Origin of the sequence: Janthinobacterium sp. 35 (assembly GCF_002754575.1) — a bacterium.
Lineage (GTDB): Bacteria > Pseudomonadota > Gammaproteobacteria > Burkholderiales > Burkholderiaceae_D > Janthinobacterium > Janthinobacterium tructae.
Map to the genome: position 1 here is coordinate 4,811,262 of NZ_PEFN01000001.1, position 912,045 is coordinate 5,723,306.

Here is a 912,045-nt window from a genome sequence, read left to right on the forward strand (position 1 = left end):
TTCCGGCATGGTCGAGGCCTATCACCACCAGAACCTGTGGGATAACCGCCAGACCCAGCGCGTCTACGACGCCTTCGTCGACATCTGGGACCGTCAGGATTTGTGGGTGACCATCGACCGCGCCAACCTGAACACGCCGAACCATGGCAAGCGCAAGTTTGGCGGCTTCATCCACTGGGATGCGGATACCACGCTCGACCCGCTGCCCGTCAACGTGCAGGGCGTGCTGGCCCTGTCCGACACCTCGCTCGAGAGCGGCGGTTTCCAGTGCTATCCGGAGCTGTTCAACAACTTGCTGGCGTGGCGCAAGAGCGTGCCGCTTGACCGCAACCCGTGGCAGCCGGACCTGGCGACGGTGCCGTATCCGATGCAATTCATCGCCATGAAGAAGGGGGAGCTGCTGATCTTCAACAGCCTGCTGGCGCACGGCATCCGCCCGAACACGTCCACGGACCAGGTGCGCCTGGCGCAATATATTTCCTTCACGCCAGCCCAGCAAGACAACCAGGCCTTGCGCGACTGGCGCGTGCAAAGCTGGCGCGAGCGCAGCGCGCCGCAGGGCTACGCGTTTCCCGGCGACCCCGAGGAAAAGGAAAAGCTGCGCTATCCGCAGGCGCGTTTGACTGCGCTGGGCGAGCAGATCCTCGGCGCGCGCGACTGGTAAGCCACGTTCTGTCCACCAGTCTTGCCTGCCGGATAGACAATTGCGGGTAAATGCACGATCATGGGTCGACTTGCCATCGACCGAGGAAACGCATGAGTATCATTACCTGCATCGAAGACTTGCGCGTGCTGGCCCAGAAACGGGTGCCGCGCATGTTTTACGACTACGCCGATTCCGGTTCCTGGACGGAATCGACGTACCGCGCCAACAACAGCGATTTCGCCAAGATCAAGTTCCGCCAGCGCGTGGCCGTCAACCTGGAAAACCGCAGCCTGGCCTCGACCATGGTCGGACAGCACGTATCGATGCCGGTGGCCCTGTCGCCCACGGGCTTGACGGGCATGCAGCATGCGGATGGCGAAATTCTCGCCGCCCAGGCCGCTGAAAAATTCGGCGTGCCGTTCACCCTGTCGACCATGAGCATTTGCTCGATCGAAGACGTGGCGGCGAACACGACAAAACCGTTCTGGTTCCAGCTGTATGTGATGAAAGACCGCGAATTCATCAACCGCCTGATCGACCGCGCCAAGGCGGCCAAGTGCGGCGCGCTGGTATTGACGCTCGACTTGCAAGTGCTGGGCCAGCGCCACAAGGATTTGCGCAACGGCCTGTCGGCGCCACCGAAACTGACGATTCCCAACATCCTCAACATGGCCACCAAGCCGCGCTGGGTGGCGGGCATGCTGGGCACGAAGCGGCGCGGCTTCGGCAACATCGTCGGCCACGCCACGTCCGTGTCGGACATGTCGTCGCTGTCGGCCTGGACGCAGCAGCAATTCGACCTGAGCCTGTCGTGGGCGGACGTGGAATGGATCAAGCAGCGCTGGGGCGGCAAACTCATCATCAAAGGCATCATGGACCCGGAAGACGCGCGCCTGGCCGTCAACAGTGGCGCCGACGCGCTGATCGTCTCGAACCACGGCGGGCGCCAGCTCGACGGCGCGCAATCGTCGATCGAAGCCTTGCCCGCCATCGTCGACGCCGTCGGCAGCCAGATCGAAGTGCACATGGATGGCGGCATCCGCTCGGGCCAGGACGTGATCAAGGCCGTGGCGCTGGGCGCCAAGGGCGTGTACATCGGCCGCCCGTTTTTATACGGCCTTGGCGCCATGGGCGGACCGGGCGTGACCAAGTGCCTGGACATCATCCGCAATGAACTCGACTTGACGATGGCCTTTTGCGGCTTGCGCGACTTGCAGCAGGTGGACAAGAAGATTTTGTTGCCGGGGACGTTTTAAGTTTTCAAGTTGAAGCGACCATCTTCCCGGGCGCGGCGCCAGTCGCGTTGCCTGGGCGTACGCGCGCCGGCATGGAAAAATCTTGATTTTCCGTGCTAAAAAAAATAATATTTCCAGGATCTGCTTGTTATAATTCCATCCATGGGGAAATTTTTAAGAAGAAAACGGCTGCAGATCTGGATCGCTTGTCTGGCGATCCTGCTCAATGCGCTCGCACCTTCGATTTCCCACGCCTTGTCCGCCGGGCCATCGAACATGATGGAAATCTGCTCGGCCACGGGAACGACATGGGTTGCCGTCGATCAGGCAGCACCGGACGCGACGGAAAAATCGCCGCTGCACCATCTGGAGCACTGTCCGTTTTGCATGACGCATGCAGATACCTTCGCCTTGCCCTTGCCACTGATGCCATCGTTTGCGCTGGACGGCGGGCATGAGCAGTTTCCGGCACTGTTTTACCATTCTCCCTCCCCCTTGTTCTCCTGGTCCGCGGCCCATCCGCGCGACCCTCCCGCAACCTGCTGATGACCTTTGATGGCCAGCGTTCCCGTATGGTTCGGGCGCGCCGGCATGCCTAGTCGCATCTGCAGCCATCGGCCATGCCGATCGGGTTAACAATCACGATCATTGTCAATTTCCTTGCGCTTGCCATGCTGGCATCGGTGTTTTTTGACGTCATGTCGAAAAACGGCATGTGAAACAGGTTCAGGATTTTCAGATCCGATCTGCGGCCTCAATCCGCCTTTTTAATTGTCTATTTAATATCTATAAATGAAAACATCATTCCAAACCAGCATCACCGCCGGCAGCCTGGTCGCCGCCGCAGTTCTGACCGCTTGTGGGGGCGGCAGCGATGCCACCACGCCGGTTGCCCCGGTGGCTACCACATCCTTGTCGGGCGTGGTTGCCGATGGCTATTTGAGCGGCGTCAAGGTCTATCTGGACCTGAACAACAACGGAATAGGGGATGTGGGCGAGCCTTCGGCCACGACCGATGCCAACGGCGCCTATACGCTGACCGGTATTACGGCCGGTGACGAGAGCAAATATCCGATCGTGGCGGAAGTACCCGCAACGTCCGTCGACCAGGATACCAGTGTCGCTGTAGGCAAACCATTTACGCTCAGTGCACCTGCTGGTGCGTCGTTCGTGAGCCCCATGACAACGCTGGTGCAAGAAAAGGTACGTGCCGGTAATTCGCTTGCACAGGCCGATGCGTCAGTCGTGGCGTCGCTGGGCATCACCACCGTGGGGGTGAGTGCGCTGGAAAACTATGTGCTGAAAAAGGGCACCGCCGCTGACCAGAAGAACGACTATGTCCGCACGCACGAAGCGGCCAGGACCTTGGCCACGGTGTTGAAAGATGGCAAGCAATTAGTCGGTTCGACCACCGCGTCCACCGACAAGGCGACACAAGCTGTCCTGGTACAACAGGCCGAGTCGGTCTTGCTGACGCAAGCCGTCGCCAATGCAGCCACACCGGGAGCCTTGTTTGACCATGGCGCGGTCAGCGCTGCGAGTGTGGCCGGCGTCAGCACCTTGAAGGCGGCAATTGCAGGCAACAAATTGATCGCGGCCAACGCCACCCAGGCAGTCAAGATCAACTTTGATGTGGTCAATGGCGCCACCGCAGTCGGTACCAGCGCTTGCACCACCGACCTGTCATTGGGCTCGGCCAATGCTGGCGCGGGCACGGTGGGAAAAATCAAGGATTTGCGTTTCTATGTTTCCGGCGTCGCGCTGATTGATGCCGCCGGTAACTATGCCCCGCTGGTGCTGACTGAAAACAGCAATCAAGGCCGCAATGTCGCCCTGCTTGACTTTGAAGATGCTAGCGGGGGGTGCAGTGCCGGCTCGACGGCCACCTACACCGCACTGACCGGCAATGTGGCTCCTGGCACTTATGTCGGTATCGCATTCACGCTCGGCGTGCCGGTACTGTCGGCCGATGGCAGCAGCACCGTGGCGCCGCTGAACCATAGCTACGCGGCGCAAGCTTTTGACAATGGCAGCATCAAGGCGACGCCACTTCCGCTGCAAAATGCGGCGATGGGCTGGTCATGGCAAAGTGGCCGTAAATTCACCAAAATTGAATTTACGGCCAATGCGGGATCGGTTAACACCCTTGTCCATCTGGGGTCTACCGGCTGTGTCGGTGATCCGATTCAAGGTCGCATCACCAACTGCTCCAGCCCGAATCGTCCGCATTTCAAATTTGCCAGCTTCAATCCGGCAAACCAAAAAATCGCGCTGGATTTGAGCGCCTTGTTCGCCGGACTCGACCTGAGTACGTCAAAAACCTGGATGTCCGGCAAGCAGGCTGCCACGCCGGCGCTGCCCGCCACGCTCACTCCCGGCCAATTGAGCGGCAACAAGGTCGTTGCCGGTTTCTTCAACAAGTTCCAGCTTGCGGAAACGACCGGCTTGCCCATCAATGACGGTGCTTCTCAGACACTATTTATCGTGAAGTAAACAGTGACTTGGCCCTCATCCTTGTGACGGGTGAGGCTTGTCACCGCCGTACCCGACCACTGTACGTCTGTCGGGTATGGCGGTGATGACTTGACATCGCCATGCATGGCTACTTGAAATGACATCCACACTCAAAAAATACGTGTTGTTTGCCGTGGCGGCAATCGTGCTGCCGGGCCTGGTTTTTTACTGGGCGCAATCGCGCGCGCCGCACCTTGCAACTTGGCAATGGAACTTGCCGGCACATTTTCCCGTCCCACGCGTGCCTGCGGACAATCTGATGTCGGAAGAAAAATTCCAGCTCGGTCGTCATCTGTTTTATGACAAAAAACTGTCGGGCAAGGGCACGATGGCGTGTGCCTCATGCCATTTCCAGCGCCTGGCCTTTACGGATGGCAAAGCCGTCTCGATAGGCGCAAGCGGGATGCCGACGCTGCGCAGCGCACAGACCCTGGCCAACTCGGCCTACCACCCATTCTTTACCTGGGCCAATTATTCATTGGTCAGCATGGAACACCAGATGATGGTCCCTTTGCTGGGAGAAGATCCCTTGGAAATGGGGGTGAACGATGCCACGCTGGTGCGCATTTTGCAGCGCTTCAACGACGATGACAACGACGTCCAGCGCTTCCAGGCGGCTTTTCCAGGCGAGCCGATTCGACTCGAGCATATCGTCAAGGCGATCGCTGTTTTTCAGCGGGCAATGATTTCTGCAAACAGTAAATATGATCAATATCTGCTGAAAAAAGCAGCGCTCTCGGAACAGGAAGAACGCGGCCGTGTGCTGTTTTTTTCCAACCAGGCGCAATGCTCGCAATGTCATGGCAGTTTCAACTTCAATGACCAGGTCATTTCAGCGGACACCACACACGTGAAGAGGCAGTTTCACAATACGGGACTGTACAACGTGGGTGGCAATGGTGCTTATCCTGCGGGCAATGGCGGCATTGCCGAACTATCCGGCAAACCCGAAGACATGGGCATGTTTCGGGCGGCCAGCCTGAGAAACATCGAAGTCACGGCGCCCTATATGCACGATGGTTCGATCGCTACCCTGGAGCAAGTCCTGGCTGTTTATGCCGCAGGCGGACGCGATATTGCAGACGGTCCGCACCAGGGGGACGGCAGAAAGCACCCGAACAAGGACGTTCGTCTGAACAAGATCACGCTCAGTCGCGCCGAACAGGACGACATCATCGCCTTCCTCAAGACCCTGACCGATACCGAGTTTCTGAGCAATCCCCGGTTCTCGGACCCTTCCAACATGGACATTTAAGCGAAGCGACCATGATCAAATCTTCATTGAACACCATCGCGGCGCTGCTTGCAGCACTGCCGCTGGCGGCCATCGCCCAGGAGGAAAAAATCCTGAATGTGATCGTCCTCACCGCGCCGAGAATCGACCCTCTGGGCGCGACAAAGCCGAGTGCCGCGAACCAGGATTTGCAACAACTGCGTGCCGCCACCAGCGACAGTGCGCGCCTGTTGCAAAACATTCCCGGCGTAAGCCTTTACGGCGCGGGTGCCATCTCGAGTCTGCCGGCCATTCACGGGCTGGCGGACGACCGGATACGCGTGCAAGTCGATGGCATGGACCTCATGGCGGCTTGCCCGAATCACATGAATTCGGCGCTTTCCTACATCGATCCGAGCAAGGTTGGCAGCATCACCGTGTATGCCGGCATCACGCCGGTCAGCGTCGGCGGCGACAGCATCGGCGGCACGATCCAGGTCAAGTCCGCGCCGCCCGAGTTTGCCGAGGCCGGACAGCCCGCCTTTGCCAAGGGGCAGGCAGGTACTTTTTTTCGCAGCAATGCCAATGCCAAGGGATACAACATCGGCGCCACCTGGGTGGGACATGATGTCAATCTGTCGTATAGCGGCTCCCGTTCGCAAGCAGATAATTACACGGCAGCAAGGGACTTCAAGGCCGTCACCCGAGGTCGTGAAAACGGTCCCTTAATTCCAGGCAATGTTGTCGGCTCCAGTGCGTATTCCGGATCAAAGAATCAGGAGCTGGCACTGGCACTGCGTCACGAAGAGCATCTGCTTCAGCTGAGCGTGAGCCGGCAGACGGTCGGCTTCGAGGGGTTTCCGAACCAGCGCATGGACATGACAGGCAACCAGAACACGCTGCTGAACCTGCGCTACACGGGGCGCTATCAGTGGGGGGAACTGGAGGCGCGTCTCTACGATCAAGACACCCGGCACAATATGGACATGGGGCCGGACCGCTACTCCTATGGTTATGGGATGCCGATGGACTCCAAGGGGAAAACCCGAGGGGCCACGATCCAGGGCAGCATCCTGTCGTCCGGGCGCGATATTGTTCGACTCGGTGCCGAGTATCAGCAGTACACGCTGTACGACTGGTGGCCGGCGGTCGGCGGCACGATGGGACCCAATGCCTACTGGAACGTCGACTACGGTCAGCGCAATAAAATAGATGTCTACAGCGAATGGGAAGCGTCCTGGAATACACAATGGCTCACCCAAATCGGCGTGCGCAGCACCACTGTCATGACGAATGCGGCCCCGGCGCAGGGCTACGACAACGGTTTGGCCGGTCTGTGGGGCAACGAAGCGGCCGCGTTTAATGCGCTTGATCGCAAGCGTACCGAGCACAACTGGGACCTGAGCGCCATCGCCCGTTACACGCCGGACGCGACGCAACACTACGAGGCGGGCTATGCGCGCAAATCCCGTTCGCCCAGTCTTTACCAGCGCTACCCCTGGTCCACGCAGCCGATGGCGGCATTGATGAATAATTTCGTCGGCGATGGCAATGGCTATGTCGGCAATGTCGACCTGCGACCGGAAGTGGCCCACAGCGTCAGCGTCACCGGCAACTGGCAGGGGGCCGACGCGCAGCAATGGGGCTTGACGGCGACCGGCTACGCCACCTACGTACAAGACTACATCGATGCGCGACGCTGCGACTTCAATCAGTGCAGTGCCGCCAACGTGGCCGCCACGACGGGCTTTGTACTGCTCCAGTATGCCAATCAATCTGCCCGGCTGTACGGCATCGATTTGTCTGCCCATCTGCGACTGGGAAAGACTGCCGCTTTCGGTAGCGTCACAGGGACGGGCTTGCTCAATTACGTGCGGGGCGAGAACCGGACCACGGGCGACGATCTGTACAACATCATGCCGCTCAACGTGAAGTTGGCACTAGTGCAAAGTCTGGGGGCGTGGAGCAATACCGCCGAGTTTCAATGGGTTGCCGCCAAAAAGAACGTGTCGCAAGTGCGCAACGAAATGCGCACGGGCGCGTATGGCTTGCTCAATCTGCGTAGCAGCTACGAATGGCAGCATGCGCGACTCGATATCGGCATCGAAAACGCGCTCGACCGTTTCTACGCGATGCCGCTGGGCGGCGCGTATGTCGGCCAGGGCGCGTCGATGACAAGCAATGGCATCCCATGGGGAGTACCCATTCCCGGCATAGGCCGCTCGATGAATATCGCACTGAACCTGCACTTTTAAAATAGGACATAAAAAATCATGAAAATCACTTGGATCCATTGGCAAAAAATACATCGTGTCATCGTCCTGAGCGCCTTCAGCGGATCGCTGTTGGCCGGCTGTGGCGGCGGTGGTGATGGCCCGGCCATCGAAGCGCGGCCACAGACGCTTCAATTTGTTGGCGCGGCCATCACGCTGCAATTGCCGGGCAGCGCAACCGTCGTGGCAAAGGCCAGTTCCGATCTGCCGATACGCTACAGCAGCACCACGCCCACCGTCTGTTCCGTGGATGGCAGCACCGGTGTCGTGAGCGCGCTCGCCACCGGCGTCTGCAGCATTGCCGCCAATCAATCTGGCAACACCACCTTTGCCCAGGCGCCGCAAGCGATTCAAACCATCCCCGTCGTCGTCAATCCCAGTCAGACCATCCGCTTTGCGGCCGCGCCGGAACTGAGCTGGCTCGGTACCGCCACGGTCTCCGCCGTGGCCAACTCGGGCTTGGCGGTCAGTTTCAACAGCGCCACGCCTTCCGTGTGTGCAGTCAACGAGAAGTCGGGCCTGGTGACCAGCCTGGCGGCAGGCACTTGCACCATCACGGCCGATCAGGCCGGCGATGCCAACTATCACGCCGCGCCGCAGGCGATGCAGAGTCTGCCTGTTTCAGTGCCGTCCGGTATCACTGTGCCGGGTGCGCCTGCCGGAGTGACGGCGACCGTGGCCAACGCCATCAATGAAATCACTGTCAGCATTGGCGCAACGGACAGTGGCGGCAGCCCGATCACCGGCTATACCGTGACCTCCATTCCGGCAGGCATCACCGCGACAGCAAGCACATCGCCGGTGAGCGTCACTTGTCCGAGCACCTGCAGCGGTTACGCCTTCCAGGTGATGGCGAGCAACCGTATCGGTCAGGGCGCGCCGTCTGCCGCGAGCGATGTGCTGACCAACTACAACGTTGTTGAAACGTTCTACGAGCCCGATACGCAGCCGCGTGATTCGATCTTCATCGGCTCATTCACTTTCAATTCGACCACCCGAACGGTGCTCAATCTGCATGGCATCCTGAGCGAATCGATGACCGGCAGCCAACTGGCCTACCCGGCGGACAACATGGTCTGGTTGCCGCTGAACAATCAGCTGTCTGCGGTATCGGACGCTGTGCTGGGCGGCGTCCTGGTCACCACCTTTTTGAACAGCAATACCAGCACGTTCTCGACCATGTCCGGTGGCGATGGGTGGTCGCCCCAGGCTGGCGTGGACATCGGTGGTGTGTATGCTGGCTTCCCCAAAGCGGCGCAGAACCCGGGCAATGCCTATGCCATGATCTTCGTCAACACAGACGATCCCTTGGCGCCCCTGACGCCCGCTCAGCTCAACAAGCTGGCGTATGCCGACTGCGCCCCGGGCGGCATGATGGGTGCCGTGTGCATGACCGGAACCACGGTGGCCGGTTATGGCGCTGTTGGCACGATGAGTGGCTATCCGGTATCCCAAAAAATCACCAAAAAACCTTAAGCTGCTGGCGCCAGCACGCTACCTTGCTGTCAATGCGGGGCGATGCGGCTCCACGTTTCGCGGAACGTGGCCGCATCGAGCGGCCGCGCATGCGGGTCGTCGGGCTGGAACAGGCCGCCGATCAGCATATCCTGAATGGCGCCCGTGAAGCCGCCGTACGCGGCGCGGCCCCACTGGCGCCGCGTGTGGGCGAAGACGACGGCATCTTGCTGCGCGGCCAGTTGCGCCAGGGCTTGCCGCAAGGTGGCGGCCGCCTCCGTCCCCATATCCGTGGCGATGGCGCACACCAGGCGCTGGCCGAATTGCAGGGGCTTGCCGGCCCGCCCCAGCAGCGATTCATTGGCCAGCGCGAGGAACACATCGGGCGCCTGGTCGTCTTTTTCGCAGACGGACCAGGTGGGCGCCCACGCTTCCAGGCTCATGAAGCGGGCCTCGGTCGTCTGCGGTGTGTGCGTCCACTTGGCGTGCGATTTGGCGTCCCAGCCCAGGCGGCCAAAGGGAATCGGCTTGCCCTTGGGATTGTATTGATGGCTGCGCACGCCGGCCTTGCCCCGCGCCTGCGCCATGAGACCATCGAGGCTGGCGGCAAACGGCGCCCATTGCGCCGCATTCCACAGCGGCGGCGCATCGGGCGCGGCCAGCAGCAGGAATACTTCGTAGTCACGTGAAAAAAACGCCATGCGGATTCCTTATGACTGCAGTTGAGATATGGCCGCCCTCTGGCTGGGGCGCAGCAGGTAGACGCCATACAGGCACAGGGGCAGCACGGCCAGCAGGGCGATAGTCGGCAGGATGGACGCGCCATCTTCGGCCGGGTTTGGCAAGGTGGCCGTCACCAGCGCGTAGTCCCACAGTCCATGCACGAGGACCATGGGCCATACCGAGCGGGTGCGTAGGCGGATGGCCGCATAGCCGACGCCCTGCAGGGTGGCGGCGACGGCTTGCCACAGGGCGCCGCCGACGTCGCCCGTGGCCAGGCCGTTGGCCAAGTGGGCCAGGCCGAACAGCGCCGATGACATCAGGACGGCGGGCCAGACGGCGTAGCGGTCCAGCATGCCTTGCAGCAAGATGGCGCGGAACATCAGCTCTTCCGAGATGGCCACCAGCGCCGCATTGCACGCCACGATCAGCAGCACGCGCGGCTGCGGCCAGCCGCCGGCCCAGGCCAGCAGCAGCATCAGCAAGGCATACAGCAGCGGCGGCCAGACCAGCCACAGCGTTTTCCATGGCTGCGGCGCGCACAGGCCTGCTTCGCGGCGCCCGCTTGATGCCAGCAGCAGCGCCAGTGCGAACATGGCGGCCAGCGCCCACGACAGGCCGATACGCCCGGTGACGGCTGTGCCCGGCAAGGCGTAGCCGGCCGCTTCCAGCCAGCGGCCTGCCATGCTCAAGCCCAGCCAGATGGCCAGGGCGCCGATGGCGAGCGGCATGGTGAGGTGGATTCTTTTCCTGAACATGGGCGGCCTCATGCTGCTGGCACGCCGCCGCTGACGCGGTTGCGGCCCGTGTTTTTCGACTGGTACAGCAAGGCATCGGCCTGGCGTATCAGCTTGCTGCTATCCGTGCCATGCTCCTGGCCGGACTGGACTGTGGCCGCGCCCAGGCTGACGGTCACGACGCCGTTCGCGCTGGCCGCGTGGGGAATCTGCAGCGCTTCCACGGCGGCCCGGATGGCTTGCGCGACTTTCAGCGCCCCCGCGGCGCCCGTGCCGGGCATGATCACGGCGAATTCTTCGCCGCCGTAGCGCGCCGCCAGGTCTTCGGTCCGGCCGACGCTGCGCGCCACGGCGCCGGAAACTGCCTGCAGGCATTCATCGCCCGCCACGTGGCCATACTGGTCGTTGAATTTCTTGAAGAAATCCACGTCGAGCATGATCAGCGATACTTCGTGCCCGCTGCGCTGGGCGCGCTTCAATTCATGCGCCAGGGTTTCGTCGAAACAGCGGCGGTTGGCCAGTCCCGTCAAGCCGTCTTGCGAGGCCCGCGCCGCCAGATCCGCGTTGGCGCGCTGCAATTGCGTACTGGCCGAGCGCAGGTTCGCCTCGATACGGTCGCGTATGGCAATCTGGCGCATCAGCTTGCGGAACAGGTAGATCAGTGCCGCGCCCGCAACCAGTGACGCCAGCACGATTTGCATGCTCACGCGTTGCCACTCGGCAAAAATATCTTCCTCCGATAGCCCCGCCGCCACGATGACGGGAAAGCGCTGCAGGTGGCGATAGCTGTACAGCCGTTCGATTTCGTCCACCTTCGCCGTCATCATGGCCGTGCCGACCGGTCCTTTTTCGCGGTAGGTGCGCAAGAGTGCGCCCGAAGAAATATCCATGCCGATGACGCCAGGCTGGAATGGCCGGCGGTAGATCAAGGTGCCGTCGTCCAGGGCAAAGAAGGCCGTGCCCGTCTTGCCGAGGTTGAGGCTATCGTAGATGCGTTCGAAGGAGGCAAGTCCCAGGGTGACCAGCACCACGCCGGCAAACGAGCCGTCCGCCAATTCCACCCGGCGCGATACGGGCAAGACCCATTGCCCGCTCGATTTGCTGCGCACGGGCGCGCTGATGCGGCTGCCCAGCTGCGCATGCGTCTTGTGATAAGTAAAGTAGTCACGGTCCGCATTGTTGCCGTCCTGTCCGGCGCCGGACGAGCTGGCCAGCCAGGCTCCGTGGCTGTCGAAAATGAAGACGCCGGCAATTTCCACGATATTTTTCGATAACTGCTGCAGATGCGATTGCAGCCGCTCTCCGGTAGCATCATTATTTCCTTCATTACGGACGTGTTCGGCAATATCTTCCAGCATCGCATCGGCGACTTCCAGTTCCATGTACGCTTGCGTCGCCAGGGCGCGCGCCATGTTTTCTGTCGCCGTGCTGGCCTCGCGCAGGCGCACCGTATGCGAAGACCAGACGATCCAGACAGTCATGCCAAGCAGCATGGCGCACATGCAAAAGAAGGCGATGCTGGCCCAGACGATCACGGGTCGCTTGTGTTTGCTCAAGACCTCGAACTGCGCCGGGACGGCGTCGGTATGTGCTGCTTCTTTTACTGCATGCATAAGCGGATCATGAAGTTGCATCAATGATATGGTCGAAAATATTGCCATACTACATTAAAAAGCAAAGCCACAAAGTTGCCACATCGTTATAGTTGCATGGAATAATAGGCATTGCCCGTTTGAACCTTCGATTGGAGTCGCATGGCCTACACGAAAACCATCACCACCGAGCGCCTGATCCTGCGCAAACCGCAACCATCGGATGAAGCGCGCTTCTACGCCATGCATGCCGATCCCGAAGTGATGCGCTATTTCAGCGAACCGCCATGGCAGGATGCCAGCATCGCCACGCGCAAGCTTGCCGAGGACATCGCCGCTTTCGACAACGAGGAATTCTTCCGCTTCGCCGTGACGCTGAAGGCGACGGGCGAATACATGGGCAGCTGCAGCCTGTTTTCCGAGCACCGCCAGAACCGGCGTGCCGAAATCGGCTATGCACTGGCGCGCCCGCACTGGGGCAAGGGCTATATGCAGGAAGCCTTGTCGGCACTGCTGGAATACGCCTTCATCGAGCGCGACCTGAACCGTCTGGAAGCCGATATCGATCCGCTCAATACGGCTTCGGCCAGCGCTCTGGAACGCCAGGGTTTCAAGCAGGAAGGTTTCTTGCCCGAACGCTGGATCGTCGGCGGCCACGTCAGCGATACGGCCCTGTACGGCTTGCTGCGGCGCACGTGGGAAGCGCGCCGCAAGGGCGCCGCGTGAGCCACTGCGGGACGCCGCGATTGCCGCTCACCGATCATCCCCTGGTGACCTTGCGCCACCTGGAGCGTAGCGACGCGCCCGCCTGGTATGCCTACCTGGCCGACCCTGTTGTCGTCGAGCACACGAGCTGGAACTTGCGCAGCATCGACGACTTGCTGCCCCATTTCGATGACTATGCATCGGCCCAGCCGTCCTCGCCCATCCGCCTGGCCGTGGTGCTGCGCGACGGCGGCCAGCTGGTGGGTACCATCGGCTTGAATGCCATTTCCCCGCAGCACCGCACGGCGGAAATCGCCTACGACCTGGCGCCCGCCGTCTGGGGACAGGGCGTGGCCACGGCCATCGTGAACGCTGTCGTGGACTGGGGCTTCCAGCGTCTGGGCTTGCTGCGCATCCAGGCGACCGTACTGGAGAGCAATGCACGTTCGATCCGCGTGCTCGAACGCTGCGCTTTCGAGCGGGAAGGTTATTTGCGCTGTTACCGGCAAATTCGTGGAAGACCCGGCAACTTCTGGCTGTATGCGCGTCTTGCCGGCGTTCCATGAGCAAGCTTCCGCTGAGTATTTTGCTGGTGGAAGACCACCTGGCGATCGCGCGTCAGGTGCTCGACTTCCTCGACGGCTTGGGCTGGCAGACGGACCATGCGGGCACGGGCGCGCTGGCGGTGCAATTGGCCACGCGCAACAATTATGACGTGGTGCTGCTGGACCTGAACCTGCCCGACATCGACGGCTTGCAGGTGTGCCGCGCCATCAAGGCGGGCGCGCCCAGCAATGTGCCGATTTTGATGCTGACGGCGCGCGACGCCTATGAAGACAAGGCGCGCGGCTTTCGCGATGGTGCCGACGATTATTTGACCAAGCCCTTCGACTTGCGCGAACTGGCCTTGCGCTGCGAAGCGCTGGCGCGCCGCCACCAGTTGCACGTGCACCAGGAAATGCGCGTGGGGCCCTTCACCTTGCAGACGCGCGCAGGACGCGCCCTGGTTGGCGATGCGGCGCTGCCGCTGACGCAGACGGGCTTTAAAATCTTGCTGCTGCTGTGCCGTGAACATCCGCACGCCGTGTCGCGCTCGGCCCTGCTGCAGCAGCTGTGGGGCAGCCAGCCGCCCGATAGCGACGCGCTCAAATCGCACATCTACGCGCTGCGCAAGCAGCTGGAGTTGGCAGGCGTGGCGGGCGTGCTGGTGACCATCCCGCAGCTGGGCTACCGCCTTGCCTTCGATGCGGCGCCCTGCGATGGCTAAGTCGATCCGCCGCCAGCTGTTCGCCGCCCTGGCCGGCTTCACTGTCCTGCTGTGCCTGTGCTACACGGGCCTGGCGCTGGTGATCGCGTACGTGACGGAAGACATGCTGGTGCAGCGCCTGCTCGAACGTGAAGCGGCGGCCGTCAGCATGCGCTGGCAGCAGCACGGCAAGCTGACGCCGTCCGGCAGCGACCTCATCACGGTTTATGGCAGCTACCTTGACTTGCCTCAGGCGGTACGTGCGCAAGTGCCGCCGTCCGCCCCACGCGGGGAGGTGTTCACGACGACAGGCCAGCATTATCACGTGCTGGCGCTGGACCACGTTGCCGCTGGCCCGCCGCAGCGCGTGTATCTGCTGGCTGACGTGGCACCCGTGCTGGTGGTGTCGCGCCTGGCGCAGGAAGTGGGCGGTGTCGTCGCTGGCGTGGCGCTGGCGCTGATCGCCCTGGCCCTGCTGCTGGCCTACTGGCTGGCGCGGCGTCTCGTGCGGCCCTTGCAGAGACTGGCCCAGGAAGCGCGCCAGCTGGCGCCCGGCAGCGCCGTGCATTTCAGCGCGCGCGATCGCCCCGACGAGATCGGTTTCCTGGCGCGCCGCCTGGAAACCACCTTTGCCGAACTGCAGGCGGTCTTGCAGCGCGAACAGGCATTTACCCGCGACGTCAGCCACGAACTGCGCACGCCGCTGACCCTGATGCACAACACGCTGGCGCTGGCGACTGCGCAGCCCCTGGGCGGGCAGGCGCAGGTGCAGCTGCAGCAAGCCACGGACGACATGCGCGCCACCATCGACGTGTTGTTCGCGCTGGCACGGGCCGAGCAGTTGCCGGGCGAGGTGGTGGAGTTGCGCGGCTGCATAGAGCAATGCCTGCTGCGCTTGCTGGAAGATTCCACCTGGGATGCCAGCCTGCTGGCGCTGGACTTGCCCGAGCGGCTGGAGGTGCTTGGCAACGGGCAGCTGACGATGTTGCTCATCAATAATTGCCTGGCCAATGCCCTGTTCCATGGCGGCCCGGCCTGCCGCATCAGTATTACGTTTGCGCAAGGCTGCCTGAGCATAGTCAATACCGTGCCGGCGGGCCAGCCACGGCGCGTCCACGGTTTTGCGCATGGCCAGAACCTGTTGCTGCGCCTGGCCCAAGCCATGCGCTGGGACATTGCTTTCCATCCCGGCGAGAGGCAGTACCGTGTCGCCATCGTTCCGGCCCGGGCGCAATAAAGTCACCGGATTTCACCGCGATTTCACCGGCGCTTGCCTAAGCTGCAAGCTCTTGATCAACGGAGAAAGCCGCATGAAATTGTTTATCAGCCTGCTGGTGCTGGCGTGCACCTGCATTCCTGTGCTGGCGCAAGTGACCAGCCTCGTTCACAAAGACGAAAAACGCCGCTACATCGTCTATACGCCTGCCGCTTATCAAAGTCAGCCGCAGCAAGCGTTTCCCGTCGTCTTCAATTTCCATGGCGGCGGCATGAGCATGGCCGAGCAGATGCTGTACACGCAGATGAACACGGCGGCCGAGCGGCACCGGTTCATCGTTGTGTATCCGCAAGGCATCAAGCAGGACTGGAACGTGGGCTTTGGCATGGATTACCTGGCGGGCACCGATGATGTCGGTTTTACGCAAGCGATGTTGCGTAAACTCAAGCAGGATTACCGCATCGATGACAAGCGCGTGTATGCGACGGGCCTGTCGCGCGGCGGCTTCTTTGCCTTGCGCCTGGCAGCCGAGCTGCCGCAGCAGTTCGCGGCCGTCGCTTCCGTGGGCGCGCCGATGCCCGTGCCCGTCATCACCCACCATACCGTGCCTTCGCCGGTGGGCATGCTGTTGATACAGGGCACGGCCGACCAGGTGGTCTTGTATGGGGGCAAGGATGGCGGCTATCTCTCCGCCGAGGACACGTTTGCCTACTGGCGCAAGCAAAACCGCCTCGAAGGCGCCGCGCCACCGGCGCGCCTGCTGCCCAGCGTGCCAGGTGACGATACGCAAGTGACGCATGTGCAGCAGGGCAATGGCGCGCAGCATGTGGCCTTGATCACCGTCAGGGACGGCGGCCACACGTGGCCCGGCGCCGATGCGTTTAATATTGGCCTGCCCATCGGCAAGACCACGCGCGCCATCGACGCGAATGAGGTGATGTGGGAATTTTTCAGCCGCCATCGCCGTTGACGCCATGCTAGCATGGCGGCCATCGCTGCAGTGCTATGCGGCAAATCAGGGGAGGGGGAGCACGGTGGCAATGTCAGAAGCAGGTATCGCGGCCATGGCCGAGGCAATCTTCGCCAAGCCCGGCGCAGCCGTGGCAGAAGCGTATTCGGCGCCGGAACGGGAAACGCTGCATTTTCATTCGGCCACGGAACTGTGCGCGTATGCGGCCAAACTGGAGGCCGAAGGCGACAGCTGCGTGCTGCTGGCCGTGTATTACCCGGATATGGGCGGACACTTTGCCCCGACCCGTATCGCGCTTGACCCCGCCAAGTGCGATGGTCTCAGCAACCGCTACGTGTGCGAAGGCTGGGGCGTCATCCGCGTGTACCTGCGCTTGTCCGGCGGCAAGGGTCTGGACTCGAACGTGGGCGCCAATTCGCAGAAGCGCGCGGAAAAATGGCAGCGCCACTACCCGGCATTCGGCCCGACCGACGCCTGGGACTGGGACGCCGTGGGCCGCCATGAACGCCGGCTGATCCGCGTGCTGAAGAAGGTTGCGCTCCAGGATGCTACTGCACAGGAGGGCCAGTCATGACGGAGCCGATGCGTATCAACCCCGCCGCCATTTTTTGCCGCTCGCTGCCGCAGCTGTCCGCCATGCTCGACAAGACCGGCACGGCGCCGCAACTGCTGGTGGCGCGTCTGCACCCGGACATGCTGCCGTTCGCCCAGCAGGTGCGCGCGGCCGTGAGCTTTTCGCTGCGCGGCTGCTGCCCGCTGGCGGGTCTGGACGTGGCCGATTTCAGCGCCGCCGCCAGCTTGCAGGAACAGATCGCGCAGACCATGCGCTACCTCAAGGATATTCCCGCCGAACGTTTTGACGGGCCGCCTGAGCGCCTCTGCCGCGACCGCGCCGGCTTTGCCGACATTGCGCTGCCGGCCGATGAATATTTGAATTTATACATCCTGCCGAATTTCTATTTTCACTTCAGCATGGCGTATGCGATCGCCCGCAGCCAAGGTGCCGCCATCGGCAAGGGCGATTTCGACGGTTATCATGCGTATGCGCCGGGTTTCAGCTTTGAACATCCCGCCGCGCCGTAGTTGCTACAAGCCAGCGTCTTTCCATGAGGACAAACCCAGCCGCTTCAGCAGCCGGCCCGACAGCCCGCAACTCCAGCAACTGATCTGGATTTGCCGCTGCCGCTCCTGGTTTGCATGCCAGGCTTGCTCGGCATAATCGAGCAGGGCGTCGCTGAGGGGAGAGTTGTCGGCCACGGGCGGCAGGCGCGACATCAGTTCGAACACGCCGTGGGTCGCTTCCTTGATCTGCAGCAAACCCGCCAGCAAAGCGCGCAGCACGGCGCCGTCGATGTTGCTGCTCGCTTGCGTGTAGCGTTGCTGCCAGCACAGGCCGCGAACGCGCCACAGGGCGAGCAGCGCGGGCACGTCGGCGGACTGCAGTTGCCCGACCAGCTCGTCCGCATCGAGAAACAGGTCGAGGCGCTCGTATTCCTCGTCGTCCCCGCACAGCAGCTCATCGAGTTCCTGCAAGTCGCTCATGCCACCACGTTCACGGGCGCCCCCCGTTCAAACGCTTCCACGTTGCCGATCAATATGTCGGCCAGCTTCTGCATGGCTTCACCGCTGGCCCAGGCCGTGTGGGGCGTGAGGATGAAGTTGGGCAGGCGCAAACTTAAAAGCGGGTTGTCCGGCAGCGGCGGCTCCTTCGATAACACATCGAAACCGGCGCCAGCGATCACGCCACGGGTCAATGCGTCGGCCAGGGCCGCTTCATCGACCAGGCCGCCTCGCGCCGTATTGATCAGCAGCGATGTGGGCTGCATGCGCGCCAGCTCTTGCGCACCGAGGATATTGCGCGTGGTGTCCGTCAGCGGCAAATGCAGGCTCAGCACGTCGGAAGTGGCCAGCAATTCGTCGAAACTCACCTGCGTCACGCCGTCGTCGTCGATGGGCGAGCGATTGTGCACCTGCACTTGCATGCCGAAGGCGCGCCCCAGCTGGGCCACGGACTTGCCCAGTGCGCCATAACCGAGCAAACCCAGGCGGCTGCCGGCCAGGTCGCGGATCGGGTGGCCGAACAGGCAGAAGCGCTCCGACGCCTGCCACAGGCCCGCTTCCACGTCCGCGCGGTAGGCGACCAGCTGGCGGCGCAGGGCCAGCATCAGGGCCAGCGTATGCTCGGGCACGGTGGCGCGCGCATAGTCGCGGATATTCGCCACCACGATGCCCCGTTCGCGGCAGGCGGCCAGGTCGAGGATATCCGTGCCGGTGGCGGCCACGGCGATCATTTTTAAATCCGGCAACTGGGCCAGCTCGGCCGCGCGCAGCGGCACCTTGTTCGTGATGGCGATGCTGGCGCCTTGCAGGCGGGACACCGTCTGTTCGCTGCCCTTGGTGTGCGCATACTCTTCCCAGCTGTGCGCGAAGGCGGGTGGGCGCACAGTGGCGATCAGGCTGTCGCGGTCGAGGAAGACGATGCGGTGCGGGTGCAGGTGCGGCGGTGTGCTTGCTGTAGTCATGGCTGGGCCTCGGTCTGGGCGGCACGCGCGGGAAGATTGCTCTTGCCCTTCAGTTGCGTGGCCGGGTGGTTGGTAAACATGTCGGCGACCCACTCGACAAACACGCGCACCTTGGCGGACAGATGGCGGTTGGGCGGATAGATCACGTGGATGGGCAGCGGGTCGGATTCCCATTCATCGAGCAATTCCACCATTTTGCCCTGTTCTATCAGCGGCGCAAGCATGAAATGCGTCATTTGAACGATGCCCAGGCCGGCCAGGCCGGCCGCCGCGTAGGCGTTCGAGTCGTTCAGGGCGATATGGCTGGGCATGGACATCTGGATGCGTTCGCCGGCGCGGGTGAAATCCCAGTCAAACGTTTTGCCTGTCTTGGCGGAGAAAAAATTCACGCCCCGGTGCTGCGCCAGGTCGTTCGGGTGCCGCGGCGTGCCGTACCGGGCCAGGTAGCCGGGCGCGGCGCAGGTGATGAAATGCAGCACGCCGACGCGGCGCGCGATCAGGTTCAGGTCGCCCAATTCGCCGCCGCGCACGGCGCAGTCGACGCCTTCCTCGATCAGGTCGACGGGCCGGTCGCTGCAACCGAGTTCCAGCGAGATGTCGGGGTAGCGGGCAAAAAAGTCGGGCAGGGCGGGGATGATCAGTTCGCTGGCCAGGGCCGTGGGCGCATCCACGCGCAGCCGCCCGCTTGGGCTCAAGCGCGTGCGCGACAGCGATTCCTCGGCCTCGCGCACGTCCGACAGGATGCGCACGCAGCGTTCGTAGTACGCGGCGCCGTCCGAAGTAATGCTGACGTGGCGCGTAGTACGGTTGAGCAACTTGACCGACAGGCTCGCTTCCAGCGACTGGATCAGGGTCGACACGGTGGCTTTTGGCAACTGCATGTTTTCTGCCGCGCGCGTAAAGCCGCCCGCATCGACGACTTGGATGAAAACTTCCATGGCTTGCAGCTTGTTCACTTGAATTCCTATCATTTTAGACGCGATTATTCAGAATCCTGAACAATCAATTCGTCATTGCACTCTTTATCAGATTGTAGATCAAGTCTATAGTTGTTGTACTGCAGCATAAATGTAGATGCCGCAGGAAGTTCACTGGAGAAAAATCATGGGTCATCGGAATGCTATCTTTGCAGTGCTTGCTCTCGCCATGAGCTCGCTCGCTCTGGCCGCGATGGTATCGACGGATGCGTATTCACTGGCGGCGCAAAGCGAAGCCAGTGCTTACAGCGCCGTGACCCATGAAGTGGGCGGCATCGCCCTGTTGTGTCTGAACGACACGGTGCTCGATGTTGCGGTGCAGCCGGTGGTGGCGCAATGAGCGTTGCCGGCACCGTGGCTGAACTGGCACCTGGCCAGGCGCTGAAGATACGCGACATCGAGGTGCAGGGCGCGCAGGATGCGCTCGCCGCGCGCGTCTACACGGCCGGCGTGCCGGGCGCCAGGCAATCGAGCCTGATCGTCTTCTTCCATGGTGGCGGCTTCGTCGCCGGCGACCTGGAGGACGCGGACGACTTCCTGCGCTGCCTCGTGCTGAGCAACCCCGACCACGTGGTGCTGGCCGCGAACTATACGCTGGCGAAGGTGCGGCCATTTCCCGCCGCCGTGGAAGACGCGCATGCCGTGCTGTTGTGGGCCAAAAAGAACAAGTCCAAGCTGGGCTGGACGGGTAAGCAGATGGTGGTGTCTGGCATCGAAGCGGGCGCCAACCTGGCCGCCGTATGCGCCATGATGTCGCGCGACCGGGGCGGACCGCCCCTCGCGGGCCAGGTGCTGATCATGCCCATGCTCGACCCCGGCCTGTCGACTTGCTCGATGCGCAGTTTGCCCAGTTGTCCTGACCTGGCGGAAGTGGCCGATCAATGCGCCGCCGCCTACCGTGGCTACCTGCCGAATGCCGCTGACCGTACCCATCCGTACGCGTCGCCATTGCAGTCGAGCCGCCTGAAGAACCTGCCGCCAGCCTTGATCTTGTCCAGCGAAGATGATCCATTACGCGACGAAGCTGAACAATACGGCAGCAAACTGATCGCCTGCGGCATCAAGACCACGGTGCGCCGCATGGCCGCCGCGCCGCTGCAGGATGCCGGCGCCCGCAATGAGTGCGCCTGCAAGGTGCAGGTATTGAGTGAAATCGCCAGCTTTGTCGCTGGACTGGGGCAGGAGCCCGAGTCTTAAAGCCGCCATCTGCGGCACTGCAAAAAACTTACACTAATTAGTTTACTTTTTGAGTTTCGGTTGCTACACTATGCAGTGTAGTTCCCATCTTGTCTGCGTTGTGCGCTCGCACAGCCAGCTTCGTCGTCCCCGTCCGCTTTTACGCAGCTGGCGGCCTGTTTACCTTTGATCGAGCGCCGTCGGGCGCCATGGCACCACCATTCACTTTTTCAGTTGGGTTGCTTCCTGCCGCCCATACCATTAGAAATTTTCATAAAACAGGGAAATAAAATGAAAAACGTTCAACAATTTTCCACTCTGCTGAAGCCCCTGGCGGCCTCGCTCGCGCTGGCAGGACTGGTGGCCGTGAGCCTGGCCGGCTGCGATTCGGCCAACAGCAAGGTGCCCGACGCGCCAGCGGCCGGCGGCCCTCCCATCTCGGCCGCCGCCGTCATTGAAAAACAGATCACGGAAACGCAGGAATTTTCGGGCCGCCTGGAAGCGATCGAGCGCGTGGAAATCCGCTCGCGCGTCGGCGGCTTCATTACCGCCGTCAATTTCAAGCCGGGCAGCGAAGTGAAAAAGGGCGAGGTGCTGTTCGTCATCGATCCGCGTCCTTTCCAGGCTGAAGTGTCGCGCGCCGAAGGCACGGCAGCTTCCGCCCGCGCCAAGGCCGAACTGGCCAAGCTGGAACTGTCGCGCGCTGAAAAGCTGCTGGCCGAAAAAGCCATCGCCCAGCGCGAATTCGATGAAAAAGCCTCGGGCTTGAAAGAGCTGGATGCGAACGCCCGCTCGGCGCAAGCCGCGTATGAAGCGGCCAAATTGAACCTGTCGTACACGCAGGTGCAGGCGCCGATCAGCGGCCGTGTCAGCAAGGCCGAAATCACCGTCGGCAACCTGATCGACGCTTCCGCCATCCTCACTTCCGTGGTGTCGACGGACCGCATCTACGCCAGCTTCGACGGCGATGAAGATACCTATCTGCGCGTGGCTGGCACGGCGCAAAAGGGCACGCCCGTCACCGTCAAGGTGGGCCTGGCCAACGAAACGGGCTTCCCGCATGAAGGCAAGCTGGAATTCGTCGACAACCAGCTCGACCCGGCCACGGGCAGCGTGCGCATGCGCGCCACCTTCGCCAACGCCGAGCGCCAGCTGGTGCCGGGCCTGTTCGCGCGCATTCAGCTCGACGGCGGCAACGGCCCGCACGCACAAAGCACGGCGCTGTTGATCAGCGACCGCGCCGTCGGCACCGATCAAAGCCGCAAGTATGTCTACGTGGTGGGTGCTGACAACAAGGCCGAGTACCGCGCCGTCAAGCTGGGCCCGACCTCGGACGGCTTGCGCGTGGTGCGCGAAGGCTTGAAAGCGGGCGAAAAGATCGTCGTCAACGGCTTGCAGCGCGTGCGCCCTGGCGCCCCGGTGACGCCGCAGATGGTGGCCATGGATTTCGATCCGACCGCGCCGGTCGCTCCCGCAAAACCTGAAGTAAAAGACGCCAAGATCGCCGCGAAAGCCGCATCGACTTCCAAGGAATAAACATGAATTTTTCCCGCTTTTTCATCGACAAGCCGATTTTCGCGGCGGTGCTGTCGATCGTCATATTCGTGGCCGGGCTGCTGTCGATTTTCGGCCTGCCCATCTCCGAATATCCCGACGTCGTGCCGCCATCGGTGGTGGTGCGCGCGCAATACCCGGGCGCCAACCCGAAAGTGATCGCTGAAACCGTGGCCGCGCCGCTCGAAGAGCAGATCAACGGCGTCGAGAACATGCTCTACATGTCCTCGCAAAACACCTCCGATGGTTCGATGATGCTGACCGTGACTTTCAAGATCGGTACCAACGTCGAGCAGGCCGAGACGCAGGTGCAGAACCGCGTGCAGCGCGCCTTGCCGCGCCTGCCCGAGGAAGTGCGCCAGATCGGCGTGACGACGGTGAAATCGTCGCCGAATCTGACCATGGTGGTGCACCTGGTCTCGCCCAACAAGCGCTATGACGATATGTACCTGCGTAACTACGCGGTGCTGAACGTCAAGGATCAATTGGCCCGTCTGCCCGGCATGGGCGACATCCAGATCTTCGGTGCCGGCGACTATGCCATGCGCATCTGGCTCGATCCGCAAAAGGTAGCGGCGCGCGGCATGACGGCCAATGACGTCGTCGACGCGATTCGCGAGCAGAACGTGCAGGTGGCTGCCGGCGTGATCGGCGCCTCGCCAGCGAAGAACTCGGACTTCCAGCTGACCGTCAATACCCAGGGCCGCCTGCAGACGCCCGAGGAATTCGGCGCCATCATCGTGCGCACGAATGCCGACGGCGCCATCACGCACCTGAAAGACGTGGCGCGCGTGGAAATGGGCGCCAACAGCTACTCGCTGCGTTCGCTGCTGAACAATAATCCGGCCGTCGGCATGGGTATTTTCGAAGCGCCGAATGCCAACGCGCTGCAATTGTCTTCCGACGTGCGCGCCAAGATGGAGGAACTGAAAAAAGACTTCCCGCAAGGCGTGGAATACCGTATCGAGTACGACCCGACGCAGTTCGTGCGCTCGTCCATCGAAGCGGTGATCCATACGCTGCTCGAAGCGATCGCTCTGGTGGTGCTGGTGGTGATCATCTTCCTGCAAACCTGGCGCGCCTCGATCATTCCGCTCTTGGCCGTTCCCGTGTCGATCGTCGGTACCTTTGCCGTGATGCTGGGCTTTGGCTTTTCGATCAACACCTTGTCGCTGTTCGGCCTCGTGCTGGCCATCGGTATCGTCGTCGATGATGCCATCGTGGTGGTGGAGAACGTCGAGCGCAACATCGAGGAAGGCCTCTCGCCGCGCGACGCCACCATCCAGGCCATGAAAGAGGTCAGCGGTCCTATCGTCGCCATCGCCCTGGTGCTGTGCGCCGTGTTCGTGCCGATCGCCTTCGTGCCAGGATTGTCGGGCGAGTTCTACCGCCAGTTCGCGCTGACCATCGCCATTTCGACCGTGATCTCCGCTTTCAGCTCGCTGACCCTGGCGCCGGCCCTGTCGGCCGCCCTGCTGAAACCGCACGATGCGCCGAAAGACGCGCTGACGCGCGGCATGGACATGGTCTTCGGCCGCTTCTTCGCCTGGTTCAACCGCTTCTTCGGCCGCGCTTCGCACCGCTATGAAGCGGGCGTCAAAGGCGTATTGGGCCGCAAGAGCGCCTCGCTGGGCGTGTATGCGCTGCTGGTCGTTGCCGCCATCTTCACCTTCAAGTCCGTGCCGGCCGGCTTCGTGCCAGCGCAGGACAAGCAGTACCTGGTGGGCTTTGCGCAATTGCCTGACGCCGCTTCGCTGGACCGCACGGAAGATGTCGTGCGCCGCATGTCCGACGTCATCAAATCGGTGCCCGGCGTCGAATCGACCATCGCCTTCCCCGGCCTGTCGATCAACGACTTTACCAATGCGCCGAACGCCGGCATCGTCTTCGCCACCCTGAAGCCGTTCGACGAACGCACCACCAAGGAATTGTCGGGCGGCGCCATCGCGGCCGAGATCAACAAGCGCCTGGGCGGCATCCAGGACGCCTTCATCATGGTCTTCCCGCCACCGCCGGTCAACGGCCTCGGCACCATCGGCGGCTTCAAGATGATGATCGAAGACCGCGGCAACCTCGGTTACGACGCGCTGTACAACGCCACTCAGGCGCTGGCCGCGAAAGCGTACCAGACGCCGGAACTGGCGGGCGTGTTCTCGGGCTACCAGATCAACGTGCCGCAGCTGTTTGCCGACGTCGACCGCGTGAAGGCCAAGCAGATGGGCGTGCCGCTGGCGACCATCTACCAGACCTTGCAGATCAACCTCGGTTCGCTGTACGTGAATGACTTCAACCAGTTTGGCCGCACCTACCAGGTGCGCGTGCAGGCCGATGCGGCATTCCGTTCGCATGCGCAGGATATCGCGCAGCTGAAGGTGCGTAGTAACAAAGGCGAAATGATCCCGCTGTCCTCCCTGATGCGCGTCAAGGATAGCTATGGTCCGGACCGCGTGCAGCGCTACAACGCCTACGCCGCAGCCGATTTCAATGGCGGCGCCGCGCCGGGCGTATCGAGCGGCCAGGCGCAAGCCGCGCTGGAACGCATCGCCAAGGAAGTGCTGCCGCAGGGGATTTCGTATGAATGGACGGAGCTGACCTACCAGGACATCTTGTCTGGCAATACGATGATCTATGTCTTCCCGCTGTGCGTGCTGCTGGTGTTTCTGGTGCTCGCTGCCCAGTACGAAAGCTGGACCCTGCCGCTGGCCGTGATCCTGATCGTGCCGATGTCGATCCTCTGCGCGCTCCTTGGCGTCAAACTGACGGGCGGCGACAACAACGTGTTCACCCAGATCGCGCTGTTCGTGCTGGTGGGGCTGGCGTCGAAGAATGCGATCCTGATCGTGGAATTTGCCCGCGAACTGGAAGAGCATGGCCGCAGCGTCGTGCAAGCGGCGCTGGAAGCGTGCCGTCTGCGTCTGCGTCCGATCCTGATGACGTCGATCGCCTTCATCATGGGCGTGGTGCCTCTGGTGTTCTCGCACGGCGCAGGTTCGGAAATGCGCCATGCGATGGGCGTGGCAGTGTTTGCCGGCATGCTGGGCGTGACCTTCTTCGGCCTGTTCCTGACGCCCGTGTTCTACGTACTGCTGCGCACCCTGGCGCAGCGTTTTGAGAAAAAACCAGCCAGCGCTGCCGCCAAGCCTGTCGCCGCGCCAGCGCTGGACCTGGAAGGAGATATATATTGAAAACCTATGCAAACATCGGCCGCGCTGCGCCCGTCCTGCGCACGGCCTTGACTGCCATGGCCGCCGCAGTTCTGCTGGCCGCCTGCGCGGCGCCCGAGTTCAAGCAGCCGCAGATCGAGACGCCGGCCGCGTTCAAGGAAGCGCCAGCGCCTGCCGTGCAGACGGCGGCCGACGGCACGCGCTGGAAGCAGGGCGTGCCAGCCGAGCGCCAGGCGCGCGGCGAATGGTGGCTGGCGTTTAACGATCCGGCTTTGACTGGCCTGATCAACGAAGCCACGCAAGCCAATGCCAATCTGGCTGTCGCCGCCGCCCGCGTCAAGCAGGCGAGGGCGATTGCCGGCATCGCCGAAGCGGACCGCATCCCGCAAGTGGGCGTCAACGTGGGCGGCCAGCGCAACCGCGCCTCCGCCGTGTCGCTCGGCTTGCCGAACGGCGCGCCGGTGGCGGCGACCAATGTCTACCAGGCCAACCTGACGGCCAGCTACGAAGTCGATCTGTTCGGCAGGGTGGCTGCCAACGTCAGCGCCTCGCGCAGCGATGCGCTGGCCGTGGAAGCGACCTACCGCTCGGTGCTGCTGTCCTTGCAGGCTGACGTGGCGCAGACGTATTTCCAGTTGCGCGCCACGGACGCCGAACTGGCGACACTGGAACAGACGGTGCGCCTGCGCGAGGAAAGCGTGCATGTGAACCAGCGCCGTTATGACCTGGGTGACATCGGCGAATTCGATTTGTCACGTGCCCGCACGGAGCTGTCGACGGTGCGCGCCGAAGCCATCGGCCTGCAGCGCCAGCGCGCCACCGGCGAGCATGCGCTGGCCGTCCTGCTGGGCAAACCGGCCGCCAGCTTCACGGCGAGCGTCAACCCGCTGCAGGACAGCGGCTTCCTGCCCGTGATCCCGGCCGGCATGCCGTCGTCCCTGCTGGAACGCCGTCCCGACATCGCGTCGGCGCAGCGCACCATGGAAGCGTCGAATGCGCGCATCGGCGTGGCGAAATCGGCCATGTTCCCCGCCTTGACCCTGAACGCCTCCGGTGGCGGCGCGTCCGATACCTTCTCGGACATCTTCAAGTGGAGCAGCCGCTCCTGGCTGCTGGGCGCCCTGATGTCGATGCCGATCATCGACGGTGGCCGCAACAAGGCGGCCGTGAGCCGCAGCGAAGCGCAGCTGGAAGAGTCGGTGGCGACGTATCGCCAGAGCGTGCTGGTGGCCTTCGCCGAGGTGGAAGACAACCTGGCCGGCCTGCGCATCCTGTCGGGCCAGACGCAGCAGATCGACGAAGCCGTCGTGTCGGCGCGCCGTTCGGCCGACCTGGCGCAAAAGCTGTACGACGCGGGCCGTTCCAGCTACCTCGATCTGCTCGACGCGCAGCGCAACCTGGCGGCCATCGAGCGCAATGCCGTGCAACTGCGCGGCAACCGCGCCGTCACCACGGTGGCGCTGATCCGCGCCCTGGGCGGCGGCTGGGGCGAGACGGAGCCGCAGGTCGCGGCCAACTAGTTTCCCGGCACCGCGGGCTGGATCAATCCGGCCCGCGGCAAGGGATGCATATCGGGAACGGCGTCGTGCGCTTGCACGGCGCCGTTTTTTTATAGCTTGCGTAGGTCGGCTTAGCGCGCAGCGCGTAAGCCGACAATCAGTTGAATCCGTTTGCCGACAGACCGCGTAAGTACTCCTGCAATCACGCAAACGCAGTCATCCAGGAGATATCATCATGCGCACCTTCGTTCCCGCAGCATTGTTCCTCACTTCCATGCTGGCCGCCAGCACCTCTTTTTCCGCCGACATGACGACCATGGTCGGTGGCCAGAGCATGTATCCGTCCAGGGACATCGTCGATAACGCCGTCAATTCGGCCGACCACACGACCCTGGTCGCCGCCGTCAAGGCTGCCGGTCTGGTCGATACCCTGAAAGGCAAGGGGCCGTTTACCGTGTTCGCACCGACGAATGCGGCGTTTGGCAAACTGCCGGCCGGCACCGTCGAGACCCTGGTCAAACCGGAAAACAAGGCGACCCTGACGAAAATCCTCACCTACCACGTGGTGCCCGGCAAATACGACTTCAAGGCGCTGGCCAGGGAAATCAAGATGCACGACGGGAAAGCCAGCTTGCCCACGGCCAGCGGGGGCAAGCTGATGTTCGCCATGAACGGCATGCACAATATCGTGGTGATGGACGAGGGCGGCAACAGCGCCAACATCAGCACCTATGACGTGTACCAGTCGAATGGCGTGATCAATGTCATCGACACGGTGCTGATGCCGAAATAAGCGAACACGGACGAAAAAAAGACAGGGAAAACCCTGTCTTTTTCATTTATACCGCCGTGATTACTTGGCTGGCGCTGCTGCCGCTGCGGAAGCTGCTGGTGCGGCCGGAGCTGCTGGCGTTGCCGCTGCGGCTTTTTTCGCCTTGTGATGCTTGGCTTTCTTGTGCGTTGCCGGCTTGACGGCTGCTGCCGGTGCTTCGGCCTTGGCGACAGGGGCGACGACAGGAATCGGTGCTACTGGCGCGACTGGCGCGACGGCTGGCGTCTGGGCGAAAGCGGCGGTGGCGAACAGGCTGGCGATCAGGGTGGCGATAACTTTTTTCATTTTAAGATCCTTGGTATATGTGGTCAGTCAGGTGTGTCGGATTTACTTGGCTGGAGCTGGAGCTGGAACTGGTGCAGCGGCGGTGGCCGATGCCAGCTTTTCGTCAGCCTTGGCTTTGGTTTTTTTGGCAGTGTGATGCGCCTTGGCTTTCGTGGTGGCCGCTTCCGCTTTGGCGCTGGCGACGTCCGTTTTGGCGGCGACGACTGCTTTCGCTTCTTTCGCATCCGCTTTGACGACCGTTTGCGCTTCCTTGGCGTCCGCTTTCACGACGGCCTTGGTATGGGCCGCTTCCACTTTGGCGGGAACCGAGGCTGCTGCGGTAGCATGCGCTGCCGGAGCTGCGGGCGTTTGAGCGAAGGCAGCGGTTGCGAACAGGCCGGCGATCAGGGTAGCAATTACTTTTTTCATGGTGCAGTCCTCGGTGGTGGTTTGTCTGGTATGTCTGTTGGTGGCGGGATGATTCCCGTGTCACTGAGCATAAAACGCGCCCCCGGACGCTTGCGTTGACGGTCATTACAAACGCTTACATCTGCGTTGCATCCGCCTTCAGGATGGCTTTCAGGATGTCTTCCGAACGGCGCTGTCCATAACCCTTGCCATATGCGCTCGATGCGATGCTGACTACCATGCGGCGCGCCGGGATCACATAGATCTTGTTGCCGCCATTGCCCGAGGCGAAATGCACGGCGATCTTTTGTCCGGCGATATCCTGCGTCTTCGCGTACCAGAAATAGCCATAGCTGTCGGCGTAGCGGTCGACGGCGCCGATGGCTACGCGCGGCGCCAGCGCGGCCTTGATCCATGCCGCATCGATCACCTGCCTGCCATCGACCACGCCGTTGTCGAGCACCATCTGTCCGATCTTTGCCGTGTCGCGCGCGCGCAGCGACAGATTGCCCTGGCCTTTCGGGTGCTTGGCCACGTCGCGGCCCCAGCTCCAGCGCGTGATGCCCAGCGGTGCGAACAGCACCTTGGCGGCGTAGTCTTCCAGGTCGGCACCGCTGGCGTTTTCCACCACTCTCCCGGCGATGTAGGAACCCAGCGAGTTGTAGCGATAGGTGCTGCCCGGCTTTGTTGCGGCCGGCACGCCGCGCACGAAGGCGGCGGGATCGGGCGCCGCATCGAGCTTGTCTTCATTGCCCGGCGACTGTTCGTCTTCATCAAAGGCGGCCAGGCCCGAACGCATGCTCAGCAAGTCGTCGAGGGCGACCTTGCCCGCAGGGCTGCCAGCCACTTCGGGCCAGTACTCGCCCACCGTTTTTGTTGTCGACAGCTGGCCCCGCGCCACTGCCGCGCCCAGCAGCAGCGCGGTGATGCTCTTGCCTGCCGAACGGATGTCGTGCAGGGTGTCGGCCGTCTCGCCGTTGTAATAGCGTTCGGCGACGATGGCGCCATCGCGCAGCACAACGACGGCGCGCAAGTCGCCATGGCTGTCGTGGTCCTGGGCTTGCAGGACTTGTTCCAGCGTTGTGGGGGTGTCTTGCGCATTGGCGGCGCAGGGCAGGCACAGGGCGGCAATCAATAGCAAGGGCAGGTGGCGCATGGGCTGGGTTTCGTGGCAATAGTCGGAGTGCCAGTGTCCCTCATCTGCGTCGCTTTGTCGCGCGCAAGCTGGCCTGTTCGATGAGGTTTGCATGAAGGCGCAGTGCAAGAGGCCACATGCAAAAAGGACAGCCGAAGCTGTCCCTGGTAGTGCAGGCGAAGAGGCCACGTTAGCGCAGACCCGGCGGACGCGCTCCCGTGGCTGTGTTCGCGATTACTTCGCTGGTGCTGGCGTTGCCGGAACGGTTTCTGCCGCTTTCGCTGCATCCGCTTTCACTTTGGCTTTGCTGGTCTTGTGATGGGCCTTGGCCTTGGTGGCTTTGGCGTCGGCCTTGGCGCTGGCGACATCGGCTTTCGCATCGGCGGCGACGACCGCTTCTTTCGCGTCGGCTTTCACGACTGCCTTGGTTTCCTTGGCTTCAGCCTTGGCCACTGCTTTCGTATGGGCCGCTTCCGCCTTGGCCGGAGCCGAGGCTGCCGGAGCGGCAGGGGTTTGGGCGAAGGCTGCAGTTGCGAACAGGCTGGCGACGAGGGTGGCGATAACTTTTTTCATTGTAGTTTCCTGGCAAGTGGTAAGGGATGGTATCGAGGATTACTTGGCTGCTGCTGGTGCGGCTACCGGTGCTGGAGCAGGTGTAGATGCTGCAGCGGTGGCCGAAGCCAGCTTTGCATCGGCCTTGGCCTTGGTGTGCTTGGCTTTGTGATGCGCCTTGGCTTTGGTGGCCGTTGCTTCCGTTTTGGCGCTCGCCACTTCCGTCTTGGCGGCGACGACGGCTTTCGCTTCTTTGGCATCGGCTTTCACGACGGCTTGCGCTTCCTTGGCGTCGGCTTTCACGACAGCCTTGGTGTGGGCCGCTGCCACTTTCGCAGGAACCGAGGCTGCCGGGGTGGCAGGAGCTGCTGGCGTTTGAGCAAAGGCAGCGGTAGCGAACAGGCCGGCGATCAGGGTAGCGATTACGTTTTTCATGGTGCAGTCCTCAGTGGTGGTTTGTCTGGTATGTCTGTTGGTGCCGGGATGATTCCCGTGTCACTGAGCATAAAACGCGCCCCGGAAGCTTGCCGTTGACCTTGTTTACACTTTCTTACAATCAGGTGTTTTAAAAGACGTTGCTGCATGATGTGGTGGTGAAAATGAAAAAAGACAGCCGAAGCTGTCTTTTCATGTGGCGCAAAAAACGCGCGGAACTGATTATTTGGCTGCTGCTGCGGTCGCTTCAGTTTTGGCTTCGTCAGCCTTGGCCTTGGCTTTTTTCGCTTTGTGATGGGCTTTGGCCTTGGTGGCGCTGGCATCGGCCTTGGCGCTGGCGACATCGGCTTTCGCATCGGCTGCGACGGCGGCTTCTTTCGCATCGGCTTTCACGACAGCCTTGGTTTCTTTCGCTTCTGCTTTGGCCACTTCCTTGGTGTGCTTGGCTTCGGCCTTGGCAGGCGCGGCTGGCGTTTGAGCAAAGGCTGCGGTAGCGAACAAGCCGGCGATCAGAGTAGCAGTCAGGTTGACAATGCGTTTTTTCATGATGCAGTTCCTCGAGAAGTGGGGGGTAGTTCAGGAGATGCATTTCCCCTGTCACTGAGCCAAAAACGCGCCGTACGGCAATCGCGTTGACAGCGATTCGAGCTAATTACAAACACTTACATTTGCCGGGGCAGGCACTCTGTTAGCTGGCGTACCGCGCTCCGATTGGCAGCGGCCTAGACTCAAGGCCATCCTCACCGCATGGGTCCGCCATGAAAGCCGCCTTGAAAACCTATCAAGCCAAGCGCAATTTCGCCGTCACGCCCGAGCCGGCAGGCGGCGGCGAGGACGCGGGCGAGGTGCTCACCTTCGTCATCCAGAAGCACTGGGCCAGCCGTTTGCACTATGATTTTCGGCTGGAGCTCGACGGCACGCTGAAAAGCTGGGCCGTGCCGAAGGGGCCCAGCTACGACCCGCGCGACAAGCGCATGGCGGTGCAGGTGGAAGACCATCCCCTGGCCTACGCCAGCTTTGAAGGCACGATCCCGGAAAAACAGTATGGCGCGGGCAAGGTCATCATCTGGGACAAGGGCACATGGCAAGCGCAAGCGGGCACGCCGGACGCACGCGCCGCGCTGGCGGCCGGCGAACTGAAATTCACTCTGCATGGCCACAAGATGCAGGGCAATTGGGTGCTGGTGCGCATGAAGGGCAAAGGAGACAAGCGCGGCGAAAAGCAGCCAGCTTGGCTGCTGATCAAGGAAACGGACGCGTTTGCCCGGCCGGCACTGGAATTTTCTGTCGTCGACGAATGCCCCGACAGCGTCAGGCACAAGGCCATGCCCAGGCGCAAGGTGGCTGCCGCGCAGCCGGATGCCGATTTACCCGCCACCCTGTCGCCCCAACTGGCTACCCTCGCCGATGCGCCGCCGCCAGATGCGCAAGACTGGATCTTCGAGGCGAAATTCGACGGCTACCGCATCCTTGCACGTTGCGATGGCGAACAGCTCAGCCTGATGACGCGCAATGGCAATGACTGGACGGCGAAACTGCCGAAGCTGCGGCAGGCGCTGGAACAGTTGGGCTTGCCGCCGGGCTGGTATGACGGAGAAATCGTCGTCAACGACGCCAGCGGTCACCCTTACTTCGGCGCCTTGCAGCGCGCGTTCGATGCGCAAACGACCAGCGCCATCGTGTATTACCTGTTCGACGTGGCATATTTCGATGGCCACGATTTGCGGGGCCAGCCTGTCGAGGCGCGCAGGGCTCTGCTGCAGGGACTGCTGGAGCAATTGCCCGCCTCGCCGCTGGTGCGTTTCAGCGCCGCGCTCGATGCTGCGCCGCAGCAGTTGCTGGCCCATGCTTGCCGCCTGGGGCTGGAAGGGGTGATCGGCAAGCGGCGCGGCTCGCCCTACGTCACGCGCCGCTCCGGTGACTGGATCAAGCTCAAATGCGGGCTGCGCCAGGAATTCGTCATCGGCGGCTATACGGCGCCGCAGGGCGCGCGCGAAGGCATCGGGTCGCTGCTGCTGGGCGTGCACGATGCGCAGGGCAAGCTGCGCTACGCGGGCAATGTGGGCAGCGGCTTTGACGATGCGGTCCTGCGCGACTTGCGGCGCCGCCTCGATGCCTTGGTCACTGACGCGAGTGCGTTCGCGGGCAAGGCGGGCGGCGTGCGCCGGCCCATCTGGGTCAAGCCGCAACTGGTGGCAGAAGTGAGTTTTGCGCAATGGACCAGTGGCGGCGCCGTGCGCCATGCCGTGTTTCACGGCTTGCGCGAAGATAAAAAACCGGCCGCCATCGTGCGCGAGCGGGCACAGCGGATCGACAGGGAGACGACGATGCAGAACCAATCTACGCCGGACAGCGTCTTGCCGGCCAGTTTCAAGGTCAGCCATGCGGACCGGGTGATCGACCAGGACAGCGGCGCGCGCAAGATCGATCTGGTGCGCTATTACGCGCTGGTGGGCAAGCTGATGCTTGTGCATTTGCGGGGCCGGCCCGTGTCGCTGGTGCGCGCGCCGGCCGGCGTGGGTGGCGAGCTGTTTTTCCAGAAGCATGCCGACACCGCGACCATGCCCGGTGTCAAACAACTCGATCCCGGCCTCGATCCCGAGCATGCCGCCATGCTGGAAGTGGCCAGCGTACAGGGCTTGTTGTCGGCGGCGCAGTGGAATGTGGTGGAGTTTCACACGCAAAACGCGCTGGCCAGCGCCTACGACTCGCCGAACCGCCTGGTGTTCGACCTGGACCCGGGCAAGGGCGTGGCCTGGCCCGCGATGCGCGAAGCGGCCGTGCTGCTGCGCGCCTTCCTGACGGAACTGGGGCTGCCCGCCTGGCTGAAAACCAGCGGCGGCAAGGGCTTGCACGTGGTCGTGCCGATCCGCCCGAAATACGACTGGGACACGGTCAAGGCGTTTTCGCAAGCCATCGTGGCGCACATGGCGCAGCATATACCGGCGCGTTTTGTCGTCAAGAGCGGTCCCGCCAACCGCGTCGGCAAGATCTTCATCGATTATTTGCGTAATGGACGAGGCGCCACCACCGTGTGCGCGTGGTCGGCCCGCACGCGCTCCGGGCTGGGCGTTTCCGTGCCGCTGGCCTGGGAAGAGCTCGACCAGCTGAAGGCGGGCGATCAATGGACGGTGAGCAACGTCCACAGCCGCCTCGACGTGGGCAATGCGCCCTGGGCTGGCTATGCGCGCAGTGCCAGGGGCATCGATGGGGCCATGCAGAAACTGGGTTTTACTGCGCCGGCCTGAGCGGCAGGCTGGCGCGCGCCAGTTGCAGGGCTTCGTCGATGGCAGCGTTGAGCTGGGGAATCTCGACGGGTTTGGTCAGGTAGCGGAAAAAGCCCGCAGCCAGGCCGTGGTGGATGTCGCCCTTCATGGCATTGGCCGTCAGCGCGATGACGGGGATGTGCGCCGTGCGCGGATCGTTGCGCAGGATGCGTTGCGCCTGGTTGCCATTCATGCCGGGCAGGTTGATATCCATCAAGATCACATCGGGGCGGCGCTCCAGCGCCAGCGCAATGCCATGGCGCGCGTCGGTGGCCGAGATCATGCGCAGATGGGGCAGGAAGCTGATGATGTCTTCCACCAGCCGCAGGCTGGCCGGATTGTCTTCCACGTACAGCAGCAGGGCCTGGCCGCCGGCATCGTCGGCAGCGTCGCCAGCAGGTTCGGCCAGCCCCGCCGTGTCCAGCGGCATCCTGGCGGGCGGCGCGGCCATGGTGTCGAGTTCGATCCAGAAAACGCTGCCCACGCCGACGCAGCTGTGCACGCCCATGGCGCCGCCCATCAGCTCGATCAGGCGCTTGGTGACGACCAGGCCGATGCCCGTGCCTTCCTCACTGCCCGCCTCCTGGCCCAGCCGGTTAAACGGCTGGAACAGTTCGGCCATCTGCGCGTCGTCCAGGCCCTTGCCCGTGTCGCGGATGGCGATGCGCACGCGCTGCAGCCCGGGCTGCGAGATTTCCAGCTCCACCTTGCCGGCCGGGCGGTTGTACTTGATGGCGTTCGACAGCAGGTTCAGCAGCACTTGCTTGAGGCGCGTATGGTCGGCCTTGACGGTCAGCGGCTCGCAGACCGAAAAGACCATTTCGAGCTGGCGCTGCTGCGCCTGTTCTTGCACCATCACGCGCACTTCCTCGATCAGCGCGGGCAGCGCCACCGCCTCGATCGACAGGCTCAGACTGCCTGACTCGATCTTCGCCAGGTCGAGGATTTCATTGATCAAGGTGAGCAGGTGGCGGCCCGAGGTGACGATGTTTTGCACGAAGGCGCGTTTTTGCTGCACCGTCGCGGGCAGCGATTCGTTGGCCAGCAGCTGGGCAAAGCCGAGGATGGCATTCAGTGGCGTGCGCAATTCGTGCGACATGCTGGTGAGAAAGCGGTCCTTTGCCTGGCTGGCCCGCTGCAGTTCGATTTTCTGTTCATTGAGCGTGTGTTCGATGCGCTTGCGCTCGGTGATGTCGCGGATGGCGGACGACACCAGCACGCCTTCGTCCGTTTCCAGCGGCGACAGGCTGATTTCGACGGGAAACTCTGTGCCGTCGCGGCGCAAGCCATACAGTTCCAGGCCCGCGCCCATGGAGCGGGCGCGCGGCGCCGTGGAAAAGGCTTGCCGGTGTTGCGGATGATCATGCGCGTAGCGGGCCGGGATCAGCACTTCCACATTGCGTCCCAGCAGTTCCGCGCGCGAATAGCCGAACAGGCGTTCCGTTTGCGAGTTGACGAGCACGATCTCGCCATCGCCATTGACGATGACGATGGCGTCCGGCGCCGATTCGAGCAAGCCGCGAAACTTCTGCTCGGCCCGGCGCCGGTCGCTGACGTCGCGGATGGCGCTGATGACGAAGGTACCGATCTCCGTCTGGATGGGTGAGAGACTGATTTCGACGGGGAACTCGACGTTGTCCTTGCGTAAGCCCAGCAATTCCAGGTCGGCGCCCATGGTGCGCGTACGGGGCTGGTCGAAATAGCGCGCGCGGTGTCCCACGTGCGCGTGGCGCAGGCGTTGCGGCAACAGGGTATCGATTTGCCTGCCACTCAATTCGCCTTCCGCATAGCCGAACAGGCGCTGCGCCTGCTGGTTGGCCAGCACGATGGCGCCGGTGGCATTGACCATGATGACGCTGTCCGGCGTCGATTCGAACAGCACCCGGTAGCGCACGTCGACAAACTGGGCGTCGCGCGCCGCCTTCAGCACGGTCGTGTCCTTCATGGTGGAAATCAGGTAGCAGGGGGCATCCGGCGTGGCGCGTGCGGCCTGGCAGGCCACATCGACGTAGATGAGTTCGCCATCCTTGCGCCGCCGCAGCGATTCGCGGTCATAGCTGCCCTGCAGCGCCAGCTTCTCGTCGATCAGCGGGGCAGCTTCGGCCTGTCCCGGCAGCGAGATCAGTTCCCACAGCGTGCGGCCCAGCGCCTCATCGCTGGCATAGCCGAAGATGCGCTGCGCGCCGATCGTCCAGCGCACGACGACATGCTCTTCATTCGTGATGACAACGCCACCAGGGGCGCCACTGAGGATAAGCTGATCTAACTCGGCATCCATTGTTTTCCCGCACGCATGACAGGGCTTGCCGGACGGCAGGCTGTGTACATACGCTAGCGAGAAGCCTGATCAAAGTCAATGCATTTATATGGTTGACTATTTTCGCTGGCCGGGATGGGCATCAGGCCGTCTTGCGCCTGGCTGGCGGCGGTTTCCGGGAGGTGGACGAGGCCGCGCGCTTGCGGGCGGGCACGGCGGGCGCCTTCTTGCCCAGACTTTGCTGCAGCAGGGCGACCAGGTCAATCACATTGCTGCCGTGCTCTGCTTCCGGCTCGGGCGCGGGCGCGGTGATGGTCTTGGTTTGTTTCGCCTTGATTTTCTTCTTGACCAGCGCCAGCACGTCTTCGCGATAGCTGTCGTGGTATTGCCCGGGTTGCCACGTTTCGCTCATGCCCTCTACCAGCGACAGGGCCATCTTGAGTTCCTTGTCGGTAATGCCCGCCGCCTTCATGGTACTGCCGGGCAAGTCCAGGTCATCCGTGGGACGCAGCTCATCGGCGTAGCGCAGGGTGTTGAGCACGATGGCGTCACCGACGCAGACGAGCGCGCACAAATGCTGCTTGGTGCGCATGACTACGCTGGCGATAGCCACTTTATCGGCCTTGCGCAAGGTTTCGCGCAGCAGCGCATAGACTTTCTCGCCGCCCTTGGCCGGCAGCAAATAATACGGGTGCGCGTAAAAGGTCAGCGGCACTTCGACCGCATCGACAAATGTGTCGATGGCGATGGTTTGCGTGGCCTTCACATTCGCCTGTTTCAAGTCTTCTTCGGACAGCACCACGTACTCATCGGTCTTGTATTCATAGCCTTTGATGATGTCGTCCCACTCGACTTCCTTGCCCGTGCGCTTGTTGTAGCGCTTGTAGCCGATGGGCGCGAAGTCGCGCCGGTCCAGCATGGATAAATCCAGTTCATGGTCGAGGCTGGCCGAAATCAGCTCGACGGGGATGTGCACGAGGCCAAAGCTGATGGCGCCTTTCCACAATGCGCGCGCCATGGTTTAGTCCCCTACGCTGCCGGTGACGGGCAGGACGATGCCCGTGATGTAGCTGGAACAGGCGGGCGAGGCCAGGAAGACGTAGGCGGGCGACAGTTCCTCGGGCTGGGCCGGGCGGCGCATGTCCGTGTCGGCACCGAATTTCGCGATGTCTTCGGGCGTCTTGTCGGCCGGGTTGAGCGGCGTCCAGACGGGCCCCGGTGCGATGGCGTTGACGCGGATGCCCTTGTCGAGCAGGTTGCCGGCCAGCGCCATGGTGAACGCATGGATGGCGCCCTTGGTGGTGGAATAATCGAGCAAGTGCCTGGAACCATGCAAACCCGTCACGGACCCCGTGTTGATGATGGAGGCGCCGCGCTGCAGATGGGGCAACACGGCCTTGGCCATGTGAAAGTAACCGTAGACACTGGTTTTCATGCTGAGGTCGAAGCGCTCCTCGCTCAGGTCCAGCAAGGACTCCGCGTGTTCCTGGAAGGCGGCGTTGTTGACCAGTATGTCGATGTGCGTGAACCGTTCCAGTACCTGGTTGACGGCTTGCTGGCAAAAGCCCTGCTCGCGCACGTCGCCGGGTATCAACAGGCAGCTCTGGCCTTCCGCTTCCACATAGCGCTTCGTTTCATTGGCGTCCGCATGTTCGTTCAGGTAAATGATGACGACATCGGCCCCTTCGCGCGCATACAGTATGGCCACGGCGCGGCCGATGCCCGAATCGCCGCCCGTGATGATGGCCACCATGCCGGCCAGCTTGCCGCTGCCGCAGTAGTCGGGCGCCAGGAAGCGGGGCTTCAATGGCATCTGCGCTTCGCTGCCGGGCTTGGCCAGGTGCTGGGCGGGCAGGGGCGGAACCGGCTGGTTGCGGCTGCCCGTTTGCACGGGAGGCTTGCTGTCCCGTTTGCTTTCTGCTGCGGCGTCGCGGCCATCCTGCTCCTGCTGGATGGCGCGCTGCAAGCTACCGGCGGACTGGTCCTTGTTCTCGTTCATGCTGGCCTCCGTGTAAACGAAACTTCAGTATCGGCGCGGCACCGGCATCAAACGGTGCGCTTGCTAACAGAGTGGCGCAAACGGGTGTAAAATTAGATGATGATTAACATCATAGTGGAGGCGGCATGAAAGTGAGCAGGGAACAGGCAGCGCTGAACCGCGAGCGCATCGTGGACGTGGCGGCCAGATTGTTCCGCGAAAAAGGGTACGACGGCATCGGCGTGGCCGACCTGATGAAGAATGCGGGCCTCACGCATGGCGGCTTCTATGGCCATTTCGCGTCCAAGGAAGACTTGATGATCGAGGCGTGCCAGCATGCCTTGAACAAGTCGCTGGAAGGCTGGCGGGCGAAGGTCGCCAGCGACCCGCAGCGGGCGCTGCCGGCCATTATCGAGAACTATCTGACCACCAGGCACCGCGACCAGCCCGGCGGCGGCTGTCCGGCGGCGGCCATGGGCGTCGATGCGGCGCGCATGTCGCCTGGCGCGCGTCCCGCGTTTACGCAAGCCACGCAGCAGCAGTTCGCCTTGCTGCAGGGGTTGCTGCCCGACGGCGCACCGGAAGAGCAGCGCCAGCAGGCGATCGCCACGTTTGCCGCCATGGTGGGCGCCATGGTGCTGGCCCGTTCCGTCGATGACGAGGCCCTGTCGGCGGAAATCCTCGACGCCGTGAAGGCGCAATTGCTGCCGGACTGATCACAGTTTTGCAAGTGCGCCTGTCAGCCGGCCGCGTCGCATGATAGGCTTCGGTTTTCAGATTTCGGGATCATACATGCTGCTCTGGCTCAGGCAATACCGGCGTCCTCTGTTGGCCGGAGACATCACCGCCGGTATCGTCGTCGCCATGATGATGGTGCCGCAGGGCATGGCCTACGCGCTGGTGGCCGGCTTGCCGCCCGTGGTGGGCATTTATGCCAGCATCTTGCCGCCCGTGCTGTACGCCTTGTTCGGCAGCAGCATGACGCAATCGGTGGGCCCCATGGCCATCGTCTCGCTGATGACGGCCGCCGCCCTGGCGCCGCTGGCCGACCCCGGCTCCTCCCTGTATATCGTGCTGGCCGCCCAGCTGGCCTTCATCAGCGGCCTCGTCCTGCTGCTGTGCGGCGTGCTGCGCCTGGGCTTCATGGCCAGCTTTTTGTCGCGCCCCGTGATCAGCGGCTTCAGCAATGGCGCGGCGATCCTGATCATCTGGGGCCAGATCACACCCTTGCTGGGCGCCAGCCTTCCCCACTGGCACACGCCCAGCCTCGTGCTGGGGCTGTGCGGCCTGCTGTTCCTGTGGCTGGCCAAGCGTTACGCGTCGCGCCTGCTGCAGCGCTGCGGCTTGAACAAGGTGGCGGCCGACGTGGGCGCGCGCCTGGCGCCGATGGCGCTGGTGCTGGCCGGCATCGCGCTCGTCGCCTACGGCGGCCTGGAAGCGATGGGCGTGCAGACGACGGGCCACGTGCCCAGCGGCTTGCCGGGCCTGAACCTGGCCACCTCCGGCGCCCATTGGCGCACCTTGCTGTCGCCGGCGCTCTTGATCGCCTTCATCATCTTTTTGATGAGCATGTCCGCTGCCCAGACCCTGGCGCAAAAGCGCGGCGAAAAGCTGCACACGAACCGCGAACTGCTGGGCCTGGGCGCCGCCAACGTGGCCAGCGCGCTGTCGGGCGGCTTTCCCGTCACCGGTTCCATCTCGCGCTCGGCCGTCAATTTCCAGGCAGGCGCCAACACGCCGCTGGCCAGCATCATCACGGCGGGCTTGCTGGCGCTGGCGCTGGTGGCGCCCACGGGCTGGCTGGCCCTGCTGCCGCTGCCGGTCCTGGCCGCCACCATCATCTTTGCCGTCAGCAGCCTGCTGGACTGGGATACCTTGAAACTGTCGTGGCGCTACGACCGCAGCGATGCGCTGGCCCTGCTGGCGACCACGGCCGGCGTGCTGGTGCTGGGCGTGGAAGCGGGTGTGGTGATCGGCGTGCTGCTGTCGATGGGCACCCTGATCTGGCGCGCCAGCCGCCCGCACATCGCCGTGTTGGGGCGCATCCCGAATAGCGAACACTTCCGTAACGTGGAGCGTTACGAGGCGCAAACCCTGCCCGACGTCTTGCTGTTGCGCATCGATGCGGGCCTGTTCTTCGGCAATGTGGAGGCCGTCACCGAGCGCGTGGAAGACGAATTGCGCGGACACCCGACGGCGCGCCACCTGGTGCTGGTGCTGTCGGCCGTTAACCAGATCGACAGCACGGCCTTGCTGGGCTTGATCGAACTCAACAGCGCGTTGATCAAGCGCGGCATCAGCCTGAACCTGGCCGAAGTGAAGGGCCCCGTGATGGACCGCTTGCGCCAGAGCAGTTTATTGAAAGACCTGAGCGGCAAGCTGTACCTGAGCACGGCGCTGGCGACGGCCGACTTAAGTGGAGAAAATGCGTGAACATGGAACTGAATCTGCATGGCGAGGCGAGCGCTGTTGACAGCATCGCTGCGCTGGAACAGGCGCTGACCGACGCGCGTGCGCTGGCGCAGTGCGAGCTGTGGCTGACCCTGGCGACGGATGCGGAGCAGGGGCCGGCCCTGTGCATGCTGCGCAATGGCGGCAATGCCTGGCTGATGTATCTGTCAGGGCAGGACGACCTGAGTTTTCACTCGCTGGGCGACGAGGAGGCAGACGGCGTTTGCAGCTACCTGTTGTCGAATGGCCAGGTAGATGAGTATCCGGAGGCCTGGTGCGTGGAGGTGGAACATTGCCAGCGTGCCTTTGTTGCGTTTTTCAAAACAGGCGGCGCGCAGCCGGCCGGCATCGCGTGGGAAGCGGATTGAGATGCTGCAAACCACGCAAACCACGCAAACCATCCTCGCCGACATCGACAGGGACTTGCTGGCCGCGCTGGACGCCCTCGATATGGTGACGGGCTGGTGCACGCCGCAGCTGCGGGTTTGGGACGAACAAGTCATATGAATCATCAAGACGAACGCCTGGACGCCTGGTACGACGGCTCGGCCATCTGCCTGATCGCCGTCGGCGCCCACGGCGACCCGCTGGACCTGGCCGACGACGAAGTGCGCGCGCTGATCGCGAAACTGCAGCAATGCCTGGCCGAGTCCGAAGCTGCGGCGACAGACGATTGACGGCTCAGGCGGCCGCCAGCACCTTTTCCATCGCCACGCTGGCCAGGCTGATGCCGCTGGGATGCGCATACACTTCCTCGCGCAAGGCAACAAAACCGGCGGCGCGGTAAAACGGCACGGCGTTGAGGGACGCGGACAAATGCAGGCGGACTATGCCGCGCCCGCGTGCCAACAGCTCCAGCGCCGCCAGCAGGCGCTTGCCGATGCCCAGGCCAACACGGGCCGGATCGACGAATACGGCATCGACTTCCTGCTTGTCCGCATCGAGCATGGCGTAGCCGGCAATGGACTCGCCCTGCAGCGCCACGATGCCGCCACCGGCAGCCAGCATGGCGGCATAAGAGTCCGGCACGGGCGAGGCCGTCCACACGGCGATCTGTTCCGGCGCATAGTGCGTGGCGCAACTGACGCGCACGGCCACCGTGCGCAGAGCCCACAGGGCATCGATGTCAAGGGGCAGGGCGGGGCGCAGGGTGATGGGCATGGCGGCTTTCGGGGCAAAAGCTCATGCTAGCGCAATGGCTGGCATGGCGCCAGCAGGAGCTTGTCCAGCCGTCACTGCGCCGGCTTGTCCGGATCGATGTAGTACGACCCCGGCGGCGCACCCGGCACCTTCACCCGGAACTTCAAGCCGGAGAGCAGCTTGTCCCACAAGGCAATGGCCTCTTCGTCCGTCAGCGACGCGGTTTCGGCGGCGCCGACCATGTTGTGGGCGACTTTGGTGTACATGGATGCTTCCAATACCGCTGGATAGGCGATATCGCGCGGCGTACCCACCAGCGTCCATTCAAAATCATGCACGCCATCGGTACGCCGTATCAACGATTCCTCGCCGTGCCAGTGTTGCACGTCACGCTTGCCTTCGCGTAGCAGTGTACGAGGAGGGTAGTTCTTGCCTTGCTGGTCTTTTGCTTCCTGGATACGAGCAAGTAATGATAATTTCCCACGTACTTTTGCATCATATTCGGCAGGAGGATAATCGCCGTAGGCGTCTTTATTCGCAGTGATAGAAAATGTCACGTCTGGCAGGCTGGGAAAATACAGACCTGCGTCCGCCATTTCTTGATTGTCATACTTGTTGTCGCTCATGAAGCCACTTTCTAAGCAATGGCCGGGTTCGGTAGGAATTTCATCTTGGTGACGCAGGCGCAGACTATTCGCGCGCATTAACTGTGTGGTAGCCGCACTTTTAACTGTTCCACCTTTGGGGATGGAGCCGGTAAGAACGAATGTGATATCTCCTTTGTTGACATACGTACTGAATAAAACATTGCCATCTTCTTTGGAAAATTTATTGTCAAAATAGCGAAATTGCCAGCTATTTTCTATGGGGTCATTTTCGTTGGATATGATTTCAGAAGACTGGCTATTCATCTTTATTTTTCTTATATCTTCTGCTATTTTTTCATCTTTTGCAAAAATTCCGCCTTTTATAACTTCAACTCTTGATGGGAATGATATGTTTCCGTATATCAATTCAGCCTCCTTTGGGATTTCTATAGCGTAACGTCCGAAACAGACAATTTTTGTTTTTAGAAAAAGTACTTCAAGACGTTTGCTAATTTTTAAATTGTCAGGCATCTGGAGTTCCTTATCTAAATTTTTTTGTGTGCATCCGGAAATAAATGTGATCATCACAAATGTGATGATTGAAATTTCCTTCATTTTTGTTTTATTCCTCATGATTTAATCCCACTTTGCTTTTTTGGAAATTTGCACGATAGAATAAAGCATAGATGCGAGTACATTTAAATCGGCGTAACTATTCTGGTGTTCATAACCAGTCGCTGCCGCCATGCCGTGTACGAACGATGTACCCGTGATGTGTTGAGCAGAACGATCTGATGGTACGGTTCCGTCACCGCGTGCACTAGCTGGCTGTAGCTGCAATTTTAAGCGTTTCCCTCCGGCTTGGACGAGGAGTTGCCCCTTGCTATCATCTTCAAGTAATTTCCATTTTTCAGGTAGCGGCTCAAATTTATTCCATGGATCGTTAGAGCCGCTGTGAAGACCGTCAATTAATTTAAATACGACATCACCATAACTTAAGAAATTTCTCGATGCGCAATAGCTTGCATAAGTGTTAGGGTGAAACGTTTTTTCTATGGATGATAGAAATTCTGCGGCTAATTTTAATCGGTTCATTACCATTTCTAAGCCGCCTCCATTATCAGGTGGTATGCGTGCCGGATTTACCCAGTTTGGATTGATTAGTCGCCACCACGCAGTGGGTTGCTGAAGGTAAATGCTTTCCAGTGCAGTAGCCTTATCGCGAGGCCAGCTCCATAAAACTTTATCCTGTGCATCTACAATTTTCAGCCAATTCTGGCCATATGCCGCACCTGGCAACATTTCCAGTGGCGCCGGTGCGTTAGCCAGAATGGCGGTAGCATGCATGCCGTCGATGCCCAGAATTCTGGCCTCTATTTCGGCAATGGAACCTTCTCTTTCCTGAAAGCCAAAACGCATGCGTTTATAAGCTCCTGCGGCGCCAATGGTTGGCATCACGTTGTGATAAATGCCGAGGATTTTTACATCCTTATCGCCAAGCATATTTCCATAGCAGGGGTGTATCAACGCCCTGGCCAGCAAACCACCCATGCTGTGCGTGACGAGAATGACTTCACTACATTTGAATCCGCGTTTTTTGTAGCCTTTGACTAGACCGCGTAGTCTCTCTGCAATGGTGATGGCAGATTCACCATTGCTCTTTATAAAGTTGTAGCCCATCGCGTGCACTGGATACCAACAGGGCGAAATTTTCTTCAAGTCGTTGACATTAATGGCCTTGCCAGATGATGCACCAAAAGTTGTTGGGTCTTGCATTAGCATGGCACCAAGGCCACTTGTCCTGTGCCAGAACGGATGTACTTCTCCGTTGGAAATCATATTGTTTAGATGCTGCTCTGTGGTGCGCAACATGGTTCCGTATGCGCCGTCGAAAAGCACCTCGCTCCACCCGCGCCAGCGTGCTATTTGGGCGGGACTTTGACGGGCGCGTGCTTGAGCTTGCAATGGTCCCGTTCCTGGAGATATCCCAAAGGATCCAATCAAGGGTGGGATGGGGAAAAGACTATCTGGCACATTTTGATGCCGTGCATCTGCGGCCTTGGTTTCCGCACCATCCGGATCGAAGCGGCTGTTGCTCTCCGTATAGTGGTAGTACTCCACTTCGTTTTCAGTGGGATCAAACACCAATTGACGCTGCCGTGGCGACGCATTTTTGAACCAGCCACCCAAGCCATTGTTTGTGAGGACAGCCGCCTTGCCTCCCGCACCCATCATATCGTCTGGCCGCCAAGCCCGATTGTCCGGACGACGCAATTCTTCCTGGCGCACCTTGCTCATCCTTAGATTGCTGCCCATCACGCCTGGCAGGAAAATCACAGGAATGACTTTGCCTGGCGGCACAGTGACGTCGTGTCGGGCAGTATCTTTTGTTTCCGTCATCGAAACGGCGAGTTCCGCCCAGCCTCCCACGCCTTGGCTAAACTTTGCAGGATGATTGCCGCGGTTATTCAAGTCATCACATTTGCTCATGGCAGTTCTCCCTTATAACGAATGATGTAGCTGTCCATGCCGGTGGATTTTTGTAGTTGCGTGGAACCGTCTTCCGCGCTTTTGCCGGCCATGTTGCCGTCATCGCGCAGGAGTTCAAAAGCAACGCCAACGGCTGGAGTATCGTCAGCATTCACCAGCAAGACTTCCTGATCAAAACTGCTGTGTGGCCTCTCATTAAATTCCTGCGACACGCTCTTCGGCGCCAGGGTTTCCAGGTTGCCGTTGAAGAGCACCGGGGATGAGGTGAAGAACTGCACCTTGTCGCTGATTTCCAGCATGTGGTTGGCGCCGTGCAGCCGTATGCCTTTCTTGCCCTTAATGTTTACCCAGTCCGCTTCGCTGATCAGCGACAGCACTTTCCGCGCGATGATTTCCACCTCGTCGCTGTGGGCCTCGATGGAGACCTTGCCGCTGGCGGCGATCAGTTTCATGCCGGCCTTGTGCACGAACAGGCTGAAGCTCCTGGCGATGCTGGCAAACATGCTGTCGCCGCTGGCGAGTGAAATATGCTTGCTGCTGGTGAGCGCCACATGCTCGCTGGCGGCCAGGTGGATGGACTGGGCCGTGCTCAGTTCGATGCCGGCCGGGCTGGCCAGCAGCAGATGCGCTTCGGACAGTTCCGGGAAATCGCCGCCGGCGCCTTTGATGGCGGCGTTTTGCCGCTGGATGGAATCGGCCACGGCGCCCTGTTGTGCGGCGCTGTCTTGCGCACCCGCGTCGACGGCCATGCCGGCCAAGCCTTGCTGCAGTTGGCGTGCCTGCGCCAGGCGGGCTTGTGTTTCGTCGAGCTGTTTGACTGATCCCGTTCCTGTTGATGTTTCGGTGGTGATCAGCATGCCTTTGGCTGCGCGCAGGGCGCCCCAGGCGTTGCTGGCCAATTCAAAGCCCACGCCGCGCGCTTCCTTGCGGCCGGCGTTATCGTCGATGCGCGTGATGTTGCCCAATGAAAGCCGGCTATCCTGGTGCTCGCTGCGCAGCTGTGCCTGGATTGCGCCCTTGGTGTCGTCGAGCACGAGATGGTTGGCGCTGCGGGCGCCCAGTTCGCGGCTGCGCAAGCCGGACAGGGCGCGTTGCTGTGGCAATTGCCATGGCGGCGGATTGGCGCTGTTGTAGACCACGCCGATGACGATGGGGTGGTCGATATTGCCGTCCTGGAATTGCACGACGACTTCCTGGCCTACACGGGGCAAGGCGATCTGTCCCATTTGCGGGCCCGCCATCGGCATCATGACTCTTATCCATGGCGAGCTGCGCTCATCGAATGTGCCCAGGCGGTCCCAGTGAAATTGCAGGCGGATGCGTCCCAGGGCATCGGTATGGATTTCCTCCCCGGCCGGCCCGACCACCAGCGCCGTCTGCACGCCGGCAACGATGCATGGCGTGCTGTTGTAGCTACGGCCCGGCCGCCAGCGGATGTCACGGCGCACGCACAGCAACTTGTTGACATAGTGGGAGGGGGCGTTCGGGCCGACCTGATAATTATTGCTGGCGCTATGCAGCACTGACAGGATCAGGTAGTCGCGTTCGGCAATACTGTCAGGGCGCTCCTGGCCAGGCTGGTAGCGTTTTTCCTCGGCGCTGAAATGTCCATCGAGCCGGAAACAGAGGCCAGGCTGTGCGCCACGGTGATTGCCGGCCGCCTCGAAAGACTGGCGCAGATGGTCGCTTTCTTCCATGCGGCGTTGTGCCAGAGCTTCTCCATCATCGACATTCTTGTAGCCATAAGCGCCCGTGTTTTCGTACAGTTCGTGGGCAAATACGTCACCCTGGCGGTTCAGGGAGTAGCCGCTGGCAAGGCGGGGCTGCGGATTTTTATAGTCGAAACTGGCCAAGGTCATCTGTCCGGAGCCGATCCGGCGCACGGCTTGCCACTGTTGCAGGCCATCGTCTTCCATGGAGCCCGATTCGGAGTGGAAACGCATGGCGCCGTCGCCGGCTACCGTGGCGATCATGTCCGCCAGGGTGCTGTTGTCTGCGAGCCACAGCGTATGCCCATCGGCGCGGTGTTCGTACCAGTAATGCCAGCCTAATGCTTCCCAGCGCCGATGCAGGTGGTTGTAGTCGGTTTCATTGTGCTGATTGGCGCAGGTGAGCTGTGGATCATCGCCATGGATGCTGGTTTTCCAGTCGCGCTGCCCGTAGTGCGCAAACGTTGTTTCGGTCAGCTGCGTCACGCTTTGGCCATGAAAGGAGACGTTGTCCTGGCGCAGCCGGGCGAAGGCCAGCCAGGGTTGTAGCACCATCCGGTACCACGCAAAGCCGCCATCGGCGCGCAGCAGGCAAAACTCGCCCACATAGCCGTTAAAGTAGCGCAGCGTGCCATCGTCGCGCAGCATGGAAATGGTCACCATGCGGCCCATCATGGCCTTGAGCGCGATGTGCGCGTCATCGGACAGCAATTCGGCTTCGAAACGGAAGTCGCGCGATACCTCTTCCCTTGCAGTCAGAGAATTGACCAGCAGGATGGCGCCGGCTGGCCCATCTTCATGGGGGAACTCGATCTTCAGCAGGCGCCGCTCTTGCGCGGCGAGGTCGAAGGCCGATAGCGCCGCCTGGATGCTTGCATGCATGGCCTGCCTCCGTTATAGCGATGTGATCAGGTGGGCGCCGCAGGCGGTGACATCGCCGTCATAGGCGTACGCTTTGCCCATGTGTTTTGCGCCGGCGCCGTCCGGCGTGATGGGAAAGCTGCCCTTGCACTTGGGGCAGAAGGTGGTGTCATCGGCCAGCGCCGCCGTCTTCCCCATCACGGTGGTGCCGGATGATGCGCTGGTGACCTTGCCGCCGTGATCGGTTGCGTCTCCGAGTCGGATGACGCCGCGTCCCGCATGTTGCATGCTTGCCTCGCTTTCCAGGGAAGAATTGCTCAAGCCAGTTGCAGTAGATAAGGCACTTCGGCGCCGCCTGCCTTGCCTTGTGCCGTTTGCAAGAACGTCGTCCAGCCAAGGCGCCGTCTTTCTGACGGGTTGGCGCTCAGGAGCAGGGGGGTAATGCATGGCGGACTCAATATCAGCCGCACTTCATATTGCAAGTCCGGCACGCCAAACAGCGCCAGCATCTTTGCCAGTGCCGCCGCACCTGCGCTGCGCGGCAGGAAGCGTTGCAGGCCAGCGGCATCGAGCGGGCCGATATGCAGGCAGACGCGCATGTCGTGGCGCCACAGCCGCAGGCCCAGCGTTGCGCCGCGCGCCAGGGTAAAGTTGACGCTGCCTAGCAGGCTGCGCCGGTTTTTTTCCAGATAGTCCCAACCGCCGACAAATTGTTGCAAGGTGACGGCTACGCCGCAGTATTCGGCCAGCACGCGGCCAACCGCTTGTGCGGAGACGGGGCGGCAGCGCAGCAGACCCGCGTACCAGGCCGCGACGTCCTGCGTCACGGCATCCGGTTCGGCCCTCGACGGCAGCGCAGTGCGCCGCACGCCGCCCAGTGCCAGCAGCAAAGGCAATTGTGCATCGCTTGCCTGGGTCTGCAGCGTCGATTCCAGCCGATACTTTTCCCACGCCTGGTAATACAGCGCGACCATGCGGTGCGAAAAAATATCGAGAAAGGCCGAGACGCCGGCATCCTTGCTCGACAAGCGGTAGGCGGCGATGCGCTCCGAGTGATGCAAGGGCAAGGTGCCGCCGACGCCCAGAAAACGCATGAACGTCGGTATCAGGGCCAGTTGTTCATGCTCGTCGAGCGAGAGCTGTTCGATTTCACTGGCGGGAAAACTTAACGACAAGCTGTTTTTGAAGCGCAATACCTGGCTGAAGGCTTGCACATGGGACACGTTCTGGCTGCGTAGCCAGCACAGCAGAATACGCACCGCCTGGATGAACTGGTAGCGGTATGGCTCGGCCAGCAAGTGGTGCATCACACCAGATTCTGCAGTCCGCTTCTTGGTTTGCATCGGATCAGCTCCTCTCCGCTTTGCAGTGACAGCACCACCAGTTCGATGAAACTGTTGATTTGCACATACAGCCCAAGGAAGTGATCGATCACTTGCACAAACAAGTGCATGCCGCTGCCGACGAACGCTTCCTCGTCCAGCGTGATGCGCACCTCCACGCCATGCGCCAGCGAGGTGCCGCGCTTGTGCCGCAGCCATGTCGTGGTCGGCGAGTGCGCCAGCGCGGCGATGCCGCCGATCTGGCGTTGCGAGCTTGCCGATTGGGACTGGTCGTACAGCGTCAGCATTTCGCGCAGCGCCGGCAGGCCCTCCTGGACCAGCGCGTGATGATTCAGCGCCAGGTGCGAAATGAGGCGCCAGTGCAGGCCCGCGCCCGGCGAAAAGCGGCGCGTCTGGCTGGGGCGTCGCAGCATGTGCAGCGCCGGTCCGCCGCCGCACGGTTGCAAGTCTCCTTGCGGCTGGCCGTATTTGAGCGCAAGGGGAAGATCGCGGTTGCTGCACGTCAGCGACAGCGACAAGCTGGCCTTTTCATGGATCAAGGGATGGAAGTCGCTATCGACCAGCGTGATTTTCTTTTCGTGACCAGGGCTTTTGATGGCCAAAGCCGTATCGTGGCGCATGACCCAGTAGTGGCCCTGTTGCGCCGCCCCTTCGCCGTGGCGCAGGCTGTACAGGGGGCGAAATTCGGTCAGCGTGCTTTCGCCTCCCCGTTGACGCAACAAACGCACCGCATCGACGGAGACGACTTCATAGCCATGCGCATGGGTAGCATGGGCCAGCACGGAATAGTCGGTTTTCTGCCGGGTGACGGAAATCGGCACGCCTTCCAGGCGGAAGAGATTGACCGCCGGACTGCAGCCCAGCCTCAAGTTGTCGCTGGAAATGCTGGACAACATGCGCGCCGCAGCCGAATCGGGCCGCAAATCGGCCATGCACAGATGCAGGGTAAAGCGCCGGCAATCAGGCGGCAGGGCCGCACTCAGCGCCGCGATATCGATGTCAAAGAAATTGAATTTTTCCGGATATGCAAAATACTCGCTCAGCACGCGGTAGGCGGGCTGCGAGCGCGCACCGAAAGGTATCAAGCCATCCGTGTCGGCGAAGCCGACGGGCGTCACAGGCACGGCGGGCAAGGCCATCCATTGCAGCGCGTCGATCGATACAAAAGCGCAGACGGTATGCATGAACAAGGCATCGCGCAATGCGGCGGAAAAAGACGCTTCGCCATCGATGAAAACGCGCAGCGACGCGGGCGCCGCGTCGAGTTGCCGGATGCCGATGTTCAGCGAGGAAGTTGTCGATGCAGGCAGGCGTACGCCTGGCGGCGCCTTGATCATGGCATCGAAAGCTGCACTTTCCAGTGCCGTTGTTCCTGTCGTCATGTCGTAGACGGTCTTGAAACGGCAGCGCACGCCGCGCACGGGCGTTGCGTCCATTTCGCTGCCGGCCGGCAGGTGCAATATGCCCGCGCCGGCCGCCGGGGCGGGCTGGTACACGATGCTGCACGATGGAAAAGGACGCAGATAATGCGGGAACAGGGCTTCGAACAAGGCTTCGGTAAATTGCGGATAGTCGTCATCGAGCCGTTTTGAGAGGCGTGCCGCCAGCATGGCCACCGATTCGATCAAGTGTTCGACGTGCGGATCTTCGCAAGCTTCGCCGGACATGTGCAATTTGCCGGCGATTCTCGGATAGCGCTCGGCAAACTCACGGCTATGTCGCCGCAGCATCACCAGCTCGCGTTCGAAATACGGCAGCAAGTCCTCCATCTCTTTTCCTGTGTCTGCGCGGCGGAGTGGCCAGTATCCGAGCGTTTGCTCCAAGGTAAATTGCGTTTGCGCAAATAATTGAACAGGGTGCTGCGCAACATCAAGGACTTCCATGCTGGCAACATCAGACTGGCTAGGCAGCAAGATTCCAACGGTCACCATGGAGAACGCCATGACACTGCCATCCAAATTACTGTGGTCCGAAGGCCTGGCCATCGGACCCCAGCACTTCCAGCAGCTGGACCGCTACCACGAAGCGCGCCTGCAACGTCTGGCCTCGTTGATTAATCCCCATTTATGGGGTGTGCATGGCGTCAGCTGGAATGCGGACGCACTGGCCAACAATAGCCTGCGGGCGGAGGCCATGTCGCTCGTCTTTCAGGATGGAGAGCTGTTTGAGGCGCCGCTCGGCGATGTATTGCCCAGTGCCGTTGACCTGTCCAAGCTGCCTTCCAGCGAACATAGCTTTACTTTTTATGCCGCGCTACCCGCGCTGCAGGCACATGGCGGCAATGTGAGCTCTGCAGGCGCGCGCTATGTCCAGGCCGATATCGAAACCCCGGATCTGTACAGCGAAGCAGTCAGCATCGAGGTGGCTTACCTGAAAAAACGCGTGTACTTGCTGTCGCAACTGGAGCCCCTGAATGATTACCTTGCCATCCCGGTGATTCGTCTGCACCGTGCCGGCAACGGCGGCTTCGAAGTCGATACTTCCTTCATTCCACCTGGCCTGACCGTCAGCGCCGAGCCTTCGCTGCAGAAAATGCTCGAGTCGCTGATCGATCGCATGGGCGCGAAAATTGAAGCGCTGTACAGCCGCCACCGCCAGCCCGGTAACCATACGGTGGAATTTCATGGCGGCGATGTTTCCTCGTTCTGGATGCTCAATACATTGAGCACGGCCAGCGCCACGCTCAGTCATTGCGCCAGTTACCGGCGCCACCATCCCGTGTATTTGTTTGAGAAATTGATGGCATTGGCCGGTGGCTTGATGACGTTTTCGAAAAAATACACGCTGAGCGATTTGCCGGCTTATTCTCACGATGACGCGGCGCCCGGTTTCGGCAAACTCGATGGCATCATTCGCGACCTGATCGATACGGTACTCCTGTCGCGCTACTTCCCGATTGCGCTGTCCAACGACGCGCAACAAAACACCCACTATCACGGCTTGCTCGATGCCAAGCGGATTGACCGCCAGACCGAACTCTGTCTTGCGGTAAACGCCGATATGCCGGCGCTGGAACTGGTCGCCACGGTGCCGTTGCAGTTCAAGATTTCATCTCCGGACAATATCGACCTGTTACTGGGCCGGGCACTTCCTGGTGCCGAGTTGCGTCATATGGCCCAGGTTCCTGCCGAAGTGCCGGTGCGGCCCAACACGTACTATTTTTCGATCGATAACAAGGGCAGTATTTATGACAGCATGATCAAGGCCCAGGCGATTGCGATTTATGTGCCGTCCGGCATAAAAGGGCTGAAGCTGGAATTGTTCGGTATCAGCGGCACCGCGGCGTAACGCTGTTTGGTGTGGCGAGCGGGTGGATTGTCAAAAGATTGCCCTAAGGAATAGACTTGCCCCTGCAGTTGACGTTATCATGTTTTTGTAAGTGTCGGTGGCTGATCAGCCAGCGCATGGGTGAAACAGGGTGACAGGCGGGAGTGAGCATGGGCATGGCGAATGATGCGTGATCTGCCGGGCGGCTTGCGGCCGGGTGGTGGGCAGGGCAGGGCAGCGGTGCGCCGCTGCTGCCGCGCATTGCTGGTGGCGTTGTGTGTCGCCGCGCCCTGCGCCGCCTTGCCGGCAGCGGCGCCCAGCGTCGCGCCGCCGCACCAGGGCCAGCGCGTGCTGTTCCTTAACGCTTACGACTATGGCCGCGCTGGCGTGGAATCGTACACGCGCACCTATGTGACCGCGATGGTCGCCGCGGGCCTGGCCAGCGAAGACATCATGGTCGAGCACCTGAACCTGAATACCCAGGGCGACCCGGCGCTGCGCAACGAGATGCGTGATTTGTTGCTTTTGAGATACACCAAGATGATGGGGCGCAAGGCCGACCTGATCATCGCCATGCAGCAGCCCGCGCTCGATTTTTTGCTGTCGGACCTGGCGCCGCTGGCGCGTGGCGTGCCCGTGCTGGCGATTAACACCTCGGGCAAGGCCTTGCCGGCCGGCAGTCCGGCTGCCATCTGGCAGCAAAAGGCGAATGTCGATTTTCCCGGCACGCTGGCGCAAGCCATGGCGCTGTTCCCGGAAACCAAGACCATCGTCATGGCCGTCGGCACCAGCGAGGCCGATCAGGCCTTGAAGCGCAGCATGCAGCAGGCGGCGCTGGCGTGGCAGGGCAAGGTGGCCATGCGCTACCTCGATGACCTGACCCTGGAGCAGATGCGCGCGGCGGTGGCGCACTTGCCCGCCGATGCCGTGCTGGTGGCCGGCAATGTCAACCGCGACGTGGCCGGCATCATCGCCACGCCCGTGCCGTTTTCCGTGCAACTGGCGCGGCTGGCGAATGTGCCCACCTTTGGCATGTACAACGCGACGGTCGGCAAGGGCATCCTGGGTGGCTCCATCTTGCACATCGAACAGGCTGCGCAGCAGGTGGCGCAGATGTCGCTGGCTGTGCTGGCGGGCAAGGCGCCCGCAGCGCCGGGCGCCTTGCTGCCGCCCGCCCGCCCAATACCCATGTATGACTGGGAGCAGCTGCAGCGCTGGGATGCGGACATCAGCCGCCTGCCGCCACACACACTGTTCTTCAACCGGCCGCCGGAACTGTGGGACGAGCACCGCGTTGCCGTGCTGCTGGTGGGCGGCGTTTTTATCGTGATGGCCGGCTTGCTGAGCGCCTTGCTGCTGCAGCGGCGGCGCTTGCGGCGCGCCGAGAGCGAGGCGCGCGAGAGCGAGCAGCGCTTCCGCATCCTGGTCGAGCATGCGCCGGAAGCCATCCTGGTGTACGACCTGGACCTTGACCGCTTCGTCGACGCCAACAGCAGCGCGCAGCGCATGCTGGGCCTGTCGCGCGAAGCGCTGCTGGCACGCGGGCCGTTCGACCTGTATACCGGCAAGCAGCCCGATGGCTTGCCGCTGGGGCTGATGATGGAAGAGCATCTGCGCCGCGCCATGCTGGGCGAGCCTGTCCTGGTGGAGCGCAATGTGCGGCGTGCCGACGGTAGCGTTTTTCCCTGCGAGGTGCGGCTGGTCAAATTGCCCATGGAAGGGCGGCGCCTGGTGCGCAGCGGCATCGTCGACATTTCCGAGCGCAAGCACAGCGAGCAGGAATTGCTTGGCTACCGCGACCACCTGGAAGAACTGGTGCAGCAGCGCACGGCGGCGCTGTCGGTGGCCGTCACCGAGGCCGAATCGGCGAATCGCGCGAAAAGCGTCTTCCTGGCCAACATGAGCCACGAATTGCGCACACCGTTGAATTCCGTGATCGGTTTTTCGCAGATGATGGCCGATTCGAGCAGCATGTTCGAGGAAGAAAAGCATAACCTGGCCATCATCAATCGCGCCGGCCATCATTTGCTGACCTTGATCAACGACATCCTCGAATTGTCGAAAATCGAAGCGGGCCGCATGCAGCTGCAGACGGGACCCGTGGACTTGAATGGCTTGCTCGACGAGGTGCTCGAGATGGTGCGCATGCGTTCGAGCGACCAGGGCATCGCGCTGCAGCTCGAACGTGCCGGCGTGCCGCTGCTGGTGCGCCTCGATGGCGCCAAGCTGCGCCAGGTGCTGCTCAATTTGCTGTCGAACGCGCTCAAGTTCATCGAGCAGGGCAGCGTGACCCTGTCGCTGGCGTGCCAGGCGGCAGAAGGTGGGCAGATGGCGCTGGCCTTTGCCGTGCGCGATACGGGCAGCGGCATCGCGCAAGCGGATCTGGAGCGCATCTTTGAACCGTTCGTGCAGGCCGACAGCGCCGTGGCGCAGGCCGGCACGGGGCTGGGGCTGACCATTTCGCGCGAATTCGTGCGCCTGATGGGCGGCGAGCTGCGCGTCGACTCCACCTTGGGCGCCGGCTCCGTATTCCGTTTCGACCTGCGCGCGCCGGTGCTGCAGCAGCCGGCCATCGCGGCGCTGGCACCGGGCCGCGTGGCGCGCCTGCCGCCGGCCCAGCGCGGGCGCATGGTGCTGCTGGTCGATGATGACGACAACTGCCGCAAGCTGCTGGCCGGCTTGCTGGCGCCGCTGGGTTTCCAGCTGCAGGAAGCGGCGGGCGGCGCGCAGGCGCAAGCCATGCTGGCGGCGCAGCGCTATGACATGGTGCTCAGTGACTGGCGCATGCCGGACATGGATGGTCTGGCGCTGACGCGCTGGCTGCGCGCGCAGCCGGCGCTGGTGCAGCCGCGCCTGGTGATCATGACCGCCTCCGCCTTCGAAGAAGAAAAGCAGGAGGCGCTGGCGGCCGGCGCCGACGGCTTCCTGCGCAAGCCGATCGAGCAGGAACACCTGTTCGCCATGCTGGAGCAGCAACTGGGCGTGCGCTTCCAGCGCACCGCCGCCGCGCCGCCGCGCGTGCCGGCGCCCGCCTTTGACTTGCAGCAGGCGCTGGGCCAGCTGGGCGCGGCCGAACGGCAGGCGCTGCTCGAATCCGTGCAAGCCCTCGATTTGCGGCGCAGCGCCATCGTGCTGGCCGGTGTGGCGACCGGCCTGCCGCAGCTGTCCGCGCACATCGCCGCCATGCTGGAACAGCACCAGTACCAGCCGCTGTGCGCCTTGCTGGCGCAGCTGGCCAGCGAACCGCAGGGCGAAGACGCATGACTTTTCACTTACCCAAGGGCTGGCACCTGGGCAGCGTATCCATCGTGCTGGCCGTCAGCGTGGCGCTGACCTGTGTCGTCACCGCGCTGCTGCTGGTGTTTGCCGTGCTGTTTTACCAGTCCGAACGCGAGCAGCACTGGCAGCAGCTGCATCGCAGCCTGGCCGTCAGCGCGGACCAGCTGGCCGTTGCCATCGAACTGCCCTTGTGGAACCTGGATGAAAAGCAGATGCAGGCCATCATGCGCAGCATGCTGGGCAAGCGCGAACTGGTGGCCAGCTCCCTCACGCCGGGCATCGGCAAGGAGGCCCTGGTCTTGCGCCGCACTGCGGACGGCGCCATCGACAGCCTTGCCGCGCTATCGGTCGAAGCGGACTGGCTGGTGCAGCGGCGCTCCGTGACGGCAGGCGGACAAGTCATCGGCAGCGTTGCCGTGTATGCCACGCCGGCCCTGCTGCACGCGCAGCTGCGCCAGCGCGCGCTGGGCATCGGCGCCATGATCGTGGCGCTCGACGTGATCCTCGTGGCCTGCATCTGGCTGCTCCTGTGGTGCCTGATGCTCAAGCCGTTGAAGGCCATCGGCCAGTACGCGGCAGGCGTCAAGGCGGGGCAGGGCGAAGCGTTTGGCACGCCGCCGAAAGCGTGGTTTCTGGGTGAGCTGCGCACCCTGTACCGCTCCATCCGCGACATGGTGGCGCTGCTCGACAGCCGTTACCGCGCCCTGCAGCGCAGCGAGGAGCGCGTGCAGATGGCGACGGGCGCGGCCAGCATCGGCATCTGGGACTGGAACGTCAGCAGCGATGCATTGCAGTGGGATGAACAGATGTACGCGCAGTTCAAGGCCGATGCGGCCAGCACCGTGTCGCCGGCGGCGATCTGGCGCGCGGCGCTGGTGCCGGACGACGTACCTGCGGCCAAGGAGGCCCTGCGCGCCGCGCTGGGCGCCGGCCAGGCGTTCACGCACGAGTACCGCATCCTGTGGCCCGATGGCGCCATCCGCTACATCAAGGCCGATGCCGTGATCTTCCGCGACGGGCGCGGCTTGCCCATGCGCCTGGTGGGCTCCAACTACGATATCACGGCGCACCGCGAGGCCGAACTGGAACTGCTGCGCCACCGCCATCACCTGGAAGAACTGGTGGCCGAGCGCACGAGCGCCCTGTCGGTGGCCGTCAGCCAGGCGCAGGCGGCGAACCGCGCCAAGAGCACCTTCCTGGCAAACATGAGCCATGAGCTGCGCACGCCCTTGAATTCGGTGATCGGCTTTTCGCGCCTGATGGCCGCCTCGCCCAACATGCAGGACGATGAAAAGCGCAACCTGGCCATCATCCACCGCTCCGGCAATCATTTGCTCACCCTGATCAATGAAATCCTCGAACTGTCGAAGGGCGAGGCGGGGCGCTTGCAGGCGCAGGCGACCGTGGTGGCGCTGGCGCCCCTGTTGCAGGAAGTGATGGACATGCTGGGCATGCGCGCCGAGCAGCAGGGGCTGGCCCTGCGCCTCGATTGCGCGGACCTGCCGGCGGCGGTGCTGCTCGATGCGACGCGCTTGCGCCAGGTGCTGCTGAACCTGATGTCGAATGCCGTCAAGTTCGCCGGCGGCGGCGAGATCACCTTGCGCGTGCGCGGCGAGCTGCTTGATGACGCCACGTGGCGCCTGTCGTTCGCCGTCAGCGACACGGGTATCGGCATCGCGCTGGAAGACCAGCAGCGCATCTTTGAGCCCTTCGTGCAGGCCGACAGCGCGGGACCGAAGGATGGCACGGGCCTGGGCCTGGCCATCTCGCGCGAATTGGTGCAGTTGATGAAAGGCGAACTGACGCTGGAGTCCACGCCGGGGCAGGGCGCTACCTTCCGTTTCAGCATCCCCGCGCAGGCGGCGCAGGCGCCAGCGCAGGCATCCGCGCCGCCGGCCATGCCGGCGCAGGCGGCAGTGCCGCCGGCACTGCAGGCGCAAGACTTGCTGCTGCTGGCCGGAGAAGAGCGCGCCGCCTTGCTGGTGGCGCTGCGCGAATTGAACCTGGCCAGGGTGGCGCAGCTGCTGGCGGCCCTGCCGGCGTCGGCGGCGCCGTTGCTGGTGCCGCTGCAGGCCATGCTCGAGCAGCACCAGTACCGTCAGCTGTGCGTCTTGCTGGAGAGCGAGGGCGCGCTGGCACATACCTGAAAGTGTGGGCTGACAACATCGGATTCGATGAAAAGACGGACTAAGTATCGTGGATGGATGGTGCCAAATTGCAATAAAGATTATGATGATAGTACGTAGTTCATCGCAAAGAAATGTCTTGTCCAGCGTGGCAATCGAGCGCCGCGCCTCATCCAAAGCTGAGAGAACTGCTACATGCACCGCGATTTTTCGGAAGTGAATTCGAAGGGCGAAGTACTGATCGTTGAAGATACGCCGGCTTCGCTGAAGTTGTTGAGCGATTTGCTGGGCGGCGCCGGCTATGCGGTGCGCCAGGCGCCGAACGGTGAACTGGCCCTGTGGACCGCCCAGGCGCGCCCGCCGGAGCTGATCCTGCTCGACGTGCGCATGCCGGGCCTCGACGGCTTTGAAGTCTGCCGCCGCCTGAAGGAGATACCGTCCCTGCGCCAGGTGCCGGTGATCTTCCTGTCGGCCCAGTACGATACGGACGACAAGGTGCGCGGCTTTGCGCTGGGCGCCGTCGATTTCATCGCCAAGCCCTTCCAGGCCGAGGAAATCCTCGCCCGTACCGACGCGCACGTGCGCCTGGCGCGGGCGCAGCTGCAGCTGGCGCAGGAGCGCGCCAACCTGGAGCGGCGCGTGGCCGAACGCACGGCGGAACTGGAACAGGTGGCCAGCACCCTGGCGCGCGAAGTGCAGATCCGCCGCGCCAACGAGGAATTGCTGCGCCTGTCCGGCCAGGTCTTCGAAGCCACCCAGGACGCCATTTTGATCACCGATCCGGCCGGCACCATCGTCACCGCCAATCCCGCCTTTACACGCATCACCGGCTACGCGGCGCAAGACGTGGTGGGCACCGACATCATGCGCCTGCATGCCGAATACACGGGCGAAGCGGTGCTGCTGGCCTTGCGCCAGGGCTTGCGCAGCAGCGGCTGCTGGTCGGGCGAAGTGCAAACGCGGCGCAAGAGCGGCGACACCTATCCCTGTCTGCTCAGCGTGTCCACCGTGCACGGGCCCGATGGCGCCGTCGTCAATTACATCGGCGTCTTCCTCGACATCAGCGAGCGCAAGGCCGAGCAGCATCTGATCGATTTCCTCTCCTATCACGACGCGCTGACCGGTTTGCCGAACCGCGTGCTGCTGCGCGAGCGCTTCGAACAGACGCGCGCCAACGCCGTGCGCGACGGCCAGCAGGTGGTGCTGATGTGCCTGGACCTGGACCGCTTCAAGAACATCAACGATTCGCACGGCCAGGCCGTGGGCGACAAGGCGCTGCAAGTGGTGGCGCGTTTTCTGTCCGGCTGCGTGCGCGAGGGCGACACCGTGGTGCGCCAGGGCGGCGACGAATTCCAGATCCTGCTGCAGGACGATGCCCTGCTGGGGCGTACCCTGGGGCTGGCGCAAACCATCCTGGCCGGCTTGCGCGAAGAGCTCAATGTCGGTGGCGAACGCCTGGCGCTGACGACCAGCATCGGCATCGCCATGTGTCCGGCCGATGGCGACAGCCTCGATGACGTGCTGCGCCACGCCGACACGGCCCTGGTGCGGGCCAAGGAAATGGGGCGCGACCATTACGCCTTCTTCACGGAGCGCATGGGCAGCGATATCCGCGCCCGCCTGGCCATGCAGCAGCAGCTGCGCGGCGCCATCTGCCGCGATGAATTCGAAGTGCACTACCAGCCGCAGATGTGCTTGCGCACGGGCGCCTTGCTGGGCGCGGAAGCCCTGCTGCGCTGGGAGAACCCGGTGCTGGGCAAGGTGTCGCCGGGCCTGTTCATCGCGCTGGCCGAAGAATACGGCTTGATCACGGCCATCGGCGAATGGGTGCTCGAAAGCGTCTGCGCCCAGATCCGTGCCTGGCACGACGCAGGCCTGGGCAGCATCAAGGTGGCCGTCAACCTGTCCGGTAAACAGTTCGCGCAGGACCGCACGGTGCCGTTTGTCGAGGCCGTATTGCGCAAATACGCCATCGCGCCCGCCTGCCTGGGTATCGAGATCACGGAAAGCACGGTGATGGGCGACCCGGACAAGGCGGTGGCGGCGCTGACGCGCCTGAAGGATATCGGCGTGGGTATTTCGCTCGACGACTTCGGCACCGGCTATTCCAGCCTGGGCTACCTGAAGCGTTTTCCCATCGACGTGCTGAAGATCGACAAATCCTTCGTCGACGACGTCACCACCAGCAGCAGCGACGCGGCCATCGCCCGTTCCGTCATCTCGCTGGCACACAACCTGGACATGCGCGTCATCGCCGAAGGCGTGGAAACGCGCGAACAGGTGGACTTCCTGACGGAACACGGCTGCGACGAAATGCAGGGTTATTATTTCAGCCGGCCCCTGGCGGCCGCACCATTCACGGCCTTGCTGCGTGAACGGCGCACCCTGGCCGTGGCCAAAACATAAACGCTGCGGTGCGGCCGATGCACCATTCCGGTGCGTCCGCAGCAGCGCGGTGCAGGATACTCACTTTTCCTTCCTCTGACGCTGGCACATATCCTGCTTAGGTAATCGCTTATTTACGCGATTGCCCCGCATGCCAGACAGGTCCCATCCAGCCATGCCTTTACAGCCCAGCGCACACGGCGCCTGGCAGGCGCATTTGCGCCTCGGTTTTGCGCTGCACGATGGCGTCAGCCGCCTGGTCGAGCGCACGCACCGCGGCCCCTTGCGCGTGCAAAAGCCCCTGTATCCGGAAGGCGATGCCGTCTGCCACGCCATCATCATCCATCCGCCAGGTGGCGTGGTGGGCGGCGACCAGCTGGCCGTCGACGCCACGGTGGGCGAGGGCGCGCACGCCTTGCTCACGTCGCCGGGCGCCGCCAAGTGGTACCGCGCGAATGGCCACGTCTCGGGTCAGCACATCGTGCTGCGCGCCGGCAGCGGCGCCGCCATCGAGTGGCTGCCGCAGGAAAGCATTTTCTTCGACCAGGCGTGCGTGCGCCTGCGCCATGAGGTGGAACTGGCGCCGGACGCCAGCTACATCGGCTGCGACATCGTCTGCCTGGGCCGCAGCGCCTCGGGCGAAATTTTTAACACAGGCAGCATCAGCCAGCAGGTGCAGATCCGCCGTGGCGGCAAGCTGCTGTGGTGGGAGCAGGGTGTGCTGGCGGGAGGCGGCGCGCTGATGGCCAGTCCCCTGGGGCTGGCCGGCCACACGGTATGCGCCACCCTGATCGCCGTCGGCACACCCGTTTCTTCATCCGTACTGGCGGCCGTGCGCGAGATCGCCGTGCCGGCCGGCGCCGTGTTTGGCGCCACGCACATGAAAGCGCTGGTGGTGGTGCGCCTGCTGTGCGGCGACAGCGAGGGGGCGCGCCGGATCATGCTGGCCGCCTGGCTTCTGCTGCGCCCCGCCATGCTGGGGCGCGACGCCGTCGTGCCCCGCATCTGGAACACTTGAACAGGAAAGACAAGGAAAACCATGGACCTGACTCCGCGCGAAAAAGACAAGCTGCTCATTTTTACGGCCGCGCTGCTGGCCGAACGGCGCCTGGCGCGCGGCTTGAAATTGAATTATCCGGAAGCGGTGGCCCTGATCAGCGCCGCCATCATGGAAGGCGCGCGCGATGGCAAGTCGGTGGCGCAGCTGATGTCGGACGGTACCAAAATACTCTCGCGCGCCGACGTCATGGACGGCATCGCCGAGATGATCCCCGATATCCAGGTGGAAGCGACCTTCCCCGATGGCAGCAAGCTGGTGACCGTGCACCATCCGATACCGTAGTTTTTTGAGAAGGAGCCCCTCATGACCCCAGGCGAATACAAATTGGAAGAAGGCGAAATCAGCTTGAATGCCGGCCGCGCCACGGCCACCGTGGTGGTGGCCAACCGGGGCGACCGGCCGATCCAGGTGGGCTCGCACTTTCACTTTTTTGAAGTCAATCCGGCGCTGGCCTTCGAGCGCTGGCGCGCCTACGGCATGCGCCTCAATATCACGGCCGGCACGGCCGTGCGCTTCGAACCTGGCCAGCAGCGCACGGTGGAACTGGTGGCGCTGGCGGGCGAACGCAAGGTCTACGGCTTCAATGGCGCAGTGATGGGCGACCTGCAAGACACTCCACCGGGAAAGGATTGAGATGGCCAGCATTCCCCGCAGCGCGTATGCCGAAATGTTCGGCCCCACCAAGGGCGACCGCATCCGCCTGGCCGACACGGAACTGTTCATCGAGATCGAGCATGACTACGCGATCTACGGCGAAGAGGTGAAATTCGGCGGCGGCAAGGTGATCCGCGACGGCATGGGCCAGTCGCAGCGCTGCGCGGCCGAGGTGATGGATACCGTCATCACGAATGCCGTCATCCTCGACCACTGGGGCATCGTGAAAGCCGATATCGGCCTGAAAAATGGCCTGATCTTCGGCATTGGCAAGGCGGGCAACCCGGACATCCAGCCTGGCGTGACCTTGCCCATCGGCGGCGCGACGGAAATCATCGCCGGCGAAGGCTTGATCGTCACGGCCGGCGGCGTCGACACGCACATCCACTTCATTTGTCCGCAGCAGATCGAGGAAGCGTTGATGAGCGGCGTGACCACCATGCTGGGCGGCGGCACGGGACCGGCCGTGGGCACGGCCGCCACCACCTGTACGCCGGGGCCGTGGCATTTGCACGCCATGCTGGCGGCCGCCGACGCTTTCCCGATGAACCTGGGCTTCATGGGGAAAGGTAACGTCAGCCTGCCGCTGCCGCTGGAAGAGCAGGTGCGCGCGGGCGCCATCGGCCTGAAACTGCACGAGGACTGGGGCAGCACGCCGGCCGCCATCGACAACTGCCTGTCCGTCGCCGACCGCATGGATATCCAGGTGGCGCTGCACAGCGATACCCTCAACGAGGGCGGCTTTCTGGAGCACACGCTGGCCGCCTTCAAGGACCGCACCATCCACACCTTTCACACGGAAGGGGCGGGCGGCGGCCATGCGCCCGACATCATCGCCGCCGTGGGACAGGCCAACGTGCTGCCCTCGTCGACCAATCCCACGCGCCCGTTTACCGTCAACACGCTCGACGAGCACCTGGACATGCTGATGGTGTGCCACCACCTGGACCCGGCGATTGCCGAAGATGTGGCGTTTGCCGAGTCGCGCATCCGCCGCGAAACCATCGCCGCCGAAGATATTTTGCACGACATCGGCGCCATCTCGATGATGTCGTCCGACTCGCAAGCCATGGGGCGTGTCGGCGAAGTGATCATGCGCACCTGGCAGACGGCGCACAAGATGAAGGTGCAGCGGGGGCCGCTGGCGCCCGACACGGCGCGCAGCGACAATTTCCGCGCCAAGCGCTATATCGCCAAGTACACGATCAACCCGGCCATCACGCATGGCATTGCGCACGTGGTCGGCTCCATCGAGGCGGGCAAGATCGCCGACCTCGTGCTGTGGAAGCCAGCGTTTTTCGGCGTCAAGCCGTCGATGATTTTAAAGGGCGGAATGATCGCCGCCGCACAGATGGGTGATCCGAACGCCTCGATTCCCACGCCGCAGCCCGTGCACTACCGCATGATGTTCGGCGCCTTCGGCGGCGGCCTGAAAAAGTCGTTCACGTTTGTCTCGCAGGCGGCCTATGACCTCGATATCGGGCATCAGCTGAAACTCAACAAATCCGTCATCGCCGTGAAAAACATGCGCGGCTTGCGCAAGCACGACATGATCCATAACAGCGCCACGCCGCACATGGAAGTGGACCCGGAAACCTATGCCGTGCGCGCCGACGGCCAGCTGCTGGTGTGCGAGGCGGCCGCCGTGCTGCCCATGGCGCAGCGCTATTTTCTATTTTAAGCAGGAGACAAGCATGCTCACATTGCATACCAAGCTGGGAGCGGACGACGACCGCATCCCGTTCGCCCAACTGGTGCTCCCCTACGACCAGCGCGAAAAATGCCGGCTGCGCGCCGTGCTGTCGAATGGCGACGAGGTGGCCGTGTTCACCGTGCGCGGCACGGTGCTGCGCGACGGCGAGCGCATGACGGGACCGGAAGGGCCGGTGGTGCAGATCGTCGCCGCACGCGAGCCGACCTACCTGGTGCGCTGCGCGGATGCGCACACCCTGCTGCGCTGTGCTTTCCACCTGGGGAATCGCCACACGCAGGCGCAGGTGGGCGACGGCTTTCTGCGCATCCGCAAAGACCCCGTTTTAAAAGAGATGCTGCAAGGCTTGCAGGCGAGCGTGACGGAGGAAAGCGCGCCGTTCGAACCGGAGGCGGGCGCGTATGGCGGCGGCCATGGCCACCACGACGGCCACGGCCAGCACTTGCTGGCGCCCGTGCCGCTGCGGCAGAAAATACACCGTCCCGGCGATGTGCCAGGCGCTGCATGATGCAGGCCTCGGCCCTGCTGCATCTGCTGCAGTTCGCCAGCCCGGCCTTGCCGATCGGCGCCTACAGCTATTCGCAGGGGCTGGAAGCGGCGCTCGAATCTGGCCTGGTGCATGACGCGGCCACGGCGCGCGCGTGGATCGCCGAGCATCTGGCGCACGTGGTGGCGCGCTGGGAGGCGCCGCTGTGCTGGCGCTTGATGCAGGCCTTTGAAGAACAGGATTTGTGCGCCGTGCAGCGCTGGAGCGAGCGTTTCATCGCCTCGCGCGACACGGCGGAATTTCGCGCCGAAACCATCCAGATGGGGTATTCCTTGACCAAATTGCTGGCCGAACTGGGCGTGGCCGACGGCGTGCTGATCGACATGCTGCAGGGGCAGCCGGAAGTGGCGCTGCCCACCGCGTATGCCTGCGCCGTGGCGGCGCTGGCGATTCCCCGCGAAGAGGCGCTGCTGGCCATGCTGTTCGCCTGGGCGGAAAACCAGGTGCTCGTCTGCGTGAAATCCGTGCCGCTGGGGCAGGTGGCGGGCCAGCGCTTGTTGTTGTCGTTGCGGCCGGAGCTGGAAGCGGCGGCGCTGACGGCGCAAACCTTGCAAGACGACGAGATGGGCAACTGGACACCCGGCCTGTCGCTGCTGTCGATGCGGCACGAAGTGCAGTACAGCCGCCTGTACCGTTCCTGAACTATTCAATGAGAGAGCAAACATGACATCGATTACCTCCAATCCCCTGCGCGTAGGCATCGGCGGCCCGGTCGGCTCGGGCAAGACGGCCCTGTGCGAAATGCTGTGCAAGGGCATGCGCGAGCGCTACGACATGGCCGTCATCACGAACGACATCTACACCAAGGAAGACATGGAAATCCTGCTGCGCGCCGACGCCTTGCCGGCCGAGCGTTTGATGGGCGTGGAGACGGGCGGCTGCCCGCACACGGCCATCCGCGAAGATGCGTCGATCAACCTGGAAGCGATCGCGCGCATGCAGGCAGATTTTCCGCAACTCGACTTGATCCTGGTCGAATCGGGCGGCGATAACCTGGCCGCCACCTTCAGTCCGGAACTGTCGGACCTGACGATTTACGTGATCGACGTGGCAGGCGGCGAAAAAATCCCGCGCAAGGGCGGGCCCGGCATCACGCGCTCCGATTTGCTCATTATCAACAAGACGGACCTGGCGCCGTACGTGGGCGCCAACCTCGACGTGATGGCGCAGGACGCCAAGCGCATGCGCGGCGAGCGCCCCTTCGTGTTTACCAACTTGCGCAGCGGCGACGGCGTGCAGGTCGTCATCGATTTTATTCGCGAGCAAGGTTTGCTCGATCAACCAGGCAAGGAGCTGCAATGAGCGCAAGACTGATGACAAAAACGGCCGCCGTGGCGGCGCTGTGCCTGCTGGCCTTGCCGGCGATGGCCCACCCCGGCCATGGCGACAGCGTCGGCTTCCTGGCAGGCTTCGCCCATCCGTTCACGGGTATCGACCACTTGCTGGCCATGCTGGGCGTGGGCCTCTGGGGCGGCCAGCAGCGCCGCAGCCTGGGCCAGAGCGCCATTTTCCTCGGCATGATGCTGCTCGGCGCGCTGGCCGGCATGGTGGGCTTGACGGTGCCCGGTCTGGAAACGGGCATCGCCGCCACGGTGGCGCTGGTGGGGCTGGCAATCGCGCTGGCGCTGGCGCTGCCGAACTGGCTCGGCATGCTGCTCGTGGGGGTGTTTGCGCTGGCACATGGCAATGCGCATGGCCAGGAATTGCCGGCTGCCTCGGCCGCGTGCGGCTTCCTGCTGGCCTCGGCCATGCTGCTGTGTGCGGGACGTTTCGCCGGCCAAGTGCTGGCCGGGCGCGTGCTGCGCGTGGCCGGCGTGGCCTTGACGGCCGCCGGCGTGGTGCTGATGGGAATAAATTAAGCGCCGGGGCGCTTGTCGGATAGGACGATGGGCGCCGCCTTTTCCGGGTGCAAGCCCTGATGGCCCGCATACACGGCGGCAATCGCGGCCATGTCGGCCTCCTTGTCGCCCGTCAAGTAGATATGGTCGACGACGCCCAGCACCTTGTTCGGGTAGTCGATATACACCAGCAACAGCGGCACCTTGGCAGCCAGGGCCAGGTGATAAAAGCCGCTTTTCCAGTTCGGGCGGTAGCTGCGCGTCGCTTCCGGCGTGATGGCCAGCCAGTACCAGTCGGCGGCCAGCATGCGCTCTGCCTGACGTTGAATCGTGCCGCTGGTGGTGCTGCGGTCGACGGGTTCGCCGCCCAGGTAGCGCAGCACCTTGCCCATCGGGCCGCGGAACAGGGAATCCTTGGCCAGCCAGCGGAACGGCAGCGACAGCGCCCATTTGCCGAACAGGCCCACCATGAAATCCCAGTTCGACGTGTGCGGGTAGACGACGACGATGCCGCGCGGCCCCGGCAGGGGACGGAAGCGCATGCGCCAGCCAAACAGCCGCAGCACGCGCAACGCGCCGCGCTGGTGCCAGGTCGGCAAGTCGCCCGCTTGTACAAATAAATCGTCCATTGATACCCTTCAGTGACACTGTTTTTAATCGGATGGCGCTGCTGGCCATTTTCCTTGAAGCAAAAATTCTGCGCAGGCATTCTATACGGGGCTGGCGGTGGCGACAAGCAGCCGAGGCCGCTATTCATGCGGTGTCGGGCCGGCCGTTGCTGCTATTTTAACGATGCTTTGCCACTGTGGCGGGCACTAAATGCACACAATGTGGTCAAAACTTGATGCAGCATTGATCCACCCGACAGGGAGCCATGGCATGAAAAACAGTATCGAGGATGTACGTGGGGAGCATGTCCGAACGGACAAGGTGATGGCCGAGCTCGTCGAGCGGGGCGTGGCGTTTCATCACGCCCTGGGGCGGACGGTGGCGACAGCCTACTTGCGTGAGCACGCTGTGCCGGCCGAGGTGATACGTCGCGTTTTCAGCAGCGTGCAGGCGCGCCGTCCGGCGCGGCCGGCACGGCGCCGATGGCGCTGAAGGGCAGGCAACAGCGACGACGTGCCGCAGCTGTTGTCCGGAGTGTTGTTTAAGCCAGTGCTGCCAGTGCCGGGTAGTCCGTGTAGCCGGCCGCATCGGGTGCGTACAGCGTAGCCGGGTTCAGGGGATTCAAGGGCGCATCGCTGTGCAGGCGGATGGGCAGGTCGGGGTTGGCGATGAACCACAGGCCAAAGGCCACGGCATCGGCTTCGCCCTTGGCCAGCAAGGCTTCGGCAGCCGCCTTGTCCATTTTCTCGTTGGCAATGTACACGCCGCCGAACTCCTGCTTCAGGTACGGGCCCAGGCGGTCTTCACCGAGCGCTTCGCGCGCGCAGATGAAGGCGATACCGCGCTTGCCCAGTTCGCGTGCCACATAGCCGAAGGTGGCGCGCGGGTCGGAGTCGCCCATGTCGTGCGCATCGCGGCGTGGCGCCAAATGCATGCCCACCTTGTCGGCGCCCCATACCTCGATGCACGCATCCGTCACTTCCAGCATCAGGCGGGCACGGTTTTCAATCGAACCGCCGTAGTTGTCGGTGCGCAAGTTGGTGCTGTCTTGCAGGAACTGGTCGAGCAAATAGCCATTCGCGCCGTGGATTTCCACGCCGTCGAAGCCGGCTTTTTTCGCATTCTCGGCGCCCAGGCGGTAAGCCGCCACGATGCCGGGAATTTCTTGCGTATCAAGCGCGCGCGGCGTGACGAATTCCTGTTGCGGGCGCAGCAGGCTGACATGGCCGGCCGGCTTGACGGCGCTGGGCGCCACGGGCAGGTCGCCGTCGAGGAAGACGGGCGCGGAAATGCGGCCCACATGCCATAGTTGCAGCACGATCAGGCCGCCCGCGTCATGCACGGCCTTGGTAATGTGTTTCCAGCCTTCCACCTGTTCTGCGGACCAGATGCCCGGCGTGTCCGCATAGCCCACGCCTTGCGGCGTGACGGCCGTCGCTTCCGAGATGATCATGCCGGCCGAAGCGCGCTGCGTGTAGTACTCGGCCATCAGGGCGTTGGGCACGCGGCCCGGATTGCCGGCGCGCGAACGCGTCAGCGGCGCCATGATGATGCGGTTTTTCAGTTGCAGGCTGCCAATGGTGATGGGGTCGAATAAAGTTGCCATGATTGCTATCTTTCCTGTCGAGAGTGCCGCGGACGGCGATATGGGTGGGGCTACGGTTACAAACCTTGCTGCATGTGTTCCAGAAAAGCCTGGAGGGTGGCTTCGTTGCGTTTAAAAAAGCTCCATTGGCCAACTTTCCTGGCTGAAATCAAATCGGCCTTTTGCAAGGTGGCCAGGTGGGCCGAGACCGTCGATTGCGACAGGCCCAGCTTGCGGCCTATCAGTCCGGCACAGACGCCGAAGTCGAGCGGATGCTCTTGCTCGGCGAAATGCTGCTGCGGCTCCTTCAGCCATTGCAGGATCTGTCGCCGCACGGGATTGGCCAGCGCCTTGTGGATGGCGTCGATGTCCATGGTGTTTCTCCTGATCGATGTTCGTCTGTGGACGATATATGGTTCGTCTTTTGTGAATTTCAATATCGTTATTTTACGATATAAGGAAAAAACCTGCTGGCGGCGTGGATTTTCAAGCAGGGCCGCCCGGCAGGGATCAGGCGAAGTGGAACAGCAGCAGGGCGATGACGGCGGGCACCGTTTGCAGGTAGAGGATGCGCGTCATGACAGTCACCGCGCCCCACACGCCGGCCACGGCGATGCAGGCCAGGCCGAAGACGGTGAACGCATGGGCGATGGCCGCGTCCGGGTGAAAAAAGCCCAGCGCCAGCGCGGCGACGAGAAAACCGTTGTAGCAACCCTGGTTCGACATGGCGGCACGCACGATCTCCGCCTTTTCCTTCGACAGGCCAAACACCTTGCGTCCGCGCGCATCGAACAGCACGGTTTCCAGCAGCACGATGTAGACGTGCAGCAGCAGGATGAGGGCGGTAAGGATTTGGGCCAGAAGCAGCATCATTGTTCCCGAGAGTGAGTGGATGCAGCGATTATGCTGCCATCAGCATCTTTTTTGGCAGCAGCACTGGAAAAAATGTGTTGGCGGCAAGAGCTTGCACCCAATGGTATACTTTTCCTTTTGCTCCTGTGGGGACGACCCCGCTCGATGTGGGGGCTGTATGGCGGGGACGACCCTGCCGCCTCAGGAGAGTGTGTATGGCGTGGATCATTCTGGTATTGGCCGGTTTGCTGGAAATCGGCTGGGCCATCGGCCTCAAATACAGCGCGGGGTTTACCCGCCTGGTGCCGTCCGTACTGACGGCTGTTTCCATGCTGGGCAGCGTGGTGATGCTGGGCCTGGCCTTGCGCACCTTGCCGCTGGGCACGGCGTATGCCATCTGGACGGGTATCGGCACCGTCGGCACGGCCATCTTCGGCATCATGGTGCTGGGTGAACCGGCCAGCGCTGCGCGCATCGCCTGCATCGCATTGATCGTGTCCGGTATCCTGGGCTTGAAACTGCTCAGCCCTCAATAAAGGATACAAGAATGAGTCTCGCCATGACGTATTTCTACCTGGGCATCGCCATCATCGCCGAAGTCATCGCCACCAGCGCCTTGAAGGCGTCCGATGGCTTCAGCCGCTTGTGGCCCAGTGTCATCACCGTGATTGGCTACAGCATCGCCTTCTGGTGCTTGTCCCTGACCTTGAAGGTCATTCCTACCGGCATCGTGTATGCGATCTGGTCCGGCGTGGGCATCGTGCTCATTTCCGCCGTCGGCTGGTTCTGGTTCAAGCAAAGCCTCGATACGCCGGCCTTGATCGGCCTGGGGCTGATCATTGTCGGCGTGCTGGTGATTAACCTGTTTTCGAAGTCCGTAGGGCACTAGGAGCCTATCCCAGTAGATGAATACATCCCCTGCTGGCGCCCCTCAGAAGCGGGGACTGCGTTGATCGTCGTCGCGTGGCTCGCCACGCGTCCTCCTCACGCCTTGTCCGCGCTCCTGATGAACTACCAGCAGATGACGCTCCCTACTGGAATAGGCTCTAATCAAAAACTGCTGGCCACCCGCGCCAGGTAATACCACTCGGCATTGGGTTGCGCGTTGACGTCCGGGAAGAGGATGTAGGCGTCGAATTCGGCCGTCACGGGCGTGCCGTCTGCGCGCACGCCAATTTGATCACCGTGTTTGACCTTGTCAAAGCTGGACCAGGTCTTGATGAAGCGGTCATCCGCGTGCAGCTTGTCGTGCACGACGACCATGTTCAGCGCTTCCATGTCGGCGTCGGCGATCGGTTCAGGCTGTGGCGCATCGATAAAGCCGAGGAAGGCCAGCGTGTTCATGATGGCGCGGTAGGCGACATCTGGCGCGGCCGGGTCTGCGTGCTGGCCGCATTCCAGGGTCAGGGCATAGCCACCCGTCGAGCGCATGTATTCGGTGGTGCCCACGCCATAGCGCAAGACCAGGCCCACCTGGTCGCTATTGCCCAGACGGCGCTGCACGCCCTGGCCATATGCATGCAGCCAGCCATCGACGAAGCGGCGCACGCCCAGGCGGCGCGCCAGCGCGCGTTCCTTGTCTTCATGTTGAAACGGTTGCAGCGGGCCATCGTTGTTGCGCGGTCCCACCATGACGAAGGGCTGGCTGTCGGCGTTAAACGAGTGCAAGTCGAGCAGCACGTCGTGTTGGCCCAGCAAGGGGCACAGCCAGTTGGCGATGCGGTCTTCGAAATCTTGCGGATTGTCATTCGGAAACAGATTGCGGTTCAGGTTGCGGTCGCCGCTGCGCACGCCCTTGGCGTAGGCCAGCGGGTTGGTGATGGGCACGAAGGTGACGCTGCCGGCCACGATGGAGAGGGCGCCGCTGTCGAGTTCAGCCATCACGCGGTGGATGCCCTTGGTGCCGCAGGTTTCATTGCCGTGCACGGCGCCCGTGACGATCAGGCGCGGGCCGCTGCCCTGGCCCGTGTAGTTGATGGATTTGAAGTGGAGTGCGCTGCTCATGCTGGACATATCCTATGCTGTTGCGGGAAGGGAAAGCGGGGTCGGCATATTTTAGCGGGATTCGCCGTGCACGCTTGCAAAAAGTTGGCCATGGCAAGGTGCGGCGTGGCATGATCGGCGCCACCGTTGTTTTCCCTTGCCGATTTCATGTCCAGTACGCTCCATCCTTCCCGCCTGTATGGCCTCGATACCTTGCGCGCGCTGGCCATCGTGCTCGTCTTCATGAACCATTATCTGCTGTTCGTCAGCGAGGGAGGGGCGTTTGGTTTCTGGGGAGAAATCGGCTGGGTCGGCGTGGACCTGTTCTTTGCCCTCAGTGGCTATCTGATCGGCAACCAGATTTTTGCGGCCTTGCGCAGCGAGCACGGCTTTTCCTTGCCGCGTTTCTATGCGCGGCGCTTCCTGCGCACCTTGCCCAGTTTCTATGCCGTGCTGGCGCTGTACTATCTGTGGCCCGCATTTCGCGGCGAGAGTACGCTATTGCCGCTGTGGAAATTCCTGACCTTTACGCAAAACATCAACCTGACGCCGGGCACGGCGTTTTCGCATGCGTGGTCCTTGTGCGTGGAAGAGCAGTTCTATGTGCTGCTGCCGGCCGTGGCGTTGCTGATCGCCGCCTGCCGCAAGTCCTTGTTGTGGGCCTGGCTGGCCGTGGCCGCCAGCTTGATCGTCGGCATGCTGCTGCGCGCGACTTTGTGGGATGAATATGTACAAGTGCCGCGCGGCGGGCTCGGCTATTACAAGTACATTTACTATGCGTCGTGGTGCCGCTTCGACGAACTGGTGGCGGGCGTGGCGCTGGCGCTGCTGAAAAACTACCATCCTGCCGCCTGGACGCGCCTCACGTCCTACGGTAACCGGATCTTGTTGGCGGGAATCGCTGGCACGGCGCTGATGTTTTACGTGTTTCTCACCGATCACTACGGCTATTGGGTGACCGTGCTCGGCTACCCGGCCCTGGCTACCAGTTTCACTTTGCTGTTGATCGCGGCACTGAGTCCCGCCAGTGCACTCTATCAACTGCGCGTGCCGGGCGCGGCCAGCCTGGCCCTGTGGTCGTATGCGATTTATTTGCTGCATAAACAGCTGTGCATCCTGCTGCGCCCGCTCTTGCAGGATATCGGTTACGAGCCGGACAGCCTGCCGGCGATCCTCGTGATGATTATTCTCAGCATTGCCACGGGCTGGCTTTTATATGCATTGGTGGAAACGCCGTTCATGCGCTTGCGGGCGCGCTATGTTCCCGCCAATCATGCGTGACGGCTACATCTCGATCATTACATATCGATCACGTCCAGTCCCCGTGGCGTGCCCACCAGCAATTCCAGGATCGCATGCACGCGCAGATTCGTGTCTTCATGTTCCGTGTTATAGATCAGGGCGCGCAGGCCGGGCACGGCTTCCGCGATATGATCGCTGGCGTAGGCGTTGATCAATAACAAGACCAGGTCGGTGGCGCCCGCGCCGGGCTGGCGCCGCAACCGGTCGTGGATCACGTTCAGCAGCGCGCGCTGCATGCGCGGCGTGGGATTGCTGATGTAGGCGAAGACGCTCGGCGTGTTGGCGATGGCCGCGCAGATGCGCCGCTCGATCTCGTCGGGCTTCACGTCGGAGGCGATATCGAAGTACGCGGCGTCCCAGCGCGTGCGCGCATACGGGTGATTGGGCGGGAAGGAGTCGGCCGTTTCAAAACCGCAGATGCGGCTCAGGGTTTTCAGCCAGGCTAATATAGTGGAGTTCATGCCGCGATTCTAGCGGCATTCCGCGTGTGCCGGGCCGACTCTGTATAAAGAGGGCTGACGCCCGGGAAGCGGATCAAAAACAGATTAAAGTTTCCTGTAAAACAGCCCTTGTCATTCTGGGAAAGCCTCTCTATAATGCTGGTCTTCGGGGCGGTTAGTTCAGCTGGTTAGAATACTTGGTCGACATCCAAGGGGTCGGGGATTCGAATTCCTCACCGCCCACCAGAATTTGGCAGTAAATGGTTTGCAAGAGTTTTTAAGCTGGCGCAAGCCGCAAGCGGTCATTTGAAATACAATGATCACAAAAGTTTTACGGGCGGTTAGTTCAGCTGGTTAGAATACTTGGTCGACATCCAAGGGGTCGGGGATTCGAATTCCTCACCGCCCACCAGAATGCAGTTAGAGAGAAAGGGTAAACCGGTTATGACACCGCGAACTACTACCAAGCTTTGGGAGTGACGCTAGTCGAACGGGTTTCCTTTGTCTCAAGAAAGTGAAAAACGCGGCTAGTCCGCGTTTTTTTGCGTCTGCGTTTTCCTTTCAGTATTTTACCCATCACATCGCAGTTTTACCTGGCGCCAGCGCCGATATGGAGATCAATATGCTTACAATCCGACTTCCCGATGGTTCCGCCCGTCAATTTGACGGCCCGGTCACCGTGGCCCAGGTTGCGGCCAATATTGGTACCGGCCTGGCCAAGGCTGCCCTGGCCGGCAAGGTCGACGGCAAGCTGGTCGATACTTCCTACCTGATTGAGCAAGACGCGGAGCTGGCGATCGTCACGGACAAGGATGCCGACGGCCTGGAAGTGATCCGCCACTCGACGGCCCACTTGCTGGCCCATGCTGTCAAGGAACTGTTCCCGGACGCACAAGTGACCATCGGTCCTGTGATCGACAACGGTTTTTACTACGACTTCGCCTACAAGCGGCCGTTTACGCCGGAAGATCTGGTGGCGATCGAAAAGAAAATGACGGAACTGGCCAAGAAGGATGAGCAAGTCACGCGCAAAGTGGTTGCCCGCGATGAAGCCATCGAGTACTTCAAGGGTATCGGCGAAGCCTACAAGGCAGAGCTGATCGGTTCGATTCCGGCTGACCAGGAAGTGTCGCTGTATTCCGAAGGCAAGTTCACGGACTTGTGCCGCGGCCCCCACGTGCCATCGACGGGCAAGCTGAAAGTCTTCAAGCTGATGAAGCTGGCCGGCGCCTACTGGCGCGGCGACTCGAAAAACGAGATGCTGCAGCGTATCTATGGCACGGCCTGGGCCAAGAAGGAAGATCAGGAGCTGTATCTGCACAACCTGGAAGAGGCGGAAAAGCGCGATCACCGCAAGCTGGGCAAGCAGCTCGACTTCTTCCATTTCCAGGAAGAAGCGCCGGGCCTGATCTTCTGGCATCCGAAAGGCTGGTCGATCTGGCAGCAAGTCGAGCAATACATGCGCAATGTGTACCAGGTCAACGGTTACCAGGAAGTCAAGGCGCCGCAAATTCTCGACCGTGGCCTGTGGGAAAAAACCGGTCACTGGGATAATTACCGTGAAAACATGTTCATCACGGAATCGGAAAATCGCGCGTATGCACTGAAGCCGATGAATTGCCCTGGCCACATCCAGATTTTCAACAATGGCATGCGCAGCTACCGCGACCTGCCATTGCGCTACGGCGAATTCGGCCAATGCCACCGCAACGAGCCGTCGGGCGCCTTGCACGGCATGATGCGCGTGCGCGGCTTTACGCAGGATGACGGCCACATCTTCTGCCTGGAAGAGCAGATCGCCGGCGAAGTGACGGCTTTCCACCAGCAGGCGATGGATGTCTACACGGCGTTTGGTTTCACGAATATCGACGTGAAGCTGGCCTTGCGTCCCGATAATCGCATCGGTACCGAAGAGTCGTGGGATTTCGCCGAGGAATCCTTGCGTTCGGCTCTGCGCGCCTGTGGCGTGGAATGGACGGAATTGCCGGGCGAGGGCGCTTTTTATGGTCCGAAGATCGAATACCATCTGAAAGACAGCCTGGGCCGCGCATGGCAAGTGGGCACCGTGCAGATCGATCCGTCGATGCCGGGCCGCCTGGGTGCCGAATATGTGGCCGTGGACAACACGCGTCAGGTGCCGATCATGCTGCACCGCGCGATCGTCGGTTCGCTGGAACGTTTTATCGGTATCCTGATCGAACACTATGCGGGCGCCATGCCGTTGTGGTTGTCGCCAGTGCAAGTGTCGGTGTTGAATATTTCCGACGCTCAAGCCGACTATGTACAGGAAGTTACAACAAAACTGCGCAAAGCGGGGCTGCGCGTGCAGGCTGATTTGCGTAACGAGAAGATTACCTATAAAATACGTGAACATTCCGTACAAAAATTGCCTTACATCTTAGTAATTGGCGACAAAGAGCGGGATGCAAATACAGTGGCCGTGCGGGCGCGGGGCAATATCGATCTGGGTGTCATGTCCGTCGATGCCCTGATTGAGCGACTCAAACATGAAGTCGACACCAAGGCCTGACGAGGAAACTCGCTGCACGACCGTCTTACAAGATTTTTAAAGGAAATTACAATAGCTACTGACAAGTCACATCGCATCAATGGCGAAATCACTGCCCCTGAAATGCGTTTAAGCGGGGTCGATAACGAGCCACTCGGTATCGTAAGTTTGGCTGAAGCCTTCCGCCTGGCGGAAGAGGCAAACGTCGACCTGGTGGAAATTGCGCCTACCGCGCAGCCACCGGTTTGCCGTTTGATGGACTACGGCAAATTTAAGTATTCGGAGCAAAAGAAAGCTCACGAAGCCAAATTGAAGCAAAAGATCATCCTCGTGAAGGAAGTCAAATTCCGTCCGGGGACTGATGATGGTGACTACAATATCAAGTTGCGTAATCTCATCAAGTTCCTTGATGAAGGTGATAAAACCAAAATCACGCTGCGTTTCCGCGGTCGTGAGATGGCGCATCAGGATATTGGCTTCCGCATGCTGGAACGTCTGAAAGCCGATTTGGAGCCGTATGGCCAGGTCGAGCAGTTCCCGAAGATGGAAGGCCGCCAAATGATCATGGTTCTTTCGCCGAAGAAGAAGAAGTAAGCTACAATAGCGTTTTACTGTGAGTCGACGTGATTTGCGCCAGTCTTGGTGCGGCACCAGATTCCAGGCAGAATTTGCGCGGCCCTGACAGCAATGTCCGGGCCGCGCGAACTGTAGCGGACTCGCATCCGCTGCACAGCATGTGAAAGCAGGCATCTAAGCGCAGCGTCGTGTTGCCACCTGCAATCCTGTTATAAATGGAGCTGTCCGTAAGAGGACAGATTGCTATGCCTAAAATGAAGACCAAAAGCTCTGCGAAAAAACGTTTTCGCGTGCGCCCGGGTGGTACTGTTAAATGTGGTCATGCGTTCAAACGCCACATCTTGACCAAGAAAACCACCAAGCTGAAACGCGCTCTGCGCGGTACCACCAATGTCGCTGCGTCTGACGTGAAATCCGTCTACCGCATGATGCCGACTGCTTAATCTCACACTCAATATAAGGAGTTACTATGCCTAGAGTAAAACGTGGGGTTACAGCTCGTGCCCGTCATAAAAAGATTCTTGTACAAGCTAAAGGCTACCGTGGTCGCCGCAGCCGTGTATACCGTGTTGCCAAGCAAGCAGTTATGCGCGCTGGCCAATACGCTTACCGCGATCGCCGCAACAAGAAACGCGTTTTCCGCCGCCTGTGGATCGCCCGTATCAACGCCGCTTCCCGTGAGCATGGCGTAACGTACAGCGTATTCATGAACGGCTTGAAAAAAGCAAATATCGAACTGGACCGTAAAGTCCTGGCCGATATGGCTGTGATGGACAAGCCAGCATTCGCTGCGATTGTCAACGCAGTTAAAGCAAAAATCGCTGCGTAAGCATCGGTGATTGCAGAACGTCATCCGTAGGGTGACGTCATAAAGAGCGGGGCAGGGGTTTTAACACCTTATGCCCCGTTTCCGTTTTTGATTGTTGGACTTTTGATAACCGAGTCCAGAATTGATGTCCAAAACAGGAAATGCCGCATGAACTCCCTAGAAGAACTCGTCGTCTCGGCCCAGGCTGACTTTATCGCCGCCGCAGACGCTGCCGCACTTGAAAACGCCAAAGCCCGCTACCTGGGCAAGACTGGCCAGATTACCGAAATGATGAAGGGCCTGGGCAAACTGGACCCAGACGCGCGCAAGGCGCAGGGCGCCCTGATCAATGCCGTCAAAGTGCAGATCGAAGACGCGCTGACGGCGCGCCGTGATGCACTGGCCGATGCCCAGATGCAAGGCCGTCTGAACGCCGAAGCGATCGACGTGACCTTGCCAGGCCGTGGCCGCATGCCCGGCGGCATCCATCCGGTGATGCGCACGTGGGAGCGGGTCGAGGAAATCTTCCGCTCGATCGGCTTCGACGTGGCCGACGGCCCCGAAATCGAGAACGACTGGACCAACTTCACGGCGCTCAACAGCCCGGAAAACCATCCAGCCCGTTCCATGCAAGACACGTTCTACATCGATGGCAACGACACCGATGGCAAGCCCTTGCTGCTGCGCACGCACACCAGCCCGATGCAGGTGCGCTATGCGCGCACGCATACGCCGCCGATCAAGGTCATCGCGCCGGGCCGCACCTACCGCGTCGACAGCGATGCCACCCATTCGCCGATGTTCCACCAGGTCGAAGGCCTGTGGATTGCCGAAGACATCAGCTTTGCCGACCTGAAGGGCGTGTACCTGAACTTCGTCAAGGCTTTCTTTGAAACGGACGATTTGCAAGTGCGCTTCCGTCCATCGTACTTCCCGTTTACGGAACCGTCGGCCGAGATCGACATCGCCTTCGGCTCGGGTCCTCTGAAGGGCCGCTGGCTGGAAGTGTCGGGCGCCGGCCAGGTGCATCCGAGCGTGGTAAAGAACTTCGGCCTCGATCCCGAGAAATTCATCGGTTTTGCTTTCGGCTCCGGCCTGGAACGCTTGACGATGCTGCGCTATGGCATCAACGACCTGCGTCTGTTTTATGAGGGAGATTTGCGCTTCCTCAAGCAGTTTAACTAAGGCGTTTCATTATTCCATGTCACTCGATGCGCTGGAGCGTGCCCTTGCATGCTCGCGCATTGAACATTTGAAAGCTTGATTATGCAATTTTCCGAAAACTGGCTCCGTACCATGGTCGATCCGAAGATGACTTCGGACGAACTGGCCCATCTGCTGACCATGTCCGGTCTCGAAGTCGAGGATGTCGATCCTGTCGCCCCGCCGTTCTCGAACGTGGTGGTGGGCCTGGTCCTGGAGATGGAAAAACATCCGAACGCGGACCGCCTGAATGTGTGTCAGGTCGATGTCGGCACGGGCACCATGCTCAATATCGTCTGCGGCGCGCCCAACGTGCGCCCGGGCTTGAAAGTCGTCTGCGCCATGGCGGGCGCCGTGCTGCCGCCTGGCGCCGATGGCAAGCCGTTTGAAATCAAGGTGGGCCAGCTGCGCGGCGTCGAGTCGCAAGGCATGCTGTGCTCCGCGCGCGAATTGAAATTGTCGGAAGAAAACGCCGGCTTGATGGAATTGCCGGACGACGCGCCGATCGGCCAGAATTTCCGCGATTACTTTGCCTTGAACGACTTGAAATTCACCATCAAGTTGACGCCGAACAAGGCGGACTGCCTGTCCGTGCTGGGTGTGGCGCGCGAAGTGTCGGCCCTCACGGGTGTGACCCTGAATGTGCCGCAGTTCCGCACCGTGCCGGTGTCGAGCGACGAAATCCTGCCCGTCAAAGTCAGCGCGCCAGACCTGTGCGGCCGTTTCACGGGCCGCGTCATCCGCGGCTTGAACGCCCGTGCCGCCACGCCGGACTGGATGAAGCAGCGCCTCGAGCGCAGCGGCCAGCGTCCGCTGTCGGCCCTGGTCGACATTTCCAACTATGTCATGCTGGAACTGGGCCGTCCTAGCCACGTGTTTGACCTGGCGAAGATCCACGGCAGCCTCGACGTGCGTTGGGGCAAGGCGGGCGAATCCGTCAAGCTGTTGAATGGCAACACCATCGCCGTCGACGAATGGCTCGGCGTCATTGCCGATGAGCAGGAAATCGAATCGCTGGCCGGCATCATGGGCGGCGACGCCAGCTCGGTCTCGGACGATACGGACAGCATCTACCTGGAAGCGGCATTCTGGTGGCCGAACGCCATTCAAGGTCGCGCGCGCCGTTTGAATTTCTCGACCGATGCGGCGCACCGCTTTGAGCGCGGCGTCGATTTTGCCACCACCGTCGAGCACATCGAGCGCATCACGGCCCTGATCGTGGAAATCTGCGGTACGCCGGCAACGACCGTCGGCCCCGTCGACGACCACGTGGTGAACTTGCCGCAGCGCCAGCCTGTATCGATGCGCACGGCGCGCGCGCAAAAAGTCATCGGCGTGCCGCTCAACGATGCGCTGATCGCCGATATCTTTACGCGTCTGGCCCTGCCATTCACCCTGGCGGACGGCGTGTTTTCCGTGACGTCGCCCAGCTACCGTTTCGACATCGAGATCGAGGAAGACCTGATCGAGGAAGTGGCGCGCGTGTACGGCTTTGAAAACATCCCGACCCTGCCGCCCGTGGCCGCGAACGTGATGCAGATTGCACCAGAAAATACCCGCTCCCTGTTTGCGGTACGTCATGAACTGGCTGACCTGGGCTTCCAGGAAGTGGTTAACATGAGCTTTGTCGATACGGCATGGGAGCGCGATTTCTCGGGCAATACCAATCCGATCAAATTGCAGAACCCGATCGCCAGCCAGATGAGCGTGATGCGTTCCTCGCTGATCGGCAGCCTGATCGCCAATGTGCGCTATAACCTGAACCGCAAGACGAACCGCGTGCGCATCTTCGAAGTGGGCGCCATCTACCAGCGCGACGACAGCGTGGAAAACGGCCCCTTGTCGGTGGCTGGCTACGCCCAGCCGAAGCGTGTGGCTGCCATGGCCTACGGCGCGGTAGCCGACGAGCAGTGGGGCCAGCCAGCCCGCACGGTCGACTTCTTCGACGTGAAGGCGGACCTGGAAGCGCTGTTCGCGCCGCTGGTCTTGCGTTTCACCAAGGCGGAGCACCCGGCCCTGCATCCGGGCCGTTCGGCCAACGTGGAACTCGATGGCAAGGTCATCGGTTTCATCGGCGAATTGCACCCGCGCTGGATGCAAAAGTACGACTTGCCGCTGGCGCCCGTGCTGTTCGAAGTGGACGCCGCTGCCCTGACGCAAAGAGTCGTGCCCGTGTACCAGGAAATCTCGAAATTCCCTGGCGCCAGCCGCGACCTGGCCGTGGTCGTCAAGCAATCGGTAGCGGTGCAGGATCTGCTCGACAGCTTCCACGCCGCCGCCAAGGCAAGCGCTGCAGCGCGTATCGTGCAAGCCATTGTTTTATTTGATGAATATCGTGGAAAAGGGCTGGAAACGGATGAAAAAAGCCTTGCTTTCCGGATTAGCTTGCAAGATACTCAAAACACCCTGCAAGACGATGTCGTCGATGGCTTGATGGCTGTCCTGATCGATGCTGCCAAGCAGGGCCACGACGCGAAACTGCGTTCGTAATACCGGACTGGCCGTCGCCTTGCGTGACGGCCTTTCCGTCGTCAACCGTAGACGAGCTTGCCATGTGGCGGGCTCGGGCGCACAGAAAAGGCAGGGCAGGAAAATTAATAACAGCGACGTTGATTCCGCCGTACTGCAATCCGCACTGGCTGCCGATTTGCATCGGGCCATGCTGGTTGCCAAGGTGCGCCAGGAAGCGGAAAAAGATTTACCCACCTTGACCAAGGCGGAACTGGCCGAACTGTTGTTCGAGCAAGTGGGCCTGAACAAGCGCGAAGCGAAGGATATGGTCGAGACCTTTTTCGACGAGATCCGCAATGCGCTCGAGCGTGGCGAGGCTGTCAAGCTGTCCGGTTTCGGCAATTTCCAGTTGCGCGACAAGCCGCAGCGGCCGGGCCGCAATCCGAAGACGGGCGAAGAGATTCCCATCACGGCACGCCGTGTCGTGACTTTTCATGCGAGCCAGAAGCTGAAAAGCATGGTCGAAGAGACCAGTCCGCTGGCACGTGCTGCCTGAGTGAGTGGCGATGAACGAGCGCATCAGTAAAACCGAGTTGATCGCCTTGCCGCCCATTCCGGCGAAACGCTATTTCACGATCGGCGAGGTGAGTGAGTTGTGCGGCGTCAAACCGCACGTACTGCGCTACTGGGAGCAGGAGTTTTCCCAGCTCAAGCCGGTCAAACGACGTGGCAACCGCCGTTATTATCAGCACCATGAGGTGCTGCTGATACGCCGTATCCGCGAATTGCTGTATGAACAGGGCTTTACCATCAGCGGCGCGCGCAACAAGCTCGATAGCCGTGGCGCATCGCATGCCGTCCCCGACGAGTTGCCTGTGCTGCCGGCCATGCCTGTCGTGCCGCAGGAAGCACCGCTGGACCGCGTGTGGATACGCAATGAATTAATTGCGATTTTAAACTTGCTAAAATAAGATTTGTACCAATATAGGTCGGGTTGTCCGATACCGGCCAACTAGCTTACTTGGATTGCATGGGCTTGCCGCCCGGGCGCTGCCGCTAGCCTGCGGCGCGCCATATTTTGAATATAATGTTAATGTTGCGTTTTTGTTAGTGACGCTAAGCCGGAGCAGCGTGCAGGTTCCGGTAGTCTTTCCCAGGCCAGGAAAATTTAAGGGGAAACAATGATACGCGTTGCCATTTGTGATGATCACCAAATAGTACGAGCTGGATTCAAGCAGATTTTTTCGTCGTCAAGCGATTTCAGTGTGGTGGCGGAAGCCGGTACGGGGCGCGAAGCGCTCGATATCGCCCGCCGCGAAATATGCGATGTATTGCTGCTCGATATAGCCATGCCCGATCAGAGCGGCATCGATACCTTGCGCACGATCCGCCAGGGCCAGCCGGAATTGCCCGTGCTGATACTCAGCGGCTATCCCGCGCAGCAATACGCGCTGAACCTGTTCAAGATGGGCGCGAATGGCTATCTGAACAAGGAATGCGAAGCCGATGAGCTGATGACGGCCGTGCGCACCGTGTTCCAGGGGCGCCGCTACGTCAGTTCCACGGTGGGCGAGTTGCTGGCGCAGTCGTTCGACCGCGACACGAATGCGGCCCTGCATACGGAATTGTCGGACCGCGAGTTCCAGGTCTTCCTGCGCCTGGCGCGCGGCGCGACCGTGTCCGATATCGGCGTGGCCTTGTCGTTGAGCATCAAGACAGTGAGTACTTACCGTACGCGCATCATGGAAAAAATGGGCTTGCAATCGAACAGCGACTTGACCTATTACGCAATGAAAAACAATTTGCTTGACTAGCGCTGCGGTGCGATCATGGAAACATGATCGCTCAGCCAGCTAGCCAGCACGACTTGTGCAGTGCAGCAGTCTGTGGCGAGGACTATAATTGGCCGGCGCCGGCGCTATTTCTTGCGCCGAACCTTGCTAAGGATGCACATCAGGATGTATTTCACCGTTGAACCGGCCCCGAATCACCGCCTGCCCCTGTACAAGACGATCCTGTGCGTCACTTGCGCCTTGCTGCTTGTGCTCAATGGTTTCAGCCTCTATCATAACTTGCAGTCGCTGAAGGGCACGAATGCCTTGCTCAGCCAGAGCGCCCGCGTGGCGGACCGCCTGCAGTACTTGAACGTGCTCGTGCTCGATGCGGAAAGCAGCTTGCGCGGCTATTTCATTTCCGGCTCCGAAACGTATCTGGGCCCGTCGAAGACGGCTGCCACCGAAATCGACAACGAATTGAACGAGCTGCAAGCCTTGCTCGCGGGCAGTCCCACCCAGCTGAAAAACCTGGCGCAATTAAAAAGCTTGATCCGCCGCAAGATGTCGATGCTGCAAGAGTCGATCGAGGTCTACAAGCAGGGCGGGCTGGCTGAAATCGTCAATATCTCGCGCGTGACCGATGACCGCGCCACCATGGACGAAATCCGCCTGCAGGTGGTGATCATGACGCGCGAACAGAATGAAGCGCTGTCGTCCGGCAGCGCCGCCTTTTATCATGAGTACCAGAAAGCCGTGCTGCTTGGCATCGGCATCAATGCCCTGGCCATCCTCGTGCTGATCATGTTTTACCAGCTGGTGCGGCGCAGCTTCCAGAACCGCGCGGCCGTCGAGTATGCCCTGCAAAATGCCAACGACACGCTGGAATCGACGGTCAGTAAGCGCACGGAGCAATTATCCGTGCTGTCGCGCCATTTGATCAGCGTCAATGAAGTGGAGAAGGCGCGCCTGGCGCGTGAGCTGCACGATGAGCTGGGTGCCCATTTGACGTCGATCAGCATGGACCTGGGCGCCGTCACGCAGCAACTGGCGCACACCCAGCCGGAACTGGCCGCGCAATTGCGCCGCGCCAAGGCGACCCTGCTGGAAACGGTGGAACTGAAGCGCCGCATCGTCGAGGATTTGCGCCCCAGCCTGCTCGATAACCTGGGCCTGTGCGCCGCCATCGAAAGCTATTGCGAGGATTTTGCGCGCATGAGCTCGGTTCGCTGCGAAACGGACGTGGCCATCAATATCGATAACCGCGAAGCCACCCTGACGATTGCCCTGTTCCGTATCGTGCAGGAATCGCTGACGAACATCCTCAAATATGCGCGCGCCGGCATGGTCAGCGTGACCTTGAAGCGCAATGAACACGGCCTGGTGCTGCGCGTGATCGACGACGGCATCGGCATCACCGAGGATGCGCTGCAAAAACCCATGTCGCACGGCTTGCTGGGCATGCGCGAGCGGGCCTTGCTGCTGGGCGGCACCCTCACCGTGCGCCAGGGGCCGGAAGGCAAGGGCACTTGTGTGGAAGCCGTGATTCCGCTGCCGCTGACGCCGGAACCGGAAGAGCTCGACGAAGACGCCAGCGTGTGAGTGTTTTTGGATGCAAAAAAATGGCCGGGCATGCAGCCCGGCCATTTTTTTATCTATGCAGATCAGCAGCGGTTCAGCAGCGCGACACGTCGCGCAGCAAGCGGTCGTATTCCGTCTTGGCGACCTTGTAGCACTCGCCCGCATAGCACTCCAGGCCGGCGCGGTCCAGCACCGTGATATTGCCACGGCGATAGTGGATCAAGCCTTCATCTTGCAGTTTGCCGGCGGCGGCCGTGATGCTTTCGCGGCGCACGCCCAGCATGATGGAGATGAGCTCTTGCGTCACTTTCAATTCGTTCGATGGCGAACGGTCCAGGCGGTCCAGCAGCCAGCGGCACAGCTTTTGCTCGATCGAGCTGTGGCGGCCACCGACGGCGTTCTGCGCCATTTGCGCAAACAGGGCGTTGGTGTAGCGCATCAGCAACTGGGGCAGGGCGCCGCCTTGATTGAAGGCATCGCGCAAGCTTTGCGTTTTCAGGCGGTAACCGTAGCCGGCGCTTTGCACGACGGCCGTGCACATGGCGCGCTCGCCTGCCAGCAGCGAGGCACCCGCCACGCCTTCATGGCCGACGACGGCGATTTCCGTCGTGGCGCCATCTTCCATGACATACAGCAGCGAAATGATGGCGGTGGTGGGGAAATAGCTGTATTCCAGGTTGTTACCGTAGGCATACAGTTCCTTGCCGAAAGGCAGTTCTACCAGTTCCAGGTCTTCGAACAGCGATTCGAGCGCGGCGCGTGGCAGGGCGGCCAGCAATTCATTTTGTTGGGCACTGCTGAGGCTAACCCGCGACGCAAGCTTGATTTCCCGTCCAGCCGCCGGCATGGCGCGCGGCAGCAACTGGTTCTTCTGGACCGGGGTGATAAGTTGAGTATGGCTCATAGTATTCCTCACAGGCTTTTTACATCGGAGTGCGACTGCCGCGTTGCTGGTTAAAAAAAGCTGCCGTACTCATGTTGTAACGGCGTTTTTTTTCGACCGCGCGGTGCAGATCGCGATGTAGCTACTTTAAGAGCTTATGTAAGTGGCGAACATAAGATTAGCAGTCGCCACCTTGTAGTCTCTTTTGAGGCGAAATTGTAGTCCTTGTCCTACATGCACACTTTAGCCTAGCTAGCCTTGCGCCGTTCTGCGCGATTTTGTGATATGACGCGTGGCTTATTGGCGCTCCACAGGCCGGCCGGCCGCACGCTGGGCAAGCCGTCGCGCATGCTTGCTGCGGGCGCCGGGCGCGTACCTGGCACCTCGTGCTGCCCCAGGCGGAAGCGGCTGACGGCCTGCGTCAGCGCCTCGCCCTCTTGGTGCAGGCGCTGCGAACCGGCGCGCGCCTCGTCGACCAGGCCCGCGTTCTGGCGCGTCATGTCGTCGATTTGCGCCAGCGCGCCGTTGATGCGGGCGATCTCGCCATTCTGCTCGGCGCCGGCGCTGCTGATGCGCCCGATCACCACGGCCACCTGCTGCACCGCATCGACGACTTGCCGCATAGTGTTGCCGGCGGCATTGACGAGCTCGCCGCCCGCATCGACGGTGGCCACGGAATCGCCGATCAGGCGCTTGATTTCCAGCGCCGCCTCGTTCGAGCGCTGCGCCAGGCTGCGCACTTCGGCGGCGACGACGGCAAAGCCGCGTCCTTGTTCGCCGGCTCTCGCCGCTTCCACGGCTGCGTTCAGGGCCAGGATATTCGTCTGGAAGGCGATGCCGTTGATGACGCCGATGATGTCGACGATCTTGTGCGAGCTGGCCTTGATCGAGGCCATGGTCTCGACCACGGCGCCCACCGTTTGCCCGCCGCGCAGGGCCACGTCGGCCGCCGTCGCCACCAGCGTGCGTCCCTGTCCTACATGGGCTTCATTGCGGCCCACGGTGGCCGTCAGCTCGCGCATCGAGTCCACGGTGGCGCCCAGCGCGTCCGCTTGCGTGGCCGTGTGGCCGGACAGAGCCGCATTGCCCTGGGCGATATCGGCGCCGGCCGCCGCGATGACGGCCGCGCCGCCGCGGATTTCCTGCACCAGGGTGGCCAGGCCGTGCGTCATGGCGCCGAAGTCGCGCACCAGGTCGCCAATTTCATCATGCGCCTGCGAGGTGATGCGCTGCGACAGGTCGCCGGCCGCCGCCGCGCCGACGGCCAGGCGCAATTGCGTCACATCGCGCGCGAACGCGGCATAGAAGCCCGCGCACAGGTAGGCGGCGGCCAGCAGCACCAGCAACATGGCCGCCAGGATCAGGCCGCGGCGTGCCTCGTCGCGGGCGATGCGCTGCGCCAGCAAGTCGTCCAGCGCGCTGGCCGAGGCGCCGGACAGCGCGTGCAGGGCGTCGATGGCCTGCATGCCGGCCGCGTGGAATTGCGCGCCCGAGGTCTGGTCGTAGGAATTGGTCACTTCATTTTTCGTGCGTTCGAGGAAGGCCAGTGCCGTCGGTACGGCTTTCAGGGCCGGCTGCAGGCTGGCGCGCAAGGCCGGCTTGGCGACGAGGATTTCGTCGAAGCGGGCCGGCAGGCGTTCCAGTTCGTGGCGCGCGATCAGGGCGTTGGCGTTGACGAGTTGATCTTCGTTCGCTTCGAACAGGCCCGTGTCGATGTAGGCCGCGCCGCGCCCGGCGATGTCGGACAGGCTCTCGGCCAGGTCGGGCAGGGTGGCCGTGAAGACGGCGCTCAGGTGGTTGGCGCCTGCGTCCGGGTCGAGGCTCAGGTGCGAACGGTCAGCCACCAGCTGGCCCAGTTTGGCCGCCTGGCGCAGCAGCGCCGTGTGCGCCGCATAGCTGTCGCGCGCCGCGAGGCCCGCCTGGCGGCCCAACAGGGCTTGCCACTGCTTGGTCAGCTCGGCCGCCTGGGGCAGGCCGGCGCCGGCCGGCAAGCGCGCCAGGGACGTCAGCGCGGCCGTGATGCGCGCATTGACGGCCGAGTTGTCCATGCCCGCCTTGCCGCTCAGGCGCAAGTGTTCCAGGCCGCGCCGTTGCTGCAGCAGCCGCGTGCCTTCCTGCAACTGGCGCACATAGGCCACGCCCCGCTGCGCATCCTGCGCCTGGGCCAGCGACTTGCCCAGCTCCGAGATCAGCAGGGTGGTCGCCAGCGCCAGCGGCAGCAGGAAGACCAGGCAGACCAGCATGAATTTGGGCAGCAGGCGCAAGCGCTGCATGAGGCGGATGGCGGGGGTAAGGAGGATTTTCATCGGTTTTCCAGGGTAGGGTGACAACATTTCTGCAATGCAATGTTGCCTGCGGATTGTGACCTCTTGATGAAGTGGGCAATTTTGCTTTCCGCCCGAGTGAAGCAGTTCACACGGAAGTGCGATCCTTCTGTAAAATCGAGGGTTTTTTGCGAGGGCCATATTATGGTCACCAATATGGCCAACGAGAACGACATCACTACCCCCGATTCCAGCGACAATGCGGACAACGCCGCAGCGTCAGCCAGCAGCAAGGCGCCTGCCGTGATCGCGCGCGAAGTGGCGCGCCGCCGCACCTTCGGCATCATTTCCCACCCGGATGCGGGTAAGACCACGCTGACGGAAAAACTGCTGCTGTTCTCGGGCGCGATCCAGATGGCCGGTACCGTCAAGGCGCGTAAATCGGGCCGCCACGCGACGTCGGACTGGATGGAAATCGAGAAGCAGCGCGGCATTTCCGTCGCCTCCTCGGTGATGCAGTTTGAATTTCGCGGCCACGTCGTCAACCTGCTCGACACCCCGGGCCACCAGGACTTCTCGGAAGATACCTACCGCGTGCTGACGGCGGTCGACTCGGCGCTGATGGTCATCGATGCGGCCAAGGGCGTGGAAGCGCAGACGATCAAGCTGCTGGCCGTCTGCCGCATGCGCAATACGCCCATCGTCACCTTCATGAACAAGATGGACCGCGAGACGCGCGATCCGCTGGATCTGCTCGACGAACTTGAATCGGTGCTGAAGATCCAGTGCGCGCCCGTCACCTGGCCGATCGGCATGGGCAAGAACTTCCGCGGCGTGTATCACCTGCTGAACGACGAGATCATGCTGTTCAAGGCCGGCGAAGAAAAAGCCGACGGCGCCTTCGAAATCATCAAGGGCATCGACAATCCGCGCCTGCAGGAGATGTTCCCGCTCGAGATGGACCAGTTGCGCATGGAAGTGGAGCTGGTGCACGGCGCATCGAATCCGTTTAACCTGGAGGAATTCCTCTCCGGCGTGCAGACGCCCGTGTTCTTCGGTTCTGCCATCAACAACTTTGGCGTGCGCGAGATTCTCTCGGCGCTGGTCGACTGGGCGCCGGCGCCGCGCGAGCGCGACGCGACCGTGCGCTCGGTGGCGCCGTCCGAGCAGCCGTTTACGGGTTTCGTCTTCAAGATCCAGGCGAACATGGATCCGGCGCACCGCGACCGCATCGCCTTTTTGCGCGTGTGCTCGGGACGTTTCGAGCGCGGCATGAAGGTCAAGCATTTGCGCCTGGGGCGCGAGATCAAGGTGTCGAACGTGGTGACCTTCATGGCTTCCTCGCGCGAACAGGTGGAAGAAGCGTACGCGGGCGACATCATCGGCTTGCCGAACCATGGCAACATGCAGATCGGCGACAGTTTTTCCGAAGGCGAGATGCTGACCTTTACCGGTATTCCCTACTTCGCGCCAGACTTCTTCCGCTCAGTGCGCATCCGTAATCCCTTGAAGATCAAGCAGCTGCACAAGGGCTTGCAGCAGCTGGGCGAAGAGGGCGCGGTACAGGTCTTCAAGCCGGTGCAGGGCGGCGAACTGGTACTGGGCGCCGTCGGCGTGCTGCAGTTCGAGGTGGTGGCGAGCCGCTTGCTCAACGAGTATGGCGTCGACGCCGTGTTCGAAGGCACCAGCATCAGCAGCGCGCGCTGGGTCAGTTGCGACGACAAGCGCATCCTGCAGGATTTCGAGAACGCGCTGGGCCACAACGTGGCCTACGATGCGGCCGGCAACATGGCTTACCTGGCCACGTCGGGCGTGAACCTGCGCCTGACGGAAGAGCGCTGGCCTAAGCTGACGTTCCACGCGACGCGCGAGCATTCGGCCAAGCTGGCTTGATGTAGCGGGTGATGTCGGATTACGCGCTGCGCGCTAATTCGACCTACGCCGACCTACGCCGACCTGCCTGTTCATGGTGTGCTGCTGTAGGTCGGATTAGCGGCGGCACGCCGCGTAATCCGACACCATCGTTGGCGCAATTCAAGCCGGCATGACGGTGCGCGTACTCCAGTCGCGCCGCTCCAGCAGCAATGCCGTCAACTGCGCCGCCGTCATCGGGCGCGCGAAGAAAAAGCCCTGCACGTTGTCGCAGCCGGCTTTTCTCAAAAACTCCACCTGCTGCAGCGTTTCCACGCCTTCGGCCACCACTTTCAGATGCAGGCTGTGCGCCATGGCGATGATGGCAGTGACGATGGCTTCGCCTTCGCCGGGCAGGTCGTGCACGAAGCTGCGGTCGATTTTCAATTGATCGATCGGCAGGCGCTTTAGGTACGACATCGAGGAATAGCCGGTGCCGAAATCGTCGATCGACAGGTGGATGCCCGTGTCCTGCAGGCGCCGCATCAGTTCCACGTTGGCGTGGATATTGTCCATCAATACCCCTTCCGTGATTTCCAGCTCCAGCAAGCCATGCGGCAGCTGCGTCTCGTGCAGGATGGCGCGGATATCGTCCATCAGGCCCGGGTCGCGCGCCTGGCAGGCCGACAGGTTGACGGCCACGTGTTCGAGCGAATCGAGCAGGCCGGCCTTGCACCAGCTGGCCGCCTGGCGGCAGGCGCTTTGCAGCACCCAGCGTCCCAGCTCGACGATGATGCCGCTTTCCTCGGCCACGGGGATGAATTCGCTGGGGCTCAGCTGGCCCATCTCGCGGCAGTTCCAGCGTACCAGCGCTTCCACGCCGACGATGCGCCCGCTGCGCAAGTCGATCTGCGGCTGGTAGTGCAGATACAGTTCCTCGTTTTGCAGGGCGCGGCGCAGGTTCGCCTCCATGCGCAGGCGGCGCTGGGCGCGCAATTCCATTTCGGCCTTGAACACGGCATAGCGGTTCTTGCCCTGGTGCTTGGCGTGGTACATGGCCGTGTCGGCATTGCGCGTGAGGGTGGCCACGTCCTGCGCATCGAACGGATACAGGCTTACGCCGATGCTGGCGCTGACATATAGCTGGTGGCCTTCCAGCGCGAACGGCGCGGCCAGCACGGCGAGGATCTTGCGCGCCACGCTGGCCATTTCCGAAGCGTCGTCGGCCGGTTCGACGATGACGACGAATTCGTCGCCGCCGATGCGGCAGATGATGTCGGTGCCGCGCAGGATCGCCACCAGGCGCTCGGCGACGAGTTTGAGCAGCTGGTCGCCGCAGTGGTGGCCCAGCGTATCGTTGACCACCTTGAAGTTGTCCAGGTCCAGCAGCAGCAGTCCCACGCTGCTGTCCTGGCGGTCGGCGCGCGCCAGCGCGTAGGCCAGGGCGCCGTTGAATTCATGGCGGTTCGGCAGTTGCGTGACAGGGTCGACGTGGGCCAGGTAGTGCAAATGGCTTTCCGCATGCTGGGCGGCGGTGCGCGTGCGGCGCACCATCAGGACCGTCAGGCCGAACGCACACAGGCAGACCAGCAGGGTGAAGGCGGCAAATTGCGCCAGGCTGCCGAACAGCGGCGCCAGGCTGGCGCGCAGATACAGTGCGCCGCCACCGGGCAGGTTTTGCAGGAGGGCGGCGCTGCCGTCCAGGTAATCGATCTGCAGGCCGCTGCGCGGCGCTGCGGGCACGGCATCGCTGGCGCTGCGCGCGTAGCGGGCGAATGGCGTGCCATACGGACTGAAGAGCAGTGCTTGCCGGACATGCGGGGCGGCGGCGAGGGGCGCGAGCACCTGTTGCGCCGCCAGGCGATCATCGTGGCGCATGGCCTGGGCAGCGGCTGGCGCCAGCATGTCGGCCTGGATGCGCAGGTCGCGCTGGAGCGATGCCTGGAGGGAAAACAACTGGAAGAGGACCAGCAGCAGGCTGGCCGTGGCCAGCATGGCCGCTGCGGCCAGCAAGTTCAGCCTGGCTATCCGGTCACCGCGCAACTGCACCGAGGGCAGCATCAATGGCAGCATCATGACGCCTTCTCCTGCCGGCCCCGCTTGCTGCCGCCCCGTGTGATCCCGCCTCGCCCTGCCATACTTTGCGTTCCAGTCTGATGAAAACCGAAGTGAGCCGGAACTCTCAACGTGTTGCTAAGTGTTGCTAAGGCCGACATCTTGTCATTTTGCGGCGTGAAAGTACAGCGTACGCGGCAATTTAGTGGGCATGCCGCAAGCCGGTAGCCGCATGCAAGGCGACAAGTCAGGCGGAAAAGGCGGGACGTGTCTTTCGAATAATAATGTAATCTGAATTTTAATCCTTTTTTTAGCGGCGGGTTTTTGCCCCTAAAAACATGCTGCAGGTAAACAAAATGTCATGCAGAGTAACTTGCATGCCTGCAGCCGTCACGGCAGGGATTAACTTTTTGTCCGTATCGGCCAGTGCAAGTCATTGATTTTAATAAATTTTAATGAAGAATGCGAGAACGCTATGGCCTTGCTCCGCGAGTTCGTCCATAATCCGCTGATGATGGACGTTCTGATGCTGTTTATTTTGTCTGCTGCGGCCAAGTAAACTGCCGCCAGCAAAACCGGACGTCGCCCTAATGATCAATAGTGAGGATATCTTGGAAAAAAAACCAAAAATTATTTTGTCGTCACAAGACCTGGAACGACTGGAAGCGTTGTTGTATGCCTTGGGAAATAACTTGTCGCCGGACAAGGCCGCCTTGCTCGATGAGCTGGGCCGTGCCGAGGTGCTTGAGCCGCAAGAAATACCGCCCACCGTCGTGACGATGAATTCCACCGTGCGCTTCACGGTGGAAAACAAGGAAGAATTCTGCCTGACGCTCGTGTATCCGAAGGATGTGGAAGGCCAGGCCGACCGCATTTCCGTGCTGGCGCCCGTCGGCAGCGCGCTGCTGGGCTTGTCCGTCGGCGACAGCATCGCCTGGCCCATGCCCGGTGGCGTGGTGAAGGTGAAAATCGAGGAAATCGTTTACCAGCCTGAACGGGCCGGCGAATACCACCGCTAAGCGCGGCAAGCAGTGATGGCGGACGGCGCCTGCCGTTCGCCTGCCAGGCCGTGTTCCCAATAGTCAACTATTGCGTTGCACGCGCACCACCAGCCATCCCGCCACCACCGTGAACGTGACGATGATGGCGACGATGATCCAGAAGCCCTGCGGATGCTGGGCCAGCGGAATTCCCCCCACGTTCATGCCCAGCATGCCGGCGATGATATTGATCGGCAAGGCCAGCACGGTGACGATGGTCAGCACGAACAGGCTGCGGCTGTTTTCCTCGTTGACCCTGGCGGCAATCTCTTCCTGCAGCAGCTTGATGCGTTCCTGCAAGGACGACATATCGCTGAGCACCACGGAAAATTCTTCCGTCGACTGGCGCAGTTCCAGGCTGTCCAGCTCCGACACCCACGAAGGCGGGCGTTGCAGCAGGCGGAACAGGGCTGCCGGTTCCGGCGCCAGCAGGCGCTGCAGCCGTACCAGCACGCGCCGCATGGCGCCCAGGTCTTCGCGCTTGGGCACCAGGCGCCCGGCCAGCAAGTGGTCTTCGATATCGTCGACCCGCGCCACGGCATCGCGCACGATGTTGACCAGCACGTCAGCCTGATCGCGCAGCAGATGGATCAGCAGTTCCACCGACGAGCGGATCGGCTCGTGGTTCTTGATGACGGCCTGGCGCAAGCGCTCGATCGACTGCAGCGGCGCGCGGCGCGCCGTGATGACGAGGTCTTGCGCCACACTGGCCCACATGGTGGAAATGTCGGACGCTTCGAACGAGAAATTGTGCACCACATCGTTGACCACGGCGATCAGGGTGTTTTCTGCCTGTTCGATACGCGTCGAGCGGGAACCCTGGTGCAGCGTCTCATAGAATTCGTCGGCCAGCTGCGTATGCGTCATCAGCCATTTTTCGCTGGCCGCGTGCGATAAATTGAAATGCAGCCAGACGAATTGCTGCGCCGGCCTGGCCGCGCCATCGGCCAGCCAGGCCAGTGCGGCCGCCGAGTCGAGCGCCAGCGGCTGCGCTTCGCGGCCAAACAGGAAGCCCCAGACCAGGCCCGAGGTGTCCGAGCCGTAGGTAAAACCGGCAGTTTCCATCGCCATCGTGAATCTTTCTCGCGCAGTGTAATTGATCGTCGCGCGATTTTAATACACGGATGTGTCGGGAAAATGACAAGGCCACCGCGATGGGTGGCCTTGGTGGGGACTACAACCGCATTTTAGTCGCGGCGCGGATTATCGGGCCTGCGGTCATCGCGGTTCGGTACGCCATCGCCGTCGCGGTCGTGGCGGTTGCCATTGTCGCGGTCATGGCGGTTGGGGATGCCGTCGCGGTCGCGGTCGCCGTTCGGTCCGCGTGGCGACCAGCGGCCTTGCTCCATCTGCCAGCGGCCATCGCGCTGGTTCCAGGCGGGTGGCGCATACGCATAGCCGGGGCGTTCGGCGATCCACACGCCCGGTGTCCAGGCGTAGCGCTGGCTGCGCCATTCCCAGTGGCCTGGCGCCCAGGTGTAGCCGTGGCGCGCGCGCGGGATGGCTTCGCGGCGTGGTGGCGGCGGGGCGATGCGGATGTCGTCATAGCGCACGGGCTGCATTTGCGCGGCGACCCAGCCGCCACGATCCAGGCGCCAGCGGTTGTTCTCTTGTATCCAGGCGGCGCGGCGGTACTGGTTGCCGCCGCGTTCGCGCAGCCATTCGCCGCCGCTCCAGACATGGCGCTGGCCGTCCCAGTTCCAGTAACCCGGTGCCCAGACATAGCCGGCGCGCGGCACGGGGGCGCGTTCAAAGCGTGGTGGAGGCGGGGCGTTGCCGACGACAATGCTCACGCCGAGCTGATTCTGTGCCATCGCCTGCGCCGGCAAAAAGGCCGCGGTGCTGATGGCAAGCATGGCTGCTGCGTAGAGTGCGATGGGTTTCATGGTGTGCTCCATTTCGGTGATTGCGTGAAATGGACTATAGGCGCTTGCTGGCGGTTTTTCGCCTTTGATTCAACTTATTACAATTGACACAATGCTGTGTGTCCGTGTATCCGTGGCCGATACAAATGGCGGCCTGGCGCGTGGCTATGTACGCTGCGCCAGGCGGCATACGCTCAGCATCGATGGCTCACAGGGTGCTGGCGGTGGCGTTGCCCAGCAAGGCTTGGCGTTCCTCGATCAGCGAGATTTTCTTTTCCTGTTCCGTCAGGCGCTTGGCGCTGACCACCACGACGGGGATGGCGCTCGCTTGCGCCGCAGCGGCGGTCCTGGCTGCCGATGGCTGCATGAAGCTGACATAGCTGGCGCCGCAAGCGATGGCGACGGCGACGGTGAAGATGGCTTCCATGTTTTTCAACGTTTTCATGATGCTTCCTTTCGGGTGGCGGGTGGGTATGCATGCACTGTAGCCAAGGGCGCGCCAGCGCGCCATGCGGATGCGACCAACCGTGGTTTTGGCGGGATGGCCTGCAAAAAAACGGCGCTGAAATGCCAGCGCCCGGGGCTGGCGGGCGACCGCTTGAATTGAGGCCTAATTAGCCCTGTATCCGTGCATATGAATGCACTTGCCGCATGGCATTATTTAACGCTGCACACTGCCGCGCGCGGCAAGTGCAAGGCCAGCTGTCCTGCTAGAATCGGCATGGCGGCCCCGTCGCGTGGATAAAAATATCATCAGGAGTCACATATGTTCCAATTGTTTGGTTTTGGCGGCGCCCGCTGCCCGCGTTGCGAGCACAAGAACGGCGCTGCCGCCGGCTATTGCGCGCAATGCGGCTTGTCGCTGGGCGCCCCCGACAGCGACGCGGTGCTGCATGCCAACCAATGGCATCTTGCTGATGGGCAACTGGCCCTGTTCTTCGGCGTGCGCGAGCTGTCCTCGCTGTTCGGCGGCGCGGCGCGGCGCCTGCAGGTGCCGGCCGAGTCGCGCGCCTGGATCGTGCAATCGGACGCTTTCACCTTGATACCGGCCGGCGACTACGACAGCGCCGCCTTCTTCGCGCGCCTGCCCGCGCTGCTGCCGGCGCGTCCGGCCGAAGTGCTGATCGCGCGCGCCGACGCCGTGCATCTCGAATTCGACCTGCCCGGCCTGGCCAGCACGGAACTGCTCAACGTCGCCGCGTCCTTGCGTATCGATATCGCGCTGGGCCAGCCCGATGCGTTCGCGCGCCAGTTCATGCGCGCGCCGGGTGCCGTCACGCGCGCCCACCTGCACGCCTTGCTGCTGCCGTCCGTGCGCCAGATTGCGCTGGAATTCATCGGCAGCCGCGCGCTGCGCGAGATGGATGCGAATGCGGATCTGCGGCCCGAATTGAACGAACGCCTGCAATCGGCGCTGACGCAACGGCTGGCGCCATCCGGCCTGGCCGTGGCGCGCGTGGAGACGCTGGCGCTACGCCATGACAAGCGCGACGGCAACGCCGACGCCGCCATCGGCACCCTGTGGCTGGGCGGCTTGCCGGCGCAGGAACTGGAGCAGCACAGCCTGGAGCGCATGAAACAGCTCGACCAGTTGTATGACGAGGAAGAGTGGCAGCGCATCCGCCGCGAAGAACTGGCGGCGCGCCATGCGCATCGCCGCGCCGAGCTGCAGCAGGATGCGACGCTGGAAAAAGCGGAGCTGGGCCACCAGGAAGCGGAGCGCCTGCAGGCGCTGCGCGGACGCCAGATCGACCTGTATGGCCGCATCCTGGAAGCGAAATCGCGGCGCCAGGCGCTCGACCACGGCGCCGCGCTGGCGCTGGGCGAGCTGGAACAGGAACTGGCGCAGAAGGGCGCACAGCGCGCCGATGAAACGGCCAACTGGGAACACGTGCGCGCGCTGGCCGCCATCAAGATGCGCAGCGAGCTGGAACTGTCGCAACTGCATGGGCGCGAACAGATCCAGCTGGCGCAGCAGCGCTTTACGCATCAGGTGCACTTGCAGTCGATCGCGCAGCAGATCGAAAGCGCGCTGCTGATCGACGACGAGACGGGCCGCCGCACCCAGCTGGCGCGCCTGCGCCAGGCGGAGGCGGATGCGGCCCAGCGCGAGGCGCAGCTGGAGGCGGAGCAGCACCAGGCCGCCTGGCAGGGCCTGATGCTGGCGAATGCGGCGCGCAAGCGCGAAGCGGAGCGGGTGCAGGAGTGGGAAGACCAGATGCAGCTGGCGCGCCAGCGCGAATTGCTGCGCGCCGAGGCGCACAAGGATGCAGCGGCGCAGGTGCAGGCGGCGGACATCGCGGAGAAAGTGGCGGCGCTGCGGCGCGGCGGCGCGCGCGAAGACGCCATCGCGCAGCAGGAAAAGCTGTTGCGCACCATCGAGGCCGATGGCGTGCACGCGCGCCAGCTGCAGCAGCAGTCGCAGCTGGCGCAGCTCGACGCGCTGGCCATCGAGGAACAGCGCCAGCAGCTGCGCCAGCTGGAACAGGAAGCGCAATGGCAGCGCGACTTGCTGGCCATGGCGCAGCAGCGCGAAAGCGATTACGCGCGCTGGAAGGGTGAATACGAAGCCCTGCTGGCGCAGCAGGCGCATGCGGCAGAACTGGCGCGCATCGATATCGACCGCATCGAGAAAATCGGCAGCTTGAGCGACACGGGCAAGCTGGCCATGGCCGCCGGGCAGAATGTAAGCGCGCTGGCGCAAGTGCTGAAAGTGCAGCTGCAGGCGGGCATGAGCGCCGAGCAGATTCACGCGCTGGCGGCGCTGGCGGCGGCCGAAAACAGTATCGCGCCGCTGGACGCCATGCGCATGGCGCAGGATAGCGTGGCGCAGGAGCGCAGCTACCTGGAAGGCCAGGCGGAACGCGAACGGCGCCAGCAGCTCGACCTGATCAATTTGCAGAACGCGGCGCACGCGCATGGCCTGTCGGCGCAGGCGCAGCTGGGTGTGGCCGTGGCGCAGGCGCTGCAGCCAGGCGCGGCCTCTGCCGCGCCGGCCCGCTGCAAGAACGGCCATGCGCAGCGCGCGGGCCATCCGGAAGATAAATTCTGCGCCGCCTGCGGCGTCGCCCTGCAGCCTTGATGGAAGCGTTTCACCCCAGATGATGCAAAAAGCACGAGACAAACTGCGGGAACTGCGCGCCCTCCATGACGACGGGCTGCTCAGCGAGCAGGAATTTGAGCGCCGCAAGAATGCCATCCTCGACGCCGAGTACGCGCCGCCCGGCGCCGCACCTGTGGCCGCGCCGCTGCCGGTGCGCCAGGGCACGGAGCTGGGCTTCATGACGGGCCAGGAAATCGGCCCGCAAAACCGCCGCTACCGGCTCGAACGGCTGATCGGCACGGGCGGCATGGGGCAGGTGTGGCAAGCCACCGACCTGGCCACGCACGCGGAGCTGGGCAGCAGCGAAATGGTGGCGCTGAAGATCTTGCCGCCGCAGTTGACGCAAAGCGCCACGCACGCCAAGCTGCTGATCGAGGAAGCGACCCAGGCGCGCAAACTCGCGCATGAAAACATCGTGCGCGTCTACGAGTGGGCGCAAGATCCTGCCACGGCCAGCTATTTCATCATCATGGAATGCCTCGATGGCGAAGACCTCGAACACTACCTGGGCCGCCAGGGCGCGCTGCCGCTCTCCAGGGTGCAGGAATTGCTGCAGCCGGTGGCCGAGGCCCTGTCGTATGCGTGGGAAAAGCACAAGCTGGTGCACCGCGACATCAAGCCGGGCAATGTCTTCCTGACGGCGAAGGGCGATATCAAATTGCTCGATTACGGCATCGCCACGCGCGTGCGCAATGCGGACAGCAGCCTGGCGCTGGACATGCCGAACGCGGGCACGCACGGCTACCGGGCGCCCGAGGCCGGCGCCAACCAGCGCCAGCCTAGCCCGCGCCTGGACGTGTATGCGGTGGCCGTGATGATTTACCAGATGCTCGAAGGGCGCATGCCTTTCGACGATGCGCGCAGCGCCAGCCATTTGCCATCAACCCCGCAAGCGCTCAATGCGGCGCAGTGGCAAGTGCTGCAGAACGGTTTTTCGCTGACGGCGGAATTGCGGCCGCTATCGGTGCAAGCCTTGCTGGAAAATCTGGAGCGTGCTGCCGGGCCGTCGCCCGAAGAACTGGCGGAACAGGCGCGCCAGCAGCAGGCGCGCACGGCGCAGCAACAACGGCAGGCGGCGCTGGCCGCCGAACAGGCGCGCGAGGAAGAGATCAAGCGGGCCCGGATACGCCAGGAAGAACTGGACCAGCGGCGCAAGGCGGAAATCCATGCCGCCGCACTGGAAAAGCAGCGGCAGGACAAACTGCGCCGCGAACAGGAGGCGCAGCGCCATTTCGAAGCGGAAGAGGCGCGCAAGCTGCGCAAGGAAGCGCTGCGCGGCCAGTTGCGCGCGCGCCGCGAAGCCGACGCCGCCACGGCCTTGCAGGAGCATCAGGAATTGCAGCGCAAGGCCATCGTCGCCAAGGCGGAGGCGGCCTATCGCGCCGAGCAGGAACGCGCGCGTCGCGCAGAGGCCAGCCGCGCCGCCGCGTCGGTCCCTGCGCCGGCATCCGCGCCGGCGCCAGCAGCGGAATCGGAACATGTGCAAGCGGTGGCCAATGCCGAAGGCATCTTGCGCGACGATTTCCTCGATGGCGCGGGGCAGGGCCCGGAACTGGTGCTCATTCCCAGCGGCCGCTTCCAGATGGGCGCGCACGAGGCGGAGCACAAGGCCGCCATCCAGGCCGGCTCGCTGCAGGCCTGGCTGGAACGCGAGACGCCGCAGCACTGGGTCGGCATCGAGCGCCCGTTCGCGCTGGCGCGCCACCCCGTCAGCGTGGGCGAATGGCGCGCCTTCGTCAAGGCGACCGGCTGGGGGGGAGGTTCCGAGACGGACTGGGACAATCCCGGTTTCGTGCAAACCGACCTGCACCCGGTGGTCGGCGTGAGCTGGAATGATGCGCAGCTGTACCTGGCCTGGCTCAGCGAGCGCACCGGGCGGCAGTACCGCCTGCCCAGCGAAGCGGAATGGGAATACGCCTGCCGCGCCGGCACGCGCACGGCCTTCAACGTGGGCGACACGATCAGCACCGAGCAAGCCAATTACGACGGCCTGTATGTCTACAACGGCGGCCCGCGCGGCGTGTACCGGGGCGGCACCACGCCGCTGGGCAGCTTCGCGCCGAATTCCTGGGGCTTGTTCGACATGCATGGCAATGTGTGGGAATGGGTGCAGGACGTGGTGCACGACAATTACGACGGCGCGCCAGTCGACGGCAGCGCGTGGGAAGAGGGCAGCGACAGCAGCCGGCGCATCCTGCGCGGCGGCTCCTGGCTGTATCACCCGCGCTATCTGCGCTCGGCCCTGCGCAACGCTTTTTCCACCGTGCTGTCGAACGACATCGTCGGTTTCAGGGTGGCGCGCACGCTCGATTAATTTATTGTTAAATATGTCATCTTGGCCGATACTTCATGCACCTTAACCGTGCCGGAGTGTCCGTGTTCAAACGCCGCCTGCTGTCCATCGTGTTCGCCTGCCTGCCCGTCTCTGTCCTGGCCAGCGACTTGCCCTCTTATCCCTTCATCCATGCGACGGGGACGGCGTTCAGCTTTGTCTTGCCCGACCTGGGCGAGATCGATTTCGACGTCAGCGTCTTCGACCCCTCGCCCGAAGCGGCCACGCTCCTCGTGCAGACGCGCATTACGGAAGTCAAGGCGCTGCTGGTGGAGCAGGGTTTGCCCGAGGCGGCGGCCGGCATCGAGGTGCGCGACGTGCGCAAGGAAATCCGCAAGGGCGCGGAACAGGACCCGGCCAATCCGCAGTACCTGATCAAGGCCAGCGTGCATATCAATGTGGCGGACCTGTCGAAATGGCCCGCCGTCATGCGTCCGCTGCTGGCCATGCCCAACCTCGATGCGTTTGCCGTCACCTTCGGCGCCACCGAACGCATCCGCCTGGAAGAGGAATTGATGGGCGAAGCCGTCAAGGATGCACAGCGCAAGGCCGATGCCATGGCGCGCGGCTTCGGCAAGCGCGTGGGCGCCGTGGCCGGCATCTCCTCGGACCAGCTGAAAAACCTGGGCAATGCGGTGGGCCTGGTGCCGTCCGACCGTTACCAGCGCGCGAACAGCCGCCAGCGGCAAAATCCCGACGACATGCTGATGGTCACCGTCATGAAGATGGGGCAGACGGTGGACGCCCTGTTCCGTATCAAATAGCCTGGCGCCCGGGGAGCTGGCTGCGCAAAGCGGGCAAACGGTGTAAATTGTGGCTTTCCAAACGCTCCAAGGAACGCCATGACCATCAAAGCCATCCGCGACCAGTCGCAACCCATGCGCCACATCGTGCACGTGCGCGATCACATCATTTCCGCCGACGCCTCGGTGGCTGAAGGCGGCGGCGATGCCGGTCCTTCGCCGCACGACCTGTATGACGCGGCCCTGTCGGCCTGCAAGGCGCTCACGGTCGTCTGGTACGCCAAACACAAGGGCATCCCCCTGGAACATGTGGAAGTGTCGACCGAGCGCGATGCCAGCGAAGAGCGCAAGGGCGTGTACCGCCTGGCCGCCACCCTGCACCTGACCGGTGACTTGAGCGACGCGCAGCGCCAGGAATTGCTGGCCGCAGCCGGCAAATGCCCGCTGCATAAATTGATGACGGCTGTGACCACCGAAGTGACGACGGTGCTGGCATGAGCGCGGCCATCCTGAAAAGCCACGAAAAGGACCTCGGTGGCGGCTTTGTCGTGCGGCGTTTGCTGCCGTCCGCCGTCAAGCAGGCCGTCGGCCCCTTCATTTTCTTTGACCATTTCGGCCCCATCGACGTGGCGCCAGATGCCAACCACGACGTGCGCCCCCATCCGCACATCGGCCTGGCCACCGTCACCTATCTGTTCGAAGGCGCGATCGACCACCGCGACAGCATCGGCTCGTACCAGCGCATCGAGCCGGGCGCCATCAACTGGATGACGGCCGGGCGCGGCATTGTGCATTCCGAGCGCACGCCGCTCGACCTGGCCGGCCAGCCGCACCGCACGCACGGCTTGCAGCTGTGGGCCGCGCTGCCCAAGGCGCATGAAGAAGACGAACCGAGTTTCACGCACACGCCGCAGGCCGAGATTCCCGTCGTGGCGCTCGATGGCGCCGTCGTGAAAGTGTTGATCGGTTCGGCGTTTGGCCAGACCTCGCCCGTGCGCACCTACATGCAGACGCTGTACCTGGACGTGGCGCTGCAGGCGGGGCGCGAGCTGCGCCTGGAAGGCTTGCCGCCGGAAGCGGCGATTTACCCGATCAGCGGCGAGGTGCTGCTCGATGGCGTGGCGCTGGTGCCGCATACCATGGCGCTGCTGGAGGCCGGCGCCGTGCCCGTGGTGTCGGCAGGCAGCGGCCCGGTGCAGTTCGTGGTGATCGGCGGCGAGCCGCTGGACGGCCACCGCTTCCTGTTCTGGAATTTCGTCTCGTCGAGCAAGGAGCGTTTGTCGCAGGCGGCCGACGACTGGAGCGCCCAGCGCATGGGGCAAGTGCCGGGCGAGACGGAATTCATCCCGTTGCCGAAGGCGCCCCTGCGCCCGGCGACCTGAGTCCCTCTTAGAAACGCGCGCGCAGGGTCAATGCGGCCTTGCGCGGCTCGCCGTAGAAATTGCCCCACGCTGGCGCGCCCACCGTCTGGTAGTAGCGCTTGTCGAGCAAGTTCGTCACGGACAGTGCCGCCGTCCAGTTGCGGTCGATCTGGTAAGCGGCGCGCGCGCTCCACAAGGCATACGCGCCTTGCGCCACGGTCACGTCGCGCGTGACGCGCGAGCTTTCCGTCTGGAAGTTCACGCCGCCGCCCACGCTCCACTTTTGCAAGGCGCCGGGCAGGCGGTAGTCGCTCCACGCGCGCAGCATGTGGCGTGGCGAGTAGGTGCTGGCAAACATCACGCCCGCATTCGAGGTCTGCTCCAGGTACTTGAAATTGTTCAGGGTGTAGCCGGCGAACAGCTGCCAGCCCTGCGCCACTTCGCCGCTGATTTCCGCGTCGAGGCCTTCGCTGCGTACCTTGCCCGCCGAGAAATAGCACTCCGTGCCGCTGGTGCAGATATTGACCAGATCGGCCTCGGCGCGGTTGCGCTGCTCGATGCGGAACAGCGCCAGCGAGGTGTTCACCTTGCCGTCGAACAGTTCACCCTTGACGCCCACCTCCAGGTTGCGCCCCTTGAGCGGATCAAGCAGGGCGCCAGCGGCCGTGCGCTGGTTTTGTGGCTGGAAGATGTCGGAAACGCTGGCGTAGCCGGACCAGCGCTTGTCGAACGCGTAAATGACGCCGCCATACGGCGTGACGACGCCGTTTTCGCGGTACGGATCGATATACACCTCGCCCGTGTCGCGGTACACGCTGCTCGATTTGAAATTCGATACGCGCGCGCCCGCCACCACGGTGAGCGGGTCGCTGACGCTGAAGCGGGCCACGCCGTAGGCACCCGTCTGCGTCATGCTCGTCAGACTGTGGCCGCCGCCATATTGTTCTTTGCGTATCCAGGCATCGCTCGGTTCCGCCACGCCGTGATTCGGTTGCAGCGCGCTATTGGGCAGCTTCATCATGGCCAGGCTGTAATCGCTGTCGCTTTCCAGCCGGTTCGTGCTGACACCGGCGCTGAAGCCGTGGCGGCGGCCGAAGGCGTTGAATTTGCCATCGAGCGACAGATCGAGCCCCTTGTTGGTGGTGCCGTAGTCGAACACGCCCGCGTACATCATCATGCCGGCCATGGTAGCCGGGTTAAGCGCGCCCAGGTTGAACATGTATTTCACGTCGTGCTGTTCGCGCGTGTAATTGGCGCTGGCCTTGAGCGACCAGTCGGCATCGAAGCGGTGTTCGAATTCGGCGAAGGCGGCCGTCTGGCGGCTGTCCCAGCGGTTCCAGTCCGCGCCGAGGTAGGCCGAGCGGGGCAGTTTCGGGTCGCTGCCATCGCGGTAGCGGGGCATACCGGAGAAAAACGGCGTCGACTTCAGTTTTTCGTAGCTGGCGCCTGTCGTCAGCTTGCTGCCGGGCGCCAGGTCGAATTCCAGCACGCCATACAGCACGTCGGTACGGCTGTCGGCCACGTCATAAAAATAATCGCGCTGGTCATGCGCGGCCACGACGCGGCCGCGGATGCTGCCTGCCTCGTTCAGGGGGCCGGTGACGTCGACTTCGCCGCGCACGTCGTTCCAGCGGCCGGCGCTGAGCGCCAGCTGCACCTGTTTTTCCGCCAGCGGGCGCTTGCGCACCATGTTGATGGCGGCGCCCGGCGAACCCGTGCCCTGCAGCAGGCCTGTGGCGCCGCGCACGATTTCCACGCGATCGAGCATGGCCGTATTGCTGGTAAAGCTGTTCGCCTGCGGATAAAACATGGCCCGGTTGACGCCGTCGAACTGGTACGTGTCGACCATGAAGCCGCGCGAATACACATAGCGCCCGCCCATGGGGCTGTCGTACATGGTGATGCCGGTGGTGTTGGCCAGCACGGCGTCGATGGTATTGAGGTTCTGGTCGTCCATCTTCTGGCGCGTGACGACGCTGACGGACTGGGGAATTTCGCGCAGGGTTTGCACGCCCTTGCCGACGGTGACGGCGCGCGCCGCGTACGAGTTGCTGTGTTCACTGACGGGGTCGCGCTCCATGCTGGCGCTGACCGTCACAGGCGCCATGGTCTTTTCCACGCCGGCCGCCGAGGCGGACGTTGGCGCCGCCTGGCGCAGCACATACGCGCCGTTCGGCAGTTGCACGGCTTCCAGGCCGCTGCCGGCCAGTACCTGGGCAAAGCCCTGGCTGACGTTGACGCTGCCACGCACGCCGGGCGAGCGCAGGCCGCGCGTCTGCGCGGGATCGGTCGACAGGCTGACGCCGGCGGCGACGGCAAAGTCGTTCAGGGCCGTGGCCAGCGGGCCGGCCGCAATGGCGTAGGCTTGCGGTGCCGCCGCGGCAGCCTGGCCTTGCGCCAGCGCGGGCGCGGCGACAAAGGCGGCGGGGGCGGCGCACGCCATGGCGAGGACGGCCAGGCGGATGGCGCGCGCGGCGGGATGGAGGACGGGGGTGGTCAGCTGCATGCTCGGTCTTTCTGTTCAGGGTATGGTCAATGGAGGATGAATCGGCTACTTATCTATCAAGCCGAAGCAGCGCAGCGAAACACCAACCCCTGGCGCAAAAAAACTGAAAATAATTATGTGGCGCGGGCCGCCACCGTGGCCCAGTAGCGCGTGAAGTACGTCACTTGCAGCCCGTGCGAGGCGCACAGGCTTTCCAGCACGGCGTCGATATCGTCGAGGCGGTAGGTGCCCGTGACGGGGCGCCGCGCCACTGCGGCATCGCAGGCGAGACGCCCGCGCCGGTAGCGCGCCAGTTCCCGCACCAGCTGTTGCAGGGGCCAGTCGGCGGCTACCAGCATGCCGCGCAGCCAGCTGTCCTGGTGCGCGGGCATGGCCAGCACAGCTGCCAGGCCCGTGTCGGAGAAACGCAGCTGCTGGCCCGCTTCCAGGCGCCGCACGGCGTCCGGGCGCGCCGCGCAGCGCACTTCCACCGCGTGTTCGAAGACGCTGACGGTGCTGCCATCGCCGTCGCAGCGCACGCCGAAGCGCGTGCCCAGCGCGCGGATCACGCCGTGCGGCGTATCGACCAGGAAGGGGCGGGCATCGGATGCCGTCGTGATCATGATTTCGCCATGGTGCAGGCGGATGCGGCGGCGCGCGGCGCTGTAGTCGATATCCACGGCGCTATCCGTATTGACCTCCATGCGCCCGCCATCGGCCAGGGTCACGTGGCGGCGCTGGCCCGGTACCGTGCGCAAGGATGCCGTCAGGGCTTGCCATGGACCCGATTGCAAGCCCGCCTGGCCCAGCACGATGCCGCCACCGGCCGCCACCAGCAAGGCGAGTATTTTGGCGGCGGCGCGCCGGCGCTGCTGTGCCGCCTGCAGGGCGGGAATCGCCAGCGCTGCCGGTATCGCGCCCAGTTGGCCGTCCATGCGCTGCAGCAGCTGCCAGGCCCGTTCATGCTCGGCGCTGGCGTCGCGCCATGCCTGCACGGCGGCCGGGTCGGCGCTGCCGCACTGGAGTTCCACATGCCAGTGGGCGGCGGCGGCCAGCACCTTGCGGCGGATGGGCGACGAAGCGGAGGCCGATGCGGTGAACATCAGGCGGCCGCCAGCAGCAGGCATTCCGTGTAGGCGCGCACCAGGTGTTTTTTCACGGTCGGCAGGGAGACGCCGAGGCGCCGGCTGATGTCCATGTAACTCAGTTCTTCGATTTGCGCCAGCAGGAAGATGGTCCGCGTGCGTGCCCCCAGGCGGTCGAGCAGGCGGTCGACGGCGAGCAGGGTTTCGATGATGATGGCATGCGTTTCGGCGCTGATCGATGCCGGCTCTGCCTGCTGCGCCAGCGCTTCCAGGTAGGCATATTCCAGCGCCTGGCGCCGGTAGCGGTCGATCAGCAGACCGCGCGCGATGGTCGCCAGGTAGCCGCGCGGTTCGCGCAGCGGTGCAGCGTCGCGCTTGCCCAGCAGGCGTAAAAACGTGTCCTGCGCCAGGTCGGCCGCCTCGGCGCGGTTGCCCAGCTTGCCGCGCAGCCAGCCATACAGCCAGCCGTGGTGTTCGCTGTACAGGGTGCTCAGGGGGATGGCATGGACGGGACTGACGGTACTCACTGCGTTCTCCAGGCAAGGGATGAGCTGGGCTGACGGAACGCGGGGTGCCGGCTGGCTGGGCTGTTTGAGAATGATACGCATTATCACATTGCCATGCTGCCGGCGTCAATTGGCGTCAGCCACCGAGGCGCCAGCGCTCTTGCCACTGTTGCAGATCCGCCCAGGCCGTCTGGAGTGCGCCAGCGGACCAGTGCAGCAGGCTGTCCAGCGCCAGCGTGGTGCGGCGCAGGTGGATGCCATCGAAAAACACGTGGTCGGCCACGACGGTGGCGGCCAGCCAGGCGGCGAGGATGACGATGATGTCGTGGCGGCCACTTTTCCACCAGCGCAGCGAGTGGCGGCGGAAAATCCACGGCACGCCCAGCGGATTGGGCCAGTCGGCCAGCAGATGCATGATGCCGCCGGCGGCAAAGCCGAACAGGGGCGGCGCCCACAGGTGGTGCGGCAATTGCAGATACGTGTAGACAAGCAGGGCGATCCAGGCCAGGCCCCAGTGCGTCCAGGTGCGGTGCGTGATCCACAGCCGGTGCGTGCGCGCCCACCAGGCCACTTCCAGCCAGTCCGGCGCCGTGCCGCCCAGTGCGCCCATCACAAAGGCGAGCATGCTCAGCACTTGGTAGGGGCCACCGGCGCCAGCGTGCGCGACCAGGGCCGCGGCGATCACGCCGGCAGCCCAACCGGTCGCATGATGCGCTTTGTTGGAAGCCATAGAAAATGTAAAACGCCATGCGGGCGTTGTGTGAAATACAGGGGGATATTAACTGGATGAATATACAGTATGCAAGGGCGTGGAGGGGTGCTATTTGCAGAATATCTGGTGAGAATTTGTTAAATTGTGTGTCGGCAGGGCCTGGACAGCGAACTCGACAAGTCATGCCGGGCGCTCAAGTGTGTTGTGCGACTGCCAATGCAATTGGCGCAGGGCGCGCTATGCTGAAAGCAGTCCTGTGTTTTGAAGAGGTGTCGCCATGAAAATCCCGCGCGAATTGCAGATACCCGCCATCGTGTTTACGCTGGAAGCGGTGTTTATTCTGGGCTTGTCGATGATTTTCCTGGTGCTCGTTCCCCGCTAGCGGGTAGCGAGGTGCCAGGAAACGTTGTCAGGCGGTCAGCGCGCTGCTATCGCACAGCGCCGCGCCTTCGGTGCGGATGATCCAGCATTCCGGATACGGTTCGCTGGCGAAGCGGTTGTGCCGCGCGAAGCCGCTGAGTTTATCCAGCGCAATGGCGGGGGCCAGCGCGGTTTCCTTGCCGCTGGCGTTGTCGAGGTGCCAGAAACCGCCGTTGCGGTGGAATAGCACGGGCAGGCAGCTGGCCTGCGGCGTGGCAAGGTGGCTGGCAGGCGTGGGCTGGGTGTCCGGCAGCAGCAGGTAAAAACATTCGGCGCGGGCGCCGTGGTCGATGCGGTGCAGGATCACGCCGTGCGCCAGGATGGCCGTGACGCTGAGCACGACGATGCCTTTGATGCTGGCAGACAATTCGATGCGCATGCCCAGCCGCAGGGCGACGGGCTTGTGCTTGCCGGGCCACGCGCCGTCGAGCAGCATGCCATAGCGCGATACATCCTCGATTTCAAAGCCTTGCTGGCCGCGCCGGATGATGGCATGGCGGCCCGACAGGCGGCGCGTCAAGCCATTGTTATCCTGGCCGTCGGGACTGAAATGGCTGAGCAGCACATCGGCTTCCGGGTCCACCAGTTCGAAGCGGCCCAGCATGCATTCTTCCAGCGCGAACAGGCGGATCTGGCGTTGCTCGCCCGCTTCCGGCGCCGCGTTGACGAGGCAGGCAGCCTGGCTCGGGTGCGGATGGCAGTGGCTGGCGGCGGGCAGGTCGACTTCGATCAACTCCTCGTCCCAGGCGATGGTGGTAAAACCCATGTCGATCTTGCCTTGCGGCGCAGATAAATCCACGTGGGCGATGCCGGCATTGCGCGCCGTCACGTCGAGGTTGCAGCCGTCGCCGCCCGTCACGCGGGCGATCGAGGCGTCGTCCGCCATCACGCGCACATTCTTGTGCGTGCTGAGGAAGATCTGGTGGATTTCCGTCAGCGTGGCGTCGCGGCGCGGCACCAGGATGACGAAGGTACACACCCATTTTTGCGCCACGGCGCCATCGACATGGCTGTGCACTTCCACTTCGATCTGGTATTGCCCGTGTTCCTTGTTGCGCGAGGAAAACTCGACAAACACGGGACGCCAGTCGCCGCGCGTGGTGCGCACGAAATCATGCTGCACTTGGCCACGCGGGATCAGATCCGAGCGCAGGCGCAAGGTCAGCTGCGGCGCGCAGGCGGCGCTCATGCCGCGCAATTCCATTTTTAATGTTTGCCGTCCGCCCGCCGCACGGGGATCGAAGCCGCTGATGTGCAGGTGGGCTTGCACCGGCTGGTAGGCGGGCGGCACCGTTGCCGGCGCAACGGGCGCTGGCGTGCATGCCGGGGCGGCCGACGGTGAGGAGCGGCTTACCGTTTGAGTGGCCGCATCGCGAATCACAGCATCGCGAATATCGGAATCATGCGCAGGGGCGTGCGAAAGCGCCGTTGCCGATGGTTCGGAACGGGCGCTGCGCAGTGCGGTCAACAGGTCGTAGCTGCTGGGAGCAGTCGTCGCTTGCGGGTGGTTGCCCGCACAGACTGTATCCCCAGGCAAGACCCAGAACGTACAGTGCGGGTGCTCCGGGTTGCTGCATTTTTTCATGACATTCTGACTCGAATCGAGCGGGGACATTTGGCCCTCTGGTCTAGATGAGAGCTTACGCGCTTTTGCGCCTGCTTGGCAACTTTCGCGGCCTCGGAATGCGCACTTTTTGCCCAAATTCATGTCCCTGGTCACACCCCTTCATATGTGTCATGGAAACTATTGCTCAAAAACACACATTATGTCTTTCTGGATATGTTATTTTGATATTGCATGGGGTCGCTTCCGATCAATGCGCGTGCGCGCCGGCCGGGCATTTTTACGCCCGCGATGCGAGCCAGGGGTATTTTGCCTTATGCTGGCCGTTCGCCCAATGCTTGAATCGAGAGACGATCATGCCCGCCCAACGCCCGCTCCAGCTTGTTGTTGCCTATGCCGCCACCTTGTGCGTCTTCCTGGCCATCGACGCCCTGTGGCTGGCGGTGCTGATGAAGCCCGTGTACGCGGCGGCGCTGGGGCCGCTGCTGGCGGAGTCCCCGCGCTGGGCGCCGGCCGTGTTGTTTTATCTGCTGTACGTGGCGGGGCTGCTGGTGTTTGCCATCTTGCCCGGACTGCGCGCGCGCCGCGGGCGCACGGCGGCGGCGCTGGGCGCGCTGCTTGGACTGCTTGCCTATGGCACCTATGATTTGAGCAACTATGCCACCTTGCGCGACTGGCCGCTGGGCCTGACGGCGATCGACATGGCCTGGGGCGCCGTGCTGTCGGCCGTGTCGGCGACGGCCGGTTATCTGGCGGCTAGCCGACTGGGGCGCTGAACGCCGCCTCGAAGCGCAGCGCCAGCAAGGTAATGTTGTCGCTATGTAAACCTGTTGGCGGATCGGAGAGGAAGTCGTCGAACAGGGCGCTGACGGCCTGGGCAGCACTCTTGCCGGCACACAAGGCGGGCCAGCGTGCCGTGAGCGCCAGCGGATCGTCACAGGCCCAGAAGCCGTCGCTGGCCAGCAGATAGTGGGCGCCGGGGCGCACGCGCAGCACGCGGCGGTCGCCCAGATGCGCCAGGAAGGGCGGCAAGGTGGATGCATCGAGGCCGCGCAGGGGCTTGTCGAGCTGCAAGCTGTCACTCAGGGCGTTGCCTAAAATAAATGCCTGCGAGATTTGCGGATGGTGCTCGCCGTGCACGGTGGCGCGCCAGCGCGTCTCATCGAGCGCGCCGCGCATGGCGTACACGGTGGCCGGCACGTGGTCGACGGTGAGGATGCTGGCCACGCCATCGGCAAGTTCATACAGGCGCGAATCGCCCACGTGATACAGCAGCGGCGCTTCGCCGGGCGGCACTTCCAGCAAGGTCAGCGTGGTGCCCGGCGGTCGCGCCTGGGCCGGCGTGCTCCTGGCAAAACCGTCCTGCAAGCGCGTATGCAGAGCGTCGAGCCTGGTTGCCAGGCTGGCCGGGTCGAGGCAGGCGGGCATGGCCAGCAAGCCTTGCACGGCCGCTTCCGCCGCCTCGCGCCCCTGGCCGTGGCCGCCCATGCCGTCGAGCACGGCTGCGCGCACATGGCCGCGCGGCCAGCCTGGCACCTGGCAATGGAATGGCGCCTGCCGCGACAGGCAGACGGCGTGGCCGCTGGCATCGATCAGCAGGAAGTTGTCCTGGTTTTCGCGCCGCGGCAGGGGGCCGGCGCCCACGCTGCTGCCGGCGGCGGCATCGAGCCAGGGGCCGAAGTCAAGCGCGTCTTTGATTAAATGCATCGGTTGAACGGTCCACGCGGCCAGCAATGTTGATCATAGGATACAGCTTAGCCGAAATTGTGCAGGGGCGATACCTTGCTTATCTAACAAAAAAACCTGCGACAGCAGGCTGGCGCAGGTTTTTTATGGTGCAGGGCGGCGCTTAACGGCGATGGCCCCAGCCGTGACCGTGACCGCGGTCATGGTAGTCGCGGCGGCCATGGTCGCGGTAGTAGCCGCGGCCCGGTTGCACGTAGACGACAGCCGGTGGGCCGTAGTAGCGTGGTGGCGGCGCGTAATACACGGGCTGTGGTGCCGGCGCGTAGTACACCGGTTGCGGCGCAGGCGCGTAATAGGTTTCGCGGTAGCCGCCGCGATAGCCGCCACGGTCATAATGGCGGTCATTCGTGCTGATGCTGTTACCGACGGCGGCGCCAAGCACGCCACCGACGATCGCGCCATTGCGCCCGCCGGTGCTGTTGCCAATGGCCGCTCCGACAACGGCGCCTGCAACGGTATTGAAGTCGCGGTCACCGGCGACTGCGGCCGAAGACACAGCCACTGCCGCTACCATTACCGCACCCAGGAGTTTCTTGTTCAACATGGCATTTCCTTCCATTCCGGCGAGATCACAATGATCTGCATGGACTGGACTATAGCTGCTGTCACCAGCTTGTTCCACGTCTAATACAACTTCTTACATTCCTGCCCCGACGGTAACAAGTCAGCGCAGGCACGCCTGCCATTCGGGCCGCAGCAGGCTGTACATTTTGACATCGCGCATCACGCCATTGATAAAAAACGCCTGGCGCATCAAGCCTTCCTCGGTAAAGCCGTTCTTTTGCGCGATGCGCTCGGAGCCGATGTTCAGCGGGTCCATCAGCAGCTCCAGCCGGTGATACGCATAAGCGTTGAACAGGTAATCGACCACCAGGCGCGTCGCTTCGCTGATGTAGCCGCGCCCGTCCCGCTGCCGGTCGAACAGGCGGTAGCCGATCTCGCGCGAGGCTGGCGTGCGGCTCTTGAAGTGCGTGATCGTGCCGATGATGTGCTGGGCCTTGTCTTCGATGAGGAACAATTCGCTGTCCTCGGTGACAAAGCCCGATTGCAGGAAGTCGCGCCGCATGGCCTCGGGCGACTTGAATTGCATCGAGAAAAACTCGCCGCGCGAGGGCAGGTCGTTGACGAGGGAAATATAGGCATTCAGGTCGGCGGCCTGCAAATGCCGGACGTTACAGAGTGTTCCCTTGAGCATGGCGGTATCCGGTAGCGATCACGGTCTTGATGGTAATCGACTCCGGGGGGAGAGGCAATCGATGCCGTAAAAGTTGCTGCAATGACAGAACAAATACGCTATCGTAGAAAGCCGCGCCTTGCCCCTGGCCACGGCGTACCCGCTTCGACCTCGTTGACTGGAATTGACATTACATGCCTACCATCCTGACTGGCGCGCCACTGCGCCGTTCCGCTTTATTCATCGCCCTTGGCTGCATCGTCAGCGCCGGCGCCTTTGCCTCCGCGCCAGGCAATGCGCCGCAAGCGCTGGCGCAGGTACGCGACACGGCGCTGCACAGCGACTGGGCGTATGCGCGCCTGGCCGACATGACGGATCTGATCGGCCCGCGCCTGTCCGGTTCCGCCGGCGCGGCCGCCGCCGTGCAGCAGGTGGCCGAGACCATGCGCCAGCTGGGCGCCACCGTCACCTTGCAGCCCGTGAAAGTGCCGCACTGGGTGCGCGGCGTGGAAACGGCGGACATCGTCGACTATGCGGGCCGTCCGCAGGGCGTATCGCAGCGCGTGGTACTCACCGCCCTGGGCGGTTCGGGCGCCACGCCGGCCGCCGGCCTGACGGCGCCCCTCATCATCGTCAAAAGCTTCGAGGAACTCAAGGCGCGCGCGGCGCAAGTGAAGGGCGCCATCGTGCTGATCGACACGCCGTTCGACCAGGAGATGGCCGAGCGGGGTCTGGCCGGCGTCACCTACGGCCAGGGTTCGCGCTTCCGTTTCAATGGACCGAAGGCGGCGGCCGACCTGGGTGCGGCCGCCGCGCTGGTACGTTCGGTGGGCGGCGCGAACTTCCGCATCCCGCATGCGGGCGCCACGGGCCTCGATGACAACAAACGCATTCCCGCCGCCGCCGTCACGGTGGAAGACGCCTTGCTGATCGGCCGCCTGGCCGCACGCGGCCCGATGACAATGCACCTGACCCTGACGCCACAAAACCTGCCCGAGGCGGACAGCTACAACGTCATCGCCGACTGGCCGGGCACGGACAAGGCCGACGAAGTGGTGGTGGTCTCGGGCCACCTCGATTCCTGGGACCTGGCGACGGGCGCGCACGACGACGGCGCCGGCGTGGTGGCGGCCATGGGCGTGGTGGAAACCCTGAAAAAGCTCGACTACCGTCCGCGCCGCACCATCCGCGTGATCGCCTGGATGAACGAGGAAAATGGCGGGCGTGGCGGCCAGGCCTATTTCGAGGCCCACAAGCAGGCGCTCGGCAAACAATATGCTGCCATCGAGATGGACAGCGGCGCCGGCCGTCCGTTCGGCATCAAGGCCAGCGTGGGGCCGAAGGCGGAAAAACTGTTTGCACCGTTGCTGGCCGCCCTGCAACCGATGGGCGCGCACGCGTTCACGCGCCGCGACGCGCTCGGTACGGGCGACTTGCACCGCCTGGAAACGGGCGGCGTGCCCAGCTTCGAGCCGCTGGTCGACAGCCACAGCTACTTCCACTACCACCACACACCGGCCGACACCCTGGACAAGGTCGACCCGGATAACCTGAAGCGCAACGTGGCGCTGATGGCGTCGCTGGCCTGGTTCCTGGCCAATCTCGACGGCGAGATCGGCCGCGCGCCGGAGCAGGGCGAGTAAGCGCCTATGTCGCTACCCGACCTGAACCTGTTGATCACCCTCGATGCGCTGCTGGCCGAAGGCAGCGTCACGCGCGCGGCGCGGCGCTTGCGCCTGAGTCCATCGGCCATGAGCCGCGCCCTGGCGCGCCTGCGCGAGACGACCGGCGATCCGCTGCTGGTGCGTGCCGGCCGTGAACTGGTGCCCACGCCGCGCGCGCTGGAATTGCGCGAACGGGTGGGGCAGCTGGTGGGCGAGGTGCTGGCCGTACTGGGTCCGGCGCAGCAGCTCGATCCGCGCCAGTTGGCGCAGACATTCACGCTGCGTGCGAGCGACGGTTTCGTGGAAAATTTCGGCCCGGCGCTGCTCGCGCATATCGGCGCGCAAGCGCCTGGCGTGCGTCTGCGCTTTGTGCAAAAGCCGGACCGCGAAAGCGTGCAGCTGCGCGAAGGCAGCATCGACCTGGAAACGGGCGTGATCGGCAGTCTCACCAGCCCGGAAGTGCGCACGCGCAGGCTGTTTGGCGACCGTTTTGTGGGCGTGGTGCGCAACGGCCATGCGCTGGCGCAAGGCGACATCAGCGCCGAGCGTTATGCGGCCGGCCAGCACGTGCTGGTGGCGCGGCGCGACCAGGATACGGGACCGATGGACGACGCCCTGGCCGCCCTGGGATTGCAGCGCACGATCGCCAGCATCGTCGGCGGCTTTACGGCGGCGCTGGCGCTGGCCGCCGGCTCCGACCTGATCGCCACCGTGCCGGAACGGCATACGGGCAATCTGCGCGCCGGCATGTTCAGTTTTGCGCTGCCGCTAGGCATGCCCGACCTGACCGTGTCGCTGATGTGGCATCCGCGCATGGATGCCGACCCTGCCCACCGCTGGCTGCGCGGCTGCGTGGTCGACGCCTGCGCGGCCCGGATCAACGCCGGCTGATGCCACCGGCAGCGGCCTGCTGCGCGGGCCCGTCGAAGCCGCCTGCCATGGCCGTGTAGCCACGGGCCGTGGCGATGGCCACGTCGCGGTGGGCCGTCACCAGCTGCTCTTGCGTGGCCAGCGCGATGCGTTCCGCTTCCAGCACGCCGAGCAGGCTTTCCGCGCCTTCCTGGTAGCGCACCCTGGCCAGGCGCGCGCTGTCCTGCGCCAGCTGGTGCGCTTCGCGCAGTTCCGCATGGCGGCTGCGCAGCTGCACCCATTGCGCGATGGCGCTGTCGGTTTCTTCCAGTGCCAGCGCCAGCGCCTTGTCGAAGCCGGCCTGCGCGGCCAGCACGTCGGCGCCTGCCGCGCGGGCGCGGGCGCGGCGCGTGCCGCCATCGAACAGCGGCAGGGTAAAGGCGGCGCCCGCATGCCAGCGCGCCGCGTCGCCGCCATGCCAGTCGCCCGCCACGCCCGAGGCGCCGAACAGCGCGGCCAGGCTGATGCGCGGGAAGCGCTCGGCGATGGCCGCGCCTTCGCGCGCGCTGGCCGCCGCCAGTGCGCGTTCGGCCGCGCGTACGTCGGGCCGGCGCAGCAGCAGGTGGGCCGGTTCATCCGTCAGCAGGGTCTGCGGCAGCGCCAGCGGCATCGGCTGGTCGAGCGCCGCCAGTTCCGGCGCATCGAGGCGCTGCCCCGTGAGGGTCGCCAGGCGGTTGCGCGCCGCGCGCTCATCAAAGTTCAGGCTGGGCAGGCGGGCGCTGGCCAGGCGCATCTGCGCCTCGGCGCGCATGCGTTCGGCCGGCGCCGCACGGCCCGCGTTCTCGCGCTCGCGCACCAGCCGCAAGGTGCCGGACTGGTTCGACAGCTGCTCCTGCAGGCTGGCGCGCATCTGCTGCGCGCCGCGCAGCACCAGATAGGCATCGACCACCTGCGCCAGGATCAGGCGCCGCACGTCGTCGCGCACGGCGGCGCGTTCGTCCGCCGTGGCCTCGGCAGCGGCGATGCTGTGGTGCACCCGACCGAACAGGTCGAGTTCCCAGCTGAAGACGGCGTTCCACTGTACCGGCGAGGCGATGTGCGGCTGGCCGTCGCGGCTCCCGATCGCCGCCAGACGCGCGCGCCCGGCCTGGGCGTCGAGGTCCGCCGCTGGCAGGCGCGCGCCGCGCGCCGCTTGCGCGTATTCGCTGGCGCTGGCCAGGCGCGCGGCGGCGATGCGCACGTCGTCATTGTCTTGCCAGGCGCGTTGCACTAATTGATCGAGCCTGGCGTCGCCCAGTGCTTGCCACCACAGCGCCGGCGGGGCGCCGGCCTGCAGCTCCGGTGCGCCGGCGGCCGAGGGCAGGAGCGGCAGCTGCGCAGTATCGAGCGCCCGCGTCGCCGTGGGCGTGCCGACGCTGCAGCCGGCCAGGGCCAGCAGCGCCGCCGCCAGCAAAGGCGCCGCGCGGCGCCGGCTCAGCAAGGTGAAAAACAACGGTGTAAACAACAGGCCGGACACGGTCACGCCCAACATGCCGGCGAAGACGGCCGTGCCCATCGACTGGCGCATTTCCGCGCCAGGGCCGGAAGACAGCATCAGCGGTATCGCGCCCAGCAAAAAGGCCAGTGAGGTCATCAGGATGGGCCGCAGGCGCGTGCGGGCGGCGGCGATGGCCGCCTCGCGCGCATCGGCGCCGGCCGCCATCGCCTGGCGCGCGAATTCAACGATCAGGATGGCATTCTTGGCCGCCAGGCCGATCAGCACCACGATGCTGATCTGCGTCAGCACGTTGTTGTCCAGGCCGCGCCACGACACGCCGATCAGCGTGGCCAGCACGCAGCTGGGCACGATCAGCACGACGGACAGGGGCAGCAGCCAGCTTTCAAACAGGGCTGCCAGCAGCAGATACACGAGCAGCACGGCCAGGCCCAGCACCATGCCGGTGCTGCCGCCCGCGTGTTTTTCCTGCAGCGCCAGTTCCGTCCACTCGTAGTCGAAGCCGGCCGGCAGGCGCGCCTTCAGCAGTTCTTCCAGCGCGGCGATGGTTTGCCCCGTCGAGTAGCCAGGCTTGGTGCTGCCCTGGATTTCGGCCGCGGGATACAGGTTGTAGCGCGGCACGCGGAACGGCGCCGTGCCTTCGCTGAAGGTGGCCACGCTGCCCAGCGGGACCATGTCGCCGTTGACGGCGCGCGTCTTCAGGGCTGCCAGATCCGCCACGCTGCGCCGGTAGGGCGCGTCCGCCTGGGCGGTGACGCGCCAGACCCGGCCCATCAGGTTCATGTCGTTGACGAACACGGGCGCCATGTAGCTTTGCAGGGTCTCGTTCAGGCGCAGCAGCGGCACGCCCAGGTATTCGGCCTTGGTGCGGTCCAGCTCGACCTTGATCTGCGGACTCATGGCGTTGAACGGCGTGAAAGCGCCCGTTACCGAGGGCAGCCTGGATGCTTCCTCGGCGATGCCGCGCGCGGCCGCCTGCAAGGCTTGCGGTCCCAGGCCGCCCGTGTCGCGCAGCATCAGCTTGAAGCCGCCGCCCGTGCCGATGCCGCGCACGGAAGGCGGCGGGATCACCATCACGCGCGCCGCGCTGATGGGCGCCAGCTTGCCGCGCAGGGCGCCCAGCATGGCCGGCCCGTCCAGGCCATCGCTGGCGCGCGCGCCGAAGTCCTTGAACATGGTGAAGATGACAGCCGTGTTGGGGGCCGACGTGAACGTGGCGCCGTCGGTGCCGACGAAGGCGGCCGTGTGAGCCACGCCGGGATGGCTCATCAGGCGTGCCGTGGCATCCTGCACCACTTCGCTGGTGCGCGCCAGGGTCGAGCCGGCCGGCAGCTGGATCGAGACGATGGCGTAGCCGCGGTCCAGTTGCGGCACGAAACCGCGCGGCGTCGCGTCCAGGCGCCACAGGGTCAGGCCCGCCAGCACGAGGTACACGGGCAGCATCAGCCAGCGCCGCGAGAGGATGCGTCCCGTCAGCCGCACGTAGCCGGCCGTCAGGCGGGAAAAGCCGCGGTTGAAAATGCGCATCCAGCGCGCCCCCAGGCTGTTGGCATCGTGCTGCGGCTTGAGCAGCAGCGCGGCCAGGGCCGGCGACAGCGTCAGCGAGACCAGTGCCGAGATCACGGTAGAGGCGGCGATGGTGACGGCGAACTGGCGGTAGAACATGCCGGAGATGCCGTCGATGAAGGCCGTCGGCACGAAGACCGCCACCAGCACCAGCGCGATGGCGACCAGGGCGAAGCCCACTTCATCCATGCTGCGCTGCGCCGCAGCGACGGGACTCATGCCGTCCTCCATGTGCCGCTCGACGTTTTCCACCACCACGATGGCGTCATCAACGACGATGCCGATCGCCAGCACCAGGCCGAACAGCGACAGCGTATTGAGGGTATAGCCCATCGCGGCCAGCACGCTGAAGGTGCCGACGAGGGACACGGGAATGGCCAGGATGGGAATGATGGCGGCGCGCCACGAGCCGAGGAACAGCAGCATGGCCAGGCACACCAGCAAGGCCGCCTCGAAGATGGTGTCGCGCACCTTGTCGATCGAGGAGCGGATGAATTCGGTCGGATTGTAATAGCTGTGGTAGGCGACGTCCTGCGGGAAGTCGGCTTGCATTTTGGCCAGCAGGTCCAGCACGCGGTCGCCCGTGGCCAGCGCGTTCGAGCCGGGCAGCAGGCTGATGCTCAGCGCGATGGCCGTGCGGTTGTCGACAAAGCCGCTTTCCGTGTAATCCTGCGCGCCCATCTCGACGCGCGCCACGTCGCGCAGGCGCACCACGCCGCCGCCGGCATGGGCGGCCACGACGATGGCTTCGAATTCGCCCACGTCGCGCAGGCGGCTTTGCGCCTGCACCTGCACCTGGAAGGCGCCGTCGCTGCCGCCGGGCGGCTGGTTCAATACGCCGGCGGCGACCTGAGAATTGGCTTGCCGCACCGCCGCGATCACTTCCTGCGCCGTCAATCCCAGCGAGGCCACGCGCGCCGGGTCGAGCCAGATGCGCATCGAGAAGTCGCGCGCGCCGCGCGTGTAGATGTCGCCCACGCCTTCGACGCGGGCCAGCTTGTCCTTGATGGCCGTGCCGATGAAGTTGGAAATGTACTGCTGGTCGCGCGTGCCTTTGGGCGAATCGAACAGCACCACCATCAGCTGGTCGGGCGATGCCTTCTTGACGGCCAGCCCCAGCCGGCGCACGGCTTCGGGCAGGCGCGCCTCGGCCACCGCCACGCGGTTCTGCACCAGCGACTGCGCCTGTTCGACGTTGGTGCCCGCCTTGAACACCACGCTGACGGTCAGCTTGCCGTCGCCCACCGACTGCGAGGACAGGTAGAGCATGCCGTCGACGCCGTTGATTTCCTGTTCGATCGGCGCGGCGACGGTATCGGCGATTTCCTGCGCCGAGGCGCCAGGATAGTTGGCCTTCACGGTCACCGTGGGCGGCACGATCTCGGGAAACTCCGAGATCGGCAGGCGCATGGCCGACACCGCGCCCACCAGGGTGATGAGGATGGACAGCACGATGGCAAACACGGGACGGCGGATGAAAAATTGGGAGAAACGCATGCTCTCTCCTTATGCGCCGTTGGCGCGCGGAGCGGCCACCAGCACCTGGTCGCCCGGTCGCACCTTGGCCGCGCCGGAGACGATGACCCTGTCCTGCGGCGTGAGGCCGGACAGCACGATCTGCTTGTCGCCCTGCAGGCCGCCCAGTTCCAGTTTGCGCGGCGCTACCTTGCCCGCCGCGTCCACGACGAATACCATTTTTTTGTTCTGGTCGCTGAGGATGGCGGCGTCGGGCACCAGCAGGCGCTGCTGCGCCGCGCCGACGGGAATGCGCACGCGCGCAAAGCTGCCCGGCATGATGGCGCGGTCGGCGTTGGCCAGGCTGGCGCGCAGGCGCACGGTGCCCGAACGGGCGCTGATTTCGTTGTCGACAAAGTCCACGCTGGCGTCCTGCGCGGGGCCGCCGCCGTCGAGCGCCAGTTGCACCTTGGACGGCAGCCTGCTGTGCTGGCGCAGGCGCTGGAAATCCGCTTCCGACAGGTCGACCATGGCGCGCACGGGACTGTGCGCGACGATGGTGGTCAGCACGCCGCCCTGCGCCGCGCCGCCGGCCACATAGTTGCCGACATCGACGCGGCGGTCCGACACGGTGCCGGCGATGGGAGCGCGCATGGTGGTGAAGGACAGTTCCAGCTCGGCGCTGCGCAATTCCGCCTGGCTCAGCATGACGGCCGCCTGCGCGCCTTCCAGTTCGCCGCGCGCCCGTTCCAGCTCCTCGGTGCTGGCCGCGCCCGTTTGCTGCAGCCGGCTGCTGCGCTCGAACTGGGCCGTGGCCAGCTTGCTGCGCGCATGGGCCTGGGCCAGGCTGGCCCGGGCGCGGTCGCACGCCGCCGCGAAGGGGCGCGGGTCGATGACGAACAGCGCATCGCCGGCCTTGACCTGCTGGCCATCGCGAAAGGCGATCTGCTGCAAATAGCCCGACACGCGTGAGCGCACTTCCACGCGCTGCGACGGTTCGATGCGGCCCGTGTAGTCGAGGCTCGCTTGCACCATCGACGATTCGGGCAGCGCCACGGACACGGTGGGCTTGGGCGGCGGGCCGCCAGGCGCGGCCTGGGAACGGCCGCAGCCAGATAAAGGGGCGCTGCAGGCCAGGGCCAGCAGCAGTAACAGCGGGACGGGCAGGGACGGGATCGGACGGTGGCGCATCATGCGGGGTCTCCGGAAGGCGTAGGGGGCTTGGCCAGGGCGCGGCCGAGCGCGAAAATGGCCAGCGCGGCGAGTATCAGCGCGCTGGCGACGGCAAAGGTGGCGTGCATGCCGCCGATCATGGCGGCTGGCTGGGCGCCGGTGATATCGCCGGCGCTGACAACGAAGACGGCACCCATCACGGAGGCGCCCGTGACGAGGCCCAGATTGCGCGACAGATTGAGCATGCCCGAGATGACGCCGCGCTGGTCGGCAACGATATCGCCCATCACGGCCGTATTGTTGGCCGCCTGGAACAGCGCGTAGCTGGCCGTCAGCAGCGTGATCGGTGCGACGTAGCCGGGGATGCCCAGGCTGGCGGGCAGCAGGGCCAGCGCCAGGCAGGCGCCGGCCGCACCGCACAGGCCCGCGCCGCCCATGCGCTGCGCGCCGTAGCGGTCCACCAGCCAGCCGGACGGCACGCCGCAGAACGCGGCCACCAGCGGCCCGGCCGCCAGCACCATGCCGGTGACGGCCGTGCCCAGGCCCAGGCCGCGCGCCAGGTAGAAGGGGCCGACCACCAGGGTGGACATCATCACCGTCGAGACCAGCATGCTGGTCGCCAGGCCGGCGCTGAGCACGGGCGCGCGCAGCATGGCCAGGCGTATCAGCGGCGCCGGCGCCTTCAGTTCGACCCGGACGAACACGATGGAGCACACGCAGGCGGCCAGCAGCAGCGCCACGTTGCGCGTGCCGAAATGGCCGCGGCCCAGGGTCATGGCCAGCGCATAGGCGCCCAGGGTCAGGGCCAGCAGCACGGTGCCGCAGTGGTCGAACACGGGACGCTTGGCGTGCGCGCCGCGCTGGTCGGCCGGCAGATAGCGCCAGGCCAGCAGCAGCGCCACGCCGGCCAGCGGCACGTTGACGAGGAAAATGGCTTGCCAGCCGAAGTGCGCGATCAGCAGGCCGCCCAGCGCGGGGCCGAGCGTGGTGCCGACCGCCGACATGGTGCCGAGCAGGCCCATGGCGCTGCCCGTCCTGGCCTTGGGCACGGTGCTGCCGACAAAGGCCATGGTCAGCGCCATCATGACGGAAGCGCCCAGGCCCTGCACGGCGCGGGCGGCAACCAGCAGCCACAAGGTGGGCGCCAGCGCGCACAGGATGGAGGCAAGGGCAAACAGCGCGATACCGGCCAGCAGCAGGCGGCGCCGGCCGAGCAGGTCGCCGAGCCGCCCCACGCTGACGATCAGCGCGGTGATGGCCAGCAGATACGCCAGCACGATCCATTGCACATCCTGGAACGGTGCGTGCAGGGCCCTGGCCATGTCGGGCAAGCCCACGTTGGCGATGCTGGTACCCAGCGCGGGCAGCAGCATCGCCAGGGACAGGCTGGCAAGCGCGCCGCGCACGGGTGTGGTGACGCTACCGGCTTCGGTGGCTTGCTGCTCGGGTGGAGCGGGTTTTGACGGTGCTTGCATGGCGTGGTGGATCCTCGAATAGGGTCACCACATGGTACTGAGGGATCTGGCATGGCGGAAGACGCATCATCTGCATTGTGTTATTGCGTTTGACGCCATGTGAGGAGCGGTGCCTTCGGACTTCAATCTGAATAACCCTGCATAGCATCCGCCGCATCGTGACGGATGCCCCACCACGGCAAATACGCATGGTTTTCGCCGCGGGCGCGGAACCACGGTTTGTCGTGATTGATGGGCCGCACTGTGGCCGGCGGCGACACCAGCACCCCCGTGACGCTGGCAGGATCGCTGGTGCCGGCCACCAGTACGGGTTTGCCGGCGTGGTTCGCATGGGCGATGCCCAGGGCCACGTTGGTCAGCGCCGTGCCGGCACCCATTTCGCCCAGCAGGGCCGGTGTATTGAAGGTCTGCGGCAGGAAGTCGAAGCCCGGCACTTCCATGGTCAGCGCCTGCGCCAGCTGTCCCAGCCGGTCGGAGGAGGTGGGCAAGGTCCTGTTGGCGTCGTGGATGACGTAGCCGATGTCTTCTTCCGTCTTGCCGCCATGGCGCGCCGCTTCGGCAAATACGGCCTGCCACGCCTGCACGGCGCGCGGCGGCTGGTCCTTGGCCAGTTCAAAGTCCGCCACATTTTTCGTGGCCGGGTAGCCTATCCACGCCAGCGCCGCGCGCTCCGTCTTGTAATCAGGGCCGGCCAGCACCAGCAGCACCAGGTTTTCATTGATCTGCATGCTTTTCGGCCGGCTCGGCGCATCCCAGTTCATGACCCACACGGTTTCCTTCGGATGCGCTTCCAGATAGGCCAGCGCCGCTTGCAGGGAGACGAAGCCCGCATTGTTGCCGCCCAGGGTGATGCGCACGTCGGGTGGCGTGGCGCGGGTCCAGAGGGTGGGGAAATGGGGGTTGCCGATGCTGAAGGTGTCGGTGATGCGTTCGCGCGTAGTGTTTCTTGCCTCTTCTGGGTCCAACTTGCCAGCAGGCAGGGCATATTCGACGCGGATGCCTGCCAGTTCGCGCCAGTTCTGTTTTTGATCCTTGGGATATACCCGATAAAAGTAGGTGGGGCTGGAGTAGTAAATGTCATGAAATAGGCTGGTTAATTTTCGCACATATTTATAGTGATAGCCCTTGAACGTTTCCGTGCCATCGAGATCGTGGGCAATGGGGGCGACGGCCTGCAGGGTGCTGAAACCCCTGGGATCCGTCCTGACCATATCGTCATTTTCGTTGGGCTTGGCCAATCCCAACGTCCATAGCAGCTGCCACTCGGTCGGATAGTCGAGCCGTTGCAGCGGATTGAGCCACTGCAGGCCCACCACTTGTGCCCGGAAGGGAGCATGGGCAGTGTTTCTTGGGAGATCGTCTTCTTTCTGCGCAGGTTGCACGGCGCAGGCCGTCAATAGCGCAAATAGGGAGAACGCGGCGAGCATGGGCAGCGCATGGCTGAACAAGGTCGTGCCTTCGGCTTCGGCGAGCAGGATGCAATTATTGTCGAGCGTAGGGTCGGGCGACATGCGGGCGCTCCGTCAGCGTCAAGCAGGAAAAGGCGGCGCCAAAGTGAACTCAGGCAATCTGCACTGTATGCGGATTGCCTGAGGTGGAACTTGCGTGGTGTCAATAAAGGAGGTGCGAGGGGCGGGGAGTGCCCGAGGCAATCAGATCGCGTTCAGCGGTATTTTGAGGTAGCGCACGCCGTTGTCTTCCGGCTCGGGCAGCTTGCCCGCGTTGATGTTGACCTGGATGGCGGGCAGGATCAAGGTCGGCATGTCCAGGGTGGCGTCCCGGCCCGTGCGCATGGCCACGAACTGTTCTTCCGTGATGCCGTCGCGCAAGTGGATGTTGCTGGCGCGCTGTTCCGCCACCGTCACTTCCCAGCGCGGCGCGCGGCCGTTCGGTGGATAGTCGTGGCACATGAACAGCCGCGTTTGCGGCGGCAGCGCCAGCAGGCGCTGCACGGAGCGGTACAGCAGGGACGCGGAGCCGCCGGGGAAATCGCAGCGGGCCGAACCCACGTCCGGCATGAACAGGGTGTCGCCGACGAAGACGGCGTCGCCGATCTGGTAAGCCAGGTCGGCCGGCGTATGGCCGGGCACGTGCAGCGCGCGCACTTCCAATTTGCCAATATGAAACACCTGGTCGGGCGCGAACAGCTGGTCGAACTGCGAGCCGTCGGCCCTGGCGCCGTCCTGGTGGTAGACGGCGGCGAACGCCTGCTGCACTGTCTGGATGGCGGCGCCGATGGCCACGTCGCCGCCCAGCTGCTGCTGCAGGTAGGGCGCGGCGGACAGGTGATCGGCATGCGCGTGGGTTTCCAGCAGCCAGCGGCACTGCAAGCCGTGTTCGCGCACGAAGGCGATCACCTTGTCGGCCGAGGTGGTCGAGGTGCGGCCCGCCTTCGGGTCGTAGTCGAGCACGGAATCGATGATGGCGCAGTCCTGGCCATCGGCCTCGTACACAACATACGTGACGGTGGCGGTGGCGGGATCGAAGAAAGCTTGGATTTGTGGGGTCATCGCGGCGGCAAAGTACGGACAGGGAAGGGCATTATATCGCCAGAGTGCGCTAAAAAAATGCTGAGAATTGACCTTTGGCATGCGAAAAACAGATAAGGAGTGCGCGGCAGTCGTGCGCACCCTGGCGCTTGCAGCGTGGTAACCTCATCCTACAAGGAGAAATTCATGAACGATATTACTGCACGCAGCGAACAGTACCGCGGTTTTACGATTTCGGTGACCCCGCAAAAGGACAACGACGATTTATGGGATTTTACCTACCGCCTGCAGCGCGAGGGCGAGAGCGCGGCGCAAGCGATTACGCGCAGCCGCACCCTGGGCGGCTATGCGGCGCCTGAGACGGCTTGCACGGCCGGGATAGAAGTGGCCAGGACGGAAGTGGATAATCTGCTGCGTCCTTGAGCCAGCGTAAATCGTTTAGCCGGAAAGTCAGCCTGACCGTGCGCCGGCGCCTGAAACACGTCGCTAGCGGTCCCGCTTCATGCTACGATTTCCACTATTGAGTCAGTCACAAGGAGGCACCCCATGGAAAACAGTTCTAAAATTCACTATAAAGGCTGGGAAATCGTTCCCCTGGCCGTGCCCACCACCGATGGCAAATGGTCTGCCAGTTGCGACATCGAACGCGCCACTGCGGAAGGCCTGGAAGTATTCGAAGGCTCGACCATGCAGTTCGTGCGCGACGACGAGGATGGCGCCATTGCCGCCGCCTGCGAAGAAGCCGTGCGCCAGATCGACAACATCATCGCCAACCCGCTGGTGCGGCTGGCTTAGCTCCTGAATTTCCAGCAAACCTGCAGCCGGCGCCCGCCGGCTGTTTTTTTATGTGCGCGCCCGCCGTCCCGTCCGGAGTTCCGCCCGGTGGCAGTCCAGCTTGTTTCATGTTTCAATGTTTCAAATGGAATGATTGAAACACATTTGAAACATCGTTGACATGCATCGTGACATGCTTGCTCCCTTGCGTGACACTGCACGCCACGCCGATACATGGCCGTTTCCCCCGTATGGCACTGCGTACTGGCGTCCTTTCCGGGTGGATGCGCGGCCCTGGCACGGCATTTGCAATACTGATGCTCATAGCCACTCCGTGAAACATTCGGGACCATCCGAAACCCATAAGGTGAACACATGACTCAATACTCCGCAGGTGCCGCATTCCGCAAGGCCGTCCAGGAAGAATCCCCGTTGCAAGTCGTCGGCGCCATCAATGCCAACCACGCCTTGCTGGCCAAGCGCGCCGGTTATAAAGCCATTTATTTGTCCGGCGGCGGTGTCGCGGCCGGCTCGCTGGGCTTGCCCGACCTGGGCATTTCCAGCCTGGACGACGTGCTGACCGATATCCGCCGCATCACCGACGTGTGCGACCTGCCGCTGCTGGTCGATGCCGACACGGGCTTCGGTTCGTCGGCCTTCAACGTGGCGCGCACCGTGAAATCGATGATCAAGTTCGGCGCGGCCGGCCTGCATATCGAAGACCAGGTGGGCGCCAAACGCTGCGGCCACCGTCCGGGCAAGGAAATCGTCAGCAAGGAAGAAATGGTCGACCGCATCAAGGCGGCCGTCGATGCGCGCACGGACCCGAACTTCGTCATCATGGCGCGCACCGATGCGCTGGCCGTCGATGGCCTGGAAGCGGCACTGGAACGCGCCGTCGCCTGCGTCGAAGCGGGTGCCGACATGATCTTCCCGGAAGCCATCACGGACCTGGAGATGTATGCCACGTTCGCCAAGGCCGTCAATGTGCCTATCCTGGCCAACATCACGGAATTCGGTTCCACGCCGCTGTTCACGCTGGACGAATTGCGCAGCGCCCACGTGGGCCTGGCCCTGTACCCGCTGTCGGCCTTCCGCGCCATGAACAAGGCGGCCGACAACGTCTACCGCGCCCTGCGCCGCGACGGCACGCAAAAGAATGTCGTCGACACCATGCAGACGCGCATGGAGCTGTATGAATCGATCAACTACCACGACTTCGAGCAAAAGCTCGATGCGCTGTTCGCCGCGCAAAAGAAGTAAGCACCTATACAAGAGCGGGCCTTGGGAGGCCCAGGCCCGCCGCACTGGACTGACAATCATCTTCTGGAGAACACTATGACCGCACCGCAAGTCGCTACTTTCAAGCCTAAAAAATCCGTCGCCCTGTCCGGCGTTACTGCCGGCAACACGGCGCTGTGCTCGGTCGGCAAGACCGGCAACGATTTGCACTACCGCGGCTATGACATCCTGGACGTGGCCGACAGCTGCGAGTTCGAGGAAATCGCCTACCTGCTGGTGCACGGCAAGTTGCCGACCGCCGCCGAATTGAAAGGCTACAAAGCCAAGCTGAAATCGCTGCGCGGCTTGCCGTCGGCGGTCAAGTCGGCCCTGGAAGCGCTGCCCGCCGCCGCCCACCCGATGGACGTGATGCGCACGGGCGTGTCCGTGCTGGGCTGCACCCTGCCGGAAAAAGACGACCATAACGCGCCTGGCGCGCGCGACATCGCCGACCGCCTGATGGCGTCGTTCGGCTCCATGCTGCTGTACTGGTACCACTACAGCCATAACGGCAAGCGCATCGAAGTGGAAACGGACGACGACTCGATCGGCGGCCACTTCCTGCACCTGCTGCACGGCGAAAAACCGTCGGCGTCGTGGGAAAAAGCCATGCACACGTCATTGATCCTGTACGCGGAACACGAATTCAATGCCTCGACCTTCACCAGCCGCGTCATCGCCGGTACGGGGTCCGACATCCATTCGGCCATCACGGGCGCCATCGGCGCGCTGCGCGGCCCGAAACACGGCGGCGCGAACGAAGTGGCGCTGGACATTCAAAAACGCTACGACAACCCCGACGAAGCGGAAGCGGACATCCGCGAGCGCGTCGCCAACAAGGAAGTGGTGATCGGCTTCGGCCACCCCGTCTACACGATTTCCGACCCGCGCAATGTGGTCATCAAGGAAGTGGCCCGTTCGCTGTCGCAGGAAGCCGGTTCCACGAAAATGTTCGATATCGCCGAGCGCCTGGAATCGGTCATGTGGGAAATCAAGAACATGTTCCCGAACCTGGACTGGTTCTCGGCCGTGTCGTACCACATGATGGGCGTGCCGACGGCGATGTTTACGCCGCTGTTCGTCATTTCGCGCACCTCGGGCTGGGCCGCCCACATCATCGAACAGCGCATCGACAACAAGATCATCCGCCCGAGCGCCAACTACGTGGGCCCGGAAGACCTGGAATTCGTGCCGATCAAGGACCGCAAATAATGAGTGCCAATATGAATACCCTGCACCGCAAGCCCTTGCCGGGCACCCAGCTAGACTACTTCGACACGCGCGCCGCCGTCGATGCGATCCAGCCAGGCGCCTACGCCACCTTGCCGTATACCTCGCGCGTACTGGCCGAAAACCTCGTGCGCCGCTGCGACCCTGCCACCCTGAACGCCTCGCTGAGCCAGTTCATCGAACGCCGCCGCGACCTCGATTTCCCGTGGTTTCCGGCGCGCGTCGTCTGCCATGACATCCTGGGCCAGACAGCCCTGGTCGACCTGGCAGGCCTGCGCGACGCCATCGCGGCCCAGGGCGGCGACCCGGCCCTGGTCAACCCCGTCGTGCCGACGCAGCTGGTGGTCGACCACTCGCTGGCCGTCGAATGCGGCGGCTTCGACCCCGATGCCTTCGCCAAGAACCGCGCCATCGAAGACCGCCGCAATGAAGACCGTTTCGACTTCATCGACTGGACCAAGAAGGCATTTAAAAATGTCGACGTGATCCCGCCAGGCAACGGCATCCTGCACCAGATCAATCTGGAGCGCATGTCGCCCGTGATCCAGGTGCAAAATGGCGTGGCCTATCCCGATACCCTGGTCGGCACGGATTCGCACACGCCCATGGTCGACGCGCTGGGCGTGATCGCCATCGGCGTCGGCGGCCTGGAAGCGGAAAGCGTGATGCTGGGCCGCGCTTCGTGGATGCGTTTGCCCGACATCATCGGCGTCAAGCTGACGGGCAAACCGCAGCCGGGCATCACGGCCACCGATACCGTGCTGGCGCTGACGGAATTTTTGCGCAAGCAGAAGGTCGTCTCGTCCTACCTGGAATTCTTTGGCGAAGGCGCTTCGCACCTGACCCTGGGCGACCGCGCCACGATTTCCAACATGGCGCCGGAATTCGGCGCCACGGCCGCCATGTTCTACATCGATGCGCAAACCATCAAGTATCTGAAACTGACGGGCCGCGACGACGAACTGGTGAAGCTGGTGGAGTTGTACGCCAAAGAGACGGGCCTGTGGGCCGACAGCCTGGTCGACGCCGAGTACGAGCGCGTATTGACGTTTGACCTGTCGTCCGTGGTGCGCAATATCGCCGGGCCGTCGAATCCGCACAACCGCGTGCCGACCTCGGAACTGGCCGCACGCGGCATTTCCGGCGTGGTGGAAAACGAGCCGGGCAAGATGCCGGACGGCGCCGTCATCATCGCGGCGATCACCAGCTGCACCAACACGAACAACCCGCGCAACATGATCGCCGCCGGCCTGATCGCGCGCAATGCGAACCGCCTCGGCCTGACCCGCAAACCTTGGGTCAAATCGTCGCTGGCGCCCGGTTCGAAGACGGTGGAGCTGTACCTGCAGGAAGCGGGCCTGATGACCGAGCTCGAAACATTGGGCTTCGGCGTCGTGGCGTTCGCCTGCACCTCGTGCAACGGCATGTCGGGCGCGCTCGATCCCGTCATCCAGGATGAAGTGGTGTCGCGCGACCTGTACGCCACGGCCGTTTTGTCGGGCAACCGCAACTTCGACGGCCGCATCCACCCGTACGCGAAACAGGCTTTCCTCGCCTCGCCGCCGCTGGTGGTGGCGTATGCGATCGCCGGCACTATCCGCTTCGATATCGAAAAGGACGTGCTGGGCATCGCCCCGGACGGCAAGGCTATCCTGCTGAAGGATATCTGGCCGTCGGACGAGGAAATCGATGCCATCGTCGCTTCCAGCGTCAAGCCGGAGCAGTTCCGCAAGGTGTACATCCCGATGTTTGCCGCGCAGGCGGACGACGGCATCAAGGTCAGCCCCCTGTACGACTGGCGTCCGCAGACGACGTACATCCGCCGTCCGCCATACTGGGAAGGCGCGCTGGCTGGCGCACGTCCATTGAAAGGCATGCGTCCGCTGGCCGTCCTGGGCGACAACATCACGACCGATCACTTGTCGCCATCGAACGCCATCATGCTCGATAGCGCGGCTGGCGAATATCTGGCGAAGATGGGTTTGCCCGAGGAAGACTTCAATTCCTACGCCACGCACCGGGGCGACCATCTGACGGCGCAGCGCGCCACGTTTGCCAACCCGACCCTGAAGAACGAGATGGTCATCGAGGATGGCAAGGTCAAAGCCGGTTCGCTCACGCGCATCGAGCCGGAAGGCACGATTTCGCGCATGTGGGAAGCCATCGAGGTGTACATGGAGCGCAAGCAGCCATTGATCATCATCGCCGGCGCCGACTACGGCCAGGGTTCCTCGCGCGACTGGGCCGCCAAGGGCGTGCGCCTGGCTGGCGTGGAAGCCATCGTGGCCGAAGGTTTTGAACGCATCCACCGCACCAACCTGGTGGGCATGGGCGTCTTGCCGCTGGAGTTCCTGCCTGGCGTGAACCGCAAGACCCTGGGCCTCGATGGCAGCGAAACCTACGACGTCGTGGGCGAGCGCACGCCGCGCTCCACGTTGACCCTGCTCGTTCACCGCAAGAACGGCGAAACGCTCGAAGTGCCCGTCACCTGCCGCCTCGACACGGCGGAAGAGGTGTCGATCTATGAGGCAGGCGGCGTTCTGCAACGCTTTGCGCAGGATTTCCTCGAGTCGTCGAAGGCAGCGTAATGGCGATGTGATCGCGCAATTCACCCCAAAGGCAAGGTCTGGGGTCGGACCCTCAGGGTCCGACCCCGGCATTTCGCCGTTGGGTTTAATCAGCCAATCAATGCAGGAATTTCAATGACCCACACCCCCCAAATCAAAATCCCCGCCACCTACATGCGTGGCGGCACCAGCAAGGGCGTGTTCTTCCGCCTGCAGGATTTGCCCGCCAGCGCGCAAGTGCCCGGTGCGGCGCGCGATGCGCTGCTGCTGCGCGTGATCGGCAGTCCCGACCCGTACGGCAAGCAGATCGACGGCATGGGCGGCGCCACCTCGAGCACCAGCAAGACGGTGATCCTGGCGAAAAGTAGCAAGCCTGAGCACGACGTCGATTATCTGTTCGGCCAGGTCTCCATCGACAGGCCGTTCGTCGACTGGAGCGGCAATTGCGGCAACCTGTCGGCGGCAGTCGGCTCGTTCGCCATTGCCAGCGGCCTGGTGGACGCCGCGCGCGTGCCCGCAAATGGTGTCGCCACGGTGCGCATCTGGCAAGCCAATATCGGCAAGACCATCATCGCCCACGTCCCCGTGACGCATGGCGAAGTGCAGGAAACGGGCGACTTCGAGCTCGATGGCGTGACCTTCCCGGCCGCCGAAGTGAAGCTGGAATTCCTCGATCCGGCCGCCGACGAAGAGGGCGGCGGTGGCGCTATGTTCCCGACCGGCAACCTCGTCGATGACCTCGACGTGCCCGGCATCGGCACCTTGAAAGTCACGATGATCAACGCCGGCATCCCGACGATTTTTGTCGATGCGCAGGCCATCGGCTACACGGGCACGGAACTGCAGGACGCCATCAATGGCGATCCGGCCGCACTGGCCCGTTTCGAGACCATCCGCGCGCATGGCGCCCTGCGCATGGGTTTGATTTCCCACCTGGATGAGTCGGCGAAGCGCCAGCACACGCCGAAAGTGGCTTTTGTCGCCAAGCCGGCCAGCTATGTCTCGTCCAGCGGAAAACAGGTGGCAGCGGGCGATATCGACCTGCTGGTGCGCGCCATGTCGATGGGCAAGCTGCACCACGCCATGATGGGTACGGCCGCAGTCGCCATCGGCACGGCGGCAGCCATTCCCGGCACCCTGGTGAACCTGGCGGCGGGCGGCGGCGAAAAAACCAGCGTGCGTTTCGGCCACCCGTCCGGCACCCTGATGGTGGGCGCGGAAGCGGCGCTGGTCGATGGCGCATGGAGCGTCACCAAAGCCATCATGAGCCGCAGCGCACGCGTGCTGATGGAAGGTGTCGTGCGCATTCCAGGCGACGCGTTTTAGGCAGAAATACGCAGGCAGATGCTACACAGATCGTACACATAATGCGGCGGCCAGGCCAGTTGGCCCAGGTCCGACACAGATTGCACGCCTACCGGAGGAGACATGAATTTCGCAGCATTTTATCAACGCTCGATCGACACGCCTGACGCTTTTTGGCGCGAGGAAGCGGAAAAGATCGATTGGCATACCCCGTTTTCGCAAGTGCTTGATTATTCCCGCCCGCCGTTCGCCAAATGGTTCGTCGGCGGCACCACCAATTTGTGCCACAACGCCGTCGACCGCTGGGTGGACAGCCAGGGCGATGCCGCCGCGCTGATCGCCATCTCCACCGAAACGAATACCGAGCGCACTTACAGCTTTCGCGAGCTGCAGCGCGAAGTGGAACGCTGCGCCGCTATTTTGCTGTCGCTGGGCGTGGTCAAGGGCGACCGCGTCCTGATCTACATGCCGATGATCGCCGAGGCGGCCTTCGCCATGCTGGCGTGCGCGCGCATCGGCGCCGTGCATTCCGTGGTGTTCGGCGGTTTTGCCGCCAACAGCCTGGCCAGCCGCATCGACGATGCGCAGCCAAAACTGGTGTTCTCCGCCGATGCCGGTTCGCGTAATGGCAAGGCGATCGCCTACAAGCCGCTGCTCGACGAAGCCATCCGCATCGCTGCGCACAAGCCGCAGCAGGTGCTGCTGGTCGACCGCCACCTGGTGCCGATGCAACTGACGCCGGGCCGCGACGTCGATTACGCGACCCTGCGCGAGCAGCACCTGGACGCGCAGGTGCCCGTCACCTGGCTCGAATCGAACGAGCCGTCGTACGTGCTGTACACCTCGGGTACGACGGGTAAACCGAAGGGCGTGCAGCGCGACGTGGGCGGCTATGCGGTGGCGCTGGCGTCGTCGATGCAGTACAACTTCTGCGGCAAGCCCGGCGAAACCTTCTTTGCCACCTCGGATATCGGCTGGGTAGTGGGCCATTCCTACATCGTGTATGGCCCGCTGATCGCCGGCATGGCCACCATCCTGTACGAGGGTTTGCCGATCTGTCCCGATGCGGGTATCTGGTGGAGCATCGTCGAAAAATACAAGGTCACGCGCATGTTTTCGGCGCCGACGGCCATCCGCGTGCTGCGCAAGCATCCGGTGGAACTGATGCGCAAGTACGACCTGTCTTCCCTGAAGGCGCTGTACCTGGCGGGCGAGCCGCTCGATGAAACCACCTCGCAATGGATCGCCGATGAACTCAAAGTAGACATCATCGACAACTACTGGCAGACGGAGACGGGCTGGCCGATCCTCTCGGTGGCAAAAGGCGTGGCCGATACGCCGACGCGCCTGGGCAGCCCGGGCATGGCCATGTACGGCTACCAGGTCAAGCTGCTCAACGAAGCGACGGGCGAGGAGTGCGGCGCCAACGAGAAGGGCGTGCTGGTGCTGGAAGGCCCGCTGCCGCCCGGCTGCATGCAGACGGTGTACGGCGACGACGAGCGTTTCGTCGAGACCTACTGGTCCACCTTCAGCGGCCGGCAAGTGTATTCCACCTTCGACTGGGGCGTGCGCGATGCGGACGGCTATTACTTCATCCTGGGACGCACCGATGACGTGATCAACGTGGCCGGCCACCGCTTGGGCACGCGCGAAATCGAGGAAAGCATCACCAGCCATCCGAACGTGTCGGAAGTGGCCGTGGTGGGCGTGGAAGACAAGCTCAAAGGCCAGGTGGCGATGGCTTTTGTGATCCTGAAAAACCCGCAGGGTTTCGACAGCGTTGAAGCGAAAGCGGCACTGGAACGCGAAGTGATGGCTGTGGTGGACCGCCAACTGGGCGCCGTGGCGCGGCCCGCGCGCGTGCTGTTCGTGGCACAGCTGCCGAAGACGCGTTCGGGCAAGCTGCTGCGCCGCTCGATCCAGGCCATCTGCGAAGGGCGCAGCCCGGGCGACCTGACGTCGATGGACGATCCGGCATCGCTGCAGCAGATCCAGGCAGCGTTGGTGTAAACGCCATGACGAGAATGCAGTTTATCGATTGATAAACCGCATTCTCAAATCCGGTCGCTTTCCTTGCGCACGACCCTGCCCACGATCAGGCATTCATTACCGCGGCATAGCTTGCGGTGGTATTTGCGCTGGTCCGGGTTGTCCGAGGTCAGCCACCATTCTCCGATATCGCGCGCCATGCGCTTGACCACCGGTTCGCCTTCGTAATTGATGGCAAACACGATGCCATCGGCCGGCCGCTTGTCGGCCGTATTGATGATCACCACGTCGTCCTCGTACAGGGCCGGCTCCATGCTCTCGCCCTTGACCTTGATGGCCACCAGTTTTTCAGGGTGGTAGCCATTGCGATCGACCCAGCTGCGCGGCACGCTGATGCTGCTGCCGTCGTGCGTTTCCGGTTCGATGGCAAAGCCCGTGATGCCGGCCGACAGGCGCAGTTTCACCTTGCGGATCGGGTAGAAGCGCGCATCTTCGCCATCGACCACCACCACCGGCTGTACCTCTCCCAGCGCGCGTGCCGCCAGCTCTGCTTGATCGGGTGCCGCACCCTGGTCGAAGTACATGCTGTCCAACTGCAGGTCCGCTTCCAGCTTGCGCGCGATTTTTTCGCTGAAGGCGCGTCCCTCGCGGTAGCTGGGCGAGAGGATTTGCGAGATGCGCGCCTCGCTCCAGCCGCTGACGTCGGAAATTTTCTTGCGCGTGTTGTCGTAGTGCTCGCGGATCAGGGCCAGCAGGCGGTCGCGTCTGTATTGATACATATTCATCTCCACATTAAACCCGAAATTTACCGTTTGATAAATTACCAAATGCTTGACTTTAACATTAGCGATTGATAAAGTCCACTCGTTGCCTGTCGCAAACGCACTACAGCGTTTGCCGATGGGCGACACCACGGGAGGTCAGGCAGATGTTGAACAGCAGTCAGTTGGTGGAAAGCAGGACGGTGCCACGGCAGGGGCGCCAGTTACAGGGACGCAGCAAGAAGTCGCAGCTGCATATCGCCCGCATCGCGCAATACATACGCGAGCAGGGCCAGGCCAGCGCGGCACAATTGTCCGCCTTGCTGGGACTCGATGCGGGCACCATGAGCCGCTATTTGCGCCACATGTGCGGCATGGGACAGATTCACCTGGCGCAGCGCCATTGCACGGAACCGGGGCGCCAGCGGCCCGCCCTGTACGCGCTGGGCGAGCCGGACGAGGAGGTCGACGGCTGGGCCGAACTGCCGCCGCAGGTGCGTCGCACGCCGTGCTGGCCACGCGGTGCGGCGCGCCGCGATCCGCTGGTGGCGGCCTTGTTCGGACCGGCGCAAGGGTAGGGCAGCAAGCCGCCTTCTCAAATGAATGACAGCAAGCAAGCTGCCAAGCGCAGCTTTTTTTGCCGCAACGGAAAGCACATCATGCATATCGATATCACCGCCGCAGGGGCTGCCTGGATCAAGCTGCTGGGCGTCCCCTTGCTGGCCGCCTTCTTTGCCACCTTGCTCAGCTTCATGGTCATGTGGCCACGCAACTGCAAGGAGGCGCTCATCCGTATTTGCTCCAGCATCATCATTGCCACGTTTGCCGGCCCCGTCCTGGTGTCGGCGGTGCTGGCGTGGTGGCCCGGCTTGTTTGACAGCGCGCAAACGGTGGCGGCGCTGTATGGCTGTGATCCGGCCACGGGCTTCCTGTTCATTGCCGCACCGCTGATGGCGCTCGTCGGTTTGCCGGCGTGGTGGCTGGTGAGTGCCAGCGTGCGCTGGTTCGACCGGCGCCGCGACAAGGATATCGGTGAACTGGCGGCCGATGCGGCCGCTGCCGTCAAGGAGGTGCGAACGCGGCGCTGACGGCGCTGGCGTCCCCTTTTAGTGCATGCTCATGGCGGCGCGCCTGAAATCGGTGCGAAGGGCGAGGGCAGCATGCGCCTCATGCTGGTTTGTCGCCACAAACTGTATACAATTTCACCTGGCACGAAGCGTGCATGGCATACCTTGGTCATCCCATCCAAGGAGCTTCGCATGCATCGTCGGTCACCGTCGTGTTCCAGTCGTCCCGTTTCTCTCTTGCTTTTCCCTTTCACCTGCGCCCATCCGGGCCGCGGCAACCCAGGAAATGGAGCGTAAATGGCCTCTCACCGCTTGAAATCCATCCACCGCATCGCTCCGGGCAGCACGCCTGCCGCGCCATCGCCCGTCGATGAAATCCTGCCAGTCGGCAAGCTGTTCACCCTGGGCTTGCAGCATGTGCTCGTCATGTATGCGGGTGCCATCGCTGTGCCGCTGATCGTCGGGCGCGCCCTCAAGCTGCCGCCCGAGCAGGTGGCGGCACTGATCAGTGCCGACCTGTTCTGCTGCGGCCTGGTGACCCTGATCCAGTCCCTGGGCATCGGCAAGTACTTCGGCATTCGCCTGCCCGTGATGATGGGCGTGACCTTTGCCGCCGTCAGTCCCATGCTGGCCATGGCGAACAACCCGGCCCTGGGCATTACCGGCATCTTTGGCGCCGTGATCGGCGCCGGCGTGGTTTCCATGCTGATCGCGCCCTTCATCAGCCGCCTGCTGGCCCTGTTTCCACCCGTGGTCACCGGCAGCATCATCGCCGTGATCGGTGTGTCGCTGATGCGCGTGGGCGTGAACTGGGCCATGGGCGGGCCGCCCGCCATGGCGCAAATTGCCGATCCTGCCTTCCTCAAGATGGCCGCTGCCGCTACGGCGGCCGGCTTGCCAGCGCCGCTTGGCCCCGTGCCGCTGATTGCCAACCCCGGCTACGGCGCGCTGGATAACATGGGCATCGCCTTTTTCGTGCTGGCCGTCATCTTGCTGGTGGCTAAGTATGGCCGCGGCTTTCTGTCGAATATCGCGGTATTGATCGGCATCATTGCCGGCACGGCCCTGTCGTTTGCCTTGGGCAAGGCCGATTTTGCCAAGGTGGCCAGCGCCAAGGCTTTTGCCATCGTCACGCCGTTCCAGTTCGGCATGCCGACCTTCGACGTGGTCGCCATCGTGACCATGAGCCTGGTGATGATCGTCGTCATGATCGAGTCGCTGGGCATGTTTCTGGCGCTGGGCGAAATGACGGACAAGCGCATCACGCAGGCCGACATCAGCCGCGGCTTGCGCGTCGATGGCCTGGGCACCTTGATCGGTGGCATCTTCAATACCTTCCCGTACACCTCGTTCTCGCAAAACGTGGGCCTGGTCGGGGTGACGGGCGTGCGCAGCCGCTGGGTCTGCGTAGCGGCCGGCATCATCCTGCTGGTCATGGGCGTGATTCCGAAGATCGCGCAAACGGCCGAGTCCGTGCCGGCGTTCGTGCTGGGCGGGGCGGGGCTGGTGATGTTCGGCATGGTGGCCGCCACCGGCATCCGCATCCTGGCCGGCGTCGACTACAAGAGCAACCGCAACAACCTGTTCATCGTGGCCTTGTCGATCGGCTTTGGCATGCTGCCGCTGGTGGCGGAACAGTACGCGCAGCACATGCCGAAGGCCCTGTCGCCGTTGCTGCATAGCGGCATCCTGCTGGCCGCCATCGTTGCCGTGCTGCTCAATCTGTTCTTCAACGGCCTGGCCTCAAGCGAAAAAGCGAGGCAGCAGGCGCGCGAAAATAGTCACGGCAGCGATTGAGGCGCCGCCCTGTAGCGTGAATGCGGATCAGCCGGACGGCAGCATCCTCAGCACCACGCAATTGCGCCCCGCATCCTTGGCGTGGTACAGCGCGGCGTCGGCCAGGCGCAGCAGGGCGTCGGGATCGGCGGCGCCCGGTGGCGACTGGACCGCGATGCCGACGCTGATCGTCACCTGCGCTGCATCGGCACTCGCATGGGGGATGGCCAGCTCTTCGATGGCGCGCCGCAGTGCTTCGCCGATCTGGCGCGCCTCGTCTGCGCCCGTGTTCGGCAGCACGATCGAAAACTCTTCGCCGCCGTAGCGCGCCGTCAGGTCGCCTGCGCGCCGCATGCCGGCCGCCAGCGCCTGCGCGACCCGGGTTAGGCAGGCGTCACCGGCCTGGTGGCCGTGACGGTCGTTGAAGCGCTTGAAGTAGTCGACATCGAGCATGACGACGGCCAGCGGCTGGCTGACGCGCGCGGCGCGCGCACATTCGGCGCGCAGCACGTCGTCGAAATGGCGTCGGTTCGCAAGGCCCGTCAGGCCGTCGGTGATGGACAGGGTTGCCAGCTTGCGGTTGGCGTCTTCCAGCTGTTCCGTGCGTTCGGCAACGCGCCGCTCCAGGCTGTCATGCAGCCTGGCGCTGGAAATCGAAATCATCGCCTGTACACCGAGCATGCGCAGGAAGGCGACGCGCTCCTGCGTGAACGAGGCTTCCGCAAGCCGGTTCTCGAAGTACAGGATGCCGTCGATCTGGCCGCCGTGCCGGATCGGCAGGCACATTACGGCACGCGGCCGCCGCACCTGCACGTACGGGTCGGCGGCAAAGCGCGACACGCCGTTGATGCTGTCTTCGATGACCTCCGTGCCAGTGCGGATCACGTAGCGCAGCAGCGACAGCGGGAACTGCGGGTCGCTGGCGGCGTTCAGATCGAGTCGCCGCGCTTGCAGGACGGTGATGCCGTCGCCATCGAGATTGGCCTCCAGCTGGTAGCTGCCTTCGGACAGCAGCAGCAGGCGCGCCACTTGCCCGCCAGCGTTTTCGCAGACGATGGAAATGAGGCGCGTCAGCACATTGCGCAGGCCGACTTCGTTCGACAGGATCTGTGCCGCCTTCAGCAGCGACACCAGGTCGAGCGCGGAACTGCCGTGCGTGTGGGGCCCCACCTGCGACAGCGTGGCGCGGCCATCCATCCGTGACAGCAGCGCAGCGTGGCGCGCCCGCAGTTGCGTCACCTTGCCCTCTGCGCCCCATTGGCCGTAGTGCGCGATGGCGTCCTGGATGAAGACGCCGGCCACGCGCGCGTGGCCCTGCTCGGACCAGCATTCGCCGCACAGCTCATTGCCCAGCGCTTGCACGTTGACGTAGCCTGCCAGGCCGGCGGCGTCGATCGCCTGCCGGTAGTGGCGCGTGGCCAGCTGCAGGTCGTCCCGGTAGCGTGCCATCTCGGCCATCACCAGCAGATGTTTGGCAGCGCTATTGTCCGAGCCTTGCCTGGCCCACTCGGTGAGGCTCGCCTGCAGTGCATCGATCACGCTCAGCAAAGCGCCCGCGTCGGGTCGCGCCGGGTCGCGCCGCAAGGCGCGCAGCCATATCAGCGCGGCGTAGAAGCTCGACTCGGCAACCTTGGCCTGGCCGCGCATGATCTGGGTGACGATGCCGAGCTGGCCGGCCAGCAGCTCGGCGTCGGCGCCGTCGAACAGGTAGGCGTTGCGGATCTTGCCTTGCAAATAGTAGGCGCGGTACAGCTGCGAATCGCCATACTGTGCGAGGAAGCGCGCCTCGCTGAACGTCGCATCATCGTAGCTGTCGTGACGGGGCAGGCAGCCCATCAGGCATTTGATCGGCTGGATCGCGGCGGCGACGCAGCAATCGGCCATCGCCTGCTGGCCGTTGGCGCGCATCAGCGCCAGGTCGTGCTCGATGTCGTGCATCAGGTGCGGCAGATAGTCGCCGAGGATCATCCGTTCGGTGGCGCGCACGGCCGCCACCACGCCGACCTGCACGAAATCGGCGATTTCCAGCGCCCAGCCAAAGGCTTCTTCGTACAGGGCGTCGGAGCTGCGCAGGGGCTGCGTCCAGTGGCTGATCAGCGCACCGAACATCAGGCCCGTGAGTGTGCGCGTCTGCAGATTGGCACGCCGCCTGGCCAGCGCCATCGCCATCGCGCCGAAGTCGTAGCCGCGCGCCACGTCGCCGTCGTACAGCGCCAGCATCAGCGCGTAGCCGACATAGGCGACGGCGCTGAAATCGCTGTTCCCCCGCTGCATGGACAGCTGCGTCATCGACACCACCATCAGCGCGCTGAGATCCTGCTGGCCGGCGTAATAGCTGGCCATCCACAGGCCCTGCATCATCTGCATCGCGGCCACCGCGTCCGGCGCGCACATCTCGCCGGCCGCCAGCAAGGTGGCGGGCGCCTGCGTGCCAGGCAGCCGCCCGATATCGGCGAGGATGTCGTCGAAACGCGCCTTCATGTGCGCGACATCGTGCGCAATGGCGATGTTCAACTGCGCCAGGCCTTCGCGCAGCACGGCGATGGCGTCGAGCAGGCGGCCCTGCAATTGATACTGGTGCGCCTGGATGGCAATGCAGCGTACCTGCAGCAGCGGGTGCAGGCTGCGGGCGCGCACCAGCGGATAGATCGCCTCGGCGGCATCGAACTGCCCGCACAGGTACGCCGCTTCGGCCGCGCCCAGCTGCAGGTCGAGCCAGAGGTCGGCGTGGACGCTCCACGCCTCTGCCGGCAGCAGGCCCAGACCAATGCGCATGTGCTCCAGCGTGGCCTGGAACGCGGCCGAGCGTCGTGCCTTGACGCCGGCCTGCAGATTGAGCGCGGCCAGCTGCACGCGCTCGTTCGCATCGTCGAGCAGCGCACGGCCGGCGTTGAGCTGTTCGACGATCTCGAACAGTGTCTCGTCCTGCTGCCCCGGCGTGGCATGCAGCAGCAGGCGGCCGATGCGAAGATGGTTGGCAGCGCGGGTAGCGGCATCGGCGACCAGGTAGGCTGCCTGCTGCACCCGGTCGTGCAGGAAGCGGTAATGGACGCCGCTGTGGCCGGCGCGGGTGTCGCCATTGACGTATTTATAGCGTTCGTCGAGCGGCTGGACCAGTCCTGCATGCAGCGCCGGCCACAAGGCTTGCTGCGTGTGCCGGGGCGAGCGGTCCACTGCCAGCGCAAGCGTGTCGAGCGTGAAGCGGTTGCCGCTGGAGGCGGCCAGTTGCAGCAGGTGCTGCGTTGCCGTGGGCAGGCGGTGGATTTTCTCCAGCAGCACCTCGACCACGTTGTCGGTATATTTGACCTGTTGTATCGCGCGCAGGTCCCAGTCCCAGCAATCGCCTTCGGCCCGGTAGCGCAGGTGGCCCGTTTCATTGAGCGTAGCGAGGAACTGGTTGAGGAAAAATGGATTGCCGGCCGTCTTGGTGTAGCAAATGCGGGTCAGTGGCGCGCAGTCAGGTGCCGCTACGCGCACGGTAGCGGCGACCATTTGCGCAACTTGCGCTTCGCTCAGGGGGCGCAAAAACAGCGTGGACAGGCGCACCTCGCGTGCGAGCAGCTTGTCGCGCAGCGCGATGAGGGGGTGCGCGGCGCTCACTTCGTTGTCGCGGTACGCGCCGATGAACAGCAGGCAGCACTGGTCGCAGGAGAGCATGAGCAGCTCGATCATCCGCAAGGTGGCCGCATCGGCCCATTGCAGGTCGTCCAGGAACAGCACCAGCGGATGCCCGGTGCAGGCGAAGACTTCGACGAAGCGGGGGAACAGGCGGTCCAGGCGCAGCTGGGCCTGAGCCGGCGCCGACGCGGGCACCGCGTCGGTGGGGCCGACGATCAACGCCAGTTGGGGAATCAGTTCGACCAGCACGCCGATGCCATCGCCCAGGGCGCCGTGCAGTTTTGCGGACCACTGCCGCAGCGTTGCTTCGGGCTGGCCCAGCAACTGGCGCACCAGCCCCTGGAAGGCCTGGATCAGCGAGGCATACGGGACGTCGCGCTGGAGCTGGTCAAACTTGCCGGACAGGAAACAGCCGCGCCGGGCGACGATCGGTTTCTGCACTTCGTTGACGACTGCCGATTTGCCGATGCCTGAATGGCCGGCCAGCAGCAGCATCTCGCAGCGCCCCGCGGCACTGCGTTCAAACGCCGCCAGCAGCACGGCGATGGCATCCTCGCGCCCATGCAGCGTCTGCGGCACCAGGAAGCGGTCATTGTGGTCGGACAGCTTGAGCGCCTGCGCCGGCTTGTCCGCGCGGCATGCTTCGAGGTCGCTGCGCAGGCCTTGCAAGCTCTGATAGCGCTGATCGGCATTTTTTTCCAGCAGGCGCTGGATGATCGGCAGCAGCTGGCCCGGCAAGTTTGCGAGTGCCGGATGCGACCAGTCGGGACTGCGGGCAATGTGGCAATGCACGAGTTCCATCGCGTCGCCCGCCTCGAACGGCGCCTGGCCGGCCAGCAGTTCGTAGAAGGTGGCGCCGAGCGCATAGAAATCGGCGCGCCAGTCGACCCGCCGATTCATGCGCCCCGTCTGTTCCGGCGCCATGTAACGCAACGTGCCTTCCAGGGCCTGGAGATTGACGATGCCATGGCTTTCGTAGGGCAGTTCACAGGCGATGCCGAAATCGGTCAGCTGCAGCAGACGCCGGTCGGCGTTCCACACCAGATTGGAGGGATTGATGTCCTTGTGGATCACGCCATGACGATGGACCGCTTCCAGCGCCGCGCACAGTTGCAGCGCGATGTCGAAAAAATCCTCCAGCGCCAACGCAGGCTGCGCCGGCGTCCTGCGCGCCGCCAGCTGCGTGCGCAACACCTGGTCGAGCGCCTCGCCACCGCTATCTTCCTGCAGCATCGTCCAGCACCCGTCGTGCAACTGCAGCGCCAGCGGATGCACGACGCCAGGATGGCGGCAGCGGCGCGCGATCGCATACTCGCGCTTGAATTGCGCCAGTTGCTGAAAGGAAGGGAACTGCTGATTGGGCTTCTTGACGATCAGCGCAGTGCCATCGACAGCCCTGGCGCGATACACCCGCGAGCGGCCACCGCTGTGCAACTGTTTGATGATCTCGTGGTCGAAAAGGGAGCGCATGGGCTGTTGCGGTACACGGACGGTTGCGGGAGCCTTGAGGCGCACATTTCGTGGTATTACTTGATTGTAAGTATTATATCAGTAGGAAGTCGGCGATGAGTGAGCGCTGCGATGGACTGTGGTGCAAACAACACCGGCAGGATGATGCCGAGCGTCAGGTCTCCGCCGGGGAAAACACGCTCACTTGTCCGCCCACGGTGGGCGCCGATCCGGTGCGCGCGCGGGCAAGGAGCAGGCATTTACTCTTGGGATAGGTCTGCATGGACGGCGAGATCGTCTTGGCGCTAAGTAACCCCCAATAAATTATTGTGATTTCTGACTTCCATAACCGGCGCTCTGCGTCGCAGCGGGCGCCTTGCCTAGCATCCGGCTATGTTCGTCATAATTGCACAATAATTTCCTGACGATTACTTAGCGCGGGACTGGCCGCGTAGGTGAAATTGTAGGGGAGAGCTGGTCGACGCATTGGTGGGCTGGTTGGATTCGCCATATTCATGTACGCAAAGAATTGGGCCGCAGCGAAGCCTGACAGCGAGGGAGCACATCTTGAAAAGTATGGCCGAAAACTGCTGCGATCTTTTGAGGCTGAGGCCATTCTATTGCGTGACCGATTGAATCCGCAGCCGAATCAGGCCAATGAATTCAATACTTTCTACTATTGGTGGACAGAAGTAGCTCACGCCCCCAGGCATTCGCGTCATCCAAAGAGTTGAAAACTTCAAATGGTCTGGCCGCCTCAGAAAATTTCTTTTTAAACAAAGGAAGCATAATAATGGATTCTGTAATTTCTTCACCAATTACCCAAGCGGTAGCAAGAGGGGAGATGTTACATTCACTTCGCTTTAGGAGAATAGAGCCAAATTCCACTAGTGCATCCTGCGGCATTAACATGCTCTCTCGAAACAATGCTATTTCCACAAAAGGCCCGTTATCCTTCAGTTCCGAATAAAGCGTGTCATTGAGGGCCAGGAGTGAAGAAAAGAATTCGCGATTGAACGGCCCGGTCAACTCAAGAAAAACGACATTCCCCTCTGGCCAGACTTTCACTTGACCATGTGGCTTGAAGAAAGAGGGTAGGAAATTTTCATGACTACGTGTATTTTTCATTGTCGGTGCTCGCTATAAAAGTTATTTCTACTTAATTTAACAGCGTTTTTATCGAGCGCTGACAGGTTGTGACCACGGCCGTCCCGGCCGGCAGCGGTTCGTGAGCATAACGAATTGCCAAGCGAGAAAAGTCACACATTGTCACCTCAACGTAAACGTTTGCTTCTGGCTGCTTGCCGTCGATAAGCAATTAAATCCACGGCCGACAGGCGCCCCCATGCCGAAATGCAACTTGGCAAGCTGCTGCCGAGGCGGCCAGCACCGGCATGGCGATTTTCTGATGCGCCCGCGTGAGCGCTTCCGGGCCGCGCCATGCGGTAGGGTCAGCCTGGGCTGGTCTCTTGCGGGTGCGCCATGCGCTCCAGGCGAAGCGCTGCGGCGGTTGCCAGTGCTCCGCTCGATTCCTGCAGCAGCGCATAGCGTGCCGCTTGCCCCTTAGCCATGCCCGGCGCGTGGCAGATCAATCCCGCCAGCGCACCATGCGAGCGAGGGGCAGGTCTGACAATCGGACAAAAGCTTGACAGTTCGTGCTTCCAAGTAGGGCAAATTGCACGACACGATTTCTATAAAAACCAAGGTCGTCTCCAAATGTCAGACCTTGCCCCGGCTTTCGGCTTTCAGGACCCCGGCTTTCCAACCGCCAACCCGTTTCCTGAATGAAGCCATGCATCCCTCTCGTTGAGGCGTAATCATGGCGTAAATTTGGCGTAATCGCTACTGGTTTTTGTCGGGTTTAATCTGGATTAAGGGAAATGCTGGGACGTAAAAAAAGCCACTAACCCGTTGATTATATGGGGTTTAATGGCTTTTTTGATGTTTCTGAATTCTGTGCGCTGGTGCCCGGAGCCGGAATTCAAATCCCAGCAATAATGCGGGCTGCAGAGTCTTGTGGGGATTTTTTGGGTAGGTATGATTGCGATTCCCAAAATGGGAATGCAAAATTGGCGTCACGAAAAGCTCCACTATACATGCTTACTGACCGACATTGGCTCGTACAAACGCCTGGCATGCGCGCCCAGTCGCGGCCACCTCCTCGGTCTGCAGGATCAAGGCTTGAATATTTCGCGCCACTGCGTCAGGAAGTAGCCGGCTGGTGGGATCGGCTGCAGCGCTTCCTGCGGCGCCACCGGTACCGGCCGGGGCGGCAGGTCCAGCACTTGCACAGAAGGCGGGCCTGCGCATGCGCTCAGTAGCAGCAAGGCGGGCGCGAACATCGTTGATTTCTTCATTGTAGACTTTCTTCACGGCCGCCGCCTGGGCGGCCTGTTGCCGGGTTTGCGCCAGGTTCTCGGCGGCGCGCTGGATTATGGCGGCATTTTGGGCCTGGGCCATGGCGGCTTTGCTGGCATTCCACTTACCTTCTATGCGGCTGGCGCCCAGCCACCAGCCGGAAGCGAAGCCCAGCACAAGCAGCACGAGCGCTGCGGCGGCCTTCGCATAGGCTGTCATGACGCCTGGTCCTTGGTGACGGTCGTCGACGTCATACCGGTGATGCTCGTCCCGACTGGCATTTCCCGCTTGTCGAAGATCACACGGGCAACCAGCGGCAGAACCCACATGCCGCCATACAGGCCGAACATTTCCGACGACAGCGCGCCTTTGATCTGCTGGTCAATGATTACCCAGGTAGTCACGCAAAGCACCATCATGAAGGCCACAGCCGTCTTGCTGACCTTCCCGCCTTCCATGATCAAGTCGAACAGGTCGAAGGCGAAATCGGGTCGCTTCTGCGCGCGCCAGAACGACAGGCCAATGACGATGAAGACCACGCAAAGCGCTGTCAGCATAGGATCGATCTTGGCGAAGTTCATGGGGCACCAACACGGTTTGCCATCCAGCCGAAAAAGAAATCCTCGTTCACCTGGCGCGCCTCGGTGATTTCCAGGTAGCGCACCGCCTGCAGGGCGTTCAGACCGCGCAGCAGCACAGTGGCGCCCAGCTCGCCGCGCTTCTTGAGCAGGGCCGCCAGCGCAGCCAGCGTGGCCGGGCCGACCTTGCCGTCGACAGTCAGGTCGGGCCACGCGGTGCCGCGCTGGTTCAGGGCATTGAGCAGGCGCTGCAGCCAGGGCCCGGGCACGGCGGAGCCCATGTTCACAGCCGTATCGATCAGCTCTTCGACCACACCGGCGTGCATAGCGATGATCGGCGCGAAGCCCGGCTCGTTGATGTAGCGGCGCGTGTAGACGGCAACGGCGAATTCACGCGGCAGGTTGCGCATGTCGCCAGCATAGCCAGACGCACGCGCTACGGCTTCGGTGATGCCGTACATGGTCTTGCCGCCCTTGTCGGCTGGGTTGTCGCTGTAGCCGCCCTCGCGCACAATCAGGTCATCGATGATTTTCATGCTACATCCCTTTCGTTTTCAATGTCGGCCAGCTGCCGCGTCAGAATTTTGTTGGTGATGACAGAGTTTTTGTAGTTGACCAGGTGAATGCGAATCAGCAGGATGGTGGCCACGACGCCGACGAAGATGCCCGCGTTGGTAGCCCAGCCAGTAAGCACCTGGGCCATTTCCGCAATGCTCAATCCTGCCGTGGTAGTGGCCGATGCTGCCAGAAGCCGAGGACTATTTATCGCCTCGTTGACGGCGTTCATTAATACGTTTTGCCAGTTCATCGTTTTTCACTTTCATGATGTAGACCCGGCCGCCCAAGATGAGACTGACGAAGAAAAGACCGCCAAGAATGTACGTAGCCATTAATGGTGCCTGTAAAGAGTAACCGGAAATATTGTGCATACATCACCCCCTGCATAAGCACGTCGTAAAGTGCTGGCGGGGAGTGGGTCAGGTAGACTATCCAGCCTTGGAAATTAACGACTATGCTTGCCCAGCAAAGGACTTGCATGTCGAAGGAAAGGCGGCCTGTCAGTATCTTGGCTGAACAGATCATTAAAGCGAAATCACACAGCGCGGCGCTCCCGTGATAAGCCAGCATCCATTCGTGCGTGTTGGGCCATGGATAAGCTATCTCATCGTGCGCCCAGCCTACCGAGTAAAACAGCAGGCCAAGCAGCAGGCGGAAGCGCCAGGTGTTCATTTCGACTTGGGTTTCTTCGGTGGCGTCGACTTTGGCTGTTCTGTTGGTTTCCCTTTACCCTTGCCGCCAATTTCGTAAATCGTATTCATGATGATACCTTTCAGTAGTTAAAGTGCGCTTGTCAAATATGTACCGCTAAAAATGACTGTAACAGTTGTTCCGGGGAGATCTGTTGCAGGAACGGTTGTTACAGCTAATCCGCTTCCAGATTTTCTTAGGTCAATTAAATTACTGCCAGGAGAAATAATACCTGAAAGCATGGTGTATGCTCCGCCTCCAAAGGTGAAACCAGAGAATAGAGAAATATTTACCAAAAAAGTTGAGTTTGGCGCTGGAGCTGCTGGATAAGGTAAATTTCTTATTTGCAAAGCGCCAGATATTGCAGCATCCTTGGCTGTTATGGAAATTGTTCCGCTAATTGTTACCTCATTCCCGCGCCTTGAAAAGGTTCCATCAAATGTACCAGTATGTGTTCCATTGGTAACTGAGGCTCCTAATGCTGGGGCGACTGGCCATAATCCTTGCTCTTGGTCGAATGGGGTTGCTCCGTAAATCTGGAAATCAACGGCCTTCGAAGTTGCCAGCGTGATAGTAAATGTCGTTGATGTTACGGAGGATACGACTGCATATTCGCTGTTCGTCCCATCTGTATTGACCATTCGCATGCGCGTCCCGATGCCGATAGACTCCATGGTTTTCGGAGTGATCGTTGCAACTCCAGCAGATGCACCAGAAGGAGAATAAGTAGCAGCAACTTGGCGAATGGAATTTTGTCGAATCGAGGTAGACGACCCTGCTACAAATGGGCCGGTAGTTGAGCGACCAACGCCTGATACTAATTTAGTATTTCCCTCGATTACGTTACCTGTAGACTGGTTATTAGAGCCACCAGTAAAATTAATACATGCAGGCGACTGACCAAAGCAATTCCCTGCGATTACACCATTGCTTGCATGGTCCATCAATATATTTGCAATTGCAGGAGAAATAGCAAGGTTAGTAGCAATTTCATAGCCAACACATGGACCGACATATGCTCCAGAAACCGTTGTGTCCGTCAGGCGGAAATCAGTGACGGTATGAACTTCTGATTCATTGCTGCGTATTTCCAGTCCATACACGCCAGATGCACGGATGGCTTCAAATCCAGCATTGAAATTATTATCTCTGATTGCGTGCGAACCGCCGCCATCGTCTAGGATATTGTAAAGCGCTGCGGGGTCTGCGTTAAACTGATTCCGAGTGATAGCAATTTTATTGGTAAATCCCAGCAAGACTCCAGGTGTAAAGTCTGGACCATTCACAATCCAAATTCCAATGCCTCCTGCTGGAGTAATATATTCACAACGGTCTACATTCAAATGCTCTGTCTGGTCAAAAATAGATCCGTACTTAAAACCAGTAATTTTTACCATATCAAGATCTACATATGATCCCCCCACATCAACAAAAGCAGATCCTGTAGATGCAAGGTTTGATGTTGTGATAGTGCAGTTGCTAATACCAATATTGGCGGCAGTACTAGAATTAATTGGATTGGTAGAAACGAAACCATGTCCAGCGTGGGTAAATTCAAATACGGTAGCCATCTTGGTTTTGCCAACGAGGGTAACGTTATTCTTCCAAGGAATGGATTTTGAGCAGACAAACTTTCCTCTCGGCGCAACAAGGCGCGTACCTGATGGCAGAAGACTGACGAAGATAATCGCATTAATGATGTTATCTGAGGCATCATAGGTACTGGTCTTCGCCAAAATTCCTGCCTGCTGTGCCTTGGGAATGAAATCGAACAGGCTAATTTCTTCTTGCAACTTGTCTGCTACAGTGCGCGGAGCCAGGCCGGCAGCCTGAAGATAGCCAACAACAGAGGCTCCTGAGATTGATGCAAGAGAAGTTGTAATAGCAGCAGCCGCATCGGCGGTTGGCTCCGCACGTCTCGTCCATACAGTCGATCCATCAGCTCTCTTCAAGCTGATGTCGTACGCGCCGGCGGCCAAGTAGAGTGGTGTCGGCAACTCGCCGCGGGCGTTCAAGCCAATGTATTGCCCACCCATACCATCAGCAGTATAGGTCTGAGGAATCGTACCTTCGGGGTCAGTATAGGCAACCTTCTGCGTCGTGGTGCCGTAGTCATAGGTGTACAGGCGGCCACCGACCAGGGTGATTCCGGCATCTGTAAATTCCTGTACATTGAAAAGTGCTGGCTGGCTTGCTGACATGGTTGGCCCTGGAAACAAAAAGCCCCGCATAGGCGAGGCTGGAAAAGAAAAAAGCCGCCTGGAAGGGCGGCTTGCTGGGTGCGTGGGGTGCGGGTTACTGCTGCTGGATGCGTACTGGGGTCGAGAGGTTGCCGGACAGGCTGCCGCCGGCCTGGCCAGCCAGGGCGCCGACGCCGCCATTCAGCATCAAATTTCGGTCGTTGAGTTGCTGCACGATCTTGACGATGGCATTCATGTTTTGCTGGCCCTCGGCGCCGCGCGACAGGAGCATGGCACCCATCTGGTTGCGGACGGATTCGGGTACAGCCACGCGGTTCCAGACATTCTTGGCGGCGCCAATGGCGGCCAGCGGGTTGCCAGCCTTAGCCGATGCCAAGCTGGAACCTGCCTCGGATAGCACGCGTGTATCCATATCCCCCATGCCAGCCAGGCGGGCCGCCGTCTGCGATCCCACTCCCACGCTCTGGATGCGCTTCAATTGCGCTTCCTTGGCCACATCAGCGGCGAATTCGCGGTAGGCGCGCTGGCTGCCGAAGATTGCGCGCAACTTCTCTTGCGTCGCCGGCTCCTTCCACATGTTCATGATGTTGGTTTGACCGCCTTGGGTGCCAAGCTTCTCGCGTAGGCCCTCAAAGGCACCGATGCGGAAGGCCTGAAGCTCGTTGTCGCTCATGTTGCGCACGACTGTGTTGATACCAGCCTCGCCTTGATTGATGGCCTTCTTTCCCGCGTTTGCTGCATCGATCAGGGAGCTGGGCTGCGAAAAGGCATTACGCGCGTCGCGATACAGCGACGCGCCTGTCTGGGGATTGGTGGTGGCAGCGTCCAGCTCGTTAATCAGCTTGGTCCGCAGATCTGTATAGGATCGCCCAAGTGCAGTAACGGTGCCGTCTGGACGGGTCGCTGCGGAAGATTTCAGTAAATCGTCAAGACCCTGCTTGACGTGGTCCAGATCATTCATGCGCCATGCGCCAATTTTATTGGTGACGCTGTTTCCAGCTGGCGGCGCAACGTCCATCAAAAAAGGCTGTTGATACCCAGTTGCAATCTTTCGACCCAGCGCCAATGCCCCAAGACGATCTGCGTCGCCAATGATGCTTACCAGTTGGGGCGATGGTGCAATATCAGTGTTGCGCAGCTGTGCGTAAAGTGGTGCCGAGTCTTGTGTGCGCCGTGCAATCAAGGCATCTACAGTAGTCGGCAAGCGCTGGCCCTGCGTATCGAGTGCTTTCTCGGCCGAACTGCGCATACGCTCACCCACGCCGGCCGTGCGCTGCCGCTGCAGGTTGTACACGGATTCCTTGGTTCGGCCGGGCAGGGTGGCCAGCGTGTCGAGCAGCTGATTCGTGTTGCGGCCGGCGGCGTCTGTCAGCACAGCTTCGTCACCCAGCTTGCCAAAGCGGGCGGCCACCTGGGCGAGTGGATTGACATAGCCGCCGGTCGCCAGGGTGCCGCGTGCGTCTCGCGCAATGGCCTCGGCTACCTTTTGTTTTGCATATTCCAGAGCGGATGACTGGGAAAAACGCTGTTTCACGTTGCCCGCCACGGCGCCCAGCGCACCAGTGATGGGCGAGGCCACGCCGCCCAGGGCCGCGCTGGTGGCCGCACCGGTTGCCGCGTCGCCCAGCGTACCCGCAAAAGTATCGGCCTTGGACTGCGCCGCGCCCATTACGCCGCCATACGCCGCACCGATGCCGGCCGCCTGCGCCGCCTTGACGCCAGTGCCCATGATACCGGGCGCCGCGCGCGTCATCCCCGCCATCTGCATCAGCTTGGCGCCACCCTTGACTGCTGCACCGCCGACTGGCAGCGTGGCAAGGATATCCCCGCCCACTTCACCGGTACCCGTGGCAATCGGATAGGCTTCCTTGTAAGGTGCCAGTTCGGCCGTCAGGCGGGCGCGGCCAGCATCAGCATCGTCGACCAGCCATTTCCCGGCGCGCGCCAGCATGTTCGGCTGCGGCTTGTTGCCAGTGACCAGATCGGCCATGGATGGCGTGGAGGAGCTGGTCGCATCACCGAGAACGCCATACCATTTGCCCAGCAGGCGCTGGGCGCCAAGCGCCAGGCGGCCTACGCTGGTACCGGCGCCGGCCGTCATGGCTTTTGCGCCACCCATCAAGGTGCCTTCCGCTGGGAGGGGCTTGGCTTGGGGGGGCGCAGCAGCCGGCTTGCTGGGCGCGGATACGGGCGCGCTGTCGGCGGTGCCCAGCTGAGTTTGCAGCATCTGGAAGGCTTGCTGTTCAGTCGCCCCCTCTGGCCCGGCCACCGAGTACTTCTTCCCGTCCGGGCCGGTGAATGTGAAGGTGGGCATTATTTGACCTCCACAGACCAGCCTTGCGGCAGAGTTGGTTTAACCGGCGCGGCGGTACCAGTCGAATCGATGTAGCGTTGATTAATATTGCGAATGGTCCGCATGGCGGCGCGTTTGGTCTGCGCGGGCAGCGTGGGATCGCCAATCTGGCCGGCCATTTGTCGATACAGCAAGACGTCCTTGTCCGATTGCGGGCCCGACATTTTCGGCATCTTGGAGATCAGCGCACCTTCCAGCGCGCGCAGTTCCGATGCGGCCTCGGCGCCCGACGTGCTCTTGCCCATGGCGCGGGCAGCCATATCGACACCCATGCCGACATAGCCTTGCGTCGACTGGTCGAGCAGCGGCTCTGCCAAGTCCAGCAAGCCCAGCACGGTTTGCGCATCGGCCAGTTTGGTTTGCTGGTCGGTCGTCTTTGATGCCACAGGGCCGCCTGGGATTGCTTCGAGCGAACCGTCCGGCTTCCAGCGGTAGCCCGGAGGTGGCTTGCCACCTGGCCCATTCGCCTCGCGCATGCGCGAATCGACCTTGTTTTGCCCGGAGACCGTCACAGCACGGTTTGCATCGCCCTCGGACTTGATGCGCTGGTCAGTGATGCCGAACTGGCGCACCTGCTCCTGCTGCTTCATCTGCTCAAATTGCTGTTTCAATTGGTCCGTCACCGACTGGCCACCCTGCATAGCCGCCGCCTTCCACTGGGCGAAGGCTTGTGGGTTGCTTGCAGCCTGCTGGATGCGGGCAACACCTTGCTCATACTGGCCCGGCTGCGAAAACAGACCCAGGGCCCGGCTTTCATCTGCCCACGCCAGCGCATCTTCCGGGCTTTGCACGGTAGCGAGCTTCTGCGACTGGAAATTGTGCAGGGCAACAGATTGAGCGAGCTTCGTTTTGGCGGTTTCCGCGTCGTCCTTGTCGGCGGCAGCAGTACCTTTGCGCCGCTCGATCAGCGACTTGTCGAGAGCATCGGCCGCCGCGAAGCCTTCCGGCGAAGCGGTACCGCGCATCGCCTGGATGCGCTGGTCGTCGGTGGCGCCTTGTGGCAGACCCATCAAAGCCTGGCGCAGCTGGTCCGCGCGCTGGCGCGATTGCACGCCGTCGGTATATTTTTGCTTGCCGGCTGCCAGCTCCAGGGCGTTCTGCCCCAGGGCCTGCTTGCGTGCATCGGCCGCATCGTACTCAGCCGTGTATTCCATGACCGATTTCGGTGGCCGCAGGTACTGCTGGAAAATATTGTCGTCTGCCATTTTTCAATTCCCGATCAAGGCGAGTAGCCGAAGCCGTAGTCGTTAAAGTTGGCGGTCTGGTTCGTCGCGCCTTCGGTGATGCCTTGCGAGCTGTTGCCGCCCGAATTGCGGCCATACAGTGCCGCCAGCTGGTTGCCTGCATTCCCCCAGATATTGCCCTGCGCAAGCGTCGCTGCGCCGGCATTATTGGCAGCGGCCTGCGTCAAGGCATTGTTGGATGCCGTAGTCTGGGCACCAAGGGCGCTGACGTTCTGCGTGCTGGTCTGGCCGATCTGCGCCAGAGCGGCCAAGCGGTTCAGCCGGTCGCTACGCGCCTGGTTGGCGCGGTTGTAGGCTGCGCTGTAGCCGCTGGTGGCGTAGTCGGTGCCATATTGGGCTGCTGCCTTCAACGCGGCGCCGGAAATACGGCCGCCAGCGGCGGACGTTTGACGGTTGATGGCTTGCTGACCCTGGTCTAGGCCAAACTGATAGCCGGGTTCGAGTTGCACCTGACTCCGGTCGAGTGGGGTGTCGTTCTCGCTGGCGAAGGTGCCGAGCGCCTTGGCGCCGGCCTCGCGGTATGGCGCATAGTCGGCGCGGGTCTGGTCGTACTGGCGTGCGTTCTCAGCCAGTGACTTATCAGTACCCTCCGCCTGTTTGTTCGAGGCGCTTTTTGTGGCGCTGGCACCGATCAGCGCACCACCTACAATTGCTGCTGCTCCCCAAGGCATGCTATTTCTCCTTCCTGATGCAAACGATCATCGTCACGCGCTCGTACGGCGTGGGATTGGTGACCCAGTGCAGGTATTGATTGTCGAACCAGTATACGTCTCCCGGGCGCGATTCCAGGCGCTCATCCTCGAAACAGAATTCCTGACCTGGTGCGCTGGTCAGCTGCACGGCAAATTTGTCATAGCGACGCGCATGCCAGCCCGGATCCGTGTGCGGCTTGCATTGGGCGCCAGGCGGAATGCGGGTGATCAGCACGCCGCCCAGCTCGACACCCTGGACCATGTGCATCAGGTCGTGGCACATGCCGATGATGCCCAGCGCCTCAGCTGCTGGGTACCAGTACGATTCGTGTACACCACCATCGTCGGCGCGGGCCGGGGCGCCGAAGCGGGCCCAGATATCGTCCAGACCGTGATGTGGGCTATCCGGGCTGATCGTGCGCGCATCGTGCTGGTTCCACAGTTCGGGGTGGCTGCGCAGCGCCCACAGGATGGGAGCAACGGGAAAGTCCTTGGCAACAAGCAGAATTTTCTTACCCATGCCCAGGCACCAACTTGAGCGATTCTTGCGCCAGTTCCTTCGGCGCCAGATGATCTGCCCACAGGCACAACCACACCACGTCAGTGACGGCGCGCACGCTGTGCTGAGTATTGGCCGGCACGGTCAACAGGCGGTAGCCAGTGAGACGCTCGGTCTTGCCATTGATAGTGACATCTGCTGTGCCGGACACCAGCACCGACATATGCGAATGGGCATGGACGTGGGATTCGAGCAGGTATCCCGCCTCGGCGCGCGTCTGCACCGCAAAGACATTTCCCGACTCGGCGTCGCCGCCGTGAAATTCGATATCCATTAGCCTGCCACCCCGATCTCGCCTTCGCCCGAAATCGTCAACGCGCTGGCGGTACTCGCGCCGCCCACCAGGAAGTCCACCGCGTCCATGCGCAGCAGGCCATACCAGTCATACGAGGAATTGGCCGCCACTACCTGTCCTGCGCCCACCACTTCGCTACCAGCCGCGTTTGCGCCGGTCGCGCCGAGCCACAGCGAGAAGCTCACGGCGGCCGCAGTGCGGTTCGTGATGCGCAGGTGCTTGAGGATGATGAACTGCGGCGAGGCGCCTGCATTCACGCCGCCGCTCGCTGCTGGTGGATTGAGCAGGTTGGTGGTCAGGGTCGCGCTCAGTGCCAGGGGGCCAAAGCGAAATGTCTTGTTCGATGCCATGATTGCCTCTTAGGTATTTTTAACTGGCCAGAGAACGTCATTGCTCTCGGCGTCTTGCAACAAAAATATGGCCGGGCCAGCCGGGCCAGTCTCGCCGCGTGGACCAGGCGGCCCTGGTGTGAGCTCTGGCGCTTCCGGATCGGCAGCGGTGAAGAAGAGTGCCGGGCCGGGTGCGCCAGTTGCGCCATCGCTACCTGGCGGGCCTGGGATGACATCCGCCGCTTCGCCGGCGTCACTCATGAAGGCCAGCGCCGCGCCCGCCGCACCAAATGCGCCAGCGGCGCCGGATGCGCCGTCCTTGCCCGGCAGGCCTATCTGCCCGACCGCCGCGCTGGTGTCGGTAACCTGGGTATTGAGGGAAAGGAAATAGCGCGCCCATTCCGGCGTGAGGTAGATCTCGACCTGCTTGCCGGCCACCATTGCGGTACCGATGGCGATACGGGTTGGGGCTGGGACGCTAATCATCAATGGCCGCCGCATGGATATTGAATGGGACGGGGTCGGAGCAGCGGATCCGGAAAACCCGGTCGTGCGCCGTGCCCAGCATCATCCAGCGCACTTTCTGCATCCAGCGCCCGATGGCGCCGAGCGGGCGCAGCAGCTTGGGGCCGAAGGTATAGCCGCCATCGTTCGACAGTTCGAGCGTGACGTTGCCGCCGTGGCCGGTGGTGCATGCCAGTTCCAGTCCAGCAAAGGTGATCGGTTCCATGCTGCCCTTGACCATATGGGGCCATGTGCGCTCGCGCACCAGCGGATCGCCGCCCAGGGTGTAGGTGGTGGGGTCAATCTTGTACAGCTTGCCGGCGGCATCGCCAGCATATTGCGCACCATTAGCGAAACACACGTTGGTAGCACGCAGCGGCGCCCAGCCATCGCCCCACTCGGCACGTTCATGCCATTGCTGCATGGCGGCGTCGTAGACCAGTGTGGTGCTCATGCCTGGCGCGTTGATGCCGATGAATTCATGCCCGTCAACCTGGTATGTCCACATGCTGGCCGCTGCCAGGTCGGTAGACTTGGCCAGCAGCTGCTCGATGGCGCGCGTGGAGACGCGGGCAGGGGCATGGCCCAGCATGCGATACACAATGCCGCTGCCGGTGCGCGTCTGGCCGATCCAGAAGATCGAATCGGCAGCGACGATGGCGGCATCCTTTCCGACGCAACCGACGTCGATCTGCGCCGAGTTGTAGCGCGCGAAAGGGAACAAGGCGCCGCCGCTGTTGATCCAGATTTCGGTGGTGTAGGTGCCCAGCAGGATCAATTCACGGTGCAGCACCTTGCTGGTGACGATGTTGTCCGGCTGCGCGTCGGCCGAGGTGAAGTCCAGGGCATCGATCTTGCTGGCGTCGTCGAGGGCGGTGATGTAAAACTGGTCGATACCGGGCGCCACAAAGATCATATAGCCATCGATGAAGTCGACCGTGTTCGAACCGCGCCAGGCCGGCGAAGTGATAATGCCCAGCACATTGCTGGCCAAGGTGTAGACCTGGCCCATCGCTCCGGACACGATCACCAGCTGGGTGTTGTTGTGCGCCATGCCGACGGTGCCACTGGACGATGCCAGCGTGCCGCGGCTGACGGCGGCGCCGTCCACGATCTCGAATAAGGTACTGCCAGCCACGACGAACCAGCGGCCTTCAACGTTGCGCTGGCCACGAATCTCGGCGCCCAAGGTGAGGAACAGGGCCAAACCAGGGGCCGACACCTGCGTCAGCACGCGCGTTTCACCCAGACCTTCGATCTGCTCCAGATAGCAGTTGATCGCCGTCTGCACAGCTGCCTTGCGATCATCCAGGTGGTAGCTGGGGCCGATGCAGGCGACGTAGTTGCGGCCGGCCATCAGTTCCATCCCTGCAGGATGTTGCCGACGCATGTCGGCGCCAGCGGGTTGGCGCTCAGCATGGCGGGGCGGACATTTCCGCTTTTTATGCGGAATAGAGCGCGTTGCTCGGCCAGCATCAGGTCAGCGGTGACCTTGCCCAGCAGTGCCGGTGCCATGGCCACGGCCAGAGAGGCTGCAAAGGCACCCTGATAGCCAGCAGGCAGCAAGTAGCCGGTATCGAGGTCTGCAAACTGCGAAAAGGCCTTGCGCGACAGCGCGTTGATGGTGTTTCCGGTGGCGGCTGGATACAGAAAGATGGTGGACAGGCCATCTTGCGCCCAGACTTCCGGACGGCCACCTGTCGTTTTCAGCTGAATATCGTTGTATTGCGCCATGGTGATGGGTGCCATGGGATAGTCGTCGGCTTGCAGCTGCTCGACCTGGTCACCCGGTGCGATTGCTGCAAAATCACCAGCGCCCAGCGTTAGCGTCGGACCCGTGACCACGCCGGAGATGATCTGGTCTTGCGGCGGCATGGTGCTGCCGACCGACCAGTCATCGGCGATGGCATTGAGCCGGCGCAGGCAGACGGCGGCGAGGTCGGCGTCGACCGCCTCGCCGGGCGCCAGCCGGTTCATGGACTCGAGGGCCAGGCTGATGATGGTGCGGGCGGTGACCATGGCTTACTTGGCCGCTTTTTTCTCGGGTGCCGCTACGGCGATGAATGCCGGCTCGTAGCCCGCCTCGGTCAGGGCCTGGTGCTCGTCTTCATCGTTCGCCACGGCGAAGCCGATGCCTTGCTGCAGTTTCATATTCAGTGGGTACATGGTTTTCCTTGGTGATGGGAAAGAAAAAGGCCAGCGGGAAGGCTGGCCCTGGGCGCTTTAGTTGGTGCGGCGCACTGCGAAGTTCGGCAACGTCACCGCCGCACCCCACAGAATGTCGAAGCGGCTGACGAACTTGTTGTTGGTGATGTCGTAGCCGCGCACAAAACGCAGCGACAGGCCGCCCTCGTCGGCCATGGACGCCTGATAGGCCATGTCCATACCGCCTGGCAGTTCCTGCTTGGGCGAGACGAAGGTGATGGCGTCACGGTGCCAGACCATGTTTTGCGTATAGGTCTGGTTGGCGGCGCCGGAAGTGATCGTCAGGGCAGCGTTATCCGCGGGGCGCGCGGTCACATTCTGGTAGGCGCCACCAGCGATGATGGCCGGGCTGCAGATGATGGTCGCGTTGCCGGCGCCATCGGACGATACCGCTGCGGTCACCAGGAAAGATTGCAGCACCCCGGTGGATGCCTTAGTTTCAGGGTTGACGGAAAACACGCCGGCGATGTTGAAAGTATCGCCAGCGTTCAAGCGCAAGGCTGCCGCAGCGGTCCAGGCATCGGTAACGAGCGACGTCGTTGCCGCGTACGGGTTGTCCGTCGCACCCACGTTGATGACGCCCTGGTTGGCACCATTCACCAGCGGCACACCGCCCAGCGGGCCAACGGTGTGCGACGGCACGTTCTGCGACATGGCAATGTCCAGGCCGGCGCCGGTTTTGATGATACCCGTCTTGTATTGCTCACCCAGCACTTCCTTGTTGTTGAACAGGCCTGACAAACCCGCCACGATGGCGGCATTGGCGCCAGGCTCGATTGCCGCCATGCGCATGCCATCGCGCGGCACGCTCATACGGTCCAGAGGCACACCAGCCTGCAGCAGGTCTGCAAACGTCGCTGGTGGCGTGCCAGGCGTGCCAACGATCTGGTGTGTGCCGTTTTTCAGGATGTTGCCGACGCTGTAATCCAGGATGGCGGCCAGTTTCAGGCCAGCAGGCTTGAGATAGCGGTCCTTGAATGCCTTGCTGACTTTGCCGTCGCTGCCGATGGAGGTGGCCAGTTCGGTCGAGCCGACGCCGAAGTCCAGGCCCAGCAAGGGCTGCAGGGTTACCGGGACGCTGCGCTCGGTGATGTCCTGCACGTTGGCGGTCTCGCCGGTGCGATGGGTGAACTGGACTGGCGCACGCGCATTGACGGTGTTGCCCGGCTTGAGTTCTTTTTCCCAGGACTCCTTGAAGTCCGAGTTCATATTGCCCAGAAAAGCCGAGCTGTTATGTGCGATGCGCAGGACTTCGTTCGTGATGACCTGCGAGGTGATGAGTGCGTTAGCCATGTATGGCTCCTATTTAGCGTTGTGCCCGTTCCTGGGCGTTTGCCCAGGCGATGTAGGCCTTGGTGTTGGATGGGTCGGGCATGGGGCTGGTCTTGCCGGCGCCGTTGCGCGGCGCTTCCAGCGGCTGCGCCGCGTTGCTGGGCTTCGGCTTGGTGTTTCCCTTGGCCGCTTTCAGCTTGTCTTCCAGGCGCGTGATGGCGCGGCCGGCTTGAATTGGCGACATGGTCGAAATACGCTCAGCCTCCTCGGCGTTATCTGGGTCGGTGAGGTACTCGATGACGCCTTTCGGATCGTCGGATTCGAAAATCGCGTCGGTGGCAGGCTTAGGCGTGCCGCTGCGATCTGCTAAACCGCCGAACACATCGTCCAGGTCGGACGCCAGGGTGTCGAACTTCTCGGCACCCCACTCCTTGGCCAGTGAGGTGACAATCCCCTGACGGCGATCAACCACGGCCTGCTGCTGCGTCAGCGCTGGTGCAAGCTGCTTGGCTTGCTCTGCGATGTGGCGCTGCATTTCTGCACGAGTCATCGATACGGGTTCGTCATCGTCGGCTTCGGTGTTCTGTTGCTGTTGCTGTTGCGCAGCAGGGATTGCGGCGCGCGCTTCGTACTTCTGGCGGGTCAGGCTGTCGACCCTGCGGCGCAGGCGCGCCAATTCGCGCTGTTCCGGCGTTTTTTCTTTCGGCTGCTGCTCCGCTGACGTGGCATTGCCATCGCCTTCATCGGAGTTGGTGGAAGTATCGGCGTGGCCAGCATCGGCATGCTGTTGATCATGCTCAGCGCCGACCTGACTATCGTTGCTGGCGCCCGCCGCGGCGTTGTCGCCCTGTGGCAATGCGGTTTCAGTGTTCAATTTCGACTCCCATAAAAGAAAAAAGCCGCGATCAGCGGCTGGTTGTGGCAAGTAATATGTTTTTAGTCGGCACTGACAATGAAGAAGTCGACCGAAACCTGACCTGTTGCGGCAGCATTCAAGTTGATGGTGAAACTGCCTGCTGCGGGCACCACGTTCTTGACAATGGCAGTGGCATCGTTGCTCGATACCATCGCCATCACGTGCGCATTCAAGGTGCACAGGCTGTTCGTAACGACAATCGCCGTTCCAGCCGCCGAGATGTTGACGCGCCCTGCGGCCTTATTGATGGTCACCGCGCCGACCGTGCCGGTATTGGTGTAGTCCATGTAGAAGCGCGCCCAGCCCAGGGTACTTGCGCCCAGTTGGCAGCCGCCATTGGTATATGGCCGAAATGTGACGCCGGAAAAACCGGCGCGGCGATTGTTCAAAGAGCCAAAGCCACCAGTTCCGAACCAGATCGCATTGCTCGATCCCGTGCTATCGGTTGCAATGACCATGTCGCCAGTCTTGCCAGCACCGCTGGGGGCCGAGCCGAACAGGTAGCTCTCGTTCTGGCCTGTAATCGCATATGCCGCCTGCGCGTATGCACTCGATGTGATGCCCATATCCATGAAGCCGGTCAAGTCACTCGACGTGACGTTGTCGGGGTAGGCGACCAGATCAGCGCTTGAATTTGCGGTTGCAGACTTGTTCTGGATACTGATTTGGGTAAAGTTATCGACCGAATTTGTGGCCTGCAACGTTGGATTGGTCAGCTTTGCTGGTGTGCCACCGCCTATAATGGAAAGCCCTGGCACGCTGATTGCTGCAGTAGGGTCATAGAAGCTGCGGAACTCATAATCGAGTGTATTGCAGCTGGTATTGAGGAGCAAAACAAGCGCACCCTCAGGAAATGGCCCGAGAATTTGTCTGGTCGCATCAGGCCCGAAATTCGTCGTCACTGCTGCGTCGGCGCCAGCGGTCAAGGTGATACTGCCAAGACCGCCGTTAGATGCGATGGCCAAAGTACCGCCATCCTTCACGGTCGCGGAGACCGTAGAGCCGATTGCCAGCGCTGTCATTGTGGAATTTCCTGTTCAGATAAAGAAAAACCCGCACTGGGCGGGTTCGGTTGGGTCTGCATCGCGGCAGGGTCTTGCGGATCGAGTGGGCCGGGTGGCGCTTGCGCATCCATCTGCTCGGGATCATTCGGGGCGGGCGCTTGTGCCTGCTGCGCCTGCTGTTCGGCCAGCATGGCAGGCTCATCTACGCTCTCGGGCATTTCAGACGGCAGCGGGGTCGGGTTGCTAAGCATGCTTTCAATGGTTTGCGCCACCATCATCTGGATTTGTTCCGGCGTCATGGCCGCGCTGGTCAATTGCAGGCGCTTGGTCTCGGCGTCATAGGCCTTGATGTTCAGTTCGCGCTCCTTGGCCTCATTTTCTTCGCGCTTGTTGTGCACCTGCTCCATGGCTTCATCTGCCTCGGTCTGCGCATCGTGCGCATGCTGCAGCGCCTCTTTGAGTGACTCTTGCATCTGCTTCATTTGCTGCATCAGCTGTTCGGGTTTCGGTGCCTTGTTGGTCTCCGGGTCCAGGATGGATTGCACTGCCGAGGGTGCCATGGCGGTCAACACCTGGGCCAACTTATCGGCATGCGGGATATCCAGGTTACGCGCCCACAGCGGTGCGATGGCAGGCGTAAGGTCCGGGTTCGTGCGCATCACCTCGCCAAGGGCTGTCTGTGCCTGGCTGCGCTGGGTGGAGAACGACGAGCCCACCACCACGCGCACGTCATAGTCGCCGACGTTCGGGTTGATGACGATACCCCCGTCAGTGTCCCGCATCGCCTCCTTCTGCTCTGGGTCGATGGTGACCGTGCCGGGCTTTGCGTCGATACCCATGATGCGCTGCTGCCGCTTGGTATCGATCAGCTTCGTCGACATCTGCACGGCGATGCGGCCTACCTGGCCCAGAGAGAAGGCCAGCTGTTGCGGGAAGTGGCTGGTACTGGCTTCGCCTTGCTGCTTGCGTGCATCGATGGCCACGCCAGACGACTCGTTACTCGGCGCGCCCAGGTTGGCCTGATACATGCCAATGCTCGCTTCCAGGTCATGCAGCGCATCGGCGGCGCCAACTGCATGGTTTTGCAGGTTGACGGACACATTCGGGCGCGAGGGCGCCGCAATAGGCTGGCCGCGCTCATCTACATCGTGATATGGCAAGTAGGCGCGTGAATCGAGCGAAGCGCGGTCCCACAGCTTTTCCAGGCCGGCGATAGCGCGCGCTGGCGTGACCCATGGTGCCTTTGGCGCGCTGCCCATATAGGCCAGCAACTCCGACTTGTGATAGTTGTAGGCGCGCTGTGGGTTCATCGCGCGGCGCGGGATACCGCAATAACGCATGACACCGTTCTCGATACCCCAGTAACCATACACCGGCACAATTCCGATGGAATCGGCCGGGTACAGGCCTTCGCTGTCATCCTTGTTCTTCGGGGTCTCCAGAATACCGGCGCCAGACATGGTGCGCCACTTCACGCACTCATATTTATCCTTGTACGTCCGCTGCAGCGGCAGTTGCGCTCCGGCCGCCTTGCACGCCGCCCAGTATTCATCCTCGCTGCCCGCCTGGTCTTCGCCATCGAGACCGGTCCAGATACTGACGTGGCGCGTTTTCTCTTCCTTGTACCACTGCTCGGCCACGATGATGGATTGTCGCTCACCTTCGCCGCATGACTGGCGCTCCGAGCCGAAGCTCTTTTTCTCGGCCTTGACGCCGTACTTTCGCTCGAACTCGCGCTGGCTGACGGCGGTCAGAAGATAGCCGAACGTGGCATCGCTGCCGTCGAGCTGCACACTCCATGGGTCGAACACCACGCGCAGCGGATCGGCTACAGCGCTGATACGCGGCTCCTGATAACCAAGCGCGCGGTCGACGTATTCAGGGCGCACTACCAGATAGCCCACTCCGGTGCGGGCCGACGAAGTCAGGGCGATACCGTAAGCAGCCTGCGCACGGCTGGCGTATTCGATATGGCGCAGCATGCCGTCGAGCTGCTCGCTCACCTTCACATCGGCGCCCGAGCCGACTGGCACCGTGTGAATGGCTGGCGGCGACTTGGTGACTTGGCCGGCTACGTTGGCGACGTACTGGCCCACATGATCCATCACCAGGCACGGCCGCGCGCCACCCGGGTCAAGCTCGCGGGAGCGTTTGACGGCTTCATCCCATTGCTGCGGATTCGATGGGTCGGAAAAGCGCAGGTCTTCCTCTATCTGCTGCCGCTGTTCGCGAGTCGCGTTCATCGCGTCCTCGTACAGCTCCTGCGCTTCCTGGAAGTCGTCCATTAAATTGCCCTTGCTCCTGATGCTGCTGAATTGGTGTAGTCGTAGACGGGCCGCGACGTGTCGTTGGTCATGCTTTCCGCATTGATGGCGATGTAGCGTAGGTTGTCAGCGCCGTGCGACCACTCATCGTGCAGTGGCGCGCCAGCCTCGCGGGTTTGCTGGTTGATCTGGCGCCGGTACCGCTTGGCACACTGGAACAGCCGCGCAGCGTTGCCCTTGTCAAAGTACATGCGGCGAAAGGTCATGCGGGTCAGGCGAATACCGTCTTCAATGCTCATGTTCGGGGTGATTCGCACATCCCATCCGAAGCCGCGCATGATTTCCTCGGCACTCTTGCCGGACTTGTAATCCTTGTGGCGGCCATCATGTGGCAGAAAGACCAGGCCCCAGTTGTAATTCTTCTTCTTCAGATCGTCCGAGTAATGGTCAAGCGTCTTGTGGCTGTCTTCGATGTTCTCGATGATGCGCAACTCGCCGGCGTGGCGCTGCACGAGGCTGATCGACATGGCATCGTTCCAGCCCAGGTCAAAGATCACGTGCACCTTCAGCATCGGGTCGTAAGCCACGTTGCATAGGCGCCTCTCTTCCTCGGCCTGGGCAACTTCCGCGTAATAGATCGCGCCGACCACGGCGGGCATGCACTTGCCCTCCCAGATGTTGCTGTACTCGGCTGGCGGCAGCGTCAGCTTGGCGTGCTGACGCTCTTTCTCCAGCGTCTCGGGGAACCATGGGTTGTCCATGTAGTTCATGTCGACGATGATCGCGTCTTCAGGCTGGTTCGTGATGAAGCGGTCGTAGGTCTCGTCCGAATCGAGTTCCGGATTGAACGACAGCCATATCTCCGAGCCGTCCTTCCGAATGGTGGGGATCAGCACGGCCCAGCTGCGTTTGCTGACCGTCTGCGCTTCTTCCACCCAGACGATATCGCAGCCCTCGAACGACTTGACCGACTCGACCGTGTGCTCGGCCAGGCCCGAGAAAGCAAACTCGGTGCCATTCTTGCCTCGTATCTCGGTATCAAACACCTGGTAGAAAGAGCCAAGGCCAAGCGCCTCAATCTGATCCTTCAGCAGTTTGTGCACGGACTGCTTGATCGACTTCTGCACCTCGCGTGCGCACAGTATGCGCAGCTTTTGCGCGCTTCCCTTGATCAACAGTGCACGGGCAAAGCTCCAAGACTTTGCACTGCCACGGCCGCCTTTTGCGCCCTTGTAGCGGGCCTTCTTCGTCAGCAGGAAGGCCAGCTTTTGCGGGAATTTAATTGCCATCAGGACTCACGAACTCGATTTGCCAGTTCATCGTTTCCGGAACGTTGCCCTTGTTCATGTCGTCGATAGCTTCCTTGTTCGCCCTCAACAAGTTCATCGGGATACTGCTGGCGGCGTTGGCATGGCCCTGCAGCAGCGCCGCCACTTGCAGGCGCTTAATACTTTTCAATGGATCCACGTCGTCCACCAGTTCGAGCTGCTGGTTTGCCAGCATCGACAAGCGGTGCATCGAGGCAGCGCTAAACTCGGCTGCCGACGCGGCATGCTCACTCACATTCGACAGCTTGCGCGCCAACTCAGAGACGATCCGCTGCTGGCCTTGCGGCAATGCGCCGAACAGTTCGGCAATATGCTTATTCGTCGCATCAGCCTGAACCATCTTTTCCGCTATGACGCGCAGGTCTTTTTTCGCATTTGGCGCTTCGGCTTTATTCGGCTTTAATTTGCGCCGGATGGAGGATTCATTGACGCCGAATTCTTGCGCCAGCGCATTAATCGAAACACCGTCGACCAGGTGGCGCCGCTCAACCTCTACCCACTGGTCATTGGTCAGCGACGATTTGCGACCCATGACCAGTTCTCCTATGAAAAAACACGCGCAGAATGCAAAAAGCCCGCGACCATTTCTGGTAGCAGGCTTATTTCCGGGCGCACGAAGCCCCGACAGGTCGAAATATACGCGGCTTTTTTCTTGGTTGCAACCCCTCTCAGCAGGCGATGCGGCTTTTCAGCAGCGAAAAAAGTGATTCGATGGCGAGATCGAACACCACTTCAAAGTCCGCGCGCCATGCGTTGAACGTGTTCAGCCCATAGTGAGAAAGCACGGCTGTGCGCTGCAAAACCGGCAGTTCCCACACCGCAGAATCGACCGCGCGCACTATGAGCTTGTCCACTTCGACCTCAATATCCTCAATGGAATGGATGCGGGCGTCGGGCGCGCCCAGGCACTCACGCCGCGCGCCTTCGCCGACGGCGCCGCCGATGCTCATGCATTCCGCCCAGCGGTCGAGCATGCCTTTGATGCTGTCGTAGTGTTCTTGTCGCATCGAATTTCCTATTTTCAGTCTGTTTTTAATTGCACTTTTTGCCATTTTCCGAGGCGGTGCGCTGGATTTGTACCGATGACTACCGATAATCGTGCTATTCAGGATTCATGCGGGTTTGCGGGTTGGTCTTCGCCACTTCTTCGCCGTGCAGTGAATCCCATTTTTTCGGCCATGCGGCCCTGGGCTTGCACAGCGATGTCGAGGTTCTTCTCAAGGTAGGCCATGGTGGTGCTGGGGTTCTTGTGACGCATGACCTTCTGGATGGTCTGGATCGGCACGCCTGATTCGGACAGCAGGGTGGCAAAGCTGCCGCGCAGACGGTGTGGGGTGATGCCCTTGGTCTTGCAGTGGGCGTTGGCAGTGGCCATAGGGCGGCGGGCGAAGCCGGGCGGCTGCTGGCTGCCGTCCTTGCGCGCGGTAATCAGGCCTTCGGGCTGGCGCCGGGGTTGCAGGTAGTCGACCAGCCACGCGGGCATAGGCACCGGCTCGGCCTCTTTGCCCTTGGTGATGCCTGGCGTGTAGGTGCGCCGCTCCCAGTCGATCCATTCCCAGCGCGCGCTGGTGGCCTCGCTTTCGCGCAGGCCCAGGCCAAACATGAAGCGGATGGCGGTGGAGACGGCGGGGGAGCGGCGGCCCGCGCCGTCGATAGCCTCGAACCACTGCATGGCCACATCAAGCGGCAGGATTTTACGCGGGCGCTTCTGCGTGCTGAGCATGGCCACATTCCATGGCCGGCGTGCCAGCATGCCCTGCGAAACGGCCCAATTCGTCACCAGCCGCATCACGCGCAGCCAGTGGTTGGCCGTGGCCGGCTCGCGCGTGGCCAGATGCTCGTTGCGGGCCAGCTCGATGTGGCGCGCGGTGATCTCGCTGACGAGCAATTCGCCCAGGTCGTACAGATGCAGGCGATAGCAGGTGCTGACGCTGCGCACATGGGCGGCGCTCGACACCGGGCCGCGCACCAGCAGCCACTCGGCGAAGAGCGCGCGCAGCGTCGGTACCGGCTTGCCGCCGTTCGTGCGCACCACCTCTTCATCGTAGGCGCGGCTGGCCACCGCTTCGGCGCGGGCCTTGGCGCGCTCGCGCGTGCTGCGCTGCACGCGGCTGCCGGCCACCTGGAAGCGGTAGTGCCAGATTTTCTTGACCTTGAACAGGGCGAATGTCATGCGGATGGTCCTTTTTGCTAGAGGTGTTCGGCCAGGCCGCGCTTGTAGCTCTGGGTGGGGGCCGCCGGGCGTGGCCGTTTGTTGTCGGTAAATCGGGTGTACATGCCTTCGTAGGCGAGCAGCACGTCATCAATGCGTCCCTGCCGGTTCTTAGCCACGAAAATGTCGGCGCAGCCACGCAGGTGGCTTTGCGGGTTGTCCACCTCGTCGCGGTGCACGAAGATGACGATATCGGCGTCTTGCTCGATGGCGCCGGAGTCGCGCAGGTCGGACAGTTGCGGGCGCGCCTTGTTGGCTGCGTTGCGAGACAGCTGGGACAGGGCCAGCACGACGATATTCAATTCCTTAGCCAGCGCCTTCAGGCCGCGCGAGATTTCCTCGATCTGGCTATTGCGGTTGTCGCCGGCGCCGCTCATCAGTTGCAGATAGTCGACCACTAGCAGGTCAAGGCCATGCTTGCGTTTCACCAGGCGCGCCTTGCTGCGTACGTCCAGCAGCGTCAGCGCCGGCTGATCGTCCAGGTGTAGGGCCATGGCGTTCAGTTTCACGTTGGCCACCGTGAAATTGTTCCAGTCGCCATCGCTGAAATCACCGCGGATCACTGTACTGAGTGGGATGCTGCCAAGCGCGGCTACAGCGCGGTCGAGCAGTTCGCCGTTCTGCATCTCCTGCGACAGGAACAGCACCGAGTGTGTCTCGGCTGCATTGGTGGCGATGTTCAGTGCCAGCGCGGTTTTACCCATCGATGGCCGCGCGCCCAGGATCACCAGCGCGCCACGATTCGGGCCACCGTTCAGCAGGCGGTCAATATCGGCAAAACCGGTGGCGATGCCGGTGTATTTGCGCTCTGCACGGTCGCCCAGCACATCGATGTGCGCCATCATGGCAGCGCTGGCCTGGATCGGCTCGCGCAAGGTACGCGTTTCGGCCAGCGCCGCCAGGGCCGATTGCGCAGCGTCGAGCACCTCACCGGCGCTGCGGCCGTCCGGTTTGAAAGCCATTTCGGACATGTCGGCCGTGGCGGCCAGTAGGCCCCGGCGCAACGCGCGGTCGCGCACCAGGTCGGCATAGCGGCTGATGTTGGCGGCGCTGGGCATGCTCTGGGCCACTGAGTTCAGGTAGGCCACGCAGTCAGGCAGCGACTGGGCCAGCGCGGTGGACACCGTGATCACGTCGCATTCGCCACCCTGGGCGATCTGGCGCAGCACTTCCACGAAGATCGTGCGGTGGTCGTGCCGGTAAAAGTGCGCCGGGCGCAGATCGCCCATGCGGTCGACGCCACCGTTATCGCGCAACAGCGCACCGATGACGGATTGCTCGGCCTCGATGGCGGCCGGCAGGGTTTGTTCTTCGGTCATGCCGCTTCCTTGGTTTCTTGAAATTTCTCTGCCTGCTTGCCGTTCGAGGTCAGGAAGTACTGGCCGTCACGGTCGATAGCCCACAGCTTGAAATAATTGTTTTCGACGTACTTGCGGAAGGTGGCGCGCCAGTCCTTTTGGACCTTCGCCGGTTGCGTACCACCCGGCTGAAAGCGCCTGCAGAATTCGGCCCAGGCCAGCGCTACCATGTCAACGGGAAGTCCCGCGCCCTGGGCATAGGCCCACAGCGGGGCGTAGTCGCGTAGCGGACGCTCCCCCTTGGCCTGACAGTCGGCGAGGAAGGTTTTCAGGGCTGTCGCTGGGGTAGCGTCTTTTTTGCGAGGCTTGGCAGCAGGCCCCGCGTCAGCGGGGTTTGGGGTACTTGTTTTTAATGTAGATGAAGATGAAGATGTAGGGCCGTCTCCTAAGTCATCACCAATGGGGGGCTTTGGTGTAGTCTTTGGTGTGTTGTTTGGTGGTGCGTTTTCGTCGCCAAAACGGGTACCTTGTCCGCGCCGTTGGCGGATATATTCGTCGCGCACAAAGCGGCTGCAGTACCACAATGGACCTGCGTTTGACGTGACCAAAGTCACCGGCTGGCCGTCACGGCCCGCATGACGCGGCGTGAAAATGTAGTCGAGTGCGTTTTTGTCCGCACCCTTGAGCACATCCTTGGCCGCCAGTTCGCGCGCCAGCTTCAATGGCACGCCGGCCACCTGGGCCAGCTCGTTGAGGGGCCAGCGGCAGATGCCATATTCATCGCCATCATGCAGCACGCACATGATATCGACCCAAGCTCCACGCGCCGCCTCGGAACAGCGGCGTAGCTTGGAATTGATGCGCCAGTCAGCTGGGTAAAACTGGAATGATGGGCGCTTCATACGTGCTTCTCTGGATGCGATTCTGTGGCGTCGAGATCGCCGCGAACGGGGCGACGGACGACGGTGACAGGTTGCATCTTGCATGGGCCGCGATGATGCGCCGTGGCCACACTACAGGCGCTGGCAGCAGGCTTGCCCTGCAATGCCTGGCGCGTCGATGCCTTGATGGTGTAGGTGATGTTGTTGAGCTCGATATGTGCGAGCAGCAGGCTGGCGAAGTGCTTACGCATGTTACATTCCACGCCAGACTCTTCCAGGTCGAAGCCTGCGCGCTCACAGATCTGGTAGAAGGTGCCAGGCCCGGCCAGCAGCGTTTGCAGCACCAGGTAAGGACGGGAGCCGACATACGGCATCAAGCGCGCCGTCATAGCCGCACCTGTGTGGCCTGGGGCTTCATCGAAAACGCGGAGTATGTTATTCTTGGCATGTTCGTTTTAAGTAAGAGTTTCAGGAAGCCCGCCTTGTCCGCGGGCTTTTTTTCGTTTTCAGCGTTTGCTTGCGCTACATCTGGTGTACTTTTGAGGCAGCGCAGATCGGATACTTGCCTGCGCTGCCATCCTGTAGCTGTCGGGGGCTGCGCCCAGCTACGTCGGCGGATCGGACGTGTTCATGTACTTGTCCGCCGCCTCGCGCAGCTTGTTGGTGTCGCGATACAACTGCGAACTCGCTTTAGCCCGCGCTTGCCCCTCTGGCTGGGCCTTCGCTGCCAGGTTGGCTCTGTCGCTCAGGCGCCATACGCACACTGCCTGCAGTGCGTAATCCGCTGCCGTCGCGCGCTGCTCTTTTTTCATCCTGTCCCTCGTCTTTCTGCGCCGGCGCTATCGGCCGGCCTATCGGTCTGATTTCGTACATCGGTTCCGCCTCTATTCCGTTAAACCCGCATGTGCATTTTGGGGATGACGCCGAAGCTCGGGCGGCATGGCAGCAACTGGGACCGGCGGCGCGGGCCACCGTTGGGCCCTTCGCGGCGGCTGCCTGGTTGGCTACCATGACGTTGTTGGCGCGCCCAATGCAACAAGCTCTGGCGGGCTTGGTCGCTGCGCGTGACGCCAGCTGCGGCACATGCCTGCAAGATAGTTTTCTCTTCCTCGGGGTCGAGGTAGGTTTTCAACAGCTTCGTGCGGGTGGTGGTACTCATGGGTTTCCTTTTAAAAGTGGATCTGGACTACGGGTGGTGCGGTACTGCAAAAAAAGGCGAGGAATTCCTTCGTGCTACATTGCTATCTCCATAACAACAATTTGAAGGAACTCCCCATGACTTTTCCGATTGCTACAAATTTTGTTTCTATTGAGCTAAGCCCTCAGCAAACAGGGATCGGCCTAACTGTTTTTAAGGCCTCGGTGACACTGGAGAGCAACAGGGGGCCTATTCCTGAGCAGGTAACGTTCACGGTCGCTGTGAAGGCTGGGAATCGCAGCATTGTCGAAATTCACAAAGAGGCGATCAGTCGGGCGGCCTTAATACTGGCAAGCGTCAGTGGGCTTGGCCATCCACACCCAGAGGACGCTGTGGCGGCTTGGGGGCAATTGGCTGCAGATTTACCTCGAACGCAGATAAGCCAGCCTTAAAAGCAAGAGCGGCTGCCTCGGCTACATCTGATGGCCCCACTGCGAAGTGCGCACTGGAGTTCGCAATAACCTGCGTCAGCAGCATCACCAGCGCATCCCGGTCACGATCTGGAAACTGGCTGCCGCTGGCGCACACGGCGAGCTGGCCGCCAACTTGGCCACCAGCAACGTCTTCGCGATGCGGCGGACTCGCCAGGTGCGTACGGTTCGAGCCAAAGGGCATGCCTTCCACCTTGATCAGCACGCCGAACAGCTTGGCGACCAGGTGGACGGGGAGGACGCGCCAGCGCGCGTGGGTGGTGGTGTGATTCAAGGGGTGCTCTTTTCGATAAGGGTGGATGGTGAATTAATCGATGCCTTCTCAGGAAAACGGGATGGGTAAATTAGTTGAAGTTCATTGATCTCACCCGCAAACACGGAACAGATTTTTTCCGCCAGCGTTTTCGATGGCGTCTGGACCCCTCGCTCAATCCGACTCAGGTTCCCAACGTCGCTTTGCACTAAAGTCGCGAGGTGCTGAAGGGTGATGCCGCGATGGTCACGCGCTCGTCGCAATGGTGAGGTCATGTTGTTCTTTGTAAATTAGAAAATGCGTATTACGCACTTTACAGACAAAAATACTAATGCGCAAGACGCTTTGCGTGTTACGCAGTACGAACGGACAATTCCATCTATGGGTATCGGTAAAAAAATTAAGCAATTTCGAGAGGCTCGCCGGCTAACGCTGGCGGAAGTTGAAGCTCGCGCTGGCCTTTCTGATGGAAACCTATCGCGTATAGAGCGTGGCAAACAATGGATTACGGAGGAGAAGCTTGCCGCACTGGCCGATGTGCTTGGCGTTCGCACATACGAATTCTTTCTAGATGACAACTTGACATCAAATATCGAGCGGGCCGCGCTGCCACCCAGCAATGCTCATCTCGATACGGAGGCAAAAGAATGGCTTGAACTGAGGAAGTACCTTGGAAGCGATGATATAGCCGAATTTAAAGCGTTGATAACGGCCAGGCAAGAACGCAATATTAGACTGCTAGCCGAACTCAAAGGAACGACTTACAAGCCGCCGACAATCATACCTGCTGAAACTTGGATCGAATCTGGATCAAATGCAAAAAAACAAAGCTCTCAATCTTCCTGATTGGGGTGTTTTCATAGCTGCGCGAGATGATAAATATGAACTTTTTAGCAAAGTGGGTGATGGGTCTGCTATTGGTCGCAAGCCTTCCGGCAGTCGCTTCGGATTGGACGGTCATTGAGGCGAATGAGTTGGGGGTAACAGAGGTAGACAGGCAGAGTATCGCGGTCGTAGCGCCAGGAATACGAAGTGTATGGGTAAAGTACAATTTCCCAGAGCCCCAAATCTTAAACGAAGGATTTCCCGCTACTTATTCGATTGCATTAACCTTGCAATATATGGACTGCGAACGTAAATCCATGTCGGTCCAGCAAACCGCTTACTACTCCGACATGCAGCAGCAAAAGCAAGTTTCCTCGCAAAAATTTAAAACCCTTGATTACTCGGCAGTTGTCCCCGATACGATAGGGGAAGCCACGCACCGCGTAGCGTGCCAAACACCCCTCCCAAAGCCAAGAAAAAAGTAATTACACAGACGAGCTAACCCGCCACCGAGCGGGTTTTTTTTCGCCTGCCGGTTCCTATTCCAATAGTGTCTGCGACTAAATCTAGATAAATGCGCTTGACGCATTTATTGATAGTGCGTAATATGCATTTACGCAATGCGTATTGCGCATTTTTAAGAGGCAGCCATGACCAACACCCTCGCAACATCCTACATCACCACCAGCACCACTGCGGCCGACTTCGGCAACCAGTCCTTCATCCCACCAGCATTCCAGCCTGGCTTCATTCCTGCCGCCATCGGCGCCGCTTTTGCCAGTGGCATCTATGCCGGCATCATCCGCGGCGTGGATGGTGGTCCTGATCAGCACCTGGTGCTGGTTGAAGGGGAGGGCGTTGATTTGTCCTGGTCTGCCGCCGGTGCTTGGGCAGAGTCCGTGGGCGGTTCGTTGCCGACGCGCGCCGAGCAGGCGCTGCTGTTCGCCAACCTGAAAGACCAGTTCAAGTCGGATTGGTACTGGTCTGGTGAGCAGTACGGCCCCTCTGGCGCGTGGCATCAGTATTTCTACGATGGCCTCCAGCTCAACAACTTCCGCTCGTCCGAGGGCCGCGCCCGCGCCGTCCGCAGATTACCAATTTAATCCTTTATCCATTTCAGCATGAGATCCGCCATGACTCTCGAAAACATTGCCTCAGCGTTGCCTGGAAATGCGCAAAGCTCTCCGCCGGACCGCGTTCGGCGCGTTTCTCTCGCCATGCCAAGTAAGGCGCTCTGCCTCGTTGGTGCCACCTACAGCCTGGCCAATGGCCGTGGCGAACGGATTGCAATGGTTTCGGTTGTGCCTCAGGGGCTTGGCGCCACGCGTACTGCCGCCGCTCGCATGGCGTATTCGTCAGAAATGGTTGGCGCCATGCGTACTGCCAGCCTGGACTACGAGCTGCATGGTGCTGTATCGCCCGAAACCATCAGCCTGATGCGCCGATTGCTTGACGATATTGGTGCCGCATGAGCGCCAACGATTTCTTCTCGATGATCCGCCGCTGCGCTGGCGAAGCCCACGAGCATGCGCCAGGCTGCGCCGATGCGCGCGCGCACGCCTTTATCACTGAGCTGGCGGGATCGCTGCAGCACCACGACATCGTCGGCGCGACGCTGGTTTCAGGCCTGCTTGCAAGTGCACCAGTCGGTGGCCCGGAATGATGGCCTTCACCGTCACCGTGCGCAGCGGAGGGCGCTTGCTGACCTATCCAGCCATTGGCAGCGACAGCTGCGCCGTCCACATGGCCGCCCTGGATCGTTTCGGCGCCTGTTCCATCACCGTCAAACCAGCATAAGGAATTGCCATGCGCAAGATGATCACCCTGTTGCACATGTATCGCCATTTCCGTCGCCATGGCGCCGGCCAGTTTGGCGCTGCAATCAAGGCTGTACGCGTCTACCAGACTGGATTCTGATATGCCGCGCGCTGATCCGGACCGCGCCGCGCTGGAAATCGCACACCACGCGCTGCAGACCACCATGTCGCTCGACGACATGCTGAAGCAACGCCACTTTGAACTGATTTTGAAATGCCTCGCCCGCCGGCACATGCAGCGCCGCGCGCGCATGGATGTGAAAAAGCTACAAGCCAACGATCACGACTGATTTTAACCACGAGGAAAACCATGGAAATCAATACCCTAGCAGCACTTGCAAATAGCCCGGGCGCCATTGGCGCCGCATTTGGCGGCGGATTCTTCGCTGGCCTGATTAAAGTCGACGGCAAAGCATTCGCCCTGGTCGTGTCGCCAAAGTTGTTCGGTGAGTTCAAGGGCTGTTGGAGTGCATCGGATGAAAGCGTGCCAGGTACCGAAAGCTATGCCGATGGCTGGGCCAACACGAACGCCATGGCCGCTGCTGGCAGCGAACTGGCCAAGACGGTGCGCGGTAGTGTCATCGAAGGCTTTGATGACTGGTACATTCCGGCGCGCGACGAGTTGGAGCTGATCTATCGCAACTTCAAGCCGATGGCTCGGAAAAACTCCGCCTCGTTCCGTGATGGTGAAAACCCGAGCAGCATGCCCATGGGGCGGCACTACACGGAAGAGCGGCCGGCGCAGACCGGCGTGGCCGACTTCCGCGAAGGCGGTACGCAGGCGCTGGACGCGGTCTGGCACTGGTCCAGCACGCAGGCCGGCCCCTCTTACGCGTGGGATCAGGATTTCCTCTATGGCTACCAGTTCTACGGCTACCGCTCGTACGAGGGCCGCGCCCGCGCCGTCCGCAGATTGCCAATTTAACGATTTACCAATTTTCTTTCACTTCGAAAGCCCAGCATGAGCAAACAACAATTCATGGCCGAGAACCTGCAGAAAGGCGAGATCTACGCCGGCATGGTCCTCGGCAAGGACGGCGCCGCCGACTACCACCTGTTCCTGCAGCCTGGCGTGGCCACCGGCGTGACGTGGCAAGCGGCCATGGACTGGGCCAAGAAACTCGGCCACAGCCTGCCCACGCGCGCCGAGCAGGCGCTGTTGTTCGCTAACCTGAAGCACGAGTTCGAGCCGCGCTACTACTGGTCTGGCGAGCAGGCCGGCCCCTCTTACGCGTGGTTTCAGTATTTCCTCTATGGCGGCCAGTTCGGCAGCCTCCGCTCGTACGAGGGCCGCGCCCGCGCCGTCCGCAGATTAGAAATTTAATCCTTTAATCATTTCAACATGGCCAACCATACCGACCTGCCGATTTCCAAAGTTGCCTACGACCTGCTGGTCGTGGCGACAGAGCTGACCAAGAACATGCCGCGTGACTTCAAGGCATCGATTGGCAAGGAAATCCGCGACGAGTGCGTGCGCTTGACGGTGCTGATCTTCCGCGCGAACGTCGCGGGTGACAAAACACCGTACCTTGACAAGCTGCTCGAGCGCGCGCAGGTGATCGAGCTGCTGTTCCGGCTTTCCAAGGATCTGCGCTTTATCTCCGTCGCGCAGTATGCGCGGGCCATCGCACTGACCAGCATGATCGGCAAGCAGGCCGGCGGCTGGAAGAAATACACCGCATCGTCGCCTGCATCTTCCCGGTCAAGGCCGAGTTGACTGTGCGAATTTTTTAATCTGGTCGTGCCGCTGGCTCACAAGGCCACCGCTATGCGCACCACAGTAACCACCTGGCGGCGTCCAGGCAGGCCTGGCGCAGTTTCCCCACTGATCGGCATGGCCTTCGGTGGGGCGACGTAGATAGCACGAATTGACGCAGGCCGGCCCCTCTAACGCGTGGAATCAGAATTTCAACAATGGCAACCAGAACAACAACAACCGCTCGTACGAGGGCCGCGCCCGCGCCGTCCGCAGATCATCCCGATGCGGACTTCACGCTCGAGCAGCTGGCCGTCGCATATTTCGACTGCCGCCGCAGCAAACGCAATACCCCCAGCGCCCTGGTGTTTGAGCAGCACCTGGAACGCAACCTGATCGAACTGCACGACGAGCTGCAGGACGGCTCGTATAAGCCCGGTCGCTCGATTTGCTTCGTCGTCACGCGCCCGAAAGCACGCGAGGTGTGGGCGGCCGATTTCCGTGATCGCGTCGTGCACCACCTGCTGTACAACAAAATCTCGCCTCGCTTTTACGCTTCGTTCATCAAAGACACCTGCGCCTGCATCCCCGGGCGCGGCACGATGTACGCGGCCAAACGCCTCGAGGCGAAGATCCGCGGCGTCACGCAGAACTGGGCCCGGCCAGCGTTCTACCTCAAGTGCGACCTGGCCAACTTCTTCGTCGCCATCGACAAGGACGTGCTGCGTGGGCAGATCGCCGCGCGCGTCAGCGAGCCCTGGTGGCTGCGCCTGGCTGAAACGATCCTATTCCATGACCCACGCGAGAACTACCAGCTGCGCGGCGCACCCGAGCTGCTGGCGCGGGTACCGGCGCACAAGCGCTTGGTCAATCAGCCGGCGCACCTGGGGCTGCCGATTGGCAACTTGTCGTCGCAGTTCTTCGCCAACATCTACCTCGATGCGCTGGACCAGCATGCCAAGCACAAGATCGGCGCCCGGCACTATATCCGCTACGTCGATGACTTCCTGCTGCTGCACGAATCGCCGCAGTGGCTGGGTGCGGCGCTGGCCAACATCAACGAATTCCTGCCGCGCGTGCTCCACGCCAACCTCAATCCCAGCAAGACGATCCTGCAGCCCATCGCACGCGGCGTCGACTTCGTCGGCCAGGTTATCAAACCATGGCACAGCCGCACCCGGCGCCGCACCGTGCGCGAGGCGACAAGTCGTGTCGCAGGTATTGCTGCCGACGAGGTGTTTGCCACGGCAAACAGCTACTTTGGTCTGCTGCGCCAGGCGGGTAGCAGCCATGCAGACCGGGCAGCGCTGGCGCGCACGGTGCTGCGGCGCGGGCATTGCGTCAATCAGGCACTTACTAAAACTTATCGGAAATCCGCATGAAACGAGACAACTTCACCATGTCGCTCGACCTGGGCAGTGAGCTGCTCATCGACAACTTTGCCGGTGGTGGCGGGGCATCTGAGGGTATTGAGCAAGCATTCGGTCGCCCCGTCGATGTGGCCATCAACCACAATGGCGAGGCACTTGCCCTGCACGCTGCCAATCACCCGCACACCGCTCACTATCAAGAAGATGTGTTTGCGGTGCATCCTGGCTTCATTACCGGAAATCGGCCCATTGGCCTGGCGTGGTTCAGTCCTGATTGCAAGCACCATAGCAAGGCCAAAGGTGGCAAGCCGCGTGAAAAGAAGATCCGGGGTCTGGCCTGGGTGACGCTCAAGTGGGGCGCATTCCAGATGCCGCGTTGCATTGCCCTAGAAAACGTCGAGGAATTCCGCGACTGGGGGCCACTGGATGAGCAGGGCAATCCGATCGCCAGCGCCAAGGGGCGCACCTTCGACGCCTTCATTGACGCCCTGTCTACGGGCCTGGCGGCCGATCATCCAGACGTGCCTGAAATCTATGAAGCGTTGGGCGCCGACTTCCCGATGGAGCGCTTGTATCGTGGGCTAGGCTACAAGGTCGAATACAAGATCTTGCGCGCCTGCGATTTTGGCACCCCGACTATCCGGAAGCGACTGTTTGTCTTCGCCCGTCGTGACGGCTTGGCGATCCACTGGCCCACGCCCACGCACGGCAACCCGAAGCTGAAAGGCTTTGCCCAATCAGGCCTGAAACCATGGCTGACCGCCGCCGACTGTATCGACTGGTCGATTCCTTGCCCGAGCATTTTCACGCGCAAGAAGCCGCTGGTCGACAAGACGCTGGAGCGCGTCGCCAAGGGGGTCATGAAGTATATCGTCAATGCCGACACCCCCTTTATCGTGCCCGGTACCGGCGCGCCATTCCTGACGGAGCATGCGAACGGTTCGACCCAGCGCAATTTCAGCGTGGACGAGCCACTGCGTACCCAGTGCGCCGAAATCAAGGGCGGCCACTTCGCCTTGGTCAGTGCCATGCTGGCCAAGCACTATACCGGCGTGGTCGGGACGGCCGTTACCGTTCCCTTCGGTACCGTCACGACGTCCGACCACCATTCGGTGGTGGCCAGCACGATCATCAAGCTGCGCAACAACCAGTTCGGCCAGGATGTGCTCGAGCCAATCCCGACGCTGACCGCCGGCGGCGGCCATGTGGCGGAAGTGCGGGCCTTCCTGATCAAGTATTACAGCGAAGGTGGGCAGGATCAGTCGCTGACCGATCCGATGCACACGATCCCCACCAAGGACCGCATCGGACTGGTGACCATACGTGGCGAGGACTATGCCATCGTGGACATCGGCATGCGCATGCTGACGCCGCGCGAGCTGGCGCGCGCACAAGGCTTTCCAGAGACTTACATTCTTGACCTGATGCATAACGGCAAGCAGCTGTCGAAGGAAGCCCAGGTGCGCATGATTGGCAATAGCGTCTGCCCGCCATTGGCGCGCGCGCTGATCGCCGCCAACTTCAAACATGAACAACATTTTGCGAGGGCGGCATGAAAATCTATATTGCGGGCCCGATGACCGGTCGGCCGCAGTTCAACTACCCGGCATTTCACCAAGCGGCGGCGCTGCTGCGCGCGGCCGGCCATATCGTGATCAAACCGGCAGAAAATCCGTCGCCGACGTGCGGCAGCTGGCTGGGCTACATGCGAATGAGTGTAGCCCAGGTGGCCAGCGTCAACTGCCTGGTGATGCTGCCAGGCTGGCCGCTCAGCAAGGGCGCGCGCATCGAATATTTACTCGCCAAGCTGCTTGGGCTTGGTGTTACTTCACTGAAGAAAATGGGAGCATAAACATGACAGCCACAGAAACCGACATCCTGGCCAAGCTGGCAGAGGCAATCGAAAAAATACAACGCCCGGCGCTGCCGCTATCCGTTGACCTGTGGGACATGGAAATGCTGGGGCAATACTTCAAGCGAAATCCGCAGGTTGTACGCCAGAATATCGCGTGTCTCCCGAGCTTTCCAAAGGCGATCAGGCTGCCAACGAAAGCAAAATCGCATCCGCTGTACAGCGCCAAGGAAGTGGTCGAGTGGGCACAACGCCACCGAGACAAAAACTGAAGGTATGTGGCTGGCGAAGGATTACAGCTTCTTCGCCAGTTCTGCAGCCGTCTCATTGTAGTAGATTTGCAACATCGTCAAGTCTTTATGTCCGACCATGCGCGCCAATTCCAGCACATTGAGTTTCTTGGCCAGCCGCGTGATTGCTTCATGGCGAGTGTCGTGAAAGGTCATATCTCCTACACCTGCTGCACCTCGGGCCTTCCGGAATAGGGCATCGAGGCTTGCTGTTGAAACCCCGAAGCATGTGTCATTCCCAGTCGGAAGCAGCTCCAGCAATTCAATGGCGCGGCCCGACAGCGGAACGGACCGCTTGGTGCCGTTCTTCGTGCGCGGCAAATGCGCCACATTGTCCTCAATATCCCCCCAGGTGAGTCCGCATATTTCGCCGGCACGCATGGCTGTCTCGATAGCGAACAGGAAGGCGACCGCGATTGCTGACGACTTGGTCGTGACTTCTCCATCAAAACCCAGTGCCAGGCACAATCGTTCGATCTCGTCGTCGCTTATGCGCCTGTCGCGGGGCGGGGGATTTTTAGGACGGCGCACGTCGACGGTAGGGCTGGCGGAAATCCATTTCCATTCCCGGCGTGCAGTCGTGAAAACGTGCGACAGTAAATTCATGTCGCGATTTACGGTAGACCCAGCAACAGATAAGAGCCGATCATCGCGCCACTTGCCGAGAACGTCGGCCGTGACGTCGCACAGCTTCATCTCACCAAGGGGCACCTGATTGACAATGTGGCGGGCTATCGCGGCCAGTCGGATACCTTCCCAGCGTGCACCACGCTTGTGTGGCGAAACCTCGACACCGTATCTATCGAAGGCATCCTGGCACGTTTTATCGGTGTTTACACCCGTCTCAACCATGCGCCGCATCTGCGATTCGCGCTCAATAGCCCATGCCTGCGCCTCAGCTTTTGTGGGAAGGACTGCGGAATCGCGCACTCCTTTGACGGAAATCTGGACGCGCCAGCCGGTTTTCTGTTTTGTAATCGATGCCACTACCTAATCCCCCGAGGAAAACATGGGGACATTATGGGGATTTTTTGGGGAGTTGGTGCAGTTTATTAATCGCTTCGTATCGCAATTGCTAGCGCTTGACGAAAAGAAAAAAGGCGATAAATCCTTGATTCTATTGGATTTATCGCCTTTTATCGTGTACTGCAAAAATGTCTCTGAGTGCCCGGAGCCGGAATCGAACCGGCACGCCCTTACAGGCGGGAGATTTTAAGTCTCCAGTGTCTACCAGTTTCACCATCCGGGCAGCGCGGCGAGATTCTAGCACAGGTGATGCGCATCACGCCATCTTGTGCCTGAGCCAGGCTGTCCGGTTTGCAGCGGACAGCCTGATTTTATCTACCCGCCGTCAAAACGTCGCCTTGAACTGCACCCCATACGTGCGCGGCTCGTTGACGATGCCGGTCAGGTTGTTGAATTCGATGGCGCCCAGTGCCTGGACCTGGTTGGTGATGTTGCGGCCGTACGCCGAGAGTTCGTAGCGGTCCCATTTGTAGCCGACGCGCAAGCCGCCTTCGAGCAATTCCTTGGCCTTGTATTCCTTCGCTTCGTACAGGAAGAAGTTGTAGCTGGTGCGGTAGGCCCAGTCCGTGTAGGCGTAGAACTCGCCATTGGCGAGGGGGATGCTGTATTTCAAGGTGAAGTTGGTTTGCCATTCGGGCGCGCGCGGCAGCGGGTTGCCGTCGATGTAGGCCGTGCCCACGAAGGGGCCGACGGGGTCGGTGACGGTGCAGCCGCTGGCCGGGGTGTTCTGGGCGTTGCCGCAGCTTTGCACGTACAGTTTCTTGTCCTGGATTTCCGTGTGGTTATAGCTGCCGCCCAGGGTCATGCTGAGCGAGTCGCTGAGATTCGCCTGGAAGTCCAGTTCCACGCCCTGGCCGGTGGCCTTTTCGGCATTGAGCAGGCGGTTCATGTTGACCACGCCGCTGCCGGCCGTCAATTGCTTGTCTTTCACGCGGTACTGGAACACGGCCAGGCTCAGGCGGGCGCGCTTGTCGAACAGGTCTTGCTTGATACCCGCTTCCACCGACAGCACTTTTTCGGCGCCGGCCTGGGAGGGGCGGTCGGCCAGGCCGTTCAGGCGGCCCTGCATCGATGGCGCGCGGTAGCCGGTGGCGATGCGCGCGTAGGCGTTCGTTTCCGGCGTCAGCACATAGGTGCCGCTCAGGTCCCAGCTGACGTTGTGCGAGGTGTCATGCAGGTTGAACGGGCCGGCCGTGGTCGCTTCCACGCGCTTGGCCGAGAAATCCTTCTTGTCGCTCGTGTAGCGCAGGCCGGCGCGCAGTTTCAGGGCGTCCGAGACCGTGTAGTTGAGCGAGCCGAAGGCCGCGTACGACTTCGAGCTCTGGTTTTGCGTGGCGTAGGCGCTGTTTTGCGGATTGCCGGGCGCCAGGCTGTCAAAGCTGATGCTGTCGATCTGGATATCTTCCTTGAAGTAAAACAGGCCGCCTATCCATTGCAGCGGGCCCTTTGCGCTCGATTCGGCGCGGAATTCCTGTGAAATCTGCTTGTGGTTCGGGATCACGTCGGCCGTTTCCACGACGAAAGGAATGAAGCCGGGGCCCATCGGCGGCGCGTACACGGCGCCGTAGCCACCGTCGACGTCGGCGCGGCTGAAGAAATCGAGTTTTTCGTAGCCGGTGATCGAATGCAGGGTGACGCCAGGCAAGTCCCATTTCAGGCGCATGCTGCCGCCCTTGGTTTTCAGGTGCTGGCGGTTGATGCCATCGGTAGGGTAGGAGCCATAATCGAAATTGTCGACCAGGTCGTTGGTGCCCTGTTTCAGGATGTTGGCGCGAAACAGCGTCGCCGTGCCATCGAGGTTGCGCGCGTGCACGTTGAAGAGGGCCGTGAAGTCGCGCGTGGGCTTGACCAGCACTTGCAGGCGGGCGGCGCTGTCTTCATAGCCTTCGAAGTCGCGCGTGCCGGTCGGGCGCGGGTTATGCACGCGGTCGCCGCGGCGCTGCGTCTGGCCGGAAAAGCGCAGGGCCACCGTGTCGCTGACGGGCACGTTGAAGGCGCCTTCCAGGTTCTTCATGCCATCCTTGCCGAAGCCGCCGCTCAGGTAGCCTTCCGTGTTGAAGACGGGCTTGGCGGAATCGAACTTGATCACGCCGGCCGGCGAGTTGCGCCCGAATAAGGTGCCTTGCGGGCCGCGCAGCACCTCGACCTGATCGACGTCAAACACGGGAAAGCCTTTCAGCATGGCGTTTTCCTGCACCACGTCGTCCATCACCAGGCCCACGGGCTGCGAGGCGTTCAAGTCGAAGTCGGTGTTGCCCAGGCCGCGAATGTAGAAGCGGGGAAAGGTGCGGCCGTAATCCGATTCGACCGAGACGCTGGGGGAGCGGCTGTTGAGGAAGCGGATGTCGGCGCCGCCGGCCGTCAGGGTGTCGAGCTTGTCGCCTTTCAGGGTGGCGATGGACATGGGTACGTCCTTGATGTTTTCCGCGCGCCGTTGGGCCGTCACGATCACCGTTTCCAGCTGCCCAGGGCCGGCCTGTACCGCTGGTGCGGCCGGCGCCGGGACGCTGTCCTGCGCCATCGCCTGCAGGGGAAAGGCGGCAGTGATTGCCAGGGCAATCAGGCTGTGGCGGATGGTGCTGGCGTGTGTGCTGGCATGCGGTGTCATCATGAAACGGCTCCTGTCGGTCAAGGTTGTTCGTAAGGTCCAGGCAGGCGCAAGTCCGCTAGACGAAAAATCATGCTAGCACGGAAAGTTTTGGTATTCGTGCCATTTTCCAGGCAAGACTATTTATATGTATTTCGACTCAATACGTGAATAAAATCGTATTTGTCGTCAATATCTGGCGGGTGCATAGTGGGGTGCCGACAGGCTTGTGCCAGCGCAAAGGACGACTTGGCCATCGAAATCTTTCCCTGTGCCAGCGCAAACATGCCGCTGCCATGGCGTGCCAGCGCTCAGTGTGCAGTGCGGAAAATGCGACACTTCCCCTTTTTTCTTCTGCCATGCGATGTTGTTGTGTTGCGACATCATGGGATGGCATCTTGCCTGCCAGCTGCTGGGCGCGGCGCATGCACGAACAATGATGTTGCCACAAGGTAGTTACAGGCAAGATCTGGCGTAGAATGTAGTTTATTGCAAATTAGAAACTTATATTTCTACCATGTTAATCTTATCCGCAAGTGCGCCGCCCGTTGACGGCATCCGGCTTTCCGAACTGATCGCCGCCCTGAGCCAGGCCCTGGACATCACGGAGGGACAGCCAGAAGGCCATTGCATCCGCTGTTGCTGGATCGGCATGCACGTGGGACGCGAACTGGGCATGGCGGATGAAGACCTGTGGAATCTGTATTACACCCTGCTGCTGAAGGACCTGGGCTGCAGCAGCAATGCCGCGCGCATCTGCGAGCTCTACCTGACGGATGATCTGTCTTTCAAACAAGGCTTCAAGACGGTGGGCGACAGCCTGCCGCAAGTGCTCAAATTCGTCCTCAAGCACACGGGCCTGAAGGCGGGCCTGGCCGAGCGCTTCCGCGCCGTGATGACGATCTTGCGCGACGGCGCACACATCGCGCAGGAGCTGATCGCCACGCGCTGCCAGCGCGGCGCCGACATCGCGCGCCTGCTGCGCTTTCCGGAATCCGTGGCACAGGGCATCTACAGCCTCGACGAACACTACAATGGCCAGGGCAAGCCGGACAAACTGGCAGGCCAGGCGATTCCCTTGTTTTCGCGCATTGCCCTGCTGGCACAGGTGATCGACGTGTTTCATACGGCCGATGGCGCGCGCGCCGCCCAGGCCGAGGTGCGCCAGCGCGCGGGCAGCTGGTTCGACCCGCAACTGGTGCAGGCGTTCGAGCGGGTGGCGCAGTCGGCCGCCTTCTGGTCCATGTTGCGCTCGCAGGACCTGACGGCTGCCGTGGCGGCGCTGGAGCCGGCCAACCGTTCCGTACCGGTGGACGAGGACTATCTCGACGACATCGCTGCCGCGTTCGGTCAGGTGGTCGATTCGAAAAGCCCGTACACGAGCGGGCACAGCGCCCGGGTAGCCTTGTATGCGGACATGATCGCCGAAACCTTGGGCGTGACGCCGGAGCGGCGTCGCTGGCTCAAGCGGGGGGCCTTGCTGCATGACGTCGGGAAACTTGGCGTCAGCAATAGCGTGCTGGACAAGGCCGGCAAACTCGACGCGGAGGAGTGGCTGGCCGTGCAGCAGCACGCACACTATACGCAAACGATTTTGTCACGCATTGATGCGTTTGCCGAACTGGCTGTCGTGGCAGCTGCGCACCATGAGCGGCTCGATGGCAAGGGCTATCCGCGTGGCTTGACAGCCGACGACATCAGCCTGGAAACGCGCATCATCACCACGGCCGATATTTTCGACGCCATCACGGCCGACCGGCCATATCGGGGGCCGATTCCCATTCCGAAAGCGCTCGAGATCATGGCCGAGACCGTGGGCACAGCCATCGACGCGCAGTGTTTTGCCGCCTTGAAAGTGGCGCTGGAGCGCTTGCCCGACCTCGCGTAGCCGGACAGCGAGTGCCTGGTGGCGTCAGCGCGGGCTGGCGTGTTGTTGCAACGTGACAGGGGAGGTGCCAGTTGCGGCCTTCCCCTGTATCTGTGAGCTGCTTAAAACTCTTCCCAATCGCCGGCCGTCACGGCTTCCGTTTGCACCGCACGGGGTTTTGCCGGCGCGGCCTGGCGCTTGACGGTGCTGCTGGCCGCAGCCGGTACCAGGCGCTGCGGTTTTGCGCTGGCGCGTGCTGCTGCCGTCGTGCGCGCCGGTGCCGCCACCTGGCCGTCGTGCGTCTTGAAGATGCTCACGGTTTGCACCAGGTGGCTGGCCTGGTTGCGCAGCGATTCGGCCGCCGCCGCCGCTTCCTCCACCAGCGCCGCATTTTGTTGCGTGACGCCATCCATCTGCGCCACCGCCTGATTGATCTGCTCGATGCCGGCGGACTGTTCCTGGCTGGCCATCGTGATCTCGGCGATGATATTGCTGACGCGGGCGACACTGGCGACTACCTCGGACATCGTCGTGCCCGCCTGCGCCGCCAGCCTGGCGCCCGCATCGACACGGCTGACGGAATCGTCGATCAGCGTCTTGATTTCCTTGGCCGCGCTGGCGCTGCGCTGGGCCAGGCCGCGCACTTCGGTCGCCACGACGGCGAAGCCGCGGCCCTGTTCGCCGGCCCGCGCCGCTTCCACGGCGGCATTCAGGGCGAGGATATTGGTCTGGAAGGCGATGCCGTCGATGACGCTGATGATGTCGACAATCTTGCGCGACGATTCGCTGATCAGGTCCATGGTGCCCATCACTTGCCCCACCACGGCGCCGCCCTTGCTGGCGACATCCGATGCAGTTGTTGCCAGCACATTGGCTTCGCGGGCATTGTCCGCATTCTTGCGCACCGTGCTGGTCAGTTCTTCCATCGAGGAAGCGGTTTCTTCCAGTGAACTGGCTTGCTGTTCCGTGCGTGTGGAAAGATCGTTATTGCCGGTGGAAATTTCCGCAGCGGCCAGGGACACCGTGTCGGAATCCTGGCGCACGGAGGAGACTACCGAGGTCAGCGACACTTGCATGCGCTGCAGCGCCGACAGTACGCTGACGCTATCGTTCGCCGCGACGCTGAGTTTTCCGGTCAGGTCGCCGCCGGCAAGCAGGCTGACGGCGTCGCACAGCTGGCGCGGTTCGGCACCGAGTGCCTTGAGCAAGTGGCGCGTGATGAGCCAGCCTGCCAGGGCCGCCAGCACGATGGACAGCAAGCTGGCGCCGATGAGGATGTTCCGGTTGAGCAGGTAATGCGCGTCGTCTTTCTGCAAGAGGAGGGCGGAGTGCTGGTCCGTCAGCGTGAAATATTCATCGGTGGCGGCGACGAGGGCGGCCAGCAGCGGACGGCATTCCTCGTTCATCTTGACGATGGCTTGTTCGGTTTTCTTTTGCAGCGCCAGGTCCACGATGGCCAGCGCCACGGGAGCATAGCGTTTTTCGATGCTGTCGATCTTGTTGATGATGGCGCGCACCTCGTCCGATACATCCGGCTGCTGTGCCAGCTGCAGCAGGTGCTGCATGTTCTTGGCGACATTCGCATGCGCCTGCATGATGTGTTGGCGTTCGACGTCCACGTCTTCCGGCTTGGTAAGCAGTACCAGGTTCCTGGCCGCCACGGCGCGCATGTCGATCGCGTCACGCACGCGGTGCGCCGTATTGGCACGCGCCATAATGCCGTTGACATACTGCTCAAAGTCGGCGTTGGAGTTGGACAGACTCCGCACGGACAGGATCGAGATGCCGACAAGGAAAAAGACCAGCAGGCCGAAGGCCAGGGTCAGTTGCTTGCGAACAGTTAATTGATTCATGATGCCTCTCCCAGAATACGTTATGAAATTAGAAACGGTGCTCGCGTGGTGCCGGTAGCCATATAGTGTTGGCCAGTGGGCGCGCCTTGTGCAGTGCTTTTCTATCCAGAACACGGATTCGTGGTGTGAGGATTGCGTTACTTAAAAACTGATTTCAATAATTTATTTGTTTTATTTATTAAATTCATTGTTGCATAAAAAAATCAGTAAATCAATGAGATTTTCGTTCCTAAAAACAACTAGTTAGCATGGACGGCCAATGCCGGGGGGGCACTGGCCGGCGAGACGGTCAAGTGGCAAAGGGCTTGCAGGTCGCAGGCCCTGGCGGTCCGTGCTCAGATGGGAAATGCGCCCGCGCCCGATACATTCAGGCAGGCGACTTTGTCGCTGGAAAAGTACTTGATTTGTCCCAGGCCGATGGCGTAGCAGCCGTCGCTGAGCGGGGAAATGGGGCCGGTGAGTTTTTCGCCGCTGACCAGGGTCACCACCCAGGGCGTGGTGGCCGGTTTGCCCGCGTGGGCCAGTGCGTGTTGTACCAGGTCTGACATGCTGCCTCCGATGGAAATCAAAACCTGATGATAGCAGTGTAAGGTTTCGGATAGCCGCTGTTTGCCGATACGCCGGGCCCGCGCCTTACGCGTCGGCCAGCAGATTCCTGGGCAGCGCCACCGACACCAGTTTCCAGCGCCACAGGCCGTCGCGCGTCAGAGTCAGCTCGCCGATATGGCTCTTGCTATGGGCGCGCTGCACCACGACCTTGTCCCAGGCGGTGTAGCGCAGCTTGTAGTCGGGCTTGGCATTGCGCTTGCGGCCGCTGATGTCGCTGACCTTGGCGATCGGCTTTTCGTAGCGGTCATTGAGCTTCATCAAGGCGACGATGCCTTCAGGCATCAGCATGGTATCGAGCAAGGGGTCGATGACGTCGGGGTTGATGTCGTCGGCCACTTCCGGCGCCGAGAACAGGGCATGCAGTTGCTGCCCCAGGCTGCCGCGCAGTTGCGCCAGGTCGATTTGCGCCGCCAGGGCCTGGGTATCCTCATCCATGGTTGCCGCGCGGATCTTGTTCATGGTGAAATACGGGCTGCCATAGAAGGCGCCGGCCAGCGCGACCAGTGCCACTAGAGCGAGAAGCAACATTCTTTTCATCGTGCAATCTCTCGGATGCCTGGCGACCCGGTGCGCCTGAAGTGCGAAGTAAGTCGCAATAAATTATTGTGATTTCTGACTTCCATAACCGGCGCTCTGCGGTGTTGCCCGCTGCTAGCAGTGCTCGCACTGCGTCGCAGCAGGCGCCTTGCAGAGCATCCGGTTCTGTTCGTCATAACTTCACAATAACTTCCCACGACCTACTTAGCATTCTACATAATATTTCCCAAAATCAATATGGCGGTTTAGGTAAGTATTGTTTTAGATCAAGTTTCTTCAGAGTAATTCCGGCGGCAAGGTAATATCCGTCAATTTCCAATCCCAGATGCCATGCCGGCGCAGCAAAAACTGGCTGGCGGCGGGGCCGGCGCCGCTGCGCCGCAGCACCACTTCATTCCACGAGCGGTACGCCATGCCGAAGTCGTGGCGCTTGCCATCCGCCCCTTGCTTGCCGTGCAAGATCAATACGGTGATGCCGGGCGGCGAGACGATGGTGTCGAGCATTTCCTTGAAATCCTCGTCATTGGCCGTTTCGCCGGCCACCCGCAACTGGCGCGCCACGCTGGCGCGCACGGCGGGCAGGTCGGCCTGCTGCGCCAGGTTTTCCAGGCGCACGGATTTCGCCGCGATGCTGATGCGGTACATGGCGATATAGGGGCTGACCCAGGTGAAGCCGATGGCGGCGACGCTAAAAATGATCGCGGTGGCGTACTTTCTTTTCATGGTCCGTGTTTTTGTATGAGCTGTGCCGCCGTGATTTTACCCGGCCAGGGGCGGTGGATGGTGTAGCATTCGTGCCGGCGCGGACCATCGCGCCGCATTATTGAGGACAACCATGAATATCACTATCAATCAGGTGCTGCAGTCGTATATCGACCCGCTCACCGCCAGCGAATACGCGGCGCTCGAACGCAGCCTGCTGGCCGAAGGCTGCCGCGACGCGCTGGTGCTGTGGAACGACGTGCTGATCGACGGGCATAACCGCTACGCCATCTGCCGCCAGCACGGCATCGAATTCAAGACCATCCAGAACACCAGCTTTACCTCGCTCGACGACGTCATGCTGTGGATGATCGACAATCACCTGGCGCGCCGCAGCGTGTCGGACTTCCAGCGCGGCGTGCTGGCCTTGCGCAAGAAGGAAATCGTCGCCGCGCGCAGCCCGGCGCCCGTCAGCGCGGCTGACGCGCCGGACGGCGAAAACGCGCCGAAACCCCCCATGAGCACGCGCGAAGAGGTGGCCAAGGCAGCGCGCTTGAGCAGCAACCAGATCAGCCAGATCGAAAAAATCCAGAAGGCGGCCGCGCCGGAACTGGTGGAAGCGGTCCGTTCGGGCACGATCTCCATCAATGCGGCCGCCACCGTGGCGTCGCTGCCGCCGGAAGAGCAGGTGGCGGCCGTCGCCGGTGGCAAGAAATTATTACGCCAGGCGGCCAAGGAAATCCGCGAACAGCGCGCCGCCACGCGCACGCCGCGCGAGCCGAAGGCGCCTCACGTGTCGCAGGACACGCCGGAAACGGGCAATGAGCCGTGGGCCGAGAATGCAGCCCAGGCGCCTTCGGAAGCGGAGCGCCTGCGCGGCGAGATCGCCAGTTTGAAGCAGAAAGTGGCGCAATTGCAGGCGGAAAATGTGGAACTCAACCAGCGCATAGCCACGCTGATCGACGCATCCTGATTACTGGAGTAGTTCATGCTGGCTCGCCGCACCCTGTTCGCCGCCATCGCCTGCGGAATCGTTGCCAGTGCTCCCGCGCTGGCAGCACCCGCCGCTTCTGTTGCTGACATGGCCCGCTGGCAGGCGCAGGCCGCCAACGTCAGCATCGCGCGCGATACCTGGGGCATTCCCCACGTCACGGGCAAGAGCGATGCGGACGCCGTCTTTGGCTTGATGTATGCGCAAGCCGAGGATGATTTCCCCCGCGTGGAATTGAACTACATCAATGCCATGGGGCGGCTGGCGGAGGTGGAGGGCGAACGGGAACTGTACCGCGACCTGCGCATGAAGCTCTTCATCGCCCCGCTTGAGCTGCAGGCGCAGTACCGCGCCAGTCCGGCGTGGCTGCGTAAATTGATGGATGCGTTTGCCGATGGCTTGAATTTTTACCTGGCCAAGCATCCGCACGTCAAACCCAAGTTGATCACGCATTTCGAGCCGTGGATGGCCTTGAGTTTCAGCGAGGGCAGCATCGGCGGTGATATCGAATCGATCAACCTGGCGCAGCTCGAAGCGTTTTACGGCCAGCAAGCCAGGCCCGCCGCCGTGGCGCTGGCCGGCATCGAGACGGGCTTGGAACCCGAGCCGAGCGGTTCGAACGGTTTCGCCATCGCGCCCGCGATCACGAAAAATGGCCATGCGCTGTTGATGATCAACCCGCACACTTCGTTTTACTTCCGCCCCGAAGTGCAAGTCACCAGCGGCGAAGGCTTGAACGCATACGGCGCCGTCACCTGGGGCCAGTTCTTCGTCTACCAGGGTTTCAACGAGCGCCTCGGCTGGATGCATACCTCGGGCGGCGGCGACGTCATCGACGAATACCTGGAAAGCATCGTCGAGCGGGATGGCGCATGGTTCTACCGCTATGACGGTGGCCTGCTTCCCTTGAAAGCCGTGCCGATTACCTTGCCATATAAACTGGCGAGTGGCGCCATGGGCTCGAAAACCATCACCGTCTACTACAGCCACCACGGTCCCATCGTGCGCGCGCAGGACGGGCGCTGGGTGGCCGTGCGCCTGATGCACTCGCCCATGAAGGCGCTCATGCAATCGTACACGCGCACCAAGGCGCGCGATTACGCTGCGTTTTACAAGACCATGGAACTGCGCACGAATTCGTCGAACAATACGGTATATGCGGATGCGGACGGCAATATCGCCTATTTTCACGGCAATTTCATTCCCGTGCGCGACCCGCGCTTCAACTGGAAGCAGCCCGTCGACGGCAGCGACCCGGCCACGGAATGGAAAGGGCTGCACACGGTGGCGCAAACCATCACCCTGTTCAATCCGAAGAATGGCTGGATACAGAATACGAACAACTGGCCGTATTCGGCGGCCGGCGCCAACAGCCCACGCCAGCACGACTATCCCGCCTACATGTCCGTGTATGGCGAAAACGCGCGCGGCCTGCATGCCGTCAAGGTCTTCCAGAACAAGAAGGATTTCACGCTCGACAGCCTGATCGCCGCCTCCTACGACAGCGAACTGACGGCCTTCGAAGCGCTGCTGCCACCGTTGTTCGCCGCATACGATGCGCTGCCGGCCGGCGACGCGCAACAGCTGGCGCTGGCCGATAAAATCGCCTTGCTGCGGGCCTGGGACTGGCGCTATGCGCTGACGTCCACGGCGACATCGCTGGCCGTGTTCTGGGGCCAGGAATTGGCGGAACTGACGGGCAAGCAGGCGCGCGAGAACGGCGTGCCCGTGGTCGACTTCATGGCGACGGAGAAGGTCACTGCAGCGCAGCGGCTGGCGGCCTTGGCCAGCGCCGCCGATAAACTGCAGCGCGATTTCGGCCACTGGCAAACGCCATGGGGCGAAATCAACCGCTACCAGCGCCTGACGGGCGACATGGTGCAGCCATTCGACGATGCGCAGCCCAGCTTGCCCGTGCCTTACGCGTCGGGCAACTGGGGCGCGCTGGCCGCGTATGGCCAGAGCAGCAAGAGCACTACGCGACGCATCTATGGCGAGCGCGGCAACAGCTTCGTGGCGGCCGTGGAATTTGGCCCCCGCATCAAGGCGAAAAGCATCCTCGCCGGCGGTCAGAGCGGCGACCCGCACTCGCCGCACTTCCAGGACCAGGCGGCCATGTACGCGCGCGGTCAATTCAAGGAGGTGCTGTTTTATCCCGAGGACGTGGCCAGGCACCTGGAGCGCAGGTACCGGCCGGGGGAGTGAGGCAGCCCCACGGCAAGAGCAGGGGTCGTACCCTCAGGGTACGACCCCGGTAGTTCTGCTCTTGGGTTGATTTGAAAGATCAGATCGCATCGAGCGCCGTGCGCAAGTCATGCCGCAGGTCTTCGATGTCTTCGATGCCCACCGACAGGCGGATCAAGCCGTCGCCGATGCCCAGCTTGGCCCGCTGTTCGGGCGGGATGCTGGCATGCGTCATCAGGGCCGGGTGCTCGATCAGGCTTTCCACGCCGCCCAGGCTTTCGGCCAGGGCAAACACCTCGCAGCGTTCCAGGAAGCGGCGCGCGCCGGCCAGGTCCGTATCGAGGTCGATCGAGATGATGCCGCCGAAACCGTCCATCTGGCGCTGCGCCAGCGCGTGCTGCGGGTGCGAGGCCAGGCCCGGATAAAACACGGATTTCACTTCCTTTTGCTGCTCCAGCCACTGCGCCAGCACCAGCGCGCTTGCGCAATGGCGTTGCATGCGGATGGCCAGGGTCTTGATGCCGCGCAAGGCCAAAAAGCTGTCGAACGGGCCGGCAATCGCGCCCACCGAGTTTTGCAGGAAGCCCAGCTGCTCGCGCCATTCGGCCTGGCGTTCTTCCGCGCCGACGATGGCGATGCCGCCGATGATGTCCGAGTGGCCGTTCAGATACTTGGTGGTCGAGTGCACGACGATATCAAAACCGTGTTCCAGTGGGCGCTGCACCAGCGGGCTGGCGAAGGTGTTGTCGGCCACGGCGATGATGCCCCGTGCGCGGCAGATGTCGGCAATGGCCCGCAGGTCGGCCAGTTTCAGCATCGGGTTGGTGGGCGTTTCCACCCACACCATCTTCGTTTCCGGGCGCAGCGCGGCCAGCAGGTTTGCCGGATTGGTCAAATCCACATACGTAAATTCGTGGCCGGCCGAACGCCGGCGCACGCGCTCAAATAAACGGTAGGTGCCGCCGTACATGTCGTCGCCAGCGACGATATGGCTGCCCGCATCGAGCAGTTCCAGCACGGACGAGATGGCGGCCAGGCCCGAGGCGAACGCGAACGCCGCGCTGCCGCCTTCCAGGTCGGCCACGCAGCGTTCGAGCGCCCAGCGCGTGGGATTGTGCGAGCGGCCGTAGTCCAACCCCTTGTGCACGCCGGGGCTTTCCTGCACAAAGGTGGAGGTGGCGTAAATGGGCGGCATGATGGCGCCCGTCGACGGGTCGGGCGACTGGCCGGCGTGGATGACACGCGTGGCGAGGTGGCTCTTGCGGGTGGTTTCCTGGCTCAAGATAGTGTCCTGCGTAAGTGGTTGAGAAGGTCGAAGCGGGTGATCAGGCCATAAAAGGCGATATCGTCGGCGACGACGGCCGTCAAGCCCCGGTCCAGCGTGGCGCGCAGGGCAGGCAAGCCGCTTGAGGGCGCCAGCGTTTCGATCTGCGTCGTCATGGTGGCGCCCACCAGACCGGCGAAATGCGCGGCGTCGCTTGATACGTGCAGCAGCAAGTCCGATTCATCGAGGATGCCCACCAGCTGGCCGTTATCGATGACGGGCAGTTGCGCCAGGTCGGCCGAGCGCATGCGGTTGAAGGCGGTGAGCAAGGTGTCGCCAGGTGCCACGCTGACGACGTCGCCCTCGTCGTAGCGGCGTCCGATCAGGTCGCGCAAGTCGCCGGAAAGGGACCGCTGCAACAGGCCCTGGTCGCGCATCCAGCCGTCGTTGTAGACCTTCGACAGGTAACGCGTGCCCGTGTCGCACACGAACGTGACGACGCGTTTTGGCGTCGTCTGTTCGCGGCAGTATTTGAGGGCGGCGGCCAGCAAGGTACCGGTCGACGAACCCCCTAAAATGCCTTCGGCAAGCAGCAGCGCGCGCGCGGAATCAAAACTTTCCTGGTCCGTGATGGTGTAGGCCTGCGTGACGCTGCCCATGTCGGCGATAGCCGGAATAAAATCTTCGCCGATGCCTTCCACGGCCCACGAGCCGCTCGTGTCGCTGACTTTGCCGGACTCGATGTATTCGGTGAGGATGGAGCCTTGCGGGTCGGCCAGCACGAATGCGAGTTTCGGCTGCGCCTTGCGGAAGTAGCGCGTCAGGCCCGTCAGGGTGCCGGAGGAACCGACGCCGACGACGATGGCGTCCACGTCATGCCCGCTTTGCTCCCAGATTTCGGGCGCCGTCGTCGTTTCGTGGGCCAGCGGATTGGCGGGATTGTTGAACTGGTCGGCAAAGAAGGCGCCCGGCAGGTCGCGCGCCAGGCGCGCCGCGTAATCCTGGTAGTACTCGGGATGGCCCTTGCCCACATCCGAGCGCGTGGTGTGTACTTCCGCGCCCAGGGCCTTCAGGTGCAGCACTTTTTCCGTCGACATCTTGTCGGGTACGACGAGAATCACGCGGTAGCCCTTGATGCGGCCCACCAGGGCCAGGCCGATGCCGGTATTGCCGGCCGTGGCCTCGACGATGGTGCCGCCCGGCTGCAAGCGGCCGTCGGCTTCGGCCGCTTCGATGATGGACAGGCCGATGCGGTCCTTGATGGAACCGCCGGGATTTTGCGATTCCAGTTTCAGGAACAGCTGGCACAGGCCCGTGTCGAGCCTGGTGACTTCGACCAGTGGGGTATTGCCGATCAGCTTGTATAGCGCTGGCGGCTGGGATGGGGATGGCATTCGATCATTCATGGTGGCTCCTGTCAGAGAAACAGCCGCTCGGGATTGTGTCCCGAGCAGCCTTCCGTGCCGCGCAGTGTAGGCGGGTGGACGAGTGCGGCGAACGAATGTTTATATGCTTGCATATGCGCCCTGCGCATATCGGCGGCAAGGTGCGCGATGCGAGTATGCGCCGTTTTTTGCCCGCTTGCCGCGCCAATGGCGCGCGTATTAAGCTGCCGCAAGCCCGCCATTGCGATTTATAATCACGCCTCGAAAAGGTGCTAAACAGTATCCAGAATAATCAGACAGACAGGGCAGGCGGCAGTGGCAAAACTTTATTTCCGGTATTCCGCGATGAACGCGGGCAAGTCGACAGCCTTGTTGCAAGTCGCGCACAACTATGAAGAGCAGGGCCAGCAGGTGCGCCTGTACACGGCCGCCATCGACAGCCGCTACGGTGTGGGCAGAGTCACCTCGCGCCTGGGTCCGCAGCGCCAGGTCGATATCTTCCATGCCGACACGAATTTCCTCGACGATATTCCCCAGGTCGCCTGTTTGCTGGTCGATGAGGCGCAATTTCTCAGCACGGCCCAGGTGCAGCAACTGCACCAGTTGGCGCAAGTGAAGGGCGTGCCCGTCATCTGCTACGGCTTGCGCACGGATTTCAAGGGCGAACCGTTCCCCGGCTCGGCCTATCTGCTGGCGCTGGCCGACGATATCGAGGAATTGAAGAATATTTGTACCTGCGGCAAGAAGGCCACGATGAACATCCGCGTGGACGAGCAGGGCCACCGCATCAAGGAAGGCGAGCAGATCAGTATTGGCGGCAACGAGAGTTACCGCCAGGCATGCGGGCGCTGTTTCTACTCCTAAACTTTACTCGGCGACGGGCATTCCCACATCGGCATCGTCCGCCAGCGCCAGATCGCCCCGCTCGAAGGCGGCCAGGATTTCATTCGCGCGCGCCACATCGTGTTCACGCACCATGACGCGGGCGCCGCCGATGGCGGCTGCCAGCAGCATGTCGGCCTGCATGTGCTGGTCGTCCGTCAGCAGCACGTCGATGCCGGCCGCTGCCAGGCAGCCGCGGATGACGTGGGCATCCGTGGGGATCATCAGCCGGGCTATTAAAACGTAGTCGTCGTGCATCGTGTCTCCTGGCAAGGTGGTTTTTCCCCATCTTAGCACCTGGATTGCTCTTACAGCTTGAACACGCCCACCACCTGGTTCAGCTCATGCGCCTGCTCTTGCAGGGCGTCGGCGGCCGCGGCCGCTTCTTCCACCAGGGCCGCGTTCTGCTGGGTCACCTGGTCCATCTGGGCGATGGCCTGGTTGACTTGCTCGATGCCGCTGCGCTGCTCGTCGCTCGCCTGCGCGATCTCGGCCATGATGGTGCTCACTTGCTGCACGCTGGCCACCACGGTATCCATGGTGGCGCTGGCCTGGCTCACTTGCGCGTGGCCCAGGTCCACCGTGCCGGCGGACGCCTGGATCAGATCCTTGATGTCTTTCGCGGCGGCCGTCGAGCGCTGCGCCAGGGTGCGCACCTCGGTGGCGACGACGGCGAAGCCGCGTCCCTGCTCGCCGGCCCTGGCTGCTTCCACGGCCGCGTTCAAGGCCAGGATATTCGTCTGGAAGGCGATGCCGTCGATGACGCCGATGATGTCGGCGATCTTGCTTGACGAGCTGCGGATGGCGTCCATGGTGCTGGCCACCTGCGCCACGGCCGCGCCGCCTTCGGCTGCCAGGGTCGACGAGTCGCGCGCCAGCCGGCTTGCCTGCTGCGCGTGATCGACGTTCTGGCGCACGGTGGAACTGAGTTCTTCCATCGAGGCGGCCGTCTCCTCCAGCGAACTGGCTTGTTGTTCCGTGCGGCTCGACAAATCCAGGTTGCCGCTGGCGATTTCACCGGACGCCGTGGCGATTTGCCCGGCGCTGCCGCGCACATTGCCGACCACTTGCGACAGGTTGTCGCTGATGCGGTTCATGGCGCGCAGCAGGCGGCCGATTTCGTCCAGGCTGGTTGTGTCGAGGTGCACCGTCAGGTCGCCGGCAGCGATTTGCGCGGCGGCCGTTTCGGCGGCAGCCAGCGGGCGCGAGACGAGGGTGCGCACCAGCCAGTACAGCAGCAGGGCGAAGACGAGCAGGGCGATGAAGCCGGAAATGGCCAGCTGCTTGCGCAGCTGGCGCGCCTCAAGCGTGATTTCGTCCGTGAACGTGCCACCCGCGATGATCCATTGCCACTCCTTGAATTGACGGTAATACAGCTGCTTTTCGCGCGCGCTGGCACGCGTTTCGCCCGGCGCCGTCCACGTATAGCGCATGGCGCCGTCTTTTTGCGCCAGCATGTCCTGGATGAACAGGCGGCCATCGCTGGCCTTGAAGTCGAGCGCGCTCTTGCCTTCGCTGTTCGGGTGCAGCACCAGGTGGCCGTAATTGGCGCCGGGCGCTGTGTCGACGATATAGATGTAGCCCGTCTGGCCGATCTTGACCTGGCGAATCTTCTCTTTCAGCATGGCCAGATTCTTGCTGATATCGAGACCGATGAACAGCACGCCCACCACCTTGCCGCCCGCATCGCGCACGGGATCGTACTGGGTGATGTATTGCTTGCCAAACAAGGTGGCCATGCCAACGAAGCGCTGGCCTGCGTGCAGCGGCGCATAGCTGGGGTGATTGTGGTCGAGCTGGGTACCGATGGCGCGTTCGCCATCCTGCTTTTTCAGCGAGGTGCTGATGCGCACGAATTCATCGCCGTTGGCGGCAAAGATGGTGGCGATCACGCCCGTCTGCGCCGTGTAGCGGTCGACCACGGCCGTGTCGAGGTTGAGCACCTTGCCGCCGTTGGCCAGCGCGGGCGTGGCCTTGCCGGCCACGGCCACCATGGCGCCCGCGTCGACCGTGAACGGGCCGGGAAATTCGGCCGCGAACAGGCGCGCGAAGCTGGCTGCCTCGTTGACCATGGCCGTGTGGAACACTTGCGTGGTCGTCATGACGCTATTGAGCTCGCTGGTGACGGCCGCTTCGGCGCGCTGTTCCAGTACGGTCGAGGTGCGGATGCTGATCAAGGTCGTCAGGCTGGCGAGGATCAGGCTGACGAGGGCAAACGTGAAGACGGTAATCTTGCCGCCGACACTCCAGTGGCGGGGGGAGAACGAAATTGTAGGCATAGTGTGAGTCTGGCAAAGGGTAATCAGCTCGGCCATTCCTGGTCATGACATGACACATGGGGAGGGGATCTGGTGGGGGATGCGCTTGAAGCGCAGGCGTGCCCGCTTGGGAGCTGCGCGCGTGCAAGCAAAATTTCAGGGCGCGATGATAGCATGTTGCTTGCCTTTTGTTACTAAGTGTTTCCCGCAGGAATCATTTTTTCGCATAAAAACATCATCTGCATCAAGGATTGTAAAGGTTGGCTATTGACTATTTTGATTTCAATGGAGCGTGTTGATCTTCATCGCTGGCGGGGGATGTGATTTTTGTCACGAATGTTTCACTTTGTAATGAATGAGACGCGGCCTTTAATCCGCGTTTAAGCTTCCAGGAAGAAACTGATCTTCCATGGGAGACTGCCTGGCCGTATCCTGTAGAATAATATGCAGACCAGTCGTGTATTCCCCTTACTGTCTTGCTGGCTGGCGCATGCATAGCTGCGCTGCCTGGAATTGATTCAACTAATTTTCGGAGAAGCCGATGAAGAAGCAAATGATGCTGGTCACCCTGGTGCTTGCCCTGTCAGCCCACGCTGGCGCAGCCCAGACGGACAAGAGCGCCGCTCCTCCGCTCACCATGAAGCCGCTGGCCCAGCAAACGCAGGCCGCCCTGTGGGCATCGCGCGTCTTGACGCGCGTCCATTACAAGGCCATGCCGCTCGATGACGCCATGTCGGAGAAAATCTTCGACCGCTATTTCAAGTCCCTGGACGCGGAAAAACTGTTTTTCGTGCAGGCCGACATCGACCGTTTCGCCCCGCTGCGCACCAGGCTGGACGACGCCATCATCAATGAAGACCTGACGGCGCCGTTTGCCATCTACAACCTGTACCAGCAGCGTTTCGACGAGCGCATGGCATATGCGCGTGAATTACTCAAAACCAAGTTCGACTTTGCCGCCGACGAGAGCTACCAGATCGACCGCGAAAAGGCCGCCTGGCCGAAGAACGACGAGGAAGTGCGCGACCTGTGGCGCAAGCGTGTCAAGAACGACTGGCTGCGCCTGAAACTGGCGGGCAAGGAAGACAAGGCGATCCGCGAAACGCTGGACAAGCGCTATGAAAGCTACACCACCCGTGCGCGCAAGCTCAACAGCGAAGATGTGTTCCAGATCTTCATGAACGCTTATGCCATGTCGATCGAACCGCATACCAATTACCTGGGCCCGCGCGCCTCGGACAACTTCGACATCGCCATGCGCTTGTCGCTCGAAGGCATCGGCGCCGTGCTGCAGACGCGCGATGAATACACGGTGGTGCGCGAAGTCGTGCCGGGCAGCCCGGCCGGCTTGTCGGGCAAGCTGAAAGTGGGCGACCGCATCGTCGGCGTGGGGCAGGGCGAAAGCGGTCCCATCACCGAAGTACTGGGCATGCGCATCGACGACGTGGTGCAGCTGATCCGCGGCGCCAAGGATTCCGTGGTGCGCCTCGACATTCTGCCGGCCGACGCCGGCCCGGACGCCAAGCACGTGGTCTTGCCGCTGGTGCGCAAGAAAATCAGTATGGAAGAGCAGGCGGCGAAGAAATCGGTCATCGAAGTGCGTGACAACGGCGTCAAGCGCCGCATCGGCGTCATTTCCCTGCCGACCTTCTACCAGGATTTCGAAGCGCGCCGCCGTGGCGACAAGGATTTCAAGAGCGCCACGCGCGACGTCAGCCGTTTGCTGGCCGAGCTGAAGAAGGATAAGGTCGACAACGTCCTGATCGACTTGCGCAACAACGGCGGCGGTTCGCTGAACGAAGCCGTCGAACTGACGGGCCTGTTCATCGACAAGGGCCCGGTCGTGATGCAGCGCAATGCCGAAGGCAAGGTCGACGTGGAAAGCGATACGAATGCGGGTCTGGCCTGGGACGGTCCGATGGGCGTGCTGATCAACCGCGGCTCGGCATCGGCTTCTGAAATTTTCGCCGCCGCCGTGCAGGACTACGGCCGTGGCGTGATCATCGGCGAAGGCAGCTTCGGCAAGGGTACCGTACAAACCTTGTTCAACCTCGACCGTTTCGGCGGCAGCGAGAAAGCCCGTTTCGGCGAGCTGAAAATGACCATCGCGCAATTCTTCCGCATCAATGGCGGCACCACGCAGTTGCGCGGCGTCACCCCCGACATCAAGCTGCCAGCCATGTCGGACGCGGAAAACTTCGGCGAATCGAGCTATGACAATGCCTTGCCATGGGTGGCCATCAAGCCGGCGCCCTACATGCCGACGGGCGACCTGAAAGATATCGTGCCGCTGCTGGACAAGAAACATGAAGCGCGCGTGGCCAAGGACAAGGATTTCCAGTACTTGCTCGATGACATAGCCCTGGTCGTCAAGCAGCGCAAGGAAAACCAGATTTCGCTCAATGAAACCGTGCGCCGCAAGGAGCGCGATGCCCAGGAAGCGCGCGCCAAGGCGCGTGAAAAACGCCTGATCGCGCAAATTTCGAATCCTGCCGAAGATCTGGTGGTGATTCCTGATCCGAAAGACGTGCTGAAGGGCGCGAAAGCGGCCAGCAAGACGGCCAAGCAGATCGCCGCCGTGAAGGGCGCCTTGCGCACCGACGACGGCTTGCAGGGCGACGAGCGGGCCCTCAGCGCCGAACTGGACGCCGAAACGGCCGCCAAGAGCGCCAAAGACGTGCTGCTGAACGAAGCGGCGCGCATCCTGGCCGATGAAGTGGCGCTGATCAAGGCCGATACCCGCCTGGCATCGAAGGTCTTGCCGTATGCTGCCGATGTCAAGGCGACACCGGTGGCGGCGACATCGAAGTAATGAACGTGGAATAAGGGGAGGGGAGAGTTATCTGTTTCGCGTATTTCTATCATTCCAACAATCAATTGGATTGATATGCCGCGATGCAGCATAATTCATCTGTCTCCTCTATTCTCCTCCAAGAAAATAGATTCAGCCCGCTCTTGTAGCGGGCTTTTTTTTGTCTCAGATTTTGTGCGTTGGAAGTTGCACGTCGGGCTGGGCGGCCAGCAAGGCCGTGAGCCAGCCGGCAAACGCTTGCAGCTTGGGCGTGGCCAGCCGCCCTTGTGGCGTCAGCAGCGACATGGGCATGGGCGTCGGCGGGCGGGCGGCCAGCACGGCGACCAGCGCGCCGCTGTCGAGGTGCTCGCGCACCTGGTACACGGCCGCCTGCGCCAGTCCCAGCCCCTGCAAGGCGCAGGCGACGCTGGCGTCGGCATCGTTGACGGCGATGGGGCCTGCCATCTGCACGCGCACGACCTCCTTGCCTTGTTGAAAATCCCAGTCGAAGGCGCGTCCCGTGCGGCCCGAGTAATGCATGATGCCGCTGTGCGTGGCCAGCTCCGCCAGGGTGTGCGGCGTGCCTTGGCGCGCCAGGTAAGCAGGGGACGCGCACGTGACAAAGCGCATCAGGCCGACCTGTTTGCCGATGAAGGCGGAATCTTGCAAAGTGCCCACGCGCAAGGCGCAATCGATGCCTTCCTGCGTCAGGTCGACCAGGCGGTCAGTCAGGCTCAGCTGCAATTGCACGTCCGGCCAGGCGGCGTGGAAGTGCGCGATATGCGGCACGACCAGCCTGCGGCCCACCGTATTGGGCAAGTTGATGCGCAACAAGCCGCGCGGTTTTGTCGCGTCGGGGCCACGGAACGCCAGTTCCGCCGTGTCGACGGCCTTCAGGATATCGATGCAGTGGCGAAAGTACTCGGCCCCTTCCGGCGTCAGGGACAGGCGGCGCGTGGTTCGCTGCAGCAATTGCGTGCCCAGGTAGGCTTCCAGCTTTTGCAGGGTGGCCGTCAGCGCGGCGCGCGGCAAATTCAAGGTCTCGGCCGCCTTGGAAAAGCTGTTGGCTTCGACGATGCGCACGAAGGTCTGCATGGCCTTGATCTTGTCCATAGGATAGCTTCCATTGTTCATTTTATGTGAAAAGTGTAAGTAGATTATGCGCTAATTATCTTTGCCCCGGTTTTGCCTAGAATGGCAACATCCCTATCGAACCGAGGAAACAACATGAACAAGGCCTCATCTATTGCTCCCCACGACATTGCGCCCGGCATGGTGCTGCTGCTGGCCGTCGCTTCCGGCCTGATCGTGGCCAATCTGTATTACGCGCAAACCCTCGTCGGGCCCATCAGCGCCTCGACGGGCCTGTCGGCCAAGGCTGCCGGGCTGATCGTCACGCTGACGCAAGTCGGCTATACCCTGGGCCTGCTGTTTGTCGTGCCGCTCGGTGATTTGCTGGAAAACCGCCGCCTGATCGTCACGGCCCTGCTGGTGACGGCCACGGCCCTTGTGGTTGCGGCGATGAGCACGGGCGCCATCGTGTTCCTGGCCGCTGCGCTGGCCATCGGCTTGGGTTCCGTGGCGGCGCAAGTGATCGTGCCGTTTGCCGCCCACCTGTCGCAGGAGGCGACGCGGGGCCAGACGGTGGGCAAGGTCGTCAGCGGCTTGTTGCTGGGTATCATGCTGGCCCGTCCCGTGGCGTCATTGGTGGCCGCGCACGCCAGCTGGCACGTGGTGTTTGGCGGCGCCGCCGTGCTAATGCTGCTGCTGGCGCTGGTGTTGCGCCGCGCCTTGCCCGTACGCCAGCCCGTGTCGAACATGAAATATCCGGCCCTGATGGCCTCGCTGTGGCATCTGCTGCTGGGCACGCCCGTGCTGCGCCGCCGCGCCGCCTACCATGCGGGCCTGTTTGGCGCCTTCAGCCTGTTCTGGACCGTCACGCCGCTGGTGTTGTCCAGCCCCGCGTTTGGCCTGTCGCAAACGGGCATCGCCATTTTTGCCCTGGTGGGCATGGCCGGCGCCGTTGCCTCGCCCATCGCCGGCCGCCTGGCCGATGCGGGCCATACCTTGCCGGCCACGGCCGCCGCGCTGGCGCTGGGCATCGTCGCGTTTGCCTTGCCGATGTTTGCGCCAACATCGAAGCACCTGGCGCTGGGCTTGCTGGTGGCGGCTTCCATCGTGCTCGACATGGGCGTGGCGGCGAATCTGGTGCTGGGCCAGCGCGCCATCTTCAGCCTGGGCGCGGAAGTGCGGGGCCGCTTGAATGGCCTGTATTTCGCGCTGTTCTTTGCCGGCGGCGCGGCCGGTTCGGCCATCGGTGCCTGGGTGTACGCCAGCTACGGCTGGCCAGCGACCTTGCTGACCGGCATGGCGTTTCCGGGCCTGGCCCTGCTGGTGTGGCTGGCAGAATTTTTACCGCTGGCCACGCGCCGCCCGGCTTGAAACCCTGATGCCCGCTCATTATCACTGGCAGTAATTTCTATCATCATGAATATAAAGTGGCGTGATATGCCGCGATGCCGCAAGATGCACTTGTCTCCTCTATCTCCTCCAAGGAAATAGATTCAGCCCGCTCCCGCAGCGGGCTTTTTTTTGTCTTTTCAGATTAAATCACCACCAGATCGAGCGCGCGCATGAAGTTCGCTGCCTGCGCATGCGTGATGACGGCGCCTTTCAGCAAGGCCGCTTCGCTCAGTTTGAAACCGTCGATATCGGCGCCGCGCAAGTCCGCGCCCTGGAACTTCGCCAGTTTGATGGTGGCGTTGCGCAAGCTGCCCCCTTCGAAGACGGCGTCGCGGAAGTCGCAGCCGGCCAGGTAGGCATCGGAAAAATCCAGCTGTTTCAAGATGGCCTTGCGGAACGAGAAGCCGCGCAAATCGGCGCCCACCAGCAGGCTGTCTTCGAAGGTGAGGCCCAGGTGGGCCACTTCCTCGAAAGACGCCCCCGTCAGCTTGCAGCCGCGGTAGGTGACCGAGGCCAGCTTGGAACGGCGCCATTTGGTGTTGTTCAGGTCGCAGCCTTCGAATGTGGCGTCGACGGCGTCCACGGATTCGAAATCGGCGCTGCCTGCGCGGCAGCGGCGCCAGGTGCTGCGCGCCAGCTTGCTGGCAAACAAGTTCGTTTCGGCAAAGGTGCAGCGTTCAAACGTGCAGCCCTGCAGGTCGAGGCGCGACAGGTCTTCGCCATCGAAGGCGCAATCGATGAAGTGGTGCACTGGCAGGGCCAGTTGCTGCTCGATGCCGGCGCGGTCTAGGGTCATGCTGCTTGCTGCGGTGTCGTGTGTTGCCATCCGTCTCATTCCTAAAGTGAAGCAGGGGAGGGATGGCGCGGCGGGAAAATGCACGAACCAGAACACCTCCCCGGCTGGTGGTACAGCCAAGGGTCAGCGCCGTGGGTCCGCGTGGGCGGGAGCATGCCGGACGGTGCCGGGCACTTACCGGGTTACCAACCGGTGCGCTCATTTTCGATCAGCCTGCATTGTAACGGCTTGACTGCGCCCTTGCCAGTGCTGGATAAACCGGGTTAATATCGTTGCAGGTACACCCATTGTACCAACGTCGCTCGGACGGATCCGGGCGCTTACGTATAGAGATATCATGACCGATAGCCAAGCTCCGCGCAGCTTTTCGCGCATCAATCGTCTTCCCCCCTACGTTTTCAATATCACCGCCGAGCTCAAGATGGCCGCGCGCCGCCGTGGCGAGGACATCATCGACATGTCGATGGGCAATCCCGATGGCGCCACGCCGGCCCACATCGTCGACAAGCTGGTCGAAACGGTGAAACGCCCCGACACGCACGGCTATTCCGCGTCAAAAGGTATTCCGCGGCTGCGCCGCGCGATTGCGCACTGGTACAAGAAGCGCTACGCGGTCGACATCGACCCGGACAGCGAAGCCATCGTCACCATCGGCTCGAAAGAGGGCCTGGCGCATTTGATGCTGGCGACACTCGACCGTGGCGATACGGTGCTGGTGCCCAATCCCAGCTACCCGATCCACATCTGGGGCGCCGTGATCGCCGGCGCCGACATCCGTTCCGTGCGCATGGGGCCGGGCGTGGATTTCTTTGCCGAACTGGAACGGGCCATCCGCGAAAGCTACCCGAAACCGAAGATGATGGTGCTGGGTTTTCCGTCCAACCCCACGGCGCAGTGCGTGGAGCTGGAGTTTTTCGAGCGTGTCGTGGCGCTGGCGAAGCAGCACAATATTTTGGTGGTGCATGATCTGGCCTACGCCGACATCACCTTCGATGGCTGGAAGGCGCCGTCCATCATGCAGGTGCCCGGCGCGCGCGACGTGGCCGTGGAGTTCTTCACCATGTCGAAAAGCTACAACATGGCAGGCTGGCGCATCGGTTTCATGGTCGGCAACGCGGAACTGGTGTCGGCCCTGGCGCGCATCAAGAGCTATCACGACTACGGCAGTTTTACGCCCGTGCAAGTGGCGGCCATTGCCGCGCTGGAAGGCGACCAAAGCTGCGTGACGGACATCTGCGCCCAATACCAGCGCCGCCGCGACGTGCTGGTGAAAGGCTTGCATGAAGCGGGCTGGATGGTGGAAAAGCCGAAGGCGTCGATGTACATCTGGGCGCATATCCCCGAGGCTTACCGCCACCTGGGTTCGCTGGAGTTTGCCAAATTGCTGCTGCAAAAAGCCAAGGTCAGCGTCTCGCCCGGCATCGGTTTCGGCGAGTACGGCGACGAATACGTGCGCTTCGCCCTGATCGAAAACGAGGCCCGCGTACGGCAGGCGTTGCGGGGCATTAAGAATATGTTGCGTTCCAGCGACGGGAAAACGGAAGCGACAGCATAAAAATTGCCTTATGGAATGATTTGTTGCCCTTGATATCACTACAGCGTATTTCTGACATCACGAATATAAAGTGGTTTTATATGCTGCAACGCGGCATCATGCATCTGTCTCCTCTATCTTCCTCCAAGAAAATAGATTCAGCCCGCTCCCGCAGCGGGCTTTTTTTTGCCCGTCGCCATCACACAGTGCAGGTAGGCGATGCCGTCGTCCGTTTCAGCGGGGCGGGCGTGACCGGCGCAAGACGGCCAGACGCGTTCGAGCATGATTTCACATGAGTAGCATTCATGGATATATAAAATATTATCATTATTTTTAATGGATGGAACCTTCTATGATGTGTACATACTTCATAAGGAGCACCGTCATGACCGTCACGACACACAATCTGGGCTACCCGCGCATCGGCGCCAAACGCGAACTGAAATTCGCCCTGGAAGATTACTGGAAGGGCCAAAGCAGCCTGGACGCGCTGGAAGGCCAGGGCGCGGAGTTGCGCCAGCGCCACTGGAAGGAGCAGAACGCGCTGGACTTCGCGCCCGTGGGCGACTTTTCCTTCTACGACCAGGTGCTGGACCTGAGCTTTACTCTAGGTAACTTGCCGCAGCGCGTGCGCGGCCTGGAAGGCGTGGTGCTCGACAACTATTTTCGTGTGGCGCGTGGCCGTTCGGCCAGCGACAGCGATTGCAGCTGCGTCCACGCCGGTGAAATGACGAAATGGTTCGACACCAATTATCACTACATCGTGCCGGAATTTGCAGCCGACACGCAATTCAAGCTCGACAGCAGCCGCCTGTTGCAGCAACTGGCGCAAGCGCGCCAGCTCGGTGTAAAAGCCAAGCCCGTACTGATCGGCCCCGTCACCTACTTGTGGCTGGGCAAGGCCAAGGATGATTCCGACAAGCTGGCGCTGCTGCAAGGCTTGCTGCCCGTCTACGTGCAATTGCTGCAGGAACTGGCCGCGCAAGGCGTGGAATGGGTGCAGATCGACGAACCGATCCTCGTCACGGAACTGGGCAGTGAGTGGCGGCAAGCGCTGCTCACGGCCTACGAGGCCTTGAGCAAGGACAATCACGTCAAACTGCTGCTGGCCACGTATTTCGGCAAGCTGCAAGATAACCTGGAACTGGCGTGCAAGCTGCCCGTGCAAGGCTTGCACCTCGACGCCATCAATGCCCGCGATGAAGTGGGGCCAGTCATCGCGCAGTTGCCTGCCACCAGCGTCTTGTCGCTGGGTGTGGTGAATGGCCGCAATATCTGGAAGACGGACTTGAATGAGGTGCTGGCATGGCTGGAACCCGTGCATGCCCGCCTGCAAGGCCGTTTGTGGATCGCCCCGTCGTGCTCGCTGCTGCACGTGCCCGCCGATCTGGATAGCGAACAAAAGCTCGATGCCGATATCCTGTCCTGGCTGGCCTTTGCCCGTCAAAAACTCGATGAAGTGCACACCATTGCCGGCGCCCTGAACCAGGGCCGCGCTTCCGTGCAGGCGGCGCTCGATGCCAATCATGCGGCCGTGCAAGCGCGCCACCAGTCGCCACGCGTGCACAATCCGCAAGTGAAAGCGGCCGTGGCGCGCATCGATGCGACGTTGGGCCAGCGCGCCAGCGGCTATGCCGAGCGTGCCGCCAAGCAAGCTGCGCTGCTGCAACTGCCGCTGTATCCGACGACAACCATCGGCTCCTTCCCGCAGACGACGGAAATTCGCCAGGCGCGCAGCCAGTTGCGCAGCGGCCAGCTCGATGCAGCCAGCTACAAAAAGCTGATGCAGGCGGAAATCGCCCATTGCGTCAGGGAACAGGAAACCCTGGGCCTGGACGTCTTCGTGCACGGCGAAGCGGAACGCAATGACATGGTGGAATATTTCGGCGAACAGCTCGATGGCTACGCCTTCAGCCAGTTCGGCTGGGTGCAATCGTATGGTTCGCGTTGCGTGAAGCCGCCCATCCTGTTCGGCGACATCAGCCGCCCCCGTGCCATGACGGTCGAGTGGAGCACCTACGCCCAGTCGCTGACGGACAAGCCGATGAAAGGCATGCTGACGGGGCCCGTCACCATCCTGAACTGGTCCTTCGTGCGCGACGATCAGCCCCGCTCCGTATCGTGCTACCAGCTGGCGCTGGCCATGCGCGCCGAAGTGCTGGACCTGGAACAGGCCGGCATCCGCGTGATCCAGATCGACGAGGCGGCACTGCGCGAAGGCTTGCCACTACGCAAGTCGCAATGGGCCGAATACCTGCGCTGGGCCGTGGAATCGTTCCGCATCACGGCCAATGGCGTGGCTGACGCAACGCAAATCCACACGCACATGTGCTATTCGGAATTCAACGACATCATCGCGCAGATCGCCGACATGGATGCGGACGTCATCACGATCGAAACCTCGCGTTCCGACATGGAATTGCTGGACGCCTTCGATGACTTCAACTATCCGAACGACATCGGCCCCGGCGTCTACGACATTCACTCGCCCAACATTCCGAGTCAGGAACAGATGGTGAAACTGATGCGCAAGGCGGCCGAGCGTATTCCCGCGCAGCGCCTGTGGGTCAACCCCGATTGCGGCCTCAAAACGCGCGGCTGGAAAGAAGTCATTCCCGCGCTGGCGAACATGGTGGTGGCGGCAAAGACCTTGCGCGGCGATAACGCGGCCTGAGGCTGGCCGGGGGGAGAGGGCAGATATAGGGAATAGCTATTTCTATCATCACAACATGCAATTGGATAATGATGCTGCGATGCGGCATCATTGCACCTGTCTCCTCTACTTCCTCCAAGGAAATAGATTCAGCCCGCTCCCGCAGCGGGCTTTTTTTTGCTTCATCGCTTAAGATACCCTTGTTTTACCATACACATAAAAGAAGGGAAGTTGATGATTTCTTTGTTGCGCGCCGTGGGCATGCTCGCGCTGATGGCGCTCGGTGCCTGTTCGGCGGAAAAACACCCGTTCGACCGCCATCTGGCCCAGTTGCGTCCGGACACGGTCGCAGCGCTGCCGGATATGGGGTGGCCAGCCGGCACGCTGCTGTGTCCGATGGGCCTTTATCAGAGCGAGCTGAGCGACTCGGCGCCGCATGCAGATCGCGTTAACGCGTTCCTGAAGCAAAAGAAATTTCTCGGTGAGGAAGGCCGTTGGTCGCTCATCGTCGTCACACCGATGTCCGAAGGCGACGCCGGTATCGTGCAGTTGCTTTTCAAGCGTGCCGACTATGACGTGATCACTGAGCCGCAACGCATCGCGCAAGTTGCTGGAACAGTGCCGCCGGGGTTTGTGCCGCAGGCTTGCGTAAGCATGGAGCAAGCCCGCGTGCTGGTGACGCGTGAACCAGGATCGCAGCGAAAACTCGTCATTTTCGGAACGGCGTGACGAGATATTGATAAAACATATTTCTATCATCACAACATGCAATTGGATTGTTATGCTGCAACGCGGCATCATTGCACCTGTCTCCTCTACTTCCTCACAGGAATTAGATTCAGCCCGCTCCCGTAGCGGGCTTTTTTTTGCCCATTTTTGACCGTATCAACGTGCGCACGCTTGCTTGTCATCATGGCCATCGTGTTGCTTTTGTGCATGCTAAACTGGGCTTTCTCCAGATCAAGGTTGTTTGATGCTTCAATTATTTCGCCACACGCTGGAGTCCACGCCGATCCTCGCCCTGTTTCTCGTCATCGGCGCCGGTTATGCGCTGGGGCGCATCAGCGTGTTCGGTTTTTCGCTGGGCGTGGGCGGCGTGCTGTTCGCCGGGCTGGCGCTGGGCGCCTTTGCTCCCGGGGCCGTACCGCCGCCGATGGTCGGTTCCATCGGCTTGCTGCTGTTTCTGTATGGCATAGGCGTGCAGTATGGCGTGCAATTTTTCGCCGGCTTGCGCGGCGCGGGCCAGAAACACAATCTGATCGCCTTTGCCGCCGTCATGGGCGGCCTGGCCGTGTCCGTCTGGGGCGGGCAGTGGATCGATATCTCGCTGCGCATGGCCAGCGGCGTGTTTGCCGGCGCCATGACCAGCACGGCGGCCTTGCAGGCGGCGCTGGAAGCGTCGCACGGCAATGGCGACGCGGCCGTCGGCTATGCCGTCGCGTATCCGTTCGGCGTCGTCGGCCCCATGCTGGGCCTGTACCTGGCCGGGCGCATACTAAAACCCGTGCTGACGCCGCCGCCAGCGCCCATCGTCGTGTCCGAAATTACCATCGATGAAGCGAAATTGGCGGGTGCGGCCCTGTCCGAACTGGCCGATGGCCCGCTGGCGGGCGTGCAAGTGATCGGCGTGCGCCAGGGCCACCAGAACCGCTTGCCTGATCCGGGCCTGGTGCTCGGCGTGGGCGACGCGCTGATGGTGTCGGGCACGGTGGCAGGCGTGGAAGCGGCACGCACGGCGCTGGGCCACCTGGATCCGGGCCGCTTGATGAAGGACCGCAGCGCGTTCGACGGCACGGAAGTGTTCGTGTCGGACGCGGAAATCGTCGGCGTGCCGCTGGGCGAGCTGAACCTGGCAAAAGACTTCCCGCTGCAGATCGCGTTCATCCGCCGTGGCGACGCCATGATCCTGCCGCACCCGTTCCTGACGCTGGAATTCGGCGACAGGGTGATGGCCATTGCGCCAGCGAAACATGCGGCCGACGTGCGCAAGCTGTTCGGCAATTCCATCACGGCCACGGCCGAATTCAGCTATGTCTCGCTGGGCATGGGCATGGTGTTGGGTGTGCTGCTGGGCCTGGTGCCGATCCCGTTGCCGTGGATAGGCTCGTTCAGCCTGGGCCTGGCTGGCGGGCCGCTGGTGATGGCGCTGATACTGGGGCGCCTGGGCAGAGTCGGCAAGATCAGCTGGCGCTTGCCCCTGTCGGCCAACCTGGTCATGCGCAACTATGGCTTGACGATTTTCCTCGCCTCCGTCGGCATGGCCTCCGGTTTGCCGTTCGTGCAGCAGGTGGGCGCCGATGGCTTGCCCATGCTGGTGCTCGGCGCCGTGACGGTGCTGGTGGTGGTGGCCCTCGTGGTGATTTTGGGCAAGATCTTCCTGCGCCTGCCGTTTCCTGAATTGCTGGGCATTGCGGCCGGCGCCACGGGCAACCCGGCCGTGCTGGTGTTCGCCAACCGCCTGGCCAAGTCGGACCGCCCGAACCTTGGCTACGCCATGATTTTCCCCAGCATGACCATCGTCAAGATCGTCGCCGTGCAGGTGTTGCTGCATTTGTATGGGTGATTGCGGTCAATGCCAGACATCGAAACAATGCATGAACCTGACTTCCTGAATGATGGCGATAGTTCTTCTGGACGTAGTCGATACAGCCAGGAGCGCCGTAGATACCTTCCATGACCGCTCGAATGGTGGTCCCGATTTTTCTGAGGCCAGCCTTTCCATCCATTCAAGGCCAGCTTTGGGCGCAAGCCGCCAACGGCGGCATTCAGCCAGTTCCACCCGCTCCCCCTTGCCGCGCCAGCCATTGTAAAACCCCTGGCGTGTCTCCCATTCTGTTGTACAATCCTTGAGAACGGTCGTGCTTTTTTGTGCGCTGAGCTTCCTTGCGTGCAGTCATCACGGCAACTCATAAGAACAAGGAGACAGACATGGACTTGCATTACACGGCCGAGGAGACGGCTTTCCGCGATACGCTGCGCGCCTTCCTCGACACCCATCTGCCGGCGGACTTGCAGCGCAAGGTGCGCCAGCATCTGCGCCTGAGCCGTGATGATTACGTGCGCTGGCACAAGATTGTCGCGCAGCAAGGTTGGGCCGCGCCGGCCTGGCCCGTCGAACATGGCGGCACGGGCTGGACGGCCGTGCAGCGCCACATATGGGAAGACGAGTGCGCGCGCGCCGCTACGCCGCCCATCCTGCCGTTTGGCGTCAACATGGTGGCGCCCGTCATCATGGCCTTCGCCAACGCCGAACAAAAAGCATACTATCTGCCGCGCATTTTGAACTGCGACGACTGGTGGTGCCAGGGTTACTCCGAGCCGGGCGCCGGGTCCGACCTGGCTTCCCTGAAAACCACGGCCCAGCGCGACGGCGACCATTACATCGTGAATGGCCAGAAAACCTGGACCACCCTGGGCCAGCATGCGGACATGATTTTTTGCCTGGTGCGCACGGATAGCACGGTGCGCAAGCAGGAGGGCATCAGTTTCTTGCTGATCGACATGAAAACGCCGGGTATCACCGTACGCCCGATCATCATGCTCGATGAAGAACATGAAGTGAATGAAGTCTTCTTCGACAACGTGCGCGTGTCCGTCAGCAACCTGGTCGGCCAGGAAAACAAGGGCTGGACTTACGCCAAATACCTGCTGGGCCACGAGCGCACGGGCATCGCCGCCGTGGGACGCTCGAAGCGCGAGCTGACGTTCCTCAAGCAGCTGGCCATGCAGCAAACCAAGCGCGGCGCGCCGCTGCTGCACGATCCCGCTTTTGCCGCCAAGGTCGCCACCCTGGAAATCGAATTGATGGCGCTGGAAATGACGGTCTTGCGCGTCATCAGCGACGAAGGCAAGGGGCCGGGGCCGCAGGCCTCGATGCTGAAGGTGCGCGGTTCCGAGCTGCAGCAGCAGCTGACGGAACTGATGGTGGAAGCCATCGGCCCGCAAGCCTTGCCCTTCGACCCGGCATTTCTCGACGGCAGCGCACCGCACAGCGGAGGTGGCGACGACCTGGCCGCGCCGCTGGCCGCGTATTACTTCAATTACCGCAAGACATCGATCTATGGCGGCTCGAATGAAATCCAGAAAAACATCATCACGCAGATGATCCTGGGCCTGTAAGCCAGAAGGAGACGACATGGACTTCCATTTTAATCAGGAACAGCAGCAATTTGCCGACGCGCTCCGGCGCTGGGTCGACAAGGATTACCCATTTGAAACGCGCAAGCAGATCGTCCATTCGGCCGCGGGCACGTCCGATGCCGCCTGGGCCACCCTGGCCGAGCTGGGCATGACGGCCTTGCCGCTGCCGGCCGGCGCGGGCGGCTTCGACGGCACGGCCGTCGACATGCTGCTGGTGATGCAGGAACTGGGCCGTGGCCTGGTGGTCGAGCCGTATTTCGCCACTGTGCTGGGCGCGCGTTTCCTCACGTTGGCGGGCGGCCACGATGGCGTGCTGGAACAGGTCGCCAGCGGCAGCCTGAAGCTCGCGTGTGCGCTCGGTGAGCGCCAGTCGCGCCACGATATGCACGCTATCGCCACCACGGCCATCGCCAGCGGCGACGGCTTCGTGCTCGATGGCGAGAAAACCGTCGTCATCCATGGTGCGCAGGCGGGTGCGCTGATCGTCTCGGCGCGCAGCGGCGGCGGCCAGGCTGACACGGATGGCATTTCGCTCTTCCTCGTGCCCGTTGACGCGCCCGGCGTTTCCGTGCGCGATTACCGCACCATCGACGGCCAGAGGGCCGCCACGGTGACCCTGGTGCAAGTGGTGCTGGGGCAGGACGCCCTGATCGGACAAAAGGGGCAGGGCTGGACCGTGCTCGATGCTGCGCTCGACTATGGCGCCGCCCTGTTGTGCGCGGAAGCCGTGGGCGCCATGGACGCCATCTTTGCCGCCACTCTGGAATACCTGAAGACGCGGCAGCAGTTCGGCGCGCCGATCGGCAAGTTCCAGGCCTTGCAGCACCGCATGGCCGACATGTTCATCCACCTGGAGCAAGCCCGTTCGATGGCCATGCTGGCCGCCGCCAAGGTCGATAGCGAGGATGCGTCTGAGCGCCGCCGCACGGTGTCCGCCTCCAAGGCGAGAGTCGGGCTGGCCGCCACCTTTGTCGGCCAGCAAGCCGTGCAATTGCATGGCGGCATGGGCGTGACGGACGAATTGCCCGCCGCCCACCATTTCAAGCGCCTCTCCATGATCGCCCTGACCCTGGGCGACGTGGAGCACCATATCGAGCGTTTTATCGCCCAGCCGGGCTTTTTGCCGACGGAGACCGCATGACCGCATTGACGGAAATCAAACCCAAGCATTGGTATTTCGAAGACTTTACGCAGGGCCTGGAAATCGACCTGGGCCAGCGCCACGTAACGGAAAAGGAAATCATCGCTTTTGCGACGGATTTCGATCCGCAACCGTTCCACGTCGACCATGCGGCCGCCGAAAAAACCATCTTCAAAGGCGTCATCGCCAGCGGCTGGCATACCTGCGGCATGATGATGCGCCTGGTGGTGGACAACTTGCTCAAGCACTCGTCCAGCATGGGCTCGCCCGGCCTGGACAGCATCCGCTGGCTCAAACCCGTGCGCGCGGGCGACACCTTGCAGCTGACCTACCAGGTCAAGGAAGTGCGCCCATCGACGTCGAAGCCGGACCGCGGTATCGTCATTTCCGTGTGGAGCGTGCGCAACCAGCACGGCGAGGTGGTGACCACCGTCGAAGGCATGGGCATGTTCGGCCGCCGTCCTGCCGGAGAACACCATGCGTGATATCGCCGGCATTGCCGGTTTTCAGGCATTGGCGGGGCAGCACGTGGCCGTCTCCGACTGGCTCACCATCACCCAGCAGCGCATCGACACCTTCGCCGACGCCACGGACGACCATCAGTGGATTCATGTGGACGCCGAGCGCTGTGCGCGCGAGTCGCCCTACGGCTGCACCGTGGCGCACGGCTTTCTCACACTGTCCTTGCTGCCCGCCATGCTGCAGGGCGCTTTGCATATGGCCGGCATCCGCATGGCCATCAACTATGGTTTAAATAAGGTGCGCTTCCCCGCGCCCGTGCCCGTCGGCAGCCGATTGCGTGCGCGGCTCGACATCCTCTGCGTCGAGGACTTGCCGGAAGGGGCGCAAGTGAACTGGGCCGTCACCATGGAGCGGGAAGGCGACGCGAAACCCGTGTGCGTGGCGGAGTTCCTGATGCGCTGCTATCCCTGAGGGATAAGCCTGGCTCGCCGCGTAGGTCGGCTTAGCCCGCAGGGCGTTAGCCGACGCAGGCGCGCCTCCTATTCACTCCCCCTCCGACGCGCAATACCTGTCCCGCCCCGTATGCTTGGCGCGGTACAGCAGGGCGTCGGCGGCGCGGATCAGGGCGCTGGGGTCCATGCCTTCGGTGGGCATGACGCTGGCCATGCCCAGGCTGACGGTGACGTGGGGGCCGGCGCTGGACCTGGCGTGGGCAATTTCCAGCGCGCGCACTTCGTCGAGGATGCGCTGGGCCACCACTTCGGCGCCGTCGCGCGTTTCCTGCGGCAGCAGGATGATGAATTCCTCGCCGCCGTAGCGCGCCAGCAGGTCGGGCGGGCGCACGGCGCAGCGGCGCAGGGCGGCGCTGACCTGCTGCAGGCACAGGTCGCCGGCCTGGTGGCCATACGTATCGTTGTAATCCTTGAAGTGGTCGATATCGGCCATGATGAGGGCCATCGGCACGCCATCGCGCGCGCAGCGCCGCCATTCGCTGTCCATGGTCTCGTTGAAGCTGCGCCGGTTGGCCACGCCCGTCAGCGAGTCCGTCAGCGACAGTTCGCGCATGGCGTCGGCTTGCCGCTTGATGGTCAGCTGGCTGCGCACGCGGGCGCGCACGACGGCCGCGTTGAACGGCTTCGTGATGAAGTCGACGGCGCCCGCTTCCAGCGCCCGTGTCTCGTCTTCGGGCTGGTTCAGGGCCGTGACGAAAATGACGGGAATGGCGCAGAGGAGGGCCGATTCGCGTAAGGCGCTGCACACGGCATAGCCATCCATGCCGGGCATGACGGCGTCGAGCAGGATCAGGTCCGGCAGTTGATTCTGCGCAATTTCCAGCGCCTTCTCGCCGCTCAGGGCGAACAGCACCTCGTGCTCCTCGCGCAGCAACTGGTGCAGGATCTGGATGTTTTCCATGGCGTCATCGACGATGAGGATGCGCCCGTTCATGGCAAGGTTGGTCCAGCTCACTTGTTTTCCTCTCGTTTCAGCTGATCGAGCACGAGTTTTTCCGCTTCGGAAAAATTCAGGGTCTCGATCGCGTTTGCCATCGCCAGGGCCGCTTCGCGGTCTGACTGTTGCAGGGCGGGGTGCAGGGCGTGGAAGTGCGCCAGCGCCTTCAGGTTATTGTTGCGGATCAATACAAGCAGTTCGGCCAGGCCGGCGTGCAGGTCGAGCGGCGCGCTGCCGGGCGCGGCACCTGGCGGCTGGCCGCGCCGCAGGGGCGAGGGCAGGGCACGCGTCGCTTTGATGACTTCGGCCATCGCCCGTTCCAGCTGTCCCAGCAAGGCGGCCGTGGCGTGCGATGGCCCCGTTTTCAGCGCCTTTTCCGCCTCGGCGGCGAGGCGGGCGACGTGCGTGGCGCCCAGGTTGGCCGCCACGCCGCAGACGCGGTGCAGCAACTGCGCCGCCTGCTGCGTCTGGCCAGCAGCCAGCAGGCGCCGTGTTTCCTCGACGGCGTCGCCTTGCGAATTCTCAAAGCGCTTGAGCAGGGCCAGGAAGGCGCCGTAGTCGCCGCCGAAGCGCTGCAGGGCCGCCGCCAGGTCGATGCCTGGCACCGTGATCGGCAGGTCCGGCGTTTCCGCGACGGCGTTGCCTGCCTGCACGGCGTTGTCGCCGCCGCCCAGGGGTGCCGGCACCAGCCGCGTCAGGGTCTCGATCATGTCGTCGACATCGATGGGCTTGGCCACGTGCGCATTCATGCCGCTGGCGATGGCGCGCAGGCGGTCCTCGTGCATGGCATTGGCCGTCATGGCGATGATGGGCAAGTCCGGCAAGCCCAGCGCACGGATGGCCAGCGTGGCGTCATAGCCATTCATGACGGGCATCTGCAAATCCATCAGCACCACGTCCCAGGCGTGCGGCGTGTTGGTGAGCATGTCGACGGCCAGCTGGCCGTTGGCGGCCATGGCCACGCGCGCACCCGAGTGCAGCAAGATGTACTGCGCCACTTCCTGGTTGATTTCATTGTCTTCCACGAGCAGCACGCGCATGCCTTCCAGCAAGCCCGACAGGGGAGTGGATACGGGCAGCGCGGACGGGGCGCTACGGCCATTGCGTCCATCCCGCACGGCCGTCACGGCCGCCAGCAGGCGCGCCGGGGTAGCCGGTTTCGACACGATGCCGGCCAGCATCAGGCTGTCGGCCAGGCGTTCGAGGTTTTCGCTGTCCTGGTCGGCCACCAGCATGATCACGGGTGGCAGCGCCAGGTGTTCGTCGGCGCGCGCCTCGGTGAGCATGGAAATACCATCCATGCCGGGCATGGCCGCGTCGAGCAGCACAAGATCTGCAGGCGGCAAGCCGTCCAGGCCGCTGGCGCTGGCGCGCAGCAGCGCCAGGCCGGCCGCGCCACTGTCGGCGCTGCGGCTGTGCCAGCCCTGCGCCGTGCACCAGTCTGCCAGCATGGCGCGCACGCTGGCGTTGTCGTCGATGATCAGCAGCGACAGGGCCTTGGGCGTACGCTTGCCGGGCGGCTCGGGCGGTGGCGGCACCTTCTCGAAGCGGCAGCTGAAGCGGAAGTCGGAACCCTGGCCCAGCGCGCTTGTCACGCTGAGTTTTCCCCCCATCAATTCCACCATGCGCCGGCAGATGGCCAGCCCCAGGCCCGTGCCGCCGTATTTGCGGCTGGTGCCGCTGTCGCCCTGGGAAAACGCGTCGAAGATGCGTTCCTGTTCGGCTGCGGCTATGCCGATGCCCGTGTCGCGCACGGAAAACGCCAGCGTGGCGCTGGCCGCATCCTCGGCCACCATGCCGATGGACAATACCACTTCGCCATGCGCGGTGAATTTGACGGCGTTGCCCACCAGGTTGAGGAGGATCTGCTCCACGCGCAGGGCGTCGCCGATCAGTTCGTCCGGCACGCCGGGGTCGAGCACGAAGACGGGCTCCACGCCGCGCGCCCAGGCGCTGTTGGCCAGCAGCACGCTGACGCTGTCCAGCATGCGTTCGAGCTGGAAACGGCGCTGTTCCAGCAGCATCTGTCCCGCCTCGATCTTGGAGAAATCGAGCACGTCGTTGACGATATTGAGCAGCGACTGCGTGGCCATCTGGATCTTGCCGACATAGCTGCGCTCGCGCCGTTCCAGCGGCGACTCTTCCAGCAGGCGCGCCAGGCCGATGATGGCGTTCATCGGCGTGCGGATTTCATGGCTCATGTTGGCGACGAATTCGCTCTTCGCGATACTGGCCGCCTCGGCCTTGTCGCGCGCGCGCACCATTTGCTCGTTGAGTTCATGCAGGCGCAATTCCGTGCGCTTGAGTTCAGAGACGTCCGAGGCCAGCACGAAGAAGCCGCGCACGCCGCCGCCGTCGTCGACATCGGGGATGTAATTGGTCCACGTGTGGCACACCTGGCCCGCGGGATCGAGCAGGTCGCGCTCGAAGCTTTGTGGTCGGCCCGCCAGCACGCCGTCGACATGGTGTGCATACACGTCGAACAGTTCCTGCCCCAGCAATTCGCGCATGTGGATGCCGGCCAGTTCGGCGCTGCTGCGGCCAAACCATTCGTTATAGAATTTATTTGCGAAGCGGCAACGCAGATCGGCGCCCCAGTACGACACCATGCCGGGCAGGTTGTCGGTGACGGTGCGGATGAAGCGCTCGTTCTGTTCCAGGCGCCAGGTGGTGGCGTGCAGCACTTCGGTGGCGCGCCTGCGTTCCGTGATATCGATCGATACCCCCAGCACGTGGCTGGCGCGCCCCGCATCGTCGCGCAAGACCACCTTGCGCGTGGTGAAGTGGCGCGTCGTGCCGTCGGCCGTATTGATCGCTTCCTGTTCGATTTCCACCATCTGCCCCGTGGCCAGCAGCTTGCGGTCGGCGCTGACGAAGGCGGCCGCCTGCTGCGGCGGGAAGAAGTCGTGGTCGGTCTTGCCCAGCAATTGCTCGCGCGAGCGTCCCAGGGTCAGTTCCGCGTGGCGGTTGACCATTTCAAAGCTCAGCTTGTCGGCGCGCTTGACGAAGACCATGGCCGGGATGTTTTCGATGATGGTGCCGAACAGATGTTTCGAGTGGCGAAATTCAGCTTCGCTGCGCTTGCGCTCGCTGACGTCCAGCCACAGGCCCGACACGCCCAGCAACTGCTGTTCCGGACCGAAAATCGGGTGATACGAGATGATCCAATGACTCAGCTGTTCGCGCTGCCGGCCGCTGTGGCCGTTCAATTCCATGTCGACGATGGGCATGCCCGTCGCCAGCACCTGGCGCACGCAGCGCTCCACGTCCGCGCGCACGGCGTCATCGCACAGCATGGCGCCCACGGGACGGCCCAGATGCTGCGTCACGCTGGCGCCGTGGATGGCGGCCAGGTAGTGGTTGATCATGACGATGCGCAAGTCCAGGCCCACGAACAGCATGCCGATCGGTGCCGTCGCGTACACGGTTTCCAGCAGGCGCGTGGATTTTTCCAGAGCCAGCGTGCGTTCGGCCACCAGGCTTTCGAGCTGCGTGCGGTGGCGCCGCAGGTCGCGTTCCAGCGCGCCCAGGGCGCTGGCCATGTCGGCCGATTCGCGGTCCGCGTGCTTGTTCGAGAGCAAGGGTTTGCCCTGCGCCAGCGCCTGGATCTGCAAAGTCAGTTCCTGCAGGGTGCGGGCCAGGCGGCTGCCCACGCGCCAGGCCAGGGCAAAGCCGGCACCGAGCAGCAGGGCCAGGATGACGGAACCCGTGACTACCGAGCCCAGCAGCGCTTCGGCCACCGTGCTGGTGCGCATGGTGACAGCCACCGTCCAGCTGTCGTCGGGAGCGCGGCGAAAGCCCGTGTAGACGTCCAGGTCTTCCAGGGTGGCATGGCGCAGCACGCCCTCGGGCGCCTGGCGTATCTGTTCCAGCAGGGGCGCCACGCTGCGCTGGCCCACGTAGCGCTGTGGCGCCAGGGTGCGCGCCACGTTGATGCCGTCGGCATTGATGATGGCCGCACCCAGGTAGGCAGGCAGGTGCAGTTCGCGCAGCAGCACGGGCAGGTAGTCGGGCGGGTACAGCGCCGTCAGCACATGGGCAGCCCCCTGGGCGCGCGGCAAGGGCAGGTTCAGCGCCAGCCGCGGCACCTCGTCCGGCGCCATGAGCAGGCTGGTCAGCCGCGGCTTGCCGTACTCGCGCGTGCGTTCCATGCTGGCGGCCCATTTTTGCGGCAAGGGGGGCGGTGCCTGGCTGGCGGGCAGGGTCGTATTGATCAGCTGGCGTCCCCTGGCGTCGGAGACGATGAAGGCCAGGCCTGGCTGCAACAGGCTGTCGGCCAGAGTGCGCAGGGCGCCGATGTCGTCCGTCTGCAGGGCGGGCGAGGCGGAGAGGAGGCGCGCGGCCATCTGGGCGCCGTGCAGGTCGCGTTCGACGGCGGCGGCGACTGCCCGCGCCGCCTGCGCCGTTTCGCTGACGACATGCTCGCGTTCGCGCGTGTAGCTTTGCGCCACGAGCAGCAGAAACACGAGCGCCGTCGGCATGACCCAGGCGAGCACCAGCCATGAAATTCTTGAGCGTATCGAAGGCAAATCTTGCACCCGGAAAGCTCCCAGAATGGATGAGTCGACAGGCAGGCTCACGCTGGCGCTGGCTGACCTTGAATGAAAAGATGCTAGACGAAATTGATTGAGCTGACAAGCCTGGCTTCTTGAATGGAAAAAAGCTTGTGCAAGGTATACAGAAGAGGGGTGACACCGATCCCGCCGTGGCGGCGGGATGGCAATGCAGCTTACGGGACGACGGTAAGCACGTCGACATCGATTTCCGGGCTTTCCATGAAGTCTTTTTCCACTTCGCCACGGATTTCCACCTGGGTTTTGGCGTCGATCTTGCGGTTCATGAAGACCTTGTCGTCGATGTCCACGCGGATTTCCGCCGTGCCATCGGAGAAAGTGTATTTTTCCTTGCTCACTTTGCGCAGCAAATGGCCGCGCAGCACGACAGCCTGGTCGTCGACGGGGTTTTTCAGGATGGCGGCCACATTGCCTGGCGCGGTAGGGCCGGCCGTCGGCCCCACGTATTGGGCTTGCGCGCTGCCGGCCAGCAAGGCGCTGGCGGCGGCCAGGGCGACGATGAATTTACGGTGCAATGACATGGTATTCCTTTGAAAGTGACTGCCTTGTCAGAAAAACACGGCGGTGCGGGCAATGATAGCACCGGCATTGCCATCGGGTGCGTTCGCCCGCGCGCTGCCCGTGCTCGCCGAAAGGCAGTGCCATGCGCGCGCGCGGGCGGCAAGTGTTTCCTTTCGGAGTGTTGAAATGCGCGAAAATCAAGCCACGGAATGTATTTTCTTTAAGAAACAACAGGTTCTGGAATAAAATACCCCCGCACGCCGCTGGCGTGCATCGTCTGAAGCATCTGTCGAGGAGCAAGCATGGCAAGGCCAGAGAAAGTCCGGCTCGGTGAAATTTTGGTGCAGCAGAAATTGCTGACAGAAGAACAGTTGGGCCAGGCCTTGACGGAACAGAAGCGCTCGGGGCGCAAGCTGGGCCGCGTTTTTGTCGAGCACGGCTTTGTCACGGAAGAGCAGATTTCGGGCGCCCTGGCGCGCCAGCTCGACATTCCCTACATCAACCTGAAGTTTTTCAACATCAATCCCGAACTGGTGCGGCTGTTGCCGGAAACCCAGGCGCGGCGCTTTCGCGCACTGGTGCTGGAAGACCGGCGCGAGGGCTTGCTGGTCGGCATGTCCGATCCCACCGACCTGTTCGCGTACGATGAAATCTCGCGCCTGGTCAAGCGCCATATCGAGCTCGCTGTCGTCAATGAAACGGAAGTGCTGGCCGCCATCGACCGCATCTACCGCCGCACGGAGGATATTTCCACCCTGACGCGCGAGCTGGAGCAAGACCTGGGCGATGTGTCCGTCGACTTTGGCGCGCTGGCCGCCAATCCGGGCCTGGAAGAGGCGCCCATCGTCAAGCTGCTGCAATCGGTGTTCGAGGATGCCACGCAGGTGCGCGCCTCGGACATCCACATCGAACCGCAGGAAGGCCGGCTGCAGATCCGTTTCCGCATCGACGGCGTGCTGCACCTGCAGACGGAAGCGGACAGCAAGATCGCCAGTTCGCTGGCGCTGCGGCTAAAACTGATGTCGGACCTCGATATTTCCGAAAAACGCTTGCCGCAGGATGGCCGCTTCGCCATCCGCGTGAAAAACCAGCGCATCGACGTGCGTATCTCCACCATGCCGACGCAATACGGCGAATCGGTGGTGATGCGGCTGTTGAACCAGGGCGGCACGACCTTGCGCCTGGACGCCATCGGCATGCCGCCCCAGCTGGTGGAACGTTTCCGCGCCATCGTCAACCGCCCGAACGGCCTGGTGCTGGTAACGGGGCCGACCGGTAGCGGCAAGACGACGACCTTGTACTGCGCCCTGGCCGAACTCAATTCCGTGGAAAAAAAGCTCATCACGGTGGAAGACCCGGTCGAGTACCGCTTGTCCGGCATCAACCAGGTGCAAGTGAACGAGAAGATCGAGCTGAGCTTTGCCCGCGTGCTGCGCTCGGCTCTGCGGCAAGATCCCGATATCGTGCTCGTCGGCGAGATGCGCGACCAGGAAACGGCGCAAATCGGCCTGCGCGCCGCCATGACGGGTCACCTGGTGCTGTCGACGCTGCACACCAACGACGCCATCAGCACGCCGCTGCGCCTGATGGACATGGGCGTGCCGCGCTACATGGTGGGCAGCTCGCTGCAAGCCGTGCTGGCGCAGCGCCTGGTGCGTGTGATCTGCGAAAGCTGCAGCACCCCCTACGTGCCCACGCCGAACGAGTACGAATGGCTGCGCCTGGAACTGGGCGAGCTGGTCGAGCGCAACCAGTACTTCCATGGCAAGGGCTGTTCGCATTGCAATGGCATGGGTTACCGGGGCCGCACGGGCGTGTACGAATTGCTGGAAATCACGCGCGCCGTGGCCGATGCCGCCAACCATGCCGATCCGTCCCACTTCATGAAGGTGGCGACGGCGCAGATGGCAGGCGACACCCTGCGCCGCCACGCCGTGCAGCTGGTGGTACAGGGACGCACGACGGTGATGGAAGCGATGCGCATCAGCAACCAGAGCGAGGATTGAGGTGCCATTTTTCTCCTACAAGGCACGCAATGCCAGCGGCGAGCTGCTGACCGGCGTGATGGAAGGCGCCGACAGCGGCGCCGTGGCCGACCAGTTGTTTTCCACCGGCGCGACGCCGGTGGAAATCCTGGTGACCAAAAAAGCCGCCACCACCGGCGCCGATATCGGCTGGTGGCAAAAACTGACGGAGAAAAAAGTCAGTTCGATGGACGTGCAGCTGTTCAGCCGCCAGTTGTACACCCTGCTCAAGGCGGGCGTGCCCATCATGCGCGGCCTGGCCGGCTTGCAGGAGTCCGCCATCAGCCCCGCGTTCGGGCGCATCATCAAGGATGTGCGCGAATCGCTCGACGCGGGCCGCGAACTGTCGGCCGCCATGGCGCGCCACCCCACCGTGTTTACGCCGTTTTACCTGTCGATGGTGCGCGTGGGCGAAATGACGGGGCGCCTCGATGAAGTCTTCCTGCGATTGTTCGACCACCTGGAGTTCGACCGCGACATGCGCGCGCGCGTGAAGTCGGCCACGCGCTACCCCACCTTCGTGATCGCGGCGATGATCATCGCCATGGTCATCGTCAATATGTTCGTGATTCCCCAGTTCGTGAAAGTGTTTGCCAGCTTCAATGCCGAACTGCCCTTGATGACGCGCATCCTGATCGGCACGTCGGCGTTCATGGTGGCGTATTGGCCTTTGCTGCTGGTACTGACGATTGCCGCGATCGCCGGATTCAAGGCCTGGCTGCGTACCGTGCCTGGCCGCTATACGTGGGATCGCTACAAGTTGAAATTTCCTATCGCCGGCAAGATCATCCTGAAAGGCACCATGGCGCGCTTTGCGCGCAGCTTCGCCCTGTCCAGCACCAGCGGCGTGCCCATCGTGCAGGCGCTGACGGTGGTGTCGCAGACGGTGGATAACGCCTATCTGTGCGCCCGCGTCGAGCAGATGCGCGACGGCGTCGAGCGCGGCGACAGCATCTTGCGCACTTCGGTGGCGGCAGGCGTCTTCACGCCGGTGGTGCTGCAAATGATCGCCGTCGGTGAAGAGTCCGGTTCGCTCGATGAGTTGATGGATGAAATCGCCCAGATGTACGAGCGCGAAGTCGATTACGAATTGAAGACCTTGTCCGCGCAGATCGAACCCATCCTGATCGCTTTTCTTGGCGCCATGGTGCTGGTGCTGGCGCTGGGCATCTTCCTGCCCGTGTGGGACCTGGGCAAGGTGGCCCTGCACAAATGAGGCCGCGCATTGCGTCAAAAAACAACATCTTGGCTGGCAAGGCAGGGCAGCGCGGCTTTACCTTGTTTGAGCTGGCCGTCGTGGCGTCCGTCATCGCCGTGCTGGCGGTCGTGCTGCTGGGCCGGCTGGAGGTAGTCCAGCAGGAAGCGGAGCGGGTTGCCGTGCAGCAAACGCTGCTGGCGCTGCGCACGGGGCTGCGCATGCAGGTGCTGGAACTGTATGCGTCCGACCGGCAAAACCAGTTGCCGGCGCTGGCGGGGCAAAACCCCATCGATTGGCTGGCTGAAAAACCGGCCAATTATTTGGGCGCCTATATGTCGCCGGAGATGGAAAAACTTCCCCAAAGTCATTGGTTTTTTGATAGAAGTAATGCAGAATTGATATATATATTAAATCGAAGCAACAGTTTCGGTGCCAGCTATTCCGAGTTGCTTCGATTCAAGGTAAGCTTGCGGCAAGCGTCCGCCCCCCAGACCCAGCCCTCAACGCCGGTTGATGCGCCGCAGGTGGCGCTGATACAGTTGGGCGAGGCGGGCGGGCTGAAATAGCTTTTCTATTCTGCCGGCAAATTTTGCCAGCATTGTTTTTTTGATTTTTTGGAGATCAGCATGAAACTGCAGTCAATTCGTCGTTTTCAACAAGGTAGCCAAGCGGGCTTTACGCTGATCGAGTTAGTCGTCGTCATCGTCATCCTGGGCATCCTCGCGGCCACCGCGATTCCCCGTTTTAGCAGTTTGTCGTCCGACGCCCGCCTGGCGAAAGTCAACGGCGCGCGCGCCTCAGTACAGGCCGCTTCTTCCCTGGCACATGCGCAATGGCTGGTCGATGGCTCACCCACCACCGCGCCCGTCAAAGTGAAGATGGAAGGCCAGGACATCACCATGACGAACGGCTATCCGGACGCTGCCGGCATCGTAGTGGCGGCTGGTGGTTTGGCTGACTACAATGTCTCGGGAGCGGGCCCCGTCTCGATCGCCGCCGATGCCGACCATCTCAAATGCGCGTTTACCTATACGCTCGCCTCGGCCACTGCGGCCGCAGTGGTGGACGCCGCGCCGACCGCTGCCGCTGCCAAGACAGATTGCTGATGACGTAAGCTCCGCCTGCTGCGGCCATGCGCGCCGCAGGCGATCCGCCTGGCTTGCCAGGCGTTTTTCATTCTTCAGGGCATGTTTCTTCCGGCATGCCGCTCATTGCCACAGGTGTCCACGATGCTGTCTGCAGCAGGTTTGATGTTTGCCGGGCCTGCCAGCCGTGGGCGCCGGCAGCGCGGCTTTACCCTGGTCGAGCTGATTGCCGTGCTGGTGGTGGGGGGGCTGCTGGCAGCGGTCGCCATGCCGCGCTTCTTCCGGCAAGACAGTTTTGACGCGCGCAGCTTTGCCGATCAAAACGTGAGCATGCTGCGCTATGCGCAAAAACTGGCGATCGCGCAAAACCGTCCCGTCTTCGTGCAACTCGACGGCACCCGCATGGCCCTGTGTTTCAATACTGCCTGCGACGCGGCCAACCGCGTCTTGCCACCTGCGGGCGGCAACAGCGGCCGCAAAGCCACCTTGACCGCTTGCGCCAATACCACGGCATGGCTGTGCGAAGCGGCACCCGGCAAGATCAGCTACAGCGTGCCCTTGGACACCGCCGCTTTTTATTTCAATGCCCTGGGCCGCCCGTTCAAGGCAGCCGACGTCGAACCTGTTTCGACCTTTCCCGCGCGCATCAGCATCGGCATCAATGACGGCGGCATGACGCGCAACATCATCGTCGAAGGGGAGACGGGCTATGTCCATTACTAGGATAGCCGTTTTGCCGGTGCGCAGGACGGTGCAGCGCGGCGTGACCCTGATCGAGCTGGTCATCTTTATCGTGGTGGTCAGCATCGCCGTGGTGGGCCTGCTGCAAATTTTTACGCACACCACGGCCAGCAGCGCCGATCCGCAATTGCGCAAGCAGGCGCTGGCCATCGCCGAAGCCATGCTCGATGAGATCGAAGGGGCACGCTTTACGTTTTGCGATCCGATTAAAGATCCGGCAGCGGATACTGCGCAGAATGCCGCGCTGTTCCACATCGCCACTAACCCCGACGGCTGCACCACGCCGCAAAATGTCAGCGTGACGGTGCCCGCCACTGGACGGCCGTATTACAATGTCAGCGACTATGTGCGCGCCCTCAACACTGGCGAGAGCTACAAGGATGACGTGGCCAAAAAGTCGTTTCCTGACGGCTATAAGGTGAGCGTGACCATCAGCCCCGACGCGGGACTGGGGCCGTCCGATGCCATGCTGCCTTCGGACGCCACGCCCGTCAACATGAATGTCTTGCGCATCACGGTCACGGTGACTTACGGCGCGAATCAACACATCGTACTGGCCGGCTACCGCACGCGCTACGCAGGCAATGCCGTGCCATGATGACTTTTTTACACCCCCGGCAGCGCGGTTTCACCTTGATCGAACTGATCGTGGTGATCGTCATCACGGCCATCGTCGCCGGCATGGTGACGGTGTTCATCCGTGCCCCCATACAAAGTTACCTCGATGTCAGCGCCCGCGCCGAACTGGCCGACGCGGCCGATTTGGCATCGCGGCGCATCACGCGCGACGTGCGCCTGGCCTTGCCCAACAGCGTGCGCGTGACGCCCGATGGGAAGTATCTGGAGTTGCTGCTGACCAAGACGGGCGGGCGCTATCTGTCGGAAGACGACCCGAACACGATACCGGGCAATGTGCTGGCCTTCGATCCCCTCACGCCGGGCAACCTGGATGTATTTACCATCGTCGGCGCTGCGCCGTCCGGCGTGCAGACCATCGTTCCCGGCGACTTTATCGTCGTCAACAATCTGGGCGATCAGCCTCCCGTGGACGCCTATGATTGCAGCGGGCAGTGCAACCGCGCCCAGGTCGCTTCCATCAGCGGCAACGATGTTACGCTGGTCAAGAACCCCTTTGTCGCGCAAACACCCTCCATGCCTTCCCTCAGCTATCGTTTCCAGGTGGTCAGTACGGTCGTGACCTATCATTGCGCGCCGAATGCGAATGGCACGGGCACGCTGACGCGCTATGCCGGCTATGCGATCCAGGTGGCCCAGCCGGAGAGCACAGCGGCGCTGACCGGCGCGCCGTCCGCGGCGCTGATGGCCAATCAGGTGGCCGCTTGCGCCTTTTCCTTCGATACCCTGCCCAACCTGCAGCGTGGCCTGGTCAGTGTCAGCCTGACCCTGGGCGCGCCCGGCGGCAATGCTGGCCAGATCACGCTGGTGCAACAGGCACAGGTCAATAATTCGCCATGAGACTATTGCTATCCTCCATGCCGAAGCGGTGCCGGCCATGCCGTCCGGCGCGCGGCTTCAGCATCGTCACCGCCATTTTCCTGCTGGTGGTGCTGTCCGCGCTGGGCGTGGCGCTGCTCTCCATCTCCACCATGCAGCATGCCGAGTCGGCGCTGGACGTGCAGGGCGCGCGCGCCTACCAGGCAGCCCGCGCCGGCATGGAGTGGGGCGTGTACCGGCAGCGCGTCAACAACAGTTGCGAAACCAGCCGCAATTTTGCCTTGCCCGCGAATAGCGCACTGAGCGGCTTTAGCGTGACCGTGCGCTGCACGCAGGCGGCGGGCGCATTACCCCGTTTCCAGGTGATCGCCACTGCCTGCAACCAGCCAGTGGGTGGCGTGTGCGCCACTGCCAATGCCACCAACCATCCCGATTATGTGCAGCGCGTCGTGCAGGCCGAGTTTTAAATACGCTACTCTCAAGGAATAATATGCAGGCACTCATCGCCGTATGGATAGCCGTTGTGGCCCTGCTTGCTTGCGCACCGGTCCAGGCGGCAACCTACGCCAACACCAGTTTTGCCTACAGCTGGATCGACGCCAGCAATCATGCCAAGCTTGGCTATAACACCACGCCCTACCGATTCAACGGTTCCGCCGGCTGCGGTACCTCGCCGCCCGTCCTCGACGACACGCTCAGCGATGCCTTGCCCATCGGTTTCAGTTTCATGTATTCGGGCGTGGCCTTCAGCACCCTGCGCGTGATGACGAACGGCCGGGTGCAGTTCAATAACAATGTCACTTGCGGCTATGGCAGCCCGGTGCAGACGCTGCCGTATCCGAACAGCAGCTTGAATTACACCATGCGCATCTATGGCAACGATCTCGATCCCACCTCGAAATTGGAAGTACCGACCTACAATACCGCCTGCGCCAGCCGCCTGACTTGTTACGTCAGCTACGCCACCATCGGCACGGCGCCGTACCGCAGCTTCGTGGTGACCTGGAATAATGTGCCGGAATGGACCACGGGCACCAGTACCACTGGCTCTTACAGCCTGCAATTGATCTTGCAGGAAAACGGCGAATTCATCTACCAGTACGGCACGGCAGTGGCGGGACCTTCCGCCAAGCTGGGACAGATCGGCTGGCAGGCGGACAGCAACGATTACGACACGCCGCAAACCGGTTTTCCGGTCACCAATTCAGCGATCAAGTTCTATATTCCCCGCCCCGTGCTCGAGTACCGCATGGAGCAGCCCAGCTGGAGCAATACGCCCGAGCAAGTAACCGATACCAGCGGTAACGGGCGCGACGGCACGGTGCTGGGCGGCGCGCAGACGATCGCTGCCGGCCGCGTCTGCCGCGCCGCCAGCTTCCCCCTCAATACCAGCGCCGCCGCCATCGCCGCAGTCGACAGCGGGCTGTCGGTGCCCTCCACCATGGGCGGCGCCGGCACCATCACATTCTGGTACAAGGCCAATACGGCCTGGTCCGGCAGCGGCACGCGCGATGCGCAACTGCTCGACGCCACGCAGATCAACAACGAGTGGTTTTTTCTCGTGCGGCGCAGCACGGGCGCCCTGCGCTTCGTCGTCACGGACAGCCTGGGCAACGTGCGCGTGGTGGAAACGGCTGCCAATAGCGTGCCCGCCGGCACCTGGAAGCATATTGCCGTGAGCTGGAGCTTCAATGCGCTGGCGGCGTCCAATAGCGACCGCCTGCGCATCTACGTCGATGGCGTGCTGCAAAAGGAGTCGGCGTTTACCACCGCGGCGGTGGTCTCGCCGCGCATCGGCAGCCTGTTCATTGGCGACAACCGCAGCGCGGTGACGGGACAGAGCGGCAGCGGCAATTCCACCGATGGCGCCATCGACGAATTGCGTGCCTATAATTACGAGGGCGGCCTGGCGCTGGTGCAGCGCGACCAGAATCTCAGCCAGGCCGGCTGCCTGAGCCATTACGCGGTGACGAATACGGGGTCGGGCCTGACGTGCCAGCAAAGCACGCTCACGGTCACGGCGCATGACGTCAATCACAATAATATCGTGATGCCGAACAACACCACGCAAATCCTGCTGACGACCTCGAACGGCATCGGCGACTGGGCCCTGATCGCGGGCTATGGCGTGCTGTCGAATGGCACGCTGAACGACGGCGTGGCGACCTATCTGTTCAACGGCGAGTACCAGGCCGTGTTTGGTCTGAGCAGCGGCACGGCAGCCACCGTCAGCGTGAATGTGACGGATGGGCAGTTCACGGAGCAGGAAGACCAGTCGCTGGTGATCAAGGCGTGCGCCGTGGCGCGCTTCAACGCTTGCGAGGCGACGTCGTCGCGTTGCGTGCCCAGCACCAGCAGCCTGACCTATGCGCGCCTCAATACCAAGCTGGCCGACACGGCCTTCAAGCTGGACCTGGTGAAGCTGAAAACGGACGCCAGCCTGGAAACGAGCTTCAACGGCAAGGCCACGGTGGATTTGCTGGTCAATACCGCCACCGGCGTGGCGCTGGGGGTGAATAATTGCCCGCTCACCCAGACGGCGGTCATTCCGCTGGGTCTGGTGGGGTTCACGGGCGGCTATTCGAGCGCCAATGTGAGCATCCCGGCCACCGCCCTCAGCGCCGTGGCGCCCAGGTACAGCGCCTACCGTGATGTGCGCGTACGCGTCACTTGCACCACAGCCGAGTGCAGCAGCGCCAACGTGGGCTGCTCGACCGACAGCTTTGCCGTGCGGCCGCAGCAGTTCACGCTCAGTTCCAACATGAGCAACAGCGCCCTGAGCGGCACGCCCAGCCTGGCGGCGGGCGCCCAGTTCACCTTGGGCGCGACGGCCGTTGCCGGTTATAACGGCACGCCGCTGGTCGACAATTCCGCGGTCGGCCAGAAAATCACCGGCTTTCTCAGTGTCACCGACTACACCGATCGCCTCGCATCGACCTCGAATGCCAGCCCGTTTCCGCTGGGGCAGGCGGTGCTGGCCAGTGGTCTGGCCAGTAACAGCGGCGTGACGTACGGCGATGTCGGCACCTTCCGCATGCTGCCCGAGGCGGTGCTCGACAATGCCTACACCAGCGTCGACCAGCCTGGCGACTGCGTGATCGGCAGCAGCAACAATACAGCCGTGAATGGCAAGTTCGGCTGCAATATCGCCAACCAGGCGCAAAGCCCGGAACCCGTCTTCGGCCGCTTTTTCCCTGACCACTACGCGCTCACGGGTGCGCTGACGGCGGCCTGCGGCGACTTCACCTACCTGGGCCAGCGCGAACTGGGCGTCGTGCTGGGCGCGACGGCATTGAGCAAGGGCAAGCAGATTCTGGCGCGCTATGGCAGCGCCTATCCCGGACGCGCCAGCGTCAGCGTGGGCGCGGGCAATGCCGGCGCGGCACTGTCCATCGGCCGCCTGACGCCAGCCTTGCCCGCCTTTGCCTGGAACCAGGGGCGCAGCGGGCGTTCCTACACGACCGATGGTGGCGCATATGCCGCCGGCAGCACGCAAGTCGTGGTGGCCGGCAGCGGCGGCCTGTCGGCGGGCGAACTGATCAAGTTTGCTGGCGACGCCACCATCTACACGGTGCAGGCAGGCACTGCCGGCGCGGGTAGCCTCACGCTCGCTGCGCCTGGTCTGCAGCAGGCGATTCCCAGCGGCGCGACCGGCATCACGGTACTGCACAGCTTTGACCGGCTGGCCAGCGGCCAGGATGGCCCATACGACGATTTTTCGCTGGTGGTGGGCATCAGCGATAGCGACGGCGCGCTCATTTCCAGCGTGAATGGCCTGGCGGTCGCACCCGCCGCTAGCGTCGCCATCGGCGATACCCGGCTGCGTCATGGCCGCCTGCGCATCAACAATATGTATGGCTCGGAACAGCGTGCGCTGCTGGTGCCCCTGGTCGCGCAATACTGGAACGGCAGCGCGTATGCCGCCAATACGCTGGACAATTGCACGGCCCTGTTGCGCAAGAATTTCGGCTTGAAGGATTATCTCAACCTGACGGATGTGCAGTTGCCAGCTGCGAGCAGCCTGCCGCTCGACAGTGGCTTGCTGCAGCAGGGCGGCGGCAGTGTGCTGATGGCCAAACCCGCCGCACCCGTGAAGAAAAAAGGTACGCTCACGCTGCAGTCGCTGATGCCGTACCTGCCGGGACAGGCGCGCGAAACCATCGGCGCACTCAAGAGCGAGCCCGTGTTCTTCATGCGCGAACTATATTGAAGGAGGTGTGATTTTTCGGCGCGTCGTGACAATCGTGGTGTTTTCCTGAAAAAATATTGTCAATTATTTCTTTTTTAGCCTGTTCCTACCTGCTATGAATTAAAATTGATTCAATGCATCATTCGGACGGCGCCGCTGTCGTAGCATTTCATTATCTGGATCGGTGGCATGGGTTTATTCGCAAAAGCAAAAAAACACGAGGGTTGGCTGGCGACATCATTTTCAGCGGAAGGTGTGTGCGCTGCCGTGGTCAAGCGGCGCGCGGACGACAAGCCGCTGGTGCAGGCGGCGGTCATGTATCCCGGACGCAAGCCGCTGGCGGCGGCGACCCTGGAAAAAATGCATCGCGATCTGCATGCCCAGTCGTATCGCAACACCACGTTGCTGGGCGCGGGCGAGTATCAGATACTCACGCTCGACGCGCCGAACGTGCCGCCGGAAGAGCTCAAGACTGCCGTGCGCTGGCGCCTGAAGGACATGCTCGACTTTCCAGCGGCGGATGCCACCGTCGACGTCATCGATATTCCCGCCGACAAGAACGGGCCGGGACGCGCGCAATCGCTGTTCGCCGTTGCGGCGCGCAACAATGCCGTGGCCCAGCGCCAGGCGCTGTATGGCGAATGCAAGATCACCCTGTCGGTCATCGATATCCCGGAAATGGCCCAGCGCAATATCGCGGGCTTGATGGAAACGCAGGGCCGCGGCCTGGCCATGCTGTCTTTCGATGGCGAAGGGGGGCTGTTGACCGTGACGTTCGATGGCGAACTGTACCTGGCGCGCCGCATCGACGTCACCGTGGTGCAGCTGGCCGATACTAGCGACGCCCAGCGGCAGCAGTATTACGACAAGATCACGCTGGAACTGCAGCGTTCCTTTGACCACTTCGACCGTCAATTCCATTTTATTTCCGTTGCCAGGCTGGTCCTGGCGCCGACCGGCAGCGACGGCCTGCATGCTTACCTGGCGGACAATTTGTACATGCCGGTCGAGGCACTGGATCTGACGGCCCTGTTGGATTTTTCCAGGGTGCCGGACCTGTTGAGCGCTGCCGGCCAGGCGCGCTTTTTCCTGGCCCTGGGTGCTGCCCTGCGGCAGGAAGAGAGCCCAGCGTGAGCCAGCAAATCAATCTGTTCAACCCTGCGTTTGAAAAACGCAAGCAGGCGCTGTCGGCGCTGGGCTTGCTGCAGGGACTGGGGCTGGTGCTTGCCGCCAGTGCCGCAGTGGTCTGGTTTGGCGCGCGCCAGGTGGCCGCGCTGGAGCGGACGGCGGCCGACGCCAAGGTCGTGCTCGATGCACGCGAGGCGAAGCGGGCGGATGTGTTCGCGCGCTTTCCCGTGCCCGGCAAGGACCCGCTGATCGCGGGCGCGCTGGGCCAGGCAGAGGCTGACCGCAGCGCCTTGCTGGAAGCGGAGCAAATTCTGCAGGGCGGCGCACTCGGTAATACACACGGTTATGCCGATTATTTCCGCGCCTTCGCGCGCGCCAGGGTGAATGGCTTGTGGCTGACGGGCGCGAGCATCGCCGGCGCCGGCAAGGAAATCGAGATCGGCTTGCAGGGGCGCGTCGTGCAAGCGGACTTGCTGCCCCAGTACATCAGCGCCTTGTCCAGGGAATCGGCGTTGCAGGGCAAATCGTTCGCGCGCCTGGACATGGCCACCGCGCAGCTTCCGGCCCAGGCCGCCGTGTCAGCACCGGCGCCGCGCTTCATCGAATTCAGTTTGCAATCGTCGGCGGCACCCGCCAGCGGCGCAGGGGCGGTCAAGCAATGAAACAGCAATGGCAACAATTTGCGCTGAAATTTGATGCGCTCAGCGTACGTGAACGGATCATGGTCTTTGGCGCCAGTGCCGCGCTGCTGATATTCATGGTTGTGTATCTGTTCGTCAATCCGCAGTTGGCCAAGCGCAAGGCGCTGGCCGACACGATTGCCCAGCGGCAGCAGGCCGTCGCGGCCATCGATACCGAGATGGCGCAACGGATGGCTGCGCATGCGGGCGACCCCAACCAACAGGACCGCATCCGGCTCGAACGGATCAGGCAGGAAGTCCAGCAGATGCGCCACGCCCTGCAATCGACGCAAAATGGCCTGGTGGCGCCCGAGCGCATCGTGCCGATGCTGCAGCAATTGCTGAAACAGCAGGCCAACTTGCGCCTGGTGTCGCTGGCCACCTTGCCATCCGGCGCCATGGGGAAGGGCGGCCATGTCGCCAGCAAGGCGGCGCCGTCCGCATCTGCCGCCGCGCCTGCCGGGCAGTCGCCAGCGGACGCCGAGTCGGCGCAGGCGCCGGCCGTGCTATACCGTCATGGTGTGGAAATCGTATTGCGTGGGAATTATCTGGATATGGTGAATTATATGGATGCCGTGGAGGCCATGCCGTCCCATGTGTTCTGGGGCAAGCTCAATATGCAGGTCGAGCAGTACCCGAATGCCACGCTGAGCCTGACCTTGTACACGCTCAGCCTGGACGAGAAATGGATCGCGCTGTGATGCGCGCTCCTCGTTGCGTGCTCCTTGCGGGCGCGCTGCTGGCCCTGGCGCCGGGGGTGTTTGCCCAGGCGCTGGTCGATCCCACGCGGCCGCCCGATGCGGCGCCTGTCCTCGGTAGTGCGGTCTCTGCCGGTGCGGCGCGGCCGCAGCTGCAATCGGTGCTCATTTCCAATCGGCCTGGCGGGCGGCGCCTGGCCGTCATCGATGGCCGCAGCGTGCGCGCGGGTGACAAGGTGGGCGGCGCAGTCGTCGTCAGCATAGGTGAAGCGAGCGTGGTGCTGCGGCGCGGCAAGACCCTGGAAACGCTGCGGCTGTATCCGCAGACGGTCGGCGCAAATGATGCAATGCATGTACGAAGGAAACAGGTTCATGTCACCCAATAAACACAAGGCGGGAATGCGGAAGATATTTGAAATAAGCAAGCGGGCAAGCGTCCTGGGACTTGCTGCGGGTTTGTGCGCCTGCAACGTCGCGCCTGTGAAGCGCGACACCTACAATGCGATCAAGGAGCAGGTGGCAGGCGCAGTGGCCACCACCAACCCGGCGGCGCAGTCGGCAGCGGTGGAAAACGCACTGCTGCCGCCGGCGTCCGCGCTGGCCGCGCAGTTGCCCAAGGCGCGCGGCGTGCTGGACGAGCGTTTCAATGTCGCGTTCAACAACGTCCCTGCACGCCAGTTCTTTCATTCGCTGGTCAACGGTACGCGCTACAACATGCTCGTGCATCCAGAGGTGCAGGGCAATATTTCCGCCAACCTGAAAGATGTGACGCTGTTCGAGGCGCTCGACGCCGTGCGCGAGATGTATGGCTATGATTACAAGGTCGATGGCACGCGCATCGCAATTCGGCCCCTGACCATGCAAACGCGCATGTTCCAGGTCAACTACCTGACGGGCAACCGCAAGGGGACGTCGAATTTGCGCGTCTCTTCGACATCGGTGGGCAATGCCGGCACCAGCAATAATCAGTCGGGGCAGTCCAGCCAGCAAAGCCCGCAGAACCAGACGCAACAGCCCGGCAGCCAGGTGGTGATCGATAGTTCCAACCTGAGCACCACGTCGGACAGCAATTTCTGGGCGGAATTGAAAGAATCGCTGGGCGCCATCATCGGCGGCACGGCCGACGGCCGCAAGGTGGTGATCAGCCCGCAGTCCGGCGTCGTCGTGGTGCGCGGCATGCCCGATGAATTGCGCGCCGTCGACCTGTACCTGAAGGCGACGCAGCTGTCGGTGGATCGCCAGGTGATCCTGGAAGCGAAGATCCTCGAAGTGGAACTGAACGACAATTTCCAGACCGGCATCAACTGGGCCTCGTTTGCCTCCATCAAGAGCGGCCACACGAACCGCATCTCGACCGGCTTCATCCAGCCGGGCGGCACCCTGGCGCCGCTGCCGTTCAACGGCGGCCAGCCGCCGAACATGACGAATGGCAGCGGGCTGACGGCCAGCAGCGGTTTTGGCTTGAGCTCGGCGGCCACGGCGGCCGGCTCGATGTTCGGCCTGGCCTTCCAGACCGCCAACTTTGCCGCCATGATTACCTTCCTGGAATCGCAAGGCGCCGTGCACGTGCTGTCGAGCCCGCGCATCGCCACCATGAACAATCAGAAGGCCGTGCTGAAGATCGGCACGGACGAATTCTTCGTCACCGGCGTGAGCACCACCGTGACGTCGACCGGCACCACGGGCGGCACCACCTCCAGCCCGAACGTCACCTTGCAGCCCTTCTTTTCCGGTGTGGTGCTGGACGTGACGCCGCAGATCGATGACCAGGGCAATATCATCCTGCACGTGCATCCGTCCGTCAGCCAGGTCACCACCGTCAGCAAGGAAATCGACCTGGGCAGTGCCGGTTCGCTGAAATTGCCGCTGGCCGCCTCCAGCACGTCCGAGATGGACAGCATGGTGCGCAGCCAGGATGGACGCATCGTCGCCATCGGCGGCCTGATGCGCCAGGCCACCACCTCGGATCGCTCGCAAGTGCCGGGCGCGGGCGACATTCCCGTGCTCGGTGCGCTGTTCCGCAACACGGGACAGGTGATACAGAAGCGCGAACTGGTGGTGCTGATCAAGCCGACCATCGTCGAGGGCGCCAACAGCTGGAACGAGGACTTGCTCGATTCGGGCAAGCGCATCGAGGCGCTCGACCCACGGCGCCCATCGGAGCGGCGCTAAATGTACCAGACCCATTTCGGCTTGCGCGAGGCGCCGTTCGGCCTCACGCCCGATACCAGTTTCTTCTTCAACGGCCCGCAGTCGCAAAAGGCGCTCAACACCTTGCTGGTGGCGGCGCGCAATGGCGAGGGCTTCATCAAGATCACTGGCGAAGTGGGGACGGGTAAAACTTTTTTGTGCCGCAAGTTCATGCAATCGCTGGGCCCGGATTTCGTCACGGCCTACATCCCGAATCCGAACTTGCCGCCCCGTTCGCTGATCCTGGCGCTGGCGGACGACCTCGATGTGCTGCTGGAGAAAGATGCTGATCAGCATCAGCTGCTCAAGTCGCTCAACTTGCGTCTGCTTAACCTGGCGGCGCAGGGCAGGCGCGTGCTGCTGTGTCTGGATGAAGCGCAGGCGATTCCCGTCGACAGCCTGGAAGCCTTGCGCCTGCTGACGAACCTGGAAACGGAAAAGCGCAAGCTGTTGCAAATTGTGCTGTTCGGCCAGCCTGAGCTGGACGTCAAGCTGGCCCTGCCGGAAATCCGCCAGCTGACGCAGCGCATCACCTTTCACTATCACCTGGGCCCTTTGTCGCGCGACGACGTGGATTTTTATGTGGCGCACCGCCTGCGCGTGGCCGGTTTCGATGGCGCGCGCCTGTTCAGCCGTGGCGGCGTGAGCAAGCTGTACAAGGCTTCCGGCGGCATCCCGCGCCTGATCAATATCATGGCGCACAAGGCGCTGATGGTGGCGTACGGCGAAGGCCGGCAGCAGGTCAGCGGACGCCACGTGGCGCTGGCCGCCAGCGATACCCTGGCCAGCAAGCCGCGCCGCTTCTGGCAACGGCCATGGCCGTGGCTGGCTGGCACCGGCGTGCTGGCCGCCGCCTGCGGCGTGAGCTGGACCTTATTGAACCGATGACGAAGATGAGCCTGTAGATGAGCCTGATTAACAAGATGTTGCAAGACCTCGATGCGCGCGGCACCCCCGATGGGCGCGGCGACGCGGCCGGCATCCGCTCCGTGCCCGAACGCGAGCGGGGCGTCTCGCGCGCGCTGGTCTTCGGCGGCGCGGCCGGCCTGACGGCGGCCGCCATCGCCCTGGGCTGGGTGTACTGGAAGCGCCCGGCCGTGCCGCCCGTGCTGGTCAGCGTGGCCAACACGCCGCTGCCGGTGGCGGCACCGCTACCCGTGCCGGTCTCTGTACCGGCTCCTGCGGCTGTACCTGTGGCTGCGCCAGTCCCTGCGCCGGCGCCGGTCGCCACGGCGCCGCTGGCACCCGAGCCGGTGTTGCAGGCTGCGGAGACGGTCGCGCCAGCCAAGGTACATGCTGCTGAAATGCGCCGCATCACGCAACAACCCGCCAGGCCTGCCGTGGCGCCCGTGGTGAAGACGCCAGTTCCCGCCGCCAGCGAACGTATCCTTGGCGGCAAACAAGTCACGCCGCAGCAGCGCGTGGAGAATGACTACCGGCGCGCGCTGGGCCAGTTGCAGGATGGCCGCGTCTCGGAAGCGCTGGCCGGCTTGCAGCAGACCCTGCAGCTGGATCCGCGCCACCAGGGCGCGCGTGAAACCCTGGTGCGCCTGCTGCTCGAAGCGCAGCGTCCCGACGAGGCGGCGCGCCAATTGCAGCTGAGTCTGGCATTGGACCCGAAACAGCCGGCGCAGGCGATGATGCTGGCCCGCTTGCAGCTGGACAAAGCCAACGGCGGTGCAGCGGCCCTCGATACCCTCATGCGCAGCCTGCCGTACGCCGCCGACAACGGCGACTACCGCGCCTTCCTGGCCGGCGTGCTGCAGCGCGAGCAGCGCTACCGCGAAGCGGCCGAGCACTATCAGCTGGCCCTGCAGACGGCGCCTGACAACAGCGTCTGGTGGATGGGCCTGGGGATAGCATTGCAAGCCGACAACCACCCGGCCCAGGCGCGCCAGGCGTTCGAGCGGGCCAAGGGCTTGCAAACCCTGTCGCCCCAGCTGCAGGCGTTTGTCGAGCGCAAGCTGGTGCAGTTGACGACGGCTGCGGCAAAATAGCAATGACCTCCATGAAAGAAGCCAGCTTGAAGCCACATAGTTTCCTCCTAGCCCTTTGCTTTCTTGTTAATGGCGTCCATGCCGCGCCCGCCAGCACCCCTGCCAGCTACGTACTGGAAAATACGCAGGTGCGCGACATCCGGGCGCAAGCCCTGAAGCGCGACTATCAGGTGTATGTCGCCTTGCCCGATTCCTATCAGCAGGGAAATAAACGCTATCCGGTGCTGTTCGTCGTCGACGCCAATTACGCGTTCGCCATCGTGCGCAATATCGCGCAGCGCCTGAACAAGCATGCCGGGATGGAAGAGGTGGTCGTGGTTGGCCTGTCGTACGCCAACGGCGATGGCGGGGTGTACAGCCGCCGCCGCGACTACACGCCCACCACGCCGCGCAAGCACGACTACCGCTCGGACATGCCGGGGCGGCAACCGGCGTTCGGTGAAGCGAAGGCGTATGGCCAGTTCGTCTCGGGCGAGGTGTTTCCCTTCATCGCGCAGCATTACCGCGTGAACATGCAGCGCAAGGTATTTATCGGCCACTCATACGGCAGCCTGCTGGGCCTGCAATTTCTGCTCACCGAACCGCGCACCTTCGAGCATTACATCCTCGGCAGTCCGTCGCTGTGGTACGACGCCGGCATCATGTTCGAGCGCGAGCAGGCGTATGCCGCCAGCCACAAGGACTTGCCCGCGTCCGTGTTCTTCGGCATCGGCGGCCTGGAAAAGTTGGCGGCGGGCAAGAAGCGTTCGCGCGCGGAGGAAGAGGCCGACATGCTGGCCGATTTGCGCGAGTTCGACGGAAAGCTGACATCGCGCAAGTTCCCGAATTTGAAAACGCGCCTGCGCGTCTTCGAGGACGAAGACCACGCGAGCGTGTTTCCGTTTGTGCTGACACATGGCTTGCGGGCGTATTTGACGTCCGCAAAATGAAAGGTGCTCAGGGGCGCATCAATGCCGGCATGATCAGCTTGGTCAGCAATTTTTCGCTGAGCGCGTGGGCGTCGCGTACCTGGAAGTTGGTCGTGGTGATGACGACCACCGCATCGAGTTCCGGCAGGACGAGCACTTTATTGCCGCCAGAACCTGCCATCCCATAGCTTTGCACCGTGCGGCCATTGGCCGTGAACGGTTGCAGCCACCACAGATAACCGTAGTCCATGCCTTCACGCGCGTTGGCATGGGGCGCGATCGAGCGCTTGACCCATTCAGCCGGTATCACCTGCTTGCCATTCCAGCGTCCGCCGTCGAGGTAGAGCTGGCCAAGCTTCATCAGGTCCACGCTGCGCAGTTGCAATCCGCCGCCCGTCATGGCGCTGCCCTTGGGCTGGAGTTGCCATTTCACCTTGTCGATGCCAAGCGGCTTGAACAGGTTGGCGGCAGCGAAGTCCGGCACGCTCTGGCTGCTCACTTTTTCAAGCAGCGGTCCCAGCAGGGTTACGCCTGCCGTGCAGTAGCTCCAGGCGCGGCCGTGCGGCGATTGCTCGGGGCGGGGCTGCCATTCGGGAAAGCCGCGGATCGGCAGGTCGGCCACGAAACGGCTCCAGTCTTCCACCAGATACATGCGCTCTTCGTTGCCGCGCGAATGCTGGTTGTCGTCGTCGCATTCGAGCAGCGAGCTCATGGTCAATAAGTCCTCGACCGTGATCTTGTCCTTGCGCGGGTCGGCATGGGCCAGCGGCCGCAGTTCCGGAAAGTGTGGCAGCACGGGAGTGTCGGCGCGCAATAGCTTGCGCTCGATGGCCAGGCCGACCAGCATGCCCGCTACCGTCTTGCCAACCGAGCGCGTGTTGCGCAGGCTGTCGGCGCCATCCTTGTCGAAGTAGTGTTCGTAGAGCAGTTTGCCATGCTGTGCCACGACGACGCTGGTGACCTGCTTGAAGTCGCCCGCGTCGATGGCGGTGGTAACGCCGTCCAGTTCGCCCGCGAGGACGTTGCTGCCGCAGGCCAGAAGAAGGGGGAGGTATCGCAACATGGTGTACTCCTGAGTTGGAAAAGGCCAGTCTAGTCTTGCAAACCAAGCATTGTCTTGGACGTTTGAAACATTTGGCGGCGATAGTTGCTGGGTGTCATGCCGTAGCGGGCCTGGAAGGCGCGGCTCATGTGGCTCTGGTCGGCGAAGCCCACGCTCAGCGCCACGTCGGCCATGCTCAGTTCCGGACGGCGCAGCAGGCCGCAGGCTTGATCGACGCGGCGCCAGCGCAGCAGGTCGCCCGGCGAACAGCCCCAGGCCTGGCGGAAGACGCGGGCCAAGTGCACGGGATGCACGCCCAGCGCAACGGCCACGTCTGCAATACGCAGATGCGTGTCGTTGGACAGGTCCATCACCGCTTCATAGGCTTGGTGGGCCCAGGCGGGCGGCGATGGGCGTGCCTTCTGGGGCGTCCTGTGCAGGCTGCCCAGCATCTCCCACGCGCCCGCTTCCAGCAGCGCGGCATCGCCGCCGCGACCGATTTCGCGCGCGAGCCGGAAGGCGGCAGCCGCGCTGGCGGTATCGCGCAACACGGTGGCGCATTCCTGGGCCGCATGCAATTCTTCGGCGCCCGACAGCTGGGCAGGGTCGAGCGATACCGTCATGAAACTGCCTTTGCCATCGACGAAGCGGTCGCGGTGCGTCGTGCCGGCAGGATTGAAGACGAGGGTGGGTGACGGCGCGCGCGCCGGGGCGTGGAGGGCGCTGGAAATATACGTGCCGGACAGGACGAAGACGAAGTGGGCATCGTCATGCCGGTGCGTTTCGACTTCGTCCTCGCCACGCGTGGCCTTCAGGCGGCGGATATCGAAGATGCTGCCGCGCGCGCCGTGATGCACATCGCCATAGAATTGGCCGGACTTGAACTGGAGTGGAGTGGTCATATCGGCATGGTATGTGCGCCCGCCCGGATGGGCGAGCGCGGGCCGACGAATAGCGCCAGACGCAGGATGAACGGTCGATTCAGGGGAATGCGCGGGATGTGGGGCGGCGCCATCAAGCCGGTCGCCAGGCGTCCTCGAAATGGCGTTTCAAACCCCCAATTGAGCAGTTTGTCGCAATGGCATGCGCTGGAAAGGGCAATGGGATAGCATGCAGTGGGCTCCCTCACGATGAGTTTGCCCGCAAGCGAGTGTTCGATGCTGGCGCTGCCGCAGTCATCAACGAATGCTTCTTCATGACCTCGACCCGGATGAAATACGCATGAAATTGACCCTTTCACCTATTCTTTCTACCTGCCTGCTTGGCACCTTGGGCGCGATCGGTGGTGCGCAGGCGGCTCCCGCCGATGCCGAACTGCTGGCTTTGGTGCAGCGCCATGCACAGGCGCAGAATAATTTTGATCAAGTTGCCTTGAAAGCCACCACGGCCGAGAATTATGTGGAAGTATCGCCGGTCGGCGAGGTGGACGGGCGTGAAAAAATGCTCTCCTTCTATGCGCCAGAGCAGAAACGGCCGAGTCCTCAACTCCAGGTCGATGAGCCGGTGGTGCGTCTTTTTGGCGATACGGCGCTCATCTCGGCACGGCTGTCCTACCGCGTCAATCAGGACGCGGCTGCCCGTACCTTCGCCCTGCGCGCCGGGTATGTGGCTCGGCTTGTCGACAAGCAATGGCTACTGGTCAGCGCACAGTACACCGGCATCCGTCCACCGAAACCGTGAGCTGACATTTTTCCGGGGGCCGGGTCTGGCGCCCGGCGTTATCCAGGCAGCTACAGGCGCGCTTCATCGCCCCACACATTACGCATGCTGAAATGCACGCCCGCATCGTCTTCATGCAGCGACGAGACGATGGCGAACTGACTGTCGCCCGTGTCGCGCGGCGTCATCTGCGATAGCTGGGCGGCGGCCAGCGGCGCGCCCAGCGGGTCGCTGAGCGGATGCACGTGGGCGGCGCCCCGCTGCGTCACCACGCCCAGTTCGCCGCTGCGCAGGCGCACCAGGGTGCCGGGTGGATATTTGCCCAGCAGCTTGATGAACTGTTCTCCCAGCAGCGGGTCGATGGCCACGCCCTGCTCGAGGAAGATGTGCTGCAGCGCCTGGTCGGGCACGATGGAACGGCGGTAGTTGCGCGCCGAGACGCGCGCGCAGTAGCGGTCGGCCAGGCCGATCAGCTTGGCATTTTGCAGGATTTCATCGGCCGTGCGCCCCTGCGGGTAGCCGCTACCGTCGTCGTTTTCATGGTGCAAGAGCACGCAACTGAGCCATTCCTCGTCGTCGACGCCGGCGCAGCGCAGCAATTCCGTGCTTTCCTGCGGGTGCAGACGCACGATGCGCATTTCTTCGTCATTCAGGGGGCCGCGCCGGTCCTGGAAGCTGTCGTGGTGGCGCAGCATGCCCACGTTCATCGTCAGCGCGGCGGCGCCGATCAGTATTAGTTCATCGTGGGACTTGTGCATGCTGCGCCCCACCAGCATGGCCAGCAGCGCCGTTTCGATGCAGTGGCGCACGGCGTAGCTACCGGCGATCTGGTTGAGCAGGATGCTGGCCAGGGCGATATCGGCATCATGTTCGAGCGCGCGCAGCAGGTCGCGCGCGATGTCGCGCACGTCGCGCTCGGCATTGCTTTCGCTGCGCAAGTCGAGCAGCAGGCGTTCCAGGCGCTGCGCCGCTTCATTGAGCAAGCGCAAGACGGACGGCTGCTCCGGCGTGCCCGCGTACAGACCCAGCTGCAGCAAGCGCCCCAGCTGCGCGCCGTCCGTGATGATCTGCCCCTTGCGCAGTTGCGGGCCGGCACTGTGGTCAGCCAAAAACAGATCCCAGGGCAGGGGTTCGCCGGGAACCAGGTCGGCCGGGCCGATGCGACGCTGTACCATGCTGTCATCCTTTGCTCCGCCGAAGCGGAGCCATGCTCGGTTATATGCTGCGCAGGCGCTCCAGCGCCAGGCGCAAGGTGTCATCCTGTTTGGCAAAGCAGAAACGCACGATGCCCGACTCCTTGCCCTGCGCATAAAACGCGGAGACGGGGATGGCAGCGACCTTGATCTCGGCCGTCAGCCATTCGGCGAACTGCGCTTCGGTCTCTTGCGAAATGGCATCGTAGCGCACGCACTGGAAATACGTGCCGTCGGCCGGCAGCAGGGTAAAGCGGCTGCCCGCCAGGCCGTCGCGGAACAGGTCGCGCTTGCGCTGGTAAAACGCGGGCAAGTCCAGGTAGGGCTGCGGCTTGGCCATGTAGCTGGCGATGCCGTGCTGCATCGGCGTGTTGACGGTAAATACGTTGTACTGGTGTACCTTGCGAAATTCCGCCGTCAGGGCAGCCGGGGCGGCCACATAGCCGACCTTCCAGCCCGTCACATGATACGTCTTGCCGAAGCTGGAAACGATGAAGCTGCGCGCCGCCAGTTCCGCGTTGCGGCTCAGGGAGGCGTGCGGCACGCCGTCGTAGACCATGTGTTCGTAGACTTCGTCGGACAAAATCAGAATTTGCGTGCCGCGCACGATGTCGGCCAGTGCGGCCACGTCGGCAGGGCGCAAAATGGTGCCCGTCGGATTGTGCGGCGTATTGATGATGATCAGGCGCGTTTTTGCGCTGACGGCGGCGGCCAGCGTGTCCCACGGCACGCTGTAGCCCTCTTCACCCACCTGCATGGAGACCAGCACGGGCACGCCGCCGGCCAGCGCGATGGCCGGCAGATAGCTGTCGTAGGCCGGTTCGATGACGATGACTTCGTCGCCCGGATGCACGCAGCACAAAATGGCCGTAATGAGGGCCTGCGTGGCACCGGCCGTGACGGTGATTTCCGTGCCGGCATCATAGCCGTGGCCGTACAGGCTGGCGATCTTCGCGGCGATGGCCTCGCGCAAGGGGGCGGCGCCCGTCATCTGCGGGTACTGGTTGTGGCCGGCGCGCATGGCGTCGCTGACGAGATCGACCAGGGCCGGGTCGCAATCGAAGTCGGGAAAGCCCTGGCCCAGGTTGACGGCGCCGTGCTGGGCCGCCAGGCTGGACATGCGGGTAAACACGGTGGTACCCACGAGAGGCAAACGCGAGGTCAGGGTGGGAGTCGTGTAGGGCAGGGACGGGCTGTTCATGAACGGTAGGGTCGCGGTGCGTAAAGTGGAATCGTGTCCCATTCTAGCGCAGCGCGCCCCGTCGCGTGTGGGGCTTTGGCGGCTCAGCCTGGCAAGGCCCAGCCTTCCGGCAGCATGATCTTGAACATGCCGGCCTTGGCCGTCTTGCGGGCCAGTTTCAGCAGCGCCTTGTCCTTGGTGATGAGGATGTCGGCGTTGGCGTCGCGCGCCAGTTCGAGGAATTTCTGGTCATCCCTGTCCGTGCAGACGGGCAGGCGCACACCGGACACGGCCGGCGCCACGACGCTGATGTGGGCGTCGAAACGGGCGGCGGCGACGGCGCGGCTGGCTTCATCGAGCGGCAGATGTTTGTAATGCAAGACGACCAGATATTCCGCGCGGCAATCTTCGCGCGTGATGGCGTGCACGGCGCCGCTTTCCATGGCCGCCAGCAGGCCCGCCCAGCGCGGGTCGTTGAAGACGAACAGGTCGAGGCAAACGTTGGTGTCGAGGACGAGTTTTTGTGGAGCAGGTATCATGTCGGCAATTCTATTCTGTAGTGATAATTTATGTTGATCGTGCTTTCGCCCGCCAAGAGTCTCGACCTGGAGACGCCGCCAACGACCACGTTGCACAGCACCCCCGATTTTCTCGACCATTCCGCGCAGCTGATCGAGCGCATGCGCCAGTTTTCCCCTAGCGAAGTGGGCAGCCTGATGGGTATCTCCGACGCCTTGTCGGCCCTCAACGTGGCCCGCTATGCGTCCTGGACCCCGCAGTTGACCGATGCGCACCAGGCCATCATGGCCTTCAATGGCGACGTGTACACGGGCTTCGGCGCGCGCAGCCTGCAGCCCGAGCAGCTCGACTACGCCCAGTCGCGCGTGCGCATTTTATCCGGGCTGTACGGCTTGCTGCGCCCGCTGGACCTGATCCACCCGCACCGCCTGGAAATGGGCACGCGTTTGTCGACCACGCGCGGCAAGGATTTGTATGCGTTCTGGGGCGATACCATCACCAATCGCCTGAACCGCACGGCCCAAGAGCAGGGCGCGAAAGTGCTGGTTAATCTTGCGTCCGAAGAATATTTTAAATCCGTCAAGCCGCGCCAGCTGGACGTGCCCGTCATCGCGCCCGTGTTCGAGGACTGGAAGAACGGCAAGTATAAAATCATCTCGTTCTACGCCAAGCGCGCGCGCGGCATGCTGGCCCGCTACGCGGCCGTCAACGCGATCCGCGATCCCGAGCAGCTCAAGCAGTTTGACGTCGATGGCTACGGTTTCGTGCCGGAAGCGTCGAATGACAAGAGCTGGGTGTTTCGGCGTAAAGTGGGCGAATAGGCGCGAATGAATCAGTAACGCCCCCCAGCTGCAAAAGCTGGGGTCGTACCCGACGGGGGAATGCGTCCCAATGGGACGCATTCCGATCGCGCAGCGAACGACCCCGGTTCTTGCTTTTGGGGTTGAAGCAAGAAAAAAACCGGGCTAGCCCGGTTTTTTCTTATCTTACTGCCAGAATTTCCACCACTTGCGTTCCTTGTTCACCCCTTCCGGGCTGAGGAATGCCGTGTTCGGGTAGTTCTTGGTCAGCACGCGCAAGGTGTCGTCGCGCAGGTCGGTCAAGCCCAGCTTGTCATACGAGCGGTACATGATGAACAGCGCTTCTTCGATGGCGGGCGAAGCGGCAAAGTCGCTGACCGTCGTTTGTGCGCGGTTGGCGGCGGCCAGGTAGGCGCCGCGGCGATAGTAATACCGCGCCACGTGTACTTCGTATTTCGCCATGGCATCGATCAAATAGTTCATGCGGGCCAGCGAATCGGGCGCATATTTACTATTTGGAAACTTGTCGACCAGTTGCTTGAAGGCCGCAAACGCTTCGCGCGTGGCTTTCGGGTCGCGCTCGGTCGGGTCTTGCTCGTACAGGAAGTTCAGGAAGCTGATCTGGTCGTTGAAGCTGATCAGGCCGCGCAAGTAGTACATATAGTCTACATTGGCGTGGTTCGGATGCAACTTGATGAAGCGTTCGACGGCAGCCAGTGCCTGCGCCTGGTCTCCCGCCTTATAATACGCGTAAGCGATCTCCATCTGCGCTTGCAGGGCATAGTTGCCGAAAGGATAGTTAGCCTCCAGCTTCTGGAACAGGCCGATTGCAGCTTCATAGTGCTGCCCGGCCATTTCTTCACGCGCCTCCGAGTATAATTTCGTAACGGACCAGTTTTTGGTCTCATCCACTTTTTCAGGCAACAAGCTGCAAGCGGACATGCCGAGCAGAACGACTGAAGCGACTACCAACGATAATTTTTTTTGCATGACGTTTTGCAAGAAGGTTTTAACCAAGATTTTACAATAGGCTGATTATAGCCGATGGGAATGCTGTGATATTAACTCCGAAGCCTAATTTGGCTGACTCCGCGTTTGACTCCCTTTCTGACCATGGCGCCGAAGATGCGTTTGACGGCGATTTTGCCGCCGACGACGCCTTCGAGATCATGGCCCCGATTACATTGGAACTGACGCCGGACGCCTGCGGCCACCGCCTCGATAAAGTCATCGCCCAGCTGGTGCCGCAATACTCGCGCAGCCGCTTGCAACTGTGGCTGGAAGCCGGTTTCGTGACCGTCGATGGAAAAGTTGCCAAACGCAACATGACCGCCTATGGCGACGAGAAGATCGTCATTCTGCCGCAAAGCGCGCCGGAAGACGAGGCTTTTAAGCCGGAAGCGATGGAATTGAACATCGTGCACGAAGATGAGCATATCATCGTGATCAACAAACCGGCCGGACTGGTCGTGCATCCGGGTCCCGGCAACTGGTCGGGTACCTTGCTCAACGGCTTGCTGCATCACTGCCCGCAACTGGCGGGCGTGCCGCGCGCCGGCATCGTGCACCGCCTGGACAAGGATACCAGCGGCTTGATGGTCGTCGGCAAGACCCTCGCCTCGCAAACGGACCTGGTGCGTCAGTTGCAGGCGCGTACCGTCAAGCGTGAATACTTTGCGCTCGTATGGGGCACGCCGAAACAGGCGGGCACCATCGATGCGTCCATCGCGCGCCACCCGCGCGACCGCGTCAAGATGGCTGTCTCGGAAAACTTTACCGCCAAGCCGGCCATCACGCACTATGAATTGATCGGCAGCGGCGAACTCGACCGCCGTCCCGTGAGCCTGATGCAATGCCGTCTGGAAACAGGCCGCACGCACCAGATCCGCGTCCACATGCAGCACCTGGGCTTTGCCCTGGTCGGCGACTCCGTGTACGGCAAGCAGCATCTGGTGTCGGTCTTCTCGCGCCAGGCATTGCAGGCGCGCCGCCTGGGTCTCGTGCATCCGGGTACCCTGGAAGCGTGTGAATGGATCGTGCCGCTGGCCGATGATTTCGCGCAACTGATCGCCACCGCCGGCATTCCCGAGCCGGAACAGGTCTGATGACGTCGCCGTTGCCTTGCCTTGTGCCCGATTGGCCCGGCTTGCCCGCGAACGTGGGCGCGCTGTCGAGCGTGCGCGCGGGCGGCGTCAGCCAGGGGCCGTATGGTGACGGGCAGGGCGGCGGTGGCTTGAACCTGGGCACGCACGTGGGCGACGATCCTGCGCACGTGCTGGCCAACCGCGCGCGGCTGGCGGCCATCTTGCCTGCCGAACCGGCCTGGTTGTCGCAGGTGCATGGCGTGGCCGTGGTGGACGCGGCCAGCCTGCACGGTGGCGTGCCCGATGCCGACGCCAGCATCGCCACGCAGTCTGGCGCCGTGTGCGTGGTGATGACGGCCGATTGCCTGCCCGTGCTGTTCTGCTCGACGGACGGCCTGGTCGTCGGTGCGGCCCATGCGGGCTGGCGCGGCCTGGCCAATGGCGTCTTGCAGCGCACGGTGGCAGCCATGCGGGCGCAGGGCGCGACGGAGATCCTCGCCTGGCTGGGGCCAGCCATTGGTCCACAGCAATTCGAAGTGGGGCAGGACGTGCTGCAAGCGTTCCGCGACGGTGCGCGCGACGCTGCCGAGCGGCTAGTGTTGTCGAATGCATTCGCCGCCATCGCTGGCAAGCCGGGCAAGTACCTGGCCGATATCTATGCGCTGGCGCGCACCATGCTGCTGCGTGATGGCGTGGCGCAAGTGGCAGGCGGCGAGTACTGCACCGTCAGCGAGGCGGCGCAGTTTTACTCGTACCGGCGCGATGGCGTCACGGGAAGACAGGCCAGCTTGATCTGGCGCAAATAATCTGCACGGCAGACACTTATGTGTCTGCCGTTTTTGTTTTATCGTCTGTTGAGGCGAGTGCGCGCGCCTTCAGTTCAGCGACGCGCTCAGCCTTGCGTTTGCGTCGCCGCGAGCCCGTCAGATAGAATAGGATGGACAGCGGGATGACGCAGTACAGCACGAAGGTCATCACCCCGGCGACGATGGACGGTTCCGTCAGCGCCATGAGGCCGACGACATAGATCCAGGCAACAGCGGTCATGAGCATCATTGGTATTGCCAGTCAGTAAAAGTTTGCATGCAGTTGATTCAGAAATATTTATTTTGACTACGTTTGCGACGCCTAACAAAACCGTAGCGAGCGGAAGGGAGAGGTGGCTAAGAAGCGCAACCGTACGAAGGTACGGTGAGCATCGCAGGCCGCCTATACCGACGCGCAGTAGGTTTTGTTCGGCGTCCCCCAATTCTTGAATGGACTTATATATCTATGAATATGCCCGATCCTCAAATGATGACCAAGGAATGGATGGCGCAGATCAGCAATCCTGAGCAGTGGAAGACGTGGTTCAACATGGTACCGCAGCCCCAGGGTAATCCGATTGCCGGCATTTTGCAGGATGCGGGCGCCAGCATCAAGCCGGAAGCGATCGAGCAACTGAAAAATGCCTATGTGGCCAAGCTGACGGGCTTGTGGGCTGACTTTATGGCCGGCAAGGCGCCGGAGCTGAAAGACCGCCGCTTCGCCGCGCCCGCCTGGCACGCCAGCCCCCTGTCGGCCTTCAATGCGGCCGCCTATTTGCTGAACGCGGAGTTTCTCAGCGCCATGGCCGATGCTGTGGAAGCGACGCCGCACCAGAAGCAAAAGATTGCGTTTGCGGTGCAGCAAATCGTCGATGCCATGTCGCCCGCCAACTTTCTGGCCACCAACCCTGACGCCCAGCAAACCCTGATCGAGACCAAGGGCGAGAGCCTGGCCAAGGGCTTGAGCAATATGCTGACCGACATGCAGAAGGGCCGCATCTCGCAGTCCGACGAATCGGCCTTCGAAGTGGGCCGCAACGTGGCCACCACGCCGGGCACGGTGGTGTTTGAAAATGCCCTGTTCCAGCTGATCCAGTACACGCCGATGACGGCCACGGTACACCAGCGTCCCCTGCTGATGGTACCGCCATGCATCAATAAATTCTATATCCTTGACTTGCAGCCGGAAAACTCGCTCGTGCGCTATGCGGTAGAGCAGGGCAATACCGTGTTTTTGATGTCCTGGCGCAATCCGGACCTGAGCATGCAGCACCTGACATGGGACGATTACGTCGAGCAAGGCGTGATCGAAGCCATCCGTGTCACGCAGGACATTTCCGGCCAGGACAAGCTCAATATGTTCGGCTTTTGCGTGGGCGGCACCATCGTCTCGACGGCGCTGGCCGTACTCAAGGCGCGGGGCGAGAATCCGGCCGCCAGCCTGACATTGCTGACCACCTTCCTCGATTTCTGCGACACGGGCGCGCTCGACGTCTTTATTGACGAGCCGCAAGTGGCGCTGCGCGAGCAGAGCCTGGCCAAGGGCGGCCTGATGTCGGGCCGCGACCTGGGCAGCACGTTTTCGAGCCTGCGGCCGAACGATCTCGTGTGGAACTACGTGCAGTCGAATTACCTGAAGGGCAAGGAACCGCCCGCGTTCGACTTGCTGTACTGGAATGGCGACGGCACGGGCTTGCCGGGCCCCATGTTCTGCTGGTATCTGCGCAACACTTACCTGGAAAACAGCCTGAAAGTGCCGGGCAAGCTGACGGTGGCCGGAGAACAGGTCGACCTGAGCAGCATCGACGCGCCCGCTTTCATCTACGGCTCGCGCGAAGACCATATCGTGCCCTGGGGCGCGGCCTACGCCAGCACGGCCTTGCTGAATCCGAAAAAACCGAAAGCCAACCGCTTTATCCTCGGTGCCTCGGGCCATATCGCCGGCGTGATCAATCCTGCCTCGAAGAAAAAGCGCAGTTACTGGAGTAATGACCAGCCCCGCACGGCGAAGGCCAAGGCCTTGACTGCCGAGCAATGGATGGTAGGCGCGACCGAGCACGCGGGCAGCTGGTGGCCCGAATGGGCCGCCTTCCTGGCCGAACACGGCGGCACGCAGGTGAAGGCGCCCGGCAAGCCGGGCAACAAGCGGCACGCGGCAATCGAGCCGGCGCCGGGGCGGTATGTTAAAGTCAGGGCAGATTAAGTCACAAAGCGTTTTTGCCTGACAAGGCCGGCGTAATCATCGGTCTTGTCAGGAATCTACTTTTAGTTGCGTTGCAATAAATGCGGGAATCTACTACCCTGATGTGTAATGGAGCCGTTTTCCACTCTATAATGGAAAAAGTAGGCAGGTGCGAAAGCGGACCCACGTTCGCTTTTTTTTCGGATTAACTCAGTATGCGCTGCGGCGCAATAAGTGGAACTTGTGATGAGTAGTGCAAAAAAAAGTATAGACCGCCTGATTAAAAAATATCCCAACCGCCGTCTGTACGACACGCAAACCAGTTCCTACATCACCTTGACGGACGTCAAGCAGTTGGTGTTGGATAATGAGGTGTTTACGGTCGTCGATGCCAAATCCAGCGAAGATTTGACGCGCAGCATCTTGCTGCAAATCATTTTGGAAGAGGAAGCGAACGGCGCGCCCATGTTTTCGAGCAGCGTGTTGTCGCAGATCATCCGCTACTATGGCCACGCCATGCAGGGCATGATGGGATCCTACCTGGAAAAGAACGTGCAAGCGTTCACCGATATCCAGCACAAATTCACGGGCACGTCGGCGGGAAGTTTCGAAGGCAAGCCATTCAGCCCGGAAATGTGGACCCAGTTCATGAATGTCCAGGGCCCGATGATGCAAGGCATGATGAACAACTACATCGACCAGAGCAAGAGCCTGTTCGTGCAGATGCAGGAACAGATGCAGAGCCAGAGCAAGAATCTGTTCGGCACGTTCCCGTTTGTTCCGCCGGTTCCTCCGACCGACAAAAAGTAAGCTATGCGACACACTCACCGGGCGATTCGATCGCCCGGGAGTTGTATCGGCGTCATCAAATCAGCATAGTTCTGTCAGCAAGGGGCGGCTCGGGGTACAATAGCCGATTCGCCTCACCATTTTACTAGCTGCCAACTATGTCTGAAATTCACCGTATTCCCGTTCCTTCCGCCAAGCCAGAGGCCATGCTGGCCATGCCAGGTGCGGCGCCGAAAGTGGGCTTTGTCTCGCTCGGCTGCCCGAAAGCGCTGGTCGACTCCGAACAAATCCTGACCCAACTGCGCGCCGAAGGCTACGAAACGGCGAAATCCTACGCTGGCGCCGATCTGGTGATCGTCAATACCTGCGGTTTTATCGATGCTGCCGTGCAAGAGTCGCTGGACGCCATCGGCGAAGCGCTGGCTGAAAACGGTAAAGTCATCGTGACCGGCTGCCTGGGCGCCAAGAAAGATGCTGCCGGCGACGACATCATCATGAAGGTGCACCCGAAAGTGCTGGCCGTTACCGGTCCGCACGCGCTGTCCGAAGTGATGGATTCCGTCCATTTTCACTTGCCGAAGCCGCACGCGCCCTTCCTCGACCTGGTGCCGCCGCAAGGCATCAAGCTGACGCCGAAGCATTATGCCTACCTGAAAATTTCCGAAGGCTGCAACCACCGTTGCAGTTTCTGCATCATCCCATCGATGCGCGGCGACCTGGTCTCGCGTCCGATCGGCGAACTGATGATCGAAGCGGAAAACCTGTTCAAGGCCGGCGTCAAGGAATTGCTGGTCATTTCGCAAGATACCTCGGCGTATGGCGTGGACGTGAAATTCCGTTCCGGCTTCTGGAATGGCCGTCCCGTCAAGACGCACATGACGCAGCTGACGGAAGCGCTGGGCGAACTGGCCAAGACCTACGGCGCCTGGGTGCGCTTGCACTATGTGTACCCGTACCCGCACGTGGACCAGATCATCCCGATGATGAGCGGTGGCCACATCCTGCCATACCTCGACATTCCGATGCAGCACGCGCACCCGGACGTACTGAAACGCATGAAGCGCCCGGCCAGCGGCGAGAAAAACCTCGACCGCATCCAGGCCTGGCGCGCCATCAACCCGGACCTGACGATACGCTCGACCTTCATCGCCGGTTTCCCTGGCGAAACGGAAGAAGAATTCGAGTACTTGCTGGACTTCCTCAAGGAAGCGCAGATCGACCGTCTGGGCTGCTTCGCTTATTCGCCCGTCGAAGGCGCGACGGCCAATGCGATTGAAAATCCCGTGCCGGAAGAGCTGCGCGAAGAGCGCCGTGGCCGCGTGATGCTGCTGCAGGAAGAAATTTCCAAGAAACGCCTGCAAGCCAAGGTCGGCAAGACCGTGCGCGTGCTGATCGATGAAGTCACCCGCTCCGGCGGCGTGGGCCGCTCGTCCGCCGACGCGCCGGAAATCGATGGCGTCGTGTACGTCAAGCCGCCGTTCGAGCCGCACCGCAAGCTGGCCGTCGGCCAGTTCGTTGATGTCACCATCACCTCGGCCGATGCGCATGACTTGTGGGGCGCCGCCGAGTAAGCAGGTGTAACACTCTGTCATACGTACGGCAGGCAAGGGCATAAGCCCTTACAATCAAGGCGGACCAGCAATTGCTGGACCGCCTTTTTTTATTTGCCGACGCCATGACCACTATCAAATCCCCCCAGACGGCGCTGATCCACAGCGATTACCAGGCGCCGCAAGGCTTTGCCGCGTTTCCCAATGCCATCCATCACGCATCGACCGTGCTGTTCAAGGACGTGGCGGCCATGCGTTCGGGCGACTGGAAAGAGAAGAACGCCTACACCTACGGCTTGCACGGCACGCCCACCACGTTCACGCTGGAAGCGCGGCTGGCCGAGATCGAAGGGGGCAAGTACTGCCTGCTGGCGCCATCGGGCCTGGCGGCCATCGCCATGGCGGACTTTGCGCTGCTCAAAACAGGCGATGACGTTTTATTGCCGGAAAATATCTACAACCCGAACCGCGAACTGGGACGCTGGCTGGCGCAGGATTTCGGCATCACGGCCCGCTATTACGACCCGCTGATCGGCGCCGGCATCGCCGCCCTGATCCAGGAAAATACCAAGCTGATCTGGACGGAAGCGCCTGGTTCCGTGACCATGGAAGTGCCGGACTTGCCCGCCATCTGCGCGGCCGCGCGCGCGCGCGGCGTGCTGGTGGCTCTGGACAACACCTGGTCGGCCGGCCTGGCCCTGCGCGGCTTCGAGCTGGGCGTGGACATCATCATGCAGGCGCTGACGAAATACCAGTCGGGCGGCTCCGACGTGCTGATGGGCGCCCTGATCACGCGGGACAGGGCGCTGCACGAGCGCCTGGCGCTGGCGCATATGCGCCTTGGCATGGGCGTGGGCGCCGATGACGCCTACCTGGTGCTGCGCGGCTTGCCCACCATGAAGCTGCGCTTCGACGCCCACGATGCGGGCGCGCGCACGGTGGCCGCCTGGCTCAAGGGCAGGAGCGAGATCGCCACGGTGCTGCATCCGGCTTTCGCCGATTGCCCGGGACACGCCATCTGGCAGCGCGATTTCACGGGCGCGGGCGGCCTGTTTTCCGTGCTGTTCGATGCCCGCTACACGGAGCAGCAGACGGACCGTTTCGTCGACGCCTTGCAGTTGTTCAAGATAGGCTACAGCTGGGGCGGCGCGAACAGCCTGGTGATGCCGTACCGCATCGCCGCCATGCGCAAGGGCTGGCCATTGCCGGGCCAGCTGGTGCGCCTGAATGTGGGGTTGGAAGATCCTCAGGATTTGATCGCCGATATCGAACGGGCGTTCGCGGCGATGTAGGCAGCGGCAAGCCGTTGGCTTGCCGCGAAGCACCTTTTACATGGGGACGGGGGTGTTGTTGTTCAGGTCGAGGAAGCCGCGCAGCAAGCGGTACGCTTTCCACAGCCAGGCCACGCCCCACACGACGAACGCCAGCGGAATGCCGATGATGGTAATCCATAGCACGGCGCCGACGACGATCCAGGCCACGTACCACCAGAAGGAACGGATCATCCAGCTGTGATGGCTGTACACGAAGGTCCCTGCCGCCTCGTCGCGCTTCACATAATTGATGATGAGCGGAATGAAGGAAAACGCACCCAGCGAAAACACAAAGCTGGCGCCATGTATCAGGTACAACCACCAGGCCAGGTTCTTGGTCTGCCGGAGTGGGGTATCTAAAATAATATCTTGTGACATGCAGGCTCCTGCTTGATTGTTTGTTCAGGTTTTTATTGTAACAAGCTCTGTTGAACGGGAGCGCAATCCATGGAAAAAGGCGGAATACATTGTTGAAAGCAGATCCACATCCCACCTTGGCCGCGCGCGCCAGGTCATGGCTGCGGCGCGCCGTGCCGGCCTTGCTGCTGTGCGCCACGGCGGCCCATGCGGCCTCGCCCGCGCTGGAGGCGGAGTTTGCCGCTGGCTTGAAGGAAGAGGGCCTGGCGGGCGCCGTCTGGAGCGAAGTCTTGCCCGATGGAACAGTCAAAGTCGGCGCATCGGGCCAGCGCGATGGCGCCAAGCACCTGCCCATGCAGGCGGACACGCGCGTGCAAGTGGGCTCCGTGGGCAAGGTGGCGCTGGCGCTGGGCGTCTTGCGCCTGATCAGCGAAGACCGGCTCACGCTCGACACGCCCTTGCAGCAGGTGCTGCCGGCACTGGCGCTGAACAACCCGTGGCAAACCAGCGACCCCGTGCGCATCCGCCACCTGCTGGCGCACACGTCCGGCCTCGACAACGTGCGCTTCTGGCAGGCGTTCAGCCTGAATCCGGCGCCGCAGACGCCGCTGGCCGCCGCTTTTGACGGCGGGCGCAGCCTGCTGCGCGTGCGCGCCCGGCCCGGCAGCCGCTATGCGTATTCGAACATGGGCTATGGCTTGCTGGGCATGGTGATCGAGAAGGTCACGGGCCAGCCGTATGAGCGCTACCTCGATGCGCAGCTGCTGCAGCCGCTGGGCATGGCGGACAGCACGTTTACTTTCGTCACGCAGACGGGCGCGCAGGCTGATCCGCGCCTGGCCATGGGCCACTTCGAGCATGGCGTGGCGCAAGCGGCCGTGCCGCAGTATTTGCGTCCGGCCGCGCAATTTACCACCACGGCGGCCGACATGGGCAAGCTGGCGCAATTTCTGATGGGCGACGGCAAGCTGCAGGGCAAACGCTTCATCGACCCGGCGCTGATGGGCGCCTTGTCCGAACCGGCCGGCACGGATGCGGCGCAGGCGGGCCTGGCAACGGGCCACGGCCTGGCCCTGGCCGTGCGCGACCGCCACAATGTGGTGGGCGCTTGCCACCCCGGCACGGCCGTGGGTTTCCGTGCCATGCTGTGCCTTTATCCTGAACAGAAAAGCGCCTTCTTCGTGGCCTTCAACACGGATGCGGAAGCAGCCGACTATGAACGCTTCAACCGCCTGCTGCTGCGCGACCTGGAGCTGCCGCTGCGCGCGCCAGCGCCGCAGGGCATGCCCGCGCCCACGGTGGAAAACTGGCAGGGCGTGTACGTGCCGTCACCCAGCCCCATGGCCAGCATGGCCTGGGTCGATGCCGTCTTCGGCTTTACGCGCCTGAAATGGGATGGCGAGTCGCTGTTCCTGATCCCGTTCCAGGGCGAGCCGAAGGAACTGGAACCGGTGGGCGGCTTGCTGTTCCGCGCCAGCGACCGCAGCACGCCATCGCACGTGCTGCTGCAAGACGATGGCAAGCATATCCTCAGCGACGGCTTGCGCAGCTATGAGCGGGTGTCGATGCTGCGCATGCTGGTCTTGTGGGGCAGCCTGGCGCTGGGCATGGCGGGCTTGCTGTATGTGCTGGTGGTGGGCGTCTGGCGCGCCGCGCTGCGCCGCCTGGGGCGGGGCGACCATCTGTTCGCGCCCCTGCTGTCGCAGCTGGCGCTGCTCTTGCCGCTGCCGTTTTTCTATTTTCAGTCTTACCTGCGCCTGGGCGATGTCAGCGTGGCCAGCGTGTTGCTGGCGCTGGTCACGGGCGCGTTGCCGCTGGCCATGGCGTTCGGCCTGGCGCGCTGCTGGCGCAGCCGCGGCACGGCGGCCGAATCGGGCTCGTGGGCGAAATGGGATTGGGTGGCCTTGCTGGCGGCGCTGCAACTGCTGCTGGTGCTGGCCTGGTGGGGCTTGCTGCCGTTGCGACTGTGGCAGTTGTAGGGTGTGAAAGGGGCGTGGCCGGGTGGTCATGCCTTTCCAGGGTATTTTGAATGCCCTACACTTGTAAGGCTCCTATACTTTTCCTACTGTGTTACATAATTTTTAGTAGTTTTACAATTCCGGAAATAAAAGCTTTTGCAGTATGCCGCAAAATAACTGACTTGCCGACGATTTTTGCGAGCTTTGGCCCGTTTCTCCAATACCAAACAATGAAAGCTCGCCCAGCCTTTGAGTTGTTCAAAATATTGTCACGAAAAAAACGCAAGAACATTACATCTGGGTGATTTTGATCTCCATAGGCTACAGATGCGACAAAACAGGTAGCTCCGGACTTACTTTCTATTCGCATATTTCCTGCGCCAGTTTTTATATCGGAGGTCACTGATTGACGCGTCGTTCTCCCGTTCCTTTCGAGCATATTAAACGTATCAATATGATCTTCAGACGCTTTTTTCCCGATGACATAGTCCATATTTTGCTCGCGATTCTTTACTTCAAGCCGCAAAGCCTCTTCGCCAGCCTTTGACATCAAGTTCTGCATCTGTTGTTCATTAAGTCTTGACAAGGATTGCTCGATTAATGATCCAGCACGCAAGCCACTATCGTGTAATTGAACGGGACTATTTTTGTCCTCCTGTACAGGAAAATTCTTTCTATCACTCATTCGATACTCCGATTAAATTTAGGTGCCACTATTTTTGAAAATATACCAATACAGACCCTTGCCAAGCCTTTTAATAACGTTGATCTGGAAACAATAGTTGCGATTTTCTCGCCGTTTTTGTAGTACCAAACAATAAATTTTCTGCCCCAATTTGTTTCCACCAAATAATGGTCGCGCCAAAATCTCAAAGCTACGGTTTCTGGCGCAGCTTCGCCGAAGCAAACTGTTGCAACAAAGCATTTTGATGGCGTAAATGCTATAACATTTAAACTCCCGGCTGGCATCTCAACAGAGTAATTTGCCGCTTGAACTTGGCCTGATGAAATTGTTCTTCTAAGTAGTGCGATTTCACGCGATGCCGTCGTGCGGATCATATCATTTTCCAAACGTTCTGCCTCTGCCAGCATTGCTCTTGCTGCTGTAATGTCATCATCGTATAGCCAAGAGCCAGCCTTCATGACATTTTCTGGTAAATGAGCCAAAAAATCATTGTGTGACATTGACGCCAGAGCGTTCTGTAGTTCTGAAAAACCTTCCTCTGGTTGCTTTACATTTATTCTTATCGTTCGAGATGGTGCCGATCTTTTATGACGTTTTAAAACCAATTGCAATATCGAAAAGCGCTGTTCAGAGGAAAGATAAGGTGGAACAAGCTCCACAAGCCTTTCCATTGTTTGACCTGAAAGATTTGTTTTCCCATTTTTCCAGTTAGGGAAAGTCTTGCGGGCATATCTTTCAGCCGAATCACCGTGAATTGCGCCATAGTCAGAAAAAAGTTCATCGAGAGCATCCTCATCAAGATTCATGAATGCGTAGCGTATTCTTTCAATGGCGCTGCCAAATAGGGCACTTAGCACCGTAAATTTTGACGGAGCAGAAGAACGACCCGAACCTCTTGATCGCCAGCTTTTGTAGCGCCGTCTGTTGTAATATCCCATTTAATTTATGGCGCCTAGAATTTCAATGATTAATTATAGAAGGAGGATTAGAGTAAAAATTATTTTTAAAATGACAATTACACTTAATCTTTCTTGTTTAAATATTTCAGTCCCGCATCGTAAATATTTTCCAGATGTTTCTTGGTGAAATTGTTGATATAGTAATAAATATTTTCTGATCTTTATTCGCAGGGATATCCTTGTTTATGTTGCTCACATACTATTACAGCACCTTCTAAACATATGGGGGCGATGTCTGGCATTCAGAAATGATTCAACTATTGCACAATCTATGATTTCGTACAGCAGGTTTGATTTATGTACTACGCATGAGAGAGGTTGGATGGAAAACTTGACTGTTATAGTGTCATTTGTGTAATTTTTTCTCAACCCTGTGGTCTCAATGGCTGCTTGGTCGATCGGCAACATCCTGCGATCCCAAGGACTAACGGCATCAATCAGTTGGGTCAGCGATGGGTTTCTTTGGTCATGGGTTTGATGGATGTTACTACTCAATTTAGTTGAGAATGTTCAGAATGCCATCGAGACCCACGAAGTTCAGCGCCACATCGGCTTGCGAGCGCACCACGGGCTTGGCGCGGAAGGCCACGGACAGGCCGGCGATGCCCATCATTTTCAAGTCGTTGGCGCCGTCGCCCATGACGATGGCTTGCGACGGCGTAATGCCCAGCTCCGCGCATACTCTTTCCACCGTGCGCTGCTTTTCCTCGGCGTCGACGATGCCGCCCAAAACCCGGCCCGTCAGCTTGCCGTCGACGATTTCCAGTTCATTTGCGTGCGTGTAGTCGAGGCCCAGGCGTTGCTTCAGGCGCTCGGTGAAGAAGGTAAAGCCACCGGACACCAGCAGGGTTTTCAAGCCGGCCTTTTGCACGGACGCCAGCATGGTTTCGGCACCTGGCGATAGTTTTAAACGCTCGTCGTAGACGCGCTGCAGGGCCGATGCATCGAGGCCTTCGAGCAGGGCCACGCGCTGCTTCAGGCTGGCCGCGAAATCGAGCTCGCCGCGCATGGCCGCTTCCGTGATGGCCGCCACTTGCGGCTTGAGACCCTGCATGTCGGCGATTTCATCGATGCACTCGATGGTGATCAGGGTCGAATCCATGTCCATCGCCACGAGTTTGAATTCACGCAGTTCGCGCTGGCCCATCATGTAGGTGGCGTCCAGCTGGGCCGCCTGGGCCGCTACTTCGATAGTGGGCCGCAGCGCGGGCGAATAGGCGATCTGCTCGCAGCGCACGGCGTTCGGCCCCAGGCGCGTGATGGAGGTGGGCGCGGCCAGGGCGGCGATGCGTTCGAGGCGGGCGCTATCGCCGTCCAGGCCCTGCAGGATCAGGTTCATGGTGATGGAAGTCGTGTTGGTCATGGGGCTATCCTGCATAAATGGTCGAAATGGTCTACACCGTCAATTGCTTGATGGTGGTCTTGATCTGCGTCACGCGCGCGGCCAGGTCGGGCATGGCGGCCGTGATTTTCAGCTTGTCCTGGCCATGCAGCTTGATATGGCGATTCTTCTGAATCAAGTCGATGATGCGCATCGGGTCGATGGGGGGCTTGGCCATGAATTGCAAGGTGGCCGCCTCGCCATGCACGTCGATCTTGACGATGCCCACGGTTTTCGCCGCGATGCGCAGGCGGTGCGTCTCGATCAGCGCTTTCACGGGGTCGGGCAGCTTGCCGAAGCGGTCGATCAGTTCTTCCTGGATATCGTCGATCTTCTCTGGCGTGGCGCAATTGGCCAGGCGCTTGTAGATCGACAGGCGTTCGTGCACGTCGCCGCAAAAATCGGCTGGCAGCAGGGCCGGCACGTGCAGGTTGATTTCCGTCGTCGAGGCCAGCGGCGCGGCCAGGTCCGGCTCCTTGCCGGCCTTCAGCGAGCGCACCGCTTCGTGCAGCATGTCCGAATACAGCTGGAAGCCGATTTCCGTCATCTCGCCCGACTGGCTCTCGCCCAGCACCTCGCCGGCGCCGCGGATTTCCAGGTCGTGCATGGCCAGGTAAAAGCCGCTGCCCAGTTCTTCCATCTGCTGGATGGCGTCCAGGCGGCGCTGCGCCAGTTTTGTCAGGCCTTGCACATCGTGCACCAGCAGGTAGGCGTAGGCCTGGTGATGCGAGCGTCCGACGCGGCCGCGCAACTGGTGCAGCTGCGCCAGGCCGAACTTGTCGGCGCGGTGCATGATGATGGTGTTCGCCGTCGGCACGTCGATACCCGTTTCGATGATGGTCGTGCACAGCAAAATATTGAAACGCTGGGCGACGAAGTCGCGCATGACCTTTTCCAGGTCGCGCTCATGCATCTGGCCGTGCGCCACGGCGATGCGCGCCTCGGGCAGCAGTTCCGTCAGCATGGCCAGGCGGTTCTGGATGGTTTCCACCTCGTTGTGCAGGAAGTAGATCTGGCCACCGCGTTTGAGTTCGCGCAGACAGGCTTCGCGGATGATCGCCTCGCCTTCGCTGCGCACGAACGTCTTGATGGCCAGGCGCTTTTGCGGCGCCGTGGCGATGATGGAAAAGTCGCGCAAGCCTTCCAGCGCCATGCCCAGGGTGCGCGGGATCGGCGTGGCCGTCAGGGTCAGCACGTCCACTTCCGCGCGCAAGGCTTTCAGCGCTTCCTTCTGGCGCACGCCGAACCTGTGTTCCTCGTCGATGATGACCAGGCCCAGACGCGTGAATTTCACGTCGTCCGACAGCAGCTTGTGCGTGCCGATGACGATGTCGATGGTGCCGTCGGCCATGCCCTTGAACGCCTGCGTGATCTCCTTGCCGCTGCGGAAGCGCGACAATTCCGCGATGCGCACGGGCCAGTCGGCGAAGCGGTCGGCGAAGGTTTGCGCATGCTGCTCGGCCAGCAGGGTGGTGGGCGCCAGTATCGCTACCTGCTTGCCGCCCATCACGGCAATAAACGCCGCGCGCAGCGCCACTTCCGTCTTGCCGAAGCCGACGTCGCCGCACACGAGGCGGTCCATCGGTTTGCCCGAGGTCATGTCCTTGATGACGTTGCGGATGGCCTCGGCCTGGTCCGGCGTCTCGTCGAAGCCGAAGCTGTCGGCGAAGCGCTGGTAGTCGTGCGACGAGAATTCGAACGAGTGGCCCTGGCGCAGCGCGCGGCGCGCATACAGGTTGAGCAGCTCGGCGGCCGTGTCGCGCACCTGTTCGGCCGCGCGTTTTTTCGCCTTTTCCCACTGGCCCGAGCCGAGCGAGTGCAGCGGCGCGTCTTCCGGCGAAGCGCCCGAATAACGCGAAATGACGTGCAGCTGCGACACCGGCACGTACAGCTTGGTGTCCTTGGCGTATTCGAGGTGCAAAAATTCCGTCTCGCCTTCGCCCAGATCCATGCTGGTCAGGCCCATGTAGCGCCCGATGCCGTGGTTGATGTGCACCACGGGGTCGCCGATTTTGAGCTCGGACAGGTCGCGCACCATCGATTCGACCTGCGTCACGCCTTCCTGCTTCTTGCTGCCGACCCTGCGGCCGGAACCGGCATACAGTTCGGTTTCCGTGATGAAGGCCAGATTGCCGTCCGGCGTGAACAGCTCGAAGCCCGCATGCAGCGGCGCCACGCCCAGCATCAGCTTGGCGTCGGACTGCAGAAAACCGTCGCTGCCTTCCACCGGCGTCAGGTGCAGATCGTATTCGGTGAAGTACTGCTGCAAGGTTTCGCGGCGGCCGTTCGATTCGGCGCAGATCATCACGCGGCGGCCTGATTGCAGCAGATAGCTGCGCAGGTTGGCCAGCGGATCGTCGGCACGGCGGTTGACGGCGATGTTCGGCACGGGCGCCGACAGTTCGGAGGCCAGCGCGTCGTTCGATTTCGCAATCGCCAGGCGCGCATACGGCTTGGCCAGGCCGAAGAACTGCTCGTCGGACAGGAACAGCGATTCGGGCGGCAGAATCGGCCGCTCGCGGTCGGCCTTCAAAAAGCGGTAGCGCGACTGGGTATCGGTCCAGAAGCGCCCGATGGCAGCGTCGATCTCGCCCACCAGGGCCAGCGAGGCGTCGGGCGGCAGGTAGTCGAACAGGGTGGCCGTCTGCTCGAAGAACAGGGGCAGATAGTATTCGATGCCGGCCGAGGCGATGCCGCTGCTGATGTCCTTGTAGACCACCGAGCGCGAAGGGTCGCCCTCGAACTGTTCGCGCCAGCGGTTGCGGAAGGTGGTGCGCGCCGCTTCGTCCATGGGAAATTCGCGGCCCGGCAGCAGCCGCACTTCGTGCACCGGATACAGCGAGCGCTGGGTATCGGCGTCAAACGTGCGGATGGTTTCGATGGTGTCGCCGAACAGGTCCAGGCGGTAGGGCAGGGCCGAACCCATGGGGAACAGGTCGAGCAGGCCGCCGCGCACCGAGTATTCGCCGGGCGACATCACTTGCGACACATGGCTGTAGCCGGCCAGGGTCAGCTGCGACTTCAGGCGCGCTTCGTCGAGCTTTTCTCCCTTCTTGAAGAAGAAGGTGTAAGCCGCCAAAAAGGACGGCGGCGCCAGGCGTACCAGCGCCGTGGTGGCCGGCACGATCAGCACGTCGCACTGGCGCGTCTGGATTTCGTGCAAGGTGGCCAGGCGCTCGGAGACCAGGTCCTGGTGCGGCGAAAAGGCGTCGTAGGGCAGGGTTTCCCAGTCCGGCAGCAGATGGCAGCGCAGTTCCTTGCCGCCAAACCACGGGATTTCATCGAGCAGGCGCTGGCCGTCGCTGGCCTGCGCCACCACCACGGCCAGCATCTGGCCCCGCGCTTTCAAGGCCAAAGCGGCCAGCGCCAGGGCATAGGCGTCGGATGAACCATACAGGGCGGGCAGCGCGTAGCGGTTGCCGGGCTTGGGAAGGGCTTTTGTTAAGTCTAAGGACATGCAGGCGATGACACTGGTGACAGAGGCAGTTGACAGGAAAGGCTGTATTGCGTGCGGCGCCCTTCATGAAGGCGCCAGCAGGCACGATTATAGACCATCGCCCTCATCGCCGCGCTTGAGAAAACCGTCGCGAGCGGCAGTGATTTGTGGTCAAGAAGCGCAGCCGTACGCTAGTACGGTGAGCATCGCAGGCCGCAAAGCGCGACGCGCAGCAGGTTTTATCCTGCGCGGACATTCGCGATACCGAAAGGAACATGCACCATCGGTATCGTGCCGCCGGCTGACTTCAAATGGCTCAGCTGGTCGTCGAAGAAGATATGCGGCTTGAACACGGCCAGCACGCGCGACTTGTCCATGCCACCGAGGAAAAACGTCTCGTCGGCCGCCACGCCCCAGCTTTTCAGGGTCGTCACGACCCGTTCGTGCGAGGGCGCGTTGCGCGCCGTGATGATGGCGATGCGCAAGATCTTCTTGTAGCCGGGGTCGCGCCGCTGCGCCTTTTCTTCCAGGCGCTGCATGGTGGCCAGCTTCTGGAACAGGTCGGCCAGCGGGCCGGGACGGTGCGGTGTGCCCACGTTCAGGGTTTCATGGGCGTGGAATTCATCGACGTCGTTGTTGCGCTTGAACACGGTTTCCGCTTCGTCGTCGGCAATCACGCCGTCGAAATCGAAGGCCACGCGCAGTTCTTCGTCGTTCTCGTCGTCCTCCGTGCGCGACGGCAGCACCAGGCCGGCCGGATAGTTGCAGGCCAGCGCGCTGCGCACGTCGCCTTCATTCGCGCTGAGGAACAGCGAGGCGTTGAAGGCCGGCAGGTAGGGGTAGGGCGACTTGCCCGTCATGAAGGCGGCGCGCGAAATATCCAGGCCGTAGTGGGCGATCGAGTGCATCACGCGCAAACCCGTTTCCGGCGAATTGCGCGAAAACAGCACCACTTCCACGGGCGACTGGCGCGGATAGTGTTTGTTGATGTTCAGGAAGCGGCGGATGAAGGGAAAGGCCACGCCGCGCGGCAAGACCGTGTCGATATGCGTTTCCTGGTACTTGCGGTATTCCTCGGGGCCGTTGTCGAGGTAGACCTGGTGCGATTCGGCCAGGTCGAACAGGGCGCTGGAAGCGACCCCGATCACCAGTTTGTGTTCGATAGGATATGCCATGGTCTGCCCGTTGTTTGCTTGTTGCTCATCTTATACGACTATCAACTGCGCAGCCAATAGTGGCGCGCGGCGATTTTTTGCACCAAAGCAGGGCGCCAGGCCATTTTTTTGTCCGCTGTGCAACACGCGCCACAGTAAAGAAATAAATCTTGTTCTGTATCAAGTATGTAGCAGCCAGAAAGATATTTTTCCTCTATGCTTGCAATTATGAATTCTCGCCAATTGTAACGAAGCGTACGCCCCACCCCCGCCACCTTTATACAAATGTCAGCCGTTCTACCTGAACATGCCAGCCTCAGCCTTGCCAGCAGCAGTTTTGACTAATAAAGGACCTAGCCATGTTTAAGAATTTACTGATCAAATGGAAGTTGGCGACCCTTGTCGCCGTGATGATGGCGGCACTGCTGGTGGTGGGCGTCTGCGGTTACACGGGCATCGCCACCGTGGGCCGCGCCGTCGATGAGGTCGGCGTGGTGCGCCTGCCGTCGATCCAGGGGCTGATGATGATGAGCGAGGGCCAGACGGCCGTCGCCGCCGCCACCCTGACGGCCGCCATCTATGAAAACAATTACCAGGCACAAGACAAGTTCGCGGAAGCGCTGCAGCTGCGCACCAAGGCCTGGAGCAATATCGAGGCGGGCCGCAAGCTGTACGAGCCGCTGCCGCAAACGCCCGAGGAAGCCGTGCTGTGGCAGCGCTTCCAGGGCGAGTGGACTGCCTGGAAGGCGGACGACGACAAGGTGCGCGCCATCCTGCGCCAGCTGGCCGACAACCGCGACGAGCCGCGGCAGAAAGAGCTGTTCGTGGCGTTCTACCAGCAATACCAGGCTTCGCGCAGCCTGTTCGGCAAGGCCGAGGCCACGCTCAACGAGATCATCAAGCTCAATAACGGCGTGGCCGACGCCAGCGTCAAGGATGGCAGAGCGGCCGTGATTCGCTCGGAAAGCCTGATGCTGATCCTGGGCTTGCTGGCCTCCGCGCTGGGCATGGGCTGCGCCGCCTACATCACGCGCGCCATCATGCAGCCGATCAATGCGGCCGTGAAAGTGGCGCAAACGGTGGCTTCGGGTGACTTGACCAGCCACATCGAGGTGCACACGACGGAAGAGACGGGCCAGCTGCTGCAAGCGTTGAAAGACATGAATTCCAGCCTGGTCAACATCGTCGGTCAGGTGCGCAGCGGCACGGAAACGATCGCCACGGCGTCGTCGGAAATTGCCAGCGGCAACCTGGACCTGTCCTCGCGCACGGAAGAGCAGGCCAGTTCGCTGGAAGAGACGGCATCGTCGATGGAGGAGCTGACGGCCACCGTGCGGCAGAACGCCGACAACGCCCAGCAGGCCAACCAGCTGGCGCTGAGCGCTTCCGGCGTTGCCGTCAAGGGCGGTGCCGTGGTGGGCAAGGTGGTCGAGACCATGGACGCCATCAACGATTCGTCGCGCAAGATCGTCGACATCATTTCCGTCATCGACGGCATCGCCTTCCAGACGAATATCCTGGCCCTGAATGCGGCCGTGGAAGCGGCGCGCGCGGGCGAGCAAGGGCGCGGTTTCGCCGTGGTGGCCAGCGAGGTACGCAACCTGGCGCAACGCTCGGCGGCGGCGGCCAAGGAAATCAAGACCCTGATCGGCGACTCCGTGGTGGCGGTCGACGCGGGCAGCAAGCTGGTGGCCGAGGCGGGCAACACGATGGCCGAAATCGTCGCCAGCGTGCAGCGCGTGACGGACATCATGGCGGAAATCAGCCTGGCGACGCAGGAGCAAAGCTCGGGTATCGACCAGATCAACCAGGCCATCGGCCAGATGGACCAGGTGACGCAGCAAAACGCGGCCCTGGTGGAAGAGGCGGCCGCCGCGGCCGAATCGCTGCAGGAGCAATCGGGCCAGTTGGCCGGGGTGGTCAGCGTCTTCAAGCTCGATGGCGCACTGGCGCCGGCCGCGCATGCCAAAGCGGCCGCGCCGCGCCGCGTGATGGCCAGCGCCGTGCCGAAGCGTCCGGCGCCGCCGCGTCCCACCGCAGGCCGCCCGGCCCTGCACGCCGTACCATCGTCGCGCCAGAGCGCGCCGCGCGACGACGAGTGGGAAGTGTTCTGATGGCGTGACGGCGTCAGCCTGCGCTACCGGACGGCCGCCTTGCGCGGCCGTTTTTACCTGCGCGCACGGCGGCTGTAGCTTGCTAAAAAAATATCGTTATGAGAATAGCTGTTTTGCCATCTAAGCAAATCTTTTCAAAACTTAACGCGACATTGCTTGTGAGATAACTCACACTGCCAGCCGTACCACCCCTTGTTCCTGCCTCGGCCACATCCCGGCTGACCCCTTCGCCTGTTGCGTCCGGCCATACGTGGCAGGCGGCAGCCATTGCCGTCAGCCTTGCATGCGAGTCCGGCGCGATGACCGATGCACCACACTGAAGGATGCGAATAGATGGCAAATATGAAAATCGGCACGCGTCTGCGCTGCGCCTTTGCGTTGTTGACCTTGCTGCTGCTGGCGACTGCCGCGCTGGGCATGCTGCGTCTGTCGAACCTGGAACTGCGCATGCGCGACGTGATCGATGACAAATATCCGAAAACCGTGCTGGCCAACGACATCATCAAGAATGTCAACATCATCGCGCGCTCCTCGCGCAACCTGCTCTTGATGAACGAGCCGCAGCAGCTGGCGCAGGAACGCGCCAGCATCGCCCGCGCGGGCGCCGAGACGGAAAAGGACCTGGCGCAGCTGGACAAGGTGGTGCTGTCGCCGCAGGGCCGCCAGCTGATGGCGGCCGTGATACAGGCGCGCGCTGCCTTCAACGGCGGGCGCGACAAGGTGCTGGCCCTGCTGCAAGAAGGGGAGCGCGACGCAGCGACGAATTTGCTGCTCGGCACGGTGCGCGGCGAGCAGCTGCGCTACATGGCGGCGCTGGAAAACCTCATCACGCACCAGCATGAGCTGATGGAACAGGCCGGTGCCCAGGTGGACGCGGAATACGCCACGGCGCGCGATATGCTGCTGGCGCTGAGCGCGCTGGCCGTGCTCTTCTCGCTCGTCACGGCCTGGCTGGTCACGCGCAGCATCGTCACGCCCCTGCACTATGCCTTGAGCGTGGCGCAGACCGTGGCCGCCGGCGACCTGACATCGACCTTCGGCCGCCATGGCGGCGATGAAACGGGCAAGCTGCTCGATGCGCTGTGCATCATGAACGGCAACCTGCTCGACATCGTGCAGCAGGTGCGCAGCGGCACGGACACCATCGCCACGGCGTCGTCGCAGATCGCGGCCGGCAATATCGACCTGTCGTCGCGCACCGAGGAGCAGGCCAGCTCGCTCGAACAGACCGCGTCGGCGATGGAGGAACTGAGCTCCACCGTGCAGCAGAACGCGGACAATGCGCGCCATGCCAGCGTGCTGGCCATCGAGGCGGCGAACATCGCCGCCGCCGGCGGGCAAGCCGTGGGGCAGGTCATTCACACCATGGACGCCATCAGCGCTTCCTCGGCGCAGATTGCCGACATCATCGGCGTGATCGACATGCTGGCCTTCCAGACGAATATCCTGGCCCTGAACGCGGCCGTGGAAGCGGCGCGCGCGGGCGAGCAGGGGCGCGGCTTTGCCGTCGTGGCGACGGAAGTGCGCAACCTGGCGCAGCGCAGCGCGGCGGCGGCGCGCGATATTCGCGCCCTGATTGCCAATTCCACCCTGCAGGTCGATGCGGGCGCAACCCTCGTCGCGCAGGCCGGCGCCACCATGCAGGACGTGGTGGCGGCCGTGGGGCGCGTGAGCCAGATGGTGGCCGACATCACGGCCGCCAGCGCCGAGCAAAGCACGGGCATCGGCCAGGTCAGCCAGGCGGTGCTGCAGATGGATGAAGTGACGCAGCAGAACGCCGCCCTGGTGGAGGAAGCGGCGGCCGCGTCGCAATCGCTGGAAGGCGAGGCGGCGAAGCTGCTGCAGGTGGTCAGCGTCTTTCACCTGCAGCAGGGGCCGGCGCGCACCTTGCCGCGCGGCCGCGCGCCGGCCGTGCCGCGCCTGCTGGCCTAGTGGCGCGCCTGGCAAGGTTCTGGCTCGGCTGCGTCGCGCTGTGGCGGGCGCGGCGCCAGGCGCGCGAGCTGCAGGCGCGCCTGGACAGCGCCATCGTCGACGGCGAATTCTGCTTCCACTACCAGGGCAAGTTCGATACGGCGCAACTGCGCCTGGTTGGCCTGGAAGCGCTGCTGCGCTGGGACCATCCGCGCCATGGCCTGATCTACCCGAACGCCTTCATCGGCCTGGCCGAGCAGACTGACGCCATCGTCGCGCTGGGCAACTGGGGCATCGACGCCGCCTGCCGCCAGCTGGCGCAGTGGCGCGCGGCGGGCTTGCCCCTGGTGCCTGTCGCCGTGAATGTCTCGGCGCGCCAGCTGTGCCAGGCGCACTTGCCTGACTTCGTGCAGCGCTGCCTGCAGCGCCACGCCATTCCTGCCGGCCTGCTGGAGCTGGAAGTGACGGAAAGCTGCTGCATCGACGACATGGCGCAGGCGACGCAGGGCTTGCGCCGCCTGCGCGCGCTGGGCCTGGCCATTTCGCTCGACGATTATGGCACCGGTCATGCGGGATTGAGTCATGTCAGGATGCTGCCGATTCACACCATCAAGATCGACCGCTCCTTCATCGCCGACCTGGGCAGCAGTTGCAGCGACGCGGTCATCGTCGCCTCGACGCTTGCCATGGCGCGCGGCCTGGGCTTGCAGGTGCTGGCCGAGGGCGTGGAAAACGGCGAACAGCTGGCGCAGCTGCGGCGCCTGGGCTGCCCCCAGGTCCAGGGCTTCTACCTGCACCGGCCGGCGCCTGCGGCCGAGGTAGCCGCGCTGCTGTCCGCTGGCGCGCCGGCCGGCCGTGTAACAACGCCGCAACAAGGCGCCATGCGGCATGGCGCGGATGCTCAGTAAAATAGGTCCTCTGCAAGCCGCGTGCTTTAACACCTACTCCCCCACGCAAGAATGATAAACAGTCCCGTCCCGGCCTATGTCTTCGGCCCGTTTCGCCTTTTGCCGCTGGAGCGCGTGCTGTTCGAGGGCGACCGCGCGCTGCGTCTGGGCAGCAGGGCGATGGACTTGCTGCTGGCCCTGCTGGAGCGTGCCGGCGACATCGTCGACAAGCATGAACTGGTGACCATCGTCTGGCCCCACGCCGTGGTCGATGACGCAACCTTGCGCGTGCACCTGGCGGCGCTGCGCAAGGCGCTCGGCGATGGCCGCGATGGCCAGCGCTACATCACCACCATTCCCGGGCGCGGCTACGGCTTCCTGGCGCCGCTGGCACACACGGGCCGGCCGGCGCCCGGGATGGCGGGCGTGGAGCCGCGGCATAACCTGCCCGTCCTGCTGACGCGCATGCTGGGCCGCGCCGAGGTGCTGCAAACGATGGCCAACCAGCTGCTGCAATTGCGCCTGCTGTGCATTGCCGGTCCGGGCGGCATCGGCAAGACCACCCTTGCCGTCGTCCTGGCCACGCGCGTGCTGCGCCGTTATGCCGACGGCGTGTGTTTCGTCGACCTGGCGCCGCTGGACGAGGGCAGCCTGGTGCCGCTGGCGCTGGCCACGGCGCTGGGCGTGGCGGTGCCGGCCGGCGATGCCATGCCGGTCCTGCTGGCCTACCTGCGCCCGCGCCACATGCTGATCGTGCTCGATAACTGCGAGCACGTGATCGGCGCTGCCGCCACGCTGGCCGATGCCTTGCTCAAGGGCGCACCACTGCTGCATGTGCTGGCCACCAGCCGCGAGCCGCTGCGCATCACCAGCGAGCAGCTGCTGCGCCTGCCCGCGCTGGAATTGCCGCCGGAAGATGCCGTGCCCGATGCGGCGGCGGCGCGGCACTTCGCCGCGGTGCAGCTGTTTTGCGAACGCTGCGCGGCCGTCGACGAGGCTTTCGTGCTGGCCGACGCCGACGTGCCCGTGGTGGTGGATATCTGCCGGCGCCTCGATGGCATCCCGCTGGCGCTGGAGCTGGCGGCCGGGCGCATCGGCCATTTCGGCTTGCACGAGTTGCGCCGCCAGCTCGATGACCGCTTTCGCCTGCTCACGCGCGGCGCACGCAACATGCCCTTGCGCCACCAGACCCTGCGCGCCACCCTCGACTGGAGCTACGGCTTGCTCGATGCGCAAGAACGCCAGGTGCTGCAGGCGCTGAGCGTGTTCAAGAGCCGTTTCCGCCTGGCGTCGGCCGGCGCCGTGGCGGGCTGCGACGTGTTCGATACGCTGGCCGACCTGGCGGCCAAGTCCTTGGTCAGCATCGAGTTTTGCCGCCAGCACGTGTATTACCGGCTGCTCGACACCACGCGCGCCTACGCCAGCGCGCAGCTGTTGGCGAGCGGGGGCGCCGGCGCCGTGCTGCTGCGCCATGCGCGCCACTGCCTGGGCCTGGCGGGACACATCGCCGCCGACTGGGAACGCATGGCGCCGGCGCACTGGAGCGCGCGCTACGGCCGCCATGTCGATGACCTGCGCGCCGCCATCGACTGGGCTTTCGGCGAGGACGGCGACGTGGCGCTGGGCGTGGCCCTGACCCTGGGCGCGCAAACCCTGTTCTATCAGCTGTCGTTGATGGATGAGTACCGCGTGCGCGTCGAGCGGGCGCTCGCATGCATGGACAGGCATGCGCTGGAGGACCCCGACAGCGAGATGCAGCTGCACGCCTCGCTGGCGCACCTGCTGCTGCATACGCAGGGCGTCACGGGTACCATGCTGCGTTCGTTCCAGCGCGGCTATGTGCTGGCCATGCGCACGGACGACGCCAGCCGCCGCGCTGAAGCGATTTGCGGCATGTGGGTCTGCAGCCTGAAGATGGCCGATTTCCAGGGCGCCGACAATTACGTGGAGCAGCTGGCCGTCCTGTGCGCAGCGCGTGATGACACGGCGATGCGGCTGGTACTGGCGCGCATGCGCTCGGCGGGCGCGTATCTGCGCGGGCGGTATGCGCAGTCGGCGGCACTGGCGCGCATGGTGCTGGCACACCCCGAGGGCGCCGGACAACTTGGTTTCAACAATGCCTTGCTGGCCGACCACCAGGTTTGCCTGCGCGGCACGCTGGCGCGCTGCCTGTGGATGCAGGGCCGTCCCGACGACGCGCTGGCGCTGGCGCGAGAGGCGGTGACGGTGGGCCTCGAACACAATGGCGTCACGCTGTGCGTGGCGCTGGCCATCAATGCCATTCCCGTCGCCCTGTGGTGCGGGCAGCGGGGGCTGGCGCATGCCTGGACTTGCCTGCTGTGCGAGCATGCGGCCCGTTATGGCCTGCTGTACTGGAGCGCCTGGGGCGCCGCCTACCAGCGCCTGCTCGATGCGGGCGAGGCGCTGACGCAGTTCCCCTGGCCTTCGGTGCGCAGCTGGCCGATACAGATCGATTTGATGGCCACCTTGCACGACGCCGCCGCTGATAGCCATGCGCTGCGGCGCGCACGCACGGGCCAGGCGCCGTGGAGCGCGCCGGAAGTGCTGCGCCGCGACGCGCATCACCGCTGGCGGGCGCTGGCACCAGGCGATGCGGCCGGCCTGGAAGCGGTGCGCGCGCAGCTGGAAGAGGCGCTGCTTCTGGCCAGGGGCCAGCAGGCGCCGGGCTGGGAGCTGCGCTGCGCCACCAGCCTGGCGGCCGTGCTGCAGGCGCAAGGCCACGGCGCCGCCGCGCATGCCTTGCTGGCCCCTGTGCATGCCGGCTACGCGCAGGGGCACGACACGACGGACGTGATGGCGGCAGCAGCTTTGCTGGCGCAGCTGGCTTGAACGCTATTCGTAGGCGCCCAGCCGGCGCTGTTCCTCCGGCGTGAAACTGGCGTCGCGCAGCTGTTGCAGCGCTGCCGCATCCTGTGCGCCGCCGGGCAGGCCCGCCTGCTGCGCCTTCTGCGCTTGATACGCGATGATGCGCTGCTGCCACTGCGATTCCTCGCGGTCCAGTTCCGCCAGGCGCGCCGCCGCCGCTGGCGTGAAGGTGCTGGCGCGCAGGCGGTAGACTTCATTTTCGCCGCCGCCCTGGGCCCGCAAGGCTTGGACGGAGGCGTCCAGCTGCGCCACCCTGGCCGGTGCATCGCGCGCATCGCGCTGGGCCGGCGACAGCTTCTGGTCCAGTGCGGCCAGTTGCGCCTGGCGCTGCGCTTCGTCCAGCGTGGCGTCGGCGAGTATCGCCATGCGCGCCACTGCATCGTCGTCATACGCGTCGCTGGCGCCGAACAGGCCCACGCTTTCCTCGGGCGTAAAATAATTGCCGCGCAAGGCGCGCATGGCTTGCAGGCGCGTGCGCGCCGCCAGGGCCGCATCGGCTTGCGCCGGCAAGGCTTGTTCCGCGCCGGCCAGCGCCTGCTTGTAGGCCAGGTACGCGCCCAGCAGGCGCTTCGCTTCGCGGGCGGGGACGGGCGCCAGGCGCTTGTCGAGTTCCGCCTCGATCTGGCTGCGGATGGCGGCCAGCGGCTTTTCGCCCAGGCCCGCCAGGTAGTAATCGAACAGGTGGCCCAGTTCCGCGTCGACCACCAGCTTGTCGCCGGCGGCCACCGTCACGTTGCCGTCGGGCCGCGTGCCTTGCATCGAGCGCACGAACGCGAACAGGTCCGGCTCCGGTTTTTCCGGCGGCGGGGCGGGCGGTTCGCCTGGCCGCAGCACCAGGTACAGGGCCAGGGCCGCCAGGCTGGCGCCGATGATCCATTTCGCGTTCGTGCGCATCGTCGCCTCCTTACAGTCCCAGGCCTTGCAGGCGGTTGGCCTGCTGGCGGAAGACGGTGACGGGGCTCGTCTCGAACAGATTGACGATGCCGACGAACTGGTTGACTTCATCGAGGTGGTTCATGGCGTAGTCGTCGCGGATCACCTTGCCCAGGTGGCTGGAGCAGCTGCTGACCAGGCCATCGTTCTTGACGCCGCCGAAGGCCAGGCTGATGGCGGCCAGCAGCGGGTCGCCCACGTCGAGCACATTCGTGTACGGTTGCGCGCCGCTCCACGAAAAGTAATGCACGCCTTGCACCTGATAGGCGCCTTCGCCGCAGGCCGAGGTGGGCACGCCTTGCGGATGGCGGCTATTGAAGGCCAGCGAGCCGGCCGTGGACAGGGAGGTGAGCGAGGCACCGGCGTTTTGCGGCAGTCCCTTGTTGCCCGACAAAATGCCGATCAGGGAGGCGAGCGCATTGCCCAGCGCACCGCTGGTATTGGGAATGGCGCCGCTGAGGATGTCGGCTACTTTCGAACCCTTGTTGACGCCGGCCACGCTGGTGACGGACGCCACCAGGTCGGGCCGCACGGAAGCGACATAGCGGGCCGTGGGGCCGCCGTGGCTGTGACCGATCAAATTGACCTTGGCCGCGCCCGTGGCGGCGAGGATTTGCCGCACCTGTGACAGCAGCTGCTCGCCGCGCACTTCGGTGCTGTTGGCGGCCGACACGGTGGTCACGTACACTTGCGCGCCGCCGCTGCGCAGGGCGGCGGGTACGCCATAGAAATACTCGACGGGGCCGAGCTTGTCGAAGCCGAACAGGCCGTGCACCAGCACGATCGGGTACTTGGTTTGCGTGTAGCCGGCGGCGCTGGCGCTGCCGGGCAGGATGGCGAGGGACAGCAGCAGGGTGGATAGCAGTTGCCAAAAGCGTGTCTTCATTTTGTCTCCGTTATTTGAAATAGTATGGAAATGTCGATGCTGTAGCGATGTGCCGTGCGCCGCTGCACATTCTAACGATGCATTAAATATAGCGAGCGCTCGGTTTTTTAAATGTAGCACCGCTGGATTTAAATTGCTGTGAATTGCATGATGCAGCGCAATAACTGTGGGAATTTGGCGTTGCGTCTGCGCCCATTGCATAGTTGAAAGGTCAAATAGTTGTTTTCCTGAGCTATAATCGGCCCGGCATCAGCCGTCCCGCCGTCTTGCAGCGCCGCTCAGGCGCTGTCTTACATTGCTCATACACCGTTACTTGGGAATGCACTTGTCGACCCATTTCAATTTTGAACAGTTTCAGCAGATGACGCCTTTAAATGGCGAAAACATCTGGGAATATATTCTTGACCGCCACGCGGAGCGCATCGGCGTCAAACGCCGCAAGCCGGCGCTGGAAAATCTGGAACGCATCTTCGTCGCCACCTTCCGCCTGGCCAATGACGTGGGCTTCCGCGCCATGAGCTTGCGCGACCTGTGCCGCGAAACGGGGCTGTCGATGGGTGGCCTGTATGGCTACATCACCAGCAAGGACCAACTGGCCGAAATGATCGAGGACGTGGTGCGCCACGCCACGCAAGCCTTGCCGCTGCTGTTTGCCGACGTGAAGTCGCCGCTGGACCGGCTGGAGGCGATGATACGCTCGTCGATCTACCTGTCCGAGGTGCTGCAGCCGTGGTTTTATTTCGTCTTCATGGATTCACGCGTGCTGCAGGTGGAGCAGCGCAGCATGGCGAAGAATTCGGAACTGTATGTGCAGACCCTGATCGCCGCCACCATCGCCGAAATCGAGCCGAAGCCGCAGGGCGATCCCACCTTGCTGGCCGCGCACTGCCTGGCCCTGTTCCAGGACTGGTACGTGAAGCGCTGGAAGTACCGCGCGGCGAAGGTCAATGTTGACGATTTCGCCGATAGCGTCGTCGCTACGGTGCGCGGGTATTTGAGCATGACCGCTGTGTAAACCTCGGCGGTACTTGTCGGGTTACGCCGTCCCGGCTAACCCGACCTACGATTGGTGATTGATGCAGTAGTAGGTAGGTCGGATTAGCGAAGCGTAATCCGACAAGATACCTGCGTCAGTTCGTGGTTTCGATGGGCAGCGTCTCCGGCACGACCGCCGGATCCGTCGGCGTCTCCACGTCCATGTCCAGGGTCTTGATCCCGTTCATGTCGATGAACTCGTCGTACAGCCACTCGCCATCGACCTGGCTCAGGCCTGCCGGCACGGCGCGCGTGATTTGCGGGCGCGTTGACAGGGCCGTGCGCATGTAGTCGATCCAGATCGGCATGGCCAGGGTGGAGCCGAATTCGCGTCCGCCCAGGGACTTGGGCTCGTCATAGCCCATCCACGCCACCGCCACGATGCCGCCGCCGTAGCCGGCGAACCAGCCGTCGACGGCGTCGCTGGTGGTACCCGTCTTGCCGGCGATGTCGCTGCGCCCCAGTTTTTTCGTCGCCGCCGCGCCCGTGCCGGTGCGGGCCACTTCGCGCAGCATGCTGTCCATCACGAAGGCGTTGCGCGGATCCAGCGCCAGGGTCTTGTCGTCGTTCGGCGCGGGCGGCTTGGTCTGCATCAGCACCATGCCCCTGGCGTCGACGATGCGGTCGATCAGGTAGGGCTCCACCTGGTGGCCGCCATTGGCGAACAGGGCGTAGGCGCCCGCCATCTGCACGGGCGTGACGGAACCCGTGCCCAGCGCCATGGTGAGATTGCTGGGCTGGCGGGCCGGGTCGAAACCGAATTTTTCCAGGAAGTCGTGCGTATAGGACACGCCCAGCGCACGCAAGATGCGCACCGAGGCCACGTTCTTCGACTGCGCCAGCGCGTAGCGCATGGTGATGGGGCCGTCGAACTTGAAGTCGTCATTCTGCGGCGCCCACACCTTGCCGCCCGCCTGCATTTCCAGGGGTACGTCGTTGATCAGGGTGGCTGGCGAAAAGCCTTTTTCCAGCGCCGCCGAATACACGAAGGGCTTCATGGCCGAACCGGGCTGGCGCCAGGCTTGCGTGACGTGGTTGAATTTTTGCAGGTTGTAGTCGAAGCCGCCCACCATGGCGTGGTAGGCGCCCGTTTCCGCATCGAGCGAGACGAAGGCGGCGGCCACCAGCGGCACTTGCGTGATGGCCCAGTTGCCCTTGGCATCTTTGGCGATGCGAATCACGGCGCCCGGGCGCAGTTTGATGCCGGCGCTCGCCTTGGCGGACAGGGCAGGGGCGGCAAAGCGCAAGCCGTCACCCGTGATGGCCTTGGCGTCGCCATCGCCGATGTCGGCCAGCACCTTGCCGCTGGCGACTTGCGTGACGACGGCGGCGATCAGGCCGTCGCTGTCCGGGCGTTTTTGCAGTGCAGCGTCGATGGCGTCGTCGCGCTGCTCCGGGTCTTGCGGCATGTCGATGAAGGTTTCCGGGCCGCGGTAGCCGTGACGCTGGTCGTAGGCGATGACGTTGCTGCGCGTCGAGGCGTAGGCCGCGTCCTGGTCGGCTTTCAGGATCGTCGTGTAGACGCTGATGCCCTTGGTATAGCTGTCTTCCTTGAACTGCGCAAACACGGCCTGGCGCGCCAGTTCGGCCACGTATTCGGCGTGCGTATCGAAACCCTGCTTGCCGCGGGTGTTGAAATGCAACGGCTGCGCCAGCGCCTGCCGGTACTGGCCTTCGCTGATGTAATCGAGTTCGCGCATGCGTTTCAAGACCAGCTGCTGGCGCGCGTGCGCCTTTTTCGGATTGCTGATCGGGTTGTGGCGCGAGGGGTTTTGCGGCAAGCCGGCCAGCATGGCCATTTCCGCGATCGACAGTTCCGACAATGGTTTGCCGAAGTAGGTCTGCGCCGCGCTGCCGAAGCCGAACGAGCGCTGGCCCAGGTACATCTGGTTCATGTACAGCTCGAGAATCTGCTCTTTCGACAGGGCCGCCTCGATTTTCAGGGCCAGCATGATTTCATTGAGCTTGCGCGAAGCGACTTTTTCGCGCGTCAGGAAGAAGTTGCGCGCCACCTGCATGGTGATGGTGGAGCCGCCGCCGTGGCCGAAGCCGTGGCGCAGGTTTGACAGCACGGCGCCGCCGGCGCGCACGAAGTCGATGCCGTGGTGTTCGTAGAAGCGGCCATCCTCGATGGCCAGCAGGGCCTTTTTCATCATTTCCGGCACTTGCGCAATCGGCACGAAGTCGCGGTGTTCTTCGCCGAATTCGCCGATCAGCACATTGTCGGCCGTGTACACGCGCAGCGGGATCTTCGGCTGGTAGTCGGTGATGACGTCCAGTTCGGGCAGGCGCGGGCGCACATACAGGAACAGGTAAGCGGCCAGCAGCACGGCGGCGGCCAGCGCGGCGCAGCCGGCGATGATGATGGCGCGCGCGGTGGCGCGGCGGGAAGGCCAGGGGAATCCGGTTCGTTTGGCAGTCAAGGCAGTCTCACGGTAGCGTGCAGGGCACGGTGGCAGCGATTATAGACCAATGCGCCAGCGCTTCCCGTGCGGGCGGGGCGGCGGGGCCTGCCTCAAAAAACCTTTTCATCGAAACGCGGCTGTGCGATAGTCTCGGCTTCAAGCAAATAGCCCGGATCTCGATCCGGGCTGTTTATTTTATACAATTAAGGATTTATTTATGGCAAAAGATGCAATGCCGAGCGCCGTGAAGCCGTATATTCCGGCCGATGCGAAGCTGCCCGAGATGACCTTCCGCGCGCTGTTCATGGGCGTCATCCTGGGGATGGTCTTTGGCGCCTCCTCGCTGTACCTGGTGCTGAAAGTGGGGCTGACCGTCAGTGCCTCGATTCCCGTCGCCGTGATCGCCATCACCCTGTTCGGCCTGGCCAAGAAGGTGGGCGGCAAGGATTCGTCGATCCTGGAAAACAGCATCACGCAAACGGCGGGTTCGGCCGGCGAGTCGCTGGCCTTCGGCCTGGGTGTGACCATGCCCGCCATTTTGATCCTCGGCTTCGACCTGGAAATCTCCAGGGTCATGCTGGTTGGTATCCTCGGTGGCCTGCTGGGCATCCTGATGATGATCCCCATGCGCCGCACCATGATCGTCGACCAGCACAAGGAACTCAAATTCCCCGAAGGCACGGCTTGCGCCGAAGTGCTGAAGGCGGCCGCCACGGAAGAATCGCGCATCGCCGCCGGCGAAAGCATCGAGAAAGACTCGGCCGCCGCGCTGGACGCCAAGCGCCGCGCGAAGATCATCTTCGGCGGTTTCGCCGTCGGCTTGCTGTATAAAGTGTTCAATATCTCGTTCAAGGGCTGGAGAGACACGCCGGGCGTGGAATTTGCCGCGCCGCTGAAGGGTGGCTCCATCGGCGCCGAGATTTCGCCTGAATTGCTGGGCGTGGGCTACATCATCGGCCCGCGCATCGCCGCCACCATGGCGGCCGGCGGCGTGCTGTCGTATTTGCTGCTGATCCCGATGATCAAGTTCTTCGGCGACAGCCTGACCACCGTGCTCTCGCCGGGCACCAAGTTGATCAGCGAAATGGGCGCCGACGACGTGCGCAGCGCCTACGTGCTGTACATCGGCGCGGGCGCCGTGGCCGCCGGTGGCCTGATTTCGCTGGTGCGCGCCATGCCCATGATCTGGCGCAGCCTGTCGGCCGGCCTGAAAGGCATCGGCAAGGGCGTCAAGAACACGTCCACCCTGCGCACGGATCAGGATATCCCCCTGAAATGGGTCATCATCGGCTGCCTGTCCATCATCGCCGTGATTACGTTTGCCACGCCGCTGCACATGAATTTCCTCGGCGCGCTGCTGATCCTCGTCTTCGGCTTCCTGTTCGCCACCGTGTCGTCGCGCCTGACGGGCGAAATCGGCTCCTCGTCGAACCCGATCTCCGGCATGGCCGTGGCCACCTTGCTGTTTACCTGCCTGATCTTCCTGATCATGGGCTGGACGGGCGGGCGTTACTATGTGACCGCCTTGTCGGTGGGCGCCATCGTCTGCATCGCCGCCAGCAATGCCGGCACCACGTCGCAAGACTTGAAAACCGGCTATCTGGTAGGCGCCACGCCGCGCCTGCAGCAGTACGCGATTCTGGCGGGCGCGCTGTCGTCGGCGCTGATCCTGGGACCGATTCTGCTGAAACTGAACGAGGCGAGCACCGTCTACGTGCCGGCCGCGCAAGTGGCGCCGGGCCTGACGGTCGACGCGTCGAAGCTGACGGTGACGGGCGAGCTGCATGGCCCGCAAGCCGATACGGACCACAACACGTATAAAGTCTGGCAAAAGACCGATACCGTGGGCGGCCCGGCCGGCAAGTACTTCGTCAAGGACGATGGCCAGCTGGCTTACCTGGTCGATCCGGGCATCAATGGCCATTACAGCAAGCGTCCGGACGGCTCGGAAGTGAAGAAATACGATGCGCCGAAGGCCGTGCTGATGTCCTACATCATCAAGGGCATCCTCGACCAGCAGCTGCCGTGGACCCTGGTGCTGTTCGGCGTGATGATTGCCGTGGTGCTGGAAATGGCCGGCATCCCGTCGCTGGCGTTTTCGGTCGGCGTGTACCTGCCGCTGTCGTCGACCTTGCCGATCTTCGTCGGCGGCCTGGTGCGCTGGCTGGCGGATCGCCGCAACAACAAGCTGGAACACAACGCCACATTGAACGACGAAGAGCGCCAGCTGGCGGGCGACCGCAGTTCGGGCGTGCTGCTGGCGTCCGGTTACATCGCCGGCGGCGCGCTGGCCGGCATCATCATCGCCATTACGGCCGGCGTGCTGACGCACTTCGACCAGATGATGGCCGACTGGGCCGAGCATGGCAATCCGTTCTACGCGGGCTTGCATTCGGATGCGCTGTCGCTGCTGCCATATGCGGCCATCATCGTGCTGCTGTACATCGTCGCAAGAGAGAAAAAGGCGGACCGCCCGCAGGCTTGATGCTTGAGGCAATCCAAGGAAAACCGCCCGTGTCATGACGATCCGGGCGGTTTTTTTATGCGCGCCCGATGGGCCGCGCCGCCAGCTGCGCCGCGCTGGCGTAGATCGTCACGTGCTCGGACGCCAGCTGGCGCAGGTGCTCGAAGAAGGTCTGCGCCGGAATGGCCCACGATGCTGCATCGCCGACCTGGCCGTTCACGCGCAGGCCGGCGGCATCGAATTCGCGCGCAAAATACTCGCGCAGATCGCCGCGGCCCGGATGGTCGATGCGGCGCTGTGCGACAGCTTGGTCGAAAGGGCGCACGGGCACCTCCCAGCGCCGGCCGGCGTGGTCCAGGCAGGCCAGCAGCTTTATAGCGTCTTCCCACACGGGCACGGGAAAGGCGTCGCCCATGGCGTCTTCCAGCGCGTGATAGAACGTCACCGGCCCCATGGAAATGCCCAGACCCAGCACCTTGGCGTGGTCGCAGCCGATGAAACGCTGCCACGGTGAGCCCATGCCGAAGATCGACGGCGCGCGGTGGTGTGCCTCGGTGAGACCGGCGGCATGGCGGCCCCACGCGGAGACGGAGTGCGTCGGGTGGATGCTGCGGTGGATATTGCCGCTTGCCAGAAACGCTTCGGGCAGGCGCCCCATGTGCGTGCCGTGGCGGCGCGGGTCGAACACATAGTCTTTCATTTCACAGGTGGCGCGCACGGTGCCGCCGGGCAGATAGTAGGTGGGCAGCAGCAGGGTGCCTTGCGGGCCGACGGCGTCCTGCAGGGCTCTGATCACCGCTTGCGCGCCGCCTTCCACGTAGCCCAGGTTTTTCAGCGAAGAATGGATGAACAGCGTGTCTCCCTGCGCGATGCCCAGCCGCGCCAGGCCGGCGGCCAATCCGGCGCGTGTCACGTGGCGGGCGCTGTGGTGCATGTGCCTGGCGCTGCCGGTGCGGCGCCACGTTTCCAGCGCGGCCCTGGCGGCGTCCTTGGCCCGCTCAAGCATCGCCGGCCTCCCGTGCCAGTTCCAGTTCCAGCAGGTTCGCATCGATGCAGAACTTGGCGGCCCAGTTCAGGTAAGCCCAGGTGCCGTAGTCGCCATCGACGGGAAACGAGCCCTTGACGCCGCCGCGTGCGTGCGCGGGACCGTCGATGCTGATCGAGCGCCGCACGTAACGGTTCAGGCGGCGCCCCGCGTCGAGGTAGCGCCGCTCGCCGGTGAGCCGGTACAACAGGAACAAACAATGCGCATTTTGTACGGAACCCGTGAGGCAGGCGTAATCGGCGCCAGGCTGGAAGTCCGGGCCGAGGCGGCCCGCCAGGTAGCCATCGGCCGCCACGGCGTTGGCGATGCCCGTGGCGGTACGCACGGCGGCGTCCAGCAAGTCGGCGCGCCCGGCAAAGCGGTGCGCTTCAAGCAGGCCGCGCAAGGCGTAGCCGATGGTGTGGGTCAAAGGCAGCAGCGGGTTGTCGAGGCAGTTGGCGGCGAACCAGCCGTTGGAGCGCTGTTTGCTCAATGCCCACTCGACCTGGCGCAAGCCGGCCGCGCCATAGCCGTGGCCCGGCGCGATGCGGTCCGCTTCGAACAGGCCCCATGCCACGTGCGTCTCATAAGCCTTGTCGCCGGGGCCGGCGAACGGCGTCGGATGCCGGCGCCAGCAGCCGTCGGCATCCTGGCTGTCGCGCAGCCACCTTGCCGCGCGCTGCATGGCATCCTGGTAGGCCGCGCCGTACGCCTCCACGCCGGCGGCCAGGCCAAGCAGGATCTGGCCCGTGTTGAAGGTAACGGGCACGCGTGGCAGCGAATCGATCTTCCCGCCCTGGAAACCGCCTTGCGGGAACTGGATGGCCACGCACCAATCGAGCATGCGCCGCGCCCGTTCGTGCAGGGCAGCAGCTTCACCATGATCGCCCGTGCGCCGCGCCACGGCGATCATGGTGGGGATGATGTAGCCGGTGGTCTCCGGGTAGGAGCTCGACCAGCCTGTCAGCAAATTGTAGTCGCGCGCGACGCCGCCGTCGTGTGAGCTGGAATGGTCTTGCGCCGCGCACAGCCAGGCGGTGCAGGCCTTGACGACGGCGTGTGGGCCAGGGTCGACGGCGGGCAGGCCGCGCCGGTCCGACAGCCGCTCCATGCGCGCCGCCGCCGGCAGGCTCGCTGGCGGCGCCAGAGTGTTCCTGATCTTTGCGAGCAAGGCGCGCATGGCATTCCATTTGGTGGTTGGCTCAGGCTACTGTAGCGCCGGCAGCGGGCCGGGCTATTGACTTGCCGCAAGGATTAGCCGTCGCATCGCTGCCGCCGGAATTGACGCATAATGGATACTCTACTAACGTCGACGAGGCCCGCCATGAACAGCGTCACGCTTGAATACACAGTCGTCACCAATCCCGACTCCTTTGTCGGCTTCAAGTATTACGTCAAGGCGGGGCAGGCATTCGATGCCGACGATTTTGCCTATTCCTACAAGCTGAACCGGTCCGACCTGGACCCGGACAGCGTGCTGGCCACCCGCGAGGCGGCGGCGAAGCTGCAGCCGGGCGAGTGGCTGACGGTGTCGCATTCGATTGCGGCGTAGCGGCTCCACTATTTGTTTCTTGTTTAACTTTACCGGCCCGCCAGGGACATATGCATCTGACTCTTTCAGCATTTCCTGATATCTCTATTGTTCCAACCTTGGTTGAACACGCCGAAGCGCTCGCTACCCTGGTGGGGGAAAACCGTGAACACCTGCACGCTTTTCTTCCCGCCGTGATGCAACTGGCGTGCATCGACGATGCCAGGGTTTATCTGGAAGTCGCTGCCGCGCGCGCCGCCAGCGGTGAAGTGCTGGAATGGCATGTTTTTTCTGGCACAGCTTTATGCGGCAGCATCCGCCTGAAAGACATCGACGCAGCGGACCGCAATGCCAGAATCGGCTATTACCTGGCCCGTCAGTTCCAGGGCAGGGGCATCGCCAGCGCTGCGGTACGCGCCGTCCTGGCGCATGCGTTTGGCGCGCTGCAGTTGCACCGCATCGAATTGCAGTGCGCGGCAAGCAATCATGCCAGCATGGCGCTGGCCGGGCGGCTGGGGTTTATGCACGAAGGCGTGTTGCGTGAGGCGGAGTTATTGAATGGTGCGTTTGTCGATCTGCATGTGTATGGCTTGCTGCAGCCCGATTTTGTGCCGGAGGGTGCTGCCCTTAGCCTGGCATGAACCAGGCCCGCAGTTCATCCTCGGCCCTCTGCGCCGCCGCCTGCGTCAAGCTCAGCACGATGACTTTTTCCCGCGCCGCTCGGCACCCATCGCCGTCGGCCAGCTCGATGGCTTGTTCGAAACTCGTGTAGTCGTGGCTGAATTCACGCGGGCATTGCTGCACGATGCGCGCCGCCTTGCCGGCGTTGCGGTCGGCCAGGTTGACGATGGGATTGCCGTCATAAAACGGCTGGCCATTCGCAAACGCGGTGCGCAGATACGGCGCGCATTGGCCATCGAGGAAGGACAGGCGTGCCTGCCACCAGGCCTCTGCCGCCGCATACGTGGCCGGGTCCTCGAGAAAATCGGCAAACAGGAAGTCGTTCATCATGGTTTCTCCGGCTAGATGCCGAACACTTTCAATATGGCGTCGCTAAACCCCTCGAACCAGCTGCCCACCTTGCCCGGCTGCTTGCCGTGGCGCGGGGTTTCTTCGTACAGGTAGACGCCGTGGTCGCCGTCGAAGCGGTCGTTGAGCAGCGCCTGCTGGCCGCGCAGGTAGGGCAGGAAGGTTTCGCTGCGCATCGTCGAGTACAGCACGTCGGTGCTAAAACCCAGGGTGGCGGACTGGCTGATGGCGCGGCCCTGGCCGGCCCGCTCCAGGCGCACGCCGCGGCAGCCGCGCACGATCAGCGTGACGGGGCCGCGAAAGACGATGAAGCGCAGCTGCAGGGTGAGCCAGGCATGCAGGCTGCCCAGGCGCCAGTGGCTCGATATCGCCAGCGGCTGGTTCGCGTCGCAGACCAGGCCGACCAGGCCGCGTGGCTGGAATACCAATGCGCTGCCGGCCGGCAGGTGGACGACGGCGATTTCCAGCAGCGGATCGTCGCTGGCGGAAATCGTCACGGATGCAGTCACGTCGCTGTGCAGCCGCGTCAGCGCCACCATGCCTGCGGCCAGGCTCGTGAAGGGGAAGCGCCAGTCCAGCAGCCACTGCGTGCGCTTGGTGCTGCTGACGGGCGATGACTGCAGGTATGCGGGGTGGATCAGCATCTGCTGGCCCGGCTGCAGCAGCAATGCCTGCGAGACGGCGGAAATGCGCGATGCGCGCTGCGGCGGCAGGGGCAGGCTGGCATCGCCGGCTTGCAGTTCGCGCGCGATCGACAGCGGCGGCAAGCGCGCGGCCAGGGGCGCCAGCACGAAGTAAAAGAAGGCCTTGATGGCGACGGGTAGCAGGATGGCCGACAGCACCAGCAGGGCAGCCGTGGGCACCACGTCCAGCACGGGCGCGCGCCAGCGGGCGATCCAGTTGCGCGCCAGCTGCGCCTCACTTGTGGCGATGGCCGCCTGCACGGGCGCCAGCGCGCCGGCCAGTGCCGCGCCATCGATGGCGAATGGGGCGGGGCGGGCCGCATTGTTGGTGCGCGCGCGCTGCGCTGCCCAGGCGCGATACGCTTGCAGGTTGATCGCGCGCAGGCGCTGACCCTCGGCTTCGAGCTGCGACAGCTGCGCGTAAGCGTCGCTGCCAGGCAGGTGCGCCGCGACCTGGTGCTGCGCTTCCAGTTGCCGGCGCTGGGCCAGGTTGTGCTGCAGCGCGGCATACGCGCTGACGTGTTCCGCATGCAGGCGCGCCAGCGTGTGCCGCGCATCTTCGCCTTTGACCGCCGCTTGCAGGGCGGTCAGATAACGGGCTTCCTGCGCCAGCACTTCGATTTCCACGCGGCGCGCCGCTTCCTGCTGCGCATGCAAGGCCAGCGTGTGCGTGTCGGGCAGGGGAAGGGTGAACAGCGATGGTTGCTGCCGCGCGCGCAAGGCGGTCAATTGCACCTGCACTTGCGCCAGGCGCGCGGCGATGGCCGTTTGCGAGGTTTTTTGCAGGGCGTTGACACGCGCCGTGGCGGCAGCGGCCAGACCGGCGCCATGCTGATCGGCGCCGTCGGCGGCCAGCCTGAGCGCGGCGACGGCCTCGCTGCTGGCGCTGTAGGCGCGCCATTCGGCCAGCAGCAGGCGTCCGGCCAGCAGGATGACGATGAACAGCGCGAACTGCAGTGCGTGGTGCAGCAGGAAGCGCAGCAGGGCCGTCAGCAACTGGCGCAAGGAGGTGCTGCCTTAGTTCGCCGCGCTATCGGCGTCGGCACAGCATTTCTTGTACTTCTTGCCGCTGCCGCAGTGGCACGGGTCGTTGCGGCCCGTTTTGGGTAGTTCGCGCAAGACGGTGGCGCCGGACTGGCTTTGCGCCTGGCTTTTCAGGTGGCGCTGGCGTGCCCAGGCGGCGTTGATGGCGATGACGGCGGGAATCACGCCATCCATGGCCGTTTCGGCCGCATCGTCATCGAGCTCGCTGGCAGCGGCCAGGTGCTGGAACGGCGCCAGGTATTGCGGGTGGCTGACGGCCAGTGCCGCCCATTGGGGCTTGTCCAGACTCGTGCCAAGGACAAAACCGGCGCACCAGGCGGTCACGCTCCATTCGGGGCCGCAGACGTAGATGGGCTCGAAGCTGTCCGGATCCTTCGCCAGCCATTCGACCATGTAGGCGTGATGGCGCTGCGCCAGGCTGGCCGCCCGTTCGCTGGCTTCGTCGTGTGCCGGCGTGGCGCTGCCGGCCGCCTTGTCCCAGACCCACGGCAGCCATTGTTCCGGCGTGATCTGTTTCGGGCTCAGGGCGACGGCCGTGAGGAAGCCTTCCAGCATCGACACGTCCATGGCGGCGCCGGCCAGGGCGGGCGCCGCCAGCAGGGTGTCGAGTTCGGCGTATTCGTCGTCGGAGAGGGGCGAGGTGGTGGAGATGCTGGACATGGGATTCTTTGTGTAAGTTGGTCGATGGCCGCTGGCCCTGGCCGTATTGTACCGCCCGGCAAGGGGAAAGCCGGCGCCGGAATGAAAAACGGCGGCCCGCAGGCCGCCGTCTTTATCCAGGGCAGAACGCTTACTTCACGCCGTGCATCAGTTTGTTGATCAGCGGTGCGATCAGGAACAGGATCACGCCGGCGCCCAGCAGGGACCAGAAGCCGAAGGTGTAGCCGGACAGGGCCGACTGCACCGACATGCCGCTCGTGCCGCTGACGTGGCTGGCGAAGATGCCCGACAGGTTGTTGCCGATACCGGTCGACAGGAACCAGCCGCCCATGCCCAGGCCAACCAGACGCACTGGCGCCAGCTTGGTCACCATCGACAGGCCGATAGGCGACAGGCACAGCTCGCCGATCGATTGCAGCACGTAGACGGTGGTCAGGGTCCAGAACGGGATCTTGTTATCTGCACCAACCAGGCTCGACAGAGCGAAGATCAGCAAACCGAAGGCCAGCGCATTACCCAGCAAGCCCAGGCCGAATTTGCGCGGGATCGATGGATTGACGTTGTGGCGTGCCAGGTAGACCCAGACGGCGGCGATCAGAGGCGCGAAGACGATGATGGCAACCGAGTTGACGGTCTGGAAGTAGGCGGTCGGGAAGATCCAGAAGCCCAGGTCGCGGTTGACGATCTTGTCAGCCAGGAAGGTAAACGAGCTGCCAGCCTGTTCGAAGAACATCCAGAACAGGATGTTGAAGACGAAGATCAGCAGCATGGCGATGACGCGGTCGCGCGCCACTTTGCCGTTGCGGATGCCTTCGATCATCAGCATGAAGGCCAGGCCGATGAACAGCACGGTCAGGACGATTTGCAGCTTTTCAGCGCCGACCGTCAGCAGGAAGTACATCAGCGGGATCACGCACAGGCAGCCCAGGGCGACCCAGACGACGCGCATCGGGTTGCCGGCGCCGGCTTCCGGTGCGCCGATGCCCTTCAGGGCGCGGCGGCCGATGAAGAACCATACCAGGCTGATCAGCATGCCGAAACCGGACGCCATGAAGACCATCTTGTACGAAGGCATGGCGCTGGTGCCGAAGATCGACTCGGCCAGCCACTGGGTGAAGACGGGCGCGACCATGGCGCCCATGTTGATACCCATGTAGAAGATCGTGAAACCGCTGTCGCGGCGCGGATCGGCTGTCGTGTACAGCTTGCCGACCATGGTCGAAATGTTCGGTTTGAACATGCCGTTACCGACGATCATCGTGGCCAGGCCCAGGTTGAAGATGTCCTGGTTCGGCACCGAGATGCAGAACAGGCCGGCTGCCATGAAGACGGCACCCAGCAGGATCGAGCGCTGGTAACCGATGACCCGGTCGGCGATGTAGCCGCCGAACAGGGCGCCGGCGTACACCAGCGCGAGGAAGGAACCGTAAGTCAGGTTGGCCGCTGCCTGTCCCGAACCGTCGCCAGCATGGAACTGGGCCACGATGTACAGTACCAGCGCCCAGCGAACTCCGTAGAACGCGAAGCGTTCCCAGAATTCAGTCATGAACAACATCCACAATGGGCTTGGATGGCCCATAATCTGCTTGAACTCGGGAATAACGGCTTCCTTGTTGGGCGTAGTCGCACCGCTCATGCGGTTCCTCCTGAAAAATTATTATAGTCAATCGATACAACGAACTTATGGAAGCCTGCGGGCGGCGGGGACTCTCATGAAGAACCTCACGCACGGGAATTCCAATAGGCAGGCATTCTAATCTACAAATTGCGCTGAGCGAAGGTTTCCATTCGCATTAGCAAGAATGACTGTTTCATATTAATCAAACCGGTTTGCAGGCAAGGGTTGCCCCGGCGATTTTGCGGCGGCACAGCACAACTTGCCCGACTTGTCGTATATTAAGGTTGCAAGACCTTCGAGCATCGATTTTTAAAGGAATTTTTCGCATTATGGAACACGACGTTATCGATACTCTGGTTTCACCGGAAGGCCGCCTGGACGTGCTCTCCAAGACTGAAGTCAACAAACTGCTCGACACCAGCCAGGGCGGCCTGTACAACACTTTCCGCCGCTGCGCGCTGGCGGTCTTGAATTGCGGCAGTACCATCGACGATGGCCGCGCCCTGCTGGAGCGCTACCAGTCGTTTGAAATCTCCATCATCCAGCGCGAGCGCGGCATCAAGCTCGACATCAAGGGCGCGCCGGCCATCGCCTTTGTCGATGGCAAGATGATCAAGGGCATCCACGAGCACCTGTTTGCCGTGCTGCGCGACATCATCTTCGTCAGCGATGAAGTCACGGGCAACCCGAAATTCGACTTGCAGAGCACGGAAGGCGTGACGGACGCCGTCTTCCACATCCTGCGCAACGCGAATGTGCTGCAAACCCAGCTCAACCCGAACCTGGTCGTCTGCTGGGGCGGGCATTCGATCAACCGCGCCGAATACAATTATTCGAAGGAAGTGGGCTACCAGCTGGGCTTGCGCGGCCTCGACATCTGCACCGGCTGCGGCCCCGGCGCCATGAAAGGCCCCATGAAGGGCGCCACCATCGGCCACGCCAAGCAGCGTTTGCACAATGGCCGCTACCTGGGCATCACGGAGCCGGGCATCATCGCCGCCGAATCGCCGAACCCCATCGTCAATGACCTGGTCATCATGCCGGACATCGAAAAGCGCCTGGAAGCGTTCGTGCGCGCGGGCCACGGCATCGTGGTGTTCCCCGGCGGTGCCGGCACGGCCGAAGAGATTTTATATATTCTCGGCATCCTGCTGCACCCGGACAATGCAGACATCCCGTTCCCGTTGATTTTCACGGGGCCGGAAACCTCGCGCGAGTATTTCGTGCAGATCAACCAGTTCATCAGCGACACGCTGGGGCCGGAAGCGCAGCAGCGCTATAAGATCATCATCGATGACCCGGAACTGGTGGCGCGCGAAATGCTCGAAGGCATACGCCAGGTGCGCGAATTCCGCAAGGCGCACAGCGATGCGTATTACTTCAATTGGCTGCTGAAGATCGACCACGAGTTCCAGAAGCCGTTCCAGCCCACGCATGAAAACATGCGCAACCTGAGCCTGCACAAGAACCAGCCTACACACTTGCTGGCGGCCCAGCTGCGCCGCGCGTTTTCCGGCGTGGTAGCGGGCAACGTCAAGGACGACGGCATCCGCTCGATCGAGGAACACGGCAACTTCGAGATCCACGGCGACAAGTCCATCGCCGGCCCCATGGATGCGCTGCTGGCCTCCTTCGTGGCGCAGCACCGCATGAAACTGGCGGGCACGGCGTATGTGCCTTGCTATACCGTGGTCCAGTAAATAGTCTTGACACCATCGCACCGTCCGCTCCCTGCGTTTGCCGGGGGAGGGCGGCGCTTTTCTATTGATGCCCCCATCGTGTTCCTTCGCCGCCACAGGCAATCAAATCGCTTGCGTCATCGATGTGTGGGTGCTATCTTTGGAACCGGTTCCAAAATAAAAATATGCAAGTCAACAGGTAGTGGAGATAGACCTTGGATTCAGTACGCGGCAATAAAAAAACCCTCTCCGGCGAACCGGCACGGCCCGTGACCATCGCCCAGGTGGCGCGCGAGGCGGGCGTGTCGAAGACCAGCGTGTCGCGCTTTCTCGGCGGTGAACTGGACGCTTTGTCCGAGCACATCCGCCAGCAGATCACCAGCACCATCGCGCGCCTCGGCTACCAGCCGAACCAGATGGCGCGCGGCCTGAAGCGCGGACGCACGCGCCTGATCGGCATGGTGGTGGCCGACATGCTCAATCCCTACACGGTGGCGGTGCTGCAAGGCGTGGAAGCGGCCTGCCAGCAGCATGGCTATACCCTGATTTTATGTAACACCGGCAATGACGAACAGCGCGAACGCCAGTCGCTGGCCGCGCTGCGCTCGTACAGCGTGGAAGGGCTGATCGTCAACACGCAGGGACGCAACATCGAATCGTCCGACTTGCAGCAGGCGGGCATGCCCATCGTGCTGGTCGACCGCCGCATCGAGGGCGCCGATTTCGACCTGGTGGGCCTGGACAATGTGCAGGCGGGCCGCCTGGCAACCCAACACTTGATCGAGCAGGGTTTCGACGCCATCGCCTTCGTCGCGCCGCCCTTGACGGGCGTCAGCTCGCGCCTGATGCGCGCCGAGGGTTTTAAATCAGTGATGGCCGAGCATCCGGGCTGCGTGGGTGAAGTGCTGGCGGTGGACCTGGACGACCGGCCTTCCATCGACGCGCAAGTGCGTCACTGCCTGGCGCAGTGGCGCGGCCGCCGCGTGGCGCTGCTGGCCTCGAATGGCATGGTGGCGCTGGAACTGGCGCTGATGCTGCAGCGCCTGGCATTGCGCATGCCGCAAGACGTGGGCTTGCTGGGCTTTGACGAATTGCCGTGGTCGCCGTTGGCGGGCCTGAGCACGATCGAGCAGCAGACCTATGAAATCGGCTTTTCGGCGATGACGTGCATGCTGTCGCGCCTGCAGGGCGAGCAGTGCCCGCCGCGCGAAGTGCTGTTGCCGGGCAAGCTGATCGTGCGCAATTCCACCCAGGGCGGAGACTGACCGGAAGAGGGCCCTGCCCTTTTTTTTGGAAAAGTTATGGAACCGGTTTCATAGATTGTATTCACACTGGAAAGGGGCGTGGATAGTCAAGCGTAGTAAAGGTGGAAAACGGCAAGAGACGAAATAAATCGTCCATTTGACAATATTCCCGGAAGCGCCTCGACGAGGCCGGTACCGGGATCACAGGAGACTGAAGCATGAAGATGACGACACTGTTTTACGCAAAAATCGTGGCCTGCGCACTGGCAGCAACATGCGCCCTGGGCGCGGCCGCCGACGCCGGCGCCCAGACGCTTGGCGACTTGATCAAGAAGGGCAAGCTGACCATCGGCGTGGTTAGCGGCACGCCGCCGTTTGGCAGCATCGACGCCAAGGGCGCGCCCGTCGGTTATGACGTCGACGTCGCCAACCTGATCGGAAAATACCTGAACCTGCCCGTGGAAGTCGTGCCCCTGACGGCGCCGTCGCGCGTGCCGTCGCTGGAATCGGGCAAGGTCGACTTCCTCGTGGCGACCCTGGCGCCCACGCCGGAACGGGCCAAGACCCTGATGTTCACCATGCCTTACAGCGCGTTCGAACTGGCCATCGTCGCGCCGGTCGGCGGCAAATTCAAGGCGCTGGCCGATTTGAAAGGCAAGAAGGTGGGCGTGACGCGCGGTACCACGAATGATACGGCGCTGAGCCGCATGGCGCCGGCTGGCACCAGCATTGTGCGTTTCGAGGATGACGCCACCGTCACCCAGGCCTTGCTCAGCAAGCAGGTCGATGCCGTCTCGATCCCCAGCACGATGGCGCTCGACATCATCAAGACGCGCGGCGCCGGCAAGATCGAAGTCCGCTTCTCCTACTCGCTGCAACCGAACTCGATGGCGGTGCGCCGCGGCGACTTCGAGCTGCACCAGTGGCTCAACAATTTCATCTACTACGTCAAGCTGAACGGCGAACTCGACGCCATCGCGCGCAAGTGGAGCGGTGCGCCGCTGCCAGCGCTGCCGACTTTCTGATACCGCCAGCCGCACAGGAAAAGTGTTGCTCCGTACGGCGCGCCACCGTGGTGGCGTCGCCGGGGATGCGCACGCAGACAAGGAGTTGAGTATGCCGTATGAATTTCATTTCGAACTCGTCATGCAATCGCTGGACCGCCTGCTGTGGGGCGCGGCACTGACGATACGCCTGAGCGCCCTGGCGATGGTGCTGGGACTGGCGGTGGGCGTGTGCGCCGCCGTCATCCTGAAGAATGGTCCCGCCTATGCCCGCGTGGCGGTGCGCGCGTACGTCGAGGTGATCCGCAGCACGCCGTTCCTGGTGCAGCTGTTCATCATCTACTTTGGCTTGCCGTCGCTGGGCCTGCAGCTCGACGCGAACGGCGCCGCGCTCGTCGCCATGACGGTCAACCTCGGTGCATATGCTGCCGAGATCGTGCGGGCCGGCATCGGCGCCGTGCATCCCTCGCAGCTGGAGGCGGCCCAAGCCCTGGGCATGACGCGCTGGCAAGTGATGCGCCACGTGGTGTTGCTGCCGGCGCTGGAAAAAGTGTATCCGGCGCTGGCCAGCCAGTTCACCTTGATGATGCTCGCCTCGAGCGTGGTGTCGGCCATTTCCGCCGAAGAGCTGACCGCCGCCGCTCACCTGCTCGACTCGGAAACCTTCCGCAGCTTCGAGATCTACATCGTCGTGATGGTGCTGTACATCCTGCTGGCCCTGCTGTTCCGCTTCAGCTTCTGGGTGCTGGGCCAGATCGTCTTCAAACGCCGCCGCCGTCTGGGCGCGGTGCGCATGGGAGCATGACATGATCAGTGACTTTTCCTGGGATAACCTGCAATTTCTGCTCGAGGCCACACGCTGGACCATCGGCCTGTCGCTGATCGTCTTCATCACGGGCGGCATCGCCGGCTTCGCGGTGGCGCTGCTGCGCACGGCGCGCAGCCCGTTCCTGCGTTGCATCAGCGCCCTGTACATCCAGCTGGTCCAGGGCACGCCCGTGCTGATCGTGCTGTTCCTGACCTATTACGGCCTGGCCCTGTTCGGCTACAAGCTGTCGCCAATCATCGCGGCCGGCGCGGCGATGACGATTTTCTCCAGCGCCTACCTGGGCGAGATCTGGCGCGGCTGCATCGAAGGCGTGCAGCGGCAGCAGTGGGAAGCGTCGGCCGCGCTGGCGCTGAACCGCTACCAGCAGCTGCGCTACGTCATCCTGCCGCAGGCGCTGCGCCATTCGCTGCCGCCGACGGTGGGCTTCATGGTGCAGATCATCAAGAACACCTCGATCACCTCGATTATCGGCGTGGTGGAACTGACGCGCGCAGGGCAACTGGTCAGCAATGCGACCTTCCTGCCGTTCATCGTCTTCCCCATCGTCGCCCTGATCTACTTCGCGCTGTGCTACCCGCTGTCGCGCTACAGCCATTCACTGGAAAGGAAATTCCATGCCCATCGTTGAAATTGACAATATCAGCAAGAGCTTCGGCACCAATCACGTGCTCAAGGGCGTCTCGTTCGCCGTCGAGCGGGGCCAGGTCATCGCCGTGATCGGCCGCAGCGGTTCCGGCAAGAGCACCATGCTGCGCTGTATCAACGGCCTGGAAACCATCGACAGCGGCAGCATCGTCGTGGCCGGCCATACGCTGACGGCGCGCCAGGAGCATCTGCTCGACTTGCGCAAGGATGTCGGCATGGTCTTCCAGAGCTACAACCTGTTTCCCCACCTGACGGTGGAAGAAAACGTCATGCTGGCGCCGCGCATCGTCAAGAAGGTGCCTGACGCGCAGGGCCGCGCCACGGCGCTGCGCGTGCTCAAGCAGGTGGGCCTCGATCACAAGCGCGACGCCTATCCCGAGCAGCTGTCGGGCGGCCAGCAGCAGCGTGTGGCGATCGCCCGTTCGCTGGCGATGGAGCCGCAGGTGATGCTGTTCGACGAAGTCACGTCGGCGCTCGACCCGGAACTGACGCAGGAAGTGCTGAAGGTAATGGAAGAGCTGGCGCAGGCGGGCATGACGATGCTGCTGGTGACGCACGAGATGGAGTTCGCGCGGCGCATGGCCGACGTCACCGTCTTCATGCACCAGGGATTGGTGTGGGAAAGCGGACCGTCGGAAGCCTTTTTCAGCAACCCGCAAACGCCGGAAGCGCGCCAGTTCGTCGGCGCGGGAGCGATCAAATGAGCCCCGTCCTGGTGGCGGCGTCGGCCTACGGCGCAAGCAGGGTCAGGCAACTGGGGCAAAGCCATTTCATCGACGTGGTGGCCGATGCGGGCGGCGCCGGCATCGAGATCCGCCGCGAGCTGTTTACGTCCGACTTGCCCGATCTGGAGCGCATGGGCGCGGCGGTGGCCGCGCGCGGCCTGTACTCCGTGTATTCCACGCCCATCGAATTGTGGGACGCGGACGGCTTGCTGCAGCACGCGCTGCTGCAGCAGATGCTGGACGAGGCGGCGAGGCTCGGCGCGCGCTACCTGAAGGTGTCGCTGGGCCACTACCCGGCCGCACCGGACTTGCCGGCCTTGAAGGCCCGGCTGGCGGCGGCGCCCGTGGCGCTGCTGGTGGAAAACGACCAGACGGCCCATGGCGGCGCGCTGGCGGCCATGGCACGCTTCCTGGCGGCGGCGCGCGACATCGGGCTGCCCGTGGGGCTGACCTTCGACATCGGCAACTGGCGCTGGGTGGGCGAGGATGCGCAGCAGGCGGCGCGCCTGCTGGCGCCGTATGTGCGCTATGTGCACTGCAAGGCCGTCCTGGAGGACGCGGGGCGGCTCTCCGCCTGCGCCGTCTCCGATGCCGATCCCGCCTGGCGCGCCGTCTTCGCGCACTTCGCGCCGGGCGTGCAGCGGGCCATCGAATTTCCGCTCGAAGGCGCTGACCTGGTGGCCGAAACGGGCCGCTACATTCAGATGCTGGAGGCCGCATGAGGGAACAAGAACTGCGCCAAAAGGAAATTCAAGGGGCGCATGCGCTCGACGTCGTCACCTACGGCGAAGCGATGGCGATGTTCGTTGCCGAGGAAACGGGGGACCTGGCGGCCGTGGCGCACTTTACGCGCCGCCTGGCCGGCGCCGAGACGAATGTCGCCATCGGCCTGGCGCGCCTGGGTTTGAAAGTCGGCTGGCTGAGCCGGGTGGGCGACGACTCGTTCGGCCGCTTCATCCGCGCCAGCGTGCAGGCCGAGGGTGTCGATTGCAGCCGGGTCGTCACCGTCGCCGGCCAGACCAGCGCCTTTCAGCTCAAGGCCCGGGCTGAACATGGCGCCGACCCGCTGGTCGAATACTTCCGCAAGGGTTCCGCCGCCAGCCGCCTGGCGCCCGAGCACTTCGACCCTGCCTATTTCCTGTCCGCGCGCCATCTGCACGCCACGGGCGTGGCGGCGGCGCTGTCCGAGACCAGCCTGGCGTTCGCCGGCCAGGCGCTCGACTTCATGCGCGAGCATGGCCGCACGGTGTCGTTCGACCCGAACCTGCGGCCCACGCTGTGGCCCTCGCAAGCCGTCATGGTCGAGCAGATCAACCGGCTCGCCGCCAAGGCGGACTGGGTGCTGCCCGGCCTGGGCGAAGGAAAAATCCTCACCGGCCACGAGCTGCCGCACGACATCGCCGGCCATTATTTGCAACAGGGCGCGCGCCTGGTGGTCATCAAGCTGGGCGCCGACGGCGCGTATTACCGCACGGCCGAGGGCGACAGCGGCGTGGTGCCGGGCGAGCGCGTGGCCAATGTGGTCGACACGGTGGGTGCCGGCGACGGCTTTGCGGCCGGCCTGGTCAGCGCCTTGCTGGAAGGCTTGCCGCTGGCGCAGGCGGTAGGGCGCGCCAACCGGGTCGGCGCCTTCGCCATCCAGGTGGCCGGCGACATGGAAGGCTTGCCGACCCGCGCCCAGCTCGACGCGCTGGTCCAATCTTGAATCGAACAGAGGAAAAACTCGTGAAAAAACATGTGGTTGTCTATAAAAAACTGGCCGAGCCGCTGCTGGCGCGCCTGCGCGCCGAATGCGAGGTGACGTACTTCGAGTCTATCGATGCGGGCAACCGCGCCGCGTTCGCCGACGCCATCCGCGGCGCGCACGGCTTGCTGGGCGCCAGCGTGCGCCTGGACCGCGAATTGCTGGACCCGGCCGTTGACCTGCGCATCATTTCCACCATATCGGTGGGCGTCGACCAGTTCGACGTCGATTACCTGCGCGAACGGGGCATCCTGCTGGCCAATACACCCGACGTGCTGACGGAAACGACGGCCGACACGATCTTCGCGCTGATCCTGGCCAGCGCGCGGAGGGTCGTCGAACTGGCCGAATTCGTCAAGGCGGGGCGCTGGACGCGCAGCGTGGGCGAAAGCCAGTACGGCGTCAACGTGCACGGCAAAACCATCGGCATGCTGGGCATGGGCCGCATCGGCCGCGCCGTCGCCCGCCGCGCCGCGCTGGGCTTCGGCATGCAGGTGCTGTACGTGAATGGCGAAGCGGTGCCCGAGGTGGAAGCGGCGCTGGGCGCGCGCCAGGTGGCGCTCGATCACTTGCTGGCCAAGTCGGATTTCGTCTGCGTGGTGCTGCCGCTGACGGCGCAGACGGAACGCATGATAGGGCGGCGAGAGTTCGCGCTGATGCGCCCCGGCGCCATCTTCATCAACGGTTCGCGCGGGCGCATCGTCGACGAGGCGGCGCTGATCGAGGCCCTGCAGCAGGGCACCATCCACGGCGCCGGTCTCGACGTGTTCGAGCGCGAACCGCTGGCGCCGGACAATCCGCTGCCGCGCATGGCCAATGTAGTGGCGTTGCCGCACATCGGCTCGGCCACGCACGAAACGCGCTACGCCATGGCGCAGCAAGCGGTGGACAACCTGCTGGCCAGCCTGCGCGGCGAGCGTCCGCGCCACCTGGTCAGCTAAGAACAGTATCAACAGACAGGAACAGAGATGAAGAACAAGGTAGCAAGAGCAATCATCATCGGCGCCGGCGCCTGCAGCGGCCTGTGCTCGGCGCAGTCGAACGTGGCCATGTACGGCATCATGGACATGGGCGTGGTGTCCGAGAACGGTGGCCTTGGGGGCAGGGTGCTCAAGGTGACGAGCGGCATCGCCAACGGCTCGCGGCTCGGTTTCAAGGGTAGCGAAGACTTGGGCGGCGGCATGACGGCGATCTTTACGATGGATGCGGGCATCCTGGCCGACACGGGCGCTTCGGCCCAGGGCGGCCTGCTGTTCGGGCGCCAGGCTTTCGTCGGCCTCGCCGGCGCGGCGGGCACCTTGCGCCTGGGCCGCCAGTACACGTTTATCGACAGCAGCCTGGGTGCGCTGGACCCGTTTTACCTGGGTTTTGCGGGCAGGATGAGCAATGTCTTCACGGCCGGCTACATCAGCCGGGTCGACAATAGCATCACCTACAGCTCGCCCGTGCGCGGCGGCCTTTCCGGCGAACTGGCATACGGCTTCGGCGAAGTGCCCGGCGACGCGGCGGCCAAGCGCTACATGGGCGCGGCGGCCACCTATGCCAGCGGGCCGCTGTATGTGCGCATGGCGCACCAGGACGCCAACACCCTGTCAAGCGCGCTGGTGGCGGGGACGGCGCGCAACACGGTGCTGGGCGCCACCTGGGACTTCGGCGTGGTCAAGGCGCATGGCGCCGTCGCCGTCAGCAAGAGCACGGCGGGCGCCGCCACCACGGTCGACAGCGCGGACCTGATGCTGGGCGCCACCGTGCCGGTGGGCCCGCACCGCGTCTTGTTCTCGTACGTGCGGCGCGACGACCGGCGCGCCGCCAACGGCGACGCTGCGCAGATCGGCATCGGCTACACCTATGCGCTGTCAAAACGCAGCACCTTGTATGCGGCCTACGTGCATATCGACAACCGCAACGGCGCCGCCTACCTGGTGGGCAACGCCACCGACAACGGCAGCGGCAACCAGGCCTGGAACGTGGGCCTGCGCCACACTTTTTAAGGGGAGAATCGAATGAAGAAGATCGGATGGATTTTGGTCGGCGCCAGCACCGTGGCGCGCGAATGGATGGTCGACGCGATCGGCCAGCAGGGCGACGCGGAAGTGCTGGCCGTGGTCAGCCGGGACGCCGCGCGCGGTGCCGCCTTTGCCGAGCAGTTCGGCATAGCCGCCAGCTATACCGACCTCGATGCGGCGCTGGCCCATCCGGGCGCGGATGCCGTGTACATCAGCACCACCAACGAGTTGCACATGGCGCAGACCTTGCAGGCGGCGCGCGCGGGCAAGCACGTGCTGTGCGAGAAGCCGCTGGCGCTGAACCTGGAGGACGCCCGCAGCATGGTCGACGGCTGCGCCGAAGCGGGCGTGGTGCTGGGGATTAACCACCACCTGCGCAACGCCGCCACGCACGGCAAGGTGCGCGAGCTGATACGCGCGGGCGAGATCGGCCAGCCCCTGTATTGCCGCGTGCTGCACGCGAACAACCTGCCGCAGCACCTGCGCGGCTGGCGCCTGGATGCGCCGGAGTCGGGCGGCGTCACGCTCGACATGTTCGTGCACGATGTCGACACCCTGCGCTTCCTGCTCGATGCGGAACCGCGCCACGTCACCGCCTGCGCCACCAGCGGCGGCATGACGGTGGCCGGGCTGGAAGAGGGTTTGATGGCCGTCATCGAGTTCGACAACGGCACCCTGGTGCAGGTGCACGACGCATACAACGCGCCGCATTCGCTGTCCGGCGTGGAAATCATCGGCAGCAAGGGCACCATCTTCGCCACCGGCGTCATGACGCAGCGCCCCGTTGGCAGCATCTGCCTGACGCGCGACGGCGGCAGCGTCGACATCCCCGTCGAGCATGAAAACCTGTACGTGCGTTCGGTGCGCGCCTTCCAGCGCGCCATGCGCGGCGAAGGGCAGCCGGCCGCCACGGGCGACGACGGCATGCGCGCGCTGGCCACGGCATTGGCGGCGCAGCAGGCCAGCCGCAGCCACCAGCGCGTGACCCTGGCCGGCTGATAGCTGGCCGCACAAGTGAAAAAGCCGCCTGATCGCAAAATCAGGCGGCTTTTTTTGCCTTGAAGCATCGAACGCCTGAAAAATCGTAGCGAGCGGATGGGAGTTGCGGCTAAGAAGCGCAACTGTGCTGGGCACGGGGCCGCCGAGGCAGTGAGCATCGCAGGCCGCAAATCGCGACGCGCAGTAGATTTTTCAGGTGTTCATCACTCTTCGCGGCGGAGGTGCGGGAACAGCAGGACGTCGCGGATGTTCGGCGAATCCGTGATGATCATCATCAGGCGGTCGATGCCGATGCCACAGCCGCCGGCTGGCGGCATGCCGTATTCCAGCGCGCGGATGTAGTCGGCGTCGTAGAACATCGCCTCTTCATCGCCTGCGTCCTTGGCGGCGACTTGCGCCAGGAAGCGGGCCGACTGGTCTTCTGCGTCGTTCAACTCGGAGAAGCCGTTGGCGATTTCGCGGCCCACCATGAACAGCTCGAAGCGTTCGGTGATGCCGGCTACCGTGTCGGAAGCGCGCGCCAGTGGCGACACTTCAACAGGGTAGTCGATGATGTAGGTCGGTTCCCACAGCTGCGCTTCAGCCGTCTCTTCGAACAGCGCCAGTTGCAGCGCGCCCAGGCCGGCCGTGGCGAACGGCTTGACGCCGAATTTCTTCAGCTCTTCCTTGATGAATTCGGCATCGTTCAACTGCTCCGGCGTGTAGCCTGGCGCGTACTTGTTGATCGCTTCGACGATGGTCAGGCGGTGGAACGGCTTGGCCAAGTCCAGCTCGCGGCCGCCGTAGGTCAGGGTGGCGGTGCCGTGCGCGTCGATGGCGGCCTGGCGGATGACGGCTTCCGTGAAATCCATCAGCCATTTATAGTCGGTGTAGGCCGCGTAGAATTCCATCATCGTGAATTCTGGATTGTGACGGATCGACACGCCTTCGTTGCGGAAGTTGCGGTTGATCTCGAACACGCGGTCAAAGCCGCCCACGACCAGGCGCTTCAGGTACAGCTCGGGCGCGATGCGCAGGAACATTTGCATGTCCAGCGCATTGTGGTGCGTGATGAACGGTTTTGCCGCGGCGCCGCCCGGGATGGTGTGCAGCATCGGCGTTTCCACTTCCATGAACTCGTTCTTTTCCATGAAGCGGCGGATCGACGAGATGGCGGCGGTACGCGCCTTGAAGGTGCGGCGCGTCTCTTCGTTCATGATCAGGTCGACGTAGCGCTGGCGGTACTTGGTTTCCTGATCGGCCAGGCCGTGGAATTTGTCCGGCAGCGGGCGCAGCGACTTGGTGATCAAACGCAGTTGCGTGACCTTGATGGTCAGTTCGTCCGTCTTGGTCTTGAACAGCGTGCCCGTCACGCCCAGGATATCGCCCAGGTCATAGTGGTGCAGGGCAGCCATGGCCGCTTCGCCGGTGAGGTCCAGGGTGGCGTAGATCTGGATGCGGCCGTCGGCTTTCGGGCCGGAAGCGTCTTGCAGGGTGGCGAAAGCGGCTTTCTTGCCCGCTTCGCGCTTGAGCATCATGCGGCCGGCCAGCACCACGGTGACAGGTTCGGCTTCCAGCTCTTCGCGCGTCTTGCTGCCGTATTGCGCGTGCAGATCGGCCGCCTTGTGCTCGGGGCGGAAATCGTTCGGGAAGGCGATGCCTTGTTCGCGCAGTGCGGCCAGCTTGACGCGGCGCTCGGCGATGATCTTGTTTTCATCGGGGGCGGCGGCTTGTTCTTGGATATCCGTAGTCATGGTGTTCTTCGTTGGTGATTATTGATGATGTGGTGCCAGCGCTGGCGCCACGCTGGCAAACAGTGCGTCGACGTCGAGTGCGGAGAAATCCGGCACGATGGCAATCACGTTGTCGAAGGCGGCAAACGCTTCGGCCGGCAGGGTGGTGGTGAGTACCACGACGCGCATGCCGGCACGGCGCGCCGCTTCCACGCCCAGGGGCGCGTCTTCAAAGACGATGCAATTGTGCGGCAGCGCGCCGGCCAGCAGCGCGCCTTTTAGGAAAACGTCCGGGTGCGGCTTGCCCCGTTCCACGTCGGCGGCGCCGACGATGGCGTCGAAGCGGTGCCGCAGGTCCAGGCCGTCGAGCGTGAACGCGATGTTCTCGTCCGGCGCGGCCGTGCCCACCACCAGCCCGACGCCAGCCTGGCGCGCGCTGGTGATCAGCTGATCGAACCCGGCGACTGTAGCCAGGTGTGGTCCATACAGTTCGCGGTAGACGACTTCCTTTTCAGCCAGCAGGGTGACGTGGTCGGCATCGGCGCCCAGGTATTGGGCGATGATTTCGTGTCCCTGCCGTCCTGCCGTGTCGCGGAAAAAGGCGTCCGCGTCCAGCGCATGGCCGTGGCGCTCAAAGAACGCCAGCCACGATGTCGTGTGGAAGGCCATGTTGTCGACGATCGTGCCATCCATGTCGAACAGGAAGGCGCGCTGCGCCAGCGCCGGAGCGGATGCGTTCATCCTTATACGCCTTGTTTCAGCGAGGCGGAAATGAACTCGTCGATGTCGCCATCGAGCACGCCCTTGGTATTGCCTGTCTCGAAACCGGTGCGCAAGTCCTTGATGCGGGACTGGTCCAGCACGTAGGAGCGGATCTGGTGACCCCAGCCCACGTCCGTTTTCGAGTCTTCCAGCTTTTGCTGCTCGCTCATGCGCTTGCGCAGTTCATGCTCGTACAGTTTGGCTTTCAGCATTTCCATCGCTTCGGCGCGGTTGCGGTGCTGCGAACGGTCGTTCTGGCACTGCACCACGATGCCGGTCGGCGCATGGGTCATGCGGACGGCGGAGTCGGTCTTGTTGATGTGCTGACCACCGGCGCCCGACGCGCGGTAGGTATCGACGCGGATATCGGCCGGGTTGACGTCGATCTCGATCGAATCGTCGACTTCGGGATACACGAACAGCGACGTAAACGAGGTGTGGCGGCCGTTGGCCGAGTCGAATGGCGACTTGCGCACCAGGCGGTGCACGCCCGTTTCCGTGCGCAGGAAGCCGTAGGCGTGATCGCCCTCGACCTTCAGGGTGGCCGTCTTGATGCCGGCGACCTCGCCGTCGGACTGCTCGAGGATTTCGACTTTAAAACCCTTGCGTTCGCAATAGCGCAGGTACTGGCGCAGCAGCATCGAAGCCCAGTCCTGGGCTTCCGTACCGCCGGCACCGGCCTGGATGTCGATGAAGCAGTTGTTCGGGTCCATCGGATTGTTGAACATCCGGCGGAATTCCATGCTTTCGATGACCTTGCGGATTTCCTGCACGTCCTGCTCGATCGCTTCGAGCGTCTCGTCGTCGCCTTCTTCGCGCGCCATGTCGAACAGGTCGCGGGTGTCGCGCAGGTCGGCATCGGCACGGGTTAGCGTGAAGACGATCGCTTCCAGCGCCTTCTTCTCTTTACCGAGGTCCTGGGCGCGCTTCGGATCGTTCCAGACGGTCGGATCTTCCAGCTCTTCGTTGACTTGCTCTAGTTTCTCCGACTTGACAGCGAAGTCAAAGATACCTCCGAAGTTCGGCTTCACGGACCGTCAGGTCGTTCAGCAGGGCGGAGATGATATTGATGCGTTCGGCTTCCATAATGTTCTGGTCTTCTATGGTGAAATCAAACCTTGAATTATACGCGAGCGCGGCCGGTTTCCGCTGCCGCTGCGGCGCAATTGCGGTTGCACAAGGCAATAAAAACGTCATTTTGCTGTATTTGCGACAATATTTTTGCCTTGAAGATGGCTGGCGTGCTGCGTATGATGCTGGCGATATTGTCTTTCCACAGGAACATCTCATGTGCCACCCCCTGCGCCAACTTCCCCGTCTTGCCCTGTTACCGCTGCTGCTGGCCGGCTGCGGCGCCTTGCCGCCCGCCGCCCACGAACCGGTTCGGGCGATGGCCGCCATGCCAGCGGGCAGCAGCGCCACGCTGGCCCTGCTGGAGACGACGGACTTGCACGCAAATGTGCTTAGTTATGATTACTACAAGCTGCAGGCGGAACCGTCGATCGGCCTGGAACGCACGGCGGCGCTGATCGCCCAGGCGCGCGCGCAATTTCCGAACAACCTGTTGCTCGACAATGGCGACACCATCCAGGGCACGGCCCTGGCCGACTACCAGGCATTGGTAAAACCGCTGGCCTGCGACCAGACCCTGGCCATCTACAAGGCCATGAATCTGCTGAAAGTGGACGGCGGCGGCATCGGCAACCACGAATTCAACTACGGCCTGGCCTTTTTGAGCCAGGTGACGGGCAACCAGTTTGATGTCGACAGCGTCGACGCCGGCAAACCGCGCTGCGCCGGCCCCGCGTTCCCGCAAGTGCTGGCCAACGTCTACAGCGTCAGGACGGGCCAGCCCCTGTTTGCGCCATATCACATCATCGACAAGCAGATCACGGCGGCCGGCCCCGATGGCAAACCGGTGACCAGCAGCGTGAAGGTGGGCATTATCAGCTTTGCGCCGCCCACCATCATGGCCTGGGACAAGCGCTGGCTGGAAGGGCGCGTCTACACGCAGGGCGTGCGCGAGACGGCGGAAAAATTCATCCCCGAGATGCGCGCCCGGGGCGCCGAGCTGGTGGTGGCCATTTCGCACGGCGGCCTCGATGACAGCCCATATTCGCCCAGCATGGAAAACGGCAATTACTACCTGTCGCAAGTGCCGGGCGTGGACGCCATGCTGATCGGCCACTCGCACCAGCTGTTCCCGAACGCGGCCAGCACGGTGCCGCAGTTTAATCTGCCCGGCGTCGACAAGGCCCGTGGCCTGGTCAACGGCGTGCCTACCGTGATGGCCAGTTTGTGGGGCAAGCACCTGGGCGTGATCGGTTTGCGCCTGCGCCACGACGGCAAGCAGTGGGTCGTCGACAAGAGCGCCACCACGGTGGAAGTGCGCGGCATCCAGAACGCGGACAAGAGTTACGTGCAGCCCGATCCTGCCATCGCCAGGCTGGTGGCGGAAGAACACGCGGCCACCATCGCTTATGTGCAGACACCGGTCGGCGCCACCGACTTCCGCATGTCGACGTATTTCGCCGATGTGGGCGATGTCAGCGCCATCGAGGTGGTGAACCAGGCGCAAGCGGGCTACCTGGCCGCGTATGTCAAGGCGAATTTGCCGCAGTACGCGCACTTGCCCGTGCTGTCGATGTCGTCGCCGTTCAAGAGCGGCTCGGCAGGCGTGTCCGACTATACGGATGTCAAAGCGGGCAATGTGGCGCTGAACAACGCGGCCGATCTGTATTTGTATCCGAACGCGCTGTATGGCGTGAAGATGAATGGCGCGGACCTGAAGGCCTGGCTGGAACAGTCGGCGCGGCGTTTCAATACCATCGACCCGAACAAACTGGAAGCGCAGGAACTGGTCAACACGGCCCACCCGAGCTACAACTTCGATACGCTCACCAGCGCCGACGTGCGCTACCAGATCGACGTCACGCAGCCGCCGGGTCAGCGCATCAAGGGTTTGACGTACAAGGGCAAGCCGATGGACGCCAGCCAGGAATTTTTGATCGCGACGAATAACTACCGCGCCAGCGGCGGCGGCAATTTCCCCGGCCTCGATGGCAGCAAGACGGTGGTGGCCTCGCCCGACAATAACCGCGAACTCCTGATCGCTTACGTGACCAAGGAAAAAAACCTGACGCGCGCGAAAAACGGTTCGGCGCGCAGTTGGCGCTTCGCCAGGGTGGCCACAAAAGGCCCGGTGGTGTTCCACTCGGCGCCGCACATGATCGCGCTGGCGCAAGCGGCCGGTATCGGCAATGTGACGCAGCTGAAGCTTGACGATGGCGCGGGCAAGGGCTTTGCGCTGTACCAGCTCGACCTGTCGAAATGATGCTGGCAAACTTGCTGCTGGCCGCCGCGCTGGCGTCGCCCGTGGTGGCCGCGCCCGATGTCACCGCCCGGGCCAAGGTGCTGATGCGCGCGGGAGAAGCATCCCAGCCCCAGGCGCGCGCCCTGTTCGAACAGGCGGCGGGGCAGGGCAGCGGTCCCGCAGCGTACTACCTGGGCCTGATGCTGAAAAACGGCATGGGCGGGCCAAAGGACAGCGTCGCCGCGCTGCGGCAGCTGGAGCTGGCCGCGCAGCGGGGCGTGGCGCCGGCCATGTTCATCGTGGCGAACCTGCTGCTGGCCGGGGACGAGGCCAAGGCGCGCTACTGGCTCGACGCGGCCTGCGACCTCGGCTACCCGGAAGCGCTGCAGCAGAAATCCGTGGCCCTGGCCGAAGGGCAGATGGGCTACGCGCACAACGAGGCGCAGGGCCACCTGTACCTGATGATGGCCACGCATGCGATGGGGCACCGCCCGCCGGAACCCTGAGCTACGCCGGCTCTTCTTTTTTCAGCTTGGTCCGCAGGCTGGCCGCCGCTTCGCCGATGGCGAACGGGTCGCGCGACAGGATGGCCGCGCCCAGGTCGACCAGCCTGGCCGCCGCGGCGATGGCGGCCTTGACGTCGGCGATGCGCTTGAGTTGCAGTTTTCCCTTCGCGATGGCGCCCTCGATATCGCCGCGCGCCTGCTCGGCGCCTTCGGCCGTCAGGTAAATGCCATACGCGCGGAACAGGGCCACCATCTGGTCCAGGTGGTTTTCATATTGCTCCAGCAGCGCGCGGTCGTCCGGCGCCAGCGCCTCGCGTTCGCGGATGCGCAATTCCAGCACCAGGCTTGACGCCTGCGCCAGGCTGTCGGCGATGGCGTAGCTTTGGTCTTTTGTCAGTTCGGTCAGTGGGGCCATGGGAGTCTCCGGTGTGCCTGCCATTTACCAGCGGGTCGGGGCATAGAACGCCGCTTGCCGCTGCAGCGTGGCGACGTCGCGTGAAAACTGCGCCAGTTGCCGCTCCAGTTCGGGCGCCTGCAGGCGATCGAGATTGGCCCGCAGCACGGCCACGCTGGCTTGCAGCGCGTCGACGGCGGCGACATACGCGGCGACGATCTTTTCCCTTTCCTGCAATTGCCGCCCTTCCAGGTGCAATCGCGTGCGGATGTAGTTGGCGGCCAGCGGTTCGCGCGGCGCGGCCTTGTCGACGGCGCCGCGCAGCAGGTCGAGTTCGCGCAATTCATCCTGCAAGCCGGCGCGGTAGCTGCGCTGGGCATACTCCTTGAGCGCATTGCTGACGATATCGACGGCTTCCTGCTCGTCGAGCAATTCGCGCAAGGCTGATTTCTGTGCGCGCTGGGTGACCAGGCGGCTCAGGTGTTCGCTCAATTTGACGACCTTGGACAGCTTGCCCGCATCGAGCATGGGCGCGCCGGCGCCCGGCTGTGCCAGGCCGCCCAGCGCAGCGCCGAGTCCGCCAAACTCTTCCTGGTAGACGGGCAGCTTGTCATCGGCCAGCGCCGCCAGGGTCTGCGCATAGCGCAGCAGGAGGTCGTTCAGGCTGGCGATCGACACGCTGGCCTGCGCGATCGCGGCGCAATCGGCGCGCGCCGCCTGTTCACTCGCTTGCGCATCGAAACGCTCGGCCAGAATCAAACGCTTGCGCATGGCCTTGTCCATGCAGCTGTGGACGCCGCCCGCCAGCATGGGTTCGAAGTGCTGCGACATCTTTTGCGTCTGCTCGGCAAAGGTGCGCACGGGCGCCAGCTTGCTGGCGCAGCCGGCCAGCAGCAGGCTGGCGGTGGCGCAAAGAAGCAGGGTGGAAATGGACGAGTTCTGCGGGCGCTGCATAGGGCCTCCATGCGGTAGCAGTGGCTGATTGGACCGGCGCGCATGCGCTGGCATGGCCGACCTTAGCATGCTGAGGAGTAGCAGTATTGCGCCAGATCAACAGGCCGTCGACGTCGTCCGTCAGCCCCGCACCGGTGCCAGGGCTGTTGCCAAATGTTGCGCGGCGCTCCAATTTACCTCATATTTTCCTTACAAAAGACTGACATCGGGCTAGCAATTCGGCTTTTTCTGCATGTTGCGATGCGTCATATGTAGTTGTTGCTGGTGCATGTTTACTCACCTACAATGATTTATCGATGGGGCGGTTATCCAGCGTACGACAATAAAAATAAGTGGCATTAAAAACGTTGTAACAGAGGAGATGACAATGAATTTGAAACAGAAATTGCTCGTGGCAAGTTTGGTTTTGGGTTTCTCGCAGGCGGCAGTCGCAGCCGACCCCATCAAGATCGGCGTATCGGGTCCGTTCACGGGCGGCTCCGCGCCGATGGGCGTGTCGATGCGCGACGGCGTCAAGCTGGCCGTCGCTGAAATCAATGCCAAAGGCGGCGTACTGGGCCGTTCCCTGCTGCTGATCGAGCGCGATGACGAAGCGAAGAACGAGCGCGGCGTGCAAATCGCCCAGGAATTGATCAACAAGGAAAAAGTTGCCGCCACCGTCGGCTATATCAACACGGGCGTGGCCCTGGCCTCGCAGCGCTTCTATCAGGAAGCCAAGATTCCCGTCATGAACAATGTGGCGACGGGCTCCATCGTCACCAAGCAGTTCGCCGACCAGCCGGAAAACTATATCTTCCGCAACGCGGCCAATGACACCATCCAGTCCGGCATGATCGTGCACGAGGCCATCGACAACCGCAAGTTCAAGAAAGTGGCGATTCTGGCCGACTCGACCAACTATGGCCAGCTGGGCCGCGAAGACCTGGAAAAAGCGCTGGAAAAGAAGGGCATCAAACCCGTTGTCGTTGAAAAATACAACATCAAGGACGTCGACATGACGGCCCAGCTGCTGAAAGCCAAGCAGGCCGGGGCGGAAGTGGTGCTGACCTACGGCATCGGCCCGGAACTGGCTCAGATCGCCAACGGCATGGAAAAACTGGGCTGGAAAGTACCGCTGATCGGCAGCTGGACCCTGGCCATGGGTAACTTCATCGACAACGCGGGCAAGAACGGCAATGGCACGCGTATGCCGCAAACCTTCATCCAGGATGCCAGCACGCCGAAGCGCAAGGCCTTCATCGACGCCTATGTGGCTGCCTACAAGCCGTCGGGTGGACGCATGCCGTCGGCCGTCTCGGCTGCGCAAGGCTACGATTCGATCTACCTGCTGGCTGCGGCCTTCAAGCAGGCGGGCGGCACCGATGGCCCGAAAGTGCGCGCCGCGCTGGAAAACCTGACGGACAAGGTGGAAGGCGCCGTGACGACCTACAACAAACCGTTCAGCAAGACCAACCATGAAGCGATCACGGCCGAGCTGACCGTGTTTGGCGAAGTCAAGGACGGCAAGGTCGTCCTCGCCAAGTAAGTCCGGCTAATTCCCAGTATCTAGCCGCGCAATGGCCAGCCTTGAGGAATCAGGACTGGCCATTTTTTCATCTTTCGTCTTCCGGGGAACACCATGGAAATCTTCCTGCAGCTTGTCTTCAGCGGTATCGCGCTGGGCATGATCTATGCCGTCATCGCCTTCGGCTATCAGCTGACCTTTGCCACTTCCGGCACCCTCAATTTCGGCCAGGGCGAGTCCCTGATGCTGGGCGCGCTGGTGGGCCTCTCGCTGGTGGGCACCATCCACGGCGGCCCTTACATGAGCTATTTGCTGATGGTCCCCATCGTCATCGCCTTCGGCGCCTTGCAGGGCGTGTTCGTCGAATGGATAGGCGTGCGGCCCGCCATCAAGATCAAGTCCGAATTCGGCTGGATCATGTCGACCATCGCGCTGGCCATCATCTTTAAAAACGTGGCGGAAAACATCTGGGGCAAGGACGACCTGACCTTCCCGTCGCCGCTCTCGGCCGCGCCATTCAAGGTGCTGGGCGCGAACGTGCAGCCGATGCAGGTGGCCGTCATCGTCGGTGCGCTGGCCATCATGCTGGCCGTCGAGCTGTTCAACCGCAAGTCGATCTACGGCAAGGCCGTGGTGGCGACGGCAAATGACCGCGATGCGGCCGGCCTGATGGGCATCAACACGGGCATGGTCATCACCTTTTCGTATGCGCTGTCGTCGGCCACGGCCGCCTTCGCGGGCGTGCTGGTGGCACCGTTGACCCTGACCGGCGCCACCATGGGCGCCTCGCTGGGCTTGAAGGCATTCGCCGTGGCCATCATCGGCGGGCTGACCTCGGGCGTGGGTGCCATCGTCGGTGGCCTGATCCTGGGCATCGCCGAGACCACCACCGGCTATTACATTTCCACCGGTTACAAGGAAGTGCCAGGCCTGCTGCTCTTGCTGCTGGTGCTGGCCGTCAAGCCGTCCGGCCTGTTCGGCAAAGCCGCGATCAAGAAAGTCTGAGGATCACATGAACAAGAAATTCACCATGCTGGCGCTCTGCGCGGCGGGCCTGGCCGCGCTCGTGCTGTTCCCGATTGTCATCCCCAATCCGTATTACATCCACCTGGCCGAGACCATCCTGATCTACGCCATCCTGCTGTTCGGCCTCGACATCGTCGTCGGCTACACGGGGCAGGTGTCGCTGGGCCACGCTGGCCTGTTCGGCATCGGCTCGTATGCCACGGGCGTGCTGGTGTTCAAGCTGGGCCTGTCGTTCTGGCTGGCCATCCCCGCCAGCATCGTGGGCGCGGCCGTCTTCGGCGCCATCCTGGCCTTGCCGGCGCTGCGCGTGACGGGGCCGTACCTGGCCATGGTGACGCTCGCTTTCGGCACCATCATACAAATCCTGATCAATGAAATGAGCTTCCTGACGGAAGGGCCGATGGGCATCAAGATCCACAAGCCCGTCCTGTTCGGGCACAAGCTCTCCGAGGTGGAGTACTACTACATGGTCGCCGCGCTGATGGTGATCTCGCTGGTGGTCGTGCATCGCATCCTGAAGTCGAACCTGGGGCGGGCGTTTGAAGCATTGCGCGACAGCCCCATCGCCTCGGACTGCATGGGCGTGTCCGTGTATCGCTATAAAGTGTATGCGTTCGTCATCAGCGCCGGCTTCGCGGGCCTGGCCGGCAGCCTGTATGCGTATTCGGAAGAATATATCTCGCCCAATACCTACAACTTCGAGCTGACCATTCTGTTCCTGCTGGCCGTCATCATGGGCGGGCGCAAGACGCGCTCGGGCGCCTTGATCGGCGCGCTGATCGTCGTCATGCTGCCCAGCCTGCTGGCGGACATCGAGTTGTTCCGCAAGATCGCCGTGGCCGCCGCCGTGCTGGGCGTGATCGGTTCCGCCTTCATGCTGGCCAAGAAGCGTTCCACCGTGCGCGGCGTGCTCGTGCCGCTGGTCGCCACCATCGGCCTGGCCGCGTATTCCTATAAGCTGGACAATATGATCGACTGGCGCCTGACCATCTTCGGCCTGATGACCCTGTTTGTCGTGTACTACCTGCAAGATGGCATCGTCGGCTTCCTGATGAGTTTTGTAGGCAAGGGCCGGCGCCATGTGCAGGCGGTGGCCTCGCACGGCGTGGCGCCTTTTGACCACGCCCAGGGTGGACAGCGCGGCGAAACGCTGCTGCGCGTGGACCAGGCCCTGATGCAGTTCGGTGGCCTGAAAGCGCTGAACCAGGTGGACTTGAACGTCACACAGGGCTCCGTGCACGGCTTGATCGGGCCGAACGGCTCGGGCAAGAGCACGATGATGAATGTGCTGACGGGCATCTACAAGCCGACGGCGGGCAAGGTCGAATTTGCCGGTGCCGTCATTTCCGGCCGCACGCCGTCCGAAATCGCCCTGGGCGGCGTGGCGCGCACCTTCCAGAACGTGCAGCTGTTCGGCGAGATGACGGCCACCGAAAACGTGCTGGTGGGCTTGCACAATACCTTCAAATCGAACGTGCTGGACGTGATGCTGCACACACCGCGCTACAAGCGCGAAGAGCGCCTGGCGCGCGAGCGGGCCGCCAGCATCCTCGAATTCGTCGGCCTGGCGGACCTGGCCAACGAAGAGGCGCGCAATCTGCCGTATGGCAAACAGCGGCTGCTGGAAATCGGCCGCGCCCTGGGCCTCAATCCGCGCCTGCTGCTGCTCGACGAACCGGCGGCGGGCCTGACGGCGCCCGACATCAAGGAGCTGATGGCCATCATCCGCAAGATCCGCGACCACGGCATCACCATCATCCTGATCGAGCACCACATGGACGTGGTGATGGCCCTGTCGGACGTGGTGACGGTGCTGGACTTCGGCCAGAAGATCGCCGAAGGCGCACCCGCGCTTGTCCAGAGCGATCCGAAAGTGATCGAAGCCTACCTGGGCGGCAGCGCCGACACCCTGAGCCCCGCGGCGCACTGAGAGGAAGACCATGCTGACCATTCAAAATCTGCACGCCGCCTACGGCAAAGTCGAAGTCTTGCACGGCATTTCGCTTGAAGTCCCGAAGGGCAAGCTGGTGACCCTGATCGGCTCGAACGGCGCCGGCAAGACCACCACCATGCGCGCCATTTCCGGCATGCTGAAACCCAAATCCGGTACCGTCACCCTGGGCGGCAAGGATGTCACGGGGCTCGACTCGCACCGTATCGCGCGCGCCGGCCTGGCCCATTCGCCGGAAGGCCGGCGCGTGTTCGCCTCGATGTCGGTGACGGACAACCTGCTGCTGGGCGCCTTTCCCCGCTTTACGCGTTCGCGCCCGAAAGGCGACATCAAGGGCGACCTGGACAAGGCCCTGGAACTGTTCCCCCGTCTGAAAGAGCGGCGCGACCAGCTGGCCGGCACCTTGTCGGGCGGCGAGCAGCAGATGCTGGCCATGGCGCGCGCCGTCATGCTGAACCCGGAAGTGATTCTGCTCGACGAACCGTCGATGGGCCTGGCGCCCATCCTGGTCGAGGAAGTGTTCCGCATCATCACGCGCCTGAAAGGCGAGGGCGTGACCATGCTGCTGGTGGAGCAATTCGCCGCCGCCGCCCTGAACGTGGCCGATTACGGCTACGTGCTGGAAAACGGCAGCATCTCCGTGCACGGCCCGGCCGAAAGTCTGAAGACCGATCCGAAGGTGATCGCCGCGTATCTTGGGGGCGGGCATTGAGAGGACATTCGACGCGCATTTCCAGCTCACTGCACTGACCGCAGCGGCACGCTCGCGCCGGGCCGCTGCCGCAGTTTCCGCCAACGCAGGCGACCATACAAGACCGCTTGCCGTCAAATTGACCGGAAACTGCTTGATCGACGCGCCGTTGGAACATTTGGCGCGCCAAACTCGCCAGGAAAGCGAATCGATGAGCACTTCCTTATAGAACGGGAGTGTTGCAATGTAGGAACTATTAAGTTAATATCTGGCAACTATACTGCCCACTGCTGATTCTGTGATCGAGAGGATTCTTTTGCGCGCCAAACTCCTGCCCCTGACCTTGTTGCTGGCGATCCAGTCCGCCTGGGCCGTCGACCCGCCGAACGCAGGCAGCCAGCTGCAGCAGATTCCCGTCGCGCCTCAGTTGCCGAAGGCGCCGCCGGCTATCCGCGTGCAACAGGGCAATGTTCCGGCCACCACGGTGGGCGATACCACGCGCATCACGGTACAGCGCCTGCAGGTGACGGCGCCGCCCGTGTTTACCGAGAGCGAACTGATCGCCAGCACGGGTTTCGTGCCGGGCAGCGAGCTGACCCTGGGCGAGCTGCGCGCCATGGCCGGTAAGATTGCCAGCTATTACCAGCAGCGTGGCTATTTCCTCGCGCAAGCGTATCTGCCTGCGCAGGATATCGAGGATGGCGTGGTGCACATCAGCGTGCTGCCGGGCCAGTATGGGCAAGTGCAGCTGCGCAACCAGAGCAAGTTGTCCGACGGCCTGGCCGGCACGATATTGGCCGGTCTCGACGGGCAAGTGATTTCCACGCCGCCGCTGGAGCGGCGCTTGCTGCTGCTGTCGGACTTGCCGGGCGTGCAGGTGAGCTCGACCCTGGCGCCGGGGGCCTCGCTGGGCGCGTCCGACCTGATCGTCGAGGTGCAGCCGGGATCGCGTTTCAACGGCAGCATCGACGTCGATAACCAGGGCAACCGCTACACGGGCCGCAACCGCATCGGCGCCACCTTGAACATCAATGAACTGGCCGGCATCGGCGACGTGGCCAGCGTACGCGCGTTTACCTCGGCCGACGGCTTGAACTACGGCCGCCTGGCGTATCAGGGCCAGGCCGGTTTGCTGCGCCTGGGTGGCGCCTACACGTATATGGATTACAAGCTGGGCAAGGAATTTGCCGTGCTCGAGGCCAAGGGCACGGCGAAGATCGCCAGCGCGTATGGCAGTTATCCGCTGATCCGCTCGCGCAGCAGCAACTTGTATGCGCAAGTCAGCTACGACGACAAGACCTTCCAGGACCGCACGGAATCGACGGGCAGCGTCAACGACAAGAAAGCCAAGGTCTGGCTGTTCAATCTCAACGGTGATAGCAAAGATAGCGTGGGTGGCGGTGGCATCAGCAATTATTCGCTGACCTACACCACCGGCAAGATCGACATCGAAACGCCGCAGGCGCGCCTGATCGACATGCTGACGGTGGATACCCACGGCAGCTTCCACAAGCTGGGCCTGACGGCCTCGCGCCTGCAAAGCCTGGGCGCCGAGACCAGCTTCTTCGGCATCGTCAACGCGCAGACGTCGTCGAAAAACCTCGATGTGTCGGAAAAAATGGGCCTGGGCGGCGTCGGCGGCGTGCGCGCCTATCCGGGCGGCGAGGCGTATGGCGACCAGGGCTATGTGCTGAATCTGGAACTGCGGCAGAGCCTGCCGGCCTTCACGACCGTGGCCGGCCAGCTGCAGCTGGTCGGCTTTGCCGATACGGGCACGGTCAAGCTCAACCGCAATGCCTGGAGCGCCGGCGAGAACCGCCGCACCCTGAGCGGCGCCGGCGTGGGCGTGACGTGGACGGGCGCCAATGCGCTCGTCCTGAAAGCGTATTACGCACACAAGCTGGGCAATGCCAAGGCGACGTCCGCACCGGACTCCGCCGGCCGCTTCTGGCTGCAAGCCGTCAAGTACTTCTAATTAATACAAGCTAAAAAATCAGGACACCGCCATGAACCGCATCTACCGCTCCATCTGGAACCAGGCCACGGGCGCTTACGCCGCCGTGTCCGAAAACGTCAAATCCGCCGGCAAGCGCTCGATGCCAGGATGCAGCGGCGGCGGGGCGCATTTCGCCTTGACCAGCATGGCGGCGGCGCTGATGCTGGGCTACGGCAGTCTGGCGCTGGCGGGGCCGGCGGGCGGCACCGTGGTGGCGGGCCAGGCAACGATCAATGGCGCGCCGGGCGCCACGGTGATCAACCAGGGCAGCCAGAACGCCGTCATCAACTGGGCAAACTTCAATATCAACAAGGGCGAGTCAGTGCAATTCGTGCAGCCGAACAGCAATGCGGTGGCGTTGAACCGCGTACTGGGCAGCGATGGCACGACCATCCTCGGCAACTTGTCGGCCAACGGCAAGGTGTTTATCGTCAACCCGAACGGCGTGCTGTTCGGCCAAGGAGCCTCGGTCAACACGGCGGGCCTGGTGGCCTCCACCTTGGATATTTCCAACGCCGACTTCATGGCCGGCAAATACCAATTTAGCGGCAATGGCACGGGTAAAGTCCTGAACCAGGGTTCGATCAGCGCGCCGGGCGGCTATGTGGCCTTGCTGGGCGCCAATGTGTCGAACGAGGGCACGATCCAGGCACGCCTGGGCTCGGTGGCCCTGGCGGCGGGCCGCGCCATCACGCTGGACGTGGCGGGCGACGGCTTGCTCAATGTCGCCGTCAACGCGGGCGCCGTGGGCGCTTTGGTCAGCAATGGCGGCATGATCAAGGCTGACGGCGGCAGCGTGGTATTGACGGCGCAGGCGGCCGGCGACTTGCTGAAAACCGTCGTCAACAACACGGGCGTGATCGAGGCGCAGACGATCGATACGCGCAGCGGCACGATCAAGTTGCTGGGCGACATGCAGAGCGGCACGGTGAACGCGGCCGGTACGCTGGACGCCAGCGCGCCGGCGGGTGGAAAGGGCGGCTTCATCGATACCTCGGCCGCGCATGTAAATATTGCCAAGGGCATCAATGTGACGACCAAGGCGGCCAATGGCCTGTCCGGCACCTGGCTGATCGACCCGGTCGATTTCACGATCGCCGCGTCCGGCGGCAATATGACCGGCACCGACCTGATGATCGGCCTGAGCAACGGCTCGGTGCAGATCCAGAGCACGGACGGCACTGGCGGCACGGCCGGCGACGTCAATGTCAACGAAGCGATTGCCTGGTCGGCCAACAAGCTGACCCTGACGGCGCAAAACAATATCAACATCAACAAGCCGATGACGGGCACCGGCACGGCCAGCCTGGCACTCGAATATGGCCAGAGTACCGTCGCGTCGAGCAATGCCGCGCATATCACGATCAAGGCCGAGGTCAATCTCCCCTCGGGCAATAGTTTCAGCACCAAGCAGGGCAGTGACGGCACCACCAAGATCTATACGATGATCACCAGCCTGGGCGCGGCCGGCAGCGTCACTGGCACCGATTTGCAAGGCATGAGGAATCTCATGTCGGGCAACTATGCGCTGGGTGCGAATATCGACGCCAGCGCCACGTCCACATGGGGCGCCAACGGCTTCATCGCGATCGGCACCAATACTACGCCATTTACGGGGCAGTTCGAGGGTCTGGGCCACGTGATTACCGGCTTGACCAGTAACACCAGCACGAGCAACGTCTCGGCCGCTCTGTTCGGTACGATCACTACGGCTGCGCAGATCCGCAATGTCGGCCTGCTTAACGTCAACCTGAGTTCCAGCGTGCCGGGCAGTGGTTCCTATGGTAATGTGGCAGGAGTGGTGGGTTCCAATAGCGGCTTGATCAACAATGCCTATGTGAGCGGCAGCCTGAGCACCCCGGGCTATGCGTATATCGGCGGCCTGGTTGGCAAAAACAGCGGCACCATCCTCAACAGCGGCAGCAGCGCCACGATCAGCGTCACCAACGCGACGCTCGATACCGTGATTGGCGGCCTGGTGGGCCTTGGCACCAAGGCCAGCAAGATCACTGGCAGTTACAATACGGGCGCCGTCACCGCTACCGCCAAGCATACCGGTGGCGGCCTGGTCGGCATTAATTACGGCGCCATTACCAACAGTTTCAATACTGGCGCGGTAGCGGTCGGTATCGACGCCGGCGGCCTGGTGGCCAGCAACCGTGGTTCGACTGCCGTGATCAACAACAGCTTCAGTACCGGCGCCGTGTCGGCCAACGGCCATGTTGGCGGGCTGGTGGGCTGGACCACCTCCTCGGCGCAGATCAACAACAGCTATGCCACCGGCACGGTGACGGGCCTGGGCCTGGGCGGTCTTGCCAGCGCCAGCGTATCCACGGGTGGACTGGTCGGCAATAACCGCTCGTCGATCAGCAACAGTTACGCCACCGGCGACGTCACGGGCGCCACCAGCTCGGTGGGTGGCGTGGTCGGCGCCAACGGCACCAGCACTGCGGGCGCCTCGGTCACCAATGTCTATTCTTCCGGCAAGGTCACGCTGACCGGCACCGTCGCCGGCACCACTGTGGCAGGCGGCGTCATCGGCTTCAACAACGCAACCGCGACGATCACCGGCGGTTACTTCAATTCCACCGTCAACCTGGGTTCCGCCATCGGCGACGGCACTGGATCGAAAACCAAGGTGAAGGGCCTGAGCGCGACAGAGATGCGCACGGGCGCCAGCTTCGACAACTTCAGTTTCACCACCACCACCAGCCAGTCGGGCAACAACTGGGTCATGGTCAATACCGACGGCACGCTGAACAATGCGGGCGGCGCGCTGGGCGCCACCGGACCGATGTTGTCGTCCGAGTACAGCACCACCATCAAATCACCGCATCAATTGCAATTGATGGCGATGAATCTGGCCGGCAATTACACGCTGGCCCGCGACCTCAATCTGGCGGCCACTGGCACCACGGGCGACGTCTGGAATGGCGCCACGTTCGTGCCGGTCGGCACCAGCACGGCGGCGCCATTCACCGGCACCTTCGACGGCGCCGCCCATGTCATTTCCGGTCTGGTGCTGAACCGTCCGGGCATCGACAGTACCGGTCTGTTCGGCGCCACCTCCAGCACGGCGGTGATTCGCGACGTGGGCCTGGACGGCGGCAGCGTCAACGGCGCCACGGATACCGCTACGCTGGTCGGCAACAATGCCGGCACCATCAGCGGCAGCTACAGCACCATGAGCGTGACCGGTACCGCCAACACGGGCGGCCTGGTCGGCAACAACAGCGGCACTGTCAGCAACAGCTACGCCACGGGCGCCGTGAACGGCACCAACACGGTGGGCGGCCTGGTTGGCGTCAATTCCGGCGCCTTGACCAATAACTACGCCAACGGCGCGGTCACGGGCAGCAGCAATACGGGCGGCCTGGCGGGCGCCAGTACTGGCAGCGCTACCGGCAACTTCTGGGACACCGCCACCAGTGGGCAGGCCACCAGCGCCGCTGGTACGGGGTTGACCACCACGCAAATGAAATCGCCGGCCAGCTACACGGCGGCGACCTGGGACCTGGCTGGCACCTGGATCATCTACGACACCTATACCTACCCCTTGCTGCGCGCCTTCATGACGCCGTTGCAGGTCAATTTTGCCGCGAACAACAGCAAGACCTATGACGGCACCAGCACCTTTACGGCCACCGGTGTCACCGCCAACCGGTCTGGCGCCTATGCATCGCTGCTGGGCACTTTGAGCGCCAGCGCGGCAGGCAACGCCGTCAACGTCGGCACTTACGCCATTACCGCCGGCGGCCTGTATTCCGGCCAGCGCGGCTATATCATCAGTTACGGCGCAGGCACGGTGACCATCGACAAGAGGGCGGTGACCGTGAGCGGCATGACGGCCAGCGCCAAGGTCTATGACGGCAATGCCACGGCCAGCCTGACGGGCGGTACCTTGAGTGGCCTGGTGGCCGGCGAAACCGTCAGCTTCTCCGGCCAGGCCGGCGCGTTTGTCGACAAGAACGCCGGTACCGGCAAGAGCGTGACCGTGAGCGGCATCACGCTGGCCGACGGTGCTAACCTGGCCAGCAATTATTCGGTGACCAATCCGACCGACGTGACGGGCGACATCACGCCCAAGGCGCTGACCGTGACGGGCGCGACGGCTGGCAACAAAGTCTATGACGGCAACACCAAGGCCACGGTCAGCGGCGGCGCATTGAGCGGTCTGGTCGGTTCGGAAACGCTGGGCCTGTCCGGCCTGTCGGGCGTGTTCGCCGACAAGAACGCCGCTACCGGCAAGGTGCTGACCATCAGCGCCACGCTGGCCGACGGCACCGGCCTGGCCAGCAACTACACGGTCAACAACCCGACCGGCGTCACGGCCGATATCACCCAGGCCACCATCAACACGGTGAGCAATATCGTGGCCGCCAGCAAGGAGTATGACGGTGCTACCTCCGCCACGGTCAGCAATGCCGGCGCCACCTTTGCCGGCATGGTCAATGGCGACGTCTTGAACGTCAGCGCCACCTCGGCCAACTTCATCGACAAGAACGCCGGCAGCGGCAAGGTTGTCAATGCCAGTGGCCTGACCCTTGGCGGCACGGACGCGGCCAACTACAACCTGACCGCTGGCAGCGGCAGCGGCAGCGGCGCCATCACGCCCAAGGCATTGACCGTGTCCGGCGCCGTGGCTGGCAACAAGACCTATGACGGCAGCACGGCGGCGGCGGTCACCGGCGGCACTTTGAGCGGCATGATCAACGGCGAATCGCTCAACCTGGGCGCGCTGTCGGGCGCTTTCGCCGACCAGAACGCCGGCACCAGCAAGGCCGTGACGGTCAGCGGCGGCACCTTGTCCGACGGCGCTAACGGCGGCCTGGCCAGCAACTACACGCTCGCCAGCGTGACGGGCCTGACGGCTGATATCGCGCAAAAAGCCTTGACGGTGAGCGGCGTGAGCGTGGCCAGCAAGAGCTATGACGGCAACACCAAGGCGACCATTTCGGGCGGTACCCTGAATGGCCTGGTGATTGGCGAAACCCTGACCCTGTCTGGCCAGAGCGGCGCATTCAATGACCAGAACGCGGGCAACGGCAAGGCGGTGACCGTGACCGGCGCCACCCTGGGCAATGGCTCTGGCCTGGCCAGCAACTACACGGTCAGCAATGCCACCGGCGCCACCGGCAATATCACACAAAAGGCGCTGACGGTGACCGGCGCAACGGCGGCCGACAAGGTCTACGATGGCGGCACGGCGGCCACCGTGAACGGCGGTACCCTGGACGGCCTGGTCAGCGGGGAAACGCTGGGCCTGTCCAGCCTGATCGGCGTCTTTGGCGACAAGAATGCGGGCGCAAGCAAGACCGTGACGGTGACCGGCGGCGCGCTGTCCGACGGCACGAACGGCGGCCTGGCCAGCAATTACACGGTCGGCGCGGTGACCGGCGTCACCGCCAGCATCACGCAAAAAGCGCTGACGGTCAGCGGCCTGGCCGCCAGCGCCAAGGCGTATGACGGTAATACCAAGGCCAGTCTGACGGGCGGCACCCTGAACGGCCTGGTGGTGGGCGAAACCGTGAGCTTCTCGGGCCAGAGTGGCGTGTTTGCCGACAAGAACGCGGGCACCGGCAAGGTCGTGACCGTTACCGGCACGACGCTGGTCGACGGCAGCGGCCTGGCCAGCAATTATTCGCTGGCCAATCCGACTGGCGTGACCGGCGATATCACCAAAAAAGCGCTGACGATCACCGGTATCACGGCCACCAACCGGGCCTACACCGGCGGTACCGCGGTCAGCCTGGGCGGTACCGTGATTCTCGACGGCCTGGTCGGTGCGGAAGGCGTGGGCGTGGGCGGCATGGTCGGTGTGTTTCTTGATAAGAACGTCGGCACCGGCAAGGCCGTCACCATCACCGGTGCGGTCATGACCGTGGGCAGCAACGGCGGCCTGGCCAGCAACTACACGATCAGCAACCCGACCGGCGTGACGGCCAATATTACCAAGGCCACCATTTCCGCGGTCACCAATATCGTGATCGACAGCAAAGTCTACGACGCTGGCCTGAACGCCATCGTCAATGCGGCCGGCGCCACGTTCGGTGGCATCAAAAGCGGCGACAGCCTGACGGTCAACGCCACCACCGCCACCTTCGCCGACAAGAACGTCGGCACCGGCAAGACGGTTAATATCAGCGGCATCGGGTTGGGCGGTACGGACGCGGGCAACTACAACCTGACCACCACCACCGGCAGCAGCACCGGCGCCATCACGCCGAAGGCGCTGACCATTATCGGCATGTCGGCCGTCAGCAAGGCCTACGACGGCAACACCAAGGCCAGCGTCACAGGCGGCTCAATCAGCGGCCTGGTCGGCGATGAAACCCTGGGCGTGACGGGTTTGACGGTTACTTTTGATGACAAGAACGCCGGCACCGGCAAGGCGGTGACGGCGACCGGCACGACCCTGGTCAACGGCGGCAACGGCGGCCTGGCCAGCAACTACACGATGGCCAACCCAACCGGTTTCACGGCCAATATCACGCCGAAAGCGCTGACGGTATCGGGCATGACGGCGGGCACGCGCGCCTATGATGGCACCAGGGCCGCGACCCTGGCCGGCGGCAGCCTGAGCGGCGTAATCAGCGGCGAAACGCTGGTCTTGTCGGGCGGCACCGGTGTGTTCGTTGACAAGAATGCCGGCAACGGCAAGGCCGTGACGGTGTCTGGCGTCAGCCTGCTTGACGGCACGGGCCTGGCCAGCAATTACAGCGTGACCAACCCGACCAATGTGACCGGCTCCATCACACAAAAAGTGTTGAGCGTCACCGGCGCGCTGGCGGCTGACAAAACCTATGATGGCGCGCTCGATGCGAGCATCACGGGCGGCAGCCTGAGCGGCTTTGTCGGTTCGGAAACGGTCGGCCTGGCAAGCCTGGCCGGTGCGTTTGCGGACAAGAACGCCGGCAGCGGCAAGGCCGTCAGCATCACCGGCGGCACTTTGTCCAACGGCAGCAATGGCGGCCTGGCCAGCAATTACTCGGTCGGCCCGGCCAGCGGCCTGATCGCCAGCATCACCCAAAAAGCCTTGAGCGTCACCGGCGTGGCGGCCGCCAACAAGGTCTATGACAGCACCACCAAGGCAAGCGTGACCGGCGGCAGCCTGAGCGGCCTGGTCGGCTCGGAAACCCTGGGCCTGTCCGGCCTGTCGGGTGTCTTTGTCGACAAGAACGCCGGCACCGGCAAGACCGTGACGGTCAGCGGCGCGACGCTGGCCGACGGCACCGGGCTGGCCAGCAACTACACGGTCGGCAACCCGACTGACGTGACGGCCAATATCAGCAAATCCAATATCGGCGGGGTCAGTAACATCGTCGCTGGCAGCAAGGTATATGACGCCACGGATACGGCCACCGTCAGCAATGCCGGCGCCACGTTTGCCGGCATGTTCAATGGCGACAGCTTGCGCGTCAGCGCTACCTCGGCCAACTTCATCGACAAGAACGCCGGCAGCGGCAAGGTTGTCAATGCCAGCGGCCTGACCCTGGGCGGGACCGATGCGGGCAACTACAATCTGACGGCCACCACCGGCACGGGCACGGGTACCATCACGCAGGCGCAAATTGCCAGCGTGAGCGGCATCACGGCCGCCGGCAAGACGTATGACGCCACGGATGCGGCCACCGTCAGCAATGCCGGCGCCACGTTTGCCGGCATGGTCAATGGCGACAGCTTGAACGTCAGCGCGACCTCGGCCAACTTCATCGACAAGAACGCCGGCAGCGGCAAGGTTGTCAATGCCAGCGGCCTGACCCTGGGCGGGACCGATGCGGGCAACTACAATCTGACGGCCACCACCGGCACGGGCACGGGTACCATCACGCAGGCGCAAATTGCCAGCGTGAGCGGCATCACGGCCGCCGGCAAGACGTATGACGCCACGGACACTGCCATCTTGAACGCCGGCGCCACCTACAACGGCATGTTCGGCGGCGACAGCCTGACGTTTACCGCCACCAAGGCCGCGTTCAGCGACAAGAACGCCGGCACCGGTAAAACGGTCAACGTCAGCGGCATCGCACTCGGTGGCGCGGATGCGGGCAACTACACCCTGGCCAGTGACACGGCCACCGGCACGGGCGATATCGCCAAGGCGACCATCACGGGCGTGAGCAGCTTTGCGGCCGCCAGCAAGACGTATGACGGCACGGATACGGCCACCGTCAGCAACGCCGGCGCCACGTTTGCCGGCATGGTCAATGGCGACAGCTTGAACGTCAGCGCGACCTCGGCCAACTTCATCGACAAGAACGCCGGCAGCGGCAAGGTTGTCAATGCCAGCGGCCTGACCCTGGGCGGGACCGATGCGGGCAACTACAATCTGACAGCCACCACCGGCACGGGCACGGGCAGCATCAGCCAGGCGCAAATTGCCAGCGTGAGCGGCATCACGGCCGCCGGCAAGACGTATGACGGCACGGATACGGCCACCGTCAGCAACGCCGGCGCCACGTTTGCCGGCATGTTCAATGGCGACAGCTTGAACGTCAGCGCGACCTCGGCCAACTTCATCGACAAGAACGCCGGCAGCGGCAAGGTTGTCAATGCCAGCGGGCTGACCCTGGGCGGGACCGATGCGGGCAACTACAATCTGACGGCCACCACCGGCACGGGCACCGGCGCCATCACGCCGAAGGCGCTGACGATTACCGGCATGTCGGCCGTCAGCAAGGCCTACGACGGCAACACCAAGGCCAGCGTGACGGGCGGCTCGATCAGCGGCCTGGTTGGCACGGAAACCCTGGGCGTGACGGGTTTGACGGTTACTTTTGATGACAAGAACGCCGGCACCGGCAAGGCGGTGACGGCCACTGGCACCACCCTGGTCAACGGCGGCAACGGCGGCCTGGCCAGCAACTACATGATGGCCAACCCAACCGGTTTCACGGCCAATATCACGCCGAAAGCGCTGACGGTGTCGGGCATGACGGCCGGTACGCGCGTGTATGACGGCACCACGGCCGCGACCCTGCTTGGGGGCAGCCTGAGTGGCGTAATCAGCGGCGAAACGCTGGTCTTGTCGGGTGGCACGGGTGTGTTCGTTGACAAGAACGCCGGCAACGGCAAGACAGTGACGGTATCTGGCATCAGCCTGCTTGACGGCACGGGCCTGGCCAGCAATTACAGCGTGACCAACCCGACCAATGTGACCGGTTCCATCACACAAAAAGTGTTGGGCGTCACCGGCGCGCTGGCGGCTGACAAAACTTATGATGGCGCGCTCGATGCGAGCATCACGGGCGGCAGCCTGAGCGGCTTTGTCGGTTCGGAAACGGTCGGCCTGGCAAGCCTGGCCGGTGCGTTTGCGGACAAGAACGCCGGCAGCGGCAAGGCCGTCAGCATCACCGGCGGCACTTTGTCCAACGGCAGCAATGGCGGCCTGGCCAGCAATTACTCGGTCGGCCCGGCCAGCGGCCTGATCGCCAGCATCACCCAAAAAGCCTTGAGCGTCACCGGCGTGGCGGCCGCCAACAAGGTCTATGACAGCACCACCAAGGCAAGCGTGACCGGCGGCAGCCTGAACGGCCTGGTCGGCTCGGAAACCCTGGGCCTGTCCGGCCTGTCGGGTGTCTTTGTCGACAAGAACGCCGGCACCGGCAAGACCGTGACGGTCAGCGGCGCGACGCTGGCCGATGGCACCGGGCTGGCCAGCAACTATACGCTCAGCAATCCGACCGGCGTGACGGCCAATATCAGCCAGGCCACCATCAGCTCGGTGACCAATGTGGTGGCCGACAGCAAGGTCTATGACGGCGGTACCTCGGTCACGTTCGGTTCGGCCACGGCCACCTTCAACGGCATGTTCAGCGGCGACAGCCTGGGCATCGGCGCCACCAAGGCCGCGTTCAGCGACAAGAACGCCGGCGCCGGCAAGGGCGTGACGATCTCTTCCCTGACCCTGGGTGGCCTTGACGCGGCCAACTACACGCTGGCGAGCACCACCGCGACCGGCACCGGCAGCATCACGCCGAAGGCGCTGACGATTACCGGCATGTCGGCCGTCAACAAGGTGTATGACGGCAGCACCAAGGCGACCTTGTCGGGCGGGTCGATCAGCGGCCTGGTCGGCACGGAAACCGTGGGTGTGACGGGCTTGAGCGCCACCTTCGATACCAGGGACGCCGGCACAGGCAAGACGGTGACGGCGACCGGTTCGACCCTGGTCAACGGTGGCAATGGCGGCCTGGCGGCCAACTACACGATCAGCAACCCGACCGGCCTGATCGCCAGTATCACGCCGAAAGCGCTGACGGTATCGGGCATGACGGCCGGCACGCGCGCCTATGACGGCACCACGGCCGCGACCCTGGCCGGCGGCAGTTTGACGGGCCTGATAACGGGCGAGACGCTGCTGGTCTCGGGCGGCACGGGTGTGTTCGTCGACAAGAACGCCGGCAACGGCAAGGCCGTGACGGTATCGGGCATCAGTCTGCTTGACGGCACGGGCCGGGCCAGCAATTACACGGTCAGCAATCCGACCGGCTTGACGGCCAGCATCACGGCCAAGGCCTTGACGGTAGACGGTCAACTGGCTGGCAACAAGGTCTACGACGGCAATGCAGAAGCCAGCCTGTCCGGTGGCGCCTTGAGCGGCCTGGTGGCCGGCGAAAGCCTGGGCTTTGGTGGCCAGAGCGCCGTGTTCAGCGACAAGAACGCGGCCAATGGCAAAGCCGTGACGGTGACGGGTACAACCCTGGTCGATACCGCCAGCGGCCTGGCCAGCAACTATACGGTCAGCAACCCGAGCGGCTTGACGGCCAGCATCACGGCCAAGGCCTTGACGGTGGCGGGCCAACTGGCCGGCAATAAAGTCTACGACGGCAATACAGTCGCCAGCCTGTCCGGTGGCGCCTTGAGCGGCCTGGTGGCCGGCGAAAGCCTGGGCATTGCGGGTCAGACTGCCGTGTTCAGCGACAAGAATGCGGCCAATGGCAAAGCCGTGACGGTGACGGGCACAACCCTGGTTGACACGGCCAGCGGCCTGGCCAGCAACTACACGGTCAGCAACCCGAGCGGTTTGACGGCCAGCATCACACCGAAAGCCTTGACGGTGGCGGGCCAGTTGGCTGGCAACAAGGTCTACGACGGCAATACGGCGGCGCAATTGTCCGGCGGCGTGCTGGCAGGCCTGGTGGCGGGTGAAAGCCTGGGCATTGCGGGTCAGACAGCCTTGTTCAGCGACAAGAACGCGGCCAATGGCAAAGCCGTGACGGTCAGCGGCACGACCCTGGTCGATACCGCCAGCGGCCTGGCCAGCAACTACACGGTCAGCAACCCGACCGGCTTGACGGCCAGCATCACGGCCAAGGCCTTGACGGTAAGCGGTCAACTGGCTGGCAACAAGGTCTACGACGGCAATGCAGAAGCCAGCCTGTCCGGTGGCGCCTTGAGCGGTCTGGTGGCGGGTGAGGCATTGGACATTGCGGGTCAAACTGCCGTGTTCAGCGACAAGAACGCGGCCAATGGCAAAGCCGTGACGGTCAGCGGCACGACCCTGGTCGATACCGCCAGCGGCCTGGCCAGCAACTACACGGTCAGCAACCCAACCGGCTTGACGGCCAGCATCACAGCGAAAGCCTTGACGGTGGCGGGCCAGTTGGCCGGCAATAAAGTCTACGATGGCAATGCAGAGGCGAGCCTGTCCGGTGGCGCCTTGAGCGGCCTGGTGGCGGGTGAAAGCCTGGGCATTGCGGGTCAGACTGCCGTGTTCAGCGACAAGAATGCGGCCAATGGCAAAGCCGTGACGGTGACGGGCACAACCCTGGTTGACACGGCCAGCGGCCTGGCCAGCAACTACACGGTCAGCAACCCGACCGGCTTGACGGCCAGTATCACACCGAAAGCATTGACGGTGGCGGGTCAACTGGCTGGCAACAAGGTCTACGACGGCAATACGGCGGCGCAATTGTCCGGCGGCGTGCTGGCAGGCCTGGTAGCGGGCGAAAGCCTGGGCATTGCGGGTCAGACTGCCGTGTTCAGCGACAAGAACGCGGCCAATGGCAAAGCCGTGACGGTGACGGGCACGAGCCTGGTCGACACCATTACCGGTCTGGCCAGCAACTACACGGTCAGCGACCCGACCGGCTTGACGGCCAGCATCACGCCGGCCAGCCTGCTGGTGCGCGCCACGGGCGCCGCACCGCGCGTGTATGACACCACCACCAACGCCAGCGTGACTTTGGATGACAACCGTATCGCCGGCGACGTGCTGACCATCAGTAATAGCGGCGCCAGCTTTGCCGACAAGAACGCCGGCGCCAACAAAACGGTGACGGTGAACGGCATTGCCCTCGGCGGTACGGATGCCGGCAATTACACGGTCAACGCCACGGCGACGACCACGGCCAGCATCACGCAGGCGGAACTGGGGGTGAAGGTGGGCAATGCCGAGAAAGACCAGGGCAATGTCAATCCGGCCTTTACGGCCAGCTACACGGGCTTGCTGGGCAACGACACGCTGGCGAACGAGGTCAGCGGCAATCTGGCGTTCAGCACGCCGGCCACCATCGCTACGCCATCGGGCAGCTATCTGGTGTCGGCGGCCGGCCAGACGTCGACCAACTATGCGTTGACGTACACGCCGGGCGTGCTGACCGTCAAGCCGACCGAAGCGCGGCAAAGCGCGGTGGCCAGCGTGATCGCGGCGGTCAATGTGGCGCCATCGCAGGGCAATATGGTACAGGCCGATGTCGTGGCGAAAGGCGAAACAGTGACCAGCAAGGAAGACGTGGTGCAGGTGGTGGCGGAGCGCGGCCAGCCGCAGCAGGGCAGCACGCCGGTGGTGCTGACGACGGCATCGGTGAACAGCAATGTCTTGCCGGGCTTGCGCCTGAGTGTGGTCGATACGGGCCTGCGACTGCCTGTGACGGCTGGCAACACCAGCATCGACAGCCAGTAAGCATGCGCTAACCGGGCTTGCCAGTGGAAGTGCCGCTTCGTGATGTCGGCGAAGCGGCATTTTTTTTGCTATGTCACCGTGAAATCGACCAGAAACTGCTTGATCGACGCTCCGTTGGAACATTTGGCGCCCCAAACTCGCCAGGAAAGAGAATCGATGAGCACTTTTCTAATATAAAAAATAAAGATGGTCGAGTTTTAGAACGGAACTGTTACAGTATAGGAACTATTAAGTAAGATCTGGCAACTCTACCGTCCACTGCCCACCGCTGATTCTGTGATCGAGAGGATTCTTTTGCGCGCCAAATTACTGCCCCTGACCTTGCTGCTGTTGATCCAGAACGCGTACGCTGTCGATCCCCCCAGCGCAGGCAGCCAGTTGCAGCAGATTCCCGTCGCGCCTCAGTTGCCGAAGGCGCCGCCGGCTATCCGCGTGCAACAGGGCAATGTGCCGGCCACCACGGTGGGCGATACCACGCGCATCACGGTACAGCGCCTGCAGGTGACGGCGCCGCCCGTGTTTACCGAGAGCGAACTGATCGCCAGCACGGGTTTCGTGCCGGGCAGCGAGCTGACCCTGGGCGAGCTGCGCGCCATGGCCGGTAAGATTGCCAGCTATTACCAGCAGCGTGGCTATTTCCTCGCGCAAGCGTATCTGCCTGCGCAGGATATCGAGGATGGCGTGGTGCACATCAGCGTGCTGCCGGGCCAGTATGGGCAAGTGCAGCTGCGCAACCAGAGCAAGTTGTCCGACGGCCTGGCCGGCACGATATTGGCCGGTCTCGACGGGCAAGTGATTTCCACGCCGCCGCTGGAGCGGCGCTTGCTGCTGCTGTCGGACTTGCCGGGCGTGCAGGTGAGCTCGACCCTGGCGCCGGGGGCCTCGCTGGGCGCGTCCGACCTGATCGTCGAGGTGCAGCCGGGATCGCGTTTCAACGGCAGCATCGACGTCGATAACCAGGGCAACCGCTACACGGGCCGCAACCGCATCGGCGCCACCTTGAACATTAATGAACTGGCCGGCATCGGCGACGTGGCCAGCGTACGCGCGTTTACCTCGGCCGACGGCTTGAACTACGGCCGCCTGGCGTATCAGGGGCAGGCCGGTTTGCTGCGCCTGGGCGGCGCCTACACGTATATGGATTACAAGCTGGGCAAGGAATTTGCCGTGCTCGAGGCCAAGGGCACGGCGAAGATCGCCAGCGCGTATGGCAGTTATCCGCTGATCCGCTCGCGCAGCAGCAACCTGTATGCGCAAGTCAGCTACGACGACAAGACCTTCCAGGACCGCACGGAATCGACGGGCAGCGTCAACGACAAGAAAGCCAGGGTCTGGCTGTTCAATCTCAACGGTGATAGCAAAGATAGCGTGGGTGGCGGTGGCATCAGCAATTATTCGCTGACCTACACCACCGGCAAGATCGACATCGAAACGCCGGTGGCGCGCCTGATCGACCAGCTGACGGTGAAGAGCAACGGCCACTTCAACAAGCTCGCCTTCAACGCGGCGCGCCTGCAAAGCCTGGGCGGCGAGACGAGTTTGTTCGGCAGCCTCAGCGGCCAGGCGGCGTCGAAAAATCTCGATGTGTCGGAAAAGATGGGCATCGGCGGCATGGGCGGCGTGCGCGCCTATCCGGGCGGCGAGGCGTATGGCGACCAGGGTTACGTGCTGAATCTGGAACTGCGCCAGAACCTGATGGCCTTCCCTGCGTTGACCTCCTTGCCCGGTCAGCTGCAGGTGCTGGCCTTTGCCGACACGGGCAGCGTCAAGCTGAACCGCGACGCCTGGAGCGCCGGCGAGAACCGCCGCACCCTGAGCGGCGCCGGCGTGGGTGTGACGTGGACGGGCGCCAATGCGCTCGTCCTGAAAGCGTATTACGCACACAAGCTGGGCAATGCCAAGGCGACCTCGGCACCGGACTCCGCCGGCCGCTTCTGGCTGCAAGCCGTCAAGTATTTCTAAATTAATGCAAGTTAATTCATAAGTTAAAAAAATCAGGACACCGCCATGAACCGCATCTACCGCTCCATCTGGAACCAGGCCACGGGCGCTTACGCCGCCGTGTCCGAAAACGTCAAATCGGCCGGCAAGCGCTCGATGCCAGGATGCAGCGGCGGCGGGGCGCATTTCGCCTTGACCAGCATGGCGGCGGCGCTGATGCTGGGCTACGGCAGTCTGGCGCTGGCGGGGCCGGCGGGCGGCACGGTGGTGGCGGGCCAGGCCAGCATCACCGGTGCGCCAGGTTCGACGGTGATCAAGCAGGGCAGCCAGAACGCGGTGATCAACTGGGCCAACTTCAATATCAACAAGGGCGAGTCGGTGCAATTCGTGCAGCCGAACAGCAATGCGGTGGCGTTGAACCGCGTACTGGGCAGCGATGGCACGACCATCCTCGGCAACTTGTCAGCCAACGGCACGGTGTTCATTGTCAACCCGAATGGCGTGCTGTTCGGCCAAGGAGCCTCGGTCAACACGGCGGGCCTGGTGGCCTCCACCTTGGATATTTCCAACGCCGACTTCATGGCCGGCAAATACCAATTTAGCGGCAATGGCACGGGTAAAGTCCTGAACCAGGGTTCGATCAGCGCGCCGGGCGGCTATGTGGCCTTGCTGGGCGCCAACGTGTCGAACGAGGGCACGATCCAGGCACGCCTGGGGTCGGTGGCCCTGGCGGCGGGCCGCGCCATCACGCTCGATGTGGCGGGCGACGGCTTGCTCAATGTCGCCGTCAACGCGGGCGCCGTGGGCGCTTTGGTCAGCAATGGCGGCATGATCAAGGCGGACGGCGGCAGTGTGGTATTGACGGCGCAGGCGGCCGGCGACTTGCTGAAAACCGTCGTCAACAACACGGGCGTGATCGAGGCGCAGACCATCGATACGCGCAGCGGCACGATCAAGTTGCTGGGCGACATGCAGACCGGCACGGTGAACGCGGCCGGTACGCTGGACGCCAGCGCGCCAACAGGTGGCAAGGGCGGCTTTATCGACACTTCTGCCGCGCATGTGAAACTCGATGACGCCTTGAAGGTCACGACGGCCTCCAGCCACGGCCTGACAGGCACCTGGCTGATCGACCCGACCGACTACACCATCGCGCCAACCGGCGGCGACCAGACCGGCGCGTTTTATACCAATGCGCTCAAGAGCACCAGTGTCCAGATTCAGAGCAGCTCGGGCGGCACCGGCACGCTGGGCAACATCAACGTCAACGACACGATTTCATGGTCGGCCAACCAGCTGAAGCTGACGGCGCAAAACAATATCAATATCAACCAGCCGCTGCGCGGCTCCGGCACGGCCAGCCTGGCGCTGGAATACGGGCAACAGGCGATCGCGGCAAGCAACCTGTCCACTTACAATGTCAAGGCCGAGATCGACCTGCCATCGGGGCTGAACTTCAGCACCAAGCTGGGCAGCGACGGCACGGCGACGGCCTACACGGTCATCACCAGCCTGGGCGCGGCCACCAGCGTCAGCGGCACCGATTTGCAAGGCTTGAAAAATGCGCTGAGCGGCAACTTCGTGCTGGGCGCCAATATCGATGCGAGCGGCACGGCGAACACTGCGGTGTGGGGCGCCAACGGTTTCACGCCGATCGGCACCACCGGCACGGCATTCTCCGGCCAGTTCGACGGCCTGGGCCACGTCATTACCGGCTTGAACAGTTCGACCACCTCTGCCGCCGGCGTCGCAGGCCTGTTCGGCTCCAGCAGTGGCAGCATACGCAATATCGGCCTGGTCGCGCCTGTCATCTCCGCCAATATCGCCAGTACACAAGGCAATATCGCCGCGCTGGCCGCCATCAACAGTGGCACCATCAGCAATGCGTATGCCAGCGGCGGTTCGGTGACCGTCACGACCGGCGCCATCGGCGCCGGCCTTGTCGGGCTCAACAGTGGCACCATCAGTGACAGCTACAACACCAGCAAGGTCAGCGTCGTGGGGAACTATGACTTCTGGATGGGGGGGCTGGTGGGCAATACCACCAAAACCAGCACCGTCATCAACAGCTACAACGCTGGCGAAGTGATCGGCGCGTACACCGCAGGGGGCCTGGTTGGCAACAATCTGGGCGCGATCACCAACAGTTTCAATAGCGGCAATGTGACAGGAACCACCAATACAGGGGGGCTGACATCCCATAATCGTGCTACCGGAGTCATCACCAACAGCTACAATACCGGTGCCGTGACGAGCAATAGCCTGACTGGCGGCCTGGTTGGCAGCAATGTGGCGTCCAGCCAGATCCTCAATAGCTACTCGACCGGCGCGGTGAGCAGCCGTAGCGGCACCGGCACCGGATTTGGTGGCCTGGTTGGCGGAAACTCAGGCATTATCAGAAACAGTTACGCGACCGGCTCGGTGACGGGCGTTACTGCGGTGGGCGGCCTGATTGGCACCAATACCAGCGCTGGCTTGACCCAGAATGCCTATTCGTCCGGCGCGGTAGGCCTGTTTTCCGGCGGCTCCGGAAGCCTGGGCGGCCTGATCGGCACCATCGCTGCCGGCACGAGTCCCTCGATCACCGGCGGGTATTACAACTTGACCGTGAACCCTGCGGCGCTAGGTGTCGGTACAAATGGCGGCACCACTACCCCTTCGATCACTGGCCTGACATCGTCTGAAATGCAAGTTGCCAAAAATTTCTCGGCCTTTGTTTTCACGACCACAACCGGCTCGACCGGCAATAACTGGGTCATGGTCAATACCGACGGCACGCTCAACGGCGCAGGCAACGCGACAGGCGGCACCGGGCCGATGCTGTCGGCCGAGTACAGCACCAATATCTACTCGTCGCACCAGTTGCAGCTGATGGCCATGAACCTGGCCGGCAACTACACGCTGAAGCAGGATATCAACGCCGCCAGCACCGGCACCGGCGGCGATGTCTGGAATGGCGCCACCTTCGTGCCGGTCGGTACCAGCACCGGCGCCAGGTTCACCGGTACCTTCGACGGCGCCGGCCATGTCATTTCCGGCCTGGTCGTCAATCGTCCCGGCACGGATTACGCTGGTCTGTTCGGCGCGACGTCTAGCTCCGCGATCGTGCGCAATGTCGGCCTGGAAGGCGGCAGCATCACCGGCCATGATGATACGGGGGCGCTGGTCGGCAACAATGCCGGCACCATCAGCGGCAGCTACAGCACCATGAGCTTGACCGGTACCGCCAATACCGGCGGCCTGGTCGGCAGCAATAGCGGCACGGTCAGCAACAGCTATGCCTCCGGCACGGTGAGCGGCGTGACCAATGTAGGCGGCCTGGTCGGCCTGAACTCCGGCACCTTGACCAATAACTACGCCACCGGCGCCGTCTCGGGCACCCTCGACGTGGGCGGCCTGGTGGGCGCCAATAGTGGCAGCGGCAGCGGCAACTTCTGGGATGCCACCACCACGGGCCAGGCCACCAGCGCCACCGGCACCGGTTTGACCACCACGCAAATGAAAGCGCTGTCCACCTACAGCGGCGCAGCGTGGGACCTGGCCAGCACGTGGATCGTCTACGACAGCAATACCTACCCCTTGCTGCGCGCCTTCATGACGCCGCTGCAGGTGACGTTTGCCTCGAACGCCAGCAAGACCTATGACGGCACCAGCAGCTGGACGGCGCCGGGCGCCACCTTCTCGAACCCGAATGCCGTGCTGTCAGGCACCTTGAACTATGGCGCGGCGGGCAATGCCGTCAACGCCGGCACCTACGCCATCACGGCCGGCGGCCTGTACTCCGGCCAGCGCGGGTATGCCATCACTTCCAACACGGCGACCCTGACCATCGACAGGAAGGCCGCGACCCTGAGCGGTGCCACGGTAAACGCCCGTGACTATGACGGCACCACGGCGGCCACGCTGTCCGGCGGTGCGCTGAGCGGCGTGCTGTCGCAGGACATCTTCAATATCAACGTCAATACGGGCACCTTCGATACCAAGGACGCGGGCACCGGCAAGGCCGTGACCGCGCTCACCACCGGCAGCGCCGGTGGCAACTATATCGTCACTGCCACCGGTATGACCGGCACCATCACGCCGAAAGCGCTGACCTTGTCCGGCCTGGCCGCGACCACCAAGCAATACGACAAGCTGGCGTCGGCAACCGTGACCGGCGGCACCTTGAATGGCCTGGTGACTGGTGAAACCCTGAGCCTCGGCGCCTCGAGTGGCACTTATCAGAACGCCAACGCAGGCACCGACAAGACGCTGACGGTGACGCTGGGCACGCTATCCGATGGCACCGGCCTGGCCAGCAACTACACGCTCGATGCGCCGACCAGCGTTACCGGCACCATCACGGCCAAGACGCTGACCTGGACCAACCTGGCGGTGGAGAACAAAGAGTACGACGGCAATGAGACGGCCGCCATCAACAAGGGCAGCATCACCGGCTATGTGAGCGGCGAAGGACTGGTATCAGGCTCTACTGCCGCGTTTGCTGACCAGAACGCCGGCAATAACAAGGTAGTCACCGTCCACACCACCCTGGGCAATGGCAGCGGCGGCGGCCTGGCGTCCAACTACACGCTGGCCGATACCACCGTGCTGGCCAGCATCACGCCCAAAACCCTGACGTTGACCGGCGTGACGGCAGGCAACAAGACTTACGACGGCACCAAGGCGGCCGCGATTACGGGCGGCACCCTGGGCGGCATGATCAACGGCGAAACGGTCGGCCTGGGCACGCTGTCGGGCAGCTTTGCCGACCAGAACGCCGGCAATGGCAAGGCGGTGACGGTCACCGGTGGCAGCTTGAGCGACGGCAGCAACGGTGGCCTGGCCAGCAACTACACGCTCGCCAGCGTGACGGGCCTGAAGGCTGATATCGCGCAACAAGGATTGACGGTCAGCGGCGTGACCGTTGCCAGCAAGGATTACGACGGCACGAAAGCGGCGACAGTCACCGGCGGGACCCTGAATGGCCTGGTTAACGGCGAAACCCTGAGCCTGTCTGGCCAGAGCGGTGAATTCAACGACCAGAACGCGGGCAACGGCAAGGCCGTGACGGTGACCGGCGCCACCCTGGGCAATGGCTCTGGCCTTGCCAGCAACTATACGGTGACCAATGCCACTGACGCGACCGGTAATATCACGCCGAAGGCGCTGACGGTCACCGGTGCCAGCGCCGTAACCCGCGTCTATGATGGCACCAAGGCCGCGACCCTGGCGGGCGGTGTGCTCGATGGTCTGGTCAGCGGCGAAACATTGACGCTGTCCGGCTTGAGCGGCGCCTATGCCACCAAGAATGCCGGCAGCGGCAAGGCTGTCACCGTCACCGGCGCCACGCTGGCCGACAATACCGGCGGCCTGGCCAGCAATTACACGGTCAGCAATCCGACCAGTGTGACCGGCAACGTCACCAAGGCAAGCATTTCCAGCGTCAGCGGCTTGAGCGCCAGCGACAAGACCTACGATGGCAGCACTGCCGCCGTGATTGGCGGCAAGGCCGTCATCACCGGTATGGTGGTTGGCGACGATCTGGCCTTTTCCAGCGCCAGCGGTGCCTTCAGCGACCAGAATGCGGGCACCGGCAAGACTGTCAATATCTCCGACGTCACGCTGACGGGCAACGACCTGGCCAACTATAACTTCACCAATACCAGCGCCATGGCCACCGCCAGCATCGCCCGGAAGGCATTGACGGTGATCGGTGCAACAGCCGTTAACCGGGTCTACGATGGCAGCACGGCGGCAACCATCAGCGGCGGCAGCCTGGACGGTCTGGTCGGCAAGGAAACCCTGACGCTGACCAGCATGACGGGCCTGTTTGCCGACAAGAATGTCGGCACCGCGAAAGCGGTGACCGTCAGCGGCGCGGTATTGACGGGCGGCGCCAATGGTGGCCTGGCGTCCAACTACACGGTCACCGATTCGACCGGTTTGACGGCCAATATCACCAAGGCCACCATCAGCACCGTCAGCAATATCGTCGCCGACAGCAAGGTCTACGACGCCAATACCAAGGCCACCGTCAGCGCCACCGGCGCCACCTTCAACGGCATGGTGGGCGGTGACAGCCTGTCGATCAGCGCCACCAGCGCCACGTTCGCCGACAAGAACGCCGGCAACGGCAAGACGGTGGCCGTCAGCGGCATCGCCCTGGGCGGCCTTGACGCGGGCAACTACAACCTGACCAGCACCATCGGCAGCGGCACCGGCGCCATCACGCCGAAGGCGCTGACGATTACCGGCATGTCGGCCGTCAGCAAGGCCTACGACGGCAACACCAAGGCCAGCGTCACGGGCGGCTCAATCGATGGCCTGGTCGGCTTTGAGACCCTGGGCGTGACGGGCCTGACGGTTACTTTTGATGACAAGAACGCCGGCACCGGCAAGGCGGTGACGGCCACTGGCACCACCCTGGTCAACGGCGGCAACGGCGGCCTGGCCAGCAACTACACGATGGCTAACCCGACCGGTTTCACGGCCAACATCACGCCGAAAGTGCTGACGGTATCGGGCATGACGGCTGGTACGCGCGTGTATGACGGCACCACGGCCGCGACCCTGGCCGGCGGCAGCCTGAGTGGCGTAATCAGCGGCGAAACGCTGGTCTTGTCGGGCGGCACGGGTGTGTTCGGCGACAAGAACGCCGGCAACGGCAAGACCGTGACGGTATCGGGCATCAGCTTGCTTGACGGCACGGGCCTGGCCAGCAATTACAGCGTGACCAACCCGACCAATGTGACCGGTTCCATCACACAAAAAGTGTTGAGCGTCACCGGTGCGCTGGCGGCCGACAAAACTTATGACGGCGCGCTCGATGCGAGCATCACGGGCGGCAGCCTGAGCGGCTTTGTCGGTTCGGAAACGGTCGGCCTGGCAAGCCTGGCCGGTGCGTTTGCGGACAAGAACGCCGGCAGCGGCAAGGCCGTCAGCATCACCGGCGGCACTTTGTCCAACGGCAGCAATGGCGGCCTGGCCAGCAATTACTCGGTCGGCCCGGCCAGCGGCCTGATCGCCAGCATCACCCAAAAAGCCTTGAGCGTCACCGGCGTGGCGGCCGCCAACAAGGTCTATGACAGCACCACCAAGGCAAGCGTGACCGGCGGCAGCCTGAACGGCCTGGTCGGCGGTGAAACTCTGGGCCTGTCCGGCCTGTCGGGTGTCTTTGTCGACAAGAACGCCGGCACCGGCAAGACCGTGACAGTCAGCGGCGCGACGCTGGCCGATGGCACTGGGCTGGCCAGCAACTATACGCTCAGCAACCCGACTGACGTGACGGCCAATATCAACCAGGCCACCATCAGCTCGGTGACCAATGTGGTGGCCGACAGCAAGGTCTATGACGGTGGTACTTCCGCCACGTTCGCTGCTGCCACGGCCACTTTCAATGGCATGGTGAGCGGCGACAGCCTGGCCATCGGCGCCACCAAGGCCGCGTTCAGCGACAAGAACGCCGGCACCGGCAAGGCCGTGACGATCTCCTCCCTGACCCTGGGTGGCACGGACGCGGCCAACTACACGCTGGCCAGCACCACCGCGACCGGCACCGGCAGCATCACGCCGAAGGCGCTGACGATTACCGGCATGTCGGCCGTCAACAAGATCTATGACGGCAGCACCAAGGCGACCTTGTCGGGCGGGTCGATCAGCGGCCTGGTCGGCACGGAAACCGTGGGTGTGACGGGCTTGAGCGCCACCTTCGATACCAAGGACGCCGGCACCGGCAAGACGGTGACGGCGACCGGTTCGACCCTGGTCAACGGTGGCAATGGCGGCCTGGCGGCCAACTACACGATCAGCAACCCGACCGGCCTGATCGCCAGTATCACGCCGAAAGCGCTGACGGTATCGGGCATGACGGCCGGCACGCGCGCCTATGACGGCACCACGGCCGCGACCCTGGCCGGCGGCAGTTTGACGGGCCTGGTAACGGGCGAGACGCTGGTGGTCTCGGGCGGCACGGGTGTGTTCGTCGACAAGAACGCCGGCAACGGCAAGGCCGTGACGGTATCGGGCATCAGTCTGCTTGACGGCACGGGCCTGGCCAGCAACTACACGGTCAGCAACCCGAGCAATGTGACGGGTTCGATCACGCAAAAAGTGCTGAGCGTCACCGGCGCACTGGCGGCTGACAAAACCTATGACGGCGCGCTCGATGCGACCATCACGGGCGGCACCCTGAGCGGCCTGGTGGGCTCGGAAACGGTCGGCATGGCGGCCATGGTCGGTGCGTTTGCGGACAAGAATGCCGGCAGCGGCAAGGCTGTCAGCGTCACCGGCGGCGCCTTGTCCAACGGCAGCAATGGCGGCCTGGCCAGCAACTATACGGTCAGCAACCCGACCGGCTTGACGGCCAGCATCACGGCCAAGGCCTTGACGGTAAGCGGTCAACTGGCTGGCAACAAGGTCTACGATGGCAATGCACAAGCGAGCCTGTCCGGTGGCGCCTTGAGCGGCCTGGTGGCGGGTGAGGCATTGGACATTGCGGGGCAAACTGCCGTGTTCAGCGACAAGAATGCGGCCAATGGCAAAGCCGTGACGGTGACGGGCACAACCCTGGTTGACACGGCCAGCGGCCTGGCCAGCAACTACACGGTCAGCAACCCGAGCGGCTTGACGGCCAGCATCACGGCCAAGGCCTTGACGGTAAACGGTCAACTGGCTGGCAACAAGGTCTACGATGGCAATGCAGAGGCCAGCCTGTCCGGCGGCGCCTTGAGCGGTCTGGTGGCGGGCGAAAGCCTGGGCATTGCGGGTCAGACTGCCTTGTTCAGCGACAAGAACGCGGCCAATGGCAAAGCCGTGACGGTGACGGGCACGAGCCTGGTTGATACCGCCAGCGGCCTGGCCAGCAACTACACGGTCAGCAACCCAACCGGCTTGACGGCCAGCATCACGGCCAAGGCCTTGACGGTGACAGGTCAACTGGCTGGCAACAAGGTCTACGATGGCAATGCAGACGCGAGCCTGTCCGGTGGCGCCTTGAGCGGCCTGGTGGCGGGTGAGGCATTGGACATTGCGGGGCAAACTGCCGTGTTCAGCGACAAGAATGCGGCCAATGGCAAAGCCGTGACGGTGACGGGCACAACCCTGGTTGACACGGCCAGCGGCCTGGCCAGCAACTACACGGTCAGCAACCCGACCGGCTTGACGGCCAGTATCACACCGAAAGCATTGACGGTGGCGGGCCAATTGGCTGGCAACAAGGTCTACGACGGCAATACGGCGGCGCAATTGTCCGGCGGCGTGCTGGCAGGCCTGGTAGCGGGCGAAAGCCTGGGCATTGCGGGTCAGACTGCCGTGTTCAGCGACAAGAACGCGGCCAATGGCAAAGCCGTGACGGTGACGGGCACGAGCCTGGTTGATACCGCCAGCGGCCTGGCCAGCAACTACACGGTCAGCAACCCGAGCGGCTTGACGGCCAGCATCACGGCCAAGGCCTTGACGGTAAACGGTCAACTGGCTGGCAACAAGGTCTACGATGGCAATGCAGAGGCCAGCCTGTCCGGCGGCGCCTTGAGCGGTCTGGTGGCGGGCGAAAGCCTGGGCATTGCGGGTCAGACTGCCTTGTTCAGCGACAAGAACGCGGCCAATGGCAAAGCCGTGACGGTGACGGGCACGAGCCTGGTTGATACCGCCAGCGGCCTGGCCAGCAACTACACGGTCAGCAACCCAACCGGCTTGACGGCCAGCATCACGGCCAAGGCCTTGACGGTGACAGGTCAACTGGCTGGCAACAAGGTCTACGATGGCAATGCAGACGCGAGCCTGTCCGGTGGCGCCTTGAGCGGCCTGGTGGCGGGTGAAAGCCTGGGCATTGCGGGTCAGACTGCCGTGTTCAGCGACAAGAATGCGGCCAATGGCAAAGCCGTGACGGTGACGGGCACAACCCTGGTTGACACGGCCAGCGGCCTGGCCAGCAACTACACGGTCAGCAACCCGACCGGCTTGACGGCCAGTATCACACCGAAAGCATTGACGGTGGCGGGTCAACTGGCTGGCAACAAGGTCTACGACGGCAATACGGCGGCGCAATTGTCCGGCGGCGTGCTGGCAGGCCTGGTAGCGGGCGAAAGCCTGGGCATTGCGGGTCAGACTGCCGTGTTCAGCGACAAGAACGCGGCCAATGGCAAAGCCGTGACGGTGACGGGCACGAGCCTGGTCGACACCATCACCGGTCTGGCCAGCAACTACACGGTCAGCGACCCGACCGGCTTGACGGCCAGCATCACGCCGGCCAGCCTGCTGGTGCGCGCCACGGGCGCCGCACCGCGCGTGTATGACACCACCACCAACGCCAGCGTGACTTTGGATGACAACCGTATCGCCGGCGACGTGCTGAGCATCAGTAGCAGCGGCGCCAGCTTTGCCGACAAGAACGCCGGCGCCAACAAAACGGTGACGGTGAACGGCATTGTCCTCGGCGGTACGGATGCCGGCAATTACACGGTCAACGCCACGGCGACGACCACGGCCAGCATCACGCAGGCGGAACTGGGGGTGAAGGTGGGCAATGCCGAGAAAGACCAGGGCAATGTCAATCCGGCCTTCACGGCCAGCTACACGGGCTTGCTGGGCAACGACACGCTGGCGAACGAGGTCAGCGGCAATCTGGCATTCAGCACGCCGGCCACCATCGCTACGCCATCGGGCAGCTATCTGGTGTCGGCGGCCGGCCAGACGTCAACCAACTATGCGTTGACGTACACGCCGGGCGTGCTGACCGTCAAGCCGACCGAAGCGCGGCAAAGCGCGGTGGCCAGCGTGATCGCGGCGGTCAATGTGGCGCCATCGCAGGGCAATATGGTGCAGGCCGAAGTGGTGGCGAAAGGCGAAACCGTGACCAGCAAGGAAGACGTGGTGCAGGTGGTGGCGGAGCGCGGCCAGCCGCAGCAGGGCGGCACGCCGGTGGTGCTGACGACGGCATCGGTGAACAGCAATGTCTTGCCGGGCTTGCGCCTGAGTGTGGTCGACACGGGCCTGCGACTGCCGTCGGCGGCTGGCAACACCAGCATCGACAGCCAGTAAGCATGCGCTAACCGGGCTTGCCAGTGGAAGTGCCGCTTCGTGATGTAGGCGAAGCGGCATTTTTTTGGTTCATCGCATTTTGCCGGGGAGGGCACTGAAAGCCGCTTGCTGCGCATTATCAAATCCTCTACACTGCGCGCTTCCCTAGCCGCAGTGTAGAAAAGGCATCATGCGCAGCGCCAGCCAGTATTTCCCGTTTTTATCTCCGCTTTTTTTCCTGCTTTTGCCCGCTTCCGCCTGCGCCGCGGATGCGCCGCTGAAGCAAGTTGCCATTTCGGCCGCCAGCGGCGTGCAGCAGCGGCGCGACGACACGGCCGCGAAGATCATCGTCAGCCGCGGCGAGCTGGCCCAATATGGCGACAGCAGCCTGGCGGCGGTCCTGAAACGCCAACCCGGCGTCTCCGTCGTCGGCGGCGAGGTGGGCATGCGCGGCCTGGGCGCCGGCTACACGCAAATGCTGATCAACGGCGACCCCGCGCCACCGGGATTTTCCATCGAATCGATCGCGCCCGAGATGATCGAGCGTATCGAGATTTTACGCGGTGCGACGGCCGAATACAGCATGCAAGCCGTCGCCGGCAGCATCAACGTCGTCTTGCGCAAGGGCGCCAGCGGCGCCGAGCGCGAATGGAAACTGGGCGCGGGCCGGGGCGATGGCCGCTGGCAGCCTGTCGCGTCCTTGCGCGTGGCGGACAAGCTGCCCGGTTTCGCCTATGCGCTGACGGGCGCGCTGGAGCGCACGGCCGATGACGTGGCGGGAAGGACGACTGAGACAATCTCCGATCCGGCCGGCACGCTGCTGGCGCGGCGCGAAACACGCACGCGCAACGCCTCGTCCGTCAACAAGGCCAGCCTGACGCCGCGCCTGCAATGGACCCTGGACAATGGCGATACCATCATCTGGCAAAGCCTGCTGGACTGGTATCGCACGGGTTTTGACGGCGTGGCCAGCGAGATGGCCTTTCTGGGCATGCCCACGGCGTATCCGCGCAATGGCGCCACGTCGCAGGCCAGCGTGTTTTCGGCGCGCAACGACGTGAATTGGGCGCACGCGCTGGGGGCGGCGGGCAAGCTGACGGCCAAACTGGGCGTCAACCACAACCGGCGCGATACGGACTATGCGTTTCAGGGCGCGGCGGCCAGTGGCGCGCTTTTGCTGCGGCGCGGCGTGGTGTCCGACGCCATCGACGACAGTGTCAGCAGCAGCGGCAAATACCTGGGCCGGCTGGGTGGCGGGCATGCGCTGAGCGTGGGCTGGGATGGCAGCCTGATACGCCGCAGCGAATCGCGCCGCCAGCGCGACACGTATCTTGCCGGTGGCGCGCCGTATGCGCTCGATGAAGACTACACGGCCGACGTGCGGCGCCTGGCCCTGTATGCGCAGGATGAATGGGACGTGACGCCGCGCCTGCAAATGTATGCGGGCGTGCGCTGGGAAGGCTTGCAGACGGCCACCGAGGGCCGCACCTTGAGCGAAGTGCGCACGCGGGCCAGCGTCTGGAGTCCCGTGGCGCAGCTGCTGTGGAAACCGCCGCAGCAGGAACGCGACCAGCTGCGGCTGGCGCTGGCGCGCACCTACAAGGCGCCCAGCACGCGCAACCTGGTGCCGCGCCGCTACACCATCAACAATGGCAACAGCGCCAACAATCCCGATTTTCAGGGCAATCCCGAGCTGCTCCCGGAACTGGCCTGGGGGCTCGATGCGGCCTGGGAGAGCTATTTTGGCAAGAGCGGCGTGGCCAGCGTGTCGGCATACACGCGGCGCATCAGCGACGTCACCGTGCAGCGCCTGTTTCAGCGCGATGGCATCTGGACGGCCAGCCCGTTCAATAACGGTACGGCCACGCTGCGCGGCGTCGAACTGGATGTGAAATTGTCCGTGCGGACCTGGTGGGTGCAGGCGCCCGATATCGACGTGCGTGCCAATGCGGGGCGCAACTGGTCCAGCGTCGCCGCCGTGCCGGGTCCCGGCAACCGCCTGGCCAGCCAGGTGCCGGCCACGTTCAACCTGGGACTCGATTACCGGCTCTCGCCGAGGATGAGCATGGGCGGCAATCTGCACGTGCAGACGGGCGGCCTGGCGCGGCTCGATGCGCACGCCAGCAGCCAGGCGGGCGTGCGGCGCACCCTGGACGCGTATGCGCTGTGGCAGCCGGACGTCAAAACGCGGGTGCGCCTGTCGGCGGCCAATTTGCTGCGCCAGCGACAGCTGCAAGGGCAATCGTATGTCGAGGATGCGGGCCGCAGCGACAGCGTGACGCGCCTGGACGGCAGCGCTGCGCTGCGCCTGCTGTTCGAGCGCAGTCTTTAGTGTTGCGTCGGCTTTTCCTGCTGCACTAAGATGAACGGGCTGACGACGACGGCCCACAGGGCCGCATCGGCCGCTTGCCAGTCCAGCGCCTGCTGGTCCGACACCTTGGCCACTTTGCCATCGACCATCCATTGCGTGATGGTGGACTTGTCGTCGTGCGAGATGCGCACGGCCACTTCGACCAGGTCCAGCTCATTGGCGACCCAGACGACGTTGCCCTGGGCGAAGTGCTTTTCCAGTTCGCTCCAGGCCAGGCGGGCCGTTTCGCTGTTCACTTTGAGGCGCAGTTCGGTGTCTTTTTCAGGATTGGTTTGCATGCGAAATATCAATGTTCGGTGAGTCGGGTGCCGTTGCGCGCGCTTGGCTGGCCTTGCAGGGCTTCCACGCGCGGCGTCGGCGTACCCTGCCATGTTAACCGATAGGCGCCACCTTTGCGAACATTGCCTACCAGGGCAGGGCGGAAGCAGGCCAGGTTGGTGCCGCTGGCGTGCCGCACGCTGGGGAAGATCACGCCCATGGAACCGGCTTCGAGCAGGATGGCGGCCAGGTCTTGCGAGGCGATGTAGCTGGCCGGATCGAGGCAAGCCTGGTAGCGCTGCTGGCTGCGCAAGTCGTGGAAGCTGGCGGAAAAGTCGGCCAGCAGCGACTGGTAGCTGACGCTGTCGTCGAAATAGTCGATTTCCTGGTATTCCACGGTTTTATGGAAAATGATCTCGGCCAGCGCCGTTTCCATGTCGAAGGCGCAATACCAGGCGCCCCGCTCGCCATCGTTGAAACGCGCCCCTTCCGGGCGGGCGTAGGTGTAGGCGGCGTTGATGATGCGAAAGTTTGGTACGCCAAAAACCAGCTCGTCCACGCCAATTCCTGGCGCGCCGCCATACTCGGCCACCAGGCGCGCGTTGGTCGCGTTATCGAGTTCGAACAATTCGCGCAGGTGATCGTCGTCCTCGGCCAGGGGCGCCAGCACCGAGTCTTCCATGTCGGCGAAGCGCGACGGAATCAGGCGGCAAGTGTCGATCTGGCGCAAGGCGGCCAGCGGCGGCAGGTGGTCATGGGCGGTGGCGGGCAAGATTACAGTCCTCCGCGGCGCGCGTCGAGCAGCTTGCGCACCGTCTGCATGGCCAGCAAGCCGCCGGCCAGCATCTGTGACAGCGGTGTGCGGCCACCGAAGATGGGATTCTTGTTGGGCAAACTCACCCATTCGTCGGCCAGCTTGTCGCCGTACAGGATGTGCAAGGCCTTGTAGATGCCCAGCAAATAGGAAATGCGCGTGATGCGGTCCACTTCCAGCACGCGGTCCGGGTGCTTTTTCCACTCGTACCAGGCGCTGCTGGACAGACCGCCCAGCAGTTCGCGCGCATCGTCGTCGCGCAGTTTCCAGGCGGCGGCCAGCTTGAAAAACCCTTTCAATGCCGCCTGCGACAATCGCTCGCGCTCGGCTTTGGCATTCAGGTCGACGAGCACGGCCGGCTCGAAGCGGCTCTTGGGGTAGGCGTAGGCGAGATTCATGGCACTCCTTCAACAAAGCTCTGTTTATGGACTATTTATACTCCTTTTCAGGATTCGTTGCAAGGCCCACGCACATGAAAAAGGGCGCAGCATGACAGGTGTCCCGCTGCGCCCCGTCGGCAAGCCGTGCTGGCTTATTTTGCCGTGACGTTGACCGGCACGTTCAGTTGCGCCGTCAAGCCGTTATTGTCCAGCGCCACCACCTTCAGCGTATAGCTGCCGGCCACCGGTTGCGGCCAGGTGGCCGTGATGGTCAGGCCGCTCATGGAAAACTGCATGCCCAGCGGCGCGCCGTCGATCGAGATCCGCAGCGAGGTCGCCCCTGGCGCCGTCAGCACGATGCTGCCGCTCATGGCCTTGCCGGCCACGCCCTTCATGGCGGCGGCCGTGATGGTGGGGCCGGCGGCGGCGATTTTCACCGTCGTCACGGCCTGGCCCGACAGGCCGGTCTTGCTGTCTTTGGCGATGATGGTCACGCTATACGTGCCCAGCACGGGTTTGGCCCAGCTGACGACGCCGGCCGCACTGATGGCCATGCCGGCTGGCGCGCCCGACAGCGTGTACGTGACGGGGTTGGGCGCCACCACCGTGCTGGCGAACGACAGCGCCACGCCGGGCTTGCCAGTCACGCTGGCCGCCGTGACCACGGGCGGCAGCGGGGCGGCGATGGCCACCGTGTAGATGCCTTTGCCGCTCAAGCCGGTCTTGCTGTCCTTGGCCGTGACGGTGACGGCATACTTGCCCGCCAGCGGCGCCGCCCAGCTCACCAGGCCCGCGCTGCTGATGCTCATGCCGGCTGGCGCGCCGGCGAGCGTATAGCTGACGGGGTTCGGCGCGGTGACGCTGACAGTGAAGGCCAGTGCCGTGCCGACCTTGCCCGTGACGGCGCCGGCGGCGACGACAGGCGCCGGTTGCGGCGCGATGACGATCTTGTACACGGCTTGGCCGGTCAGGCCGCTGACGGTATTGCGCGCCACCATGGTCACGGCATAGCTGCCGGCCACGGGCGCGGTCCAGTTGACCACGCCCGTGGCGGCGATGCTCATGCCGGCCGGCGCGCCCAGCATGGAAAAGCTGAGGGGATTGGCGGCGCTGGCCGATACCGTAAACGAGAGCGGCTTGCCGACCATGCCGCTGATGCTGGCCCCCGTCACCACGGGCGCGACCGGGGCGGCGGGCATGCCCGACAGGCTGGCCAGCAGGCTTTTCACGTTGGGCGTGCCCAGGCCGGCCAGCGGGTCATAGCCGACCCTGGCGGTGCAGACGCTGCAGGTGCCGTTGCTGCCGCGCGTGATGTCGGCAAAGCTGCTGGCAAAGGTGCCGGGCACGGTGGCGATCTGGCCGTACAGCGTAGTATGCGCCAAGCCCAGCGCCGTCTTCGCTTGCAGCGCGCGGCTGGCGTTGGCGATGGCGATCAGGCCGGCCCACTGTGGCGTGGACAGGCTGGTGCCGCCGATGCTGAGCCAGCTGGCGGTGCTGCTGCCCTGTGCCATCACGGCCGTGTACTGGCCAGTGGCGGGATCGGCATTGAAGGCCACGTCGGCTACATTGCGGCGCAGCAAGCCCGTCATGCCCGGTACGTTGCTGGCGCTCTGGTAGGAGGGCAGTGCCGTATAGGCGCTGATGCCGCCGCCAGTGCCCGACCAGGCCGCTTCGCTGCGCGTGCCCGTGCCACTGTAGCTGAGCGTGGTGCCGCCTACGGCCAGCACGTTCGGTGACACGGACGGCCAGGACACGCTGCTGCCCGAGTCGCCTGTGGCGGCCAGATACGTCATGTTCTTACCCGTGAAGGCGCTGTCGACGGACGCCGTCCAGTTGCCTTCGACGGCGCCAAAGCTCATCGATACGACGCCAGGCCCCATCAGGTTGGCCAGGCGCACGGCGCCCAGCAGGCTGTTGACCGAGGCGTCGGGCGCCTCGATCAGCACGATGCGCGCCAGCGGCGCCGTGGCATGCGCCCACTGCACGTCGAGCGCGATTTCCATGGCCCAGCCCGAGTTATAGGCGGGCGCGGTGGCCGTCATGGTGCTCGATGGCGTGTTGTAGACAACAGAAAATTCACAGCCGCTGGTCGAGGCGGGCGGCAAGGGCAGGGTGGCATTCGTGGCGATGGCCTTGGTGGTGCAGGCGGGCAAGCCGAATTTCTGGTTGAAGATGGCCAGTTCGGCGGCCGCGTTCGGGTTGTGCATGGCGTCGACGATATAGATCGTTTGCCCCGCGCCCAGCTGGGCCGCCTGGGCCGGCGTCAGCGCCGTGCCCGCTGCCGGCAGCGCGGGCAGGTCGTAGGCGGCGCGGATTTGCGCGGGCGAGTAGGTCGCCATCACGCTGCTGCCGGCCATCGGCGCGGCGATGTCCGCCGCGCCGCCGTCCAGCAGCGGTGCGATGTTTTGCGCCGTTTGTTCCGCGGCGGCGATCTTTTGTGCCGTCAGGCGGCGCGTGGACATCTCCGCCATGGTGCCGGGTACCCGCTGCATGTGCGGGCGCCAGTGGGCCGAGCCGCTGCTGTTGCCGCTGTCGCGCCCGTCAGGTGCATCGAGCAGCATCGGGGCCGCATGGAACATCGGTTGCGCCACCAGCGCACCGACGGCGGCGGGGATGACGGGCACTTCGACAGTGAATTGGGTTGCCGCTGTGGCAATGGCGGCGGGCGGCGCCGAGGTCTCCTGTCCCGGGCCGCAAGCGCCCAGCAGGAGGGCGGCAGTGGCGCCCAGCAGCAAACGCCCTTGACGGGGATGCAGGGGGTTGAATTTTTTCATGGCGAAACTCTCCGAGTTGGCGAGGGCCACATCTCGACAATGCATCCTGGCATGGTGCCGCGCGCTGGCGGTCCCGGCCCTGCATTGGCAGCCCCGCTGCCGTGGCGCTTGCGCGCGGTAGGCCGGTGGCTTTGCGTCCCCGCCTTTCGACGGGTTTGCCCTCAGAATTGATCATGCATCGCGACAAACCTCCTGATGCGTTATCAATTCTAGCGAATTTGCCAAATAAGTGTTAACTATTTTCAATGAATATTTGTATTATTGAAATGAAGTGTGGCGAATTTACCTATTGCTGGAGACAATCTTGCCAGCCTGATTAAGCCTTATAGGCAAGGTTATCAGAGGGGTATCGATGCGTGACAGTGTTTTTTCACAGCAACGGCGCTTGTCTTTCTGCTGGTTTAATGAATTCCATGAATTTATCGAATATGCTGTTTCAAACATCCGTCTCGAACACCATGCCTGGATACGGCGCTGCGCGGCAGGCCGCGCACGGACAGCGTAAGGTGGTTCAGGCCGGTCAGCATGGTGCTGCTCTCAGGTGGGGTGGAGGCCGGTTCCAGCTTCCGCAGTGGTTTGATGCGACATTGTTCCAGGAAAGCATGAGACACAGCAATAAGACCACAAACGTCGCAACACCTGACAGTACCGTAGCGAGCGGAAGGGAGAGGCGGTCGAGAAGCGCAACCGTACTTCTAGTACGGTGAGCATCGCAGGCGGCCTATACCGACGCGCAGTAGGTACTGTCAGGTGTCACTACACAGGTTCGGCGTGCTCCACCATGAGTTGAACTTTGGTCGTGCCATTGTATTCATTCGCATCAAGCCGGAACGCCACCCGCGTGCGTTCGCCCAGCGCATCCGTATGGCCGAACCAGATGGCGTCGAAGCGCACGCCGTTCTTTTCCAGCAGCAGTTTCAAGTGGCGCTCTTTCAATATGCGCTGGCTGACGACGCGAAATTCATCGCAGAAGACGGGCGGGGCGAAGCCCTGGCCCCACACTTGCCCATCCATCAGCTCGATGAAGGCCGTCGTGTAGTAGGCGTCTTCCAGCGGGCCGTCCGTTTCCACGACTCTTTCCAGCTGTTGCTGGCTGAGCCAGGCCTGGCCCACGGCTTCGAAGGCCTGGGAAAACGCCTCGAAGGCGTCGGCGCGGATGGTCAGGCCCGCCGCCATGGCGTGGCCGCCGAACTTGTCGATCAGGCTGGGTGCCCGTTTCGACACCAGGTCGAGCGCGTCGCGCAAGTGGAAGCCGGGAATCGAGCGGCCCGAGCCCTTGATCCAGCCGTCGGCACCGGGTGCGAACGTGATGGTCGGCCGATAAAACTTTTCCTTCAGGCGCGAGGCGACGATGCCGATCACGCCTTGGTGCCAGGATGCATCGAAGACGCTGATGGTGCTGCTGTTGGCCGGCTCGAAAGCGTCGAGGTGCAGCAGGGCCGTATCTTGCATGTCCGCCTCGATTTCGCGGCGCTTCAGATTGATGTCGTTGAGTTGCTGCGCCAGCGCCCAGGCGCGGCCTTCGTCGTCCGTGATCAGGCATTCGATGCCCAGCGACATGTCTTGCAGGCGCCCGGCCGCATTCAGGCGCGGGCCCAGGGCAAAGCCCAGGTCGAATGGCGTGGCGCTGCGCGCTTCGCGTCCCGCGACGCGGAACAGGGCCGCCACGCCCGCGTGCATATTGCCCTTGCGCATGCGTTTGAGGCCTTGCGCGACGAGGATGCGGTTGTTGCTATCGAGGCGCACCACGTCGGCGACCGTGCCCAGCGCCACCAGGTCGAGCAGGTTGTCGAGCTTGGGCTGCGTTTGCGCATCGAATACACCGCGCCGGCGCAGTTCGGCCCGCAGGGCCAGTAGCACGTAGAACACCACGCCCACGCCGGCCAGGTTCTTGCTGGGAAAACCGCAGGCGGGCTGGTTCGGATTGACGATCACGGCCGCGTCGGGCAGGGTGTCGGCCGGCAAATGGTGGTCGGTGACGACCACCTGGATGCCGCGCCGGTTCGCTTCGGCCACGCCATCGATGCTGGCGATGCCGTTGTCGACGGTGATGATGATGTCGGGCGACTTTTCGCGGGCCGTCAGTTCGACGATTTCCGGCGTCAGGCCGTAGCCGTATTCAAAACGGTTGGGCACGATGAAATCGACGTCGGCGCCCATGGCGCGCAAGCCGCGGATGGCCACGGCGCAGGCGGTGGCGCCGTCGCAATCGTAGTCGGCCACGATGACCATGCGTTTCTTTGCGGCAATCGCGTCGGCCAGGAAGACGCCGGCCGCGCCGATGTGCAGCAAGCCGGACGGCGGCATCAGGGCTGCCAGTTCGCTCGACAGTTCTGCCGCGTCCGTCAAGCCGCGCGAAGCGTATAAACGGGCCAGCACGGGGTGGATGCCGCCCTGGCGCAGCAATTCGGATTCGCGGTAAGGGCAGGGACGGGTGGCGATGCGGGTGCGGGTCATGATGCTTTCAACTTGTTCAGGGTAATCGCGCGCCAGAATTTGCGCTGCGCATGCTTGCTGGTGGTGCAGCTTAGCCAGGCGTCGCGGTGACTCAGCACCAGGCGCAGCTGGCCCAGCCGGCCATCTTTGAGGGCCGCCAGCACGGGGGCGAACCAGTCCGTTTCCAGCGCTTGCAACTGTTGCAGCCACATGCCCCATTCCTGGGCCTGCGCCGCTTCGATCAGGCCGCCCAGCACGATGATCGCATCCTGTTGGCTTGCCAGCACACTGCTTGGACTGGCATCGCGCTGCGCCGGTTCCGCCAGTGCGGCCAGCCAGCCCGGTGCGTCGCTGGTATGCAGGCTGGCGGCGCAGCGCGCAGCTTCAGCGTTGGCTAGGCTGGCGCCCCAGATCCAGAAAGAATTGATGGCTTTCAAGCCCCGTTCCTCGCGCGCCGCGTTGACAGGGTGTTCATGCCACAGCATCTGCACTTCGTTTTGCAGGCGGCGCGCGGCGCGCGCGTGCTCGCCTTCCGGCATCCAGACGGACAGGTCTTGCGTGGTGGCGGCGTCCGGCGAGGCGCACTGCAAGTCGCTCCAGCCATCGGCGCGCATGAACCAGGTGCCCGCATCGCCATACGCCAGCGGTTGGCCGATCTCGTCGAAATACGGGGCTGCAATGTCGAACAGGGCGCGCCCGTCATCCTCGCTCAGCTTGAGCTGGCGCAAGTCTTCCAGGCTGATATGGCTGCGGGCAATGGCCAGGTGGGCCGGGTGCAGCAGGAAGTAGCGCGCGCCCGGTTCCGGCACGAGGCCGTAGCCGCGCATGGCCAGTGCGGCAAAGGCCGCCTGCGCCGCCTCGCCGTTGGGCGCGGGCGCCAGGCACAGCGCATGCGCCAGCCATGCTTCATGCGGCAGCAGGCGCTTGGCATTGTCAAAAGTTTCCAAATCGCAAGCGGAGGTGCGCGACAGCAGGGCCGCCAGCGCGGGCGCTTGCAAGACCTTGAGCAGGTCGGCAGCCAGTTCGGCATTGGGCAAGGCGAAGGGCAGGACGAGGGTAAGTTGATTCATCCCGAGATTGTAGGCGATTGTAGCCATGCCAGAGTAGGGGCAGATAATTTTCTCTGGGTAGTTTAAGTATCAAAAAAACATCAAGATTATATAAATTTAATTCTTTTTGATGGAAAACAATTTGCTTTTGAAAATATGGACGATATAATTGCGTCAACTTAAATATCAGAAAGATAATCACACCCCAGCTGTGTGGTTGCGTCGTCTGGCTCCTGTATCCCTCGAAACCGTATACAAGATGCTGCCGGCTTCATTTTTTAAACAAGTTTCTTTCTTGGAAGCCCACCCATGTATACATTCGCCGCTTTGCGCAGCCAGGCTGATCGCGCCCTGGCCTCTCACGTTGCCACTCCTGCCGCCACCGCTGCGCGTCGCCAGGAGGCCGCATGACGACCTACAATCTGTCGACCACGGTTCACGTGTGCGAAGACATCAACAAGAACTTTGATATCCGCGACTTGCTGATACAGGCCGGCTATACGGTGCAAGGCGAGCTGAACATCAAGAATTTCACCGTCCTGTTGCCGGATGATACGGAATCGACCAGCAACACGCCCCTGTTCGGCATGCTCGACGCGGACACCGTGTATGTGCGTCCCGGCGACTGGGCAGCCAACTACCACGGCAATTTCTCCACCATCCAGGTGACGATCGACAAGGGCAATGGCGATATCGTCCAGCTGGAACTGCAAGTGATCATCGATCCCGTCAACGACGCGCCTGATGCGGCCGACAAGACCTTCAACCTGGTCGATGGCGCCAGCGTCGTGCTCAGCGAAAGCGATTTCGGCTTCCACGACGACGTCGAGCACGACGGCTTCAAGTCCATCGTCATCACCAATACCACCACGGCAGGGCAAGTCTTGCTCAACGGCGTGGCCGTCGCGGTGGGCACGGAAGTCTCCATCGACGATATCCGCGCGGGCCACCTGGTCTTTGTGCCGAGCCAGACCGTGGCTGGCAATTTCGATCTGGGTTTCAAGGTGCGCGATGACGGCGGCACTGCCGGTTGCAACGCGCAAGACCTGAGCCTGGTGCCGCATTACCTGACCTTCAACGTACCGATGGCCCACCTGGGCGACTTCGTCTGGGAAGACAAGAACGCCAACGGCGTGCAGGATGCGGGCGAGGCGGGCATCGCCAATGTCGTGGTGCAATTGAAAGACGGCGCCGGCACGGTGGTGGCATCGGCCACCACCGATGCGAATGGCGGTTACCACTTCGATGTCAATCCCGGCACGTATTCCGTCACGGTTGTGACGCCGAATGGCTACACGGCGACAGCGGCCAACCAGGGTGGCGACGCGGCCAAGGATAGCAATATCGATGCGGCCGGTAACATGGCGCCCGTCACTCTGGCGCCGGGCGAGACCAATTCGAGCCTGGACGCGGGCCTGTACCGCGCCGCCGAGCTGGGCGACCGCGTCTGGTTCGATGCCAACAAGAACGGCGTGCAAGATGCGGGCGAAGCGGGCGTAGCCGGCGTGAAAGTGACCTTGCTCGATGCGTCGGGCAACGCCGTCGGCAGCCCGCTCGCCACGGATGCGAATGGCAATTATCTGTTCACGAATCTGAAGCCGGGCGCCTACAGCGTCCAGTTCGACAAGACCAGCTTGCCTGCCGGTTATGCCTTGACGGGCCAGGACCAGGGCGGCGATGAGCAGCGCGATTCCGACGCCAGCGCCATCGACGGCAAGACGGCGCAAGTGCTGCTCGCTTCCGGCGACAGCAACCATAGCCTGGATGCGGGCATCGTGGCCCTGCCGGCCTCGCTGGGCGACCGCGTCTGGCATGACGCCAACTTGAACGGCGTGCAGGATGCGGGCGAAGCGGGCATCAGCGGCGTCACGGTGCAGCTGAAAAATGCAGCCGGCAGCGTGATCGGCTCGACCGTCACGGATGCCACCGGCTATTACAATTTCAGCGTCGATGCCGGTACCTATTCCGTCGCCGTCGTCGCGCCGCCAGGCTATTTGAGCACGGTCAAGGATGCGGGCGGCAACGATACGCTCGACAGCGACATCAACGCGGCGGGCCAGAGCGCCCTGGTGACCGTTGCTGCCGGCCAGAACTACAAGGACCTCGATGCGGGCCTGTATAAAACCGCCAGCATTGGCGACCGCGTGTGGCTTGACGCCAACGGCAACGGTACGCAAGATGCAGGCGAAGCGGGTATGGGTGGCGTGAAAGTCAATCTGTACAACGCCGCGGGCGCCGTGGTGGCCAGCGCCACCACGGATGCCAGCGGTAATTATCTGTTCAGCAACCTGGTACCTGGTAACTACTTCCTGGGTTTCGTGCCACCCGCCGGCTACAATTTCACCAAGGCCGACGTGGGCGGCTACGCCACCGATTCGGATGTCAATCCGGCTACCGGCCTCACCACCACCTGGATCGCGCTGAAATCAGGTGATGTCCAGCTCGATTGGGATGCGGGCCTGGTCAAATGCGCGCCTGTTACCGGCAGCATCGGCAATCGCGTGTGGGAAGACAATAATTACAACGGCGTGCAGGAGGCGGGCGAACTGGGCGTGGCGGGGGTGAAAGTCAACCTGCTCAATGCCAGCAACCAGATCATTGCCACGACAACGACGAATGGCAGCGGCAATTATCTGTTCGACAATCTCGTCGCCGGCAGCTACAAGGTGGCAGTCGTGCGTCCGTCGGGTTTCTATTACACCAAGGCCAACCTGGGCAGCGATACGGCCGATTCCGACGTCGATACGAGCACGGGCCGTTCCGGCCTGATCAACCTGGCTGCCGGCCAGAACGACATGAGCTGGGATGCGGGCATCTACCGCAAGGCCAGCCTGGGCGACAAGGTGTGGCGCGACGCCGACCATGACGGCGTGCAGGATAGCAATGAGGCGGGCATCGCCAACATCAAGGTGCAACTGTTTTCGGGCAGTGGCGCATTGCTCGCTACCACCTACACCAACTCGAATGGCAACTACAAGTTTGCCGACCTCGATCCGGGCAGCTACTCGCTCAAGTTCGATAAGTCGGGCGTGTATCACGCCGGCTACGCCATGAACAGCTGGAAGTGGGGCGCGAAGAACGTGGGCACGAACGACAACATCGATTCCGACGTCAACAGCAATGGCTCGTATGCCAATGTGATCTACACGGATATCCTGAAACTGGCCTCGGGCCAGAACGACATGAGCTGGGATGCCGCCATCACGCCGATCGTGATCGACCTGAACGGCGACGGCGTGCATACCATCGCCCGCGCCGATTTCCACGGCAGCTTCGACTTGCTGGGCACGGGCAGCGCCATCCAGTCGGGCTGGGTCTCGGCCCATGACGGCTTGCTGGCCATCGACAGCAATGGCAATGGCAAGATCGACAACATCTCCGAACTGTTTGGCGGCAACGAGAAGGGCACGGGCTTTGCCAAGCTGTCCAGCTATGACTCGAACGGCGACGGCGTGGTCGACGCGAAAGATGACAAGTTTGCTGAACTGCGCATCTGGCGCGACGCCAACAGCAATGGCGCGACGGACGATGGCGAACTGATGTCGCTGCACGACGCCGGCGTCGCCAGCCTGACGGTGTCCTACACGGCACTGCCTTTCCTCGACGCCAACGACAACCTGCACCTCGAGCGCAGCAGCGCCACCCTGGCCAATGGCAAGACGGTCGACATGACGGACGTGTATTTCAATGTCGATGCCAAGGATGCGGCCAAGGCCGGCGTATCGCTGCCAAGCATGGCCGACCTGCTGCGCGACGACCATGCGCTCGACACGGCGCTGGGCCAGGATGCGAGCGTCGCCACGGTGGCTGCGGCCCCGGCTGCTCCCGCTGTCGACGCCCAGGCGCATTGCGAGATGGCGGAAGTGTTGCGCCGCGCCATGGCACACACCACTGCACAGCCCCAGGAAATGGCTGCCTGATGTCTCTTGCCGGGCCGTCATCCTGCCCGGCGCTCTCCACATTTGATAAATAATAGGGAATACACCATGAAACAATCCATGCACCTGATCGTCCGCGCCGCCATCACAGCCGCTGTTTTCACCGTCGCCAGCGGCAGCGCCCTGGCCGCGTCCAATCTGCAAGTGATCGACTCGCATAGCGTCAGCGTGTTTACGGCCAGCGGCGGCGCTTTCGGCGCCGGCAGCAGCATTTCCCCGACCTTGTGGCAAGTCAAGTACGACAGCAATACCTTCCTGGCGTTTTGCCTCGATCCCCATGTCGGGCTGAGCAACGTCTCGAACAACTACAGCAGTGGCGTATTTGCCGCCAGCGACGCCGTCAAGCGCCTGTACGAGGGCTATTACGCCTCGTCCATCGCGAATGTGTCGACCAGCGCCAACAGTGCCGCCGCCTTCCAGCTGGCCCTGTGGGAATTGAATAATGACAACAGCAATCTGTCGACGGGCGAGCTGCGCTTCAGGAGCTTGAGCAATGTCGTCGTCAGCGAAGCGAACGCCATGCTGGTCACGGCGACGGGCACTGGCAGCGTCAAGAACCTGTACAGCTACACCAGCCTGAGCAGCGTCAACCCCGCTTCGCAAACCCTGCTGAGCGTGTCGCCCGTGCCGGAAGCGCAAACCTGGGCCATGCTGGTAGCGGGCCTGGGCTTGCTGGGCTTCATGGCGCGCCGCCGCAAAGCCGGTCAATTCTGAAGCAGTAGTCGTTAGCCAGATGTAACTGCTGCGGCGCGTCTGTCACGACGCGCCGCAGTTTTTTATTTTTACAACACCTATCTGAATAGCCGATATTACTATGGCACAATGTTTTTGCAGGCCATCGCCGCGCGACCTTGATAATAGTTTCTCACTGTTCATTGCAACTGCCTGAGATCGGACTTGAGTTCATCATGACGCCACCTTCTGCCGCGCACGCCGCCGACGCTACTCCCTCCATCGCCTCCGCCGACAGCATTGCCGAGGCGGTGGTGTTCCTGGCGCGCTTTTTCGGCACGGCCGTGCAGGCCGAACGCCTGCGCGCCAGCGTGCTCGCGCATGGCGACCCGGCCGCCGCCGACTTCCTCGACCAGGCGCTGGCGCATGGCAGCCTGGCCGGCACGCCGCTACCGGTGGATAAATCGCGCCGCCCCACGGAAATGCCGGCCCTGCTGTTGAATGGCGCGGGACAGGCGCTGGTGGTGCTGACGATCGCCGACGGCAAGTATGAATGCCATGTGCCCGGCATCGAAGGCAGTTCCTGGCTGGATGCGGCCATGCTGGCGCAGGAAGTGCCCGCCGGGCGCTGGGTGGCCGTGCGTCCGGTGATGTTCTTCGATCAGCGCAGCCTGCTCTACAGCATGCCGGCGGCGGGGCGCTGGTTCTGGGATGTATTCAACCGCAACCGCTGGGTCTTTCGCTGGGCCTTGCTGGGCACTTTGGTGCTCAATATCATCAGCGCGCTGGTGCCGTTCTACGCGATGGCCGTGTATGACCGCGTGATCCCGAACAACGCCACCTCCAGCCTGTGGGTGCTGACGATCGCCGTGGTGGCGCTGACCGGTTTTGAACTGGCCATGCGCTTGCTGCGCGGCGAACTGGTGGAAACGGCGTCGCGGCGCATGGATGTGGCCCTCTCGTCGAGCATCTTCGCCCAGTGCCTGCGCCTGCGCGCGGCCAGCCGCCCCGCCTCGGGCGGCACGCTGGCCAATACCGTGCGCGATTTCGAATCGGTGCGCGAATTCTTCGCCTCGACCACCCTGACTACCCTGGGCGACTTGCCCTTCCTGCTGCTGTTCCTGCTGGTCATTGCCTTGGTCGGCGGTTGGCTGGTGCTGGTGCCGCTGGCGGCCATTCCCATCCTGCTGCTGGTCGCCTTCGCCTCGCGCGCGGCGCTGGCGCGCCATGTGGCCGCCTCGATGCAGGAAAGTGGCCAGCGCACGGCGCACCTGTTTGAAACCATGAATGGCCTCGACACCATCAAGGCGCTGGGCGCCGAGGCGTGGAGCCGCCGCAAATGGGAAAGCCTGACCGTGGCGATCGCCGCCAACAGCGTCGAGACGCGCGAAATCGTCAGCCGCGTCAATTACATCAACACGGCCGTGCTGGCCCTGTCCGGCACGGCCGTGGTGGCCGTCGGCGCCTTGCTGATGGGCGAGCGCCTGCTGACCCTGGGCCAGATCATCGCCGTGAGCATGCTGACGGGCCGCGCACTGGCGCCCGTGAGCCAGATCGCCGGCCTGATCATGCGCTGGGAGCAGACCAAGCTGTCGTATCACGCACTCAATAAAATCATGGAAGCGCCCACCGACGACGATGCGGCCAGCCTGCAGGCGCCGCCCCTGAGCGGACGGATCGAATTTCGCGACGTGGGGTTTGCGTATCCGCACTCGCCGCCGCTGCTCGATAAACTCAACCTGCAAATCCGCGCCGGCGAAAGAGTGGGCGTGATCGGCAAGCTCGGTTCCGGCAAGAGCACCTTGCTGCGCCTGCTGCTCAACCAGTACGGTCCGCAAAGCGGCAGCGTGCTGTTCGACGACCTGGCCAGCACCCAGCTTGAACCCTTGAGCCTGCGCCGCCAGATCGGCTATGTGCCGCAGGACGTGACCCTGTTCCATGGCACGCTGCGCGAAAACATCGAATTGGGCCGCAGCCAGCCCGATGACGCCAGGCTGCTCGACGCCATCCGCCTGGCCTGCCTGGACGACATCATCACCCAGTTGCCCAACGGCGTGGCGACGGAAGTGGGCGAGCGGGGCGAGCGCCTGTCCGGCGGCCAGCGGCAAGCCGTGGCCATGGCGCGCGCGCTGCTGGCCAAGCCGCCCATCCTGCTGCTCGATGAACCGAGCAGCATGTTTGATCCGGCCACGGAACAGCGTCTGATCGCGCGCCTGCGCACCTTGCAAGACACCACCATCGTGCTCGTCACGCACCGCATGGCCATGCTGGCGCTGGTGGACCGGCTGATCGTCTTCGACCGTGGCCGCATCGTGGCCGACGGCCCGCGCGACGAGGTGCTGCGCGTCTTGAACGGACAGGGCGCCAAGCCCGCCGCCGCCGTTGAAAATACGACGGGAGCGCCGGCATGAGCGCCCTGCATGCCCGTCCCTTGCCGCAGGCGCACCCGGACCCGGAACGCGAGCCGCGGCGCCTCGTCATCCGCATGCTGGCGCTGATCGCCGTGTTGGTGGTGCTGACGCTGGCCTGGGCCACGTTCGCCCAGCTCGACGTGTCCGTGAATGGCCGCGGCGCCATCACGCCGCCATCGCATCTGCAGGAAGTGCAAAGCCTGGAAGGCGGCATCGTGCGCGAGATGCTGGTGCAGCCTGGCCAGCAGGTGCATCGCGGCGATTTGCTGCTGCGCCTGGATACAGCCCAGTATGAAGCCAACCTGGGCGCCAGCGTGCAGAACCGCCTGGCCGCGCTGGCGGGCAGGGCGCGTCTGGACGCGCTGCTGACGGGCGGCACGCCGCGCTTCGAGCCGGCATGGCAGCAAGAAGCGCCCGAACTGATCGCCAAGGAAACCCAGTTGTGGCGCGACGGTCAGCGCGAATTTGCCTCCGCCACGGCGGCCGCCCGTGAAGGCGTGACGCGCCGGCGCGGCGAGCTGGCCGAGGCGCACGGCCGCATCGCCCAGCTCGAGACGGGTCTCAAGATCGGCATGGAAAGCCTGGCGATCGAGGAGCGCCTGTTCAAAGAGGGCGCCGGTTCGCGCGGCGACTACCTGAATGCGCAGCAGCGCGTGCAGCAGCAGCGCACGGAACTCGACGGCATGCGCAGCTCCGTGCCGCGTTTGCTGGCCACCCTGGCCGAAGCGCAGGCGCAGGCCGGCGAAGTCGAAGCGCGCATGCGCGGCCAGTGGGGTGCGCAGCGCAGCGAATACGAAACCAAGGCGGCCGCGCTGGCCAGCACGGTCAAGGGCCAGCAGGATCAAGTGAGCCGGCGCGACATCACGGCGCCCGTCGACGGTGTCGTCAACCGCGTGCTGGTGGCCACCGTCGGCGGCGTGGCGCAGCCCGGCAAGCCTATTTTGGAAATCGTGCCGGCCGACTCCGAGGTGCTCATCTCCGTACGTGTGAAACCGTCCGATATCGGCTTTATCCATGTGGGGCAGAGCGCCTCGGCCAATGTGCTGGCGTATGACGCCACCACCTATGGCCGCATGAAGGCGCAGGTGGTGCGCGTGGGCGCCGACGCCATCCCCGACGAGCGCAACGAGCCGTATTTCGAGGTGCAGCTCAGCACCGACCGCCGCCAGTTGACGGCGCATGGCAAGGTGCTGCCGGTCACGCCCGGCATGCCGGTCGACGTGGGCATCCTGACGGGACGCCGCTCGGTGATGCAATATGTGTTCAAGCCCGTGTTGCGTGGCTTGCAGTCTTCCCTGCAGGAGCGTTGATGCGTGCCTTTTTATTCTGCATGGCATTCGCCTGCGCGAACGCGGCGGCGCAATCCGCGCCGCCGGCCACTTTCCAGGCGCAGTCCATGCGCGGCTTGCCGGCCTTGCTGGCGCGCGCCGTGCCGCGCGATCCGCAAGTAGTCGCCGCGCAGGCGGCGCTGGCCACCACCGAGGCGCGCTACAAACAGGCCCGTTCGCGCCTGTTTCCGAATGCGGCGCTGCAGGCCACGCGCGGGCGCAGCAACGACCTCGATGGCACGCTGGACGTGCAGCGGCGCACGCACCAGGTGGAGGCCAGCCTGCGCTGGAATGTGTACAACGGCGGCGCCGACGGCGCCGAAATGGATGCCGCCGGGCGCGAGGTGGCGGGCGCCGCCTTCGACGTGCAGCGGGCCAGGGCGGACAGCGCGGAAAAGCTGGCCGAAGCCTATTTCGACATGCAGCGCCTGGAACGCAGCCTGCTGCAATCGCAGGAGCGGTTGCGCGACGTGACGCAGTTGGTGCAGCAGGTGATGCGCCAGGCGGAGCTGGGCAAGGCATCGGAAGTGGACCGCGAGCTGGCGCAAAGCTCGCAGCTCGATGCGGAACTGGTGCACGACGGCTTGCTGACGGACCGTCTGGCCGCGCAGATCAAGCTTGAAGCGCTGGCTTTCGAGCCGGTAGCGCAGTTTGCCGACTTCACGTTTGCGCCGCTGCCGGCGCAGGCATTGGAAAACGCCGACACGCAGCAGGCGCAATTGCGCGCCGCGCGCGAACGCGCCGCCGCCGCCCGGCTGCGCGTGCGCAGCGTGGCGGCCACCCTGGCGCCGAAAGTGGACCTCGATGTCACCCATCTGTTGAATAACAAGACCACGCCGCCGCCATCGACCATTCAGCAGCGCGGCTGGTCGGTGGGTGTGAGCTGGGAGTTTCCGCTGGGCGGCGGCAGCCTGGCGCAGCGCGACGAGAGCATCAGCCGCGCCCAGGCGGCCGACGCGGACGTGGTTCGCGCCGAGCAGGGCACGCGCGCCGACCTGGCCAGCATGCTGCCGCGTATCGCCAATGCGCAGCGCACCCTGGCCTTGCTGGAAGAGCAGGAAAAGAAGATGGCCTTTGTCGTGCGGGGCGGGACCATCCAGTACGAGGCGGGTCGGCGCAACCTGCAGCAGATCATCCAGACGCGCGACAGCTACTTCACGATACAGCAGCGGCGCATCGACCAGATGCACCGTTTGACCCTGGCGCAGATGCGTCAGTACGCCCTGTCCGGGCAGCTGTTGCAGGTATTCGGCCTGGCACAATAGGAAAATTGCTGCGGGGGTGCGGCGCTGCACACATAGTTTCATGCATAAAAAGCCCATTGTGTGGCACACTGCGCGCTCGCATATTATCGTTGTCGCGGGAGCGCATGAGCATCATCAAACAATTTCCTTTTGAGTGGCAGGTCGGCGTGCGCTATACGCGTGCCGGGAAGCGCAGTGGCCGCAACAGCTTCATTTCCTTCATTTCCCTCATTTCCGTGGCCGGCATCGGCCTGGGCGTGGCCGCCCTGATCGTCGTCCTCTCCGTCATGAACGGCTTCCAGAAGGAAGTCACCGACCGTTTGATGTCGGTGCTGGCTCACGTCGAGGTGTTCGACACCAGCGGTTCCATGCCGAACTGGCAGGCGCAGGAGCGCGCCGCCTACGCCAACCCGCAAGTGAAAGCCGTGTCGCCGTTCGTGGAAACGCAGGGCATGCTGCTGAACGACGAAACCATGCGCCCGTCCATCGTGCGCGGCGTGCTGCCGCAGCAGGAAGCCACCGTCTCCAGCGTGGCCTCCCAGATGAAGCAGGGCAGTTTCAAGGATCTCACGCCAGGCTCGTACAACATCGTGCTGGGCATCGACCTGGCCAAGGCGCTCGATGTGAAAGTGGGGCAGAACGTGACCCTGATGCTGGAGCGCGAGCCGAGGGCGGGCGACCCGGCCACTGGCATCGTCATGCCGCGCATGCGCGCGCTCAAGGTCGCGGGCATCTTCGAGGCAGGCCACAATGAACTTGACGGCAGCCTGGCCTTCGTCAACATGGCTGATGCGCAGCAGCTGCTGCAGCTCGACGGCCCGTCCGGCCTGCGTTTGCGTCTGCATGACATGAACCAGGCGCCGCAGGTGGCGCGCGAACTCAAAGCGTCGATGCCGGGCCAGCTGTGGATGCGCGACTGGTCGCGCGCCAGTGCCAGCTGGTATGCGCTGGTGCAAAGCCAGAAGAACATGATGTTCATCATCCTCAGCATGATCATCGCCGTGGCCGCGTTCAACCTCGTCTCGACCCTGGTGATGTCGGTCACCGACAAGCAGGCCGACATCGCCATTTTGCGCACGCTGGGCGCCTCGCCGTTCTCCATCATGAAGATTTTCATGATTCAGGGCGCGCTGGTCGGCTTGCTGGGCAGTGCGCTGGGCGTGATCGGCGGCGTCGTGCTGGCGCTGAACGTGGGCGTCATCGTGCCCTTCATCGAAGGCATTTTCGGCCTGCACTTCATCTCCAAGGAAATCTACCAGATCAGCGCCGTGCCGTCGGACGTGCACTGGCTGGACGTGGCGCAGATCGGCCTGATCGCTTTTGGCCTGGCGCTGGTGGCGACGATTTACCCCAGCTGGCGCGCCGCCAGAGTCAAGCCGGCCGAGGCGCTGCGGTATGAATAACAAAGTTAACCCTGAAGCAAAACCTGGGGTCGGACCCTCAGGGTCCGACCCCGGCACTTCGCCGTTGGGTCAGCACGGTGGCATGTCGCTTACACAAGAATCAATCACATCACAAGCATGTTAAAAAATCTTCCCTTCGAATGGCTGGTCGGCTTGCGCTACACGCGGGCCGGCAAGCGCAGTGGCCGCAACAGTTTTATCTCCTTTATTTCCCTCATTTCCATGGCCGGCATCGGCCTGGGCGTGGCGGCGCTGATCGTCGTGCTGTCCGTGATGAACGGCTTCCAGAAGGAAGTGACGGACCGCATGCTGTCCGTGCTGGCCCACGTGGAAGTGTTCGACAACAGTGGCAGCATGCCGGACTGGCGCGCCGAAGCGGCGCAGGCCTTTAAAAATCCGGCCGTGAAGGGCGCCGCGCCGTTTGTGGAAACGCAGGGCATGCTGCTGCGCGACGATGCGCTGCGCCCCGCCATCGTGCGCGGCGTGCTGCCCGAGGAAGAGCCGAACGTGTCCGACGTGGCCGGCCAGACGCGCATGGGCAGCTTCAAGGCCCTGCAGCCGGGCACCTTCAATATCGTGCTGGGCATCGAGCTGGCGCGCGCCTTGCGCGTCAACCTCGGTGAAAAAGTGACGTTGATGCTGGCGCAGGGCCAGGTCACGCCGGCCGGCGTGCTGCCGCGCATGCGCAGCTTTACTGTCAGCGGCATCTTCCAGGCGGGCCACAATGAATTCGACGCCGGCCTGGCCTTCATCAATATCGAAGACGGCCAGCGCTTGCTGCGCCTCGACGGCCCGTCCGGCCTGCGTTTGCGCCTGGCCGACATGAACCAGGCGCCGCAAGTGGCAGCCGAGTTGAAAAAATCCATGCCCGGCGACCTGTGGCTGCGCGACTGGTCCAAGCTGAACGCCAACTGGTTCGCCGCCGTGCAGACGGAAAAGCGCATGATGTTCATCATTCTGACCCTGATCATCGCCGTGGCCGCGTTCAACCTGGTGTCGACCCTGGTGATGACGGTGACGGACAAGCAGGCCGATATCGCCATTTTGCGCACGCTGGGCGCCTCGCCCCGCTCCATCATGAAGATCTTCATGATCCAGGGCGCGCTGGTGGGCATCCTGGGCACGCTTCTGGGCGTGGGCGGCGGCGTGCTGGTGGCCATGAACATCGACGTCATCGTGCCCTTCATCGAGCACCTGCTGGGCGTGCAGTTCCTCTCCAAGGATATTTACTTCATCAGCACCGTGCCGTCCGACCTGCGCTGGCCCGACGTCAGCAAGATCGGCGTGCTGGCCGTGATCCTCGCCTTTTTGGCGACCCTGTACCCAAGCTGGTGGGCTGCCCGCGTCAAACCTGCGGAAGCCCTGCGCTATGAATAAACCACTGACGACTACCATGACCGATCTGAACAAACCTGCCTCCAACGGCGCTTCCGCCGATTCCGCCGTCCTGTCCTGCCGCGGTCTGGGCAAGACTTTTACGCAGGGCAGCTACAAGGTGCAGGTGCTGGCCGGCATCGACATCGACGTCCACCGCGGCGAGCGGGTCGCCATCGTCGGCGCCTCCGGCTCCGGCAAGTCGACCCTGCTGCACCTGCTGGGCGGCCTCGATACGCCCACCAGCGGCAAGGTGACCCTGCTGGGCAAGGATTTCGCCACGCTCAGTGAAAAGGCGCGCGGCGACTTGCGCAACGCCTCGCTGGGCTTCGTCTACCAGTTCCACCACTTGCTGCCCGAGTTTTCCGCGCTCGACAACGTCGCCATGCCGCTGATGATACGGCGCATGAAGCGCGCACCGGCCACCGAGCTGGCGCAGCAGATCCTCACGCGCGTGAACCTGGCCAAGCGCGTCACGCACACGCCGGGCGAATTGTCGGGCGGTGAGCGCCAGCGCGTGGCCCTGGCGCGTGCCCTCGTCACGCAGCCGGCCTGCGTGCTGGCCGATGAACCGACGGGCAACCTCGATCACGCCACGGCAGAACAGATTTTCGACCTGATGCTGGAATTGTCGCGCACCCTGGGCACGGCCTTCGTCATCGTCACGCACGATATCGAACTGGCCAAGCGCTGCGACCGCGTGCTGCGCCTGACGGACGAAGGGCTGCAGCCTTATTGATACTGAGCAATACCAGGAGTCCGCCATGTGGATCGACACGCACTGCCACCTCGACGCCCACGAATTCGGCAACGAATCGCTGCAGGTGGCGGCGCGCGCGCAGCAGCAGGGTGTGGGCATGATCGTCATTCCCGCCATCGAACGGGCCAATTTCAGCATCGTGCGCGACATGGCGGCAGCGGCGCCCAACGCCTGCTATGCGCTGGGCATCCACCCGATCTACGTGCCGCACGCCACCGAGGACGATCTGATTGCCCTGCGCGTGGCCGTACAAGCTGCCATGGCCGACCCGCGCTTCGTCGCCATCGGCGAGATCGGCCTCGATTTCTTTATCCCCATGCTGTGCGAACCGGCCATGCGCGCCAGGCAGGAGCATTTTTTGCGCGAGCAGTTGAAGATCGCCCGCGACTTCGATTTGCCCGTGCTGACCCACGTGCGCCGCTCGCAGGACATCGTCCTCAAGCACGCGCGCCAGATTCGCCCGAACGGCGGCATCGCGCATGCGTTCAACGGCAGCTTCCAGCAGGCGCAGGGTTATATCGACCTGGGTTTCAAGCTCGGTTTCGGCGGCGCCATGACGTTTACCCGCGCGTTGCAGATACGCCGCATGGCCACGGACTTGCCGCTCGATGCCATCGTGCTGGAGACGGATGCGCCCGATATTTCCCCCAGCTGGGTCCACCCGGGCCGCAACAGTCCCGAAGAATTGCCACGCATCGGCGCCGTGCTGGCCGAATTGCGCGGCCTGGCATTGGCCGACGTGGCCGTTGCCACCAGCGCCAACGCGCGCGCCGTGCTGCCCCGATTACCCTTGATGGAAATACCCTCATGAACAAGAAGATCATCCTGGCCGCCTGCCTGTCCGGTGCCTTCGGTCCCGCCCTGGCGGCGCCCGGCGCCCAGTGCGACGGCATGCCGCGTCTCGACGTCACTACGCCGGCCGGCTTTTGCGTGGCCGTGCTGGCCGACGGTTTGAAATTCCCGCGTGGCGTGCTGCCGCTGACGAATGGCGACATCCTCGTCACGGACATGGCGGGATGGGCGCCGAAGCAGGGTAAATTGTGGTTGTTGCAGCGCAAGGGGGCTGGTGCCGGTTACGAGCGCAAGCTGCTGCTCGACAAGCTGGATCGCCCGAACGGCATCGTGCAGGGACCGGACGGCATGGTCTACGTGGGCGAAGTGGGGCGCATTTTCCGCTTCGATCTGCGCGATCCCGCCCGCGCCCTCACCGATATCATCGGCGGCACGGCAAAGACGCCGCGCCTGCCGGGCCTCGGTTTGCACCTGCTGACGACCATGCGTTTCAGCCCCAAGGGCGACCTGTATGTGAACGTGGGCTCGAGCACCGACCACTGCGAGAACGATGGCAAGGCGCCCGATGCGAGCAAACCATGCGCCTCGGCGGAGGGACCGGAAGCGCTGGGCGCCATCCGCGAATACAAGATGGCCTGGCCAGCCGGCACGGTGACGGGCTGGCGCACGCATGCGCGCGGCTTGCGTAACTCGATGGCGCTGGCTTTTCACCCGGCCACGGGCGAGCTGTGGCAGGCGGAAAATGCGCGCGACGCCATCCAGGCCGCCATGCCGAAGTTGAAAAGCGACGAAAACCTGCCGCACGAAGAGCTGAACCTGATCAAGGCCGACCGGCATTACGGCTGGCCGTACTGCTACGACGACAACGTCGCCAGTCCGGAATATCCGAAGACGGCTTGCGCCGCGCAATACGCGGCGCCGCAGCGCCTGCTGCCCGGCCATGCCGCGCCGCTGGGCATGACGTTCTACACGGCCAGCCGTTTCCCCGAGCTGTACAAGAATAGCCTGATCATCGGCTACCATGGCTACCGCAGCAACGGCCACCGCCTGGTGGCGCTGCTGCCCGACAAGGTTGGTGCGCCGCTGGGCAAGTCCGTCGAGCTGATCGGCAACTGGGAACGCAAGGGCAAGCAGGGCAGGGGCGCGCCCGTCGATGTGAAGCAGGGTCAGGATGGCGATATCTATATGGCCGACGACCATAATGGGCTGGTGCTGAAGCTGTATTATGCGGCGCCGGGCAAACCGTAACTTTCACGGGTTTTGTACGTGTAGGTCGGATTTGCGGGGCAACGCCGCGCGTAATCCGACATCATTGTTGGCTTTATTGGTGTTGTCGGGTTACGGCCTTTGGCCTAACCCGACCTACCCGACCTACGCTTGACCTCGCTCAGTGCGGGGCTGGCGCATTGTTCTACAATCAGCCAGACCTCCCTCACTGACCATGGCTGGCCATGCATGTCCCCTTCCTTTTCATTGTATTGAGTTTGTGCCTGCCCAGCGTACAAGGGCAGGGCGCCGCCTATGCTCCGGCGCCGCGCCTGAGCGCCGACCGGCTGATCGCGTATTACCAGCAAGGGCCGGCCAAGGGAGCGATGGCCGATGCTGTCTTCCTGCTCGATCAGCGCTACGCCAAAGGCTACCTGGCCGGTGTGGCCGATGCTGCGCAGGGCCGTTTGTGGTGCGATACGGGTCGGCTGAAAACGGTGGAAATCGACGCGCACATCGTCGCCGAACTGAAAAAGCTGCCCGCGCGCGCCCGTCTGGGCGATGCATCCCTCCTGATCATCGCCATCCTGGCGCGGCGTTTTCCCTGTTCCACCCCACCACCAGGAGGCTGACGTGAAACCTGCATTCATCAAGCTGCGTGAAAATTACTCGAGCGTGGCGGCCGTCGACCAGGCGGCCCTGTTTGGCGAAATCGGCTGGGAAGACTTGATCGGCAAGGACAGCTTTGCCAATACCTGCGCCATCCGCGTCAGCCTGGCGCTGATCAAGGCCGGCGTCAAGGTCAAGGGCCGCATGGCGATTCGCAAGGGGCCGTTCAAGGGCGCGCTGATCGAACCGGGACAGGCCAAGCTGGCGCATATGCTGGCCAGCCCCTCGATGTTTGGCCAGCCCGAAAAATTCAGGCGCGATGCGGCGATTGCCGGCATCGGCCAGCGCAAGGGCCTGGTCGCCTTCTTCCGCATTCCCGGTTACCTGGGTGGCGCGGGCGGGCATATCGACATCCTGTTGCCATCCATCGGCGTGAAGGTGTGCGGTTCCGAGTGCTACTGGGATTGCGCGGAAGTGTGGTTCTGGGAAATCCGTTGACGCCTATTTGAACTTTTTGCTGGCACGTCCGCGCGAAGCCGCATTGTGCGCGCGCAGGATGGAGTCGACCCGCTCCGACGCATCGCGCGACAGGTTTTGCGCCACGGTGATATCGGGGAAGAATTCTGGCAGGCGGTAGCTGAGCCAGGCATACGCCGAGTAGTAGCGGCAAGTGTCTTCCACCTGCTGCAGATTTTGCGTGCCACCGCCATACGCATGCTGGCGCAAGGTGCTGGTTTTTCCCTGCGACAGATTCTTCGACCAGTGTTCCCACGCCGTCTGCAAGGACGGCACCTTGCTCGATATCGGCACCAGCGACAGGGTGAACTTGTCGGCCACGGACAGGGGTAATGTGTCGAGCCAGATGGCACGATCTTGCTGGTCTTGCGTGATGCGCGGGAAGAAGAAGCCGTCCGGTACGTCGATGTTGTGGATGAAGCGGCGCAGCAGCTTTGACAGCGACAGCTCGCCCGTCACCGACGAAATGCGGTGCAAATGCTCAAGCGAGGGCGCCACGGCAAAGCCGCTGGTGTTCAGCGGGTGCAGTTTTTCCTTGAGCAGGGCGCGCATCACTTCATGCGTCTCGTTGTCGTAGCCGGCCACGAGTCCCTCTTCATGCACGCCATAGCGGCCAGCGCGCCCGGCGATCTGGCGCGCCAGCGCGGCCGAAATCTCTTCCTCTTCGCGGCCATTGTATTTGACGCAGGTGGTCATGACGATGCGCGCGATCGGCATGTTCAGGCCCATCGCCAGCGCGTCCGTGCCGACGACGATATCGGCCGTGCCGTCGCGGAAGCGCTGCGCCTGCGCGCGCCGCACTTCGGGCGACAGGTTGCCGTACACAGTCGCCACCGACAATCCCGTTTCCGTGATCATGTCGCGCCACATCAGCACTTCGCGGCGCGAAAAGGCGATGACGGCGTCGCCGCGGCGCAGGTTGCGCACCTTGCGCACGGCGCTCGGCTCCATCGACAGGGGCGCCATGCGTTTCAGGACGTGCACTTCCAGTGGGCAGTCCAGGCGCTCGGCCAGCGCTTCGATGGCGCGCCGCGCTTCCGGCGCGCCCACCAGGTACACGGTGTGGGCCGGTGCGCCGCAGACGGCCGCCGTCCATGCGGCGCCCCGGTCCGGGTCGGCCAGCATCTGAATTTCATCGATGACAGCCACTTCGACGACCGTTTTTGTGTCCAGCATTTCCACCGTGCTGGCCACGTGCGTGGCGCCGTCGACGACGCGGCGCTCCTCGCCCGTGATCAGGCTCACGGCCAAGGGTTTGCCGTGCGGCGCGGCTTCCAGCAGGCGCTCGTAATTTTCCAGGGCCAGCAAGCGCAATGGCGCCAGGTAGATGCCGCTCTTTGCTTTCACCAGCGCTTCCATGGCGCGGTGCGTCTTGCCGGAATTGGTGGGCCCGAGCAGGGCGATGAAGCGGCGCGGCAGGCGGCGCGCCATCTCGAACGTGGCGGGATACTCGGCCAGGTTGATGCTCTGGCGCGTGCGCGCCGCGTGCTGTTCTTCCTGCTGGCGCTCGATGGCGTGATTAAAACGCTGGCGGATGCGGTCGAACACCATGCCGGCCGGCTCCGACGTCTGCATGTCGGCCAAGGTGTGCAGGAAGACCATCGGGTCCGTATCCACATCCTCGCTCAAGCCCGCAATATCGGCGACGAAATCCATCACATGCTGGCGCAGCTCTTCGAAGACGGCCGCGCTGGCCCGTTCGCGCACCAGGGCCAGCTTGGCCTCGCGGTCCATCTTGCGCCACTTGGCGGGCCGCGCCAGCACGCCCTGCGCTGGCACCAGCGCATACGGCACCAGCAGATGCCCGGCCTTGACCGTGCCGGAAAAGCGCACGAAGACGCGGCCTTCCATCTTGACCAGGCGGATATGCTCGGCCAGTTCCCCCAGTTCCGCGACCAGGGTGGCGTCGTTATTGTCTTCGGTGCTGTCGGAAATGTCGCTGGAAGTGTCGGGAGGAAGTGCGGAGGAAGTCATGTCGTGCCTGGGTATTGAAGTAAGCGAGGCCGATTATACCGCGTGGCAATTGCGCTGACTGTGGCGCCTTGCGGCCAAGCCGTGGCGTCGCACGGTCGGGTCGCAAGGAAGACATGGAGGACGATGAAAAAGTGGCGATCAAGGCGTGCCGCGTGGTTGGGCGGGAGGCGCGGCGCGCGGCGGAATGTTCGCGCCCAGGGTGTTGAATGCCGAGTGCAGCCTGGCGATGAGCTGTGGCACGGTGCCCCGGAAGTAAATGAAGGCGCCATTGCCGGGGTGTGTCACGCCCAGCAGTATGGCGCCGTCGTCGTCCACGACCTGCTCCAGGTGCTGGTACATGCAGGCGATATACTCTTCGAACTTTTTCCGCGGCAGGCCGATGCCGTCGCCGTAGTAGTCAGGGTGCATCTGGCTGGGGGTATTGTCTTGCGCATTCAGTAAATCGTAGAAAGCATCGAAGGAGATGGGACTGCGGGAATAATCCAGCGCATGCCAGGGCCTGTCCTGGAGCATGATGCCGTCGACGATGTCCTTGCGTGACTGCCGGGGCGCGACGGCATGCGCGTAAGGTTCAAATGCCAGCACGGCATCTTCAGGATAGGCGGCGAAATGGCCCACGTTGGCCATTTGCTGACAGCTGCTGTCATTGCGCAGATGCTGATACAGCGCGTGCCGGTGCGGTTTGCCGGTCACGCTTGCTTCCTGCGCGATGCCGGCGCGCTCGAGCTTGAATTCCACCAGAAAGTAGCGAAGCCCGACTTTTCCCGCTAGATCACCGAGTTTGGCATCGAAGTCATTCTGGCTATTGCCCAGCAACACAGTGTCCGGACGGAGACCATCGGCGCCTTCCCTGGCACCCCACAGACGGAAAAAGTGATGCGTATAGTGGCTTTCGTACATGGTGATTTTCCTTGTAAATGGTAAGGGGCGGCACCGATCATCGTACGCGGAAGACTCCTGCATGCAATAAAATTGAGGCTGATTGTCAGAGTAAATCGCTTGAGATTGATGGATATCAAACAAGTGAGTTTCTGTTCCTGGGCAATGGGTGGACAGTCTATTCTTCCACAGGCAGCGCCCACTTCTTCCTGTCAGTATTTGAACGCAAGGCCGCATCATGCGTATGGGCATCCTTGGTTTTGCAAGCGGTGCGGCCCTGCTGCAAATGCAGGCGGAACTACCCGCCGCTGCAGGTAGGGTACTGTTGTGCATGTTGGTTGTCGCGCTGGCATATGCGTTGTTGATGTACCTGCGGCGGTGGGCCTTGGGTGGCGTCGCCAGCTTATGCTATGGCGCCGCCCTGGGCTTTTTCTGGGCCGCCTGGCTGGCCCAGGCCGCCATGGCACCGCGGCTGGTGCTGGCCGATGAAGGGCAGGACATCATCGTTACGGGGACCATCGCCAGCCTGCCGTACCGTTTCGAGCAGGGCGTGCGCTTCAATTTTGCCGTGGAAAAGGCGGTTGGCGCGCAGGTGCCGCCGCTGATCGCCCTGTCCTGGTACGCGGGTTTTCGCGATGCCGTGACGAACGAGGTGGGCGACGTGCAGCCGGGCGAGCGCTGGCGTTTGACGGTGCGGCTGCAGCGTCCACATGGCAACGCGAATCCCATGGGTTTCGATTACGAGGCGTGGCTGCTGGAGCAGGGCGTGCGCGCCACGGGCTACGTGCGGCCGCAGCCGCGCGCCGATACGCCGAACGTGCGCCTGGCAGCCTTTGTGCCCGGCTTCGGCAACGTGGTGGAGGCCAGCCGCGCGGCGTTGCGCGCGCGCATCTTGCGCAGCCTGGACGGAAAACAGTATGCGGGCGTGATCGTGGCGCTGGTGGTGGGCGACCAGCGCGCCATCCCCCAGTCGGACTGGCAAGTGTTCAACCGCACGGGCGTGAGCCATTTGATCTCCATCTCGGGTTTACACATTACGATGATCGCGGGCCTGTTCGCCCTGGGCGCGGGTGCGCTGTGGCGGCGCTCGTTTTTTACGGAGCGGCAACTGCCTTTGCTGCTGCCGGCGCAAAAAGTGGCGGCCCTGGCCGGCGCGCTGGCGGCATTTGCGTATGTGCTGCTGGCCGGTTTTGGCGTTCCCGCGCAGCGCACCTTGTATATGTTGCTGGTAGTGGCGCTGGCCCTGTGGCTGGGACGCATCACCAGCGTAGTCCACGTGCTGTGCCTGGCGCTGGGCGTGGTGGTGCTGCTCGACCCGTGGGCCGTGCTGTGGCCCGGCTTCTGGCTGTCGTTCGGCGCCGTCGCCAGCATGCTGTACGCGACGGCGGGCCGTACCACGGCGCCCTTGCCGCAGAGCGCCGGCCGCTGGCGCCGCTTGCGCGCGGCCGTGGCGCTGGGCGCCCACACGCAGTATGTGGTGACGGTGGGACTGGTACCCTTGACGATGCTGCTGTTCTCGCAAGTCTCGCTGGTCAGCCCCGTGGCCAATGCGCTGGCCATCCCCATCATCAGCCTGCTCGTCACGCCCTTGTCGCTGGCGGGCAGCCTGCTGCCGGCGCCCCTGTGTGACTGGCTATTGCTGCTGGCACACGCCATCGTGCAGATGCTGGCGCAGGTGCTGGAATGGCTGGGGGCGCGCCGCTTTGCCGTGTGGACGGCGCCCGCGCCGCCAATCTGGAGTTTTTGCTGGGCATTGTTTGGCACGGCATGGCTGCTGGCGCCACGCGGCTGGCCGCATCGCTGGGCGGGCATGCTGGGCTGGCTGCCGCTGCTGACGGCCTTGCCGTCCAGCCCGCCACCTGGCCAGATGTGGGTCACGGCCTTTGACGTGGGCCAAGGCATGGCCGTGCTGGTGGAAACGCACGCTCACCGCCTGCTGTACGACACGGGACCCGCCTACAGCCTCGACTCCGATGGCGCCAGCCGGGTCATCGTGCCGTATTTGCGTGCGCGCGGCATCAGCAAGCTCGACGGCGTGATCATTTCCCACAGCGACCTCGATCACGCGGGCGGCGCCGTATCCTTGCTGGAAAACATAGACGTAGGCTGGCTGGCCTCGTCGCTGTTCGACGGCCACCCGGCCATCGATGCCCGGCGGCAAGCCCGGCGTCCTTATCTGCACTGCATGGCTGGCCAGCGCTGGAGCTGGGAAGGCGTGCACTTCGCCATGCTGCACCCGTTGCCCGCCAGCCACACGGATATTTCCCTGAAACCGAACGCCCGCAGCTGCACCGTGAAAATCACGGCAGGCAAGCATGCGATCTTGCTGGCCGGCGATATTGAAGCGGCGCAGGAAGCGCAATTGCTGGCGCGCTCGGCGGACGGCGATCTGGCCGCCGACGTGCTGCTGGCACCGCACCACGGCAGCGGCACCTCGTCGACACAGGCATTCTTGAACGCCGTCCAACCCGGTCTGGCGATCTTCCAGGTCGGGCACCGCAATCGCTATAAACATCCGAAGGCGCAGGTGTATGCGCGCTATGGTGACATGGGGATTACGCGGCTGCGCACGGATGTGGAAGGGGCGGTGGTGCTGGAGTTTGGGGGCAATATTGATGTAACGCATTATCGCGCCAGCCGGCCGCGTTACTGGCACGGTATGTGAGGTGGGGCAGGATTGAAGTTATAGCTTGCAAGACCTTCAATCGTTTATAAGTCAGCCCTGTGCCCGATCTGGTGTACACAGGGTTGTTGTACTTATCCTTGTCAAAAGGTGGGGTTTTTTCCTAAAAGTAAATTGTCTATTTGTCGCATGCTCAATTTTTTCTGATGGTTTTTCATCAGTGAATTTTTTAATAAAAGACATCTGATAAAAAACTTGGCATAACTTTCGTCGCAATTCTCATATTTAAGTTTATTGCCTATGCCTGAGGTGAATTTGCTTATATTTTTTCGTGAATATTTATCGTATATAGGGTAAAGGTCGGGTAGGTGGAAGTGCAGGTATTTTGATGAAAGCGAGACTTTTCCTATCTCTGCGGCTTGGCTGAGTACGCGAGAAAGATAGGCGTGTGGAGCCAATATTTTCGAAATGGCCTCCAGATCGGCGTTGGAGAATTCCAGCGAGGTTGGTAGTTTTACCATCCTGGCCTTATTTATGAGAGCGTCAAGTTCGCCATCTTTAATTATTTTCGAAATGGCCATCGAGAATATTGCATTGCTTTTCTTTTCTTTTTTTGACGTTCTTTCCAGTGCCGCGGCATAGGTACGTCCAATAATGGATAGTTTTGCATAGATAACGCCGATATCAGTATGCTCTGGTGATTTCTTGCACATTCCATATAAAATACTGTTCAGGTAGTCATCTTTTTGAGGTGATGTGGCCTGAGATATCATTGCGTCGATAACGTCCGGTATTTGTGTTTTCATTGATGATGTAATATCCAATATTTTTTTGACGTTTTATCCTAACAAATTACAGAATTTCATACAAGCGTTTTTCGGCGCCTTGGCCGCTGCGTATGTCGTGCATGCATTTCATGACGCATCAAGGATTGCCCTAAGGTGAAAGTGGCGCAAGGAGACTATTTCTATCCGCAGGCGAACATGGGGAAATAAAATATGGGACAGGAAAGGTATTTCACACACATGTTTTAAAACTGAATATCAATTCATCCGTTCATCCGGTATCTCCAGCCCCATTTTCTTTACATATTCCAGAAACAGCCTTGCCCCCTTGGCCATCCTCGACGTCCCATACACGGCATGGATGCTGGGATCGAGCTCCTTCGATGAGGTGAGCCGGTACGCCGTGCAGACGCGGCGTAGCGTTCCTGCAGCCACGGCCGGTTCGGCCAGCCAGCTGGCCAGGCGCACGATGCCGGCGCCTTCCAGGGCCGCCTGGAAGGTGGCGATGCCGGAAGTGAAGCGGAAGCGCGGTTGCACTTGGTAGCGCACGTTGCGCTCGGTGGAAACGAAATGCCAGTCGCGCAGGATGCGCGGAGCCGAGTGCATGATGATGTCGTGGCCGGCCAGCTCTTCCGGTTCGTCCGGCGCGCCCATGCGGGCTATATAGTCGGGCGAGGCGTACATGTAGCGGCGGTAATTCCACAGGGGATAGCCGATCAGCTCGCTGGACTGGGGGAAGGCGCCGCGGATGGCGAAGTCGAGCTTTTCCTGGATGGGGTCGATCGATTTGTCCGAGAAATGGATGTCCACGGACACATTCGGGTAGTCGCGCGAAAATTGCGCCACCACCTTCGGCAAGAAACCCAGCGACAGGATTTCCGGCGCCGAGAGGCGCACCCAGCCTTGCGGCGAGTTGCTCAATTCCGCCAATTGGTCTTCCGCCTCGGCCTGCGTTTCCAGCAAGTGCTTGGCCGACGCGTAATACGTCTCGCCGGCCGTCGTCAGGGTGAACTGCTTTTGCGTGCGCAGGATCAGCTCGGCGCCGATGGCGTCTTCGAGGAACTGGATGGCCCGCGTGACGGCCGACGGCGAGCGTCCCAGCATGCGCGCCGCGTGGATGAAGCTGCGTTTTTCGACCACGGTGCAGAAGGCGCGGATCTCCCACATCAGTTTCATCGACATCGGTGACTCCCGGCAAAAGAGGCCAGTAGACCGTATGGGGCGCATTCCGTCAAGCGTTACGCCTGATTGCGTTTTCCGCAATTTGAAGTTGCATCCGGAAAAATCCACGGCGCCTATACTGCCGCTGTCGCCCATTCCTCATTGCCTATCATGCTGACCATCTCACTGCTGTGTTTATTTGCCTTCTTTGCTGGCCTGATCGATGCCGCCGTGGGCGGGGGCGGGCTGATACAGCTGCCGGCCCTGTTCAACCTGATGCCGAACATGGCCTCGACCTCCTTGCTGGGCACGAATAAACTGGCGTCGGCCTGCGGCACCACGTTTGCCGCCCGCTCGTTCGTCGGCAAGGTGCACATTCCCTGGCTGCTGGTGCTGCCCGCCGTGGCCAGCGCCTTTGTCATGTCCTTCATCGGCGCGGCCGCCGTATCGTATGTACCGCAGCAGGTGGTGCGCCCGATGGTGCTGGTGTTGATCATCATCATGGCCATCTACACCTTCATCAAGAAGGATTTCGGCACGACGCGCGAAGCGCGCCCCATCGGCCCGCGTGAACGCATCCTGGCCATCGTCATCGGCGGCGCCATCGGCTTTTATGACGGCCTGTTCGGTCCAGGCACGGGCAGCTTTTTGATTTTCCTGTTCATCCGCGTCTTCGGCTTCGATTTCATCCTCGCATCGGCCTGCTCGAAACTGGTGAATATCGCCACCAACGTGGCCGCGCTGGCCTTTTTCATTCCTGCCGGCCACGTGGTGTACGCGGTGGCCGCACCGATGGCCGTGTGCAATATCCTGGGCGCCCTGACGGGTACCTGGATCGCCGTGCGCCGCGGCGCCGCCTTCGTGCGCATCCTCTTCCTCGTGCTGCTGGTGCTGCTGATCGTCAAGTTGTCCTACGACATTTTCTTCAAGTAAGTTCTTAAACGACGACAAGCCATGAAAACCATCCAGGGCGTGCTGTGGGACAACGATGGCGTGCTGGTCAACACCGAGCAGCTGTTTTACGAAAGCAACCGCGACTTGCTCTTGCCCTACGGCATAGATTTGACGCCCAAGCAATTCTTTGACTGGTTCCTGGACAATAACTACGGCGCCTGGCATGTGCTGCTGGGACAGGGCCACGCCATCGAGCTGGTCGAGCGCCTGCGGGCCGAGCGCACCGTGCTGTTTGCGCAACGCTTGCGCCAGGCGCGCCAGCTGGCCATGCCCGGCATCGGGCAAGTGCTGGCGGCGCTGCGCCCGCATGTGGCCATGGGCGTGGTCACCAGCTCCTACGCACAGCATTTCCAGATCAGCCATGCGGCCACGGGCATGTTGCCACACTTCGACTTCGTGCTGACGCGTGAAATGTATGGCGAAAGCAAGCCTGCCCCCGACGGCTATCAGCTGGGCTTGCAGCGCCTGGGCCTGGCCGCCGCCCAGTGCGTGGCGGTGGAAGATTCGCCGCGCGGCTTGCGCGCCGCCAGGGCCGCCGGGCTGGAATGCATCATCGTGCGCAACCACATGAACCGTCACCACGCATTTGACGACGCCTTTTGCGTGGTGGAATCAAGCGCCGAGCTGGGCGCGGTGCTGGCCTCGTTCGTGCCGGGCATGGCCCAGGCGCGGGGGCAATTAGAGGTCTTCCTCTGATACGGCTTGCCGGCATGCCATTACAATTGCCTATCGCATTCACCGGCACCATCCCACGATGACACTCCCGCAACTGCACTTTGCCCATGCCAACAGCTATCCAGCAGGCACCTACCGCAAGCTGTTCGGCCTGCTGGGCCAGCACTACAGCGTGCAGGCGCTCGACATGCATGCGCACGACCCGGATTATCCCGTCAGCACGGGCTGGCCCGAGCTGGTGCGCGAGTATATCGATGACCTGGAACGCCGCTACAGCGCGCCCGTGATCCTCGTCGGCCATTCGCTGGGCGGCATGCTCAGCGTGATGGTGGCCAAGCAGCGGCCCGACCTGGTGCGCTGCGTGGTCTTGCTCGATTCGCCCGTGGTGGCGGGCTGGCGCGCCTTGCTGGTGCGCCTGGCGCGCAATACGGCGCTGGGCGAGCGGTTTTCGCCGTCGCGCTTTTCCGCCAAGCGGCGCAAGCAGTGGCCCGATGCGCAAGCCGCGTATGCCCACTTTGCCGCCAAGGACATGTTCGCCATCTGGGCGCCGCAGGTGTTGCGCGACTACATCGACAGCGGCCTGGTTCCCCATCCGGACGGGGTGCAGCTGCGCTTTACGCGCGAAGTGGAAACAGATGTCTACCGCAGCTTGCCGCATCACATCGGCGGCCTCGTCAAGGATGGTTTGCAGGTGCCCATCGGCTTTATCGGCGGCACGGAATCGGTGGAATGCCGCCAGGCGGGCTTGAAGGCCACGCGCAAGCTGGTCGGCAAGTTTTTCCGCCAGGTGCCGGGCGGCCATCTGTTTCCCATGGAAAACCCGGAACTGACGGCGCAAGTCGTGCGCGAGATGATCACTTCCTTGCTGGCGAAACAGTAGCCTGAGACCAACGATTTTCATCTTGCAAGGGCCAACAGTGGCGGATTTTCGCGTAAAATCCTGCCATTCGGGCCGTGCCTGCAGCAGGCGTGCGGCCCCCGCCATTCCGATATTCTAGAAAGATACCCCTGCGATGACGATTAAAAGCGATAAATGGATACGCCGCATGGCCGAATCAACGGGCATGATCGAGCCGTTCGAACCGGGCCAGGTCAAGGAACGCGACGGCAACCGCATCGTTTCCTATGGTACCTCCAGCTATGGCTATGACATCCGCTGCGCCGACGAGTTCAAGCTGTTTACCAACATCAACACCACCATCGTCGACCCGAAGGATTTTGACGCAAACAACTTCGTCGATGTGTCGGGCAAGGGCTATTGCATCATCCCGCCGAACTCGTTCGCGCTGGCCCGTACGGTCGAGTATTTCCGCATTCCCCGCAACGTATTGACGATTTGCCTGGGCAAGAGCACCTATGCGCGCTGCGGCATCATCGTCAACGTCACCCCGTTCGAACCGGAATGGGAAGGTTTCGTGACGCTGGAATTTTCGAATACGACGCCGTTGCCGGCGAAAATCTACGCCAACGAAGGCGTGGCGCAAGTGCTGTTCTTCGAATCCGATGAAGTGTGCGAAACGTCGTACAAGGACCGCGGCGGCAAATACCAGGGCCAGGTTGGCGTGACCTTGCCGAAGACCTGATTATTCTGAAGGGTGGGGCGCCAGCCGTCTTTACCTGCCTTTACACCTGCCGCCCTACATCCGCGCCCCATGCTTGCCGTTAACCTTGGTATTGAAACACTGAGGAGGCAGTATGGTAGCGGCAATCGGTTCAGGCGGCGCAGTCAGCGCGGCCAGTAGCGCCAGTTCGGGCAGCAGTTCGCAGATCGCGGCGCTGCAAAAGCAGATCACGGCGGCGCAAAAAGAATTGACGGAATCGCAAAAGGGCGAGCAGACGGAGGCATCGCAAAAGCTGCAACAGCAGTTGGCACAGCAAATCCAGGCCTTGCAGGCGCAAATTGCCCAGTTACAGGCGGCCGCCGCGCAGGCGCAGCAAGCTTCTCAGACGGCCAGCAGCGCAGATACGGCGACGAGTCCGGCCAAGTCAAGCTCGTCGACCCTGGGCAGCATCATCGATACGCAGGCGTAGCAGCACATCCGCGCGTCAACACGCCAGGCTCGCCGGAAGGTCAGCCTGGCGTTTTGACGGGCAACAGCATTTCCACGCACAGCCCGCCACCACTGCGCAAGCTGGCCGCTATGCGGCCGCCATGGGCATTGATGACGTGCTGGGCGATGGCCAGGCCCAGGCCATGGCCGTCCGTGCTGTGCTGGGTATGGCTGGCGCGGAAGAACGGTTCAAAAATGCGGGTCAGGTCGGCGCTGGCCACGCCGGGGCCGCGGTCCAGCACGGCAATGCGCAGCAGATCCTGCTTGCCGTCATGCAGGCGCGACAAATTCACTTCCACCGTGCCGCCGTCGGGGCTGTGTTTGATGGCATTGCGCACCACGTTTTCCACGGCGCGCGCCAGCAGTTCCGGCCGGCCCGTGACAGCGGCGTCGGCAATGGCCGCGTCGCCCGCCAGGGCGATGCCCACCTGGCGCGCCTTCGCTTCGTAGCGGGCATCTTCCATCATGTCGTGCAACAGGTCGGCGATGCCGACGTCTTCGCTGAGGGGAGAGCCGGCGCCCGCTTCCAGCCGCGACAGGGTCAGCAGCTCGCCGATCAACTTATCCATGCGTTCGCTTTCGCGTTCGATGCGCTGCAGCGAGGCGTCCATCTTGTCCGGCTGCTGGTGCGCCAGGCCGATGGCCGCTTGCAAGCGCGCCAGCGGCGAGCGCAGTTCGTGCGACACATCGTGCAGCAAACGCGTCTGGCTATCCATGAGGCTGCGCAAGCGGCCCGTCATGCGGTCGAAATCACGGCCCAGGTCCGTCAATTCATCGCCGCGCTTGCCGCTGGCCTGAAAACGCGGCGCCAGGTCGCCTTGCGAGGCAGCCTCGAATGCTTGCCGCAGGTCGCGGATGGGACGCGCAAAATACCAGGCCAGCAAGAACGAGAACAGCAGGCTGGCGGCGATGGCGGCGGCCAGCGGAATGAAGGTGCGGTAGGGGCTGTCCATGCGCGGTCCGGGTGGCATGCCGCGGCCGAAGTCGCCGCGTGGCGGCGGGGCGCCCGCTGCGTTGGGCCGTGGACCGTCTCCCATGCCGCGCGGGCCGCTCAGAGTGACGGCGTTGAGCGTGTCGCGCGCGGCGCCCGCTTCGGCATTGCGGAAACGTTCGGACGAAGGCAGGAACAGCAGGTAGCGCACGCCGTCGCTGCCGATGACCTCGCGCACGACGGGATGCTGCTGGCTTTGTCCCAGCATGGCGCGGGCCTTGTTCAGCATGGCGGGATGCACTGTGCGGCCCATCAGTTCTTGCCCCTTGGCATCGACGGCGAACACGCGCATGCGTTCGAGCTTGCCCAGGAATTGCTGCAAGGCCTGGCTGCCGCCCGCTTCCACGGTGGCGCTGGCGGCCTCGATGATCATTTGCGCCGGCGGACTGGTATCGATGTCGAGGGCCCGCTCCTGCTGTGCCGCCCGGTTTTTCAGCCAGAAGGTACCGCCGATGCCGATGGTGGCCGTCACTTGCGCTAGCATGATGCACAGAAAAAATTTCCAGAACAGACGGCCCACGCTTACTCCTTGATCAACTGGTAACCGAGACGGTAGACGGTCTGCAGGCAGGAACGGCCGTCGGCCAGGCTGCCCAGCTTGCGGCGCAGGCTGCTCAAGTGCACATCGATATTGCGGTCGAAGCGCGCCATGGGCCGGCCCAGGCCCAGTTCCGACAATTGATTCTTGCTCACGGGCTTACCCGCATGGCGCACCAGCACTTCCAGCAGATTGAATTCCGTGCTCGTCAGCTCCAGGTGCGCGCCGGCCCAGGCAACGCGGCGCTGTTCCGGCCACATCGTCAGTTGCCCAACGGCCAGCGGCGCCAGGCCCGAGCTGTCGTGCGGCGCCGCTTGCGAACGGCGCAGGATGGCGCGGATGCGCGCCGTCAGCTCGCGCGGCGTGCACGGCTTGGTCACGTAATCGTCGGCACCCAGCTCCAGGCCGACGATGCGGTCCGTGTCATCGCCGCGTGCCGTCAGCATCAGGATGGGCAGGTTGCTGCCGGCGCGGATGCGGCGCAGGGTTTCCAGGCCATTCATGCGCGGCATCATGACGTCGAGGACGGCGATGGCGTACAGGCCCGTCAGCGCTTCGGCCGCGCCGCTTTCGCCGTCATGCACGGCGCGGGCGTCAAAACCTTCCTGCGTCAGGTATTCCTGGAACATGCCGACCAGTTCCACGTCGTCATCGATTAACAAAACCTTGCTCATGCCTGTGCTTTTTTCGGGTGAATATCGCCTGATGATAGCAGTCAGCAGGGGCGGATCAGGTCGCTTTTACCCGCTTTTACATACGCCTGCTGACATTTGCGCAGCTGCCTTTACACGCTTTTACGCGGCCCTAACGTTGCTTTACATGCCAGACGCCGACAATCAGGGCTGATCGCCACGAAAGGAAAGCCCGATGAAACACCTGAGTATTGCCGTATCCCTGGTGCTGCTGTCCGCTTGCAGCATGCCGCTGCTGGCGCTGGCCCAGCAAGAATCTGCGCCGGACGGCCCGCTAGCGCGCGCCATGCCGGGGCCGCCGCCCGGCTTGCCGCCGTTTCTGCATGGCGTCGAGTTGAGCGAGGCGCAGCAGGACAAGGTTTTCGCCGCCACCTACGCCCAGGCGCCCTTGCTGCGGGAACAGGAAAAGATCGTTTTCAAGGCCCATGCGCAGCTGCGCGAGCTGGCCGGGTCCAGCGCCTACGACGATGCGAAGGCTGGCGCGCTGGCGAACACGGCGGCGCAAGCCATGGCAAAGATCAGCTTGCTGCATGCGCGGCTGGAGCAGCAATTGCTGGCCGTGCTGACGCCGGAACAGCGCAAGCAAGTGCAGCAGCGGCGCGACAGCCGCCCCGGCCCGCGCCGTCCTCAATCAGCCACAGGAGAGTAACCGTGAGCATCAGTGCCTTGAGTTCCAGCAGCGCCGCTGCCCAGCTGAGCGCGCTCAGCCGCCTGAACGGCAGTAGCAGCAGCGGCAGTATTAGTAGTGCCGGCAGCGTTGGCGGCACGCGGCCGCAAAAGCCCGACGATGGCGCGTTTCTCGACGCCGTTACCAGTGCCCTGTCATCGATCGGCGTGTCAGTGGACGCCAGCGATGGCGACAGCGCTACGGACAGCGCCGGCAGCAGCGCCACCAGCAGCGAAGTGGGCCAGGCGCTGGGCGCCTTCCTGCACCAGCTGATGGGCAGCCTGCATGCGCAGAGCGGTGGGAGTGCTGGCGGCCCCGGCAATATCGAGTCGGACTTGCAAAGCCTGCTGCAAAAACTGTCCGCGTCCGGCAGCGACAGTGACGCCAGCACGGACAGCAGCGTGACGGACTTGCAGTCCAGCTTTGCCAGCCTGCTCAGTGCGCTGGGCGGCGATGAGGGCAGCACCAGCAGTAGTAGCAAACTGGGCAGTTTCTTGCAGGCGCTGTCGGGCAGCCTGGGCGAGGCGAATGCGGGCGCCAGCCTGTCCGCCAGCGGCAACCTGGTCAATACAACGGCCTGAAGCGTGGAACGCAAGCTCGCTCCGGCTGCCAGGAAGGCGCTTTCGCCACGGGCCACGCACGTCCTGTTTCTGTGCGCCAGCCTGAACCCCGCCTTGGCGGGCTTGCCCCATTTGTTGGAGTATGTATGGAATTACATGATCACGGTCTGGCATCCGACCTCGAAATGATGCGGCAGGCGACTGAGCGGCGGCAAGTCCTGCGCTGGCTGCTGGCCGGGGCCGCCACCTTGCCTTTGATGAGCTGCGGCGGCGGTTCGGACGCCGGCAGTGCCGCCGCGAGTAGCGGCACTGGCACTGGCACGGTGATGACGCCCACCACGGGCGCCTGCACGGTGATGCCCGACGAAACGGGCGGGCCGTATCCGGCCGACGGCACGAACACGCATGGCGGCAGCATCATCAACGTGCTGAAGCAGTCGGGCGTGGTGCGCAGCGATATCCGTGCCAGTTTTAATGGCGCCACGGGCGTGGCGGCGGGCGTGCCGCTCACTATCAAGTTGCAGTTGCTCAACGCCAGCGGCAGCTGCGCCAGCCTGGCCGGCTACGCCGTGTATTTATGGCACTGCGACCGCGAAGGCTTGTATTCGCTGTATTCGAGCGGCGTGACGGCGCAAAATTACCTGCGCGGGGTGCAGGAAACGGACAGCGCCGGCAACCTGGTCTTCACGACCATCTTTCCCGGCTGCTACGCGGGGCGCATGCCGCACGTGCATATCGAGGTCTATCCCAGCCTGGCCAAGGCGGCCTCTGCCTCGAACCGCCTCAAGACGTCGCAGTTCACCTTCCCGATGGCAACCTTGAACGACGCCTACGCGGCCAGCGGTTACACGGCCAGCGTGCGCAACCTGGCGCAGATCAGCTATGCCAGCGACAACGTTTTCAGCGATGGCACCAGCTTGCAGATGGCCACGGTGACGGGCAACGCCACGCAGGGCTATGTCGTCACCCTGAGCATCGCCGTGAACGCTTAAGTGACTGTCATGAAACCCAGGTCGCGCCGGCTGAAGTTGCCGATATTCGGGAACACCTCGGCCAGTTGGTTGTCGGCCACGCCGAACCACCTGGCCAGGGTGGCGCCGTACTGGTCGACGGAGATGGTCGGCAGCAGGGCGCCGGAACCCACGTCCAGCGCATGGCCCAAGCCCGTGGCGGGGACGGTGCCGTAGATGTCGCCCCCTTTCACGGCGCCGCCCACGATAAAGTGGTGCGCGCCCCAGCCGTGATCCGTGCCGTCGCCGTTGCTGCTGAAGGTGCGGCCGAAGTCCGAGGCCGTGAAGGTCGTCACCTGGCGCCGCACATCCGCGCCCTGCAGGGCCGCCAGGGTGGCGTCGAAATACGCCAGCGCGTGTGCCAGGCGCGCCATCAGGTCGCCATGCAGCTCCTTCTGGCGGTCATGCGTGTCGAAACTGCCCAAGGTCACATAAAACACTTGCCGTTTCGCCCCCAGGGCGCCGCGCCCGCCGATGATGCGCGCCACGGTTTGCAATTGCACGGCCAGCTGGTTGACGCCGGACACGCCCGTGTTCGGGTTGACATAGGGCGGCGGATTGGGCACGCCGCCCGCGCCGGCCGCCAGCATGGCGCCGCTCAGCACGCCCTGGCTGGAAATGGCGCGCTGCACCGTCGCCACGTGTTCCTGCTCCATCAGGTCGTCGCCCGCCGTGCTGATGATGTCGCGCAAGGCGGTCTCGCCCTGGGTGGTGCCGAACAGATAGCCGCTGCCGATATTGCGGATCGGTACGGCGCCCGCCTTGCCCACCTGAAACTGGCGCACCTGGCGCCCGCTGAGGAACAGCGCGTTCGACGCGGCCGAGATGGCCGTAAACGTGGCATAGCCGTTGCCCGTGCCGAGCAGGTCGCCCAGGCGTCCGCCCCAGCCCACGATGGCGCCTTCCGGCAAGCCCGATTGCCAGGTCGATTGCTGGTCGTTATGCGAAAACAGTTTCGGCGGCAGCGCCACATTGCCCGCCTTGTATTGCGCCAGGGTTACAGGCTGGATCAGGGTGCCGACATTGGCAACGATAGCGGCGCGGCCGCCTTCGAACAGGTCTTTCACGGGGGCGAGGGCGGGATGCAGGGCAAAGCTGCGGCCTGCCTGCGCCGTGGCGGGCACGATCGGCAGCACGCCGCCCGTTTCGCCCACGCCGGGCAGGTGGATCGAATCGTTGCCGCCCGTGTTGCGTAACCGCAAGTATTCACTCCAGGATGGCGTGTCGGTGGCCAGCACCGTGTTGAAGGTATCGTTGCCGCCGGCCATGAACAGGCACACGAGAGCCTTGTAGTCGTCGGCCGACTGGGCCGCTGCCTGGCCCATGGCGGCCAGGTTGAGGGCGAATGGCGCAGCCGTGCTGCCGGCCAGGCCCAGCATGGAACCGAGGAAGCGCCGGCGCGAGAAGTGGGAGGTGATAGTCATGCAGCTTCCTTATTTTTGAACCAGGTATTCAGGCGAGGCCATGGCCAGGAAAATGGCCAGGTGCACGCGGTTGGTTTTCGCCGTCGTCACTTGCGCGGCATTGCTGCCGCTGGCGGCGGGAATCGCGATGCTGGTGATGGCCGAGAGGATCTTGGTGCGCAGCCGGGACGACATATGGCCCGACATCAGCAGCAAGTTGACCCGCTCCAGCAAGGCGGCAGGCTGCTCGGCCAGGGCCAGTTCGGCCGAGTAGTCGGCCCGCACGGCACGGCTTTCCGCCACGCCGCCGCTGATGGCATCCTGCATGAAGTTCAGGTAACCGGTGACGGACGGCTCGGACGTGATCTGCATTTCCGGCGCCATCAGGCCCGCCGTCGCCAGCGCGGAATTGGGTGGCACGTAGGAGGGACGGAAGTAGTTGAAGACGGACGGCGCGTTCATGGGGTTCTGGCCCAGTCCCGACAGCGGATCGCTGAGGTAATAGATGCGGTATTGCAAAGCAGCATCCTTGGCGTTAAACGCGCGCATCCAGTTGCCCAAACGCACCAGCGGTTCGCGCAGTTTTCCCGTGCGCAGGGTGCTGCCGGCTGGCGCCAGCGCTTCGGGGTCCAGCAGCACGGCGCGGATCACAGCCTGCATGTCGCCGCGCACGCCCGCACCATTGTTGGCAAAGGCGGCCGCGACCCGGCCCACATAGGCCGGGCTGGGATTGCTGGTGACCAGGCGCTGGATCAGCTGGCGGCCAAAGAACGGGCCAACGTTCGGATGATTGAACAGGGTGTCGAGAGCCAGTGCCATGTCCGCTTCGCCGCCGCCGGCGCCGGCCGCGCTCACGCCGAGAAAGCGTTTTTCGCTGGTGGAGTGAAACGCCGCATAGTTCTGCATCGGTTTCCAGTCGCGGTCCGGATCGGCCAGGCTGCCAAAAAAACGCTTCGAGCCCTGGTCCGGGCCGGCCCAGCTCCAGCCCGTAAACACTTTCGCCAGGCCGCTCACATCGTCGCGCGTGTAGGTGTCGATGGGTTTGCCGCCGGACAGTTTCAATGAACCATCCGCGTTCAGCTGGTACAGGCCGATGGTAAATAACTGCATGACTTCGCGCGCGAAATTTTCGTCGGGTGTGCGCGTGGCCGATTCCTTCTGGTTGCGTAGGTGCGACAGGTACAGTCCCATCATCGGGTGGGTGGCCACACCCTGCAGCAGGGTGCGGAAGTTGCCGAACGCCTGTTGTCCCAGCATATCGTAGTAACTGGCGAGGCCCCGGGTTTGCGGCCCTACGGCCGCGTTTTGCGTGGAGACGACGAAGATTTCAGACAGGGCAAAGGCCACGCGCTGGCGCAACTGGTCGTCGCCGCGCACGGCTTGCTGCCAGAACGACTCATAAAAGTCGTTTGACCTGGCCTGGGTGATCGCCGCGCCTGCAGCCGGGTACTTGGCGTCGATATATTTGCGGTGCAAGGTTTGCGGCTTGGAAAACTGCGCGCGGAACCAGGCATCGCTATCGCTGGCAGCCAGGGCCTCGATGGCCGCCATGTCGGGGCCGAACGTGGCGCGGCCCAGGAAGCGCGACGCTTCCTGGCGCGTGAAGGTGGCCGTCTGTTTGGCCGGCGGCGTGGTCAGGGGCGGCGGTGGAATGGTGTCGCCCGGCGTGGTGCCGGGGCCGGTGGTCGCCGGCGGCACGACCGAAACGTCCGGGGTCTGGGGCGTGCCGGTCTTGCTGTCGCCGCCACCGCCACCGCCGCAGGCGGATAGCAGACTGAGCAATGTGATGAGCAGCAAGCGGCGCAAAGTAGGGTCAGTCATTTAGTTTCTTTCAGGCAATAAAAATATGGCCCGTTAATTGTAGGGCTTGCTTACCAAAATCCTCTTTCCAATTAACTATTTGCGTGTTGACTACGTTTATTTTTGATGGGCGTTGGGCGTCATTGAGGATTTTTTCGTCGAAATAGCGCGAAGTTTCTTTTTTGAAAATGAAAAATATTTTTTGCTGATGACGCGCACTGTGGCGCATAGGCGACGTAATCATTCCTGCCAATTAAGCTTGTTTGAAAGCTTATCTTGACAACGAAACTCGCTTCGCCGGAAACGATGGTTTTTACGCTATTGGCGAAACACCGTTCGCCGTGGCGTCCCGTTCTTCCCTCGCATATGGCTGGCATGGCCCTTGCGTCAGGGAGGCATGGGCCACCCGCCCGTCTATCACCGGAGCCTGTCATGACCAGCCGCCTGCTCGCCTATCGTCCCGAAATGGAATTGCCTGATGCGCCGGCCATGCCGCCCCTGCAGCAGGAGGATGAGCTGGCCCTGGCGGCGCGCTTGCTGGAATTGCAGGGGCCGGCCCAGTTCGACGCTTTCCTGACGCGCCAGCTGGGCGCCACCGTGGCGGGCCGGCAAGTGCGCGGCACGCCGCTGGAAGCGCCGCTGCGCCAGCTGCTGGGCAAGGTGGTGGCGCCCCTGCTGCCCCTGCATGGCGGTTCGCCGCAGGCGCTCAAGCGGCGCGCCGCCGGCATCTTCGGCATGGAACTGGAAGGATTGAGTCCGGAAGACAAGGAATTCGAACTGGCGCGCCAGGTCGTGCATCTGATCGATGCCGTCAATGCGGAACTGGCGCAGGACGGCGGCATGGACGCGCGCGCGCCCGGCGCGCGGGTGGAAACGGCCCTGCTGCAGGTGGCGCGCAGCGTGGCGCCAGGCTTGCTCAGGCAGGCGGCGCAAACGCCGGCACGGGACGCTGGCCGCTGGCGCCGCGAGGGCGGGCACATCGTCGTGCTCGATTGTTAGCCGGATGGCCAGGCTGTCCGGCAAGGTAATCCGAACTGAGGTGTCAACCGAGGTGTTAACTTTGAGGAGCTCATCATGCATGACATGGATCGTACGACCCTGGAATACGGGCAGGAGATGTCCGGTTTTGAAGCGGAACAGTTCGAGTTTGGCCAGGGCGAGTGGAGCGGCGAGGGCGGCGCGAACGCCATGTTTTCCGAGGCCGAGGAAATGGAGCTGGCGAATGAATTGCTGTCGGTGAGCAATGAGGCCGAGCTGGAACAGTTTCTCGGCAATTTCCTGCGCAAGGCCGCGTCGGTGGCGGGCGGCATCATCAAGTCGCCCGTGGGACAAGCGATCGGCGGCGTGCTCAAGGGCGTAGCGAAGAAAGCGATTCCCCTGGCCGGCGGCGCCATCGGCGGCTATTTCGGCGGCCCGCTGGGGGCCAAGATCGGCAGCGGCCTGGCTTCGGCCGCCGGCGGTGCGCTGGGGCTGGAAGCGGAAGCGTCGTCGAACGAGGACCGCGAATTCGAGGGTGCCAAGCAGTTCGTGCGCCTGGCAGCCGACACCGTCAACCGCGCCGCGCAAACGCGCGGCAATGGCGACCCGCGCGCCATCGCTCAGGCGGCGGCCAGTGCGGCGGCGCGCCAGTTCGCACCCGGTTTGCTGGGACGTCCCGGCGGCCAGGTCGCCACGCAGAATGGCAGTGGCGCCGGCGCCATGGCGCAGGGCAGCGCGCGCGGCCAGGGCGGCATGCGCCCGGCCAGCGGGCGCTGGGCGCGCCAGGGCCATAAAATCGTCCTGTACGGCGTCTGACATCATGGCCATCGGCGCTTACGCTGCCTGGATGCTGGCGCAGGAGGCGCGCTCGCTGCTGACGCGGCTGGCGCGGCTGGAACCATTCGCGCTGATCGAGCCGACGGTGCTGGCGGCCGCCCTGATGCCTAGCGCCCAGTCGGCCATCGAAAGCCAGCTGGTGCAGGGCCGGCGCGCATTACGGCGCATGGTGGCCCAGTTCCAGTGGTGGCTGCGGCGCGAAGCCGCCGATGGCGCCAGCACGGCTACGGCCGCCGAGGCGCAGCGCCGCTTCACCTTCCTGCGCCTGAAATTCAATGCCGCGCTGACCCAGTTCGACCTGTTCAACGAAGTCATCACGCAGCGCAGCGAGCACAAGACGGGCGTGTGGCTGGCCGGCCTGGACATCGTTGCCGCCGACGCGCTGGCGCTACCCGGCAATGTGTACCAGGCGCCACCTGTGATCTGCTACCTGGACCGGGGCCCGGGCGCCGCCATCCGCCGTGCGCGCACGCGCCTGCCGGGCGGCGGCGACAACCCCGTCGCCATCATCCGTTTGCCGCGCGAACGCATGATCGGCAGCAGCATCGCCTCGTCGCTGGTGCACGAGGTGGGGCATCAGGGCGCGGCGCTGCTGGACCTGGTGGCATCCCTGCGGCCCATGCTGCAAGCGATGCAGCACGGCGGCAGCGGCCTGGTGCACGTGTGGCAGCTGTGGGAGCGGTGGATTTCCGAGATCGTGGCCGATTTCTGGTCGCTGGCGCGCGTCGGCGTGGCCGCCACCCTGGGCCTGATCGGCGTGGTCAGCCTGCCGCGCGTGTTTGTCTTCCGTCTCAATGTCGACGATCCCCACCCGGTGCCATGGCTGCGGGTGCGCCTGAGCTGCGCCATGGGACGGGCCTTGTATCCGCATCCGCAATGGAGCCGGCTGGAGCAGCTGTGGCTGTCGTACTACCCGCTGGCGGGCCTGCCCCTGGGGCAGCAGCGGCTGCTGGAACAGTTGCAGGGCAGCATGGCGGCCCTGGTGGGCTTGCTGGTGCAGCACCGGCCACCGGCCTTGCGCGGCGGCTCGCTGACCGAGGCCATGGCTGTGCACACACGCCAGCCGGCCATGCTGGCGCAGCTGTTTCGCAGCTGGACCCTGGCACCGGCGCAGATGTACCAGGCAACGCCGACCCTGGTGTTCGCCGTGCTGGGCCAGGCGCGCGCCAGCGGTACTTTGAGCCCGGAAGACGAAAGCGAGCTGCTGGGGCGCTTGCTGACCCACTGGGCCCTGCGCAGCACCCTGGACACGTCGGAACTGTGCGCCGATGTCGTGCGGCACGGCCGCCAGTCCGGCAGGCCGCTGCCGCCCCTGGCATCGCGTTTGATTATCCATTGAGGAGAATGACATGAGCAGCAAGATGAGCAACAACAGGAGCAGCAACAGGAGTAGCAAAAGCGGGGCGGCGGGCCAGGCGGGCCCGCAACACCAAGGCGGCAGCATCGCGGTCACCGTGCACGAGCACGATAGCGGGATCATGGTCGTCAATGCCGCCATCAGCCTGTACCGGGGAGCCGAGGCCGATTGCCATCTGTTCAATCCCGCCACCTGGGTGGCCGATCCCGCCATGCTGGTGGGCGTGCGCTGGACCGATGGCCGCGGCTGCACCGTGTTTGCCGACCTGGCAACGGGCAGCTACGTGGGCGTGTATGGCAATTTCCCCGCCACGGCGCCCCAGTGCGTGACGGTGCAGGCCGGTTGCAGCGCCGTATTGTGCTTCAAGCCGCAGCTCAACCCGCAGGTGGCGCTGGTGTTTGAAACGCCCGACTGCCATCCCAGCGACTGCAATGTCGGCAGGGTGGGCGACCGCGCCGTCGCCAGCGTCGCGTTTGACGGCGATCAAAGTGCTGACGGGCGCGACCAGGTGCAGGTGCTGGCCGCCTCGCCATGGGTGCCCATGCGCGGTGCCGTAAATACCTTTTCCACGCCCGTGCGGCGCGCCGGCATGCACCGTTTCATGGGCCAGATGATGCTGTCGCAGCGGCCCGAACTGCGCAACGCCTTGCCCGTGCCGGAAGGGCTGAGTCCGAACGCCATGCTGGCCGTGGATGCGGAATACGAGACGGAAGAGCGCCAGCCGCAGCCCATCTCCGGCAATGTGGGCGTGTCGCTGACGCGCACGGAGACGGAGCCGACGGAAGACTTGCCGCTGTGGACCTTGATACGCAACAGCACCGAAGCGATGTCGTTTACGAATTACCTGCATTTCATGGACAGCCTGTTTTGCGGCGACCTGGCCAATGTACGCGGCTTCGAGCAGGAACGCTTCGTCAAGAAGGCCGACATGTTCCAGCAGCTCAAGCAGCGCCGCGCGCTGCCGTTTTCCGATGCCGATTCCTACCGCGTGCTGAAAGTGGCGACGGAAGCGTTCGTGATGGTCAATTGCGGCGTGCTGAACCAGCCGCTGGCCTTCAATCCGGCCGAAGACAACGCCTACCTGGACCGGCGCGACATTCCCCAGGGACGCGACCTGGAAACCGTGCTGCGCAATGATTACCTGGAAAACATCGATGGCTTCCAGACCTTGCCGTATCTGGCCGTGATCCGCCGCAAGCTGCCCGACATCCCCATCAGTATCCCGCGTGGCCAGGAAGGCGAAGTCGACCTGTGCTTTGGCATCATCCAGGAAAAGCTGGCCAATCCTTGCCTGCTGGAACTGATCTGGTCGTACTGGCACGAAGAGGGCATGCTGGTGCAAACCATGAATGCCATCACGCAGCGTTTCCAGAACTTGCGCGCGCCGGGCAGCGGCCTCGATCCCCTGTCGAACACGGAAATCGACATGCTGCGTCCGCTGAACAACTTGCTGTGGGGATACACGCAAGATGAGCAGCACCGGCTGACCGTGGTGCGCCGCAATTACGAGTACGACCACCATTACGGCGTGCGTCTCGATGGCAAGGCGGTACAGCACTTCCGGCCAGCCGACAGCCGCTCGAAGTTCCTCGAAGCGTTTCACCATTTGCTGCGCCTACTGACCTCGTTCTACAAGCAGGACGACGACACGACCGTCAAGGCGGACGCCTTCCCCGTGCTGAACGCCTTGAAGGAAATCCATCTGATCCTCTCGCAGGGCGCGCACAACCAGTTCGGCGACTTGCCGTCGACGGCGCGCATCGAGATGCTGATGCAGCAGTGGATGCTGGCGCGGCCCGAATTCCGCGAATTCTTGCCCACGCGCGTGATGGTGGCGTATCCGGAACCGTGGATGGACCGGGTCGATGCCATGAAGAAACTGCAGGGCTGGACGGATACGAGCGTGATGCATTTCCGTAACCTGGCCATCTTTGGCGAGCAATTGCTGCTGTCTGTGCGCTACGGCAACTGGAGCGATATCTATGAGCCCACCCAGGCCTTCAACTGGGCACGTTTCTGGCGCCCGCAAGTGCAGGGTTACATCCACGGCTACCGCGCCGCCACGGGGGTGGATTTGTCCGTCGACAGCAGCGACCCCGCGATCGAAGCGACCATGCCCTCGGTGTTGCTGCGCCAGCGTCTGAGCCAGCAGTTGCGCAGCGTCTAGGGCGGGAGCGGGGCGCGTGCATGCTCGACTTTACCAGTGCCCTGTATCTGGGCATGCGCCATCCGGCGGCCCAGCTGGCGCCATGGAGCAGCCTGACCCTGGGGCAGCCGGCGGCGCTGCGCGAGCCGCCGGGCGCGCCAGCGCTGGCAGCGGACCTGGCCGCGCTGCAAGGCTGCGAAGCGGCTTGCGTGCTGCCGTCGACCCTGCATTTGTTCTGGGATCTGTTCGGCATGCTCGCTGCCGAGCGGCTGGTGATCCTCATCGATGGCGGCAGCTACGCCATCGCGCGCTGGGGCGCCGAGCGGGCGCAGGCGCTGGGCTTGCCGCGGCAAGTGTTTCCCAGCGGCGAGATGGCGGCGCTGCGGCGCCTGGTGGCGGCCTGGGGCAGGCAAGGACGGCGCCCGTTGATCCTGGCCGATGGCTATGTGCCGGGCAGCGAGCAAGTCTTGCCGCTGGCTGGCTATGCGGCCCTGGCGCGCCAGGGCGGCGGTTATCTGCTGCTGGACGACACGCAGGTGCTGGGCGTGATGGGTACACAGGGCGGCGGCTCGGGGCGGCGGCATGCCTTGCATGGGGAATCGCTGATCATCGGCGCCTCGCTGGCCAAGGGATTCGGTGTGCCGCTGGCCGTGCTGGCCGGCAGCGACGGCCTGTTGCGGCGCTTCGCGGCGCACAGCCAGACGCGCGTGCATGCCAGTCCGCCTTCGGCCGCCGTGCTGGCGGCGGCGCGGCGCGCGCTGACGCTCAATGCGCAGCATGGCGACGCCCTGCGCGCCAGGCTGGCGGACCGGGTGGCGCAATGGAGGGCGGGGATGGCGGCGGCCGGCATCGCTTGCCGGGGCGGCAGCTTCCCCGTGCAGCGCCTGCCAGGGTGCGCCCATTTGCAGCCAGCCTTGCACGCAGCGGGCGTGCTGGCGCTGGCACAAGCGGGGGATGGCCCCGGCGCGCTGACTTTTCTGCTGCGGGCCGACCAGACGCCCGGGCAACTGCAGCAGGCGATGGACTTGCTTGAATATCATACGAGGAGGCGATATGCACGAAGCATTTGAAATGCTGCCCTTTACGGGGCGGGTGGGAGCGGCCGGCGAGCAGGAATGGCTGGGGGAATGGTCGCAAGAGTGGACGCAAGAGGGGGAGGAAGAGGGCGAATGGGAAGGTGAATGGCAGAGCGAATGGGAAGGCGAGCGTACGCGCCCGGGCGGCGGACGCGGCGCCATGCGCGGTGGCGGCCTGCGTGCGAGGCCGCCGCTGCGGGGCCCGCGCCGTCCCGCGCCGCCACGCTATCAGGGCCAGGGGCGCCGGCCGTCCCGGTATCCGCCACCGCCCTTGCCGTATCCGCCGCGCTACCGGGGCTGGGGTGGCTATGGCGCCATCTACCCCACTATTTATCCGGCGCCGTATCCCGTGTTCGGCGGCCAGCAGGCGCCGGCACCATATCAGGACCAGGGGCAGGATCAAGGACAGGATCAAGGACTGGATCAAGACCGGGATCAAAACCCGGACCAGGATGACGGCCAGATGCAGGGCGAGGTGCCGCCCATCCTGGCGTCTACCCTGGGCCGCGTGCCGGGCGCGGCCGCCTTGCGCTACCAGGCGGTGGGAGCGATTCCGCAGGCTGTCAACGATGCGAACGCCACGGGGCCGGGCCTGTATGTGATCGAGTTCAACACCAGCGATGGCCGGCGCGCCTACAGCGGCCAGACCGATGATTTGCGGCGGCGCCTGAAACAGCACCACCTGTGCGGCAAGATGATGGGCATGGACATGAGCGGGCATGACGTCTATGTGGCGCCGCTCTCCTCGGCCGCACAGCGGCGCAGCCTGGAAAAGGGTATCCACAGCGACATGTTTACCCACCGGCGCGGGGTGCTGACGAACCAGCGGCGCGAACTGGAAATGGCCGTGCTGGGCGAAATGTGGGCTTGACGACAGCACCTTGATGACAGCGAAGGAGAACATCATGCACCAACTCGAATGCGCATGCGCGCAATGCCGGCAGCGGTCCGGCGCCGCGTTTGAAGTGCTGGAATTCGGCCAGGACTGGCCTGGCAAGGGCAGTGCGCCGGCCGTTTTCAGTGAAGAGGAAGAACTGCAGCTGGCCATGGAATTGCTGGAGGTGGCCAGCGAGGAGGAACTCGACCAGTTTCTCGGCAATGTTTTCAAGAGCGTGTGGAAGGGCGTCAAGAAAGTGGGTGCTACCATCGCCAAGGTCGCCAAGCCCCTCGGCGGCGCCTTGAAGGCCGTGGCCAAGACGGCCTTGCCCTTTGTCGGCGGCGCCCTCGGTTCGATGATCCCCATACCGGGCGTGGGCACGGCGCTCGGTTCGGCCCTGGGGCGCGCGGCCAGCAATGCGCTGGAGCTGGAGCTGGCAGGCGAAGTGGAGGGCGAGGCGCCGGCCGACCGCGAACTAGAACTGGCGCGCCGCTTCGTGCGCATCGCGGGGCAGGCGGCGCGCCTGGCGGCCGACGGCGATGGCAGCGCGCGCGCCGTGGAAAGCGCGCTGACGCGGGCCCTGCACCAGCAATTGCCGCACTTCCGCTCGCCCGCGCCGCAGCAGGAAGAGGAAAGCGGGCGCTGGCGCCGGCGTGGCAACCGCATCGTCGTCATGGGCGACTGGAACTGAGCGCAGGGAGGCGGCCATGGCGCTGGTCATCGATTGTCATTGCCATGCTGGTCCCGGCGACGGCTTGAGCGGGCCGTGGGACAGCGCTGCGCCGCTGCATGCTTATTTGCGCCGCGCGCAGGTGGCCGGCATCGCCCGCAGCGTGCTGTTTGCCACCTTTCACTCCGATTACGCAATTGCCAACCATGGCGTGGCGCGCCTGGTCGCTGCCGATCCGCAGCGCTTTTACGGCTTTGCCTTCGTGCATGCGCGGCGTGACCGGGGCCGTATCATGGATCTGGTGCGCACGGCCGTCGAGCGTTACGGCTTCGTCGGCATCAAGGCGCACCGGCTCGACGCGCGCATCAGCGGCGAGCTGTGCGACGCGGCCCGCTTCTTCGGCTTGCCCGTGCTGTACGACCCGGCCGGCGAGGTGGCCGTGGCCGAGCTGCTGGCGCAGCAGTATCCCGATGTCAATTTCATCCTGCCCCATCTGGGCAGCTTCGGTGACGACTGGGCCGCGCAGCTGGCGTTGATCGACCACCTTGTTCGTCACTCGAACATTTACACGGACAGTTCCGGCGTGCGCCGTTTCGACTTGCTGCAGCAGGCCGTGCGCCGCGCGGGGCCGCACAAGGTCTTGTTCGGCTCGGATGGTCCCTGGCTGCATCCGGGGCTGGAATTGCACAAGATTGAGCTGCTGTGTTTGCCGCCGCTGGACGCTGCACTGATCACGGGAGGTAATTTTTTGCGGCTGGCGGGGCGGGCGTGAGGCAGATCAAAGGGCGGCCGGCGGTGTCGCGGCAGTGGCAATACTCGCGGCAGTAGCGGCTTGTTCCGCGCAGGCGGCCGCCTTGCGGCGTATCTGCAGGGCGCGGTCCGTCACGCCCAGGCGGGCGGCGGCGCGCTGGTTGTTTCCGTGTTCCTCGGCCAGCACCAGGCGGATGGCCATGTCGGTGGCGCAGCGCGTGATGTGCGCCAGCTTGCAGCCCTGTGCCAGGGCGCGCCGCACGGCCGCCTCGAAATGCGGGTCGGGCCAGGGCGGCGCCAGCAGCCGTTCTTCCGGGGGCAGGGCGCCGATGGTGATGGGGCCGGGGCCGCAATGGCGGTGCCAGATGCGCGTGACGGTCTGGCGCAGTTCGCGCACATTGCCCGGATAGTCGCGCAGCAGCAGGTATTCGCGCACGGCGGCGTCCAGCGGGGGCGCAGGGCGCTGCCCCAGTTCGGCGAGGAAATGCCGGGCCAGTGGCAGGATATCGTCCTGGCGTTCGCGCAGGGGCGGCGTCTGGCAACGCCAGCCGGCGATACGGTAATACAGGTCGGCGCGAAAGGCGCCGCGCGCCACTTCGTGCTCCAGTTCGCGGTTGGTGGCGCACACGAGTCTGAATTGTGTGGGCTGCCAGGTATTGCCGCCCACGCGCTTGTATTTGCGTTCCTGGATCGCGCGCAGCAGCTGCGCCTGCAGTGTGAGCGGCAGTTCGCCTACTTCGTCGAGAAACAGCACGCCGCCGTCGGCCAGGGCGAAAGCGCCGTCGCGTGCACCGGACGCCCCCGTAAAGGCGCCCCGTTCATGGCCGAACAGTTCGCTGCCAGCCAGTTCCGGCGACAGGGTGGTGCAGTCGAGAATGGTGAAGTCGCCGCGGCAGTTGCCGAGGCGGTGGACCAGTTGCGCCAATAAATCCTTGCCCGTGCCCGTCTCGCCCGTGATCAGCATCGACGCCTGGCTGAAGGCGGCCATTTCCACCACCTGGTGCAGCAAGGCGGTCCAGGCCGCGCTGTCGCCCACCAGTTGCTGGCGCACGGCGCTTGACGCCAGCAGCTGCGCCACGGCTTGCCAGCGCTGCAGGCGCGCCAGTACCGGGGCCGCATCGACGCTGCCGGCCGGCCACAGCAGCACATCGAGCGCGCCAGCCGCCATCAGGGCGCGCTGTTGCGCGCAGCTGGGGATGCGGCCGCAGGCGGCAATGGCCAGCACGGAGGCGTGCCGGCACAGGACCGGCAGCGCTTGCAGCAGCGCGGCATCGGCCTCGGCAAACAGCACGATGCCCGCGCCGTCCTCCTCGCCATCGTGCCGCCGGGCCACAGTTACCTGAGCCTGCTTCAAGGCTGCCGACAGCGAAGCGCCACTGCCAGCCGCCGCCTGCTGCATAATCTCCAGCCACACCTTGAGCGTCATATGCCAGCCCTCCCGAGGGCACGAGTCGCCCATCTTAGAAGCCCGATACCCCAGCCGTTTGATCTGGCGCAAGCGTGCGCGGTAGTCGTCAAATGAAAAACGCCACCTGAAAGGTGGCGCTAATGAATGACATTCAACAAACGTCAGAATTAACCGTTTTTAACGAACGTCACGACGGTTCATCCAATCGTAGCGAGCGGCAGTGATTTGTGGCCGAGAAGCGCAACCGTACTCTAGTACGGTGAGCATCGCCGGCCGCAAAGCGCGCCGCGCAGTAGATTGGATGAGCCGTCACTAATCATCCAATTTGACACAGTCAACAAAGTAGCCACGCTTGCCATCGACTTCGCGTTTCACGAGACCATGCACATCCGTCTCGAAGCCGGGGAAGCGCTCGTTGAAGTCGCGCGCGAAGCGCAGGTAGTCGACGATGGTCTTGTTGAAGCGCTCGCCCGGGATCAAGAGCGGAATGCCCGGTGGATACGGCGTCAGCAGGATGGACGTGATGCGGCCTTCCAGTTCGTCGATGGCCACGCGCTCGATTTCGCGGTGCGCCATCTTGGCGAACGCGTCCGACGGCTTCATGGCGGGGATCATGTCCGACAGATACATTTCCGTCGTCAGACGCGCCACGTCGTAGGCCTTGTAGAAATCGTGGATTTGCTGGCACAGGTCGCGCAAGCCCATTTTTTCATAGCGCGGGTTGGCCGCCGCAAATTCCGGCAGGATGCGCCACATCGGCTGGTTCTTGTCGTAGTCGTCCTTGAATTGCTGCAAGGCCGTCAACAGGGTATTCCAGCGGCCCTTGGTGATGCCGATGGTAAACATGATGAAGAACGAGTACAGGCCGCATTTTTCAATGATGACGCCGTGCTCGGCCAGGTATTTGGTGACGATGGACGCGGGGATGCCCGTCTCGCCGAACTGGCCGTCCAGCGACAGGCCCGGGTTGACGATGGTCGCCTTGATCGGGTCGAGCATGTTGAAGCCGGGAGCGAGGTCGCCGAAGCCGTGCCAGTCATCCTCGGCGCGTATCATCCAGTCTTCCTGCTGGCCCATGCCTTCGTCGTTGAAGCTGTCCGGTCCCCACACCTGGAACCACCAGTCCTGGCCCCATTCCTGGTCGATCTTTTTCATGGCGCGGCGGAAATCGAGCGCTTCCATGATCGATTCTTCCACCAGGGCCGTGCCGCCCGGCGCTTCCATCATGGCCGCGGCCACGTCGCACGAGGCGATGATGGAATACTGCGGCGAGGTCGAGGTGTGCATCAGGTAAGCCTCGTTGAAGGCGTCCTGGTCCAGCTTGACCGTATCCGATTCGCGCACGAGGATTTGCGAGGCCTGCGACAGGCCGGCGAGCAATTTGTGCGTGGACTGGGTCGAGAAGATCATCGATTCCTTGGCGCGTGGACGGTCCTTGCCGATGGCGTGCATATTTTTGTAGAAATCGTGGAAGGTGGCGTGCGGCAGCCATGCTTCATCGAAGTGCAGGGTATCGATCTTGCCATCGAGCATTTCGCGCAGGGTTTCCACGTTGTAGATCACGCCATCGTAGGTCGATTGCGTGATGGTCAGGATGCGCGGCTTCTTGTTCTTCGCTTCGCGCGCGAACGGGTTCGCCTCGATCTTGCGGGCGATGCTTTCCGGCGTGAATTCATGCAGCGGGATGGGGCCGATGATGCCCAGGTGATTGCGCGTCGGCATCAGGAACACGGGAATCGCGCCGCACATGATGATCGAATGCAAGATCGACTTGTGGCAGTTGCGGTCGACGACGACGATGTCGCCCGGCGCCACGGTCGAGTGCCACACCATCTTGTTCGAGGTCGAGGTGCCATTCGTAACGAAATAGCAATGATCGGCATTGAAGATGCGCGCCGCATTGCGCTCCGAGGCGGCGACAGGGCCCGTATGGTCGAGCAGCTGGCCCAGTTCTTCGACGGCGTTGCAGACGTCGGCGCGCAGCATGTTTTCACCGAAGAACTGGTGGAACATCTGGCCGATCGGCGACTTCAGGAAGGCTACGCCGCCCGAGTGGCCGGGGCAATGCCAGGAATAGGAGCCGTCGTTGGCGTAGTGCACCAGCGCGCGGAAGAACGGCGGCGACAGGCCGTCCAGGTACGATTTGGCTTCGCGGATGATGTGGCGCGCGACGAATTCCGGCGTATCTTCGAACATGTGGATGAAGCCATGCAGTTCGCGCAGGATATCGTTCGGAATGTGGCGCGAGGTGCGCGTTTCACCGTACAGATAAATCGGGATATCGGCGTTCTTGTAGCGGATTTCTTCGACGAAGGCGCGCAACGATTTCAAGGCGTGGTCGGTTTCCTCGACGGAGCCGGCGCCGAACTCTTCATCGTCGATCGACAGCACGAAGGCCGATGCGCGCGATTGTTGCTGGGCAAATTGCGACAAATCGCCGTAGCTGGTCACGCCCAGCACTTCCATGCCTTCTTTTTCCATTGCGGCGGCAAGGGCGCGAATACCCAGGCCGGACGTATTTTCAGAACGGAAATCCTCGTCAATGATGACGATGGGGAAACGAAATTTCATGCATGTCTCCAAAAAAGCAAGCCGCCCCTGACCTAATGGAGGGGCGGACTAGGGCGCGACGGTCAGGCGGTCGTACAACCCGGCAGCCGCAGAAAAAAAATAAGAACGGGATTCTCGCAGAAATGCGGCGTCTGCGGGAAAAAAATATCGTAGCCAAGCGTCACCAGCATGCGCTAGCGTGACGCAACGGTGTGACAGGGGTATTACAGCACCATTCTGTCCGTATCCATATCAACTTTATCAGGCTTTGCGTTGCAAGGTGACAAAGGCGTAAGGCAGGCCGGATTTCTCCGAGACATGCGCTTCGCGCGCGGTTTCTTGCCACACGGCATGGTCCACGGCGGGGAAAAAAGCGTCGCAGTCAAACGTCCGGCCGATTTCCGTGATGATCAAACGCTGCGCCAAGGCCAGTGACTGCTGGTAGATTTCGGCGCCGCCGATGACATAGCCTTCGGCGCCATCGAGCAGGGCGATGGCCGCTTGCACCGACGACACCGCTTCCGCGCCCTCATGGCGCCAGTCCGCATTGCGCGTGATGACGATGTTGCGGCGGTTCGGCAGCGGACGGCCGATGGAATCGAAGGTCTTGCGGCCCATGAGGATGGGGTGGCCCGTCGTCAAACGCTTGAAATGCGCGAGGTCTTCCGGCAGTTTCCACGGCAGGGTGTTGTCGATGCCGATGCCGCCTTGCTGGTCGGTGGCGACGATGATGGTCAAATGGCTCATGGGTTCTGTGAAAAGGGTGGGGGCATGGCCCGATGCCCGTCATTATCGTTGAAATTGCCGGCCGCCTCCAGATGCGCACGCATGGCATCCGCTAGCGCGCCCGGCGCTTCCAGCGGAATCATGTGGCCGGTGTTGTCTTTGAGTAGGTGCAAGGTAGACTGCGGCAGGCGGGCGGCCATGGCGCGCAGGTCGTCGGGATGGACGAGTTTGTCGTCTTCGGCACCGACGATCAGCACGGGAAAATCGAGTTCCGGCAAGCGCGCCATCAGGTCGGGGCGGTTGATGGTGGTGAGAAATTGCGCCAGCAGCACGTCCTTGCCCAGGTCCAGTCCCATTTGCTGGATCAGGCCCGTGATGGCTGCATCGTCCAGGTGCGACGGGTGCAGCAGTTCGCGCAGGCGCTGGCGCGTGATGCCCGCATAGGCATTGCGCTCAAGCATGGCGACGATACGTTGGCGCGCGCTAATTTCAGCCGGCAGCAAACCTTGGGCGGAATTGGCGATCAAAGTCAAAGACTGTACGCGCTGCGGGTGCGCCAGCGCGTGTTCGAGCGCCAGGTAGGCGCCCAGCGAAAAGCCCACCAGGTGGGCTTGCGGAGCGCTGTGGCTGGCAATCATCGATTGCATCTGCGTACGTGTGCGCGCCTGATGCAAGGGCACGTGCTGTAGCTGAAAGGCGTCGCCCAGGGCAGGGGCCAGGCGCGACCACAGGCGCTCGTCGCACAAGGTGCCGGGGATGCAAACGAGTCGTATCGTTGTATTGTTCAAGGACAAGCCTGGTACAGGATGGTGAAAATTTTTGTCGAGCGGCATTATCCGTCATTTTGCGCATTGGGGCAGCGGCGTGGTATTTTCCGTATGGCATTATTTTCAATAGTGCGCGGCTGGCAAGCAGGAACTTTATGGTAGGCTCATGACTCATCAAGCCGGGGTACCGGCGACGTGACCTGAAACACCGAATGCAACCCCCCACATTAAAGAGGAATTACCATGGCGATCAGTTTGCAAAAAGGCGGCAATGTCAACCTGAGCAAGGAAGCTCCCGGCTTGACGAAAATCGTGATTGGCCTGGGCTGGGACCCGCGCGCCACTGATGGCGCCGCTTTCGACCTGGACGGCAGCGCCTTCCTGCTGAAAACGGATGGCAAGGCCCGTTCCGATGCCGATTTCATTTTTTATAACAACCTGAAGTCGGTTGATGGCTCCATCGTCCACGCGGGCGACAACACCACCGGTGGCGGCGATGGCGACGACGAGAAAATCGCCGTCGACCTGGCCAACGTGCCGGCCGACATCGACAAGATCGCCGTGGCCGTCACCATCCACGACGCGGAAAATCGCAAGCAGAACTTCGGCATGGTCGGCAAGGCCTATATCCGCTGCCTGAACGGCGACAATGGCGCGGAAATCGCCCGCTATGACCTGTCGGAAGACGGCTCGACGGAAGCGGCCATGATCTTCGGCGAAATCTACCGCGCCGGCAGCGAATGGAAATTCAAGGCGATTGGTCAAGGCTTTAAAGGCGGCCTGGGCCCACTGGCTCGCTCCTTCGGCATCAACGCATAAAAAGCAGTTGTTTGCGTAAATGTACCGGGTAGCACCGCTGCCCGGTTCTGTCTTTCTTCTCTCTCTCCCTGACTCCATGGAAAACCTGATCAAGGGGCAGCGTCTTGCGCTGTCCGGCCTCGTCACGGGCAACGTCGTGCAACTGGGTCTCGCCAGCGCCGGTGTGGCGCTCGACTTTGCCTGTTTCGGCCTCGATGCCGCCGGTAAATTGTCCGACGACCGCTACATGACTTTCTTCAATCAGCCGCGCACGCCGTGCGGCGGCGTGGAAACCTCGGCGCCGTGCGGCGATGCGGCCGGCTTCAGTTACCAGTTGGAGCGCTTGCCTGCCTCCATCGAACGCCTGGTCGTCACGGCCGCCATCGATGGCGCGGCCAGCATGGCGCAACTGGCCAGCGGCTACTTGCGCCTGCTCGACGGCGGGCGCGAACTGGCCCGCTACGCGTATGCGGGTGCTGATTTTGCGCAAGAAAAAGCCGTCATGCTGGGCGAGTTTTACCGCAAGGACGGCGGCTGGCGCTTCATGGCCGTGGGCCAGGGTTTCAATGGTGGTCTGGACGCGCTGGTCGCCCATTTCGGTGGCGAAGTGGCGCAGGCGGCTCCCGAACCTGCGGCGCCGAAGATTTCCCTGTCGAAAATCTCGCTGACCAAGGCGGGCCAGACGCACAAGGTGTCGCTGGAAAAGGGCGCAGGCGCGCCAACAAAACTCACCGTCAAAGCGACCTGGGTCGATAACGGCGATGGCGACGACGACAACGACGACCTCGACTTAAGAGTCGGCATCCTCTTGCCGAATGGCCAGATGCGCTTCATCCAGGCACCCGACACGGCGGGCAGCTTCGACGTCATGCCGTATGTGCGCCACCTGGGCGATGTGGCCGGTGCGGCGGGCAAGGAGCCGGCTACGGAAACGGTGGAAGTCAATCCTGCGCTGGCGCAACATTACGGCGGCACGGTGGGCCTCGTCTTCAGCGTGTATTCGGCGCTGGCCAATGGCGCCGTCCCGGTGGCGTCCATGCGCCCGAAAATGGTCATGCAGTACGGCCAGCAGATCGTCGAGTGCGACTTCGACTTCCGCCTGTCGAAGGCGGCCGCGGACGACACGGTCTACACCTATGTGATCGGCATGGCGCGCATCACGCCCGACAGCATCATCCTGGAGCCGTCCGGCAAGACGTCGGAACCGGGCAGCGAAGCGACGCCATGGCTGAGCTGGCAGGGCGAGAACCTGCAGCTGGTCTTCAACGGTCCCGTCGTCTTCAAGGGCGAAGACAAGGAAGACGAGGATGATTTCAATGCGGACAATCCGCGCCGCTATATCGCCTAGGAGGCACTGATGGAAACCTTGAGCAAGGGTCAGCGCTTGCCGCTGGCCAATCTCGTTCCCGACGGCGTACTGCAGATTGGCGTCGCCGCGCAGGGGCTGGCACTCGACGTGGCCTGTTTTGGCCTCGATGCGGCAGGCAAGCTGTCCGACGAGCGCTACATGACCTTTTTCAACCAGCCGCGCACGCCGTGCGGCGGTGTGGAAGCGCGTGCCGGCAGTGGCGGCGACATGGCCGAGTTTGCCTTGCAGCTGGCGCGCTTGCCGGCCGGCATGGACCGCCTCGTCGTGACGGCCTCCATCGATGGCGGCGGTGTGATGTCGCAGCTGCAAGCTGGCCATGTGCGCCTGCAGGCGGGTGGGCGCGAGCTGGCCCGCTTTACGTTTGCCGGTTCTGATTTCGCGCAAGAAAAAGCCGTCATGCTGGCTGAAATTTACCGCAAGGATGGCGGCTGGCGCTGCATGGCCGTGGGCCAGGGTTTTAATGGGGGCCTCGATGCGCTGGTGCAGCACTTCGGCGGTGAGGTCGACCAGGCCTCTCCTGCCACCTCTGCCGCCTCTGCCGCGCCTGCCGCGGTTTCGGCAATTCAGCAGGCGAAGATCAACCTGGAAAAGCGCGTCGAACGCGAGGCGCCGCAACTGGTCAGCCTGGTCAAGCAGGCCGGCGTGTCGCTGCAAAAAGTGGGCCTTTCCGAGCACCGGGCCAAGGTGTGTTTATGCCTGGATATTTCCGGTTCCATGGGACGGCTATATAAAGAGGGGCTGGTGCAGCGCTTTGCCGAGCGCATCCTGGCCTTGGGCTGCAAGTTCGACGACGATGGCGAGATCGATGTATTTCTGTTCGGTAAGAACGTCCACCATCCGGCGCCGATGGCCTTGAGCAACTGCAATAGCTACGTGGGGCAGGCGATACAGCGTCATCCGCTGGAAGGCGACACGCGCTATGGCGCCGCCATGCAGGCCATCCGCGCGTTTTATTTCCCAGACAAGGCCGGCGGCGAGCGCACGCGGCCCGTCGCGGCCGAGCTGCCCGTGTACGTGATGTTCGTCACCGATGGCGGCACCAGCGACCAGGCGACAACGGAGAAGCAATTGCGCTGGGCCAGCAATGAACCGATCTTCTGGCAATTCATGGGCATCGGCAAGGGGCGCAAGTCGAAAAGCAAGTTTCTCGCCGCCTTTGCCGATTCCGACTTTCCCTTCCTGGAAAAACTCGACGAATTGCAGGGACGCCTGGTCGACAATGCCAATTACTTTTCCGTCAGCTCGCCCGACGAGCACAGCGATGCGGAGCTGTACGATTTGCTGATGACGGAATATCCGGGCTGGCTGAAACTGGCGCGGGGGCAGGGCTTGCTGAACTGATCGTCCTGCGCTGTTAGTTGTTGAGCTTGATGGCAATCGTGGTGCCCGCTTCTGGCAGCAAGAAGCGCGCCTTGTCGTAGCTGGGCGGACCCATCACTGAACGCGCGTCGTTGCTGCTGCCCGTGGGTTCGCTGGGAATCTTGAAAAAGTTGCTGTCCATCTTGCCATTCGCATTCACGTCCTGGAAGACGGCGACAGCGTATTCGCCCGCAGGCAATTTATCCAGGTGCAACTGGACGGTGCTGCCGTTGGCTGGCACGGTAGCCTGCTGCAGGGGTTTCGAGAGGAAATGCGCGGCCGATTGGTAAATGGCCGCTTTGACTGTGCCTGCACCGGGCTGGACATTGTTGACGGTCACGAGCAGGTCGGCGGCGCAGGCCAGTCCTGCCGCTGGCAGCAGCAGTGCGATGCACCAAGGTATGATTCTTTTCATTTTATGTTCTTCGGTTGATGTTAGATGGATAGCAAGCGGCGCAATTGAGCGACGTGCGCCTGGTAGGCGGCGCGTCCTTGCGCCGTGGCATGGATGCGGGTTTGCGGTTTCTTGCCGACGAACTGCTTTTCGAGCATCACATAGCCTGCGCGTGCCAGCGTGTCCAGGTGCGCCCCCAGATTGCCGTCGCTTGCCTCGGTCAGCGCTTTCAGGCGCACGAACTCGATGCTGTCATTTGCTTGCAATACATTCAGGGCAGTCATGATGCGCAAGCGCGTGCTCTGATGGATGATGTCGTCCAGACCAGCCATGATGTTCTCCTCAGGCAGCGCGGCGCAGCCAGGTGCCGCCAAGCAGCAATCCGCCCCCCGCCAGCAGCGCCATGGCCAGATCGAACCAGGGGGCGAGAAAATGGTAGGCGATGAAAGTCAGCACGCAAATGCTGGCGCCCAATATCGTCCACCGCAGGCCATGCCAGAGGCCGGCCAGCATATACACGAGCATGAACAAGCTGGTCCAGAACACGGAGATGGCGCCGGGCCGGTGCACGATGAAAGTCGAGACCATGATGCCGAAGGCGACGAGGATGGCCATGGCCAGCCAGATGCGCCGGTCGCCCGGCTGGCTGGTGGTTTTTTGCCGGCTCAGCAGATATGCCGTACCGAGCATGCCCACCGCGTCGGCAATCAGCCAGCAATATCCGCTGTGTGCCGGTGCCAGATAACTGCCCAGATAGGCGCAGAACCAGACCACGCCCCACAACTGGACGATGACTCCCGAGCGCCAATAGCGCAAATACTGTTCACTGCGCGTCTGGGTTTGCTCCACTTCCTGCAGGTATTGTTGGACTTGTTGCGGGTTCAGCATCGTGTTCTCCTGGTTAACTCTGTAATGCAGAGTACTCTATATGTGAGATATTTTTTCGTCAAGCCTTTTGTCTTGTCTCCAGCGTATGAGGCTATACGACCACAAGTGGAAGAGATTTGTAAATTGAAGTAAATAACAATGGTTCGCCTTTGCTTTGCTGAATAGAGTCGTGGCATGCTTTCACTGTGCCCCCACATGTGCCCTCACGCCGCGGCGTAGCGCCTCATCCGTAGCGTCTCGATTATTTTTTAGCTAAATGCATAAGATCCTTTTCCACTGTCTGGCGGGCGGTAGCCTGCTGGTCTCCGGCGCCGCCGTTCAGGCGCAAACTGTCACCGGCGACGCCGTCGTCAAGCCCGCAGCAGCACCAGTATCGGCCAAGGCGCCCACCATTGACGCTCCCCCTTCCGTCAGCGTGACGGCCGAGCGTCCCACGGGCCGCATCGACCGGCAAGTCTACGACGTCAAGTCCGATGTGGGCAGCAGCAACGGCACGGCGGCCGACGCGCTCAACAATGTGCCATCCGTGGCCGTTGATCCCGACGGTTCCGTGTCCTTGCGCGGCAGCAGCAATGTGCAGATATTGATCGATGGCAAGCCGTCGGCCATGCTGCAGGGCGATGCGCGCGGCGCCACCCTGAACGCCATGGCGGCCGACGATATCGAATCGGTGGAAGTGATCAACAATCCCGGTGCCCAGTTCGGCAACGAAGCCGGTGGCGGCCCGATTTTGAACCTGGTGATGCGGCGCAACCGCAAGCCGGGCGGCTTTGCCACCGTCAACGCGAATGCGGGCATCGCCGGGCGCTACAACAGCGCCGTTTCCGGTAGCTACAATGAAGGGCCGTGGGGCTACCAGGGCGGCATCAATGTGCGCCACGACGGCCGCAATTCCGTGGGCGAGGTCAGCCGCGAGCGCCTGGAGCGTGGCACGGGCGCCTTCGCCCCCAGCAGCCAAAGCTCCGCCAGCAATGGTTTGAACGACTCGCTGGGCTTGCACGGCACCGTGAATTACAACCTGAACACGAACGACACCCTGGCCGCCAGCGTGTCGTATAACGGGCGCAGCAACGACCAGCGCTCGCTCGACCGCTACATCAACGGCGACAGCACGGGCAGCACCATCGGCGACTATGTGCGCAGCACCGTGCGCAACGGCGACAGCCGCAACGCCAGCTGGGGCGCGCGCTATGACCACAAGGGCGAGTTGCCGGGCGAATCGTTGAAGATCGACCTGCGCGTGTCATCCTCGACCAATGAGAGCGACAGCGATTACGCGAATACTTATGCAGTTGCGCCCGTGCATGCCTTCGACAGCCGCGCGCGCCAGCACAGCGAGACGGGCAACCGCATCGTCGACTTCAGCGGCGACTACGAGCGTCCGCTGGCGGGCGGCACGGCCAAGCTGGGCTACAAGGTGGCCGACAACCACAGCAGTTTCGACACTTTATATACGGATATCAACCCGGCCAGCCTGGCGGAAATCGTCAACCCCATGCGCAGCAACCGTTTCGAGCTCGACGAGCGCACCATCGCGCTGTACGGCTCCTACCAGATGCGCCTGAGCGAGCGCTGGGGCGCGCTGGCCGGCCTGCGTGCCGAGTACACGGACTTGAACGTGCGCCAGATCACGGGCGGCGTCGAGGCCGGCAACAACTACGTCAACTACATCCCCAGCCTGTTCGCCACGTATAAGGTCAGCGACGAGAGCAATGTGCGCTTCAGCTATGCGCACCGCCTGCGCCGCCCCAGCGCGGGTGACCTGAACCCGTACGTGGTGTACCGCGACGAGTTCAATGTCTCGGCCGGCAACCCGAAGCTGAAACCCACGCAGACGGATTCGTTCGAGATCGGCTATGAAACGAAGATCGCCGGCCTGGAAAGCAGCTTGCGCGCCTACCACCGGCGCGATACGGACGCCATCGTCGATTACCGTTACTTTATCAGCGACAATGTGCTCTTGACCACGCGCGAAAACGGCGCAGGCAGCCATTCGAGCGGCCTGGAGTTCAGCGTCAGCGGCAAGCTGACCCCATCCTTGACCCTGAATACGAGCGGCAACCTGGCGCGCAGCCAGCAGACCAGTTCCGACGACCTGGGCAACCGCAGCACGCGCACGGCGAATGCCCTGAGCGGCCGCGCGCGCCTCAATTACCAGTTCGATGCGGCCAATCAGCTGCAGCTGGCCCTGCAAATGCAAGGCAAGATGCTGTCGGGGCAGGGTTACCGCTCGCCGAACAATACTTTGAATGTGAGCTGGCGCCACACGGTGACGCCGCAACTGAGCCTGGTCATGAATGTGACCGATGTGTTCAGCAGCAACAAGATGGAAACCGTCATCAACAGCGCTTCCCTGCGCGAGACGAGCACGCGGCGCTTCGATGGACGCATGATTTACGTGGGGCTGTCGTACCGCCTCGGCGGCGCCACCTCGGCGGCGAAAGAGGGCGAACGGGAACCGCGCTTCGGTCCGCCGGGCGGACGGGGGCCAGGCGGCCCCGGCCCGGGCGGGCCGGGAGGCGAACCAGGCTAGGCCGCTGACGCGATCTCGTTCAGGAAGTCGATGAAACTGTCCGCATGGCGCTCGAAGCACCATGCGCCCATGCCATGCTCTGCGTGATACACGGGTGCATCGCCATCGGCGACGGCGCCCAGGTCCAGGCAATACGGATCGGCGCCCGCATCGGCGATCACCAGATACTGTTCCGGCCAGCCGGCGATGGTTTCACCGCTGACGGGATTCCAGGCGTAACCGTGCTGGGCCTTGATCAGCCCGGCAGCGCCGTACAGGCTCAAACCCTGGAAATACTGCTGGCTGTCGATAAACACCCGCAGCGGCGAATGGCAAGCCAGGAAGCGCCGGTAGTGCTCCGGCAAGGCCCAGCGCTGCGCGATGCCGGCCATGTCGGCGGCGCTGGCGATGGTCAGCCAGTTCGATGGCTGTGCCAGGTCCTGCTCCTTCTTGCGACTGGCTGCCAGCTTTTTCTCCAGCATGGCCGCCGCTTTTTCCAGCGGCGTGCGCGGATCCCCGAGCGACGCGTGGGTGGCGGGCACGGCATGGCCTGCGCCATCCGGATAAGCGTCGCGCTGCCAGGCCTGCACGTCGGCCAGCCGCAACTGCTCTGCCTTCCAGTGGCCGGGATCGTAAGGCAAACCGGCATCGAAAGGCTGGCGGCTGAACACGGCCAGGCTTTTGACGGCCTTGGCGCGCACGCTCAACTTGGCATTTTCCGCAGTGGCCAGGGCCACGAGCGGAGCATACGCCGCCTTGCCCATGCTTTTGAGCATGCCATCCACGCCCCAGTAGGCGAGGCCGTCCATATCAAGGCTCCAGCTGAAAAAATCGCCGTATTCTCCCGGTTCGGCCAGGGCGACGATATCCGTCATCAGGAAGGCGCGCCAGTGCAGCAGCTGGCCCTCCCTGGCGTAAGCGATCAGGATGGCGAGCACGGCTTGCCGCTCGCCGGCAGCATGCTTTTTCAGCAGCCGCTCTTTCAGCCTGGCAAACTTGCTGCCATCCGTTTCGTCAAACAGCTTGCGGTGCAGGGCGGCCAGCGGTGCGACCGCCATCAGACGGCCATCGCCGCCTTGATGGGCGCATGGTGTTCATAGCCTTCCAGCGAGAAATCCGACGGTTCGATCTTTTCCAGCCACTCCGGCTCGTACTTGCCCGTCTTGGCGTAGTCGGGCACGCGCTCGGAAATGACGAAACGCGGCGCCGGGAACGGTGTGCGCTTCAATTGTTCTTCTACCATGTCGAGGTGGTTTTCATAGATGTGCGCGTCGCCGATGAAGTAGGTGAACCAGCGCGGCGTGTAGCCCGTCAGGCGCGCCACCAGGTGTAGCAGGGCCGCGCCTTCGGCGATGTTGAACGGCGTGCCCAGGCCGATATCGTTGCTGCGCACATATAAACACAGCGAGATTTCGCGCGTGCTGGCGTTCGGGATGAACTGGTACAGCAAATGACAGGCGGGCAGGGCGACGGCGTCCAGCACGGCCGGGTTCCAGCCGTGGAACAGGATGCGCCGGCTGCCCGGGTTCGTCATGATGGTATCGAGGCACTCGCGCAACTGGTCGACGGCCTTGTACAGCAGCACTTTTTGCACGCCATCCTCGACGAGGGGGGCGATCAAGGTAAAACCGTTCGCTTGCGCGTCGGCGATTTGCGCGGGCTGGCCGGCATCGAGCAGTTTGTAGGCGGGCCATTGCCGCCATTGCACGCCATACACGGGGCCCAGGTCATCCTCGCCTTCGCGGTAGGGGTTGGCCAGCCATTGCGCATTTTCGTTGGCGTTCTGGTCCCATACCTTGCAGCCCAGCGCGCGGAACTCGGCCGCGTTGCGCGAGGCGCGCAAAAACGCGCACAATTCGCCGATCACGGATTTGAAAGCCAGTTTCTTGGTCGTTACGGCAGGGAAATTGCCGTTGGCCAAGTCGAAACGCATCATGGCGCCCGGCACGCTCAGAGTGCGGATGCCCGTGCGGTTGTCTTGCCAGCTGCCTGTTTCGAGCACGGTCTTGATCAAATCTTGATATTGCTGCATGTATTTCTCCAACGGTAAGGATGGTGATTGTAACGCAGGCGCGACAGGCGGGCTGCCGTCCGCACACATAAATGCGCTGCCGTTTCACCTGCAAACATGACTCTGTGGTAATTTGTGTGTCCTTCAAGAAATACACAGAAACGGCAGATGCTGCACCATGTTCTTGCGACAATTTGTAAATAATAATAACGCCGCCGTGGTGGAGATGAGCAGGGCCGATTTTCTCAAGGCTAACCTGCGCCTGATCCTGGCCTGGCCCCTGCTGGGGCTGGTCCTGTGCGCGGTACTATGGACGGCCACCTTGCTGCAGCTGGAGGCGGAAAGGAAGGTGGCGCAGCAGCAGGCGCTCGACAGCGTGTCTTCCTTGTCGAAAGCGTATGGCCAGTATCTGCTGCGCACGCTGGAACAGATGGACCAGCTGACCTTGCAGCTCAAGTATGAGTGGGAAAATTCGCGCGGCCAGCTGCGCCTCGATCAATTGAAGACGCAGGGCATGTATGCCTTGCCGCAATTTGCCATCGTCGCCATCCTCGACCGCAAGGGCCACCCCGTGACGGCCACGGCGCCGCTGCAGCGCCTGCGCGTCAATGAGCGCAGCGATTTCCTGCTGCGCCACTGGCGCAGCAATTCCAGCGTGCTGCGCATCGCGCTGGGGAAGGCCAATGCAGCCAGCGAGGCTACAGTGCCCGGCGCCGACGAGAGCCTCGTGCATTTCACGCGCCGCCTGGAAGACGAGGATGGCAATTTTGACGGCGTGCTGCTGATCTCCATCCATTCCAGCTATTTTTGCGAATTTTACAACAGCGTCAGTTTCGGCAAGTTCGGCATATCCGCCATGGTGGGCGAAGAGGGTGAGCTGTTCAGCACGCGCCTCGGCGCGCGCGTGCTGCCGACCCCGAGCGGCGAGGGCACGCCGTTTCTCGACACCAGCTTCCTGGAAACGGACAGCGGTGCCATGCATTCGGGCGGCAGGATCGCTTTTTCCGACAAGCAAAGTCGCTATGTCGGCTGGCAGGCGCTGAAAGCCTATCCGTTTACGGCCGTGGTCGGCCTGTCGGACGGCGAAATGCTGCACCCGTACGAAGAAACGCGCACCATTTACATCGGCATCGCGCTGGCCGTCACCGTGCTGCTGCTGGCCTTTGCCGCCGTCGCCACCGTGCTGTCGCTGCGCCTGGCGTGGCGCCACCACCAGTCCGAAGGCGTGCGCAACGCTTACCGCATGGCCACCGAAGGCACCAGCGACGGCTTTTACATCATTGCCGCCCTGCGCGGCACGGATGGCAGCATCCTCGACTTCGAGATCGTCGACTGCAACGAGCCGGGCGCCGGCTACTTCGGCGTGCGCCGCGAACAATTGCTGGGCATGCGCCTGCAGTCGCGTGCCCATGAGCCGTATTTCCGCGACCTGATCCATAACTACCGGGCCGCCATGCAGTCCGGCTTTTCCGAGGAAGAGATCGAGTTGCCGGATGGTAACCCCTTCAAGCTGCGCTGGATACGCCGGCGCCTGGTGCGCAGCGGCGACCGCCTGGCCGTCACCCTGCAAGACATCAGCACGGCCAAGGAGCATGAACGCGATTTGCGCCGCCTGGCCAACGAGGACGGCTTGACGGGCTTGCCCAACCGCTACTGGCTGCAGCAATTCCTGCCCGGTGCCCTGGGGCGCGCCGCCATCGCGCGGCAGATGCTGGCGCTGCTGTTCATCGACCTCGATGGTTTCAAGGATATCAACGACACGCAGGGCCACGCCGAGGGCGACAAAGTGCTGCGCGCCGCCTCCTTGCGCCTGAAGGCCGTGCTGCGGCCGGGCGATCACGTGGTGCGACTGGGCGGCGATGAATTCGTCGTCGTGCTCGACCCGGTGGAAGACGATAGCCGTGCGGAACAGGTGGCGCAGCGTATCGCCATCGCCTTCGATGAACCGTTTTACCTGGGCAGCGAACGCCACAAGATGGGCGCTTCGATCGGCATCAGCCTGTATCCACGCGACGGCGCCGAAACAGAAGTGCTGCTGAAGAATGCCGATATCGCCATGTACGCCGTGAAAGTGGCGGGCAAGGGCCATCACCGCTTCTTCCAGCCCGAATTGTTCGAAACCATCCGCAACCGCCGCGAACTGGAGCAAAGCCTGGTGACGGCGCTGGAGCAGGACCAGTTCCTCGTCGTCTACCAGCCGCGGGTCGACGCCATGAGCGGCCAGCTGTGCAGCATGGAGGCGCTGGTGCGCTGGCAGCATCCGCAGCATGGCATGGTACCGCCGCTGGAATTCATCCCCGTGGCCGAGAGCAGCGGCCTGATTTCGCAGCTGGGCGAAGTCGTCATCGAAAAGGTCTGCCTGCAAATGGCGCGCTGGCAAGCCAGCGGGCTGGAGCTGGTGCCCGTCTCGATCAACGTCTCGGCGCGTCAGTTCGGCCGTGGCGACGTGCATCAGGTGCTGGCGTCCGCGCTGGCGCGCCATTGCATCGATGCGCGGCTGATCGAGGTGGAAATCACCGAATCGGCCATGATGGATGAGCAGAACCGTGCCGTGGAGCAGCTGTCGGCCATCCGCGCGCTGGGGGTGCGCCTGCTGGTCGACGATTTCGGCACCGGCTATTCGTCGCTGTCGCAGCTGCAGAAGTTCGCCATGGATGGCTTGAAGATCGACCGCGCCTTTACCATGGAGCTGGGCCGCTCGGAGCAGGGCGAGGTCTTCGTGCGCGCCATCCTGTCGATGGCGCATGCGCTGGGCATGAGCGTGGTGGCCGAAGGGGTGGAGACGCGCGAGCAGCTCGACATTCTGCGCGCGCTGCAATGCAACGAAGTGCAAGGCTATTTCATTTCGCGCCCCGTGCCGGCCGAACAGATGCTGGCGCTGATGCAGCAGCGCTTTCTGATACCGCTTCCAGCGCCCGTGCTGCCCCCGTATAGCCCGGTGATTGGTGAGGAAAACAACGCTGTTTCATAAAAAGAGCGAACGTTCGCTTTTTTTTAAAAAATATTATATGCTTCGCTCATGCCGTCAGTGAATTGGAGTTCACGGCGGCAAGAACAGTGCAAGACGGGTGAGGTTGAGCTACCCGAGACAATGTGACGAAGACACTTCATATAATAAAGAGAGACTAACTTGAAACATAAATATCTGCCCCTCCTCATCGTTGCCGCGTTCGCCGGCATCTCCTCCACCGCACAAGCATCGGGCTACCGTTTTGGCTCGCAAAGCGTTTCTGCGCAGGGCACGGCCGATGCCAGCGGCGCCGAAGCGGCCGACGCATCGACCATTTTCTACAACCCGGCCGGCCTGTCGCGCCTGGAAGGCACGCAGTTCGTTGGCGGCGGCACCCTCGTCGTGCCGCATTCGACCTACCAGGATACGGGTTCGAAGACCTTCACCGGCCGCAATCCAGGCGGCACCACCAAGGATTACGCGCCGGATGCGGTAGTCGCGCCAGCCCTGTACGCGAGCAAGAAGGTCAATGATCAATGGACCGTCGGCATGGGCCTGTTCGTGCCATACGGCGCCAAGCTCGATTACGGCAACGACTGGAGCGGCCGTTATGCGATCACCAACATCAAGCTGGAAGCCATCGCCCTGAATCCTTCCGTTTCCTTCAAGGTCAACGAACACCACTCCTTCGGTTTCGGCGTCACCGCCGAGCACATGAAGGCGGAACTGGGCCAGGCAGTCGACGTGCCGGGTTCCGTGGCCTTCCTGGCTCAGCACGCGCCAGCCGCGTCGCAAGCCTTCCTGGCCAATATCGCCAAGACGCAGGGCCTGGCCGCCGCGCAGGCAGCTGGCGCAGCACTCAAAGGCGCCAAGGATGGTCATGCCTCGATGGATGGCGACGACTGGGGTTTCGGTTTCAACCTGGGCTATCTGTACCAGATGAATGAAGGCACGCGTTTCGGTATTTCCTACCGTTCGTCGATTTCGCACAAGCTGAAAGGCGACACGATCTGGGACTTCTCGCAAGTGTCGGACAACGCTGCCGTAAATGCCTTCATCTCCAAGGCATCGAACAAGGTCAATTCCAAGGCGCTGGTGGAAGTGCGCACGCCGGAAACCCTGTCGGTCAACGCCTTCCACCAGATGGATGATCGTTGGGCCTTGATGGGCGACGTCACCTGGACCCGCACTTCGCGCCTGGAGAACCTGGATATCCAGTTCCCGCCAACGGCCGAAGGCGCCGAGCGCATTCGCCAGAACTGGAAAGACACTTACCGCGTCTCGCTGGGCACCAATTACAAGTACAGCGAAAACCTGCTGCTGCGCGCCGGTATCGCGCATGATCAGGCGCCCGTACGCAGCGCGGAACTGCGCCACCCGGCCTTGCCGGACAGCGATCGCATGCAGTACTCGATCGGCGCGAACTGGAAACTGAACGCCAACTCCTCGCTGGACCTGGCTTACAGCTTCATCGACTTCAAGGATGCTGACGTCAACTACACAAACGACTGCTCGCCTGTCAAGACTGGCTGCACCGGTAACGGTGAAACCACCAAGGGCCTGTTCAAGACCCGCATGCAGTTGATCGGTCTCGCTTATAACTACAAGTTCTAAGCAGGTAGTGGCGGCCAACCCGGCCGCCATGAAAGGAAAAAAGCGCCTTCGGGCGCTTTTTTTTTTGGGTGCATGGGTTTTCGGAAGTTGTCGGGTTACGCGCTGCGCGCTAACCCGACCTACCCGACCTGCGCTGCTCAGGCTTTAATACGCATCGCTCGATCCAGCAAGGTCAAGGCCAGCCGTACGCAGTCGTCCGACAAGTCCAGCAAGTTATCTCCCACATACCATTCCACCACGCTGTGCCCTGGCAGGGCGGCGTGGCTGGCGCGGCCGAACAGCCAGATGCCGTGCTCCTCGGCCACCTGGTTGCGGATGGCGATGGCCCGCTCGCGCGAGACGGGCAAGTGCAGGTGCAGCATGTTGGCCTGCGGCTGCGCAGGGTTGACGGCAATTGCCGGATAGTCGCGCAGCAGCGCGTACAGCCACTGCGTGCGTGCGAAATAGCGGGGCATGGCGGCGAGGCGCGCGTCGAATTGCATGGCGGCTGCCACCACGTAGGGCGTGCGGTGGACGATGTTGCCGCCCTGGCGGTGAAACCACGCGCGCGCCCGTTCGACAAACGGGCGGCTGCCGGCCAGCATGGCGCCACCGAGGCCGCCGATGCCCTTGTACAGCGACACGTAGACGGAGTCAAAACCATCGCAGATGGCGGGCAGGGGTTGCTTGAAACCAGCTTGCGCTTCCCACAGGCGCGCGCCATCCATGTGCAGGTGAATATTGTTGTCGCGGCAGTGCCGCTTGATCTCGTTCAAGTCATCCCAGGACGGGCACTGGCCGCCGATTTCGCGCATCGGCAGTTCGACCTGGGCGGCGCCCAGCGCATCGGGCACGGCGCGCAAATCGTCCACCGTCCACGGACGGTGCGGGTCACCGATCATCAAACCCGTGAAGTGCTCCAGCAATGCATGGTTGCCCCGCTCGTGGCGCAGGATGTGCGACGTCGGATGCAGCGCCACCAGTGAGGAACCGTGATCCTGGCAGGCCAGGCGCAGGGCCGTCACCTGTGTCATGGTGCCCGTGATGCAGAACACGGCCGCTTCGAAGCCGAGCAGGCTGGCGACCTTGTTTTCGAACTGTTCGATCAGTGCACCTTCGCCATAGGTATCGTGCGCGATGTCGTTGGCCTCGCACCAGGCGGCCATGGCGGCGAAAGTAGCCGCTGGCGTGGGCTGGCGGTGGCCCGGCAGGACGGTGTGGCAGTGCTGGCGCAGTTCGGCTTCAGTCAAGGCGCTTCTTCCTCAGAGTGTGGCGGTGGCCAGTTTCGCGCCGAAGCCGATGAACATGGCGCCCACGCCGCCGCCCATGCCGGCCGACAGGCGGCGACGGCGGCGGAAGGTCTCGGCCAGGCGCGCACCGACAAAGATGATGGCCGTCAGGTAGGTAAAACTGATCACCTGGCAGATCAGGCCCAGGCCGATGAAGGACAGCACGGGCTTTGAAAAGGCCGGGTCGACGAACTGGATGAAAAACGAGATGAAGAACAGGATCGCCTTCGGATTCATCAGGCTGATGATCAGCGCCTTGCGGAACGGGTCGCTTTCCTTGACGGGCGCTGGCGCAGCTGCCGCTTCGCCTTCAGCGGGCGCGGGCGCGCGCAGCTTGCGCCAGCATTTGACCAGCATCTGCAGGCCGATCCAGCCCAGGTAGGCCGCACCGATGTATTTCACGACATAAAACAGGGCCGGGCTGGCTTTCAGCAGCGAGGCGACGCCGCAGGCCGACAGCACCATCAAAATCAGGTCGCCGGCGAAGATGCCGAAGGCGCCCTGGTAGGCGGGCCGCACGCCGCGCTGGGCGGCCACCGACAGCACGTACATGGAGTTGGGGCCGGGCAGGATGACGATGAAGATGGTCCCCAGTAAAAAGGTCCAGAAATCGGTGATGCCCAGGTTGGCGTGAAAAAGTGCGTTCATGATTATTCTGCTGGATTGAGCTGTACGTGATGGAATTGCAGGGCCGCCAAATTGGCGTAAATGCCTTTCATTGCGACCAGCGAGGCGTGCGTGCCCGTTTCGACGATCTTGCCGTCTTCCATGACGATGATGCGGTCGGCCCGCTGCACGGTGGCCAGGCGGTGCGCGATGATGACGGTGGTGCGGCCTACCATGGCCGCTTCCAGCGCCTTTTGCACCAGGCGTTCCGATTCCGCGTCCAGCGCGCTGGTCGCTTCGTCGAGCAGCAGCAGGGGCGGGTTTTTCAGCAGGGCGCGGGCAATGGCGATGCGCTGGCGCTGGCCGCCGGACAGGCGCACGCCGCGTTCGCCGAGGAAGGATTTGTAGCCGTTCGGCAGGCGCTCGATGAATTCGTGGGCGGCCGCCATTTTCGCGGCAGCAATGACTTCCTCGTCGCTGGCGCCGGCGCGGCCGTAGCGGATGTTTTCCATGGCGTCGGCCGAGAAGATCACGGTATCTTGCGGCACGATGCCGATGGCGTCGCGCAGGGTGTGCAGGTCGAGCTGTTTGATATCCACGCCATCGAGGCGGATGCTGCCGCTTTGCGGGTCATAAAAACGTAAAAATAGCTGGAACAGCGTGGTCTTGCCGGCGCCCGATGAACCGACGACGGCTACCGTTTCGCCGGCGCGGATATCGAGGCTGACGTGATCCAGCGCGTGGGTGTCCGGACGCGATGGATACGAGAACATGACATCGTCCAGCGACAGCGAAGCGCCGTTCGCCGCGCGCGCAGGCAGCGGCAGGGGTGTGACAGGCGACTCGATTGCCGATTTGACGGCCATCAGTTCCAGCAGGCGTTCGGTGGCGCCGGCGGCGCGCTGCGCTTCGCCCATCACTTCAGACAAAGCGCCGATGGCGCCGGCCACGATGGACGCGTACAGGATGAACTGGCCCAGATCACCGCCCGTCATCGAGCCTTCCAGCACTGCGCGCGCGCCCAGCCACAGCACGAAGACGATGGTGCCGAAGACCAGCAAAATCGCGATCATGGTCAGCAGGGCACGCGCGCGGATGCGGCGCATGGCCGTCATGAAGGCGCCTTCGACGGAGTCGCCAAAGCGTTTCGATTCGATTTTCTCGTGCGTGAACGCCTGCACGGTGGGCATGGCATTGAGGATTTCGCCGGCCATGGCCGAGGCGTCGGCGATGCGGTCCTGCGAATCGCGCGACAGCTTGCGCACGCGGCGGCCAAACACGATGATGGGCACGACGACGAGGATCAGCAAGCCGATGATGATGCCGGCCAGCTTGGCGCTGGTGACGAACAGCATCACCAGGCCGCCCAGGAACAGCAGCACGTTGCGCAGCGCCATCGAGATACTGGTGCCGACCACGGCCTGTATCAGGGTCGTGTCGGTGGTGATGCGCGACAGGACTTCGCCCGTCTGCGTGGTTTCAAAGAATGCCGGGCTTTGCGTGACGACGTGGCGGTACACGGCGCTGCGGATGTCGGCCGTGACGCGCTCGCCCAGCCACGACACCGTATAAAAGCGCGCCGCCGTGGCCAGCGCCAGGATGGACGCCACGCCGAACAGGGCGAGGAAGACCAGGTCGACATGCTGGATGCTGCTCGAGCCAGCCGCGCCGCCGAAACCGAGGTCGATCATCTGCTTGAACGCGGCGGGGATGGCCAGGGTGGAGGCGGCGGCCACCACCAGCGCGATACCGGCCAGGAAGAACTGCTTGCGGTACGGCGTCAAAAAGGGCATCAAGCCCTTGAAGGCGGCCAGGCTGCCTTTCTTCAGTTCGCGGCTGGTGCCGGTGTCGGGGGAGGGCGCTGCGCTTGCTGCGGTGCTGCTGGTATTGCCTGTATCTGTGCTGGTTGTCATTGTTTTTCGCTTAGTAGGTACTGTATCCGGTCTTGCTTGCTTATCATTGCTTACAACTTCATCGGCTGCACATAGCCCGTCATTTCCAGGTAGGCGCGACCCACCGGCTGGCCATCGCGCTCCACCGTTACGGCGCCTTCCCAGTATACGGCGCCCGTCGAGCGGCGTGAATCGAGTTCCTGGTCGGCCTGCAAAGGCTTGATGTGCCAGCGCGTGGGGCCAGTGCGGATCTCGGTGGCGACCGGGTATTGGGCCTGCGTGCGGGGCGAGCGCCACAGCTGCGTGGGCGTGAAATCGACCTCGCCGGGAGCGAACTGCGTCATCTTGCCGGACGCATCGCGCCATGTCGCGTGCGCCCATAGTTTAGCACCTGTCTTGCTGCGGATCTGGAAGGCCATCAGGGCGCCGCCGTCAGCGAGGTTGGCGCCTATCCAGTTCCAGCCGCTGGCGTCCGCATCAAGCACCTGGCTCGACCACTCGTGATCGAGCCAGGTGGTGCCCGTCACGGCTTCCGGCTTGCCGCCCGCACGCGCGATCGTGCCACGGGTCGCAAGCTGCGGCTCGCTGTAATAGTAGCTGCTTTGCGCGGGCCGCGCGCCCTTGCGCGAGTAGCCGCCGTCACCCTGCAGCAGCACGGGCTGCGTGGGGGCCAGGGTCAGCTGCAGTGTAAAGTCGCGCGCGGCCAGGCTGACCTGGTAGCTGCCATCGGCTTGCCGCTGCATGCGCCAGTCGTCGAGTTTCACATCCGTGTCGCCCACCTTGGCGTAGGCCAGGCCGAAGCCCTCGCGCGCGCTTTTCTCATCGTGCAGAAGCTTGCCCACCTTCGGGTCGGACAGGGCCGCATGGCCGATGATCAGCTGCTTCGGCGCGAAGGCGCTGGGGTTGTCCGCATCGGTGGCCGTGGCGCTGCGAAAGAAGGTCACCTGGTAGCCCAGTTGCTCGCCGCCGGCGGTTTTGACCCAGCCCGTGGCGTACCACCATTCTGTCTTGTACGCGGGATGGGCGCCGAAGTCGTGCGGCAGGCGCAGGCTCTGACCGGCCGGCAGCGGCGTGACGGGGGCGAAGGCGGGCGGCGCGGCGATGGCGGCGGCGCTGCAGAACAACAGCAAAAGAGTCAAACGGCGCATTACCAGTCCTCCCTGACGGCGCGGATGGGGCCAGCGGACAGGGCTTGCCGGCCCGCGATGAGGGCAGTCAGGGCGGCAGCCGTCAGCAGGGCGGCGGCCACGCTGGCGATCAAGGACCACGGCAAGTGCAGCTGCATGGTCCAGTGGAACGATTGCGGATTGACGATGAAGACCAGCACAAAGCTGATCAACAGGCCCAGAACAAAACCGGTGGCGATGCCCAGCGCCGTCAGCGCGCCGCCTTCCAGCGCCAGGATGGCTAAAATCTGCCCGCGCGTCACACCCACGTGGCGCAGCATGCCAAATTCCCGCGCGCGCGCCAGGGTTTGCGCGGAAAACGTGGCGGCTACGCCGAACAGGCCGATGACGATGGCGATCGCTTCCAATAAATAGGTGACGGCAAAGCTGCGGTCGAAGATCTGCAGGCTCAGGGCGCGGATGGCCGACGGATTCGACACTTCCAGGCTGGCGCCGAAGGGCAGCGCTTTCAGGCGCTGCTGCAGCTGCTCGCCCGTGGCGTCCTTGGCCAGCCACAGGGCCGCATCGCTGACATCCATGTCGCCGGTCAGCGCGCGGTAGTCGGCCAGCGGCATCTGGATGGCGCCGGACGAGCGCGCATAGTCGCGCCAGATGCCGGCGATGAAGAACTGGTGCAAGCCGCCCGCCAGCGGCAAGGCTATCTGCTGGCCCGGTTTGACGTTGTACAGGTCGGCCGCCGCCTCGGACAGCCAGACGGGCCGGCTGCCCGCAGGCACGGGCAGGGTGTCGCCTACCAGCACCATGCTTTTGCCCGGATCGGCCAGGTTGACGGGGCGCGCCAGCAGCATCACGTTCGGGCGGTCCGGCGCCAGCGAAAGCGAGCGCAGACGCTGAAAATCCACCCTGGCCACGCCGGGCAGGGCGCTGATGGCGGCTTGTTCGCGCGGGTTCAGGCCCGCCGTGCCGCCGCTGGCGATCGTGCGCGTATACACGTCGGCCGGCAAGATCTGCAGCAGCCAGTCATCGACGGAGACGCGGAAACTCGACACCATGATGGCCATCGCCACCATCAGGCTAAAACTCGACAGCACGCCACCGAGCGCGATGCCGGCCTGGCCCGAAGCATTCGCCAGGCGGGACAGGGTCAGGCTGCGCACGGGGGCGTGGCTGCTCGCGTCCGTGCGCAGCCAGGCGCGCTGCAGGACGCGGAAGACGACGGCCGCCAGTTGCGGCATCAGGGCGATGGCGCCGATCAGCAGCAGCGCGATGGACAGATAGCCGAACAGCGGCAGCTCGAACACGGGTGGCAAGAACGTCAGGGCGCCGGCCAGCAGCAAACAAGCGAGCGCGGGCCAGGTTTTCGCCAGGCGCGTCGTCACGACTTCTTCGCTGCCCGATTTGAGGGCGATGGCGGGGGCGGCGCGCGCCGCTTCCAGCGCGGGCGCCGCGCAGCCCAGCAGGGCGACGCCGAGGCCGAGGGAAAAATACACGAAGGCGGCGACGGGCGTGAATTGCACCTGCGGCTGCACGCCCGCGAAATAGCCGGCGCCCAGGTCGCCGCCGAAGAATCGCAGGGCGACAGCGGCCATGGCATAACCGCCGGCGATGCCCAGCGCGGCGCCGACCACGCCCAGGCTGGCGCCTTCCAGCAGCACTTGGCGCAGCAATTGTCCCCGCTCCATGCCCAGCACGCGCAGCAGCGCGAACTGGCCGCGGCGGCGGATGACGGACAGCGCCTGCGTGGAAAACACCAGAAAGGCGCCCGTAAACAGGGCGACGAGGGCCAGCACCGTCAGGTTGACCCGGTAGGCGCGGCTGAGGTTATTGTTGCGGCTATTCTGGTTTTCGTCATTCGGCTGGCCCACCTGGAAACGCCCCGGGTATCGGGCTTCCAGTGTGCGCGCGAGATCGGCCTGGAAGGCGTCGCGGTTGACGCCCTGGCGCAGTTTCAGATCGATGCGCGACAGCTTGCCCAGCTTGTTGAAGCGCCACTGCGCCGCGCCGATATCCATCACGGCGATGCGCTGGCCGGCGCGCGCGCGCTGCAGCGAACCGGCCACGCGCAGCGGCACCTGGCCCGTACCCGATTGCAGTGCAATCGTGTCGCCCTGCGCCACACCGAGCCAGCGCAAGGCGGCCGGCGATAAAAAGATGGCGTCGTCGGCCAGGGTGTCGAAAGGCTGGCCCTCGGCCGGCGCGCCGATCAGGTCGGGCGAGATGAAGCCGGCTCGGAAGACGTCGAGCGCCAGGATGTGCAGCGGGCCGCCGTCTTTCTTGCCTGCTACGCCGGCTTGCAGTTCCAGCACGGGCGAGGCCACGGCTACGCCGTCGCGCTGCGCCAGCCATGGGTAGATGCTTTCGTCGAACAGCGCTTCGCGCCCCGCTACCTGCACGTCGGCCTGGCCGGACAGGCTTTTGACGGCCGTGGAAAATTCGTTGAAGGCGGCCGCGTTGATCAAATGGATGGCAAAGCCCAGCGACACGCCGATGGCGATGGCGAGGATGGCGACGAGGGCGCGCACGGGATGCGCGCGCCATTCGCCCAGCAGCAGCCAGCGCGACAGCAGGCGCGTCGTTGCCGGGCTGGCCAGCGGCGCACTCAATTCAGACATTCGACGGCCAGGCGTTCGCCGGCGCGCCGCGCTTTCAGTTGCGCCGCGTCGCGGTTCTTGTCGCCGGCGCCGACGGCGTCCTGCGCCGCCCATTTCTGCTCCAGGCGCAGCTTGGCGCAATGCTTGTCATGCGTTTCCTTCTGTTTGGCGGCCCGTTCGCGCGCCTGGTCTGCCAGATTTTCCTGCTTCTTGCGTGCCGCTTCCAGCTGGCTGGCCACCCGTTGCTGGCGCGTCGCCGCGCCCTTGTCGACGGCAGGCGGGGGCGAGGGGATTTCCAGGATCTGCAGCTGGCCGCCCGTGCAGGGCGCGGCGCTGTAGCTGGTCTGGCCATCCTGCACGCATTTGTAGACGTCCTGCGCGCCAGCATGGCCGGCCAGGCCCGTGCAGATGGCAAACAGGAAGAACGGTGTTCTCACAGGATCTTCCCCGGATTCATGATGTTCTGCGGGTCCAGCGCCTGCTTCACTGCGCGCATCAGCTGCAGTTCCAGCGGCGACTTGTAGTACGCCAGGTCGTCCTTTTTGAGTGCGCCGATGCCGTGTTCGGCCGAGATGGAACCACCGAAAGCGTGCACCTGGTCGTGCACGATGCGGTTGATGGCATCCTGGTTGGCCAGGAAGTCGCGATCCGTCATGCCGGCTGGCGGCGCCACGTTGTAATGCAGGTTGCCGTCGCCCAGGTGGCCGAAGCACACCAGCTGGCAGCCGGGGAAGGCCGTTGCCAATGCCACGTCCGTGACGGCGATGAAATCGGCGATGCGGGAAATCGGCAGCGAGATATCGTGCTTGATGTTCTTGCCCGCCTGCGCCTGCGCCAGCGGGATGTGCTCGCGCAGCTGCCATAGTCCCTCGGACTGCGCCACGGAACTGGCGACGACGGCGTCCTCGATCAACTCATCTTCCAGGGCCGCGCCGATGCTCGCTTCGAGCAGTTCCACGGCATGCGCTTCGGACTGGCTGCTGGATAATTCGAGCAGCACGTACTGGCCATGCGGCTCGGCGAAAGGACGCGGAAGCTGGGGGAACTGCTCCGCCACCAGTTGCAAGCAATACTGCGACATCAGTTCAAAACCCGTCAGGCTGGCGCCGCAATGGTCTTGCATCAGGCTTAATAAACGCAGGGCGTGGGCTGGCGAGGGCATGGCGGCCAGCGCCGTGATGCAGGCTTTCGGCTGCGGATACAGTTTCATCACCGCGCCGGTAATGACTCCCAGGGTGCCCTCGGCGCCGATGTAGAGGTCGCGCAAATCGTAGCCGGTATTGTCCTTGCGCAGGCCGCGCAAGCCGCTCCAGATCTCGCCCTGCGGCGTGACCACTTCCAGGCCCAGACAGAGCTCGCGCGTATTGCCGTAGCGCAGCACGGCAGTGCCGCCCGCATTCGTCGCCAGGTTGCCGCCGATGGTGCAACTGCCCTCGGCCGCCAGCGACAGGGGGAACAGGCAGCCGGCGGCGACTGCCGCTTCCTGGATGGTTTGCAAAATGCAGCCCGCGTCCACCGTGATGGTGCGGTTGACGGGGTCGAGCGCGCGGATGCTGTTCAGGCGCGCCAGCGACAGCACGATGGCCGTGCCGGCAGCGTCCGGGATGCTGCCCAGGACCAGGCCCGTATTGCCGCCTTGCGGCACGACGGGGACTTGCCATTGCGCGCAGGCGCGCAGCACGCCTGCCACTTGTTCCACGGTGCCGGGCCGCAGCACGGCCAGTGCCTTGCCGGTAAACCGGTCGCGCCAGTCGGTGAGGAAGGGCGCCATGTCGGCGTCCAGGGTGAGGACATAGGTGTCGCCCAGCAGGTCGCGGCAGGCGGCGAGGAAGTCGGCTTGGTCAGTCATAGTCTGTTCGATCATTTCTTGATGCTCACTTTATTCACTTTTTCCAGCAGCTCTTTGGCCATGCGCTTGGCGGCCTTTTTGTAAGGACGCAGATACAGCACGGCGCAGAAGAAGTAGATGCAGACGATGGCCGCCTCGCCCCAGGCCATCATGGCGGAGACGGGATTCGTGTCGCTGTAGCCGCGCACCACGCCCTCTGTAAAATACAGCAGGATCACCATTGACGACCATTGCAGGGTGTAGACGTCGCGCTTGATGACGCCGTACAGGGGAATGAACAGGGGCGCTGCCTTCAGCACGACCCAGGAGCCGCCCGGCTGCAGCGGCGCGACGACGGTTTCCCACAGCAGGCACCAGATGATCAGGGTGACGAGGCTGGCGATGGCGCCCCAGTGAAAATACTTGTGCAGTGTGCCGTGCATCATGCGCCCGCCAGTTTTGCGGCGTTTTCCGCCAGGCGCCGGCCCAGGGCGATGGCCAGGCGTTTTTCATCGTCGCTGAGCGCCTTGTCGCCAGCGATGCCCGACCAGTGCGTGGCGCCATACGGCGAGCCGCCCGTGGAAGTCGTCATCAGTTCGGGATGCGTGTAGGGCAGGCCCATGACCAGCATGCCGTGGTGGAAAAGGGGGATCATCATCGACAGCAGGGTCGATTCCTGGCCGCCGTGCAGGCTGCCCGTGGACGTGAACACGCAGGCGGGCTTGCCGGACAGGCTGCCGGCCAGCCAGTCGCTGGCCGTGCCATCCCAGAAGTACTTCATGGCCGCGGCCATGTTGCCGAAGCGCGTAGGCGACCCCAGGGCCAGGCCCGCGCATTCCTGCAAGTCTTCCAGTTCCACATAAGGAGCGCCATCAGGCGGGACTTCCGGCGCCGTCGCTTCCGTCACCGTCGAGACGGCGGGCACGGTGCGCAGGCGCGCGTCGCAGCCAGGCACGCTTTCCACTCCCTGGGCTATCAGCTCGGCCAGCTGGCGCGTGGCGCCATGGCGTGAATAAAACAATACGAGAATAATCAGATTGGTTGGCTTCATCATTGGTATTATAGGGCGCTTTACAGCCTGATACGACTGCTGTCATGGCGCCGTTCTGATTTTGCACATGTTTTCAAAATATATACTCCCCATCTTTCAATACCTGTGGCGCACCTTGCACATCGGTGCCGACATTGTGCGCGGCCTGACGTGGTCCGAAACGCGCGACCTGCTGCAGTTCGCGCGCCGCCGCGTGCGCGAGGAAAGCCTGCCGCAAGTGGCCGGCAGCCTGACCTTCGCCACCGTGTTTGCGCTGGTGCCGCTGCTCACCCTGGCCCTGGCCATCTTCACCACTTTCCCCCTGTTTAATACCTTCCGCCACGCGCTGGAAGACTATTTCGTGCAAAGCGTGATGCCCAAGGGGATATCGAACACCATCCTCGATTATCTGACCACGTTTGCCTCGAAAGCCACGCGTTTGTCGGCCATCGGCGCCGGTGCCCTGATCGTCACTTCGGTAGGCATGATGGGCTTGATCGAACGCGTCTTCAACCGCATCTGGCGCGTGCGCCAGGAGCGCCGCTGGACCAAGCGCCTGCTCGTCTACTGGGCCATCGTCACCCTGGGGCCGCTGCTGGTGGGCGTCTCGCTGACGGTGACCTCGCGCCTCTTCATGGCCACCAGCGGCGTGGTGGGCGCCGTGCCTTTCATCGGCGCCGTGTTTTACACGCTGGTGTCGATCGGCCTGACCATGCTGGCGTTTACCTTGCTCTACATCGCCGTGCCGAACCGCGACGTGGATTGGCGCGACGCGGCCTGGGGCGGCTTGCTGGCGGCGCTGGCGTTCGAGGTGGCCAAGCGCGGCTTCGGTGAATTCATTCAGGAATTCCCCACGTATTCGCGCATCTACGGCGCGCTGGCCGCCTTGCCCCTGTTCCTCGTGTGGATTTACCTGAGCTGGATGATCACCCTGGTGGGCGCCTTGCTGGTGGCCGCCTTGCCCGTCGTGAAATACGAGCGCTGGTGGTACGAGGCGGCGCCCGGCAGCGAATTCGTCGACGCCGTCGCCATCCTGAAGGTGTTGCACCAGGCCTGTCACTGCGCCGATTCGGCCCTGGTGGGCGCGGCAGAAATTCGCCGCAGCACGCGCCTGGGCTTCGAAGAGATGGAAACCCTGCTCGACAAGATGGTGCAGCAGGGCTGGGTGGGAAGAGTCAACGTGGAGGGCGCCGTGCGCGTACAGTGGGGCAAGCGCGTGGCCGACAGTTCCGACCATTGGGTCTTGCTGGGCAATGTCAACCGCATCAGCCTGGCCGACGTCTACCGGCTGTTCGTCTTCGGTGGCATGCGCGTGAACTCCGGCTATCCGGCCGGTTCCACCAATGAGCGCGATATCCAGGCGGCCATCGATGCAGCCGCGCTGGCGGCGCAGGTGGAAAACGCCGTGGAGCAGGGACTGGGCCTGACCCTGGCGCAGCATTTCGGCGAAGTGCGCTGCGCCTGACGCTCGATCAGGTGTTCAGCCTGTCGTACAGCAGGGCATCGAGCGCGCCCGTCAGCGTATTGCCCTCTTCGTCGAGCAGCGTGTAATCCTGCTGACTGTCGCCCAGCGAAGCGCTGCCCTCGATGCCGCACACCAGCTGGTAGGTGGCGTCATCGATCGCCAGCTTGATCAAGGCCAGGATTTGCTCGCGCTGACCCTGGGCCAGTGCCAGCCCGTCGAGCAGGGCGCCAAGCCGGGTCTCTCCCTGGCTCCCCTGCGCATACAAGGCCAGCAGCGACGCATTGGATGCGACGACATCATCGATGAATTTTTTCGCGTGCATGGATGCCTTGTATTGGAAAAATCACAGCAGCACGGGCCGCAAGGCCGCCTGCAGCGCCAGCTTGCTGAACGCGGCCGCATCGGACGCGCGCACCACGCACAGGTAATAGGTGTCTTCGCCACCGTGCAGGTTGACCAGGCGCAGCTGATGCGGCGCCAGGTGGGCGGCGATGGCGGCCAGGCCTTCGGCCATGGCGTCGCCATCTTCGCGCTGCGCCCAGCGGAAGTCCTGCAGCGCGGGCACGCCGATATGCTGGGCGATGCGCGGCACTTCATCGACGGCTTTCCAGTCCAAGGTGGTGCCGTGGCCCAGCGCATCGGCGGCCGTGGACCACAGCAGGAAGAAGCACGCCGCCTCGGGCGAATCGCCTTCGTATTCCTCTTCCGGGTCGTCCTCTGCCAGTTCTTCGAGCGTGATGTCCACGCAGCGCGCGGCCAGGTCCGCATCGCCTTGCAAGAGCAGGGCGGCCATGGCGCGCAACTGCTCGCGGTCGGCCTTGGCCAGGATTTGCGCTGGCGTAAAGCTGCGGCGCCTGACGGGCTTCTTTTTACCCCGTCCCATGGCTTCGCTCAATTGCGCCGTGATGGCCGCCTTGAAGTTGTCCACGGTGTCGAACTGTTCCAGCAACTGGCCCGTGAAATCCATGCTCCAGGCCATGCCCTCCTTGACCACATATAAAAAGTCGCTTTGCACGGCCACGCCGCGCAAGTGGTGGGCGGGCGGATACAGCGGCGTGAAGGCCTGCTTGCCATCCAGGGTCAGCATGCAGGCCAGTCCCTGCGCATCGATGGCAAAGATCAGGTTCTTGCGCAGCTTGGGCGGCGACGAGGTGGTGGCGCAGTCGATGGCTTCGTACTGGCATGGCGCCAGCAGCTCGCCCTGGCTGTTCGCCAGGCCAAACAGGAAGCGGCCGTCGATGCGCTGGCTGACGATGGCGATTTTCTTCTTCGTGCCGAAATCCTGCACGGAGCTGTAGGCCGGCGGCAGCACTACCTTGCCCATGGCGTCGAGCACGCCGCAGACATTGCGCTCGTCATCGTGCGCCTGGCGCTCGATGTCGATATAGCCATCGTCGCGCTGGCCGATGTGGTCCACGCCGTCCATCAGCAGCGCACCATCGGGCAGGCGCAGCAAGCGGCTGGCGCCGTCCGGATCGATCTGCTGCAGCAAGTGGGGGCTGATCACGTACAGGGCGCCGGGTGCGGGCGGCAGCACCACTGTGCCGTTCAGGTCCAGCACGCCGTGCGCATCGGGTGCGTCCGCCGTGGCAAAGGTGATCCAGCCCTCTTCCACATCATGTGCACACAGGTCGACATAGCGCCGTGACAGCGGCACGATCCAGCGGCCATAAGGCGTGACCAGGCCGGTGACCTCCGGTTCGCCAGCGGCGCTCACTTCATAGCACAGCGCATCTGCCTCCCATCCCACCACTTCCAGGCCTTGCAGGAAAGGCAGTTCGTCCGCATCGAGTTCCTCGACATCGGCCAGCTGCGCGCTGGCGGACGCAGACCAGTAGCCGGTCGCAGGCGCTGCAGAACCTGCGGCCAGCAGCGGCGCCAGCGCTTCCCGGTCGCCGCGCTGCAGGGCAAGGTGCAAGGCTTGCGCCTCGGCGCGCAGGGCGTCGAGCGCGGCGGCGTAGTCGGGCGTGTCGATATCGTGGGGGACCAGCTGTACGCAATCGAGGATCAGCCACGCCTGGCCGCCGGCCAGCAAGGTGCTGATGGCGCTGCGCGCGACGATGGCGGCTGCGTCGCGCGGCTTGTCCATCAGCGCGGACAAGGCTTGCCAGCTGGTCTGCGCCTGCGCCATCGGCGCGGCCAGCACGCAGGGGCAGTCTTCGCCATCGCCGTAGATGGGCCAGGCGACGGCTTGCGTGCCGGCGCCGATGAGCAGCTTGAACAGCGCAGGTACGTCCAGCCGCCATTCGGCCAGGCCGGTAATCGTCTCGGTGTCGAATCCGGCCTGGCCGGGTAAAAAGGCGGTGTTGAACAGGGCTGCGGTATTGATCATGGATATTTATGTAAAGGTGAACGGGGGATTTACGGCGCTGGCGGCATGACCCAGTGGGCCAGCGCGCTGCGATCGAGTCCCAACTGCTTGGCCACGGCGGCCGCCTCGAAAGCCCACAGGCCGTAGTAGCCGCCCAGGCCGTGCGCGCGCAAATGGCCGTTGAACCAGTCTTCGCGCACCAGCGCGCCATGCCAGGTGGCCAGGTAGTGCCGCAGGTGCTCCAGCTGTTGCGCGCGATCATCCGTATCCAGGCACTCGAACAGGGCCGAGTAGGGCTCGGCGAAATACCATTCGTCGACGGCGGGACGCTGGGGATCGATGGCCGCCAGCAGCGCTTCATATACGCCATCTTCGCCATCGAAGGCCGTTTGCAGGGCGGCCAGGCGGGCAGCCAGGTCGTGGCGGCCGAACAGCAGGGCGGCGCCCAGCAGTTGCAGGGTGCGCGCATAGTCCGTCAATTGTTCGAAATCAAAGGCGGGCAAGGCATCGTCATCGTAGGCCGCGGCCAGGGCCGCGCGCGCCGTTTCGCAGGCGGCAATCGCCGCTTCCAGCGCCGTTTCCACGTCAGGCAAGGGCAAGCCAGCCGTGTAGCGCAGCGAGAAGACCTGGTAAGCCGTGCTGGCGGCCGCACACGCCCAGTAGGCGTCATCGCCGCCATCGATTTCCGCCTGCGCCTGCGCGCGCCGGTAGGCAGCCAGCAGGGTGTCAAGATAAGTCAGGTTGCGGCCAAAGTCGAATGCAGTGCCGAACGTCTCGGGCGGCGTCTGGCGCGGCGCGTGGGGCCAGGGCGTGGACGAAACCGGGCAAGTGGCGGCGCAATCGCGCTGGATGGCCCAGTCGGCGAAGACTTGCTGCATATATTGCGCCGTCTCGTCGTCGTGGACGATGGCGCCGACGCCCACCATGGTCGTGCCCAGCAGGGTGTAGCCAGGGAAGCGGCTGCTTTCGTAGGCGATGGTGGTCACGCTCTGGATGGTCCTGCCGTCGCTCAGGTCGCGCACGCGGAAGTACACGTCGTCCCAGCCGGCCAGCGGTGGCGCTGGCACTTCATTTGGCACGGTGGTCCAGCTGCCGTCCGCCTGCTCTTCATAGGCGTCGAGCAGCTCGTCGAGGCCACCGGGTCGGTCGATGCGGTTGTTGGCGTCGTATTGCAGGCCCAGTTCGGCCGCGAAGGCTGCTGCGTGGCGGCCCTCGAAGACCAGGTACAGGGCGCTGGTGGTGCCGACCAGCAGATCCGTGTGCTGGCCCGCCACGACCAGCGCCTGCGGCAGCCGGCACCATTGGTAGTACGGAATGCCGGCCATGGGGCCACCTTCGTCCGCCAGCGGGTTAGTGAAGCGCAGCTGTTCCAGCCATGTATAGCGTTCGTGCCGCTGCGCTTCCGTGCCGCTGCCGCGGCCAGTCAATTCTTCAAACAGGGTATTCAACAACATCATCCATCGATCCTAAAAAAGTGTGCGTGGCGTGGCGTCATGCCGGGGTGCTTTGCGCAAACGCAAACAGCGCGTCGAGCACGGCGTCCGGTTGCTCGGCCATCAATTCATGTCCGCTGTCGACCTGCACCACGGTGCCATGCGCGATGGCCGCTGTCAGCAGCCTGGTCGACTTGGGCGGCGTCATTATGTCGCGCGCGCCGAAAATGAATACAGTGGGGCAGTGTACCGAAGCGGCGGCAATTTCGCCGTTCGCGTAGGCGTTGCAGGCGGAAAAATCCGTGTGAAACACGTGAGCGGGATTGAGGGCGGCGATGCGTTGTTTCAAGCGCCGCGCGCCGCCCATGGCGTAGAAGCCGGGGCCGGGAAACGACGGCTTTTGCGCGATCGACGAGTGCGACCAGATATTGACCATGTCGATGGCCGCCTGTTCGTCCTGGAGCGCCGTTTCCAGCAGCGCCGGCGAGACTTTCATCGGGTAGGTGGAACCGAGCATGGCCAGGTGGCTGACGCGATCCGGCGCCAGGTACGCCGCTTCCAGCGCGATCAATGAGCCCATGCTGTGGCCGATCAGCATGGCCTTGTGCGCGCCGGCTGCGTCCAGCACGGCCAGGATCCAGCGCGCCAGTTCCGCGACATTATCCTTGGCCGCACCCAGGCTGCGCCCGTGGCCCGGCAAGTCGACGGCCAGCACGTTCCAGCCGTGGTGGGCGAAATAGCGCGTTTGCAGGGCCCACACGCAATGGTCGTTCTGCGCGCCGTGGATGAAGACGGCCGTGGGCTGGCTCGGGTTGTATGGTTTGCCACCCGTGTAGCAGTAGGCCGTGGTGTTTTCGATGGTGAATAACATGTCAGGCGCCTTTCTGCGACAGTTTCAGGCTGCGGGTCAGGTCTTCGATCAAGTCGTCCGCGTCTTCCAGGCCCACCGACAAACGCATGGTGCCTTGCGTGATGCCGGCCTGCGCCAGTTGATCGTCCGGCACGCGGAAGTGCGTGGTGGAGGCGGGGTGGATGACGAGCGACTTGGCGTCGCCCACGTTGGCCAGGTGCGAGAAGATCTTGAGGCTGTCGACAAAGCGCTGTCCTGCCGCGCGGTCGCCACGCAGGCGGAAGGTGAAGACGCCGCCCGCGCCTTTCGGCAGCAGGGTCTTGGCCAGTGCGTAATCGGGATGCGATGGCAGTTCGGGGTAGGACACCGATTCCACGGCCGGATTGGCCAGCAGGAAGTCGATCACCTTGCGCGTGTTGGCCACGTGGCGGTCCATGCGCAAGCCCAGGGTTTCGATGCCCTGCAGGATGGCGAAGGCATTGTGCGGGCTCATGACGGCGCCGAAATCGCGCAAGCCTTCGCGCCGCGCGCGCAGGGCGAACGGCGCCACCGTCGATTCCTCGGCGAAGACCATGCCGTGAAAGCCGTCATACGGTTCGCACAGTTCGGCGAAACGGCCCGTCTTGTCGTAGGCCGTCTGCCAGTCGAAGGTGCCGCCATCGACCAGCAAACCGCCGATGGCCGTGCCGTGGCCGCATAAAAACTTGGTGGCCGAGTGGAATACCAGGTCGGCGCCATGCTCGAAGGGGCGCAGCAAATACGGCGTGGTAAAGGTCGAATCGAGCATCAGCGGCAGCTGGTGTTCGTGCGCCAGGGCGGCAATCTGGGGGATGTTCAGCACGTCGAGGCCGGGATTGCCCAGAGTTTCGCCGAACAGCACTTTCGTATTCGGGCGAATGGCGGCGCGCCAGGCATCCACGTCGCGCGGGTCGACAAACGTCGTCTCGATACCAAAGCGTTTTAATGTATACGCCAGCAGGTTGTGCGAGCCGCCGTACAGGGCGCGCGAAGCGACGATGTGCGAGCCGGCGCCGGCGATGGTACATAAACCAAGGTGCATGGCGGCCTGGCCGCTGGCCGTGGCGATGCCGGCCACGCCCCCTTCGAGCGCGGCGATGCGCTCTTCCAGCACGGCGTTGGTGGGATTCGAAATGCGCGAGTACACGTGGCCGGCCCGCTCCATGTTGAACAGCGAGGCCGCATGCTCCGAACTCTTGAAGGCAAACGAAGACGTGAAATGGATGGGCGTGGCACGCGCGCCCGTGGCCGGGTCGGGCGCCGCGCCCGCATGCAGGGATAAAGTATCGAAACCGGGGTATTTCGGGCCGCTCATGGTGTCTCCGCCAAGTTTTATAGTGGCAAGATCGTAACCTGATTTAGCGCTGAGTAAAAGGCCTCGCGTGCAGGGCGCATGGCGCCGTGCTGGCGGGCCGCGCGTGTAACTTGAAGTCGAAAAAAGTAACCGGCGGCGCGTGGCGGTGGTAGGATGCCGTGTCAGTGATATTCGGGCTGTTCGACCTTCGCGCGTGCGCCGCACCGCGGGGAAGCAGCTGCACACGAACGAAATCCTGGGCTTCAGGCGCACTCACATGCATGTCCACCAGGAAAAATTCTATGCCCGCAATATCGTTCGACGGCGCCCTTGCCGTGCCCGGACCATCTATCGTTGACGGCCTGTGCCGCGCAGGCTGGCTCCTGCAAGAGCAATTCATTTCCCCTGAACTCAGCCGCCAGTTGGCCGCCGAATGCGTGCAATTCATGCTCAGCGGCAAGATGAAGGGCGCCGGCGTGGGCAGCGGCCATGCACCGCTGCTGCAGCCGGATATCCGCGGAGACCATATCGCATGGCTGGAAGCGGGCCGCTCAAGCGCCTGCGATAGCTATCTGAAGCATATGGAAACGTTGCGCCAGACCCTCAATCGCGAGCTGTTCCTGGGGCTGGAAGAGTACGAAAGCCATTTTGCCCTGTATGCGCCGGGCGCCTTTTACCGGGCCCATCTGGACCGTTTCCGCGACGATGACAAACGCACCGTGTCCGTCGTGCTGTACCTGAACGACGACTGGCTGCCCGAACACGGCGGCGCGCTGCGTTTGCGCCCCGATGGCGGCCCCAGCGTGGATATCGCGCCCGAAGCAGGGCGCATGGCCATGTTTTTGTCGGGCGAGATGCTGCACGAGGTGCTGCCGACGGCGCGCCAGCGCTTGTCGATAGCAGGTTGGTTCCGCCGCCGCGCGTGATAGAAGGTGGCGCGCAATCCCCCTCGATTTGATTGCGCGCAAGGCTGGATTTTTCCGCAGGCATAGGCTACAGTCGCAGTAAGGGCTAGAATAACTAAAATACCAATCACGCGGACAGGACGGCCAATATGAAAGTATCTGAAATTCTCCAAGTCAAGGGCAACATCCTCTACACGGTCACGCCTGACCAGCCCCTGCTTGACGCGGCCAATACCATGGCTGAAAAAGACATCGGTTCGCTGGTGGTCATGGAATTTGGCGACCTGGTCGGCATGCTGACCTTCCGCGAAGTGCTCAACGCGCTGCACGAGAACGCGGGCCAGATCGGCGGCGGCACCGTGCGCAAGCACATGGATGACCATCCGATCACCGTCACCCCGGATACGGAAGTGAACGAAGTGCGCCGCATCATGCTGGAAAAGCACGCGCGCTACCTGCCCGTCATGAACGCCAAGACTTTGCTGGGCGTCATCTCCTTCTACGACGTGGCACGCGCCGTGCTCGAAGCGCAAAGCTTTGAAAACCAGATGCTGAAAGCGTATATCCGCGACTGGCCGGCTGAAACCACCGATTAAGCTTCGCTCATATAGTAAAAACAACGCCGGCACTGCCGGCGTTTTGCATTGACGATCCAGGTTCAGGCCTACGCCGCGCCCTGCAGCGCCTCGTTGTTCAGCCAGGTGCTCAGCGCCGTGGCCGTCATGGGGCGGGCGAACAGGAAGCCCTGCGCCATGGGACAGCCCAGCGCCTGCAAGATTTGCGCTTGGCGCTCGTCTTCCACGCCTTCGGCGATCACGGCCAGGCCCAGGTTACGGCCCAGCTGGATGACCATTTCGGCGATGCTGCTGCCGCGCGCGGAACCCGTGATTTCCGTCACAAACGCGCGGTCGATTTTCAGGCGGTCGACTTGCAGCCGCTGCAGGTACGACAGCGACGAAAACCCCGTGCCGAAGTCGTCGATGGCGATGCTCACGCCCGTCTGCTTGATCTGCCACAACATCTTGATCAGCAGGTCCGGCTCTTCCATGGCCATCGATTCCGTGATTTCCAGTTCGATGAACTCGGGCGGCGCCTGCGTCTCTTCCAGCGCCGCGCGCAGCATTTCCAGGAACAGCGGGTGGCGGAACTGCACTTGCGACACGTTGACGGACATGACGAAGTTGCGGTGGCCCTGTTCGCGCAGCAGCACCAGTTCGCGGCAAGCCGTGCGCAGCACCCATTCACCGAGGTCGATGATGATGCCCGAATACTCGGCGATCGGGATGAAACGGTCGGGCGAAATGAACTTGCCGTCCGGCGTCTGCCAGCGCAGCAGCGCTTCGGCGCCCACGGGGCGGCGCGTGGTCAGGTCGATCTGCGGTTGATACACGACAAACAGCTGGTCCTGGCTGAAGGCCGTGCGCAGCGCATGCATCATGCGCACTCTTTCGCGGATTTCGATGCCCATGCTGCGCGAAAAATAGAAGTGCCCGGCACGCTGCTGGCTTTTTGCCCGTTTCAGGGCGATATCGGCATCCTTCAGGGCATCGGCGCCCGTGCCCGCATGTTCGCCCAGTCGCACCAGACCCAGGGTGGCCGACAGCTGCACATCCTGGCCATCGATGCAGAACGGCGCCTGGAACAGGGCCAGGATCTTGGCCGGATTGACTTGCGACGAGTCGCCCAGCACGCAAAAGATGTCGCCGCCCAGGCGCGCCACCGTCAGCTGGGAACCGAGCTGGGTTTGCAATCGGCCTGCCACGGCAATCAGCAGGGTGTCGCCGAACTGGTGCCCCAGCGCATCGTTGGTCTCGGCAAAATGGTCGAGGTCGACCAGCGCCAGGGTGGCGTCGTCGCGCGCAGGCCCGGCCAGGGTGGCGTCGAGGATTTCCACCAGGCGCGTGCGGTTCGGCAGCTTCGACAACTGGTCGTAGAAGGCGGCGTTGTGCAGGTGCGATACCAGTTCGACATTGTCCAGGCCGACGGCGACGTTGCTGCAAAACACTTCCAGCAGGCTTTCATCGATGGCCGAGAGGGGGCGCGGCAGGACCAGATAGGCGGCCGCATCGCGGCCGGCCTTGCCCGAGAAATACAGGGTGGCGTAGTCGTGCGCGTAGACATTGCGCCGCTGCGCCAGTGTGTGCTCGATGGCCGCCATTACGCGCGGGTTTTGCAGGCCGCACAGGGCACTGTGCGGCAGGCTGGAAAAGCTGCCCGTGCAGGCCGACACGAGCAGCTCCTTGCCGCCATTGTCCAGCATCTCTTGCACGCACAGCAGACCATCGGCGCGGATGCCCAGCAGGTCGGCGATCTGCGCCAGCACGCCAGCCGAGAAGTTTTGCACGCCGTGCAGCGCCATCAGCTGCGTGCTGGCGTGGACGATCTGGTCCAGGCCGCGCCGGCTGTTGCTGATCGAGCGTATCTGTTCGTACGAGCGGATGGCCGCCGTCACCGTGGTAAACAGCTTGATGCGCGTCAGCTCGGACTTGGTCTTGTAGTCGTTGATGTCGTAGTCGCGGATGGCGTCGATTTCCGGCGCATAGCCGGGCTGCCCTGTGCGCAAGATGATGCGCACGTCCGTCATTTTGAGGGTTTCGCGGATGTAGCGCACCAGGTGCAGGCCCGCGTCATCCTGTTCCATCACCACGTCGAGCAGGATGACGGCGATGTCGTCTTCATGCTTGAGCAGTTCGCGCGCCTGGCCGGCCGAATACGCATGCACGAATTCCAGCGGGCGGTGTTGCATTTCCAGGTTGCCCAGGGCGAAAGTGGTGGTGGAGTGGACGTCTTCATCGTCGTCGATGATCATCACCCGCCAGACGCTGCGCGGTGCGACGGCCAGCGGCGGCGCTGGTTGCTCATCGAGGAATACCAGGTCGTCGTGATCGTCCTTGTTGGCGTCAAGGGGGATGATCGGTGCGGGCATGTATAGCTTCTCCAGGATGACTCGATATTTTTACGAGCGCGTCAAAAAAGCCCATGGCGTTGTTGCGTTGCCTCGCCGTACTGGCGTACTGTCTTCGGCAACGACGCCTAGCCCTGGGCATTTTGTGACGTGCTCTCGGCGCAGGCCAAATGTGGATTGGTAACCTGTATTGTGTAGCGCGCTTTGATCCAAGTATATAGCTATTTAATAAGCAAAATGTTTTTTTAAGCCTATTCCGTAGAGCAATATTTCTTGTATTGCATGATTGCAACTCATATTTGGTGTTTTTTGTATGAAAAAAAACACGGGATTTAAAAATGGTGATGACGAGCGCGAATATCGGGCCTTGCTGCGGCATTCGCGGCATGGCATGCCCCGCAGGCTGGTAGAATTGAGTTTTTCAGTCCTCACACTTCCTACTATGTCCGGCAATTCTTTTGGCAAGCTGTTTACTGTTACCACTTTCGGCGAATCGCATGGCCCGGCCATCGGCTGCGTGATCGATGGCTGTCCGCCAGGATTGATCCTGTCGGAAGCCGATATCCAGCCCGAACTGGACCGCCGCAAGCCGGGCACTTCGCGCCACGTGACGCAGCGCCAGGAGTCCGATACGGTGGAAATTCTCTCCGGCGTGTACCAGGGCGTGACGACGGGTACGCCCATCGCGCTGCTGATCCGCAATGAAGACCAGCGCAGCAAGGACTACGGCAATATCGCGGAAAGCTTTCGTCCCGGCCATGCCGACTACACCTACTGGCATAAATACGGCGTGCGCGATCCGCGCGGCGGCGGGCGTTCCTCTGCGCGCCTGACGGCGCCCGTGGTGGGTGCGGCGGCGATTGCCAAGAAATGGCTGCTGCAGCAGTACGGCACCACGTTCAAGGGCTGCATGAGCCAGCTGGGCGACATTCCCGTGCCGTTCCAGTCCTGGGAACACGTGCATGCGAACCCCTTCTTTGCCGCCAGCGGCGACGCTGATCTGATCGCGCGCATGGAAGAGGCCATGGATCAATTGCGCCGCGATGGCGATTCCATCGGCGCGCGCATCGACGTGATCGCGCAAAACGTGCCGGTCGGCCTGGGCCAGCCCATCTACGACAAGCTCGACGCCGACATCGCCTACGCCATGATGGGCATCAATGCCGTCAAGGGCGTGGAAATCGGCGCCGGTTTCGATTCGGTGGCGCAAAAGGGTTCCGAGCACGGCGACGAACTGACGCCGGAAGGGTTTATCGGCAACAACGCCGGCGGCGTACTCGGTGGTATCTCGACGGGACAGGATATCAGCGTCTCGATCGCCATCAAGCCGACGTCGTCGATCCGCACGCCACGCCGCTCGATCGATAAAGAGGGCAATCCCGTGATGGTGGAAACCTTCGGCCGCCACGATCCGTGCGTGGGCATCCGCGCCACGCCGATCGCCGAAGCCATGCTGGCGCTGGTCTTGATCGACCACGCCCTGATGCATCGCGCGCAATGCGGCGATGTCAGCGTGAATACGCCGAAGTTGAAGTAAGTTGAATGTTGTCGGATTACGGGCCTGCGGCCCTAATCCGACCTACGATCCATGATGGTCGTTTTCTCGTTTAACAACGACGCTTGCGACACCTGACAAAACCGTAGCGAGCGGAAGGGAGAGGTGGCTAAGAAGCGCAACCGTACTCTAGTACGGTGAGCATCGCAGGCCGCCTATACCGACGCGCAGTAGGTTTGGTCAGGTGTTCTCATGCAACCTTGTTCGCCACCAGCTCGAGTTGATGGCGCATCTCCACCGACTGCACCAGCAAGGCCCGGATATCGTTGATCAGGTTGAATTCCGTCTGGTTCAATTGAATCGGCGGGAAGCTGTCGTCCCAGTCGCCGTATAAAAAGCCCGTGGGGTGGCCGTTTGCCGACAGAGGCAGCACGACGAAGCTGCGCGCCTCCGATAACGTCGCTTTCCACCATTGCGGCAGCTTGGCGGCAAATTTCGGGTCGCGCGCATTGTCGATGAAGATCACGCGGTCGCTATTGAGGGCCGCGTGGAAGACGTTCGGCTCATACGCGTCGCCAAACACCATCAGGTCCTGCAGGTCGGCCATGCCTTCGCCCATGCTGATGCGCGCCGAATACAAATGATCCCGGTGGTTGCGCACGAATGCCACCGAGCGCGAAAAATCAAAGCCCTGGTGCAGTGTTTCGAGCGCCATCGAGACCATCTGTCCGGGGCTGGCGCTGCCGATGGCGCTGCGCAGGTCGGCCAGGCCGCCGATCAGCACGCGGTTGCCCTCGGCGCGCATGCGCGTCGAGGCCAGCTGGCGTGCGCGCCGTTCGGCCGGTTTCGACAGCGGGGCGATCGACAGGTCGGCCGCCGCCATCATCTTCGCCTTGTCCACCGCCACTACCAGGTCCGTGGCAGCGATGCCCAGGGTGCCTGCATAGTCGTCGATCAGCGCGTGCACCTGCGCTGCGCCGGCCGCATCGTCATGCCACAGCGAGTCGGCGCAGCGCGCCGCCATGGTCGACAGGCCCGCCATCCAGTCGGCGCCGCTGACGGGCGCGTTGTCGGGCGACGGCTCCATCGGATGCATGCCGTTGATCAGGTGCTGCGGCAAACCCCAGTGGGCGGCCGTGGCATAGCCCACTTCCTGTAGCGACAGGCCGAGGATTTCGCGCGCAGCGGCCGCCTCGTTGCCGGGACCCGCATGCGCCTGCATGCGCGCCCAGAAGTCCGTCATGTAGAACGTCACCATCATGCGGCCCAGGGTGTGCAGCATGGAGCAGACGACGGCTTGCTCCGCCTGCAGGCTGCCGGCGCTGGTGGCCACTTGCTGCGCCACCATCCCGGCCAGCACGGCCTTCTCCATTTCCACGTGCGCACTGACGGAGTCGGGCGAGGCCTGCGACAGCTCCTCGATCAGTTTCAGTCCCAGCGCCAGGTGGCCGATGGCGTCGATGCCCAGCACCAGCACGGCCTTCGAGACCGTGTTGACCCGCTGGCCGAAGGCCGAATACATGCCGCTGTTGGCCAGGCGCAGCACCTTGTGCGTGAGGACAGGGTCGGACAGCACCGTTTGCGTGATGTCGAATTCGTGGTCATCCTCGCCGCGCATGGCGCCCAGGATGGCGCTGATGGCTTTCGCGAAGCCGGGCATGTCGCCCTGCTGGCGCGTGCGCGCCCACAGCAGGTCCAGGGTGTTTTTGCCGAGCTGTGTCGGCACCGTGAAATGATCTGGATTCATTGCACCCCTCCGCGCTGTTCATTGGCAGACGGCGTGGGCACCAGCGCCGCATAGGTTTTGTCACTCAAGGCCGATAGCGCGGCATGGGCCGGCATCGGTTTGCCCGTCAAATAGCCTTGCACATACTGGCAGCCGCGCGACTCCATGAAGTGCATCTGCGCCTCCGTTTCCACGCCTTCGGCCACCACGGACAAATTCAAATGCTTGGCCAGGTCGAGAATGGTATTGCAGATGGCCGCGTCCTTGCTCGATTCGGGCAAATCCTTGATGAAGGTACGGTCGATCTTCAGTACGGAAATGGGGAAGCGCTTCAGATATGCGAGCGAAGAGTAGCCGGTGCCGAAATCGTCGATGGCGATGCGCGCGCGGCGCTCCGTCATCTTGACGAGGATGGTTTCCGCATGCACGGGGTCGATCATCAGGGTGCCTTCGGTAATTTCCAGCACCAGGTGTTCGCCCGAGAGTCCCGAAAAGGCGATGGCGTCATCGAGCACGTCGAGGAACTTGTCGTTGCGGAACTGGCGCGGGCTGATGTTGACGGAGATGTACAGCGGCCGCTTGGCCACTTCCTGGAACTGCTTGAGCTGCACGCAGGCCGCTTTCAGCGCCCAGGCGCCCAGCAGATTGATCAGGCCATTGGCTTCGGCAATCGGGATGAAACGCACGGGCGGCACCAGGCCCAGGGTCGGGTGCTTCCAGCGCATCAGGGTTTCGAAGCCCTGGATCTGCCGCGTGTGCGCATCGACGATGGGCTGGTAAAACAGCAGAAACTCGCCTTCGCGCACGGCGTGGAACATGGCCGCTTCCAGTGAAATATCGTGTTCCGACGGGCCATTCAGACGCGGGCTGTAGACCAGGCAGCGGGCCTTGCCCGTTTCCTTGGCGCGCGACATGGCTGCATCGGCCAGCGCCACCAGGCGCACTTCATCTTCTGCGTGCAGCGGATAGATCGATACGCCCACGGACGCTCCCACGTAGATCGTGTGGCCATCGACTTCGAACGGCGCCTGCAGGGTGGCCAGCAGGCGGCCCGTCACCAGCTTGATTTGCGCATCGGTGGCGCTGCCGGGCAACACGGCGACGAATTCATCGCCGCCCACGCGCGCCAGGGTGTCGCTGTCGCGCAGGGTCTTGCGCAGGCGCGCGGCGGCCAGGCGCAGCACGGCGTCGCCGACCGGGTGGCCCAGGCCATCGTTGACCTTTTTAAAACCATCGAGGCCGATGGTGGCCACGGAAAACCCCTGGCCCGAACGCGCCGCCTGGGAAATGACCATGCGGATGCGGTCCGACAGCAGCAGGCGGTTCGGCAGCCCGGTCAGCGCGTCGTGCGTGGCCATGTGGCGCAAGCGTTCTTCCGTGTTGTGCTGGGCCGAGGTGTCGCGCCCGACGACCAGCAATTCGGCCACGCCCGCGGCATTCATATAAGAAGACAGGCGCAGCTCGAACCAGAGTTCCTGGTCCGGCGTTTGCAGACGCACTTCCAGGCGGCCCGGTTCTTCCAGGGAATCTTCCAGCGCTGCCTGCAGCGCCGCGCGCGATGCTTCGGCGGCCAGCGGCAGCAGCAAGTGGCCGGACAGGCCTGAGGGTGCACCGAACAGGGTGGCTGCGCGCTTGCTGGCGAACAGGATCAGGCCGTCCGTATCGAGCCGGAACACGACGTCGCCTGCCTCTTCCATGAGGTTGTCCAACTCGTGGCGTGCCTCGCGGTGGGCGGCGGATGGGGTACTGGAAAACATCGTGCGGGCTTTTACCTTTTTGTGATCAGTGCCGGCGCACGCTGCAGGGCAGGGCGCCAACGGAAAGAGTGCATCGTGCGTGACGCGCGCCATAGCGGGCCGGAGGGCAACTATCGGAATGCGATCCACACGAAATGTATCATTGAAAAGCATTCGATTACATGAAATAGAGCAACATTGCTTCAGGTTTTGTAAATATTCCTGCCTTCCATGAAAAAAATCACGCTGCGCGACACACGCAGGCATTTTCGTTCCCCATGGAAACATTTATCGGCACTTGCTTCCACTGGCGCGCTTGCCCCGCCATGCGCTTTGCGCTAGTCTGGCTGACAGACGGTGTTGACGGTGCGCCAGCGACAGCCAGGGCGCCATGATAACAAATCGCGGGAGACTCCCATGAATGCTTTTGACACGCATGAAGTTTTCAACCAGGCCACGCCGTTTGAAAACGTCAATCTGTTCGCCTGCGACCCGGCGCTGATCGAAGCGCTGCTGCGCGAGGGCGGCGGCGCGGCGCGGCAGGAGCTCGACGCGCTGGGCGAGAAACTGGGCCGCGCCGAGACGTATGCGCTGGCGCGCCTGGCCAATATCCATACGCCCGAGCTGCAGCAGTTTGACCGGGCCGGGCGCCGCATCGACGAAGTGCTGTTCCATCCGGCCTGGCATGAACTGATGGCCATCCTCGTGGGCGCCGGCGCGCACGCCGCGCCCTGGGCGTCGCCGGGCCCCGGTGCCCAGGTGGCGCGTGCGGCCGCCTATCTATTAGTGGGGCAGGTGGAAAACGGCACGCAGTGTCCCGTGACGATGACGTATGCCTCGGTGCCGGCCTTGCGCCAGGCGCTTGATCTGCCGCACATCGCTGCGCGCTGGCTGCCGAAAATCCTCTCGCGCGACTACGATCCCCGCTCCCTGCCCGTGGAACAGAAACGCGGCGCCCTGGTCGGCATGGGCATGACGGAAAAGCAGGGCGGCTCGGACGTGCGCAGCAACACTACGCGCGCCGTGCGCGTGCCGCCGGACGAGGCGCGGGCCCTGTTCGGCGACGAGGCTGGCGGCGCTTGGCGCATCGTCGGCCACAAATGGTTTTTTTCGGCGCCGCAATGCGATGCCCATCTGATCCTGGCGCAGGCGGAAGAGGGGGGATTGTCCTGTTTCTTTTTGCCGCGCTACCTGCCCGACGGCAGCCGCAATGCCATCCGCGTGCAGCGCTTGAAGGATAAGCTGGGCAACCGCTCGAATGCCTCGTCGGAAGTGGAATTTACCAATGCCTATGGCTGGCTCGTGGGGCAGCCGGGGCGGGGCATTCCCACCATCCTGGAAATGGCCAGCCATACGCGCCTCGATTGCGTGCTGGGCAGCACCGGCATCATGCGCGCCGCCCTGACGCAGGCGCTGCACCATGCGCGCCAGCGGGCCGTGTTCGGCAAGCCGCTGGCCGGGCAGCCATTGATGCAAAACGTGCTGGCCGACCTGGCGCTCGAATCGGAAGCCGCCACGGCCTTTGCCCTGCGCCTGGCCCGCTGTTTCGATGAAAAGGACGATGCAGGGCAAGCGATGCTGGCGCGCGTGCTCACGCCGGCCGGCAAGTACTGGATTTGCAAGCGCGGTCCCGGCTTCGGCTCGGAGGCCATGGAGGTGCTGGGCGGCACCGGCTATGTGGAAGACGCGCCGCTGGCGCGCCTGTACCGCGAGCTGCCCGTCAACTCGATCTGGGAAGGTTCGGGCAACGTCATGTGCCTCGACGTCTTGCGCGCCTTCGGCAAGTCGCCGGCCGCGCGCGACGCCCTGGCGGCCGAGCTGGCGCTGGCCGGCGATGCCGACGCTGCCTTTGCCGAGTACCGGACGCGGCTGCTGGCCGACCTGGACGGACCGCAAACGGATGAATTTGGCGCCAGGCAATTATCTGAGCGCATCGTGCTTGCCGTGCAGGCCGCCTTGCTGCTGCGCCATGCGCCGCCCTTTGTCGCGCAGGCCTTCCTGCAGTCGCGGCTGGTGCAAGCGCCGGGCGGCGCGTATGGCCGCTTGCCGGCGGGCACCGATTGCGCGGCCATCCTGGCGCGCGCACTGCGCGAGTATTGACCCCGATAAATCCGATTATTTCGAAAATTCCAGCCACAGGCGGGCTGTGGGCTGGGATAATGCGGCAATCCTTCATTTTATCGACACACAGCGCGCCTGCGGCCATGCTTGCCGCCGCGCCAGAGAGCAAAGAAAGAACAACAATATGAAACAAGATCCACGCTTCCCGAATTTGTTCATTACCGATCACCCTTTGATCCAGCACAAACTGAGCCACATGCGCGAGCACGACACGTCGACGCGCACCTTCCGTGAATTGCTCAAGGAAATCACTTTGCTGATGGGCTATGAAATCACGCGCGACCTGCCGCTGACCACGCGCGAAATCAAGACCCCACTGGTGACCATCGATGCGCCCGTCATTGCTGGCAAGAAACTGGCTATCGTGCCCATCCTGCGCGCCGGCATCGGCATGAGCGATGGCTTGCTGAACCTGGTGCCATCGGCCCGCGTGGGCCACATCGGCGTGTACCGCGATCCCACCACCCACATGCCCGTGGAATACCTGGTGCGCCTGCCGGATCTGAGTGAGCGCACCTTCATCCTGTGCGACCCGATGGTAGCGACCGGCAATTCGGCCGTGTACGCCGTCGACGTGCTGAAGAAGCGGGGCGTGACGGACGAGCAGATCATCTTCCTGGCGCTGGTAGCCGCGCCGGAAGGCGTGACCGTGTTCCAGAACGCGCATCCGAAGGTCAAGATGTACTGTGCTTCGCTCGATTCGCACCTGGATGACCACGCTTACATCGTACCGGGCCTGGGCGATGCCGGCGACCGCATCTTCGGCACCAAGTAAGCCAATCCGCGAGTATTACGATGGCAACCTTGATCGACCCGGATTTTCGCGCGCGTTTGCGCGCCCTGAACGAAAAATATGCGGCTGGCGTGCCGGCCCTGATGCAAGCGATCACGCAGGCCAGCGGCCGCTGCGACAGCGAAGGCCCCCGCCTGGAGCCGTTGACGGAGTTGCACCGTGCGCTGCACGCGGTCGCCGGCTCGGCGGCCACCTTTGGCTTTGCCGCGCTGGGCCAGGAATGCCGGCGCATTGAACAGCAGGTGCGCGCCATGCTCAACACGCCTGCCCAGGCGGTGGCGGAATGGCCCGCCGTGCGGGGGCAGGTGGCGGCGTTGCTGCACTGGGCCGCGCGCGATGCGGGCGCCACCCATTTCAGCGTGTAAGTGACAACACCATAGAGATGTGGTTGCAATGATTCATTTGATGCAACGCAAAGCATTGGCGTCGCAGATTAGGATATAGTGTCTCCATGCCGCTGGTACGGGGCGCCGCAAGACGGGGATTTGGCTATTAAAGTAGTGTTCGCAAGTTTATTTTGCGAAAGAATGGTTTTTCTCAGTTTTGTTGGTATAATTGGGCATCGTTGGATTCGAGGTAGTAGTGCAGTTTGTCTGTCATTTCTTTCTTGCTTCAAACGATATAACGGGCGCAAGCCCAACTTAACTGAAATAGGAAATTGTAATGGCAACTGGCATCGTAAAATGGTTCAATGATTCGAAGGGCTTCGGCTTTATTACCCCTGACGAAGGCGGCGAAGATCTGTTCGCTCACTTCTCGGCTATCCAGTCGAACGGCTTCAAGTCCCTGCAAGAGAACCAACGCGTTTCTTTTGAAGTGACCGCTGGCCCTAAAGGCAAGCAAGCTTCGAACATTCAGCCAATCTAATACGCTGGATCAAACGAAATAAAGAAATCCTCGGTCTCCGAGGATTTTTTTTCGCCTGAATTTTCGTGGGGCATCGATTTTGCGTCGGCTGTGCGTTCTTTTGGCGTGCTTGCGTCGCCGCGTAGGTCGGCTTAGCGCTTGCGCGTAAGCCGACAATGGTGGTGTTGGGAAGGTGTATGGGCTGGTGTCGGATTACGCTACGCTAATCCGACCTACGCCGATCTGCGACCCACGTCTAGGCTTGGGCGCTATTTAGATTGCTCTTTCATGCCAGTAGTCGGGCTGGGCATATGAGTGCCGTAAAAAATCCACAAACGCCCGTATGCGCAGTGGCAAGTGGCGGCGCTGGGCGAACACGGCATAAATATCGTTGCCCGGGGCCGCGAACTGGTCCAGCACCGTCACCAGCTGGCCCGAGGCGATCTCGGCGCCCACTTCCCACATCGAGCGCCACGCCAGACCCTTGCCGGCCAAGGCCCAGTCGTGCAGCACTTCGCCATCGTTGCACACCATATTGCCGGCCACCTTCAAAATGACATTCTTGCCGTTTTCGCGGAAGGTCCAGCCGCGCTGGCTGCCTTCGCTGCTGATCGCCAGACAATTATGTTTCGCCAGGTCGGCCGGGATGCGCGGCGTGCCCGCCCGTTTCAGATAGGCGGGCGAGCCGACCAGCACGCGCTGGTTGTCGGACAGTTTCGTGCTCACCAGCGAGGAATCGGACAGGCTGGCGATGCGGATGGCCACGTCGATGCCTTCGCCGATCAGGTCGACCAGGCGGTCGTTCAGGTTCAGCGACACCGTCACGTCGCGGTGCTCGGCGACAAACGAGGGGATCAATGGCGCCACGTGCTGGCGCCCGAAGCCGGCCGGCGCGGAAATGAGCAAATGGCCGCTGGCCTTCACGCTGCGCTCGGCCACGGCCGCTTCCGCCTCTTCCAATTCTCCCAGGATGCGCTGGCAATCTTCCAGGAAGGCGGCGCCTTCATTCGTCAAGGCCAGCTTGCGCGTCGTGCGCTGCAGTAATTTGACGCCCAGGCGCTGCTCCAGCGCATCGAGGCGCCGGCCTATCATGGCCGGGGCGATACCTTCCGCGCGCGCGGCCGCCGACAGGCTGCCCTTGGCCACCACTTCCACGAAGGTCGATATTTGTCTGAACTGGCCCATATGCTGTGCTCGCTATCTCGTCACTTGTGATAAAAACGCATAGATGAAGTGATTTTTAATCTCGTTTCCATGCCTTATAGTGCAATACTATAGAACAAACGCGCCGCCCGGCAGAGTGTTTTTACGCCTTTGTCCCGCTTGTCCGCGCAGTCATTCAGCTTATACTTGGATCACCAGATTACCTTTGCTTATATTTATTAAAAACCGGAGAACTTCATGACGCAGAACACGATCGCACTTCCCGAAGGCATGCAAATCACGGGTGACATCGCCCCCGGCTATGAACAGATTTTGACGCCGGCAGCGCTGGCGCTGGTGGCCAAGCTGACACGCGCATTCGAGCCGCGCCGCCAGGAGTTGCTGGCCGTGCGCGTGGAACGCGCCAAGCGCCTCGACGCGGGCGAGCGTCCTGATTTCCTGCCAGAAACCGCGCATATCCGCGATGGCGACTGGAAGATCGCGCCGATTCCGAAGGCGCTGGAATGCCGCCGCGTGGAAATCACCGGTCCCGTCGAGCGCAAGATGGTCATCAACGCCTTCAATTCCGGCGCGGACAGCTACATGACGGACTTCGAAGATTCGAACACGCCGAACTGGGATAACCAGCTGACGGGCCAGATCAATATGTTCGACGCCGTGCGCAAGACGATTTCGCTGGAGCAAAATGGCAAGTCGTACAAGCTGAACGACAAAATCGCCACCCTCGTCGTGCGTCCGCGCGGCTGGCACCTCGATGAAAAGCACGTGCTGGTCGACGGCAAGCGCATTTCCGGCGGCATTTTTGATTTCGCCCTGTTCATGTTCCATAACGCCAAGGAACAGCTGGCGCGCGGCGCCGGCCCGTATTTCTACCTGCCGAAGATGGAATCGCACCTGGAAGCGCGCCTGTGGAACGACATCTTCGTCATGACGCAAAACGAGCTGGGCTTGCCACAAGGCACGATCAAGGCGACTGTCCTGATCGAAACCATCCTGGCAGCGTTTGAAATGGATGAAATCCTGTACGAACTGAAAGAGCACAGCTCGGGCCTGAACGCGGGCCGCTGGGATTACATCTTCTCGTGCATCAAGAAATTCAAGCTGGACAAGGATTTCTGCCTGGCCGACCGCGCGAAAGTCACCATGACGGCGCCGTTCATGCGTGCCTACGCCTTGCTGCTGCTGAAAACCTGCCACAAGCGCGGTGCGCCAGCGATTGGTGGCATGGCAGCCTTGATCCCGATCAAGAACGATCCTGAAAAGAACGACATCGCCATGGGTGGCGTGCGCAACGACAAGGCGCGCGACGCCACCGATGGCTACGACGGCGGCTGGGTTGCCCATCCGGGCCTGGTCGAGCTGGCCATGGGCGAGTTCACCAAAGTGCTCGGTGACAAGCCGAACCAGATCGAGAAACAGCGTCCCGACATCGATGTGAAAGCGTCGGATCTGCTGAACTTCCAGCCGGAAGCACCGATCACGGAAGCGGGCTTGCGCTACAACATCAACGTGGGCATCCATTACCTGGGCAGCTGGCTGGCCGGCAACGGTTGTGTGCCTATCCATAACCTGATGGAAGATGCGGCCACGGCCGAGATCAGCCGCTCGCAAGTGTGGCAATGGATTCGTTCCAGCAAGGGCGTGCTGGAAGACGGCCGCAAGGTCACGGCCGACATGGTGCGCGCCATGATTCCGGAAGAACTGGCGAAGGTGCAGCGCGATGCGCCAGGCGGCAACGGTCCGACCTATGTGCGCGCGGGCCAGATTTTCGAGGAAATGTCGACGTCGGAATCGTTTGCCGAGTTCCTGACCTTGCCGCTGTACGAAGAAATCTGATCCTGATCAAATAGATTGATAAAAAATCCCGGCGATACCTGATGGTATCGCCGGGATTTTTCTTTTTAGAAGCAGAAGCTTAAAAGCTGTTTTTCCACATACGCAGCGCCGCAAACGCTTCCACGGGCGAAGCGTCGCTGGCCAGTTTGCCTTCCACCTTCAGGCTGGTCAAGATGGCCGGTTCGCGGTAGCGCAGGAAGGGATTCGTGGCCTTTTCCATGGCTATGGTCGACGGCACGGTGGATAAGCCTTGCTGGCGCTTTTCCGTGTCGATGGCGATGCGTTCCTGCAGGGCAAGGTTGCCCGGTTCGACGGCGTTGGCGAAGCGCAGATTGGACAAGGTGTACTCATGCGCGCAAAATACCTCGGTATCGTCGGGCAGGGCGGCCAGTTTGCCCAGCGAGTCGGCCATCTGGCCCGGCGTGCCTTCGAACAGGCGGCCGCAGCCGCCAGCAAACAGGGTGTCGCCGGAAAACAGCCATGGCGCATCGCCTTGCTCCGAGCGCTGGCGTACATAGGCGATATGCCCCTTGGTATGGCCGGGCACGTCGATGACGGTCATCTGCAAACCCAGCTCTGGCACATAGGCGACATCGCCTTCGCCAAGCGCTTGCGTGATGGTTGTGATAGCCTCATTGCGCGGGCCGAAGACGGGCACGGCGAAATGCTGCAACAATTCAGGTACGCCACCTGTGTGGTCGGCGTGGTGGTGCGTGAGTAAAATGGCGGACAAGGTCAACTGATGTGCTTGCAGCGCATCGAGGATGGCCATGGCATCGCCAGGGTCGACCACGGCGGCGTGGCGGCCGTCATGGATCAGCCACAGATAATTGTCGGCAAAGGCGGGCACGGCAAGTACCGATAAAGCGTGTTCAGGGGAGTGTGTCATGAGCAAAAGAGAAAACTGAATGGACAGTGTAGCATCCGAAAAATCCATTATAGCGCTTGACGGCTGGCTGCAGACCCCAGCCGGTCTGTATGTGCGCGCCTGGGAGCAGCAATGCCTCGACAGTCTGACCGTCGACATCTTCGGATTTAACGCCGTGCAGATCGGCTTGCCCCAGCTCGACGCGCTGGCGGCCAGCCGCATGCCGAACAAATGGCTGCTCGATGCACGCCTGCCGTCGCGCCCGCCGCAAGAGAGCCGTTTGACCCTGGTGTCGGCCTTCGACGAGTTGCCGTTCGATTCGCAAAGCCTGGATCTGGTGGTCTTGCCGCACGTACTCGAATTTGCCGCCGAGCCGCACCAGGTCTTGCGCGAAGTCGAGCGCGTGCTGATTCCCGAGGGGCGCGTGATCGTCTGCGGCTTCAATCCGGCCAGCCTGTGGGGCATGCGCCAGGGCCTCGGAAGAGTCACGGGGCGCCATTACCTGCCGCGGGCAGGCGAGCTGATCTCTATGCCGCGCATGAAAGACTGGTTAAAATTGCTGAACATGGGCGTCAGCGAAAGCCACTTCGGCTGCTACGCACCTGCCTGCAGGACAGAAAAATGGCTGCGCCGCAACGCCTTCATGGACAAGGCCGGTGCGCGCTGGTGGCCATATCTGGGCGCAGTGTATATAGTGCAGGCGATCAAGCGTGTCAAAGGGATGCGTTTGATCGGTCCGGCGTGGACCAAGAAACCGGCGACGGCGCCCGCAGGCGCACCGGTCACGAATAAAAGGCGGGAACAGCAAGATGGATAAGGTTGAGATTTACGCCGATGGCGCATGCAAGGGCAATCCCGGCACGGGCGGCTGGGGCGCACTGATGGTGGCCGATGGTGCCAAGAAAGAAATTTACGGCGGGGAACTCAATACGACGAATAACCGCATGGAATTGAAGGCCGTGATCGAAGCCTTGACGGCGCTCAAACGGCCTTGCCAGGTGGTGTTGTATACCGATAGCCAGTACGTGCAAAAGGGCATCAGCGAATGGATCCACGGCTGGAAGGCACGCGGCTGGAAAACGGCGGCCAAGGCGCCCGTAAAAAATGTCGACCTGTGGCAGGCCCTCGACACAGCCCAGGCCGTCCATGAAGTGGAATGGCGCTGGGTGCGCGGCCACAATGGCCATCCGGGTAACGAGCGGGCCGATGAGCTAGCCAACCTGGGCGTGGAAACCGTGCGCGCGTAAGAATACCCAAGGTAGCCAGTAGTCATCGCAGGGTACAGGTTTGCTATACTGTGCCCTTCGCTTTTTGCTTTTACGAATGAATCCGCCATGCGTCAAATTGTTCTCGATACTGAAACCACCGGCCTGAACCCGCGCACGGGCGACCGCATCCTGGAGATCGGGGCGGTCGAATTGAACAACCGCATGTTGACGGGGAATAATTTTCACCATTACATCAATCCCGAGCGCGATTCGGAAGAGGGCGCGCTGGCCGTCCACGGTTTGACGACGGAATTCCTCAGCGACAAGCCGAAATTCGCGGAAATCGCGGAAGAATTCCGCACGTTTATCGCCGGCGCCGAATTGATCATCCACAACGCCCCGTTCGATATCGGCTTCCTCAACGCTGAATTCAAGCGCCTGAACCTGCCGCCCGTGCATGAGCAAGTGCATGGCGTGATCGACACCCTGGTGCAGGCGAAGGAAATGCATCCGGGCAAGCGCAATTCGCTCGACGCCCTGTGCGACCGCTACGGCGTCTCGAACGCCCACCGCAAGCTGCACGGCGCGCTGCTCGACTCGGAATTGCTGGCCGACGTCTACCTGGCCATGACGCGCGGTCAAAACAGCCTGAGCATGGAAGAAGAAGTGGAAGTGGCCGCCGACGGCGCCGCCCTGGAAATCGTGCCGCTCGCCGACGTCATCTTCCAGACTGCCACGGCCGACGAGCTCGCCGCCCACGAAGCCACCATCGCCGGCCTCGACAAGGCTGCCAAAGGCCAGTGCATCTGGAGTGTCGTCACCGCGCCACCAGCGGCCGCCTGAGAAAAAAAAGCGGGGCATGCTAAATTTCCTGTCGCCAGCCCTTGCAGATGCCGCAACACCTATGCGATAATTCGCCTCGCTTCGGGAGGTTAGCTCAGGGGTAGAGCACTGCATTCACACTGCAGGGGTCGCAAGTTCGAAACTTGCACTTCCCACCAAAATTTTAGTTTATATTCAATGACTTAGATTTTTATATCTTGTCTGGATAGAAACTTGGGGCAAATCTGGGGCAATGGGTTTTTCGTTCATTGTCCAGCCCCAAACGATACGGCCGCTTCCTGCGGCCGTTTTCACATCAAAGTGGCTTAGATGGCCTGACAAACTTCTCACTTTCCCTAAAAGTAAAAACTTCGTACACTGAGCCACGCCGACTGTCTTCTGTCGGCGGCTAAACCAATCGATGGCCGCAACCCTTTACCCTAAACGCCTAAGTTACAGGAGTGTTGAAGATCACATCCTATCGTTTGCGGATGCGGCCGAATTGCCTGGGATCTCGCCGCCCTTTGCAGATATAGCTGGCTGCTTTATGAGTGGTGACGACACGGTATCGGGACGAGGCCCCGCTGCAGGCGGTGGATGAATTGATTCCAGATCTTTAAGTTCCTAGCAACTGGCGATACTGGGTTGGTGTCATGCCCAGAGCAGCGCGCATAGCGCTGCCCATATGTGACTGATGTGCAAAGCCGCTGGCGTAGGCGATGTCTGCCAGCGGCCTATCCACCTCCAGTAGCATGCTCCGCGCCGCCTGCACGCGCGTTTCCACAATGTATGCATGCGGCGTCATGCCTGTCGCCTGACTAAAGTCGCGCAGAAAGCGCAGGACCGGCAAGCCTTCGTCTGCGGCCAACTGTTCCAGGGTCAGTCCCTGCCCGAACTGGCAAGCGATCCGCTCCAACACTCGCGCCATGTCTACCCGCGCCGTGCGTGTCGGTGCCTCTTGACAACCCTGCCTTAGCGACAGCAATGCCAACGCCGAGTGTTCCAGCGCCAGTGGATCGGCCTGTGTATCCAGCATTAGCCGTCGCAGGCGTAGCGCCAGAGCGAGAGCCTGCCGGTGTCCGGCCGTTTCCACGCGCCTCTCAAGAGGATTCGCCTCCGGCGCGTCGGTCAACGCGGCGCCACGCCAGCGCAGGACGAGGTACTCGCCACCTTGCGCAGATTCGGAAAAAACATCAATCCCGGCTGGCGTGCAAGCGAGCACGCCAGGCCATGTATCGAAATCGACGCGCCGGTCGGAACCTATCGCATGCACGCCCCGCTGACGCTGCAGCGACACGCCCATGCTTTGTGATTGCACCGGATCGCGCGCGCTGTAAGGTGCGCCCGGCAAAAGCTGTAGGCACAGTCCGCCTGCTGCGTGTGTGACGACAGGCATTGCGCCGCCTGTACTCTCCTTGATAAGTGGCCCTGCCATGTGAAATTTCCTGATAGATAAAAATGTTGGTAATGGAGATACTAGCCGGGCTCACAGCAGTACATCTACCACACACGACAGGAAAGCATATGCGAACAATCGGATTGATCGGCGGCATGAGCTGGGAATCCAGTGCAGAATATTACCGCATCATTAACCAGGGCGTGCGCGCCCGCCTGGGGCCGCTTCGCTCTGCGCCCGTGTTGCTATACAGCGTTGATTTCGGCCCCGTCGCGCAAGCGCAGCATGCAGGTCGCTGGCAAGATGCCGGGACCATCCTGCGCGATGCGACGGTACGTCTGCATGCTGGGGGCGCCGATGGCATCGTGCTATGCACCAACACCATGCATGTGCTCGCAGACGAAATCGCTTCGGCATCGCCATTGCCATTCCTGCACATCGCCGATCCCGTTGGCAGCGCAGCACAGGCGCTAGGATTGTGTACGGTCGGCCTGCTCGGCACCTCGTTCACCATGCAGCAACGCTTTCTGCGCGATCGGTTGGAACGGCACGGCCTGGAAGTCCTCGTACCACCCGATGCACAGCAAACTGCCTTGCACGACATCATTTATAGCGAACTGTGCGCCGGCATTGTGCGAACTTGCTCACGTACCGTCTTCCTGCGCGCTATCGATGCGCTGGCCGCGCGCGGAGCACAAGCCGTCGTCCTCGGCTGCACGGAAATCAGCTTGCTGCTACAGCAGGAACACAGCGACCTGCCCCTGCTCGACAGCACCCAACTACATGCACTCGCTGCAGTCGATTTCATCCTGGAAGGCGAGGCATGATGCCGCCTCGCCGCACCGCATGGGTCATGCTCCCAACGTCGCTCGTCGCCCTGTTGTCCGCCTGCGGCGGCAGCGTCGATGCAACCACGCCCCCATCCACCATTCCTTACCTGGTGTACACACATGACGCGTCCAAGCTGCTACCTGGCACGGGCAGTATTGGCATTGCACCAACAGGTACACCAGCAACGATTTCGCCGCGTGGCAGCCTGACGATAGCGGCCGATGGCCGGGCAAGTTGGGGGGCTGGCCTAAACGGGGGAGTTACTGCGTACCACCATCCGCAGGCGAAGCATTTGCCTTATGCAGCCATGTTGTGCATGTCCGGCTTAGGCGGAAAGGATAACCGCAAAGCCACTCATATACTGGTGGCCGCCGTCGCCGAAGTAGTGAGTACAGCAGCCGCGTTGGCGGAGCTACGATTCGACAGCAGTTTCGACGACTGTGCAGACGACACGGCCAGCGAAAGTCTGCGCTTCGACAGCGCGGGCAATTTGCTGAGGCGCACCACGCATCAGCCTGGCGGCTCGGGCGTGACAACTGCCTACACTGCCACCGAAGTGGACCGCATGCTAGGGCAGGACGGATTGACGGAAATAGGCATCACTACCCGGCTTCAGGCATTCCGCTTGTCCGTTGACGGCGCGCCACGCTACGTACTCGTTGAGCAACGCAGCAGCGCCGCGCAAGCAGCGGCAAGCTATCTGATTTTGTGGAAACAATAGCAATATATGGTGTCGCAAACTCTAGGCCAGCCGCAACGAAACGCCAACGTAGAGCGCAATAACGACACTGTGCGCCACGACTGGCTCAGAGCTCTAAAAGTAAGTAATTTCAATGGCATTTTTTGATAAAGGAGCCCTATTATCAAATCTTCAAACTTAGGCAATAATAGAGTCATCTTTGAGCCAATTGGACAAGACTTTGTGGCGAAAGTTCAAGATCCCGTCACTCGGGTGATTATCGTGGGAGCAGGGTTTTCGGGTATTGCTGCTGCTAATTCACTGCAAACTTGCGGTGTGGAAGTGGTGGTGTTGGAAGGGCGCTCGCAGATCGGCGGGCGTACGCGCACGCTGCCCGCCCTGGGTGCAAGTGTAGAGGCGGGGGGCGCCTGGATTCATGCACCGATCGGTAATCCTTTGACCGACCTGGCCAACTTTCTTTCCATCGAACAACGCCGGTTTGCGCTGAGCGACATTTTTTCGGAGATGCGGCTGGCAGGCTTGCACGGAGAAGTGTTAGATACGCTGGAGCGTGATCGTGTTATGCAGCTTGCCGATGAGATTGAGACGGAACTGACGCAGTTGGCGTTTAAATATGCGCCCACACAGAACGTCGCCGACCTGCTCGAATTGCGACTACGCTCAATCACCGATCCATCTCTACGGGCGTGGGTGCGCTTTGTTGTATACACGGGGTTTCAGGCTGATTTAGCTTGTCATGCAGAAGATATTTCCATTGCCAATTACGCCTGGGATGCAGGGTTCAGCGGGGGAGATAACTGCATCGTGGGCGGTTACGGAAAAATGCTTTCCCGTCTTGCCGATGGTTTGGAAATATACTGCGACGCGCTCGTAGGTGAGGTGCGGCAAACTACTGAAGGCGTTACAGTACGCTGTACCGACGGGCGCGTAGAGCGGGGGTCGCATGCGGTGATCAGCGTGCCGCTGGGCGTCCTGAAGGCTGGTGGCATCCGTTTTTCGCCGGACTTGCCAGTGGCAAAAAAGAGAGCCATCGAGCATCTGGGTTTTGGGGCATTCGAAAAACTTATTCTCCAATTCGAGCAGGCATTTTGGAAAATTGGGAACGCTAGTCCCTGTGGTGTATTCATTCGGGATCACCCAGTTTTCCCGTACTGGATTGATGTAACCTCAACCGCCGGTCGACCGACCTTGGTCGCGCACATCGCAGGCCCGCCAGCCCTTGCATTAGCTGACTTCAGCCCCGATGCAGCGCTCGCGATGGCTTTAGCGGCACTCGCTACCGCCTTTGCTTGTGAAATACCGAGACCTACGGCCGTCCATCAGACCAATTGGTCTGGCGATCCCTGTAGTCGCGGCGCGTATACACATTTGTCTCCCGTTTCTACAATTGAGGATTTGCAGTCGCTAGGCGAACCCGTAGGTCGTATTCTCTTCGCCGGCGAGGCGACTTCCATGCAACGTTTCGGCTATGTTGACGGGGCCTACATCTCGGGTCTTCGCGAGGCACAGAGGTTGGTCAGCGCTCCTGGGGTGCAATTATCAGCAATTAACTACGATCACCAGGGATAGTGAAATGCAAAAAAACGGACTATCGGTGACAAGCGTCGGGAATCCGGTGCCTACTACCACCTTGTTCTCGGTGATCAGTACCCTTGCTAGACGTCGTCACGCTCCAATTGACAGCGCCTGTTTTCGTAGACTTTTCTCAGACTAAAAACACCCAATGAATCAACGTGTACCCGCCGCATTTTCGTGTGTTCAGGACGGCTTTGATAAAAGTCAGTTGCAAGCCAGCGGCGCCTTTGTGGAAGAATTTGAACTTAAGCCCTATGCGCCTGGCACTTTGGATGGCTTGCGATTCGCTGTCAAAGATAACATCGACATCTGTGACCGCCTGACCTCGTATGGCAGTAAACCCTGGCGTGATGTGCATCCGCTTTCAGCATTTCACGCGGTTTGTGTTGAACAGTTGTTGGCGGTTGGCGCTCACTGCGTCGGAAAAACCGTGGCCGATGAATTCACCTACAGCCTGGATGGGGAGAGCCACTTCTTTGGCACCCCATTGAATCCGCGTGCACCTGATCGAATTCCTGGGGGCTCATCTAGTGGTTCGGCATCAGCGGTCGCCTGCGAGCTGGTGGATTTTGCACTTGGTACTGACTGCGGTGGATCTATTCGAGTTCCAGCCAGCCTTTGCGGAGTTTTTGGGATGCGTCCAAGTTTGCACCGCATTTCCGAAGCCGGCGTGCTTCCTTTTGCACCGAGTGTAAGTACCGTCGGTGTATTGGCTCGAAGTCTACCCATTCTGCGCAAAGCAATGCGCGTGCTTCTTCGCAGCCAAAATGTGATATCCCCAACGGTTAAAAATGTGTATCTATTGGAAGATGCCTTTAAGCTGGCAGATCCTGCTATCCAAGATGCGCTATCTGAACATCTTGCTTACCTGCGCAACCGCACTGATATCACCGTTTCTTCGATTACGCTGCGCGACATAACAGGGCTGAATCTGGACTTGATGTCATGCAACAAGAAAGCGCTACGCGTTCTGCAGACGGTAGAGGTGGGCAATGCGATAGGTGGCTGGATTCGTGCAAATCAACCCGAGCTAGGACCAAATTTCCAGGCTGGATATCGAAATGTCGAAGACTATGATCGCAGTACCCTGAGTGATGGCTTGAACCTGTGCGAGAACCTCTTTACCCGAATCGCTGCATTCACTAAGCCGGGCGATGTTTTCTGTTACCCCACTGCACCAGTATTGGCACCGAAGAAGGGCACATTAACTGGCGACAACCTTCCCGTCGTTCTCGACTATTACGACCGGACCATGGCCGTTACGTCCTTCGCGGGTGTTGCCAGATTGCCAGAAATAACCCTCCCGCTGGCCCAGGTCGATGGAGTTCCAATCGGTCTGTCTTTAACTGCAGGCCACTATCAAGATAAATTTCTTCTTGATGCTAGTCAGCACTTATGGGGCGCGCGCTTGGCGTCCTAACGGTTAGGCGTCAGTCGCGTATTAATTTTTAGAAAAGAGAATATGAAATCAATTTTCCTCAACGGTACCGTTGGTGTTGGGAAATCAACCACCGCCGAACACTTGGGGGCATGCCTTGCCGCGCGCAGTACGCCCCATGCAGTCATTGATCTGGACAGTATTCGGCAGTATTGGCCCGCGTCGGCACGCGATCCGTTCAACCTGGAAATTGAGCTATTGAACCTGGCAGCACTTGCCGCCAACTTTGAACGTGCTGGGGCGCAATATTTGGTGATATCCGGGGTCATTGAGAACGTAAATAGCGCGGCGCGTTACCGTGCAGCCCTGCGAGGCCAGCCGCTCTTCATCTTTCGGCTCATGGCCCCATCCGAAGTGATAGGGCAGCGCTTGCAGGCACGGCATCAGAACGACTCGAAAGCGCTTCATTGGCATCTGCAACGAAGCCTTGAGCTCGATTTAATTCTTCGCGATGCAAATGTGGATGACACGGTGATTGAATGCGCCGGGAGCTCGCCACATGAAATAGCAGAGAAGGTTCTTTCCGTTGTTGGCTGTGCAACAGGCCCAGCCCTACTAGCCGACAATCAGATACGCTTCAGTTAGAAGAAATACCTTATGAAATCACATACCACCGATCGGCTCATGCTACGTCCATGGACGCTGGATGATGTAGAGTTCGTTTTCGACATGTATTCTCGATGGAAGGTCCAACGCTTCATCGGATTTTCCCCTCGAGTACTGGCATGCCGAGCAGAGGCTGAGGAAAAAATCCTTCAGTGGCAAAGTCTGCGGCATGAGATCAACGGTTTCTGGGCCATCACATCCAAAGAATCAGGAGCCTTGCTTGGTACCGTATTTTTAAAGCCGATTCCATTTTCATTCGAAAACAATGCATCATGCTCACCCGACGACACAGAAATTGGATGGCATCTTCACCCAAAAGCATGGGGCAAGGGATTTGCATCCGAAAGTGCGGCAGCACTACTACAGCATGCATTCGGTGAAGGTCTTGAACGAGTGGTAGCCGTCACCTATCCTGAAAATATTGCGTCTGTCGGCGTATGTGAACGAATCGGCATGCGCTACGAGGGATTGAGTTCAGCGTATTACAACGCGACGGTCAAGTTGTTTACGGCAATGAAACCCGCGCTGTGATTTTGCCAGGATGTATTTCAGAATAACTGAAGAGCCGTAAACATTACTTTGTCAGGCCATCATCCCGCAGATCCGCAGGCGATCACCGCTATGCCTGGCCGTGGTGTGAACTCGGCTCTGACAGCGTCATGACGTGCTAGCGTCGACTGCACGGAATGGTGCAAGCAGGCGTTTGACGGAGCATCCATGAAGCGATCTTGAGTCTGCTTCGTGAGCAACATCATAACGGATCGAGCCAGCATTGGCGCTGCGAGCACAGTGACCGAAACTCGACTGATTGCGGCAAGTTCGGCTGAGAGCGCCATTTGTTGGTCGACCGGGGGGGGCTGCCACGAATCGCTAGAATCACAGATGTACAAGTGCTTGATTCACGACTGCTCATCGCGCTCGTAGAGTCGATCCCAGCCGTTAAATGAATGCCATGCCGGGCACTTAACCGCTGTGCGCAACTCTGCCTCAGCTAACTTGGCATCACTCGTAGTTGCGCCTTCCGGCAGCTTTCTGTGAATTCTTTTGCCATCGACCATGATGCCGACGTGCTTCCTGCCTTTTTTGTCGTCCCAGATGGACATTGGTTGTTCTCCTTTAACCAGTTCTTGCATTCTTCAAGGTCGTAGCGCTTGGAGCGCACGCCGACCGGTGTATATGGCAATCCTGCCTGCTCGAGGCGGCGGATCGTAGATTCGCTGACGCCGAGCGCGGCGCAGATCTGTTGCCTGTTCAGTTCGCCGGCCGTGGTGGCGGTGCGCTTACCGCCAGCCTTGCCCATCGCTGCCACCATTTCGGCGATATGGCGCATTTCTACGTCGCTCATGTTCATGGCGCGCTCCCGGCTAGGAGATTAATCATTCTGCATGCTCCAAAAAGGTTATTTCGCCGGGCTGGCGCGGTGTCGCGTCACCCATCAGGTAAATCACGGACGACACGCCACCGCCCAGCACTTGGGTGAGTTTGACGGGTGAAGCTGGCTTGTCGGGTGGTGACATCGAGCTGGACAACGGCGATGGTGCACTCGATGGCTGGTTGCTCGATGTGTGGCGCAACCGTGCCATCAAAGCATGGGCTGGCGACCCCAGCTGGCCGCGTGCCGATTTCCGCCTGGTGTTCGACGGCATCATCGATGACGTTGGCAGTTCCAGCCGCGAGACAATCAACCTGGTGCTGCGCGACAAGCTGCAACGCCTGAATACGCCCATCACCGAGGTCAAGCTGGGCGGTACGACGCCGAACAAGGATGCAATCTTGCCGATACCGTTCGGGGAATGCCACAACGTCACGCCGCTGCTGACCGATCCGGTCACCCTGGAGTATGGTTTTCTCGGTGCCGTCGGGTCGATTTTCGAGGCGCGAACCAACGGCAAGCCGATTGCCGTGGCCTCGAATGACCAGGCCGGGCGCTTCAACCTGACCACGCCGCCATACTCGGCTGCGATCACGGTGAGCGTGCAGGGCGACAAGGGCGGCGGCTACCAGTCAGTCAGCCACGACAGCGTTTTCCGCATCGAGCTTAGCGCGATAGCGATACCACGGTCGCGGCTGCCTCGGGTACCGTTGGCACGATAATCAACACCACCGCTTGAGCTTTGACAAGCTGATTGAAACGCTTGGGTAAGCATCCTCATTTGCGGGGAAGTGGTGCCACCCCTGGCAGGCGTGCGCCAATAGAACGACAGACAATACTGCTACGTTGCTGGCAAACAGGAGGCGCCATGTCCGACATCCTCGAATTATTGCAATGGCCCGCCATGGCCGCTTCGCTGCTGGCGGCCTGGCTGGTGGGTTCGCGCACCGCCGCGCGGCGCCTCGCCGGGTTCTGGGTCTTTTTGATCAGCAATGCGCTGTGGGTCTGCTGGGGCTGGCAAGACGCAGCCTGGGCCTTGATTGTGCTGAACGTTTGCCTGGCGCTGATGAATGTGCGTGGCATCGTCAAGAACGAGCGGGCGTGACGTCGCTCCCACTTGGATATTGTCAATATTGAATGATTCTCCGTGGCCGCATACATGCCGTGCTATTCTCCTGCGCCCATTTCAAGGCCGAAAATGGCCGTTCTGGCCCGGCGCCATCAGATATTTGCTGTCTTATATAAGATTCGTCGCCATCGGATACACAAACAGCGGCAGGACAGTCTAAAATACGTGGTGGGCAAGCACGGCGTCACCGCCGGCACACTAGCCGTCCAAAGCAAGGCTAACCGTCCTGTGTTTGGAATGAAGAAAGTTAACCACCAGGCATCACCGCATACAAGGGAATGAACATGGCAACACAAAAATCCAAAATCATCTACACGCTGACTGACGAGGCGCCGCTGCTCGCGACGTATTCCCTGCTGCCAATTATCAAAAAATTCACCGCGCCGGCTGGCGTGGATATCGTCGCCACGGATATTTCGGTGGCGTCGCGTGTACTGGCCGAATTTCCCGAATTCCTGACGGACGCGCAAAAAGTCCCGAATACCCTGGCTGAACTGGGCAAACTGACCCAGAATCCAGACACCAACATCATCAAATTGCCGAACGTCAGCGCTTCCCAAGGTCAATTGATCGCTTGCGTGCGCGAATTGCAAAGCCGTGGCTACAAGCTGCCGGACTATCCGGAAGATGCGAAGACGGAAGAAGAAAAAGCCTTGAAGGCCCGTTTCGGCAAGTGCATCGGCAGCTCCGTCAATCCGGTCCTGCGTGAAGGCAATTCCGACCGCCGCGCACCGAAGGCTGTCAAAGAGTATGCACGCAAGCACCCGCATTCGATGGGCGAGTGGAGCCAGGCGTCGCAAACCCACGTCTCGCACATGCATCATGGCGACTTCTACCATGGCGAAAAATCGCTGACCCTGGAAAAGGCCCGCGATGTCAAGATGGAACTGGTCACCGCCTCGGGCAAGACCATCGTGCTGAAACCGAAGGTTGCGCTGAAAGCGGGCGAAATCATCGACAGCATGTTCATGAGCAAGAAAGCGCTGCTGGAGTTCTACGAGAAGGAAATCGACGACGCCTTCAAGACGGGCGTGATGTTCTCGCTGCACGTCAAGGCGACCATGATGAAGGTCTCGCACCCGATCGTCTTCGGCCACTGCGTGCGCATTTTCTACAAGGACGCGTTCGCCAAGCACGCCGAACTGTTCGACAAGCTGGGCGTGAATGTCAACAATGGCATGAGCAACCTGTACGACAAGATCGAAACCCTGCCGGCGTCGCAAAAAGATGAAGTACTGAAAGATTTGCACGCCTGCCACGCGAATCGTCCGGAACTGGCCATGGTCGATTCGGCCAAGGGCATCACCAACTTCCATTCGCCGAACGACATCATTGTCGACGCGTCGATGCCCGCCATGATCCGCATCGGCGGCAAGATGTGGGGCGCCGACGGCCGTCCGAAAGACGTCAAGGCAGTCATGCCGGAATCGACTTTCGCACGGATCTACCAGGAAATGATTGGTTTTTGTAAATGGCATGGCAACTTCGATCCGAAGACCATGGGCACCGTGCCGAACGTGGGCCTGATGGCGCAGCAAGCGGAAGAATACGGTTCGCACGACAAGACCTTTGAAGTGCCGGAAGGTGGCACCGCCAACATCACCGACCTGGAAACGGGCGAAGTGCTGCTGACGCAAACGGTCGAACAGGGCGATATCTGGCGCATGTGCCAGGTCAAGGACGCACCGATCCGCGACTGGGTCAAGCTGGCCGTGACGCGCGCGCGCAACTCGGGCATGCCGGCCGTGTTCTGGCTCGATTCCTACCGTCCGCACGAGAACGAAGTGATCAAGAAGGTACAGGTTTACCTGAAGGAGCACGACACGAGCGGCCTGGAAATCCAGATCATGTCGCAGACGCGCGCCATGCGCTACACGCTGGAACGCGCCTTCCGCGGCCTGGACACCATCTCGGTGACCGGCAACATCCTGCGCGATTACCTGACCGATTTGTTCCCGATCCTGGAACTGGGCACGTCCGCCAAGATGCTGTCGATCGTGCCGCTGATGGCCGGTGGCGGCATGTACGAAACGGGCGCCGGCGGTTCGGCACCGAAACACGTCAAGCAACTGGTGGAAGAAAACCATTTGCGCTGGGATTCGCTGGGTGAATTCCTGGCCCTGGCCGTGTCGCTGGAAGACATGGGCATCAAGACGGGCAATGCGAAGGCCAAAACCCTCGCAAAAACCCTCGACGAAGCCACCGGCAAGCTGCTGGACAACAACAAGTCTCCATCGCCACGTACCGGCGAACTCGACAACCGCGGCAGCCATTTCTACCTGGCCATGTACTGGGCGCAAGCTCTGGCAGCGCAGAAGGACGATGCGGAACTGGCGGCGCACTTCGCGCCAGTGGCCAAAGCCCTGGCCGACAACGAAGAAAAAATCGTTGCCGAGCTGAAAGCAGTACAAGGCAAGGAAACGGATATCGGCGGCTACTACCTGCCTGATCCGGCGAAGACGGAAGCGGTGATGCGTCCGAGCGCCAGCCTGAATGCGGTGCTGGACAGCATCTGATGCAGTCCTGACAGGCAGTAAGTTCTTTACTGCCTGACAAAAAAATGCCGCCGGGAGCAATCCCGGCGGCGTTTTTCATTTCCCCTCAGTCTTATTTGTAGTGCTGGTAGACCGTAGCGCCATTGGCTTTCACCAGGAACACGTCGTAGGGATCGTTGCGTGGTCCTTCCATGCCTGGCGAGCCCATCGGCATGGCCGGCACGGCCAGGCCTTTCGCCTGGGGTTTCTCGCGCAGCAGGCGCTTGATGTCGCTGGCGGGCACGTGGCCTTCGATGGCGTAGCCGTTGACAATGCCCGTGTGGCAGGAGCCGAACTGGTCGGGTATGCCGGCGCGCTGGCGATATTGCGCCGGCATCTCGACGTTCTTGGCGCGCACGGTAAAGCCGTTCGCTTCCAGGTGCTTGATCCATGCGGTGCAGCAGCCGCACGAAGCGCTTTTGTAGACGTCGATGACGGGGGCGGCGGCCGTGGCGAGCAGGGGCAAGCCCAGCATGGCGGCGCAGGCGCCGCGCACTAATAAATGTTTGATCATGTGCTGCTTTCAGACGGAGTAGGTCTATCGTGGCCACACGGGTGGCCTGCTTGGGACGAGCTTGGACTTTAAGCGGAAAGCGGTCTTGGCGGCCGGCGCGGGCCGTCAGGAATGAATCCTGTCAGCAAGGTGGCCGTTGCGATGGTGACTTGTTGCGCGCCGGTGCAGGCTGCGGCAGGCAGGGAAAGGCAGGGCGGCATCAGCGCGCCCAGGCAAAAGTTCGCGCAGACGCCGCAAGCGGGGTGCTTGGCAGGGGCCGTGTTTTCTTCTTGCGTGTCGGCGTTGTGGGGGACGGCGGATGACTGCGCAGCGTGATGCTGGCAGTCCGCTGCCAGCATGGCGGCAGGCAAGGCAGCGAGTGGCGCGCACATCCGCGTGGCGCCGCTTGCTGCCGCTTGCAGCGGCATCGCCGTGATCAACAGCAGGATCAGCCATGTTTTGAAGAGTTTTAGCATCGCCAGAAAGTATAGCATAGGGGCATTGTCGCCAGAAGCAGGGACCTGTTAGCGCTCGGTGGCGCCCGCCTTCGATTCGTACATGGCCCGGTCCGCATGGCGCAGCAGCAACTGCATGCTATCGCCGTCGTCCGGGTAGTGCGCGACGCCGATGCTGACGCTGATGCGCAGGTGGCGGCCATCGGCGAGCCGCAGCGGGGTGGCCAGCGCCGCGTGGATTTTCCGTTCGATCAGCAGCACATCGAGCGACAGCGGATTGTTTTCCAGTAGCACGACGAATTCGTCGCCGCCCAGGCGGGCCAGGGTGTCCGTCTCGCGCAGGCAAGCCCTGATCCGGCTTGCCACGGCCTGCAGCAGCAAGTCGCCGCAGGCATGGCCGTATTGGTCATTGATTAATTTGAAACGGTTCAGGTCAAGAAACAGCAGCGACAGCCGGCCATCAAGGCGTTGGGCACGCGCAAACGCCGTCTGCAGGCGGTCATGGAACAGGCGCCGATTCGGCAGGCGGGTCAGTTCATCGTGCATGGCCATGAAGTGCATGCGGCTCTGCAGCTGCTTGCGCTCGATGGCGATGGCAAGTTGCTTGGCGACGAATTGCAGCAAATCGAGCTCGTGTTCGTTGCCTGTGGCAGCTCCCTGGCCGCTTTGCAATACCAGCACGCCGATGATGCCGCGCGACGACTGCAGCGGGACGGCGAGCCAGTACTCCTGCAGGTCGCCAGCGGCAGCCTGCAAGGCGGGCGGCAAGCCGGCCAGCTGGCCCGGTTCGATCAGCAAGGCGCGGCCGCTGCGCTGCACTTCTTCGCACAGCAGGCCCGCCAGCGCGGCGTGCATTGCCGGCGCGCCGTCCAGCCCCTGCTGCGCATGGTGCAAGTGCTGGCCGTGTTCGTCGCGCAGGGAGACGGTCAGGCTGCAGGCGGGCAGCAGTTCACAGACGATCTGGTGGATGCGCTGGAGCAGGGCCGGCAGTTCCTCGGTCGCATGCGCCGCCTCGGAGATGGCGTACAGCGCCGCCTGCTTCGCCTGCGTCTGTTTCAGCGTCGTGATGTCGCGCGCCACCGCCACGCGCAGCTGGTCGGTGGCGGACCAGCGGGCCGACCACATGATGTGCGCGACCCGCCCGTCTTTCCTGGTGTAGCGGTTTTCAAAGTGGACCTGGGCATGGCCGTTCATGATGGCCTGCGCCGCCGCGATGGTGCGCTGACGGTCGGCTGGCGCGACCAGGTCGAGCATGACCATGCCGATCATTTCTTCCTGGGTGTAGCCGAAGATACGTTCGCAGGCGGCGCTGACAAAGACAAAGCGTCCATTCACATCGACCATGCACACGGCGTCGAGCAGCAAATCGGTGAAGCTGGCGACCGGCGCGCTAATCAAATGTTTCATATGTTCACTATTCTAGTGGACATTGCCGATCGATATTGAAATTGTTGTTTTTAGAAAACAAAGAGTGTTGATCGCGGCTTGCCGATGCGTGTCACTGCGGAGCAGGTAGTCGGCGCCAGCCTGTCAATCATCGACGACAAACGCGTCCGGATCGAGTGGATCCAGCGTGACGATGGTGCCGCTGCCCGGCGCGCCGCCGCTCTGGCTGAGGCGTGCATGCAGCTGGGCCAGATAGTCGGCGCGGCAGCGGCGCAGCGCGTAGTCGCGGAAGTTGTCCTGTTCCAGGGTGCGCCAGGCGCGTTCGCGTCCTTGCGCCGAGCGCACGCCGGCCAGTTCGATGAGCGAGGGCGTGATGGCGGCGTCGCCGCGAGCGAGGCGCGTGTAGCCGTAGCGGTCCATATACGGGCCGGCGAGCGTTTCGATGAGGTTGATCTCGTCGTCTGACAGTTGCTGCCTGAATTTGTCGATGTTGGCCGTGATCGGTGCATGGCAGTTGGCCGACCACAGCGACGACAACTGTGCGATCTGCCGCGCTTCGGCCGACGCCGCCACGTCCAGCATCTGCAGCAGGAAGGCGATGCCGAGAAAGTCACATACCGTTTCGAGCGTCTCGTGTTGCCGCGCCAGGAAATCCTCATAGCGTATCGTCAGCACGCGCTGAGGATAGCGCTGCACGACGTGGTCGGCGGCCGTGTGGGCGGCCAGCCAGGTCCGGGCATTGAGCAGCGTGTCGAAATCGTGGATGATGGCGCGGTTCATCGACGCCACTTGCGCGCGCGGATCGCGCACCACGTTCAGGAACAGCATGTCCGGATACAGCCGCACGATGTCGTCGGCGTAGTGCACGCTGTCGAGCGACTTGTCCATCACCACCTGCGCCTGGCGGCGTTCGCCCGCGCGCAGCAGCAGCTCCCATGCCACGCGGTGGATGCTGCGCGGCTGGCCGCGCAGCGTTTCAAACAACTCCACCGGATCGAAGACGACTCCGGGCCACTTGACCATGCTGACCGCCGCCAGGCCCACCACATCGACCACCAGGCGAAAGTAGGCGCGGTCGTCGCGCAAGTCGCCGTACAGGGGCAGCAGCGGCATCATGTCGACCAGGTGCAGCGGATACGGTGAATAGAACTGGGGCGACAGGTTCAGGCGCAGGCGCAGGGCATGGCTGCCGCAGCGGCGCAGGGGGATCATCATGACAGGGCGCGGGCGTGCGCCGTCGGCGGGGTGGTGGCTGCTCATCGCATCATTCCTCAAACAGGTGGGTGCGCGGCATCAGATGAAGCGCGGGTACAGCTGCTGGAACAGCCGTTCGCACGCCTGTTCCAGCGACAGCGTGCTGGTATCGAGCGTCAGCGCCGGCGCCAGCGGCGCTTCATAGGGCGCCGAGACACCCGTAAATGCCGGGATCAGTCCGGCCCGCGCTTTTGTGTACAGTCCCTTGGGATCGCGTTCTTCGCACAGCGCGCATGGTGTGCTGATGTAGGCTTCGATAAAATCGTCGCCGCCGATGATCTGGCGCGCCATGTCGCGGTCGCTGCGCAGCGGCGAGATGAAGGCGCAGATGACCATCATGCCGGCGTCGTTCATCAGCCTGGCCACGACGGCGGCGCGGCGGATGTTTTCCTGGCGGTCGCGCGGAGAAAAGCCCAGGTCGCCATTCAGGTGCTGCCGCATATTGTCGCCGTCGAGCACGCAGCTCAGGCGGCCCTGCGCCAGCAGCTGCCTTTCCAGCGCGTACGCCAGCGTCGACTTGCCTGCGCCGCTCAGGCCGGTCAGCCATAATGTCGCAGCCCGCTGGCCGGCCAGCGGGCTGCGCTGTTCCTTGCCGATATGGCCAGCATGCGGGAAGATGTGTTGCGCCACGTGGCCCGCCGCGGCGATCTGTTCCAGTTTACCCATGTGCCACTCCCCCCGTTACCGGCTCAAAACTGTTCCCACTCGATTTCGCTGGGCTTGGCGACGGCCGGACGGGACGGTTTTGCCGTGGCGGGCGGGCGTCGTGCCGCCAGCGGCGGCGGTGGCGGACGGCTGACCACGCGCAGTCCCGCCTCGCGGCCGCCAGCGATGTTGCCCACGCGGAAGACGCTGACCACCTCGTTCAGGCTGTTGACCTGTTCCTGCATCGCTTGCGCGGCGGCGGCGGCTTCTTCGACCAGCGCCGCATTTTGCTGCGTCACATTGTCCATTTGCGTCACGGCCATATTGATCTGCTCGATGCCGGCCGATTGTTCCTGGCTGGCGGACATCATTTCGGACATGATGCCGGTGACGCGCCGCACGCTGGCGACGACCTCGTGCATGGTCGATCCTGCCTGCTCCACCAGCCGGTTGCCGGCCTGGACCTTGTCGACCGAGTCGCCGATCAAGTCCTTGATTTCCTTGGCCGCAGCGGCCGAGCGCTGCGCCAGATTGCGCACCTCGGTGGCCACCACGGCAAAGCCGCGCCCCTGTTCCCCGGCGCGGGCCGCTTCGACGGCCGCGTTCAGCGCCAGGATATTCGTCTGGAAGGCGATGCCGTCGATGACGGCGATGATGTCGACGATCTTGCGCGCCGAGACATCGATGGCCGCCATGGTGTCGACCACCTGCGCCACCACGGCGCCGCCCTTGGTGGCGACATCGGAAGCCGATTCGGCCAGCCCGTTGGCCTGGCGCGCATGGTCCGTGTTGATGCGCACGGTGCTGGTCAGTTCTTCCATGGACGACGCGGTTTGTTCCAGCGTGCTGGCCTGCTGCTCCGTGCGCGAAGACAAGTCCAGGTTGCCCATGGCGATTTGTCCCGCCGCCGTGGCGATGGTCTCGGTGCTGGCGTGAACTTGCTGGACGATTTGCGCCAGGCTGTCGCGCATCGATTGCATGGCGTGCAACAGGCTGTGCGTGTCGCCGGCGCGGGTATGGATGGGCACGGCCAGGTTGCCGCTGGCGATCTGTCCGGCGATCGCCGCCGCTTCGTCGGGTTCGCAACCGAGCTGGCGCGTCACGCTGCGCGTGATCAGCACGGCGGCCAGCAGGCTGGTGAGCAGCGCCAGCGAGCCGATGCTCAGCATCACTAGGCGCGCCTGGCTGTAGGCCGCCTCGGCCATGCTGGAGGCTTCGCTATTCTGCTTTTCCTCGACGGCGATCAAGGTGCGCAGCAATTCCCACCAGCGCTTTTGCACGGGGCGGAATTCATAGCGCAGCAGCTTGTAGGCATCGTCCTGCTTCTGCTCTAGTGCCAGCGCGGCGGCGCGCTGAATGAAGGGGGCCGCCAGCCCGCTTTGTGTGCGGATCTGTTCGAGCAGGCTTTTTTCTTCGCTCGAAGTGCCTTCCAGCTTGGTGAACATTTCCCCCAGCTTTTGCTGGGCGGCGGCGTATTTTTTTTCCTGCTCCGCGATGCGCGCGACCTCGATCTGGATCTCCTTCTCCTCCTTCAGCAAGATCAGATTGCGCAGCGCCAGCGCCCGCTCGGTCACTGTCAAGTCCATAGTCTGGGCCAGCCTGGTTTCGACGTTGTTGACCTTGGTCGCTTCATCCATGCGGTCCTGGATTTGCCGCATGCTGGTCAGTCCCAGCGCGATGACCAGCAACAGAAACAGGGATACCAGGCCAAAGCCCAGGCCAAGCCGCTTGGCGATGGTTAAGTTCAAAAATTTCATGCTGCCTCCTTAGGGCTGTGCTTGCCGTTTCGCATAAGCTCATGCGGATTTATCGTGAAGCACTCAACGATCATAGTGATTGAGGGCAGGTGGAATGTCACACAAAGTCACTTTCAGCATTTGAGCAACAGTAGAAATTTACTTGCGGCAACAGTTCAGATTGAGTTAGATGGCGAACGCGCGCGGGCGCGGGCGCGGGTGCGGCGGCGCAGCGTGAGTTGTATCAAGAATGAAAAATTTTCATGCTGTTTTGCGCTCATGATTTCACCTTTCACGTCGTTATAGCTGTGTCTGCTTAGCGTTTCAGATGTTGCGCGTCCCTTTCTCCATGCAAGTCTGGGAGTGTTTGAAGGTAAATAGTTATCAAAAAATGAAAGTTATGCATCTTTTATCCAATCACCGATCTTCGTTTAGCAAGGTATAAGGCCCATGACCTCCGTCTCCTCGATCCCGAGCTGGAATCCAAGTCCGTCCCGCGCCCTCAGTGCCGCAGCCAACAAGGCCGATGCCGCGCCGTCTACGGTGCCGAGCCCGTCTTCCATCGTTGCCATCGGAAGCAGGCAAGCCATCGCCGACCTGGCGCCGTCGCCAAAGATATGGGAAAGCCCGTCGCGCGATGACGTCAGCGAGCAAATGACGAAAAACTTTTTTTCGCGCACGGTTGGCGGCCGTTTCGCCGGCCTGGGCGCGAGCTTGCTGGAGCAGATCAAGGTGGGCGTGCGCAATGTGTCGCAGGCGGTGCAGCAATCGCCGCCGCGCATGGAACCGAATACCTATAGCGACATCGGGGCCATGCAAGCGGCCAGCTTGCACGGCAATGGCGAAGACAAGGTCACTCTCGGCATCACCACCAGGAGCGGCGTGGAGGTCAAGCTGTCGCTCGATAGCGAGGACGATGGCCTGGCCGTGCGCATGAGCACGAGCGGTGAACTCAGCGAGGCCGAGGCCGGCGCGTTGGGCGGCCTGGCGCAGGCCTTCCAGGAAGCCATCGATGGCATGGCGCAGGGCCAGCCGAAGATCAGCTTGAGCGGTCTGATGCAATTTGACCAGAAGGTACTGGCGTCGGTGAACTTGCACGCGGAAGTGAAAGTGCGCACCGAGCCGCAAAGCACGCAGACGCTGGACTTCCAGGCTGACAGCGCGCAGCGCAAGGTCAGCTTCAAGGGCGTGGCCGGATCGCTGGACGTGAAGGTGGACGCCAGCCAGCTCAATGCCCTGGGTAGCCAGGAGCAGCAGGCCAAGGCCATGAGCAGTTATATGAAGCAGATCGGCCAGGCCGCGTCGCGCGGGCATGGCGATCCGGCGCTGGTGGCGATGTTCAAGGATGCGTTTGGCGCCTTGCACAGCAACGCCGCCGCGCCGCAGGATGCGCGCGGCGTACCGGCAGCAGGCAAGTGGCGCCTGGCCGCCGAGGACAAGGCGATCTTGACCGGCATGGCGGACTTCAGCGCTTCGGTGTCGCAAACGCCGAAATCGATCAATTCCATGCGCTTGTCGGAAACGGATGGCTTCAACTATGAGCTGTCGCAACAGACGACCCTGGCCGGCGCCAGCGAGGACGAGCGCTCGATCCGGCAGCAGCAGCAATCAAAGCTGAGCGCCAGCTTCCACATGCCCTTGATCCCCGGCGTGCCGTTGCGCTTGACGGAAGCGGTGGAATCACAGAATTACACCTACCACCAGATCGAAGACACGGCCAGCAGCGATGCGCAACTGGCCTACAAGGAAGGCAAGCTGGTCAAAGCCAGCCTGCAACAAACAGCCACCCAGTCCACGCATGTCATGACATATGTGATGGGCAAGCTGGAGTCGGACACGACCACGCCGACCCAGCATTCCGTGCAGCGCGACTTGCTCACGCTGCTGTGGCCTTACAAGACGGGTACCACGGACCAGACTGTCGAGGGTAGGGATGAGCGGCACAAACAGGATTTGCTGACACTGAACGAGGAGATCATGCTGCAATCCTATCCCGGTCAGTGGATCAGCCCGTGGCAGGGTGACGCCATGTCCGCAGCACAGGAAGCCAGGAATGGGGCGGCCGGCGCATCAGCCGGCGCCTAGCGTGCAGAAAAAAAGCCCGTCTTCGCAAGAAGGCGGGCTTTTTCTTTGGCGCGAAGGTGTTGCGTCAGGCCTTGGCCTTGCGTTGCCTGACCCAGTAACCGACGCCCAGGGCGCCTAGCCAGACGGGGATCAGGTAGACGGAGATGCGCAGGCCCGGCGTCAGGTACATGATCACCAGAATACCTGCCAGGAAGACCAGGCACAGGTAGTTGGTGAACGGGTAGCCCAGGCTCTGGAACAAGGTCGTCTTGCCTTCGATTTTTTTCTGCGCGCGGAAGCGCAAATGGATCCAGCTGATCATGGCCCAGTTGATGATCAGCGCCGAGACCACGAGTCCCATCAGCACTTCGAACGCTTCGCCCGGCATGAAGTAATTGACCACCACGCAGGCGCCCGTCGCCAGAGCCGACACACCCAGCGCCGCCAGCGGCACGCCGCGACGGTTCAGGCGCAGCAGCGCGCGCGGCGCATTGCCTTGCTTGGCCAGGCCGAACAGCATGCGCGTGTTGCAGTACACGCCGCTGTTGTAGACGGAGAGGGCGGCCGTCAGCACCACCACGTTCAGGGCCGTGGCCACCAGGTTGCTGTCGAGCGCATGGAAGATCAGCACGAACGGGCTGCCGCCGGTGACGACGTTTTGCCACGGGTACAGCGACAGCAAAATGCCCAGTGCGCCAATGTAAAAGATCAGGATGCGGTAGATGGCCTGGTTGGTGGCGCGTGGAATCGTCGTGCTCGGGTCATCCGCTTCGGCCGCCGTGATGCCCACCAGTTCCAGGCCGCCGAACGAGAACATGATGACGGCCATGGCCATCACCAGGCCCTGCCAGCCATTCGGGAAGAAGCCGCCGTGCTGCCACAGGTTGGCCACCGACGCTTGCGGGCCCGCGTCGCCGGAGGCGAGCAGGTAAGCGCCGAAGACGATCATGCCGATGATGGCGACCACCTTGATGAGGGCGAACCAGAATTCCATTTCGCCAAAGGCTTTCACGTTCAGCAGGCTGATGGCGTTGATGGCGCAAAAGAAGATCAGCGCCGAGACCCAGGTGGGCACGCCCGGCCACCAGTACTGCACATAGATGCCGACGGCCGTCAGTTCGGCCATGCTGACGAGCACATACAGCACCCAGTAATTCCAGCCCGACAGGAAACCGGGCAGGTGGCCGCAGTATTTGTCGGCAAAATAGCTGAAGGAGCCGGCGACCGGTTCGTCGACCACCATCTCGCCCAGCTGGCGCATGATCAGGAAGGCGATGACGCCGGCGATGCCATAGCCCAGCAGGACTGAAGGGCCTGCCATCTTGATGGTTTGCGCGATGCCCAGAAACAGGCCGGTGCCGATGGCGCCGCCCAGGGCGATGAGCTGGATGTGGCGGCTTTTCAGGCCGCGCTTGAGCTCTTGTGGTTCGGTATTCCCGACTGCCGTCATATGTTTTATCCTGTTTTTACGGGGCTGAGGTCGCTGATTCTAAAGCATGGGCGCGCAAAGCAGGAGCGAAATGCATGTTGCACTGCGGAGGCGCAAGAAAAGCCCCGCATCTTCGCTGAACGGCGCGCAAAAGCGCTGCAGGCTGCGCCGGCGGCACGGTATCATGATGATAAATTTCAAGGAGCATGCATGCATTTTGCGCAGCGTAGCCGTTTGCAAGCCATCAGCCTGGGTTTTTTGGCCGGCTATGTCGATACCCTGGGCTTTGTCGCCCTGTTCGGCCTGTTCACGGCCCATGTGACGGGCAATTTCGTGCTGATCGGCGCGGCGCTGGCCAATGCCACGCATGCCTCGATCGCCCTCAAACTGCTGGCCTTCCCTGCGTTTATCGTGGGCGTGGCGGCGACGCGGCTCTTGAGCGTGGCGGTCGAACGCCGCGGCGGACCGGCGCTGCGCCTGGCGCTGCTGCTGGAGCTGGCGCTGCTGCTCGGCTTCATGGTGTCTGGCGTGCTGGCCGAACCGCTGGCGGCGGAGCCGGGCGCGCTGGCGATGGCGGCGGGCCTGTTCGGCGCGGCGGCCATGGGGGCGCACAGCGCCATCAGCCGCTTGCTGCTGGCGCACCTGGCGCCCACGTCCATGATGACGGGCAACGTCACGCAATTGGTGATCGATACGCTCGACGTGCTGCGCGGCGCGGCCGACGGCGCCACGCGCGAGCGCTGCGTCAAAAGCTTCTGGCCCTTGCTGGGCTTCGCCGTGGGCGCCATCCTGGCCGCCTTTGCCTACCTGGCCGCGGGTTTTGCCGCGCTGGCCGTGCCGCTGGCCATTTTGCTGGTGCTGATTGCGCTGGAGCCGGCGCGCCTTCCGGCCTGATTCTTAATCGTGCTGCGCCGCCACGATGGCCGGTTCGTACGCGGCCAGAAACTCGGGCGGCAGGCGGCGCGCGCGGCCGCTGCTCAATTCGATGCAGACCAGGTTCCAGCGTGCGCGCACGACGCTGGCGCCGTCGCTGTCGCGGATCAGCTGGAAGCGCCGTTCCATGCTGGAGCGGCCGTCGCTGGCGCACAGCCAGGTGGCCAGCGTCAGCGCTTCGCCGGCCCGCGTCGGCAGCAGGTAGTCGTATTCGCCGCGGCGTATCGCCATGGCCCGGTCCAGGCGCCGGTAATCGTCCAGGTCCAGCCCCAGGATAGCCGAGTGGTGCCAGGCGATATGCTCGCACCAGCGCACATACACGGCGTTGTTCGTATGCTGCAAGCCATCGATGTCGCCCGCTTCGGGCGTGACGGGCAGGGTGTGGGCGTGCGGATAATCCCAGTTCAAGTGCGATCCTTTCAATGCGGTGGCGGCTGATTGTACGTGCTGGCGGTGTTTCCTGCCTGCGGCGCACGTCTGGAAAAACACTGTTTTATGCGTTGATGTATGATGCATCATAATCTGAAAATCTGAACATGCCTATGAACCATTCCCTGGATAGCCTGGTGCACGTCAACCTGGGCAAATCCGTGTATGTGATGCTGCGCGACGCGCTGGCGGCGGGACGCTTCCAGCCGAACGACCGGCTGCGCATCCGCGAACTGGCGCTGCAGCTCGGTACCAGCGTCACGCCCGTGCGCGACGCCATGCTGCAGCTGGTGCAGGAAGAGGCGCTGGTGCTGCGCTCGCCGCGCGACTTCCGCGTGCCCGTGCTCAGCGTGGCGCGCTACCTGGAAATCCGCGCGCTGCGCCTGGAACTGGAAGGGCTGGGCGCGGCAGAGGCGGCGCAGCGCATCGACGCCGCCACGCTGGCCGACCTGGAGCGCCTGCTGCAGGCGAATGAAGAGGCGATTGCGCGGCACGACCTGGCGGCGGCCCTGCAATGCAACCAGGCGTTTCACCTTGCGCTGGCGCAGGCGGCCGGCATGCCGACGTTAAAACGTTTCGTCGACCATCTGTGGATGCAGACGGCGCCCCTGATCGCCGCCGGCTACGCCAGCTTTTCGCCCGACATGCGGGTCGGCCACCACCACGCCATCATCAGCGCGCTGCGCCAGCGCGACAGCGCGGCCGCGCGGCGCGCCATCGAACAGGACATCCTCGACGGCGGGACGCAGATGCTGGCCTATGTCATGCGCCAGGAGCGCATCCACGCCGGCACAACCGAACGAGAACAGAACAAGGAAGAACATGAGTGAACAAAAAACCGCCATCGTCACGGGGGCCAGCCGCGGCATCGGCCACGCCGTGGCCGAACGCTTCCGCAGCCTGGGCTGGAGGGTCATCACCGTCTCGCGCAGCCCGATACCGGGCGGCTGCCCGCGCAGCCAGGAACACAACACGCATGTGTGCATGGATTTGTCGGATTTAAGCCAGATCGGGCAGATGGTCGATACCCTGCGCCCCATGCTGGGCGACTCGAAGCTGCACGCGCTGGTCAACAATGCGGGCGTGTCGCCAAAGGGGCCGGGCGGCGCGCGCGTCAATTCGCTGACCACCGACATGCAGACCTGGCAAGAAATGTACAACACGAATTTCTTTGCGCCGCTGGCGCTGACGCGCGGCTTCGCGCAGGAATTGTCGAATGCGCACGGTGCCGTCGTGAACCTGTGCTCGATCGCCGGCTACCGCGTGCATCCGTTTGCCGGTTCCGCCTACGCCAGCTCGAAGGCAGCGCTGGCGTCGCTGACGCGCGAAATGGCCAACGACATGGCGCCGCTGAACGTGCGCGTCAACGCCATCGCACCGGGCGAGATCGACACGGCGATTCTGTCGCCCGGCACTTCGCACATCGTCGACACGCAAATCCCCCTGCGCCGCCTGGGTACGACGGCCGAAGTGGCCGATTTGGTGGAATTCCTGTGCAGCGAGCGCGCCTCGTACATCACGGGCGCGGAAATCCCCATCGACGGCGGCCAGCGCATTTAGAGCCTGTCCCGGTAGCCGGCGCGGATGGCGCCTGCGAGGCGTCAGTGCGCGTCCAGCTGCGCCTGCAGCGCCGCTACCACCAGCGCGTGATCGTCGGCCTGCGCCAGGCCGGAAACGCTCACCGTGCCGACCAGTCCCACGCCGCGTATCAGCAACGGGAAAGCGCCGCCGTGGCCCGCGTACTCGATGTCGTCGAGGTATTTCACGTCTTCGAAGGTGCTGCCGCGGCTTTTATACGAGATGCCCATGTAGTAGGAGCTGTGGCAAAAGCGCTGCACCGTCTGGTTCTTGCGGCGTATCCAGTCCGCCTGGTCCGCCGTGGCGCCCGTCATGGCGTGGTGGAACAGGATTTGACCGTTGCGCGTGATGTTCACGGTGACGGCCTTGCCCCGCTTGCGTATTTCCTCGACGATCCACAGGCCCACGGCCAGCGCGGCGTCGTTGTCGAAGCGTTCGAATTGCAGGGTTTCTTCCTGCTGTGCCAGGGTTTGCAGCAAATCGGCGTAATGATCCATCGTCAGGGAGTCGGGTAGTGGCTGGAAACGCTACTGTAGCGCAGCATGGCCCAGCCGCGCGCGCTTTTTCCGTGCCGCGCCTACAATGGGCGGCATGAACCTGTCCCTGTTTGCCGATGAAGACCAGGCTCCGGCCGCTCCCGCGCCGCTGGTGCCGGGGTCGTCCGCGTCGCTCCTGCTGCGCGCTTTCGCGCTGCCTTATCTGGATGAGCTGCTGCCGGCGCTGGATGCCATCGTGCTGGCGGCGCCCCTGCGCCACATGGCCACGCCGGGCGGCTTGCGCATGTCCGTTGCCATGAGCAATTGCGGCGCCCAGGGCTGGATCACGGATGGACGCGGCTACCGCTATGCGCGTCTCGATCCGGCCAGCGGCCGCCCCTGGCCGCCGATGCCGCCCGTGTTCCTGCGCCTGGCGCAGCAGGCGGCGCTGGCGGCCGGCTATCCGGGCTTTACGCCAGACGCCTGCCTGGTCAACCGTTATGCGCACGGCGCGCGCATGGCCCTGCACCAGGACCGCGATGAATGCGATTTCACCGCGCCCATCGTCTCCGTCTCGCTGGGGCTGCCCGCTACCTTCCTGTTCGGCGGCGCCGAGCGGGCCGACAAGGCGGCGCGCATCGCCTTGCTGCATGGCGACGTGGTGGTGTGGGGCGGCGCCGACCGCCTGCGCTTCCACGGCGTGGCGCCCCTGAAGGAGGGCGAACACGCGTTGTTGGGTGCGCAGCGCATCAATCTGACGTTTCGCAAGGCTGGCTAAGCTGTCATTATCTCCCATTAATGCAAGACACTTGCAAATTCAGACGATTTTCTCCATGATATGCAACTTGTTTGCATATGGAGCCATGACCATGAAGCGCGATTCCCTGTCCACGCCCCTGCCCGATGTGGCGGCCGGCCCCCACTTGGGCCACCCCTTGCCATTGGAATGGGTCGGCATGCAGGGCATCGCCTTGCCCGTGTGGCTGGAAGAGGGCGGGCAGGCGCAGCAAGTGCATGCGTGGGCCGATGTGCAGGTGGACTTGCCCGATCCGCACGTGAAGGGCATCCACATGTCGCGTTTGTATCGGCTGCTCGACGCGTTTGCCGCCGCGCAGCCGCTCGATGCGGGCGCGCTGGCCGCCGTATTGCGGCGCATGGTGGCCAGCCACGCCGATTGCGGCAGCACGCAGGCGCGCCTGACGCTGGCGTTTCCCGTGCTGCGGCGCCAGCCGGCGCTGCTGACGGCGGGACTGGCAGGCTGGAAATCGTATCCCGTGCGCCTGCAGGCGAGCGTTTCTGCGCAGGGCTTTGCCCTGACCCTGACGGTGGAGATCGGCTACTCGTCGACCTGTCCGTGTTCGGCGGCGCTGGCGCGTCAATTGCTTGCCGACGCGTTTGCGGCGCGGTTCGGCGCGGGTGGCATCGATGGCATCGCCGCGCACGACTGGCTGCAGGAACACGCGAGCCTGGCCACGCCGCATAGCCAGCGCAGCACGGCGACGGTCAGCGTGGCATTGACGGAGCAGGCGGAGCTGGATCTATTTCCCCTCATCGACCTGGTGGAAGCGGCGCTGGCCACTCCGCTGCAAACGGCCGTGAAACGGGCCGACGAGCAGGCGTTCGCGCGCTTGAATGGTGCTAACCTGATGTATGTGGAAGACGCGGCCCGCCGCGTGCAGGCGGCGCTGGCGCAACATTATGCGCAGGCGCGTGTTACCGTTCGGCATATGGAAAGCCTGCATCCGCACGACGCCGTGGCGCAGGCGGGCCAGCTTGCCTGAGTTTTTCACTCAACTTTTTCACTCAACCACTGTGAAGGAAGACAGCATGCCGGAGAAAATCGAGCGGGAAGTGGGCGATGACAGCCTGGAACAGGAACTGGAGCGTGAACGGCGCGAGCATGCGCTGATCGACGAGGAAAAGCTGGGCATGGACGAGCTGGAAGAAGAACGGCTGAAGCGGGAGCGCCAGCCGGGCGGTCACTAACGTCAAGGCAATGTTATCAGCGCTGGCATCGCGCCGTGCTGCCCGGTACAATTTCGCTTTGTCCTTCTCCCCAGCCCCGGAGGCCCATGAAATACCGCGCATTCTTCCCGTTCATCCTCGGCCTGGCAGGCGCCACGCTGGCCGCCTCGCAAGCCCAGGCCGCCACCATCTGCACCGCCATGGCCGACGCCAGAACGGGCGCAGTCTTGTTGCAAGAGGGTAATTGCATCGACAGAGTCACGCCCGCTTCGACCTTCAAGATCGCCCTCAGCCTGATGGGCTACGACGCCGGTTTCCTCAAGGATGAGCACCAGCCGACCCTGCCATACCGCCAGGGCTATGTGGACTGGGGCGGTGAAGCGTGGCGCCAGGATACGGACCCGTCGCGCTGGATGCAGTATTCCGTCGTCTGGTATTCGCAGCAGATCACGCAGGCGCTGGGTGCCGAGCGCTTCCAGAAGTACGCCAAGGCTTTGCGCTATGGCAATGCGGATGTGTCGGGCGACAAGGGCAAGGACAATAGCCTGGAGCGTTCGTGGATCAGTTCTTCGCTGAAGATCTCTCCGCTGGAGCAGCTGGGCTTCTTGCGCAAACTGGTCAATTACCAGTTGCCCGTGACGAAACAGGCGATGCAGGCAACGCAGCGCTTGACGCGCCTGGCGGACGTGGATGGCTGGCAAGTGCACGGCAAGACGGGCGCGGCCTTCCCGCGCAAGGCCGACGGCAGCTTTGACGAAGCGCATGGCTATGGCTGGTTCGTGGGCTGGGCCAGCAAGGGCGAGCGCAGCATCGTGTTTGCGCGCCTGGTGCAGGACGAGCAGAAAGGCATGCCATCGGCGGGCCTGCGCACGCGCGAAGCGATGATGAAAGAATTGCCCGCCCTGCTGGAGCAGGCGCAGAAGTGACGGCCAGCATCGTCGCCGCCACCTTCATCGCCTCCGAGGGAGAGTACTTGGAAGCCGTCATCGAGGTGGATGGCCAGCGCCTGCACGTGATGGACGAGTTTGGCGGCCCGCAACTGGCCGCCGGCACGCAAGTTCAGCTCGAACTGTCGCCCATGGCCAGCGAGCGTGACGACTGGGACGCCATCTTCCGCGCCAATCCGGGCCGGGAGCAGGGGCTGCGCCGGCTTGACGGCTGGCGCTACCTGGCGCTCGGCGTCGTCGTCAGCGTTGACCCCGTCGTCTGCGATTGCGGCCTGCTGCAGCTGGAAAACCCGTTTACAACGCATGACGTGCGCTGCGTGGGCGCGTTTGTCGGCGTCGCGCTGGCGCGCCTCGATGCCTGCCTGGCGTAAAATCCGGCCCGCTTTGTTGCCCGCCCTATATACTTGCTGAAACGGATCATCCGGCATCAGACAAGGTTACAAGCATGGCATCAGGCATGGAGCAGTTTCAGGAAAAAGCACGGCAGGCGTGGATACAGGCGCGCGCGCAGGTCGTTCGTGTGGCGGGCGTGGCGTGGGTAAAAGCAGTGGCGCTGTACCGGCGCGGCCATGCGCACTTGATGACCTTGCCGCCCGTGCGGCGCGCGCTGGTGCTGGGCCTGTGGTCGTTCCTGGCTTTGCTGTCCTTGTTGACGCTGTACCTGCTGCTGCTGATACCCTTGACGCCCAGCATCCACGATTTGCGCCAGGCGCGCGCGGCCGCACCGAGCACCATGGTCAGCACCGATGGCAAGGAACTGGTGCGTTTCGACCAGGGCTTGCAGGAACGGGTTACGTTAAAACAGATTTCGCCGAACGTGATCAGCGCCTTGATCTCGACGGAAGACCACCGTTTCTACGCCCACCACGGCATCGATTTCACGCGCACGGCGGGCGCCATCCTGCACACGGCCGGGGGCAACCCCCAGGGCGGTTCCACCATCACGCAGCAACTGGCGCGCAATATGTTCCCCGAGGAGATAGGCCGCTCGCGCAACCTGAACCGCAAGCTGAAGGAGTTGATCACGGCCCTGAAAATCGAGGCCACCTACAGCAAGACGGAAATCCTGGAAGCGTATCTGAACACGGTGCCTTTCCTGTACAACACTTACGGCATCGAAATGGCGGCCCGTACGTACTTCGACAAGCCCGCCTCGCGCCTCGACATCCTGGAAAGCGCCACCCTGGTCGGCATGCTCAAGGGCACGAATTACTACAATCCCGTCGGCAATCCCGAGCGCTCCCTGCAGCGGCGCAACGTGGTGCTGGGGCAGATGCGCAAGCACGACGTCATCGACGAGGCGCGCTATAAACAGTTGATCAAGCGTCCGCTGCGCCTGCATTTCGAGCGCCAGAGCGAGCGAGCGCAATCGGACAGCCATTTCACGGCCTATGTGCGCAAGTGGCTGATCGACTGGGCCGACGAGAACGATTACAACCTGGAGCGCGATGGCCTGGTGGTGCACACCACGCTCGACCACGATTTGCAGCAGGCGGCCGAGCGCGCCGTCGAACGCCAGGCGAATGCCTTGCAGGCCATTGCCGACGTGGAATGGAGCCGCGCGGGTGTGCCATCGTCCACCTCGACGGGCATGTACGCGGGCATGCAGGCTGGCAGCGTGCCATTCGATTATTTCTGGAAATCGCATCCGGCCCTGCTCGATTCCTTCGTGCGCGAGTCGGGCGACTACCGCAAGCTGACGGCGGCCGGCAGCACGCCGGATGACGCGCTGGCGCAGCTGAAGGGCGACCGCGCCTTCATGGCGGCGCTGCGCAAGTCGAAGACGCGCCTGGAAGCGGGCTTTGCGGCCATGGATCCGGCCACGGGCGCCGTGCGCGCCTGGGTGGGCAGCCGCGACTTTGCGCGCGAGCAATTCGACCACGTGTCGCAGGCGGCGCGCCAGCCCGGCTCCACCTTCAAACCCATCGTGTATGGCGCGGCGCTGGAAAAGGGCCTGAGCCCCGACCACATCTACCGCGATGAAGTGATGGATATCAAGGCGGCCGACGGCACGAAATGGCGCCCGACGGACATGAGCGGCACGACGGGGCGCGACATGACCATGCGCGACGGCCTTGTTTACTCGAAAAACACCATCACGGCGCAAGTGATGCAGGACGTCGGCTTGCCGCCGATCATCAAGCTGGCGCGCGCGCTCGGTATCCGCGACAGCAAGCTGGAAAAAGTGCCGTCCCTGGCGCTGGGTACCAGTCCCGTCACCTTATTGGAAATGGTCAACGCCTACGCCAGCATCGCGGCCCAGGGCGAAGCGCGCCTGCCGTTCGTCGTCACGCACATCACGGACCGCGAAGGCAAGGTCATCGCCCGCTTCGGTGAAGACAAGCCCCAGCGCGCCATGCAAGAGGCATCGGCCGCCACCCTGACGGACATGATGCGCGGCGTGATCGACCGCGGCACTGGCACGGCCATCCGCAGCCGCTTCGGCATCCGTTCCGACGTGGCCGGCAAGAGCGGCACCACGCAAAACAATGCGGATGGCTGGTTCATTTTGATGCACCCGGAACTGGTGGGCGGCGCCTGGGTGGGCTTCAATGACGCGCGCGTCACCATGCGCAGCAATTACTGGGGCCAGGGCGGCCACAACGCCGTGCTGGTGGTGGGCGACTTCTTCAAGACGGCGCTCGACACAGGAAAACTGTCGCGCGACGCCATCTTCCCCGGCGGCAAGCCACCGCCACCGCTGCGCCATGTGGAACCGGTCGATGAGCCGCAGGACGAGCCGGTGGAAGAGCCGGGAGACTTGCTGCAGGAAGGCGTGCCGCCAGCGCCGCTGGCCGTGCCGGCCGAAGGCGAGCAGGACACGCATGGCAAGGCGGTGCCGGAGGCGGCTCCGGCACCTGCTCCTATGCCGCAGCCGGCGCCGCAGCCAGCCCTTGTACCTTAAGTTTATTTGAATCGATGTGTATTGTTATAGCTGTATGATTCATATTTTCAGAGGTTTTATTTAAGTCAAGGTATTTTTTTGATGAAAATCTATATTTAATGAGAAGTAACTATACAAATTCGAAAGTGAACTATGGGCGAAGCAAAAAGTCGTAAGCTACATGAGGAAAATTTCGGTAAGGTTCCCAAAGTAAAAGCATATCGGGGCCTTGTTATTAGTCCGCCTTTAGAGATAGAAGGATCAAGGTTGTTGATAAAGTCTGCAGCACTTGATCCGCAAGAACTAAGATTTGCATTGCTTTTCTGGGATAAACTCGTCTGGCCATCATCAAGGGCTATCCATATTGGCAGTGGGTCAAATGAGTTGTTTCTTGAAAGTGCTGGCATACTTAGCAGACCTGACTACACTTTTAATGGCGATGGAGCGCAAGGTATAGCATTGGGTTACTTTGCAGCATTTCAGGATAGGGAAAAGGCTGAACCTGGTGTATGGGCAATGTCACAAGGTGAGAGATCGTTAAACTTAATAGGCCAGTATCAGGAAAAAGAAAAAGGTGCTCTTTTAGAGTTGCACAGGGCTATTCCGCTTCCTTCAATCGACGTTCCTCTGCAGGAAATACTGGAATTTAAGGAAAAAAGGAAAGATGAATTATGGCTCCTTAGAAATCGCCTTGATTCTTTCTTGTCTGATCTTGATACTGCTGATGATCGTGAATTGGTTTTTGCAAAGCAGATTAAAGAGATAGATGAGGCTTGCGCAAATCTGATCGCTGTTGGCCGAGATTGGAAATTTCCGGTCCTTTTGTCGAACCTGAAGGCATCATTTAATCTCACACCAAGTAAATTTTTACCGGCCGTTGCTGGAGGATGGGCAATGGGCAAGGAATATGGTTTAACTGCTGCAGCTACTGCCGCTGGAGTTGCGGGCCTAGTTAGTACACTTGAAATAAAAGGTGACTTCGGTTTGCGCGGAGTGCTTAAACCAAATAGTCCCTATCAATATGCATTTCATATTGATAGGGAACTTGGGTGAACGAGATCTCACTTACTCACACCGTATTTCGCCTCAACCCCGCTTCCCGCACGAACACTTGCAGTGCCGGCATGGTCTGCTGGTGCAGCGCTTTCAGTTCCGCTTGCAGTGCGGGCGTGATGGCCAGGCTGCCGTTCGCTTGCTGGCGCACGGGCAGGCCCAGCGCTTGCGCCATTTCCACCGGGTAATTCGTGAAGTCGCCATACGGGCGCTTGCCGTCGACGGACGGGGTGGGCCAGTAGCCTTCGGCCAGGTAGTCTTCCGCACCCATGCCCAGCATTTCCAGCGTCATCCACGACTGTTGCCGCAGCAGTGTCAGATGCCGGGCAGTCAGGGTGAACGGCGCCTTGCCGTTGGCATAGCTGCCCGGTTTCAGGTCGGCCATCTGCACGAAGTGGGGCAGCAGCAACGACGCTTCCATCAGGCGCTGGGCGGCCAGCGCCGCATCCTTGCTGGCGATGGCTTGCATGGCCAACGCCAGGGTGTCGCCTTTGCCCAGCGGGTAGGCCGGATTGAGCATGGGCGCGCCGCTTTCCACGGGCGACCAGCCGATGTTGAAGCGCCGTATCAGCGCCAGATGGTGCACATTGAGCACCTTGGGCAGCGGAGCGTCGAGGGTGGCCAGGATGCGCTGGCGCACGGCGTCGGGCAGGGCGCCGTCGGCCGCGCGTGCGAGCACGGGAGAGCACAGCAGGGCGCCGGTGAGGCGCAGCAACTGGCGCCGCATGGGCTGGATCAGGCGCGCCATCACGGTGCCGTCAAGTCCTGGCGCTGGAATTCGATGCGGTTTTGCTGGTAGTCCCACTTGGTGTAGGGCCCGAACACGCGCCGGTTTTCCTTGCTGTCGGCATTCGATTGCTCGCGCTTCATGCGCCGCACCAGAGCGGTATCGACCAGCGGCGCGGTCGTCGTGCCGAACACTTCGTGGCGTACGCTCTGCCTGGCGTCGGCGCCGCGCGAAATGATGGTGAGCTTGCGCGTGGCGGGATCGAAGTACAGGCGCATGGCAAACGTGTTCATGTCTTGCAGATACAGGCCATCGTCGCGCCACTGGGCATAGAAATAGTCGCCGCAGACGGCCTTCGGCTCGCGCTTCCACTCGCAGGCGAGCAGGATCAGCAAGTGATGGTCATCGAGCTGCTTGATTGAAACACGCGCCTTGGAATAGCCCCAGTTGCTGGGCGGCACGGTCGTCGACGAGAGCAGATTGTACTCGCCCACGAGCTTGGGCATGGGCGCTTGCGCGGCGGCGCCGGTGCAAACGGTGAAGGCGGCGGCTGCAAGGGCGCCGTGTATGCGGGAGAATGGTGTCATGATAGCCATAAAAAAAGTTGCCATATTATAAGTGGCAACTTTCTTTGGGGAACGCGCGATTGAACGCTGCCGTACGCGTTACTTCAGCTTGCTCAACTCGGCCACGTCGATCTTGACGGTCTTGTCGCCCACGGCGGCCACCAGCGCCTTGAAGTGGGGCGTCGCGTAATGCGCCGTCAGCGCGTCTTGGTCGGTCCATTCTTCCAGCATGATGAAGCGCGTGGGAATCTTGTTGTCGAGGTGCAATTCGTAGCGCAGGCAGGCGCTTTCCGCGCGGCTGGGCGTTACGACGGCTTCCAGGGCGGCGCGCACGGCGTCGATATGGTCAGTTTGGGCATCGATGGTGGCGACGACGATCAGGGTCATGGTGGTCCTTGTAAAGTGGTGGGGCGGGTGCAGCTTAGCGTAGTTTGCCCATTCTTGCCCGCCATGCCCAGCCTGGCTGCGCCGAAACAGTTTCCGCCGCAGCCAGATAATCAAGCTGAACCTACGCCGCCTGCAGCGCGCCGATCTGCTCGAAGGCGCCCGCTAGTGCCTGCGCCCTGGCGGCGTCGCTGACCTTGACGCCTTCGGCGCGCACGATCTCGAGCTGCGTGATGCCGAGGAAGCCAAGGAAGGCGCGCAGATGGCTTTCCTGGTGTTCCAGGGCGGCCATCGGCGTGTCGGCGCCGTAATAGCCGCCACGCGTCGAGGCGATGATCACGCGTTTGCTGCCCAGCAAACCTTCGGCGCCATTGGCGCCGTACTGAAACGTCTTGCCGGGCACGGCCAGCGCGTCGAGCCACGATTTGAGCTGGCTGGGGATGGCGAAGTTGTACATGGGTGCGCCGACGACGATGACGTCGGCAGCCAGCACTTGCTCCAGCGCGGCGGAAAGTGCTTCGCCCTCGGTGGCGCTGGGGGCGGCTGTAAATTGCGGCAAGGGCTGGGCGGCCAGGTCGCGGTACTGGACGGTGGCGCCGGGCGCGGCCGCTTGCAAGCGGGCGACGATGGCGGCGGACAACTGGCGGCTGATGGAATGCTCGCCGAGGATGCTGGAATCGATATGCAGGATGTTCATGTGAGCCTTCTTGGGTGGTATGATCGGGTGGTATATTTTTGTAACCGAGTTAAATATAGTGACTATCAAATGAACGCACAAGAAGGCACTTTTTCCACACTGGGGCACACGGATGTGACTATTGGCGAGGTGGCCGCACGCGGCGCCGAGCTGGAACGGCGCATGCGCGACCATGGCGGCCACGCGGGCGTGGCCGACGCGTGCCGGCCGATCACGGATATCCTCACCCGCGTGGGCGACAAATGGAGCGTGATGGTGGTGATGTTGCTGGGCAATGGCACCAAGCGCTTCAACGAGATGCGCCGCCTGATCGGCGGCATCTCGCAGCGCATGCTGACTCTGACCTTGCGCGGGCTGGAACGCGATGGTCTCGTCACGCGCACGGTGTTTCCCACCGTGCCGCCGCGCGTCGACTACGCGCTGACGGACCTGGGCCGCTCGTTGCTGATTCCCATCAGCGCGCTGGGCGCCTGGGCCTACGGCCACCGCGACGCCATCGATGCGGCGCGGCTGGCGTTTGATGCCAGGGCCGATGCGGGCGCGACGCCAGGCAGCTAGCTTAGTTCGATCACGGCCAGCATGTCATTGCCATCGGCGTCCAATCCTTTTTCCACGAAACCCATGCTGGCATAGAACTGTTTCGCGTTGGCATTATCGGGCTTGTAGCAAATTTCGATGCTGCGCGCGTCCGGGCGGGCGCGGATTTCCGCCAGCGCCAGGGCGAGGGCGGCGCGGCCATGGCCTTGCCCCTGGCGCCGGTGATCGATCATGAAGCGCCAGATCTGGTAGTAGCCGGGCGGATCTTCGTCGTCGGGCGAGACGAACATCAGGAAACCGATCACTTCCTCGTCGTCATACACGGCGCGCGTATGCATGGTGGCGGGATGGAAACTCGCTTGCGCCATGGAATAGTCGTTGCTGGCCAGGTAGTCGCGCTGCTGGGGTAGCAGGGGCAATTCGCTGATGAGGTCAAAATTGTCGACGGTGACGGCACGCAGGCTGATGGACATAATTGAAGGCAATGAAAAGGCTGGGCCTGGCAGTATGGGGAAAACTTACCCAATTGGCAATGTTGTGCTGTCGCCCGCCCCAAACAGTTGCGCCATGGCCTGGCGCAGCCAGCGGTTCGATGCATCTTCATGGTAGCGCTCGTGCCAGTGCTGCTTGACGGAGAAGCTGGGCAGCGCCACAGGCAGGGGCAGGATGCGGAACGCTTCGTGGTCGCGCATTTGCAGCGCGTAGCGGTACGGTACCGTGACGATGTACTCGGTTTCGGCGACGATGCGCGATACGCCGAGGAAGCTGGGCAGTTTCAGCACGATGCGCCGCTGCACGCCGGCCGCCGCCAGCACCTTTTCCACGATGGAGTGGCCCGTGCCCGAGCTTTTCACCTCGATATGCCCCTCCGCCAGGAACTCTGCCACAGTAATCGTGTCGCCGATGCGCGGGTGGCTGCTGGCCACCAGGCAGACAAAATGCTGGTCGAACAGTTTCTGCTGATAAAACCCCGATTCCAGGTGCGGCATGAAGCCCACGGCCAGGTCCACTTCGCCGCCTTCCAGGCGCGCCGGCGTGTCGGTGGCGATCTTCGACACGTCCAAGGTGATGCGGGGGCCGATCTGCTGCAGGTGGTTGAGCAAGGTGGGCAGCAGCACGATTTCACTGATGTCCGTCATGCAGATGGCAAATTCACGCGTGCTGGCGGCCGGGTCGAACACGGGCTGGTCAGCCAGCGCATGCTGCCATGCAGCAATCGCGGCGCGCACGTCCTGCACCGCGTTCTGTGCGCGCGGCGTCGGCTCCATGCCTTTCGAGGTGCGCGCGAACAGGCGGTCGCCGAAATGCGTGCGTAATTTCCCGAGGCCGATGCTCACCGTCGATTGCGGCAAGCCCAGGTTTTCCGCCGCGCGCGTCACGTTGCGGCTTTTATAGATCTCGTCAAAGATGAACAGCAGTTCGATATCGAAGCGCGACATAAGAGGATTCCAGCATTATTTAAAAACGTGATTGTTGCTATTGTATTCCATCGCTTTACCAAATATTGACCTGTCGGCACACTGCTTGCCATACCAAGAGCACGGCAAACGTGCATCGCGCAAGCACACAGATCAATTGGAGGAAAGAAATGGAAGCTACCCACAAACCGTCGGTCTTGATCGTCGGCGGCGGCATCGGCGGCATGGCCGCCGCCCTGTCCCTGTCGCGCCTGGGGCTGGCCGTCACCGTGCTGGAACAGGCATCGACCCTGGGCGAGATCGGCGCCGGCATCCAGCTGGCGCCCAACGCTTTCGCCGCGCTCGATGCCTTGGGCGTGGGCGAACGCACGCGCGCCAAGGCTGTCTTCACGGAACGCCTGGTGATGATGGACGCCGTCGATGCGAGCGAGGTAGGCACTTTCGTCGTCGATGCGGCCTTCCGCGAGCGCTTCAGCAATCCCTACGCCGTCATCCACCGCGCCGACATCCACGGCGCCATCCTCGACGCGGTGCGCACCTCGCCCCTGATCACGTTTGTGACGTCGTCGCAGGTGACGGATGTGGCGGAAGACGACGCGGGCGTCACCGTCACGGACGCGGCAGGGCGCAGCTTCCGCGCCGATGTGCTGATCGGCTGCGATGGCGTCAAATCCGTCATCCGCGAGCGCATCGTGGGCGACAAGGTCCGCGTCTCCGGCCACGTGGTGTACCGCGCCGTGGTGCCGGCCGCCGACATGCCGGCCGACCTGCGCTGGAACGCGCCCGTCGTCTGGGCCGGCCCGAATTGCCACCTCGTGCATTACCCGCTGCGCAATGGCGAGCAATACAACCTGGTGGTGACCTTCCACAGTCGCGAGCAGGAAGCGTGGAGCGTCACGGACGGCAGCAAGGAAGAAGTGCTGTCCTATTTCGACGGCGTGCATGCGCAGCCGCGCCAGCTGCTGCACAAGCCGACGACTTGGCGCCGCTGGAGCACGGCCGACCGCGACCCCGTCGCCAACTGGAGCACGAAGCGCATGACCCTGCTGGGAGACTCGGCCCACCCGATGCTGCAATACCTGGCGCAGGGCGCCTGCATGGCGCTGGAAGACGCCGTCACCCTGGGCGAAGCCGTGCGCGCCTGCGATTTCGACATGGCCGCCGCCTTCCAGCTGTATCAAACCTCGCGCATCGCCCGCACGGCGAGGGTCGTGCTGTCGGCGCGCGAAATGGGCCGGCTGTACCACGCCAAAGGCGTCGAGCGCCTGGTGCGCAATGACTTGTGGCGCGGGCGCACGCCCGCACAATTCTATGAAGCGCTGGCCTGGCTGTATGGCTGGACGGCGCACACCTGCCTGGCCACCACCGAGAAGGACGCAGCATGACTTCCCATCAAACGCCCGAACGCGAGGCTTTATATGCAGCCCTGAGCGGCATGCACCTGTCGCCGCTGTGGCAATCCCTGCACACCCTGGTGCCGCCCCATCCGACGGCGCCGTATGCCCCCGCCCTGTGGCGCTATGCGGACATCGCACCGCAACTGGCGCGCGCCGGCGAAGTGATCACCGCCCACGAAGCCGTGCGCAGAGTCCTGGTGCTGGAAAACCCGGCCTTGCCTGGGCGTTCGTCGATTACGCAATCGCTGTACGCTGGCCTGCAGCTGATCTTGCCCGGCGAAGTGGCGCCCTCGCACCGCCACAGCCAGTCGGCGCTGCGCTTTGTCGTCAGTGGGCAGGGCGCCTATACGACGGTGGCGGGCGAGCGCACCACCATGCACCCCGGGGACTTCATCATCACCCCGTCGTGGACCTGGCATGACCATGGCAACCTCGGCGTCGATGGCGTCTGCGAGCCTGTCGTCTGGCTCGATGGCCTCGACATTCCCATGCTGCGCTATTTCGATTCCGGTTTCGCGGAAAACGACACGCAGGACAGCCAGACCGTCAGCCGCCCGGAAGGCCAGAGCTTCGCCCGCTACGGCTACAACATGGCGCCCGTCAAGTCGCTGCACGCGGGCGCCACCTCGCCCATCTTCAATTACCCGTATGCCCGCTCGCGCGAAGCGCTGGACCTGTTGTCGCGCACGGATGCCATCGACGCCTGGCACGGCTACAAGCTGCGCTACACGAACCCGCTGACGGGCGGCTCGCCCATGCCCACCATGGCCACCTTCATGCAGCTGCTGCCCAAAGGTTTCAAGGGCCAGCGCGCGCGCAGCACCGACGGCACCGTCTACAGCGTCGTCGAAGGCCACGGCAAGGTGACGATAGGCGCGCAGGTATTCGACTTCGCCCCGCGCGACACCTTCGTCGTGCCATCGTGGGCCGTCGTCTCTTTCGACTGCCCGCAGGACGACGTCGTGCTGTTCAGTTTTTCCGACCGCCCCGTGCAGCAAGCGATGGGCGTGCTGCGCGAGCAGTTTTTGACTGACTAACTCTATTTTTTTGCCCACCCCGTAAAGAGCCGGGGTCGGACCCTGAGGGGGAATGCGTCCCAGTGGGACGCGTTCCGATCCCGCAGGGACTGACCCCAGATTTCAATTTCCCTCAATGGACCACTGAAAACCATGACCAACTTCATCTTCGCCCCCCAAGCCATCGCCGGCCTGCCCATCCTTGGCACGGACGCGCAGTTCCCCGTACGCCGCATCTACTGCGTGGGCCGCAACTACGCCGCCCATGCGCGCGAAATGGGCTTCGATCCCGACCGCGAACCGCCATTCTTCTTTTGCAAGCCGAATGACGACAAGTCCGTGGTGCCCGTGCTGCCCGGCGTGACGGCCACGGTGCCGTATCCGGCGCAGACGTCGAACTACCACCACGAGATCGAACTGGTGGTGGCCATCGGCAAGGGCGGCAAGGACATCGCCCTGGAGGACGCGGCGTCGCACATCTTCGGCTACGGCGTGGGTCTGGACATGACGCGGCGCGACCTGCAGATGCGCATGCGCGAACAGGGTCGCCCGTGGGAGATCGGCAAGGCTTTCGACTATTCGGCCCCCATCGGCGCGCTCACGCCCATCGCGCTATCCGGCGAGATCAGCACGGGCGCCATCGTGCTGGAAGTGGATGGAAAAATCGTGCAGACGAGCGACCTGACGCACCTGATCTGGTCCGTCAATGAAGTCATCGCCAATCTGTCCACGCTGTTCGAGCTGCAGCCGGGCGACATCATCATGACGGGCACGCCCGAAGGCGTGGGCGCCGTCACCCGGGGGCAAACCATGGCCGCGCGCATCGCCGGGCTGACACCGATCACCGTCGCCGTGCAGTAAACACCATCGGGCCAGCGCGGCACAGATCGCGCAGCCCCAGCGAACAATAACAATGGAGACAAGACAATGACTACCCACGCCGGCACCGACGTCCAGCACTTCCTCGACAGCCACCCGTTTTCCCGCTACCAGAAGCTGATCCTCTGGCTATGCTTTCTGATCGTCGCCATCGACGGCTTCGACACGGCCTCGATCGGCTTCATCGCGCCCGCCATCCGCGCCGAATGGGGCTTGACCCCCGCCGCGCTGGCACCCCTGTTCGGCGCGGGCCTGTTTGGCCTGATGGCCGGCTCGTTCCTGTTCGGCCCCCTGGCGGACCGCTACGGCCGGCGTCCCGTGCTGATCGTCTCCGTGGCGTTTTTCGGCGCGGCCAGCCTGCTGTCGGCCTGGTCGACGGATCTGACGATGCTGCTGGTGCTGCGCTTTTTGACGGGGCTAGGCCTGGGCGGCGCCATGCCCACTTCCGTGACCATGACGTCCGAATACTGCCCGCAGCAGCGCCGTTCCGGCCTGGTGACCATGATGTTCTGCGGCTTTACCATCGGTTCCGCGCTGGGCGGCCTGGCCTCGGCGCAGCTGCTGCACCTGATCGGCTGGCGCGGCGTGCTGATGCTCGGTGGCGCCTTGCCGCTGCTGCTGGTGCCCGTGCTGCTGCTGGCGCTGCCCGAATCGCTGCGCTGGCTGGTGCTGAAAGGCCGCGACGCCAGCCAGGTGCTGAACATCGCACGCCGCATCGCACCCACCGTGGCCACCTTGCCGCGCCTCGTCGTCAGCGACAAGAAACTCGCCGGCTCGCCCATGGCCGAATTGTTCCGTCCCGGCGTGATTGGCGGCACCTTGCTGCTGTGGTCCACGTTTTTCATGAGTTTATTGATCATCTATCTGCTCTCGAGCTGGATGCCGACGCTGTTGAATGGCAATGGCCTGTCCCTGTCGAACGCCTCGCTCGTGACGATGATGTTCCAGGTGGGCGGCACCGTCGGCGCCATCATGCTGGGGCGCTGGATGGACCGCTACAGCCCGCATAAAGTGCTGAGCATCGCCTACCTGGCCGCCGCCGGCTGCATCGTTGTCGTGGCCCTGTCCGGCAGCAGCCTGGCCCTGCTGGTGCTGGCCGTGTTTGGCGTGGGCTTCGGCGTGAGCGGCTCGCAAGTGGGCGCCAATGCCCTGGCCGCCGCCTTTTACCCCACGTCGAGCCGCGCCACGGGTGTCAGCTGGGCCGCTGCCGTGGGTCGCAGCGGTTCCGTGCTCGGTTCCATGGCCGGCGGCCTGATGCTGACCCTGAAACTCGATAACGAAACCATCTTCTTCCTGCTGGCCATTCCGGCCGTGCTGGCGTCCCTGGCCTTGCTGGCCATGGGGCGTTTGATGCGCACCCGGACTGCCGCCAGCGCCGTTCCCGCTACACTGAAAGAGAGCACCGTATGAAACTGCATGGCTATTACCGCAGCTCCGCGTCCTACCGCGTGCGCATCGCGCTGAACCTGAAACAGCTGCACGCCGACACGGCCTATGTGCACCTGAGCCGCAATGGCGGCGAGCAGTTCACGCCCGCGTTTTCCAGCCTGAACCCGCAGCACCTGCTGCCCGTGCTGGAGGACGGCGGCGCCGTGCTGACGCAATCCCTGGCCATCATCGAATACCTGGACGAGACACAAACAGGGCAAAAACTGTTGCCGGCCGATGCCCTGGGCCGCGCCCGCGTGCGCCAGCTGGCCATGGTCTGCGCCTGCGACATCCACCCGCTGAACAACCTGCGTGTCCTGAATTACCTGACGGGCCCTTTGGCCCTGTCGCAGGAGCAGAAGAACGCCTGGTACCAGCACTGGACGCATCTGGGCCTGGCCGCGCTGGAAGCGCAGCTGGCGAGCGGCGCACATACGGGCATGTTCTGCCATGGCGACACGCCGACCCTGGCCGATTGCTGCCTGGTGCCGCAGGTGTACAACGCGCGGCGCTTCCAGTGCGACCTGGCGCCGTATCCCACGATCCTGCGCATCGTCGCGCACTGCGAGGCGCTGCCGGCGTTCCAGCACGCGCACCCGGATGCACAGCCAGACGCAGAATAAAAACCACAAAAAACGGAGACAAGCATGAGAAAAATCAACGCCACACGCAAGCTGACTGCGCTGGCGCTGCTGGGCGCGTGCGCCTGCAGCGTGACCACAGGCGCTTACGCGCAAAGCGGCGTCACCCTGTACGGAGTGCTCGACAGCTCCGTGGCTTACACAAGCAATGTCAACGCGGCCGGCGACAGCATCACCAAGATGCCCACCTTGACGGGTTCATTGCCATCGCGCTTCGGTTTCAAGGGCGTGGAAGACCTGGGCGGCGGCCTGCAAGCGATCTTCGCGCTGGAATCGGGCTTCGGCGTCGACACGGGCATCGCGGGGCAGGGCGGGAGATTATTTGGCCGCCAGTCGTGGGTGGGCTTGAAGGGCCGCTATGGCAGCGTGATGCTGGGGCGGCAAATGAATATGTCGTTCTGGGCCACGCAAAAGTCCGACATCATGGGTCCGGCCCTGTTTTCCATCAGCAGCCTCGATCTGTATCTGCCGAATGCGCGCAGCGACAACGCCATCGGCTACCTGGGCACGTTTTCCAACGTGACCGTGGGCGCCACCTACAGCCTGGGGCGCGACGCCTCGGCGGCGGGCGGGCCGGCCGCCACGGGCTGCGCGGGCGAAGTGGCGGGCAATGCCAAGGCTTGCCGCCAAATCACCGCCTTGCTCGGTTACGACACGGGCCGCTATGGCGCCACGGCCTCGTACGACATCCTGTATGGCAACGCGGGCGCGGCCAACGGCCTCACGTCGAGCCGCAACTTCGACCGCCGCGTGATTGCCAGCGCCTATGCCATGGTTGATAAGCTGAAAATCGGCGGCGGCATCATCGACCGCAGCATCCGCGCCGCCACGGGGCCCGTTGATTCGCAGCTGCTGTACTTCGGCGCCGCGTATCCGCTGGCGCCCGCGCTGGTCCTCGATGGACAGTTCGCCAGGCTGGCCGTGAAGGACAGCCCGAACGATGCCACCCTGGCCACCGCGCGCCTGACGTATCATTTATCCAAACGCACGGCCATCTACGGCGCCATCGGCCGCATGGATAACGATGGCGCGGCCGCCGTGGCGCTGGACGCGGGCGGCACCGTGGGCGCGGGGCGCACGCAGAATGGCGTGATGGCGGGGATGCGCCACTTTTTCTGACGCATTCCTATGGGCTGCCTTGCATGTCGTGGCGGTAGCGCGCCGGCGGCAGCTCGAACTGGGTCTTGAAGAAGCGGGTGAACGCGCTTTGCGAGGAAAACCCCAGGCGCTCGCTGATGTCCGCCACGCTCAGGTTCGTTTCGCGCAGCAGGCGGCGCGATTCGCGGCTCTTGGCGCGCAATTCCAGCGCGCGGAACGAGGTCTGCTCCTGCTGCAACTGGCGCTGCAAGGTCCAGCGGTTCATCGCCAGGCCATCGCACAGGGCTGGCAGCAGCGAGGTGCCGTCCACGTCGGCCTGCTGGCCCAGCAGATCGATGATGGCTTGCTCCACGCGGGCCGAAAACAGCTGCGCGCCCTGCAACTGCTGCAATTGCCCCTGCGCGTGCCGCAGCGCGTGCGGCGCCAGCATGGCGTTGAACTGGGCAAAGGGCCGGTCCAGCGCCGGCGCGTCGAACGTCAGCGTGTTGCGCGCCTGGCCGAAGGTGGCGGCGGCGCCGAAGCACTCGGCAATGGCGGGCGCGAACCACGGCGCCTTGCCCTGGAAGCTGGCGTGGAAGGCGGTGTCCGTGCCTTCGTCGTAGGCGCGCGCGACCAGCGACAGCATGCGGAAATTGGCCAGCGCCTGCATGGCGCCCCCCAGCGGGCAGAACTCGGACAGGTATTCGATCTCGATGCGCGTGCCATTTTCGCTCATCAGCATGAAGTCGAATTCGCCGATCAGGCCCCGCAAGTGCAGCAGCTCGTGCAGCGCGCTGCGCAGGGTGGGGCGGTTGAAGCAGACGTGGGCGATGCCCGAGTAATGCGCGAACCAGTGCGTCACGTCGAGATCAAGCAGGCCGCGGTGCTGTGGCAATTGCTGGGCGTAGGCCGTCATGCGGCGGTGCCGCTCGGCGTTGATGCGCCCGCCAGGTTCCGTGAGCTGCGCCGGCATGATGCCCGTGTGGCGGAAAAAGTCGGCGGGGTCGTGCCCATCGGCCTGCATGGCGCGCGCGCATTGCTGCGCGATGCGGTTCGAAACCGTGCGCGTATCGGGTTTGTGCAAGGGTGTCTCCTGCTTGTTGTAGTAATTTTTCACAAATATTAGCACTTTGTAGGAGATTGTTGGTTGTCGTGCCGTCTAACCAAAAATTGTTCTCGCGGGTATAAAACGCGTGCTGTGCGGTCAAGAAACTCACGCATTCTCACGCTATATTGTTTTCGGCCGGCCTTGCTGCCGCGCCTTGATACCTACAAAAACAGTCTTGGAGATAATGATGAATTGCACTTTGAAACCGATGGCCCGCGTGGTCGCCGGCTGCGTCGCTACGCTTGCCCTGGCCGCCTGCGGCAACGATACCGTCAGCGAGGAATACAAGCAGCCCGTGTTTGGCGCCACCACCTTTGGCCAGCTGAAGGTTGACGGCTACACCTTCAAGGATATGAACCGCAACGGCAAGATCGATCCGTACGAAGACTGGCGCCTGCCGGCCGAGGCGCGCGCCGACGATCTGCTGTCGCGCATGAGCCTTGATGAAAAAGCCGGCCTGATGATGCACGGCACGGCGCCCACCGTGTCCGATCCTTCCGGCATCGGCCTGGGCGGCGCGTATGACCTGGCCGCCCTACAGAATTTGATCGTCAAGCAGTACGTCAACACCTTCATCACGCGCATGGCGGGCGACACGGCCAATATGGCGTCCCAGTACAACAAGGTGCAGGAAATCAGCGAAACGTCGCGCCTTGGCATTCCCGTGTCCATCAGCACGGACCCGCGCCACCATTTCCAGTACACGGTGGGCGCCAGCGCCGGTACCAAGGGTTTCTCGCAGTGGCCGGAAACCCTGGGCCTGGCCGCCATCGGCGACGACGCGCTGGTGCGCCGCTTCGGCGACATCGCGCGCCAGGAATACCTGGCCGTCGGCATCACGCAAGCGCTGTCGCCGCAGGCCGATCTGGCCACCGAGCCGCGCTGGTCGCGCATCAACGGCACCTTTGGCGAAGACGCCGACCTGGCCAAGCGCATGGTGCAGCACTATATCGAAGGCTTCCAGGACGGGAACACGGGCCTGCATGACGGCAGCGTGGTGGCCGTCGTCAAGCACTGGGTCGGCTACGGCGCCACGAAAGAGGGCTACGATGGCCACAACTACTATGGCCGCTACATGACCTATCCGGGCAATAACTTTGCCTATCACGTGAAACCGTTCGAGGGCGCCTTCACGGCCAAGGCGGCCTCCGTCATGCCCACCTACGCTCTGCCGGACGGCAATATCACCATCGATGGCATCACGCTGGAACAAGTGGCGGCCGGCTTCAGCAAGACCATGCTGACGGATCTGCTGCGCGGCAAATACGGTTTTGAAGGCGTGATCCTGTCCGACTGGGGCATCACCTCCGACTGCGACGCCAACTGCCGCAACGGCACGGCGCCGGGCGTGGCGCCTTCCTTCATCGGCTTCGGCACGCCATGGGGCATGGAAGACGCCACCAAGGCCGAGCGCTACGTGAAGGCGGTGACGGCGGGGATGGATCAGTTTGGCGGCGTGACGGAAGCGCCATACCTGACGCAGGCCGTGCAGCGTGGCCAGCTGACGGAAGCGCGCATCAACGCCTCGGCGCGGCGCATCCTGGTGCAGAAATTCAAGCAAGGCCTGTTCGAACACCCGTTTGTCGATGCGGCCAAGGCGGCGGCCACGGTGGGCAAGGCGGACTTCATCGAGGCAGGCCTGGAGGCGCAGCGCCGCGCGCTGGTCCTGCTGGAAAACAAGGACAAGGTCTTGCCGCTGGCGGCCAGCGTCAAGAAGGTCTACCTGTATGGCATCGATGCGGCCGTGGCGCAGCAGTATGGCTACACGGTGGTGGCCACGCCACAGGAAGCGGACGTGGCCCTGCTGCGTGTGGCCGCACCGTATGAAACCCTGCACCCGAACTACATCTTCGGCAGCATGCAGCACGAGGGCCGCCTGAACTATGTCGACGGCGACGCCGACTACGAGGCGATCAAGAACGCGGCGAAGAACGCGCCGAAGACGGTGGTGACGGTGTACCTGGACCGCCCGGCCATCCTCGGCAACGTGCAGGACAAGGCCAGCGCCATCCTCGCCAACTTTGGCGTCAGCGACGGCGCGCTGTTCGATGTCCTGACGGGCAAGGCCAAGCCGCAAGGCAAGCTGCCGTTCGAGCTGCCATCGTCGATGGCCGAAGTGCAGGTGCAGAAATCGGACCTGCCGTATGACACGGCGCATCCGCTGTACAAGTTCGGCTACGGGCTGGGGTACTGACAGGAGCGGGACGGGCCGCCCGGCGCGGCCTGTCCCCGTCCGATTGACAGTCCCCTTGCGCTCGCCGATACTGGCCGCTTCGTTCGCCGTTTTGTTCGCCGATTCTGCCAGGAAGGAAACCCCGATGTCCGTCACTCCGCAATTGTGCAAGACCGTGCTAGTCGCCGCGCTTGCAACCGCGCTGGCCATGCCCGCCATGGCCGCCGTCCCTGCCACCGCCAGCGCGCCGTCCGCCTGGGTCGAGGCCAGCAACCGTAACGCGGCCATCGTGCTGGCGGCGCAGGCGCAGTTTTCTCCCGAAAACGCTTCCGACACGGGCCTGGCGCAGTACGACGGACTGGCCGCCGACCTGGGGCCGAATATTGTCGAACGCCAGGTGGCGGCCATGCAGAAGGCGCGCGCGCAATTGCAGCTAAAGCTGGTGGCGGAGAAAGATGAACGCATCCGCCAGGATCTGCAAATACTGATGAACGCCGTCGACCAGGAAATCATGGGCGCCCAGCTGGATGCCAAATACACCCTGCCGTGGGTCGATGTGCCGCAAATGGTTTTTGGCAGCATGCAAAGCTTGCTGCAGGAACAGCGCCCGGCCGCGCGCCGTGCCAAGGCGCTCGAGCGCCTGCAGCGCTACGTGGGCCAGTTCCCGGGCAGCACGCCGATCACGCAGCAGGCCAAAGCGCGCTTCACGGAAAAAATCGGCAAGCCTGGCCTGACGGGACCCGTGCGCCTGCAGGTGGAGCAGTCGCTGGAAAACGTGCCAACGTATATCGCCGGCATCCGCAAGCTGTTCGCCGACATGAAAATCACTGGCGCCGAACCTGCGCTGGCGGCCATGGAACAGCAGCTGAACGCGTATGCGGCGTGGGAAAAGCAGGTGGTGCTGCCCCTGTCGCGCACGGATTTCCGCATGGCGCCCGAGCTGTATGCGTTCCGCCTGAAACAGGTGGGCATCGACATCGAGCCGCGCGCGCTGGTCGAACGGGCGCAGGTGGCCTACCTGGAAACGCGTGCCGCCATGCAGGCGCTGGCGCCCGTGGTGGCGGCCAAGCTGGCCTTGAAGGGAGTCGACGGCTCGGATTACCGTCAGGTGCTGCGCGCACTGAAGGCCGATTCCATCCCGAACGAGCAGCTCGAGGCGCACTACAAGGACGTCAATACGCAGCTCGAAGAACGCATCGCCCGGCAGCGCGTGGTCGATATCCCTGCGCGCGCCATGACCATGCGCCTGGCGTCCGCCGCCGAATCGGCAGCGCAGCCGGCACCGCATATGCGTCCGCCTCCGCTGATCGGCAACACGGGAGAGCACGGCCAGTTCGTCCTCCCCGTCAGCAATCCGGCCGCCAGCGGCAAGGGCGAAGCGTATGACGATTTCAATTTCGCGGGCGCCGCATGGACCCTGAGCGCGCACGAAGGCCGTCCCGGCCACGAGCTGCAGTTCAGCGCGATGGTGGAGCGGGGCGTGTCGCAGGCGCGCAGCCTGTACGCGTTCAACAGCGTCAATGTGGAAGGCTGGGCGCTGTACGCGGAAGCGGAGATGATCCCCTACGAGCCGGCCGAAGGCCAGTTCATCGCGCTGCAGTTCCGCATGCTGCGCGCAGCGCGCGCCATGCTCGACCCGATGCTGAACCTGGGACAAGTCACGCGCGAGGAGGCGGGACGCATCCTGACGGACGAAGTGATGCTGTCGAAAGCGATGGCGCGCCAGGAATTGGACCGCTATACCTTCAACGCGCCAGGCCAGGCGGGCAGCTATTTTTATGGCTATACGCGCATCCTGCAATTGCGCGCGGAAACGGAGCTGGCGCTGGGTGCTAAATTCGACCGCCTGGCCTTCAATAACTTCCTGCTGGGCCAGGGTTTGCTGCCGCCTGGCCTGTTGGCCAAGGCCGTGCGCGAACACTTCATCCCCGAGCAACGCAAGGCGAAGGGCTGACGACGGGCCACTCCGCGCTGCGCCGCATACCCTATACTGGCGCCTTCAAGTGATGACGTGAGAGTGGCTGTATGTGGCGTGGGATCGTATGTGGTTTGCTGGCCGGCGCCTTCTGGGGCGCCGTTTTCATTGTGCCGGTCTTGCTGCCAGATTTTTCTCCGCTCGAGCTGATGGTGGGCCGCTACGTCTGCTATGGCGCGCTGGCGGCCGGCCTGATGCTGCCGCGCCTCTTGCCCCTGCTGCGGCGCTTGCGGCGTAGCGACTGGCTGGCCATGCTGCGCCAGGCGCTGGCCGGCAATGTCGTGTATTACCTGCTGCTGGCGTATGGCGTCAAGCTGGCGGGCGTGGCGGCCACTTCGCTGATCATCGGCTTGCTGCCCCTGAGCGTGACGATTTTTGGCCGCAAGGACCATGGCGCGCTGCCCCTGCGCCAACTGGCCTTGCCGCTGCTGGTGGTAGCGCTGGGCATCGCCTGCATCAATCTCGATATTTTCAGCCATGCCGGCGGCGCAGGCGGCGCCAGCCTGGCGCACAAGCTGGCCGGCGTGCTGTGCGCCATTGGCGCGCTCGCCTGCTGGAGCTGGTATGCGCTCGATAATGCCCGCTTCCTCAAGCGCCACGCGCATTTCAGTTCGGTGGAATGGGCCATGCTGTATGGCCTGGCCAGCGGCGTCATCGCCCTGATCGTTGGCGCCGTGATGCTGGCGCTGCAGCAGGCAAGTGGTGCCGATGACGCGCCTGCGCGCGACTGGCCCCGGTACTGGCTGGTGTGCCTGCTGCTGGCGCTGGGCGCTTCCGTGGTCGGTAACTACCTGTGGAACCTGGCGTCGCGCCTGGTGCCGGTCACCCTGTCGGGGCAGCTGATACTGTCGGAGACCTTGTTCGCGCTGCTGTATGGATTTGTGTATGCGCAGCGCATGCCGCGCCCCCTGGAATGGGCGGCGATGCTCTTGCTGACGGCGGGCGTGTTGTGGTCCGTGCAGCGGCACGCGCAGGAGGAGGGAGAAGGGCGTGGGGCAGGGCGGACGTAGCGAAAAATACATCGTTGCGGGCCTGCCGTTTGCACGGGGTGGGCCGTATAATGACGTTCATTTGCTGGCCACCCAGGAGTTCCGCTTGCAGCTACCGATCCGTTATCCGAACATGCCGCAGTTGCTGCTGAAGGCCCGCGACAGCCTGCTCCAGCATTTCCGCCCCATCCTGAATCACTTCGGCGTGACGGAGCAGCAGTGGCGCATCATGCGCGCGCTGAACGAAAGCCCCACGCTGGAACCGCGCGAGCTGTGCAATATCTGCCAGATTTCCAGTCCCAGCATGAGCGGCATCCTGGCGCGCATGGAAGAAATCGGCTTGATCGGGCGCAGCAAGTTCGAAGGCGACCAGCGCCGCCGCAAGGTGCACCTGTCGGAAGCGGGCGCCAGTTTGCTGCTGCAGATGGGTAAACTCATCGACCTGCAATATGCCCACCTGGAAACAGCCTACGGCAAGCAAGTGTTCGAAGACATGCGCCGCGCGCTGGAAGCTTTTATTGCCCTCGAAACCCTGCCGGTGGCGCCCGCCATCCTGCGCTGAACCCCAAACCTCTCCTTGCCTGAGCATTCATCGGGCGCGTGTTTTTCAACACGCGCCGCCGCTGCTTTTCTCATGCCTGTTTCGCATTTTCCCGCATCCTGCCGGGCTTGCGTCCGCGCGCCTGCCAGTTTTGCTATAAGACTACGCCCAACAGTCAATTACTTACATGTGAGTAAATAAGCGTATAATTTGCCCCACTTGATCCAGGTCAAGAAGAACAGCGGATTCCCGCTCGCTGGATGGGGCGGCGACGCGGCGCCACAGCCGGTATTGCGCCATCGCGGCGGCAATGCTTGTCTGGCGTACAACAAAACAGGAAAGTCAGGAAAAAATGAACACACCATGCATGCGCGCTGCGGCGCTGGCCGTTTCCACGCTCATCGGCGCAAACGTTTGCGCCCAAAGCAATGTCACCATTTACGGCGTGGTCGATGCGGCTACCGCCTACGCGAGCAACCAGGGCGGCAATTCGAATACTTACATGCGCAGTGGCAGTTTGTCCGCCAGCAAGATCGGTTTCCAGGGCGTGGAAGACCTGGGCGCTGACCTGAAGGCGCTGTTCCTGCTGGAAAACGGCTTTGAAAGCGATACGGGCGCGCAGAGTTCGGCCAGCTCCCTGTTCAACCGCCAGGCCTACGTGGGCCTGCAATCGAACGCCTACGGCACCCTGACGGCCGGCCGCCAGTACACGCCTTACTACCTGCTGGTGGGTTCGCTGGCGTCGAGCAACGTTTTGACGGGCGCCACCGGCGCTCACCCGGGCGATATCGACGGCCTCGATACGACCGTGCGCATCAGCAATTCCGTCACCTACAGCATGCCCGCATGGCGCGGCCTGCAGGCGAGCGCGCAATACGGTTTTGGTGAAGCGGCCGACGGCAATGCCGCGGGCAGCAGCTTCAGCGCCGCCGTCAAGTACAGCACCTCGCCGGCCGAATTCGCGCTCGGCTATCTGAAACTGAAAAATGGACAGCATGGCGCCGGCTGGAGCGACAACGCCTCGGCCAGCTTCGGCATCTCCGCCATCAACCAGGGCTACGCCTCGGCCGAAAGCATCGAATTCATCGCCGCCAGCGCGCGCTACACCATGGGCAAGTGGATGGTGGGCGCCAATGCCAGCAATGTGCAATACCAGGCGGGCAGCCGCTCGGCCTTTCGCGATACGGCCATCTTCAACACGGCCGGCCTGATATCGAGCTACCAGCTGACGCCGCAGTGGTTCCTGTCCGCCGGCTACAGCGATACTTTCGCCAGCCGTGCCAACGGCGTGTCGGACCGCGCGCGCTACCGCCAGCTGTCGTTCGAACAGAATTATGCGCTGTCCAAGCGCACGGCCATCTACCTGATCGAAGCGCGCCAGCTGGCGCGCGGCCAGACCCTGGGCCAGGGCGGCGCCATCATCGATGCCGTCGCCTCGGTCGGCGATTCGCAAAACGGCACGCCATCGTCGAACGGCGGGCAGACGGTGGTGATGGTCGGTCTCAAGCATTCTTTCTGAACGGTTGCTGAACTCACGGGAGCTTCAATTGGACGCTATACACAATAAGGAGGGCCGCGGCCCTCTCAATCCCGGCCGCCGCATGGTGCTGGCCGGCTTGCTGTCGGCTTCGGCCGCGGCGCTGATTCCCTGGGCGCTGGCCGAACCGGTCGCCAGTGCGGAGCAGGGCGCCTTCCTCGGCGTGTCGGCCATGCTGGTCGGGCGCCAGGTGCTCGACCCCGTGCTGGCCAGGCGCCTGTATGACGCGCTGGTGGCGCAGGACGCCGCCTTTCCCGCCAAGGTGCGCGCGCTGCTGAAGCTGATCAATGCGCAGGGTCTGCAGGCGGCCGGCTTGCAGGAAGCGCTCGACGCGCTCGACCCGGCCCAGGCGCCGCTGGCGGCCTTGCCGCGTCAGATCGCCAGCGCCTGGTACCTGGGCATCGTCGGCACGGGCGAGGCGGCCGTCTGCGTCGCCTACGAGCAGGCGCTGAACGCGGCCGTCGTGGCCGACGTGCTCAAGCCCCCCACGTATTCCTACGGCGCCTACGGCAGCTGGGCCAGAAAACCAATTTAAGGAGCCATCATGGCTGAAGAACTCTCCGCCGATTACCTCGTCATCGGCTCCGGCATCATCGGCTCCCTGGCCGCGCGCAAGCTGGCGCTGGCGGGCGCCTCGGTGCTGATCCTGGAAGCGGGCCCGCGCGTGTCGCGCGGCGAAATCGTCGCCCGTTTCCGCAACACGACGCGCCGCAGCGACTGGATGTCGCCGTATCCGTCGGTGGCCACGGCGCCGCACCCGATCTACCAGCCGAAGGATAACGGCCATCTGGTGCAGGCCGGCCCGTATCCGTATCCGGCCGAATACATCCGCCAGTTCGGCGGCACTTCGTGGCACTGGGCCGCGCAGGCGTGGCGTAATGTGCCGAACGACTTCCGCATCCATACCCTGTATGGCGTGGGCGTCGACTGGCCGATCAGCTATGAAGACCTGGAACCGTTTTACCAGGAAGCGGAAGACATCATGGGCGTCTCGGGTGCCGACAATACGGGTTCGCCGCGCAAGCAGGCCTTCCCGATGGATCCGGTGACGGAGCCGTACGCCATGCGCCGCATCCGCGAGCGCCTCGACCCCGCGTACAAAGTGGTGGGCAATACGGTGGCGCGCAACAGCGTCAGCTACGATGGCCGTCCGGCCTGCTGCGGCAACAACAGCTGCCAGCCGATCTGCCCCATCGACGCGCAATATCACGGCGGCATCGCCGCGCAGCAGGCGGAAGACGCGGGCGTCAAGATCGTCTGCAATGCCAACGTCTACAAGCTGGAACACGACGCGCAGGGCCGCATCACGGCCGCGCTGTATTACGACGTCGACAAGAACAGCCACCGGGTCACGGCCAGGACCTTCATCCTGGCGGCCAACGGCATCGAAAGCCCCCGTTTGCTGCTCGTTTCCGCCTCGGACAAATACCCGAATGGCCTGGCCAACAGCAGCGACATGGTGGGCCGCAACCTGATGGACCACCCGAGCACCTCGATCACCTTCGACGCCGATGAAGACCTGTGGCTGGGCCGGGGCCCGCAAAGCCCCAACTCCATCAACACTATGCGCGACGGCGACTTCCGCAGCCAGCATTCGCCATACCGTCTGGACTTCACGAACATTTCGAGAGTCGACGGGGCCTCGAAGGAATTGATCGGCAAGGGCGTCTTTGGCGCCGAATTCGAACAGCAGCTGCGTTTCCGCTCGGCGCGCGAAATGAGCCTGAAAAACGTGCTGGAAGTGCTGCCGAACCCGGAAAACCGCATTGCCCTCAGCAGCGAAAAGGATGCCATGGGCATCCCCAAGCCGCAGGCGCATTATGCGATCGACGAGTACACCAAGCGCGGCCACGAGCGCTCGAAGCAGGATTTCGAGCACATCGCCAAGCTGATGGGCGGCACCAATCTGCGCCACAGCAAGGAAGGCGTGTTCGCCAACAACCAGCACATCTGCGGCACCTTGTCGATGGGTTCCGATCCGGCCAAGGCCGTGTGCGACCAGTGGGGCCGCACCTTCGACCACGCCAACCTGTTCTTGTGCAGCACCGGCGTGCTGCCTACGTCCGGCACCTGCAATTCGACGGAAAACGGTCTGGCGGTGGCTTTGCGCACCGTCAAGCATATCCTTGACGAACAACAGGGAGGAACAGCATGATGGCGACCTTCCGGCTGGCGGCCGGCGCCGCTTTGTTATCCCTCATGGCCTTGCCGGTGCTGGCGGCGCAAGCTCCTGGCGCAGACGTGCAGGCGATCGAACGTGGCCGCTACCTGGCCACGGCGGGAGACTGCATCGCCTGCCATAGCGTGCCGGGCGGCAAACCGATGGCGGGCGGGCTGGCCCTGGCCACGCCATTGGGCGCCATCGTTGCCACCAACATCACGCCATCGACAACGCATGGCATCGGCAACTACACGCTGGCGCAGTTCTCCGACGCCGTGCGCCACGGCGTGCGGGCTGACGGCGCGCACCTCTACCCGGCCATGCCCTACACGGCCTACGCCAAGGTGACGGATGACGACACGGCCTCCCTGTACGCCTACTTCATGCATGGCGTGGCGGCGGTCGATACGGCGCCGGCGCAAAAGACGGACTTGCCGTTCCCGTTCAACATCCGCCTGTCGATGGCGCTCTGGAATAGGCTCTTCCTCGATAAAAAACCGTTCGTGGCCGATGCGTCGAAAAGCATGGAGTGGAACCGCGGTGCCTACCTGGCGCAAGGCCTGGCCCATTGCACAACGTGCCACACGCCGCGCAATGCGCTGATGGCCGAGCAATTGTCGAAGGAACTGGGCGGCGCGGACCTGGGTACCTGGTACGCGCCGAACATCACCTCGGACGTCAACAGCGGCATCGGCAGCTGGAGCCAGCAGGAGCTGGCCGGCTACCTGCGCACGGGCCGCGCGGCCAACAAGGCGCAGGCGGCCGGACCGATGGCCGAAGCCATCGACTATAGCCTGAAGCACCTGAGCGACGCGGACTTGAACGCCATCGCGCACTATGTCAAGAGCGTGCCCGCCATCCGCGACAAGGCGGACGTGAAACCGGTGACGCAATGGGGCAAGGCTGGCGACGAGCTGAATGCCATTCGTGGCGTGCCGCTGCCGCAAAACCTGAACAGGATGTCGGGCGCGCAGCTGTACGATGCGCAGTGCGCCAGCTGCCACCAGGCCAGGGGCGAGGGCAGTTTCGACGGCAGCCTGCCGCCGTTGTTCCATAACTCGGTGACGGGCCGCAGCAACAGCAACAACCTGGTGATGGCGATACTCGATGGCGTGGAGCGGCAGGACGGCAAGGGTAATCATACTGCGGGACATCTGATGCCCGCCTTCCGCCAGACCCTGTCGGACGAGCAGATCGTCACCCTCGGCAATTACGTGCAGACGATGTACGGCAATCCCGCTGTCAAGGTGACGGCGGAGCAGGTGACGACCTTGCGCAATGGCGGTCCTGCCTCGAACCTGATCGGCCTGGCCCGCGCGGCCATCATCGTCGGCGTGCTGGTGCTGCTGGCACTGCTGCTGTGGTGGCGGGGACGGCGGCGCAAGGCGGTGTAAGCCCTGAAGCGGAGGCTGGGGTCTGACCCAAAGGGTCTGACCCCTTTTTTTTTACGCCGCAAAACCACCGTCGATCTTCAGCCCGGCGCCCGTGACGAACGCCGCTTCCGCGCTGGCCAGGTAGGCGACCATGCCGGCGATTTCATCGGCCGTGCCGTGGCGGGGCAGGGCCATCAGGCCGTGCATCAGGTCGGCGAAGTCGCCGGTCGGCGGGTTCATGTCGGTGGCGACTGGGCCAGGTTCCACATTGTTGATGGTGATGCCGCGCGGCCCCAGGTCGCGCGACAGGCCTTGCGTCAGGCCGATCAGCGCCGATTTGCTCATGGCGTAGGCGGCCGCGCCGCCGAACGGCATGCGGTGCGCATTCGTGCTGCCGATATTGATGATGCGCCCGCCCGTCTGCATGTGCGCCACGGCCGCCTTGATGGCGACGAACACGGCGCGCACGTTGACGTTCAAGGTCTTGTCGAAGTCTGCCAGCGAAAAATCGTCGATGGCGCCGGGCAGGAACACACCCGCGTTGTTGACGAGGATATCGATACGGCCAAACTGCGCCGCCACCTTGTCGATGGCCGCCGTCAGGGCTGCGGCGTCGGCCGCATCGGCCTGCACGCCCAGCGCCTTGCCGCCGGCTGTTTCCACCGTGGCGGCCAGCGCCTGCGCTTCGGCGGCGGAGCTTTTATACGTGAAGACGACATTGGCGCCCTGGCTGGCCAGGCGGCGCACGATGGCCGCGCCGATGCCGCGCGAGCCGCCCGTCACAAACGCGATCTTGTTTTGCAGTGGTAAAGAGGTGTTGCTGGTGGCTTGGGTTTGCATGATGGGCTTTCTGTGTGAGGAGTCGAGGAAACCAGTATCTGCTTTCCATTGCCAGCGCGCTAGCCATGAATCGCTACAATCACTTTCAACCATCAGTATCAAATGAGGGGGTAAAATAGGCGCATGGACGCCCTCAATCACTTGCAATCGTTTGTGCTGTCTGCCGAACTGGGCAGCTTTTCGGCGGCTGCGCGCCGTCTGGGGCTGACGCCGGCGGCCGTCAGCAAGAACGTGGCGCGGCTGGAAGCGAGCCTGGGATTGCGCTTGTTCCAGCGCAGCACGCGGCGATTGACCCTGACGGAAGGCGGCGAGCGTTTCCTGCAGCAGATAGGCGGCGCCCTGTCCACCCTGCGTGAAGCGATCGCCGGCGTGGCCGAAGAGGGCGGCCAGCCGGCCGGCATATTGAAAATCAGCATGGCGCCGTCGTTCGGGCGCAGCTACGTGGTGCCCCTGCTGGGCGACTTCATCGCCCGCTACCCGGGCGTGGTCCCCGACTGCCATTTCGACAACCGGCAAGTGGACTTGATCGGCGAAGGGTTCGATGTCGCCATCGGCGGCGGCATCGAGCTGACGCCGGGCGTGGTGGCGCGCGAACTGGGCCACGTCCACGTCGTCGCCACGGCGTCGCCCGCCTTCATGCAAGGTAAAACCATGCCCATGCACCCGTCGGATCTGGCGCACTTCGACGGCGTGGCACGCCGCTCGGCCGGCAGCGGCAGATTGCGCAGCTGGATACTGCGTGACGGGCAGGGCGGCGAAGGCGTGGCCGAATCCCGCCCGCGCGCCATCTTCGACGACCCGGACGCGATGGCGCAGGCGGCCGTCATGGGAGTCGGCGTAGCGCTGCTGCCCATGCCGCACGCGCTGACCCACTTGCGCAGCGGAGCGTTGATCCGCTTGCTGCCCGGCTGGCATGCCGATTCCGGTCCCCTGTCCGTGTACTATGCCAGCAAGAAGCTGCTGCCCGCGAAGACGCGCGTCTTCGTCGATTTTTTGCTGGAGCAATTCCGCCAGCGCGATTTCGCCGCGCAGATACGGCCCGATTACAACACCTGACAAAATCGTAGCGAGCGGAAGGAAGGCTCGGTGCCCCCGTTGGCTCGAGAGGCGCAACTGTACGAAGTACGGGGCCGCCGAGGCAGTAAGCATCACAGACCGCAAATTACGACGCGCAGTAGGTGTTGATAGCTGTTCTACTACATGGTTATGGCCATTCTCGCTAGCGCTAGCCGCCACATTGTTGTAAATATACTTTCTTTTCATAAATAACATGACATGGCGGGTGGTGGCGACACGATCTGTCGCTACGCTTGTGTAAGATGAAAACATTCCGAAAAGAAAGTTTTTGTCTGTGCCGTCCATTCCTGACAGATCTCATCCACGAATCGCCGCATGCGCTTGCCGCGCGACTATAGGTATGGGATCAACATCGCCTGGAGCGCAGTTATTTAAACCGTTGTCGATAGAAAGTCCTCACGATGCATTCTCCTGAAATTTTGCTGCAAGATTTGAACGCTGCCTTACGCGAATTGCATGGCGCCAGTCAGTTGATTGACGACGAGCGCCTGCGCACCGACATGCCGCTGATCATGCGCCGCCTGTTGCTTGCCGAAGTGCTGGGCACGACGTCGATCCTGGCGATCGGCGGCTCGCAAGGGGCGGGAAAAACTACACTGCTGCGCTCGCTGTATGCGCTCGATGGCGAGTCGGCGCAATGGTTGCAGCCCAACGAAGGCCGGGGCGAGAAGCTGCCCGTGCTGGTGCTGGAAGATGTGTCGCACACCGAGGTGCAGGGCGCGCTGCGCTGCCTGCGCAAGCAGGACGGGCAATACATGCTGGTGGAGGACGACGTCGATGTCGCCACCTTCCAGAAAGCCGTATGCGACCCGGAAATGGACGTGCTGCTGCCCGTGCTGAAGGTGCCGCAACGCTATTTCAACCGGGCGAACCAGGCCTGGCTGCTGCTGCCTGGCTACGAGACGCAGGACCGCGAGAATAAATCATGGCAGGAACTGATGCGCCAGGCCCTGGTCGGTGCGGTCGGCTGCATCGTCGTCACGGACGAGACGCGCATGGCCAACCAGCAGCAGGTCGACATCGTCACCGACATGCTGCAAGGCGAACTGGGTGGCGCGCAAACCCTGGTGGTGATCAGTAAAACGGAGGCCGCGCGCGGCAAGCCGGAGCGCCTGCAGGCGTTGCGCGATACGGCCGCCCATGTGTTCAAGGTGCCAGCCGACTTGGCCGGGACCAGAATCATTTGCGTCGGCGCGGATGACCAGAACTATCGTCAAGACTGGCTGCCAGCTTTGACCAAGGCGATCCAGGACCTGTCCTGCTCGGGCGGCGGCGACCGCAAGGCGCAACTGAGCCGTCTGGCAGGGGTGCTGAGCCGTGACCTGACCTCGGTGCTGGGACTGGTGCACAATAAAACCAAGCTGCTCTTTCATGAGCGTGAGAGCGGCAAGGAGGGCTTGCAGGCAGTGCGCAGCTATCTGGAGGCCTTCGACGAGGCCAGGGATAGCTTGCGCGAGGACTATCTGGTAGGCGTCGATCAATTGCTGCAAGCGCATCTGGGTGCGGCCTGGAAGACGCTCGAAGGCAGCTTGATCAGCGATCACGAGGGTGTGGTCAACAAAATCAAGGACTTCGCCAGAACGGCCACGCAAAGCCACCAGCACATAGCGCAGAGCGTAAGCGCATCGTGGGGCGGCCAGGCCAACGTGCTGGAAAAGCACACCGACATGATCGGCGGGCTGACGCAGAAGAAACTGCGCGGTGAGCAGGGCCAGCAAGTGCTCGCCATCGCGCACGGAAGCGATGCGACACCGATGCAAAAACTGGGCTATGTCGATGCAAAGCAGCAAGTGATTGCCTGGCGGCGTCCGGACGAGGACGACCAGCAAAATCTGCGGGTGATTTTGGGCGTGAAGGGGGCGCCAGAGGGGCAGGCCCAGCTGGTGACCAAGGATGTCGTCAGCGCGATCAAGCTCTTGCCGGCGCTGACGCTGGAATATGCGCGGCTGGCCAGCATGATGCCCGCGCTGGTGGGCCTGACGCCGGAATTGAAGGCGGCAGAGGCGTCCGATCAAGCCGACATGATGAAAAAGGCGGTGCAGCAATTGGGCGACGGCGTGACCTTGGGCAAGACGGTCTTGCGCAGCATTGCCACCGTCTTTGCCGTCGATGTGCTCAGCGATGGCGATGTCGATGTGATCCCTGCGCTGATGAGCATGTTCAATCCGGCGTCCGCCTCGGCCGCGGCTGCCGGCACCGGTACGGGCGGCACGGCGGCGGCCGGTGCCGCCATCGGCGGCGTTGGCGCCGCCGTGGTCGGCGCAGTGGCGGTGGGGTATCTGGCGTATTCCGCCATGCAGGCCACGCGCATCCATGACGAGAAGGCACGGCTCGTGTCGCAATCGATGTTGCAGAGCATACAGGCACACCACCACAAGCATTTCATCCATCATTTCAATCAGATGATGGGCCAGATGCGGGGCCGGCTGGAACAGTCATTGCGCGCGCGCTACCGCCTGGATGAAGCGCTGATGGAAAAAGACCGCCTGGCGAAGGCCCTGGCCGATGTTCGCTCGCTGCAGCGTGACCTGCTGTTCGAACTGGGCCGGTCCGGACATACGATGGCGCTGTTCCATGCGGATGCGGCCGCGTGAGCCGGGGCAGCTTGGCGCCGGCGCAAGCGTCCGGCGTGCGCGCGGCATGGGCACAGCATGACCAGGAGCGGCTGGACTGGGCCTTCCGGGCATATACGCGCTTTGCTGAATCGCTGAGCCCTGAAATCCGTGACCGCCTGGCCAGCAAGGATCAGCAGGCGGAAGCCTACGTGGTCGTTTTCGGCAAGACTCAGGTCGGCAAAACCACCTTGCTGATGGAGTTGATGGGGGTGCTGGCGACGCAGATGCCGCGCGTGGCGCGGGTCTTGCGGGGTGGACGCGCGGCCGGACAATCGGCCACCGCCACCACGATGGAATACCGCCGTTCGCCGGATCAGCGCTGGGGACTGAAAGTCAATGAAACAGCCACCGCATGGTACGACGATGACCTGGCCATGGAGGCGGAACTTGGCCGGTTGCGAACGGCGATGGAAATGCGCCAACTGGTCGCGCATGGGCCATGCGTCGTGTTCGTCCCGCTGGAATGCTTTGATGCCGATGTCGCGCAGTCGGGCGTGCGCATGCTCGATCTTCCCGGCGACAAACCGGCAAACGCGGCAGAGCAGGAGCATGTACATGCGATGGCCCGCAAATACGTGCCGCTGGCCGATCTGATCCTGCTGGTGGGGCGCGGTGATGACTTGTCGTTCCTGCAGGGGGGCGGCCTGACGTTGCCGGGCATCGAAGACTGGCAAAGCGCGCCGCGGCGTTTTCGGATTGTCACCACGTATTCCTTCACGGCGCAGTCGGTGCGCGACATGGTGCGCGAGCATGCGGGCGAGGCCGAAGTGCCACTGTACCGGCGGCGCCTGGTCGAACAGATTGAACGCTCGATACCGCTGAGTGAGGATGTCAAGCGCGCGGCGAACTTTTTCCCGCTCGAGTTCGGGCAGTCGTGGCTCGATGCCCGCGAAGCCGAGCCCCTTCTGTATGCGCGGGTACAGCCGATGATGCTGACACTCAAGCAGCAGTTGCTGAGCGATATACAGGCGTCGACCACGCCATTGGCGCGTCTGCGCGTTGCCGTCGATGCGCACATGGTGATTGCCAGGGTGAAGAAAAAACGCCAGGAAGTGCTGGGTGCCGAGAGCGAGGCGCTGCAAGCGGTGCTGGAGCGGGCGCAGCACGAACAAGGGCAGGCGCAACTGGCGGCCGAGAATATCGGCAAACAATGCGCCAGCCTGGCGCAGGCGCAGGAAGCATTGACGGACGAGGCGTTGTCGAAAGACATAGCGCGGCATTTCGTTTTTGCCACGACGGCGCCTGGCGATCCATACGAAAGCGTCGAGGGCTTCAAGGCAGTGATCCGGCGCGCGAAGTCGTCCATGAAGCAGGCCATGCTGGCCAGCCATCCCGACACGGCACGGATGTCAGGTACAAAGCCGTTCTGGCGCCGTGTGGAGTTGAATGATGGCGCCAGCGGCAGCGACGACATACTGGACGATGCGTTCAGCAGCTTCCTCTCCACCCTCAATGCCTACTGGGTGGACAAATACTGGAGCACCGGCGAGGGCAGCGACTATGCCAGGGATCTCAGGACCTTCAAGCGCTGTATCGACGAGGTCCAGACGGAACTCAAGGCGCTTGCCCGCAAACGCTGGCTGGCCGCCGCGCATGCCTGGCGGGAACGCCTGCTGGAGGAGCTGGAGGAGCAACGCTACAAACGCGACGACTTTCAGCGGCTTGCCGACGGCGGCATCGCGCCGATCAAGCTGCTGGAGGAGAAACTGGCACAGCACACGCAGGCGCGCGAGCTGTTTGAACAGCGGATGGAAAACGACCTGGTGGAGAGCCGCCGCTTTGCGTCGCTGCTCGACGCGGAATATGTCGCTGAGCTGGAACAGCGGCGACAGGCGATCTGCACCGCCGGCAACCGCGTCACCGGCTTTCTGGGCTTGCTGGCTGCCGTGCGTCTTGTGGACGTACGCAAGCAAGTCCTGCTGCACATCGAACCCTCCGCCATTTAATTTACTTTTACTTCATATTGACCAAGGCCATGAACAATCAACACGATATCGCCCGCCAGGAACACGAATTTCAGGAACTATTGCAAAAAGTAATGCAGGAACCGCTGGCGCCTGTTACGAAGTCGGTCCGCGAGCTGGACAAACGGCTGAACCAGTTTGAATCGATGCTGGAAGATTTACAGGCCATTATCCAGGGCACCAATATGAGTGCGGATGACGCGCTCACGCAGATTCGCTCGCTCAAATCGCTGGCCGAAGAGACGCCGCGCGAAATTCGCCTGTCGTTGCAACCCATGCTGCATCAGGTCCAGAATACGCTGGAACAGGGCACGGTGACTGCCCACCGCGACTCGGTGGAGAAATTGTCGGGACAACTGGTGCAGCAAGGTGAGTCCGACAAGCAATCCTTCATTCAGTTGCATGAAATGATGGCGCAGCAGCGCCATGAGCTGGGCACGCATGTGGCGGCATCGCTCATGGAGGTTGCCCGCCGCAACGAAGCCGAGGTGGCGCCGCTGGTGCAGTCCGTGGCGCAGATGCAATTGGCGTTTGCCGAGCAGCAAATGCAATTGACCGCGCTGGCGATGCAGCAGGAGGCGTGGGCCAGAAAATGGACGGAGCAGTTGGCGTCCTCAACACAATCTGTGCGGCGTTGGCTGATTGCCACCCTGGTCGTGGCCAGCGCAGGCTGTGCCGCCGGAATTGCCATGTTTGCCGGGAGGGTCTGACTGCCGCAGCGATAGAGAAACTGGCCATGCTCCAGGCCTGCTCAACCGCTGTGCGCCACCAGCCTGAGCCGCGTAATCTCCGCCGGCGCGCCGATGCGTTTCGGCGGTCCCCAGTAACCGGTGCCGCGGCTGACGTAAATCCACAATCGGCCACGCCGGTGCAGGCCTGCCACATACGGCTGCTGCAGCGGCACGAACAGATTCCATGGCCAGAATTGTCCCCCGTGCGTGTGGCCCGACAATTGCAGGTCGTAGCCGGCCGCTTCGGCCTCGGGCGCGCTGCGCGGCTGGTGCGCCAGCAGGATGCGGGGGATATCGGCCGGTGCGCCGGCGATGGCCGCTTGCGGGTCGCTCTTCTGCGCCGGATCGAAGGCGGCTGCATTGAAATCGGTGACGCCGGCCAGCGCCAGGCGCGCGCCGTCGTGTTCCAGCACCGCATGTTCGTTCATCAGCACGCGCAAGCCCAGGCGGCGAAATTCCGCCACCCAGGGCGTCGCGCCCGAATAGTATTCGTGGTTGCCCGTGACGAGGAAGACGCCGTGGCGCGCGCGCAGCTCGCCCAGTGGCGCCGTGTGGCTGCCCAGTTGCGCCACCGTGCCGTCGACCACGTCGCCCGTGATGGCGATCAGGTCCGCCTGCAGGCCGTTGGCGCGCGCGACGATGGCTTCCACGTAGGCGCGCTGGATGGTGGCGCCCACGTGGATGTCGCTCAGTTGCACGATGCTAAAACCGTGCAGGGCGGCCGGCAGGCCGGCGATCGGCACGTCGACTTCGCGCACGCGCGCCACACGGCGGGCGTTGATGAAGCCGACGACGCTGGCCAGCAGCGCCAGGGCCAGGGCCGCCACGGCGGACGCTTGCGCGTGCGGGCGGGTGGCGGGAATCAGCATCAGCAGCTCGCGCAGCACGGTGAGCACGAACAGCGAGGAAAAAAAGCCCATGCACAGCGAACCGGCCCAGCTCAAACGGTCGGCCAGGCGCGCATCGCCCGTGACGGCGCGCGCGAAGATGGTCATCGGCATGAGCATGGTCGATGCCAGCAAGACGGCGCCACCCAGCAGCCAGCCGGCCACGCCGATGGGAAGCGCAGGCAGCAGCAGCCAGCCCAGCAGGGCGTGCAGGGCGCCCAGGATCATGGTGATGCGCAGCAGCGGCGTGCGGGTTGTCATGTCAAGGTTCCAGAAGTGGGGCGCCCAGATAGGCGGAAGTGATGCGCGTGAAACTGCCATCCTGGCGCATGCGCCGGAATACGCGGTCGAAGGCGGCGGCCAGCGCGGGCGAGCCTGTATTCTTGCGAAACACGATATAGGTGTCGAAGCGGGCCAGTGGCGGCGCCACGCGGACGATGCCTTGCAGTTTCAACTGTTTGACCGTGTACTGGCCGACGACGCCGTCCGCCAGCACGGCATCGATGCGGCGCAGCGCCAGTTTCTGGAAGTTGGCGGCATCCGTCGGTACGTCGGCGATGCTCCAGCGGCCCTGCGCCACGCCGGCGGCGATGGCTTCGGGCAGGCGAAATCCACCGCGCACGCCGATCACTTTGCCAGCCAGGTCGTCCAGCTTGCCCACGGCCGGCAGCGTGTCGGCCTGCCGCACGAACAGCGCGTACTCGGTCGGCTGCAGCGGTACCTTGCCAAATTCCAGGTACTGCTCGCGTGCCGGCGTGCGGCTCATGGCGAAGGCGCAATCGACCGTGCCCTGCGGCCTGGCCAGCTCACTTTCGAGCCGGCGCCATGGCATGGCGCGAAATTCAATGGCGATGCCCAGGCGGGCTGCCGCCTCGCGCAGCACATCGACGTTCAATCCCTCGATGCGGCCTTGATTCTGCATGAAGTAGGGTGCGAAGAGGTCGTCATGGCAAACCAGCCTGCCTGGTAATCCTGCTTCGGTGCTGGCCGCCACGGCCTTGCTGGCCGGCATTGCCAGCAAGGCCGTGGCGGCAAAGGCGGCCAGCCAGGCACGGGGGCGCAGCCATGTGGAAAAAGGCACAGCAGCGCCATTACCTATCGTTTTTTGCTGCAATTGTTCATCCCGGTTGGCCCGAAACAGTCGCGTTTCGCACTGCCGATTATAGTCGACGCGTTATGTAAATGACCAATTGCGCAGCCAGTCCAGCGTCATGATGCGATATGCAGCCCCAGCATGGCCAGCTTGCCGAAATCGACGGGCTTGGCGAAGTGCTCGTTGAAGCCGGCTTGCAGGGCCGCCTGGCGGTCGTGTTCCTGGCCATAGCCGGTCAGCGCGACGAGCAGGAATTGCTGCGGGATCGGCAACTGGCGCAATTGGACGGCCACCTCGTAGCCGCTCATGTCGGGCAGGCCGATGTCGAGAAAGATGATGTCGGGCTTGAATTCCACGGTGCGCTCGGTCGCTTGCGCGCCCGTGTAGGCGGTGCGCACCGTGTGGCCGTACATTTCCAGCAGTTCGGCCAGGGTGTCGGCCGCATCGCAGTTGTCGTCGACGACGAGGATGCGCTGGCTGGCGCCACTGGCCGCCTGCGGCGCCGGCGCGGCCGGCAGCGGCACGTTGGCGTCGAGCGGCAAGATGACTTCGAAGGTGCTGCCCAGTCCTACGCCGGGGCTGCTCACGCTGACCTGGCCGCCGTGCAAGGTCACCAGCTTGCGTACCAGCGACAGGCCGATGCCCAGGCCATCCTGCACCCGGTCGGGCGCGTGGCCGCTTTGCTCGAACAGGCCGAAGATGCTGTCGATGCTGGCGGCGGCGATGCCGATGCCGTTGTCGCAGAGGCGTATGCGCACGTTGTCACCTTCGCGCACGGCGGAAATGGCGATGCGTCCGCCCGGCGCCGTGAACTTGGCCGCGTTCAGCAGCAGGTTGGCGACGATCTGCGACAGGCGCACGGCGTCGCCGCAGACCCACAGTTCTTCCTGCGGCAGGTGCACATCGAGTGCATGGCCGCGCGTCTCGACGCTGTGCGAACTCGTTTCCAACGCGCTGCGCATGACGCTGGCCAGGCTCACGCTTTCCCATTGCAGCGAGATCTTGCCCTGTGAAATGCGCGACACGTCGAGCAGGTCGTCCACCAGGCGCACCAGGTGGTCCGTATGGCGGCCGATGGTGCGGCGCGCATTGTCCTGCACGGCCGGCACGACGGGGTCGAGCTTGCACAGCAAGGCCAGCGCCGTGCGGATGGGGCCCAGCGGGTTGCGCAGTTCGTGCGCCAGGGTGGCCAGGAATTCATCCTTGCGGCGGTCCACGTCGCGCAGTGCGCGCTCGACCCGTCCCAGGCGCAGCAGCGCCTTGACGTTGGCGATCAGTTCATCTGCCTCGATCGGTTCGACCAGGTAATTGTCGGCGCCGCCGTCGAGGGCGCGGATCTTGTCGGCCGTGCCGATGCACGAGGCCGACGTCTGCAGCACCAGGATGGTGTTCGTTTCGGCGCCGCCCTTCAACTGGCGGCACACTTCCAGGCCGTTGATGTCGGGCAGCTTGACGTCGAGCAGGATCAGGTTGGGGCGGTCCTGGCGGGCGCGCAGCAGCGCGTCGCCGCCGTTCGACGCTTCGATGACCTTGAAGCCGGCGCGTTGGAGGATGCGCGACTTGGCGTAGCGGGCGCCGTCGCTGTCATCGACGTTGAGGATCAGAGCATCGCTATTGTTATCCGGTAGCATGCGCATTGTCCCAGGTGGTTGTGCCTTGCGGCGGAAGCGGCTCTTGCCGGTGATGTTGGTTGCCGATCAGTGCGCGCAGGGTCGCCAGCAATTGCTGGCGCGACAGCGGCTTGACGTAGTAGGCGTCGGCGCCCAGGGCCAGGCCCTTGCGCACGTCGTCGATCTCGGTGGCGACGATGACGGGCACCTGGCGCCGCAGCGGGTCGTTTTTCAGCTCGGCCAGCCAGTGCCAGGCCGTTTCGCCGTGCAGCAGGATGTCGAGGATGACGGCGGCGGGGCGCTGCTGTTCCCAGCGTTCCTGCGCCTCGCGCACGCTGCGCGCGGGAACGACGCGAAATTCGCTGCCGGCCAAAAATTTTTCATACAGCAGGCGGATGGGCGGATTGTCTTCCACCACCAGCACGCCGATGCGCTGGTCGTTGCCGTTGTCGTTGGCCGGCGCGCTCGGCGGCAGGCTGCCTTCGGGCGCATGGTAGCTGGTGGGCAGGATGACGGAAAACAGCGACCCCTGGCCCGGCGTGCTTTCGACGGCCACCGTGCCATTGAGCAAGGTGGCCAGGTTGCGGCACAGGGGCAGGCCCAGGCCCGTGCCTTTGACCTTGCGCTGCAGGTGATTTTCCACCTGGCTGAATTCCTCGAAGATCAGCTGCACGTCTTCGGCGGCGATGCCCAGGCCCGTGTCGGAGACGGAAAAGCGGATGGCGTCCTGCTGCGGCAAGGGCGTGGCGCTGACGACGATGGCGCCGGCCTCGGTGAACTTGAGGGCGTTGGCGATGAAGTTGCGCAGGATTTGCGACAGCTTGCCTTCATCCGTATGTATCTGCAGCGCCGGATCGGGGTCGATGAAGGTCAAGGTGAGCGACTCGGACACCAGCAGCGGGCGCAGCATGCCGCGCAGGGCGCTGAACAGGTCGGCCACCTGGAAACTGTTGGCGTGCACGTCGACCTTGCCCGCCTCGATCTTGGCCAGGTCCAGCAAGTCGTTGACCAGGTCGCTCAGGCTGACGGCGCTTTGCAAGATGAACAGCACCTGCTTTTCCTGCTCCTCGGACAGCTCGCCATCGATGCGGTCGAGCAGCAGCTTGGACAGGGCGCGGATGGAGCTGAGCGGCGTGCGAAATTCATGACTCATGTTCGACAGGAAGCGCGATTTCATCTGGTCGGCGCGGCGCAGGTGGTCGGCTTTTTCATCGAGTTCCGCAAACAGCGCCACCACGCCCCGGTTGGTGTCTTCCAGTTCGCGCGTCAGCTGTAGTAAATCGTCCTGGCGCGTCTTCAGTTCGGCCAGGGTGGCGAGCAGCTCGCGGTTCTGCTGCTGCACTTCGGACAGCGTGATATCCGAGGGCAGCGCCTGCAGGCTGCCGGACAGCGCGCCGATCATGCTGCCGTCGAGCAGGGGTGCGTCGCGCGGGAACAGTTTTTGTAGCGTGATCTGCGTGCCGTCGCCCGGCGTGCTGTGGATATGGCAGCGGTCCATCAGGCGCTGCGCGCCCAGGATGCCCAGGCCCATGCCCGTGGGTGAACGGTAGGTGCCGGCCAGTATCTGGTCGAGCTGCGCGATGCCGGGGCCCTGGTCTTCGATGCGGATGCTGAGTAGCTGCGGCGCCGTCTGGCCATCGATGGCGAAGTGCACCTTGCCGCTGCCGGCGTAGTTGTAGACGTTGCGCGCCAGTTCCGATACGGCCGTGGCGATGCGCACCTGGTCCTGCACGCCGAAGCCGCACAGGGCGGCGATCTGCCGCGCGCGCTGGCGTGCGCCCACCACATCGAGTTCGCTGCCGATATGCGCCGTCAATATGCGTTGTGTCATGGCGTGTCGTTCCTTTCCGCACCGGCATGCCGGTGCTCCTCATGTTCGCGCAGCACCACCACCGTGACGTCGTCGCGTCCGCGCGCAAAATCGCGGTACAGCACGGCGGCGACCAGGCTGGGGTGGCATTGCGCCAGGCCCGGATAGCGTTCCAGGTCCCAGCGCGTGTGCAGGCCGTCGCTATGCATGATCAAGGTCGTGCCCGGCTGCCACGCATGGCAGAATTCCTGCACCTTGCGCAGATTGCTGCCGACGATGCCGTTATGCGACAGCAGATGCCGGCGCTGCTGCGCGTCGAAGGCGCAGGCGGCGATATTGCCCACGCCCGCATAGCGCAGTTCGCGCCGCGCGCTGTCGATGTGCGCCACCGCCAGGGCCGCGCCGCGCGTGGTGCGCAGGGCGCCGTGGGCCAGTGCGATGAAGGGGGCGGGCAGGGGCGGCAGTCCCGGCGTGGCGTGTTCCAGCAGCGCGCTGGCGCATTCCGAGGCGCGCGCCGCCAGCGGGCCGTGGCCCAGGCCATCGGCCACCAGCAAGCTCAGTTCATGGCCTTCGCACACGACGTTCCAGGCGTCGCCGCACACCTGTTCCGAGGCCAGCGGCAGGCACACGGCGCCGATTTGCCAGTTCGGATGGGCGGGAACGGCGCTGCTGGCGTTCGGCCCCCACACCACCGCCATCAGCACGGTACCCTTGCCGGGTGCCGTGTACAGGTCGAATTCCTGGCTCAGGCGGCGTATCGCGCCCAGGCCCACGCCGTAGGTGCCCGTGGTGGAATGGCCATCCTGCATGTGCTGGCGCACATTCGCCATGCCGGGACCGTTGTCGATGGCCAGCACTTCGATGCCGCTGGTGCCGCCGCGCAGCACCTTGCGCAGCAGGATTTCGCCGCGCTGCGCGTGCTTGACGATGTTGGTGGCCGCTTCGCTGATGATGATGGCCAGCTGGCCCGTGCGCACGTCGTCGAAACCGATGCGGCGCGCCAGTTCGTTGCCGGCGCGGCGAGCCGCGGCGATCTCGCTCGGTTCGCCGATGGGGAAACTGCGTTGCCTGGCAATGTCAGGGGCTTGCTCGATGTGGTTCAAAACAGCTTCCATTTCGCGATGGTGACGGTGGTGCCCGCGCCGGGCACCGTGTCGATGTGAAAGGCGTCGGCCAGGCGCTTGGCGCCGCCCAGCCCCAGTCCCAGTCCGCCGCCGCTGGTATAGCCATCGGTCAGCGCCAGGGCAATATCGTCGATGCCCGGTCCCGTGTCGACAAAGCGCAGTTCCAGTCCCTGGCGCGCGCCATCGCAGACGCGCGCGATGCGCGCTTCGCCGCCGCCGCCGTAGCGCAGGGTGTTGCGCGCCAGTTCGCTCGCCGCCGTGATGATCTTGGTCTGTTCGATCAGGCCAAAACCCATGGCGACCATGCTGTCGCGCACCTGCTTGCGCAGCCGCACGACGTCTTCGTCGCTGTGCAGGGGCAGGATCTGCTGCACCTGTTGCACCCCCGCCTGCGCCTGCGCGCCCAGCACGGCGCCCCCCGTCATGCGCATGCGCCGTCCCGTTCCAGCAGCTTGATGCCCCGTTCCACGTTCAGCGCCGTGCTCACGCCTTCCAGGGTCAGGCCCAGTTCCACCAGCGTGATGGCGACGGCCGGCTGCATGCCGACGACGACGGTGCGCGCGTCGAGGATTTTCGCCATCGCCGCCGTGTTGCTGATCATGCGGCCGATGAAGGAATCGACGATGTCGAGCGCGGAAATGTCGATCAGCACGCCCGTCGCGCGGTCCGTCACGATGCGCGTGGTCAGGTCGTCCTGCAAGGTCATCGCCAGGCGGTCGTGCATGTCCACCTGGATCGTCACCAGCAGCAGCCGGCCCATGCGTAAAATGGGGATTCTCTCCATAGGCGCCTCAGTGTTGCTGCTGCTGGTAAGTGATGCTGGAACCCGTGCGTTTCAGGGCCACGACGAAGGCGTCGGCCAGGGTGGCCTTGGTCATCACGTCTTCCAGGTTGACGCCCAGGTGCACGATGGTTTGCGCGATCTGCGGGCGGATGCCGCTGATGATGCAGTCGGCGCCCATCAGGCGCGCGGCGGCGATGGTTTTCAGCAGGTGCTGCGCCACCAGCGTGTCGACGGTGGGCACGCCCGTGATGTCGATGATGGCGATCAGGGCGCCCGTGTCGACGATCTTTTGCAGCAGGCTTTCCATCACCACCTGCGTGCGGGCGCTGTCGAGTGTGCCGATCAGGGGCAGGGCCAGCACGTTTTGCCACAGCTGCACCACGGGCGTGGACAGTTCCAGCAATTCCTGCTGCTGGCGCAGAATCACCTGTTCGCGCGCCTTCTGGTAAATGGCGATGGTCAGCAAGCCCAGTTCGTCGAACAATTTGCTGGTGCTGATGATGGCGTCGCCCAGCTGCTCCGGCTGCGCCGTGATTTGCTGGCGCAGGTAGGCGAACAGCGGCTCCTTGAGGGCGAACATGAAGCTGGCCGTGTCGATCGGCGAATAGCCCTGGCGTACGCGCGATTGCGATATGTCAGCGATCAGCTGGCGCGTATCGTCCCAGGCGCCACCTTCGATGTCGAATGCGTCGCCGCTGTCGAGTGCGCCCGCCAGCAGCGGCAGCAATTGCGCTGCCTGCTGGCGCAGCTCGTTTTCGGCGATCTTGTCGCGCCGCACCAGGCGGGCGACCAGGCCGGCCATCCAGCCGTCCAGCAGTGCCGTGTGGTGCTCGTTGATGATGGCGGCCAGTTGCTGCGCCTGGGCCGTGCCCGTCTTGACCGTGTCCGTCTTCATTTTCATGCTCATCCTTGGCTGAGTGGAGGGTGCGGCACGGCCGCAAACGGCCCCGCACTGTGATGAATAAATTATAGGCAGGCGTGGCTCTGGCTTGTGTTCTGTGCCGCACATAGTGGCGCATGTCGATGTACATTCCTGCTGGAAATATTCGCATCATAAAGATGTATGTGATTTGCATGTTTAAGCGAATTCCGCTACACTGGCAACACTCAACAAGAGAAACACGCCATGAATATCGACAAATTCAAACAGCAGCACCTGGCCATCCTGGCCTCCATCGATGCCCTGCGCCAGCTGGCGCGCGGCGGTGTGGCCGCGCAGGCGCAGGCCATTGCCGAACAGATCATCGCCATGAGCGGCTTGATCAAGCTGCACCTGGCCGTCGAGCAGCGCTACCTGTATCCGGCCGCGCAGAGTTGCGGCGTGGCCAGGGTGGCGCAGCTGGGCCGTCAGTACGAAAACGAAATGCACGGCATCGCCGGCGCCTACCTCGATTTCGCGGGCCGCTGGAATACGCCCGTGCGCCTGGCGGCCGAGCCGGATGCCTTCCGCAGCGAAGCCAATACCGTGCTGCACGCGCTGTTCCAGCGCATGCGCCGCGAAGACCACGATCTTTATCCCGCCATTGAATCACTGGCCTGAAAACCGCCTGCTCATATATCTAAAGGAATTCCACATGCTGACCCAAGAACAACGCGCCATCATCACGGCCACCGTCCCCATCCTCGAGCAGGGCGGCGAAGCGCTGACGCGCCACTTCTACAAGAATCTGTTCCGCGACCATCCCGAAGTGCTGCCGTACTTCAACCAGGCGCACCAGCACAGCGGCGACCAGCAGCGCGCGCTGGCCAATGGCGTGCTGATGTACGCCAAGCACATCGATCAACTTGCCGCGCTGGGCGACCTGGTGGCCACCATCGTCAACAAGCACGTGGCCCTGCAGATCCGCGCCGAGCACTATCCGCTGGTGGGCGCCAGCCTGCTGCAGGCGATCCGCGAAGTGCTGGGCGAGGAAGTCGCCAGCGACGCCGTCATCGATGCCTGGGGCGCGGCGTATGGCCAGCTGGCCGACATCCTGGCCGGCGAAGAAGGGCGTATCTACAAGGCGCAGGCGGCCGCACCGGGCGGCTGGAGCGGCGCGCGCGACTTTTTAGTGCGCGGCAAGACGGTGGAAAGCGGCGAGATCACGTCCTTCCTGATGGCGCCCGCCGATGGCCAGCCCGTGCTCGACTTTGCGCCAGGCCAGTATATCGGCGTGCTGGCCACGGTTGATGGCGTGCCCATGCGCCGCCAGTACTCGTTGTCGGCCGCCAGCAATGGCCAGACCTACCGCATCAGCGTCAAGCGCGAAGAGGGCGGCAAGGTGTCGAATTTCTTCCACGACCACGTGCAGGCGGGCGACACCGTACAGCTGACGCCGCCATCGGGCGACTTCGTGCTGACGGAGAGCGACAAGCCGCTGGTGCTGATCAGTGGCGGCGTGGGCATCACGCCGACCCTGGCCATGCTGACGGCGGCCCTGCGCGGCAAGCGTCCCGTGCATTTCATCCACGCGGCGCGCAACCAGGGCGTGCATGCGTTCCGCGCGCAGATCGACGCACTGGCCGCGCAGCACCCGCAGTTGCAGCGCTATTACTGCTACGCGGAACATGACGGTGAGCAAGGCGCACCGGACGCCGTCGGCTTGCTGAGTAAACAGACGCTGAATCACTGGCTGCCAGCCTCGCGCGACGTCGACGCCTACTTCCTGGGGCCGCAGCCGTTCATGCGGGCCGTCAAGCAGTATCTGCGCGAGCTGGGCGTGCCGGAAGGGCAGACGCACCATGAATTCTTCGGACCGGCAGCCGCGCTGAACTGACCTTGTCTGCCTTGTGTTGCTCCTGTGTTGCTCCTTGTGTTGCTTCTGCGAGAAAAACCGCTGCCGTAAGGGGCGGGTAAGCCTCGCGCTGTACTGTGAACCCAAGCTCGCATAAAAGAGCAGGCTTTTACATAACAGGAGGCAACACCATGCATGACGATCTGGTTCAAAAAATCAAGGGCGACCCCAATTATCATCGGCTGGTCAGGGTGCGTTCCAGCTTCGGCTGGGCGCTGACGGGCCTGATGATGCTGGTGTACTACGGCTACATTCTGCTCATCGCCTTCAACAAGGAATTCCTTGCCACTAAAACGGGCACCGGCGTGATGACCTGGGGCATGCCAATTGGCTTGTTCGTCATCGTGTTTACCGTGGTGATCACCGGCATTTATGTCCGCCGCGCCAACAAGCAATTCGACGAGCTGACCAGCGCCATCCAGGCACGGGTGCAAGCATGAGCCGCGCCCCATCGATGCAACGCACATTTTCCTGCCTGGCAGCCCTGACCTTGCTGGCGAGCGCCAGCAACAGCGTGCTGGCGGCCGGCGCCGACCTGGGCCAGGCAGTCAAGCAACCGACCAACTGGACGGCGATCATCATGTTCGCCGCCTTCGTCATTTTTACACTGTTCGTCACCAAATGGGCGGCCGCGAAGACCAAGTCGGCCTCCGATTTCTACACGGCCGGCGGCGGCATCACGGGCTTCCAGAATGGCCTGGCGATTGCGGGCGACTATATGTCGGCGGCATCGTTCCTCGGTATTTCCGCCGCCGTCTTCCTCAACGGCTATGACGGCCTGATCTATGCCATCGGCTTTCTCGTCGGCTGGCCCATCATCACCTTCCTGATGGCCGAGCGCTTGCGTAATCTGGGCCGCTACACCTTTGCCGATGTGGCCGCCTACCGCTTCAAGCAGGCGCCGATCCGCATTTTCTCGGCCTCCGGCACCCTCGTCGTCGTGGCCTTTTACCTGATCGCGCAGATGGTGGGCGCGGGCCAGCTGATCAAGCTGCTGTTCGGCCTGGAATACTGGATCGCCGTCGTCCTGGTCGGTACATTGATGATGATTTACGTGCTGTTTGGCGGCATGACAGCCACCACCTGGGTGCAGATCATCAAGGCCGTCATGCTGCTGGGCGGCGCCACCTTCATGGCCGTGGCCGTGCTGGCGCAATTCAACTTCAGCCCGGAAGCGCTGTTCGCCAAGTCGGTGGACGTGCACGCCGCCAAGGAAGCCATCATGGGCCCAGGTTCCTTCATCAAGGACCCGATCTCGGCCATCTCCTTCGGTATGGCGCTGATGTTCGGTACGGCCGGTTTGCCGCACATCCTGATGCGTTTCTTCACGGTGCCGAGCGCCAAGGAAGCGCGCAAATCCGTGTTCTGGGCCACCACCTGGATCGCCTATTTCTACATCCTGACCTTCATCATCGGTTTTGGCGCCATCGTGCTGGTAAGTACCAATCCCGAGTTCAAGGATGCTGCCGGCAAGCTGCTGGGCGGTAACAACATGGCGGCCGTGCATCTGGCCAAGGCTGTGGGCGGTAATGTGTTCCTGGGCTTCATGTCGGCGGTCGCGTTTGCCACCATCCTGGCCGTCGTCGCGGGTTTGACCCTGTCGGGCGCGTCGGCCGTGTCGCACGATCTGTATGCCACCGTCATCAAGAAGGGCAAGGCCACGGGCGCCAACGAATTGAAAGTGTCGCGCGTGACCACCATCGTGCTGGGCATTATCGCCGTCGTGCTGGGCATCGCCTTTGAAAAGCAGAACATCGCCTTCATGGTCTCGCTGGCCTTCGCTATCGCCGCCTCGGCCAACTTCCCCGTGCTGTTCATGTCGGTGCTGTGGAAAGACTGCACCACGCGGGGCGCCACCATCGGCGGCTTCCTGGGCTTGACCACGGCCGTCGCGCTGACGGTGGTGTCGAAGTCCGTGTGGGTCGACGTGCTCGGTCATCCGGCGGCGCTGTTCCCGTATGCCTCGCCGGCGCTGTTCTCGATGACGGCAGGCTTTGTCGGCATCTGGCTGTTCTCGGTGCTCGACAAGAGCCCGCGCGCGCGCATCGACCGTGCCGGCTACGAAGCGCAGCAAATGCGTTCGGAAACGGGCATCGGCGCGGCAGGCGCCAGCGCACATTGATGTTTTAGATAGTTACTGCAGGAAACAATGCCCGGCTTGCCGGGCATTGTTGTTTCTGGCGCGCTTACTTCGCCACGCGCAGGGGAATCACGCCCGCCGCCAGCGCCGGCACGCCCGGCGTCGCTTCGAGTATCGAGGCCAGGGTCACCGTGTCGAGCACGGCCAGGAAGGCCCCCGTGGCCTGGCCCAGCTTGGCTTTCAGCAGGCAATCGGGCGTCAGCGGGCAGGTATTGTTTTCCTGGTTAAAACATTCCGCCATGAAAAAATCGTTTTCCGTCTCGCGCACCACCGTGCCGATATTGATCTCGGCCGGGTCGCGCGCCAGGCGCAGGCCGCCATTCCTCCCACGCACCGTTTCCACGATGCCTGACAGGCCCAGCTGGTGCACCACCTTCATCAGGTGATTCTTGGAAATCGCATGCAGGTCGGCGATGTCCTGGATGGTCACGAGGCGGTCGCGGTGCACGCCCAGATACATCAGGGTGCGCAGGGTGTAGTCGGTATAAGCAGTCAGTCGCATGGGATATCGTTCATAAAGATGTGGATTACATCCTTGTTTCAAGCCGCCAGCATACAGGAGAGTGCCCGGCCATCGCCACCGGCATGTGACTTGCACCGTGACTTTTCAGCCTGAAAAGACAAATTTGGTTGCCTTTCGCTTAAATGCGTAGTAAATTTTCATATTGTTGCCCTGCTAAACAGCTCGCAAGCCCTTTAAGGCCCTTTCGACGTGGATTTTATTGATGAAAATCAAGAGGATGGTGAGACAGTAAGGTAAATTTACTACAAAATGGATGATGGGCGTTTCCCGGGTCGGGAAGCGCGTACTACGCAATCTGTGCGGTGCCGCCGTGGCCGCCCCAGGAAATGAATACCATGCAAATGAATGAAGTGAAAGACGAGCTGCTGAGCAGCGATATCCGCCAGCTGGGCCGTCTGCTGGGCGACGCCATCCGCAACCACCTGGGCGACCCCGCCTTCGAGCGCATCGAACATGTGCGCCAGCTGGCCATCCGTTTCCGCCGCGACAATGACGAAGCGGCGCGCGCGCAGCTGTCGGACGCGCTGCAAGCGCTGTCGCAGGAAGAAACCACCCAATTGACGCGCGCCTTCAGCTATTTCTCGCTGCTGGCCAACATTGCAGAAGATCAACACCACATCCGCCGCACGCGCGCCCATCTGATCGCCGGTTCGCCGCCGCGCCAGGGTAGCCTCAGCCATGCCGTCGGCAACGTGTTTGACGCGGGCAAGGCCGATGCGCTGGAAACGTTCTTTGAAGATGCGTTTGTCAGCCCCGTGTTCACGGCGCATCCGACGGAAGTGCAGCGCAAGAGCATCCAGAATTGCCAGATGGCCATCGCGCGCCTGTTGAGCGAGCGCGACCGCGTGCAAATGACGCCGGAAGAGGCGGAGCAAAACGAAGAAGCGCTGGGCCGTGGCATCGTCACCCTGTGGCAGACGCGTTTGCTGCGCACCAGCAAACTGTCCGTCATGGATGAAGTGGCCAATGGCCTGTCGTTCTACGACCACACGATCTTGCGCGAATTGCCGAAATTGTATTCCTCGCTGGAAACCATGCTGGCCCAGCGCGATGCCCGCTGGGAAGATGCGGAATTGCCCAATTTCATGAAGGTCGGCAGCTGGATAGGTGGCGACCGCGACGGCAACCCGTTCGTTACGGCCGACATCCTGCGCAGCACCCTGCAGACGCAGGCCGACAAGGTGCTCGACTTTTATCTGGGAGAATTGCGCAAGCTCGCCTCGCAGCTGTCGCTGGCGCAAATCTTGAACGCCTGCAGCGAGCCGCTGCGCGCGCTGGCCGAACGCTCGGCCGATGCGTCGCCACACCGCGTCGATGAGCCGTACCGCCGCGCCTTGCATGGTATCCATGCGCGGTTGGAAGCGACGCGCGTCGCCTTGTGCGGCAAGGGCAAGCCAGCCGAAGGCGTGCAGCCCTACGCTGCCGCGTTTGATCTGCTGGCCGACCTGGACGTGGTCCAGCATTCGCTCGTCAGCAATGGCTTGCGCGCGCTGGCGCGTGGCCGGCTGCGCCAGTTGCGCCGCGCCGTCAAGGTCTTCGGCTTTTCGCTGGCGCCGCTGGACTTGCGCCAGAATTCCGACGTGCACGAGCGCGTCGTGGGCGAACTGTTTGCCGGCGCCCAGCCGGGCCTGGTCTACCTGGACCTCGATGAAGAGCAGCGCATCGCCGTGCTGCTGGCCGAGCTGGAGTCTCCACGCCTGCTGACGTCGCCGTATGCGCAGTACTCCGAGGAAACGACGTCCGAACTCGACATCTTCCGCGCCGTGCGCGAGGCCCACGTCAAATATGGCCGCGAATCGGTGCCAAATTGCATCATCTCCAAGGCGGCCAGCGTCTCGGACTTGCTGGAAGTGGCCTTGCTGCTGAAAGAAGTGGGCTTGCTGCGCCAGGACAGCCGCGAAGTGGACGTCAACATCATCCCCCTGTTTGAAACCATCGACGACTTGCGCGCCGGCCCCGCCATCATGGCGCGCGCTTTCGGCTTGCCGTTCTACCGTGGCTTGCTGGCGTCGCGCGCCGACCAGCAGGAAGTCATGCTCGGCTATTCGGACAGCAACAAGGACGGCGGTTTCCTCACCTCCGGCTGGGAACTCTACAAGGCCGAGATCGAGCTGGTGACGGTCTTCAAGCAATACCAGATCAAGCTGCGTCTGTTCCACGGCCGTGGCGGTTCCGTCGGGCGCGGCGGTGGTCCCAGCTACGAAGCCATCCTGGCCCAGCCGGCCGGCGCCGTGCAGGGACAGATCCGTTTGACGGAGCAGGGCGAAGTCATCACGGCCAAGTATGCGAACCCGGAAGTAGGGCGCCGCAACCTGGAAGTGCTGGTGGCCGCCACCATCCAGTCGACCCTGCTGCCGCAGGCGCAGCTGCAGCCGAAGGCTTCGGCCGGCGCGGGCCATCTGACCGCCATGGAAGAATTGTCTGGCACGGCCCTGAGCGCTTACCGCGACCTCGTGTATGGCACGGACGGCTTTGAACAGTATTTCTGGGAATCGACCGTGATCGCGGAAATTGCCGCGCTGAATATCGGCAGCCGTCCCGCCTCGCGCAAGAAATCGACCTCGATCGAGGATTTGCGCGCGATTCCCTGGGTCTTGAGCTGGGCGCAATGCCGCTTGATGCTGCCGGGCTGGTTCGGTTTCGGTTCCGCCGTGCAAGCCTACCTGGCCGCCCATCCCGCCGATGGCGCCGACGTACTGCGCGGCATGTACACGGACTGGCCCTTCTTCACGTCCTTGCTGTCGAATATGGATATGGTGCTGGCCAAGAGCGATATCGCCATTGCCGGCAAGTATGCGGAACTGGTCAAGGACAAGGCTTTGCGCGAGGCCATCTTTACGCGCATCCGCGCCGAATATGCGGCCACGCTGGACGCCTTGAAACTGATCACGGGCCAGGCAGAGTTGCAACAAGCCAACCCGCTGATGCAGCGCTCCATACGCAACCGTTTTCCGTATATCGACCCGCTCAACCACGTGCAGGTGGAGCTGTTGAAACGTTTCCGCGAAGGCAAGCAGGATGCGGCGGCGCGCACGGGCATTCATTTGTCGATCAATGGGATTGCGGCGGGGTTGCGGAATAGTGGTTGATTCTTTTTAACCCAATGGCAAATGCTGGGGTCGGACCTTAAGGTCCGACCCCGGTTTTGGCACTTGGGTTAGTTTCAAGTAAAACATCAAGGAGACAGCATGACCATCAAAGTTGCCATCAATGGCTATGGCCGCATCGGCCGCAATGTCTTGCGCGCGTTTTATGAAGGCGGCAAGCAGCAGGATATCGAGATCGTCGCCATCAACGACCTGGGCGATGCCAAGTCGAATGCGCATTTGACGCGCTACGACACGGTGCACGGCAAGTTTCCCGGCGTCGTCACCATCGATGGCGAGAATATGCTCGTCAACGGCGACCGCATCCGCGTCTTCGCGCAGCGCGACCCGGCCCTGATCCCCTGGGGCGAACTCGGTGTCGACGTGGTGCTCGAATGCACGGGTTTCTTCACCACCAAGGAAAAAGCCTCGGCCCACCTGAAGGGCGGGGCAAAGAAAGTCATCATTTCCGCGCCGGGCGGCAAGGATGTGGACGCCACTATCGTGTTCGGCGTCAACCAGCACGTACTGAAAGCCACGGATACGGTCATTTCGAATGCCTCGTGCACGACGAATTGCCTCGCGCCACTGGTCAAACCGCTTAACGACGCCATCGGCATCGAATCGGGCCTGATGACCACCGTGCATGCCTACACGAATGACCAGGTACTCTCCGACGTGATGCATGAAGACTTGCGCCGCGCCCGCTCGGCCACGCATTCGATGATCCCCACCAAGACGGGCGCGGCGGCCGCCGTCGGCCTGGTCTTGCCTGAATTGAATGGCAAGCTGGACGGTTTCGCCATCCGCGTGCCGACGATTAACGTCTCCCTGGTCGACCTGTCTTTCATCGCCAGGCGCGATACCACGGTCGAAGAAGTCAACGCCTTGCTGAAAACGGCGTCGGAAGGCGCGCTGAAAGGCATCCTCACATACCAGACGGAGCCGCTCGTTTCCATCGACTTCAACCACAACCCCGCGTCGTCGAATTTCGATTCGACCCTGACCAAGGTGTCGGGCCGCCTCGTGAAAGTGTCGTCGTGGTATGACAACGAATGGGGCTTCTCGAACCGCATGCTCGACACCACGGTCGCCCTGATAGCGGCCAAGTAACAAGAACCACCGCTGATCCAGCGCACCAGGACGGCCGGCCCACAAGGCCGGCCCTTGTAGCAACTCATTATAGAAAGCAGCACACCATGACCATGCAAGTACAGCAACGCGCCACCAAGATCGTTTCCACCATCGGCCCCGCTTCGAACGATATCGATACCCTCGTCCGCATGTTCAAGGCCGGCGTCGACGTCGTGCGCCTGAACTTTTCGCATGGCAAGGCGCAAGACCATATCGACCGCGCCCGCATGGTGCGCGAAGCGGCGGCCCTGTGCGGCCGCGAAGTAGCCATCATGGCCGACTTGCAAGGCCCGAAGATTCGCGTCGGCAAGTTTGAAGAAGGCAAGATCTTCCTGGAAAACGGCATGAAGTTCATCCTTGACGCGAAATGGGGCGAAAACGGTGAACTGGGTAACATCGAACGCTGCGGCCTCGACTACAAGGAATTGCCGCGCGACTTGCGCACGGCCGACGTGCTGCTGCTGAACGACGGCCTCATCGTGTTGACGGTCGACAAGGTCGTCGGCAGCGAAATCCACACGACCGTGAAAATCGGCGGCGAACTGTCGAATAACAAGGGCATCAACCGCCAGGGCGGCGGCCTGTCCGCGCCGGCGCTGACGGCGAAAGACATGGAAGACGTCAAGACGGCGATGAGTTTCCAGGCTGATTACGTGGCCGTATCGTTCCCGAAAAACGCCACCGACATGGTCATGGCGCGCCAGCTGGCCAATATCGCCGGTGAAGCGTGGGACCACAAGCCGATGATGATCGCCAAGATCGAGCGCGCGGAAGCCATTCCCGCCCTGCAAGAAATCCTCGACGCCTCCGACGGCATCATGGTGGCGCGTGGCGACCTGGCGGTCGAAGTCGGCAATGCGGCCGTGCCGGCCCTGCAAAAGCGCATGATCAAGATGGCGCGCGCGTCGAATAAACTGGCCATTACAGCCACGCAGATGATGGAATCGATGATCGTCAACGCCGTGCCGACGCGCGCGGAAGTGTCCGACGTGGCCAATGCCGTGCTCGATGGCACGGACGCCGTCATGACGTCGGCGGAAACGGCCTCGGGCCGCTACCCGATCGAGACGGTGGAAGCAATGGCCGCCATCTGCCTGGACGCGGAAAAATGGGATACCTGCAAGCTGGACGCCGATTTCCTCAACGCCACGTTCTCGCGCATCGACCAGTCGATCGCCTACGGCGCCCTGTTTACGGCGCACCACCTGCGCGTGAAAGCCATCGCCACCCTGACGGAATCGGGTTCCACGGCCTTGTGGATGAGCCGTTGCAACATCGATATTCCCATCGTCGCCCTGACCCCGAGCGTGGGCACGCGCCGCAAGCTGGCCCTGTACCGCAACGTCAGCACCCTGGAATTGACGTCCGGCACGGACCGCGACAAGGTCTTGCAGCAAGCGGAAGACTTGCTGCTGGAACATAAGGTCGTGACCAAGGGCGACACGGTCGTACTGACCTGGGGCGAGCCGATGGGCAAGGTCGGCGGCACGAATGCGCTGAAGATCATGAAGATCGGCCAGCACTGACCGTATTTCTGGCCACATTACTGGCCACATTGCTGGCCTCATCACTGGCCGACAGCCGCCTGCAGCCTTAAGAATGGCTGAAAGCGGGGCGCTTGGCCGCCCACTGCAATGGCAGATGCCCAATCTGCCATTGCGGTGGCCGCATTTCCGTGTCAGCATGGTTTCCCTGCCTGCCAAGGCGCATCCGGAGTACATGATGACCGAATACCTGCCTGCCTTGATCTGGTCGCTGTCGGCCTTCGCCTGCCTCTTCATTGCCAAACGCCGCTCCTTACGAATAACGGCCATCCGTGCTGTCCTGGTGGTGTTTCTGGGGCCGTTAGCCATTCCCTTCGTGCTGGCCGCCAGGCCCAGGATGCACGGCTAAGCGTGCGGCCTGCGCGCGTTCCTCTTTGCTATATTTAAACTTTTAGCGAATGGAATGCCCATGAAACGCAGCGCGACCTTGTTCCTGATGACTATTTTTTGCGCCGCCACGTCCGTCACAGCGGCCGAGCCGGCGCAGCGCCTGCAGCGCGCCACGGGCTTGTGGAAGGTGACGCCCGCCACGTCGCCGTTTTCCTGGGAAATCTGCGTCGACCAGGAGCGCGACCGCCTGATCGACGATGACTTGTGGACGGACTTCGAGCAGGAATGCCAGATCGCGTCGCAAAGCCGCCAGGGCGACAGCTACACTTTCCAGTCCAGTTGTCCGGGCGCCAGGCTCGCGGGCAGTTTCAAGGGCGACCTGGCCAAGGCGTATACGCTGACCGCCGATACCACGATGGAACTGAACGGCAAGACCGAGGTGCAGCGCACGGAACTGGCGGCCGTGCACCAGGGAGCCTGTCCGGCGGGGTTGGCTCCGGGCGCGAAGAAAATGCGCGGCGGCATGGTCATGAAGAGCTTGTATATCAGCCGCTAAGAGCCGGCAACCGCGCTGAAACAACGGTTTCCAGCGATAGGCAGGCGCCGGCATTGACGCCGGAGGCAAGGATTTGTGATAATGAGAATTATTATCAATTAGTCGCGCCTTGCCTTGCGCGCATCGGAGTCCTAGTGAACATGGCGCAATCCGGCGAATCGATCGCCGTCATTTACAGCAATCATCACGGCTGGCTGATGCGCTGGCTGCGCGCCAAGCTGCAGTGCGCCGACCATGCGGCCGACCTGGCGCAGGATACCTTCGTGCGCCTGCTGACGGCGCCGCAGGAAGGCCGGCAGACCTTGCGCGAACCGCGCGCCTACCTGACCACCGTGGCGCAGCGCTTGCTGATCGACCATTACCGGCGCCTGTCGCTGGAGCAGGCGTGGCTGGAAACCCTGGCGCAGCAGCCCGATCTGCTGATGCAGTCTCCTGAAGAGCGCTTGCTGGTACTGGAGGCCTTGCAGCGCATCGATGCCATGCTCGATGGCTTGCCGCCGCTGGTGCGCAACGCCTTCCTGCTGGCGCATGTCGACGGCCTTGCTTACGGGGAAATCGCGCGGCGCCTGGCAGTGAGCGAGCGCAGCATCAAGCGCTACATGGTGCAGGCGTTCGAACGCTGCATCCTGCTGATCCTGTGAGCGCCATCGATCCGCGCGCCGCCCGCGCGGCGGCGCAATGGCTGGTGCGCCTGCACGGTGGCGCCTTGAGTCCAGATGAGCAGCTAGCGTTCCAGGCCTGGCGCGCCAGCGATCCCGCGCACGCAGCGGCCTGGCAGCGGGCCGAGCTGGTGTGCGGCACCCTGGCCAGCGTGCCGCCCGCGCTGCGCCAGACAGCGGACGCGGCGCCGCCGTCGCCGCAGCGGCGTGCCGTGCTCTACGGTCTGGCCGGGCTGATCGCGGCCGGGCCGGCGCTGTGGCTGGCCAGCCAGTCGGCGCCCTGGCAAGCGTGGCGCGCCGGCATCCGCACGGCCAGGGGCGAAATCCGTCACATGACCTTACCCGACGGTACGCAACTGGTGCTCAATACGGAAACGGCCATCGACGTGCGCTTTGACGACGCGGCGCGGCTGGTCGTGCTGCATGCCGGAGATATCCACGTCGCCACGGCGCATGACAGGGCGGTGCCCGCGCGCCCGTTCCTCGTGCGCAGCAGCAATGGCGCCGTGCGCGCGCTGGGGACGCGCTTCAGCGTGCGCCAGGGCGCCAGCGTGCTGGCGCCGCGCACGCAGGTGGCTGTCAGCGAGGGCGCCGTCGAGATCCGACCGGCGCAAGCGCCCGATGCCTTGCGCAGGGTCAATGCGGGCCGGCAAGGCAGTTTCGACGATGTGGCCGTTTCCGCCTTGACGCCATTGTCCCCCCATGCGGATGCTTGGCTGCGGGGCGTGCTGATCGCCGAGCGCATGCCGCTGGGCGAGGTGCTGGAACAGGTGGCCCGCTATCGCTATGGCGTGCTGCGCTGCGATCCGGCGCTGGCCGCCATGCCCGTGGACGGCATCTTCCAGCTGAACGACCCGGACAACATCCTGCTCTTGCTGCAACATTCCTTGCCGATCCGGCTGGTGCGCCGTACGCGCTACTGGATCAGTGTCGAGGTGGCTTGAGATTGTCGGCTTACGCCTGTCGGGTATGGTAGGTCGGCTTAGCCCGCAGGGCGTAAGCCGACGTGCTCCAATTTACTTCTTGCCTGTCCCTTTTTTCAGATTGCTCCGTCATACAAGGTAGAGAACGAACAATCCGAACCATCGAAAGGTCCACATGGCTTTGCCGCACCGCAGCTTGACAACAGCACGCATGACGCTCCATCCCACCACCGGCGCCGTGCGCGCCGCGCTGGTCCTGCTCCTCGCCGTGGGCGCGGCCGGTACCGGTTTGCCCCAGGCAGCGCTGGCGGCTGAGTCCAGCCCGGCCGCCAGCCTGCGCGATTACAACATTCCCGCTGGCAGCCTGCGCGATGCGCTGGCATCGTTTGCCATCGCCGCCGGGATCAACCTGTCCACGCAGGGCGTGGTGCTCGACGGCCTGGCGACGCCGGGCTTGCAGGGCCGCCATGGCGTCTCCGCCGGCCTGCAAAAACTGCTGCAAGGCAGTGGCCTCGAAGTGCTTGCAAGCGGCAATGGCAATTACTTGTTGCGTAAAATCAGTAGCAGTACGGCCGATGGCGGTCTGGACAGCATGCCCGCCGTGATCGTCAGCGCCGAGGCCGACCGCGCCACGGAAGGCACGGGGCTATACACGTCGAGGAATATGTCGTCGGCCACGGGCTTGAACCTGTCGCAGCGCCACACGCCGCAAACGGTCAGCGTGATTTCGCGCCAGCAAATGGAAGATTTCGACCTGACCACCTTGCAGGACGTGGCGCGCGCCACGCCGGGCCTGTATGGCAAGACGCAGGGCGTGTCCGACCAGGAAACCACGTATTTCGCGCGCGGTTTTGCCTTGAGCCACGTGAGTGTCGATGGCTTGCCGCTCGATGTCACGGGTTTCAATGAGCGCAACGTCTCGGCCGACATGCTGATGTACGACCGCGTGGAAGTGGTGCGCGGCGCCACCGGCCTGATGGAAGGGGCCGGCGCGCCGTCGGGCAGCATCAACATGATACGCAAGCGCCCCACGGCCACGCCCTTGCTGAATGCCTCGGCACACCTGGGCAGCTGGAAGGACCGGCAATTGACGGTCGACGCCAGCAATGCCCTGAACGACTCGGGCAGCCTGCGCGGGCGCGTGGCGGCCAGCTGGCGCGACAGCGACAGCTTTGTCGATGTGGTCAACAATACCAATGGCACCGTGTATGCAATCGTCGAGGCGGATCTGACGCCGTCGACCACGGCCGGCATCGGTTTTTCGCGCCAGCACAGCCGCACCGACGGCGTGTTCGTCGGCTTGCCGACCTTGCCCGACGGCCGCCACATGGACTTGCCCCGCTCGACTTTCCTGAACAATGCCGACTCGTTCCAGAAACGCGACAACAACGTCGTCTTCGCCGACCTGGAAACGCAACTGGAGAAGGGCTGGCGCAGCCGCTTCGCCATCACCCACATCGATGCCTCATCCTCGACGCGCAATACCACCAACAGCCGTGTCGAGGGCGAAACGTATCTGCTGGAACAGTCGGAAACGGGCTGGAAGTACAACACGGAGCAAGTGGTGGCCGACTGGCGCCTGAGCGGCCCCGTCACCTGGTTCGGCCGCCAGCATGACCTCATCGTCGGCGCCAGCTACCGCCATGACGATTCGGACGCGGCCCAGAGCTGGGAAGGTGCGGGAAAGCGCGTGTTCGATCTGCGCCAGTGGAATCCGCACGCCTACCCGATGCGCGGCGCGCCGTTCGAGCCGTACAACTGGGGCCGCAAGACGGACGAGAAGGGCCTGTATGCGGCCGGCAACTTCAGCCTGGCCGATCCGCTGCGCCTGATGCTGGGCGGGCGCTTCGGCTGGTATGCGCAGGATGTCACGGGCTGGTATGCCAGCAAGCCGACGTGGCGCCGCGACCTGACGGAAAACGCGAAGTTTACGCCGTACGCGGGTCTGGTCTACGACCTGGACGCGCACCATTCCGTGTATGCGAGCGGCACGCAGATCTTCCAGCCGCAAAGCGTGCTCGATGTCAAGGGCAATACCTTGCCACCGTTGAGCGGCACCAACCTGGAAGCGGGCGTCAAGGGAGAATATTTTGGCGGCAGGCTCAATGCCAGCGGCGCGCTGTTCCGCATCAAGCAGAATAACCGCGGCATGGCCGATGAAGTCAATTGCCCCACGGGCGGCGCCATCTATTGCGCCCGCGCGGCCGGGCAGGTAAAAAGTGAAGGCGTCGACTTGCAGTTGTCGGGCTCGCCTCTGCCGGGCTGGCAGATCGCGGGCGGCTACACCTATGTGCTGGCCAAGTACACGAAGGACAGCGTGGCGGCGAATATTGGCCAGCGCATCGCCACCGATGAGCCGAAGCAATTGTTCAAGCTGTACACCACGGTGCAGCTGGGCGGCAGCCTGGCAAAATGGAACCTCGGCGCCTCCGTCTACGCCCAGGACAAGATCGACCGCCGCGACACGGCTTACCTGACGCAGCAGGGCGGCTACGCCATGGTCGGGCTGACGGCCGGCTACCGCCTCAGCGAGCAGGTACAGCTGCGCGTGAGTGTCGACAACGTGCTCGATCGCCGCTACTACCAGGGCCTCGGCTATGCCTGGTCGGGCGGGCTGGAACGCTACGGCGCGCCGCGCAGCGTGTTGCTGTCCCTGAACTACAAGCTGTAGCCGCTGCGCCAGCAGAGCGCGCCCGTGCGGGCGCCTCTGCTACACTGCCGCCGTCTTCACTTTCACACTGCTCCCATGTCCGCCACGCCAGTCCTGACGCCCCTGAAAAGCGCTTTCCAGCAATCGCGCACCGAGAATAACATCGAGCTGATCCTGCCCGAACTGCTGGCCGCGCAATTGCACGTCGTCATCGGCGGACAAAGCGAGCAGATCGACCTGTTCCTCGTGCCGTCGCCGAACCCGGAGCGCCAGTGCGTGACGGTGGCGGAAGACCCGGCCTTCCTGGCCGGCATCGCGTTTCCCAAGCTTCCCGTCACGGGCGCTCAATTAGTCGCTTCGATTCCGCCCGAGATCGAGATCGTTATCCTGCATGGCGATGGCGCCAACTACCTGACGCGCGAGCAACTGGCGTGGTTCCGCGGCATGCTGGCATCCAACGCTTGAGCGGTAGTCCCGCCAGACCCTGCAAGCCGGTGCGCGCCGAATGGATACGCTTTGCGCCGGCCGACGATGCCAGCTCGCATGCGGCGATGATGGCCAATCTGCGTCCCGTGCTGTGGCGCAGCGTGCTGCTGGGCGGCTGCGCCTTGATCCTCGCCTTTGTCCTGCAAGCCGTCTGGCGTGACGTGTCGTATGCGGGCGAGGCAGTGCTGCTGCTCCTGCCGGCGCTGGTCGCGTGGATCGTCGGCCTGGTCCTGCTGCCGGATCGCAATTTGTCTTTTCATGTCGAGCTCAACGACGCCGGCCTGTTGCTGCGCCGGGTGGCGCGGCGCCTGCCTGGCCATGAGAGGGAGCTGCAACTGGCGCCGCAGCAGATACGCGCGCTGGAGGTGGTCAGCTACGCGGGCCCGGTGGATGTCTACCGCGGCGGGCCACCGATGGCACGCCTGGAGCTGCTGCTGCACACGACCCTCAAGGACTGCCCGCTGATCCGCGTGGTGGGCATGGATTTGCCCGTGCCGCAGCGCTGGTCGTTGCGCCAGGTCAAGGACGAGCTGAGCCGCCGCTGTACGCTGGCCGGTATCCGCGTGGCCGTGCGGGCCGGTCCCTCCTATCAGTCATCTTCCGCGATACGCGCGCAGTGGCCGCCCGCCTGAGCGGCGGGCCGCTGTCGCATCAGCGCTGCAGAATATTGCCTTTCTGGTCATGATATTGTTGAAGACCTATGAATATGTTCGCAAAGCAACTATACTCATGGCTCTTTAGAAAAATCATCGTCACGCTGGCGGCCAGCTATCCGCGCCAGAGTTCGTACGTATTTCGCTTGTTCTCTCTGAACGGGCACCTTTCCCCCGCGCGGCAGGCGCGGGCGTGATGACCGAGCCTTGCCCTGGTCGATTGCTGCCGTTGTCATTTTCGCTGTGTTGCCGCTTTACTAAAAGGCCTGGCGCCGGCGCGCGGTGCGCTGTCATGTTTTGCGACGTCACGTTTCACTCTATGTAGTTCACGACAGTATGCTGAGTTCCATCTTTGCCTTTTCGACCGATACCGTGCCGTATATCTACGGCACGCATGATGCCTGGCTGGTGCTGTTTTCCATCGGCATCGCCATCTTTGCCTCGTTCATGGCCCTGCAGATCGCTGGCATGGCGCGCAGCAGTGAGCGCGGCTTCCAGCGCCAGACGGCCATCATCACGGGCGCCATCGCGCTCGGTGGCGGCATCTGGTCGATGCACTTCATCGGCATGCTGGCTTTCGACATCTGCACGCGCGTGTCCTTCGAGCCGGGTCTGACCCTGCTGTCGATGCTGCCTGGCGTGGCCGCGTCATGGGTGGCGCTGAACCTGCTGGCGCGTCCGCGCATCAGCTGGCGCCAGTTGGTGGTGGGCGGCGTGCTGGTGGGCGTGGGCATCGGCTCGATGCATTACAGCGGCATGGCCGCCATGCAAACGTCGCTGACCCTGCACTACGAGCCGTGGCTGTTTGCGCTGTCGCTGCTGGTGGCCGTCACCATGGCCATGCTGGCGCTGTGGATACGCTTCGGCCTGAGCGCCATGTGCCAGCGCCTCAGTGCGCTGACGGCGCTGCTGGTCAGCAGTGTCGTCATGGGCCTGGCCATTTCCGGCATGCATTACACGGGCATGCTGGCGGCGCGCTTTTCCGGCACGCCCACGGCAGGCGAGAACACGATTGTGGTGCAAGCCTCGTTCGTGGCCCTGGCCGTGGCCCTGATCACCGTCACCCTGACCGTCTTCGTGGTCGCCGCGAACGGCTTGCTGCGCTACCGCCAGTTGCTGCGCCATGCCAGCGCCGGCGAGTCGCGCCTGCGCGCCATCGTCGACACGGCCGCCGATGGCCTGATCACCATCGATGGCCAGGGCAAGGTGCGTTCCTTCAATCCCGCCGCAGAAAGCCTGTTTGGCTGGTCCGAAGCACAGATCGTGGGGCGCGACGCCAGCGTACTGCTGCAAGCAGCCGATGCGGCCGCGTACGAAGGCTATTTGCGCGACTACCTGGAAACGGGCGCCTCGCGCATCCTCGACAGCGGACGCGAACTCGATGGCCGCCACAAGGATGGCGCCGTGCTGCCCATGCGCGTGGCCATCGGCAAGATCGACACGCCGGGCCAGCCCCTGTTCGTGGCGTTTGTCACGGACATGCGCTCGTCGCGCAGCATGGAGCAGGCGCTGAAGGACAGCGAGCGCCAGTACCGCACCCTGATCCGCAATATCCCCGGCGTGTCCTTCCACTGCAGCTTCGCGCCCGAATGGAAGATGATCTTCATCAGCGATGCCGTCTTCAACCTGACAGGCTGGATGCCGCAGGACTTCATCGAAGGGCGGGTCAGGCTGTTCGAGCTTGTGCATCCGGACGACCGCCAGCGCGTTAACGACACCTGCGTGCAGGCGGCCAATGAAAAGCGCGATTTCGAGAACGTCTACCGCCTGATCCACCGCGACGGGCGCGAGCGCTGGGTGCGTGAAAGCAGCGGCCCCGTGCTCGACAACGACGGCGTGGTGCGCTGGATCGACGGCGTCATCCTCGACATCACGGAAAGCGAATTGCGCAACGCCGAATACGAAGGCAAGGTGACGGCCATCTCGCGCGCGACGGCCGTCATCGAGTTCGACCTGCAGGGACGCATCCTGGAAGCCAACCAGAACTTCCTCGACCTGGTCGGCTACCAGCTCGATGACGTGCTGGGTCTGCACCACAGCATCTTCTGCGAACCGGCGTACGTCACTTCGCCCGACTACATCGCGTTCTGGCAGCAGCTGGCGCAGGGCGAATTCAATACGGGCGAGTACAAGCGCATCGACAAGGATGGCCGGGAAGTGTGGATACAGGCTTCGTACAACCCGATCTTCAACGCGGATGGCAAGCCGTTCAAGGTGGTCAAGCTGGCCACCGACGTGAGCGAGCGGCGCGCCATGCAGGAAAACCTGCGCGCGGCAAAAGACCGCGCCGAGCTGGCCGCCGAATCGAAAACCAGCTTCCTGGCCAACATGAGTCATGAAATCCGCACGCCGATGAATGCCATCATCGGCTTTACGGAAGTGCTGCTGGGGACCGCCCTGGACAGCCTGCAGCGCCGCCACCTGGGCACGGTGCGCCAGTCGGCCCGTTCGCTGCTCGAGCTGCTCAATGACATCCTCGACACGGCCAAGCTGGAAAAAGGCGCCACCGAGCTGGAACTGGTGGACTTTTCGCTGCCGGACCTGGTCGACCATGTGGCGGCATCCCTGCGCATCACGGCGCAGGCGCGTGACCTGGTGCTGCATGTGGACATCGATCCGGGCATGGGCCAGTTTTTCCTGGGCGACGCGCGCCGGCTGCAGCAGGTGCTGACGAATTTGATCGGCAACGCCGTCAAGTTCACGGAAGTGGGCCATGTGCGCGTGGCCGTCGCCATGCAGGGCGAGCAGGTGCATATCGCCGTGCACGACACGGGCATCGGCATCCCCGCCGACCGCCTGGACAAAATCTTCGCCCCGTTTACGCAAGCCGATTCTTCCATGAGCCGCCGCTTTGGCGGCACGGGCCTGGGCACGACGATTTCGCTGCAGCTGGTCGAACTGATGGGGGGCAGCATCACCGTGGAAAGCACCCTGGGCGTGGGCAGCGTGTTCCATGTATTGCTGCCGCTGGCGCCGGGCAAGGCCGTGGCGCGCCGCAGCGAACAGCCCGTGGTGGCCTTGCCGCCGCTGCGCATCCTGGTGGCCGACGACGTGCCGCAGAACGTGGAGCTGCTGCAGATCAGTTTGGGCGCGGCCGGCCACCAGGTGATCGCCGCCAGCGATGGCGAGAGCGCCGTGCGCGAGTTCAGCCGTGGCAGCTTCGACATCGTCCTGATGGACGTGCAGATGCCGCGCATGGATGGCCTGGAAGCGACACGCCTGATCCGCGTGTACGAGCGCGAACAGGGCCTGAAGGCGACGCCCATCATCGCCCTGACGGCCAGCGTGCTGGAACAGGACCGGCGCGCCGCACAGACGGCGGGCATGAACGGTTTTGCCTCGAAGCCGCTGGAAATGCACAAGCTGACGGCGGAAATCGCCCGCCTGCTCGATATCGCCGTGGCCATGCCGCCGTCGGCGGCCGGCTCGGCGGCGCGTGCCGCCGCAGGCCAGGTGGACTGGCAGCGCGGCATCGCCCTGTGGGGCGGCCGCGAGACCTTGCAGCGGGCCATCGCGCGTTTCGTGCAGGCCAATGGCGATTGCGCCGCCATGCTGGCGGCGGAACTGGAGCGTGGCGATGGCAGCGTGGCGGGCCACCTGCTGCACCGTATCAAGGGCGCGGCGGGCAACCTGTGCCTGGTGCAGGTCGAAAGCCTGCTGGGACGCATCGAGCAAGCGATCGCGCGCCAGTTGCCGGCCACCGAATTGCTGGTACAGCTGGCGGCCGCCTTCATGGCGCTGGCCGGCGAACTGGAGCTGGACGCCGGGGCGCCTTTGGCGCCGCTCGATGCTGCGCCGGCTGTCAGCGCGCCGCTCGATGCATCCGTCGCCGGTGCCTTGCTGCGGCAAGCCATCGCCAGCCTGGAAGGCGGACAGCTGGACGACGCCCTGATGGCGCAGATCGCCGCCATGCTGGCGCCGCACGGCCAGCAGCAGCGCCTGCATGCGCTGGCCAGCGCCATCGACGATTTTGAATTTGCGCGCGCCGCAGACGTGCTGCGCCAGCTGCTGGCGTGGCTCGATGCACCAACGCCTGCCGACCTTTCCTGATATTGGGCTAACGATGACCTTACACGAAGACAAACCGATCCTGCTGCTGGTGGACGACGAAGCGACGAATCTGCAGGTACTGCGGCAAATTTTGCAGGATGATTACCGCCTGCTGTATGCGAAGGATGGCGAGAAGGCGCTGGAACTGGCGCAGAACAATCCCGTCGAACTGATCCTGCTCGACATCATGATGCCCGCCATGACGGGTTACGAAGTGTGCCGCCAGCTCAAAGCCATGCCGGCCACCGCGTCCATCCCCGTCATTTTTGTGACGGCCCTGTGCGACGTGAAGGACGAGGCAGACGGCTTTGAGGCCGGCGCCGTCGACTACATCACCAAGCCCGTCAGCCCGTCCATCGTGCGCGCCCGCGTGCGCACGCATCTGTCGCTGGTCGATGCCGAGGAACTGCGCCGCTCGCGCCTGCAGGTGATCCAGACCCTGGGCCAGGCGGCCGAATACAAGGACAACGAGACGGGCATGCACGTCATCCGCATGAGCTATTACGCGCGCCAGCTGGCGCTGGCTGCCGGCTACAGCGCGGCCAGGGCGGAAGACTTATTGAATGCGGCGCCCATGCACGACGTGGGCAAGATCGGCATCCCCGACGCCATCTTGCAAAAGCCGGGCAAGCTCGATGCGGACGAATGGAGCGTCATGCGCCGCCATGCGGAAATCGGCGCGGCCATCATCGGCGAGCATGCGGGTGGCCTGCTGAAAATGGCGCGCATCATCGCCCTGACGCACCACGAGAAATGGGATGGCAGCGGCTATCCGCAAGGCTTGCAAGGCGAAGAAATCCCCCACGAAGGCCGCATCGTCGCCATCGCCGACGTCTTCGACGCGCTCACCAGCGAGCGCCCTTACAAGCGCGCCTGGACGGTCGAAGAAGCCATCGCCACCATGCAGCGCGACAGCGGCACGCACTTCGACCCGACCCTGCTGGCGCTGTTCATCGAACAGCTGCCAGCTATGCTGGAGATCAAGGACAAGTGGCGCGAGCCGGTGTAGGGCGTCTCAGGTCAGGGCGGGTCCACGCGCAGGTGATCGGCCAGCAAGCGCGCATAGGCTTCAGTGTTGCCGAATTGTACGTGTGAGCATGCCATGCTGGTTCCCAGCGCTGCCATATGGCGCGAGGATATCGCATAGGCCAGTTTGCCGGGTTGCCGGCGCGACGGGTACATGAAGCCGTGAATCGGACTATGTTCCTGCGCGATAATCTGGTCCAGCTGCCAGCCCAGCCATTGGCACCAGCCGTGATCGGGGCTGTGCAATTGATCGTAAATACCCAGCCGGCTGGCGGCCAGCCCTGTCAGGTCGAGCAAGTTCAGAGGGGCGGCGAATGACAAGGTTGCGATCAGCGCTCGTTGCGCGCCATGCGCAATATAAAAGGTGCCCGGGCGCGTGACGTCGTTTTGGCAAAGCTGGGCTTCCCAGGCAGCCGTGCAGGTATCGTCCGCAATATATACCCAGTGATAGGGGAAACCATTTGAGTCGGCCAGCGCGGCGGGCGGGCCGAAGCGGTACGTGCGTTCAACCTTCGCCGGCCAGATGGACGCCTCGTTCCACGCCGCGCGCACCAGGGACTGGTCTGCTTGATGGGTGACAAGATTGCGCAATAATTCAGCACGCAGCAAGGCCAATGCCGGCAGGCGCGCAGCCATTTCTGGCGGGATAGGTGTTTCTTCCAGTTCAGGCGTCATGCCGGACTAGCCTACGATGTCAGTCATCCCCCTATGCTGCCACTTCGCCGCCGCCAGCACCTTGCGCAATCTCTCGCTGGCGGGCAAAGCCAGCAGCGCCTGCTGGCTGGGGTGGATCTCGGCGCGCGTTTTGAACGATTTGCCTGCAAGCATCTCTGCCGGCGACAGTTCGTTAAATTCATCGGCACGGCTGACCCAGAAGGCATGGATTTCACTAGTCGGCTGGTCGGCAAGAATGGCGAGCACCGGCGCAATCAGTTCCGGCACCGGCTGGACAAATTGCCAGGCTGGAAACTCCTTGCCGATGCTGCGCCCCTTGGGCGTCACGCAATAAAACCGCTTGCTTTCCACTGCGCGATACAGGGACGCCTGCGACAGTTCAACCCATCCTTGTCCAATGACATCGGATACCTTGAGTTTTGACACGGGAAGCTGGAGCGGACTGCTTGACGGCGCGGCGCCCAGTGAGGCGCGCGCCTGATGGAGTGCGCGCGTGGCCACGTCGATCAGGCGCTGGCGCTCGGGCCCTTGCGCCAGTATGTCGAGCTGTGCGGTCACGAGCTGCGAGAATTGTTCTACCACCCGCAGGTCGCTATCGGTTAATGCCTGACGGTCGGGCGCCAGAGTATCGTGATGCAGATGCGCTGTCATGATGATTCCTTTACAGGGGCGTGGTAAAGAACAGCATATACAAGATTCTCACATTTCGCAACTTTATCATGCGGCGCAACTTTCTTATCCAGTGTTAAGCCATGCGGGGAGCATGCCAAGTGCCTTAAGGCAAAGTGTCCGCCAGCCGCAAAATCCGCCGTATCTCCAGAATCGCCTGCGGGCTTTCCTGCACGCTGTGCCACGACGGGATGACTTTTTCCGACAAGGCGCCGTCGAGGTGGGCGCTGGCGTAGGGCACCACGCCGTCGCTCGATTCCGCCAGCGGCAGCTCCGGCGTGTCGTTGCCCATGATGGAGTAGTAGCGCACTTTCGGGCTGATGGGCAGGTCTGCCACCAGGCGCACGAACGGGTCCTTGTCGCTGAGGTTATCGATGCTGTTGGGGATGCGCAGCGGCTCGCTGCTGCCCGTGTCGAGCTGCGCCAGGCTGCCGGCGGCGTCCGTCAGCTGCTCGAGCATATTGATGGGCAGGGTGACGAGGTTGGCGATCCAGCGCGCCACCTTGTGGTTGGCGAACGAGGTGCCGCGATGCGGCGCGGCGATGAAAATGGCGCGGTTCACTTGCGGCATGGCCGTGAAATTGAGGTAGGGCGCCAGTCCGGCGCGCACTTTTTCCGCCTTCTTGCCCTTCAAATGGTATTCTTCCGTGATGGCGTCGAGCAGGGTGTTGCTGGCGTCCGAGACCATCAGGCGCGCCAGCACGCCGCCCATGCTGTGGCCGATCAAGACCATGTCGTTCGCTGCATCCGCCCTGGCCGAAGGGTCGAAATGCGCCAGCGTGGCGGCCAGCGCCTGGCGGATGGCCACGTTGTTGGCCGCCAGCGGCGCATTGCTCGGGTAGTACACCTGCCAGATCTGGTAGCGCCGGCGCAGCTGCTCGTCGCCCATCAGTTCATTCGCCACGTTGATCCACGCTTCCGGACTGCTGGCCAGGCCGTGCAGCATGACGATGGTGCGCTTGTTCGGGTCATAGGGCTGCATCAGGTGCACCTGCGGGCGCGAAATGCCGTCGGCGCGGCCGAACAGGGTGCGCAGCGCCTGCACGCCGAAACCGGAACGGGCCAGCCACAGGCCATAGCCGGCCGTGAAGTTGGCCGCCACGGGCAATTCCTGGCCCGCCATGCGCGTCGAGTCGCTGCGCGTCGGGTCGACCAGCATCACCATCAACTGCTGCGTGGCCAGCACTTCCTGCAGGCTGTTGCCGTCGAAGCGGATCAGCGCCGTGACGACGGGGAAACGCGTCTCCTGGTAGGGCACATACTCGCCTTGCGATGCGCCTGGCCTGGGCATGACGGCGACCAGGTCGGCGCCGAAGCCGTCGCGCCGGTACACATTGCGCAGGCCGGAAAACGACAGCGAGGTGGCCGGCAGCAGTTCTTCGGGCAGGGTGCCGTCTTCGGGCAGGCGCAGGGCCGACAATTCGCTGTCGATCTGCCAGCCGGCGACGCGGATCACATGGCCGTCCGGGCGGTATTCGCCACGGTGGCGGAACAGGTTGCCGACGGCCTTTTGCACGGCATAGTTATAGTAGTCGCGGATTTGCGTCTGGCGCTCCTCGAAGGCGCGCTGGCCCGGCGTGCGCGTCGTGTAGAACAGGTAGGCGTAGGCGTAGCGGGCCGATTCGAGCCAGGCGGCCAGCAATTCGGCGCTGGCATGGCCACCCTGTTTTTCTTCGGCCAGGGCGCTTTCCAGCCACAATTCGGACAGCGTCGCCAGGCGCTGCTCGTCGCTGAGCAGCTCGGAGCGGGCCAGGTCGGCGCGGCAGCTGCCCGTATTGCTTTCGCAGGCGGCGATGTCGCTGCCGATGATGCGCAGCACTTCGCTGGCCGCGGCGCTGAGTTTGCCCGTGGTGAGGATGTCGCCGCGCCGCTGCTGCAGGTAGTCGGCCGGGGAGATCGCGCTGACGGTGACGGCGGCGCAGCCGCTCAGCAGCGCCGCCGCGCACAGCAGGGCGCCCAGGCGCAGTCGCCGCATCAGCGTGGCCGGCATCTCAGAACGAATAGACCAGGGTCAGCGACGTCTGCGTATCGGTGTTCTTCTTGTCGTCCGGTACGCGCGTGTCGTTGCGGGCGCTGAAGGCGGCTTTCATCTGCATGGTGCCGTTGATTTTCGTGCTGAGGGACGTTTCGGCGATGGAGTGGGTGTTCGAGGTGCCGCGTTCGACGCTGAGCGTCTGTGAAAACATCGCCGACTGGCTGATCTTCCACTTCATGGCAGCCGCGCCGCGCACCGTCAGGCCGTGCTCCGATTCGCCCGTGTCGTTGGTGCCGCTGAAATAGCCAGGACCGAATTCCACGTCGACGCTCTTGTCGCTCGACTGGTACCAGCGCGAGCCATGACCGACGGCCAGGGTCGAGTACTTGGTATAGGCGCCAAACTTGTCGTTCACGTGCGAGGCCAGCACGAACAGTTTTTCATGGTCGGCCATCAGCTTGTAGGCGGCCTTGGCGGAAGCGGAAAAGCGTTCGGCCGAGCGCTCGCGCACTTTCTCCCCGTCGTCGTTCGTCGTTTCATCTTCCTTGAAGTAGCCGCTGAAGATGTACTGGTTGCTCCAGTCATCGAGTTCCTGGCGCGCGTCGATCTTGCCCGTCACCGAGGTGCCGACCGTATTGCCCGAGGTGGTGATTGCGCCCAGTTCGGCGGAGGTGCTCCAGCTGCCGATGGGAATTTCATCGAACAGCATGGTTTGTTTTACGTCTGCGGCGGCGGCGCTGCCGCAGGTGATGGCCATGGCCAGCGCCAGTGCGAGAGAGTGGGTCGATTTCATGGCTGTATTTGTCTGTGGCGCGCGCCGGGCGTGCCTGCTGTTCGTTAGTGGCGGTGGTGTCGATGCAGGCCGCAGCAATCGGGGCGGCGCCGATAAAAACATGCGTACGTGCGCGCGCGGGCGCGGCCAAACATTGTCGAGGCCGTATTGTACCCGACCCCGTCATCGTTTGCCGCACGCGACGGGGCTGGCAAGTGGCGCGCGCCTGGCGTATGCTGCGCCTGTTTGCTGCCTGATCTTTACAAGGAATCTCCCGTGCGCTGCCTGGTCATCGAAGACGAAGCCGAAACTTCCCGCTATATCTGTGCCGGCCTGCGCGAGGCGGGCCACGACGTCACCGCCTGCGACAATGGCATCGACGGCATGCGCCTGGCCTGCGGCGAAGACTGGGATGCGCTGGTGCTCGACCGCCTGCTGCCCGGCGAAATCGACGGCCTGGCCATCGTCGCGCGCCTGCGCGGCATGGGCCGCAACACGCCCGTGCTGGTGCTGTCGGCCCTGTCCAGCGTCGACGAGCGCGTGCGCGGCTTGCGCAGCGGCGGCGACGATTACCTGTCAAAGCCGTTCGCCATCGCCGAACTGCTGGCGCGCATCGAGGCGCTGCTGCGGCGCGCCGCGCCCGTGCCAGAATCGACGCAGCTGCAGGTGGCCGACCTGGTGCTCGACATGCGCACCATGCGCGTGACGCGCGCCAACCGGCACATCGCCCTGCAACCGCGCGAATTTCGCCTGCTGGAATACCTGATGCGCCACCAGGGCCAGTCCGTCACGCGCGCCATGCTGCTCGAAGCCGTGTGGGACTACCATTTCGACCCGCAGACGAACGTCATCGATGTGCAGGTGAGCCGCTTGCGCACCAAGGTGGACAAGGAATTTTCGCCGCCGCTGATCCACACGGTGCGCGGCGTCGGCTACACCCTGGGCGTGCTCGATGGTGCGTAACTGGCACCGCTCCATTGCCGCCCGCCTGGCGCTCGGCTATGGCGTGCTGGTGGTCGTGTCGATCAGCATCGTCTGCGCCGTCTTCTATTTCGGCACCATCGGCGTGCTCGATCGCAGCGTGGACCGCAAGCTGACCCTGCTCTCGGAGCGTCTCGCCGCGCTGTACCAGCAGGCGGGCAGCAGCCACACGACGGCGGAAATCGCCCATCTGCTCACCGACCGCACCGACAGCGACACGGAGATTTTTTTACTGGTGGACGCCGATGGGCGCCGTGTGGCGGGCAATCTGTCATCCTGGCCCGACACGGCCAGTCCCGTGGGCCGCTTGCTGCACCGCGACGTCACGCGCGAAGGGCGCAGGGTGCCCGCGCGCATGCTGATCCGCGAGCTGGCGGGCGGCGCGCGCCTGTTCGTCGGACGCGACATGGAAGAGGGCAAGTCGATCCGCACGCTGGTGCTGCGCTCGCTGGCCTATGGCGGCGGGGTGGCCATCTTGCTGGTGGTGGCGGGCGCCTGGCTGTTCCGCCGCCAGCTTGAGGCGCGCATCGGGCAAATCCGCCGCACGGCGGGGGAAATCGAGGCAGGCGACCTGAGCCGGCGCATTCCCGTCGCCAGCGAAGATGAATTCGGCTTGCTGAGCCGCGACATCAACCGCATGCTCGACCGCATCGAACACCTGATGGAAGGCGTGCGCCACGTCTCGAACGCCATTGCGCACGACTTGCGCACGCCGCTGGGCCGCATCCGCAACAAGCTCGATGGCGCCTTGCGCCAGCAGCAGAGCGTGGCCGGCTACGCGAGTGCGGCGCAGGCGGCCATCGACGATATCGACGACCTGACGCGCGTGTTCGACAAGCTGCTGCAGATCGCGGCGGCCGAATCGGGCATGCGTCCCGAGAATTTCGACGACATCGACCTGCAGCGGATCGGCACCGACATCGTGGAAATGTACGAGGCCACGGCCGACGAGCAGGGCGTGCTGCTGGTGCAGATGGTTGGCGACAGCGTGCCGGCGCGCGGCGACCGTAACCTGCTGGGCAGCGCGCTGGCCAGCCTGGTCGACAACGCCATCAAATATGCGGGTCCGGGCGCCACGGTGGAAGTGTCGGCCGGCAGCGATGAGCAGGGCAGCTGGCTGGCCGTGCGCGACAACGGCCCGGGCGTGCCCAGGGACGAGCTGCCGAAGCTGACGCAGCGTTTTTACCGGCTCGACAAGAGCCGCCATTTGCCCGGCAATGGCCTGGGCCTGTCCATCGTGGCGGCCATCGCGGCCCTGCATGGCGGCAGCCTGGAGATCGAGGATGCGGCGCCGGGCTTGCGCTTGCGCCTGCGCCTGCTGCGCTAGCGCGGCTAAACTGTACATTACAAACTGGTAAGCCCCTTCGTTGCACCCGACGGCATTTTTTGACCTGCGCGGCTTTTTTGCCGCGCGGCCCGGCGCAAGCGGCGCGATCGGCGTATACTTATCGGCGTTCTCAACCTGAAGCCAGTCACCCCATGCCAGCACACTACCCAACTTCGCGCATGCGCCGCCTGCGCGCGACCCCGCAACTGCGCGAGCTGTTCCGCGAGACCGAGATCAATCCGCGCGACCTGGTCCTGCCGATCTTCGTCGATGAGGGTTCCAGCGATTTCATCGACATCAAGTCCATGCCTGGCGTGCGGCGCATTCCCGAAGCGAAGCTGGCGCAGGAAGTCGAACGCTACGCGCGCGCCGGCCTGCGCTCCGTCATGACCTTCGGCATTTCGCACCACAAGGACAGCCACGGCACGGACACCCTGAACCCGGACGGCCTGGTGGCGCGCATGTCGCGCATCATCAAGGACGCCGTGCCGGAAATGGTGGTCATGTCCGACACCTGCTTCTGCGAATACACGGACCACGGCCATTGCGGCATCCTGCATGGCGACACGGTCGACAATGACAGCACGGTGCTGAACCTGGGCAAGCAGGCCGTCATCGCGGCCCAGGCGGGCGCCGACATCATCGCCCCATCGGCGGCGATGGATGGCCAGGTGGCGGCGATCCGCAGCGCGTTAGATGCGGCAGGCTTCCACGACACGCCCGTGATGGCGTATTCGACCAAGTTCGCCTCCGGCCTGTATGGCCCGTTCCGCGACGCGGCCGGCAGCACCCTGAAGGGCGACCGCAAGACGTACCAGATGGACCCGATGAACCGCCGCGAAGCGATCCGCGAGTCGCTGATCGACGAAGCCGAAGGCGCCGACGCGCTGATGGTGAAACCGGCCGGTGCCTACCTGGACATCATCCGCGACCTGCGCGAAGTGACGCGCCTGCCGATCGGCGCCTACCAGGTCAGCGGCGAATACGCGATGATCAAGTTCGCCGCGCAGGCGGGCGCCATCGACGAGCGCCGCGTGGTGCAGGAAACCCTGGGCGCCATCAAGCGCGCGGGCGCGGACATGATTTTTACTTACTTCGCGATGGATGTGCTGAATAATCCGTATTGAGCCTTGTCTCTGGCGCACCGTTCGCGTTCTTTTTTACCCCAAAAGCAAAGTCTGGGGTCGGACCCTCAGGGTCCGACCCCGGGTTCTATGCGGTTGGGTTTATACAGCTTCCCCATGCCCCTGAAAATCTCCCGCATCCTGCACGCCGGCTATGTCTTCGAATGCGAAGGCACGGCCATTGCCTTCGACCCCATCGTCGAAAATCCGTTCAGCCGCAACTGCCACGCGTTTCCTCCCGTGCGCTTCGACCTCGATGCCGTGCGCCGGCTGCGCTGGGATGCCGTCTTCATCTCGCACTTCCACGACGACCACTGCTCGCTCGACAGCCTCGATGTGCTCGACCGCGCCACGCCCATCTACCTGTACTGCGTCTTCGACAAACTGTTCGCGATGATCCGTGCACTGGGTTTTACGTCCGTCGAGCGGCTGCACGTCGACGTGCCCGTGCGCGTGGGCGCCATCGAGGTGATCCCGCGCCGCGCGCTGGACGACGATGTCGACTCGCTGTTCCAGGTGCGCGCCGCCGGCCTGAATGTGCTCAACGTCGTCGATTCCTGGATCGGCCCCGAGACGTTGGCGCAGCTGGCCGCCTTCGCGCCCTGGGATCTGGTGCTGTGGCCATTCCAGACCATGCGCGAGATCGCCGTCATCGCGCCGTCGCAGGCAGTGCGGGGGCCAGTCGAGCTTCCCGACGACTGGATTGCCCAGCTGCGCGCGCTGGCGCCCCGTTACCTCGTGCCCAGCTCTTGCCAGTTCGTGCAGGAAGACTGGTCCTGGTACAACCACGCGATGTTCCCGATTACCTACCGCCGCTTTGCCGCTGAAATCGGCGCTGCGCTACCTGAGACGCACATCTTCCGCCTCGATCCTTCCACGGCCGTGCTGCTCGACGCGCACGGCGTGAGCAGCGCCGAACCCTTGCCCTGGGTGATACCCGTGGGGCCGCAGGATGTGGATTTCGACTACCGCCCCGATGCGCCGCCGCCCGCCACGGCGGACATCGCGCGCCGTTTCGCGTCCTTGAGCGACGCCGATGCGGCGCTGGTGTTCGATTTTTGCCAGGACGGCTTGCTCGAACGCTACCGCGACATGGAGCTGCCCGAAGACAGTTACTTCCAAAGCCCGCGCCTGTGGCGCCTGTCGCTGTATGGCCATGACGGCGCGGCCACGGTCCTGCATTACCGCACGCATGGCGATTTGATCGACCTGGTGCCGGACACGGGCGAGGCGCCGGGCTGGACCACCGAGGTGCCGCTGGCGAAATGCCATGCCGCGCTGGCGCTCGGTGAATCGCTGACCTCGATGTACATGCGCATCAACGATGGACCTTTCGATGCGGCCACGCGGGCCGGACTGGAAGAGGCCGACATCGTCGATGACCCCTTGATCCGCTGCCTGTTCAACGACGCCATCGGCGCCTACCAGGCTGCGCAGCTCAAGCGCTTGCTGGCGCGCTGAAGAAAATGCCGTGACAGGGTAAGATAGGGTTCTCAGATCAAGGAATGAACAACATGACACAAGACAAGGAAACCGCGATCCTGGCCGGTGGCTGCTTTTGGGGCGTGCAAGACTTGCTGCGCCGCTATCCGGGCGTGCTCGCCACGCGCGTGGGCTACAGCGGCGGCGACGTGGCCAACGCCACCTACCGCAACCATGGCACGCATGCGGAAGCGATCGAGATCATCTTCGACCCGAACACCATCAGCTACCGCAAGATCCTGGAATTGTTCTTCCAGATCCACGACCCCAGCACACCGGACCGCCAGGGCAATGACCGCGGCACCAGCTACCGCTCGGCCATCTTTTACACCAGCGACGAGCAAAAAAAGGTGGCCGAAGACACCATCCGCGACGTCGACGCCTCCGGCCTGTGGCTAGGCAAGGTGGTGACCGAAGTGGCGCCGGCCGGCCCGTTCTGGGAAGCGGAAGCGGAGCACCAGGATTATCTGCAGCGCTTGCCGCACGGTTATACCTGCCACTACATCCGGCCGGAATGGGTCTTGCCGCAGCGCGGGCAGTAAGGAAGCAGATATGCGTTACTGGCGCGTTGAGCGGCGGCAGGCGGAAGGGCAGCTGGACTTCGGGCGTACCCTGGAGCTGATGGCCGCCATCGGCCATGCCGACGTGAATGCCGTCGCCGGGGCCATCCTGAAAACGGTCAGCACGGTCGCGCCGATTGCCCAGTGCACGATCTTTGCCTATGAATTCGGCAACCGTCCGCGCACGGTGGCCGTGGCCGATCGGCGCGGCGGGCGTTTCTTGCAAGATATTGCCGACAGCTACGCGCGCCACTATTACGCGCTCGACGGCAACCAGCGCGTGATCGCGCCGGCGCCGGGGCGAAAAATCGATCCCGCCATCGTGCTGCACCAGCAGGCCAGCGATGAGATCGACCATCCCGGCTACCGCGCCGCCTGTTATCAAAAACCGAATGTCTCGGACCGGTTATCGCTGCTGTTGCAGCCGGCCGGCGATATCTGGCTGTCCGTCAATTTCTACCGCGACAGCAGCCAGGGTCAGTTCCAGCCCGGCGAAGTGGCGGGCATCGAAACCCTGTCGCCGCTGTTTGCCCATGCCGTCAAGCATCACTACAGCCTGAACGGCCAGAATACGCAAGGCGTCGCGCCGATGATGCTGGCTCGGTTGCGCCAGCATTGCCCCGCCTTGAGCAAGCGCGAACTGGACGTGCTGCGCTGCGTGCTGGAAGGCCTGACGGCCGTGGAAATTGCCGAAATCATGGGCGTGCAGCCGTCCAGCGTGATCACGTACCAGAAACGCGCCTATAAACGCCTGGGTATTTCCAGCCAGCGCCAGTTGTTCGCCCTGTGCATGGCGCCAGCACCCGTCTAGTCCCTTCGGCGTAGGGATGGCTCCGCCTTCTTGACTGTTTTAGCCGCAAAACGTCCCCAAAATGGGGACAGTCGATGGCATCGCCGTCTGCATACTGTGTTTCAAGCCGGGATCACCCGGCCGCTCTCACCCAATAAAATCAACAAGGGGAGGGCGACACCTTCTGGAGACAAGCATGACCATCGCCACCACTGTGCCCGTTCCCGACGCGGCCGCCCAGCAACTGGAACAGCAGGTAATGCGCAAGGTATCGCGCCATTTGCTGGGATTTTTGTTCCTGCTGTTCGTGTTTTCCTTTCTGGATCGCATCAATATCGGCTTCGCCGGCCTGACCATGATGCAAGATCTGGGCCTGTCCGGCACCCAGTTCGGCTTTGCCACCACGCTGTTTTACATCGCCTACATCGCCTGCAGCATCCCCAGCAATATCGTGCTGGCCCGCATCGGCGCGCGCAAGTGGATCGGCAGCATGATGATCGCCTGGGGACTGGCCTCGACGGCGACCCTGTTCGCCAGCGGCCCGGCCAGCCTGTATGCGCTGCGCTTCCTGGTCGGCGTGACAGAGGCGGGCTTTCTGCCCGGCATGCTGCTGTACCTGACGTACTGGTTTCCCAGCGCCTACCGGGCGCGCGCCAATGCCCTGTTCATGATCGCCATGCCCGTCACGGCCGCCATCGGTTCGGCCCTGTCGGGCCTGATCCTCGGCCTGGACGGCCACTGGGGTCTGAAGGGCTGGCAATGGCTGTTCTTGCTCGAAGGCATGCCATCCGTATTCCTGGGGCTGGCCGTGTACGGTTACCTCGACGATTCGCCCAACAAGGCGAACTGGCTGGGCAAGCTGGAACAGCAGGTGCTGGCGCGCATGCTGGCGGCCGAGCACAAGCCTGCCGTCGTACACCTCGCGCAGCAGCAGAAGACCTCCGTGCTGGCAGAAATGCTGTCGCCCACCGTGCTGAAATTCGGCCTTGCCTATTTTTGCCTGGTCAACACCCTGGCGATGGTGGCCGTGTGGACGCCGCTGATCGTGAAAAGTTTTAATAGCAACGCCAGCAACACGCAAATCGGCTTGCTGGCGGCCATTCCGCAAGTGTGTACCGTCATCGGCATGATTGCCTGGGGCCGCCGCTCGGACCGCCTGCAGGAACGCCGCTGGCACATCGTCTGGCCCATGCTGCTGTCGGCCTTTGGTTGGCTGTTCACCGCGTATTCCGCCAATCCTGTGCTGCAACTGCTGGGCGTGTGCATGGCCTCGACGGGCGCCTACACGGCCATGTCCGTCTTCTGGACCACGCCGGACCGGGCCCTGAGCCTGGGTGCGCGCGCCATCGGCATCGCCGTCATCAATGCGACGGGCAATATCGGCTCGGCCCTGAACCCCGTCGTGGTGGGCTGGCTGAAGGATGTCACGCACAGCTTTGCCACGGGCTTGCTGTACGCCAGCGTGCTGCTGGTGGTGGGCGCGGCCATCGTGCTGACCCTGCCCATCGCCCGCGGCGGCAAAACAATTATTAAAAAGGAAGCATCATGAGCGATACATTCCACCCTTATCCCCATGTGCCGAAGGTGTATCCACCCGGCAAACCTGCCGGTGCCGGCACGCAGCATGTCCCGGTGCTGATCGTCGGCGGCGGCCCTGTGGGCCTGGCCACGGCCCTGGGCCTGGCGCGCCACGGCGTGCGCTCGGTGCTGATCGAAGCGGACGATGGCGTCTGCACGGGCAGCCGCGCCATCTGCATTTCGCGGCGCAGCCTGGAAATCATCGCCCGTCTGGGCGCGCTCGACGGTTTTATCAGCAAAGGCTTGCCGTGGGCGGGCGGCCGCAGCTTTTACCGCGACGAGGAAGTGCTGCACTTCACGATGCCGCAAGACGCGAACCAGAAATTGCCGCCCATGGTCAACCTGGCGCAATACCATATCGAGCAATTCCTGCTCGATGCGGCCGAACGCCAGCCGGAATTGATCGATATCCGCTGGCAAACGCGGGTCACCGGCGTGCAGCAGCGCGCCGATGGCGCCACGGTCACGGTCGCCACGCCCGATGAAACCTACCAAATCGAGGCGGACTGGCTGGTGGCGGCCGATGGCGGGCGCAGCGCCGTGCGCGAGGCGCTGGGCCTCAAATTGCAAGGCACCAGCTATGAAGGGCGCTATGTGATCGTCGACATCCACCTGAAGAGCGAGCGCCCGACGGAGCGCCTCGCGTATTTCGACCCGCCGTCGAATCCCGGCTCGACCGTGCTGGTGCACAAGCAGCCGGACGATATCTGGCGCATCGATTACCAGTTGCGCGACGACGAGGATGCGCAGGCGGCCGTGCTGCTGGAAAATGTGGCGCCGCGCGTGGACAGCCTGCTGGCCATGATGGGCGAAACGGCGCCATGGCATCCCGTGTGGATCACCATTTACAAGGCCAACGCCTTGACGCTGGACAAGTACCGGCACGGCCCCGTGCTGTTCGCCGGCGATGCGGCCCACCTGGTGCCCATCTTCGGCGTGCGCGGCGCCAATTCCGGCATCGACGACGCGGACAATCTGGCCTGGAAGCTGGCCTACGTGGTCAAGGGCCAGGCGCCGCAGGCCTTGCTGGACAGCTATTCGGACGAGCGTGTGTTCGCCGCCCGTGAAAACCTACGCCACGGCACGAAAAGCACGGAATTCATGGCGCCACCCACCTTCGCCTTCGAGCTGATGCGCACGGCCGTGCTGGGTCTGGCGGGCAAGCATGCGCACGTGCGCTCGCTGATCAACCCGCGCCAGACCAGCGCCATCGCGTATGCGCAGTCGCCGTTGAACGCGCCTGAGGCGGACATGTTCACGGCGGGCCCCGCGCCGGGCACGGTCTTGCCCGAGTGTCCGCTGGCGCTGCCGCACAACGGCGGGCAAGAAGCGGGGTATATTACCGATCTGGTGCGGTGCGCCGCTGGCGCTTTCACGGGCCTGTATTTCAGCGAGGATGGGGCCGTGCCAGCCGCACTGCTGGCGCTGGGCGATACGTTGCCGTTGAGTACCGTGGCGATCAGCCGCAGCGGGGCGCAAGGGGGCGCCTGGGATCACACGTCGCAGGTATTCTCGCTGTTTGACGCGCAGCCCGGCACGTTTTACCTCGTGCGTCCGGACGGCCACGTGCTGGGCCGCTGGCGGCAGGTGCGGGCGGGGCAGGTGGCGGCAGCGCTGGCGGCGGCCGGCATCGGCCAATCAAAGTAACAAGGAGACAACATGACCGACATCGAACTGGACAATCTTTACACCGAGCTGTGCCACACCATGGGCGGCCTGGGCGAACAGCGTTCGCCCTTGTTCCTGGCCCGCTTCGCCCTGCTGGCCATGGGCGCCATCGGCAAGGCCGACGTGGTGCAGGGCTTGCTGCGCGACGCGGCCGACGGCCTGGCGGAGAGCGCATGACAGGCGCCGGCTACCAAAGCGGCTTCGGCAACGAATTTGCCACGGAAGCTGTTCTCGGCGCCTTGCCGCAGGGGCAAAATTCGCCGCAACAGGCGCCCCTGGGCCTGTATGCGGAACAATTGTCGGGCACGGCCTTCACGGCGCCGCGCGCGCAGAACCGGCGTTCCTGGCTGTACCGCATCCGTCCCGCCAGCCAGCATCCGCCGTTTACCTTGCTGGAAAATGTCCGCATCGTCAGCGATTTCCATGCCATGCCCCCCACGCCGCCGAACCAGCTGCGCTGGGACCCGCTGCCGCTGCCCGACAGCAGCACGCCGGTCGACTTCATCGACGGCTGGCAAACGATGGCCGGCAATGGCAGCGCCGAAGCGATGAGTGGCTGCGCCATCCACGTGTATGCGGCCAACTGTTCCATGCAGCGCTTCTTTTACTCGGCCGACGGCGAATTGCTGGTCGTGCCGCAAGAGGGCAGGCTGGCGATTGCCACGGAACTGGGCTTGATCGAACTGGAACCGCAGGAAATCGCCGTGATTCCCCGTGGCGTGCGCTTCCGCGTGACCCTGCCGGACGGCCAGGCGCGCGGCTATGTGTGCGAAAACTTCGGCACGGCTTTCCGTTTGCCCGACATGGGACCCATCGGTTCGAACGGCCTGGCGAATGCCCGCGATTTCCTCACGCCGCACGCGGCGTATGAAGACATCGATGGCGAATGCGAATTGCTGGCCAAGTTCGGCGGCCATTTGTGGCGCACGACGCTCGACCATTCACCGCTGGACGTGGTGGCCTGGCATGGCAATTACGCACCCTATAAATACGATTTGCGCCGCTTCAACACCATCGGCTCGATCAGCTACGACCATCCGGACCCGTCGATCTTCCTCGTGCTGCAAGCGCCCAGCGAAAATCCGCTGTTGGGCGCCATCGACTTCGCCATCTTCCCGCCACGCTGGCTGGCCGCCGAACACACGTTCAGGCCGCCGTGGTTCCACCGCAACGTGGCCAGCGAATTCATGGGACTGATCCACGGCGTGTACGACGCCAAGGCGGCCGGTTTCGTGCCGGGCGGCGCCAGCTTGCACAACTGCATGTCCGGCCACGGCCCCGATGCGCAAACGTTCGAACGCGCCTCGCACAGCGATACTTCCGCGCCCGCGAAGGTGGGCGATACCATGGCCTTCATGTTCGAGACGCGCACCATCCTCAAACCCACGCCGTTCGCGCTGGACGGCGGCCTGCTGCAAAACGACTATTTCGCGTGCTGGCAAGGCTTGCGCAAGCATTTCGACCCGGACCCGCTGTAAGCGCTTGGCTGCCTGGCAATAATCGTACGGCCCATTTTGCCAGGCGTGCTCTACAATTACGGAACAAGAAACTGTCGGCGCACGTGCGCCGCCTTACTCCGTAGTTGAAGGGAAAAATAAGTCTGTGACTTCCAAGCCGATCAAGATCGCCGCCACCGTCGTCGTGGCACTCGCCGCTGGGGCCGGCATTTATACCTATACGCGGCCCGCCGCTACCGCCACGCCGGGCGCTCCCGCCTCGGGCAGCCCGGCCGCCGCGCCCCAATCCGCCGTCGATACGGCCGCCGTGGCCAGCCAGTTCCGCGACTTGCTGGGCAATTTCCGCAAGATTATCGTGCTGCTGGCCGACGAGCAAAGCTTGCCGGAAGGCGCGCGCGACGAAGCCCGTAAAGTGGGGCAGGCGCTGTTCCATGAAAACCAGGAACGCATCGCCAAGCTCGACCTTGCGCTGGATCAATTGACGGCGCCCACGAATCCGGGCCGCTTCGAAGCACTCGACAGTCTGCTCACGTATATCGAATCGGACCCCGGTCTGTACGACGCGGACCGCCTGGCTTTCCGCGAACTGCTGCAAAGCATGCTGGCCGACGTGGCCAAGGATTCGTCCTTGCCGGCGATCAAGCTGCACAAGCGCATTTCCGAAGACCTCGATGCGCTGGGCGAGATCGAGCGCAATTACGAAAAGGAAATCCGGCAAATCTTCGGCAACCTGGGCCAGCGTTCCATTGAACTCAAGCGCGAACGCTGGGACGATTACGTGGCGCAGCTGAAAAAGCTCTACAGCCGCGAGCAGATTCTGAAGGAAAACGGCATCGTCGTGCCGTATGCGCTACCGCCAGCAGGTTCCGTCCCGGAAGCCAAGCCGGTGCCAAAGAAGGACGAGGCGGAAATCTTCGGCCTGGGCTTGCCGAAGAAAACCATCGTGCTGACCTTCGACGACGGCCCGCACCGCCGCTACACGGAAGAGATCAGCGCCATCCTGAAGCAATATGGCGTGCCGGCCGTGTTTTTCAACGTGGGCCGCAACCTCGGTTCGCTCGACGCGGAAGGTCACGCCAAGCTGGGTGCGGGTGCGGAAGTGAGCCGCAAGCTGATGCAAGAGGGCTATGCCGTGGGCAACCACAGTTTCAGCCACGCACAGCTGTCCAAGCAGACGGGCGACAAGCTGAAAGGCGAAATCCTCGGCACCGACACTTTACTCAAAGCCATCAGCCCGGAGCGGGCCGCACTGTTCCGCTTTCCGTATGGCGCGCGCAACAGCGAAGGCATGGCCGCGCTGGCCGATGCCCATTTGAAATCCGTGATGTGGAATATCGACTCGCTGGACTGGGCCGACCCCGTACCCAGTTCCATCACGAACCGGGTGCTGGCCTCCGTCGACAAGGCGGGGCGCGGCATCGTCCTGTTCCACGACATTCACGAGCGCACGGTGAAAGCCTTGCCGGCCGTGCTCGACAAGCTGATCGCCGAAGGCTATCAGTTCGCGGGCTGGGATGGCACCAGCTTCCAGGTGGCGAAAAGCACGGCGCCCGCGCCCGAGAAAGTGGCCGTGACCACGGGCTATGCGAACTCCTGGGCCGTCGTGATCGGCATCGACGATTATGCCAAGTGGCCAAAACTGCAATATGCGGTGCGCGATGCGCAAGGCATCCGCGAAACCCTGATCGAGAAATTCGCGTTTGCGCCCGAACGCGTCGTGACCCTGAAGAATGGCGAAGCGACGCGCAACAACATCCTGGCCGCCTTCCACGACAAGCTGGCGCATGGCGGCGTGCAAAAGAATGACCGCATCTTCGTCTTTTTCGCCGGCCACGGCGCCACGCGCAAGCTCAGTTCGGGACGCGACCTGGGCTATATCGTGCCATTTGACTCCGACCCGGCGCAATTCGCCACGGATGCGATTCCGATGACGGAAATCCAGAATATCGCGGAGTCCTTGACGGCCAAGCACGCGTTCTTCGTCATGGATGCCTGCTACAGCGGCCTGGGCCTGACCCGTGGCGCCGGTTCCAGCTCTTTCCTGCGCGATAACGCCAGGCGCATCGGCCGGCAAATGCTGACGGCCGGCGGCGGTGACCAGCTGGTGGCCGACGGCGGGCCGAACGGCCACTCCGTGTTCACGTGGACCCTGCTGCAAGGTCTGGCGGGCAAGGGCGACCTGAACGGCGACGGCCTGATCACGGCGACGGAACTGGCGGCGTATGTGGCGCCGGCCGTCTCCAGCGTGTCGAACCAGACGCCCGCGTTCGGCAGCTTGCCCGGCTCGGAAGGGGGCGATTTCGTCTTCGAATTGCCGGGCGAAACAGAATTCCTCAGCCCGAACACGACGCAATTGTCGACGGAAGCGATCGCCCTGAACAGCAAGCTCGACGCCAAGCCGCAAGCGGCCAGCGTGACGGTGAAAGATTTGCAGGGCGGGGAACAGAAGATCGTCACGCCGGGTGCCGTGCCCACTTCCGCGCGCCAGCTGGCACAACGCGCCAACGACCGTGGCTTGCAGCTGTACAAGGAGAAACAGTACGCGCAAGCCGAAGCGCAATTTACGGAAGCGCTGAAATTGCGTCCCGACTTCGCGCTGGCGGCCAACAACCTGGGCTTTGTCTTCTACAAGCAGGAAAAGTACCGCGAAGCGGCGCGCTGGTTTGAAAACACGGTCAGGATGGACCCGTCGCGCGCCATCGCCTATTTGAATCTGGGCGATGCGTATGCCAAGGCGGGCGATGCGGCCAAGGCGAAAGCCGCATACAAAACGTATCTGGAACTGGCGCCTGCGGCCTCGACGGCGCCGGCCGTGCGGCAAAAGATGGAGAAACTGTAGTTGGCCCATACTTTGCCCATGGTTCACGTCTTCACCTGCAGCGGCCGCTTCGCCAGCCGGGAAGCGTTGCAGGCCTTTCTGGCGCCCACGTACACGGAAGATGGCGATGAAGTAGCGTCGCCATTCTTCCTGGAAACGGGCCTGACGCAGTACGAGCCCGCCTGCATCGAGAGCGCCATGCTGGCGTCGCCCGCGCCGCTGGCGCAGTTGCTCGACGGCGTGTCATATGGCGACAGCTGGCTGGCGCAGGCCTGCGCCGACGCGCAGAGCGTGCTGGCCGATACGAGCGTGTGCGTGTTTGCGCCAAATCAACTGGCGCACCCGCAGCGCAGTTCGCTGCATTACGTGGGCAGCTACGCCTGTGCCGATGGCTGAGCGCCATCCCCGCGTGCCTCGTGCAATAGCTTGTTGATTGCCGCCAGCAGGCTGGTGCCCGAGGTGGTGATGAAGCGGGCGCCGGCCGTTTCCGCTTCCGTGCCGTAGCTGGCGACCGTATCTTTGCTGCAATACACGATGATGGGCAGCTCCGGCTGCACCTGCCGCACCTCGCGTACCGTGCGCACGCCCGCATCCTTGATCCTGCGGCCGTTTTCCACCCTGGCCATGTCCGTGATGAACAGCGCATAGTGCTTCTGTTGCAGCATGGCCAGCGCCTGCCTGGTCGACACGGCCTGCTCCACCTTGATGTTTTCCCGCTCCAGTTGCTCCACCAGCAAGGTATTGTTGCGCGGATGGTCGTCCAGCCAGAGCACCAGGCTGGACGGCTTTTGCGCCGTCGGCACGCCGGCCAGGGCCGTGACGGCGGCGCCACCATCGGGCGGATGGGCCAGCAACAGCTGCGTGACGGCTTCCTGCATGTCGTCGAGCGACTTTTGCTGCAAACGGCTCAGTTCCGTCACTTCGATTTCCTTGCCGCTTTCCAGGCGCACGGATTCATTTTTGACGAGGCTGTCGGCACGCTTGATCATGATGGACAGGTAGATGCGCGTGAGCAGGTAGCCGATCAGGAAACCATGCACGGAAAAGAACAGCATGATGCCGCCCACCACCGCCATGGCCGTGGGCGCATCGACGGCCAGGCTGGGCGCGATGAAGGCGGCCATGCTGCGCGCGCTGCCGGGCAGGCTTTTGAGCTCGATCAAACCCACGCCGACGATGATTTTCGTCAGCCAGTCGGACACTTCCACCAGGTTGGAATTGATTTCCATGGGCGTGGGCGTGCCCAAAAACAGGGTATTGCTGGCCACCGCATCGGCCCCCGCAGCCGGTGGCTCGTCCGGAGGGCGGCCCTTGCCATTGGCCCGCTCGTCGGGCGGCGCGGCGTTGACGGTGCCCGATGGCAGGCTGCGCGGGATGCCGAACAAAAAGCCCAGCAGCATGCCGCTGACGCAAAAGCCCAGGCTCCACAGCAGCGCCGGCACGGCGTGGTAGTACGGCGGCAGCAGGGCGCCCGCCAGCACGGCCAGCAAGCCCGCCAGCAAGATGAACAGCAGGATATACGGCAGCACGTCGCGCTTGCGCACGGCCGCCGTGGCGGTTTTGCTCGCCTTGCCGCTGCTGTCGTTCAGGTCCACGCTCGCTCCTTCAAAAAACTGAATCCAGGCAGCCTGCCTGCCGCGTATATATTCCGCAGGAGCCTGTACTGACATCATAAAAAGGGGAGACGCCATGCCATTGATAAAACGCAAACAGCTGGCAGCTTGTGCGCTGGCGCTGCTGTCCGTGCCCACGCCGCAGGCCGCAGCATCAACTGATGAGTCGCACACCGTGCGCGTGACGGGTCACTACGACAATGCCGTCGGCACCTCGGACGCGGCCAGCCAGGGCGTCATCACCAACGAGCTGATCGTCAACCGGCCCGCCTTGCGCACGGGCGAGTTGCTGGAATTCGTGCCGGGGCTGATCGTCACCCAGCACAGCGGCGACGGCAAGGCCAACCAGTATTTCTTGCGCGGCTTTAACCTCGACCACGGCACGGATTTCGCCACTTACGTCGACGGCATGCCCGTCAACATGCGCACGCATGCGCACGGGCAAGGCTATTCCGACCTCAATTTCCTCATTCCCGAACTGGTGCAGCGCATCGACTACAAGAAGGGGCCGTATTTCGCCAGCGAAGGCGATTTCGCCTCGGCCGGTGCTGCGCGCATCCGCCTGGCTGACAGATTGCCGCAAGGGCAGGCCAGCGTGTCCGTTGGTCAGCATGGCTATGTGCGCGGCGTCGTGGCAGATTCGGTTGCTGCGGGGCAAGGTACCTTGCTGTATGGCCTGGAAGTGAACCGCAATAACGGTCCCTGGGACGTACCGGAAAACGTGCGTAAATACAGCGGCGTGCTGCGCTACAGCCAGGGCACGGCAGACAATGGCTACAGCGTGACGGCCATGGCGTACAAAAATAGCTGGAACGCCACCGACCAGGTACCGCTGCGCGCCGTGGAATCCGGCCAGATCGGCCGTTTTGGTTCGCTGGCGCCCAGCGACGGCGGAGATACGTCGCGCACCAGCCTGTCCTACGCCATGCGCCAGCGTACGCAAAACCGCCTGTTCGAGCTCGATGCATACCTGATCCGCTCGCAGCTGGAACTCAACAGCGATTTCACGTATTTCCTGGCCAAGCCGGCAGCAGGCGACCAGTTCCAGCAAAGCGAGCGGCGCACGGTGGCGGGCGTGAACGCCAGCGAAAGCTGGAACACGCAGTTGTTCGGCCTGCCCCTGCGCAACAAGCTTGGCGTGCAGGCACGTGTCGACCGGCTGTCGCCCGTGGGCCTGTACAGCACGGTGGAGCGGGTGCGGCAAAGCACGGTGCGCGAAGACCGCGTACGCGAGGCCAGCATCGGCGTGTATGGCGAAAACACCGTGCAATGGCTGCCGTGGCTGCGTTCCGTGGCGGGCTTGCGCTATGACGCCTACCGTTTCAAGGTCGACAGCAGCGTGGAGGGCAACAGCGGCGCGGCCCAGGACCATGTGGTGTCGCCGAAGCTGTCATTGATACTCGGGCCGTGGCGCAGGACGGAGTTTTTCGTCAATTATGGCAAGGGATTCCATAGCAACGATGCGCGGGGCACGACGCAGACGCGCTTGCCCGATGGCACATCATCGGCTCCCGTCACGCCTCTGGTGCCGACCAAGGGCATGGAGCTGGGCGCGCGCACGGAATGGCTGCCGGGCCTGCAAAGCTCGCTGGCCCTGTGGCGCCTCGATCTTGCATCCGAACTGCTGTTCGTCGGCGACGCGGGCGAAACGCAGCCCAGCCGCGCCAGCCGCCGCCATGGCATCGAGTGGAACAACCATTACATTGCCGCACCCTGGCTGCAATTCGACCTGGACCTGGCCGCCTCGCGCTCGCGCTATACGCAAAATGATCCGGCCGGCAAGTTCATTCCCGGCTCGATTGACAAGGTGGCTTCGTTTGGCGTGACGGTGACGGACCGGGGGCCGTGGTCGGGCGCCTTCCAGCTGCGCTATTTCGGTCCCCGTCCCTTGATCGAGGACAATAGCGTGCGCTCCGCCTCGACGACCCTGGCGTATGCGCGTCTCGCGTACCAGCTCAACCGCAGGACGCGGCTGTCGCTTGACGTGTTCAACTTGTTGAATAAACGCGCCAGCGACATCGATTACTACTATGCCTCGCGCCTGCCCGGCGAGGCGGCGGATGGGGTGAGCGACCGGCATTTCCATCCGGTGGAGCCACGTTCCGCGCGCCTGACCTTGTCATATGCGTTCTGATAACGGTAGACTGCGGCATGACAGATCAGCTAGTAAATACCAGTAAATTTCTTTCCCTCATACTGCGCCACGCGCCAGAAAAAATCGGCCTCGTACTCGATGCCCAGGGCTGGGCCGACATCGGCCAGCTGCTGGCGCGCGCTGCCCAGCATGGGCGACATATTTCCCGTGAACAATTGGATGACGTGGTGGCGCGCGACAGCAAGACCCGCTACGCCATCAGCGACGACGGCTTGCGCATCCGCGCCAACCAGGGGCACTCGTTGGCCACTGTCGACATCGGCTTGCCGCCCGCCACGCCGCCCGCCATGCTGTACCACGGCACGGCTAGCCGCTTTGTCGAGGCGATCCGCGTTGCCGGCTTGCTGTCGGGATCGCGCAACCATGTGCACCTGTCTGCCAACCACGAAACGGCCGTGGCCGTCGGGGCGCGCCATGGCAAGCCCGTCGTGCTGACGGTGGATGCGGCTGCCATGCAGGCACAGGGCCACATCTTTTATGTGTCCGACAATGGCGTGTGGTTGACGCAGGCCGTGCCAGAAGGATTTATCGGCTTCCCTTGAATCGGCATGCGCTCATGCGCTGATGAGCTTGATATCGGCTAGCCGTTCGACCAGCCACACGCACGCCACCAGGGCAATCGCCAGCGACCCCACGGTCAGCACTTGCCTGTACAGCCAGGTCTTGCGCAGCAGCCAGGCGACGGGTAAAAAGGCGGCGACGATGGCCAGCTGGCCGATTTCAACGCCGACGTTGAAGCCCAGCAGGCTGGCCAGCAATGAACCCTGCGGCAAGCCCAGGTCGCGCAGCACGCTGGCAAAACCGAAACCGTGGATCAGGCCAAAGGCAAAGGCAGCCACGGGCCGCTTGCCGCGGAACAGGGGCAGCAGGTTGTTCAGCGCGGCCAGGATCACGGACGCGGCGATGGCGGACTCCACCCAGCGCGAGGGCAGGGACACCACGGACAGGCTGGCCAGGCTCAGGGTGATGGAATGGGCGAGTGTGAACGCCGTGACGACTTTCAGCACGTCGACAAACGCCGCCTTCAAGCCCTGCTGCTGCTCGCGCAAGCCGGGCAGCAGCACGGCCGGCAGCAGCAGGGACAGCAGAAATAAAATATGGTCGTAGCCGATCCAGATATGCCAGATGCCGTGCTTCACGTAGGCGCCGAACTGCGCCAGGCGGTCCGGCGCGGCCAGCGAAATCGTCTGGCGGGGGCTGTCCGGATCGAAGATGGCCGTTTGCGTGGTGCCGCCGCTATTGATTTTTACTAGGCCCTTGTGCTGCGGGTCGAGGTCGGCGAACAGGGTGTAGCCGATGCTCACACTGGCTGGCGCGCCGCCGCCGGGACAGTCGGCGCGAAAGCGCAGCACGTTGTAGGCGCCGTCCGTGTGGCTGTCGATCAGCTGTTCGACGGCCTTCAAGGGGCAGACGCCCTGGTCGCTGGCGACTTGCAGGCGCTGCAGCGCGTAGGCGGTGATGGCCGCGTGGCGCGCGCGGATTTCATCCCAGGTCAGCGCGCCGTCGCCATTGCCGTCGAGGCCGATGGCGAAATCGAGGTCGCGCAGGGCGATATCCCATTGTCCCTCGATCTGCCGGTCGTGCACCGCCAGGCTCAGATAACTGTCGCTGGGCTTGTGGGCTTGCGCGGGAGCCAGCCAGGCGCACAGCAACAGGATGAACAGGCAGCGCTTCACAGCACACCTGCTTTCTTTGCGGCACTCAGTTTCTGCCCAGCCTGCGGCCCCAGCTGCCTGACGAGCCGCTGCAGGACCACGTCCTCCACGCCGTTGGCCGCGATCCAGGCCAGCACTGGCTGGGCTGCGCCGTCATTGCGCGCGGCCAGGGCCGCTTCGAGCACGATGCGCATGTCGGGCACTTCCTTCTGGATGGCCCAGTTCTGCTGCGCCAGTCGCAGGGCCGCGGGCGCATCCTGTTGCAAGAACAGGGCGAAACGCGCTTGCTCGCGCTGGTGCACGGTGTCGCCACGCTGCATGGCGGCGTGGAAGCGGGCCGCCAGTTCCGCTTTTGCAGCCAGGAACGCTGCCTGCCGGCCGGGCAGCGCTTGCAGGGCCAGCGCGTAACGCAGCAGTAGGGCGTCGATGCGCTGCTGGTCTTTCAATAACTTGACGACGTCCTGCGGGCGCTGCTGGTCGAGCAGGAAGTCCGCGTAGGCGCCCAGCAGATAGCTGTCGCGCGGCTGCTGCGCCAGCGCTTGCTGGTAGCGCGCCTCGGCCAGCCCGAATTCTCCGCGCCGCGTGGCCATTTCCGCCAGCAGGGTCAGGGCCCAGCTATCGAGTTCGGGCGCCGTGCCGGCGCTGCGCCGCAGGGTCAGGTCCAGCAAACGTTCGCTGCTGGCGGCGCGGCCCGTGACGCTGGCAATATTGGCAAGGCAGGTGACGGTGACCAGCTGCGTTGTCAAGGCCGACAGGCGCGCGCAGGCCGCCGTGGCTTGTTTGTAGTCGCCCTGCACGGTCAGGACGGTGGCGCGCGTCAGCCAGGCCTGGGCGTTTTGCGGCTGCTGCGCGATGATGGCGTCGAGATCCTGCAGGGCGAAGCCGAACTGGTGGGTGCTTTGCAGTATGGTGGCGCGCAGCAAACGCACGGGCAAGGGCGGTGCCGTTTGCCGCCACCAGGGCGCCAGCGCCGCTTGCGCATAGCCCAGGTAGCGCGGGTCCGTTTCGCTGCGCGCCAGGGCGATGTAGCGCTGCGCCAGGCTTGCCGCCAGGGCCAGGTCTTGTGGCGTGGCATTCAATTGCTGGCGCAGGCCGCGCAGCTCACTCTGCGTGGCATCGGCGCGACGCGGCAGCTGTTCGATGACGGCGCTGCCATCTTTCGGCGTGTAGGGCGCGGCCAGGGCCAGCAGGGGCAGGCAGGCCCACAGCAGGGAAATCGGTGTTTTCATGGTGGACGCCGTGTACGGTGGAGTGGAACAGCGCGGGCGCCGGGGATAGACTGCCGGCGCCTGCGGAGGCTTACAGCGGCACCGGTTCCGTGTCTTCCGGAGACGTCGCCATGATGGCGTCGATGGCCACGCCATCCTTGTCATCGCTGCTGGTCACAATGACGTTGCTGACGGCCACAAAGAAGGCGTCGAGCAAGACCACGGGGGGCGGCGTGGTGCCGCCGTTGCCGTTATCGTCGCCGTGGCTGCTACCGCCGCCGCAGCCGGCCAGCAAGGCCATGAGCGCCAGGGCGCTGCATGCATAGAGCTTTTTCATCGCGTTCTCCTGGTTACAGCTGTGGCGAACCGGCCACGGGGGTTTTCAGGTAAGGGAAACCCGCCGTGAAGAAGGTTTCATCGAGGAAGGCGCCGTCCGTGAAATGCAGGGCGCCGGCGGGCGCGTCGGCCGGGGCGCAGCCGATGTTCAAGGTGCACAGCTTGCCCATGGCCACGCGCAGCACCACGTCGACCACGTCGTCGCCAGGGCGGCGGCCGTTCGGGAAGCCCGCATTATCGCCATCGATCACGCCCAGACGCTTTTGCGACCCCACGGCGGTGGGGGCGATCGAGGTATTCAGGCGCAGCATTTCCGAGGCTGTCACGGTGACTGGCTGGTTCACGCCCTTGATGCCCGTCAAGAAGGTGGCCACCAGGTCGTTGCGGGGGAAGTTGGTGGGCGCCTTGGCGCCTGCCGAGCCAAACAGCACTTCCACCAGCGCTGGCGCCGTCGGGTTGGTGACGTAGTCGGCAAATTGCGCATCGCCCGACGGCTTGCTGGCGTTGAAGCGGTCCTTGTCCTTAAGGCCGATGACCAGTTCATTTACCAGCGGCATGCCCAGGCGCGACACTTGCACCCACGCGCCGCCTTCCTTCGACGCTGCGGTGCCGCCCGGCGCCGGGTTCAGCAAACGGCCCTGGCGCAGGCTGGCCGTGGTCCAGCCGCCGATGACGGGGTCGCTGCCGGCCGTCAGGCAGGCGGTCGGCACTTCCATCTCGATGGCCGTGACGTTCTTGCGGGCCAGGTCGTCCCTGGCAGCCGACTCCGCATTGGCGGCAAATTCCGTGGCTGGCGCCTTGATATTGATCAAATCGAACGTTTCGCCCAGGTTCACCACGAACGGGTCCTTGCGCTGGCCCACGAACAGGCGCGCCGGCGTGGCGCAGCCGGGAATGTTGACGGCATACACATGCTGCGCGGCATACGCGGCGTAGTTGGGGATGGCCTTGTTGCCGATATTGTCGACCGGCTTGTCGAACGTCGTGCCGCCGCCCGTGGCGTTGGTGACGCTGCTGCGCGTGCCCGTGCGCCGGTCGCCCCGCACCAGCGTCACGCTGTAGGTTTCGCGCACGTTCAGGCCCGGCGGGTTGACGGAATCGATGGCGCCGCCATTGATGACGAGCGGAATTGAGACTTTCTTGCCACCTACGGTGAACTGGCCATCCTTGATGGTGTTGCTGAAGCGGAACTGGAAGGTGAGGTCTTCCTTGCCGTCGCCATTGTTGTCGATATGAATTTCGTACAGGGCGTTGGGGTCCATGGCGAAGTAGTTGGGTCCGCCGTAGGCGTCTTGCAGGGGAATATAGTCGGCCACCAGGGTGGTATAGGCGCCGCGGCCCGTTTCATAGCTGCGGAACAGATAGAAGTCGGTGGCGTCGACTTTGGGGTTTTGCGTGATGAACGGCGCTTCGCGGTGGCTGGAAGCGTAGGCGGATGGCGCGATGGCCAAAGTGAAGGAAACGGCGAGAAGGTTGCCCAGGAGTGCGGCGCCCAGTGCGGTTTTCGAGTGTGACAAAGACATTTCGATTCTCCCGATTTTTGTTTGCGTTGACAGACAAGTCCAAGAAACTGCAGGCTGCCTGACTTATACGCACGGGAGAAGAAAACGGATTCACTGCTTCGAAAAGGATGGCATTGGCTTACCAGGCCAGCACTTTGGGGCCAAGGACCGCGCCGATGGCGGTCGGCACCAGCATGCCCAGCACGTACCAGAAACCGACGAAGCTGGCCGCCAGCTCGGGGCAATGCAGGCAATACACGAGCGCCGCCATGGCGCCGGCGGCAAAGCCGGCAGCCGCGCCTGCCAGGCGCAGCCGCGTGGGCGCCAGTTGGCGCATCAGGCGCAGCACGGCGGCCAGGAGGGGTAGCGAGAGCAGGGCGATCAGCAAGGGGCAGCTGCGCCAGGTGGCGCCCCAGAACAGTTCGGCGCGCTGTTCGGGCGGCGCTTCGTTCAGGATGATGGCGCCCAGCGCCCACATCAACAGCAGGGGCATGGCGATCAGCAGGGGCAGGGCGCGTGTGCTGGCGCCCGGCACGCACAGGCGGCGGCTGACGTGCCAGGCGGCCAGGCACAGGCAGACGACAAAGCCCACCTTGATCCAGAAGTCGGGCAGCAGGGCCAGCTGTTCCAGGTTGGGGCGCACGCCCAGCAGCATGGCCATCAGGGCCACGCTGGCCAGCAGGCCAGCGCCCACAGTGCCTGCGGCGCGCCAGTGCGTGCCGGGTGGCGCTGCGGCGGCCACGTCGGGGCCGCTGGCCAGCATGGCGATCAAGTCATCGGTTTTCATGGTGCGTTTCCCTCTATCCTTAAATTGGCCGCCAGCGCCTTCAAGCCGCGATGCACGGCCACCTTGACGCTGGCTTCCGAAATGTCCATGGCGGCGGCCGTGTCGCGTACGGACCAGCCGTCGAGTTTGGTATGCACGATGGCGTCGCGCTGTTGCGTCGGCAAGGTGGCCAGCAGCTTGCCCAGGTCGCGGCTGGCCTCGGCCGCCTCGGCATCGGCGCTGGAAAACAGTTGCTGTGTGTCATCCTCTTCGTCATACGGCTGGTGCTGCGCCTCGCGCCGCCCATGCCGGCGCAGCCAGTCGATCAATTTGTAGCGCGCGATCGCATGGATCCACGACGTCAGCGGCACGCCCGTGTCATACGTCAAGCGCTGGTTGTGGATGGCCAGCAAACATTCCTGCACCAGGTCTTCCACCTCGTCCGGCCAGCGCTGCAGGCGGCGCCGGAAAAACGCGCGCAAATGGGCACTACTTGCCTGCAAGAAACTGCGATACGCCGTCGCATCGCCATCGAGTCCACGCAGCATCAAGCCATGCAGCCGCAATTCCGTGCCATGCAGGTGTTCGCTTACAGGTATTCGTTGCATGCAGGCCTTTGGTGACAGGCGTTGAAAAAAATAAATCTCAAATTATTTGCAGGTGGCTGTAACCAATCCGCATGCTGCGGCGAATTGACAGGCAAGCACGCTTCTTCATTCAACGCTTCTTAATTTAATATACCGGTGAAAGACCATGGACATCAAGCACCGCCTCGCAATACTTCTACTTCCCGTCCTGAGCATGAGCGTGGCAGCGGGCCAGCGCTGCGCCGTGCAAAGCGGGCCGCAGACGGCGGCGCTGGTGGAACTGTATAGCAGCGAAGGCTGCTCCAGTTGCCCGCCCGCCGACCAGCGCCTGAGCGCCTTGCGCAAGGAGGCGGGCGCGGCCAGCCTGATCGTGCCGCTGGCCTTGCACGTCACCTACTGGGACCAGATCGGCTGGACGGACCCGCTGGCGCAGGCGCAATTCGACGCCCGCCAGGCCGAGCTGCTGCGCCACCAGCCGCGCCATGTGGCTTACACGCCCCAGTTTTTCGTCGGCGGCGCGGCATTGCGCAGCTGGGATACGCAACTGCCGGCCGCCATCCGCCGCATCAATGCGACCGCCGCCCCTGTCGCTATCGGCCTGTCCGCCACGCCGGGGCCGGGCGGAAAACTGGTGATTGAAGCCGATGCCAGCGCACCGGACGCGCAGACGGGCGGCGATTTATATGTGGCCATCAGCGAAAGCGCCATCGTCTCGACCGTGCTGCGCGGCGAAAACCGGGGCGCCACCCTGCAGCACGATGCAGCCGTGCGCCTGTGGCTGGGGCCGGTTGCGTTGGCGCAAGGCCGCGCCCGGCTGCGCCGCGAAGTCAAGTTGCCCGCCAGTTGGCGCCCCGAGCAGCTGCAAGTGGTGGCCTTCGTGCAGCGGGCCGACAGCAGCGCCATCCTGCAAGCCGTCAGCACGGCATCCTGCGCGAAGGGAGTGTTGTGATGAACGGACCCACGAGCGTGATCCACCCCGCCTGGCTGCGCCTGACGCACTGGCTCAATGCCGTGGCCGTGGTGCTGCTGGTCACCAGCGGCTGGCGCATCTACAACGCGGCGCCATTTTTCCCCTTCGAGCTGCCGCGCGCGCTGACTCTGGGCGGCTGGCTCGGCGGCGCCCTGCAATGGCATTTTGCCGCCATGTGGTTGCTGGTGGCGAATGGCTTGCTGTATCTCATCATCAATATCGTCTCGGGACGGCTGCGGCGCCAGTTCTTTCCCCTCTCGCCGCGCCTGCTGCTGGCCGATTTCCTTGCCGCGCTGAAGGGCAAGCTGGCCCATGCGGACCCGCGCCGCTACAACATGGTGCAGCGCGCAGCCTATTTGTTCGTCATGTTTGATTGCATCGTGCTGGTGCTGTCCGGCCTGGTGCTGTGGAAGTCCGTGCAGTTTCCCCTCTTGCGCGAGCTGCTGGGCGGCTACGAGAGCGCGCGCCGCGTGCATTTCATCGCCATGGCGCTGCTGACGGGCTTTGTCGGCGTGCACCTGCTGATGGTGGCGCTGGTGCCGCGCACCCTGGTCGCCATGCTGCGCGGACGTTAAAGGAGACCATCATGAAAAAAACCATCATCGTGCCGGCGCAGGGCCAGGCCATGCTGGCCGACGCCTTGCGCCAGATCCAGCAGCCATCGCGGCGCCTGTTCCTGCAGCGCAGTTTGACCCTGGGCGGCCTGTCGCTGCTGACCGGCTGCAACGCCAGCGACCCGTCCAGCATTGAAACGGCGCTGACGGCCGTCTCGTGCATGAATGACCGGGTGCAGGGCTGGCTGTTTGACCCGAACAAACTGGCGCCCACTTATCCCGATTCCATGATCACGCGGCCGTTTCCCTTCAACGCGTATTACGGCGAGGATGAAGTGGAAGAGGTCGATGGCGACGCCTGGCGCCTGGAATTGAGCGGTTTGATCGCCGACAAGAAGCCGTGGAGCCTGCCGCAGCTGCGCGCCCTGCCGCAGGAAACGCAGGTGACGCGCCACATCTGCGTGGAAGGCTGGAGCGCCATCGGCAAGTGGGGCGGCGTACCGTTTTCCCACTTCCTCAAGCGCGTGGGCGCCGACACGACGGCCAAATATATTGGTTTCCAGTGCGCCGACGATTATTTCACGAGCATCGACATGGCCACGGCCCTGCATCCGCAAACCATCATGGCCTTGACGTATGACGGCGAGGAATTGCCGCCCAAGTACGGCTATCCGATGAAATTGCGCATGCCGACCAAACTGGGCTACAAGAATCCCAAGCACATCCAGGCCATATTCGTGACGAATACGTATCCGGGAGGGTATTGGGAGAATCAGGGCTACAACTGGTTCGGCGGTTCTTGAACACTTTTAGCAGCACCCGTAGCAAACCCAAGTAGCAGTATTTTGCAGTGCCGGGCACTTGCCCATTTAACCCAGAGACAAGGACTTATCATGAAAACCACGATCACCACCTTCACCGCCATCCTCGCTTCCGCCATCCTCATGTCGGGCGCCGCGTTTGCCCAGGACGCCATGAAGAAAGACGCGATGGCCAAGCCTGCCACGGCCGACGCCATGCACAAGGATGCGATGGACAAGGACGGCATGCACAAGCCGATGGCCAAGAAACACATGAAAAAGGATCACATGGCCAAGGATGGCATGGCAAAAGATGCCATGGCGAAAGACGGCATGAAGAAGGATGAAATGAAAAAGGACGAGATGAAGAAGGATGCGATGGGCAAGTAAGGCGGGAACAGATAGGTGCGTGGTGACTGCCGGTCACCACGCTGCCGGATTGATCACGCCGATGGCCATCAGTGCCGGCTTGCAAAATAGATATCCCTGCATCAAGTCGATGCCCATCTCCCTCAGGCAATCGCGTTCGGCGGCCGTTTCGATGCCCTCGGCCAGGACTTGAATGTTGAGTTCCTTGCAAATGGCGACGATGCCCCTGACGATCGCCTGCCTTGGGGCGCTGGCCTCGATGCCGCGCACCAGTTCCATGTCGATCTTGATGATGTGCGGCTGATACTCCGCCAGCAGCGTCAGTCCCGCGTAGCCGGCACCGAAATCGTCGATGGCCGTCTGGAAACCGAAGCGGCGATACTCATGAAAAATGTTGACGAGGTGGGGCCGGTCGCGCACTTCTTCGCCCTCGGTCACCTCGAAGATGATGCGGCGGATGGGGAAATTGTATTCGCGCGCCGCAGCTAAAGTGGTCTGGATGCACGCTTCGGGGCGGTACACGGCATTCGGCAGGAAATTGATGGACAGATATTCCTCGATGCCCAGCCGGGCCGCGCCCTCGATGGCGCGCACGCGGCAGGCCTGGTCGAACACATAGCGGTTTTCGTCATTCACCTGCGACAAGACTGAGTAAGCCGATTCGCCGTTGGGACCGCGCACCAGCGCTTCATGGCCAAAGATCGAGCGCGTGGACAGGTCGACGATCGGTTGATAGGCAAAGGTGAAATCGAAGCCCAGTGGCCCGGCGTCCCTGCACTGGCTGCAGCCTGCCTTTTTCCCGGCCTGGCCCGGGGTCTCGCTGGAGGACGTCATGGTCGCGCTGGCCTCTGATAAAAGGTACAAGGTGTACAGGCATTTATACCACGGCATGGCGCCCGTGGCGCTGTATTTATGGCGCGCCAAAACCGGGGCAAGGTTGTGCCAGGAGGAAATGAGACAGAAAACAATACAAATTTCCTCATGGTAATAATTGACTGGCTAATCACCGATAGCCGCTGTACTATTTTGATTAAGCAATTTACCAGTTCCGATGCGTCACGTTGTCAGCGTGACCCGCCCATCGGAACAGCTGACCGCCCGCCGCCCATCCCCATGCGGCACGTCCCCGCCTATCGGCCCTTGCGCGCAATCGTACTGGCTTGCTGCATTCGACGATATGGTTTCAGGTGTTTCACCTCTGCTGCCTGCCGCTTGTCGCGAAACGACCGTGCATTCTCAAGTTGGCCATGATGGCCCGGGATATGCACGGATATGCACGTCACTCCATTCATGCGCAAGCTGCGCAAAAAGAAACCCATGAAATTGCCTCCATCGACGCTGGCGCTGTTCGTCACGCTGGCCTGCACTGCCGCGCAAGTCCATGCCGAAGGCGTGCCCCTGTTTGGCCAGTCGCTAGCCGGTTCTTCCGTGTTTGCGCGCACCTATGCGACCACCGGCGCCAACTCGACCGTCACGGGCGATATCGTCTCGGGCGATGTCGCCACCATGGGTGCCGCGTCGCTGCTCAGCGGCAATCTGCTTTCCCTGGGCGCGTCCACCATCGGCGCCAATGCCAGCGTGAGCGGCAATATGCTCAGTGGCGGCGCCGCCACCGTCGGCGCCAATGCCAGCGTGGCCGGCAAGGTGGCGGCGCTGGGCGCGGTCACCTTGTCCGCCAGCAGCATCACCCATGGTGCAGGCACGCTTTCTGCGCTGCCGGCGAACGTGCAGAGCGATGCGCAGCAGGTCGGCGCCGCGCAGGCCGCCTTGAAGAACATGGGGCGGGGGACCGCCCTGGGCACGACCATGACGCTCGACACCACGCTGTATCCGGGCGTGTTTTCGGCGGCCAATCTGTCCACCACGGCCGGCATCACGCTGACCCTGGACGGACAGAACCGCTCCAATCAATCCTGGGTGTTCAATATCGACGACTACCTGGTCACGGGCGCGGCGATGAAAATTGTCTTGATCAATGCCGATGCCAGCAATAGCGTCATCTGGAACAGTGGCGGCTACACGAGCCTGGGCGCCAGCGGGGAGTTCATCGGCACCATCCTGGCAAAGGATTACGTCAGCGTGGGCGCGGGCACCAGCGTGACGGGCGTGGGTAGCGCTTGCGGCGGGCTCTTTTCCGCCACATCGTATGTGTCGACGGGCGACGGCGCGCGCATCGGCGGCAAGGGCTGCAGCGGCATAGGCAGCGGTTTCGATATCGTGGACGGTACCGCTGTTCGCAGCATCGACATACCGGCAGTGCCAGAACCGTCCAGCTACGCCATGCTGGTGGCCGGCCTTGCCCTGCTTGGCCTGATGCGGCAGCGCAAGCTGGCGCGCCTCTGAAGGGGAACATGCGTTGGCACAGATGCCAATGCAATGTGTAGTAAGCTGGCAGCCTCCTGATTTCTTGCATGCACAGTCATGACCGAACCGTCCGCCGCCGCGCGGTCCCACGAAGCACATCCCTCCGATAAATCGATCCGCCGCCGCTCGCTGTTCGCCGCCTGCAGCGCGCATGCCGTGCATGACGGCTTGACGGACGTGATCTATGTGCTGCTGCCCATCTGGCAGGCGCAGTTTGCCATCAGTTACGCCATGGTGGGCCTGCTGCGCGGTTCCTACTCGGGCATGATGGCCGGTTTCCAGCTGCTGGCCAGCCGCATGGCCAGGCGCTGGGGACGCGAACGCATGCTGGTGGGCGGCACGGCCCTGGCCGGCGTGGCTTACCTGATCGCCGGGCAGGCGGGCGGCCTGGCCGTGCTGCTGGTGGCCCTGCTGCTGGGCGGCCTGGGCGCCAGTACCCAGCATCCGCTGGCCTCGTCCATCGTCACCGACACGCACGAGGCAGGCGGCGGCGTGAAGGAAGCACTGTCGCACTACAACTTTGCCGGCGATATCGGCAAGACCCTGATACCCGCTCTGGTGGGCTTGCTATTGCTGGTGTGCAGCTGGCAAGCCAGCGTCTCGCTGCTGGGCTTGCTGGGGCTGGCGGCGGCCGGCTTGCTGTGGTGGCTGCTGCCCAAGCCGGATGACATCCAGGCCAGCCAGAAGGCAGCGGCCAAACCCATCACTGGCAGCGGCTCCAAAGCAAGCTTTCGTGCCTTGCTGGCCACGGGCACGCTGGACAGCGCCGTGCGCATGGGTTTTCTCACCTTCTTGCCATTCTTGCTGAAAAGTAAGGGGGCGGGCACGGCCGGCATCGGCGTGGCCTTATCTCTGCTGTTCGTGGGCGGCGCCTTCGGCAAGCTGCTGTGCGGCTACCTGGGCGCGCGCATCGGCATGATGAAGACCGTGTGGCTGACGGAATCGATGACCTCGCTGCTGATCGTCGCGGCCCTGTGGCTGCCGCTGGCCGGCATCATGGCCATGCTGCCCCTGCTGGGACTGGCCCTGAACGGCACTTCGTCCGTGCTGTACGGCGCGGTGCCGGAACTGGCCGAGCCCGGCAAGCGCGAGCATGCTTTCGCTCTGTTCTACACGGGCAGTATCGGCGGCGGTGCGCTGGCGCCCGTGCTGTTCGGCGCGCTGGGCGACCATACCAGCGTGCCCATAGCCTTGCTGGCGCTGGCGGCCGTATTGCTGCTGACCTTGCCGTTGGCGTGGAAGGTGCAGCGGGGCCTGGCGCAGGGCGGCGCCGATGCGGCGTGACTTGCCGGCCAGTACCCCCATCGTCTACACTCGCCGCATGAAAAATTTTGAAAAGCGGCGCGACCGCTATGACTTGTTCCGGGCGTTTGACAATCCTCTCGTCAACATCAATTTCCAGCTCGACGTGCCGGACTTCCGGCCCTGGTGCAAGGAACGGAACCTGCCCGTGTTCCACTTCTTCCTGTTTTGCCTGCTCAATACGGTCAGGGAGATCGACAACTTCATGTACCGCATCTACCAGGGCGAAGTGATCCGGATCGACGATTTCCCCGCGTCCTATACCGTCATCAATGGCGACGAGAACCTCAATTACACGCGTTTTACGATGACGGACCAGCTTGACCTGTTCATCGAACGCAGCCTGGAAGCCAAGCGCTTCGCTGAAGCCAGTTCCGCGCTGATCAATACGGGCGAAGGAGAGAGCGAGCGCGAGCAGCGCAACAATATCTTCATCACCTGCCTGCCATGGCTGGAACTGGCGGCCATCGAGCACCCGATTTACCGCCACCGCGATGCCGATATCCCGACCTTTACCTGGGGCAAGTTCGGCCCCGTGCAGCCGGATGGCCGCATGCGGGTACCGTTTTCCGCGCAGGCGCACCATGGCTTTGTCGATGGCTACCATGTGCAGAAACTGGCGCAGGCGCTGTCGCAGCGCATTGCCGCCATCATTGCCTAGTTAGACAGATAGTCGCTGGGCGCCTGTCCCAGCACGCGGCGGAAGGCGGCCGTGAAGGCGCTGGGGCTGGCATAACCGAGGTCCAGCGCGACCCGTGTGACGGCTTGCCCTTCGGCCAGGCGCGTGATGGCCGCCAGCAGACACGCTTGCTGGCGCCATTGGGCAAAGCCCAGGCCCGTCTGGGTGCGGAACTGCCGCGTAAAGGTGCGCCGGCTCATGCCCGCCTGTGCCGCCATCGCGTCCAGGTTGCGGTCCAGGCTGGGTTGCTGCAAGAGTTGCGTGCACAGGCGCGCCAGCCGGGCGTCCTGGGGCAGGGGTGCGCTCAGGGGCAGGGGCGCCATGGCGGCGATTTCATCAAGCAGCAAGGCCATCAATCGCCCGGCGCGCGATGCTTCCGCATACAAGGCTTCCACGCTCACGGCCTCGGCCAGCAACTGGCGCAGCAGCGGCGAGGCGTCCAGCACCTGGCAATCGGATGGCAAGCCCATCCTGGCGATGGCGGCCTCGTCAATGAAGACATTGTGCATGCTCACGGCGCCATGCATGCGCATGCCGTGGGATAGCCGGGCCGGGACCCAGCAAGCGCGTTGCGGCGGCACCAGCCAGTTGCCTTGCGGCGTGTGCACGCTGATGACGCCGCGCGCCGCATAGGCGAATTGCCCGCGCGCATGGCTGTGGCTGGGGAAAATGGCGCCGGGGGCATAGTCGCGCGCAGTGGCGATCAAGGGGCGCGGCACTTCCGTATAAAAATCATCCATGGCCCATACTCTACAGTATTTGACCTGCTATCGAAGGCGGGCCGTTTGCTGGCCGCTTACCATGCACTTTTTGTCGGGAGTGTATATGCACAATAGCTATCATCGCGTGGGCCATGGTCCCCACGCCGTCATCGTCCTGCACGGCTGGTTTGGCGACGCGCACGCATTTGCACCGATGGAAGTGGCCCTCGATGGCGGCGCTTTCAGCTATGTCTTCATGGACAATCGCGGCTATGGCGGCATGCGCGGCGCGGCGGGCGAGTATTCGATGGAAGAGGTCGCCCGCGATGCGCTGGCGCTGGCCGATGCGCTCGGTTTCGCCACCTTCAGCGTGGTCGGTCACTCGATGGGCGGCATGGCGCTGGAACGGCTGGCCTTGCTGGCCCCCTTGCGCCTGCGCAAACTGGTGGCCGTGGCGCCCGTGCCCAGTTGCGGCGTAAGCATGGATGCGGCGGCGCGCGCGCTGTTTCTCGACGCCAGCGGCAGCAAGCAAGCGCGACGCGCCATCATCGGTCGCAGCACGGGCGGGCGCTTGCCTGCAAGCTGGCTGGACTGGAAGGCGCAATACTCGTGGGAAAGTGCGGATCCGGCCGCGTTCGCACGCTACTTCCTCGCGTGGAGCGACACGGATTTCAGCGGGGAGGTGATGCGGGCGGCGCCGAAACTGCCCTTGCTGGCGCTGGTGGGCGAGCACGACCCCCGTTTCGATGCGACCCTGATGCGCCGCACCTATCTGGCGTGGTACCCGCAAGCCCGGCTGGAGGTGCTGGGCAGTGCGGGACACTATCCGATGAATGAAACGCCGCTGGCCCTGGCGGCCAGCATCGAGGCGTTTTTGACGGAAAAGGACTAGTTACGTCGCCTTGGCGCGCAAGCGCAGCAGGCTCAGGCCCAGCAGCACGAAGGCGCCGCCCGAAATGCGGTTGAACAGCTTGGCGCGGCCCGGCGTGGCCAGCTGGGTTTTCAGCAGGCGCGCCAGGTTGGCGTAGAACAAGTGGGCCAGCATGGCGCAGGCGACAAACGAAGTCGTCAGCACGGTGAACTGGATGGCGACCGGTTCGCCCGGCGTGATGAATTGCGGGAACAGTGCCGAAAAGAACAGGATGGCCTTGGGATTGGTCAGCGCCACCGTCAAGCCCTGGCGGAAGAGTTTCCAGAATGAATTTGGATTCGCCGCGCCAAGCGCCACGGGCGCATCGGCCACGATGCTGGTCTTGCTGCGCCATTGCTTGATGCCCAGGTACACCAGATACAGGGCGCCAGCCAGTTTCAGCAGCATGAAGGCGGTGGCCGAGGTGGCCAGCACGACGCCCATGCCGGCCATGGCCACGCCGGAAATGATGAACAGGCCAAAACCATTGCCCATGCTGCTGATCATCGCGCGGCGCGGGCCGACGGCGATGGCATTCGAGATGGCCAGCAAGACGGCCGGGCCGGGAGAAAACGTGACGAGCAGGGCGACGCTGCAGAAAAGCAGCCAGTTCGAGAGATGCATGGGTATTCCTGGGTGGGGCCGAAGCCGGATTGAGAGTCAAAACACGCTTATTGTACGAAGTTTTTGGCTCCCGCGTCAGCGGCCCCCGCCTGCATCAGGTTCAGCGTCATTCAGGCAAACAGCTTGGCGACCACGTGGTTGATGGCGGCGCCACCGGCGATCAGCCAGCAGAACAGCAGGCCGGCCAGCAGCAGGGGCTTGATGCCGGCGCGGCGGATGGCCGACATATGCGTCGTCAAGCCCAGGGCCGCCATGGCCATGGCCAGCAAGGCCGTGTCGAGTTCGGTGATGGTGGCGACGGTGCCCGCCGGCAGCAAGCCCAGCGAATTGAAGGCCACCACGCCGATAAAGATGAAGGCGAACCAGGGAATGGCCAGCTTGGTGGCCTTGTCGTGGCCACCGGCCTTGGCCTTGCCGCGCGCCAGCACCGCCGACAGGATCACGAGAAACGGCGCCAGCATCATCACGCGCACCATCTTGGCGATCACGGCCGCGTTCGCCGCTTCCTGCCCGATCGACTTGCCGGCCGCCACCACCTGCGCCACTTCATGCACGGTCGAGCCGATATACACGCCGAAGGCCGTGGGCGTGGCGCCCAGCACCTGCCAGCCCAGGTTCAGCTGGTACAGCAAGGGATACAAAAAGATGGCGATGGTGCCGAACACCACGACGGTGGAGACCGCCACGGTGACATCCTCGCTGCGGCCCTTGACGACGGGTTCCGTCGCCATCACGGCCGCCGCGCCACAGATCGAGCTGCCCGCGCCGATCAGAATGGCGCAGTTGCGTTCCAGCTTGAACACTGTGGTGCCGAGGAACATCGCCAGGCCAAACGTGGACGCCAGTACCAGCGCGTCGATGGCGATGCCGGCCAGGCCCACCTGGCCGATATCCTGGAAAGTCAGGCGGAAGCCGTAGAGGATGATGCCAAGACGCAATAAGGTCTGCTTGGAAAAGGTCACGCCTGCGCCGCAGGCGGGCGCCAGGCGGATGTAGACGCTGTTGCCCAGCACAATGCCCAGCATGATGGCCAGGGTCAGGGCGCTCATGCCGTGGCTTTGCATCCATTCCAGCTTGCCCAGTTGAATGGCGCCCCAGGCGATGACGCCGCTCAGCAGCAGGCCCGGCAGAAGGCGGCCATAGCGGTCGCTGAAACTTGTTGTGTTGCTTGTTGTGAGAGAAGACATGCCGTACTCCATGGTTCCTGGTTCGTATGGCATGACTGTACAGTTCGCCGATTAAATGGTAAAACGGATTGTTTTTGTATCTTTAACCTAATAGATGGGTAGATTCGATGGCTTTGACCTTGCGGCAATTGCAGATTTTCCTCGCCGTGGCGGACACGGGCAGCACCAGCGCGGCGGCCGAACACATTGCGCTGTCGCAGTCGGCCACCAGCGCTGCCCTGAATGAACTGGAAACCTTGCTGGGCGCGCAACTGTTCGACCGGGTGGGCAAGCGATTGCTGCTCAACGACAATGGCCGCGTGCTGTTGCCGCAGGCGCGGCAGATGCGCGACGGGGCCGCCAGCATCGAGCGCCAGTTCGCGGGCGCCGACCCGTCCGTGCCCGTCAGCCTGCAGATCGGCGCCAGCACGACGATAGGCATCTATTTACTGCCGCAGATCCTGGCCCAGGCGGCGCAGCAGTACGGGCGCAGCATCCCGCAAGTGACGATTGCCAACACGGCCGACATCGCCGCCGCCGTGGCGGAGTTCCGTGTCGATATCGGCCTGATCGAAGGGCCGTGCCACGAAGCGGGCTTGCTGGTCGAGCCGTGGCTGACGGACCAGATGCTGATCGTGGCCGCGCCCACGCATCCGCTGGCGCAGCTGCACCATTTGCTCAGCTTTGCGGAGCTGAACCAGGCGGGCTGGCTGCTGCGCGAAGCGGGCTCGGGCACGCGCGAAGCGGTGGAGCAAGCCTTGGTGCCATATCTGCACTATCTGCGCGCCGCAGGCGAATTCAGCAACTCGGAAGCGATCAAATATGGCGCGGCGGCCGGTCTCGGCATCGCCTGCCTGTCGCGGGTCGTGGTGGCCGATCTGCTGGCCAGCGGGCAACTGGTGGAACTGGAGACCATGCTGCCGCCCCTGGAGCGCAACTTTTACCTGATACGCCAGTCTAAAAAAATACTCTCGCCCCGTTTAACGGGTTTCTTGGAACTGTGCCGCCACGCTTCTCGCATGGCTTGATTGTTTTCCATATATGGGATAACTTCCCACATATGGAAAACTTGCTAAGCACAGAGAACGATACGGAACAACGTCTGGCCGCGCGATTAAGACAGTTGCGCGTGGAGCGGGGCTGGTCGCTGGACCAGCTGGCCAGTGCCAGCCAGGTCAGCCGCGCGACATTATCTCGCCTGGAAAATGGCGAGGTCAGCCCGACGACGGTCGTGCTGGGCAAGCTGTGCGCCGCGTATGGCTTGGCCATGTCGCGCCTGCTGCGTATGGTGGAAGACGATTTTCCACCGCTGCTGCGGCGGGCCGAGCAAAGCGTGTGGACGGACCCGGACACGGGTTTTCGGCGCCGCTGCGTCTCGCCCCCGTCACGCGCCCTGGCCGGCGAAGCGCTCGAATGCGAGCTGGGCGCGGGCGTGACGATCACCTACGCGGCCTCGCCCCGGCCCGGCATGGAACACCATCTGTTGCTGCAGGAAGGCCAACTGAACGTGACCGTCGACGGCCGCTCGCACGATTTAATGCCCGGCGATTGCCTGCGCTACCAGTTGCAGGGCGCCAGCGCGTTTATCACGCCGCCAGACAGCGGCGCCCGCTATTTTCTCTTTCTTGTCTGAGGCCACCATGTCTGCTTCGCTACGCCATTTTTCGCCCACCGATATTCTCGAAAGCTTGCCGGAACTGGGCACGCTGCTGCAGGCGTGCGTGCACGACGGCGCCAGCATCGGTTTTATTCTGCCCTTCGACGTGGCGGCCAGCCAGGCGTTCTGGACGGATAATGTGCTGCCCGCCGTGACGCGCGGCGTGCGCCTGCTGCTGGTGGCCGAAGTCGATGGTCGGGTGGCCGGCGCCGTGCAGCTGGACTGGGACACCAATCCCAACCAGGCGCATCGGGCCGAAGTGCGCAAGCTGCTGGTCGCGCCCGCTTACCGCCGCCTCGGCCTCGCGCGCCAGTTGATGCTGGCGCTGGAAGAACAGGCGCGCCTCTTGCCGCGCAGCCTGCTGACCCTGGACACGCGCAGCGGCGACCATGCCGAACCGCTGTACTTGTCGCTCGCTTACGTGGTGGCCGGCAGCATCCCCGCCTATGCGCTGGCGCCGGCCGGCGACCGGCTGGACGCCACCACCATCATGTACAAACAGCTATAGCGGGCAACGCAGGCGGGGAACTCAGGCTTTCAGGCGCGCTCTAACTCTAACGGCAGGGGCGCGTGAGCGTGTCAGGGCGGGTGCCGCCTTGCCATGCGTAGCGTATTGCGCTGCGACAAGGCTGATGGCCGGCGCCGCGTGCGGGGGCGCCACCTCATTGCCCAAGGTGAAGATGCCCACCGTGCCCGAGAGCTGCTGGGCGCGCTGCTGCATGCTGGCCGCCGCCATCGACGCCTGTTCCACCAGCGCGGCGTTTTGTTGCGTCACATGCTCCATCTGCACGATGGCGGCATTGACTTGCTCGATGCCGGACAATTGTTCGCCGCTGGCCATGCTGATCTCGCCCATGATGTCCGTCACGCGGTGCACGCTGGCCACGATGTCGCGCATGGTGGCGCCCGCCGTATCGACCAGGCGCGCGCCCGCGTCGACCCGCTCGACGGAGTCGCCGATCAGCTGCTTGATTTCCCGCGCCGCGCCGGCCGAACGCTGGGCCAGGGTGCGCACTTCGGCGGCCACGACGGCAAAGCCGCGTCCCTGTTCGCCTGCGCGCGCCGCTTCCACGGCCGCATTCAGGGCCAGAATATTCGTCTGGAAGGCGATGGCGTCAATGACGCCGATGATATCGACGATCTTTTTCGACGAAGCATTGATCGAGCTCATGGTATCGACCACTTCTGCCACCACCTTGCCCCCTTTGCCGGCCACGTCGGCGGCCGATTGCGCCAGCTGGTTGGCTTGCCGTGCATTGTCCGCATTTTGCTTGACGGTGCCAGTCAGCTCTTCCATCGAGGCGGCGGTCTGCTCCAGCGAACTGGCTTGCGCCTGCGTGCGCTGCGACAAATCCAGGTTGCCAGCGGCAATCTCGCCCGAGGCGCCCGCGATGTCCTGCGTGCCGCCGCGCACGTCGCCCACGATCATGATCAAGCTGGCATTCATGTCTTTCAGCGCCTGCAGCAACTGGCCCACCTCATCGCCGGATTCGACGCGGATATTGCCGCTCAGGTCGCCGCCAGCCACCTTGCGCGCCACCTTGACGGCATGCCGCAGGGGCCGCACGATGCCGCTGCTGATGAACCAGGCCGTGACCAGGCTCAGCACGCCGCCGATCAGGCCCAGCGCGATGATCAGCACGCTGGTATCGTGCGCACGGGCCATGGCCGTCTCGGCCGCCGCGCGCATCTGCGCCGATTGGGTGGCGATCTGCTGGTCGATGTCGCGCAGGGCGGGCTGTTCCTGCGTGCGGTTGCGCGTGGCCTGCAATTGCTCGATGCGCGCATAGCGCTGGTTCACGCTGCTGTCGATTTCCCCGCTTACCGTGGACAGCTGCCACGTGCTGATGCCGACGACCACGGCCAGCAACAGCGATGCCAGCAAAAAACCCGTTGTCAGGCGTACACCGATGCGTATGTTTGAAATATTCATGTCCCCTCAGCTGTTGTCTCATGGTGGCCGCACCCCATGCGGGCGGCGCGGAGCGGCGCTGTTTCCCCTGATGTTGCTGGGGTGAAATGAGTGTAGCAGTGCAATACTAAGTAATCTATAAATATTTCCATATTGGAATTGGTCACTGCTTGTTTAGCAACAGCGGGCAACTATTGTCGAAATGATTGCCAGATAAAATCACCCGCCTTATTACAGACTCGTCCTACCTCGAACCCCGGCATCGTCCGACTGGCATCTGCCAGTGTCGCGCCTACACTGATCTTTGCACAGACCCGGCGGCGGGTCCTATCTTCTTACAGGAGGCTGAGATGGCGAATATCCAGGCAGGATCGGACGGTGCGGCAAACGAGGAAATGACGGCAAAGCGCCTGAACGTGGTCGACTGGATCTCCATGATCCTGCTGATCGTGGGCGGCTTGAACTGGGCGCTGGTGGGCTTGTTCGACATCGACATCGTGGCCCGCATCCTCGGCGCCATGACGACGGCGTCGCGCGGCGTGTATGTGCTGGTGGGGCTGGCGGCGCTGTATTCCATTTACCTGTGCGTGCGCAAGCTGCCAGCCAAGTCCTAGGGGAAGCCTCTGGCGCGTCAGCGCCAGACTTGTCCATCGCTGGCAATTGTCAGGGTTTTGATGGGGCGGTGCCTGCTTGCATGTACAGGCACGTGGGGGCGGGCAGGCATGTGCGTGGTCGCCTTGCCGGACGGCGCAAGCATCGGTGCATGCGTCGGTAGTGCATGCTTTGCTGCCTGTGTAAATTGCAGGTGCTTACTGCGTGCGCAGGTAGGCCAGCAGATCGGCCACTTGCTGCGCATTGCCGATGCCCCAGAAGCGCATGTTGTTTCCAGGAATGAAATCGCTGGGTGCCTTGAGGAAGCCGGCCAGGTTTTGCTCGGTCCAGACGATGTTCGCGCTTTTCATGGCTGCCGAGTATTTATAGTCGGTGGTGGCACCGGCTTTGCGGCCAATCACGCCCGTCAGCTTGGGGCCGAAGCCACCGCGCGCCGATGGCCCCACCTGGTGGCAGGAGGCGCACTTGCGAAACGCCGCCTTGCCCGCTTCGGCGTTGCCGGTGAGGCTGGCGGGAGCGGCAGCTGCCTGCGTGATGGCGGCGTGCGTCAGCAGCAGACCTGCGCAGGCAAGAGCAAAGAGAGAGCGTAAGGTGGATGTCATCGGTAAGGCGGTCATGCAATGTCTGGCAATGGGTGGCAAGCGATGACGCATTTTACAGGTGCACATCAAAACCTGCCCGCCAGCACGGACATGCATGCGAGGAAGCGGTGCGGGCAGCGCTCCAGGAGGGGGGGAATGCCGCTAGCGCTTGCCGCCCTGGGCGCCCAAGGCCGCCATCGCCGACGCGAACACGATGCAGCCGATGGCCAGCCACTGGGTCAGGCTCAGCAGTTCTCCCAGCACGGCCATGGCGGCCAGCGCGCTGACGGCGGGTGCCGCGCTGCTGAACATGCCGAACACGCCTTGTGGCAAACGGCGCAAGGCAAAGATTTCCAGCGAGTACGGCAGGGCGCTAGACAGCATGGCGATTGCCAGGCCCATCAGCGCAATCGATGGCGCCAGCAGGGCCGTGCCCGAGTACGCGACGCCGATGGGCACCGTCACCATGGCCGCCACCGTCATGCCCCAAGCCACGGCTTGCCCACCCTGCAAGGTCGAGGCGCGCTTGCCGAAGATGATATACAGCGCCCAGCACAGTGCCGCCCCCAGCGCGTACGCCACGCCGACCGGGTCCAGGCTGCCCGGGCTGCCCTGCAGCGGCAGCAATAAATACAAGCCGAACACGGCACACGCCACGGCCAGCAAATCGCGCGGCCGGCGTGACGACAGCATGGCCACGGCCAGCGGTCCCGTCACCTCGATGGCGACGGCAATGCCGATCGGTATCAGTGCAAACGCGCGATAAATCAGCAAGTTCATCAATCCCAGCACGGAACCGTAGACCAGCAAGTTCAGCACATCCTTGCGCGTCAGCCGGAAACGCCAGGGCCGGAAGATGGCCAGCAGGATCAGCGCCGAAAAACCCACGCGGTACGCCGTAATCCCCTCGACGCCGATGACAGGAAACAGATTCTTCGCAATCGCCGCCCCCAGATTGACGGAAATCTGCCCTCCCAATACGGCCAGGGAAGGGAGCAAAATGCTGTCAGGGAGAGGGGAGGTCGAGGCGGGGGAGGTCATGGGACGGCATTTTAATATGCCTGAGGCTGGCAGTCGCTGGCAGATTGGTAAGCTGGGGAGATTTAACTGGGCAGTTGCTGGCAGGACTTGTGCATCGCGGCTACTTTTTTGACATCATGTTGCGAAATAGGCTACAGTTGTAGAATCGTTTGATGGTGGTCAGAAGCCGCAGTCCCTAATCGAACAGCCTTTGCCATTGTGTGTCTTAACACTTTCGGGAGCCACCATGCAAATGGTTCGAGTAAATTCCAGCGCCATTGTTGCGATTGCTTACGACGAGCAAACAGCTCGTATGCGTATCCAATTCCAGCAAGGACATAGTTATGATTTTTGCCGAGTACCTGCGACTGTGCATGCTGCATTCATGCGTGCCAACTCCAAGGGGACTTACTACAATGAGCACATCAAAGACCGCTACCAATGCTAATCGGCATTTGGTCTAAAAGAGTCGGCAATCGGCCCAGGCCGTGTAAAAACTCAGAATCAGGCCCGCGCAGCAGAACTGTACACGCCGAGGCGTGTTATGTGGCGTGTAGAATCGATCAGGGAGCTGTGCCGAGTTTTCGGGGGGGGCGACCGAACCAGCGCGACGATGGCATCAATCATGCGCTGGACGGCCAATAAAAGGGCATATGCCCTGATCGCCTCCATCATGCCAGCGACCCCAAGCAGCATCATCAATCGCTTGAAGTTATATGCGAGCACGTGCAGGCTCATTTCCGTCTTCACGTGCTCCATTCCTTTCGTCAGGAAGTGCGTCGCCCCCATCCACGACTTGATGGTCCCGAACGGATGCTCGACCGAGCAACGCCGGATTCGCATAGCATCCGTACTTTGATCAAGCTTCACCTGCATGTCGTCGAGCACATTCTGATGCTCCCAACGCGTCACCCGGCGCTGTTGGCTCGGCGTGCACTTGTCCTTGAGCGGGCAGCCCTTGCAGTTCGAGCTCCAGTAGCGGTTAAGCGCCATGCCCTTTTCAACACTGGCGAAACGCCAGATCAGCGATTGACCAGCCGGGCAACGGTACTCGTTCTTCTCTTGATCATAGACGAAATCGGCCTTGTCGAATCGGCCGTCAGCCTTGGCGTTGGAGGTTTTAGTCGCCGGCACCAGCACCGTGATGCCAGCCTGCTTGCATGCCAAGATTTCTTCACCTTTGAAGTAGCCGCGATCAGCGATAGCAGTCAGCGAATTTGCCCCAATTGCGGTCTTGGCCTTCTTCGCCATTCCTGAGAGCTGATCGCGGTCGCTGCCAATGTTGGTTACCTCGTGTTCCACGATCAGGTGGTGCTTCGCATCGACCACGGTCTGGACGTTGTACCCGACGATGCCTGAGCCTCGCGTCATCATTGAACGGGAGTCCGGATCCGTGAGCGAGATCTGGGTTTCGCCAGTTGCTTCCAGCCTCGCTTCGATTTCTTTGAGAGCAGCCATCTGCGATTTCATCGCCGCGATCTTGTCATTCAATCGGGTGCTGCGCGTTTGTCTCGTCGCCGGTTCCTGCCTGTCAGCCGTGTCCAGTTCGCCCAGATAGCGACTGACGTTAGCCTCAATTTCTTCCATCCTGCGCTTGAGCTTCGCTTGGGTGAAATTGCGATCACTGCTATTGACGGCCTTGAACTTACTGCCATCAATCGCAACGACTGCATCGGCGAACATATCGAGTTGCTGGCACAGTACGACGAACTGCCGGCAGACATTACGGATTGCCTTGCTGTTGTCCTTACGGAAGTTTGCGATTGTCTTGAAGTCCGGTGTCAGGCGTTGCGTCAGCCACGTCAGCTCGACGTTGCGCTGCGCTTCGCGCTCGAGTCGCCGGCTCGACTGGATGCGGTTGAGGTAGCCGTAAATGTAGAGCTTGAGCAGCACGGCGGGATGATAGGCAGGCCGCCCTGTTTTTGCTGGCTGCACACGCTCGAAACCGAGTTTGCCCAAGTCGAGTTCGTCGACAAAGATATCGACAACCCGAACCGGATTGTTCTCGGCAACGTAATCGTCCAGCAGCTCAGGCAGCAACGTACCCTGGCCTCGGGATTCACCCTCGATAAATCGTTTCATCTGGCGCCTGTATTGATGAGATACTAGCTTAACGTTTACTCAACGGCATCCGTTTACACAAAACTGCGTTTTTACACAGCCTGGGCCAACAGCGGACACTCTGAGCAATGACCAATTTGGCAATATTTTAAATATTTACTTTAAAGCCTTTGAGATCGCGTTGTGATTTAGATGGGAAGACGTTATTCAAGGAGTAAAGATGAACTTCCGCTTAAAAGCCACAATATCGTTATTGTTGATGTTATTGGTTTCGATTATGACGGCGCGCGCGGCTCAGGCCGAGACGCTGCTGCTGGCTGCCGCCAATACCCGACCGACTGCATATTTTCAGGTCGACGGTAAGCCGACCGGCATGCTTATCGATCTAGTCACAGAGGCGTTCCGCAGAGCGGGATATAAGGTACAGTTCAAATTGATGCCTTGGGCGAGGTGCCTTACCGAGGCCAAGACAGGTGCAGTTGACGGTGTCTTCTCGAGCTTTAGGCTGCCGGAGCGAGAACAGTTCCTTGGATTTACTAATGAGGCATTAACCACTCAGGCCATTACCCTCTTCGCTAGACGGAACTCGACGATAAGCTTTGATGGCGATCTAAGCACTCTACGCGACGTCAAAATCGGCATCATAATCGGGACAAGTTACGGCAAGAAGTTCGATGCGGCCGTCAAAAATGGGACTTTGCCGTCTATCGATCCGACCAACAATATCGATAGCAATCTCGCAAAATTGGCGCTTGGACGCGTCGATCTTGTCCCTAGCTTACGAGAAGTTGCTATGGACACGGCAGAACGCCTCAACTTGCTCTCAAAGATCAAGGAAGTATCTCCACCACTCGAATTTATGCCTAGCTACCTAGCCTTTACCAAGGTACGCGATTTGAGTAAACCGTCTCATGATTTCGATAGGGAAATGGCATTAATGAAGCGAGATGGAAGCTACGACCGCATTGTCAAAAGATATGCGCGATTAGTGTCAAATTCCGCCACAGAACACTAGGCTAAGACTCTCCTACCAACGACAGCAAGCGGCCACAAGCGGTCATTCGCGGCAGCGTGACAATTTGTGAGTTTTTCTGCTTGGCAATCCGCTATGCTCTGGTGCCGCTACTGGCCACGAGCCGACGGTGGCGACTGAAACGTCAACAATTAACTAGGAATTCAGTATGCCTTTACGCGATGCACTCCTGCGCGACCTTTCAGCATTGATTGGCGAGGATTGTTGGGGCGTCGTTTGCGGTGAAGGTTCAGGGTCTATCCTCGGACTAAGCATTGGCGTCCGGACGCTCAAACGAAAGCCTGTGAAAAACCCTTATTTGAGTGAGTCAGTTCGGCTATATGACGGTGCTTATTCGATGTTGCTCTGGTGCCCCTGGCGGATCGACTCTGACTCGAAAGTCGTTGCAGGGAGCTATATGGAAAACGCCAAAGATGGCCCGATGGTCAATGGCAGCCAATCCATTTGTGGACAACTAATCACGGGAGTAACTTGTTCCACTCCAGCTTTTGATCTGCGTCTCGACTTCGAAAACAGGCACTCACTGGTCATCCATTGCGGCGCCATTGGTAATGATTACGAAGATTGCTACTCGTTTGGAACCCCACTCGGCTACTACCGCATTAATCTTGACGGAGAACTAATCTTCGAAGCGAGAAAGTGACCGTCCGCTATGGCGCGGACCCCGCCAACGGCGGCAACCGCCCATGAGCGGACTCTGAAGCATTAACCGAAACCGACCTTTTAACGCGGGATAACGAACGATCACACTAATTATGGGACTAATCCGTCAATCAGCAGCAGGCCTAAGAATTTTCGGTGACGAACTCCAGCCGGCGGAAATCTCGCGCATGTTGAAATGCGAGCCGACCCAAGCAAGAGTAAAGGGAGAAGTGATCAAGTATCCATCTGGAAGGGAGCGAACAATTACCTGCGGGAGTTGGCTCCTTACGGCTAAGCGCACGGAGCCGGAAGACCTTGATGGTCAGATCAAATGGCTTATGGCCAAAATGACTAACGATCTTATGGTCTGGCAGGCCCTGACCTCTTCCTATGATGTGGATATGTTTTGTGGCGCGTTCATGCAGAGTACGAACGACGGCCTCTCGATCAGTCCGGAAACCATGCTTGCTCTTGGTTCACGCGGAATCGAGTTCGATCTGGACATCTACGGTCCTGATGACGATAGCGATGGCGACGTTTAGCTGAACAACGACTTTGAACAGTGTGTTGCGTTGACCGATTGAATCCGCAGCCACAAGCAGACCTTCGCGGATATTAAGTTTCTTTTGAATGTCGTACTTAGGAAAGGTAATGAACGTCAATTATGCGCACAATATCGTTAGGCCGGGTAAAGCTCTCAATTTCGGAGGATGCTCCGATTCCAATATCAATTTCGGACTTCACGCAGGATGCAGGGACTATTGAATTTATCGCCCGTGAAGGCTATCTTAGTGGACCTACCAAGCATCTTTTTAGACTCGAATATCCGGGCTACATCATCGAATCTTGTATCTCAAATGGTCAGGTGTTCATCCGGAGGAACGGGCTGCATCAGAATAGTGCAAAGTATGACGGCAGCGACCCGTATCACGTCGCAATCCAGTGGACTGCTACCTCCGTAGGCTGTGGGATTACGCCAAAGGGCGAAGACATGAATGCAGCCATGCGTTCGGTGCATACACCTTATACGACGCCGCCACTTGGTATGATTCGTGACCTGAAATGCGGATCTCAACGTGCAGGTGATTCTTACCCATCAGTTGAAGCGCTCTTCTCGCGGGTGCTGGATTGTCTGTCCTTTTGTGAAATGGATATCCGTAGGTATGGCGCTGAAAAATTTTTGTGGACGGGAGCTGACTCCGATATTGAACCACTGAGCGAACCGGAAATGAGCCGGCTTGTCGCTAGTTTTCTCGCTATATACGGAGGGGTGAACAATTTCGAGGTTTCTTGTGAACCTAGAGCAGGCGGAGGAAGTGTGGACTTCTGTGTCTATGGGCACGTTGAAAATGTTGGCCAGGCAAAAATAGCTATTGAGGCAAAGAAGGCGCACAGCGCGGATCTGGAACATGGATTCACTCACCAGCTGCCCGCTTATATGGAAAGGCTCGAAACGCGGCACGGGATCTATTTGGTTTATTGGTTGAGGTCTGACCGATATCTGCGACCAGATTTTCCTGCTTACCATAATTTGGAAATAGACAAACTACATCCGTTAGCTAGAGCTGGATACGTGCGCAGTGTTGGACTAAACCTAGCACTGGATCGCTCTCCCAGTCGTATCTGAATACCTCTCATTCCTCCAAGAAAACGTCCATGTGCGTCGGCTACGGCGTTATGAACGTGAGAGATCGCCAGAGGAGTCGTTTCCCTTTCGTCATAAATTTCCCGCTGAGCCTAGAAGTAGATCGCAAAGACTTCCAGCGAATTCGCGTCAAACGTCCAATTTCGGTAGCAAAATAGGAAGCCGTTGAAAATACCACCGGCGGCTTTGGGGCGGAAGCGGACGTTACAGGTTTTGCCTGTTTTGCGGAGTAAGCGGCCTTTTCTTGCGTTCACCGGCACTATTTTAAAGGCGATGAACGTTGACGCCATTTCGGCGCGCGTTGACAATGATGGCACGAACATGGTCAAAAGGATAAAAATTGAGCATTGGAACGATCACCGTAATTGCCGGATTTATCCTTCTGGTTTGCTGATCGATGAGGTTGCCCTGCGCTCCTTGCTGCCTGTCGCGCCGCATATTTACCTGTAACCCGGAGTAGTATTGAATGACTGTTTTTAGTATAGGTGACACCAATTTTGACGTGGATATCGCGAAATCAAGCATTAGCCTGGAAGAAGACGGCACTGGCATGGTGGAACTAAACATCGATATCCATGGGGACGACGATGTGTTTATGCGCTTGACCGAGCCCGATGACGCGGAATGGTCGTGGGCGCTGTATCCGCCTGCGTTTTTCCTGCACGGCTTGCGCATACCGGAAGGGCAGGGAGGAACGTTTGCGATCGGGATGCTCGATACGCATCCCGAGGCGGAGGAGTCGGGCATGTATATGATGGAGTACGGTGACGTATCGGCCGTCAACATCATTGAGTTGTCGGCACGACGCCTGCTTGTGTCGGGCATGGTGGACTTATGCGGTAAGCGGCTGCCATTTCATATCGATATGCCGCGCGCATAGTGACGGGGCCGCTCCCGAAGGGACCGGCCGTTGCTAACTTAATCCAGCCCCAACGCCTTCGCCACATCCCCCCCACGCCACATATTTGAAATTCTGCGGTCCATCGGGCAGGCGCTTGCGCGGCATGGGCTCAGTGCCGACAAACGGACACGGACTGAGCAGTTCCGTATTACAAAGTGATCCGATTGGCCTGCAAGGCGGGAGCAACACATATGTGTATGTGGAAGCTAATCCGCTGAGCAATGTGGATCCCCTGGGTCTGGATATCATGATTATTACTGGCGGCGTTCGCAACGTCCTCTCCAATCCATTCGGCCATGTCGCTGCGGCCGTGCAGGGTTTTGGCACGGCCAGCTATGGCACAGGCGTTGCGACAAATTGGATTCCCTTCCCAGGAGGCACTGCGCGGGATGTACAGAACTTGCCGGGCGCGACGACTTACTACATGGGGCAGGAGGGGCCATTCCAATTGGCCTGGATAGCGCGTTGAACAGATTTAACGGGAAGTAAGGCATGAAATTGAAAATATCACTTAAAAAGACAGTGCTGTGGCTACTCATTCTCAGCCCGGTCTGGTATGTCACGGCATGTCATGTGATCTCCCACAACAAGGAAAAAGGTTACGCCATGATCCAGCCGGGCGCTGTGCGGGAAGCCGTGATCGCTGAACTGGGTGCACCATCGCATGTGGAGCTTCAGGGCAAGCTGTTCGAGCGCTATGCCTCGACGCCATGCCAGGAACCCTGCATGGTACGCTTGTGGTACGAAAATCGCCTGACATTAGGGATGGAAGCGTGGTCCGTGACGCTGGACAAGCATGACCGCGTGCTGGAAAAGTACCGTTGGATATCGCCATAGGCAAACACCGGGGCACGTGAGCGCAGCAGGACATCCATGCATGGCATGGATGTCCTGCACTGCTTTTACTTATACACTCTGGCTGACTGGCCGGCCCCTGTTGTCGCTAACTTAATCCAGCCCCAACGCCTTCGCCACATCCCCCCACGCCACATACTTGAAGTTCTGCGGCCCATCGGGCAGGCGCTTGTAGCCGTCCTGGATTACCAGCATGCCTTGCGCATACGCGCCGCCCAGGTTGGCGGACGTGACGTCGAGGCCATCCGTTTCCGAGGTGCCGTCGATGCCGGCGGGCAAGTTGAATCCCACCTTGAAGCGGCCGCGCACCTTGTAAGGTGCTTGCGCGTCGAGCACCACGTAGCTGCTGTCGCCTTGGCTGGAGACGATCAGGTAGCCAGTGTCGGCCTTGCCACCCGGCTGGCGGTAGATGGCCATGCCTTCCACGTCGGCCGTCAGGTTCGCGCCGACGGGCAAGACCATGGTCAGGGCGTCGGGCTTGGCGGCGTCGGCCGAGGTGGTCCAGATGCCGCGCGTTTCCTCGCCCAGGAACAGGCGGGCGTTGGCGTCGTCGGCCACGCAGCCTTCCGGCTGTGTGGCGACCTTGAAGCTGCGCAACAGGGTGGCGCTGAACTGGTTGCCGCTCAAGCCGATGCTGTACTGCTGGAAAGTGCCATCCTTGTCGTTGATGAACGCTTGCACGCCGCCGCTGGCTGGCTGGTACAGACACATGCCGTAGATGCTTTTCAGTCCGGTCGGAAAACGGCCCGCTTCCGCCACCTCGCCGCTGGCATTGATAGTGAACAGCATCATGCTGTTGTCGTCGCGCTGGGTGGCCACGGCCAGGTCGACCTTGCTGCCGCCAAAACGGATACCTTGGCGCACGTCGACGTTGTTCAAACGGCCCACTTCCAGCAGCTGCGTCTGCTTGCCTTGCAGGTCGTAGACGAGCAGTCCCTGCTTTTTGTTGGTGCCGAGGATGCGAGAGTCGGCCCGGTTGCTGGCCAGCCAGATGGCCGGATCGTCGGCCGCGTCGCCCTGGCGCGCCATCGGCGCCGTCTGCGCTTGCGGGGCGATGATGGCCACCGCAGGCTGTGTTTCCGCCTTACCATTCCATTTCAAGGGCCGCGTTTGCCAGCCGTTCTTGCCGCGTAGCAGTAGCGACTCCTTGTCCAGCGTTAGCTGGCTGTCGCCTTTGCGCACGTTCAATGCCACCGCTTGGGCTGGCTGCGCCGTCCATTTGCCGGTTTCATGCGCAAACAGGTGCAGCTTTTCCGCCTTGCCGTCGAGCACGGCCACGCCACCGGGCAGCACGGCCAGCGCACCGGCGCCGCCGTCCAGCTGGCCATATGGCTTGCGCAGCGCCACCACTTCGCGCTTGCCCATGCCCTCCGAATCGGCGTCATACGCCCACACGCCCATGTCGGACTCGCTCACCAGCAGGCGCTGCGCGCCATCGTCGACGCGGCAATATTTTGCGTGCGGCGGCAAAGCCAGTTTGCGCACCAGGCTGCGCTGTTCGCCCTGCATCACCCACTGTTCTGCTTGCCCATCCTTGCCGATCAAGAACAGATGATCGAGTTGCTGCGCGTCGCGGTACAAACACGATGCTTCCACGGAAAACGTTGGCACGGGAAACGGCGCCAGCTTGACCAGCTTGCCGGCTTGCACATCGACCATCACGGGCAGCGGGCGCTGCGTGTCCGCTTCGAGGAATACGGCCAGCACGCGATTGCCATCGATGCGCGTATCGAGCTGCTTGGCGCGCACGGCGATGCGGTCCTGCTCCTGGCCGGCCGCATTAAACAAACGCAAGCCGTGCTTGTCCAGGGTCAGCCAGCCGCCGCCGGGCAGGCGGGCCAGTTCTTCCGCTTCCTGTGTGAAGGAGGGAACGGCTTGGGCAGGCGCGGCCTGTGCCGTGCCCATGATGTAGAAGGCAGCCAGCAAAGCGCTGCAGAGTACGGTTTTTTTCATGTTATTGGAAATCATCATCAGAAGGCGCTGGCTTTCAGGCTCACTTTGAAAGTGCGGCCATATTGTTCGTTCTGCACGTTGTATTGCTTCGTGCCCTGGTAGACATAGTATTTCTCGTTGTTCAGGTTCGCCGCTTCAAAGACCACCTGGAACTGCTTGTTGATCTGGTAGGACAGCGAGAAATCGAGCTGCTTCTGGCTGTCGACGATGTGGTCCTGGCTTTGATCGAGGATGTCGTTGCCCATTTCGAGCAGGTACGGCGACTTGTAGTTGAGGGCCAGGCGGGCGCTGACCGGCCCCGTTTCATAGCCCAGCATCAAGTTCATCACCTGGTTCGACTGGCCCGGCAGGCGGATGTCGCGGTTCATCTGCTGCTTGCTGGCCTTGTCGTAGCGGCCGATTTGTGCGCTCGAGGTGCTCAGGGTGCCATTCACGCCGACGAGGAACTTGTTGAATGGCGCCGGCAGCATGCGCAGCGGCTGCATGTAGGCCAGTTCGATGCCTTTCACTTTGGCCGCATCGCCGTTCGCATACGAGGTGGCCGAGGTGTAATTGGCCCACTGTCCCGTGCCGGCCAGGTTCGTCGTGTAGGTAAAATTCTTGATGTCCTTGTAGAAACCGTAGGCGGACATCACGCCGTCGTTGCCCAGCACGCGCTCGATACCGAGGTCCAGGTTGTTGGCTTTCAGCGGTTTCAAGTCCGGGTTGCCGATCACGGCTTCCGTGTTGCTGGCCAGGCTGATGCCCGGCGCCAGCTGGCTGAAGTTGGCGCGCACCACGGCTTGCGTCCAGGCGGCGCGCACGCTGGTTTTTTGATCGACGTCGTAACGGGTTTGCAGGTTCGGCAGCCAGTTGGTGTACGAACGTTCGCGCGTCAGTGCCGTGGCGAAGGGGGTGGCCAACCCTGCGCTGTCCACCTGCGAGCCGGCCGCTTCAAAGCTGGTGCGTTCAAGGCGCACGCCGCCGAGGATGTGCCAGGCGTCGAAGTCGTAGCTGTTTTGCACATACATGGCGTTGATGTCTTCATGCATGCGGTAATCGTTGATGATGGACTCGGTGGCCAGGCGCGCCTTGGTGCGGTCCAGGCCCGCCACGCGGGCGCGGATGAGACGTGGGTCCAGCGCCACGCCGATGTTGCCCAGGTCGTAGTCGAGCGTGTGGCCTTGCACGAAGTTGCTCATCGACGTGGAGCCGGCGCCCCAGTAATTGCCGCTGCTGGCCTTGTTGCTGTTATACGCCCATTGATCCGTGTCATTGGTTTTTTCGCGGCGGCTGATTTTGGCGCCGAATTTCAGGGTGGCGACGTCGAACTTGCGCGCCAGGTCGATACGCGCGTGGTGTTCATTGTCCTTCGAGTAGCGCTTTTGCAGGGTGATGGCGTTCAGCGCATAGTTGGCCGGATCGTACAGCGAGGCGGGGCCGCTCAATGTCGGCTCCTGCGTATCCGTGAAACTGATGCCGGCAAAATTGCTGGTGCCGCGGAAACGGCCGTCGTTCAAGGACTCTGGCGTATCTTCCGTGGCGCGGCTCATGCCGCCTTTCACGTCCAGCGTCCAGTCGCCCGATTTCTGCTGCGTACCGAGCACCAGCGAGCGTACTTGCTGCGTGTACTTGCGCTGGCGGATGCGGCGCTCGGCGCGCGCGCTGCCTGTTGCTCCTTCGGCCAGGCTGCCGCCCGCGATATTGCTGATGGTCAGGCGGTCGCGCACTTCATCGTCGGAAAATTCGCTCACAAAAGAGCGCAAAAACCAGCTGTTGCCCGCTTCCGGGCGGTAGTCGAGGTTGACGGCCAGCGCGCCGCGCTTGCGCACGGGCAGGTAGTCGCGCAACTCCAGGCTGGATAATTTACCCTTGCTCCAGGCGCCGCCCGTTTCCACGTCATCGGAGCCGAACGAGCGCTTTTCCGCGCTCAGGCCGGCGGCCACGCCCAGCTTGCCATCGAGGAAGCGCTGGGCCCACAGGGCGCCGCCGCTGGGGCTGGTCTTGCCCGTCTTTTCATCATGGCTGGCACCCAGGTTGGCCGACAGCAGCTTCCCCGGCAAGTCGAAGGCGGACAGCGATTTGACTTCGATGGTGGCGCCCAGCGAGTTGGCGTCCATTTCCGGCAGCAGGGTCTTCGAGACTTCCAGTGTGCGGATCAGGCCGGCAGGCAGGATGTCGAGCGCCACGGCGCGGCGGCCCGCTTCCGGCGATGGCACCAGCGCGCCGTTGATGGTCACCGCGTTCAAGTCCGGCCCCAGGCCGCGCACCGTGATGTAGCGGCCTTCGCCCTGGTCGCGCTGCACCGATACGCCCGGCAAGCGGGCCAGCGCCTCGGCTGCGTTTTTATCGGGCAAGCCGCCGATATCATCGCTGCTGATGACGCTGATGATGTTGTCGGCTTTCTCTTGCGCGGCGATGGCGTTGCGCAGGCTGGCGCGCTGGCCGCTGACGACGACGGTGGCGGCCGGCTGGCCGTCGGCATCTTGCGCTTGTGCATGGCTTGGACCGCTGAAGACGGCCATGATGCCGAGGGACAGGGCGGTGAGGCGCAGCGGGGAGGGGAACGCAGTGTGCATGGTTTTCATGAAGAGCTCGGTTAGGGGTAGGGAACCGGGCGGATTCTAGGCAGCAAATATGACGGTTGCGTGACAGGCAAGGGCTTGTCACCCTGAAAACAACGGCCTGTGAACGCTTTCCGGCCGGAAATGAAGCGTAGTGAGCTGAAATGACCTGCCAGCGCAGGGCGCACGGGCAATGGCTAGCCGGATTTGCCTCAGTTGCGTTGCGCATGATGAGCCGTTTGCACCTGCCGCAGGGGCTTGGCGTATGTCATCGTGCCGTCATGGGCGGGCGCTATCGTGGCGACAGCACCACTTTTAAAGGTTCCCCACATGCTGCCGTTGCACCGTAACAGTCTGATTGCCGCCGCGCTGGCATTGCCCCTGTTCTTTTTCCTGTACGCCACACTAGGCTACGTTAAACCGTTTGCCATCTGGAAGTGGATGGATATCGTCTGCGAAGGCGGCACGGCCGTCATGGCGGGCGTCTGGTTTTTGTTTACCCTCAGCAGCCGTCCACGCGGACGTGTGACGAGCCTGATCGCCGGCGGCCTGTGCGCCATCATGCTGGGCTCCTGGGCCGATTGCCTGGATGAATTCTTTGCCGTCGAGAAGAGCGCCGTGTGGGACAACTGGCTGGAAGCGCTGATTCCGTTTGGCATGCTGGTGCTGACCATCGGCATGTATTACTGGCGCCAGGAACAGTTCCGCCTGAACGAACACTTGCAAAAGCGCGAGCGCCTGTTCCGCGACCACCGCGCCTTCGACCGCATCACGCAGCTGGCCGACGCCAGCTATCTGCGCACGCAGATGCGTCTGGAACAGGAACGCCGCCCCGGTCTCGATTGCGCGCTGGTCTTGCTCGACATCGACAGCTTTCACTTGATTAACCGCGAGTACGGCCACCGCGAAGGCGACCGCGTGCTGCAAGCCGTGGGCCACATGCTGCTGCTGAACTTGCGCAATGACGATTTGCTGTGCCGCTATGCGGGCGACCGCTTTGCCGTGCTGATGCCGGGCGTGTCGCGCGAGGATGCGGCCGTGAAGGCGCGCCACCTGTGCGCCATGGTGGGGCAGATGCGCCACCACGCCAACGACAACCGCGAAATCCGTTTGAGCCTGCGACATGCCTGCTCGCTCACCGATGGCGTGCCGGAAGTGGTGTTGGCCGAACTGAGCCGTGCCGTGGAAACGCCGCGCTCCGGTGCCGGGATCAGTTCCGCCGCGCCTGCCTGATGTCGCTGAACCAGCAAGGCGACCCCAGCATCGCGGCCCATCACCAGCCGGCGCTGGTGCTCGACTACGCGCGCAGCCGCGAACTGGCTGTGGCGCCGCTGCTCAAGGGCACGGGACTCGACGGCGGTGCGCTGCCGTGTGCGGAAAGCCAGGTCAGCGCCGCGCAGTACCTGCAACTGCTGGCCAATGTGGCGCGCGGCCTGGACAGTGCCGACACCAGCTTCATGCTGGGTCAGCAAATGCTGCCCGGCCACTACGGCGCGGCCAGCCATGCCTTGCTGCAGGCGCAGAATCTGCGCCAGGCCTTGAGCATTCTGTGCGGCTTGCATACCTTGCTGTGTCCGCTGCTGCAACCGCGCTTGCGCGAGGCGGGCGAGCTGCACGTGCTGTACTGGGTCGATGCGTTCGGCGCGCCCAGCCAGCTGCCTTTTTTGGTGGAAATGCACATGACGGCGCTGGCGGCCATGTGCCGCTGGCTGGCCGGCGAGGCGTTGCCGTGGCGCTTCTGCTTCAACCGCGCGCGGCCCCGTCATGTGGAGCAGCATGAAGTGCACCTGGGCCAGGCGCTGCGTTTCGATTGCCAGGTCGATGCCATGCTTATCGATTCCAGCTGGCTGGATAAACCCTGGCCGCGCGGCAATGCCACGGCGGCCGCGCTGGCCTTGCGCGCGGCGGCCCTGGCGCCCGTGCCGGCGGCGAGCCTGCTCGGCGCGCTGTACGACTACCTGCTGGCCAATATCCGCTGCGCACCCACGCTGGAACGCACGGCACAGGAATTCGGCGTCAGTCCCGCCACGTTCAAGCGCCACCTGGCACGCCATGGCACGCATTTCCAGGCCGAGCTGGACCAGGTGCGCGCGCACAAGGCCATCTACCTGTTCCAGGCGCATGGCTACGACAACGACGCCGTGGCTGCCTACCTCGGCTTTCATGATGCCACCAACTTTCGCCGCTCGTTCAAGCGCTGGACGGGGCAAACGCCGCAGTTGTTGCGCCATGCGCTGGCATTGTTCGTGGCCGGTTGAATGGCGGCGTTGCGCGCCAGCGCCACGGACAGTCATTCCAGTGGGAACAATTGCCCGTTCTGCTACATCCATAGTACACTCGACCAGAGAGCGAACAGACGCGCTTTGAGGCGCTCCGGTGCGGCGGCGACGACCGCTGTGCCGTGCCTTAACCCAGCCTGGAAACTGGCGTGCCCAGCGTGGTGCGCCGGCAGCCGGGCAACTTGATAATGCCCAATCGTGTATTCACAATCGCAGATCGATCCAGTCGTCAGTTTCCGTAACACCCAGGGTGAGGCGGTGCGCGGCACGATTTTCAACTTGCAGCGCAATTCGCTGGTCATGGAAATCTACAATCCCTACTCGATTGTGCAGGTCAGCGAGGTGCTCAATGACCTGACGGTGCGCATGGGGGCAAAGAACGCCTATGTGGGCAAGGCCGTCGTCATCAGCAGCGTCAACACGGGCCTGACCGCCATCGTTTCCGTCACCCTGATCGACGAGTGGCGCGAGCTGAGCGATGTGGTGGTGGTCAAGGGCGCCGTGGCGAAAGAGTCCAGCGCGTTTGTCGCGGGCTGGGGCGAGCGCTTCCGCATCCGCCGCGATTACCAGATCGTCGTCAACGAAATGCGCGCCTTTTTGTCGGAAGTGGCGCGCTGGGTCGAGCAAGTCGACTTGTCGGACTCGCTGCCGAAGGAAAACGGCCGCCTGCGCGCCGACATCTTCGACGAGCTGGCCTTGCCGCTGATGGAGCAAACCCAGCTGTACTTGCGCCAGCTCGAGGTGGAAGCCTCGCTGGTCGAGGAAGAACGGGCGCCGGCCCACCGGGCCTTTGCCCAGACGGCGCTGCACCCGCTGATCCTGCGCGCGCCGTTCGTCTTCCGCACGTTTACCAAACCGCTCGGCTATGCGGGCGATTACCAGATGGTCAACCAGCTGCTCGACGATCCGCGCCAGGGTCCGAGCACGTATTTTCAGATCGTCAATGCAGCCTTCCTGCAGGCGGCCGTGGCGACGGCGCACCGCAACCGCATCGACATCCTGACGGAATTTTTGGCGCACAAGGCGGCCGAGGCGCGTGTTGCCGGGCGCGTGTATAAAGTGCTCAACGTGGGCTGCGGCCCCGCCATCGAAGTGCAGCGTTTCCTGGAAACGTGCCCCGATGCGCAGTGGCTGGCGTTCGAGCTGGTCGACTTCAGCAGCGAAACGCTGGACTGGACGCGCGCGCGCCTGACCACCATCATGCAGCGCACGGGAAGCGTGGTGGAAATCGATTATGTGCACGACTCCGTGCACAACCTGCTCAAGCGCCGCCACGGCTCGGGCATCACGGGCTTGCCTGGCAGTTTCGACGCCGTGTATTGCGCCGGCCTGTTCGATTACCTGTCCGACAAGGTGTGCGCGCGCCTGCTGCTGCATTTCGCCTCGCGCGTGGGGCCGGGCGGGCGCCTGCTGGTGACGAATGTGCACGCCGACAATCCGGGCAAGTTCGGCATGGAGCATTTGCTGGAGTGGCATTTGATCTATCGCAATGAGGCGGGCCTGTCGGCCTTGCTGCCCGAACATGCGACGGCGCCGAAAATCTATGTCGACGCCACGGGCGTGAATGTGTTTGCGGAAGTGAGCATTCCTTGATGGATACTCCAGGCCTGCACGCCGGCTACACGGCCGTTTTGCGCGACTTCCGCCTGGAATTCAGCCGCGGCGGCGCTTACACGGGCATCGTGCTGATCCTGCTGGGCATGGGCCTCGATTCGGCCCTGTATCCGGACAAGCAGTCGGCGTTTACCAGCGCGCGCATCGTCGTGTCCGTGCTGATCTTTTGCGTCGTGCTGGCCATGCGCACGCGCTGGGCGCAAGACCGCATCCAGGGACTGACGTTTGTGTGGCTGATCCTGCCGCAAATCATGATCGCCTGGATGATCGCCGTCACGGAAGGCGCCACCTCGATCTATTACGTGGGCATGACCCTGGCCATCTATTCCTCGGGCATCGTGCTGGCCTTCGGCCTGTGGCAAAACATGGTCTTCGGCGCCATCTCCTGCCTGCTGTACGTGGCCGCTTGCGCCTTGCATGCGGGCGGCTTCGACTTGCCGGCCACGTTTGTCGTCAATTGCCTGTTCCTGATCATGTCGGCCAGCATCAGCGCCGTGTTCACCTATTTCAATGAGCGCGCCCGCTTCATGCTGTTCCAGCTGAAGGCGGAAGTGGCGCAAAAGAATACGCAGCTGGAAGAAACCAACAAAAGCCTGGCCGATATCAAGGGGCAGATGCTGCAGCAGGAGAAAATGGCCGCTCTCGGCACCCTGGCCGCCGGCATGCTGCATGAAGTCAACAACCCCGTGAATTTTTGCATGATGGCCATCGAGGTGGCCATCGAAGACCCGGCCGCCAGGCAAAGCGCGCTGGTGGGCGAATGCCTGGCCGACGCCAAGCAGGGCATGCTGCGCGTGCAGCACATCGTGTCCGATTTAAAAACCTTTGCCTACCGCAAGAGCGGCAATCAGCTGGAAACGGGCCATTTCCAGTTCCGCAGCGCGCTCGACGCGGCCATCCGCCTGGTGGGGCATGAAACGAAGAATGTCAGCATCAGCCACGACTTGCCGGTCGACACCCTGGTGCGCGGCGACGAGGCGGCCATCGTGGGCGTGCTGATCAATTTGCTGGGCAATGCCGTGCTGTCCATGCGCAAGGGTAATGCGCCACCGTTCGAGATCTGCATCACGGCCCGCTGGGACGAGAATCGCCTGCGCATCAGCGTGCGCGACAACGGCCCCGGCATCGCCCCGGAAAACCTGGCGCGCGTGTTCGAACCGTTCTTCACCACGCGCGAAGTGGGGCAGGGGCTGGGCCTGGGCCTGAGCATCAGCTATGGCGTGATCGAGCGCCACGGCGGCACCCTCTGCGCCGAAAGCGAGCTGGGTGTATGGGCCAGCATGAATTTCGACTTGCAGCGCTCCGACTGGGAGGGCCGTTAATGGACAACGATAGCCGCGCCAGCGTGCTGTACGTGGACGATGAAGCGCTCGCCTGCAAGTACTTCGCGCGCGCCATCGGTGCGCGCTACCGTGTGCTGACGGCGCACAGCGTCGATGCGGCGCTGGCCATGCTGAAAGATGAGGCCGCCAACATCGATGTGCTCGTCACCGATTACCGCATGCCGGACCGCCTGGGCAGCGAGCTGCTGCAGGAAGTGGCGCAGCGCTATCCGCACATCGTCTGCATGCTGGTGACGGCGTATGCGGACAAGGACGTGCTGCTCGAACTGATCAATGGCGGCTCGCTGTTTCGCCTGCTGGAAAAGCCGCTCGACCTGGCCGCCATGCAAACGGCGCTGCAGCTGGCCGTGCAGACGGGACGCGAGCGCGCCGCGCGCCGCCAGGGCCTGGTGGCGATGGAGGAATCGCTGGCCTTTCTGGCGCACGAATTGAACACGCCGCTGGCGGCCATCGCCAATTTTGCGCGCGGCATCGCGCGCCGCGCGCAGGCGGACTCTGCACCACAGGCCGAGATCGGCGAAGCGGCCGCCTTGATGCACGACAATGCGCGCTATTGTTTGTCCGTGCTGGCCAGTTTTGTCGACACGGTGCGCCTGGCCAGCGCCGGGCCGGGCATGCAGGGCGGACGCAGCGCCGGCAGCGCGCGCCAGTTGCTGGCCGCCTTGCTCGACAGCTATCCCTTGAGCACGGCCCAGCGCGCCGCCATCACGGTCGAGCAGGGCGAGGATTTCGCCATTGCCGAGTCGCCCAATTGCGTTGCGCTGATTTTATCGTCCGTGCTGGCGAATGCCCTGCGTTCGGCCGGCGAGCAAGCCCATCCTGCGATCGGCATCCGTATCGATGCGGGCCGCATCACGGTGCGCGACAATGGCGCCGGCATCGCCCCCGAGATTGTCGCGCAGCTGTTGCGCGACCCCGTCAGTGCCAGCGGCGACGAAGGCAAGGGCTGGGGCATGGTGTTTTGCCACCGCATGATGCAATCGTTCGGCGGCAACCTCGATATCGCCACCGAATTTGGCAGTGCCACCACGGTTACCCTGAATTTTCCAGTACATATAAGGAACGAGCATGATTGACGCCAATCTGCGTTTGCCGGCTCAGCTTGAGCCGGCGCAAGGCTTGCCGACGATACTCTATGTCGATGACGAGGCCAACGCCCTCAAATATTTCCAGCGCGCCATCGCGCCGCTGGCCAACGTGCTGACGGCCACCTCGGTCGAGGAGGGCAAGCGCATCCTCGACGCGCAAGCCGAGCGCATCGCCGTGCTGGTGTCGGACCAGCGCATGCCGGGCGCGTATGGCAACGAATTGCTGTCCTATGCCTGGGACCGCTATCCGCACATCGTGCGCATTTTGACCACTGCGTATTCCGAGCTGGAGCACACGGTGGAAGCCGTCAACCAGGGGCAGATCCACCGCTACATCCAGAAGCCGTGGGATATCGCGGCGCTGCGCATGGAACTCAAGCAGGCTTTGGAACTGGCGCGGCTGCGCAATGAACACGCCCAGTTGCTGCGCGAAAAGCTGATGGTGCGCCAGCGGCAAGCCGTCGCCAACCGCATCGGCACCCTGTACGCCCTGTGCGCCAGCCTGGCCGGTCCGGAACAGCAGCTGCCCGTGGAAGCGTATCTGTCGGCGGCCCTGACGGCCGGCGTCACGCCGCCCGAGCCGGACTGGCTGCTGATGGATTATGCCGACCTGGTCAGTTCGGAAGCCTTCCGCGGCACCGCCTTTGCCGCCGCCGTGCGCCAGCAGCTCGACACGCTCGAGCGCGAGCACCCGGGACGCGGCGTGGAGCAGGCGATCGACATGCTGTTGCCCGTGTTTGGCGCGGCGCTGCAAAACCAGGGCGGCACGGCCCTGTTCCTCGATGGCCGCCTGCTGACGGAATTCCTGGAAACGCCGACCACCACGCCCGTCTCGTCCATCCACGCATTCTGGCTGGCCAGCTTGCTGTGGCTGGCGCGGCGCGGCTGGTCTTTGCAGCTGAGCAAGACGGAACAAGGCTTGCAGGGCAAGGTGGTGCAGGCTGAACCGGCGCTCACGCCGGATCACCTGGCGGCCTGGATCGAGCAGTTCTGAGCAGGGCCCCCTTCAAGGGGCCGGCGCCAAAGAAAACAGGGCCGCGCGGGCCCTGTTTCTGCTTGCTGCGAGCAGAGCTTAGCGCTCTGACGCGGCCTTCAGGTTGTTCAAGCCTTTTTCAAAATCCTTGCCGATCATCCGGTCCATGCTGACAAACACTGTCATGACCTTGCTGACGTAAGGGCTGGGGCCCGTCATGGTCCAGTTCACCCTGGTGCCGTCGCCCTCTGGTGTCATGGTAAACGTGGTGGTGTTATGGCTTTCGAACGGTTTCAGGAAGTCCAGCTTGATGACGGTGCGCTCGGGCTTGGCCGCTTCCGTGATTTCCATGCGGCCGGCGCCCACCTTGTCATTGCCTTGCCACGCATATTGCGCGCCCAGGCCATTGGCCGGCCCCGCAAAGGTGCGGCGCATGGCCGGATCGAGCTTTTCCCACGGCGACCAGGCGGCCCAGTAATGGAAGTCCGTGATCAGGCCGGCGATTTTCTCGGGCGGGGCCTTGATGGTGATTTCGCGCTGGACACTGAAGGTGTCGGGCTTGGTGGTGGCATAGCCGAGGATGGCGGCGACGACGACGACGATCAGCAGCAGGGTTTTTTTGATCATATGCTCTCCAGATCTTGAATGGTCGATGCGAACGAATCAAGGCAATCTTAGCAGATATGAATGGCTGTGCGCAGCCGCTTGGCCTTTATTTGCGCCAGCTCTGCGCAGGACCGCACGGCAGGATTGTGGCACGGGGCCGGCGTCCGCTAGAATGCTGGCCTGCAACGATTTCACTTAGGGAAATATGATTCAACGAACGATCGCCAGGCTGACCCTGGCGTGCGGCTTGCTGGCGTCCGCCTTTGCCGCGAACCTGGCGCATGCCGATGCCTGTCCCGCCCATTACGTCGATGGCCGCAAGCCGGAAATCACCAACCCCAAGCTGGACGTGGCGACCAAGGAGCTGTGCTACAACGTGTTTGGCGTGATGCACTCGGGGATTACCCGCACGCCGCTGTGGTCGGCCGAGCACTTGACGGCGAACAACCTGGAAGCGGCGCAGGACTTGTCGCGCGAAAATTCCTTCCATGCCGAACGCAAGCTGCCCGCGGCCCAGCGCGCGGAACTGGCCGATTATGCGCGCAGCGGCTTCGACCGTGGCCACATGGCGCCGAACGGCGACATGCCGGACCGCCAGAGCCAGCGCGACAGCTTTACCCTGGCCAATATGGTGCCGCAGGATGCGCGCAACAACCGCTATGTGTGGGCCGGCATCGAAGGCGCCGTGCGCAAGATGGCGAAGAAGGAGGGCGATTTGTACGTGATCACGGGGCCGGCGTTTATTGGCGGTAACTTGCGCAAGGTGGGGCGCGTGATCGTGCCCAGCCACCTGTACAAGGCCGTGTACAGCCCGCGCCAGCGCGCCGGTGCCGCCTACTTTATCGAAAATGTCGATACCAAGGCGTATGAAATGCTGAGCATTGCGCAACTGGAAGACAGGATAGGCATCGATCTGTTACCGTCGCTGACGCGCCAGCAAAAGCTGCGCATGCTGAGTTTGCCCAAGATCAATAGCAAGTCCAAAAAATAAGACCGTTGAAAGGAAATCCCATGTGCGCAAAGAAATTCGTTCCGTATGCCAATGAAAGCGATGTGCTGGAAATCGGCAATCTGAGCATCGAAAACCGCATCGACCGCATCAGCATCAGCGGCGACATCGACCTGACCCTGGACAAGCCGGGCCTGGCCCTGGCGAAACAGCTGCAAAAACTGCTGGCCGACGTGGTGGCGCAACTGGAAAAGCAGGAACTGCCCGACCAGTTGCCACCGCCCGAGGTGACGTCGGTGGCCAATCCGTTCGAGTGACGTTGGGACCAGCACCTATTTTGGCGGGCTGGCGTCGCGATAGTAGCCGTTCCGGCTGATCTCTTCCGGCGCATTCGCAACTTCATACGCGGTCAGGGCGATGGCGATGGCAGAGTACTGCTGCGCCGCGCTGAAAGGCAGCACGTTGTCATACGTGTCGAGCACCGTGTGATGCACGCGCGCATAGTCGAAATCGCCGAGCACGGTAAATTTCGGCGTCGGCACGCCATGCAGGCTGAAGACGGCGTCATCGCTGCCGGCCCGCGCGTTCATGGCCTTGCTGGCATCGCGCGGTACATCGTTGATGGTTGTGGCGAAGCCGAACACGGGGTGGATGTCTTGCAGGGCCAGTTCGACGCGGCCAAACACGCTCTTCCAGGCCGAGGGAATGGCGATGCCGTCGATGGCGCCGGGCCGGCCGTCGCGGTTGAGCATCATGACGATATTGTTCAATTCACCTGCATGCCGCTCGGCGAACGCGAACGAACCCTTGCGGCCGATTTCTTCCGCGCCGAAGGCCACCAGCATGATGCTGCGGCGCGGCCTGGCATTGGACTTGGCCAGCAGGCGCATCGCTTCCAGCATGGTGGCCACGCCGCCGCCATTGTCGGCCGCGCCCGCACCGCCATCGTAGCTGTCGAGGTGGGCGCCGATCAGCACGATTTCTTCCGGCTTTTCCGTGCCGGGAATGCGGGCGACGACGTTGTGATACGTCACCGGGCCCGGATAGAACCAGTTGCGGATGTCAAACTCCAGGGTGACGGGCTCGCTGCGCGCCAGGCGCTGGCGGATGTCGGCGTACTGTGGCGCGGCCAGCTTGATGTCGGGCAAGGTCGGCAGGGTCGCCCAGGTAGCGGGCGCCGCACTGGCGGCATACAGCGGTTCTTCGCCAGACTGGATGGTGCCGAGGGCGCCGGCCTGTATCAGCAGCCGGGTGATGGCCCCGGGCTTGTGGATGGTCTTGCCATCGCGCCCGCCACCGCCGCTTTCACCACCCGTCAGCACCCATTTGTCCTTGAATTGCGCAGCGCGCTGTTGCGCCTCTTCCAGGGTGGCCGGCCCCATAATTGCCCGGCCCTGCTGCACGCCACGCGTGCCGGCCGTGTAGGCGGGCGTCGCCATGCGCAGGGGCAGCTGCTGGGGCGCCAGCATCTTGCCCGACCAGGGGCCGCGGTTGAAGCCGACGGGCATGTCACCGGCTTCTTCCAATTCTGCCTGCACTCCCCATTGCCGCAGTTGCATGCGCGCCCATTGCGCCGCATGCGTGTAGGCGTCGCTGCCTGCCATGCGGCCACCGAAGCGGTTGCTCAGGATGTCGAGCCAGTCCATGGCGCGCGGCTCGCTGGTGCCCAGCGCCACGATCCGGCGCGCCGTGGCGTCGCCAGATGGTGATGGCGTGGCCTCGATGCTGGCATCCCTGCCGGACAGCGTCGCCAGGAAGGCGGGCAGCCGGTCTTGCTGGCGCGCCGCCAGCGCCGCGTCCAGTTTTGCGGAACGGTTCAGCTTATCCTGGCGCAGCAGTGTTTCATAGGCGCGCAGCACGCCCTGCATGCCCGCCAGGTCGCGGTCCCCTTGCTGCCGGGCCTGTTCCGGGTGATCGATCTGGAAAGCCATCACGCTGGCCAGGTACTGGAAGCGCAGGGCCTCGCGCGTGGCCGGCGTGGGGGCGGTGCTCAGCCAGTCATCGGGCATGCTGGCGCCAAACGTGAGGTCGGGAATGGCATCGATCCATGCGCTGAGCCAGGTGCCATCGCGCTGCTGCAGCGCCAGAGGATCGCGCTGCGCCGCTTGCGCTATCTGCACTACGCGCACGCGTTCGGCCGGGGTAGACGGGCCGCGCGCGGTGGCGCTTGCTGCAGTTCCCGGCAGCGCGGCCTGCATCACCGGCGGCACATAGCGCTCCCTTAGCCGCGTTCCCGTCACCGGCTTGGGTTCGTTCTCATCGGTTTCGACCAGGCGTTCGCCGCTCAGCACGTTGCCTTTGGCTTGCAAGGTCCAGCGGATCGTCACGTCGGTGCTCACTTCCTTGCCGCTTCTCCCCGTGCTGACGCGCTTGCCGCCGTGCCGGAAGACGGTGCCGGCCGGGCTGGCCATGCCATGCACCGTGCGCGGCGGCGTGAGCTGGCCCCGTTCGTCGAGCCAGGATACTGTCGCGCGCAAGCTGCCCTGGTCTTCGGTGATGTCGAGTATGCCCGTGTCGATCAGGTCGACCTCGACGCCATTCGCCGTGGTCGTGCCCGTCGCCGTCTGGAATTGCCACTGTCCGGCGAGGGCCGGCACTTGTGCGTACAGGGCACCAGGCAGGGTAGCGGCGGTGAGGACGCACGTGGCGTAAAGGTGGGGAGGGAACAGCTGCATGGTTATCCTTGTCATGGTTTTCACTCGGAAAGAGTCGAAAAACAGTATGCAGATAACCAGATTGCCAAGATGATACTTTGCGACCAAGGCCGGGATTTGCTGCCTGAAGGCGGGTTTGGCCGCGCCGAAGAACAGATCAAGCTCATCCGGCAAGCTGCGTCGGATGAGCTTGATCTGGCACAAACTTACCTGGCGAACGCCTGCGCCGCCGGCGTCACGGTGACAGCTTCCGGCTTGATGCCCAGCTTCATCGCGCCGATGACCTTGTCCTCATCGAGCAGCGACTGCGGCTTGTTGCCGTCGTACTTGATGGGCGAAAACGCGTCGCTGACGAGCTTTTCCTTCAGGCCGGCCGCATCCTTGGCGACGATCACCACGGACAGGTTCTTTGCCGACAAATGCTGTTTGATGGCGCGGTTGACGTCAAGCACCGTCAGTTTCGACAGGCCATCACGCATCAGCTTGGTAAATTCCGGCGTGCCATACCATTGCGAATCGAGCGCATAACCGAGTTGCTGGTCTTGCGTCGAGGTCATGACGAAGACGTTCTTCATCAGGTAATCGCGCGTGGTGGCGAAATCGTCCTGCGTGAGGCCGTTGTCGATGAGCTTGCCCAATTCCGTCAGGGCCACGCGCAGGGCGAAGTGGGCGTTGTCCGGCGCCACGGGACGGATCCAGATCTCGAACAGCTGCGCCTTGCGGCCCAGGTTCGGGTTCGGGAAGAACTGGACCATGCCGCGCGGGAAGGCTTCAATGTACGCGTAATCGCCATAGTTCATGCCGCGGATTTCACGGATGCGCTGGTACAGGTAGGAATTCGAGGCGCGGTGTTCGCCCAGCCAGGTTTTCGCCAGCCACAGGGCGGGGAAGTCCGGGTGCGTGCGCGTCACTTCCAAAGGCAAGCCGAAGGAAATGGCCGTGGCGCGCGTGTTTTTCTCGATGATTTCCACTTCCAGGCCCTGTGCCTTGCGGCCCGCGGGTTTGACGGTGGCCGGCAAGCCTGGGCCGGCCGGCAGTTTGCCGAGTGCCTGTGTCAGTGTCGCCGTCATGGCGTCGGATACATCGCCGGAAATACCCACCTTGACGGCGCCTTGCGCATACGCGCTCTTCCAGAACTGTTTCACGTCGTCGAGGGTGATGGCATCGATGCCGGCCACCGTGCCCAGCACCGGGTGGCCATACGGCGTGCCTGCATATACATTCGTTTGCAAGCGTTCCTTGGCGAATTCCTCTTCGTTATTGTCCTTCAGGTCCAGCAGCAGCGCGTTCTTTTGCGCATCCTTCAGGCGGCGGAAGTCGTCTTCGCGGAAACCGGGCGAGAGCAGCAGGGGCAGGGCGATGGCGTTGAACTGCGTCCAGTTATCGCGGTGGATGGAGCCCGTAAACGTCGTCATTTCCTTGTCCGTCTGCTGGCTGAAACTGCCGGCCAGCGGGAACAGGGCCTGGTTGACCTCGTCGATCTTGCGCTCGGACGAGCCACCGGACGCCACCATGGCGGCCGTCAGCGCGGCCAGGCCTTCCTTGCCTTTGGGGTCTTGCGCGGAACCGGCCGTAAACAGCAGCTTGTAGCGGATTTGCGGCAGCGCGGACTTTTGCACCAGCACGTCGAACTTCGCGTTCGAGGCGGCCGGCAGCAGGCTGGCCAGTTTTGGCGTGGTGGCGATGGCGGCCGCCATTGGCTGGTGCGACAGGGTCGTCACCACCAGGCCGTCGTCCGTCAGGTATTTGCGCGCGGCCGCCTGCAGGTCGGCCGGCGTGAGCGTGTCGATCAGGCGGTAGTACTGGTTGATGGTGGCGTAGGAACGGTCAAAATGCACGAAGGACGCCAGGGTGCCGGCGATCTGCTCCGTGTTGTCGAGCGAGCGGATCAATCCATATTTTTCGGCCGACTTGGCGTCCGCCAGGTCTTTTTCGCTCACGGGCGTGTCGCGCAGCTGCGCCACGGTGGCCAATATTGCGTCGCGCACGTAGACGGCGTCATCGATGTTTTTCACGCGTGCGCCCAGCACGGCCAGCGTCGGGTCGACCCGGTCCGGCGTCATCTCGAACAACTGGTCGACCTTTTGTTCGTTTTGCACCAAACGTTTATACAGCGGCGAAGTGCGGCCGAACGACAGCGACAGCAACGTTGCCAGCGCGGCCTGGTCCTTGTCCTTCACGGAAAACGCGGGCGCGTGGAAACCCACGGCCACCCATGGCAGGGTCGGCGTGGGCCAGGCCACGTGCTTGTAGACGGGGCCATGCGGTGCGGGCTCCACGGGCACGGCCGCCTGCTGCTTGCCACGCTGCCAGCTGCTCCAGTACTTTTCCACCAGCGCGATGGCTTGCTGCGGCTCGACGTCGCCGGCGATGATGATGGTGGTGCGCTCGGGACGGTACCAGCGGTCGAAGAAGAGCTTCGAATACGCGTACTGGTTCGGCATGTCTTCGATGTCCTGGATAAACCCCATCGTCGTGTGTTTGTAGGTATGCGTGGTGTAGGCGCTGTCGCGCATCACTTCGAACAGTTTCGAGACGGGATTGGCGCTGTTCTTGTTGTATTCGCCCAGCACGGCCCGCGATTCCGTCTTGAACGCGTCTTCCGCGTAGTCGAGGTGCTGGAAGCGGTCCGCCTCCACCTTCAGCACGGTTTCCAGGTCTTGCTTGGCAAACGTCGTGTGGTAATTGGTCAGGTCGTCGCTGGTATACGCGTTCTGGCGCGCGCCGGCGCGGGTGATGACTTCCTGGTATTTTTCGGGCGGATACGCCTTGGTGCCGCGGAACATCATGTGTTCAAAAAAATGCGCGAAACCGGACTTGCCCGGCTCGACTTCATTGCGCGAGCCCGTCTGCACGGGAATCTGCAGCGAGACCAGGTTCGGAAAACCGGTCGGCACGATGATGATTTTTAGTCCATTGGCCAGGGTTTTTTCGGTGGCCTTGAATGGCAGCAGATCGGCCTTGCTGGCGGCGCTGTGGGCCGCTGCCGGTTTGACGGGCGCGGCGCCCAGGTTCGACGCGGCCATGGCCGACAGCGCCAGGGCGAAAGCAGGTAATACATTGGACATGATTCTTGACACGGGGGCTCCTTCTTTTTTGGATGTTATGAAAGTGCAACGCCGCAGCATAGAATATTCATGCCGCCGTGCATAGGGGCGAGATTAAAAGTCGGGCCGCAGGATGCGTGCCGTCAGATGGCTGAGGAAGTCGCGCCGGGTCGGCAGGAACATGCGGATATACACGATGCCGTGCGCACGATCATGGTGGTACACGACGCGGATGTCGTGGCACAGGCGCTGCCGCACGTCCAGGCCGAGGTCGCGGGCCGCTTCGATGGGCGCGCCGCTGTCGGGATAGGTCTTCAGATCGGCAAAGAGTTGGCGAAAGTCCGAGGTGAACTGCTCGCATTGCGCTGCCGCATGGCGCGCCTGGAAGTCGCTGCGCAATTCCCTGAAATCGGCTGCGGCGCTTTTCAGCACGACGAGGCGCGCCATCTCAAGCCTGGTCGAGGCTGGCCAGGAAGTCTTCTTCGGACACCACGTCGCCGCGCGCGATGTCCTGGTTGCCCATGGCGATCAGCTTCATGAACGCATGCTGCTCCTGCATCTGCTGCGCCTGCCGTTTGCCTTCCTGGTAGGCGTGCATCGACAGCACGACCATCTTCGCCTCGCCATTTTGCGTAATGATGATGGGCTCATCCTGGCCCGCGTCAAAGCTGTTGACGATCTCGGTCGTATTGGCCTTGAGATAGGAGATCGGCTTGATGCGTTCCTTGAGGTTCATGGCGGCTCCGAATGAGATAAATTGCGACAGGACCAAATATACACCAAATTTGGTCGTGCCTCCTCGTTGCTTACGTGAGCGTGGTTTCCGGCAGGCTGATGCGGTTGCGGCCCAGGTGCTTGGCGCGGTACAGGGCGCAATCGGCCGTGTGGATCAGCTGCCCCGGTTGCGTACCGGGGCCGGGCAGGGCCGTGGCGGCGCCGATGCTGACGGTGACGCAGGCACCGTCGGAGCGCTTGCGCGGTAGTTGCAGCCGCTCCACGCGCTGGCGGATGCGTTCGGCCACGATGGCCGCGCCCTTGAGCGACTGGTTCGGCAGGATGACGGCAAATTCTTCGCCGCCATAGCGGGCCACCAGGTCGTTCGTGCGCATTTCGCTGGCCACGGCGCCGGCCACCTTGCGCAGGCACAGGTCGCCGCCCTGGTGGCCGTGGCTGTCGTTGTATTCCTTGAAATTATCGACATCGACCATGAGCAGCGACAGGGGCTGGCCCTGCCGCTGGGCGCGCTGCCATTCGGCCAGGATGGTGTCGTCGAAGCAGCGCCGGTTCCCCAGCCCCGTCAAGCCATCGCGCGTGGCCAGGCGTTGCAGTTCCACCTGCGCACGTTTTTCCTCCGTCATGTCGCGCAGGGTTTCCACCACGGCGATCAGTTCGCCGTGATTGCCATAGATGGGACTGGCATCGACGGCCAGGTAGCGGCGCCGCCCCGTGCGCGGCATGTCGCACCAGTTTTCCGCACACAGATTGCTGCCCGTGCTGCTGCGGTATTGCTGCTGTGCATGCAGTGCGCGCATGTCGCCGCCGCGTCCGGCCAGCAGCAGGTCGGCCAGGGTGGGGCGCTCGTCGTTGTAAAAGCAGCGGCCCGGCTCGCACGTGCCCAGTACTTCGGCCGCCGGCACGCCCGTCAGCTGCTCGCAGGCGCGGTTCCAGATCATCACCCGCCCATGCACATCGAGGACAAAGGTGGGCACCACCAGCAATTCCATCATCTTGACGGCGAAACCCTGGGCTTCGCCATACGGCGATACGCTGGCATGTGCGTGACTATCCGGCATGAATGCATCCTTCCTGGGCGTGAATGGGGGGAGCTGGTTCCTTGGCCATGATGCAGCGTGGAGTAGCGATGGTGTTGATGTAGAGCAATATTCTCAGTGATGGGCTATTGCTTCATCGTGGCGGCAGCCTGGCAGGGGCAGCGACAGGTGCAAGGTGGTGCCGGCGCCGCTGTGGCTGGCGATGTGCAGGCTGCCGCCGGCGGCGGCCACGCGCTCATGCATGCCGGACAGGCCGCAACCGAGGCGCGGCGGCGAACCGGTCAGTCCGACGCCGTCGTCGCTGATGCGGCAGGCGAGGGTGTCGCCCGTTTGTTGCAGGCACAGCTGGACATGCGTGGCGCGCGCATGGCGGGCGATATTGGCCAGCGCTTCCTGCAGCGCGTGGTAGAGCAGGGGGCCGTGCGCGCTGCCGGCGGCCGCGTCGAGCCGGTAATCGCAGCTGCAATCGATGCCCGTGCTGCGCTGGAAGTCTTCCAGCAAGCCGTCGCACGCCGCTTGCAAGCCGGCATCGAGGGCGGGCGGGCGCAGGTCGCGGATGACGCGGCGCAGCGCCGCGATGCTGAGGTCGACATTGCGCGCCATCACGGCCAGCTGCCGCGCCAGCTGGGGCGTCGCGCCATGCGTGCTGGCCTGCAGCATGGACAGGTCGATTTTCAGGGTTAGCAAATGCTGGCCCAGGTCGTCGTGGATATCGCGCCCGATGCGCAGGCGTTCCTGTTCGCGCGCCTTGCGCTGCGCGCTGGACAGGCGCGTCTGCTCGGCGTCGGCGCGCAGCTGTTCCAGCGCCCGCTGGCGCTGGAACAGCCGGTGCTGGCGCCACAGCAGCAGCGCCAGCGCAACGAGCAGGAGGGCGCAGACCATCAGCAGAGGGGAGGGGCGGCTGGCTTGCGGCATCGTCCCGGCCGCGTATCCGGCGTGCAAGGCGGCGAGTGCGGCGGCCGTCAGGCAGGCCAGAATGCTCAGGCGGTACGGCAGGCGTATCCAGCGTTGCAGCATGTCCTTGCTCCCTAAATGTTTTCCAGAAGGCAATGTTCTTACAGAAAATATATTAACTTTGGGTTATTTATATTGTCTAAACGCAAAAGCTGCGCAGTTATGCCTGCCCCTGTGGCTTTCTTGCCCGCTGGCACCGCGGCGCCAGGTGGCGGCCACGGCATTTGCACGGGAAGTATCGCGGCGGCATATAATAGAGGGTTGTCAATCGGCATTTGCGGTTCCGGCGCTGTGCGCGGGCATCGCTGCGATCGCCTTGCGCGATGACGCCAGCCAGCTCTTAGGAAATACAGTGACTTATAGCATCAAAGAGATTTTTTATACCCTGCAGGGCGAAGGTGCGCACGCGGGCCGTCCAGCCGTGTTTTGCCGCTTTTCCGGCTGCAACCTGTGGACGGGCCGCGAAAGCGACCGCGCCACGGCCGTGTGCCAGTTCTGCGACACGGATTTCGTCGGCACCGATGGCGAACTGGGCGGCAAGTTCAAGACGCCCGAGGAACTGGCCGCGCTGATCGACAGCCTGTGGCCGGCCAGCTACGCGCCGAGCAAATACGTGGTATTTACGGGCGGCGAGCCGCTGCTGCAACTGGACACGGCCCTGATCGACGCCATGCATGCGGTGGGTTTTACCATCGCCATCGAAACCAACGGCACCTTGCCCGTGCCGCCCGGCGTGGACTGGATCTGCGTCAGCCCGAAGATGGGTTCGACACTGGTCGTACACAAAGGCAATGAAATCAAGGTGGTCATTCCCCAGTTCCAGCAAGACCTGGCCGGCTACGAACAATTGGACTTCGAGAACTTCTTCGTGCAGGCGATGGACGGCCCCCTGGCCGCGCACAACATGCAACTGGCCATCGAGACGTGCAAAAGCAACCCGAAGTGGAAGCTGAGCCTGCAAACCCATAAACTCCTGCAAATCCCTTAACAAAACAATATGCTGACTATCACACGCAAGCTCGAATTCGACGCGGGCCACCGCATTCCCGACCACAAAAGCCAGTGCCGCAACCTGCACGGCCACCGCTACACGGTGGAAATCACGCTGGTCGGCAAGGTCATCGAAGCGGAAGGCAATTCCGACAACGGCATGATCATGGACTTTTCCGACGTGAAAACCCTGGCCAAGCAGCACCTGGTCGATGTCTGGGACCACGCCTTCCTCGTGTATGAAAAGGATACGGCCGTGCGCGACTTCCTGGCCAGCCTGCCCGACCATAAAACCGTCGTCATCGACCGCATCCCGACCGTGGAAAACCTGGCGCGCATCGCCTTCGAGATCCTGAAAGCGGCGTTTACCGACCACTTCGGCACCGGCTTGCACCTGCATAAACTGGTGCTGCATGAAACGCCGAATTGCTGGGCAGAAGTGACCGATGACTGAAGTGCGGGATAGCGCGCAGGACGCGCGCTACATGCAGCTGGCCCTGGAGCAGGCCCAGCACGCGTGGGACCTGGGTGAAGTGCCCGTCGGCGCCGTCGTCGTCAAGGATGGCGAAGTCATCGCCGTGGGCTACAACCAGCCCATCGGCCGTCACGACCCCACGGCACACGCGGAAGTGATGGCCTTGCGCGCGGCCGCTGAAAAGCTGGGCAACTACCGCTTGCCCGGCTGCGAACTGTACGTGACCCTGGAACCGTGCGTGATGTGCTCGGGCGCCATGCTGCATGCGCGCCTGGCGCGCGTGGTGTATGGCGCGGGCGACCCGAAGACGGGCGCCTGCGGTTCCGTGCTGAATCTGTTCGAGCAGCCGGCGCTGAATCACCAGACGGCGATCGTCGGCGGTGTGCTGGCCGACGAGTGCGGTGCCTTCCTCAAGCGTTTCTTTGTCGAGCGCCGCCGCGCGCAGTCGGAAGCGCGCAAACTGGCCAATCCGCCGGCCTGTTAGCCTGGTCTTGCCAGCCCTCCCGGCTGGCATTTTTACAACTGTTGCGAAATAACATCTGTCTAGACCACTTCGTCACTCTCAAATGAGAATGATTCGTGTTACAGTATTGTTTTCGCCAGCAAACTTCCCTTGCGCATCGTTATCGATCCGGGTTCAAGAGCCAGCCTTTACTCTTCGACCGGATCATCATGACTACAGTGCTTCTGCAGCGCTCCGCTGCGCCCGTCGTATCTCCCGTTCTTGCCCGCCGCCACAACCTGGTGCTGCGTGCCGCCTTGCTGGGCCTGTTCGCCGCACCGCTGCTGCCGGTTTGCGCGCAAAATGCCGCCATCAACGCGGGCACGGCGGCGCAGGAGCCGGCCAAGCTGCCCGTGTTTCCGGAAATCGTCGTCAACGCCAAGCAAGACTATGAACGCCGCGCCGGCACCAGGACGGTCGTCACGGCGGACGACCTGGAGCGTCGCAACGTGACGGACATGGCCGGTGTCGTGCGCTATCAGCCGTTGATCAGTACGCCAATGGCGGCCTCGGGTGGCGGCGGCATCTGGGATGGCGCGGGCAACACCGGCTACAACATCCGTGGCCTGGAAGGCAACCGCGTCAGCCTGGATGTTGATGGCATTTCCCTGCCGGATGCGGCGCCGAAGCCAGATGGCATGGCCCTCAATGCCTTCGGCACGGGCCGCGATTATTTCGATCCTGAAACGTTCCGCGAAGTGCGCATCGATTCGGGTACGACGGCCGCCAGCGGCGCCAATCCAGGCCTGGGCGGCGGCGTGGCTTTCATCACCAAGTCGCCCGAGGATTACCTGGGCGAGGGGCAAGATCATTATGTCGCCTATAAATACGGCCGCGCGACCGCCGACCGCAGCAATGCGCACACCCTGACGGGTGCCGCCAGGATCGGTACCAATCTGCAAGGCCTGGCCGTGTACGTGCACCGTGATGGCGAGCAGCTCGATAGCCGTGGCAGCGCGCCCGTCAACCCGGACGACTGGCATTCGAACGCCTTGCTGTCCAAGCTGGTATGGGCCTTGCCGGGCGAACAAAAGCTGGACTTGACGGTCGACATGTTCGAACGCAAGAACAAGCGTGATCTCAACAGTAAAGTCAGCGCCATGTACCCGGACGGCGTGCAGCAGGACTCTACCACCAAGCGTACCCGCGTCAGCCTGGGCCACGATGTGGCGCTGAAGGATTTCGCCCTGTTCGACCGCCTGACCTCGAAAGTGTATCTGCAGAACGCGAAGATCGACGACAAGAGCAAGGGACGCTATATCTACCGCGGCAACTTCCAGCGCGCCATCGACACCAGCTTCAAGAATGACAGCATCGGCCTGACCTCGGAAGCGTTCAAGCAGCTCAACGCCGACAACGCACTGCTGTATGGCGTGCAGCTGGAGCAGGGAAAATCGCGCCGTCCCTGGATGGAGGACCGTACGGCGGTCGCCACGGGCGCGCACCAGATCACGCGCAAGAACCGCATGGCCGACATGGACAGCACCAAGCTGGCGCTGTATGTGCGCGACGACTACAGTTTCAATGTGGCCGGCAAGAAGGCGGTCCTGACGCCGGGCTTGCGCGCCGACTACCACAAGAATGCGCCGAAAAACCTGCAAAACTATGTGACTGCCGTGCCGAATGCGGCCAAGGAAGTGCGCAAGGAAAGCGACAGCTATTTCACGCCGAGCCTGAGCCTGTCCGTGGAAGTACTGCCGCAAATCAATGCTTATGCCACCGTTACCCGCGGCACGCGCTTGCCGACGCCAGTCGAGCGCACGGGCACCTACGATTCCTTCAGCTACACGAGCACGAATGGCTATGCCATCCTGGGCAATGCCAATTTACGCAAGGAAACCAGCAAGGCCTACGAGCTGGGCTTGAAGGGCGACGTCGTCAAGGGCTTGAGCATGCACGCCTCCGTCTACCAGACGGAATACAAGGGCATGATCGAGTATGTGATGCAGGAAGATGACCCGGTGAACTACCCCACCATCACCCAGGGCTTGTACCGTCCGGAAAACATCGGCAATGCGCGCACCTGGGGCGCCGAGCTGACCCTGCGCGCGGAGCTGGGCGCCTGGGCGCCAGCCATGCAGGGTTACCACGTTGACCTGGCGACGGGCGTGGCCAAGGGCCGCTCCTTCAATACCCTGACGGGCGATAGCGGCGGCCTGGCCTCGGTGGCGCCCGCCAAGACGGCGCTGAGCGTCGGCTACGACCATGCAAACGAGCTGTTCGGCCTGGCCCTGACGGCCGTGCATGCGGGCGACAAACAGGCGCCGAACGACTTGCTGACGGGCACGACCGCGCCGCGCTTCAAGGTGCCGTCGTACACGATCTTTGACTTGTCGACCTACTGGAACGTGCACAAGAACGCGAAAATCATCGTCGGCGTGTACAACTTGACGGACCGCAAGTACTGGGATTACGCCGCCGCGCGCAGCCTGTCTGCCGGCACCACGGCCGCCAATCGCGCCGAGATCGAGCGCTACGCCAAGCCGGGCCGCAACGTCGCCGCCAGCCTCAGCGTCAACTATTGATTTTTACCGGGGAGGGGTACGTGCCCCTCTTTTTTTCCATGTTTGATTGAATGGTCTCTCTATGAAGTTATCCAAACTCGTTCTATCCCTGCTAGGCAGCCTGCTGATTGCAAACGCAAGCGCGGCCCCAGCCACCCTGGCGGAACGCTGGTCCACCTTGCGCACCGAACAGCCGAAGCTGCAGATCCGCGACGCGGCGCGCGCGCTGGGCGCGTCGGAAGCGCAATTGCTGGCAACCAACATCGGCAAGGGCGTCACGCGCCTGCAGGCCGACGGCAACCAGCCGCGCGAAATCATGCGCGCCGCGCTGGACCTGGGCCTGGTGCAAGCGATCACGCGCAATGAAAACGGCGTCATCGAAACGACGGGCGTCGCCAGCAAGTTCAAGCAGGCGGGCGACAAGTCCGAGCAGGCCGACACCAAGGACCCGGAAACGCAAGCGCGCCAGCGCAATATCGCTGGCGGCTATCTGGGCGGCCAGATCGACCTGCGTTTCCACTTTGAAAACTGGAAATATGCATTTGCTGTGGAGCAAGCGGGCCGCGACGGCAAGCCCACGCGCAGCCTGCAATTTTTTGACGCCAACGGCACGGCCGTGCACAAAATCTACCTGCGCAACGAGCCGGGCGTGGCCGTCTACGATAAATTGGTGGCAACTTTCCGCCTGCCCCAGCAAAGCGCGGAATTGAACGTGCTGGCCGTGGCGCCAAAGGCGGCGGAAAAGCCGGACAGTGAAATCGATGTCAAGGAATTCCAGCTGGCCTGGAAAGACATGACGGACGTACACCAATTTGCGCAAATCATGCGCGAATTCCATCTGACGCGCGAACAGGCGCTGCGCCTGGCGCCGGCCGGCGTGGTCGAGCGCGTGACGCCGCAAGCGCTGCGCACCCTGCTGGAAAACGCGGCCAAGGACAAGGTCGCCATCATGGTGTTCCTGGGCAATGACGGCTTGACGCAGATCTACAGCGGCAAGATCGAAAAAACCATGGCCGCCGGCGGCTTCTTCAACGTGCTGGACCCGGATTTTAATTTGCACATCCGCGACACGGCCCTGCGCAGCGGCTGGGTCGTCAAGCGCGGCGGCGTCACCTCGGTCGAGTTCTTCGACAACGATGGCACGCAAGTGGTCTCCTTCTTCGGCGTGCGCGAACGGGGCAAACCGCAGCCGCAAGCGTGGGTGGATCTGGCCGATTCCTTGCCTAAGGCCAAGTAAGTAGCGGCACCGTTGCCGCGCGCCGTACCGGCGCGGCAACACTTCAGTTTGGGTGCCGCGTGCCGGTCTCATGTCTGAAGCACAATAGTGGTATGCTGAGTCCAAGGCCGCAGCGATCGTGCCTGCGTGCTGGTTCCTGAAGAGAGGCAATCATGGCAACCATCATGGCGAACGGCCTCAACATAGCTTATGAAAGCCACGGCGACCCCAACGATCCGTGCGTGCTGCTGGTCATGGGCCTGGGCATGCAACTGATCGCCTGGCCGGCGGACTTCGTCGAAGGCATCGTCGAGCAAGGTTTTCGGGTTGTGCGTTTCGACAACCGCGACAGCGGCCTGTCGAGCAAGATGGCGCTCGCGGGTAAACCGTATCTGCCGCTGGCCTACGTGAAAAACCTCATCGGCTGGCCCCTGAAAACTTCCTACACCCTGAATGACATGGCGGACGATGCGCTGGGCTTGCTGACGGCCCTGCGTATTGCTCAGGCGCATGTGATCGGCGTGTCGATGGGCGGCATGATCGCGCAAGTGATGGCGGCGCGTGCGCCGCAGCAGGTGCTCAGCCTGACTTCCATCATGTCGAGCAGCGGCCGGCGCGGCTTGCCCGGCCCCACGCGGGCGGCGCGCAATGCGTTATTGCAACGTCCGAAACGCAATGCCAGCCGCGCCGAACTGATGGCGCACATGGCGGCCACCGTGCGCGTCATCGGCAGCCCCGCCTATCCCGTCTCGGAAAGACTGCTGTACCAGCGCATCGACGCGGCGCTGCAGCGGGGCAGTTGCCCCGACGGCGTGGCGCGGCAAATGGTGGCGATTGCCGCCTCGGGCGAACGCACGGCGCTGTTGCCAAGCATCAGCTGTCCGGCGCTGGTGATCCATGGCGCGGCCGACCCCTTGATCCCTGTCGCCTGCGGCATCGATACGGCGGCGCTGATTTCGGGCGCCCGGCTGGAAGTGATCGAAGGCATGGGACACGACATGCCGCCCCAGCTGATCGAGCGCCTGCTCGCCTTGATCGATGTGCATCTGCAAGGTAAGATGGTGCCCCAGATGCGCTCCCAGCCAGCTTGAAAAGTTACTTGGCGCGCCGACCATTTTTGAAGGCACGGGCATTTTGAAAACACCTGAGATTGGCATCGCCATCGTGGCGCCGGGCGGTTGCGCGCCCGATGACGCGGCCGTGGCGCGCGGCATCGCCCGCTTGCAGGCGCAAGGCGCCACCGTCCACAATTACTACGACCCCGAGCACACCTTCCAGCGATTCGGCGGCACGGATGCGGGCCGGCTGGCGCAGCTGAACGCGGCAGCGGCCGACCCGGACGTGCAGGTGGTGCTCGCCTTGCGCGGCAGCTACGGCCTCAGCCGCATCCTGCCCGACATCGACTTTAGCACCATGGCGGCCAGCCGCAAACTGTTTGTCGGCTACAGCGACTTCACGGCCTTCCACATGGGCTTGCTGGCCAAGACGGGCCGCGCCAGCTTTGCCGGCCCCATGCTCTGCGACGATTTTACGCGCGATGAAACGGAACAGTTTACGCTCGACCAGCTGTGGTCATGCCTGGCGGGACCCACGCACATGGTCACGGGCGTGTCTGCTGGCAATCCGCAGGTCGACGCGGTGGGCACCTTGTGGGGCGGCAACCTGGCCATGCTGGTTCACTTGCTGGGCACGCCATATTTCCCGGAAATCGATGGCGGCATTTTGTTCCTGGAAGACGTCAACGAACACCCGTACCGGGTCGAGCGCATGCTGCTGCAATTGCTGTACGCGGGTGTGCTCCAGCGCCAGAACGCGATCGTGCTCGGTGATTTTTCCAGCTATAAACTGAGTCCCATGGACAAGGGCTACGATTTCGATGCGATGCTGGCGTATGTGCGCCAGCGCTTGCCCGTGCCCGTGCTGACGGGGCTGGAATTCGGCCACATCCGCCGCCGTGTCACCTTGCCGTTCGGCGGCCAGGCGCGCCTGCAATCGGATGCGTCCGGCTTCAGCCTGCAGGTCACCGATTACCCGACTCTGGCGCGGCCCTGAACTCACTGAGCGCCAAGCCCGGCAGGCTGCTGCAGCTCGACGTGCTGCGCGGCAGCGCCGTGTTTGGCATCTTGCTGGTGAATATCTGGGGCTTTGCCTGGGGCACGCTTTCCTTGCGTTACGGCACCTTGCCGGCGCAGCCGCCCGTGCTGGACCAGCTGGTCATTTTTTTGGTCGCGGCGCTGGCGCAATTCAAGTTCTATCCCATCTTTGCGTTTCTGTTTGGCGCCGGCTTTGCCTTGCAGACACGTTCCCTGCAGCGCCAGCTGGGCAGCTGGGAGCAGGCGCAAGCGGCCTACCGGCGCCGCCTGCGCTGGCTGCTGGTGTTTGGCCTGTTGCACGGTTTCCTCATCTGGAGCGGCGACGTGCTGACCTCGTATGCGGTGGCCGGCATGCTGGTCCTGCCGCTGGCGTCGGCCAGGCTCAGCCGCGTGCGCAACCGCGCCTGGCTGGTGGCGGCCGGCTTCCTGCTGTTCATGTGCCTCTTGATTCCCGTGGGCCAGCAGGGCGGTGCGCCGGACATCGCGCGCGACCTGCACAGTTTTGCGGAGCGTTACGCCACCTACACGCAAGGCGGCGCGTGGGATGTGGCCAGGCTGCGCGCCAACGATTTTCTCGTCTCGCTGCTGTATGCCATCGTCATGCTGCCGCATATCATCGTGCTGTTTTTGCTGGGCATCTTGTCCGTGCGCTGCGGCTGGCTGACGCAGCCGCGGCGCCACCAGCGGCTGTGGCGGCGCGTGTGCGCCGTAGGGCTGGGCCTGGGCTTGCCATTCAACCTGCTGGCGGCGGGCGCCATCGCGTGGGAGGTTGCTGATCCGTATCAAACCGTGCTGGACGCGGCCCTGTTCGAAGTGGGCCTGTTCGCCGGCGGCCCCGTGCTGGCAGCCGGCTACGTGGCCTCGCTGATGCTGGCCGGTCCCTTCATGCTGCGCTGGCTGGGCGCCTGGCTGGCGCCCGTGGGACGCATGGCGCTGAGCAATTATTTGCTGCAATCCGTGATCGGCACCTGGCTGTTGCAGGGGCCGGGCATGGGCTGGGGCGCGCGTTTGCGTCCGGCCGAGATGCTGGGCCTGGCGCTAGCGATCATGGCGGGGCAGGTGGTACTCAGCCGCTACTGGCTGCGCCATTTCAGGCAGGGTCCCATGGAAGCGCTGTGGCGTCGCCTGGCGCGCCTGCCTTAATCCGTTCACCAGTCAAACGCGCCTTGCACCGGAGGCGGTGAGGCTGCCTTAGGTTTGGCAGAGGGCACGAGCGGGTTGTCGACGGCATGCCATTCGAACAGTTCCACGTCGAGCATGCAGCTGCGCGCCAGGTGCAGTGCTTGCTCGGGGGGAAGCTCGGGGGCCAGCCAGCGCTGCGCGTCTTCCAGGCCGACGGCCACGGGGCGGCGGTCGTGGATGTCGACCATGCCACCGAGGCTGTCGGCCGTCACCAGCACGAAACCCGCTTCTTCGCGGTTGTGCTTGTAGGGGCCGAACTGGGCCAGGGCCAGCAGGAACAGGGGCGTGCGGTCGCGGCGGTGGATATGCCACGGCTGCTTCGTGCCTTTTTCTCCCGTCCATTCATACCAGCCGGACACGCAGACGATGCCGCGCCCAGCGCGCAGCAAGGGTTTCCAGTAGGCGCCAGCGAGTTTTTCCAGGCGCGCATTGATGGCGATGGGGATTTTCTTCTTGCCGGGCGCGGGCACGGCCTGTGCGGCCCAGGCAGGACGGTAACCCCAGAACACATCGTCGACCCGGCGCACGCCGTCCTCGATATGCAGCACGGGCCGGTAGGTGCCGGGCGAGACGTTCAGGTGCGGTTCGGCCTCGCTGTCGAACACCACGTCGGTCCAGCCGAAGGACGACGCCAGCACGCGCGCCGTGTCATTTTGATCGAATCGTCCACACATGGTGAAATCATACCTGATCGCCATGGCGCGCGCGCGCCATGGCACGCGTGTGTGGGTGTGGGCCAGCGTACAGACTGCGGACGGCATATGGCGCACAGTGGAAGCGAGTCAGGTGGCTGACGCTTCTTGCATCGGAGGAATTATGTCGTTTGAAAATCCCACCATCCACAAAGGTTTTACCATCAGCGCCACGGCTTGCCAGCGCCGCGATGGCCGGTGGGTCGGCTCGTATGTCAGCCAGAACCAGGCGCGCGGCGCGTATGCGGATACCTGCGACTACGACGATTGCAGCAATGAAAAAGAGGCGCAGCAACTGGCGCTGTCCGTCGGCTGGCGCCTGGCCGATGGCATGCAGGCACGTTGAGCTGCGCGCCGCGTCAGCGTTGGCGCCGCAAGGCCAGCAGCAGGCCTGCGCACGGGAACAGCAGGGCCGTGCCCAGACGCACGGAGGTCAGCGAAGCGGCCTGCGCGCCCAGAACATGCGGCAAGGCCAGCAGTAACAGCGGCGGCGGCACGGCGATGGCAAAGAAAAACAGGTACCACGAGTAGCCATTCTTCTTGGCCAGCAAGGCAATCAGCGCGCAGCCGATCAGGAAGACCAGCGGTAGATTCACAAGTTCCATGGTGTTGAGTTTTCATGCGGGAAAGCGCGTCATTATACGCGCCGCCCTCGGTGAGCGGATGGGCGTGCCAGCGTCAGTTGCCGACGCAATCCGGCGGCTGCGGCGCCTGCCTGTTCTCCGCCGGCGCATCGGCCGGCAGCAACGCCTTGATGGCGCCGTTATAGATAAGTTCCTGGGCGTACGCCGATGCCTCGATCAAGGCCGCATGCGCGGACTTGAAGCTGCTGGGCGTTTCTATCAGTACGGGCTTGGCATACACCTGCTGTGTATCGCCGCGCTTGCTGATCAAAATCATGCCCCGATAGCGGCCATCCTTCTCCAGCGCCCCCGTCACATGAAATTCATAACCTCTGATCTGGTGCTTTTGTTGCTGATCCATGTCTCCCGCCTCCAGACCTGATTGTCCCGGCTTTGGACCATCAATTCGATTGGGTTAGCTGAGTGTTTGATCTAAGTCAATACGTTCACTGAAGAGCTTAACGAATGTATCGACGCTTGCTGCAAGCGTAGCCAGCGGAGGGGATGTGCGGCTAATAAGCGCAACCGTACATGAGTACGGTGAGCATCGCAGGCCGCAAAGCCCCCCGCGCAGTAGCTTGCGGCAGCCGTCATCACCCCGCGCGAATGGCGCGGATCTGCTGGGCCGTTTCTTCGATTTCCCGATACGCTTCCTGGACATAACCATTGATCGGGTGCCCGTCCATCCACTCGAAATACGCGCGCTCGTCGTGCTTGATGGCAAAGGGGACATGGTGGTCGCGGATCGACACGGCCGTTTCGCGCACCAGCGCGGCAAAAAGCAGCTCCAGAGTTTCCATGGTGTTCACCTTGCGAGACAGGAATGCAGAGCATTCAATGTAGCACAAAGCGCGCCGCCGGCCACGCCGGCGGCTGTGGCGTGCGCGCACTTTGGTCGGCCCATCGTCAGGCCGGATGGCCGATATGCTCGTATAAAATCACGCAGCCGATGATGATCAGCACCAGGCCGCCCACCAGTTCGGCGCGCCGGCCCGCCACCGTGCCCAGCACGCGGCCCAGCATCACGCCCAGGGTCACCATGACGAAGGTGGAAAAGCCGATGGCGGCGGCCGTGACGACGATGTTGGCGCCCAGCAAGGCCAGGCCCGCGCCCACCACCATGGCGTCGATGCTGGTGGCCAGGCCCGTGACGGCCAGCACCCAGAACGAGTGCGACTGGGCCGGCGCTTCGTCCTCGTCGGCGTCGGACAGGGCATTGCGTATCATCAACAGGCCGATGATGCCCAGCAGGCTGAAGGCGATCCAGTGGTCCCACGCTTCCACGTAGGGCGCGGCCACGCTGCCCAGGGCCCAGCCGATGATGGGCGTGATGGCTTCGATGACGCCAAAGATCAGGCCCGTGCGCAGCGCCTCGCGCCATTGCGGCTTGTGCAGGGCGGCGCCCTTGCCCACGGCGGCCGCGAAGGCATCGGTGGACATGGCAAGGGAGAGGGCGGCGGTGGCGGCGAAATTCATCGTTGGCTTTCTGTAAAACCTGGCTGGGATGTGTGTATAAACTGGAAACCCGGCGATTTTACCCCAGGTACAGCACCACCAAGGAGGCCAGCAGGCAATACGCGCCAAAGAAATGCCAGCGCCCCTGTTCCAGCCAGCGCGACAGCCAGCGCAGGGCCAGCAAGCCGGCCAGGAACGAGAGCAGCATGCCCAGCAGGCTGGGACCGAGCAGGTGCAGCAGGCTGTTGCCGTGTTCCAGATGGTCCAGGCTGCCATTTGCCACGGCCTGGTAAAAGCGCCAGCCTTCCTTGGCCAGCACGGCCGGCGTCAGCACCACGGCCAGGGCAAAGCTGAATTCTTCCGCGCGGCGTTGCGGCACGCCCATGGCGATACCTGCCGAAATGGTGGCGCCCGAGCGGGAAAAACCCCGGAAGGGCAGGCACAGGCCTTGCACGGCGCCCATCAGCATGGCCTTGCCGATGGACAAGGTGCCATGCTGGCGCGCTTGCAGGCGCGACGACACGATGATCAGCACGCCAGCGGCGGCCAGCGCGGCGGCCATCAGTTTCGCGTTGCCGAACAGGTGCTCGATTTCAAAGCCGGGCGCATCCTTGTTCATGACGTGCGTAATCGCTTTCAGCAAGCCGAAGCCGACGATGCCCGTCAGCGCCGTGGCGGCCGCGAGCAGCAGCACATTGCTGCGCAAGGCGCTGGTCGAACTGAAATACGTGGCGCGCCAGGATGCCCCAAAATACACGATGACGGCGAACATGGTGCCGGTGTGCAGCATCACCAGCAGCATGGTCAGCTCGGGCGATGTGGGGTCCAGGCCCATCCATTTTTCCGCCATGATGACGTGGGCGGAGCTGGACACGGGCAGCAGTTCGGCGAAGCCCTGGACGATGGAAAGAATCAATAATTGCAGAAAACTCATGGGGACGGGACTTGGGCGGGGGAAGATGGGCCGCCGATTTTACCCGCCAGTGGCGGCGGGCACGCCCCGCGCCAGATTACAGTTTGTCCATGTTTTATTGGCTGACCGGCAACTGTGGCTTGAGCACGGCGCGGAACGCTTTCAAGGCGGCCGGATGGTAGATGGTGCCATGGGTTTCTTCCGGCATTTTTTCCAGATGCCATTGCAAGCCCGGCGGCGCCTGTTTTTCCAGCACCTGGGACAGGCGCTGCACTTCGACGGCGATGCCCGCTTCGCTGCTGGACGCCAGGTACAGGCTGCGCTTGCCCGGCTTGCCCTTGGCCAGCAGGGTTGCCGCCTGGCGCGGCAGGGCGCCATGGTTCCACCACAGGCTGGGGTCGAACGCCAGGTAATGGTCGAACATCTGCGGTTCCAGCAGATACGTTTCCACCACGAACAGGCCCGCCAGCGATTCGCCAACGATGGCCGTTTCGCCTGTCGTGCGGTAGCGCCGTCTGACTTCCGGCATCAGTTCATCGCGGATGAAGGCCCGGTAGGCTGGCGAGCCGCCCACCACGGGGGCGATCTTGCGGTCTTCGGCATTGTCCGTCGGGCCCGTCAAGTCGCGCCGGCGCTGCGTGTTTTGCATGCCGACCAGCATGAAGGGGCGCATCGTGCCATTCGCTACCGACACTTGCAGCAAGCCCGCCACGTGCAAAAAATCTTCCGCCACTCCGCCGTCCGGCATGTACAGCACGGGCAGCGGCGCATCGGGCGGCGTATCCCAGGCGCGCGCCTGGTAGACATTAATATGGCGCTGTTCCTGCAGCGCCTGCGAATCGATACTGAAACTTTCGCCGATGACCAGCGGGGTGGCCGCGCTGGAAGTAGCCGTAGCGGCGGGCGTGGCATGGGCGAGGTGGAAGGGGCTGGACAGCAGCAGGGCGGCGGTGAGGTGCAGGGCAAGGCAAGAGCGGCGCATGTTTTTCCGTGATAAAGGATAAGTAAGTCGGATCGATGGCAGGTACGTGTATGGACATGCCATCAAACAATTTTATCTTATCCTTGATGCAGTCTTATTTGATCGTCAAGAGTTCCCGTTCAAGCACGACGCCCGCCTTGTCGAGCGTGTAGGCGACCAGCAGGGCGCCATCGTCGGCGCAGGCATGGCAGCTCTTCAGGGGCGTGGAAAACAGCAGGCGCTGGCCGCCATCATCGGTGGCCGTGCTGCCAATAAAGTCGGCGGGAGCAAACGGCACGGCGTCCGGGTGGGCGGCGGCAAACGCGCGCCAGGCCGCAGTGGCGCTGTCTTCCTCGCGCACGGCGTCCTCGTCGACGTCGATGGCGGCGCCATCGCTGCCGATCAGCAAGCTGCCTTCATTCGTGTTGGCGCGGAAAGGGTAGGTGACGGTGGCCAGGGCCGCCTTGCCCAGCGGGCGCCAGGCGGAGATGAAGCCCGCCTTGTTCGCCTTCACCAGCATCCTGGCGGCGGCGATGGCTTGCGGGCGCGCGCCGGAGCGCTGCATGGTGCGCAGCAGGCAGACGTCGGGCGCAGTTTGGGATTGTTCGCTGCGGCAGGCCGACAGCGAGCGTTCCTGCCACACGGCGCGCGCGTCGATAGGGCCTGTTGGCTGCGATTGGGCGTGGACCGCCTGCATGGTGGCCAGGGCGGAGAAAACAAGTATGGCGCAGCCGGCTGCATGGCGGGAAAAGCGTGTGGGCATGGGGAGTCCTTTGAGTGCGGGAAACAATGTATCGTCACCGATTATAGAAGGAGGGCTGTGTCCGCCTGCGCACCGCAGACCCGTTCAGCGCTTCTTTGCCGCCGCCTGGCGCAGGGCCTTCGCTTCCAGCTTGTTGGGCAGGTGCGGGCGCGTGGCCAGCTCCGCCTTGACGGCGGCGATGGCGGCGCCGAACTGCTGTTCGGCCTGCGCCGGGCTGGCACCCGCATAATCCTGCTGATTGGATTGCGCGGCACGCAGTCGGCGCAGCAGCGCCAGCAATTGCCTGCCGTGCAGGGCAGGCAAGTCTTGCGCCAGCGCTTGCTTGACCACCGCGCCTTCCACATGGTCGGGGTCGAGCAGGCGCAGCAAGGCCAGGCCTGCGAGCTGTGGTACCGGAGTCAATTTGTTCATCCGGCCATTTTAAACGACGCCAGGATTACAGGTAATCCCAGATTTCATCGAAGGTTTCGCGCGCGAAATCGTTGCGCCAGGCTTCCGAATTCTTTTCGCGGCTGACGGCAAACACGGCGCGCCACGTCTGCTTCGGCGAACTGGTATAGGTGGCGGCGATCTTTTGCAGGTCGGCCTTGCATTGTTCGACCTTGCAGCCGCTCTTCGCCAGTTGCTGGGCAGCCGCCGCCCATGCCACGGGCACATTGACGACCTGGCATTCGAAGCTGACGGCAGTCGTCTGCATGCCGTTTTCCACGGTGACCGGGTCCGCCTTGGTGGCTTGGCAGGCGGCGCCATTCTTCGCAGCGATGACGTTGGCGGCCAGCAATTCGGCGGCCGGCGTCAAGGCCGCACGCATGGGGGCCGGGAACAGGTCGGCGATCAGCTTGCCCGTTTCCGTTGGAAACTTGGCGTCCGCTTCCTTCAAGCCGCTGTACGACGCGTATTCGGCACTTTGATGCCCAGCCAGGCGCGTGGGGCGCAGGTAGGCGTTGAGTTTGGCGACGCTGGCTTCATCCTGGTTGATGATGGTCTTGATGTACAGATTGGCGACGTCCAGCGGCGCCAGTTCCACGGCGTCTGCGGCAATGGCGGGCTGCGTCAGCGCCACGGCGGCGGCAAAGGCGGCTGCCAGCAGGGCAGCGCGTGATGTTGCTTGTGTTTGTTGCATGTATTTTCTCCACGATTCAATGTCAGGCGCCAAAAGATGCTTTATAGAAACTATGGCGCCCGCATTATAAATGGTGAAAGTCATAACGTTGCGCACGGAACGTTGCACACCTCACGCGTCGGTCTTGCTCGCCGCTGCCAGCAAGGCCAGCAGCAGCTCCTTGCGCCGGCCGTCCGCCTTGCGCGCCAGGGTGGCCAGTTTTTCCAGTTTGCCCCAGACCGGATACAGCATGTGCTCGATCAGATAGCCTTCCAGCCCTTGCAGTTGCTGGCAGAACAGTTCCAGCTTCTCCACCTCGTCCAGTTCCGCCTGGATTTTCACCTTGGCGTTATCCGTGCAGGCGCGCAGACATGCGGCCAGCACGGGGGCGGATTCGCGCGTCACGCCATGCTTTTCAGCAAAAGCCGCCGTGAACTGGTCCTGCACGCACTGGTGTTCCTCGTCGACGTTGGCCATGTAGTGCTGCACCAGGGGGAAGTAGCGCGCATCGAGCAAACCCAGGCCGAACGTGGCATAGCTGCCGGGCATGCAATTCTTTTCGCCTTCCGTGTCGGCATAGAATTCGAATTGCTCGATGGCGGCGCGCGCATACGCTTCCAGTTGCGGCTGCAGGGCGGGATAGGCGAGGGCGTTGGCGAAGAAACGGTGCGTGTCGGATTTCGCCAGTCCCTTGATGGGCAGATATTCCTTGGTCTTGGCCTTGAGCTTGATCTGGTAGCTTTTCGGAAAACCGTTTTGCAGCAAATGCGTGACGAACGCCAGCGCCTGCGCATACGCGTCTGGCTCTTCCCGGGCAATCGTGATGCTGATCGTGGCAAACACATCGTTGGCGCGGCATTCCAGCAGCGCATTTTTCAGGTGGATGTCGGCATCGGGGAAGGTGCCGCTGCCTTCCTGCAGCATGCGCACGGCCCGTTCGCTGCCCAGTTCGCGCGCGATTTCCAGGAATTTCAAGCCCTTGGATTTGGCGTAGCTGGCGTCGTGGCGCAAGATCATCACGGCGCCATACAGCAGCAGGTCGATCGGCTGCAGTGTCTGTGCATCGGGCGCCGCGCCCGCTTTCAGCGTGTATTCGGTGGCGCGGTAGGCAGACAGCGCGCGGTCATAAAATTGCGGCAGGAAAACGTTCTCCGCCCATTGCGTGATGGCGCGGATGATGTCGGCGCGGTGCTTGGCCAAGGCCTCCGGCTGGCTCTTGTTCAAGGCCTGGATACGTTCGTATTGCGCGATGCTCCAGGCCACGTCGAGTTGCGGGAACAGCTGCGGGTCGAGCAGGTGGCGTGCCAGGAAGAACGTTTCCAGCGGTTTCGTCGGATGCTTGCCATGCGTGAGCTTTTGTCCGATGTACGCGTGTATGTTTTCCAGCAAGGCCTGGCGTTTATCCTCGTTGACGTAGTCCAGCAACGTCAGGTGCAGTTTGCCCTGCGCCGTCTGGAACTTGCCACGGCAGGTGAAGCGGTAGTCGATCATCGGCGTGTCCACCAGCGGCGCCAGGCGGGCCTGTACCACGGCCGTCAGTTGTGGCACGACACCCTCGCGCATTTGCGCATCGTCAAGGCGCTCCGCCGTGCTGGGGCGCGCGTCGTCGTCGAAGCCCAGGTCGAGATCGTCGGCGATCGCGCGCCCTGGCTTGTAGTCGAGCAGCAAGTCATTGAAGATACCCGCTTGCAAGGTCGTGCGCTTGACGGATTGCTCCAGATCCGTGCGCTGCAGGCGCTCATCGAACCAGGCGTGGATGGCCGCCGTCATTTCCTGTGTTACCAGCTCTACCAGAGTACTCATCAGTGTCGTCGTCTTTCCTTGCGCGTGACAGCGCCACCGGCTGCCGTCACGGTCATGTTTAATGTAAGGCGCTATTTTAGGTGGCCGGGCCGGGCTGCAACAAGAGCCGCACGGGCGTCAGGACGGGGCAGTGAGAAAGCGCACGTCGATATCCTCTGATTGCGGCCCCACGGTAATCGTGGTGTGCCAGCCTGACGGCTTGTCGTTGCCATCAAACAAGGCGATGCGCGTGTGGATGAACAGCACGGAATACACGCCCGATTTCATATCGCGGTTCAAGTCCCAGTGCATCAGTTCGATTGCTTCGCCCATGCGCGGCAGATGGGCACCCGTCGGCAGCAGGATGTTCTGGTTGATGAATTCCCGACTCGGGCCCGGTTCCTTGTGGCGCGGATCGATGTAGCGGAACGAAACACTGGTAACGATGTTTGGCATCTGGGGCACCTGCTTAGGTTATGTATGCGGTGACAATAGCACAGGGGGATGACCGATGCGTGTGCGCAAGTAAGTGTGTGTGTACGGTAGCAGACGGTGTTTGACGGGTCACCACGCTAGGCTGGCTTGTTCCTAATCTTTGAGATTGCCGAAAACGCCATGATGCATTTCTTCCTCGCGGAAAATCGCGCCTGTCCATGGCTGCGTCTTCATCATCGACTTGCCACGGCATGCCGCTGCTGCGGCCACCTTCGCCACATGAACAGGGGTGGCGGCGATGCCCTATGACATCCTGCGCGACAGTATCGCCCTCGAACCGGCGGGCGACGCCATCCGCTTTCATCTGACCGTCTTCGGCGTGGAAAAGACTTGCCGTATCAGCGTGACGGCATTGCGCAGCCTGGACCAGGGCCAGGGCGGCGACTGGCTGCTCATCTTTGACACCCACCGCCTGCGCATCGGCCAGCGCGCCTTCGCTTATCTGAGCCGCGATCTGCTGGTCAGTAGCGTGGTCTTGCGGGCGCTCGATTTTTAGCTGTTGCCCCGTGCCAGCCAGTCGCGCGGCGACAGCCTGGTGCTGGCGCGGAATGCGCGGGTGAAAGCCGGCTGGCTGGCATAGCCCACCTCCAGCGCGACATCCTGCACCAGCCAGCCTTGCTGGAGCAGCGCCTGGGCGCGCAGCATACGCTGGCCCGTCAGGTATTCGGCCGGCGGGCAACCGATGACCGCGTGGAACTGGCGCGCGAAGCGGCTGCGCGACATGCTGCACAGGGTCGCCAGCGATGCCACCGTCCAGTGGTGCCCGGGATGGTCGCGCATGGCCGTGATGGCGTTGGCGAGCGCGGCATCGGACGGGTCGAGCAGGCATGCGGCCGACATGAGATGGTTGGCCAGCGCATGGCGCAGCAGCTGGACGATCAGCACGTCGCACAGGCGGTTGAGCACCAGTTTCTGCCCCAGCCCGCCATGCTGCGCCTCGTCGGACAGCAGCTCGAGCAGGCCAGCCATCGCCGGCAGTTGTGCCAGCGGCACCTGCAGGCAGGCCGGCAGACTGTCGATCGCGGCCTCGCTGTCGCCCGCCAGATGCACGCTGGCGCATAACAGCTGCGCCGTGCCGGCGCCCGTATCCAGGCCATGCGTCTGCGGGCGCGGGTAGAGAATCAGCGTGGGCGCATCGACGTGCAGCCGGATGCCGTCTGCGTGGACGAAGGTCACCGGCCCTTTGCGCACCAGGTGCAGATGGCCCCTTCCCGGCTGCGCGGGAAAGTGCTTGTTGCCGCAAAACGTTCCCTGGAAGAAGGTGTCGGCTGAGAATCCAAAGCGCAGCAACAGGGCAGACAAGCGATCCATGGAAATTATAAAAAGACGATAAGATATAAATTGTATCCCATCAGCAACAAATGTTTCCTTTTTTATCGCTATGAGGGCGCCTTGATGTTTGTTCATACTGGAGTACGAAAATGGCATTGTCCAACTTGAAGATCGGCACCCGCCTGTATCTGGCCTTCGGCGCCGTCGTCGCCTTGCTGGCGATACTGGTCGCATCAGCGCAAGCGAATTTTTCCCGCTTGAGTGAAGCCAATGGACTGAATATCCATACGTACGAGGTCATGGGCGAGGCCAATGCCTTGCTCGAAAGTCTGATCAACATCGAGACCGGCGAGCGCGGCTTTGCCCTGACCGGCAAGGATAGCTCGCTGGAGCCGCTGGCAAGTGGCCAGCGCGGCTTTGCCGAGCACTTGCAAAAGATCCGCGCCTTGACTGCCGACAACCCTGCCCAGCTGGAGCGGCTGAAGGCATTGGAAGGTGCTCAACAGCAATGGCTGGCGACGGCCATCGATCCCGTGATCGCCTTGCGCCGCGCGGCGGCCGTCGACGGCAGCCTCGACGCCGTGGTGGCGGCGGAGCAGGCCGGCAAGGGCAAGGCAGCCATGGATGCGATGCGTATCTTGCTCGCCGACATAGGCAAGACGGAAAGTATGTTATTAGGGCAACGCAGCCAGGAAGCGGCTGCCTTGCAGTCGCGCACGACGTGGGTCTTGCTGGGCGGCGGGGCCATCGCCGCGCTGCTGGCGTGCATGCTGGCGATCTTGCTGACACGTAACATCACGCGCCCGCTGGTCGAGGCGGTGGCGGTGGCGCAGGGCGACCTGAGCAGCGATATCGTCGTGCGTTCGCACGATGAAACGGGCCAGCTGATGGCCGCCCTGCGCGACATGAACACGGCGCTGGTTGGCATCGTGGGCGAAGTGCGCGGCGGTACCGATACCATTGCCACTGCTTCAGCGCAGATCGCCGTCGGGACCATGGACTTGTCATCGCGCACGGAACAGCAGGCCAGTTCGCTGGAAGAAACGGCATCGTCGATGGAAGAGCTGACTGCGGCCGTCAAGCAGAATGCAGACAATGCGCTGGCGGCGCGCTCGCTGGCGTCGGCGGCGTCTGCCGTGGCCGTCAAGGGCGGCGCGGTGGTATCCGAGGTTGTGCAGACCATGGGTTCGATCAATGATTCCTCGCGCAAGATTGCCGACATCATCGGCGTGATCGACGGCATCGCCTTCCAGACGAATATCCTGGCCCTGAATGCCGCCGTGGAGGCTGCCCGCGCGGGCGAACAGGGACGCGGTTTTGCCGTTGTGGCCACGGAAGTGCGCAACCTGGCCCAGCGTTCGGCCAGCGCCGCCAAGGAAATCAAGGGCTTGATCGATGATTCGGTGGAGAAGGTGGGCGCGGGCAGCAAGCTGGTCGATCAGGCCGGTACCACCATGCGGGACGTGGTTGATAGCGTTCAGCGTCTGAGTGCCATCATCGGCGAGATCACGGATGCGAGCGAAGAGCAGCGCCTCGGCATCGAGCAGGTGAATGAAGCCATCAGCCAGATGGACCAGGTGACGCAGCAAAATGCGGCCCTGGTCGAAGAGGCGGCGGCAGCGGCCAATGCCATGCAGGATCAGGCGGCGCAGCTGTCGCACGCGGTGCAAGTGTTTCGCCTGAAGGAGGCGCCACCGGCCACGCAGACCGGCGCGGCACGGCTTGCCGGGCATCGGCCCCTGGCCTTGAGCATGCGCGGCTAGGCACCCGTAGCGTGGCGCCGCAGGCGGCGGCGCATGACATTTCCGCACAGATCGTCAAGTAAATGCAGGTATGGCTGGACGGAAATGTTACATCTGGGTATTCTGCGCATCTGATACTTATTTCTATACAGAAAAAAGTAAGAGGGCGGTTCGTGCTGGCGGCAATGCGGCTCGCACGGTCAGGCAAGGTCAGGCATGCAAAGGTGAAGTCGCCCGCTTGCTGAGCGAAACGATCGTGTTTCGGCTCGCGACGGGCAGGGAAACAGTGCTGTCATCTTTAAAATAGTAGGAGAGGTTGCTCATGGATGCAGAAAAGGATGTTGTGTACGGTACAGAAGATTTGTTGATGAGTTTGTGCAACTCGGTGGTTCGGGTGCTCAACGTTGCAACGCAAAGCAGAGTCAATTACTCAGGCATGGTACAGCGCATCACGAAGACCGGCCTGAAGCCGGACATCGGTTGCTTCGTGATGTTCGATGGTGGTTTCACGGGCCTGGTGGTGCTCAATTTTGCCGCCGATACGGCGATGGAAATCTACGAGCGCTACATGTTGCACATGGGTATGCCGAAGTCGGAACTGGCCAATTTCTACACATCGGATGAAGTGTCGAACATCATGGGCGAACTGATGAACCAGATCGTGGGCGACTTCACGGGCAAGGTGCGCCGCGAATTGCAAACGAACATCACGCAGAGCCAGCCGAAGATGCTGGTGCTGAACAAGCAGGTGATGCTCAGTGTTGACACGCCGCTGGACCGCCCGGAAATGCGCCGCGTCACCTTCTACACGGAAAAGAACAACATTTTCTATCTGGAACTGGCGATCGACCGTACCGAGTTCATCAAGCTGCACGATTTCGATTCGCGCGAAGTCGATGCCGACTCGCTGATGGATACGGAATACGCGAACCGAGAACGCGGCGCTGCCCCGGCGCCTGCAGTGGAACCGGAAGACGACGACAACGCCGACCTGCTCAAGTCGCTGGGCATGTAAGCAGCGGTGTCTGAACGTGGCCGGCGGCAGGTTTGCCGCCGGCCACTGCCGTTTACAGCCGACAAGGCTTTGCTCCGGGCTCGTCCCTGCAAGATCACTTTCCCTGTTGTTGTGGCAACGTCAATGTTTCCATGCGGCGCCTGCCGATCATGCCGCTCTGCTGGCTGTCATCGAGCGACCAGTACTCAAGCGCATACACATAACTGCCATCGATGATGGTCAGCGTTTCCTTCTGGCGGCCGTTGGGCGCCTTGTAATACAGGCGCCGCGCGGGCTTACCATCGACCGTCTGCTTGAATGACTGCGGCGAAATCGTGACGCGACTGCCTGTCTTGCCCGCCATCGACATCGCCGTGATCGTTACGTAGGCCCTGTCCGGGCAGCGCGCCAGCAAGTGCGCGCCGCTCAGTACGGTAGGGTAGGCCCGATCCAGCGGAAAGCCATAGGCTTGCACGCCGACGATATCCATGCATTCCATTTGCTGCGCCAGGGCCGTCAGCGCGGACGGGTCGAGCGCGCTGCTGAAGTGTTTTTCGGCGGCCTGCGCCTGTCCCAGTGCCCAGCGGCGCTCCAGTTCGGCCAGCGAAATGTCGCTGGGCACGGGCAGCGGCGCCGGGGCGTCCGGGTCGGCGGCGCTGGACGTTTCCGCTTGCATGCGCGAGGCAACAGAGTGGTTGCTCCCCGCTGTGCCATCGAGGGCGTGGGCGAATGCTGCGGCGCTGGCGAGGGCCATGGCCAGCGATAAGGCCGCGTGTTTCAGCATGAAATCTCCTGCAATTTGCTACAAGTGACAGGCATTGTGTCCCAGATTGCTTGCGCATGCGCGCACCTTGCTACCGTGCAGCCATCGCCGACGCAATCTCGATCGAACTCAGTTTCCAGCTCCACACGCCGTGGCGCAGCAAGACCAGTGCACCTTCCTGCGCATTGCCATCCTTGGCGCGCACGACGAAGGTGTTCACGCCGGCATAGCCTGCCGAATAGTCGGCCTTCTTCCGTGCGCCATCGGCCGGCGCATCTGCCGTGTCGCTTGCTTGCGGGCTGAGGGCGCTCTTGTTGACCAGCGCCACCACGCCTGCGGGCGAGACCATGGTGTCGACCATCTTGCCCAGCATGGCGCTGGCGATCGACTGACCCAGGGCGGCCAGCGGGTTGTCGCTGCCGGCTGTCGCCTCGATGCTGCGCGCCATGCTGGCCTCCAGCTGCGTCTTGACGCTGGCGCGCAGGGCGGGGAAGTCCACGTGTTCGGCCAGCGCGTCGGCATTGCGCTCGGCCAGGGCAGCCTTGATCTGGTGCAAGGCATAATACGGCGAAGCATAGGCGGTGGCGGCGATGGCGATGGCGGCCACGGCGGCGGCGATGGTGATTTTTCTCAAGGGATGCCTGCGAGGTAAAGAGTGGAAAACGGATGCCACGCAGGGTATCCGCAAAATGGAACTGCGGCAATGGTATTTTCTTGCCATCATCTGCCGCCTGTATTTCTCCGCATTTGCTCAGAGTGCGCTCGCCGGGCGACTATAGAGTGATCAGGGTGGGTGCTGTATAATGAGAGAAAAGTACTTAACTAGCTGTTTTAACTGAATAAAGACCCAATATCACATGCTATCTACAGCAAACATTACGATGCAGTTTGGCGCCAAGCCATTGTTTGAGAATATCTCCGTCAAGTTCGGCGACGGCAACCGCTATGGCTTGATCGGCGCGAACGGCTGCGGCAAGTCGACGTTCATGAAGATCCTGGGCGGCGACCTGGACCCATCCGGCGGCAATGTCATGCTCGATACCAACGAGCGCCTGGGCAAGCTGCGCCAGGATCAGTTCGCGTTTGAAGACATGCGCGTGCTCGACGTGGTCATGATGGGCCACACGGAAATGTGGGCCGCCATCCAGCAACGCGACGCGATCTACGCGAACCCGGAAGCGACCGACGACGACTACATGCAGGCGGCCGATCTGGAAGGCAAAGTGTCCGAATACGACGGCTACACGGCCGAATCGCGCGCGGGCGAACTGCTGCTGGGCGCCGGTGTCGCCATCGAGCTGCATCAAGGCCCGATGAGCAACGTCTCGCCAGGCTGGAAGCTGCGCGTGCTGCTGGCGCAGGCGCTGTTCTCGAATCCGGACATCCTGCTGCTCGACGAGCCGACGAATAACCTGGACATCAACACGATTCGCTGGCTGGAAGACGTGCTCAACGAGCGCAATTCCACCATGATCATCATTTCCCATGATCGCCACTTCCTGAATCAGGTCTGCACCCACGTGGCCGACATGGACTACGGCACCCTGAAGATTTACCCGGGCAACTACGACGAATACATGTTCGCCTCGACCCAGGCGCGCAACCAGCAACTGGCCAACAACGCGAAAGCGAAAGACAAGGTTGCCGAGCTGCAGGAATTCGTGCGCCGCTTTGCCGCCAACAAGTCGAAGGCGCGCCAGGCGACATCGCGTGCCAAGCAGATCGAAAAAATCAAGGTCGACGACATCAAGCCATCGTCGCGCGCCTATCCGTTCGTGCGTTTCGACGGCGAAAAGAAATTGCACCGCCTGGCCGTGGAAGTCGAGAATATCTCGAAAGGCTTTGACCGCCAGCTGTTCAAGAATTTCAGCATCATGGTCGAAGCGGGCGAGCGCATCGCCATCATCGGCGCCAACGGCGCCGGCAAGACCACCATGCTGCGTTGCATCGCGGGCGACATCGCCGGCCTGCAGCCGGACCAGGGCCGCGTGAAGTGGGCGGAAAACGCCAACGTCGGCTACATGCCGCAAGATCCGACGGAAGATTTCGCCAAGGACACGAACCTGACCGACTGGATCGGCCAGTGGACGAAAGAGGGCGACGATGACCAGGCCGTGCGCTCCATCCTGGGCCGCCTGCTGTTCGGCGGCGACGATGTGAAAAAGGCCGTCAAGGTACTGTCCGGTGGTGAAAAGGGCCGCATGATGTACGGCAAGCTGATGCTGGGCCGCCACAACGTGCTGATGCTCGATGAGCCGACCAACCACATGGACATGGAATCGATCGAGTCGCTGAACATCGCGCTGGAAAAATACGCGGGCACCCTGATCTTCGTCTCGCATGACCGCGAATTCGTGTCTTCGCTGGCCAACCGCATCATCGAGATCAAGGAAGACGGCATTGTCGATTACAACGGCAATTATGAAGATTACTTGAAGAGCCAGGGTATCGATTAATTTATAGGCTAACGTTGCGTCGGATTACGCGCTGTGCGCTAATCCGACCTACGTCAGGGTGAGTTGCCCCGGTAGGTCGCGTAGGTCGGATTAGCGGGGCCGCCGAGGCGCAGCGTAATCCGACACTGCAAGCCAGCGTTGCCAGCCACCAGCCCCACACCGACGCGCCGCGGTCCTTTCGTTCCGGCGCACCAGCTTCATTGCGTTCGTGCCGGTCTATCCCGTTTTCGTTTGACACAGCCATGCAAACTTTAGCCATCAAATCCGTCGAGTATGAACATCCACAAGACGGCGCCAGCTGCACTGCCCACGCCTGGGCACGCACGCCAGCGACGCCTTCCCCGGCTGAAAAAGCCGAACTGATCACGCGCATCAAGCGCTTGCTGATCGAGCGCGAAGCCGTGCTCGTTGCCCACTATTACGTTGATGCTGACCTGCAAGACCTGGCCGAAGCCACGGGCGGCTGCGTCTCCGACTCGCTGGAGATGGCCCGTTTCGGGCGCGACCATCCGGCCAAGACCCTGGTCGTGGCCGGCGTGCGCTTCATGGGCGAAACGGCGAAGATTCTCAGTCCCGAGAAAACCGTCTTGATGCCCGATCTCGACGCGACCTGTTCGCTCGACCTCGGTTGCCCGGTGGACGAATTCACGGCCTTTTGCGACGCCCATCCGGACCGCACGGTGGTGGTCTACGCCAACACCAGCGCGGCCGTCAAAGCGCGCGCCGACTGGATGGTGACATCGTCCATCGGCCTCGACATCGTTGCCCACCTGCACGCGCAGGGCAAGAAAATCCTCTGGGCACCGGATAAACACCTGGGCGGGTATATTCAAAAGGAAACGGGCGCCGACATGCTGCTGTGGCAGGGTAGTTGCCTCGTGCATGACGAATTCAAGGGCATCGAACTCGATTTGCTCAAGGAAGAGTATCCGCAAGCCAAGGTGCTCGTGCATCCCGAGTCGCCCGCGAACGTGGTGGCGCTGGCCGACATGGTCGGTTCCACGTCGCAAATGATTGCGGCAGCGCAAACCATGGACACGGACACGTTTATTGTCGCCACCGACAACGGCATCCTGCACAAGATGCGCGCGGCCGCACCGGGCAAGCGCTTCATCGAAGCGCCCACGGCCGGCAACAGCGCCACCTGCAAAAGCTGCGCGCACTGCCCGTGGATGGCCATGAACGGCTTGCTGAACCTGGCGCAAACGCTGGAAAACATGCACAACGAAATCCACGTCGATCCTGCCGTCGGCCAGTTGGCCGTGCGTTCGATCAATCGCATGCTCGACTTCGCCGCCGCCAAGAAGGCGGGCCTCAAGCCGGGCGCGGACCTGGCAAAAGAAACCACATTGTTCCAAGGAATCGGTCCAGCATGAGTACCCTCGTCAATTCTTTCGCTCCCTTTGACCCCGCCCTGGCGCGCGCGTTCGAAGGCAATCTGCTGGCCGCCTTGCTGGAAGACGTGGGCCAGTGCGACCTGACGGGCGAACTGGTGCCGCCCGACCACATCGTCACGGCGCGCGTCATCGTGCGCGAAGCGGCCGTGCTGTGCGGCGCGCCGTGGTTCGAAGGCATCATGAAGAGCCTGGACCGCAGCATCGATATCGTTTGGCATTACGCCGAAGGCGACATGATGACGGCCGACAGCGTCGTCTGCACGATACAGGCGCCGGCGCGCGCCTTGCTCACGGCCGAGCGCAGCGCCCTCAATTTCCTGCAACTGCTGTCGGCGGTGGCCACGGCCACGCGCCGGTATGTCGATGTGGTGGCGGGCACCAAGGCGTCCATTTTAGATACGCGCAAGACCTTGCCGGGCCTGCGCCTGGCGCAAAAGTATGCGGTACGCGTCGGTGGCGGCAAGAACCAGCGCCTGGCCCTGTACGACGGTATCTTGATCAAGGAAAACCATATCGCGGCTGCGGGTGGCGTCAGCCAGGCCCTGGAAAACGCGCGCAACCTCGATGCGGGCGTGCCCGTGCAGATCGAGGTGGAAACCCTGGCGCAATTGCGCGAAGCGCTCGATGCGGGCGCCGTCTCGGTGCTGCTGGATAACTTCAGCAACGACATGCTGCGCGATGCCGTGGCCCTCACCAATGGCCGCGCCTTGCTCGAGGCGTCGGGTGGCATCCATGCCGACACCGTGCGGGCGATTGCCGAAACGGGCGTGGACCGCATCTCGATCGGCAGCTTGACCAAGGATGTGCGGGCCACCGATTACTCCTTGCGCATCGTCGGCTGATGCGAAAAACCGGGCCGCGCCTGCTGGCCCTGGCGCTGCTGTGGCCCGTGCTGCTTGTGCCATCGCAGGCGCCAGCCCGGGAACTGCTGGCCGTGGGCGCACCGTTCGAGCGCGTGTTCGAGTACCAGGAGAGCGGCGAATATGGCGGACTGGGCGCCGAATTGCTGCGCCTGATGGCGGCGCGCACGGGTAACACCGTGCGTTTTCGCATGGTGCCGTGGGCGCGCGCGCAAGCCATGCTGGTGCAGGGCCAGGCCGATATCCTGATCGGCCCCTACAAGACGTCCGAGCGCATCGCCAGCATGGGGTTTTCCGACAAGCCGTTTTACCAGGACCAGATGGTCTTTTATACGCGTCAGGACGCCAGCTTTGGCTGGGATGGCGACTACAGCGTGCTGAAGAACCGCAGGGTGGTGCTGCTCAACGGCTGGGCGTATGGCGCGGAATGGGAGCGCGTGCGGCCCGGCTTGCAGGTCAGCGTCGCCAACAATGTGGAAAATGGCTTGAAGATGCTGGTGCACAATCACGTCGATGTGTTCGTCAGCAACCGCCGCAATACCGACCCCGTGATCGCCCGCCTTGGCTATGCTCGCCAGGTGAAACCTTTGCCCAAGGTCATCGAAGTACAGAATGGCTATTTCGCCTTTCCCCGCTCACCGACTTTCGACAAGCTGCGCCTGCAGTTCGATCAGGAATTGAATAACCTGATCGATACGGGCGAGTTGAAACGGCTGGGCAAGCGCTACGACGTCGGCGTGCCCTGAGCGCATGCCGCCAGACCAGGCGGCATGCTGGCTTTGCCTGCATTACAGCTGGCGCGCCTCAAACGTGTTGCACTGGGACATCTGGCCGCTCGCTATGCCCTTGCTGAACCAGCGCACGCGCTGTTCCGAAGTGCCGTGCGTAAATGAGTCGGGCACGACATGGCCTTGCGACTGGCGTTGCAGCGCATCGTCGCCGATGGCCGTGGCCGCTTTCAGTGCCGCTTCCACATCGCCTTGTTCCAGGATCTTGCGGTCGGCGTTCGCGTGGAATGCCCAGACGCCGGCAAAGCAGTCGGCTTGCAATTCCAGGCGCACGGACATGGCGTTGGCCTGGCGCTCCGATTGCGTGCGGCGCGCCTTGTCGACCTTTTCGGACAAGCCCAGCAGGTTTTGCACGTGGTGGCCCACTTCATGCGCGATCACATACGCTTGCGCAAATTCGCCCGACACCTTGAAGCGCTGCTGCATCAGATTGAAGAAATCGAGGTCCAGGTAGACTTTCTGGTCGCCAGGGCAATAGAAGGGGCCGCTGGCGCTCTGGCCCGTGCCGCAGGCTGTGGGGATGCTGCCCGAAAACAGCGCCAGCTTGGGTTGCACATAGGTGCCCCCTTCGGCCTTGAACAGGGCGCCCCACGTGTCTTCCGTATCGGCCAGCACGGTTTTCACGAAGCGGGCCATCTCATCCGATTCAGGCGGCTGGCGCGCCGGCGACTGGCTTTGCTGGGTGCTGACCTGGCCGCCACCGCCGCTGAGCAGATTCAGCAAGGTCAGGGGATTGACGCCCAGCACATATGAGCCGACGAGGGCGATGACGATGGTGCCGATGCCGATCGAGCGCCCGCCAAAGCCGAAACCGCCGCCACCGCTTCCACCACCGCCTCCTTCGCCACGGTGGTCTTCCACATTGTCGCTTTCGCGATTGCCTTCCCATTTCATGATCTTTACTCCTGCTGCGATTGCGCGATTGATTGGTGACGCCTCAACATGCTGCTTGAGGGGAATCTTGTTATTATCGCAGTAAACCGCGCCGCGACAGGGGCGACAATGTTACGCTTTGCAACTTTCCAACCACATCACAACAGGTGCACCATGGTGCTTGCCAACGATACACGCATTTCGCCCACGGCGGTGGTTCAGGCCCAACTGGACGCCTACAACGCGCACGACGTGCCCGCCCTGCTGGCCATCTATGCCGATGATGCGCAGCAATTCCAGCACCCGGATACCTTGCTGGCCACGGGCAGCGCGCAGATCGGTCCCCGTTTCACGGCGCGTTTCGCTGCCAGTCGGCCGCAGGCGCAGTTGCTCAACCGCATCGCTTGCGGCAAGCTGGTGATCGATCATGAAATCGTGCATGGCGACACGCCGGGCGGTGTTTCCGCGCAAGAACTGGTGGCGACGTATGAGGTGGAGCGGGGCCGCATCAGCCGCGCCTGGTTCAGCTTTGGCACTTTGACCAGCTTGCGCGTGGCGCTGCCGGCCGATGTGCCCGCCATGAATGCACTGATCGCCCGTTCCGGCGTGGCATTGAGCGCGGGCTTTTATACGCAGGAACAGGCCGAGGCCGTGACGCGCCACGTATTTGGCGTCGATACGCAGCTCGTTGCCGACCGGACGTATTTCGTCATCGAGCGCGACGGCGCCATGCTGGCCTGCGGCGGCTGGAGCCAGCGCGCCACCCTGTACGGCGCCGACCGCGCCAAGAGCGGGCCGGACCCGCTGCTCGACCCGGCCAGCCAGCCTGGCCGCATCCGCGCCTTTTTTGTCGAGCCAGGCGCCGCGCGCCAGGGCCTGGGCAGCATGCTGATGCGCCATTGCGAACGCCAGGCGCTGGCCGCCGGTTTTACGGCACTGGAACTGGCTGCCACCTTGCCCGGCGTGCCGCTGTACCTGGCCAGCGGTTTTGCCGTCACGGAAGATTTTCACCTGGACTTGCCCGATGACATCAAACTGCCGCTGGCGCGCATGCACAAGCGGCTGTAAGGCAGCTTACCAGGGCAGCGGGGCCTTTTCCCCATTGGCGCGCTCGCCGTAGTACAAGGATGGCAGGAAACGCGACAGATAGGTAAATTCGCTGTAGCAATGGCGCAGCAGGTTCAGGCCCAGCACGTCGGGCACGTCGCGCACGGGATCGAGGCTGTTGCGTCCCAGCAGGAAGCGGCTGCGCAGCACGCAACCCGTGGGCGTGTCGCGCGTCAAATGCAGCATTTCGCCGTCGAGCGGGTCGCCCTGCGGGTCCAGTTGCACGTGCTCGCCAAAGCCGATGCGCGCGCAGATGGCGGCCGACAGGGCGCCGCTGTCCTTGGCCAGTTGCAGTTGCGCCGGATCAAATACTTCTTTCGGATCATGGAACTTCAGCTTGGCTTTCACGGGTGGAATGTCGCCCAAGGACTCCACCGCCTCGATCGAGGCGCCGTAATAACTCTCTCCCTTTTTCCATGCACTGTTCCAGCCGTGATGGGCCACATGATCGTGCGGATGCCACCATTTGATGTGCTGCGTCGTCTCGAAAAACGTAAACCACCAGTCCAGCATGCGGCCACTACAGCCGTGCAGTTCCGTGCGCGCCGCCACCAGCAGGCAACCGTCGTCCAGGCGCGTAACGCCCGTTTCCAGGTGCAGGGGAAACGGGTCGAGCAAGTCGCCCGTGTTGGTGATGCTCCATGGGAATTCAATAGGCTGCGTCATGTCGTTCTCCTTTGTTGGGGGTGAGACAATTATATATTAAAGAAACGCGTGACGTTTCCAAAATATGTTTCAGTGTAGAATTGCCCATCGATCAAGACGGGAGTCGGCATGCTGGATGAAGAAAGCAATACAGAGAGCAAGGCTGTGCGTGGACGGGGCCGTCCGGCGCGTCCGCCCGAGGAAGCGCGCGAGGCGGCCGTGCAGGCGGCCACCTGGCTGCTGCTGCACGAAGGCTATGCGGCCACGACCATGGAAGCGGTGGCGCGCCACGCGGGCATGGCCAAGAAGTCGCTGTATCAATATGCGGCCAATCGCGAGGAACTGGTCGCCCTGGTGGTGCGCGGCTGGACGGACGCATTTTTGCCGGCCATGGCGCACGATGCGGTCGTGCCCGGCGAAGTGTTGCCATTATTGAAGGAGATCTTGCAGGCGATGGCGGCGCGCGTGCTGACGGCGGACGCCGTCGGCCTGTTCCGTTTGCTGTGCACGGAGTTTCCCGCGCGCGCGGATTTGCTGGCCGTGTATCAGCGCAACGGCATCGAGCGGGGCACCGCGCTGCTGGCCGAGTGGTTGCAGCGCCAGGCAGCGCGGGGCCACGTGGTGCTCGGCGACGCGTCGGAACTGGCCGGCTTGCTGCTGGCCATGGTGATTGCCGAGCCGCTGCGGGAGATGGCGCTGGGGCAGCTGGCGCCCGTGCCGGCCTGGGATGCGGCGGCGCGCATCGATGCGGCGCTGCGATTGCTGGGCGGATCGTCGTTCAAGGTGGCTGGTGTTTCAGCGCTTCGCGGTAGCTGAGCGGCGATAGTTGCTGGCGGTGCTGCGTAGCAAAAGCGAGCACTTCTGCCGGCGCATGGCGCGCGTAATCGCGCAGGGCCCAGCCGATGGCCTTGCGGATGAAAAACTCGTCTTCATGCGCCAGCGCCAGCGCCGCGTCGAACAGCCAGCCGGCATCCGTGTCGGCGCGCCAGCCCAGCTGGTGCAGCATGGCGATGCGGCGCAGCCAGAAATCTTCGTGCTGCAAGGCCGGGAGCATATGCGCATGGCCATCGCCGCCGCGCCGCAGTTCCGCTTGCAGCACGTCGCCGACGATGCCCGCCATGCCGTCGACGCTGTCCCACCAGGCGCGCTGGCGCGCCAGGCCGAGCAGGGCGGGGAGGTGTTCGACGCGCAGCTGGCGCCTGTGCAGGGCCAGCATGTCGAGCGCCACGTGCTGGTATTCGCGCTGCGGCTGCTGCCACAGCAGTTGTGCATGTTCCAGCAGCACATCGGCATCGATGCCTTTCAAGCCCGCCAGCAAGCCCCTGGCGGCCAGGCGCCGCTGCGGTGCCGCCACGCCCAGGAACACGAACTGGTCGCGCATATAGGCTTGCATGGGCGCCGCACGGGTGGGGTTGGCGACTGTTTCGAGTGCTATCCTTAATTCTTCATGTAGATTCATCGCATCTCGCTTTTTTCAGGCGTAAAAAAAGCGCCCCCAGGGAGCGCTCTTGTCCAGCCATCCAAACGGCTGATAGAAGCGTAGCGAGCGGCAGCGATTTGTGGCCGAGACGCGCAACCGTACGAAAGTACGGGGCCGCCGAGGCGGTGAGCATCGTAGGCCGCAAAGCGCGACGCGCAGTAGCTTATATCAGGCGTTTTTACTGGACTTTTGCCTTCTTCATCAGTTCGTCGCGGTAAGCGGCGAGTTTCTTCTGTTGCAGCGACTCGGCCACTTGGCCCTTGACTTCTTCCAGTGACGGCAGCTTCGTCGGACGGGTTTCTTCCAGCTTGATCACGTGGAAGCCGAATTGCGATTGCACCGGCGTTTGCGTGACCTGGCCTGGTTTCAGGGCCACCATGGCGTCGGAGAATGGCTTCACGTACGAAGCTGGGCTAGCCCAGTCCAGGTCGCCGCCATTGGCTGCGGAACCGTCTTTCGATACTTTCGCCAGTTCTTCGAACTTGGCGCCGCCTTTCAGCTTGGCGATGATGTCTTTCGCTTCCGCTTCGGTGGCCACCAGGATGTGGCGTGCATGGTATTCCTTGTCGCCAGCTTGTGCCTTGAACTTGTCGTACTCGGCCTTGATTTCAGCGTCCTTGACAGGGTTCTTCTTGACGTAGTCGGCCAGCAGGGCATTGATGATGATGCTTTGACGGGCATTGTCGATCTGCGACTTGACTTCCGCACGCGTGCCGTAGCCTTGCTTGTCGGCTTCCTGGATCAGCACTTCACGGCCGATCAGGTCTTTTTTGATGGCTTCGCGCAATTGCGGCGAATCGGCTTGCTTGCCTTGGGCGACGACTTGCTTGACGACCTGGTCAACGCGCGACGATGGGATGGCCTTGCCATTTACGGTGGCGACGTTTTGCGCGAAGGCAGGGATCGCGACGACGGCGACCAGGGCTAAGATCAGGCGGGCTGGCTTCAAAATCATGTTTATTCCTAATAAGTATACAAAAACCGGTACAAAAGATCGCAACTGTCGCGCAGTGCGCATTCAGGCGCAGAATACACGACCGGCGCCGAAAAGGGCGCCGGGGAGTCAGTTCTTACTGAACTTTTGCTTTTTTGATCATTTCTTCCTGATACGCTTGCAGTTTCTTTTGCTGCAGCGCTTCGGCGATCTGTGGCTTGACTTCTTCCAGGGTCGGCAGCTTGGCCGCGCGGGTGTCGTCCAGCTTGATCACGTGAAAACCGTTAGGCGTTTGCACCGCAGTGTCGGTGACCTGGCCTTTTTGCAGTTTCACGAAGGCGTCGGAGAACACTTTCGGGAACGACGATGGGGCTGCCCAGTCCAGGTCGCCGCCATTGTCGGCCGAACCGGCATCTTTCGATTGCTTGGCCAGGTCTTCGAACTTGGCGCCGGCTTTCAGCTTGGCGATGATGTCTTTCGCTTCGGCTTCGGTGGCCACCAGGATGTGGCGCACGTGGTATTCCTTGTCGCCCGTCTGGGCTACGAACTTGTCGTATTCTGCCTTGATTTCAGCGTCGTTGACGGGGTTCTTTTTCAGGTAGTCGCCGACCAGGGCGTTGATGACGATAGCCTGGCGTGCGTTCTCGATTTGCTGCTTGACGGCTGCATCTTTACCGAAACCTTTGTTTTCCGCTTCTTGCATCAGCACTTCACGGCCGATCAAGTCCTTCTTGATCATTTCGCGCAATTGCGGCGAATCCGGTTGCTGGCCTTGGGCGACGACTTGCTTGACGACTGCATCAACGCGCGACGATGGGATAGGCTTGCCATTAACAACGGCAACATTTTGCGCAAAAACAGGTACCGCGACAACGGCGAGTAGTGCGATCAGCAAGCGGGCTGGCTTAAAAGTCATTATTAAATCCTGTTAGGGAAAGTTTCGTAAAAAACGCATGGAAAGAAATTGATAACATGGCTCGGGTACACCAAAACACCATCCTTACACTACTTCGGACGGCGCCAGGGCCACAATCGCCAATGCATGTATCTCATTATGCATCATATCGTGCACGGAATCATACACCAGTCGATGGCGCATGACGAGCCTGAGCCCTTCAAATTGACTAGAAATAATGCGTAGATTGTAATGGCCTCCGCCCGAGGCGGCGCCTGCATGGCCCCGGTGGCGCGCCGAGTCGTCTTCCAGCACGCATTCCAGAGGGGAAAGTGCCGTTTCCAGGCGGGTACGAATGCGCTGCATGCGCGTTGTCGTGTCGTTCGTCATCATGCGTCTTCCTTGATATGTTTGGCGAGGAACAGGGTTTGCAGCACGATGAAGGCAAAGAAGATGCCCGTCGCGCCAAACGCTTTAAAACTGACCCAGGCGGCCATGTCACCCTTGTACAGCACGAAGGCGACGAACAAATTCAGTGCGCCGATGGCGCCAAAGAAAATGATCCATGCCGCCAGCAACTGGTTCCAGACGGCATCAGGCAATTGCACTTGTGCTTCCATGGTCTTGCGGATCAGGTTTTTCTTGAAGCCCACATGGGCGATCAGCAGGGCCAGGCCGGACAGCCAGTAGATCAGGGTCGGCTTCCATTTCAGAAAGAAATCGTCATGCAGGTAAATGCTGGCGCCGCCGAACACGACAAAGATGAACAGCGACAGCCACAGCATGCCGTCCACCTTGCGCCCGCGCAGCAGCAGATAGCTGACCTGGCAGGCGGTGGCGACGATGCCGACCAGGGTGGCGAGTATCCATGGCGCCTGGTCAGCCTTGATCAGGCCGCCAGACACGAAGCCGGACAAATATTGCTGCACGAAATCGTGCGTAGCCGCTTCATACATGCCGCCCAGTTTGAAGGCGGCGAAGAAGGCGATCAGGGGGAATAGGTCGAATAGAAATTTCATGGCGAGACTTTACACTGGTCTTATTAAAATCATCTTAGGAATGGCTTAGGAGCAACCGTGGCGCTCCCAAGCTATACCGGTGTCTCAAGGCTGCGGATCGAAGCGCAAGGAAGCCGAATTGATGCAATAGCGCAAGCCGGTCGGCGGCGGGCCGTCCGGGAAGACGTGGCCCAGGTGGGCGTCGCAAACGGCGCAGACGATTTCCGTGCGCAGCATGCCGTGGGTACGGTCGACAATCTCCGTCACGTTGGCCGGGTCCAGCGCCTGGAAATAGCTGGGCCAGCCGCAGCCGGAATCGAACTTCGTGTCCGAGGCAAATAACGGCGTGTTGCAGCAGACGCAGGTGTAGACACCGTGTTCGTGGTGGTCCCAGAACTTGCCCGTGAAGGCCCGTTCCGTGGCCGCGTGGCGCGTGACTTCGTATTGCATGGAATCGAGCATGGCGCGCCATTCGGCGTCGGTTTTCTTGACTTTATTGGTGGTCATAATGACTCCTCAGGATGAGCAACTGACTTCAAGGTGGCTGGCCCAGTCGGGCGGCAGGGCCGCATAGTGCTGGTGTTCGGGCTGTTCGTCAAATGGCTTTTGCAGTATTTCCAGCAATTTCGCCACTTCCGTGTAGTCCTGCTGCTGGGCTTTTTCGATGGCCACTTGCGCCAGGTAGTTGCGCAGCACGTATTTCGGGTTGACGCCGTTCATGGCCGCTTGCCGTTCGGCATCGACGCTGTGCTCCTGCGACAGGCGCGCACGGTATTGCGCCGCCCACGTATCGAAGGCGGGGCGGTCGATGAACAGGTCGCGCAGCGCCGTGTCGTGCTCTGGGGCGGCCACCTGCAGTGTCGCCAGGGCGCGGAAAAAGTTGGTGAAATCGACGTGATTGGCTTGCATCAGCGCAAACATGCTGTCGAATAGCGCCGTATCGTCGTCCTGGATGGTCTGTAAACCCAGCTTGGCGCGCAGCAAGGCATTCATCTTCTCCGCAAAGGCGGGTTGGTAGCTGTCCAGCGCCGCCTGCGCCAGTTCCACTTCGCCGATCAGCGGCAGCAGGGCCTGGCCCAGCGCATAGCAATTCCAGTGGCCCACCTGCGGCTGGTTGGCGTAGGAATAGCGGCCCTGCTGGTCCGTATGGTTGCAGATGTGTTCCGTGTCAAACGCTTCCATGAAGCCGAACGGGCCGTAATCGAGGGTCAGGCCCAGGATCGACATATTGTCCGTATTCATCACGCCATGCATGAAGCCCACGGCTTGCCAGTGCGCGATCATGTGCGCCGTGCGCACGCACACTTCGGCCAGCAAGGCTTGATACGGATTTGCCGCAGCGCGCAAATGGGGATAAAAGCTGTCAATGACGTAATCGGCAAGGATTTTCAGCTCGTCCGGCTTCTTGCGGTAAAACCAGTGCTCGAACGAGCCGAAGCGCACGAAACTGGGCGCCATGCGCGTGACGACAGCGGCCGTCTCGACCGTTTCGCGCATGATGCCTTGCTGCGACCCCATGATGGACAGCGCGCGCGAGGTGGGAATGCCCAGCGCCGCCATGGCTTCCGAGCACAGGAATTCGCGGATGGACGAGCGCAGCACGGCGCGTCCGTCGCCCATGCGCGAATACGGCGTGGCGCCGGCGCCTTTCAGCTGCAGCTCCATCGGGCCGTGTTCGGTGGCGATATCGCCCAGCAAGATGGCGCGGCCATCGCCCAGCTGGCCGGCCCAGACGCCGAACTGGTGGCCCGAATACACGGCCGACAGGGGCAGCGAGCGCTCGGCGACGGTATTGCCGATCAGCAGCTCCACATAATCGGCTTGCGCCAGGCGCGCGGCATCGAGTCCGATCAGGCTTGCCGCCGGCGCGCTGGCGGCGACAAAGTAGGGCGCGGGCAGGGGCGTGGGCATCAGCCGCGTATAGAACGCGGGCGGCAATGTCGCAAAGGCATTGTCCAGTGGTAAGGTATGAGCGGTGATGGCGATTCCATTCAAGTAGATGCGCCGGCAAGGTGCGCCAGGCTGGAACACGATTTTACCGCACGGCGCGAAGGTCCGTACCGGACGCCGGCACTGCAAAAAACGGAATCGAAAATTCCATGCTGCATTGCAATATCGAAATGCGTTGACGATTTCCGCACGACCGTACGAAACTAAGGAAAATCTTTAAATTCCTACAATAACCGAGTAGCCAGCCCAGGAGACACGATGTCGGCATTTCCCTTGAGTCCAGTGATGGGCCAGATGATGAATCAGCCCCTGCTGATTTCCAGCATTATCGAGTTTGCAGCGCGTCATTATGCAGGCAGCGAAATCATTTCGCGGCGGGTGGAGGGCGATATGCACCGCTACACCTACCGCGATTGCCACCAGCGCGCGCGCCGCCTGGCCAATGCCCTGCATGGCCTCGGCGTCGGCATGGGCGACCGGGTTGCCACGCTGGCCTGGAATGGCTACCGCCACCTGGAAGCCTACTATGCCGTGTCCGGCTCGGGTGCCGTGCTGCACACCATCAATCCGCGCCTGTTTCCCGACCAGATCGCCTATATCTCGAATCACGCGGAAGATCAGGTCTTGCTGTTCGATTTAACTTTCCTGCCCGTGGTGGAGAAAATCGCCGCCGACTGCACCTTCGTGCGCCATTTTGTGCTGATGTGCGACCGCGAGCGCATGCCGGCCAGCAGCAGCATCCCCGACCTGCTGTGCTATGAAGACTTGATCGCCACGCATTCCGACGATTACACCTGGCCCCTGTTCGATGAAAACGCGGCCGCCACCCTGTGTTACACCTCGGGCACGACGGGCAACCCCAAGGGCGCCCTGTATTCGCACCGCTCCACCGTGCTGCACGCGTATGCGTCGGCCATGCCCAGCGGCCTGAACGTGCGCGCTTCCGACACGGTGCTGCCCGTCGTGCCCATGTTCCACGTGAATGCCTGGGGCTTGCCGTATTCCGTGCCCCTGTCCGGCGCGCGCATGGTCTTTCCCGGCGCGGCGCTCGATGGCAAGTCGCTGTACGAGCTGTTCGAGGCGGAAAAAGTAACGTTCTCGGCCGGCGTGCCCACCGTCTGGCTGGGGCTGCTGAATCACGCCTTGCAGAACAACTTGAAATTTTCCACTTTCCGCCGCACGGTGATCGGCGGCGCGGCTTGCCCGCCGGCCATGATGGATACCCTGATCGACAAGTTCGACGTGGAAGTCATCCACGCCTGGGGCATGACGGAAATGTCGCCGCTGGGCACGGCGGGAGGCTTGCAGACCAAGCACCTGGACTTGCCGAAGGACGAACAGCGCAAGATCCTGCAAAAGCAGGGCCATGCGATCTACGGCGTGGACATGAAGATCGTCGACGACGACGGCAAGGAATTGCCGTGGGATGGCGTCGCCTATGGCCATTTGCTGGTGAAAGGGCCGTGGATCATCTCGTCGTACTACAAGAACGAGGGCGGCGACGTGCTGCAGGATGGCTGGTTCCCCACGGGCGATGTGGCCACCATCGACGCGGATGGCTACATGCAGATCACCGACCGCAGCAAGGACGTGATCAAGTCGGGCGGCGAGTGGATCGGCACCATCGACCTGGAAAACCTGGCCATGGCCCATCCGGCCGTGCTGCAAGCGGCCTGCATCGGCGTATTCCACCCGAAATGGGATGAGCGGCCCGTGCTGGTGGTGGTGCTACGTCCCGGCATGACGGTCACGCGCGAGGTTTTGTTGCAGTTCTTCGAGGGCAAGATCGCCAAGTGGTGGACGCCGGACGACGTGCTGTTCATCGACGCCTTGCCCATGGGCGCCACGGGCAAGATCCAGAAGAACAAGCTGCGCGAGCAGTTCAAGGGCCACCAGTTGCCCGGCATGTAATCGAGGTGGCGCGCAAGGAGGGGGGGCGCTGTTGTACCATGATGGCCGGTACCGTCACTGCGCGCCGCGACAAAAAATAATACGATCGTTCTTTTATGCGGTATAGTGAAGCTTCATCCCTTGCAACTACTTCATCGCCAAGTAAACACCAATACACCAGTAAGGAAGAGACATGAGTGCTGAATATCAAGTGAACGGCGCCGTTGCCGTCATTACCCTCGCCAATCCGCCCGTCAATGGACTGGGCCTGGCTACGCGCACGGCCGCCGTGGCCGGCATCCGCCAGGCGCTGGCGGACGAGGCCGTCAAAGCAATCGTCATCGCGGGCGCCGGCAAGGCCTTTTCGGGCGGCGCCGACATCAAGGAATTCAATTCGCCCAAGGCGCTCACGGAACCGACCCTGCACACCCTGATCAACGTCGTCGAGCAATCGACCAAGCCGGTGGTGGCGGCAATCCACAGCGTTTGCATGGGCGGTGGCCTGGAGCTGGCGCTGGGCTGCAACTACCGCGTGGCCGCGCCGGGCGCGCAGATGGCCTTGCCGGAAGTCAAGCTCGGCATCTTGCCGGGCGCGGGCGGCACACAGCGCCTGCCGCGCGTGCTGGGCCTGGAAATGGCCCTCAACATGATCGTCTCGGGCACGCCCGTGGCGTCAGAGAAATTGGCCGGCACGGCCCTGTTCGACGAAGTCATCGCCCCCGGCGCCGACTTGTTGCAAGCCGCCGTGGCCTTCGCCACGAAAGTGGCCGATGTGCGCCCGCTGCCGAAGGTGCGCGAGCGCAAGGTCGATTACCCGAACCATGAAGCGTTCCTGCAGTTTTCGCGCAATACGGTCAAAGCCATGTCCGGCCCGTTCCCTGCACCGCTGAAATGCGTCGATGCCGTAGCGGCCGCCGTGACGATGAAGTTCGACGATGGCTTGAAGTACGAGCGCGAGCTGTTCATGCAGCTGGTGCAGTCGCCCGAGTCGAAAGCCTTGCGCCACGCCTTCTTTGCCGAACGCATCGCCAGCAAGGTGCCCGACGTGCCGGCCGATACCCCCGTGCGCAGCATCGCCAGCGCCGCCATCGTGGGCGCCGGCACCATGGGCGGCGGCATCGCCATGAACTTCGCCAACGCGGGCATCCCCGTGATGCTGCTGGAAACCAAACAGGAAGCGCTGGACAAGGGCCTGGCCACCATCCGCAAGAATTACGAAAACACGGTGAAAAAAGGCAAGCTCACGCAAGAGAAGGCCGAGCAGCGCATCGCGCTCGTTTCCGGCACGCTGGCGTATGCCGACATCGCGCAAGCCGACATCGTCATCGAAGCCGTCTTCGAAGAGCTGGGCGTGAAGGAAACCGTGTTCAGGCAGCTCGATGCCGTCATGAAACCGGGCGCCATCCTCGCCTCGAACACGTCCACGTTGGACCTGGACAAGATCGCCGCGTTCACCCAGCGCCCGCAAGACGTGATCGGCACGCATTTTTTCAGCCCGGCGAACGTCATGAAACTGCTGGAAATCGTCCGTGGCAAGGAAACGGGAAAGGATGTGCTGGCCACGGCGCTGGCGCTGTCGAAAAAACTGAAAAAGACGGGCGTCGTCTCGGGCGTGTGCGACGGTTTCATCGGCAACCGCATGATCGAGCAATACAGCCGGCAAGCCGGTTTCCTGCTGGAAGAAGGTTGCTTGCCGGAGCAAGTCGACAAGGCTGTGGAGAAATTCGGCTTCGCCATGGGCCCGTTCCGCATGGGCGACCTGGCCGGCAATGACATCGGCTGGGCCATCCGCAAGCGCCGCGCTGTGGAAAAACCGGAAGTGACGTATTCGAAGACGGCCGATTTGCTGTGCGAACTCGGTCGCTACGGCCAGAAGACAGGCGCCGGCTGGTATGACTACAAGGCGGGCGACCGCAAGGCGTATCCGTCCGAGCAGGTGAACGCCATGATAGTGCAGCACTGCGCCGACATCGGCGTGGCGCGGCGCAAGATCAGCGACCAGGAAATCGTCGAACGGCTCGTGTATGCGCTGGTCAACGAGGGCGCGCGCATCCTCGAAGAGGGCATCGCCCTGCGCGCGTCGGATATCGACATGGTGTATCTGACGGGCTACGGCTTCCCGCTGTTCCGTGGCGGCCCCATGTTCTATGCCGATACGGTCGGCTTGCCGAACGTGCTCGATTCGATTGCCGGCTACGCGAAAGGCCGCCACGGCGAAGCGTGGACGCCTGCGCCGCTGCTGGTGAAACTGGCGGGCGAGGGCAAGGGTTTCAATAGCTAATCCGGCGCTACCGTTGACGCCCGATGTTGTCGGATTACGCGCGGCTTCGCCACGCTAATCCGACCTACTGAGTAAGTCGGCGTAGGTCGGATTAGCGGCGGTACGCCGCGTAATCCGACGCCACTACTTCTTCTTCGCCACCATCTTGACCGCCTCGTTGACGATGACGGGGTTGTCTTTCTGGATGTAGTAGCCGGCGCCCGTGATGCGCTCGATGGCTGGCGCGCCGGACAGGCGCTGCCAGTCCTTTTCCTGGGCCCGCACCACGTTTTCAAACGAGCCCATTTCCTCGATGCCGAACTTGTCGCGCACCAGCAGCATGGCGGGCACGCGCAGGGGGCTGCGCATGTCGACGTGCTGCAGGCATTGCGTCTGGGCATCGAATTCGGCCGATTCCGTACTGTTGAACATGAGTTTGCGCCGCGTCTTCACGAGCATGGCGTAGGTGGACGCGTCCGTTTGCAGGCGGTTCCATTGCTGCGGGTGCGTGGGGTCGAGCAAGACCAGGCCGGCCACGTCTTGCGGGTACAGCCTGGCATACACATACTGGTACAGCCCGCCCAAACCATGACCGACCAGCACATACGGCGGTTTCAGACCCGCTTGCGTCAGCAGGGCGCGCTGCTGGGCTGCGATGGTGCACGGGTCGCGCGGCGTGGTGGTTTTTTTGCTGTCGCCGTAGCCGGGACGGTCGTAGACGAGCACGCGGTGCTGCCTGGCCACTTCGGGCACCACCTTGGCCCACACATCCTTGCCGTCGCCCATGCCGGACTGGAACACCACGGGCAAGCCGCCCTGGCCACTCAAGGCATAGGCGATGCTGGCGTCGGGCAGGGCGGCCGTGGCGGGCACGCCCGGCGTGACCGGGGTCGATGGCAACAGAGAGCAGCCTGCCAGCAGCAAGCCGGCGCTGGAGAGGAGCATGGTGCGCGCGGGGCGGCCGACGAATAGATGATGCATGAATCTCCTTCTTGATGCAGGGACCGGTATGGCGTGCCAGCCATTATAGGCAAATCGCAAGGAAGTGGAAACGTTGAACAGAGGCCGATTTCCCGTGCTGTCAGCCGGCGTCGGCGCGATGGCAGACGGCTTCGATGCGGTTGCCGTCCGGATCGAACAGGAAGGCCGCGTAATAGCTGGCGTGATAGTGGCGCAGGCCGGGCGCGCCCAGGTCGATGCCGCCGTGCGCCAGGCCCGCATGCCAGAACGCTTCCACGGCTGCGCGCGAGGCGGCCTTGAAGCAGCAGTGGCGGCGCGGTGCGTCGTCGGGCCTGGGGCCCAGGCGCACGGAAAAATAGCTGCGTTCGGGGTGCTCGGCATCGCTGCGCTCGCCGTAGCCTATCCAGGCATGGGCATGGTCGCTGCCCACCTTGGGCACGCCCAGCGCGGCGAAGATGGCATCGTAGAAGCGCTCGGCGCGCTCCAGGTCGGCAACGGTAAGGGAAACGTGATCGAGCATGGGCATTCCACTGTAAAAACAAGGACCGCCATAGCATAGCCCGGATCAGGATGGCCGTGGGCCGAAGTAACCGAGTGACACCGGCGGTGGCCGACTGCCGGTTAAGGCCGGCTGGCGAGCCGGGCGACGATACTGCGGCTCATCAGCTGCACGCGGGGCGCGAACAGCATCACGGCGCAGAAGGCCACGGGCCAGGCGGCAAAAAACGCATGGCGCCAGCGGGGCAGGAAGTCCGCCTGCAGGCCGATATTGAGCCAGGTGACCCAAGCGCTCATCAGCAGGGTCATCACCAGCGACATCAGGAAGGCAAACGTGCAGCGCAGGCGCAGGGCATCGGACATGGCGTGCTTTCAACAGAGTGGAAAGATGCCAGCGTAACGACTTGCAGCAATCTATACTAGAGCCATATTTTTAATTTCAAATTCCAAAAATGCAATCATGCTTGATGATTTAGCCTTATTTGTCGCCATCGTCGAGGCGGGCAGCCTGCATGCGGCGGCCGTCAAGGAAGACTTGCCCGCCGCTACCGTCACGCGCCGGCTGCAAAAGCTGGAAAGCCAGCTCGGCTACCGCTTGCTCAACCGCAGCGCGCGCCGCTTGCAGCCGACGGCGGAAGGCTGGCAATACTACGAGCAGTGCCGTCCCCTGGTGCACGCCTTGCGGCAAGCGACGCAGCAGCTCGACGCCAGCCTGTCGGCCGTCTCGGGCAGTATCCGCGTGCTGGCGCCCGTGAATTTCGCCAGCGGCTTGCTGACGCCCGCCTGGGTCAGCTTCATGCAGCAGTACCCGGATATCCGCCTGGAGCTGGAACTGTCGAACCTGCTGCAAGACCTGGTGGGCAGCGGCGCCGACCTGGCCATCCGCGTGGGCGCGCTCGACGATTCTTCGCTGATGCAGCGCCGGCTGGGCAGCGCCGCGCTGGTGATGGTGGCGGCGCCCGCCTACCTGGCGCGCGCCGGCGTGCCACGCGACTTGCAGGAGCTGGAAAAGCACGAGCTGATCGTGGCCGAACCGCTGCGCAGCTGGCGTTTGCGGCGTCCCGGCGATGGCGCCGAAATGCTGATCGAACCGCAGGCGCGCCTGCGCGTCAATGAAATGCGCCTGGCCGTGGAGATGGCCGACGCGGGCATCGGCATCTTGCTGTGTCCGCTGCTGCAGTGCCGCGACGAAGTGGCGCGTGGTTCGCTGGTGCGCGTGCTGCCCGACTGGATGCCGCAGCCGCGCCATGTGTACGCCGTCTGGACGCAGCGGCGCTATCTGCCGGCCCGCGTGCGCGTGCTGCTGGAGCACCTGGCGGCGTTTGCGGCGGGCAATCCGCTGTTGAACGACGCGTTGGACGGGCAGGGCGCCACACTGCCCTGATCCTTTCTACTCAGTAATACCGAGCGCTTGTACTTTTCGTCAAGATCGCGTTAAGATAAAGCTTGCTCGCTTATCCAGTGGGCAATCTGGTGTTTTTGTGCGCAATTTCGTCCCTATCCATGAGAGTAGCAATGAAATATCTGATCGTTCCCTTCTTGCTGGCCATGAGTGGCTGTGAAGTCTTGTATGACGCGAACCGGGACAAGATCGGTGAGTATTGCAATAGCCTCAATAATTTTGACGACCGCAATGCCTGCCGCAAGCGCAACCAGACCAGCTACCAGGAATATGTGCAGCAGCGCGACCAGGTGAAACAGGGCACCAAGTAAGCTCGCCGCCTACGCCGTATAAAAAACAAACGCCGCTGACCAGTCAGCGGCGTTTTGCATTGCAGGCCCCGGCATTGCGGCCGGGGATTGCACCGGATCAGTCGTCAGCGTAGATATTGTTATCTTTCGTTTCCTTGACGAACAGGGTGCCGATCACGACAGTCGCCAGGGCGACAACGATCGGATACCACAGGCCGTAATAGATGTCGCCCTTGAAGGCCACCAGCGCGAAGGCCGTGGTCGGCAGCAAGCCGCCGAACCAGCCGTTACCGATGTGGTAGGGCAGGGACATCGAGGTGTAACGTATACGCGTCGGGAACATTTCCACCAGCATGGCGGCGATCGGGCCATACACCATGGTCACATACAGCACCAGGATGAACAGCAGCAAGACCACCATCGGCTTGTTGATCTGGTCCGGATCGGCTTTCGCAGGGTAGCCCGCTTCCTTGATGCCTGCGCCGATTTCTTTCTTCAGCGCCGCTTCGCGGGTCTTGCTTTCGGCATCGAAGTTCAGGCCGTCGGCCGTCATGACTGCGTTAAACGAGGAAAACTCCTTCGTGCCGATGCGCACCTTGGCGATTGAGCCGGCCGGTGCATCTTCCTTCGTGTAGTTCACCGAGCTGTTCGACAGGAAGCCCGTGGCGATGTCGCACGACGATGGGAACTTCTTGGTGCCGGTCATGTTGAACTGGAAGTGGCAGGAAGCCGGATCGGCCACCACCACCACTGGCGAGTTCTTCAGTGCAGCTTCCAGCGCCGGGTTGGCGAAGTGGGTCAGGCCGCTGAAGATCGGGAAGTAGGTCAGGGCGGCGATCAGGCAGCCGCCGAGGATGATGTACTTGCGGCCGATGCGGTCCGACAGGCTGCCGAAGAACAGGAAGAACGGCGTGGCCAGCAGCAGGGCGACGGCGACCAGCACGTTGGCCGTTGCCAGGTCCACTTTCAGAGTCTGGATCATGAAGAACAGGGCGTAGAACTGGCCCGTGTACCAGACGACGGCCTGGCCGGCGGTCAGGCCGATCAGGGCCAGGATGACGATCTTCAGGTTTTTCCACTTGCCGAACGCTTCCGTCAGCGGCGCTTTCGAGGTCTTGCCCTCGGCTTTCATCTTGGAAAACGCAGGCGATTCGTTCATGGCCAGGCGGATCCAGACGGAAATACCCAGCAGGATGACGGAGACCAGGAAGGGAATGCGCCAGCCCCAGGCCTCGAAATCCTTCTCGCCGGTCGCCAGGCGGGTGCCCAGGATGACCATCAGCGACAGGAAGAAGCCCAGGGTTGCCGTCGTCTGTATCCACGCCGTGAATGCGCCGCGCTTGCCTTCAGGCGCGTGCTCGGCCACATAGGTGGCTGCGCCGCCGTATTCGCCGCCCAGTGCCAGGCCTTGCAGGATGCGCAGGATGACGAGGATGATCGGCGCGGCGATGCCGATGGAGGCATGGCCCGGCAGCAAGCCGACGATGAAGGTGGAGCCGCCCATGATCAAAATCGTGATCAGGAAAGTGTACTTGCGGCCGATCATGTCGCCCAGGCGGCCGAAGACCAGCGCGCCGAACGGACGCACGATGAAGCCGGCGGCAAAGGCCAGCAGCGCGAAGATGAAGGTGGTGGTGGGGTCGCCGATGAAAAATTGCTTGGCGATGATGGAAGCGAGCGAACCGTACAGATAAAAATCGTACCATTCAAAGACGGTGCCGAGCGAGGATGCAAAGATGACCTTGCGTTCCTCAGGTGTAATCGGCGTTCCCTTGGTGGAAAATTTCCGTACGTCGGCCGAGCCGGATGGTGTTGCCATGGTTTGTCTCCCTATGTTTTATAGTGAACCATTGCCGAGGTCTTTTTGACCATTCTTGCAACAGCTGGAGCCGAGTGTGTTCTCCGAACCTTACGTCATGCTTGCTTGAAACTTACACCAGGCTTACAAATTGCCATCCGCCAGAACTTTGCGAACGACCGTACTTAAATGTGCTATTCTCGTTCCGTAGATACCATCATTGACCATATAACATTCCCACAAGGAGACACAGCATGAATGAAGCCGTCATCGTATCGACCGCCCGCACGGGCCTTGCCAAGTCCTGGAAGGGCGCGTTCAACATGACGCACGGCGCCACCCTGGGCGGCCACGTGCTGGCCGCCGCCATCGAGCGCGCGCGCATCGAGGCGGAGGAAGTGGAAGACGTGCTGGTCGGTTGCGCCTTCCCCGAAGGCGCCACGGGCGGCAACATCGCGCGCCAGGTCGCCTTGCGCGCAAGCTGCCCCGTCACGACGGCCGGCATGACCGTCAACCGCTTTTGTTCCTCGGGCTTGCAGGCCATCGCCCTTGCGGCCCAGCGCATCATCGCCGGCGAAGGCGATATCTATGCGGCGGGCGGCGTGGAATTGATTTCCTGCGTGCAAAACGAAATGAATACGCATATGTACCGCGACGTCTGGCTGCAGCAGCACAAGCCGGAAGTGTACTGGCCCATGCTGCAGACGGCTGAAACCGTGGCCAAGCGCTACCAGATTTCGCGCGAGCGCCAGGATGTGTATGGCGCGCAAAGCCAACAGCGCGCAGCAAGCGCCCAGGCCGCCGGCCTGTTCGACGCGGAAATCGTGCCGATGACCACCATCATGGGCGTGGCCGACAAGGCCAGCGGCATGCTGGTGTCGCGCGAAGTGACGATCTCCAGCGACGAAGGCATCCGCTTTGATACCACCTACGAAGGCGTAGCCAAGATCCGTTCCGCCATGCCCGGTGGCGTCATCAGCGCCGGCAATGCCAGCCAGTTTTCCGACGGCGCTTCGATGGCCATCGTCATGAATGCGAAAGTGGCCGAAGCAAAAGGCTTGCAGCCGCTGGGCATCTTCCGCGGCTTCGCCGTGGCCGGCTGTGAACCCGATGAAATGGGCATCGGCCCCGTCTACGCGATTCCGAAACTGCTGAAAAAGGCGGGCTTGACGGTGGCTGACATCGGCCTGTGGGAACTCAACGAAGCGTTTGCCGTGCAAGTGCTGTATTGCGCCGACACCCTGGGCATCCCCATGGAGCGCCTGAATGTGAACGGTGGCGCGATTGCCGTTGGCCATCCGTACGGCGTGTCGGGCGCGCGCCTGACGGGCCACGCCTTGATCGAAGGCAAGCGCCGCGGCGTCAAATACGTGGTGGTGACCATGTGCATCGGCGGCGGGCAGGGTGCGGCCGGGCTGTTCGAAGTCGTCTAGTCTGGCGTGGTGGCGTGCGTGCTGCAGAGTGGGCCGATAGCGGTTACAGTATCGGCTCCCTTTGCCTACTCGCACCCGCCATGATCAAGCACATCGTTTTCTGGAAACTCAAAGACCACGCCGAAGGCGCCGACCGCGCCACGAACGCCTTGAAGCTCAAGGCCCTGCTCGATTCCTGTTCCGGGCTGGTACCCGGCATCCTGAAATTCGAAGCGGCCGTGGCCCAGCCTGGCCTGGAAGCGACCTACGACATCGTCCTGTACAGCGAATTCGCCAGCCGCGCAGCGCTCGACGCTTACCAGAACCACCCCGAGCACGTCAAAATCAAGCCGTTTTTTGGGGCCGTGCGGGAAGCAAGGCAGTGCATGGATTACGAAATTTGAAAACCCGTTAACCCCAAAGCGAAGGGCTGGGGTCGAACCCTCAGGGTTCGACCCCAGTAGTCGCCTTTGGGTTTCATTTGATTAATAACAGGAGCATGCATGACCACCTACCAACGCATCGTCCTCGCCTCGCGTCCCACGGCCGAAGTGCAGCCAAATAACTTCCGCCTGGAAACGAAAGACATTCCCGCCATCACGGAGGGGCAGTTGCTGGTACGCAACCAGTTCCTGTCGCTGGATCCTTACATGCGCGGGCGCATGAGTGCGAGTAAAAGCTATGCGGCGCCGCAGGCGCTCGATGAAACTATGATCGGCGGCACGGTGGGCGTGGTGCTCGAATCGAAGCATCCGAAGTTCGCCGTGGGCGACACCGTCGTCGGTACTTTGGGCTGGACGGAAGTGGCGGTATCGGACGGCACGATGCTGCGCAAGGTCGATACGACGCATATCCCTGCCTCGGCCTACCTGGGTGCCGTCGGCATGCCGGGCATGACGGCCTGGTATGGCTTGAACCAGATCATGGTGCCGAAAGCGGGCGAAACAGTCGTCGTGTCGGCCGCCAGCGGCGCCGTGGGCAGCGTCGTGGGCCAGCTGGCGAAACTGAAAGGTTGCCGCGTGGTCGGCATCGCCGGCGGCGCGGAAAAATGCCGCTATGTCGTCGAGGAACTGGGTTTTGACGCCTGCGTCGACTACAAGGCGGGCAGCTTGGCGTCCGACCTGGCGGCGGCCACGCCGGACGGCATCGACGCCATCTTTGAAAACGTGGGCGGCGCCATCTTCGATGCAGCGCTGGCGCGCACCAACGCGTTTGGCCGCGTGGCCGTGTGCGGCTGGATCGCCGGCTACAATGGCGAACCGACGCCGCTCGACAATGCCCGCTTCATCCTCACCAACCGCCTCACCGTGCGCGGCTTCATCGTATCGGAGCAGCCGGAATTCTGGCCGCAGGGACTGGCGGAACTGGGTACCCTGGTGGCGACGGGCAAGCTGACATTCCGCGAATCCGTGGCCGACGGCCTGGCCAGCGCACCGGAAGCGTTCATCGGCCTGTTAAAAGGCCGCAACTTCGGCAAGCAGCTGGTCAAGCTCAGCTGATCTCTCTGTGGAAAGGCAGACCGTGCGACAATAACGGCCTGTCTGTCTCTACATTACACCATGACCAAGCACACCATCCGCCTCGGCGACTGGGCCACCCTGGGCCCTGACGCTACCGCCATCCGTTTTGAAGTTTTCGTCGATGAACAGAAAGTGCCGGCCGAGATCGAACTCGACGACATGGACGCCTTCTGCCTGCACGCCGTCGCCTATGACGAGGCCGGCAAGGCCATCGGCACGGGCCGGCTATGGCCGGACGGCCATATCGGTCGCATGGCCGTGCGCCAGCCGGGCCGCGGCACGGGCGTGGGCGGCGCCATTCTTACCTTGCTGATGGACAAGGCGCGTGAACGGGGCGATGCCGCCGTGGTGCTGAACGCGCAAACCGTGGCCGCGCCATTCTATGCGCGCCACGGTTTCGTGCAGCTGGGGGAGCAATTTGAAGAGGCGGGGATTGCGCATGTGGAGATGCGGCTGGTGTTCCAGGGTGTTGTCGGATTACGCGCGTAGCGCTAATCCGACCTACGACGTCAACGGTAGGTCGGGTTAGCGCGCAGCGCGTAACCCGACTCCACCAGCACCATCAGTTCTGCGCGTGCGACTGGCGCCATTTGTCCAGAATCACGGCCAGCACGATCACGACACCCTTCGCCACATACTGCCAGAACGACGACAGTCCCAGAATCGTCAAGCCATTGTTCATCACGCCGATGATCAGCGCGCCGATGACGGTGCCCCAGACGGAACCGACGCCGCCCATCAGGCTCGTGCCACCGAGCACGACGGCCGCAATCGCATCGAGTTCATAACCGGTACCCCAGTTGCCGTTGGCCGCATACAAACGGCTGGCCGACATGGCACCGCCCAGGCCGGCGAACAGGCCGCTGATCGTGTAGACAAACATCAGCACGAGGCCGACCTTGATGCCCGTCAAGCGTGCCGCCTGGATATTGCCGCCGACGGCGTAGATATGCAGGCCCAGGGTCGTCTTGCGCAAAATAAACCACGTCAGCACGACGACGGCGGCCGCCAGCCAGATCAGCCAGGGGATGGCCAAAAAGCTGCCGTTGCCCATCCATTCGAAGCTCGGGATTTCCGTGTTCAGCACGCTGGTGCCGTCGGCGAACAGGTAGGCGGCGCCGCGCAGGGCCGTCATGGTGCCCAGGGTGACGACGAAGGGGTTCAGGCCGACGAGGGCCACCAGCACGCCATTGAGCGCACCCAGCAGCAGGCCGACGATCAAAAACGTGGGGATCGAAAAGCCGGCGAACTGGGCCGACAAGGACATCAGCATGCCCGCTACGGCCGAGACGGCCAGCACGGAGCCGACCGATAAATCGATGCCGCTGGTCAAAATGACGAAGGTCATGCCGGATGCCAGCACGATATTGATCGAGACCTGGCGGAAGATGTTCATGGTGTTATTGCTGGTCATGAACGTCGACGTGCCGTCGGCCGAGAAATACACGGTCAGGCCATACATGGCCAGGTACAGCACCACCAGCACGGGCAGCATGCCCAGGCGGCGCATCAGGTTCGAGGCATTGAAGGGTTCGCCGGCGCGTGCGGCGCCGCGGGTGGTAGTTGTCATGATTTGCTATCTCCTGTTGATTATTCTTATGCCGCTTCCAGCTGCGTGGCATAGGCGAGGATGTTTTCCTGCGTGATGTCGTCGCCCGTCACTTCGCCCGTCAGGCGTCCTTCGCACATCACCATCACGCGGTCGCAAATGCCGACCAGCTCGGCCAGTTCGCTGGAAATGCACAGCACGGCCGTGCCCGCATCCGCCAACTGGTGGATGATTTTATAGATTTCGCTCTTCGCGCCCACGTCCACGCCGCGCGTCGGTTCGTCGAGGATCAGCACTTTCGGTGCAATGGCCAGCCAGCGCGCCAGCAAGACTTTCTGCTGGTTGCCGCCAGACAATCCCCCCACGATGCCTTCCGGGCCCGAGACTTTCACGTTGAGGTTGGCAATCGCCTCGCGCGTGAGCTGGGTCAGGGCGCCACGGTTGACCACGCCCGCCGTGGAATGCCTGGACAGGATATTCATCGACATGTTTTCCATGGCCGACAATTGCATGAACAAGCCCAGGCTCTTGCGGTCTTCCGGCAAATAGCCGATGCCGTGGCGTATCGCCGCCAGCGGTTGCCTGATGTGTACTTCCTGGCCGTCGAGCCACACTTGTCCCGATTGCTTCTTGTCGGCGCCAAAGATCAGGCGCGCCAGTTCCGTGCGGCCCGCGCCGACCAGGCCGGCAAGTCCCGTCACTTCGCCCGCATGCAGGGCGAACGAGGCAGGCTTGACCTTGCCGCCGCCCACGTTTTCCACGCGCAGGCGCTCGGCGCCCCGCGTGGTGCGCCGCTGGTGTGCATAAAAGTCGTCGGCGGGGCGGCCCACCATCATTTGCACGACTTTCTTTTGATCCAGTTCATCCTTGCCCAGTTCGCCCACATAGGCGCCGTCGCGCAGCACCGTGATGCGGCGCGCCAGGCGCTCCACCTCGGCCATGCGGTGGCTGATGTACAGCACGGCCAGGCCCTTGTCGCGCTGTTCTTCGATGATGCGGAACAATTGTTCGGTTTCCCGGTCGGACAGGGCCGCTGTGGGCTCATCCATGATCAGGATGCGGCTTTCGTGCACGAGGGCGCGGGCGATTTCCACCTGCTGCTGCTCGGCGATCGACAGGCTGGCCACCATGGTGTCGGCGTCGAAACGGGAACCGAGGTCGGCCAGGATGGCGTTGGTGCGCGCGCGCATTTCGCCGCCCTTGACGGTCCAGAACGGTCCTTGTGGTTCGCTGCCCATGAAGACGTTCTGCGCCACCGTCATGTTCTTGGCCACGCTCAGTTCCTGGTAAATCAGGTTGATGCCCAGCGCGCGGGCCTCGCCCGGGTTGCGGATCTTGATCGGCTTGCCGTCGAGGATGATTTCACCTGCGTCCGGCGTGTACACGCCCGAGAGGATTTTCATCAGGGTGCTCTTGCCGGCGCCATTCTCGCCCATCACGGCATGGATTTCGCCGCTGCGCACCGTCAGGTGCACGCCGCGCAGCGCGCGCGTGGCGCCAAAGCGCTTCTCGATGCCGCGCATTTCAAAAATAATATCGTCGCTCATGACTGTCCTTCCTTGCTGGTGAAACTGGCGCCGCCGGCTTGCGGGCAGGCGGCGCCACGTGGTTCAGGTCAGGCAGATCAGTTCTTTACCCAGCCCGTGTAGGTGGCGACGTTTTCCTTGGTGATGGCCGGGGTCGGCAACAGCACCATGGTCTGTTTCGGCGTGCGGCCGTTCATGATGTCGTAGCCCATTTGCACGGCGTCGGTGGCCATGCGGTACGGGTTTTGCGCCGAGGTGGCGGCAAACAGGCCGGCCTTGTTTTTCAGGGCGTTCTGGCCGTCGGGCGCGCCGTCGACGGCCGTGATCAGTTTGACGTCCGTGCGCTTCGATTGCTTGATCGCCAGTTCGGCGCCGATGCCCGTCGGGTCATTGATGGCGAACACGCCATCGATCTTCGGATAGGCCGTCAGCAAGTTCGACATCACGGTCATGCCGCCGTCGCGGCTGCCGCCCGCGTTCTGGTTGTCGGACAGGATCTTGATATCCTTGAAGGCGGCCAGGGTTTTCTTGCAGCCGTTGACACGGTCGATCACGGACGTGACCGGTGGGCCGTTGAGGATCACCACATTGCCCTTGCCGCCGATCTGCTTGGCCAGGTAGGCGCACGACACGTCGCCGGCCATGGTGTTGTCGGACATCACCGTGGCCGAAGCGCCCACGGCGCCCACGTCGACAGCGATCACGACCACGCCCGCGTTGCGCGCTTTCTTGATGGCCGGTGCGATGCCCTTGGAATCGACGGCGTTCAGGATGATGATGTCGGTCTTGTTGGCAATGAAGTTCTCGATCTGGTCCACCTGGGTGTTCAGGTCATACTTGCTCGACACCGTGGTGACTTTCACGCCAGGGCCACCGAGCTTTTTCGCGCTTTCTTCCGCGCCGCGGCCAATCGCCACGAAGAACGGGTTGGCCAGGTCGCCGACGCTCACGCCGATCGATTTCAATGGCTTGTCGGCGGCAAAGGCGCCGCAGGCGGCGGACAGCAGCAGGGTGGCGGTAATGACTTTTTTCATGAGGATCTCCAAGGGTTTTTATTGTAAAAACAAACGGTGCTACGGGTGAAAAACTATTAAGTTCTTAACTTTTCAATCATGGCGTCCAGCTTGCCCGCATCGACGGCAAAGCCGCGTATGCCTTCGGCCAGTTTCTCTGTCGCCATCGCATCGTCGTTCAGGGCGTAGCGGAAGGCCGCTTCGTCATACGTGATGGCCGGCTGCGCCGCGCCCAGGTCGCCGCCCAGCGCGCGCTCGAATGGCGCGTCTAGCGCTTCCAGCTTGGCCAGCAAGTCCGGGCTGATGGTCAGCAAGTCGCAGCCGGACAAGGCCGTGATCTGGCCCACGTTGCGGAAGCTGGCGCCCATCACTTGCGTGGCGATGCCATGTTGCTTGTAGTAATTAAAGATGCGCGTGACCGATTGCACGCCTGGATCGTTGGACAAGCTGCGCGCCGCTTCGTCCCATGCCGCGCCCAGCGATTTTTTATGCCAGTCGTAGATGCGGCCCACGAATGGCGAAATCAGCCGTACTTTCGCATCGGCGCAGGCGACGGCCTGGCAAAATGCGAACAGCAGGGTCAGGTTGCAAAAGATGCCATCGGATTCCAGTTCGCGCGCCGCCTGGATGCCTTCCCAGGTGGCGGCGATCTTGATCAGCACGCGCTCGCGTTTTACGCCAGCCTGCTCGTACAAGGCGATCAGACGGCGTGCCCGGGCCACGGTAGCGGCGCGGTCAAAGCTCAAACGGGCATCGACTTCCGTCGAGACGCGGCCCGGCACGACTTTCAATATCTCCAGGCCGAAACGCACCAGCACCTGGTCGACGATGTCGTCCAGCGAGGCGGTTTTATGCGCGGCAACTGTGCTTTCCAGCAAGGGCGCGTAATCGGGCTGCAGCACGGCCTTCAGGATCAGCGACGGGTTGGTGGTGGCGTCTTGCGGCGCGAAACGCGCCAGTTGCAAGAAGTCGCCCGTGTCGGCGACGACGGTGCTGTGCTGTTTTAATTGTTGCAACTGATTCATTACTATTCCTTATCACTGAGTTGGTGCAAGGCTTGCACGGCGGGAAACAGGCTACGGTAGCGGCCGTAACGGATGCTCAAGGCTGCGCTGTGCGCGGCATCGGGCAGGAAAGTATTTTTGATCGGCAAACCCTGCGCCAGCAGGCTGGTGTCGCCGATGGCGGCAAAGCCCAGCTTGGCCGCGCCCAGGCTGGCCGACAGTTCACTGTTGTGCAGGGTGCGCATCTCGCGTCCCAGCACATTGGCCAGCAGCTGCGCCCAGTACTGGCTGCGCGCGCCGCCACCCACCAGCATGCAGTGGGGAACCAAGGCGCCCGTCGAGGTGACTGCCGCCATGGCGTCGCGCAAGGCAAAGGCCACGCCTTCGAGCACGGCGTAGCCCAGCTGCGCCGGCGTGCTGTCATGGCCCAGCTGCAAGAAGGCGCCGCGCACTTGCGGGTCGTTATGCGGCGTGCGCTCGCCCGACAGGTAGGGCAGGAACAGCGGTGCGGATGGTGCGATGGGCGCGTCGAGCGGCAGGGCGCTTTCCACCAGCGCCAGCAGGGCTGCCTCGTCGGGTTGGCCCAGCACGCCCGTGGCCCAGCGCAGACAGCTGGCGCCGGATAAAATCGCGCCCATCGCATACCAGCGGCCGGGCAGGGCGTGGCAAAAGCTGTGCACGCCGCCGGCCGGGTTGCCCAACGGTTCTTCTGTGACGGAAACGATGGCGGCGCTGGTGCCCAGCGAAATAAAACTGTCGCCGCCATTGACGGCGCCGATGCCCACGGCCGAGACGGGATTGTCGCCGCCGCCACCGGCCACCACCACGTTTGCGGGCAAGCCCAGCTGGTCGGCGATGGCGGCCAGCACGGTGCCCGTGGCCGCATCGCCTTCGGCCAACGCCGGCATCTGTTCGGCACGCAAACCGCAAGCGGCCAGCATGGGAGCGAACCAGGCGCGCTGGGCCTCGTCCAGCCACAGGGTGCCGGCCGCGTCGGACATATCCGTCAGTTTGATGCCCGTCAAGCGCAGGCGCAGATAGTCTTTCGGCGACAGCAGGCAGGCGATGGCGGCAAAGGCATCCGGCTCGTGCTTTTGCAGCCACAGCAGCTTCGGTGCAGTCAGGCCCGCCATGGGCAGGCTGCCCGTCACGTCCGCATACGCTGGATAGTCGCGCGCCAGGCTGGCCGCTTCCGCTTCGGCGCGCGCATCGTTCCACAGGATGGCGGGACGGATCACGTTGTCGTTACTATCGAGCAGCACGGCGCCATGCATCTGGCCCGACAGGCCGATGCAGGCGATCTGCGCATAGTCTTGCGGCCAGGCGGCGCGCAGCTGGCCCAGCGCGTTGACGCAGGCGGCCCACCAGTCTTGCGGCGACTGTTCGGACCAGCCCGGCTGCGGGCGGCTCACGTCCAGGCGCACGGACGCCTGGCCGCGCACGGTGCCAGTGCTGTCCATCAGCACGGTTTTCAGTTCGGAGGTACCGAGGTCGATACCGAGGGAAATCGCTGGATGCATATTGTTTAAAGTGAAAAGTCAGGGGCAGCCGCAGGAGTTGCGCACGCGCAAGGTCGGCGACAAGCGTTGTACGTGCTGGACACGGCCCGGATTGGCGATACGGTCGATCAAGAGGTCGACGGCCATGGCGCCCAGCTCTTCGAGCGGCTGGGCCATCACGGTCAGGCGGGGGCTGAAGTAATCGGCCCAGTCGAAATCATCGAAGCCGGCCAGCGCCACATCTTGCGGTACAGCAATGTGCGCGTCGCGCAAGGCATGCATGGTGCCGATGGTCATCAGGTTATTGCCGGCCACGATGGCGGTCGGACGCTGCCCAGGTGGCAGGGCCAGCAGTTCGCGCGTGGCCGCGCCGCTGCGCTCGAGATTCGAGTCGCCCGAGCGCAGCAGTTCGGGATCAAAGACGATATCGGCGCGCTGCAAGGCCAGGCGGTAGCCGTCGATACGCTCGTGCGTCGTGGACAGGCCGGGCGCGCCCGCGATGAAGCCGATGCGGCGGTGGCCGTGCGTCGCGATCAAGTGGTGCACCAGCTGCGCCGTCGCCTCGGTGTTTTCCACGCCCACCTGGTCGAACGGTTGCGGCGACATGCGGTCGACCAGCACGGAAGCGATCTTGTTGCTGTTTAAATAGGCGAGGGCGCAGTTGTGCGGATCGCCCGAGGGCGCCAGCACGATGCCGTCGACGCGGCGCTGGTGCAAGTTCTGCACCACTTTGAGTTCCTGCGCGGGATCGTCATGCGTATCGGAAAACAGCATCATCAAGCCGTGGCGCGTGCAAGCCGCCTCGATGGCGCGCACGGTTTCGCTGAAATAGTGATTGGTGAAGGCGGAAATGGCCACGCCGATGGTACCCGAAGACGAGCCGGCCAGCGCACGCGCCAGCATGTTGGGCACATAGCCGATCTGCTGCATGGCCGCGTTGACGGCGGCGACGGTTTTCGGGCTGACCTTGCGGGTGCCGTTGAGTACGTGCGAAACGGTCGACAGCGATACGTCCGCCGCCCGCGCTACATCTTCCATGGTGGCCATGGTGTCTCCTGATAGTTTTTTATTATTATGTGCTGCGATAGTGTGCGGCTGTGTCGCCGCGTTTGAATCTATCGTAAACAAAAGAAAGCGCTTGCGCAAGCGCTTTCTTTTTTGTGCGGACGCCTGCCGAGTGGCTTTTCGATGAAGAGAGGGGAAGCTTGCGTAGGTCGGATTAGCGCGCCAGAGGCGCGCGTAATCCGACATCGGGGACGGTGGTGATGTTGGTTGTAGGGGGGGGCGGTGATGTCGGTTGAGTGTGGTGGTGTTGTCGGGTTACGCGCTTGCGCGCTAACCCGACCTACCCGACCTACCCCGACCTACTGAATCACCAGCTCATGCAGTTCGCCGGGCGAGTCCGGGAACAGTTTGACGACGGTGGACGTGCGCGTGCCGTAGCCCGGCGTTTCGATGCAGACGGCGGACAGCACGCGCTCGAGGTCGAGCGGCACGCCCGTGTCCGGCAAGCGGAAGTCGGGTGCGCGCGTGGTGTCGGCCAGCATGTCGAAATACGCATCGTCGGGCGCGCCCTGGCACAGCAGGCTGGCGAACTGGGCCTTGGTCTTCAGGACTTTCGGCCACGGCGCGTCCAGCAGGGCGTTCGACAAGCCGTAGATGCCCGGTTCCAGAGGCTGGCCATTGCGCGCGTCGCCGTCGCCGCGGTTGGAAAACCAGATCAGCGTCTGCGCGTCGCCCAGCACCAGATTAAAACCGTTGTAGGCTTTGCAGCCGGGGCGGATTTGCGCGATGTAGTCTTGCGGCGACATATTGCCGGCCAGATAGTCGGCCACCAGGGCGCCGCGCGAGGGGGCGTCCGGGTTGCGGTCTTGCGGGCTGCGGATGTTGGTGATGGCGGCAAAGCGCGAGCTGCCGCTGCCGGCCTGCGTGATGCCCATCCAGCTGCCGCCCGCCTGCAGGTCGCGGCCCGCATACACTTGCGGGTGTTCGGGCCAGGCACCGGCGGGGGCGCTGGCGCGTTCATAGAATTCGTCGCGGTTGGCGGCGGCAATCAGCGGGATGTGCGGATTGACTTTCCAGGCAAAAACGATCAGGCACATGGAGGTAAATCCATGAACACTTCCGTATGCCGCGCGCCGGCCGTCAATGACAGCAAGCCCGCCTCGTCGGCGGCAGCGGCCAGCAGTTCGGCAAAACCTTCGCCGACGACGGGATAGATTTCCATCCACGTCTGCAAGCCATCCTTGACTTCCGGGCGGCGCTTCAGTTGCGGCGCTACGCCAGAGGCGGCCGCCAGTTTCGCTTGCAAGGCACGCACGCGCGCTTCCAGCGCCTGGGCGTGCTCTTCCTTTACCTGATAGTAAATGTACAAATCTTTCATGGCATTCTCACAAATCGAGTGCGTCGAGCACGTAAGGCATGGGCAGGAATTGCACGGCGGCGCCCTGGGCCGAGCCGTAGCGCACGGCGCCAGCGGCGCTTGAACCTTCCGCTATCGCCCCCAGTTTCATTTCAACGAGGGCGTCGATGCCGCCTACGCCATTGGGCGCGGCGTTGACGAGCATGCCGCAAGGCTGCTCGGGGTCGCTGACGGTGTACAGTTCGCCACCGGCCACTGCCGCTGCGTCAGCGATGGTGACGAGGGTGGTGCGGCGCTTGAGCTTGCCCAGATACTGGCTGCGCGCGACGATTTCCTGGCCCGGATAGCAGCCTTTCTTGAAATTGACGCCGCCCAGCAGCTCGAAGTTGACCATTTGCGGCACGAATTGCTCTTGCGTGGCGGCCGTGATCTGCGGGATGCCCGCGTGGATGTCCGACAACTGCCAGGCATCCGTTCCGCCTTGCGCCAGCTGTTGCGCCAGTTGCGTCCACACGTCGCGCGCCGTGGCGGCCGACGTCAGCCATTCATAGCGGGCGCTGCCAAAGGCATCGGCTACGCGCAGCAGCGTGCCCAGCGCATGGTCGACCTTGCTGAACGGCGTGGCGGGCAGGGTGGGGAACCAGGCGGCCAGGGCGGCGCTGGCTTGCTTGCCGCCGAGGCCCAGGATGACTTGATTGGCCTCATCACAGGACGCATCGTGCAGCTTGGCCTTGGCGCGCAGCACGAACATCTGCAAGCGCTTCTGGATGGCCGGTTGTATGGCGCGCGGCAATTGCAGATAGATCGTGGTGGCGTTGCGCCACATCAGGAAACTGGCCAGCAAGCGGCCTTTCGGCGTGCAGTAGCCGGCCAGGCGCACTTGCTGCTGGTCCAGGTGTTCCACATCGTTGGTCAGCTGGCCGTGCAGGAAACTGGCTGCCTCGTCGCCGTTCAGGCCGATCAAGCCCTGGTCCGTGATGGCCGCGACAAAACCTTCTTGCAGCTGGGACACTGTCAGGGACTGGCCAAAATCATGGATAAGGGCGGCGGCGATAGGGGCGGTGCCGTCAGGCGCGCCATCGATGGCAGCGGGGCGGGCGCCTTGTGCAGTTAAAAATTGATTCCAGTTATTCATAATTTCCATTAGATCAGCGATTAAGCATTATCATTACGGGTTCATTATAGTGATGTCGCGCAGATCGCGTCGGCAGCGGCAAAATTGCCAGTGTTGGCGCCGCTTTGCACGCACTTGCTTCACAAATGAACGATCATAACAAGCGCGCGCTGCTCGCCAGCGGGCGCATCACAAGAATCGGAACAATGGCTTTCTTTAAAAAACTTGTAGTCAGTTCGGTCATCGCCGCCATCGGCGTCGGTGGTACTTTTGTGTACTGGGCGCAGCAGCCCATCACCACGGAAGGCGAGGCGATCCCGTTTACGATCACGCCGGGCAGCGGCGCGCATGCGGCCGGCCAGCAGATCGCGGACGCGGGCGTGCCCATCGTGCCCATCCTGTTCAACCTGCTGGCGCGCGTCGAAGGCAAGACGTCGAAGATCAAGGCCGGTTCCTACGAGCTGAAACCGGGCACGACGCCGCAGCGTCTGATCACGCAGCTGGCACGCGGTGAATTCGCGCAAGAGTCGCTGACCATCATCGAAGGCTGGACTTTCAAGCAGATGCGCATGGCCATGGCCAGCCATCCGGGCCTCAAGCACGATACCGTGGGCTTGTCCGACAAGGAGCTGATGGCGAAAATCAGCCCCGAGTTTGTGCAGCCGGAAGGCCTGTTCTTCCCGGATACCTATCTGTTCGCCAAGGGCGCCAGCGAAATGCAGATTTTCAAGCAGGCGCACACGGCCATGATCGGCCGCCTGTCCGAAGCGTGGGACAAGCGCGATCCGGCACTGCCGTATAAAAACCCGTACGAGGCCCTGATCATGGCGTCCATCGTGGAAAAGGAAACGGGGCAAAAGTCCGAACGGGCCATGATCGCCGGCGTCTTCGTCAACCGCCTCAAGACCGGCATGCTGCTGCAGACGGACCCGACCGTGATCTATGGCATGGGCGACAACTACCAGGGCAAGATCCGCAAACGCGACCTGGAAGCGGACACCCCGTACAATACCTACACGCGCGGCGGCTTGCCGCCCACGCCGATCGCCCTCGCTGGCGCGCAATCGCTGACGGCGGCGCTGGCGCCGGCCCGCACGCAAGCGCTGTATTTCGTCGCGCGCGGTGACGGCACCAGCCAGTTCTCGGCCAACTTGCCCGACCATAACCGCGCCGTGAATCAGTACCAGCGGTAATTTCACCTGCTAATTTCATCTGCTAATTTCATCTGATTAAGTAAGAAGTTTCATGACACAACACCATCAACCCCGCTTCATCACCTTCGAAGGCATCGATGGCGCGGGCAAGTCGACGCATATAGGCTTTGTGACCGACTATCTGCGGCAAAAGGGCGTGGCCCTCGTATCATCGCGCGAGCCGGGCGGCACCAGCCTGGGTGAAAAGCTGCGCGAACTGCTGCTGCATGAAAAGATGCACCTGGAAACGGAAGCCTTGCTGATGTTCGCCAGCCGCCGCGAACATATTGCGCAAGTCATCGCGCCGGCGCTCGAGCGTGGCGAGTGGGTCATTTCCGACCGTTTCACCGATGCCAGCTTCGCCTACCAGGGCGGCGGGCGTGGCATGGACTTGCGCAAGATGGAAGCTTTGGAAGCGTGGGTGCACCCGCACCTGCAGCCGGACCTGACGTTCTTGTTCGACGTGCCGCTGGCCGTGGCCAGAGCCCGCCTGGACGCCACGCGTGAGCTCGACAAGTTCGAGCAGGAGCGATCGGACTTCTTTGCCGCCACGCGCAACGAGTACCTGCGCCGCGCGGCCCAGTTCCCGGAACGCTTCCGCATCATCGATGCCACGCAAAGCATTGCCGATATTCAAGTGCAGCTTGCGCAACTGCTTGATGTTTTGCTTGAGCAAAGCGTTGCAACCGTATGATTTTATAGAAATAAAGAATGATCAGTTCTCTCTATCCCTGGCAGCAGGACGCCTGGCAGCAATTGCAAGCCTTGCGCCCGCGTATGCCGCACGCCATTTTGTTCCATGGCGCGCAAGGCATCGGCAAGGCCGACTTCATCGAGCATTTTGCGCAAGCCTTGCTGTGCGAGGACGTGCGCGCCGACGGCCATGCCTGCGGCGCCTGCGCCTCGTGCGGCTGGTTTAGCCAGGGCAACCATCCCGATTACCGCCGCGTCCGTCCGGAAGCGCTGGAAGACGAGGTAGCCGACGATGGCGAAGAGGGCGAGGGCGCGAAGAAAAGCGCCAAGACCAAGACGCCGTCGAAAGATATCAAGATCGAGCAGATCCGCAACCTGGCCGACTTCATGAACATTTCCACGCACCGCCAGGGCTTGCGCGTGGTGGTGCTGTACCCGGCCGAGGCATTGAACACGCCGGCCTCGAACGCCTTGCTGAAAACCCTGGAAGAACCGCCGCCGGGCACCGTGTTCCTGCTGGCATCGAACAGCCTGGACCGATTGCTGCCGACGATATTGTCACGCTGCAGGAAATTTGCCTTGCCTATGCCCAGCCACGAACAGGCCTTGACCTGGCTCAAGGCCCAGGGCTTGAACGATGCGGACAGCTGGCTGCGCGAGCAGGGCGGCGCGCCGCTGGCCGCGCTGGCCCAGTCCGAATCGGGTGGCCGCGAAGAAACGGAGCAGTTGCTGCAAGTGCTGGCCAATCCCGGCGTGGAAGCGGCGTTGAAGGCGGCGGACAAATTGCAGAAGGCCCCGTTGGCGCCGCTGGTGGCATCCTTGCAGCGCTGGCTGTACGACGTGTTTTCCGTCAAGTTGTCCGGCACCATCCGCTACTACCCGCGCCACCGGCGCGAGCTGGAAGCCTTGGCAGGACGCATCAACGTCAGCCGTTTGATGGCCGCCATCAAGGCCGCCAACGAGCGCCGGGCGATCGCCGAGCATCCTTTGTCGCCCAAGCTGTTTCTGGAAGATATGCTGCTCGATTACGCATCAAGTTGCCAATAGAATCAAGCACTTGCATTGCCAAGTTCATCCAGATTGTTTGGTGCTTGGCGCGCTTGGCGATTGGAGTGACTCAGCCGCAGGCGCGCGTGCAACTGCGGTAGCGTACTTCACACGCTTGCTGGCGTTCGGCGCGCCGGGCACGGAAGGCCTGGGCTTCTGTCGGGCGCAGCTGCTCCGCTTGCGCGTTGACATTCCTGCCGGCGGCAACGTAGGGATTGCTGCTGGGTTTCATCGACAAGATGGGGCTGGTGTCGTTTTCCGTCGCGCCTTGCACTTGCGCGCGACAATCCTGGCGTGCCGACGCGCACACAGGTGCGCACAAGCCCGCCTCGGGGATGGCCTTCGGCGCGTCGCGCTTGTTTTGCACCTGTACTTGCGCATGCGCAGGCGCTGTCAGGGCCAGGCAGGCCAGCAGTATCAAAGGGCCGGCAACTTTCAGCATGAACACTCTCCACGTTTCCGCGCACAACCCCATGGCTGCGCACCGGCCGCTCACTATACATCTTGATAATTTTTTTGACCAGGGCGCCATGTCCGTTTGCCACGCCCGAAACCCGGTGTTACAGTCAATGCACTGGACAGCAACGGAGGCGGGCATGAAACGGGTCACTGGCATCGGCGGCATCTTCTTCCACGCGCAAGACCCGGCCGCGCTGCGCGCCTGGTACCAGCGCCACCTGGGCCTGGACGTGCAGCCGTGGGGCGGGGCCGCCTTCAGCTGGACGGATGCCGATGGCCAGCCCACGGGCGGTACCACCATCTGGTCCGTGGCATCAGCGGACAGCGGGCAGTTCGCGCCCGGCAAGGCTGCCTTCATGGTCAATTACCGGGTCGACGACCTCGACGCGCTGCTGCAAGCCTTGCGCGACGAAGGCTGCACGGTGCTGGAGAAGGCGCCCGAGTCGGAATATGGCCGGTTCGGCTGGGTCATCGATCCCGAGGGCAACAAGGTGGAGCTGTGGCAGCCGCCCGAGGGGCAATAGGCCAGACAGGCGCCAGATCAGCGATAATATCGGCTCTGCCAACCATTCTATTTATTTATGCGCGACATTATTGCTGGATTTCTACGCTTCCAAAAAGAGGTTTTTCCCGCGCGCCGCGAGTTATTCAAGACCCTGGCCACGGGACAAACCCCGAAGGCCCTGTTCATTTCCTGCTCGGACAGCCGCATGGTGCCGGAACTGGTGACGCAGCGCGAGCCAGGCGAACTCTTCGTGATCCGCAACGCGGGCAACATCGTGCCCTCGTACGGCCCGGAACCGGGCGGCGTCAGCGCCACGGTGGAATTTGCCGTGTCCGCCCTGAACGTGAGCGATATCGTCATTTGCGGCCATTCCGATTGCGGTGCGATGAAGGCGATCGCCACCTGCGCCTGCCTCGACCACATGCCGGCCGTGCGCAGCTGGCTGCACCATGCCGACGCAGCGCGCATGATCAACGAGTCGATCGAGCATCCGACGGAACAGTCGCGCATCGACGGCATGGTACGCGCCAACGTGGTGGCGCAACTGAATAACCTGCGTACCCATCCCTCGGTGGCGCTGGCCATGGCGCAGAACCGGCTGACCCTGCACGGCTGGGTGTACGACATCGAGAACGGCTCCCTCGACGCGCTCGACGAGTCGACCGGCAATTTCGTTCCGCTGGCGGAACACCCGGCCTCGCAGCTGTAATCGGCTGCGAGCATCCGCACCGCCACGGCAGGGGGCTGCGCCCAGCGCTTCCCCTGCCAGTTTTTGCTCCCTCCGGTACAATCCCGCCTTATGTATATCGATTCCCATTGCCATATCAATTTCCCCGAGCTGGCCGCTCGCATGCCCGAGATTCTCGCCAAGATGGCCGAGAACAAGGTGACGCACGCGCTGTGCGTGTCCGTCGACTTGCCGGACTTCCCGCAGGTGCTGGCTTTGGCCGAGCAGTATCCGCACATTTTCGCTTCCGTCGGCGTGCATCCCGACTACGAAGACACGCCTGAACCGTCCGTGGAAGACCTGGTGCGCCTGGCCGACCACCCGAAGATCATCGCCATCGGCGAGACGGGCCTCGACTATTTCCGCCTGACGGGCGACCTCGAATGGCAGCGCGAGCGTTTTCGCACGCACATCAAGGCGTCAAGAATCACGCGCAAGCCCTTGATTATTCACACCAGAGCGGCCAGTGAAGACACCATCCGCATCATGCGCGAAGAGGGCGCGGGCGTATCCGACGGCGGCGTGGCCGGCGTCATGCATTGCTTTACGGAATCCCTGGAAGTGGCGCGCGCCGCCATCGACATGGGTTTCTACATTTCCTTTTCCGGCATCGTCACGTTCAAAAGCGCGAAGGATTTGCAAGCCGTGGCGCTGGAAGTACCGCTCGAGCGCATCCTGATCGAGACGGACTCGCCGTATCTGGCGCCCGTGCCGTTCCGCGGCCGCATGAACGAACCGGGCTACGTGGCCCACGTTGCGGAGTACCTGTCGACCCTGAAAGGCATCCCGCTGGCCCAGGTGGCGCAGCAGACGACGGATAATTTCTTCAAGCTATTCAATCAGTTGCCATAATTTCTTAAGGTAAAACATGATGAAAAAACTCGCGCTGGCGATGCTGCTGTGCTGCGCCACCGCCAGTCATGCGGCGCCGGATCCGGACAGCTTCTTCCGTGCCGTCTCCGTCAACAACGCCAGCGGCGTGCGCAGCATGCTGGCGGACGGCATGAACCCGAACCAGCCTGATACGCAGCGCGGCGACATTCCCCTCGTGCTGGCCCTGCGCGACGATGCGGACAAAGTGTTCAAGTTGCTGCTCGACGCGCCCGGCATCGACCTCGAAGCGCGCTCGGCCAATGGCAACACGGCGCTGATGATGGCCGCCTACAAGCACAAGCAGGACGCCGTGAACGCCTTGCTGGCCAAGGGCGCCAAGGTCAACCAGAGCGGCTGGACGGCGCTGCACTATGCGGCCTCGGCCGGCGACTTGCCCATCATGAAGATTTTTCTGGAGCGCGACGCCGTGGTCGATGCGCGCGCGCCGGCCAGCGTCACGCCGCTGATGTTCGCCGCCCGCGAAGGGCAGGAGGGCGCCGTCAAGCTGCTGCTGTCCTGGGGCGCGGACGCCAGCCTGAAAAGCGATCATGGCTGGACGGCCGCGCAGTTCGCGCAGGCGGGCGACAAGCCCGGCGTGGTGGCCATCATCGAAGCGGCACAGAAGGCGCGCGCTGGACGTAAATAAGGACATGTAAGTAATCTTTCCAGCAATATTTTCCATGCCAGCGCTGAAACTGGCATGGAATTGCCTCTCACCTCAGCCCTTTGTTCTCCCTGCCGATTAACGATAATGATTGTGTCGCATTAATCAGGAGATCGTCGCATGGGCCATCACATCAACGTCAGGCGCCGGCTGGTTTGTCGCCGCCCCGCGCGCAGCCCGTGCGATATCACTGCTTTCTGGAATGACAAAACCGATCAGCCATCGGAGCCAGACTCCAAGAGGACAGACATGCTGAATGAACGAGAAATCGAGAGTTGTTACCTGGGGCAATTTATCCCCGTCCATTACCATCACAATATGTTGATGGACCAGAACCGCATGCACGGGTTCAAGTCGGCGATCGATTACGCGGTGAAGCCTGGCATGAAGGTGCTGGAACTGGGCGGCGGCACGGGCGTGCTGTCGTGGTTTGCGGCCGCGCGCGCCGACAAGGTCTGGTGCGTGGAATTCAATCCGGACATGGTCAAGGAAGCGCGCAAGATGCTGGCGCTCAATCCCAACGGGGAAAAAGTCGAAGTCGTGCACGCGGACGCCTTTGAATTCCTGCCGCCCGAGCCCGTCGATGTGGTCATTTGCGAAATGATCCATGTGGGCATGCTACGCGAAAAGCAGGTGGAAGTGATCGAATCGTTCAAGCGCCGCTACCTGGCCCGTTTCGGCGGTCCGCTGCCCATCTTCCTGCCCGAAGCCGTCATCATGGCCGTGCAGCCGATGCAGCAGGAATATGACTTCGAGGGCTTTTACGCGCCCATCGTGCAATTCCAGGAAACCGCGGCCATCCACCCGGGCGTGCAGGAACTGGCGCCGCCTGCCGTGTACAGCATCATCGACTTCAGCCAGCCGACGGACAGCGTATTCGGTTTCGACGGCAAGTTTGTCGTTGAGCGCAGCGGCACCCTGAACGCCTTGCGCTTCGTCACCAAGAACATCCTGGCCGTGGTGCCCGAGCGCTCGACCACCATCGACTGGCTGAACCACTACATGTGTCTGCCGCTGGCCGCGCCGGTGGCCGTGAAGGCGGGCGACGTGCTGCAAGTGAGTTTCCAGTACCGCGCGGGCGGTTCGATCCCCTCGCTGGAAGCGTCGATCCGCGCCCAGGTGATCTACGATGTCAACTTGCAGCCAGTAGTACAGAACGCCGTCTACGCCTGAATTTCATTGATGTAAAGGCAACGCCGCAGCGATTTCGTCCTGCGGCGTTTGTCCATTCAGGGTATATTCCGTCTTTTACCCACTGGACAGCTTTATTATCATGGAACAGATCGATCAGCGTTACCTCGTGCAACAGAACAAAATCAGCGATGGCGAGACCAAGCCGCCCGTGTTTGCCAAGGTAATGCGCAGCAAGGAAGGCGTGTTTGAAGGCGTGTCCTTCATCAAGTCGAAGGAAAAGGCCTCCATCCTGACCATCGAAGAGGCCAACCAGGCCATCAAATGGGCCGGCAGCAAGAAGCCGAATGCGCATGAGTACATCACGAAAGTGATTTGCGTCGGCCAGTAAGCTGCGCGCCAACTACCGCTCATCCCCGTTTTTATCCAGTCCATCCCCGCATGGTGCAGTTCATCGCATGGTCGTTGCCGCCGTGGCGGCGCTTGACTATAGTGCTGTCACGGTAGCGGGGCAAGCACGGCTTGCTCCGCACATTTTATTCGAGGGGAACGCGATGCTGGGATTTGTGCTGTGGTTGCTGCTCTTGCTGGTGTGCTGGCCCCTGGCCTTGCTGGCGCTCGTGCTGTATCCGCTGGCCTGGCTGCTGTTGCTGCCATTGCGCCTGATCGGCATCGGCGTGGAAGGCGTGTTCGAACTGCTGCGCGCCATCGTCATGCTGCCGGCCCGCGTGCTGGGCGGCGGCCGGCGTTGAAATTTACTTCCCAACAATAAAAAATGGCGCCCTTGGCGCCATTTTCATTTCTCTCACTGTGCTGCTTACAGGTCGACCATGAAACCGGCGCCGATCGATTTCTGCGAATAGTTGTAGTCGATCAAGCTCTGGCCATAGCCGGAAAACAGTTGCAGATAGCCTTTCAGGTTGGCTTTCAATGGGAAAGCCCAGCTCGCCTGCATGGAACCATGTTTCTTGCTGAAATTGCGGCGGGCCGTCACGGCATACTCGTGACCCTTATTGCGGTAGCTCACGCGCAAGTCGCCATGTCCCATGTAATCGGTGATGTCGATATTGTCATTGTCGGACTTGCCATTGTCGAGGCGGTGCCAGACGCGCGTCGTGACGGCCAGGTTGTCTTTTTCCACGCCCAGCTCGGCATACACGCGGTTCCAGCTGCGCGACAGGGTCGAGGTCTGGCCATTCGACTGGTGCACCACGCCGAAATTCAGGTAATTGAATTCCACGCCGGCAAAGTTCTTGTTGATCGGCAAGACCAGCATCAATTCCGGCTGATAGTTGGTCTCGCGGAAGGGGCTCGAAGCCTTGCGGTTATACGCCTGCCAGAAGCTTTGCTGCGTGTAGCCGAACCACATGTCGATGGGCGTGCCGGCGATGTCTTCCAGCAACTTCATCTTGAAGCTCAGCTGGAAGGTCAATTCCACGTGCTGGCTCTTGACGCCGCCTGGCGTGAAATCCTGGAACGGCTCGTCGTTCGAGGCGTCGCTGTAGTTGGCCAGCAGCAGATAGGTGTCGCGGTGCGGGCGGAAGTTGAACAGGCCGCGCTTCGAGGCATCGTTGAGTTCCCACGATTGCTGCGTGCGCGAAATCGGTGCTTCCGGCGGCGCCGCGCCAGCCTGGGCGATGGCGGGAATGGCGGCGTTGACGGCGTCCGGCGTGGCCACGCCAGGCGGGCTGACAAGCGTGAGGGGGGCGACCTCGGCGGCCGCTGCCAGGGTCACTGCCGCTGCGGCGGGATCGCCACCGGCGGCGATGGTGGCCTTTTCCGCCGCCTTGGCCAGGGTGTCGAAGCAGCCCAGACGGGCGCTGGCGTCACCGAGCACGGCGCAACGTTGCATTTGCTGTTCCAGTTCGCCGGCCATGGCCAGAGCTGGCGACGCCAGCAGGGAGGAGAGAATTATTTTTCTTAGTCGGATAGTCATAGGCTGAGTGGGGCATGTCATTCGGTGCGCACCTGGGCTGGCATGCCGGCGGCGTCGCCTTGCACGAAAATTTACGGTGCGTGTTGATTTTGATTAATCTTTACTGGATTAATAAAGTTGAAAGTATAGCCGAAACTCTTGTTTGTCCTGTGCAGCGCGCGTGCGCGTTAGTGTGAGTGTTGCGCGCACGGTAAAAACGGGTCACTGGACGCCCTCCAAATCGATGTCTGCTACACTGAAAAACCGACGCAAACCCGGTCGTGCCGGGGTAAGCCATGGAGATTGTGATGACCCGCAAAACACCTATCGAGCGCTACCGAAACATCGGCATCAGCGCCCATATCGACGCCGGCAAGACCACCACCACCGAGCGCATCCTTTTCTACACCGGGGTGAATCACAAGATCGGCGAAGTGCACAATGGCGCCGCCACCATGGACTGGATGGAGCAGGAGCAGGAACGGGGCATCACCATCACCTCGGCCGCCACCACGGCGTTCTGGAAAGGCATGGCCGGCAACTTCCCCGAACACCGCATCAACATCATCGACACGCCCGGCCACGTGGATTTCACGATTGAAGTCGAACGCTCGATGCGCGTGCTCGACGGCGCCGTGATGGTCTACGATGCCGTTGGCGGCGTGCAGCCGCAATCGGAAACCGTCTGGCGGCAAGCCAATAAATACCACGTGCCGCGCATCGCCTTCATCAACAAGATGGACCGGGTGGGCGCCGATTTCCTGCGCGTGCGCAAGCAGATCGGCGAGCGTCTGAAAGGCGTGGCCGTGCCCATCCAGCTACCCATCGGTGCCGAAGAGCATTTCACGGGCGTGATCGACCTGTTGAAAATGCGCGCCATCACCTGGGACGACGCCAGCCAGGGCGTACAGTTCAGCTATGGCGAGATTCCCGCCGAACTACGGGAACAGGCGCAGGAATGGCACGACAACATGGTCGAGCACGCGGCCGAAGCCACCACCGAGATGACGGAACGCTACCTGAATGGCGACACGTTCACGGAAGCGGAACTCAAGCACGCCTTGCGCGCGCGCACCATCCGCAACGAGATCGTGCCCATGCTGTGCGGCAGCGCCTTCAAGAACAAGGGCGTGCAGGCGATGCTGGACGCCGTCATCGAATACCTGCCGTCGCCGATGGAAGTGCCACCCATCATGGGACACGACGAGCACGACAACGAGGTGGAACGCCATCCGACCGACGACGAGTACTTTGCCGCGCTGGCCTTCAAGATCATGACGGACCCGTTCGTGGGGCAGCTAACCTTCTTCCGCGTGTATTCGGGCGTGGTGAACTCGGGCGACATGGTCTACAACCCCACCAAGAGCGCGCGCGAACGGCTGGGGCGCATCTTGCAGATGCATGCGAACGAGCGCAAGGAAATCAAGGAAGTGTATGCGGGCGACATCGCCGCCGCCGTGGGCCTGAAAGCCGTGACCACGGGCGACACCCTGTGCGCCATCGACCACATCATCGTGCTGGAAAAGATGATTTTCCCGGAACCGGTGATTTCCCAGGCGGTCGAACCGAAGACCAAGCCCGATCAGGAAAAGATGGGCATCGCCCTGAACCGGCTGGCGCAGGAAGATCCGTCGTTCAGGGTGCATACGGACGAGGAATCGGGCCAGACCATCATGTCGGGCATGGGCGAATTGCACCTGGAAATTTTGGTCGACCGCATGCGGCGCGAATTCGGCGTGGAAGCCAATGTCGGCAAGCCGCAGGTGGCGTACCGCGAAACCATCACGCGCACGGTGGACGATATCGAGGGCAAGTTCGTCAAGCAGTCGGGCGGACGGGGCCAGTACGGCCACGTGGTGCTGAAACTCGAACCCTTGCCGCCAGGTACCGGCTACCAGTTCGTCGACGCCATCAAGGGTGGCGTGGTGCCGCGCGAATTCATTCCCGCCGTCGACAAGGGCATCGCTGAAACGTTAAAGGCCGGCGTACTGGCCGGCTACCCGGTCGTCGACGTGAAGGCTACCTTGACGTTCGGTTCCTACCACGACGTCGATTCGAATGAAAACGCGTTCCGCATGGCCGGCTCCATCGCCTTCAAGGAGGGCATGCGCAAAGCGTCGCCCGTGCTGCTCGAACCGATGATGCAGGTGGAGGCGGAAACGCCGGAAGAGTTCATGGGCAACGTCATGGGCGACTTGACGGCCCGGCGCGGCATGGTGCAAGGTGTCGACGACATCCCCGGCGGCGCGGGGCGCATCGTCAAGGCGCTGGTGCCGCTGGCGGAAATGTTCGGTTACTCGACAACGCTGCGTTCGCTGACCCAGGGCCGCGCCACCTACACGATGGAATTCAAGCACTATGCGGCCGTGCCCAAGCATATCCTCGACCAGGTGGCGGCGGCGGGCAAAGCGAGGTAGGTCGGATTAGCGGGGCCGCCGAGGCGCGCAAGCGCGTAATCCGACACCACCACCGGCTGTGGCAACAATGTTGTCGGCTTACGCGCTGCGCGCTAACCCGACCTACGCTCAATGGCTGGCGTACAGGGCTTTCCCATTTTCGGTGCCACTGTTACATTCACTGCCAGTCCACCAACACAGGAGAGAGCATGGCCACCACAGAACAGAAGCAGGAAGGACAGCACCGCGACAGCAGCGACTTTGTCATCACGCAAACCTTCGACGCGCCGCGCGAACTGGTATTCCAGTCGTGGGTGGAGCCGGAGCGCCTGGCCCAGTGGTGGGGGCCAGTCGGCTTTGAATTGAGCGTGCTGGCGCTGGACTTGCAGCCGGGCGGCGTTTTCCACTACGGCATGCGCGCCGACAATGGCTACGAAATGTGGGGCAAGTTCACCTACCAGCAGATCGAAGCGCCGGAAAAGATCGTCTCGATCCTGTCATTCGCCGACCAGCAAGGCAATGCCGTGCAGCACCCCGTCAGCGCCACCTGGCCGCTGGAATCGTTCAATACCATGACCCTGACCGAGGAAAACGGCAAGACGACGATGACGTTACGGTCGACGCCGCACAAGGCGACGGATGAGCAGCATGAGACTTTCCTAGAAGGGCATGAGTCGATGAAGCAGGGGTTCAAGGCGACGTTTGGCCAGCTGGCCCAGTACCTGGCGCGTGTTCAGTGATTGTATTGTTTTGAACGGCGGGCCGGAGCCGCGGGCCTGAGAAAATGGCCATGGCTGCGTTGCTTGGGCTCGCCGTACTAACCGTACTGTCTTCGCCCGCGCGCCTTGCCCTGGCCATTTTTCAGGCCCGCTGGGCCCGGGGAACCCTTGTTTGAGGCGCGGGCCTGTTCTTGCTATCGTTGCCAGTTGGCGGTTGAGGGACGTCTGCTTTCGCCCCGAAGCGGACGTCCGAGAAAACAACTATGGGCTAGCTGCATGGAAGCTTTTCAATCTCCGCCAACACAGTCCCCGATGATCCAAAGCCCTGAGCGCAAGCCATCAGTTCCATCTTTGTAGCAAGTGGCACTTTAGCCAGATGGTAGACACAATGATCCAAAGCCATCTCCCATTCGCCATGTCCATTCAAGCTTTCGCATGTTCGAAAAACTTCGCTAGACAACGCCTCATGCAATTTCGACAGTAGCAAGCTAAATTGAGTGGACTCGTCCATGCATTTCTCCTTTAAATCGAACGTCCGCAGTTGGCCGAACCCGGCCAAGGGCGTGCAGGATAGCGGTTTGCCTAACTGTAAAACGCACTGATTCTCACTCCAGGCTGGCGCCGCCCTTGAGCGAAAGGGCCGCATTTCCATGCACGCGTGGCCGTTTCGCAGCGGGGAATCAGTTTTAATTGCATAATTATAATTATTAAAATGCCCTCCACCCCTTCTACGGTGTCACGAGCTGCGCAGAAGCGCTGCCTTCGGGGATAAGCAGGGCGAAGTCGTAGCCGTTAATCAGGTTGAACATTTCAATGTCGCCCCCCGCCAGTTTGCGCGAGTCTGGCCGCAGTGACCGCAGATCAAACAGAGACCAACTGCCGTCGGTGGCGCCTGCACTGGCCAGCAGTTTGAAGGCCGGGCTGTCAAGTTCGACTGGTGCCGGCTGATATGGCTTGCCAGCTCCCGCGAATCTCAGTTGCGTCCCCTTCGCCGCCAGCACGATCAGGTGCAGCGAGGTATGGCCCTGGCCTTCGGCGCGTTCAGCCAGAAAGTTGCCAATGTCACGATTGTTGAGTGGATTAATACCCTTGTATGCGTGATTGGCGCCGACCTTGACCAGCAGCTTTTGCTCTTGCATGCCGAGCCGGGTTTCCAGGGTCCGCTTTAACAGCGTCAAACGCAGGCGGTTCGATAGGGCGCGATCGCCGGGCACTTTCGAGGCGCTTTTCTGATAGATGGCGCGGGTGGCCAGCAATGCATCGAGCAGGCCTCGCGCGGTGTGCTCTTTGGGGCTGGCAAGTAGTGGGCGCAACGAGGTCAGGTCCTCGGTTGAGGCCGACAGTATGAAGTACTCGAAGGGATTGCCGGTGGCTGCCGCCTTTTGAGAAGCGACAGCTTCCATTTGACGCAACGCTTCCAGCTTCGCGCGGGCGGCCGGATTAACCGGCTGGGCCAGCATCAGGGTGATCAGGTATTTGGCCGCACCGATGAATTCCTGATCGATGCCCCAGTGCTCGAAGCGCGGTCCTGCGGCCCGGGCAAAGCCGGCGAGCATCTCTGCTTCCTGGCGCATGGTGTAGAAAGCAATGGAGTCCGGATAGGTGGCGTCGAATCTGCCGATGGCCGCAACCGCGTCGGCGCCCTTGAGCATCGCTTCGAGCGCGCCCGTCACGGCTGGACCATTTTCAGTGACCAACGTCGTGAAGCCGGCAGGGGGCAAGGCATTGAAGTAGGCGGATGAAAACTGGGCAATCTCGGCGACACCGTGATTCTCGCCGAGGAGGACGTACTGCGCCTGGCGCGAAGCTTGCAGCAGCAGTGCCGCACCGGGTCCCGATAACGTGCCTTTGTCAACGGTGATAGCGAGCCGGCCAGCGGTGAGTTTTTCAAGGACGGCGGTATCGGCGACGGCCGAACCGGCAAAGCCGAGCGTCAGGGTGGCGGCAAGGAAGGCGAGACGGAAGAGCATAGTAGTGTGGGCCGGTCAGGGTGGTCAGTGAGAGAGTCGACAGTGTGAACTGTCGCTAGCCAGGAACGTCGGCTCCTGGCCGCTTGCCGTCCTTGGCTGGTTCTGCCCTGAAGCGTATTGATACGCTATCGAGCGAAGTGAAGTTCGAACTTAATTCTTTCTTGATGGCCAGATAAAAGCTATCGTTGCGCAAAATATACCGACAAAGGCAGCACGCCCCCAATCGAACTCATGAGCTTCCCCAAGGAAGCGCGTGTAAAGCAATGCTCCAGTCGCAACGCCCAAACCAAGGCTGACGAACTGTGGAAATGTTTTTTTCATATGTACCCTCAATGATGCGATCTGAATCGCCACTATTTCAATACACACTGCTGCCGAAGGTGTACCACTCCAGGCGCGAGAATTTGGCAACGACCTCGTTTGGACGGTAGTGGCCGACTGCGGCATTGAGCATAACGAATTAGTGAGCGAGAAAAGTCACGCATTGTCACGCATTGTCACGTTAACGTGACTGGCCGCTTCTGGCGTCACGACTCATCGCGCTCGGCATCGCGCTCGCGGCAGCTCAGGGACGCATAGTGCGCCTTGGGCACCTTGTTCTTGATCGCCACTTCGCGCAGTGCCTGTGCAAAATCGACATGATCGGTCAGGGTGCAGCGGCTGGCGCGGGCGAACTGTTGCAGATTCTTGAGGCTGCCATGGACTTTCAGCGTGATCCCGACGCCGGGGCTGACGCAGCAGCCTATGTATTTGTCGATGTATTCTTCTTCGATCAGCACCAGTTCGTGGCCCATGAACGGCACTGGCTTGTCCAGCAGGTAGTAGTCGGTGTAGTCGGCGCGCTGGCGCGGCGTCTTGCTGACCAGGCCCGCGTGCTGGTAGGCGCGGATGGCCTGGCCGGACGTGCCCGTGCGCTCGGTCGTGCCCTTTTTGAGCTGCATGGCATGCAGCAAGCCGCTTTCGAGCGAGTGGGTATCGGCGGCGAACGCCAGGGCGGAGCAGGTGGCAAGCAGGGTGAAGGCGAGGGCGCGCTTCATTTCGCCTCCATTGCCAGCATCTGTTTGATCACCGGCAAGATCATCGGCCACGCATTCGACGTGGCCGCAATCTCGTCATAGTGGCTGGCGCCGGGCAAGATCAGCACTTCTGCATGGTCGCCGGCCAGCTTGGCTTTGGCCGCATAGTCATGCGCGACTCTGGGCGGGGAGATGGTGTCGAGTTCGCCCGTGGCCAGCACGGTGCGGCTGCCGTTGGGCATCAGGTCGGCGGCGTTGGTGTCGCTGTAGATGTCGGGACGCTCAGTGCTGGCGCTGCCTGCCAGTTGCGCGATGTCGCGCTCGCAACTGCTCTTGATCAAGTCCTTTTCATGGCGCAGGTCGGCCAGGCCGCCCAGGCTGAGGATATTCTTGATTGGCAGGAAGGTGTCGCGGTACAGGGGGCTGCTCTTCGGCAGTTGGTCCCTGCCGGCGATCCATTGCACCAGCTGGCCGCCGGCCGAATGGCCGATGGCGACGATGCGCTTCACGTCCAGCTGGTATTCGGGCGCGTGCTGCTGCAGGCTGTCCAGCGCCGCGTGCATGTCTTCATACGTGCCCGGATAGCCGCCGCCCGGCTCGTCGACGCGCCGGTACTCGACATTCCATACGGCGATGCCTTGCGCCACCAGGGCGCCGGCCACGCTGCGCATCTGCTTGATGCCGCCAAAGGCCACCGTCCAGCAGCCGCCATGCACCAGCACGACGACGGGAAACGGTCCGCTGCCCTCGGGCCGGAACAGTTGCGCGTATTGCGACGGCGCGGGGCCATAGGCGATCTGCGCCGTGGGGGCGGGGCCGTTCAGGGCCAGGTAGTCGTCCAGGCTCATGGGGGCGGCGACGGCGCCGTGGACGCAGGCGAGCAGGGCGGTGGCGATCAGGGAGGATGGCAGGGACGTGGGCATCGTTGGTTTCGCTTGAGAAGAGAGCAACACTTTAGCATAGGGCCGCGTGGACGCCGGGATCAAGCGGCACGCTGTTTTCCTCCTGCAAGAGGGGTGCCCCATGGTATATTCCGGGCATCAGTTTTCCCCATATCGACACGGTGCACGCAAACAACATTCTTTCCTTGCTGGACGCCGAGCATAGTGCGCTGGGCAGTATCGCGGCAGGCGCCGACCCGGCCCATGCATTGGAGCATTTGTTGCTGGCGTTGCAAGACCTGGCCGATGGCGGCGCGCATGCCTGCCTGCTGCTCATCGACGAGGCCGACCGCTTTTGCGGCTTGGCCGCGCCCAGCCTGCCACAAGACCTGTGCCTGGCCTTGCGCCACGGCGGCGAACAGCCTTCGCCGTTCGGTATGGCGGCCTTTTCCGGCGCGCCCGTGTATTGCGGCGACATCACGCGCGATGTGCACTGGAGCGCGGGCCGCAAGGAAGCCATGCTGCACGGCTACCGCGCCTGCTGGGTCGCCCCCGTGTTCGGCGCCAAGGGGCATATCCTGGGCGTGCTGGGCCTGTTCTTCCCCGCGTCATGCCATCCCACGCAACCGGAAATCGAACTGCTGGCGCTGGCCGCGCGCGTGGCCGCGCATGTCATCGAGCGGGGCCAGCTGGAAAGAGCGCTGCACGACAGCCGCGAACACTTTCATTACGCCATCGAACTGAACACGCAAGTACTGTGGACGGCCGACACCGACGGCAAGCTCGACTATGTGGCGCAGCGCTGGCGCGAATGGACGGGCGGCAATGGCCTGGGCACCAGCTGGCTGGACGCCATCCACCCCGACGATGTGGCCCATTCCCTGGCGGCCTGGAGCGAAGCGCTGGGCAGCGGCCAGCCGCTAAACCAGGAGATGCGGGTGCGCCGCCAGGATGGCCGCTACCGCTGGGTGCACTCGCGCGCGTATTGCCGGCTCGACGAGCGGGGCCAGCCCGTGAAATGGTATGGCTCGTGCGAAGACATCGACGAGCACTGGCAGGCGCGCAATGCCTTGCTCGACAGCGAGGCACAATTCCGTTCGCTTGCCTCGACCATGCCCAACCAGGCCTGGCTGGCGCATGGCAGCGGCGCCACCTACTGGGTCAATGAGCAGGTGTGCGAGTACACGGGGCAATCGCTGAAGTCGCTGGTCACCAGCGGCTTTCGCCAGTGCGTGCATCCGGACGACGTGCAGGCCACGCAGACTAGCTGGGAGCGGGCCGTCGCCACGGCCAGCGCCTACGAACACGAGTTCCGCATGCGCCGCGCCAGCGACGGCGCCTACCGCTGGTTCCTGGCGCGCGCCTTGCCCCTGTTCGACGAGGCGGGCACGGTGCTGCGCTGGGTGGGCACGAATACGGACGTGCAGGAACATAAAAACGTGCTGGAAAAGATGGCCTACCTGAATTCCTCGCTGGAAGTGGAAATGGCCAACCGCACGGCCGACCGTGACCGCATGTGGCGGCTGTCGACCGACATCATGCTGGTGGCGGACCTGGCCGGCATGATCATCGCCGTCAATCCCGCCTGGAGCAAGATCCTGGAGCGGCCGGAAATCGAATCGCTGGGCATGGATTTCATCAGCCTCGTGCATCCGGACGACCGCATGGCGGCCTTGCAGGATTTGTCGCGCCTGGCCCATGGCGCGCCCACCTTGCGCATGGAAAACCGCTACCGGCGCCGCGATGGCGGCTACCGCTGGATTTCCTGGACGGCCGTGCCGGCGCAAAAGCTGATCCACGCCATCGGCCGCGACGTCACCGATGAAAAAGAGGCGCGGCTGGCGCTGGTGCGCAGCGAGCAAGCGTTGTTGCAGGCGCAAAAGCTGGAATCGATCGGCAAGCTGACGGGCGGCGTGGCCCACGATTTCAATAACGTGCTGCAAATCATTTCCGGCAATTTACAGTTGCTGAAACTGACGGTGGCCGATAATCCTCAGGCCGCCAGACGCCTCGATTCGGCCGCCTCGGCCGTCGAGCGGGGCGCCAAGCTGTCGTCGCAACTGCTGGCCTTTGCGCGGCGTCAACCGTTGAAGCCGCTAGTGACGGACCTGGGCCGCCTGCTACGCCGCATGCATGAGCTGATCCGCCGTGCCTTGGGCGAAGCAGTCACCGAGGAAACCTTCATCAGCGACGGCTTGTGGCATACCCTGGTCGACCCGAACCAGATGGAAAACGTGCTGCTGAACATGGCCATCAATGCGCGCGACGCGATGGAAGGGGGCGGTCGCCTGACGTTCACCTTGAGCAATGTCACGCTCGATGCCGCCTACGCCAGCCTGCATGCCGACGTGCTGGAGGGGCAATATGTGTTGCTGACCATCACCGACACGGGCCATGGCATGGAGCGCGACGTGATCGACCAGATTTTCGAACCGTTCTTCACCACCAAGCGCGAAGGCGAAGGTACGGGCCTGGGCCTGTCCATGGCCTACGGCTTCATCCGCCAGAGCGCGGGCCACATCAAGGTGCACAGCGCGCCCGGCGCCGGTACGACGTTTAAAATTTACCTGCCCCGTTCGCTGGAAAAGCTGGCCGAACCGCCAGCGGACCTGACGGGCCCGGTGCTGGGCGGCGGCGAGACCATCCTCGTGGTGGAAGACGATGCGCCCGTGCGGCACACGGTGGTCGACATGCTGCGCGGCCTGGGCTACGACGTGCTGCATGCGGACGACGGCGCCTCGGCGCTGGCCCTGCTGGGCACGGGCGTGGCCATCGACCTGCTGTTTACGGACGTGGTCATGCCCGGTCCCGTCAGCAGCAAGGAGCTGGCGCAGCAAGCGCGGCTGCTGCTGCCGGAGCTGGCCGTGCTGTTTACCTCGGGCTACACGCACAACGCCATCATGCAGGGCGGGCGCCTGGACCCGGGCGTGGAGCTGTTGAGCAAGCCTTACCAGCGCGAAGACCTGGCGCGGCGCATCCGCCATGTGCTGGCCGACCGCCGCCTGGTGGGCGCGCCCGACCCGTCGGGGCGACGCATCCTGCTGGTGGAAGACAATGACGATGCGCGTGAAATGACGACCGAGATGCTCAATATGCTGGGGCATACCGTGCATGGCGTGGCCAGCGCCGAGGCAGCCTTGCCCCTGCTGGCCATGCCGGGCCTGGAAGTGCTGGTGACGGACATCAGCCTGCCCACCATGTCCGGCCTGGAACTGGCGCGCCATGCGCGCGCCCACTGGCCGCAATTGGAGGTGGTGTTTGCGTCCGGGCACGACTGGGGAGCAAGCCTGATGCAGGACGCCAGCGCGCGCTTCCTGCGCAAACCGTTTGGCCTGGAAGAGCTGGCCGGCGCACTGAAGGCGCGCCGGCAGGATGTTTACTAGGTTGGCGCCTGCAGGGCTTGCTGCAATTGCTCGACGGTAAATGGTTTGACGAGGAAGCGTGCGGCCGGATCCAGCACGCCGGAATTGGCCGGCGCATGGCCGGTGGAAAAAACCACTTCCAGTTGCGGCCGCTCGCGCGCCACCAGTTCGGCCAGCTCGACGCCTGACATCTGCGGCAGGCTGATATCGGTCAGCAGCAGTTCCAGTCCCGGCGTGCCCAGCAGGGGCAATGCTGCCTCGGCCGTGCCCACGGCCTGCACCGTGTGTCCCAGCATGGCCAGCAGTTCGCTCGTCATGGCGCGCGCATCCGCATTGTCTTCCACCAGCAGGATATGGCGTCCTGCCGGCAGCGCCGGCGCAGCTTGCGGCGCCAGCTGCGCGCGGTACTGCTGCAGCGCCGTCACGTGGCGGCCGTTGGCCAGCAGGTGGCGGATGCGCCGCGCCAGGTCTTCGCGCCGGTACGGCTTGCTCAACAACTCGACGCCCGGCTCCAGGCGGCCGCCCTGCATGATGGCGTCCTGCGTGTAGCCCGAGGTAAACAGCACGGCCAGATGCGGCAGCAGCAACCGGGCCTGGCGCGCCAGTTCCGTGCTGGCGACCTTGCCAGGCATCACCACGTCCGTAAACAGCAAATCGATGGGGACGCCGCTGCCGACGATGGCCAGCGCGCTTTCGCCATCGCTGGCGCGCAGCACGCCATAGCCGAGGCCGCGCAACATGTCCACCACCGTCGTCTGCACCTGCACGTCGTCTTCCACGACGAGTATGGTTTCCTTGCCACCGAGAACGGGGCCGCTCAATTGCAGCGGCAATTCCGTTTCCGCTTCGAGCGAGCGCGGCAGGTAGATGCGGAAGGTGCTGCCATGGCCGGGCACGCTATCCACCGTCAGGTGGCCGCCGCTCTGGCGCAGGAAGCCGTACGCCATGGACAGGCCCAGGCCCGTGCCTTCGCCTTCCTTCTTCGTCGTGAAGAACGGTTCGAAAATCTTGTCCAGCAAGTCGGCGGGAATGCCCGTGCCTGTATCCGAGACGGTCAGCTGCACGTAATCGCCGGGCGCCACGTCCGCATGGCGCGCCGCATAGTCGCTGTCCAGCACGCTGTTGCCCAGTTCGATGGTCAACTGGCCCTGGCCATCCATCGCGTCGCGCGCGTTGATGGCCAGGTTGAGGATGACGTTTTCCAGCTGGTGCGGGTCGACCAGGGCGCGCCAGCAGTCGTCGGCCAGCAGCAAACGTGTTTCGATGCTTTCGCCCGTGGCGCGCCGCAGCAGCTCTTCCGTCGAACGCAGCAGTTGCGCCAGGTCCGTCACCAGCGGTTTCAATGGTTGACGCCGCGCAAAAGCCAGCAGCTGGGCCGACAGCTTGGCGCCCCGTTCCACGGCGTCCGAGGCGCTGGCGATGCGTTTGGCGGCCAGCGGGTCGTCGTCCAGGGTCATTTGCAGCAGTTGCAGATTGCCCGAGATAATTTGCAGCACGTTATTGAAATCATGGGCCACGCCGCCCGTCAGCTTGCCCAGCGCTTCGAGTTTTTGCGATTGCAGCAGGGCCATCTCGCTGTGGCGCAACGATTCCCGCATGCTGCGCAAGGTGCTTTGCGCTTCCTTTTCCAGCGTGACATGGCGCCCGGTGGCAAACACCAGGTCGCCTTCGGGCGCCGCTACCCACGACAGCCAGCGGTGGCCGCCCTCGCGGTGCCGGTAGCGGTTTTCAAAGCTGGGCATGGCTTCCTGCGTCACGTGCGCCAGCGCCAGGCGCGTGGCGGCGGCATCCTCGGGCAGCACGAAGTCGAACAGGCTGCGGCCCAGCATTTCCTCGGGCAGCCAGCCCAGGATGGCGGCCGAGGCCGGGTTGACGGCGGCAAAGCAGCCGTCGGCATCGATGGCCACCATCAGGTCTTGCGCGCTGCGCCACAGCCGCTCGCGCTCGCTGTTGCGCGCGGCCAGGTCCGCTTCCAGCTTCTTTTCCACGGTGATGTCACGCGCGCTGCAATACACCTTCTCGCCCTCGGGCACGGCCACCCACGACAGCCAGTGCCAGCCGCCCAGCTTGTGGCGGTAACGGTTTTCGAAGCGCAGCGCCGGCTGGCCCTGGTTGGCCGCCTCCCAGGCCGCATGGGTGCGCGGCAAATCGTCCGGGTGGACCAGTTCCAGGAAGCGCGTCGTGCGGATTTCCTCCACCGACCAGCCCAGCGTGGCTTGCCAGGCGGGGTTCGAGTGCTCGAAATAGCCGTCGAGGTTGAGCACGCCCAGCAAATCGGGGCTGACGTTCCAGGTGCGGCCAAATTCGCGCGTGCGCTCGGCCACCTGCATTTCCATGCTGGCACTGAGCGCGCGCAAGCGCGATTCCGCCTGCGCCCGCAAGATGGTCGACCAGACCCGTTCCGACACTTGCACCGCCAGTTCGATCTCGTCCGCATGCCACAGGCGCGCCGCGCGGCTGTGCACGACGAACAGGGCGCCCAACCGGCCCTCCTTGGCGATGGGAATGTTCAGGAAGGCACGGATGCCCAGGCGCGCAAACGTGGCCAGCGCGGCCGGCGTGGCCGTGCGCGGGTCGCTGGCCACATCGCTGACGGCCAGCGCCTGGCCCGCGGCCAGCGCATCGGCCAGGCGGGCGGCATAGTCGCCAAGGAAATATTCGCCGGCGGCACCGGGCGCCAGGCCATCGCTCCACGCATGCTGCAGGGTGGAGCATTGCAGGGTCTGGTCGATATCGAAACAGGCCACTTGCTGTGCGCCCAGGCGCTGGCCCAGCAGCTGCGCCGACAGCGAGAGGATGTCGCCCGTGTCTTGCAGCAGCCGCAGCCGGCGTTCCAGTTGCAGCAAAAAGGCCACGCCGCTGGTGCCGGCCTGACTGCGGGGGGCAGGTGTGCTGCTCATGCCGGCCTCAGCTGCCGGCCAGGGGCAGGGTGACGCTGAACAGGGCGCCATTGCCGGGCTGGCTTTGCAGGGTGATGGCGCCGCCGTGCGCATCGACCAGCTGCTTGGTGATGAACAGGCCCAGGCCCAGGCCGCCCGTGCGGTCCTGGTGGATGACCCGCTCGAAAGCGTCGAAGATGCGTTCCTGATCGCGCGCATTGATGCCAATGCCATGGTCGCGCACTTCGATGACGGCGCTGTTCTGCGTGTGCGCCAGGCTGATTTCCACGGGCTGGCCCTGGCCGTAGCGCACGGCATTGCTGATCAGGTTGACAACGATCTGCTCGACGCGGAAGGCATCCCAGAACCCCTGGATCGGCTCGAAGGCCATCACTTCCAGCACGCTGCCCGTCGTGGCCGCATACGGCGCCAGGTCGTCCGCCACCCGGCGCACGAGGCTGGTCAGGTCGACGGCTTCGCGGCGGATCGACAGCTTGCCGCTGGTGATGCGCGAGACATCGAGCATGTCGTCGATCAGGCGCACCATGCTGCGGATTTGCCGCCCGTCGCGCGCCACCATCTTGTTCAGCTTGTCCGGCTCGAAGGCGGCCAGGTTGCCCCGTTCCAGGTTGACGGTGCGCATCTGCGTTTCCAGGAACAGCGTATTTAATGGCGTGCGCAGTTCGTGCGCCACCATGGACATGAATTCGTCGCGCAGGCGCAGCGAGCGCTGCAGCTCCGCCTGCGTGGCACGTAATTCTTTCAATAACGCTTCCTGCTGCTGGCGGCTGTGTTCCAGCGCCTGCACCTGGCGCCGCGTCTCGCTGCGTTGCTGGTGCAGGGCCACGAAGACGTTGACCTTGCTTTGCACGGCATTGATGTCGAGCGGCTTGTGCAGGAAGTCGACGGCGCCGCTTTCGTAGCCCTGGAAGGCGAAATTCATTTCCTTGCCGGCCGCCGTGACGAAGACGATGGGGATGTGGCGCGTCTTTTCCGTGCCGCGCATCAATTGCGCCAGCTCAAAGCCATCCATTTCCGGCATTTGCACGTCGAGGATGGCCAGCGCGAAATCGTGTTCCAGCAGCAGGGCCAGCGCCTCTTCGCCCGAAGAGGCTTGGTAGACGCTGCGGTCGCTCTCGCGGATCAGCGCATTGAGCGCGCGCAGGTTTTCCGGCAAATCGTCGACGATCAGCAGTTTGGTGCTTGTTTCATTCATCATGTTTCATTCCTGGCATGACCATGCCGTCCAGCGTAGTGGGAAGCGGCGTGCGACGGCGCACGCTTGCGGTAGAGCTTTTCGGCACCCGGCAATGGCTCGAAGTCGGCGGAAAAGCGGGTGAAATGTGTGCTTTCCTTGCTGCCCAGGCCCAGGAAACCCCGATGGCACAGCGAGTCGTGGAACAGGCCCAGAGCCCGTTCCTGCAAGGTTTTATTGAAGTAAATCAGTACGTTACGGCACAAAATCAATTGCGTTTCAATAAAGACGCTGTCCGTGGACAGGCTGTGATCGGCAAAGTTGATCCGGTCGAGCAGGCGCTGCTGGAAATGCGCGGTGGCATGCTCGACCGTGTAGTACTCGGCCAGCTGGCCCAGGCCGCCTGCGGCCAGGTAATTGTCGCCGTAGTCGGCCATGCGGTGCAGCGGATATACGCCGCGCGCGGCCGTGGCCAGCGCTTGCGGGTTGATGTCGGTGGCGTAAATCGTGCTGCGCTCAAGCAAGCCTTCCTCGTGCAGCACGATGGCCAGCGACAGCGCCTCTTCGCCCGTGCAGCAGCCGGCGACCCAGAGCGTCGGCGACGGGTAGGTTTTCAGCACGGGCACCACCTGTTCGCGCAAGGCGCGGAAAAACGCCGGGTCGCGGAACATTTGCGTGACGGGCACGGTCAAAATCTGCAGCAGCTTGCCAAAGGCGGCCGGGTCGTCCAGCACCAGTTGCTGCAGGGCGGGCAGGTCGGCGCAATGCAAGCGCTCCAGCGCCTGGTTCAGGCGCCGGCGCTGCGAGGGTAACGAGTAGTCGCGAAAATCATAGCTGTAGCGCTGACAGATCGCGTCCATCAGCGCATGCAGTTGCGCGTCCGTGGTGCGCAGGGACATCACATGCGTTCCATCTTCGGCATCCACACGCGCAGCAGCGAATACAAACGGTCCAGGTCGATCGGCTTGGCCAGGTAATCGGACGCGCCCGCCTGCAGGCATTCTTCCTGGTCATTTTTCATGGCCTTGGCGGTAATGGCGATGATGGGCAGCTTGTTGTAACGGCCATCGGCGCGGATCAAGCGCGTCGCTTCCAGGCCATCCATGCCCGGCATCATGACGTCCATCAAGACCAGGTCGATATCCTCCACGCTGTTGAGCTTGCTGATGGCTTCGAAGCCGTTGCGGCCGATTTCCACCACCACGCCTTTCTGTTCCAGCGCATTCGTCAGCGCAAAGATATTGCGCACGTCGTCGTCCACCAGCAAAATCTTGCGGCCTTCAAACACGCGTTCGCGGCTGCGCACCTGCTGCAGCATGCCCTGGCGCTCGCTCGACAGTTCCGACTCCACCTTGTGCAGGAACAAGGTCACTTCGTCGAGCAGGCGTTCGGGCGAGCGGGCGCCCTTGATGATGATCGAGCGCGAGTATTTCATCAGGTCCGCCTCTTCCTCGCGGCTCAGGTTGCGACCCGTGTAGACGATGACGGGCGGGAACGAGCACAGTTCTTCATGTTCCATGCGTTCGAGCAATTCGTTGCCCTGGATATCGGGCAGCTTCAAGTCGATGATCATGCAGTCGAAAATCTGCGTCTTCAGCAGGGCCAAAGCCTGCTCGCCCAGCGCCACGGCCGTGATTTCCACGTCGTCGTCGCTGATCAGGTGCACCACGCTTTCGCGCTGGCGTTCGTCATCTTCAACCAGCAGGATGCGCTTCATCTTTTGCGTGAATTTCGATTCGAGCTTGCGGAACACTTCCTTCAACTGATCGCGCGTGCGCGGCTTGGTGGCATAGCCGATGGCGCCCAGCTGCATGGCTTCCTGCATCTGGTCATTGCCAGAGACAATGTGCACGGGAATGTGGCGCGTCAGCGGGTTTTCCTTCAATTGCTGCAAGACCAGCAAGCCCGGGCGGTCCGGCAAGCCCATGTCGAGCAGGATGGCGTCGGGCAGGAACTCTTGCGCCAGGCGCAAGCCTTCGTCGGCGCCGTGCGCCACCAGGCAGCGGTATTGCATTTCATGCGCGAGGTCGAACAGGATGCCGGCAAACGACGGCTCATCCTCGATCACCAGCACGGAACGCTGGCCCGTCTTGCCTGGGGGCGCGCTGTTCCGGTCATCCTGGAAGGTGGGCAGCGGCACGGGCTTGGCGGCTGGCGCCGCCTTGGGCACTGCGGCGATTTTTGCGGGCACCTGCGGCGCGGCGACGGGCACGCTTGCCGCTTCCACGGCGCGTTCCGGCATGACGGCCGGCAGCACCAGGGTAAACGTGCTGCCCTGGCCTGGCGTGCTGGCCAGCTCGATGCTGCCGCCCAGCAAGGCGGCCAGATCGCGCGAAATCGACAGGCCCAGGCCCGTGCCGCCATAGCGGCGGCTGGTGGTGCCGTCGGCCTGGTGGAAGGCGTCGAACACCTTTTGCTGCTGCTCGTCGGCGATGCCGATGCCGGTATCTTGCACCTGGAAGCGCACCTGGCCCGCCGCATCGGTGTTCACGTGCAGGGACACGCTGCCCGTATCGGTGAATTTGATGGCGTTCGACAGCAGGTTTTTCAGGATTTGCTCGAGGCGCTGGCGGTCGCTGACGAAGGACGGCGGTGCGTCCGGCGCCACGCTGATATTCAACGCCAGTTTCTTTTGCTGCGCCTGGGCGCCGAACAGCATCTTCATGCCGCTGAGCAGTTCGTCAAAGGGCACGGCTTCCGGCGTCAATTCCAGCTTGCCCGCCTCGACCTTGGAAATGTCGAGGATATCGTTAATGAGGGTCAACAAATCATTGCCGGCCGAATAAATGGTTTGCGCAAACGTCACTTGCTCCGGCGTCAGGTTGCCGCTGCTATTGTCCGACAGCAGCTTGGACAGGATCAGCGAGCTGTTCAGCGGCGTGCGCAGCTCGTGCGACATGTTCGCCAGGAATTCGGATTTGTAGCGGCTGGCACGCTGCAGCTCTTCCGCGCGGGCTTCCAGCTGGGCGTGCGCCTGGCCGATGGCCATGTTCTTCTGGTCCAGCGACAGCGCCTGCACGGCCAGCTGTTGGTTCGACTGCTCCAGCGCCGCTTTTTGCTCTTCCAGGTGGGCTTGCGACTGTTCCAGCACGCGCGACTGCTCGCCCAGCTCTTCATTGGCCGTGCGCAATTCTTCCTGCTGCACTTCCAGCTCTTCATTCAGTTGCTGGGTTTCTTCCAGCACATTTTGCAGGCGCTGGCGGTACAGGGCCGCTTCCAGCGACGTGCCGATATTGGCTGCAATCAGGTCCAGCCATTCCTTGGTGCGGGCGCTGACGGGATGCGTAAAGCCCAGTTCGATGACGCCGTTGACGACACCTTCATTGTTGACGGGTGCCAGGATCAGTTCCAGCGGCGCGCCGCTGCCCAGGCTCGAGGTCACGGTCAGATAATTGTCGGGTAATTGCCGCACATGCTTGAGGCGTTTTTCGCGTGCGGTCTCGCCCACCAGGCCTTCACCCAGCTTGAAGACCTGTTTTTCTTTCACGCCCTGTTCATTGAAGCCGTACACGGCCGTGCGGCGCAGGCTGCCATCCTCGTCGACGACGTACAGGGTGGCGACGGCCACGTCGAGGCGGTGGGCCAGGAAGTCGAGCACGTGCCGTCCCAGTTGCGGCAGGCCCAGCTGGCCACTCGTATGGGCCGCCAGCTCCGTCTGTCCCGTGCGCAGCCAGGCTTGCTCCTGCAGCACCTCGTTGTCCTTGCCGCGCTGCTCGAGCGCATCGTTGTAGATGTCGGACAGGCGCAGCAGTTCGCGCCGGCCCAGGTAGGCCAGCAAGCCGGACATGCCCAGGCTGAGGATCAGGAACACCACCACGGCCAGTATGGTGCGGCCCTCCGCCGTGTCGGACCGTTCCTGGCGCAGCCGTTGTTCCATGGACAGGAAGGCGAGGAATTCGCGGCGGATTTCATCGAATTCCTGCTTGCCTTCACCTTGGCGCACGCGAGCAAGGAATTCCTGGTTGCTGCGGCGCTGGGCGATCACGCCTTCCGCATACTCCATCCACTGGTTTTGCAGCGCGCGGATGCGGCGCAGGCGGTCCGTCTGGATGGGACTGTCGGACACGAGATCCAGCAGGGTCGTCATTTCCACGGCGATCTTGGCCTTGCCCGATTTATACGGCGCCAAAAACGTTTCGTCGCCCGTCAGCAGGTAGCCGCGCATGCCCGTTTCCAGGTCGACCGACAGCTTCATGACTTCATTCGCATTGCCGATCACCCGTTCCGAATGCTCGACCGAGCGCAGGGCCGAGAGCAGGTAGGCGATCAGGCCGACAAACACGAGGGCGGTGACGACCCCGATGACCAGCGGCAAGGTCACGTTTCGGGCGAGGATGCGGCGAAAGCTGAAGGAATCGATCGGGGTCTTGGTATTCATCATGTCCGTGGTAGGCTGTCGCGAAAAAACAATTTTAATTGAAATGCAAGTTTTCTGAAGCTCAAACAAAGCGTGCGCTAGCATAACAGCCTTGCGCTCAATTGCCGACTTGCAAGACGCTGCAAAGCGCGATAGCACACAGATAAAATTTAAGGAAAATCAAGCTTTTTACGATTGAGACAGATCAAAGAGATTGGCTGTTCGCATCCCAAGATGCAGGTGGTGGTGGCGTCCTGTAAACGTCGCCATGTGCAAGCCAGTCCATGCAGGAGGACAAGCAGAATGGCGTGCTGCTGCTGGACTTGCCTAAGAAGGAGGGCACGGCGGGCGGCAACTGGCGATACAGTGAGTCGGGCCGTGCGTAGGTCAGATTAGCGCAGCGTAATCTGACAATCTTCGTTGCGGCGCCTGTCGGCTTACGCCCTAGGGGCTAAGCCGACCTACGAAAAAACGCCGGACGGTGCCGGCGTTTTTTCAATGCTGCGCGCGCTGCGCTGTATATATATGTCAGTCGCGGATTTCCAGTGCCCGGTTCAGGCTCAGGGCAGCCAGCGAGGCGACGGCGCCCGACAGCAGGTAGAAGCTGACATAGGCCAGGCCGAAGTTGGCCGACAGGCCCAGCGCCACCAGCGGAGCGAAGCCGGCGCCCACCAGCCAGGCCAGGTCGGACGTCAGGGCCGCGCCCGTGTAGCGGAAGCGGGCAGGGAAGTTGGCCGTCACGGCGCCGGCTGCCTGGCCGTAGGACAAGCCCAGCAGGCTGAAGCCCACGAGGATGAACACGTCCTGGCCCGCATTGCCGCCGCCCATCAGGGTCGGCACGAAGGCGCTGAAGATGGCGATCAGCACGGCCAGCACGCCCAGGGTGGTACGGCGGCCCACTTTATCGGCCAGCAAGCCGGAAATCACCACGCCGACGGCAGCCAGCACGGCGCCCAGCATCTGCACTTGCAGGAAGTCCGAAGCGGAACGCGTCTGGTAGACGGAAATCCAGGACAGCGGGAACACGGTGACCAGGTGGAACAGGGCGTAGCTGGCCAGCGCGGCGAGGGCGCCGATCAGCACGTTGCGACCCTGGCCGCGGCCCATTTCAAATACGCTGACCGGTTGCAGCTCGCGTTCGTCCAGCAGGCGCGCATATTCATTCGTCGACACCAGGCGCAAGCGGGCAAACAGGGCCACCACGTTGATGGCGAAGGCCACATAGAAAGGATAGCGCCAGCCCCAGTCGAGGAACTCTTCATCCGTCAGGCTGGTCAGCATGTACCAGAACAGGCCGGCGGCAAGCAGGAAGCCGAAGGGCGCGCCCAGCTGGCCCAGCATGGCGTACCAGCCGCGCTTGTTTTCCGGCGCGTTCAGGGCCAGCAGCGATGGCAAGCCATCCCACGAACCGCCCAGCGCCACGCCCTGGCCGATGCGCAGCACGGACAACCAGACGATGGCGGCAAAGCCCAGGTGCGCGTAGGTCGGCAGGAAGGCGATGCCGGCCGTCGACACGCCCAGCAGGAAGAGGGCGATCGTCAGCTTGGCGCTGCGTCCCATGCGGCGCTGGATCTCCATGAAGATCACGGTGCCGAACGGGCGGGCGATGAAGGCAAACGAGAAGATCAGGAAGGCATATAATGTGCCCTCCAGGCGTTCTTCGAATGGGAAGAAGACGCGCGGAAACACCAGCACCGAGGCGATGGCGTAGACAAAGAAGTCAAAGTATTCGGAAGCGCGGCCGATGATCACGCCGACGGCGATCTCACCGGGGTCGATATGCGATTCGACCGTGCCGGCCCCGCTTGCGTCGCGCAGGGAGTGGGGGGAAAAGTCGGCGGGTACATCCCCGCTGTGTGTGCGCGTGCTGGACATGATGATCGTCTCCAATATAGTTTCGAGTTCGGCCAACGCGTAACATACTCCGGGTGTCTCACGCCCGGAGTAGGACTATTCATCAGGTAGTCGTAGGAAAACTCCGCGCCTACGCAGTGAAAGTCCGAGCAAGGGGTAGGACAAAACGTCCAATTGCCAACGCGCTCCAGTGAGAATACAGTACCATATCTTCATCCCCTGTACTGGACTTTCCTGTATGTTTTCATTAAAAGTTCGTCGCGGACTGCTACTCTTACCTCTCGCATTGTTGGCTGGTTGCAATACGGTTGTACTGAATGCGTCCGGTGACATCGCAGTTCAGCAAGGCAATCTGATTGTCATCTCGACATTGCTGATGCTGTTGATTATCGTTCCGGTAATCGCTCTGACCCTGCTGTTTGCATGGCGCTATAGAAAAAACAATACCGCGGCCAAATACGAGCCGGACTGGGACCACTCGACTCGCCTCGAGCTGATTATCTGGGGCGCGCCCCTGCTGATCATCATCGTGCTGGGCCTGCTGACCTGGATCAGCACCCACACCCTCGATCCATATCGCCCATTGAGCCGTATCGACGCCAACCGCCCGATTCCTGCCAGCCACAAGCCGATGATCGTCGAAGTCGTGGCGCTGGACTGGAAATGGCTGTTCATCTACCCGGAGCAAGGCATCGCTTCCGTGAATGAACTGTACGCGCCCGTCGATCGTCCGATCCGCTTCAAGATCACCGCCTCGTCCGTCATGAACTCGTTCTTCATCCCCGCACTGGCAGGTCAGATCTACGCCATGCCGGGCATGGAAACGCAGTTGAATGCCGTCATCAACAAGCCTGGTGTCTACAAGGGCTTCTCCGCCAACTACAGCGGTGCCGGTTTCTCGGGCATGCGCTTCAAGTTCCATGGCGTCAATGATGCGGACTTTGACAAATGGGTGGAATCGGCACGTGCCGGTGGCGGCGCGCTGAACCGCGACGACTACCTGTCGCTGGCCCAGCCTAGCGAACGCGACCCGGTGCGCCGCTACAGCGCCGTACCTAGCGATCTGTACAAGGCAATTCTGAACCGCACCATCGTTTCCGACGCGCTGTGCGTGACGCCGGTCGAGCCATACAAATTGTCGATGGCAAAAAGCCCGGTAGCGCTTGTCACGCCAGCAGTTGCTAGCGTTGCAGTGGTTGAAAAGGGCGTTCAAGCCAAGTAACAACTGCATGAATCCCGCAGCGCATTGCGCTGCAGATACTGGCGCCGCTTGCCTGGCGCCTCCCTTTTTTCTCTGAGAGTAACAATGCTAGACCATATTGATCTGACGAAGCTTATCTTCGGCCGTCTGACTTGGGATGCAATTCCATTTCACGAACCTATCCTGCTGGCGACCTTTGCGATGGTTGCCCTGGGCGGTATCGCACTCGTTGCGGCACTGACGTATTTCCGCCTCTGGGGTCCCCTGTGGCGCGACTGGATTACCAGTATCGACCATAAAAAAATCGGTATTATGTACATGATCCTGGGCCTGGTCATGCTGCTGCGCGGCTTTGCCGACGCGTTGATGATGCGTACCCAGCAGGCGATCGCCTTTGGCGACAATGCCGGCTTCCTGCCACCGCATCACTACGACCAGATCTTCACCGCCCACGGCGTGATCATGATCTTCTTCGTCGCGATGCCTTTCGTGACGGGTCTGATGAACTACGTGGTGCCGCTGCAAATCGGCGCGCGCGACGTGGCTTTCCCATTCCTGAACAACTTCAGCTTCTGGATGACCACCATGGGCGCCGCCCTGGTCATGGCTTCGCTGTTCGTCGGCGAATTCGCCCGCACGGGCTGGCTGGCGTATCCACCGCTGTCGGGCATCGTCGGCAGTCCGGACGTGGGGGTAGACTATTACATCTGGTCCTTGCAGATTGCCGGGGTCGGGACGCTCTTGTCCGGTGTCAACCTGATCGCCACCATCGTCAAGATGCGCGCGCCAGGCATGACCTGGATGAAAATGCCAGTCTTCACCTGGACCGCACTGTGCACCAACATCCTGATCGTCGCCGCGTTCCCGGTACTGACGGCGGTGCTGGCCATGCTGTCGCTGGACCGCGTTGCAGGCTTTAACTTCTTCACGACGGAACTGGGCGGCAACGCCATGATGTACGTCAACCTGATCTGGATCTGGGGTCACCCAGAGGTCTACATTCTGATTCTGCCACTGTTCGGCGTGTTCTCGGAAGTCGTCGCCACGTTCAGCAGCAAGCGTTTGTTCGGTTACGCCTCGATGGTGTACGCCACCTGCGTCATCATGATTTTGTCGTACCTGGTCTGGCTGCATCACTTCTTCACCATGGGTTCGGGCGCCAGCGTCAACTCCTTCTTCGGCATCACGACGATGATCATCTCGATCCCGACGGGCGCGAAGATCTTCAACTGGCTGTTTACCATGTACCGCGGCCGTATCCGCTTTGAACTGCCCATGCTGTGGACGATCGGCTTCATGGTCACCTTCACCATCGGCGGCATGACCGGCGTATTGCTGGCCGTACCACCAGCGGACTTCGTGCTGCACAACAGCCTGTTCCTGATCGCCCACTTCCATAACGTGATTATCGGCGGCGTGGTCTTCGGTGTGTTCGCTGCGATCAACTACTGGTACCCGAAAGCTTTCGGCTACAAGCTCGACGCGTTCTGGGGCAAGTGCTCGTTCTGGTTCTGGTTCGTCGGCTTCTACCTGGCCTTCATGCCGCTGTACGTGCTGGGCCTGATGGGCGTGACCCGTCGTGTCAACCACTTTGAAGATCCATCCTTGCAAATCTGGACCATCATCGCCTGGTTTGGCGCCGTCTCGATCGCGCTCGGTATCGCTTCCATGCTGATCCAGTTCTATGTCAGCTACCGCAACCGTCACGCCCTGCGCGACGTGACCGGTGACCCATGGGGTGGCCGTACGCTGGAATGGTCGACGTCGTCGCCTCCGCCAGACTATAATTTCGCCTTCACGCCACAAGTGCACGAACTCGATGCATGGACTGACATGAAGAAACACGGTTACCAGCGTCCGACGTCCGGTTTCACGAAGATCCACATGCCGAAGAACACCTGGGCTGGTTTCGTGATCGCCGCACTGTCCGCACTGGTTGGTTTTGGCCTGATCTGGCAAATGTGGCTCGTCGCCAGCATCGGCTTCGTGATCATGATGATTACCATCATCGTCCATACCTTTAACTACAAGCGCGATTACTACATTCCTGCGGAAGAAGTGGTCCGTACCGAAGACGCGTATACTAAATTGCTGAGCAGCCATGTCTGATACCATCGCCCATAACACCGGCGCCGCTGGCGCCGCACCAAGCACGCGCAGCTACTTTGTGCGCGAGCACCACCCGGAAAACGGCAGCTTGCTGGGTTTCTGGCTCTACCTGATGAGCGATTGCCTGATCTTCGCCTGTCTGTTCGCTACGTACGCCGTGGTGGGCCGCAACTACGCGGACGGCCCGACGGGCGCCGCGCTGTTCGACCTGCCGCTGGTCGCCGTCAACACGGCCATGCTGCTGCTGTCGTCGATCACTTACGGTTTCGCCATGCTGGCCATGCAGCGCAAGCAATTGCGCAGCACCCTGGTCTGGCTGGGCATCACGGGCCTGTTCGGCCTGGCCTTCCTGTCGCTGGAAATGTATGAATTCATTCATCTGATCCACGAAGGCGCCGGTCCGCAGCGCAGCGCGTTCCTGTCGTCGTTCTTCGCCCTGGTCGGTACCCACGGCTTGCACGTGACGTTCGGCGTGATCTGGCTCGTGACCCTGATGTTCCAGTTGAACAAGCATGGTCTGACCCCGGAAAACGGCCGTCGCATGATGTGTTTGTCGCTGTTCTGGCATTTCCTGGACGTCATCTGGATCGGCGTCTTCACCTTTGTCTACCTGATGGGAGTGCTGCCATGAGCGACCACCACACACACGGCGATAGCCACCACCATGACAATCACGATCATGGCAGCCTGAAAAGCTACACCATCGGCTTCATCCTGTCGGTGATCCTGACGGCCATTCCTTTCTGGCTGGTGATGGCGAAAGTCATCACCAACTCGGGCACCATGGGCCTGGTCCTGCTGGCGTTCGCGGCGGTTCAAGTGGTGGTGCACATGGTGTACTTCCTGCACATGAACACCAAGTCCGAAGGCGGCTGGAACATGATGGCGCTGATCTTCACGATCATGATCGTGGGCATCGCCATGGCCGGTTCCCTGTGGGTCATGTACCACATGAACCACAACATGATGCCGGATCTGATGCCTGAGTACATGCATACGAAAACGGCTCCATGATGAGTCAACCGCGCCCAAGCAACACCGGGCGCGCCCCTGGCGCCGCATCGCAAGATGCTGCGCCAGGCCCACGCGGCATGGCTGTGCGATATGCATTGGCCGTGCTGGCGGGGATCTTGTTTGCCGGTTTTTGTGCCCTGGGCACCTGGCAAGTCAAGCGCCTGTTCTGGAAGCTTGACCTGATCGAGCGCGTCGAACAACGCGTACATGCGCCCGCAACGGACGCCCCTGGACCTGCAGCCTGGGCCAGCATTACGCCACAAACGGATGAATACCGCCACGTGCGACTCTCCGGTACCTATCTCCCCATTTTCAATACCCTGGTGCAGGCAACGACGGCACTGGGCAGCGGTTACTGGCTGGTGACGCCCTTGCGCCTGGCCGATGGCAGCACCGTGCTGGTCAACCGCGGCTTCGTGCCGAAACGCGCCAGCATCGCCGCCAGCACACCGGCCGGCATCGTCAGCGTCGACGGCTTGCTGCGCATCAGCGAGACGGGCGGCGGTTTCCTGCGCGAAAACAGTCCTGCCACGCAGCACTGGTATTCGCGCGACGTGGCCGCCATCGCCGGCTCGCACATGCTCACCAACGTGGCGCCATACTTTGTCGATGCGAAGGCCAAATCGGAAACGGCCGGTGATGCGCCTGTCGGCGGCCTGACCGTGATCTCGTTCCCCAACAGCCACCTGGTGTACGCGCTGACCTGGTTTGCGCTGGCCCTGATGGTGGCCGGCATCACATGGTGGATCGTGCGCGAAGACAAGCGCCGCCGCGCCCGTGGCGCCCAGCGCCAGGAAAGCGACCATGCCGGGCAGGATTGAGATCCTGCCCAACCGCGAAGTCTTAGAGCGCGGTGCGGTGGCGGCCGAGATGGAACATCCGGCCGGCCACCAGAACATGAAGCTGCTGATCCAGCTGCGCTGGCTGGCCGTGATCGGCCAGATCAGCACCATCTTCGGCGTGGGCGTGGGAATGGGCATCGCCTTGCCCGTGCCCTACATGCTCGAAGTGCTGTCCTGCCTCATCGCGTTCAACCTGGCCAGCCTCTTGCGCTGGCACGAACGCCAGCCCGTTTCCAACACGGCCCTGTTCCTCGCCTTGCTGGTCGACGTCACCGTGCTGACGGCCCAGCTCTACCTGAGCGGCGGCATCAGCAACCCGTTTGCCTTCCTGTACTTATTGCAAGTCATCCTCAGCGCCGTGCTGCTGGAAGTGTGGTCGACCTGGATCATGGTGGCCATTACCAGCCTGTGCCTGGCTGGCCTGGCCTTGCTGCCCGGCCCCTTGATTCTGCCGATCGACCCCGAGCGGGGCTTTGCCAGCCTGTACGTGCAGGGCTTGCTGATCTGTTTTATCCTGAACGCCGCCTTGCTGGTGGTGTTCATCACGCGCATCAACCGCAACCAGCGCGCCGGCGACGCCAAGGTGGCGGACTTGCGCCAGCGCGCGGCGGAAGAGGAGCACATCATCCGCATGGGTTTACTGGCCTCGGGCGCCGCGCACGAGCTGGGCACGCCGCTGGCGACGCTGTCCGTCATCCTCGGCGACTGGCGCCGCATGCCGGAATTGAGCAAGAACAGCGAATTGCTGGAAGAAATCACGGAAATGCAGGCGCAGTTGCGGCGCTGCAAGAGCATCGTCAGTGGCATTTTGTTGTCGGCGGGCGAGGCGCGCGGCGAATCGTCAGTCAAAACAACTATCAACACCTTCCTCAACGACCTGGTCGATGAGTGGCGCAGCAGCCGCCCGATCCAGAGTTTCGAGTACGATAACCGCATCGAGCATGACGTGCCCGTCGTCTTCGATTCGACCCTGAAACAAACCATTTGCAATGTGCTCGACAATGCACTGGAAGCGTCGCCCGACTGGCTGCGCTTCGAAGCGACGCGCGAGGCGGATGCCTTGCACCTGGTCATTACCGATGCGGGCCCCGGCTTCGAGCCGTCGATGTTGACGCACTTGGGCAAACCGTATCAAAGCAGCAAGGGTAAGCCCGGTGGGGGCCTGGGACTGTTCCTGGTGGTGAATGTCGCGCGTACTTTAGGTGGTACGGTGACGGCACGCAACCGGGTGCAGGGCGGGGCTGTGGTGCATCTGGCCTTGCCGCTGGCGGCCATCAAACTGGAAAGAGAAAGCGACCACCATGCAGGATGACCGTCTGTTACTGATCATCGAAGACGACGCTGCGTTTGCCCGCACCCTGGGCCGCTCGTTCGAGCGGCGCGGCTACCAGGTCATCCTGGCCACCAATTTTGACGAAGCGAGCGCCTTGCTGGAACAGCATTGCCCCGACTACGCCGTGGTCGATTTGAAACTCAATGGCAATACCTCCGGCCTGGCCTGCGTGCAGATGCTGCACCAGCACGACCCGGACATGCTGATCGTCGTGCTGACGGGCTACGCCAGCATCGGCACGGCCGTCGAAGCAATTAAACTGGGCGCTTGCCAGTACCTGGCGAAACCGTCCAACACCGACGACATCGAAGCGGCCTTCGGCCACGTGGCCGGCAGCGCCGACATCGAACTGAGCAACCGCGCCACCAACATCAAGACCCTGGAATGGGAACGCATCCACGAAATGCTGGCCGAGACGGATTTTAATATCTCGGAAACGGCGAGAAGGCTGGGCATGCACCGGCGCACGCTGGCGCGCAAGCTGGAGAAGCAGCGGGTGAAATAATCACCGCGCAGTTTGGTTGTTGTCGAATGTCAGCTCGACAACGCTGTCATCGCTCCAGTCCTGCTCGCGTAACGGCGGCGTGAACGACGCGCCGCTGAAGGGCACGGGCGCGCTTTTGCCGTTGAAGCTGATTGTTGCATTGGCGATGCGCCGCCGTTCGGTAAAGCTGTAGGTGCCCTTTTGCGACACGAAATTGCACGGCCCGCCCATCGCGCTCATCGCCGTGCGCATGGCGAAAGGCAAGGTTTCCTTGTCGATGGCCCAATGCACTTCGCAGGCCAGCCGCAGGTCGCCCAGGCGGCGGATGGTGTCGCTGCTTGCCGCACTGCGGATGTAGGGAATCCACCTGACCGACCCCGCCTTGCGGTTCACGGTCAGCTCGGCCTTTTCATACAGCGGACCTTGCCCGACGGGCAAGGTGAAGATATTGCCTTCCCCCAGCTGTATCGCCATGCCGGCCTCGTCGCTTTCCAGCCGCAGCGCGATGGCGTGCATGTCGACATCGGCACGGCGCGGTTCCATGATGAAGCGCAATTCGGCGCCTGGCGCCAGTGCATGTTTTTCCTCGAAGCGTTTGACGCCCTTGAGCATGGCACTGTAGGGCTTCCAGTCCGGATCCCGCATGCCTTTGACATTGACGGACGCGGCCACCTCCTGGCCTGATGGCTCCACGGCTTGCGCCATGTCCTCCTGGGCGTGGACTGCGGCGCTGCATAAACACAGCATAAGACCAGCTATTGCACGCATACCCTATCTTTCTACTCATCAATGAAAACGTGAGTGTAGAAAAAAACAGAGGTGGGAGCAGGCTTTTAAGACGGAATGTCAATTGGGATGAATGAAGTGCTTGAGATCGCTGTTTTTCTACACGATGCGCATTTGTATTTACATCAATGCCGCCGCCAGCCATTCCATCTTCTGCACCTGGATATGCGGATGGCTTTCCAGCGCTTCCCATTCCGGCAGGAATACAAAACCCTGCTTCTGGTAAAAGGCGGCCGCACGCGCATTCTCGGGCGCCACGTCGAGCACCAGCCGCGCGTGGCCATTATTCACGGCGCATTGTTTCACGGCCTCGACCAAGCCTTGCGCCACGCCCAGGCCGCGATATTGCTGCGCTACCCACATGGCGATCAGGTGGCATTCGCCATTGCCGGTCGCCACTTGCGCGGCGAGGCCGACGGGGTGATCGCAGTCAAAGGCGAGGAAAAACGTGCGCTGCGGCGTGCTGATGGCGCGCTGCTGCCAGTCGGCATCGGAAAAACCTGCCGCGCTGGCGTGGCTGGCGCCAAAGGCGGTGGGGGCGTCGAACAGGGCGGCCAGGCGCGTGGTTTTCAGGGCTGGCCAGTCGGCGGCGGTGGCGGGACGGATGATAATCTTGTTCAAATTGTCAATATTCCTGATGCGATAAGAGCAGTCATTGATGTATTTGGCAATACTAACAGGAACGCTTGCTTGCGCATCCGTATTTGTTGCATGTGACTTAAGATTGGTCCCACACTTCGATGGTCAGCAACTGTCCGGGCGCACAGGCGGCGATGCGCTCCCGATGCATGGTGATGCTGCCGGGCCAGCCTGTGAGTTTGTCTTGCGGAAATTCCCCGTCCTGCGCCTCGGCGATGCCCGCCAGCAGCAGGGGCGCGATGACGTCCGCCGAAGCCGTGTAGCGGTTCGGAAAGCCGTTGCAGCTCAGCTGGGTCGCCTTGCCTTGTTCACACAGTTGCGCGATCCAGTCTGCGCCGAACAGGCCCGCTTCCCAGGTGGCGAGAAACGTTTCCTTGTTGACTTTCGTCATATCGGCCATCTGTTCCGGCGTTTGCGTCGAGATAATGGTCCACCAGCCTGACATGGGTATTCCTTGTGAAAAGTGAAAAAATCAGCGGGTCATGGCGCGGCGCAGCACATAGCTGAGGCCATCGACGGCGGCCACCATCAGCAGCATGGCGACGATGACGGTCGCGGCATTCTGCATCTGGAACAGCGACAGATGGTATTTCAGCATCTGCCCCAGGCCGCCCGCACCGACGACGCCGAGGATGGCGGCGGCGCGGATATTGTTTTCCCAGCGATACAGCGTATACGACATCATCTGCGGCCCGCATTGCGGCAAGGTGGCGTACAAAAAGGCCTCGGCAGGGCGCACGCCATTCATGCGCAAGGTGGCGGCGGGCAGGGGCGGGCAATTTTCGAAGGCATCGGCAAACAGACGGCCCAGCACGCCCACCGTATGCAGCGCCAGCGCCAGGGTGCCCGCGAACGGACCCAGGCCGGCAGCGATCAGCAAAATCGAGGCCCACACCAGTTCGGGGATCGAGCGCAGCACGTTGAGCACCGCACGCGTGGCGTTGCGCGCCAGCTTGCCGAAACGGCCGCTGGCGGGCAGGGCCAGCAGCGCACCCAGAAGCGCGGCGATGACCGTGCCGATGGCCGACATGGCCAGGGTTTCAAAGGTGGCGATGCCGACCTTGGTGAGAAACGCGGGCGCCAGTTCGGGCGGGGCGAAGCCGTGCAGGAAGTCGGCGCTCGTGCGCACGGCATCGGCGCTGAAAAATTCTCCCCATTTCAGGGGCAGGGTGGCGAAGCTGGCGACGACCAGCAGCACCAAGCCGGCCAGCAAGGCCCAGGTGGACCAGCGCACGGGAGGGGAAACTGGCAGCATGGAGGTGTCGCCCTTCATGCCAGCCTCCGGCGCAGCATGGCCGAGACCGCATCGGCGCCCGCCACCAGCAGCACGAACACCAGCAGCATGGTGGCCAGTTCATTGCCGGCCATCATCTTCATCGATTCATCCATGCGCTGGCCCAGGCCGCCCGCACCGACAAAGCCCATGACGACGGAACCGCGGATCGCGCATTCCCAGCGGTAAATCGTATATGACACCAGTTCGGCGGCCGATTCGGGCAGGGCGCCGTACAGCAGGGCCTTCAATCTGCCGCTGCCGTTGTGCAATAGCGCGTTACAGGCGGACGCATCCGACGATTCGAGGATTTCCGCATACACCTTGCCCAGCATGCCGCAATACGTGAGGGCAATGGCGATCACGCCAGCCGTCGGCCCCAGGCCCACGATGCGCACCAATAACAAGGCCCACACCAGTTCCGGCACGCTGCGCAGCAGCACCAGCACCGCGCGCACGGCGTGGCGCAGGGCGGCGGCCAGCGGCGAAACGGTGCCGCTGCCGATGCGCGAAATCGACAAACGCTCCGTCACCAATAAAGTCAGCGGTATGGCCCCCAGCATGGCCAGCGCCATGCCGGCCGTGGCCATGGCGATGGTTTCCCAGCTGGAAATGGCCACCAGTTGCAGAAATTCCAGCGAGTGGGCGGGCGGCACGAAGCTGGCAAGAAATTGCCAGGTGGCTGCCAGGCTTTGCGCATCGAACAGTATCCACGGCTTGAATTCGGCCTGCACCAGCATCGGCCACAACACGAGCAGCACGATGGCAGCGCCGGTCAGGCGGCCGCGCCAGGAGGGGTCGCGCGGCAGGGCGGTGCTCTTCAGCAAAGCGGCCTCGCGGCGTCCAGCTTCGCGTCCACTGCCTCGAACTGCGGAGCCGGATCGGCCTTGTTGCGGTACAGCTGCTCTATCATGGCGTCGCTGACCTCGCTAGCAGGCAAGTCGAAGACGATCTTGCCGTCGCGCAGGGCGACGATGCGCGTAAAACAGGCGCGCGCGATATCGACCTGGTGCAGGCTGCAGATCAGGGTGGCGTTGCGCGCCGTCGCTTCCGCTTGCAGCACATGGATCGTTTGCAGGGCCAGCGTGGGGTCGAGCGCGGACAGCGGTTCGTCGACGAGGAACGCTTGCGCATTCGACACCAGCGCGCGCGCCATGCCGCAGCGCTGGCGTTCGCCGCCGGACAGGCGGTCGACGCGCGCATACAGTTTATCCTGCAGATTGAATTTGCCCAGGGCTTCCCACGCGGCGCGCGGGTCGACGGGTGCCAGCAGGGAACGCATCGCCGTCCACAAGCTCCATTGCGGCAGCCGGCCCGCCAGCACGGCGTTGACGACGCGCTGGCGCGGCGGCAGCGGCGGCGTTTGCGGCGCCAAAAACAGGCGCGCACGCAAGGCGTGGCGTTCGGTGCTGCCGATCTGCCACGGTGAAGTGCCCAGGACGCTCAAGGTGCCGGACTCGGGGCGCAGCGCGCAGGCCAGCGTGTGCAGCAAGCTGGTCTTGCCGGCGCCGGAAGGGCCGATCAGGGCGATCTGTTCACCCTGGGCCACGTCCAGGTCCAGCTCGCGCAGGGCCAGCGCATTGCCGGCGGAGCCCGCGTGGTGGACGCAGACCTTGTGAAGTTGGAATGTCATGCGATGTTTCGGTGTGTGGGGGGCGCGATTGTTACCCCAAAAGCGAGGGCTGGGGTCGGACCCTGAGGGTCCGACCCCGGATTTTGGCGTTGGGTCTACTTCAACAACTTCGCATCGCGCGCTGCCGCTTCGATATCCTTGTAGTTCTCGGCCTTGGTCGGGATGAACTTCGTGGCGCGCTGCAAGTCCAGGATTTCCTTGCCTTCCGGCGTGGACGGGTCCAGCGCCAGGAAGGCGTCCGTCAGCTTCTTGCGCACGACGGGATTCATGTCGGCGCGCACGCTCCAGTTGTAATCGTAGTAGCCAGGCGTCGTGTAGAACACGCGCACCTTGCTGGGATCGACCTTTTTCGCTTCGACCAGTTTTTCCCACACGGAAATATTCAAGGTGCCCGCATCGACCTTGCCGCCAGCCACTGCCGCCACGGTGGCGTCATGCGCGCCGGAAAACGCGATGCGCTTCATGTCGGTATCCGGGTTGATCTTGGCGGCCAGCAAGTAGTAGCGTGGCATCAAGTGGCCGGAGGTCGACGATTCCGAACCGAACGTGAAATTCTTGCCCTTCAGGTCGGACAATTGATTGATGTCCTTGCTGGTGGTGACGAACACGGAGCGGAACTTCGTGTCTTCCTCGCGCTGCACCAGTGGCACGATCTTGCCGCCGCTGCGCACATTGGCTTGCACGAAAGTGAAACCGCCGAACCAGACCATGTCGAGCTTGTTATTGATCAAGCCTTCCACGGAGGCCGCGTAATCGGTGACGGGCGTAAATTCCACCTTCATGCCCAGCTTTTTTTCCAGGTAGCTGCCCAGCGGCTTGAACTTGCGCTGCAATTCCGTCGGCGCTTCGTCGGGAATGGCGGACACGCGCAACACTTGCTGTGCCTGCGCCAGGCCGCTGTGGATGGCCAGGGTGGCGGCGACGGTGGCCAGGATGGCGGGGAATTTGTTGGAGAACGTGATCATGGGAGTGCCTTTGAAAAAATTGTTCATTAATATACGGAAACCCCGGTACTGCCATCCTGCATCTCGCCGATGACGACGGCGTCGCCAAAGCCTTCGGCGCGGAAAATCGCCAGCACTTGCTCGACGGCTTCCGGTGCACAGGCCACCAGCAGGGGGCCGGCCGTTTGCGGGTCCGTCAGGATCGCTTTGTCGATGGCGCTCAGGCTGTCGGCCAGCGCCACTTGCGCGCCATATCCCTGCCAGTTGCGGCCGGAAGCACCCGTGATGTTGCCGTTTTGCGCCAGTTGCTGCACTTGCGGCAGCAGCGGCACCTCGCTCATGGCGATGCGCGCCTGCAACTTGGCGCCGCGCGCCAGTTCCAGCGTGTGGCCCAGCAAGCCGAAGCCCGTCACGTCCGTCAGCGCATGCACGCCGTCGAGCAGGGCCAGTTTCTTGCCCGGGGTATTCAATTTGGTGGTGTTGTCGATCAATGATGCGTAGCCATCCGCGTCGAGTGCATTTTTCTTCAGCGCGGCCGACAGGATGCCCACGCCGATCGGCTTGCCCAATACCAGTTTGTCGCCGGCGCGCGCGCCTGCGTTGCGTTTCACTTGCGAAGGGTGCACCAGGCCCAGCACGACCAGGCCGTAGATCGGTTCGACGGAATCGATGGTGTGGCCGCCTGCGATGGGGATGCCGGCCTGGGCGCAGATGGTTTCGCCGCCTTTCAAGATGAGGCCGATGGTTTCCACCGGCAGCTTGTTGATCGGCATGCCGACCAGGGCCAGCGCCATGATGGGCGTGCCGCCCATGGCGTACACGTCGGAAATGGCGTTGGTGGCGGCGATGCGGCCAAAATCGAACGGGTCGTCGACGATGGGCATGAAGAAATCCGTCGTGGCGATCAGCGCCTGCTCGTCGTTGAGCTGGTAGACGGCCGCGTCATCCGAGGTTTCTATGCCGACCAGCAATTCTTTCGGCAGGGGAAATCCGCCGCTGCCCTTTAAAATGTCGGCCAGCACGCCGGGCGCAATTTTGCATCCGCAGCCGCCGCCATGGGCAAATTCGGTCAATCGGATGGGGGTATTTGGTGTTACTGCGCTATCTGACATGGGAGTTCCTGCTGATGTTGTGTACTGCTATGATCATTTTTACCCCAAACGCAAAATCTGGGGTCGGACCCTCAGGGTCCGACCCCGGTATTCTGTCTTTGGGTTCATTGCTTTCCGTCTCCGACGATAGCACATAATGCGCGCGCGGCTTGCTCAAAGGCATGTTCTGAAATATCGGGCAAGACCAGCGGCGTCGCCTGGGCGTAGCGGCTGAAGTTGCGGGCGATCGATTGCCGGTAAACGGGGTCGTAATGCTGGACCAGCAGCTCTTCCACCAGCTCGGCCATGTGGCCCGCCGTGGCCAGCTGCTGCCAGTGGGCAATTTTCTCCTTACCATGCAGCTGCGTCAACAGGGCCAGTTGCACGTTCAGGCGCGCTGGGTCGCCGACGAAATGCGCATAGTCCTGCATCAGCAATTGCACGCGCTCCCCAATGTCCAGGCGCACATCGGTGCAATCGGCGGCGCGCATCTTTTCCATCAGCGCGTCGGGCACGCGCAGGCGGCCCACTTTCTTGCTTTCGGACTCAATGAAGACGGGCAGTTGCGGGTCGAAATGGCGCAACTGCTGCCACAGCGCGCTTTCAAACGCCTTTTGCGAGGGCTGGTGCGCGTCCGGCAAGCCGCCCAGCACGGAGCCGCGGTGGGCCGCCAGATCTTCCAGGTCGATCACTTGCGCGCCTTGTCGGTCCAGCACTTGCAACAGGCGGCTCTTGCCGCTGCCCGTGGGGCCGCACAGCACGTTGATGAAGTCGAAACGCTCGGGCAGGGTGGCCAGCTCGGCATTCACATGGCGCCGGTAATCCTTGTAGCCGCCGTCGAGCTGCGTGACGGGCCAGCCGATGCGTGCCAGGATGTGCGCCATGGCGCCGCTGCGGTTGCCGCCACGCCAGCAGTAGACGAGCGGCGACCAGGAGTGCGGATGCGCGATAAAACCGTCTTCGATATGCCGCGCGATATTTTTCGCGATTAGCGCCGCGCCCAGTTTCTTCGCTTCGAAGGCGCTCGTCTGTTTATACAAGGTGCCGACGCGCACGCGCTGTTCGTCGTCCAGCACGGGCAGGTTGATAGCGCCCGGCAAATGGTCTTCCGCGAACTCGGACGGGCTGCGCACGTCGATGATGGCATCGAACTCATGCAAGCGGGGCAGGATGTCGCTGAAAGGCAGGACTGCAGGGTATTTCATCGGGGCACGGGTGCTGGCAAGAGGGAAAGGCGTATTATCCCCGATAAACGTCACTGGCGTGGCGGTTTAGCCCAGCAGATGCCCCAGCAGCGGCGCCAGCAGCACCGTGACGATGCCCGAAAAAATCATCGTCAGGCTGGCCACGGCGCCTTCTTCCGTGCCGACCCGGCGCGCCACGGACAGGCCAAAGCCGTGCGCGGCCGCGCCATACGGGGCGCCACGGGCGATGCGCATGCGCAAGGGCAGCAGTTTTAATAGCGGTTTACCGAGCATCAAGCCGAACAAGCCCGTCATCACCACGAAGATGCCCGTCAGCTGGGCCGAGCCGCCCATGTGGCGCGACGCTTCCAGCGCGAACGGCGTCGAGACGGATCGCGCCAGCAGGCTGCGCGCCATGTCGCCGTGCACGCCAAATAGCCGGTCCAGCAGCAGGGTGGCGGCCACGGAGGCGACGATGCCGGCGCAGCTGCCCAGCGACAAGGCCAACCAGTGCTTGCGGATCAGCTTGCGCTCCTGGAAGATGGGCAGCGCGAAGGCAATGGTGGCCGGCCCCAGCAGCCACGGCAGCCAGCGCGTCTCGCCGAAATACGTGGCGAACGGCGTCGAGGTGGCCTGCACGATGATGATCAGTATCGCCGAGGTGCAGATGGCGGGCGTCAGCAAGAAATGCGGGTGGCGGCGGTGTAAGGCCTGGTTGGCGTAGAACAAGACCAGGGTCAGCAGCAAAAACAGCAGGGACAGGACCAGGGTGCTCATGCTGCCGCCCTGGCTGCGCGCTGGCGCAGCAGCTTATTCAGACGCAACTTGCGTTCATAACGGCACACCCATTCCACCGTCAACGCCGTGGCCAGCATCACGCTGGCAAAACCGAGGCCGATATTGACGAACAGCATCAGACCTTGCGATTTCAATAGTTGCGTAAATTGCACCACGGACACCACCAGCGGTATGAAGAACAGCAACATGTTGGCCAGCAGCCAGTTCGCGCCCAGTTCGATGGTGGTCGGACGCACCCAGCCCGACAGCAGCAGGGCCACCAGCACGAACAGGCCCACCACGCCGCCGGAAAACGGCAAGTGCAGGGCGGAAGCGGCCTCGTCGGCCAGCCACCAGGCGGCGATCAGTACGCCCACTTGCCATGCGGTCTGCGCGGGCTGGCGCCAGACGGGGATGGAGGGCAGGGCGGCGGTGGAACAGTGCAAGGCTTTCACGGCAGGCTTTCAAACGGCTGGGGGAAGTTTTCATTGTAGTGACCCCACATCAAAAGATAAAATGACTTAAACTCATGATTATCATTCGAGATTGGAATGCATCATGGATATCCGCTCCCTGCGCTACTTCGTCGAAGTGGTCGAACAGAACAGCTTTACGCGCGCGGCCGCCAGGCTGCACGTGACGCAGCCCACCGTCAGCAAGATGATCCAGCAATTGGAACAGTCGCTGGATCTGGCCTTGCTGGACCGCGCCGGTAAACGTTTTACGCTGACGGACGCGGGCAAGGTGGTGCTGTCGCGCGCGCATACCTTGCTGGCCCTGCACGCGGAACTGAAGGTCGAATTGCGCGACTTGCAACATCTGGAGCGGGGGGAGCTGCGCGTCGGCGTGTCGCCGCAAACCCATTCCACGCTGGCGCCGTGGCTGGCCGAATACCACCAGCGCTATCCGGGTATCGAACTGAAAATGTATGAAAGCGGCACGCAGGCGATCGAGCGCGACTTGCGCACGGGCACGGTGGAACTGGGTACCATGCTCGACTATCCGGGCAATGCGGCCACCTGGCAGGATTTCGAGGCTTTGCCCCTGGTGCGTTCACCGCTGTGCCTGCTGGCCGCGCCCGGCTCGCCGTGGCAGGGGCGCGCTTGCGTGGCCCTGGCCGAGCTGGCCGACAGCCCCTTCATTTTCTACGGCGCCGCCTTCGCCTTGAATGACATCGTGCTCGATGCCTGCCAGCGGGCCGGTTTTGCGCCGCGCATCACGGGCCGCAGCGGCCAGTGGGATTTCATCGCCTCGCTGGTGCGGCTGGGCGTGGGCATCTGCCTGCTGCCAAAGATGTATTGCGACACGCTGGATGCCGCGCAATTTGCCGTGATTCCCCTGGCCGGCCCGCCCGTGGAGTGGAATCTGATGCTGGCCTGGCGCCGTGGCGGGCGGCTGTCGTTCGCGGCACGTGCCTGGCTGGACCTCGTCAGGGCGCGCATGGCGGACGCGGCCCGTTTACAATAGGCGCTCGCCAACCACCGCCAAGCATATGAAGAACACAGGTAAAACCAGACTGAAACGCACGGCAGGCTCGCTGCTGCTGGGATTGTTATGCACCGTGGGCCTGATGAGCGAAATGGGCTACGCCCAGGCCGCGCTTCCTGTGTATGGATACTTCGTCAAGAATACCTACCCGCACGATCCCCAGGCGTTCACCCAGGGCTTGCTGTTCAAGGATGGCCACCTGTATGAAAGCACGGGCCAGAATGGCCAGTCCTCCTTGCGCAAGGTGGAATTGACGACGGGTAAGGTCTTGCAGAAAAGCATGCTCGACAAAAAAGTGTTCGGCGAAGGCATCACGGACGTGGGCGATGAGATCCTGGGCCTGACGTGGATGTCGCAGACCGGCTATGTCTTCGACCAGAAGACGTTCAAACTGAAACGCACCTTCAGCTACCAGGGCGAAGGCTGGGGGCTGGCCAGCGATGCTAAATTTGTCTACATGAGCGATGGCACTTCTGCCATCCGCGTGCTCAATCCGCAAACCCTGAAGGAAGTGCGCCGCTTCGAGGTGAAGGCGGAAGGCCGCCCCATCGACCGCCTGAATGAACTGGAAATGGTCAACGGCGAGCTGTTCGCCAATGTGTGGGGCGCGGATGCGATCGCCCGCATCGACCCGGCCAGCGGCAAGGTCGTGGGCTGGATCGACCTGACGGGCTTGCTGCCGCCGGAACAGCGGGGCACGGCCAATCCCGATGCCGTGCTCAACGGCATCGCCTGGGATGCACGGGGCAAGCGCTTGTTTGTCACGGGCAAGCTGTGGCCCAAGCTGTTCGAGATCGAACTGATCGAAATCCAGCGCCGTTGATGTGTTCAATTGGACAGTGTTGCTGACGAGGAATCGTCTATCATGCGTATCCTTCGCCCAGTGCGCCCCACACAGGATGCCATGCTGTCCCTCTCTTTATGCCGCCTGGCGGCCGCCGCCAGCGTGCTTGCCGCCATCTGGCCTGCCGCGCAGGCGCAAACACCCTACGTGCCGGTGATGCAGCAATACGGCGACTTTGTCGTCACGCGTGACCGCCACGACCCGCTCGTTACCTTGACTTTTCGCAAGCACGGCTACTGGCCCGGCGGCGCGCGCGAAGTGGTGGAAGTGCGGCCGATCAAGGCCACGCGCGAGGGCCAGCCCATGCTGCTGGCGTTTACCAAGGGCTATACGGGGCAGGGCACGATATTGATCGGCGTGCAGAACGGCGAACCGCTGATGCGCCCCATCAGTCCCATGCAGCGCGACAGCATGGTGCGCACGGAGCGCGACCCCGAATGGGGCGTGCCGCAGCCGGGCAGCCCCGAGGTGCTGCTGTTTCCCCGCGACGGCCGCGCGCTCGATACGGGCACGGGCGAGCTGCTGTGGTTTGACATGCCGGATACCGTCACTGGCGATTACGCGCCCGCCATGCTGGTCTCCGTCTCGCCCGACGGGCGGCGCGGCGCCTATCTCGCCAGGAAACTGACCAAGTTGCAGGTCATCGTCGCCACGCGCGACGACGGCGTGGCCGGGGTCCTGGCCTTGCCGCCCGACACCTATCAACGGTGGCTGAAACCGTTGTCGGAGGCCGCTTCCGAACAGGCGGGCGCCGCCATCAAGGCGCGCCAGGGCCGCACGGATTCGAACCGCATCCGGCGCGAGCTGGAACTGGCCTGGTTCGGCCAGCAATTTCAATGGAAGCAAGGCAAGAATGGCTTGCAAGTGACGGGGCTGGGCCTCAGTTCAACGCCGCCAGAGGGAAAACAGCCATGACACTACCTAAACTTATCGCCGGCTGCCTCGCCGCGTCCTTGCTGGCCGGCTGCGTGCACGGCGAAATGTTTCCCAAGGATTATCTGGCGCAAGATATCGACAAGCAACAAGCGTTGCTGGAACTGGACGTGGTCTTCGGGCAGGCGCCCGATGACAAGCTGACGTCGCGCGTGACGGCCCGCAACACGGTGGAATACGCGGGCGCGCCGCATATCGTCGTGCCGTTCTACCAGAAGGGCCTCGGTTTCGACCAGGGTTTTGCCGGCACCTACATGTTTGCCGTGGTGTATCCGGTCGCCAAGGTCGAGACGGCCACGGCCAGCAGCCGCGTCTTCGGGCAGAAACTTGAGGGTCAGCAACAGGGCAGCCCCCGCTACCGTTTCCGCGTACCAGGCAAGGCGCAGTGGAACAGCAATGAAACCTTCATGCTGAGCTTTGAGCGCAAGGGTCGCCGCGAAGAAATCACTTTCCGTTTCAGCAACGAGCAAAGCTGCCCGTCCGCCTTCCTGGCCAGTACGCCCAAATATGGCTTCCCCATCAAGGTCGTCGCCACCTTCAAGGAAAACAAAGGTTGCCTGAAAGTGTGCGACAGCCGCGACCAGTGGCCCGGCTTTTGCGCCTTCCAGCCGCCGCCGGCCGCTGGACCGGCACGGGGCTGAGCAATACCCGCAGACGTAAAAAAAGGCCGATGACTATCGGCCTCGATGACAATGTGTTGCTTAGCGGTAAAACGCTTCGACTTTGCCATTCAGCTTGATCTGCAGCGGACGGCCGCGGCGGTCCAGCGACTTGGTGGAAGCGACCTTGATCCAGCGTTCGCTGATGCAATATTCTTCCACGTCAAGACGTTCCTTGTCGTTGAAGCGGATGCCGACGTCGTTTTCGAACACGGCTGCAACGTGGTAAGGGCTGCTGGGGTCGATCGACAGGCGATCGGGCAATGGGGGTAAGGTGGTGGTATCGTTCATGGGCGTAATTATCGCCCAGAATGCCGATCCAGACAACGGGGGAGTGCATGCTTATCTGGCCGCCCGCGACATGGCGCCCCCCGTATCTCCTTTCCCTGCCGTCCTTCTGCCCTTACAAATGCCGCGTTTCCTGCGGCGGCGTGTGCCACGCGTCATGCCAGCCATCGACAAAGGTGACGGGCACCTGGGCCAGCTCGGCCACTGACGCATCGTCGAGGCAGTTCACGCCGATGCCGACAAACGGCCCGCTGCGCGCTGAATCGCCGCGTCCAAATGGACGCACGCCGCAATGGCGGCAAAAATAATGGCGCTCGCGGCCGGCACCGAAGCGGTATTCGCTCAAGTCCGCTTCTCCGGCCAGCAGGCGGAAAGCCGTGGGCGGCACCAGGCTGGCCCAGCAGCGGATTTTCAGGCAATAGGAACAATTGCAGCGCAAACTCGGGGCCGCCAGGTCGATCTCGGCCGCGAAGCGCACTGCGCCGCAGTGGCAACTGCCATGGTAGGTTTTTTTCATCGTAGCCCACTTTACAGGGTTGCCGTACTGTCATCAACTGCCGGCATGGCGAGGCGCACTATAATGGCGCCTGTTCAAGAGAGAGGAGTCGCAGCATGGACATGCGCATGACCGACAGCCTGCGGCAACAGGCCTATGCACAGGCGGCGGCCTTCGTGCACACGCTCGACCTGCGCGATCGGCTTGCGCTGCAACGCGACTGGTCGCTGTCGCCGGGCGTGGCCGACGAGATCATCGAGATGCTCGGCAGCTATTTTGCGGTGCACCAGGCGCTGTCCCTGGCGCCGCTGGCCGAGGCCTTTGTGCCGGGCAAGGGTGGCCGTCCCGCCGTCGATGTGTATGCCACCGATTGCGGGCCGCTGGGTCTGGAATGCCTGTTGCTGGCCGATGGCAAGCCGGGCGAAGCGATCTTGCACCTGGAAATGTGCAGCGACGATGGCGCGCTGCGCCTGCATTACCAATACATCGGATCCTGAAACACCATGACTCAACTGATCAGCAAAACACAGCAGCGCATCTGCGACAAATTCGGCTTGCCGGCGCAGGCGCCCGAGCCCATGGTGGCCCTGGCCATCGGCAGCCTGGACCAATCGCCCATCTACGGCACGCGCATCGTGCTGCCGGAAAACGGCACCATCAGCTGGTTCATCCACTGCGGTGTACACGACGACGCCAGCGGCTTCTATCAGCCACTGCATGCGGAACACCTGCAAGACATGCTGCCGCAAGTGGTCGATTACCTGGCCTTGCCCAGCGGCGCCAAATTCATTCTCGACCGCGAAGGCTATGAAGACGTGTGGCTGGCAGACTAGCTTTCTTACCGGCAAGATTGTCATTGACGTTGATAAATAGGTATGGGATGCTGCGATTCTGTTTTCAATTGTCGAAAGCCGCATAGTGAAGGCACGCCTGCCGTCCGTCCTGCTCGTCATGGCGCTAGCCGCCATCCCCGCTGGTGTCATGGCCGCCCCTGCCAGCCCATCGCAGGCATCGCACGCGGCACAGGAGATTGCCGCCTTTGTGCGCAGCGAAATGCGGGAGCGCCAGATTCCAGGACTGCAACTGGCGGTGATCCAGGGTGGCAAGGTCGTGCTGAAACGCAATTTCGGCCTGGCCAGCTTGCAGTATCAGGTACCCGTGACGGACGCCAGCCTGTTTTCCATCAATTCGGCAACGAAAGCATTTGCCGGCGTGGCCGTGATGCAATTGGTGCAGCAGGGCAAGATCGACCTGGCCGCACCCATTGGCCAGTACCTGGCGGGCTTGCCTTCATCCTGGCAAGCCGTGACGGTGACGCAATTGCTCAACCATACTTCGGGCTTGCCCGATGTGCTGGACCAGCGCAGCGGCAAGCTGGCAGGGCCGCAGCCGGACGACGCCGATGCGGCGTGGACAGCCGTGCAGGCGCTGCCGGTGGAGGCAAAACCAGGTGAACGCTTCCGCTACAACCAGACCAATTACGTGTTGCTGGCGCAATTGATCGAACGGCAAGGCGGCCAACCCTTTATGACCTTCATCCAGCGCCGGCAGTTTGACGTGGCGGGCATGCCGCACAGCGGCTTTGGCGATGCGAAGGATGTGGTCGCCAATAAGGCCAGTTCCTACGTGCTGAACCGGGGCGGCAACGGCTACCGCAACGTGATCGAAGACTTTCCCGTGTTCATGCGCGCGGGCGCCGGCATCAACAGCAATGCGGGTGAACTGGCGAACTGGCTCATCGCACTGCAGTCCGGGCGCTTGCTGACGCCAGCCAGCCTGGCACGGCTGTGGCAGCCGACCAGCTTGAATGACGGCAAGCCGGCGCCGTGGGCGCTGGGCTGGCCCAGCATCGGCCGCGATGCTCACCGCGCCGTGGCCGGCATCGGCGGCGCCCGCTCAGCCTTTTATGTGTATCCGGATGATGGCCTGGCCGTCATCATCCTCAGCAACCTGGCCGGTGGCCAGCCGGAACAGCTGATCGATACCGTCGCCGGCTTCTATATTCCCGCCCTGCGCCAGCAGCGCGGCGGCGCGTATGCCGCGCACCTGCTGCGCCAGCAGGCGGCCAGCGCTGGTTTCGACGGGCTGGACAAGAAACTGGCGGCCATCCGGCGCCAGCATGGGCTGTCTGCGCCCACCGAAGGCGACTTGAATGCCTGGGGCTACCGCCTGCTGGGCCGGCAGCAGCCGAAACAGGCGCTCGCCGTTTTCCAGCTGGGCGTGCAACTGTATCCGCAAGGGGCGAATGGCCACGACAGCCTGGCCGAAGCGTACGAGGCCGATGGCGCCACGGCGCTGGCCGTCACGCATTACCGCCGTTCGCTGGAGCTGGACCCGGGCAACACGCACGCCGTGGCGCGCCTGCGAGCGCTGGGCGCCGATTAACGCGCCGCTGCCGCCTGGCCGTGCTCGGCCCCGTGCATGGCCAGGTAGGCCGTCAGGTTGTCGTCGTCAATGCCCAGGCTGCGCAGCACTTCCCGCGTAAAACTGACGGGCGCCGTGCCCGGTGCCGTAACGATGCGCTGATCGGCCACGGCCCACGGTACGTCCTGGTACAGGGCCGCGCCCGCATAGCCCGTTTGCACCAGGTTGTCCGCACTGTTGGACGTATGGCGCACGTTATCGAGCACGCCTGCCTGCGCCAGCACGCGGGTGCCGTCGCAAATGCCGGCCAACACCACGCCCTTGTCGCGGGCGGCGCGCAGCAAGGGGCCCAGGTCGGGCGCCTTGCCGCTTTGCCAGTGGCTGCCGCCACACACCATCAGCAAATCGAGTTCATCGAGCACAATCTCTTCCAGTGCCAGTTGCGGCGTGACCAGCATGCCACCGGACGAGGTGACTGGCAGGCCGCCCGGCGTGGCGAACTGGGTGTAAAAGCCGTAATACAGGCGCGCCGTGGAATTGATCAGGGCGGTTTCCCAATCGGCAAAGTTCTCGGTCAGTATGGTGATGGCACGTGTCATGAAAAGTCCTGTCGCAGGTGGATATATCAATGTTACAGGCTGGCTAGCCTGCTGGTGCCGAAAGCATAATAAAAAGTACTGACAATTTCTGTCAGGAGCGCACGTGAAATGATGGTACAAACAGCAAGCGACTACGCTACAATCGCTGGCCCGTTCGCGCGGGCTTGCCCCTGTTCAATACTTACTCCCTGTCGCCCCCATGCTGATTCTGTTTTGCCGTGTCCTGCTCAGCATTGCTGGCCTGTTGCTGTTCTTCCTCTTCGATCAGTTAAGTGCGAACGAATGCCTGAAATTGTGCGTCTTGCTGGCGGCCTTTCTGCTGGGCGTGGGCGGCATGCTGCACGCCTGGCGTGCCAGCGCGGTCACCGTGCTGCTGCGCATCGTGGTGCCCGTGTTTTACCTCGACGCTGCCATCAAGGGCTTCTTGCGTGACTATTTTGGCATGCGGCCCAATCCGAATGCCGTTTTGCAGGCCATGTTTGCGACAGATCAAGCCGAGACGGGAGAATTTTTCCTGCACAACAGCATCGCCCTGGCGCAAGCGGCGGGCTGGTTTGTCCTCGTGACGGCGGCGGTGCTGCTGGCCGACCGCCAGCTGTTGCGCCGGCAAGCGGCGCGCGCCAGTCGCGCGCCGGGCCTGGCGCAAAAATGCTTTGCCGTCAGCATGGCCGTCTTTCTCGTGCTGCTGCACGTCAACACCACCATGCGGCGCGAAAATCCAGCCCTGTTCTGGCCGCTGCGCTACCAGCAGTACAGTGCGCAGCTGGACGCGATGAAATCCATGCAGCAGGCGCTGACGGCGGCCATGGCCGCGCCGCGCGACTGGCATGTGCGCTATGCGGGCGAGGATGCGCGCACCGTCATCCTGGTGATCGGCGAGAGCACCAATCGCGCCTCGATGTCGCTGTACGGCTACCCGCGCGCCACCACGCCCCGGCTCGATGCCATGCGTGCAAAATTGCTGGTGTTCAATGATGTGATTTCGCCCGCGTCCAGCACGGTGGAATCGATGATGACGATGCTCACGCCGGCCGATATCGGCAACCCCGATGCGTGGATGTCCAAGCCGAATTTGCTGATGCTGGCCGAGGCGGCCGGCTACAAGACGTTCTGGGTCTCGAACCAGACGCGCAATGACGGCTGGATCGGCCTGCTGGCGGGCCAGGCCGATGAAAGCGACTTCATCAACTACGGTACTGGCCGCGGCGAAAACAATTTCGACGGCAACCTGTTCCAGCCGTTCGCCCACGCGCTGGCCGATACGGCGCCGAAAAAGCTCATCGTCGTGCATTTGCTGGGCGCCCATCCCAGCTATGACATGCGCTATCCCAGCCGTTTTGCGCATTTCGACCAGGTGCAGGATGCCGTCAGCGCGCAGATGGCCAGGCAGGGCAGGTCCAGCTGGATACGCCATCAGCGCGATGAGTACGATAACGCCATCCGCTATGGCGATTACGTGCTGGGCACCCTGATCGGCATGGCCGATACAGCCAAGGCCGGGCGCGCCGCCTCGCTGCTGTTCGTCTCCGACCATGGTCAGGAAGTGGGCTACAGCCGCAATCACGCGGGCCATTCCGCCTCCGACAAGAGCGGCTATGAAATTCCCATGTTGATCTGGAACAACCAGCAAGCGCCGCAATCGGGGGCCGCGCGCGCCGCGCTGGAAAGCCGGCCGTACCAGACGGACAAGCTCGATGCGACCGTGCTGGGCTTGCTGAAGATCGAGACGCGCTATTACGCGGCGCATGACGATATCCTCAGCGGCGCCTTTCAGCCCGTGCAGCGCTTCATGAATGGCTTGCAATACCAGCGCAGCCGCCAATAAAAAAAAGCCCGGCGCCGCCGCGGGAAGCGGCGGGGCCGGGCCCCTGTATTTGCTGCGAATTTGCTGCGGATTACTTCTCGGCGAACGCGCGCTCGACAACGAAATCGCCAGGCGTCGAGGTATTGCCTTCCTTGAAGCCACGCGCTTCCAGCATTTCCTTCAGGTCACGCAGCATGTCCGAGCTGCCGCAGATCATGACGCGGTCTTCGGCCGGGTTCAGCTCTGGCAAGCCCAGGTCTGCGGCCAGTTTGCCGTTCTCGATCAGTGCCGTGATGCGGCCCATGTTGCGGAAATCTTCGCGCGTCACGGTCGGGTAGTAGCGCAGCTTGTCGCTGACCATTTCGCCCAGGAATTCATGCTTCGGCAGGTGCTCTTCCAGCAGCTCGCGGTAGGCCAGTTCGTCGACCTGGCGCACGCCGTGCACGAGGATCAGCTGGTCGAAACGCTCGTAGATGTCCGGATCGCGCACGATGCTGAGGAATGGCGCCAGGCCCGTGCCCGTCGACAGCATGTACAGGCGCTTGCCTGGCAGCAGGTAGTCGGACACCAGGGTGCCCGTCGGCTTGCGGCCGACGATGACGGTGTCGCCCACTTGCAAATGTTGCAAACGCGATGTCAATGGACCGCCCGGCACCTTGATGCTGAAAAATTCCAGGTGCTCTTCGTAATTCGCGCTGGCGATACTGTAGGCGCGCAGCAATGGCTTGCCATCGACGCGCAGGCCGATCATGGTGAAGTGGCCATTCGAGAAACGCAGCGACGGGTCGCGCGTGGTGGTAAAGGAGAACAGGGTATCCGTCCAGTGGTGCACGCTTAAAACGCGCTCTTCATTCATCGAACTCATAGTATTTGTTGGCTGGTCAAAAAAATGGTTAGTTGCTGGCAACTGCTGGCAAAAGTGAAACCCTGTGTAGGCCCAGACGCTATTGTACTGGCGTCCACACGAAATTGTTACCGTCTATCGCCGCCATTGCTGCCGCATGCGGTGCCGACATTATAGTGCGAATGGCAAGGCGGGGCTGAAATTCGCCCGGAAACGGGCTGTGGGCATGCGGACTCTTGACCTGGCTCAGTTTTTTGCCGGGGGCGTCAGGAGGTGGCCCGGCGCTGCCAGAACGGGGCATCACGCCAGCGCTGCTCGGCGCCGTAGAAGCCGCGCCGCATCTGCAGATAGGTTTCAAACGCGGCGAAGACGCTGCGCCGGTAGCCCGCCGCCATGTCCCGGTCGCCGGCCAGGAACGCCTCCGCCACGCGCGCCGCATGGATGCCCGACGCCATGGCCTGGCCGATGCCCAGCGAGGAGATCGGGTCGAAGCAGGCGGCCGCATCGCCCGCCGCCGTCCAGTTTTCATCGGCCGGCAGCGACGCCACCCGGCTGTGGATGGCGTAGTGGCGCAGGGCGCTTGGCGCTGGCAGGCGCGCCACGATATCGCGCACGTGCGAGGTGTCTGCGGCGGCCGCGCGCCAGGGCGCCGGCTCCTTCAACCGCAGGCGCTTGAGGATGTCGGCATCCGTGATGAAGGCCAGCGCCACGCGCTCGCCCGGCAGGGGCGCCGCGTAATACCAGCCGTGCCGCGTCGTTTCCACCAGGGTGCGGTGCGGCAGGAATTGCGGCTCTGCCAGCTGATAATAGGCGTACAGCGCCACCAGCGAGTCTTCCGTGTGGATGGGGCGTTTGCGCTGGCGCACGATGGCCGCCTGCTTGCCGCTGCAATCGATCAGGTAGCGGGCCGTCAGGTCCGTTTCCTGCTCCTCGCTCGCCACGCGCAGACGCCACGGGGCGCCGTGTTCGAGCTGCACCAGTTGCGCGGGACGCAGCAGCGCCACGCCCGCCAGCCGCGCCTGCTCAAGCAGGATGGCGTCATACCGCCTGCGGTCCAGGTGCAAGCCGTGGCCGTGGCTGCTGAAGACGGCGTCGCGCGACATCAGCTCGGCGCTGCCCCACGCGGCCGCGTGGGAAAACGCGGGCAGCTGGGCGCCGTCCAGCAGGTCGCGCCCAACGCCCAGAAAATCGAGCATCGAAAAGATGGACGACGATACCGTTTCGCCAGCCCGGTAATCGTCGAACAGCTGCTTTTCCAGCAAGGCGACGTGCAAGCCCGTGTAGCGGGCCAGGGTCAGGGCGGCGGCAGTGCCGGCGGCACCACCGCCGACAATGACGACGTCGTAGTCGCGCGATGACGACATGGCTGGCGCGATACTCAATGGGAAAACCGGCGCCGGTTGGCAGGCTGGATTTTCTTCGGCGCGTCATGCACGGCCACTTGCGCGCCGCCGGTGGCAAACAGCTGCGATGCCTTCTCGGGCGCCGTCTGCGGATCCTCGTCCTTGAGGAACCACGCGGGCAGGTAGTTCGAATCGTCGCCCGTGATGAAACTGCTGGCATTGCCGACACCGACACTGGCGGCCACGAACTTGGCGTGATTGCGCTCCTTCTCGACAAAATACGGGTACTGGCGACCCGACTCGGCATCGTGGTTCTGGTTCACGATGAAACCCAGGTAGTGCCAGGAGCTGATCATCTGCGAAAAACTGTTCATGCCGCGGCTGTACATCACCTGCATGCCGGCCGGCACGCCCGCGAGCGCCTGTTCTTCCTTGGTGGTGGCGCCATTGATCACGTTCCACGGGCTTTGCGGCGGCCACCAGTAGGCGTAGTAGGTGGGGGGCACGGGGATGAGCGTGTCGGGATTCTTGACCAGGTCCGGATTATCGAAGTTGATCATCTGCACGGAGCAGTCATAGAAGTCGGCCTGCCACGGGATGGCCATGCGCTTGGTCAGGTCGCCCGGTTCGCAGCCGGTGCCGACGGTCGGGTCGTTCCAGTCCAGCGGTTCGCACTCGTCGCGGCCCGGCGAGAGGCCATTTTTTGCGTAGTCGGCATCCACGCGGTGCAGGATGGCGTACGCTTTCGCGTAGATGATGGGATTGCGCACGCTCCACGTCACTTCGATGCCGGGGCACATGGGTTCGCCAACGCAATTGCCGATGGCCGCCTGGTCGAGCGGGTCGATGCCGGGCAAGGCCAGGCCCGGCGCATCGGCGGCGAATTTGCCGGCAGCCCATTGCTGCAAAGCAAAATATTGCGTATCCGTCAGCACGGAAAACTTGCTGATGACGTTGTTGCGCACGGAATTGCTGCCCGAATTCAGGGGCACGAGGGGTATGCCCGCGCCGGGGTTCTCCGTGCTGGCTTCACTGAACAATTGGCCGCCCTGGCCGCCCGTGAATCCGGGCGCCTGATCCTGCGTGCCGGGGCGGATGGCCGACGGCTTCCTGAAGTAGCTGAAGAATTTTTCGCGCTGCGGCCGGTTCGCTTCCGATGCATCGGCCACGTCGAAGTTGGGGCGGATGAAGGCCGTCATCGAGGGCACCGTCGCCACCCACTGGTAATCGCCTATCCTGGCAAGGAATGGCGCGATGTCCTGCGCGTAATTGACGACATAGTCGGGATTCCAGCCATCGCTGCCGCTCCAGCGGGCCGTGTCGTAGGCTTCGGGCAGCGCGTTCTTGTATTTGATGGCCATGTCGGCCACGACGTCATCCCAGGTGGAAATGTTCACCAGTTCGGGCGCGAACTTCGGCGAGCCGATGACGACCCACGCTGTCAGTTCCACGGACGGGCTGCCATCCTTGAAATGGATGGTGGCGCTGACGGGGCCGTCGGCCACATCGTCATTCCACGTGTCGCCACCGCCAAAGCCCGTGATGCTTTCTGAGCCGCCGGCGCGGCCATAGGCGCCGATCACCAGCAGGTTGCCGCGCGAATCCGTACGCATTTCACCGAGGGTACGCACGGGATAGCCTTGCGTGATGGCCTGCGGATCGGGGAAGGACACGTGCGCATAGGAACCGGCGCCATCCTTGTCGAAATGGGCCTTGCCCAGCGGCGCGTCCAGGGTGCGCGGTCCCGGGTCGACGATCAGTTTTTGCCGGGCCGCCTCGCCCGTCACATCGCCATTGCGCAGATTGGTCCAGGACGTGGGTGTCAGATTCCAGGCTGGCGGGGTGTTTTCCCAGGTTTCATAGCTGTTGTAAGGGCCAAACATCAGGTCGCCCAGCAGGGGAATGAAGTTCCACCACGCTGCCTTCTTGTTCGCCACGTGCACTGTCCACTCGATCCTGGCAATGCTCGGGTCTTGCAAGTCGACCAGGACTTTTTCGCCGGGACGGCCCGCCACCGACTTGTAAATGCGAAAGCTGGCGGCCTGGCGCCGCACGCGGCCGGCCGCATCCTTGAATTGGGTCACGCGGACCGGCTTGCCATCGACCAGTTGCGGATCGTTGTTGCTGTCCGCTTCGATCGGCAGCCCGCCGATCGCTTCCGGCGCCAGGTAGAACGAATCATGGCTGTTGCCCACGCGGGCAATGCCGATCGATGGGTGTATCGAGTACTGTTCCGTGCTATTCATCAAGTTTTCCCCTGAAAGGTTGGCAATCCTGGTGGCATATCTGGCGGCAGCTACTGGGAAAGATACAGAGAAAAATTAACAAAAAAGTCACCTATTGTCACTTGCTGCGAATATATTCCGGCCATGTGATGCCGCGCAAGTCAACGATTCTGGAATTTACCGGCCCGCGCTGGCGTAATGGAGCAGGGCACCGGCGTATGAGGTTGTATGATGTTGCTAAAAAGAACTATCACCAATCCGCGCGGGCGCCACTGCCCGCCAGGATGCCTGTCCAGTAAAGGAAAACCTATGTATAAAACAGTGCGCGACATGTTCCTGCATTTCAAGGAAGCCGTCCCATTCCGTCTCGTCCCCGCCCTGATTTGCACGGCCTTGCTGGTAAGCATGCTATTGCTGCCGGCGCCAGATGGCTTGACGCCGAAGGCCTGGGGCCTGGTGGCGATCTTCCTCACCACGATTCTGGCGATCATCCTGAAAGTCATGCCGATCGGCGTGATGGCCATGATGGCGATCGTTATCGTGTCCTTGTCGCAAGTGACGTCGACCTCGTCCAAGGGCGCCATCACGGATGCGCTCAGCAGTTTTTCGAATCCGTTGATCTGGCTGATCGTCGTGGCGATTCTGATATCGCGCGGCCTGAAAAAGACGGGGCTGGGCAGCCGCATCGGCCTGCTGTTCATTTCCCTGCTGGGCAAGCGCACCATGGGCATCGGCTATGGCCTGGCGATTTGCGAACTGGTGCTGGCGCCATTTACGCCGAGCAACACCGCGCGCGGCGGCGGCATCGTCCACCCCGTCATGAAATCGATCGCCAACGCCTTCGATTCGGACCCTGCCAAGGGCACGGAAGGTAAAGTGGGCACGTATCTGGCCCTCGTCAACTACCACGCCAACCCGATTACGTCGGCCATGTTCCTCACGGCCACGGCGCCCAATCCGCTGGTGGTCGATTTCGTGGCCAAGGCCAGCGGCCAGAGTTTCCACCTGACGTGGACCACCTGGGCCCTGTGCATGCTGCTGCCGGGCCTGGTCTGCCTGTTGGTGATGCCGCTGATTATCTACTGGCTGTCGCCGCCGGAACTGAAAGTCACGCCCGACGCCGTCACCTACGCCAAGGCGGAATTGAAAAGCATGGGCCCGCTGTCGCCGTCGGAAAAAGTCATGCTGGGCACGTTTGCCCTGCTGCTGTTGCTGTGGGCCAACGTGCCTGCCATGCTGTTCGGCCCCGCGTTTTCGCTCGATGCGACGGTGGTGGCCTTCGTCGGCTTGTTCGTGCTGATCATTACCGGCACCATCGACTGGGACGACGTGCTGTCCGAGAAGAGCGCCTGGGACACTTTGGTGTGGTTCGGCGCGCTGGTCATGATGGCCGAGCAGTTGAACAAGACGGGCGTGATCGCCTGGTTTTCGGCCGGCATGAAGGCGGCCATCGTCGCCAGCGGCATGGACTGGCTGCCGATCGCCGGCGTGCTGGTGCTGGTGTTCGTCTTTTCACATTACTTCTTTGCCAGCACGACGGCCCACATCAGCGCCATGCTGCTGGCCTTCCTGACGGTGGGCCTGCACCTGATTCCCGCCCAATACCACGTACCGTTCATGCTGATGATGACGGCCGGTTCGGCCATCATGATGACCCTGACCCACTACGCCACGGGCACCTCGCCCATCATCTTCGGCAGCGGTTTCGTGACGATGGGCAACTGGTGGAGAGTCGGCTTCATCATGTGCGTGGTGGAACTGCTGATCTTCGCCGTCGTCGGCACGACCTGGTGGAAGGTGCTCGGTTACTGGTAAGTGGCAAGGCCGGCTAGGCGGCACGGTTGCTGATCTCGATGCCATTGGGACCCCGTGGCGGCCGTTGCACGCCCGATTCGAAACGCAGGAAGGCTTCCAGCAAGTGGTCTTTCAGCAGGGTTTCGTCCCACGGCTTGGTGATGAACTTGTACACCGAGCCTTCGTTGATGGCCGCCGTGACCGAATGCAGCTCAGGATAGCCGGACAGCATCACGCGCACGATCTCCGGATAGATGCCCTTGATGCGGCGCAATAGTTCGTTGCCGGACATGCCCGGCATGCGCGCATCCGTGAGGATCACGCCCACCGCGTGGGAGGCGACCAGGTCCAGCGCCACCTGCGGATTGGTGGTGCTGAGTATCTGGTAGCCCTCCTTGCGCAGCGAGCGGCGCAGGGCGGACAGGATATGCTCCTCGTCGTCCACCAGCAGCAGCACGCGCTGCGGCGCCACGGCATGGCAGCTCTCGGGCGGCAAATGGGTGCCGGCATACAACATCAGATCCATCTCGGCGCCGGGCAGGGGGCGGCTGAAGTAATAGCCTTGCATGGCGTCGCAGTGATTAGTATTGAGAAATCCCAATTGTTCCTCCGTTTCCACGCCCTCGGCCACCGTGGTCAGGTGCAGCGACTTGGCCATGGCGATGATGGAGCGGGTCAGCGAAGCGCCGTCCACGCTGTCGGTCACGTCGCGGATGAACGATTGATCGATCTTCACCACATCGATGGGGAATTGCTTGAGATAGGACAAGCTGGAATAGCCAGTGCCGAAGTCGTCCAGCGCCAGGGTGACGCCGATTTCCTTCAACTGTTCCAGCGCCCGCACCACCAGATCGCGGTTTTGCATCAGCACGCTCTCCGTCAGCTCCAGTTCCAGGCAGTGGGCCGGCAGGCTGCTGTCGGCCAGCACTGCGCGCACCAGTTGCGGCATGTCGACCTGGCGGAACTGGCGCGCCGAGACGTTGACGGCCATCGTCAGGTGCGCAAAGCCGTAGGCATGCCACACGCCCAGTTGCGCGCAGGCCGTGCGCAGCACCCATTCGCCGATGGCAATGATCATGCCCGTTTCCTCGGCCAGGGGAATGAAGCGGTCCGGCGGCACCAGGCCGATGCCGGGCCGGCGCCAGCGCAGCAGCGCTTCCATGCCATAGATTTGTCCAGTGACAAGGTTGACCTTGGGCTGGTAGTGCAATTCCAGCTCGCCCTGCGCCAGCGCATGGTGCAAGGCGTGTTCGATCTCGGCCCGCTCTTCCACCAGCACGCCCATCTTGTGGTTGTAGAACTGGTAAACGTTGCGGCCCTTGTCCTTGGCGCTGTAAAGGGCCGCATCGGCCGTCTTGAGCAGCATGTCGCCGCTGTCGCCATCGGAGGGAAACAGGCTGGCGCCGATACTGGTGCTGACGTGCAAGGTATGTTCGCCCAGCAAAAAGGGCTCGGCGAACACCGCCAGCACCTTTTTGGCGATGTCCTCGGCCGTGTCGCTATCGGGCAAGTCCGTCAGCAGGATGACGAATTCGTCGCCGCCCTGGCGGGCCACGGTATCGCCTTCGCGCACCGCGTGCTGCAATCGCCGCGCCACTTCCTGCAGCAGCGCATCGCCCACCGGGTGGCCGTAGCTGTCGTTGACGAATTTGAAACGATCGAGGTCCAGCATCAGCGTGGCCAGGTGCAAATGGGTGCGGCGGGCGTGGACGATGGCCTGGCCGATGCGGTCGTTCAGCAACTGGCGGTTGGGCAAGTCCGTCAGCGCATCATGGTTGGCCAGGTATTCGATGCGCCATTCCTGCCGCTTGCGTTCCGTGATGTCCTGCATCGTACCGCGCATCAGCAGCACCTGCTGGCCTTCGCGTACGGCCTCGGCCTGATGGAACACGATGCACTCGCCGCCGCCCGGCTGCAGCACCTTGTGTTCCAGGCTGTAGCCGGTGCCGCTGGCATGCAGTTCCATGAAGGCCTCGAGCAGCATGGGGCGCTGGTCTTCCGGCAGGCATTGCAACAGGCGTTCGAAGCTGGTGGGGCCGGAATCGGCGTCCAGGCCCAGAATGCGCAACAATTCCGGCGACCAGTAGCCGTCGCCATCGGCAAGCCGGTATTCCCAGTTGCCCAGGCGGGCCAGCGCCTGCGCGTGGCTGAGGCTTGCCTGGATACGGTTCAGCTCGGTCAGCGCGCTGCTGGCGCGCAGCAGGTAGCGCAGCCGGTGCGCCAGCAAACGCCATTGCATCGGCTTGGAGATGAAATCGCTGGCGCCCGCTTCCAGCGCCTGCTTGATGGAGTCATCGTCATCGTTGCCGGTCAGCACGACGATGGGCACGTGCGCGCCACCGGGCAGCCGGCGCAGCTGTGCGCAGCATTCGAAGCCGCTCATGCCGGGCATGGCGACGTCGAGCAGGACCAGGTCGGGCACGCCGCGCTGGAAAGCGGCCAGCGCTTCCAGGCCGCTGGCCGCTTCCTCGATGCGGAAGCCTTCCGGCTCCAGCGCTTCCGTCACCAGGAAGCGCGTCATGGTGTCGTCATCGACCACCAGGACCCGTGCTTGCAGGGGCAGTGCGGTATTCATATTACTTCCTTTTCAATGGCCAGGGCGGCGAGGACACGGTCGAGTTCTTGCTGGATGCCGCGGATATGCTGCAGTGCGCTGGCGACGTCATTGCCGCGCGCGTATTGTTCGATTTCACGGCAGGTGGCCGACAACCCCAGCGCGCCCACGTTGGCGCAGCTGGACTTGAGCGTGTGCGCCGCCAGCTGCAGCGCCGCGGTATCGCTGGCCTCGGCCGCCACTTCTAGCTGGCCCAGCAGGCGCGGGGCGTCGCTGTAGAACAGGTCGATGATGCGGCCCAGCACATCGGGACGGCCGGGACGGCGCATGGCGCGCAGGTTTTGCAGGGCGGCCGCGTCGAGCAGGGCAGCCGGTTCGGCCGGCGCCTGCTGGGCAGCCTGCGCCGTCACTGCCAGCGTCTGCGCTGCCGGCGCCTCCGCTGCCTGTGGTGCGGCGGACGCCGGGCGCCAGCGGGCCAGCACGGCCAGCAGGGCGGCGCGCGTATACGGTTTGGCGAGGTAGTCGTCCATGCCCGCGTCCAGACATAGTTCGCGGTCGCCCAGGATGGCATTGGCCGTCAGGGCGATGATGGGCGTGCGGTCACGGCCTTGCTGGGCTTCCATGCGGCGCACGCGCCGCGTCGCTTCGAAGCCGTCCATTTCCGGCATCTGGCAATCCATCAGGATCACATCGAACGGGTAGCGCTCCCACAGGGCCAGCGCGCGCCGCCCGTTGTCGGCCGGCGTGGGGTCGTAGCCGCTATCTTCCAGCATGGCCAGGGCGATTTCCTGGTTGATCGCATTGTCTTCCACCAGCAGCATGCGCAGCGGCGCCTGGCCCGGGTCTGCGCCAGCGGTATCCGGTGCGGCGGGCAGGGCCGGCATGGCAGGCATGGTTGGCGCCAGGGTGCCGAAGCCGCCCACGGCTTCGATGCAGTGCCGCAATTCCAGCGCCCGCACGGGCTTGGTCAGGCAATATTCCACGCCCAGCGCCGTCACCTGGCGCAGCTGGGCCGAGGCGTCGAGGGAACTGAGCATGATGATTTTCAGCGCCGCCATGCCGGCGTCGGCCTTGATTGCCCGCACCAGTTCGGTGCCATCCATGACGGGCATGCGCATGTCGATGATGGCCAGGTCGAACGGATGCCCGCCGCGCAGCGCGCCTTGCAGCAGGCCCAGCGCCTCGGCGCCGTCGGCGGCGCTGGACGCGGCCATCTGCCACTCGATCGCGTGCTGCAGCAGGATATTGCGGTTGGTGGCATTGTCGTCCACGATCAGCACGTGCAAGGCATCGAGCGCCACGCGCGGCGCCGGCACCTGCGGCGCGTCATCGGGCGCCACCGTGCCCACGACGACGCTCACGGCGAAGCTGGAACCCTGGCCCGCCACGGATTTCAGCACGATGTTGCCGCCCATCATCTCCACCAGCTGCTTGATGATGGCCAGGCCCAGTCCCGTGCCGCCGTATTTGCGCGAAGTGGTGCTGTCGGCCTGGCGGAATGGCTGGAAGACGGCCGCCGCCGCGTCCGGCGCCATGCCGATGCCCGTGTCGCGCACTTCCAGGCGCAGCTGGCCGGCGGCGGGACAGCTGACATCGACGGAAATTTCGCCCCGTTCGGTAAATTTGGTGGCGTTATTGAGCAGGTTGGTGAGGATCTGGCGCAGGCGCACAGGGTCGCCGCGCACATGCTGCGGCACGTCGGCAGCGATGCGGCAGGTAAATTCGATGGCCTTGCGCTGGATGCCGTTGGCAAACAGTGCCACCACGTCGTCGATCATCTGGCGCAGGTCGAAGGGGATGTGTTCGAGCACCAGTTTGCCCGCCTCGATCTTGGAAAAGTCGAGGATGTCGTCGATGATGCTCAGCAAGCTTTCGCCCGAGCGGTGCACCGTGTGCACGAAACGCTGCTGTTTGGGACTCAGTTCAGTGCGCTGCAGCAATTCCGTCATGCCCAGCACGCCATTCATCGGCGTGCGGATTTCATGGCTCATCTTGGCCAGGAATTCCGATTTGGCGCGGTTGGCGCCGTCGGCCTCGGCCTTGGCTTGCGTGAGCGCCAGGTCGCGCTGTTCCACGTGTTCGAGCATGCCGTTGAAGCCCGTGATCAGTTGCCCCAGTTCATCGCTGCCGTGCTGCGCCACGCGCACCGACAGCGCCTTGCCGTCGCGGATATGCGCGATGGCGTAGGACAGGCGCGCCAGCGGCCTGGCGATGGACGCGCTGATCAGGCCTGTGATGGCCACGCAGGCCAGCAGCAGCACCAGCGCGATGCCGAGGATCAGCACGAAGGCACGCCGCACGCCATCGCGCACGGTGGCCACCGCCTCCTGCTGCTGGCCCGTGATGCGCGCCACCTGCTGTGCGGAATAGGCGGCCTGTTCGCGTTCGAAGGCGCGCACATGGTTGATCACCTCATCCAGCGCCTTTTCGCTATCGAGCACGCTGCCCTTGGCTTGCACCAGCCGCTGTCCCGAGCGCTCCACCGCTTCCAGGTAGGTGTTGACGGTGCGTGTTTCGGCCAGCAAGCCCAGCTGGCCTATGCTTTGCAGCAAGGTCTGCATGGTCGCCATGTCGCGCTGCAGGGCGCTGATGCGCCGGGCGATATCGTCGCCCAGGCGCGTGACGTCGGCGGCGGCCGTGGCGAGCATGACTTCGCCCACGTCGATGCTGATGGCGTCGACGGCGAGGTTGATTTCACCGCTGGCATCTTCAATGCGGGCCGAGGTGTGCATGTAGCGGCTGGCCTGTGCCAGCCGGTCGCGCCCGATCGCCAGTTGCAATTCGATGGGATCGAGTTCCTCGGCCAGGCGCAGGTGGGCGGTGGCCAGGGCGGCGCTGATTTGTTCCTTGAGAGCAAGATAGGCAGCCTGCTGCGCCGCGCTGGCGCCGCCCTCGGCCAGCAGCCCCGCGCGCAAGGCCAGCAAGCCGGCGCCAGGATCGAGCAGCTGGCGCGTCGTGGCCAGCAGTTTCGCCCGCAGGGTCAGCTGCGACGGGCTGATGTCGCGCTCGCTGGTGCCGGCCAGGTGCGCCACGGCCGCGGCCAGGCGCTCGCGCAAGGGGGCGATGCGAAAACGGCTCTGCACGGCCTGCGTTTCGGCCAGCGCAATCTGCATGTCGTAGATGCTCTGGCGCAAATCCGTCAGGTAGCGGGCGTTCTGGTTCAGACGCTGGCTTTGCAGCTGCACTTCGGCGGCCGTGGCCTGGGCCTGGCTGTCGACCAGGCGGATATTGCCGCGCGCGCCCTTGGCGGCCGCCTTGATCTGCGCCAGCAGCTGGCGCATCTCCGTGGCCTGCGCCTTGTAATACGCCTCGTTTTCCAGGCGTTTGCGCACGGCGACGCGCATGCGCTGGAATTCCTGGTCGAAAGCCGCGTGGTAGCGGGGCGCCTGCAATTGGCCATGGCGCCGCAAATCGTCGCTGATGCTCTCGGCGGTCTGGATATTGGCGACGATCTTGTTCGACACCTGCTCCAGCTGTGCCAGGTCTTGCGCCTTGCCCAGCTCGAAAAAGTCCGAGGCCATATCCTGCACGGTATAGCGCAGGCGCAACACGTCCGTGTACAGCGGTACCGTTTCGTCGGTCAAGCCATGCACATGGGTTTCGATGCCCTTCACCAGCAGCAGGCCGGTTGCCGCCATCGCGGCCACGCCCGCCAGCAGGATGGTGCTACTGACGATCAGCTTGGTCTTGATTTTCACGCCATGCTCCAGGGCAGGGTGCGCATCACTTCGCGCCAGGCGCCAGGTCGGCCGGGACGATCCTGCCATCGGCGATGCGGGTCAGGAAAACGGCCGTCGATGCCTGGTGGTCGTCTGGTCGCAGCGTCACCTGCAAGCCGCCGAGATCGAGCCGCTCGAAGGTTTCGAAACTCCGGATCAGGCGTTCGCGCGTGAGGTCCGCGCCCGTGCGGCGCAGCGCCGCCACCATCAGCGTGGCCGAGATGCAGCCCTCGAAACTCACAAACGACAGCCTGGCCGCCGGCACATGTTTGGCCAGCAGGTCGGCGCATTCGGCGGCGATGGGCAGCGTGCGTTCCCCGGGCAGCGGCACCACCTGCGAGATCAGGATGTTGTTGCCTTCCGTGCCCAGCAGTTGCAGCAGGCTGTCCGTGCCGACAAAGGACACCGTGGCCAGGGCCGCCTTCAGCTTGGCCTGGCTTGCCTCGCGCACGAACGCCGCCACCGGGGTGTAGGGGCCGGCCATGATGACCACCTGCAAGTCGTGGCCGATCAGGGCCGCCAGTCCCGCCTTGACGGCCGTGGTGCCGCGCTGGAAGGCGCCCTTGGCGACGAGTTGCATGCCGCGCCGCTGCAGGGCGCGCACGGTGCCGTCGAGCACGGCATTGCCGAAGCCATCGTCCTGGTACAGGACACCGAAGCGCTTGATGCCCCGGCTGACGAAATACTGCACCAGGGCATCGGACTCATCGTCATAACTGGCACGAAAGTTGATGATTTCATGCACCACGGGGCGGCGCAAGGTCATGGCGCCCGTAAACGCGCCCACCAGCGGTACCTTCATTTCCTGGACGATCGGTATGACGGCGTTGGTCGTGGGCGTCCCCACGTTGCCAAACAGGGCGAATACCTGTTTTTCCTCGACCAGCCTGAGTGTTTCGCTGATGGCCCGGTCCGGGTCGTAGCCATCGTCGGCGACCACCAGCTCGATGCTGCGGCCATGGATGCCGCCGCGCTGGTTTGCTTCCTGGAAAACGGCCGTCGCGCCATCGAGCATGGCCCGTCCCAGCCCGGAGGCCGCTCCGGTCTGGGCATTGACCATGCCGAGCCGGATGTGCGTATCGCTCACGCCCGGTTCGGCGGCATGCACTACGCCGGCCGCGACGGTGATAGCGAAGCAGCAGCATTCCGGGAAAAAGCGCGGGAAAAAGCGCATGAGCTACCTTTATTGAGGTTGACCGGTATCAACAGGTACGGGGTTGACAATGAGTATGGAGGAAATTGCCAACGCAAAACTCACACATAGTCACAGTTCCAAAGGCGCCTCAGGGAACGGGCATCCGCACCACCACCTTGCCACGCGCGCGGCCTTGCGCCAGGTAGGCCAGCGCCTGTTTCGCCTCAAGAAAGGGAAACACACTGTCGATGACGGGGCGGATGCTTCCCGCTTCGACCAAAGCGGCGATCTGTGCCAGCTGGCCGCCGTCGGGACGCACGAAGTGGAAGGCATAACTGGCGCCGCGCCGCCGCGCCAGGCCGATGATCTTGCGGCTGAGCAAACCAAACACCAGCTTCAGCACCACATTCATGCCGCGCGCGCGGGCGAAAGCGAGGTCTGGCGGGCCGATCAGCGAGACGATATGGCTGCCAGGCTTGACGATGCGCATGGCCTTTTCCAGGCCGTCGCCGCGCAGCGTGCCCAGCACGGCGTCGTAATCGCGCAGCACCTGCTCGAACGGCTGCCGCGTGTAGTCGACCACCTCATCGGCGCCCAGGCCGCGCACCAGTGCCAGATTCGCCGTGCTGGTGGTGGTGCCCACGCGGGCGCCCAGGTGCCTGGCCAGTTGGATGGCGAACGTGCCGATGCCGCCGGAGCCGGCCGGGATGAACACTTTCTGGCCAGGCCGCAGCTGCATGCGCTCATGCATGGCTTGCCATGCCGTCAAGCCCACCATGGGAATTGAGGCCGCTTGCACGAAATCGAGGTTCGCCGGTTTCAGTGCGGCCGCCTGCTCGGGCACGACGGCAAACTCGGCCAGGCTGCCGTATGGCGTGTCGAAAATACTCGCATACACGGCGTCGCCCACGTGAAAACGCGTGACGCCGCTGCCGACTTCCACCACCACGCCGGCCAAGTCGCTGCCCAGGGTGGCCGGCAAGCGCAGTTTCAAGATCGGCTTGAAGTCGCCGTTGGGGATCAGGTTATCGATGGGGTTGAGTCCCACGGCGTGCACCCGCACCAGCAGTTCGCCGGGGCCGGGTGTGGGGCGGGGCAGTTCGGCAAACGCCACATGATCGGAGCTGCCGTATTTTGTCAATTGCAAGGCTTGCATGATGTTCTCTCTGAATACTGTGAAATGCCGGCGTTCAGGCCAGGCGCAGGTCCTTGCGCAAGCCGGCGTCCAGCAGCGCGGCGGGCAGGAAACGGCGCATCAGGCGCAAGCGTGCCGCCAGCGGCCCGGCCGTGTAGCGTAGCTTGGGCTTGCTTGCCTGCGCCGCCGCCAAAACCGTGTCGGCCACGATGGCCGGGTCATCGGCGCTGGCCATCAGCGCTTGCAGCCGGCTGGTGACGGCCGCGCGCACTTGCCGGTAGGCGGCCAGCGGGGTATCGGGCGCCAGCAGGTTGGCTTCGAACGTGGTTTTCGTGTAGGCCGGTTCGATGACGCTGGCGCGGATGCCCCAGCCGCGCACTTCATGGTCGAGCGATTCAGTGTAGCCCTCGATGGCGTGCTTGGTGGCAGAATACAGCGCGCCGTAGGGCATGGGCAAAAAGCCCACGACGGAACCGATATTGAGGATGCGTCCGCCGCCCTGGGCCCGCATGTGCGGCAGCACGGCCAGGGTCATGCGCAGCACGCCATAAAAATTCGTGTCGAAGATGGCTTGTGCCTGCGCCATGCTGCTTTCCTCGGCGCCCGCCGGGGCCACGCCGAAACCGGCGTTGTTCACCAGCAGGTCGATGCGGCCTGCGCGCTGCATCACCTCGGCCACGGCGGCAGCGACAGACGCATCGCTGGTGACGTCGAGCGCCAGCATCGCATGGCCGGCTGCGGCTGCGCCCGCCTGGCTACCGCGGCGGCTGGTGCCGTACACCGTGTAGCCCGCTTGCGCCAGGCGCCGGGCCGTGGCCGCGCCGATGCCGGACGAGGCGCCGGTGACCAGGGCAATCTTGTTGTTCTTCATGGCAGTCCTTCAGTGGTTGATGGCATAAAATATGACGGTCGTCATATTGTTGTTTGAAAAAAAGCCCGGGACGGACCCGGGCCATGGGCGTTACGGCTGGTTTGTGTCTTGAAACTGCGCCAGGGTGGCCGCGCACAGCGCGTCCGACAGGGCCGGCTCGTCGACGGCGCGCGCCAGGATGGTGGCGCCGATCATGGCGCACACCGTCGCCATGGCTTGCGCGTGCGCTTCGGGCTGGCCCCAGTTGGGCATCTGGCGCGCGAACAGGTCGATCATTTCCTTGATGTGGATGGTGGCGGCGCGCCGCACCTCGGGCGCCTGGCGGGGCATTTCCGAACCCAGCGCCGAGACGGGGCAGCCCACCTCGATGGCGGCGATGTGTGCGGGCGACAGGTAGGCCGCCAGCATGGCCTGCAGCGCCTGGCCCGGCGGGGCGGCAGCCGCCACCCTGGCCGCCAGCGCCACCGATTCGGCGCCCGCGCGGTCGCCCGCTTCGGCCAGCAGCGCGTCGCGCGAGGCGAAGTGCGCATAAAAGCCGCCGTGCGTCAGGCCCGCTTCCTTCATGATGTCGGCCACGCCCGTGCCCGCATAGCCGCTGCGGCGGATGGCGCGCGTGGCCACCTCGACGATGCGTTCGTGGGTGGCTTCCTTGCGGCTTTGCGCCGATGGTTTCTTGGTAGATGAATTCTGCATGACGGTCATCATATCGCAATTTTCAACAGCGTGCACGCGAGGCGCTCAGGGCAGCTCAGAACAGCCCTGCCGTCCAGTCGGTAAATGCCCGCATCGCCGGGGAGAGAAAGCGCTGATGCGGGTAGAGCAGCGATACCGGCACGGGCGCCGGCCGCCTGTCGGCCAGCACCTCGACCAGTTCCCCGGCCTGCAGCTGGCCGCTTATGAGGATCTCGGCCAGCTGCATCAAGCCATGGCCGGCCAGGCCCAGCTCGATGTACAGCCCCGTTTCGTTGACGGCGACCGTGCCGGGAAGGGGAACGGCGATGCTGGTGCCGTCTTCGATGAAATGCAGGTCGCTGCCACGCCGCATGGTGCTGGAAAAGTAGTGGACGGCAAGGTGTCCCGGCAAATCCTCCAGGGTTGCGGGAACACCGTGTTCGGCCAGGTAGGATGGCGCTGCGCAAGTGATCCAGCGCAGCTCGCCCAGGCGGCGCGCGACCAGGGTCGAGTCTTCCAGGCTGCCGGTGCGGATCACGCAATCGACGCCTTCCTGTATCAAGTCCACCTGGCGGTCATTGACGCCGATCATCAGGTAGATATCGGGATAGCGCTGCTGGAATTGCGCCAGCTGCGGCAGGATCACGGCATGGGCAATGCCGCCAGGCATATCCACGCGCAAGCGTCCTTGCGGACGCTCGCTGGAACCTTGCAGGCTCGCTTCGGTGTCGGCGATCAGCTCGATGATCTCGCGGCAGCGGTGGAAGTAACGCTCGCCTTCCGGTGTCAGGCTGAGGTTTCTGGTGGAGCGGTTCAGAAGGCGCGTCTGCAAATGCTTTTCCAGCCGCTTGATGATGGCGGTCACCGACGATGCGGGCAAACCCAGGGTCTCCGCCGCGCGCACGAAACTCCTGCTCTCGACCACGCGAAGGAATACCTGCATTGCTTGTATGCGGTCCATGTCTTGTCTTCGTAGCAGTAGGGGAGACGGCACTATAACCCAATATTATTCGGATTTTCTGCATGGTGAAAACACACGGCGCTACTTTTTCCGCAGGTTTGCCTGCACTAGACTGTGTGCAACCCATTACCTATAGCAGGAATCAAGCATGCATTATCAAGCTCCTCAATTGCTGGCTCCGCTGGCACCAGCCCCGCACAAGATGCTGATCAAAGGCGCCACCCTCATCAGCATGGATGGCAAGGTTGGAAATTTGCCCAAGGGCGACATCCTGATAGCCGATGGCGTCATCGCCGCCATCGGCCAGAATATGCAAGCCGACGGCGCCGAAGTGATCGATGCCGCAGGGATGATCGCCATTCCCGGCATGGTCGATACTCACCGCCATGCCTGGGAAGGCCAGCTGCGCCGCATCAACCCGAATGCGGCAACGCTCGAGGATTATTGCAACGCCACGCATTTCTCGTTTGCCAAATACTACCGGCCCCGCGACATCTACGTGGGAAACCTGCTCACGGCCCTGGGCGCCATTGATGCCGGCATCACGACCGTGATCGACAACTCGCACAATAGCCGCACGGGGGCGCACTCCGATGCGGCGGTCGAAGCGCTGCTCGATGCGGGCATCCGGGCCGTGCACGCTTCGGGGGCACCCGTGTCGGGCGAGTGGGACAAGGCGCATTGGCCAGGTAACCTGGCGCGCCTGCAGGCCAAGTATTTTACGAATCCCGACAGCCTGGTGACGCTGGCCATGATGGCGCAGCTGGAACCGGAGCAGTGGGTCGTCGCCCGTAAACTGGGTATTCCCATCGTGACCGAGTTTTTTGGCGCTGGCATGGCGACCGAGCTGGCTGGACTGCACCGGCAGGGGCTGCTCGGCAGCGACAACATCTTCAACCACTGCACCTGCCTGCCGGAATCTGGCTGGCGCATCTTGCGCGAGGCAGGCGTGCGCGTCAATGTATGCCCGCGTTCGGATGCCCACTACGGTATCGAGGATGGCATGAACGCCTGGCAGGCGGCGCACCGGCACGGCATACGTCCCGGCCTCAGTGTCGACAACGAGACTTCGTATAGCGGCGACATGTTCATGGAAATGCGCGTGGCGTTCTACCTGCAGCGGGTGATGGGAAATTGCCAGGGACATCGCCAGGCCGCGCCCACCGATGCCTTCCGTTTGCTGGAAGCCGCCACGATAGACGGCGCCGCAGTGGCAGGACTGGAACAGCGTATCGGGAGTTTGAGGCCAGGCAAGCAGGCCGACCTGGTGCTGATACGCACCGGCGACCTCAATTTATATCCTGTGAATAATGCCATCGGTACCGTCGTGCATGCGGCTGAGCGCAGCAATATCGATACCGTCATCATTGGCGGGCGCGTGCGCAAACGCGGCGGCGTCGTGCAGGGCGTCGATCAGGCAAGGCTGCGCGCCGCGATCGACGAATCCTGTGGCCACCTGTTCAGTGCCGCCGCTTACGAGCCAGATCCGTTTGCTGAGTCGTTCGTACCGATACACCACGCGTAGGCAGCGCCATGTGAGCTCTGCCTACGCCGGTGTTTCAGTCTCAGGCCGGCTTGTGCTTGCCTGCCGAGTAACGGTTCCAGCCATAGCCGGTGACGATGATGGCCAGGATGGCCGCCTGCGCCAGTAGAGTTTCCATGGTCGGCAGGATGCCCAGCAGGTCGACGCGCATGAAGTCGACGGGGCTGACGCCGACCCAGCCCGCTTCTTGCAGCGCGGCCACGCCTTTGCCCATCAAAATCACGGCCAGCACGGCCACGAAGGCGGACGTCCACGAGAAGAACTTGCCGATAGGCATGCGGGCACTGGTGCGCAGCAAGGCCCAGGCGATCACGACCAGCAGCACGATGGCCACCAGGAAGCCGCCCAGCAGGGCGCCGCCATTGCCGTCCGCCGCCAGGGCGGAATAGAACAGCACGGTTTCAAACACTTCGCGGTAGACGGCGATGAAGGCAAGAGCGAACAGGCCCCAGGCGGAGCGGCGCGTCATGGCCGCCGTGAGTTTCTCGTGCAGGTATTCCTGCCAGCGCCCGGCGCTGCTCTTCTGGTGCATCCACAAGCCCACGCTGAGCAGGACCAGGGCCGCAAACACGGAACCAAGACCCTCGCTCACTTCCCGGCTGGCGCCGCTGATGGTCACCAAATACGTTGCCGCCACCCATGTCAGGCCGCCCGCCACCAGCGCGCTGATCCAGCCGCCATGCACGTAGGGCATGACATCGTTGCGCTTGGCCTTGCGCAGGAAGGCGATGATGCCGATCACGATCAGCAGCGCTTCCACGCCTTCGCGCAGCAGGATCGTCAGGGCGCCTATAAAGGTCGTCATCGGCTCGGCCTTGGCGTCGCCCAGTTCCGCTTCCACGTGGGTAAATAGTTGCTGCAGCTTGTCGCCCGCCGCTTCGGCGTCGGCCACCGTGCCCTTGGCAACGGCGGAACGGTAGGCCAGCATGGCGTTTTCCACGGCCAGCAGCAGGGATTTGTTACGCGCGCCGACCATCGGCTCGATCGGCTCGAAACCGTCCAGGTAGGCTGACAGGCCCAGGCGCGTGGCGCCCGCGCGGTCGCCCGCGTGCATGGCGGCCAGGCTTTCGGCCAGGCGCAAACGCGACAGGGCCAGGCCGGCCGGCTTGTGCGCCTCGGCCTTGTCAGCATGGCTGCGCAGATACGCCGTCAGCGCTTTGGCCACGTCCGCGCCCAGCTTGGCGGCCACGGCTTCCTGCGTCAGGGTCGTCACAGCGGCCAGGTCCGCATACAGTTTTTTGCTGCGCGGATCGTCCTGCCACAGCTTTTCGCCGCGCGCAATTGCCGCCGCATCGTGCGACATGCCGCCGATATAGAAGGCCAGATCCCAGCGTTCGTTCTCGGACCGCTGGCCGAAACTGGCCATCGACGTGCCCGCCACGCCTTGCGAAATGACCTGGTACAGCGCCATCACGCTGCGCGACTGCGCCCGTTCGCCATCCGTGAAGGCGATCGGTTTCGGTTCCAGACTGGCCGCCAGCGGACCGTCGCCGCCACCGGCCACGCCGTGGCAGGAAGCGCACTGGGCCGCATACAGGGCCGCGCCGCGCATCAGGTTGGGCAGCACTTTCGGCGCCACGGGAATCGGGTAGGCGGCGATCAGCAAGCCGTTCGCGTGGTGCGCCAGGCGCTTGACTTCCACGCCGTCGGCCTTGGCCACGACGGCTTTGCGCAGGTCGGCGATGGCGGCGGCGATGGCCGCCTGCGAGGTGTGGGCGGGCAGGGCGGCGATCTGTGTCGTCGCGTTGTCGCTAAAATCGAGCATTTCCGCGTATTCCGCTTCGCTGACCACCTTGCCGTGCTCGACAGCGCCGCTGTAATCGACGGCCACATAATCAATCAATTGCCACAATTGCTTGGCACCGGCGCCAGGATCGGCCACTTGCGCCTGCGCGCCACCGGCCATAAGCAGGCTGAGGCTGAGGCTGGCAGCGACGAGCGGATAGCAGGCGAGCCATTTCTTCACTTTAATGAACATGATTCTCATTCTCATTTCTTGTTAACCCGGCGACTATAGGACAGACCGTGCGGGGTGTCAACGGCGCACGGCAGCGCGCGGGCGCAAACGGCGCCGCCCTGGTCAAGAATACTGACCAGGGCGGCGTGTTTGGGAAATGGAGCGAGATGGATTGAGGGCTACTGCTTTGATGGCGGTTTGGCGTACAACCCCCTGGCCAGGCTGCTGTCCGCATCGTTCACTTGCAGGCCGCCCTTGACGACGCGCAAGGCCAGCTTCTGGAATGCCTGGCCCCTGAGCCACCTGGCGTCGGTGACGGCGAAGGCGGCGAGGCGTTGCTGCGCGCGCTCGGGCGGCACGGCCAGCCATTGATAGTCGGCTGTCGAGCCCTGGCGGCGCAAGCCGGCGCGCACCCAGCGCTCCGACGCCGGCATGCGCACGATGGCGTCGCCGTTCGCCACGCTGACGGCCGTGGCCGTCTTGCCGCTGTGCGCTTCGAATTTTACCTCCACGCCGGGCATCGGTCCCACCTGGGGAAAGCCGACGATGGCCACCCACTGGCCCGCTTCGGCGGGTTTCCGGATGCGCATTTCCGCTTCCTCGAACACGCGGAACTGCGGCTCCTTGCCGCCATTGCCCGCCACCAGGGTCACTGTGTCGCCGGCAACGCGCCACTCGCCGCTGGCTTGCTCGTCGGTATTGCCATAACTGAGCATCCATTCGAACGTGCCATCCTTTTTCAGCAGCAGTTCGGAGCCCGTTTCCATGACGCCTTGCAGGTAATAGTGCCCGGGCAAGGCGGACGCGGCCGGCTCGGCCGCGCTGGCGGGAGCGGCGCAGGCGAGGGTGGCGCAGGCCAGCCAGCAAGCAAGAGACATTTTCATCGGTGTGTCCTTTGTAATATGCAATTATGGCAACAAAAATGTAATTGCCGTCGCACGACACACCGGCGCAGTTGGCACTCTGCTCAGGCGTAAATCAATTACCGCTGAAATCGAGCACCACGCGCGAGGCCACCTTGCCATGCTCCAGACGGCTGAAGATCTCATTGATGGCCGACAGCGGCTGCAATTCGATCCCGGCCTTGACCTTGCCGGTGGCGGCAAAGGCCAGCGCCTCGGCCATGTCCTGGCGCGTGCCCACGAAAGAGCCGCGTATCGTCACGCAATTGGCGACGACGTCGAACAGCGGCGTCGGGAAGTCCCCCGGCGGCAAGCCGACCAATACGCAGGTGCCGCGCTTGCGCGTCATCGCCACGCCTTGTTGGAAGGCATCGATCGACGGCGCCGTGATCAGCACGCCGTGGGCGCCGCCCCCGGTCGCTTCGCGCAGGGCCGCCACGGGGTCGCCCTGGCGCGCGTTGATGGTCACTTCGGCACCGAGGGCGCGCGCGTGTTCGAGCTTGCCTTCATCGATGTCGACGGCCGCCACGCGCAAGCCCATGGCCACCGCATATTCGATGGCCAGGTGGCCCAGGCCGCCGATGCCGGACACGGCCAGCCACTGGCCCGGCCGCGCGCCCGTTTCCTTGATGCCCTTGTAGCTGGTCACTCCGGCGCAGATGATGGGTGCTGCCTGCACGGCGGACAGCCCGGCTGGAATATGCGCGACGTAGCGCGGGTCGGCCAGGATGTATTCGGCAAAGCCGCCATTTTTGGTGTAGCCGCCGAACTGCGCCTCGGCGCACACGGTTTCCCATGCTGCCAGGCAATGTTCGCAATGGCCGCAAGCCGAGTAGAGCCAGGGCACGCCGACCCGGTCGCCCAGCTGCACCTCGGTCACGCCCGTGCCCATGGCGACCACCAGGCCGATGCCTTCGTGGCCGGGAATGAACGGCGGTGCAGGCTTGACGGGCCAGTCGCCGCGCGCCGCATGCAAGTCCGTGTGGCACACGCCGCAAGCTTCCGTCTTGACGAGGATCTGGCCGGGGCCGGGCACCGGCACGGGGACGTCGCGCAGCACCAGGGGCTGGCCCAGTTGTTCGACGACGGCGGCTTTCATGGTAGTGGGGATCATGTTATTCCTTATGGAGTTGGAGTGGCGTCAGTCGCGCGCCCTGCCATGGGCTGTTCAACAGACACTTGCGAATGATCATATTCTGCTGCATGCAATTCGAAAATTGATTGATCTACATCAATGTGTGAGCGCACGGTGCCTAAAACTTCAAGCGCAGCGACTCGCGTGCGAAAATCGCCAGCCAGACCGGCGTTGCTATCCCGGTCCGTGGCGTGCGCCTACGCCACCTTGCTCACCACGTAGCGGTACTTGCCCGACGCTTCCGCCGCGATCTCGTCGACTTCCTCGATGGCGATGTCCACCTGCGCGCCCAGCCTGGCCTGGAATCCGGTGACGATGGTGCTGCGCGTGGCGTCGTCCAGGCGCGCCACGCAGACCAGCAGCACGCGCGTGCGCAGCAGGCTTTCCTGGATGATTTTAAAACTGCGCACCTGCGGCAGTTCGCGCACGATGTAGACGAGGGCCAGGCCGTGCATGACGGTGCCGTCGACGGCCGTGAGGAAATCCGTGCTGCGCCCTTCAATCTTGTGCAGCAGGGGCAAACCGCGGCCGCAGGCGCAAGGCTGCGTGCCCAGCGCGCCCACGTCGCCCGTGGCGTAGCGGATGAACGGATAGTCCCGCGTGGCCAGGTGGGTGACGACGATGTCGCCCGTGGCCCCTGGCGGCAGCGGCTGGCCATTGCCATCAAGGATTTCCACGATGATGTCTTCGGCCGTGATGTGCATGCCGCCGTCCGGGCATTCGTGGGCGATGAAGCCCGCGTCACGCCCGCCGTAACCATTGGCCACGGGGCAGCCGAAGGCGGCGGCGATCTGCGCGCGCTGCTCGTCGTACAGGCGCTCGGCCGTGACGAACGCCACTTTGACGCCCAGGCCGTCGAGCGGCAAGTCGCGCGCGCTGGCATGGCTGGCGATGCGGCACAGCGCGGACGGGTAGCCGAACAGCATGCGTGGACGCCAGCGGCGCAAGTGCTGCACGTAGCCATCGAGGCGCGCGGGCGACATGGCAAACGCGGGAAGCAGGGTAGTGCGCAGCAGCGCATCGCGCAGGCGGCGCAGGCGGTCTTGCGCCTGCAGCTCGATGGGCGAGCCCCACAAGACGGCTTCGCGGTCGCCGATATCGACGCCCCACCAGCGCGTGGCGCGCCACTTGGCCGCGATGTCGTGGCTGACCCTGCGCCGTCCGAGGAAAAACTGCAGCGGCTCGCCGCTGGAGCCGCCCGTGGCGAACGGGCGTAAACCCACGGCGCGGGCCGACTTGAAGCTGTCGCGCGCGCCAGCGATATCAGCCTTGCGCAGCAGCGGCAGGCGCGCCAAATCGGCCAGTTGCCGCACCTGTTCCGGGTCGAAGCCGCTGCTGGAAAACAGTGCACGGTAGTAGGGCACGTGCGCGCCCGCGTGGCGCAGCAGCGCGCGCAGGCGCGCCAGCTGCCACTCTTCCAGTTGCTGGGCGCTCCACCACTGCGAGCGTTCCAGCCGGCGCAGCAGGCGTACGCTGTGGTGGCCCTTGAGCCATTCATGCAGGGGAAACAGCCAGCGGGCCACGCAGCGCGTGTAGGCGCCCGGGCGCGGCGCGGCGCGGATGCGGCGGTAATGCACGGCCAGGCCGGGCGCGATGCCGGGCCAGCCGAAAGTGGCGGCGTGCGCCAGGCCCGCGTCTGCCAGCGTTTGCGCGCGGCTCGGGTCGCGCAGCAGCGCCAGGATGGCCTGCGCCATGGCGGCCGGATCGCCGGGCGGCACCAGCAGCGCCGTCACGCCGTCCTGCAGCAGGGCGGGGATGCCGCCCACATTGGTGCTGACGATGGGCACGCCGCAGGCCAGTGCTTCGAGCACGGAAATGGGCATGTTGTCGGCCAGGCTAGGATTGAGGACGATGTCGCTGGCCTGGTACAGGGCCGGCATGGCGGCATTGTCGACGGGGCCGGCAAAGCGCACGGCAGCTTCCACACGCAAGGATCTGGCCAGGCGTGCCAGCGCCGCGCGCTGCGGTCCGCCGCCGGCCAGCACCAGGCGCGCCCCGGGATAGCTTGCACGCACGAGGGCAAAGGCGCGCACGGCGCTGGCGTTGTCGTATAGCGCTTCCAGGTGGCGCGCCACGAGGATGCACGGGCCAGCATCGCCAGTCGCACGCGGCGCAACCCTTGTAAAACGCTGCAAGTCCACCACGTTCGGCACGATGTGGGCCGTATGGCCATATTGTTCGAAAATGCCGGCCAGGTAGGCCGAGGGCACGACGATGGCGCTGGCGCGGCGCAGGCTGAATGCCACCAGGCGCGGCGAACGGGCAAAAAAGGCGGCCGCTTCGCCGCCCCGGTAGTTGAGCAGGGCCGGCTTGCCTTTCAGGCTGGCGATCCACAATGCCGGCGCCGCGTGCAGATGCCAGGACCAGCCGGAATTGGCCATGATGTGGAACAGGTCCACCGTATTGGCCGTACGCCACAGGCGCCACAAGTGCACGGGCAGGCGCAGCGCCGCGCGCAGGTAGCGGATGCGCTCCAGCCAGGGTGGTAGCATGGGGCCGTTGATGGCCAGCAGCTGCACTTGCGCGCCGTCGTCGCGCAGCTTGCGCGCCAGTTGCGCCGTCTGGTTCGCCATGCCGCCGGCCGGCGGCGGCAGCGGGCCGACCAGGGCGATGCGCAAGCCAGAGAAGATCATGGCGCCACTCCCGCCACCCTGCGCGCCGCGGCCAGGCGCGCATACACGGGCGCATAGCGGCCCACGCTGGCGCTCCAGCTGCGCTCCGTCTCGACAAAGGCGCGTGCCTGGCGCCGCAGCGCCGCGCAGCTGGCGGGCGCCAGCAGCAGGTGCAATACCGCCAGCGCCAGCGCTTCGGCGTCGCCGGCGCGAAACAGCATGCCCGTCTTGCCATGGTCGACCAGTTCGCGGTGGCCGCCCACGTCGGACGCCACCACCAGGCGGCCCTGCGCCATCGCCTCCAGCGGTTTCAAGGGCGTCACCAGTTCCGTCAGGCGCATGGGCAGGCGCGGATACACGCAGATGTCGACCAGCTGATAATACGCGGCCACCTGCGCATGCGGCACTCTGCCCGCGAAGACCACGGCGTACTCGATGCCCAGCTGTGCCGCCAGCGCGCGCAGCGCCGCTTCCTGCGGGCCGCCACCGGCCAGCAGCAGCCGCAATGCCGGCTGCGCCGCCAGCAGGCGCGGCATGGCGCGCAGCAGCAGCGCCAGTCCCTCGTAGGCGTAGAACGAGCCGATGAAGCCGATCACAGGATGGCCATCCAGACCCAGCGTGCGTGCCAATGCCGGGTTATCAGGGGCCTTGAAGGCGCCCGCATCGACGGCGTTCGGGATCACCGTGATTTTATGCGCGGGCACGCCGCGCGCGCACAGCTCGCGGCGCAAACCGTCGCAGATGGTGGTGACGGCGTCGGCGCGGCGCAGCGCATAGGTTTCCAGCGCCCGCGTGAGCCGGTAGCGCAAGCCACCGGGTCGGCTGCTGCCATGGTCGGCGGCCGCGTCTTCCCAGAAGGCCCGCACTTCATATACGACGGGAATGCCCAGCGCGCGGCCCGCATTGAGGGCGGCGATGGCATTCAGGGCGGGCGAATGCGCATGCAGGATGTCGGGCTTGAGGCGTTGCGCCAGCTGGCGCAGGCGTACGGCCAGGCCGAGGATGACGGCCACTTGCCGCAGCACGGGCAGGCGCGCCCACCAGCGTGCATTCGGCGCCGTGCGGTAAAAATGCCAGCCGTCGACCAGCTGCTGCGCGCTGTCGGACGGCCCCTGTTTGGCGCTCGTGAGTTGCGTCGTGTGCCAGCCCAGCATCCGCTGCTGGTGCAGGATGGCCAGGGTGCGAAACGTGTAGCCGCTGTGCAGGGGCAGCGAGTGGTCGAGGATGTGCAGGATGCGCATGGATTTACTCCATGGCCATGGCTGGCGCGGGCGCCGGCGCCAGGCGGCCATCGACGGGCAGCACCTGGCGCAAAAAGGCCTCGAACATCAGCAGCGCCCACAGGGGCGCGCTGTAGTCGCGCCGCCCGCTGGCATGCTGCTCGAGCAGCAGGCGCACGTAGTCCATGTCGAACAGGCCGCATTGCGCCAGGGTGGGGCCCAGCAGGCGCTGGTGCAGGCGCTGGCGCAGCGGGCCGCGCAGCCAGTCGGCCAGCGGCACCGAAAAGCCCATCTTCTGGCGGTACAGCAGGGTGTCGGGCAGCAGCGGGCGCAGGGCTTTTTTCAGCAAATACTTGCCTACACCGCGCCGCAGCTTGAAGTGCGGCGGCAGGCCGGACATCCAGGCCACCAGTTCATGGTCGAGCAGCGGCGAGCGCACTTCCAGCGCATGCGCCATGCTGGCCCGGTCTACCTTGGTCAGGATGTCGCCGGGCAGATAGGTTTTCAGGTCCAGGTACTGCACCTGCGACAGCGGATCTTGCGCGGGGCTGGCCAGTGCGTGGCGGCGCAGCACTTCGACGGCGCGGTAGCCGTGCAGGCTGCGCCGCAGCTCGGGGCTGAACAGGCGCGCGCGCATGGCGTCGCCCAGCAGGCTGACGCCGTGAAAATACGCATCCGTCGTGTCGCGCGCCAGGCCTTCGAAGGTGGTCTTGGCGCGCAGGAAGCGTGGCGCCCAGTCGGCCTTCGGGTACAGCCGCCCCAGGGTGCCGAACAGCGACTGGCGCAGGCCGGCCGGCAGCAGCGGGTCCATCGCCTTGCGCACTTTTTCTTCGCGCGTGTGCAGGCGGTAGCGCCGGTAGCCGGCCAGGCTTTCATCGCCGCCATCGCCCGACAGGGCCACCGTGACCCTCTGGCGCGCCAGCTGGCAGACGCGGTACGTGGGCATGGCGGAACTGTCGGCGAACGGTTCGTCGTACAGATTGGCCAGCAGGTCGATCAGTTCGAAGTCGTCTTGCTCCACCTGGCGCGCGTGGTGCGCCGTGGCGTAGCGGCGCGCCACGAGGTCGGCGTAGCGCGCCTCGTTCCAGGCCGGGTCGCCGAACGAGATCGAGCAGGTGTTGACGGGCGTGGCGCTGGCCCCGGCCATCAGCGCCACGACGGCGCTCGAATCGACGCCGCCGGAGAGGAAGGCACCGAGCGGCACTTCGGCCACCATGCGGATGCGCACCGCTTCGCGCAGGCGCGCCAGCAGTTCGTCGGCCGCCTGCGCCTCGCTGGCGGGCGGATTGGGCGTGAATGGAATGTCCCAGTACGCTTGCGGCGCGGGCAGCGGCTGGCCGGCGCGAATCGACAGGGTATGCCCGGGCGGCAGCTTGCGCGCGTGCTGGAAGATGCTGCGCGGCTCGGGCACGTAGCCGTACGCGAAATACTCTTCCACTGCCAGCGGATCGAGCGTGCGCGGCATGGCCGGATGCGCGAGCAGCGCTTTGAGTTCGGAGCCGAACAGCAGGGTGCCATCCTGCGCCTCGCCGTAGTACAGCGGTTTCACGCCCAGGCGGTCGCGCGCCAGGAACAGCAGGTGGCGCCGGCGGTCCCACAGGGCGAAGGCGAACATGCCGCGCAGGCGTTGCACGCATTGTTCTCCCCACTGTTCCCAGGCGTGGACGATGACTTCCGTGTCGCTGCTGGTGCGGAACTGGTGGCCGAACTGGCGCAGTTCGGCCATCAGGCTGCGGTAATTATAGATTTCGCCATTGAAGACGATGGCGATGCTGCGGTCGGCGTTGAACAGCGGCTGCTGGCCGCTGGCCAGGTCGATCACGGACAATCGCCGGTGCGCCAGGCCCAGTCCCGGCTCGCGGTGCAGTCCCCCTTCGTCCGGTCCCCGATGGCGCAGGCTGTTGTTCATGCGCGCCAGCAGCAGCACGTCGATGTCGCGCTGGCCCTGCAAATCAAAGATGCCGCTGATGCCGCACATGGGAGGCCTTTCAGGGATAAGTGGACAGGGGAGAGGGCTGGCGCGCGCCCGTCAGGCGGTCGTACACGGCCAGGTAGGCGCCGGCCATGGCGGGCAGGCTGTGCTCGGCCAGCACCTGGCGCCGCCCGCGCGCGCCGTGGCGCGGGCCCAGTTCGGGCATGCTGTAGTAGTCGAGCATGGCGTCGGCCAGCATCTCGGCAGAACCGGGTGGCACCAGGGTGCCGCTCCAGCCCGACTGCACCAGTTCCGCATTGCCGCCCACCTGCGTGGCGACGATGGGCAGCCCCGTCGCCATCGCTTCGAGGATGGTGTTCGAACTGCCTTCGGCCAGCGAGGGCAGCACGAACAGATCCATGGCGCGCAGCAGCTGCGCCACGTCGTCGCGCGCGCCGGGCAGCCAGGCCAGATGGGCCACGCCGGCCTGCTGCAGCTGCTCCAGGCACGCCTGGCGGTACGGCCCGTCGCCGACGATGATCAGGCGCAGGCGCGCGCGGGCACCCGGCTGCGCCAGCAACAGCAGGAACGCCCGCACCAGCGAGGCATGGTCCTTGACGGCGGCCATGCGGCCCACGCTGCCGATGACGAAGGCGCCGTTGCACAGGAAGCCGGGCGGCCCGACGGCGGCCGGCGGCCCCAGGCGGGGATGGAATTGCACGCTGTCGACGCCATTGCCGATGTGCGATACCTGTGCGGGCGCCGCGCCGATGCTGTCCACCAGCCATTGCCCCAGGTCGGCGCTGACGGCAATGAAGTGCTGCACCAGCGGCAGCATGCATTTGCGCAGCAGCCGGTATTTGCGGCGGGTGCCGTGCAAGTCGCTCATGTCGCGCCCGTGTTCGCCATGCACGCGCAGGCGCACGCCGGCAAGGCAGGCCAGCAGTTGCGCTTCGAGGCAGCCCAGGTTGCGCGTGTGCACGAGTGCCGGGCGCAGCTGTTTCAGTACGCGGTACAGGCGCAGGTAGTGGCGCCAGTCCTTGCCTTCGCGCTTGTCCAGGCTGATGACGTCGACACCGGGCGTGGTCAGGCGCTGGCGAAACGCGGTGGCGTTCTTCAGGCAGACGATGGCGTGCCGGTAGCGTTCGGGCGGCAGATGGTTGATCAGGTTCACCAGGCCGTTTTCCAGCCCGCCCACGTCGAGCTGGTGGATCACGTGCACGATCAGCGGGGCGGTGCTGGCCGCTTCCGTGCCGCCGGCATCGAGGTCAAGGGCCATGCGGCAGCTCCTGCAAGCGTTGTTCGATGACGGGCAGCGCCGCCTGCAGGAAGGCGTGCAGGCGCGCGCGCGGCGGCGGCGCCAGCTCGTCGTAGGCGGCAAAGACGAGGATGTCGGCGCCATCCTGCCGTCTGCCCAGCAGCTTGGCTTGCGCCAGCAGCAGCTTGACCAGCACGGGCCGCGCCGTAATGATGCCGCCCTGGCGGTAGACGCGCCACACCAGCAGGCGTTCGCCACCGCGCCCCAGCACGCTTTCGCGCACGGCCAGGGCGCCGCCGGCCAGGGTGATGTCTTGCACGCGCTGGGCCAGCGCCATCCAGCGCGCGCCGTATGGCGAGGACTGGTGTGTCAGCAGTTCGGCATCGCGCGCCTGGCGCGCATACCAGTGCAGTTGCAGTCCCACGGGCGCGCCGCTGCCGGTCTGGCGGGCATACGTGGCGGCAAACCGCGCGGGCGTGCCCGCATACGGCGCCTGCCAGGCTGGCGCCGCATCGTGCAGGCGCTGCCAGGCGGGCGGATCGGGCAAGGCCAGCACAGCGGGGGAAGCGGGCGCCGCTGCGCCATCCTGGCGCTGGCTGGCCAGGGCCAGCGCCGGCCACAGCGCCGCCAGCAGCAGGCAAGCCAGGCTGGCGCGCACGACGGCGTGCGGGCTGGCGCCGGGCCCGGCGGCGAATGGCACGGCGCGCGCCAGCGGCAATTCGTGCCAGCGCGCGGCCAGCCAGAACAGCAGCAGTACCACCAGGCCGAAGAACAGCCAGCCATAGATCAGATGGTCGACGCCCACGGCCAGGCGCATGTTGCTCAGGTGGCCCAGCATCACGATCAGGTAGGCGCGCACGCCATTGGCGAGGATGGGCACCAGCAGGGCGGCGGCCATGACGGCCAGGCGCCGCCGCGCGCTGTGGCAGTGCACATGGGCGTACAGGGCGCCCAGGGCCAGCGCGGCAATCAGGTAGCGCAAGCCGCTGCACGCTTCCACTACCGACCAGTTACCGGTAGGCAGCGAAAAATTGTTGCCATCGCGAAACACAGGTACGCCCGTCCATTGCAGCGCGGTGACCGTGAAGGCGGCCGTGAAGTCGATCAGGGGATCGAGGAAGACTTCGCCAAACGGCACGGCCAGGAACAGATACGCGAGGGGAAAGGCCAGCAGGCGCACGGCCGGCCAGCCGAGGATGGCCAGCATGCAGGCTGGCAGCATGGCCGTGGCCGCATATTGTTCCACCACGGGCACGTTGGCGGCGTCGGCCAGCAGCCAGGCCAGGCCCAGCGCCCCCAGCAGCAGCAAGCCTTGCCACGACGGCTGGGGCGCCAGCGCAGCCAGGCGGGCGCGCTGGCGCCAGGCCAGCCAGCAGCTGATGGGCACGATCAGGAAACCGTGCGCAAAGGTTTGTGAACGCGACCACAATTCCAGCATCGACCAGAAGGTGGCGTGGTACAGCAGCACGATGGCGGCCAGGGCCAGCAGCAGGATCGCCAGGGCTTGCTGCTGGCCCTGCGCATGCGGCAGGATGGCCGCGTCCGGCATGCGGGCCACCTGGTCGAGCTGCAAGCTCATGTGGATGGCTCCCGCACGGGCAGCGTCGGCATGGCAGCAGTGCTGGCTCCAGCACCAGCCTCGGCCTCGGCCTCGGCCGGCAGGCCCAGCATGGCGCCCAGGCCGCGCAGATTGCGTTCCCAATTGTAATCCTGCAACACCAGCTGGCGCGCCGCCGCGCCGATGGCCGCGCCGCTGCCTTCGGCACCACCGCCCCGGGCGTTGCGCAGCACGCGCGCCGCATGGTGGATGAATTCGGCGTCGTCGCGCGCCAGCAGCAGTTCCAGGCCCGGCTGGGCGGCGATGCCTTCCAGCGCTTGCGGTGTGGCCAGCACGATCTTGCCCATCGCCATCGCTTCGAGCACCTTGTTTTGCACGCCACGGGCGATGCGCAGCGGCGCCACGGCCAGCGCCGCGCCAGCCAGATAGGGCCGGATGTCGGGCACCTTGCCCGTCACCACCACGCCGGCCACCCTGGCCAGCGCCGTCACGGCGGGCACGGGCGCGCTGCCGACGATATAAAACTGCAACTGAGGAAACTGGCGCCGCAGCGCGGGCCAGACGTGGCGCACGAACCATTGCACGGCGTCGATGTTGGGCCAGTAATCCATGGCGCCCGTAAATACCAGCGCCTGCACGCCGGGCGGATAGATTGCACTTTGCGCCGGCATCGGCGCGAAATAGTTCGTGTCGACGCCGTTATTGAAAAATCCCGTCTTGCGCCGCGCCATCGGCGCGCACTGGCGGAACAGGGCCGCTTCGGCGGGCGAGACGAAGCTGGCGGCCGTAAACTGCTGGGCGATATGGCGCTCGTACTGCAGCAGCAGTTGCGCTTCGCGCCGGTACAGCAGCGACAGGGGCCAGGGCTTGCTGTCGCCGTACTGGCGCCATTTGTCGGAATCGACGTCGACGAAATCGATCACGCGGTGCAGGGCGCGGCCCGCGCTGCCGTCGATGTATTGCGCCATGGGCCCGGAAAAGGCCAGCGCATGGCGCACCTTGCCGCTAGATAATAAGCCATCGACCCATTGCAGCAGGCGCGCATCGCGGTAGTATTGCACGCTCATGGCTTGCCGCGACAGCAGCGCCTGCAGGGCGCGCCAGCGGGCCGTGCCGCGCCGCAGTTCAATGAAGCGCGTGCTGGCACACAGGGCGGCCACGGTTTTCGTATGCTGCCAGTCGTCGTCATCGTCGATGAAACAGCCCAGGTGCACGCGGAAATGCCGGCTCAGGTACTGCAGCATGTGCCACGAGCGTATCTTGTCGCCCTTGTTGGGCGGATACGGCAGGCGGTGGGTGAGGAAGAGCAGTTCGCGCATGGTGTATCCCCTTGCTTAGCCCAGTTGCCGCACGATGTGCGGCCCCAGCAGGTTAGCCAGCGGCAGCGGCAGGCGGCGCCAGGCGCGGATGAACAGCGCGTATCTGGGATTCAGAGGATTGACTTCCGGCAAGGCTGTGGCACGCACCAACTGGTAGGCGTACGGCAGCGGCTGCGGCGTAAAACCCCAGTTCTTCTTGAAGTCCCAGGCCCCCGTACCGAGCTTGCTGCGGCCGAAATCGAACAGGCGGCAGCCGCGTTCGCAGGCGCGGCGCATCGCTTCCCAGTACATGAAGTCGTTGGCGCCCGTGCTGCGCGCCAGCGGCGTGCCGCCGCCGTAATACGGCAGCACTTCATCGCGGAAATAGAACAGCAGCACGCTGGCCTGCGCCTGCTGGCCGTGATATACGGTGAGGATCTCGCAATCGGTGCCGAAGACCGTGCGCAGCAGGGCAAAATGGCGGCGCGCGAAGACGGGCGTGCCCAGCCGGTGCACGCTCGCCGCATAGATCGGGTAAAAGCGCTGCAAGTCATAGTCGATGGCGCTGTGCAGGCCGCCCGCCATGGCCTTGCGCACGACGGCGCGCTGCTTGCGCGGTATCGCCAGCAAGTTCTGTTCGGCATCGGGATGCAGGGGACGGCGGAAGGTTGCGTACAGCGGTTTGTGCAGCCAGGTTGGGCCCGGGTTTTCTTGCGCATTTCCTTCCACCTCGCGCCAGCGGTATTCCAGGTGCCCCACGCCGAGACGCCGGGCCAGCGCCTGCGCCGCTTCGTCGAGAGCCAGTCGCACGGCCGGGCTGCCGCCGGCGATGCCGCCGTACACGCAAAACGGCAGCGAGACGAGGGACGAGCCGAACAGTCGGCTGCGCACATGCGCCAGCGGCAACACGGCGGCGATGCGCCCGTCCTGTTCCGCGTACAGGAAATGGCTGTCGTGTTTAAAACCTTGCTGCAGGATGGTGTGCCAGCCGGCGCGGTGAAAGAAGGTGGCGTCGGGACAAGCCTCGACAAAGGCATCCCAGCGTGCATGCTCGTGCGCCTGCAGGGACCGCACGGCAATGGCGGCGCTGGACGGTGCCCGGTCGGCAGGAAGGCTGGCCTCGTGCATCATGTGCTTTCCAAAAAAATACGGTCCATGCGGTCCCAGGTGAAGTCGGCCGTCAGGCGCGCCAGCCGCGCTTCCATGCGCCCCAGGTTCAGGTAGTGGCGAAAGCGCGTTTTCGCGCTCAGGCCCGGCGGGCGCGGCTGGCCGGGATCGAGTTCCCAAGGATGAAAGTAGAATATGCCAGCTTGCCCGTCGCGCGAATTGATGCGTCGCAAAAGCCAGCGCGACAGTGCATACGGCATCAATCTGAAGTAACCGCCGCCGCCGGCCGGCAGATTGCGCCCGCGCACGCGCACGGTGCTGACGGGCAATTCCAGCATGCCGTGCGGCCCGCGTGGGCGCCAGGCGAAACGCGGAGCATCGGGCATGCCGTAATGGTCGTGGCGGATCGGATAGATGCTGGAACTGTAGCGGTAGCCCGCTTCCTGCAGCACGTCGAAGGCCCACAGATTGGCCGCGCCGATGGAAAAACTGGGCGCCCGGTAGCCGTGCACGGGCAGCCCTGTCAATTGCTCCAGGATGGTCTTGCTGCGGTGCACATCGTCGGCGAACTGGGCGGCCGACTGGTCGCAGGCGCGCAGGTGCGCATAGCCGTGGCTGGCCACCTCGTGCCCCGCGCCGGCCACGCGGCGCAGCATGGCCGGATAGCGCTCGGCGATCCAGCCCAAGGTAAAAAAGGTGGCGTGGATGCGCCGGCGTTCCAGCAGCAGCAGGATGCGCTCGATGTTCGCCTCGACCCGGCATTCCAGACGGGGCCAGTCGGCGCGCGCGATGTGCGGCGCGAAGGCGGACACCTGGAAATAATCTTCCACGTCGATGGTCAGCGCGTTGCGTAAAACCACAGGCGGCGTCATGGCGTGCCCCGGCGCGCCGCCAGCCAGGGCGCGATCACGGCGGCGATGCGCTCGGCTGCGTGGCCATCCCACAGCGGTGGAATGCGGCCCCGCTTGCCGCCCGTCTCGAGGATGGCGCGCGCCAGCGCCAGGATGGCGGTCGGGTCAGTGCCGGCCAGGGTATTCGTGCCGGCGCTGACGGTGACGGGGCGCTCCGTATTGGCGCGCAGGGTCAGACAAGGCACGCCGAGGGCCGTGCTTTCTTCCTGGATGCCGCCGGAATCGGTCAGCACCAGGCGCGCGCCCTGCATCAGGCCCAGCATTTCCAGGTAGCCCAGCGGCGGCAGGCAGACGATGGCCTGGCGCGCCAGCAATGGTTCCAGGCCCGCCAGGCGCAAGCCGGCCAGGGTGCGCGGGTGGATGGGGAACAGCAGCGGCAGCTGGCATGACAATTGCCCGAGCGCCTGCAGCAGCGCTTGCAGCTGCGCCGCATCATCGACGTTCGACGGCCGGTGCAAGGTCAACAGGCCATACGCGGGCGGACAGGCGTGGCCGTGCGCGCGCAGGGTGGCGGCGGGCTTGACTGCGCGCGGCAGTTGCTGGCGCAGGCTGTCGATCATGACGTTGCCCGTGAAATGGATGCGTTCGGGGGCGATGCCTTCGCGCAGCAGGTTGGCGCGCGCGCTCTCCTCGCTGGTCAGCAGCAGATCGGACAATTGATCCGTCAGCACGCGGTTGATTTCCTCGGGCATGCGCCGGTCGCCGCTGCGCAGGCCCGCCTCGACGTGGATCACGGCAATGTTCCGCTTGGCCGCCACCAGCGCGCACGCCAGGGTCGAATTGACGTCGCCCACCACCAGCACGGCATCGGGCGCCAGCGGCGGATGCGTGTCGAGCACGGCGTCGAAGCGGCGCATGATCTCGGCCGTCTGCTGCGCGTGGTTGCCGGAGCCGACGTCGAGGGCGATGTCGGGCGCGCGCAGGTCCAGATCCGTAAACAGTTGGCTATTCATGGCCGTGTCGTAGTGCTGGCCGGTATGCAACAACGTCACGCGCACGGTGGGCGCCTGGCGCGCCAGGGCGGCCAGGATGGGCGCCATTTTCATCAGGTTGGGGCGCGCGGCCACCACGCACAGCAGGTGCGCGGGCGCGGCGGACGCAAGCGAGGGGTCGGACATTGCAGCCTCCTTAGAATTGCATGGTGAGCGTGGCGCTGACGCCGTTTTCGCGGTAGTTGCCGCCCCGGTTGCTGGCGTGCCGCATGTGCCGCACATCGATGCTGGCCGTCATGTTCGGCTGCAGGACGCGGCTGTAGCCGGCCGTCACGGTGATGTTGTTGTCGCGCCGGGGCACGCTCAGCGAGCGCACGCCGGCGTAGCCGGCATTGACATTCACGCTGGTGCGCGAATTGGCTTGCCAGCTCCAGCCCACGTTGGCGCCGACCTGGCGCGTGCGGTCTTCGCTGCCGAACTCCATGCCGGGTAGCAAGGCGCTGTCGATGCCGCTGGCCGTTTGCGCAGTGCGGTCGACGGCCGTGACGCCGGCGACTAGCGTGCTTTTGGCCGTGGCGCGCGCCATCGTCAGCTTCAGCTGCTTTTGCAGGAAATAGCGGTGGCTGAAGTAATTGATGGCGCCCCGTTCCGGCCCCAGGCTGTTGGCGTAGCGCAGGAAGGCATTGATGCGCAAGCGCCTGTCGCGCGCGTTGGGAAAGATGCCGCGCCATAATTGATCGAGCAGCTGGCCCGCGTCGCGGTCGCCCAGGCGCGCAAACTGCGTGGGCATGGTGGTGATGTCTTCGCTGTAGCTCAGTTGCCAGTTGGTATGGCGCTGCAGGAAGTTGGCATCGAGGCTGTAGGTGGTGCCAAAAAAGCGCTTGCCCGTGCTGAAAGCCAGGCTGGTGCGCGGCGACGGTGTCCACACGCCGCCCAGCGACCAGAAGCGGCCTTCCGGCGCCTTGCCGTTGCTCGATATATAGCCTTCCTTCTCCATGCCGCCGCTGGCCGTGGCCGCCCATTTTCTGCTGAACGGATAGCGCAGGCCCACGCTGCTGCGCTGCATGCGCACGGGCGCCAGCTTGCTGTCCTGCGTGCGGCGCACATCGTGGCTGGCGTTCCAGGACCAGCCGCTGCCGCGCGGCTCGCCGCTGAGCAGCAATTCCATCTCATCGCTGTGCACGGAAAGCAACTCGCCGCCGCTGGCTACCGTATTGCGCGTGTAGCGCAGCTCGGCCGTGGCCAGGCCGCGGAAGCGGTGGCGCAGGTAGGGGCTGATGCTGGTGGTGCGTACCGTGCTGGTATTGTCCGTGTCGGGCAGATCATCGATCAGTTGCGGGCCGAACGGCGAGAGGTTGCGTCGGCTCACGCTGGCGTTGGCATCGATGAAGAACCAGTCCTGCACCAGCTCGGCGTCGGCTGCGGCATGCAAGTCGTGGTTGTCGCTATTGCCGCGCTGCCCCGAGAGGTATTTGTGCCAGCTGTAATCGAGGTTTACGCGCAGGCGCGGGCCCGTGCCGATGAGGGCGATGGCGGGCGCGATTTCCGTGATGAAGTCCGCTTGCGCCTTGCCGGGCGGCGCGCGCAGCGCATTGTCGGTATAGCTTTCACGCAGGCGCAGCGACGGTTTCACCAGCCAGTCGACGGCAAAGGCCGGCAGGGGCAGCAGCAAAGATAGCAAAGGCAGCAACGGCGGCAGCGCCAGCGGTAGCGACACCCGGCGGCTAGTCGTAATAGCCATAGCCGTAGTAGTCGTTGCCGGGGAACGATTTGGTCTTGTTGTAGATCAAATGTATGTGTTCGCACGAGTCGATCTGGCGCAGCGCTTCCTTGACGGCGTGCTGGGTCGTCGTTTCCGCCTCGACCACCATCACCACTTGGCCCATCTGCCCCACCAGCGCGTGCGCTTCGCTGGTAATGAGCAGGGGCGGCGAATCGAAGACGACGATGCGGTCGCTATAGCGGCTGGCGATTTCGGCCAGCAGCCGGCTCATGGCCCGGCTGGCCAGCAATTCCGTCGCGTGCTTGTTGCTGCGCCCGGCAGGCAGGATGCGCAGGTTGGCCACGTTGGTTTTCAGGATCACGTCCCCCATCGCCAGCTGCGGGTCGAGCAGCACGTCCATCAGTCCAGGCTCGGGCGGCAGGCCCAGCACTTTCAGCACGGACGGGCGCGCCACGTCCGCGTCGACCAGCAGCACCGTGATATCCATTTCCATGGCGATGCTCATGGCCAGGTTGACGGCGCAATACGTCTTGCCTTCGCCGGGCATGGCGCTGGTGACGACGATCAGGTTGCCGTGGCGGATGGCCTCGGCGCCGCTGGCGCGCGCCTGGCGCAGCAGCGGGCGCTTGATGATGCGAAAATCTTCGGCCACCGAACTGCGCCCGCCTTCCTGCGTGAGCATGCCTTGCTCCGCCAGGCGGGCCAGGTTCAGGGGGCGGTACTGGGGGGCGGCGGCCGCCGCCGCGCCATCCGCATCATCCGCACCATCCGCAACATCTGGACCATAAGCCACGCTGGCCTCGGCCACGCCCAGGATCGTGGGTTCCTGCTTGCCGCTGTCCTTGCTGCTCATCGTCGCTCCCTTGGTGGCTCTAGAATTTCAGCAGCGCGGCCGTCATGACCCCGCCGTACAGCAGGAACAGGCTGCCCAGGCAGCCGGCAAAGGCGTAGCGGGCGCGGCGGCGGCGCACCTGCTGCAGCGGCGTCCAGTTCATCGATACCGTGCCCAGCACGTTCAAGCCCGTGGCATCGCGCAGTTCGGCGGGGCTGAGGAAGGTGGGGCGCACCTGGCTGATCAGCAGGGCCGTGGCGGTGCCGGCCACCAGCGCCGCGCCCAGCGCCGCGGAAAACAGCAGCGGACGGTTCGGGCCGACGGGCGCATATTGCACCGTGGGCGGGTCGATGATCTTGAAGGCCATCATCTCGGTGGTGGAACTGAGTTCGCCCGACAGCTTGGCCGCTTCGCGCCGGCCGATCAGCTTTTCATAGTTTTCCTTGTTGATGATGTAGTCGCGGTTCAGTTGCGCCAGCTGCGATTCCACCTCGGGCACGGCATTGCTTTGTGCCAGCAGGCGCTCATTGCGCGCGTTGTATTCCTGCACGCGGGCGCGGATGGCGGCCACCTTGGCGTCCGCGTCCGTCAGCGCCACCTTCAACTGCTGCAGCATGGGGCTGTAGTTCTTGCCCGGGTCGCCGGACGCCGTTTTCAGCTTGCTTTCCTCGATCTTGCGCTCTTCCAGCTGCGCAATGAGGCGCTTCGAGGCGATGATGTCGGGATGCAACTCCGTAAATTGCATGCGCAGGCTGTCCAGATTCTTGTTCAGCGAGGCGATGCGCTCATCGAGTTCCGGGTTGGTGATGGCCGAAGCGTTCGGCTCCAGGTCGAGCACCGGTTCGTCGCCTTCGATCTGGCTCAGGATGGCCTTGCGCGCCTGCTCCGCCTCGACCAGTTCCAGCTTGGCATTGTTCAGGCTATCGGATGACATCAGCAGCTGGCTGCCATAGTCGATGCCCTGGCGCGGCAGCAGCAGGTTGTTGCGGATCTTGAATTCCTTCACCAGGTTTTCCGCCGCGCTCAGCTTGTCCTCGTAGTTCTTGATCTGCTCGTCGATGAATTGCACGGCTTTCTGCGAATCGCCCTTTTTCCCCTGGAAACTGCCTTCGACAAAGATGGTCAGCAGGCTTTGCACCACGTCGCGCACCAGCTTCGGGTCGCGCCCGCTGTAGCTGATGGTGTAAATGTCGTAGGCGCTGGTGCCGCTGATCTTGATGCGGCTCATCAGCTCATCGAGCCGGGCTTCGTGTTCGCGCACGGTCTTCGAATTCAGATCGAGGTCGACCATGCGCATGACGCGCTCCACGTTCGGGCGGCTGAGCAGGGTGCGGCTCATGATGGCCACCTGCTGTTCCGTGTTCGGCACACTGGTCATGCCGGCCAGCAGCGGCTTGAGGATGGTTTGCGTATCGACAAACACGCGCGCCGACGTCTGGAAGTCGTCGGGTAGCGTAATGACCTTGATGAAGCCGACGATTGCCACCAGCCACGCCACCAGCAGCGCATGCCAGCGGTACTTCCAGATGCCTTTCAGGCTGGAAAGCAGTTGCTGTATCAATTGCTCCATGTCGCTTCCTTCAGGTGACGGTGCTGCACGGTCGATGGCTGGGCGGCGCGGACAACGGCGTCTTGCAAGAAATGCTTGCCTGTTGAGTAAGCAAAGTATAGGGCGCCTGTGAAGCAAGATTTCCCAAGATGATTGCTTCTTGATACGCCTCAAGGTTCACTTGCCGGGTTTTAATAATCATAGGAAGTTCGCGGCCCAGGCTGGTTCTGCGGGGCCGGCCATGGACGCGCCATCGACTCGAAGAGGCCCCGCATGAATCCGTTTCGCCGTGCTTTTGTATGCCACACGCTGCTCCTGGCCTGTAGCGCCAGCTTGCTGGGGGGCTGCCGCACACGCTATCCGCTGGCGCCCGCCGACGACAGCGCCCCCATGCACGATTACCTGATCGGCCCGGGCGACTCCGTCAACATCATCGTCTGGCGCAATCCGGAAGTGTCGCTGACGGTGGCCGTGCGGCCCGATGGCAAGATCACCACGCCGCTGGTGGAGGATTTGGCCGCCAGCGGCAAGACCTCGACCCAGCTGGCGCGCGATATCGAGCAAGCCTTGGGCAAGTTTATCCAGCAACCGGTGGTGACGGTCATCGTCACCAATTTCTCGGGCCCGTATGGCGAGCAGATCCGGGTCATCGGCGAGGCGGCCAAGCCGCAGGCGCTGCCGTACCGCCTCGGCATGTCGCTGATGGACGTGCTCATCGCCGTGGGCGGCATCACGGACTTTGCCGCTGGCAACAAGGCCAGCATCATCCGCATGCGCGACGGCAGCCAGCAGCAGCTGGGCGTGCGCCTGGACGACCTGCTCAAGAGCGGCGATATTTCCGCGAATGTCATGATGCGGCCGGGCGACGTGTTGCTGATACCGGAGAGCTTTTTTTAGCAGCGGGCTCGGCAATATCAAAACAGTACTTATATTTGTCAATTTGTACTTGCGGGCAAATTTCAGCGTGTAATTTTGCTATTAAATAGCACTATCTTCTGTTTTTTTTGCCTGACGCGGGAACTTCTCTGCTTTTTATCTTGTCACAAGGCATTGGCTTCAGTCCGTCTCGACGGCTGCCGATGAACGTGAGGACAAGATGAGCTTTCAAGATGAACCTATTATTTCCTTCGACACGCCCGGTACATTCAGTGACCTGGTGGTGGGCGAGGGCCAGATCGACCCGGCGATGGAGCACGAGCTCGACTTGCAGCGCTTTCATATCCGCATGGCCAATTCGCGTGGCCGGCGCGAGGCGGCCAGTTTGCTGATCCGCAAGATGTACGGCTGGCGCGGCTATGCCGTCGATCCCGGCATCGCGCATGCGCTGAATAAAATCACCCTGTTTGCGGAAACGGCAGGCTCGACCGTCGGCACCATGACCCTGTGCCTGGACAATGACGAGACGGGCTTGCCCGCTGATGAAAACTTTCGCGACAAACTCGACGTGCTGCGCGAGGAAGGCCGGCGCCTGTGCGAACCGTCGCGCCTGGCAATCGACAAGGGCGTGAGCAAGCGCGTGTTTGCGGCGCTGATTCATATTTCTTATATCTATGCCCACAATATTCACGGCTTTACGGATTACGTGATCGAAGTCAATCCACGCCATGTGGTGTTTTACAAGCGCATGCTGGGTTTCAAGGATTTTGGCGGCGAGCGAGAGTGCACGCGCGTGGGCGCGCCGGCCGTCTTGCTGCGCCTGGACCTCGACTACATGGGGGCCCAGATCCGCAAATACGGCGGCATGATGGAACAGCATGGGGGTGAACGGTCGTTTTACCCCTTTTTTTTCCCGACATGGGATGAACCAGGCATTACCGACCGCCTCAGGCAGGGGCGCAACTGACTCATTTATTTTTCAGCAAGATCGCCTGCATGTGGCTGCCCGGAATCGCGTAGGTGATGCCGCTGGGCGCGGTGATGGCCGCCTCTTTCAGACCCTTGACATACACCATGTTGACGATGCCATAGACGAGACCTGTCTCGGGATCGAACAGGGGGCTGCCGCTGCTGCCCGGATACGCCGTCGCGTCCAGCTGGAATACCGTGTACGGCGCTTTTTGCAGCTGCGCCAGGCGCCGGGTATCGAGGCGCTGCGCGGTGGCGCTGGGCCTGACCACCGGTGTCAGCGACGATACGGTGGCGCGGTGCGTCACGTGGTGCAGACCCAGCAAGGTACCCAGCGGGAAGCCGGTAAAGGCCATGGCCTGGCCTTCGCGCACCGTGCCCGCGTCGCCCAGCGCCAGGGCCGGCAGGGGTGCGCCCGCCAGGCGCAGCAAGGCCAGGTCGTGCTCCGTGTCCAGCGCCTGGATTTTGGCGGGGCGAAATTGCGCCGCCTCGCCCTGGCCCGTGAGTATGCCGATCACTTCGTTGGGATTGGCATCGAGCAGTTTTTGAATCACATGGGCGCAGGTCAGCACACTCAAGCCGTCGCCCGCCACGAAACCCGTGCCGAGGAAATTCATGGGCGGCGTGCGCGTCGCTTGCAGGCTGCCGACGCCGACGATGGACGGCTTCACGCGCGCAATGACTTGCGCCAGGGCTTGGTCGGCACGGCAGGGCGCGCTGGCCACAGCGAGGATCAGGCCGGACAGCAGGGCAGAGGAGAATGTCAACGGCAGGGCTTTCATGGCGGCGTGCTTTCAGGGGGAGGAGGTGGCGGGGGCTGCAGCAATGCGCACAGCAGCATCAGATAGCACAGCAGGGCGATACGCGGCACGTCGAGCAGGCTGTCGAACAGCCCGACGACGAGAAAACCCAGCAGGGCTGCGGCGCAGGCCAGCGCGCACGGGTTGCCCCCCGTGGCCTGGCGCAGCAGGCGCAGGCCGGCCAGGGAAAGCAGGGCCAGCAGCGTCAGTGCGCCGTACCAGCCCGTTTCCACCAGCACATGCAGCGCCAGGCTCTTGATATGCCACGGCAAGTGATGGTGGTCGCTGCTGAAAAACCAGTAATTGTTGGCCTGCGTAAAGCGCCCGTTGGCGATCAATTCCTCGCCGCCCGGCGCGCGCAGGCTCAGATTGTCGACGTCGATCACGGACGAGGTGGCCGTGCCGCTGGCCGCCAGTTCCAGCTGCACGGGCGGGCGCAGCAGCCAGGCGCCCGCGCCCAGCCATTTGCTGTCGAACGGCACTTCATAGTGCTGCCAGGCCGGCACGGGACTGCCAGGCGGGGGCGCCTGCAGGCGCAGGGGGATAGGCACGCAACCTTGTGCGTACAGCAATTGTCTCTGGCACAGGCGCACCAGCAGCACGGGCATGGGACCGCTTCGGCGCACATCCAGCGCCAGCGTGTAGTGCGTGGCCGGCTGCAGCGGCAGGCGTTGCAGCAGCCGCAGCAGTTCGCCATAGCCGGCGCTGTAGCCGGGACTGGCCAGGCGCACATAGGTGTTGCCGGCATTGCCAGGCTCGCCGCCTTCCTCCGCATAGGCGATGCTGGCCGGCACTTCGCGCCCTGGATTGTGCCAGTAGTACGTGGCGGGAAAGCTGCCCATGCCCATGCCGAACAGCTGATCGCCCCAGTCGGACGGCTGCATCGTCAGCACTTGCCGCCAGTGGCGCAGGCGGCCTTGCAGGTCGAAGGCCGTGGTGGCGAAACGTTCGGTGGCGTAATAGCTGGCCGAGACGGGGATGGCCAGCAGCAGCAGGATGCCGGCCGCGCCCGCGATGCTCAGGCTGGCCCGGTCCAGCCGCCATAGCGGCGCGCGCAAGCGTCCATTGCACAGCATCAGCATGGCCAGCAACACGACCAGCCCAGCCGGCGTCAGGGCGGGAGCACCGGCCCAGTGCCAGCCTATCCAGACGAGATTGCACGCCAGCATGGTCCACGCCATCATCGCCAGGACCAGCCTGGCAGGGCCTTTGCCGGCAGCGCCGCCCGGCCACAGGGTGCCGGGCAGCAGCGCGCCCGCCAGCAGCACGGCGGCCAGCAGGAACAGGAAATACGGGCCTTTCAGCCAGCCGGTAGCCGGCTGGCCGGCCCCTTCCGGCCACCAGCTGGCCAGCAGCCCCTGCAGGCACAGCGCACACAGCAGGCTGGCTGGCGCCAGGCGCCATGGCAAGGGCCGCGCGGCCAGCACGAAGCTGGCCGTGAGCAGGATGACGGCGGCGAGCAAGCCCCGGTAGCCGGCCAGGCTGAACATGTAGACGAGCAGGACGGTGCCCAGGCCGGCCAGCAGCAGCATCAGCAAGGGTTTGCGCATGGGTCGCCGGCCCGTCGGGCGCCGCGCCGCGCCGGGGGCTGTGCGCAAGGTCTGCGGCAAGGTCTGCCACATGGCCAGCAGCACGGCCAGCAGCACCGCCGCCGCCAGGGCCGCGTACAGGCCCCGTGAAAAGGTGGTACATGCCGCGTGCAGGGCCAGTGCCAGCAGCAGCAAGGCCAGCGCCGCTTGCCAGCGGCTGCGCGCGCGCGCCAGCCACAGTGCCGCAAATGGCAGGCTCAGGGCCAGATAGCCGTCCAGCGCGGCGCCGCCCGTGTGCATGGCGGAAAACGGCGCCGTGATGCGATAGTCGCTGGAGAGGTTCGTCAAACCGGGAAACACGGCCCGTTCCCACAGCGCGAACAGCGACACCATGGCCAGCCCGGCCAGCATGCCTGGCAGTGCGTAGCGGCGCAGGGTGGACGGCTCCCCGTCGCGCAGCAGCAGTGGCAGCAGCAGCATGCTCCAGGCCCAGGCCTTGCCCAACCGCAAGCTGTTGTAGGGGCTCAGGTAATTATCCCAGGCATACACATCGAGGGGCGGCAGCGGCAGCACGCCGCGCAGCAGCGCCGCCAGCCAGGCCAGGCTGCACAGCAGCAGGCAGGCGCGGGCGGCGGGCGACAGCTGCGCCGCAGCGCTCCGGGCCGGTTCGCCCAGGCGCCAATAGCCGCAGGCTACCGTGAGCAACAGCAGCACGTCGATTTCTTCGAGGAAGAACCAGCCCGTCCACGGCGCCAGGTCCAGCACGGGCAGCAGGGCGGGCACGCAGAACAGCCAGCAGGCGGGACGCCAGCACAGCAGCAGGAAATAGGCGGGCAGCAGGGCGGCAAACAGCAGGCCGGGCCAACCGTGGCCCAGCGGATAATGGCGCAGGGCCAGCATGCAGGCCGCGCCCGCCAGCAAGGCCAGCAGCCGTGCTGTCAGGCCGGGCAAGGCCGTGTGCGCCAGCATGGCCTAGAGCTGGGTCAGCAAGGCCTGCGCCTCGGCCCGCTGCGGGAACTCCTTGTTGGCGGCAAGCAGCTGTTCCAGTTGCTTGCGCGCCCCCGGCTTGTCGCCCGATTTCGCCAGCGCCGCAGCCAGGTGGTACTGGATTTCGGGCAACTTCGGCGCCAGGCCGGCCGCCTTGCGCAGCAGGATGGTCGCGCGCATGACGTCGCCCTGTTCCAGCACGATCCAGCCCAGGGTGTCGAGCACGATGGGGTTGTCCGGCACCAGCTTGAGCGCCTGCTCGGCGGTCGCCAGCGCGCGCGGATCTTTTTCCTGCTGATACGCCCAGGCCAGGTCGTTCAGCGCCGCCACATTGGCCGTGTCCTTGGCCACGATGTACTGCAGCTGTTCGATGGCCGCGCCGTATTGCTTTGCCGCCAGCTTGGCCCCGGCCAGGTAGCTGCGCACGCCCAGGTCATCGGGCTTGTCCTTCAGCCAGGCCGCCATGCGCGTATCGGCCTCGCGCACCTGGCCCGCGGCCAGCATGGCGCGGTGCAACTGCACCTGCATGGGGCCGATATTGCTGAGCTGAATGGCGTGTTGGTACAGCTTGACGGCTTCCTGCGGCAGTTTCTGCGCCATCAGCACGTCGCCTTCGAGCTTGTAGCCGGCCGCCAGCTTCGGCTGCTGTTCCTGCACCTGGCGCGCCACGGCCAGCGCGTCGCGCTGGCGGTTCAGCGACAGCAGCAGGGTTACTTCGACCACGCGCGCTTCGAGCAGGGTGGGATCGAGCAATTGCGCCCGCTTGGCCGCTTGCAGCGCATTCTGGCGGTCGCCCAGCGCCAGGTGCAGGCTGGCGATGCGCATCTGCAGCGGTGCCGACGTCGTCTGTATGCTGGCCAGCTTGCTGTAGCTGTCGAGCGCCGCCTGCGTCTGGCCGGCGCCGTATTCGACCTGCGCCCGCATGGCCAGCGCATCGGCGTCGTCCGGGTGGCCCGACTGCAGGGTGCGTGCCAGTTCCAGCGCCTTGTCGGGCGCGCCCGTCTGCAGGTAAAAGTTACTCAGCAGCAGGGCCGGCGCGACGGCGTCGGGATTGTCGCGGTGGGCCCGTTCCAGCCAGCGCCGCGCCTCGTCCATCTTGCCTTGCGAGGCGGCCAGCTTGGCCAGCGCCGCGCACAAGTCGGCATTTTTTGGCGCTTTCGCCAGCGCCCGCTCGAAGCGCTGTTTTGCTTGTTCCGGCTTTTTCCCGGCCAGGTCGAGTTGCGCCAGGTTGTTCAGCGCGGGGAGATAGACAGGGTCCATCCCCAGCGCCTGCTCGAAACTGGCGCGCGCGGCGGGGACGTCGCGCAAGGCCATGTAGACGCCGCCTTTCAGGTTCAGCAGCAGTGGATTCGTGCCTTTCTGCTGCTGTTCCAGCATCTTGACGGTGGCCAGGGCCTTGTCATTCTGTTTGTTGCGCAGCAAGGTCAGCACCAGCATGGTGCCCACCTGCGGCGTGCTCTTGTCGAGCATGCTGGCGCGTTCCAGTTCGTCGATGGCACGGCTGTTCTCGCCCATGCCCAGGCGGCTGATGCCCAGCGCCGCATGCAGCCTGGCCGTGTCCGGCGCCAGGGTATTGGCCTTTTCGAAATACGCCGTGGCCTTGTCGTAGCGGCGCGCGCGCAAATGCGCCTCGCCCGCCAGCGACAGCAGTTCCACGTCGTCGGGAAAGGTGGCCAGTACGGGCAGCAGCAGGTCGAGGGCGGCATCGGTCTTGCCGCGCATCAGTTCGATCGACGCCATCATCTTGAGCGCGTACAGATGTTTGGGATAGACGGCCAGGAAGCGCTGCAGATAGTTTTCCGCCAGTTGCGGCGAGCCCAGCTTCAGTTGCACGGCGCCGGCCAGCAGGATGGACGGCATATGCTCGGGTGCCGCCTTGAGCACCAGTTGCAACGATTGCAGGGCCGCCTTGTTCTTGCCCTGGCGGAAATCGAGCAGCGCCTGGGCCTGCAGCAAGCCCAGGCTGTTGGGTGCCGTCTTGCGCGCCGTGGCCAGCTGGGCCGCCGCTTCCAGGTAGCGGTTTTCCAGGATATCGAGGTTGGCCAGGTCGATATGCGCCTGGGTATTGTCCGGCTTGAGCTTGAGGATCTGCATGTAGGCGAGGCGCGCCGCACCGTTCTTGCCTTGCAGGCGCTGCAGGTCGCCCTGCAGCCGCAAGGCGTCGAGGTTGGCGGGCGCGCTTTTCAGCGCCTGGGCCAGCAGCAGCTCGGCCGCCGGCACCTGCTGCTCCAGCGCCGCCAGCCGCGCCAGGCCCAGCAGGGCCTCGACCTGGCCGGGATGGGCTTCGAGCAGGCGCGCAAACACGGCGCGCGCCTCGTCCTGGCGACCCAGGGCCAGCAAGGCATCGCCGCGCAGGGCCAGCAGGCTGGCGGGCTGCGCCGTGTCATCGGCGATCTCGGCCAGTACCTTGTCGAACTGGCCCAGCATCAGCCAGGCCTTGCCCAGCAATGGCATCACTTGCTGCGCCGCCGTGCCCAGCGACTTTGCCCTGCGCAATTCTTTCTCGGCCGACAGTGCTTCGCCCGTGTCGATATAGATACTGCCCAGCAGCAAGCGCGCCGCCGCATTGTCCGGCTCCTTTTGCAGCAGGTTCTTCAACTGGATGATGGCGGCGCGCGCCTCGCCCTTCTGGCGGTACTGCTGCGCCTCGGCCAGCAGCGATGCGCTGCTCTGCGTGCCGTGGCACCCAGCCAGCAAGGGCAGCAGCAGGGTGCAGCACAGCGCGGCGGCCGGCAAGCCGGGGAAAGGGCGGGGCAGGGTACGGGCCATGGAAGTCTCCGGTAGCGGCGTGCATGAAGGATGGGCATGGCCTAGCTTAAAAAGATGGGCGCCGCTCTCCTTGATTGCGCTCAACAAGCCGCCGATTGTCCGCGCGCTTGCTTGGCGCCGCTTCGTGTTCCTTGTTCCTGCTCAAGAATGGCCGGGCCGGCGACCGTAGAATTTCCCCGACGGCGATACTCAGGCCGCAACCATTGGGAGCACATGCATATGGACAGCAAGGTGGATGGCAATGTGAATCACAAAGCGGGCGTGGTGGCGGTGATGGGGCTAGGTTATGTCGGCTTGCAGCTGGCCGTAGCGTTCGGCATGCGCCAGCGCACCATCGGCATTGACTTGTCGGCACGCAAGGTCGAAAGTTACCGCAACCATGTCGACCCCACGGGCGAAGTAAGTACGGAACAGCTGCGCGCGGCGCAGTGGCTGAGCGTGGGCTGCGATCCGGCCGAGCTGCAACTGGCCGATTTCATCGTCGTGGCCGTGCCCACGCCCGTCGACAGCGCGCACAATCCCGATTTTTCCGCCCTGGCCTGCGCCAGCGCGGCCGTCGGCCGCCATATGCGGCGCGGCGCCACCGTCATCTACGAGTCCACCGTGTACCCGGGCGCCACCGAGGAAATCTGCATCCCCATTCTCGAGCTGCATTCTGGCCTGCGCTGGAAGGAAGATTTTCATGTGGGCTTTTCACCCGAGCGCATCAACCCCGGCGACAAGGACCACACCCTGCACAGCATCCGCAAGGTGGTCTCGGGCGACGACGCGGCCACCCTGGACAAGGTGGCCGCCCTGTACGAAGGCGTGGTCGCGGCCGGCGTGCACCGGGCCTCGAGCATCAAGGTGGCAGAAGCGGCCAAGGTCATCGAAAACACGCAGCGCGACCTGAATATCGCGCTGATGAACGAACTGGCCATTATCTTTGACCGCATCGGCATCGATACCCTGGAAGTGCTGCAGGCGGCGGGCACAAAATGGAATTTCCTGCCATTCCGTCCCGGCCTGGTGGGCGGCCACTGCATCGGCGTCGACCCGTATTATTTGACGCACAAGGCGGAAATGCTGGGCTACCATCCGCATGTGATCCTGGCCGGGCGCCGCATCAACGACGGCATGGCCAAATTCGTGGCGGAAAAGACCATCAAGGAAATGGTGCGCGCCGGTTTCAAATTGAAGGGTTCGCACATTAACGTGCTGGGACTGACCTTCAAGGAAAATTGCCCTGACTTGCGCAACTCGAAAGTGGTCGACATGATCCACGAACTGCAATCGTACGGTGTGCAAGTGCATGTGCACGACCCCGTCGCCGATGGCCGCGAAGCGCTGGAAGAGTATGGTTTGACCCTGGAAAGCTGGGACCAGCTGCCGCGGGCCGAGGCCATCATCAGCGCCGTCTCGCACCAGGCCTTGCTGGCCCGTCCGCTGGCCGACTTCCAGGCCAAGGTGCTGGAAAACGGCTGCTTCATCGACATCAAGTCGCATTTCGACCCCCGTCCGCTGGCGGACGGCGGCCTGCACGTGTGGCGGCTGTGATGGCGGCCGACGCTTTCGATGCCGCAGCAGACACGGCGCAGGAGTCAGACGGTGGCGTGGCGGGCCCGGCTGCCGGCGCTTACGCGCAAGCGTGTGCGCAACTGGCCAGCGAACCGCGCCGCTGGCTGGTGACGGGCGTGGCCGGTTTCATCGGCTCGCACCTGCTGGAAACCTTGCTGCAACTGGGCCAGGAAGTGCGCGGCCTGGACAATTTTTTGACGGGCCACCGGCATAACCTGGAGCAGGTGCGCGCCAGCGTGGGCGAAGCGGCATGGCGGCGTTTCACCTTCATCGAAGGCGATATCCGCGATCCGCAGGCGTGCGCGCGCGCGTGCGGCGCGCCAGCGCCGGCCGCCGGCAGTGGCGACGGTACGGCAGATGGTGGCGGCGGCAGCTTGAGCGAGCACGGCCGTGCCGATCCAGGCGGCCCCGTCGCCGTCGATTTTGTGCTGCATCAGGCGGCGCTCGGTTCCGTCTCGCGTTCGCTGGAAGACCCGCTGTTGTGCCATGCCGTCAATGTCAGCGGTTTCCTGAACATGCTGGCCGCCGCGCGCGAGGCGGGCGTGCAGCGCTTCGTGTATGCCGCGTCGAGCGCCACCTATGGCGACCATCCGGCCTTGCCGAAAGTGGAAGAGCACATCGGCGCGCCCCTGTCGCCGTATGCCTTGAGTAAATATGTCAATGAATTGTACGCGCAGGTGTACGCGCGCTGCTACGCAACACAGACGGTGGGGCTGCGCTATTTCAATGTCTTCGGCCCCAGGCAAGACCCGCTGGGCGCCTACGCGGCCGTGATTCCCTGCTGGATCGCTGCCATGCTGGACGGCCAGGCCGTGCACATCCATGGCGACGGCGCCACCAGCCGCGATTTCTGCTTTGTGCACAATGCCGTGCAAGCCAATATCCTGGCCGCCACCGGCACCGACCCGGCAGCCGTCAACCAGGTCTACAACGTCGCCGTCAACGCCCGCACCAGTCTGACCCAATTGCACGCCAGCATGCAGCAGATGTTGCTGGCCGCCCTGCCGCAGCACGTGCCGCAGGCACCCGAATATGGCGAATTTCGCGCCGGCGACGTGCGCCATTCGCAGGCGGACATCGCCAAGGCGACCCGCTTGCTCGGCTATGTGCCCACGCACGATCTGGCGCAAGGCTTGCGGCACACCATCGCCTGGTATGTGGCGCAGGCGGGCCTGGCGTGAGGTACGAGCTGGCCGCACCTGACGTATGCGCGCTGGCGGCCCGCATTGTGGCCCGCTTGCTATATGTCCAATACAATGCCACACCCGCGCGATTGCCAGACCCTTAGTGTTGCACGGGCGTAGCTGCCGGTGCTGCCGGTGTTGCCGGCTTGGGCGGTTCGGGCACGCCGTCGCTCTTGCTGTGCAGGGTACGGGGTGTGCCGCGAAAATCGGCCGTATGCAGGGTGACGGGGCGGCGCCAGATGCGGGCGATATACGCCAGCACCTGTTCCGCCCGCTCCAGGTCGAGGCCGCGCCCATCGCGCTGGTGATCGTGGCGCAGCACCAGGCTGCCGTCGTCGTTAAGCAGGGTGACGGCGATGCACGGCACGCCATAATTGTATTTTGGCGCCAGGATGGCTTCGCGGATGGCCCGCAAGTCGCGGCTGGCCAGGCGCGTTTCGCCGTCGCGGCGGCTTTCATGCACGAACAGGCCCAGACGGTCAGCCAGTTCCCCGTCCAGATAGTTGCGGATGAAACTGCAGTCATCGTCGTCGCGGCAAATCTGGCGCGCCCGCGCCAGTCCTTCGCGCTCGATGATGTGTTCCCACATGCAAAAGCCCAGGTGATAGGGATTGACGGCCAGCGCCTGCTGGTGCTCGCCCGCGTAAGGGCGCACCACGTCCGAATGCGACTTGATGGCGGACAGATACAATGCGGGCGGCAGGAAGTCGGCCTCGCGCAGCAGCCGCGCATGCCAGTACGAGGCCCAGCCTTCGTTCATGATCTGGCAGGCGTACACGGGATAGAAGTAAAACGACTCTTCGCGCACGGCCAAAAAAATGTCGCGTTCCCAGTCGGCCAGCTCCGGCCCATGCTGTGCGATGAACCATAATAAATCGTACTCGGCTTGCGGCGGCAGGAGCGGGCGCTGCGTCACGCGTGCCCGTGCCGCCTCGCGCGCCGCCAGCGTGGCGGCCTCACCGGGCAAGCGCCGGTAGCGCCGGTCAAACGGGGCGTCTGCCGCGGCTTGGTCTGGCGTGCCCGCGACGCCGGCTGGCCCCGATGCCGCGGCATAGGGTGGGCGGTGCAGCTCGGCATGGATGTCCACATGCTGTTCCAGCGCCAGTGCCGCGTCGAGCACGGCTTCCACCTGCTCTTGCCCGTGCCGTTGCAGCGCTATTTCCAGACGCTGCGCCCGCGCCGCGCTTTGTTGCAGGATGTGCTGGCCCGCCATGGCACCGAAGCGCAGGAACAGGGCATTGCGGCTGGCAAAGTCGGCGTGACCGAGCACATGCGCCGTGACGAGGGTGTTTTCGGCCACGGAATTGTGCTCTGCCATGTAGGCATGGCAAGGGTCGCCGGGAAACATGACCTCGAAAATGTGCGAATTGCCCATCTTCTGATGCACGAGCTGGTGGATGTAGCGCACGCCGAACGACCAGTGGCGCATGCGCACGGGCAAGCCATAGATGGCGATCTCGTTCATGAAATTGTCCGGCACCAGTTCGAACTCGACGGGAGCAAATGCCAGGCCCAGCTCGCGCGCCAGTGCTTCGATGCGCGCCGCGTAGCCGTCCAGGCCCATGGTGTCGACGCTGTCGGCCTTGTCGGCCTGGTCTGGCGCACCGCCGTGGTTCCGCGCGTCAGGCCGCGTCATGATGCTGCCTCCGTGTCGGCCGCTTCGTGCTGGAAAAAGGTGCGGATGGCCGCCCACACATCGTCAGGCTTGCTGAGGATGCTGCTGTGCAAGGGCAAGCCCTGCCGTTCCTGCTCGGCGCACAGGCTGTGCATTTCCGTTTCCAGGCTGCGCGGCACGCCGGGCAAGGTTTCCACATAGCCCATGTAGTTGAGCAAGGCGGCCAGGTCGCGCAAGGCCAGGCTGGCGGCCGCCCGGTCTTCGCTGAAATTTTCGCCATCGGAGGCATAGAACAGATAGGCGTTATAGCGTCCCGGCGCGTAGTGTTCCTGCAGCAGTTCGCGGCTCAGGCGAAAGGCGGTGGACGCCATGGTGCCACCCATGCCATTGACCTGGAAGAATTCGGCTTCGGAAAATTCCCAGGCGCGCGTCGTATGGGCGATGAAGCGCGTTTCCACGCGCGCATACCTGCGCCGCAAGCCCTGCAAGGCAAAGAAAAAGAAGGACTTGGCCAACTTGCGCTCGGCTTGCGCCATGCTGGCCGACACGTCCAGCACGAAAAACACGACGGCATTCGTGCTGGGCCGGGGCTGTGCCAGCACCTGGCGGTAACGCAAGTCATCATTGGTGAAGGGCACGGGCTGCGCTTGCAGGGCGCGCCGCTTGATCGCTTCCTTGACGGTGCGGCGCCGGTCCAGGCGCGAGCGGGCGCCATGCCGGTCCAGGCCGCTGCGTACCAGCCGCACGTCGTCGATCGCGCCCAGGTGGCGCGGCTTCAGGTGCGGCAGTTCGAAGGCGTCCCATAGCCAGTCGAGGATGTCGTCGATGGGAAACTCCAGCAGCAGGCGCACCGCCCCCTCGCCATCGCCGCCTGGCGCACCGGCCTCGCCTGTGGCGGCAGGGCGCGCCGCGCGCAGGAGATCGCCGGGCTGGCCGTCACCCTGGCCCGCGCCCACGCTGTTGCGCGCGGGTGCCAGGCGAAAATGCGCATGTTCGAGCAGGCGCATGGGCACTTGCACGGTGCGCTGCTGCGGTCCGCCGATCAGGTCAGGCGTGGCGATCAGCTCGGGCAAGTGCGCCTGCACGGCATCGCGTACTTTCTGGTTGTGGCGCAGCCAGTCGCGCGCGCCGCGCGAGAACAAGCCGTACCAGGGCTGGGCCAGGGCAGGGGCGGTGGAAACTGGCGAAGTCGTGGCGGACATGGCTATTCCTGCGCCAGCAAGGTGGTCACGTAGTTGAGCGCTTCGCGCGCGCTATGGGCGTCATAGCCGTATTCGTCCACCAGGCGCTGCTCGACGGCGGAGATCCTGGCCCGCACGTCATCGTCGGGGCGCTTGGCCGAACCGACCAGGCGCAGCACGTCGCGCCGCTGCTCGAACAGATATTGCTGGATGGCATCGTGCAATTGCGCGTGGCTGCCCAGGCCAAAGGGCTCGCCCCGCTTGAAGGCGCCCATGGCCTTGCGCACCACTTCTTGTCGGAACGACTGCTTGCCCGAGTCGCTGATATGAATTTTTTCTTCCACGGCGCGCAGGAAGCGCTCGTCGGGGCGGCGCTCTTCGCTGGTCATGGGGTCGCGGATCTGGCGGTTGTCGAGCATGGCTTCGACTTCATCGAGATACTTGCTCAGCAAGTCCTGTGCTTCTTGCTCGAACGACACGAACAGGGCCTTGTGCACGTCGGCCTTGACCCAGCGGTTATAGAAATCCTTGCGCGTGAGCACCAGGTAATCGACCCACTGGCGCTTGCGCCGCGGTTCGATGCGCGCATCGCTTTCGATGCCATCCTTCAGGGCCAGCAGCACATCCATGGTGGAGAGGCTGTTGCGCTGAGCGGAAATGATGGCGTGCGACAGGGCATTGATGACGAAACGGGGCGACACGCCCGACAAGCCTTCGTCGGGCGCCTTGTCGCGTTCGCGCAAGCGGCGGATGTCGGCATGCTGCAAGTCGTCGACGTCTTCGTCCGCATACACGCGCAGTTTCTTGACCAGCTCGGTTTCCTTGGCCTCGCCTTCGGGCAGGCGGCTGAGGATGGCGAACACGGCCGCCGCATGCAGCACGTGCGGATCGAGGTGCACGTCGCGGAAGGCGGGCGCGGCCGCCAGGATCAGCTTGCGGTAAATGCGCGCTTCTTCGCGGTAATTGAGCGTATACGGCACTTGTACGATGACCATGCGGTCGAGCAGCGCCTCGTTTTCACTTTCTTGCAGGAATTTGCGAAACTCGGCCAGGTTCGTGTGCGCGAGGATGGTTTCATCGAGGTAAATCAGGGGGAAGCGCGATACCTTGACATTCTTTTCCTGCGTCAGGGTGAGTAGTAAATAGAGGAATTCCCGCTTGACCTTGAGGATTTCGATCATTTCCAGCATGCCGCGGCTGGCCGCATACACGGCGCCGGACCACGACCAGGCGCGCGGATCGCCTTCGTCGCCGTACTGCGCCACTTTCGACAGGTCGACGGAACCGACCAGGTCGGCCAGGTCGGCCGTGGTAGGGTCGTGCGGCGCATACGTGCCGATGCCGCAGCGACCCGCCTCGGACAGGTGGATGCGTTCGACGGGCATGCGCAGGAAGTCGCCCGCGTACTGTTCTTCCAGGCGGGCGCGGCAATGGGGACACAGTTCGCCATGCAGCTCGGCATCATAGCTGGCGCGAAAGTCAGCGCGCATGCTGTGCGGCACCAGGTGCAGCGGCGATTCGTGCACGGGGCAACCGGCGATGCCGTACAGCGCGCCTTCGCTGCTGTGGCTGTATTCTTCCAGCCCCCGTTTGAGCAGGATCACCAGGGTCGACTTGCCGCCCGACGGCGGGCCCAGCAGCAGCAGCATGCGCCGGCCCACTTCGGAGCCGGCGGCAGCCGCCTTGAAGTAGGCGGCCACGCGGTCGATCGCCTCGTCGATGCCGAACAGCTCGTCGTCGAAAAGGCGGCAGCGGAAGCGCCCGCTCTCATCGGTCTGGCCGTTCCAGCGCATCATGTCCCACAGGTACTGGTGCGCGCTGCGCGTCAGCAGGGCCGCGCGGCCGGGCAGGATTTGCTCGATGAAGTCGGCAAAACTGCCGCGCCAAGGGCTGATGCGGTGTTTTTCCGCCCAGGCCGCCATGCCTTGCAGAAAACCGGCATGCTGGCTTGCTTGCTCGCCCGCAGGCGCGTCGTCGTGGCGTGTCATACCAGGGCTCGTCATTGTTTCCCCATCCATACCGTTGCCGGTGTTGCTGTTGTTTCTTACCTTGCTGTTGTTTCTTACCTTGCTGTTGTTGCTCACCTTGCTGTCGTGGAGCAGGCCCGGTTCCAGCCTGTCGGCCAAGTATACGGCGGCGCCTCTGGCCGCACGCCTGATCTCGCTCAACCTTGACGAGGGAACTATTTTTGCCCTCCTTTTGCCCCTTTGGCGCAGGGCTGTCACGCGCCTGCGCACTTCAATCCAGATCAATACCGGCCGGCGCGGCCCGTCCACACTGGATATCCGGAGCATCCCACGAGGAGAACATGATGATCGGCAATGATAACGGTTTCAGCGCCCCACCCGGCAGCAGTGGCCAGGGGCAAAGCGCGGACGATGAAGAGGCCATCGGCCAATTTTCCACCCCCGGCGCAGACGACAATACGATCGAGAGCGCATCCGTCTCGGACGTGCCCGACGCCCTGAGCGGCGTCAGCATGGAATTGTTGGAAATCAAGCGCAGTATCGAAGACGGCATGCGCCAGTCGATTTCCCAGGCGGGCGGCGTGCGCGCCGCCGACGCCTTCAGCGATGGCGGCAATATCCAGGGCGTGTCGATCGGCCTGGGCGAGGGCGCCAGCGACAGTTCGTCCGGCGAGCCGGGCTTGCCAGCCCTGACCCTGTACGTGGCCGAACCGACTTCCGTCGACCGCGCCAAGGCTGCCATCGTGGGAGCCATGGGCGTGCGCGCCATGGCCAGCGACAGGGTGCCCGTGAATATTGTCGTCACGGGCGTGATCGATGCCCAGCCGCACCGTTTCCGCTTGCGTCCGGCGCCGGGCGGCGTGTCGGTCGGGCATTTCCGCATCACGGCCGGCACCATCGGCTGCCTGGCCGTGGGGCGCAGCGCGCCGCGCAACAGCCGTTTGATGATTCTGAGCAATAATCACGTGCTGGCCAATTCCAACGGCGGCGCGTTCAACGACTGCATCGTGCAGCCGGGCCCCATCGATGGCGGGCGCTGCCCGCAAGACCAGATTGCCGTGCTCGAACGCTTCGTGCCCATCAATTTCAGTGGCGGCGTCAATTTTGTCGATTGCGCCACCGGCTGGGCCTGGCCAGACCGCGTGCGTCGCGAACTGGTCTACCTGAGCGGCGGCGTGCCGGCCTATTTTCGCATCAGCAACGCGCTGGCAGCGCCCGCGCTGGGCATGCTGGTCGGCAAATCCGGGCGCACGACGCAATTGACGCAGGGCCGCATCACGGGTCTGGGCGCCACCATCAACGTCAATTACGGCGGCGGCAGGATCGCGCTGTTCCAGGACCAGATCGCCATTACGGGCGTCAGCGGGGCATTCAGTGCGGGCGGCGATTCAGGCTCGTCCATCTGGACCTGGAACCAGCAGCGCAATCCCGTCGGTCTGCTGTTTGCCGGCGGCGGCAATATCACGTTTGCCAACCAGATGCGCAGGGTGGTGGTGGCGCTCGACATCAATTTATATACTTGAGCATGGTCACAGAAAACGCCGTGGCGGCGTGATGCTTCCTTGCACTGCGCCACCTTTTGCACGATGATGATAGGGTCAGGTGTAGCTGCCATGCATGGCCTGGCGGGCAAGAGGCGCTGCCGTGCCTCCTTGTCCCACGCGTGCCGTGGGCAGCATCAGGAGGATGTGTCATGTCAAACAGTAAATTTGTAACAGCGCCTTACGCCGTCTTCGAGGATGCGGCCATGCCGTATGTGCCGGACGAGGCGAGTAGCCACGCGGTGGCGGGCCTCGCGCATGCCGCACCGCCGCCCGGCCGGCTGGAAGCGGCAAAGCGGCGCAACGAGCGGGCCCTGATGGCGATCGATGGGGTCGAAGGCGTCAGCCTGGGGCAGACTGCCATCGGCGGCGAAGCCCTCGTCGTGTATTTGCGCGATGCCTCCGTCAAGCGGCGTGTGCCGTCGCAGGTCGACGGTTATCCGGTGGAAACGAGCATCACGGGTCAGATCGACATCCAGCGCTGGTAGGGCGTGGTGGCGTAGATGGAAAGCAAGAAAAGCCCGCTTGCGGGCCTTCCTTGCCCTGCGTGCGCTGACCCTATTTGCTCAGGCGGGCTATCGCTTCAGCCACGCCCGCGCCATACGCGGGGTCGCACAGGGTGCAGTTGCCGATGTGGCGTTGCTTGACTTGCTCCGAGGCACCCGAGATGGCGCGCGCCGCGTTGTCGAACAAGGCTTGCTGCTGCGCCGCAGTCATCAGGCGGAACAGGGCGCGCGGCTGCGAATAGTAATCCTCGTCGACCCGGTGGTTCCAGTGGTCGGCCGCGCCTTCGATACTCAGCGGCGGTTCGCGGAAGTCGGGCTGCTCGGCCCATTCCTGCTCGCTGTTCGGTTCATAGCCCAGGGTGCCGCCCTGGTTGCCGTCGACGCGCATCTGGCCGTCGCGGTGATAGCTGTGGAACGGGCATTTCGGCGCGTTGACGGGGATGTGGCTGTGGTTGACACCGAGACGGTAGCGCTGCGCGTCGCCATATGAAAACAAGCGGCCTTGCAGCATCTTGTCCGGCGAAAAACTGATGCCGGGCACCACGTTGGCCGGGTTGAAGGCCGCCTGTTCCACTTCGGCAAAGTGGTTGTCGGCATTGCGGTTCAGTTCCAGCACGCCCACCTCGATCAGCGGATAGTCGCCGTGCGGCCACACTTTCGACAGGTCGAACGGGTTCAGGTGATACGTGCCTGCCTCTTTTTCCGGCATGATCTGCACGTACAGCGTCCAGCGGGGGAAATCCTTGTTTTCGATGCTCTCGTACAGGTCGCGGTGCGAACTTTCGCGGTCCTTGCCCACCAGCGCCTCGGCTTCGGCGTCCGTCAGGTTTTCAATTCCTTGCTGGGTTTTAAAGGTGAACTTGACCCAGAAACGCTCGTTTTGCGCATTCAGGAAGCTGAAGGTATGGCTGCCGAAGCCGTGCATGTGGCGGAAGCTGCGCGGCAAGCCCCGGTCGCTCATCACCACCGTCACCTGGTGCAGCGCTTCCGGCAGCGAGGTCCAGAAGTCCCAGTTGCTGTTGGCGCTGCGCAAGCCCGTGCGCGGGTCGCGCTTGATGGCGTGGTTCAAATCGGGGAATTTCAGCGGGTCGCGCATGAAGAACACGGGCGTGTTGTTGCCGACCAGGTCCCAGTTGCCTTCTTCCGTGTAGAACTTCAGGGCAAAGCCGCGGATATCGCGCTCCGCGTCCGCCGCGCCCCGTTCGCCAGCCACCGTGGAAAAGCGCGCGAACATGGGCGTTTGCTTGCCCACGGCGCCAAAGATTTTCGCCCGCGTGTAGCGCGTGATGTCGTGCGTGACGGTAAACGTGCCATGCGCGCCGGAACCCTTGGCATGCATGCGGCGCTCGGGGATGACTTCGCGGTCGAAGTGGGCCAGCTTTTCCAGGAACCACACATCTTGCAGCAGGGCAGGGCCGCGTGGGCCGGCCGTCTGGATGTTCTGGTTGTCGACGACAGGCGCGCCAAAGGCGGTGGTCAGCTTTTTCATTGGACTCTTTCTTTATAGGGAGGTCGACGGACGAGCCAAGGCCTGCCCAAACACTGGCTGGGCTGAGCGTATGCGACGTTCACCTTGGCTGGTCCAGAGTAACAAATTTCTAAAAAGCAAATTCAGCGTGCGATTTCGAGGCTGGCATCAGCCCCGCCGTGTCCGGGGACGCAGCTAGACCATCATAGCCCCTCGGCAATGACTAGTCCAACACGATTGATCTGGCGCAAAGCGCAGCGTGATTTTCTGGCGCGCCAGCGAGATGTGGCCATCCTGCAATATGGTTTTGCCTTGATTGGCTTAAAACTTGTTCCAGTTATTGTGCCGGTGTTCCGTCGCTTCCTTCATCAGGTGGCCCGCGCGCAGGGCGTCGTCCGCCTGCACCGTCATGGCCAGCTCCTGGATGGCAGGCGGATATTCGTGGTGGGCCGCTTCTTCCAGCAATGCATGGCCCTTGACCAGGTCGCGCGGCACGCCGCGGCCTTCGCGGTAGGCGTTGTACAGCAGGAACATGGCATGTGGATTGCCCAGCTCGCTCGATTTCTCCAGCCAGCGGGCCGCTATCACGGGATCTTGCGGTACGCCTTCGCCGTTGGCCGCCAGCAGGCCCAGCATCAATGCCGCCTTGGCATGCCCTTGCAGCGCCGCTTGCCGGTACCACAACCAGGCTTGGCCGGGCGTGGCCGCGCGCCGCATCTGCCCCAGTTCGAAGGCCGCTTCCGTGTCGCCGGCGCGGGCCGCCTGTTCGAACAGACTCAGCGCTTCGGCGCGGCGTTCCGGCCGGGCCTGGTAAATCAGCGCCAGTTCGCGCTCGGCGACGGGCATGTCCTTGCCGGCCCAGTTGCGCACCTTGCGCTCGGCTTGCTGGTCGCCCGCCTGGCGCGCGTGCATGGCGACGGCTTCGATTTCCGCTGACGTAGGCGGTGGCGATGCCTGGCAGGCGGCCAGGATAGTGGCCAGGACAGCGGCCAGCACGACGGCGGGGAGGGAGAGTGCGTGTTTCATCTTGATCACCTTTCATCAAAACAGGCCGGAACTGCCGCAGTCCCGGCCCATGGACCTTATTTGCTCAGGTCGATGCGGTACTTGGCGAAACCGCTGGCGTCGAGGCCGCCTTCGGCCGCCACGTTGGCGATGCCGCTGCCTTGCGCCAGCGCCAGGTGTCCCGGTGCCGAGCGCAGGATCACGGGACCGGCCGTGGCTGTCTTGACGAAGCTCCAGCTGCGCGCGCTGCCATTCGCCGCCAGGGTCACCTTGCCGCCCTTGGTACTCAGCGACGCCAGGTAATTGCTGACCACGGCCTGGTTCGCATCGGGCGACTTGATGATGGTCTTGCTGCCATCGATGCCAGGCACGGCGCCGCCGCCACCGGCGCGGTAATCGTTGGTGGCAACGATGAAATCATCGCTATCGGCCACAGCTGCGCCCTTGTACGTGAGGTTGACGATGCGGCTGCCTGGCTTTTTCGTCACGTCGATCTGGTATGTCAGCGCATTGTTTTCCGCATAGAACACGTCGTAGTTATAAATCGTGCCATACGACGGCACCAGGTCCTGCTCGGCAGTACTGGCCGGGTCGATCTGGCCAAATTGCTTGGCCGACGTTTCCAGCCACGCCTTCAAGTCCGATCCCTTGATTTTCACGGCTTGCAAGTTATTGTTGCTATATAAATACAGGTCGCCCGGATTGCGCACCTGCAAGCCGATCGGCGCGGCCGGCGTCGCGCCCGCGGCCACGTCCGTGAAGTCCGATGGCCCGTTGCGGCCCGCCTTGAATGGCGCGCTGCACGAGATGACGGGGATGTTCTTGTAGCTGGACAAGGTGGCATCCGTGCTGGTGGCGATGAAATTTTTCACGTAGTCGAGCTGCGCCTGATTCACCAGCTGGATGGCGCTCACATCGCCCACCAGCGCAAAATAGGCGGACATTTCGAAATCCGTGCTGATGCCCAGCGGCTGCTTGGCGTAAGCGATGGTGGCTGCGTGCTCGGTGGCCACCAGCGGTGCGATGGCCGGGTCGGCTTTCACCAGGGTCTTGCCATCCGTGTACTTGAAGCCACGCGATTCCACCGTCGTCTTGGCCGGCTGCACTACCCACTTTCCGGCCTGATACACCATCGTCAGCTTGATGATGCCCAGGCGGCGACCCCAGCTTTGCGCCATGACGGTCGGTACACCGTTCACGAAGCCGTTGACGGCGTCGATCTTCGCGCTGGCGGGGAAGGCGGCAAACGAGGCGTCCAGCGCGGCTGCGCCTTCTTCCTTGCCTTTCGGGAAGATCAAGTGCGAATGGCCGATCATCAGCGCATCGATGCCCGTGCTGGTCAAGTGATAGCTGCCGTTTTCCATTTTCGGGCTGTAGGCACTGGTGTCCAGGCCGCCATGCGACAGGGCTACGACGAGGTCGGCGCCCTTGTTGCGCAATTCCGGCACATACTGTTTCGCCGCTTCCTGCACGCCCGTCACGCTGACCTTGCCAGCGAGCACTTTTTGATCCCATTCGAGGATTTGCGGCGGCACAAAGCTCAGCACGCCCACATTGATCTTCACGCTCAGCTTGCTGCCATCGGGTGCCGTGGCGGTGAAATCGCGGGGCAGCAGCGTATAAGGCTGGAAGATGGGCTTGCCGCTGGACACGCCGACGACATTGCTGAGTACGGAAGGGAAGGCGGGCGCGCCGCAGGTACCCGTCGGCTTGGCCACGCCCGGTATGCCGAAATCCGTGTTGGTGATCTGGCTCAGGTAAGGCAAGCCATAGTTGAATTCATGGTTGCCCATGCCGCCCGCGTCATACTTGAGCGCGTTCATCGCCTTGTGCACGGCCAGCGTGCCGGAGCAGGGCACGGGCGCGGCCACGGCTTGTAAATCGGCCAGCAAGGTGCCCTGGATGACGTCACCATCGTCGAGCAGCACGTTGTTCGGATTTTCCGCGCGCGCCGCCTGGATCAGTGTGGAGGTGCGCTCCAGACCCAGGCTGGTGTCTTCCGCCAGCGCGTAATAGTTGTAACTGAGGACGTTCGAGTGGATATCGGTGGTTTCCAGCAAGGCCACGCTGACCGTCGTGCCTTCTGGAATGACCTGCGCCGTCGTCGAACCACCGTTGCAGCCGACCAAGCCCACACTTGCCAGCGCCGCCAGCATGACCCAATTTGTTTTCATTACCGCCCTCGGAAAGATTCAAAGGACGCGACTGTAACGCCGCGATATGACGCGGCGATGACAGCCGTGCGGGGCGCATGGATGCAGGGGGGCGGGACTTACTCCGCTACCCGCCGTACTGACAGATTTGCCGCAGTGGTCGACTGTGGATTGGCGTACAGCGTCGCCAGCACATCCCAATAGGCAGCGGAAATCGCGGGGCCATTGCCAAATCCATTGAAATGGTTGGCCAGCCCAAGCGCATGGCCAAACTCATGTGTCACGATATCCTGGGTGACGTTGCAATGTCCATTCCCCAGATTCAGATACACGGGATTCGAGGCGATGCCATTCTGGCTGCCTGGTTGAATCGGGTTGCCCATATTTTTTCCTGTCGCCACATTGGCACAGTAACTGGCGTAATCCGTGGAATTCGGTGGCACATACGACGTGCCATAACTGACGTGAATATAATTGCCGCTGGCCGGGATGGAATTGACCGCATCGAGCACTAAAAGACCGCGCAACTTGGTATTAATCTGCGCGATGGCGTTTTGCGTCTTGCCCGAGTAATCGAGCTCGGTGGCATTGCCAGCCGCCGGCGGCGTGACATACACGCTGACGTGCTGTTGCGGCGTGCCCAGCCAGCGCCAGGTGCCCGCAGGTCGATTCGCGCTTGAAAATTCAATATTACTGGACTTGATATTGGCAATCACATCGCCATCGTTCGCGCTGACATTGTCACCGCCGCCACACGCTGATAATCCACCACAGACCAGGGCTATTGCAATCAGGTTTAAATTCATCTTGTTTCTCATGTTGTCATCGTTTTGGCAGGGCCAGGAAACCGCTTGCATATAAAAGCCGAAGGCTTGCAGGATTATTAACTACGCCGGGATTGTACCTCAGCCATTATTAAAAAAATACCACGCTATCGATCAGGCATTCTGATTGACGTCGATGGTCATGACGACAACAGTCTGCCTGCCATGAAGTTCCCGATGATCGTGAGCAGCAGCCCGGCGGCCGGGGCAGCCATCAACGATTGCCACCAAAATGCAAGTGACTTGCATTACAATGCCAAACGCAATCAGCTTGCATTTGATGGTGCGAGCGCCATTGCCTCCCATACCTGACTCCACTCCGAAGGAATCCCATGTCGCAACTCCAGCGCAAACTCCCCGTCACCGTCCTGTCCGGCTTTCTCGGCGCCGGCAAGACCACCTTGCTCAACCACATACTGCGCAACCGCGAAGGCAAGCGCGTGGCCGTCATCGTCAACGATATGAGCGAAGTCAATATCGATGCCTCGCTCGTGAAAGACAGCGCCGAAGTGGCTGGCGCGGCTCTGTCGCGCACAGAAGAAAAACTCGTGGAAATGTCGAACGGCTGCATCTGCTGCACCTTGCGCGACGATCTATTGCTGGAAGTGCGGCGCCTGGCGTTTGAAGACCGCTTCGATTATCTGCTGATCGAGTCGACGGGCGTGGGCGAGCCGATGCCCGTGGCCGCCACCTTCGACTTCGAGGACGAGCACGGCGACAGCCTGAACGACGTGGCGCGCATCGACTGCATGGTCACCGTCGTCGACTGCGCCAATCTGCTGGCCGATTTCAACAGCGAAGACAGCCTGGAACAGCGGGGAGAAACGGCGGGCGAGGGCGACGACCGGCAGCTGGCCAATTTACTCACGGAACAGATCGAATTTGCCAATGTCATCGTCCTCAACAAGGTCGACATGGTGGCGGCCGACGAGCGCCTGCGCGTGCTGGCCATTGTAAAAGCCCTCAATCCCGGCGCGCGCATCATCGAAACCAACCAGTCCATCGTGCCGCTCGATGCCATCCTCGGCACGAACTTGTTCGACCTGGAGCAGGCGGCCGCCATGCCGGGCTGGGCCCAGGAGTTGGCTGGCGTGCACACGCCGGAAACGGAAACGTATGGCATCAGCAGCTTCGTCTACCGGGCGAAAGAGCCGTTCCACGCGCAGCGCCTGCATGACTATATTTCGCAGCCGATACCCGGCGTGGTGCGCAGCAAGGGATATTTCTGGCTGGCCAGCCGCCCCGAATGGGTGGCCAGCCTGTCCGGCGCGGGCAAGCTGATGAATATCGAACCCGTGGGCCTGTGGTGGGCGTCCGTGCCGAAGCAGCGCTGGCCCACGGATGCCGCCTCGCTGGCGGAAGTCAAAGCGGGCTGGAGTGAGCCATATGGCGACCGCTACCAGGAACTCGTCTTCATCGGTCAGGACATGGACCAGGCCGCCATCGAGGCGGACTTGAAAAAATGTCAATTGAACTACACGGAAACGCGCCAGGGCATGGCCGCCTGGCGCCAGCTGCCCGACCCGTTTCCACTATGGCAGCGCATGGAAGAACTCGAAGATTAACCATCGATAGGAAAGAAATATGACAGAACTGACCCCCGTCACCATCATCACAGGTTTTCTCGGCAGCGGGAAAACCACCTTGCTCAAGCGCATATTGCAGGGCGATCACGGCGTGCGCATCGCCGTGATCGAAAATGAATTCGCCGCCGAAAGCATCGACCATGGCTTGCTGGTGCAGGACAGCGACGAGCAGATCGTGGAAATGAACAATGGCTGCATCTGCTGCAGCGTGCGAGGCGACCTGATCCGCATCCTGGGCGAGTTGCACGCGAAACGCGCAGCCGGGACGATCACCTTCGACCACGTGATCATCGAAACGACGGGCCTGGCCGCACCGGGACCCGTGGCGCAAACCTTTTTTGCGGAACCAATCATCAGCGAGTTTTATCTGCTCGACGCGATATTAACCGTGGTCGATGCGCGCCATGCGCAGCAGCAATTGACGGCGCACAAGGAAGCGCAGGAACAGGTGGGCTTTGCCGACCGCATCCTGCTGTCGAAGACGGACCTGGTCGGCAAGGACGCGCTGGCCGCGCTGCGCCAGCGGCTGGTCGCCATCAATGGCCGCGCCGGCATCCAGAAAGTGCGCTTCGGCAATGTGCCGCTGCGCGACATCCTGAACATTCGCGGTTTCAACTTGAACGCCATCGTCGAACTGGAGCCTGATTTCCTGGGGAAACTGGGACACCGCCATGGCGACGGCGTGCAATCGTTCGTGTATCACCAGGCCCAGGCCCTCGATCTGCTGCAGGTGGAAAATTTTCTCGATGCCGTGGTGCAGCTGTTCGGCACCCAGTTGATGCGCTACAAGGGCATTTTGTACGTTGCCGATCTGCCATGCCGCGCCGTCTTTCAGGGCGTGCACATGCTGATGGGCTCGGAACTCGGCGCGCCGTGGCGTGATGAGGAAACGCGCGCCAGCAAGATCATTTTTATTGGCCGCGACTTGCCGCAGGAAATGCTGATCCGGGGCCTGGACCGCTGTATAGTGGACAGTCCGGGCTAGGCGGCGGCCTGAGCGTGGAAGCGGGCGTGCCCGCCCTGGCGCAGATTTTCCTGCTCGGCATGCGGCATGGCCTGGCACCGGACCATCTGGCGCGCGCGTGGGTATAATGGAAAAAAACTGCCGGATTCCACCATGCCCGCACCCGATATCGTCATCCGCCTGTTGACGCCAGCCGACACCGCCGCTTTTTGCGCACTGCGCTTGCGCGCCATCCTTGACTCGCCCAGCGCGTTTTCCTCATCGCGCGAAGATGAACTGGCGCGCACACCAGACGAACACGCGCAGCGCATTGCCGGCCCCATGCAGCGCGGCTTTGGCGCCTTCGATGGCGCACGCCTGGTCGGCTTTGCCGGCTTGCGGCGCGAACCGCTGCGCCAGCTATGGCACAAGGCCTTGCTGTGGGGCGTTTTCGTCGATGCGCCGCAGCGGGGGAAAGGCGTGGCGCGGCGTCTCGTCAACGCCTGCATCGAACAGGCCGAGACGGACCCTGCCATCATGCAAGTGCATTTGAGCGTGAATGCGGAAAACAATGCCGCACGCCAACTGTATGAATCGCTGGGATTTATCGCGTATGGCACGGAACCGCGTTCGATGCGCGTGGGCGACTTGTTCTATGACGAGCATCACCTGGCCTTGCTGCTCAAGTGATGTTTCGGGAAATTATTTACAGCGCGGGCACAGGCCTTTGATCAGATAATCGACTTCGCCGCCGCTGAAACCTTCCGGCAAGAGCACGGGCGGGGGCAGCTTGACTTCATTGAAGCAAGTGACGTTCGCGCACTTGGTGCACTGGAAGTGCGCGTGTTCGTGCGCCTGGTGGCCGGCGCCCGCGCTGAAGCGCCACACCTGGTCGGCGCCCGCGATGCGGTGCACGAGCTCATTTTCCGTCAGCCATTCCAGCACCCGGTACAGGGTGACGGAATCGATATCGCTGTCCTGCGACAGCGCTTGCTGGATTTCATGGTGGGTCAGCGAACGGCTTTGCGCCATTAAAAAGTCGAGCACCTTCACGCGCGTCTTGGTGACGCGGGCGTTGGTGTTACGGATCAGCGATTCGGCGTGCGGTGTAGAAGATGATGTCAACATGATAGGCCTGCTTGCGGGGGATCGGCTGGCGGCGTCATCGCCGTGCCCGTTGCCACCCTATGGGCCGTATCTTAGCATGCGTGCCGCACCGGATGAAACGGTGTCATGCTTTGAACGTCCAATAGCGGCCGGCGACCGTATCGACGGGGTCGAGAAAGCGCTGGTCGGCGCGCGCCTGGTCGCGTATCAGATAGAACATGTCGGACAGGGCCGAGCGCTTTTCCGCAAAATAGGCGTGCTTCATGAAGCTGGTGTCGACCCCGGTGGCGTCGATGGTTTCCACGCCCGCCACGATCAGCATGCCGGCGCCGCTGTCGCCCGCGCGCGGATAGCCGTGCACGGCTTTCGAGGCGGCCAGGGCCAGGTCTTGCGACGAGGCATACAGGGTGACGGGGTTGCGCGCGCCCGCCAGTTTGGGCGCGATATCGTGCTTGAAGATGGCAGCGTCGATGTCGGGCGCGGACAGGATGAGCTCCGTGATCTTTTGCGCCAACTGCGGCTGCGTGGCCAGCAAGTCGGCCACGGCCCGCGCCAGGCCGCGGCTGCCCATGCTGTGTCCGACCAGATACACTTGCTCCGCCTGCGTGCTGGCGAGAAAGTCGGCCAGAAATGCCGTGATGTGGGGCGTGCTCCATTCGATATTGTTTTCATCGATGGTGTAGCCGGCCACCTCGCCGCGCGACGGCCAGCTGTAGAACACGGGCGCGCCGTCAAAGCCCAGGTCGTAGGCCATCTGTCCCGTGCGCCGCGCCGCATCCTCGAAACTCACGTTGTAGCCATGCACAAAGACAAAGGCGCTCTTGCCGGCCGAGGCGCGGATCTGCGTCTTTAATGCGGCAAAGAAGTTGTCGCGGTCCTGCACCTCGGCCGACAGCAGCACCACGTGCTTGGCCGGATCGTCGCGAAATTCCAGGCGCCACAGCGACGGCGATTCCAGCTGGCCCATGCGGTGGTCGCGCGGGATGCTGATGTCGCAGCTGCCATAGCTGAGCGGGCCGTTGCCACTTATGACGTTGCGTTCGCCGCTGAAGCGCTGCGCGGGCGGCTTGCCCACGTCGCGCTGGCGGTCCGTGGCGAAATACACTTTGACCACCGCATAATTGGAGACGACGGCGCTCTTGTCGGCTGGCGCGGGCATGGCTTCCACGTCGTGTATCTGGGGCAAGGGCCGCTGCAGCGCATCGAGCAAGCCTTGCGCGGCAAACAGGGTTGCCATGTCATTCGGCACGTTTGCCGTGGCCAGGGCGGCCGACAGGGCCAGTTGCAGCCGGGCATCGTCAGGCGCCGCTTCCAACGCGGCGATGGCGGCCAGGATGTCTGACGCACTGTCGAACTTGGCGATGGCTTGCTTGAGCCTTTGATAGTGGCTGGCGACGGTTTCGGGCGCGTGGCCGGGCGCGCCTTGCCCGATGGCCGCCACGACGGCGGAAGTGATCAAGTCCATGTGCCACCTGCCTTTCAGGTCAATCTGGATTGAATGTCAACCCATCGCCATAAAAGCACGCGCAAGGCGATTTGTCCAGCGCCTTGCGCAGCGGTGGCGTCACCGGTCAATGCTGCTTGTCGTCGCTGAACTGCTGCGCCAGCGATTGCAGGGGCGCCACGGTCAGGCCGCCACGGCTCACGTGCTCGGGGATGGCCACGCGTACGGGCTTGCTGTGCATGTTGGCGGACGACAGCACGTTCGTCGTGGTCTCGGGCGCCGCATTCCATACGGGATCGACGATGCCTTCGAACACATGTTTCAATTGCTCGCCCCAGGTGTCGCGGATCATGCGGAAATACTGGTTCTTTTCATCGATGGTGACGAAGCGCGTGACGGCCAGGCTACCCGTCTCGTAGACGAGCAGATCGAGCGGCAAGCCGACGGAAATGTTCGAGCGCAAGGTCGAATCCATGGAAATGAGGGCGCACTTGGCCGCCTCGTCCAGACGCGTGAACGGGTTGATGACGCGGTCGATGATGGGCTTGCCATATTTCGCTTCGCCGATCTGGAAATACGTGTTTTCATCGTGCGATTCGATGAAGTTGCCAGCAGAATATACCTGGAACAAGCGGCAGCGCTCGGCGCCTATCTGGCCGCCTAAAATGAAGCTGACATTGAAATCGATGCCGCACTCGGCCAGGGCCTTCGCTTCGCGCTGGTGCACGGTGCGCACGGCATCGCCCACGATGCGCGCCGCATCGTACATGCTGGCCACGTTCCAGATGCTGCGTCCATCCGCATCCACATGTTCGGAGACGATCTGGCGGATCGCTTGCGAGATCGACAGGTTGCCAGCCGTCATCAGCACCAGCATGCGGTCGCCCGGGTTTTCGAACACGCTCATCTTGCGGAAGGTGCCCACCTGGTCCACGCCGGCGTTGGTGCGGGAATCGGACAGGAAGACCAGGCCTTCGTTGAGGCGCATGCCTATGCAATAAGTCATCGTCGTAAATCAAGTCAAAGGGGGAAGCATTCTACACCAGCCGGGCCGTGCCACCTGCTGGCAAGGCCCGGCCAGCCTCATTCTTGCCACTACACGGGCACGATCTGCACATCGACTCGTAACGTTTCCGTGCCGCCACCCTGGCGCACGCCGCGCACGGGCGCCGCCGAATCGTAGTCGCGCCCGATGGCCAGGCGGCAATACGCGTCCGTCATCAGCCGCGCGTGGGTCACATCGATGCTGACCCAGCCCGCGAAATCCGGGTCCTCCGTCCAGGCGTCGACCCAGGCGTGACTGGCCGCATGGCCCGTCGTGCCCGGATCGATATAGCCGGAGACATAGCGCGCCGGGATGCCCCAGGCGTGGCAACAGGCCAAAAACAGGTGCGCGTGGTCCTGGCACACGCCGCGCCCCAGGGCCAGCGCGTCGCCAGCCGTCGTGGTGACCATGGTGGCGCCGCTTTCATACGCCACCTTGCCGACGATGTGCTCGGCCAGGCGCAGCAAGTGGCCCGTGCCTGCCGTGACGCGCTGGTCGGGCAGGCTGGCAGCCGCCAGTTCCAGAATAGCGGGGTTGGCCTGCGTCAGGGCCGTCGGCATGGTAAACAACAGCGGCGACAAGGTATCGATCAGGTTCAGGCGTCCCTTGTGCGGGTAAATGGTTTCCACCACGCCGTGCGCCACCAGACTCAGCGACTGGTGGCTGCCGTTGATCGTCAGCATGTGCGACAAATTGCCGTAGGCATCCGTGTAGGCGTGGCACTGGCCCGGCGTGGTGATTTGCCAGGACAGGGCGCGCTGCTGCGGCTCGATACGCGGCGTCAGGTGCAGCTGCTGGATGGTGTAGGCCAGCGGCGCACTGTAGGCGTAATGGGTTTCGTGGCGGATAGTGAGCTGCATCAGGCCGCCAAGGGAACGAGGAAGTCGCGGCTGACGCGGTTGCCCAGGTCGTTGATGTTTTCCAGAAACTCCGTCAGGGTCAGGTGCAAACCGGCCTTCATGATGTCGTCGATATGGCCGAATTTCAGCTCCGCATGCAGTTTCCCTGCAAACCTTTCCGTATCGGCCGACACGTCGTTGCGGATATGCTTGAGATTTTCCACCACGTCATCCATGCAGGCAAGTAAAGACCTGGGCATGTCGCCGCGCAGCATCAGCAACTGCGCCACCCGCGCCGGGGTGATCACGTCGCGGTAGACCTTGCGGTAGATCTCGAAGCCGGAAACCGAACGCAGCAGGGCTGCCCAGTAGTAAAAGTCGCGCTGGGTGATGTCTTTCGAGGTGTCGCGCGCGCCGTGGAACTTCACGTCGAGGATGCGCGCCGTGTTGTCGGCCCGCTCCAGGAAAGTACCCAGGCGAATGAAGTGGATCGCCTCGTCCTTGAGCATGGTGCCCAACGTGACGCCGCGCGACAGATGCGAGCGGTACTTGACCCATTCGAAGAAGGCGCTGGGGTCCGTTTCCAGCAGATTGCTGTTCAATCGCTTCTGCATGTCGAGCCAGGTGGCGTTCTGGATTTCCCACACTTCCGTCGTCAGGGTGCCCCGCACGGCGCGGGCGTTTTCGCGCGCGCCCGTCAGGCAGGCGAGGATGGACGACGGATTGTTCGGGTCGCGCACCATGAAGTCGAGCACGTCGCGCGTGTGGAAGCGGCCATATTTGTGGTCGTAGGCGCTTTGCAGCTCGGAAATACCCAGGGTGGCGCGCCAGCCCTGTTCCGCATCCTGCTCGGACTGCGGCAGCATGGACGTTTGCATGTTGACGTCGAGCATGCGCGCCGTGTTTTCCGCCCGCTCCGTGTAGCGGGCCATCCAGAACAAATGATCAGCGGTGCGGCTCAGCATGTTTTCTCTCCTGCAAAAGCGGATGTCTCTTCCAGTACCCAGGTATCCTTGGTGCCGCCCCCTTGCGAGGAATTGACCACCAGCGAGCCTTCCCCGAGCGCCACGCGGGTCAGGCCACCCGGCACCATGGAAATGGTCTTGCCGGACAGCACGAACGGGCGCAGATCGATGTGGCGCGGCGCGATGCCGGCGTCCACGTACGTGGGGCAGGCGGACAGCGCAAGGGTCGGCTGGGCGATGTAGCCGCCCGGATTGGCCAGCAGGCGCTGGCGGAAGTCCTCGATCTGCGCGGCGCTGGACGCCGGCCCCACCAGCATGCCGTAGCCGCCCGCGCCATGCACTTCCTTGACGACGAGCTTTGCCAGGTTCGCCAGCACGTAGGACAAATCGGCGCTCTTGCGGCACTGGTAGGTGGGCACGTTGTTCAATATCGGCTCCTGCGACAGATAAAACTTGATCATGTCGGGCACGAACGGGTAGATCGACTTGTCGTCGGCTACGCCCGTGCCGATGGCGTTCGCCAGCGTCACTCTTCCCGCGCGGTACACGGACAGCAGGCCAGGCACGCCCAGCGAGGAGTCCGAGCGGAAGGCCAGCGGATCGAGGAAATCGTCGTCCACGCGGCGATAAATGACATCGACGCGCTTGGGGCCGCGCGTGGTGCGCATGTAGACGGAATTGTCGTTGACAAACAGATCCTTGCCTTCGACCAGTTCCACGCCCATTTGCTGGGCCAGAAACGCATGCTCGAAGTAGGCCGAGTTATACATGCCGGGCGTCATGACGACCACCGTGGGGTCGTCCACGCCCATGGGCGCGACGGAGCGCAGGTTGTCGAGCAGCATGTCCGGGTAATGGTCGACGGGGGCGATGCGGTTGCGGGCGAACAGTTCCGGGAACAGCCGCATCATCATCTTGCGGTCTTCCAGCATGTAGGACACGCCCGAAGGCACCCTTAAGTTGTCTTCCAGCACATAAAACTCGCCCTGGCCCGCGCGCACGATATCGACACCCGCGATATGGGCGTAAATGTCGGAAGCGACGGAAATGCCCTGCATTTCCGGGCGGTATTGGGCATTCTTGTAGATTTGCTCGGCGGGAATGATGCCCGCCTTGATGATGTTTTGCTCATGATAAATATCATGGATGAACATATTCAAGGCTTGCACGCGCTGCACCAGGCCCGTCTGCATCTGCGCCCATTCGGCGGCGGGAATGATGCGCGGGATGGTGTCGAACGGAATCAGGCGTTCCGTGCCGGCATCGTCGCCATACACGGCGAAGGTGATGCCGACGCGGCGGAACGTCAGGTCGGCTTCGGCCCGCTTGCGGGCGATGGTCTCGGGCGATTGCTGCGCCAGCCAGTTGTCAAATTCACGATAGTGTTCACGTACCTTGCTGTCCGTACCCACCTCATCCGCAGTCATTTCATTGAAAAAATTTGCCATGTTGTGATTTCCCTTGAGCCGTGTCTATGTATAGCTCAGCAGGAAGCGTGCCAACAGCGCGGCTGCAGGAAGGTGTAAACATGAGCACTTTTGTGGCGTCACGCTGCCGTTCGCACCAATTCGGTGCGCTAGCTGTCACTCTTGGGAGCGCCGGCGGGCGGGACGAACGGACGGCAATCGACGGGGACGTCGAAGATGAAGCTGGTGCCCGTTTCGGGTGCGCTGTCGACGGCGATGCTGCCGCCGTGGCTTTCGGCCACGTTCTGCACGAAGGGCAGGCCGATGCCCCAGCCCGGCGCGGGGCTGTCGTTCTCGCGGCGCAGGTAGTCGAAGATGCGCTCGGCCTGTTCCGGCGCGATGGCGTGGCCGCCATTGTGGACGGTGAGGATCAGGCGTTCGTGCACGGCTTCCACGTGCACCTTGACGGGCGTGTCGTCACCGTACTTGATGGCATTGCTCAGCAGGTTTTCCAGCGCGCGCCGCAGCGAGTTCTCGCACCACCAGCCGGTGACGGCTTGCCCGCTGACCTGGCATTTTCCGGGCCGCTGCAGGTTGACCTGGCCGGCCACGGCGTGTACCAGCGGCAGGACGTCGAACTGGCTCAGCGCCAGCGGCAACTGCTGGCCCCGGTGGTAGCTGAGGCTATCGAGCAATTCCTCGATCATGCTGTCGAGCCGTTTGCTGTGCTCGGCAATCTTGTGCGCCAGCGAGACCACCCGTTCCGGGTCGGCTGGCCGCAGCAGCAACTGGGCGCTGGTGCTGATGACGGCCAGGGGATTGCGCATGTCGTGCGACAGGCCGGCCGCGATGCGGCGCCGGAAGCCTTCGTGCATGCTGGTAAATTCGCGTATCGATTCGCGGACGCCCACGTCGATCGAGGCGTTGATCACCTGCCAATCCTTGCGGCGCAGGGTGATGCCGGACGCATGCGCAACGGCGGCGAAGCAGTCGCGGAAGATCTGGTATTCCTGGATCACCTGTTCCGGCCCGTAATTGGTCATGCGCGCCCGTTCATTGCCATGCACGGCGGGGACGTTGCTATTGCTGGCGGCGTTTTCGCGCGGATGGCCCGGCGTCAGCGCTTCGGCCAGGTTATCGAAAAAGGCGGGCAGAGTATTGATGAGTATGGGCGTGAGCAACTGGTCGGCGCCGCGCACGCTGGCGCGCACGCGCTGTTCCCAGGCGCTGAGGACGGCATCACGCATGGCGAAGAGGCGCTGCGCGCGCTGCAGTGGACGGCGTGCGCTGGCCTGGCGATCCGCCTGATGATCCGTGGCAATATTCACCTGAACTCCCTGACAGGAATGGCTATGCTCGGAATAGTATGCGCCTAATCCGCCGCCAGGGAAACGCCTTATTGTCCAGTATCTGCCTGCTGCAGGGCCGCCTGCAGGCGGGAAAGCGAGGCTGACCAGTCGGGCAGCGAAAAGTTCTGGGGGTCATCATGACCGTTCGCAAAGCCCGTATCGAGCACGGCGTGGAAGGCAGGGATCAGCCACGTGCCCTTGCGCACGCTGGCGGCGAAGTACAGCAGGGCCAGCCGGTCGTATTGCGCGGGCGTAAAGCCCGGATCGGGCGCCAGCCCGTCGTTGCCCTTGCCGCCACCGGGCACGGAGCGGCGCGGCTGCACCAGCTCTACGTGCAGGAACAGGCCCGTCAGCGACGGCTTGTCCTTTTCCAGTTTGCTGGCGTAGCCGGGTGTGCCAAAGTCGCGCACCGACAATGAATCGCCGAGGCGGTTCACGTAGACATGGCCTTTCGGCCCGCCGCCCAGCGCCGGATTGCGCAAGGCAAAATCGTTGAAGTCCCAGCTGGCGTCGTTGATGTGGTCGGGAACGGTTCCTAACAAGAAATTCGGGTAGCTGGTGTCGTGGATGACGAAAAAGCGTGCCATGGGCGCCGTCAGCCGGCCCACGGCGCGCGACAATGGCGCATCGACGGCGCCGCCCACATCCGCTTCACTGATCGATTGCTGCGCCAGCCAGGCGCGCAGGCGGGCCGGGGCGATGCCCGTGCGCTGGCCGACATGACTGGCAAGGAAGTCCGGCAGCGACGCGCTGTCGCCCAGGCGCGCATACAGTTTCACAGGGCGCAGCAGACACGTGGCTTGCGCCCGCGCGTCGCCCTTGAAACCGCTTTTCCAGGCGGCGTAGGGGCAGGCGGCTTGCTTTTGGGCAAGGGCGGTGCCGGCGGTGGCGCAGAGCAACAGGGAGAGGAGGGCGGGGCGCAGTGTCATGCGCGCATTGTCGCCCAAGCACAAGCGATTGCACAGGGGCGCACGCGGCGCGGCGCCCCTGCCGGGCATGGAGTGACCGTTTAGAAGTCGACCGAGGCGGAGACGACGACGGTGCGTGGCGCGGCCAGCACCAGCGTGCCGATATTAAAGGACGACACGGCCGATGACCAGTAGTTGCGGTCCGTCACGTTGTCCACACGGGCGCGCAAGGTCACGTCATGCCCCGCCACTTGCGTCAGGTAGCGCGCGCCAATGTCGAGGCGCGTCCACGATGGCAGTTGCTTGCTGTTGGCCAGGTCCGCATATTGCGTCGAGGTGTAGATGCCGCGGGCGTTCAGGCTCAAGCCTGGCGCGCCGGGCACGTCCCATTCGCCGCCCACGCTCACCTGTGTTTCCGGCGCGCCGATGGGGCGCTTGCCATTGTTGGCGGCCACGTCGGTCTTGCTTTGCTGCGCATCGAGCCAGGTCAAGCCGCCCAGCAGGCGCACGCCCTGCATCGGCGTGCCGAAAATCGACAACTCCAGGCCTCGGTTGCGCTGCTCGCCAGCCAGTTCGGCGCGCTTGCCGACCACGGCCAGCAAGGGCTTGGCCGTAGTGAACAGGGCGGCGCTCATGCCCAGCTTGCCACCGTCATACTTGACGCCGATTTCCTTTTGCTTCGATTTGTACGGCGCAAACACCTCACCCATGTTCTCGACATTGAAGCGCTGGCCGTTTTCCACATACGTTCCCGTGGCCGCCGGTCCCTTGACCAGCGCCTCGATGTAGTTGGCGTACAGCGACACGTTCTTGCTGGTTTTGAAGACGATGCCTGCCACGGGCGTCGTGGCGCTCTCGTCATAGGCCTTGCCTTGCAGCACCGAGGTGTTGTAGTCGTAACCGGCATCCTTGATCTGCTGGCGGCGCAGGCCCACGGTCAGCAGCAACTTGTCGTCGAGGAAAGCCATGGTGTCGGCAAGGGCATAGCTGCTGAGGATGGTTTTCTGGGTGATGCGCGGGTCGCTCATGATGCCGCCTGCATAGGGGGTTGCCGGCGCGGCGACATTGACGGGCGCGTAAATATTGGTGGCAAACGCGTCGCCGATGGCATACGCGTTCTTCGCCTCATTCCAGTGACCGGACCAGCTGGCCACGAGGGTATGCTTGACGGCGCCCGTCACGAGCTTGCCGCGAATGCCCACTTCGCCCGTGCGGATTTCCTGCTTGCGCGCATTGTCGAAGCGCGACACCGTGGCGTCGCCATTGATCGAGGTCAATGACGGCTCGGCCAGGCTGTTGGCTTCCTTGGTCGAGCGGGAGCCAAATGCGGCCCAGGCCACCACGTCCTTGGCGACGTCCACCTCGGCGCGTGCCGTGCCGAACACATCGTGTTCCTTCGAATAGCTCCAGGGCTGGGCGAAGTTCTTCGAGGCATCGGGCGCGCCAGGGAGCACGGCCACGCTGCCAATGCCGACGGATGGACGGGGCGACGTCAGGTCGAAGTTCTGGTAGCCGGCATCGGCTGACAAACGATAGCCGCGGCCGCGATAGTCGAGGCCCACGGAAAACATGCCCACGTCGTGGCCTTCATGCTGGATGCCCGTCTCGCCCTGGCGCTTGGCGGCGTTCACGCGCACGCCGAATTCCTGGTTGTCGCCAAAGCGGCGCGCCACGTCGATGGCCGCGTAAGCATGGCCGCCTGATTCCACGCCCACCGTCAATTCCGTCAGCGGCGCATTGCCGGCGCGCTTGGGCATCAGGTTGATGGCGCCGCCGATGCCGCTGCCACCCGGCGCCGCGCCGTTCAGGAAGGCGCTGGCGCCACGAAACACTTCCACTCTTTCGAGCAATTCCGGCGATACATATTGACGGGGCAGGACGCCGTACAGGCCGTTATACGCCACATCATCGGAATCGAGGGCGAAGCCGCGGATCACATACACTTCCTGGAAATTGCCATAGCCGCGCGACATGCGCACGGCCGGATCGCTCTGCAGCAAGTCGCCCACGCTGCGCGCTTGCTGATCGGCAATGAATTGCTGCGTATAACTGGTGCTGCCGAATGGCGAGTCCATCATGTCCACGGCGCCGAGTATGCCCATGCGCCCGCCGCGCGCCACCTGGCCGCCCGCATACGCCTTCGACAAACCTTCCGCCGAGGCATCGGCGGAGGCGTGGACGAGCACCGTGGGCATGGTTTGCGCGTCGCCGGCCGGCGTGGTTTGGGCTTGGGCGGCGCTGCTGGCCAGCAGGAAGGCGGCCAGGGCGAAGGGGGTAGGGGCGAGGCGGAAGGTGCGCATGGTGTTGTTGGGATATTGATGAGAATGATTATCATTATATTCCAGCGTGGCGCAACGCGTGGGAAAGTGTGAGAATGTTGAAAAAAAGTCGCCATTCGTACAACACCTGGAGGGCCAAGGCACTGGAATCTGGCGGAAAAGGGCGCGCCAGACGATACCTTGTGGATTTATCAATGCTTGCCGTACAGTTTCGCTAGAATGGGCCATCGCGCCCGGCGCCCACAGGAAACCGCATGCCATTCCATCTACCGTCCGTCTCCATGCGCGTGCGCATACGGGACGGCCTGAGCCTGAAAGGCGCGGCCGTCGCGCTGATCCTGGCCATGCACGCGCTGGGCCTGTACTTCCTCTTGCTGCCGGCGCGGCAGCTCAAGCAATACACGGAAGTGGCTTTCATGACACTGCTGCCGTCCCGGCCGCCGCAGACGCCGCCGATGGCCTTGCCGCTGCCCATGCCGGCGCCCTTGCCGCGCGCGCGGGCCAGTGTGGTGCCTGCCATGCCGTCCGCCATCCTCGCACCGCCTGCGGTGGCAGCGGAAGCCATCACAGCTCCCACCGAGGATTTCCCTGACGCGCCGTCCACTGCGCCATCCACCGCCGACTTGCGCATGCGCGCCCGGCTGGCGGCAGGCGCCGCCGACAAGGCCCTGCGTAGCGAACTGAAACAAGACAAACCCTGGCTGGCCGCAGCCGACCTGAAGAGCGAAAGCAACTTCCAGAAGCTGGTCGCCTCCGCCTGGCGCGGCGGCCCCATCATCCGCGTGGAGGAATACCTGACGGCCGATGGCCGGCCCGCCACGCGCGTCGTCAGTGCCGGCGGCGCCACCTGCTATGGTCTGGATGCGAACCCGGGCGCAGGCGCCGACCCGTTCAAGACGGGCGGCAAGGTCAAACGCGTGCCTTGCCCGGGTTGAGGCGATCTGACAATCTTCGTGGCGGTGCCTGTCGGCTTACGCCCTGCGGGCTAAGCCGACCTATGCATGGCGTACGGGAGATACATACCAGGTCAAGATCGCGCGCCGGGCCGCGTTCTAGCTGCGTAGGTCAGATTAGCGCAGCGTAATCTGACAATCTTTGTGGCGGTGCTTGTCGGCTTGCGCCCGTTGGGCCAAGCCGACCTACGCATGATGCAAGGGTGATCCATGCCAGGCAAAAACCACGCCCCGGGCAGAGTTTTAGGGGTGCTAACAGGCGATGCCATCCCCCGCAGGGTCTCAAATATGCTAAGTTGCGTCTGCAAATCTTGCCGACACCGACCCGGACGCCCATGCCACCCGAACTCCTCATTCTCGCCCCCAGCCCCTCGGCTGCCGTCAACGCGCAGCTGGAGCGGCAATACGCCTGCCATCACGCCTGGCAAGTGCCGGCGGACGAGCGCCACGCATGGCTGGGCGAACGGGCACCCGGCATCCGCGCCGTCGTCACCACGGGCGCGCTGGGCTTGTGCGACACCGACATGGCCTTGTTGCCGCATCTGGAAATCATCGCCGTCAACGGCGTGGGCCTCGATGGCGTGGCGCTCGACCAGGCGCGCGCGCGGGGCATCGCCGTCACCACCACGCCGAACGTGCTGACGGATGACGTGGCCGACGTGGCGCTGGCCTTGCTGCTGGCCAGTGCGCGGCACATCGTGTCGCTCGACCGTTTCGTGCGCGACAGCGGCTGGGAGCGCCGCGAAGCGATCGCCCCAGCGTCCAGCCTGCGCGGCAAGACGGCCGGCATCTTCGGCTTCGGCCAGATCGGGCAAGCCATCGCGCTGCGCCTGGCCGCCTTCGGCGTCCACGTGCGCTATTTCCAGCCGCGCGCCATTGCCGGCACCAGCGTGCCACGCGCCGCATCCCTGCTGGCCCTGGCGCAGGAAAGCGATTACCTCTTTGTTTGCGCGCCGGGCACGCCGGCCACGCGCCAGAGCATCGACCGCAGCGTGCTCGACGCGCTCGGTCCGCAAGGCATCCTGATCAATATCGCCCGTGGCGCCCTGATCGATGAAGATGCCCTGATCGCCGCCTTGCAGGATGGCCATCTGGGCGCGGCCGCTCTCGACGTATTCGCCGACGAGCCGCGCGTACCGGCTGCCTTGCGCGCCTTGCCGAACGTCGTGCTGACGCCCCACGTGGGCAGCCTGACCGTGGAAACGCGCCATGCGATGGGGCAACTGGTGGTCGATAACCTGGCGGCGCACTTCGCCGGCTTGCCCTTGTTGACGCCAATCACATTATAAAAGTCGCCAGTTAAACGTTTTAATCAAGCTTGAATGAAAGAGTAGCCATGGAATTGAGAAAATCGCTGTTGCGCACGCGCGGCGGGCAGGACAGCGGCAAGGTGGGCATGATCGAGCTGTTCTTCGACCTGGTGTTCGTGTTCGCCGTCACGCAACTGTCGCATGGCTTGCTGGCGCATTTGAGCGCCATGGGCTGGCTACAGACGGGCTTGCTGCTGATGGCCGTCTGGTGGGTGTGGATTTTCACGTCGTGGATAACCAACTGGCTCGATCCCGAGCGCATTCCCGTGCGTATCAGCCTGTTTGCTCTGATGCTGGGCGGGCTGATCATGTCCGCCTCGATCCCCGAAGCGTTCGGCACACGGGGCCTGGGTTTTGCGGGCGCTTACGTGGCCATGCAAGTGGGCCGCCCCCTGTTCGCCTGGTGGGCCGTGCGCCATGAGGAGCTGGCACGCCGCCGCAATTTCCAGCGCATCGCGCTGTGGGCCGTGCTGTCCGGCATCTTCTGGATTGCCGGCGGCGTGGCGTCGCCCGAGCAGCGCCTCTTCTGGTGGGGCGCGGCCCTGCTGATCGACCTGGCCGGTCCATGGATGCAGTTCGGCCTGCCGGGCCTGGGCCGTTCCTCGACGGCCGACTGGGATGTCGATGGCGGTCACATGGCCGAACGCTGCGGCCTGTTCGTCATCATCGCCCTCGGTGAATCTCTGCTGGTGACGGGCGCCACGTTTGCCGGGCTGGAATGGACGCCCGGCAACTGGCTCGGTTTCCTGTCTGCACTGGTCGGCAGCATCGCCATGTGGTGGATCTATTTCGACACGGGCGCCGAGGCGGGCCACCACCGCATCGCCCATTCGAAGGACCCGGGCCGCATCGCCCGCAAGGCTTACACGTATATCCACGTGCTGATCGTGGGCGGCGTGATCGTTTCCGCCGTGGCCGACGAGCTGGCCCTCGTGCATCCGGATGAAGCAAGTTTTGCCGGCATCAGCGCCATGCTGGGCGGCCCGATCCTGTATTTGCTCGGCAATGCGCTATTCAAATGGGTCAGCAATGACCGCGCCACGCCGCCGCTGTCGCATTTGCTGGGCATCCTGATCATTCTGGCACTGATCCCGATGGCCTACGGTCGCCTGTATTCACCGTTGACCCTGGCCTGCATCACCAGCTGCGTGCTGGTTCTGGTAGCCGTGTGGGAACATATGGCGCTGCGCCGGCCACCACCGGAGATCGATCCTTGACGGCTGCCTGACCTTAGCCGGGCGGCGCAATGCCGTCCGGATCGCTGCGCGTGTCGAGCTGCAGCTGCAAAAACGCCAGGTCCAGCCAGGCGCCGAACTTGGTGCCGACTTGCCGCATCAAGCCCACTTCCGCAAAGCCCAGCTGCTTGTGCAGGGCGATCGAGCCGGCATTGCCCGCTTCGATGCCCGCCACCATCACATGCTTGCCCAGGCCGCGCGCGCGCGCAATCAATTCCCCCATCAAGGCCTTGCCGACGCCGGCGCCACGGCGATCGGCGCGCACATACACGGAATGCTCGACCGTATGGCGGAAACCCTCGAACGGGCGCCAGTCGCCGAACGAGGCGTAGCCGGCGACAGTTCCTTGCGCATCGATGGCGACCAGCACCGGATAGCCGGCCCGCTGGCGGTCGGCCAGCCAGGCGGCGCGGTTGGCCGCATCGACCGTCCGTTCATTCCAGATGGCCAGGGTATTGCTGACGGCATCGTTGTAGATGGCCGTGATGGCGTCGATGTCGCCCGCATGGGCGTCGCGTATGTGCATGTTGTTCTCCTTGCTGGTCGTCTACTATAATAGACAAATCATAGATTGCCGCCCACGCCTTGTCCAATAGAATCCGAATGGAAGCTAATATATGTCCACTAAACCAGACGAATTGAACCAGCGCATCGGCGCCAGGGTGCGCCTCGAGCGGGAAAACCTGGGCTGGTCGCTGACTGAGCTGGCGGCCCGTTCGGGCGTGTCGCGCGCGATGGTGCACAAGGTGGAACGCGGCGATTGCAGCCCCACGGCCACCTTGCTGGCGCGGCTGTCGGGCGCTTTCGGCCTGAGCATGTCCGAACTGATCGCCCGCGCCGAGATGCGCGCAGGGCGCTTGCTGCGCAAGCTTGAGCAGCCCGTGTGGGTCGACCCGCAGAGCGGCTATGTGCGGCGCCACGTGTCGCCCGCGTCCGACATGCCGCTCGACCTCGTGCATATCAGCTTGCCACCCGGCGCCGTGGTGGCCATGCCGGCCGCCGCCTATGTGGCGCGGCGCCAGCTGATCTGGTCGCTCAGCGGCAGCCTCGTCTTCATCGAAGGCGATACGCGCCACGTGCTGGATGAGGGCGACTGCCTGGAGCTGGGGCCGCCCACGGACTGCGTGTTCAGGAATGAAACGGCCGCCGCTTGCACCTACGCCGTGGCCGTATTGAAGAACTGAGGCTACGCCAGCGTTACAGCGCTACAGCGCGCAGCTGGGCGATGAAGGCGCGCGCGGCGGGCGCCTGTTCGTGGCGGCGGAAGGCCACGGCGATTTCCGAGCTGATCTGCGGCGCTGCCAGCTCGCGAAATACCACGCCGGGCAATTGCACGCTGGCCATCACGGAGTGGGGCACGATGGCGCAGCCCACGCCCAGCGACACTTCCGTCAGCACGGCCACCAGGCTGCCCGGGCGCGACACCACCTGCGCCGCAAAGCCGCCGCGCCGGCTCACTTCCAATGTCCCCAATTCCTGTTCCGGCACGATGAAGGCCTGCTGCGCCAGCGCGGCCGGTTCCGCCAGGTCCAGGCGGGCGAGCGGGCTGTCGGCCTGCACGGCCAGCACGAAGCGGTCGCGCAGCAACACCACCATGTCGATGCCGTCCGGCAAGTGCAGGGGCGGGCGCACGAAGGCCAGGTCGACGCGGCCCTGGTCCAGCAAACCGGGCAGGGCATCCATCGCGTATTCGCGCGCACCGATGTGAATGCCCGGGTGGCTGGCGCGAAAGCGGGCAAACTGGCTTTGCAGCACGCCTGAGTAGGCGGCCGAGGCCACGTAGCCGATTTCCAGCCGTCCCAGCTCGCCCCGTCCCGCCCGCCGCGCCACATCCTGCGCCTGCGCCAGCTGGTCCAGCGCGCGCGCCGCCTCGATGACGAACAATTTCCCGGCCGCCGTCAGGGACACGGCGCGCTTGCTGCGCTGGAACAGCCGCGTACCCAGCAACTGCTCCGTTTCCTGCACCTGCTTGGTCAGCGCGGGCGGCGAAATGCCCAGTTCCGCAGCGGCCCGCGCGAAGTGCAGGCTGTGCGCCACGGCCAGCACGCAGCGGAAATGCCGCAATTCCATGTCTTTGTCTGTATTCACCATCGGTGAATTATAAGGCGCTTGCCTTATAACAGAAAATAATACCAGCCTGCTTAAAATACAGGCATGAAAAATACCAACTGGACCTTATATACGTGCTCGGGCGTGTGCGCGCTGATCATGCTCGACACCAACGTCGTGGCCGTCTCGCTGCCCTCGATCGCCCGCTCGCTCAACGCCAGCTTCGTCGACGTGGAATGGGTGGTCAGCGCCTACATGCTCGCGTTCGCCTCGTTCCTCTTGCCGGCAGGCAGCATCGCCGACCGCCTGGGCCGGCGCAAGGTCATGCTGTATGGCCTGGCCGTGTTCGCGCTGGCCTCCCTGCTGTGCGGTCTGGCGTGGACGCCGTTCGTGCTCAACATGGCGCGCGCCATCAAGGGCCTCGGCGCGGCGCTGCTGCTGACGTCCGCGCTGGCCGTCATCGGCCACACGTTTCACGCGGAAAAGGAGCGGGCGCGCGCCTGGTCCGTGTGGGGCGCGGCCATGGGAGTGGCCATGACGGTGGCACCGCTGCTGGGCGGCCTGATCACGAGCGCCATCAACTGGCGCTGGATTTTCTACCTGAACCTGCCCGTCGTCGCGATCCTGATGCTGCTGGTACGCAAGCACGTGGATGAATCGAAAGATGCCTCCAACGCCAGTTTTGATCCATTCGGCGCGGCATTATTCTCCGCCGGCCTGTTCTGCATCATCTGGGGCTTGATCGACGCCAGCGTGGCGGGTTGGTCCAGTCACGCCACCATGCTGCGCTTTGCGGCCGGCGCGGCGCTGCTGCTGGTGTTCGTGCTGGTGGAACGGCGCCAGCGCGCACCGATGGTCGATCTGTCGCTGTTTGGCCGGCGCGTGTTCGTCGGCGCCGTGCTGGGCATGTTCGGCTACGCCATCGCCGCGCAGGTGATGATGACGTTTTTGCCGCTGTACCTGCAGAACGCCTTCGGCTTTTCCGCCGTGCTGGCCGGTTGCGCCATGCTGCCGTTTGCCGTCGCCATGGTGCTGCTGTCGCGCCTGGCACCGCGCGCCATGCGGGTTCTGGATGACCGCGGCATCCTGGTGACGGGCTTGCTGATCGTCGCCGTGGGTAACGTTGCCACGGCGCTCTCCGCCGCCAGCCTGCAGTATGGCTGGGTGGCGGCCGGCATGATCGTCACGGGGGCGGGCGCGGGATTGCTCAATGGCACGACGCAAAAGGCCATCCTCGCCTGCATTCCCCGCGAGCGCACGGGCATGGGTTCGGGCATCAGCACCACCACGCGCTTTGTCGGCATCGTGCTGGCCGTGGGCGCGCTGGGCGCCGTGCTGGCCATGCGCACGGCGGACTCGTTCGACAAGCTGGCGTGGTTGCATGGCTTGAAGGCCTCGCCCGAGATGATCGGGCGCATCGTCGCCGGCAACGCGGCCGAGGCCTTTAGTCAGCTGCCGCCCGCCATGCAGGCCGTGGCGCAGGAAGCGGCGCGTCACGCCTTCATCGACGGCTTTGCCAGCGTGCTGTACCTGGCTGGCGGCCTGGCGGCCGTGGTGGCGGCGCTGGTGTTCGTGCTGGCCAGGCCCGTGCAACAAGCGGAAAAAGTGTAACTGTTCAGCAATATTCAAGTACACGGCCTGTGCTTGTAATATGATGCCATCGAGCAATACATGGCATTCATATAACTACCGCAGGTAATCATATGCGCAGAAAACGCATCATCGTCACGAGCGTGCTGGTCGCCGTCATCGGCGTGGCAGCTCCCCTGAGTCTGGCTTTTTACCTGTCGTCCGTGCGCGCAGAGCAGGGCGAGCAGGAACGCCTGCGCCTGCTGGCCGGCTACGCGCTCGAGCGCGCCCACCGTTCCATCGCCTCGGCCAGCGTCGCCCTGCGCAGTGCCGATGCGCTGGACCTGGCGCCGTGCTCGGAAGCGCATATCCAGCAGCTGCGCCGCATCACCATGACCACACGCAGCATCGACGATATCGGGTATGTGGAAAACGGCTTGCTCAAATGCACGTCGACAGGTATCGAGGCAGGGCGCATCGCCATCACGCCCGCCGACTTCACCCTGGCCAACGGCATGGGCCTCGATTTCAACCTGCGCCCCATCGTCAGCGGCGGCAAGCGCATGGTGGGGCTGAGTTACCGCGCCTATCAGGTGCTGATCGATCCCGAGCGCTTTTCCGACGTCATCGTCGACAGCGATATCCAGATGGCCGTGGCCATCGGCAAGGGAGCCGTACTCGACACCTTGCACCATCCCGACGCTGCGCAGGTGCAAGCCTTGCTTGCCGGCACGGGGGCGAAAGACAAGCTGGCGCACGAGGACAGCATCCATGCGTTGCTGTACCGCGATGGCTTGACGGCCGTCATGATCGAGCCGCGCAGCAAGCTGAACGACAGGCTGCGGCGCGAACAGTTGCTGCTCCTGCCCATGGGCCTGCTGATGGCCGCCTTTATTGTCGGCATCGTCATCTGGCTGTCGCGCCGCCGCCTGTCGCTGCGCGGCGAACTGGAAACGGCGGTCGAGCGGCGCGAATTCTTTGTCCATTATCAACCCATCATCGCGCTCGATACGGGCGTGTGCGTGGGCGCCGAGGCGCTGATACGCTGGCGCCGTCCCGATGGCAGCATGATACGGCCCGACCTGTTCATCCCCGTCGCCGAGGAAAGCGACCTCATCTTGCCCATCACCGACCAGGTGATCGCTTGCGTCATCGCCGACATGCGCGCCGCGCTGCTGGCCGACCGCAAACTGCATATCGCCATCAACCTGTGCGCCAGCGATATCGAGACGGGCCGGGTGCTCGACGTGCTGGAACGCGCCCTGGACGGCACGTGCATCGAGGCGCAGCAGATCTGGCTGGAAGCGACGGAACGGGGCTTCATCAACGTGGAAGCGGCGCGCGCCACCATCGACAAGGCCAGGGCGCGCGGCCACGCGGTGGCCATCGACGACTTTGGCACGGGATACTCCAGCCTGTCGAGCCTGCAAAACCTGCCGCTCGACGCCCTGAAAATCGACAAATCCTTCGTCGACACCATCGGCACGGACGCCGCCACCAGCAGCGTCACGCCGCACATCATCGACATGGCGCGCACCCTGAACATGCTGATCGTGGCCGAAGGCATCGAAACGCAACAGCAAGCCGACTATTTGCGCGAACGTAAAGTGGAGTTCGGGCAAGGCTGGCTGTTTGCCAAAGCGCTGCCTGCCGCAGAGTTCCTCACCTTTTACGGGAAGCGCCGCGCGCCTTCGCCCCCATGAAACAGCCGCGCTTTCTCTATCCCTTGCAAGCGCTGCGCGTACCGGGCGGCTGGCACATCACCGTCAATACCCTGTTCGAGGTGGAACCGGGGCCGGACACCATGCAATGGTTCAGCAGCGCGCTGCTGCTGTGGGGCCATAGCCGCGACACGGGCTACTGCTTCAATTCGCACTTCGAGCCGGAAGACGATCCGCAAGGGGAATTCGTGCTGGAGATGGGCAAGGTGGAATACGACCGCCACGGCAAGATCGTCCGGGGCAGCGACGCCTTCCTGGGCGAATTTCGCACGCGCAGCAAGGCGGCGTTTGTCGAGCGGGTCGAACAATTCATGCAAGACCCGGCAGCTTGATTTTTACGGTTTGCGCGGCAAGACCACGTCCTGCCCGCCTTGCGTGAGCACGGCGCTGACTATTTTGCCCGCCGCATCGCGCGTAAAAGCCAGTTCCGCCTCGATGGCGCGGAAGAAGAATTGGTCTTTCGCGCTGGCAAACAGGGGCGCCGAACCGACACCGGTGCCGGCCGCTTCCAGGCCGTTCTTGCCCAAGGTCACCGTCAACGTGAATTCCTCGCCCAACGGATACTCGCCCACGTACTCGGTCAGCGCGGCACGCGGCAGCGCGATGGCGGCTTGCGGTTTTTTCAGCGGCGGCAACGGTGTGCCTGGCAGCAAGGCGGACAAGCCCAGCGCATCGACATCGCGCGCCGTGTTCGTCAGCACCACCACGCCACGCTTGCCGTCCGTGGTGAACGCCGCATAGCTGGCGTAGCCGCCCGTCTGGCCGCTGTGCCAGGCGTAGCTTTGTCCCTGTTGCTGCTCCAGCAGCCAGGCCAGGCCGATCTTCGTGTCGCCGTCGGCCGCCAGCGGACGCTGCGGCTGGATCGCCAGCGCATACGGGCGCAGCGGCTTGAACATATACGCTTGCAGGTAGGCAACCATGTCGCGCGCGCTTGAATACACGCCGCCGGCAGGCGCCACCACGTTCAGCTGCCAGGCCGGTGTCGGCTCGCCCGACAGCAAATGGCCGGGCGCCAGGCGCGCCAGCATGCCGTGGCTGGGCGTGTTCGAAGTCGAGCGCATGCCGAGCGGCACGGCGATGCGCTTTTGCAGCAGCGCTTCATAACTGCTGCCGGCCTGCGCCGCCAGGGCCGTGCCCAGCACGGCATAGCCGATGTTCGAATAGTCAAATGCCGTGCCTGGCGCATGCGGCAGGCGGTAGGCGGCGAGAAACTGCCGCTGTTTGGCTTGCGTGTAATCGGCATACGGATTGGCCGGGTCTTTCGGCGCGAAGTTGTCCGGCAGGCGCGGCAGCGAAGAATAGTGTGTGGCCAGGTCGAGCAGGCTGATCGTCTTGCCGTCGAAGGCGGGCAGCGTATAGCCTGGCAATAATGTCGCCACCGGTTCGTCGAGTGTGACCTTGTTCTCGGCGACGGCGTCGGCCAGCAGCAAGGCCGTCATGGTCTTGGTGATGGAGCCGATCTGGTAGACGGTATCGGCACCCGGTTTGATGTGCTTGCCAGCCTGCACGCTGCCAAAGCCGTACACGGCGCTGTGCTTGCCATCGAGTACGGCAATGACGATGCTGGCATGCATGCCCGTGCGCGTGAGTTCCTCGGCGCGCTGGCGCACGGCATCGTCGAGGATGGGCGCGGCCAGGGCGGCGCTACCGAGCAGGCAAAGGGGGAGGAGGGAGAAAGTGGGTGTCATGGGAAACCTTGTCCAGGGTGGGCCGAATGCACGCCGGCGCCTGGATAAGGTGGCTGGCGTGCATGCCGAGCATAGGCCGATTACATGAAGGTTGCCTGAGTTTTCTGTCATTCTTGCTACATTGAAAAGTTACTCGCCGCAGGCGTTTCCAGCAAATGCGCCAGCTGCCCGCGCATGTCGGCGGCCATGCTGAGCAGCAATTCGCCACGCCGGCGCACATCGGCGCGTTTCTTCGATGGCACCTCGGCCAAGTCCGGCACCCGGTAGGGCGCGCAAGGCAAGTGATAATTACCGTCGCGCATGCGCAGGGCGTGCAGTTCCTGCCACACATGGTCGTAGTCGGCGGCGATATGGCGGCGCCTGCGCGCATTCAGGGCGATGCGGTTGTCATTGCAGACCAAGAACAGGTTGGTGCAGGCAAAAAAATCACCGAAGTCGCGCAAGGCCGCCACCATCAGGTTTTTCGGACGGCAACCGTGCAGCGCCCGCGTGGCTTCCTTGACGGCCAGCTTGCCCGCCTCCGAGCGCAAGCCTTGCAGCGCGCCCAGTTGCAAGGAGACGCCGTCGGCGCGCGGCAGGAACAAAAAACTGGCCAGGTACAGGGGCTGGCTGTCGCGCGTCAGGCGCAGGCACAGTTCGCCCTCGCGGTAGCTGTCGTAGATGGCCGTCAGTTGCAAACGGTACAGTGCCCCATCCTTGCCTTCGAACGCGGCCAGCACGACGGACTGGCGCGCGGCGCGCTCGACCAGCGCGCGCGCGCCGGCCTGCCACAGGAAGCGGTAGTGCCCTTCCAGCAAGGCCAGGCGATCCGCGCAACCGAGCTGGCGCGAAGCATAAGGCCGGTAAATCTTGAAGCGCAGGCAGGGATGCAGCTGCGCCAGCGAGCTCAAGCCCGGCATGCTGCCCAGGAAAGCTTGCCAGCGCGTGCGCTGGCGGGGAAAGAAGAGGGCGCCCAGCGCCGCTTTCAGGCGGTGTCCGCTGGCGCGCTGCGGTAGCACTGCGGGCAGCACGGCGGCGCCGTGGCGCAAGCTTAAAGCGATGTCATTCATGGTTCTGCCTGAAAAGGGCAGGCGCTGCACAATGAGAGCCTTGCCAATTTGAATGCTACGCAGGCAAGGTGAATTTCATATTAAGAAGCTAGCCCCACGGGCGTTTAGAGGATGGCAACTAAACATTTGCTTTCTAGTAATACGGACGGTTATGCTCGCCGTACATTAATTCGATGACTGGTATCGCCCATGAAGCACCGCCATTTGCTTGCCATCCCCGCACTGCTCGCCGCACTCGTCGCCCAGGCGCAAGACCGTACGGCCGATCCTTTGGGGCCCTTGGCGCAATGCATCAACCGCAGCGAATTCCAGTTCCGGCAGCAAGACCGCTTGCCCGCGCACGTGACGACGCGCAGCGTCAAGCTGGCAACGGGAGAAGGCCGGGTATCGGTGGCCGACGGCTATCGGCTGATGTTGTTCCACAAGGGCAGCTTGCCGTTCGTGAATCTGAAAATCGAACGCAGCGCCGACGGCCGGTTTGCCGCCGACCACGACACCATCCTGGCACAAATGCAGCAGATGTCGGCCAACAGCAAGCCGCCCCAGCTGGTGCCGCTGGAGACGGACACGCGCCAGGGCGTGGAAGTGCTAGCATTGAACAACCCCTATATCACGCGATCGTCCGGCGTGATCAGTCTATACACCTTGCTGCATGCCGCCAGCGGGACGGTCGCCACCGCCTACCTGCTCAATCAGCCAGCGGACAAACGGGAATTCGCGACGGATGCGCAGTACCAGGCCTTGCGCGACCAGTTTATTGCTGCGCTGGCCAGTTGCATGGCCGATCCAGCGCTGTAAGGCAGGCGGCAGGAACAGAGATATCAGCCATGAAAAAAGCTGTACCGGGCACTCTCGATACCGCAGCATGCAAGGCGCTGATCCGCGCCGCCGTGACGGCAAATACAGCACGGAAACCAAAGCGGACGAACACTTGAGACATTATCTGTATATCTGGCACGACCCGGTGGCGCGCATGATTGTCGCTTCCGGCATCGAATTGAAGGATGTGATCCCCGCGCTCCAGGAGGCGGACGGCATCGTGCTGCGCAAGGGCAGCGCCGGCACGGCCAGGAAACCTGCCGCCTGCCAGACGGTGGCGCGGCAGCAACTGGCGGCCCTGGCCCAGGAAGACCTGTACGCCTGCGGCAGCCATGCCTGGGCCGATTACCGGGGCGCGCCGCCGGTCCCCGGCGATGCGGACCTGGCCGCGCTGCTCGGCCACCGTGGCGCGCTGACGCAGCTGCCGGCCTTGCGCGGCCGCTTTCTTGCCTTTGCCCACGACGACGGCTGGTATCTGAAGCTGTTGTATACGGCATGGGACGACGTGGCGGCCTTGCTCGCCGGCGCCATCGCGCCAGCACTGGGCACGCTCGACATGAATGCACTGCAAAGGGGAGGTGATGGCTACTGGCTGCAAGACGGCGTGGTCAACCTTGAACTGACCACCCACGACATCGACAGCGTGCTGAATCGCCGCCTGTAGCCCGTCCTCAGGCCATCATATCAACCCCGGAGCATGTAGACGGGTTCAAAAATCGCGTTTCTCCTGGCTATCCATGAGCAGGGCCAGCCTGGCCGCCATGCCGGCATGGTCGCGCAACAAGCCATCGCGCTCCTGCGCCAATGCTCCCATTTTCTGTTGCGCTATTTGCCCATGTTCCGCCAGCATGTCGAGCTGGCGGTCTTGCGCGGCCAGCGCCACCTTGGCGTCGTTCAGCGCCAGCAGGGCCGTATCGAGCTTGGCCAGGAGGGCGTCGGCGGCCGCGGCCGCCTGCAGATACTGAAATTCGAACTGGTCGCGCTCGGGGCGCACGGTGGCCAGCGCTGCGCGGTCGGCGGCCGCTTCGCTGGATAAGCGTGTTTGCTCCGCCTGCAGCTGCGCCAGGCGCATGTCTTGCTGAACCAAAGTCGCTTGCTGGCCTTGCAGGCGCTGCTGCAACTGGGCGTTGTCCTGTTCCAGCCGGCTGATCCGTTGCTGCGCCAGCGCGCGTTCTTCGCTGCGCTGCGTGGCCGCCGCTTCCTGGTAATGGTCGAACTGCGAACGCACCTGGGCCAGCTGGCGGTTCAGGGCGGCGATTTCCTCGCCCCGGTCGGCCAGACGCTGCGTCAGGCCCGCGTTGTCGCTGTGCAAGGTGGCCAGGGTGACGGCGCGAAAATGATGTTCTTCCTTCAGTTGTGCCAGCGCGTGCTGGGTGGCGCGCAATTCCTGGGTGAGAGCGGCGCGCGCCTCCGTCAGCTTCAGGCGTTCGTTTTCCGTCTTCTTCAGCTTGTCCAGCGCCGCATCGAGTTCGGCGCGATTCTGCTGCATGCCCGTTTCCAGCTGCTGCGCCACATCGCGCTGCTGCTTGTCATACACGCCGCGCATCGCTTCCATCAGCTCGGCCGGCAAGCCGCCCTCCGTTTTCACGGCGCCCGCACCCTGAAATTCTTCCTTCCAGCGTTTTAACAGAGGAGCGATGGTGCTCTTGCTGCCCGTGCTACCCAGCGCTTCGCGCACGCTGTCGACCGTGGGGTTGCGTCCATCGGCTGCGACGATTTGGGCTGCTTTCATAACATCAGAGTACAGAATGCCGGTGCGGGCCATGAAACCACCTATGAGCGAAATTTAGTAACGTATTACATGATACGTAATATCAAATAATATTACGATATAAATTTTAATAATTTTTGAAAAATATAAGTCGCGATAAGATCGCTTATCGCGTGTTATGGGGGTGTTTGGCATGGTATTCTGCGTGTCTCCCAGTACAAAACCGCGATTTCGCCACCGCCATGCCCGATTTGCCCCTCCAGAAACGCCGTGTTGGCGTGCTAAAAGTGCCGAAAAACGCCGCCATCGCCGCTGCGCCATTACACGGCGCCCTGATCGATGCCGAGCTGGCCGCGCGCCACCAGGCGTTTCTCGCCGCCGCCACGTCGGACAACACGCGCCGCACCTACCGTTCCGCCATCCGCCACTTTCAGGCCTGGGGCGGGGCGCTGCCCGCCGACGAGTCGAGCGTCATCCGCTACCTGCTGGCGTATGCGGACAGCCTGAACGCGCGCACCCTGGCGCTGCGCCTGACGGCCCTGTCGCAATGGCATGTGTACCAGGGCTTTGCCGATCCCGCGTCCACGCCCACCGTGCGCAAGACCCTGGCCGGCATCGCCCGCCTGCACGGCAAGCCGAAAAAGAAGGCCAAGGCGCTGCCATTGGAGGACCTGGAGTTGATCGTGTCCAGGCTGGCCGCGCTGGGCAGCGTCAAGGCCTTGCGCGACAGCGCCTTGCTGCAACTGGGATTTTTTGGCGGTTTCCGCCGCAGCGAACTGGCGGGATTGATGCTGGAAGACGTGAGCTGGGAGCCGCAGGGCATGGTGATCACCTTGCCCCGCTCGAAAACGGACCAACTGGGGGAGGGTATCGTCAAGGCGATCCCGTTCGGCGACGGCGTCTGCTGTCCGGCAACAGCCCTGCGCGCATGGCTCACCGTGGCGCATATCCGCACGGGGCCGCTCTTGCGTACCGTGAATCAGTGGGGCCATGTGGGAGCGAAGGGATTGCACGCCAGCAGCATCAACACGATCTTGGCAAGCTGCGCCAGGCTGGCGGCGCTCGATTACGTGCCGGAATTGTCGAGCCACAGCCTGCGCCGCGGCATGGCCACCAGCGCCCACCGCGCGGGCGCCGATTTCCAGGCCATCAAGCGCCAGGGTGGATGGCGCCACGACGGCACCGTGCATGGTTATATAGAAGAGGCGGGGCGCTTCGAGGAAAATGCGGCGGGGAGTTTATTGAAGGCGAAGAAAAAGACGGCGGGCTGAGGCGACCGACAGCGCTTTGCCGGCATCAGTCTGGCGGCGAACAGGATGGACACCTAATGCTCGCACCATGGCTTAGTATGTCTTTTTTCGCCCCAAGCTGGACAGTAAATTGGTCCAACTTGCCTGGGTTCGGGTTACCTGTGCGAGGCTGACCAATCTACTAATAGCCGCGCATGGGAAGTAATGTTCGAAAAATGTGTGCGATTTCATCTACCTTGCTGCTATGTGCTAAGGACTGTAGAACTGGCTAAGGCGTCCATTAGGATCGATCCTTAAGATGAAGTAATCTCCATTGAAGAGTACTGCCATGCGCCCTGATCTGACAAACTCTCCCGAGTTCGTCGCGAAGTGAAGAGCAAGCTCTTCGCGAATACTATCTAAGACTTTCTCGATCAGGTCCTTAAGGTCCGTCAGCTCATAAGGAAGGACAGTCTTTCCCTTAAAATTACCAACCTGATAGGCATCTATGTGTCGAATTACAATGTGCAGGTAGGATTGCAAATCCCAGAAGACTTGATTTTTCCCGTGCAGTAGAACAGACGGGGCAAACTCAATGGCGTTAGCAAGTATACTTTGCGCAGCATCACTGTCTAACGTCAATGACCGGTCTCCTGATTTCGCTCTCTCAAACTCAGCGCATACAGCGCCAAGTGCCGCTACTCGCTTAACGAATTCGTAGCTGGCTTTGGCTTCTAACTCTTCCTTGGTCAGAGCATTTCGTGCAGCTTTCGCGTTCAACGATGCAAGTTGAATGTTGACGTTCTCGCTTGCAGACTTCACAGTAAAGCCAAAAGTTTCAAGGAGGCGATTATTGATTGTATTGTTTCGCATCCCCAGCATTGTTCCGACCAAGTCTTCTTTTTCATAATCGATCAACGCAGTTCCGCCGTTATGTTTCATGATCAGATAATTTACTAGTAGCTTCTGTGCGTCTATCTTTGAAAAGTCAGCTTCAACTAAAACAATGTTCGGCACACTTTTCTTGCCTGTTGGGTGACGGAGCGGATGGCGATTAAATGTTGCGTAAGAGATCTTAAGGAGGTCCTTGATAGCGACGCCCTTGTACTTTAAAGTCTTTCTTTGTTGAACAGTTAGCGCAGGATCTCGGCAGTCTATGCGCAGAACCGTTAGATCGTTATAAGCTGAGTTACTATTCGCAAGCTCGTCTTTTTGCTCGTTCATGTCAACTTTGTTGAACAGAACCCCGGTGACCATGTGTCCGTAGTCAGTTTCAGCTTTACTGTTGTTCCGAAACATAAAACAGGTCATGTTTCTTTCAATACCAATCATCTCATGCAGGTCGCGCAGTTGAAACTCCTTCCCCGCAACTTCAACTCCAGGTATGCCTATCGAGTACAAGTCTGCTATTTCGTATGTGCCAATCAATGCATTCTCCAGTACTGCTTCGATAGAAGATCGCCAAGTCTTCACTAGGCGAGGAACTTGCTGGAACAAGGCCGCGATTGGAAGATTCTTCTCGACGCTGAAAACAGAACGGTTTAGCAAGAGGAACTGCCGGACTGGGATGAATTACGCGCCGATGTTTTCTACTACACAGAAGGTTCTACAATGCACGGCGCCGATACTCAACAATTGGCAATATCAGCCCAGTACAGTTTGAAAATCTAAAATGCGCCTAGCGGAAGTGTCCGTGCTGCTGATGGAATGCTAGTTGGTATTAGCGGCGGCACTACCACCAACTGTTCTGGAGTAATTTAAAATGTCTGGTTTTGGCCGAACCCAACCGTTCGGCTCAGCATAGCAGGTTACCAGGGTGAAAATATAGCGGCTGCATCGGCAGGCTGCATTCGCCGCAATGCAGATAATCTGCGGACACTTCCAAATCAAATCAGTTCCCTATTACAAATATTTAATCTGTCTAGGATCGGTAAATCGCTAACACCATGGGAACAAGAAGGATAATAAAGACAACTATGCGAAGAGCATAGGTTCCCGGAACTCGCGCCGATGGATTTCTCTTTTCTACAATCAGTGACCAAGCAAAGCCCGACAGGCTGGTAACCAGTGCGGGAATTACGAGAAGCCCCAAGATCAGAAGTCCTTCGCCTACCGTGCTCATCCTGAAGGGGGCTGGGGCGACTATTGCGAAGAATCGGTAAAAGCCAAAGATAATTACAACGACTCCGAAAAGCATGAGGGCGTTTGCAAGCTTCAGTTTTTTGTACGGAGTCATAATTTGTAGTTTATTCAATTTTCGTAAAGGTGCACAAGACTTTTTTAGGTCAATGATCATCGCAAAGTGCAAAAACGCGAAGGGCCGCTATTGGCCTATTGTGTTGAAAATGTCGAGCGGCAACCATTTCGGTCTGTCTCAGACCTCCAAGCAGTCGGTGATCGCTCAATAGCGTCGGTTCTGGCCAGTCCAGGCTGGCAGGATTTCTATCTAAACATCAACATACCCGCATTTTTCAACACAATAGACCGATAACGGACGTCCTGAATGCTTCAGTGTATGGCGTTGTTATTCCTTTGGCAAGAAGTAGACAGGCGAGTAGCTTTGCAACGACCTCAACCGCATGAGGCAGCCTATCGAAGGCGATGCCGGCCAGGAATCCGGGGACAACAAATCCTGCTAAGCATCCTTGCGCGCGATGCTGGCGGCGGCGCTGGCGCGGGCCAGGCTTGAGCGCGCGCCAGCCACCGCGCGCAGGCGTTCTTCAAGGTAGGTGCTTACGCGCGGATGCTGGCTGAAGGCGACGTTGAAGCGGATGTGCTGGTCGGGTGTGTCGTTGGCCGAGAACGCGGCGCCGCGCATCAGCAGGATCTTGTTGCGGTAGGCGTCCTGCACCAGCAAGTCCACGTCCAGCCCTTCGGGCATGCTGCCCCACAGGAAAATGCCTGCGTCGCCGGGCTGCTCGAACAGCACGCCAGCCGCGCTCAGTTGCCGCGTGCTGGCATTGCGCGCCACCATGATCTTGCGTTGCAGCCGCTCCAGGTGCTTGCGCAGGTTGCCGGCCTTGAGCACTTCCAGCAACACGTATTCGTTCAGCGCCGGCAACGTCATGATCGAATGGATCTTGGTGCGCATCAGCAGCTTGAGCAGGGCGGGTGCTGCGGCCAGGTAGCCCATGCGCAGGGCCGGGCTCAGCGCCTTGCACAGGCTGGAGTAGTAAATCACGCCGTCGAGTCCGGACAGCGACGCCAGCCGCGTGCTGTGGCCCGGCTGGAAATGGCCGTGCACGTCATCTTCGGCGATCAGGAAGCCGTACTGCTGCGCCATGATCAGCACCTTGTGCAGGTTGGCGGCGCTGCTGCTCCACCCGGTGGGATTGTGCAAGGCCGTCTGCATGAACAGCAGGCGCGGACGGTGCACGCGGCAGGCCGCTTCCAGTTCGTCCAGGTCGAGGCCATCGGGGCGGCGCTGGATCGGTACCAGGCGCACGCCGTCCTGGCGAAGCCGGCCGAACATCAGGAAGTATCCGGGGTCTTCCACCAGCACCGTATCGCCGGGCTGCAGGAAGGTGCGGCAGATCAGATCGATGGCATGGGTGCCGCCGAACGTGGTGAGGATGTGGCCGGCGTCCGCGGCAATGCCGATGCCGCGCATCAGCAGCGCGATTTGCTCGCGCAGTTCGGCCAGCCCTTGCGGCGGACAGCGCGAGGCCATGCCGGCCGCGCTGCGCGCCAGGCCACGTTGTACGGCGGCCGCCGGCAGCGCATCCTGCAGCCAGGTGGGCGGCAGGGCGCCGCTGCTGGCCAGCAGCACGCCCGGCCGCTGGTCGTTCACTTGCTGGCTCAGCCAGACCGGCTCCTGCTCCTGGCCCGCTTCCAGCGCCACCTCGTCGGGGATGGCGCGGCTGGCGTCCATTGGCGCGCAGATGAAGAAGCCTGTCGTGCCGTGCGTATCGATGACGCCGGCGGCCACCAGCCTGTCATACGCCACCACCACGGTGTTGGTGCTGACCGCGAGCTGCGTGGCGAGCTGGCGGATCGACGGCAGCCTGGTCCCGCCAGGCAGGACGCGTTGCGCGATCTGCTGGCGCAATGCGGCCTCGATCTGCTTGAACAGGGCGATGGGTGAGGAGCGGTCGATGGCGAACATGGGCGGAAGTTTAACGTAAAAACATCACTGCGAGGACCAGCAGGATGCCACCCATCACCAGATTGAAGATGCGCTGGTTGCGGGGCGCTTTCAGCATGCTGCGGATCGACACGCCGAACAGCGCCCACATGGCGTTGCACGGCATGCCCACCACGGTGCCGGTCACGGACACCAGCAGCGCGCTGGCGAGCATGTTGCTGTGCGCAGGCATGAAGACGGACGCCATGGTGATCGCCTTGAGCCAGCTCTTCGGGTTCAGCGCCTGAAATAGCGCCGCCTGCGCAAACGATACGGCCTTCGGTGCACTGCTTCCCGCCACCGAGGCGCCGGCCAGCTTCCAGGCCAAAAACATCAGGTACAGCGCGCCCGCGATCCGCAGTACCTGCTGCGCCATCGGGTACGCGACGAACACGCTGCCCAGCCCCACGCACATGAGCATGGTCTGCACAAAGATGCCGGCCTGGATGCCGAGGATCACCGGCAGCGCGCCGCGATAGCCGAAATTGGCGCCGGTGGTGGCCAGCATGACGTTATTCGGCCCGGGCGTGGCGGACATCACAAAGCAATAGCTCATCAGGGGCAGGAGGTCGGTCATGGCAGGCAGTCGCAGCGTGGAGAAGGCCCCAGTCTAGAAGCCCGGCACGGCAGGGACAAGATACAAGGCACCGCGTACAGGCACATGCTGTATCAGTCGGACGACTGCTACAGGGGGATACCGGCCGCCTCGCCCCGCCACGCGCACGATCTCACAGGGCGGCGGCATACAGCGCGTCAGCGTCCCCGCCCCGGATCAGGTCGCGGTGCCGAACCGTATCAGGCGGCCGCTTGCTCGCGGGGGCGGATGATCATGCAGGTGGCGGTCGCGTGCGCGTACACTTTACCGGCCTCGTCGCGGATGGTGCCTTCCGAAATGACCAGGTTGCGGCCCGCATTGATGACTTTGCCTTCCGCGTAGACCGTCACGTTGAAGGGCAGGGGACGGCACATCTTGATGTTCAGGTCCGTCGTACCGTAGCTTTCGCCGGCCGGCAAGACCGTGTGCGTGGCGCAGCCCGTGACCGTGTCAAGCACGGTGGCGGCGAAACCGCCGTGCACGCCGCCCATGGGATTGGTGTGCGTTTCATTCGCCGTCGCCGTGAAGATGACTCTGCCATGTTCGACCGTGTGCGCATCCATGGGCATGGTCTTGGAAATGCCGGGCCGGGGAAACAGGCCTTGCGCGAAAGCTTGCATCAGTTGCAAGCCGGTCATGTCGTTGGGGTGCATGGGTAACTCCTGTGGGTTAGAAAGAGGGTATGAAAATGCTTCACCCAATGGCAATGACCGGGGTCAGACCCTCAGGGTCTGACCCCGGCTTTTGCCTGTGGGTTAGCTTGATCTTGCGCAAAACGCAGGCGCGAGGCGTGTAGCAGGAAGCGGGCGACGACGGCCAGTTCCTCCTCGCTGAAACCGGCTTTCAGTTGTGCATTCAGGCTGTCGAGCAGGGGCAGGGCGGCGGCCAGCACGTCGCCGCCCTTGGGCGACAGGTGCAAGGTGCCGGCGCGCGCGTCGAGCGCCGACTGGCCGCGCACGATCAGGCCGTTTTCTTCCATGCGCGCCACAAGGCCCGTCACGGCCGAGTTTTTCAGTTGCAACGCCCGCCCCAGATCTTTCAATTGGCAGCCTTCCTCGCCCTTCAGGGCGAACAGGGCGACGACTTGCGTGCCGGAAAATCCCAGTTCGCTGGTAAACACGGCGTCGGCCGAGCGGAACAGGTTCTGGCGCGCCAGGTTGAGCAGGTTGAACAGCCGTGGCGAACGCTCGCCCAGCGGGCAGGCTGCTGCATCGGGGAGGCCGGATTGGGGGGAGGTATTGGTACGCATGCGGAGTATACTACTACGTATGCGTAATAAATCAAGCGACTATTTTCAGTCGCGCTGGTGGCGTCCGATGTAGCGGGCACGCGGACGGATCAGGGCTGCGCTGGCGGCTTGCTCGACCGCATGCGCGATCCAGCCGGCCGAGCGGGCCAGCGCAAACACGCTCATGCCCGCGCCCTCGGGCCAATCAAACGCCAGCTCCATGGCGGCCAGTGCCAGGTCGGCATTCGGCCTGGCATCGAGCAACTCGCCTGCCGCCGTGCACACGGCCAGGATGGCGTCCAGCTGCGGGTTCTCGTGCGCCAGCGTCGACAGAATTCCCAGCAGATACGCGGCGCGCGGATCGCCCAGCGGATACAGCGGGTGGCCAAAGCCGGAAAATTCCGGCGCGATGGTCTTGTAATAGGCGCCGATGGCATCCCTGGCGTCTGGCGCGTCCAGCGCCTGCATCAACATGCGCCGCGCCGCCGCGCTGCCACCGCCATGCTTGTTTCCGGACAGGGCTGCCAAGCCCGCGCCCAATGCGGCGGGCAAGCTGGCGCCCGTCGAAGCGACGCAGCGCACGGCAAAGGTCGACGTGTTCAATTCATGGTCGGCCAGCAACACCAGCGCGGCGCGCAGCAGTTCAGTTTGCTCCGCATCGGCTTGCCACGCCTGGGCCAGCTGCTGGTGCAGCGGCAGGGCGGACGGCGCCGTCTGCAGCAGGGCGGCGGCCACCAGGCGCATCAATGCCGGGCCAGACTGCAGCGCGTGTGGCATGTCCGCTGGAGCCAGCATGGCCATGGCCAGCATGGCGCGCGCCAGCGGCGGCGCATCGGGCGCACTGGCCAGGTCCTGCTGCTGGACGGGCGCATCCTGCCGGAAATAGTCACTCGCACCATCGTCCCACAGCAGGCTGGCGGCCGCTTCCAAGGTCGCGGACTCTGCCAATGCCGTCACATCGCAGCCGCGGTACAGCAATCGGCCATCGAGAATCTGGGAAATCTGCGTCTCCAGCACGGGCAAGCCCCAGTGCATGGCGGCCACGGCCGTCTGGCCGCCCCGTTTGGCGTCGTTCTTGCGTGCCGCCAGGCGCAGCACGTCTTCCTGCGGGTAGCGCTTGCGGCGCGATTGCCCGTTGCTGACGGAGGCCAGCAAGCCCCGGCTCACGTAGGAATACAGGGTGGGCAGGCTGACGCCCAAGAGGCGCGCCGCGTCAAGAGCGGACAGATCGTTGTTCATGGCGGCCATTGTAGCGGCTCTCACTTTATATTGATTGATGGAATCAAGATTGACGGGCGGGCCGGCGTGTCACTAGACTCATGCCTTTCCAGGAGTCTGCATGAGCACATTTACCATCCGCACCCTGCGTCCCGACGACGCAGCGCCCTTGCTGGCCTTCGAGCAAGCCAACCGGGCTTGGTTCGAGCGCCATATCGACGGGCGCCCGGACGATTTTTACAGCGATGACGGCATCCACGCGCACGTCGCGCAATTACTGGATGAGCACGCACAGGGGCGCATGCACCCCTGCGTCATCGTGGGTGAGCACGGAGAATTGATCGGCCGCGCCAACCTCAAGGACATCGACCGGCAGCAAGGCGTGGCCGAAGTCGGCTACCGCATCGGCGAACAGCAGGCGGGCAAGGGCCTGGCCACGGCCGCGCTGCACCACCTGATCGCTCTGGCGCAAGACGAGTGGCAGCTGCAACGCCTGTGCGCCTGCGCCATCGACGGCAATGCGGCGTCGATCCGCGTGCTGGAGCGCTGCGGTTTCGTGCAGGGATTGCCCGTGCCCGATATCGCCATCGTGGCAGGCAACGTTGTCGATGGCCATGTCTACAAGCTGGAGCTGCGGGCAGCTCCCCAGCGCATCGTCGTCATCGGCGCCGGCATCGTCGGCGCGTCGCTGGCCTACCACCTGGCCAGCAAGGGTGCAAAAGTCACCGTCGTCGAGGCGGGCGGCATCGCATCCGGCGTGACGGGCACCTCGTTTGCCTGGATTAACACGTCCTGTGCCGGACCGGACCCCATAGCGGCCCTGCGCGGCGGCGCCATCGCTGCCTGGCGCCAGCTGGAAACGCAGGTACCCGGATTGACGCTGCGCTGGCATGGCGCCTTGTCGTATGGCACGCAGGATGGGCGGGTGTCGCCCGAATCCATCTTGATTGACCGCCCGCGCATTGCACAGCTTGAACCGCAGCTGCGGCAGCCGCCGCAACAGGCCGTCCACGAGCCGGAGCAGGGTGCCCTCGACGCCGTTGCCGCCACACACGCCTTGCTGGCAGCGGCCCAGGTGCTCGGTGCAACCGTCCGCACGCGCACGCCCGTGCTGGGCTTTGCGGTGCGGGACGCGCGGGTGACGGGCGTGGCAACGGCCGCTGGCGTCATCGAGGCCGATATGGTCGTGCTGGCGGCAGGCACGGGTACTGCCGCGCTGGCGCAGAAACTGGGCGCCAGCCTGCCGATTCACGCCTCGCCCGCCATCTTCCTGCGCTACCAGGCGCCACCCGGCCTGGTGCGCGGCATCATTTCCAGCCATGCAATGGAAGTGCGGCAAGCCGAAGACGGCACCATGCTGGCAGCGGAGGACTATGTGGACGACGCGCCGGACAACCAGCCCGCCGCGATCGCGCAACGCACGGCCAGCGCGATCCGGGAAGAACTTGCCGGCGCCGAAGCCATCGCGCCGGCATTCGCCTGCATCGGCCTGCGCCCCATGCCCTTGGACGGCGTGCCCGTCATTGGCTATTTGCCGCAGGTGGAAGGCGCGTACGTGTGCGCCATGCATCCGGGCGTGGTGCTGGCCGCCATCGTGGGCCAGCTGGCCAGCGGGGAAATCGTCGATGATGAGCCGGCATCAGCCCTGGAGGCTTGCCGGCCCGCGCGCTTCCAGGCCTGATTGTGGCGCGCTGATTCCTACGGAACAGGCACGACAAACACGGGCAGGACGAACGGCGCGGCTTCCTGCTCATCGCCTTGCTCCGACGGTGCCTGCATGTAATTCTCGTTGCGCCAGTCCCCGTTCACCACGCGGTCAGCGATCAGAGATAAATCCTGCGTTTCGCGCAGCGCGCAGCGAAACGGCAGCCGACCATGCGAGCGCGACACCAGGCTGAAGCGCAACTGGCGGCATTGCGCATCGTGCCAGCAATACAACAGCATCTCCTCGCCAGCGAGCGCGCTGCTGCGCGCCGCGATCACTTCACCGATGAACTCGACGATATCGGCCGCATGAATCTGCGGCGTTTCCTCGTCCGTGGGCGAAAAGCTCCACATATTGGTCATCGCTTCGTGATTGATGTCGTCGGGATCGATCTCCACGGCATCGTCTTTTGCCATGGCGAGCCAGTTGTTGATGGCGGTTGAGTGAATCATGTAAAGCTTTCAGTACCTATTAATTATTTATTTACGCATCACCGGCCTGATTATGCCGACGCGTCCATTCATCCGCGACATCGCCCATGGTTTTCACCGCGCCATCGCGTATCCAGGCCATGAAATCGCGGTCAAGCTTGAATTCGGGGCCGCACTTGTGAAGCAAGAAGCGCCTGACGTTTTGCGTGTTGCGGTAGTTGGCATCAACGACCGTGTGCCGGGTGATGACGCCGCCATGCCAATCGAAATTCATGCTGTATTCCTTGAATGTCCAGAGCGTGCCATTTTAGATCATGGGCGCCAGCTCGGCGACTGTCCAGCCGTCTCACCCCCTCGGCCCGTCCAATAACAACTCCGCCAGCCTGGTCGTCAGCCACAAACTCGTCTCGCTCAGTTTCTTCCCGTGGATCGACAGCCGCCGCACCGGCAAGCGCGACAAGGCCAGCGCCGGGCAGGGCACTTCCTGCAAATACCCTTTGTAGTTATCGTAATTGGCAATATTCAGCGGCAAAATCGCCCAACCCAGCTCGTCCGCGACCATTTCGGCAATACTGTAAAAACTGTCGGAAAACCAGACGGCGGGGCTGAAGGCGTGTTCGCGGTTGAGGTCGGAATCCATGATCAGCTGGCGGTAGCGGGTCAGCTCGTTGCGGCTCACTTCCTGGCCGTGCGCCATCGGGTGGCCTTTGGCCACGAACACGCCTTGCGCCACGCTGCCGATGTGCTGCTGTTCCAATATGGGCGAGATGGGGCCGCGGTCAAAATGAAAAGCCACGTCGGCTTGCTGCTGCTCCACGTATTGCGCCACTTCCGAGGCCGTGGCGTTGAGCATCACCAGTTCCAGCGCCGGGTAGCGCGCCGCCAGTTCCTTGACCAGCTTGCTGATGGCCAGGTAGGGCAGGGCTTCGTCCAGTGCCAGGGTCAGCTGGGCTTCGGGCGCTTCGCTCAGCAGTTGGGCGCGCAGTTGCAAGCGCTCGGCCTGGCGCAGCAGTTCGCACGCTTCCAGGTGCATCACCTTGCCCGCTTCCGTCAGCACGGCGCTGCGGCGCGAGCGGTCGAACAATTCCACGCCAAATTCCGCTTCCAGCAAGCCAATCGAGGTGCTGACCACCGATTGCGCGCGGCCCAACCGGCGCGCCGCGCCCGAGAAAGAACCGGCCGCGACGGCCGCTTCAAAGTAGCGCATTTGTTCCAAAGTCCATTGCATGGCATCCACCTATCTGTTTTACAGATAGATTTTAACTTGAATGCCATTCAGGGGCGACATAAAATGCCTTTACTAATTCAATAACATGAGATCCGCCATGAAAAACGTCCACGCCAATTCCCCCGTCATCAGCTTTGACTGGTGTCACGACGCCACCGCCGAAGATGCGCTGTGCAAGTTATATCTTGATAACGTCAGCGCCGACTATATCTCCCATTCTGAGCTGCAGGGCGAACGCGCCGATGCGCCAGGCAACTGGCGCGCGGACTTGCCTGAGGTGATACGCAGCGAAATCCGCGCCGCCCTGTCGCATGACTGGGCGCATGGCGATTCGACCCTGCTGGCTGTCGCCACTGCTGGCGACGCCATCGTCGGCATGGCCCTCGTTTCCATCGACACGCGCCAGCGCGCTTCGAAATCGTTCGCCGCGCTCGATGACCTGGTCTTGCTGCCCGCCGTGCGCGGCAGCGGCATCGGCAGCAAGTTGGTGGAGTGGGTAGCCGACGAGCTGCGCGGCCACGGCATCGCCCGTTTATTCCTCGAATGCGGCGCGCACAACCTGACGGCGCAACAATTCTTCCAGGGCCGTGGCTTCAAGCAAGTGTCCGTCGTCATGCTGCGCGAACTCGACGCAATGTCCGCCGCGGTGGATGACAAGGATGGCGACCGTGGCTGACGCCCGCCGCCCCCGACCAGCCCAGGCCCGTGGCAGCCTGGAACGTAAATATTTGCGCAGCACCAAATTTATTCAAACCGACAGTTGTTAAAAGTTACACTAAAATCCATGAGTTGTTTATGCATCCAATGAAAAAATGGCTGACGCTGGCCATCGTCTCCAGCGCCTTATTCCTGATCGTGGTCGACATGACCGTGCTCTACACTGCCTTGCCCGCGCTGACGCGCGACTTGCAGGCATCCTCTTCACAAAAACTGTGGATCATCAACGTGTACGCGCTGGTCGTCTCCGGTCTGCTGCCCGGCCTCGGCACCCTCGGTGACCGCTTGAGCCACAAACCCGTTTTCCTCGCCGGCCTGGCCGTGTTCGGCATCGCCTCGCTGTGCGCCGCGTTTTCGCCCGCGCCGGAATGGCTGATCTTTGCCCGCATCCTGCTGGCCATCGGCGCCGCCTTGATGATGCCGGCCACCTTGTCCATCATCCGGTTGACGTTTACGGATAACCGCGAGCGCTCGTTCGCCATTGGCGTGTGGGCCGCGATTGCCTCGGGCGGCGCCGCGTTTGGCCCTGTGCTCGGTGGTTTCCTGATGGAACACTACTGGTGGGGCTCCGTCTTCCTGATCAACGTGCCCATCGTGCTGCTGACCCTGGTGCTGGCCGCCGTTGTCCTGCCGAAACGGGCCGGTAACCGCGACAAGCCGTGGGACTTGAAAGGTTCACTGCAAATCATGATGGGTCTGCTTGGTGGCGTGTATGCGATCAAGGAGCTGGGCAAGTCGCAGCCGTCGTATGCGCTGGCTGCCGCCTCGTTCGCCGTGGGCGCCTTCTTCATGCTGAAATTCGTGCGCCGCCAGAAGCGGCAAGCCAAGCCGCTGATCGACTTCGCCCTGTTCCGCGAACTGCCGTTTTCCAGCGCCGTAGCCGCCGCCATGGTGGCCTCGGCCGCCCTGATCGGCATGGAACTGGCACTGAGCCAGCACATGCAGCTGGTGCGGGAATTGTCGCCGCTGGAAGCGGGCTTGCTGCTGTTGCCGCTGCCGCTGGCATCCGTGTTTGCCGGTCCGCTGACGGGTTTCATGCTGCCGCGCGCCGACAAGGCCAAGGTATTGTGGGGTTCGCTGTTGCTGTCCGGCATCGGCATGGCCTCGTATCTGGTGCTGCATGACGCCGCCGTGTCGGCGCAAGTGGCCAGCCTGGTGATTTTGGGCCTGGGCCTGGGCGCCGTCATGACGGCCGCGTCGAGCGCCGTGATGCTGAACGTGGCGCCGCAGCAAGCCGGCATGGCCGCCTCGATCGAGGAAGTATCGTACGAGCTGGGCGCCGTCATCGGCGTCACGGTGCTGGGCACGATTCTGTCGGCCGTCTACAGCGCCACCCTGGTGATCCCGGAAAGCGCGGGACTGCTGCCGAATGCCCATGACACGCTCGATGCGGCGCTGCTGGCCGCCGAACAATTGCCGGCCGAACTTGGCTTGCAAGTGTCGGAACTGGCCCGTTCGGCCTTCGACAAGGCGTTTATTGTCGTGCTGGCCACGGCGTCAGGCATTTTGATGGTCTCGGCCATGGCGATTCGCCACTTGCATCTGCGGGCGCGCCGCGCGATCTGCTCGATCTGATCCGTCAACGCTTGAGCAGCGGCGCCACCTTCTCGCGCAAGACGGTCCATTGGGCGTCGAGCACGGCCTGGTTGGGGTCGTGCCCGGCGCGTTTCACCAGGGTAAAACTCTTGTACGGCGCCGTGATGCTGTCGAAATACGTGCGCGCGATGGCGGGCGAGGTCAGCAAGTCCGCTTCGCCCATAATGAAAAACACGGGCAAGTCAAAGCGCGTGCCCAGCGCGGGCAGGTCAACCTTGGCAAACATGCCGTCGCCGCGCAGGCCGATGAACTGGATGTACGAATAGTCATCGGCCGCCTCGGCGGCGGCCAGCGCTTGCGCCGTGGCGTAGAACGGCGCCGGCTGCCACCAGTGCTTGGGCGGCGCATCCGTTGCCAATCCTTCATATTTGCGGTCGAAACGGCGCAAGATGCCGAAGTTGCGCGGATCCGTCCATGGCGGCGCACCGAGCGCCGTCAGCTTGTCCACCGTGGGGGTATCGCCGGCCGCCTGCGCCAGCGCCATCACTTCCCGGTACATGCCGCTCTCATTGTCCCGCGCATTGACCACCTGCGCCGTGCCGACATACGCGTGGAACAGGTCGGGGCGCGCCTTGGCCATGTGCACGCCCAGAATCGATCCCCAGGAACTGCCCATCAAAATGACTTTTTGCTGGCCCAGGTGCTGCTGCAGATAGCGGGCCACGGCGATGCCGTCGTCGCGCATCTGTTCCACCTTCAAGGGCACGTCGTCCGTCGGGCGCTGTTTTGCATACGTCATGCCCGCGCCGCGCTGGTCCCATTGCACCAGCGTGTAGTGGCGTTCCCAGCCGGCATAGATGGCATCCGCGTACGGACTCAAGGCATTGCCCGGACCGCCATGGATGAACAGGATCACGGGATTGCCGCAGGCGGCGCCCGTGAGCGTGATCCATTGCCCGATGCCGTTGATGGGCACGTAACCTTGTTCGCGCACGGGCTGCGCGGGCGAGGCGCAGATGGTGCCAGCGGAAAAAGCGGGTTCGGCTGCCTGGACAAGCCCCAGGCCGGACAGTAGTGAAAGTACTGAACAGATTTTGCGCATATTATCCTGACAGAATGTTCCATAACGACGAGGCATCGGGAAAACGTTCAACCCGAAAGCAGAAACTGGGGTCGGACCCTGGGGGTCCGACCCCTTGCCTTGGGGTTTAATACTTACAATGTGCAATCCTGCACCGTCTTGCCGGCAATAAAGCGGGCGCTGGCCTGTTCAAAGCAGGCGGGCGCCGTCCATAAAATGAAATGCGGCGCGTTGTGCACGGTCGACAGGGCCACCTTGCCGGCCTTGCTCTGCGTCAAAGCCTGGACTTGCGCCTGCGCGCCCGCGTACGGCGTTTTCGGGTCCAGGGTTCCCTGCAGCACCAGCATCGGCGGCACTTTTGCCGGCAAAGCGCCGAAATAGACGTCGCGCGCGTAGGTCGGCAAGCCACCACCGAGCAGGATACGCGGCAGGGGACTGGTAAACAGCAAGTCCGCCTCGTCACGGTCGATGTCGGCGGCGGTCCAGCCAGGGCGCAACGATGGCTGCAGGTTGTTTTCCGAATTGCTGATGATGCTGACCAGCGGAATCGACAGCGGCGACTGGGGATAACTGCCCAGCCCGGCCGCCGCCTGCGTCAGCGTGGCGCGCACGGATGCCAGTTCCGTTTCGCCGCCCTGGTCCAGGTCGCGCAGCAGATACGCGATGCGGGCGCGCGCGGCCGGCACGTCGAGCATGCCACCGAGGAAGGTTTTCAGGTTCTTGCCCGGAATCTTCGCCAGCAGGGCGGGGTCGGCTTGCGCCTTGTCCAGCACGCGCCGGTACAGCGTTTCGGCCGGTTCACTCAGTGCCGCATGGCAAGATGCATCCGCGTCGCAGTTGGACAGCACTTGCATGCCGACCTGGTTGACCACCTGCGAGCGCTGGCTCAAGTCCCAGCGCGCATCCGTTTGCGGCGGCACCAGCGAATCAAAAATGACGCCCTGGACGGGCAGCGGCCCCAGCTGCAAGGTGCGCAAGACCAGCTGCGTGCCGTACGACACACTGTATACATACACGGGCGGTTTGGTGTGCTTGTGCCCCGTGCTCCGTTCGCCTTCGATCAAGGCCTTCAAGTCGCGCGCGGCCGTGGTGATGGAAAACTGCGCCGCGTATTCCGGCATCAGGTTGATGCCCGTAAAGCAGCTGGCCCATTCGGCGCCCGCCAGGGCGCGGCCGCCGGGACTTTGTTCGGATTCTTCCACCTTGCACAGGCGCGACGAATGTCCCGTGCCGCGGTGGTCGGGGATCAGGAATTCAAAGCCGGGAAAGCCGCGGCGCAAGGTGGGCAGCAGGCTGTAGAACGAGGCGCCCGATTCGCCGGGACCGCCCGCCACCAGCCACACAGTGCCCTTGGCGGGCTTGCCGGCAGGCACGTCGGCGGCAAACTTGCGCACGAAGACGTGCATGGCGTCCGCCTCGCCGACGGCGCGGCCCTGGGCATCGTAGCTGCCTGGCACGTTCAAGCCCGAGCACAGGCTGCCGGGAGCGGCCGTATCGGAGCAGGGCGTGAAAAACATCGGTTCGGCGTGCAGCGAGGTGCCAGCCAGCAGAGTGGTCAGCAGGGTCAGGCGGGGCAGGAAGGTCATCGGCTACTTTGGCGGCGGTGGGGAACAGCCGCCAAAGTAGCGTTTTTTACAGCAATTGTCCAGATGGAAATATTTCTGAGTGGGACTATGCTTGCTTGTTATTGCGCAGCAAGCGCAGCCCGTTGGCCACCACCAGCAAGCTGGCGCCCACGTCGGCGAACACGGCCATCCACAGGGTTGCCATGCCGGCCAGGGCCAAGCCGAAGAAGACGGCCTTGATGCCGATGGCAAAGCTGATGTTTTGCACGAGGATGCTGCGCGTGCGCTGGCTCAGGCTGATAAATTCGGGCAACTTGCCCAGTTCATCATCCATCAGGGCCACGTCCGCCGTTTCGATGGCCGTGTCGCTGCCGGCCGCGCCCATGGCAAAGCCGATGTCGGCCTGCGCCAGGGCCGGGGCATCGTTGACGCCGTCGCCGAGCATGGCCACCACGCCGAACTGCTGCTGCAAGGCCTTGATTTCATCGAGCTTGTTTTCCGGCAGCAATTCCGCCTTGACCAGGCTGACGCCCACCTCGGCCGCGATGCGCTGCGCCGTGAGCAAATTATCTCCCGTCAGCATCACGGTGGTCACGCCCAGCGCATTCAATCTGGCGATGGCCGCCGCTGCCGTTGGACGCAGCACGTCGGCCACGGCAATCACGCCCAGCGCGCCGGCCGGGCTGGCCAGCACCATGGCCGTGTACGCTTGCTGCTCCAGCCGCGCCAGGATGGCTTGTAGCTCCGGCGTCAGGAGCTTCAATTCCGTCATCAGGCGCGCATTGCCCAAGTAATACGTCTGGCCATCGATATTGCCTTGCACGCCGCGCCCATGCAGGGCGGCAAACTGGGTCACGGGCAGGTGGCTGCCGGCGGGTGGCCCCGCCTTGACGATGGCGGCAGCCAGCGGGTGGGCGGAGTTCGCGTCCAGGCTGGCGGCCAGCAGCAGGATGGCGTCGCGGTCGCTGCCTTCCAAGGCCACCACGTCCGTCACGGCCGGTTTGCCCATGGTCAGGGTGCCCGTCTTGTCGACGGCGATGGCCTTGATGCGATAACCCGTTTCCAGGAATTGCCCGCCTTTGACCAGGATGCCGCGCCGCGCGGCCGCCGTCAGGCCGCTGACCACGGTCACCGGCGTGGAGATGACCAGCGCACATGGGCAAGCGATGACCAGCATCACCAGGGCCTTGTAGACCCAGGCCATGAAGGGCTGGCCCAGCAGCAGTGGTGGCAGCACGGCGACCAGAATGGCAAACACGACCACGGCGGGCGTGTAGTAGCGCGCAAAATTGTCGACAAAGCGCTGCGTCGGAGCCTGTTTTCCCTGCGTTTCCTCGATCACCTTGACGATCTTGGCCAGCGTGCTGTTGCCGCTGTTGGCCGTCACGGTGACGTCGAGCAAGCCCCGTTCATTGATGGTGCCCGCATACACGACGTCGCCCACAGCTTTGTCCACCGGCATGCTTTCACCCGTGATCGGCGCCTGGTTGACGGACGACTCGCCGCTTTGCACGATGCCGTCGAGGGCGATGCGCTCGCCCGGTTTCACGCGCATGGTTGCGCCGATGGCCACCGTGGCCACGCTGACCTGGCTCCAGGCGCCGCTGGCATCGGCCACCGTCGCCGTGTCGGGCGCCAGCTGCATCAGGCTGTGCACGGCGTTACGCGCGCGGTTCAGCGACAAGCCCTCGATCAGCTCGGCAATGGCGAACAGGAAGATGACCATGGCCGCTTCCGGCCACTGGCCGATGGCGATGGCGCCGAAGACTGCCAGGCTCATCAGGAAGTTGATGTTCAGGGTGAACGTTTTCAGGGCAATCCAGCCCTTTTTCAGGGTTGGCCAGCCGCCCGTGGCGATCGACAGCAGGGCCAGGGCGATGACGAGGGGCGAACTGTCTTCGTGCGTGGTCCACGCCAGCGCCTCGGCGCCGGCAGCGGCCAGGCCGGAAACCACCAGCAAGCCTTTTTGCAGGCTGCTCAGGCTGCCTTCATTCGGGTCGCGCGCGACGACCGCGTCCGCTTCCATGGGAATCGCTTCCATGCCGATGCCGTGCAGGGCCGCCTCCACCGTGGCCAGGGAGGGCAAGGTGTGGTGCACGTCGAGCACGCGGTTCATCAGGTTGAAATCGAGACCCACCACGCCCGCCATCGTGGCCAGCTTGTTGCGGATCAGGCGTTCTTCCGTGGGGCAATCCATGTTGGCGATGCGGTATTTGGCCGTGCTCGCGCCGGCGATGGGGGCGCTGGGCAGCGCTGGGCCGGATGGGGCGGCAGGCGTGGACGAGCACGCATGCTGGCTGGAACAGCAGCCGGCCGCCTTGGGCGCTGGGCTGGGTTCGTGCGCATGCTTGTGCTCATGCTCATGCTCATGGTCATGGGCATGGTCGTGCTTGTGGTCGTGCACGTGATTATGGCTATCGTGTGGCATCGCATCATCCTTCTGGATTGGTGTATGCTTCCATTAGAAACCCTGTAGTCGCTACAGGGTCAAGCGGAATGTGCAAGAAAGAATGAAAAGGGGATGCCATGCGTATTGGAGAACTGGCCAAACGGACAGATTGTGACGTGGAAACCGTGCGTTACTATGAAAAGGCGGGCTTGCTGCAGGAACCGGGGCGCAACAGCGCCGGCTACCGCGAATACCGCGAAGAACACCAGGAACGGCTGCAATTCATCCGCCATTGCCGCTCGCTGCAGATCGGCTTGACCGATATCCGCGCCTTGCTGGAATTTAAGAACAACCCGGCCGAAGGCTGCCAAAGCGTCAATGAGTTGCTCGACCACCATATCTTGCGCATCGCCGAGCAGATGGCGAATTTGCAAACCCTGCAGCAGCAACTGGTGACCTTGCGCCACCAGTGCGACCAGCCGCAGCCGTCGCAAGACTGCGCGATTTTACAAAACCTGTCCGAGGCGGCCAGCGGCCACGACTGCGCCTGCCATACCGAACTTCATTGAACCGATTGTTACATGCTGAAACTGTTGCCTAAAAAAACTTTACTGACTTTATCCCTGCTGTCGCCGCTGAGCCATGCGGCCGATGCGCCTGCCACCGCCGGCCACTACCTGACCCTGTACGCCGTACCCGGCGTGCCGCAAGACGATGACCCGTATACCTGGAGCACGGCTGGCGGCAAGCAACTGACAAAAGGCGTGACCAAGGCGGACGGCCGCGCCTACGTCAAGGGGGAAGAGGGCGAAGAAAACTATATTTTGAAAACTGTCAGCATGCGCTGGCAGCTGAAGGTCCCGGCCGAATGCTGGCAGGGTGCGCCTGACGCCTTCCAACAATGCATGCAACTGGCCAAAACCACGAGCCGCCATGATGAAGAGCAAGATGCGCTCAAGCTGGCGGAGCAGCAAAAAGACGTGAAGATGCAAGCCAAAATCGCCGCCTATGCCGTGGCGGCCAGGGCCAACGATGATGCGCTGGCCTGGCTGGGTCGCTTGCCTTCGAACTGGAGCATAGAGAGTTATGGCACGCGCCTGCTGCGCATCGGCGACAAGATTACCGCGCAGATGAGCAACGCGCTCAAGGGTGGCGGGCCAGATGCGCGCCAGTTCGTCTGCCGCGCGCCCGAGTACTACGGTCCCGTGCCGGAGCAGGCCGCTGTGAATGCCTGGATAGGCGCGCCGCGCGCCGTGCGCAAGGTGCGCTCAGGCCCCGCCTGGGATGCGCTGGTGGCCGCTGGCGCAAAGGGCAACTGGATGGCCAGGCTGGAACTGTATTACACCTTGTCCAGCGTGAATGTCAGCGAGCTGAGCCTGCTGGAACAGTACCGCATCGTGCAATTGATGGAATGGCTCCACAAGAAACAAACAGGCGGCCTGTACAGCTACTTCAGTATCGGCATGCCGGCCGCGCCCGGCAATTCCCGCAGCGTGCAGGATCAGGCCTCGCTGTATGCGGCCATGCTGGGCAGTTACGACGATCAGAACAGCCGGGGCAGCGTCTTGCAGGCGGACCCTGACCCGGCACTGGCCGAAGCGGGCCATAAAATGCTGGCCTGCGCCAAGGCCGCGTTGCCGCAACGGCACTAACGCGGCAGCAACGGCGGGCCGCCATCGCCCAGGCGGAAGGCGTCGACCACGCGCAATAAATCATGCGCCTGGTCTTGCATGCTTTGCGCGGCGGCGGCCGATTGCTCGACCAGGGCGGCATTGCGCTGGGTCAATTCATCCATTTCCGTGATGGCATTGTTGACTTCCTCGATGCCCTTGCTCTGGCGCTGGCTGGCCGCCGTGATGTCGTTCATGATTTCCGTCACTTGCTTGACGGAGGCGACGATATCGCCCATGGTGCGCCCGGCGCTGTCGGCCAGCTCGCTGCCCGTTTCTATCCGGGCCACGGAATCCTCGATCAGCTGCTTGATTTCGCGCGCCGCCGTGGCCGAACGCTGCGCCAGGCCCCGCACTTCCGTGGCGACGACGGCAAAGCCGCGTCCCTGTTCGCCCGCGCGCGCCGCTTCCACGGCCGCGTTCAAGGCGAGGATATTGGTCTGGAAGGCGATGCCGTCGATAACGGCGATGATATCGACGATGCGCCCGGAACTGGCCTTGATCGAGCCCATCGTCTCGACCACCTGGCCCACCACGCGGCCGCCTTCCAGCGCCACGTTCGAGGTCGACAGCACCATCTGGTTGGCCTGGTGCGCATGGCTGGCGTTTTCGCGCACGGTATCGGTCAAGGCATGCATGGACGTTGCCGTTTCCTGCAAGGAATGGGCTTGCGATTCCGTGCGGGCCGACAAGTCCGCATTGCCCAGCGCGATTTCACTCGCTTCCACCGTGATGGTGGAGCCGGCCTGGCGTATCTCGCCCAATAAGGTATTCCAGTTTTTCACCACGGTGGCCAGCGCCCGCGACAGCTTGCCCACCTCGTCGTCACCACGGGCATCGATGCGCATGGTCAAGTCGCCGGCGGCCAGGCTTTCGGCGGCGCGGCACGCCTCGTCGATGGGACCCACCACGGAGCGCGCCACCCAGGTGGCAATCAGGGCCAGCAAGGCAAAGCCGAGGGCCATGGTGCCCAGCGACAGCCAGCCAGCGCGCTGGCCCGCATTTTTTGTTTCCTGCAAGGCGTCGGCGGTGCGAAGGTCGAGGTTGAGCAATACCTGGCGCAGTTGTCCGCGCACTTGCTGGTAGTGTCCGGCGGCATTTTGCATCGCCGCCACGCCCGTATTCGGATCCATCGAGGCCAGGTCCAGCGCCTGCGCCACGCTGGCCCGGTAGCGTTCGACGCCGGGCAGGGCCTGGGCCGCTTCCGTGGCGGCACCCGAGAATTTCTTGAGTTCCGTCAACCCTTGTGCGATGGCGTTCAGCTGGCCATCCGTTTGCGCGCCGAATTGCTTGAACTGCTCGTCCGTCAGGCTGGCGGCGATGGCAATCTTCGCATACACGTCGGCATGCACCTGGCCCAGGGCAATAGCTTGCTGGCTAGCAAGTCGCTCGGCTGTCAGGGTGACATCTTTCAGCTCGCGCATGCGCTGCTCGTTCTGCTGCATGGCGAAGTAGGACATGGCCCCCATGGCCAGCAGGCAAGCCAGCGCGACCACCGGGACGATCAACATCTTCTGTGCGATTTTCATTCGGGCCCGTATCGTTGAGAAGTTCGTTGAGAGATTCGTTGAGAGATCGGCGTACCATCCCGGCGCTGGCGGCGCGGCGGCTGGCTACAGGTAGATGCCGCCGCAGACGACGGTCTCGGCCAGCTTTTCGCAATACATCACCTTCGGCTCGATCTTCTTGGTTTCCGGATTCGTGAATTTGTATTCCTGCCAGAACGTGCCCTTGCTCTTGGCCAGATCGACGCGCTCCTTGACGAAGGCCTTGCCATCGATATCCTTCAATTCGATCAAGTTCTTGCCCACCATTTTCGGGTTGGCGCCATGCGCGACGACCGTGCCGTCGAGCTTGTAGACGACCAGGTACAGGTCGTGCAGGATGAATTGCGGCGACTTGGCCGTGATCTCGCCATACGCCTTGGCGTCGCCGGCGCTCTTGATATAGGACACGCCTTTCTTGACCATGGCTTCGGCATCGGGGCGCGTGGCGCCGCCTTCGGCCGCGCTGGCGATGGATGGCAGGGTGGCGGCGGCAAGCATGAACGACAGGCAAACGGCAGGGGCGAACTTGGACATGGAAATCTCCTTCACATTGCGGCAGGGAAAGCCGGCAGAGAACCGGTACGGTGGGGGAAGTGCTGTTGATTCATAGTAGCGCGATGCCAGCACACATGCGCTGGTGCAACAAATATTTTTTTCAGACGGGCGTTTTTGCAACGCCGCGTGCAAATTGAAAAAAAGCAGTATTCAGAGGGGAAACGGTGTCACCGACTATCGATACGATAGTGTGGCATCCGCACTGCGCTACCAGCCGGATGGCTCTTCCGCAGCCGCGCGCGCCAGGTCATCGCGCCAGTCTTGCTGCACCAGGCGGTAGATATCGGCAAAGAAGGCGCGCGGGTCGGCCATGTCATCCCACCGGATGGGCAGGGCATAGGTACTCTCGGGGTCATGCTCGAGGATGACCCCGAAGTCATAACCGGGATCTTGCAGCGCCTGCGCCAGCACGGCCACCAGCGCGTGGCGGTGGCGGTAGTCCAGTTCCTTGTACTGTCCCGTGATGTCGCGCCGTATCAGCGCCGCGCGCTGGTCGGGATCGTTCATGTCCCAGGCGGCCAGTTCCACGCCCAGCGTGTGTTCGCGGTCATACACGTCGAAAGGGCCCAGAAAATGGTACAGCGTGGGTTCATATGGCATATCGCCCCAGGGGCTGCGCACGCCTGATGGAGCAGGTGTCGGCATCAAGGCTCGCCGATCACGCGCATTCGGGCAAGGTCCAGCCTTCGTAACCCATGTCGGTCGGGTAGATGGCGCGGTTCTGGTTCTGGCCCCAGCGGGCATGGTCGAGGATGCCGTCTTCATGCATGTCCAGCACCCATTCCGTGCTTTCCAGCAAGGAGCCATCCTTGTGGTACACGCGGAAGAAGCTGGAAGTGCTGAGGGCGCGCACGATATTGTGCGGCACGCCGTTGCCGTAGTGCGGCACATAGGTCTTGATCACGCACGTGCGCTGGTCGTTCCATTGCTGCGCGTACACGGTGGCGTTGCGGGCGGCCGCCACCTTGATGAACAGCCAGACTGCCAGCAAGATGAGGAACAGGAGGGCGGCGGCGATCAGGCCGGTTTTCTTGAGTAGCTGCATGAGGTCATGGCATGGCCGAAAACGAAGTTGCCGCATTGTATGTCAAGAGCGGAAATGCTTGCTGTACAGCACGTACGGCACGCATTTCCCCGCGTATGGTGGTCTATTTCGCCAATGCCGCCTGCAAGGCGTTCGCCATGTCCAGGTGATGTTGTAACGCTGGCAAGGTTTTCGTGGCAAAGGCCTTGATGTCGGGATCGCTGGCTTTCTGGCTGGCATCCGTAAACAGTTTCACGGCCTCCTTGTGCGCGGCCACGCCGATGCTGGCTGCATATTCCTTGTCGAATTGCTGGCCTTCCAGGCGGCCCAGCTTGTCGATCTGCGCCTGGTGCTTCTTGCCGGGCTGGTCGCTGACCTCGATCTGCTTGCTGCTGGCCAGCTGTTTCAGCTCGTCCGCCACTTTCGCGTGATCGGCAAGCATGGCGTCGGCGAATTTCTTCACCTCGGGATTGCTGCTCTTGCTTTGCGCTACTTTGCTGGCGGCAATTTCCGTGCTGCCCGCGTCGGCGGCCTTGCTGAGGAATTGCTTGTCGTACGCGCCCGGCGCGGCGGCGGCGATGCTGTTGATGGCGATGCCGCTCAAGAGCGCCACGGCGGCGCCGATGGCCACGCTTTTCAGGGAGGGTGTACGGGAACTGGTGGTCGAGATGCGCATGGGATGCCTTTCATATCATGAGTGCATGCGTGGTTTTTTCTGCAAGCTGATGACAATGTTAAGCCCCCAGCCTGCGCACACCCATAGGACAGGCACGATGATCCCCGTAGGACTAGTCCTGTTCGTTAGCGCACAGTTCGACTTGTTTCAGCGCAAACAAGGCGGCGATGCCCGCATCGCGGCGCCAGGCGGGCATGCCGATATCGAGCCATTCTTCCATCGCATCCAGGTGGGAGGGTTCCGAGACGCTGTGTTCGAGTTCGTCGAGCACCGTGTCACGGTCGATATACAGGCAGTCCAGCCAGGCATCGAACGAGGGCGCCAGTTCGATGAAACCGTGGGCGCGCTTGCCCGTCCACTCCGGCAACTCCTGTACATAGGCCAGCACGCGGCCGCCGCCGTCTTCCGTCAAGTCCAGATAGACCATGGAATTGCCGCCATCGCGAGCGAAGGGCAGGATGCGCACCGGCATGTCCGTATGCTGGCGCGCGGCGCGGATCTCGCCGACCAGGGTTTCATCGCAGAAATCGCCCTCGTCGGCGCTGAAGAAGGTATTGAAACCCATTTTTTCCACGCCACCATTGCCGTCTGGCACATCCGTGGTGTAGTCGAACCAGGCGCCGTTGGCGACCTGCAGGAACGCCAGGAAGGCGGGTGGCAACGGTGCTTCCAGCAGGGTTTCGATGGCGGCGATCTGCTGCGCCGTGGGGGCAGGCTTGACGCCCTCGAGCGCCAGGTGGCGGTATTGCGTGTAATAAGTCATTGATTATCCTTGTAAGTTTCTTGCGACCGCGACGCCATCCTCGCAGCCCGTCTCCACCTTCGCCAGCGCGTCGACCAGACCGGCGCGCAGCACGGCCATCGAGCGGGCCTTGTCGTCGATTTGCGCGATTTTCGTTTCCAGCATGATCCGCTTGGTGGCCGCATCGAGCGCGTTTTCCTGCCAGACGGCAATGACTTCGGCGATTTCCTTCAAGGTAAAGCCCAGCGCCTTGGCATGGCCGATCAGCTCGATCCGGCGCAAGGCTTGCGCCGAGTACTCTTTATAGTTGTTCGTCATGCCCGGCTGCGGCGCTTCGTCCAGCAGCCCCTGGCGCTCGTAGAAGCGCACCGTGTCCTTGCTGACGCCCGTCAGGCGGGTGATTTCTCCGATGCGCATGATTTTTCTATTGACCGTGGACTAAAGACCACAGTTTACAGTGAAAACTTCATTCACTTCACACCGCTGCCATGACCGCCTTCAACTATACCAATCAAACCGTGCTGATCACGGGCGCCTCGTCCGGCATCGGCCGCGTCTTTGCGGAAACTCTGGCCGCGCGCGGCGCGCATTTGCTGCTGCTTGCCCGCTCGGGCGCCGTGCTCGACAGCCTGGCCAAGGAACTTTCCCAGCGCCACGGCATTCGCGCGCACGCGCTGGTCGCCGACCTGAGCCTGCCCGCCGCCGCCCAGAATGCCCATGCACAGGCCTGCGCGCTGGGCATGCCGCCCGACGTGCTGATCAATAACGCGGGGTTCGCCACGCATGGCAGGTTCGAGAGCATCGCTCTGGCGCGCCAGGCGGCCGAGGTGACCGTCAATTGCACGGCCCTGATGGAGTTGACGCACTGCGCCTTGCCGCGCATGCTGGTACAAGGGCGGGGCGCCATCATCAACGTGGCGTCAACGGCGGCCCTGCAGCCCGATCCCTACATGGCGGTCTACGGCGCCAGCAAGGCTTTCGTGCTGTCGTTTTCGGAAGCGCTGTGGGCGGAAAACCGCAGCCGCGGCGTGCGCGTGCTGGCCCTGTGCCCGGGCGCCACGGAAACGGCCTTTTTCGACGTGGTAGCCGCGCCCGAAGCGGCCGTGGGCAAGCGCATGGCGCCGCAGGACGTCGTCGATGAAGCGCTGCTGGCGCTGGACCGGGGCCGCAGCAGTCACGTGGCGGGCCGTCCGAACCGGCTGCTGGCGTGGCTGCCGCGACTGCTGCCGCGCCAGACCGTGCTGGGCATCGTGGAGGGCATGCTCAAGCCGAAGGCGGTGTAAAGTCAGACGGCCATGATGCGCTCGCGCAGCCAGCGGTGCGCCGCGTCCAGGTGCATGCGCTCGTGCCAGACCATGGCCATGTCGTAGTCGGGCAAGGTGACGGGCGGCTCCCACGTGCGCAGCGCGCCCAGCGCATTCTTCAGCAGGCGCGACGGCAGCAGGGCCACCATGTCGGACTCTGCCAGCAGGGGCGGCACGATCAGGAAATGCGGCACGGACAGCACCACCTTGCGCGTGCGCCCCAGCTGCTGCAGCGCCGTATCGACATTGCTGCGGAAACCGCCGCCGTTCGGCGAGACGACGATGAATTCCAGCGCGCAAAACTGATCGAGGTCGGGCGCAGCCTGCAGCAGCGGGTGGTCGCGCCGGCCCGCCAATACATAATGCTCGGTGAACAGGGTACGGTGGCGCAAGCCAGGCGGCGCTTCTTCCTGTGCCAAAAAGCCGAGGTCGACCTGGCCGCTTTCCAGCTCGTGCGCCATGCGCGCCGGCACGGCTTCGAACACGGCCATGCGCGACAACGGCGCCTGCACGCGCAGGGATGCCAGCAGGGGCAGCAAGATCGCATACTCGGTGGCGTCGGCCGCCGCCAGATTCCAGCACACTTCGGCGGTAGCCGGATCGAAGGCCGATTCCGGCTGCAAGACTTGCTCCAGTTGGGCCAGCACGGCTTGCAGCGGCGCGAACAAAGCCAGCGCGCGGGCCGTGGGCAGCATGCCGCGCGGACCGGGCAAGAGCAGCGGATCGTCGAAGGCCGTGCGCAGCTTGCCCAATTGCACGCTGACGGAAGGCTGGCTCAGGTGCAGCCGCGCCGCCGCCCGCGTGACGTTGCGTTCAATCAACAGCGCGTTCAGGGTCAGCAGCAGGTTCAGGTCCAGCTTGTGCAAATTGTTCATGGCTATACCTTGCATATCAACTATTCATTTCCACTATGATAGCGCAAGCCCTACAGTTGTTCCTGTGATTTCCACTCTTCATCTTTTACAGGAATTAACCTATGCAACTCCATGAATATACAAGCTTTGATGGCTTGGGACTGGCCCAGCTGCTGCGCACTGGCGCCGTCTCGGCTGCCGAACTGCACGACGCCGCTCAGCGCGCCTGCGCCGCCGTCAACCCGCAGATCAATGCCGTGGTCGAGCTGTGGCCGGTGGATGTTACGCAAATAAACAGCGCGGCGCCGTTCGCCGGCGTGCCATTTCTGATCAAGGACGTGGCCGTCACCATGGCGGGCCAGCGCAGCGAAGTGGGCAGCCGCCTGGGCGCCGGCCATGTCGCGTCGTTTGATTCCCATCTGATGACGCAGTTCCGCGCCGCCGGGCTGACAACCTTCGGCCGCACCAGCACGCCCGAAATGGCGTTCGCCACCACCACGGAACCCGTTTTATATGGCGCCACGCGCAACCCGTGGAACGTCAGCTTGAGCGCGGGCGGCTCCAGCGGCGGCGCGGCGGCGGCCGTGACGGCCGGCATCGTACCCTTGGCGCATGCGACGGACGCGGCCGGGTCCATCCGCGTGCCGGCCGCATCGACGGGCCTGTTCGGCCTGAAACCTAGCCGTGGCCGGGTCTCGAATGGCCCCGCCATGGACGAAATCTTCAGCGGCCTGGGCGTGCAACTGGGCGTGAGCCGCACGGTGCGCGACAGCGCCGCCTTGCTCGACTGCGTGCAGGGCGTGATGGCAGGTGAACCGTATGTGACGCATGCGCCCAATTTTAGCTGGCTGTCGCAGGTGGATGTAGCGCCGGGCAAGTTGCGCATCGGCGTACAGCGTACCGCCAGCAATGGCGCCCGACCCGTGCCTGCTATCGATACCGCCCTGCAAGACACCGTGCGCCTGCTGGAAAGCCTGGGCCACCACGTGGAAGAAGCAGCGCCTGCGCTGGGCGTGTCGTGGCAAGCCTTCGTGCATGCGAATGCCCGCATCTGGTGCGCCAATCTGGTGCCGTGGATAGACGCCCTGGCGCGGGAAAGCGGGCGCGGCGTGTCGCTGGCGACCCTGGAAGCGGCCACCCTGGCCTGCTACCGGTACGGGCAGACGGTGTCGGCCGTCGATTTCGTCGCCGCCCTCGACGTGCGCAATACCGTCGCGCGCCACGCCGCCGCCCTGTTTCACCAGTACGACGTCTTGCTGACGCCCACCATGCCGGACGTGCCATGGCAACTGGGCCGTTATGGCAAAGACGAGGCACAGCTTGATGGGCTGGGCTGGACGGCGCGCCTGTTCGAGCACTCGCCCTACACGCCGCTGGCCAACGTGGCGGGCTTGCCGGCCATGTCCGTGCCGCTGGCCATGTCGAATGAAGGGTTGCCGATCGGCATGCAGTTCATGGCGGGCTATGCTCAGGATGGAACGCTGCTGCGCCTGGCAGCGCAGCTGGAGCGGGCGGCGCCGTGGCTTCCAAGGCGGCCGCCCGTGTGGGCGGGCAAGGAACAAACATGCCTTGCCGGTGGCTGAAACCAGCCACTATACCGGCTTGGGCCAGCGGCAAAAAGCCGGGGTCGGACCCGCCGGGTCCGACCCCAGTCCTTGCTCTTGGGTGAAAAATATCAGGTAGGCAACGTCGCCAGCGGCGCCGCACTGCGGTTTTCCAGGCGACTGCGGACTTTTTCCCACAGCCGGTCGTGGAAGGGCAGCACGATCACGTTGCAGATCGGTTCGACCACGGCCAGCAAGCCGCCGAAGGCCATGGAACCCGTGGCCCAGTACATGACGCCGAACGCCACGCCCATGTGCAAGGCCGTCTGGCTCAGCTTTTCACCGGCCAGGGCGGCAAAGCCCAAGTGGCTGGCGGCATGGCGGCGGCGGATCGCGTGCCAGGCTTTTTCATGCCATGGCAGCAAGCCCACATTGATGATCGGTTCGATGATGGCGGCCAAGCCACCGAGCGCGAGCGACCCCGTCAGCAAGTAGGCGAGGCCGAAGGCGATCGACATGTGCGTGCAGACCTGGCTGAATGTTTTGATGGCAGTGAACAAGGGGGCTCCTCTCTGTTGAATTCGCTTATCCTTGATTCAGATAGTAACGATTCTCATTTACAAAAGGAAGTAAAATATTTCAACTGGATTAATAGTTATTGACTATTGAAAATAGTAATATCATTGTATTTTATAAAATTGAACAATTTAGCCGTCACACAGCGCCTGCGTTCTCTATACCAAGTAAGCCAGTATTTTCTGGTGCTTGGGAGAAACAAATGACGACCCTTTTGGATGACATCCTGGCCACGCCGCAGCCGTGGTCGCAGCAACCGATTGCCGAATGGCGCGATATGTTTCCTGCGCAACATGGCGCCAGCCTCGACGATTTCGTCGTGCGCGAATGCCGGCGACGCGACGCGCACATGGACATGCGCAATGTGGTGGGCCAGACGGCCCACTATGCAGGACAATCGTGGCGCGACGCGGTGCTGGAACCGCAATACAGGCCGGGCAAGATGCGCGACGTCTTTGCCCGATATGAGCGCAACCCCGGCTATTATTTCAACGGTGAACTCGACAACGGCATCCAACTCGGCTCCATCGATGGCGAGAATTGGTATACCGATGGCGGCGGCAATCACCGCACGGTGGTGGCGAAGTTCGCCTGCGACCGCATAGCCCGCCGGACCGGGCACTATCCGCTGGTGCGCGGGGTGTCGACCAGCCACTATCAGCCGGACATGCAGGCCTGGCACCTGTTTTGCCAGCTGCGGCAACGCCACGCGGACCTGATTCAATTGTCCGTTACGCGTGAAGGTGGCGAAAGAACCGTTGTGGCAGGCGCGACGGAAATCACGTGGCACCTGAGGTTCTTCGTGCAGGATGGGCGTTTTGGCGGAATCGCGCGCGCCGAACATCTCGACGCTGCCCGCTTTTGCGCCTACGCCCGGCATGTACTGGCCCATGGCGGCAAGCCAAGCTGGCACGACCGAGTGCTGCACCGCCTGGTCGGCGACCGGGACCGGCTGGTGTACCGGTCCCTGGCGTGAGCACGCCTATATAGATAGTGCAGGCCGGAGGAGGGGAGTCCTGCTCCGGCCTGCCCTTACGGCAGGGTCTTCAGCACATTCTTGGTCGGCACGGAGAAATTATAGTTGTCGTGGCGGTCCCAGTTGATCGACCACGTCATCACGCCGCGGAAGTCCGGATACGCCTGCAGCGGCTTGATGGTGCCGCAATTGAGCAGGCGCGTCAGGCAATTCAGGGCGTTGCTGACGTCGGCATTCGTCGTGAAACCCGAGCCGGCCGAGCTGCGCCCCGACGGTACGCCGAAACCCACCTGGTCCGGACGCAGGCCCGCGAAGGTATTGCCGCCATAGTTAAATCCCTCGATCAGCATGCGCGCCGTGGCCACCAGCTGGTCGGCCGAACCGGCCTTGATGGCGCCCGTGGCGTACGGTGTGTAGATGTCGCCATTATTGTAGTACTGCGGGTGCAGCACCGTCAGCTCGGAACGCAAGGCATTGATGATGGGGATGTAAGCGCCCCAGATGCTGCCGTAGCTCGTATATCCCCCCTCCACATACACCCATTCCGGCGCCATCGACAGATAAAAGCTGCTGCCGACCTTGGTTTTCAGGTTTTTCACGGCGATCGGCAGATAGGTCTGGATGGCCGCGCCTTGCGCCACACCATTTTCCAGGTCCAGGTCGATGCCGTCGAAGCCATATTTGGTGATGATGGCGTACAGGCTGTTCGTGAAATTCGTCGCTTCGGCCGTGTTGCCGACGGAAACAGAACCGTTTTGTCCGCCCAGCGACAGGATGACTTTCTTGCCCTTCGCCCGCTTGGCGGCCACGTCGGCGATGAATTGCGCTTCCGTGCCTGCGCCCGGATCGATGGTCAGGCTGACATTGCCGCCGCCCGCGTTGTCGCCGAACGAGACGACGATCACATCCCAGTCGTCGCTGACCTGGCTGATCGGATACGTGGCGCCGCTGGGATTGGTGAAGTTGTGCCAGTAGCCGATCAGCGCATGTTTCGCCAGGCCGGTGGGTGTCGGTGTCGGTGTCGGTGTTGGAGTCGGGGTAGGCGTCGGTGTCGGGGTGGGAGTTGGCGTAGGAGTAGGGGTAGGCGTGGGTGTCGGCGTTGGGGTAGGAGTCGGCGTAGGTGTCGGCGTAGGTGTCGGCGTGCCGCAGTCTCCCACCACCTTCCAGGGCTGGCCGCTGCCGCCGCCGCCGCTGCTGGTCGATGGGTTATTGCCTTGCGTCCACCAATTGGCCGTGTAATTGACATTGTTGTAGCTAGCCTGGCCGCCGCCGTTGTAGGCGGTGCCGCTGCTCCACGGCGTGTAGCAGGCCACCGCTGTGGTCGCGCCGGCCAGCAGCTGGCTTGTGCTGGCGTTGGCGCCATCGCTGCCGCCGCCGCAAGCGGCCAGGCTACCGCCGAAGAGGGTAATGATGAGGCTATTCATGACTGTCCGGTGCATCGCATCTCCTTGTGTGTTTTTAGTATGGCCGGGCGGCTGGACACCGTCCGATTTTTCAGAGTGCAGGCATTGCAAGTGGTAGTCAACTGGTTTTATTCTTTGCGCAAGATCACAATACCAGTTGCAGCCTTGCCCCAGAGGATGGGCGATGCGGGCCATACCAGTGTCTGTTTGCCAGGGTGCTGGTATGGTGTACGGAAGGGCGCCGGGAGCAGGGCGGGGAAGGGCGGAGTACTCTCGCGACGGCTACGGCGCTGTTTCCTTGCGCAAATCGGCATACGGCACGCGCGACAGATCCAGCAGCATCTGCGTCAAGGCCACGGTTTCGCGCTGCATCAGCCGGTAGTCCGCCTGGGTCACCGTGCCGATGCCGTAGCTGAACTGATAGGTCGGCGCCTTGACATAATTTATCGTGGGTGGGCGTTGCGCAGCCCGGAACGTCTGGCCTGCATCGGGCCAGGCGACCTTCTGCGCACTGCCATCGCCGCCGGTATTGCCAGGCGGCAGCGCGAACGCGGGTGCCACACCGGCCTGCCTGAGCATGGCGTAGGACGCCTCCATCAGGACAGGCGTGCGCGGTGAAAACAGGGCTGCCGGCTCGGACCTGCCCGTGAGATGCAAGTAGCCGTTGCTGTCGGGCAGCACTTCCAGCGCGCCCAGTTGCCCGATGGCGAGCATCGCGGCCATGCGCTGCGTCAAGCCATCGTCCTTGTGGCGATCCATAAATTGCGCGATGCCCGCGCCGCCCGCGAGATGACCGCCCGTCAGCAGCAGCATGACGCTGCGCGGCAAGCTGTCCTGCGGCAGGCGCGCCAGGTACTGAGCCATGTCGACGATGGCGTTCGGTCCATTGTTTTCCAGCCCGTTCGTGCCATCCGTGTAGCTAGCCAGCACCATCAATTCATCCGACTTGCCGGGGATGATGCCGACCAGGTTGCGCGTCTGCACCTGCCGCACGGTGGCCGCCATGGTCAGCCGCAAGACAGGCGCCGTGCCGGCCAGCACGCGGTCGCGCAGGCGCTGGCCACGGCCGCGGTCGATAAACACGCCGGGCAGCTGGCGCACCACGCCGTCGCAGGGTGCATACAGGCCGTCCGCCGCCAAGGACGGCGTATCCAGAATGACGATCACGCCCGCCGCACCGGCCGCCTGCAGGCTGTCCAGCAGCGAAATGAACGGCCCCAGCATCTGGAACGGGCGCGCATACGGCGTGTCCGGCCCCATGGCGTGCTCAGGGTCGTGGACGTGCACGGCCGTCTGATGGAAAACCTGGCCCGTCCACGCCACTTTGGGCATCTCGACGAGCACCAGCTTGCCTGCCAGGCTGGCATCGGGCTTGGTATTGGGCGCCAGGTAGACGATGCGTCCCGTAATGCCGGACGCTTGCGTGACGCCCGAATACGGAATATAGCCAGCCGAAGGCAGCACGCCGGGCCGCTCGCCATCCAGCACTTCCAGGCCCCAGTGTTCCGCCTCCACCGACCATTGGCGCAAGCTGACCGGTTCAAAGCGCAGCTGTTTGACACCGGCGCGCGCCAGGCGTTCATGCAACACGTCGATATACGCTTCATGCCGGGGCGATCCCGTGGCGCGCAACAGGCGCTCGTCCAGGTCGTATTGCCAGTCCACCAGTTGCTTTCTGGACAGGAATTGCGTGGCGTCAACCGTCACGGCAGCCGATGCAGGCAGGGCGCGCGCAGGCCATGGGCCGGGCTTGCTGGCACAGGCGGACAGAGCTGCCGCGACGGCCAGCGCGGCGCTCGCGCGCAGCAGAACGCGCGAAATATCTTGAGACTTTGCCTTCATAATCGCCTGTAAACCCTTGATTTCATATTTGTATTTCACCGAAAAGAACGTCGAGGAAGTCAAGGCATGCCCAGCAAAAGAGATAAGGCGGGCAATCTTACACGAGCACGTCCCGGCACACACATTGTTATGGATTTGCAATGCAATCGTGCGCAACGTGGACGATGGCGGCGGCAAGCCGCAACGCGGCGCGCTGCCTTGCGGTCACGGCGCAAACATGACGCAAGCCGTCCGGAAAACGATTGCTGGCGCAGCCGCTGTGCCATCAACGCGCCGCGTCCGTTGAGCCATGCCTGGCCGCCAATGCCTGGTCAAATCCATCGCAGTGGTCCGCATGGACAGTTTGGCCCACGACGCCAGCCAAATACGCTGGCGCACGGTAGCCGTGGCAGATCGCTGCCGAAGTTGCGCGGCCACACGAGCAGCCGAACGGACCCGCCAGACCTGCGGCCAGGCACGGCGCACACCAGCGCTGCGGAGTGACAGGCCAGCAGGCACGCAGAACCGCCAGCATTGCACCGGGAGACAGGCACGCAGCGCAGCGAGCGGCAGCAAACACCAGGAATCCTGCGCTCCAGCCTGGAGCTGGCCAGCGTATCGAAGCGCAAAGGGACTGCACAAACTCATGACGAAAAAGTCAGGGCGCCAGGCGGCGCGCAAAAGGCCAGAATCGCATTTGCGATTGTACAAGTTGCAAAAAGGGGGATTTGACGAATTCATCCATAACTTCGCATAATTTATATTATGTCAAATGATGAACGGGAGACGAAAGTACTTTTTGGTATCTTTTTACCACCTAAAAGTACCCCGCTTTTCTAGAGAATTACTGGCATGCACTGGCAATTCTCAACCATGATCATTAACTCCGTTCTCCTGCACTTCAACCAATTCTACGATAAATTCAGCATATTCACGATAGTCCTCCAAAAACTCGTCAAGTTGCTCTTGAGTCAGCAATCGAACTGTTCTTTTTGGACTTTCTAGAAGTGGTGTGATTGAAGTTAGACGATATTTCTTCTTTTCGTAATAATCATCTGCCTCTTGCGGGGTAATTACTTCCTCCTTAATAACTTTTCCTAACGAAACTTGGGTTCTCGTCGTCCAATATAATTCTTGAAGCAACTCAACTCCAAGTTCAATGATAGTTCTTGCCCCTTCCTCGGACACAGCCTCACCGTGAATCGCCCGATTGCACAGTGCGATCACCTCCTTAAGTGCCTTGCCAACGTCTTGACTAATAATTTCATGGCTTGTTAGTTTATTTACCAACCCACCAAGGCTAGAAGGATTATGCTCAATTGAACTAAACCGTGCTATCTGCCCAAGCAATTTTTCCAATTCTATTCTTACTTTTGCTAGCGCAATTACTGGGTCAGATTCAGATAATTTCCTAATTGATTCACTGGCGACGTGAATTTCTGGACGTTCTTCCCTATCATCTTGCATTTCACTTAAAGTTTTTTCTGTTGTTGACTTCAACTTTTTAATTTCATCTATATCAATTTCAGCCTCAAAATCACCATATTTAATTTTTTTAATGGCGGCAATAAAAGGACTTATGAGCATAATTGCCAACAAACAAATAGATGTAGTATCAACAGTAAGATTGATGATTTTAAAACTGTGATCGATGAGCAATGCTAAGGCAATAGCAAAAGCAATCCACCATAAGTTTTGAAAAAGTTTAGTTTTCATAAGATTGATACCGAAAAAATTTCAAAAAATACTCTAAAAAACTGTTTTAATAATTTTTTTCACGCCAGATATTAGATCTTGGACTTGTTCTGGCGTTGGCTCTGGGATTTTACTGTGGTCACATAAATTTCGAATATCCGCTAAATGCTGTATAAAACGCCATTGCGGCAAATCAATAATATTTGCTTCTTTTAACGACTCATTAAAATTAGCAATAGTTGAATTCTTTTTTGGAACGATGCCATGATCGATACATACTTGGGATAAATGACGTTCGAGCACAACACCTGCAACTGCACCTGCGGCACGGTGGAATTTATATTTCAACAACATCTCTGCTGCTTCAATTTCAGAATCAAGTAAATCTGCTTGAACCAACTGCCGGATATCGAAAAGTGAACTTTTAAATCGAGACTTTGCAGCCGCAACCATTGCACACTGCTGATCAAATTGTGGAATAGCAGCGCTTGCATCAACAATTACTACTTCATTTAATCCTCTGGTTATTCGGAGGTCCTGTAAATAATCTTCAATGCGATAATTTTCATAATCTATGGACTTCCTATTTTTTGGCTTTTCGTAATGACGAATAAAATCCGCAACTCTGTCTGGCAAAATCTGGCGCAATAAAACCAACGACTCTGAATACCATCCTTGATATTTTTCTTTGAAATCTGGAATGGACTTTAAAAATTCCATGGCATTTTCTCCATGTGCCTTTTCTGCGGCAGCTTTAAAATTTTTAGAATTTGTCTCATATGACATTGCAAGTTGCAGCATTCTCCCACGTTCCAATAGGTCATCAATGTCATTTTTGAATCGATCCAAATTTGTAGCCATAAACCTTTTCCAATATTAAATGTATTTAAAAAAAGAATCAAAGATGTTTAATTAATTATTTTTAGCAATACAATTCTAACTCAAAACATTGGAAATATGTCAACCTATTTTTCCGTTTGTGTATTAAAGTCACCGCGCCTCGCCCGTCCACAAATTCCATGACAACGTAATTCGTCATTAAAGCATCTCTCACAGACACGTAAACGCAGACAGTAGCGAGCCTGTTGAACGGCCCATTTCGGCACCCCAAGCATGTACATAAAATCGCCCAACATCCTCGTGCGATTGACCGCCCGCCAATTGGTCCGCCTGGAGTTCCGAATGATCCAGTACTGATTGCGGAACTCATCCTCTATTTTCTCAAGTATCCGCAGTGAATTAGCATCAAAGTTTGCCATGTCACGTCCCTCCTCCCCGTCAATCAAGGTGGAGTAACTGTCAGACCAGACAATCGTCCGCCACTTGTGGCAATCCCGGGGCCGTCGCCAAGTACACGACACCAAGATTGTTGTTGCACCAGGTCTGCAAGCCATCCATGCAATGGCCGAAAAGCGCCTGGAATGCGACCTGCGCAGCGCGCAGCATGTTTGTACAAAACGGCACCCGCCATACGTCCACTTCCGGCACCACGATGCCACTGGAGCGGAAGTAGCGTTTCTGGTCAAGCGCCCTGCACTGCATTTCCTTGCCGTAGTATTTCGCTATGTAGCTGGCGATCTCGTGCGCCCCGGCCACGCCGAAGCCGAAACGGTGCGGGTCGCGGATGTGGACCTGTCCCATTTGTTCACCGTTCGGGCCACGCCCCAGGATGCCTTGCCAGATCGAGCGCAGCAATGCATACATTTGCCGCCCTGCGACGGCCACATGAAAATGCAAGGCACCACGGGCTTGTTCCTCAATGACCGCCACATAATGAAATTGTTTATGCTTACCAAGCTTTCGCCAAAACGCCTTCCAGTGTTTTAATGCAAGTTCACGGTCCAGCATGTTTTCTCGGTAGGTCAACGTCACCATGTGATCAGCGTCGATTTGCTTGCAGCAAAGACGCAATCTGGAAATACGCGGCGTCTGGCCGTGTAAGTATCGTTCCAGCTATTCTTGATACCTGTGCCGACCGACCACGCGCCAGAGCGAGTAAACAACTCCCTTTTATTTCAAATGATACAAACATGCTACAAAGCTGTTCAATAGTTTCGCGGATTCCTGCCGTTGACCTATGCATGGCATGAACAACAAAGTTCTGCCGCACCAACAGGAGAGATCGTATGGCAGGAATATCAGCAGTCAGCGGCGGTACGGGATTTATCCCTACGCAAAGCAAAAAAGACGTCACCAGCGCGGCGAGTGCCGCAGAGCAAAAGGTCGCCGCGCCGGTCAGCGAGCCGCCGCAGGGTGCCAATGCGGAAGTCACTGGCGCGACGGCCGGTAAGGCGCCGAACGGCGCGGCAGCGTTGTCGAACACGCTGCAGAGCCAGTACGACGCCTCGCGCGTAGACACGTCGGCTGTCGATGGACGCACCGCTCAGACTGAGACCGGCAGTGCCGACACGGCCAAAGCTGGCGGTACCGAACAGGCCGGCGCGGCCGACGCGTCGGCCGTCAGCAATGACACCAGCCTCACCGCCACGGCGAGTTCCAGCGAGACTTACGAAGCCGAAGACAAGAACGAAAACGGCGAGGTCACCGAGCAGGAGCGCGCGGACTACAAGGAAACCAACGCCTATCTCAACAAGCATCCCGAAGCCGCTGCCAACGCAAAAGTCAAGGTCGCGGTCGATGCCTACGTGAATGGCGCGGCATCCTTCGCCGAACCACCACGGTCCGCCATTGCGACACAGGCCTGATACTACAATGGCGGGTATCAGTTAAACTGCTCCCGCTTTCCGTTTCGTTCCTGTTTCAAGTAGACCATGCCAACAACTGCCGAAGTGCTCATCGTCGACGATGACCCCGATATCTGTACCCTGCTAGTCGCCTATCTGGCTGACTTCGGCATCCGCGCCCAGGCGGTCCATGACGGCACTGCGATGCGCTCGTCTCTTGCCCGGCAGCGCTTCGACATCATCATCCTGGATTTGATGTTGCCGGGTGAAGACGGACTGTCTCTGTGTCACAGCATCCGCTTCCTGTCTGATATTCCCATACTGATGCTCACGGCGCGGGGCGAACGCGGCGACAAGGTGGCCGGACTGGAGGCTGGCGCCGACGATTACGTGATTAAACCGTTCGACCCGCGCGAGCTGGTGGCGCGACTGCACACCATCTTGCGGCGCATTCGTGGCCGCGGCGTGGGAGCGCCGCCGACGCTAGAACGCAGGCCGCCGCCGGCCAACGACATCTGCTTCGGTGGCTGGCGGCTGAACCGCGCCACTCGCGAACTGACCTCGCCCGCGCAGTTGCTGATCCCCCTGTCCTACGGTGAATTCCGGCTGTTGTCTGCGTTCATCGAGAAGCCGCAAAGTGTCCTCAGCCGTAGTTATCTGTTGAGTGCGGCGCGCGGGCGCAGCATGGAGGCGTACGACCGAACCATCGACTTGCTGGTGTCCCGGCTGCGCCAGAAACTCGACACCGACAGCACGGCCAAGCCGCTGTTGCGCACCATCCGCGGCGAGGGTTATCTGCTCGACGTGGCATTCGAAGCATGAGGTTCAAGTTCGTAGACACGCTGTTCTCTCGCCTGTTCGCCTTGGCAGTGGGCGCCATCGTGGCTAGCCACGCCATCGCCTTTGGCCTGTTTTTCATGCTGTATCACGATGCGGCTCGCTGCCACCCGCAGCCGCCGCTGGGCGGCGTGGTCATTGGAGTCGTCACGGAGTTGTTGGCACTGGCCACGGCCGCCTGGCTGGGCGCGCGCAGCATCGCGCGTCCGATCCAGCAATTGGCGGTCGCCGCAGTTGAGCTCGGCAACGACGTGAACCGCTCGGCCCTGCCGGAAAGCGGCCCTGTCGAGGCGCAGTTGGCGGCGCGCGCTTTCAACCGCATGCAAGCCGATCTGCGCCAGCAACTGGCTGCCCGCGGCCACTTTCTCGCCGCCGTTTCGCACGACCTGCGCACCCCGCTGACGCGCATACGGCTGCGCGTCGAACAGTTGGCCGAGCCCGATGTGCGCGCCCAACTGCACGCCGATGCCACCGAGATGGCCGCCATGCTCGACGCCACACTGGAGTATCTGCGCGGCGAAGCGGCTGTCGAGGTCCCGGCCATGCTCGATGTACAAGCCCTGGTGAGTTCAATGACTGAAGATTATCAGGAGCAGGGACACGCCATCGAATGCACAGGCGTAGTGGCGCCCATTCTGGCGCAGCCGATCGCGTTGCGGCGCGCCCTGGCCAATTTGATGGAAAATGCGCTGCGTTACGGCGGAATGACGAAGGTTGAGTGCGCCATGCACCCATCCGGACTGTCCATCACGATCCACGACCAGGGCCCAGGCATTCCGGCCGCCGAACTGACCGCCGTCATGCAGCCGTTCTACCGCCTGGAGTCGTCGCGTAACAAAGCCAGTGGTGGCGTGGGCCTCGGATTATCGATCGCGTGCGAAGCCATTGAGAGACAAGGCGGCACGCTCACCTTATACAACGCCCCCGAAGGCGGCCTGGTCGCCACAGTGCTGTTGCGACCGAACAAATGTTGAGCGGCGCCAGCCGATCCAGGCGCTGTTCTTTGTGACCAGGATACGGCGTCCGGGCAAGTGCCGAGAATTGAGTCTTGTCTATCGGGAATGCAGACGTTCTGCAACCGCGAAGATCCCCATCCCAGCGAGCATGGCGATGAAGAATACGAGCGGCTTGGCCCCTCCTGACGCCAGCGACGCCACGGCCGGACCGGGGCAATAACCAGCCAGTCCCCAGCCGGCACCAAATGCCAGGCCGCCAAAGACCAGGCGCCGGTCGATTTGCCTCGATGTCGGCAAGCGCATCGCATCACCCAACAGGCTGCGCTCCCTGCGCGATGCAAAACGGAATGCCACAATGCCAACGCCTATCGCGCCGCACATGACAAGGCCCAGCGACGGATTCCAATGCCCCGCCACGTCGAGGAAACCAAGCACTTTCGATGGATCCGTCATGCCCGATACGATCAGTCCGATGCCAAAGACCAGCCCCACCAGCCCCGCCAGTATATTTTTCATGACGAGTGCCTTAAGCGATGATGTGTCGGACGACAAAAACAGTGGCGAAGCCGGCAAGCATGAAGGCGACTGTCGCCACCAGCGAACGCGGCGACATGCGCGACAAACCGCAGACGCCATGTCCGCTGGTGCAGCCTGAACCATAGCGCGTCCCCACGCCAACCAGGAGGCCGGCAATGATCAAGGTGGGGAAATCGGCGTCTATCCGTACTTCCGGCAACGTCAGCACTGCGCCATACACCAAAGGTGCGCCAATCAGGCCGGCAAGGAAAGCGACGCGCCAGGCAATATCGCCTTTCGGCCATTCCAGCAAGCCTCCCAGGATGCCGCTGATGCCGGCAATACGGCCGTTAAACAGGACGAACACTGCAGCCGACAAGCCGATCAGCATCCCTCCTGCCAGCGAGGCCCATGGCGTAAAATTATTCCAGTCTATCTGCACGCGACTTCTCCAATTCTGATGTCCTATTCATGCTGTGCCAACTCGACGCACCTCAGGCCGGGGCCGAGAATTCCTCGAATGCCGCCAGCGCATTGGCGCAGTACATCGCCGACGGCCCGCCGCCCATGTAGATGGCCATGCCCAGGGTTTCTTCAAATTCGGCCCGGGTGGCGCCCAGCTTGACGAGGGCCTGCACATGAAAGCCGATGCAGGCATCGCAATGGGCCGCGATGCCCAGGGCCAGCGCGATGAACTCCTTGGTTTTCTTGTCCAGCGCACCATCGCGCGTTGCCGCGCGCGCCAGATCACCAAAGCCTTTCATCACGTCGGGAATATCCGCGCGCAGGGTCGCCAGTTGGTGCGACACCGATTGCGTCAAGGCGCGATAGCCGCCAGATTGCGTGCTCATGTTGTCGCCTCCGTTGCCCGCGTCATTTTTTCACCGCACAGGTACGGAAGCCAAACGGCAGATACGCGGGACAGAAGCGGAAAATGCCTGTCGCCAGGGGAATCACGCCCAGCCAGCCCCAGGCGCCGATGGCACCGGCCAGGGTGGCCACGATCAGGCCCAACCCCAGCAGTATCCGAATGGCACGATCAATATTGCCGACGTTCGCGTTCATGGTCTTGCTCCTCAATGGTTAATCTGCTTAAGCGTTGCGATGACAACACGAGACACACACCCAGGTTTCAGGTACGCGTCATGCTGCTATCGAAGCATATTTCATGCCAGCGTTACGCCATGTGAGGATAGGATAGAAAACAGGGACTTAGGGCGCTGCGGCAGGCAGCAGCGCGCTGCCAGCCGACGGGTGGCACTGCCACACTGGCAGCATGGCAGTGCTGCGAGGCCTAGGCGAGACCCAGCGCTTTCAGGCGGCGGTACAGGGTGCGCTCGCTGAGGCCCAGGTAGGCCGCGAGTTCCTTGCGCGTGCCGCCGAAGGTGGCGTGCAGCTCGGCCAGCGGGATACTGTCGCCGCGCACCGGCGTGGCTGGCGCGGCGCCCTGCTCCACCGGCGCCGCCAACAGTTGCCCGAGGCGGATCACGCCATCATCGGCGAACAGGCTGGCCCTGTCCAGCACGTTGCGCAGTTCGCGGATATTGCCCGGCCATGGGCGTTGCTGCAGCTGCGCCAAGGCTTCGGCATCTATCGTCAGCGTGCGCTTGCCCGCGCCCGCGCGGCGCAGGAATGACTGCACCAGCAAGGCGATGTCGTCGGGCCGTGCGCGCAGCGGCGGCAAGGCGATGGGAAAGGCACTGATGCGGTAATACAAGTCCTGCCGGAACTCGCCCCGCGCCATCATGTGTTCCAGCGATTTGTGGGTCGCGGCGACCAGACGGAAATTGGCGTGCTGGGTCTCGACGCTGCCCACGCGCCGGTAAGTGCCCGACTCGATCAGGCGCAGCAGCTTGACTTGCATGGAAAGGGGCACGTCGCCTATTTCGTCGAGAAACAAGGTGCCGCCTTGTGCCGTATCGACCAGCCCCGGCTTGCGCGAGGTCGCGCCCGTGAAAGCGCCCTTTTCGTGTCCGAACAATTCGCTTTCAAACAGCGTTTCGGTCAGTCCGGAGCAATCGACCACGACGAAAGGTCCGGTGGCCCGCGCGCTGTTTTCATGCACGGCACGCGCAAACAGTTCCTTGCCCGTACCTGACTCGCCCAGCAGCAGCACCGGCAGCATCGACGGCGCTACCCGCTGCAATGCCTCCAGCACCCGGTTGAATGGGGCGGAGCGGCCCACCAGTCCCTCCTCGCTGGGCCTGGCCGAAGCGCTGCGCACCACTTCCAGCCGCTCGACATACGCGGTAATGTTGCCGCCGGCATCGAAAATGGGACGCAGTTCGACGGCAACGTGCTCGGGGCCCCGCGGCGTATGGTGGATGTGCAGCACGCGGTCGGGTCCGCGCAGTTCCTGCGCCTTCTTCATGGGGCAATGTTCACCGGCCTGGTCGCAAGGGGCATCGTAATGATGCGAGATGCGGTAGCACTTGTGGCCGGTCACGGGCTGGCCGATGCTGCCAAATTGGCGCTGGTAGGCGACATTCGCGGCCAGAATCGTGTAATCGGGATCGAGCACGATCATCGGCTGGACCTCGTGTTCGAGAAACGAGATCAGCGATTGCACCATGGGCGCGCTGGGGGATGGCTCGATGCGGGTGACCGGTGGCGTTGGCATGCTGGCTCCTTGTGGTGCAGCCATACTGTCGCAGGACTGCCAATGTGTCAAGTGGCACTGCCAGTGGCAGCGCCAAACAGAGGTAGCGCATGTTTACATCTGGCAGGAAAACGCATGGAATCAGGCATTGGGGAGAGGTATGTAGTCCAAGCTCGTACTGGCACAGGTCTTGCGTTACCCGTTAGGCCTCATGCACGCCAGGCTTGCACACTCAGGAGATAGACGCATCATGACCAACACATCACCGCAAATAGAGGGTTTCTTCGACCCCGCCACCAGCACCGTCAGCTATCTGGTGCTCGATCCGCTTACGCGCCGCTGCGCCTTGATCGACAGCGTACTCGACTATGATCCGAAGTCGGGCCGCACCAGCACCGCCTCGGCCGACCGCCTGCTGGCGCGCGTCGCGGCCCTGGACGCCAGGGTTGAATGGATACTGGAAACCCATGTGCATGCCGATCATTTGACCGCCGCGCCCTACCTGAAGGAAAAGCTGGGTGGCAAGATCGGCATCGGCCAGCATATCGCCACCGTGCAGCAGGTATTCGGCAAGCTGTTTAACGCCGACGCCGACATGGCGCGCGACGGCAGCCAGTTCGACCATCTGTTTGCCGATGGCGAGCTGTTTTCCATCGGCGCGCTGCAATGCCGCGCCCTGCACACGCCCGGCCACACCCCCGCCTGCATGAGCTATGTCGTCAGCGACGCTACCCGCAGCACCGCCTTTGTCGGCGACACGCTGTTCATGCCGGACTATGGCACGGCACGCTGCGACTTTCCCGGCGGCGATGCACGCACCCTGTTCCACTCCATCAATAAAGTACTGAGCTTGCCGGAGGATACCTTGCTCTACATGTGCCACGACTACCAGCCGGGCGGCCGCGAAGTGCGCTATGTCAGCACCGTCGGCGAGGAGCGCACCGGCAATATCCACGTGCGCAACGGCATCAGCGAAGAAGAATTTGTTGCCATGCGTACCAAACGCGATGCGTCGCTGGAAATGCCGACCCTGATTCTGCCATCGGTGCAAGTCAATATGCGCGCCGGGCACTTTCCCGAGCCAGAGGCAAACGGCATACGCTATCTGAAAATACCGCTCAACGCGGTCTGACAACACACAGCACACACTGGACGCAGACAAACATGCACATTCATCCACTGCCGCCCGGCCGGTGTTTCAGGAACCTGGCATGACCATCATCCTGCTGCTCGGCTTTACAGTTGGCATCATCCTGGCACTCACCGGTGCAGGCGGAGGCATCCTTGCCGTGCCCTTGCTGGTCTTTGGCGCGGGCCTGAGCATGGCGCAGGCGGGTCCGATCGGCTTGCTGGCGGTCGGCCTGGCGGCGACCCTCGGTGCGGTGATGGGTCTGAAGTCCGGGACGGTGCGCTACAAGGCGGCGATGCTTATCGCCGGCGCAGGCATCATCTGCTCCCCTCTTGGCTTGTGGCTGGCGCAGCGCAGTCCGAATCGGCCGCTGGCGATCCTGTTTTCCCTCGTGCTGCTCTATGTGGCGCTGCGCGTCTACCAGCGCGCCACTTCCGGCGCTGCCGATACTGCGGCGTCCGGCAAACGCGCGCCGCCCTGCCAGCTCGACGCCACGCGTGGAAAATTGCACTGGACGGCCCCTTGCGCCAGGGCGCTGGCCCTGGCGGGCGTGGTCGCGGGAATCCTGTCCGGTTTGCTGGGTGTGGGCGGCGGCTTCGTGATGGTTCCCGCATTGCAACGCTACACGGATTTGACCACGCAATCGATCGTCGCGACCTCGCTTGCGGTCATTGCGCTGGTATCGCTGTCAGGCGTCATCGCCAGTACCGCCGCCGGTCACTTGCAATGGAGCATTGCGCTGCCTTTCGCCATCGGTTCCCTGGCCGGCATGGCCGGTGGCCGTCTGGTTGCCTCCAGGCTGCCGGCGCAGCATCTGCAGAAAGCGTTTGCGATGGTTTCCGCCCTGGCCGCGCTGGCGCTGTTTATCAAGGCTATCTGATGGCGCCCATCAGAATACCTGGTATGGCCCGGAAACAAGCGCAGCGGCGCATTCTGCCGCATGTTTCTGCAAATAATTGACCTCACGATGGTGGACCCGCAAATACCGGGATTTGTCATCGCGCGATGCCGTTCGGGTAAGTATGATGTCAGCATGAACTGCCATGCTCAGGTGGTTATCAAGGAGAGCAAGCGATGTTCCTAGCGCGTACATGCATGGCGCTGTCTGCCCTGGTTTTCAGCAATGCGGTCCATGCGGATGTCCACTGCACGGATCCGATTGCCGACTGGAAACCTCGCGAGCAATTGCAGCGGGAAGCCGAACAGCGCGGCTGGACGGTCCAGCGCATCAAGATCGATGATGGCTGCTACGAGCTCAGAGCCATTGATCGCAACGGCAACAAAGTCAAGGCCAAATACTCCCCGGCGTCGCTGCGCATGCGCAGCCTGGCGGTGGACTTCGGCAACAACGGCGACGCCTCCGACTACCTCGGCCCTGTACCGCAGGCTCCCGTCAGGCGGCCTGCAGGTCCGACATCCCAAGGGGAAAAGAAATGAAAAACATCACAGCCTGCGCCTGCCTTGCAGGTGCATTGGCGCTGCCCGGTCTCGTCCAGGCGCGCCCGGTCACACTCACCGCGCAACTGAAGAACTACGCCGGCAACGGCGCCTACCTGGCGGTATATGTCACGGATGCCGCCGGCAAGTACAAGAAAACGTTATGGGTCGCTGGAAAGAAGACCAAGTATTACAAGCACCTGAGCGACTGGGCCCGCGGTAGCGGCCTGAACGCGCGCGAATTTGACGGGATCAGCGGCGCGAGCGTCGGCAGCGGCAAAACCCTCAAGGTGACGGTCGAACTGGCCGATACCCTGATTGATGCAGGCTACGAGATCCGGGTTGACAGCGCGGCAGAGGACGGGCGCGACAATCCGGCCGACGTGCGCACGCCACTGAGCAAACAGGGCGCAGGCAAACCCGTCGGTGGACGCGGCTACGTCAAGTCCTTCATTTACGACATGTAGCCACCGCCGCATGTTACGACAGATACATTCGCTCGCTGGCCTGCTCGGCGCACTGCTGGTCATGCTCATCGGTTTGACGGGCGCCGTGCTGTCGATCAACCCCGCGCTCGAGCGGCTGGCGACTAGCGTGCCGGCGGGCGTCAGCGTTGCCGAACTCGCGGGCCGGGTGGCGCGCCACTATCCGGGAGCCGAGCAGATCCAGCGCACGGCCTCCGGAACCATCATCGTCTACTACAGCGCCGGCGACGTCTCGGGCGTCGACCGGGTCGACCCGACCAGCGGCATGGCGATCGCGCCCTATGCGCCGCCGGCCTACGCGCGCTGGTTCAAGGAGTTGCACAGGTCATTATTCCTCGACACGCCAGGCAGCGCCGCGGTCGGCATCACCGCCCTGCTGATGCTGCTGCTGTCGTTCTCCGGCTTATTCCTGCTGCTCAAGCGGGTGGGCGGTTGGCGCCAGCTGGCACGTCCACTGCATGGCAACCGCAGCCAGCGCTGGCACGCTGCGGTGGCCCGTTTTGCTGTCGCCGGCCTGCTGTTGTCCGCAGTGACCGGCAGCTACATGTCGGCGGCGACCTTCTCCCTCATTGCCGATGGCAGCCAGGACGAACCCGATATCCCCGTCACCACGTCCGGCGGCTCGCCGCTGCCCGCGGCCCGCTTGCCAGCCCTGCTGGCAACCAGTCTGGCCGATCTGCGTGAGCTTTCCTTTCCGCTTGCCGGTGACAGCAGCGCCGTCTATACCTTGCGCACCCGGCAAGGCGACGCCTACGTCGACCAGTCCAGCGGCGCGCTGCTGGCCTTCCGCGCGCACAGCAACGTCCGGGAAGCCTTTGAACTGATTTACCAGTTGCATACGGGCGAAGGCCTGTGGTGGCTGGGCCTGATACTCGGCCTGAGTGCGCTCGGCGCGCCCTGGCTGGCGGTGACGGGCATCGCCGTATGGTGGCAGCGGCAGCGCGCCAAACCGCGCATCGCCAACAACTCGGCTCCGGGCTCGGCCGACAGCGTGATCCTGGTGGGGAGCGAAAACAACAGTACCTGGGGCTTTGCCCGCGCGCTGCACGATGCCTTGCGACAGGCCGGACAACGCGTGCACACGGCGCCGATGAACCAGTTCTCGTCGCGCCACAACGCCGCGCGCCAGTTGTTCATCCTGACGGCGACGTATGGCGATGGCGACGCACCGGCCTGCGCCACGCACTTTCTGGCCAAGTTGGCCGGTGTTGCCCCCAACCAGGCGGCAAGTTACGCCGTGCTCGGTTTCGGCGACCGCCAGTTCCCCACGTTCTGCCAGTTCGCGCACGAGGTCGACGCGGCGATGGCGGCGCGCGGATGGCGCCGGTCGCTGGAACTGGCCCTGATCGACCGCCAGTCGCCGCAGGAATTCGCGCGCTGGGGGAACCAGGTCGGCGCGCTGCTGGGCCACGAGCTCGTACTCGACTATGCGCCGGCACATCCGCACACGCATGCGCTGCAGTTGCGCGAGCGCATCGCCTACGGCGAGGAGGAGCACGATCCCACCGTGGTGCTGCGCTTTATAGCCGCCCCGCCGCCGGCTCCCGCCGGTTGGCTGAAAAGCCGGCTTGCGCGCCATCGGCTGCCCCGCTTCGAGGCCGGCGACCTCGCCGGCGTCATGGCGCCCGGCAGTTCCATGCCGCGCTTCTATTCGCTGGCGAGCGGATCGGGTGACGGCGTGCTGGAAATTTGCGTGCGCAAGCAGCCCGGGGGCGTGTGTTCAAGCTACCTGCACAGCTTGCTGCCGGGGGACCGCATCGAGGCCTTTATCCAGCCCAATCCGCAATTTCGTCCGGCCCTGGGCAAGGCGCCCGTCATCCTGATCGGTGCCGGTACCGGGATCGGGCCACTGGCCGGTTTCATCCGCAACAATACGGGCCAGCATCCGATGTACCTGTACTGGGGCGGGCGCCATCCCGACTCCGATTTTCTGTATGAGCCCGAACTGCGCAACTATCTGGCCGACCGCCGGCTGACGCAGCTGCACACAGCCTTCTCAAGAGTCACGAACGGCGTCCACGTGCAGACCCGGCTGATGGAGGATGCCGACAATATGCGCCGCCTGATCGCCGACGATGGCCAAGTGCTCGTCTGCGGCAGCCGCGCCATGGCCGCCAGCGTGAGGCAGGCCATGGACCAGATACTCGCACCACTCAAGCTCGATGTGGCGGCGCTGCGGGAAAAAGGAAGGTATCGTGAAGACGTCTTCTGAGCCCGCGCTGCGGCGCTACAGCCTGCATGGCGAAACCATGGGCAGCCGCTATACGGCCGTATTCTATGCGGCCGGACAACCGGACCTGGCCGCCATCGGCGCCAGCCTGTTTGCCGCCGTCGACAGGGTCGACCGGCAGATGTCGACCTGGAATGCCGCCTCGGACCTGTGCCGCCTGAACGCCGCGCCGGAAAACACCTGGCTTGCCGTGCCGCGGGAGCTGGCGCAGGTGCTCGCTGCGGGGCTGCTGGTCAGCCGCGAATCGGGCGGTGCCTTCGATATGGCGGTTGGCCAGCTGGTGGAGGACTGGGGATTCGGGCCGTCGCAATGCGCGCCATCGCCGCAGATCGCGGCCCGGCATGGCAAAACGTACTGCCCCGCCACCGAGGCATTGGACGTGGATCTGGATGCTCTGCAGGTGCGCAAGCGCGCGCCGCTGACGCTCGACCTGTCGGGCATCGCCAAGGGTTTTGGCGTCGACCAGCTGGCGCATTGCCTCGATGGCTGGTCCATCGCCAGCTACCTGGTCGGCATCGACGGAGAAATGCGCGCGCGCTCGACCAGACCCGATGGCCAGGCCTGGAGCGTGGCGATAGAAAAGCCGACACATGGCATCCGTGAAATCGGTGGCGTGATGGAATTGCACGACGTGGCCATCGCCACCTCGGGCGACTATCGCCGCTGGGTCGAGATCGACGGCACGCGCCATGCGCACACCATGCATCCGGCCTTGCACCAACCGGTAGCGAACCGTCTCGCCGCCGTGAGCGTGCTGTCCCCCAACTGTATGCTGGCCGACGCCTGGGCCACGGCGTTCATGGTCCTGGGCGAGGTGGACGGTGTCGCGCTGGCCATGAAACGCGGCATGGATGTACTGTTCGTCCTGCGTCATGGCACCTTGCTCGAAGAAATTCTGCTCATCGACGGCAAGATGGTCTGAGCTCAATGGCCGTGCATCACTGCGCCAGCGCCGCGCGGCGCAGCCATCGCCATGCCGATAGCGCCCACTTGACGCATTCGAACCAGATGATGCCGAGCACGGCGACGAAGGCGCACTGCGTCAGCAGCGCCATGTCCGGCAGCGCGAAGGCAAACAACTCGCGGATGGGCGCCACGCCCAGCACCAGCAACAGCAACAGCGAGGCCGCCAGGCTGATCCAGGCGAACGCCCGGTTCGACTTGATCCCCCTTCTCCATGACGGCTGAGTCCATTGGCGGTTGACATAGATCAGTCCCAGGTTCGACAGCACCAGGCTGAGGAAGGTCGTCGTGCGCGCCACTTCGTCGGAATGGCCGGCCCAGCGCACCAGCACGTGGAAGCCGACCAGCATGGCCAACAGCCCTGCCCCCTGCAGCAAGCCGCGCAGCAGTATTTCACGGTCGAACAGATGCATGTCCGGCCTTCTCGGCTTGCTCGTCATGGCATCGGCTTCGATCGGCTCGGCCTCGAACACGATCGAGCAGGCGGGGTCGATCACCATTTGCAAAAACAGTATGTGCACGGGCATCAGGAGCATGGGCCAGCCCAGCAGCACGGGCAGGATGGACAGGCCAACGATGGGTACATGCACCGCGACGATGAAGACGATGGCCTTGCGCAGATTGGCAAACAGGCGGCGGCCATGTTGCACCGCCAGCAGCAGCGAAGAAAAATCATCCTTGAGCAATACCAGCGCTGCCGCCTCGCGCGCGACGTCGGTGCCACGGGCGCCCATGGCCACGCCGATGTTGGCCGCCTTCAATGCGGGCGCGTCGTTGACGCCGTCGCCGGTCATGGCGACGATATCGCCACGGCTGCGAAAAGCTTGCACCAGGCGCAACTTCTGTTCCGGCGCGATGCGGCAAAAGACGTCGGTATCGGCCAGGCGCGCTTGCAGTGCCGTGTCGTCCAGCGCGGCCAGGTCCATGCCGGACATCACACCGCTGGCCGCGCCGGCGATACCGGCCTGCCGCGCGATCGCCAGCGCCGTGGCGGGATGGTCGCCCGTGATCATCACCACGCGTATCCCCGCCGCGTGACATTGCGCCACCGCATCGGGCACTTCCGGGCGTACCGGGTCATGCAATCCAAGCAAGCCCAGGAATTCAAAATCAAAGACGTGCTGGTTGTCAGGCAGGGGCGGCGCGGCAAACGTGGCGCGCGCGACGCCGATCACGCGCAAACCGTCGTTCGCCATGGCCTGCACCTGGGCCGCGATGGCGGCGGCGCGCTTTGGTGCCAGATGGCACAGATCGATGATGGCCTCGGGCGCCCCCTTGGCCGCCACCAGGAACTCGGAACGGTCCGGCGATTGCCACACCCGCGACATGGCCAGCATCTGCCGCGACAGCGGATAATCGTCGATCAGCTGCCAGTCGGCATGCAGGTGCTCCGTATTGGCCAGCAAGCGGGCGCCGGTCTGGCCGATGGCCGACTCCATCGGATCAAACGCGCGCCTGTGGCTGGCCAGGACGGCATATTCGAGCAAGCCGTGCAGCTCTTCCTGCAAGGCAGCGGCGGGATTGCCCTGACAATCGTGGGCGGAGGTCTCCGAGCAGAGCCGGGCCACGTCCATGCGGTTGGCCGTCAGCGTACCCGTTTTGTCGACGCACAGCACCGTCGTCGCACCGAGCAATTCGATCGCAGGTATGCTGCGCGCCAGGATGCTTTCGCGCCCCAGGCGCCAGGCGCCCAAGCCCAAGAAAAGCGTCAGTATCACCGGCAATTCTTCAGGCAGGATCGCCATGGCCAGCGTGAGACCTGCCAGCAGTCCTTGCAAGGCGTCGCCGCGCAGCCACCAATACGCCAATGCCAGGCCGGCGGCGAGACACAAGCCGCCGATGGCGACATGCCTGACGACGCGCCGCGTTTCCCGTTGAATCGGCGTCAGCTCGCTCCCCATGGTGGCCAGCGAGGCGCCGATGCGGCCAAGCGCGCTGTGCGGGCCGGTGGCGACCACCAGGCCGCTGGCCGTGCCTTGCGTGATCAGGGTGCCGGAATACACCAGACTGTCCGGACTGCCGCCGGCATCGGAGGCGCCATGCTTGATGACCGGCACGGACTCACCCGTGAGCATGGACTCGTCGGCCGTCAAATTCGATGCGCTGAGCAGTTCCATATCGGCGGGCACGCGGTCGCCCTCGGCCAGCAGCACCAGGTCGCCCAGTACCAGGTCCCTGCCAGCGATGCGCTGCTGTTTCCCGTCGCGTATCACCAGGGCGCGCGGACAGGACAGGTCGCTTAACGCGTTCAGCGAGCGTTCCGTGCGCCTGCGTTGAAAAAAAGTGATGCCCATGACGATGCAGACAAAGCCCAGCAGCATCAGCGCTTCATTCCGGTCGCCCAGCAGCAGATAAATGATGCCGCAGGCGACCAGCAGCAAGAACATCGGTTCGGAAACGACATCGAGCAGCAGGCGCCCGGCACTCAAGGGACGCGAGGCGGGCAAGGCATTCGGCCCGTTTTCCAGCAAGCGCTGCGCGGCCTGCGCGGCTGTCAGCCCTTCACTACCCTGCGGCTCCAACATGGCATTCATCCTTTTCCTGAGAGGCAGCGTGTTGTGGCTAGTCGTGATTGCAGCACTAGGGTTTGGGCGCGGGCGACCATGCAGGCCGCACTTGCGTCAGCGAATCGACGATAACCATATACTGCCCCGGCCATTCAATGATATCGCGATCCGCTTTGAGCACCCACAAATGGCGGCCGTCCTTGACGGCTTGTTCATAGACTGCATCGAGCAAACCGTGTGAATCGAGAAAAACATTCAATGTGGCTGGAATGCGGATGCAGCCCTCGGAAGCAACATTGCCCAAGCGAGCTTCCAGCACATCCGGATCGGTGGCGTGCATTTGCAAGCGCATCTGGCTGATGGCGCCCGTGCCCCAGCCGCGCTGTGCCTGTTGCCAACCAAAATCGAAGACGCGCATGCCGCGCCGTCCATAGCCACGAATGTGATTGTCGTTGAGCGTGCCTTCGGAGCGAAAGTCGGGATTTTCCAGGGTATGTGGAAACACTCCCAACGGCGTCAAGAAATGATTATAGCTTCCCACCTTGCCCGTCGAGACGGCCGTGGCACCGATGAACGACCATGCATCTTGCTCTGTATGCAAGATCACAAAGGCGGCCTGTACTTGCGGGCTGCGGTCCACCAGCAGCACAGTCTGTGCTGACGTATCGGTGACATTGGCATCGGCCAACGCTTGTTTCAACAGCGCCACATAGCGCGCCTGGTCGGCCGCTGGCACCTCCAGCCGATGATCGACTTCGCGCGCGAATTGCGCGCGCCACGCGTCGGCGCCCGGATCGGGCGGCGCCGCGACCACCGCCAGCGGCCAGAGCGCTACGCCCAGACACAACATCAACACAGACTTATCAATTTTCATACAAATCATTTGTTTCCTTAATAAAACAATCTATCCAGCCGCGGCTGGTCCCCCGCCGCCACAAACCACTCCACCTGCCAGCGCTGCGTGCGCAGGGCCTGGGTAGATTCTGGCAGGCACCACGGCGGATACACGCGCAGCGCGCGCTTGCCGCCGCTGCCCGCGCGCGACATCACGCCGCGTTCGAGCAGCACGCTGCGCGGAAAAATGAAAAAGCCGTGCTGCGCGCCGTCGTCCACGGCGATGATGACGATATCGACGGGGTCCGCTTCATCGAGCGGGGCGATCTCGGCATCGGGATGGGGACGCTTCCAGACGGTGACGAACTGGCCGGTTTTCGTCGGCGTGGTTTTGGCCACGCGCAAGACCAGCCGCTTGCCGTGCAGTTCGGCGCGGCAGGCGCCGTAGTCCGCGCTTTCCTCTTCCGGCACGGGCGCTTGTGGCAAGCCCAGGAAGGCCCATGGACCGGCCTTCATTGCGCGCTGAACTCGGCTGCGGCCTTGGCCGCCCACAGCGCCTCGGCGTGGCTGGCGAACGGGCTGTCATAGCTGTCGACCTTGCCGTCTTCGTCGACAAAGTACAGCCACCAGCCATCGGCCTGCTCGCGGATGGCGGTCTGGCCCGGCGCACAATGGGTTTCGACGGACTGGCCGGCGGCCAGGGTGGCGATGCTGATGCCGCGGTGAATAATAGGCTCGGGTGTCATAGAAAAATACGTCATGCGAAAAAATCAATAGATGTAGTGTAGCCTTGCCGGCGACTCCTGACCAGTGCGCTACACTGCTGTTTCAAACGGAGGACAACATGGCATCACAGCAAGGCACGGTGGATTTTTTGCTCGATCAACTGGCGGGCGCGGGCAGCATCAACGCGAAAAAAATGTTTGGCGAATATGGCCTGTATTGCGACGGCAAGATGTTCGCCATCGTCGCCGACGACCAGCTGTTCATCAAGCCGACGGACGCGGGCCGCGCCTGGATCAGTACGATGAGCACGCCGCAGGAGGCGCCGCCCTATCCGCAAGCCAAGCCGTATTTCCTCATCGATGGCGGCCTGTGGGACGAGCGTGAGTGGCTCAGTCAGCTGGCGCGGCGCACGGCGGACGCCTTGCCGCTGCCGAAACCCAAGCCGCCGCCCAAGCCCAGAAAACCGGCCTCAGCCAGCTAATACGCTGTTTTCACACGCTTTGCCCTGCAGGAAGCATTGCAGGTTGTGATAGGTGATGGCGGCGATCTCGCGCAGCGCTTCGATGGTGAAGAAGCCCTGGTGGCCCGTCACGAGCACGTTCGGGAAGGTCATCAGGCGCTGGAAGATGTCGTCGTCGATGATGTCGGACGAGCGGTCCTGGAAGAACAGATTGCTTTCCTGCTCGTACACATCGATGGCCAGGGAACCCAGCTGGCGCGATTTGAGCGCTTCGATGACGGCGCCCGTGTCGATCAGGCCGCCGCGCGAGGTGTTGACCAGCATGGCGCCCTTCTTCATCAGCGGCAAGGTCGCTTCGCTGATCATGTGGCGCGTGCTCTCCATCAGGGGGCAATGCAGGGAGACGATGTCGGATTCGGCCAGCAGCTGCGGCAGTTCCACCATCGTGCCCAGCTGCGCGAACGCGGGCGCCGGATACGGGTCGTGGCCCAGTACCGTGCAGCCGAAACCTTTAAAAATGCGCGCCGTGGCCAGGCCAATCTTGCCCGTGCCGACGATGCCCACGGTCTTGCCGTGCAAGGTAGAGCCCAGCAAGCCATCGAGCGAGAAATTGCCTTCGCGCACGCGGGCATACGCGCGGTGCGTGTGGCGGTTCAGCGTTTGCACCAGGGCCAGCGTGTATTCGGCCACGGCTTCCGGCGAATACGCGGGCACGCGGGCGACAAAAAAGCCAAGGCGCCTGGCCGCTTCCAGGTCGAGGTTGTTGTAGCCGGCGCAGCGCAGCAGGATGGCGCGCACGCCATAGCCGTGCAGGGCTTCCAGCACGGGCGCGTCGAGCACGTCGTTGACGAAGACGCAGACGGCCTCGGCGCCTTGCGCCAGGATCGCGGTTTCCTGGCTCAGCAAGGCACTGTGGTAGACCAGTTCGATGCTGTCCGGCTCGGGTTGGGATGGCAAGGCTTCATCGAAGAAACGGCGGTCGTAGGGCTGGCTGGCAAAGAAGGCGATTTTCATGGTGAGTCCTGGAACTTGCTGAATGGCAAAACAGCATCATAGCGCAAGCGCCCTGCCCCACGCTGTACGCCTTGTACGCCTGGCACCGTTGATCGCCTATTTGGCTTCGCGGGGCAAGGTCAGCACGTGGCGCAGATACGCCGTTTCCTCGGCGTGCTGCAGGTGGTAGCGCTCGCGCGCGGCGCGCGTGGCCGCCTGGTGAGCCGCGATGCCGTTTTCCGTCAGCTCGACGCCGAAGTCGGCCGGCGGCTGCTCGGGGCCGCCGAACAGGCGCGCCAGGATGAAGCGGCCCACATTGTCGCGGTAGTGCGATGCTTCCCAGTAATAGCGCATCTCGCGCGCGCCCGTCACTTGCGGGATAGCTTCGCTGGTGATGCTGTTAAAGCCCGAAAAATCCACCAGGCGCACGTCGCAGCCCTGGCGCCGGTAACGCCCGGCCATCCGCGTCAGGTCGCGCTGCCATGCTTCCATGGCATCCCACTTGCCGCGCCAGTACAGGGCGTCGAGGGTGAGCGCATGCGTGGGGTTGATGTACAGGCGCAAGCGCGTGCCGCCCCGGCACAGTTTGCCGACGCTCGCGTCGAAGGCGCGCAGCGCAGGTTCGGTCGGCCCCAGGCCATCGCCGAATTCCTGCAGGCGCGGCGTGAAGGCGCGCGCCGTGCCAGTCCAAGTACGGTTGCGGCTGGTGAGGCAGGACTCGTCGCGCTGGCCGTGCAGCGCCAGGCTGGACAGGCAGACGCCGTCATAGTTGCCGTTGAGGATGCGCCAGGTGTCGCGCGTCATGTCGACAGTCAGGCCGCGCTTGAGATTGAGCAAGGCGCGCCGCGCGAAGAACGCGGGGCCGCCGGCCGTCAAGCCCGGTTCCACGCCGGCCGAGCCCAGTTCCAGCGAGAACGAGGGGGCGTCGATGCCCCACACCATGGTGTCGACATGGCTGACCCTGGCCGCGTGCTCGGCCAGGCGCATGGCTTCGCCGATGGAGGCGCCCGAGACGGCGCTATTGAAGACGCTCTTGCCTTCGAACAAAGTGCGCGCACTGTTCGCCGGCAAGCCCATTTCCGTGCGCGAGTTGCCGATATACACGATGGCGGGCCGATAGCGCGCCACGGCATACGTCTTGCCCCACACGCTGAGTTTTTCCGTCGTCGGGCGCAATCGCTGCAGCAGCGGACTGTCCCACTGGTGCAGCAAGTACGGATCGACGTGATAATTCACGGCCGAAACGAGGGCCAGCGCGGCCAGCACGCAGGCAAGAAAGATGGCGAGGTAGCGGCGGGCGGTGGTGTCCATGGTCAGCATTGGAAGGTGAAAAATGGCGTATTTGTGGGGCTTTGCATCAACGCCGGATCAGCGGTCCGTCCAGCACCCGCTGCGCATAGGCCACCTCGCGCGCATGTTCCACGCGATAGCGCTCGCGCGCGGCGCGCGTGGCCGCCTGGTGGTCGTCGATGTTGGCCTGCGTCAGCTCCACGCCGAAATCGGCCGGCGCCGGCGTGCCGCCGCCGAACAACCGCGCAAGGATCAAGCGGCCAACATTGTCCCGGTAATGCGACACTTCCCAGTAATAATGCATGTCGGGCTTGCCGCTGACGAGCGGGGTCGCTTCCGTCGTGATGCTGTTAAAGCCGGAAAAATCATGCAGGCGCACATCGCAGCCCTGCGCGCGGTGGCGCTCGACGAGCTGCACCAGGGCGCGTTGCCAGGCCTGCATGGCATCCCACTTGCCGCGCCAGTGCAGCGCGTACAAGGTCAGCGCATGCGTGGGGTTGATGTACAGGCGCAGGCGCGTGCCGCTCCGGCACAGCTTGCCGATACTGGCGTCGAGCGCTGGTGTCGACGGCGGTGTCGGCCCCAGGCCGTCGCCGAATTCCTGCAACCGCACGGGAATGGCATCCTTGGTACCGAGCCAGTGCTCGATGCCCTTGAGGGTGCACGTCTCGTCGCGCTGCCCGTACACGGCCAGGTTGGAGCGGCAGGTATCGCCGGCATGGCCTGTCAGGATGCGCACGCTGTCCTGCGTCATGTCCAGGGTCAGGCCGCGCTTCAGGTTGACCAGGGCGCGCTGGATGAAAAAGCCGTGGCGGGCGCCCGTCAGGCTGTCTTCCACGCGCGCCGCGCCCATGTCCAGGGAAAAAGTGGGCGCATCGATGCCCCACACCATGGTCTCGACGCGGCTGACCCTGGCCGCATGCTCGGCCAGGCGGATGGCGTCGCCGATCGAGGCCCCGGACACGGCGCTGTTGAAGATCCTCTTGCCGTCGAACAAGGCACGCACGCGCGTCGGCAAACCCATTTCCGTGCGCGAATTGCCGATGTAGATGATGGCCGGCCGGTAGCGCGCCACGGCATAGGTCTTGGCCCAGGCGCCGAGCTTTTCGTTCAGCTGGCGCGGACGCTGCAGCAAGGGACTGTCCCACTGGTGCAGCAGGTAGGGATCGACCTGGTAATTCATGAACGAGATGGCGCCGAGCACCAGGCCGACGCAGGCGAGGAAGCAGACAAGATAGCGGCGACCGGCAGTGTCCATGCTCAGAACTGGAAATAGAGAAATTCGGTGACCCGGTTCATGCCGAAGATGCAGGCGACGAACAGCGCGGCAAAGCCCACGCTCCAGCGGCGCGTGGGGCGCCAGCTGAAGGCCCAGCGCCCTGAAGGTTGAAATATTCTTTCAATGGCGGGCTCGTAGAGAAAGAATATTTCTTGCGTGTTGGGCGCCTTGAACGCCAGCAACATGGCGCCCAGCAGCACGGGCAAGCCGGGGCCCGCCAGTTCGATCCAGCGGATGCCATCGAAGGCCGGATGCAAGCCCCACTGCGCCAGACCGGCCGCATGGCTGGCCAGGCCGCGCGGCAGGCTCACGCCATTCGCCCCCACCAGCGCGCCGCTGATGTCCCAGGCCGTGGCCACGTCGGGCGCGCGGAAGAAGATCCAGGCCAGCATCACGGCAAGAAAGGTCAATACGGTTGGCCACCAGCGCAGCCAGTAGTACCCCCGCGCCGCGCCGAAGAGCCGTTGCCACGCCTGCTGCAGCACCAGATACAGACCGTGCAAGCCGCCCCAGATGACAAAGGTCCAGCCGGCGCCATGCCACAGGCCGCCCAGCAGCATGGTCAGCATCAGGTTGCGGTAGCGCATGGCTTCGCCATGGCGGCTGCCGCCCAGGGGAATATATAAGTAATCACGCAGGAAACGCGACAAGGTCATGTGCCAGCGGCGCCAGAAATCGGCGATATTGGCCGCCTTGTACGGCGAATTGAAGTTCAACGGCAATTTCACGCCGAACAGGCGCGACAGGCCGATGGCCATGTCCGAATAGCCGGAAAAGTCGAAGTACAGCTGGAAGGTGTAGGCCAGCACGCCGATCCACGCCTCGATCAGGGTGGGTGTAGCCCCAGCCGCGAAGACGGGCATGGCCAGCGGCGACAGGTTGTCGGCGATCAGCACTTTTTTGGCCAGCCCGATGGTAAAGATCGACAGGCCGATGGCGAAATTGGCGGCGCGTGGATGGGCGTTGGCCGGGTCGGCGAACTGCGGCATCATGTCGCGGTGGTGCAGCACGGGGCCGGCGATCAAATGGGGGAAATAGCTGACGAACAGCACGTAATGAATGAAGCGGTATTCGCGCACCTCGCTCCGGTAGCAATCGACGAGGAAGGCGATCTGCGTGAAGGTAAAGAACGAAATGCCGATCGGCAGGATGATGTCGAGGCCGGACCACGGCAGGCTGCCAGCGCCAGCGCCAGCACCGGCGGCCACGGCGACGGCGTTGACGCTATCGATGAAGAAATTCGCATATTTATAGTAGGCAAGCAGCCCCAGATTCAAGACCAGGGCCGCCACCAGCGCGCGCTTGCGGGCCGCGCCCGCGCGCGCACCGATCAGGCGGCCGGCGCCGTAATTGACGCAGATCGACGCCAGCAGCAGCGGCAGGTAGCGCACGTCCCACCAGGCATAGAAGAACAGCGAGGCGAGCGCCAGCCACAAGGCTGGCGCCAGGCGCCAGCTGGCCGAGGACGTCAATCGGTCCAGCAGAAAATAGCCGGCCAGCACGATGGGCAGATAGCCGAACAGGAAGGCGAAGGAATTAAACAGCATGCTGCCTCCTGGCAGGCAAGGACTGCAGCAGGTAATAACACTCGGCAATCTGCGCCGCCACCCGCTCCCACGTAAAACGTTCCACCAGCGCTTGCACGCGGGCGCGCTCGGGCGGCAACGCCAGCAAGTCGAGGATGGCCTGGCGCTGCGCGGGGCCATCGTCCCAGGCCACCTTGCGCAGCGCGAACGCGGAATCGGGCAAGTCCAGCGCGCTTTGCGCCGTCATGACGACGGGCGTGCCGGCCGCCAGCGCTTCCAGCACGCTCAAGGGAAACACTTCGCCCTGGCTGGGCAGGGCTGCCACGGCCGCCGCATGGTAGGCGCTGGCCAGCAGCGGGTCGGTGTGCTCGAGCGCGCCGAGCCAGCTGACGTGCGGCAAGTCCAGCAACTGCTGCAGATATGCCTGCTGTTCGCGCGGCGCGGCGCCGATCAGCACCAGGGGCAAGCCGGCCCCTGCCAGTGCCTGCGCCAGCCCCAGCTGGTTTTTATACGGTGAAATACTGCCCGTCATCAGCACGAACGGCCCGGCAATGCCTGTTTCGCGCAGGAACAAGTCGCCATTGGCCGTGAAGAAATGCGGATTGATCCCGTTCGGCAAGACGCGAATGGCGTCGGCCTGCATGCCGAAACCTTGCACGATGGCATCGCGCTCAGCCTCGCCCAGGGCGATCACCACGTCGGCCAGTTGCAGGGCGCGCCGTGTTTGCGCATAGCTCGTTTGCACCATCCACTCCGTCAGGCGCCCTGCCAGCCGGTCGGCCAACCGCGCGCGCCAGGCGCTGGCACGGCCCCAGCCCGGCGACAGCAGCGGCGACAGCACCACGGGCACGCCTTGCTCACTGGCCATTTCCATGATGCGGTAAGTGCCATTGCTGGCCGAGAACACGTGCAGCACGTCGAAATCGGCCAGCCGCTGATGGTTGGCGTCGACCAGTTGCACTTCCAGGGGCCGCGCAGCTTGCTGGGGCAGCCGGTTCAGCGCGGCAATGGTTTCGCGTACCTGGATCTGCAAGCCGCCGTCGCGCTGGAACAGCATCGGGTAGGACAAGATACCGACACGCATGGTCATCCTTTCGTGCATTTGACTGCCAGCCAGCGGCCAGCCAACTTGCGTTGTAACAACAAGAATTCGCCGGCCAGTTCATGTTTCAACAGGAACAGACCGGCCAGCCAGCACAGCAAGGTGACCAGTGCCGTGCCCGTCAGCGCCAGCAGCGCCGGCGTATCAACAGGCAGCCACAGCAGCGCAGCGAGGGGCGCCACGCCGCTGAGACCGCAGAGCAGCAGGCTTTTGCGCACGGCCCGCGCCAGGGTGCGCCAGTCGAGTGCGCTCAAGCGCCGCAGACAGCCATACACCAGCCAGCTGCGCAGAACACTGCTGAGCACCACGGCCCAGGCCACGGCCACCAGGCCGAATGGCGCCGCAGCCAGCAGCAGCGCCACTTTGATTGCGCCAGCGCAGGCATCGAGCCGCACCTGCGCATGCAGCTGGCCCGTCGCCACGAACAGGTAGCGGGCCATGCTGAACATGCTATACACGGCCGAGGACAGGCACATGATGCGGATCAAGGGCACACATCCTAGCCATTGCGTGCCATACAACACCTTGACCAGGGGCAAAGCCATGCAGGCGAGGAAGAGAAAAAACGGCCAGGCCAGCGCCGTCATGTAGCTGATCGTGCGCAGATACACGAGCTCCGCCCCGCCCTGCCCCCCTTGCTCTCGACCTTCGCGCGCGCGCGCCGCAAACAGGGGAAACACCACGGGAGAAATCGCGCTGGTGATGGCTTGGTTGAAGATATTGAGTACGCTTTGCGCCTTGCCGAACAGGGCCAGGCTTTCAATGCCAATCAGCTTGCCGATGATCAGGTCCGGCGCCGCCACGCCCGCCTCGTCAACCAGGCCGCCACCCGTCGCATACGCACCAAAACGGGCGATATCGCCGATGCCGCGCCGTCCCGGCAGCCACGGCAGTTCCCGCGGCCGCACCAGCAGGCTGACTGCCAGCGAGGCGCAGGAACCGGCCAGCGCCGCCCATACCATGCTCATGTAACTGTAGCCCCGCAGCGCCAGCAGCACGGCCACCAGCAGGTTGACCACGCTATTGGCCCCATTGATGGCGTAAATGGCGCGAAAGCGCAGTTGCCGGCGCAACATGGGCAGCGTCAAGGCGCTGAACGGTATCAGCAGGAAATTGACCGACAGCAGCCGCAGTACCAGGGTCAGCCGCGGTTCGCCATAGAAATGCGCGAGCGGCGCACTGGCCAGCAGCACCAGGCCCGCCAGCAGCCAGGCGACGAGCAGGCTGGTGGCCAGTGCGGCGCGCAGTTTCACGGCATCGAGCTGCTTTTCCTGGATCAGGTATTGCCCCACGCCAAAATCGCGCACCACTTGCGCCAGCGCCACCAGCACGGCACCCAGCGAATACACGCCCACCTCGGCCGGCGTCAGCAGGCGCGACAGCACCATGGTGGCGATGATGCCCAGCAGCAGCACCGTGTATTTCTCGGCAAACGAAAACAGAAACGAATGGCGGGTGGCGCTCATGCGGGCCGCCCGCGCCTACACGAGGCCCGCATAGAACTGCCGCAACTGGCGTTCCAGGCGCGGCATCGAATAGCGCTGCACGGTTTCCTCGCGCGCCAGCCGTCCCATGCGGGCGCGCCGGGGCGCATCAACCAGCAACTGGGCCACGGCCGCGCAGGCGGCATGCTCGTCGTCGAGCGGCAGCAGCAAGCCGCCTTCACTATCGTGCAGGATATCGCGGGTGCCCGGCACATCCGTCCCCACCGCCGGCACGCCGCAGGCCATGGCCTCAATCGTGGCGATGCCGAAACCCTCGTTTTTACTCAGCAGCACGTGCAGGTCGAAGGCCGGCATCAACAGCTCGACGCGCTGCTGGAAGCCGGCAAACACCACGCGCTCCTGCAAACCCGATTGCTGCGCCTGCAGCCGGAGCATGGCTTCCAGCGGCCCCGTGCCCACCAGCACCAAATATAAGTTGGGGAACTGCGGCGCCAGCCTGGCGAACAGGGCCAGCAGCGCTTGCGGACGCTTTTGCGCGGAGAGTCGCGCCACGCAGCCGAGCACCAGCGAGTCCGGCGGCAGCCCCAGTTGCTTGCGCGCCTGTATTCTCCGTTCGGGCGAAACAGTAAAGGTGTCCGTATCGACGCCGTTGGGAATCACGGCCAGCCGCGTTTGCGGCGCCAGCATGTCGCGGTACAGGTCGAGGAAATGCCGCATGGCCGAGTCCGACACGGCATACACGCCTTTGACGCTGCGAAACGCCTCTTCCAGCCGAGGCCGCTGCCAGTCGCTGAAGGTTTCCAGGGGAAACGCGTTGTGCACGCTGATCACGGCCGGCAAGCGGCATTGCCGCGCCAGCCACAGGATGGAAGCGCCATATGCCGTCCAGCAAAAGGCCACGTGGACGAGATCTGGCCGCAGCCGCCGCAGCCGCCACGCGCCCGTGACTCTGGCGCGCAGCCAATTCCAGCGGCGCCAAGCCCAGTGCTCGAGAAACAAGGGCGGCTCGTACACGCGCACTTGCATCTGCCTTGCGCGCAAGTCTTGCGCCCAGGCAGCAAAACCGGGAAAGCGCCGCAGCGCCAGCACGCTGTCATAGCCGCTCGCGCCCAGCATCTGCGCCTCTTGCGCCATGCGCAGCTCCATGCCGCCCAGCTCGCCCGAATAACTGCTGATGACGATGCGCGGCAGGCGTTTTCTACGTCCGCGCCACGTTTCATGGAAGAAGCCGCGCAGCCAGGCGCGTTCCCACTGGCGCAGGAACAGCTCGGCATGGTCGCGCCGCAGCCAGGCCCGCACGGCGCCGAGCGACTCGCGCACGTATCGGCCCAGCATCCAGCGCGGCACACCCAGCCATTCCACGCTGGGCGCGAAGGTCGCCAGCCGGCATTGACCCCGGCCAAACAGCATGGCGCGGCGCAGTATCCAGGCGCGCTGCACTTGCTGTGGGCGGATGATGTGCGCCACCCTGGCCTGCGGACAGAACCAGGAAGGATTGCCGGCCGCATGCATCTCCAGGTTGAGCCGGGTTTCGCTGCCCATGGCGTAATTGGCTCCCTGCGGGCCGATGCTTTCGTCATAGCGGGCGCCCGCCTCGAAGATGCGGCGGCGTATCGCCATGTTGGCGCCCCACACCAGGCCCGGATAGATGGGCGCGTCGCGCAAATCGGGGCTGGTAATGCCCCACGTCAAGCCGACAGGCGTCAGGCGCAGCAGCCAGTCGGCCGGCTTTTCCCGCCAGGCGGGCACGATGGCGCCGCCGAACAGGGCGTAGCCGGGGTGGGCACGCGCGCAGTCCTGCAGCCGGCACAGCCAGTCGGATGCGGGCATGGCATCGTCGTCGCCAAAGACGAACAGCTCGCTGCCATCGCCGTTTGAGCGCAAGGCGTGCTCGACGGCCCCATTCAGGGCGGGACTGCGGCCGCGCCGCGCCACGTAGAGATAGCTCAAGGGCAAGCGGCCGCGAAAGGCGGCGATCACCTGGGCCGTGGCATCCGTGCTGCCATTGTCGGCGATAACCAGGCGCCAGCCGCCCACGGGCGAACGCAGCGCCATGTAGGCGCGCAATACCTGGGGCAAAGTGCCGGCGCCATTGTAGGTCGCCATGAGAACGGTCAACAAGGACATGCCTCCTTGGTCTTACCATGACAAAACTATGCATCAAGCAGTATTGATCCAGTGTACTGAGCCTGCCCGCCAGCCCGTTGACAGGCATCAAGACCTTGCTCAGCCGGGCAACACCAGGAGCGTCCCCCTTCATGCGCGACATACTGATTACCATCATCATCCTCGGTTCGCTGCCCTTCATCCTGAAGTCACCGGCCATCGGCGGCCTGATGTGGGTCTGGGTCAGCGTGATGAATCCGCATACGCAAGCCTGGGGCTTTGCCACCCACTTGCCGTTCGCCTTCATCATCGCCATCGCCACCATGCTCAGCCTGACGGTGACGCGCGAGCCGAAAAGTCTGCCGCTGACGCCCGTCAGCGTGCTGCTGCTGCTGTTCGTGGCGTGGATGAATGTCACGGCCCTGTTCGCGCTGCTGCCGGCATCGTCATGGATGCAGTGGAACAAGGTCATGAAGATCATGCTGATGAGCTTTGTCATCATGATGGTGATACGCACGCGGCGCGACATCGTGCGCCTGATCTGGGTGCTGGTGGGCTCGCTCGGCTATTACGGCGTGAAAGGCGGCATCTTCACCATCCGCAGCGGCGGCACGGAGCGGGTCTGGGGCCCGGAAGATACCTTTATTGGGGACAACAATGCATTGGCGCTGGCCCTGATCATCACCATTCCCCTCATGTATTACCTGCAGCAAAACACGGACAAACGCTGGGTGCGCCACGGCTTGTCCGCGGCGATGCTGCTGTCGGCGCTGGCCGCGCTGGGTTCGTACTCGCGCGGCGGCCTGCTGGCCATCGCCGCCATGGGCCTGTTCATGTGGCTGAAAAGCGACCGCAAGCTGGTGCTGGGCGCGCTGCTCGGCGCCGTCGCGCCCCTGCTGCTGGCCTTCATGCCCGAACGCTGGGCCGAACGCATGGACACCATCAATACCTACCAGGACGATGAATCGGCCATGGGCCGCCTGAATGCCTGGCGCATGGCATGGAACCTGGCGCGCGACCGCTTTCCCGGCGGCGGCTTCGACGTCTCCGACGCCGGCATCTTTGCCCGCTATGCACCGAATCCCATGGACGTGCACGCGGCGCACAGCATCTACTTCCAGGTGCTGGGCGAACACGGCTTCGTCGGCTTGCTGATTTACCTGGCGCTGGGCATCGCCACCTGGCGCACGGCGGGCGCCATCATCCGCCGCACGCGGGGCCAGCCGGAACTGCGCTGGGCGCACGGCCTGGCCACCATGAGCCAGGCCAGCCTGATCGGCTTTGCCGTGGGCGGGGCCTTCCTCAGCCTGCTGTACTTCGACATGCCGTACTACCTGATGGCCGCCCTGATCGCCACGCGCATCATCGTCGAGCGGCAGGCACCAGCCCCGACGGCGCGCCAGGCCCGGGCCAAGGCCAGAGCCGCCATCGCGGAGCAGCCATGAGCGCCACCTTGTCGATTCTGATCTACCACCGCGTGCTGGCGCGGCCCGACCCGCTGTTTCCCGGCGAAGTCGATGCACAGCTGTTCGAGCGCCAGCTGCGCCTGGTGAAACGCTTTTATGCGCCGCTGCCGCTCGCCGAGGCCGTGCAGCGGCTGCAAGATGGCAGCCTGCCCGCGCGCGCCGCCTGCATCACGTTTGACGACGGCTATGCCGACAATGCGCAAGTGGCCTTGCCCTTGCTGCAGCGCCATGGCTTGCACGCCACGTTTTTTATCGCCACGGGCTACCTGGACGGTGGACAGATGTGGAATGACACGGTGATCGAGGCCGTGCGCCAGGCGCCAGGTCCCGTACTCGACTTGCGCGCACTCGGGCTGGACTGCCTGCCCGTCGCCGATCTGGCGCAGCGGCAAGCGGCCATCTCCACCTTGCTGGGCCAGCTCAAGTACTTGCCATTCGCCCGGCGCCAGCAGCTGGCCATGTTCATCCGCCGCCAGGCCGGCGCCACGGCCGGAGCGCCAGCCATGCTGAGCACGGCGCAACTGCGTCAATTACAGGCGGCCGGCATGGAACTGGGTGCGCACACGCTGAGCCACCCGATATTGTCCACCTTGCCGGACCACGCCGCGCGGCTCGACATCGCCAACGGCAAGCATCGGCTGGAAGAGTTGATACAGGCGCCCGTCACCGTGTTTGCGTATCCGAACGGCAAGGCCGGGCGCGATTATGGCGCATCCCACGTGGCGATGGTGCGCAGCCTCGGGTTCACGGCGGCCGTGGCCACGGACTGGGGCGTGGCGCGCCCCGGCGCGGGGCTGGACTTGCTGCAGCTGCCCCGCTTTACGCCGTGGGATCGAGGACGGCTGGCGTTTCTGTGGCGCTTGCGGCAAAACCGTCGGCAAGCGCACCCAGCGCGCCCGGATGCTGGCTGAACCACTGTTCCAGCATCAGCAGCAGCCACACCATGGTGCCGTGATAGGCCGGATGTTCCGCCAGCAAACGGCCTTGCAGATCGTCGATGAAGGCGGGCCGCACGATGCCGCGCCCGCGCAATTGCGTCAGGTTGTCGAACGCAAAGTCGCGCAGCGGCGCATGGCTGTGCAGCCACTGGCCAAAAGGCAAGCCGAAGCCGTGCTTTTTCTTGCGCACGATGGCTGGCGGCAGGATTTCCGCCAGCGCCCGCTTGAAGAAGGGCCGCAGCTGCCTACCGTCGAGCTTGTCGCGCGGCGCCAGGCGCGACGCAAACGCCACCATCGCATCGTGCAGGAAGGGAAAGGCCGCTTCCACGCCCGCCAGCTCGCACGCCTTGCGCACCTTGAACAGGTCGTTGTCGGCCAGGGTAAAGCGCATGTCCAGCGCCAGCAACTCATTGATCTGGCTCAAGCCCTGGCCCTGCCGCTCCCAATACGCGCCATTCACGCAGCCGGGTGCCATGCCAGGGGCTATTGTATCGATAAAACCCGCTTCCAGCACCGTGCGATAACCATGGCGCAGCAGCAGGTTGTAGCCGTCGAGGCGGGCCGGCAGCGGCAGGCTCGCCTGCTCGATGTAGCGGCGCGCCTTGTCGCCCAAGCGCCACGGCTTGCCCCTTTGCTGGCGGAACAGCAGCGGCTCGATGATGGCCTGGCGCAGCATCACGGGCAAGCGTTCATATTGCGACAGCAAGGCCTGGTGCGCATAGCGCTCATTGCCTCCAAACAATTCATCGCCGCCATCGCCACCGAGCAAGCGGGTTACTCCATCCTCGTGCGCCATCTGCGCGCAATAGTAGGCGGGGATGGCCGAGGCATTGCCGAAAGGCTGGTCGAAGATGGCCGCCATGGCGGGAATCGCGGCCAGCACGTCTTCTGGAGTCACGTAGCGCTCGTGGTGGATGCTGCCCGCGTGGCTGGCGGCCAGGCGCGCATACGCCATTTCGTCATAGCCGGGCGCGTCAAAGCCGATGGAATACGTGCGTGCGGGCCGGCCCGTCACCTGCCCCATGATGGCAGCCAGGGTGGAACTGTCGGTGCCGCCGCTGAGAAACGCCCCCGTGCTGGCGCTGTCGTTGCCCAGGCTGCTTTCCACGGCCTGGCGCAGCAGGCGCAGGAATTCCTGCTTGTTGGCGGCAAAGCTGGCTCGCGGGCGTGCAGCGCCTGGCTCCTGGAAGGCCAGCTGCCAGTAGCTGCCCTTGCATTGCCTGCCGCCGCGCACATGCAGGTATTCGCCGGGCAGCAAGCGCTGCTGGCCCAGGTAAGCCGTGCCCGGGCCGGGCACCATGTGGAAATACAGGTAGTGATACAGCGCTTGCGGATCGAGCGCGCCCCGCACGGACGGATGCGCCAGCAAGGCGTCCATCGACGAGGCAAAGAACAGGCCTTGCGCATTGCTTGCATAGCTGAGGGGGTGGATGCCGGCACGGTCCACGGCCAGCAGGGCCGAGCCGGAAAAAGCGTCGAGGATGGCCAAACAGAAAGGCCCCGACAGGCTGGCGCAGGCGGCCACGCCCCGGCTCAGCCACAGGGACGCGAGGCGGCTCGCCACGTCGTCGGCCGACCCGTCGAGCACGGGCCGACCCCAGATGGCCACTTGCAAGCCATCTTGCTGATATACATGGCGACTGCCGTCGATGGCAGCCACGGCCACACCGCCCACTTCGCTCAGGCTGGCGGCGCCGGGCGCGCCATCGAAGCGCGACAGCGGTGCGGCCATGCCCGCCAGCACGGCCAGCGCCGCGCTATCGGCTGGCGCAACACTCTGCGCCGCCAGCCAACCGCACAGGCCGCTCATACGAGCACCTCGGCCGGCAAAGGATGGCCGAGAAAGGCCGTCGGGCTGGCCGTCAAGCCATAGGCGCCCGACTGGAACACCACCACCAGATCGCCCTCCTCGGCGCGCGCCATTTCCATCTGGTCGGCCAGCAAGTCCAGCGGCGTGCACAACGGCCCCACGACGGACGCCACTTCGCGCACCCCGCCCTGCAGCCGGTTGCCGATGGCGACCGGGTAATTCTTGCGGATCAGCTGGCCAAAATTGCCGGAAGCGGCCAGGTGGTGGTGCAAGCCGCCATCCGTGACGAGAAACACTTGCCCATGCGATAGCTTGCGCTCAATCACCTTGCACACATAGATACCGGCCTCGGCCACCAGATAGCGGCCCAGTTCCAGGTTCAGGCGCGCGCCCGGCGCCGCCTGCGCCAGCAGATCGAGCTGCCGCTGCAAGCCTGCGGCCACGGGCGCCAGGTCCAGCGCCTGGTCGCCGGGAAAATACGGTACGCCGAAGCCGCCGCCAATATTCAAGGTGCGCAAGGGCGATGGCGCGCTGTCGGACAGCTGCAGGGCCAGTTGCACGCTCAGCGCTTGCGCTTCCACCAGGGCCGCCGCCGACAGGCTTTGCGAACCAGCATACAGGTGAAAGCCGTGGAAATCCAGGCCCAGCTGGCCGATGCGCCCCAGCAGCGCCGGCACCAGGGCCACATCGACGCCAAACGGCTGCGCGCCACCGCCCATGCGCATGCCCGTGCGGCGCAAGGCGAAGTCGGGATTCACGCGCACGGCCACCCTGGCCGTCACGCCCAGCCGTTCACTGGCCAGCGCCAGCCTTTCCAGCTGCGCGCCCGATTCCACGTTGATCAAGACGCCCGCCGCCACCGCCCGCGCCAGTTCGCCATCGCGCTTGCCCGGCCCCGCAAAACTGATGTGTTCGGCCGCCATGGGCGTATCGAGCGCGGTGGCCAGTTCACCACCCGAAGCCACGTCGATGCCATCGACCAGGCCCGCCAGCCACTGCACCACGGCCGGCATGGGATTGGCCTTCATGGCGTAGTGCAGGTGCACTCCGGCCGGCAAGGCGGCGCGCAGTTCGGCCACGCGGCGCGTGATATGCGCGCGTTCATAGACATAGAACGGCGTGCTGCCCACCCTCTGAGCCAGCCGCTGCAAGGCTACGCCGCCGACCTGCAGCATGTCGTTGTCCACGGCAAACTGCTGGCCCAGGGAAGAGTGCAAAGGCAATTGCGTGCTATTCGAGCGTATCAAATCCTTCATGCCACCTCTCCTGATTGGACCGCATATGCACGCGCCAGTTCCCTGGCCAGCAAGGGACGGTCGATCTTGCCATTCGGATTGCGCGGCAGCACGCCGTCGCGGATCTCTACCCACAGCGGCACCATATAGCTGGGCAAGCGGGCGCGGCAGGCGGCCAGCACCTTGTCGCGTTGCAATTCGACACCGGGCGCGGGTGTGACGAGCAAGGCGATGGCCTGGCCCAGCACGGCATGGGGCAGGCCCAGCGCGACCGCCTCGCCCACCAGCCCGCTTGCATACGCGACTTCCTCGATCTCGGCCGGGCTGACCCGGTAACCGGACGTCTTGATCATGTCATCGCTGCGGCCCACGAAATACAGATAGCCATCCGCATCGCGGCGCACGGTGTCGCCCGACCAGACGGCCAGTTCCGGCAACACCAGGCCGCTCGCCTGCGGCGGCAGCGGCTTGAAGCGCTCGGCAGTGCGCGCCGCATCGTTCCAGTAGCCAAGCGCCACCAGCGCGCCACGGTGCACCAGTTCGCCCGGCTCATCGGCGCCGCACACGCTGCCGTCGGGGCGCAGCACCAGCACTTCCGCATTCGGGATCGCTTGCCCGATGGAATCGGGGCGCCGCTCCAGCTGTTCCGGCGCCAGATAGGTGGAGCGGAACGCTTCCGTCAAGCCATACATCAGGTAGACCTGCGTGCGCGGCAGCGATTCGCGCAGCTTGTCCAGGGTGGAGCGCTGCATCACGCCGCCCGAATTGGTGATGTAGCGCAAAGGCGTGGACAGGGGCCAGCTCAGCTGCGACAGCTGCACCCACAGGGGTGGCACGGCGGCCAGACCCGTGATGGCTTCCTGCTCCACGGCTTCGACGATGTCGCGCAGCAGCAGATAGTTCATCAGCACGGCGCAGGCGCCACTGGCAAACGCCGTCGTCAGCTGGCTCAGGCCATAATCAAAGCTGAGCGGCAGGACGCACAGGATGCGGTCCTGCGGCGTATTGCGCAGGTAGGACGACACGCTGAGCGCGCCGGCCAGCATGTTGCGGTGCGACAGCACCACGCCTTTCGGCCGCCCCGTACTGCCCGAGGTATATAAAATGGCGGCCATGTCGGTGTCGATCACCGTATGCCACAGCAGTGGGAGTGCGGGCGCGGGCGCGGTGGACAGGCCATGCCACGGCAGCACGCGGACCTTGCCCAGCTGCGATTCCGTCGCCCCTTCGCCCGTCAGCAGCACCGTCTGCAAGTCCGGGCAGGCGGCCAGCGCGGGGCCCAGCTGCGCCAGGCGTTCGCGCGAGGTGACGAGGATGGCCACGTTGCAATCGGCCAGGATATACGCCACCTGGTCCGGCTTGAGCAGCGGATTGACGGGCACGAACACGCCGCCTGCCGCCGCCGCGCCAAACATGGCGCTGACGTTTTCAGGGCGTTTTTCCAGATACACGGCCACGCGCGCGCCACGCCGCAAGCCCAGGGTCAGCAAGGTGCCAGCCACTTCGCGCACGGATTGTGCCAGCACGCCATAGCTGATTTCTTCGCCCTGCCAGGACAGGGCCGGCGCTTGGGCCGCGCGCTGCGCCGTCTCGAAGATCAGATCGTGTATCAGTGTCGCCATCGTGTCGCCCCCGGGTTGCCATGATTGCCATGCATTCCCCTATGATTCAGACAAACGGCCACAGCGGTCTTGATTTTGATCAATTAACAGTTTCAGTAACACAGCTTGAGCCGGCGCAAGACCGCCGTTGGCCGCTGCGCTCTAATGGACAGCGTTGGCTGCATAGCCGCCTCATCCCTTACCGCCATGGCCCTGTTTCCACAATTTCCAATGCTGCAACGGCTGAGCGCCAGCCTCAATGAGCTGGGCTGGCGCGACAGCGCCTGGCTGGCCGTGGCGCGCTTGCTGGAAAGCGTGCCGGGCGGGCGCTGCGCGCTGCACCGCTACCAGTTCGTCGCGCAGGCCGTGGCGCCCGGTTCGCTGTGCCGCGGGCGCGGCCAGGCCATCACCGTCACGCCCTGCCTGGAAGAAGCGGACTTGCCGCCCGGCCCCGAGCGCCGCCCCGGCGCGCTGCGCGAACGCTACCGGCAAGGCGCGCAATGCCTGCTGGCCCGCAGTGCGCATGACGCGGGCAAAGACACGGGCAAGGCCAGCATGGCTGGCTGGATCTGGCTGCTGCGCCACGGCTGCCAGGAAGACGAGGTGCGCGCCCGCTATGCGCTGGCCTCGCAGCAGTCGTCGTGGGATCTGGACGTGTGGGTGCATCCCGCGCAGCGCGGCGGCCTGGTCTTCGCCCGCCTGTGGGAAGAAGCCAACGCCGTGCTGTATGCGCAGGGCGTGCGCTGGTCGTGCAGCCGCATTTCGCGTTTCAACCGCGCCTCGCTGGGCGCCCATGCGCGCCTGGGCACGCACGCGCTGGGCACGGCCACCTTTATCCGCTGCGGGCGCTGGCAATGGATGGCCGCCAGCCTGCCGCCGTATGTCCACCTGTCGCGCCACCCGGACGACATCCCCTGCCTGGCCTTCGATACCAGCCGCCTGCCGCACTACCCTTCCCTGGAGCTGACATGCCGCATCTTGAAGCAGTAAAACGCATCCTCGACACCACGCTGGGCTTGAACGGGCGCGCGCTGGAAGAGCACACGCCGCTCTTGGGCAGCGTGCCGGAACTCGACTCGATGGCCGTGATCGGCGTGATCGCCGCGCTGGAAGACCATTTCGGCATCACTGTCGCCGACGACGACATCCACGCGCGCCACTTCGCCACCGTGGGCACCCTGCACGACTTCGTGTTTGCACAGCTGCGGCCATGAACCGCGCCGCCGTCGACGCCCTGCCGCTGCTGCCCTTTTTCCTGCCCGCCAGCGGCGGCCAGCGCTACTGCCTGCTGCACCTGCCGCCGCCTGGCCGCAGCGCGCGCGGCGGCATTCTCTACGTGCCTCCGTTCGCGGAAGAACTCAATAAAAGCCGCCACGTGGCCGCCGCGCAGGCGCGCGCCTTTGCCGCCTTGGGTTACAGCGTGCTGCAGATCGACCTGTTTGGCTGCGGCGACAGCAGCGGCGACTTTGGCGAAGCGCGCTGGGACATCTGGCACAACGACCTGCACCTGGCTTGCGCGTGGCTGGCGCAGCGCGTCGACGGCCCCTTGACCATGTGGGGCTTGCGCCTGGGCGCCCTGCTGGCGCTCGATTTCGCCAGCCGCGCGCCGCTGCCGCTGGCGCGTTTGCTGCTATGGCAGCCGGAAACCGATGGACGGCGCAGCATCGACCGCTTCCTGCGCCTGCGCCTGGCGACCAGCATGCTGGCCGGCGGCACGCGCGAAGCACCGGGCCAGGCGCGCGCCGCACTGGCACAGGGTGAATCTGTGGAAGTGGCCGGCTACCTGCTGGCGCCCGAGCTGGCGCTGGCCATCGATGGCGTCAGCGCAACGGCGCTGCTGCCCTCGGTGCCAATCTACTGGCTCGATTACCAGGCACCGGAGCAAGCCGGCGCACCGTTGCCGCCGCTGGCGAGAACATGGCGCGAACAGGGCGCCGCCGTGCACGTAGCCAGCTTCGGCGACGGCCCGTTCTGGCACAGCGGCGAGCTGCTGGCGTGTCCGCAACTGCTGGCCGCCACGCGAATACTGTGCCGCGACTGGCTCGACGAGGAAAGGACGCCGCCATGAAGCGCGACAGCAATCAGCAGCACCTCGCAGGGCACAGCGTGCGCGAGCTGCCCCTGCGCTTTCGCAGCGCGGCCGAAGACGGTGAAGCGCAGGCGCGCATGGTCGGCATCCTCAGCCTGCCCGCCGCACCGGGCCCGCGCGGCATATTGATCGTCACGGGCGGCCCGCAGTACCGGAGCGGCAGCCATCGCCAGTTCGTCCTGCTGGCCCGCGCCCTGGCCGCGCAAGGCTGGCCCGTGCTGCGTTTCGACTTGCGCGGCATGGGCGACAGCGAGGGTAGCGCGCGCGATTACCGCGCCGCCGGTCCCGACATCGCCGGCGCGCTGGCGCAATTCTTCGACGCCGTGCCGACCTTGCGCGAAGTGGCGCTGTGGGGCTTGTGCGACGGCGCCACGGCGGCCGCCTGCCATGCGCCACGCGATGCCCGCGTCTATGCCCTGATCCTGCTCAATCCGTGGGTACGCAGCAGCGCCGGCCTGGCGCGCGCCACCTTGCGCCATTACTATTTGCCACGCCTGCTGCAAGGCGCGTTCTGGCGCAAGCTGGCCAGCGGCGCACTGCAGCCGGGCGCCAGCCTGGCGTCGCTGCGGCAGGTGGCGGCCGCCACACGGCAGGTAGCAGCGCCAGACAACGACGCACCAGCGCCGGCCCTGCTGCGGGCGCTGACGCAATTCCAGGGCAAGGTACTGCTGATCCTCAGCGGCGACGACCTCGGTGCGCGCGAGTGGCAAACCCTGCTCCATGGCGACGGGGCCTGGCGCGCCGTCGCCGCCCGCGCGCAATGGACACAGGCGCAGATCGACGGCGCCAACCACACCTTCGCCAGCGCCGCCTGGCGCGGCGAAGTCGAACAGCTGTGCATACAGTGGCTGCAGTCATGGTAAGGACAACGCCAAAACGCGTGCTGATGGTCGCCTACCATTTTCCACCGTTCGCTGGCGGCAGCGGCATCCTGCGCACCCTGGGCTTCGCGCGCCATCTGCCCGACTGCGGCTGGCAGCCGCTGGTGCTCAGTCCCGCGCCGCTCGCGTATGCGCAGTGCGGTGATGCGCAACTGGCGCAGCTCGGTGCGCAAGCCACCGTGCGGCGCACCCTGGCGCTCGATGCGGCACGCCATTTCTCCATCGGCGGGCGCTATCCGCGCTGCCTGGCGCTGCCCGACCGCTGGAGCTCCTGGTGGCTGAGCGCCGTGCCGGCCGGCCTGCGCATGATCCGCGAATACCGCCCCGACGCCATCTGGTCGACGTACCCGATCGCCACGGCACACCTGATCGCGCTGACCCTGCAAAAACTCAGCGGCCTGCCGTGGATCGCCGACCAGCGCGACCCCATGCTCGATGACAGCGACCCGCTGGCGCCGTATCCGTCCGAAGCGCGTTTGCACCGCATGCATGCGTGGATAGAACAGCGCATCGCGGCGCGCAGCGCGGCCATCGTCTGCACCACGCCGGGCGCCATCGATGCGCACCGGCATCGCCTGGCGCAGGTGGGGCGCGAGCGCTTCTGCCTGATCGAGAACGGCTACGACGAAGACGGCCATGACGGCAGCCATGCGCGCACGGGCCACCGCAGCCGCTTTTTGCTGCTGCACAGCGGCGTGATCTACCCGTCCGAGCGCGATCCACAAGCGCTGTTCGAGGCGCTGGCCAAGCTGCGCCACGACGGCGTGCTGCATGCGCACAATTTCCAGCTGGTGCTGCGCGCCACGGGCCACGACGCATGGCTGGCCTGCCTGCTGGCGAAATACGGCATCCTCGATCTGGTGCGTCTGGAACCGTTGCAGCCGCACGGCGCGGCGCTGCAGGAAATGCTGGCCGCCGACGGCTTGCTGCTGCTGCAGGCGGCCAATTGCAATGCGCAGATACCCGCCAAGCTGTATGAATATCTGCGCTGCCGCCGGCCCATCCTGGCGCTGACCGACCTGGCGGGCGACAGCGCGGCCAAGCTGCGCCACTGCGGCATCGACACCATCGGCCAGCTGGCGTCCAGCGCCGACTGCGCGCGCGCGCTGCTGCGCTTCCTGGAACTGGCGCGCCAGGGCCGCGCGCCGCTGGCCAGTCCCACCGCCATCGCCCTGCAATCGCGGCAAGCCCGCAGCAACGCCCTGGCCGACTTGCTGGACCAGGTCAGCCACAGGAGAACAGCATGAAACACCTGATACTTGCCTGCGCCCTGGCCGCCTGCTGCGCCAGCGCCGGCGCCGCTGCCTGCCCGCCCTACGTCAAGGGCAGCACGGGCGGCGACTACACGAGCGCGGAAGACCGCAAGGGCCTGTCCGTGGTCGAACAATTCCATTTTTCGCGCGCCGTGGAAACGCTCACGCAAGGCATGACGGGCAGCCTGGGCGGCGACATCAGCTACACCCTGGAACACTTCCCGAACCACCACCGGGCGCTGGCCTCAATGGCGAAACTGGGCTTGCGCCTGAAAAGCGCGCAGCCACATGGCGCCCGCTACACGGTCAGCTGCTACTTCGAACGGGCGATCGCCTTCGCGCCGCACGACGTGACGGCGCGCATGGTGTATGGCAGCTACCTGCTGGCCACGGGCCAGGATGCCATGGCGCTGGAGCAACTGGACGCTGCCAGCCGCCTGGCGCCCGAGCAGGCCACCATCCAGTACAACCTGGGCTTGATGTATGTGAAAAAGAAGGAATACGAGAAGGCCAGCGCGCACGCGCAAAAAGCCTATGCACTGGGCTTTCCGTTACCAGGGCTGAAGAACAAGCTGAAGGCGGCGGGCAAGTGGAAAGAACCGCCGCCCGCGCCCGCCGTCGCTGTTGACGCGTCGGCCGCCGAACCGGAAAAACCGGCCGTGCCGCCGACAGAACCGCCTAGCGGGGAATGACGGCCGGCCGCGCGGCCACGCTCCAATGCCCCGTCGGCGACGCAGCCAGCGCGACGGCCAGGTCGCGCCGCGACTGCGCCTTGTCTTCGGCTTCGCTGATGTGCGCCAGTTCGGCCGGCTGCAGCACGGTGACGGCCAGCAGCATCACTTCGCCAAATGGCGTGGCGAACGATGGGGGAAGCGTGGCTGTGCCCTGGGTCAGCAGCACGCCCACCTGTTCATTTTCGTCTTCGAGGCCTGCTGGCGCATCCTGCACGTCCAGCACCATCGACACGCTGCCGTGGCGCTGCAGCAGCAAATCGATGGAGCCATGGTCGGCCACGTTCTGGCTGACCTGATAAATCACGTCGAAGAGCCACGATGCCTGCACGGGAGCGCCGTCGAAGGCGGACAGCGGCGCCTCGATGCATACTTCCAGCAGGTGGCCGCGCGGCACAAACACGTCGTCGTCATCTTCGAACGGATCGCTCAAGCCGTCGCTGGCGATGAGAATCGAATCGGTACGGCGAATCACCCTCCAGGCCTGGCGCAGCGATGGCCAGCGCGGGCCTCCCATGAAGGCTGGATTGAGCAGCGGCGCCAGCACGTCGGCGTCCATGGCGCCCAGGGTGGCATAAAAGGCGTCGCGCGCGGCGCAGGCCGCGGCCAGCATCTGCCCGCCTGCTTCCTTGCCGACGACGGCGTCGTCAGGTTGCGGAACCTGGGGGATATCGTGTTCGTTTTCAGTCATGTTGTTAATCCTTTATTTACGACACCTGACAAAACCGTAGCGAGCGGAAGGGAGAGGTGGCTAAGAAGCGCAACCGTACTCTAGTACGGTGAGCATCGCAGGACGCCTATACCGACGCGCAGTAGGTTTTCTCAGGTGTCAACCAGCAGGAGGGAAGTCGTGATAAGAACGGGGCAGATAGCCCCAGATGCGCGCGACCTGGTCCCGCACCTCGAAATCGAAGCCGATGCGTTCCAGTTCCGGCACGATCCATACGCCGTGGTCGATGATTTTCTTTGGCAGCAGCATGGCCACGTGTTCTTCCGAGGTCAGGCCGATGTCGAACCATTCCACTCCCATGAACGGAAACGGCGGGTGGTAATCCCATTCCGTATCCCAGCGCGAGACGTAACCGGACACGGAACCGTAGCGGTACGACGGCGCCCAGTCGGTCCGCCCGCGCATGAAGGCCAGCAGCTCGTTCCACTTGCAGTCGTTGGCGGCGCCCGCCAGGTTGCGCCGCGCGATGTGGCCGCGCAGCTTGCGCTTGATGTCGTCGCCGCCGGCGTCGGCCAGCGGCAGGCCCGCCATTACTTCGCCACCGGCTTGACTTTCGACGCGGCCAGCACGGCGCGCGCGCGGGCCGTGTCGATATCGTCGGCCGTGGCCAGGGCCACACCCATGCGGCGGCGGGCGAACGATTCCGGCTTGCCGAACAGGCGCAAGTCGGCGCCCGGCACGCTCAAGGCGTCGGCCACGCCTTCGAAGGCGATGCCTTTCGCTTCCAGCTGGCCATAGATGACGGCCGAAGCGCCGGGAGAACGCAGCGCCACGTTGACGGGCAGGCCCAGGATGGCTTTCGCGTGCAGCTCGAATTCGCTCTGCACCTGGCTGGCCATGGTGACCATGCCCGTGTCGTGCGGACGGGGGCTCACTTCCGAGAACCACACCATGTCGCCCTTGACGAACAGCTCCACGCCGAACAGGCCCAGGCCGCCCAGGTTATCGGTCACCTTGCGTGCGATCTCGCGCGAACGTTCGAGGGCCAGCGGCGCCATGCGGGCCGGCTGCCACGATTCCACATAGTCGCCGTGCACCTGCAAGTGGCCGATCGGCTCGCAAAACTGCGTCTCGATCTGTCCCGACGCGCCGACGGCACGCACCGTCAGCAGGGTGATTTCATAATCGAAGTCGATGAAGCCTTCGACGATCACGCGGCCCGTGTCGACCCGGCCGCCGCTGGCCGCATACGCCCACGCCGCGTCCACATCGGCACCGCTATCGAGCTTGGACTGGCCCTTGCCCGACGACGACATCACGGGCTTTACTACGCACGGGAAGCCGATTTCCTGGCACGCCAGCTGCAACTCTTGCAGGCTGCTGGCGAAGCGGTATGGCGAGGTGGCCACGCCCAGCGTTTCGGCCGCCAGCGTGCGGATGCCTTCGCGGTTCATCGTCAGCACGGCAGCGCGCGCGTTCGGGATGCAGGTGATTTGCCCGGCCGCTTCCAGCGCCGCCAGGGTCTCCGTGGCGATGGCTTCGATTTCCGGCACGATCAAATCCGGCTTTTCCAGGTCGATCAGGGCGGCCAGGGCCACGCCGTCGCTCATGTCGATCACGTGCGAGCGGTGCGCCACGGGGTGGCCCGGCGCGTTCGGATAGCGGTCGACGGCGATCACTTCCACGCCCAGGCGCTGCAGCGACATGATCACTTCCTTGCCCAGTTCGCCGGAGCCCAGCAGCATGACTTTGATGGCGGTGGAAGACAGCGGTGTGCCGAAGGTGCGCGGCGCGATGGTGCTGCTGGTGATGGTGCTAGTGGTCATGGCAGGGTCTGTGGCGAATGGAAAGATGGCTGGGACTATAGCAAATGCCGGCTCTCTTGGACAGGGCGCGCCAACGGTGCGGCCGCTGGCGGCGGCACTTGCCAGCGCAGGCAGTCGATGCAATAATTGAGAATGATTCTCAGTTAACCATCATCGTCCTTGCCACCATGAACCCTGCCGCACCACCCGACCTTGCCACCCTGTATCGCGCCCACCACGGCTGGCTGCAGGGCTGGCTGCGGCATAAACTGGGCTGCGGCGCCGATGCGGCCGACGTGGCGCACGACACCTTCATGCGCCTGCTGCAGCGGCGCGAACGGCCGCAGCCCGCCCTGCGCGAACCGCGCGCCTACCTGACGCGCATCGCGCAAGGCCTGGTGATCGACCATTACCGGCGCCGCGACGTGGAATACGCTTACCTGCAGGCGCTGGCCGCCTTGCCCGAACAGACGGCGCCGTCGCCCGAAACACAGCTGCTGATCATCGACACCCTGGTGCGCCTCGATACGGCGCTCGACGCCCTCAAGCCACGCGCCAGACTGGCCTTTTTGCTGGCCCAACTGGACGGCTTGACGGGTCCCGCCATCGCCGCCAGGCTCGATGTCTCGCTGGCCACCGTCGAGCGCGACCTGGCCAGCGCCTGGCGCGCCTGCTACCGCGTGTATTTCCAATGACCTTACCGGTGACGGCCACCACCTTGCCGGATGACCCCGTGGAGCAAGCCATCGCCTGGGCCGTGCGCCTGCAGATGCATGGCGCCACGCCGGACGCGCTGCACTCGCTGCAGCGCTGGCGCGAGGCCGACCCCGGCCACGAACAGGCGTGGCAGCGCCTCGCCGCCATCGGCAATCAATTCTCGGGCCTGGCGCCGGAAGCGAGCCGCGCCACCCTCGACGCCAGCCTGGCGCGCCGCCGCCAGCGCCGCCAGGCCCTGAAAGTACTGGCCGGCATCGGCTTTGCCGGCACGGCCACCTGGTTCGCCATCGACGCGCGCGCCGACTACCGCACGGGCACGAGGCAGCGCCTGGCCGTGCGCCTGCCGGACGGCAGCTTGCTGCACCTGAATGCGGGCACGGCCGTCAGGCTGCGCTTTGATGGCAAGCAACGGCTGCTGACCTTGCTGCATGGTGAAATTGCCATTACCACGCACGCCGACCCGCAGCGCCGGCCGTTTCTCGTCGACACGGGCGAAGCGCGCATGCTGGCGCTGGGCACGCGCTTCACGGTGCGCCGCGCGGCTGGTGCCGACGGCGCCGATGGCACCGATGCCACGCTGACGCGCCTGGCCGTGCAGGAACACAAGGTGCAGATGCAGACAGCCGCCGACGCGGCCCGGCCCGTGCTGGTGCAGGCCGGCGACAGCGTGCTGACGGATGGCGCGCGCGTCTGGCGCGAGCCAGCGCATGACGATCCGGCCGCCTGGCTCGATGGCGTGATTGCCGCGCGCGACATGCCCCTGGGCCAGCTGGTGGCCGAACTGGCGCGCCACCGGCATGGTTTGCTGCTGTACGATGCCGATATCGCCCACTTGCCCATTTCCGGCGTCTTCCAGCTGGACGATCCCGAGCGGGCCCTGCGCGTACTGCTTCAGACGCAGCCCATCGTGGCCGTGTACCGCACGCGTTTCTGGGTCACGCTGAAAAAAGCGTAAAAAAGATGAGGGGATCGGGCTGGCCGCACGGCATACAGCTTGATACCACTCAAATGATACCTATATATGACCCAAGCTTATCTCCCCTGCTCCCAGCCCGTCCGTTCCCGTCTCGCTGGCGCCGTCGCCGGCGCCCTGCTGCTGCTCGGCGCGGCGCCTGTCCTGGCCCAGCACAACCAGCCGCTGGCCGGCAACGCCAGCGCCGTCCATTCCCTGCAGATCGCCGCCGGCCCGCTCGACGCGGCGCTGGAACAGCTGGCGCGCAAGGCTGGCCTGACGCTCACCTACCAGGCGAGCGAGCTGCGCGGCTTGCGCACGGCCGGCCTGACCGGTAATTACAGTGCCGCGGCCGGCCTCGATGCGCTGCTGGCCGGCAGCGGCCTGGCGGCGCTGCAGCTGGCGCCCAACGATTTCGTCCTGCGCCCGCTGCCCAGGGCGGCGAATGCGGCCGCCGATGGCGCGCAGCAACTGGCCGAAATCACGGTCACGGCTGGCGGCGTAGCCGCGCTGGAAACGGAAGGCAGCGGCGCGTACGCGGCGGCATTGGCCGGCACGGCCACGCGTTTTACCCTGTCGCCACGCGAAACGCCGCAATCGCTGACCGTCATCACGCGCCAGCAGATGGATGACCAGGGCGTCCTCAGCCTGGCCGACGTGCTGCAGCAGACGCCGGGCGTGACCGTCTCGCACGACGATACGGAGCGCTACAACTACTATGCGCGCGGCTTCAGCCTGAACAGCTTTCAGTACGACGGCGTGCCCACCTTCGATTTCAGCACCAATTCGAACGGCCTGGGCATCCGCGACATGGCCATCTACGACCGGGTGGAAGTGGTGCGCGGCGCGAATGGCCTGATGAGCGGCGCCGGCAGCCCGGCCGGCGCCGTCAACCTGGTGCGCAAGAAACCTACGCGCCAGTTCCAGGCGTATGCGCAGGCGGGCCTCGGCAGCTGGGACCGCTACCGCGCGGAAGCCGATGTCTCCGGTCCCCTGAATGCGGACGGCTCCGTGCGCGCGCGCCTGGTGGCCGCGCACCAGGATCACGGCTCCTACATCGACTATTACCAGCAGGACAAGAGCGTGGTCTACGGCGTCATCGAAGCCGATCTGACGCCGCGCACGCGCGTGCTGGCCGGCATCGACTACCAGAAAATCGATTCCAAGGGTTCGTCCTTCGGCCAGAATCCCCTGTTCTACACGGATGGCAGCCGCACGCGCTTCGAGCGCGCCTTCAACCCCGCAGCGCGCTGGACGCACGCGGGCAGCACCAGCACGCGCGTGTTCGCCGCCGCCGAGCACCTGTTCGACAACGGCTGGCAAGTGAAGGCGGAAGCGAGCCACTGGAAAGGCGATACGGACCAGTTACAAGCGAACATCATCAGTTGGGGTCCCTATCCGGATTCAGCGACGGGCCTGGCCACGGTGCAGCGGGGCGCAAAAACCTATGGCATCGACAGCAATTCGCTCGATGCCTACGCCACGGGACCGTTCCAGTGGCTGGGTCGCCAGCATGAACTGGTGCTGGGCGTCAACGCCAGCCACCGCAAGTCCGACTACCTGGCCTATGGCGGCGGCAATGTGGAAGTCGATTACCGCCGCTGGAACAACCACGTGCCGCGGCCAGCCAGCATGGCCGTCAGCCTGACGCGACAATACAGCTTCAAGGAGTACGCGGCCTACGGCGCGGCCCGTTTCAAGCCGGCCGATGGCTTGTCGCTGATCGTCGGCAGCCGCCTGAACAGCTATGAACGCACGGGCGAGCTGGTCTACGGCTGGGGCGGCACGGGCCGCGACGACGCGAAGGAAAAGCACCAGCTGGTGCCATATGCGGGCGCCGTCTACGACTTGAACGGCACATATTCCGCCTACCTCAGCTATGCCAGCATCTTCGAGCCGCAATCGGTCAGCGACGCCAATGCCAGGGCGCTGCCGCCCACCACGGGCAAGTCCTGGGAAAGCGGCATCAAGGGAGAGTTTTTCGAGCGCAAGCTGAACGCCAGCCTGGCCCTGTTTCACATCCAGCAAGACAACCTGGCCGATTACGTGGGCACGGACGCCAACGAACGCGAAGTCTACCGGCCCATCGACGGCACCACCACGCGCGGCGTGGAACTGGAAGTGGCCGGCCAATTGCTACCTGGCTGGCAGGTGCAGGCGGGAGCGACGTTCAGCCGCCCGCGCGACAAGGATGGCCAGCGCATCGATACGACGCGCCCTGAACGCAGCGTCAAGCTGGCCACCAGCTACCGCCTGGGCGGCGACTGGCGCCGCCTGAGCGTGGGCGGCAATATCAACTGGCAAGGCCGGACGTATTACCACACCGTCCTGGCAGGCGACGTGCCGGCACGCGCCGACGAAGGCAGCTTTGGCGTGGCGGGGCTGATGGCGCGCTACGAGTTCAGCAAACGGCTCAGCGCCGTGCTCAACATTAACAATGTCTTCGACAAGCGCTATTACAGCGGCTACGGCCTGTACGGCAGCGGCTACTATGGCGATCCGCGCAACGCGCAGCTGACCTTGCGGGCCAGTTTCTAGCCCGCGTACGCCCGCTTGATCTCGTCAATGTCGATTTTCTTCATGCCCATCATGGCTTTCATCACCCGCCCGGCCTTGACGGGGTCGGGGTCTGTCAACAGGCGGATCATGAGGGTGGGCACGATCTGCCAGGACACGCCGAACTGGTCCTTGAGCCAGCTGCATTGCTGCGCTTCCGGCGGCCCGCCCTGAGACAGCTGCTTCCAGTAGTGGTCGACCTCGTCCTGGGTTTCGCAATTGACCTGGAACGAGATCGCTTCGGAAAACTGGAACAAAGGGCCGCCGTTCAAGCCCGTAAACGTCTGGCCATCGAGTTCGAAGGCCACCGTCAGCACGCTGCCCGGCGCCTGGCCGTGGATTTCCCTGCCTTCCTCGCCATAGCGCAGGATCTGGCCGATCTTCGAATTGGGAAATATTTCCGTATACAACCGGGCCGCCGCCTCGGCGTTGCCGTTGAACCATAAACATGGGGTAATCTTTTGTACGCTGTGCATGATGTCTCCCTGGTCCGGTGTGTGGATTTGCACCTCTAATATAGTCACTATGGCGCCGCCATGGCGCGCAATGCGGCCAAGGCGCAGGTATCACCCTCCAAAATGTCGATCCTGTAACTGCTGCACCAGGAAATCAATAAACACGCGCAAGCGCGGCGGCAGGTGGCGGCTGGCCGGCCACAGCAGCCAGAATGCCGTATGTGCCTGCGTATGTTCGTCCAGCAGCGAGACCAGTTGCCCGGCCGCCAGCTCGCGCTGCACGGCAAACGCGGGCAGGTAGGCGATGCCCTGCCCCTGCACGGCCAGGAAGACGCGCATTTCCACGCTGTTGCAGACCATGCCGGGCGCCGGCTGGACAGCCTCGTCCAGCAACGGCCACTGTTCCAGGCGGCCCGTGGCGGGAAAACGGTAGTCCAGGCGCGCGTGGCGCAGCAGCGCGGCACCGTCGGCGGGCCAGCCATGGCGCGCCAGATAGGCGGGCGAGGCCACCAGCAGGCGGCGAAACGTGCATAGTTTGCGCCGCATCAAGCTTGAATCGGCCAAGTCGCCCGTGCGTACGGCGGCGTCAAAGCCGTCGCTGACGATATTGACCATGGCGTCGGAGAAATCGAGGTCGAGTTCGATGGCTGGATACGCTTGCATGAAGGCGCCGATGGCCGGCTCGAACAGGCCGCTGTAGCGTGGCAGGCTGATGCGCAGGCGGCCGCTCGGTGCGCCGCCCGACTCGCCCAGCTCGCGCTCTGCCGCTTCCACCTCGGCCAGGATGCGCTTGCAGCGCTGCAGGAACTTTTCCCCTTCCGCCGTCAGCGCCAGATGCCGCGTGCTGCGCTGGAACAGGCGCGCGCCGAGCCGCGCCTCCATGCGCGCCACGCTCTTGCCAACGGCCGACGACGACAATCCCAGCAGCCGGCCCGTGGCCGAAAAACTGCCGCTGTCGGCCACCTGCACGAACATGGCGATGCCACCCAAGCTATCCATCCGCGCTCCATTCAAGACATTTGTGTCCGATATGTTCGTCAGTTTAGCCCATTTTTCTTCAATGACGGGCGCGCCATACTCGCCGCTTCTTCTTTCCGAGCCGATCCCATGTCCTTACCCTCACCTCTTTCACTCCCCCTGCAAGTGCTGGCCGCCTGCCTGACGGGCTTGCTGATTCCCCTGTGCTTCACGGGCCCGGCCGTGGCGCTGCCCGCCCTCGGCGCCGAACTGCACGGCAGCGCCGCCGCCCTGAACTGGGTCATCAATGCGTATATTCTCAGCTATGGCAGCGCCATGATGGTGGCGGGCAGCCTGACGGATGTGCTGGGACGGCGCCGCGTCTGGCTGGCGGGGCTGGCGCTGTTTTGCGCGGCGACCCTGGCCATCGCCCACGCACCCTCGGTGGCATGGATCGCCGCGCTGCGCTTCGTGCAGGGCCTCGGCGGCGCGGCCGCGTTCGCCGCCGCCATGTCCTCGCTGGCGCCGCTGTTCCACGGCGCGGCCCGCAGCCGCGTGATGAGCGTGCTGGGCACGACGTTCGGCCTGGGCCTGGCCTTCGGTCCGCTGGCGGCCGGCGCCATGCTGGCGCTGGCCCGCTGGCCCGCCATCTTTTACGCCACGGCCGCGCTGGGCGCCATCGGCATGCTGCTGGTATGGGGCAGCGTGCCGGCCGATCCGCCGCGCGGCAGGGGCCGGCTGGACTGGCCTGGCGCCCTCAGCTTCAGCGCCGCGCTGGGCCTGTTGACCCTGGGCATGCTGCTGGTGCCCGAACACGGCTGGCGCAGCGGAGCCGTGCTGCTGCCCGTCGCCGCGTCCATGCTGCTGTTCCTCGCCTTTGGCGTGATCGAGCGCCGGATGGCGCAGCCCCTGCTCGATTTATCGCTGTTCCGCCAGCGCCGCTTTATTGCCGTGCAAGTGCTGGCCGCCTCGCCCGCCTTCCTGTTCATCGTGCTGATCGTCATGCTGCCGGGGCGCTTCATCGGCATCAACAATATGTCCGCGCTGGCGGCGGGCCGTTTGATGATCGCCCTGGCCGCGCCGCTGCTACTCGTGCCCATGCTGGCGGCGCTGCTGTCGCGCTGGATCACGGCCGCCAGCGTGTGTGCAACGGGACTGCTGCTGGCTGCGGCGGGCCTGGCCTGGCTGGCGCAGGTGCTCGGTGGCGGTGACGCTGGCACATTGGCCGGCCCCCTGCTGCTGATCGGCGTGGGTATCGGCTTGCCGTGGGGCTTGATGGATGGCATGGCCCTGAACGTGGTGGAGACGGAGCGGGCCGGCATGGCGACGGGCATCTTCAATACCGTACGCGTCAGCGCCGATGGCGTGGCGCTGGCCCTGGCGGGCGCCGTGCTGGCCGGCCTGATCGGCACGGGCCTGGCGCAGCAGCTGCCCGGCGACTTGCCCGTGCTGGCCGCTGCCAGCCGCGCCGCACTCGGCGATATCGCGCAAGCAACACAGCTGCTGGGTGGCCACGAAACGCTGCTGCGCGCCAGCTATGACGCCGCCTTCCGCCAGTTATTGCTCGGCCTGGCGGTGCTGGCCGTGGCGCTGGCAGCGCTGGTGCCGTATTTGCTTCGAAATGGTGCGACTCAGGCGTCGAGGCCGTAAAAAACAGCAATGAGGACGGCGATGTTATTGCAGGCGCGCGAGAATGTCGTTGTCGCATAGGCAACAGCCACGCCGGGAGCACGGTAGCGCAGGTAGACAAAGCTGAACATGGCGCCCGAGCCGAGCGCGACGATGGCGTGCAGCAAGCCGCCGCTGATGAAATGCACGATGGCCCACAGGAGGGCGCCGATGAAAATGCTCAGCTGGCGGCTGGCCCCCAGGCGCTTGAGGATTTCCAGCGGCAGCAGCTGGCCGAGGAAGGTTTCCAGGATGGGAGAATAGATGACGACCCAGAACACCAGCAGGGGCAGCGACATTTCGTGCTTGAACTTGGCCAGGCCCGTGTGCGCGCCCCAGTAGGCGGGCGGCAACAGCCATTTGGTGAGGAACAGGATGGCAAAGCACAGCATGCAGGTGAGTAAACCCCAGCCCAGTCCGGCAAGGGCCAGCTGCAGCACGGGCGGCGCCGCTTGGTCGTCGTCCGGGCTGGATAGATCGTGGCTGCTGCGCACTTGCATGAGAAGTCCTGGCGGTGATCCAGCTCTCATTGTAGCGCGTAATACGGCGGTTGGCGCGCGGCACATGGCGCGCCGCGCTGCTGCGCTATTGGCCTCAGGCCACCAGGCGCAAAGGACCGTTGGCCGGCTGGGCCAGTTTGAAGATGCCCACTTCCTGTTCCAGCTGCGCCGCCTGCTGCTGCAGTTCGTGCGCGGCGGCCGCCGCCTGTTCCACCAGGGCCGCGTTTTGCTGGGTGACGCGGTCCATGTCGACGATGGCGCGGTTGACTTGCTCGATGCCGGCGCCCTGCTCCTGCGTGGCGTGGCTGATATCGGCCATGATGCCCGTCACCCTGCCAATGCCGGCCACCACCTCATGCATGGTGGCGCCCGCCTGCTCGACGAGCACCGTGCCCGTGCCCACCTTGCTGACGGAATCGTCGATCAGGGTCTTGATTTCGCGCGCGGCGGCGGCGGAACGCTGTGCCAGGCTGCGCACCTCGGTGGCGACGACGGCAAAGCCGCGCCCCTGCTCACCGGCGCGCGCCGCTTCCACAGCCGCGTTCAAGGCCAGGATGTTGGTCTGGAAGGCAATGCTGTCGATCACGCCGATGATGTCGACGATCTTGTTCGACGAGGCATTGATCAGGCCCATGGTGTGCACCACTTCGGCTACGGCCTTGCCGCCCTGCTCCGACACCTTCGACGCTTCGCGCGCCAAATGGTTCGCCTGCTGCGCGTTGTCCGCATTCTGGCGCACGGTGGAAATCAGTTCTTCCATCGACGAGGCTACCTCTTCCAGCGAACCGGCCTGCTGCTCCGTGCGCTGCGACAAATCGCGGTTGCCCGAAGCGATCTCGGTCGAGGCCGTGGCGATGCTTTCCGTACCGTGGCGCACCTTGCCGACGATGGCGGCCAGGTTATCGCGCATGGTCTTGATCGCAAACAGCAGGCTGCTGTCGTCGCCATCGCGCGTGTGCACGTCGATGGCCAGTTCGCCCAGCGCGATGCGCCCGGCAATCGAGGCCGCATACGCGGGTTCGCCGCCCAGCTGGCGCAGCAATCCCCGCGTGATGACGGTGGCGACCGCAATGCAAATGAGCACGCTGAGCGCGGCCAGCACACCGATCCAGCGCAGCGACTGGCCGTAGATGGCGCGCGCGGCCACGCTGGCCTGCTCCGATTCGCGCTGCACGTTCTTCAGGACGGCATCGATGTCGGCGACGATCTGGCGCCGCAATGGGCTGCACTCGTCGACGAGGAAAGTGCCGTACTGCTCCATTTGCCCCGTGGCGCGGAACTGGCGCGGACGCTGCAGTTCCTGCGCCATGGTTTTCAGGCCTGTGCTGACTTTCTCGAACTGGGCATCGCCGGCAAACTTTGGCGCCAGCCGGGCCAGCGCTTCCAGGTACAGCGCCTTCTGACTGTCGAGGATGGCCAGCTCTTTTTCAGCGGCGGCCTGGTCGTGGAAGATATACGCGTTGCGGGCGGCCATGCCCGTCTGGTCGAGCGCTTCGCGCGCCACGTACAGGGGGTCGAGTTTTTCCAGTTGCACTTTTTCTTGCGCATCCATGGCACCGGAGATGGCGCCGATGCGCAGCAGCGCGAAGGCGGCCAGCACCAGCATGAGTACCACCAGCAGCCCGAAGCCTGCGCTCAGGCGCGCGCCTATCGTCAAACGATTGAATGACATCATTGTTGTTATTGCCCTGTAATAAAGTTGATTTTTGCCGGTTCCGCTAGAACCGGGCGATCTGCTCGCCGTCGTGTTGCCTTTCCCGCATGACGCAGGATGGATTTCTAACTGGCGTTTTTTGGGCAGTCAGCTTCTAATGTCGGGCAATGCAGGCGTGCGGGAGACACCCCACGCCATACAACAGCACACTGAATTATAAGCGAACAGCGTTATGGATGATTCCACGCGCTCACTTTTAATGCTTTGATGCAAGTCAAGGAGCGTCGATGACGGCCATGGTGATGCGCGAGATGCAGCACAGTTTGCCGTCCTCGTCGACGATGCGGATTTCCCAGACCTGGCTGGTTCGGCCCCGGTGGATCGGCGTGGCACGCCCCGTCACGTGGCCGCCGCGCACGCCGCGCACGTGGTTGGCGTTGATTTCCTGCCCCACGCTGACATGGCGGCGACTATCCAGGCAGGCATTCGCGGCCATGCTGCCCAGGGTTTCGGCCAGCAAGACGGAAGCGCCGCCATGCAGCAGTTTGAATGGCTGCATGGTGCGGTGGTCGACGGGCATGCTCGCCTCGATCCAGTCGGGCCCGAAGGCCGTGAAGACGATGCCCAGGTGGCGCATGGCCGTGCCCTCGCTGGCGGCGTTGAGCGTGGCCAGGTCGAGCGGTGCGTGCCAGATTTCCATGATTACCTCGGATAAGTGTAGAGAAAAAACCATTGTAGGGCAGCCGGCGCGCACGCGCTGCTTCATCCTTCCTTCACCGTGGCACGGGGTGGCACGGACATTAACTGGTTATAATTGCCCCATTCTTAAAAAACGAGGTTGTGTATGAAGTGGGCCTTGCTGGGCATTTTTGTGTTTTCTGTTTTACATATTCATTTTCGTGGCAAGGTACGCCTGCCGTTTCGCCGCCAGATCTTCGATCACTCCTCGTTCATGGCGCCGCTGAACCTGTTCATGCACACCTTTTCCAAGGTGCCGGCCACGCCATATCTTTCCGTCGATCAATTTCCGGAACTGGCGCCGCTGCAGCAGAACTGGCAAATCATCCGCGATGAAGCGCTGCGCATGCAGGAAATGAAAAAGATCAAGGCGGCTGAAAAGAACAATGACGTGGGTTTCAACTCCTTCTTCAAGTATGGCTGGAAGCGTTTCTACCTGAAATGGTATGACGCGAATCACCCGTCGGCACAGCAAATGTGTCCGCAAACCTATGCGTTGCTGCAATCGATTCCCTCGATCAAGGCTGCCATGTTCGCGGAACTGCCGCAAGGCGGCAAGCTCAACCCGCACCGCGACCCGTTCGCCGGTTCCCTGCGCTACCACCTGGGCTTGCAAACGCCGAACGACGACCGCTGCTTCATCGACGTCGATGGCGAACGCCACAGCTGGCGCGACGGCCAGGCCGTGATGTTCGATGAAACGTATATCCACTGGGCCCGCAACGATGCCGACAGCGACCGCATCATCCTGTTCTGCGACATCGAACGCCCGATGCGCTACCGCTGGGCGCAAGGCCTGAACCGCTGGCTGGGCCGCACCCTGATGACGGCCGCCGCCTCGCCCAACGAACTGGGCGACCAGGTGGGCGGCGTGAGCAAACTGTTCCAGATTTCCTGGACCATGGGCCAGTACCGCCGCCGCTTCAAGGCGTGGAACAAGACGGCCTACCAGGTCACCCGCGTGGCCCTCGTCGTGGGCGTCATCGCGCTGATCTACTTCATCTAGCAACAGTCCTTGCCTGTTTGATCAAACCGCCTTCGGGCGGTTTTTTTGTCATGCGATGCCACTGACCAGGAGAATGTTAGAAAATGACCGAACGCAACCGCCAGTATGATATCCAGATCGCCGATGATGCCTGGATCGAATACATCGACATCGCAGGGCGCTACGACCAGGCGATCGAGATCGACGCCCTGCTCGATGGGCTATGGCCGCTGATCTGCCGCCTGGAAACGCATTGCGTGGCCGGCTGTTGCGGCATGGATGCCTACGATTTCACGCGCGAGGGTGTCGCTACGGCGCTGCTGGAACTCGATTGCGCGCACCTGCATGCGGCCTGCGCAGCGGCCAGGATCGCCGTGGCGGCAACCGCCAGCGATGTATTGCTGAGTAACACGATGAATCACTACGCCGATAAACGCGTGTTCCTGCAATTGCTCGCGCATCTGGACGAGTGCATCACCGCGCAGGATTGCGCAGGGGCTTGACCTTGCCAAGGCGGGAAGGTCCAAGGTAACGGTATTCAAGGAACTCAAGGAGAATCCCGCATGCCAAAAATCACCGTCCTGCCCCATCCCGAGCTGGCCCCCGACGGCGCCGTGTTCGACGCGCCAGAGAACATGAGTATTTGCGACGCCTTGCTGCTCAACAAGATTGACATGGAACATGCCTGCGGCCAGGTGGGCGCCTGTTCCACCTGCCACGTGGTCGTGCTGCAGGGTTTCGACTCGCTCAATGAACTGGGCGACAATGAAGAAGACATGCTCGACCAGGCCTGGGGCTTGCAGCCCCACTCGCGCCTGTCGTGCCAGGCGCGCCTGGCACAGGAAGACCTGACGGTCGAACTGCCCAGGTACACCCTCAACCACGCCAAGGAATAGTCCCGGGCGTGGCGACCTGCTTACCTGACCACACTTACCACACTTACCACATGATCACGCGCTGCTCGGGCGGCAGATACATCGGGTCGCCCGGCTTGATGCCGAACGCTTCGTAAAAGCCGGGCTGGTTTTTCACGGTTCCCTTGGCGCGGAATTCGCCCGGCGAATGCGGGTCGCTCTTGATCTGCGCAATCGCCGCTTCCGGACGCAGTTTGGCGCGCCACTTCTGCGCAAAGCCGATGTACAGCCGCTGTTCGCCCGTCAAGCCATCGATGACTGGCGACGGCTTGCCGTGCAAGGAACGCTGATACGCCTTGTAGGTGATCGACAGACCGGAATTGTCGCCGATGTTTTCACCCAGGGTCAGTTCGCCATTGATATGGTAGCCAGGCACGGGGCTGTAGGCGCCGTATTGCTTGACGAGGCCGGCGGCCAGCGCCTTGAAGGCAGTGCGGTCCTCGGCCGTCCACCAGTTGCGCAGACGGCCCTTGGCATCGTACTGGCTGCCGGAATCGTCGAAGGCATGGCTGATTTCATGGCCGAAAGTGATGCCCAGCAAGCCATAATTGACGGCATCTTCCGCTTTCACGTTGAAGAATGGCGGCTGCAAAATCGCGGCCGGGATCGTGATGGCATTCAGGGCCGGGCTGTAGCTGGCGTTGACGGTTTGCGGCGTCATCGACCATTCGTCGCGGTCCACCGGTTTGCCCAGCTTGCCCAGGTTTTGCTGGCGGCTCCAGGCGCGCGCGGCGCGCACGTTGGCGATCAGGTCGTTCGGCCGCGTCTGCATGCTGCTGTAGTCGCGCCATTTGTCCGGGTAGGCGATCTTCGGCTTCAAGGCTGCCAGCTTGAGCTGGGCTTCCTTCTTGGTTTCCGGGCCCATCCAGTCGAGTTGCTCGATGCCATCCTTGAACGAGGCGACGAAATTGTCGAACATGGCCATCACGCGTGGCTTCGTTTCCGGCGGCAGATACATTTGCACGTAGCGCTTGCCGACGGCGTCGCTGATGGCGCCATCCGTAAAGCGCAGCGCCAGTTGCCACTGCGGTTCGCTTTGCGGCACGCCGCGCAGCACCGTGCCGTCGAAGGCGAAGCGCTCCTTGACTGTGGCGCTGTCCAGGTAAGAGGCATAGCTTTCGATGATGCGCCAGTTCAGATAGCTCTTCCACGATGCCAGCGGCACGGCGGCCACGGTCTCGGAAAAGCCTGTCATGAAGCTGGGCTGGCGCACCACGGCCGACGAGGCTTTCGGCGCCAGGCCGGCGGCGGCAAAATAGGCGTTCCAGTCGAAGGCCGGCGCCAGTGCCGTAAATTTGTCGAAATCGACGCGGTTGTACGACTTGACGGGGTCGCGCATCTGCACGCGCGTCCACTGCACCGCCGCCAAACGCGTTTCGATGTCGAGAATCTGCGCCGCGTGCTCGGCAGCGGCCTTGTCACCGCTCATGGCCAGCATGGTTTCGATATGCTTGAGGTATTTGGCGCGCACAGCTTGCAGCTTGGCGTCGTCCTCCTTCAGGTAGTAATCGCGGTCAGGCAAGCCCAGGCCGGACTGGCTGATGTTGACCGTGTACTGCTCCGGGTCTTGCGCATCGGGCGCCACATAGGCGGAAAACGGCGTGGCGACGCCATTGCCCTGCAGGTAGGCGAACAGCGCCGGCAAGTCTTTCTTGTCCTTCACGGCGGCGACGCGGGTCAGTTCGGCGTGCAGCGGCTTGAAGCCGGCCGCATTGCGCGCCTTGTCATTCATGAAGCTCGTGTACAGGTCGGCGATCTTGTGCGCCTCGCTGCCGGGCTTGCCGGGGTTCTTGACGGTAGCATCGATCAGGCCGCGCAACTGGCCCTGGGCGATTTCGCGCAATTCGATATATGTGCCCCAGACGGATTTGTCGGCCGGGATATCCGTATTGCGGGTCCAGACGCCGTTGACGTAACCGTAGAAATCATCCCGGGGGCTGACCGCAGGGTCCAGGGTTTTCAGGTCGATGCCGGAGACGGGCGCGGTAGCATTGGTAGCTTGGGCGTACAGCGATGGCGACGAAAAGGCGAACATGGCGCAGCAGGCCGCGCTGATGAGTGAACGTTTCACGAAGATTCCTTTAATTGTTTTAACTTCATGTTGGAGAACATGCTTGTCCAGGCATGGGAGGCCGGATTATAGTCCGCCAGCCTGCCGCGCAACAATGACAGTTGAACAATCCCGGAGATCAGCGGATCAGCAGATCGAACAGATCCAGGCCTTTTTTATCCTGCTTTTTCAGCAGATCCGCAAGCGAACCCGGCGTTGGCCCGCCATCGCCGGCCGCGTGGTTGAAATAATTAAAATCGAGCTTGATCTTGCCTTCCAGGTCGCTCGCATAATCAGCGGGATATTGCGACTGTTCCAGCTGCGGCAATGTATTGAAATGCCCCAGCACCGACTTGAAGAAATTGGTCATCTTGCCGGTGGTATTGTATTCCTGCATGGCTTGCGCCACGACCTGGATGCGCCAGGCTTCTTCTTCCTGATACGCCTGCGTAAAGGCGGCGCGCCGCTCGTTGATGGTGAATGTGCCGCTGTCATCGTTCGAAATGGTGGACAATTGCTCGCGCGACAAGCCTGCAAACGGATTGGGGCCCTTCCTGTCGACAAACGCCGTCGCGGCGGCGGCCGACTTTGCCGCTGCCGCGTCATTCGGTTGCGGCACCTGTTTGGCGGCCGCCGCCTTGTGTTCGGCGTCCAGCGGATACAGGATGTCAGTGGTATTGTCATTCACCCACGCACCCAGTGCCGCATGATCGTAGCCCCGGATGGTGGCGCTGGTGGCCGTCGATGCCGCCGACAAACGCCCGGCCAGGGTCGAGATCACGACATCGTCCGCCACGGCGCCAGCGCCGGCCGGCGCCTGGGTTGTCTGGGCCTTGTCCGATGCTGCCTTGTCAGATGACACCTTGCCGCCTGCCGCGGCAGACAGTGCCCCGGGCTGGATTCCCGCCGTGCTGATATTCACCATCGCCCGCCCCCTGGATCAGTAAATGTTACTATATAAGTAAATATTACTATAGCACAATATATTGTCAAGACTGAGCAAGGGAATGGAGCAGCTTGATGCAGGAATGCAGATTCAATATTTTCGGCACGTTGATTGCCGTCCGGGGAAATCCGGGAGCATGGCGCGCATTCTATCTCGGTGCGGAAGGCAAGCGCCGCCCCGCCGATTTCATTATTCCGGACGATATTGAAGCCGATGCGCTGTGCGAATACCTGGCGGACCTGTTCCATGAAGAGGCGACGCCGCGCAATAACACGGCCACGCAAATCAGCTCGCCCGCGTTCCAGGCCTAGGCTACTTCACCGGCTCGAACGTCACCGTCAGCCCGTTGCCTGTCGTCCTGATCTGCGTCGGCAAGAATTGCACGCCCGCATAGCGCAATTCGTCGGGCTTGAAGGTATAGATCGGCGTTTCATGCATGAGCTGGTCGGCCACCAGGCTGGCCACCTTGGCGAACTGGCGCTGCTGCGCTTCATCCATGCCGTCGATGCTGACCTTGTCCACGCTCGCTTCGCTCAGGTAGACGGCATTGCGCCGGGCGTCGAGCACCAGGCGGCCCGACATGGCCAGGCTGCCGCGCCAGCTCTGGCGTATGAACGGCGGCAAGACGCTGGCATCGACGCTGAGGGCGACTCTTTCGCGCTCGGGCTGCAGCGACAACTGCGGATGCGTCAGCTTGACGTCCAGCACGGACAGCACACGTTTGTCGATGGGAAAGCGGCGCTCCAGGCCTTGCTGCATCTTGCTCAGCGACACATTCACGTCGCGCGGGCCGATCAGGGTGGAACACGAGGCCAGCATGGTGCACGCAAAAGCGGCAATGGCGGCGGTTTTCAGCAAGGGACGGATGGCGGTCACATTCATGGATAGTCTCGGTGGAAAGATGGCGCCATCTTACACATGCGCCTGCTTCAACACAAACGGCGCCCGGCTTGCGGCGGGCGCCGTTTTTTTACGTCAACGTCTTATTAATGCACGAACAGGGCGATCAGTATGACGATGGGCAATGGAATGCCCAGAAGCAGCAAGAGGATGGAACGCATGGCAGTCTCCTAAATTGAATGGGGGATTTAAATGGTCACGTGGCGCAGCACGCGCTCATGGTCGCGCTGGCGGCCGCCAAACGTTGCCGCCAGGCTGGCGACGAACGCACCGAGCAGCAAGGCGACGAACATCCACAACGCCGTATGGGCACCGGCCTTGCGGGCCGCGTCGGCCGCCTGCTGTGCTTTCGCCTTGGCATCGGCGGCGGCCTTGGCGGCGCGGGCGTAGACGGCGTCGACCCGCGCTTCCGCTTCAGCCTGCGTCAAGCCCGTGCGGCTGGCCACGACCTGGCCCAGGTAGCTGCGGTCATCGGCGGCCAGGCTGCCCGTGGACAGACCCGTGGCAAAGATCTTGCCGATTTCCACGCGCTGGTCGGCGACCGTACCGCCCGCCGAGCCCGTGCCAGCCGCTGGTGCGGCGCGCAACAGCATGTCCGAGAAATAATCGAGCGGATTGGTGCTGCCCTCGCCCGCCTTGGCGCCAGCCGCTGCGGCCGGGGATACTGCCGCCGCCACGCCGCTGCCCGCATCGATGGCACCGCTGAGCACGGCGCGCGTGCCGCCGGCCAGCACGGCCACGGTGACCAGGGTGGCCACGGCCCAGGCCAGCAAGCCGTGCGCCGTATCGCGGAAATGCACCTCATCCGTGTGGATGGAACTCCATTTCACGCGCAGCCGGCCCGCCATGTAGCCGCCGATGCCGGACGCGGCCAGTTGCATGAAGGCCAGCCAGGCGATGGTCGACACGCCGATGGCCGTCGCATTGAACGACCACGGCGACACGGACGACAGGCCCAGGCCCACGCCGAGGATCAGCAGGATGAAAGACAAGGCGGCGGCCGCGGCGGCGCCCGCCAGCACGGCGCCCCAGGACACGCCAGGATTGTTCAGGTCCGACGCGGACAGTTGTGTAGCTTGCATGGAATTCTCCCTGTTGACTTGATTAAGTTGCTGAGGGAAGCATGCCGCGCCGGCGCCGCCGCGTATGTGCGACGCCATACACAATATTGATTTTTAATACACGCACAGCTGCCTACTTGATGCCGTGATGCCCCATCAGGTCATACAGGGTGGGCCGGCTCACGCCAAGCAGTTCGGCTGCCTTGGCGATATTGCCGTCGGCCCGCGCCAGCGCGCGCACCATCACCTTGTATTCGGCCGCTTCGCGGGCCTGGCGCAGGTTGATGGCCTCGTCCACGGGCGCCGCCTGGGCGCTGGCGGGCAAACCCAGGTCGTCGGCGGCGATCTGCGGCCCGTCGCTCATGATGACGGCGCGCCTGATGCAGTTTTCCACCTCGCGCACATTGCCGGGCCAGCCATAGCTTTCGATCAGCTGCAGCGCGCCGGCGCTGAAATGCAGGTTGCTGCGTCCTTCGCTGGCGCAGAACTTGTTCTTGAAATGGTGGGCCAGCAAGGCCGCATCGCCGGCCCGCTCGCGCAGCGGCGGAATGCGCAAGACGATTTCGCTGAGCCGGTAAAACAGGTCTTCGCGGAAACGTCCCTGTTCCGCCAGCACTTTCAGGTCCTGGTGCGTGGCGCAGACGATGCGCACGTCGACGGCGATCTCGGCGCGCCCGCCCACCCTTTCGATGACTCTTTCCTGCAAGAAGCGCAGCAATTTCGCCTGCAAGGCCATCGGCATGTCGCCGACCTCGTCGAGAAAGAAAGTGCCACCGTGGGCCAGCTCGATCTTGCCCAGGGTTTGCCGCGCCGCACCCGTAAATGCCCCCCGTTCATAGCCGAAGAGCTCACTTTCCAGCAGGTTTTCGGGAATCGCCGCGCAATTGATGGCGACGAAGCGCTGTGCATGACGGCTCGATAACGCATGCAAGCCCCGCGCAATCAGCTCCTTGCCGCTGCCCGAGTCGCCCAGCAGCATCACGCTGGCCGACGAGGGCGCCACTTTTTCCACGCTGCGGCACAGTTTCAGCATGCCGGAGTCGCGGCTGACGATGCCCGCCAGCGGCGAGTCCGCCTGCGTCTGCAGCATGCGCCGGTTTTCCTGCTGCATCGCGTGCAGGTAGAACGCGCGGGCGATGACCAGGCCCAGCATGTCGGCGTCAAACGGTTTCTGGTGGAAATCATAGGCGCCCAGGGCAATCGCTTTCAAGGCATGCGCGCGTTCCTGGTTGCCCGAGAGGATGATAACCTTGGTGTCCGGCGCCAGCGCAAGAATCTGCTGCAGGGTGGCCAGCCCTTCCGTGGCGCCGTCCGGGTCGGGTGGCAAGCCCAGGTCCATCGTCACCACGGCCGGCTGGTGGCGCCGCACCAGCGCCAGCGCCGTTTCGCGCTCGCCCGCCAGCAAGACGTCATAGGCGTCAAAACTCCAGTGCAGCTGCTTTTGCAGGCCGGGATCGTCTTCGATGACCAGCAGTTTTTGTTTGCCCATGGCACTCCCTTGCTATGCCGCATGCAGCGGCAGGATCACGCGAAACGTCGTGCCCACTTGCGGCTCGCTGCGCACTTCCAGGCTGCCGCCCACTTCGCGCAGGTATTCGCGACTTTCGAACACGCCGATGCCCATGCCCGCCGTCTTGGTCGTGTCAAACGGTTTGAACAGGCGCTCGCGGATGAATTGTTCGCTCATGCCCTGGCCCGTATCGTCGAGTTCGACCACGGCCGTGTGCTGCTCGCGCCGCAGCCGCACGTCCACCGTGCCATCGCTGGCCGTCGCCTCGATGGCGTTCTGGATCAAATGACCGAGCACGCGCTCCAGGCGCGCGCGGTTGGCCAGCACCGTCAGCTCGCCATCGACGATTTCCAGCCTGGGTGCCGGCGCCAGGCTGGCCTTGGCGGCCACGGCCTGGCGCAGCAAGCCGTCGAGCTGCAGCGGCGCCGGCGCTTCCGGCGCCTCGCCGCACGCCAGCTTCTGCAGCAAGGTCTTCATTTTCTGCACGGAATGCTCTAACGTACCCAGCATGTCTTCCTGGAAGGCTGGATTGGCACGGTGCTTTTCCGCATTGCTCAGTAGCAGCGACAATTGAAACACCAGGTTTTTCAAGTCATGCACGATAAAAGTGGACATGCGGTTGAACGAGTCGAACTGGCGCGCCACCGTCAGGGTATCGAGCGATTCGCGGTGCGCGAGGTAGCTGGCGGCCTGGCTGCCGGCAATTTTCAGCACGTCGCGGATTTCCCAGTTCAGGCCGATACGCGTGCGGGGCCGCGCCAGTGCGACAAAGGCGAACAGCTGGCCATGCAGCATCAGGGGCACCAGCAGCCACACGTCGGGCAGCGCCAGCAGTGCCGGCGGCAACTGCAAACCACCGTACTGGAGCGGGTTTTGCTGGCAGTCGGGCACGTCGATCACCCATAGCCTTGCCTCCAGGAACTGGCACAGGGGGCTGGAGGCCGGCTCGCTCCACGTGCTTGGTGGCCAGTTCCAACTGGCGGCCGGGGCAAACTGGCCCTGCTCGCGCAAGATCCACAGCGCGCCGGCGCGGCTTTCCACCAGCTGCGCCATGGCCTGTATCGTGCGTTCGCCCAGGGCCGGTCCATCTTCGGACAAGGCGCGGGTAAATCTCAGCCATTCTTCGCGGTAATCGAAGATGGCATTGTAAAAATGTTTATTGATATAAACCTTGAGCTTGGCGCGCAAGCTGCCGGAAAACAGCACGCCCGCCAGCAACAGGGCTGCGCCGCCCAGGTAAGCCATCTGCATCAAGGAGCCCCAGGTGCCGCCGAAATAGCGCAAATAATAGGCGCTGGCCGCCATGGCCAGCAGATAGATGGCCGAGCCCAGCAAGGCGGCCGAGCGGTACAGCATCTGGCGCGAGACGGACAGGCCCAGCGCCCAGCCGGGATTGCGCGCCGCCGACACGGCCAGCAGCGGCGCGCACAGGGCGTCGACGATGCCGCGCGCGGCCCAGATGTCGTCGTTGATCGCGCGAAACAGCAAGGCATCGCTGTACAGATAAAAATCGTAGGCAAACAAGCCGCCCACGCCCAGGCAGGCGAACTTGATGCCCCAGCGTTTCAGGGGCGGCGTGTTGCGGTACCACTGTTCCACCAGCAACATGCCCAGCACGGCCAGCAGCAAACGGCTGACGCTGGCGATGATGCGCGCCGGCAAAGGCAGCGCCAGCCACGACGAGGCCAGCGCGGACAATGCGGGCGCCAGCGCCGTGAGGACGATGCCCGCCAGCACCAGGCGCAAGCGCGGACGCGACGGTTCGATCAGCAGCAGCAAAAACACCAGCCAGGCCAGGGTGCGCAGCAGTTCAAGCGCATCGCCGGCCAGCGCGATGCGCTGCCCCAGCAGCACCAGCACCACCGTGCCCGTGGCCCAGCCGCCCGTCGCCAGGCAAGCGACCAGCAAGGCGCGCACATTTTGCCGCGCACGCCAGTTGCTGATGAGCAGCAGTGCCAGCACGAAGAAGGCCAGCGACGCCAGGCCATGGCTGAGCGCCGCCGCGTCGGCCGCCGCCAGCCAGTCTGACTGCGACCGCATCATCGGCTGCCCTTGCCAAACAGCACCACCTGCACCGTATCGAGCAAGATCAGCAAGTCGAGGAACAGGCTGTTATTTTTTACATAATACAAATCATATTGCAGCTTCTTGACGGCATCGTCGACGGAGGCGCCATACTGGTAGCGCACTTGCGCCAGGCCCGTGATACCCGGCTTGATGCTGTGACGGATGTTGTAGTAAGGCACCTGCTGCTTCAGTTGCTCGACAAAATAGGCGCGCTCGGGGCGCGGCCCCACAAAACTCATTTCGCCGCGAAACACATTGAGCATCTGCGGCAACTCGTCGATGCGCAGTTTGCGAATGACGTTACCCACGCGCGTGATGCGCGCATCGTTGGTCTGCGCCCAGATGGGTTTGCCGTCGCGCTCCGCATCGCAGCGCATGCTTCGAAATTTCAGCACATTGAAAGGCAAGCCATCGCGCCCCACCCTTTCTTGCTGGTAAAACACGGGGCCGCCGTCTTCCAGGCGGATGCACAGGGCCGTCACCAGCATCACGGGCAGCGCCGCCAGGCAGATGATGCTGCTGGCCGCCAGGTCGAACAAACGTTTCGAGGCGGCGCGGAAAAAACTCTGGTCGAAGCCGCCGCCATAGATCAGATAGCTCGGTTGCAAGGAATCGATGCGGATCTGGCATGCTTCGCGCTCGAAAAACGTGGCCGCGTCGATGACCTTGACGCCGCCCAGCGCGCATTCCAGTAGTTGCTTGGCAGGAAAAGCACCATTGCGCCGGTCGCTGACGGACACGACGATCTCATGCGCCGCGTGGCGCTGGGCCATGGCCAGCAGCGACGGTTCGGCCGGCAACAAGGCAGAGGCCGGTACGCAGCATTGCTCGCCTGCCACATCGATGCAGCCGACGACGGTAAACTGGTGGAAACCGATCTTGCTCGCCGCCAAGTCCATGCACTCGCGCGCCAGCGCCCCGCCACCCACCAGGATCAGCCGGCCTTCCATCAGCGCCGATTGCGAGGATTTGAACACCACCAGGCGCGCCAGCAGCACGCCGATGGCGCCCAGACCGAAGATCAGCACGCTGCCGCGCCCGAAATGCAGGGACGGGACGAAACGGATCAAGACGCTGAGCACGGCAAAGCCCAGCGCGAACGACGGCAGGATGCGCAATAGCGTGTTGCGGAT

804 protein-coding genes, 4 tRNA genes, 2 pseudogenes and 1 riboswitch (2 of these 811 running past the window's edge) are annotated in these 912,045 nt (G+C 63.1%); of the genes and pseudogenes, 415 read left to right on the forward strand and 395 right to left on the reverse strand.

Annotated features, from left to right (window positions below; all coding sequences use genetic code 11):
- The 7 genes from CLU93_RS21495 to CLU93_RS21525 all read left to right on the forward strand — a co-directional run.
- Window positions 1-664 carry the 3' portion of a phytanoyl-CoA dioxygenase family protein gene (locus CLU93_RS21495; RefSeq protein ID WP_099763226.1) on the forward strand. The gene continues 293 nt to the left of window position 1, outside the view, so only the last 664 of its 957 coding nucleotides appear in the window; its start codon lies beyond the left edge, outside the window; the stop codon is at window positions 662-664.
- Window positions 665-756: 92 nt separating this feature from the next.
- Window positions 757-1,902 carry an alpha-hydroxy acid oxidase gene (locus CLU93_RS21500; protein ID WP_099763227.1) on the forward strand — a complete coding sequence of 382 codons (1,146 nt, stop codon included), beginning with the start codon at window positions 757-759 and terminating at the stop codon, window positions 1,900-1,902.
- Window positions 1,903-2,043: 141 nt separating this feature from the next.
- A complete protein-coding gene (locus CLU93_RS21505) occupies window positions 2,044-2,427 on the forward strand; it encodes a DUF2946 domain-containing protein (protein WP_099763228.1) in 384 nt (127 codons plus the stop codon).
- A gap of 246 nt (window positions 2,428-2,673) precedes the next feature.
- Window positions 2,674-4,374, forward strand: a complete 1,701-nt coding sequence (locus CLU93_RS21510) for an MbnP family copper-binding protein (RefSeq protein ID WP_099763229.1) — start codon at window positions 2,674-2,676, stop codon at window positions 4,372-4,374.
- A 118-nt stretch (window positions 4,375-4,492) separates the two neighbouring features.
- Window positions 4,493-5,650, forward strand: a complete 1,158-nt coding sequence (locus CLU93_RS21515) for a methanobactin export MATE transporter MbnM (RefSeq protein WP_099763230.1) — start codon at window positions 4,493-4,495, stop codon at window positions 5,648-5,650.
- Window positions 5,651-5,661: 11 nt separating this feature from the next.
- On the forward strand, window positions 5,662-7,863 hold the full coding sequence (locus tag CLU93_RS21520; protein ID WP_099763231.1) for a TonB-dependent receptor: 2,202 nt from the start codon (window positions 5,662-5,664) through the stop codon (window positions 7,861-7,863).
- Window positions 7,864-7,881: 18 nt separating this feature from the next.
- Window positions 7,882-9,357: a fibronectin type III domain-containing protein gene (locus CLU93_RS21525; protein WP_099763232.1), complete on the forward strand. Its 1,476-nt coding sequence runs from the start codon at window positions 7,882-7,884 to the stop codon at window positions 9,355-9,357.
- A gap of 29 nt (window positions 9,358-9,386) precedes the next feature.
- Here CLU93_RS21525 and CLU93_RS21530 read toward each other — a convergent pair whose 3' ends face one another.
- Genes CLU93_RS21530 through CLU93_RS21540 form a run of 3 tightly spaced genes read right to left on the reverse strand, consistent with a single transcriptional unit; the run spans window position 9,387 to window position 12,406 of the window.
- The gene (locus CLU93_RS21530) at window positions 9,387-10,037 is read right to left on the reverse strand and encodes a hypothetical protein (RefSeq protein ID WP_099763233.1); all 651 of its coding nucleotides are present in this window, start codon (window positions 10,035-10,037) and stop codon (window positions 9,387-9,389) included.
- Between the two features lie 9 nt (window positions 10,038-10,046).
- The gene (locus tag CLU93_RS21535) at window positions 10,047-10,814 is read right to left on the reverse strand and encodes a CPBP family intramembrane glutamic endopeptidase (RefSeq protein ID WP_180287901.1); all 768 of its coding nucleotides are present in this window, start codon (window positions 10,812-10,814) and stop codon (window positions 10,047-10,049) included.
- Window positions 10,815-10,822: 8 nt separating this feature from the next.
- Window positions 10,823-12,406, reverse strand: coding sequence for a GGDEF domain-containing protein (locus tag CLU93_RS21540; protein WP_180287902.1), 1,584 nt, complete (start codon window positions 12,404-12,406; stop codon window positions 10,823-10,825).
- A gap of 141 nt (window positions 12,407-12,547) precedes the next feature.
- Between CLU93_RS21540 and CLU93_RS21545 the strand changes: the two genes are divergently transcribed.
- The 7 genes from CLU93_RS21545 (at window position 12,548) to CLU93_RS21575 (ending at window position 17,605) form a co-directional block, all read left to right on the forward strand.
- Window positions 12,548-13,111 (forward strand): GNAT family N-acetyltransferase, encoded by a 564-nt coding sequence (locus CLU93_RS21545; RefSeq protein ID WP_099763236.1) that lies wholly within the window; start codon window positions 12,548-12,550, stop codon window positions 13,109-13,111.
- 20 nt (window positions 13,112-13,131) lie between these two features.
- Complete coding sequence (locus tag CLU93_RS21550; protein WP_099763237.1) at window positions 13,132-13,656, forward strand: GNAT family N-acetyltransferase; 525 nt, start codon at window positions 13,132-13,134, stop codon at window positions 13,654-13,656.
- A complete protein-coding gene (locus CLU93_RS21555) occupies window positions 13,653-14,357 on the forward strand; it encodes a response regulator transcription factor (protein ID WP_099763238.1) in 705 nt (234 codons plus the stop codon). Before CLU93_RS21550 ends, CLU93_RS21555 begins: the two co-directional genes overlap by 4 nt.
- Window positions 14,350-15,573, forward strand: a complete 1,224-nt coding sequence (locus CLU93_RS21560; RefSeq protein WP_099763239.1) for a sensor histidine kinase — start codon at window positions 14,350-14,352, stop codon at window positions 15,571-15,573. Before CLU93_RS21555 ends, CLU93_RS21560 begins: the two co-directional genes overlap by 8 nt.
- A gap of 73 nt (window positions 15,574-15,646) precedes the next feature.
- Complete coding sequence (locus CLU93_RS21565) at window positions 15,647-16,522, forward strand: extracellular catalytic domain type 1 short-chain-length polyhydroxyalkanoate depolymerase (RefSeq protein WP_099764530.1); 876 nt, start codon at window positions 15,647-15,649, stop codon at window positions 16,520-16,522.
- Between the two features lie 70 nt (window positions 16,523-16,592).
- On the forward strand, window positions 16,593-17,096 hold the full coding sequence (locus tag CLU93_RS21570) for a hypothetical protein (RefSeq protein ID WP_143451779.1): 504 nt from the start codon (window positions 16,593-16,595) through the stop codon (window positions 17,094-17,096).
- A complete protein-coding gene (locus tag CLU93_RS21575; RefSeq protein WP_257225047.1) occupies window positions 17,093-17,605 on the forward strand; it encodes a DUF1993 domain-containing protein in 513 nt (170 codons plus the stop codon). Before CLU93_RS21570 ends, CLU93_RS21575 begins: the two co-directional genes overlap by 4 nt.
- Window positions 17,606-17,608: 3 nt before the next feature.
- Here CLU93_RS21575 and CLU93_RS21580 read toward each other — a convergent pair whose 3' ends face one another.
- Genes CLU93_RS21580 through CLU93_RS21590 form a run of 3 tightly spaced genes read right to left on the reverse strand, consistent with a single transcriptional unit; the run spans window position 17,609 to window position 20,000 of the window.
- Window positions 17,609-18,064, reverse strand: a complete 456-nt coding sequence (locus CLU93_RS21580) for a hypothetical protein (protein ID WP_099763241.1) — start codon at window positions 18,062-18,064, stop codon at window positions 17,609-17,611.
- Entirely contained in the window at window positions 18,061-19,044 is a 984-nt protein-coding gene (locus CLU93_RS21585; protein ID WP_099763242.1) for a D-2-hydroxyacid dehydrogenase, read from the reverse strand. Before CLU93_RS21585 ends, CLU93_RS21580 begins: the two co-directional genes overlap by 4 nt.
- Complete coding sequence (locus CLU93_RS21590) at window positions 19,041-20,000, reverse strand: LysR family transcriptional regulator (RefSeq protein ID WP_099763243.1); 960 nt, start codon at window positions 19,998-20,000, stop codon at window positions 19,041-19,043. The genes CLU93_RS21585 and CLU93_RS21590 overlap by 4 nt, the downstream gene beginning before the upstream one ends.
- Window positions 20,001-20,190: 190 nt before the next feature.
- Between CLU93_RS21590 and CLU93_RS28275 the strand changes: the two genes are divergently transcribed.
- The 6 genes from CLU93_RS28275 (at window position 20,191) to CLU93_RS21615 (ending at window position 28,207) form a co-directional block, all read left to right on the forward strand.
- Window positions 20,191-20,361 carry a hypothetical protein gene (locus tag CLU93_RS28275; protein WP_180287903.1) on the forward strand — a complete coding sequence of 57 codons (171 nt, stop codon included), beginning with the start codon at window positions 20,191-20,193 and terminating at the stop codon, window positions 20,359-20,361.
- Window positions 20,358-21,218 (forward strand): alpha/beta hydrolase, encoded by an 861-nt coding sequence (locus CLU93_RS21595; protein ID WP_099763244.1) that lies wholly within the window; start codon window positions 20,358-20,360, stop codon window positions 21,216-21,218. The genes CLU93_RS28275 and CLU93_RS21595 overlap by 4 nt, the downstream gene beginning before the upstream one ends.
- Window positions 21,219-21,488: 270 nt before the next feature.
- Complete coding sequence (locus CLU93_RS21600; protein ID WP_099763245.1) at window positions 21,489-22,733, forward strand: efflux RND transporter periplasmic adaptor subunit; 1,245 nt, start codon at window positions 21,489-21,491, stop codon at window positions 22,731-22,733.
- 2 nt (window positions 22,734-22,735) lie between these two features.
- A complete protein-coding gene (locus CLU93_RS21605; protein ID WP_099763246.1) occupies window positions 22,736-25,936 on the forward strand; it encodes an efflux RND transporter permease subunit in 3,201 nt (1,066 codons plus the stop codon).
- Window positions 25,937-25,992: 56 nt separating this feature from the next.
- Window positions 25,993-27,435, forward strand: a complete 1,443-nt coding sequence (locus CLU93_RS21610) for an efflux transporter outer membrane subunit (protein WP_099764532.1) — start codon at window positions 25,993-25,995, stop codon at window positions 27,433-27,435.
- A gap of 214 nt (window positions 27,436-27,649) precedes the next feature.
- Entirely contained in the window at window positions 27,650-28,207 is a 558-nt protein-coding gene (locus CLU93_RS21615) for a fasciclin domain-containing protein (RefSeq protein ID WP_218968349.1), read from the forward strand.
- 60 nt (window positions 28,208-28,267) lie between these two features.
- Here the strand turns inward: CLU93_RS21615 and CLU93_RS21620 are convergent, their stop codons facing one another.
- The 6 genes from CLU93_RS21620 to CLU93_RS21645 all read right to left on the reverse strand — a co-directional run bounded on the left by CLU93_RS21620 (window position 28,268) and on the right by CLU93_RS21645 (window position 31,586).
- Window positions 28,268-28,531 carry a hypothetical protein gene (locus tag CLU93_RS21620; protein ID WP_099763247.1) on the reverse strand — a complete coding sequence of 88 codons (264 nt, stop codon included), beginning with the start codon at window positions 28,529-28,531 and terminating at the stop codon, window positions 28,268-28,270.
- A 42-nt stretch (window positions 28,532-28,573) separates the two neighbouring features.
- Complete coding sequence (locus CLU93_RS21625) at window positions 28,574-28,939, reverse strand: hypothetical protein (RefSeq protein WP_099763248.1); 366 nt, start codon at window positions 28,937-28,939, stop codon at window positions 28,574-28,576.
- Window positions 28,940-29,054: 115 nt separating this feature from the next.
- Window positions 29,055-30,074, reverse strand: coding sequence for a serine hydrolase domain-containing protein (locus CLU93_RS21630; protein WP_180287904.1), 1,020 nt, complete (start codon window positions 30,072-30,074; stop codon window positions 29,055-29,057).
- A gap of 213 nt (window positions 30,075-30,287) precedes the next feature.
- A complete protein-coding gene (locus tag CLU93_RS21635; RefSeq protein WP_099763250.1) occupies window positions 30,288-30,626 on the reverse strand; it encodes a hypothetical protein in 339 nt (112 codons plus the stop codon).
- 39 nt (window positions 30,627-30,665) lie between these two features.
- Window positions 30,666-31,040 (reverse strand): hypothetical protein, encoded by a 375-nt coding sequence (locus CLU93_RS21640; RefSeq protein WP_099763251.1) that lies wholly within the window; start codon window positions 31,038-31,040, stop codon window positions 30,666-30,668.
- A gap of 222 nt (window positions 31,041-31,262) precedes the next feature.
- The gene (locus CLU93_RS21645; RefSeq protein WP_099763252.1) at window positions 31,263-31,586 is read right to left on the reverse strand and encodes a hypothetical protein; all 324 of its coding nucleotides are present in this window, start codon (window positions 31,584-31,586) and stop codon (window positions 31,263-31,265) included.
- A gap of 212 nt (window positions 31,587-31,798) precedes the next feature.
- Between CLU93_RS21645 and ligD the strand changes: the two genes are divergently transcribed.
- On the forward strand, window positions 31,799-34,288 hold the full coding sequence (ligD, locus tag CLU93_RS21650) for a DNA ligase D (RefSeq protein WP_099763253.1): 2,490 nt from the start codon (window positions 31,799-31,801) through the stop codon (window positions 34,286-34,288).
- Here the strand turns inward: ligD and CLU93_RS21655 are convergent.
- The 3 genes from CLU93_RS21655 to CLU93_RS21665 all read right to left on the reverse strand — a co-directional run bounded on the left by CLU93_RS21655 (window position 34,272) and on the right by CLU93_RS21665 (window position 38,562).
- Window positions 34,272-36,584, reverse strand: coding sequence for a PAS domain S-box protein (locus CLU93_RS21655; protein ID WP_099763254.1), 2,313 nt, complete (start codon window positions 36,582-36,584; stop codon window positions 34,272-34,274). The genes ligD and CLU93_RS21655 overlap by 17 nt on opposite strands.
- A gap of 121 nt (window positions 36,585-36,705) precedes the next feature.
- On the reverse strand, window positions 36,706-37,581 hold the full coding sequence (gene ku, locus CLU93_RS21660) for a non-homologous end joining protein Ku (RefSeq protein ID WP_099763255.1): 876 nt from the start codon (window positions 37,579-37,581) through the stop codon (window positions 36,706-36,708).
- 3 nt (window positions 37,582-37,584) lie between these two features.
- Window positions 37,585-38,562 (reverse strand): SDR family oxidoreductase, encoded by a 978-nt coding sequence (locus CLU93_RS21665; RefSeq protein ID WP_099763256.1) that lies wholly within the window; start codon window positions 38,560-38,562, stop codon window positions 37,585-37,587.
- A gap of 125 nt (window positions 38,563-38,687) precedes the next feature.
- On the opposite strand from CLU93_RS21665, the gene CLU93_RS21670 reads away from it, so the two are divergent.
- The 5 genes from CLU93_RS21670 (at window position 38,688) to CLU93_RS28285 (ending at window position 41,669) form a co-directional block, all read left to right on the forward strand.
- A complete protein-coding gene (locus CLU93_RS21670) occupies window positions 38,688-39,257 on the forward strand; it encodes a TetR/AcrR family transcriptional regulator (RefSeq protein WP_099763257.1) in 570 nt (189 codons plus the stop codon).
- A 76-nt stretch (window positions 39,258-39,333) separates the two neighbouring features.
- A complete protein-coding gene (locus CLU93_RS21675) occupies window positions 39,334-40,974 on the forward strand; it encodes a SulP family inorganic anion transporter (RefSeq protein WP_099764534.1) in 1,641 nt (546 codons plus the stop codon).
- 2 nt (window positions 40,975-40,976) lie between these two features.
- Window positions 40,977-41,360, forward strand: coding sequence for an Imm1 family immunity protein (locus tag CLU93_RS21680; RefSeq protein ID WP_099763258.1), 384 nt, complete (start codon window positions 40,977-40,979; stop codon window positions 41,358-41,360).
- Between the two features lies 1 nt (window position 41,361).
- Entirely contained in the window at window positions 41,362-41,499 is a 138-nt protein-coding gene (locus tag CLU93_RS28280) for a hypothetical protein (protein WP_165829493.1), read from the forward strand.
- Entirely contained in the window at window positions 41,496-41,669 is a 174-nt protein-coding gene (locus CLU93_RS28285) for a hypothetical protein (protein ID WP_180287905.1), read from the forward strand. The genes CLU93_RS28280 and CLU93_RS28285 overlap by 4 nt, the downstream gene beginning before the upstream one ends.
- Before the next feature lie 4 nt (window positions 41,670-41,673).
- Here CLU93_RS28285 and CLU93_RS21685 read toward each other — a convergent pair whose 3' ends face one another.
- The 7 genes from CLU93_RS21685 to tssF all read right to left on the reverse strand — a co-directional run bounded on the left by CLU93_RS21685 (window position 41,674) and on the right by tssF (window position 50,891).
- A complete protein-coding gene (locus CLU93_RS21685) occupies window positions 41,674-42,153 on the reverse strand; it encodes a GNAT family N-acetyltransferase (RefSeq protein WP_099763259.1) in 480 nt (159 codons plus the stop codon).
- 71 nt (window positions 42,154-42,224) lie between these two features.
- Window positions 42,225-43,352: a T6SS immunity protein Tli4 family protein gene (locus CLU93_RS28290; protein ID WP_257225048.1), complete on the reverse strand. Its 1,128-nt coding sequence runs from the start codon at window positions 43,350-43,352 to the stop codon at window positions 42,225-42,227.
- 3 nt (window positions 43,353-43,355) lie between these two features.
- Window positions 43,356-45,209 (reverse strand): esterase/lipase family protein, encoded by a 1,854-nt coding sequence (locus tag CLU93_RS21695; RefSeq protein ID WP_099763260.1) that lies wholly within the window; start codon window positions 45,207-45,209, stop codon window positions 43,356-43,358.
- Complete coding sequence (locus CLU93_RS21700) at window positions 45,206-47,800, reverse strand: type VI secretion system Vgr family protein (protein ID WP_099763261.1); 2,595 nt, start codon at window positions 47,798-47,800, stop codon at window positions 45,206-45,208. The genes CLU93_RS21695 and CLU93_RS21700 overlap by 4 nt, the downstream gene beginning before the upstream one ends.
- Window positions 47,801-47,812: 12 nt before the next feature.
- Window positions 47,813-48,100, reverse strand: coding sequence for a PAAR domain-containing protein (locus tag CLU93_RS21705; protein WP_373629861.1), 288 nt, complete (start codon window positions 48,098-48,100; stop codon window positions 47,813-47,815).
- A complete protein-coding gene (gene tssG, locus CLU93_RS21710) occupies window positions 48,097-49,122 on the reverse strand; it encodes a type VI secretion system baseplate subunit TssG (protein ID WP_099763262.1) in 1,026 nt (341 codons plus the stop codon). The genes CLU93_RS21705 and tssG overlap by 4 nt, the downstream gene beginning before the upstream one ends.
- Complete coding sequence (tssF, locus tag CLU93_RS21715) at window positions 49,086-50,891, reverse strand: type VI secretion system baseplate subunit TssF (RefSeq protein WP_099763263.1); 1,806 nt, start codon at window positions 50,889-50,891, stop codon at window positions 49,086-49,088. The genes tssG and tssF overlap by 37 nt, the downstream gene beginning before the upstream one ends.
- Window positions 50,892-51,003: 112 nt before the next feature.
- Between tssF and tssK the strand changes: the two genes are divergently transcribed.
- The 12 genes from tssK (at window position 51,004) to CLU93_RS21775 (ending at window position 66,010) form a co-directional block, all read left to right on the forward strand.
- A complete protein-coding gene (tssK, locus tag CLU93_RS21720) occupies window positions 51,004-52,410 on the forward strand; it encodes a type VI secretion system baseplate subunit TssK (RefSeq protein ID WP_306595037.1) in 1,407 nt (468 codons plus the stop codon).
- Between the two features lie 162 nt (window positions 52,411-52,572).
- On the forward strand, window positions 52,573-55,653 hold the full coding sequence (locus CLU93_RS21725; RefSeq protein WP_099763265.1) for a sensor histidine kinase: 3,081 nt from the start codon (window positions 52,573-52,575) through the stop codon (window positions 55,651-55,653).
- Window positions 55,650-57,815 carry a sensor histidine kinase gene (locus CLU93_RS21730; RefSeq protein WP_099763266.1) on the forward strand — a complete coding sequence of 722 codons (2,166 nt, stop codon included), beginning with the start codon at window positions 55,650-55,652 and terminating at the stop codon, window positions 57,813-57,815. The genes CLU93_RS21725 and CLU93_RS21730 overlap by 4 nt, the downstream gene beginning before the upstream one ends.
- A 174-nt stretch (window positions 57,816-57,989) precedes the next feature.
- Window positions 57,990-60,200 (forward strand): EAL domain-containing response regulator, encoded by a 2,211-nt coding sequence (locus CLU93_RS21735; RefSeq protein WP_099763267.1) that lies wholly within the window; start codon window positions 57,990-57,992, stop codon window positions 60,198-60,200.
- A gap of 154 nt (window positions 60,201-60,354) precedes the next feature.
- Window positions 60,355-61,197 (forward strand): urease accessory protein UreD, encoded by an 843-nt coding sequence (locus CLU93_RS21740; RefSeq protein ID WP_099763268.1) that lies wholly within the window; start codon window positions 60,355-60,357, stop codon window positions 61,195-61,197.
- A 21-nt stretch (window positions 61,198-61,218) separates the two neighbouring features.
- Window positions 61,219-61,521 (forward strand): urease subunit gamma, encoded by a 303-nt coding sequence (locus CLU93_RS21745; RefSeq protein ID WP_034751936.1) that lies wholly within the window; start codon window positions 61,219-61,221, stop codon window positions 61,519-61,521.
- Window positions 61,522-61,542: 21 nt separating this feature from the next.
- Complete coding sequence (locus CLU93_RS21750) at window positions 61,543-61,872, forward strand: urease subunit beta (RefSeq protein ID WP_071076649.1); 330 nt, start codon at window positions 61,543-61,545, stop codon at window positions 61,870-61,872.
- Between the two features lies 1 nt (window position 61,873).
- The gene (gene ureC, locus CLU93_RS21755; protein WP_099763269.1) at window positions 61,874-63,574 is read left to right on the forward strand and encodes an urease subunit alpha; all 1,701 of its coding nucleotides are present in this window, start codon (window positions 61,874-61,876) and stop codon (window positions 63,572-63,574) included.
- Between the two features lie 13 nt (window positions 63,575-63,587).
- Window positions 63,588-64,112, forward strand: a complete 525-nt coding sequence (gene ureE / locus CLU93_RS21760; protein WP_099763270.1) for an urease accessory protein UreE — start codon at window positions 63,588-63,590, stop codon at window positions 64,110-64,112.
- Window positions 64,112-64,792 (forward strand): urease accessory protein UreF, encoded by a 681-nt coding sequence (locus CLU93_RS21765; protein ID WP_099764537.1) that lies wholly within the window; start codon window positions 64,112-64,114, stop codon window positions 64,790-64,792. The genes ureE and CLU93_RS21765 overlap by 1 nt, the downstream gene beginning before the upstream one ends.
- Before the next feature lie 22 nt (window positions 64,793-64,814).
- Window positions 64,815-65,453 (forward strand): urease accessory protein UreG, encoded by a 639-nt coding sequence (gene ureG / locus CLU93_RS21770; protein WP_099763271.1) that lies wholly within the window; start codon window positions 64,815-64,817, stop codon window positions 65,451-65,453.
- Window positions 65,450-66,010 carry a HupE/UreJ family protein gene (locus CLU93_RS21775; protein ID WP_257225049.1) on the forward strand — a complete coding sequence of 187 codons (561 nt, stop codon included), beginning with the start codon at window positions 65,450-65,452 and terminating at the stop codon, window positions 66,008-66,010. The genes ureG and CLU93_RS21775 overlap by 4 nt, the downstream gene beginning before the upstream one ends.
- On the opposite strand, the gene CLU93_RS21780 is transcribed toward CLU93_RS21775, so the two are convergent.
- Complete coding sequence (locus CLU93_RS21780) at window positions 66,007-66,618, reverse strand: 1-acyl-sn-glycerol-3-phosphate acyltransferase (RefSeq protein ID WP_099763273.1); 612 nt, start codon at window positions 66,616-66,618, stop codon at window positions 66,007-66,009. The two genes, CLU93_RS21775 and CLU93_RS21780, sit on opposite strands and share 4 nt — an antisense overlap.
- Before the next feature lie 250 nt (window positions 66,619-66,868).
- Between CLU93_RS21780 and CLU93_RS21785 the strand changes: the two genes are divergently transcribed.
- A complete protein-coding gene (locus tag CLU93_RS21785) occupies window positions 66,869-67,090 on the forward strand; it encodes a hypothetical protein (RefSeq protein ID WP_099763274.1) in 222 nt (73 codons plus the stop codon).
- A gap of 49 nt (window positions 67,091-67,139) precedes the next feature.
- Here CLU93_RS21785 and CLU93_RS21790 read toward each other — a convergent pair whose 3' ends face one another.
- The 3 genes from CLU93_RS21790 to CLU93_RS21800 all read right to left on the reverse strand — a co-directional run bounded on the left by CLU93_RS21790 (window position 67,140) and on the right by CLU93_RS21800 (window position 69,053).
- Window positions 67,140-68,204, reverse strand: a complete 1,065-nt coding sequence (locus tag CLU93_RS21790; protein ID WP_099763275.1) for an alkene reductase — start codon at window positions 68,202-68,204, stop codon at window positions 67,140-67,142.
- A 56-nt stretch (window positions 68,205-68,260) separates the two neighbouring features.
- Window positions 68,261-68,557: an ArsR/SmtB family transcription factor gene (locus CLU93_RS21795; protein WP_099763276.1), complete on the reverse strand. Its 297-nt coding sequence runs from the start codon at window positions 68,555-68,557 to the stop codon at window positions 68,261-68,263.
- 136 nt (window positions 68,558-68,693) lie between these two features.
- Window positions 68,694-69,053 (reverse strand): DUF1304 domain-containing protein, encoded by a 360-nt coding sequence (locus CLU93_RS21800; RefSeq protein WP_099764538.1) that lies wholly within the window; start codon window positions 69,051-69,053, stop codon window positions 68,694-68,696.
- A gap of 197 nt (window positions 69,054-69,250) precedes the next feature.
- Here CLU93_RS21800 and sugE point away from each other — a divergent pair, with 197 nt between their 5' ends.
- Window positions 69,251-69,571: a quaternary ammonium compound efflux SMR transporter SugE gene (gene sugE, locus CLU93_RS21805; protein ID WP_070217981.1), complete on the forward strand. Its 321-nt coding sequence runs from the start codon at window positions 69,251-69,253 to the stop codon at window positions 69,569-69,571.
- 23 nt (window positions 69,572-69,594) lie between these two features.
- The gene (locus CLU93_RS21810; RefSeq protein ID WP_099763277.1) at window positions 69,595-69,924 is read left to right on the forward strand and encodes an SMR family transporter; all 330 of its coding nucleotides are present in this window, start codon (window positions 69,595-69,597) and stop codon (window positions 69,922-69,924) included.
- Between the two features lie 161 nt (window positions 69,925-70,085).
- On the opposite strand, the gene CLU93_RS21815 is transcribed toward CLU93_RS21810, so the two are convergent.
- The gene (locus CLU93_RS21815; RefSeq protein WP_099763278.1) at window positions 70,086-71,048 is read right to left on the reverse strand and encodes a succinylglutamate desuccinylase/aspartoacylase domain-containing protein; all 963 of its coding nucleotides are present in this window, start codon (window positions 71,046-71,048) and stop codon (window positions 70,086-70,088) included.
- Window positions 71,049-71,186: 138 nt separating this feature from the next.
- Here CLU93_RS21815 and CLU93_RS21820 point away from each other — a divergent pair, with 138 nt between their 5' ends.
- The gene (locus tag CLU93_RS21820; RefSeq protein WP_180287906.1) at window positions 71,187-72,299 is read left to right on the forward strand and encodes an acyltransferase family protein; all 1,113 of its coding nucleotides are present in this window, start codon (window positions 71,187-71,189) and stop codon (window positions 72,297-72,299) included.
- 17 nt (window positions 72,300-72,316) lie between these two features.
- On the opposite strand, the gene CLU93_RS21825 is transcribed toward CLU93_RS21820, so the two are convergent.
- Window positions 72,317-72,781, reverse strand: a complete 465-nt coding sequence (locus tag CLU93_RS21825; protein WP_099763279.1) for a hypothetical protein — start codon at window positions 72,779-72,781, stop codon at window positions 72,317-72,319.
- 148 nt (window positions 72,782-72,929) lie between these two features.
- Here CLU93_RS21825 and CLU93_RS21830 point away from each other — a divergent pair.
- The 12 genes from CLU93_RS21830 (at window position 72,930) to CLU93_RS21885 (ending at window position 83,681) form a co-directional block, all read left to right on the forward strand.
- Window positions 72,930-73,006, forward strand: a tRNA-Val gene (locus tag CLU93_RS21830).
- A gap of 89 nt (window positions 73,007-73,095) precedes the next feature.
- A tRNA-Val gene (locus tag CLU93_RS21835) sits at window positions 73,096-73,172 on the forward strand.
- A 210-nt stretch (window positions 73,173-73,382) separates the two neighbouring features.
- A complete protein-coding gene (gene thrS / locus CLU93_RS21840; RefSeq protein ID WP_099763280.1) occupies window positions 73,383-75,290 on the forward strand; it encodes a threonine--tRNA ligase in 1,908 nt (635 codons plus the stop codon).
- Between the two features lie 12 nt (window positions 75,291-75,302).
- Window positions 75,303-75,863, forward strand: a complete 561-nt coding sequence (gene infC / locus CLU93_RS21845) for a translation initiation factor IF-3 (protein ID WP_373629882.1) — start codon at window positions 75,303-75,305, stop codon at window positions 75,861-75,863.
- Between the two features lie 227 nt (window positions 75,864-76,090).
- Complete coding sequence (gene rpmI, locus CLU93_RS21850) at window positions 76,091-76,288, forward strand: 50S ribosomal protein L35 (RefSeq protein ID WP_010399216.1); 198 nt, start codon at window positions 76,091-76,093, stop codon at window positions 76,286-76,288.
- Window positions 76,289-76,314: 26 nt separating this feature from the next.
- Window positions 76,315-76,674 carry a 50S ribosomal protein L20 gene (rplT, locus tag CLU93_RS21855; RefSeq protein ID WP_010399214.1) on the forward strand — a complete coding sequence of 120 codons (360 nt, stop codon included), beginning with the start codon at window positions 76,315-76,317 and terminating at the stop codon, window positions 76,672-76,674.
- A gap of 147 nt (window positions 76,675-76,821) precedes the next feature.
- Entirely contained in the window at window positions 76,822-77,838 is a 1,017-nt protein-coding gene (gene pheS, locus CLU93_RS21860) for a phenylalanine--tRNA ligase subunit alpha (protein ID WP_010399212.1), read from the forward strand.
- 81 nt (window positions 77,839-77,919) lie between these two features.
- Window positions 77,920-80,346 carry a phenylalanine--tRNA ligase subunit beta gene (pheT, locus tag CLU93_RS21865; RefSeq protein ID WP_099763281.1) on the forward strand — a complete coding sequence of 809 codons (2,427 nt, stop codon included), beginning with the start codon at window positions 77,920-77,922 and terminating at the stop codon, window positions 80,344-80,346.
- 169 nt (window positions 80,347-80,515) lie between these two features.
- The gene (locus CLU93_RS21870; protein ID WP_010399205.1) at window positions 80,516-80,863 is read left to right on the forward strand and encodes an integration host factor subunit alpha; all 348 of its coding nucleotides are present in this window, start codon (window positions 80,516-80,518) and stop codon (window positions 80,861-80,863) included.
- 10 nt (window positions 80,864-80,873) lie between these two features.
- A complete protein-coding gene (locus tag CLU93_RS21875; RefSeq protein ID WP_099763282.1) occupies window positions 80,874-81,278 on the forward strand; it encodes a MerR family transcriptional regulator in 405 nt (134 codons plus the stop codon).
- A 210-nt stretch (window positions 81,279-81,488) separates the two neighbouring features.
- Window positions 81,489-82,121 carry a response regulator gene (locus CLU93_RS21880; protein WP_034783185.1) on the forward strand — a complete coding sequence of 211 codons (633 nt, stop codon included), beginning with the start codon at window positions 81,489-81,491 and terminating at the stop codon, window positions 82,119-82,121.
- A gap of 144 nt (window positions 82,122-82,265) precedes the next feature.
- The gene (locus CLU93_RS21885; protein ID WP_099763283.1) at window positions 82,266-83,681 is read left to right on the forward strand and encodes a sensor histidine kinase; all 1,416 of its coding nucleotides are present in this window, start codon (window positions 82,266-82,268) and stop codon (window positions 83,679-83,681) included.
- A gap of 73 nt (window positions 83,682-83,754) precedes the next feature.
- Here the strand turns inward: CLU93_RS21885 and CLU93_RS21890 are convergent, their stop codons facing one another.
- Window positions 83,755-84,564: a Crp/Fnr family transcriptional regulator gene (locus CLU93_RS21890; RefSeq protein WP_099763284.1), complete on the reverse strand. Its 810-nt coding sequence runs from the start codon at window positions 84,562-84,564 to the stop codon at window positions 83,755-83,757.
- A 227-nt stretch (window positions 84,565-84,791) separates the two neighbouring features.
- Entirely contained in the window at window positions 84,792-86,849 is a 2,058-nt protein-coding gene (locus CLU93_RS21895) for a methyl-accepting chemotaxis protein (protein WP_099763285.1), read from the reverse strand.
- Between the two features lie 162 nt (window positions 86,850-87,011).
- Here CLU93_RS21895 and CLU93_RS21900 point away from each other — a divergent pair, with 162 nt between their 5' ends.
- A complete protein-coding gene (locus CLU93_RS21900) occupies window positions 87,012-88,700 on the forward strand; it encodes a peptide chain release factor 3 (RefSeq protein WP_373629862.1) in 1,689 nt (562 codons plus the stop codon).
- Between the two features lie 141 nt (window positions 88,701-88,841).
- Here the strand turns inward: CLU93_RS21900 and CLU93_RS21905 are convergent, their stop codons facing one another.
- Window positions 88,842-90,734 (reverse strand): putative bifunctional diguanylate cyclase/phosphodiesterase, encoded by a 1,893-nt coding sequence (locus CLU93_RS21905; RefSeq protein WP_099763286.1) that lies wholly within the window; start codon window positions 90,732-90,734, stop codon window positions 88,842-88,844.
- A 590-nt stretch (window positions 90,735-91,324) separates the two neighbouring features.
- Between CLU93_RS21905 and rnk the strand changes: the two genes are divergently transcribed.
- Entirely contained in the window at window positions 91,325-91,732 is a 408-nt protein-coding gene (gene rnk, locus CLU93_RS21910) for a nucleoside diphosphate kinase regulator (protein ID WP_162835757.1), read from the forward strand.
- A 63-nt stretch (window positions 91,733-91,795) separates the two neighbouring features.
- Here the strand turns inward: rnk and CLU93_RS21915 are convergent, their stop codons facing one another.
- The 3 genes from CLU93_RS21915 to CLU93_RS21925 all read right to left on the reverse strand — a co-directional run bounded on the left by CLU93_RS21915 (window position 91,796) and on the right by CLU93_RS21925 (window position 94,063).
- The gene (locus tag CLU93_RS21915; protein WP_180287907.1) at window positions 91,796-92,824 is read right to left on the reverse strand and encodes a transporter; all 1,029 of its coding nucleotides are present in this window, start codon (window positions 92,822-92,824) and stop codon (window positions 91,796-91,798) included.
- 116 nt (window positions 92,825-92,940) lie between these two features.
- On the reverse strand, window positions 92,941-93,639 hold the full coding sequence (locus CLU93_RS28655) for a YXWGXW repeat-containing protein (protein ID WP_243420276.1): 699 nt from the start codon (window positions 93,637-93,639) through the stop codon (window positions 92,941-92,943).
- 187 nt (window positions 93,640-93,826) lie between these two features.
- A complete protein-coding gene (locus tag CLU93_RS21925; protein WP_099763287.1) occupies window positions 93,827-94,063 on the reverse strand; it encodes a hypothetical protein in 237 nt (78 codons plus the stop codon).
- 321 nt (window positions 94,064-94,384) lie between these two features.
- On the opposite strand from CLU93_RS21925, the gene CLU93_RS21930 reads away from it, so the two are divergent.
- The 5 genes from CLU93_RS21930 (at window position 94,385) to CLU93_RS21950 (ending at window position 101,178) form a co-directional block, all read left to right on the forward strand.
- The gene (locus CLU93_RS21930; RefSeq protein ID WP_099763288.1) at window positions 94,385-96,700 is read left to right on the forward strand and encodes a hypothetical protein; all 2,316 of its coding nucleotides are present in this window, start codon (window positions 94,385-94,387) and stop codon (window positions 96,698-96,700) included.
- 19 nt (window positions 96,701-96,719) lie between these two features.
- Window positions 96,720-99,035 (forward strand): SUMF1/EgtB/PvdO family nonheme iron enzyme, encoded by a 2,316-nt coding sequence (locus CLU93_RS21935; protein WP_165829488.1) that lies wholly within the window; start codon window positions 96,720-96,722, stop codon window positions 99,033-99,035.
- Between the two features lie 62 nt (window positions 99,036-99,097).
- A complete protein-coding gene (locus tag CLU93_RS21940; protein WP_243420275.1) occupies window positions 99,098-99,817 on the forward strand; it encodes an SIMPL domain-containing protein in 720 nt (239 codons plus the stop codon).
- 78 nt (window positions 99,818-99,895) lie between these two features.
- Window positions 99,896-100,294, forward strand: a complete 399-nt coding sequence (locus CLU93_RS21945) for an OsmC family protein (RefSeq protein WP_099763291.1) — start codon at window positions 99,896-99,898, stop codon at window positions 100,292-100,294.
- Complete coding sequence (locus CLU93_RS21950) at window positions 100,291-101,178, forward strand: pirin family protein (RefSeq protein WP_099763292.1); 888 nt, start codon at window positions 100,291-100,293, stop codon at window positions 101,176-101,178. The genes CLU93_RS21945 and CLU93_RS21950 overlap by 4 nt, the downstream gene beginning before the upstream one ends.
- 7 nt (window positions 101,179-101,185) lie before the next feature.
- Here CLU93_RS21950 and CLU93_RS21955 read toward each other — a convergent pair whose 3' ends face one another.
- The 5 genes from CLU93_RS21955 to CLU93_RS21975 form a co-directional block, all read right to left on the reverse strand.
- Window positions 101,186-103,663, reverse strand: coding sequence for a TonB-dependent siderophore receptor (locus CLU93_RS21955; RefSeq protein ID WP_099763293.1), 2,478 nt, complete (start codon window positions 103,661-103,663; stop codon window positions 101,186-101,188).
- A 113-nt stretch (window positions 103,664-103,776) separates the two neighbouring features.
- Complete coding sequence (locus tag CLU93_RS21960; protein WP_180287908.1) at window positions 103,777-104,745, reverse strand: FecR domain-containing protein; 969 nt, start codon at window positions 104,743-104,745, stop codon at window positions 103,777-103,779.
- Entirely contained in the window at window positions 104,745-105,254 is a 510-nt protein-coding gene (locus CLU93_RS21965; protein WP_257225050.1) for a sigma-70 family RNA polymerase sigma factor, read from the reverse strand. Before CLU93_RS21965 ends, CLU93_RS21960 begins: the two co-directional genes overlap by 1 nt.
- A gap of 115 nt (window positions 105,255-105,369) precedes the next feature.
- Window positions 105,370-105,963: a metal-dependent hydrolase gene (locus tag CLU93_RS21970; protein WP_099763296.1), complete on the reverse strand. Its 594-nt coding sequence runs from the start codon at window positions 105,961-105,963 to the stop codon at window positions 105,370-105,372.
- A gap of 391 nt (window positions 105,964-106,354) precedes the next feature.
- Entirely contained in the window at window positions 106,355-107,950 is a 1,596-nt protein-coding gene (locus tag CLU93_RS21975; protein ID WP_257225051.1) for an FHA domain-containing protein, read from the reverse strand.
- Window positions 107,951-108,285: 335 nt separating this feature from the next.
- Between CLU93_RS21975 and CLU93_RS21980 the strand changes: the two genes are divergently transcribed.
- Window positions 108,286-108,705 (forward strand): DUF2177 family protein, encoded by a 420-nt coding sequence (locus CLU93_RS21980; RefSeq protein ID WP_099763297.1) that lies wholly within the window; start codon window positions 108,286-108,288, stop codon window positions 108,703-108,705.
- Here CLU93_RS21980 and CLU93_RS21985 read toward each other — a convergent pair.
- From CLU93_RS21985 to CLU93_RS21995, 3 genes are all read right to left on the reverse strand, one after another.
- Window positions 108,686-109,636: a PP2C family protein-serine/threonine phosphatase gene (locus tag CLU93_RS21985; protein WP_099763298.1), complete on the reverse strand. Its 951-nt coding sequence runs from the start codon at window positions 109,634-109,636 to the stop codon at window positions 108,686-108,688. The two genes, CLU93_RS21980 and CLU93_RS21985, sit on opposite strands and share 20 nt — an antisense overlap.
- Window positions 109,637-109,778: 142 nt before the next feature.
- Window positions 109,779-110,219 (reverse strand): glycine zipper 2TM domain-containing protein, encoded by a 441-nt coding sequence (locus CLU93_RS21990; RefSeq protein WP_099763299.1) that lies wholly within the window; start codon window positions 110,217-110,219, stop codon window positions 109,779-109,781.
- Between the two features lie 120 nt (window positions 110,220-110,339).
- Entirely contained in the window at window positions 110,340-110,870 is a 531-nt protein-coding gene (locus tag CLU93_RS21995) for a GNAT family N-acetyltransferase (protein WP_099763300.1), read from the reverse strand.
- A gap of 173 nt (window positions 110,871-111,043) precedes the next feature.
- On the opposite strand from CLU93_RS21995, the gene CLU93_RS22000 reads away from it, so the two are divergent.
- Together CLU93_RS22000 and CLU93_RS22005 are read left to right on the forward strand one after the other, a co-directional pair.
- Window positions 111,044-112,492: a M20/M25/M40 family metallo-hydrolase gene (locus CLU93_RS22000; protein WP_099763301.1), complete on the forward strand. Its 1,449-nt coding sequence runs from the start codon at window positions 111,044-111,046 to the stop codon at window positions 112,490-112,492.
- A gap of 6 nt (window positions 112,493-112,498) precedes the next feature.
- Window positions 112,499-113,404 (forward strand): LysR family transcriptional regulator, encoded by a 906-nt coding sequence (locus tag CLU93_RS22005; protein WP_099763302.1) that lies wholly within the window; start codon window positions 112,499-112,501, stop codon window positions 113,402-113,404.
- Here the strand turns inward: CLU93_RS22005 and CLU93_RS22010 are convergent.
- From CLU93_RS22010 to CLU93_RS22030, 5 genes are all read right to left on the reverse strand, one after another.
- Complete coding sequence (locus tag CLU93_RS22010; RefSeq protein WP_099763303.1) at window positions 113,391-117,920, reverse strand: efflux RND transporter permease subunit; 4,530 nt, start codon at window positions 117,918-117,920, stop codon at window positions 113,391-113,393. The genes CLU93_RS22005 and CLU93_RS22010 overlap by 14 nt on opposite strands.
- A gap of 9 nt (window positions 117,921-117,929) precedes the next feature.
- Window positions 117,930-119,072: an efflux RND transporter periplasmic adaptor subunit gene (locus tag CLU93_RS22015; protein WP_099763304.1), complete on the reverse strand. Its 1,143-nt coding sequence runs from the start codon at window positions 119,070-119,072 to the stop codon at window positions 117,930-117,932.
- A complete protein-coding gene (locus tag CLU93_RS22020; protein WP_143451781.1) occupies window positions 119,069-120,526 on the reverse strand; it encodes an MFS transporter in 1,458 nt (485 codons plus the stop codon). The genes CLU93_RS22015 and CLU93_RS22020 overlap by 4 nt, the downstream gene beginning before the upstream one ends.
- A gap of 122 nt (window positions 120,527-120,648) precedes the next feature.
- Window positions 120,649-122,037, reverse strand: a complete 1,389-nt coding sequence (locus CLU93_RS22025; RefSeq protein ID WP_257225052.1) for a virulence factor — start codon at window positions 122,035-122,037, stop codon at window positions 120,649-120,651.
- A 141-nt stretch (window positions 122,038-122,178) separates the two neighbouring features.
- Entirely contained in the window at window positions 122,179-123,036 is an 858-nt protein-coding gene (locus CLU93_RS22030; protein WP_099763305.1) for an MBL fold metallo-hydrolase, read from the reverse strand.
- Between the two features lie 165 nt (window positions 123,037-123,201).
- Here CLU93_RS22030 and CLU93_RS22035 point away from each other — a divergent pair, with 165 nt between their 5' ends.
- From CLU93_RS22035 to CLU93_RS22065, 7 genes are all read left to right on the forward strand, one after another.
- Complete coding sequence (locus CLU93_RS22035; RefSeq protein ID WP_099763306.1) at window positions 123,202-123,438, forward strand: hypothetical protein; 237 nt, start codon at window positions 123,202-123,204, stop codon at window positions 123,436-123,438.
- A 123-nt stretch (window positions 123,439-123,561) separates the two neighbouring features.
- The gene (locus CLU93_RS22040) at window positions 123,562-123,810 is read left to right on the forward strand and encodes a hypothetical protein (RefSeq protein ID WP_096236077.1); all 249 of its coding nucleotides are present in this window, start codon (window positions 123,562-123,564) and stop codon (window positions 123,808-123,810) included.
- A 354-nt stretch (window positions 123,811-124,164) separates the two neighbouring features.
- Complete coding sequence (gene prpB / locus CLU93_RS22045; protein ID WP_071076691.1) at window positions 124,165-125,052, forward strand: methylisocitrate lyase; 888 nt, start codon at window positions 124,165-124,167, stop codon at window positions 125,050-125,052.
- A gap of 75 nt (window positions 125,053-125,127) precedes the next feature.
- Complete coding sequence (gene prpC / locus CLU93_RS22050) at window positions 125,128-126,282, forward strand: bifunctional 2-methylcitrate synthase/citrate synthase (RefSeq protein WP_099763307.1); 1,155 nt, start codon at window positions 125,128-125,130, stop codon at window positions 126,280-126,282.
- Between the two features lie 11 nt (window positions 126,283-126,293).
- Complete coding sequence (gene acnD / locus CLU93_RS22055; protein WP_099764545.1) at window positions 126,294-128,888, forward strand: Fe/S-dependent 2-methylisocitrate dehydratase AcnD; 2,595 nt, start codon at window positions 126,294-126,296, stop codon at window positions 128,886-128,888.
- 114 nt (window positions 128,889-129,002) lie between these two features.
- On the forward strand, window positions 129,003-130,193 hold the full coding sequence (gene prpF / locus CLU93_RS22060; protein ID WP_099763308.1) for a 2-methylaconitate cis-trans isomerase PrpF: 1,191 nt from the start codon (window positions 129,003-129,005) through the stop codon (window positions 130,191-130,193).
- Window positions 130,194-130,295: 102 nt separating this feature from the next.
- Complete coding sequence (locus CLU93_RS22065; RefSeq protein ID WP_099763309.1) at window positions 130,296-132,182, forward strand: propionate--CoA ligase; 1,887 nt, start codon at window positions 130,296-130,298, stop codon at window positions 132,180-132,182.
- Between the two features lie 44 nt (window positions 132,183-132,226).
- On the opposite strand, the gene CLU93_RS22070 is transcribed toward CLU93_RS22065, so the two are convergent.
- Window positions 132,227-132,940: a S24 family peptidase gene (locus tag CLU93_RS22070; RefSeq protein ID WP_099763310.1), complete on the reverse strand. Its 714-nt coding sequence runs from the start codon at window positions 132,938-132,940 to the stop codon at window positions 132,227-132,229.
- A 149-nt stretch (window positions 132,941-133,089) separates the two neighbouring features.
- Between CLU93_RS22070 and CLU93_RS22075 the strand changes: the two genes are divergently transcribed.
- The 3 genes from CLU93_RS22075 (at window position 133,090) to CLU93_RS22085 (ending at window position 135,786) form a co-directional block, all read left to right on the forward strand.
- Window positions 133,090-133,500, forward strand: a complete 411-nt coding sequence (locus tag CLU93_RS22075) for a FeoC-like transcriptional regulator (protein ID WP_099763311.1) — start codon at window positions 133,090-133,092, stop codon at window positions 133,498-133,500.
- A gap of 81 nt (window positions 133,501-133,581) precedes the next feature.
- Entirely contained in the window at window positions 133,582-134,010 is a 429-nt protein-coding gene (locus CLU93_RS22080; RefSeq protein WP_071076698.1) for a hypothetical protein, read from the forward strand.
- Window positions 134,011-134,286: 276 nt separating this feature from the next.
- Window positions 134,287-135,786: a nucleobase:cation symporter-2 family protein gene (locus CLU93_RS22085; protein ID WP_257225053.1), complete on the forward strand. Its 1,500-nt coding sequence runs from the start codon at window positions 134,287-134,289 to the stop codon at window positions 135,784-135,786.
- A 27-nt stretch (window positions 135,787-135,813) separates the two neighbouring features.
- Here CLU93_RS22085 and CLU93_RS22090 read toward each other — a convergent pair whose 3' ends face one another.
- The 33 genes from CLU93_RS22090 to CLU93_RS22245 all read right to left on the reverse strand — a co-directional run bounded on the left by CLU93_RS22090 (window position 135,814) and on the right by CLU93_RS22245 (window position 168,730).
- Entirely contained in the window at window positions 135,814-140,853 is a 5,040-nt protein-coding gene (locus CLU93_RS22090; protein WP_099763312.1) for a diguanylate cyclase domain-containing protein, read from the reverse strand.
- Window positions 140,854-141,495: 642 nt separating this feature from the next.
- A complete protein-coding gene (locus CLU93_RS22095) occupies window positions 141,496-141,960 on the reverse strand; it encodes a hypothetical protein (RefSeq protein WP_099763313.1) in 465 nt (154 codons plus the stop codon).
- A 972-nt stretch (window positions 141,961-142,932) separates the two neighbouring features.
- On the reverse strand, window positions 142,933-143,409 hold the full coding sequence (locus CLU93_RS22100) for a hypothetical protein (RefSeq protein ID WP_099763314.1): 477 nt from the start codon (window positions 143,407-143,409) through the stop codon (window positions 142,933-142,935).
- Window positions 143,406-143,771, reverse strand: coding sequence for a hypothetical protein (locus tag CLU93_RS22105; RefSeq protein ID WP_099763315.1), 366 nt, complete (start codon window positions 143,769-143,771; stop codon window positions 143,406-143,408). The genes CLU93_RS22100 and CLU93_RS22105 overlap by 4 nt, the downstream gene beginning before the upstream one ends.
- Window positions 143,768-144,304 (reverse strand): glycoside hydrolase family 108 protein, encoded by a 537-nt coding sequence (locus CLU93_RS22110; protein WP_099763316.1) that lies wholly within the window; start codon window positions 144,302-144,304, stop codon window positions 143,768-143,770. The genes CLU93_RS22105 and CLU93_RS22110 overlap by 4 nt, the downstream gene beginning before the upstream one ends.
- Window positions 144,301-144,576, reverse strand: coding sequence for a hypothetical protein (locus CLU93_RS22115; protein WP_099763317.1), 276 nt, complete (start codon window positions 144,574-144,576; stop codon window positions 144,301-144,303). The genes CLU93_RS22110 and CLU93_RS22115 overlap by 4 nt, the downstream gene beginning before the upstream one ends.
- Window positions 144,573-144,998: a hypothetical protein gene (locus CLU93_RS22120; protein ID WP_099763318.1), complete on the reverse strand. Its 426-nt coding sequence runs from the start codon at window positions 144,996-144,998 to the stop codon at window positions 144,573-144,575. Before CLU93_RS22120 ends, CLU93_RS22115 begins: the two co-directional genes overlap by 4 nt.
- A gap of 107 nt (window positions 144,999-145,105) precedes the next feature.
- Window positions 145,106-147,217 carry a hypothetical protein gene (locus CLU93_RS27915; RefSeq protein ID WP_143451782.1) on the reverse strand — a complete coding sequence of 704 codons (2,112 nt, stop codon included), beginning with the start codon at window positions 147,215-147,217 and terminating at the stop codon, window positions 145,106-145,108.
- Between the two features lie 94 nt (window positions 147,218-147,311).
- Window positions 147,312-149,531 (reverse strand): hypothetical protein, encoded by a 2,220-nt coding sequence (locus CLU93_RS22125; RefSeq protein ID WP_099763319.1) that lies wholly within the window; start codon window positions 149,529-149,531, stop codon window positions 147,312-147,314.
- The gene (locus CLU93_RS22130; RefSeq protein WP_099763320.1) at window positions 149,531-150,775 is read right to left on the reverse strand and encodes a hypothetical protein; all 1,245 of its coding nucleotides are present in this window, start codon (window positions 150,773-150,775) and stop codon (window positions 149,531-149,533) included. Before CLU93_RS22130 ends, CLU93_RS22125 begins: the two co-directional genes overlap by 1 nt.
- Window positions 150,776-150,789: 14 nt before the next feature.
- Window positions 150,790-151,485 carry a hypothetical protein gene (locus CLU93_RS22135; protein WP_099763321.1) on the reverse strand — a complete coding sequence of 232 codons (696 nt, stop codon included), beginning with the start codon at window positions 151,483-151,485 and terminating at the stop codon, window positions 150,790-150,792.
- A 1-nt stretch (window position 151,486) separates the two neighbouring features.
- A complete protein-coding gene (locus tag CLU93_RS22140; RefSeq protein WP_099763322.1) occupies window positions 151,487-152,026 on the reverse strand; it encodes an aspartyl/asparaginyl beta-hydroxylase domain-containing protein in 540 nt (179 codons plus the stop codon).
- Window positions 152,019-152,339 carry a cupin domain-containing protein gene (locus tag CLU93_RS22145; protein WP_099763323.1) on the reverse strand — a complete coding sequence of 107 codons (321 nt, stop codon included), beginning with the start codon at window positions 152,337-152,339 and terminating at the stop codon, window positions 152,019-152,021. Before CLU93_RS22145 ends, CLU93_RS22140 begins: the two co-directional genes overlap by 8 nt.
- Window positions 152,339-152,710, reverse strand: coding sequence for a hypothetical protein (locus CLU93_RS22150; RefSeq protein ID WP_099763324.1), 372 nt, complete (start codon window positions 152,708-152,710; stop codon window positions 152,339-152,341). The genes CLU93_RS22145 and CLU93_RS22150 overlap by 1 nt, the downstream gene beginning before the upstream one ends.
- 9 nt (window positions 152,711-152,719) lie before the next feature.
- On the reverse strand, window positions 152,720-153,130 hold the full coding sequence (locus tag CLU93_RS22155) for a hypothetical protein (RefSeq protein WP_180287909.1): 411 nt from the start codon (window positions 153,128-153,130) through the stop codon (window positions 152,720-152,722).
- Between the two features lie 37 nt (window positions 153,131-153,167).
- Complete coding sequence (locus CLU93_RS22160) at window positions 153,168-154,583, reverse strand: packaged DNA stabilization protein (RefSeq protein WP_099763326.1); 1,416 nt, start codon at window positions 154,581-154,583, stop codon at window positions 153,168-153,170.
- The gene (locus tag CLU93_RS22165) at window positions 154,550-155,212 is read right to left on the reverse strand and encodes a hypothetical protein (RefSeq protein WP_099763327.1); all 663 of its coding nucleotides are present in this window, start codon (window positions 155,210-155,212) and stop codon (window positions 154,550-154,552) included. The genes CLU93_RS22160 and CLU93_RS22165 overlap by 34 nt, the downstream gene beginning before the upstream one ends.
- A 3-nt stretch (window positions 155,213-155,215) precedes the next feature.
- A complete protein-coding gene (locus CLU93_RS28300; protein WP_180287910.1) occupies window positions 155,216-155,359 on the reverse strand; it encodes a hypothetical protein in 144 nt (47 codons plus the stop codon).
- Between the two features lie 57 nt (window positions 155,360-155,416).
- The gene (locus CLU93_RS22170) at window positions 155,417-156,691 is read right to left on the reverse strand and encodes a P22 phage major capsid protein family protein (protein ID WP_099763328.1); all 1,275 of its coding nucleotides are present in this window, start codon (window positions 156,689-156,691) and stop codon (window positions 155,417-155,419) included.
- Window positions 156,692-156,704: 13 nt separating this feature from the next.
- Window positions 156,705-157,544, reverse strand: a complete 840-nt coding sequence (locus tag CLU93_RS22175; protein ID WP_143451783.1) for a hypothetical protein — start codon at window positions 157,542-157,544, stop codon at window positions 156,705-156,707.
- 62 nt (window positions 157,545-157,606) lie between these two features.
- Complete coding sequence (locus tag CLU93_RS22180) at window positions 157,607-158,608, reverse strand: hypothetical protein (RefSeq protein WP_099763330.1); 1,002 nt, start codon at window positions 158,606-158,608, stop codon at window positions 157,607-157,609.
- A complete protein-coding gene (locus CLU93_RS22185) occupies window positions 158,605-160,875 on the reverse strand; it encodes a portal protein (protein WP_099763331.1) in 2,271 nt (756 codons plus the stop codon). Before CLU93_RS22185 ends, CLU93_RS22180 begins: the two co-directional genes overlap by 4 nt.
- Window positions 160,875-162,143: a PBSX family phage terminase large subunit gene (locus tag CLU93_RS22190; protein ID WP_099763332.1), complete on the reverse strand. Its 1,269-nt coding sequence runs from the start codon at window positions 162,141-162,143 to the stop codon at window positions 160,875-160,877. Before CLU93_RS22190 ends, CLU93_RS22185 begins: the two co-directional genes overlap by 1 nt.
- Window positions 162,133-162,714, reverse strand: a complete 582-nt coding sequence (locus CLU93_RS22195; RefSeq protein WP_099763333.1) for a hypothetical protein — start codon at window positions 162,712-162,714, stop codon at window positions 162,133-162,135. Before CLU93_RS22195 ends, CLU93_RS22190 begins: the two co-directional genes overlap by 11 nt.
- 136 nt (window positions 162,715-162,850) lie before the next feature.
- Window positions 162,851-163,189, reverse strand: coding sequence for a hypothetical protein (locus CLU93_RS22200; protein WP_099763334.1), 339 nt, complete (start codon window positions 163,187-163,189; stop codon window positions 162,851-162,853).
- Window positions 163,190-163,287: 98 nt separating this feature from the next.
- The gene (locus tag CLU93_RS22205) at window positions 163,288-164,355 is read right to left on the reverse strand and encodes a tyrosine-type recombinase/integrase (protein ID WP_099763335.1); all 1,068 of its coding nucleotides are present in this window, start codon (window positions 164,353-164,355) and stop codon (window positions 163,288-163,290) included.
- Window positions 164,356-164,372: 17 nt separating this feature from the next.
- Window positions 164,373-165,713, reverse strand: a complete 1,341-nt coding sequence (dnaB, locus tag CLU93_RS22210) for a replicative DNA helicase (protein ID WP_099763336.1) — start codon at window positions 165,711-165,713, stop codon at window positions 164,373-164,375.
- Window positions 165,710-166,594, reverse strand: a complete 885-nt coding sequence (locus CLU93_RS27920; protein WP_143451784.1) for a hypothetical protein — start codon at window positions 166,592-166,594, stop codon at window positions 165,710-165,712. Before CLU93_RS27920 ends, dnaB begins: the two co-directional genes overlap by 4 nt.
- Window positions 166,591-166,962 carry a hypothetical protein gene (locus CLU93_RS22225; RefSeq protein WP_099763339.1) on the reverse strand — a complete coding sequence of 124 codons (372 nt, stop codon included), beginning with the start codon at window positions 166,960-166,962 and terminating at the stop codon, window positions 166,591-166,593. Before CLU93_RS22225 ends, CLU93_RS27920 begins: the two co-directional genes overlap by 4 nt.
- Before the next feature lie 216 nt (window positions 166,963-167,178).
- On the reverse strand, window positions 167,179-167,385 hold the full coding sequence (locus tag CLU93_RS22230; RefSeq protein WP_099763340.1) for a hypothetical protein: 207 nt from the start codon (window positions 167,383-167,385) through the stop codon (window positions 167,179-167,181).
- Between the two features lie 80 nt (window positions 167,386-167,465).
- Entirely contained in the window at window positions 167,466-167,732 is a 267-nt protein-coding gene (locus tag CLU93_RS22235; RefSeq protein WP_099763341.1) for a hypothetical protein, read from the reverse strand.
- 336 nt (window positions 167,733-168,068) lie between these two features.
- Window positions 168,069-168,476, reverse strand: a complete 408-nt coding sequence (locus CLU93_RS22240) for a hypothetical protein (protein WP_099763342.1) — start codon at window positions 168,474-168,476, stop codon at window positions 168,069-168,071.
- The gene (locus tag CLU93_RS22245) at window positions 168,473-168,730 is read right to left on the reverse strand and encodes a helix-turn-helix domain-containing protein (RefSeq protein ID WP_099763343.1); all 258 of its coding nucleotides are present in this window, start codon (window positions 168,728-168,730) and stop codon (window positions 168,473-168,475) included. The genes CLU93_RS22240 and CLU93_RS22245 overlap by 4 nt, the downstream gene beginning before the upstream one ends.
- Window positions 168,731-168,752: 22 nt before the next feature.
- On the opposite strand from CLU93_RS22245, the gene CLU93_RS22250 reads away from it, so the two are divergent.
- From CLU93_RS22250 to CLU93_RS22315, 14 genes are all read left to right on the forward strand, one after another.
- On the forward strand, window positions 168,753-169,301 hold the full coding sequence (locus CLU93_RS22250; protein WP_099763344.1) for a helix-turn-helix domain-containing protein: 549 nt from the start codon (window positions 168,753-168,755) through the stop codon (window positions 169,299-169,301).
- Window positions 169,302-169,336: 35 nt separating this feature from the next.
- Entirely contained in the window at window positions 169,337-169,765 is a 429-nt protein-coding gene (locus CLU93_RS22255; RefSeq protein WP_099763345.1) for a surface-adhesin E family protein, read from the forward strand.
- Between the two features lie 165 nt (window positions 169,766-169,930).
- Window positions 169,931-170,383 (forward strand): DUF1566 domain-containing protein, encoded by a 453-nt coding sequence (locus tag CLU93_RS22260; protein ID WP_257225054.1) that lies wholly within the window; start codon window positions 169,931-169,933, stop codon window positions 170,381-170,383.
- A 30-nt stretch (window positions 170,384-170,413) separates the two neighbouring features.
- Window positions 170,414-170,752: a hypothetical protein gene (locus CLU93_RS22265; protein ID WP_099763346.1), complete on the forward strand. Its 339-nt coding sequence runs from the start codon at window positions 170,414-170,416 to the stop codon at window positions 170,750-170,752.
- Entirely contained in the window at window positions 170,749-170,943 is a 195-nt protein-coding gene (locus CLU93_RS22270) for a hypothetical protein (RefSeq protein ID WP_099763347.1), read from the forward strand. The genes CLU93_RS22265 and CLU93_RS22270 overlap by 4 nt, the downstream gene beginning before the upstream one ends.
- On the forward strand, window positions 170,940-171,077 hold the full coding sequence (locus CLU93_RS28305) for a hypothetical protein (RefSeq protein WP_180287911.1): 138 nt from the start codon (window positions 170,940-170,942) through the stop codon (window positions 171,075-171,077). Before CLU93_RS22270 ends, CLU93_RS28305 begins: the two co-directional genes overlap by 4 nt.
- 121 nt (window positions 171,078-171,198) lie before the next feature.
- On the forward strand, window positions 171,199-171,387 hold the full coding sequence (locus tag CLU93_RS22275) for a hypothetical protein (protein WP_099763348.1): 189 nt from the start codon (window positions 171,199-171,201) through the stop codon (window positions 171,385-171,387).
- Window positions 171,388-171,407: 20 nt separating this feature from the next.
- Window positions 171,408-172,022 (forward strand): DUF1566 domain-containing protein, encoded by a 615-nt coding sequence (locus tag CLU93_RS22280; protein WP_099763349.1) that lies wholly within the window; start codon window positions 171,408-171,410, stop codon window positions 172,020-172,022.
- 36 nt (window positions 172,023-172,058) lie between these two features.
- A complete protein-coding gene (locus CLU93_RS22285; protein WP_099763350.1) occupies window positions 172,059-172,421 on the forward strand; it encodes a DUF1566 domain-containing protein in 363 nt (120 codons plus the stop codon).
- 18 nt (window positions 172,422-172,439) lie between these two features.
- Window positions 172,440-172,814, forward strand: a complete 375-nt coding sequence (locus CLU93_RS22290) for a four helix bundle protein (protein WP_099763351.1) — start codon at window positions 172,440-172,442, stop codon at window positions 172,812-172,814.
- Between the two features lie 197 nt (window positions 172,815-173,011).
- Window positions 173,012-174,175: an RNA-directed DNA polymerase gene (locus tag CLU93_RS22300; protein WP_180287912.1), complete on the forward strand. Its 1,164-nt coding sequence runs from the start codon at window positions 173,012-173,014 to the stop codon at window positions 174,173-174,175.
- Window positions 174,172-175,719, forward strand: coding sequence for a DNA cytosine methyltransferase (locus tag CLU93_RS22305; protein WP_099763354.1), 1,548 nt, complete (start codon window positions 174,172-174,174; stop codon window positions 175,717-175,719). The genes CLU93_RS22300 and CLU93_RS22305 overlap by 4 nt, the downstream gene beginning before the upstream one ends.
- Window positions 175,716-176,015 carry a DUF4406 domain-containing protein gene (locus CLU93_RS22310; protein WP_099763355.1) on the forward strand — a complete coding sequence of 100 codons (300 nt, stop codon included), beginning with the start codon at window positions 175,716-175,718 and terminating at the stop codon, window positions 176,013-176,015. The genes CLU93_RS22305 and CLU93_RS22310 overlap by 4 nt, the downstream gene beginning before the upstream one ends.
- 2 nt (window positions 176,016-176,017) lie before the next feature.
- Entirely contained in the window at window positions 176,018-176,287 is a 270-nt protein-coding gene (locus CLU93_RS22315; protein WP_099763356.1) for a hypothetical protein, read from the forward strand.
- Window positions 176,288-176,308: 21 nt separating this feature from the next.
- Here CLU93_RS22315 and CLU93_RS22320 read toward each other — a convergent pair whose 3' ends face one another.
- The 3 genes from CLU93_RS22320 to CLU93_RS22330 form a co-directional block, all read right to left on the reverse strand.
- Window positions 176,309-177,292 carry a tyrosine-type recombinase/integrase gene (locus CLU93_RS22320; protein ID WP_099763357.1) on the reverse strand — a complete coding sequence of 328 codons (984 nt, stop codon included), beginning with the start codon at window positions 177,290-177,292 and terminating at the stop codon, window positions 176,309-176,311.
- A 178-nt stretch (window positions 177,293-177,470) separates the two neighbouring features.
- A tRNA-Leu gene (locus CLU93_RS22325) sits at window positions 177,471-177,554 on the reverse strand.
- A 102-nt stretch (window positions 177,555-177,656) separates the two neighbouring features.
- Entirely contained in the window at window positions 177,657-179,939 is a 2,283-nt protein-coding gene (locus tag CLU93_RS22330) for a TonB-dependent receptor (protein ID WP_099764548.1), read from the reverse strand.
- A 496-nt stretch (window positions 179,940-180,435) separates the two neighbouring features.
- Between CLU93_RS22330 and CLU93_RS22335 the strand changes: the two genes are divergently transcribed.
- Window positions 180,436-181,806 carry an HD-GYP domain-containing protein gene (locus tag CLU93_RS22335; RefSeq protein WP_099763358.1) on the forward strand — a complete coding sequence of 457 codons (1,371 nt, stop codon included), beginning with the start codon at window positions 180,436-180,438 and terminating at the stop codon, window positions 181,804-181,806.
- Between the two features lie 101 nt (window positions 181,807-181,907).
- Here CLU93_RS22335 and CLU93_RS28780 read toward each other — a convergent pair whose 3' ends face one another.
- The 4 genes from CLU93_RS28780 to CLU93_RS22355 form a co-directional block, all read right to left on the reverse strand.
- Window positions 181,908-183,638 carry a methyl-accepting chemotaxis protein gene (locus CLU93_RS28780; RefSeq protein ID WP_099763359.1) on the reverse strand — a complete coding sequence of 577 codons (1,731 nt, stop codon included), beginning with the start codon at window positions 183,636-183,638 and terminating at the stop codon, window positions 181,908-181,910.
- Between the two features lie 335 nt (window positions 183,639-183,973).
- Window positions 183,974-184,186, reverse strand: a complete 213-nt coding sequence (locus CLU93_RS22345; RefSeq protein WP_099763360.1) for a hypothetical protein — start codon at window positions 184,184-184,186, stop codon at window positions 183,974-183,976.
- 85 nt (window positions 184,187-184,271) lie between these two features.
- On the reverse strand, window positions 184,272-184,775 hold the full coding sequence (locus CLU93_RS22350) for a DUF2939 domain-containing protein (RefSeq protein ID WP_180287913.1): 504 nt from the start codon (window positions 184,773-184,775) through the stop codon (window positions 184,272-184,274).
- Between the two features lie 285 nt (window positions 184,776-185,060).
- Window positions 185,061-185,507, reverse strand: coding sequence for a DUF2939 domain-containing protein (locus CLU93_RS22355; protein WP_099763362.1), 447 nt, complete (start codon window positions 185,505-185,507; stop codon window positions 185,061-185,063).
- 112 nt (window positions 185,508-185,619) lie between these two features.
- Between CLU93_RS22355 and CLU93_RS22360 the strand changes: the two genes are divergently transcribed.
- Both CLU93_RS22360 and CLU93_RS22365 read left to right on the forward strand, forming a co-directional pair.
- Window positions 185,620-186,459, forward strand: a complete 840-nt coding sequence (locus tag CLU93_RS22360; RefSeq protein WP_099763363.1) for a hypothetical protein — start codon at window positions 185,620-185,622, stop codon at window positions 186,457-186,459.
- Window positions 186,460-186,474: 15 nt separating this feature from the next.
- A complete protein-coding gene (locus CLU93_RS22365; protein WP_099763364.1) occupies window positions 186,475-188,682 on the forward strand; it encodes a penicillin acylase family protein in 2,208 nt (735 codons plus the stop codon).
- A 79-nt stretch (window positions 188,683-188,761) separates the two neighbouring features.
- Here CLU93_RS22365 and CLU93_RS22370 read toward each other — a convergent pair whose 3' ends face one another.
- Window positions 188,762-189,943 (reverse strand): trans-sulfuration enzyme family protein, encoded by a 1,182-nt coding sequence (locus tag CLU93_RS22370; protein WP_099763365.1) that lies wholly within the window; start codon window positions 189,941-189,943, stop codon window positions 188,762-188,764.
- A complete protein-coding gene (locus tag CLU93_RS22375; RefSeq protein WP_373629863.1) occupies window positions 189,940-191,331 on the reverse strand; it encodes a pyridoxal-phosphate dependent enzyme in 1,392 nt (463 codons plus the stop codon). The genes CLU93_RS22370 and CLU93_RS22375 overlap by 4 nt, the downstream gene beginning before the upstream one ends.
- A gap of 294 nt (window positions 191,332-191,625) precedes the next feature.
- Here CLU93_RS22375 and CLU93_RS22380 point away from each other — a divergent pair, with 294 nt between their 5' ends.
- The gene (locus CLU93_RS22380) at window positions 191,626-192,174 is read left to right on the forward strand and encodes a thymidine kinase (protein ID WP_099763367.1); all 549 of its coding nucleotides are present in this window, start codon (window positions 191,626-191,628) and stop codon (window positions 192,172-192,174) included.
- A gap of 3 nt (window positions 192,175-192,177) precedes the next feature.
- Here CLU93_RS22380 and CLU93_RS22385 read toward each other — a convergent pair whose 3' ends face one another.
- Both CLU93_RS22385 and CLU93_RS22390 read right to left on the reverse strand, forming a co-directional pair.
- The gene (locus tag CLU93_RS22385) at window positions 192,178-192,450 is read right to left on the reverse strand and encodes a putative signal transducing protein (protein WP_099763368.1); all 273 of its coding nucleotides are present in this window, start codon (window positions 192,448-192,450) and stop codon (window positions 192,178-192,180) included.
- A gap of 50 nt (window positions 192,451-192,500) precedes the next feature.
- Entirely contained in the window at window positions 192,501-194,471 is a 1,971-nt protein-coding gene (locus CLU93_RS22390) for a methyl-accepting chemotaxis protein (protein WP_180287914.1), read from the reverse strand.
- 520 nt (window positions 194,472-194,991) lie between these two features.
- On the opposite strand from CLU93_RS22390, the gene CLU93_RS22395 reads away from it, so the two are divergent.
- Window positions 194,992-197,262, forward strand: a complete 2,271-nt coding sequence (locus CLU93_RS22395; protein WP_099763369.1) for a carboxy terminal-processing peptidase — start codon at window positions 194,992-194,994, stop codon at window positions 197,260-197,262.
- Between the two features lie 165 nt (window positions 197,263-197,427).
- Here the strand turns inward: CLU93_RS22395 and CLU93_RS22400 are convergent, their stop codons facing one another.
- Window positions 197,428-198,354 (reverse strand): LysR family transcriptional regulator, encoded by a 927-nt coding sequence (locus tag CLU93_RS22400; protein ID WP_099763370.1) that lies wholly within the window; start codon window positions 198,352-198,354, stop codon window positions 197,428-197,430.
- Window positions 198,355-198,468: 114 nt separating this feature from the next.
- Here CLU93_RS22400 and CLU93_RS22405 point away from each other — a divergent pair, with 114 nt between their 5' ends.
- Complete coding sequence (locus tag CLU93_RS22405; RefSeq protein WP_099763371.1) at window positions 198,469-199,683, forward strand: MFS transporter; 1,215 nt, start codon at window positions 198,469-198,471, stop codon at window positions 199,681-199,683.
- Between the two features lie 163 nt (window positions 199,684-199,846).
- Here the strand turns inward: CLU93_RS22405 and CLU93_RS22410 are convergent, their stop codons facing one another.
- A complete protein-coding gene (locus CLU93_RS22410; protein WP_099763372.1) occupies window positions 199,847-200,500 on the reverse strand; it encodes a pentapeptide repeat-containing protein in 654 nt (217 codons plus the stop codon).
- A gap of 337 nt (window positions 200,501-200,837) precedes the next feature.
- Here CLU93_RS22410 and alaC point away from each other — a divergent pair, with 337 nt between their 5' ends.
- The 8 genes from alaC (at window position 200,838) to CLU93_RS22450 (ending at window position 210,901) form a co-directional block, all read left to right on the forward strand.
- Window positions 200,838-202,055 (forward strand): alanine transaminase, encoded by a 1,218-nt coding sequence (gene alaC, locus CLU93_RS22415; protein ID WP_099763373.1) that lies wholly within the window; start codon window positions 200,838-200,840, stop codon window positions 202,053-202,055.
- Between the two features lie 364 nt (window positions 202,056-202,419).
- Window positions 202,420-204,708 (forward strand): 5-methyltetrahydropteroyltriglutamate--homocysteine S-methyltransferase, encoded by a 2,289-nt coding sequence (gene metE / locus CLU93_RS22420; protein ID WP_099763374.1) that lies wholly within the window; start codon window positions 202,420-202,422, stop codon window positions 204,706-204,708.
- A 213-nt stretch (window positions 204,709-204,921) separates the two neighbouring features.
- Complete coding sequence (locus CLU93_RS22425) at window positions 204,922-205,416, forward strand: hypothetical protein (RefSeq protein ID WP_099763375.1); 495 nt, start codon at window positions 204,922-204,924, stop codon at window positions 205,414-205,416.
- Between the two features lie 244 nt (window positions 205,417-205,660).
- The gene (locus tag CLU93_RS22430) at window positions 205,661-207,250 is read left to right on the forward strand and encodes an aspartate:alanine exchanger family transporter (protein WP_071076735.1); all 1,590 of its coding nucleotides are present in this window, start codon (window positions 205,661-205,663) and stop codon (window positions 207,248-207,250) included.
- A 365-nt stretch (window positions 207,251-207,615) separates the two neighbouring features.
- The gene (locus CLU93_RS22435; RefSeq protein ID WP_099763376.1) at window positions 207,616-208,806 is read left to right on the forward strand and encodes an acyl-CoA dehydrogenase family protein; all 1,191 of its coding nucleotides are present in this window, start codon (window positions 207,616-207,618) and stop codon (window positions 208,804-208,806) included.
- A 16-nt stretch (window positions 208,807-208,822) separates the two neighbouring features.
- Entirely contained in the window at window positions 208,823-209,968 is a 1,146-nt protein-coding gene (locus CLU93_RS22440) for an acyl-CoA dehydrogenase family protein (protein WP_099763377.1), read from the forward strand.
- Window positions 209,965-210,453, forward strand: a complete 489-nt coding sequence (locus CLU93_RS22445) for a MaoC family dehydratase (RefSeq protein WP_099763378.1) — start codon at window positions 209,965-209,967, stop codon at window positions 210,451-210,453. Before CLU93_RS22440 ends, CLU93_RS22445 begins: the two co-directional genes overlap by 4 nt.
- Entirely contained in the window at window positions 210,446-210,901 is a 456-nt protein-coding gene (locus CLU93_RS22450) for a MaoC family dehydratase (protein WP_099763379.1), read from the forward strand. Before CLU93_RS22445 ends, CLU93_RS22450 begins: the two co-directional genes overlap by 8 nt.
- Before the next feature lie 72 nt (window positions 210,902-210,973).
- Here CLU93_RS22450 and CLU93_RS22455 read toward each other — a convergent pair whose 3' ends face one another.
- The 3 genes from CLU93_RS22455 to CLU93_RS22465 form a co-directional block, all read right to left on the reverse strand.
- Window positions 210,974-211,897, reverse strand: a complete 924-nt coding sequence (locus CLU93_RS22455; protein WP_099763380.1) for a diguanylate cyclase domain-containing protein — start codon at window positions 211,895-211,897, stop codon at window positions 210,974-210,976.
- Window positions 211,894-216,375: a PAS domain-containing protein gene (locus CLU93_RS22460; protein ID WP_143451785.1), complete on the reverse strand. Its 4,482-nt coding sequence runs from the start codon at window positions 216,373-216,375 to the stop codon at window positions 211,894-211,896. The genes CLU93_RS22455 and CLU93_RS22460 overlap by 4 nt, the downstream gene beginning before the upstream one ends.
- Window positions 216,376-216,608: 233 nt before the next feature.
- On the reverse strand, window positions 216,609-216,974 hold the full coding sequence (locus CLU93_RS22465) for a NirD/YgiW/YdeI family stress tolerance protein (RefSeq protein WP_099763382.1): 366 nt from the start codon (window positions 216,972-216,974) through the stop codon (window positions 216,609-216,611).
- Between the two features lie 282 nt (window positions 216,975-217,256).
- On the opposite strand from CLU93_RS22465, the gene CLU93_RS22475 reads away from it, so the two are divergent.
- From CLU93_RS22475 to CLU93_RS22555, 17 genes are all read left to right on the forward strand, one after another.
- Entirely contained in the window at window positions 217,257-218,960 is a 1,704-nt protein-coding gene (locus tag CLU93_RS22475) for a GspE/PulE family protein (protein WP_099763383.1), read from the forward strand.
- A gap of 1 nt (window position 218,961) precedes the next feature.
- Window positions 218,962-220,194, forward strand: coding sequence for a type II secretion system F family protein (locus tag CLU93_RS22480; protein WP_099763384.1), 1,233 nt, complete (start codon window positions 218,962-218,964; stop codon window positions 220,192-220,194).
- Between the two features lie 29 nt (window positions 220,195-220,223).
- Window positions 220,224-220,742, forward strand: coding sequence for a type II secretion system protein (locus CLU93_RS22485; RefSeq protein ID WP_180287915.1), 519 nt, complete (start codon window positions 220,224-220,226; stop codon window positions 220,740-220,742).
- Between the two features lie 60 nt (window positions 220,743-220,802).
- Window positions 220,803-221,282: a type II secretion system protein gene (locus tag CLU93_RS28785; protein WP_099763386.1), complete on the forward strand. Its 480-nt coding sequence runs from the start codon at window positions 220,803-220,805 to the stop codon at window positions 221,280-221,282.
- Window positions 221,283-221,405: 123 nt separating this feature from the next.
- Entirely contained in the window at window positions 221,406-221,984 is a 579-nt protein-coding gene (locus tag CLU93_RS22495; RefSeq protein ID WP_099763387.1) for a pilus assembly FimT family protein, read from the forward strand.
- On the forward strand, window positions 221,971-222,600 hold the full coding sequence (locus CLU93_RS22500; RefSeq protein WP_099763388.1) for a prepilin-type N-terminal cleavage/methylation domain-containing protein: 630 nt from the start codon (window positions 221,971-221,973) through the stop codon (window positions 222,598-222,600). Before CLU93_RS22495 ends, CLU93_RS22500 begins: the two co-directional genes overlap by 14 nt.
- On the forward strand, window positions 222,597-223,478 hold the full coding sequence (locus CLU93_RS22505; RefSeq protein ID WP_099763389.1) for a prepilin-type N-terminal cleavage/methylation domain-containing protein: 882 nt from the start codon (window positions 222,597-222,599) through the stop codon (window positions 223,476-223,478). The genes CLU93_RS22500 and CLU93_RS22505 overlap by 4 nt, the downstream gene beginning before the upstream one ends.
- Window positions 223,475-223,924 (forward strand): agglutinin biogenesis protein MshP, encoded by a 450-nt coding sequence (locus CLU93_RS22510; RefSeq protein WP_099763390.1) that lies wholly within the window; start codon window positions 223,475-223,477, stop codon window positions 223,922-223,924. The genes CLU93_RS22505 and CLU93_RS22510 overlap by 4 nt, the downstream gene beginning before the upstream one ends.
- 23 nt (window positions 223,925-223,947) lie before the next feature.
- Complete coding sequence (locus CLU93_RS22515; RefSeq protein WP_099763391.1) at window positions 223,948-227,667, forward strand: LamG domain-containing protein; 3,720 nt, start codon at window positions 223,948-223,950, stop codon at window positions 227,665-227,667.
- A 168-nt stretch (window positions 227,668-227,835) separates the two neighbouring features.
- Window positions 227,836-228,780 (forward strand): agglutinin biogenesis protein MshI, encoded by a 945-nt coding sequence (locus CLU93_RS22520; RefSeq protein ID WP_099763392.1) that lies wholly within the window; start codon window positions 227,836-227,838, stop codon window positions 228,778-228,780.
- Window positions 228,777-229,436, forward strand: a complete 660-nt coding sequence (locus tag CLU93_RS22525; protein WP_099763393.1) for an MSHA biogenesis protein MshA — start codon at window positions 228,777-228,779, stop codon at window positions 229,434-229,436. Before CLU93_RS22520 ends, CLU93_RS22525 begins: the two co-directional genes overlap by 4 nt.
- A complete protein-coding gene (locus CLU93_RS22530; protein ID WP_099763394.1) occupies window positions 229,433-230,155 on the forward strand; it encodes an MSHA biogenesis protein MshJ in 723 nt (240 codons plus the stop codon). The genes CLU93_RS22525 and CLU93_RS22530 overlap by 4 nt, the downstream gene beginning before the upstream one ends.
- Complete coding sequence (locus CLU93_RS22535; protein WP_099764550.1) at window positions 230,155-230,538, forward strand: MSHA biogenesis protein MshK; 384 nt, start codon at window positions 230,155-230,157, stop codon at window positions 230,536-230,538. Before CLU93_RS22530 ends, CLU93_RS22535 begins: the two co-directional genes overlap by 1 nt.
- Window positions 230,539-230,551: 13 nt before the next feature.
- Window positions 230,552-232,324 (forward strand): pilus (MSHA type) biogenesis protein MshL, encoded by a 1,773-nt coding sequence (gene mshL, locus CLU93_RS22540; protein ID WP_099763395.1) that lies wholly within the window; start codon window positions 230,552-230,554, stop codon window positions 232,322-232,324.
- Window positions 232,325-233,230, forward strand: a complete 906-nt coding sequence (locus CLU93_RS22545; RefSeq protein WP_099763396.1) for an ExeA family protein — start codon at window positions 232,325-232,327, stop codon at window positions 233,228-233,230.
- Window positions 233,231-233,247: 17 nt separating this feature from the next.
- Window positions 233,248-234,339 (forward strand): tetratricopeptide repeat protein, encoded by a 1,092-nt coding sequence (locus CLU93_RS22550; RefSeq protein WP_257225055.1) that lies wholly within the window; start codon window positions 233,248-233,250, stop codon window positions 234,337-234,339.
- A gap of 26 nt (window positions 234,340-234,365) precedes the next feature.
- Window positions 234,366-235,268 carry an alpha/beta hydrolase gene (locus tag CLU93_RS22555; protein ID WP_257225056.1) on the forward strand — a complete coding sequence of 301 codons (903 nt, stop codon included), beginning with the start codon at window positions 234,366-234,368 and terminating at the stop codon, window positions 235,266-235,268.
- A 7-nt stretch (window positions 235,269-235,275) separates the two neighbouring features.
- On the opposite strand, the gene CLU93_RS22560 is transcribed toward CLU93_RS22555, so the two are convergent.
- Both CLU93_RS22560 and CLU93_RS22565 read right to left on the reverse strand, forming a co-directional pair.
- Window positions 235,276-236,310, reverse strand: a complete 1,035-nt coding sequence (locus tag CLU93_RS22560; protein WP_099763397.1) for a serine hydrolase domain-containing protein — start codon at window positions 236,308-236,310, stop codon at window positions 235,276-235,278.
- Window positions 236,311-236,339: 29 nt separating this feature from the next.
- Window positions 236,340-237,191, reverse strand: a complete 852-nt coding sequence (locus tag CLU93_RS22565) for a helix-turn-helix transcriptional regulator (RefSeq protein ID WP_099763398.1) — start codon at window positions 237,189-237,191, stop codon at window positions 236,340-236,342.
- A gap of 319 nt (window positions 237,192-237,510) precedes the next feature.
- Between CLU93_RS22565 and CLU93_RS22570 the strand changes: the two genes are divergently transcribed.
- Window positions 237,511-237,969, forward strand: coding sequence for a nuclear transport factor 2 family protein (locus CLU93_RS22570; protein ID WP_165829482.1), 459 nt, complete (start codon window positions 237,511-237,513; stop codon window positions 237,967-237,969).
- Between the two features lie 50 nt (window positions 237,970-238,019).
- Here CLU93_RS22570 and CLU93_RS22575 read toward each other — a convergent pair whose 3' ends face one another.
- From CLU93_RS22575 to CLU93_RS22585, 3 genes are all read right to left on the reverse strand, one after another.
- Window positions 238,020-239,123 carry an HD-GYP domain-containing protein gene (locus CLU93_RS22575; RefSeq protein WP_099763400.1) on the reverse strand — a complete coding sequence of 368 codons (1,104 nt, stop codon included), beginning with the start codon at window positions 239,121-239,123 and terminating at the stop codon, window positions 238,020-238,022.
- Between the two features lie 40 nt (window positions 239,124-239,163).
- Entirely contained in the window at window positions 239,164-240,342 is a 1,179-nt protein-coding gene (locus CLU93_RS22580; RefSeq protein WP_099763401.1) for a pyridoxal phosphate-dependent aminotransferase, read from the reverse strand.
- A gap of 83 nt (window positions 240,343-240,425) precedes the next feature.
- Window positions 240,426-240,860, reverse strand: coding sequence for a putative toxin-antitoxin system toxin component, PIN family (locus tag CLU93_RS22585; RefSeq protein ID WP_099763402.1), 435 nt, complete (start codon window positions 240,858-240,860; stop codon window positions 240,426-240,428).
- A gap of 30 nt (window positions 240,861-240,890) precedes the next feature.
- Here CLU93_RS22585 and yaaA point away from each other — a divergent pair, with 30 nt between their 5' ends.
- Complete coding sequence (yaaA, locus tag CLU93_RS22590) at window positions 240,891-241,661, forward strand: peroxide stress protein YaaA (protein WP_099763403.1); 771 nt, start codon at window positions 240,891-240,893, stop codon at window positions 241,659-241,661.
- A gap of 165 nt (window positions 241,662-241,826) precedes the next feature.
- Here yaaA and CLU93_RS22595 read toward each other — a convergent pair whose 3' ends face one another.
- Window positions 241,827-242,630 (reverse strand): outer membrane protein assembly factor BamD, encoded by an 804-nt coding sequence (locus CLU93_RS22595; RefSeq protein ID WP_071076763.1) that lies wholly within the window; start codon window positions 242,628-242,630, stop codon window positions 241,827-241,829.
- Window positions 242,631-242,719: 89 nt separating this feature from the next.
- On the opposite strand from CLU93_RS22595, the gene CLU93_RS22600 reads away from it, so the two are divergent.
- Both CLU93_RS22600 and pgeF read left to right on the forward strand, forming a co-directional pair.
- Window positions 242,720-243,745, forward strand: coding sequence for an RluA family pseudouridine synthase (locus CLU93_RS22600; RefSeq protein ID WP_099763404.1), 1,026 nt, complete (start codon window positions 242,720-242,722; stop codon window positions 243,743-243,745).
- Window positions 243,745-244,530: a peptidoglycan editing factor PgeF gene (gene pgeF, locus CLU93_RS22605; RefSeq protein ID WP_099763405.1), complete on the forward strand. Its 786-nt coding sequence runs from the start codon at window positions 243,745-243,747 to the stop codon at window positions 244,528-244,530. Before CLU93_RS22600 ends, pgeF begins: the two co-directional genes overlap by 1 nt.
- Before the next feature lie 16 nt (window positions 244,531-244,546).
- Here pgeF and CLU93_RS22610 read toward each other — a convergent pair whose 3' ends face one another.
- Window positions 244,547-244,780, reverse strand: a complete 234-nt coding sequence (locus CLU93_RS22610) for a hypothetical protein (protein ID WP_257225057.1) — start codon at window positions 244,778-244,780, stop codon at window positions 244,547-244,549.
- A 237-nt stretch (window positions 244,781-245,017) separates the two neighbouring features.
- Here CLU93_RS22610 and phaC point away from each other — a divergent pair, with 237 nt between their 5' ends.
- The 4 genes from phaC to CLU93_RS22630 all read left to right on the forward strand — a co-directional run bounded on the left by phaC (window position 245,018) and on the right by CLU93_RS22630 (window position 250,343).
- Complete coding sequence (phaC, locus tag CLU93_RS22615; protein WP_099763406.1) at window positions 245,018-246,733, forward strand: class I poly(R)-hydroxyalkanoic acid synthase; 1,716 nt, start codon at window positions 245,018-245,020, stop codon at window positions 246,731-246,733.
- 225 nt (window positions 246,734-246,958) lie between these two features.
- Window positions 246,959-247,522 (forward strand): polyhydroxyalkanoate synthesis repressor PhaR, encoded by a 564-nt coding sequence (gene phaR, locus CLU93_RS22620; RefSeq protein ID WP_071076767.1) that lies wholly within the window; start codon window positions 246,959-246,961, stop codon window positions 247,520-247,522.
- Window positions 247,523-247,716: 194 nt separating this feature from the next.
- The gene (gene rimO, locus CLU93_RS22625; protein ID WP_099764554.1) at window positions 247,717-249,072 is read left to right on the forward strand and encodes a 30S ribosomal protein S12 methylthiotransferase RimO; all 1,356 of its coding nucleotides are present in this window, start codon (window positions 247,717-247,719) and stop codon (window positions 249,070-249,072) included.
- Between the two features lie 104 nt (window positions 249,073-249,176).
- Entirely contained in the window at window positions 249,177-250,343 is a 1,167-nt protein-coding gene (locus tag CLU93_RS22630) for a cystathionine beta-lyase (RefSeq protein WP_099764555.1), read from the forward strand.
- Between the two features lie 36 nt (window positions 250,344-250,379).
- Here CLU93_RS22630 and CLU93_RS22635 read toward each other — a convergent pair whose 3' ends face one another.
- Window positions 250,380-250,742 carry a DUF4870 family protein gene (locus CLU93_RS22635; protein ID WP_099763407.1) on the reverse strand — a complete coding sequence of 121 codons (363 nt, stop codon included), beginning with the start codon at window positions 250,740-250,742 and terminating at the stop codon, window positions 250,380-250,382.
- A 92-nt stretch (window positions 250,743-250,834) separates the two neighbouring features.
- On the opposite strand from CLU93_RS22635, the gene CLU93_RS22640 reads away from it, so the two are divergent.
- Window positions 250,835-252,700, forward strand: a complete 1,866-nt coding sequence (locus tag CLU93_RS22640; RefSeq protein WP_143451786.1) for a serine hydrolase domain-containing protein — start codon at window positions 250,835-250,837, stop codon at window positions 252,698-252,700.
- A gap of 91 nt (window positions 252,701-252,791) precedes the next feature.
- Here the strand turns inward: CLU93_RS22640 and CLU93_RS22645 are convergent, their stop codons facing one another.
- The 5 genes from CLU93_RS22645 to CLU93_RS22665 form a co-directional block, all read right to left on the reverse strand.
- Complete coding sequence (locus CLU93_RS22645) at window positions 252,792-253,364, reverse strand: CFI-box-CTERM domain-containing protein (protein WP_143451787.1); 573 nt, start codon at window positions 253,362-253,364, stop codon at window positions 252,792-252,794.
- Window positions 253,361-254,170, reverse strand: coding sequence for a CFI-box-CTERM domain-containing protein (locus CLU93_RS27930; RefSeq protein ID WP_143451788.1), 810 nt, complete (start codon window positions 254,168-254,170; stop codon window positions 253,361-253,363). The genes CLU93_RS22645 and CLU93_RS27930 overlap by 4 nt, the downstream gene beginning before the upstream one ends.
- 649 nt (window positions 254,171-254,819) lie before the next feature.
- Entirely contained in the window at window positions 254,820-255,662 is an 843-nt protein-coding gene (gene serB / locus CLU93_RS22655; protein WP_099764556.1) for a phosphoserine phosphatase SerB, read from the reverse strand.
- Window positions 255,663-255,717: 55 nt separating this feature from the next.
- Window positions 255,718-259,161 (reverse strand): transcription-repair coupling factor, encoded by a 3,444-nt coding sequence (gene mfd / locus CLU93_RS22660; protein WP_099763411.1) that lies wholly within the window; start codon window positions 259,159-259,161, stop codon window positions 255,718-255,720.
- Between the two features lie 218 nt (window positions 259,162-259,379).
- A complete protein-coding gene (locus tag CLU93_RS22665; RefSeq protein ID WP_099763412.1) occupies window positions 259,380-260,315 on the reverse strand; it encodes a 5'-nucleotidase in 936 nt (311 codons plus the stop codon).
- Window positions 260,316-260,653: 338 nt separating this feature from the next.
- Here CLU93_RS22665 and CLU93_RS22670 point away from each other — a divergent pair, with 338 nt between their 5' ends.
- From CLU93_RS22670 to CLU93_RS22685, 4 genes are all read left to right on the forward strand, one after another.
- The gene (locus CLU93_RS22670) at window positions 260,654-262,408 is read left to right on the forward strand and encodes a methyl-accepting chemotaxis protein (RefSeq protein WP_099763413.1); all 1,755 of its coding nucleotides are present in this window, start codon (window positions 260,654-260,656) and stop codon (window positions 262,406-262,408) included.
- Between the two features lie 333 nt (window positions 262,409-262,741).
- Window positions 262,742-264,340 (forward strand): methyl-accepting chemotaxis protein, encoded by a 1,599-nt coding sequence (locus tag CLU93_RS28790; RefSeq protein ID WP_099763414.1) that lies wholly within the window; start codon window positions 262,742-262,744, stop codon window positions 264,338-264,340.
- Window positions 264,340-265,227, forward strand: coding sequence for a putative bifunctional diguanylate cyclase/phosphodiesterase (locus CLU93_RS22680; RefSeq protein ID WP_180287917.1), 888 nt, complete (start codon window positions 264,340-264,342; stop codon window positions 265,225-265,227). Before CLU93_RS28790 ends, CLU93_RS22680 begins: the two co-directional genes overlap by 1 nt.
- A 51-nt stretch (window positions 265,228-265,278) precedes the next feature.
- Window positions 265,279-268,056: an ATP-binding protein gene (locus CLU93_RS22685; protein WP_099763416.1), complete on the forward strand. Its 2,778-nt coding sequence runs from the start codon at window positions 265,279-265,281 to the stop codon at window positions 268,054-268,056.
- 3 nt (window positions 268,057-268,059) lie between these two features.
- On the opposite strand, the gene CLU93_RS22690 is transcribed toward CLU93_RS22685, so the two are convergent.
- Window positions 268,060-268,986, reverse strand: coding sequence for a lipase secretion chaperone (locus tag CLU93_RS22690; protein ID WP_099763417.1), 927 nt, complete (start codon window positions 268,984-268,986; stop codon window positions 268,060-268,062).
- A 10-nt stretch (window positions 268,987-268,996) separates the two neighbouring features.
- A complete protein-coding gene (locus tag CLU93_RS22695; RefSeq protein WP_099763418.1) occupies window positions 268,997-269,911 on the reverse strand; it encodes a lipase family alpha/beta hydrolase in 915 nt (304 codons plus the stop codon).
- A 319-nt stretch (window positions 269,912-270,230) separates the two neighbouring features.
- Here CLU93_RS22695 and CLU93_RS22700 point away from each other — a divergent pair, with 319 nt between their 5' ends.
- Window positions 270,231-270,926 (forward strand): TetR/AcrR family transcriptional regulator, encoded by a 696-nt coding sequence (locus tag CLU93_RS22700; protein ID WP_099763419.1) that lies wholly within the window; start codon window positions 270,231-270,233, stop codon window positions 270,924-270,926.
- A 115-nt stretch (window positions 270,927-271,041) separates the two neighbouring features.
- Here the strand turns inward: CLU93_RS22700 and CLU93_RS22705 are convergent, their stop codons facing one another.
- Window positions 271,042-273,369, reverse strand: coding sequence for a penicillin-binding protein 1A (locus CLU93_RS22705; RefSeq protein ID WP_099763420.1), 2,328 nt, complete (start codon window positions 273,367-273,369; stop codon window positions 271,042-271,044).
- A gap of 199 nt (window positions 273,370-273,568) precedes the next feature.
- Between CLU93_RS22705 and CLU93_RS22710 the strand changes: the two genes are divergently transcribed.
- Window positions 273,569-275,836, forward strand: a complete 2,268-nt coding sequence (locus tag CLU93_RS22710; protein WP_257225058.1) for an OPT family oligopeptide transporter — start codon at window positions 273,569-273,571, stop codon at window positions 275,834-275,836.
- Between the two features lie 55 nt (window positions 275,837-275,891).
- On the opposite strand, the gene CLU93_RS22715 is transcribed toward CLU93_RS22710, so the two are convergent.
- Both CLU93_RS22715 and CLU93_RS22720 read right to left on the reverse strand, forming a co-directional pair.
- Window positions 275,892-276,821 (reverse strand): AAC(3) family N-acetyltransferase, encoded by a 930-nt coding sequence (locus tag CLU93_RS22715; RefSeq protein ID WP_165829475.1) that lies wholly within the window; start codon window positions 276,819-276,821, stop codon window positions 275,892-275,894.
- Window positions 276,814-278,019: a hypothetical protein gene (locus CLU93_RS22720; RefSeq protein WP_099763422.1), complete on the reverse strand. Its 1,206-nt coding sequence runs from the start codon at window positions 278,017-278,019 to the stop codon at window positions 276,814-276,816. Before CLU93_RS22720 ends, CLU93_RS22715 begins: the two co-directional genes overlap by 8 nt.
- Window positions 278,020-278,163: 144 nt before the next feature.
- Between CLU93_RS22720 and CLU93_RS22725 the strand changes: the two genes are divergently transcribed.
- Window positions 278,164-278,391 (forward strand): hypothetical protein, encoded by a 228-nt coding sequence (locus tag CLU93_RS22725; protein WP_096235832.1) that lies wholly within the window; start codon window positions 278,164-278,166, stop codon window positions 278,389-278,391.
- Window positions 278,358-279,011, forward strand: coding sequence for a GNAT family N-acetyltransferase (locus tag CLU93_RS22730; RefSeq protein WP_143451789.1), 654 nt, complete (start codon window positions 278,358-278,360; stop codon window positions 279,009-279,011). Before CLU93_RS22725 ends, CLU93_RS22730 begins: the two co-directional genes overlap by 34 nt.
- On the opposite strand, the gene CLU93_RS22735 is transcribed toward CLU93_RS22730, so the two are convergent.
- The 4 genes from CLU93_RS22735 to CLU93_RS22750 all read right to left on the reverse strand — a co-directional run bounded on the left by CLU93_RS22735 (window position 278,998) and on the right by CLU93_RS22750 (window position 283,422).
- Entirely contained in the window at window positions 278,998-279,381 is a 384-nt protein-coding gene (locus CLU93_RS22735) for a hypothetical protein (RefSeq protein WP_099763424.1), read from the reverse strand. The genes CLU93_RS22730 and CLU93_RS22735 overlap by 14 nt on opposite strands.
- An 11-nt stretch (window positions 279,382-279,392) precedes the next feature.
- Entirely contained in the window at window positions 279,393-281,087 is a 1,695-nt protein-coding gene (locus CLU93_RS22740; RefSeq protein WP_099763425.1) for a hypothetical protein, read from the reverse strand.
- A gap of 12 nt (window positions 281,088-281,099) precedes the next feature.
- Window positions 281,100-281,786 (reverse strand): UPF0149 family protein, encoded by a 687-nt coding sequence (locus tag CLU93_RS22745; RefSeq protein ID WP_099763426.1) that lies wholly within the window; start codon window positions 281,784-281,786, stop codon window positions 281,100-281,102.
- A gap of 130 nt (window positions 281,787-281,916) precedes the next feature.
- On the reverse strand, window positions 281,917-283,422 hold the full coding sequence (locus tag CLU93_RS22750; RefSeq protein ID WP_099763427.1) for a peptide MFS transporter: 1,506 nt from the start codon (window positions 283,420-283,422) through the stop codon (window positions 281,917-281,919).
- 311 nt (window positions 283,423-283,733) lie between these two features.
- Here CLU93_RS22750 and ppnN point away from each other — a divergent pair, with 311 nt between their 5' ends.
- The 11 genes from ppnN (at window position 283,734) to CLU93_RS22805 (ending at window position 294,279) form a co-directional block, all read left to right on the forward strand.
- Window positions 283,734-285,104, forward strand: coding sequence for a nucleotide 5'-monophosphate nucleosidase PpnN (gene ppnN, locus CLU93_RS22755; RefSeq protein WP_096235827.1), 1,371 nt, complete (start codon window positions 283,734-283,736; stop codon window positions 285,102-285,104).
- 194 nt (window positions 285,105-285,298) lie between these two features.
- On the forward strand, window positions 285,299-286,348 hold the full coding sequence (locus CLU93_RS22760; RefSeq protein ID WP_099763428.1) for a LacI family DNA-binding transcriptional regulator: 1,050 nt from the start codon (window positions 285,299-285,301) through the stop codon (window positions 286,346-286,348).
- Between the two features lie 197 nt (window positions 286,349-286,545).
- Window positions 286,546-287,352 (forward strand): transporter substrate-binding domain-containing protein, encoded by an 807-nt coding sequence (locus CLU93_RS22765; protein WP_099763429.1) that lies wholly within the window; start codon window positions 286,546-286,548, stop codon window positions 287,350-287,352.
- 91 nt (window positions 287,353-287,443) lie between these two features.
- Window positions 287,444-288,136, forward strand: coding sequence for an amino acid ABC transporter permease (locus CLU93_RS22770; protein WP_099763430.1), 693 nt, complete (start codon window positions 287,444-287,446; stop codon window positions 288,134-288,136).
- 1 nt (window position 288,137) lies between these two features.
- Window positions 288,138-288,788: an amino acid ABC transporter permease gene (locus CLU93_RS22775; RefSeq protein WP_099763431.1), complete on the forward strand. Its 651-nt coding sequence runs from the start codon at window positions 288,138-288,140 to the stop codon at window positions 288,786-288,788.
- Window positions 288,775-289,509 (forward strand): amino acid ABC transporter ATP-binding protein, encoded by a 735-nt coding sequence (locus CLU93_RS22780; protein WP_099763432.1) that lies wholly within the window; start codon window positions 288,775-288,777, stop codon window positions 289,507-289,509. The genes CLU93_RS22775 and CLU93_RS22780 overlap by 14 nt, the downstream gene beginning before the upstream one ends.
- Window positions 289,506-290,252, forward strand: coding sequence for a sugar phosphate isomerase/epimerase family protein (locus CLU93_RS22785; RefSeq protein WP_099763433.1), 747 nt, complete (start codon window positions 289,506-289,508; stop codon window positions 290,250-290,252). Before CLU93_RS22780 ends, CLU93_RS22785 begins: the two co-directional genes overlap by 4 nt.
- Window positions 290,249-291,235, forward strand: a complete 987-nt coding sequence (locus CLU93_RS22790; protein ID WP_099763434.1) for a sugar kinase — start codon at window positions 290,249-290,251, stop codon at window positions 291,233-291,235. Before CLU93_RS22785 ends, CLU93_RS22790 begins: the two co-directional genes overlap by 4 nt.
- Before the next feature lie 20 nt (window positions 291,236-291,255).
- Window positions 291,256-292,215, forward strand: a complete 960-nt coding sequence (locus tag CLU93_RS22795; RefSeq protein ID WP_099763435.1) for a 2-hydroxyacid dehydrogenase — start codon at window positions 291,256-291,258, stop codon at window positions 292,213-292,215.
- A gap of 27 nt (window positions 292,216-292,242) precedes the next feature.
- Window positions 292,243-293,265 (forward strand): porin, encoded by a 1,023-nt coding sequence (locus CLU93_RS22800; protein WP_099763436.1) that lies wholly within the window; start codon window positions 292,243-292,245, stop codon window positions 293,263-293,265.
- Between the two features lie 12 nt (window positions 293,266-293,277).
- Window positions 293,278-294,279: a Gfo/Idh/MocA family protein gene (locus CLU93_RS22805; protein ID WP_099763437.1), complete on the forward strand. Its 1,002-nt coding sequence runs from the start codon at window positions 293,278-293,280 to the stop codon at window positions 294,277-294,279.
- 203 nt (window positions 294,280-294,482) lie between these two features.
- Here CLU93_RS22805 and lysS read toward each other — a convergent pair whose 3' ends face one another.
- From lysS to CLU93_RS28310, 4 genes are all read right to left on the reverse strand, one after another.
- On the reverse strand, window positions 294,483-296,012 hold the full coding sequence (lysS, locus tag CLU93_RS22810) for a lysine--tRNA ligase (protein WP_099763438.1): 1,530 nt from the start codon (window positions 296,010-296,012) through the stop codon (window positions 294,483-294,485).
- 18 nt (window positions 296,013-296,030) lie between these two features.
- A complete protein-coding gene (locus tag CLU93_RS22815; protein WP_099763439.1) occupies window positions 296,031-296,732 on the reverse strand; it encodes an HAD family hydrolase in 702 nt (233 codons plus the stop codon).
- A gap of 2 nt (window positions 296,733-296,734) precedes the next feature.
- A protein-coding gene (gene prfB / locus CLU93_RS22820) for a peptide chain release factor 2 (RefSeq protein ID WP_116744790.1) occupies window positions 296,735-297,839 on the reverse strand; the annotation gives its coding sequence in 2 pieces (ribosomal slippage) (window positions 296,735-297,757 and window positions 297,759-297,839; 1,104 coding nt in all).
- The gene (locus CLU93_RS28310; protein WP_165829219.1) at window positions 297,756-297,950 is read right to left on the reverse strand and encodes a peptide chain release factor 2; all 195 of its coding nucleotides are present in this window, start codon (window positions 297,948-297,950) and stop codon (window positions 297,756-297,758) included. The genes prfB and CLU93_RS28310 overlap by 84 nt, the downstream gene beginning before the upstream one ends.
- A gap of 91 nt (window positions 297,951-298,041) precedes the next feature.
- On the opposite strand from CLU93_RS28310, the gene CLU93_RS22830 reads away from it, so the two are divergent.
- Together CLU93_RS22830 and CLU93_RS22835 are read left to right on the forward strand one after the other, a co-directional pair.
- Window positions 298,042-300,087, forward strand: coding sequence for a bifunctional 2',3'-cyclic-nucleotide 2'-phosphodiesterase/3'-nucleotidase (locus CLU93_RS22830; protein ID WP_099764558.1), 2,046 nt, complete (start codon window positions 298,042-298,044; stop codon window positions 300,085-300,087).
- The gene (locus tag CLU93_RS22835) at window positions 300,084-300,572 is read left to right on the forward strand and encodes a tetratricopeptide repeat protein (protein ID WP_099763441.1); all 489 of its coding nucleotides are present in this window, start codon (window positions 300,084-300,086) and stop codon (window positions 300,570-300,572) included. The genes CLU93_RS22830 and CLU93_RS22835 overlap by 4 nt, the downstream gene beginning before the upstream one ends.
- A gap of 1 nt (window position 300,573) precedes the next feature.
- Here the strand turns inward: CLU93_RS22835 and CLU93_RS22840 are convergent, their stop codons facing one another.
- Together CLU93_RS22840 and CLU93_RS22845 are read right to left on the reverse strand one after the other, a co-directional pair.
- A complete protein-coding gene (locus CLU93_RS22840) occupies window positions 300,574-300,987 on the reverse strand; it encodes a hypothetical protein (RefSeq protein ID WP_099763442.1) in 414 nt (137 codons plus the stop codon).
- Between the two features lie 24 nt (window positions 300,988-301,011).
- Window positions 301,012-301,920 carry a hypothetical protein gene (locus CLU93_RS22845; protein WP_099763443.1) on the reverse strand — a complete coding sequence of 303 codons (909 nt, stop codon included), beginning with the start codon at window positions 301,918-301,920 and terminating at the stop codon, window positions 301,012-301,014.
- 367 nt (window positions 301,921-302,287) lie between these two features.
- Here CLU93_RS22845 and CLU93_RS22850 point away from each other — a divergent pair, with 367 nt between their 5' ends.
- From CLU93_RS22850 to CLU93_RS22890, 9 genes are all read left to right on the forward strand, one after another.
- Window positions 302,288-303,445: an ABC transporter substrate-binding protein gene (locus tag CLU93_RS22850; RefSeq protein ID WP_099763444.1), complete on the forward strand. Its 1,158-nt coding sequence runs from the start codon at window positions 302,288-302,290 to the stop codon at window positions 303,443-303,445.
- Between the two features lie 93 nt (window positions 303,446-303,538).
- Window positions 303,539-304,429 carry a branched-chain amino acid ABC transporter permease gene (locus tag CLU93_RS22855; protein ID WP_071076807.1) on the forward strand — a complete coding sequence of 297 codons (891 nt, stop codon included), beginning with the start codon at window positions 303,539-303,541 and terminating at the stop codon, window positions 304,427-304,429.
- A gap of 7 nt (window positions 304,430-304,436) precedes the next feature.
- Complete coding sequence (locus CLU93_RS22860) at window positions 304,437-306,380, forward strand: branched-chain amino acid ABC transporter ATP-binding protein/permease (protein WP_099763445.1); 1,944 nt, start codon at window positions 304,437-304,439, stop codon at window positions 306,378-306,380.
- 10 nt (window positions 306,381-306,390) lie between these two features.
- Window positions 306,391-307,113 (forward strand): ABC transporter ATP-binding protein, encoded by a 723-nt coding sequence (locus CLU93_RS22865; RefSeq protein WP_099763446.1) that lies wholly within the window; start codon window positions 306,391-306,393, stop codon window positions 307,111-307,113.
- Window positions 307,114-307,408: 295 nt separating this feature from the next.
- Entirely contained in the window at window positions 307,409-309,067 is a 1,659-nt protein-coding gene (locus CLU93_RS22870) for a ShlB/FhaC/HecB family hemolysin secretion/activation protein (RefSeq protein ID WP_099763447.1), read from the forward strand.
- A gap of 31 nt (window positions 309,068-309,098) precedes the next feature.
- Window positions 309,099-321,995 (forward strand): YDG domain-containing protein, encoded by a 12,897-nt coding sequence (locus CLU93_RS22875; RefSeq protein ID WP_099763448.1) that lies wholly within the window; start codon window positions 309,099-309,101, stop codon window positions 321,993-321,995.
- Between the two features lie 294 nt (window positions 321,996-322,289).
- Window positions 322,290-323,957: a ShlB/FhaC/HecB family hemolysin secretion/activation protein gene (locus CLU93_RS22880; RefSeq protein ID WP_099763449.1), complete on the forward strand. Its 1,668-nt coding sequence runs from the start codon at window positions 322,290-322,292 to the stop codon at window positions 323,955-323,957.
- A 45-nt stretch (window positions 323,958-324,002) separates the two neighbouring features.
- The gene (locus CLU93_RS28315) at window positions 324,003-334,955 is read left to right on the forward strand and encodes a YDG domain-containing protein (protein WP_099763450.1); all 10,953 of its coding nucleotides are present in this window, start codon (window positions 324,003-324,005) and stop codon (window positions 334,953-334,955) included.
- A 169-nt stretch (window positions 334,956-335,124) separates the two neighbouring features.
- Window positions 335,125-337,266, forward strand: a complete 2,142-nt coding sequence (locus tag CLU93_RS22890) for a TonB-dependent receptor plug domain-containing protein (RefSeq protein ID WP_099763451.1) — start codon at window positions 335,125-335,127, stop codon at window positions 337,264-337,266.
- Here CLU93_RS22890 and CLU93_RS22895 read toward each other — a convergent pair.
- From CLU93_RS22895 to CLU93_RS22920, 6 genes are all read right to left on the reverse strand, one after another.
- Window positions 337,263-337,583, reverse strand: a complete 321-nt coding sequence (locus tag CLU93_RS22895) for a DUF2288 domain-containing protein (protein ID WP_096235806.1) — start codon at window positions 337,581-337,583, stop codon at window positions 337,263-337,265. The two genes, CLU93_RS22890 and CLU93_RS22895, sit on opposite strands and share 4 nt — an antisense overlap.
- 8 nt (window positions 337,584-337,591) lie before the next feature.
- A complete protein-coding gene (locus tag CLU93_RS22900; RefSeq protein WP_099763452.1) occupies window positions 337,592-338,335 on the reverse strand; it encodes an RES family NAD+ phosphorylase in 744 nt (247 codons plus the stop codon).
- 2 nt (window positions 338,336-338,337) lie between these two features.
- Window positions 338,338-338,775 (reverse strand): MbcA/ParS/Xre antitoxin family protein, encoded by a 438-nt coding sequence (locus CLU93_RS22905; RefSeq protein ID WP_071076812.1) that lies wholly within the window; start codon window positions 338,773-338,775, stop codon window positions 338,338-338,340.
- 134 nt (window positions 338,776-338,909) lie between these two features.
- A complete protein-coding gene (locus tag CLU93_RS22910; RefSeq protein ID WP_099763453.1) occupies window positions 338,910-341,531 on the reverse strand; it encodes a S53 family peptidase in 2,622 nt (873 codons plus the stop codon).
- 83 nt (window positions 341,532-341,614) lie between these two features.
- A riboswitch (cyclic di-GMP riboswitch) is annotated at window positions 341,615-341,701 on the reverse strand.
- Window positions 341,702-342,287: 586 nt separating this feature from the next.
- Complete coding sequence (recJ, locus tag CLU93_RS22915; RefSeq protein WP_099763454.1) at window positions 342,288-343,988, reverse strand: single-stranded-DNA-specific exonuclease RecJ; 1,701 nt, start codon at window positions 343,986-343,988, stop codon at window positions 342,288-342,290.
- Window positions 343,985-345,037 carry a hypothetical protein gene (locus tag CLU93_RS22920; RefSeq protein WP_257225060.1) on the reverse strand — a complete coding sequence of 351 codons (1,053 nt, stop codon included), beginning with the start codon at window positions 345,035-345,037 and terminating at the stop codon, window positions 343,985-343,987. The genes recJ and CLU93_RS22920 overlap by 4 nt, the downstream gene beginning before the upstream one ends.
- A gap of 386 nt (window positions 345,038-345,423) precedes the next feature.
- Here CLU93_RS22920 and CLU93_RS22925 point away from each other — a divergent pair, with 386 nt between their 5' ends.
- The 12 genes from CLU93_RS22925 (at window position 345,424) to CLU93_RS22980 (ending at window position 361,251) form a co-directional block, all read left to right on the forward strand.
- Window positions 345,424-348,936 (forward strand): SdrD B-like domain-containing protein, encoded by a 3,513-nt coding sequence (locus CLU93_RS22925; protein WP_099763456.1) that lies wholly within the window; start codon window positions 345,424-345,426, stop codon window positions 348,934-348,936.
- Window positions 348,937-349,002: 66 nt separating this feature from the next.
- On the forward strand, window positions 349,003-349,668 hold the full coding sequence (locus CLU93_RS22930) for a thioester domain-containing protein (protein WP_099763457.1): 666 nt from the start codon (window positions 349,003-349,005) through the stop codon (window positions 349,666-349,668).
- Between the two features lie 194 nt (window positions 349,669-349,862).
- Window positions 349,863-352,037 (forward strand): type I secretion system permease/ATPase, encoded by a 2,175-nt coding sequence (locus tag CLU93_RS22935; protein WP_257225061.1) that lies wholly within the window; start codon window positions 349,863-349,865, stop codon window positions 352,035-352,037.
- The gene (locus CLU93_RS22940; protein ID WP_099763459.1) at window positions 352,034-353,347 is read left to right on the forward strand and encodes an HlyD family type I secretion periplasmic adaptor subunit; all 1,314 of its coding nucleotides are present in this window, start codon (window positions 352,034-352,036) and stop codon (window positions 353,345-353,347) included. The genes CLU93_RS22935 and CLU93_RS22940 overlap by 4 nt, the downstream gene beginning before the upstream one ends.
- Window positions 353,347-354,630, forward strand: coding sequence for a TolC family protein (locus tag CLU93_RS22945; RefSeq protein WP_257225062.1), 1,284 nt, complete (start codon window positions 353,347-353,349; stop codon window positions 354,628-354,630). Before CLU93_RS22940 ends, CLU93_RS22945 begins: the two co-directional genes overlap by 1 nt.
- 104 nt (window positions 354,631-354,734) lie before the next feature.
- The gene (locus tag CLU93_RS22950; protein WP_099763460.1) at window positions 354,735-356,012 is read left to right on the forward strand and encodes a lipoprotein-releasing ABC transporter permease subunit; all 1,278 of its coding nucleotides are present in this window, start codon (window positions 354,735-354,737) and stop codon (window positions 356,010-356,012) included.
- A 117-nt stretch (window positions 356,013-356,129) separates the two neighbouring features.
- The gene (locus CLU93_RS22955) at window positions 356,130-357,389 is read left to right on the forward strand and encodes a lipoprotein-releasing ABC transporter permease subunit (RefSeq protein WP_099763461.1); all 1,260 of its coding nucleotides are present in this window, start codon (window positions 356,130-356,132) and stop codon (window positions 357,387-357,389) included.
- 16 nt (window positions 357,390-357,405) lie between these two features.
- Window positions 357,406-358,125, forward strand: coding sequence for a lipoprotein-releasing ABC transporter ATP-binding protein LolD (gene lolD / locus CLU93_RS22960; protein ID WP_099763462.1), 720 nt, complete (start codon window positions 357,406-357,408; stop codon window positions 358,123-358,125).
- Between the two features lie 25 nt (window positions 358,126-358,150).
- Window positions 358,151-358,957 carry a TatD family hydrolase gene (locus CLU93_RS22965; protein WP_099763463.1) on the forward strand — a complete coding sequence of 269 codons (807 nt, stop codon included), beginning with the start codon at window positions 358,151-358,153 and terminating at the stop codon, window positions 358,955-358,957.
- Entirely contained in the window at window positions 358,954-360,186 is a 1,233-nt protein-coding gene (locus CLU93_RS22970; RefSeq protein ID WP_099763464.1) for a PQQ-dependent sugar dehydrogenase, read from the forward strand. Before CLU93_RS22965 ends, CLU93_RS22970 begins: the two co-directional genes overlap by 4 nt.
- A 203-nt stretch (window positions 360,187-360,389) precedes the next feature.
- Window positions 360,390-360,776: a Rap1a/Tai family immunity protein gene (locus CLU93_RS22975; RefSeq protein WP_133250788.1), complete on the forward strand. Its 387-nt coding sequence runs from the start codon at window positions 360,390-360,392 to the stop codon at window positions 360,774-360,776.
- A 1-nt stretch (window position 360,777) separates the two neighbouring features.
- Window positions 360,778-361,251, forward strand: a complete 474-nt coding sequence (locus tag CLU93_RS22980) for a T6SS effector amidase Tae4 family protein (protein WP_099763466.1) — start codon at window positions 360,778-360,780, stop codon at window positions 361,249-361,251.
- Between the two features lie 3 nt (window positions 361,252-361,254).
- On the opposite strand, the gene CLU93_RS22985 is transcribed toward CLU93_RS22980, so the two are convergent.
- Entirely contained in the window at window positions 361,255-363,243 is a 1,989-nt protein-coding gene (locus CLU93_RS22985) for a helicase-related protein (protein ID WP_099763467.1), read from the reverse strand.
- A gap of 138 nt (window positions 363,244-363,381) precedes the next feature.
- Window positions 363,382-364,143: a hypothetical protein gene (locus tag CLU93_RS22990; protein ID WP_099763468.1), complete on the reverse strand. Its 762-nt coding sequence runs from the start codon at window positions 364,141-364,143 to the stop codon at window positions 363,382-363,384.
- 217 nt (window positions 364,144-364,360) lie between these two features.
- On the opposite strand from CLU93_RS22990, the gene CLU93_RS22995 reads away from it, so the two are divergent.
- Window positions 364,361-366,787: a DNA internalization-related competence protein ComEC/Rec2 gene (locus CLU93_RS22995; RefSeq protein ID WP_099763469.1), complete on the forward strand. Its 2,427-nt coding sequence runs from the start codon at window positions 364,361-364,363 to the stop codon at window positions 366,785-366,787.
- Window positions 366,788-366,888: 101 nt separating this feature from the next.
- Here the strand turns inward: CLU93_RS22995 and CLU93_RS23000 are convergent, their stop codons facing one another.
- Window positions 366,889-367,551, reverse strand: coding sequence for a hypothetical protein (locus CLU93_RS23000; protein ID WP_143451790.1), 663 nt, complete (start codon window positions 367,549-367,551; stop codon window positions 366,889-366,891).
- Window positions 367,552-367,788: 237 nt separating this feature from the next.
- Window positions 367,789-368,712: a LysR family transcriptional regulator gene (locus CLU93_RS23005; RefSeq protein ID WP_099763471.1), complete on the reverse strand. Its 924-nt coding sequence runs from the start codon at window positions 368,710-368,712 to the stop codon at window positions 367,789-367,791.
- A 150-nt stretch (window positions 368,713-368,862) separates the two neighbouring features.
- Between CLU93_RS23005 and CLU93_RS23010 the strand changes: the two genes are divergently transcribed.
- The 5 genes from CLU93_RS23010 to CLU93_RS23030 all read left to right on the forward strand — a co-directional run bounded on the left by CLU93_RS23010 (window position 368,863) and on the right by CLU93_RS23030 (window position 372,351).
- Window positions 368,863-369,624: a sulfite exporter TauE/SafE family protein gene (locus CLU93_RS23010; protein ID WP_034756294.1), complete on the forward strand. Its 762-nt coding sequence runs from the start codon at window positions 368,863-368,865 to the stop codon at window positions 369,622-369,624.
- A 21-nt stretch (window positions 369,625-369,645) separates the two neighbouring features.
- Window positions 369,646-370,341 (forward strand): HAD family hydrolase, encoded by a 696-nt coding sequence (locus tag CLU93_RS23015; protein WP_099763472.1) that lies wholly within the window; start codon window positions 369,646-369,648, stop codon window positions 370,339-370,341.
- A gap of 58 nt (window positions 370,342-370,399) precedes the next feature.
- Window positions 370,400-371,200, forward strand: coding sequence for an alpha/beta fold hydrolase (locus tag CLU93_RS23020; protein ID WP_099763473.1), 801 nt, complete (start codon window positions 370,400-370,402; stop codon window positions 371,198-371,200).
- Window positions 371,201-371,333: 133 nt separating this feature from the next.
- Window positions 371,334-371,903 carry a dCTP deaminase gene (dcd, locus tag CLU93_RS23025; protein ID WP_071076830.1) on the forward strand — a complete coding sequence of 190 codons (570 nt, stop codon included), beginning with the start codon at window positions 371,334-371,336 and terminating at the stop codon, window positions 371,901-371,903.
- A gap of 112 nt (window positions 371,904-372,015) precedes the next feature.
- Window positions 372,016-372,351, forward strand: a complete 336-nt coding sequence (locus CLU93_RS23030; protein ID WP_099763474.1) for a FlxA-like family protein — start codon at window positions 372,016-372,018, stop codon at window positions 372,349-372,351.
- 40 nt (window positions 372,352-372,391) lie between these two features.
- Here the strand turns inward: CLU93_RS23030 and CLU93_RS23035 are convergent, their stop codons facing one another.
- Window positions 372,392-373,882 (reverse strand): sensor histidine kinase, encoded by a 1,491-nt coding sequence (locus tag CLU93_RS23035; RefSeq protein ID WP_099763475.1) that lies wholly within the window; start codon window positions 373,880-373,882, stop codon window positions 372,392-372,394.
- 2 nt (window positions 373,883-373,884) lie between these two features.
- Complete coding sequence (locus CLU93_RS23040; RefSeq protein WP_071076833.1) at window positions 373,885-374,574, reverse strand: response regulator transcription factor; 690 nt, start codon at window positions 374,572-374,574, stop codon at window positions 373,885-373,887.
- 193 nt (window positions 374,575-374,767) lie between these two features.
- Here CLU93_RS23040 and CLU93_RS23045 point away from each other — a divergent pair, with 193 nt between their 5' ends.
- The 3 genes from CLU93_RS23045 to CLU93_RS23055 all read left to right on the forward strand — a co-directional run bounded on the left by CLU93_RS23045 (window position 374,768) and on the right by CLU93_RS23055 (window position 376,811).
- A complete protein-coding gene (locus CLU93_RS23045) occupies window positions 374,768-375,241 on the forward strand; it encodes a Spy/CpxP family protein refolding chaperone (protein ID WP_099763476.1) in 474 nt (157 codons plus the stop codon).
- 2 nt (window positions 375,242-375,243) lie between these two features.
- Window positions 375,244-375,840, forward strand: coding sequence for a hypothetical protein (locus CLU93_RS23050; RefSeq protein WP_099763477.1), 597 nt, complete (start codon window positions 375,244-375,246; stop codon window positions 375,838-375,840).
- A 125-nt stretch (window positions 375,841-375,965) separates the two neighbouring features.
- Complete coding sequence (locus CLU93_RS23055; protein WP_099763478.1) at window positions 375,966-376,811, forward strand: dioxygenase family protein; 846 nt, start codon at window positions 375,966-375,968, stop codon at window positions 376,809-376,811.
- On the opposite strand, the gene CLU93_RS23060 is transcribed toward CLU93_RS23055, so the two are convergent.
- Together CLU93_RS23060 and CLU93_RS23065 are read right to left on the reverse strand one after the other, a co-directional pair.
- Complete coding sequence (locus tag CLU93_RS23060) at window positions 376,808-378,253, reverse strand: DUF1501 domain-containing protein (protein ID WP_099763479.1); 1,446 nt, start codon at window positions 378,251-378,253, stop codon at window positions 376,808-376,810. The two genes, CLU93_RS23055 and CLU93_RS23060, sit on opposite strands and share 4 nt — an antisense overlap.
- A 9-nt stretch (window positions 378,254-378,262) precedes the next feature.
- Entirely contained in the window at window positions 378,263-380,053 is a 1,791-nt protein-coding gene (locus CLU93_RS23065; RefSeq protein WP_099763480.1) for a DUF1800 domain-containing protein, read from the reverse strand.
- A gap of 411 nt (window positions 380,054-380,464) precedes the next feature.
- Here CLU93_RS23065 and CLU93_RS23070 point away from each other — a divergent pair, with 411 nt between their 5' ends.
- From CLU93_RS23070 to CLU93_RS23105, 8 genes are all read left to right on the forward strand, one after another.
- Window positions 380,465-381,031 (forward strand): hypothetical protein, encoded by a 567-nt coding sequence (locus CLU93_RS23070; protein WP_099763481.1) that lies wholly within the window; start codon window positions 380,465-380,467, stop codon window positions 381,029-381,031.
- A gap of 75 nt (window positions 381,032-381,106) precedes the next feature.
- Window positions 381,107-381,826, forward strand: a complete 720-nt coding sequence (locus tag CLU93_RS23075) for a hypothetical protein (RefSeq protein WP_099763482.1) — start codon at window positions 381,107-381,109, stop codon at window positions 381,824-381,826.
- A 67-nt stretch (window positions 381,827-381,893) separates the two neighbouring features.
- Window positions 381,894-383,186 carry a hypothetical protein gene (locus CLU93_RS28685; RefSeq protein WP_373629884.1) on the forward strand — a complete coding sequence of 431 codons (1,293 nt, stop codon included), beginning with the start codon at window positions 381,894-381,896 and terminating at the stop codon, window positions 383,184-383,186.
- Window positions 383,187-383,196: 10 nt separating this feature from the next.
- Window positions 383,197-385,371 carry a hypothetical protein gene (locus tag CLU93_RS23085; RefSeq protein ID WP_099763484.1) on the forward strand — a complete coding sequence of 725 codons (2,175 nt, stop codon included), beginning with the start codon at window positions 383,197-383,199 and terminating at the stop codon, window positions 385,369-385,371.
- A gap of 20 nt (window positions 385,372-385,391) precedes the next feature.
- Window positions 385,392-386,420: an aminotransferase class I/II-fold pyridoxal phosphate-dependent enzyme gene (locus CLU93_RS23090; RefSeq protein ID WP_099763485.1), complete on the forward strand. Its 1,029-nt coding sequence runs from the start codon at window positions 385,392-385,394 to the stop codon at window positions 386,418-386,420.
- Window positions 386,404-387,297 (forward strand): GIY-YIG nuclease family protein, encoded by an 894-nt coding sequence (locus tag CLU93_RS23095; RefSeq protein ID WP_099763486.1) that lies wholly within the window; start codon window positions 386,404-386,406, stop codon window positions 387,295-387,297. The genes CLU93_RS23090 and CLU93_RS23095 overlap by 17 nt, the downstream gene beginning before the upstream one ends.
- 34 nt (window positions 387,298-387,331) lie before the next feature.
- Window positions 387,332-387,994 (forward strand): hypothetical protein, encoded by a 663-nt coding sequence (locus CLU93_RS23100; RefSeq protein ID WP_099763487.1) that lies wholly within the window; start codon window positions 387,332-387,334, stop codon window positions 387,992-387,994.
- Between the two features lie 16 nt (window positions 387,995-388,010).
- The gene (locus CLU93_RS23105) at window positions 388,011-388,745 is read left to right on the forward strand and encodes an amidohydrolase family protein (RefSeq protein WP_257225063.1); all 735 of its coding nucleotides are present in this window, start codon (window positions 388,011-388,013) and stop codon (window positions 388,743-388,745) included.
- A 6-nt stretch (window positions 388,746-388,751) separates the two neighbouring features.
- Here the strand turns inward: CLU93_RS23105 and CLU93_RS23110 are convergent, their stop codons facing one another.
- From CLU93_RS23110 to CLU93_RS23125, 4 genes are all read right to left on the reverse strand, one after another.
- Window positions 388,752-390,149: a sigma 54-interacting transcriptional regulator gene (locus tag CLU93_RS23110; protein WP_257225064.1), complete on the reverse strand. Its 1,398-nt coding sequence runs from the start codon at window positions 390,147-390,149 to the stop codon at window positions 388,752-388,754.
- Between the two features lie 294 nt (window positions 390,150-390,443).
- A complete protein-coding gene (locus CLU93_RS23115; protein WP_099763488.1) occupies window positions 390,444-392,702 on the reverse strand; it encodes an arginine/lysine/ornithine decarboxylase in 2,259 nt (752 codons plus the stop codon).
- Between the two features lie 240 nt (window positions 392,703-392,942).
- Window positions 392,943-393,428, reverse strand: coding sequence for a dihydrofolate reductase (locus CLU93_RS23120; RefSeq protein ID WP_099763489.1), 486 nt, complete (start codon window positions 393,426-393,428; stop codon window positions 392,943-392,945).
- Entirely contained in the window at window positions 393,425-394,195 is a 771-nt protein-coding gene (locus tag CLU93_RS23125) for an alpha/beta fold hydrolase (protein ID WP_257225065.1), read from the reverse strand. Before CLU93_RS23125 ends, CLU93_RS23120 begins: the two co-directional genes overlap by 4 nt.
- Before the next feature lie 222 nt (window positions 394,196-394,417).
- Between CLU93_RS23125 and CLU93_RS23130 the strand changes: the two genes are divergently transcribed.
- The 3 genes from CLU93_RS23130 to CLU93_RS23140 all read left to right on the forward strand — a co-directional run bounded on the left by CLU93_RS23130 (window position 394,418) and on the right by CLU93_RS23140 (window position 397,682).
- Window positions 394,418-394,993, forward strand: coding sequence for a TerD family protein (locus CLU93_RS23130; protein WP_099763491.1), 576 nt, complete (start codon window positions 394,418-394,420; stop codon window positions 394,991-394,993).
- 76 nt (window positions 394,994-395,069) lie between these two features.
- Entirely contained in the window at window positions 395,070-396,320 is a 1,251-nt protein-coding gene (locus CLU93_RS23135) for a TerD family protein (RefSeq protein WP_099763492.1), read from the forward strand.
- A gap of 9 nt (window positions 396,321-396,329) precedes the next feature.
- Complete coding sequence (locus CLU93_RS23140; RefSeq protein WP_099763493.1) at window positions 396,330-397,682, forward strand: VWA domain-containing protein; 1,353 nt, start codon at window positions 396,330-396,332, stop codon at window positions 397,680-397,682.
- A gap of 13 nt (window positions 397,683-397,695) precedes the next feature.
- Here CLU93_RS23140 and CLU93_RS23145 read toward each other — a convergent pair whose 3' ends face one another.
- Genes CLU93_RS23145 through CLU93_RS23155 form a run of 3 tightly spaced genes read right to left on the reverse strand, consistent with a single transcriptional unit; the run spans window position 397,696 to window position 398,982 of the window.
- Window positions 397,696-398,115 carry a DUF2141 domain-containing protein gene (locus tag CLU93_RS23145; protein ID WP_099763494.1) on the reverse strand — a complete coding sequence of 140 codons (420 nt, stop codon included), beginning with the start codon at window positions 398,113-398,115 and terminating at the stop codon, window positions 397,696-397,698.
- Window positions 398,116-398,135: 20 nt separating this feature from the next.
- A complete protein-coding gene (locus CLU93_RS23150; protein ID WP_099763495.1) occupies window positions 398,136-398,426 on the reverse strand; it encodes a winged helix-turn-helix domain-containing protein in 291 nt (96 codons plus the stop codon).
- Between the two features lie 10 nt (window positions 398,427-398,436).
- A complete protein-coding gene (locus CLU93_RS23155; protein WP_099763496.1) occupies window positions 398,437-398,982 on the reverse strand; it encodes a hypothetical protein in 546 nt (181 codons plus the stop codon).
- 256 nt (window positions 398,983-399,238) lie between these two features.
- On the opposite strand from CLU93_RS23155, the gene CLU93_RS23160 reads away from it, so the two are divergent.
- Complete coding sequence (locus CLU93_RS23160; RefSeq protein ID WP_099763497.1) at window positions 399,239-401,515, forward strand: outer membrane beta-barrel family protein; 2,277 nt, start codon at window positions 399,239-399,241, stop codon at window positions 401,513-401,515.
- Here CLU93_RS23160 and CLU93_RS23165 read toward each other — a convergent pair.
- Together CLU93_RS23165 and CLU93_RS23170 are read right to left on the reverse strand one after the other, a co-directional pair.
- A complete protein-coding gene (locus CLU93_RS23165; RefSeq protein WP_099763498.1) occupies window positions 401,512-402,552 on the reverse strand; it encodes an SMI1/KNR4 family protein in 1,041 nt (346 codons plus the stop codon). The two genes, CLU93_RS23160 and CLU93_RS23165, sit on opposite strands and share 4 nt — an antisense overlap.
- On the reverse strand, window positions 402,552-403,526 hold the full coding sequence (locus CLU93_RS23170; RefSeq protein ID WP_099763499.1) for a thymidylate synthase: 975 nt from the start codon (window positions 403,524-403,526) through the stop codon (window positions 402,552-402,554). Before CLU93_RS23170 ends, CLU93_RS23165 begins: the two co-directional genes overlap by 1 nt.
- A gap of 205 nt (window positions 403,527-403,731) precedes the next feature.
- On the opposite strand from CLU93_RS23170, the gene CLU93_RS23175 reads away from it, so the two are divergent.
- Window positions 403,732-406,476 (forward strand): bifunctional diguanylate cyclase/phosphodiesterase, encoded by a 2,745-nt coding sequence (locus CLU93_RS23175; protein WP_257225066.1) that lies wholly within the window; start codon window positions 403,732-403,734, stop codon window positions 406,474-406,476.
- Window positions 406,477-406,635: 159 nt separating this feature from the next.
- Window positions 406,636-408,069: an OmpP1/FadL family transporter gene (locus CLU93_RS23180; protein WP_099763500.1), complete on the forward strand. Its 1,434-nt coding sequence runs from the start codon at window positions 406,636-406,638 to the stop codon at window positions 408,067-408,069.
- Window positions 408,070-408,206: 137 nt separating this feature from the next.
- Here the strand turns inward: CLU93_RS23180 and CLU93_RS23185 are convergent, their stop codons facing one another.
- The 9 genes from CLU93_RS23185 to wrbA are packed head-to-tail and all read right to left on the reverse strand — an operon-like array spanning window position 408,207 to window position 418,432.
- Window positions 408,207-409,298, reverse strand: coding sequence for a threonine aldolase family protein (locus tag CLU93_RS23185; protein ID WP_099763501.1), 1,092 nt, complete (start codon window positions 409,296-409,298; stop codon window positions 408,207-408,209).
- 12 nt (window positions 409,299-409,310) lie between these two features.
- Complete coding sequence (leuE, locus tag CLU93_RS23190) at window positions 409,311-409,985, reverse strand: leucine efflux protein LeuE (RefSeq protein ID WP_099763502.1); 675 nt, start codon at window positions 409,983-409,985, stop codon at window positions 409,311-409,313.
- A gap of 2 nt (window positions 409,986-409,987) precedes the next feature.
- Entirely contained in the window at window positions 409,988-411,856 is a 1,869-nt protein-coding gene (locus CLU93_RS23195; protein WP_099763503.1) for an ABC transporter transmembrane domain-containing protein, read from the reverse strand.
- A 50-nt stretch (window positions 411,857-411,906) separates the two neighbouring features.
- Window positions 411,907-412,983: a lipocalin-like domain-containing protein gene (locus CLU93_RS23200; protein WP_099763504.1), complete on the reverse strand. Its 1,077-nt coding sequence runs from the start codon at window positions 412,981-412,983 to the stop codon at window positions 411,907-411,909.
- Window positions 412,983-415,574, reverse strand: a complete 2,592-nt coding sequence (locus CLU93_RS23205; protein ID WP_099763505.1) for an FtsX-like permease family protein — start codon at window positions 415,572-415,574, stop codon at window positions 412,983-412,985. The genes CLU93_RS23200 and CLU93_RS23205 overlap by 1 nt, the downstream gene beginning before the upstream one ends.
- A complete protein-coding gene (locus tag CLU93_RS23210; RefSeq protein ID WP_099763506.1) occupies window positions 415,562-415,990 on the reverse strand; it encodes a DUF4124 domain-containing protein in 429 nt (142 codons plus the stop codon). Before CLU93_RS23210 ends, CLU93_RS23205 begins: the two co-directional genes overlap by 13 nt.
- Window positions 415,987-417,402 carry an FAD-binding oxidoreductase gene (locus tag CLU93_RS23215; protein ID WP_180287918.1) on the reverse strand — a complete coding sequence of 472 codons (1,416 nt, stop codon included), beginning with the start codon at window positions 417,400-417,402 and terminating at the stop codon, window positions 415,987-415,989. Before CLU93_RS23215 ends, CLU93_RS23210 begins: the two co-directional genes overlap by 4 nt.
- 11 nt (window positions 417,403-417,413) lie before the next feature.
- Window positions 417,414-417,827 (reverse strand): DUF2069 domain-containing protein, encoded by a 414-nt coding sequence (locus tag CLU93_RS23220; protein ID WP_099763508.1) that lies wholly within the window; start codon window positions 417,825-417,827, stop codon window positions 417,414-417,416.
- On the reverse strand, window positions 417,824-418,432 hold the full coding sequence (gene wrbA, locus CLU93_RS23225) for an NAD(P)H:quinone oxidoreductase (RefSeq protein WP_099764561.1): 609 nt from the start codon (window positions 418,430-418,432) through the stop codon (window positions 417,824-417,826). Before wrbA ends, CLU93_RS23220 begins: the two co-directional genes overlap by 4 nt.
- A gap of 67 nt (window positions 418,433-418,499) precedes the next feature.
- Between wrbA and CLU93_RS23230 the strand changes: the two genes are divergently transcribed.
- Window positions 418,500-419,876 (forward strand): YihY family inner membrane protein, encoded by a 1,377-nt coding sequence (locus CLU93_RS23230; protein ID WP_099763509.1) that lies wholly within the window; start codon window positions 418,500-418,502, stop codon window positions 419,874-419,876.
- Window positions 419,877-419,883: 7 nt separating this feature from the next.
- Here the strand turns inward: CLU93_RS23230 and CLU93_RS23235 are convergent, their stop codons facing one another.
- Genes CLU93_RS23235 through CLU93_RS23255 form a run of 5 tightly spaced genes read right to left on the reverse strand, consistent with a single transcriptional unit; the run spans window position 419,884 to window position 425,803 of the window.
- The gene (locus tag CLU93_RS23235) at window positions 419,884-420,198 is read right to left on the reverse strand and encodes a hypothetical protein (protein WP_099763510.1); all 315 of its coding nucleotides are present in this window, start codon (window positions 420,196-420,198) and stop codon (window positions 419,884-419,886) included.
- Window positions 420,199-420,219: 21 nt separating this feature from the next.
- On the reverse strand, window positions 420,220-422,208 hold the full coding sequence (locus CLU93_RS23240; protein ID WP_099763511.1) for a DUF6630 family protein: 1,989 nt from the start codon (window positions 422,206-422,208) through the stop codon (window positions 420,220-420,222).
- A 29-nt stretch (window positions 422,209-422,237) separates the two neighbouring features.
- Window positions 422,238-423,644 carry a PoNe immunity protein domain-containing protein gene (locus CLU93_RS23245; protein ID WP_099763512.1) on the reverse strand — a complete coding sequence of 469 codons (1,407 nt, stop codon included), beginning with the start codon at window positions 423,642-423,644 and terminating at the stop codon, window positions 422,238-422,240.
- 34 nt (window positions 423,645-423,678) lie between these two features.
- A complete protein-coding gene (locus tag CLU93_RS23250) occupies window positions 423,679-424,491 on the reverse strand; it encodes an alpha/beta fold hydrolase (protein ID WP_099763513.1) in 813 nt (270 codons plus the stop codon).
- Window position 424,492: 1 nt separating this feature from the next.
- Complete coding sequence (locus tag CLU93_RS23255) at window positions 424,493-425,803, reverse strand: O-acetylhomoserine aminocarboxypropyltransferase (RefSeq protein WP_099763514.1); 1,311 nt, start codon at window positions 425,801-425,803, stop codon at window positions 424,493-424,495.
- Window positions 425,804-426,084: 281 nt separating this feature from the next.
- On the opposite strand from CLU93_RS23255, the gene CLU93_RS23260 reads away from it, so the two are divergent.
- Together CLU93_RS23260 and CLU93_RS23265 are read left to right on the forward strand one after the other, a co-directional pair.
- Window positions 426,085-426,708, forward strand: a complete 624-nt coding sequence (locus CLU93_RS23260) for a 2OG-Fe(II) oxygenase (RefSeq protein ID WP_099763515.1) — start codon at window positions 426,085-426,087, stop codon at window positions 426,706-426,708.
- Between the two features lie 128 nt (window positions 426,709-426,836).
- Entirely contained in the window at window positions 426,837-427,283 is a 447-nt protein-coding gene (locus CLU93_RS23265; RefSeq protein WP_010398828.1) for a CBS domain-containing protein, read from the forward strand.
- Between the two features lie 68 nt (window positions 427,284-427,351).
- On the opposite strand, the gene CLU93_RS23270 is transcribed toward CLU93_RS23265, so the two are convergent.
- Window positions 427,352-429,613, reverse strand: a complete 2,262-nt coding sequence (locus CLU93_RS23270; protein ID WP_099763516.1) for a putative bifunctional diguanylate cyclase/phosphodiesterase — start codon at window positions 429,611-429,613, stop codon at window positions 427,352-427,354.
- Between the two features lie 421 nt (window positions 429,614-430,034).
- Between CLU93_RS23270 and aroC the strand changes: the two genes are divergently transcribed.
- Entirely contained in the window at window positions 430,035-431,129 is a 1,095-nt protein-coding gene (gene aroC, locus CLU93_RS23275; RefSeq protein ID WP_099667641.1) for a chorismate synthase, read from the forward strand.
- A gap of 208 nt (window positions 431,130-431,337) precedes the next feature.
- On the opposite strand, the gene CLU93_RS23280 is transcribed toward aroC, so the two are convergent.
- On the reverse strand, window positions 431,338-432,834 hold the full coding sequence (locus CLU93_RS23280) for an HDOD domain-containing protein (protein WP_099763517.1): 1,497 nt from the start codon (window positions 432,832-432,834) through the stop codon (window positions 431,338-431,340).
- Window positions 432,831-434,570, reverse strand: coding sequence for a putative bifunctional diguanylate cyclase/phosphodiesterase (locus CLU93_RS23285; RefSeq protein ID WP_099764562.1), 1,740 nt, complete (start codon window positions 434,568-434,570; stop codon window positions 432,831-432,833). The genes CLU93_RS23280 and CLU93_RS23285 overlap by 4 nt, the downstream gene beginning before the upstream one ends.
- Before the next feature lie 396 nt (window positions 434,571-434,966).
- Here CLU93_RS23285 and CLU93_RS23290 point away from each other — a divergent pair, with 396 nt between their 5' ends.
- The 4 genes from CLU93_RS23290 to CLU93_RS23305 all read left to right on the forward strand — a co-directional run bounded on the left by CLU93_RS23290 (window position 434,967) and on the right by CLU93_RS23305 (window position 438,330).
- Window positions 434,967-436,649, forward strand: coding sequence for an isovaleryl-CoA dehydrogenase (locus CLU93_RS23290; RefSeq protein WP_099763518.1), 1,683 nt, complete (start codon window positions 434,967-434,969; stop codon window positions 436,647-436,649).
- Between the two features lie 145 nt (window positions 436,650-436,794).
- Window positions 436,795-437,445 (forward strand): uracil phosphoribosyltransferase, encoded by a 651-nt coding sequence (gene upp, locus CLU93_RS23295; protein ID WP_096235746.1) that lies wholly within the window; start codon window positions 436,795-436,797, stop codon window positions 437,443-437,445.
- Between the two features lie 20 nt (window positions 437,446-437,465).
- Window positions 437,466-437,828 (forward strand): Hpt domain-containing protein, encoded by a 363-nt coding sequence (locus CLU93_RS23300; protein ID WP_099763519.1) that lies wholly within the window; start codon window positions 437,466-437,468, stop codon window positions 437,826-437,828.
- 298 nt (window positions 437,829-438,126) lie between these two features.
- The gene (locus CLU93_RS23305; protein ID WP_010398811.1) at window positions 438,127-438,330 is read left to right on the forward strand and encodes a cold-shock protein; all 204 of its coding nucleotides are present in this window, start codon (window positions 438,127-438,129) and stop codon (window positions 438,328-438,330) included.
- A 252-nt stretch (window positions 438,331-438,582) separates the two neighbouring features.
- On the opposite strand, the gene CLU93_RS23310 is transcribed toward CLU93_RS23305, so the two are convergent.
- Complete coding sequence (locus tag CLU93_RS23310; protein ID WP_099763520.1) at window positions 438,583-439,494, reverse strand: LysR family transcriptional regulator; 912 nt, start codon at window positions 439,492-439,494, stop codon at window positions 438,583-438,585.
- Window positions 439,495-439,710: 216 nt separating this feature from the next.
- On the opposite strand from CLU93_RS23310, the gene aceB reads away from it, so the two are divergent.
- Entirely contained in the window at window positions 439,711-441,309 is a 1,599-nt protein-coding gene (gene aceB, locus CLU93_RS23315) for a malate synthase A (RefSeq protein ID WP_099763521.1), read from the forward strand.
- A gap of 79 nt (window positions 441,310-441,388) precedes the next feature.
- On the opposite strand, the gene gloB is transcribed toward aceB, so the two are convergent.
- Window positions 441,389-442,198: a hydroxyacylglutathione hydrolase gene (gloB, locus tag CLU93_RS23320; RefSeq protein WP_099763522.1), complete on the reverse strand. Its 810-nt coding sequence runs from the start codon at window positions 442,196-442,198 to the stop codon at window positions 441,389-441,391.
- 19 nt (window positions 442,199-442,217) lie between these two features.
- Here gloB and CLU93_RS23325 point away from each other — a divergent pair, with 19 nt between their 5' ends.
- The 4 genes from CLU93_RS23325 to CLU93_RS23340 all read left to right on the forward strand — a co-directional run bounded on the left by CLU93_RS23325 (window position 442,218) and on the right by CLU93_RS23340 (window position 444,386).
- Window positions 442,218-442,994, forward strand: coding sequence for a class I SAM-dependent methyltransferase (locus CLU93_RS23325; protein WP_099763523.1), 777 nt, complete (start codon window positions 442,218-442,220; stop codon window positions 442,992-442,994).
- Window positions 442,987-443,424 (forward strand): ribonuclease HI, encoded by a 438-nt coding sequence (gene rnhA, locus CLU93_RS23330; protein ID WP_071076881.1) that lies wholly within the window; start codon window positions 442,987-442,989, stop codon window positions 443,422-443,424. The genes CLU93_RS23325 and rnhA overlap by 8 nt, the downstream gene beginning before the upstream one ends.
- 87 nt (window positions 443,425-443,511) lie before the next feature.
- The gene (gene dnaQ / locus CLU93_RS23335; protein ID WP_099763524.1) at window positions 443,512-444,228 is read left to right on the forward strand and encodes a DNA polymerase III subunit epsilon; all 717 of its coding nucleotides are present in this window, start codon (window positions 443,512-443,514) and stop codon (window positions 444,226-444,228) included.
- 83 nt (window positions 444,229-444,311) lie between these two features.
- Window positions 444,312-444,386, forward strand: a tRNA-Val gene (locus CLU93_RS23340).
- A 437-nt stretch (window positions 444,387-444,823) separates the two neighbouring features.
- Here the strand turns inward: CLU93_RS23340 and CLU93_RS23345 are convergent.
- On the reverse strand, window positions 444,824-445,603 hold the full coding sequence (locus tag CLU93_RS23345) for a helix-turn-helix domain-containing protein (RefSeq protein WP_257225067.1): 780 nt from the start codon (window positions 445,601-445,603) through the stop codon (window positions 444,824-444,826).
- A gap of 128 nt (window positions 445,604-445,731) precedes the next feature.
- On the opposite strand from CLU93_RS23345, the gene CLU93_RS23350 reads away from it, so the two are divergent.
- The 6 genes from CLU93_RS23350 to CLU93_RS23375 all read left to right on the forward strand — a co-directional run bounded on the left by CLU93_RS23350 (window position 445,732) and on the right by CLU93_RS23375 (window position 451,284).
- On the forward strand, window positions 445,732-446,430 hold the full coding sequence (locus CLU93_RS23350; RefSeq protein WP_099763526.1) for an aspartate/glutamate racemase family protein: 699 nt from the start codon (window positions 445,732-445,734) through the stop codon (window positions 446,428-446,430).
- On the forward strand, window positions 446,427-447,155 hold the full coding sequence (locus CLU93_RS27940; RefSeq protein WP_143451791.1) for a hypothetical protein: 729 nt from the start codon (window positions 446,427-446,429) through the stop codon (window positions 447,153-447,155). Before CLU93_RS23350 ends, CLU93_RS27940 begins: the two co-directional genes overlap by 4 nt.
- 201 nt (window positions 447,156-447,356) lie before the next feature.
- A complete protein-coding gene (locus tag CLU93_RS23360; RefSeq protein WP_180287919.1) occupies window positions 447,357-448,703 on the forward strand; it encodes a flavin monoamine oxidase family protein in 1,347 nt (448 codons plus the stop codon).
- 154 nt (window positions 448,704-448,857) lie between these two features.
- Entirely contained in the window at window positions 448,858-450,129 is a 1,272-nt protein-coding gene (locus tag CLU93_RS23365; protein ID WP_099763529.1) for an amidase family protein, read from the forward strand.
- Window positions 450,130-450,171: 42 nt separating this feature from the next.
- Complete coding sequence (locus tag CLU93_RS23370) at window positions 450,172-450,732, forward strand: AAA family ATPase (protein WP_099763530.1); 561 nt, start codon at window positions 450,172-450,174, stop codon at window positions 450,730-450,732.
- 12 nt (window positions 450,733-450,744) lie between these two features.
- A complete protein-coding gene (locus CLU93_RS23375) occupies window positions 450,745-451,284 on the forward strand; it encodes a GNAT family N-acetyltransferase (protein WP_099763531.1) in 540 nt (179 codons plus the stop codon).
- A gap of 460 nt (window positions 451,285-451,744) precedes the next feature.
- On the opposite strand, the gene CLU93_RS28320 is transcribed toward CLU93_RS23375, so the two are convergent.
- On the reverse strand, window positions 451,745-452,104 hold the full coding sequence (locus tag CLU93_RS28320; protein ID WP_180287920.1) for a helix-turn-helix transcriptional regulator: 360 nt from the start codon (window positions 452,102-452,104) through the stop codon (window positions 451,745-451,747).
- A gap of 131 nt (window positions 452,105-452,235) precedes the next feature.
- Between CLU93_RS28320 and CLU93_RS23385 the strand changes: the two genes are divergently transcribed.
- The 3 genes from CLU93_RS23385 to CLU93_RS23395 all read left to right on the forward strand — a co-directional run bounded on the left by CLU93_RS23385 (window position 452,236) and on the right by CLU93_RS23395 (window position 455,770).
- The gene (locus tag CLU93_RS23385) at window positions 452,236-452,847 is read left to right on the forward strand and encodes a hypothetical protein (protein WP_257225068.1); all 612 of its coding nucleotides are present in this window, start codon (window positions 452,236-452,238) and stop codon (window positions 452,845-452,847) included.
- Window positions 452,848-452,993: 146 nt separating this feature from the next.
- Window positions 452,994-453,230 carry a hypothetical protein gene (locus tag CLU93_RS23390; protein ID WP_099763532.1) on the forward strand — a complete coding sequence of 79 codons (237 nt, stop codon included), beginning with the start codon at window positions 452,994-452,996 and terminating at the stop codon, window positions 453,228-453,230.
- Between the two features lie 308 nt (window positions 453,231-453,538).
- Complete coding sequence (locus tag CLU93_RS23395; RefSeq protein WP_099764563.1) at window positions 453,539-455,770, forward strand: NADP-dependent isocitrate dehydrogenase; 2,232 nt, start codon at window positions 453,539-453,541, stop codon at window positions 455,768-455,770.
- Between the two features lie 91 nt (window positions 455,771-455,861).
- Here the strand turns inward: CLU93_RS23395 and CLU93_RS23400 are convergent, their stop codons facing one another.
- The 6 genes from CLU93_RS23400 to CLU93_RS23425 all read right to left on the reverse strand — a co-directional run bounded on the left by CLU93_RS23400 (window position 455,862) and on the right by CLU93_RS23425 (window position 461,778).
- Entirely contained in the window at window positions 455,862-456,302 is a 441-nt protein-coding gene (locus CLU93_RS23400; RefSeq protein ID WP_099763533.1) for a DUF411 domain-containing protein, read from the reverse strand.
- Between the two features lie 68 nt (window positions 456,303-456,370).
- On the reverse strand, window positions 456,371-456,757 hold the full coding sequence (locus tag CLU93_RS23405) for a hypothetical protein (protein WP_143451792.1): 387 nt from the start codon (window positions 456,755-456,757) through the stop codon (window positions 456,371-456,373).
- Window positions 456,758-456,805: 48 nt separating this feature from the next.
- A complete protein-coding gene (locus CLU93_RS23410) occupies window positions 456,806-458,143 on the reverse strand; it encodes a sensor domain-containing protein (RefSeq protein ID WP_099763535.1) in 1,338 nt (445 codons plus the stop codon).
- Window positions 458,144-458,266: 123 nt separating this feature from the next.
- Entirely contained in the window at window positions 458,267-459,382 is a 1,116-nt protein-coding gene (locus tag CLU93_RS23415; protein ID WP_099763536.1) for a sulfotransferase family protein, read from the reverse strand.
- A 33-nt stretch (window positions 459,383-459,415) separates the two neighbouring features.
- On the reverse strand, window positions 459,416-460,042 hold the full coding sequence (gene cysC / locus CLU93_RS23420) for an adenylyl-sulfate kinase (protein ID WP_099763537.1): 627 nt from the start codon (window positions 460,040-460,042) through the stop codon (window positions 459,416-459,418).
- 23 nt (window positions 460,043-460,065) lie between these two features.
- Window positions 460,066-461,778, reverse strand: coding sequence for a methyl-accepting chemotaxis protein (locus CLU93_RS23425; RefSeq protein ID WP_099763538.1), 1,713 nt, complete (start codon window positions 461,776-461,778; stop codon window positions 460,066-460,068).
- 429 nt (window positions 461,779-462,207) lie between these two features.
- Between CLU93_RS23425 and CLU93_RS23430 the strand changes: the two genes are divergently transcribed.
- Entirely contained in the window at window positions 462,208-463,842 is a 1,635-nt protein-coding gene (locus tag CLU93_RS23430) for a hypothetical protein (protein WP_143451793.1), read from the forward strand.
- A gap of 64 nt (window positions 463,843-463,906) precedes the next feature.
- Here the strand turns inward: CLU93_RS23430 and CLU93_RS23435 are convergent, their stop codons facing one another.
- Window positions 463,907-465,271: an amino acid permease gene (locus tag CLU93_RS23435; protein ID WP_099763540.1), complete on the reverse strand. Its 1,365-nt coding sequence runs from the start codon at window positions 465,269-465,271 to the stop codon at window positions 463,907-463,909.
- 189 nt (window positions 465,272-465,460) lie between these two features.
- Between CLU93_RS23435 and CLU93_RS23440 the strand changes: the two genes are divergently transcribed.
- The gene (locus tag CLU93_RS23440; RefSeq protein WP_099763541.1) at window positions 465,461-466,144 is read left to right on the forward strand and encodes a YoaK family protein; all 684 of its coding nucleotides are present in this window, start codon (window positions 465,461-465,463) and stop codon (window positions 466,142-466,144) included.
- 3 nt (window positions 466,145-466,147) lie between these two features.
- Here CLU93_RS23440 and CLU93_RS23445 read toward each other — a convergent pair whose 3' ends face one another.
- Entirely contained in the window at window positions 466,148-466,591 is a 444-nt protein-coding gene (locus tag CLU93_RS23445) for an acyl-CoA thioesterase (protein WP_218968351.1), read from the reverse strand.
- A 134-nt stretch (window positions 466,592-466,725) separates the two neighbouring features.
- Here CLU93_RS23445 and CLU93_RS23450 point away from each other — a divergent pair, with 134 nt between their 5' ends.
- Both CLU93_RS23450 and CLU93_RS23455 read left to right on the forward strand, forming a co-directional pair.
- Complete coding sequence (locus CLU93_RS23450) at window positions 466,726-467,442, forward strand: GntR family transcriptional regulator (protein ID WP_099763542.1); 717 nt, start codon at window positions 466,726-466,728, stop codon at window positions 467,440-467,442.
- On the forward strand, window positions 467,435-468,172 hold the full coding sequence (locus CLU93_RS23455; protein WP_096235720.1) for an SDR family NAD(P)-dependent oxidoreductase: 738 nt from the start codon (window positions 467,435-467,437) through the stop codon (window positions 468,170-468,172). Before CLU93_RS23450 ends, CLU93_RS23455 begins: the two co-directional genes overlap by 8 nt.
- Window positions 468,173-468,213: 41 nt before the next feature.
- On the opposite strand, the gene CLU93_RS23460 is transcribed toward CLU93_RS23455, so the two are convergent.
- Window positions 468,214-468,687 carry a heme-degrading domain-containing protein gene (locus CLU93_RS23460; protein ID WP_099763543.1) on the reverse strand — a complete coding sequence of 158 codons (474 nt, stop codon included), beginning with the start codon at window positions 468,685-468,687 and terminating at the stop codon, window positions 468,214-468,216.
- A gap of 94 nt (window positions 468,688-468,781) precedes the next feature.
- Between CLU93_RS23460 and alkB the strand changes: the two genes are divergently transcribed.
- The 7 genes from alkB (at window position 468,782) to CLU93_RS27945 (ending at window position 475,515) form a co-directional block, all read left to right on the forward strand.
- The gene (gene alkB, locus CLU93_RS23465) at window positions 468,782-469,444 is read left to right on the forward strand and encodes a DNA oxidative demethylase AlkB (RefSeq protein WP_099764565.1); all 663 of its coding nucleotides are present in this window, start codon (window positions 468,782-468,784) and stop codon (window positions 469,442-469,444) included.
- An 85-nt stretch (window positions 469,445-469,529) separates the two neighbouring features.
- Window positions 469,530-470,447, forward strand: a complete 918-nt coding sequence (gene folE2 / locus CLU93_RS23470; RefSeq protein WP_099763544.1) for a GTP cyclohydrolase FolE2 — start codon at window positions 469,530-469,532, stop codon at window positions 470,445-470,447.
- Window positions 470,448-470,493: 46 nt separating this feature from the next.
- Window positions 470,494-470,652: a hypothetical protein gene (locus CLU93_RS28325; RefSeq protein ID WP_180287921.1), complete on the forward strand. Its 159-nt coding sequence runs from the start codon at window positions 470,494-470,496 to the stop codon at window positions 470,650-470,652.
- A gap of 86 nt (window positions 470,653-470,738) precedes the next feature.
- Window positions 470,739-471,557: a class D beta-lactamase gene (gene blaOXA, locus CLU93_RS23475; RefSeq protein WP_099763545.1), complete on the forward strand. Its 819-nt coding sequence runs from the start codon at window positions 470,739-470,741 to the stop codon at window positions 471,555-471,557.
- Window positions 471,554-471,949, forward strand: coding sequence for a hypothetical protein (locus CLU93_RS23480; RefSeq protein ID WP_099763546.1), 396 nt, complete (start codon window positions 471,554-471,556; stop codon window positions 471,947-471,949). Before blaOXA ends, CLU93_RS23480 begins: the two co-directional genes overlap by 4 nt.
- A gap of 74 nt (window positions 471,950-472,023) precedes the next feature.
- Window positions 472,024-474,483 (forward strand): penicillin-binding protein 1A, encoded by a 2,460-nt coding sequence (locus CLU93_RS23485; protein WP_099763547.1) that lies wholly within the window; start codon window positions 472,024-472,026, stop codon window positions 474,481-474,483.
- A gap of 132 nt (window positions 474,484-474,615) precedes the next feature.
- Window positions 474,616-475,515 carry a DUF6236 family protein gene (locus tag CLU93_RS27945; protein ID WP_143451794.1) on the forward strand — a complete coding sequence of 300 codons (900 nt, stop codon included), beginning with the start codon at window positions 474,616-474,618 and terminating at the stop codon, window positions 475,513-475,515.
- Window positions 475,516-475,531: 16 nt separating this feature from the next.
- Here CLU93_RS27945 and CLU93_RS23490 read toward each other — a convergent pair whose 3' ends face one another.
- The 4 genes from CLU93_RS23490 to CLU93_RS23505 form a co-directional block, all read right to left on the reverse strand.
- On the reverse strand, window positions 475,532-476,263 hold the full coding sequence (locus tag CLU93_RS23490) for a hypothetical protein (protein ID WP_099763548.1): 732 nt from the start codon (window positions 476,261-476,263) through the stop codon (window positions 475,532-475,534).
- Window positions 476,263-476,829: a hypothetical protein gene (locus CLU93_RS23495; RefSeq protein WP_096238518.1), complete on the reverse strand. Its 567-nt coding sequence runs from the start codon at window positions 476,827-476,829 to the stop codon at window positions 476,263-476,265. Before CLU93_RS23495 ends, CLU93_RS23490 begins: the two co-directional genes overlap by 1 nt.
- Window positions 476,830-476,907: 78 nt before the next feature.
- Window positions 476,908-477,195 carry a putative quinol monooxygenase gene (locus CLU93_RS23500; RefSeq protein ID WP_099763549.1) on the reverse strand — a complete coding sequence of 96 codons (288 nt, stop codon included), beginning with the start codon at window positions 477,193-477,195 and terminating at the stop codon, window positions 476,908-476,910.
- A 121-nt stretch (window positions 477,196-477,316) separates the two neighbouring features.
- Complete coding sequence (locus tag CLU93_RS23505) at window positions 477,317-477,889, reverse strand: FMN-dependent NADH-azoreductase (RefSeq protein WP_099763550.1); 573 nt, start codon at window positions 477,887-477,889, stop codon at window positions 477,317-477,319.
- Between the two features lie 162 nt (window positions 477,890-478,051).
- Here CLU93_RS23505 and CLU93_RS23510 point away from each other — a divergent pair, with 162 nt between their 5' ends.
- Window positions 478,052-478,447 carry a winged helix-turn-helix transcriptional regulator gene (locus tag CLU93_RS23510; protein WP_099764566.1) on the forward strand — a complete coding sequence of 132 codons (396 nt, stop codon included), beginning with the start codon at window positions 478,052-478,054 and terminating at the stop codon, window positions 478,445-478,447.
- Here the strand turns inward: CLU93_RS23510 and CLU93_RS23515 are convergent.
- Window positions 478,444-478,899 (reverse strand): GNAT family N-acetyltransferase, encoded by a 456-nt coding sequence (locus tag CLU93_RS23515; RefSeq protein WP_099763551.1) that lies wholly within the window; start codon window positions 478,897-478,899, stop codon window positions 478,444-478,446. The two genes, CLU93_RS23510 and CLU93_RS23515, sit on opposite strands and share 4 nt — an antisense overlap.
- 45 nt (window positions 478,900-478,944) lie before the next feature.
- Complete coding sequence (locus CLU93_RS23520; RefSeq protein WP_099763552.1) at window positions 478,945-479,865, reverse strand: LysR family transcriptional regulator; 921 nt, start codon at window positions 479,863-479,865, stop codon at window positions 478,945-478,947.
- Between the two features lie 149 nt (window positions 479,866-480,014).
- On the opposite strand from CLU93_RS23520, the gene CLU93_RS23525 reads away from it, so the two are divergent.
- The 6 genes from CLU93_RS23525 to CLU93_RS23550 all read left to right on the forward strand — a co-directional run bounded on the left by CLU93_RS23525 (window position 480,015) and on the right by CLU93_RS23550 (window position 486,324).
- Entirely contained in the window at window positions 480,015-481,229 is a 1,215-nt protein-coding gene (locus tag CLU93_RS23525) for a 3-hydroxybenzoate 6-monooxygenase (RefSeq protein WP_099763553.1), read from the forward strand.
- Window positions 481,226-482,278, forward strand: coding sequence for a gentisate 1,2-dioxygenase (gene gtdA / locus CLU93_RS23530; protein WP_099763554.1), 1,053 nt, complete (start codon window positions 481,226-481,228; stop codon window positions 482,276-482,278). Before CLU93_RS23525 ends, gtdA begins: the two co-directional genes overlap by 4 nt.
- Window positions 482,279-482,410: 132 nt before the next feature.
- Window positions 482,411-483,118 (forward strand): fumarylacetoacetate hydrolase family protein, encoded by a 708-nt coding sequence (locus CLU93_RS23535; RefSeq protein WP_099763555.1) that lies wholly within the window; start codon window positions 482,411-482,413, stop codon window positions 483,116-483,118.
- A gap of 66 nt (window positions 483,119-483,184) precedes the next feature.
- Complete coding sequence (locus CLU93_RS23540; RefSeq protein WP_099763556.1) at window positions 483,185-484,546, forward strand: MFS transporter; 1,362 nt, start codon at window positions 483,185-483,187, stop codon at window positions 484,544-484,546.
- Window positions 484,543-485,187, forward strand: coding sequence for a maleylacetoacetate isomerase (gene maiA / locus CLU93_RS23545; RefSeq protein WP_099763557.1), 645 nt, complete (start codon window positions 484,543-484,545; stop codon window positions 485,185-485,187). The genes CLU93_RS23540 and maiA overlap by 4 nt, the downstream gene beginning before the upstream one ends.
- A gap of 24 nt (window positions 485,188-485,211) precedes the next feature.
- Window positions 485,212-486,324: a porin gene (locus tag CLU93_RS23550; protein ID WP_099763558.1), complete on the forward strand. Its 1,113-nt coding sequence runs from the start codon at window positions 485,212-485,214 to the stop codon at window positions 486,322-486,324.
- Window positions 486,325-486,331: 7 nt separating this feature from the next.
- Here CLU93_RS23550 and CLU93_RS23555 read toward each other — a convergent pair whose 3' ends face one another.
- Entirely contained in the window at window positions 486,332-487,366 is a 1,035-nt protein-coding gene (locus tag CLU93_RS23555) for a helix-turn-helix transcriptional regulator (RefSeq protein ID WP_099763559.1), read from the reverse strand.
- A 208-nt stretch (window positions 487,367-487,574) separates the two neighbouring features.
- Between CLU93_RS23555 and CLU93_RS23560 the strand changes: the two genes are divergently transcribed.
- The 8 genes from CLU93_RS23560 (at window position 487,575) to CLU93_RS23595 (ending at window position 498,160) form a co-directional block, all read left to right on the forward strand.
- Window positions 487,575-489,584 (forward strand): glycoside hydrolase family 3 protein, encoded by a 2,010-nt coding sequence (locus CLU93_RS23560; RefSeq protein WP_099763560.1) that lies wholly within the window; start codon window positions 487,575-487,577, stop codon window positions 489,582-489,584.
- Between the two features lie 124 nt (window positions 489,585-489,708).
- Window positions 489,709-491,517 (forward strand): DUF885 domain-containing protein, encoded by a 1,809-nt coding sequence (locus CLU93_RS23565; RefSeq protein WP_218968353.1) that lies wholly within the window; start codon window positions 489,709-489,711, stop codon window positions 491,515-491,517.
- Window positions 491,518-491,588: 71 nt separating this feature from the next.
- Window positions 491,589-492,548: a DMT family transporter gene (locus CLU93_RS23570; protein ID WP_099763561.1), complete on the forward strand. Its 960-nt coding sequence runs from the start codon at window positions 491,589-491,591 to the stop codon at window positions 492,546-492,548.
- A gap of 85 nt (window positions 492,549-492,633) precedes the next feature.
- Window positions 492,634-493,089 (forward strand): homoprotocatechuate degradation operon regulator HpaR, encoded by a 456-nt coding sequence (gene hpaR / locus CLU93_RS23575; RefSeq protein ID WP_257225069.1) that lies wholly within the window; start codon window positions 492,634-492,636, stop codon window positions 493,087-493,089.
- 331 nt (window positions 493,090-493,420) lie between these two features.
- On the forward strand, window positions 493,421-494,587 hold the full coding sequence (locus CLU93_RS23580) for a porin (RefSeq protein WP_257225070.1): 1,167 nt from the start codon (window positions 493,421-493,423) through the stop codon (window positions 494,585-494,587).
- A gap of 28 nt (window positions 494,588-494,615) precedes the next feature.
- Window positions 494,616-495,140, forward strand: a complete 525-nt coding sequence (locus CLU93_RS23585; RefSeq protein ID WP_257225071.1) for a sorbitol dehydrogenase family protein — start codon at window positions 494,616-494,618, stop codon at window positions 495,138-495,140.
- Window positions 495,141-495,149: 9 nt separating this feature from the next.
- Window positions 495,150-496,760, forward strand: coding sequence for a GMC family oxidoreductase (locus CLU93_RS23590; RefSeq protein WP_099763564.1), 1,611 nt, complete (start codon window positions 495,150-495,152; stop codon window positions 496,758-496,760).
- On the forward strand, window positions 496,757-498,160 hold the full coding sequence (locus CLU93_RS23595; protein ID WP_099763565.1) for a c-type cytochrome: 1,404 nt from the start codon (window positions 496,757-496,759) through the stop codon (window positions 498,158-498,160). Before CLU93_RS23590 ends, CLU93_RS23595 begins: the two co-directional genes overlap by 4 nt.
- Before the next feature lie 51 nt (window positions 498,161-498,211).
- Here CLU93_RS23595 and CLU93_RS23600 read toward each other — a convergent pair whose 3' ends face one another.
- Complete coding sequence (locus CLU93_RS23600) at window positions 498,212-498,979, reverse strand: SDR family oxidoreductase (RefSeq protein WP_099763566.1); 768 nt, start codon at window positions 498,977-498,979, stop codon at window positions 498,212-498,214.
- 123 nt (window positions 498,980-499,102) lie between these two features.
- Here CLU93_RS23600 and CLU93_RS23605 point away from each other — a divergent pair, with 123 nt between their 5' ends.
- From CLU93_RS23605 to CLU93_RS23620, 4 genes are all read left to right on the forward strand, one after another.
- Window positions 499,103-500,035 (forward strand): LysR family transcriptional regulator, encoded by a 933-nt coding sequence (locus tag CLU93_RS23605; RefSeq protein ID WP_099763567.1) that lies wholly within the window; start codon window positions 499,103-499,105, stop codon window positions 500,033-500,035.
- Between the two features lie 422 nt (window positions 500,036-500,457).
- Entirely contained in the window at window positions 500,458-502,650 is a 2,193-nt protein-coding gene (locus tag CLU93_RS23610) for a sugar kinase (RefSeq protein WP_143451795.1), read from the forward strand.
- 11 nt (window positions 502,651-502,661) lie between these two features.
- Window positions 502,662-504,617: a hypothetical protein gene (locus CLU93_RS23615; protein WP_143451796.1), complete on the forward strand. Its 1,956-nt coding sequence runs from the start codon at window positions 502,662-502,664 to the stop codon at window positions 504,615-504,617.
- Between the two features lie 29 nt (window positions 504,618-504,646).
- Window positions 504,647-505,345: a hypothetical protein gene (locus CLU93_RS23620; protein ID WP_099763570.1), complete on the forward strand. Its 699-nt coding sequence runs from the start codon at window positions 504,647-504,649 to the stop codon at window positions 505,343-505,345.
- Window positions 505,346-505,386: 41 nt separating this feature from the next.
- Here the strand turns inward: CLU93_RS23620 and CLU93_RS23625 are convergent, their stop codons facing one another.
- The 8 genes from CLU93_RS23625 to CLU93_RS23660 all read right to left on the reverse strand — a co-directional run bounded on the left by CLU93_RS23625 (window position 505,387) and on the right by CLU93_RS23660 (window position 513,575).
- Window positions 505,387-506,514 (reverse strand): metallophosphoesterase, encoded by a 1,128-nt coding sequence (locus CLU93_RS23625; protein WP_099763571.1) that lies wholly within the window; start codon window positions 506,512-506,514, stop codon window positions 505,387-505,389.
- 1 nt (window position 506,515) lies between these two features.
- Entirely contained in the window at window positions 506,516-507,334 is an 819-nt protein-coding gene (locus tag CLU93_RS23630; protein WP_133250772.1) for a substrate-binding periplasmic protein, read from the reverse strand.
- A 128-nt stretch (window positions 507,335-507,462) separates the two neighbouring features.
- Window positions 507,463-508,977 (reverse strand): ATP-binding response regulator, encoded by a 1,515-nt coding sequence (locus tag CLU93_RS23635; protein WP_099764568.1) that lies wholly within the window; start codon window positions 508,975-508,977, stop codon window positions 507,463-507,465.
- On the reverse strand, window positions 508,964-510,787 hold the full coding sequence (locus tag CLU93_RS23640; RefSeq protein ID WP_099763573.1) for an ATP-binding protein: 1,824 nt from the start codon (window positions 510,785-510,787) through the stop codon (window positions 508,964-508,966). The genes CLU93_RS23635 and CLU93_RS23640 overlap by 14 nt, the downstream gene beginning before the upstream one ends.
- Window positions 510,784-511,869: an ATP-binding SpoIIE family protein phosphatase gene (locus tag CLU93_RS23645; protein WP_257225072.1), complete on the reverse strand. Its 1,086-nt coding sequence runs from the start codon at window positions 511,867-511,869 to the stop codon at window positions 510,784-510,786. The genes CLU93_RS23640 and CLU93_RS23645 overlap by 4 nt, the downstream gene beginning before the upstream one ends.
- Window positions 511,866-512,315, reverse strand: coding sequence for an ATP-binding protein (locus CLU93_RS23650; protein ID WP_099764569.1), 450 nt, complete (start codon window positions 512,313-512,315; stop codon window positions 511,866-511,868). Before CLU93_RS23650 ends, CLU93_RS23645 begins: the two co-directional genes overlap by 4 nt.
- Window positions 512,312-512,674, reverse strand: coding sequence for an STAS domain-containing protein (locus tag CLU93_RS23655; protein WP_099763575.1), 363 nt, complete (start codon window positions 512,672-512,674; stop codon window positions 512,312-512,314). Before CLU93_RS23655 ends, CLU93_RS23650 begins: the two co-directional genes overlap by 4 nt.
- A 7-nt stretch (window positions 512,675-512,681) precedes the next feature.
- Window positions 512,682-513,575, reverse strand: a complete 894-nt coding sequence (locus tag CLU93_RS23660) for an STAS domain-containing protein (protein WP_257225073.1) — start codon at window positions 513,573-513,575, stop codon at window positions 512,682-512,684.
- 225 nt (window positions 513,576-513,800) lie between these two features.
- On the opposite strand from CLU93_RS23660, the gene CLU93_RS23665 reads away from it, so the two are divergent.
- The 4 genes from CLU93_RS23665 (at window position 513,801) to CLU93_RS23680 (ending at window position 517,570) form a co-directional block, all read left to right on the forward strand.
- The gene (locus CLU93_RS23665) at window positions 513,801-514,214 is read left to right on the forward strand and encodes a hemerythrin domain-containing protein (protein ID WP_099763577.1); all 414 of its coding nucleotides are present in this window, start codon (window positions 513,801-513,803) and stop codon (window positions 514,212-514,214) included.
- 34 nt (window positions 514,215-514,248) lie between these two features.
- The gene (hmpA, locus tag CLU93_RS23670) at window positions 514,249-515,430 is read left to right on the forward strand and encodes an NO-inducible flavohemoprotein (protein ID WP_099763578.1); all 1,182 of its coding nucleotides are present in this window, start codon (window positions 514,249-514,251) and stop codon (window positions 515,428-515,430) included.
- Between the two features lie 149 nt (window positions 515,431-515,579).
- The gene (locus tag CLU93_RS23675) at window positions 515,580-515,888 is read left to right on the forward strand and encodes a DUF485 domain-containing protein (RefSeq protein WP_099763579.1); all 309 of its coding nucleotides are present in this window, start codon (window positions 515,580-515,582) and stop codon (window positions 515,886-515,888) included.
- Complete coding sequence (locus tag CLU93_RS23680) at window positions 515,885-517,570, forward strand: cation acetate symporter (protein ID WP_243420243.1); 1,686 nt, start codon at window positions 515,885-515,887, stop codon at window positions 517,568-517,570. The genes CLU93_RS23675 and CLU93_RS23680 overlap by 4 nt, the downstream gene beginning before the upstream one ends.
- A 64-nt stretch (window positions 517,571-517,634) precedes the next feature.
- Here the strand turns inward: CLU93_RS23680 and CLU93_RS23685 are convergent, their stop codons facing one another.
- Window positions 517,635-518,090 (reverse strand): RrF2 family transcriptional regulator, encoded by a 456-nt coding sequence (locus tag CLU93_RS23685; RefSeq protein ID WP_099763580.1) that lies wholly within the window; start codon window positions 518,088-518,090, stop codon window positions 517,635-517,637.
- 356 nt (window positions 518,091-518,446) lie between these two features.
- Here CLU93_RS23685 and ppc point away from each other — a divergent pair, with 356 nt between their 5' ends.
- The 12 genes from ppc to CLU93_RS23745 all read left to right on the forward strand — a co-directional run bounded on the left by ppc (window position 518,447) and on the right by CLU93_RS23745 (window position 535,191).
- Entirely contained in the window at window positions 518,447-521,200 is a 2,754-nt protein-coding gene (gene ppc, locus CLU93_RS23690) for a phosphoenolpyruvate carboxylase (RefSeq protein WP_218968354.1), read from the forward strand.
- Window positions 521,201-521,299: 99 nt separating this feature from the next.
- Window positions 521,300-522,310 carry a type I glyceraldehyde-3-phosphate dehydrogenase gene (gap, locus tag CLU93_RS23695; RefSeq protein ID WP_099763581.1) on the forward strand — a complete coding sequence of 337 codons (1,011 nt, stop codon included), beginning with the start codon at window positions 521,300-521,302 and terminating at the stop codon, window positions 522,308-522,310.
- An 86-nt stretch (window positions 522,311-522,396) separates the two neighbouring features.
- Window positions 522,397-523,857, forward strand: a complete 1,461-nt coding sequence (gene pyk, locus CLU93_RS23700) for a pyruvate kinase (protein WP_180287922.1) — start codon at window positions 522,397-522,399, stop codon at window positions 523,855-523,857.
- Window positions 523,858-523,972: 115 nt separating this feature from the next.
- Window positions 523,973-524,224: a hypothetical protein gene (locus CLU93_RS23705; RefSeq protein WP_099763582.1), complete on the forward strand. Its 252-nt coding sequence runs from the start codon at window positions 523,973-523,975 to the stop codon at window positions 524,222-524,224.
- A 60-nt stretch (window positions 524,225-524,284) separates the two neighbouring features.
- Window positions 524,285-524,761 carry a DUF3617 domain-containing protein gene (locus CLU93_RS23710; protein ID WP_099763583.1) on the forward strand — a complete coding sequence of 159 codons (477 nt, stop codon included), beginning with the start codon at window positions 524,285-524,287 and terminating at the stop codon, window positions 524,759-524,761.
- Window positions 524,762-524,901: 140 nt separating this feature from the next.
- Window positions 524,902-525,402: a sigma-70 family RNA polymerase sigma factor gene (locus tag CLU93_RS23715; protein WP_099763584.1), complete on the forward strand. Its 501-nt coding sequence runs from the start codon at window positions 524,902-524,904 to the stop codon at window positions 525,400-525,402.
- Window positions 525,399-526,364: a FecR domain-containing protein gene (locus CLU93_RS23720; RefSeq protein WP_099763585.1), complete on the forward strand. Its 966-nt coding sequence runs from the start codon at window positions 525,399-525,401 to the stop codon at window positions 526,362-526,364. Before CLU93_RS23715 ends, CLU93_RS23720 begins: the two co-directional genes overlap by 4 nt.
- 190 nt (window positions 526,365-526,554) lie before the next feature.
- Entirely contained in the window at window positions 526,555-529,014 is a 2,460-nt protein-coding gene (locus tag CLU93_RS23725) for a TonB-dependent siderophore receptor (RefSeq protein WP_257225074.1), read from the forward strand.
- Between the two features lie 75 nt (window positions 529,015-529,089).
- Window positions 529,090-529,458, forward strand: coding sequence for a hypothetical protein (locus CLU93_RS23730; RefSeq protein WP_099763587.1), 369 nt, complete (start codon window positions 529,090-529,092; stop codon window positions 529,456-529,458).
- Window positions 529,455-530,111, forward strand: coding sequence for a hypothetical protein (locus CLU93_RS23735; protein WP_143451797.1), 657 nt, complete (start codon window positions 529,455-529,457; stop codon window positions 530,109-530,111). Before CLU93_RS23730 ends, CLU93_RS23735 begins: the two co-directional genes overlap by 4 nt.
- Window positions 530,112-530,468: 357 nt before the next feature.
- Window positions 530,469-534,182: a PAS domain S-box protein gene (locus tag CLU93_RS23740; protein ID WP_099763589.1), complete on the forward strand. Its 3,714-nt coding sequence runs from the start codon at window positions 530,469-530,471 to the stop codon at window positions 534,180-534,182.
- Window positions 534,183-534,195: 13 nt separating this feature from the next.
- Window positions 534,196-535,191: an HD domain-containing phosphohydrolase gene (locus CLU93_RS23745; protein ID WP_099763590.1), complete on the forward strand. Its 996-nt coding sequence runs from the start codon at window positions 534,196-534,198 to the stop codon at window positions 535,189-535,191.
- A gap of 11 nt (window positions 535,192-535,202) precedes the next feature.
- Here the strand turns inward: CLU93_RS23745 and CLU93_RS23750 are convergent, their stop codons facing one another.
- From CLU93_RS23750 to CLU93_RS23765, 4 genes are all read right to left on the reverse strand, one after another.
- Entirely contained in the window at window positions 535,203-535,883 is a 681-nt protein-coding gene (locus tag CLU93_RS23750; protein ID WP_143451798.1) for an RES family NAD+ phosphorylase, read from the reverse strand.
- A gap of 6 nt (window positions 535,884-535,889) precedes the next feature.
- Window positions 535,890-536,534 (reverse strand): hypothetical protein, encoded by a 645-nt coding sequence (locus CLU93_RS28690; RefSeq protein ID WP_257225075.1) that lies wholly within the window; start codon window positions 536,532-536,534, stop codon window positions 535,890-535,892.
- A gap of 124 nt (window positions 536,535-536,658) precedes the next feature.
- Complete coding sequence (locus tag CLU93_RS23760) at window positions 536,659-538,527, reverse strand: esterase/lipase family protein (RefSeq protein WP_180287923.1); 1,869 nt, start codon at window positions 538,525-538,527, stop codon at window positions 536,659-536,661.
- A gap of 16 nt (window positions 538,528-538,543) precedes the next feature.
- Complete coding sequence (locus CLU93_RS23765) at window positions 538,544-539,320, reverse strand: DUF481 domain-containing protein (protein ID WP_099763593.1); 777 nt, start codon at window positions 539,318-539,320, stop codon at window positions 538,544-538,546.
- A 255-nt stretch (window positions 539,321-539,575) separates the two neighbouring features.
- On the opposite strand from CLU93_RS23765, the gene CLU93_RS23770 reads away from it, so the two are divergent.
- The 12 genes from CLU93_RS23770 to CLU93_RS23825 all read left to right on the forward strand — a co-directional run bounded on the left by CLU93_RS23770 (window position 539,576) and on the right by CLU93_RS23825 (window position 553,480).
- Entirely contained in the window at window positions 539,576-540,262 is a 687-nt protein-coding gene (locus tag CLU93_RS23770; RefSeq protein WP_099763594.1) for a winged helix-turn-helix domain-containing protein, read from the forward strand.
- Window positions 540,252-541,607: a sensor histidine kinase gene (locus CLU93_RS23775; protein ID WP_099763595.1), complete on the forward strand. Its 1,356-nt coding sequence runs from the start codon at window positions 540,252-540,254 to the stop codon at window positions 541,605-541,607. Before CLU93_RS23770 ends, CLU93_RS23775 begins: the two co-directional genes overlap by 11 nt.
- A gap of 152 nt (window positions 541,608-541,759) precedes the next feature.
- Complete coding sequence (hemB, locus tag CLU93_RS23780; RefSeq protein WP_099763596.1) at window positions 541,760-542,734, forward strand: porphobilinogen synthase; 975 nt, start codon at window positions 541,760-541,762, stop codon at window positions 542,732-542,734.
- 114 nt (window positions 542,735-542,848) lie between these two features.
- On the forward strand, window positions 542,849-544,192 hold the full coding sequence (locus tag CLU93_RS23785) for an MBL fold metallo-hydrolase (protein WP_099763597.1): 1,344 nt from the start codon (window positions 542,849-542,851) through the stop codon (window positions 544,190-544,192).
- Window positions 544,193-544,245: 53 nt separating this feature from the next.
- Window positions 544,246-544,755 carry a peptide-methionine (S)-S-oxide reductase MsrA gene (gene msrA / locus CLU93_RS23790; protein ID WP_099763598.1) on the forward strand — a complete coding sequence of 170 codons (510 nt, stop codon included), beginning with the start codon at window positions 544,246-544,248 and terminating at the stop codon, window positions 544,753-544,755.
- Between the two features lie 10 nt (window positions 544,756-544,765).
- On the forward strand, window positions 544,766-545,584 hold the full coding sequence (locus CLU93_RS23795) for a helix-turn-helix domain-containing protein (protein WP_099763599.1): 819 nt from the start codon (window positions 544,766-544,768) through the stop codon (window positions 545,582-545,584).
- A gap of 175 nt (window positions 545,585-545,759) precedes the next feature.
- The gene (locus CLU93_RS23800) at window positions 545,760-547,112 is read left to right on the forward strand and encodes an MFS transporter (protein WP_218968355.1); all 1,353 of its coding nucleotides are present in this window, start codon (window positions 545,760-545,762) and stop codon (window positions 547,110-547,112) included.
- Window positions 547,109-548,788, forward strand: a complete 1,680-nt coding sequence (locus CLU93_RS23805; RefSeq protein WP_099763600.1) for an FAD-dependent oxidoreductase — start codon at window positions 547,109-547,111, stop codon at window positions 548,786-548,788. The genes CLU93_RS23800 and CLU93_RS23805 overlap by 4 nt, the downstream gene beginning before the upstream one ends.
- A gap of 12 nt (window positions 548,789-548,800) precedes the next feature.
- Window positions 548,801-548,986: a DUF2783 domain-containing protein gene (locus CLU93_RS23810; RefSeq protein ID WP_096235651.1), complete on the forward strand. Its 186-nt coding sequence runs from the start codon at window positions 548,801-548,803 to the stop codon at window positions 548,984-548,986.
- Window positions 548,983-550,287, forward strand: coding sequence for a homogentisate 1,2-dioxygenase (hmgA, locus tag CLU93_RS23815; protein WP_099763601.1), 1,305 nt, complete (start codon window positions 548,983-548,985; stop codon window positions 550,285-550,287). Before CLU93_RS23810 ends, hmgA begins: the two co-directional genes overlap by 4 nt.
- Before the next feature lie 124 nt (window positions 550,288-550,411).
- Complete coding sequence (locus CLU93_RS23820) at window positions 550,412-553,105, forward strand: polysaccharide deacetylase family protein (protein ID WP_099763602.1); 2,694 nt, start codon at window positions 550,412-550,414, stop codon at window positions 553,103-553,105.
- Window positions 553,106-553,123: 18 nt separating this feature from the next.
- Window positions 553,124-553,480: an immunity 22 family protein gene (locus CLU93_RS23825; protein ID WP_099763603.1), complete on the forward strand. Its 357-nt coding sequence runs from the start codon at window positions 553,124-553,126 to the stop codon at window positions 553,478-553,480.
- Here the strand turns inward: CLU93_RS23825 and CLU93_RS23830 are convergent.
- A complete protein-coding gene (locus CLU93_RS23830) occupies window positions 553,459-554,679 on the reverse strand; it encodes a response regulator (protein ID WP_180287924.1) in 1,221 nt (406 codons plus the stop codon). The two genes, CLU93_RS23825 and CLU93_RS23830, sit on opposite strands and share 22 nt — an antisense overlap.
- A gap of 94 nt (window positions 554,680-554,773) precedes the next feature.
- Here CLU93_RS23830 and CLU93_RS23835 point away from each other — a divergent pair, with 94 nt between their 5' ends.
- Both CLU93_RS23835 and CLU93_RS23840 read left to right on the forward strand, forming a co-directional pair.
- Complete coding sequence (locus CLU93_RS23835) at window positions 554,774-556,831, forward strand: TonB-dependent receptor (RefSeq protein WP_099763605.1); 2,058 nt, start codon at window positions 554,774-554,776, stop codon at window positions 556,829-556,831.
- Between the two features lie 17 nt (window positions 556,832-556,848).
- Window positions 556,849-557,394, forward strand: coding sequence for an RNA 2'-phosphotransferase (locus CLU93_RS23840; protein WP_099763606.1), 546 nt, complete (start codon window positions 556,849-556,851; stop codon window positions 557,392-557,394).
- A 12-nt stretch (window positions 557,395-557,406) separates the two neighbouring features.
- Here CLU93_RS23840 and CLU93_RS23845 read toward each other — a convergent pair whose 3' ends face one another.
- The 6 genes from CLU93_RS23845 to CLU93_RS23870 form a co-directional block, all read right to left on the reverse strand.
- On the reverse strand, window positions 557,407-558,528 hold the full coding sequence (locus CLU93_RS23845) for a HupE/UreJ family protein (protein WP_099763607.1): 1,122 nt from the start codon (window positions 558,526-558,528) through the stop codon (window positions 557,407-557,409).
- On the reverse strand, window positions 558,525-559,736 hold the full coding sequence (locus CLU93_RS23850; RefSeq protein ID WP_099763608.1) for a hypothetical protein: 1,212 nt from the start codon (window positions 559,734-559,736) through the stop codon (window positions 558,525-558,527). Before CLU93_RS23850 ends, CLU93_RS23845 begins: the two co-directional genes overlap by 4 nt.
- 70 nt (window positions 559,737-559,806) lie before the next feature.
- Window positions 559,807-560,052, reverse strand: coding sequence for a hypothetical protein (locus tag CLU93_RS23855; RefSeq protein ID WP_099763609.1), 246 nt, complete (start codon window positions 560,050-560,052; stop codon window positions 559,807-559,809).
- Window positions 560,053-560,065: 13 nt separating this feature from the next.
- Complete coding sequence (locus tag CLU93_RS23860) at window positions 560,066-561,574, reverse strand: DUF4331 domain-containing protein (RefSeq protein WP_099763610.1); 1,509 nt, start codon at window positions 561,572-561,574, stop codon at window positions 560,066-560,068.
- 118 nt (window positions 561,575-561,692) lie between these two features.
- On the reverse strand, window positions 561,693-562,340 hold the full coding sequence (locus CLU93_RS23865) for an NrsF family protein (protein ID WP_099763611.1): 648 nt from the start codon (window positions 562,338-562,340) through the stop codon (window positions 561,693-561,695).
- Complete coding sequence (locus CLU93_RS23870) at window positions 562,337-562,927, reverse strand: sigma-70 family RNA polymerase sigma factor (protein WP_099763612.1); 591 nt, start codon at window positions 562,925-562,927, stop codon at window positions 562,337-562,339. Before CLU93_RS23870 ends, CLU93_RS23865 begins: the two co-directional genes overlap by 4 nt.
- Window positions 562,928-563,072: 145 nt before the next feature.
- On the opposite strand from CLU93_RS23870, the gene CLU93_RS23875 reads away from it, so the two are divergent.
- The 4 genes from CLU93_RS23875 (at window position 563,073) to CLU93_RS23890 (ending at window position 565,620) form a co-directional block, all read left to right on the forward strand.
- Complete coding sequence (locus tag CLU93_RS23875) at window positions 563,073-563,855, forward strand: DUF1223 domain-containing protein (RefSeq protein WP_099763613.1); 783 nt, start codon at window positions 563,073-563,075, stop codon at window positions 563,853-563,855.
- The gene (locus CLU93_RS23880; protein ID WP_099763614.1) at window positions 563,855-564,451 is read left to right on the forward strand and encodes a cytochrome b/b6 domain-containing protein; all 597 of its coding nucleotides are present in this window, start codon (window positions 563,855-563,857) and stop codon (window positions 564,449-564,451) included. The genes CLU93_RS23875 and CLU93_RS23880 overlap by 1 nt, the downstream gene beginning before the upstream one ends.
- Before the next feature lie 50 nt (window positions 564,452-564,501).
- Window positions 564,502-565,233, forward strand: a complete 732-nt coding sequence (locus CLU93_RS23885) for a molybdopterin-dependent oxidoreductase (protein ID WP_373629886.1) — start codon at window positions 564,502-564,504, stop codon at window positions 565,231-565,233.
- Window positions 565,234-565,323: 90 nt separating this feature from the next.
- Window positions 565,324-565,620 carry a pentapeptide MXKDX repeat protein gene (locus CLU93_RS23890; protein WP_180287925.1) on the forward strand — a complete coding sequence of 99 codons (297 nt, stop codon included), beginning with the start codon at window positions 565,324-565,326 and terminating at the stop codon, window positions 565,618-565,620.
- Window positions 565,621-565,653: 33 nt separating this feature from the next.
- On the opposite strand, the gene CLU93_RS23895 is transcribed toward CLU93_RS23890, so the two are convergent.
- Window positions 565,654-566,433, reverse strand: a complete 780-nt coding sequence (locus CLU93_RS23895) for an EAL domain-containing protein (protein ID WP_099764576.1) — start codon at window positions 566,431-566,433, stop codon at window positions 565,654-565,656.
- Between the two features lie 483 nt (window positions 566,434-566,916).
- Here CLU93_RS23895 and CLU93_RS23900 point away from each other — a divergent pair, with 483 nt between their 5' ends.
- From CLU93_RS23900 to CLU93_RS23910, 3 genes are all read left to right on the forward strand, one after another.
- A complete protein-coding gene (locus CLU93_RS23900) occupies window positions 566,917-567,942 on the forward strand; it encodes an ice-binding family protein (RefSeq protein WP_180287926.1) in 1,026 nt (341 codons plus the stop codon).
- A 78-nt stretch (window positions 567,943-568,020) separates the two neighbouring features.
- Window positions 568,021-569,247, forward strand: a complete 1,227-nt coding sequence (locus CLU93_RS23905) for an MFS transporter (RefSeq protein ID WP_099763617.1) — start codon at window positions 568,021-568,023, stop codon at window positions 569,245-569,247.
- A gap of 37 nt (window positions 569,248-569,284) precedes the next feature.
- Window positions 569,285-569,926: a CatA-like O-acetyltransferase gene (locus tag CLU93_RS23910; RefSeq protein ID WP_099764577.1), complete on the forward strand. Its 642-nt coding sequence runs from the start codon at window positions 569,285-569,287 to the stop codon at window positions 569,924-569,926.
- Here the strand turns inward: CLU93_RS23910 and CLU93_RS23915 are convergent.
- Complete coding sequence (locus CLU93_RS23915; protein WP_099763618.1) at window positions 569,923-570,684, reverse strand: AraC family transcriptional regulator; 762 nt, start codon at window positions 570,682-570,684, stop codon at window positions 569,923-569,925. The two genes, CLU93_RS23910 and CLU93_RS23915, sit on opposite strands and share 4 nt — an antisense overlap.
- An 85-nt stretch (window positions 570,685-570,769) precedes the next feature.
- On the opposite strand from CLU93_RS23915, the gene CLU93_RS23920 reads away from it, so the two are divergent.
- Window positions 570,770-571,537, forward strand: a complete 768-nt coding sequence (locus CLU93_RS23920; protein ID WP_099763619.1) for an alpha/beta fold hydrolase — start codon at window positions 570,770-570,772, stop codon at window positions 571,535-571,537.
- Here CLU93_RS23920 and CLU93_RS23925 read toward each other — a convergent pair whose 3' ends face one another.
- Both CLU93_RS23925 and CLU93_RS23930 read right to left on the reverse strand, forming a co-directional pair.
- Window positions 571,538-572,179 (reverse strand): LysE family translocator, encoded by a 642-nt coding sequence (locus CLU93_RS23925; protein WP_099763620.1) that lies wholly within the window; start codon window positions 572,177-572,179, stop codon window positions 571,538-571,540.
- A gap of 110 nt (window positions 572,180-572,289) precedes the next feature.
- Complete coding sequence (locus CLU93_RS23930) at window positions 572,290-573,366, reverse strand: YeiH family protein (protein ID WP_257225076.1); 1,077 nt, start codon at window positions 573,364-573,366, stop codon at window positions 572,290-572,292.
- Window positions 573,367-573,473: 107 nt separating this feature from the next.
- Here CLU93_RS23930 and CLU93_RS23935 point away from each other — a divergent pair, with 107 nt between their 5' ends.
- The 3 genes from CLU93_RS23935 to CLU93_RS23945 are packed head-to-tail and all read left to right on the forward strand — an operon-like array spanning window position 573,474 to window position 575,510.
- Window positions 573,474-574,373: a LysR family transcriptional regulator gene (locus CLU93_RS23935; RefSeq protein WP_099763622.1), complete on the forward strand. Its 900-nt coding sequence runs from the start codon at window positions 573,474-573,476 to the stop codon at window positions 574,371-574,373.
- Between the two features lie 32 nt (window positions 574,374-574,405).
- A complete protein-coding gene (locus CLU93_RS23940; RefSeq protein WP_099763623.1) occupies window positions 574,406-574,978 on the forward strand; it encodes a helix-turn-helix domain-containing protein in 573 nt (190 codons plus the stop codon).
- A gap of 7 nt (window positions 574,979-574,985) precedes the next feature.
- Complete coding sequence (locus CLU93_RS23945) at window positions 574,986-575,510, forward strand: GNAT family N-acetyltransferase (protein ID WP_099763624.1); 525 nt, start codon at window positions 574,986-574,988, stop codon at window positions 575,508-575,510.
- Window positions 575,511-575,531: 21 nt separating this feature from the next.
- Here CLU93_RS23945 and CLU93_RS23950 read toward each other — a convergent pair whose 3' ends face one another.
- Window positions 575,532-576,935: a methyl-accepting chemotaxis protein gene (locus CLU93_RS23950; protein WP_099763625.1), complete on the reverse strand. Its 1,404-nt coding sequence runs from the start codon at window positions 576,933-576,935 to the stop codon at window positions 575,532-575,534.
- A 329-nt stretch (window positions 576,936-577,264) separates the two neighbouring features.
- On the opposite strand from CLU93_RS23950, the gene CLU93_RS23955 reads away from it, so the two are divergent.
- Window positions 577,265-577,528: a DUF378 domain-containing protein gene (locus CLU93_RS23955; RefSeq protein ID WP_205704572.1), complete on the forward strand. Its 264-nt coding sequence runs from the start codon at window positions 577,265-577,267 to the stop codon at window positions 577,526-577,528.
- A 195-nt stretch (window positions 577,529-577,723) separates the two neighbouring features.
- Here the strand turns inward: CLU93_RS23955 and CLU93_RS23960 are convergent, their stop codons facing one another.
- Both CLU93_RS23960 and CLU93_RS23965 read right to left on the reverse strand, forming a co-directional pair.
- Complete coding sequence (locus CLU93_RS23960) at window positions 577,724-578,143, reverse strand: c-type cytochrome (RefSeq protein ID WP_257225077.1); 420 nt, start codon at window positions 578,141-578,143, stop codon at window positions 577,724-577,726.
- Window positions 578,144-578,269: 126 nt separating this feature from the next.
- Entirely contained in the window at window positions 578,270-579,148 is an 879-nt protein-coding gene (locus CLU93_RS23965) for an EamA family transporter (RefSeq protein WP_165829459.1), read from the reverse strand.
- A gap of 232 nt (window positions 579,149-579,380) precedes the next feature.
- On the opposite strand from CLU93_RS23965, the gene CLU93_RS23970 reads away from it, so the two are divergent.
- The gene (locus tag CLU93_RS23970) at window positions 579,381-579,575 is read left to right on the forward strand and encodes a KTSC domain-containing protein (RefSeq protein WP_257225142.1); all 195 of its coding nucleotides are present in this window, start codon (window positions 579,381-579,383) and stop codon (window positions 579,573-579,575) included.
- Window positions 579,576-579,781: 206 nt separating this feature from the next.
- Here CLU93_RS23970 and CLU93_RS23975 read toward each other — a convergent pair.
- Window positions 579,782-581,209, reverse strand: a pseudogene (locus tag CLU93_RS23975) (IS1182 family transposase); the annotation flags it as partial.
- A gap of 199 nt (window positions 581,210-581,408) precedes the next feature.
- Here CLU93_RS23975 and CLU93_RS23980 point away from each other — a divergent pair.
- The 8 genes from CLU93_RS23980 to CLU93_RS24010 all read left to right on the forward strand — a co-directional run bounded on the left by CLU93_RS23980 (window position 581,409) and on the right by CLU93_RS24010 (window position 586,246).
- Window positions 581,409-582,203, forward strand: coding sequence for a substrate-binding periplasmic protein (locus CLU93_RS23980; RefSeq protein WP_099763627.1), 795 nt, complete (start codon window positions 581,409-581,411; stop codon window positions 582,201-582,203).
- A gap of 166 nt (window positions 582,204-582,369) precedes the next feature.
- Window positions 582,370-582,864, forward strand: a complete 495-nt coding sequence (locus CLU93_RS27950) for a hypothetical protein (protein ID WP_143451799.1) — start codon at window positions 582,370-582,372, stop codon at window positions 582,862-582,864.
- Between the two features lie 112 nt (window positions 582,865-582,976).
- Window positions 582,977-583,405: a DUF4279 domain-containing protein gene (locus tag CLU93_RS23985; RefSeq protein WP_099763628.1), complete on the forward strand. Its 429-nt coding sequence runs from the start codon at window positions 582,977-582,979 to the stop codon at window positions 583,403-583,405.
- Window positions 583,406-583,527: 122 nt separating this feature from the next.
- Window positions 583,528-584,490: a hypothetical protein gene (locus CLU93_RS27955; protein WP_143451800.1), complete on the forward strand. Its 963-nt coding sequence runs from the start codon at window positions 583,528-583,530 to the stop codon at window positions 584,488-584,490.
- Between the two features lie 183 nt (window positions 584,491-584,673).
- A complete protein-coding gene (locus CLU93_RS23995; protein WP_143451801.1) occupies window positions 584,674-584,958 on the forward strand; it encodes a hypothetical protein in 285 nt (94 codons plus the stop codon).
- Between the two features lie 16 nt (window positions 584,959-584,974).
- Complete coding sequence (locus CLU93_RS24000) at window positions 584,975-585,388, forward strand: hypothetical protein (protein WP_071077172.1); 414 nt, start codon at window positions 584,975-584,977, stop codon at window positions 585,386-585,388.
- Between the two features lie 124 nt (window positions 585,389-585,512).
- Window positions 585,513-585,878, forward strand: a complete 366-nt coding sequence (locus tag CLU93_RS24005) for an RHS repeat-associated core domain-containing protein (RefSeq protein ID WP_099763631.1) — start codon at window positions 585,513-585,515, stop codon at window positions 585,876-585,878.
- A 23-nt stretch (window positions 585,879-585,901) separates the two neighbouring features.
- Window positions 585,902-586,246: a hypothetical protein gene (locus CLU93_RS24010; RefSeq protein ID WP_143451802.1), complete on the forward strand. Its 345-nt coding sequence runs from the start codon at window positions 585,902-585,904 to the stop codon at window positions 586,244-586,246.
- A gap of 111 nt (window positions 586,247-586,357) precedes the next feature.
- Here CLU93_RS24010 and CLU93_RS24015 read toward each other — a convergent pair whose 3' ends face one another.
- Entirely contained in the window at window positions 586,358-588,217 is a 1,860-nt protein-coding gene (locus tag CLU93_RS24015; protein ID WP_099764580.1) for a phytase, read from the reverse strand.
- Between the two features lie 17 nt (window positions 588,218-588,234).
- Window positions 588,235-590,784, reverse strand: coding sequence for a TonB-dependent receptor (locus CLU93_RS24020; protein ID WP_099763633.1), 2,550 nt, complete (start codon window positions 590,782-590,784; stop codon window positions 588,235-588,237).
- Between the two features lie 306 nt (window positions 590,785-591,090).
- Between CLU93_RS24020 and CLU93_RS24025 the strand changes: the two genes are divergently transcribed.
- From CLU93_RS24025 to CLU93_RS24050, 6 genes are all read left to right on the forward strand, one after another.
- On the forward strand, window positions 591,091-591,993 hold the full coding sequence (locus CLU93_RS24025; RefSeq protein ID WP_099763634.1) for a GGDEF domain-containing protein: 903 nt from the start codon (window positions 591,091-591,093) through the stop codon (window positions 591,991-591,993).
- On the forward strand, window positions 591,993-593,018 hold the full coding sequence (locus CLU93_RS24030; protein WP_180287927.1) for an AraC family transcriptional regulator: 1,026 nt from the start codon (window positions 591,993-591,995) through the stop codon (window positions 593,016-593,018). Before CLU93_RS24025 ends, CLU93_RS24030 begins: the two co-directional genes overlap by 1 nt.
- 219 nt (window positions 593,019-593,237) lie before the next feature.
- Window positions 593,238-594,632 carry a class I SAM-dependent methyltransferase gene (locus CLU93_RS24035; RefSeq protein WP_099763635.1) on the forward strand — a complete coding sequence of 465 codons (1,395 nt, stop codon included), beginning with the start codon at window positions 593,238-593,240 and terminating at the stop codon, window positions 594,630-594,632.
- On the forward strand, window positions 594,632-595,975 hold the full coding sequence (locus tag CLU93_RS24040) for a sensor histidine kinase (protein WP_099763636.1): 1,344 nt from the start codon (window positions 594,632-594,634) through the stop codon (window positions 595,973-595,975). The genes CLU93_RS24035 and CLU93_RS24040 overlap by 1 nt, the downstream gene beginning before the upstream one ends.
- On the forward strand, window positions 595,975-597,072 hold the full coding sequence (locus CLU93_RS24045) for a hybrid sensor histidine kinase/response regulator (protein WP_099763637.1): 1,098 nt from the start codon (window positions 595,975-595,977) through the stop codon (window positions 597,070-597,072). The genes CLU93_RS24040 and CLU93_RS24045 overlap by 1 nt, the downstream gene beginning before the upstream one ends.
- On the forward strand, window positions 597,065-598,078 hold the full coding sequence (locus tag CLU93_RS24050) for a response regulator (RefSeq protein ID WP_099763638.1): 1,014 nt from the start codon (window positions 597,065-597,067) through the stop codon (window positions 598,076-598,078). The genes CLU93_RS24045 and CLU93_RS24050 overlap by 8 nt, the downstream gene beginning before the upstream one ends.
- Window positions 598,079-598,156: 78 nt before the next feature.
- Here CLU93_RS24050 and CLU93_RS24055 read toward each other — a convergent pair whose 3' ends face one another.
- Window positions 598,157-598,684, reverse strand: coding sequence for an SRPBCC family protein (locus CLU93_RS24055; RefSeq protein WP_099763639.1), 528 nt, complete (start codon window positions 598,682-598,684; stop codon window positions 598,157-598,159).
- A 184-nt stretch (window positions 598,685-598,868) separates the two neighbouring features.
- Between CLU93_RS24055 and CLU93_RS24060 the strand changes: the two genes are divergently transcribed.
- Entirely contained in the window at window positions 598,869-599,654 is a 786-nt protein-coding gene (locus tag CLU93_RS24060) for a DNA/RNA non-specific endonuclease (protein WP_099763640.1), read from the forward strand.
- A gap of 20 nt (window positions 599,655-599,674) precedes the next feature.
- Window positions 599,675-599,929 (forward strand): hypothetical protein, encoded by a 255-nt coding sequence (locus CLU93_RS24065; RefSeq protein ID WP_035819202.1) that lies wholly within the window; start codon window positions 599,675-599,677, stop codon window positions 599,927-599,929.
- A gap of 15 nt (window positions 599,930-599,944) precedes the next feature.
- Here the strand turns inward: CLU93_RS24065 and CLU93_RS24070 are convergent, their stop codons facing one another.
- The 6 genes from CLU93_RS24070 to CLU93_RS24095 all read right to left on the reverse strand — a co-directional run bounded on the left by CLU93_RS24070 (window position 599,945) and on the right by CLU93_RS24095 (window position 608,102).
- Complete coding sequence (locus CLU93_RS24070; RefSeq protein ID WP_180287928.1) at window positions 599,945-602,287, reverse strand: M28 family metallopeptidase; 2,343 nt, start codon at window positions 602,285-602,287, stop codon at window positions 599,945-599,947.
- A gap of 185 nt (window positions 602,288-602,472) precedes the next feature.
- On the reverse strand, window positions 602,473-605,334 hold the full coding sequence (locus tag CLU93_RS24075) for a M16 family metallopeptidase (RefSeq protein ID WP_099763642.1): 2,862 nt from the start codon (window positions 605,332-605,334) through the stop codon (window positions 602,473-602,475).
- A gap of 93 nt (window positions 605,335-605,427) precedes the next feature.
- Complete coding sequence (locus CLU93_RS24080) at window positions 605,428-605,760, reverse strand: type II toxin-antitoxin system RelE/ParE family toxin (protein ID WP_099763643.1); 333 nt, start codon at window positions 605,758-605,760, stop codon at window positions 605,428-605,430.
- Between the two features lies 1 nt (window position 605,761).
- Window positions 605,762-606,049, reverse strand: coding sequence for a type II toxin-antitoxin system Phd/YefM family antitoxin (locus CLU93_RS24085; protein WP_096235600.1), 288 nt, complete (start codon window positions 606,047-606,049; stop codon window positions 605,762-605,764).
- A gap of 70 nt (window positions 606,050-606,119) precedes the next feature.
- Window positions 606,120-607,106 carry a sensor domain-containing diguanylate cyclase gene (locus tag CLU93_RS24090; protein ID WP_257225078.1) on the reverse strand — a complete coding sequence of 329 codons (987 nt, stop codon included), beginning with the start codon at window positions 607,104-607,106 and terminating at the stop codon, window positions 606,120-606,122.
- Window positions 607,107-607,199: 93 nt separating this feature from the next.
- A complete protein-coding gene (locus CLU93_RS24095) occupies window positions 607,200-608,102 on the reverse strand; it encodes a sensor histidine kinase (RefSeq protein ID WP_099763644.1) in 903 nt (300 codons plus the stop codon).
- 289 nt (window positions 608,103-608,391) lie between these two features.
- On the opposite strand from CLU93_RS24095, the gene queE reads away from it, so the two are divergent.
- The 8 genes from queE (at window position 608,392) to CLU93_RS24135 (ending at window position 616,962) form a co-directional block, all read left to right on the forward strand.
- Complete coding sequence (queE, locus tag CLU93_RS24100; protein WP_099763645.1) at window positions 608,392-609,027, forward strand: 7-carboxy-7-deazaguanine synthase; 636 nt, start codon at window positions 608,392-608,394, stop codon at window positions 609,025-609,027.
- A gap of 9 nt (window positions 609,028-609,036) precedes the next feature.
- A complete protein-coding gene (gene queD / locus CLU93_RS24105) occupies window positions 609,037-609,483 on the forward strand; it encodes a 6-carboxytetrahydropterin synthase QueD (protein WP_035819191.1) in 447 nt (148 codons plus the stop codon).
- Entirely contained in the window at window positions 609,476-609,988 is a 513-nt protein-coding gene (gene tadA, locus CLU93_RS24110; protein WP_099763646.1) for a tRNA adenosine(34) deaminase TadA, read from the forward strand. Before queD ends, tadA begins: the two co-directional genes overlap by 8 nt.
- A gap of 188 nt (window positions 609,989-610,176) precedes the next feature.
- Window positions 610,177-612,531, forward strand: a complete 2,355-nt coding sequence (locus CLU93_RS24115) for a TonB-dependent hemoglobin/transferrin/lactoferrin family receptor (RefSeq protein WP_099763647.1) — start codon at window positions 610,177-610,179, stop codon at window positions 612,529-612,531.
- Window positions 612,532-612,592: 61 nt separating this feature from the next.
- Entirely contained in the window at window positions 612,593-613,747 is a 1,155-nt protein-coding gene (locus tag CLU93_RS24120) for a hemin-degrading factor (protein WP_099763648.1), read from the forward strand.
- A 152-nt stretch (window positions 613,748-613,899) separates the two neighbouring features.
- Window positions 613,900-614,817 carry an alpha/beta fold hydrolase gene (locus CLU93_RS24125; protein ID WP_099763649.1) on the forward strand — a complete coding sequence of 306 codons (918 nt, stop codon included), beginning with the start codon at window positions 613,900-613,902 and terminating at the stop codon, window positions 614,815-614,817.
- A gap of 43 nt (window positions 614,818-614,860) precedes the next feature.
- A complete protein-coding gene (gene ldcA, locus CLU93_RS24130; protein ID WP_099763650.1) occupies window positions 614,861-615,778 on the forward strand; it encodes a muramoyltetrapeptide carboxypeptidase in 918 nt (305 codons plus the stop codon).
- A gap of 41 nt (window positions 615,779-615,819) precedes the next feature.
- Entirely contained in the window at window positions 615,820-616,962 is a 1,143-nt protein-coding gene (locus tag CLU93_RS24135) for a DUF418 domain-containing protein (protein ID WP_257225079.1), read from the forward strand.
- 5 nt (window positions 616,963-616,967) lie between these two features.
- On the opposite strand, the gene CLU93_RS24140 is transcribed toward CLU93_RS24135, so the two are convergent.
- Window positions 616,968-617,675 carry an SOS response-associated peptidase gene (locus CLU93_RS24140; RefSeq protein ID WP_099764583.1) on the reverse strand — a complete coding sequence of 236 codons (708 nt, stop codon included), beginning with the start codon at window positions 617,673-617,675 and terminating at the stop codon, window positions 616,968-616,970.
- 142 nt (window positions 617,676-617,817) lie between these two features.
- Here CLU93_RS24140 and CLU93_RS24145 point away from each other — a divergent pair, with 142 nt between their 5' ends.
- Window positions 617,818-618,039 carry a hypothetical protein gene (locus CLU93_RS24145; RefSeq protein WP_096235591.1) on the forward strand — a complete coding sequence of 74 codons (222 nt, stop codon included), beginning with the start codon at window positions 617,818-617,820 and terminating at the stop codon, window positions 618,037-618,039.
- Window positions 618,040-618,052: 13 nt separating this feature from the next.
- On the opposite strand, the gene CLU93_RS24150 is transcribed toward CLU93_RS24145, so the two are convergent.
- The 11 genes from CLU93_RS24150 to CLU93_RS24200 all read right to left on the reverse strand — a co-directional run bounded on the left by CLU93_RS24150 (window position 618,053) and on the right by CLU93_RS24200 (window position 625,748).
- The gene (locus CLU93_RS24150; RefSeq protein WP_099763652.1) at window positions 618,053-618,298 is read right to left on the reverse strand and encodes a hypothetical protein; all 246 of its coding nucleotides are present in this window, start codon (window positions 618,296-618,298) and stop codon (window positions 618,053-618,055) included.
- Window positions 618,299-618,371: 73 nt separating this feature from the next.
- Window positions 618,372-618,677, reverse strand: a complete 306-nt coding sequence (locus tag CLU93_RS24155; protein WP_099763653.1) for a hypothetical protein — start codon at window positions 618,675-618,677, stop codon at window positions 618,372-618,374.
- A gap of 232 nt (window positions 618,678-618,909) precedes the next feature.
- Complete coding sequence (locus CLU93_RS24160; protein ID WP_096235588.1) at window positions 618,910-619,116, reverse strand: hypothetical protein; 207 nt, start codon at window positions 619,114-619,116, stop codon at window positions 618,910-618,912.
- 106 nt (window positions 619,117-619,222) lie between these two features.
- Window positions 619,223-619,792, reverse strand: a complete 570-nt coding sequence (mntP, locus tag CLU93_RS24165) for a manganese efflux pump MntP (protein ID WP_099763654.1) — start codon at window positions 619,790-619,792, stop codon at window positions 619,223-619,225.
- A 58-nt stretch (window positions 619,793-619,850) separates the two neighbouring features.
- Window positions 619,851-620,705: an undecaprenyl-diphosphate phosphatase gene (locus CLU93_RS24170; RefSeq protein ID WP_099763655.1), complete on the reverse strand. Its 855-nt coding sequence runs from the start codon at window positions 620,703-620,705 to the stop codon at window positions 619,851-619,853.
- A 94-nt stretch (window positions 620,706-620,799) separates the two neighbouring features.
- The gene (locus CLU93_RS24175) at window positions 620,800-621,666 is read right to left on the reverse strand and encodes an alpha/beta hydrolase (RefSeq protein WP_099763656.1); all 867 of its coding nucleotides are present in this window, start codon (window positions 621,664-621,666) and stop codon (window positions 620,800-620,802) included.
- A gap of 94 nt (window positions 621,667-621,760) precedes the next feature.
- Window positions 621,761-622,408 carry a hypothetical protein gene (locus tag CLU93_RS24180; RefSeq protein ID WP_099763657.1) on the reverse strand — a complete coding sequence of 216 codons (648 nt, stop codon included), beginning with the start codon at window positions 622,406-622,408 and terminating at the stop codon, window positions 621,761-621,763.
- Between the two features lie 84 nt (window positions 622,409-622,492).
- Window positions 622,493-622,819 (reverse strand): hypothetical protein, encoded by a 327-nt coding sequence (locus CLU93_RS24185; protein ID WP_099763658.1) that lies wholly within the window; start codon window positions 622,817-622,819, stop codon window positions 622,493-622,495.
- Between the two features lie 25 nt (window positions 622,820-622,844).
- Complete coding sequence (locus tag CLU93_RS24190) at window positions 622,845-623,531, reverse strand: hypothetical protein (protein ID WP_099763659.1); 687 nt, start codon at window positions 623,529-623,531, stop codon at window positions 622,845-622,847.
- A gap of 111 nt (window positions 623,532-623,642) precedes the next feature.
- Entirely contained in the window at window positions 623,643-625,313 is a 1,671-nt protein-coding gene (locus CLU93_RS24195) for a DUF6138 family protein (protein WP_099763660.1), read from the reverse strand.
- A gap of 117 nt (window positions 625,314-625,430) precedes the next feature.
- Window positions 625,431-625,748, reverse strand: a complete 318-nt coding sequence (locus CLU93_RS24200) for a hypothetical protein (protein WP_099763661.1) — start codon at window positions 625,746-625,748, stop codon at window positions 625,431-625,433.
- Between the two features lie 277 nt (window positions 625,749-626,025).
- On the opposite strand from CLU93_RS24200, the gene CLU93_RS24205 reads away from it, so the two are divergent.
- On the forward strand, window positions 626,026-626,283 hold the full coding sequence (locus tag CLU93_RS24205; RefSeq protein WP_133250769.1) for a DUF1488 family protein: 258 nt from the start codon (window positions 626,026-626,028) through the stop codon (window positions 626,281-626,283).
- Here CLU93_RS24205 and CLU93_RS27960 read toward each other — a convergent pair.
- On the reverse strand, window positions 626,280-627,098 hold the full coding sequence (locus CLU93_RS27960; RefSeq protein ID WP_180287929.1) for an AraC family transcriptional regulator: 819 nt from the start codon (window positions 627,096-627,098) through the stop codon (window positions 626,280-626,282). The two genes, CLU93_RS24205 and CLU93_RS27960, sit on opposite strands and share 4 nt — an antisense overlap.
- 110 nt (window positions 627,099-627,208) lie before the next feature.
- On the opposite strand from CLU93_RS27960, the gene CLU93_RS24220 reads away from it, so the two are divergent.
- Both CLU93_RS24220 and CLU93_RS24225 read left to right on the forward strand, forming a co-directional pair.
- On the forward strand, window positions 627,209-628,822 hold the full coding sequence (locus tag CLU93_RS24220; protein WP_099763663.1) for a methyl-accepting chemotaxis protein: 1,614 nt from the start codon (window positions 627,209-627,211) through the stop codon (window positions 628,820-628,822).
- 301 nt (window positions 628,823-629,123) lie between these two features.
- Complete coding sequence (locus CLU93_RS24225; protein ID WP_099763664.1) at window positions 629,124-629,816, forward strand: DUF3334 family protein; 693 nt, start codon at window positions 629,124-629,126, stop codon at window positions 629,814-629,816.
- Between the two features lie 94 nt (window positions 629,817-629,910).
- Here CLU93_RS24225 and CLU93_RS24230 read toward each other — a convergent pair whose 3' ends face one another.
- Both CLU93_RS24230 and CLU93_RS24235 read right to left on the reverse strand, forming a co-directional pair.
- A complete protein-coding gene (locus CLU93_RS24230) occupies window positions 629,911-630,579 on the reverse strand; it encodes a hypothetical protein (protein WP_099763665.1) in 669 nt (222 codons plus the stop codon).
- Window positions 630,580-630,649: 70 nt separating this feature from the next.
- Complete coding sequence (locus CLU93_RS24235; protein WP_180287930.1) at window positions 630,650-631,192, reverse strand: DUF2939 domain-containing protein; 543 nt, start codon at window positions 631,190-631,192, stop codon at window positions 630,650-630,652.
- Window positions 631,193-631,415: 223 nt separating this feature from the next.
- Here CLU93_RS24235 and CLU93_RS24240 point away from each other — a divergent pair, with 223 nt between their 5' ends.
- From CLU93_RS24240 to CLU93_RS24255, 4 genes are all read left to right on the forward strand, one after another.
- Window positions 631,416-633,014 carry an ABC-F family ATPase gene (locus tag CLU93_RS24240; RefSeq protein ID WP_099763667.1) on the forward strand — a complete coding sequence of 533 codons (1,599 nt, stop codon included), beginning with the start codon at window positions 631,416-631,418 and terminating at the stop codon, window positions 633,012-633,014.
- 242 nt (window positions 633,015-633,256) lie between these two features.
- Window positions 633,257-634,390, forward strand: coding sequence for a quinolinate synthase NadA (gene nadA, locus CLU93_RS24245; RefSeq protein WP_099763668.1), 1,134 nt, complete (start codon window positions 633,257-633,259; stop codon window positions 634,388-634,390).
- Window positions 634,387-635,253: a carboxylating nicotinate-nucleotide diphosphorylase gene (gene nadC / locus CLU93_RS24250; RefSeq protein WP_099763669.1), complete on the forward strand. Its 867-nt coding sequence runs from the start codon at window positions 634,387-634,389 to the stop codon at window positions 635,251-635,253. Before nadA ends, nadC begins: the two co-directional genes overlap by 4 nt.
- The gene (locus tag CLU93_RS24255) at window positions 635,253-636,017 is read left to right on the forward strand and encodes a substrate-binding periplasmic protein (protein WP_099763670.1); all 765 of its coding nucleotides are present in this window, start codon (window positions 635,253-635,255) and stop codon (window positions 636,015-636,017) included. The genes nadC and CLU93_RS24255 overlap by 1 nt, the downstream gene beginning before the upstream one ends.
- A 42-nt stretch (window positions 636,018-636,059) precedes the next feature.
- Here CLU93_RS24255 and ypfJ read toward each other — a convergent pair whose 3' ends face one another.
- Window positions 636,060-636,953: a KPN_02809 family neutral zinc metallopeptidase gene (gene ypfJ, locus CLU93_RS24260; RefSeq protein WP_099763671.1), complete on the reverse strand. Its 894-nt coding sequence runs from the start codon at window positions 636,951-636,953 to the stop codon at window positions 636,060-636,062.
- A 153-nt stretch (window positions 636,954-637,106) separates the two neighbouring features.
- Here ypfJ and CLU93_RS28695 point away from each other — a divergent pair, with 153 nt between their 5' ends.
- On the forward strand, window positions 637,107-638,000 hold the full coding sequence (locus tag CLU93_RS28695; protein ID WP_180287931.1) for a GNAT family N-acetyltransferase: 894 nt from the start codon (window positions 637,107-637,109) through the stop codon (window positions 637,998-638,000).
- Between the two features lie 6 nt (window positions 638,001-638,006).
- Here the strand turns inward: CLU93_RS28695 and CLU93_RS24270 are convergent, their stop codons facing one another.
- Window positions 638,007-638,705, reverse strand: coding sequence for a DAPG hydrolase family protein (locus CLU93_RS24270; RefSeq protein ID WP_099763673.1), 699 nt, complete (start codon window positions 638,703-638,705; stop codon window positions 638,007-638,009).
- A 108-nt stretch (window positions 638,706-638,813) separates the two neighbouring features.
- Between CLU93_RS24270 and CLU93_RS24275 the strand changes: the two genes are divergently transcribed.
- The gene (locus CLU93_RS24275) at window positions 638,814-639,500 is read left to right on the forward strand and encodes a TetR/AcrR family transcriptional regulator (RefSeq protein WP_099763674.1); all 687 of its coding nucleotides are present in this window, start codon (window positions 638,814-638,816) and stop codon (window positions 639,498-639,500) included.
- Here the strand turns inward: CLU93_RS24275 and CLU93_RS24280 are convergent.
- The 7 genes from CLU93_RS24280 to CLU93_RS24310 all read right to left on the reverse strand — a co-directional run bounded on the left by CLU93_RS24280 (window position 639,463) and on the right by CLU93_RS24310 (window position 644,986).
- On the reverse strand, window positions 639,463-640,077 hold the full coding sequence (locus CLU93_RS24280) for a DNA alkylation repair protein (protein WP_257225080.1): 615 nt from the start codon (window positions 640,075-640,077) through the stop codon (window positions 639,463-639,465). The two genes, CLU93_RS24275 and CLU93_RS24280, sit on opposite strands and share 38 nt — an antisense overlap.
- Before the next feature lie 265 nt (window positions 640,078-640,342).
- Entirely contained in the window at window positions 640,343-641,119 is a 777-nt protein-coding gene (locus tag CLU93_RS24285; RefSeq protein WP_099763676.1) for a peptidylprolyl isomerase, read from the reverse strand.
- Window positions 641,120-641,234: 115 nt separating this feature from the next.
- Window positions 641,235-642,014, reverse strand: coding sequence for a peptidylprolyl isomerase (locus tag CLU93_RS24290; protein WP_099763677.1), 780 nt, complete (start codon window positions 642,012-642,014; stop codon window positions 641,235-641,237).
- Window positions 642,015-642,098: 84 nt separating this feature from the next.
- Window positions 642,099-642,386: a BolA family protein gene (locus CLU93_RS24295; protein WP_099763678.1), complete on the reverse strand. Its 288-nt coding sequence runs from the start codon at window positions 642,384-642,386 to the stop codon at window positions 642,099-642,101.
- Entirely contained in the window at window positions 642,383-643,012 is a 630-nt protein-coding gene (locus CLU93_RS24300; protein ID WP_099763679.1) for a septation protein A, read from the reverse strand. The genes CLU93_RS24295 and CLU93_RS24300 overlap by 4 nt, the downstream gene beginning before the upstream one ends.
- 84 nt (window positions 643,013-643,096) lie before the next feature.
- Complete coding sequence (gene msrB, locus CLU93_RS24305) at window positions 643,097-643,498, reverse strand: peptide-methionine (R)-S-oxide reductase MsrB (RefSeq protein WP_099763680.1); 402 nt, start codon at window positions 643,496-643,498, stop codon at window positions 643,097-643,099.
- Window positions 643,499-643,507: 9 nt separating this feature from the next.
- Window positions 643,508-644,986, reverse strand: a complete 1,479-nt coding sequence (locus CLU93_RS24310; protein ID WP_099763681.1) for a protein adenylyltransferase SelO — start codon at window positions 644,984-644,986, stop codon at window positions 643,508-643,510.
- A gap of 213 nt (window positions 644,987-645,199) precedes the next feature.
- Here CLU93_RS24310 and CLU93_RS24315 point away from each other — a divergent pair, with 213 nt between their 5' ends.
- Both CLU93_RS24315 and CLU93_RS24320 read left to right on the forward strand, forming a co-directional pair.
- Window positions 645,200-646,852: a 3-(methylthio)propionyl-CoA ligase gene (locus CLU93_RS24315; protein ID WP_099763682.1), complete on the forward strand. Its 1,653-nt coding sequence runs from the start codon at window positions 645,200-645,202 to the stop codon at window positions 646,850-646,852.
- Window positions 646,853-647,024: 172 nt separating this feature from the next.
- Window positions 647,025-649,112 (forward strand): 3-hydroxyacyl-CoA dehydrogenase NAD-binding domain-containing protein, encoded by a 2,088-nt coding sequence (locus CLU93_RS24320; RefSeq protein WP_099763683.1) that lies wholly within the window; start codon window positions 647,025-647,027, stop codon window positions 649,110-649,112.
- Between the two features lie 123 nt (window positions 649,113-649,235).
- On the opposite strand, the gene CLU93_RS24325 is transcribed toward CLU93_RS24320, so the two are convergent.
- The 3 genes from CLU93_RS24325 to CLU93_RS24335 form a co-directional block, all read right to left on the reverse strand.
- A complete protein-coding gene (locus CLU93_RS24325) occupies window positions 649,236-650,072 on the reverse strand; it encodes an alpha/beta fold hydrolase (protein WP_099763684.1) in 837 nt (278 codons plus the stop codon).
- Window positions 650,073-650,172: 100 nt separating this feature from the next.
- On the reverse strand, window positions 650,173-650,577 hold the full coding sequence (locus tag CLU93_RS24330) for a VOC family protein (RefSeq protein ID WP_207781011.1): 405 nt from the start codon (window positions 650,575-650,577) through the stop codon (window positions 650,173-650,175).
- 95 nt (window positions 650,578-650,672) lie between these two features.
- Window positions 650,673-650,912, reverse strand: coding sequence for a DUF2798 domain-containing protein (locus CLU93_RS24335; protein WP_071077234.1), 240 nt, complete (start codon window positions 650,910-650,912; stop codon window positions 650,673-650,675).
- Between the two features lie 97 nt (window positions 650,913-651,009).
- Between CLU93_RS24335 and CLU93_RS24340 the strand changes: the two genes are divergently transcribed.
- Together CLU93_RS24340 and CLU93_RS24345 are read left to right on the forward strand one after the other, a co-directional pair.
- On the forward strand, window positions 651,010-651,933 hold the full coding sequence (locus CLU93_RS24340; protein WP_099763686.1) for a LysR family transcriptional regulator: 924 nt from the start codon (window positions 651,010-651,012) through the stop codon (window positions 651,931-651,933).
- Window positions 651,934-652,064: 131 nt separating this feature from the next.
- Window positions 652,065-652,262: a hypothetical protein gene (locus tag CLU93_RS24345; protein ID WP_099763687.1), complete on the forward strand. Its 198-nt coding sequence runs from the start codon at window positions 652,065-652,067 to the stop codon at window positions 652,260-652,262.
- Window positions 652,263-652,359: 97 nt separating this feature from the next.
- Here CLU93_RS24345 and CLU93_RS24350 read toward each other — a convergent pair whose 3' ends face one another.
- A complete protein-coding gene (locus CLU93_RS24350; protein ID WP_099763688.1) occupies window positions 652,360-654,060 on the reverse strand; it encodes an MFS transporter in 1,701 nt (566 codons plus the stop codon).
- A 233-nt stretch (window positions 654,061-654,293) separates the two neighbouring features.
- Here CLU93_RS24350 and CLU93_RS24355 point away from each other — a divergent pair, with 233 nt between their 5' ends.
- From CLU93_RS24355 to CLU93_RS24370, 4 genes are all read left to right on the forward strand, one after another.
- Window positions 654,294-655,472: an acetyl-CoA C-acyltransferase gene (locus CLU93_RS24355; RefSeq protein WP_099763689.1), complete on the forward strand. Its 1,179-nt coding sequence runs from the start codon at window positions 654,294-654,296 to the stop codon at window positions 655,470-655,472.
- Between the two features lie 80 nt (window positions 655,473-655,552).
- The gene (locus tag CLU93_RS24360) at window positions 655,553-655,855 is read left to right on the forward strand and encodes a Dabb family protein (RefSeq protein ID WP_099763690.1); all 303 of its coding nucleotides are present in this window, start codon (window positions 655,553-655,555) and stop codon (window positions 655,853-655,855) included.
- Between the two features lie 99 nt (window positions 655,856-655,954).
- Window positions 655,955-656,950, forward strand: coding sequence for an NADP-dependent oxidoreductase (locus CLU93_RS24365; RefSeq protein ID WP_099763691.1), 996 nt, complete (start codon window positions 655,955-655,957; stop codon window positions 656,948-656,950).
- Window positions 656,951-657,010: 60 nt separating this feature from the next.
- Window positions 657,011-657,460, forward strand: a complete 450-nt coding sequence (locus tag CLU93_RS24370) for a GNAT family N-acetyltransferase (protein ID WP_099763692.1) — start codon at window positions 657,011-657,013, stop codon at window positions 657,458-657,460.
- Window positions 657,461-657,533: 73 nt separating this feature from the next.
- Here the strand turns inward: CLU93_RS24370 and CLU93_RS24375 are convergent, their stop codons facing one another.
- The 9 genes from CLU93_RS24375 to ygfZ all read right to left on the reverse strand — a co-directional run bounded on the left by CLU93_RS24375 (window position 657,534) and on the right by ygfZ (window position 667,068).
- Window positions 657,534-658,541 (reverse strand): ABC transporter permease subunit, encoded by a 1,008-nt coding sequence (locus CLU93_RS24375; protein WP_099763693.1) that lies wholly within the window; start codon window positions 658,539-658,541, stop codon window positions 657,534-657,536.
- Window positions 658,542-658,567: 26 nt separating this feature from the next.
- Window positions 658,568-660,067 (reverse strand): sugar ABC transporter ATP-binding protein, encoded by a 1,500-nt coding sequence (locus tag CLU93_RS24380; protein ID WP_099763694.1) that lies wholly within the window; start codon window positions 660,065-660,067, stop codon window positions 658,568-658,570.
- Window positions 660,068-660,144: 77 nt separating this feature from the next.
- Window positions 660,145-661,080, reverse strand: a complete 936-nt coding sequence (locus tag CLU93_RS24385; protein WP_099763695.1) for an ABC transporter substrate-binding protein — start codon at window positions 661,078-661,080, stop codon at window positions 660,145-660,147.
- A gap of 56 nt (window positions 661,081-661,136) precedes the next feature.
- Entirely contained in the window at window positions 661,137-662,084 is a 948-nt protein-coding gene (gene tal, locus CLU93_RS24390; RefSeq protein ID WP_099763696.1) for a transaldolase, read from the reverse strand.
- 2 nt (window positions 662,085-662,086) lie between these two features.
- Window positions 662,087-663,571, reverse strand: a complete 1,485-nt coding sequence (xylB, locus tag CLU93_RS24395) for a xylulokinase (protein ID WP_218968396.1) — start codon at window positions 663,569-663,571, stop codon at window positions 662,087-662,089.
- 30 nt (window positions 663,572-663,601) lie between these two features.
- Entirely contained in the window at window positions 663,602-664,609 is a 1,008-nt protein-coding gene (locus CLU93_RS24400; protein WP_099763698.1) for a LacI family DNA-binding transcriptional regulator, read from the reverse strand.
- 317 nt (window positions 664,610-664,926) lie between these two features.
- Window positions 664,927-665,664, reverse strand: coding sequence for an NRDE family protein (locus tag CLU93_RS24405; protein WP_099763699.1), 738 nt, complete (start codon window positions 665,662-665,664; stop codon window positions 664,927-664,929).
- Window positions 665,655-665,945, reverse strand: coding sequence for a DUF4936 family protein (locus CLU93_RS24410; RefSeq protein WP_071077248.1), 291 nt, complete (start codon window positions 665,943-665,945; stop codon window positions 665,655-665,657). The genes CLU93_RS24405 and CLU93_RS24410 overlap by 10 nt, the downstream gene beginning before the upstream one ends.
- Before the next feature lie 7 nt (window positions 665,946-665,952).
- Window positions 665,953-667,068: a CAF17-like 4Fe-4S cluster assembly/insertion protein YgfZ gene (ygfZ, locus tag CLU93_RS24415; protein WP_099763700.1), complete on the reverse strand. Its 1,116-nt coding sequence runs from the start codon at window positions 667,066-667,068 to the stop codon at window positions 665,953-665,955.
- Between the two features lie 176 nt (window positions 667,069-667,244).
- Between ygfZ and mltG the strand changes: the two genes are divergently transcribed.
- The 3 genes from mltG to CLU93_RS24430 are packed head-to-tail and all read left to right on the forward strand — an operon-like array spanning window position 667,245 to window position 669,971.
- Window positions 667,245-668,231, forward strand: coding sequence for an endolytic transglycosylase MltG (mltG, locus tag CLU93_RS24420; RefSeq protein WP_099763701.1), 987 nt, complete (start codon window positions 667,245-667,247; stop codon window positions 668,229-668,231).
- 52 nt (window positions 668,232-668,283) lie between these two features.
- Complete coding sequence (gene tmk / locus CLU93_RS24425; RefSeq protein ID WP_099763702.1) at window positions 668,284-668,925, forward strand: dTMP kinase; 642 nt, start codon at window positions 668,284-668,286, stop codon at window positions 668,923-668,925.
- A 17-nt stretch (window positions 668,926-668,942) separates the two neighbouring features.
- Window positions 668,943-669,971 (forward strand): DNA polymerase III subunit delta', encoded by a 1,029-nt coding sequence (locus CLU93_RS24430; protein ID WP_099763703.1) that lies wholly within the window; start codon window positions 668,943-668,945, stop codon window positions 669,969-669,971.
- 70 nt (window positions 669,972-670,041) lie between these two features.
- Here CLU93_RS24430 and CLU93_RS24435 read toward each other — a convergent pair whose 3' ends face one another.
- The gene (locus CLU93_RS24435; protein WP_099763704.1) at window positions 670,042-670,413 is read right to left on the reverse strand and encodes a hypothetical protein; all 372 of its coding nucleotides are present in this window, start codon (window positions 670,411-670,413) and stop codon (window positions 670,042-670,044) included.
- A 154-nt stretch (window positions 670,414-670,567) separates the two neighbouring features.
- Between CLU93_RS24435 and CLU93_RS24440 the strand changes: the two genes are divergently transcribed.
- From CLU93_RS24440 to CLU93_RS24470, 7 genes are all read left to right on the forward strand, one after another.
- Entirely contained in the window at window positions 670,568-670,954 is a 387-nt protein-coding gene (locus CLU93_RS24440) for a VOC family protein (protein ID WP_099763705.1), read from the forward strand.
- A gap of 57 nt (window positions 670,955-671,011) precedes the next feature.
- A complete protein-coding gene (locus CLU93_RS24445) occupies window positions 671,012-671,644 on the forward strand; it encodes a carbonic anhydrase (protein ID WP_096235528.1) in 633 nt (210 codons plus the stop codon).
- 90 nt (window positions 671,645-671,734) lie between these two features.
- Window positions 671,735-672,514 (forward strand): TatD family hydrolase, encoded by a 780-nt coding sequence (locus CLU93_RS24450; protein WP_071077254.1) that lies wholly within the window; start codon window positions 671,735-671,737, stop codon window positions 672,512-672,514.
- 16 nt (window positions 672,515-672,530) lie between these two features.
- Entirely contained in the window at window positions 672,531-673,181 is a 651-nt protein-coding gene (locus tag CLU93_RS24455; RefSeq protein WP_099763706.1) for an ankyrin repeat domain-containing protein, read from the forward strand.
- Between the two features lie 267 nt (window positions 673,182-673,448).
- The gene (locus CLU93_RS24460) at window positions 673,449-674,372 is read left to right on the forward strand and encodes a methyltransferase domain-containing protein (protein WP_099763707.1); all 924 of its coding nucleotides are present in this window, start codon (window positions 673,449-673,451) and stop codon (window positions 674,370-674,372) included.
- Between the two features lie 100 nt (window positions 674,373-674,472).
- Entirely contained in the window at window positions 674,473-674,721 is a 249-nt protein-coding gene (locus tag CLU93_RS24465; protein WP_096235524.1) for a hypothetical protein, read from the forward strand.
- 163 nt (window positions 674,722-674,884) lie between these two features.
- Window positions 674,885-675,082, forward strand: a complete 198-nt coding sequence (locus tag CLU93_RS24470; RefSeq protein WP_096235523.1) for a hypothetical protein — start codon at window positions 674,885-674,887, stop codon at window positions 675,080-675,082.
- A gap of 65 nt (window positions 675,083-675,147) precedes the next feature.
- Here the strand turns inward: CLU93_RS24470 and CLU93_RS24475 are convergent, their stop codons facing one another.
- Window positions 675,148-676,182 (reverse strand): phospholipase A, encoded by a 1,035-nt coding sequence (locus CLU93_RS24475; RefSeq protein ID WP_243420234.1) that lies wholly within the window; start codon window positions 676,180-676,182, stop codon window positions 675,148-675,150.
- A 371-nt stretch (window positions 676,183-676,553) separates the two neighbouring features.
- Here CLU93_RS24475 and fusA point away from each other — a divergent pair, with 371 nt between their 5' ends.
- Window positions 676,554-678,662, forward strand: a complete 2,109-nt coding sequence (gene fusA, locus CLU93_RS24480; protein ID WP_099763709.1) for an elongation factor G — start codon at window positions 676,554-676,556, stop codon at window positions 678,660-678,662.
- Window positions 678,663-678,850: 188 nt separating this feature from the next.
- A complete protein-coding gene (locus tag CLU93_RS24485) occupies window positions 678,851-679,381 on the forward strand; it encodes an SRPBCC family protein (RefSeq protein WP_099763710.1) in 531 nt (176 codons plus the stop codon).
- A 247-nt stretch (window positions 679,382-679,628) separates the two neighbouring features.
- On the opposite strand, the gene CLU93_RS24490 is transcribed toward CLU93_RS24485, so the two are convergent.
- From CLU93_RS24490 to CLU93_RS24505, 5 genes are all read right to left on the reverse strand, one after another.
- Window positions 679,629-679,871 (reverse strand): hypothetical protein, encoded by a 243-nt coding sequence (locus CLU93_RS24490; protein ID WP_143451805.1) that lies wholly within the window; start codon window positions 679,869-679,871, stop codon window positions 679,629-679,631.
- Window positions 679,872-680,088: 217 nt separating this feature from the next.
- Window positions 680,089-681,330 carry a hypothetical protein gene (locus CLU93_RS24495; protein ID WP_099763712.1) on the reverse strand — a complete coding sequence of 414 codons (1,242 nt, stop codon included), beginning with the start codon at window positions 681,328-681,330 and terminating at the stop codon, window positions 680,089-680,091.
- A 150-nt stretch (window positions 681,331-681,480) separates the two neighbouring features.
- Window positions 681,481-681,651: a hypothetical protein gene (locus CLU93_RS28330; RefSeq protein WP_180287932.1), complete on the reverse strand. Its 171-nt coding sequence runs from the start codon at window positions 681,649-681,651 to the stop codon at window positions 681,481-681,483.
- A 206-nt stretch (window positions 681,652-681,857) separates the two neighbouring features.
- Complete coding sequence (locus CLU93_RS24500) at window positions 681,858-682,367, reverse strand: hypothetical protein (protein ID WP_099763713.1); 510 nt, start codon at window positions 682,365-682,367, stop codon at window positions 681,858-681,860.
- The gene (locus CLU93_RS24505) at window positions 682,364-683,269 is read right to left on the reverse strand and encodes an alpha/beta hydrolase (protein ID WP_099763714.1); all 906 of its coding nucleotides are present in this window, start codon (window positions 683,267-683,269) and stop codon (window positions 682,364-682,366) included. The genes CLU93_RS24500 and CLU93_RS24505 overlap by 4 nt, the downstream gene beginning before the upstream one ends.
- 140 nt (window positions 683,270-683,409) lie before the next feature.
- Here CLU93_RS24505 and CLU93_RS24510 point away from each other — a divergent pair, with 140 nt between their 5' ends.
- A complete protein-coding gene (locus CLU93_RS24510) occupies window positions 683,410-686,610 on the forward strand; it encodes a PAS domain-containing protein (protein WP_257225081.1) in 3,201 nt (1,066 codons plus the stop codon).
- On the opposite strand, the gene CLU93_RS24515 is transcribed toward CLU93_RS24510, so the two are convergent.
- From CLU93_RS24515 to CLU93_RS24535, 5 genes are all read right to left on the reverse strand, one after another.
- Window positions 686,607-689,489 carry a response regulator gene (locus CLU93_RS24515; protein ID WP_180287933.1) on the reverse strand — a complete coding sequence of 961 codons (2,883 nt, stop codon included), beginning with the start codon at window positions 689,487-689,489 and terminating at the stop codon, window positions 686,607-686,609. The two genes, CLU93_RS24510 and CLU93_RS24515, sit on opposite strands and share 4 nt — an antisense overlap.
- 7 nt (window positions 689,490-689,496) lie before the next feature.
- The gene (locus tag CLU93_RS24520) at window positions 689,497-690,687 is read right to left on the reverse strand and encodes a hybrid sensor histidine kinase/response regulator (protein ID WP_099763717.1); all 1,191 of its coding nucleotides are present in this window, start codon (window positions 690,685-690,687) and stop codon (window positions 689,497-689,499) included.
- The gene (locus CLU93_RS24525) at window positions 690,684-691,562 is read right to left on the reverse strand and encodes a CheR family methyltransferase (RefSeq protein WP_099763718.1); all 879 of its coding nucleotides are present in this window, start codon (window positions 691,560-691,562) and stop codon (window positions 690,684-690,686) included. The genes CLU93_RS24520 and CLU93_RS24525 overlap by 4 nt, the downstream gene beginning before the upstream one ends.
- Window positions 691,562-695,041, reverse strand: a complete 3,480-nt coding sequence (locus CLU93_RS24530) for a response regulator (protein WP_099764585.1) — start codon at window positions 695,039-695,041, stop codon at window positions 691,562-691,564. The genes CLU93_RS24525 and CLU93_RS24530 overlap by 1 nt, the downstream gene beginning before the upstream one ends.
- 507 nt (window positions 695,042-695,548) lie before the next feature.
- The gene (locus CLU93_RS24535; RefSeq protein ID WP_099763719.1) at window positions 695,549-696,895 is read right to left on the reverse strand and encodes an MFS transporter; all 1,347 of its coding nucleotides are present in this window, start codon (window positions 696,893-696,895) and stop codon (window positions 695,549-695,551) included.
- 217 nt (window positions 696,896-697,112) lie between these two features.
- On the opposite strand from CLU93_RS24535, the gene cyoA reads away from it, so the two are divergent.
- The 7 genes from cyoA (at window position 697,113) to CLU93_RS24570 (ending at window position 703,878) form a co-directional block, all read left to right on the forward strand.
- Window positions 697,113-698,096, forward strand: a complete 984-nt coding sequence (gene cyoA / locus CLU93_RS24540; protein ID WP_243420231.1) for a ubiquinol oxidase subunit II — start codon at window positions 697,113-697,115, stop codon at window positions 698,094-698,096.
- Window positions 698,097-698,180: 84 nt separating this feature from the next.
- Window positions 698,181-700,184 carry a cytochrome o ubiquinol oxidase subunit I gene (gene cyoB / locus CLU93_RS24545; RefSeq protein ID WP_099763721.1) on the forward strand — a complete coding sequence of 668 codons (2,004 nt, stop codon included), beginning with the start codon at window positions 698,181-698,183 and terminating at the stop codon, window positions 700,182-700,184.
- A complete protein-coding gene (gene cyoC, locus CLU93_RS24550) occupies window positions 700,177-700,815 on the forward strand; it encodes a cytochrome o ubiquinol oxidase subunit III (protein ID WP_071077269.1) in 639 nt (212 codons plus the stop codon). Before cyoB ends, cyoC begins: the two co-directional genes overlap by 8 nt.
- On the forward strand, window positions 700,812-701,198 hold the full coding sequence (cyoD, locus tag CLU93_RS24555; RefSeq protein WP_099763722.1) for a cytochrome o ubiquinol oxidase subunit IV: 387 nt from the start codon (window positions 700,812-700,814) through the stop codon (window positions 701,196-701,198). The genes cyoC and cyoD overlap by 4 nt, the downstream gene beginning before the upstream one ends.
- The gene (locus CLU93_RS24560; RefSeq protein WP_099763723.1) at window positions 701,195-702,019 is read left to right on the forward strand and encodes an SURF1 family protein; all 825 of its coding nucleotides are present in this window, start codon (window positions 701,195-701,197) and stop codon (window positions 702,017-702,019) included. Before cyoD ends, CLU93_RS24560 begins: the two co-directional genes overlap by 4 nt.
- A complete protein-coding gene (locus CLU93_RS24565; RefSeq protein WP_099763724.1) occupies window positions 702,003-703,352 on the forward strand; it encodes an ATP-binding protein in 1,350 nt (449 codons plus the stop codon). Before CLU93_RS24560 ends, CLU93_RS24565 begins: the two co-directional genes overlap by 17 nt.
- A complete protein-coding gene (locus tag CLU93_RS24570; protein WP_099763725.1) occupies window positions 703,342-703,878 on the forward strand; it encodes a response regulator transcription factor in 537 nt (178 codons plus the stop codon). The genes CLU93_RS24565 and CLU93_RS24570 overlap by 11 nt, the downstream gene beginning before the upstream one ends.
- Here CLU93_RS24570 and CLU93_RS24575 read toward each other — a convergent pair whose 3' ends face one another.
- The 11 genes from CLU93_RS24575 to CLU93_RS24625 form a co-directional block, all read right to left on the reverse strand.
- The gene (locus tag CLU93_RS24575; RefSeq protein WP_099763726.1) at window positions 703,879-704,562 is read right to left on the reverse strand and encodes a hypothetical protein; all 684 of its coding nucleotides are present in this window, start codon (window positions 704,560-704,562) and stop codon (window positions 703,879-703,881) included. It abuts the gene before it with no gap.
- Window positions 704,563-704,763: 201 nt separating this feature from the next.
- Window positions 704,764-705,264: a GNAT family N-acetyltransferase gene (locus CLU93_RS24580; protein WP_099763727.1), complete on the reverse strand. Its 501-nt coding sequence runs from the start codon at window positions 705,262-705,264 to the stop codon at window positions 704,764-704,766.
- Window positions 705,265-705,361: 97 nt separating this feature from the next.
- On the reverse strand, window positions 705,362-705,727 hold the full coding sequence (locus CLU93_RS24585) for a hypothetical protein (protein ID WP_099763728.1): 366 nt from the start codon (window positions 705,725-705,727) through the stop codon (window positions 705,362-705,364).
- A gap of 27 nt (window positions 705,728-705,754) precedes the next feature.
- Entirely contained in the window at window positions 705,755-706,555 is an 801-nt protein-coding gene (phnE, locus tag CLU93_RS24590) for a phosphonate ABC transporter, permease protein PhnE (RefSeq protein WP_099763729.1), read from the reverse strand.
- Window positions 706,552-707,382, reverse strand: coding sequence for a PhnE/PtxC family ABC transporter permease (locus CLU93_RS24595; RefSeq protein WP_099763730.1), 831 nt, complete (start codon window positions 707,380-707,382; stop codon window positions 706,552-706,554). The genes phnE and CLU93_RS24595 overlap by 4 nt, the downstream gene beginning before the upstream one ends.
- Window positions 707,376-708,188 carry a phosphonate ABC transporter ATP-binding protein gene (locus CLU93_RS24600; RefSeq protein ID WP_099763731.1) on the reverse strand — a complete coding sequence of 271 codons (813 nt, stop codon included), beginning with the start codon at window positions 708,186-708,188 and terminating at the stop codon, window positions 707,376-707,378. The genes CLU93_RS24595 and CLU93_RS24600 overlap by 7 nt, the downstream gene beginning before the upstream one ends.
- 95 nt (window positions 708,189-708,283) lie before the next feature.
- Window positions 708,284-709,153 carry a putative selenate ABC transporter substrate-binding protein gene (locus CLU93_RS24605; RefSeq protein WP_099764586.1) on the reverse strand — a complete coding sequence of 290 codons (870 nt, stop codon included), beginning with the start codon at window positions 709,151-709,153 and terminating at the stop codon, window positions 708,284-708,286.
- 26 nt (window positions 709,154-709,179) lie between these two features.
- Window positions 709,180-710,244, reverse strand: a complete 1,065-nt coding sequence (gene selD, locus CLU93_RS24610; RefSeq protein ID WP_099763732.1) for a selenide, water dikinase SelD — start codon at window positions 710,242-710,244, stop codon at window positions 709,180-709,182.
- A gap of 104 nt (window positions 710,245-710,348) precedes the next feature.
- A complete protein-coding gene (mnmH, locus tag CLU93_RS24615) occupies window positions 710,349-711,428 on the reverse strand; it encodes a tRNA 2-selenouridine(34) synthase MnmH (protein WP_099763733.1) in 1,080 nt (359 codons plus the stop codon).
- 66 nt (window positions 711,429-711,494) lie between these two features.
- Window positions 711,495-712,184 (reverse strand): LrgB family protein, encoded by a 690-nt coding sequence (locus CLU93_RS24620; protein WP_099763734.1) that lies wholly within the window; start codon window positions 712,182-712,184, stop codon window positions 711,495-711,497.
- Window positions 712,181-712,639: a CidA/LrgA family protein gene (locus CLU93_RS24625; protein WP_099763735.1), complete on the reverse strand. Its 459-nt coding sequence runs from the start codon at window positions 712,637-712,639 to the stop codon at window positions 712,181-712,183. The genes CLU93_RS24620 and CLU93_RS24625 overlap by 4 nt, the downstream gene beginning before the upstream one ends.
- A 103-nt stretch (window positions 712,640-712,742) precedes the next feature.
- On the opposite strand from CLU93_RS24625, the gene CLU93_RS24630 reads away from it, so the two are divergent.
- Genes CLU93_RS24630 through CLU93_RS24645 form a run of 4 tightly spaced genes read left to right on the forward strand, consistent with a single transcriptional unit; the run spans window position 712,743 to window position 716,090 of the window.
- Window positions 712,743-713,651 (forward strand): LysR family transcriptional regulator, encoded by a 909-nt coding sequence (locus CLU93_RS24630; RefSeq protein ID WP_099763736.1) that lies wholly within the window; start codon window positions 712,743-712,745, stop codon window positions 713,649-713,651.
- A 25-nt stretch (window positions 713,652-713,676) separates the two neighbouring features.
- The gene (locus tag CLU93_RS24635; protein WP_218968356.1) at window positions 713,677-714,495 is read left to right on the forward strand and encodes a glutaminyl-peptide cyclotransferase; all 819 of its coding nucleotides are present in this window, start codon (window positions 713,677-713,679) and stop codon (window positions 714,493-714,495) included.
- Window positions 714,496-714,537: 42 nt separating this feature from the next.
- Window positions 714,538-715,431: a hypothetical protein gene (locus CLU93_RS24640; protein WP_218968357.1), complete on the forward strand. Its 894-nt coding sequence runs from the start codon at window positions 714,538-714,540 to the stop codon at window positions 715,429-715,431.
- Window positions 715,428-716,090, forward strand: coding sequence for a hypothetical protein (locus CLU93_RS24645; RefSeq protein WP_099763737.1), 663 nt, complete (start codon window positions 715,428-715,430; stop codon window positions 716,088-716,090). The genes CLU93_RS24640 and CLU93_RS24645 overlap by 4 nt, the downstream gene beginning before the upstream one ends.
- Before the next feature lie 60 nt (window positions 716,091-716,150).
- Here the strand turns inward: CLU93_RS24645 and CLU93_RS24650 are convergent, their stop codons facing one another.
- Both CLU93_RS24650 and CLU93_RS24655 read right to left on the reverse strand, forming a co-directional pair.
- Window positions 716,151-716,399, reverse strand: a complete 249-nt coding sequence (locus tag CLU93_RS24650) for a DUF3297 family protein (protein ID WP_099763738.1) — start codon at window positions 716,397-716,399, stop codon at window positions 716,151-716,153.
- 112 nt (window positions 716,400-716,511) lie between these two features.
- Window positions 716,512-716,913 carry a GFA family protein gene (locus tag CLU93_RS24655; protein ID WP_099763739.1) on the reverse strand — a complete coding sequence of 134 codons (402 nt, stop codon included), beginning with the start codon at window positions 716,911-716,913 and terminating at the stop codon, window positions 716,512-716,514.
- 95 nt (window positions 716,914-717,008) lie between these two features.
- Here CLU93_RS24655 and CLU93_RS24660 point away from each other — a divergent pair, with 95 nt between their 5' ends.
- From CLU93_RS24660 to CLU93_RS24670, 3 genes are all read left to right on the forward strand, one after another.
- Window positions 717,009-717,389, forward strand: a complete 381-nt coding sequence (locus CLU93_RS24660; protein ID WP_099763740.1) for a hypothetical protein — start codon at window positions 717,009-717,011, stop codon at window positions 717,387-717,389.
- A gap of 6 nt (window positions 717,390-717,395) precedes the next feature.
- Window positions 717,396-717,725, forward strand: a complete 330-nt coding sequence (locus tag CLU93_RS24665) for an immunity protein Imm33 domain-containing protein (protein ID WP_099763741.1) — start codon at window positions 717,396-717,398, stop codon at window positions 717,723-717,725.
- Between the two features lie 85 nt (window positions 717,726-717,810).
- Complete coding sequence (locus tag CLU93_RS24670; protein WP_218968358.1) at window positions 717,811-719,277, forward strand: serine hydrolase domain-containing protein; 1,467 nt, start codon at window positions 717,811-717,813, stop codon at window positions 719,275-719,277.
- Here CLU93_RS24670 and CLU93_RS24675 read toward each other — a convergent pair.
- A complete protein-coding gene (locus CLU93_RS24675; protein ID WP_099763743.1) occupies window positions 719,274-719,855 on the reverse strand; it encodes a type 1 glutamine amidotransferase family protein in 582 nt (193 codons plus the stop codon). The two genes, CLU93_RS24670 and CLU93_RS24675, sit on opposite strands and share 4 nt — an antisense overlap.
- A 199-nt stretch (window positions 719,856-720,054) precedes the next feature.
- Here CLU93_RS24675 and CLU93_RS24680 point away from each other — a divergent pair, with 199 nt between their 5' ends.
- Window positions 720,055-721,680 carry a phosphoethanolamine transferase gene (locus CLU93_RS24680; protein ID WP_099763744.1) on the forward strand — a complete coding sequence of 542 codons (1,626 nt, stop codon included), beginning with the start codon at window positions 720,055-720,057 and terminating at the stop codon, window positions 721,678-721,680.
- A 70-nt stretch (window positions 721,681-721,750) separates the two neighbouring features.
- Here CLU93_RS24680 and CLU93_RS24685 read toward each other — a convergent pair whose 3' ends face one another.
- The 3 genes from CLU93_RS24685 to lodA form a co-directional block, all read right to left on the reverse strand.
- Entirely contained in the window at window positions 721,751-722,524 is a 774-nt protein-coding gene (locus CLU93_RS24685) for a ferredoxin--NADP reductase (RefSeq protein WP_096235479.1), read from the reverse strand.
- Window positions 722,525-722,769: 245 nt separating this feature from the next.
- A complete protein-coding gene (locus CLU93_RS24690; protein WP_143451806.1) occupies window positions 722,770-723,867 on the reverse strand; it encodes a tryptophan 7-halogenase in 1,098 nt (365 codons plus the stop codon).
- Window positions 723,868-723,881: 14 nt separating this feature from the next.
- A complete protein-coding gene (gene lodA / locus CLU93_RS24695; protein WP_099763746.1) occupies window positions 723,882-726,092 on the reverse strand; it encodes a CTQ-dependent lysine 6-oxidase LodA in 2,211 nt (736 codons plus the stop codon).
- 288 nt (window positions 726,093-726,380) lie between these two features.
- Between lodA and CLU93_RS24700 the strand changes: the two genes are divergently transcribed.
- Window positions 726,381-727,886 (forward strand): DASS family sodium-coupled anion symporter, encoded by a 1,506-nt coding sequence (locus tag CLU93_RS24700; protein ID WP_099763747.1) that lies wholly within the window; start codon window positions 726,381-726,383, stop codon window positions 727,884-727,886.
- 13 nt (window positions 727,887-727,899) lie between these two features.
- On the opposite strand, the gene CLU93_RS24705 is transcribed toward CLU93_RS24700, so the two are convergent.
- The 7 genes from CLU93_RS24705 to CLU93_RS24735 form a co-directional block, all read right to left on the reverse strand.
- On the reverse strand, window positions 727,900-730,440 hold the full coding sequence (locus CLU93_RS24705) for an EAL domain-containing protein (RefSeq protein WP_099763748.1): 2,541 nt from the start codon (window positions 730,438-730,440) through the stop codon (window positions 727,900-727,902).
- On the reverse strand, window positions 730,437-734,117 hold the full coding sequence (locus CLU93_RS24710) for a response regulator (RefSeq protein WP_180287934.1): 3,681 nt from the start codon (window positions 734,115-734,117) through the stop codon (window positions 730,437-730,439). The genes CLU93_RS24705 and CLU93_RS24710 overlap by 4 nt, the downstream gene beginning before the upstream one ends.
- A gap of 25 nt (window positions 734,118-734,142) precedes the next feature.
- Window positions 734,143-735,312 carry an ABC transporter substrate-binding protein gene (locus CLU93_RS24715; RefSeq protein WP_099763750.1) on the reverse strand — a complete coding sequence of 390 codons (1,170 nt, stop codon included), beginning with the start codon at window positions 735,310-735,312 and terminating at the stop codon, window positions 734,143-734,145.
- A gap of 109 nt (window positions 735,313-735,421) precedes the next feature.
- Window positions 735,422-736,429 (reverse strand): NADP-dependent oxidoreductase, encoded by a 1,008-nt coding sequence (locus CLU93_RS24720; protein ID WP_099763751.1) that lies wholly within the window; start codon window positions 736,427-736,429, stop codon window positions 735,422-735,424.
- A gap of 34 nt (window positions 736,430-736,463) precedes the next feature.
- On the reverse strand, window positions 736,464-737,279 hold the full coding sequence (locus CLU93_RS24725; protein ID WP_099763752.1) for an oxidoreductase: 816 nt from the start codon (window positions 737,277-737,279) through the stop codon (window positions 736,464-736,466).
- Between the two features lie 90 nt (window positions 737,280-737,369).
- Entirely contained in the window at window positions 737,370-737,984 is a 615-nt protein-coding gene (locus CLU93_RS24730; RefSeq protein ID WP_099763753.1) for a TetR/AcrR family transcriptional regulator, read from the reverse strand.
- A gap of 43 nt (window positions 737,985-738,027) precedes the next feature.
- Complete coding sequence (locus CLU93_RS24735) at window positions 738,028-738,912, reverse strand: LysR family transcriptional regulator (protein ID WP_099763754.1); 885 nt, start codon at window positions 738,910-738,912, stop codon at window positions 738,028-738,030.
- A gap of 148 nt (window positions 738,913-739,060) precedes the next feature.
- Between CLU93_RS24735 and CLU93_RS24740 the strand changes: the two genes are divergently transcribed.
- Window positions 739,061-740,437, forward strand: coding sequence for an amidohydrolase family protein (locus CLU93_RS24740; protein WP_099763755.1), 1,377 nt, complete (start codon window positions 739,061-739,063; stop codon window positions 740,435-740,437).
- Between the two features lie 40 nt (window positions 740,438-740,477).
- Here CLU93_RS24740 and CLU93_RS24745 read toward each other — a convergent pair whose 3' ends face one another.
- The 15 genes from CLU93_RS24745 to CLU93_RS24815 all read right to left on the reverse strand — a co-directional run bounded on the left by CLU93_RS24745 (window position 740,478) and on the right by CLU93_RS24815 (window position 761,382).
- On the reverse strand, window positions 740,478-742,433 hold the full coding sequence (locus CLU93_RS24745; protein ID WP_099763756.1) for a cytochrome c/FTR1 family iron permease: 1,956 nt from the start codon (window positions 742,431-742,433) through the stop codon (window positions 740,478-740,480).
- A gap of 158 nt (window positions 742,434-742,591) precedes the next feature.
- The gene (locus tag CLU93_RS24750) at window positions 742,592-743,296 is read right to left on the reverse strand and encodes a hypothetical protein (RefSeq protein WP_099763757.1); all 705 of its coding nucleotides are present in this window, start codon (window positions 743,294-743,296) and stop codon (window positions 742,592-742,594) included.
- A gap of 94 nt (window positions 743,297-743,390) precedes the next feature.
- A complete protein-coding gene (locus CLU93_RS24755) occupies window positions 743,391-744,425 on the reverse strand; it encodes a zinc-dependent alcohol dehydrogenase (protein WP_205704624.1) in 1,035 nt (344 codons plus the stop codon).
- A gap of 221 nt (window positions 744,426-744,646) precedes the next feature.
- Window positions 744,647-747,082: a glycosyltransferase gene (locus CLU93_RS24760; RefSeq protein ID WP_099763759.1), complete on the reverse strand. Its 2,436-nt coding sequence runs from the start codon at window positions 747,080-747,082 to the stop codon at window positions 744,647-744,649.
- Window positions 747,079-748,302, reverse strand: a complete 1,224-nt coding sequence (locus tag CLU93_RS24765) for a TIGR04063 family PEP-CTERM/XrtA system glycosyltransferase (RefSeq protein ID WP_099763760.1) — start codon at window positions 748,300-748,302, stop codon at window positions 747,079-747,081. Before CLU93_RS24765 ends, CLU93_RS24760 begins: the two co-directional genes overlap by 4 nt.
- A gap of 4 nt (window positions 748,303-748,306) precedes the next feature.
- The gene (locus CLU93_RS24770; protein WP_099763761.1) at window positions 748,307-750,259 is read right to left on the reverse strand and encodes an XrtA/PEP-CTERM system amidotransferase; all 1,953 of its coding nucleotides are present in this window, start codon (window positions 750,257-750,259) and stop codon (window positions 748,307-748,309) included.
- 10 nt (window positions 750,260-750,269) lie between these two features.
- Entirely contained in the window at window positions 750,270-751,472 is a 1,203-nt protein-coding gene (locus CLU93_RS24775) for a TIGR03088 family PEP-CTERM/XrtA system glycosyltransferase (protein WP_099763762.1), read from the reverse strand.
- On the reverse strand, window positions 751,462-753,030 hold the full coding sequence (gene xrtA, locus CLU93_RS24780) for an exosortase A (RefSeq protein WP_099763763.1): 1,569 nt from the start codon (window positions 753,028-753,030) through the stop codon (window positions 751,462-751,464). Before xrtA ends, CLU93_RS24775 begins: the two co-directional genes overlap by 11 nt.
- Window positions 753,027-754,328, reverse strand: a complete 1,302-nt coding sequence (locus CLU93_RS24785) for a TIGR03087 family PEP-CTERM/XrtA system glycosyltransferase (protein WP_099763764.1) — start codon at window positions 754,326-754,328, stop codon at window positions 753,027-753,029. Before CLU93_RS24785 ends, xrtA begins: the two co-directional genes overlap by 4 nt.
- 15 nt (window positions 754,329-754,343) lie before the next feature.
- A complete protein-coding gene (locus tag CLU93_RS24790) occupies window positions 754,344-755,435 on the reverse strand; it encodes a FemAB family XrtA/PEP-CTERM system-associated protein (RefSeq protein ID WP_099764589.1) in 1,092 nt (363 codons plus the stop codon).
- Window positions 755,435-756,286, reverse strand: coding sequence for an XrtA system polysaccharide deacetylase (locus CLU93_RS24795; protein ID WP_099763765.1), 852 nt, complete (start codon window positions 756,284-756,286; stop codon window positions 755,435-755,437). The genes CLU93_RS24790 and CLU93_RS24795 overlap by 1 nt, the downstream gene beginning before the upstream one ends.
- Window positions 756,283-757,443 (reverse strand): non-hydrolyzing UDP-N-acetylglucosamine 2-epimerase, encoded by a 1,161-nt coding sequence (gene wecB, locus CLU93_RS24800; protein ID WP_099763766.1) that lies wholly within the window; start codon window positions 757,441-757,443, stop codon window positions 756,283-756,285. The genes CLU93_RS24795 and wecB overlap by 4 nt, the downstream gene beginning before the upstream one ends.
- Before the next feature lie 10 nt (window positions 757,444-757,453).
- Window positions 757,454-758,998: a TIGR03016 family PEP-CTERM system-associated outer membrane protein gene (locus CLU93_RS24805; protein WP_099763767.1), complete on the reverse strand. Its 1,545-nt coding sequence runs from the start codon at window positions 758,996-758,998 to the stop codon at window positions 757,454-757,456.
- Window positions 758,982-759,833 (reverse strand): XrtA-associated tyrosine autokinase, encoded by an 852-nt coding sequence (locus CLU93_RS24810; RefSeq protein WP_099763768.1) that lies wholly within the window; start codon window positions 759,831-759,833, stop codon window positions 758,982-758,984. The genes CLU93_RS24805 and CLU93_RS24810 overlap by 17 nt, the downstream gene beginning before the upstream one ends.
- 19 nt (window positions 759,834-759,852) lie before the next feature.
- The gene (locus CLU93_RS24815) at window positions 759,853-761,382 is read right to left on the reverse strand and encodes an XrtA system polysaccharide chain length determinant (protein WP_099763769.1); all 1,530 of its coding nucleotides are present in this window, start codon (window positions 761,380-761,382) and stop codon (window positions 759,853-759,855) included.
- 252 nt (window positions 761,383-761,634) lie between these two features.
- Here CLU93_RS24815 and CLU93_RS24820 point away from each other — a divergent pair, with 252 nt between their 5' ends.
- Together CLU93_RS24820 and CLU93_RS24825 are read left to right on the forward strand one after the other, a co-directional pair.
- On the forward strand, window positions 761,635-762,258 hold the full coding sequence (locus tag CLU93_RS24820; RefSeq protein ID WP_099763770.1) for an XrtA/PEP-CTERM system exopolysaccharide export protein: 624 nt from the start codon (window positions 761,635-761,637) through the stop codon (window positions 762,256-762,258).
- Window positions 762,259-762,457: 199 nt separating this feature from the next.
- The gene (locus tag CLU93_RS24825) at window positions 762,458-763,204 is read left to right on the forward strand and encodes an N-acyl amino acid synthase FeeM domain-containing protein (protein ID WP_096235454.1); all 747 of its coding nucleotides are present in this window, start codon (window positions 762,458-762,460) and stop codon (window positions 763,202-763,204) included.
- Between the two features lies 1 nt (window position 763,205).
- On the opposite strand, the gene CLU93_RS24830 is transcribed toward CLU93_RS24825, so the two are convergent.
- The 3 genes from CLU93_RS24830 to prsT are packed head-to-tail and all read right to left on the reverse strand — an operon-like array spanning window position 763,206 to window position 769,291.
- On the reverse strand, window positions 763,206-763,988 hold the full coding sequence (locus tag CLU93_RS24830) for a S1 family peptidase (protein WP_099763771.1): 783 nt from the start codon (window positions 763,986-763,988) through the stop codon (window positions 763,206-763,208).
- A complete protein-coding gene (locus CLU93_RS24835; RefSeq protein WP_099763772.1) occupies window positions 763,985-766,504 on the reverse strand; it encodes a hypothetical protein in 2,520 nt (839 codons plus the stop codon). The genes CLU93_RS24830 and CLU93_RS24835 overlap by 4 nt, the downstream gene beginning before the upstream one ends.
- Window positions 766,505-766,507: 3 nt before the next feature.
- Entirely contained in the window at window positions 766,508-769,291 is a 2,784-nt protein-coding gene (prsT, locus tag CLU93_RS24840) for an XrtA/PEP-CTERM system TPR-repeat protein PrsT (RefSeq protein WP_099763773.1), read from the reverse strand.
- A 213-nt stretch (window positions 769,292-769,504) separates the two neighbouring features.
- Here prsT and CLU93_RS24845 point away from each other — a divergent pair, with 213 nt between their 5' ends.
- Together CLU93_RS24845 and CLU93_RS24850 are read left to right on the forward strand one after the other, a co-directional pair.
- Window positions 769,505-770,827, forward strand: coding sequence for a nucleotide sugar dehydrogenase (locus CLU93_RS24845; RefSeq protein ID WP_257225083.1), 1,323 nt, complete (start codon window positions 769,505-769,507; stop codon window positions 770,825-770,827).
- On the forward strand, window positions 770,827-772,029 hold the full coding sequence (locus CLU93_RS24850; RefSeq protein WP_099763774.1) for an SDR family oxidoreductase: 1,203 nt from the start codon (window positions 770,827-770,829) through the stop codon (window positions 772,027-772,029). Before CLU93_RS24845 ends, CLU93_RS24850 begins: the two co-directional genes overlap by 1 nt.
- A gap of 103 nt (window positions 772,030-772,132) precedes the next feature.
- Here the strand turns inward: CLU93_RS24850 and CLU93_RS24855 are convergent, their stop codons facing one another.
- The 3 genes from CLU93_RS24855 to CLU93_RS24865 are packed head-to-tail and all read right to left on the reverse strand — an operon-like array spanning window position 772,133 to window position 776,816.
- Window positions 772,133-773,668, reverse strand: coding sequence for a SpoVR family protein (locus tag CLU93_RS24855; protein ID WP_257225084.1), 1,536 nt, complete (start codon window positions 773,666-773,668; stop codon window positions 772,133-772,135).
- Window positions 773,665-774,849 carry a DUF444 family protein gene (locus CLU93_RS24860; RefSeq protein WP_099763775.1) on the reverse strand — a complete coding sequence of 395 codons (1,185 nt, stop codon included), beginning with the start codon at window positions 774,847-774,849 and terminating at the stop codon, window positions 773,665-773,667. The genes CLU93_RS24855 and CLU93_RS24860 overlap by 4 nt, the downstream gene beginning before the upstream one ends.
- Before the next feature lie 2 nt (window positions 774,850-774,851).
- Entirely contained in the window at window positions 774,852-776,816 is a 1,965-nt protein-coding gene (locus CLU93_RS24865; protein ID WP_099763776.1) for a serine protein kinase, read from the reverse strand.
- A 49-nt stretch (window positions 776,817-776,865) separates the two neighbouring features.
- Here CLU93_RS24865 and CLU93_RS24870 point away from each other — a divergent pair, with 49 nt between their 5' ends.
- From CLU93_RS24870 to CLU93_RS24880, 3 genes are all read left to right on the forward strand, one after another.
- Window positions 776,866-777,153, forward strand: a complete 288-nt coding sequence (locus CLU93_RS24870) for a hypothetical protein (protein WP_143451807.1) — start codon at window positions 776,866-776,868, stop codon at window positions 777,151-777,153.
- Window positions 777,137-778,318: a S1 family peptidase gene (locus CLU93_RS24875; RefSeq protein ID WP_257225085.1), complete on the forward strand. Its 1,182-nt coding sequence runs from the start codon at window positions 777,137-777,139 to the stop codon at window positions 778,316-778,318. Before CLU93_RS24870 ends, CLU93_RS24875 begins: the two co-directional genes overlap by 17 nt.
- 170 nt (window positions 778,319-778,488) lie before the next feature.
- The gene (locus CLU93_RS24880; protein WP_099763779.1) at window positions 778,489-778,824 is read left to right on the forward strand and encodes a hypothetical protein; all 336 of its coding nucleotides are present in this window, start codon (window positions 778,489-778,491) and stop codon (window positions 778,822-778,824) included.
- A 70-nt stretch (window positions 778,825-778,894) separates the two neighbouring features.
- Here the strand turns inward: CLU93_RS24880 and CLU93_RS24885 are convergent, their stop codons facing one another.
- The 4 genes from CLU93_RS24885 to CLU93_RS24900 all read right to left on the reverse strand — a co-directional run bounded on the left by CLU93_RS24885 (window position 778,895) and on the right by CLU93_RS24900 (window position 784,286).
- Window positions 778,895-780,331 carry a catalase gene (locus CLU93_RS24885; protein ID WP_099763780.1) on the reverse strand — a complete coding sequence of 479 codons (1,437 nt, stop codon included), beginning with the start codon at window positions 780,329-780,331 and terminating at the stop codon, window positions 778,895-778,897.
- A gap of 300 nt (window positions 780,332-780,631) precedes the next feature.
- The gene (locus tag CLU93_RS24890; protein WP_099763781.1) at window positions 780,632-781,336 is read right to left on the reverse strand and encodes a tetratricopeptide repeat protein; all 705 of its coding nucleotides are present in this window, start codon (window positions 781,334-781,336) and stop codon (window positions 780,632-780,634) included.
- A gap of 56 nt (window positions 781,337-781,392) precedes the next feature.
- Window positions 781,393-783,489 (reverse strand): bifunctional 2',3'-cyclic-nucleotide 2'-phosphodiesterase/3'-nucleotidase, encoded by a 2,097-nt coding sequence (locus CLU93_RS24895; RefSeq protein ID WP_099763782.1) that lies wholly within the window; start codon window positions 783,487-783,489, stop codon window positions 781,393-781,395.
- 98 nt (window positions 783,490-783,587) lie between these two features.
- Complete coding sequence (locus CLU93_RS24900; RefSeq protein WP_257225086.1) at window positions 783,588-784,286, reverse strand: hypothetical protein; 699 nt, start codon at window positions 784,284-784,286, stop codon at window positions 783,588-783,590.
- Window positions 784,287-784,624: 338 nt separating this feature from the next.
- Here CLU93_RS24900 and zigA point away from each other — a divergent pair, with 338 nt between their 5' ends.
- The 3 genes from zigA (at window position 784,625) to CLU93_RS24915 (ending at window position 787,511) form a co-directional block, all read left to right on the forward strand.
- On the forward strand, window positions 784,625-785,857 hold the full coding sequence (gene zigA, locus CLU93_RS24905; protein ID WP_099763784.1) for a zinc metallochaperone GTPase ZigA: 1,233 nt from the start codon (window positions 784,625-784,627) through the stop codon (window positions 785,855-785,857).
- A 19-nt stretch (window positions 785,858-785,876) separates the two neighbouring features.
- On the forward strand, window positions 785,877-786,863 hold the full coding sequence (locus CLU93_RS24910; protein WP_099763785.1) for a CobW family GTP-binding protein: 987 nt from the start codon (window positions 785,877-785,879) through the stop codon (window positions 786,861-786,863).
- Window positions 786,864-786,995: 132 nt separating this feature from the next.
- Window positions 786,996-787,511, forward strand: coding sequence for a GNAT family N-acetyltransferase (locus tag CLU93_RS24915; RefSeq protein WP_099763786.1), 516 nt, complete (start codon window positions 786,996-786,998; stop codon window positions 787,509-787,511).
- A gap of 12 nt (window positions 787,512-787,523) precedes the next feature.
- On the opposite strand, the gene CLU93_RS24920 is transcribed toward CLU93_RS24915, so the two are convergent.
- From CLU93_RS24920 to CLU93_RS24960, 9 genes are all read right to left on the reverse strand, one after another.
- The gene (locus tag CLU93_RS24920) at window positions 787,524-787,949 is read right to left on the reverse strand and encodes a Fur family transcriptional regulator (protein WP_070218730.1); all 426 of its coding nucleotides are present in this window, start codon (window positions 787,947-787,949) and stop codon (window positions 787,524-787,526) included.
- Between the two features lie 103 nt (window positions 787,950-788,052).
- Complete coding sequence (locus CLU93_RS24925; protein ID WP_099763787.1) at window positions 788,053-789,393, reverse strand: alpha/beta hydrolase; 1,341 nt, start codon at window positions 789,391-789,393, stop codon at window positions 788,053-788,055.
- 106 nt (window positions 789,394-789,499) lie between these two features.
- The gene (locus CLU93_RS24930; protein WP_099763788.1) at window positions 789,500-790,378 is read right to left on the reverse strand and encodes a peptidase; all 879 of its coding nucleotides are present in this window, start codon (window positions 790,376-790,378) and stop codon (window positions 789,500-789,502) included.
- An 89-nt stretch (window positions 790,379-790,467) separates the two neighbouring features.
- Window positions 790,468-791,277: a transglutaminase family protein gene (locus CLU93_RS24935; protein ID WP_099763789.1), complete on the reverse strand. Its 810-nt coding sequence runs from the start codon at window positions 791,275-791,277 to the stop codon at window positions 790,468-790,470.
- On the reverse strand, window positions 791,277-792,221 hold the full coding sequence (locus tag CLU93_RS24940; protein ID WP_099763790.1) for an alpha-E domain-containing protein: 945 nt from the start codon (window positions 792,219-792,221) through the stop codon (window positions 791,277-791,279). The genes CLU93_RS24935 and CLU93_RS24940 overlap by 1 nt, the downstream gene beginning before the upstream one ends.
- The gene (locus CLU93_RS24945) at window positions 792,215-793,669 is read right to left on the reverse strand and encodes a circularly permuted type 2 ATP-grasp protein (protein WP_099763791.1); all 1,455 of its coding nucleotides are present in this window, start codon (window positions 793,667-793,669) and stop codon (window positions 792,215-792,217) included. The genes CLU93_RS24940 and CLU93_RS24945 overlap by 7 nt, the downstream gene beginning before the upstream one ends.
- Window positions 793,670-793,797: 128 nt before the next feature.
- Window positions 793,798-794,955, reverse strand: a complete 1,158-nt coding sequence (locus CLU93_RS24950) for a sensor histidine kinase (protein WP_099763792.1) — start codon at window positions 794,953-794,955, stop codon at window positions 793,798-793,800.
- Between the two features lie 68 nt (window positions 794,956-795,023).
- Window positions 795,024-795,905, reverse strand: coding sequence for a hypothetical protein (locus tag CLU93_RS24955; protein WP_143451808.1), 882 nt, complete (start codon window positions 795,903-795,905; stop codon window positions 795,024-795,026).
- Between the two features lie 80 nt (window positions 795,906-795,985).
- Complete coding sequence (locus tag CLU93_RS24960) at window positions 795,986-798,184, reverse strand: TonB-dependent receptor (RefSeq protein ID WP_099763794.1); 2,199 nt, start codon at window positions 798,182-798,184, stop codon at window positions 795,986-795,988.
- A 233-nt stretch (window positions 798,185-798,417) separates the two neighbouring features.
- Between CLU93_RS24960 and CLU93_RS24965 the strand changes: the two genes are divergently transcribed.
- The 3 genes from CLU93_RS24965 to CLU93_RS24975 all read left to right on the forward strand — a co-directional run bounded on the left by CLU93_RS24965 (window position 798,418) and on the right by CLU93_RS24975 (window position 801,643).
- Complete coding sequence (locus tag CLU93_RS24965) at window positions 798,418-799,098, forward strand: hypothetical protein (protein ID WP_143451809.1); 681 nt, start codon at window positions 798,418-798,420, stop codon at window positions 799,096-799,098.
- Between the two features lie 353 nt (window positions 799,099-799,451).
- The gene (locus CLU93_RS24970) at window positions 799,452-800,405 is read left to right on the forward strand and encodes a 2-hydroxyacid dehydrogenase (RefSeq protein ID WP_099763796.1); all 954 of its coding nucleotides are present in this window, start codon (window positions 799,452-799,454) and stop codon (window positions 800,403-800,405) included.
- 53 nt (window positions 800,406-800,458) lie between these two features.
- Window positions 800,459-801,643, forward strand: coding sequence for a low temperature requirement protein A (locus tag CLU93_RS24975; protein WP_373629888.1), 1,185 nt, complete (start codon window positions 800,459-800,461; stop codon window positions 801,641-801,643).
- Window positions 801,644-801,656: 13 nt separating this feature from the next.
- Here the strand turns inward: CLU93_RS24975 and CLU93_RS24980 are convergent, their stop codons facing one another.
- Complete coding sequence (locus CLU93_RS24980) at window positions 801,657-802,187, reverse strand: GNAT family N-acetyltransferase (protein ID WP_099763798.1); 531 nt, start codon at window positions 802,185-802,187, stop codon at window positions 801,657-801,659.
- 91 nt (window positions 802,188-802,278) lie between these two features.
- On the opposite strand from CLU93_RS24980, the gene CLU93_RS24985 reads away from it, so the two are divergent.
- Window positions 802,279-802,845, forward strand: a complete 567-nt coding sequence (locus tag CLU93_RS24985) for a helix-turn-helix domain-containing protein (protein WP_099763799.1) — start codon at window positions 802,279-802,281, stop codon at window positions 802,843-802,845.
- Between the two features lie 13 nt (window positions 802,846-802,858).
- On the opposite strand, the gene CLU93_RS24990 is transcribed toward CLU93_RS24985, so the two are convergent.
- Window positions 802,859-803,752: a LysR family transcriptional regulator gene (locus tag CLU93_RS24990; RefSeq protein ID WP_257225087.1), complete on the reverse strand. Its 894-nt coding sequence runs from the start codon at window positions 803,750-803,752 to the stop codon at window positions 802,859-802,861.
- Between the two features lie 63 nt (window positions 803,753-803,815).
- Here CLU93_RS24990 and CLU93_RS24995 point away from each other — a divergent pair, with 63 nt between their 5' ends.
- From CLU93_RS24995 to CLU93_RS25005, 3 genes are all read left to right on the forward strand, one after another.
- Window positions 803,816-805,321 (forward strand): MFS transporter, encoded by a 1,506-nt coding sequence (locus CLU93_RS24995; RefSeq protein ID WP_099763800.1) that lies wholly within the window; start codon window positions 803,816-803,818, stop codon window positions 805,319-805,321.
- Between the two features lie 92 nt (window positions 805,322-805,413).
- The gene (locus CLU93_RS25000) at window positions 805,414-806,982 is read left to right on the forward strand and encodes an EAL domain-containing protein (RefSeq protein WP_099763801.1); all 1,569 of its coding nucleotides are present in this window, start codon (window positions 805,414-805,416) and stop codon (window positions 806,980-806,982) included.
- On the forward strand, window positions 806,979-807,332 hold the full coding sequence (locus CLU93_RS25005; protein WP_099763802.1) for a hypothetical protein: 354 nt from the start codon (window positions 806,979-806,981) through the stop codon (window positions 807,330-807,332). The genes CLU93_RS25000 and CLU93_RS25005 overlap by 4 nt, the downstream gene beginning before the upstream one ends.
- A 3-nt stretch (window positions 807,333-807,335) precedes the next feature.
- Here the strand turns inward: CLU93_RS25005 and CLU93_RS25010 are convergent, their stop codons facing one another.
- The gene (locus CLU93_RS25010) at window positions 807,336-808,688 is read right to left on the reverse strand and encodes a serine hydrolase (protein WP_180287935.1); all 1,353 of its coding nucleotides are present in this window, start codon (window positions 808,686-808,688) and stop codon (window positions 807,336-807,338) included.
- Window positions 808,689-808,804: 116 nt separating this feature from the next.
- The gene (locus CLU93_RS25015; RefSeq protein ID WP_099763804.1) at window positions 808,805-809,737 is read right to left on the reverse strand and encodes a VirK/YbjX family protein; all 933 of its coding nucleotides are present in this window, start codon (window positions 809,735-809,737) and stop codon (window positions 808,805-808,807) included.
- A gap of 189 nt (window positions 809,738-809,926) precedes the next feature.
- On the opposite strand from CLU93_RS25015, the gene CLU93_RS25020 reads away from it, so the two are divergent.
- Together CLU93_RS25020 and CLU93_RS25025 are read left to right on the forward strand one after the other, a co-directional pair.
- The gene (locus CLU93_RS25020) at window positions 809,927-810,535 is read left to right on the forward strand and encodes a hypothetical protein (RefSeq protein WP_099763805.1); all 609 of its coding nucleotides are present in this window, start codon (window positions 809,927-809,929) and stop codon (window positions 810,533-810,535) included.
- A 67-nt stretch (window positions 810,536-810,602) separates the two neighbouring features.
- Complete coding sequence (locus tag CLU93_RS25025) at window positions 810,603-811,220, forward strand: hypothetical protein (RefSeq protein WP_099763806.1); 618 nt, start codon at window positions 810,603-810,605, stop codon at window positions 811,218-811,220.
- 45 nt (window positions 811,221-811,265) lie between these two features.
- On the opposite strand, the gene CLU93_RS25030 is transcribed toward CLU93_RS25025, so the two are convergent.
- A complete protein-coding gene (locus CLU93_RS25030; protein WP_257225088.1) occupies window positions 811,266-812,288 on the reverse strand; it encodes a DNA-binding protein in 1,023 nt (340 codons plus the stop codon).
- A 221-nt stretch (window positions 812,289-812,509) separates the two neighbouring features.
- Between CLU93_RS25030 and CLU93_RS25035 the strand changes: the two genes are divergently transcribed.
- Complete coding sequence (locus tag CLU93_RS25035; RefSeq protein WP_099763808.1) at window positions 812,510-813,538, forward strand: tyrosine-type recombinase/integrase; 1,029 nt, start codon at window positions 812,510-812,512, stop codon at window positions 813,536-813,538.
- Window positions 813,539-813,766: 228 nt separating this feature from the next.
- On the opposite strand, the gene CLU93_RS25040 is transcribed toward CLU93_RS25035, so the two are convergent.
- Window positions 813,767-815,044, reverse strand: coding sequence for a hypothetical protein (locus CLU93_RS25040; RefSeq protein WP_143451810.1), 1,278 nt, complete (start codon window positions 815,042-815,044; stop codon window positions 813,767-813,769).
- Between CLU93_RS25040 and CLU93_RS28865 the strand changes: the two are divergent.
- Window positions 814,968-815,178: pseudogene (locus CLU93_RS28865) on the forward strand (IS3 family transposase); the annotation flags it as partial. The gene CLU93_RS25040 and the pseudogene CLU93_RS28865 overlap by 77 nt on opposite strands.
- 953 nt (window positions 815,179-816,131) lie before the next feature.
- Here CLU93_RS28865 and CLU93_RS25050 read toward each other — a convergent pair.
- The 5 genes from CLU93_RS25050 to CLU93_RS25070 form a co-directional block, all read right to left on the reverse strand.
- Entirely contained in the window at window positions 816,132-817,601 is a 1,470-nt protein-coding gene (locus tag CLU93_RS25050; RefSeq protein ID WP_099763811.1) for an aminotransferase-like domain-containing protein, read from the reverse strand.
- Between the two features lie 10 nt (window positions 817,602-817,611).
- On the reverse strand, window positions 817,612-818,196 hold the full coding sequence (locus CLU93_RS25055) for a LysE family translocator (RefSeq protein WP_099763812.1): 585 nt from the start codon (window positions 818,194-818,196) through the stop codon (window positions 817,612-817,614).
- A 218-nt stretch (window positions 818,197-818,414) separates the two neighbouring features.
- Window positions 818,415-818,867 carry a PaaI family thioesterase gene (locus tag CLU93_RS25060; protein ID WP_034748275.1) on the reverse strand — a complete coding sequence of 151 codons (453 nt, stop codon included), beginning with the start codon at window positions 818,865-818,867 and terminating at the stop codon, window positions 818,415-818,417.
- A gap of 71 nt (window positions 818,868-818,938) precedes the next feature.
- Window positions 818,939-819,463, reverse strand: coding sequence for a MarR family winged helix-turn-helix transcriptional regulator (locus tag CLU93_RS25065; protein ID WP_099763813.1), 525 nt, complete (start codon window positions 819,461-819,463; stop codon window positions 818,939-818,941).
- A gap of 45 nt (window positions 819,464-819,508) precedes the next feature.
- A complete protein-coding gene (locus CLU93_RS25070; protein WP_257225089.1) occupies window positions 819,509-820,681 on the reverse strand; it encodes a citrate synthase family protein in 1,173 nt (390 codons plus the stop codon).
- 100 nt (window positions 820,682-820,781) lie between these two features.
- On the opposite strand from CLU93_RS25070, the gene CLU93_RS25075 reads away from it, so the two are divergent.
- Window positions 820,782-822,341, forward strand: a complete 1,560-nt coding sequence (locus tag CLU93_RS25075) for an FAD-dependent oxidoreductase (RefSeq protein WP_099763815.1) — start codon at window positions 820,782-820,784, stop codon at window positions 822,339-822,341.
- A 17-nt stretch (window positions 822,342-822,358) separates the two neighbouring features.
- On the opposite strand, the gene CLU93_RS25080 is transcribed toward CLU93_RS25075, so the two are convergent.
- From CLU93_RS25080 to CLU93_RS25090, 3 genes are all read right to left on the reverse strand, one after another.
- Window positions 822,359-822,817, reverse strand: coding sequence for a hypothetical protein (locus tag CLU93_RS25080; protein WP_099763816.1), 459 nt, complete (start codon window positions 822,815-822,817; stop codon window positions 822,359-822,361).
- Between the two features lie 31 nt (window positions 822,818-822,848).
- Entirely contained in the window at window positions 822,849-823,070 is a 222-nt protein-coding gene (locus CLU93_RS25085; protein WP_099763817.1) for a DUF6434 domain-containing protein, read from the reverse strand.
- Between the two features lie 72 nt (window positions 823,071-823,142).
- A complete protein-coding gene (locus CLU93_RS25090; RefSeq protein ID WP_180287936.1) occupies window positions 823,143-824,024 on the reverse strand; it encodes a LysR family transcriptional regulator in 882 nt (293 codons plus the stop codon).
- 97 nt (window positions 824,025-824,121) lie between these two features.
- Between CLU93_RS25090 and CLU93_RS25095 the strand changes: the two genes are divergently transcribed.
- Together CLU93_RS25095 and CLU93_RS25100 are read left to right on the forward strand one after the other, a co-directional pair.
- Window positions 824,122-824,700, forward strand: a complete 579-nt coding sequence (locus CLU93_RS25095) for a GNAT family N-acetyltransferase (RefSeq protein ID WP_180287937.1) — start codon at window positions 824,122-824,124, stop codon at window positions 824,698-824,700.
- Between the two features lie 128 nt (window positions 824,701-824,828).
- Window positions 824,829-826,316, forward strand: coding sequence for an MFS transporter (locus CLU93_RS25100; protein ID WP_306595374.1), 1,488 nt, complete (start codon window positions 824,829-824,831; stop codon window positions 826,314-826,316).
- A 4-nt stretch (window positions 826,317-826,320) separates the two neighbouring features.
- Here CLU93_RS25100 and CLU93_RS25105 read toward each other — a convergent pair whose 3' ends face one another.
- From CLU93_RS25105 to CLU93_RS25115, 3 genes are all read right to left on the reverse strand, one after another.
- Complete coding sequence (locus tag CLU93_RS25105; RefSeq protein ID WP_099763821.1) at window positions 826,321-827,379, reverse strand: alpha/beta fold hydrolase; 1,059 nt, start codon at window positions 827,377-827,379, stop codon at window positions 826,321-826,323.
- Between the two features lie 113 nt (window positions 827,380-827,492).
- Window positions 827,493-828,944 (reverse strand): alpha/beta fold hydrolase, encoded by a 1,452-nt coding sequence (locus tag CLU93_RS25110; RefSeq protein ID WP_099763822.1) that lies wholly within the window; start codon window positions 828,942-828,944, stop codon window positions 827,493-827,495.
- Between the two features lie 85 nt (window positions 828,945-829,029).
- Complete coding sequence (locus CLU93_RS25115) at window positions 829,030-831,351, reverse strand: heavy metal translocating P-type ATPase (protein WP_099763823.1); 2,322 nt, start codon at window positions 831,349-831,351, stop codon at window positions 829,030-829,032.
- A gap of 98 nt (window positions 831,352-831,449) precedes the next feature.
- On the opposite strand from CLU93_RS25115, the gene cadR reads away from it, so the two are divergent.
- Together cadR and CLU93_RS25125 are read left to right on the forward strand one after the other, a co-directional pair.
- On the forward strand, window positions 831,450-831,881 hold the full coding sequence (gene cadR, locus CLU93_RS25120; protein ID WP_034787498.1) for a Cd(II)/Pb(II)-responsive transcriptional regulator: 432 nt from the start codon (window positions 831,450-831,452) through the stop codon (window positions 831,879-831,881).
- A gap of 12 nt (window positions 831,882-831,893) precedes the next feature.
- Window positions 831,894-832,964 carry a hypothetical protein gene (locus CLU93_RS25125; RefSeq protein ID WP_099763824.1) on the forward strand — a complete coding sequence of 357 codons (1,071 nt, stop codon included), beginning with the start codon at window positions 831,894-831,896 and terminating at the stop codon, window positions 832,962-832,964.
- On the opposite strand, the gene CLU93_RS25130 is transcribed toward CLU93_RS25125, so the two are convergent.
- The 7 genes from CLU93_RS25130 to CLU93_RS25160 form a co-directional block, all read right to left on the reverse strand.
- Window positions 832,961-834,511: a methyl-accepting chemotaxis protein gene (locus CLU93_RS25130; protein WP_257225090.1), complete on the reverse strand. Its 1,551-nt coding sequence runs from the start codon at window positions 834,509-834,511 to the stop codon at window positions 832,961-832,963. The genes CLU93_RS25125 and CLU93_RS25130 overlap by 4 nt on opposite strands.
- An 84-nt stretch (window positions 834,512-834,595) precedes the next feature.
- Window positions 834,596-835,063, reverse strand: a complete 468-nt coding sequence (locus tag CLU93_RS25135) for a cache domain-containing protein (RefSeq protein WP_099763826.1) — start codon at window positions 835,061-835,063, stop codon at window positions 834,596-834,598.
- A 228-nt stretch (window positions 835,064-835,291) separates the two neighbouring features.
- Window positions 835,292-835,684 (reverse strand): hypothetical protein, encoded by a 393-nt coding sequence (locus CLU93_RS25140; RefSeq protein ID WP_099763827.1) that lies wholly within the window; start codon window positions 835,682-835,684, stop codon window positions 835,292-835,294.
- Between the two features lie 58 nt (window positions 835,685-835,742).
- Window positions 835,743-836,129: a hypothetical protein gene (locus CLU93_RS25145; protein ID WP_099763828.1), complete on the reverse strand. Its 387-nt coding sequence runs from the start codon at window positions 836,127-836,129 to the stop codon at window positions 835,743-835,745.
- A gap of 103 nt (window positions 836,130-836,232) precedes the next feature.
- On the reverse strand, window positions 836,233-836,784 hold the full coding sequence (locus tag CLU93_RS25150; RefSeq protein WP_099763829.1) for a DUF4142 domain-containing protein: 552 nt from the start codon (window positions 836,782-836,784) through the stop codon (window positions 836,233-836,235).
- Between the two features lie 112 nt (window positions 836,785-836,896).
- Window positions 836,897-837,547: an SMI1/KNR4 family protein gene (locus tag CLU93_RS25155; RefSeq protein WP_099763830.1), complete on the reverse strand. Its 651-nt coding sequence runs from the start codon at window positions 837,545-837,547 to the stop codon at window positions 836,897-836,899.
- A 3-nt stretch (window positions 837,548-837,550) separates the two neighbouring features.
- The gene (locus CLU93_RS25160) at window positions 837,551-837,943 is read right to left on the reverse strand and encodes a MerR family transcriptional regulator (RefSeq protein ID WP_099763831.1); all 393 of its coding nucleotides are present in this window, start codon (window positions 837,941-837,943) and stop codon (window positions 837,551-837,553) included.
- Between the two features lie 71 nt (window positions 837,944-838,014).
- Here CLU93_RS25160 and CLU93_RS25165 point away from each other — a divergent pair, with 71 nt between their 5' ends.
- Complete coding sequence (locus CLU93_RS25165; RefSeq protein ID WP_099763832.1) at window positions 838,015-838,809, forward strand: SDR family NAD(P)-dependent oxidoreductase; 795 nt, start codon at window positions 838,015-838,017, stop codon at window positions 838,807-838,809.
- Window positions 838,810-838,811: 2 nt separating this feature from the next.
- On the opposite strand, the gene CLU93_RS25170 is transcribed toward CLU93_RS25165, so the two are convergent.
- A complete protein-coding gene (locus tag CLU93_RS25170) occupies window positions 838,812-839,705 on the reverse strand; it encodes a LysR family transcriptional regulator (protein ID WP_099763833.1) in 894 nt (297 codons plus the stop codon).
- A gap of 101 nt (window positions 839,706-839,806) precedes the next feature.
- On the opposite strand from CLU93_RS25170, the gene CLU93_RS25175 reads away from it, so the two are divergent.
- Entirely contained in the window at window positions 839,807-841,267 is a 1,461-nt protein-coding gene (locus tag CLU93_RS25175; RefSeq protein WP_099763834.1) for an amidase, read from the forward strand.
- A gap of 92 nt (window positions 841,268-841,359) precedes the next feature.
- Here the strand turns inward: CLU93_RS25175 and CLU93_RS25180 are convergent, their stop codons facing one another.
- Window positions 841,360-841,788, reverse strand: coding sequence for a DUF2061 domain-containing protein (locus CLU93_RS25180; RefSeq protein WP_099763835.1), 429 nt, complete (start codon window positions 841,786-841,788; stop codon window positions 841,360-841,362).
- 218 nt (window positions 841,789-842,006) lie between these two features.
- On the opposite strand from CLU93_RS25180, the gene CLU93_RS25185 reads away from it, so the two are divergent.
- A complete protein-coding gene (locus CLU93_RS25185) occupies window positions 842,007-842,780 on the forward strand; it encodes a hypothetical protein (protein ID WP_099763836.1) in 774 nt (257 codons plus the stop codon).
- A 56-nt stretch (window positions 842,781-842,836) separates the two neighbouring features.
- On the opposite strand, the gene CLU93_RS25190 is transcribed toward CLU93_RS25185, so the two are convergent.
- The 5 genes from CLU93_RS25190 to CLU93_RS25205 form a co-directional block, all read right to left on the reverse strand.
- The gene (locus CLU93_RS25190; protein WP_257225092.1) at window positions 842,837-844,204 is read right to left on the reverse strand and encodes a chitinase; all 1,368 of its coding nucleotides are present in this window, start codon (window positions 844,202-844,204) and stop codon (window positions 842,837-842,839) included.
- 261 nt (window positions 844,205-844,465) lie between these two features.
- Complete coding sequence (locus tag CLU93_RS25195) at window positions 844,466-846,025, reverse strand: PA domain-containing protein (protein ID WP_099763837.1); 1,560 nt, start codon at window positions 846,023-846,025, stop codon at window positions 844,466-844,468.
- A gap of 846 nt (window positions 846,026-846,871) precedes the next feature.
- On the reverse strand, window positions 846,872-847,720 hold the full coding sequence (locus tag CLU93_RS27965; RefSeq protein WP_143451811.1) for a hypothetical protein: 849 nt from the start codon (window positions 847,718-847,720) through the stop codon (window positions 846,872-846,874).
- Between the two features lie 33 nt (window positions 847,721-847,753).
- On the reverse strand, window positions 847,754-848,560 hold the full coding sequence (locus CLU93_RS25200; protein ID WP_099763838.1) for a hypothetical protein: 807 nt from the start codon (window positions 848,558-848,560) through the stop codon (window positions 847,754-847,756).
- Window positions 848,561-848,998: 438 nt separating this feature from the next.
- Window positions 848,999-849,574, reverse strand: a complete 576-nt coding sequence (locus tag CLU93_RS25205) for a rolling circle replication-associated protein (RefSeq protein ID WP_099763839.1) — start codon at window positions 849,572-849,574, stop codon at window positions 848,999-849,001.
- A gap of 251 nt (window positions 849,575-849,825) precedes the next feature.
- Here CLU93_RS25205 and CLU93_RS25210 point away from each other — a divergent pair, with 251 nt between their 5' ends.
- The 3 genes from CLU93_RS25210 to CLU93_RS25220 all read left to right on the forward strand — a co-directional run bounded on the left by CLU93_RS25210 (window position 849,826) and on the right by CLU93_RS25220 (window position 852,194).
- A complete protein-coding gene (locus CLU93_RS25210; RefSeq protein WP_099763840.1) occupies window positions 849,826-850,404 on the forward strand; it encodes a hypothetical protein in 579 nt (192 codons plus the stop codon).
- A 66-nt stretch (window positions 850,405-850,470) separates the two neighbouring features.
- Window positions 850,471-851,205 (forward strand): response regulator, encoded by a 735-nt coding sequence (locus tag CLU93_RS25215; RefSeq protein ID WP_099763841.1) that lies wholly within the window; start codon window positions 850,471-850,473, stop codon window positions 851,203-851,205.
- Entirely contained in the window at window positions 851,202-852,194 is a 993-nt protein-coding gene (locus tag CLU93_RS25220) for an ATP-binding protein (RefSeq protein WP_099763842.1), read from the forward strand. The genes CLU93_RS25215 and CLU93_RS25220 overlap by 4 nt, the downstream gene beginning before the upstream one ends.
- Window positions 852,195-852,272: 78 nt before the next feature.
- Here CLU93_RS25220 and CLU93_RS25225 read toward each other — a convergent pair whose 3' ends face one another.
- From CLU93_RS25225 to CLU93_RS25245, 5 genes are all read right to left on the reverse strand, one after another.
- The gene (locus CLU93_RS25225) at window positions 852,273-852,692 is read right to left on the reverse strand and encodes a YeeE/YedE family protein (protein WP_099763843.1); all 420 of its coding nucleotides are present in this window, start codon (window positions 852,690-852,692) and stop codon (window positions 852,273-852,275) included.
- 10 nt (window positions 852,693-852,702) lie between these two features.
- Window positions 852,703-853,134 carry a YeeE/YedE family protein gene (locus tag CLU93_RS25230; RefSeq protein ID WP_180287938.1) on the reverse strand — a complete coding sequence of 144 codons (432 nt, stop codon included), beginning with the start codon at window positions 853,132-853,134 and terminating at the stop codon, window positions 852,703-852,705.
- A 52-nt stretch (window positions 853,135-853,186) separates the two neighbouring features.
- On the reverse strand, window positions 853,187-853,543 hold the full coding sequence (locus tag CLU93_RS25235) for a carboxymuconolactone decarboxylase family protein (protein ID WP_099763845.1): 357 nt from the start codon (window positions 853,541-853,543) through the stop codon (window positions 853,187-853,189).
- A 22-nt stretch (window positions 853,544-853,565) separates the two neighbouring features.
- The gene (locus CLU93_RS25240) at window positions 853,566-853,757 is read right to left on the reverse strand and encodes a YgaP family membrane protein (protein ID WP_099763846.1); all 192 of its coding nucleotides are present in this window, start codon (window positions 853,755-853,757) and stop codon (window positions 853,566-853,568) included.
- 229 nt (window positions 853,758-853,986) lie between these two features.
- On the reverse strand, window positions 853,987-855,312 hold the full coding sequence (locus tag CLU93_RS25245; protein ID WP_099763847.1) for a sigma-54 interaction domain-containing protein: 1,326 nt from the start codon (window positions 855,310-855,312) through the stop codon (window positions 853,987-853,989).
- A gap of 229 nt (window positions 855,313-855,541) precedes the next feature.
- Here CLU93_RS25245 and CLU93_RS25250 point away from each other — a divergent pair, with 229 nt between their 5' ends.
- The 6 genes from CLU93_RS25250 to CLU93_RS25275 all read left to right on the forward strand — a co-directional run bounded on the left by CLU93_RS25250 (window position 855,542) and on the right by CLU93_RS25275 (window position 861,494).
- Window positions 855,542-856,423 (forward strand): MBL fold metallo-hydrolase, encoded by an 882-nt coding sequence (locus CLU93_RS25250; RefSeq protein ID WP_099763848.1) that lies wholly within the window; start codon window positions 855,542-855,544, stop codon window positions 856,421-856,423.
- A gap of 79 nt (window positions 856,424-856,502) precedes the next feature.
- A complete protein-coding gene (locus CLU93_RS25255; RefSeq protein WP_099763849.1) occupies window positions 856,503-857,300 on the forward strand; it encodes a sulfite exporter TauE/SafE family protein in 798 nt (265 codons plus the stop codon).
- Window positions 857,301-857,515: 215 nt separating this feature from the next.
- Complete coding sequence (locus tag CLU93_RS25260) at window positions 857,516-857,857, forward strand: PepSY domain-containing protein (protein WP_232730607.1); 342 nt, start codon at window positions 857,516-857,518, stop codon at window positions 857,855-857,857.
- Complete coding sequence (locus CLU93_RS25265; protein ID WP_071077411.1) at window positions 857,854-858,324, forward strand: DUF2271 domain-containing protein; 471 nt, start codon at window positions 857,854-857,856, stop codon at window positions 858,322-858,324. Before CLU93_RS25260 ends, CLU93_RS25265 begins: the two co-directional genes overlap by 4 nt.
- A 10-nt stretch (window positions 858,325-858,334) precedes the next feature.
- Window positions 858,335-860,554 (forward strand): PepSY domain-containing protein, encoded by a 2,220-nt coding sequence (locus tag CLU93_RS25270; RefSeq protein WP_099763851.1) that lies wholly within the window; start codon window positions 858,335-858,337, stop codon window positions 860,552-860,554.
- Window positions 860,538-861,494, forward strand: a complete 957-nt coding sequence (locus CLU93_RS25275; RefSeq protein ID WP_218968360.1) for an FAD:protein FMN transferase — start codon at window positions 860,538-860,540, stop codon at window positions 861,492-861,494. Before CLU93_RS25270 ends, CLU93_RS25275 begins: the two co-directional genes overlap by 17 nt.
- Window positions 861,495-861,510: 16 nt before the next feature.
- Here the strand turns inward: CLU93_RS25275 and CLU93_RS25280 are convergent, their stop codons facing one another.
- The 4 genes from CLU93_RS25280 to CLU93_RS25295 are packed head-to-tail and all read right to left on the reverse strand — an operon-like array spanning window position 861,511 to window position 865,637.
- Window positions 861,511-864,060, reverse strand: a complete 2,550-nt coding sequence (locus CLU93_RS25280) for a cation-translocating P-type ATPase (RefSeq protein ID WP_441326504.1) — start codon at window positions 864,058-864,060, stop codon at window positions 861,511-861,513.
- 55 nt (window positions 864,061-864,115) lie between these two features.
- The gene (locus CLU93_RS25285; protein WP_143451812.1) at window positions 864,116-864,916 is read right to left on the reverse strand and encodes a L,D-transpeptidase; all 801 of its coding nucleotides are present in this window, start codon (window positions 864,914-864,916) and stop codon (window positions 864,116-864,118) included.
- Window positions 864,917-864,933: 17 nt separating this feature from the next.
- A complete protein-coding gene (locus CLU93_RS25290) occupies window positions 864,934-865,392 on the reverse strand; it encodes a MepB family protein (protein ID WP_099763855.1) in 459 nt (152 codons plus the stop codon).
- Complete coding sequence (locus tag CLU93_RS25295) at window positions 865,389-865,637, reverse strand: hypothetical protein (RefSeq protein WP_257225093.1); 249 nt, start codon at window positions 865,635-865,637, stop codon at window positions 865,389-865,391. The genes CLU93_RS25290 and CLU93_RS25295 overlap by 4 nt, the downstream gene beginning before the upstream one ends.
- 83 nt (window positions 865,638-865,720) lie before the next feature.
- On the opposite strand from CLU93_RS25295, the gene CLU93_RS25300 reads away from it, so the two are divergent.
- On the forward strand, window positions 865,721-866,083 hold the full coding sequence (locus CLU93_RS25300; RefSeq protein ID WP_099763856.1) for a TfoX/Sxy family protein: 363 nt from the start codon (window positions 865,721-865,723) through the stop codon (window positions 866,081-866,083).
- Here the strand turns inward: CLU93_RS25300 and CLU93_RS25305 are convergent.
- The 7 genes from CLU93_RS25305 to CLU93_RS25335 all read right to left on the reverse strand — a co-directional run bounded on the left by CLU93_RS25305 (window position 866,072) and on the right by CLU93_RS25335 (window position 875,818).
- Window positions 866,072-867,076 carry a 2-hydroxyacid dehydrogenase gene (locus CLU93_RS25305; protein ID WP_099763857.1) on the reverse strand — a complete coding sequence of 335 codons (1,005 nt, stop codon included), beginning with the start codon at window positions 867,074-867,076 and terminating at the stop codon, window positions 866,072-866,074. The two genes, CLU93_RS25300 and CLU93_RS25305, sit on opposite strands and share 12 nt — an antisense overlap.
- A gap of 96 nt (window positions 867,077-867,172) precedes the next feature.
- Window positions 867,173-868,366: a hypothetical protein gene (locus CLU93_RS25310; RefSeq protein WP_099764595.1), complete on the reverse strand. Its 1,194-nt coding sequence runs from the start codon at window positions 868,364-868,366 to the stop codon at window positions 867,173-867,175.
- A 46-nt stretch (window positions 868,367-868,412) separates the two neighbouring features.
- Complete coding sequence (locus CLU93_RS25315) at window positions 868,413-869,603, reverse strand: hypothetical protein (RefSeq protein ID WP_099763858.1); 1,191 nt, start codon at window positions 869,601-869,603, stop codon at window positions 868,413-868,415.
- A gap of 2 nt (window positions 869,604-869,605) precedes the next feature.
- Window positions 869,606-871,171 (reverse strand): MBOAT family O-acyltransferase, encoded by a 1,566-nt coding sequence (locus CLU93_RS25320; RefSeq protein ID WP_099763859.1) that lies wholly within the window; start codon window positions 871,169-871,171, stop codon window positions 869,606-869,608.
- Window positions 871,161-872,234: a glycosyltransferase family 4 protein gene (locus CLU93_RS25325; RefSeq protein ID WP_257225094.1), complete on the reverse strand. Its 1,074-nt coding sequence runs from the start codon at window positions 872,232-872,234 to the stop codon at window positions 871,161-871,163. Before CLU93_RS25325 ends, CLU93_RS25320 begins: the two co-directional genes overlap by 11 nt.
- Before the next feature lie 2 nt (window positions 872,235-872,236).
- Window positions 872,237-873,718 carry a lipopolysaccharide biosynthesis protein gene (locus tag CLU93_RS25330; protein WP_099763861.1) on the reverse strand — a complete coding sequence of 494 codons (1,482 nt, stop codon included), beginning with the start codon at window positions 873,716-873,718 and terminating at the stop codon, window positions 872,237-872,239.
- 15 nt (window positions 873,719-873,733) lie between these two features.
- Window positions 873,734-875,818, reverse strand: coding sequence for a glycosyltransferase (locus tag CLU93_RS25335; protein ID WP_257225095.1), 2,085 nt, complete (start codon window positions 875,816-875,818; stop codon window positions 873,734-873,736).
- Between the two features lie 137 nt (window positions 875,819-875,955).
- On the opposite strand from CLU93_RS25335, the gene CLU93_RS25340 reads away from it, so the two are divergent.
- Together CLU93_RS25340 and CLU93_RS25345 are read left to right on the forward strand one after the other, a co-directional pair.
- Entirely contained in the window at window positions 875,956-877,248 is a 1,293-nt protein-coding gene (locus CLU93_RS25340; protein WP_099763863.1) for a putative O-glycosylation ligase, exosortase A system-associated, read from the forward strand.
- Window positions 877,245-878,180 (forward strand): polysaccharide deacetylase family protein, encoded by a 936-nt coding sequence (locus CLU93_RS25345; protein ID WP_099763864.1) that lies wholly within the window; start codon window positions 877,245-877,247, stop codon window positions 878,178-878,180. The genes CLU93_RS25340 and CLU93_RS25345 overlap by 4 nt, the downstream gene beginning before the upstream one ends.
- Here the strand turns inward: CLU93_RS25345 and CLU93_RS25350 are convergent.
- The 3 genes from CLU93_RS25350 to CLU93_RS25360 are packed head-to-tail and all read right to left on the reverse strand — an operon-like array spanning window position 878,089 to window position 882,874.
- Window positions 878,089-880,017 carry an asparagine synthetase B family protein gene (locus CLU93_RS25350; RefSeq protein ID WP_099763865.1) on the reverse strand — a complete coding sequence of 643 codons (1,929 nt, stop codon included), beginning with the start codon at window positions 880,015-880,017 and terminating at the stop codon, window positions 878,089-878,091. The two genes, CLU93_RS25345 and CLU93_RS25350, sit on opposite strands and share 92 nt — an antisense overlap.
- A complete protein-coding gene (locus CLU93_RS25355; protein ID WP_099763866.1) occupies window positions 880,014-881,273 on the reverse strand; it encodes a pyridoxal-dependent decarboxylase, exosortase A system-associated in 1,260 nt (419 codons plus the stop codon). Before CLU93_RS25355 ends, CLU93_RS25350 begins: the two co-directional genes overlap by 4 nt.
- On the reverse strand, window positions 881,270-882,874 hold the full coding sequence (locus CLU93_RS25360; protein WP_099763867.1) for an acyl-CoA ligase (AMP-forming), exosortase A system-associated: 1,605 nt from the start codon (window positions 882,872-882,874) through the stop codon (window positions 881,270-881,272). Before CLU93_RS25360 ends, CLU93_RS25355 begins: the two co-directional genes overlap by 4 nt.
- A gap of 210 nt (window positions 882,875-883,084) precedes the next feature.
- On the opposite strand from CLU93_RS25360, the gene CLU93_RS25365 reads away from it, so the two are divergent.
- The 6 genes from CLU93_RS25365 to CLU93_RS25390 are packed head-to-tail and all read left to right on the forward strand — an operon-like array spanning window position 883,085 to window position 887,768.
- Complete coding sequence (locus CLU93_RS25365) at window positions 883,085-883,843, forward strand: hypothetical protein (RefSeq protein ID WP_099764596.1); 759 nt, start codon at window positions 883,085-883,087, stop codon at window positions 883,841-883,843.
- Entirely contained in the window at window positions 883,822-884,067 is a 246-nt protein-coding gene (locus CLU93_RS25370) for an acyl carrier protein (RefSeq protein WP_099763868.1), read from the forward strand. The genes CLU93_RS25365 and CLU93_RS25370 overlap by 22 nt, the downstream gene beginning before the upstream one ends.
- A complete protein-coding gene (locus CLU93_RS25375) occupies window positions 884,064-884,921 on the forward strand; it encodes a hydrolase 2, exosortase A system-associated (protein ID WP_099763869.1) in 858 nt (285 codons plus the stop codon). Before CLU93_RS25370 ends, CLU93_RS25375 begins: the two co-directional genes overlap by 4 nt.
- A complete protein-coding gene (locus CLU93_RS25380; protein ID WP_099763870.1) occupies window positions 884,918-885,805 on the forward strand; it encodes a hydrolase 1, exosortase A system-associated in 888 nt (295 codons plus the stop codon). The genes CLU93_RS25375 and CLU93_RS25380 overlap by 4 nt, the downstream gene beginning before the upstream one ends.
- Before the next feature lie 23 nt (window positions 885,806-885,828).
- Window positions 885,829-887,070 carry a glycosyltransferase gene (locus CLU93_RS25385; RefSeq protein ID WP_180287940.1) on the forward strand — a complete coding sequence of 414 codons (1,242 nt, stop codon included), beginning with the start codon at window positions 885,829-885,831 and terminating at the stop codon, window positions 887,068-887,070.
- Window positions 887,067-887,768, forward strand: coding sequence for an ABC transporter permease (locus tag CLU93_RS25390; protein ID WP_180287941.1), 702 nt, complete (start codon window positions 887,067-887,069; stop codon window positions 887,766-887,768). Before CLU93_RS25385 ends, CLU93_RS25390 begins: the two co-directional genes overlap by 4 nt.
- Here the strand turns inward: CLU93_RS25390 and CLU93_RS25395 are convergent.
- The 3 genes from CLU93_RS25395 to purT all read right to left on the reverse strand — a co-directional run bounded on the left by CLU93_RS25395 (window position 887,755) and on the right by purT (window position 890,303).
- On the reverse strand, window positions 887,755-888,498 hold the full coding sequence (locus tag CLU93_RS25395) for a hypothetical protein (protein WP_099763872.1): 744 nt from the start codon (window positions 888,496-888,498) through the stop codon (window positions 887,755-887,757). The genes CLU93_RS25390 and CLU93_RS25395 overlap by 14 nt on opposite strands.
- Window positions 888,499-888,636: 138 nt before the next feature.
- Window positions 888,637-889,068, reverse strand: a complete 432-nt coding sequence (locus tag CLU93_RS25400; protein WP_099763873.1) for a DUF6678 family protein — start codon at window positions 889,066-889,068, stop codon at window positions 888,637-888,639.
- Window positions 889,068-890,303 (reverse strand): formate-dependent phosphoribosylglycinamide formyltransferase, encoded by a 1,236-nt coding sequence (purT, locus tag CLU93_RS25405; RefSeq protein ID WP_099763874.1) that lies wholly within the window; start codon window positions 890,301-890,303, stop codon window positions 889,068-889,070. Before purT ends, CLU93_RS25400 begins: the two co-directional genes overlap by 1 nt.
- A gap of 167 nt (window positions 890,304-890,470) precedes the next feature.
- Between purT and CLU93_RS25410 the strand changes: the two genes are divergently transcribed.
- The 3 genes from CLU93_RS25410 to CLU93_RS25420 all read left to right on the forward strand — a co-directional run bounded on the left by CLU93_RS25410 (window position 890,471) and on the right by CLU93_RS25420 (window position 894,489).
- Complete coding sequence (locus tag CLU93_RS25410; RefSeq protein WP_099763875.1) at window positions 890,471-890,977, forward strand: sigma-70 family RNA polymerase sigma factor; 507 nt, start codon at window positions 890,471-890,473, stop codon at window positions 890,975-890,977.
- Window positions 890,974-891,954 (forward strand): FecR domain-containing protein, encoded by a 981-nt coding sequence (locus CLU93_RS25415; RefSeq protein ID WP_099763876.1) that lies wholly within the window; start codon window positions 890,974-890,976, stop codon window positions 891,952-891,954. The genes CLU93_RS25410 and CLU93_RS25415 overlap by 4 nt, the downstream gene beginning before the upstream one ends.
- A 66-nt stretch (window positions 891,955-892,020) precedes the next feature.
- A complete protein-coding gene (locus CLU93_RS25420; RefSeq protein ID WP_099763877.1) occupies window positions 892,021-894,489 on the forward strand; it encodes a TonB-dependent siderophore receptor in 2,469 nt (822 codons plus the stop codon).
- Here the strand turns inward: CLU93_RS25420 and CLU93_RS25425 are convergent.
- Together CLU93_RS25425 and CLU93_RS25430 are read right to left on the reverse strand one after the other, a co-directional pair.
- Window positions 894,486-894,983, reverse strand: coding sequence for a VOC family protein (locus CLU93_RS25425; RefSeq protein ID WP_099763878.1), 498 nt, complete (start codon window positions 894,981-894,983; stop codon window positions 894,486-894,488). The genes CLU93_RS25420 and CLU93_RS25425 overlap by 4 nt on opposite strands.
- Before the next feature lie 90 nt (window positions 894,984-895,073).
- The gene (locus CLU93_RS25430) at window positions 895,074-895,961 is read right to left on the reverse strand and encodes a LysR family transcriptional regulator (RefSeq protein ID WP_099763879.1); all 888 of its coding nucleotides are present in this window, start codon (window positions 895,959-895,961) and stop codon (window positions 895,074-895,076) included.
- Between the two features lie 108 nt (window positions 895,962-896,069).
- Between CLU93_RS25430 and CLU93_RS25435 the strand changes: the two genes are divergently transcribed.
- Complete coding sequence (locus CLU93_RS25435) at window positions 896,070-897,569, forward strand: MFS transporter (protein ID WP_099763880.1); 1,500 nt, start codon at window positions 896,070-896,072, stop codon at window positions 897,567-897,569.
- Here the strand turns inward: CLU93_RS25435 and CLU93_RS25440 are convergent.
- The 3 genes from CLU93_RS25440 to CLU93_RS25450 all read right to left on the reverse strand — a co-directional run bounded on the left by CLU93_RS25440 (window position 897,551) and on the right by CLU93_RS25450 (window position 900,441).
- Window positions 897,551-898,087 (reverse strand): CPBP family intramembrane metalloprotease, encoded by a 537-nt coding sequence (locus CLU93_RS25440; protein ID WP_099763881.1) that lies wholly within the window; start codon window positions 898,085-898,087, stop codon window positions 897,551-897,553. The two genes, CLU93_RS25435 and CLU93_RS25440, sit on opposite strands and share 19 nt — an antisense overlap.
- Before the next feature lie 94 nt (window positions 898,088-898,181).
- The gene (locus CLU93_RS25445; protein ID WP_099763882.1) at window positions 898,182-899,762 is read right to left on the reverse strand and encodes a methyl-accepting chemotaxis protein; all 1,581 of its coding nucleotides are present in this window, start codon (window positions 899,760-899,762) and stop codon (window positions 898,182-898,184) included.
- Window positions 899,763-900,015: 253 nt separating this feature from the next.
- Window positions 900,016-900,441: a hotdog fold thioesterase gene (locus CLU93_RS25450; RefSeq protein WP_099763883.1), complete on the reverse strand. Its 426-nt coding sequence runs from the start codon at window positions 900,439-900,441 to the stop codon at window positions 900,016-900,018.
- Window positions 900,442-900,585: 144 nt separating this feature from the next.
- Between CLU93_RS25450 and lpxO the strand changes: the two genes are divergently transcribed.
- The 3 genes from lpxO to fdx all read left to right on the forward strand — a co-directional run bounded on the left by lpxO (window position 900,586) and on the right by fdx (window position 902,360).
- Window positions 900,586-901,485, forward strand: coding sequence for a lipid A hydroxylase LpxO (gene lpxO / locus CLU93_RS25455; RefSeq protein ID WP_070259823.1), 900 nt, complete (start codon window positions 900,586-900,588; stop codon window positions 901,483-901,485).
- An 83-nt stretch (window positions 901,486-901,568) separates the two neighbouring features.
- Window positions 901,569-901,967 carry a DUF6331 family protein gene (locus tag CLU93_RS25460; RefSeq protein ID WP_099763884.1) on the forward strand — a complete coding sequence of 133 codons (399 nt, stop codon included), beginning with the start codon at window positions 901,569-901,571 and terminating at the stop codon, window positions 901,965-901,967.
- Between the two features lie 60 nt (window positions 901,968-902,027).
- A complete protein-coding gene (gene fdx / locus CLU93_RS25465) occupies window positions 902,028-902,360 on the forward strand; it encodes an ISC system 2Fe-2S type ferredoxin (RefSeq protein WP_099763885.1) in 333 nt (110 codons plus the stop codon).
- Between the two features lie 43 nt (window positions 902,361-902,403).
- On the opposite strand, the gene CLU93_RS25470 is transcribed toward fdx, so the two are convergent.
- Window positions 902,404-904,449 (reverse strand): M13 family metallopeptidase, encoded by a 2,046-nt coding sequence (locus tag CLU93_RS25470; RefSeq protein ID WP_099763886.1) that lies wholly within the window; start codon window positions 904,447-904,449, stop codon window positions 902,404-902,406.
- A 118-nt stretch (window positions 904,450-904,567) separates the two neighbouring features.
- Complete coding sequence (locus tag CLU93_RS25475) at window positions 904,568-905,290, reverse strand: hypothetical protein (RefSeq protein WP_143451814.1); 723 nt, start codon at window positions 905,288-905,290, stop codon at window positions 904,568-904,570.
- Between the two features lie 158 nt (window positions 905,291-905,448).
- On the opposite strand from CLU93_RS25475, the gene CLU93_RS25480 reads away from it, so the two are divergent.
- The gene (locus tag CLU93_RS25480; RefSeq protein WP_099763888.1) at window positions 905,449-905,685 is read left to right on the forward strand and encodes a DUF7661 family protein; all 237 of its coding nucleotides are present in this window, start codon (window positions 905,449-905,451) and stop codon (window positions 905,683-905,685) included.
- 1 nt (window position 905,686) lies between these two features.
- Here CLU93_RS25480 and CLU93_RS25485 read toward each other — a convergent pair whose 3' ends face one another.
- From CLU93_RS25485 to CLU93_RS25505, 5 genes are all read right to left on the reverse strand, one after another.
- Window positions 905,687-906,256 carry a DUF1439 domain-containing protein gene (locus CLU93_RS25485; RefSeq protein ID WP_099763889.1) on the reverse strand — a complete coding sequence of 190 codons (570 nt, stop codon included), beginning with the start codon at window positions 906,254-906,256 and terminating at the stop codon, window positions 905,687-905,689.
- Between the two features lie 206 nt (window positions 906,257-906,462).
- A complete protein-coding gene (locus tag CLU93_RS25490; RefSeq protein ID WP_099763890.1) occupies window positions 906,463-907,356 on the reverse strand; it encodes a hypothetical protein in 894 nt (297 codons plus the stop codon).
- A gap of 112 nt (window positions 907,357-907,468) precedes the next feature.
- On the reverse strand, window positions 907,469-908,824 hold the full coding sequence (prsR, locus tag CLU93_RS25495) for a PEP-CTERM-box response regulator transcription factor (protein WP_099763891.1): 1,356 nt from the start codon (window positions 908,822-908,824) through the stop codon (window positions 907,469-907,471).
- A gap of 12 nt (window positions 908,825-908,836) precedes the next feature.
- Entirely contained in the window at window positions 908,837-910,888 is a 2,052-nt protein-coding gene (gene prsK, locus CLU93_RS25500; RefSeq protein ID WP_099763892.1) for an XrtA/PEP-CTERM system histidine kinase PrsK, read from the reverse strand.
- On the reverse strand, window positions 910,885-912,045 hold the 3' portion of the coding sequence (locus CLU93_RS25505) for a TIGR03013 family XrtA/PEP-CTERM system glycosyltransferase (protein WP_099764597.1). Its footprint extends 228 nt past the window's final position; only the last 1,161 of its 1,389 coding nucleotides appear in the window; its start codon lies off the right edge, out of view — the gene reads right to left on this strand; the stop codon is at window positions 910,885-910,887. The genes prsK and CLU93_RS25505 overlap by 4 nt, the downstream gene beginning before the upstream one ends.

What these genes read in the sequence shown, in the direction of transcription:
- CLU93_RS24345 (WP_099763687.1), top strand. Translation starts at nt 652,065, where the DNA reads ATGAAATATCTGATCGTTCCCTTCTTGCTGGCCATGAGTGGCTGTGAA.
- CLU93_RS24225 (WP_099763664.1), top strand. Translation starts at nt 629,124, where the DNA reads ATGGATGCAGAAAAGGATGTTGTGTACGGTACAGAAGATTTGTTGATG.
- CLU93_RS21730 (WP_099763266.1), top strand. Translation starts at nt 55,650, where the DNA reads ATGACTTTTCACTTACCCAAGGGCTGGCACCTGGGCAGCGTATCCATC.
- CLU93_RS22290 (WP_099763351.1), top strand. Translation starts at nt 172,440, where the DNA reads ATGGCCAACCATACCGACCTGCCGATTTCCAAAGTTGCCTACGACCTG.
- rnhA (WP_071076881.1), top strand. Translation starts at nt 442,987, where the DNA reads ATGGATAAGGTTGAGATTTACGCCGATGGCGCATGCAAGGGCAATCCC.
- CLU93_RS22785 (WP_099763433.1), top strand. Translation starts at nt 289,506, where the DNA reads ATGAGCCCCGTCCTGGTGGCGGCGTCGGCCTACGGCGCAAGCAGGGTC.
- CLU93_RS24460 (WP_099763707.1), top strand. Translation starts at nt 673,449, where the DNA reads ATGCTGAATGAACGAGAAATCGAGAGTTGTTACCTGGGGCAATTTATC.
- CLU93_RS21745 (WP_034751936.1), top strand. Translation starts at nt 61,219, where the DNA reads ATGGACCTGACTCCGCGCGAAAAAGACAAGCTGCTCATTTTTACGGCC.
- CLU93_RS24370 (WP_099763692.1), top strand. Translation starts at nt 657,011, where the DNA reads ATGACCAAGCACACCATCCGCCTCGGCGACTGGGCCACCCTGGGCCCT.
- CLU93_RS22390 (WP_180287914.1), bottom strand. Translation starts at nt 194,471, where the DNA reads ATGCCTACAATTTCGTTCTCCCCCCGCCACTGGAGTGTCGGCGGCAAG.
- CLU93_RS22855 (WP_071076807.1), top strand. Translation starts at nt 303,539, where the DNA reads ATGGAAATCTTCCTGCAGCTTGTCTTCAGCGGTATCGCGCTGGGCATG.
- CLU93_RS23875 (WP_099763613.1), top strand. Translation starts at nt 563,073, where the DNA reads ATGGACATCAAGCACCGCCTCGCAATACTTCTACTTCCCGTCCTGAGC.
- CLU93_RS24005 (WP_099763631.1), top strand. Translation starts at nt 585,513, where the DNA reads ATGGGCTCAGTGCCGACAAACGGACACGGACTGAGCAGTTCCGTATTA.
- CLU93_RS23030 (WP_099763474.1), top strand. Translation starts at nt 372,016, where the DNA reads ATGGTAGCGGCAATCGGTTCAGGCGGCGCAGTCAGCGCGGCCAGTAGC.
- CLU93_RS21820 (WP_180287906.1), top strand. Translation starts at nt 71,187, where the DNA reads ATGTCCAGTACGCTCCATCCTTCCCGCCTGTATGGCCTCGATACCTTG.
- CLU93_RS24355 (WP_099763689.1), top strand. Translation starts at nt 654,294, where the DNA reads ATGAATGAAGCCGTCATCGTATCGACCGCCCGCACGGGCCTTGCCAAG.
- CLU93_RS25090 (WP_180287936.1), bottom strand. Translation starts at nt 824,024, where the DNA reads ATGCAATGGACTTTGGAACAAATGCGCTACTTTGAAGCGGCCGTCGCG.
- lysS (WP_099763438.1), bottom strand. Translation starts at nt 296,012, where the DNA reads ATGACTACGGATATCCAAGAACAAGCCGCCGCCCCCGATGAAAACAAG.
- CLU93_RS23750 (WP_143451798.1), bottom strand. Translation starts at nt 535,883, where the DNA reads ATGACGCCTGAACTGGAAGAAACACCTATCCCGCCAGAAATGGCTGCG.
- CLU93_RS25265 (WP_071077411.1), top strand. Translation starts at nt 857,854, where the DNA reads ATGAAAAACATCACAGCCTGCGCCTGCCTTGCAGGTGCATTGGCGCTG.
- CLU93_RS24270 (WP_099763673.1), bottom strand. Translation starts at nt 638,705, where the DNA reads ATGACGCAGCCTATTGAATTCCCATGGAGCATCACCAACACGGGCGAC.
- CLU93_RS23145 (WP_099763494.1), bottom strand. Translation starts at nt 398,115, where the DNA reads ATGAAAAGAATCATACCTTGGTGCATCGCACTGCTGCTGCCAGCGGCA.
- CLU93_RS23155 (WP_099763496.1), bottom strand. Translation starts at nt 398,982, where the DNA reads ATGCTGAACCCGCAACAAGTCCAACAATACCTGCAGGAAGTGGAGCAA.
- CLU93_RS23805 (WP_099763600.1), top strand. Translation starts at nt 547,109, where the DNA reads ATGAGCGATACATTCCACCCTTATCCCCATGTGCCGAAGGTGTATCCA.
- rplT (WP_010399214.1), top strand. Translation starts at nt 76,315, where the DNA reads ATGCCTAGAGTAAAACGTGGGGTTACAGCTCGTGCCCGTCATAAAAAG.
- CLU93_RS21505 (WP_099763228.1), top strand. Translation starts at nt 2,044, where the DNA reads ATGGGGAAATTTTTAAGAAGAAAACGGCTGCAGATCTGGATCGCTTGT.
- CLU93_RS24620 (WP_099763734.1), bottom strand. Translation starts at nt 712,184, where the DNA reads ATGAGCACCCTGGTCCTGTCCCTGCTGTTTTTGCTGCTGACCCTGGTC.
- CLU93_RS21585 (WP_099763242.1), bottom strand. Translation starts at nt 19,044, where the DNA reads ATGACTACAGCAAGCACACCGCCGCACCTGCACCCGCACCGCATCGTC.
- CLU93_RS21635 (WP_099763250.1), bottom strand. Translation starts at nt 30,626, where the DNA reads ATGAAAAAAGTTATCGCCACCCTCGTCGCCAGCCTGTTCGCAACTGCA.
- ppnN (WP_096235827.1), top strand. Translation starts at nt 283,734, where the DNA reads ATGGAACACGACGTTATCGATACTCTGGTTTCACCGGAAGGCCGCCTG.
- fusA (WP_099763709.1), top strand. Translation starts at nt 676,554, where the DNA reads ATGACCCGCAAAACACCTATCGAGCGCTACCGAAACATCGGCATCAGC.
- CLU93_RS22410 (WP_099763372.1), bottom strand. Translation starts at nt 200,500, where the DNA reads ATGACCCTAGACCGCGCCGGCATCGAGCAGCAACTGGCCCTGCCAGTG.
- CLU93_RS22750 (WP_099763427.1), bottom strand. Translation starts at nt 283,422, where the DNA reads ATGAGCGGTGCGACTACGCCCAACAAGGAAGCCGTTATTCCCGAGTTC.
- recJ (WP_099763454.1), bottom strand. Translation starts at nt 343,988, where the DNA reads ATGACCCGCACCCGCATCGCCACCCGTCCCTGCCCTTACCGCGAATCC.
- CLU93_RS25330 (WP_099763861.1), bottom strand. Translation starts at nt 873,718, where the DNA reads ATGAGCGCCACCCGCCATTCGTTTCTGTTTTCGTTTGCCGAGAAATAC.
- CLU93_RS23260 (WP_099763515.1), top strand. Translation starts at nt 426,085, where the DNA reads ATGCCCGCAATATCGTTCGACGGCGCCCTTGCCGTGCCCGGACCATCT.
- CLU93_RS25250 (WP_099763848.1), top strand. Translation starts at nt 855,542, where the DNA reads ATGACCAACACATCACCGCAAATAGAGGGTTTCTTCGACCCCGCCACC.
- CLU93_RS22355 (WP_099763362.1), bottom strand. Translation starts at nt 185,507, where the DNA reads ATGAAAAGAAAGTACGCCACCGCGATCATTTTTAGCGTCGCCGCCATC.
- CLU93_RS28275 (WP_180287903.1), top strand. Translation starts at nt 20,191, where the DNA reads ATGAGCTCGCTCGCTCTGGCCGCGATGGTATCGACGGATGCGTATTCA.
- CLU93_RS22090 (WP_099763312.1), bottom strand. Translation starts at nt 140,853, where the DNA reads ATGCGCTCCCTTTTCGACCACGAGATCATCAAACAGTTGCACAGCGGT.
- CLU93_RS25450 (WP_099763883.1), bottom strand. Translation starts at nt 900,441, where the DNA reads ATGGAAATCTGGCACGCACCGCTCGACCTGGCCACGCTCAACGCCGCC.
- cadR (WP_034787498.1), top strand. Translation starts at nt 831,450, where the DNA reads ATGCGTATTGGAGAACTGGCCAAACGGACAGATTGTGACGTGGAAACC.
- CLU93_RS21765 (WP_099764537.1), top strand. Translation starts at nt 64,112, where the DNA reads ATGCAGGCCTCGGCCCTGCTGCATCTGCTGCAGTTCGCCAGCCCGGCC.
- CLU93_RS25025 (WP_099763806.1), top strand. Translation starts at nt 810,603, where the DNA reads ATGCAAGGCGCTGATCCGCGCCGCCGTGACGGCAAATACAGCACGGAA.
- CLU93_RS24010 (WP_143451802.1), top strand. Translation starts at nt 585,902, where the DNA reads ATGAAATTGAAAATATCACTTAAAAAGACAGTGCTGTGGCTACTCATT.
- CLU93_RS21725 (WP_099763265.1), top strand. Translation starts at nt 52,573, where the DNA reads ATGATGCGTGATCTGCCGGGCGGCTTGCGGCCGGGTGGTGGGCAGGGC.
- CLU93_RS23115 (WP_099763488.1), bottom strand. Translation starts at nt 392,702, where the DNA reads ATGAAATTTCGTTTCCCCATCGTCATCATTGACGAGGATTTCCGTTCT.
- cyoC (WP_071077269.1), top strand. Translation starts at nt 700,177, where the DNA reads ATGTCTGATACCATCGCCCATAACACCGGCGCCGCTGGCGCCGCACCA.
- CLU93_RS23300 (WP_099763519.1), top strand. Translation starts at nt 437,466, where the DNA reads ATGGCAACCTTGATCGACCCGGATTTTCGCGCGCGTTTGCGCGCCCTG.
- CLU93_RS21540 (WP_180287902.1), bottom strand. Translation starts at nt 12,406, where the DNA reads ATGCATGCAGTAAAAGAAGCAGCACATACCGACGCCGTCCCGGCGCAG.
- CLU93_RS22890 (WP_099763451.1), top strand. Translation starts at nt 335,125, where the DNA reads ATGCGCAGCGCCAGCCAGTATTTCCCGTTTTTATCTCCGCTTTTTTTC.
- CLU93_RS22030 (WP_099763305.1), bottom strand. Translation starts at nt 123,036, where the DNA reads ATGACCCCACAAATCCAAGCTTTCTTCGATCCCGCCACCGCCACCGTC.
- CLU93_RS23175 (WP_257225066.1), top strand. Translation starts at nt 403,732, where the DNA reads ATGAGCAGGGCCGATTTTCTCAAGGCTAACCTGCGCCTGATCCTGGCC.
- CLU93_RS28305 (WP_180287911.1), top strand. Translation starts at nt 170,940, where the DNA reads ATGATGGCCTTCACCGTCACCGTGCGCAGCGGAGGGCGCTTGCTGACC.
- CLU93_RS21515 (WP_099763230.1), top strand. Translation starts at nt 4,493, where the DNA reads ATGACATCCACACTCAAAAAATACGTGTTGTTTGCCGTGGCGGCAATC.
- CLU93_RS25050 (WP_099763811.1), bottom strand. Translation starts at nt 817,601, where the DNA reads ATGTTCGCCATCGACCGCTCCTCACCCATCGCCCTGTTCAAGCAGATC.
- CLU93_RS23565 (WP_218968353.1), top strand. Translation starts at nt 489,709, where the DNA reads ATGTCCGTCACTCCGCAATTGTGCAAGACCGTGCTAGTCGCCGCGCTT.
- CLU93_RS22710 (WP_257225058.1), top strand. Translation starts at nt 273,569, where the DNA reads ATGGCAAAAGATGCAATGCCGAGCGCCGTGAAGCCGTATATTCCGGCC.
- CLU93_RS22250 (WP_099763344.1), top strand. Translation starts at nt 168,753, where the DNA reads ATGCGTATTACGCACTTTACAGACAAAAATACTAATGCGCAAGACGCT.
- CLU93_RS23540 (WP_099763556.1), top strand. Translation starts at nt 483,185, where the DNA reads ATGACTACCCACGCCGGCACCGACGTCCAGCACTTCCTCGACAGCCAC.
- fdx (WP_099763885.1), top strand. Translation starts at nt 902,028, where the DNA reads ATGCCAAAAATCACCGTCCTGCCCCATCCCGAGCTGGCCCCCGACGGC.
- CLU93_RS28280 (WP_165829493.1), top strand. Translation starts at nt 41,362, where the DNA reads ATGCTGCAAACCACGCAAACCACGCAAACCATCCTCGCCGACATCGAC.
- CLU93_RS21605 (WP_099763246.1), top strand. Translation starts at nt 22,736, where the DNA reads ATGAATTTTTCCCGCTTTTTCATCGACAAGCCGATTTTCGCGGCGGTG.
- CLU93_RS21795 (WP_099763276.1), bottom strand. Translation starts at nt 68,557, where the DNA reads ATGGACATCGACGCCATCCACAAGGCGCTGGCCAATCCCGTGCGGCGA.
- CLU93_RS24295 (WP_099763678.1), bottom strand. Translation starts at nt 642,386, where the DNA reads ATGATGACGAACGACACGACAACGCGCATGCAGCGCATTCGTACCCGC.
- CLU93_RS25165 (WP_099763832.1), top strand. Translation starts at nt 838,015, where the DNA reads ATGACCGCCTTCAACTATACCAATCAAACCGTGCTGATCACGGGCGCC.
- CLU93_RS23425 (WP_099763538.1), bottom strand. Translation starts at nt 461,778, where the DNA reads ATGAAATTTTTGAACTTAACCATCGCCAAGCGGCTTGGCCTGGGCTTT.
- CLU93_RS24565 (WP_099763724.1), top strand. Translation starts at nt 702,003, where the DNA reads ATGCCGGGCAGGATTGAGATCCTGCCCAACCGCGAAGTCTTAGAGCGC.
- CLU93_RS25205 (WP_099763839.1), bottom strand. Translation starts at nt 849,574, where the DNA reads ATGGTGACGTTGACCTACCGAGAAAACATGCTGGACCGTGAACTTGCA.
- CLU93_RS22930 (WP_099763457.1), top strand. Translation starts at nt 349,003, where the DNA reads ATGAAACAATCCATGCACCTGATCGTCCGCGCCGCCATCACAGCCGCT.
- CLU93_RS24690 (WP_143451806.1), bottom strand. Translation starts at nt 723,867, where the DNA reads ATGTCGTCATCGCGCGACTACGACGTCGTCATTGTCGGCGGTGGTGCC.
- CLU93_RS22545 (WP_099763396.1), top strand. Translation starts at nt 232,325, where the DNA reads ATGTACCAGACCCATTTCGGCTTGCGCGAGGCGCCGTTCGGCCTCACG.
- CLU93_RS24340 (WP_099763686.1), top strand. Translation starts at nt 651,010, where the DNA reads ATGCTTGATGATTTAGCCTTATTTGTCGCCATCGTCGAGGCGGGCAGC.
- CLU93_RS23410 (WP_099763535.1), bottom strand. Translation starts at nt 458,143, where the DNA reads ATGAAACATTTGATTAGCGCGCCGGTCGCCAGCTTCACCGATTTGCTG.
- nadC (WP_099763669.1), top strand. Translation starts at nt 634,387, where the DNA reads ATGAGTACCCTCGTCAATTCTTTCGCTCCCTTTGACCCCGCCCTGGCG.
- CLU93_RS23535 (WP_099763555.1), top strand. Translation starts at nt 482,411, where the DNA reads ATGACCAACTTCATCTTCGCCCCCCAAGCCATCGCCGGCCTGCCCATC.
- CLU93_RS25075 (WP_099763815.1), top strand. Translation starts at nt 820,782, where the DNA reads ATGAGCACATTTACCATCCGCACCCTGCGTCCCGACGACGCAGCGCCC.
- CLU93_RS21520 (WP_099763231.1), top strand. Translation starts at nt 5,662, where the DNA reads ATGATCAAATCTTCATTGAACACCATCGCGGCGCTGCTTGCAGCACTG.
- CLU93_RS21815 (WP_099763278.1), bottom strand. Translation starts at nt 71,048, where the DNA reads ATGTCCAGCATGAGCAGCGCACTCCACTTCAAATCCATCAACTACACG.
- CLU93_RS22080 (WP_071076698.1), top strand. Translation starts at nt 133,582, where the DNA reads ATGCATATCGATATCACCGCCGCAGGGGCTGCCTGGATCAAGCTGCTG.
- CLU93_RS21960 (WP_180287908.1), bottom strand. Translation starts at nt 104,745, where the DNA reads ATGTTCACCGCATCGGCCTCCGCTTCGTCGCCCATCCGCCGCAAGGTG.
- CLU93_RS23610 (WP_143451795.1), top strand. Translation starts at nt 500,458, where the DNA reads ATGCATTCTCCTGAAATTTTGCTGCAAGATTTGAACGCTGCCTTACGC.
- CLU93_RS23075 (WP_099763482.1), top strand. Translation starts at nt 381,107, where the DNA reads ATGCATGACATGGATCGTACGACCCTGGAATACGGGCAGGAGATGTCC.
- CLU93_RS21530 (WP_099763233.1), bottom strand. Translation starts at nt 10,037, where the DNA reads ATGGCGTTTTTTTCACGTGACTACGAAGTATTCCTGCTGCTGGCCGCG.
- CLU93_RS22725 (WP_096235832.1), top strand. Translation starts at nt 278,164, where the DNA reads ATGAACAGCGTCACGCTTGAATACACAGTCGTCACCAATCCCGACTCC.
- CLU93_RS24070 (WP_180287928.1), bottom strand. Translation starts at nt 602,287, where the DNA reads ATGCAGCTGTTCCCTCCCCACCTTTACGCCACGTGCGTCCTCACCGCC.
- CLU93_RS24320 (WP_099763683.1), top strand. Translation starts at nt 647,025, where the DNA reads ATGAGTGCTGAATATCAAGTGAACGGCGCCGTTGCCGTCATTACCCTC.
- blaOXA (WP_099763545.1), top strand. Translation starts at nt 470,739, where the DNA reads ATGAAATACCGCGCATTCTTCCCGTTCATCCTCGGCCTGGCAGGCGCC.
- CLU93_RS21945 (WP_099763291.1), top strand. Translation starts at nt 99,896, where the DNA reads ATGACCATCAAAGCCATCCGCGACCAGTCGCAACCCATGCGCCACATC.
- CLU93_RS22875 (WP_099763448.1), top strand. Translation starts at nt 309,099, where the DNA reads ATGAACCGCATCTACCGCTCCATCTGGAACCAGGCCACGGGCGCTTAC.
- CLU93_RS25490 (WP_099763890.1), bottom strand. Translation starts at nt 907,356, where the DNA reads ATGCAAGCTACACAACTGTCCGCGTCGGACCTGAACAATCCTGGCGTG.
- CLU93_RS24645 (WP_099763737.1), top strand. Translation starts at nt 715,428, where the DNA reads ATGACACTACCTAAACTTATCGCCGGCTGCCTCGCCGCGTCCTTGCTG.
- CLU93_RS22335 (WP_099763358.1), top strand. Translation starts at nt 180,436, where the DNA reads ATGTTAATCTTATCCGCAAGTGCGCCGCCCGTTGACGGCATCCGGCTT.
- yaaA (WP_099763403.1), top strand. Translation starts at nt 240,891, where the DNA reads ATGTTGATCGTGCTTTCGCCCGCCAAGAGTCTCGACCTGGAGACGCCG.
- CLU93_RS25365 (WP_099764596.1), top strand. Translation starts at nt 883,085, where the DNA reads ATGCTGCAACGGCTGAGCGCCAGCCTCAATGAGCTGGGCTGGCGCGAC.
- msrA (WP_099763598.1), top strand. Translation starts at nt 544,246, where the DNA reads ATGACACAAGACAAGGAAACCGCGATCCTGGCCGGTGGCTGCTTTTGG.
- CLU93_RS23925 (WP_099763620.1), bottom strand. Translation starts at nt 572,179, where the DNA reads ATGCATCTCTCGAACTGGCTGCTTTTCTGCAGCGTCGCCCTGCTCGTC.
- CLU93_RS24890 (WP_099763781.1), bottom strand. Translation starts at nt 781,336, where the DNA reads ATGAAACACGCACTCTCCCTCCCCGCCGTCGTGCTGGCCGCTGTCCTG.
- purT (WP_099763874.1), bottom strand. Translation starts at nt 890,303, where the DNA reads ATGACCACTAGCACCATCACCAGCAGCACCATCGCGCCGCGCACCTTC.
- CLU93_RS25310 (WP_099764595.1), bottom strand. Translation starts at nt 868,366, where the DNA reads ATGGACACCACCGCCCGCCGCTACCTCGCCATCTTTCTTGCCTGCGTG.
- lpxO (WP_070259823.1), top strand. Translation starts at nt 900,586, where the DNA reads ATGAAGTGGGCCTTGCTGGGCATTTTTGTGTTTTCTGTTTTACATATT.
- CLU93_RS25285 (WP_143451812.1), bottom strand. Translation starts at nt 864,916, where the DNA reads ATGAAAATTGATAAGTCTGTGTTGATGTTGTGTCTGGGCGTAGCGCTC.
- pyk (WP_180287922.1), top strand. Translation starts at nt 522,397, where the DNA reads ATGACCATGCAAGTACAGCAACGCGCCACCAAGATCGTTTCCACCATC.
- CLU93_RS24115 (WP_099763647.1), top strand. Translation starts at nt 610,177, where the DNA reads ATGACTACAGTGCTTCTGCAGCGCTCCGCTGCGCCCGTCGTATCTCCC.
- CLU93_RS24025 (WP_099763634.1), top strand. Translation starts at nt 591,091, where the DNA reads ATGCTGCCGTTGCACCGTAACAGTCTGATTGCCGCCGCGCTGGCATTG.
- CLU93_RS24400 (WP_099763698.1), bottom strand. Translation starts at nt 664,609, where the DNA reads ATGGCCACCATGGAAGATGTAGCGCGGGCGGCGGACGTATCGCTGTCG.
- CLU93_RS25010 (WP_180287935.1), bottom strand. Translation starts at nt 808,688, where the DNA reads ATGACACCCACTTTCTCCCTCCTCCCCCTTTGCCTGCTCGGTAGCGCC.
- CLU93_RS22225 (WP_099763339.1), bottom strand. Translation starts at nt 166,962, where the DNA reads ATGACGGCGCGCTTGATGCCGTATGTCGGCTCCCGTCCTTACCTGGTG.
- CLU93_RS24995 (WP_099763800.1), top strand. Translation starts at nt 803,816, where the DNA reads ATGAAAAATACCAACTGGACCTTATATACGTGCTCGGGCGTGTGCGCG.
- CLU93_RS23765 (WP_099763593.1), bottom strand. Translation starts at nt 539,320, where the DNA reads ATGAAATCGACCCACTCTCTCGCACTGGCGCTGGCCATGGCCATCACC.
- CLU93_RS24015 (WP_099764580.1), bottom strand. Translation starts at nt 588,217, where the DNA reads ATGAAAAAAACCGTACTCTGCAGCGCTTTGCTGGCTGCCTTCTACATC.
- CLU93_RS22905 (WP_071076812.1), bottom strand. Translation starts at nt 338,775, where the DNA reads ATGAATCTCGCCTACGCCTACCCCAAGAGCCGCTTCGAGCCGGCCGTG.
- CLU93_RS25305 (WP_099763857.1), bottom strand. Translation starts at nt 867,076, where the DNA reads ATGAAAATCGCCTTCTTTGCCAGCCAGCCCTACGACCGCCGTTTCTTC.
- CLU93_RS23625 (WP_099763571.1), bottom strand. Translation starts at nt 506,514, where the DNA reads ATGACAACCCGCACGCCGCTGCTGCGCATCACCATGATCCTGGGCGCC.
- CLU93_RS21915 (WP_180287907.1), bottom strand. Translation starts at nt 92,824, where the DNA reads ATGGCGATGGAAACTGCCGGTTTTACCTACGGCTCGGACACCTCGGGC.
- mltG (WP_099763701.1), top strand. Translation starts at nt 667,245, where the DNA reads ATGGCTTTCTTTAAAAAACTTGTAGTCAGTTCGGTCATCGCCGCCATC.
- CLU93_RS24180 (WP_099763657.1), bottom strand. Translation starts at nt 622,408, where the DNA reads ATGCCCACACGCTTTTCCCGCCATGCAGCCGGCTGCGCCATACTTGTT.
- CLU93_RS22170 (WP_099763328.1), bottom strand. Translation starts at nt 156,691, where the DNA reads ATGGCTAACGCACTCATCACCTCGCAGGTCATCACGAACGAAGTCCTG.
- CLU93_RS23150 (WP_099763495.1), bottom strand. Translation starts at nt 398,426, where the DNA reads ATGGCTGGTCTGGACGACATCATCCATCAGAGCACGCGCTTGCGCATC.
- CLU93_RS23850 (WP_099763608.1), bottom strand. Translation starts at nt 559,736, where the DNA reads ATGAAAACACCGATTTCCCTGCTGTGGGCCTGCCTGCCCCTGCTGGCC.
- CLU93_RS23595 (WP_099763565.1), top strand. Translation starts at nt 496,757, where the DNA reads ATGATGGCGACCTTCCGGCTGGCGGCCGGCGCCGCTTTGTTATCCCTC.
- CLU93_RS23160 (WP_099763497.1), top strand. Translation starts at nt 399,239, where the DNA reads ATGCATAAGATCCTTTTCCACTGTCTGGCGGGCGGTAGCCTGCTGGTC.
- CLU93_RS23810 (WP_096235651.1), top strand. Translation starts at nt 548,801, where the DNA reads ATGACCGACATCGAACTGGACAATCTTTACACCGAGCTGTGCCACACC.
- xrtA (WP_099763763.1), bottom strand. Translation starts at nt 753,030, where the DNA reads ATGAGCTTGCAGCTCGACCAGGTGGCCCGCATGCCGGACGCGGCCATC.
- CLU93_RS21925 (WP_099763287.1), bottom strand. Translation starts at nt 94,063, where the DNA reads ATGAAAACGTTGAAAAACATGGAAGCCATCTTCACCGTCGCCGTCGCC.
- CLU93_RS22330 (WP_099764548.1), bottom strand. Translation starts at nt 179,939, where the DNA reads ATGACACCGCATGCCAGCACACACGCCAGCACCATCCGCCACAGCCTG.
- CLU93_RS24515 (WP_180287933.1), bottom strand. Translation starts at nt 689,489, where the DNA reads ATGAGCAGCACACCTGCCCCCCGCAGTCAGGCCGGCACCAGCGGCGTG.
- CLU93_RS24350 (WP_099763688.1), bottom strand. Translation starts at nt 654,060, where the DNA reads ATGGCAACACCATCCGGCTCGGCCGACGTACGGAAATTTTCCACCAAG.
- CLU93_RS22095 (WP_099763313.1), bottom strand. Translation starts at nt 141,960, where the DNA reads ATGAAAAATACACGTAGTCATGAAAATTTCCTACCCTCTTTCTTCAAG.
- CLU93_RS22360 (WP_099763363.1), top strand. Translation starts at nt 185,620, where the DNA reads ATGAATATCACTATCAATCAGGTGCTGCAGTCGTATATCGACCCGCTC.
- CLU93_RS24865 (WP_099763776.1), bottom strand. Translation starts at nt 776,816, where the DNA reads ATGACACGCCACGACGACGCGCCTGCGGGCGAGCAAGCAAGCCAGCAT.
- CLU93_RS21995 (WP_099763300.1), bottom strand. Translation starts at nt 110,870, where the DNA reads ATGCTCAAGGGAACACTCTGTAACGTCCGGCATTTGCAGGCCGCCGAC.
- CLU93_RS22315 (WP_099763356.1), top strand. Translation starts at nt 176,018, where the DNA reads ATGACAGCCACAGAAACCGACATCCTGGCCAAGCTGGCAGAGGCAATC.
- CLU93_RS24490 (WP_143451805.1), bottom strand. Translation starts at nt 679,871, where the DNA reads ATGGACGAGTCCACTCAATTTAGCTTGCTACTGTCGAAATTGCATGAG.
- CLU93_RS22910 (WP_099763453.1), bottom strand. Translation starts at nt 341,531, where the DNA reads ATGAAAAAATTCAACCCCCTGCATCCCCGTCAAGGGCGTTTGCTGCTG.
- cyoD (WP_099763722.1), top strand. Translation starts at nt 700,812, where the DNA reads ATGAGCGACCACCACACACACGGCGATAGCCACCACCATGACAATCAC.
- CLU93_RS22365 (WP_099763364.1), top strand. Translation starts at nt 186,475, where the DNA reads ATGCTGGCTCGCCGCACCCTGTTCGCCGCCATCGCCTGCGGAATCGTT.
- CLU93_RS25390 (WP_180287941.1), top strand. Translation starts at nt 887,067, where the DNA reads ATGAAACACCTGATACTTGCCTGCGCCCTGGCCGCCTGCTGCGCCAGC.
- CLU93_RS25085 (WP_099763817.1), bottom strand. Translation starts at nt 823,070, where the DNA reads ATGAATTTCGATTGGCATGGCGGCGTCATCACCCGGCACACGGTCGTT.
- CLU93_RS24485 (WP_099763710.1), top strand. Translation starts at nt 678,851, where the DNA reads ATGGCCACCACAGAACAGAAGCAGGAAGGACAGCACCGCGACAGCAGC.
- serB (WP_099764556.1), bottom strand. Translation starts at nt 255,662, where the DNA reads ATGAACCTGATCCTGCAGGGCCTGGACGGCGATAGCGCCCGCCTCGAA.
- CLU93_RS27915 (WP_143451782.1), bottom strand. Translation starts at nt 147,217, where the DNA reads ATGTCAGCAAGCCAGCCAGCACTTTTCAATGTACAGGAATTTACAGAT.
- CLU93_RS24065 (WP_035819202.1), top strand. Translation starts at nt 599,675, where the DNA reads ATGTGCGCAAAGAAATTCGTTCCGTATGCCAATGAAAGCGATGTGCTG.
- CLU93_RS22070 (WP_099763310.1), bottom strand. Translation starts at nt 132,940, where the DNA reads ATGTATCAATACAGACGCGACCGCCTGCTGGCCCTGATCCGCGAGCAC.
- CLU93_RS23855 (WP_099763609.1), bottom strand. Translation starts at nt 560,052, where the DNA reads ATGAAAAAGCTCTATGCATGCAGCGCCCTGGCGCTCATGGCCTTGCTG.
- CLU93_RS22015 (WP_099763304.1), bottom strand. Translation starts at nt 119,072, where the DNA reads ATGATGCGCCACCGTCCGATCCCGTCCCTGCCCGTCCCGCTGTTACTG.
- CLU93_RS22150 (WP_099763324.1), bottom strand. Translation starts at nt 152,710, where the DNA reads ATGGCATCGAACAAGACATTTCGCTTTGGCCCCCTGGCACTGAGCGCG.
- cysC (WP_099763537.1), bottom strand. Translation starts at nt 460,042, where the DNA reads ATGGGTAAACTGGAACAGATCGCCGCGGCGGGCCACGTGGCGCAACAC.
- CLU93_RS22475 (WP_099763383.1), top strand. Translation starts at nt 217,257, where the DNA reads ATGGCAAGGCCAGAGAAAGTCCGGCTCGGTGAAATTTTGGTGCAGCAG.
- CLU93_RS22935 (WP_257225061.1), top strand. Translation starts at nt 349,863, where the DNA reads ATGACGCCACCTTCTGCCGCGCACGCCGCCGACGCTACTCCCTCCATC.
- CLU93_RS24405 (WP_099763699.1), bottom strand. Translation starts at nt 665,664, where the DNA reads ATGTGCCTGATCGTTTTTGCCTGGAAAGTCAATCCGCACATCCCGCTG.
- CLU93_RS24315 (WP_099763682.1), top strand. Translation starts at nt 645,200, where the DNA reads ATGTCGGCATTTCCCTTGAGTCCAGTGATGGGCCAGATGATGAATCAG.
- CLU93_RS23310 (WP_099763520.1), bottom strand. Translation starts at nt 439,494, where the DNA reads ATGGGCCAGTTCAGACAAATATCGACCTTCGTGGAAGTGGTGGCCAAG.
- dcd (WP_071076830.1), top strand. Translation starts at nt 371,334, where the DNA reads ATGACGATTAAAAGCGATAAATGGATACGCCGCATGGCCGAATCAACG.
- CLU93_RS22450 (WP_099763379.1), top strand. Translation starts at nt 210,446, where the DNA reads ATGCGTGATATCGCCGGCATTGCCGGTTTTCAGGCATTGGCGGGGCAG.
- CLU93_RS25445 (WP_099763882.1), bottom strand. Translation starts at nt 899,762, where the DNA reads ATGATGTCATTCAATCGTTTGACGATAGGCGCGCGCCTGAGCGCAGGC.
- CLU93_RS24150 (WP_099763652.1), bottom strand. Translation starts at nt 618,298, where the DNA reads ATGGAACTTGTGAATCTACCGCTGGTCTTCCTGATCGGCTGCGCGCTG.
- CLU93_RS22950 (WP_099763460.1), top strand. Translation starts at nt 354,735, where the DNA reads ATGAGCATCATCAAACAATTTCCTTTTGAGTGGCAGGTCGGCGTGCGC.
- CLU93_RS23100 (WP_099763487.1), top strand. Translation starts at nt 387,332, where the DNA reads ATGCACCAACTCGAATGCGCATGCGCGCAATGCCGGCAGCGGTCCGGC.
- CLU93_RS22805 (WP_099763437.1), top strand. Translation starts at nt 293,278, where the DNA reads ATGAAGAAGATCGGATGGATTTTGGTCGGCGCCAGCACCGTGGCGCGC.
- CLU93_RS24255 (WP_099763670.1), top strand. Translation starts at nt 635,253, where the DNA reads ATGCGAAAAACCGGGCCGCGCCTGCTGGCCCTGGCGCTGCTGTGGCCC.
- CLU93_RS24745 (WP_099763756.1), bottom strand. Translation starts at nt 742,433, where the DNA reads ATGTTCATTAAAGTGAAGAAATGGCTCGCCTGCTATCCGCTCGTCGCT.
- CLU93_RS23675 (WP_099763579.1), top strand. Translation starts at nt 515,580, where the DNA reads ATGCATGACGATCTGGTTCAAAAAATCAAGGGCGACCCCAATTATCAT.
- CLU93_RS24380 (WP_099763694.1), bottom strand. Translation starts at nt 660,067, where the DNA reads ATGAGCGACGATATTATTTTTGAAATGCGCGGCATCGAGAAGCGCTTT.
- CLU93_RS24885 (WP_099763780.1), bottom strand. Translation starts at nt 780,331, where the DNA reads ATGAAAAAGCTGACCACCGCCTTTGGCGCGCCTGTCGTCGACAACCAG.
- msrB (WP_099763680.1), bottom strand. Translation starts at nt 643,498, where the DNA reads ATGACCACCAATAAAGTCAAGAAAACCGACGCCGAATGGCGCGCCATG.
- CLU93_RS23350 (WP_099763526.1), top strand. Translation starts at nt 445,732, where the DNA reads ATGCGAACAATCGGATTGATCGGCGGCATGAGCTGGGAATCCAGTGCA.
- CLU93_RS22505 (WP_099763389.1), top strand. Translation starts at nt 222,597, where the DNA reads ATGATGACTTTTTTACACCCCCGGCAGCGCGGTTTCACCTTGATCGAA.
- CLU93_RS24915 (WP_099763786.1), top strand. Translation starts at nt 786,996, where the DNA reads ATGCCCGCACCCGATATCGTCATCCGCCTGTTGACGCCAGCCGACACC.
- CLU93_RS23745 (WP_099763590.1), top strand. Translation starts at nt 534,196, where the DNA reads ATGACCTTACACGAAGACAAACCGATCCTGCTGCTGGTGGACGACGAA.
- sugE (WP_070217981.1), top strand. Translation starts at nt 69,251, where the DNA reads ATGGCGTGGATCATTCTGGTATTGGCCGGTTTGCTGGAAATCGGCTGG.
- tssF (WP_099763263.1), bottom strand. Translation starts at nt 50,891, where the DNA reads ATGGAGGACTTGCTGCCGTATTTCGAACGCGAGCTGGTGATGCTGCGG.
- CLU93_RS23640 (WP_099763573.1), bottom strand. Translation starts at nt 510,787, where the DNA reads ATGACACAACGCATATTGACGGCGCATATCGGCAGCGAACTCGATGTG.
- CLU93_RS21950 (WP_099763292.1), top strand. Translation starts at nt 100,291, where the DNA reads ATGAGCGCGGCCATCCTGAAAAGCCACGAAAAGGACCTCGGTGGCGGC.
- CLU93_RS25220 (WP_099763842.1), top strand. Translation starts at nt 851,202, where the DNA reads ATGAGGTTCAAGTTCGTAGACACGCTGTTCTCTCGCCTGTTCGCCTTG.
- CLU93_RS23705 (WP_099763582.1), top strand. Translation starts at nt 523,973, where the DNA reads ATGCCCAATCTGCCATTGCGGTGGCCGCATTTCCGTGTCAGCATGGTT.
- CLU93_RS25225 (WP_099763843.1), bottom strand. Translation starts at nt 852,692, where the DNA reads ATGAAAAATATACTGGCGGGGCTGGTGGGGCTGGTCTTTGGCATCGGA.
- CLU93_RS23930 (WP_257225076.1), bottom strand. Translation starts at nt 573,366, where the DNA reads ATGTCTTCTCTCACAACAAGCAACACAACAAGTTTCAGCGACCGCTAT.
- ypfJ (WP_099763671.1), bottom strand. Translation starts at nt 636,953, where the DNA reads ATGAAATGGGAAGGCAATCGCGAAAGCGACAATGTGGAAGACCACCGT.
- CLU93_RS23490 (WP_099763548.1), bottom strand. Translation starts at nt 476,263, where the DNA reads ATGGCGCGCCTGATCCAGCCCATGCGGCGCCAGTTGCTGCGCCTCACC.
- CLU93_RS22135 (WP_099763321.1), bottom strand. Translation starts at nt 151,485, where the DNA reads ATGCCTTGGGGAGCAGCAGCAATTGTAGGTGGTGCGCTGATCGGTGCC.
- CLU93_RS21680 (WP_099763258.1), top strand. Translation starts at nt 40,977, where the DNA reads ATGGAACTGAATCTGCATGGCGAGGCGAGCGCTGTTGACAGCATCGCT.
- CLU93_RS24725 (WP_099763752.1), bottom strand. Translation starts at nt 737,279, where the DNA reads ATGAAGAACAACAAGATTGCCCTGGTCACCGGCGCCTCGTCCGGCATC.
- CLU93_RS24185 (WP_099763658.1), bottom strand. Translation starts at nt 622,819, where the DNA reads ATGAACAAATTGACTCCGGTACCACAGCTCGCAGGCCTGGCCTTGCTG.
- thrS (WP_099763280.1), top strand. Translation starts at nt 73,383, where the DNA reads ATGCTTACAATCCGACTTCCCGATGGTTCCGCCCGTCAATTTGACGGC.
- CLU93_RS25070 (WP_257225089.1), bottom strand. Translation starts at nt 820,681, where the DNA reads ATGAACAACGATCTGTCCGCTCTTGACGCGGCGCGCCTCTTGGGCGTC.
- CLU93_RS23835 (WP_099763605.1), top strand. Translation starts at nt 554,774, where the DNA reads ATGCCATTGATAAAACGCAAACAGCTGGCAGCTTGTGCGCTGGCGCTG.
- CLU93_RS22385 (WP_099763368.1), bottom strand. Translation starts at nt 192,450, where the DNA reads ATGCACGACGACTACGTTTTAATAGCCCGGCTGATGATCCCCACGGAT.
- cyoA (WP_243420231.1), top strand. Translation starts at nt 697,113, where the DNA reads ATGTTTTCATTAAAAGTTCGTCGCGGACTGCTACTCTTACCTCTCGCA.
- CLU93_RS24080 (WP_099763643.1), bottom strand. Translation starts at nt 605,760, where the DNA reads ATGGCGCGCCTCGTCGTGCTGAAAAGCGCCGCAGCCGATTTCAGGGAA.
- CLU93_RS24605 (WP_099764586.1), bottom strand. Translation starts at nt 709,153, where the DNA reads ATGATCACGTTCTCCAACAAATTCCCCGCCATCCTGGCCACCGTCGCC.
- CLU93_RS22025 (WP_257225052.1), bottom strand. Translation starts at nt 122,037, where the DNA reads ATGTCGCCCGACCCTACGCTCGACAATAATTGCATCCTGCTCGCCGAA.
- CLU93_RS24860 (WP_099763775.1), bottom strand. Translation starts at nt 774,849, where the DNA reads ATGTCCGCCACGACTTCGCCAGTTTCCACCGCCCCTGCCCTGGCCCAG.
- CLU93_RS24795 (WP_099763765.1), bottom strand. Translation starts at nt 756,286, where the DNA reads ATGACGCCGCCTGTGGTTTTACGCAACGCGCTGACCATCGACGTGGAA.
- CLU93_RS24530 (WP_099764585.1), bottom strand. Translation starts at nt 695,041, where the DNA reads ATGAATACCAAGACCCCGATCGATTCCTTCAGCTTTCGCCGCATCCTC.
- CLU93_RS24575 (WP_099763726.1), bottom strand. Translation starts at nt 704,562, where the DNA reads ATGGCGCAAGCCGTGGAGCCATCAGGCCAGGAGGTGGCCGCGTCCGTC.
- CLU93_RS23515 (WP_099763551.1), bottom strand. Translation starts at nt 478,899, where the DNA reads ATGTCCATCAGCCTGCGTGCCGTCACCGTCGACAATTTTGACCTCATC.
- CLU93_RS22945 (WP_257225062.1), top strand. Translation starts at nt 353,347, where the DNA reads ATGCGTGCCTTTTTATTCTGCATGGCATTCGCCTGCGCGAACGCGGCG.
- CLU93_RS24875 (WP_257225085.1), top strand. Translation starts at nt 777,137, where the DNA reads ATGATGATCGGCAATGATAACGGTTTCAGCGCCCCACCCGGCAGCAGT.
- CLU93_RS23095 (WP_099763486.1), top strand. Translation starts at nt 386,404, where the DNA reads ATGCACGAAGCATTTGAAATGCTGCCCTTTACGGGGCGGGTGGGAGCG.
- CLU93_RS27965 (WP_143451811.1), bottom strand. Translation starts at nt 847,720, where the DNA reads ATGAAAACTAAACTTTTTCAAAACTTATGGTGGATTGCTTTTGCTATT.
- CLU93_RS24190 (WP_099763659.1), bottom strand. Translation starts at nt 623,531, where the DNA reads ATGCAACAAACACAAGCAACATCACGCGCTGCCCTGCTGGCAGCCGCC.
- mntP (WP_099763654.1), bottom strand. Translation starts at nt 619,792, where the DNA reads ATGAATTTCGCCGCCACCGCCGCCCTCTCCCTTGCCATGTCCACCGAT.
- CLU93_RS24175 (WP_099763656.1), bottom strand. Translation starts at nt 621,666, where the DNA reads ATGCGCCGCTCTTGCCTTGCCCTGCACCTCACCGCCGCCCTGCTGCTG.
- CLU93_RS21525 (WP_099763232.1), top strand. Translation starts at nt 7,882, where the DNA reads ATGAAAATCACTTGGATCCATTGGCAAAAAATACATCGTGTCATCGTC.
- CLU93_RS23285 (WP_099764562.1), bottom strand. Translation starts at nt 434,570, where the DNA reads ATGTTTTCCAGTACCCCATCCGCCGCCCACCGCGAGGCACGCCACGAG.
- CLU93_RS25395 (WP_099763872.1), bottom strand. Translation starts at nt 888,498, where the DNA reads ATGACTGAAAACGAACACGATATCCCCCAGGTTCCGCAACCTGACGAC.
- mshL (WP_099763395.1), top strand. Translation starts at nt 230,552, where the DNA reads ATGCGGAAGATATTTGAAATAAGCAAGCGGGCAAGCGTCCTGGGACTT.
- CLU93_RS23955 (WP_205704572.1), top strand. Translation starts at nt 577,265, where the DNA reads ATGGCGAATATCCAGGCAGGATCGGACGGTGCGGCAAACGAGGAAATG.
- CLU93_RS25415 (WP_099763876.1), top strand. Translation starts at nt 890,974, where the DNA reads ATGACCTTACCGGTGACGGCCACCACCTTGCCGGATGACCCCGTGGAG.
- CLU93_RS24455 (WP_099763706.1), top strand. Translation starts at nt 672,531, where the DNA reads ATGATGAAAAAACTCGCGCTGGCGATGCTGCTGTGCTGCGCCACCGCC.
- CLU93_RS23020 (WP_099763473.1), top strand. Translation starts at nt 370,400, where the DNA reads ATGACACTCCCGCAACTGCACTTTGCCCATGCCAACAGCTATCCAGCA.
- CLU93_RS24845 (WP_257225083.1), top strand. Translation starts at nt 769,505, where the DNA reads ATGCATATGGACAGCAAGGTGGATGGCAATGTGAATCACAAAGCGGGC.
- CLU93_RS24495 (WP_099763712.1), bottom strand. Translation starts at nt 681,330, where the DNA reads ATGCTCTTCCGTCTCGCCTTCCTTGCCGCCACCCTGACGCTCGGCTTT.
- CLU93_RS23520 (WP_099763552.1), bottom strand. Translation starts at nt 479,865, where the DNA reads ATGTCGCGCTTCGATATCGAACTGCTGTTCATCTTTGACGAGATCTAT.
- cyoB (WP_099763721.1), top strand. Translation starts at nt 698,181, where the DNA reads ATGCTAGACCATATTGATCTGACGAAGCTTATCTTCGGCCGTCTGACT.
- CLU93_RS23000 (WP_143451790.1), bottom strand. Translation starts at nt 367,551, where the DNA reads ATGAAAACACAAATACCGGACGTTATCGACGCAATGATATCTCAGGCC.
- CLU93_RS25110 (WP_099763822.1), bottom strand. Translation starts at nt 828,944, where the DNA reads ATGACCTTCCTGCCCCGCCTGACCCTGCTGACCACTCTGCTGGCTGGC.
- CLU93_RS21895 (WP_099763285.1), bottom strand. Translation starts at nt 86,849, where the DNA reads ATGAAAATCCTCCTTACCCCCGCCATCCGCCTCATGCAGCGCTTGCGC.
- CLU93_RS22465 (WP_099763382.1), bottom strand. Translation starts at nt 216,974, where the DNA reads ATGTCATTGCACCGTAAATTCATCGTCGCCCTGGCCGCCGCCAGCGCC.
- tadA (WP_099763646.1), top strand. Translation starts at nt 609,476, where the DNA reads ATGACTGAAGTGCGGGATAGCGCGCAGGACGCGCGCTACATGCAGCTG.
- CLU93_RS22075 (WP_099763311.1), top strand. Translation starts at nt 133,090, where the DNA reads ATGTTGAACAGCAGTCAGTTGGTGGAAAGCAGGACGGTGCCACGGCAG.
- CLU93_RS22125 (WP_099763319.1), bottom strand. Translation starts at nt 149,531, where the DNA reads ATGCCCACCTTCACATTCACCGGCCCGGACGGGAAGAAGTACTCGGTG.
- CLU93_RS23905 (WP_099763617.1), top strand. Translation starts at nt 568,021, where the DNA reads ATGACCGAACCGTCCGCCGCCGCGCGGTCCCACGAAGCACATCCCTCC.
- CLU93_RS22975 (WP_133250788.1), top strand. Translation starts at nt 360,390, where the DNA reads ATGCATGTCCCCTTCCTTTTCATTGTATTGAGTTTGTGCCTGCCCAGC.
- CLU93_RS23085 (WP_099763484.1), top strand. Translation starts at nt 383,197, where the DNA reads ATGAGCAGCAAGATGAGCAACAACAGGAGCAGCAACAGGAGTAGCAAA.
- CLU93_RS25315 (WP_099763858.1), bottom strand. Translation starts at nt 869,603, where the DNA reads ATGGACACTGCCGGTCGCCGCTATCTTGTCTGCTTCCTCGCCTGCGTC.
- CLU93_RS22775 (WP_099763431.1), top strand. Translation starts at nt 288,138, where the DNA reads ATGATCAGTGACTTTTCCTGGGATAACCTGCAATTTCTGCTCGAGGCC.
- CLU93_RS25420 (WP_099763877.1), top strand. Translation starts at nt 892,021, where the DNA reads ATGACCCAAGCTTATCTCCCCTGCTCCCAGCCCGTCCGTTCCCGTCTC.
- rpmI (WP_010399216.1), top strand. Translation starts at nt 76,091, where the DNA reads ATGCCTAAAATGAAGACCAAAAGCTCTGCGAAAAAACGTTTTCGCGTG.
- CLU93_RS23710 (WP_099763583.1), top strand. Translation starts at nt 524,285, where the DNA reads ATGAAACGCAGCGCGACCTTGTTCCTGATGACTATTTTTTGCGCCGCC.
- CLU93_RS21675 (WP_099764534.1), top strand. Translation starts at nt 39,334, where the DNA reads ATGCTGCTCTGGCTCAGGCAATACCGGCGTCCTCTGTTGGCCGGAGAC.
- CLU93_RS23635 (WP_099764568.1), bottom strand. Translation starts at nt 508,977, where the DNA reads ATGCTACCGGATAACAATAGCGATGCTCTGATCCTCAACGTCGATGAC.
- CLU93_RS24735 (WP_099763754.1), bottom strand. Translation starts at nt 738,912, where the DNA reads ATGGACCGCATACAAGCAATGCAGGTATTCCTTCGCGTGGTCGAGAGC.
- prpC (WP_099763307.1), top strand. Translation starts at nt 125,128, where the DNA reads ATGACCGCACCGCAAGTCGCTACTTTCAAGCCTAAAAAATCCGTCGCC.
- CLU93_RS23580 (WP_257225070.1), top strand. Translation starts at nt 493,421, where the DNA reads ATGAACACACCATGCATGCGCGCTGCGGCGCTGGCCGTTTCCACGCTC.
- CLU93_RS21545 (WP_099763236.1), top strand. Translation starts at nt 12,548, where the DNA reads ATGGCCTACACGAAAACCATCACCACCGAGCGCCTGATCCTGCGCAAA.
- CLU93_RS22630 (WP_099764555.1), top strand. Translation starts at nt 249,177, where the DNA reads ATGACCACTATCAAATCCCCCCAGACGGCGCTGATCCACAGCGATTAC.
- CLU93_RS21620 (WP_099763247.1), bottom strand. Translation starts at nt 28,531, where the DNA reads ATGAAAAAAGTTATCGCCACCCTGATCGCCAGCCTGTTCGCCACCGCC.
- CLU93_RS23245 (WP_099763512.1), bottom strand. Translation starts at nt 423,644, where the DNA reads ATGATGTTGTTGAATACCCTGTTTGAAGAATTGACTGGCCGCGGCAGC.
- CLU93_RS24220 (WP_099763663.1), top strand. Translation starts at nt 627,209, where the DNA reads ATGGCATTGTCCAACTTGAAGATCGGCACCCGCCTGTATCTGGCCTTC.
- CLU93_RS23435 (WP_099763540.1), bottom strand. Translation starts at nt 465,271, where the DNA reads ATGACGGCAGTCGGGAATACCGAACCACAAGAGCTCAAGCGCGGCCTG.
- CLU93_RS23015 (WP_099763472.1), top strand. Translation starts at nt 369,646, where the DNA reads ATGAAAACCATCCAGGGCGTGCTGTGGGACAACGATGGCGTGCTGGTC.
- CLU93_RS23290 (WP_099763518.1), top strand. Translation starts at nt 434,967, where the DNA reads ATGAATGCTTTTGACACGCATGAAGTTTTCAACCAGGCCACGCCGTTT.
- CLU93_RS23460 (WP_099763543.1), bottom strand. Translation starts at nt 468,687, where the DNA reads ATGGATCATTACGCCGATTTGCTGCAAACCCTGGCACAGCAGGAAGAA.
- CLU93_RS23365 (WP_099763529.1), top strand. Translation starts at nt 448,858, where the DNA reads ATGAATCAACGTGTACCCGCCGCATTTTCGTGTGTTCAGGACGGCTTT.
- CLU93_RS27930 (WP_143451788.1), bottom strand. Translation starts at nt 254,170, where the DNA reads ATGAATCTTGATGAGGATGCTCTCGATGAACTTTTTTCTGACTATGGC.
- CLU93_RS23620 (WP_099763570.1), top strand. Translation starts at nt 504,647, where the DNA reads ATGAACAATCAACACGATATCGCCCGCCAGGAACACGAATTTCAGGAA.
- CLU93_RS22425 (WP_099763375.1), top strand. Translation starts at nt 204,922, where the DNA reads ATGATTTCTTTGTTGCGCGCCGTGGGCATGCTCGCGCTGATGGCGCTC.
- CLU93_RS23395 (WP_099764563.1), top strand. Translation starts at nt 453,539, where the DNA reads ATGGCAACACAAAAATCCAAAATCATCTACACGCTGACTGACGAGGCG.
- CLU93_RS22350 (WP_180287913.1), bottom strand. Translation starts at nt 184,775, where the DNA reads ATGTTGCTTCTCGCTCTAGTGGCACTGGTCGCGCTGGCCGGCGCCTTC.
- CLU93_RS23650 (WP_099764569.1), bottom strand. Translation starts at nt 512,315, where the DNA reads ATGACGGGGGGCGCCGTGCTGGGCGCGCAGGCGCAGGCGGGGGTGCAA.
- queD (WP_035819191.1), top strand. Translation starts at nt 609,037, where the DNA reads ATGCTGACTATCACACGCAAGCTCGAATTCGACGCGGGCCACCGCATT.
- CLU93_RS23970 (WP_257225142.1), top strand. Translation starts at nt 579,381, where the DNA reads ATGGTTCGAGTAAATTCCAGCGCCATTGTTGCGATTGCTTACGACGAG.
- CLU93_RS25375 (WP_099763869.1), top strand. Translation starts at nt 884,064, where the DNA reads ATGAACCGCGCCGCCGTCGACGCCCTGCCGCTGCTGCCCTTTTTCCTG.
- CLU93_RS23570 (WP_099763561.1), top strand. Translation starts at nt 491,589, where the DNA reads ATGTGGCGTGGGATCGTATGTGGTTTGCTGGCCGGCGCCTTCTGGGGC.
- CLU93_RS22305 (WP_099763354.1), top strand. Translation starts at nt 174,172, where the DNA reads ATGAAACGAGACAACTTCACCATGTCGCTCGACCTGGGCAGTGAGCTG.
- CLU93_RS21935 (WP_165829488.1), top strand. Translation starts at nt 96,720, where the DNA reads ATGATGCAAAAAGCACGAGACAAACTGCGGGAACTGCGCGCCCTCCAT.
- CLU93_RS21775 (WP_257225049.1), top strand. Translation starts at nt 65,450, where the DNA reads ATGAGCGCAAGACTGATGACAAAAACGGCCGCCGTGGCGGCGCTGTGC.
- CLU93_RS24335 (WP_071077234.1), bottom strand. Translation starts at nt 650,912, where the DNA reads ATGTCCGATGCCCTGCGCCTGCGCTGCACGTTTGCCTTCCTGATGTCG.
- CLU93_RS21885 (WP_099763283.1), top strand. Translation starts at nt 82,266, where the DNA reads ATGTATTTCACCGTTGAACCGGCCCCGAATCACCGCCTGCCCCTGTAC.
- CLU93_RS22120 (WP_099763318.1), bottom strand. Translation starts at nt 144,998, where the DNA reads ATGAACACCTGGCGCTTCCGCCTGCTGCTTGGCCTGCTGTTTTACTCG.
- CLU93_RS24930 (WP_099763788.1), bottom strand. Translation starts at nt 790,378, where the DNA reads ATGACTTATTGCATAGGCATGCGCCTCAACGAAGGCCTGGTCTTCCTG.
- CLU93_RS24195 (WP_099763660.1), bottom strand. Translation starts at nt 625,313, where the DNA reads ATGAGTACTCTGGTAGAGCTGGTAACACAGGAAATGACGGCGGCCATC.
- CLU93_RS23280 (WP_099763517.1), bottom strand. Translation starts at nt 432,834, where the DNA reads ATGAATCCAGATCATTTCACGGTGCCGACACAGCTCGGCAAAAACACC.
- CLU93_RS22635 (WP_099763407.1), bottom strand. Translation starts at nt 250,742, where the DNA reads ATGTCACAAGATATTATTTTAGATACCCCACTCCGGCAGACCAAGAAC.
- CLU93_RS24435 (WP_099763704.1), bottom strand. Translation starts at nt 670,413, where the DNA reads ATGCTGAAAGTTGCCGGCCCTTTGATACTGCTGGCCTGCCTGGCCCTG.
- CLU93_RS24230 (WP_099763665.1), bottom strand. Translation starts at nt 630,579, where the DNA reads ATGCTGAAACACGCGGCCTTATCGCTGGCCATGGCCCTCGCCAGCGCC.
- ureC (WP_099763269.1), top strand. Translation starts at nt 61,874, where the DNA reads ATGGCCAGCATTCCCCGCAGCGCGTATGCCGAAATGTTCGGCCCCACC.
- CLU93_RS21625 (WP_099763248.1), bottom strand. Translation starts at nt 28,939, where the DNA reads ATGAAAAAAGTAATTGCTACCCTGATCGCCGGCCTGTTCGCAACCGCT.
- CLU93_RS24050 (WP_099763638.1), top strand. Translation starts at nt 597,065, where the DNA reads ATGATTGACGCCAATCTGCGTTTGCCGGCTCAGCTTGAGCCGGCGCAA.
- CLU93_RS24715 (WP_099763750.1), bottom strand. Translation starts at nt 735,312, where the DNA reads ATGCGCTTTTTCCCGCGCTTTTTCCCGGAATGCTGCTGCTTCGCTATC.
- CLU93_RS25150 (WP_099763829.1), bottom strand. Translation starts at nt 836,784, where the DNA reads ATGCGCATCTCGACCACCAGTTCCCGTACACCCTCCCTGAAAAGCGTG.
- CLU93_RS25170 (WP_099763833.1), bottom strand. Translation starts at nt 839,705, where the DNA reads ATGAACAATTTGCACAAGCTGGACCTGAACCTGCTGCTGACCCTGAAC.
- CLU93_RS24125 (WP_099763649.1), top strand. Translation starts at nt 613,900, where the DNA reads ATGGCAACCATCATGGCGAACGGCCTCAACATAGCTTATGAAAGCCAC.
- CLU93_RS22140 (WP_099763322.1), bottom strand. Translation starts at nt 152,026, where the DNA reads ATGGGTAAGAAAATTCTGCTTGTTGCCAAGGACTTTCCCGTTGCTCCC.
- CLU93_RS24445 (WP_096235528.1), top strand. Translation starts at nt 671,012, where the DNA reads ATGCGCGACATTATTGCTGGATTTCTACGCTTCCAAAAAGAGGTTTTT.
- CLU93_RS25175 (WP_099763834.1), top strand. Translation starts at nt 839,807, where the DNA reads ATGCAACTCCATGAATATACAAGCTTTGATGGCTTGGGACTGGCCCAG.
- CLU93_RS23230 (WP_099763509.1), top strand. Translation starts at nt 418,500, where the DNA reads ATGTTTTCAAAATATATACTCCCCATCTTTCAATACCTGTGGCGCACC.
- CLU93_RS25015 (WP_099763804.1), bottom strand. Translation starts at nt 809,737, where the DNA reads ATGAATGACATCGCTTTAAGCTTGCGCCACGGCGCCGCCGTGCTGCCC.
- CLU93_RS24365 (WP_099763691.1), top strand. Translation starts at nt 655,955, where the DNA reads ATGACCACCTACCAACGCATCGTCCTCGCCTCGCGTCCCACGGCCGAA.
- CLU93_RS24430 (WP_099763703.1), top strand. Translation starts at nt 668,943, where the DNA reads ATGATCAGTTCTCTCTATCCCTGGCAGCAGGACGCCTGGCAGCAATTG.
- CLU93_RS23655 (WP_099763575.1), bottom strand. Translation starts at nt 512,674, where the DNA reads ATGGAGAGAATCCCCATTTTACGCATGGGCCGGCTGCTGCTGGTGACG.
- CLU93_RS24410 (WP_071077248.1), bottom strand. Translation starts at nt 665,945, where the DNA reads ATGAAAGATTTGTACATTTACTATCAGGTAAAGGAAGAGCACGCCCAG.
- CLU93_RS25190 (WP_257225092.1), bottom strand. Translation starts at nt 844,204, where the DNA reads ATGAATAGCCTCATCATTACCCTCTTCGGCGGTAGCCTGGCCGCTTGC.
- CLU93_RS21890 (WP_099763284.1), bottom strand. Translation starts at nt 84,564, where the DNA reads ATGAGCCATACTCAACTTATCACCCCGGTCCAGAAGAACCAGTTGCTG.
- maiA (WP_099763557.1), top strand. Translation starts at nt 484,543, where the DNA reads ATGAAACTGCATGGCTATTACCGCAGCTCCGCGTCCTACCGCGTGCGC.
- CLU93_RS22515 (WP_099763391.1), top strand. Translation starts at nt 223,948, where the DNA reads ATGCAGGCACTCATCGCCGTATGGATAGCCGTTGTGGCCCTGCTTGCT.
- CLU93_RS24810 (WP_099763768.1), bottom strand. Translation starts at nt 759,833, where the DNA reads ATGAGCAGCAAGGACAGCGGCAAGCAGGAACCCACGATCCTGGGCGTG.
- CLU93_RS21570 (WP_143451779.1), top strand. Translation starts at nt 16,593, where the DNA reads ATGTCAGAAGCAGGTATCGCGGCCATGGCCGAGGCAATCTTCGCCAAG.
- CLU93_RS22560 (WP_099763397.1), bottom strand. Translation starts at nt 236,310, where the DNA reads ATGTTGCGATACCTCCCCCTTCTTCTGGCCTGCGGCAGCAACGTCCTC.
- CLU93_RS24775 (WP_099763762.1), bottom strand. Translation starts at nt 751,472, where the DNA reads ATGGCCCTTGACCTCGATGCCGGCGGCACGGAAGCGGCCAGCACCGCC.
- CLU93_RS22720 (WP_099763422.1), bottom strand. Translation starts at nt 278,019, where the DNA reads ATGCGCGCCTTGCTCGCAAAGATCAGGAACACTCTGGCGCCGCCAGCG.
- CLU93_RS21560 (WP_099763239.1), top strand. Translation starts at nt 14,350, where the DNA reads ATGGCTAAGTCGATCCGCCGCCAGCTGTTCGCCGCCCTGGCCGGCTTC.
- CLU93_RS23785 (WP_099763597.1), top strand. Translation starts at nt 542,849, where the DNA reads ATGCCCCTGAAAATCTCCCGCATCCTGCACGCCGGCTATGTCTTCGAA.
- CLU93_RS25320 (WP_099763859.1), bottom strand. Translation starts at nt 871,171, where the DNA reads ATGCTGTTTAATTCCTTCGCCTTCCTGTTCGGCTATCTGCCCATCGTG.
- aroC (WP_099667641.1), top strand. Translation starts at nt 430,035, where the DNA reads ATGTCCGGCAATTCTTTTGGCAAGCTGTTTACTGTTACCACTTTCGGC.
- ligD (WP_099763253.1), top strand. Translation starts at nt 31,799, where the DNA reads ATGAAAGCCGCCTTGAAAACCTATCAAGCCAAGCGCAATTTCGCCGTC.
- CLU93_RS25030 (WP_257225088.1), bottom strand. Translation starts at nt 812,288, where the DNA reads ATGAAAGCAGCCCAAATCGTCGCAGCCGATGGACGCAACCCCACGGTC.
- CLU93_RS23130 (WP_099763491.1), top strand. Translation starts at nt 394,418, where the DNA reads ATGGCGATCAGTTTGCAAAAAGGCGGCAATGTCAACCTGAGCAAGGAA.
- CLU93_RS24835 (WP_099763772.1), bottom strand. Translation starts at nt 766,504, where the DNA reads ATGCTGGCGCACACGGCCTTGCCCGGCCTGACAGCACGGCTGCTGGCC.
- CLU93_RS23195 (WP_099763503.1), bottom strand. Translation starts at nt 411,856, where the DNA reads ATGACAACCAGCACAGATACAGGCAATACCAGCAGCACCGCAGCAAGC.
- CLU93_RS22105 (WP_099763315.1), bottom strand. Translation starts at nt 143,771, where the DNA reads ATGAACTTCGCCAAGATCGATCCTATGCTGACAGCGCTTTGCGTGGTC.
- CLU93_RS22275 (WP_099763348.1), top strand. Translation starts at nt 171,199, where the DNA reads ATGCCGCGCGCTGATCCGGACCGCGCCGCGCTGGAAATCGCACACCAC.
- CLU93_RS24600 (WP_099763731.1), bottom strand. Translation starts at nt 708,188, where the DNA reads ATGACATTCCAACTTCACAAGGTCTGCGTCCACCACGCGGGCTCCGCC.
- CLU93_RS22065 (WP_099763309.1), top strand. Translation starts at nt 130,296, where the DNA reads ATGAATTTCGCAGCATTTTATCAACGCTCGATCGACACGCCTGACGCT.
- CLU93_RS23090 (WP_099763485.1), top strand. Translation starts at nt 385,392, where the DNA reads ATGCTCGACTTTACCAGTGCCCTGTATCTGGGCATGCGCCATCCGGCG.
- CLU93_RS22610 (WP_257225057.1), bottom strand. Translation starts at nt 244,780, where the DNA reads ATGATGCTCATGACCGCTGTTGCCTGGATCTATGTCGTCGGCCTCATG.
- CLU93_RS24060 (WP_099763640.1), top strand. Translation starts at nt 598,869, where the DNA reads ATGATTCAACGAACGATCGCCAGGCTGACCCTGGCGTGCGGCTTGCTG.
- CLU93_RS25185 (WP_099763836.1), top strand. Translation starts at nt 842,007, where the DNA reads ATGACGACCCTTTTGGATGACATCCTGGCCACGCCGCAGCCGTGGTCG.
- CLU93_RS24505 (WP_099763714.1), bottom strand. Translation starts at nt 683,269, where the DNA reads ATGCCCACGTCCCTGCCATCCTCCCTGATCGCCACCGCCCTGCTCGCC.
- CLU93_RS25125 (WP_099763824.1), top strand. Translation starts at nt 831,894, where the DNA reads ATGCTGAAACTGTTGCCTAAAAAAACTTTACTGACTTTATCCCTGCTG.
- CLU93_RS27920 (WP_143451784.1), bottom strand. Translation starts at nt 166,594, where the DNA reads ATGAAGCGCCCATCATTCCAGTTTTACCCAGCTGACTGGCGCATCAAT.
- ku (WP_099763255.1), bottom strand. Translation starts at nt 37,581, where the DNA reads ATGGCGCGCGCATTGTGGAAAGGCGCCATCAGCTTTGGCCTCGTGCAC.
- CLU93_RS21750 (WP_071076649.1), top strand. Translation starts at nt 61,543, where the DNA reads ATGACCCCAGGCGAATACAAATTGGAAGAAGGCGAAATCAGCTTGAAT.
- CLU93_RS28785 (WP_099763386.1), top strand. Translation starts at nt 220,803, where the DNA reads ATGAAACTGCAGTCAATTCGTCGTTTTCAACAAGGTAGCCAAGCGGGC.
- CLU93_RS23910 (WP_099764577.1), top strand. Translation starts at nt 569,285, where the DNA reads ATGAAAAATTTTGAAAAGCGGCGCGACCGCTATGACTTGTTCCGGGCG.
- CLU93_RS24170 (WP_099763655.1), bottom strand. Translation starts at nt 620,705, where the DNA reads ATGAGTTTTCTGCAATTATTGATTCTTTCCATCGTCCAGGGCTTCGCC.
- CLU93_RS25115 (WP_099763823.1), bottom strand. Translation starts at nt 831,351, where the DNA reads ATGCCACACGATAGCCATAATCACGTGCACGACCACAAGCACGACCAT.
- CLU93_RS22230 (WP_099763340.1), bottom strand. Translation starts at nt 167,385, where the DNA reads ATGAAAAAAGAGCAGCGCGCGACGGCAGCGGATTACGCACTGCAGGCA.
- CLU93_RS22925 (WP_099763456.1), top strand. Translation starts at nt 345,424, where the DNA reads ATGACGACCTACAATCTGTCGACCACGGTTCACGTGTGCGAAGACATC.
- CLU93_RS23600 (WP_099763566.1), bottom strand. Translation starts at nt 498,979, where the DNA reads ATGCAAACCCAAGCCACCAGCAACACCTCTTTACCACTGCAAAACAAG.
- CLU93_RS24665 (WP_099763741.1), top strand. Translation starts at nt 717,396, where the DNA reads ATGACTCAACTGATCAGCAAAACACAGCAGCGCATCTGCGACAAATTC.
- CLU93_RS25400 (WP_099763873.1), bottom strand. Translation starts at nt 889,068, where the DNA reads ATGGCGGGCCTGCCGCTGGCCGACGCCGGCGGCGACGACATCAAGCGC.
- tal (WP_099763696.1), bottom strand. Translation starts at nt 662,084, where the DNA reads ATGAATCAGTTGCAACAATTAAAACAGCACAGCACCGTCGTCGCCGAC.
- pheT (WP_099763281.1), top strand. Translation starts at nt 77,920, where the DNA reads ATGCAATTTTCCGAAAACTGGCTCCGTACCATGGTCGATCCGAAGATG.
- CLU93_RS22940 (WP_099763459.1), top strand. Translation starts at nt 352,034, where the DNA reads ATGAGCGCCCTGCATGCCCGTCCCTTGCCGCAGGCGCACCCGGACCCG.
- CLU93_RS23665 (WP_099763577.1), top strand. Translation starts at nt 513,801, where the DNA reads ATGAATATCGACAAATTCAAACAGCAGCACCTGGCCATCCTGGCCTCC.
- CLU93_RS24145 (WP_096235591.1), top strand. Translation starts at nt 617,818, where the DNA reads ATGTCGTTTGAAAATCCCACCATCCACAAAGGTTTTACCATCAGCGCC.
- phaR (WP_071076767.1), top strand. Translation starts at nt 246,959, where the DNA reads ATGAGTAGTGCAAAAAAAAGTATAGACCGCCTGATTAAAAAATATCCC.
- CLU93_RS25290 (WP_099763855.1), bottom strand. Translation starts at nt 865,392, where the DNA reads ATGAAGGCCGGTCCATGGGCCTTCCTGGGCTTGCCACAAGCGCCCGTG.
- CLU93_RS21990 (WP_099763299.1), bottom strand. Translation starts at nt 110,219, where the DNA reads ATGTTGAACAAGAAACTCCTGGGTGCGGTAATGGTAGCGGCAGTGGCT.
- CLU93_RS22165 (WP_099763327.1), bottom strand. Translation starts at nt 155,212, where the DNA reads ATGGTCACCGCCCGCACCATCATCAGCCTGGCCCTCGAGTCCATGAAC.
- phaC (WP_099763406.1), top strand. Translation starts at nt 245,018, where the DNA reads ATGATGACCAAGGAATGGATGGCGCAGATCAGCAATCCTGAGCAGTGG.
- CLU93_RS21640 (WP_099763251.1), bottom strand. Translation starts at nt 31,040, where the DNA reads ATGAAAAACGTAATCGCTACCCTGATCGCCGGCCTGTTCGCTACCGCT.
- CLU93_RS24880 (WP_099763779.1), top strand. Translation starts at nt 778,489, where the DNA reads ATGTCAAACAGTAAATTTGTAACAGCGCCTTACGCCGTCTTCGAGGAT.
- CLU93_RS24945 (WP_099763791.1), bottom strand. Translation starts at nt 793,669, where the DNA reads ATGGCAAATTTTTTCAATGAAATGACTGCGGATGAGGTGGGTACGGAC.
- CLU93_RS23270 (WP_099763516.1), bottom strand. Translation starts at nt 429,613, where the DNA reads ATGCCCGCACCGATCATCCCCCTTGACGCCAACAAGGACGATCACGAC.
- CLU93_RS22550 (WP_257225055.1), top strand. Translation starts at nt 233,248, where the DNA reads ATGAGCCTGATTAACAAGATGTTGCAAGACCTCGATGCGCGCGGCACC.
- CLU93_RS22695 (WP_099763418.1), bottom strand. Translation starts at nt 269,911, where the DNA reads ATGAAGACACGCTTTTGGCAACTGCTATCCACCCTGCTGCTGTCCCTC.
- CLU93_RS25440 (WP_099763881.1), bottom strand. Translation starts at nt 898,087, where the DNA reads ATGCAAGTGCGCAGCAGCCACGATCTATCCAGCCCGGACGACGACCAA.
- CLU93_RS24730 (WP_099763753.1), bottom strand. Translation starts at nt 737,984, where the DNA reads ATGATGACCGTCATGCAGAATTCATCTACCAAGAAACCATCGGCGCAA.
- CLU93_RS22520 (WP_099763392.1), top strand. Translation starts at nt 227,836, where the DNA reads ATGGGTTTATTCGCAAAAGCAAAAAAACACGAGGGTTGGCTGGCGACA.
- CLU93_RS22265 (WP_099763346.1), top strand. Translation starts at nt 170,414, where the DNA reads ATGACTCTCGAAAACATTGCCTCAGCGTTGCCTGGAAATGCGCAAAGC.
- CLU93_RS22865 (WP_099763446.1), top strand. Translation starts at nt 306,391, where the DNA reads ATGCTGACCATTCAAAATCTGCACGCCGCCTACGGCAAAGTCGAAGTC.
- CLU93_RS23560 (WP_099763560.1), top strand. Translation starts at nt 487,575, where the DNA reads ATGATGAATTGCACTTTGAAACCGATGGCCCGCGTGGTCGCCGGCTGC.
- CLU93_RS23120 (WP_099763489.1), bottom strand. Translation starts at nt 393,428, where the DNA reads ATGAGCCATTTGACCATCATCGTCGCCACCGACCAGCAAGGCGGCATC.
- wecB (WP_099763766.1), bottom strand. Translation starts at nt 757,443, where the DNA reads ATGTCCGACCCCTCGCTTGCGTCCGCCGCGCCCGCGCACCTGCTGTGC.
- CLU93_RS24855 (WP_257225084.1), bottom strand. Translation starts at nt 773,668, where the DNA reads ATGACGCGGCCTGACGCGCGGAACCACGGCGGTGCGCCAGACCAGGCC.
- CLU93_RS24740 (WP_099763755.1), top strand. Translation starts at nt 739,061, where the DNA reads ATGCATTATCAAGCTCCTCAATTGCTGGCTCCGCTGGCACCAGCCCCG.
- CLU93_RS22985 (WP_099763467.1), bottom strand. Translation starts at nt 363,243, where the DNA reads ATGACTTCCTCCGCACTTCCTCCCGACACTTCCAGCGACATTTCCGAC.
- CLU93_RS22345 (WP_099763360.1), bottom strand. Translation starts at nt 184,186, where the DNA reads ATGTCAGACCTGGTACAACACGCACTGGCCCACGCGGGCAAACCGGCC.
- CLU93_RS21790 (WP_099763275.1), bottom strand. Translation starts at nt 68,204, where the DNA reads ATGGCAACTTTATTCGACCCCATCACCATTGGCAGCCTGCAACTGAAA.
- CLU93_RS25485 (WP_099763889.1), bottom strand. Translation starts at nt 906,256, where the DNA reads ATGAATGTGACCGCCATCCGTCCCTTGCTGAAAACCGCCGCCATTGCC.
- CLU93_RS21665 (WP_099763256.1), bottom strand. Translation starts at nt 38,562, where the DNA reads ATGAACGAGAACAAGGACCAGTCCGCCGGTAGCTTGCAGCGCGCCATC.
- CLU93_RS24785 (WP_099763764.1), bottom strand. Translation starts at nt 754,328, where the DNA reads ATGCGCGAACTGCTCTTCCTCACCCACCGCCTGCCGTATCCGCCCAAC.
- CLU93_RS24280 (WP_257225080.1), bottom strand. Translation starts at nt 640,077, where the DNA reads ATGCAAGCCTATATGCGCGACCAGTTCGTGTTCCTGGGCGTGGCGGCA.
- CLU93_RS22255 (WP_099763345.1), top strand. Translation starts at nt 169,337, where the DNA reads ATGAACTTTTTAGCAAAGTGGGTGATGGGTCTGCTATTGGTCGCAAGC.
- CLU93_RS21630 (WP_180287904.1), bottom strand. Translation starts at nt 30,074, where the DNA reads ATGCGCCACCTGCCCTTGCTATTGATTGCCGCCCTGTGCCTGCCCTGC.
- CLU93_RS21565 (WP_099764530.1), top strand. Translation starts at nt 15,647, where the DNA reads ATGAAATTGTTTATCAGCCTGCTGGTGCTGGCGTGCACCTGCATTCCT.
- CLU93_RS24990 (WP_257225087.1), bottom strand. Translation starts at nt 803,752, where the DNA reads ATGGTGAATACAGACAAAGACATGGAATTGCGGCATTTCCGCTGCGTG.
- CLU93_RS24820 (WP_099763770.1), top strand. Translation starts at nt 761,635, where the DNA reads ATGAATCCGTTTCGCCGTGCTTTTGTATGCCACACGCTGCTCCTGGCC.
- CLU93_RS22035 (WP_099763306.1), top strand. Translation starts at nt 123,202, where the DNA reads ATGAACGATATTACTGCACGCAGCGAACAGTACCGCGGTTTTACGATT.
- CLU93_RS23685 (WP_099763580.1), bottom strand. Translation starts at nt 518,090, where the DNA reads ATGCGACTGACTGCTTATACCGACTACACCCTGCGCACCCTGATGTAT.
- ppc (WP_218968354.1), top strand. Translation starts at nt 518,447, where the DNA reads ATGCAAATGAATGAAGTGAAAGACGAGCTGCTGAGCAGCGATATCCGC.
- CLU93_RS23880 (WP_099763614.1), top strand. Translation starts at nt 563,855, where the DNA reads ATGAACGGACCCACGAGCGTGATCCACCCCGCCTGGCTGCGCCTGACG.
- tssK (WP_306595037.1), top strand. Translation starts at nt 51,004, where the DNA reads ATGCTGGCAACATCAGACTGGCTAGGCAGCAAGATTCCAACGGTCACC.
- CLU93_RS23450 (WP_099763542.1), top strand. Translation starts at nt 466,726, where the DNA reads ATGAACCATTCCCTGGATAGCCTGGTGCACGTCAACCTGGGCAAATCC.
- CLU93_RS21900 (WP_373629862.1), top strand. Translation starts at nt 87,012, where the DNA reads ATGGTCACCAATATGGCCAACGAGAACGACATCACTACCCCCGATTCC.
- CLU93_RS22595 (WP_071076763.1), bottom strand. Translation starts at nt 242,630, where the DNA reads ATGCAAAAAAAATTATCGTTGGTAGTCGCTTCAGTCGTTCTGCTCGGC.
- CLU93_RS24525 (WP_099763718.1), bottom strand. Translation starts at nt 691,562, where the DNA reads ATGTCCCTGCGCACCACGGACGCGCAACTGCATGCGCTGATGGACGCG.
- CLU93_RS22155 (WP_180287909.1), bottom strand. Translation starts at nt 153,130, where the DNA reads ATGGTGGCCGGCAAGCAGGTCGAGATCTACCTCACGCCGGAATGGGCG.
- CLU93_RS22160 (WP_099763326.1), bottom strand. Translation starts at nt 154,583, where the DNA reads ATGCGTCGGCAACATCCTGCAGGGATGGAACTGATGGCCGGCCGCAAC.
- CLU93_RS22850 (WP_099763444.1), top strand. Translation starts at nt 302,288, where the DNA reads ATGAATTTGAAACAGAAATTGCTCGTGGCAAGTTTGGTTTTGGGTTTC.
- upp (WP_096235746.1), top strand. Translation starts at nt 436,795, where the DNA reads ATGAAACAAGATCCACGCTTCCCGAATTTGTTCATTACCGATCACCCT.
- CLU93_RS28315 (WP_099763450.1), top strand. Translation starts at nt 324,003, where the DNA reads ATGAACCGCATCTACCGCTCCATCTGGAACCAGGCCACGGGCGCTTAC.
- ureE (WP_099763270.1), top strand. Translation starts at nt 63,588, where the DNA reads ATGCTCACATTGCATACCAAGCTGGGAGCGGACGACGACCGCATCCCG.
- CLU93_RS24240 (WP_099763667.1), top strand. Translation starts at nt 631,416, where the DNA reads ATGCTATCTACAGCAAACATTACGATGCAGTTTGGCGCCAAGCCATTG.
- CLU93_RS23430 (WP_143451793.1), top strand. Translation starts at nt 462,208, where the DNA reads ATGACCTCCGTCTCCTCGATCCCGAGCTGGAATCCAAGTCCGTCCCGC.
- CLU93_RS22430 (WP_071076735.1), top strand. Translation starts at nt 205,661, where the DNA reads ATGCTTCAATTATTTCGCCACACGCTGGAGTCCACGCCGATCCTCGCC.
- CLU93_RS24635 (WP_218968356.1), top strand. Translation starts at nt 713,677, where the DNA reads ATGAAGAACACAGGTAAAACCAGACTGAAACGCACGGCAGGCTCGCTG.
- CLU93_RS23980 (WP_099763627.1), top strand. Translation starts at nt 581,409, where the DNA reads ATGAACTTCCGCTTAAAAGCCACAATATCGTTATTGTTGATGTTATTG.
- CLU93_RS22535 (WP_099764550.1), top strand. Translation starts at nt 230,155, where the DNA reads ATGCGCGCTCCTCGTTGCGTGCTCCTTGCGGGCGCGCTGCTGGCCCTG.
- CLU93_RS24685 (WP_096235479.1), bottom strand. Translation starts at nt 722,524, where the DNA reads ATGAGTTCGATGAATGAAGAGCGCGTTTTAAGCGTGCACCACTGGACG.
- CLU93_RS23900 (WP_180287926.1), top strand. Translation starts at nt 566,917, where the DNA reads ATGAAATTGCCTCCATCGACGCTGGCGCTGTTCGTCACGCTGGCCTGC.
- CLU93_RS23730 (WP_099763587.1), top strand. Translation starts at nt 529,090, where the DNA reads ATGTCCGCCACGCCAGTCCTGACGCCCCTGAAAAGCGCTTTCCAGCAA.
- CLU93_RS23110 (WP_257225064.1), bottom strand. Translation starts at nt 390,149, where the DNA reads ATGACGCTCAAGGTGTGGCTGGAGATTATGCAGCAGGCGGCGGCTGGC.
- CLU93_RS22965 (WP_099763463.1), top strand. Translation starts at nt 358,151, where the DNA reads ATGTGGATCGACACGCACTGCCACCTCGACGCCCACGAATTCGGCAAC.
- CLU93_RS24205 (WP_133250769.1), top strand. Translation starts at nt 626,026, where the DNA reads ATGCCCTATGACATCCTGCGCGACAGTATCGCCCTCGAACCGGCGGGC.
- CLU93_RS23220 (WP_099763508.1), bottom strand. Translation starts at nt 417,827, where the DNA reads ATGATGCACGGCACACTGCACAAGTATTTTCACTGGGGCGCCATCGCC.
- CLU93_RS24815 (WP_099763769.1), bottom strand. Translation starts at nt 761,382, where the DNA reads ATGGAGCAATTGATACAGCAACTGCTTTCCAGCCTGAAAGGCATCTGG.
- CLU93_RS24925 (WP_099763787.1), bottom strand. Translation starts at nt 789,393, where the DNA reads ATGGACTTGATCACTTCCGCCGTCGTGGCGGCCATCGGGCAAGGCGCG.
- CLU93_RS23870 (WP_099763612.1), bottom strand. Translation starts at nt 562,927, where the DNA reads ATGCAACGAATACCTGTAAGCGAACACCTGCATGGCACGGAATTGCGG.
- CLU93_RS24275 (WP_099763674.1), top strand. Translation starts at nt 638,814, where the DNA reads ATGCTGGATGAAGAAAGCAATACAGAGAGCAAGGCTGTGCGTGGACGG.
- CLU93_RS25385 (WP_180287940.1), top strand. Translation starts at nt 885,829, where the DNA reads ATGGTCGCCTACCATTTTCCACCGTTCGCTGGCGGCAGCGGCATCCTG.
- CLU93_RS22180 (WP_099763330.1), bottom strand. Translation starts at nt 158,608, where the DNA reads ATGACAGCGCTGGCAATCGGCTCTACGGTCTCCGCGACCGTGAAGGAT.
- aceB (WP_099763521.1), top strand. Translation starts at nt 439,711, where the DNA reads ATGACGCAGAACACGATCGCACTTCCCGAAGGCATGCAAATCACGGGT.
- prpF (WP_099763308.1), top strand. Translation starts at nt 129,003, where the DNA reads ATGACCCACACCCCCCAAATCAAAATCCCCGCCACCTACATGCGTGGC.
- CLU93_RS21695 (WP_099763260.1), bottom strand. Translation starts at nt 45,209, where the DNA reads ATGAGCAAATGTGATGACTTGAATAACCGCGGCAATCATCCTGCAAAG.
- CLU93_RS23345 (WP_257225067.1), bottom strand. Translation starts at nt 445,603, where the DNA reads ATGCCTGTCGTCACACACGCAGCAGGCGGACTGTGCCTACAGCTTTTG.
- CLU93_RS25270 (WP_099763851.1), top strand. Translation starts at nt 858,335, where the DNA reads ATGTTACGACAGATACATTCGCTCGCTGGCCTGCTCGGCGCACTGCTG.
- CLU93_RS24095 (WP_099763644.1), bottom strand. Translation starts at nt 608,102, where the DNA reads ATGCTGCAACGCTGGATACGCCTGCCGTACCGCCTGAGCATTCTGGCC.
- CLU93_RS28290 (WP_257225048.1), bottom strand. Translation starts at nt 43,352, where the DNA reads ATGAGGAATAAAACAAAAATGAAGGAAATTTCAATCATCACATTTGTG.
- CLU93_RS24940 (WP_099763790.1), bottom strand. Translation starts at nt 792,221, where the DNA reads ATGCTGAGCCGCACCGCTGATCATTTGTTCTGGATGGCCCGCTACACG.
- CLU93_RS24570 (WP_099763725.1), top strand. Translation starts at nt 703,342, where the DNA reads ATGCAGGATGACCGTCTGTTACTGATCATCGAAGACGACGCTGCGTTT.
- CLU93_RS22645 (WP_143451787.1), bottom strand. Translation starts at nt 253,364, where the DNA reads ATGAGTGATAGAAAGAATTTTCCTGTACAGGAGGACAAAAATAGTCCC.
- hemB (WP_099763596.1), top strand. Translation starts at nt 541,760, where the DNA reads ATGCCAGCACACTACCCAACTTCGCGCATGCGCCGCCTGCGCGCGACC.
- CLU93_RS28325 (WP_180287921.1), top strand. Translation starts at nt 470,494, where the DNA reads ATGCCGGAGAAAATCGAGCGGGAAGTGGGCGATGACAGCCTGGAACAG.
- CLU93_RS25410 (WP_099763875.1), top strand. Translation starts at nt 890,471, where the DNA reads ATGAACCCTGCCGCACCACCCGACCTTGCCACCCTGTATCGCGCCCAC.
- CLU93_RS23070 (WP_099763481.1), top strand. Translation starts at nt 380,465, where the DNA reads ATGACCAGCCGCCTGCTCGCCTATCGTCCCGAAATGGAATTGCCTGAT.
- ygfZ (WP_099763700.1), bottom strand. Translation starts at nt 667,068, where the DNA reads ATGGAAATTATGAATAACTGGAATCAATTTTTAACTGCACAAGGCGCC.
- CLU93_RS23890 (WP_180287925.1), top strand. Translation starts at nt 565,324, where the DNA reads ATGAAAACCACGATCACCACCTTCACCGCCATCCTCGCTTCCGCCATC.
- CLU93_RS22010 (WP_099763303.1), bottom strand. Translation starts at nt 117,920, where the DNA reads ATGCGTTTCTCCCAATTTTTCATCCGCCGTCCCGTGTTTGCCATCGTG.
- CLU93_RS21555 (WP_099763238.1), top strand. Translation starts at nt 13,653, where the DNA reads ATGAGCAAGCTTCCGCTGAGTATTTTGCTGGTGGAAGACCACCTGGCG.
- CLU93_RS25105 (WP_099763821.1), bottom strand. Translation starts at nt 827,379, where the DNA reads ATGCGCAAAATCTGTTCAGTACTTTCACTACTGTCCGGCCTGGGGCTT.
- CLU93_RS21500 (WP_099763227.1), top strand. Translation starts at nt 757, where the DNA reads ATGAGTATCATTACCTGCATCGAAGACTTGCGCGTGCTGGCCCAGAAA.
- CLU93_RS24630 (WP_099763736.1), top strand. Translation starts at nt 712,743, where the DNA reads ATGGATATCCGCTCCCTGCGCTACTTCGTCGAAGTGGTCGAACAGAAC.
- CLU93_RS22700 (WP_099763419.1), top strand. Translation starts at nt 270,231, where the DNA reads ATGCACTTGTCGACCCATTTCAATTTTGAACAGTTTCAGCAGATGACG.
- gtdA (WP_099763554.1), top strand. Translation starts at nt 481,226, where the DNA reads ATGACTTCCCATCAAACGCCCGAACGCGAGGCTTTATATGCAGCCCTG.
- CLU93_RS23740 (WP_099763589.1), top strand. Translation starts at nt 530,469, where the DNA reads ATGCTGAGTTCCATCTTTGCCTTTTCGACCGATACCGTGCCGTATATC.
- CLU93_RS21785 (WP_099763274.1), top strand. Translation starts at nt 66,869, where the DNA reads ATGAAAAACAGTATCGAGGATGTACGTGGGGAGCATGTCCGAACGGAC.
- CLU93_RS24750 (WP_099763757.1), bottom strand. Translation starts at nt 743,296, where the DNA reads ATGAAAATGTCTCTTGCTTGCTGGCTGGCCTGCGCCACCCTCGCCTGC.
- CLU93_RS24385 (WP_099763695.1), bottom strand. Translation starts at nt 661,080, where the DNA reads ATGAAAAAAGTCATTACCGCCACCCTGCTGCTGTCCGCCGCCTGCGGC.
- CLU93_RS22115 (WP_099763317.1), bottom strand. Translation starts at nt 144,576, where the DNA reads ATGAACTGGCAAAACGTATTAATGAACGCCGTCAACGAGGCGATAAAT.
- CLU93_RS22835 (WP_099763441.1), top strand. Translation starts at nt 300,084, where the DNA reads ATGATGCTGGCAAACTTGCTGCTGGCCGCCGCGCTGGCGTCGCCCGTG.
- CLU93_RS24475 (WP_243420234.1), bottom strand. Translation starts at nt 676,182, where the DNA reads ATGCAACGTTGCGCCGTGCTCGGTGACGCCAGCGCCCGTCTGGGCTGC.
- CLU93_RS22780 (WP_099763432.1), top strand. Translation starts at nt 288,775, where the DNA reads ATGCCCATCGTTGAAATTGACAATATCAGCAAGAGCTTCGGCACCAAT.
- CLU93_RS22770 (WP_099763430.1), top strand. Translation starts at nt 287,444, where the DNA reads ATGCCGTATGAATTTCATTTCGAACTCGTCATGCAATCGCTGGACCGC.
- CLU93_RS23400 (WP_099763533.1), bottom strand. Translation starts at nt 456,302, where the DNA reads ATGATCAAACATTTATTAGTGCGCGGCGCCTGCGCCGCCATGCTGGGC.
- prsT (WP_099763773.1), bottom strand. Translation starts at nt 769,291, where the DNA reads ATGGCCCGTACCCTGCCCCGCCCTTTCCCCGGCTTGCCGGCCGCCGCG.
- CLU93_RS25215 (WP_099763841.1), top strand. Translation starts at nt 850,471, where the DNA reads ATGCCAACAACTGCCGAAGTGCTCATCGTCGACGATGACCCCGATATC.
- CLU93_RS21740 (WP_099763268.1), top strand. Translation starts at nt 60,355, where the DNA reads ATGCCTTTACAGCCCAGCGCACACGGCGCCTGGCAGGCGCATTTGCGC.
- dnaQ (WP_099763524.1), top strand. Translation starts at nt 443,512, where the DNA reads ATGCGTCAAATTGTTCTCGATACTGAAACCACCGGCCTGAACCCGCGC.
- CLU93_RS24055 (WP_099763639.1), bottom strand. Translation starts at nt 598,684, where the DNA reads ATGATCAAAAAAACCCTGCTGCTGATCGTCGTCGTCGTCGCCGCCATC.
- CLU93_RS25340 (WP_099763863.1), top strand. Translation starts at nt 875,956, where the DNA reads ATGCGCGACATACTGATTACCATCATCATCCTCGGTTCGCTGCCCTTC.
- CLU93_RS22815 (WP_099763439.1), bottom strand. Translation starts at nt 296,732, where the DNA reads ATGAACGCATCCGCTCCGGCGCTGGCGCAGCGCGCCTTCCTGTTCGAC.
- CLU93_RS23250 (WP_099763513.1), bottom strand. Translation starts at nt 424,491, where the DNA reads ATGTTATTCACCATCGAAAACACCACGGCCTACTGCTACACGGGTGGC.
- CLU93_RS25160 (WP_099763831.1), bottom strand. Translation starts at nt 837,943, where the DNA reads ATGCGCATCGGAGAAATCACCCGCCTGACGGGCGTCAGCAAGGACACG.
- CLU93_RS22260 (WP_257225054.1), top strand. Translation starts at nt 169,931, where the DNA reads ATGACCAACACCCTCGCAACATCCTACATCACCACCAGCACCACTGCG.
- CLU93_RS24285 (WP_099763676.1), bottom strand. Translation starts at nt 641,119, where the DNA reads ATGATTTTGAAGCCAGCCCGCCTGATCTTAGCCCTGGTCGCCGTCGTC.
- CLU93_RS21575 (WP_257225047.1), top strand. Translation starts at nt 17,093, where the DNA reads ATGACGGAGCCGATGCGTATCAACCCCGCCGCCATTTTTTGCCGCTCG.
- prsR (WP_099763891.1), bottom strand. Translation starts at nt 908,824, where the DNA reads ATGGGCAAACAAAAACTGCTGGTCATCGAAGACGATCCCGGCCTGCAA.
- CLU93_RS25350 (WP_099763865.1), bottom strand. Translation starts at nt 880,017, where the DNA reads ATGAGCGGCCTGTGCGGTTGGCTGGCGGCGCAGAGTGTTGCGCCAGCC.
- CLU93_RS24500 (WP_099763713.1), bottom strand. Translation starts at nt 682,367, where the DNA reads ATGAAGCGCGCCCTCGCCTTCACCCTGCTTGCCACCTGCTCCGCCCTG.
- CLU93_RS23715 (WP_099763584.1), top strand. Translation starts at nt 524,902, where the DNA reads ATGGCGCAATCCGGCGAATCGATCGCCGTCATTTACAGCAATCATCAC.
- CLU93_RS25345 (WP_099763864.1), top strand. Translation starts at nt 877,245, where the DNA reads ATGAGCGCCACCTTGTCGATTCTGATCTACCACCGCGTGCTGGCGCGG.
- CLU93_RS23660 (WP_257225073.1), bottom strand. Translation starts at nt 513,575, where the DNA reads ATGAAAATGAAGACGGACACGGTCAAGACGGGCACGGCCCAGGCGCAG.
- lodA (WP_099763746.1), bottom strand. Translation starts at nt 726,092, where the DNA reads ATGAATAGCACGGAACAGTACTCGATACACCCATCGATCGGCATTGCC.
- CLU93_RS24660 (WP_099763740.1), top strand. Translation starts at nt 717,009, where the DNA reads ATGGACATGCGCATGACCGACAGCCTGCGGCAACAGGCCTATGCACAG.
- CLU93_RS22040 (WP_096236077.1), top strand. Translation starts at nt 123,562, where the DNA reads ATGGAAAACAGTTCTAAAATTCACTATAAAGGCTGGGAAATCGTTCCC.
- CLU93_RS24075 (WP_099763642.1), bottom strand. Translation starts at nt 605,334, where the DNA reads ATGTCCAATGTATTACCTGCTTTCGCCCTGGCGCTGTCGGCCATGGCC.
- CLU93_RS22375 (WP_373629863.1), bottom strand. Translation starts at nt 191,331, where the DNA reads ATGAATGATCGAATGCCATCCCCATCCCAGCCGCCAGCGCTATACAAG.
- CLU93_RS28330 (WP_180287932.1), bottom strand. Translation starts at nt 681,651, where the DNA reads ATGAAAAAAACATTTCCACAGTTCGTCAGCCTTGGTTTGGGCGTTGCG.
- prpB (WP_071076691.1), top strand. Translation starts at nt 124,165, where the DNA reads ATGACTCAATACTCCGCAGGTGCCGCATTCCGCAAGGCCGTCCAGGAA.
- CLU93_RS25060 (WP_034748275.1), bottom strand. Translation starts at nt 818,867, where the DNA reads ATGCACCCCAACGACATGACCGGCTTGCAACTGATGCAAGCTTTCGCG.
- CLU93_RS23605 (WP_099763567.1), top strand. Translation starts at nt 499,103, where the DNA reads ATGGACGCCCTCAATCACTTGCAATCGTTTGTGCTGTCTGCCGAACTG.
- CLU93_RS21800 (WP_099764538.1), bottom strand. Translation starts at nt 69,053, where the DNA reads ATGCTGCTTCTGGCCCAAATCCTTACCGCCCTCATCCTGCTGCTGCAC.
- CLU93_RS23375 (WP_099763531.1), top strand. Translation starts at nt 450,745, where the DNA reads ATGAAATCACATACCACCGATCGGCTCATGCTACGTCCATGGACGCTG.
- CLU93_RS22280 (WP_099763349.1), top strand. Translation starts at nt 171,408, where the DNA reads ATGGAAATCAATACCCTAGCAGCACTTGCAAATAGCCCGGGCGCCATT.
- CLU93_RS23800 (WP_218968355.1), top strand. Translation starts at nt 545,760, where the DNA reads ATGACCATCGCCACCACTGTGCCCGTTCCCGACGCGGCCGCCCAGCAA.
- CLU93_RS24790 (WP_099764589.1), bottom strand. Translation starts at nt 755,435, where the DNA reads ATGCACGAGGCCAGCCTTCCTGCCGACCGGGCACCGTCCAGCGCCGCC.
- CLU93_RS25380 (WP_099763870.1), top strand. Translation starts at nt 884,918, where the DNA reads ATGAAGCGCGACAGCAATCAGCAGCACCTCGCAGGGCACAGCGTGCGC.
- CLU93_RS22310 (WP_099763355.1), top strand. Translation starts at nt 175,716, where the DNA reads ATGAAAATCTATATTGCGGGCCCGATGACCGGTCGGCCGCAGTTCAAC.
- CLU93_RS23495 (WP_096238518.1), bottom strand. Translation starts at nt 476,829, where the DNA reads ATGACACCATTCTCCCGCATACACGGCGCCCTTGCAGCCGCCGCCTTC.
- CLU93_RS23775 (WP_099763595.1), top strand. Translation starts at nt 540,252, where the DNA reads ATGGTGCGTAACTGGCACCGCTCCATTGCCGCCCGCCTGGCGCTCGGC.
- CLU93_RS23510 (WP_099764566.1), top strand. Translation starts at nt 478,052, where the DNA reads ATGCGCGACCATGGCGGCCACGCGGGCGTGGCCGACGCGTGCCGGCCG.
- CLU93_RS24985 (WP_099763799.1), top strand. Translation starts at nt 802,279, where the DNA reads ATGTCCACTAAACCAGACGAATTGAACCAGCGCATCGGCGCCAGGGTG.
- CLU93_RS22565 (WP_099763398.1), bottom strand. Translation starts at nt 237,191, where the DNA reads ATGACCACTCCACTCCAGTTCAAGTCCGGCCAATTCTATGGCGATGTG.
- CLU93_RS25020 (WP_099763805.1), top strand. Translation starts at nt 809,927, where the DNA reads ATGAAGCACCGCCATTTGCTTGCCATCCCCGCACTGCTCGCCGCACTC.
- CLU93_RS28790 (WP_099763414.1), top strand. Translation starts at nt 262,742, where the DNA reads ATGGCAAATATGAAAATCGGCACGCGTCTGCGCTGCGCCTTTGCGTTG.
- CLU93_RS25480 (WP_099763888.1), top strand. Translation starts at nt 905,449, where the DNA reads ATGCAGGAATGCAGATTCAATATTTTCGGCACGTTGATTGCCGTCCGG.
- CLU93_RS23945 (WP_099763624.1), top strand. Translation starts at nt 574,986, where the DNA reads ATGTCTGCTTCGCTACGCCATTTTTCGCCCACCGATATTCTCGAAAGC.
- CLU93_RS23215 (WP_180287918.1), bottom strand. Translation starts at nt 417,402, where the DNA reads ATGACTGACCAAGCCGACTTCCTCGCCGCCTGCCGCGACCTGCTGGGC.
- CLU93_RS22400 (WP_099763370.1), bottom strand. Translation starts at nt 198,354, where the DNA reads ATGGACAAGATCAAGGCCATGCAGACCTTCGTGCGCATCGTCGAAGCC.
- CLU93_RS23680 (WP_243420243.1), top strand. Translation starts at nt 515,885, where the DNA reads ATGAGCCGCGCCCCATCGATGCAACGCACATTTTCCTGCCTGGCAGCC.
- CLU93_RS22190 (WP_099763332.1), bottom strand. Translation starts at nt 162,143, where the DNA reads ATGGCAATTAAATTCCCGCAAAAGCTGGCCTTCCTGCTGACGAAGAAG.
- CLU93_RS21670 (WP_099763257.1), top strand. Translation starts at nt 38,688, where the DNA reads ATGAAAGTGAGCAGGGAACAGGCAGCGCTGAACCGCGAGCGCATCGTG.
- CLU93_RS24040 (WP_099763636.1), top strand. Translation starts at nt 594,632, where the DNA reads ATGGATACTCCAGGCCTGCACGCCGGCTACACGGCCGTTTTGCGCGAC.
- CLU93_RS25145 (WP_099763828.1), bottom strand. Translation starts at nt 836,129, where the DNA reads ATGCAGCTACTCAAGAAAACCGGCCTGATCGCCGCCGCCCTCCTGTTC.
- CLU93_RS23240 (WP_099763511.1), bottom strand. Translation starts at nt 422,208, where the DNA reads ATGATCAATACCGCAGCCCTGTTCAACACCGCCTTTTTACCCGGCCAG.
- CLU93_RS24450 (WP_071077254.1), top strand. Translation starts at nt 671,735, where the DNA reads ATGTATATCGATTCCCATTGCCATATCAATTTCCCCGAGCTGGCCGCT.
- CLU93_RS22580 (WP_099763401.1), bottom strand. Translation starts at nt 240,342, where the DNA reads ATGAACAGCCCGTCCCTGCCCTACACGACTCCCACCCTGACCTCGCGT.
- CLU93_RS22765 (WP_099763429.1), top strand. Translation starts at nt 286,546, where the DNA reads ATGAAGATGACGACACTGTTTTACGCAAAAATCGTGGCCTGCGCACTG.
- CLU93_RS23860 (WP_099763610.1), bottom strand. Translation starts at nt 561,574, where the DNA reads ATGTCTTTGTCACACTCGAAAACCGCACTGGGCGCCGCACTCCTGGGC.
- CLU93_RS25430 (WP_099763879.1), bottom strand. Translation starts at nt 895,961, where the DNA reads ATGGATAGCTTGGGTGGCATCGCCATGTTCGTGCAGGTGGCCGACAGC.
- CLU93_RS22570 (WP_165829482.1), top strand. Translation starts at nt 237,511, where the DNA reads ATGAAATTGACCCTTTCACCTATTCTTTCTACCTGCCTGCTTGGCACC.
- CLU93_RS23950 (WP_099763625.1), bottom strand. Translation starts at nt 576,935, where the DNA reads ATGAATATTTCAAACATACGCATCGGTGTACGCCTGACAACGGGTTTT.
- CLU93_RS23895 (WP_099764576.1), bottom strand. Translation starts at nt 566,433, where the DNA reads ATGACGTCCTCCAGCGAGACCCCGGGCCAGGCCGGGAAAAAGGCAGGC.
- CLU93_RS22800 (WP_099763436.1), top strand. Translation starts at nt 292,243, where the DNA reads ATGAAGAACAAGGTAGCAAGAGCAATCATCATCGGCGCCGGCGCCTGC.
- CLU93_RS25370 (WP_099763868.1), top strand. Translation starts at nt 883,822, where the DNA reads ATGCCGCATCTTGAAGCAGTAAAACGCATCCTCGACACCACGCTGGGC.
- CLU93_RS22130 (WP_099763320.1), bottom strand. Translation starts at nt 150,775, where the DNA reads ATGGCAGACGACAATATTTTCCAGCAGTACCTGCGGCCACCGAAATCG.
- CLU93_RS24850 (WP_099763774.1), top strand. Translation starts at nt 770,827, where the DNA reads ATGGCGGCCGACGCTTTCGATGCCGCAGCAGACACGGCGCAGGAGTCA.
- CLU93_RS28690 (WP_257225075.1), bottom strand. Translation starts at nt 536,534, where the DNA reads ATGACAGCGCATCTGCATCACGATACTCTGGCGCCCGACCGTCAGGCA.
- CLU93_RS22495 (WP_099763387.1), top strand. Translation starts at nt 221,406, where the DNA reads ATGCTGTCTGCAGCAGGTTTGATGTTTGCCGGGCCTGCCAGCCGTGGG.
- CLU93_RS23965 (WP_165829459.1), bottom strand. Translation starts at nt 579,148, where the DNA reads ATGACCTCCCCCGCCTCGACCTCCCCTCTCCCTGACAGCATTTTGCTC.
- CLU93_RS21595 (WP_099763244.1), top strand. Translation starts at nt 20,358, where the DNA reads ATGAGCGTTGCCGGCACCGTGGCTGAACTGGCACCTGGCCAGGCGCTG.
- CLU93_RS21955 (WP_099763293.1), bottom strand. Translation starts at nt 103,663, where the DNA reads ATGCAGCTGACCACCCCCGTCCTCCATCCCGCCGCGCGCGCCATCCGC.
- CLU93_RS22270 (WP_099763347.1), top strand. Translation starts at nt 170,749, where the DNA reads ATGAGCGCCAACGATTTCTTCTCGATGATCCGCCGCTGCGCTGGCGAA.
- CLU93_RS22185 (WP_099763331.1), bottom strand. Translation starts at nt 160,875, where the DNA reads ATGGACGACTTCCAGGAAGCGCAGGAGCTGTACGAGGACGCGATGAAC.
- CLU93_RS24140 (WP_099764583.1), bottom strand. Translation starts at nt 617,675, where the DNA reads ATGTGTGGACGATTCGATCAAAATGACACGGCGCGCGTGCTGGCGTCG.
- CLU93_RS22395 (WP_099763369.1), top strand. Translation starts at nt 194,992, where the DNA reads ATGAAGAAGCAAATGATGCTGGTCACCCTGGTGCTTGCCCTGTCAGCC.
- CLU93_RS25245 (WP_099763847.1), bottom strand. Translation starts at nt 855,312, where the DNA reads ATGCCAACGCCACCGGTCACCCGCATCGAGCCATCCCCCAGCGCGCCC.
- CLU93_RS24640 (WP_218968357.1), top strand. Translation starts at nt 714,538, where the DNA reads ATGCGTATCCTTCGCCCAGTGCGCCCCACACAGGATGCCATGCTGTCC.
- CLU93_RS24765 (WP_099763760.1), bottom strand. Translation starts at nt 748,302, where the DNA reads ATGCGCATCCTGCACATCCTCGACCACTCGCTGCCCCTGCACAGCGGC.
- leuE (WP_099763502.1), bottom strand. Translation starts at nt 409,985, where the DNA reads ATGAACGCACTTTTTCACGCCAACCTGGGCATCACCGATTTCTGGACC.
- CLU93_RS24030 (WP_180287927.1), top strand. Translation starts at nt 591,993, where the DNA reads ATGTCGCTGAACCAGCAAGGCGACCCCAGCATCGCGGCCCATCACCAG.
- CLU93_RS28285 (WP_180287905.1), top strand. Translation starts at nt 41,496, where the DNA reads ATGAATCATCAAGACGAACGCCTGGACGCCTGGTACGACGGCTCGGCC.
- CLU93_RS25000 (WP_099763801.1), top strand. Translation starts at nt 805,414, where the DNA reads ATGCGCAGAAAACGCATCATCGTCACGAGCGTGCTGGTCGCCGTCATC.
- CLU93_RS23405 (WP_143451792.1), bottom strand. Translation starts at nt 456,757, where the DNA reads ATGCTAAAACTCTTCAAAACATGGCTGATCCTGCTGTTGATCACGGCG.
- CLU93_RS21510 (WP_099763229.1), top strand. Translation starts at nt 2,674, where the DNA reads ATGAAAACATCATTCCAAACCAGCATCACCGCCGGCAGCCTGGTCGCC.
- CLU93_RS23590 (WP_099763564.1), top strand. Translation starts at nt 495,150, where the DNA reads ATGGCTGAAGAACTCTCCGCCGATTACCTCGTCATCGGCTCCGGCATC.
- CLU93_RS27945 (WP_143451794.1), top strand. Translation starts at nt 474,616, where the DNA reads ATGGGCGAAGCAAAAAGTCGTAAGCTACATGAGGAAAATTTCGGTAAG.
- CLU93_RS21580 (WP_099763241.1), bottom strand. Translation starts at nt 18,064, where the DNA reads ATGAGCGACTTGCAGGAACTCGATGAGCTGCTGTGCGGGGACGACGAG.
- CLU93_RS28320 (WP_180287920.1), bottom strand. Translation starts at nt 452,104, where the DNA reads ATGAACATGAGCGACGTAGAAATGCGCCATATCGCCGAAATGGTGGCA.
- CLU93_RS23165 (WP_099763498.1), bottom strand. Translation starts at nt 402,552, where the DNA reads ATGGCGGTCGCACCGCTGGCCGCCCTGCACCGCAAGCTGTTTGACGAA.
- CLU93_RS21905 (WP_099763286.1), bottom strand. Translation starts at nt 90,734, where the DNA reads ATGATGCTGCCATTGATGCTGCCCTCGGTGCAGTTGCGCGGTGACCGG.
- CLU93_RS23170 (WP_099763499.1), bottom strand. Translation starts at nt 403,526, where the DNA reads ATGCAGCAATATCAAGATTTGATCAAGACCGTGCTCGAAACAGGCAGC.
- CLU93_RS21610 (WP_099764532.1), top strand. Translation starts at nt 25,993, where the DNA reads ATGGCCGCCGCAGTTCTGCTGGCCGCCTGCGCGGCGCCCGAGTTCAAG.
- folE2 (WP_099763544.1), top strand. Translation starts at nt 469,530, where the DNA reads ATGACCATGAAGCGCGATTCCCTGTCCACGCCCCTGCCCGATGTGGCG.
- CLU93_RS23065 (WP_099763480.1), bottom strand. Translation starts at nt 380,053, where the DNA reads ATGACTGACCCTACTTTGCGCCGCTTGCTGCTCATCACATTGCTCAGT.
- CLU93_RS25240 (WP_099763846.1), bottom strand. Translation starts at nt 853,757, where the DNA reads ATGAACGCGAACGTCGGCAATATTGATCGTGCCATTCGGATACTGCTG.
- CLU93_RS22500 (WP_099763388.1), top strand. Translation starts at nt 221,971, where the DNA reads ATGTCCATTACTAGGATAGCCGTTTTGCCGGTGCGCAGGACGGTGCAG.
- CLU93_RS21970 (WP_099763296.1), bottom strand. Translation starts at nt 105,963, where the DNA reads ATGGCTTCCAACAAAGCGCATCATGCGACCGGTTGGGCTGCCGGCGTG.
- CLU93_RS25135 (WP_099763826.1), bottom strand. Translation starts at nt 835,063, where the DNA reads ATGTCCAAGTTCGCCCCTGCCGTTTGCCTGTCGTTCATGCTTGCCGCC.
- CLU93_RS24935 (WP_099763789.1), bottom strand. Translation starts at nt 791,277, where the DNA reads ATGCAGCTCACTATCCGCCACGAAACCCATTACGCCTACAGTGCGCCG.
- hmpA (WP_099763578.1), top strand. Translation starts at nt 514,249, where the DNA reads ATGCTGACCCAAGAACAACGCGCCATCATCACGGCCACCGTCCCCATC.
- CLU93_RS22830 (WP_099764558.1), top strand. Translation starts at nt 298,042, where the DNA reads ATGTGCCACCCCCTGCGCCAACTTCCCCGTCTTGCCCTGTTACCGCTG.
- CLU93_RS24760 (WP_099763759.1), bottom strand. Translation starts at nt 747,082, where the DNA reads ATGATCTTCTCTGGCTTGCGCATCGCCCTGGTCGGCCCGCTGCCGCCG.
- CLU93_RS27960 (WP_180287929.1), bottom strand. Translation starts at nt 627,098, where the DNA reads ATGGATCGCTTGTCTGCCCTGTTGCTGCGCTTTGGATTCTCAGCCGAC.
- CLU93_RS23060 (WP_099763479.1), bottom strand. Translation starts at nt 378,253, where the DNA reads ATGACTATCACCTCCCACTTCTCGCGCCGGCGCTTCCTCGGTTCCATG.
- selD (WP_099763732.1), bottom strand. Translation starts at nt 710,244, where the DNA reads ATGTCAGATAGCGCAGTAACACCAAATACCCCCATCCGATTGACCGAA.
- CLU93_RS24360 (WP_099763690.1), top strand. Translation starts at nt 655,553, where the DNA reads ATGATCAAGCACATCGTTTTCTGGAAACTCAAAGACCACGCCGAAGGC.
- CLU93_RS24910 (WP_099763785.1), top strand. Translation starts at nt 785,877, where the DNA reads ATGACAGAACTGACCCCCGTCACCATCATCACAGGTTTTCTCGGCAGC.
- rimO (WP_099764554.1), top strand. Translation starts at nt 247,717, where the DNA reads ATGCCAGGTGCGGCGCCGAAAGTGGGCTTTGTCTCGCTCGGCTGCCCG.
- CLU93_RS23325 (WP_099763523.1), top strand. Translation starts at nt 442,218, where the DNA reads ATGGACAGTGTAGCATCCGAAAAATCCATTATAGCGCTTGACGGCTGG.
- CLU93_RS24680 (WP_099763744.1), top strand. Translation starts at nt 720,055, where the DNA reads ATGCTGATTCTGTTTTGCCGTGTCCTGCTCAGCATTGCTGGCCTGTTG.
- CLU93_RS24770 (WP_099763761.1), bottom strand. Translation starts at nt 750,259, where the DNA reads ATGTGCGGCATCAGCGGCATCTTTGATTTGCAGGGCCAGCGCGACATC.
- CLU93_RS22845 (WP_099763443.1), bottom strand. Translation starts at nt 301,920, where the DNA reads ATGCAGCGCCCGCAGAACTCGTCCATTTCCACCCTGCTTCTTTGCGCC.
- CLU93_RS25260 (WP_232730607.1), top strand. Translation starts at nt 857,516, where the DNA reads ATGGCGCTGTCTGCCCTGGTTTTCAGCAATGCGGTCCATGCGGATGTC.
- hmgA (WP_099763601.1), top strand. Translation starts at nt 548,983, where the DNA reads ATGACAGGCGCCGGCTACCAAAGCGGCTTCGGCAACGAATTTGCCACG.
- CLU93_RS22100 (WP_099763314.1), bottom strand. Translation starts at nt 143,409, where the DNA reads ATGACAGCCTATGCGAAGGCCGCCGCAGCGCTCGTGCTGCTTGTGCTG.
- CLU93_RS23865 (WP_099763611.1), bottom strand. Translation starts at nt 562,340, where the DNA reads ATGAAAACCGATGACTTGATCGCCATGCTGGCCAGCGGCCCCGACGTG.
- CLU93_RS21645 (WP_099763252.1), bottom strand. Translation starts at nt 31,586, where the DNA reads ATGAAAAAACGCATTGTCAACCTGACTGCTACTCTGATCGCCGGCTTG.
- CLU93_RS23205 (WP_099763505.1), bottom strand. Translation starts at nt 415,574, where the DNA reads ATGTCTGAATTGAGTGCGCCGCTGGCCAGCCCGGCAACGACGCGCCTG.
- CLU93_RS22440 (WP_099763377.1), top strand. Translation starts at nt 208,823, where the DNA reads ATGGACTTCCATTTTAATCAGGAACAGCAGCAATTTGCCGACGCGCTC.
- CLU93_RS22860 (WP_099763445.1), top strand. Translation starts at nt 304,437, where the DNA reads ATGAACAAGAAATTCACCATGCTGGCGCTCTGCGCGGCGGGCCTGGCC.
- CLU93_RS23005 (WP_099763471.1), bottom strand. Translation starts at nt 368,712, where the DNA reads ATGTCGATGAAACTGATGTGGGAGATCCGCGCCTTCTGCACCGTGGTC.
- CLU93_RS21870 (WP_010399205.1), top strand. Translation starts at nt 80,516, where the DNA reads ATGCTGGTTGCCAAGGTGCGCCAGGAAGCGGAAAAAGATTTACCCACC.
- CLU93_RS23200 (WP_099763504.1), bottom strand. Translation starts at nt 412,983, where the DNA reads ATGCGCCGTTTGACTCTTTTGCTGTTGTTCTGCAGCGCCGCCGCCATC.
- CLU93_RS22000 (WP_099763301.1), top strand. Translation starts at nt 111,044, where the DNA reads ATGCCTACCATCCTGACTGGCGCGCCACTGCGCCGTTCCGCTTTATTC.
- CLU93_RS24900 (WP_257225086.1), bottom strand. Translation starts at nt 784,286, where the DNA reads ATGAGAAACAAGATGAATTTAAACCTGATTGCAATAGCCCTGGTCTGT.
- zigA (WP_099763784.1), top strand. Translation starts at nt 784,625, where the DNA reads ATGTCGCAACTCCAGCGCAAACTCCCCGTCACCGTCCTGTCCGGCTTT.
- CLU93_RS22665 (WP_099763412.1), bottom strand. Translation starts at nt 260,315, where the DNA reads ATGGCATATCCTATCGAACACAAACTGGTGATCGGGGTCGCTTCCAGC.
- CLU93_RS21655 (WP_099763254.1), bottom strand. Translation starts at nt 36,584, where the DNA reads ATGGATGCCGAGTTAGATCAGCTTATCCTCAGTGGCGCCCCTGGTGGC.
- mfd (WP_099763411.1), bottom strand. Translation starts at nt 259,161, where the DNA reads ATGTCCTTAGACTTAACAAAAGCCCTTCCCAAGCCCGGCAACCGCTAC.
- CLU93_RS22435 (WP_099763376.1), top strand. Translation starts at nt 207,616, where the DNA reads ATGGACTTGCATTACACGGCCGAGGAGACGGCTTTCCGCGATACGCTG.
- CLU93_RS23935 (WP_099763622.1), top strand. Translation starts at nt 573,474, where the DNA reads ATGGCTTTGACCTTGCGGCAATTGCAGATTTTCCTCGCCGTGGCGGAC.
- CLU93_RS24895 (WP_099763782.1), bottom strand. Translation starts at nt 783,489, where the DNA reads ATGAAAACAAATTGGGTCATGCTGGCGGCGCTGGCAAGTGTGGGCTTG.
- CLU93_RS22020 (WP_143451781.1), bottom strand. Translation starts at nt 120,526, where the DNA reads ATGCAAGCACCGTCAAAACCCGCTCCACCCGAGCAGCAAGCCACCGAA.
- CLU93_RS24535 (WP_099763719.1), bottom strand. Translation starts at nt 696,895, where the DNA reads ATGTCCAGCACGCGCACACACAGCGGGGATGTACCCGCCGACTTTTCC.
- acnD (WP_099764545.1), top strand. Translation starts at nt 126,294, where the DNA reads ATGAATACCCTGCACCGCAAGCCCTTGCCGGGCACCCAGCTAGACTAC.
- CLU93_RS24705 (WP_099763748.1), bottom strand. Translation starts at nt 730,440, where the DNA reads ATGAATACCGCACTGCCCCTGCAAGCACGGGTCCTGGTGGTCGATGAC.
- phnE (WP_099763729.1), bottom strand. Translation starts at nt 706,555, where the DNA reads ATGAAGGGCGACACCTCCATGCTGCCAGTTTCCCCTCCCGTGCGCTGG.
- CLU93_RS23265 (WP_010398828.1), top strand. Translation starts at nt 426,837, where the DNA reads ATGAAAGTATCTGAAATTCTCCAAGTCAAGGGCAACATCCTCTACACG.
- CLU93_RS23255 (WP_099763514.1), bottom strand. Translation starts at nt 425,803, where the DNA reads ATGAGCGGCCCGAAATACCCCGGTTTCGATACTTTATCCCTGCATGCG.
- CLU93_RS23550 (WP_099763558.1), top strand. Translation starts at nt 485,212, where the DNA reads ATGAGAAAAATCAACGCCACACGCAAGCTGACTGCGCTGGCGCTGCTG.
- CLU93_RS22195 (WP_099763333.1), bottom strand. Translation starts at nt 162,714, where the DNA reads ATGGGTCGCAAATCGTCGCTGACCAATGACCAGTGGGTAGAGGTTGAG.
- CLU93_RS22715 (WP_165829475.1), bottom strand. Translation starts at nt 276,821, where the DNA reads ATGCTTGAGCGGGCCAAGGACGCCGCCAGGGCCGCGCTGGAAACGTGG.
- CLU93_RS21685 (WP_099763259.1), bottom strand. Translation starts at nt 42,153, where the DNA reads ATGCCCATCACCCTGCGCCCCGCCCTGCCCCTTGACATCGATGCCCTG.
- CLU93_RS23525 (WP_099763553.1), top strand. Translation starts at nt 480,015, where the DNA reads ATGGAAGCTACCCACAAACCGTCGGTCTTGATCGTCGGCGGCGGCATC.
- nadA (WP_099763668.1), top strand. Translation starts at nt 633,257, where the DNA reads ATGCAAACTTTAGCCATCAAATCCGTCGAGTATGAACATCCACAAGAC.
- CLU93_RS25200 (WP_099763838.1), bottom strand. Translation starts at nt 848,560, where the DNA reads ATGGCTACAAATTTGGATCGATTCAAAAATGACATTGATGACCTATTG.
- CLU93_RS23370 (WP_099763530.1), top strand. Translation starts at nt 450,172, where the DNA reads ATGAAATCAATTTTCCTCAACGGTACCGTTGGTGTTGGGAAATCAACC.
- CLU93_RS21535 (WP_180287901.1), bottom strand. Translation starts at nt 10,814, where the DNA reads ATGTTCAGGAAAAGAATCCACCTCACCATGCCGCTCGCCATCGGCGCC.
- CLU93_RS22995 (WP_099763469.1), top strand. Translation starts at nt 364,361, where the DNA reads ATGCGTATGGGCATCCTTGGTTTTGCAAGCGGTGCGGCCCTGCTGCAA.
- CLU93_RS21980 (WP_099763297.1), top strand. Translation starts at nt 108,286, where the DNA reads ATGCCCGCCCAACGCCCGCTCCAGCTTGTTGTTGCCTATGCCGCCACC.
- CLU93_RS22670 (WP_099763413.1), top strand. Translation starts at nt 260,654, where the DNA reads ATGTTTAAGAATTTACTGATCAAATGGAAGTTGGCGACCCTTGTCGCC.
- CLU93_RS24650 (WP_099763738.1), bottom strand. Translation starts at nt 716,399, where the DNA reads ATGAACGATACCACCACCTTACCCCCATTGCCCGATCGCCTGTCGATC.
- CLU93_RS22990 (WP_099763468.1), bottom strand. Translation starts at nt 364,143, where the DNA reads ATGTACGAAAGCCACTATACGCATCACTTTTTCCGTCTGTGGGGTGCC.
- CLU93_RS24980 (WP_099763798.1), bottom strand. Translation starts at nt 802,187, where the DNA reads ATGCACATACGCGACGCCCATGCGGGCGACATCGACGCCATCACGGCC.
- CLU93_RS22970 (WP_099763464.1), top strand. Translation starts at nt 358,954, where the DNA reads ATGAACAAGAAGATCATCCTGGCCGCCTGCCTGTCCGGTGCCTTCGGT.
- CLU93_RS23305 (WP_010398811.1), top strand. Translation starts at nt 438,127, where the DNA reads ATGGCAACTGGCATCGTAAAATGGTTCAATGATTCGAAGGGCTTCGGC.
- CLU93_RS25210 (WP_099763840.1), top strand. Translation starts at nt 849,826, where the DNA reads ATGGCAGGAATATCAGCAGTCAGCGGCGGTACGGGATTTATCCCTACG.
- CLU93_RS24465 (WP_096235524.1), top strand. Translation starts at nt 674,473, where the DNA reads ATGGAACAGATCGATCAGCGTTACCTCGTGCAACAGAACAAAATCAGC.
- CLU93_RS23505 (WP_099763550.1), bottom strand. Translation starts at nt 477,889, where the DNA reads ATGAACATCCTGCATATCGATTCCAGCATCCTCGGCGAGCATTCCATC.
- CLU93_RS22745 (WP_099763426.1), bottom strand. Translation starts at nt 281,786, where the DNA reads ATGTCCAGCATCTCCACCACCTCGCCCCTCTCCGACGACGAATACGCC.
- CLU93_RS23915 (WP_099763618.1), bottom strand. Translation starts at nt 570,684, where the DNA reads ATGGATGATTTTTATACGGAAGTGCCGCGCCCCTTGATCGCCACTGCG.
- CLU93_RS24720 (WP_099763751.1), bottom strand. Translation starts at nt 736,429, where the DNA reads ATGCAAGCCTTGCAATTGACAAAATACGGCAGCTCCGATCATGTGGCG.
- CLU93_RS23010 (WP_034756294.1), top strand. Translation starts at nt 368,863, where the DNA reads ATGCTGACCATCTCACTGCTGTGTTTATTTGCCTTCTTTGCTGGCCTG.
- wrbA (WP_099764561.1), bottom strand. Translation starts at nt 418,432, where the DNA reads ATGAAGCCAACCAATCTGATTATTCTCGTATTGTTTTATTCACGCCAT.
- CLU93_RS21985 (WP_099763298.1), bottom strand. Translation starts at nt 109,636, where the DNA reads ATGCATTTAATCAAAGACGCGCTTGACTTCGGCCCCTGGCTCGATGCC.
- CLU93_RS22920 (WP_257225060.1), bottom strand. Translation starts at nt 345,037, where the DNA reads ATGAATCAACTTACCCTCGTCCTGCCCTTCGCCTTGCCCAATGCCGAA.
- CLU93_RS23415 (WP_099763536.1), bottom strand. Translation starts at nt 459,382, where the DNA reads ATGAGCAGCCACCACCCCGCCGACGGCGCACGCCCGCGCCCTGTCATG.
- CLU93_RS25460 (WP_099763884.1), top strand. Translation starts at nt 901,569, where the DNA reads ATGACCGAACGCAACCGCCAGTATGATATCCAGATCGCCGATGATGCC.
- CLU93_RS27940 (WP_143451791.1), top strand. Translation starts at nt 446,427, where the DNA reads ATGATGCCGCCTCGCCGCACCGCATGGGTCATGCTCCCAACGTCGCTC.
- CLU93_RS24960 (WP_099763794.1), bottom strand. Translation starts at nt 798,184, where the DNA reads ATGCGCACCTTCCGCCTCGCCCCTACCCCCTTCGCCCTGGCCGCCTTC.
- CLU93_RS25080 (WP_099763816.1), bottom strand. Translation starts at nt 822,817, where the DNA reads ATGATTCACTCAACCGCCATCAACAACTGGCTCGCCATGGCAAAAGAC.
- CLU93_RS22110 (WP_099763316.1), bottom strand. Translation starts at nt 144,304, where the DNA reads ATGAAAATCATCGATGACCTGATTGTGCGCGAGGGCGGCTACAGCGAC.
- CLU93_RS24655 (WP_099763739.1), bottom strand. Translation starts at nt 716,913, where the DNA reads ATGAAAAAAACCTACCATGGCAGTTGCCACTGCGGCGCAGTGCGCTTC.
- CLU93_RS25095 (WP_180287937.1), top strand. Translation starts at nt 824,122, where the DNA reads ATGAAAAACGTCCACGCCAATTCCCCCGTCATCAGCTTTGACTGGTGT.
- tmk (WP_099763702.1), top strand. Translation starts at nt 668,284, where the DNA reads ATGACACAACACCATCAACCCCGCTTCATCACCTTCGAAGGCATCGAT.
- tssG (WP_099763262.1), bottom strand. Translation starts at nt 49,122, where the DNA reads ATGCAAACCAAGAAGCGGACTGCAGAATCTGGTGTGATGCACCACTTG.
- CLU93_RS21825 (WP_099763279.1), bottom strand. Translation starts at nt 72,781, where the DNA reads ATGAACTCCACTATATTAGCCTGGCTGAAAACCCTGAGCCGCATCTGC.
- CLU93_RS22285 (WP_099763350.1), top strand. Translation starts at nt 172,059, where the DNA reads ATGAGCAAACAACAATTCATGGCCGAGAACCTGCAGAAAGGCGAGATC.
- CLU93_RS24920 (WP_070218730.1), bottom strand. Translation starts at nt 787,949, where the DNA reads ATGTTGACATCATCTTCTACACCGCACGCCGAATCGCTGATCCGTAAC.
- pheS (WP_010399212.1), top strand. Translation starts at nt 76,822, where the DNA reads ATGAACTCCCTAGAAGAACTCGTCGTCTCGGCCCAGGCTGACTTTATC.
- CLU93_RS23140 (WP_099763493.1), top strand. Translation starts at nt 396,330, where the DNA reads ATGGAAACCTTGAGCAAGGGTCAGCGCTTGCCGCTGGCCAATCTCGTT.
- CLU93_RS24675 (WP_099763743.1), bottom strand. Translation starts at nt 719,855, where the DNA reads ATGACACGTGCCATCACCATACTGACCGAGAACTTTGCCGATTGGGAA.
- CLU93_RS23825 (WP_099763603.1), top strand. Translation starts at nt 553,124, where the DNA reads ATGGTTCACGTCTTCACCTGCAGCGGCCGCTTCGCCAGCCGGGAAGCG.
- CLU93_RS23500 (WP_099763549.1), bottom strand. Translation starts at nt 477,195, where the DNA reads ATGACCCTGATCGTCGTCGCCACCATCGATGCCCAAACTGACCATATC.
- CLU93_RS25355 (WP_099763866.1), bottom strand. Translation starts at nt 881,273, where the DNA reads ATGAAGGATTTGATACGCTCGAATAGCACGCAATTGCCTTTGCACTCT.
- CLU93_RS25235 (WP_099763845.1), bottom strand. Translation starts at nt 853,543, where the DNA reads ATGAGCACGCAATCTGGCGGCTATCGCGCCTTGACGCAATCGGTGTCG.
- CLU93_RS21810 (WP_099763277.1), top strand. Translation starts at nt 69,595, where the DNA reads ATGACGTATTTCTACCTGGGCATCGCCATCATCGCCGAAGTCATCGCC.
- CLU93_RS25100 (WP_306595374.1), top strand. Translation starts at nt 824,829, where the DNA reads ATGAAAAAATGGCTGACGCTGGCCATCGTCTCCAGCGCCTTATTCCTG.
- CLU93_RS24955 (WP_143451808.1), bottom strand. Translation starts at nt 795,905, where the DNA reads ATGACACTGCGCCCCGCCCTCCTCTCCCTGTTGCTCTGCGCCACCGCC.
- ureG (WP_099763271.1), top strand. Translation starts at nt 64,815, where the DNA reads ATGACATCGATTACCTCCAATCCCCTGCGCGTAGGCATCGGCGGCCCG.
- CLU93_RS25005 (WP_099763802.1), top strand. Translation starts at nt 806,979, where the DNA reads ATGAAACAGCCGCGCTTTCTCTATCCCTTGCAAGCGCTGCGCGTACCG.
- CLU93_RS25195 (WP_099763837.1), bottom strand. Translation starts at nt 846,025, where the DNA reads ATGAAGGCAAAGTCTCAAGATATTTCGCGCGTTCTGCTGCGCGCGAGC.
- CLU93_RS22575 (WP_099763400.1), bottom strand. Translation starts at nt 239,123, where the DNA reads ATGGTACAGCGTCGCATCGGCCCGGCCGACCTGGTTCCCGGCGAACCC.
- CLU93_RS22790 (WP_099763434.1), top strand. Translation starts at nt 290,249, where the DNA reads ATGAGGGAACAAGAACTGCGCCAAAAGGAAATTCAAGGGGCGCATGCG.
- CLU93_RS22245 (WP_099763343.1), bottom strand. Translation starts at nt 168,730, where the DNA reads ATGACCTCACCATTGCGACGAGCGCGTGACCATCGCGGCATCACCCTT.
- CLU93_RS25065 (WP_099763813.1), bottom strand. Translation starts at nt 819,463, where the DNA reads ATGCGTACCAATACCTCCCCCCAATCCGGCCTCCCCGATGCAGCAGCC.
- CLU93_RS23390 (WP_099763532.1), top strand. Translation starts at nt 452,994, where the DNA reads ATGTCCGACATCCTCGAATTATTGCAATGGCCCGCCATGGCCGCTTCG.
- CLU93_RS28310 (WP_165829219.1), bottom strand. Translation starts at nt 297,950, where the DNA reads ATGACGTTTTTATTGCCTTGTGCAACCGCAATTGCGCCGCAGCGGCAG.
- CLU93_RS23885 (WP_373629886.1), top strand. Translation starts at nt 564,502, where the DNA reads ATGCTGGCCGACGCCTTGCGCCAGATCCAGCAGCCATCGCGGCGCCTG.
- CLU93_RS23485 (WP_099763547.1), top strand. Translation starts at nt 472,024, where the DNA reads ATGGCATCAGGCATGGAGCAGTTTCAGGAAAAAGCACGGCAGGCGTGG.
- CLU93_RS28695 (WP_180287931.1), top strand. Translation starts at nt 637,107, where the DNA reads ATGGTGCTTGCCAACGATACACGCATTTCGCCCACGGCGGTGGTTCAG.
- CLU93_RS27950 (WP_143451799.1), top strand. Translation starts at nt 582,370, where the DNA reads ATGCCTTTACGCGATGCACTCCTGCGCGACCTTTCAGCATTGATTGGC.
- CLU93_RS23795 (WP_099763599.1), top strand. Translation starts at nt 544,766, where the DNA reads ATGCGTTACTGGCGCGTTGAGCGGCGGCAGGCGGAAGGGCAGCTGGAC.
- CLU93_RS25280 (WP_441326504.1), bottom strand. Translation starts at nt 864,060, where the DNA reads ATGTTGGAGCCGCAGGGTAGTGAAGGGCTGACAGCCGCGCAGGCCGCG.
- CLU93_RS22685 (WP_099763416.1), top strand. Translation starts at nt 265,279, where the DNA reads ATGATAAACAGTCCCGTCCCGGCCTATGTCTTCGGCCCGTTTCGCCTT.
- CLU93_RS24970 (WP_099763796.1), top strand. Translation starts at nt 799,452, where the DNA reads ATGCCACCCGAACTCCTCATTCTCGCCCCCAGCCCCTCGGCTGCCGTC.
- CLU93_RS22585 (WP_099763402.1), bottom strand. Translation starts at nt 240,860, where the DNA reads ATGATACCTGCTCCACAAAAACTCGTCCTCGACACCAACGTTTGCCTC.
- alkB (WP_099764565.1), top strand. Translation starts at nt 468,782, where the DNA reads ATGAACCTGTCCCTGTTTGCCGATGAAGACCAGGCTCCGGCCGCTCCC.
- CLU93_RS24825 (WP_096235454.1), top strand. Translation starts at nt 762,458, where the DNA reads ATGAGCTTTCAAGATGAACCTATTATTTCCTTCGACACGCCCGGTACA.
- CLU93_RS25295 (WP_257225093.1), bottom strand. Translation starts at nt 865,637, where the DNA reads ATGACGTATTTTTCTATGACACCCGAGCCTATTATTCACCGCGGCATC.
- CLU93_RS24290 (WP_099763677.1), bottom strand. Translation starts at nt 642,014, where the DNA reads ATGACTTTTAAGCCAGCCCGCTTGCTGATCGCACTACTCGCCGTTGTC.
- CLU93_RS24520 (WP_099763717.1), bottom strand. Translation starts at nt 690,687, where the DNA reads ATGATGAATGAAACAAGCACCAAACTGCTGATCGTCGACGATTTGCCG.
- CLU93_RS24090 (WP_257225078.1), bottom strand. Translation starts at nt 607,106, where the DNA reads ATGCCGGATAGTCACGCACATGCCAGCGTATCGCCGTATGGCGAAGCC.
- lolD (WP_099763462.1), top strand. Translation starts at nt 357,406, where the DNA reads ATGACCGATCTGAACAAACCTGCCTCCAACGGCGCTTCCGCCGATTCC.
- CLU93_RS22200 (WP_099763334.1), bottom strand. Translation starts at nt 163,189, where the DNA reads ATGCGACAAGAACACTACGACAGCATCAAAGGCATGCTCGACCGCTGG.
- gap (WP_099763581.1), top strand. Translation starts at nt 521,300, where the DNA reads ATGACCATCAAAGTTGCCATCAATGGCTATGGCCGCATCGGCCGCAAT.
- CLU93_RS24560 (WP_099763723.1), top strand. Translation starts at nt 701,195, where the DNA reads ATGATGAGTCAACCGCGCCCAAGCAACACCGGGCGCGCCCCTGGCGCC.
- CLU93_RS25360 (WP_099763867.1), bottom strand. Translation starts at nt 882,874, where the DNA reads ATGGCGACACTGATACACGATCTGATCTTCGAGACGGCGCAGCGCGCG.
- CLU93_RS23840 (WP_099763606.1), top strand. Translation starts at nt 556,849, where the DNA reads ATGACAGATCAGCTAGTAAATACCAGTAAATTTCTTTCCCTCATACTG.
- CLU93_RS24300 (WP_099763679.1), bottom strand. Translation starts at nt 643,012, where the DNA reads ATGAAATTTCTATTCGACCTATTCCCCCTGATCGCCTTCTTCGCCGCC.
- CLU93_RS28300 (WP_180287910.1), bottom strand. Translation starts at nt 155,359, where the DNA reads ATGTACCCACTGAATATGAAACTGCAGCAAGGCATCGGCTTCGCCGTG.
- mnmH (WP_099763733.1), bottom strand. Translation starts at nt 711,428, where the DNA reads ATGAAATACCCTGCAGTCCTGCCTTTCAGCGACATCCTGCCCCGCTTG.
- CLU93_RS24160 (WP_096235588.1), bottom strand. Translation starts at nt 619,116, where the DNA reads ATGGAAACTCTGGAGCTGCTTTTTGCCGCGCTGGTGCGCGAAACGGCC.
- CLU93_RS22205 (WP_099763335.1), bottom strand. Translation starts at nt 164,355, where the DNA reads ATGACATTCGCCCTGTTCAAGGTCAAGAAAATCTGGCACTACCGCTTC.
- CLU93_RS22530 (WP_099763394.1), top strand. Translation starts at nt 229,433, where the DNA reads ATGAAACAGCAATGGCAACAATTTGCGCTGAAATTTGATGCGCTCAGC.
- CLU93_RS21780 (WP_099763273.1), bottom strand. Translation starts at nt 66,618, where the DNA reads ATGGACGATTTATTTGTACAAGCGGGCGACTTGCCGACCTGGCACCAG.
- CLU93_RS21880 (WP_034783185.1), top strand. Translation starts at nt 81,489, where the DNA reads ATGATACGCGTTGCCATTTGTGATGATCACCAAATAGTACGAGCTGGA.
- CLU93_RS23455 (WP_096235720.1), top strand. Translation starts at nt 467,435, where the DNA reads ATGAGTGAACAAAAAACCGCCATCGTCACGGGGGCCAGCCGCGGCATC.
- CLU93_RS24805 (WP_099763767.1), bottom strand. Translation starts at nt 758,998, where the DNA reads ATGGCTATTACGACTAGCCGCCGGGTGTCGCTACCGCTGGCGCTGCCG.
- CLU93_RS23045 (WP_099763476.1), top strand. Translation starts at nt 374,768, where the DNA reads ATGAAACACCTGAGTATTGCCGTATCCCTGGTGCTGCTGTCCGCTTGC.
- CLU93_RS25140 (WP_099763827.1), bottom strand. Translation starts at nt 835,684, where the DNA reads ATGCCATATGAACCCACGCTGTACCATTTTCTGGGCCCTTTCGACGTG.
- CLU93_RS28780 (WP_099763359.1), bottom strand. Translation starts at nt 183,638, where the DNA reads ATGAATCAATTAACTGTTCGCAAGCAACTGACCCTGGCCTTCGGCCTG.
- CLU93_RS23135 (WP_099763492.1), top strand. Translation starts at nt 395,070, where the DNA reads ATGGAAAACCTGATCAAGGGGCAGCGTCTTGCGCTGTCCGGCCTCGTC.
- CLU93_RS23235 (WP_099763510.1), bottom strand. Translation starts at nt 420,198, where the DNA reads ATGCACGCGAAAAAATTCATCGATGATGTCGTCGCATCCAATGCGTCG.
- CLU93_RS24330 (WP_207781011.1), bottom strand. Translation starts at nt 650,577, where the DNA reads ATGCCCATGCTCGATCACGTTTCCCTTACCGTTGCCGACCTGGAGCGC.
- CLU93_RS23920 (WP_099763619.1), top strand. Translation starts at nt 570,770, where the DNA reads ATGCACAATAGCTATCATCGCGTGGGCCATGGTCCCCACGCCGTCATC.
- CLU93_RS24200 (WP_099763661.1), bottom strand. Translation starts at nt 625,748, where the DNA reads ATGCCAAACATCGTTACCAGTGTTTCGTTCCGCTACATCGATCCGCGC.
- CLU93_RS22145 (WP_099763323.1), bottom strand. Translation starts at nt 152,339, where the DNA reads ATGGATATCGAATTTCACGGCGGCGACGCCGAGTCGGGAAATGTCTTT.
- prsK (WP_099763892.1), bottom strand. Translation starts at nt 910,888, where the DNA reads ATGATGCGGTCGCAGTCAGACTGGCTGGCGGCGGCCGACGCGGCGGCG.
- CLU93_RS23985 (WP_099763628.1), top strand. Translation starts at nt 582,977, where the DNA reads ATGGGACTAATCCGTCAATCAGCAGCAGGCCTAAGAATTTTCGGTGAC.
- CLU93_RS25055 (WP_099763812.1), bottom strand. Translation starts at nt 818,196, where the DNA reads ATGACCGACCTCCTGCCCCTGATGAGCTATTGCTTTGTGATGTCCGCC.
- CLU93_RS24325 (WP_099763684.1), bottom strand. Translation starts at nt 650,072, where the DNA reads ATGCATCATCTATTCGTCGGCCGCCCCGCGCGCACCATGCTCCTCTCC.
- CLU93_RS23940 (WP_099763623.1), top strand. Translation starts at nt 574,406, where the DNA reads ATGGAAAACTTGCTAAGCACAGAGAACGATACGGAACAACGTCTGGCC.
- CLU93_RS23055 (WP_099763478.1), top strand. Translation starts at nt 375,966, where the DNA reads ATGGAATTACATGATCACGGTCTGGCATCCGACCTCGAAATGATGCGG.
- CLU93_RS24700 (WP_099763747.1), top strand. Translation starts at nt 726,381, where the DNA reads ATGTATAAAACAGTGCGCGACATGTTCCTGCATTTCAAGGAAGCCGTC.
- alaC (WP_099763373.1), top strand. Translation starts at nt 200,838, where the DNA reads ATGACCGATAGCCAAGCTCCGCGCAGCTTTTCGCGCATCAATCGTCTT.
- CLU93_RS24045 (WP_099763637.1), top strand. Translation starts at nt 595,975, where the DNA reads ATGGACAACGATAGCCGCGCCAGCGTGCTGTACGTGGACGATGAAGCG.
- CLU93_RS25325 (WP_257225094.1), bottom strand. Translation starts at nt 872,234, where the DNA reads ATGCGTGTCGGTATCTTGTCCTACCCGATGCTGTTCCAGCGCGACGGC.
- CLU93_RS23040 (WP_071076833.1), bottom strand. Translation starts at nt 374,574, where the DNA reads ATGAGCAAGGTTTTGTTAATCGATGACGACGTGGAACTGGTCGGCATG.
- CLU93_RS22005 (WP_099763302.1), top strand. Translation starts at nt 112,499, where the DNA reads ATGTCGCTACCCGACCTGAACCTGTTGATCACCCTCGATGCGCTGCTG.
- CLU93_RS21975 (WP_257225051.1), bottom strand. Translation starts at nt 107,950, where the DNA reads ATGAAAAAATGCAGCAACCCGGAGCACCCGCACTGTACGTTCTGGGTC.
- CLU93_RS24155 (WP_099763653.1), bottom strand. Translation starts at nt 618,677, where the DNA reads ATGGATCAGCAACAAAAGCACCAGATCAGAGGTTATGAATTTCATGTG.
- CLU93_RS24120 (WP_099763648.1), top strand. Translation starts at nt 612,593, where the DNA reads ATGAAGTTATCCAAACTCGTTCTATCCCTGCTAGGCAGCCTGCTGATT.
- CLU93_RS25155 (WP_099763830.1), bottom strand. Translation starts at nt 837,547, where the DNA reads ATGACTTATTACACGCAATACCGCCACCTGGCGCTCGAGGGCGTCAAG.
- CLU93_RS21700 (WP_099763261.1), bottom strand. Translation starts at nt 47,800, where the DNA reads ATGCATGCAAGCATCCAGGCGGCGCTATCGGCCTTCGACCTCGCCGCG.
- CLU93_RS25435 (WP_099763880.1), top strand. Translation starts at nt 896,070, where the DNA reads ATGTCCTTACCCTCACCTCTTTCACTCCCCCTGCAAGTGCTGGCCGCC.
- pgeF (WP_099763405.1), top strand. Translation starts at nt 243,745, where the DNA reads ATGACGTCGCCGTTGCCTTGCCTTGTGCCCGATTGGCCCGGCTTGCCC.
- CLU93_RS23440 (WP_099763541.1), top strand. Translation starts at nt 465,461, where the DNA reads ATGCATTTTGCGCAGCGTAGCCGTTTGCAAGCCATCAGCCTGGGTTTT.
- CLU93_RS24830 (WP_099763771.1), bottom strand. Translation starts at nt 763,988, where the DNA reads ATGAAAGCCCTGCCGTTGACATTCTCCTCTGCCCTGCTGTCCGGCCTG.
- CLU93_RS22235 (WP_099763341.1), bottom strand. Translation starts at nt 167,732, where the DNA reads ATGAGTACCACCACCCGCACGAAGCTGTTGAAAACCTACCTCGACCCC.
- CLU93_RS25255 (WP_099763849.1), top strand. Translation starts at nt 856,503, where the DNA reads ATGACCATCATCCTGCTGCTCGGCTTTACAGTTGGCATCATCCTGGCA.
- CLU93_RS22510 (WP_099763390.1), top strand. Translation starts at nt 223,475, where the DNA reads ATGAGACTATTGCTATCCTCCATGCCGAAGCGGTGCCGGCCATGCCGT.
- CLU93_RS22405 (WP_099763371.1), top strand. Translation starts at nt 198,469, where the DNA reads ATGAACAAGGCCTCATCTATTGCTCCCCACGACATTGCGCCCGGCATG.
- CLU93_RS25130 (WP_257225090.1), bottom strand. Translation starts at nt 834,511, where the DNA reads ATGAAAATCGCACAGAAGATGTTGATCGTCCCGGTGGTCGCGCTGGCT.
- CLU93_RS28655 (WP_243420276.1), bottom strand. Translation starts at nt 93,639, where the DNA reads ATGAAACCCATCGCACTCTACGCAGCAGCCATGCTTGCCATCAGCACC.
- CLU93_RS24585 (WP_099763728.1), bottom strand. Translation starts at nt 705,727, where the DNA reads ATGTCAGGCTGGTGGACCATTATCTCGACGCAAACGCCGGAACAGATG.
- CLU93_RS24965 (WP_143451809.1), top strand. Translation starts at nt 798,418, where the DNA reads ATGCCATTCCATCTACCGTCCGTCTCCATGCGCGTGCGCATACGGGAC.
- CLU93_RS24470 (WP_096235523.1), top strand. Translation starts at nt 674,885, where the DNA reads ATGCTGGGATTTGTGCTGTGGTTGCTGCTCTTGCTGGTGTGCTGGCCC.
- CLU93_RS22690 (WP_099763417.1), bottom strand. Translation starts at nt 268,986, where the DNA reads ATGCGCACGAACGCGAAATGGATCATCGGCGCCAGCCTGGCGGCCCTG.
- CLU93_RS27955 (WP_143451800.1), top strand. Translation starts at nt 583,528, where the DNA reads ATGCGCACAATATCGTTAGGCCGGGTAAAGCTCTCAATTTCGGAGGAT.
- CLU93_RS23105 (WP_257225063.1), top strand. Translation starts at nt 388,011, where the DNA reads ATGGCGCTGGTCATCGATTGTCATTGCCATGCTGGTCCCGGCGACGGC.
- CLU93_RS21930 (WP_099763288.1), top strand. Translation starts at nt 94,385, where the DNA reads ATGTTCCAATTGTTTGGTTTTGGCGGCGCCCGCTGCCCGCGTTGCGAG.
- metE (WP_099763374.1), top strand. Translation starts at nt 202,420, where the DNA reads ATGACCGTCACGACACACAATCTGGGCTACCCGCGCATCGGCGCCAAA.
- CLU93_RS22735 (WP_099763424.1), bottom strand. Translation starts at nt 279,381, where the DNA reads ATGATGAACGACTTCCTGTTTGCCGATTTTCTCGAGGACCCGGCCACG.
- CLU93_RS22300 (WP_180287912.1), top strand. Translation starts at nt 173,012, where the DNA reads ATGGCAACCAGAACAACAACAACCGCTCGTACGAGGGCCGCGCCCGCG.
- CLU93_RS22955 (WP_099763461.1), top strand. Translation starts at nt 356,130, where the DNA reads ATGTTAAAAAATCTTCCCTTCGAATGGCTGGTCGGCTTGCGCTACACG.
- CLU93_RS24440 (WP_099763705.1), top strand. Translation starts at nt 670,568, where the DNA reads ATGAAACGGGTCACTGGCATCGGCGGCATCTTCTTCCACGCGCAAGAC.
- CLU93_RS24085 (WP_096235600.1), bottom strand. Translation starts at nt 606,049, where the DNA reads ATGAACCTCAAGGAACGCATCAAGCCGATCTCCTATCTCAAGGCCAAT.
- CLU93_RS22445 (WP_099763378.1), top strand. Translation starts at nt 209,965, where the DNA reads ATGACCGCATTGACGGAAATCAAACCCAAGCATTGGTATTTCGAAGAC.
- CLU93_RS22085 (WP_257225053.1), top strand. Translation starts at nt 134,287, where the DNA reads ATGGCCTCTCACCGCTTGAAATCCATCCACCGCATCGCTCCGGGCAGC.
- CLU93_RS21615 (WP_218968349.1), top strand. Translation starts at nt 27,650, where the DNA reads ATGCGCACCTTCGTTCCCGCAGCATTGTTCCTCACTTCCATGCTGGCC.
- CLU93_RS21735 (WP_099763267.1), top strand. Translation starts at nt 57,990, where the DNA reads ATGCACCGCGATTTTTCGGAAGTGAATTCGAAGGGCGAAGTACTGATC.
- CLU93_RS22840 (WP_099763442.1), bottom strand. Translation starts at nt 300,987, where the DNA reads ATGGCCCCACTGACCGAACTGACAAAAGACCAAAGCTACGCCATCGCC.
- CLU93_RS21875 (WP_099763282.1), top strand. Translation starts at nt 80,874, where the DNA reads ATGAACGAGCGCATCAGTAAAACCGAGTTGATCGCCTTGCCGCCCATT.
- CLU93_RS25300 (WP_099763856.1), top strand. Translation starts at nt 865,721, where the DNA reads ATGGCATCACAGCAAGGCACGGTGGATTTTTTGCTCGATCAACTGGCG.
- CLU93_RS24375 (WP_099763693.1), bottom strand. Translation starts at nt 658,541, where the DNA reads ATGACAACTACCACCCGCGGCGCCGCACGCGCCGGCGAACCCTTCAAT.
- CLU93_RS21600 (WP_099763245.1), top strand. Translation starts at nt 21,489, where the DNA reads ATGAAAAACGTTCAACAATTTTCCACTCTGCTGAAGCCCCTGGCGGCC.
- CLU93_RS23960 (WP_257225077.1), bottom strand. Translation starts at nt 578,143, where the DNA reads ATGACCGCCTTACCGATGACATCCACCTTACGCTCTCTCTTTGCTCTT.
- CLU93_RS23760 (WP_180287923.1), bottom strand. Translation starts at nt 538,527, where the DNA reads ATGCGGCGACTGCGCCTGGGCGCCCTGCTGTGCGCGGCGGCGCTGCTG.
- CLU93_RS23725 (WP_257225074.1), top strand. Translation starts at nt 526,555, where the DNA reads ATGACGCTCCATCCCACCACCGGCGCCGTGCGCGCCGCGCTGGTCCTG.
- CLU93_RS25425 (WP_099763878.1), bottom strand. Translation starts at nt 894,983, where the DNA reads ATGCACAGCGTACAAAAGATTACCCCATGTTTATGGTTCAACGGCAAC.
- CLU93_RS22895 (WP_096235806.1), bottom strand. Translation starts at nt 337,583, where the DNA reads ATGCAAACCAATCCTGAAAAAGACACCGAACTGCGCCTCAAAGTGAAC.
- CLU93_RS25035 (WP_099763808.1), top strand. Translation starts at nt 812,510, where the DNA reads ATGCCCGATTTGCCCCTCCAGAAACGCCGTGTTGGCGTGCTAAAAGTG.
- CLU93_RS24020 (WP_099763633.1), bottom strand. Translation starts at nt 590,784, where the DNA reads ATGAAAACCATGCACACTGCGTTCCCCTCCCCGCTGCGCCTCACCGCC.
- dnaB (WP_099763336.1), bottom strand. Translation starts at nt 165,713, where the DNA reads ATGACCGAAGAACAAACCCTGCCGGCCGCCATCGAGGCCGAGCAATCC.
- gloB (WP_099763522.1), bottom strand. Translation starts at nt 442,198, where the DNA reads ATGACACACTCCCCTGAACACGCTTTATCGGTACTTGCCGTGCCCGCC.
- CLU93_RS24000 (WP_071077172.1), top strand. Translation starts at nt 584,975, where the DNA reads ATGACTGTTTTTAGTATAGGTGACACCAATTTTGACGTGGATATCGCG.